Raw genomic sequence first — 922,746 nt, forward strand, 5'->3', positions numbered from 1 at the left:
GACATTGACTATATGATTTTTCATTATATAAACAATAACAAACTTACTGCCATCACAGCCATTCCTGCTATCAGGCCGTATATGGATAAGTGGCCTTCGTCGTATTTTTTAGCTGCTGGCAGTAATTCATCTAAAGAAATGAATACCATGATTCCTGCTACTGCTGCAAATATGAGACCGAACATAACATCATTTAAAAATGGCATTAAGATGAGAAAAGCAACTAATGCACCAACAGGCTCCGCTAATCCTGATAAAAACGAAAGTTTAAACGCCTTTTTTCGATCACCTGTTGCAAAGTAAATGGGTACCGCCACCGCAATCCCCTCTGGAATATTATGTATGGCGATGGCAACAGTGATTGCTACCCCAAGTCCTGGATCTTGTAAAGCTGCGGTAAAGGTTGCAATTCCTTCTGGAAAGTTATGAATAGCGATTGCCAATGCTGTAAAACTTCCCATCTTTAATAAAGAATGATCCGTCCTTTTTAGATTGGATTTATTAATTTCCTCTACTTTCTTTAATTCATGTGGGTTTCCTTGCTCTGGAACAAATTTATCAATCAATGCAATAAGTAAAATTCCGCCAAAAAATCCCGCCACCGTAAGCCAATTCCCTGTTTGTACTCCCAATGATCCGACTAATGCATCCTTCGCCTTCACAAAAATTTCAATCATCGATACATAAATCATTACTCCTGCTGAAAAGCCAAGCATCCAAGAGAGAAACTTTGTGTTTGTAGTGGATGTAAAAAAGGCAAGTATACTTCCTATCCCAGTAGCAAGGCCAGCTAATAATGTTAAACCAAAGGCAATTAATAAATTTTCGGGCATTTAAATCCCCCTTTATCTTCCAAAATATTTCTGCATTTTTTCATTTATATAAAATTTATATCTTAATAAAAAAAAGTTTCACTCAGGAAAAATTTTAACTAAATTCCAAATATTCGTCAATCTATAACATTATGTATTATAGGTAAAATTATTTTTATCTCCAAGCTATTCTTCCTACCTTTTTATCCTTCTTCCCCTAACCATTAACATCACTTAATACATTTATACGCAAAAAAATCACTTTCTTTCCTTCCTTTTTGTTTTTTCGAAACTTGCTTCATTCTTTCTAAGTAATAGTCTTATTTTTATTGTTCATCCCTTTATACACTCTTTTTACTCCTTCCGTAATAATAGTACTTCCTATTAAATCAATAAGGAGATTGCCATTAATCATTTTAACTAAATAATAAGACAAAGTACCGATTCCCATATCCAGCATTAAAAATTTTTTCAATTGCGAAAATTCTACAACCACAATCATTAACTCTTTTCCTCTAGTTTCTTTCATTTTCCGCATCTCCCCTTTGCATTTAGCGTATGAAAGCAAGAGATTGTCCGATGTCCTTAATTAATTTCAGGCGATAATCTTAATGGCAAAATAAAAAGTCCAAATCAAAAGTGATTTGAACCTTTTACCTATCTATCAGCCTAATATACTACTGAAACTGAAATTGAACTTTCACAGTAATATTGATTATTTTGCCTTTACATATTCAGCAGACTTCACACCAGCCTGACGACCAAAGATAATTATTTCTGCAACAGAATTACCGCCAATTCTATTTTCTCCGTGAAGTCCACCGGTAACTTCCCCTGCTGCAAATAAGCCTGGGATTGGTGCTCCTTCTTTATTAAGGACTTCTGTGTTTGTATTAATTTTTACTCCCCCCATTGTATAATGGATACCTGGGGCAATTTTAATAGCATAGAATGGAGCTGAAGATAAATCATTGTCTATTCCTGTTGTTCTTCCGAAAGCTTGATCATCCTTATTCTTAACGGCACTATTCCATGTTTCTAGCGTTGAAGTTAACTCGTCAGCAGAAACATTCATCTTTTCTGCTAGAGCCTCGACTGTTTCTCCTTCTAATACAAATCCCATTTTTTTATACTGATCAGTAGCTTTTACACGAGATTTCACCCCAGCATCAAACACTAAAAATGCCGCTTTTTCTGGAAGCTCATTGATTGCCGCAGTAACTTTATCACGCGTGTCTAATTCGTTTGTAAATCTTTTTCCTTCTGCAGAGACCATTATCCCACCTTCTCCACGAACCGCTTCTCCTATTAAATAGGATTCATCTTGCTGTACAGTTGGATGGACTTGGATTTGATCTAAATCAACGGTTGTCCCACCTAATTCTTCAATCATTTTAATTCCGTCACCTGTACTACCAGCTTGGTTTGTTGTCACATAGTCCCCTAAATCACTTCTTACTTCTTTAATCATTTCCATATTGGCGCCGAATCCACCAGTAGTGATAACAACGGCTTTTGCAGCAATTGCTTTTTCATCTGTTTGATTGAATAATACACGGACACCATTTACATTCCCGTCTTTTTCTGTTATTTCTTTCACATCTGCATTAACGAATAGTGGTATATCCTTTTCTTGCACATTTTTCAGTAATCCATCTACAATGTACTGCCCAACTGCTGAGCCATCTTCAGGACGATGTGTACGTTTTTCGCTCATTCCTCCTGTAATCGTTAAATTATTCAAACGGATACCAATGGAATCTAACCAATCAATAGCACTCGCTGAATGATCAACAAAGAATCGTAACATCTCTTTATTATTCGTTCCATGACCACCCTTTAATGTCTCTTCATAAAAACTATCATTATTATCCTTAATGCCTTGCTCTTTCTGAAATTTTGTTTCTGATGCATTCATTCCAGAAGAAGCCTTTGTTGTATTTCCTCCTGCAACCGGCATTTTTTCAAGGATAACCGGATTTAATCCTTTGGCCTTCGCTTCCAATGCAGCAGTCATTCCAGCTCCGCCAGCACCAACAATGATAATATCATAGCTCTCTTTAAGTTCTTCATATGGCGTATAACTAGTTTTTGATGCTCCTGATACCGCTTCTGCTTCCTTATCCTTTTTTTCTTGCTTTTGCGTGTTACTTGCTTTGTCGTTTCCACAACCAACAAGGACAAGCACTAGGGAAAAAACTAAGATAAGCATAGATGTTATTCTTTTTTTCATCTTATTACCTCCATATAGCACCTACTCTATTCATTACTCCGGTACTTTTTATCTACCAAAGTATAGCATCAAAAACATAGTTTGTGCATAAGTTCACAAAAAAGTTAAAAATTCATTTACCTGTTACAATTAGGTATATCAAAAAGGCTGCCGATACTCTTACAAAAAGCATATCGACAGCCTAATTTCATCTTTTTATCGTTTTATTAATACAGATAATTCCCCTGCAAATACTTGCTCTTCTTTATCATTGTACGTCTTAAGCAATACAGTAAGAATACCGGTAGCACTTTTATTAGCTTTTTTTTCAAGAACTTTTACAATCGTATACAACTTATCACCGGGATATACAGGCCTAATAAATTGTATATTGTTCATCCCGGTACCGGCAATAACATCCTCACCATATTTCTTTTCTTCGACCCATAGTTTAAAGGAAATAGCTAAAGTATGAATACCTGAAGCAATTATGCCATTAAATCTTCCTTCTTTCGCCTTCGCTTCATTTACATGCAAATATTGCGGGTCAAATTCGCCTGCAAACTTTATAATCTCTTCTTTCGTTAATGTAAGCGCCTTTGTCCGAAAAATTTGTCCGATTGTAAATTCATCTAGTTTCATCGTTACTTACCTCTTCTTTTAATAAATACTATTTTTTCTCTAAACCAACGTACTGGATTCACAATTAATAATGATTATACTAATTTTTATCAATTGAAATTACTGATCTTATTCTTTTTATGAATATCTTCTGTCCCTGCTTCGATAGCTTTCCTATAATAATTGCATTTATGATTAACAACTTCCATGGTCTGTTTCAACTCTTCTATCTGTGCTTCTACTGCAGCTTTTCGTTCCAGGAACATCTCATATCTTTGCTGTAAAGTGGAATCCCCTTCCGAACACCAAGCGATAAAATCTTTTATCTCCTTAATCGGCATTCCTGTTGCTTTTAAACATTGAATAACCTTTAATGCCTCTATATCTGATTCTTTAAACAATCTGTTTCCATTAGCATCACGAGTTACAAAAGGCATCAGTCCTTCCTTGTCATAGTATCGTAAAGCATATATAGTAAGATTTAATTTTTTGGCTGCTTCACTGATCGAATATGTTTTCATTCGCTTTCCCCTTTCCACCTACGGATCAAGATTTTGCATTAACTCTGTGATTTAAGCAGAATCCTATCATGACAGATGACCCCTGTCAAAGATTTACGAAGAAAGAACTATTTATATAACTATTGATACTTTTCACTTGCCCTAGAGTTAACTATAGGGGCTATGCTAATTTTGTACGGAAAAAAGAGAAGGAACTTTTATCTACTATCAAATTATTGGAGGTTTTAGAATGATTTCAGCTAAAGCAAGAGCAGTATATGGTGCAGATAAACCATTTCAAGCAACCGAAATTAAAAGACGTGACCTAGATTTACACGATGTTCTCATAGAAATTAAGTATGCAGGCATTTGTCATTCAGACATCCACACAGCTCATGGGGAATGGGGACCTGTTAATTATCCTCTTGTACCAGGGCATGAAATTGCAGGAATTGTTACAGAAATCGGACCGGAAGTAACAAAGTATAAAATCGGCGATCGTGTGGGTGTCGGATGTATGGTGGACTCATGTGGAGAATGCGAGAACTGCCTAAAGGGGGAAGAACAATACTGTCTTAAAGGTAATATTCCTACATATGCTGGAGTAGACAAATACGGAGAGCCTACACAAGGCGGCTATTCAACCCATATTGTTGTAACAGAGGAGTTCGTAGTAGGAATCCCTGATAACATCGAACTGGATGCTGCGGCACCATTACTATGTGCAGGTATCACCACTTACTCTCCATTAAATCGCTGGGGAGCTGGTCCAGGTAAAAAAGTAGCGATTGTCGGAATGGGTGGTCTTGGCCATATGGCTGTTAAGATTGCACATGCAATGGGAGCAGAGGTAACGGTCCTGTCTCAATCATTAAAGAAAAAAGCGGACGGTTTAGAATTTGGAGCGGATCATTATTACGCTACAAATGATCCAGAGACATTTGAAAAACTTGCTGGCTCCTTTGATTTAATTCTTAACACTGTAAGTGCAAAAATCAATCTTGATGCGTATTTTTCTTTACTTACCCTTGATGGTACGATGGTAAATGTCGGTGCTCCTGGGGAACCATTGTCATTAAATGTGATGTCATTGATTGGACACCGCCGTTCTTTTGCCGGTTCCCTGATTGGAGGAATTCGGGAGACACAGGAAATGCTAGATTTCTGCGCGAAGCACGATATTGTACCAAAAATAGAAGTAATTTCCGCAGACCAAATTGATGAGGCTTATGAGCGTGTCTTAGCTTCTGATGTAAAATATCGTTTCGTTATTGATACGAGTACTATGTAGCAGATGAAAAAGTGGGGGAGTGGATATTACCCGCAGACTGAATCCTATAGTATTCAGTCTGCTAATTCCCCCTCATCTTTACAAAGTTTCAAAACAAATAACTTTTCATTTTTTCCTTAAAGCAAGCTTTCTTCTAGTACCTTCATTTGATAAAAATAACCTTTCTTTTCCATTAAATCCTTATAAGAACCGTACTCCATAATTTCGCCATGATTCATTACAATAATTTGATCCATAGACTCTAAACCTTTTAAGCGATGGCTGACCATAATAAATGTATCCTGATCGGCATCTTTAAAAATTTCTTTGTAAATAGTTTGTTCTGTCTGTGCATCAAGTGATGAGGTTGGCTCATCTAATAACCATAGATGTCCTTTTTTCAAAAATGCTCTAGCAAGTGCTAAGCGTTGTTTTTCTCCGCCTGAAAGATTTTCTCCTTTTTCTAACACGCGATGATCTAGTGAAAAATGTTCTAGCTGCACCTTTGCTAATGCTGCTTCCATTTGTGTGTCATTAAGTTCTGATGCTGCTAATTGAAGATTTTCACGAATCGTTCCATAAAAGTAATAATTCTCCTGCAAGACAACTTTCGTTTGTTCCCATATAGCCTCAGAAGATACAGACGATATGTCCAAATCTCCCCAATAAATCTTTCCGGCATCAACTTCTTGCAGCTTTAAAATCAGCTGAAGGACAGTGGATTTTCCAGAGCCACTGGCACCGACAATTGCCGTCTTTGACCTAGCTGGTATCGTAAATGATATGTTAGGAATCGTGCTGCGCCAATCCCCCATGTAAGTGAATTGTACATCTTTAAATTCTAATGACGGCGGGAGACTAGATAACTTATTAATATCAGGATCACTATGATTCTTTGTATGACTAGGATCTTCTACCACTTCATATAAGCGTCTTGATGCATCTCTACTTTCTTGCATATAAATAGGAAATACAGCCATTGACGCTGCAGACTCGAAGACAGTTAAAGAAATCATAACAAGCATTGCTAAAAATATCCCTTCAAGCATGCCATTCGCAACTAAATAGGCTCCAACTCCTATGACAAACCAACTTGTAACCAACGTGATAAAACCATTAAATGATTGACTCGATACTTTATTTAAATTTTCTCGTTTTTGTTCATTAATATACGATTCAGAACGATTTAATAGCTGCTGTTGTTTATGTGGTAATTGATGGAACAGCTTTAATTCACGAAACCCATACATCATCTCTGTAATATGCGTGGATAAATCACCACGCTCCTGCCTAACTTTCCCTTTAATGTTGACTTGCTTTAAGGAAAATAATGCTGGAATGATAATCGTCGTCAGGAAAAAACCAAGTAATAGAATCAGCGCAATGGCGATGGAATAAAAACTAGTAAATAAGATCGTGCTGACAAAAACAAGTAAGAGCACAAGCGGTGGGTAAAACACCCTTAAAAAGAAATTTTGCAAACTTTCTACATCTCCAACTACACGCGCAAGCAGGTCCCCGCTTCTATATTTATGAAATATTTGCGGAATAAGCGGCGTCAATTTTTCAAAGAAAGCCACTCGCAAATTACTTAAAATCGTAAAAGTAGCTCGATGTGATGAAAGGCGCTCTCCATATTTTGCTCCTGCTTTCACAAGACCAAGTAACTTAACAGTTGAAGTTAGTATTATTAAAGTATAGAAGGGAGGAATTAATGCAGACTTAGATATAAGATAACCACTTGCAGCAAATAAGCCAACACTGCTAATTCCCGCAATAAAACCACATACTACAGCTACGCTAATGTCTTTTTTCTCTATTAACATTAATCTCATTATTTTCTGCAGTGCACTCATTATTGTTCCCTCCCTTTTTGAATCATTACTAACTCCTTATATGCAGGTGAAATTTCTAATAATGATTCATGTGTCCCAACAGCCTGGAGTCTCCCATTTTCTAAAAAAAGAATTTGGTCGGCATTTTTGATCGTATGCAAACGATGGGCAACGGTAATCACCGTAGCTGTCTCCTTTAATTTTTGAATCGACTGCTGCAATATTTTTTCAGTAGCTAAATCGAGCCCGCGCGTTGGTTCATCCAACAATACAATGTGAGGCTTTTTAAGAAAAGCACGTGCTATCGAAACTCTTTGTTTTTCACCGCTAGAAAGCCCTCTGCCAGCTTCGCCAATTCGAGTATCAAAGCCATGTTCTAATGAAGCAACTAGCGGTGCTATTCCCGCTAATTGTGCTGCCTTTTTAATTGCATCCATCCCAACTTCCTCTGTCGTTCCCATCGCAATATTCTCGCCAATCGTTCCTGAAAAAATATAAGGAGTTTGCGATATATAAGAAATCCTTTCCAACCAAGCGGCTTCTGCAAATTTAGTGAGTGCTTCTTGATTAATATAAATCGTCCCTTTTTCAGGAGTAATCATACCTGCTAATAAGTGAAGCAAGGTTGTCTTTCCAGCACCACTTGCGCCTACAATGGCAATTTGCTGGTTAGCTAAAAAAGTTGCTGTGATCGACTCTAATCGGAAATTAGTATTCGTATAAGCAAAGTCAACTTGATGAAGCTCAATCGTTGGGGGCACTTTCCACTTAGGAAAGGTTTGTTTTCCCCATAAAGTAGGTTCATCTTCCTCTTCAAACACCTCTAATACCTTTTTTGCAGCTCCCATGCTGCTTCTGCCATTATGAAACGTTACACCCAGTTCTTTTAGGGACGTATAAAATTCTGGAACCAATATTAAAATCAAAAAAGCCGTGAAAAAAGAAATACTTTTATAAATAATTAATTGAATAGCAAGTTCTAAAGCCACAATTCCAATACTTAGCATCGATATAAGTTCAAGTGCAAAGGATTGTGTAAAAGCAATCTTCAATATTTCTAGTGTTGTATCACGAAAGCTTAAACTACTTTTTTCTAATTCTCCTTTTTGCCGATTTGTTTGAGCAAATAGTTTTAAAGTTACTAGCCCTTGTAAAGTTTCTAAAAACTTACCGGAAAAAGAAGCTAGTTTTTCCAGCTTCTCCTCCGATTTTTTTTGGGTTCTGATTCCAATTACGATCATATAAATTGGAATAAACGGGGCAGAAACCATTAAAATAATCCCTGAGTTTACATGCTGAGTAAGAATAACCAGCAGCATTAAAAGCGGTACAAATGTACTCTGCATAACCTGTGGAATAAACTGGCTATAAAAACTATCCATCTCATCCACACCATCAAGTAGCATACTTACTTTTTCGCCTGTCTGTCCTTTTTCATTCAGCTGGACAGAATTAGCAGTATATTTTGCCAATAAATTCTTACGTGTTTCCCCTTTTACCTTGCTCGCAATCGAAACACCAATCCGTTTACTTATATAATCGGTACTAGACCTTACAAATAGGATAACAAGCAGCAGCATCAACCACGGTATAATCGCTGAAAACGACTGTTTTTTTAGGAAAACACCGTCGACAATGGACGTCATCACATAGGCCTGGGCAACAATTGCAAGCCCTAGTATCAAGGTTAGTCCAAATAACCAATAAATCTTTTTCTTATGCATCCAAACTGTTTTCTTTATATTTTGCATAATGATTCCGCCTTCTTATTTTTTTCCCTTGGCATAATCTGCATCAAATAAAAACAGGCGCATCAATAAGATTAGGGACGGAATTAGCAGTAAGAGTCCCCCTATGAAGGCAATGATAAGCGCCATTGCCATGGATGGATTTGTGGCACTATCCTCAATATTGATGTATGGATAGAGCAAATAAGGATATTTAGCCATTCCGTATCCGAAAAAGGCAAAGAGAAACTGCAGCATAATGGCAATAAAAGCAATCCCATAATTCCTGCCTATATATAATAGACCAATCCCAATAATAAAAAAGCCCATTGATAAGCCAAATATCCACCATAAATCCAGCATATTTTCGTAATTAACTTGGTTTCTCTGACTTAAAGCAATCATCGTTGTCAACGCCATAATAATGGTTGGCGTTGCCCAGAATAATGCCCATTTACGTACTAACTGAAGTGCAGCTATATCTTTTGCCCTTGATGCATAATAAGTAATAAAGCTTGCACTAATAAATAGAACAGATACAATCGCCAGTGCAACAATACTCCAAGCTAACGGGCTCGTAAATAATTCGAAATACTTTAACGAAACTTGGCCGTTGTGTTCAGAAATATATCCTCCTTCTGATATCGTTAAAGCGACCGATAATGAAGCTGGGATAAATAGGCCTGTCGCTCCATATAGAAACATATAAACATTACTTTGCTTAGAACCATAGTTTTCAAAAGCATAAAAGGAACCCCGAATAGCTAGCAAAACGATCGCAAAACTTGCAGGTACCAGCAATGCGGAGCCATAATAATAGGCTGAAGAAGGAAAGAAACCAACAATACCTACAAAAAAGAAAACTAAAAATACATTTGTTACTTCCCATACTGGTGATAGGTAACGCGAAATGATTTGATTAATGATATGGTCTTGCTTGGTAATCTTTGCATAATATGCAAAAAATCCTGCGCCAAAGTCAATCGATGCTACAATTAGATAACCGTACAAGAACAACCATAGTACCGTAATCCCGATTACCTCATAACTCATTTTTCAATCCCCTCTTTCCATTCAGGGTAATTCTTTTCTAACTCCAATTCTGCTGGATTATCTTTAAATAATTTTCGTAAAGTGATCGTAAATAGAGTGCCAAGGACTATATACAGTGCTAGAAATAGAAAAAACATATGCAGAATATAAGGAGATGATGTAGCTGCCTCGTCTACAGTCATATATCCTCTTACTATCCATGGCTGTCTTCCCAACTCTGCAAAAACCCACCCAAGTTCTACAGCTAACATTGCTAATGGCCCACTTATTGCGATTAACCATAGCATTAATCTACTATGCTGATTCCAGCGTTTAAACCTAGCTAATACAATATATATAAACGAAATTCCTAAAAGGAAGAATCCAATAGATACCATCGAATCAAATAAATAATGGATAACCAATGGCGGTCTTTCTCCTTCTGGTGTAACTTCTAACCCCGTTACTTCGCTTGTAAAATCACCATGTGCTAAAAAGCTTAAAAAGCCAGGTACTCGAATCGCTCCCACGACCTCATTCTCATCATTCAACCATCCAAATAGAAGGAGATCTGCATTCTCTTCTGATTCAAACAGCCATTCTGCAGCAGCTAACTTTTCCGTCTGATGTTTCGCTAAATATTTGGCTGATACATCCCCTGCTAATGCTGTAATCACGGAAAAGACAAACATAGCGATAACCGTCATCTTTAATGCTTTTTTATGATATTCCCGTGCACCTTTATTTCGCAATAACGCAATCGCAGCAATCGTTGCTAATATAGCTGCTACCGTCAAATAAGAACCTCCTAAGACGTGAAAAATTCTAGTCGGCGATGATGGGTTTAACATTGCTTTTAACGGATTAACCGCAGCAAATTCTCCATCAACCATGCTAAATCCATTTGGCGAATTCATAAAAGAATTTACTGTCGTTATAAAAACCGCAGACATCCCTGCACCGATTACAACTGGTAATGTTAATAGCCAATGCGTATATTTTCCTTTAAAGCGATCCCAAGTATATAAATAAATTCCTAAGAAAATAGCTTCAAAGAAAAACGCAAATACTTCCATAAATAGCGGCAGTGCTATGACATTACCTGCAAGCTGCATAAAATTGGGCCATACTAAAGATAGCTGTAAGGCAATGGCTGTTCCTGTCACTACTCCAATTGCAACCGTTATCACAAATCCTCTAGACCATCTTTTGGCTAGCAATTCATAGTGCTTATCTTGCTTTCTAATACCGATGAATTCAGCAATAGAAATAAACAATGGTACTCCGACCCCTAAGGTAGCAAAGATAATGTGAAAGGTAAGGGTCATTGCTGTAATCATTCTGCTAATGGTGACTGTATCAAACTCCATGTTTCTCCCTCCTGTTTTTCTTAGTGAAATATTGAGCAAGTTTAAGCTATATTTTTAACTATTTTGGAATTTAATACACAGGTACTATCTATACTTCTTTATTAATACCCAAATTATTAAGTACTTATGTACTTATCCAAAATATACGAATACTAATATTAACACTACGTTTATAATGTTAACATAGAAGAATAAATTAATATGTGTACACTTTTAGAAGGATTTTTTTCCCATTTTCCCAGTGGCATTTTTACATAAAAAAGAACCAACTCCATTTTAGAATTGGTTCTTGCTGGCTTATTTATTTTCTTCTACTTGAAACGGTTAGTAAAATTAATTTGCTTGAACATTCAGCAGGCGGTACACTTTTACACTGCTTCATTCCCATGAACTTTTTCATCTGGAATCAATAACAAACCTAATTCATGGTGATCGCCCTCAAATAGAGCTCTTTGCACGAAACGAATTTCGCCATGAGTATCAAAGACCTCCAGCTTACAATGGGCAGAATTCTTCTGTAATGCTTTGTATAATTGAATTTTATCTTGAACTGGAATGCTATTTACTTTCGAAATCATTTCTCCGATTCTAAGTCCCATTTTATCAGCGGGCGAATCTGGTACAATTCCCAAAATTACTACCCCATTATTTTTTCTAGAAAAATAAAAAGATCTGTTTTTTTCTTTATTTCTCTGTTTTAAAGTAATCCATTCCCGACCGATAATGGCTACAATCACTAGGGCAAGCGATGCAAGCGGGTATAAATAAGCTGCCGCTCCACCTACTATGACAAAAGAACCAAGAATAATTAGATTTCGTCCCACATTTCTAATAGCAATAATAGGGTGCTCTCCTTGTACTTCTAGTTTTGCACCAATCAAGAACGGAACGAAAATTAAAGAATAGGTTTGATTTGCAATAGTAAACATTGGCCACCATTCAAATGGAATCGTCAGTACGCCTGATGGGATAAATAAAAATACCGGCATAATCCATGCTCTTTCAAGTAAATGAACACCTATAACTTGACCTCGCTTACTTTTCTTCAATCGCGGCGAAGTCCCCTTTACTCCGTTTCCACGAACAAATATTCCCTCGGAAATAATCAATAAGCCTAATAAAATAATGGCAGTTGGAAAAATATACTCAGAAGGCTGAAGATTGCTTTTAGAAAACAAGGAATAATCCAAGCCAAGGAAAACAGATACACTACTTGCGATAATGCCTAAACCAGCCGTGTATACAGGTGATAATATTCTTGTTTTTCCAATTAAAGCAAATATTATGGTGAAAATTCCTGTGAAAATAATAAATTCCATTGGAACTACTAAAACAAGGCCAATTGAAAGAACAGAAACACATAGCCCTACAATTATCCCTCGTGGAAGTAATTGTTTCAGTTCAAAATAAGCATCCTGTGCTCTTACTGTGAAATTTCTTCTTTCCTTTTTCACTCTAGAAACCCCTAAAAAAGCGGCAAATAAAAATGATAAATAAAAAACAGGATTTAAAAATAATTTACCAAATCCTTTTAATAGTTCAAGCAGCCAATCTTGCCACATAAAACTTCCCCCATCCTTACAATAAGCTTTCAATCTATTCATTCCTCGAAATAAAGGAATTTAATCTTTTTGCTAATATAAATCTATTATATTCTACTAATATGGTAATAGAAAGACTATGTGGAAGAAATATCTATCTTTTTATCAGTATTTCTAATTATATACTAGTTTTTTCATACTAAAAAAGCTAACAACTTATTACAGTCGTTAGCTCGTATTCATTAGTGTTTAGTTTTTTGCCATGGAAGCTTTCACCTTAGCAACAACATTTTCCACCGTAAATCCATACTCTTGGAAAAGTTTATCTGCCGGAGCTGAAGCACCAAAATGATCAATTGTGATATGTTCCCCTTTTGCACCGATATATTCTCTCCAGCCAAGAGAGGCCCCAGCCTCGATAGCAACACGTGCTTGAACGCTTTTCGGCAGTATTCTTTCTTTATATTTAGGAGATTGCTTTTCAAAAAGATCCCAGCTTGGCATACTTACCACATTTACAGAAATTCCTTCATCTGCTAAAGCTGCTTGTGCCTTGATTGCAAGAGAAACTTCTGATCCTGTTGCTAAAATTAATGCCTGCGCTTCCTCTGAAGCCCGGGAAAGAATGTATGCACCTTTTTTTACCCCTTCGTATGCTTCTTCTTTCGTTATGTCGAGAGTCGGCAGGTTCTGACGTGTCAATACTAGCGCTGTTGGTGTATCTGTACTTTCTAATGCCAGCTGCCATGCAGCAGCTGTTTCTTTGGCATCTGCTGGACGAATAATCGATAATCCTGGCATTGCCCGTAGGGAAGCTAATTGTTCAATTGGCTCATGGGTCGGCCCATCTTCTCCGACAGCAATACTATCATGTGTGAATACATATGTTACTGGTAGTTTCATTAATGCTGCTAGACGCATAGCTGGACGTAAATAATCAGAGAAAACGAAGAATGTTGCGCCAAATACTTTTACTCCGCCATGCAGTGCTAATCCATTTAATGCTGCACCCATTGCAAATTCACGTACACCAAACCAAATATTTCTACCAGCATATCCATCGATGGCAAAGTTCTTTTCAGCATTCATTAACGTCTTATTGGATCCTGCTAAATCAGCTGAGCCACCAAATAAAAATGGAAGTTCTTTTGCTGCTGCTTGAATTGCTTTCCCTGAAGATTCTCTTGTTGCCATCGATTCCCCTACAGTAAATTCAGGTAGCTTTGCTTGCAAATCAGCTGGTAACTTCCCTTTGATTGCGGATTCTAATTGGCCAGCTAATTCTGGATAGGCTGCTTTATATTTTTCATAACGTTCATTCCATGCTTTCTCTTTTTCTGCGCCTGCTTGCGCTAATGCCGCAAAATGATCCGATACTTCTGCTGGAACGTAGAATGCTTCTTCATATGCCCACCCATACGTTTGTTTTGCTAATTGTGTTTCTGAAGCTCCAAGTGGTGCACCATGTGATGCAGATTTTCCACCTTTATTTGGAGAACCGTATCCAATTATGGTTTTCACCTCGATGAGAGTAGGAATCTCTGATTGTTTCGCCTTTGTAATAGCCTTATGAATTTCTTCTATATTATTTCCATCTTCCACACGGATAACTTCCCATCCATATGCTTCAAAACGCTTTTGAACACTTTCAGAGAAAGAAAGATGCAAATCACCATCTAACGAGATATCATTGGAATCATATAATACTACTAATCTACCTAATTTTAAATGACCTGCAAGCGATGCTGCTTCTGCAGATACGCCTTCCATTAAATCGCCATCACCGCAGATGCTGTACGTATAGTGATCCACTACTGGATAATTTTCTTTATTATAAGTTTCTGCCAAGTGTCTTTCTGCCATTGCCATTCCTACTGCCATCGCAATTCCTTGTCCTAATGGGCCAGTAGTTGCTTCCACACCTGGAGTATGGCCGAACTCTGGATGACCTGGCGTTTTACTTCCCCATTGACGGAAATTTTTCAAATCATCAATGGTTACATCATATTGAAATAAATGTAATAAGCTATAAAGAAGCATGGAACCATGTCCTGCTGATAAAACAAACCGGTCACGATTAAACCAATTAGGATTAGCTGGATTATGATTCATTTCCTTTGCCCATAGTGTATATGCCATTGGTGCTGCCCCCATTGGCATACCTGGATGACCAGAATTTGATTTTTCAATGGCATCAATGGATAATGTTCGAATTGTATTTACTGCTAGTTTTTCTACGTTTGCAACAACTGTATTAGTCATACTATCATTCCTTCGTATTTTTTATTTAAATAAAGAACTCCCTCTTTTTTCACTGCTATTTCTCCTGTCGGATTATCATTTTTTATCCATAATAATATGGTTTCCGCTATTTCATTTGCTAATATTCGATCAATTGTTGTTGGATTGGTTCCCATGCATAGAGCTTCATCAATTTCCGTGTATTTCCAATCCACATTTAAAGAGCGAATCAGCTTCTTCTCTACACTTGCTTTATTTAAATGACTGTATACTAGTACTGAAGAAGTTTGAAGAGAATTAAAACTATTATCGATTTTATTACATAAAAGCTCTACTTCTTCTAATTCAAACGTATTTACTAAAAAATGGCCATCTACCGCCATGGAAATATCTTGGAGCATATGATTCGAAGGGTATCCATTTATAGCAATGCCAAACAATCTTGGTTTTTCGTATTTCAGAGAATGAATGGTATCTTTTACCTTCAGAACCATTTGTGTAATACTGTTAATAGCGGTGTCATAGCCTAAAGACCAATCTGAACCTTTGATATTGTTATAAATAGAAACGGGAACGTATAAGGAATGAATCGTTTTGCTCATTGCAAATGTCTGCGCCCACCGTTTTTTTGCCTGTGCATCGCCAATAAAAATTATACTATCCATCGGGGAACAGATTTCTTCCCATCTAATATTGTCTAATAATGGAGTTGGCTTCAATACATAATCACTTAAATAGGGAGAATCATTATTAACAATAAATTCAAGATAGTCCGCTTTCCCTGTTTCTTTATTCACTTCAATCCCAAATAATTGGTGAGTTGGAGTCAATTCATTAAATATTTTATAAATAATCTGCTTTACTCCCCCAGGCAGTACTCCTGCAATCATGATACCTACCTTCAAATTGGATGCCTCCTGTTTCCCCTTATTTAGTCTTATAGATTTCTATTTGTTAGCTGTTTTACATCCTTTTATCTTTATACTCTTTATCTATCAACATAGATATTTTTCTAATTCCCCAATAGCTCCGACTCTTCTTTCATGTCTTCCTCCTAAAAACTTCGCCTGAAGCCATGTTTCTACAATTAGCAAGGCCAACCCTTCTCCTGTCACTCTCTCTCCTAAACATAGAACATTACTATTATTATGTTCCCTAGTAGCTTGCGCGGAAAAAACATCTCCAACTACAGCTGCTCGAATTCCTTTTATTTTATTTGCCGCAATACTCATTCCAATGCCAGTTCCACAACAAAGAATTCCTAAATCATTTTGACCTCTAACAATCGATTCTCCCACTTGTTTGGCGTAGTCTGGAAAATCTACACTTTCTCGACTGTGACAACCAAAATCTTCTACTTCAACTTCTTGTTCTAATAAATATTTCTTCACTGCTTCCTTTAGCAAAAATCCACCATGATCACATGCAATGGCTAACTTCATGCTCTTCATCCTCTCTATTAGTCAACTCTATTAATCGGGAAAAAACGTATTATTTCCTTCCAGGAAGAACCAAATAATAGAATCTATCATGAAACAATCAACTCTCATGCCCATTACATTTTGTTAGTTCCTTTTTGGCATGTTCATTTTATCACATAAACCCTAGTTATCTGTATACGTTTTCATCTTCAATATTGTTATTTCTTTTGTGCCATCTAGTGATGAAAGATAATTAATAATAAAGTAAATAGATAAAAATACCCCGCTTTATGATGTAAGTGGAGTATTCTTATCTGACAGCTGCTTAAGATTCAATTAAAACTTTTATCTCATCACCAGCCATTACTTTTTCAAAACCAGTGCGCCATTCAGCGAGTGATACGATCTTTGTAATCATTTTATCTGTATCGATTTTTCCATCCTCTAGTAATTTCAGGGCAATATCCCAAGAACTAGGTTTTTGAGAACGACAGCCGATATAGTTAATTTCGCGTTGAATAATGGACTCTTGATCGATTTCATTTGCTTTCTTTGCAAATAATCCTACTTGAACGAATGTTCCTTTTTTCTTTGTTAGTGCAAGACCTTGGTTTACAGCTGGAACCGCTCCCGAACAATCGAATACTTTATCCGCACCATAGCCATCCGTATATTGGTAAACCATTTCGTTCAAATCTTCTTGTAAAAGATCCACGACAACATCTATTCCTAATTCCTTTGCAAGATCTAATCGCTTTCTATCTTTTGTAATGCCAGCCAATATAACGAAGGCGCCTTGTGCTTTTACTACTTGACTTAATAACAATCCAATGGGACCAGGACCAAATACTAAAACAGTATCGTTTTCTGCAATCATTGTTTTTTCTAACGCAGCATGAACACAACAAGCTAATGGTTCTGTTAAAGCAGCTGCTTCTAAACTAACCTTTTCGTTTAATACATGTATGCTCTCTTCCCTAGCAATCACATATTCTGCCATACTACCATTTACTTGTGTACCAAGACCTGTTCTATTTGGACAAAGATTATAGTCCTTTTCTTGACAATAGATACATTCTCCGCAAGTTGTAAAGGTCGTTTCACTTGTTACTCGATCTCCGACTTTTACTCTTGTAACATCTTTGCCGACCTCCACTACTACACCAGAAAACTCATGTCCTAATACTACTGGAGTATTTTTACTATTGTATTCTCCTTTAAAGGTGTGAATATCTGATCCACAAATCCCTGTGTATGCAACTTTTATTTTTACTTTATCGTCATATGCAGATGGCTCATCGATTTCGATTAGCTCCATTTCATCATAACCAGATTTTAATTTTGTTACAGCTTTCATTTAATTCTCACTCCCATTTGGTAAAATTAACACTTTTCCATAGTTCTCCTCACGATTAATAATTAGATTAAAAGCCGCTTGAGTATCTTCTAAAGAAAATCTATGAGAAATTAAATCTTTTAACTTAATTTGTCCCTTTTGTAAAAATGAAATGCTTTTTGTCCATTCTTCACCAGGGAAAGGAGCTGAATAGGAATTCCAAAATCCCTTTAAGGTTAACTCTCTTCTAAAAATATTTTCGAATGCTTTCTGTGATAAAGTTACATCAGAATATGCAATGCCTAAATATCCGATCTTTCCCTTCTTACGTGTAATCAATAAACATTGTTCTTGTGTAATTTTTGAACCTGCACATTCTAAAGCTATATCTACACCAAGGCCATTGGTATATTCTTCGATTTTTTGATATAAGTCTTCTTTTTTTGCATTAATAGTTTTTTCACAGCCAAATGCTCTTGCTTCTGCTAACTTTTCATCGGAAATATCAATAGCTATTATTTCTTTAACCCCGGCTATTTTTAACCACTGAATAACGAGCATACCAATTGTTCCTGCACCAAAAACTGCTACTACATCACCTAAATGCGGCTTAATATTTAATACTCCATGTAAAGCAACTGCCAGTGGTTCAATCATTGCTGCCTCTTCAAAATCCATTTCGCCAATTGATAAAATATTCTTAGCAGGAACATTACAATACTCTGCAAATCCTCCATAAGATTTTGATCCTATCATTCCATGATTTTCACACAATGAAAATTGTCCCTTTAGACAATATTCACATTCGTTACAAGGTATAAAAGGAATGACAACAACTCTTTCACCAACTTTCACATTTGTAACCTTAGATCCAATTTCAGTAACAATTCCTGAAAATTCATGTCCCATTATTGCTGGTAATGGATATTTCCAAACACTTGTCATTTTATGTGTATCAGATCCGCAGATACCAGCAGCCATTACTTTGACCTTAACTTCTGTGGCATTACAAGATTCTAACTCTATATCTTCATAAATTATTTTGTTTTCAGCGTGGAGAACTGCTGCTTTCATCGTTTAAACCTCCATTCATTATTTTCATTTCAAAATAAAAGCAGACGCACCAGCCTAATTGCTTAAATCATCTGCTTTTATTCATTAAGTTCTAATTATTTTCCAAACAAAAAGGCAACCGCTTCAGAGAATTTTAATATTAACCAGTTAAATAAGTTACCTCCTAGATCTAAACTAGAAATTTGGGTAGCACCCTCAGGTAAAGTAAATTGTGCACCAGAAATCATCTGAGTATGAACCTCCGCAAAATTAGTAGCCATATATAGTGATAACGCTACCATTACTATTCCAGCTAAAACAGAGTGAATGATATTTCCTTTACGAGATCCTACAACAAACGCAATATAAAATGGAATTGTCGCTAAATCACCAAATGGCAGCACTTTATTACCTGGTAAGATTACAGCTAAAAACAATGTAATTGGAACTAAAATAAGTGCAGTTGCCATCACTGATGGATGTCCTACAGATACTGCAGCATCCAATCCTATATAAATCTCTCTATCACCATATCTCTTTTGCAAAAACGACCTTGCTGACTCTGAAATAGGTATTAAACCTTCCATTAAGATCTTAACCATACGCGGCATCAATAACATTACTGCTCCCATTGAAATACCTGTTTGTAATATTTTTCCGATATCATAACCAGCAAGTAATCCAATAAGTGCACCAAGGATTATTCCCATCATCATTGGTTCACCAAAAATTCCAAAACGCTTTTGAATGGTTTCAGGGTCTGCATTTAATTTATTTATTCCGGGAATTTTTGCGATAGCCCAGCCTACTAATATACCAATTGGTCCGAAAGCCGCTGTAGAACCAGTTGGTAATGAAATTCCATCAAGCCCATAAAATTTTTGAACCATAGGAGCCGTTTTATCAGCAACAAACAGAACTGCATATTGATAAATAATTGCACATAAAATTGCAAACCACCAACTATCTGTTACAATATAGCCAGTTGCACCAGCTGCAATAAAGTGCCAGTAGTTCCAAATATCAATATCCAAAGTTTTTGTCATCTTTGTTAATAAGAAAAAGATGTTTGCAAATAAACAAATCGGAATTAAAATTGCTGCAACAGGTGATGCCCAAGATAGAGCTGCTGCTGAAGGCCACCCTGTATCAATAACTGTTAGATTTAATCCAAAACGCTCAACCATCTGCTGTGCAGCTGGTCCAAGAGTACTAACAAGCAAATCAATAACTAAGTTAATCCCTACAAATCCAATCCCAATAGTTATTCCCGCTTTTAATGCCTTTTTAAAGCCTGTCTTAAATGCAAGACCCAATAGAATGATAGCAATAGGTAAAATTACAGTTGGTCCAAGATTTAGTACATACTGAACGCCATCTAATAGCTTTTGCATATTTTTCCCTCTTTTCTTTTGTTATATATTAGAATTAATTACTGTTTGTTGTTATATAACAACAAACAGTAATTTCACCCAAATTCCCTTAACTTCTTTTCATTATTGCAAGTGATCAAGTATTTTTTTATCTAAACTTTCCATTCCAATTCCAGTGATATAAGCCGTAGCTATAATTGCTGGTATCTGATAAGTTGTAGGAAGAATAGTAGTTGAAACGATAATATCTGCCTCACTTTGTTTTGAAGCTACTTCTGCTATTTTACATTGAATAACTTCTGCATTAATATTGTTATCCTTCACCAAATTCTCCACTCGATTACAAACTACAGTTGAAGTTGCGATACCTGCTCCACATGCTACTAAAATTTTATATTTTTTCATTTTTAAAATCCCCTTCCATTCTTTTAACTTATTAATTGGCTTGTATTTAGATTGTTTTGTTTGTTTTTTCAAAATAACTTAGAATCTCTTTATCTAGTTTTTCTATACCTAACCCACTAATATAAGCAGTAGCACTGATTGCTGGGACTTTATATTTTGTCGGCAAGATAGTAGTTGATATAATTAAAAACGCATCATCTTGTAAAGATGCCACTTCTGCTATTTTACATTGAACAAGCTCTACCTTTAGATTTTCTCGTCTAAATAATTCTTCTAAATGATCTAAAACAACTGTTGATGTAGCAATCCCTGCACCACATGCCACAAGTACTATTGGCTTGTTCAATCTACTCACCACCTTTCATAAAATTTTAATGCTTTCAAATAATGCTGTTATATCAGATTTATCCTTTGCATGAATAAGCTTTTCAAGATGCTCTTCTACTTGGATGACTTGCATTAATTCCTGAAGAACTTCAATTTGGCTATGTGGCTGATTTAAGCCAAGCATTAATACAGCTTGCACCTCCGTTGTTTTTGTATTATCTTCCATTAAATGAAAGGATACTGGTTTTTCTAAAACAGAAACGGCGATAAATTGCTCCACTACATGTTCCGGATCTGTATGAGGGATAGCGATACTATAATTATTGACACTGAGCCCTGTTGGGAAGATCGATTCTCTCTCCTTAATTTTCGGTAGAAATGTTTCTTTTACAAACCCCTGCTTGTATGCCTTTTCGAACATTGCGTTGAAAAGCTCATCTTGATTTTCTACCTTTAATCCGACGTTTATTAAGCTTTCTTTAATAAATGAAGCAACTGCCATTTTAAACTCCTCCACTTTCACTTAACTTTAAGAATATTTTTTAATGATTTCATATATTTGATTGGAATCATTACTGTTTTTTAAATTGCTGATATCTTCTTCATTTTTCGATAAACTCATCAGCTGTCTTAATGCATAAAGATGTTTATGCTTATCTGTAGATGCCAGTACCACGATAAAATGCACGCAAATATTATCATTAAATGGGATACCTTCTTCTATTTTTAATAAGCTCATGCCAACTTTATTTACACCATCTTCTGGACCTGCATGAGGAATGGCTATCACGTTTCTTAGTAAGATATGCTGGACCATTGTAGGATACTGTTTCACCATTTCTGCAATATAATTTTCTGTGATGCTGCCATTATTCAACAGCTTTTCTGCTGCAAGTTGGATTCCTTGCTGCCAACCTTCTATTCTTTTCACCACGGTAATCATGTCTGGTGCTAAGAGAGAGGAAAGGGATAAATCTGTCTTCGCTATTGATTCTTGTGAATCAATAGTTGTTATAATAGAGAAATGTTCTTGTAAGGTACTGCGCAAAGACTCTTTATCTTTTATTGAAGCATATTTCTCAATTTTCCCCATTAACTGTTCAATGTTGATCACACTAGTATTTAAGTCAAATATTTCTCTTAATACTCGTTGTCTAAGCTGAACTTTTTCAAAATCTGTTAATATGCGATTAATGACAAATTGCTTTGTATCCGTTTGTAAAGGTACTGGTGAAAAAATAATATCCACTTGGTAATTAAGTTGTTGAAATTCCCGAATAGATAAAGCTTGATAAAAGTAAAATTCAGGGAATAACTCACGTAATGTGCTTTCCATTAGGCGTGATATAGATACACCATTTGGACAAACAACTACCGCTTTCTTCTTCTTCTGGATTGTTTCTCCTGAGCTGATTAAATGGCCGCCAATGAAGATGGTGATGAACATTAATTCGCTTTCTGGTATGGGACAGCCGATATATTCTTCTACAGGAGAAATCGAATCCTTTACAATAAAATGAATCGTTTCAAATTCTTCGCTTACTTTTTCCATCATCGTGTAATTCGTCGTTAAATTATATTTCATTCGATAATAAGCAGGCTTCATATGAAGAACCAATCTTTCAAGTAATGCCGCTTTATCTTTGAAGGTTATACACGCTTTATATTCAAAAGTATGAAGAAAGTGTTCCAAGGTCCTCGTCAGCTCTGGTATTTGATGATCAGCTAAAAACTGGGCTGATAATATCTTGGATGTAAGCAGCTGCAAGGTTAAAAACAGATGCTCTTCTTTCGGAATAGATTTCATGTCTTTAATTAAGATTTCTGCAGCTATAAATTCTTTCGTATCAGACAAGGCTCGATAATCAATATGGTAAAAATCTTGAATTACTTTCCCTTGTTGAATACGCTTTAGTATGACTGCTAAAATATATGGCAAAAGATTAATTCGTTCATCAATAAACTGAAGGTGTAAACTGCTTTCGACTTCTGCAAGTCTTTCTTTTATCGTTGTCAGATTGTCTTTTGATATATCAATAAACTTTTGAATATAAACTTCGCCATTATAAATCGATAAGATATTTTCCAATACTTCCACTAATAATTTTCGGACATCCCATTCCTTTCCTTTTAATTCATATCCTTTCATTCTTGAATAACTAACCTCAAGTTCGTATGGCTCAATCATTTGCTGAACATTTTTCATATCACGAAGGACCGTATTTTTACTTACACCTAATGCGGTAGTAAAATGCAGTAGGGAAAGCTCTTCACTGCTACTAATAATATATAATAGAATAAATTGAGCTCTTTCCGTTTCAGATGGAATATAATGTTTATCTACTTGTTCGTCTGTCTTTTCAGCAAATAATTCCATAATGACTGGGCTAATAATGAATTTTCCGCCATTTGTTCTTTTGATAGCTGGATAATTATTCGATTCAAGCCAATCATTAATCTTCTGAAAACTGTAACTAACTTGCCTTCTAGATAACTGAAATTTTTTCTCTAGCTTTATGTTAGAAGTATCCGGATTGCTCAATACTTCCTTTAATAAGATATTACTTCTTTCGTCAAGATACATTATCTATCACCTCTTAACTTGATTTCATTGTAGCATGTAAAAATAAGATATTGTATCCGTTTTCATTTCCATTACTAGTTTGTGAATTGTGTCACTAAGTGATTAACTTGCACAAATCCCAATCTATTCTCCTTCTTTCCTAAAGACAAACTTGTTGCCAAGATTAATCTGATTATGTATGTACAGCATAAAGCATATTTCTTTATTGTGACTGTATTTAACTACTTTTGCTACTTAAACTAATGATAAAGTTGACACCGATTCCTAAGACAAAATTTAACTATTCTATTTTTTCTTTGGTGCCTACTTCTTTTTCTTTGTACAAATAAGGACCACCCGTGAGATGATCTGAACCCAAAAAGTTAGACACGGGATTTAGGCAGCTACTAGGGCATGAGTTCGATATTGCACCGGACTCATGCCTTTTAATTTTGTCTTAATCCGTTTGTGGTTATAGTAGTGAATGTAATTCTCTAATTCTTCTTTAAAATGCTCCATACTCTCAAATTCTTTTAAATAGAGTAATTCAGACTTTAATAAGCCAAAGAAATTCTCCATGACTGCGTTATCTAAACAATTCCCCTTACGTGACATACTTTGAGTAATCTCATGTTTCTTTAAAGCATGTTGGTACTTCTTCATTTGATACTGCCAACCTTGATCCGAATGGAGGATAGGGGTGTCACCCTCTTTCAAATGCTCAAAAGCTTTGTCCAGCATTTTCGAAACAAGTAGATAAACAGGACGCTTTTCTATGTTATAAGCGATGATTTCTCCGTTGAATAAATCTAGAACGGGGGACAAATATAGCTTCTCCCCGTGTAGATGGAATTCTGTTACATCCGTTACCCACTTTTCGTTTGGTTTCGATGCTTTAAAGTCACGTTCCAAAATATTTGGGGCTATTTTCCCTACTTGCCCACGGTAGGAACGATATTTTTTCATACGCACAAGACACTTTAATCCCATCTCATTCATAAGACGGCGGACTGTTTTATGATTTATTTTGATGCCTCGGTTATGTAATTCTAATGTGATCCGACGATATCCATATCGTCCCTGATGTTCATCAAAAATCTCCTGAATTAACTCTTTAACTTCCTTATATTTATCTGGGCGATCCATTTGTTTTACCCAATAGTAATACGTACTACGCGCAATACCAGCGACCTTTACTAGATCAATCACTTTAAATTCTTGCCTTAATTCATAAATTATTTGCGCTTTGTCCTGTTCTGTAGTTTTTCCTTTTCTTGAATTAAGGCATGTAACTTTTTTAAGTAAGCATTCTCCATCCGTAAACGTTCATTTTCAGCTCGTAATGCTTCTTCAGACCCTTCTACTGGTTGAGGTTTATTCGTTTCCTTTTTCATTGGTGGGCGCCCCTTTTGTGTTGGTTTCAGGGCGTCAATTCCATGTAATTCAAAACCTTTTTGCCATTTTAGAATGGTACTATGTGTTGCAATGTTAAATATTGCAGCAGTTTCCCTTATAGACGTCCCTGTCTCTCTCATATAATTCAGTACGTCTAGTTTAAACTGTGTTGTATAAGATGTATAGGGTTTTATTAAAGCATCGGCACCATGATATTCATATTGTTTTATCCAATTTAATAAGACTGTATGATGTACCCCTATGGATTTCGCAATAAATTTTACCCCCTCCGTTCCCTGTAGATAACGAATAACTGCTTCTATTTTTTCCTCTATATTAAATTTAGACATATAAAAACTGCACCTCCAACTGTTAGTTTGTGTCTAACAATTGGGGTGCAGTTCAAGAACGGGTGGTTTTCTCTGCGGCTGAAAGCCTTTATTACTGACCAAACCCTAAAGGGCTACTGAAAGGTTCGCCAATTGTACTACTTCTACTGGCCAGACCTCAAAGGCCTTCTCTCCTAATTTTTTCGTTTCTTTTTCTTCACTTCTTCCCCTGTAAATGGATCAATATATTCCATCATTGTTAATTGTTCTGCGACTATATCATCTTGTATTTGATTACGGATATATTCTTCAATTACCTTCTTGTTTCTTCCTACCGTATCTACATAATATCCTGTACACCAAAATTTTCGATTTCCATACTTATATTTCAATTGTGCATGTCGATCAAATATCATCAAGCTACTTTTCCCTTTTAGATAGCCTACGAATGCTGATACACTTAATTTTGGCGGAATACTCACTAACATATGTACGTGATCCTTACACGCTGTTGCTTCTATTATCTCCACGCCTTTCCTCTCACATAAGGTACGTAAGATTTGCCCAATATCTTTCTTTATTTTCCCGTAAATTATTTGTCTTCTATATTTTGGTGCAAATACTATGTGATACTTACAATTCCAAGTTGTGTGTGCTAAACTATTATTGTCTTTTGACATAAGGACTTCCTCCTGGCTATTTATTTTCGGTTGGCGAACCAAAAAATATTTTAGCACCAAGAGGAAGTTTTTTTAATACCGCGCTGTAAGCTTTTTGGAACCCTAGGCATAGCCCAGGGTTTTCTTTTCTATAAAAAAGAAGCTAATAACCATCTCACATGGTTATTAGCTTCTGCCCTTTTCACCTAGAACTTTCGGATATTATTTTGCTTTTGCGATAGATGATTTTACTTTTGCTACAACATTCTCAACAGTAAATCCATACTCTTGGAATAGTTTATCTGCTGGAGCAGATGCCCCGAAATGATCAATTGTAATGTGCTCTCCTTTAGAACCGATGTATTCTCTCCAGCCTAGAGATGCACCAGCCTCAATTGCAACACGTGCTTGAACACTTTCTGGCAATACACTTTCTTTATATTCAGGAGATTGTTTTTCAAAACGATCCCAGCTTGGCATACTTACTACATTTACAGAAATTCCTTCTTCTGCTAAAGCTGCTTGTGCCTTGATTGCAAGAGATACTTCGGAACCAGATGCTAAGATTAAGGCCTGTGCAGCTTCTTTACCAGCTGCAACTGTATAAGCACCTTTTTTCACACCTTCATATGCTTCTGCTTTTGTTAAATCTAATGTTGGTAAGTTTTGACGAGTCAACACTAGTGCTGTTGGAGTATCTGTGCTTTCAATTGCCAGTTGCCATGCAGCAGCTGTTTCTTTGGCATCTGCTGGACGAATGATAGAAAGCCCTGGCATTGCACGTAAGGAAGCAAGTTGTTCAACAGGTTCATGTGTTGGACCATCTTCCCCAACTGCAATACTATCATGTGTAAATACATATGTTACTGGTAATTTCATTAATGCTGCTAAGCGGATTGCTGGGCGTAAATAATCAGAGAACACGAAGAATGTTGCGCCAAATACTTTTACTCCACCGTGCAGTGCTAATCCGTTTAATGCCGCACCCATTGCAAATTCACGTACACCAAACCAGATATTTCTGCCGGCATATCCATCGATGGCAAAGTTTTTCTCACTAGTCATTAATGTTTTGTTCGAACCAGCAAGGTCTGCAGAACCACCGAAGAAAGCAGGAACCGCACTAGCAATTGCTTGAATTGTTTTACCAGAAGAATCTCTTGTCGCCATAGAATCTCCAGCATTAAATTCAGGTAATTTTTCTTGTAAATCAGCAGGTAGTTCTCCTTTAATAGCTGTTTCTAATTGAGTAGCTAATTCTGGATATGCTGCTTTATAATTTTCATAAAGCTCATTCCAAGCTTTCTCTTTTTCTGCACCTTCTTGTGCTAATGCCGCATAATGCTCCGATACTTCTGCTGGAACGTGGAATGCTTCTTCATATGCCCAACCATATGTTTGTTTTGCTAATTGTGTTTCAGAAGCTCCAAGTGGTGCACCATGTGATGCAGATTTTCCGCCTTTATTCGGAGAACCATAGCCAATAACTGTTTTCACTTCAATTAATGTCGGTACATCTGATTTTTTCGCTTGAGCAATTGCCGCTTGAATTTCAGCTAAGTCATTGCCATCTTCTACACGAATAACTTCCCATCCATATGCTTCAAAGCGCTTTTGAACACTTTCAGAGAAAGAGAGATTTAAATCACCATCTAAAGAAATATCATTGGAATCATATAATACTACTAGTCTTCCTAATTTTAAATGACCTGCAAGAGACGCTGCTTCTGCAGATACGCCTTCCATTAAATCACCATCACCGCAAATGCTGTACGTATAATGGTCAACAACTGGATAATTTTCTTTATTATAGGTTTCTGCAAGATGTCTTTCTGCCATTGCCATCCCAACAGCCATCGCAATACCTTGTCCTAATGGACCAGTAGTAGCTTCCACACCTGGTGTGTGTCCAAATTCTGGATGTCCTGGAGTTTTGCTTCCCCATTGACGGAAGTTCTTTAAGTCATCTACAGTAACACCGTAATTGAAAAGGTGCAGCAAGCTATATAGAAGCATAGAACCATGTCCAGCTGATAAAACGAAACGGTCACGGTTGAACCAGTTAGGATTAGCAGGATTATGATTCATTTCCTTAGCCCATAATGTATAAGCCATTGGCGCTGCCCCCATTGGCATTCCTGGGTGACCAGAATTAGATTTTTCAATTGCATCAATGGATAAAGTACGGATTGTGTTAATAGCTAATTGTTCGATATCTGTTTTTACTTGATTACTCATTTTCCTCATCCTTTTTTGATTTATTTAATGCTAACCCTAAATTAGTAAAAGAATTTATTCATTTTGGCTTAGCGTTTATTTAAATTGAATTCCATCCTTTTGAACGGTGAGTTCACCTGTTAAACAATTATTTTTTATCCATCGCAAGATTTCATCCGCAAGTTCATTTGCAAGGATTCGATCGATGGCTGTTGGGTTTACTCCCATACATAGTGCTTCGTCAATTTCTGTATATTTCCAATCTACCTCTAGCTTACTAATAACTGAATTTTCAATTACCTCTTGTAAAGCTTGGCTATATATTAGAACATTAGAAGTTTTAGTATATGTATAGCTTTTCTTTATCGCATCACATAAAGTGGTAATTTCTTCTTCCTCGTAATCTACTGCTAAATAGTTACCATCCACCGCAAGAGAGATATCCTGCAGCATATTAGTCGATGGGTTCCCCTCTATTGAAAAACCAAATAATCTTGGCTTATCATATTTAAGAGAATGAATGGTATCTTGCACCTTTAACACATTCTGAGTAATACTGTTAAGTGCGGTATCATATCCTAGAGTCCAATCATTTCCTTTAATATTATTGTAAATGGAAACTGGGACAAATAATGTACGCAGCGCTTCTTTATCGGCTATAGAAGTCTGCCATATTTCTTTTGCCTGCGCATCTCCCAATACAACAGTCATATCCATCGGAGCAAGTGTTTGTTCCCATTGATTATTTACTGGTGCAGCGCTTACCTTTAAGATAGTATGGCTTAAGTATGGTGAATCACTCACTTCTTTTATCTCCGTATAATTGACTTCACCGGACCCTCTATCTATTTCCATTCCAAATAGTTGATGCTTAGAAGATAACTCCTCATATAATCGATGAAGAATTTGCTTTACTCCCGAAGGCAAACAACCTAAGACAATTACACCAACCTTCAACACCTTACCCCCTAACCTTTACAAGCTATAAGTAACTAATAATATACAGAAAAAAAGTACATACTTTTTGAAGAAAAAGGACTAATTTTCCCTTTTCTTCTCCATGATATATTTTTCCAAAACCATTATAGCATACAACTTCCCAAGAATAAACCATACATATTTAGTATAACCTATTAATAGTACGTACAAGTTATAATATGTTTCATTTAACAAATTCGAGGTTAATTTGTCCTACTATTAACGATAATATGATTCTAATTCTTTAATTCCACTGATACGCTTTTCATGTCTGCCGCCTAGAAATTCTGCATTTAACCAGGTATCTACTATTAGACACGCTAATCCTTCCCCAGTCACTCTTTCTCCTAAACAAAGGATATTACTATCATTATGCTCTCTTGTTGCCTTTGCTGAGAAGACATCACCAACAACCGCTGCACGAATTCCAGTGATTTTATTGGCAGCAATACTCATGCCTATTCCTGTTCCACAGCATAAAATACCTAGTTGGTTTTCACCATTCACAATTGATTCACCAACACTTTTTGCATAATCCGGAAAATCCACACTTTCTCTACTATAGCAACCAAAATCTTCTACTTCCATCCCCGCATTATGAAGATGGGCTTTTACTGCTTCTTTTAACTGATATCCACCATGATCACTGGCTATTGCAATTTTCATAAACTCATCCTTTCTAGATAAGATGGTTCTATTTCAGATGTATTCTAACATAAAAACTACTATTTGTATTCGGTTGCATGTGAAAACTTTATTAATTTTCAGCCACAAACTAATGGGAATAAGATCTATACCTAAACAATTCCCAGATCATATAGAAATTTGTGTGATAACATACTTTAGTCAACCCAATGTATTTAGTAATATTTAAAAACAAACAAAGAACGATGAATTTTAAAATTCTCTCGTTCTTTGTTTGGATGTTTTCTTGTGAACTAAATATATTAGTTTACAAGAAAGCATTACAGTTATTTATTCATAGGATAGCTGAACTAGGAATGTCTTGTTCTTTTACGAATAAAATAAAACCAGATTAATTGGACTATAAGGATAAATACAAATGGAACAGCCAAAATTATAAATGTAATAATTCTGATTTCAGGAGTTTGCACAGCCCCCGATCCATCTATTTGCCTTGTTGCGATGATAATCGATAGTATTGAAAAAACGACTACCCAAAAAACATTTGCAATCCACCAGAGTTTCACCTTTTTTCTCCTTCCTCCATTACTATTTTCTGCACAAATTGTATTACGGTAATTCGAGAGAAAGGTTACATTTTTTTTAGATTCCCACCATGATTTTAAAATATAAGTAATTGATATAATGACTTATTAGCTGTTATTATACTAATTTGGTTGCGAATTTATTTGTATGAATAAGACGAACAATCTCTAATTTAGTGGTGAAACCAATTCATTCCATTACACTACAGACACTCCGTTTTTAAAGATTATTTGTTTTTCAGCAAACTAAAATTACTAGGAAAAAACAGAGCAGCCTGAATACACGTAGACTCCTATGGGAGCTGCGAGAAAGTCCATGACCCCGCAGGAACGTAGTGACGACGAGGAGGCTTGGCGCTCGCCCCATGGAAAGCGAAGTGTATTCAGGCTGCGGGTGATTACCTCAAACCTTCTTTCCTAAATTTAATTAACCCCCGAACAATTATACGAATATTTTTTAGTGTGTACGTATAATTGTTCGGGGCTATATTTGATTGAAATACTTATGGCCCACCCTTTTGTACTACTTCTATTTGTTTCTTTTCAGAAATGGGATTAACGCTCCATTAAAAATCGAAATTATCTGGATCAGGACCAACTCGTTGATCCAAATTTAAGGCATCAATTTGTTCCATTTCGTCTTTTGATAATGTGAAATCAAAAACATTTCCATTTTCGATAATACGGTGCTCTTTAACGGATTTAGGAATCGTAATAATACCATTTTGCAAGTCCCAACGAATAATTACTTGTGCAACAGATTTCTGATGTCTTGCAGCTATTTCCACTAATTCCGGCTGATCGAATAATTGTCCTTGCATTAACGGAGACCATGCTTCCACTTGTATACCTTTCTCTTGGCAATAAGCTATTAACTCTTTTTGTGTAAGCCTTGGATGCAATTCGATTTGATTAATCATTGGTTTCACTTCCGCATCTTTCATCAAGTCTTCTAAATGATGGATTTGAAAATTACTTACTCCAATTGCTTTAACCCTGCCTTGTTTATATAGTGTTTCTAACGCTCTCCATGCGTCTTTATATTTTCCTTCTTTTGGCCAGTGAATAAGATATAAATCTAAATAATCGAGTCCGAGCTTTTCTAAACTTACTTCATATGCCTTTATTGTTTCTTCATATCCTAAATCGTCTGTCCATACTTTTGAAGTAATAAATAAATCATCTCTTGTAATGCCTGCTTCTTTCATGCCTTTCTTTATTCCTTCGCCTACCCCTGCTTCATTAGCATAAATAGCCGCTGTATCAATACTACGGTAGCCATTCTTAATTGCAGAGCTTACAGCATCCACAAGCACTTGCCCTTCCTCCACTTTAAATACACCTAATCCTAGCCAAGGCATTTTGATTCCGTTTGTTAGTTGAACTGTATCTTGTAAGTTTTTCATCGTGAAATAACTCCTTTTTTCAATGAATTTTTTTCTAAAATTAAGCTGAAACCAGTTAGGAGAATAGCGGCAATAACCATGATTCCGCCTACCCACGAAGTATGGATAAGCCCTAGTGAATTGGTCACTATCCCTCCCAAGTAAGAACCGATTGCTATTCCTGCGTTAAAAGCTGCAATATTTACAGCAGAGGCTACATCTACTGCACTTGGTACATAACGTTCTGCGAGCATTACTACATAAACTTGCAGCCCCGGAACATTCATAAATGCTAATAAGCCCATAAAAAGAATACTTATTAAGCCAATTACCTTAAATGGAAGGGTAAAGGACAAAACAAATAGGATAATAGCTTGGATAATAAACATAAAAAATAATGCCCGAAGCGGGTTTTTGTTTGATAACTTGCCGCCAATCATATTACCAATGGCAATTGCTACACCATACAATAGTAAAATTCCTGCTACTGTATTTTGCTGAAAGCCTGTTACTTCATGCAGTAATGGAGAAAGATACGTGAAAACCACAAATGTTCCTCCATAGCCTAATGCTGTAATTAAAAAAAGCATTAGTAGTCGTAGGTTTGTAACTAACTGCAACTGATCTTTAAAGGTTGCACGGCCACCTTTCGATAAGTTATTTGGCACAAGCAAACTATTGGCGATAAACGCAATGATTCCAATAATAACAATGGTGATAAATGCTAATCTCCAGCCAAAGTGCTGACCGATAAATGTCCCAAAGGGAACACCTGTTACAGTGGCAACCGTTAATCCGGAGAACATGATAGAGATAGCACTTGCTCTTTTTTCTTTCGCTACTAGATCTGCTGCAATCGTGGAACCAATCGACATAAATATACCGTGAGCAAAAGCTGATACAATACGTGCAATCAGTAAAATAGTGATATTGGGAGCAAATGCAGCCATACTATTACCAATAATAAAAACAATCATGATCCCCAATAATAAAGATTTTCGTGAAATATTAGAGGTAATAGCTGTCAAAACAGGTGCTCCAAATGTAACGCCTAGTGCATAAATAGAAACAGTTAATCCTGCTGTTGTAATCCCTACCCGAAAGTCATCGGCAATCAAAGGTAATAATCCAACGCTTATGAATTCAGTAGTACCAATAGCAAAAGCACTAACAGCCAAGGCTATTAACGCAAATGTATTCATATTTTGCTTCAACTTCCTTTTCCTCCTCTTACATATATCGCTAACCACTAGTGGTATTTTTTGTAGTTTTGCATTTTAACCGGCTAGTGTTATTATGAATCATATAAGATAAATAGAAAAGTACGTACTTTTTTGTAATGTAGGAACCTAAAGGTAATATAGGTACAAAAAAGTTCCTATAAAAAATGGAGGATATTATGGAAAATAAAAAATACAATATATCAGTTGAAGCCACTTTGGAAGTAATCGGCGGTAAATGGAAGTGTGTAATTTTGTGCCACTTAACACATGGCAAAAAAAGAACAAGTGAATTAAAACGCTTAATGCCAAATATTACGCAAAAAATGCTTACACAGCAATTAAGGGAATTGGAAGAAGACGGTGTTATCAATCGTATAATCTATCAACAAATACCACCAAAAGTAGAATATGAATTAAGTGACTATGGAAAAAGTTTAGAGCCCATTTTAAATGCTCTTTGTGAATGGGGAGATACTCATATCACAAAAATATACGGAGATAAGAACTTAATGCTGGAAGATAGTGTGTTAAATAAATAAAACATTATTGAGACTGTGGACAAAACAAAATATAAAATGAGTAAAAATGAACATCCTCTAACTTAGTAGGAAAACCATTTTTTCCATTGCGCTGCAACCACTCTATGCGCCGGAGAGCAAGTTTTAGAACGCTGTATTCTTTAGGTGAAGAAGACAGGCTATTTCTTTATTATTTTGGTCAGCATGAGGGGGTTTTGCACTTTTTCTTCTGGGAGCGGGCACAGCTAATGTTCCTCTGTTACTTTTTTGCTCTGCTCCTCTTCCTTTTTGGCACAGAGCACGTTCCTCTGTTACTTCTTCCTTTTATCTATGTAAAATACTTACTTCTTTCAAATTTTCTTCTTTCCTCTTTATTATGAACCTACTTTTTCATCATGCACAATGCAGTGATAAAGAAGTTCAAGCGCAGCCCCATGGAAAGCGAAGCATATTCAGCCTGCGGGTGATTTCCACAACTCTTCTTTCTTTAAATTAAATAACCCGAACAATTATCCGAAAAACCTAATAGTATCTTAAGGATAATTGCTCGGGTTTATCTGGTTGAATTCTTTGTGCCCTACGTTTTATTAATGAACTAAATAGCGGATAGCTGTTTGTAATTGAATATCGTTTTCGTCCTTTTGTTTTTCTATCCTAACTGCTTCCTCCATCTTTGCAGCTGTTTTTCCATCTATCACACCAGTAACCTCCAGTGCATTTTTGCTTTGAAATGCTCTTACAGCTACTTCTGTTTGCGGACTATAATAGCCATCTTGCCTATCTGTTGTGAATCCTAAGCTTGTTAAAATTTCTTGTGCATATTGGACCTGTTCATCATTATCCTCAGGCTTAAGTGAATCTACAATCTGCAATGGGTGGGTATGATATAAGTCCGTTTGCTCGACTTCGATAGTGGGCTTTATTCCTTGTCTATGAATCCAATTTCCATCAGGAGTAAGCCATTTAGAAACCGTTAGTTTGATTTCACTGCCATCATCCATTAATATAGGCTGTTGGACGGTTCCTTTTCCAAATGAATTTTCGCCAATTAGCGGATATCCAGCTCCCTCTTTTAAGGCAGCAGCTAAAATTTCGGACGCCGATGCACTTCCATTATCAATCAATACTACAACTGGATATTCCTTTTGTTTCTTCAAATCAGAATAAAACTGTTCACGATCTCCATTTCGATTCTCTACTTGCACATAAGGTTTTTTATTTGTTAAAAATTGTTCTACAATCGCATTTACACTTGTTAGCAAGCCACCAGGATTACCACGTACATCTAAAATTAGACTTGAAATACCATTTTTCTCTAATTTGCTTAATTCCTTTTCAAACTCACTTGCTGTATCTTTAGAAAATGATGTAATTTCTATATAACCAATCTTTTCTCCACCGTCTTTTATGATATTAGAATAAACCGTGATTTGAGGCACTTCATCGCGGACAATTTCCAATTTTAATGGTTTATCGACTGTTGCTCGCTTTATTTCTAATTCTACCTTTGATCCTTTTTCCCCTCTGATTTGGCTGATAACGTCATTAAGATCTTTTCCTTCTACGTTTTCTCCATTTACTGAAATTATTTGATCTTGAGGTTTAATACCTGCTTTTTCTGCTGGAGACCCTTTTATTGGTGACACAATGATCATTTTATCTTCTTCTATACTAATTTCTGCACCAATTCCTTCAAAAGAAGAATCAAGAGCTTGTTCAAATTGCTTTGCGGCTTCTTGATCCATGTAAACAGAGTATGGATCCTCCAATGTAGCCAGCATCCCTCTTATTGCACCATCTTCTAACTTTTGCTTGTCTACATTTTCCACATAGTTTTGCAAGATTATTTGATAGGCTTTATCCAATTTATCAAGCGAACCAGCCTCCATTGATTGATTATTTAATTGTTCCTCCTGTCTTTTTTCCAACACGTTTATTCCTATATATGTCATTCCTGATCCTGCTAATAAGGAGCCTGCCATATAAATAGCCAACCACTTCCGATTCATTGCAATCGTCCCTTCTTCTGCCACGATGTATTTATCCTTTTTTTATGTATATGAAGGGCTCGGACAACTTATGATTGAAACTATTTTTCAAACTGGACACGTACCTATAAAGAAAGCATGCATAGTATATAAAGAATTATGAGGAGGGGAACCAATGTTTTTTCACATCAAAGAGCTGGCCTATGAAGCAAAACCTGAGAGGCCGGATCCCGTTTTCGCTAAAAATTTACAGGAACTAATCGGTGGACAATTTGGAGAAATGTCGGTCATGAATCAATATTTATTCCAAGCTTGGGGAACAAGAAAAAATGATAAATATCGTGATTTATTATTAGATACTGGAACAGAAGAAATTGGCCATATTGAATTACTATCAACCATGGTAGCAAGGTTATTAGATGATGCCCCCGTTACCGAGCTTGAAACAGCAGCTGCAAGTAATCCCGCAATGGCGGCTATTATTGGTGGAACTAATCCACAGCATGCGATCGTTTCAGGACTTGCCGCAATGCCAAAGGATAGCGTAGGTGTACCTTGGAATGGAGGATATGTGGCTGCAAGCGGAAATCTACTCGCTGATATGCGCGCAAATTTAAATGCAGAATCGCAAGGCAGGCTCCAAGCAGTCCGGTTGTTTGAGCAGACCGATGATCGAGGCATTAAAGATATGTTATCGTATTTAATTGCACGGGACACGATGCATCAAAACCAATGGCTTGCCGCTATTTACGAATTAGAGCAACAAGAAGGCGTAGTTGTACCAAACACTTTCCCTAGAAAATTAGAAAAGACAGAAGTATCTTATCTCTTTCTTAATCATTCAATGGGAGATGAAAGCAGTAAGGGGAGATGGGCATCGGGACCAAGCATGGATGGTATGGGAACATTCCAATATGTCCGAGATGTACCACCATTTGGCTCTGCACCTAAATTAAAGCCTGCTCCTCCAGCTGAACATAATACTCCTCCTAATCTTAAATAGGGGTCAATTTCATTCAAATAAAAACGGAGCGAGTGGTAAGTATACTAGCTCCGTTTTTTCTTTGGAAATGAGTCCCCTCTCGGAAATTCTCTCTTTATAACCCTTTCACATGCAATACTCTCATTGCATTAATAACGGCAAGAACAGTAACACCTACATCAGAGAAAACTGCTTCCCACATCGTTGCAATCCCAAATGCGCCTAGTAGTAAAAAGATTGCTTTAACTCCTAAAGCAAATATTATGTTCTGCCACACGATTCGGCGGGTCCGTTTTGCAACAGACAGTGCTGTTGCTATTTTAGAAGGCTCATCTGTCATAAGGACGATATCTGCTGCCTCTATTGCTGCATCAGCACCTAAACCTCCCATTGCCATTCCCACATCTGCTCTTGCCAGAACAGGTGTATCATTTATGCCGTCTCCAATAAAGAGAATTTTTTCCTTTGCTTGCTTATGTTGATCAAGCTTTTCGATTTCTTCTACTTTGTGCTGTGGCAATAATTCTGCATGAACTTCATCTATTTTTAAAAGAGCCCCAATCTTAGAGCCAACCTTTTGAGCATCACCAGTTAACATCACCGTTTTCTTAATTCCTTGTTCTTTTAGTAGTTGGATGGCTTTCTCTGCATCCTCTTTTATCTGATCAGAAATAACAATAGAACCGATGAATTCTTGATTTGCTGCCACATAAATAACTGTTCCGACTTCTTCGTTTGGTAAATAGCTGATATTTTCTTTTATCATCAGTTTTTGATTACCTGCTAACACTTTTTTTCCATCTAGCTCTACCATAATTCCATGACCCGATAATTCTTGATATTCTCCTATGCGTTCCTCCATGATCTGTCCCTGATATGCTTTGCGAATGGATTCAGCAATTGGATGATTAGAATGCACTTCTGCATATGCTGCATATTCCAGCACTTCTTTTTCTGCAAATCTAGGTGCTGGGTGAATGGAATCTACTTCAAATACTCCTTTTGTTAAAGTACCAGTTTTATCAAAAACAACATACTTCACATCATTTAAAGCTTCTAAATAATTGCTTCCTTTTACTAAAATTCCTTTTTTAGATGCTGCGCCAATTCCACCAAAGAATCCTAATGGAATAGAAACAACAAGCGCACAAGGACAAGAGATAACAAGAAAGACAAGGGCCCGATACAGCCAGTCTGAGAAAGTAGCACCACTTATTAAGAGTGGTGGTACGATAGCTAATAATGCAGCTGTTATTACTACTACTGGTGTATAATATCTTGCAAATTTAGTAATAAAATTTTCAGTAGGAGCTTTGCGGTTACTGGCATTTTGAACAAGCTCCAGTATTTTCGTAACAGTTGATTCTCCAAAGTCCTTTGTTACTTCGATTGTTAATACACCCTGATTATTAATATAACCACTAAGCACCTCATTGCCGATTTCTATATCTCGCGGAATGGACTCTCCTGTTAAAGCGGATGTATCGACAGAAGAGCTTCCTTCTATCACTCGCCCATCAAGCGGAATTTTCTCTCCAGGCTTTACGATAATAATATCTCCGATGTTCACTTGCTCTGGAGATAGCTTCTTCAGTTCAGAGCCAACTTTTACATTGGCATAGTCTGGTCGTATATCCATTAAGCTAGTAATCGATTTTCTAGAACGATTGACAGCTATCCCCTGAAATAACTCGCCTATTTGATAAAAAAGCATAACAGCTACTCCTTCAGGATATTCCTGAATAGCAAAAGCTCCTAATGTAGCGATAGACATAAGAAAATGCTCATCAAATACTTGCCCACGTAAAATATTTTTTATCGCTCTAAATAAAATGTCTCCTCCAACAATTAAATAGGCCAAAAAGAAAAGAGCAAATTCCGATATTCCGTTTAAAGGAGCAAAAAATCCAATTGCTGCAACAATCGTTCCAGCTGCTAATCTTCCAATTAATCTCTTTGTATTCTCTGTACCATGGTCATGGTCATGCTCATGACCATGAGCGTGATCGTGATCGTGGTGAAGCGGATGATCAGGAGATGGAGAAGTAGCTTTTTTCCTCTTTTCTACCATCTTTACATGTGGCTCTAGTCTTGTGATTGTTTTTTCTGCTTTTGCTAAAATACTCTTTTCTTCTATTTCATCGACCTGTAAATGTAATGTTTGTGTAGCAAAGTTAACCGTGCATTCTCTGACTCCATTAATGGATGCTATTCCATTTTCTATTTTCATTGCACAATTTGCACAGTCCAAGCCTTCTAATATAAATTCTTTTTTCCGCAGCTGCTTCTCTTCCTCCATTCCTTTCCCTTCTTTCCTTTAATTTTGATCTATTATATACAATTACTTCTACTTTTAATATATGCACAAATATTCATATACTCATATTTATATTATATGAATAGTCTAATAAAAGTGTCAATCCATTTTCAGATTTTTTGTATAAAAAATACCATTAAAATTTAGAGTAAAAACACTTTAATCAGAAATGGCTATAAAAAAACTGTAGAATTCATCTATCTATTATAGAAGCTTCTACAGTCCATCTAATTGGTATTTTTTTAATGATGTCTTGCGTGATCAATCATTTGTTTTAACACGCCCATTACATGCTCATCATCACATGAATAAATCATAGTAGTTCCTTCGCGTTTATATTTAACTAAACGCAAATTCTTTAGAAAGCGAAGCTGATGAGAAACCGTGGATTGAAGCATACTTAGGCTTTCTGCTATTTCATTAACTGAATGTTGTTTTTTTGATAATAGATGGAGAATTTTTATTCTGGTAGGGTCTGATAATGCTTTAAATGTTTGAGAAACAATAAATAATGTTTCTTCATCCAATTCAAACTTATTTATGGAACTCATTGATTCCTTTTTCTCATTAAATTCGCTCATCTCTATTCTTACCCCTTTATTATTACAAACCTTTCCATCTATTATAGCATAGAAATGATTGCTTTCTGTAGTAACATGATTCTTGCTAAAATCGGTTCTAACAACAAAAAACAATGGCGTTCATTTAAAATGAACGCCATAAAGTCAGGTTTCGGAGAACAAAGAGATTAGGTTTAACTCTCCTTATTTCGGATAAACTAATACTATACTATTCTATTACAATGGAACAATTCCAACTGGGTTAATAGCATTGGATTTCGCTTGATTCCAAGGCCCTTTATGCAATTCGAAATGTAAATGCTGACCAGTAGAATCACCTGTATTACCCATTGTACCGATTTGTTGTCCTTTAGAAACGACATCACCTGCATTTACTAAACGGCTGCCTTCTCTCATATGTGCATACACTGTTGTGTATTGTTGACCATTAATATAATGACTAATAAAAATAACTTGTCCATAACTGCTTGAAGGATATGATCTAATAACTACTCCATCAGCAGCTGCGTATATTGGAACTGTTCCAGTCGCTGCAATATCAACACCTGCATGGAAAGTCCCCCAGCGATGACCTAGCCCTGAAGATAAATATCCTCCACCTGCTGGACGGGTAAAGCTGCCAGATGATACAGAAGTTTTTGGCTTGGATGCAGGAGAATTGCTTCCGCTATTAGATGAAGCAGTTGTTTTTGAAGCTGCTTGAGAAGTAGCTTTTGTATTATTAGCCGCTTGCTTTTGTGCTGCAGCTCTTTCAGCCGCTGCCTTTGCTTCTGCTGCTTTTCGTTGTTTTTCTGCTTCTGCTGCTTGTCTTGCTAATTCAGCTTGTCTTTCCTTCTCTAACTTGATTGCTTTTTCCATCGCCACTTGTTGATCCTTCAATAGCTGTTCTTCCTCTTCTAAAGAGAGCATTTCTGCATGAACATGATTTTCTTCTTTTTCCAATTGAGCCATTAATTTATCTTTTTCTTTTTTCTCTGCGTTCAATTGAGAACTCAGTGATTCAAGATCAGCAAGCATGGTTTCAAGTGCATTTAATTTTGACTTTAGCTCAGCTTTGGATTGTTCCAATAACTTTTTATCTGCTTCTTGTTCTTTAATGATTGTTTGATCAGCTTCTACGATTGTTGCTACTGCACCAACTCTATCAATAAAATCACTGATGCTTTGTGAACCCATTAACACATCTAGGTAATTAACCATACCACCTGTTTGTTGATAAGATCTTGCACGTTCCTTCAATAATTCATTTCTTTTTTCAATTCTTGCTGTTACTTCTTCAATTTGCTTCTCTAATTTTTTTACTTCTTCTTTCGTAGTGGAAATTTGTTCTTTTTTCTCTGTAATTTTGACTTGTGTACTAGAGATAGAAGTATTTATTCTTTTAATCTCTGTTTCTACTGAATCTTGTTTAGAATGGATATCATCTAATTTATTGGATGAATCATCTAGTTTTTTCTTTACGTTACTATGCTTATTTTCAATATTACTTTTTTCCTTATTCAATTCACTGATTGAACCTTGGGCAGATACTGGTGATGCCGTAATAGATGTATAAGCGATCATACTACTTACACTTAGTGTAGATACAAGTGTTAATTTTGCTAGTTTCTTTTTCATTTAGTACAAGCTCCTCCCCCGTATACCAATCGTAAAGTTGGTAAACCTGATGCTTTCTCTCTTTTTTATTACTCAATCCCCAAGTCTAAACAATAGCCAACAAATCTTTAGAAAACAGCATTTTTTCCAATATAATAGCTTGAAGCACTGTAGTTCTCGCTCTTCAAGCTATTGACCATAAGACTAATTTATTTAACGACAACTACTTTACACTCTTAAAAACTTGCGGATACTCATTACGGAACCCCATATTCCAATCACCGCTCCCATTACTAGAAGTAATCCGGATACTTGGAATACAAATGGAGTATAATCCAGAATTTTAATATAGCTTCCTGCTAATTTTGCAATTAAGAACTGATATGCATAGTAATATATTGCGCTAACTGCAGCTATCGGGATAATCGACCCTAATAGGCCCAGCCACATACCTTCTAAGAAAAATGGCCAGCGGATGAACCAGTTAGTCGCTCCTACTAAACGCATAATTTCAATTTCTTTTCTTCTTGCTACAATTGTAATCTTAATTGTATTAGAGATTAGGAACATCGCTGTAAATAGCAATCCAATAATCAGGACAATTCCCACGTTTCTACTCAAATTAATTGCGCTAAACAACTTTTCAACCGTGCCTTGTCCATACCTTACTTTTGCAACATGTTCAAATTTCTCAATCTTCTTTACTACAGCTAATGTATCCTCCGGATCTTTTGTTTTCACCACAAATACGTCATTCAACGGGTTATCCTGTTCAAAAAGTTTAAAGGCATCCCCATCTTCTCCTAGACTAGTGATTAAGTTGTCCAGTTCTTCTCCTTTAGGTGAGAAGATAACACTACCAACTTCAGGAATCCCCTTAATTTCTTCTTCTAGAGCGCTTTTCTCTTCTTTCGTTGCTGCCACATCAATATGCACTCTGATCTCTACATTTTCTTCAATGGAAGTCGCTACATGATTTAAATTCATCATAATAACGAAAAAAACACCAACAAGAATTAATGTGATCGTTACCGCACTGACAGAGGCAAATGTCATCCAACCATTACGAAGAAGGCTTTTAAAACTTTCTCTTGTATGTCTCGCTACTGTTCTAGCCTTCATAGCCGTATTCACCTCTCGTTTCGTCCCTTACAATTCTGCCGCCCTCAATAGCAATAACACGATGCTTAATCGTGTTAACAATTTCACGATTATGTGTTGCCATTACAATGGTTGTTCCTCTATTATTTATCGTTTCAAAAATATTCATAATATCCCATGACGTTTCGGGATCCAGGTTACCTGTAGGTTCATCTGCAATTACCAGTTTAGGAGAATTAACGATCGAGCGTGCAAGCGAAACACGCTGCTGCTCTCCTCCAGATAATTCTGTTGGCAGCATTCTTGCCTTATGCTTTAATCCAACTAGCTCTAAAGTATCCATGACTTTTTTCTTTATATTTTTTGGGTTTTCTTCAATAACTTCTAATGCAAAAGCCACATTTTCAAAAACAGTTAACGTGGGAAGAAGTTTAAAATCTTGAAAGACAACTCCCATGTTTCTTCTTAATAACGGAACTTTCTTATCTTTTAATTTTTCTAAATTAATACCATTTATTCGAATACTTCCTTGTGTGGGCTTTTCCTCACGATACATCATTTTAATGAACGTAGACTTCCCTGCACCACTTGGTCCTACTACATAAACAAATTCACCTTGATTAATCCTAACATTTATTCCATTAGCGGCTATTACACCGTTCGCATACTTCTTCATTACATTTTTCATTTCTATCATCTATTATCACACCTGAATTATTTTTTGTATGGATTATTGAAAAGCGAAGAAGGTACATATAAGTTTGAAAACATAAACGAATCACTGAAGAGTTATGATAGAAGTGATTTGGTTTATGAATTTATCCCCTAGCAATAAGTTTTATTTCTTTCACTTATTCCTTCCACTTTTCCATATGATTCAAAAACCAAAATTCGACAAGTTTCAAACGACTAAAAGTGACAATCTGCAATCTCTGCAGGTTGTTCCTTTTCTTACTTAAATTATTATATCATCATAATACGACAAATTAATGTAAAAAATTATTACATTTTCTTTTCAAACATAACATAAAGTACTATTGATTTCAGCACATACCAGCATTTCCTATTAATATAGTACTACAAATCGACCTATTTCCCCTTTATTTTTGTAATTTTCCTTGATAAATAGTATTATATACCTAAAAACACACATTAATATATCCAGTATTTACATAATGAAGGGATGCTTTTAGGCGGCAAAAAAGTTCATAAAATTAATTTTGTCTGCTTTTATAGGAGCAAAAAGAAAAATTCGACAAAAACAGGTCAGCTTTTTTCCCTTTTTCTGTTAAAATCAACATAAAAAAATATCTTTTTTAGTCCAATTCCTATTTCACGAATCAAATCTAAAAAAGATACTCTCATTTACTATTTATTTAAACCCTCTCCCGAGAACCTCTGAAGCGTCTGTTACAACAACAAAAGCTGTTTCATCGATTGATTGTACTAATTGCTTGAGCTTGATAAATTGAGATTGGTCTACGACACACATTAAAACAGGTCTTTCTGAATCTGTATAACCACCATGCGCTGTTAATCTTGTTACGCCACGATCAATCTTATTTAAAATCCCTTCTCTTACTTCCTCTTGCTTATCTGTAATGATTAAAGTCATTTTGGAACTGCCAAAGCCCACTTGAACCAAATCAATGGTTTTGCTCGTTACAAATAGGGCAATTAAAGCATATAAACCTTGTTCAATACTGAAGACGATAGAAGCGGTGATGACGATTACGCCATCGATCAGAGCTACACATTTTCCTAACGAAATTCCTGTATATTTGTTGATAATTTGTGCGGCTAAATCTGTGCCGCCAGTAGATGCTTTGCCTCTAAAAACAATACCAATCCCCAGGCCAATACCGATTCCGCCATATATCGCAGCTAATAAAGGTTCATTGGTCCATGGCTCCAATCCTCTAGAGAGATACACAACAAATGGCAAAAATACGGTACCTATTAATGTTTTCACTCCAAAGTTTCTTCCTAATAATATAACCCCTAACACAAATAATGGAATATTAAAGGCCCACTGTACATAGGCTGGCTCCCACTTGAATACCGCCTTCGTAATAGTGCTTATTCCACTTACACCGCCAGATGCAATATTATTAGGTAATAAAAATAAATTAAAGGATAAAGCGACAATAGCCGACCCTATTAGCACATAAATATATTCGCGCCATTTCATTTTTTTACACCTCTATTTTCTTGTCAGTTTATGTCATATATACTTGGTGTTCGTATTCGACAATCTTTTTTATGTTAAAAAGTATAATCAAGAATATGACATGGTTTTACTATTCAGCTTATTCTATAGAAAAAATCCACATAAAAAAGAGGAAGCGATGTGCATTTCCCCAGTTTTCTGCTTCTAAAAACAAAATGATTCTTCCAAGCAGAGAGTATATCATCTATTATTTGAAGTGTAAATGGTGGCAAATTAGCGTGGTAAAGCGATGAAATAATGGAAATATTCTTTAGAGGGGTTTTGTTATTTGCCGTATTTCTGTATGAAACTAAACAGACCTTTACGAACAGTTTGGATAGAAAAATGGGACCTCACAACAAAAGTACTGCGAGGCCTTTCTTCCAAGCTTATAAAATAAAAATCCAAAAGAGGAAGGCAAGTACAAAACGATAATAGGCAAAGGGTGCAAGTTTAATTTTATTGATCAGTTTCAAAAAGAATTTGATTGCTAATAATGCAACAACAAAAGCAGTGATAAATCCAGTCAAGAAAAGAGGAAGATCCTGTGGGGATAAATAGTTCCAGCTTTCGAATAAGTCTTTTCCTGTTGCTGCTGCCATAATAGGAATGGCCATAATAAATGTAAATTCAGATGCTGCTTTATGGCTCATACCAGCAAGAATTCCGCCAGATAAAGTCGCTCCAGAACGAGAAAATCCTGGTACTAACGCAAAACACTGAAACATTCCAACTGTAAAGGCTTGCTGATACGTAACCTGATCGAGTGTTTCTGCTGTAGGGCTACGGGGCTTCCATTTCTCGGCTGCAAGCATCAGTAAGCCGCCAATGATAAGGGTGATCACGACCGTTCCTGACCGAAAAAGCACTTCCTTAATAAAATCATAGAACAGGATGCCACCTACCCCAAACGGGATAATGCCAATTGCGATATGAAAAATACTTAATGTCCCAACATCCTCTTCTGCCTGCCATTTTTTTATTCCAAGAATACTTAAAATTCGTCTCCAAAATACAAATACAACAGCAAGAATGCTTCCTAGCTGAATAATAATCTCAAATGTTTTTGCTTTTTCCCCTGTGAATTCCAGTAAATGTGCTACCAATATAAGATGTCCCGTTGATGAAACAGGTGCAAACTCGGTTAATCCTTCCACTATTCCTAATATAATAGCAATCATAATCTCCATGAAGCTCCTCCTATAAGAAAGGTATGTGTAAAAATGCTTATTAACGCCTGTCCATTTTAATATATTTTTTTACCTTCCTATCTAGAATCAAAAATAAAAAAATGCCTGACTTCTTCTTGATAACGAGAAGTCAGGCATTCTTTCACATCACTTTATATAAATAAATATGCCAATTGCTATTTTTTGATTCGAAGTCCTTCATAAAGGTGAGATTAGTTTCTGCAGCATTATTTATTGGAACCGCCGAAAGAATATATTGGCCACCCATCTCTTTCAATGCTTCTACATTTAGTTGTAAATGATTGATTTCTTTATTGGAGCGCTTTGAGTACATATAATTCTCGCCCAATTCATCGACGAAAATATAGCATCGTCCGCCCCAGTCATCATAATAGGTTCTTAATGCTTTATTTTTATTAAGCTCTGGCTCTATTATTTTCCTGAATTGAAGCTTGTAATCTAGTGGATAAATATTGCTATAGGAATCAAGGGTATACAAGCCATTGTATTGTGCTATATTCGGATGAATACCGATGCTCACTACTCTATATTGGTCGAGCGGTTTTCCAATATATTTCTTTATGTCAGTAAACTGTTCTGTAGCAAAGTATGCTTTATAGCTTGGTTGATTTTTGTACATGATTTGTTCATTTGTCGGTACTAAAACAAGTAATTGACCAATAATCAGCACATAGACTAACTTTCGGCCCATGTTACGGTTCTTCCATAACATTTTTAAGGTAAGAGCAAATAAAACATAAATAATCATTGGGCGCAGATAATGGAAGCGCGCAAAATTGAAGCTTGTTAAAATACCAAACTTCTCTTTTAATGGCTGCCAGCCTTCGAAAAACCAAAAAGCATACCATGTGGATAAGACAATATTCAATAGGTGAAGACCGATGTATAGTTTATTTTCACGCCACTGTTTTTTCAAAAGAATAAAGAGTAATCCAAATAAAGTCAATGGTAAAATAATATATTGATGAATGGTTCGATCTTGATTATGACTGAATACATAATTTTTACCTACAAGCTTTAAGGTTTGTACAAAATTCAACTTTGACTGGTAAAATACATCTCTGTTCGTTAATTCATCGGATATCGGGGCAATCATCGAAATAACAAGACGATAATCGATTGCCAAATAAACCATTGTCATATACAAAATGGCGAAAAATAATGGCCAGTTGCTTTTTTTATTCCGCACGAAGTCATATAGCCAGAACAGCCCCATGACAGCTAGGAAATAGAAAAAGCCGATTACAAAGGTGGAAAAGAAAGGAAGTAGCGTTAAAACGGCTAGATCTTTCCAGCTTCTTTCCCCCTTATAAATATTCAGCATACTCCATAAAGCAAGAGGCATTCCAAGAATACTAAGCATTCCTGATGGCCAATAAGGTGTTAAGCTAAAGGCAAGCGCCACCCCAATAGTTAGGATATAAGCTTTATTATGCTCCTCTTTCATCACATATTTTTTCAATAATAAATACATGCCAATAAAAGCAACAAAATGTGTTATTGCTTGGCAAAGGCCATAGGCAATAACAGGTGGCAAGAATTGAAATAGAAACACCATTGCATAATACTCTGAATAATAGGTGTCTCTCGAAAATTCCCCATTCATAATTTGTTCCACTGGTGTATGTAATGGCGAGAAGGCAATTCCGTTATCTTTCATCACCTCATACCAGCCCAAATTAGAATCTAGATTATCATGCACACGCATATGTGCATCTTCATTTAACACAAAATAAGGAAGTACCCATACGAAAATAATGGCAATTGCTATATAAAAAAACGTTCTTTCTCTTTTTAGATAATTCATTTGACGCTCCTAGCATTTTGTTGATATCTTTTTGGAAAAACAAAATATTTTTGTCCAGCATAATTTAACAAGGTATAGAAGCCACTTCCAAACAGAACGGCGATTTCATCTGTATAGGAAGCGAAAACGTTCCATTCACCAAGCAACATTTCAACCAGCACTAACCCAGCTTTATATGCCAGCAGATAAGAGGCTAAAATTACGGCAATAAAGCGAAGTCCACTGCTTCCTAGAGCGGCATTGCTTTTGAATGTAAATCGCTTATTTAAAAAGTAGCTCACACATGCTCCTACAGCATTTCCGATAAAAGTTGCGGCCCAATAGTCGAAATGAAAGGCGTTTAAGCATAAATAAATCATTGTTAAACCAATAAAAGTATTCATAAGACCAACTACTAAAAATATTAGAAATGATTTATCCTTCATCTAGATTGTACCTTTGATCTATTTTCTATTTTTTTGCATAGGTTGCTTTCAATAATATAACGGGGCCGCTGCTTCACTTCTTCATAAATTTTTCCTATGTACTCACCGATTAAACCGATACTCATAAGCATTAATCCACCAAGCAGCCAAACAGAAATCATTATAGAAGTCCATCCCGATTCTGTATGCCCCATAAATTTTTGGACGATGGCATATACACCAGCAAATACGCTAATAACAGAAAATAAGAAACCTAGTATGGTAATAAGACGGATTGGCTTGACACTAAAAGAAGTGATTCCATCTAAAGCAAAAGCAATCATCTTACGGAACGGATATTTGGATTCTCCTGCCGCTCGTTCCTTTCGCTCATAATAAACCTTTGTTGATTTAAAGCCTAGTAAAGGGACAATCCCTCTTAAAAATAAGTTAGACTCTTTAAAGCGAAGCATTTCCTCAATCGCTCTTTTACTTAACAATCGGTAGTCAGCATGGTTATAAACAAGGGATAATCCCATTTTCTCCATTAAACGATAAAAGCCCTGGGCAGTATTTCTTTTGAAAAAAGTATCTGTTTCTCTCTTACTTCTTACCCCATAAACTATCTCATTGCCTTTTAAATACTCTATTATGAAATCTCTGATTACACTCGTGTCATCTTGAAGGTCAGCATCGATGCTTATTACACAATCTGAAAACTTCACAGCCTCTTCTAAACCAGCTAATAATGCCCGCTGATGACCAAAATTTCTAGATAGCTTAATTCCACTAACTAACGGGTCAAACAAAGTAGCATTTTCTATTTTCTCCCATGTCGCATCTTTACTGCCATCATCAATAAACAATAATTGGCTTTGTTCACTGATTAAATTTTCTTCCATTAAATCGCGCAAAACAGTACGTAAATTCCCCATTGTCTGCTCAAATACCTCTTCCTCATTGAAACATGGTACTGCAATGGTTAATATTGTTTTTTGCATTTGTACTACCTCTTTTCTTTCCGTTTATTGCTCAAACCAAATATCCCTTTTAAATTATCCCACTTAAGTAAGACGATAAAACTGTAGAATAGTTTCATAAATTGGAAAAAATTATATGAAAAATATGTAAAAAATAGTGAAATGCTAGTGATAACGGATACATTTTCCTGAAATTCCAATAAAAAAGCCAAATTCGGAATGGATTAGCACACACTAATCCATTCCGAATTTGACTCGCATTTATTAGGCATTAATTTTTGAACGAAGATAAGCATTAATAAAGATATCAAGGTCACCATCCATAACAGATTGTGTATTCCCGACCTCTGTATTGGTGCGGTGATCTTTCACCATAGAATATGGATGGAAAACATAAGATCGGATTTGGCTTCCCCACCCAATTTCTTTTTGTTCACCGCGGATTTCTGCAAGCTTCTCTTCCTGCTCTTCAATTTTGCGTTGATATAATTTCGCTTTTAACATTTTCATGGCTGTTTCTCTGTTTTTAATTTGGGAACGTTCTGTTTGACAGGAAACAACAACCCCTGTTGGAATATGTGTAATACGTACAGCAGAGTCCGTGGTGTTAATATGCTGACCACCCGCTCCACTTGCACGGTACGTATCAATTTTTAAATCTTCTGTACGAACTTCGATTTCAATTTCATCATTAAACTCAGGCATTACATCACAAGATACAAAGCTTGTATGTCTGCGCCCCGATGAATCAAACGGGGAAATACGAACTAAACGGTGTACCCCTTTTTCTGCTTTTAAGTATCCATAAGCGTTATGGCCTTTAATCGCCAATGTTACACTTTTAATCCCAGCTTCATCCCCTGGCAAATAGTCCAAAGTTTCCACCTTGAAGCCTTTTTTCTCTGCATATCTTGTATACATACGTAAAAGCATACTGCCCCAGTCTTGAGACTCTGTTCCACCAGCTCCTGGATGAAGTTCCAAGATGGCATTGTTTTTATCATATGGTCCACTTAATAATAAATTTAACTCGAACTGACTTAAACGACCGACTAATTCTGTAAGCTCCTCTTCCAACTCCGCACGAAGTTCAGCATCGTCTTCCTCTTTCACCAATTCATATGTTAACTCAAGGTTTTCAAAAGTCTCCACTAATTTATAAAACTCATGAACTTGATCTTTTAATGCATTGCTTTCTGAAATCACGGTCTGAGCAGCCTGCTGATCATTCCAGAAATCAGGATGAAGCATATCATCTTCTAACATAGCAATACGCGCCTCTTTGTTTTCTAAGTCAAAGAGACCCCCTAAAGTTTTCTAGTGTTTCATTTATCTTTTCTAACTCATTGCGAATATCTGCTAATTCCATTCATGTCACCCTTTTATATAAATTATAGTTCTAGGTAGTTTACTACTTCCTTTATGTATTATATGGCTTTTTGAAAAAAAATGCATGTTTTCCTGTTAATTTCATGGTGGATAATGATTTTACCGGCGGTGAGAGAGGATTAGTTGCGGTTTTTATTCAATATGCTTGCGGATTCTTCTGCATTACTTGCGACTCTTCTCACTTTATTTGCGACTCCCCCAACTTTTATAACTCTCCTTTTCCCCCTACAAACTTGTTCCGCAAACCAAAGCCAATTAAAAAAAACTATCCTTCCTTAAAAGGAAAGATAGGCTGCTCACGAAATTCTTTTATAAATTTGCTCCATGGCAATTTTTATATTTCTTGCCGCTTCCACAGAAGCATGGTGCGTTACGTCCGATATCTAGTTGTTTTACTGCTGGCTTTTTCTTTGGTTTCTTGTCGCCGCCTTCTTCTTTCGGGTTTACTGCTTGGCCTTTTGCCACTTCTTCCCTTTCCAGATTATTGCGGATTTCTGCTTTCATGATATATTTTGCGACATCTTCTTCAATAGCAATAACCATTGCTTCAAACATAGCAAAACCTTCTGATTGATATTCACGAAGCGGATCGATTTGTCCATAGGCACGAAGGTGAATACCTTGGCGTAACTGATCCATTTGGTCGATATGGTCAATCCACTTGCTGTCTACTGCACGGAGCACGATAACTTTTTCAAATTCGCGCATTTGCTCAGGAGAAAGCTTCTCTTCTTTCTCATCATAGCTTTGTAGTACTTTCGCGAAAATAAATTCAACGATTTCATCGCCTTCTTTTCCGCGAAGATCACTTACTTCTACTTCGCCTTCGTTAAGAAGATTTCCACTTACATAATCCACGATCGCTTGTAAATCCCAGCTTTCTCTATCAGCATTATCTGGAGTATGCGCTTGGATATTTCTCTCTAATGATGATTTAATCATATTTTCTACAATAGAGCGCAGATTTTCCGAAGTTAATACTTCGTTACGTTGTGAGTAGATAATCTCACGTTGTTGACGAAGAACATCATCGTATTGCAGCAATTGCTTACGTGAGTCAAAGTTATTTCCTTCAACACGTTTTTGGGCAGATTCTACAGCACGAGAGACCATTTTACTTTGAATTGGCTGAGAATCATCCATGCCTAGTCTTGTCATCATATTTTTCATATTATCGGAACCAAAACGGCGCATCAATTCATCTTCCATCGAAAGATAGAATTGTGTAACCCCTGGATCTCCTTGACGACCAGAACGACCACGAAGCTGATTATCAATACGTCTACTTTCATGACGCTCTGTACCGATAACGGCTAATCCGCCTAATTCTTTTACACCTTCACCAAGTTTAATATCCGTACCACGACCTGCCATATTCGTTGCGATTGTCACCGAACCTTGTTCTCCGGCAGTTGCAATGATTTCCGCTTCTCTTTCATGGTTTTTCGCGTTCAAGACATTATGTGGAATGCCCTTTTTCGTCAAATATTTAGAAATAATTTCAGACGTTTCAATCGCAACTGTACCGACAAGTACTGGTTGGCCTTTTTTGTGGCGCTCGGCAATGTCCTCCACTACTGCTCTGAATTTCCCATCCATAGAAGCATAGATTAAATCTGCGCGGTCATCACGAACGATCTCACGGTTTGTTGGAATAACAACAACATTCATATTATAAATGTTGCGGAATTCTTCTTCTTCTGTTTTCGCTGTACCAGTCATCCCTGCAAGCTTTTCGTACATACGGAAATAGTTTTGGAATGTGATGGTTGCAAGGGTCATACTTTCATTTTGAATCTCTAAGTTTTCCTTTGCTTCAATTGCTTGATGCAAACCATCGCTGTAGCGGCGACCTTTCATCAGACGACCTGTAAATTGGTCAACAATGACAATTTCACCATCTTGAACCACATAGTCTACATCCTTATGCATACTTGCATGGGCTTTTAACGCTTGGGTAATATGATGATTAATCGCAACATTGGAAACATCAAAGAGGTTTTCAATTTGGAATACACGCTCTGCTTTGGACATTCCTTCTTCTGTTAATTGAACACCCTTTGTTTTTTCATCATACGTATAATCTTTTTCTGGTTTTAAGCTGCTGACAAAAATGTTGGCACGAACGTACAGCTGTGTTGATTTTTGCGCAGAACCGGAAATGATAAGCGGTGTACGTGCTTCATCAATTAAAATAGAATCGACTTCATCGATTACGGCATAATACAATGGTCTTTGTACCTTCTGCTCATTATAAAGAACCATGTTATCACGCAAATAGTCAAAACCAAACTCATTATTTGTTCCATAAGTAATATCTGCATTATACGCAGCTTGCTTATCTTCTCTTGAAAGGCCATTTAAGTTAAGGCCCACGGTTAAACCAAGAAAATTATATAATTGTCCCATTTCTGCCGCATCACGAGTAGCAAGATATTCGTTGACTGTAACAACATGGACCCCTTTGCCAGAGAGAGCATTTAAATATACAGGCATTGTCGCAGTTAACGTTTTACCTTCCCCTGTTTTCATCTCTGAAATATTACCGTCATGAAGGGAGGCTCCCCCCATTAACTGGACAGGATATGGATAAAGTCCAAGCACACGCTTTGCTGCTTCTCGAACAACTGCAAATGCTTCTACCAATAAGTCGTCTAATGTTTCCCCTTTTTGGAATCGCGCCTTGAATTCTTCTGTTTTTCCCTTTAATTGCTCATCCGATAATGCTGCCGTTTCATCTGCAAGCAATTCAATCTTATCCGCAATTTTAGTTAATTTTTTAATATCGCGTTTGTTTTGATCAAATACTTTATTTAAAATTCCAAGCATTAAAAAACGCTCCTTTTTCTATTATAATGAGAAATCGCACTAGTTAAAGGGAAGACTATCTTTTTTTCATTAAAAACAGATGAAAAATATTTGTCTTCTTTGTTAACTTATCCTGTGATTTCATCCTTTAAAATCCATTTTTTGATTATTTATCTATAAGACTGACGTAATACTATATATTATAGAAGAAAAATGATCGCTAAATACCCATTTTTCTTTAAAATGAAACTAGTATCATCTATACATCTTACCATTTCCACAATAGCGTGACAACTTATACCTAGTAAAACAAAGCATTCTATCAAGCAGACGGACACAAAACAAATAAAACGAGAGGCATGAATATTATTCTGCACTCTCGTTTTATTTGTTTTGGCTATCGCCAATTCACTAACAATCTTTTAATAGACCTATTCGATTTTTATCGCTTTTTCCTGTGCTTCAATACATAATGCCGCAGCAGTAAAGGCATGTTCCTGCGTCATCGCATTTTCTGTGCCATTTATGCAATCTAAAATAAATTGACCGAAAAATGGATAGCCTACTTTACCGCTTAATTGATAGTATTTTTCTCCTTCTCCATTTACCAAAAATAAATGGTTCCCCTCCTTGCTGCGTGCTATATCAATATACTTTCGGACTTCAATATAGCCTTCTGTCCCAATAATTGTCACACGGCCATCTCCCCAAGTTCCCAGCCCATCCGGAGTAAACCAATCGACACGGAAATAAAAGGTAGCGCCATTATCTGCCACCAAGGTTGCATCCCCATAATCCTGAAATTCTGGGTATTGCTTATAGTGATAGTTAGCAACCGTACTATGGAGAACTTTTGCACTTTTCGCATTTGCATAATGTAAAAATTGCTCGATTTGATGACTGCCAATATCCGTTAAAATTCCGCCATATTGCTCTGGATCAAAGAACCAGTCAGGTCGGCTATTGACATTAGCACGATGAGGCCCTGTTCCCATAACAGAAATAACCCGGCCAATCGCTCCTTCTTCTATTAATTGACCAGCAAATACGGCACTTTCTACATGTAATCGTTCACTATAATAAATCCCCCATCTTAGACCAGTCTCTGCTACTTTTTGCTTTGCTTGCTCGACTTGAGCCATTGTAGTAAAAGCAGGTTTATCCACAAAATAGTGTTTCCCAGCATCTAATACTCTTAACCCTAGTGGACCACGCTGGACTGGAATATTCGCACTTGCTACAAGCTGAATCGTTTTATCTTGGAGGATTTCCTCTTCTGACGCTGCTGCCCTTGCTTGTGGATAGGTTTGGATAAATTTTTGCACTTTTTCATCATATAGTGATAGGTAAACCTTTGAGGCCATCTCCAGCTTTTCCCCCACTTCACACCGTGCATGAGACTTTCACCTCACACGGCGTTCCATTGAAAATTCCAAAAGAATCGTGTGTTATTTATTATGTATCTAGCATTCTTGGAAATTTCCAACTAGAGCCTATCCCTCCCCCATTTATTATCATGGTTTCATAGGTACTGTGACTCCACTCTCACGAAAGGTTAATCTGTTTTAATAGGTTATGTTATTCCCCTTTATATACAGAACTGCTTCATAAGCAGGTTAATGCCTCCACATCCTTCCGCTTTCCACGTTCCAATTTCTCTATCCTTCCCATATATCCTTAGGTCTCTCCTATGGTCCTGTATGTATAACTTGCCTGTAACAAGCTATGGGCTTTCATAATCCAGATTCTTACTTACCCATCCATACGATCGCAATTTTGCCACCTGCTGCATTTCTACAGCATTTATGTCTAGAACCGTACATTCGGAGATTTGTCAGTATATCCCTATTCATTCTAACCATAGATACTTTATGGACTCCCGGCATATAGGATACACCATCTACCGCTAGACAGCTTTCGTGATTGACAAGGAAAGCCCCTTATCAACTTACGGTATCTCTCTGCCGACTTCACCGAGCTTCATACCAATCTATTTAACCATAGAAATGGCATGTCGGAGTATTAGAGTAGGCGTTTCAGAGCGTTACCTCTTCATTCCACCTATCGAGAAATTAGTTCTCCTAAGGTGATTAAAGAACCTTAGTGTCTAACCTTTTCCGTTAGAAACGTGTCGCACCTGGATCATAAACAGCTACTAACGTGCCGCCTGCTTCTATTAATCCATTACACATCCCATAGATATGCCCATGGTCTAAGCCAATCGCAGCAAACAGAAATTCCCCTTCTGCGACTACCTTATTTACTTGACCTTTCGGCGCATAATTCATTCCATCATTTTTATTCACATTTTTCTCCTCCTTCATATTACTCATATTTACCGCCTACCGTAATATCATTATCTTCAAAATTTTCAATGGCTGTTTTCTTTTCGTAAAAATGAATTGCATTTGTCTGTGTACCTTCTCTTGTGTAGAATAAATTATCTTTTGTTAATGGCAGCTTAATGGTTTTCCCTGTACTCGCAGATTCATAGATTGCTGAAATAAGCTCAAGTGTTTGTCTGCCTTGTTCTCCATCTACTAGCACTGCTGTTCCTTGTTCCAACGCTGTTAACACATCGTCGATTTGCCCAGGGTGCCCTTCATATGGAATATCATCTAGCTGCTCATAATAGCGCTGAATTTTTTCTTCCAGTTCTATATCCGCTTCTGGAAATCCATTTCCCTTTGATTTAGACGCTTTTACTTTCCATGGTACGGAGACTCTAGCATTTTTCCCTTGAAAAATTAACTGCTGTTCTTCTCCATGATGGATAACAGAGCTTGTTATTTGTGCAAGGCTGCCATCATCATAACGGCAAATAGCAATAGAAATATCCTCAACTTCTGCATTATCGTGGGAGGCATTACTCATCACAGCAGTTACCTCTGATGGCATTCCATTCATCCATTTAAAAATATCAATATGATGGACTGCATGATTTAAGGTACAACCACCGCCTTCTTTTTCCCAAGTACCTCGCCACCATAAATCATAATAACTATGCCCGCGCCACCAGAAGGAATCAATCTGTGTATGGACAATCGGTCCCATCATTTTCGTATCTAGTACGCTCTTTAACTTCATCATTGGACTTTGAAAACGATTTTGCGAAATGACGGACAATAACTTGTTATTTCTTTCTGCCGCTGCATTCATGGCATCACACTCTTCTAAAGAAGAAGCCATTGGTTTTTCCACCAATACATTTTTTCCAGCATCAAGAAAATCAATGGCAATTTTTGCATGAGTATAAGGCGGCGTACACACCGAAACTAAATCAATGTCTGTTCGCTCCAGCATCATTTGATAGTCTTCGTACACGGTTGCATTCAAATGGAATTCCTCGGCCTGTTTTTTTGCCTTTTCAGGATACAAATCACATAAGGCAACAATCCTACAGCGCTCAGGAAATTGTTGATATGCTTCAATATGAGCAGATGAAATGGCTCCTGAACCGATAATAGCTACGTTTAGCACAAAACCCTCTCCTTTTCCTTAATCTATTTATTCTTGTTAAAAGAGATTTAGAATCGTTAATCTCCTAGAAATACCTTCTTTACGTTTCATATAAGTCTAGCAGTCTTCTTTGTTTGAAATGCTTCTAAGTAATTCTATGCGACTATTTCACATAAATATTTTTTTCGGAATCAGCGAATTATCATTTTATTTTTTACCAAGCCGTCTTTGGGTAAAGCTGGAAATCCATAAACTAATAAAAGCAAATAACAACAATGGAAACATTAATGTTAATGCTAGTGAATTAAGCATAGGCTGCGGCTGGGAACCTGCTCCTTGAAGGACACTGAATACCATAACACTTAGCGTCTGTGTCTTCGGTCCGGAGATTAATAGGATAATGGTAAATGTGCTAAACATACGAATGAAAATATTAATGGCAGAAGCCGTTAACCCAGGGACTAATTGCGGGATAACAATTCTACTAAATAATTTAAATTTAGTTGCACCTAAGGATTCAGCAGCCCATTCCAATCTTGGATCCAGCGATTCCATAAATGGCAGCAAAATGAAAACAGAAAACGGAATACCGACAATTAAGTTAACTAATATTAAGCCAGGAATTGTTTCCGCTAGACCTGTTGAATAAAAAATGGAAGCAACAGGTATGGCATAAACAAGTTCTGGTAAGGTAAAAGGCATCTGAAAGAAACTAATCAAGCCTTCTTTAAAAGGAAAGGACTTACGCCCCAATACATATGCAGTTGGAATACTTAGCAACAATGATATAATGGTCGCAGTTACAACAATTTGTAAAGTTATTTTATAAAAGTGACCTATTTCATAAACCTGCCAAGCCTGAACAAACCAGTCCACTGTGTACCCTGCTGGAAGGAAAGTACCATACCATTCTGTTCCGAAGGCAGTTAGTAATACAGCGATCGTCATACCAATAATGGAGGTGATACATACTATTATTAAAAGCCATGTTAGAAATTTATAGAGCAGTTTTAGTAATCCTGCCACTTTACTATTCTTAGGTACACTTGCTTCCGTAGGATTGTTTATACCACCCTTAATGGTATTCTCCACAATTCTCACTACATTTCACCTCTTTGTTATTTAAATGTACTTGCTGAACCGACGAATCCTCGTTTACGTAAAGCAAACACAATTGCCAGAATTACTAATTGCGTAATTGCCATTACTACAGCAACTGTATTAGCCATACTGTAGTTAAAGTTTCGCATTGCTTCCTCGAAAGCAACTACAGCAAATGTCCTGGTTGCCGATGCAGGATTACCTACAATCACAGCAGAAGTATACACACCAATCTGCATAATAATATTTAAAGCAAATACCCTTAAAACCCCACCACGAATAAGTGGATAAAATACTCGTCTAAATGTAACCCATTCGCTGGCTCCAAGCGATCTCGAAGCTTTTTCTAAATTTGGATCAATGGAATCCATCATCCCAATGAAATTAGTAGCAAGGAATGCCACACCCAAAATAACACAAGCAATAAATGCACCAGTATAGTTATAGACAAGTCTGATTGGCTCATCAATCAGGCCAATTTGTAAAAGAATCGTGTTGAACCAGCCTGTTGGCTTGAAAAATGAAATAATCGCCATATCAATAATTAAGGAGCCTAATGTAAGGGGGAAAATAATTAATCCGGCTATTATTCCTTTGCCCCTCATCTTTCCTCTTATATAATAGGTAATCGCGAAGGCAATAAATAACTCCAGAAATGCTGCTGGAATAATTAAAGCAAGTGTTCGAAAAATGGTTTGATAATAATCTGGGTTTGTAAAAAACTCAATATAGTTACCCATCGTGAAATTAGAGGTTCCATTTTCTTGGAATGTCATCATAATCCCTCTTATTAATGGATAAACAAATATCAAAAGTACTGGGAGCAGACTCGGGAGAAGCATTAAATAATCACTTTTTTTCGGTTTTGCCTGTTGATTCATGTTTTCACCCCTCATCCAAAATAATAATCTTATCGGGATTCAAATAAAGCTTTACTTTTTGGTGTGCCGTATAAGGATCCAGCCCTAAAACACTAGTCTTTAAAACAGAACCATCCTTGATTTTAATTTCATAGCCAGTAGTGCTTCCAACATAATCCCCAACCAATATCTCCCCTTCTATTACATTGGCTCCAATTCGATCATTTGAGACAATTTCAATCATTTCTGGCTTAATTGTTAGAAGTACACTATCGCCTACCTGGTGGCGACCATTTCCTTTTATCTCTAAACGAAGCTTGGAATCTGACTCAAAAATAAGGTAATCATTATTTTTACTGACAATCTTTCCTTTAATAAAGTTAGCGTAGCCTAAGAAATTGGCAACAAAGTGATTTTTAGGCTTTCCGAAAATTTCCTTAGGAGTGCCTAGCTGTTGAATTTCTCCTTTAGACATTACTGCTATTTTAGTGGAAAGCGACAATGCTTCTTCTTGATCATGTGTTACATAAATGGTGGTGATCGCTAGTTCATCATGAATTTTTTTTATTTGAATTCGCATATCTTTACGAAGCTTTGCATCCAAATTACTTAATGGTTCATCTAATAATAGAACCTTTGGACGAATAACTAGTGCTCTTGCAAGGGCAACACGCTGCTGCTGTCCTCCACTTAACTCTTTAATAAATCTATTTTCCAGCCCATTTAGCTGAACCATCTCCACCGCCTCTTGCACTCTGCGCCTTTTTTCTTTTTTTTCTACTTTGCGCATATCTAAACCAAATGCGATGTTTTGAGAAACGGTCATATGGGGAAATAATGCGTAGTTCTGAAAAACCATGCCAATATCTCGCCTATTCATAGCAATATGATTAATCGGAGAGCCATTAAATAGAATATCTCCTGAAGTCGGCTCAAGGGTTCCTAATACCATCGATAAAATAGTTGTTTTCCCACAGCCGCTTGGACCAAGGAATGTCATAAATTCGCCGCTCTCAATTGTCAAATTTGCATTATTCACAGCTGTTGATTCACCAAATTGTTTCGTTAAATTCTTGATTTCAACCTTTGTACTTGTCGTGTTCTTGACTGCTTTAGATACTGCCGACTCCGTATTTGCCAATACTGATTGTTCCATACTAATTCCTCCTTATCTCCCTAGTCTCTAGTAAACAAGAGACTAGGGAAAATACTTCCTATTTGAGTGCTTGAATTTTTTCTTCCCAAAGACCGTATAATTCATTGGTCTCTTCTAAGTCTGGGAATAGTATCCATTCTCCGTCTGGAACTTTCATTTTGTCGCCTTCTTTAAACTCAGGCATTACGGCTTCCACGAGAGTTTCATATGATTTTTGATATTTAGGTTCTAGCATATCAGGTGTTGCTAGACTATTTGCTGGAAGGAAGCCTCGAACATATCCTTGTGCCTGTATTTCCTTCGATGTAGCAAACTTTAGAAACTCGAGCGCAGCATTTTTGCGATCTTCTGGTAAATCTTTTACCATTACATAAAATTGAGAATCGATAACTTGTTTGGCATCCTCCAATTTCACAGCTTCAATATGCGGCGGGATAGTTTTAATTGCTTTATTATCCGCATACCAGAATGGGATGTGCGGTACAATATCTACTGCTCCCTCATGGAGAAGATCAAACGAGTCAGATGTTTTTGCTGGGTAGGATTCAATCGTTTCTCCAATTTCTTCTAAATAACTCCACGTTTTATCTAATGAGCTTGGGTTATTTAAATCTTCTCCCATTGCTTGAATAAGACCAAAGAAGAATCCTCGTGCTGGACCACTAGATGGAACTGCAGGGTATGTAAATTTTCCTGGATTTTCTTTAATCCACTCTCTTAATTCTTCATATGTTTTCGGTGGGTTTTTAACTGTTTTTGTGTTATACATCAAGATAGGACCACCAGAACCAGTTGTAACTGGTGCACCATAGCCTTCGAATTTATCAATATACTCCTGACCAATTTCATTCCATTCTGCAGAATGAGTCTCTTCTGAGTATTCGGGTAATATCTTTTCCCATAAGCCTTCTTTAATGCCAAGTGGAAGACCATCTAAACCAGTCACCACTAGATCAATGGTTCCATTTTTACCTTGCGTTTTTATTTTGTTGATTACTTCTTGGGGTGTACCTCGACCATATTCCACGTTGTATTTTCCATCTGTTGCTTCTTCAAACATCGGTATAACAATATCCTTATAGTATTCATCTCCACCAGCGGCCGAATAAATCGTAAGCGTTATTTTACCGTTTTTACCTCCAGAACTTTTTTCAGCTCCTCCGCATGCAGATAGTAATAAACTAATTGTCATGATTATTGTTAAAAAAAGCCATCTATGCTTTTTCAAAATAATCCCCCCAATTCTCCTGTATTATTAATGCTCGCAAATAAAAATGCAGAATTGTTACTGGACTAAGATGTATTTTGTTTTGCTTCTAAAAACCACCTCCTTTAAGTAGCAACGGCACCGTATAGTGCTTAAATAATTGCAAGCGATTACAATTATACAAATTCAAGATATTCGTTCTATATCCTTCTTTCATTCAACAAGAATATACTAGTATGGTAGTTAGAAGTTTAATTGTTACTTATCGTACGATTTATGCTTAAAGTTTACTATTCTATTTTGAAAGATCGATGCACTGGTGTGAACAATGGGAGAAATGATTCGTTTTAAAACTACTGTTAAATGAATCTATTTTATTCAAAAGGAGTAGGTTCTTTGGATGATTTTGCTTTCACGATTTAACTTCTACTATTAATCATGATCAATCAGAGGGGTTGTTCCAACCCCCCACTTATTGAAGGGTGACCGAATTGGTCTTTTAAGCGCAGCTGTTCCTCCACCCTGGTTTTCTTTAAATGTAAAAAGTCGATTTTACTGTATAATGCGGGGATGAGAGGTACTAATTAATAGATCGTTCTATTTTTTTCATCGACAATTCCTGATTTTCTATAAAAATACGTATTAATACGGTCACGCCATTCTTTCGCATTTTCTAACTGCAGCTGTAAACGTTCTTGTACATTTTCAAAAACCCAATCTTCTACTTTTCCTTCTAATTCATTCCATTTCTTAATAAACATCTCCACTTCTTCTACCCCTTGAAAATGGGTGTTATAAATATGCTGAATGACTGTCTCTCCAGAATGAAGTTTATGTAAGTATGGGACATGGTGGAAAAATAGCAGAAGCTCATCTGGACAATCATCTAATGAGTTGTATCGTTGTGCATTTGGTCCAAAATATTGCCCAGTGTAGCCAGTTCCCGTTTCCATTGTACGATCTACCCCAATTCCATCACAATCTGCAAAGTGATAGGTACCCCATTTGGAATATTCGTATCCGTCAACATTTGGACCATAATGATGATCTGGATTAACCATCCAGCCAACACCAAGGGGTGCCGTATAATGCTCATATGTTTTCCAGGATGAAAGTAAAATATCTTTAACAACACTTGCAACTACTGGATTATTCCCAAATGTTAATTGAATCCATTCATTTGTGATTGTTTCTGTCGTTAAGTCAGGATTCCAGGTTAATCTGCCAAAGCCATAAAGATTGGCCTGTGCTAAAGTATTCCCAGTCCAATTTATATCATTACCAATATTGGAGACAGCAGCAATACCACTATGGCTATAGTTATAAAGTCTGCCAGCTACGATTGATTTTACGGTCGATCCTTCTCCATCCGAATAGGTATCGAACTCTAGCACCTCTTTCCATTGTGGTACTAAATAGCAAACATCCTTCTGTTGACCGGTATATTCCTGCGCAATTTGAAATTCTACTACTTAATTCGTTTCCTTCATGGCGCCTATTAATGGAGAGATTGGTTCCCGTACTTGAAAATCCATGGGTCCATTTTTAATTTGTAAAATGACATTATCAAGGAACTGCCCATCAAGCGGCTTAAAATGATCGTACGCAGCTCTGGCACGATCTGTTTTTCTGTCACGCCAATCCTGTAAGCAATTATAGACAAAACAACGCCATACTACTTTTCCATTAAAAGGCTGTAATGCTCGTGCTAAAACATTTGCCCCCTCGACATGGCCTCTGCCATAACTGAATGGTCCCGGTCTGCCCTCTGAATCCGCCTTTACCACAAAACCGCCGAAATCAGGGATATAGCGATAAATTTCTTCTGCCTTTCTCGCCCACCACTTTTCTACCTCTTGATCAAGTGGATCAGCAGTCGTCAAGTTTCCTAACTCTATTGGACTAGCAAAGTTTATACTCAAATAGGTAGTGATTCCATAAGACCTTAAAATATTTGCTACTTCTTTTACTTTAGGTAAAAACTCTTTTGTAAGCAGTTTCGTTTCTACCTTCCACACATTGACATTATTAATGGAAATAGCATTGACACCTACAGATGACAAAAGGCGAGCATAATCCTTTACCCTTGTTAAGTCCTCATTGAAGTCATTATCATTAAAAAAGATCGATTTTCCAGAATAACCACGTTCAATGGATCCGTTCATGTTATCCCATTGATTCATCATCCTCAACTGATTTTTCGGTGCTTCCTTTATTTCTAAGCCAATTAGCGGTTCTTCTTGCTGTAAAATCCTTAAGAAATGAAAAGCTGCATATAATGCGCCTCTATCTGTTTTTCCGATTAGTAGCATCTGTTTATTATCATCAGTGGTTTTTAATACATAGCCTTCATCATTTAAGTCATCAAATAACGTGGATGAGATGCCATAATCATTTAAGTTAACGCTTTCATTTGTACCTAAAATAATAGAGCTTTTCTTTGAATTATATGGTTGAAGAGTTGGATTAACGTCTAGCATGGATTTAAATCCATTCTGGAGTTCCCTTGCAGCAGAATTAATCATGGCTGTATCTCCTGCTATTCCAATCGTAGAGGTGATATTACTGTATTGATGAGCGTTTTCTATTTTACGATACTGCAGCCAACAATGATAACTATTGGTTACGAATTGTTGATTTTCTTTATCCACCATTTTTTCCATTTACATAACCCTCCTATAATTAACCAATACAGCTTGATTAAAATTCTGTGAAAAGGCTAGATTAGATCCTGTTAATTTTAACGAAAATAATCAGGATATGTCTTCTTTAGTTCCTCTTTTTCAAAGTTAACTAAGTTTAAATGTATCCCTATTAGTTTTTCTGCTTCGTTTGTTTTCTTTTCCTTTATAAAATGAAAGATATCTTTATGCTGAGAAACAAGCATATCCCATTCCAGATTGGATTCCAATCGAAGAACACGCAAGCGGTCAAAGTGACTATTCATTTTTCTAATCATCTTCCAAGTTCTCAGCTTGTTGCATCCTTCAAATAATAAACGATGGAACTGATCATCCAATTCCAATAATTGATGGCAGGATTGATTTTTTAAGCATAATTCCTGCATGGCAATATTAGATTCCAATTTAAATAACTGCTCTTGTTTAAAAACCTGACAAGCTTCTTTCACAACTGCTTTCTCCATATTTTCCCGGACAAACCTTGCTTCTTCCACAAGCTCTAAATCAATCAAGGAAACAATCGTACCAATTTGCGGATATATCCCCAGCAAATCTTCTTGTGAGAGCTTTAAGAAAGCTTCTCTTACCGGAGTGCGACTTACATTTAACTCACTTGCGATTTCTTGTTCAGAAATCTTTAGCCCTGGTTTTAACTCTAATTCTGTAATTCTATTTTTTAATGATTCATACACAAAATCCCTCGTAGAGATATTTTCCTTTTTCCGAATCGTAACGATTATACTCACCTTTTCCTCGGTATCCTAATTATACTAGTATGGTAGTTCGTATTTTCATTATAGAAGGTCTCCACTGGAATTTCAATCCCCTTTATTAGATTAATTTTTCATTTCTGACTATTTTAACTTTTATGGATAAAGGGAAAATAGGCGGTTGCCATTTTGAATCAAGAATTAAAATTTTTTAAAATCATAATTTATATTCTATTTTGCTCATTAATGGCTTTTTTCAGTTGCTTTAAACTATGATCGGTAGCATTAAAACAACTCCCATATTAATAGGGAGTTCTCTACCATCTTATTTTTGCTTTTTCATATACTCCAATACTTCTTTATCAATTAGACCTATCTTTTGTTCTCTTTCTTCAAAATTCTCCGTATGAATATAGCTTTTTAGTGCGTCTAATATTTTTGTGGTCGTTTCGTTTAGATAGCCTAATCTTTGTAAGTGAATCGTAAGTTCTTCTTTGGTCTTTCCTTCTATCGATACAATATTTTCTGGTTTAGATGGGGCGAAATAGAGCTGTTGTAATTGGTAGATACGTGTAAGTTCTTTAATTGGCTCTTCGTGATCTTCTACTCGCAAGTCAATATAACGATCATTGAAGCCGCCATAGCCGCCTTTTTCCTTTACAACAAGAAGTGCTGCTGATTGCTGTCCTCTGCTGTCGCCGCCTGCATCCTGACCTGCTTGCAATGCTGCAAGTAGTCGCACTGCCAAGCTTCCTTCCGTTTGTTGAAAAATAGCCCCCATGTCCTTTACTGTATTTTCATCCACGAGAATATTTCCTTGGGCTGCAAAATGAGGACCCGTTACTCCTCCTGCCCAGTCATAACATTCGCTTCCAGTGAAGGTTGCCGCATTGCCATTTGCATCAATAAAACCAACCTGTCTTTGTTCTCTTCCAGGATCTTGTGCTAATAACGCATGCAATGCCTCCTCTGCCGACCTTCCTTCCTCCATTAAACGCAAGCCTTCTGGACCAAAGGATGTGTTTGCATAAGATTGCGTTGCTACTGCTCCCGCGCCTGCTTTTGCCCATGGAACAACGGCTCCAACACCAAGAAACTTAGATTGGACTGCAATCCCCCATTCCTTCTCCTCTGGATCAAAGCCAACAATCGAAAATGTCATTATACAACCTCCTCCTTCATTTAAGCCAAGAATATTGCTCCATACACTAGGGAACCCGCTATTACATATGCTGGATGAATCTTTACCTTTTCCAATAAAATCAAGCTGATAGCACCTATAAATACAGTTTGCAAGATTCCTATTCCATGATAGGAATTCTGAAAAAAGCTAATCGTCATCATGGCAAGTAAGACAGCAATCACAGGTCTCACTAAGTTTGTCAGCAAACTCACTTTAGGTGAATCTTTAAAATTCATTAACAGCCGTAATAAGGCAATCATTAATAATAAGGACGGGGCAACCGTTGCAAAGACCCCAATACTCGCACCAATTATTCCACCTTCTTGAAATCCAATATAGCCTGCCATTTTAGTCGCAATCGGACCTGGCAATGCATTTCCCATTGCCAGTATTTCACTAAATTCATTTTCGGTTACCCAGCCATACCGATCGACCACTTCGTTTTCCACTAAGGGGATCGATGCTGGTCCACCTCCATAGCCGAGAATACCTGGAAGAAAGAATGCCCAAAAAATATGCCAATAGATCATGATGCCTTCACCTCTTTAACTTCCTCTTTCTGCTTCTTGCTAAGTAAAGAAACGACAATGACAATTCCTATGACAATCGCAGGATGGATTTGGAGAAGGACTAAAAGAATAAGACTTGCGGCCATCAACCCAATCGTCAGCGTCAGCCGAAAATGACTATTTACTTTCTTTAGAAAATCTACTGTCAATACTCCTAGCATTACACCAACCACAGGAACAACAGCCTTTGTCATTCCTAATACCCAAGGCTTATCTTTAAAGGAATTTAAAAAAGTTAATAATACAATCATTAATAGTATCGTCGGAACAACCGATGCAATAATAGCGTTTATCATCCCGAATACACCCTTTACTTGCCAGCCAATATAACCAGCCATTTTGGTGGCAATTGGGCCTGGCAACGCATTTCCTAATGCCAAAACATCAGAAAACTCATCATCTGTCATCCATTTATATTTATCCACTACTTCCTTTTTCACAAGAGGAATTGAAGAAGGACCACCGCCATATCCTAAAATCCCTACCCGAAAAAAAGCAAGAAATAGATGCCAATGTGTCATAAACTCAACAACCTTTCTGCAGCTTTACCAGGAGGCAATCGTTCCATCTGTTCTTGATTCTGTTCCTCCAATTAATACACCTGTTTCTTCATCTCTCCAGATAATCTGTCCTCTGCCGAAATGTCCAAACTCTGTAGCCGTTTGAATCTCATGTCCCCTCCTTGCAAGTGCTTGAGCTAAATAGTTAGGAAAATGCGGCTCTACTAGTATCTTCTTCCCTTCCGTCCACTGCCAGCGCGGTGCATCTAAAGCCGCTTGTGGATTCAAATGAAAGTCGATTGTATTGGTGACAATTTGAAAATGACCTTGTGGCTGCATATAACCGCCCATCACCCCAAAAGGTCCGATTGGCTTATTATCTTTCGTAAGGAATCCAGGGATAATTGTATGATAGGTTCTTTTCCCCGGTTTTAATGCATTGGGATGGGCTGGATCAAGGGAAAAATCATGCCCCCTGTTTTGCATGCTAATCCCTGTTCCGGGAATGACAATTCCTGAGCCGAAGCCCATGTAATTACTTTGAATATAGGAAATCATATTTCCTTCTTCATCTGCTGCGGCTAAGTAAACCGTTCCTCCCTTTGGAGGTGATAGTGGTTCAGGAGTAATAGCTTGATCGCCAATTTTTTCTCTTCTTAAAGCAGCATATTCTTCGCTTAATAATTCCTTTACTGTATGAGGCATTTCCTTTTCATCGGTAATAAATGCTTTCCCATCTGTAAATGCAAGCTTCATTGCTTCTATATGTTTATGGTATGTATCAACGGAATCCTTCTCTGTTAACTTGAAGCCTTTAGCAATATTAAGTGCCATTAATGCAACCAAACCTTGTCCATTCGGCGGAATTTCCCAAACATCATAGCCTTTATAAGAAACAGAAATTGGCTCCACCCATTCAGGATAATAGCGCTCTAAATCTTCTTTTTGAAGATAGCCATTATGCTCTTTCATAAACTGTGCTATTTTATCAGCTAATTCTCCACGATAAAAGCTTTCTGCATTTGTTTCTGCAATAGAGCGCAATGTAGAAGCATGACCTGGTGATGACCAAATCTCCCCGATTTGCGGTGCTTTTCCATTAGGAGTAAACGTATCAAACCAAGGCTTATATTCATCACCTTGAAAACTTTCTTTAAAGCGATTATAGGAAAGATCCCAATACTTTCCGAGAGTCGGGCTGACTGGATAGCCTTCTTCAGCAAGACGAATAGCTGGTGCCAATGTTTCTTTCAAAGGTAATTTTCCAAACTTTTCTGAAAGTGATGCCCAGGCAGATGGAGCACCTGGCACTGTTACCGGAATAACACCATGGGTTGGTATCTTTTCTAGCCCCTTTGCTTTTAACGCATCAATGGATATGGAACTTGGTGCAGGTCCACTTGCATTTAATCCATGCAGCTTATCCTTGACCCATACAAGCGCAAATGCATCTCCCCCGATTCCATTAGAAGTTGGTTCCACTACTGTTAATGCTGCGGCTGCTGCAATTGCTGCGTCAATCGCATTTCCGCCCTTTTGTAAAATCTCTAAACCAGCTTGAGCAGCAAGAGGCTGCGATGTAGCAACCATTCCCTTTTTTGCAAAAACAGTATTTCGCTGGGAAGGATAAGGGTGATACAAGTAATCTAGTTTCATCTTAATTCAATTCCTTTCCGACATAATGACAGGCAACAAAATGATCCGCTTCTGCTTCTTGCCACTTTGGCTTTACTTGTTTACATAGATCTGTTGCTATCGGACAGCGTGTATGAAATGGGCAGCCAGAAGGAGGATGAGCCGGATTAGGAATTTCTCCTGTTAAGCGAATTCTTTGCCCTTTTGCTCCCATTTTAGGACGTGGAATCGAGGATAACAACGCTTTAGTATAAGGATGAAGCGGATTTTCGTATAATTTTTCCGAAGAAGCAAGCTCCACTGTATTTCCTAAATACATAACTAAAACCCGATCACAGAAATAGCGAACAACCCCTAAGTCATGTGAGATAAATAGATAGGTTAATTGATATTTATCCTTCAGTCCCTTCATTAATTTTAATACTTGGGCCTGAACAGATACATCTAATGCTGATACCGCCTCATCACAAATAATAAGGGAAGGATTAAGAGCTATTGCCCGGGCAATTCCGATTCGCTGACGCTGTCCGCCACTAAATTCATGGGGAAAGCGGTCATAATGCTCTTCCTTTAACCCCACTTCTTGTAGTAGCTCTATTACTCTTTGTTTTCTTGCATCTTTTGATAGATTGGTATGAATGACAAATGCCTCTTCTAATGCATTCCCAATTTTTTGACGAGGATTTAAGGAAGCATAAGGATCCTGAAAAATCATCTGCATATCCTTTTTAATTGCTTTCCGTTCCTTACTAGAAAGCTCCTGCGTATTCCGGCTCTGGAAATACACCTTTCCATCGGTTATTTCTTCTAAGCCGAGAATCGTTCTGCCAAGTGTGGATTTCCCGCACCCAGATTCGCCAACAATGCCAACGCTTTCTCCCTCGAAAACTTCTAAACTAACATTTTCAACAGCTTTGACATGGCCTTGAACACGCTGCAATAATCCGCCTTTAATAGGAAAATACTTTTTAACCCCATCTAATTTAAGAAGGGATGGTTTCTCGATCGTCTGCATGTATTTCCACCTCCTCTTGCAACCAGCATTTTACGCGATGAGCGTAATGGAGCTCATATTCACCAGGTGATGTTTCTTTACATCGGTCTGTGGCAAATCGACAGCGCGGATGAAAACGACATCCACTAATTTCCTCATTTAGATTAGGGAGTGACCCAGGAATAGCTTCCAGTTCAAAAGATGGATCATCAATATCTGGTACAGAGTTCAGAAGACCTCTTGTATATGGATGCTGCGGATTTGTAAAAATGCTCTCCACATCGCCTTCCTCCACCTTTTCGCCAGCGTACATCACCATTACTCGGTCCGCTATTTCAGCAACTACACCCATATCATGAGTAACCATAATCACACCCATACCTAGCTGTTTCTTTAAATCATCCATTAAATCTAATATTTGTGCTTGAATAGTTACATCTAATGCCGTTGTTGGTTCGTCCGCAATCAATAACTGAGGACGACAGGATAATGCAATCGCAATCATGACCCGTTGTCTCATTCCGCCACTTAATTCATGGGGATATTGCTTCATTCTTTTTTCAGGATAAGGAATACCTACTTGTTTTAAAAGTTCAATTCCTTTCTCATTAGCCTTTTGCTTAGATAACTGCTGATGAAGCATAAGGGGCTCTCTTAGCTGATATCCTATTGTCAGCACTGGATTCAATGCCGTCATTGGCTCTTGAAAAATCATGGATATGTCGCGACCACGGATAGAACGTAATTGTTCCTTTGTTAGCTTTGATAGATCTGTTCCGTTAAAATCAATCGTAGAATCTTTGCTTATATAGCCATTGCTTGGAAGAAGCCCCATGAGTGAAAGGGAGGTAATACTTTTCCCACAACCGGATTCTCCGACAATGCATAATGTTTCTCCTTTATCTAAGTCAAAAGAAATTCCTCGTACAGCTGATAATTCCCCATCAGCTGTACGAAAATTTGTCCGTAAGTCTTTTACAGATAATAGCTTCTTCTCCATTTTTTATCCCTACTCTCTGTAAACTTTATATAATGACCAAGTTCCTGTTGGATCAATGTCTAATCCTTTAACTGATTTATCATAAGCAAGTGTTACTACGCCATGATTCATGACAATCGCAGGAGCGTCTTTTACAAGAAACTCATTAGCCTCTTTTAATTTCGCTGCACGAACATCTTGGTCTACACTTTCACGACTTTCATCTACTAATTTATCAAATGTCTCATTGCTGTATCTCACCATATTAGAGGAACCAGCGTTATCTGTATGGAAATTCGGATATAATAATTCACTTCCATCAGCTGTTGAGTTCGACCAGCTTAAGAAGTTCATTTCATACTCTCCGTTGCGGCTTGCATCTAGAAATGCTCCCCATTCCATTGTTTCAATTTTGATTTTGAAGCCAGCTTCCTGTAATTGCGACTGACTAATTTCTGCCATTTTCATATAATTCGCTCTGTTTGCTACAAGTAATGTATATTCTTTGTCACCAAAACCGTTTTTCTCAACTAATTCTTTTGCTTTATCTAAGTTGTAATCATAGCCAGCATCATTGCTTGCTTCATCATACCCAAATACCTTTGGTCCGATAATACTGTTTCCTGCAACTCCTAAACCATTAAGCTGTTTTACGTATGCTTCACGATTTAATGCATACGCCACCGCCTGGCGGAATTCCAGATTATTCATTGGCTCTTTTTCCATATTAAAGCCAAACCAATAAACAGGTGTTCCTTCTTTCTTCTGCACTTCTACATTTTTTAGTCCTTCGACACGAGACAATTGCTCTGTTGGAATACCATCAATGAATTGAACATCTCCTGATTGCAGCATAGAAATAGCTGTTGTCACTTCTGGTACCACTTTAAAAGTAATTTTGTCTAGTTTGGCTTCTCCTTGCCAATAATCAGGATTTTTTTCTAATACAACTGATTCACCTGGTGTCCAGCTTACAAATTTGAATGGACCTGTACCGACAGGATTTTTCATTAAATCACCATTTTTATCTGCTTCTGGACTAACAATAGCTGCATTAGAATGAGAAAGTGCCGCTAACAATGCACCATAAGCATATTTCGTTTTAATTTCTACTGTGTAGTCATCTTTGACATTGACAGATTCAATTGGTTCCAACAAGGAAGCACGTGGTGCCGCTGTTTTTGGATCACGGAATTTATCAAATGTATACTTTACCGCCTCAGCATTAAAGTCTGTTCCATCTTGGAATTTAATTCCTTCCTTTAACTTAATTACCCATGTTAATTCATCTGGATTTTCATAAGATTCCGCTAAAAGTGGTTCAATTTCCATTGTTTCTGAATTACGAGTAAACAATGTTTCATACACTTGCTCATTGACAGAGGAAGAAACAGAATCATTTGTTAAAATGGGAGATAACCCTACCACATCTGTTGTCGTTGCATAGGTTATTTCTTGGGCAGCGCTTTCTCCTTTTGCTCCTCCACTCGAACTTTTCGAACAGCCAGCTGCTACTACCAGCAATAATGCCAGCATGGCGAATACTATCTTTTTCATTAATAACTCCCCTTTGTCATTTGTTATTGATTAAATTTCATATTTGGATCAAGCGCATCTCTTAATCCGTCTCCCAGCACATTAAAAGCAAATACTGTTAGCATAATGGCAACCCCTGGAATAATCGTCATATGTGGTGATGTCCACATATACGCCTGCCCTTGGGAAATCATTGCTCCCCATTCAGGTGTTGGCGGCTGAGCCCCTAATCCTAGATAACTAAGAGAAGCGGTAGAAAGGATAGCCGTCGCCATACGCATTGTTGCAAACACGATAATTGGTGCTGTACAGTTTGGCAAAATATGCTTAAACATAATGCGCAAATCGCTTGCTCCAAGTGATTTAACTGCAAAGACATATTCTTGCTTTTTCACCGATAACACCGAGCCTCTGACAATTCTGGCACAAGAAGGAATAGACCAAATACTTATTGCAATGGCCACATTTACTAAGCTGGTGCCGAGGACTGCAATGATAAGCATGGCAAGCAAAATCCCTGGGAAAGAAAATAATAAGTCTACTATTCTCATAATGATTCCATCTAATTTTCGATAATAGCCTGCAAGTAACCCCAATGTAATCCCGCCTATTAAGCCAAGGGCAACGGCAATACTTCCAACAATAAGAGAAATTCTTGCTCCATAAGCAATTCGACTCCACATATCTCGCCCATAATTATCAGTACCTAGCCAATGTCCTTCGGAGAACATCGGTAATTCGGTTGCCTCTAAGTTTTGGCGGGCTGGATCATAACTTGTTATAAGAGGAGCGGCAATCGCTATTGCAACCTGCAAAATTATAATTATCAGCCCAATAACAGCTAAACGATTTCTAATCAACTTTTTCCAGGTAGATAAGAGAAATGAATCCTTTTTCACCTTCTTTCCTACTGGTGTTATTTGTGAATTTGTTACTGTTTCCATTCGTTTCCTCCTTTCCTAGTTGTCATAGCTAATTCTTGGATCTACAAAAACATAGATAATGTCGACAATTAAATTGACTAAAACAAACAGGGAAGCAACCAATAATACCGACCCCTGGACCATTGGAAAATCTCTTGAAGCAATGGCATCAATCATTAATCTTCCAACACCATTTATCGCAAAAACCTGTTCGGTAATAATCGTTCCGCCTAATAATGCCCCAAAATTAACGCCAATTACCGTAATCACAGGAATCATGGCATTTTTTAAAGCATGCACTCCTATAATCGATTTTTCTTTTACCCCTTTTGCTCTTGCTGTGCGTACATAATCAGCTTGAATGACCTCTAGCATCGATGATCGACTCATTCTTGCAATCATGGCGGCTGAACCTGTTCCTAATGTAATAGCAGGAAGAATTAATTGCTGCATTCCCTCTATCGTCCAAAACGGTGCATCCAATCCACCAACCGGAAGCATTTGTAAGTTGACTGCAAATACAAGAATCAAGATTGAGCCAAGCCAAAAGTTAGGAATCGATATACCGCCTAATGAAAAGACAGTGCTAAATACATCCAGCCAAGAATTTTGTTTAAGTGCTGAGATAATACCGGCAACTAATCCAATAACAACTGCGACAATAATACTTGCTATCGCCAAATTTAAAGTATTCGGAAATCTCACCGCAATAGCTTCTGAAACAGATTGCTTTGTCTGATAAGAATAACCAAGGTCACCCTGCAGAACATTTTTCAAATAATCCCAATACTGAACAAGAAAAGGTTTTTTTAAGCCAAGGCTTTCTTTAATCGCATCAATATCTGAAGAAGATGCCGTCGGTCCTGCTATGATGGAAGCTGGATCACCTGGTGCCAAATGCATACTAGCAAAAACTAAGAAAGATATTCCAATAAGTAATAGCACAAGCTGAAATAACCTTCTAATAATCATGGAGATCAATCATCTCACCTTCCCCTCTTTGTAAAAATATCCAATTATTATTGCTTTCAAAAGGAAATCAAATCACTTTATTTGATTAACAAACGAAAGCAAATGATTAATATTCATGATTATAAGACAGTTACAAACAGAATTCTAGTTATTTTTCTAAAAAATTTAATAATTTTATATATTCTATATTTATAGAAAATAAGAAAACCCTTTCGCATCTCTAATATTTACTTTCTCGAAATAATAATATGTTTTTCACAAAGTATAAGAGAAAAATTACTAGAGAGTATGAAAGGTGGATTAATTTAATAATCATTCATTTTTCAGTATCTTTATTCTGAATTAATTTCTTATAGTAATTTAGTTGCTTGAATTCCTTCTTATTTACTAGGGATGTAAAAAGATTAATACTATTTCAAGAAAGTAAATACGCTTTTACTTTTTGTTGGAGTTTTTTTTTAAGAATTTGTAAATTTTATTGGGGAGAATTGGTTTAGCTTTCTATTATTTTACAATTACGGTATTTAAGAAGGTTGATTGGCTAGGAAGTTTCTGTTGTGGCAAGCAAGTGTTTTACATGTAGTTCATTATGTAAAGTGTTTTTTAAGAAAGAAGGTTTGCGGGAATCATCCACTATACTTGATTAACGTAGGGCAACGGAGGACATTAAACTTTTGCAGGAAATAGAGGTAAGCCTGTGCCCCACATAATTTCTTTTCTTATTTACGGAGCAAAGTCAATTTGCCCAGTAAACAATAGGATAAAGATAATTATCCAAAATAAAAACAAAGAGGAGGAAAGTATTAAAGATATAACAGGGATTGTTTTTTTCTCTTGCGCTCCAGTCACTCGCTTTCCGCGGGGAGGAAACTGAGCCTCCTAACTGCGCTGCGGGGTCTCAGCCTTTCCTCTATTTCCCGCAGGAGTCGAGTGTCTTCCGCTCCATTTCACTAATCTTAAAAATGGGGTAAAAAACAAAAATAGATTCTATTTATCATTTGTCTAATTCAACAAATGATTATTCAGCTTCAAGCATTGCCTTTTTAGTTTTGTCCCAGCCCCATATACATCAAATTTTTAAACCATTTCTACTTTTAAACCTTCTTAAAAGGATATGGCTTTCTACTCTTGTGATGCCTTCTAGGGAATATAATTCGTTGTTTGTGAAGCTTTCTAGTGCTTCGAAGTCTTCGACGAGAACGTGCATATGTAAGGTACTTGGACCCGTCATTTGATAACAGCTGGCCACTACAGGATTTTCTGCTAGCGTTTGGGCTACTTGAATGAGGGAAGCAGGCTCGCAGTCTACCTCAAAAAAGGCAGAAACTGTTTTGCCTACTTTTTCTGAATTGATAACGGCACTGAATTTTTCAATCACTCCATTTTCGATTAGCTGGCTGACACGCTCTCTTATAGCAACTCGGGATAATTGAAGCTCTTTTCCGATTTCTACATATGAGAGTCTTCCATTTTCTGTTAATAACGCTAATATCTTTTTATCTATTGCATCTAACTTCACTTAATCACCACGCATCTTCTGTTTTAAAATATGTTTCATTATAGCTTGTCGATAGGAAATAAGAAAGCACTTTTTAGAATTTTCAAACTTTCTAGACTGGTAACAAAATCGAATGGAATATTTAGTTGAAATGTCTATTGACTTATGGGTTTTTAACAGATTTTTCTCGTGTATTATATAAGCACATAGAATAAAGCCTGCAATTTGTCATTGCAGGCTTTACCATACTTATTGAGCTTCAATTAAGCCATACTTTCCGTCTTTACGTTTGTAGACGATATTGGTGTTGTTTGTTTCTGCATCTGTGTAGACGAAGAAGTTATGACCTAGTAAATCCATTTGCAGGATTGCCTCTTCACTATCCATTGGTTTTAGATTGAAGCGTTTTTGGCGGACAATCTCTAGCTCCTGTTCTTCTTCCTCCACATTTGGTGTACTTTCGTAAGAACCAAATAATTCATTCAGATTCCCTTTTTCTCTATGCTTACGATTTACTTTTGTTTTATGTTTTCTTATTTGTCTTTCTAATTTATCAGAGATTAAATCAATAGCTGCATACATATCGATATGATCTTCTTCTGCACGTAACAGCAACTGGGACATTGGAATTGTAACCTCTACCTTGGATGTTTTATCATTGTACGTTTTTAAATTCACATTTACTTGTGCATCTGGTGATTCAGAAAAATATCTTTCTAATTTAGAGATTTTCTTTTCGACATACTCTCTAATTGCTGGAGTTACCTCAATGTTTTCTCCTCTAATGTTGAAATTCATAAGTTACTCCTCCTTTATAGTTTCCAGTGCAAGTCTTATTTTTTCCTTATAGGAAATGAAAATATACCATATAAGGAATTATTTTGACTATACTATCTATTTCTATCATACCCTGGCAAAATCCTGCTAAAACGATAAGAAATTTCGACAAAATTGTGAACTTTTTAAATACAAACGCTTACTATTATTCTATCAAAAATTATTTTCAACAAATTTTTATGTTAGAAAATGTTTCAAATCGATTAACAGCGGTTATATATACACCATAATCAAAACATATAGCTCGTACGAAAAGGAAATGGCTGATCACCTAATAAAAGAACTAGTTCTTTGAAAAAAGAAGATAGGCAAGTGTTAGTATAACTATTTATTTCTATTTCAAAAGTAGAGGCTATTGAAGTTAAATATCTATACAACCATTCTCTCTTTTGAAAAACATTTCGACATAATCTATGAGAAGAAGCCTATATTCCTAACAATAGATGGAATTATGAGTATTACTTATTTGGTCGGTGTCGAGTTTTAGCGAAATTAATCAAAATATTTTTACAATTCAATGTTTTATATTTGCTACAATGAACACATTAAGAATTTAACCTGGAGGTAAAAGAATGAGTGAAGCAATTTTGCAAAATCAGCCTGAATTAGAATTAATAGAAATGGAAGAGGAAGAGTACTATTACAAGATGTGGGAAGACGATCGTTTATAAGCGAAATAGATCTACTTGATACGAAAAGGAAGAACATTTGCTTTTTTAAGAAGTGTTCTTAAAATTTGAAATCTTCCTGGTAAAATAAGTAATAAATTACTTTCTTTTGAATTTCTAACAAATGAACTTTGATAACGCATACTGGAGGGATCTATTTTGAATAAAAAATGTATTGCAATGCTATTGGCTGGCGGAAGAGGGACAAGACTAAAAAAACTAACAGAAGAATTAGCAAAACCGGCAGTACCTTTTGGGGGAAAATACCGAATTGTTGATTTTACATTAAGTAATTGCCGTAATTCAGGAATAGATACTGTTGGTGTATTAACACAATATCAGCCGCATGTACTGCAAAATTACATTAAAGACGGAAAAGATTGGGATTTGGACAGCAGAGATGGCGGACTTAGCATCCTCCCTCCATACCAATGTGGTACAGAAGAACGCTGGTATGATGGTACAGCCCATGCTATCTATCAAAATATATCCTATATTGACCAGTATAACCCGGATTATGTTCTTGTTATTTCTGGCGACCATATTTACAAAATGGATTATAATTTAATGCTGCAACAGCATATCAAAACAGGTGCAGATGCAACCATTTCCGTTACTGAGGTTCCGTGGGAGGAAGCAAATCGTTTCGGTATCATGAACACAGATGGCAACAATAATCGAATCGTCGATTTTGAAGAAAAACCATCTAATCCTAAATCAAATTTAGCTTCCATGGGTGTATATATTTTCAAATGGAAAACGCTTAAATCCTATCTGCAAAAAGAAGAAAAAAATGAATTATCTTCTAAGGACTTTGGTAAAGATATTATTCCTGCCATGCTGACAGATAACCGTAAATTACATGCTTACACATTTAAAGGTTATTGGAAGGACGTTGGGACGATTGACAGCTTCTGGGAAGCAAATATGGACTTATTATCAAAGGAAAGCAATATCTTTCTAAATGACAAAGACTGGACCGTATTTACCCACGAACAGTGCTACGCCCCGTCCTATATCGAATCTTCCGCTACCGTAAATCGCTCCATTATCAGTGAAGGCTGCGAAATTTATGGAACTGTTGAAAACTCTGTTATCTTCAATGATGTCATTATCGGAAAAGGAGCAATCGTCAAAGATTCCGTACTCCTGCCTGGAACCGTTATCGGTGAAAATGTTGTCATTGAAAAAAGTGTAACGGCATGCAATGTAACAGTGGGAGATCACAGTATTATTGCTCCAAAGGACGCTGATTCAGAAATTATTTTGATCGGTGAAAGTATTGAGAATAAGCAGACTCGTGTTGGGTTGTCTCGGGTGATTTGAGTATAATAACAATAAAAATGTTGTTACCTAAAAGGCAACAACATTTTTATTTTTTCTTATCATAAAACATACCATCTGTAGAAATATTTCCACCGTAGGGATCATTATATTGATTAATCCTTTTCTTTCTCACTTGCTGCTGCTTTAAGTCCGTTTTTACTTTCCTTTGCAGAATAATCATTTTATCCTTTAGGAGTTTCTCTGAAGCCAGCATTTCTTTTTTATCTGCTTCACTGATATTCGGCCATAAAGGAAGCTGATTTAATAGTTCTTGCCTCTTCTCTAGTAAATCATTTATTTCCTTTATAACAATTTCTCTATCATCCATCTTTCCTTCATCTATAGTAAGAAGCCCAAGCAGCTTTTTAGTACATTCTTTATAGTCAGTTAATAGACTCATTATGCTAATCCATTAGAAGGTCCATTATCTTTTTTCGCTAATTTCATTACTTCTTTCCAAGTATCACGGAATTCGATAACGTAACCTTCGACTTCACTTAATATATTAATATCATTCTTAGTGTTAGCTTCCACTAATCTTCTGTAAATATAGTCATACATTTGGAGCATATTCTTAGAAATATCAATCTCTAAATCTAATGTAATCATCAATTCATTAATGATATTTTGGGCTTTACCAAGATTTTCATTTCGTTTTTCAATATTTTTATCCTCAATAGCTCTCTTGGCTAATGTAATAAATTTCAAACAACCATTATATAGCATAAGAGTCAAGTCACCGGGAGACGAAGTATTGACTGCGTTTTGCTTATAGGTTTGGTATGGTTGATTAATTGCCATTTACTTATTCCCCCTAAAATTATTATTATGATGCATTTTGCGCAAAAAAGCCTGCTAGTTGCGAAGATTGATTATTTAAATTCTGTATAGCTTTTTCCATTGCGTTATATTGTGCCCAATAACGATCCTCTATTTGCTTTAAACGATATTCTAGAGATTCAATATCATCATCAATTCGTAGCATATCTTTACCAATGGTATAGTTATACTCCGTTTTAAACGTATTACCTGCTTTTTCCTCAATTTGTTTCATTGTATCGGATATATTCGTTCTTAATCTTCTCGCTAATCCTTGTTGATCAGATGTCGGGCCATCCGCCATAAATAACTGATACACCGCTTCCGGATTATCCTCAATTGCAGCTTTTAATTTATCTTCATTAATTTCTAACTTACCACGTTCTAAATAGTCCTTCGTAGTGGTAATCCCAATTTCAGCCAATTGATTATATTTTTCATTTGTTTTTGTCGTATCATTAACTGTTACAGACGCATATAAGGAGTTTCTCATTTTATTTAAACCAGTTGTTAAAATAGAATCTCTCTTAAGTAAACCACTTTTCGCCTTTTCTTCCCACTGCTCAATTTCCTTTTCACTCATAGCCGCCTTCTCTTCATCCGTAAGTGGCTGAAAACCTGAATAACGCTCAGCAGTAAGTTCTGTATTAACGGCACCGATTGTTTCATTATATTTATCTACAAAAGATTTTATCGTATCAAAAATACTATCTGTATCAGTTTGAATATTTACATTCACACTTTCACCGGCAGTCGTATTTTTATTTAAATTAAAGGTAACATCGTTCATGATAAAGGTATTAGATTTTCTAGTAGTCTCTAAACCATTAATCGTGAATTTAGCGTCCGTACCCGCAGTTTTTACAGATAATTTTAATACATCAGTGAAAAAGTTATCAGTCCCAGGAAAATCCTTTTCATCGCCAGTGTCTAAATTTCCTGTAGCTGTACGTTGTGCTACTACTTTGTCAGTACCAGTATCGTAAAACATACTGATACCAACATTGGAGCTATTAATTTTACTAAACATACTATTTAATGAAGTGGAACCATCAATTTTAAAACTTTGCTTATTTTTTGTTCCATCTTCGTTGGTTGTTTGAATATCAAATTCTAAATAGCTGTTTTTTGTACCAGTTAACTCAAACGTGCTATCCTCAGCTAACGGTTCGCCAAAAACCACTCTTCCCGTTGCCGGATCAATATACACTGTATCCGGATTTTTCGTGGCAGGAACATCGCCACTAATTAATTCAATCGTATATGATTTTTTTAAGTTGTTATTTGAATCGTATACATCAAGTTTTCCACTTTCAGTTCCACCACTTAAATTACTTAATGATGTTCCAGATAAGTAAAGCTCTGTTCCACCACCAGTTATTTTTTGTGTATAAGAGTCCCCATTCCAAGCTATACCTGATTGAGATAATTTACTCTGCTGAGAAAGTAAACTTTTTGTAGGATCAATTTTTTCATCAAGCCCTTTACTTATACTTAATTTTTCACTCGTACTTGCACTTTCTACTCTCGCAGAAGTAGCCATCGTAACATTAGAAATATTATAAGAAACGTTTCCTGCATTTGCACTTGCGCTTACCGATACAATGTCCTTATTCGATGAAACAGCTGTTCGTTTCATCATATTTGACTGTTTAAAAACTCCCTCAAAAATAAATGTATCAAACTCTTTCAATTTAGCATTCATTGTTCGATAGTTATCACGTTGCCATTCTAAGATTTGCTTTTTTTGATTAAGTTTGTCTAGGGGTAAACGCTGCACTTTCATTAATGAATCGACAATCGATTGCGTGTCAAGTCCACTGGCAAGACCGGTGAATTTTATTGAATTTACACTCATTATAAAACCTCCTATAATTTAAAGCTTTTTATCGATAAATATTCCGATAAACTCTGTCATTTTTGCATAGATGTCTAGAAGTTCTTTAGATGGTATTTCTCTTATAACCTTATCTGTAGCTTTATCAACGACTTCTATATAATACCGTTCTGTTTCATCATGGACCTTAAAATTTATAGAAGTATAATGTGGCTTTAAGAATTCATTGATACTTGTTACTATTTCTTCCGCTTTCTCTTTTTTCAGAACATTAGTCGAATCTTCTGAAAGAGTATCCACTAATTTTGAATAGTTATTATTTACGCTTATTTCATTATCATTTCTGGTTGAGTTCACTAAGTTAGATATAGTCGATTGTTGATTCATCTCCAATTTCATCCATATAACAGCTCCTCTATCAGATCCTTTAACTTTTATATCGGATACTCTAAACATTTATTAACAAAAAAGTTATTTCAATTGTTAATAAAATGGAATAAATGCGGAACATTACCTTTTTTTTGAAAAATAGACGATTACTTTCTGTACAGCTTTTATTACAGATTGCACATCATCATCTGTCATTTTCGGAAATAAAGGAAGGGTAATTGCTTCTTCATAGTAGACTTCAGCGTTAGGACAAATCCCTTTCTTATACCCTAAGTTCTGGTAATAAGCTAAAGTATGAACTGGGATGTAATGAACATGAACACCTATATTTTCAGCACGTAAAGCTTCAAATATTGTTTTTCTATCTGCACTTAAACTGTCTAATCGCAATCGAAGCATGTATAAATGCCAGCTAGATTCACCATCTGCCTTTTGAAAAGGTACCACTACATTTGGAATGTTATGAAAAGCAGCTGTATATTGATTAGCAATCTCTCTGCGTCTTTTCACAAAACTATCTAGTCTTTTTAATTGCGAACATCCTAAACTTGCTTGTATATCTGTCATTCTGTAGTTCATACCTAAATCAACCATTTCATAGCACCATGGCCCCTCATCCCCTTTTAAAGTATCCTTCGTGATGCCATGTGATCGAAATAAACGAAGTTTTTTTGCATATTCTTCTGAATTAGTGACAATAATGCCACCTTCACCGGTTGTTATATGCTTGACAGGATGAAAGCTGAACATCGTCATATCAGCTTGTGAACCAACTTTTTCTCCCTTATAGGAGGCACCAATCGAATGTGCACCGTCTTCTATAAAAACTAAATGATGCTTTTTACATAACGCTTTAATTTCATCTAGATCCGCCGGCTGTCCCGTATAATCTACGGCAATAACAGCCTTTGTTTTAGAAGTAATAAGTTTCTCGATACTTTTGGGATCAATGTTATAAGTTTGATTATCAATATCTGCAAAGACTGGTTTTCCTCCCATATAAAGAACACAGTTGGCGGACGCTGCAAATGTCATTGGGGTTGTAATGACTTCATCTCCATCATCTATGCCAGCTGCATAACAAGCACCATGCAGAGCAGCCGTGCCATTTATAAAAGCAACGGCATATTTTGTGCCGGCATATTCTGCTATCGCCTGTTCAAATTGATCAATTTTAGGACCCTGTGTTAAATAAGGACTTTGCAATGTTTCTACAACTGCCTGTACATCTTCTTTGGTAATCCATTGTTGCCCATATGACAGAAAATCCTGTCTTACTGGTTGTCCTCCATACATTGCTAATTCCATTTCATCTTCCTCCTTTGGAAAAAAGCCACCTTACATTAGGTGACTTTTAATCCATTCTTCCGTTTCTTTTAATCCAGCTTCTAACGTATACTTAGGGCTCCAATTTAATAATTGTTTTGCCTTATCATAATTGCATAAAAGTTTTTGAATCTCACTTTGTGGATGAATATGCTCAATATGCTTAATACGCTCTGAATCGCCAACAATTTTAAGAGCTAGTTCATTGATAGAAACATCTCTGCCTAAACCAGCATTCACAATTTCTCCATTTACAGCATCGGAATATCCAGCACTCACAACAAATTCCGCACAGTCTTCCACATATAATAAATCTCTTGTTTGCGTTCCCTCTCCATATATATGAAGCTGCTCTCCAGCTAATTTTTTCTTCAGAAAAATGGCTACTACGCCACCTTCTCCTCCTGTTTTCTGAAATGGTCCATATGTATTAAACGGACGGATTACAACAGTTGGTAAACCGTAAGCATGATAATATGACAAAACCATATTTTCCGCTGCAATTTTACTTCCTGCATATGGAGAAGCTGGTTTAATCGGATGCTGTTCTGTTATCCCAGTTTCATCTGTACATTGATCATACACCATACATGTACTCATAAATACAACCTTTGTGTTGTTTTTTCTACACTGTTCCAATACATAGAAAGTTCCGATAGTATCGTTGTTAAAAGTTGTTCGAGGATCATCAATCGAATCTTGGACATTAATAGATGCTCCAAGATGATAACAAGTATCGAAGGACGCTTTAGCAAACAATTCCTCTAGCAATCCCTCATCCTTAATATCTCCAATAATGAATTCCTCCAGTTGATCTTTAAATTCCTCAATATTTTCCTCACTGCCATTAGATAAATCATCTAAAATCCAGACTTTATGTCCATCTGCAAGCAGCTTCTTTGCCACAGCTCTGCCAATAAAGCCTGCTCCGCCTGTTAATAGAATATTCTTCAAATTTAATCCTCCTACTGAATTGCTCTTAAACCTTGATGTATATCAATAGTCTCTAGTATTTTTAATGCTCTATTAATCCATGTATGATTTTGATTGGTTTGTTCAAATCCCTTATTCGCTATATTTTGTAACAATTCTTCATTCTCCAAATAAGCTTTTATTCTTTCAGGGAGTAATGGATCATTATGTTGATAATAGATAATGTCATTGTTATGGGTATACCTTTTACTTATATAGCTATTTTCATCTGTTAAACAGGTAGCTCCCATCATCATACTATCAAAAATTCTTTCATGCGTTCCATTTGGAAAATTAGGAAAAATATTAAGTGCTATTTTTGTTTCCTTTAATAGCTCCTTCATCGCAATAGCATCTACTGATGAATATATCTTAGCTTGTGAATTTTTCTTACCTTCCAAAAAGTCCCACCCGCTTCCATAAATAGAAATGGGACAATCAAGTAAACTCTCTATAAGCTTCCTTCGTCGATAAAAACGAGTGTATCGATCAATTTCATATAATAATTTCCCTACACTATCAGAATAAAACGTATTGATCTTAATATCCATTTGCTCTAATGTTTCAAAGAAATTTGTCTGCAGATTTTTGTTCGTACCACTTAACAATTTTTCCGATGTGTCAATCATTACTTTGCGTAAACCTGAGGGAAGGTGTTTCCATCCATTTAAAACTTGGTCAGGATTTACTCCACTGCCTGTAAAAAGAATATCAATTTTTCTTTCAGAAATAGGCTTTCGGATTTCATTAGTATAATCTGTGCCATGCGGAATAAAGACTTTAGTTGCCATATTATTTACAAAGTAATTTAAATCTACTAGATGGCTTTTATCAACAAATGAAACAACAAGATTTTTTATCGTAAGTTTTAATCTTTCTAGATGATATAATGGATGGTCGACAAAAAAGGCAAAAAGCGGGATATTAATTACATCATAGAGGGATTTTTCTCCAGATTTTATATCTGCCCCCCAACCATTCATCCCAAAGAAAAAAGATACATTTTCTTCCTTAATCGTAGTTTCTAATTTACCGACCCAATCCTTTTCTAATAAATCGATTTTTATTACTTGAAAACTTAATTTTACAAACGCTAATCCAATTTCTTCTGACATATTACGCATCGAGTTATATTGACTATGACCTAGAAAAATTACAATAGTCTTATTAACTGTTTCCAATCCATCAGCACCCTATTATTTTATTTGAAACAATCCCAAGATAATGGTGTTCCTTTTTTAAAAGATTTCTGAAATTTCATCCCTAATGTCTGTTCAAAATATTTAGGCGCCAACCCTTTACCCGGACGGATAGATCGAACATTTTCAGTAGTAACTATCTCTCCTTCTTCTACATCTTCAACAATATAAAGAGAGCGTCGATGTTCTAAAGAGGCGGATTCATCTTTCGTTGTTCCATAAGTAACTTTCCCTAAACTCTGCCATGCTCGCTTACTATCTTCCACTAGTACTTTCATTTCTTGTGGTTCCATTGAAAAGGTAGAGTCCACTCCACCATCAGACCGTAGTGTAGTAAAATGCTTTTCTATTACGGTAGCTCCTAAAGCTACGCTAGCAACAGAGACACCCACACCTAACGTATGGTCTGACAAACCAACCTCACATTTAAAAAGCTCTTTCATATGTGGAATTGTTCTAATATTGGTATTCTCTGGAGAAGAAGGATAGGTACTTGTACACTTCAATAATATTAAATCCTCACACCCTGCCTCTCTCGCTGTGCGTACTGCCTCATCAATTTCAGCGATACTCGCCATACCAGTAGAAATAATAACTGGTTTGCCTGTCGAAGCGACTTTCTTGATAAGAGGAATATCCACATTTTCAAAAGACGCAATTTTATATGCAGGAACATTTAATGTTTCTAAAAAGTCAACCGCACTTTCATCAAAAGGAGAACTGAAAGCTATTATACCTAACTCCTCACATCTCTTAAAAATTTGTTCATGCCATTCCCAAGGAGTATATGCTTCTTTATATAATTTATAGAGTGAGCTTCCCTTCCATAAATTATTGTCATTCTCAATAAAAAACTCGCCTTCATCAATATCCAATGTCATTGTATCGGCTGTATAGGTTTGTAACTTTATCGCATCGACACCTGCTTCCGCAGCTTTTTCAACAATTTGTAATGCTCTTTCTAATGATTGATTATGATTTCCGGACATCTCCGCGATAATAAAGGGAGGATGATTTTCTCCAATTAATCGGTTTCCAATGCGTATCTCTTTCATTTTTACCCTCTTTTTATTTATTTTTAAATATTGATTTTTCTATGTTTTTTAAATTGGGGATATACCCGAGAATTATTCCTCTGCAAATAAAAGGCAATAAATAGTTTAACTTTATTTTGGTATAAACATTTTATCACTTTTAACAAGAATCCTACTATATTATTTCATCTTCTCAAGGAATTTCACTTCTTTATTATAGTACTTACTTAACAAATGTATCACTGGCAAAGCGGATCATTTTCACTCCAGTTTTTGCGGGAACAAAGGAATAATCATCAATGTTCATTCCCTCTGACTCTAATAAAAACCAACGGAAACTATCTAACCCTGCATTTATACTTAATGTACTTGCTCCGCCAAATCTAGCATTGCACTCTATTATGTGATAATTTTCCTTCTCGTCTTTTATAACCTGCAAAACAACATGTCCATATAAATTTAATTTTTCTACTAATACTGTTGCTAATTCTTCTAAACGTTGGTCTTGAATGGTTGTAGTAATCTGAGATTCCCCATTAACTACTAAGTCTCGTGTTCTACATATGGCTCCTTTAGCCTTTCCATTTTTGCCAACATATAAATCTACGCTTATTTCTTGCCCTTCTATATAGGGCTGATAGATTGGCTTCTTTAGTTTTTCTGCATGCAATTTTGCTCTTGCTTCGTTTAAATTTAATCCGATATTTTGAGACCCTGCACCAAATCTTTCTTTCACCACATAGGAACTCGCTTTAACTTGATCAATCGATAAAGCAGTGGGAATGACAGGAAGGCTTAGTGACTCTAACTCCTTAGCAAAAGTTAATTTATCTAAAGAAGCAGCGATTCCCTTTTCATCTGATACCATAACATATACACCCGCTGTTGCTAATCGGTCTTTATTACGAGCAAACCATAATAATTCCCCATCACGTGTCGGAATAATATATTTAATTGTATTTTCTTTACAATAACGTAACAGCTCCTCAACAGTTAAATCAGAAAGTAATGGCATATGCCAAAAATCATCAGTAAAATAAGCTGCAATACAATTTTCGTTACCATCTGCACTTATTATTTTGCTATCCCACCCTAATTTTTGAACAGCTTTTCTAACTGATTCTATTAAAGGTACTTTTTTTGAGGCACTTGTAATTAAAATATTGCCAAATGTTTTAGCATTTTCTATCTGTTTCTCCGCCTGTTTCTTTTCAAAAGCAATTAATTCTGGAATCATATCCTCTACTTGTTTTTCAGGTATCCAACCAGTATATTGTTTTAACTTTGTTACATCAGCTTGAGAGGCTTCATAAAGGATATCACTTTCTTCTTCCGAATAATCCATATCAGGAAAATGCTGTTTTAAAACAGCTATTATATCTGACACTTTTCGTGCGTTTCCATTACCAAGATTCACAATACCACTTGCATCGCTAACAGCGAGCCTTAAAAGCCCTTCCGCCACTTCTCCTGCATAAATATAGTCAAACATGCCTTCTTTTCGATAGACTTTTATTGGCTCCTTATTTAATAGAGCTCTAACCCATCTTGATATGATGTCACGAGAATTCTTTCCATAAACGCGATAAATTCGAGCATTAACCGAACTAAAAGAAACCTGGTTGAATCCCTCTAAAAAGCGCAGTTCAATTTCATGCATTAATTTAGCCACACCTGTCAGGTTCCGTGGATAGATAGGGTCACTTTCTTTTAACAATGTTGGCACGGAAGCCGGCTGATTAAATTGATATAAATCAGGATTATAAATTAAGTAGCTAGATGCAAAAACTACTCTTTTTAAATTTGGATTATCTTTTAAACAATCCATTAAATGATGGCCTAATTTTACATTATGCTGATCATTCTCACTCCAAAATTCATATGTTTCCACCGATCTTTCAAACGTTGCCGCTAAATGAAAAAAATATTCCGGATCAAAAGCATCTAGTTCTTCTTTTGTTATGTAATTTAAATCTCCTTGCCAGTATTTAATATCCTCAGACCATTCTGCTGGTTTGAATTTTAAATCTCCTACAAGAATTTCTGCACCTAATTGGTGAAGCTTAGAAACTAATTCCCTTCCAATAACTCCTGCACCACCGCTAACAAAAACACGCTTGCCTTTAAGCATTATTTACACTCCTTAATAAACATCCATGTAATAATGAATCTACATATTCGTTATTTATTAAAACATGTTCCTTCATTCTTCCCTCAAATTCAAATCCATTTGCTTCTAAAATTCCCACATGAAATGGCCTTATATCATACGTTTCTGTGAATAAACGATTAAATTTCAACTGCTGTTTCGCTATTCTTTTTAAAAAGTTTAAGAAATACTGAAAATCTTTTTCATACAGTTGATTATTTTTTACTCGGTTAGGATTAACTAAAAAGGATACTTCTGCTCGTTTAGCCTCCCAATCAATATTTGTCAGTCCTCCATATCCGATTAACTCTTTATTATAAAAATAACTAAAAAGCAATTGTTTAGGTTCTTCCACCTCAAAGAGAGGGATCACTACTTTTTGGTAATACAAAACTTGTCCTTCATCTGTTAATGGCTGCTTTTGTCTTAATACATCCATTTGTTTATTTCGATATTCCTTTATCTTCATCATATCTTCTTGTCTAAGCGGCTCTATATGATAGTTATCCTGCTCTAGAATATTCTCCTTTAGGCACTTATATCGATAGGATTTACTTACCATGCTGTCCAACCACCATCCACACATAGATTATGTCCTGTTACAAAAGAAGAAGCATCTGATGCGAGAAAAGCAACCGCCCCTTTTAATTCTTCCGGCCTTCCCACTCTACTCAATGGATTTTTCCTAGCTAGCTGTTCTACAAATTCCCCATTCTTCAGTACTTCAGGTTTGGGAAAAGGGCCTGGTGAAATGGAATTAGCTCTTATTCCTTCCTTGCCATAATGGCTTGCTATATATTTTGTAAATTGGATAATAGCCGCTTTGCCAGCACCATAATTGGGCGGATTATTTTGGCCACTGTCCCCGTATATTTCTGGATTTGGCGATACTACTCCATACATAGAGGAAATATTAATAATATTTCCAGAGCCTTGGGCAACCATATAGGGCAAAATACTATTTATCAAGCGAAAGGTCTGATTAATTGTTCCATCAATACCCATTTCCCACATCTTGTCAGTCATGGATTCAATCTTCCCTGTTGATCCATATGAAGCATTATTAATCAGAATATCAACCTTTTCAAACTCTTTCAGAGCTACTTCAACACAATTAGTAATCGAGTCTCTATTTGAAACGTCTAAATAGATAGGTAGGCAAATAACTCCATATTGATTCCTTAATTTTTCCGCAAGCAGCTTATTATTTTCTTGGTTTCTGCCTGCTAATATTACATTGGCACCTGACTCTGCAAGACTTTCAGATATTGCGGTGCCTAAATGTCCGCTCGCACCAGTTATAAGAGCGGTTTTATGTTTTAAAGAGAATAACTCCTTCAACGATTTCAATACTAATCCCTCCATTTTGACGGATTTATTATATTTTCAGGAATATCTCTAAAGGATATATTAATTTCATCCATAATTGAAGAGGAGAGCGTAGGCAATTCACTAATACGTATGTTTTCTCTCAACTGTTCCAAAGATTCACATCCAACAATCATTTTATCCACATAAGAATTGTCTCTTATAAAAAGAAAAGCGAGCTCACTTATCTTCAATTTCTCCCTTGCCGCAATTTCTTTTAATTTTAGTAAATACGGAGAGGCAGCTTTTAAAGAATTGGGCAGCTCCTGCTCTTCTAAAAATAATAGTCCCTGCAAATAAACGCTTCTAACATGGATTTCAATTTTATTATTACTTAATTCTTGTAGAAGCCCCTCATTTATTAAACGAAGGTCCAAAACATTCATTGGCACTTGAATGATGTCAAAAATCCCTAACTCTATTACTCTTTTCACCTGTTCAGGTGAATAAATAGAAATTCCCATTTTATCAATGTGATATTTCTCTTTCAGCCTTTCAATCCATTCACAATCTTTTTTCGTTAATTTGTCCAAAACATTCGCATCATGAAATAACACACCATATAAACTTTCTATTCCTAGTTTTTTCTGTGATGCTCTAATAGATTTTTCTATTTCATCTATATTATTTTCGCTCATAGATGGAATTTTAGTAATAATATTTAACGATTCACCCATTTCTTCTTTTAAAAAGAAGCCTATTATTTCTTCACTTTGCCCATATCCAGGTGCAGTATCAAATGACATAATTCCGTGCTTTACAGCATACTTTAAGATTTCTACTGCTTTTTGCTTATCAGGTTGACCAATTCGGTTTGCTATACCATATGTTTGTCCTAATTGAACCGTTCCTAAGGCTAATTTCTTTTTCATGTGATTCATCTTATTTCACCTTTTTTTGTTCAATATGTTGATTTATCATAGTTAATTCTTTATTTCCCTCAAGATAGTTTAGAATATCCTCTGTAGAGATGAATTTATTGTCTGCAAAATGCGTCGCAATAACAGATAAGAGTTGATAATCCTCTTGTGTATCTAATGTTAATCTTACATCTTTGTCTAAAACATACTCGGGAATATCCATGTCCACTTGTTTAAACAATTCTCTATTTTCATAAGCATAGTAGGTTACATGCTCTCGATGATAATCTGCCTTGCCATGGTTATAGATATAAGTCAACGCTGAGGAAGAAATAATTTCAACTCCTAACCCCAATGGAATAAGCTCTTTATATATTGCAATATCTCCTTGCACTCTCGTTGTCTCTTCAATAACCGCATCAGCTAGTTCATAATGAAAGAAGGGACAATCGCCAAGTGCCCTGATCACATAATCTGCTTTATATTGTTTTGCACATTCAAAATATCTAGATAATACATCTTCTTCCGAACCTTGAAATACCTCTATGGCATTTTGATTACACCATTCTACAATCTGGTTATCAGCTTCTTTCTCAGAAGTCGCCACAATCACTTGATCAATACCTTTTGCTGCCTGGCATCTTGAAACTGCATAATCTAACACGTTCGTATGTCCAAATGGTAATAGCACCTTGCCAGGCAATCTTGTCGATCCCATTCGCGCTTGTAGTATAGCGATAACTTTCATGTTTTCACCTGTTTCCTATCTTATTTCCATTAAGGAATAAATCTTTTTATCTGCTTCATAACCTTGATCAAGTTTTGTCTGCATATGATCTCCAATTTCTCTTACGATACGGATCGTATGGAGACCTAATTTTTTCGCCGTTACGAAATCCTTATTGGGATTATCCCCAATATATACACAGTCTTTCATATCCACCTTTAAACAATCGCTCATCCTCTGAAAAGCGAGAGGATGAGGCTTCCAAAACTCAGAACCACCTAAATCATCCGTAACAATAATAGAGGGAATTTGCTTATCTAACCCTAACGCTCTTAACTTATTCCATTGCATGGATGAATTCCCATCTGTGATAATACCAATGGGAATCTTCTTTTCCGTTAATCTCTTTAGGCATAAAACAGCGTCCTCGTATAAATGAATAGAAGGCTCATGCTTACGATATACATCTACTAATTGCTTTACATCTACTTGAATACCATACCTGTCACAGACATGATTAAATACCTTTCCTCGTCCGTTTTGTTTCCATTCCCTTATAAAATGCTCGGCCAATTCTTCTTCATCGAGAAAAGGATTCACTTTTGCTAGAAAGGAAGCAACACTGTAAAATCCTGATTTTACATAATCATGCTCACAATACAAGGTGTCATCCAAATCAAATATATAGGCTTTATGATTAAACATTTTAAAACTTCCTTTTTATCGTTCTGTTATCATCATTATTATTATCGGAAAAGTTGAGCGTTTATTAAACAAAAAAAGACTTGAGAATTCAAGCCTTTTTTATTTACTACTTAATTTATTTCTAAATACTTTTAAAGCTTTTGCTACAACTGCATCCATATCATAATATGTGTATTCAGCTAACCTTCCAAGAAAATAAACATTTTCATATAAAGAAGCCTCTTTTTTATATTGCTTATATATTTTATGATTTTCTTCTTTGGGTATCGGGTAATAAGGTATATTTCGGCCTTCCACATCTTTATCATAGCTAACTGGATACTCATGGACAATGGATGTATATGGATGATTTTGCCCAGTTAATTTTTTGAACTCCGTTATTCTTGTAAAATCATAATCATTCGGATAATTTATCGTACCAACCTTTTGATAATGCTCTTCTTGAATCGTATCAAATTGAAATTGTAAAGATCGATAAGGTAACTCTCCATATTTATATTGAAAGAATTCATCAATCTTTCCGGTAAAAATAACTTTCCCGGTATACTCCTTTTCAGCAAAATATATCTTCTTTTCTTTCATATCTATATCTATTAATTCTTTATAATTTGTATTCAGCATTAATTTAATGTTTGGATGGTTTAGCAAGCTCTCAAATAATTTAGTATAACCATATTTCGGTATCCCCTGAAAAGGATCTTGAAAATAGCGATCATCCCTAGAAATATAAACAGGTACTCTGCCAGTAACATATGGGTCTATTTCATCTGGCTTCAAACCCCATTGCTTCATTGTATAGTTCAAAAATACCTTTTCATAAATATAATCAGCTAAAAATTGAAGATCTTTATCCTGCGTATCTCTTAATTTTAAAATCGGAACCTTCACATTAAAACCAAAGTTTTCTATTAATTTTTTCTCTAATCTTTTCGCCATTTCACTTGGAAATAATTGATCTAGAGAATCTAAATTAAATGGAATAGGAACTTCTTTTCCATCTATTTTCCCTAATACCTTGTGGTGATAAAGATACCATTCTGTATGTTCAGACAAATAGTCCCATACTTCTTTCAACTTAGTATGAAAAATGTGGGGACCATATTGGTGAACTAATAAACCAGACCGGTCATAAGTATCGTAGGCATTCCCGCCAATATGATTTCTCTTTTCAATTAAGAGAACCTTTTTATTATTTACTCTTGCTATTCTTTCCGCTATTACAGTACCTGCAAAACCTGCTCCAATTACAATATAATCAAACAATATCTTCACAACCTCAACTATTCTTTTCTAATTTCTTCAAAATAAGTGGCAATATAAGCGTTAATGGAATAGATAGTACTATCGTTACAATAGATGAAAGGAACATCCAAAACCCATGAAAAATGGATTTAGCAATTAACTTTGATTTATTTATTTTGACTATTTTTGAAACTAAGTTACACATATAAATCTCTTTTGCTCTAATCTTCAAGCTAAATAATAGGACATTAAAAAAACCAGCTCCTGTTAAGTTAGCAACAGGAACAATAACAATATCATAAGACATAGTATCTAATTCAGCCCATTTTATACGTGGAGAAAATTTAGCCTTAAAAGGATAAACCATAATTTTATTCACTTCGTTATATTTTTCTGCCAACTTAATCCCATGTGAATGGGTTAAAAGTGTTATTTCATGGTCTGGAAATTCTTTTCTTATTTCTGGAAGATTATTATCTAATTGCTGTATCGGAACAGAACGGATAATTAATAATTTTTTCATCCTATATCCTTTCTAACGGTAAAAAGTAAACGCTAAGTCTAAAGATGCCCGCATTTTATGCACAATTTCCTTCTTGATTGGAATCCGTTTATCTTTTATTTGATTAATGCCAAAAATTGCAGATAGAAAAGCTTTAAGGTAAATAGTCGTTGATTGCTCCAGTGAATAAAAAATACACTTCTGCAAGAAAAATAACGTTTCGCGAATGGCAATTTTTATTGGATAGTTTTTCCACATAATCCAAAATGCATTTCTTGTATAATAAAATGGTGCTCTCCATGAACTACGATTTACTGGTGAATATTTATGATAAGAAATAATATCTGAGAAGGATTGAATTTTATATCCATTATTCCAAATGCGATAAGCAACATCTAACTCATTATGATAGAGAAAGAACTCTTCTGGATAATAGCCAGCATGTTTAAAAACTGACTTTCTTACACCAGCACCAGCACCATTAAAACTCATAATATACTGATTTGAGTCTATTTTAGTTGTAGACTCCACAATATTGTCTCTTCTCATATCATCATATTGATAAAAGTTCCGTACGTCAAAAGCTACCACTCCAAGTTCGGGGTCCTCATTGAAGCGATCTACCATTCGTTGTATGGAATTCTGTTCAGGAAAAGAGTCATCATCAATAATGACGATAAACTCTCCTCTTGCATTTTCAAAACCAATATTATATGCTTCAATTCCTACATTTTTATACATTCTCAGCAAATGAACATGAGGAAAATCTCTCTCCACCATTTCCTGTGTACCATCTGTTGAACCATTATCGACTACAATAATTTCTAATGAATCATAATTTATTTCCTGAATTCTAGTTAAGCTTTCTCTCACATCTTCTATTCTATTCCAAGAAAGCATTACTATTGATACTAGTGGATTCATGTTAACCTCACTTTCTATATTAGATGATTCTCCTTTTAGCCCCTATTGTATATTGTCCATTTCATAAATCTGAACATCAGAAAAATTTTGAAAAATCGTCTGCTTAATTTCATTTATAAAAAGAAAAGAGGCGATAACAACGTGCTGAAAATTTAGCTTTTGAGCTTCTTTTACTGACACTACTTCTACTCCATCAATAGTATTTCCCCACAATGATTCTTTTTTATCTATAAATGCTAATACTTCAATATTAAACAGCTTTAACGATTCTATTAATGCATGACCTATTTCTCCGGCACCATAAATCACTACTTCCTTTACATTCTTATATGCCAGCTTATTTGCACATTGCATCGTTTCTATCATATATTGAGGTAATTGATCACTGGTTCTAATTGTCTTATAAATTAGAAAACCTGGGTGTTTTATTGTAACTTTTGCTTCAGGCCACAGAATTTGATTGAATTTAGCTACTTCTAAGAATTTTTCAATTCCTAAATGTTCTAACTTATCAAAATCCTCTTCGTTATATAAGCTAACAACACTTTTAGATCCAAAGTTATCGTCATGATGTAAATGAATAAGATTAGATGCTTCTTCAAATGTAGGTAAAGTGTATAACCTTGCAATTACCTTACATATTTGTCGTTTATCTTTTAACAATTTTTCTTTTATAAAAGGCTTTTTTTTACTTAATTCTAAAAATTGGTTCTGAAAATCTAAAACACCTCTTTGACAAACTTTTTTTAATTCAATTTCTTTTTTTGGTATTTGGTTTTCTTCCAAAAAAGGTAATACTTTATTTGCTTCTTCTATATAATATAAGGTAGATCCTGTTTCATCCATATGAAGCTCTTCAATAATAGCTGGCTCTGTTAGTATATATTTTATTAAATCAGAGTGTTCTCCAGCATTCCCCATAAAGCCTCTTATATCCATTCCTTTTTGAATTTTATATTTGACTATTTCGGTTCCAGTTGCCATTAAGTGTGTACTTTGAAAATCAACTTTCCTAGTTTTTAACAGCAAATCAATATTATCTTGTATAGTTCCTCTAAAACCTAAGTCTACTGTAATAAATGGTTTTGATAGATCAATATTTTGCTCTAAATACTTGTAAAACAATTGACCCTTTTTATTTAACTCTAATAAAATATCTTTATTGTCTTGCTCCATTAGAAACTGAATAACTATTTGTTTCAACGTTCTATTATCTATATTAATGTTAGAAGCTTCCTTTAATTTTATCTCTAAAAATGATTGGAAAACTTTCGGTATTTCTTGAATATTAAATTTTTGTAGTAATTCTTTTATCGTGTAACCTCTCCTATCAAAGAAACTTTCTATAAAATCTAAATTTATTTCTTTAATAGACGTAAAGGATGTGGCTTCTCTAGAAACATATAAACAAGCTATGTCAATATCAAGTTTCCTTGCTTTTGCTGCTTCCTTGAGTACTTTTTCTAAAAGAATACCTTCCCTCATAAAAGGTCGAATCTGTTGAATGTTTTCTTTTTCAGCAATATCTAAAATCCATTCTGCAAATAATGATAAAAAAGGACCCATTACTTGTGTTCCAAGACGATACCAAAATTTCTCACCTTCATTATATTTATGGTGTAAATTGCTTGAAATTTTCCTTAAACTGTATATCTCAGGTAATAAATCCCCATACATAATTTTTTCATATTGAAAACAACCATTGTTTTTATCTTTTGCATTATAGACAGTACCTTCTATACCATAATATAATGCTTGTTGAACATCTGCTAGCTCATTATCCCCAATATGAATCCATTTCTCATAACTTAAAGAGTATTTATTTTTGATTTCCTCAAATAATTTTCCTTCTTGCTTTGTTACCTTATATTCTGATGAAGAGATTATTTCATCTACTAATGAAAAATCAAATCCATTAAATGCAATTATCTCTTTTATCTGCTTTGAAGATAAATACATGTCAGAAATCAAATATATTTTTTTGTTATTTTTTTTACAAAATTTTATTAAACTGTAAATAACTGGATTGATATAACAATATTTATTCTCTAGCTGTAATTCTAAATTTATTAAAGCATTCTTGTCAAAAATATCTGGCATTTGTCTGTAAATATCATATATTGTTATTTCTTCTATTTTATTTAACTTCTCTCTTTTTTCTTTTCTAGCTAATTGCTCTGAAAGAATCCGAATTTGTTTAAATTCAAAAATAGATAGATCTCTCTTAAACAATCCCTCTTCCTTTGCTGCTTTCCCCAGTTCCATAAATAAGGCCGTTGGTTCAGCAACTAAACGTAAAAGTAATGTATCAAAAATATCAAATGATATAATATCAGCTTTTTTAATAATACTTTCCAAATGGCTAAGTTGGTAATCTAGCCTCCATAACTCCTGCAAGTTCATTTCACCCTCTCAATATAGAATATTTATTCCTAATCTAAGAATTTTTCTATTTTTCCACCAGTTAATTTTTACATTAAGCTGAATTTCTTAACAATACATAATAACTACAATTAATAAATTGTAACAAAAGCCTTGTTACATTATAGTGTTACTCTTTCTACTTCCGTTACATTTCACTTAAGAAACCAACGAACTTAGGTGCTGTAAATTCAAACACTTTAGGGACCCAAAAAAATAAATTATGTCTGATAGTTTGTTGATAAAAAACTCTCCGTTTATTATTATTATACCTCGATAATTCTCGGTATCTTTTTACTCGCATAGAATTCTATAATTGTTTCCCGAATCTCATCCTTGAAGGCTTTCGAAGCTATTATAATCATGTCTGCGTATTCTGATTCAGATGAAAGACTGTGTACAGGAAGACCATAAAATCCATTTTTCATATTGACATAATTCTTGTCAATAAAACTTTGAATCGGTAAGTTATAAATTTCAGCAATTTGTAATACTTTCATTCCAATTTCACCAGCGCCATATATAGTTATATGTTTATATTGATTCTTATCAATATTTTCTACTAATTTAATAATGTCTACTAAAACTCTGTCTTTAAGTATGTTCTTACAATATTGCTGTAATAGCATTTTTGAATCTACATGCGCCACAACACCTTGCGGCCAATATACCTGATTTTTCATGTACCCTTCACTGCATTCTATTAAAAAACCCTTTAATCCCATTTCCTTTGCCTTCATTACATCTTCTTCACGAATAATGGACAATGACCTTGAATAATGCACCTGATCATCTTGTATAAGACTTCCTAACATCCTAGCTTCATCTTCCATTGGAAGTGTAATAAGCCTATGAAAAACAGCCAGAAATCCCTCTCTTTTCTTCAAAAGACTGTCTTTAATAGGATATTTTTCCTTTACCTTAAACCATTCTGCTTGAAAATCTAGTATACCTTGCCAACAAACATGTTGAAAATGACATTGTTCTTTCGGATATTCAATGGAGTTAAGAATCGGAACTACAGAATTTTCTTTAGACAATCTCGCGTAATGACTTGTTCCCGCTTGCATAATGTTAGTCATTGCCTCAATAATTTCAGGACTTCTAAAAAATTCTTTCACCATTCTTGGATATTCATCCGAAAAACCTAGCCAAGATATAAACTGTTTCCCTTTTGCAGTTCCTTCCAGAGCTTTTTTTGTTCCAGCCAGAAATAAGTGCTGAGGATTCAAAAGATCTGCTACTACTTTGTTTATCTCATTTTGAATCGTTCCATTCCCACCAATATCCACGGTTAAAAAACTTTTGTGTCTAGCAACTGTTAAAATATATTCTTTTAACAAATTCTTTTGTTCAGTAGTATTTTCATTCATCTTTCTTAAAATATCTTTCTGTGTTAAAAATAACTTTAAATGCTCATATAGACTTTTTCCATCTTTTATTAAACTCATAGATTCTTTTATTGTTATGTTTTCATATTTAAGAAATATGGTATTTTCTAAAGGTAAAAGAAATAGATTGAACAAATCTTTTAATTTTAATAGTTCTCTCTTTAAAACAATATATACATCTTTTTCTTCAATTTTTTCAAACCCAGCTAAAAATGTCGCTTTCCTTGAAATATAAAGTGATTCTACTTGAATATTAAGCCCTTCATTTTCTACAGTATTTTTTACTAGATTAGACAATAATAGGCCTTCACGCATTAAGGGCAAAATAGTATCTTTACCAGATTTTTTTGCAAATTCAACTATCCACTCACTGAATAAAGTATAAACAGGTCCAAATATTTGCGCACCTATTTGATACCAACGTAACTCTTCACCTTTATATTTTGCAGTATGACCTACAAGTTTACGAAGGGACCTTAATTCATCAATAGGAGTTAATGATAATGAAGACTCTATTTCATATATACTAAACATATTTTCTAGAATGGGACTATAATGTATAGCTTTCATCCCTTTCAATTGAGCATTTATAACATCAGAACCATAATTATCTCCAATATGCAAAAAAGAACTTGGCATAACATTTGGATAAAGTGACAATATTTTATCAAATAAATCTCCTTTTGCTTTGGTTAGATTAAAATCTGTAGATACATAAACATCTTCTAATATATTTGTGTTCATGCCTATACTTAAAAGAAGATACTTTAACTGTTCTTTTGATAAATACATGTCTGAAATAAGAATTATTTTTTTTCCCTTTTCATAACAATATTTTAAAAAAGAATATACTCTCTCGTTCAGAACAAGATTCATTAATTCTTGTTTCAATTCTTCTTTCATCAAAAAGGTTTTCTGTTCATCAGAAAACGGTAAAAATCGGTAAATATCTTCCAATGTTACATCGTTTTTATGATTAAGTGCTTTTCTAGCATTTTCCTCAGCAAAACATCTAATTGATTGAAAGGTTTTAGGTGAATAAAAAAAATGTTCTCCGTATTTCTCAATTGCAGCTTTACCAACTTTATAAAATATATCTTTTGGCTCTGCACAAAGTCTATATACTAATGTATCAAAAATATCAAAACTAGCTATTTTAATATCAGATATATCAATGTTATGTAATGTCTTGTCTGATCTAAAACTGCTCATTTATCCCACACCTTCATCATTGGTTATAACAAAAAATTTCCAAAAATCATATATTGTTTAATTAGAAAATTCATAATGAAATCTTATCTTATCTAATTTCATTCAAAAAATCCTTCATTTATCTTTATCCCCAAAGTAAATTTTTTGTCAGCAATCTAAAAACGCTGAGAAATCAGATAGTACTCTGATTTAGAAAATCCCACCTAAGGCTAAATAGTGGGAGTCTTAACTCTAAAATATAATAAATTCTAGTTATACCAATCCTCATATAAAATAAAATCTGGATAAAGAGCCGATGATTTATTAGCAACGTATATATTTACTCCTCTTGGTTTAGCAAACTTATTGTTAATAATCTTTAAAATCTTATCCGCCCCCAATAATTCGCCATCTTTTTGCATTGTCTCATGAGGAAGGCTAGAATTTTTTTGGGATTGTTCCGGTAATAAAAATTTTCTTTTTTTATAATAGTCTGTTTCAAAATAGAAATATTTACTATCATTCATATCAATCCCACAAAGAATAATATTTTTATATCCTAATTTTATTGCAATTAAAGTTAAAGTTACAATAGAAGCAACTGATCTATATATTATATCATTATCTAATAATTTTAATTTATCTAGCAATACAAGAGTACTTTCCATTTCTTGCTCATCTTTAATAGGTAAAAAGGCATCTTTCACAAATGGTACTTTTGTTACGCTGTTTTTCAAATCATTTAAATCCCCAGAACTATAATGAATAATATCTTTTATGAAATCAAGTGGATAAGAACCATTATGATTTATTTTCTTAATATAATTACTTACCATATTCGTAAGAAGAATCTTATTTTTTTTAGGAGTAATTTCAAAGGAATAAAAGGTTGGCTTATAGTCATGAACCGGCCAATAATTAAAACCCCATGAATCATTTTGTCGAATATGCTCCCATTGAACTTCATTTATTTTGTTTATAGAAGAACCACTTCCAAGCAGAAAAATAGTATCACTCGTCTTTTTTAATCCTAAATCTTTATTTCCTACTATGGAGTATTTAATACCTTCTTTGCTTAATTGATAAAATTTATCTTTTACTTGTTTTAACTGTATGCTTAAATTATATAAAATGGTACCATTAAAAAAATCAATATTTTCTCTTAAACCTTTACTCAAAAGTTGCTTTCTAATTTCATTGTAGTATTGGCTAGTTATAATAACTACATCACAACCTTGTTTTAACATCACTTGATCTGGATGTTTAACCACTAACCCCTTGTAAAACTTTTTGTTTATGTCATTATCAAGAAAACAAGAAATCTTAATATCAAGTACATATTCGTTTAAAAAAGACAAAACTTCTTTACCAGATTCAGATGCTCCGAACAACATATATGTCATAATCCTAACTCCTAGCAGTTATTTAACTATTTATTCATTATATAATGCAGATGAACTCTCTCATATAAAAAGCATTCCACCAGATGATTTTTGTAATAAGCTAAGCAAGCAAATGCCTTCAATTTCCCACTTTTTTATTAATATTATCAAAAAATAATACGTGGGTTTACCCACTTCTAACATTCAATAATATCACCCTACAGATACCTGTATTTCCATCATTCCCCAATTGATTCACAAAAGTTATTCTTCTTATAAGGATAACTCCGTCAACAAAATATCATACTTTCCGATAGAAGCAAGCAAATTTTCATATTCCAAATCAATTAAATGATTATTTAAAAAATTCCTCTCTTTGTGTCCACTTGTACTATTATTTGATAGCCAATAAAGATGATTACTAAGAGGATATCTTTGTTTTTATTTGATTAATTTCACTTAAAAGCCGGCTTGTTCTACTAGAAGCTTCAAAGTATAAGCATTATATAGGTAAACATGACAGCTCCAATATGTAAAATCTGCAATTTCCCCTACTTTTATTCAATATCAATAATTCAACTACTGAGTTTAGACTTTAATAATTATTAAGCCCTCACACTCAAATATTGTTTTAATTGATTCAAAATACACTTTGGATTAACTAAAAGCTCTAGTACATGAAATAGAGTTATTACGTCATATTTACCTTCAACTTTTGAGATATTTTTAAAGCACCGCATCCCTTCTTCATTAATAGATGCATTTATATGTTCATCTAGTTTTACACCAACAGCCTCCTCTGCAAAATCTTTTATTAGATGAAGAAAACCTCCAGCTCCGCAACTAAAATCTAACACCCTTTTATTGGTAACTTTCTCCCTTAATCCATCTGAACGGCGCTGATCATCTTTATAAAAATGTTGAGATATTTTTTAAAATTCACTTGATCATTAGCATAATAGATTTTTCATAAAACTCTTCAGGAATATGTTTAAAGGATGATAAAAAAACTAACCCACAATTTGCACATTCCAGTAATTGTAATCCTTCATTATCTCTTACTCGAGGATGTATACAATTTTGTTACCATGACATAGCTCACATTTTTTTATACCTGTCACCATTCCTTAATGATTGTCTTACGCTCTATAGGATCTTTTTTAGAGATTTCAATATCTTGATAATAGGAATCTCCTTTTATATGCATGGTTGAAATTTCTTCAAAAATTGCCCCTGATTTGGAAGAGAATGAATGAGGTTGTCCTCTTAAAACCGTCTGCATATCTCCTGGTTGCATAAATATCTTCTGCCCATTAATCTCCATTTCTAGATCACCATATAATAATTGGAAAGTTTCTTCCTTAATTTTATGAAGATGACTAGGATGCTTTTGACCAGGTAAAACAATAACTAACTTTTTGCAATACTCTCTATTTACAATATTTATAATTATCGCACCTGTTTGTCGAAATTCTTTCATTCCATAGTGATGTGATAACTCCACTTCAAAATCTGTTCCTAGAGCAATTCCAGCTTCAAAAAGCATTCCCTTTGCATCATGAATGACACTTCTAGCACTTTTTACATCAGAAATGTATTTTTTTTCATAAACAGCTTCATTTATTTGATAATCTCTTGTCGCAACCATTCCTTCATAAAAGTCTCCACTTACAAGTTGCCCTTTTTGGCATGGCATTGCAAAAAAAACATCTTCTTTTGAAATTACTTCACCTTTAGCAAGCTGTTTTTTTGCAAAAACACCTCTAGCTAATGAATTTAGTGAATCTATCTCTTCTTGACTAATATACTTTGTGTTTTCCTTTTTTAGTTCACACATATTCTGGGCATCTATAATAGATTTAACCCACTTATCTGCTTGTTCAGGATTCATAGAATATGCATTTAATGTAATTGAATCGGTTGGAAGTCCAACATGCCTTTCAAATATTCTAGCTCCTTTTGCAAAGGCTAACATCGATACAATATGATCATCAGGATCTTCATGCCCTGAATAGCCAATCGTTATGTTTCGATAGCGTTTTTTCATTCGATCAATAAAATCTAATTGTAGATTTCCTAGTGGAGCAGGATATTCTGCAATACAATGCAACAGTGAAAATTCACTTTTTCTGTGCGTGAAGAAATTGTAAATTTTATCAATATCTGATACAGTTTTTCCACCTGTTGATATTATAAGTGGTTTTCCCGTTTGTACAACTTCTTCTAGTAATGGCCAATCTAATGCACTACAACTTGCGATTTTAATAATATCTAACCCTTGCTCAACACACCATTTCACACCCTCTTCGTCAAAAGGAGTACTTATTGTTACCATCCCTTCATCTTTAACAGCATTAATTAACTCACAAAATTGTTCAAAAGATAATCGAGTTCCCATAAACCTTGGGATATGCTTAATATCTTCTCTTATTTTAAAATCCGGATGTATAAATGTGTCTAAATCTCGGTATTGAAGTTTAACAGCGGCTTTTACATTATATTTACGAGCTATTTTACCCATTTCTTTAATGATATTAATCCCATGCTCTACGCTGCCTTGATGACTGTTCGCCATTTCAAAAATAATCAAATCATCAAATATACTACTCACTTAATCTCCTCCATTCTATTTATTCAAAAAAACTGTTAATAGATATCTATCACTTTGTTATCACATAGACTCACTAATCAGTCTTTTAATGCACAGTTATTCTATTATTATCTGTACTATTTTTCATTTGTTATAACTTAATTCTCCTAAATTAAAAAATTATATTCTACTCGGAAAAACAACTTTTTTATTTCCCTCTAATAAACGCATATATTTTTCTACTTTTAAAAAATCCTGTTCTGTATCAATATCAAAATTATGTGTCATCTCATACCCTTTAATATTCTTACCCGACATCGATTTTTTTTCTGTAATTGTGCTTGCTCGTATAACATCAATACATGCATTTTGGTAATATATTTTCGGTAATTGTTGTCTAGGCATATTAAATGCTTCTGGAATATCAGAGAGCAAAGGAGTAATTTTTTGATTTTCATCCATACGCCACATCTTATATGCCAGTTCTTTTGCTGGAGCAACACATCTTACAGAATCTATTGTTTCATCATTGATCATCATATCTATCATATTATCTATATCTTGCACATTTCTAATGGGATAAGTTGGTCTTAAATGAACAATAATATCAGGATTATACATTTCCTCATTGTTTAAGTATTCTAAAACATGCTGAAATACTTCAATATCCAAAGAGGTATCTGTCGATATGGAGGCAGGTCTAATGAATGGAACTTCTGCTCCATACTGTTTGGCAATTCTCGCATAAATTTCACTATCTGTCGATACTATTACTCGATCAATTTTTTTTGAAGCAAGTGCATGTTTGATAGAATATGCAAGCATTGGCATACCATTCAATAAACGAATATTTTTATCTTTAATAGATTTTGATCCAGAACGTGCTGGAATCACAGCTAGAACCTTTTGCATTTTATCTCCTTTTAAAATAAGTAAGTGCATACTTATTTACAAATAATAATATTATCATTATCTCCAATTGGGCTAAAATAATTATTCATCGGTCTATCATAAAGTGATATGAAACCATAATTAAACTACTTACTCTCGACAGTGGTTTCATCATTGCGTACTTTATAATAACACTAATAATGGCACTCTTTCGTATACACAATGATTACTCAAACTATTTTAATAATAATACTGGTCTATACCCTCTATGTGGGATCACTTTATCTATATGATTATTTTCATTCACTAAATAATTCTCTACAAAAGAACCGCCTCTAGAAATGCATCTATCTTGATTTTCTTCAGACCTTGTCATTGTCCAAGAGGATACATTATGGTAATTCCAAGATAAATGATCTGAAGATGAAACTATATATTTATTCCATTCACTTAACACATCTTTCGCATCCTTACTATCTACAAGGCTTCTAATTATAAGATCTCCCTTAGAAATAATAACACTTCCTTGATTCGAATCTAAGGTAGTCCAAGACACATAATTCTGTATAACTCGATCTGCAATCAACTTCTTCTCTCCATCAACTTCATCTACCATAATAAAATAAAAATCTCCATCAGGAAATGCCGCAGACTCAGGAGGTATAAATTCTTTTGTTTCTTGCCCAAAGTCACTAAATTCACCCACTGTATTATACTGAGCTTTATAATGACACCGAATTCTTTTTCCTATTTCTAAATGATTGATATCAGTTACTTCATTAATATGAAATAATCGACCTGCTTGATCTATTTCTACTCCAGTAAACCAGAAGCTGTTTTCATCTGTAAAACGAACTACTACATGATGCTCACTATTGGATAGATTATCCTTTTCAAACACCACTGCATTTATTTTGAGGGGATCACCATGAAAAATATTGTTATTTACAGAAATACTTTCAGTGTGACCATCGATGGTTAACTCAAATTTTTTGGAATCAATTTTACCTTTTGAGCCAAATAGCTTCAACTTAGTTCCAGTAAACTTAAATCTAATAATAGCAGTGCCTTTTGAAACCATTTGTTTAACAAAATAATCAATGGTTTTACCAGGAGAGTAACTCTCCTTAATCCAGTTCCCCTCATAATAGAATACACCACAATCAGCAGGATAAAATTGTCCAGACGATCCAGTACTATCTATTTTGTGATGAACATCATAGATACATCCTGATATTTGCTCCAAAGTCTGTTTACATCTATCTAAATAAGGTGAAAATGAATCGATTACAAGCCTTGCTTTTTGAACAACATCCTCTACTTTTCTCATTTCTGCTGCTTTAATTGTTAACGCTTGATACTGTATGCGATTAATAGGATGTATAAATATTTGATAACACTCATTATTAAAAAGCTTTTTCATTTTTTCATTAAATACATTTATCGTTGAGTTAAGCTTTTTAATCTGATTTTTCTTAACTAGTGCTTCCATTTCCTGAAGATAGTTGATTAGTTGCTTATGCAGCTGTCGATACTGTTGTATAAATTGTTCCATTAATTTAGATTTACTTATAGAAGTATCTATATTATAAGAAGGTGATTTTGAGTTTTTATACCATTCCTTTTCGACAACCTTATCTTTTAAATACTTTTCCATAACAACTTCTAGTGGTATAAATTTAGATCCTTTAATAGCTGCTCCGCCATTCGTAGTATTTATTACTTCAATATTTTTGTAAGAAGATAGATATTGTTCCAAATAATTCTTCATATTGATAAATCCTTTAGTCGACTTAATTAGATTTCCATGTACATCTTCAACTAAAACAAAATTATCTTTAACAATTTCTTCCTTAATTTCCTTGATACCAGTAGAATATACAGCTTCCCCTTTTAATGCTAAATTTTGTCCAACTAGAATAACAGGATTGCAACCAAGTTCACAAACTAACTGAAGTGTTATAGCAGCAATCGTTGGAGCATCATTTATTCGTTTCATACTCTGTTGTTGGTTACTTATATAATATGGAGAAACAGTATCTTGGCTCGTTATCATATGCAGTTTTGGACCTGGATAATATTTCAATGTTTCAAAACCCACGCTCGTCCCATAAATCATGGGGACATCCGTTATATCTTCCTCTAGCATCTTTGTAAATACCGAATAGTTAATATCTTGAGGATCATATGTACAAACAGCATCGGGAATGATTCCATTGGCAATGAGTGCTTTATTAGCTGATCCAACCGCAAAAATAAATGCTGTCTTTTGTTCTTTTATTTTTCTTAAATTTTCGTATTCTTCTTCTAATGATGGTCCAGCAGAAACAATAATAAGTGGCTTATCTTTGAACACTGACTCAAAACCACTTAAAATATTTGGGCTAGTTAAGGTAACAGGCAAATTAAGCAAACTATTCAACGTCCAGCGAGCACTAAATTTATTGTCAATATAATTGCTTTCATACTTTGCTGTAACAGCTGCTTTAAAGTCTTCTGTAAACTTTTCAAACTTTTGTTTAAAGATTCTTTCATAGCTTGGTAAAGCTATCAGCATGATTCTTTCTTGGATATTTCCCATTATATTTATTAAAAACTCTTTTGAATCATCTTGTTCTGTATCAATATAAACATTTTTTAACCGACTTAAATCCACCATATCTAATCTATTTGATTCAAGAAAATAGTTAAATACGTTAGGTACTGGTTCAAACAGGGAATAATTCATATTAGGATATCTATTTAATAACGTCTCTACATGATATCCAAGTCCCACACCATAAAATAAAACATGATCATACTTATCCAATTCATCCTTATAACGTTCGATTAGTACTTCTGCTTCCTTCTTTGGATCATATTTACTGTGAAGAAAATAAGGTCGATTCTCAATCGTAACAGAAAGCGTTGGCGCATTCTCCACCTTTGATTGCAGAACTTCGATATTGTTCTTATCCGTACTATCTTTCATAGCACTCAAGGAACTACGTAAATAAGGAAACATATTCATGAGAATGGTTTGTTTTTCCCCCGTCATCTGATTCCCCCCAATCAATTCCTGTTTTATAGTAAATTTTCTTCTCTTATCCATGTTTTTAATGTGTCCTTTGATATTACTTCTTCTTCGTTTGGATTTATTTTTTCGTATGTGGGAGTAATTAAATTAGGATATTCTCCGTCCGTCGCACCATATGGTGGCCTGATTATAAACATATCCTCTGTTTCTAATGCAACTCGACCTTCATCTTCGGTCATTAATTCCTCATACATCTTTTCACCAGGACGTAAGCCTATTTCCTTAATATCAATTCGATGGGAGTTGTATTGTTGCTCCATTTCTTCAACGATGATTTCCACTAAATCCTGCAGGCGTATAACAGGCATTTTTAAGACAAAAACTTCGCCGCCATACGCGATTGAATTTGCTTTTAGCATTAATGATATCGCCTGCTTAGGTGTCATCATATAGCGTAGCATTTCTTTATTTGTTACGGTCACATACCCTTTTTCTATAATTTGCTTTTTAAATAATGGGATAACCGATCCCCTAGATCCCATAACATTCCCGAATCGAACAGAGCTGAAGATTGTATTTTTTGGCCCTTTTTGATAATTAGCTGCTGAAATTAGTCTTTCTGCTGTTAATTTAGTCGCTCCATAAGCGTTGGTAGGTGCAATGGCTTTATCCGTGCTGGTAAACAGGACTCTATCAACACCAGCATCTAAGGCCGCTTGAATGACATTCTGTGTTCCGATGACATTTGTCTTTACTGCTTCAAAGGGATTATATTCACATGCAGGCACATGTTTCATAGCTGCCAAATGAAAAACATAATCAATATCTTCCATAGCCATTAAGAGTCTTTGCTGGTCTCTAACATCCCCAATTAAATATCTAATATTTGCTCTATTTCCCATCTCTTGTTGGAGCTCAAATTGTTTATATTCATCTCTGCTAAAGATGCGAACAACTTCAGGATCACATTTTAATAGCTCCATTAGAAGATGTTTGCCTATTGTTCCTGTACCGCCAATAATCAAAATCTTTTTTTTAAAATATAAGTTATTGTACATTCTTTTAGCTCTTTCCTATTTTTTTATAACCCGAAAAGTCTTTTCTGTTATAGATATAATCGATTCAAACTGAGGGAGAATTTCATAGGAAATAATATCCCCGATTAAGATAAAATCATGATTTTCTATTGCTTCTAACAAGTTAGGTAATTCATTATCTAAGTGACTAGATACCAACAAGAGATTTTCTCTATATTCATCTAACTCCATGTTACAAATTCCTTTTATCGTATTATAAATCCAGTTCAGCCCCTCCAATAAATCTTGAAGCAAGACCCAGGATTCTTCCGTTGGAGATTGATAGAATTGCTCTGTAAGCTGTTTAATAATAGGGACAGCCCGCCCACAGTATTCATTTAGGGATACCGTTAAATCACTAATAAATTCTTTTATTGTTTTAGTAACTAATTGTATCTTTTCAATTTTGCCGATATCCTCTGTCAGTTTATATTCAAAATCTCTATAGACTTCCGTACCGTTTATAATCAAGTGGCTAAAATACAATTTGTTTTTTTCTAAGTCTTCATTAATTTTTTGTATCAGCACTTCTATATTTTCGACACTATTTTCATAGGTAATTATTTCCTTCGTTAAGTGTAATTCCATTTAGCAACCTCCAACAATATGTTCTACTTACTATATCGGTATGATTCTCAAGAATTGAATAATAAAAAAGCATATAAATATTGGAAGCGTAGTAGATAAAAACATCAGATACAAAAAAATGGCTACCGAATTCGGTAGCCATTTTTTTGCTATTTATTATCCTAATAATTGTAATACTGATTGTGGACGTTGGTTTGCTTGAGCAAGCATAGATTGAGATGCTTGAGAAAGGATGTTAGACTTAGTCATTTCCATCATTTCTTTCGCCATATCTACGTCACGTACACGAGACTCAGCAGATTGTAGGTTCTCAGAAGAGTTACCTAAGTTGCTGATTGTATGCTCTAGACGGTTTTGGAATGCCCCTAATTTAGAACGTTCAGCAGAAACTTGGCTGATCGCAGCATCGATTACAGAAATAGATGCTGTAGCAGTTTTATGAGAACGGATATCTAATGCATAAGTTTGAGCAGCATCTTTATTTCCAACATCTGTTAATTTATTTTGGCTACCAGATGCAAATACAGCATTTTCTGATTTGTTTACTAATTCAGCAGAAATAACTGTTCCGTTGTCTGTTTTTACACTTGGTCCAGTAGTACTAGCACCACTAGCATTAAAGAATGTTTCGTTAGCATTTGCAGTTGCAACAGTTTTAAAAGTTGAAGATCCGCTAAGTTTAGCAGATCCCTCAGAAGTACCAGCAACACCAAGAGCTTCTGCACGCATATCAAAAATGTCGATAGTGAAGTTTTGTAGTGAGTTAGCACCGATTTGTAGTTTAATACCACCACCACTGAAATTACCAGCAGCAGAAGTATATTTACCAGCTGCAGCTCCAGCACCAGAAAGTTCTTGTGAACCATTCAATAGTTTCTTTTGGTTAAACTCAGTATTGTTACCAATACGGTTAATTTCAGAAGTTAATTGGTTTAATTCTTTTTGTAATTCTTGACGGTCTTGATCTGTATTTGTATCGTTCGCTGCTTGTGTAGCAAGTTCACGCATACGTTGTAGAATGGAATGCGTTTCGTTTAAAGCACCTTCAGCTGTTTGGATCAATGAGATACCATCTTGAGCATTACGTTGTGCTTGGTTTAAACCGCTGATTTGTCCACGCATTTTCTCAGAAATTGCTAGACCAGCTGCGTCGTCTCCTGCACGGTTAATACGTAAACCAGAAGATAATTTCTCCATAGATTTAGAAGCATTTGCTTGGTTTGCACCCATTTGGCGATATGTATTCATCGCTGATAAGTTATGATTGATAATCATTGTTTGTTTTCCTCCCTGAATATAAATAGTTCCACATCCATGTGGTTAGCCGGTCATTTCAAGTAGTCGGCCGCCTTCTTGAATTGCCGTTCTATTAAATATATCGTCAGGCAATGATTTATGTTTAGTATATTGACTATAAAAATCTAATTATTTTTTCCTAATTTGATTAGTAAGATTTTTTATAAACTCAACGGAGGCATCTCCAGCTTCATTATTTTCATTTTGAATAGCTACATAGACCTCTTTTCTATGTATTTCGATATTTTTGGGAGCCTCGATTCCGATTTTTATTTGCTCTCCTTCAATTGCAAGGATCGTAATTTCAATATCATTTGCGATTTTTATCGATTGATTTACTTTCCGTTTTAATACAAGCATTATTTAGAACCCTCCTTTTGTTCCTTAAAAAGAAAAAGTTCATGTTTTGTTTGGTAATCTGAATCTACTAATATGACTTGTTTTCCTCTTTTCAATCTATCGTTTATAACAATAGGGCCCTGAAGATTAGCTGTAATGCTTTTCAATTCTTCTTTAATAGTTAATAGAGAAAAGATAACTACTTCCTTTGTATCTTGTATATTCAATAACTCTTTCACATCTTCGGGAATTTTCACTGCGTATTCTTTAAAATACAAAAATGGATCAATCATTACAAAAGCTAATGAGGGGGTTGCTACTGATTGAAGTACAAAAAGGTCTGCTCCTCCTTCTAAAGGTAATATATAAAATTCCTTTTCCTCTTCAAATCCAGGTAATCCTTGTTCAAATCGAATTATTTTATCTTTTTCTATAGCAACATTCCCATGAAATTTCGTTTTAATTTCCACTTTATAACCACCATTCTTATTTTCAATTTATTCTTTACATTTGCTAGAAGAAAAATTCCGTTTGATATCCTATCTATAGTTACTTCTATTATAAACGAAAAAAGCTATCCAATCGGACAGCTTATCGTAAGAAGTCTACTAATGATCTTTGAATAATTTGCGCTCCTACTTGAAGTGCTGCATTATGAACCATTTGCTGTGTTAAGTAGCCCATCACCGCTTCTTCAAAATCCATATCTTCATTCTCAGAAAGGGTTTTATTGGCAACAACTTCTTGCTGCTTCAATCTACTCTCTACCATTTCAGCACGATTCAATTGTGCTCCTAATTGGGATTGTGTAGAAACCACATTATTTATATATCCATCAATAGCATCTAATGATTTAGTTATTTCCTTCCCTGTTGCATCTGGATCCGAGATCATTTTCTTAATGGCCTCAATCCCGCCGAACATATCTAATGAAAAAGCTTCATTTGAAACGACATTAACAGGAATGGATACACCTTTCGAAACTTCTAATAGCACACGATTTGAATTCGTCGAAACAGCAGTATCTTTTGAAATAACGATACTTTCACTATCTAAATTCTTTTCTACAGCAACTGTTTCTCCATCTTTATATGCTAATTCTTCTTGATAGGTATACGTGATTTCTCCCGTACTTTCATCGATTTTAATCGAAGATCCATTTTTATCTTTATACATATTATCTGTGCTATCATAGGTGTAATTATTCCCTTGATAATTTATTACATATTCAGAAGGATTAATAGATCCGTCTGCTAAGCCAGCCTGGAATCCACCGAAATCCATATTTATTTGATTTAAATTCATTGGAGAAGACGCTGTATCAGTGCCATTAAAAATATACTTATCCCCTACTTTTGTTTCTGCCAACGTAACCAGCTGTTCTTGTAATGTTGTAATTTCATTTACAATATTCTTGCGTGCTGTTTCATCATAGGTATCATTTGATGCTTGTACTGTCAATTCTCTAATTTTTTGTAAAATTTGATTCGCGCTATCTAGAGCGGTATCAGCATTTTCCATCCAGTTATATCCTTCATTAAGGTTTCGCTGATATTGTTTTATCTCCGCTACTTGTGTACGATAACGCATCCCTTTCATGGCTACAACTGGATCATCAGAGGGTTTTGTTATTTTTTTTCCCGTTGTAATTTGATCAGAAAGTCTTTGTAAATCCGAATAGCTGTTACTAATGTATTTCAAATTATTATTAGTAAGCATTGATTGTGTTACTCTCATTTGCCCATTACACTCCTAGTTTTAATTAGTTAGGAAATGGAAATTTTTATCTTCCTCCAACACCCATTCCATTAATAACTTTATCAAGCATTTCATCCACGATTGTAATCATTCTTGCCGCTGAATTATATGCCTGCTGGTATTTGATTAAGTCAATCATCTCTTCATCAATTGATACACCACTTACAGACATTCTTGTTTGTTCAACAGAATCTCTTAATATTCCTGAAGTTCTTTCCATCCTATTTGCTTCAGAAGCTTGTTCCCCTAATTTACCGATAATCCCTTGATAAAAGGCTTGGACATTTGTTTTATTTCCGCCAAAATCAAGAATAGAATCTTTTACTTTCGCAAGGTTTAGTGCATTTGTTCCATTTCCAGCAGAGGCTTCTGTAGCCGCTGCTATATTCTCTACATCCTCTAAAATTTCCTTAGACAATACAATACTAGCAGCTGCACCTTTCGGGTTATCAGCTGTTATATTACTGTCTGTAAAACTAAAGAAGTCAATATCTTTTGCTACTCCATCTTGTATTTCATTTAAACTATATCCGCTTCGGTGAACTTCATTAAAGGCAGTTGCAAACGTATAGACCATTTCATCTAAATCGTCAAACATAGAATTATATATGCCCTTTATTTCTCCACCTTCCATGTAACCGTAACCCTCAATTACGCCTTTCAGCTTACCTTGACTATTTAAGGCCTTGAAATCGTTTAAAGTGTACAGGCCATTTGCAGCATCCGCATCCGAATCTGTTTCTATTCCGTCAAACTTGCTTTTAGCAGTTGGATCATCATTCAGTTTAAAAAATTTAATAGAGGTAACAGGACTGTCTAATTCATCTCTACTATCAAATTGAATATGGATTCCATTTGCTGTTTTTGTTGAGGCATCTATAAGTTTTATAGGCTGGCCATTCGAATCTGTCAATATGTCACCTTCAGGCGTTGCCATGTATACATCATATAATCCCTCAGCACTTGCCCGAGCTAATCCGCCGCTTGACTTAGCTTCTACTTTAATATTCATCATGGTAGAAAGAGAATCTAGCAATCTATCACGTTCATCGTATAAATCGTTAGGCAAATAACCATTAGGCTCCACAGCACCTATTTGCTGATTCAATTGGTTAATTTGTTTTAACACACTATTAATATTATCTTCCGTATTTTCTAATTCACTTCTGTTATCTTTTTGAATTGCTTTTAATGAAGAATACATATATTTAAACGTATCCACAAGAGCAGAGCCGCGTTCTCTAACAACTCTTCTTGCCCCTTCATTTTCTGGCTCTGTCGCTAAATCCTGTAAGGAATTCCAAAATTGATCCATACTATTCGAAATCCCTGTTCCAGATAACTCATCCATAACATTTTCCATTTGTGATAGCATTTGTGCCTTTGAATCCCAATACCCCAATTTACTAGACTCTTTACGATATTGCATATCTACAAAGCTATCTCTTATCCGTTCGATCTGATCAGCTTGAACACCAGTCCCCAAATGCCCTGGCATCACTGGACTATTCTGACCAACTGCTGGATATCCTTGTGTAGCAGCTAAACTTACTCTTTGTCTTGTGTAACCTAATGTATTAGCATTTGCAATATTATGCCCTGCTGTAGCAATAGCCGATTGCTGTGTAGTTAGAGCACGCTTTGCAGTTTCTAAGCCCATAAAGGTTGAAACCATTGATTCTCCTCCTAAACCTTTGATTCAAATATCGAATATCTTTCTTTTTCATAAGATGTTTTCGATTCTGAACGATTGTAATTATAGGTGTCTATATCGGGTTTTAATAAGTCAAGCGAGACCTCAATAAATTGCAGAGATTGATTAATAAGTTGTTGATTTGTCTCATTTTGCGTTTTTATTAACCCCAGCACTTCTACCAGTTTCTGTTTTATTTCCATTAATATATCTTTCGTTTGATCGTCAACCGTTTTTATAACATCATCTAATGTCGTCTGCTTTTGTTCACTACCTATAAAGCCATTACAATTCCATTGCAATTCTTGATCCTTTTTTTGAATAGCTTTAATTAACTTTTGTTCTTTTCCTGTTATTGCTCGTAATTGATCTGTATCCCCTTTAATAAGTATGTCTTTTTTTTCAAAAGAAAGTTTCAACAGATCTTCATGCAAGGAAAGTATGTCATTTAATGAAGCTTCAATCGTTTCGATCTGCATCCGAAATTCCACCTATCTTTCCTCAGCCCTTTTTCCAGAATGATAGAATTTTTTCGGCAACTTCTTTTGAGTCTACTTGATATGTTCCGTCACTAATTTGTTTTTTTAGCTCCTGAATTTTTTCAAGTCTAACTTCATCTTGTGTACCTTGAAGTTCTAACGCAGCTTTTGATATTTCCACTTTATCTTCTTTTTTAATATTTTGTGCAGCAGCATTTTTTTCCATTTGTTTTTTATATGGGTTCATATTTACTGGATTAAAATTATTAATTTTCATTTTTACACTCCTCTACAAAAAATTCGACCTTCCGTTTCATATATTGAAATTTAACTATATTCATCTTTCAGTTCTTGTTCTTCTATCTTCTATATCGGTCAAAAATTTTCCTTTTAAAGACTAAAACTTGTTTTTATAAAAATTAGACTGATATTCCTATTTCTATTCTAACCAGCCTATTCTTATTTAATGTCTATTTAGATAAATATCCCGATATAATAAAAAAGCAGCATAGAATCCCAGAGAATTCACTTGCCGCAATAGTTCTAAATACTTATTCAGGTATAAATATTAATTAAAAGCCCTTGAATTTCTCCAACTGATTGTAATATATCTAAACCGTTTTTTTCTTTGTCTAATAAGGTATTGGTTAATTCCAACAACTTTTTATCCACTTCTTTAACGATCTTGTATACTTTCGTTCTTCCTCTGCGATTAAAACCACTTTGCTCTTCTAATTTCAAGGCATTGTTAACTGCTTCATCCATAAAATCTTTTACCATTTTTTTATATCTACGCAAATCATCTACCGTACGATGTTCCGATAATTTCTTCCCTTGTCCCTCAATTTCTTCTACTAATTTTGATAATTTTTCATAAACAGCCTGCTGACGATTTTTAGAAATAACTTCTTGAAAAGAAATACTTTCCGCTGGCAAGTTATCTTTACTTTTTATTTTATCCGTAGTTGTCCTCGAAACTCTCTGAACTTCCAAATATATACCTCCCTTTAATAATTATAAATATATTTAGATTTACAAGAGATGAAAAATTGTAATTAGGTTTATTGTTTTCCTTCTATATTATCATAAAACCAAAAGAAGAAAGCTAGTCCATCTTTTACCAGGACTAGCTTAGATTTAATAATTACGATTGTAGAAGCTGTAAAACTCCATTTGGTAATTGATTTGCTTGAGCCAACATCGCTTGCGCTGATTGATTCAAGATATTATTTTTTGTAAACTCGGTCATTTCTTGAGCCATATCTGTATCACGGATACGTGATTCAGCAGATGTTAAGTTCTCATTTGTTACTTGCAGATTGCTAATTGTATGCTCTAAACGGTTTTGTGTAGCACCTAGCTTAGCACGAATAGATGAAATCTGATTAATTGCTTGGTCAATATTGAAAATTGCTTTGCTTGCACTATCATTTGAAAGAATACTTAAATCATTTATTCCAAGTTTTACTGTGCTTAATTGCGGGATATCAATATTTAAATTCTGATTTGTATTGGCACCAATTTGGAATGTTAGGGCTTTGTTTGTTAAATCAAATTGCGATTCGCCTTCTTTAACATTTGCTCCAAAAGATAACTTCAATCCGCCGTGCTCTACTTCTCCATTTCTTGTAATGAGCTCTTTCGAGAAAGTAATTGGCGTTGTAGAATCATCTTCATTTACTTTAGATACAGATAATGTAACTTTAGATTCTATTTGAACTTTTGCTGTACCGTTTCCAGTGATTTGTGTTGTATCTATCTTTATTTGCTTGCCAGTTTCTGTTCCAATTGTCTCTTCTGCTCCATCTTCACCAACTACTGCCGCAAGCTGTCCAATAGAAAATCCGCTTGGATCAAAAATTTCAATATTGGCGCTTCTTTTTGTTCCATCATCCTGATATCCTGTAACTACAACAGAGTATTCTCCTAATGCTAAGTCACTGTCTGAATCCATTGTAAGAACATCTGAGGAACTGATTCCAGCACCTGGCTGATTTAACGTATTAACAAATTGTGGAGTTCCCGAAACTGCCACTTCATATTTGCCAGTTGCTAAGGTAGGATCTACTACTGTCGGAACCTGCTTTAAATTTGTTTTATCCTGTTCTCCTACAAGGAATTGTGTATCTACCGCACTAGAACCATCTAATAGTTTACGCGTATTAAATTCAGTTTTAGCAGCAACACTATCAATCTCTTTTAATAACTGATCAATTTCTAATTGAATAGACTCACGATCTGAATCTGTATTTGTGTCATTTGCTGCTTGCACTGATAATTCACGCATACGTTGAAGCATTGAGTGTACTTCGTTCATTGCTCCTTCTGCTACTTGCATTAAAGAAACGCCATCAAGTGAGTTGCGTTCTGCCATAGATAAACCTTTAATTTGTGAACGCATTTTTTCTGAAATCGCAAGCCCTGCTGCATCATCGGCTGCACGATTGATTCTTAAACCAGAAGATAGTCTTTCTAGGTTTTTGGAAGTATTGAATTGGTTTTGATATAGATTACGGTAAGCATTTAGTGCCTGAATATTGTGATTAATTTTCATTTTAATATACTCCTTTTGTTTTAATTTTTATCATATGTCATGATATTTTTTTCGTATGCCAATGTTTTTTGGCGAAGACCAGTATTTATCTTAGGTGTTTTTTCTTTCATGCTTACAGACCAAGCTGCAAGTAGTTCTTCTATTATCGTTTTGACTTCTTGGATAATGGATATATCTTTTTTTAAATTGGCATCAATAAGTTTTCCTGCAATATAGTTATATAACATGTCTAGTTGATCGGCGATAATTCCTGCCTCATAGTTAATCCCAGCGCCAAGTCTCCAGACAATGTCATTAGCTTTCTTTAATTTTACATTCGCGAGGATATAATCCTTATTTTCTATGTTTTCAATTGCTTCTTCTAAATTATTTAGACATGCTTCATATAATAATGCTGTGAGTTCTTGTGGAGATTTTTGATAGAGTACTTCTTCTGAAATAAGGTTAGCCATGATTTTCCACCTCCAAAATGCTCCTGTTTTTTTTATCGGAACATCTTTTAATTTCTTTAATATTTTTTATTCATTTCTTCAATTAATAGAAGAATTTCTGCTATTACTGAATATAATTGAGGAGGAATACTATCTCCTAAGTCCATATCTAATAGATTGGCAACAAGAGAGGAGTCTTCTTGCATATGGATATTATTTTTCTGGGCCAATTCTATTATTTGTTGAGCAACTGCTCCCTTCCCTTGTGCAACAACAGAAGGGGCAGTGCTTTTATCGTCATATTTTAATACTGCTGCAACTGGTCCATTTCTTTCAAAGCGATTTTTTTGATTATAATATCTTGTCATGCTCATATTTGTAAGTTAACTCCTTTCTCTTGTATGAAATCATTAACGCTGGCAAGTCTTTTATTATCTTTTTTCTCTATTGTATCAGCTGAAGGATTTGTAAGATGCGTAAAATGGATATTTTGTACTTGATAACCAATCTCTTGTAAACGATCTACCGCAATTTTAGATAGTGGCGACATTTTCTTTTCAAAATCTGCTGAATCATTTTTTACGGTGATGGATAGATTGCGATCTGTTGCATTCAATAAAATTCCAACATCTCCTAATTTCTTCGTTTCTAAAAGAAAGTAAAGATTGCAATTTTCCCAATCTACTTGTTCCCCTTTTGATTTTGAATTGATAAATACTTGTATGTTCTCATTTTTCTCGCCTAACAGCATGGGCAAATTAAAGAACATACTTTGCAATTGGCTAGATGAATCTTGCTTATTTAATAATTGTTGTCCGTTAATATTGTTTAGTGCCTGTTCCGCCTGCCTGCTTACTGTTTCATCACCTAAATTTTCACTGCTAGCCAATTTTAATAATGTTGTCTTTAGATTATCTTCTTGTTCTTTGGTTGGTGTATGACTTGAAACAAGTTTATTGGCTACATCACTCTCTCGATTTAAACCGAGTGAGCGGATTTTTTCATACATTTGTCGTGAAGAAGGCTCTTCTCCTTCTAATATATAATTCCTTCCAATATCTTCAGATTGTCTTACCAAACTTTTCAATGGAGATACTTCTTCTAATAATGCACTACTTTTTGAAACATAGTGGACAATTTTTTGTTCAGACGGCTTATATTGAATACTATCAACCATCTTTTTCACCTCTGAAACAATTTCAGTTGCTTTTGCAGTATTTCCATTAGAGAGATATTTTTTTGCCTCTGCTAATTGAGAGCTCGCTTGGAGTAATCGTTTTTCGGTACGCATATCGGCATATAACATTAAATCACTTTTTAAAATTGTTTGATCTAATTTAGCGATTGTACTTTCAATTATTTTGGATGCTTGCGGAATACTTGAATCCTTATACTTTTCCATTAATTTTTGCGCATTATCTAAATTCCGATAGATTTCTCTCTTTATATCTCTAAATTCATGTGTTGCCTCTGCTAATTTTTGTGATATTTTTGTTACCAATATATCCTTTGAAGAGATGCCCATGGCTTGTAACTGACTATCCCATCGTTTCTCTTCCATCTCCACTTGTTTTGGAGAACTATCTTCTACATAATTTTTATTTTCCTGTTGTATTGCAGTTTCTACTTCTTGTAAAGCTTTAGAAATGTTTTGTCTAGATGCCATCTCTCTGCCTTTACTACTTAACTCTAATGAAGTATTAATTGCTTTTTCTATCTTTTCTTTTTTATCTGGACTTAAGTTTTCATTTTTACCAAGCTCAGATTTTAAATCATTTAGTGCTTTTTCTAAAATAGGCTCTTTCTGTATTTGTTTAGCAGCTTGTTTGATACTATCCATTTGTAATTGAGTTGTCGTGTTAGCCCTAGCAGCTTCTCTATTGCTCTCATTTTGTTGAACTTGACTCTTTTCATTAGGAATTTTTGAATTATCCATATCTATAACCTGATTAAGAGCAGTTTTTATACGCTCTTTGGACGCTACATTTAATTGATCTGCTTGATTAATAACCTGCTCTAGCTGTTTAACCTGCTGGGGGCTAATAGATTTATTATTATTCACCATTTCTTTTACTTCATTAACAATATTAGGAATAGATAGGTTATTTTTAATACTGTTTATTAATTGTCCAACTTTTTCATTAATCTGATGAGTTGATGTAGAATCACTGATTTTAGTAGATTCATTGATTTGTTGTAAAACTTGGTTTATTTTATTCAACCCAAGCTGCTCTTTCCCCATCATTCTTAAATTACCAGCTTCTCTCACTGCCTGTTCTACTTGCTTTACTACTTCCGGCGGCATTTTTGGATTGTTGATAATTGTTTCTTTTACTGTTTGGATTGCTTTTTGTAGATTAGGCTCTTGCTTTATTTGATCTTTTGCTTGAGTCAATTGATCTTGTACTGCTTTGCCTTGGTCTATTGCTACAGGTTTGGATTGTTGGGCTGTGACTTCTTGTTCGGCTCGAGTTAGTGCTTGCACTAACTTCTCGCGGCCTGTACTTTCTTGGCCTAAACGCTGACTTATTGTCGCTTCTCTCACTGCCTGTTCTACTTGTTTTACTACTTCTGGCGGCATTTTCGGATTGTTGACTATCGTTTCTTTTACTGTTTCGATTGCTTTTTGTAGATTAGGCTCTTGCTTTATTTGATCCTTCGTTTGGTTCAATTGATCTTGTACTGCTTTGCCTTGATCTATAGCTACGGGTTTGGATTGTTGGGCCGTGACTTCTTGTTCGGCCTTTGTGATCGCTTGGACTAATTTCTCGCGGCCTGCACTTTCTTGGCCTAAACGCTGACTTATTGTTGCTTCTCTCACTGCCTGTTCTACTTGTTTTACTACTTCCGGCGGCATTTTCGGATTGTTGACTATCGTTTCTTTTACTGTTTCGATTGCTTTTTGTAGATTAGGCTCTTGCTTTATTTGATCCTTCGTTTGGTTCAATTGATCTTGTACTGCTTTGCCTTGATCTATTGCTACGGGTTTGGATTGTTGGGCCGTGACTTCTTGTTCGGCGCGAGTTAGTGCTTGGATTAATTTCTCGCGGCCTGTACTTTCTTGGCCTAAACGCTGACTTATTGTCGCTTCTCTCACTGCCTGTTCTACTTGTTTTACTACTTCTGGCGGCATTTTCGGATTGTTGACTATCGTTTCTTTTACTGTTTCGATTGCTTTTTGTAGATTAGGCTCTTGCTTTATTTGATCCTTCGTTTGGTTCAATTGATCTTGTACTGCTTTGCCTTGATCTATAGCTACGGGTTTGGATTGTTGGGCCGTGACTTCTTGTTCGGCCTTTGTGATCGCTTGGACTAATTTCTCGCGGCCTGCACTTTCTTGGCCTAAACGCTGACTTATTGTTGCTTCTCTCACTGCCTGTTCTACTTGTTTTACTACTTCCGGCGGCATTTTCGGATTGTTGACTATCGTTTCTTTTACTGTTTCGATTGCTTTTTGTAGATTAGGCTCTTGCTTTATTTGATCCTTCGTTTGGTTCAATTGATCTTGTACTGCTTTGCCTTGATCTATTGCTACGGGTTTGGATTGTTGGGCCGTGACTTCTTGTTCGGCGCGAGTTAGTGCTTGGATTAATTTCTCGCGGCCTGTACTTTCTTGGCCTAAACGCTGACTTATTGTCGCTTCTCTCACTGCCTGTTCTACTTGTTTTACTACTTCTGGCGGCATTTTCGGATTGTTGACTATCGTTTCTTTTACTGTTTCGATTGCTTTTTGTAGATTAGGCTCTTGCTTTATTTGATCCTTCGTTTGGTTCAATTGATCTTGTACTGCTTTGCCTTGATCTATAGCTACGGGTTTGGATTGTTGGGCCGTGACTTCTTGTTCGGCCTTTGTGATCGCTTGGACTAATTTCTCGCGGCCTGCACTTTCTTGGCCTAAACGCTGACTTATTGTTGCTTCTCTCACTGCCTGTTCTACTTGTTTTACTACTTCCGGCGGCATTTTCGGATTGTTGACTATCGTTTCTTTTACTGTTTCGATTGCTTTTTGTAGATTAGGCTCTTGCTTTATTTGATCCTTCGTTTGGTTCAATTGATCTTGTACTGCTTTGCCTTGATCTATTGCTACGGGTTTGGATTGTTGGGCCGTGACTTCTTGTTCGGCCTTTGTGATCGCTTGGACTAATTTCTCTCTGCCCGCACTTTCCTGGCCTAAACGCTGACTTATTGCTGCTTCTCTTACTGCCTGTTCTACCTGTTTTACTACTTCCGGCGGCATTTTCGGATTATTGATTATCGTTTCTTTTACCGTTTGGATCGCTTTTTGTAGGTTTGGCTCTTGCTTTATTTGGTCTTTTACTTTATTCAATTCCGTAGCAGACTCTTGTAAATTGCCTGTTTTTATATTAGTCAATACATCCATTATTTTAGTTTTGGCTATCGATTGCAGTTTTTCAGAATCTTGTATAGCTTGTGTAATACTTTTTATATGCTCTTTCGATATCCGTGGATTTTCGCTTAATTTTGTACGTAATAGCTCTATTCCTTTCTGAATATCCGCTTCCGTTTCGATTGCAGAAGATAATTCACTTATTAATTTACTCAAAGCATTATTTGGTTTTGAACTAGTTTCACTTTTTAAAGCATAGACTGTATTATGATGTTCTACTTGATTTTCCGATAAATTTTTTTGAAAATTAGGGTCTATCGCATTAGCTATTTTTGTAATGATATCATTTAAAGGCTCTCCATTAACTGCTGCATGAATAGAACGTAAATTAACTGCTGATATCTCTAGATTTTTACTTGCCAGAGCACGTATTGAAACTAATTTTTCTTCTATTGTTCCTGTTTCATCTTCCAAAAATGCATTTAACTGAACTAATATATCTCTATTTATAGTAGTCTTTTTTCCTAAAATAGCCGTTGCCATTCTTAATTCATTTTTACTTTTTTCTGAAATACTCATATCTTCTATCATTTTCTCTGATGAAGGATTCGATGGTAAGTCAGGAGTTTTAGTGGTGTTTGTTTTAACTTTTATTTCACCACCATCCATATCACTAATTTGGACAGAAACTCGATTTTCCTTGGGAATCGTTTCTTCAAATTTCACATTAAAGTCTTTTCCTTTAATTTGGACAACCGCTTCAGTTTCTGAAATCCGAGATTTAATTTGGGCATTATATGTTTCATTTTTTAAAAGCTCTAATTGTTTTTCATTGGTTGTTATATTGGATAGTTGGGTTTTATTAGATATTTGCATAATAACACTCCCATAAAATACATTCTTCTTACTATATCGGCCCAATGCTTTCTAACTTTATTTATTCAAGAAAAATGGTAAAATTTAATTAAAAAAGTTTAATAGAAAAATAATTCTATTAAACTTTTTTAATTATTCTACCTTTTATCTAATACTCGATAGGCTGATTTATTTCGTTCTTCAATTTCTCTTTTTCGTTCTTCTTCTTTTTCCATCACATTGAGATCATTCTGTATTCCTGATAAACAAGAATGACACAGCTTCCCTTCGCGAATAATCGTTCCACACTTGGCACAAGGATATCCAAGATTAGGGAATTGGGCAAGCTTGATTCTGCCTTTTTTAATAAATTTATAAATCAACGTTCTTTCTACACCAGTTGCTTCGACCACATCATCCATCTGTGCTGTGCGATTCTGCTTTTTGCGAATATATTGGTATACTTTTTCATAATCTGCTTCTTCTTGTTTATAGCATTTCAAACACACATCTCGAATGTTATTTAACACATATATATCGCCACAGTTTGGGCAATTCCCTAGTTCAGCCATCTATGATTCCTCCTCATCTTGCAATCGTAAAGGAAGTGATGGACTTTGCTCCCGCTTCCTTTAGCACTTTCGCTGCATTTCGTAACGTTGCACCTGTAGTATATATATCGTCCACCAGAACAATATCTTGAGCAATAACAGCCTCTTTCTGCTCTATTTTAAAAATATTTTCTATCTGTAATCGTTGTTTCCGTGTTTTTTTCGATTGTTTTTCACTATGTGTGCGCACAAGACCATTTACGTAAGGAACTTTTGCATAAAAGAGAACTGCCTCTACTTGATTAAAGCCTCTTTCGTACAAACGTTCGTCACTTAATGGAATGGGCATCACCACTTTATTTTTTCCGAAATCCTTCGGTAAAAATGAAACGAAGGCTGCAGCAATTTGATAGTCCCCTCTATATTTAAACCGTGCAATCGTTTCTTTCAAAAAATCATTGTACAAAAATAACGATTGGTTGGATTGCAGTATTCCTTTCCATTCCTCTACGCCCTCCCACTTTTGACAATCATGGCACATACCATCCTTAATATGAACAGATTCCAGCAACTGCAGAGATCGGCCACAAGTTCGGCAAGTATCTCCCTTTATTACTGCTAACTTCTCTTTACAACTGGCACATAAATAACATTCTGGTTCTTTTGAGAAAAGATAGGTCCAATTAAATTCCGGTATAACTGGTGCTAAACAAATCACACAAATCATAATAGAAGCATCCCCTTCTCTCTTGCTTCCTGATTGCTACTCTTAATTTGCTTTCGTGCTAATACCATATTATTTGTTTTTCCATAATGAAAAAAAGTTATCGTTCCATCTGGAAATTCCTTTTTCCTCCCTACTCTTCCCGCAATCTGTACAAGGGCACTCTCTGTGAAAATCCGATTTTCTGCTCCTAGCACTGCAACATCTACATTTGGAAAAGTGACGCCCCTTTCTAAAATCGTTGTGGTAACAAGCAAATTTACTTCTTTATTACGCATTTTTAGTACCTTTTCCTTTCGATCAGGATCTTCGGCATGAACTGTTTCAATCGTATCAACAATTGGCTGCAACAGCTTTTTTACTTTTTCCATATAATGAATTTTCGGCACGAATAAAAGCATTGATTTATTGTGTGGAACCCGTTTTCGAATCCAATCAACTAGCATGACAGGCAGCTTATCCTTTTTCAAGCCCTTTTCCCAATTCCCACACCATTGAAAATCTGGAACAGGCAACGGATATTGATGGAAGCGTGCTGGAATAGTCACAGAGTGTATTTTGTTATGCTTACACTTTTCTTGCCAGCCTTTATCGGGAGTTGCCGTTAAATAAATAAGTGTCGATTGTTCTTTCCTAGCTTTTTGCACAGCGTATTGAAGCGATTTATCGACGGAATATGGAAATGCATCCATTTCATCCAAAATAATGAGGTCAAAGGCTTGGTGGAACCGGAAAAGTTGGTGAGTCGTGCTAATGGTTAGCGGACTATACTGATGACGTTCTTCACTACCACCATAAACAGGCAGTACCTTTATTTCCGGAAAAACTTCCTGCAGTCGCGGAGCCAACTCGAGGACAACATCTGTACGAGGAGTAGCAATACATACACGTTGATTATCTCGCAGTGCTTTTTCAATTCCTTTAAAAAGAATCTCCGTTTTCCCAGCGCCGCACACTGCCCAGATAAGGAGCTCCGATTGTGCCTCGATAATTTGCTCCATTTTCTCTGATGCCACTTGCTGTCCTTGCGAAAGCCTGCCGCTCCATTGTAAAGTGATTTTTGATGTTTCTTGATCTCGTTCTGGTCCGTGCCATGTAATTAATGGGGTACATTCACTTATTCTCCCCATCATGATGCAATTTCGACAATAAGTGCAGTGTTCTTGACAGCGCGCGCAGGGAAAAGTAGCAAATAACTCCTGATTTTCATTGCCACAACGCATGCAAATATATTTATTGCGTGCTTTTTTCTCCACACCTTTCCTATATGAGCAATAACCATTTTCGTAATGTGTTTGGATTTCTTGTTCAGAGAAGGGGAGTTCAGCTAGTAGTAAAGCTTTACCTTGGAGCGTGGCTTGGAGTTGTGGATTAAATGGATAAGCTCTATTAAGCGACGGCGTTATCAGTTGATTTTGGGAAGCATTTGAGATTCGGAAAGAGTGAGGGGAATTACTTTTCGTTGGGAGTAATATATTGTCCTTTTGATAAAAACGCATTATTTTCCTCCTAGTTCTGATTTAAATTGAGTTAAGGTTAAATGATGAATCGTCTTTTTTCCACAGCCTGTTCTTTTCAGTTTCAAATTTGCTAATATCCTTGAAGCTATATAAATAGAGTCAACTTGCATGAACTGTCTTAGTTGTGAATTGCTTATTTCCTCTCCAAAAGCAGGTAATAATCCTTGAAAGTGGGGAGGGCAGCGTTTTTTGACTTATTGCTACAGCTAGGGCAATACCAATAGTGCATTTGTTTACATATCAAAAATTGATTACAGCTTTCACATTTCACTCCAGAAATAATATCACTTTTTCACCTGATATTTTTGCAAAATATCTGTATCTAAAGGAGTATTCTTTCTTTTAAGACATTTGATTAATCTCTTTCTTTCCTCTGTTAGAAGAAAAGATTCTTTATAGGAAGAAGTGAGTTTGGGAATCAATTCTGGTAAATATTCTTTATGAATGATGGTGTTTTTAAAGGTTTGAATTTGAGGAGAGGATAACCGCAAAATTGATTTTGGGTTACTAAATACAATGAGAGCGTAAATTGGAATAGCAGGAAATTGATTAGCTAATAGCCAGCCTTCAAACTGTCGCTTTAATCTGTTCACTTGAATAATAGGATCAGGAAATGCCTCTTTTTCTTCCTCCTTTATTCGTATCATTTGGTGTAAATCAGTATCAAAGTATAGCTCGCCAACAATATTTTTCACTTCAAGGATTAACGCATATTTCGCATGCAGAATTAATACATCAATTTGAAAAAAACGTTTTCCGTCCCATAGGCGTAAATCATGCAGAATAAAGTATTCATCATCTGGCAAAAAACTAAGTGGGAAATCCACTGCCTTCTCTCCCCTGTATCCTGCCAACTTCCGTTGATAATCTTGATTTATCAACGAAATATTAGGATGATTAGTTCTAATCCTCGAGAGCAAGGCCTCTAATTGGAGCGCTTGATGTGGATATTCAATTGGTTTTACGATCAACTGCTCACTTCCTTTCTTTTTCATACTGAATTTATTCTATATAGCCATTTGAAATTCCTGCCTATTTGATTAAAAAGGCTAATGTTAATAAAATCCGTGCTTTCTTGAGAGGATAGTAGTAATTTTTGTTGCATATTTAAGGCTTTTGTTTGTTGCTATTTTGCGTTTTCTTGTATGTATTTTGGCTTTGCTTGCGGCTTTTTTACTTTTACTTGCGATTTCTCCACTTTTCCTTGTGACCTCCCCACTTGCTTGCGACTTTCTCACATTTACTTGCGACCTTTCGACCTTTCCTTGCGCCCCCCTCACTTTTCCTTGCGACCTTTCGACCTTTCCTTGCGACTCCCACAAATAAATCCCGATTCTTTTCCAAGAACCGGGATTCCAAACAGCATTATTATCTTTTCTTTATCCAGCCAAGTCCCATTGATCCTTCTCCTAAGTGTGTACCAATAACAGCACCAAAGTAACTTAAAGAGAATTCGATATTAGGGAATTCTTGTTCTAATTCTGCTTTCCATTCTTTTGCTTCTTCTTCACGATTACCGTGGATGATGGCAGCGTAGTAGCTACCTCCATTCGTTTCTTCGCGGAGAAGTTCGACAATTCGCCTCATTGCTCTTTTTTTTGTGCGGATTTTTTCAAATGGAACGATTATTTTATCCTTAAAATGCAGCAATGGCTTTACCTGCAGGAGACTGCCGATGATTGCTTGAGCACTGGAAAGTCGGCCGCCTCTTTGGAGATTGGATAGATCATCTACCATAAAGTAGGCATTGCTTGTTTGTTTTAATTCGTCCAGAATGGGTATGATTTCTGCTGCGGTTTTCCCTTGTTGGACTAATTTGGCTGCTTCTATTGCATAGAAGCCTTGAACCATGCAGCTTATTTCTGTATCAAAAGCAAATACTTCAATGCCCTCGACCATGTCTCCAGCAGTAATGGCACCTTGATAAGTGCCGCTGATTCCGCTTGATAAATGAACACTTATTACTTCATCATAATTCTTAGATAGTTCTTCAAATAGCTCTACAAATTTTCCAATAGCTGGTTGAGAAGTAGTAGGCAGGTCCATCTTTTTAACTGCTTCATAAAATTCAGATGCGGTTAATTCTTTTTCCTCCTCATATACTTCTGACCCTAAGAAAACTGTCAATGGGATCATATATATATTGTACTTCTCCCTCACCTCTTTAGGAATATAGGCCGTACTATCTGTAACAATAGCTGTTTTCATGCAATTAGTTACCTTCCTTATCTATTCGTTTGTATACATATTTTAACTATAAAAGTTAATTAGCATTATCGATTAATTCTATTATAATGCACATAAAGAGGAATTTATATGGAATTTTAAATGGCAAGGAAATATTATAACAGATTTTTCACTTTAGAGGTTGATTAGGAGGGCAATATTTCTTTACTTTCACTTCCTACAATTTTATCGCATTTTCATATGATTGCAATTGCAACGAAAACACCAACCTCACCAAATAAAACAATTCGTTAAAAAAAGGAGTTTCCTCAAACCAACAAGTGATTTAGGTAACCCCTTTTTTCTTAACGAACTTCTACCCAACCGTTTTTAATAGCAACAACTACTGCTTGTGTACGGTCGTTCACATTCATTTTTTGTAAAATATTACTTACATGGTTTTTAACCGTTTTTTCACTAATAAATAGTGCCTCGCCGATTCCTCGGTTACTTTTTCCATCAGCAAGAAGCTGTAAAACTTCACACTCACGTCTTGTTAACAAATGCAATGGTCTTCTAATTTCTACTACTTGGACATGATGTTCATCCGAGTTCGCATTCTCTATTGCTAAACGGCGATATTCATTAACGAGATTATGGGTTACTTTCGGGTGTAAATAAGACCCTCCATCTGCTACTACCTTAACTGCTTCAATTAATGCATCTGCATCCATTTCCTTAAGCAGATAACCGCTCGCACCTGTTTTAAGGGCATGGGTTACGTAGTTTTCATCATCATGTATAGATAGGATGATGACTTTTGTTTCTGGAAATTTCTCTAGTAATTGTCTTGTTGCCTCTACACCATTAATGGTAGGCATATTTATATCCATGATTGTTACGTCGGGTTGGTATTCTTCGATTAGCTGAATAGCTTGTGTACCATCGTCTCCTTCAGCTACTACTTCGAAGCTCGATTCGAAGTCGAGAATTCTTTTTACCCCTTCTCTAAATAATTGGTGATCGTCAATAATAACTATCCTTGTAGTCAACTGCTCCGCCTCCCTTATTTTCTTTAAGCTCTTTTCGTCACAATGTTATTTTTGGCAGGAAATGAACTTCTTGCTTTCCTCTCCACACACTACTTGATAGGAGTCAAGCATCCTCCAATCCATTCAACACAAAAATGTTAAACTTCATTTTGGTTAAAATAACATACTTCTCGAAAACAGTCATTCTTATCATCTAATAGGAACGTTGATCATAACAATGGTTCCAACTCCAAGTTTGGAATCAATGGTTAATTCCCCATCCAGTAGTTCTACTCTTTCTTTCATCCCAATTAAACCAAAGGATTCTTCTTTTTTCTCATTCTTATCGAATCCTTTTCCATTATCCTTAACTAAGACGATAATTTGCTCCATTCGTAATTCTACTTTTACGGAGATATTAGATGCTTCTGCATGCTTTAAAGCATTTTGGACTGATTCTTGAACTAAGCGAAAAATTGCAACTTCATATTTGCTTGGAAGTCTTGTTTCTTTTCCGATGGTGGCAAACTCAATTTTTATTGAGTCATGATACTCTTCTGTTGTTTTCAAATATTTTTTTAGGGTCGGAATAAGGCCAAGATCATCTAAAGCCATTGGACGAAGATCATAAATAATTCGTCTTACCTCATATAATGCACTTCGTACCATCACTTTTAAATTTCTGATTTCTTCAAAGGCCTCTTTCGCCCCACGCTCTTTATATATTCTTTCCACTAAGTCAGAGCGCATCATTACATTTGCCATCATTTGTGCAGGACCATCGTGTATTTCTCGAGAAAGTCTTTTCTTCTCTTCTTCCTGGGCACCAATAATTTTCAGTCCGAAATCCTGCTTTTGTTTGGCGTCTTCGATTACTTCGCCAACTTGCTTTAAATCACTAACCAAATAATTCATCACGACAGAAATTTGTGTGACCAGATGTTCTGCCCGCTTAATGGTTTCATCTAGACCTAACAATCGACGCTCTAAATCATCGCGGCGTTCTCGATACTGCTTTTCTAAGTGCCGATTCACACTTAAATCCATTTGCAGTGTATGTGCTCTTTCATAAGCTTCGCGTACTTCTGCTTCTGAGTATTCATTAAAATGCTTACTCACTTCTGATAAGCGTTTACGGGCAAACCGAGACTGGATTTCTAGCTTGTCTCCTTTTTCTATCGTTTCTAATACAAGAACTTTCATTTCTTTTAATTCTTCGGTAAGGGTTTCATAATCTTGTCGACATTGTTCTCCAATACGAAAAATTTCATCTTTGCTTGAACCAACGGTTTTAATCATTTGTTCTACAATATAATCTAACGTTTTTGTGTCAAATTTCCTTATCAACATATTTAATTCCTCCAAAAAGGCTAAAACCCTTCCAACATCCATTCTTATTTTAGCTTGAAAGTTAATAATATGTTTAATTCATCGAAAAATAAATTAAAATCGTTATTTAGACATATATCCCCCCTATATAAAACCATGTCCGAAGACCTATTAACATCAAGAATTACTGTGAAAAAGTATGTAAAAATGCAATAATATAATCTTATCCTATTCTAAACCAAAAAAAAAGTAAAAGAAAATAGATAGATAACGGCGCCTGTAATCAAAGACTCGTAAGCCTCTCCATGAAATATAGCCCATACCATATGTAGCGGGTCTTTTCGAGCATGGAGTTTTACTTATTATATCATGCTTGCTAAATCGCTATATTAAGATTTGATTACAATGCGAACAATAATTGAACAATAAACAATGTCGAATTATAATGAAATAAGACTAATTATCGATTTTCTACTATTTTTTTATAGAAAATGGTTACAAAAAAAAGCTTATATAACGAACAAATATGATGAAACCGCCAATATTAGTGGAAAGAGACACAAAGAAAGGAGCTGCCCATATGCTTCCTTCCTATCTTACTGTGCCTAGCTACGGAGAATATGAACTAATTATTCAAAAATCACGCTTTATTGCTCATATCGCTCGAACAGAAACAGAAGAAGCAGCACAGGCTTTCATAGGAGAAATCAAGAAAAAACATAAAGACGCAACACATAATTGTTCTGCTTACTTAATTGGAGAGCATGATCAAATTCAAAAAGCAAACGATGATGGGGAACCGAGTGGCACCGCAGGAGTACCAATTCTTGAGGTCCTGAAGAAAAAAGGACTGAAAGATACAACAGTCGTTGTTACCCGTTACTTTGGTGGGATTAAGCTTGGTGCAGGTGGGCTTATTCGTGCTTATGGAAAAACAACCTCTGAAGGATTAGCAAATATCGGTATTATCGAAAGAAAGTTAAAGCAAATAATCAGTGTATCCATCGAGTATCCCTTACTTGGTAAAATAGAAAATGAATTGCGTTCAAAGAACTATGAAATTAAAGATATCCATTATTTAGAAAATGTCGAAATAGATGTCTTTGTAGATTCTGATGAGGTGGAGACTTATAAGGATTGGATAACTGACTTGACGAATGGACAAGGTATTATAAAAGAAAAAGCCACCTTGTACGCAGAAACCCTCATTTGAATTTTTTACAATTAATACAAAAATATACCTGGTATAGAAATAAATTACTAATTTACGTTAAAGAGTGATAGAGGTAAGATAGTATGTATAAATTTCATTCCGCTATTTCTTAATTCAAAAAGGAGAAACTTATGGCAAATAATACAAGAGAGACTTTAATAAAGGATACAAAGAAAAAGAAACGAAAAAAAATTAAGCTTTTTATTTTTGTCCCATTGCTGGTTATTATCTTAGCAGGGATTGGTTATGGAGCTACCTTATATTCAAAGGCAAAATCAGTGGCAGATGATTCTTACGAGCCAATTGACCGTGATTCTAAAAGGGATACAAAAGTAGATCCAAACATCGATGACGTTTCAATTTTATTCATTGGAGTAGATGATAGTAAGAAAAGATCGAGCAAATCTGGCACAACCCGTTCTCGTTCCGATGCTCTCATGCTTGCTACTTTAAATGAAAAAGAAAAATCCGTTAAATTGCTGAGCATCCCACGTGATTCCTATGTGTATATTCCGGAACGTGGCTATTCTGATAAAATTACTCATGCCCATTATTTCGGCGGAGTTTCATCAACTTTAGACACAGTGGAAGAATTGCTAGATATTCCTGTTGATTATTATGTAAAAATGAATTTCGATGCCTTTATGGATGTAGTAGATGCATTAGGTGGAATTGATGTCGATGTTCCAGTAACATTTACAGAACAAAACTCAAAGGATAAAGCAGGCGCCATTCATCTTGAAAAAGGTTATCAAGAATTGGACGGCGAACAAGCACTTGCCCTTGCACGAACAAGAAAAATCGATAACGACATTGAACGTGGGAAAAGACAACAATTAATTATGCAAGCCATTATGAAAAAAGCAGTCTCTATCGAAGGGATTACCAAATACTCAAAAGTGATGGAAGCGATCGGAAGCAATATGACAACAGACTTATCATTTAGCGATATGCAATCTTTAATTGCATATGCAACTGCGGATAATGGTTTACAAGTGGAGACACTAACGCTAGCTGGAACTGACGGCCGTGTCGATAATAAGTACATCTATCAATTGGATGAAACAGCATTAGCAGAAACAAAATCGATTCTTCAGCAACATTTAGGAATCACTAAAAGTCTTCAATCTGACTCCAACAGTACAACGGATACAGATACAACAGTAGACACTGAATCAAATACTAATACTAATACTAATACAAGCACTACAACAGACACTTCTACTTTAAATTAATCTTTATACCTGACATACACTTATCTTCTGGTGTATGTCTTTTTTTGCAAAAAATTTATACTTCTTCTGCTTACATCTATATTTGCCTTCACTCGACTTCTATCAAAACTATTTACCTCTTAAAATACCAGTATTACCCACGAAACAATAGTATAAAAGTATGATAGAATCATACTAGCTTCATGATGAAAGAAAGTTTTACTCTTCTCTCGTTCCAATGGTTTCAATTAAATTACAGATCTACATCAATTAAATAAAAGGAGCAACGATATTGAAAAAAATATTCTCATTGTTGTTATCATTCATCTTATGTATTTCTCTATTACCTACAATTGGACAGCCCACTTATGCAGCAAGCGGCAGTGAACCACAAGTACATGTTATGCTAAAAAATTATCTAGGAAACAAAACTCAAATTAGCATTGCACCATCAGGAACATATAAAACGACAGATGGAAAAATTTCCTTAAACAATACAACAGCCTATACCCTTAAAATAGAACAAGCTAAACTTAAGCTATATAAAGGAAGTACTTTTCTTTATGAAGCTGATTCATTAACATTTGCTCCATCCAATCCTGATGATTATCTAACAATTAACAATAGAAAATACAAAGGTTCTTTTACCTTTATGATGGAAACGATAAATGGTTCTAATTATGTTCGCCCGGTTAACACTCTTGGGATGGAAGAATATCTTAAAGGCGTTGTTCCGAGTGAAATGCCTGCTTCCTGGAATATAGAAGCTTTAAAAGCACAGGCAGTGGCAGCAAGAACATATTCTTGGAATTATGGCGGCAAAACCATTACAGATACAATCAGCCATCAAGTATATGGTGGCTTAAATGATTCCCATCCTAATTCAGATCAAGCAGTTGAAGCAACAACTGGCCAAGTCCTAAAATTTAATAATCGCTTAATTGACGCTGTTTTCTCTGCAAGTAACGGCGGGGTAATGGATTCGGCGAAAAACGTATGGGGCAATGATTTTGCTTATTTAGTAAATGCACAAGATTCGTTTGATACAAGCTATACATGGAGCTTCAATGTTCAGAAAGCCCAAATAAATATGCAAGATTATGATGTAGCAAACCCAGATGCTTGGTGGAATAAAGTTTCTGAAAAAGACAGCACCATTACAACGAATATAAAAAAATGGTTAAATGATAATGGATATAAGGATAAAGACATCAAAATTGTCGCTGTTCCTACCTTATCTTTTGATAACCCTTCTACAACGAAAAGAGTAAGCACAGGTTCTATCTCCATTCAATTCTATGTAAAAAATCAGAGAGATTCAAAAGGAGCACTCCTTTTACAAGAAATAAAACAGGCAAATGTGACAGCATCGAAAGTAAGAGCAATCATCGGCATAAATAATGTAAAAAGCTATCTCATTACAAAGAGCTCTTCTACTGTTGATACACACAGCATCGCTGGAAGAGGATATGGACATGGTGTTGGTTTAAGCCAATATGGAGCAAATAACCGCGCAAGTGCTGGACAGAAGTACAATACAATCTTAGCGTTTTATTATCCTGGAACACAATTAGTTACAGAATACAGTAAGACTGCTGCAATTACAGTTCCTGAACTAAAAGAAGGAAAAGCTGAATTTAATCAAGCAAACAATACGGTTAAAGTGGGCTTTACCCTAACAAAAGCAGCTAGTACTGTTGTAACAATTAAAGATAACGATGGAAACAGTGTTGCTACACTTTTAAACAATGGTGCCTTACAAGCTGGTAGTTACGATTATACTACTAATGCTTCAAGCTGGAATAATGGCAGTTACACAGCTGAAATAACAGCAACGGACATTGCGAATAATAAAGTGACAACGAACATTGCCTTCCAGGTCGCAAAAATAGAAGTGCCAACTATTAGTATTAGTTCCATCAAAACTGCATATGATCAGAAAGGCAATACTATTAATGCATCCTTCGCTATCAATCAACCATCTAAAGTAACGGTGACGATTTCGGACAGCAAGAATAAAGTAATGAAAACTTTAGCTAGCAATAAGTCTCTATCTGCCGGTACGTCCTCCTATAAATGGGATGTCCGTAGTGTAAAAGATGGCACTTATACGCTAACGATAAAAGCGGTTAATAATATAGGAAAAGAAAAAACAGAGAAACAAAATTTCACGCTTAAAAAAGCTGTTGCACCAACAATAAAAGATGTAAAAACAAGCTATGATACAGCAGGTAACAAGATAAAGACTAGCTTTAATATCAATCAATCAGCAACATCCACAGTAAAAATCTTGAATAGTAAAGGCAAGGTAGTTAAAACTCTAGCCTCCAATAAATCATTAAAGACAGGAATCCATTCTTTTACTTGGAGTGTTGGAAAAGCAGCAGACGGCAGCTACACTGTGTCTGTAGAGTCTGTAAACGGAAGTAAACTAAAGAGTACAGTTACGAAAAAGTTCACCTTATATAAAGTAAAGACAGGGACTGTAAAAGCTTCTAATCTTAATATTAGACAAAAAGCTTCCACCTCTTCCAAAAAGGTTGGTTCGATCCCAAACAATAAGAAAGTAACCATATACGCGAAAAGCGGTTCTTGGTACAAAATTAAGTATGGGAAAGTCACTGGTTATGTATCAGCACAATATGTGAAAAATGTGAAATAGCCAAAAAGGTAATTATTATATAGAGCACGGAGCATAGTCTCTGTGCTCTTTTTTATTCACTCCCTTAAATAATAGATAGAAAATCGAATTAAAAGCTTGCAAATTTGTACATACTATTTTTATTGGTATTAAAGTAGTTAAGCGAGGGATTGAAATGAAAAAGTTAAATATTTTCAATAAAGTTACTCCTGAACACTTAAAGCATTATGATAGTGAGATCTTTCATCTTGATGATGAAGAAGGAGAAGAAATAGATTCATTTTCTCTCAAGAAAGAGAATGAATGGATGTAAATGCATAATAATAAAAGTCGGGAATGTCTCCGTTATTAGAGACATTCCCGACTTTTATAATCATTATTTTTTTTCTGCTGAATATCTTATATCATTGATAAATTTTAAGATAGGTTTATAATTCTTCCCTACCAATCCTATTTTCTCTACGATTAATTCAATAACCAGCAATACTGTAACAATTAATAAAATGGCTCCCCACACCTTAGCTTGGGAAAAAATAACAGCAACTAAGCCAAAGAAAGAGGCCATTGCATAAATAATAATTACTGTTTGTCTATGAGTAAAACCTACATTTAACAAACAATGATGCAAATGCGATTTATCAGGCGCCATTAACGGCTGCTTATTCACTAAACGACGAATGATCGCAAAAAACGTATCGGAAATAGGAACCCCTAAGATAATCACAGGAATAACAAAGGAAATTAACGCTACATTTTTAAATCCGAGTAATGACATAACTGCTATTATATAGCCGAGAAATAACGCACCCGTATCCCCAAGGAAAATCTTAGCAGGATAAAAATTAAAGAATAAAAAGCCTAATGTGGCCGCTAAAACGATAGAGGAAATAGCAATTACATACCCATTCCCCATAATCATAGCCATTCCAGTAATCGTAAATAATGCGATACTAGAGACTCCTGATGCTAGACCATCTAATCCATCAATTAAGTTCATAGCATTGGTTATTCCTACAATCCACAGAATAGTGATCGGAATATCTAAGAACCCAAACTCCAATTTACCTCCAAAAGGAAGATTGATGAATTCTACCTGTACTCCACCCCAAACAACAACAATCACGGCTGCTAATGTTTGCGCTAGAAATTTCACTTTCGCTGAAAGATTATAAATATCATCCAGCATTCCAGTTACAATGATCACAGCACTACCAAGTAAAATAGGATAATGATAATCTTTATCCGGATTAATAATTAATGCTCCAATTAAAAAACTTATATATATTGCTAAACCACCCATGCGAGGCATAACTTTCTGATGAACTTTACGTTGTTCTGGTTTATCCATTGCTCCTAATTTAAATGCAAGCTTTTTTACTACAGGAGTAAGCAAGATAGAAGCGATAAAACATACAACAAGCATTATATAAATCATATAGATCCTCCCTAATGCCTTAATAACGCACATTTGTAGGCATCCGTCTTTCCTTACAATATCGAGATTTATTATAGCACATTTATGAGATACTTGGTCTCTATAATTTACTATCTTTTTTTACAATTATATTACATAAAAATAATTGCTTTGTTTACTATCATAATATAAGACGTATAAAAATCCAGAAGGTTTCAACTGATTAATACATTTTTCACCAATTATCGTTCGTTCAATAGAGTTAGTATACGATTTTTCATGTAAGAAAACAGTGACTTAAAAAAGCCACTGTTTTCTTTCTATTTTCCAACATTCAATCCTAAATTAGAGTTAACGGTTGTATAAAAATGAAAGGATTTTTTATCTAATACTTTTTGATGAGGATCTATTCGGCTTATACTTACTTTTTGATAATCATTATATTTAATAAAGATTCCATAGCTTCCTTTTGCTAGCTGTATTAATGCTGAGTTAGGTAAAAATGTTTCATAGAGATACTCTTCAGCTTTCGAAATAGAGAAGGAATATTGATCGTCTGGATTGCTTCGATTTCGAAAAATTAATTCATTTAAATTCTCCGTATAATCTCCATATACATAGAATTTAAATGTATAACCATCTTCTTGGAAACTTCCGTCCTTAAAGAAAGCTGCCATTGATACTCTTATATGTTCATACCCTTCAACAGGAGTGATCATATGTGGTAAGTTATCATTAACGATAACTTCCTTCACTTTTTGGCTTTTATCCCACATAAATAATTTTGCTATTTTGTCAAATTCACCATTTAGGTACATTTGATAAGCAGATTTATTGATATGATGGAAAAATTGATTTGTTATATCATATTTTAAATCCTTTGTTGTTTCGACTACCTCTGCAAATTTTTTAAAATAGGCACTCTTATTTTTGCTTTTGAAAAAATGCTGTCTATTAAAAAATCTTGTAATACAGTCAAACTCATATAATCTATTTAAAATCATTTTTTCTATTTGTTCATCCAATTGCTTTGCTTTAACATAGTTAATAACTTTAATATTCGTATCCATTTTATGCATGATATCTGTTTGTTTCGTTAGTGAAGCATTATTTTCATCCAAACGATTTAAATAGTAAATCGTTTTGGTTGTAGTGGAGATGGCGCGCGCATGGACCAAAACATCGATGAAAAACTGCTTGTCCTCAGCAAATTTCATTTCTGGATACTTAATATTATTTTCCTTTAATAAAGATGTTTTTACCATTCTTGCTCTTGGTCCTAAATGTTGAAAGATATGGGGAATTGAAGTAGGAAGTACACTTCTTCTTTCCATGCATGATTCATGTTCTCCAACAATCTTTGTTGATTTGCTTTCGACCTGAATCGTTTTCCCAACCACATAATCATCATTAGTTTCTTTTAAAATAGAATACAATGTCTGTAAACCATCTTCTTCTAACCAATCATCTGCATCTAAAAATGTCACATATGGAGAAGTAGATAATTCTATTCCTAAATTCCTTGGATGTCCAGGCGTACCGGTGTTCTTTTCCAGAAAAACAACTTTAATACTATTTGGATATCTTTTAGCATAATCTAGCAGAATAGGTCGTGAATTATCAGTCGATCCGTCGTCTACTAGGATATATTCCACTTGATTAAAATCCATTGTTTGATTAATGACAGATTCAACCGTTTTCTTTATATTTTCCTCTGCATTATATACCGGAGTAACAACTGTAACTAATTTGTCCATTTTCTTCTTAAATATTCCTAAAATGTTTGCTTTTTTTTCATATACATAGTATCCATCCGTGTTGTAATGAATATTATTCTCTCTTTCAAAGCTATTTCGGTTATAGGATTCAGTCATTCCATTAACCTCCCCAATCCATATGTATTTTCCAATATATAAATTACTATTATATCTATCATTCATCATATACCAAGAAAAAGTAATTTTCCATTATTATTCCACATATTCTACGAACTAAAACAAATTTACACAAATAAGAAACCGCCTTATCTGGCGGTCTATATTTTTCCAATATATTCGGGATCACTTTGCTTTTTAAAGCCCTGTTCTCTAAATTCCCTTTTTTCTTTATCATTCATCTTTTTATACTTAGCTAAGAATTCTTCATAGGCAGGGATAACTTCATCAATTTTCCCTTCCATTTTCAGTTGACCATGTTCTAACCATATTCCTTTTTGACAGAATTTTTTCATCTGGCCAATCGAATGACTGACAAAGAACATCGTTTTTCCATTTTTTTTGAATTCATCCATTTTCGCTAAACACTTTTCAGCAAAAGCTTTATCTCCTACAGATAATGCCTCATCAATTATTAAGACATCTGGATTTGTATTTACCGAAATGGCAAAGCCTAGACGTGATTTCATCCCACTAGAGTATGACTTCACAGGCTGATCAATAAATTTTCCTAATTCAGCAAATTCAATAATTCCTGGTTCCAGCTCTTTTATTTGTTCTTTCGAAAAACCAAGCATCAAACATTTCAATTCAATGTTTTCTCTACCCGTAAGTTCATTATTCACACCAGCAGCTACAGCAATTAAAGAGGCTTGCCCATCGATTTCTACTGTTCCCTCTGTCGGTGGAACAATCCCTGCAATAATATTCGATAGAGTAGACTTACCTGATCCGTTTACTCCGACAAATCCAATAACATCGCCATGATTTGCCTCAAAGTTGATATCTCTTAAAGCATAAAAAGGTTCCCCATAACTTTTAGGCAAGAAAATATCCTTTAATTTATCGCTGCTATTTTCATATAATTTATACCGTTTTGTTAAATTTTTAACAATAACTGATTTCTCCATTAAACCACTTCCAATTTTATAAAAAGTCAATAAAGTGTTTTCTAAATCTAACGTGCATATACGTTCCAACAAAAAGTAACACAAGTACTAAACTCCAGAAATAGATCGTAATTCCTAAATGCTCTGTGACAAACCAGCCTTGTCCTAAAAGGGCATAGCGATAACCCTCAATTAAATAATAAACCGGATTTATCTGCATAACTTTCTCAAATTTCTCTCCTAGATGATTAGCAGGCCACAAAATCGGAGTTAGATACAAAAGAACCCTCATTAAAGATTGTAAAAGCATTTGAAAATCTCTTACAATGGTAGAAATAGTTGAAGTTATTAATGCAAGCGCAAATAAAAACATAACTGCAGCAAATAAGAAATACGGAATCTGCAAATAGTATATGGAAATTGGATACCCAATAAATTGATAAATAATCATTACTAGAACCATTAATAATAATTGAGGATACAATAATGACATAATGACATAAGAAGGTATAACACTTAATGGAAAATTCATCCTTGATACCATTCTTAAACGCGTGTAAATAGATTTAGAACTTTTTGTTATGGCAGGATATATAAAGAACCAAATCAAAATACCTGCAAGCATCCATATAAAATATGGATAGGTTTCTCCATTAACACCTTTTACATCATGTCTTTTTTGTACAAATCCGAATACAAACCAATATATCGAAATTTGGATTGCTGGATTGATTATTTCCCACAAGATCCCTAAATAGTTATTGCGGTTAGCACTTTTTAACTCATAAAGGGATAATCTTCTAATTAAATGAAAATGATTAACTTGCTCTTTTAATACTTTAACAATAGAAGCCATTATCTTATAGAACCTTTCTTTAAGCTGTTCCCATTATCTATTCTCACCAAAATTAATGGGATTACACTATATATATTTATTTTGAGGAATACAATGTTTATTTCTTGTTTAAATTAATCATACGTTAACATAAATTGCAATGCCTATATTACTATACATCCTTTCCGCTTATTTTGAAATGAAATATTTCAACCTAGATCATACAATCTATCAAACATTATATAAAGAAAAAAGATAGATTTCAAACCTTATCATAAATACCTTTCATTCCACTACCGATAGAGGTAGTAACAGCAAGGTATTTATACTATCTTTACTACCCTATATTTTGAAAGTTTTAACCAATAAAAGGTATTGGTTAAAACTACGATTCACACCCTCAGCTTCAGGAGACCGCTGAAACAACCTTCTTATCCATAAAAAGCCAAACAATCAACATGTAATTGTTTGGCTTTGACTTTAAATCCGGTTGGAACACTTGTATTCTGACCTTGTTAATTCGCTTTTTATTTGTATTTAGGTATCTCTAAATCCATACGATAAGAAGTTAACATATTATATAAATTATACATACTGCTTACTTGTTTGCTTGCCCATCCTATATCTGTAGCATATTGATGTACACCAGGTTTCCCCGGATTCCAGCGCATTTTATAGAGTGTGTCTTGTTTATATGTTGCATTATTAATATAATTCTTCCCTATAAACTCTGCTCCACCTATGATTGCTTTTTCTGGAGTATCCCAGCCCATCTTGTATGCATATTCAGATCCGCTCTTTACTGCAGAGCCATCCACTGCCCCGATACCATACATATTATATACCTTTTTCGGTGTAACTTTCTTTCCACCGACACTAGAAACCTTTATACCAGTTGCCAGACTTGAAGTTCCATTTCCAGTTTCTAATAGAGCATGGGAAATCAAATAAATTTCATTAATACCATATTTTTCTCCCGCTTTATTGAATGAACTTCCTTTTCCAGCTAAAATCCCTCTATTTTTGAGTATTTTATCATTTACTTCTTTTGAATTTAGATTCGCACTAGAAGATAATAATAAAAATTGTAGTTTCTGCTTGTTGTCATTCTCAAAATTACTTGGATTCATATAATATTTTATGTCAGTTGGACTAGCGTTTACCCACGTATTATATTTAACTGTATATTTTGGTGTTATATCTGGTTTAACTTTCCCTACTGGCACCGAATATTTATAAAAGTCAACTTCATACCAATACATCCCGTCACTGTCTTTCTTAGCTGTTTTTGATAGAATAGTAACTTTATAATCCCCTTTAAAGGTACCTATAATCCAACTATTTTTGTTGGTCCCACCTCTAACATTCCACGTACCGCTCTTAACAAAACCATAATCATTCTTGCTACTTACATATTCAAAGGCATCTTCTCTCATATATGCTTTATACTTTTTATCTGTTTGCGCATTTTTGCTAAGTTGAATATTCACGGCATCGTTTAACGAAGTTTTCAAGTCATTATAAGTTTTTGTCACTACTTTTGATTTTTCCATATCAAAAGAAAGATGCGCATCGCCGCTTCCCTCATAATATTTAATCACAAAAGTATGCTTCCCTTTTGGTAGATAGTAACCAATTACTTCTTTTGTTTTACCAATATTTCCATTCCAAGCATCGATTAGTACTTTTCCATCAACCTCAAGTACTGCTCCGTTATCTGCTTTCAGTTTAAAATTGTAATTACTGTTCTCTGTAACATTAAGCACTTTCTTGTAAACAGCCGAAAACTTGTTAGAAGGAATGGCACTATCAGGAGACCCTTTCTTCCAATTAAAATCGATGTTATAGATTTTATTTAAAGAATCTTTTCCGCCAATAACAACATTTCTCTTTGAATCTGTTACCTTGTAAGAAGGTAATTGATTTTTGTTTATTACCTCTGGATAATACTCTGCATACCAAGTACCATCAAGCATGTTTTGTTCATTATATGGCTGGATAGAGACTTGGAATTTAGCTGTTGATTTATTGTCATAGTATCTCACTTCAATCCAGTGAACATTATCGCCATTTACATTATCTATTTTTACCTTTGTTGCTTTTTCACGATAAGAACCATTTTTCCAATTATCAACGACAAGTTTTCCATCTATATACACTCTTACACCATCATCTGATAATCCTCTAATAACATATTCGCCTGCATCCAGCCTTTTAGCAGTCACATATTTTGCTGAAAAATTATCTTTATTAATTTTTGAAATCGGCGCATTTTTCCCATAATCCTTGGTAAGCGTATTAGAATTAGAATTATTGATTACATTTGATGTAACCGGAGCTCCAGAGAGATTTTTATTATTATAATAATAAGCCACCCAATTACCTAAAGGCTGGATATCAGCAAACGCATAAGCATTTCCTGTTTTCTCCATATAATCTGTTTGAATGATATGTTCTCCCTTTCCTGCTCCTTTAATAATTGCCTTATCAAATGTCCCACTAGAATTCTTCCAACGATCGATTACCGTCTTATTATCTAGTTTTACACGAATGCCGTCATCTGCAAAAGTGGAAACAAAATAATCATTGCTTCCCGAAACTTTACGTAAAAAAGAGGCGGAGAAATTATCTTTTGGCATCCCTACAAGAGGAGCATCTTTTTTCCAAAGATACTGGATGCTTGAAACTTTATTCTTTGAATTTAATCCACCTATAACTGTTCCATTGCCAGATAAACTGGTGTTAGGATAAAAAATATTCATCCATTCCTGGTTTGTAACTACTTGATTAATAGGCTTAATATCAAAATTCAATTTCGCATTTCCCTTTTTCTCAAGATATTCCACTCTTATCCAATGAATGTTTCTTTTCGATGAATCTGCTTCATTAGTTCTATCGCTTATATTAATCTTATATGCGTCTTCCTTTGAATTCGCAGAAGTCCAACGGTTGATAACTAATTTATCATCCACATAAACACGAATGCCATCATCTGCGACAGAACGGATTACATACTCACCTTGATTAAGCCTTAAGGCAGTTGTAAAGCTTGCTGAAAAATTATCTTTTGGTATACCAGACATTGGGGCATTCTTGCCATAATTAAAACTAAATGCTCCTTTGCCATCCCCTTTTAAAATGGTTTTATTTGCAGGGGCACCTTTTAAGCTAGTATTAGAATAATAGTAGCCAAGCCATTGTCCTAATGGAAGAACATCTGCATTTACAAACGCCTTACCTGTCTTTTCAAGATAATCTAACTGAAACACATTATTATTCTGATTTAGATTGGTGATTAATGCCTTATTGGCTTTACCTGAGCTACCTGTCCAGCGATCAAACAAAATAGAATTATTTATTTTCGCTCGTACACCATCATCCGCAAATGTATAAACAAAGTAATCCCCTTTATTTAAAAGCTTATAAAACGATGCTGAGAAATTGTCCTTATTGGTTGAAGCATTTGGCGCGCTTTTCCCCCAATTGTATTTAATATCTTTTATTCCTGTTGAAACAAAAGCGTTCCCTGAAACGTTTGTATTATTAAAATAGGACGCAAACCAAGTGGATGTTGATAATGCTTCTTGAACTGGTTTTAGAGAAAATTGCAAATAACTTTTTCCTGTTTTCTCTACATATTCAATTCGAATTTCATGGACATCCTTTCCTTGGCTATTCTCAATCTTTATTAGTCTAGTATCTTGAGAAACTCGATCACTATCGAGAACTAATTTCCCATCAATGTAGATACGTGTATCATCGTCATGCTTTGTTTGTAAAATATAATTTCCTGCTGGCAATTTTTTATAGGTAAAAAATTTAGCAGAAAAATGATTAGATCCAATTCCTTTAGCATTAGGCTTACCATACTGATAATCAAAGCTTAAATTGCCATTTTTATCTGGTGTAAATACTAAGGCATCTTCCGGATTGCCACTGAATTTTTCATTATTGTAAAAGTAACCAATCCATGAGCCGAAAGGAAGCATATCTGCAAATAATACAGCATTTCCTCCGCCTTCATAATATTCAGTTTTTACGGTGTGATTGCCCGCAGATAAATTAGTCATTGGTGCTGCTGAGTAATTTCTACTTGAACTTGTCCAACGATCGATTTTCTTTTGATTATCCAAATACATTCTCACACCATCATCTGCATAGGTATGAAGAAAATAATCTTTTTGTGATTCCGAAATAGTTATATTTTTTTCAAAGCTAGCGGAAAAATTATCTTTATTTATTCCGGCTATAGGCTCGTTTTTCCCCCAATTAAATCTTATATTGTTATACGATTTAGAAATAGGTGTTTCTGATAAGTTTTTATTATTGTAAAAATTGGAGGACCATGTATTTTCTGCTGCTTTTATGTTCGTTTGGGGTGACATTAACAACAAAAGAAAACATAAAAACAAAGCTGTACCTGCTATTCTCCAAAATACTCGAGTTTCTATTTCCCACTCACTCCTATCTATTTTTTCTATATTCTATTATCTAGTAAAATGGTAAATATGTTAAGAGGATTCGACGAAATTTTGTAGGTAATATTATCTATTTTTTATCGATTCTTGTCAAAATTGCTATTTTTATAAAAATTCACCCATCCACCAGAACTAGTCCATAAGACTTATTCATAGTGATTTATTTAACTATACGACAAAAAACTGCCTCCTATTAAGGAAGGCAGTTTTCTCTATTTTTCATTTTATTTCCCAAAAACTATCTAAAAGTTATTACTTAGAAAGTTTATTCATTTCTTGTTCTTTTAGTCTTTCAGCAAGCTCTAATATATAACTTCTTAATTGTGAATTAATATCGGTGCGTTTTAACCCCAACTCAATCGTTGTTTGAATGAAACCAAATTGCTCTCCCACGTCGTAACGATTTCCTTCAAATTCATATGCAAAAACACGCTGAATTTTGTTTAACTTCTCAATGGCATCTGTCAGTTGTATTTCTCCTCCTGTGCCAACTTCTTGTGACTCAAGAAAATGAAATAGCTGTGGTGTAAATATGTATCTTCCGATAATCGCTAAATTAGAAGGTGAAGTTCCTTGCTCAGGTTTTTCTACAAATTTCTTTACTTGATATCTTCTCTTTGTATCCGGTAAAGGGTCAATTATCCCGTAACGATGGGTTTCTGAGTCAGGTACTACCTGTACACCTATCACAGAAGAAAGTGTTTGATCATATTGATCCATCAATTGCTTTAGACATGGTTTGTCATTATCAACAATATCATCCCCTAATAATACAGCAAATGGCTCATCGCCAATAAAGTTTCTTGCACACCAAACAGCATGTCCTAATCCTTTTGGCTCTTTTTGCCGTATATAATGAATGTCCACATTAGAAGATTCCTGCACTTTTGCTAATAAGGCAAATTTTTCTTTTGCAATCAAATTTTCTTCTAATTCTAAGGCATTATCAAAGTGATCTTCAATCGCTCTCTTACCTTTCCCAGTAACAATAAGAATATCTTCAATCCCAGATGCTATAGCTTCCTCCACAATATATTGAATGGTTGGCTTATCCACAATTGGCAGCATTTCTTTCGGCATTGCTTTCGTTGCTGGTAAAAATCTAGTTCCTAATCCTGCAGCAGGGATAATCGCTTTTTTCACTTTACTCATAAAAAAATACCTCTCTTATAAATAAATTTTTAGTGCGTCTCTTGCTACTATCTTTAGTATACTGCAATCCAACTAAAAGCTCTATGGCTACACTTTTTGATGGTATTCCCCTTATTTCGCCACTTTTTCACATAAATAAACAAAAACCTAATTTTTTTTGCAACTTTTCTCCTTTAAAGGTCGTCTATACATTCAGGGATTAGTGTATCATCATCTATTATAGAACATTTATCATATACTTTTCGTTATTTAAACAATCTTTACGAAATATTACGCATGGAAGATTAGCTTTGCCGGATAATAATTTCTGCATGTTGTCATAATAATAGGGTTCTAAGCTCTTTTTCATGACTTTATTGTATACGAAAAGTTTATCCATAACATTTAATAATCATTCCAAAAGACCTGTGATAAACAGACGACTATAATTTGCTAAGTATTACTGATTGAAAGGCAATGCTGCTTTTCTTATTGTTACTAAAAAAGATGTTCAGTAGAGATGATTTCTGCTATTCTTGAAATAAGTTTACTATCATTTTTTGTCAAGATATGGAGGATATTGTTAAATGAGTAGAAATAAACCGAAAAAAAAGAAAACATGGTTAAAGGTTACGGGTATTGTGCTTCTTCTCCTTATAATTGGGATAGGAATATATCTGTATACTGTATGGAATTCCCTTTCCACAGCTGTTAATAATATGCATGAGCCGATTGATAGACAGACGACCAAAAGAACGGACAGTTTAAACCTTGGCAGCAAGGAACCATTTTCCGTTTTAATGTTAGGTGTCGATGAGCGTGATGGTGACTCTGGAAGATCGGATACAATGATTGTCCTTACGGTAAATCCTGATAAAAAGTCAGTTAAAATGCTAAGTATCCCGCGCGATACTCGCACTGAAATAGTTGGGCATGGTACTACAGACAAAATTAACCATGCATATGCCTTTGGCGGTGTTGCAATGTCGATGGATACGGTAGAAAGCTTCCTCGATATACCAATTGATTACTTTATGCAAATCAATATGGAAGGCTTTAAAGATATTGTTGATTCTGTTGGCGGAGTAACGGTAGATAATGATTTAGATTTCACTTATGAAGGAGTTCACTTTGCAAAAGGGCCGGTTAATTTGGATGGAGAAAAGGCTTTAAAATTCTCCCGTATGCGTTATGATGATCCAAGAGGTGATTTCGGTAGACAGTTAAGACAGCGAATGATTATCCAAGCTGTTATTAAAGAAGGAGCTAGCTTAAGCTCTTTAACAAATTTTGATTCAATCTTTGATGCATTAAGTAAGAACATCAAAACAAATATTACCTTCGATGAAATGATTGATATTCAATCTAAATACAAAGCAGCAGCTGGGAATATAGAGCAGCTTACAATTAAAGGCACTGGACAAACAATCGATAAAGTATGGTATTTAATTGTAGACGATGCAGAAAAAACAAAAATTCAAAATGAGCTAAAAGAACACTTGGATGTAAAATAAAGAGAAAAAGAATAAGGCAATAAAAAAAGACCTAAACTGGTCTTTTTTTATTGCCTTAAAGTTTTACTTTTTAATGATTACCTTTTGTTAAAAACCTCTTCTACTACTCTTTCAGCAGATTTTCCCTCTTCTAGATAGCAAAACTTGTCATAGAAGGTATTGAATTTATCACTTATTGGGTTAACTTCCGCCTCTTTGATAGATTGAATAACTTCTTCTGTCGTTTTCACTAGTGGACCCGGGGCTGTTTTTTCAAAATCAAAATAGAAACCACGTAAATTATCTCGATAATCTTCAATATCATATACAAAGAAAATCATTGGTCTTCTTAAATTGGCATAGTCAAAAAATACGGAAGAATAGTCTGTTACCAAAATATCCGACACTAAATAAAGTTCTCGAATATCTTCATAATTTGAAAAATCAAAAGCAAAGCCAGTGTATGGTGTTAAGTCAAAGTTTTCAGCTACTAAGTAATGCATGCGCAATAAAACTATATATTCATCGCCAAGCTGATCACGAAGCATATTTAAATCTAATTCTAAATCGAATTTATATTTTCCTCTTCCATAAAATTGATTATCTCGCCATGTCGGTGCATACAGAATAATCTTCTTATCCATTGGTAAAGCAAATTTTTGTTTTAAAGCTTCCATGTTTTCTGCCGTATTATCTACATGTAACACGTCATTTCTAGGATATCCAGATTCAATCATTGTTTTATTAAAAGCGAAAGCCCTTTGAAATATTTCCGTAGAATACGCATTAGGAGAAATTAAATAGTCCCAATTAGATGCTTCTTTTAAAAAGTTATTCTTATATTTAACTGTATTTGTACCAGGCATATGCACTTCATCCATATCGGCAGCCAATTTTTTCAGTGGCGTGCCATGCCATGTTTGCAAATAGGTTGTATGGTTTGGTTTTGGAATCCATAATGGTAAGCGACTATTACTCACCCAATATTGGGCTCTAGCCATTATAAATAACCACTTAATAGAGAAGCGTGGCACTATATTTAAATTTCTTCCTTCGAAATTTTTCATGTACTTTTTATCAACACTCCAGTACATTTTATATTCAGGATTAAAATCCTGCATATATTCAAAAATCGCTCTTGGATTACAGCTAAACTGCTTTCCAGCAAAACTTTCAAATACAACGGATTTTTTTCGAACCGGTGCATATCCCATCAACTTAAATGCTTTTTTATATAACGCTTTGATCTTTCGACTTCTCTTAATATCAGTCAATTTTCTTCTGATTCTACTTTTCCATTCTTTCGAACGATTGTAAACATATACTTTGACGGAAAGATAGCTCTTTACCTTGGTCTTTTTAATAAAAATTCTTCTATCTATTCCATCTATTTTGATCACTTTAGCTCTTCTCGATTGCAGAGGATTAAAAGGATTGAATGTTAATCTTGGACTGACCTTTACTATCTCTTCGCCATTATCTATATAAGAAAGCTCTATATAGAATCGGAAATAGATTAATTCAGATGTATGTAAATATTCTTTTATAGAAAAGGTGCCTTTAAACCCAATATCATCATAATTTCTGATTCCATCCCCGTATAATTCGGTTAAATCCGTTCTAGTCACACTCTCTAAAGGAAGACGATATTGCTCATCATCTAAATGATTCGTAATGATTAGTGTTTTTTTCATATCATGTTTAGCGCCCATAAGCTTTGTATCTAATACATATCCGCTAATATTTAATAAACCGTCTTTACTAAGATAAGCATCTTCTACTTTCGAAATAAAAGACCTTTTCGTTGTTTTCAGAGAAAGATTCATTTTATTAGTTGTATATGGATAAAAAACAGTGCCCATATCAGCATATTGATAGTAGATCAAATTTAATTCTTGGCGATTACTTACGATACGATATCGTTTGTATTCATCCTCTTCAGACTCAACAACAATATAGACATCCCATACTCCAGATTGTCCAAAAAAATCTTTTTCTTTATGTAAATCAATAGTAACTTCATAACTTCCAATCGTATTTTCATCGTCCAATGTATGAAATGGCAGATATTTTTCACTTTCCGTCTTTCTATTTAAAATGAGGAACGATGCTTTATTATCCTCTAAGATACTTGTTTTAAAACCAAATTGAATACTGAGCATATTGTGGATAATGCTGATCGTTTGTATTTGTTTATGATTAAATCCAGATTCACTCATTAAGAATCCCCTCTCCAAAATGCAAATTCCATTAAATCAAGTTATTGAATTATAAAGTTTATCCATTATCCGACAAACTTCTTATTCATCCATTCTCTTATAAAACACCTAACCAACATTATATATAACAATGTGCCGGAATTCAATCAACCATGAGAGCAACATTTATAAAGGTTGTAAAACTTCAAATAATGGCAGAGAGGAATAAATAAAAAATCACCTTTTTTCGCTATTCTAAACAAGGATAAAATGCATTCATTTGATAAATGATAAGAAAACATTCTTTACTATTATTTTAAACAATTTTTGCATAAATATTTCATTTTATGACAAAGCAATGATGATACTTGTCAATAAGCGGAAAAAGTTTTAAAATAAGATAATTAGGGAAAGCTAAAAAAAAGTTTTTCGATTTCACAATCATCATTCAAACATGGAACAATTATTATAGGTGTTTCAAATGACACATCTTAAATAATTAGCCTTTTAATAATTCTATCCTTATTAAATTTTCTATAATTGTAGGAGGAAAAAAAATGAAGAAAGTTATTACCTATGGTACCTTTGATTTATTACATTGGGGCCATATAAATATTTTAAAACGAGCTAAAGAGTTGGGAGATCACTTAACTGTTGCACTTTCTAGTGATGAATTTAATGCCATTAAGAACAAACAAGCATATCATAGTTACGATAATCGCAAAATGATTTTAGAAGCAATCCGTTATGTGGATGAAGTAATTCCAGAGCATGATTGGGATCAAAAAATCAGAGACGTTGTGGATCATAATATTGATGTTTTCGTTATGGGAGACGATTGGGAAGGAAAATTTGACTTCTTGAAAGATTATTGTGAAGTTGTGTATCTTCCAAGAACCGTTGGAATCTCTACAACAAAAATTAAAAAGGACCTATTTAAAGTAAATGGTTAGAGAGTTAGCCATTTACTTATACTTAAAACTATTTTCTTTTCTATTTGAGATAGCAAAACTATTTCCTTTACAGAAGAAAATAGTTTTTTGTGTGTCTTTTGTTGAAAATACAACTCATCTCTATGATGAACTGAAGAAGAACAATCCAAACATCCCATGTATTTTATTAGTTGACTATAAAACCTATCGATTTTTCAACGACAAAATGATAACAGATCCGATTCTATTATTTTCTCCCAAGTATCCTTTATCTTTTCTGAAAGGAATTTTTCATCTAGCAACATCTCAAGTGATTGTGCTGGATAATTATTACGGGTTCTTATCTTCTGTATCATTCAAGGAAAATGTTAAAAAACTTCAAATTTGGCATGCTAATGGTGCTATTAAAACATTTGGGTGGAAAGACTTAAGTGTCAAAGATCGTTCCAAAAATGCTAAGGAAAGATTTGCAGCCGTTTATAAACAATTTGACTATATTATCTCTGGATCAGATAAAATGTCTGCTATCTTTTGCGAAGCTTTCTCTGCTTCCACCCAGCAAATTTTAAATACAGGAATACCTAGAACTGATATTTTCTTTGATAAAGATCATATGGAGAAAATAAAAACTAGTTTTTATAACAAATATCCTAATCTAAAAAATAAGAAAATCATTCTTTATGCTCCAACTTTTCGCGAAAACGAAGAAGAATCAGCTAATCAAATTCGATTAGATCTTTCCTATTTAAAAGACAATTTAGAATCCGATTATATACTTCTCGTGAGACTTCATCCCAGTATAACTAATCAGATGGATTTTAGTGAGTACAATGGTTTTGTTTATAATTTTTCTGATTATCCTATTTTAAATGAATTGTTATTTATTACGGATATATTAATAACCGATTATTCTTCGATTCCTTTTGAATTTTCCTTTTTACAAAAGCCCATGATTTTTTATCCATATGATTTAGATGAATATAGAAAAACTCGAGGCTTCTGGGTTCCTTATCATGAACTAGTTCCCGGTCCTATTGCCTATTCAACGGAAGAAATTGTGCAATTTATTCAGCATTCATCTTTCAAAATGGAAAAAATAGCGAAGTTCCATCAAGAGTGGAATACGTATTCAATTGGTAATTCTAGTATAAATGTAGTTCAAACTATAAACAGCTGGTTAACAAAATAATAATATATATAAAGAAGTGACAGATTAACAATTGTTAATCTGCCACTTCTTTATAAGCCGACATTTCTCGGGAAATACTTGTCAGCATTTGTTGATAATTTAGTGTTTTCAATAAATACAAACGCGGTATATATAAACTATAAGAAAAAGAGTAGAAAGGATGATAAATATGAAAATAAAAGCTGGTAGCTGGAGATTACTAAGTTCTCAGGATAAGCAATTTATTTTACAAACTGTTTGTACCCTTTCTCAATATAAGGGAAAAGCACATTCTAATTAAGCCTCATATAATTCAATTGGTAACCCATCAGGATCCGCAAAAAAAGTAAACTTTTTGTTCGTAAAAGGATCGATCCGAATATCTTCCACTGTAATATTATTCGATTGTAAATACTGTACAGTTTCTTCTATATTATTCACTTCAAAGGCAATATGACGTAAGCCGGCAGCTTCAGGATAACTTGGTCTTTCTCTTGGATTAGGAAAGGAAAATAGTTCGATTTGATAGATATTGTTTACTAAAAGGTCTAGCTTATAAGAATCTCTTTCTTCTCTGTATACTTCATTTATAGGCTTAAAGCCTAAGAGTTCCACATAAAAATGTTTTGATACTTCGTAATTGCTGCAAATAATCGCTATATGATGAACCTTATTTATATTAAACATTTTATAACTCCTTTTCCGTTAAAAATAAACATCGTTATGCTAGAAAAAAGCGAAGAAACTGTTTGGATTCCTTCGCCTTCTATCTATTATTTATTGTGCCATTTCCATGCACTTTCAATAATTGTCTCTAAGCCTCTTTCTGCTTTCCAGCCTAGTTCGCTGAATATTTTCTCCGAGGAAGCAACTAATCTTGCAGGGTCGCCTAATCTTCTGTCACCTAAAATCACATTTGCCTTTGTGCCAGTAACCTTTTCACACATTTCAATTACTTGTTTGACAGAATAGCCTACTCCATTGCCTAGATTGTAAGTTTCTGCTTTCTTGTTTCCATTTAATAGAGCGTCTAGCGCAGCTATGTGAGCATTTGCTAAATCTGTCACATGGATGTAATCACGAATGCATGTCCCATCCTCAGTTGGATAATCTGTGCCAAAGACAGAAATAGACTCTCTCTCTCCTAATAATTGCTGAAGAATAATAGGAATTAAGTGTGTTTCTGGATCATGATTTTCCCCGATTTCACCAGATACATGAGCACCAGCAGCATTGAAATAGCGTAAAACCACATAATGAAGACCATATGCTGCATGAAAATCAGCTAAAATTTGCTCTACCATTAATTTTGATCTACCATAAGGATTAATAGGTGCTGTTTCTGATGTTTCTACAATTATTTCTTCTTTTGGAATTCCATATGTAGCCGCCGTTGAAGAGAAAATAAAGTTTTTCACATTATGTTTTAACATAACATTTAATAACGTTAATGTATTGGCTACATTATTCTCATAATATTTATATGGATCTTGAACAGATTCTCCAACTAGACTATATGCTGCAAAATGCATAACTGCTTTAATTGGATATTTAGAAAAAATTGCTTCTAAATCGTCTGCATTTCCTAGATCTCCTTTTACAAAAATAGCACGGGAATCTACTGCTTCCTCGTGACCTGTTGCAAGATTATCTAATACGACCACTTCTTCTTTCTCTACTAATTCTTTAACCAAATGACTGCCAATATAGCCAGCCCCACCTACTACTAATATCATAGATAATTCTCCTTTAAGTAACAGTTTATCCTCCCTTCTATTTTATCACATTTTTTGTAATTTTTTTTACTGTAAGATATTAATCGTAAATTGACACTAAAAAAGGAATAGACTATTGTCAAATAGACAAAATCATAGTATCTTTAAATAGACTTAAAAAAGAAACCGCTCTCAATTTTTCTTGTCTATCATTCTAACAACAACGTCTTATTTTGCTATTTCGCGCAAACGTTTTCACGAATACCCCATCATGAACTCACTTTGTTAATAAATCACCTTTATGCTATTAGGGCAATCGTTTTCTTTGCAGTACATAGGTAGTAACAGAAGTCTTTCTGTTCTCATAAAAAAATGGAAAGGAGAATGTTTTTTGAAAACAAAAAATCATCCTTATCTCGTACTATGTTTAATTTTTCTTCTTATTTTCAGCAGCTATGGAGGCTATCTTCCAAGTAAAAAGGCAAAAGCAGATAATTTACCAGATTCTCCTATCGTCAATGCTGATAAGTCTGTGCAATTCTCCTATGATAATGCATCGGCACAAGACGTGAAAGTGGCAGGAAGCTTTACTGACTGGCAAAATGGAGCATTAAGCATGAAAAAGGACAAAGACAATCGCTGGTCCCTTTCTATTTCAAATCTAGCAGCTGGCGTCTATCAATATAAGTTTATTGTTGATAATGAATGGATAACAGATCCAGCCAATGAGATTATGGAAGATGGCAATAGTCGCTTTGTTGTTCCCGGCTTAAACCTTGATTCTATACCGGTGAAGGTTGAAAAAAATAAATCATACCCATTAGAAGCGACGCTAGTTAATAAAGATGGCAGTACACAAAAAGAAACAGAGCTTACGTGGTCACTTAAAGAGAAAGTAGAAGGGATTAACATTGTTGATGGCCAACTAACAATACAGGACAATGCAAAAGCTAATGAATCCTTTATCCTGCTTGCTGATAAGGATGGGGAAAAGGTAGAAAAGAAAATTGATATTGTTGGCAATATGTATTCATATACTATTAACTATTATCGTCTAGATGAAGACTATACGAAATGGGATTTATGGATTTTTAACAGTGGGGTTCCTGATAATGGCTTTCCATTTACAGAGAAAGTGACAAATGATTATACGTTTACAAGTGGGAACTATTCTTTTCCAGAAAATGAAATAACGATTATTCCTCGCAAAGGAAATTGGGAAGCGCAAGATATACAGAACTCTATTAAAATAGCGGATGGCAAACAAGCTGCTGAAGCATGGATAATTGAAGGGGTAGAAACTGTTTTCTATACAAAAGATGATGCTATTAACGCAATAAAAGATTTAAAAGGAGGGGATTATGTAAGGCGCCATATTCAGTTTATGTATGATCGTCCTGATTTGGATTATAAAGACTGGAATATATGGGTATGGGGGACTGGTGTGAAAGATGATCAAATCGATTTTGATCAAAACCTTCACGGGAAGGCGACTGCAACAATTAATGTAAGTGAAGCAGCCCAAAGCGTTGGATTTATTTTACGAAAAGGCGAAAATTGGGATACAGCTGTTAAAGAAGGAAATGGAGATCGCTACATATCTCTAAATACATCGGATTTAATCACAAAGGTTTATGTTACAAGTGGGCAAGAGGAGCTATTTATTGTGCCTGAAGTTACTGGACCCGTTTTAGAAAACGGAAATGCTACCTTCTACTATAGAGACAAAGATTTATATGCAAAGAATGAAATGGATAAACTAGAAAAGGTAGAACTTCAATTTAATGGAAAACGTTATAATATGACGAATGAAGCAAAAAATGAGCGTTTTTCCTATACAATTGAAAATATCCCAGAAGGAAAGCATCCCTATTCTTTCTTTGTAACAATCGATGGGATCGAAACAGAAGTAACTGATCCCTATAATACGGAAAATGGCACATCCATGCTTGTTTATGAAAAAGCAGATTTTAACTTGCTTACGGATATCACTCCAAAAGAAGCGACTTATAACGACAATGCCGTCCTTTCCGTTGATTGGCAAACAAACAAAAATACAGCTATCCGTGAAGTGTATGCTGATTTAAGCGCTATTGGCGGAAAAGGAAAAGTAGCAATTGATCCACAATTAAAGGAACTTACCATCGCTATTGACCAAAATACAACTACAGGAACGAAAGAAATTCCGGTATATATTACTGATCAGTATGGCAACATTCATACCGAGCAAGCAAAAATCACAGTTAAAGCAAGACAATCAGTGGGAAAAGATGATTTTGACTGGGATGAAGCGAGGATTTACTTTATGCTAACAGACCGATTCTTTGATGGAGATTCATCGAATAATGATCCATATGGCATTGGCTATGATACAAGTAAATCTGGAACCTATCATGGTGGAGACTTTAAAGGAATTACAAAAAAGCTAGATTATCTCGAAAATCTAGGAATCAATACAATATGGATTAATCCTATAGTAGAAAATATTAAGTATGATGTTCGCTATGAAAATCCAGATACTCCTTATTATGCGTACCATGGATATTGGGCTAGTAATTTTGAAAAATTGAATCCTCATTTTGGATCAATGGAGGATTTCCATGAACTAATTGATGCAGCCCATGAGCGTGGAATAAAAATTATGGTGGACGTTGTCGTAAATCATGCGGGCTATGGGTTAAAAGCAAGTGATGCCGTAAAGGATGGAAAAATCGCTAACTTCCCTACTGCTTATGATAGAAATCGTTTTGCTGGAATGTTCCGTGATGGAGGCACAGATACTGTACAAGGCGAGCTATCAGGACTGCCTGATTTCTTAACGGAAAATCCAGATGTAAGGAAACAAATTGTAGATTGGCAAACTAGCTGGATTGAAAAATCAAAGACAGCGAAAGGAAATACCATTGATTACTTCCGCGTGGATACCGTAAAACACGTTGAGAATACAACGTGGTCAAGCTTTAAAAATGAATTAACAAAAATTTTACCAACCTTTAAATTAATTGGAGAAGCATGGGGAGCTCAAGTGAATGATGACCAAGGCTATTTAAATAGCGGTATGATGGACTCCTTATTAGACTTTGACTTTAAGAATTTAGCACGTGACTTTGCAAATGGTGATATAGAACGTGTCCAAAGAGCTTTAGAAGATAGAAACAATAAGCTTTCAAACACAGGTACATTAGGACAATTTCTAGGTAGCCATGATGAAGACGGCTTTTTAGAGTCTGTAGATGGTGATATTGGAAAGCTTAAGCTTGCAGCCGCATTGCAAATCACCTCTAAAGGTCAACCTGTCATTTACTATGGAGAAGAGCTTGGTCTGTCAGGAGCAAATAATTATCCATACTATGATAACCGCTATGACATGGATTGGAATCTAACGGAAAACAATGAGGTTCTGGAGCACTATACAAAACTATTAAATGTTAGAAAAGAATACTCCAGCATATTTTCTAAAGGGACTCGTGCTCACATAGCAGGTAGTGATGCGGAAGGTTATTCTGTATTTAAACGAGAATACTCAAATCAACAAGTTTTTGTTGCCTTAAATACGAAGGAAACAGCGACAGAAGCTGCCTTTGAAGTTCCATTTATGAAGGAAGCAGTAGATTTATATTCTGGTAAAACATATTCTGTTAGTGAAAATAAAATTACGATAACTATTCCTTCTAGAGAAGACGGCGGAACTGTTTTATTAGTAGATGCGGAGCAAGCAGAGCCACCTCAACCAGAGGTACCTTCTACTCCTGGAGAAACGGATTCAGAAACACCTCCAACATCTAATGATAACGGAGTGAAAAAGCCTGAATCAGATGGTTCCAAAAATCAAGGTTCTCATCAAGCAGCAGAACCCCCCAGCATTCCAAACAAAGGAAATGGAAAAGCTCTTCCTAATACTGCAACTGACTCCTATAACCATATTTTAATCGGTTTAGGTCTGCTAGTAATTGGAATTGGAACGGTAATATTTATTCGAAGAAAGAAACACACAGCAGATGAATAAGAAAATACCAGATAAGGGTTTTTCCTTATCTGGTATTTTCAGCTTGTTTTTCTTTGCTTATAAATAGAATAGAAAAAGGAGACATGCCCAACGACATTGCGTTTCCATAATCTTCTGGGTTCTTTTCCCATTCGATATAACCACTCAAGACGGAGATCGCGAAAGATTTTAGGAGCTCTTGTCACTTCACCGGAAGAAAAATCAATAAAAGCACCTACTGCCATCGTAATCGTACACTTTAGCTTTGAACGATATTCATTAATCCATTGTTCCTGTAACGGCATCCCAAATCCTACTAAAAGGATATCTGCTTTACTCTCATTAATCTGACTAATTATATTTTCCGTATTCTCTTTCGGGAAATAACCATCCTGGTTCCCTACAAATAAAATATTCTGATATGTTTGCTGCAGCCGCTCTTGAGCCTTTTGTGCGACACCAGGTTTAGCTCCCAAAAGAAACACTCGAAATGATTGGTTATGCTTCTCTTCATTTAATGACTCAAATAAAGCCGGAATAAAATCTGTCCCATTTAAATTTTCCTTAAAAGAGAAGCCAAAAAGCTTAGCACCCATTTCAATACCAATTCCGTCATTTAACAATAAATCAGCATTATTCAGCATATCACGATATTCTGCATCCTTTTGCGCAATATTATATCCATGATCATTTAGAAAAAAAACATCCGTTGCTTTTCTTTTGTCTAGTTTTTCCTTTATATACGTAATAGCTTCTTTTGAGCTTATAACATTTACTTTTAAATTTCCTAGCCATTTCTTATCCATTTTGTATCCCCTAATGAGAAATTTTTTAAAAAAGCCCTTTTCTATTATATAAAAATTGTCTACTAGAAACAATTCATGCTAGTAATACCTCTCTCTTTCTATACAGTACAATTTACAACATTTACCATTTTCCCTTTTTTAAGAAATATTTACTATGCCGATGTTGGAATATGTCGAAAGTTTTCACATGAAAATGTTTTTAACTTTTGCATAATAGTGATAAAATTTTACTGTACAATTAACAGATAAAGGCAAACCATCTGAAAGGGTGGGACGCAAAGCTTCAGGTCTAAGGTAGATTTTTTTACTATGATGGCTGGGCCACCTTATATTCTATAAGGAGGTTAATTATCATGATTAATTTGTTTCCCACCGAAATTCAAACTGAAAGATATTTAGACAGTGAATGGTTATCGCTTATCTCGGAGGCAAAAAAGCAGGGCTTAACGCATGAAGAAGTCCGTGCAGTGTTAACAATACTAGAAAATAGCAACGAATAAATTTTTAGAATATTTTAAAATATGATAGCGTTTCAACCTTAATAGCGAATCTATTAAGGTATTTTTTCTCTTTTATGTCACCCGCAAAAAAAAAGTGTCACATTGGACACTAAATAATGGGGAATAAAAGCGAAGTGTGTATTGATTTTTTCTAATAAAGGATGGATGTTTCAAAGAAAGAGCTTTGAAACGGAAAGATAATTTTGGCGTGAGTAGTGTATAGAGTGAAAGCCTTAAGATGTTGGGGAAGTACGAGAGATAGTTTCCATCTGAATAATATGTTCTAGCTGTTTTATTCTTACATTACATTGTTCTAATTTTTCATTAGTCTTGGCCTGCATTTTAATTAATGTAACCATTAAATCTGGTACATTATTCACCTTGTTTTCCTCCTTTAAGGAATGGTTTGTTCTAGTTTTCTAGGATCCAAGAAACGTACGGATTCGGCAATAACTTCTGTTACATAGACCTTTTTCCGATCCTGATTTTCATAGTTTCTTGTTTGTATTCGGCCAACGACTCCAACCAGAGAGCCTTTATGACAATACTGGGCTGTATTTTCCGCTACCTTATTCCAAAAGGTACATTGCACAAAATCAGCATCGTAATCACCAGCTTGATTCTTGTAGTTTCTATTTATTGCAACAGTCACATGAACAATGGAAGTTCCTTCTTGCGTTACTCGCAGTTCTGGATCTTTCGTTAGCCTTCCTACTAAAGTAACTTGATTGATCATCTTCTCCCTCCCTTCTCTCTTAAATTAGTAAAATCATACTATAAATTAGAGCAAAGGCAAAATGTCGAAAATTCAAGTTTTGAGCGTATATCTATAAAGAAAACGAAGATTTCGCCTAAGCGATTTTTAAACTTCGGAGCAGAAATAGCGTTCAAATTTTAAGTTTTGCCTTTTTTATTTTATTAATAAAAAAACTCCTTCAGGAATGTCTAGAAAAGGAATATCACTTCGCTTTTCCCAAACAATCTTGAAGGAGTTTTGGTAGATTATTTATTATATCCGTCGATTACTGCATTCACTTGCTCCATTACGCCTAGCTTCAGTGCTTCTAGCTTACTTGTGCTGTCTTCTAAAGAAGAACTATTTACACTAAAGTAGAATTTCGCCTTTGGCTCTGTTCCAGATGGACGCAGACAGAACCATGAACCATCTTCTAAATAATATTTAATTACATTAGACTTTGGTAGATCAATCAATGTTTCTGTTAGACCTTCTGAACGTTTACTTGTTAAATAGTCTTCCACTGCTACAACATTTAAGCCCTTAACTTCTTTGATTGGAGCTTTACGGAAAGTATCCATAATATATGCAATTTGCTCTGCTCCATCTTTTCCTTTTAATGTTAATGATTCTAAACCTTCTTGATAGAAGCCATACTTTTTAAAGATTTCTAGTAAACCTTCATATAGCGTTAAACCTTTTGCTTTATAATAAGCAGCAACCTCTGCAGCAAAAATGGCAGATTGAACAGCATCTTTATCGCGCACGAAATCACCGATTAAATAGCCATAGCTCTCTTCATAACCGAAAAGGAACGTATGCTCATGTGTGTGTTCAAACTCTTTAATTTTCTCTCCGATAAACTTAAATCCTGTCAAAGTATCAATAGTTGGAATGCCATAAGATTCTGCAATCACACGGCCAATTTCAGAGGTAACGATTGTTTTAATGACAACACCGTTTTCTGGAAGTGTTCCCTTTGCCCTTTTCTCAGACAATAAGTATTCAAGCATTAACGCACCTAATTGATTTCCTGTAAGAACTGTGTATTCACCACTTGCATCCTTCACTGCAACCCCTAGTCTATCTGCATCTGGATCTGTAGCAAGGAGAACGTCGGCATTGATTTCTTTGCCGTAACGAATCGCAATTTCAAAAGCAGCATGCTCTTCTGGATTTGGTGATTTTACGGTAGAAAAGTTAGCATCAGGTAATTCTTGTTCCTTCACAACTGTTACATTTTCAAATCCAAACGCTTCTAAACCAGCACGGACTGGCTTGTTTCCAGTACCATGTAATGGAGTATAAACAATTTTTAAATCTTTTGCTTCTGGCAAACGATTTAATTGGATTGTTTTTAGTTGTTCTACATAGGCAGCATCTACTTCTGCACCAATATATGTTAATAATCCTTTTTCTAATAACTCTTTTTCATCTAACACTTCTATTGTAAGCTCATCTTCTACTTCATTTACATATTTAATAATGATATCCGCAGCCTCAGGAGGAAGTTGTCCACCGTCTTCTCCGTATGCTTTAAAGCCATTATACTCAGGAGGGTTGTGACTAGCGGTAATCACTACTCCAGCAAATGTATTTAAATAGCGTACAGCAAAAGATAATGCTGGTGTAGGACGAAGCTCTTCAAACACATAGGATTTAACTCCAAGCTTACCTACTACTTTCGCAACTTCTAGGGCAAATTCTGGAGATTGATGACGAGAATCATACGCTACAGCTACCCCGCGCTTCATCGCTTCTTCTCCTTGCTCTACTATGTACTTCCCTAATCCTTCTGCTGCTTTACGAACAGTATAAATATTCATGCGATTAATACCAGGTCCTAGTTCTCCACGCATACCGCCTGTACCAAATTCTAAATGTTTGTAAAAACTGTCCTCCAGCAACTTATCAGATGTTTGTAATTCTGTTAGTTGCGCTTTTAAGTTCGCTTCTAGTCCTGCAAAACTTGTCCACTTTTCTACGATCTCTTTATAAGCCATTGTCGCTGTTCTCCCACCTTTAAATTAATTAACCATATATCTTAACATTACCTAAAATATGTATATAAGTAAAGATTTTTTCAAACACCTTCTTGTGGAACCCTCCTCACCAATCAGGTCTTAATTCCTATGTCAATAAGGTTCACAGATCAATTTCCACCTAAATCATTTTTGTCTCCACATCTTTGACAGTGGACCGTCTTCTCCATAGACTGGATCCGCAGCTGGAAAAAATGCACTTTCGATCTCTTCCTGTACACCGTCTAAGTCTTTCTCTACATCTATTTTTATATTATAATCTTCTCCATTTGGGTATGCACCGATCACTTCAAATTCTGGAGAGGCAGATAATTTCTTATGACCAGTTCCCGCAGGAAGCAATAAGACATCACCACTCTTTACAATAAGCTTGGATCCACCTTCTCCACCTATTTGTAATAAAGCGGAGCCTGTTTTTACACCCAGAACTTCATGGGTGTTGCTGTGATAATGATGATAGGAAAATACTCCTCCTGACCAGGTATTTTTCCAATTATTTTGCTGAAAGACCTTTTCCATTTCGTCTTCCTTATTCTGCATTGCCCTTTTATAATGAAGAGCCGGTAGATACGGATGATTGGGTATATATCTATTCTGTTCGAAATAATACATTGTAATATCTGGATTACCCATGGATACACACCTCTCTGTCAGTTGATATTACTGTATACCCCTCTTCTTCCTAAATCATTCCTACGATTATTTATTGAATCCTTAAAAACATCCATTCAAATAATTACTTCTTTTCTTCCAATTCTGACTTTCTTATTTTTACTAAAAATAAGAAAGTTTCCGTCGATAATATTCAAGGTATCTTTTAATTTTGCTAAATAAGAATTATTAACATTTAAAAAGGAAGGCGAACAGTATGAAAATTTCCATTAAGTATAAATTATTAGCAAGTTTTCTGATTGTTTCTATTTTATTTATGCTTCTGTCCTATTATTCTTATAAAAGTACAAAAGAAACAGTAGAAACTTATGATTATGTAATTGAAACCGTCACAGAATTACGCTCTATTTCTGAACAAATACAGACAAATACAGCTAGAGAAATTTCAAACTTAAGGGGTTATTTTGTTTATAAAACCGATGCCTATAAAAATAGAGTAAATGGCGCAAGCACCAATATTGATACGCTTGTTAACAGTGGGATAGAAATCTCTACTGAGGCAGAAACAGTAAAGCGATTAAAGGATATACAGACTTTAAACAAAGAACTTACTCATAAGGCGAATGCATTGATGAATAGTAATAATCCTTCTCGATCTGCTTTAGATGAGATTACAACATTGTCTGACAGCTTATCTGATCAAACGGAAGCTTTTAATATTTGGCTGAGCCATGATATTTTGAATCCAGAAGTTGAAAAAGCTCATACAGATTCTGAACAAAGAATGATGCTGGTAATTATTTTTAGTGTGTTAGTCACGATGATATCTGTCGTTATGGGGTTCCTACAATCAGCTCTTATTATGAAACCAATTCAGTATTTAAAAACAAATATGCAAAAAGTAGCAAAAGGGAACTTACACACAGCTAAATTTCCTATAAAATCAAAAGATGAAATTTATCAACTAAATGAAGCTTTTGAACAAATGAAAGAGAATTTAGCAAAAATGATTGTTAACATGGCAGAAAGCTCAAATCTGGTAGCGGCATCTGCGGAGCAATTAAATGCAAGTGCAGAACAATCAAGCAATGCATCTGCAGCAATTGCTTCCTCCATTCAGGCAATTGCTGCTAGTAATGAACATGCAATTGTTAAAATATCTGGCAATACACTTGCCTTAGATTCCATTTTAACCGGAGTAGAAGCGATTAAAGATCGTTCTTTGCATGTGTCTTCCTTATCGCAAGCTGCATTTACATATGCAGAAAAGGGCACAAAACAAATCGAAGATAATTTAACACAAATGAAATTCATTTATGATTCTGTACAACGTTCCAATTCGATTATCTCTTCTTTAGCTGATCGATCAAAAGAAATAGGAAAAATGATTGAGTTAATAAGTAATATTGCCGAGCAAACAAATTTATTAGCTTTAAATGCGGCTATTGAGGCGGCTAGAGCAGGAGAAAACGGCAAAGGCTTTGCCGTTGTAGCCGATGAAGTTCGTAAATTAGCGGAGCAGTCTCAAACTTCCGCACAAGATATTTCCCAATCTTTACATGGAATTCAGCAGGATACATCTGATGCAGTCACCATGTTAAATGAGACAATGGATCGAGCGAAGAACGGGGTAACTATTTCAACAAATACAGTTGAATCCTTCTCCACCATTGTGTCCAATACTCAAAAGGTTGCTCCAGAAATAGATGAGGTTGCCCAAACAGTTGCTGCAATCACAACACAGATTAAAGATGTGGTTGGGGCTGCAAATGAAATTACCCTTCTTGCTAAAGAAAATGGGAATAGTACAGAAGAAGTTGCCGCTTCTACAGAAGAACAATTAGCATCGATGGAAGAAATTAAGGCTTCTGCTGAATCCTTATCCAGCATGGCAGAAGAATTAATGGAAATTGTGTCTCAGTTTAATAGTGAAACCTAAATGTGAAGTAAGAGGACCCGAAAAGTTAGCGTGACAATTACTTTTCGGGTGTTTTTTAAGGAGAATGAATAATAATTTGTTGTTTGGCTGATTTCTTGGCGCGGTTGGCTGATTTTTTCTACTTTGGCTGATTTCCTGGCGCGGTTGGCTGATATTTTTCTACTTTGGCTGATTTCTTGCCCCGGTTGGCTGATTTTTCTTTACTTTGGCTGATTTCTTGGCGCGGTTGGCTGATATTTTTCTACTTTGGCTGATTTCCTAGCCCGGTTGGCTGATTTTTCTTTACTTTGGCTGATTTCCTAGCCCGGTTGGCTGATTTTTCTTTACTTTGGCTGATTTTCTGCCCCGCTTGGCTGATATTTTTCTACTTTGGCTGATTTCTTGCCTCGGTTGGCTGATTTCCTCCTGTTTTTCTGATTTCCCAGTGCACTATGGCTAATTCTCGATACTTTCAGCCAAAATCATCATTCACTTCACCAATTATTCCCTATAAATATTAATTTTTCATCCTTCCTCCCACTCCTCCTTCTTCTTTCTTCGAACAGAATAAACGAAATAAATAGCAATCAATACTAAAAGAGCGAATAAAAGCAGAAATAAATAATGAAAGCCTAACATTACTGCCTCAAAATCTGAACGTCTTGTATCATTCATCCAATCCGTAATCGTTCCATCTAACCACATATTCATAAAAGTAATAGCTAGCGCTGTCCCGATTACCATTCCAATATTTCGAAGTAAGGCAATAGTACTGCTCATCATTCCTAAGAATTGTAAGGGAACATATAGCATCATAATGCTGTAATTGGGTGATGTTAAAATCCCCATCGAAAAACCCAATAAACAAAGCAATGCAATTAATATAGGTAAGGATGTCCCAGGAGATAGGAAACTCAGACCAAGCATCGTTATACATAAAAGCCCTAAGCCAACTAAGACTACTTTCTCTCCCCCAAATCTGTCTGCTAACGATCCACTAATAGGTCCTAGTACTGCAAGAAACAATGGATAACACATTAATAAAAGTCCTGACTGCTCGGCAGTAAAGCCTACAACTCCCCGTAAATAAAAAGGTAATATAACCGTTGAAGCAAATGCAGCACAATAGCTTGTCATTAAGATTAATCCACCTGCTTTAACAATCGGTGAAGAGAAAATCGATGGCTGGATAAACGGATGCTCCTCCTTCTTACTATGAAAGAAAAAGAAAAGAAAGCAGGCAACACTCATACACGCAATCCCTAATAAATAGATCTTAAATGCTCCCTCACCAATTGAGTTAAGAACAAAAACAAAGGAAACAATACCGATTCCAAAATAGATGCTGCCTTTGTAATCAAAGCTAGAATTTTCAAAATGGCGGTCAATTGGCACAAATCTTTGTGCTAAAAAATAGGCTCCCAAACTTATTGGAACAACGGTCCAAAATAAGATATGCCAAGAAAAGGATTCGATAAAAAATCCACCAACAGAGGGACCTAATAATGCTCCGATTCCCACAGATGTGCTGATAATCCCAAGAGCTTTGCCTCGATGTTTCTCAGGATAAACATCTGTCACAATTGCCATATTGACTGCTTGAAGCATTGCTGCCCCACCGCCTTGGATTACTCTAGCAATAATTAACATAGGAATATTGAAAGACAGGGCGGATCCGCATGCTCCCACTGCAAAAATAAGATAGCCAAGATTATGTATACGCTTCTTTCCAAACTGATCTGCTAGTTTCCCCATCAAAGGTAAAAACAACATAATTGCCAATAGATACCCATTGACAATCCATTGGGTAACGGAAAGCTTTGCCGAAAAGTCAATGGATATATCGGTTAAGGCAATATTGACAAATCCAGCAGAAAAGTGGGACAAAAAAGCCCCTGTACAAACAGATAGCAAAAAAAGTATGGACTGGAATTTTTGACTCGAGGTTGATGCGCCTTTTCTTACTTCTAAATAACTTAGCTTGTTTTTTGTCATTTAAATCATCCTTTATGGTGATGAACATATGCATTCTCTCTACTACGGCGAAATCTAAAGAGGAGGATGAGAGTATCAGAAGCTTCTCACACTTTCCTCCTATCAAACTAATTCGTATCTTACTGCAGAGCATGAATAGATTTAACTACTTCTTTACTGGTGGCAACTGTACCAAAGAACTGGTTGATGGTTTGCAAGGTCATATCATGTGCCTCTTTCGAGAAGGCTGCCGTACAATCTGATAAGAAAATAACATCGTAATCCAGCATAAAACCATCTCTTGCTGTTGATTCCACACATATATTTGTGCTAACACCAGCCATTAACAGCGTCTCAATTTTTAATGCTCTTAGAACAGAATCCAATCTTGTATTAATAAATGCACTATATCTATGTTTTATTACGATAACATCATTCTTCTCTGGTTCCAATTGATAAAATTCTGCTCCCCATGTATTCTTTCGGCAAAGCCCCTTCTGATTTTTTCCCTTTAGTCGCTTAACCCACGTTTCTGAATCTGTGCTGTCCTCATGAATTGTTTGAATATAAATAATCGGTACATTTATGTCTTTCATCGAAGCAATCATGCTTTTTAGATTTGGCATCATTTCATCTACCATAGATACATCTAAATCCTGCTGAGCTAAGCTTCCTTCTTTATGACAATAATCATTTTGAACATCAACAATTAATAATGCAGTATGTTGGGGATTCCATTCTAATTGATTCATTAGCCTCATCCTTTCGTGTTAAATTTATACCTTCCTGTATCCTTTGCATTCCCATCAAAATGATCCATATTATTTAGAAAGCTCATCCACAAATTGCATGTCAATTAGCTTATCGTATTGATAGCCATTTGTATAAACTCCAGTTTTTTCGACAACTTCCATTGGTTTTGCAAGTGCCTCTTCGGAAATAAAGCCATCCTTACTCCAAAGACTATCTGCATAAGCCCGATCAAGCGAAGCCTGCAAGCTTTCCTCCGCAGTCGAAGGGAATTCTTGTTTTAAAATTTTCATCGCCAGCTCATGATCCTCATCAATCGTCTTAAGTCCTTTCATAACCGCACTGACAAAGCTTTTTACTGTCTCTGGCTCTTCTTCTATTGTTGACTTTTTCACGCTTAATACCGAATATGGGTAGTCACCAAGACTGGCAAAGCTGTAAAACGGTTCTGCCCAAACTCCTTTATTTATTCCTTCGGTAATCTGTGGTTCTGCGCCATTCGCTATATCAGCTTGACCCGATTCAACTAATGAAACGACAGCACTTGCATCAGCTGGTTCTTCTAGTTTGACATCTTTATCAGGATCTAAACCGACATCCATTAATAACCACCGTGTTAATAAATTGGGACTTCCGCCAAAGCGCCCTGCTGCTATGGTTTTTCCTTTTAAATAATCAGCAAGTTTCTCCTTACTAGTATTGGCTATTGTTTGCTCTGTATCCGTCATTAAGTACACATTGGCTCGGTTTACAACATTTACTACAGAAACAATAGGATCAGCATTTCCTGTGTTGGCCATTTGATTCGATTCTGGACCACCAATATTTCCCCATGCATCCCCACTAACTACAGAAGTAACATGGGCACCGCCTGTAGCTGTAATTATTTCAACCTCTAGTCCCTCTTCTTCAAAAAAGCCTTCCCGAATCGCTGCATATAAAGGCAGATAGCCAATTAAATGTACTGGTTCGGCAATAACAAGCTTCTTTGTTCCATTCTCAGACTCTTTTTTACTACTGGTGCCGTTTGCGGAGGAACACCCGCTAAAAATAATTAAAAGAAGTACTAAATAAACACCAATTTTAAAATAGCGACTTTTTTTCATGTAAACTCTCCCCCTATTGCATTATCTAAACTGGCTAAGACTCTACTCTCTCAGTCTTTTTCCTTTTAACAAGCGCTTTTCCAGCCAAACAGTGCCTATATACATCAACACTGATAATATGGATAAAACAACAACTCCTACCCATACTAAATTTATATTCATAATTTGTCCTGCGTACAAAATCATTCTGCCAATTCCTTGTCGCGAACTAATAAATTCCCCTACGATTGTTCCCGCTAAGGCTAAGGCAATATTAATTTTCAAACTGCTGACAATCCACGGCATAGCAGAGGGAATAACGACTTTTGCAAAAATATGATGTTTTTTTGCGCCAAGAGAGAAAAGCATTTTTTCTAAATCAGCATCCACACTTTTCACCCCACTATGTGCAGCAATAGCTGTTACAATCACAGTCATCATAAATGCCAGAACAACTTTTGAGCTGAAGCCAATCCCAAAAAGAATAACTAAAACCGGAGCTAATGCAAGTTTAGGAATGGCGTTAAAAGCAATTAAATATGGTTCTGTGATTCGGGAGTAAAAATAGGACCACCAAAAGGACAATCCAAGCAATGCACCAAAAAATGTGCCAAAAAGAAAGCCGATTATAGTAGCACCTGAAGTGTATAGAAGATCGCTCCATAAAGTTCCTTCTGTAAAAGCAATAATACCCGTTTCCCAAATAATCGTCGGGCTGCTCCAATAATAAGAATCGATTATTTTCCACTTTGTAAGTAGTTCCCATAAAACAAAGAAAAGAATACCAATTAAAACTTGCCCAATTAGCGTTATTCGCTTCTTCCTTCTTTCCTTTAATTCCTCATCCTCTATAATCGGCAATATACCTACCTCTTGCATTTTCACCTTATGCGGCAAAATAATTTGCTCTGAATTGTCTCTCATCTATGTTCCTCCTCTTTTCTAGAATCTTATTTTTCTAAAGCTGCTTCTTCCTTTAATAGTGCAAATAAGTATTTTTTCAAAGCAATGAAATCCGGATGCAATAATGTTTCTTGATTGCGTGGTCTTGCTAATGGTACGTCTACCTTTTCCTTTAATCGGCCTGGTCTTGGGGATAAGACATAAATTTCATCTGATAAATAGATAGCTTCATCAATATCATGGGTTACAAACAAAATGGTTTTCTTAAAATCAGCCCAAATATCTAACAGCCAAGTTTGCATCAACAATCGTGTCTGGGCATCTAAAGCACCAAATGGCTCATCGAGTAAAATAATATCTTGGTCATATAACAAGGTGCGTAATAATGCTGCTCTTTGTCTCATTCCACCAGATAATTCATCTGGATAATGCTGTTCAAATCCCCCTAATCCGTATTTTTGAAGAAGTGGTTTAGCTCTTGCCACAGCTTCTTTCTTACTCACACCCTTTATTTCTAGTCCTAATATGACATTTTGCAAAATACTTCTCCAAGGTAGAAGCAAATCTTTTTGAAGCATATAGCCCACATATCCATTCTTGCCAACAATGTTCTTACCATCGAGGATTACCTCCCCAGTAGTAGGCTTCATTAGACCTGCGATTATATTAAATAACGTTGATTTACCACAACCACTCGGTCCAATTAAGCTGATAAACTTGCCTTCTTGGATTTTTAAATTGGCATCCCTCAATGCTACTACTTCTTTTCCTTCTTTTTTAAAGATCTTATTCGTATGGCGAACTTCTAGTTTATACACCCTAAAATCCCTCATTTCATAAAATATTACTTTTAATAAAAAAAACCGCCAGAATTTCCTGAGTGTTGTATCTCAGTCTAATTCTGACGGTTTTCCTGCTCTCTTCCAAAGAGTTCATTTAACCAGCCAAATAGGATTCAATTTTCTTGTCTAACATAATAATTGTTCCACTAATCTCTCTCATGGAATCATAATCCTTTAATATTAGCTGCACCTTGAAATGCAGTTTTTCTTCTAAATTGCGTAAAAGCATTTCCTTGTATTTATCAATTAATAGACGATCAATAATCTCCGCAAGGTTATCACTTGAACTTTCTATAATTTCCAGTACAGGAATACGCTTATGCTTAGCAATAATGATAATTTTATTATCGATTAAACTAATCTGCTGTTCAGTTAGCCCAACCTTAAAAATCAATTGATTGACAAGATTGTTTTCCTTCATGATACTTTGCTTCAATTCTCCGAGAGTTCTTGGTAGCTGATCAACTAATATAATTATCACCCCCACTAAAGATAGCAGAACGAATAAGCCATTCTATAACCTATCAAAAGCTCGCAGCACACAAGCAAAACAAATCTACCTATATAAAATATAGAATATTCTGTTTATTGGATCATATCATATCTTTGTACGACTTTCTTCTATTTTGTCAGAAATTCTAACTCTATTTTTTAGAAAAGGTTTAGATATCTAATTCCAATGAAAGAAATTTATACTCTAAATAATCTTCTAATCCATACTTTCCACCTTCGCGGCCGACTCCTGATTCTTTTACTCCGCCAAATGGTGCTTGTTCAGTGGTTGGTACCGGATCATTGATCCCAATTATGCCATATTCAAGGCCTTCTGACATTCTAAATACACGAGAGATGTCTTTTGTATAAAAATATGCTGCTAATCCATAGGAAGTATCATTAGCAAAATGTAAGGCTTCTTTCTCTGTTTCAAATTCAAAAATTGGCGCTACTGGTCCAAATGTTTCTTCCGTCGCAATTTTCATCTCATGAGTAGCATGTAATAAAACTGTTGGTTCATAGAAATGGCCATTGTCATATTCTTCGCCAGCTGGTTTTTTTCCTCCATAGATGACTTTAGCGCCTTTTTGGATAGCATCTTGAATATGCTCTTCCGTTTTGGCAACAGCTGCTTCGTTTATAAGTGGCCCAATGGTTACTTCAGGATACAAGCCATTTCCAACAACCAAATTTTTCATTTTTGTTACTAAAATATCGGAAAAGCGTTCTGCAATTGTTTTCTGAACATAAATCCGATTCGTGCATATACATGTCTGTCCTGCATTGCGAAACTTACTTGCAATAACGCCTTCAGCTGCTCTTTCTAAGTCTGCATCCTCAAAAATGATAAAAGGAGCATGGCCCCCAAGTTCCATCGAGATCTTCTTCATGGTAGCAGATGCTTTTGCTGCAAGCTCTTTCCCTACTTTTGTTGAACCTGTAAAAGTGATTTTTCTTACTTCTTGTCTTTCCATCATCGCATCTCCGATTGGAGCCGCATCACCATGAACTAAATTTAACACACCTTTTGGCAGTCCTACTTCATGAAAAATCTTCATTACTTCTATTGCTGTTAAAGGAGTGGCTTCCGCTGGCTTTAAGACAACTGTACATCCAGCAGCAAGCGCTGGAGCAATTTTTCTAGCAAGCATGGCGATTGGAAAATTCCATGGAGTAATTGCTCCGACTACTCCTACTGGCTGTCTTAGCACAATGATTCGCTTTGTTTCTGAACTTGCAGGAATGGTATCACCATAGATACGTTTTCCTTCTTCCGCATACCATTCCAAATAATCTGCTGCTAAATTCACTTCCCCCTTAGCCTCTGCAACTGGCTTTCCCATTTCAGTTGTAATAATTGCTGCGAGATCTTCTATTTGTTCGCGCAGCTTATCAGCTACTGTTTTTAAATACATAGAACGTTCTTTTGCAGTTTTTTTCGCCCATAAAGGCAGCGCATTTTGAGCTGCATCAATTGCTAAATGCCCGTCTTCCTTTCCTCCTCTTGCCACTTCTTCAATGACCTCTCCAGTTGCCGGGTTATAGACAGAATAAGTTTTTCCTGAAACGGAATGACGCCATACCCCATTTATATATTGCATTTTCATACTCCTTTCATAAGTGTTTTTCCCCTATCATAACAAACATTTTCGATAATTCCACATAATCCGACTTGCTTACTCCTATAAAAAACGGAGCATCTTATTAAATAAAGACGCTCCGTTTCTCTTAATTCACATAAAAATATCCTATAACTCCAAGAATGATTAAAACGATTATAAGAATTCCATATTTGCGAAAAAACTTTACACCTGGATTCGCCGTTTGTTCACGAACTTCCTTTAGAAGTTTTTTCAAAGATTGAGATCGTATACTAGCTAATTCTCTTTTCCGTTCTTTCTTCTTCCAAATAGAATTACGATCCGTAATTAAGTAATCTTTTAAGGCATAGTTGAACCTTGGACTCGTCCCAAATTTTTTCAAGGACCATTCAATATAATCAAGCATTTCATCTTCGGAACCATATATCGCTATATACGAAAAGACTTGACGATGTTCGACCCCCTCCATTCCTCCTGGAAACAGAAGGAGAAATCGTTCATATGGTTTAAAAAGACCATTGTCTTTCGTAATCTCTTGGGCCAAATCGGTTGCTTTGGCTTTAATTGGTTCACTTGCCATACGAAAAACGTTTTGTGTTTGTTCCTGAGATAGGTAGAAATAGGTATACAGTAATTCTAATACTTCAAACTTCTCTTTTTCCCAACCCTTTATCTCAAAACTACGTTCTTCTTTGTCTTGTAAAAATATCTCTCCAAACTGCTTAACATCGGCAAGCTCTACTTTTTCTAACTGTAATTGTACTAAAATCTGTGCTTTTACATCCGGCAGCACCAACCTCTTATATGATTCAAATGGAATAAATCTTTGAAAATAGACGATTATTTCAAAGACAATTGCCATAGGATGGCTGCTTTTTTTCACTTCATACACTAGTCTATTTTTGGTTGTTTTTAAGAATGTTGCATTATGCTCAAAGGAAGAATTTACATGCAATAGATTTTTGATATTAATTAATACTTGGGTTAAAGAATGTTGAAAGCTGAATTCATGCTTTAGATAATCTTCAATAATCTCTGTGTAAGAAAAAATATCACTCATATAAGAAAGAACTTGCTGATACGTTTCTGGATATTTTTCGAGAATTTCCCATAGTGATTGGCAGATATCTTCCCCTTCATAATAGGCAATTGTTTTAACTATAAATTCTACAACATCTACATGTTCAACAACCTTTTGGATTTCCAAAACAAATCTTAGATAATCTGGAACAATGGAAGCATCCTTCATCCGCTCTTCTCGATAAAGCACTTGTTTGAAAATATGCACAAGCTCGAGCTTTTCTCGATGATTTTTTTGCAGAAAAGTATACAGCATTTTCAATGTCGCTACTTTATCGTTATCATAAAAATAATAATCTAGTTTTTCCATATAGAATAGAAGAAATAAGTCATTGTATGTTTGAATAGCAAGTTTCTTCTGTTTATCCAATCCCTTTAAAGCCCGTTCACAGTAAACAAAAAATTCATCTAGCTCTGTGGCAGTTTCCAGTGCTTCAAAAGCAAAGTGAAGGTAATCATGTTCTTCTTCCTTAAAACTTAAGACATTTCTTTTATCCTGACTTAAGTCAAAAGTAAATTGGTTTTCCACAGCTCTATTTCGGAGACGAATGGATCCCTGCTCTACAAACATTACATGGATATTTTCTAACATTTCTGGTTCGTTATGAAAAGTAGATGCACCAAATAATCTTCTTGTTTCATAGGGCATATATATAAATAATAATTCCAATAGCCACATTGCATATTTATGCTGCTGATGAGAGGGGGCCTGAAACGAAATATACACTCTTTTCTTTTCCGCAACCGCCGTAATACAAGCAAATAATAACTCTTTAAACTTCTTTTCATCCAGCTGTAAAACATAAAACAGCTCTTGCTTTTTGGTAAAGATATTCTCTTTCGTATATGAGACATGTTCTATTTCTTCTAGTTCTTCTCCTAGGTTCTCAATATCTTCCAAGCTATAAAAATGTTCAATATGAAAAATTTGAGAAGGTTTATGGATCCATTCCTCTTTTCTACTTGGAGGAATAATATAATTATGTACAAACAGCTGGTTCTTTCGTTTTGGGCTTTCAGCAGGCGCAAAACTAGATTTCCCTATCACCAATTCTCCCGTTTCAGGCTGCATTAAAGTAAATTGCGGCGGATAATTCTCTATTTCTTTGTCACTGCTTTTCTTTAATTCACTCGGCATATGATAAGTACTAATTGGAATTAGGTATTTCTTGATGAAGCTTTCCTCCACGTTAGGGGAGACAGCTATAGTATCAGACTCATCACCTGAAAGAAAAAGACCTTTACCATCTCTAGTTACTATTTGCTGCTGTATCAGGCTTTTTCCCATTGTCCTCTCTCCTTTCTTTCCTTGTTTTTATAGATAAGGTTTACATTAATGCTTCTATATTCATCACTATAATTACAATAAAAAAAACAGCTAATATCTGTATTATACAGGCATGCTGTTTTTTTAAAAACTAACTTCGCTGCACTTTTCCAATAAATATAGAAATTCTATCTACTTTTTTGAAAATTCCATGTGGTATTCAATATTCTAGTTAAACCTTGGGTCTGTTCCCTTTTTGTCTCTTGCTTTTGGGCACAGAGAGGAGCGCTCTTTTTTCTTTTATTTCAGTTTACATATTATTAACATGATTAAAAACTACTCAAAATAGCTCCAACGGTTGACTCCTGCTAACTTATAATGTTTTGGCTAATATTCTTCTTATTCTTTTTTGGAATAAATAATTCTACACCAATTATATAATAGGAGGGTTATTATTTTTTCATTAAGAAAAAGTAATTTCAGTTCTTCTACATTGCGTAATACCGCAGTTTTGACTGTTTCTTCCTTTCAGCTTTCTTCACAAACGACATTCATTCCTATTTCTACCACTTTAAATGAATGACATATTTTGCAAAAGACTCCTTTCTACAATTCTTTATATTTATAGATTGGTAATTTTGAAAATGGGGATTTGTCGATGTGCAGCGCTGCTAATTTTTCAGCCAATTGTTGCTGAAACTTGTTCAGATTTTCGGAAGGATGACTCATTCTTTTTAAATATCGCTGGACCTGCGTTGGAAAAATAAATGGTAAAGATAGGGGAGCTTGTTATTAAGGTAAACTCAGGATTACTAAAAACAACAGAAGAAGTAGTTGTTTTATTCTCCCAACCATGCTTATGAAGCAACTGTTTAAATAACGTTTCATCCCTCCTTATTTTATTTAGTGGGTTACTAATTTCTTTATGATTCATTGTATAGATGCGATCATTTTGATAGTAATAGTCTCCTCCATAATTCTTATTTCAAAAAGATGAATTTCATCAGTGTTAATAATAATGGAATCGATTTGAAAAGTAGTGTTATTTATTTGCAGTAGTAAATCATTGATTAATTAGCTGTCTCCTAAAAGAGTCTCTGTGAAGCAATCAAATAATTTTTCTCCTGCCTAGCCTTTTTTCAGATGAGCTAAGTACTGTTTTTCATTTAAATCTAGGTCCATCCGTTGATTCAAGGATTGTAAAACGAGGATTTCTGGAGAAATTGTCCGAGGTTTATAGGGCATACTAATTTGTTTCATCCCTTCTTTTTTTATTAAAAAAGGCCATTCTATAAGAACAGCCTCTTTTTTTTATTCAACAGCAACAATCATTCTGCCTGTTATGCCGCCTTCTAATATTTTGGGTAACTCTTCAGGTAATTGCTGCAAAGATACCTCTTTATAAACAAAGGAAGAAAGGTTTTTTGGTTTCAAATCAGTTGCAATACGTTCCCATAGCTTTTGTCTAATTCCCATTGGGCAATAGACAGAGTCGATTCCAAGTAGATTCACTCCTCTAAGTATGAATGGAAATACACTTGTCGGCACTGCTCCACCACCTGTTAAGCCACTTACTGCGACCGAACCGCCATAGATTATTTTACTAATAATTGCAGCCAACGATTCACCTCCGACTGGATCAATTGCTCCTGCCCATTCTTGCTTATCCAGTGCCTTTACTTTGCCATTATAGACGTCTTCTCTTCCGATAACACGGGATGCTCCAATGCTTGTTAAATAGCCCTCTGCTTCTTTCTTTCCAGAGCTTGCAATAACGTTAAACCCTAATTGGGAAAGCATCGCTACACCGAAGCTGCCAACTCCACCAGTAGCACCTGTCACCAATACAGATCCATTCTCTGGCTTCAGACCATTATCCTGCAATCTTTGTATAGAAAGAGCTGCGGTAAAGCCTGCTGTTCCAATAATCATCGCTTCTTTCAAGCTTAATCCTTCTGGCAGCGGAACAATCCAATCTGCAGGAATACGAGCATATTCACTATAACCTCCAGAATGAGATACACCTATTTCATAGCTGGTAGCAATAACAGAGTCTCCTTCTTTAAAGCGACTGTCTTCTGAAGACACAACTATCCCTGCCATATCAATTCCTGGAATATGGGGATACGAACGAACAATTTTTCCATCTGGAGTACCAGCAAGCCCATCTTTATAGTTTACGCCAGAATAATGAACTTTTATGACTACTTCACCAGCAGATAAATCCTCTAAGCTAACATGCTTTGTTTCCACTGAAAAATTACTATCTTTATTATCAACTACAACTGCTTGAAAACTATTTTTCATTATTAAGTCACCTCGTACTCATAGTATCAATTTAGTAATAACAGGTCAAAGCAAAGAAATTACCCTATTATTATAGTATGAATGCGAATTTCCACTTACAGAAGTGCAATTACTCACTGTGATTCTTTTCAGCTGGGTATAACTTTTGATAAAATGCTATTGCAAAATCAAAAAAGTACATAAGTCCAAAACGTTCTGAGGAGAAGCCTGTTCGATCATATGTTTGTCCATGAAGTCTATAGAAAAGATTAGCTTTATTGACAATAGGAAGGCTTTCATTATGGGTAATAACGATAATTTTGGCGTTGCTTTTCCGAATAAGTTGGATCAACTCTGTATTTCCTTCTATGAATCTGCCAGAAGGGCTTGTGATAATGGCTACAGATTGTTCGTCCAATTCTGCTATATCTTTCATTTGCTCTTGGATATCAGAAAAGGCATGAACAAATTTCCCAGACTTTACTAATCGGTATTGAAAATCTTGAGCCATCGCTTGAGATAATTGTGTTCCGAAGAAAGAAACCTTCTTTGCTTCATAGATAATTTCTAAAATATTTCGTACATCACCAACATTTATCCTAGCTTCCATTGTATGCAGCCACCCTGCCATTTTTTGATAAAGCACTCTTTGCAATTGCTCGCCTACTTCATTTTCTTGTAAGCCACTTTCAATATATTCCTCCACTGGATTTTCCAACTTGTCCATTTGGGCAATATCTTTAAATTCCTGAAAGGAAGCATAGCCTATTTTTTTACAAAATCTTGTAATCGCTGCAGGGGATGTATAACAAGCTTCTGCTAAAACAGTAATGTTCATATTGGCAATATGACGCACATCTTTTAATAGTGTCAAGGCAATATAGTAATTCGTATCCTTTGTTTTATTGTTATTAATAAAGTCTAATAAACGAAAAATAATATCTTTCAATTTCATCACCAAAATTCATTGATTTCTTTACTTAAGTAAGCTAATTTCCTTTAATTTATTCCATAATCTATCCGTTCTTTTTCTAAATGGATTTCTTTTATCTTCTTTTAAATTTAAGCCAATAGCCTGCGCAACTTTTTCGATGACTTCCTCGATACTTAAACCATTTGTATCCACATGCTCCCTAAATAATGATCGTTCTAGCTGCTTTAATCGAGATTCAGCTTGCTTATATGCCCAAGAATCTTCTCCTTCTAATCTGCTTCGTAATCGTTTTTTGATCGTAGCTTTTGACGCCATCAGTGTAACATGTTTAACTATAATCTGATCATTCTTTAATCGCGAGATAATTTCATGAAAATATGCTTCATTCGTAATGGTCATTGGTACTATAATGATTCCATCGTAATCGCGAGTGATTTGTTTTAATAATGAATAGTTGGTCTCTCTCCAAAGAGGAAAATCTTGAAAATCATCCTTTTGTAAAGCGGGTGGAATATTTTTCATTAAGACATATCCAAATCTTTCTGGATCAAATACAAATGCTTTTTCTAATCTTTTCACAAGCTCATAAGCAGTTGTTGTCTTCCCTGCACCAAATGTTCCGTTGATCCAAATAATCATAAGCTTCCCCCCATAAGGTATTTTTCTTTTACTATAGCAAATTTATCACTCTTTCTTTTTTTCTCACTCCAAATGTTTGATTTTTTTGAAAAAACACCTACTTTTCGCTTTCCGAAAGTTGTATAATTTTTAGAATAATATAATTTATTTACAGAGGCTATCTCTAAGGAGGAAAAACAATGCATATTCAACCAGAGGACATCGTTAGAAGTGGTCCGAACCAATATATTTGTAAAGAAGGAATTCTAAAGGAATTAGACAGTTTATTGTCTCCTTTTCAAGCTCCTGCCATCATAACGGGTTATAAATCATTTGAAGCCTATAGTCAGTATGTCTCTTCCATTCCTGAACACTGGCAAATTATTCAGCACGCAGGTTATAGTTCGCAACAGGCAATAGAGGAGATCGCCCCATCATGTGGAGCAGCTGATGTCATTATCGGCATAGGAGGCGGCATTATATTAGATACTGCCAAGGCAGTTGCAGATAAATTAAATATCGAAGTTGTTTTAATTCCAACCGTTGCTGGAACATGTGCAGCAAGCACACCATTAAGTGTCATTTATTCACCAGATGGAGAGTTTGAAAGAGTAGCATATCATAGACGCTCTAGTTATTTAACGGTTGTTGATCCTGCATTTTTAATTCACGCGCCGATTGATTATTTAAAAAGTGGAATTGGTGATACCTTAACAAAATGGTATGAAGCAGAAGCGATTATCCGAAATGCGAACGATGAAAGAGCTCACTCTTTATTTGTCCAAGCTGCATTAAGCCAATCTGTTTTCATCCGTGATATTTTATTAAAGGATAGTATAAAAGCTGTTCAAAGCAGTGAAGCTGGAAAGGTTACAGCGAGCTTTACTAAGACGGTAGAAGCAGTTATTACTTTGGCAGGAACAGTAGGGGGATTCGGCGGGAGATATGGAAGAATGTCTGGATCTCATGCTATTCATAACGGATTAAGCTTTATCGAAGAAACACACACCATCCTTCATGGGCAAAAAGTGGCCTATGGTATTTTAGTCCAGCTCGCTTTAGAAAACCGCATCGATGAAATTGATGCACTGCTGCCATATTATCAGCAGCTCGGTTTTCCAACCAATTTAGCAGACTTACATATTATAGATAATCAGGCAATAGCTCTACAAAAGGTTGCAGAACATGCTGTTAATCCAAAAGAGTCGCTTCAGCTGATGGGTTCCTATCGAGCAGATGAGGTAATTGCGGCAATGAACGTCCTGGAAAGTATCACAACTAGCAAATCTGTATAAAAAAAGAAAAAGGAGATAGAATTCAACATCGCTTATAGCGATGTTGATCCATCTCCTTTTAACTCTTTTAAAACAGCCATTACATCGAATTCTCCTAATCCATTTTCAAGAGCGGATTGATATGTTTTATAGGCTGATGCTCCAATCGCATTTAATTCTGCCGTTTCACTTGCTAGTCGTAAATCTTTTGCCATATGCTTAAGGGCAAATGCTGCCGGAAACTCATCCTTTAAAATAGACGATGATTTCATTTTTGAAATTGCTGTTCCGACTGCACTTTCATTAATAATAGTTAACATGTCTTCTTTTTTTATTCCTTGTTTTTCTGCAAAAAGAACGGATTCGGCAATTCCTTGTACTGTAATTCCCAATAATAAGTTAATGGCAAGTTTTGCATTACTGCCGGCTCCAGATGGACCAAGATAAATAGAAAGCTTGCTCATCGGCTCCAATACAGCTTTCACTTGTTCGTAAACTTCTTCTTCGCCGCCAACTAAAACAAGTAAATTTCCTTCCTTAGCCGGTTGAACACTTCCTGAAACTGGGGCATCAAGAAACTTCACTCCATTTTCTAAAGCAGTATTATAAATGAATTGAGACGTTTGTGGGGAAACGGTACTCATATCAATAAATACTTTTCCTGCTTTTGCATGTGACAAGATTCCATTTTCAAGATAGATGCTTTTCACAGCATTATCGTCTGAAACCATTGTAAAAATGAGGTTACTGTTATCGACTAGTTCTGTTAACGATTCAGCCTGTTTGGCACCAACAGCAATTAATTCTTTTCCTTTATCGGGTGTACGATTATAGAACGTTAATTCATAACCAGCCTTGATTAAATTCAAAGCCATCGGAATCCCCATATTTCCTAATCCTATCCAACCTATTTTCATACAATCATTCCATCCTTCCCATCCAATAGTCATACACATTTTACCATATTATTTATCACAATACGTCAATGTGAATATAGGATAGGAAGAAGAATTACCGTTTATAATCTTCTAAACAATACATTATTCTCTAGATGAATATGATCAAATGTTAAGCTCTCTAATTCTTCTAGTTTTAAATAGGTTAATCGGTACGTATTACATGCATGCAGCGGCAGTTCATAATCATTCGTAGCTTGGCGAATTTTCTTCAATATTTCCCCTGCGCCTTCATGTTCCTCTTCCAATATCGAGATTTCCGCACGAGCCTTTTCAAGACTTTTCGCTTCCCTACTCGCCTCATATTCTATTACTTGGGGAAAAATCCGCTGCTCTTCTCCAAGCAAATGTTGTTCTAATTCGTCCTTTAATAAATAAAACTGGGTATACACATCTTTCAAATGTAAATCGCGCGTTCCATGCACACGATAGACTTTACTAACAAATCCATCTAATTCTTCTAATAAATCTCTTGTATTTGCATGGTAATGATCAATAATATATCTCACTAAGTCAGTTAATGGCATATTCATCCAGTCAATCTCTTCGGTTGTCTGCATCTGTTCATACATAATATTGAGGACTTTTACTAAATCCTTATCTTCTAAATGTAAAGATTTAATTGCCTCTCCTATTGGTCGATTTCCCCCACAGCAAAAATCAATCTTATATTCTTTAAATAGTTTACTTGCTGCTGGAAACTTAATAATGATATCACCTGTTTTCGTCTCTTCTGTAAAAATGGCATTCATATGAACACTCTCCCTTATTAGAATAGCTAAAGTATAGAAGATATAGACAAAGTAAAATAGGATTGAAATCACAGATTAAAGATTGTTATAATTTAATTAGATAATCATCGTTTTAATTGTGAAAAAATACACAAATTGACTGGTGGTGTTAATAATGAAACAACAAATGGTTAGCCCATGTCCTAAACGAGTTCCTATATTTTACTCCTTATCAGATTCAGAAATAAAAAAAATAACAGATATTGTTCATCATAGACTATTTAAAAAAGGCGAGATGATTATAGAGGAAGGAGATATTTCCACCTCTCTTTATATTATTCATAGTGGGAAAGTCAAGCTATCTAAGTTAACTATTCAGGGGAAAGAACAAATCGTTCATTTATTAACGACTGGTGATTTCTTTGGAGAAAGCAACCTTTTTCATGATGACATGGTTATGAACTTAAGCTGCCATGCTTTAGAGGATACAAAGATATGTGTATTAAATAAACAAGATTTTGATCACATAATGTTAAGTAATCCTGACATCTCTTTCAAACTGCTAAAAACGATTACCAAACGCTTATCTCATACAGAAGATCTAGCGAGAACGTTAGCAACGAAAGATCCAGAAGTAAGAATTGCCGATATGCTTCTAGAATTCTGTGAGAAATTCGGGACTGAACATCAAAATACTGTTCTTATTACCCTCCCTATCACAAGAGAAGAAATTTCCAGCTATGTTGGCCTTACAAGAGAAACAATCAGCCGTAAACTTGCAAAACTTGCCGACAAAGACATTCTTACCTTAATCGGTAACAAACAAATTCTCATTCATAATAAAGGGAAGCTTCAATCAATAGGGGGATAACTTCCCCCTTTAATAATGAAAACAAATAAATATTCATCGCAGCTATTCCTTCTCCTTTTCCAAGCAGGAAACACTTTTACATAAGTAACTTCTTATTCTCCTAAGCTTCCGCGCAATGGCCAAATTTGATAAACCATCATTAGTGATTTTAAAATTGTTACGTAGGTTAATGTTATCCAGCCTCCCATTAAATATTTCCTATTCGTTCCTTATATAGAACAACTCTTCTTGCTAATTAACAGAAATGTACTTCAAAAAATCATCCCATTTCTATTCTTTTTGCTTCTTTTGAATTAATCTTCTCCACAAAGATATCTGTTTAAAGATCTAGTGAATTACTTCTTGAGAGAAGAAAACCATCATGAAGTCAAAATTTTTTTAAAATTCACTTGAAAAACATTTTAATTCGAATTACCTTATCTAAGAAGGAGGTTACAATATGAATATAACTATTGAAGAAATACCTAAATCAAGGATTGCTTATTTTCGAAATGTTGGGGAGTATGGAGAAAAACAAAATAAAGAATTGATGGAATCCTTTAAAAAGTGGGCAAAATCGAATGGCTTATTTGATAATTCTATTATTCTTGGCATACCTCGAGATAACCCAGAAATCACACCTAAGGAGGAATGCCGTTATGATGTTTGTATTGTGATAGAAAATAATTTTAAAGTAGCAAAACCAGCTCAAGTTGGTGAATTTCCCGGTGGAAAATATGCTGTTTTCTTGCTCGACCATACAAAAGAGGCAGTCAGTGAATTTTGGGGAAATATTATTTCTGAGATAGAAAGACATAATCTATCATTAAGACAACAACCAATTATAGAAAGATATAATTCACAAATGATTGAAAATCATTTGTGTGAAATACTAGTTCCTATACAGTAACCGAGCAGTGGCACAGCGAGGAGAAGGGGTCTCTGTTACCTTTTTGCACTTTTTCTTTTGGATTTCAGTCACAGAGAACTCTTCTCTTTTACTTTTTCTCTGTTCCTCTTTCTTTTTGGGGCACAGAGAGCTCTCCTCCTTTACCTTTTTTCTCTGTTCTCTTCTTTTGGAGCACAGAGACCGTTGCTCGTTTAAATGCTTCACTTGTCTTTCTTTATAATGGCTGCTTTCCCTCTGCTCCCTTTATAGTTTCTACATTGGACTTTCTTCATTCACACTAAATATCATTCATACTACACCACTTTGTATTTCACAATAACTCTGTTTCATTATCAACATAGGAGATCTTTCCTTGCTAGCTTAAATACACTGAAAAAATCGAATACGGTTAATATCTGTTCCATAATACATCCAACGGTTTATTCGCCAACGATATCCTGCAATAGAATGACGCCCAATAAAGATTGGATAGAACCAAAATCCTTTGCCATTTTCTAACCAAATAAAAGTAAAGCGGTACATACAAGGGCGGATAGAACTAGATTCAACAGTAAAAGTGCTTAGTTGCGACTGATTTAATTGTGGTGTAAAAGATGGCGGTGGTGATATCGGCGGTCCAGAGTCAGTCCCATCTCCAATCTGCGGTGCATCTGGAAATGCTGGAGGTTCTGCTGGAGGAGGCGGTTGTTCTCCACCTGGAAACGGCGGCAAAATCCCACCTCCGATTGGCGGCAAATGAGGAACTGTTCCTCCACCATTCGATGGAGGGGTTATTCTAGATTCTCCACCTATTTGCGAACTAATCATTCTATGATGAGGTAGAAAAGAATGGTGTCCACAATAAGAATAAAACGGCTGAAAATACATTATTATTCCCCTTTCGAGCTTTTATATTACTCTATGTTAATAGCCCATTTGAGGTGCAGTAAACAGTTTTTAAAACAAGTCCTACAGGAATGATAACTGGACGATGATCTTTTCTTTCAGAAGGCAATGAATGAGTAATGGAAAATCATCATTTTAAAAATAGGTAACACAAAAAGAAAATTATAATTATTTCATAACAATGGATAAATAAACCCATTTGCACTTCGCGCCATTTGCCATAGAAGAAACAATATACTATGCTGCTACCTCTACCCCAAAATGAATGGCATATTCACCGATAAGGAAAGCTGCTAAAAGAATAAAAAGGTCAAAGCTTCAGCCAAAGAATAATCTTTTTAATGGATAAACAAATGTTGACATAATACTTCCACATGCACCGATAAAAAGTAAATACAGAAATAGCGACAAGTTTCCCGGGAAATTATCCTAAAACACGGCAATATTGATCGATTAAATCTCCTTCCGACATACGTCTTATCACTAAAACAACTAGAACAATTAAATTACTCCTTGAATAATGGAGAAGAACGTCGAAATCCACTATCTTCTTTTACCGTGGTAACTTCTCTATTTCTTAAAAAATATTTTTCACTTGACGTTTGTTTAAAAATGGGATGACTGATTAATGGCTTTTGTGGATAATTATTGTTTTCCTATTTATTTTTTGCCCATTATTATAGGAAAAATAATGAATGGACAATCAATTAGCAAAAGGAGAAAGTATGAGGAAAAAGAAGTTCTGATGTCTAATATAGTATAAATAACCTATAATTCCCACAAAATATTTGATATAATTTCTTTATAAAGATGGTATAGGCCTTTTGATACTGGTATTTCGAACTAGCAAGTACTAATCTTAAACTATAATAATCTGACTAATCGACGAAAGGGCAAAATCATTGAAAAGTGATGACGCAAAGCTATAGGGGCTTAGGGGTAACGAAGATTGATTTTTTCTACATGATAGCAAAAGTTATGACATTCATTACGCTTGCCAGCCAGTTACCGAATCCACCTTCGACGATTTAGATGAAGGGAAAAAAGAAAATGAGACAAAAAAATAATGAAGAAATACTAATCAAGCGATCAATCGTTGTAAGCGATCAAAACTATTATTTACCGGAAACAGGAAATTTTGGGAAGGGACTATTTTTCGGTATGCTTATTAGTACCCCTTTATGGATTTCCTTTTTTGGATGGCTTCGTATTTTCCTTACTTTTGTTGGTAAATAGACTAGGCAAACAGTAAATATTTTACTTATACTACACAAAAGCATATAATCATTATATGAATAGGCGCGAAAACCATTAGGAAAGGAGCTTTCATAATGGCCGAATCAAAAGAAAAATTAGAAAAAGAACTTGCTGATGCAGGAAAGCATTATTCCGAGGAAAAATTTTGGTCCAAAATTGCCAAGTTTGGAAAAAAGGCAGGTTCCTCTGTCGTTTATGCGGTGCTTTTGTTGTATTACACTTTACAAAAACCAAATGTACCTAAAAAAGTCAAAGCAACTATTATTGGAGCATTAGGTTATTTTATCCTCCCTCTTGATTTAATCCCTGATTTTCTTGTTGGTATAGGTTATACAGATGATTTAGGGGCACTAGGACTTGCATTATTCCAAGTTGCTATGTATATTGATGAGGATATTAAATCAAAAGCAAGATTAAAACTCACAGAGTGGTTTGGCAGTAAAGTCGATACAACTGAAATAGATAAAAAAATAAAGTAGAAATTGCTTATAAAAAAAGGGACTAGCAACAGTCCCTTTTTCATTTATTAAAGAAATAAACCTACGATTGTAGCGGTTAATACAGATGCAAGTGTGGCTGCTAATAACATTTTCAGTCCGAATTTTGCAACGATATCTGCTTTTTTGGCATTAATTGCTTGAATCGATCCAGCAATAATTCCAATACTAGAGAAATTTGCAAAAGATACAAGGAAAGTGGACACAATCCCTACTGTTTTGTCTGAAAGATCTCCAAGTAATGGTTGTAATTGCAGCATTGCTACAAATTCGTTTGCAGCTAATTTCGTCCCCATTACAGAACCAGCCGTTACTATTTCACTGCCAGGTATCCCCATTATCCAAGCAATTGGAGCAAATATATAACCCAATATACCGGTAAAACCGATGCCGAAAATACTTGTAAAGAAACCGTCAATTAGAGCCAGTAAACCAACATAAGCAACTAACATCGCGGCAACAATTAAGGCAACACGACCACCATCTAAAGCTCCTGCTGAGATTGCTCCAAAAACAGAATTCGTATTGGAGACATCTTTTATGTTAATTTTCTCATCTTCATCTTTTGAAATTGGTGCAATAAGTGTCGCAATAATTAAAGCAGATAATGCATTTAAAATCATAGCTGCTAATACATATTGGGGAGGAATCATTTCCATGTATGCCCCCATAATAGATGCAGAAACAGATCCCATAGCAGAGGTACATACAATAAATAATTTATTTGCGTTTATCGTATCTAAATGCCCTTTGATCGCAAGAAGTGCTTCCGATTGTCCAAAAAAGATAGAGTTAATGCTGTTAAATGTTACAATCTTTGATAAACCAGTAATCTTAGCCAATGCACCACCAATATATTTAATTGCTAGTGGCAATACTTTGATATGGGTTAATAAAGATAATAAAGTAGAAGTAAAAATAATGATCATAAGAACATTAATGAAAAAAACACTTTCGCCTTCTGGTACTAATCCCCCAGTAACAAAATTTACCCCTTCATACCCATAGTTAAGGACTTTAGAGACACCGTTAGATGTAGCTTCTACTATTTTTAGTCCTACTGTAGTTTTAAACATTATTAGTGCTACAATAAATTCAAGCACAAATAATACGAGAATAGCTCTGAAGTTAATCCTTTTTTTATCATTTGATAGTAAAAAGGCAATAGCTATCGTCACGATGATACCTAATATCCCAACTAAAATCGACATAGAAAATTCCTCCTAAATATGAAGCAGTAACAACCTTCCTCTTCTCATAAAAACTATCTTAATATAGTTAATATAACTTCAGAAAACATTGCTAATACATTAAAAACGATATACAGTTTTAGATATTACCTTATATTTGGGTTAATGTCATCCTTTAATTGAAGAATAAGTTAAATTAATAAAATTTCAACCTTTCTAAATATTATCTAAATATATTTAATTCATATCATTATAAATACTCACCCAGGTAAATAAAACGATAAAAAGCAATTTCAGGAACCATCTCCTAAAATTGCTTTTTCCATTTCTTTATTCTTTTGAAATTTCCAGTGACAAAAATAACTATTTTAAATGGAGTTTACTTTTTCTTTTTTCGCTGCTTCAAATGCTTTATTCACACGATTTAAAAGCACACTATCTGAAAGCAAACGATAGCCTGTTTTTGCAATGACTTGTGCTCCTTTAACAAGAGCGGCATCTCCAGTTGGTGATTTTGCGGCTTCTCGAAATTCGTTCGTATGGGCAATTAAGTCGTCTGGTCCTATTTTAATATGAGGATGCGCAGTTGGAACTTCATAGCTAATATTTCCAGCGTCTGTTGATCCTTTTCCGCGAGATCTTTCCGTTACAACTGTTTCTCCAACTGCCTCTAATTCTTCTTTTAAGATTCCATCTAAAATTGGGTTTAATACAAAATCCTTCACTTCATTTTGAAATCTTTCCACTTTAACAGTCGCACCAGTGGCAAGCGCAGCTCCTTCAGCGATCGCACGAACTTTTGCTGCAACCTCTTCTGTTTTTTTCCATGTTTCGGCACGTATATAGAATCGTGCTGATGCATATTCTGGTATGATATTAGGTGCATCTCCCCCGTTTGTTATAATCCCATGGATTCTGATATCATCAGGCAGCTGTTGTCTAAGCGCATTGATGCCGACAAACAATTGTATAACTGCATCAAGTGCGTTTATCCCTTTTTCAGGTGATCCGGATGCATGTGCTGCTTTTCCGTAAAAATGAAAATCTAAGGGATCCACAGCAAGTGTTTCACTAGTCAACGAGGTTTGGCCGGAGGGATGAATCATTAAAGCGACATCCACATCCTTTAAATAGCCATGTTTCACAAAGCTTCCTTTTGCACTCCCATTTGGACCTCCCTCTTCTGCAGGTGTGCCAAGAACAACTACTTTCCCACCAGTTTTAGACAGTACTTGAGATAAGGCAATACCAGCTGCAACACTTGTTGTTCCAATAATATTGTGACCACAAGCATGCCCTAGACCAGGCAGGGCATCATATTCAGCAAGGAAGGCAATGGTTGGACCAGATATCCCACTGTCTTTTACTGCATAAAAAGATGTTTCATGTCCAGCAACAGCAATTTCCACTTTAAATCCCGCGTTTGTTAGAATATCTACATGCCTTTTACTTGCAAAAAATTCTTGATTGCCAATCTCAGGATTTGCATGAATTAATTGACTCGTTTCAATATAAAGATCCTTATTTGTTTGAATGGATTCATTAATTAAATCAAGACCAGATAACGTATTACTCATTTTCTCTCCCCCTTATAGTCCTTTAAATTGTTTTGCCAGCTCATCTTTTGCAATATTTACTACAATCGAACCACCATTTGTATCTGCTTCTACCGCTTTCACAACTTCTTCTTCATGATAAAGTTCAACAATTTTCTGATAGGTTTCATTATTCGCATCCTCTGTACGAGCCGCAAAGATATTTACATATGGTAATACGTTTTTATCCTCTGCATCTTCTAGATAAATGGGATCTTTAACAGGATCAAAGCCTGCTTGACCAGCGACACCATTATTGATAACAGATGCTGCAACATCTGGTAAGACTCTTGGTGTTTGTTGAGCTACAATTGGCAAGATATCAAGTTTCTTTGGGTTTTTTACAATCTTAGATGGATCTCCAAATAATCCAAAGTCATCAGCTAAGGTAATTAACCCTGCAGATTCAAGTAATTTTAAAGCGCGCGCTTGATTAGATGGATCGTCTGGAATAGCAATTTTGTCACCCTCTTTTATTTCACTTACATCTTTCACTTTTTCTGAATAGATTCCCATAGGAGCAATCACTGTTGTTCCGATGGGTGTTAAATCCGTTTTGTTTTCTTCATTAAACTGACTTAGAAAAGCAATATGCTGGAAGGAGTTAATATCAATATCTCCATTCTCTAAAGCTTGGTTTGGCAAAGTATAGTCTGAAAACTCGACTAGCTCGATTTCAATTCCTTCTGCTTTCGCCTTTTTCTTCAAAGTCGGCCAGACTTCTCCATCGGATCCTGTTACCCCTATTTTCACCTTCACTGTTTTATCTTTACCTGATGCACTATCTGACCCGCAGGCAGCTAGTGCCCAAATAGTTGTTAATAATAGTAAAATAGCAAAATATTTTTTCATCTCTCATTCTCCTTAATTAGTAATTTTTGTTATTTTTTAACTTTATAAAGCGGTAAATATCCCATCGTTAAAGTTTTGTCTTAACGTCTCATTATTTTTCTTGATAATGTATTTCCAATCCATTGAGCAATTTGTACAAGTATAATCAGTATAATGACGGTAACAAGCATAACACTGCCATCAAAACGCTGGTAGCCATATGTCATCGCCACATGTCCCAGTCCGCCTCCGCCAACGGTACCAGCCATAGCAGAAAAATCAATTAAGCTGATCGTTACAAAGGTTAATCCTAGAATCAGTGGTCCTAATGCTTCGGGAATTAGTACAGTAAAAATGATTTGCAAAGGGCTTGCTCCCATCGCTTTAGCAGCTTCAATAACTCCTGGGTCAATACTGACTAAATTATTTTCTACTACTCTCGCAATTCCGAATGAGGCTGCAATAGTCATTGGAAATATCGCTGCCCAAGTCCCAATCGTTGTACCCACAACTGCTCTTGTTAACGGGCTGATTGCTACTAAGAAAATAATAAATGGAATAGGGCGGATAATATTTATTAGAATATTGAGCAAACGGAAAACTAGTTTATTTTCCAAAATATTTCCCTTCCTTGTCACAAAGAGAAGTAATCCAATCGTAATGCCTAAAATAGATCCTAAAATAAGAGTGGTAATAACCATTAATATGGTTTCTCCGGTAGATTCCACAATGCGCGGCCAAAAAGTACTCCAATCAACCTTCATTAAACAAGCACCTCCTCAACTGTTACTAATGCTTCTAATTCATGCAGAACCGCTTTAATATTTTCCTTGCTGCCTTCAAAGGATACGAGAAGATTCCCATAAAACTTCTCTTGCAATTCCCGAACAGATCCATAAACAATATTTACATCGACATTAAATTTTCTTGTGACCTTTGAAAGAACTGGATCACTTGCAATTTCCCCTTTAAAAATTACTCTATATAACTTGTCGCCGCCCTTATTCCTCCATTCAGCCAATAAGGAAGCAGATGGACGATCCTGCTGTACAGACTGAATAAAGCGTTGTGTAGTCGAGTGTTGGGGATTTGTGAAAACTTCAAAGACAGATCCATTCTCTATTACTTCGCCATTTTCCATCACAGCCACTCGGTCACATATTTCTTGAATAACATGCATCTCATGTGTAATTAATAAAATCGTAATGCCTAAATCCTTATTTACTTTTTTTAATAAACGCAGTATTTCGCCTGTTGTATCTGGATCAAGCGCAGAAGTTGCTTCATCACAAATCAATATATCCGGAGAAGTAGCAAGAGCACGTGCAATCCCAACCCGCTGCTTCTGTCCTCCTGACAATTGTTCAGGATAGTCGTCTGCTTTATCGGATAAACCGACAAAGTGCAAGAGCTCTGCCACTCTTTCTTTTATTTCCTTTTTCGATACACCAGCTAGCTTTAATGGATAGGCTATGTTTCCGGCTACCGTTCGAGATGTAAAGAGATTAAAGTTTTGAAAAATCATGCCGATTCTTCGGCGAAGCTTGCGAATCTCTTTTGGTGATAGGGAAGCTACATCTACTCCTTGTACTTGGATATTTCCGTTTGTTGGTGTTTCTAATAAATTCACAAGTCGTAATAAAGTACTTTTTCCAGCTCCACTGAAACCAATAATCCCAAAAATCTCTCCTTGTGCAATGGAGATAGAAACGTCCTTTACTGCGTTTACTTCGCGACTGCCAAGCTTAAAGGTTTTGGCTACCTTTTGAAATTCAATCATTTGCCCTTCCACTCCTATACTAGGTTAATAACATACGTATCTTGTCAAGAAGAAGCAGGCTATTAGTGAATGCAAAAAGGCCCTGCTTCTTCTTTCCAGAAAGAAAAAGCAGGGCCTTTATAAGACAAAGAAACTACTTTTTCTCATCTTTCAAATGCACAAGCATTTGCAGGAATTGGCACGGTGTTTAATTAAATCCGCTGCCGAGACTTCTTCGGGCCTGTCCCTCCGTCTCTCTGGATAAGAAAAATGTTTTATGTAATTTTGTAAGATTTGATAACAACTATAAAACTAGATAAATAAATTGTCAACTATGTTTTTTGCATTTTTTTATTTTCAAATATGCTTCGTTATAAAAATAAATTATTCTTATAAAACATCCACTTGATAATCGTTTTTATATATAGGATAAGAAACTATTCTTATTACCCATAAAATTTCTTTAACTTCGACTTCAATCAATACTCTATCTATTCCTATAACCATTAACAAAAAATATTCTGATATAACAAATAAATACAATTAAACTTATCGGAATAATTTTTATAAAAAAGTGTAATTTCTCGATTTATTCTTATTATTGGATTACTTTTGCTTTTTTGTTTAAACAAAATAAGACTTCCCGTTTTCTGCGGAAAGTCTTAGTTATCTGTTTTTAGCATCGCAAATTTAGGCTGCTGTCTTTTCTTCCATTTGTACTGTTTTGGCACGTGATCCGGGAATTATGTTAAATAAAATATTTAAGATAATTGCAGTTAGCCCACCTGCAACAATACCGCTTTGGAAGAGGATGCGGATGCTTTCTGGAAATTTCATAAAGATATCTGGAACAACGGTTACACCAAGCCCCATTCCAATCGAGCAAGCAAGAATGAGTAAGTTTCCTTGGTGATTAAAATCCACCTGTCCTAGCATTTTAATACCATAGGACACAACCATACCAAACATTGCAAGCGAAGCGCCCCCAAGTACAGCTGTTGGAATCAATGTTGTAATGGCTGCAATCTTAGGAATAAAGCCTAAAATAACTAAAATTGTTCCTGCTGCATAAATAACATTCTTTGTTTTTACACCTGTTAATTGAACTAAACCAACATTTTGTGAATAAGCTGTGTAAGGGAAGGAATTGAAAATCCCGCCAATAACAGAAGCTATCCCTTCTGCTCGATATCCGTTTGCTAAATCTTTTTCTGAAACCTTTTTATTAGTTATATCTCCTAATGCTAAATAGACACCTGTTGATTCAATTAAACTCACAATGGCAACAAGAGTCATCGTGATAATGGAAGTGAGATCAAAGGTTGGCATTCCAAAATAAAATGGAGTGATTCCATGTATCCAATCAGCTTCACCCACTTTAGCAAAATCAACCATTCCCATCATTGCAGCAATTAGCGTTCCGATAATAATTCCAATCAGAATAGAAATTGTCTTGATAAATCCAGTTGTAAATTTATTTAGCAATATAATGATAGCAAGTACACCAAAAGCAAGTACGACGTTTTTAATATTACCGAAGTCTGCACTTCCCTGCCCTCCTGCCATATCATTAAATGCTACAGGAATTAAAGTAAGACCAATTATTGTAACAACAGAACCAGTTACGACTGGTGGAAAAAATTTCACAAGCTTGCTAAAGATTGAAGAGATAAGAACAACAATAATACCAGAAACAATAATTGCACCATAAATGGCCGTTATTCCATGCTTACTTCCAATCGCAATCATTGGACCAACTGCAGTGAATGTACAGCCAAGCATAACAGGAAGACCAATTCCAAAAAATTTATTTTTCCAAACCTGCAGCAACGTAGCAACACCACATGTTAATAGATCAATCGATATAAGATAGGTTAATTGTTCAGGTGTTAATTTTAATGCTCCACCAACTATTAAAGGTACTAGCACAGCACCAGCATACATTGCTAGTACATGCTGCAGACCTATAGACCATGTTTTTACTGACATTTTTTCCATTTTAATATCCCCCTGCATAAATGCCATCATGTATTCGCTGTTCGGCAAATGTTACTTTTCCACCCTTTAAAGAGGCAATTCTTGCTAGAGATTCTACTCGATAGCCTTTTGCAATTAAATCATCTGCCCCTTGCTGGAATGACTTTTCGATTAATATCCCAATTCCACTAACAGTTGCACCAGCCTGCTCGACAATATTTGCTAAGCCTAAAGCAGCCTGTCCATTAGCTAAAAAGTCATCAATTACGAGAACATGATCATCTGAATGCATATACTTTTTGGAAACTGTAATTTCATTTGACTCTTGTTTTGTAAATGAATAAACTGTTGCTGTATATAAATCGCTTGTTAAAGTAAGGGATTTTCTTTTTCTTGCAAAAATAACCGGAACATCTAATGCTAGACCTGCCATTATAGCTGGTGCGATACCAGATGACTCTATTGTTAAGATTCTTGTAATCCCAGCATCTTTAAACAATCTAGCAAATTCCAGGCCAATTTCCTTCATCAGCTGAGGGTCCATTTGGTGATTAATGAATGAATCTACTTTTAAAACATGATCACTTAACACAATACCTTCTTCTTCAATTTTCTTCTTCAATAACTCCATTAACTAGACTCTCTCCTTTTTTGGAGGATAGCTAATAACAATAAATGCTCGAACTATCCTTACATAATACAAAAAAACACAGCTGCTTACTCTATGAGTAAGCGGCTGTGTTTTTAAAGCAAAAATAGACTGCCCTATTTATGTATAGATCAGTATATCTCCATTTTATACGCTTACCCGTAGTCAGATGATTAACGGTCATCTGGTAGAAACTTGCAGGCCATATTCCTGCTATTATACGAGTGTATATATCGATTGATTATTTGACAACATAATGGATTATAACGGATTTTCTCGGAAATGAAAACTAAATTTTTTTAAAAGGAGAAAGTTTCCAGCTTAGCGATTGAATAGTTAATGGATAATAACCTCTAAAAAAGACTAATTCTCTAGCTTATTAGAATAGTCATTTATCTTTTTAGCCATCTTTAAAACTTCTTCCATAAAATGGCTGTATGTTCAATGGAATCTGCTTGTTTTTCCCGATAGCTGCAATTTTTCCCATCGATTCGGCTTTAAGTTTTTTAGGCTGAATTGTCTCTCTCAACGATTCACCAGGCTGTAAGGGCTGATTTGATTTGATATGTAAATTAATAATCTCTCCAGGAAAAGAAGCGATAAATTTTCTTTAACACTAATGGCTATCGAAAGATTTGCTGGTATTGCCGCTTCTTTAATAATTGGCACAATGGGAATAATCTCTTCTAAAGATTCAACATGTTTAATCACTGATGCTGCACTCCAATCTGTCAAAATCACTTTACTATAAAGCACACATCTTCCATATATTAACAATTTTTTAATTTTCGCTTCTACATTCCCCATTGTTAGGAATTAAAATGATATAATGACCGTAGTCCGCTTCTTGTTATTCACAAAAAGAAGCGAATAAAAACCTAATTATGATGTGGTGATTGTCCTGTTTAAAATACTTTTAATTGAAGATGATCAAACTTTGTTCCGGGCAATAAAGGAACGTTTAGAGCAATGGTCTTACGATGCGATTGGGATTCATGATTTTAATAAAGTGATGCAAGAGTTTACAGAAAAGAAACCCGATTTAGTTATTATCGATATTCAGCTTCCTAAATATGATGGGTTTCATTGGTGTCGAATGATTAGAAGCCACTCCAATGTACCAATTATTTTCCTATCTTCTCGTGATCATCCAACCGACATGGTGATGTCGATGCAGCTAGGAGCCGATGACTTTGTACAAAAGCCATTTCACTTTGAAGTCTTAATTGCAAAAATACAGGCAACCTTGCGGAGGGTTTATAATTACAACATCGAGCAATCTTCTCTGAAAACTTGGTGTGGTGCCACCATTGATTTTGAGAAAAATACAGTGACCTCCGTCAATGGGGAAATCGAGCTATCGAAAAATGAAATGTTCATTTTAAAAATATTATTAGACAAAAAAAATAAAATCGTATCAAGAGATGATCTTATCAATGAACTATGGAACGATAAACGCTTTGTTAGTGACAACACGCTAACAGTAAACGTAAATCGTTTGCGAAAAAAACTAGATGAACTTTCTCTCGGAAGCAATATAGAAACAAAAGTTGGACAAGGCTACATGGCTATTGAAGAGGATGCATTATGATCAGACAATTTCTAATAGAAAAAAGAAGCTGGATTCTCTTTATTCTTTTTTTACAGCTGTTTCAATTATTTATGGCCATTATTGATGAGACAATTTCTTTTTATTCAATGATATATGTTAGCTTTATTAGCATCTTATTGTTTCTGATTTTCTGCTTTATCCGCTATCAAAAAGAGACTAAGTTTTATAAAAGCCTTTCTGCTCGAGAAGATGATTTAGACCTAACATCCTTAGCGCCAGCAAAAACACCTTTTGAAAAAATAATCGCGGATAGCTTTACAACCCAAACTAGCATGTTAAAGACAGAAAGATATCAAAATCTTCAGCAGCTTGAACTAGAGAAGGATGAACTGCTTTCTTGGATTCATGAAGTAAAAACGCCATTAACAGCATTACGTTTACTAATAGATGCTATTGAAAATCAGAAAATGAAGACATCCTTGACATTTGAATGGTTAAGAATTCACCATCTCTTAGACCAACAGCTGTACCAAAAACGTTTTTCATTTATTCAAAATGATCTCTACATAGAAAATGTTGATCTCGAAGTGGTTCTTTTCGAAGAAATAAAAACATTACAGTCATGGTGCATCCAAAAAGGAATCGGTTTTGATATTGAACTGCAGAAAAAGATGATATTAACAGATGGAAAATGGCTTTCGTTTATTATTAGGCAGCTATTGAGTAATGCCGTTAAATATAGTAATGAATCAGATATTATCATAAGAAGCTATGGCAATGACGGATATAGCTGTTTAGAAATAACCGATAATGGAATAGGAATAAGCCCGCAAGACTTACCAAGGATCTTTGAAAAAGGCTTTACTTCCACCTCCAAGCATCAAAATAATTTTGCTACAGGAATGGGGTTATATTTATCCAAGAAAATTGCAGATGTACTCAAAATCAATATTGCTGTCCATTCCAAATTAAATAGAGGTACCACCTTCATCCTTACTTTTCCAAAGAACAATGAATTTAATCAAATTCATAACTAAACATGCTGACTTCGAGGCATCGTGACAATAATGTCACATGCTTCTTTTATTTGTTCGTCAAATCGAGGGATTGGAGGAAATTCTTTTTGTATACTTAATCTATCATTTAAAGGAGTGTGGAGTATGGATATCTTAATTGCTTCAAAGGTCCATAAAAGTTATGGCAATAAAACAAATCGTCAAGAAGTGCTGAAGGGCGTAAATTTAAACGTCCAAAAAGGCGAATTTGTCAGTATTATGGGGGCCTCTGGTTCAGGGAAAACAACCTTGTTGAACGTACTTTCTTCTATCGATCAAGCCAGTGGAGGAACTATTCGAATCGTAGAGAAGGAAATTACCCGTCTTAAAGAAAAGCAGTTAGCAGAATTCCGAAAAAATCACTTAGGATTTATCTTTCAAGATTATAATTTACTCGATACTTTAACCGTTAAAGAAAATATTCTTTTACCATTATCGATTACAAAAACACCAAAAAAAGAGGCGCATCAGCGTTTTGATACTTTAGCGAAAGAATTAGGTATTTACGAAATAAAAGATAAGTATCCAAATGAAATATCAGGTGGTCAAAAGCAAAGAACATCTGCAGCCAGAGCTTTCATTCATGAACCAAGTATTATATTTGCAGATGAACCAACCGGGGCTCTTGATTCTAAGTCTGCCTCTGATTTATTAAATAAATTGAGTCATCTAAACCAAACAAGAAGCGCAACCATCCTTATGGTAACCCATGACCCAGTCGCTGCAAGCTATTGTAATCGAGTTGTTTTTATTAAAGATGGGCAAATTTATACACAGCTTTATAAAGGAGACCAGGATAGACAGCGCTTTTTCCAAGATATTATCAAAACACAGGGAATTTTGGGTGGTGTGCAAAATGACCTTAAGTAATCTTGTAATTCGTAATCTCAAAAAAAATATAAAATACTATTATCTTTATATTTTTGCCTTAGTATTCAGCGTGTCCCTTTATTTTTCCTTTGTAACCTTACAATATGACCCATCGATGGACGTGGTAGAAAATTCAGTCAAAGGCGGCGCTGCTATTAAAGCGGCCTCTGTTCTTTTAATAGCAATTGTTGCGATTTTTCTACTCTATGCCAATACGATTTTTATCAAGCGCCGCGGAAAAGAAATTGGACTTTTCCAATTGATTGGGATGACCAAAAGCAAAATTTTCCGTTTGTTAACACTGGAAAATTTTATTTTATATTTTCTATCTATTGTAATCGGTATTTTTATTGGCGTTTCTTTTTCTAAGATAACCATCATGATTCTATTCAAAGTAACCGGGGTCCAAGCTATTGCGAAACTTCACTTTTCGCCAGAGGCTCTCGTCCAAACAGTCATTGTTTTTTGCGCCATATATGTTCTCATTATGTTAATGAACTATATTTTCATTAAGCGCCAAACGATTCTTTCCTTATTCCGTGTTGCGTCTTCAACAGAAGCACGAGTTAAGAACATGTCTGTATGGGAAATGATTATCGGTGTTACAGGAATTATTTTTATCATAAGCGGCTACTACATCTCGTCCCAGCTTTTTAATGGCGACTTTCAATCCATGAATGAATTGTTTTTCGCTATGATTTCTATTCTCGCTCTAGTCATAATCGGGACATATCTCTTTTATAAAGGATCTGTCAGCTTTTTGTTTAACCTTATTCGTAAAGGGAAAAATGGCTACATTAATATTAATCAAGTACTTTCCCTGTCTAGTATTATGTTTCGGATGAAATCAAATGCTATTTTATTAACAATTATAACAACCGTTTCTGCGCTCGCATTAGGCTTTCTTTGTTTAAGCTATATATCTTACTACTCTGCAGAAAAAAATGCAAAACAAAATGTTCCAGCCGATTTCGCTTTTGACAATGTCCAAGATGCAGAAGCTTTTACAAGCCGACTGGAAGAACAAAAAATTGCTTATAAGGAAGAAAAAATTCCTGTTATTCAGACCATCTTTGATATAAAGGGAGTCCTCGATAATATTCCAGATGGATTCACACAAGATACCAGCGAGATGCAGATGCCTGTTATTAGTGAAGACTATGTAGAAGGTGTTCATCTATCTAAAGAGGAAGTACTTTTTGATGGATATAGTTCTACCTTAGAAAAGTTTATCAAATTAAAATCTACGGGCTCAATTACCATGGAGTTAAACGGTCAGTCCGTCCCATTAAATTATTTAGGAATGAAGGAAATGAACATTCTTCCTTATAACTTTTCTAACGGCGGACTAATGACCGTAATCGTCGACTCTTCTGTCTTTGATTTAGTACAAAAGAATATGGATAAAAGCCTTCAGTCTCCTTCTTCACTTTATATTGGGATCAATATTAATAAGAATCAAGAAATTGTAGAAGCTGATAAAATTTATCAAAAACTAACTTTTGAAAGTCAGGAAACTTTATCACGTTATGAGACAAGCCAGTCTCAAAAAGAATTTATGGGATTAGCGATGTTTATTGTCGGTTTTCTTGGGCTCACTTTCCTTATCACATCAGGGTGTATTCTTTACTTTAAACAGATGGATGAAGGAGAAGAAGAAAAGTATAACTATACCATTCTTCGTAAGCTAGGCTATACACAGAATGATTTAATAAACGGCATTAAATCAAAACAACTATTTAACTTTGGGATTCCGTTACTTATTGGCCTGCTTCATAGTTATTTCGCTGTCAAATCTGGCTGGTTCTTCTTTGGATCGGAATTATGGGCACCAATGTTCATTGTAATGGGGCTATATGCATTGCTGTATTCCATCTTTGGAATTCTCTCCGTTATTTATTATAAGAAAATCATTAGCGAGGCATTGTAAAGGTGCATCACCGCTTATCAGTCAAATAAAAAAGGGAATCAGACAAACAATAGCCTGATTCCCTTTTTTTAGTTTGCTTCTTGGTTCCAGCCAAAAAGTTCATCATCTCGCTGTTCGGATTCTAAAATGGCATGATGAAAGGCTTTAAAATCAATTGGCTGATCTTTTTTCTCCGTAATCGCCTTAATATATTCACCAATCTTCACCTTATTCTCCGGTGAAACTTGCCCAAATGGAATTTCTGCCGATCTGCCATAGTAAACATCAGCTGTTTTCGTCGCTAACCTTACTTTCTTGCTATTAATTAAATAACGGGAATTAGGAATCGTATAAACAGTCTCCCAATCACTTTCTGTTTCCAACTGAATTTTTGAGAGATGTTCTCCTGCAACTGAAATTAGGATTACATCAGGCTGTAAGTATTCAATAAGATCATGCCATAATTTCACGCCTTCTGCTTGAAGGTCTTTCTTTGCTTCTTTGCTTAAACTATCCCAGGTAGGATTAGTTGCAAGCGGTGAGCAAATATCTGTATGCAATGCCGTATTTTCTTTGTTACCATAAAAGCTTGCATTCATTCCATTCAATAACGGTTCAAAAGAAGGCTCATACCATGCTTTATATGGGTCTTTTTCAAAATACTGGTCAAGTGCAGTAATGTACTGTTGATTGAATTGATAGTGATGGTCTCGTTTCATCGATTGAAACCTTTGGAAAGGGTCAGGGTCAGGGAAATCACGTCTAGACGGATTTAGACCTACAGTAATGATGCGGATAGGGGATTCAAAATATTTCTTACTATTACCAAAATACATAATTGGCATCGAGGGCTTTACAATATATGTCCTCTCTTTCTTACTTTCATACATTTCCCAATACTTTTTAATTAGTTCGGTTTGTACTGCCTGTTGAATAACAATAAAAATCATCCTTTCAATTTAGTAAAAAATAATAGCAAGTCCACTAAAAAGGGACTTCCTTCCTCTCTATTATATATTATCCTTAGGCTATTGGTAAAGAATACGTCATCTTTTATAAAAAATCTTTTTAAAGGATTCCGTAACAAAATATAACTATTAGAAAGGGAAGAGAAAACACTTTCTAATAGTTATATCCTTCTTCTCTTGAGATTTTAATTACTTACTGCCTACCTTGGATAATCGCTTAAATACCTGCTCCTTTTTCTTGAAAATCCTTTCCATAACCATTGCTACTAAATTTTCTTTCGTCATTAAAACTTTGCTTCCATTTTTTTGACTATTTTCTAATGGATAGTATCTCTCCCATCGTTCCACCATTTCCTCTAAGCTACATCCGCTTACTGGTTTCACTGGTGGTTGGAGCTGAATATCTGCTAGCTTCTGATCTAACGGTACAGTGGAGGGTGTTACTGTGTTTATATATATATGCTCTAATTGATTCTTATTAAGAAAATCAATAAAGTGGTCAAAATTCCTACCTTGTACTTTAACAGGAGACTGAAAATCGCTTTTCTCTATTATTTCTAATAAACTAGTCTTACCCGTTATTTTATTTGCCATTAGATTGGTTAATTGATGGTATTCTGCTAATTCTCTCATTCGGGCATCCTTCGGAATAATTAAACTAGGTGTGCCCGCAATGGTAGCTGCAATATTTCCATGGAGACGGGCACCAAAGCTTAAATCAGCATCTTTCATAAACTCTAACCATGTGGGTACATTTAAAAAGAATCGAACTCTATTATTCATATATACAGGGTCTGACATTTTTATTGGATATTTTTTGCTTATTTCTGCAATGGAGGGTGCTCCTAAATACGTTAATTTCAATTCTTTTAACCATTGAGGAATAAAATAGTGATTCGGATATTCGGCCATACCTCTAGCGATGAAGTCTAATACTTTCTTTTGGGAACGACGGGAGGAGTTAACGCAGATTTTTGACTCCTTCGTTACGCGCGTATTCCGTATAGATAATTCTCTACCAAACGTATACATCGATGGACAGCCAATTACTACATGATCTATTCCTTCACGAAATCCTAAACGAGTTAAATATTTTGCCGTAATTTCTCCTCGAACTCCAATAATAGAAGATTTTTTTAATACGGCCTTAACAAAATTCTTTACATCTTTATCAAAGGGAAATCCTTCGTTTAACTTTGGTTCAAAGGGAGCCCTTAAGCCAACGCCAATGACGACAACGGGAATTTTCAATTTATTAATCAGCTTCGTATATCTTCGTAAAGATGGAATAAATTCATTTCGAAAGGCATCTGCTAAGGGGATGATATAGCAATCATAATTCTCGTTTATTTCATCTGCTCTATCTGGGCCATATGTATAATAATCTGGTGTAATAATTGTATCTTTAGTCATCAATGTCCGAAATACACTGTATTGATAGATTAGATTTCCGATATTCCCACCAAATGTATTGTCCATTATCATTTTTGCTGCATCAAAAGGTTCTAAAGGTGACATACCTGCTCTTATTAATATTTTTTTCATCATGCTTCTTCCCTATCATGTTTTTTTCAACACTTTTTCTTGATTTAACCTTAGTCTTCATGAAATCAGCTTTTTTCATATTTTTGACAGGATGAATAGCTTTTAAACCTAATACTTATACATAATCCACTGCTGCTAGAATGATAAAAAGCACCTTTATGGAGCTTGGTGCTTTTTTACATTTTTATATAAGCAAGCGATTCAGGGAAGATTATCCTTATTCCTTGCCCCTTTTTTATAAGAGAAAAGTGCATGCTTCCTTTCATTCTCCATTAATTAAATACGTTTGCAGCTTTTAAGACTAGTTTGACAGATTTTCGATTTAATTGCCCTTCTAGCTTTTTAATTTTCTTTTTCAACTCCACGATTTGTGGAGCTTCTTCTGAATGGAAATTATGCCATCTTGCAACTGCTTCTTCTATACTGCATACACTTATTGGCACTTCTATTGGCTTTAATTGTACATCCGCCAATCTTTCTTCTAATGGTATTCGTTCAGGATGATTTGTGTCTTTATAAATATGATCTATTTTATTTTTATTTAAGAAATCAATATAATGATCGAAATTTTCACCTTGTCGCTTTGCAGGCTGTTGGAAGTCTACCTGCTCAATCAAATCCGATAATCTTGTTTTCTCATTAATTTCCTTTGCCATTACATATGTAAGTTGATGGTATTCTGCCAATTCTCTCATCCGAGCATCTTTTGGAATAATAATGCTCGGTGTTCCAGAGATTGTTGCTGTTATGTTTCCATGTAATCTTGCTCCGAAGCTCAAATCTGCTTGGCTTATAAAATCAAACCAAGTTGGAGCATTCAGAGGGAAACGAACTCTATTATTCTTATAGGCTTGATCAGAAATTTTCACCGGATAGTTTGTGCTGTCTTTTGCTATTGCAGGCGCACCTAAATACACTAATTTTAATTCTTTAAGCCACTGTGGAATAAAATAATAATTCGGAAACTCTTCCATCCCTCTTGTAATGAAATCAAGGACATTTTTTGGAGAGATTCGAGAGGAATTCACACAGACCATTGACTCTTTCGTTATAGTTGTTTCTCGAATGTTCAATTCTCGACCAAAGGTATACATGGAAGGACAGCCAATAACTGTATGGTCTACTCCTTCTTTAAACCCTAATCCAGTTAAATATTTTGATGTAATTTCACCACGTAACCCAATGATTGTTGACTTTTCTAAAACAGCCTTAATGAATGCTCTTACATCCTCATCGAATGGAAAACCTTCATTTAATTTTGGCTCAAAAGGAGCACGCAGTCCTACTCCAATGACATAGACTGGAATCTTTAATCTTTTGATTAACTCTGTGTATTTTCGTAAAGTCGGTACAAATTCCTTTCGAAATGCATCTGCCAAGGGAATGACATAACAATCATACTCTTCATTGATTTCATCTGCTCTTGATGGATCATAATCATAGTAATCTGGCGTAATGTTTGTATCCTCCGTCATTAATGTACGGTAAACACTATATTGGTAAATTAGGTTTCCAACATTTCCTCCAATCGAATTGTTGTTTAGTATGAATGATGCATCAAAAATATCAAGTGGTGACATCCCTGATCTAATCAATATATTCTTCATTTTCCTAACCCTTTCTGTAACCACAAATTAAAAAATATGGAATTTAATTATGAGCCTATCATAAAAATTCTATATTTCTGATTCAACTGAAAGCCCTGTTTTACTCCAAAAATTTGTATTGCCACATCTTACAATGACTACTAACCTATTCAAGTTAAATATCTAATATCATCATTGGCACTTTTTTAAATTCTATACAGCAGTAACATTAATAAATGATTAATAATAATGAATCATTATCAAAATACTAGGTTCTTTTGTTAAAAATCAAAAGAAATAATACTAACCGATTATTTCTTACCCTTTCCTATGCCTAACAAAACTTTACAATATAGTCCAAACAAAAAAGAATCTGATTAGAAAAGAAACATTTTTTCACTTAAGGTTAAAGTAGTTGCTCTTCCCTGCAGTTGAAATATATCTTTTCTTCATTAGATTCTTTAGTCAAAACGGATCTTTATATTAAATCAGCGAACTCTCTTGCAATTCTTTCTATAGCTTCTTTTATAATCGGTCTTGGGGAAGGAATACAAATTCGTTGATGATTAATTCCTTCTTCTCCAAACATACTGCCATCTTCTAGTAAAACATTGGCTCTATGATAAATACGCTCATGTACTTCTTCTGGTGTTATTCCATATCCGCTGAAGTCCATCCACATGATATAGGTTCCTTCTGGTATTGTCACTTTCACTTTTGGCATATGTTCATCGATGTAGGCTTTTACCCATTCCATGGTTCCGTCAATATATTCCTTCAATTCCTCCAGCCATTCTTCTCCTTCCTTATAAACCGCAATAAGCGCAGAAATTGTAAAAGGAGATGCCAATTGGTGACCCATTTCCTTATTAAACGCATTGCGCAGCTTCACATTTGGAATGATTAAATTAGTGCAGTGAAGTCCTGCCACATTAAAAGTTTTATTAATTGCCGTACATGTAATCAAATGATCCTGATTATCTGCAACCATCGCAATTGGAGTAAATTTCTGTGTACGTCTAATTAAATCACCATGAATTTCATCTGCAATAATTAACACATTATGTTTTACACAAATCTCATTTAAACGACTTAGTTCTTCTACTGTAAAAATGCGACCAGTTGGATTATGGGGGTTACAAAGAATAAACAGCTTCGTTGATTCTTCCTTTGCTTTCTCTTCAAAATCAGCAAAATCGATGGTATAATACCCTTCTTCGTCTTGAAGTAACGCATTATTCCGAACCACTCTGCCATTTCCTTCAATTGCCGAAGTAAACGGCGGATAAACTGGGCGTTGAATAATTACACCATCGCCAGCTTCTGTAAAAGCACGCACTGCCATATTAATTGCATGAACTGTTCCTGGACTATAGACAATAGATTCTCTATCTATCTCCCAATTATGTCTTTTTTTAAACCAATGCTGAATTGCTTCATAGTACTCATCAGGAAAAATAGAATAGCCATATATGCGATTATCAACCGTTTTATGTAATGCATCTACTAATGCTTGTGGTACAGGCAAATCCATATCTGCTGTAAATAAGGGGATTGTCTCTTCATCATATCGCTCTGTAAGTCCCATCTCCTTAATAATTTTTCCACCGTCCCATTTAATCGAATAAGTATTTCGTCGATTTACCACTTCATCAAAGTTATTAATCACTACATCCACCATCCTTTTGCTATTTTGAAGTCATTATAACATGGAGCGTTAGAAAAAAACTCGACTGGAATCTTTAACATCTACAGTTTTCCCTTTTCAGTCAAACTTACTTCCTTTATCTAAATAAACCCCCACTAATTTTGCGGAGGTTTACATCTGCTTTTATTATCCTTGAGAAACTGTACCAAGTAATGTATCTTGTGTAGCTGCCGGAAAGACGATGATTGCCTTTGTTCCTTTGTTTAATTCGCTTTGGAAGCTCAAACTGCCATTATGACTTTCAATGATTTTGAAACAGGTCATTAAACCAAGACCAGTCCCTTTTTCCTTCGTTGTAAAAAATGGTTCACCTAATGTTCCTAATCTCTCGTCCGGAATACCTACTCCCTGATCCATAATTTCTATCGAAATATTACCATCCTGGAGAGACGTACCCTTAATAGAAATATATCCACCCTGTGGCATAGCTTCTATAGCATTTTGTAGTAAGTTTATAAATACTTGTTTTAGGCGTTTTTCCTCACATAAAATCATTGGAATGTCCCATTCGTATACTTCTTTGATCTGAATATTATGTAAGCTTAATTGAGTATGTATTAATGTAACAACGTCTTTAATAATATTACGAATATCTTTAACTAAAAAAACATCCGCCGTAGGTTTAGCGAGAAAAAGCAACTCGCCGACAATCCCATTAATTCTTTCTATCTCTGACAATACGATTTCAAAATATTTATTTTGGGGATTTTCTGCCTTCGCTAGCTGAATAAAGCCTTTAATCGAGGTTAATGGATTTCTAATTTCATGGGCAATTCCTGCAGACATCTCTCCCAAAATCGCTAATTTTTCTGACTTCTGGAGCAAATGCATCGTTTGCTCTTTACTAGCTGTTATATCTTTTCCAATCGATAATATCACATCTTCACCATTTAACTTTATCGCTAAACAGGAGGCCTCATAGAAAAAATCATTTCCAGCAACACGTTTCATTTTATATTCAATAGGAGAGAGCGGTTTCTTTTTCTCTAAGGCAATATTCAGCCGCATTTTCCACCGTTCCATATAGTCTGCTGCGACAAACTCTCCAAATGATCGATCAATTAAGTCTTGGCCGCTAGATGCTCCCATCATTCTAACAGCAGCATGATTGACATAGACTAACTTGTTTTCTCTTAAGGATTGAATAAATATGGATTCAGGTAATGAATCCATTAGAAGTCGATAGCTTTTTTCACTATCCTTGGCTTTCTTCTCATAATATTTGGACAGATCATACCTCCAGCCAACAATCCACGCTAAGATCGTAAACAGAAAAAAGTCAATATCGAGAAATGGTTCGTGCTTTATAACAAATTGATAAGTAGTAAATAATATAGAGATCGTTACTAATGTAATTTGTCCCCATTTTTTCATTTGCCTATTACGATTCCAAAGCAGCATAGACATTGCCCCTTCAAAGTATAATATTTCTATATACGTTCGTCTTAATGAACATCTTATCTTCTATCTTACCATTTTTTAACTTGAAGCGCAGTTGCTATTGATAGAATAATTGATTCCTTGTTTTATTATTTTCCATCCTCCAGTATAATCTAATGAAAGGAAACATTAAAAGGGAGGGACACAATGGTAGATTTTTTTAAAATTATCGCGGAAATTGTTAATATTCTTCATGATATTATTATGGATGCTGCTGCTATTCTTGGTTGGCAAGCCACTGACAAAGATTTGCATTTATGGATTATTGGCCTTATCGGAATTATTTCATTCTTTATTGTTCAATTTATTTTTAAACGGTTAGCCGCTTGGAGTATCAAGAGTATTTCTTTTATTTATACATTTACACTTATTCTCGTATTAGTATTTGCCATTGAAATCCAGCAAGGAATTACAGGACGGGGAAATATGGAGTTCGCAGATGCTGTGGCCGGGATTAACGGGTTTCTTCTTTTCTTTGGGATCTATCTAGTTATTACTCTATTGTTTAAAGGGATTAAAAAAATCCTTCGCAAAAAAAGTAATCATGTGGACACCCATAATCATTCAAACAAAGATAGCAATCTTCCATCTCGCCAATCACGCTATCATAAATAATAGTCTTCATAACTCATTAGTTACATTTTTGAAGATAAAGGAAGGATACCTATGAATCGCTTGAACGCTTTTAGTAAGAAACATTCTAAAATTAATTATTCTGTTTTACTTGCTATTATTTTTGGCGGGTTCCTCATTTTCGGATTATCAGAGAACGTTAAAGGACCCGCTATCCCTATCATTCAAGCAGATTTTCTTTTAAGTGAGTCACAAATAGGATTTTTGCTTGCTATCAATTCACTTGGCTATTTAATTGCTTGTACCTTTACTGCCGCTTTAGCCAATAAAATTGGCATCAAATGGACTGGAATTGTTGCTTTCGCCGCAATGGCTCTTTCAGGTATTTGTCTTTATTTCTCCGAAAAATATTTCACCCTTTCTTCCTCCTATTTCCTTTTATATATTGGAAATGGGATGCTTGAAATCGGACTGGGGATAATGGCAGCACGAATTTTCACAAAGAATACGGGATTTATGATGAATCTCGCTCATTTTTTCTATGGACTAAGCTCAATGGTTGCACCTATTATTGCCTCTTGGATGATGAAATGGACAATCGCAGGCGAAGAATTAAGCTGGCGAGGAATGTACTTCATTGTGCTGCTTTTAGCCATTCTCCCTATCATCCCTTCTATCTTCGGCAAATTTCCAGAAGAGGAAACTAGTGATGACGATTCAGTGTCATATCGATTTTTACTTCGCGATCCAGTTGCATGGCTTATCGTCATGATACTTTCCTTCGGGGTGGTATCTGAATTGGCTGTCGGAGGCTGGTTAGTAAACTTTTTAATTAAAGCGTATTCATGGAATGTGGAAACAGCTTCTGGTATGTTATCTATGTTTTTTCTCTTCTTTATGCTTTCACGGCTAATTCTTGGCCCACTAACAGATAAAATCGGCTATACACTCTCCATCATGATCTTTGCTGCCTTTTCCGGCATTTGCAGTTTTGCTGCCATTATCATCGGCGAAAAAGGTGCGATTCTTTTCGCTATCGCCGGAATAGGAATTGCCCCCATTTACCCGACTGTAATGGCATTGCTTGCCAAAAGGTATCCGAAAGGAACGGGTACAGCCATAACCTTTACTGTTACTCTAATGGGAATTGCCAGTGTGTTCGGGAACCTGCTAATTGGAGTCATAATTGATGGGATAAATCGTTTGTTTTATACAAGCAATGGTGTCATTGGACAACAGGCAGGCTATGGATTTATCGCATTATTATCGTTGCTTTGCTCCATTTGCTGTATCATTTTATATTATTATTTACGTAAAAGGCAGGAAGTTATTTAATTGCTACTGCCTCCTATTTAATCTTTAGATAGATAGATTTTATCGATATGGTTGTCAAGATAAGCAGCAATAAGAGGATGCAGCATCCAATATAAAAGAGTACATCAGGATAATACTTCCATTGATAAAAGTAATAAATAGATACTCCTATTAACACTATAAGAAATAATTCAAAAAGAAATGCAGTAATCATAAAAGCAAAATAAGGATATATAATTCCTTTATGATTGACATTGGTCAAAGTTATGCCGTCCCAAAAGCGATCAGCTAGTCTAGCAAAAGGCATATAGTCCTCTCCTTCAAAAAAGATATATATTAATCTATGAATTTCCTTTGAAAGTCATGCTACACTTTTTGAAGAGAGAGTTTTAAAAAGGCGCTTTCCCAAAAGAAACACGCCTTTTTATTTAGTCAAACTGATAATAAAAAAATGCTATCCCTGCTCTTTTCGATAGGTATCTCTGCTTTTATAACCAGATTGAAGGATCATCTTCATTTCTGCTTTTCTTTTTTCTCTCGTTGCTTCTTGTTTTGCACTATAGACATATCTTGCCCATTCCTTTTGATAACCTGGTGTGAGAGATTGGTAAAAGGCTAATAGCTCGGGTGTATTTATTAAATCATCTTCGACAGCTTGAATTTTTTCTATATAATCATTGACACGCTGACTCGCTTTGGAGGAAGCATCCTTTGCTGTCCTTTTTTCCTCTTCTTTTAAACCTATCACGGTAAATACTTCATCCAATCCAACCATTCGTGCAAATTTTATTGTACTCGTTCCCACATATCCATCTGAATCCGTATCTAGCCCCTTAAACAATTCATCCCGATGAATATAAGTGGGATAGACTTTATTTCCTTTCTTTGGATATGCTAAAAAGATGTATCCCTTCTTGTTCAGCGAATCTGTTCGTATAATCTTATCAATCGTTTCTCGCATTGCAGCCATGTCTAGTACAAAGGCGAATATAGCATCATATTTATCTTGAAGCTCTGTATCATATGCTTCCAATTCTCCAAAGTAATTCGATTCATTTGGTTGATTTAGAATCGCCATTTTTTTGTATTTTTTTAAATTTAATTTATCGACAATTGTTTTTACCATAGGACTCTCCTTCTTATTCATTTAAGTATTTTATTTAAATAGTTTAACAATATACTACTTATCTGTCTTACTCTTTCAAAAATAATAAATACCGATGGAGTTTATTTATTTCTAGCAGGTATATTTTTCGCCAGAAAAAAGATAATAAACAGGATATTAAGCAAAATTTGTTCGATGGCAAGAACCATTCCAATTGGAGAAAAGAAAAATTATATGAATGATAGATAATAAATCTTTTCTCTAAGCGGCTTTCTTGCTAATACCTGCAGAAAATCTTAAAATAGACAAAGTATTATTTACTGAACAATGATTGGAAGGAGTTGCTTTTAATGGCACAATCTTTAAAAGGAAAAGTAGCTTTCATTACGGGAGCTGGAAGAGGGATAGGAAAAGCAGTAGCAGTTGCACTAGCAAATGAAGGTGTAAATATTGGTTTACTTGCTCGTACAGAAGGCGCATTACAAGAAGTAGCCAAAGAAGTGGAAGCACTTGGCGTAAAAGCTGCTTATGCAACAGTTGATGTATCCTCTTTAGAAGAAGTAGAACAAGCAATTTCTACTTTAACAAACGAACTAGGGAAAGCAGATATTTTAATCAATAATGCTGGAATTGGTAAATTCCAATCTCTTTTAGATATGGACCCAGAAGAATGGAAACAAATCATCGACGTAAATTTAATGGGACCATATTATGTAACAAAGGCAGTTTTACCACAATTAATCGAAAAAAATGGCGGAGATATTATCAATATTTCTTCTACAAATGGCTTAAATGGCGCTGCTACTTCCAGTGCATACAGTGCTTCTAAATTCGGTTTAATCGGAATGACAGAATCATTAGCACAAGAAGTACGCAGAAATAATATTCGTGTTACTTCCTTAACACCAAGTACAGTTGCAACAGAGCTTGCTGTTAAAACAGATTTAATCAAAGGTGATGCAGAGAAATACATGCAGCCAGAGGATATCGCAGAACTGATTGTTTCTCAATTAAAGCTGCATCCAAGAATCTATGTAAAAACAGCTACAGTACTAGGAACAAACCCGTTCTAATACCAATAGATATAACTGGAAAAGGGAATAGTGCTGCTATATTTAATAGCAGCATTATTCCCTTTCTTTCCTTATCGGTTATTCATCTCATTTGGGTGTGGACCTTTTCTTCTATTGCGGTTTAGCTCATTAATTTGTTTCATTTCTTCCTCTGTTAATTCAAAATCAAACACATGGAAATTTTCTTCAATGCGAGATGGTGTCACTGATTTCGGAATAACAATCGTATTATTTTGCAAATGCCAACGCAATACTACTTGTGCTGGTGACTTTTCTTTTGTTTCTGCAATTTGTGTGATGACTTCATCCTGAAGAACTTCTCCCCCTTGATCAAGCGGGCTCCAAGCTTCTACAAAAATATCATGCTTTGCGCAAAAGTCCTTTAATTCATTTTGCGCTAAATATGGATGACATTCTACCTGATTCAAAACAGGTTTAACCTCACATTCATTTAAAATGCGCTCTAAATGTTCAATTTCAAAGTTACAAACACCAATAGCCTTCACTCTGCCATCTTTATATAATTTTTCTAGTGCTCTATATGTATCCACATACTCATCAAATTGTGGGGTTGGCCAATGAATCAAATAAAGATCGACGTAATCAAGCCCTAATCTTTCTAAACTTTCATCGAATGCTCTTAGTGTATTCTCATAGCCCTGATCACTGTTCCATACTTTTGTTGTAATAAACAACTCTTCGCGTGGAATAGAAGATTCTTTAATTGCTTTTCCTACACCTGCTTCGTTTTGATATACCATCGCAGTATCAATGGAAGTATAGCCTACTTTAAAAGCAGTGCTGACAGCAACAGCCGCTTCTTCATCTGGAACCTGCCATACGCCAAACCCCAGTTGAGGCATTTTTAAGCCATTATTTAATGTAACAACATTCATCTTTCCACACTCCTTTTTCGAATTCTCTTTTAGTTTAGCGCGAATAGAAATAAATTACAAAAAGTACGATTTCCTTATCCTTTAAAGATTCACAAATTCTCCACATACTTATGAACTTATTTTGAACATTATTATTTTGATAGCTAGTAGTTGAGCATGTTCTTTATGATAGACATTGTGAAATAATGAACAATATATATATAGAGAGGGGAAAATTTTTATGAAAAGATCTTCTAGTATAGCATTTGTTCTTCTAGCTATATTTATGCTGATAATAGCAGGTTGTAGTAACAATACGAATACAGAAGAAAAAGCAAAGTTTAAAGCGGGAACATACGAAGGCATTTCCACTGGTCATGGAGGAGAAATTAAAGCTACAGTAACAGTTTCAAAAGATAAGATTGAGAAAATTGAAATCAGTGCAGACGGAGAAACAGGCAGTATTAGTGATGGGGCAACTACTCAATTAACCAATGATATTATCTCCTCACAAAGTTTAGCAGTGGATGTTGTATCAGGCGCAAGTGAATCTAGTAACGGAATTATTGAAGCTGTTACAAAGGCGTTAGAAAAGTCGGGAGCCGATATGAAAGCCTTAAAAGATGCTGCAAATAAAGTCATTGTAGAAGAGCAAAAGCAGGAAGACTTAGATGTTGATGTCGCTATAGTAGGTGCAGGTGGTGCAGGACTTGCAGCAGCCGTGAAGGCTAGCGAAGCTGGTAAGTCTGTTGTCATTTTAGAGCAAATGCCTATCATTGGTGGAAACACAAATAAAGCAACAGGTGGAATGAATGTGGCAGGCACCAAATACCAAGAAGCGGATGGAATTAAAGACGACAAACAAACATGGTTTGACGATACGATGAAAGGCGGCAAAAACTTAAATGATCCAAAACTGCTACAAACTCTAGTAGATAATGCTCCTGATGCACTGAAATGGCTAAATGATATGGGAGCAGGTTTAACAAAGGTAACATTATCTGGTGGGCAAACGAACCCAAGAATTCATCAGCCAGCAGATGGATCACCAGTTGGTCCTGTTATTGTAGAGGTTCTATCCAATAAATTAAAAAAATTAAATACTCCCATTTTATTAAATACTACAGCTGATAGTTTAATAAAAAAAGATGGAGCGATTGTAGGAGTAAAAGCTACCGATAAAAATAAGAATTCCTTCACGGTTAATGCAAAATCTGTTATTTTAGCAACAGGCGGTTTTGGAGCAAATGCTGAAATGGTTATTAAATACAATAAAGATCTGGAAGGTTTCTCAACAACAAATCATGCAGGAGCAACAGGATCAGGAATTGCTATGGCAGAAAAGGCTGGGGCTGATCTTGTAGATATGGATCAGATACAAATTCATCCAACAACCGATCCAGAAACAGGCTATTTATTTACAGAAGGATTACGCGGAGACGGAGCCATTTTAGTAAATAAAGAAGGAAAAAGATTTACCAATGAATTATTGACACGTGATGTTGTTTCGAAAAACATTTTGGCACAGACAGATAAAGTTGCATATCTCGTCGTAAACCAAGAAATGGCTGATGAAAATGCCTCATTAGCAGGATATATTAAAGATGGCTATGCTATAAAGGGAGAAACAATAGAAGCTTTAGGAAAGGCAGCAGGAATAGATAGCAGTACCATTGCTTCTACTTTAAAAAATTATACAAAATACGTTAAAAATAAAAAAGACGAAGAATTTGACAGGATCCATCTCACTCAAACATTAGAAGAAGGTCCATACTATATAATTCCCGTAACTCCAGGTATACATCATACTATGGGTGGATTAAAAATTGATACAAAAACTCATGTTTTAGATAAACAAGGAAATATCATTAAAGGACTGTATGCTGCAGGTGAAGTTACTGGCGGTGTTCATGGCGGAAATAGAATTGGTGGAAATGCTGTTGCTGACATCATCGTATTTGGCCGTATAGCTGGTGAAACCTCTGCAATCGAAACAAAATAACCAAAAATTGCCTTCTTTCTTTTTAGAATCAAGGCACTTTTTTCTCTCTCAATCAGTAAAATTTCGCAATTTTTTCTATCGGCATTCTGCTAGTATTAAAAGCTGGTGTAGCTGCTTTTCCTATTGCAATAAGGGTAATCGGAAATTGGTTTTCTGGTAACTCAAAACGTTTCGCAAATGCATCTTTATCAAAACCGCCCATTATAACGGTATCATACCCTCGTTCTTTTGCTAGCAGTAAAATCTGCATGGAAATTAAGCCTGCATCATAGCTAGCAATTTGTGCTAATGTTTGTTTTGGTTGATTGGGATATAAACTTAGCGTATTATTAACCGTTCTATCTGCAATAGATTGATCCATATAGCCAAGGGAAACATTTTTTTCATAGATTTCTTCAACATTTCTATAAGCTTCTGTATCTCCTAACACAGCAATAATCGCTGAGGAATCTTCTATTTGCGCTTGGTTATTGCCAATTTCTCTTAACTCTTTTTTTAGTTCCTGATCTTGAATCACAATAAATCTCCAAGACTGCAAATTACTAGAAGATGGTGCACTTGTTGCTAATGTTAAAATTTCTTCCAGTTCCTTTTTTTCTATTTTAAGAGATGAATCATACACTCTTACCGATTTACGGCTTTTCATTATTTCTTCTAAATGAGACATATTCTTCCTCCAACTAATTAGTTAATTGTTTTCAAGAACTAACTTACCATTAGTAAGTAAAAATTGTCAAAGATGATGATTTTATTCTTTTTCAATGGGATATAGGCTATTAATAAATGTTTTATTAACAAAATAATTTACTAACGCATACAGATAAAATTAGACGCTATACTGGTCCACAAAAACACCCATTTATCCTTAGTATCCGAAATTTTTTTAAAAAATTTAATTATTTAGTTAATTGGCTTCGATATTAGTAATAACAAGGGATACATATCATCCCAAAAATTCCCTTTTGTGTTTTTTGACAGTGATAATGGCCAATTTTATTTGACAGGACCAACATTTTTCGAGATAATCGAAACCATAAAATTTTGGGGAGGGGTTGCGTGAATATTATTGAAAAGTTAATCGCAAGTGGAAATACAGTACTGTGGGGGTATGTTTTGATAGTCGTCTTGCTCGGCCTCGGAATATATTTCACCATAGGATCTAAATTTGCACAAATCAGGCATGTAAAGGAAATGTTCCGCTTACTAAAGGTAAAAGAGAAGCCACCTGAACACACAGAGAAAAAACAAATTTCTTCTCTACAAGCATTTTTCGTAGGGGCAGGTACTCGAATTGGTACAGGCAATCTTGCAGGAGTAGCCATTGCCTTAGCAATTGGAGGACCTGGAGCAGTATTTTGGATGTGGATGGTAGCTATTCTCGGCAGCGCTAGCTCTTTTGTAGAGAATACGCTAGCGCAAATTTATAAGGCAAAAGACAACGGACGGTTCAAAGGTGGTCCTGCCTACTATATGAAAAAACAACTGAACAAAAAGTGGATGAGTGCACTTTTTGCTGTCATGATGATTCTTTCATATGGTACTACCTTCAATGCCGTACAGAGTAATACCATTGCAGTTGCATTAGAAAACTCATTTGGCATCAGTCCTGTCATTGCCGGAATTGCTTTAGTCATTCTCACAAGTTTAGTTGTATTTGGCGGTATTAAACGTATTGCTGATATTTCATCTCTTATCGTTCCCTTTATGGCCTTAGGCTATATTCTCCTTGCAGTCTTTGTAGTAATCACCAATATTACAGAGATTCCTCATGTTTTAGTATTAATTTTTAAAAGTGCATTCGGTATTGAACAGGTAGTGGGTGGCGGAATTGCTGCTGCTATTATGAATGGCGTGAAAAGAGGTCTATTCTCTAACGGAGCTGGAATTGGTGGAGATCCAATCGCTGCTGCAACAGCATCTGTATCCCACCCAGCAAAACAAGGGTTTATCCAGGCCCTCGGAGTGTTTTTTGACACTTTACTCGTTTGTTCTGCAACAGCGTTTATTATTCTTACCTCAGATGCGTATGGGTCAGGTTTAACAGGCATTGAATTATCACAAGCAGCAATGGCAGAGCATTTTGGTGCTTGGGGTGGAGTATTTCTCGGCATTGCCATATTTCTATTCGCCTTTACTTCCATCATTGGCTGCTACTACTACGGGGAAGCTAACCTGTCGTTTATTAGTAAAAGCAAGGGGTTCTTAATCTTCTATCGCGTAATAGCTCTAGGAATGGTGATGTTTGGTGCTGTAGCTAGTTTGCAAATTGTTTGGGATTTAGCTGACTTCACGATGGCAATCATGGCTCTTATTAATCTTGTTGCCATAGCAATTCTTGGGCCAATTGCCTTTAAAGCACTTGATCATTATATGAAACAACGAAAACTAGGAAAAGAACCTGTATTCTTTCGAGATGATATTAAGGGGCTTAGAGGAGTAGAAGCATGGCCTTTGCGAAAGAAAAAATCGATAAAACAAGTCATTTAAATATTAAAGATAAATAGACTAGGCTGTCAAAATTGGCAGCCTAGTTTTGATTCTCGGTTTTAAAGATTTATAGTTTAAATTCATTGCAAAAAGAAAGTTACTATCATAAGAATATATCTTTTCTCTTCCACATATTTTGTATTAATAACCCATATGTAAGGAGAGTAAGAGATGCCATCAAATAATAAATGGGAAGAAATACAGAAACTCTTGAATCAATGCCATTCTGATTTAAAGGAGATCCAAAAAGATCTAACAAAATTAGAGAATGCCTTAAAAATAAGGAAGAATGCTCTACATTAACACCATTTAGGTATCCTCACATGATAGATTAATAGAAAAGTAAAAAGCAGATCCTTAATTGTCGAGGCTAACAAGTGGGGTCTGCTTAAATCATTTAGATTTCCACTAAAAACGTTTTAACTTCATAAGGCTTTATGGCAAATGTTATTATTTCATTTTCTTGTTTCTCTCCATTTTTTTCTTCCAGAAGATTACATTCCTGCCATCCTTTTATAGGAGCATCTGAGGTTAATTCTACTGTTCCTCTTTTCCCCATAAATTCATGTAAACGAACAATGACTTTATCCTCATCCTCTGCCTTTTTCACTGCATCGATCAAGCAATGATCAGATGCTATTTGGAATAAAGAAAAATCTTGTGATTGTAGCTTTCCTGCCAAACTTTTTAATGGCTGATTTAAATCCCATGCCTCTTGGACTGTTCTCCCTTCTCTCCAATCACCCTGATGCGGCAGAAGAGAATAAGTAAATGTATGTGCTCCTTGATCTTGTAAATAATCTGGGTAAGTACCAGCCTTAATAAGGGACAGACGCATCACGGAATCTTTGATGTCATAGCCATATTTACAATCATTTAAAAGACTTATTCCATAACCTTGCTCCGATAAATCTGCCCATTGGTGTCCAACCGTTTCAAACTTCGCATAATCCCAGCTTGTATTCCAATGAGTTGGTCGTTGTACATTTCCAAACTGAATATCATAGGTTGCTTGCGTTGAACGAATTTCAACAGGAAATGCCACTTTTAATAGCTGATGCTGTTCATGCCAATCAACAGATGTCTTAAAGTCTATTCTAGGATTTTCAGCATAGAGAATTACCTCCTGTTCTATCTTCGAATGGTGATATGTCCACACAAATTTTATTACTGCTCGTAAGGAGTTGTTTTCAATTATTTCTATCTTCTCTAATGTAGAAATCTCTTTATGTTTTTCTTGATAAAAAATATCAATGTCCCAAGCTTCCCATCTTAATGGCTTATCTTCAAATACTTGCAGGACATTTCCTACCTGACTTTCTTTTAACACATTTCTTTGTGCCTTTTTATCAAATATACGAGTTAATTGTCCCTTTTCATTCCAAAGAATTTGATAAAAAGGTGTCTCTATTCCATTATTATTTATCACAAAAGCAGACTGCTTATTTGCACCTTGATTTTCAGACGATTTAAATAAAAGATTAGCTAATCCATGTGATGGAACGTCTTCCACTAATATAAGCCACTTTCCATTTACTTTTTCAACTTGCAGTACTTTTCCATTTTCTGATGACCATTCTCCCTCTTCTAGTCCAGGTTTAACTGGCACCTCCACCAATCCAGAACGTATCCATGACGAGTCATTTATCACGGTAAACTGATCAGAGACATCTGAATCGATTATTCTCGTTAATACTTGCTTTTGTGCTTTATAAGCCAGTCCTTCTGCTTCTTCATATTCTAATAGACTATCTTCATATACTTCACGAATCGAAGAACCTGGAATGATATCATGGAACTGATTGCGTAATAAAATCGTCCAGCCTTTATGCAGCTCTTCCTGCGGATAAATGGTCCAATCAGAGGATAATACACCAGCTAGAACACTAAGCAGTTCTGTCTCCCGGTATAATAATTCTTGTTTGCGATTGCTTCTTTTATTATAAGCTTGGCTGGTATAGGTTCCTCGATGAAATTCTAAATAGAGCTCTCCATCCCATGTATGAACATATTCATCTGTGGTCTTCACTTTTTCATGAAGGGCATCAAAATAATCGCCTGCTTTAGTTGATTTAACAGCAGGCAGACCAGGAATTCGGTCAAACCGTCTTCTCATTTCCAGCATATCCCGATTTACTCCCCCTCCGCCATCTCCATAGCCATAAGACAATAGTAAATCCTGCGTAATATTTTTATCCTTATAATTATCCCAAGCTCCCTGCACCACATCTGCCTGCATTTCTCCATTATAGTCATAAGCCCAGCCTCTGCTGTTCGGATATGGTGTGGTCACAAAGTGGGTCAAAATTTCTGTTCCATCAATGCCTCGCCATTGAAAGGTATCATGCGGCATTCGATTGTACTGATTCCAGCTAATCTTCGTCGTCATAAAAGTTTCTATTCCTGCTTGTTTAAGAATTTGCGGCAATGCCCAGCTATAGCCAAAGACATCTGGCAGCCATAGATACTTACTCGTTACCCCAAATTCCTCTTTCAAAAATCTCGTTCCATGCAGTAATTGCCGAACCAAAGATTCACCTGAAGGCAAATTACAATCAGGCTCCAGCCACATTCCGCCTTCTGGTTCCCATCTTCCTTCCGCTACTCTATCTTTCAGCTGGGCATAAATTTCCGGATAATCCTCTTTTAAATAGGCGTATAGCTGAGGCTGGGACTGCATAAATAAGTATTCTGGATATTTCTCCATTAAACGCAATACGGTGGAAAAGGAACGTGCCGCTTTTTCTCGAGTATGCTTCAAGCGCCATAACCAAGCAACATCAATATGGGTGTGGCCAATTGCATGAATCGTTACAGCTGCATGCTTGTCCATCTTTTCTAATGCTGCATTTAAATAGTTATTTGCCTTGTTAATAGATTGATAAAATAAATCCGATCCTGGTTCTGTCCAGTCTATTTCATAAAATGATCGATTTAATGCTGTTAGGATCGTCTGATACTCTGGTCTGTTTTCATCTAAAATATGTATGGTTTGGATCATTGCTTTGGCTGTATAGTATAAATCATCTGTTGCTTCGTCTAGCCAGGCAATCTCTGCCTTCTTTATCTTATGCTCCTGAATACGCGGCTTACCGCCACCCTCTAAGCCAGACCACAAACGAAAAATCAAGCTGACATTTGTGCCGCAATGTTCCTCTTTGAGAAAAACTTCCCGATGATTCGCATCTACACCTTGATAGATTTTCTTATTTACATACAAAAGAGACTCAAAGCCTGAATTCGTTCCACCATCTGTTATGCCAAAATCAAAATAGCCCAATACCTGTTTCCCTTTCCAGCTCATAGGGATTGCTACCTCTGTCTTTAACCAAGCATAATGATCCCTTCCTGCCCAATGATCTCCGACATGAATAGTAGCCCATTCCCCATTTTCTGGTGGTCTCGCACCAATCTCTCCTTCTTCATCTAATTGCATCGAAAAGGAGTCCAAGGAAATTGATTCTCGATAGCGATAATTTTCTAGTTCCTTGATTCGTGCATCCAATTTCTTTTCTGTCCAGAACATAAAAGCACTCCATATTAAGATAATTTTCAAAATTTCGATTATCTTTATTATCTAACAATAAGAGCTTTAGTCAATGCAAAAAAATAGTTTGGGGCGGAGATGGGGTTATCAAGCTGTTTGAATTCGCCACACTCCCTGTCCTAAATCATTTACATACGTGCTTATTCTTTATACAACAGACAAAAACCCTCCTTAGAAAGGAAGAGTTTTGTTTGTTGTTATTCTATTTCTCTTATTCCACACACCGTTATCTTCCTGCTGCTCTTCTAATCGGTTCAACCTCTATCTCTCTAACCTCTGGTCGGCCAATGGAGAAATAATTAATACCTGCCTTACTTGCTTCCTCTAGGGAAAAACAATTTCTTCCATCAAATATAAATGGTACGTTCATTTTGTTTTTTAAAATAGTTAAATCTATTGCTTTAATTTCAGCCCATTCTGTATAGATAAAGCAAAGATCTGCTCCCTCCAGCGCTTTCTCTGGTGTTTGTTCATAGACTACCTCTGTAGGAAAGTGCTTTTTAAAGTTATCTCCCCCTACTGGATCATAGACATGTACTTTTGCTCCTTCGCTTAATAATATGCGAACATTGGGAATAGAAGGAGCTTCACGCAAATCATCTGTTCCAGGCTTAAAGGTCAGCCCTAGTACTGCTACTTTCATTCCATTGAAAGAGGAAAATTCATTCCGCGCCTTTGAAATCAGCTTAAATTTTTGCTTCTCATTGACCTCAATTGCAGCTTTTACTGTCCGTAAAACATAGCCTTCTTCTTCTGCAAGCCAATGCAGGGCTTTCGTATCTTTTGGAAAACAAGAACCACCATACCCAATGCCTGGATTTAAAAATTTTTTCCCAATGCGCTCATCATAACTCATTCCACTTGTTACATCCTCAATATTCGCACCAACTGATTCACATAAATTAGCAATGTCATTGATAAAAGAAATCTTTAAAGCCAGAAAATCATTCGATGCGTATTTTACCATTTCTGCACTGCGACGATTCATTGTTAAAATCGGCTGTTGAAAAGGTTCATAAATAGAAGTTAAAATCTTCTTAGCCCTTTCGCTTTCTACCCCGATGACAATTCGTGAAGCATGCAGTGTATCTTTAATGGCACTTCCTTGGGCAAGAAATTCTGGATTAGAGGCAACCTCTATCGAAACTTTATGTTTTAAGTGATTTTTTATGTATGTTTCAACACGGTCATTCGTCCCGATGGGAACGGTAGATTTAATGACAATTAAACAATCACGCCTTACACTTTCGGCAATTTGCTTTGCTACTTGAAAAACATAGTTTAAGTTAGCAGACCCATCTTCATTTTCGGGCGTCCCAACCCCTATGAAAATAACATCTGATTGCGCATAGGCTTTGTTATAGTCAGTTGTAAAAGTTAATTTTCCGGCCTGTGAATTTTTTTCTATAAGTGTATCTAGCTCGGGTTCATAAATAGGCGAAATTCCTAGATTCAGAAGAACAATTTTCTCTTGCTCTTGATCTACACAAGTTACCTTGTGACCAACCTCTGCTAAACAAACTCCTGTCACTAAACCAACATATCCTGTACCTGCCACTGTGATATTCATTTTGACAAAACTCCTTATGTAAAAGATTACAAATTCGGAAGATTTAAATAGTAATATAGTTAGTATAATGGTTGATTATTTCATCTCTATTTAATCTTTTTATATTTTTGGTAAAGGAATGTAAATTTTCTAACTAATTTATAAGGAGAAAATAGGAAATTTATGCTAAACTATAGCTAAAATAGCAATGGAGGAAGGATCAGTGGTCATTATCTTACTATTTATATCTTTGTTGTTTTCTGCAGTCCTCTCTATTTTTACACTCACAAAAACACAGAAGAAATGGGTGGCACTATTCGTTGCGTTCTGTGGGAATAGCGTTGTGTTAGCAGGTTTAACATGGATTATATATATTTCTAATGAAGAAGTGAGATTATTTGGTTTTGGTCATTCGCCTCTATCCTTGCTGCCACTTTTCATTCCTGTTATTACATGGATTAACTACTTCATTCTTGAGCTAATTAAAAAGTTTTCCAACTGGTCTGACTCATCTTGGATGGATTCAAATAAATAGCTGACTTTTATTAAAATTGTAATCGAAGTATTTTAAGAAGAAAGAAAGCCAGCTTTTTAAAAGCTGGCTTTCTTTCTTCTTCTGTTTTATCACTTTGCTTTTTATTCCGTTTGTTTCCTTTACTATTATCCTCACTAATACTAGACTGATGTCCCTTAAGGAAGTTTTGATTTTTACTTACAATAACAAAGAATAAGTATGGTGAACCGTATCTGTTATTTGAATCGAGATGTTAAGAAATGACAAACGCCATCTTCATCACAGCTTAAATCTGTTACTTCTGCTGCCAATTCTTTAATATGGTCTGGAGCATTCTGCATAGCAACCGGCATAGAAACAAATTGAAGCATTTGGATATCGTTATCACTATCGCCAATTCCCATAGTCTCCTCTGCTGAAAGATTAAATCTTTCTAACATCTCTTTAATACCAGTGGCTTTATTTACGTTAGCAACCATTACTTCCACATTATGGGCGGACGAAGTAGATGCTGTAAAATCGATTTCTTTTCTTAAATCTTCTAACACCTGTTTCCATTGATTAATATGTTCTTTTGTTCGAGCAAAAAAATAGAACTTGGAAAACTCTTTTCCTTCAACCGTGTTCTTCCAAGCAATCTTTCTACTGATTGCTTCTTTTCGAGAAAGCCACTCATTAATACCTACGCTTTCTGGTTTCGGGTCTCTGATCTCTTGTATAACATACTCTTTATCCTGACTTAATGTCATTCGAGAGTCCCCATATGGAAATAACTCATAATATACTTTATTCTCTCTTGCCTTTTTAATAATGGTATCCACTAATTCTAAAGGTAGAGTATGCTGAAAAATAGGTTCCTTTCCTATGTAACCAGCCATGCCGTTAGAAGAAACATATCCATCCACTTCAAATCCTTCTGGCACGACAGATTCAATTTCATCAAAAGATCTCCCTGTAGCTATGAATACGAATAGACCATCCTTGCGTAGATCATCAATAATCTCCTTTGTCTTCACGCTTACCTGATTCTGATGATTTAAAATAGTACCATCCATATCTAGAAAAATAGCCTTTGGCTTTTGTAACAAAATAATTCCCCCTTTAACATTCTTCATTGGCAAGTATACACCTCGTTACGTTTTCCCTCAAATGCATTGTTTGTTTTCCTCGAAGGTGAGGAGAGATTAGCTGTTAACTCTTTTTAGCTCTTCGATGATTTTTGGTTTCAACTTTGCAATGAATGCTTTTTTGTTTGCATTTTCTTTCCTTTTTGGCTTTCATCTTGCTGATGAATGCCACTTTTTTTCACTTCTCCCTTCCGTTTCAGCTTTCATTTTGCTGATGAACGCCACTTTTTTCGCTTCTCCCTTCCATTTTGGCTTTCATCTTGGTAATGAACGCCACTTTTTTCGCTTCTCCCTTCTATTTTGGCTTTCATCTTGGTAATGAACGCCACTTTTTTCGCTTCTCCCTTCTATTTGGAGTACATCTTAGTTTTTCCATAGCGTTTTTCCTGCAATTCTCGATTTTTCACTTTCCTACCTTCTTCTGGAACGCAAAAAAAACTAGCATGTGCCTTTTAAATACACGCTAGTAATAAACGCTATTGCTGCTCGTCTTTCTTGAGGATTCTAAATTTCAACAATAACCTAGTAAACCAATATGCTACAAATACAATAAATAAATCCAAAAGGAATAAATGAATAACGTTAATTCCTCCATGAAACGTTACCAAGCCCATTGATTTTTCAATATTAGCGCATATAAAAGTATACACAGCACTCAATAACACGGTTAGGATATAAAAGTTTTTCTTGCGATTCGTTGCATATTGATACACTAGCATAAACCCTACTGGCAGAAAGGAACCTGTAATATTTAATGCATTAGGAAGCACCGGTGTAAGAAAGTGGGTATGTGTTAAGAAATTAGTTCTACTCAGTGCAAGGTCTATGTATGCCCAAAGTAGATGAACAGTATAGCCAAAGAATAATATTTCAAATAATCTCCTTCTGTCTACCATAAAATATAATATGATTAATGGTACTAATAAAGATAGAAGAATGATCCAAAACTGCCATGTAGCAAAATCTGAATATTTATCCCAATAGGAAGAATATAAAGAATGCAATTGTCCATTTATTTCATTAATTTTATCCCAATATTCCTTGTAGTTCATTTTATTCATCTCCTTCTAAAAAAATTTCCATTATTGAAGGTAGAGGCATGTTTAAGGATCTCCAATAATCGAAGTTAGAGACCTATTTTTTGTCCACACATCATCATGAGTTATTTCTCTACTTTAAATAGTTTGTACAATTTATTGGTAATTACTCATAAAAAAATGGAAAAAGCTCTTTCAATTTTCCACACCTTGAAATGATTCTAAGAAGAGTGGATGCAGAACTACCTATTATTTCATAGAAAAAAGGCCAAGTGCATTTTCCACTTGACCTTGTTATATATGTGCTCTATAATTCTGATTTCAGCTTTTTTATATAAGAAGGAATTAGATTTTCTCGGCTGCAATTATTGCAATAGAATTGTTTTACGATGTCATCACATAAGTATGTTTTTAGCACAAACGCTGGAATACGTTGAGGCAATCCACAATGCTGGCAGAAAAATACGTATCCAACCTCTTTCTTCATGGACCTCACTCCATTCAGTTATTTTCCACGCCTACTTAATTCCGGTGATGCTGTAACTTCTATACAATTTACCCTTTTATTCCTGATTTTCTACTATTATACTAATAAAATATATGTTAAGCATGAGTACGAGAACTTAATTTTCATATTACTTTTACCTAACATAATATTCCTTTGCACTGTTTTTATTTATTTATCTTTCCAGCATTTGATTTGTTTCCGTCTATAAATGCTTCCCATTCTTCTCTTAATATCCCCATCCGTATGGAGTCATAATATACACCGTTATAGTAGCGGCACTTTCTCATGCGTCCTTCCATTGTCATGCCCAGCTTTTCTCCTACCTTTATCATTCGCTCATTCCCTGACCATGTTGTATATCCAACTCGAACTAATGGCAAAGTCTTAAATAAATGGTCGATCCATAGCTTCAATACCCGCGTTCCATATCCACCACTCCAGTAGTTTGGATTATAGATAACTATTCCCATCTCTAACCATTTGGACGGTTCATGTTCCCAGTAGTAGCCAACCGTTCCTATTAGTTCTTCCCCTACAACAATTGCCCAGTAATCATCTCTTTCTAAGAAGCGCTCTTTTTGAGTTTTTAAGAATCCTTCATAACTTAATGCTTTATGTGCATAATACGGAGCATCCCATTTTTTCCATTCAGGATTTTCTTCTTTAAATGCCAGTGTCCAAAGCTGATAAAGATCTTCCTCCTTAATCGGTCTTACTGTTAATTCTTTATCTTGGTACAATCACTTCACTTCTCCTTTCTTTAGGAATCCCTAAAACCTTCCCTTCGTTTTCCTCTTTTTAAAAAATATAGTACCTATAAAACCAATGACTAATCCTAATATAACGCCAGTTCCGTCGATAATGATGGCGTCTTGCCAATGGCCTGTTCTTCCGGGAACAAAGCTTTGGTGCCACTCATCTGTTAATGCATAAGCAATAGAAAGAGCACCACTTAATAGATACACCCATGGTCGTTTGATTTTCGTTTGCATCAGGGTGAGAAATAACAGCAAAGTTAAGAGGCAATAACCAATTACATGCCCTGCTTTTCGAAATAAAAATTCGATAAAACCATATGGGTCAGAATCCGAAGAGATAATCTGGCCATCATACTCAAATGTTATAGAGGGGAATGGAACATTTGTCAGGTCTATCTTATCTCGTAAAAATGGCTTAATATCCTGTTCTTCATACGGCATATGGGAGAACATAAAAATGATAAACATGGAGACAATGCAGATAAAAAATAATAAATAAAATCTTTTTTTTCGTGAAAACTTTAAGGGCAATTTCTTTTCATTCCTTTTTGTTTATTCCAATTTCAGCGGTCATTCTTTTACCTTAAAATGTAAAATTTGATGAAATGGTGAGTTTTAACCATTATACAATTATTTATCATAAGAAGCGTAGTTTTTTATCTTTATCTTCTACAAATTATCATTAAAAAATATAATAAACAAAATATTCCTATAGTTCAATTTTTTATTGTATAATCAAACTAATCGTTTCGAAAAACGAAATAAATAGGTGACAGAGGAGAATGTTTATGAATAAAGAAATGGAAAAAACACTTTATCGTTCCGAAGTTCCTTTCGAACAAACCTGGAATTTGCGCGATTTGTTCGAAAGCGAAGCTGATTGGAAAAGGGAAGTAGAAGCGATTGAAGAAGATATTCCTACTGTGACACAATTTAAAGGGAAGCTTCACCAAAACGCTAAAATCTTGCTAGATTGTCTAAAAGCTCGAGATGCATTGGATGAAAGATTAGTGAGAGTTCTCACTTATGCAAACCTTAATCAATCTGCAGACGGATCTAATCCTTCCAATCAAGAGAACGATGCAATTGTTTCTTCCCTCTATGCAAAAGTAAGCTCAAGCCTTTCTTTTATTAATTCAGAGATTCTTACGCTTGCAAACGATAAAATAAATACATACCTGAACGAGGAAGAAGAACTACAGCTTTTTTCCAAAACACTAACGGACTTAATGGATTTGAAGCCACATATGTTAACACCTGAAGCAGAGGAAGTATTAGCAGCATTTGGTGAAATCCAGCGTTCTCCTTATATGATTTATCAAAGAAGTAAAACATCAGATATGGAGTTTTCCTCCTTTATAACAAGTGACGGGACAGAATATCCTTTGACATTTAATTCTTTCGAAAAGTACGAAGAATCGGCAGATAAAGAAGTAAGAAGAAAAGCATATGAAGCCTTTTCGGCTGGCCTTAACCGTTATAAAAATACATATGCGGCTACCTATGGAACAGAAGTTAAAAAACAAATAATAGAATCTCGTTTACGAAACTATGAATCTGTAACAGACATGCTTTTACAAGAACAACAAGTCACAAAAGAAATGTACCATAACCAATTGGATACCATTCTTACAGAATTGGCTCCACATATGCGCAGATTCGCCAAATTAAAAGAGCGTGTATTAGGTTTAGAAAAAATCCATTATTGTGATTTAAAGGCTCCGCTCGACACATCCTATGATCCTAAAATTACGTACGAGGAAGCTTCCAAGCTTATCTTAGAAGCGCTTAATATTATGGGACCAGAATATATGGAAATAATGGAAAAAGGCTTAAAAGACCGCTGGGTAGACTTAGCAGATAACTATGGAAAACGATCAGGCGCCTTCTGCTCCAGCCCGTATGGAGTACATCCATACATTTTAATGACATGGCATAACTCAATGCGTAATACGTTTACCTTAGCACATGAACTTGGACATGCTGGACATTTTGCTCTTGCTGGCAAAAATCAAATTATTTCAAATACCCGTCCATCTCGATACTTTATTGAAGCTCCATCCACCATGAACGAAATGCTTTTGAGCAAGTATATTATGAAACAATCTTCTAACAATCAAATTAGAAGATGGGTAATTCTCCAATCACTAGGAACGTATTATCATAATTTTGTTACCCATATTTTAGAAGGGGCACTCCAAAGAAAAATTTATGAATTAGCAGAACAAGGAACTCCGATTACAGCTAAAGTATTATGTGAACAAAATATCGATGTCTTAAAATCATTCTGGGGAGACAGTGTGGAAATAGATGAAGCAGCAGGCCTAACATGGATGCGCCAACCCCATTATTATATGGGTCTTTACCCATATACGTACTCCGCTGGGCTTACAGCTTCAACTGCCGTATCAGCAATGATTGAGGAAGAAGGACAGCCTGCTGTTGAGCGCTGGTTAAAAGTTTTAAAAGCCGGCGGCACTTTAAAACCATTCGATTTAATGAAACTAGCAAATGTAGATATGTCCACCCCTGAGCCAATCCGAAAAGCAATTGCCTATGTTGGAAGCTTAATAGATGAATTAGAAGCAAGCTATAATTAAAAAATACTAAATTTATTTCTCGCAAAATAGTAAATTTCATTAAAAATCAAGTATACAATACAAAGAAAGGAAGAGGAAAACATCCCCTTCCTTTTTCTATTACAGCTTTTCCCCGTTTGACTTAATCACTTCCTGATACCAATAAAAGGAGTCTTTTTTCGAACGGCTCATGGTTCCTTTCCCTTGATTATCTCGATCTACATAAATCATTCCATAGCGTTTTTTCATTTCTCCTGTTGTAAAGGAAACAATATCAATAATTCCCCATGGCGTATATCCAATCAAATCTACTCCATCATACATTACCGCTTTCTCTAATGCTTCAATATGCGCCTTTAAGTAGGCAATTCTTTCCTTGTCATGAATAGAGCCATCAGCTTCGACAGTATCAATAGCGCCAAATCCATTTTCTACAATAAATAAAGGTATTTGATAGCGGTCATATAGACGATTTAACACATAGCGCAGACCTGTCGGATCAATGGACCAGCCCCAATCGCTTGCTTTGATGTACGGATTTTCAACCGCATTTGGCAAGGCGCCATTTACAATATCCCCTGTATTATTATTTTTCACATCGCTCTTTACGGTAGTGGACATATAGTAGCTAAATCCTAAATAATCAACTGTCCCATTGCGTAAAATCTCAGCATCCTCTGGCTTCATTGTAATCGAATAGCCTTCTCGCTTAAATTCCTTTAAGGCATAACTAGGATAATATCCACGAACTTGCACATCTGGGAAGAAATATCTTTGTCTCATTTCTTCTTCCGCTAGCATCACATCTTCTGGATTAGAAGAAAATGGATAGATAGGAATATGGGAAACCATTGCTCCAATTTGGAAATCAGGATTTATTTTTTTGCCAATAGACACAGCTAATGCACTTGCAACTAGCTCATGATGAGCAGTTTGATACATCACTTCTTTCGCATTTTCTCCTTCTTTGACGGTTACTCCAGAATTTGTCCACAAAAAGAGCGGATTAGAAACATCCATTTGATTGTTGATTTCATTAAAAGTCATCCAGTATTTTACTTTGTCTTTATATCGATGGAAGCATGCTTCGGCAAAGCGGACAAAACAATCAACTACTTTTCTATTTCTAAAACCGCCATATTCTCTTGCTAGATGTAACGGCATTTCAAAATGGGATAAGGTAATAACTGGCTGTATTCCGTATTTAAGTAATTCATCAAATACTTGGTCATAGAAGCGCAGTCCTTCTTCATTCGGTTCTAATTCATCCCCTTTTGGAAAAATTCTGCTCCAGCCAATGGAAGTTCGTAAACACTTTAACCCCATTTCAGCAAACAAGGCAATATCCTCTTTGTAACGATGGTAAAAATCAATTGCTTCATGATTTGGATAAAATTGATTTTCTTCAATCAAGTCTGTTATTTTCCTAGGTACTCCATGAGCACCTGCTGTCATAACATCTACTACACTTGGACCTTTACCGCCTTGATTCCAACCACCTTCAAATTGATGTGCAGCTAATGCTCCACCCCATAAAAAATCTTTCGGCATTTTGCTCATCCTTATTTTCCTCCTTTTTATACTATTAAATTGTCTTTTCCTTTACATTATTTTTTAGATTACACTTATATTATAATTGTACCGGTACAATATGATAAATACAATATAATATTTTTATACCTAATTAATCCAAATGAGTTTTTTTCCTATATATGCTATAATCCAGCTATAACGTTTAAGATAATCGAGGTATATATTATGTTAAAATACCAGCAAATCGCAGAAGAAATAGAAAAATATATTGAAGAGCATGGCTTAAAGCAAGGCAGTAAGCTGCCAGTTATTGAGACATTAATGAAGCAATTCGAGGTTAGTAAAAGTACGATTACGAAAACGCTTGAGCTTCTTGAAAAAAGGGGAATCATTTTTCAAGTAAGAGGCAGTGGAATTTTTGTAAGACGACAGAATCGAAAAGGCTATATCAGCTTGCTTTCCAATCAAGGATTTAAAACAGATTTAGAGGATTATACTCTAACCTCCAAAATAATCGAATTAGAGATAAGAAAACCGACTGAGGAAATTGCCCTAAATTTAAATATGGAGCTTCACGAGGAGGTTTATTACGTAAAGAGAATTCGCTATATTAACGGCCAAACTCTTTGTTTAGAGGAATCTTGGTATAATAAAGCCTTCATTACGTATTTAAATAAAGAAATCGTAGCGGAATCTATTTTTCATTACATAACAAAAGGCTTAGGGCTAAAAGTAGGCTTTTCAGATGTGTATTTACATGTAGGGAAATTAACGGAAGAAGAAGCTGCTTATTTGGGATTAGAAAAAGATAATCCTAAATTATTGGTAGAGAGCATTTTTCATCTAACTAATGGGCAGCCTTTTGACTTTTCAAAAGTTACCTATAACTATGAACAATCCCAATTTTTTATCCAGGCAAATAGTCATTTCTTTTAACTGAGGTAACATATAGCTAATCAGGAAAAGTTTCCTAAATCTGAAAAAATATATAATTATTGAAACATTCCTATATTTCCTTTCGTATAACAGGTAGTACATAATTGAAAGGTTGGAATAGATAATGTTAATGGAATTAAAGGATGCTTTTCTTTTCTTAATGGACATCTTTAAAGGAAAACTCCCATTACACGATTTATATTTATTAGTATTCATTATAGTTGTGACATCAATTGCTGAAACCATTCAGGAAAAAAGAAAACCGTCAAACAGGAGTAAAAACGCCATTTTTATATATTTGAAATGGATACCTATCTCCTTTTTGGCTAGTTCTATTTATCTAACAAGTTTTTATTTTCTCACCAATATATTTACAAAATTCTTTTTTACAGCAGAAGTGTTTCATCAAGAACAAAACGTACGCTCTATTGCGTTAATGTCTTTGACTATGACAAGTATTGCTGCGCTAATTATTGCTATTTGGAGACTATATTCATTTTTCATTGTAAAAAAAGCCCTATTAACTTTGATAAGTAATTCGTTGTTAATAGCTATTGGTGTATACTTTATTAACATGTTATGGTATGAAGCTCTCAGAATGCCGATATGGTGTTATGGAATAATAGGATTGGTTAATACAATCTTTATAAGCTTTTTACTTTTAAAAGAGAGAGAAAACTTGCAAAGTAATTCATCTCCTATTAACGCAGTAGATCAATAAATGAAGCAGCTTGGTGCTCGCCCACTAGCAAGCTTATGCAATCTGCGGATGATTACCACTTATACCGAATAAAAAACGAACAATTATACAATATATGCACATAATTGTATAATTGTTCAGACCTATACTTGTTCGAAATCCTTGGGTACTTGCCTCCTTAATTTTTTTCGATCTTTTTAAATTTGATCTAGAAAATCTCACACAGTTTCTCTTTTTTTACATTCTTTCTTAGATTTTAAATCGGTGCACTAGTTCTTGAAGCTCCTCTGCCATTTTAGATAATGCCATGCTTGAGCTTGTTATTTCTTGGAATGAGGCAGTTTGTTCTTCTGTTGCTGCTGCAACACTTTCCGTTCTTTCTAAAGTTTCGCGAGAAGTATGAGCTATTTCTTCCACTGAATCTTGTACCTCTTGTACTTCTGCCGTAATTTCTTGTGCTGTTTCTGCCATCTTTTTAATATGATCTGCAATGGATTCAACACGATTTAATATTTCCTTAATATGTTCATTTGTAGTATCAGATAATTTCGTACCAGCATCTACATTTTCTATTACAAAAGACATATTTTTTTCTGTCGTGTTTGAGTGGTCATGAATAGAACTTATCAGATCGTGTATTTGATTTACAGAAGTACCTGTCATTTCTGATAGCTTTCGAACTTCCTCTGCTACAATCGCAAATCCTTTTCCATGTTCTCCTGCTCTTGCTGCTTCAATGGATGCATTCAATGCTAGCAGATTGGTTTGATTGGATATATCTTGAATACTTGCAAGTACCTCATTAATTTCATTTGTACTTAAAACAAGTGATTTTAATCCATCTCCTGCTAAATCAACAGATGCATGAATTGCCTCCATCTGCATTTGCATTTCAGTCAATGCCAATTCCCCTTCTTTTGCTTTTTCTTTAATAAGCAGAGATTCATTTGCAACTTCGCTGGCAGTATGGGCCACATCCTTAATATTTTTCAAGGAATTATTAACTTCTATTAAACTATTCTGGGTAAGTGAATCTTGCTTATTTCCATTCTCTGCAATGGTTTGAACAGCATCCGCCACTTGCTCTACCGCTACAGTCGATTGTTCCATACTGGAAGCTAATTCATCTGAAGCTTGTGCAACATTTTTAGACGTCTGCCCTACACTTTTTATCATTATTTGAAGAGAATCGACGAATGCGTTAAACGAATGTGCTAATTGACCAAATTCGTTTTTCCCATTCACATTTACTCGCTGTGTTAAGTCCCCTTCTCCAGAAGCAATACTTTGAAGTTGATTATTAATTTTATTTAATGGTCGTAAAATAGACTTTAATAACAGAAAACCTAAGACAATACTCAATAGTGCTGCCACGATGATAATTACGATTAATACCGTTTTTGTTATTTTATTATTTTTTTGATTTTGTTCTTCCAACTGAATAACATCTTGATTAATATGTTCCACTAATTCATTAACTGCCGGATCTAAAACTTCTTTCCTTAATGTCCGTAAATCCCCAAAATGGAGTTTTTCTGCAGCAGATGGATCTTCGATATAAGCCCCAGGCACTTTGTCACTTGTGGCTAAGTACGTTTGTAGACTGGATTGAAACGTTTGGATATCTTCTTTATACTCATAATAATTAGATAAAGTCTCCATTGTTTTCAAAGTATCATGAATGTCTGACTCTTTCTCATTAATTCCGTCACTATATTCTTTATTTCCGGTAAGAAGAAAGCCACGCTCGTCATTAGAAATTCCAGCAATTCGATATTGCAAATGAGTAACTAGACGCTGCATTTCTTTTGCCTCTGTCAGTTCTTTACTATTTGCAATTAACGACTGACTGCAGACTCATATTGCTAAATCCGCCAATCCCCAACAAAGAAATAATTAAAATGAAGAAAATGATTGCCAATTGATATTTTATTTTCATTCTATCCCCCTGAATGCTTCTAGCTTTATTCTTTTGTCCATTTACTTTCTATATATCGGAGGCTTTTATTTTTTATATAGTTTGAATGCGATACCAAATTTTCTTTTCACAAGAAAATTTATATTTATATCGGCAGATAAAAAAGACAGCTTAAAAAAGCTGCCTTTTTTTAATTCCCCACCCTAATTTTCCCATTATTTGTTTTCAGCTTTACTTTATTTTCTCCGTTTCCAATCACGGTACTTCCTTTGTATTTATCTAAAATATTGATGCTGCCATCATCAACTTGAACATCGAATGTGACATTTGTTGGTTCCTTATCTGTTACAATTTCGATACTGCCATCATCTGTTTCCAGCTGTATCGCCTGATCCAATGTGGCAGTTTTCATCGAAATTCTCCCATTATTCGTTTCTCCTTTCACGCTTCCGCTTACATGATCCAGCGATACTCTTCCATTGTCAGAGTTTACTTCTACACTTCTGGATTGAATATTTTGCAGATGGATGCGACCATTATTACTTTCTGCCTGTACTTGCTCAACCATTAGGTCCGCTAAATCAATCTTTCCATTATCATTATTTATGCGAAGGGATTTATATTCCTTCACAGGTACAAGAATTTTTAAGGTAAGTGATTCATCTATAAAATTCATCTGAAAAAAGCTAATTTGTTTTTCATTCCAATTTACAACCAGTTTTTCCCCAACTACCTTGGCAGTAAAACTTCCCTTCGTTTCAGAGGAACCTTTTCCTTGCAACACAACCTTTGTTTCCTTCTCTGCTGTGGGAATAATTTCAATCCCTGCATTATTGGAATCTACTTCAATTCCAGTAATATCATTTTCCTTAAATACTTTCTCTTCATGAATATCTATACTGTTATCGCGGAATGTTAGGAATGCCCCTATGCCGCCAATTAGAACAAGAATAAGTCCAGTGACCATTAATTTTTTTAGACTAATCATGCTTTTGGCCTCCCTTCACCAATTTTGCATTAAATTTCAAATAATTGATAAAGCCTTTTGAAGAAATTCTTGTAATGTAATACATACCAATTACAATAAAAATTCCTAATCCCACTAGCAAAATGGTCATAAATAATTTAAAAAATGCAAAACTACCTGGATGAAAAACACTGTCCACAAGAACAAGTAGTGGGGAGAGTATAAAAGACGCACCAACTATCCACCCTGATAGAATAAGGGATGCTATCACAAGAAATGGTCCAAGTACAATAACCAAATTAAAGAATCCTAAACCAATAACCGCCCATACTGCTCGAAGAATATTTCCCGTTGTTCTGCTTTTTTCCACCTTTTCAAGGTGATAGGCAGCTATTAATTCTTTCGTAATTTGCTGAGGAGATCCTAAAGACTTGGCTATTTCTTCCTCTGTTTTTCCATCTTCTTTGCCTATAAAAAAATGTTCTTCATAATCATGGATGATATCTTTTCGTTCCTCTTGCGGAAGCTTTTTTAATCCAGCTTGGAGCTGTTTTAAAAATTGCTCTTTAGTCATTATTTACACCTTCTTTTATTAATTGATTGACACCATTAGAAAATTCATTCCATTCCGTAATAAGTTTATTAAGATAGGTTCTTCCTTTATCGGTTAACTTGTAGTATTTACGCGAAGGACCTTCTGTTGACTCTTGTAAATAAGTTGTAAAATATTCTTCTTTTGTTAATCTTCTTAAGAGGGGATAAACAGAGCCCTCTGAAATTTCAATTTGATTGGATATCTTTTGAACGAGTTCATAGCCATAGCGGTCCTTTTTATCTAAAAGAACAAGTACACATAACTCTAAGACACCCTTTTTAAACTGTACATTCATCTTTTCCACCTACCTTTATTCATCATTCAGTACCTTATAATAAACAGTACCATAGTAAAAATAATACCTATTGCCAATAATATACCATTTAGTATTGTTCATTGCAAGGTACTGATTAAAAAATAAATTTAGATTTCTCTTTAAAACGATTAAAATAGCACAGAAACCTATATCTGCACCATTTAATGAGGACATAAAAAAATAATTCGATTATAAAAAAAGAGAGGATTATCTCCCCTCTTCCTACTGCTTATAACCATTCTCTACGCCATGCCGTCACATTTTCTTCTCTGTAAATTTCAGCTTTTCCAATGGATTGAAATAAATTCATTTTATATTTTACTATTTCTTTAGCTGCATCAATGCATGCTGGATATATTGCGTTAGGATCCCAAAGCTCTGTTTCAGCTAAAATCTCACGGCATTTTTTATAAAATGCGTACTTATAATCTGATGAGATATTCACTTTTTGAATACCAATCTGAACAGCCTCTGCAATTTCTTCATCTGGATTAGCTGAGCCGCCATGAAGCACAAGAGGAATGTCGACCGTTTCTTTAATTTCTTTTAAAATATCCATTCTCAACTTTGGCTCCATATCTTTTGGATAAATACCGTGACAAGTACCGATTGCAATTGCCAATGTATCTACCCCTGTTTTCTCTACAAATTCTTGGGCGTCTTCTGGTCTAGTATAAATTACCTCCGATACCCCGCCCTCTACTGATGTACCTGTATTTCCAATTGTTCCTAATTCTCCTTCCACTGATACTCCCAGCGAATGGCTCACTTCTACTATCTGTTTCGTTAACTGAATATTTTCTTCTAAAGAAAGCAAGGAGCCATCAATCATGACGGAACTAAAGCCTGCATGAATCGCCCGCATAATATCAGCCATATTTCCGCCATGATCTAAATGCAGAACAAATGGAACATGGCTATTTTTAATTCTCGTTAATACATAAGAGAAAAAATCATCTTTGACAAAGTCTAATTCAGTTGGATGTACTGCAATTATCGCAGGAGAATTATTGCTTTCTGCCTCTTCAACTACTACTCTCAAAAAGTTACTATCTGCTACATTAAATGCTCCAACGGCAAATTGATGTTTTTGTGCTACTTCTAATAACTGCTTCATATTTAATAACATAATATATTCCTCTTTTCTTTAAATTTATAATGACTTTCCTTCAGTGCCTGCCAGTTCAATATAATATTTAACTAAATCTTTTCCAGCCTTAATCGTTTGATGAATAATATCAAAATAATCTATTTCGTTTCTAACCATGTTTTCTTTTATACTATTTACCTGTGCTTTAAAAAAATCAGAGCCAACATTAATCTTATTAATACCTAATGAAATAGACTTTCTTATGTTTTCTTCTCCACATCCAGATCCTCCATGGAGCACAAGCGGGATACCCGTTTCTCCTTTAATTTTTTCTAAAATATCGAATCGAAAAGCTGGAATATAACCATCTGGATAATCCCCGTGACTAGAGCCATAAGAAATAGCCAGCGCATCTATTCCTGTTTCTTTTGCATATCTAATGGCTAAATCAGGATTCGTATACATTTCATCATCTGTCATCTGGTTCCTAGAAACAGAACCGATATTACCAATCTCCCCTTCGACGCTCGCATCATAGCTTTGCGCGAATTCTACCATTTCTTTCGTTATTCTTATATTCTCATCAATTGGATAACGAGAAGCATCCATCATTACACTAGAAAATCCATCTCTTAAGCATCTCTTCACAAATCCAACATCCTGCCCATGGTCTAAATTAATAGCTACTTCTACACTTGCTGCATTTGCCATTTCTATAATTGGTCTTGTTAATAACTTACTTCCCAAATGCTGCATTAAATGATCTTGTAATAAATCTACAATGATAGGTGCTCTCAATTCTTGTGCTGCTTCAATCACTGCCTTAGCTGTTTCTAGGTTAAAGCAGTTGATTGCCATTACCGCATATTTCCCTTGGTTGGCACGTGCAAGCATTCCCTTCATCGAAACATACATTCTAAGTCCCCTCCTTTATTGACTTACTCTCTAGCAAAATAAGCGTTCTTTCATTCAGGTTAAAATGTAATCTTCACATCTGATAAATCTACTTCTTCCTCTTCACTCGATGTTTCTTCTATTTCTGCAGCTGGTTCCTTCTTCCATAAGAACAGCATAACTCCGGTAATGAGTGACCCGATAAGTAATGCCACACAAAATAGAATTGGATGTGTCATCGCAGGTACAATAAACATTCCTCCTGATGGAACCGGAGATCCTACCCCCCACATCATAGAGAACCCTCCTCCAACGGCTGCTCCAATGGTCCATGAAGCAACAACTCTTACAATATCTACTGCTGCAATCGGGATAACGCCTTCTGTAATCATGCATATTCCCATCGGTAGAGCTATTTTGATGTTATCTTCTTCCGATTTTGTATATCGTTTCTTCTGAAATAATTTAGAAAGTCCCCAAGAAATGGCTACACCAAATGGGGGAACCATTGATGCCAATATTTTTACAGCTTCTGGCTCGTATATGCCCTCTAATAGCAAACCATCTGCAAACAATGAGGCTACTTTATTAACTGGCCCGCCAAAATCAAATGCTGCCATTCCCCCTAATATTGCCCCAAAAACAAATCTCATCGATCCCTGCATACTTGTTAGAAAAGAAGTTAAGCCCTCTGTTGCCCATACAATCGGAACGCCAAGCACAAAAAACATAAGTAATCCGATAACTAAACTCGATATTAAAGGAATAATCATCATTGGCATTAAGCCTTCTGCCCACTTTGGCACTTTTAAATTTTTTCTTAAAAATAAAACAAAGTAACCAACAATAAATCCACCTAGCATCCCACCTAAAAATCCTGCTCCAATGGCGTTTGCGATCAATCCCATTAATAACCCTGGAGCAATACCTGGACGATCTGCTATGGAATATGCTATTGCTCCTGAAATAACAGGAGCTAATAACCCCATTCCAAGTACTCCTAACGAAACAAGTGCTGAGGGAATATCAAAGGAAGCTTTATAATCTTCAATGACCGAACCACCTGTAAGATTCCCAATTGCAATTAAAAGTCCTGATGCCACAACAAGTGGCAGCATATAACTAATGGCTGTTAAAGCATGCTTTTTTACTTGCATTTTCTTCAGCATCTAGTAGACCCCCTCACTGTTTATTTAGCTCAGCGTCAATCTTTTGGTAAAGCTGTTTCGGTGCCTTTATGGCAATATGTGTAGGTATCTCAACAATTTTCTTCCCAGCAAAACGTTCTTTTCCACTTACCTTGATATCTGCAGCAATTATGACCAAATCAGCTTCCTCTATTTCCTTAGTCGTTAACTCATCCTCAATTCCAATGGTCCCTTGTGTCTCGATACGAACTTTATGTCCCAGCTCTTGGCCTGCTTTAATCAATTTTTCTTTCGCAATATACGTATGAGCAATACCAGATGTACAAGCTGAAATCCCCACAATATTCATCATGATTCCCTCCAAATTTATAAGTTTTTAATAAAATGCACCTTAATCATTTTTCGTTAATACCTTTAAAAATTCTTTCTTTGTCTGCAGTGTTTGGAACTTACTAATCGTTTCCTCATCCGCTAATAAGACAGCTACCTTTTGTAATAATTTAATATGGATAGTGGTTTTATCCGTGTCTTTAACAGCAAATAAGATAATAATATTGATAGGATTTCCATCAAGCGATTCCCATTCTATAAATGATTGGGTTCTTCCTATTGCAATAGATGTCTTTCGTACATGCTTTGATTTACCATGGGGGATAGCCACCCCCTTCTCCAAACCAGTAACACCTTCTTCTTCTCGATACATCACATCCTTTATAAATCCTTCTTTATTCGATATACAACCGTTTTCATATAATAGGTCAGTTAACTCATTCAATACTTCTTCCTTTGTAGTTCCTTGCAAATTTAACTCGATAAGATCTTCTGTTACTACCTTATGAAAATCTAATTCTTCTATTTTCATGTCCACTTTTAACTCTCCTACCTTTCTATTTTTCACCGATAATACTCTGTTGATTGTAGTAGTCCTTAATAAATTGATCTATCTTAAACTTATCCTCTTGATTTAAAATAGGACTCACAAGAATAGTAGGCTTATCAATGATACTATGTGTTTTCACAGTAGAAATAACTAATTCTACATCTTCATAATCTGTCTGTTTTATTCGTTGCTGGGCGATTATTTTCTTTATGTGGATATCAGGAAAAGTTCTTCTTATTTTTTCACTTAATAAATGCGAAGTGCCAATTCCACTTGTACATTCAATTAATATAGGAATCTGATTAGCAAAATGATCATCATACGAAATTTGAAAATACAAAGTAATATAGCCAATTTCTTCATCGGTTATATACTTTTCATAATGTCCTTCTTCTACTAACTGTTGAATGCTAGTCTTTACTAAGCCAAATATATTGGAGAAATTGGTTACTATGGATTTTATGATTGGATTAACTATATAGATTCGATGGCTTAATCGATATAACATTGCATGCATATGCAAGGTTATCCTTTCTAATAATTCATCATCCGTATCAAATCGATATCCGCTATTTTCTGTCACTTTTGCTATTAACCTTTTTGTTAAAAGAACGACCTGATCATTTTTATATGGCTCAGTACCTTGATTTAATAAAAATCGCGAATTAAGTTTATACGCTTTCAAAATATAATAAAGAGAATAAATATCATATTGTTTTAACGAAAGAGAAAACTGATTTTCGATTTCCTCAATCATATCTTTACAAATACAATAAATAGTGGAATTTTCATCTATTTCTTCGTATACTATTTCTTCTTCATCTAATGAAAGCTTATTATTATGTTTTTCTATTATCGAAAGAAGAGAGCAGAATAAGGTTAAATAATAGGGCTGATCTAAGCTTAAATCATGCTTCACTTGGATATCATGCAGCAACCTCTTAATTTTTATTAAATGATTATTTTTCACTTTTACTTTTTTGATAGAATCAGGAATATCATATTGACTAAAAGGGTCTCCCATTTGAGTTAAGTAATTCTCAATAATTACGGCCATCAAACGATAAATAGATAGTTTATCTCCCTTAATAAAGGTTCCTTCCTTTGTCCTTAATAGTCTTAAATGATAGGACCTTAATTCCTTTTCAATATGTTTAAAATCATTGAGAATAGAGCTCTGACTTACGATGTACTTTTCCGATATTTTTTGAATTGAGGTCTTACCGGGTGCAATGGCTAAAAGATATAATAGTAAATTCAAACGTCTTTCGTCAGGATAATCAAATACAATCGTTTCCGTTTCTAAAGGTTCTTTATGGTTCTGGAAGTAATAACCGAAGTTTTCTTTTTTTATTATCCGAAACGGCATTGAATTCGAATCAACTATTTGTTGGATATCTCTATATATTGTCTTCTTAGAAACTTTAAGTGATTGTGCTAACTCTGCAGCTGTCACATACCGTTTCTCCCTTCGTAAGATAGTAAGAATCATCTGATGACGCTCATTTATGACTTGACTCACAAATTCCTTCACCTCTTTTCTTCTTTCTATGGTAATATCTTATCCGACTGAAAGCGGATACACAATTACAAAATAATGTTGATTGTTATGTCCCTATTAAAGTGAGCAATCCTTATTTCTGATTTTCAGGCCTGTTAAGAACTTGGGATTTTACAATAAAAGCTCTTCCTTTCTTTCATTTCTTTTTGAAACAGCCGTCATTAAAGACAAAAAAGCACAATAGTTGTCCTATCGCACTTTTCTTCTTTGTCTATTATTCTCTTTATAATAAGTAGGTTACCACCAATAATATCGTTCCAACGATAAAGCAATAATAAGCAAAATATTTTAAGTTTCCTTTTTCCATTATGCCCATTAGCCATTTCATAGAGAAATAGGTAAAAACAAGGGCCGTGATAAAAGCAATGAAATAAGGCCAAGCCAAAGTTTTCAAATCTGGGCTGTTAATCATTTCCGTTACTCCAAGAATAGCTCCTCCAACACTTACTGGAATATAAAGCATAAAGGAAAAACGCAGCGCCGTACTTTGTTTCATGCCCAATGCAATGGACGCTATAACAGTGGAACCTGAGCGGCTGATACCTGGTATAAGTGCAATCACTTGAGCACATCCAACAATAAGAGCATCTCGTAAAGATAAATCCCCATCTCTTTTTACACCACGCATATTTCGAATGATCCATAAAGCTATACCTGTAATTAGTAGTGTAATGGAAACAGTATAAAAAGAGGTGAAATAATCAGCAATATAATCGCCAAACAGTACGCCGATCACACCAGCTGGAATGGTTCCAATAATAACATACAGGGAGAATCGAAAATCAGCTCGATAACTTTCCTTTCGTGTTTTTAGATACAAAAAGCTATGTGTTATTAATTGCTTTATATCCTTTCGGTAAATGAAGACAATGGCAATTAATGATGCCGTATTTGTAATAATCTCGAACGATAAGCCTCTCTGTTCAATTCCTAGAAGCCTTTGGCCAATAATTAAATGACCACTTGAGGAAATTGGAATTGGCTCGGTAATACCTTGGATGGCTCCTAGAATAAAATACTTGAACATTACTAAAAAATCATGTAAATCCACTACTTAACCTCCAACTATCTACTTTTTTCTTAGTATACTTGAAAGTGAGATGGAAATATAGGGATCAACTTGTACAATCTCTTATTCTATAAAAATGTAATCGTTTTAGAACCTTTTAAATTTGGAAAGGAGAAAACAAATATTTTTTTTAAAATAAATCTACTTTACATCTAGCTTCATTAAAAAAAGCATAAGGCTGCTCTTATGCTTTTACTTTAATATTTTAAAATCATAAGAATAAATAGAAGTTCCTTTTACAGATGATAAGATGGCATCTAATCCTTCTATTATTTTCTCTTCTACCTTCTCACCATTTTCCAAAGAGTAGCTTTCCAGATAATACTTCTCTTTTTTCGAATCGTCATACCTTAATGCAAATAAATAATCCCCTGCAAAATATACTTCTTCATTATGCCGGGGTTGGTTTTGTGGAAAATCCTCCAGCAGGAATTTACTCTGTTCTTGTCCATCTTTACTTACCGCAACAACTTCTCCTACTCCGTTAACATAGAAAAAAACGTCCCGCCATAAATAAGCTGCATTTTTGGAATTCATGGAATCAGCTGCGGGGTCATTAGCAACATATCCTGTACTTAACTCCACTTTTGTTTGTTCCAAAGTTTCCTTATTAAGGAGAAATAAAACGGTATTTTGACTCTTGTCATCGGTTATCTCTGAAAGCAAAACATAATAATGGAGTTCGTCACTTAAGATAGGTGCCAATGATGAATATTCATATCCTTTCTCCATTTCCAATCCCTTAATGGCCTTTATTTCTAAATGGTTATTTTCCAAGAATGCTTTCCTTAAGACATATTCCTTTTCTTCTTTATCATTTGTCAAAATGAGAATTTCATCCTTGGTGGAACCCGAAGCCATTATATTAAAAGGGAGATTTCCTCCTTTAAACCCTTTGTGATTTCCCCAATAAATATGGGATATATCCCTTTCTTTATCATTTCCAGAACGATAAATAGAGAAAAAGACATCCTGTTTCTCCAAATAGCCTGTTCGTTCTCCGCTTTGTTGGTATTTCAAATCGATTACAGCATTCTTTTCTCCAATCAACCTTATTGTATTTTTATCCTCTAACAACATTTGATGATCATTTAGCGCCATGCTTCCAAATTCTAAACCACCCATTTGAAAACCAGTTGCTTTTCCTTTATCATCAATAAAAACAGCGTAGCTAATCCCTTCATTATTCCTATCTTGATTAGTTATTGTGGAGAAATAGACAACTGCCTCTTTATCATGTAGAAAATCTGGCTGATTAAGCTCTTCCATCGTAAGGTTATTTTCTGAATGGCCAATTTTTGTAGTGACAGTAATCATTAGAACGATAATTAGAAATAGAGCTATACCAAATTTCGTTTTCATACTATCCTCCTAAAGTAAAAAGGCGGCATGCTAATAGTGCAAACTCGCCTTTTAAATGAAGTAAATTGGAATTTTTCTTTATGAGATTAAAGTGTCTCCAAAGTTAGTTGTAGGATATAACCATTGAATAAAAAGGTAAGGGGGTAATAATAATTTCTTTTCGTGCTTGTCGGAGATAAAGTCAGCTATTGCAATGGTTGACTCTACTCCTCCATGAATAGTTAAATAATAATTTAATTTCTTCATTACTTTTATTAAAGTGTCCAATGTCTCTTTGTCTTGTCTTAAAAGCTTATATGATATGCCTAAGTTTGAATGTATTCCTAATTGTTTCTGGTGTATAGCAATATCACTATATTGCTTACACTCTATTGTATCTAGTTGCACAAAAATTTCCTTTTCAGAATCCAGCTTATAAACACCATTATAAGGAATTCCCATCACTACATTTTCATCTAGTTTGAGTATTACAGGAGATATATCCTTTATAAATTCCGGTTCAAATTTGCTTATTACCTCAAATAAAATTTGTGCTAATGTGTTTTTATGAAAAAGACATTCTCGAGGTCGCAGTGATATTTTTTGATTTTTTTCAATAGAACAAGCAACAATATGAGAAGTTGATGGCTGTAAATAATCACGATTCATTTGATCTTGATATGTTTCAAAAATTCGCTGCATCAACTGATTATTCATCTCCACCATTTCACTATTACTCCGTTTCGAGATTTCCAATACTAAGTGCTCCTGGTTGACATTCATGCCCAGCAAAAGCACTTCCAAGATTCACACCCAATGTTAAAGTAATAAGAACCACAACGGATACTATCATTTTTTTCATTTGTAATACACTCCTATTCTTTAATCTATTTGTTAATAAAATTTTATACTATATAGATTATTTATAAAAATAGGTAAAATTCTACTGTTTTTTCTATCATTTAATAGATTTTTTGCTATTAAAATTTTACTATACATACCTACTACTTCAATTTATTCCTCATATTCTAATGCTTTCATTAAATAATCTGCTGCTTTCTTATATGCCTTTTTATCGTAATAATGATTCCCCAGTTCTTTGGTTATTCGTTTAATCAAAATACCTTGATGTAATTCAATTGCAGAGTCTAGCATTTTTTGCATTCCCTTTTCATATGCAGTTTCATTACCTTGCAGTTTCTTAACCGATAATCTTAATAAACATAATAAAATATAATCATGCTTAAGCTGAAATTTTTCTGTTATCGCAAGGGCCTTTTCTAAATACTCATCCACAAGTACCCAATCTTTTAATTCTATATAGATTTCTACTAACCTTCTCAACGGGTGAACAATCTGCAAATCTAGTGAAGGTTGTTCAAATATATTAATACTCTTTAAATAGTATTTTATTGCTGACTGATATTCCTTTTTTCTCTCATAAACTCTCCCTATATTATGCTGTATCATCCCTTTAAAACTTGAAAGTTTCTCATGCTCTTTATTCTCCATGATAATATGTTCTGCCTTTTTTAAACATTCCATTGAATTATCCAAATCATTATTTAGCTGATATTGAACCCCCAATGTAATTAAAGCAGTAATGATATATTCTTTTTCTTTCTTTTTTTCAAATATCTCATATGCCTTATTAGAGTAATACATACTAATTTCTTGATTGGCGTGTGTTCTTTGTTTAATCAAACTAAGATTATAATAAAGTTTCGCAGCATCTAAACTCTCCCTATCTTTTAATAAATGATCTGCTTTTGTGTAATAATGAACTGAAAAATTAAAGTCCTGAAGGTAATAAAAGAAGTTACCACAAGAAAGATAATAATAAAAGTATTCTTCTTCTAAACCTTCATTAATTTCTCCTGAAATAAATCGTTTAGATAAGCTATAAATACTTCTAGCCTGCTCTATTTCTCCTTTTGTCGTATAATATCTCAATAAAACTCCATAAAGGTTCAGATTTATTTTGGTAGAGTTTAATTCCAATGTCTGAATATGAAGATAAGAAAGGTGTTCATCTGTAATTTTTCCGCTTTTTTTATAGTTTTCCACGATCTCTAATATTTTTTCATCTCTATTCGGACTACTCAATTCGGTTAAATCATAACCAAGTCTTTTGGACACTTTTCTTAAAAACTCTGCAGATGGATTGATTTGCCCATTTTCAATCCGGCTTAAATAAGTGATAGAACAAATCCCTTCCGTTAATTTCTTTTGCGTCAGCTGTTTATGGATACGTAGTTGCCTTATTCTTTCACCAATCATTATATCTCCCTTCTCTCTTGTTATTTCCATTTCTCCATGTATCGATATTATAATTATAGCGCTAATCTACCATTTTTTAGAAAATATATAAAAAAATTCACCAATTTTTTTCAAAAAACAGGACTTCTTCGACATATTTTTTCACCAATAGGAGAAATAACAAATAAAAAAAAATGACCTTTAAATAAACAGGCCAAGCTCTTCTTTTTACTTATCGTTTTTTAACATTGTTCATAATAAAACCACTCTTCGGCAATGTTGGCATCTGACTTAAGTCATAATGTAAATCTTGAACTGGAACATCATAGTCCAATTCCGTTGCGAGAGTTCGCAAAACAACCTTCATTAATTCGACTGTAACTCCTTCTCCGGGACATCGATGTCCTTTTGCTGGATCTCCTCCGCCATGGGGAATAAAATCATACAATCCTCCTTGCCAATTTTCAAATCGACTTGGATTAAATTGATTTGGGTTTTCCCATAAACGTGCATCATGATTAGTCCCATAAATATCTAATAAGACTAAAGTTCCTTCTTTAAATTCTTGGTTCTTCCACATAAAATTAGTTCGAACACGAGCTCCAAGAAAAGGGCCAAACGGATAATATCGCCTTACTTCATGGACAAACATATCGAGATGTCGGTCATCAGCTGTGCGAAGCTTTTCTCTTTCTTCTTTATATTCATGGAAAGCTAAAGCAGAAAATGTAATGAAAGTGGCAATCGCAACGATTGGTCTTAACACATTTATTAACTCAATTGCCGCCATTTCCGGATCAAGCCTTGCTCCATCGATTTTCTTATAAAAAGCCATTTCATGTAAGGCAGTTCCTTGTTCTGTTTCCAGTTTACCCTCACGAACTACTTCGATCACTTGTTTAATCCACCGCTCAGCTCGATTACGAGCTATTCTGCCTTTCCAGTGCTCAGGGCCCAAGGTGCCAAATGCGTACACCATCGCAATAAAATCATCAGCACGCTCTGATATTTCTTCTTCCGCGAGAGGTACTCCTGCCCATTGACAGGCAACTTTACATAAAATATTCTTTATTTCATCAAATAAAACAATTTGATCCCGTTGTTCCCACTGTTTTATTGCTTCTTCCAAATAGACTGTTGTAAGATTCGCCAGCTTTTGTTGATGTTCAGGAGTCAATAAGGACATAAATAGAAGTTTTCTGTGAAGATGTTTTTCATCATCCATCGTTTGAACAGCATTCTTTCCAAATAATGATTGCTGAATCCGATTAGGGGCTGCACCATTGCGCTGAAATTTCTCAGAGTCGTAGAAAATCTTTACAGCCTCTTCACCTTTTATACATATCACATTTTGCCCTAATAAACGCACTGTGAATATATCAGAATTAAATTTATCCATTCTGTTATTAATAAAAAGATATCCTTCCTTTAATAAGGAAATGGTTTTATCTAATCCTTTTTCTGAAGGTACGTTTGAATTGGTCGGCATCTCTGACTCTCCTTTCTAAACTGCATCATCACTCACAGAGGAAAAACAAGTATTCTGCTTCTTATTACTTTGATTTTTTACTTTTAGCCAAAAGGATAAATCCAATACTGACGGCAGCTGCAGCTGTAAGAATAGGATGCTTGCTTATTTTTACGTACATACTTTGAGAACGAATCCATCCCTGATTAGTTCCTCTTTCATGTAAACCATATCCTGGCTGATATAAATTACTGTCTTCACGGCTGTTAGATGGTTGATCTTTATATTGAGTGGGTGGAATCCATTTCTCCATTAACCTGTCTGTAAATCTTGGTAATAATGTACCTAGTAGATTTAATAGTTTTGCTTGAGAACCAACATACATATCTCTCTTCGGATTTTCTGCCGCATATAATATTGCCTCTGCTACAGCATCAGGAGGATAAATCATTCCTTTATGAGTGGGCTGCTTATCCAAATAACTTCTAGCATGTTCAGCATATGGCGTATCTATTCTTCCAGGATGAATCAAAGTAATAGATACAGGAATTTGTTCCTTTTCCGCTTCCATTCGAATGCTTTCCGTCCAGCCATGGACAGCGAATTTCGAAGGTGCATATGTCGACTGGATAAGTGTTCCTCTATCCCCGAACAGGCTCCCTATATTAATTAGAGCACCAGCATTCCCTCGCTCTTTGAAATGGTTAATCGCAATCCTTGTACCGTAGACAACACCCCAATAGTTAGTATCATGCATTCGTTTCATGTCCTCAATGCTTACATCCATGGCATATCCGTATATCGTCACTCCTGCATTATTAACCCAAGTATCAAATCCCCCGAATGTTTCTAGCGCCGTATCGGCAATTTTTTTTACTTCTTGTTCTTTTCCCACATCAGCCTTTACATAAACGACGGAAGCTCCTTGTTCTTTTAACTCAGCAGTCAGTTTTTCTAAGGCATTCTCATTTCGTGCTGCTAGCACAAGCTTTGCACCTTTAGAAGCAGCCATTCTCGCTGTGACAAGTCCAATCCCACTAGAAGCTCCTGTAATTACGATTACTTGTTCCTTGATTTCTTTTAATGTCCGCTTGCCCGTTGAATCAACTTGTTTCTGAAACTTCCTATCTTTTAATTCCTTTAAGCTCTCTAAATGAAGTACTTTCTTATCGTACTCTCTTTCCTTGCTGCTCATCATCATACCTCCCACATAATAGTAATAAGCTTAGTATTTAGTAATTCAGAAATAATATCAGAAAAGAAATGGAAGTGACATATAGAAGATATACCCATAAAAGTAATAAAAAAAGAATGAAAAATATCCCAAAAAGGATACTTTCATTCTTTAAACTACTCTTTTAGCCCATGGCATGAGACAATATTTTTTTTCCTTTTTTCAGATGAACAAGGAGAGCTAGTATGGGAAAGGTCATCGCCAAGAGCAATGCCGTATCCGGACTGAATTGATAATAACTATAGCTTCCGATCCATGATCCAAACGCTCCTCCTAAGAAGAAAATGGTCATATATAATCCATTTAATCTATTTCGAATGGCTGGGTTTAAGCTAAAAATAACCTTTTGACCTAACAGCATATTTCCTGATACACCGATGTCTAGTATAATCCCAGAGATTACAATAAGTGCAATACTTAAGATAGAATGATCTTTTACAAAAAACAAAAGAAAAATCGAAACAAATACTAGAACCATTGATACATTCGTCATAGAGTAAATATATCCCTTATCCCCTAACTTTCCAATATATGGGGTTAACAATGCACCAGCAATGGCAACAAAGCCAAATAGGGCAATTTCATTATTAGTAAAATGCAAGGACTCGGATCTTAATAAGATGGGTAAAACTGTCCAATACAAACTAAATGTAGCAAAGATACAAGCATGGTAAAATGCTCTTTGTTGGAGTGGCTGCGTTTCTTTTAGGACACTTACCATCGAGCGCAATAAAGCAGGATACGTTATGCCAAGATTAGATTCTAATCCAAAATCCGGCAAAAATTTTAATAATAATAGCAAAATAGTAACTAAAATAAGGCAAGAAAAAAGAAAGACCATCCGCCAGCCAAGCCAATCCGTAACGGCGATTGAAAATGGCCGCGCCACCATAATTCCAATAAAAAGCCCACTCATTACTTTGCCGATATAATTCCCAGCTTGTTCTTTAGGGACAATTTTCATCGTTAATGGCACTAACATTTGAGCAGCACTTGCTCCAATCCCGATGAATGTAACAACAAATAAAAAGATCATGCCATTTGTCGAAAATAAAGCACCAATTAAAGAAAGAATGGTTAGCCCTATTAACAAGATAATGATTCGTTTACTTTTATAAAGATCCGCCAAGGGCACTAAGAAAAACAAGCCAGCGCCATATCCAATCTGCGTTAAAGTCGTTAACAGCCCAGAAATATTTGAAGCAATATGTAAATCAGCAGAAATAAATTGAATTATCGGCTGGGTATAATATATATTAGCCACTACAGCTCCACAGCTTACCGCCAATAAAAAAATGAGAAAATTTGTTTTCTTGTTCATTACCAACTCTCCTTTCACCAACCAAGATGATATATAATTATAACATAAGGACTACATCTGGAAATGTCTAGAATCATTAATACTTAGCTGATTGGTACTATATTTTACTATTTTAGTTATTAATCATTCATATAAAAAAAGAGTGTTTCCCTATAAAAAATGGGGAAACACTCTTTTTTTCTTCTAAATTACTCCCATATAAATGTACAAATCTCCGCTTCGTTCATTTGATTGGAATCGAACATCTCTCCGTTCACTTCTTCCAGTAAATTAGATTTTCTTGGGTATTTCCCATTATATTTCAACGTTAAAGGCTGTTTTTGCTCCGTTAAATTATAGCCTCGAAGAACTATTTCTTTGCTGTTTTCTTTCTGCTTAAATGCTGTTAGTCGAAAAGCTTTTCCGTCCAATTGAATAAATTCATATATGGACGGATATGCACCTTTATGGATATCTGTTTGCACACTAGAAAATGGAATTTGAAAGTTAATTGCTGCATGATAGGATTCCAGCTTGTTTGTGCTATCGTGAAATCCTACGGCAAATTTCACTGTTTGATTTCCTATACACTGAGCTTCTGGAGTTGGGAAGTAACCCCAATCTCCTAATTCCCCAACCGCTCGAAGCAAAGTAATGGCAATAGTATCTTCCATGATTTCATATTCATTCAGTCCATAATTCGCAACAGTCACCCCTCTATTCTCATCATGTAAATTAACGAATACATGCTGATGCTGTGGGTTAGTTGGATTTTCCCAGTTGGAACTTACCTTATTTGCTCGCTTCACTACTTCGAAAATACTGTCTGCTTCATGCTTCTCTACATGAATACCCGTTGGAAAGAGCACCCGTATGCGATGGTCCTTCATTTGGTTAGCAAATGACGTTTCGAATAAAAGCTGATTACTGTTTCGCTCTAATCTTATTTTTGTTTTCAGTTCCAATGTTTTCAGCTTTTTCGAACGACTTGCATCACGGCCACGAAATTCAATTAATCCTTTCTGCTCTTCCAATAACCTTTCATCTGCTGATTCTGGAATCAGCATTTTTTGTGTTAAAAGCACTTCTCCATACGCAAAAGTATCAGAAATAACCTCCACCTCTGCTTTTCCTGCTGATGATAAAATGGGCTGATCTCCTTTTGGCATTTTGTAAATATACTCATTGCCAACATCGCCCGTATTCTCAAAAGTGAGGAAGTTTGTGTATCTACTATTTGTTCCTTTATCCAAGACAGTCAATGTGCCATTTTGTTCTATTTGCACCTTTAAATGGTTATTTTCTAAAAGATGCCCTTGATGCTGAACGATTTTTTTGTATTCTTGCTGCTGAGATTCTCCTTCTATCAACGCATAGGTTTGCCATGATAATGGACTCATTTCGTTTAATGGGAGCTCAACAGTCACATAAGCACCGATAAACGGCTGACGAAAACGATCCTCTGGAAGATCATATCCAAACCGGATATCTGTATAGATAACCCTTGCTGGAACTTCCACTCCCTCTTTATCGATTACTTTCATTGCTGGAAGCTTTTCGGCTTTTAGCTTGCGATACAATTCATCTGGACGTCCGCTCGAAAAGGGAAGCCTTTTCCACTCTATCTCTATTTCAACCAAACCTGTTTTTGTACTGCCAGCAGTATTAAAGACAATAAAAGGGCGGCTTCCAGCTGGAAATTCACTCGTGTCAATTTGTTCTGCAAGCATAGTTAAAGCTTCTGTTTTTATAAATTGACCTACTTCCTCTGCTTTATGAAAGCGAGTCATCATTTCACGATGCACCTCATCCACACTGCAGCCGCAAATACTGTCATGGGGATGGTTTTGCATCAATTGTTTCCATGCAAACTGAAATATTTCATGGGGATATTTTCCGTCCTTTTGATAGGCCATTGCAGCCAATGGTTCCGCAATATTTTCTAACAATCTACTAACATCTATATTTCTTTGTTTCAGATATACTCTAGAGGAAGCGGTATTTGCTAAAGTATACCAGCCATCTGTCTCCTGACTAGTTAATTCTCCTTTCACTGTATGTAAATTTTCAGGAATATCTTGTTTTATTATTTTCATATACTCATCAAAACTACTATGAATGAAGGTTATGTCAGGATATAGATTATTGGCAGCTTCAATGGCAGCTGTAATATTCTTTTGAACTGGCTGATGATCACAGCCATTCATAAACAATAGATGATCTGTAGATGCATATTCAAGGGCATCCTTTAATTTCTGATCCCAAAATTGTTTTGCTTCCACTTCATCCACAGGAATTTCATTCCCATTACTATACCAATTGGCAAAAAGAATGCCTAAAACAGTGGATTTATCAGGGCCTTCCCACCACATTTCTGAATATGGTGAACTATATTGATCATCATTGATAACAATATTATTAAACCCCGTAGGTTTAACCCCGCGCCCAAACGCCGCCACATCCATACCAGACTGTTTAAGAATTTGTGGTGCCTGCCCCATATTCCCAAAGGTATCTGGGAAATAGCCTAACTTAACTGGTGCTCCCCATTTTTGGCATTCTTGCAATCCAATTAAAAGATTTCGTACATTTGCTTCACTACTAATTAAAAAATCATCTTGCAGAATATAGAAGGGACCAATTTTTAATTTTCCTTCTTGAATATATTTTTTGAGCTTCCATTCGTTTTGCGGCTTTATCTCCAAATAATCATCGAGAATAATTGTCTGCCCATCTAAATGAAAACTATTAAAATGAGGGTCTGTGTCAAACAACTCTAATAAATCATCGATGAGCTGAACCAATCGCATGCGATGCTGTTCAAAAGGCAAATACCATTCTCGATCCCAATGACTATGGGATACTATATACACTTTTTTCATCTTCAGCTACTCCTCTCTAGTTCCTTTACTGTCCTGTCATTTATTTTTTCTTTACTCGAATATCAAAGTAATCCATTACTAATTCGCAAAACATCATATTTGCCCAAGAAAACCACTCTCTCGTATATTGAGTAGGATTATCCACATCAAAGCCTTCATGCATTAAATGTGTTCCTCCATCACAGGCTACTAGCAAGTCTAGTATTCTTTCTTTCTCCTTTTTATCCTCTGCCGTTAGACCTTCCATCGCAAGAGCAATCGGCCAAATATAATTTTCCGGTGTATGGGAGCTGCCAATCCCTTCCGCATATTTCCCTTTATAAAAGTAAGGATTCTCTTCACTAAGTATTGTCTTCCGTGTTGCTCGGTATCTTTCATCATTTTCCTCCACATATCCAAGATACGGGGCAGATAGTAGATTAGGTATATTGGAATCATCCATAATGGTAAAGTTGCCTTTTCCATCTACTTCATAGGCATAAATTTCTTCACCATTTTGATTGCGTACAACAGCAAACTCCTCAATCCCCTTTTCTATCTCCTCTTTGAGTTTTTGAAAGGCAGAAACTTGCTCCGTTATCTTCAAAACATCTTCATAAATCTCGATTAGATAACCAAGAACTACACTAGCAAACATATTCGAAGGCACTAAATAACCATATGTACAAGCATCATCACTTGGTCTAAATCCTGACCAGGTCATTCCAGTAGGCACTACTTCTGCCCCTCTCCCTTTGTTTATTAACGTATCCTCTTGTCGATCAGTCACTCTTTCAAATGTATAGGAGGAATTCGTATGATCTTGCTCTATCATCCATACCTCGATTATTTTTTGGACCGCTTTCTGAAACGACTGATTAAAATGATCTGTTCTCCCTGTTGCCTTCCAGAACAAATAACTAAGCTGGATTGGATAACACAGTGAATCAATTTCATACTTTCTTTCCCATATCCATGGATTCATTGTCGTTAAATCGGTTTGATGTCCTGCCCCATTCGCTTCTTTATTGAAAGCGTTCGCATAAGGATCTAAACAAATATACTGACATTGTCGTTCAATAAGACCGGCAATCATATTAGCCATTTCTTCGTCCCTTTCAGCCAATACTAAATATGGTCTTACCTGTGCAGTGGAATCTCGCAGCCACATCGCTGGTATATCCCCTGTAAGGAGAAAAGTAGTTCCATCCTCCAGCTTTTCAACTGTTGTTTCTAATGTATTGGCAAAGCAAGTATTGAAATTAACGGCCCAATCCGCATGTTCATCCCCACATTTTTCTGTAATCCCTTTCATAAATTCTTTTACCGAAGACATCGTTGTTTTTTGATATGACATTTTTTGAACCCCTCTCAATATTTGATATATCATTTAAACCCATTTTAATTTCAATCGCCTTTATTGTCTAGTGTTTCTTTTTCTTAATTTAATGAAAAATTGTTTGTCTATCAATCGATAGAACTTCTCTCCTATTTATCTTCATAAAATTTGCTTAGCTTTACTCTTTACGGAAAGCATTTTCATGTTATAATAAATTTGATATATCATTTAAGGAGTTTATGATGAAAAAAGAACCACTTTATCAAAAAATTGTCACAGACATACTAGCCAAAATCCAAGCTGGTCATTTAAAGCCAGGTGATCAAGTACCGACAGAATTAGAAATTTCCAAGCAATACAACGTCAGCCGCATCACTTCAAAGAGAGCTTTAACCGAGCTGGAAAACAAGGAGCTAATCGAACGAATCCAAGGGAGAGGAAGCTTTGTTGCCGAACAAAAACCGTCTCCTTCCCATGTTATTCTGTTTATTCTTCCTTTTCCCAATAATCCGGGACTAGGAGATTATGCACAAGGCATTAGTCGCTTTATTGCGAACACACCCTATACAGTGCAAATCCAGACAAATGCTTACTTAAGTCAGCTTGATGCCAAAAAAATATCGTCTATGTATGCGGGTCTTCTCCTTTATCCAGAGGCTGGAACATCGCATTTAGATATTCTTTATACCTTATATCTCGAGAAATTTCCGGTAGTGGTACTCGATAAGAAAATCGAAAGCATCCCATTTCCTTTTATTACCTCTGATAATATGCAAGGTGGTTATCTAGCAGCACAGCATTTAATTAACCAAGGACATAAGAAAATCGTTTTTTATGCTACACAAAATTTGGAGAGAAGTTCCACTATTCGAGAAAGGTATTTAGGCTATTTAAAAGCTATTCACGAAGCGAATATCGCGTATCATGGTTCAAAAGTAGTGCTCTCAGCTGAGGACAACAGCGCTTTTATCCATCAGCTAAAGGAAGAAGAAATTACAGGACTGATAGCGGAAAACGATATTAATGCAATTCATTTAATGAAAGAAATCAAAAGATACGGCTATCAAGTTCCTAAAGACTTTTCGATTATTGGCTTTGATAATATTCAAGCAGCTGAACTTGTCGACCCCGCATTAACCACAATTGCCCAAAGCTTCGAGGAGATCGGATATCAAGCAGCTGAACAACTTATTCAATTAATTGAAAACAAAGAAGCAATTCATTCTGTCGTCATTCCGATTGAAATGATCATTAGAGAATCCACTAATTAAGGAGAGGTGTCTATGTTAGAATTAATTGATACAAGACAAGGTACAGAAAATCAACATAGCTATTCAAACGGGAATACGCTTCCCTATACAGGCTTTCCCTTTGGCATGAATTTCTTTGTTCCGCAAACAAAACATACGAATGGAAGCTGGTTTTTTCATCCGCGTGATCGGGTTTTTCAAGGCTTTCGGTTAACTCATCAGCCGAGCCCGTGGATGGGGGATTTCTCCCATTTATTATTAACACCCCTTTCAGGCGCTGTTCACCATGACGATATTTACCACAATCAAAGTTCCTATCGACCTGAAAATGCCGTATATCAGCCACATTATTTACAAATAACGCAAGCACGCTATCAAATTAAGAATGAATTGGTTCCTACTACATATGGCTCCATACTTCGTTCTGCCTATAGAGATTTCAATCTACCAGGTTTATCCCTACATCTTCCTGGCAAAGGAAACGTTTCACTAGATATAGAGAAAAACAAGCTAACTGGATATGTTTCCAATTTTGCTGGCTGCGAAGATCCTGATTTTAAAATGTACTTTGTCATGACCTTTAGTCATCCCATCGATCAAGTTAATACTGGCTTTTTCCAAGAGGATAAGATGTTTACTTCCGCTCTTTCAGCAACTGGCGAAGACCAGCACTTTTTGATGCGCTTCTTATTAACCGAAGACAAACCGCTAGAAACTCGTCTTGCCACTTCTTTTATAAGCAGTGCTCAAGCAGAATGGAATCTAAGCCAAGAACTATCGCCTTTTTCATTTAATGCTCTCAAAGAAAGGGCAGAGGAAGCTTGGGAACATTACTTAAATAAAATTGAAGTAAAGAATAAAGATTTTTCTACTGTTAAGACATTCTATCACTGTATGTATCGGATGTTTCTTTTTCCGCAAAAATTCTATGAGATAAATCAACAGGGCGAGCCGATTCATTATGATACAACAAGCAAAAGTGTAAAACCTGGTGTCCTGTATACAAATAACGGCTTTTGGGACACATTCCGAACCGTCTATCCTTTCTATTCTCTTCTTATTCCAGAAGAATATGAAGAAATGCTGAGAGGCTTTCTGAATAGTTATAAAGAAACGGGATTTCTCCCTAAATGGCTGTCTCCCGATGAACGTGGACTTATGCCAGGTACGTTAATCGATGCCGTTATTGCAGATGCATCGCAAAAAGGGATTGCTGTTGATATCATTCCTGAGTTGTTTGAAGCAATGGTGAAAACTGCTTCTACCGTAAGTTCAAAGCGAACCTACGGCCGACAAGGAATCGAAGATTATGATACATATGGCTACATTCCTTCCAGCCATCATGAAAGTGTAAACCATACACTTGATTACGCATATAGTGATTTCTGCATTAGCAGAGTAGCCAAAAAATTAGGACAGGATGAACTAAGGAAGACCTTCGAAAAGCGCGCTTATAATTACCGCAATATCTTCCATAAAGAAACGGGATTTATGCGTGCCAAAGATAAACAAGGCAAGGTAGAAGAACCCTTTAATTCCTTTAGCTGGGGGCAGGATTATGCAGAAGGAAGCGCTTGGCAAAGCAGCTTTGCGGTTTTTCACGACTTCGCTGGATTAATAAATGCTTATGGTGGAAAAGAACCTTTTCGAAACAAATTAGTAGCTCTGTGCAATCAAGAGCCGATTTTTGAAACAAAAGGCTATGGTTTGGAAATACATGAAATGAGCGAAATGGCTGCAATCGATTTTGGCCAAGTTGCCATATCCAATCAGCCAAGTTTTCATCTACCCTATTTATTTACCTATGCTGGTGATCCCGCTTCATCTCAAGTTTTGTTAAAACAATTAATGACCCAGTTATTCTCTAGCAGTCCAACTGGCTATCCTGGTGATGAAGATAATGGCAGTATGTCTGGCTGGTTTATTTTTAGCAGTATGGGCTTTTATCCTATCTGCCCTGGTACAGGGGAATATGTAATTGGGATGCCGATTTTTGATGCGGTTACGATACATCTTCCAAATGACAAAAAAATCGAAATTTCAACTGCATTCAACCAGCCACAATTTAATTTTATTCATCAGGTTACTGTCAACAACGAAATCTACAACAAGCTATTTTTAAAGCATGACGTACTTATAAAAGGCTGCACCATCGACTTCCAGCTTGGTATTGTGCCGCCAAATAAAGACTATGCAGAAACAGATTTACCTTATTCCTTGTCAACAGACAGTGGCTCCCTCCTATAATTATGCTAAAAGCACACCAAAAACCTACCCGTGCCGACCAAGCAAAAGGGCAGCATTCCTGTAATAAGTGAAAATGCGGTTTGAAAGAAAAAAGACCTCTTGATAAGATAAATGTGTCCTAAGCCTGGCCAGCTAAAAGGGACAAAATATCTACTCGGAGGTCTCACTATGAATTATAACCAAAATCATAAAATAGCTCAAATCACACCTAAAACTCTAGTAATTGGTATTGATATTGCCAAACATCATCATGTAGCTAGAGCGCAGGATTATCGTGGAATGGAGCTAGGCTCTACTTGCTTTTTTGATAATACCCAAGAAGGATTTAAGACATTTATTGATTGGATTAATCAAATAAAAGAGTCATGCGAAATGGAGTCTGTCATTACTGGAATGGAGCCTACAGGCCATTATTGGCTTAATTTAGCTCATATTCTAAAGGAGGAACAGATTAAGTTCGTCACGGTCAATCCTTTACACGTCAAGCATAGTAAGGAGCTAGACGATAACTCTCCCACTAAAAATGATGTCAAAGACGCAAAAGTCATTGCACAACTAATCAAAGATGGTAGATACGCCGAACCAACGATACCACAAGGAGTTTTCGCGGAGCTGCGTGTGGCTAAGAAATTACGTGATCTATTAACTGTTGACTTACAGATTGTACAAGGACAAGTACACAACTGGATAGATCGATTTTTCCCAGAGTTCTTTACTGTTTTTAAAAGTTGGGAAGGGAAAGCAGCTCTTCATTTATTAAAGCTTGAAGCATTACCGGAAGAATTGGTTAGATATACAGAAGAAGAATTACTAGAATACCTTAGGCAAGCTGTGAAACGTAGTATAGGGATTAAGAAAATTCAAGCTTTAAAAGAAGCAGCCAATCGCTCGATTGGCATCCGACAGGGTGCCATGATGGCTAAAATGGAATTAAGAACCTTAATCCAAAAGTATGAACTCATTCAAGCCAAGTTCGAAGAGCTTGACCAAACTCTGGATACACTGCTTCAAGATATTCCAGGTGTTGATCAAATGTTAGAGATAACAGGTATTGGACGCGATACAGTGGCGGGTTTCTTCGCTGAAGTAGGCGATTTGAGTGAATATAATCATCCTCGTCAGATAACCAAACTGGCAGGGCTTAGCTTAAAAGAAAATACATCAGGTAAGCATAAAGGGAGGACCAGAATAACCAAACGTGGTCGAAAGAAATTACGAGCATTGTTATTCCGGGCATCTATGATTCTAGTAGCCAAGAACAAAGCCTTTAAAGCCCTACATCATTACTACACAACGAGACCTGACAATCCGTTGAAAAAGATGCAGTCTTTAATTGCTTTGTGTAATAAGCTCATCCGCATACTCTTCTCTATTGGTAAGAAACAGTTTGTGTTTCAAGAGGAGAAGATGTTGAAGGACATCCCACATATGCATGCATTTATCCAAGAACCAATAGCAGCTTAATCACTATAAAACTAACTTTTATCGACTAGATTTGAACAGATGAACAGACAAAATCAGCATGGGATTAGTCGGCAACGCAACTAACGTAAGGACAAGATCCTGTAGGGCAGCATGACCGACATCCACCTTATGGAAAGGTTGAACGAAGGAATGTAGGAGCGTAGACTCTGTGAGACTTGGGAGGGTAGACCTCCATAAGATATGTGGACATCCATTGGTGCGTACATACCTATTTATCCAACTTTTTGAAATGAACCGAAGGTTGGCTAGTTTCTTGCGCTCATTTTCTTTGTAAACTGCTTATTTATGATCTTTTCACACTAACTGAATCTATAAAGTTAAACAAGTTAGATAGCAATATGGAGAAAAACTGCGTATTTAAGAGATAAGTGTTTGTTTATTGAGGGAGGTTTTCTTTATACTTTGCGAAGCAAATCCACTTCCTCATTCATCAATCGGCTCATACAATTGCTGATAGCTGTCCCTAAACTCTTTTGGAGAAATACCACAATACTTTTTAAAGTTTTTATAAAAGTAACCTGGACTCATATAGCCAATTTTTTCGGAGATTTCATTTATATTCAGTTCTGAATTTAACAATAGATTCTGTGCTAGCTTTATGCGATAGTGATTTAAATATTGAGAAAAACTCTTATTGGTTTCTTTCTTAAATATCTGCCCTACATACATCACATTTAAATGGAGCCTTTCGGCAATTGCTTTTAATGTTAAATCCTCTTGATATTCTTCTTGGATAATTTTGAGGACATTTTGAACATTCATGCTGTATTCTCTTCTAAACCTCTTATACTTCAGATTGTCCAATAGATCTTTAATGATCATTTGCAGCTCTTTAAAGGAACAAGCTTTATTGATTTTCTCCATCATCTCTTCATAGATGAATTCATCCTGAACCTCAAGCTCGCGATAAATATCCATGAACACCAGAAAGATAATGTAACGAGTGTATGCAGGTGAAGCGGCAGATTCTATTAATTCCGTAAAGATTTGTTTAATTTCCTTTTGAATGGTTTCTATATTTCTTATCCCTAAAGCCTTCTTAAATGCCGAGAATGATATATTCGGTACATTTTCATTTAAAACATTGGCGGTTGCCGTGTCCATAAATTGTTGCTGTCTTTCATAAAAAGAACTAAGATATAAACTACTCTTTGCATGTTCATAGCTTAAGGAAACATCAGCCATTTTCTTTACTTCTTCCCCGATTCCAAAAGTCACTTTATTTTGGCAGTATAGCAATTGGATTGATTTCATTAAGCTCTCCAGTCCCCATCTTCCACCAAAATAGATAACGACCCATTGGTCTTCTTCATAATGATGAAAAAAATATAAATCTTTATTCGTATGTAACAGCTGATGAACTTGGTCATGGAGTTTCTTTTTATAGGTAAAGATCAGCACTTGATACCTTTTCATCTCCGTACTTATATCAAAGGCAGCAAGCATCTTTTTTAAATCCATATAATCAATATCATCATGTACCCAGCGTTTGAGTAAATGTGCAAATAAATATTTTTCGCCTTGGATTCGCAGCTTTTCCTCTTCAAACTCCTTGATACACTTTTTTAACGTCTCGATTAATTCCTCTTTGTTTATCGGTTTAATTAAATAATTCTCTGCTCCCATCTGGAGACTTTCTTTCACATATTCAAACTCTTGATAGCCAGACAACACAATAAAACGGAAAAAGATGGACGCTTCTTGTGCTTGTTTTAGAAAGTCAATCCCAGAAAGGATCGGCATGGTTACATCGGTTATCACAATATCTACCTTTTGTCTTTTTACAAATTCAAAAGCCTCTTGCCCATTACCTGCTGTGCCGACAATTTCAAATCCAAGATTCTCCCAAGGAATCAACTTTTGCAAACCTCTTACAATCATATATTCATCATCAACAAGCAGAACTTTATACAAAGCTATCCTCTCCTTTTAAAACAAGATTTCGATTGTTAATCCGCCTAATGGATTGGTCTTTAACCTCATGCTGTATGTATCTCCAAAAAAGGATCGCAATCTTGCATTTACATTATGTATGCCGATAGAGGACTCTAACTGATTTTCTGAAGAAGGCGTTTTCAATAATTCGTTGATTTTCTTTAATTTATCTTCGTGTACTCCTGTTCCGTTATCTTTGATTAAAATGCAGGTATACCCATCTTGCTTTGAGACCTTTACACTAATTGTATTGTTTTTCCTTGTATGATCAATCCCATGTATAAAAAAATTCTCCACCAGCGGCTGAATAGAAAATTTAGGGATGCTAATTTCTCCAAGCTCCTTTTCTATCTGAAACCCGTAAGCGATGCGATCCCGATAGCGCATTTGATACAAATAAGCATATTTCTCACAAAATTCGAGCTCGTGTCTGATTGTAACTACTTTCTCTTGGGTGATGCTGTTTCTTAACAAGCTTCCAAAAACATAAACAACATTCGATAATTCATCGGCCCCTTCACTTACCGCATACATACGAATGTACTCAAGTGTATTATAGAGAAAATGCGGATCAATTTGAGACTGAAGCGCCCGCATATTAGCATCCTTTTGTTTGATTTCTAAGTTATAGATATCCTCAATATTGCGATTAATGCTATCTAACATCTGATTGATACTATGAGAAATATCCTTTAGCTCCCCTTGCTTCGTCTTTTCTTCAATGCGTACTTCCATATTCCCGTTTGAAACTTGATTGGTTCCTTTTTGAATATCTTCTACTTGAATCACATATCGTTTAAACGTTTTTCGGAGCCCAAAAAGGAGAATACCGTCTAAAATAGCACTAACAAATAAAAAGAAAAACAGACTTTTCATCGATTCGTTATTTACTTCCTTTTTACTGATGAAAGCGAGCACCTCAAAGTCATTGCTTGTATGAACACTTTTAATATAATATTGTTTTTCTAAATCCTTAAGACTAATAACGGAAGACTCTTCTAAATTTGCTGCAATCTTTTGTTGGAGCACAGAGTCTTGTCTGTATTGTCCTTGATAGTATACTAGTTTTTTTGTATCAGAAATAATTGCTGCTTGAAGAGACGTTTTCTCTTTGTCATTATCTAAAATCCGTTCTAATTCTTTATCATTAAAAACAATTGATACAATTCCAATTTGTGATAAAGTATTGGGATCCTTTATTGCTTTTTGGTAGACTACTTGATTGTTGCGGATAGGAGTATGGAAATACTTCTTGCCTCCCTTGTTTTCCTTCGTTGAATAATAGACTTCTTTATAATCATTTAATGAAATGGTTACCGATTCAATATCATCATCCAAGTAATACATCTCTGTTACGATTCGCGGAAGATAAAGAAAGGCATTATTTTTTTGCTCACTTAACGATTTTTGTAAATATGCTGCTGGTTCTAACTCAAAATACTGATACATACTTGTGATCATCTCTGAGCTGGCCATTAAATTAGCAACTACTTTATCTAACTTTTTCTCATTGTCTGTCACAATATTTTCTAATTGATTAGCGACCCTCTCAACAGAATCGATTGCGGTCCTTTGCTTATCCTGGCTTGTATTATAGCTGACTAATAAAGCAAAAAGAGTAACAGCAGAAATTAAGATAATAGAATATGTTTTTAATAGTGAATTAATAAAATACTTACTTCCCAATTAGCATCATCCTTAAGATACATATACGAGTTTTTGACTAAGTCTTATAAATAGCTTATTGGAAATAAAGCTAGCTAGTATGATAAACAGCGAGATACTTCCGAATAAAATTAGGGCAGGATTAAAATAGGTAAGAACAGAAATGCCAGCGAGCAGCCCTCCTAGTTTAAGGAGTGTCCAGAAGTCCATAAAGAACAAGAGAAACGACAGCTTCCATACATCTTTTATCGCTGCTTCATATTGTGCCTCAATAAAGAGCGAAAACAGGAAGCTGATAGCCATTAAAAATAGGGCAAAGATAAGCAAGAAGTCAATGATGAGAAAGAGCAAATGATTAATTTGAAGGGAAAAATAAAGATTATAGCTTAAAATGACACCTAATAGCAAAAATCCGTAAAAGGAGAAATTGCCACGTTTATAGCTAGTCTTAAAGGTAGAAAAAACATTCTTCCATGTTAATTCCTGATGGTCCCAGCGGTACTCTAAAGATAGCTTTACAATCGTTAACAATGCAGGGCCAATACCAAAAATAATCCCCCCCATTATAGTCAGCAGCCAAAAATACAGATTCAGTTTTACTACTACATAAAATCGGTTAAAAAAAGTAGTCAAAAAAGAGGCAATCATATCGCTTTTCTCCTTTCTATTATATGATGAGAAAAGGCACGTTAACTAGAGCTAACGCACCTTTTAAAGATTAGTTTTTAGAGGCTTGAAATGCATCAAATTGCTTCTGCATTTCTTCGCGGACTTTTTCATACCCCGCGCCTTCTAATTTCTCATTTAATTCAGGGATTGCTTTATCTGGATCTAATGTTCCTGTGTTTAATCCATCAAGGTATTGGCTCATTACATTCGAAATATTGGTGATTTCTGTTTTCACGGAATCTGTATTAAAGGTGAAGCCTAGAATTGGAGAGCTTGTAGCATTGGCAATATTTTCATCTCGCTCTTTGATCTGTTCGTCAGTAATAGAATCTTGAACATAAACAATCTTATTATTGCCTGTATTCCAAGCTGCCATATGATTATTTGACTTATAGCCATCTAATAATTTTACTTTGTTTTCTCCGGCCTTCTCCCACGCTTTTCCTTCTTCCCCATAAATAAGACCATTTAATAGTTCTGGATCAGAATTTAGAAGACCTAAGAACTCTACTGCTTTTTCTTTATTCTTTGAGTTACTAGAAACAACAAAGTTTGCCATTTGCGCTTGTGCTGTAGACTTAATCGGATCTGTAATCGGCATGGAAACTATTGGCTGCTCTGCAACTGTTGATAAAAGGGTATCACCATAGTCATACGGTCCTTGTGTCTCTTGGCGAACAAACCATGTACCACTATTTAATGGGTATTCCGTATTGCTTGTTGCTGCATCCTTAGCAATATATCCTTTATTGTAGTATTCATGCATAATTCGTAAGTTTTCTTGCATTTGATTATTCTCATACTGATTAATAATTTTGGCGGTATCTCCATTTAAATCCACTGCAAAAGGCATGCCATTTCCTAAGACAAAATCCATATTAGGGAGAACGCGGAATCCTTGCCCAACAGAAAATGGCATGACGTCTTTTTCGTTTTCTTTTATCACTTTCAAAAGCGGCTCAAGATCTTTGTATCCTTTCACATCAGAAATATCTAAATTATATTTATCAATATATTGCTTATTAAATGAAAACATCGTCTGTGCGTACACATTACCATTTACCGGGAACGCATAAAGCTTTCCATTCACTGTATTCCCTTCAATATAAGCTGGATCCAGCATGTCATAGGCTTCTTTCGCATATTTTGGAAGTAATTCCGTTAAATCTGCATAAGCACCTTTTTGCGCATTTGTTACATAGTTATTGGCATAGGCAATATCATAATTTTCACCAGAGGATACGATAACGGACATTTTTTTCTCATAATCGCCCCAGCCAATATACTGTAAATTAACACGAACGCCAATTTCCTTTTCCGTTTTCTTGTTAACATTCTCCATTAATGTATCAAAATTTTCCGGTTTATCACCAATTTGATACATTAATAAGGTGGTTACACCATCTTTAGAACTGTTATCTGCTGTTGAATTTCCTTTTAAACTACAGCCAGCTAACACAGTGCCAATCAGTAACATCAAAACAAGTAGAAAAGGAACTTTTTTCTTCATTTTCATATACCATATCCCCCTTTTATTTACTTACTCTTTTACCCCGCCAATTGTTAAGCCGCTAACAAAATAACGTTGAAAAAATGGATAGCTGCATGCAATCGGTAAGGTAGAGATCACAACCATCGCCATTCGCGTAGCCTCTTTTGGAATAGCGGCAAGGCCACCAGATAAGTTTCCACTTAAGCCCGCATTTTGGGTCATAAAATCAATATTGCTTTGGATTTTCATCAATAAGTATTGCAGTGGAATTAGATTATCACTTTGAATGTATAGCAGTGCATTAAACCAATCATTCCAATATCCTAGTGCGGCAAACAGGCTTATTGTTGCAATTCCTGGCACCGCTAATGGTAAAACAATTTGTGTAAAGATCCTCATTTCACTTGCCCCATCAATACGGGAAGATTCAATAATCGATTCTGGCACCTGTCTTCTAAAGAATGTTCGCATCACGATGATGTTAAACGGACTTAAAGCCATAGGAAGAATAAGAGCCCACACGGTATCTTTTAACTGTAGCATATTCGTCATCACAATATAGCTTGGTACCATTCCAGGACTAAATAACATCGTAATTAAGGCAAAGATGGTGAAAAATCGCTTATAACGAAAATTCGGCCGAGAGATGGCATAAGCATAGGTTGATGTGAATGCAACATTGATAAAAGTTCCGACAACTGTTACAAATACGGTAATAAATAAGGATTGAATAATTTGCGTTTTTAAATCAGCTAAATATGTGTACCCTTGAATACTCCACTCACTTGGCCACAATGCATATCCATTTGTTATTAAGGCTGTTTCACTTGTAAACGATATAATGATTACGAATAAGAAGGGAAAAATACAAGAGAAGGCAAACAAGCCTACCATGATATTAAAAAAGATATTTGTTTTTCGACTAAAAGTTCGGACACGAACATGCTCTATTTTTTTCTTTTTCACTGTATGATTTGGACCTCCTTTCCTCAAAACAATGCAGATTCTTCATCAAATTTGCGAACAATGAAGTTAGCCAGAACTACTAAAATACAGCCGACAACTGATTGATAAAGACCTGCAGCTGCTGTCATCCCAATATCACCTGTACTTGTCAGTCCGTTATAGATATAAGTATCTAAGACACTTGTTACTTCATATAAAGCACCTGAGTTTCTCGGGATTTGATAGAATAATCCAAAATCAGCTCTAAAAATATTGCCGACAGATAAAATAGATAGAATAGATATTAAAGGTACTAACTGCGGAATCGTGATATTTTTAATCTGCTGCCATTTCGATGCTCCATCAACCATCGCAGCTTCATAATAATCCGAGTTGATTCCCATTATACTCGCAAAATAAATGACACTATTATAGCCGACACCTTTCCATATTCCTAAGACGATTAAGATAAATGGCCAATATTTTTGCTCGTTATACCAATTAATTTCTTCCCCGCCAAAAAGAGTAAGGATACTATTCATTAATCCTTTATCTGGACTTAAAAATGCAAAGACAAAATAACTGATAATAACCCATGATAAAAAATAAGGGAATAGCATCGAAGTTTGATAAATCTTAATCATTCTTTTTGAACGCAGTTCACTGAGTACTATTGCCAAGAAAACAGCAAAAATCAACCCTAACACAATAAATGCCACATTATATAAGACAGTATTTCTTGTAATCAAGTAAGCATTATTGGAAGAAAATAAAAACTTAAAATTATCAAACCCAACCCACGGGCTTTCCCGCAAGCTTTGAAAAAATCCGCCACTTGAATAGTGGAAATTTTTAAATGCCACAACATTCCCGAATACCGGAATATAAAAAAATAAAATAAGCCAAATAGTTCCAGGCAATGCCATTAACAAAAAGGCCTTATTTCTCCACAAATTTCTTAACATGGCCATTTTTCTATCCCTCCTTTCTTTAGAAAACGCTTTCTTTTCGGTATAGCTAAATTATAATATCGAAGAGAGTGCTAACCAATAAACAAATTATAGGAAAAACTAAACGAATTATATGTTTTTTTAGGTAAAATATAAATATGATAAACAAAATCTTAAATAAGGTTACATCCTTAATATGTACTCAATCATAACGCACTTTTGAAAACTTAATGATTGTCAGCATAAAAAGAAAAACCTGCCATTTGTGCTCCAAATAGTAGGTTTTCCTTATTTCCAATTATCTTGTAATTTTTTCACATCACTTTTTGGCGGCAATCCAAACAATCTGCTATATTCTCTGCTGAACTGCGACGGACTTTCATACCCAACTTGAAAAGCTGCTTCCGCTGCTTCTAATCCTTCAGCTATCAATAACCTGCGCGCTTCCTGTAAACGAATCATTTTTTGGAACTGCAAAGGAGACATACCCGTAATCACCTTAAAATTATGATGAAAGGAAGAAAGACTCATATTCACAGCTTTAGCTAATTCCTCTACGCGAAGCGGCTCGGCATATGCCTGATTTATCAATTGAATGGTTTCTTTTATCGCCTGGGCATGAGTTCCTAAAATGGCAAATTGCTTTATCTGATCACCATCCTCCTTCTGTAAAATCCGATATAATATTTCCTTTTGATATAATGGTGCAAGAACAGGGATATCCTTTGGAGTATCAAGCAGCCTTATTAATCTAAGTAAGGCATCTGTCATTTCAGAGGTGGTTTTATTTACAAGCATCGCTCTTTTAGGAGGATCTGAAACTACTTCCTTATGATTAGCAACTGCTTCTAAAATCTGTTCTGTCGTAAATCCAAGTCTAATACATAAATATGGCTTTTCCTTCATAGCCTCTGTTATTTTCCCGCGAATAGGCAGATGCACAGATATAACTAGATACTGGCTGGAATCATAGCGAAATATCGCCTCCCCCAACATCACTATTTTGGAACCTTGTATAATGAAACAAACAGAAGGCTCGACAATAGAATGAAGCGGTTCTGTTAATGTGGATGCTCGGACAATGCTTAGATGGTTAATTTCTGTTGCGTGTGTACCATCTGTTTTAAAGTATTTTTCTACCAGTTCCGTTAACTCATTTTTATTATTCACCATATCCCCCCCTACTTTTCATACATTTTACCTCTTATTTGGAGAATTAGGCAAAGATTATACAGAAATCTTCTATCACTCTTGCTGAAAGTTTTCTTATCATTACAGTATGTTATCTAAAGACTAATAATTAGCTATGGGAGGAAGAAATGAAGCATTTACAAGATAAAGTCGCTATTATAACTGGTTCATCGAGAGGAATAGGAGCAACTATCGCAGAAGAACTTGCTCAATTAGGGGCGAAGGTGATAATTAACTATTCAAGTAGCTCAAAAAAAGCTAAAGAAGTTGTTGCAAGCATCGTGAATAAAGGTGGAGAAGCTATTGCAGTTCAAGCAGATGTCAGTAAAGTTAAAGAGGTAGAACGTTTATTTATAGAAACCCTTCAGCACTTTGGAAAAATAGATATTCTTGTTAATAACGCTGGCATAATGCACACTATACCATTAAAGGCTGTAACAGAAGAAGAATTTGATTTACATTTCTCCATCAATGTAAAAGGAACTTATTTTGCTTGCCAACAAGCGCTTCAGCATATGGAGGCAGAAGGAAGAATTATTAATTTTTCCACCTCTGTAGCAGGAATGATGTTCCCTGGTTACAGCCTATATGCAGCAACAAAAGGAGCTGTCGAACAAATTACAAGACAGCTGGCAAAAGAATTTGGTCCCAAAAAAATCACTATAAACACGATTTCACCTGGTCCTACAAATACCGAGCTGTTTATGGATGGCAAAAGCCCTGAACAATTAGAAAACCTAAAAAAACTAAACGCCTTCGGCCGCTTCGGAGAAACGGACGATATCGCAAAAGTTGTCGCCTTTTTAGCGAGTGAAGATGCTCGTTGGATTACAGGTCAGACTCTTCGCGTTAATGGTGGAATGGTTTAATTGTAAGAAAAAAAATCGATTGAAAGAATGGGATTCACACTGAAAAGTGCAAATCGATATTCCTCCAATCGATTTTTCATTATATTATTTTGCTATTAATGAGATGGATGGTCTACTTTCACTCGTTTGATAAAGAACGATAGAACTAGACCAATGATTGCAACAATAATCGCAAAGCTAAATGATTTCTGTACACCAGCTGTAAAGGCAAGCAATGGACTTAACGGGTTGGTTAAATCGGTCGCACCACTATCTATATATTCCGCTGACCCTGAAGCTAAAAGAGAAATAGCAATTGCTGTTCCGATAGCTCCACCAACTTGCTGCAACGTATTCATAATTGCAGTTCCATGTGGATATAATTCAGGCGGCAATTGGTTTAAGCCATTTGTTTGTGCCGGCATCATTACCATAGAGACACCAATCATTAATACAATCAGCAAAGCAATAATAAAACCTGATGATGTATCAATATCAATGGTAGAGAATCCAAATAATGCAAGAGTTGCTAGTGCAAGACCAGGAATAACTAACCATTTTGGACCAAATTTATCAAAGAGACTTCCCATAATTGGCGAAAGCAATCCATTAATTAAACCACCCGGCAGAAGAAGTAACCCTGCTGTAAATGTGCTTAATGCTAGCACATTTTGTAAATATAGCGGCAATAAAATCATGGATGAAAGCATAACCATCATAATCATGATGACAAGTACTAAACCTATAACAAACATTGGATATTTAAAAGCACCTAAATTCATCATTGGCTGCTCACTTCTCACTTGAAGAATAGCAAACAAAATTAATGATATTAGTCCAATGGCAATAGAAATAATTACTTCTAAGCTGCCCCATCCGCCGCCTTCTCCAGCATTACTAAACCCGTAAACAATACCACCGAATCCAATTGTTGATAAAATAATCGATAAAATATCAATCTTTGGCTTCGTTAATGTCGTTACATTTTGCATAAATATACTGCCGAAAACAAGCGCAACCACAAGCAGTGGCAGGGAAATCCAGAAAATCCAGTGCCAAGTAAGAGAGCGAAGAATTAATCCAGAAATAGTTGGCCCTACTGCCGGAGCAAAACTAATGACCAACCCCATCATCCCCATTACTTTTCCCCGTTTATGCGGGGGAATTAACACAAGAATTGTGTTAAACATAAGCGGTAATAATAGTGCTGTACCAATTGCCTGAACAACACGAGCAACCATTAAGATTGTAAAGGTCGGCGCAATTGCTCCTATAAGCGTTCCCGAAATCGAAAAAATAAGGGAAGTAATAAATAACTGTCTTGTCGTAAACCATTGTAGAATAAGTCCTGACACAGGCACTAAAATTCCAAGTGTTAATAAATAACCTGTTGTTAACCATTGTACGGTTGTTTCGTTAATACTAAAATCCGTAATAATTGTTCTTAATGCCATATTCAGTGCCGTTTCACTAAATAATCCAATAAAGCCCGCAATTAAAAAGGAGGCAATAATCGGCACCGTCTTAAACTCCGTTTTCCCAATTGTTTCGCCTTTAGCGGGAATATCCATTGTCATATTTCTTTTCCTCCTTTAAATCCAAAAAATCACTGTTTTAACAGCACTGCTATTTGATTCGAAATGCAACGCAGGGGGTTACTGCTCTTATTCGTGAGAGCAAGCATGCACCCACCTTCTATCATTGCATTTAACGTAATACCCAGTTCCTTTGCCAGTGGTTCTGCAAAGCCAAAGTCCTCTAGCCTATTTGTATAAAGCGCCTGCCAATCGGTAAAAGTAGCATCACATGCCAAGCGCAGCGTTTCATGTGTTAACGCTGTTTCAGAAGCAATCAGACTAATTTGCAAGCCTTCAAGTGCACTGCAGCCCATCTGATCAAATTCATTTGCGATAGAATTCACATGTTGTTGAAAGGCAGCTACAGGTGTTTCCCCGCTATATAAGTCTGCTTTCATTTTCTCTACTACTAGCTCTCGCATTCGCTTAATTGCTTCTAATGCAATTTCTTCTTTCCCGTTTGGAAAGTGATAATACAAGGAGCCTTTTGGAGCACCACTCTCATCAATTATTTGATTAAGACCCGTTGCATGGAATCCTTGCAGTTGAAATAGTTTCGTTGCAGTAGTTAGAATTGCTTCTTTTTTATTGTTGCCTTTTTTCATTCGATCATCTCTTCTTAAAAGTATTATAACAACTGGTCTACATAATATTAATGTGACATTCTAGAAGTGTCAAGAAAATAATAGCTGATTTTGCTTCTTTTTATGCAAAAATTACTGATTCTTTATCTATTTTTTACAGTAAAGGGCTTTCATTTATATTCTTCACCAAGATGCCTTCTGCTGCAGTTATTTCATCAAAAAAAATACTGGAATAAGTATTCCAGCCAAACAGCCCTTAGAACAATTATACGGACATATTAAATCCATTCGTCTAATTATAATGGGGCTATGTTTTTTTAAGAAAGATAAGTTGGTGGCAATCTCCCGCAGACTGAATACTTATCCTGGCTTATTGTGGTAGGAAGTCGTAAACGATTAAAGCCATTGATAAGAGGCCCACTGTCAAGAATACTAATAAGTTTCCAACAATAGAAAGGTATTTCAAGCGACTTTTTTCGCCTTTTAATCCGAATATCAGTCCGACTAAAGGGATGATAGATATACTTGCTAATATGCTATAACCGAGATAATCGTTCCCAATTCCAATGCTGAATCCTGTTTCATCATATAACTTCCCCATCATGTTAGCTAGAATAAAGACAACAATAGAAGCTAAGAAGCAATAAAAAGATATGCTAGTGTTCTTGCTTTTCATTCGCCTACTCTCCCCTTTTCCGTTGTAAATTAATGGAATTTTATATATATCATACACAAATAATGGATATATATGAAGAGAAATCAGACTGTTTTACCACAATAATTTCCTATGCTATACTCATAAACAAATTGGTTACCTTAAAGAAATACGGGGTAATGCAGATGGTTATAAGAAGGGAGATAAATTATGCGCAATAAAGAAGAGTTAAAACAAGAAATTCTTGCTGCCTATCATTTTCGTCATGCTACAAAAGAATTTGATCCAGAGAAGAAGATTCCAGAAAGTGATATGAAATTTATATTAGAAACAGCTCGTCTTTCTCCAAGCTCATTTGGTACTGAGCCTTGGAAATTTCTTGTGATTGAAAATCCAGAATTGCTGAATAAAATCAAACAATCGTCTTGGGGAGCGTATACAAAGATTCCAGCCGCCAGCCATTTTGTTATTTTATTAGCTAGAACAAAATTAGATACAGCCTATGATTCCGCCTATTTAAAAGAACAGTTTACCAATGTATCCAAGCTTCCTGCTGAAGTGATTCCAAAAATGATTGAACGGATAGAAGAATTTCAAAAGGAGGATTTCCGCTTAGACACCGATCGTTCTTTATTTGACTGGGCTTCTAAACAAACCTATATCGCACTTGGAAATATGATGACCGCTGCTGCCCAAATCGGCATCGATTCTTGTCCTATAGAGGGCTTTCATATGGAAAAAATGAATCAGTTATTAAATAAAGAAGGACTTTTAGAAGATGGCCATTTAGGAATTTCCGTCATGGTAGCATTCGGTTATCGTGCGAAAGATCCATATCCAAAAACACGCAGAGAATTTGATGATGTGGTGAAGTGGGTATAAGTTTTGTTTAAAATTGCCTAACGGAAAACTCTCCCCGCTTTAGTGACTATAATTAATGCGGGGGAGAGTAAAAAAAGGATAACTAGTTCTTTATTTATACTGTCTCCATGCTTCTTGTCTTTATGCTTCCTTTATACTTCTAGACATAAGACGATATTTTCTAGGGGTCATATGCTTAACTTGTAAGAACTTTTTTATAAAATAATCGGGATTCTGAAAACCTATGTTTGTCCCTATTTGATAAATGCGGTCATCAGTTTCTTCTAAAAGCCGGCATGCTTTTTCTATTCTATATTCATTTAAGTAATCTTTAAAGGCTACTCCATATTTCTTACTGAATAATTGGCCTAAATATACACTATTTATATTATATTTATCTCCTAATTTTCTTAAACTCAATTTTTCCATATAGCGCTCTGCAATGTCACTTTCGATTTTAACTAAGATGTCTTTTGATGAATAATTCCTGATACTATATAAATAGTTTGCAAAATGTAATGAATAGGTTAAAAACTCATCCATTGAAATTTTTCCAGATAAAATATTCTTCTGATCATGAATAAAAAGGAGGGGTTCATCATTAGAAAAATTCGGTTTATTATTCTTATTCCATAGGTCTGCTAATTGATAAATTAACAGAGTAAGATTGTTTTTTATTAATTGAGGATGCAGACATTTCTGTTGAAATTCTTCGTATATTTCTTTAACAATAATGTTTATTTTTTGCTCATTATTTTCTGATATACTATCAATATATTGATTTATCCGTTTTTGAGATAAGTGATATTGCTCTAAAGAAAATACTGGTGTGTTATCGCAATAAATGATTGATTTATCGACACAATAAAAATATTCATATTCTTTCCCTAAAACTACTTTATTATAGGAATCAGTTATTTCTTCTATTTTCTGTACTGTATTTCCGATATATATTTTCACCGTGAACGGCACTTCACTAATTAATCTTCTGTGAAGTTTCTCTATATAATTTGCTCTATAAACCTCCGAGCGATTGCATTGCCAAACAACACTTACTGAGTATTCCATGTTTGTATTTTCTATATCATAAAGAATAAGGAAATTCTCTTCCTGTACCATTTTTTCTATTACTTTATAGAGCATTTTTCTCCATTTCCTTTTTTCATCTGGCATAACACGTTCCTGCCTATTTTCTTGTACAACATCCATATTAATAAAGGTATAGTTTCTAAAATTCCCATACCTTTCTTTGACAAATTCGATGTCCTTTGAGGTAAATTTATCATATAAAATATTTTTTAAATGATAATCAATAATTGCCTTGTTCTTTTTTTCTTCCTCTTTTTCTTTTCTCTTTAGTACTATAAATCGTTTGTTAATGGTTTCTAGTAAATCGATTAGCTCCTTTTCCTGTATTGGTTTTAACAAATAATCAGTGACCCGATATTGAATAGCTTTCTTCGCATATTTAAATTCATAATATCCACTTAAGATTACAAATCTTATTTCCTTATCCATGCTCTGCTTTACTTGTTTAATTAATGCTAATCCGTCCATAACAGGCATTTTTATATCGGTAAAAACAATGTCAACATCATAGTCTCGAATAATTTGAAGAGCATCTTCCCCATTTCCGGCTTCATAACAAAGTTCAAAACCGTATTTTCCCCAGTCAATCATGACTTTAATTCCTTCCCGAATATATGGCTCATCATCAACAATAAGGGCTTTTAACATTATCTATTCCTCCTAAATGACCTTTCTCCTATTCAAAATGAATTTGTGAAAGAAACACTAAACGAAAAAGTAATTAACACCTGTACTGGAAATATGCTGCCAAGCTTAATCTCTATATAATGGGTAACTTAATGTATACTTCTGTTCCAGTGTAATTCTGGCTTTCAATTTCTAATTCCCCCTCCTCTTGATAGTGCATTTTTATCCGTAAATAGGCATTTAAGATTCCTGTGCTTTCTTCCCAATTGGATGTTGTCACATCATTTTTCTCAAGGGACTCTCTTATTTTCCTTAATCTCTTTGCATCCATCCCAACTCCGCTATCTAAAATTTCAATATAAATAGCATTCTCTTGTGCAGAGACGATGATGCTAATTTCTCCTCCATTTTTCTTTTTCTCAATCCCATGAATACAGGCATTTTCCACAAAAGTTAATATCAGCATCTTTGGAATATAATGCTCCTTGCATTCCTCTTCTACATAGATAGAAAAGTTCAATCTATCTACAAAACGATATTTTTGAATATTTAAGTATCTTTGAACATATGCTAATTCTTCCTCGACAGTAACAAAATATGAATCACTCCATTTGGTCATTCTTCTAAATAACTGTGCTAATTCATTAATAACTGTTGCACTTTCTCGATCTCCATTTAGTAAATTCCTCATTCTGATGCTATCAAGCGTATTATAAAGAAAATGTGGATTTACTTGACTTTGAAGTGCATTAAGCTCTGCTTTTGTTTTGGCTAATTCTATTTTCTGCTGTTCTCTTTCTTTTTTGTACACTTCACCTAATAATTCATCGATTTTAACCACCATGAAATTATAACTCCTTATTAAATCACCTATTTCATCTTTCCCTTCATTTATATTGATTCTTTCGAATATCCCTTTTTCTACTTTCAATAAATGCTGCTCTGTTAGAGCAATTCTATCTTGAAAAGACTTATTAATAAGCAAAATAACAAGTGTGGGAAATAGAAAATTAAAAATTATTAACACAAGTAGTACGGTTTTCTTGTTCTCAATGAGATCAAAAATATTAGTCTGATTATTAGATATATAGATATCCCATCGATCATTGATTGCTAGAAAAGAATCAGATAGATTAAATTTGGATTTTTCTTTTGATTCTAACTTTCGGAATATAGTATTCTTCTTCTCTGAACCATGATTACTAAAAATAACCTGATCATTATACGCAATTACAATATTATTACTCGTATCTTCCCTAATAAAGGACTGCCGCCAAATCTAGTCATTGCAGACCAGCCGATTAAACCAGGTAAAAAAGTAAACGCTGTATTAGCTATTAAATTGATAATACTAGCAAAGTCTGCCCATTGTGGATACGCTTGAACCACCGATTGCTCAAAAAAGATACCTTCACCTGTTAAGACATTATTGATTCCCATTAGTAAACCAGCTGTTACAATCGCAGGCAAAATCGGAATAAATATATCAGCTAACATTTTTACAGCACGCTGTAATGGATTTAAATTTTGTTCTGAGGCTTTTTTGACATCATCTTTCGACCCTTCGGATGCACCAGTTTGATTGATTAATTCTTTATAAACCTTCTCCACCGTACCTGGACCAATTACAACTTGAAATTGTCCATTTGCCGAAAACGACCCTTTCACTAAATCTATTGATTCAAGCTTCTCTTTATCTACTTTTGCTTCATCTGCTAATGCAAATCGTAATCTGGTCACACAGTGCGTTGCAGCAGAAATATTCTCTTTGCCGCCAATCGCTTCAATTATATTACTAACCTGCTGTTTATCTATGCTCATTTCTTACGTCCTCCTATTCTATGATGAAAGTAAATTCTATTCCAATACTAATAAAAACGTTTGCAAATCTTGTCGAATCTTGTATATACATGTCATAAAACTAATGATATAGATGTATATACAAGTTGTCAATAAAAAGGATAATACGTTTACAATAGTATTTTTTTCCATTAGATTAGAGAAATAAATCCTATTAGTAGTCCTAACACAAGCAGAAGATTAAGTAAGTAGAATAGTATTTTATTTGTTGATGATATTAAAACCTGCCAACCTTCCATAGCTGAATGGAGAAGATATTAATTCTTTTCTGTAGTATTTCAGGTATGTTTCAATAGTTTGAGTTTGGAAAGCAAATACTTACAATGGACCATTAGCCATCAGCTGTTTATGTCAAAGGAGTAGTAAAATATAGGAGAAATTACTGGAAAAAGGCTTCCCATTATGGCAAAGATGAGAGGATTCTAGCCTAAATGGGGTTTTATCAGTCAAATCTGTTGGGTTTTCAGGCAAATTTCTGTTTTATCAGCCAAAGTTAGGGACTTTTCAGCCAAACTTCATTTTTATCAGCCAAAGTTAGGGGCTTTTCAGCCAAACTTCGATCTTATCAGCCAAAGCTAGGGGCTTTTCAGCCAAACTTCGATTTTATCAGCCAAAACTGGGGGCTTTTCAGCCAAACTTCATTTTTATCAGCCAAACTTCGATTTTATCAGCCAAAGCTAGGGGCTTTTCAGCCAAACTTCGATCTTATCAGCCAAAGCTAGGGGCTTTTCAGCTAAACTTCATTTTTATCAGCCAAAACTGGGGGCTTTTCAGCCAATCTTCATTTTTATCAGCCAAAGTTAGGGACTTTTCAGCCAAACTTCATTTTTATCAGCCAAAGTTAGGGACTTTTCAGCCAAACTTCATTTTTATCAGCCAAACTTCGATCTTATCAGCCAAAGCTAGGGGCTTTTCAGCCAAACTTCATTTTTATCAGCCAAAGTTAGGGGCTTTTCAGCCAAACTTCTGTTTTATCAGCCAATCTCACTGGCTTTTCAGCTAAAGTCGAATTTTTTCAGCCAACATCAGTTTTCCTTGAAGCTTACATAATTAACATAAACACTTAATAAGGCTGATTCCTTCCTTCTTTTACCCTTTTCGGCATTACATTATTCTTAAAAATAAAAGCAAAAAGACTGTTCTATCATGTAGAAACAGTCCTTCGCTTTCCATAATGGGAGATTCCTTATCCACGTAGTCCCTATTAATGTATAATCTCGCTTGCTTTTGCCTTTTCTGTCATTTTTCTTGTTCCATTTGCTAATGGCTTTTTTAAAAATAGAGCAATAATCAAAGCAATTACACTAAAGACTATAAGCATACTGATTGAAAATAGTACTTTTTCCTTTACCATCCCACCTACGGTTTCTCTTAACAGGTTGATCGCATGTGTAAATGGTAGGTAAGGATTAATTTTTTGGAAAAAAGGTGGTGCAACTTGAATAGGAAAAGTCCCTCCAGAACCAGATAGCTGCAATACAAGAAAAATAATTGCTAATCCCTTACCTAAGTTGCCAAAAACAGAAACTAATGTATAAACAATTGTCATAAATACTAAGCTGATAAACATGCTGAACAATACGAATGCAACTGGTTCAGCTACATATGCCTTTAAAATAAACATATCTCCTAGTGTCACAATCAAGCTTTGACATAATCCAATTGTGACAAAGGTGAGCCATCTGCCAAAGTATACTTGGTTCGGTGTGTAAATCCCCTCAGGATCTCGAACATCCACGCGTAATAAAGAAATGAGCAGCAAGGCACCAACCCATAAACTCAAGGTTGTATAAAAAGGCGAATTCGCTGATCCATAATTAGGAATAGGAAATAAAGAATTTTCATTTAATACAATCGGATTTGATATAAAGTCACTTTCTTGTTGTATATCATTTTTCAACAAGGAAATAATTTCCCCTAAATCATATTCATCTTCAAATTTCCGAATAGAATCTGCCGTTTTAGTCAACGTCGCTTCTAAATTTGGCAATTCATTTTGTACCATATCTGCCGCTTTATGAACAGCATCTTCCACTCTAGGTAAATCCGTCTTAATAAATGCAGCTACTTTAGAAATATCTTGTTCAGCCGCGGGAAGATCATTACGAACAAAGTTTGCTGCTGCATGAATCTTCTCTTTCAGACTCGGAAAAGATTTTTGATAAAATTCTGCGGCATCATTAATGCCTGCTAAAACTTTGTCCGTATTTTTCTTGATAAGGTTTGTTGCTTCATGAATCTTCTTTTCTATTGTAGGTAAGTCAGAATGAAGCTTTGTTAATTCTTCTTGCGCAAAGGCAAGTGACTCATCCGTATTTTTTAATATCTCTTCTAGCTTTGGTATATTCGCCTGTGCACTTTCCAAATCATTCATTGCATTTTGAGCCGAATCCTTTATCCCCTCTATAGCACGATGTATAGCTGGCTCTGTTTGCTTGTCATAACGATTCATTAGAGTAGTACTAAGCTCAATTGCCTCTTGCGACAACGCCAATAAACTGGATGCTTTCTCCTTATCCTCTGCTTGAATCGTATGTAGCAGCTTTTTTTCTTGCTGAAAATTGGTTTGTAATGCCTGTAAGTCTTTAATTTCAGACAAAAGAGCATCATCTCCATTTGGAGTTACACTATTTAGAGTAGTAAATAATGCAACGGAACGTGTTAAACTATCGATACTAGTTTGCACTTGTGCTTGCAAAGCTACTGCATTTGTTTTTGCTTCCTCTTCAGTAAGATTACCATTTTGAACTAATGCAGCAAATTGGTGAACAGCATCAGCCGTTTTCTGATGGAGAAGAAGATTTTGTTTATATACTGGCCCTACTGCATCGAGCGCTTGCCCATTTGCATCGATAAACGCCGGCAGTGTATCTGCTAATTGCTTCCCGTTATTTATCCCTTGTTCGATTTTCTCTAATGAACCACTTGCTGTTTCCAAAAATGACTGCATGTCTTCTACATTCGATAATGCTTTTGTTACCATTTCACTAATGTCAGAAAAATGAGCATCTAGCTCCATCACGCCATCCGCTAACTTTTGAATTTCTGGCGCCTTTTCCTGTAAGACTAGAATGCCTTCACCAACCTTATCTAGTTCCGGAAGCTTTTCTTCTAATAACAGGATATTTTTACTCGCTTCATTAATATCTGGAAAAGCTGCTTCTAATGTTAAAATTTTTTGTGCTTGTTTATTGATTTCAGGCAACTTACCTTCCAGTGTTACTACTTTTTCTCCTAATTCATTTATTTTCGGAACTTCTTTTTCTAATGCGAAAATTTTCTCTTCTATATTTCTAATCGTCGGCAATTCTTCTTCCAGCTTAATTCCAGCATCATTAAATACACTCAATACGGATTCACTTACCGTATGAATAAAGTTTTCCTTTACTTGCTGCACAATCGTCGAGGCACCAGTAGAAGTCATCTTTGGTGCGATTGCATTTAACTTTTCATTTACACTATAATCAATCTCTGGTTTTACTTGTTTGTCCTCTAAAATAGTTGCAATCTTAGCGGAAAAATCATGAGGGATGTACAGGCTGGCATAATACTCTCCTTTCGTAACACCCTCCTTCGCTTTTTCTTTACTTACAAATTCCCAGCCAAGCTTATCATTTTTCTTTAAGCTTGAAACAATTTCATCGCCAATATTGACGGAGGAATCGCGAATAACTGCTCCTTCGTCTTCACTTGTTACTGCAATTTTTATCCCACTCGTATTCGAATATGGATCCCATGAAGCCGCCAAATTAAACCAAGCATATAGAGATGGCAGCACCATTAAAGCCACAATTAGAAGTGCCGCAACAGGCGCCTTAAAAATACGAATCCAATCATTTCGGTAAATAGTAAAAACATTCTTCAAAAAAATCACCCTTCGTTAGTTTATGAAGATGAATAGAAAAGCATTCAGAGGAGCGATTCTTATAAAGTCTCAAACAAAAGCTTCCTCCTGAAACCCTTATCATCTTAATAACGGCAGTCATCTAGAATCCATCCTCTTTTTTCTTAGTATATATTGGAAAAAACCTAATATTTCTCTATGATACCATTTCAAGTGATTCAACTAAACATAAATGAAGAAAGGAATTCACACAAAGCGCAAGTAATCAAAACACAACAACCTGCTAAGAAAAAACACCGGAGTATCATCAGAACTTTCCCACCATTTCCATTTCTTTTTCATGCTCACACCAAGTTATACAGAGCAATAAAACTTTGTGTTAAGACCAGTCAGTATGCTTGCTCATACTCTTTTAGAGAGTTACTTATCCCATGAAACTTTTCCCCATCATCTCCGTAAACATAGTTAAAAGGAGTGAATGGGAATGTTGGAAGTCAAAGTAACAAAAAACAATAACAAGTTACAAATAAAATGACAGCTAAGCACCATTGAAATACTCTTATCAGATATAACAGCAGTAACAAATGATGAAACATATGCCGGGAAAGAAATAAGCGGAATACGAATTGGTCTCCCTTATGGAAACACTGACAGGATCATCATACATACCAAAACAGATAATTATATTGTTTATAGAAGTATCGGAAATTTGAAGGATAAGATTATGGATTTTATGAAGGAAAAATAAATTTCTTTACCACCACAGTATTGGCTGATTTGTGGTGTTTATTCCTATTTGAACACGCTATCATTTAATGATATAGTTTATTTTATTAATAAGACTATACAATAAATATTAAGGATTGATTCTAACTATGCTTTTGATTAACGAACTTCCTATTGAGGTAACCAAGATTTATCCGTCAAGCAGCTTTAAGGGACTGGAAATTTTATTCCGCATAGAAAATCATGATTATCACTTTCTAATTGGAAATTCTACTAAACCTTTTCCCTTGAATGTAAAACACATATTCAAAGAAAAGGATGTCTGCCCGTTTTGCCAAAAGAATATTTACGCCGCTCCATTAGGCCAGCAGATTTGTTTAGAGTTTCAGAAAAATTTACCCATTCTTTTAAAGTATTTTCAAAAAAAGTATCCAGATATTTTTTAGAGTACTGAATTGTTTTGGTTTTCTCTCTACTTTTAATTTCCATTAAATGAAGTGCTTTCGACTATTCCTTTGCAATATAAAAAATCAAATATCTAATTCTCATATATACTATATAATAGCAAGTATTTTTCTTTCTTATTTAAAAGGTGGTGAGCCAGTTAAAATGTATGAATTAACACCCAAACAGGCACAAAAAATTGTAAATAAAATGATGAAGGATATTCCATATAATATTAATATTATGGATAAAACTGGCATTATCATTGGCAGTGGCAATAAAGAAAGAATCGGCACGCTCCATCATGGTGCAGTTGCTGCCATCAAACAAAAAAGAATAGTTCCTATTGAAAAGGATGAAGAATTTGTCAAGAAAGGAATTAATCTGCCTATTGAATGGAATAAGACTATATTAGGAGTAGTTGGTATTAGCGGGGAGATAAAGGAAACCAGCCCTTTTGGAAAACTAGTGAAGTCAACCGTTCTGCTATTAATTGAACAGAGCATTGCTTCCGAAAAAGAAAATAGGAGAAAGAATGTAAAACAGGAATTTTTCAACTTATTAATAGACTCAAATACTATTTATACAAAGGATTTAATAGACCAGGCATCCTCCTATAATGTTCAGCTAAATAAACCAAGTCAACTAGTCTATATCGAATTTCAGAAAAACGTTGATGAGACTATAGTCAAAGACTTTCCTTTCTTTCAGCCCTATCAAAATACACTATGTGTGGTTGTGCAAGAGCCAAACAACATGGAAGAGCTGCTAGAGAATCTAGCTAAATATCAAGATATCTTTATTTCCGTTAGCAAAATAAATGATAAAATCGCGGATGGTTTTCTTCAGACAAAATTGGCATTAAAAGTACTAAAAGGGTTGTTTCTTCATCAGAAAATCATATTTTATGCTGATTGTGAGTTTATTGCCGATTTATCTTATTCTTTGCAAAAAATAAAAAAAACAGCCCTTCAGTCAGACTTGCTGGAAACAAATGATGAACTTATCAAGACACTCCAGGCTTACCTTAACTGCAATATGAATATGAATGAAACAGCCAGCCAGCTGATTGTACATAGAAATACATTAAATTATCGATTGAATCGTATTCATAAAATTACAGGGAAAGATCCTAAAAATATATTGGATCTTGTAGAACTAATCTTTATGTTAATTAATCGTATCAAGTGAAGAAGCTGCTCCTAAGTCAAAGGAACAGCTTCAGCTATATACTCGTATGAAATCAAGCAATGCTATTTTAATAGTCTTGCAATACTCTCTGCCGTTCTTGCAAGATTTTCTTTTCCTTGAGCCAGCAAAGTGTCAATCGAAGCTGCTCCAGGGACAATCCCAAAAATGGCATCAAAACCTTCTTCGTACAAAACTTCCACATCCTGACCAATACACCCTGCCAGTGCGATTACTTTAATGTCACGGTTCACACTTTTAGCTGCTTGTGAAACTCCATATGGGGCTTTGCCAAACTTTGTTTGAAAATCAATGCCGCCTTCTCCTGTAAAACAATAATCTACTGCTTTTAACTTTTCCTTTAAATTGGTATATTCGATTACGATATCTATTCCTTTCTTCATCGTTGAATGAGTGAAAGCAAGTAAACCTGCCCCTAGGCCACCTGCAGCACCTGCACCAGCTGTATCTACTATATCGATTCCAAGATACTCTTTCACCTTGTTAGCGTAGTGACGTAGGTTTCTATCTAAAATTTGGATCATCTCTGGAGTAGCACCCTTTTGGGGACCAAAGACAACCGATGCTCCATTTTCTCCACACAATGGGTTTGTGACATCCGATGCAACCAATATATGCACATTTTTCAACTGTGGGATAACATGAGAACAATCAATTGTATTAAGTTCATTTAAATAACCGCCGCCAAACAACAATTCATTTCCATCTTTATCTAAAAATTTATAGCCAAGCGCAGCGGCCATACCCGTTCCGCCATCATTTGTTGCGCTCCCGCCAATTCCCAATATAATATCTGTAATGCCTTGCTCTATACATTCCCTTATTAATTCCCCTGTTCCAAAAGTTGTGGTAATAAGGGGATTTTTTGTTTCTTTGTTAACATGATGGATTCCGCTTGCAGATGCCATTTCAATGACAGCAGTCTTACCGTCTCCTAAAATACCATACTGTGCTAAAACTGGTGTATGAAGGGGTCCTGTAACTTCCTTTGTAACTAGTGTACCGCCTGTAGCGTCTACTAGTGATTGAACCGTCCCCTCTCCGCCATCTGCCATTGGAACATGGATACATTCTGCATCAGGGATTGCTCTTTTTATCCCTGCTTCCATAGCAACACATACTTCTTTTGCTGTCATACTTTCTTTAAATGAATCAGGAGCTAATAAAAATGTTTTCCCCATTGCTTCCACCTCTTTTTATAAAATAAATCCATATAGGATAATTGCTACAATAGTCATGCTTAAGCCAACAATACTTTCATAACCTGCCACTTTCATTCTGTCTGCCATACTCATATTCATAGCGTTGCGAGTAACATGAAAATAAGTTCCATGTGGTAAGTGGTCAATCACCGTAGCGCCAGTATGTGTCATCACTGCTGCAGCTATAGGTGCGACGCCAGTATTCAAGATTGCTTCTGAGAATGAACCAGTTGCCAAAATAACCCCTGTTGAAGTAGATGCTGTAGCGGCTGCCATTAAAGTTCCTGCAATTGGAGCAAGGAATGTGCCAGAAATGCCAGATGATTCTACTAAGGCAACTACTTGTGAAGGCAAGTCTGAAGCAGTAATCAATCCACCAATAGCACCTGCACCAATAATAATTAAAATGGTTGGTGTCATTCTATTTAAGCCAGCTGTACAATAATCCAGCAGCTTTTCTTTTTTCCCTAACGCCAGCGTACCGACAACTGCCGCAAAAGGCAAAATAAACAAGGAGTCAATGTTCAATTTTGTAAGTACATCTATTCCAAGCAATGCTCCTATTGGACTAATCATCAATAGAACAATAGCAATAATTGGAGTTATTAAAGCTTTAGATAAAGCCGGTAAATTGGAGACGTTTGCATTTTCTAGTTCTTCCGCCTCCTGATCTGTCACTTTCGTTCCTTTATACTTAATTAGCGATGCAAGGAATACTGTGACAATTACACCAAAAATAGCTGGAATAAGTCCCCCTATCATTACCTGGTTAACGTGAAGCTCAAATCCGCCTGCTGCAGCAATTGTATTAGGATTAGGAGATATAATATTTCCTGCTTTTCCCCCTCCGGATAAGGCAACTAAGACAGCAATCTTAGAATAACCCATTTTTTTTGCCACAGACAGAGCAATTGGTGCGACAATTAATACCGCTACGGGAATGAATACTCCTACCGCTGTAATGATCATCGTAGCTAATGCTAAAGATAGCATAGCCTTTGTCCCACCGAGTTTATCAACAATAAACTTGGCAATTGTTTCTGCTGCCCCAGATTCCATCATGACACCTGCAAAAACCCCTGCAGCAATAATACGGATAACTGTTCCTTGAACACTTTGAGTCCCTGACACTAAAATCGTAATTGTCTCTGAAAAATTAGCACCACCAATAAATGCTCCAACAATCGCCCCTAAAATAAGGGAATAAGTTGGGGCTAACTTAAACAAAATTAAAATAATTGCCAGCGCCAAACCACATAAAGCTCCAATCCAACTAATCTCTAACCCAGCTGCCATAAATAATCCTCCTAATCTATTAATCTTGACAATAACGGTCTATTACATTCGAATCTTCCAAAAATCATCCTTTGTTCTGCCCTTGTTTGGTAATATTACTAAAATTGGTGTATACCCCTTATAAACCATTTGCAAATAGAACCATTTGAATACGGTTTCATTCTATTTCATTGTAAGCCCTTTAACAATTGATAAACCAACCAAATTTCCTTGTTCATTTGCACAAAAACTAAGTTAGGAATATATAAACAGTTTCTTTATCACCGTTATAAAAAGAAGAATTTTCTTCATGCAACATTACAATCTATCATGACTACTCTCTCTCTTACACTAAAATAATGTAAAAAAATCTTCCCTCCTACTAGAAAAATAAAAGAGAATATACTAAAGTTAGGAATATATAAAATTTTATCAATATTAAAATTAATTTTCCTTTAGCTATTCCAGCAAAGATTCTCTATAGAGAAACTGTAGAACACATTTCACAAATCTCTCCATAGTTCGTTTTTTACCATGTTATTTCCTCCAGAAACGACAAATTTATATTTTTTTCGCCAAAATCCGCACATTCTATTGAATTATTCAAAAATGATATGTATAATAACCAATATCAATAGTTTGGCAGGTGATTTATCATCGATGCAAATGAAATGAAGAGATTTTTATCTCAGGTATACAATAAGATTTCAAAGGATTTGTTTGGTGCTGGAACGACATTATTGAAGGTAACGATTGATCAGAATGTGATTACACTTCAAGCGAAGCATCCACGTGCCCCCCGCTCTGCTGCTCTCGAAGGAGAAGTACCGAGCCTTAAACAAGAGGTTGACTTTCATCTGTCCTTACTTTTTAAGAAAAAGCTAAAAGAACAACTAGAAGAAACGACAAATTGGAATATTGAAGCGATTCTTAGGGATTATGATTCTTTCACACAGCTTGCTTTTACAAACATTGTATTAACTAAACATTAATCTTGGATTTCTTCTTGGATTTATCTAAGCAGAACGCCACTATATACAAAAGATAAGTTTAATCTTTGTTTACAAAGAAAAGACAATCTTAAGTAGAAGGATAATTCTATTTAAGCTTGTCTTTTTTTATTATTTAATAGCTTGCGAGAAAGAGAGTTTCTTAAAGCCTAAAAAAACAAAATCATTCGGAGGGTTCTAAAATGAAAATGAAAAAATTAGTTAGTGCAGTAGCCGCATCATCCTTTTTATTATTAGCAGCATGCAGTTCCGATGGCGCATCAGACAGCAAAGAAAAAAAAGAAAAGCTAGTTGTTTCCACTTGGGGATTTAATGAAGATTTCTTCCGCAGTGAAATTTATGCACCATTCGAAAAAGAGAACAATGTAGAAATCGTCTTAGATACAGGTAATAATGCAGACCGCTTAAATAAAGTGAGACAAGGAAATTCAGATGTTGACGTCATCTTTTTATCCGACTATTACGCCCAGCAAGGAATTGAAGATAATGTTTTTGAAACGATTGATCGCAGCAAGCTGACTAATCTAGACAATATTTATGAAACGGCTAAAGCTCCACTTGGTGAAGAGTACGGACCTGCCTATACCATAGCGCAATTTGGAATTGCTTATAATCCAGATGAAGTAGCAAAACCCGTTGCTTCTTGGAAAGACCTATGGAGTGCAGATTTAAAGGGAAAAATTACGATCCCTAGCATTACCTCTACAACAGGGCCAATGATGGTAGACGTGGCTTCTTTAGTTAGCGGTGAACAAACTTTTAGCGAAGATAAAGCCTTTGAACAATTAAAATCCTTAATGCCAAGCGTTGTAAAAGAATATGGTCAAACTTCTGAATATGTAAATATGTTTGCTCAAGGAGAAATTGCCGCTGGGCCAATCATGGAAATGTACTTTGCTGATTTAAAAGAAGCAGTCCCTAATGCTGAATTTGTTACACCTGCTGAAGGTGGATATGCCGTTATGAATACAGTAAACATCGTAAAAGGTTCAGACCAAAAAGAACTATCAGAAAAATTCATCAACTATATTTTAGGAAAAGAAGCACAAGAAAAATCAGCTAAAAATAAAGTAGATTCACCGGTTAATACGCAAGTCGAATTAACAGAAGAAGAAGCACAAGGGTTAACATATGGCGAAGAGGTAATCACCAGCTTGCACACATTAGATATGAAATTTATCAACGATAACTTAAAGGGCTGGATTGATCGCTGGAACCGCGAGCTAGTTCAATAATAGAAAAGAGGGTCATCATGAAAGAGAAGCTGATATTGGATGTAGACACTGGCATTGATGATGCAATTGGTATTCTACTAGCTGTAAAAAGCAAATCATTTGATATTCTAGGGATTACAACTGTTAATGGAAATGTCTCCCTGGATCAAGCAACAACAAACACATGCAAAATACTAGATTTAGTAAAAGCAAATCATATTCCAGTAATAAAAGGAGCTGCCACTCCCCTCGTACGAGCACCATTCTTCGAACATCGCATACATGGAGAAGATGGTTTAGGCGGAGCACTAAAGGAGACAGCTGTCACTCATCCAGTGAGTGATGGCTTCGCTCCTGACTTTTTAATCAATTCCATTTTAAGCTTTTCGGGCGAAGTAACATTAGTGTTTACTGGCCCCTTAACCAATTTAGCTTTAGCCGTTAAAAAATGTCCGCAAATCACGAATCACGTGAAAGAAGTTATTTTTATGGGCGGGGTTGTAAAGGGACCAGGTAATGTAACGCCAACTGCTGAATTTAACAGCTATGTTGATCCCGAAGCTGTAAAAATTGTTTTACATGCAGGCTTTCCTGCTATCACGCAAGTCGGATTAGATGTAACAAGAAAAGCATTATTAACGAAAGATCATCTTCAGTTAATAACGGATAAATCTTTACAAGATTATATTGCTCAAAGTACAAATGACTATCAACAAAAATATTTTAACCGGTACGGAGTCCATGCTTGCGCTATGCACGACCCGCTCGCTGTAGGAATTGCCCTCAACAAAGGCCTAGTACAAACAGAAAAGTATTTTGTCGATGTTGAAACAAGAAGTGAATTATGTGATGGTCAGCTCGTCTGTGATTTTCAAAATCGTCTACAAAGAGAAGCGAATTTGCATATTTCCCTACAAGTAGATGCTGATGCCTTCTTCCAGATGTTTATTGATATTTTGAATGGTCACTTTGAGGAAAGGGAGTGACGTCTTGAAGAAACGATATTTATATTTACTTTTACTGCCAGGAGTATTATTTTTAACGATATTTTTATTAATACCTATTCTTTCAATGATGGGGACAACCTTTAATGAGGGAGGATCCTTTAGTTTGCAAGGATATATCGACTTTTTTAAGGATAAATACTTTATCGATATCCTTCTTACTACTTTACGCGTTAGTTTACTCACAACTTTTATTTGTATTTTAATTGGCTTTCCAGTTTCCTATTATATTGCGAAGCTTCCTAGCAAAAGAAAGGCGGTTCTCCTGTTATTCACGATTTTTCCATTGCTGACAAGTCCTGTTGTTCGTTCCTTTAGCTGGATGATTATTATTGGGAAAAATGGTGTGTTAAATAAAACGTTATTGAGTCTAGGGCTTATCCAAGAACCTTTAAATATTTTATATACGCCTAATGCAATTATTATCGGTTTAGTTCACCTTTTTCTTCCATTAATTATCGTAACGCTTGTTGGTGTAATGGAGAATATCGACAGTGATTTACTGCGTGCAGCAGAAAGTCTTGGTGCTTCCAAAATGGCATCCTTTATGAAAATCATTGTGCCATTATGTGTTCCCGGCCTTGTAATTGGAAGTATTTTAGTATTTGTGGGCAGCTTTACCGCATATACTACGCCTGCTTTGCTCGGTGGAAAACAACGGGTTATCTCCACTTTTCTTTATCAAAATGCAATTACCTTAAATGACTGGAAACTTGCCTCTATTGTGGCAACTATAATGATTATTTGTACCTTTATCATTATTTCGATCATGAATGGTGTTGCGAAAAAACTAAATCCAAAGGGGTAAACGTGTATGCAGGAAAAACATAGAGGATTGGCCCTGTTTACGATCCTTGTTTTTATTTTTTTACTTGGGCCGCTTGTAATAATATCGATTACCTCTTTTGAGAGTGGAAGTATTCTGAAATTCCCTCCAGAAGAGTTTTCCCTTAGATGGTATGAGAATATTTTTAAAGTGGAAATGTTTTTAAGCACCTTTAAAACATCCATTATTGTATCCATAGCAGGAAACATTTTAGCATTACTACTTGGTGTACCAGCAGCCTATGCGCTTAGCCGCTTTAACTTTGCTGGCAAAGGGATCATTAATGCTATCTTCGTTTCTCCGATTCTTATTCCAGGAATCGTTCTAGGTTTCTCTTTTTTGCGTTATATTGTTGTGACCTATAACCTTCCTATTTATTTATCCTTATTTATCGGTCATACAGTCATCATGCTGCCATTTATTATTCGCGTCATTTCTTCTAGTCTGGCAAACTTTGATTTTTCCATAGAAGAAGCGGCACTTAGTCTTGGTGCGAATCGAATTGGTACATTCTTTCGTGTCGTATTGCCGAACATTAAATCTGGCATTATCGCGGCTGTCATGATTGCCTTTTTAGAGTCCTTCAACAATGTGGATATTTCGGTTTATATGACTGGACCCGGTGTCAGTACGTTCCCTATTCAAATGCTGCTTTATGTAGAGAATTATTTTGATCCTACTGTTGCAGCCATCTCTGTTCTATTAATGTTCTTAACTGCTATCTTTATGTTTGTAGTGGAAAGATTAATGGGATTGTCTTATTTCACGAAAAGATAATGGAGGATAAAAATGGCTTTATTTACTTTAGAAAATGTATCTGTTGCATATGAAAAGAAAAATATATTAGAAGATTTTAATTTAAGTATTGAAAAAGGACAGCTTGTTTCCCTGTTAGGTCCAAGCGGCTGTGGAAAAACAACGACATTGCGCTTAATTGCAGGATTTTTAGAAGCAAGTAAAGGAAAATTTATTTTTGAAGGTAAAGATTATACAAAGGTTCCTGTTAACAAACGAAATTTCGGCTTTGTTTTTCAAAACTATGCGCTCTTTCCTCATCTATCTATTTTTGACAATATTGCATTTGGCTTGCGATTACGAAAAATCAACAAAAAGGAAATCGAGAAACGCGTTTTAAATATGCTGGAGATTGTAAACTTAAGGGGATTTGAACAACGATTTCCCAGCGAGCTATCTGGTGGTCAAAGACAACGTGTGGCAATCGCAAGAGCTTTAGTAATCGAACCTGATATTCTACTATTTGATGAACCACTAAGTAATCTTGATGCAAACCTTAGAGTCAATATGAGAGTAGAGATTCGCAGAATTCAGCAAGAACTAGGAATCACTACTGTTTACGTCTCCCATGACCAAGAAGAATGCTTCTCGATTTCAGATCAAGTTGCCATTATGAATAAAGGAGTCATTGAACAGCTGAGCGACCCAGCGACCATTTATCAATATCCCGAAACAAAGTTCGTTGCTGACTTTATCGGCTTTAAAAACTTCATTCCTTTTGATAAACGAATAGATCATGAGGATCATATCGAGCTTGAAAAAGCTGGATTGATCTTCAAGGTTGATCGACATGCACATATGGAAAATCTCAATAAAAAAGTGGGCGCCATTCGTCCCGATGATTTTATGATGGAGCCAAGCATAGATGCTATCCCAACGAATGGAATGAAGGGAATCATTAAAATTACGACATTCCTTGGCAGAAGCTATCAATATGTGGTAGAAACAGCCCTCGGTGATTTCACGATTAATAAAGAAATGGTTGAGCCATTTAAAAACGGACAAGAAGTAACGGTAATTATTCCACAGAATCAAATGGTACTAGTGGAATAGAGGAGGGTTTTTCGTGCAAGTAGATACACTCGTTTTGAACGGAATTGTGTTTAATAGTTATTTTAAACAATTTAGAAAAGAAAATATCGCGATTAAAGATGGAAAGTTCTTTTATATCGGAAAAAAGGGAAGAGAATTTTTCCAAGCAAAAGAGACGGTTGACGCTGATGGAAAATATATCATTCCAGGCTTAATTGATATTCACTTGCATATTGAAAGTACGATGGTTACACCTGCAACCTTTTCCTATGGATTAATAAAGAATGGAGTAACAACTATCGTTCCAGAACCCCATGAAATGGCCAATGTTTTTGGAATTGCTGGGGTAAAAGAAATGATTAAGGCAAGCAAAAATGAAGTGGTCGATATGTTTTATGGCATTCCGAGCTCTGTTCCCGCTACTGCAATGGAAACGACCGGCGGCGCAATTGAAATAGAGGATATCGAAGAACTGCTGCAGACAGAGTCCATCAAATGCCTAGGCGAAATCATGAATTACTATGATGTTCTCACAAAGCCAGATTGCAAAACCAATCAAATTCTCGACTTTGTTCGCAGCAACTATCCTGAACTAATAATTGAAGGCCATGTTCCTAAACTATTAGATGATGAATTACAAGGAATTGCTTTTGCTGGCGTCGGCTCCGACCATACTCACCAGACTGTGGAAGGAATGATGGAAAGAATTGCAATTGGCATGTTTTTAGAAATTCAAGAGAAATCGATGACAAAAGAAGTAATCGACTATCTCAGTGCAAATCCAGTTAAAGAACATTTTTGCTTTGTGACAGATGATGTAATGGCAGATTCTTTTCAAAGAAGAGGCCATTTAAATGTCTTGCTGAAGAAAGCTATTGCCATGGGGATGTCCATGGAGGATGCCATTTATGCTTGCACCTATACTCCTGCACAGCGGATGAGAATGTATGATAGAGGCGTTATCGCCCCAGGCAAAATAGCTGATTTTGTAATGGTGAGTAATGTCGCAGACTTTTCCATTGATGCTGTATATAAAAACGGCCAAAAAGTTTTTGAGCGAGACCTCCCATATGTGCAGAGAGCGGTCTCCAAACAATTCCCTGCCCCTTTCTATGAAAGTGTAAAGATTGCTCCCTTAAAGGCAGAGGATTTTGAAGTACCTATCGAAACAGAGAAAAAGAGTGTCACTGTTCGAACGATCCATGTACAAAATGGCTCTACTTTTACAGAAGAAAGACAAGATACACTTGCAGTGGAAGCAGGAAAATTACAATGGATGAATAGCGCTTATTGTTTAGTTAAAACATTTGAACGCTATGGAAAAAATAACAATCAAGCACATGGCTTAATCGGCGGAGATATTTTAAAAAAGGGCGCTGTTGCCACCACCTACTCCCATGATAATCACAACTTATTAGTAGTCGGGAAAAATAAAGCAGATATGCAGCTAGCTGCAAATGAAGTCATCAAAAACCAAGGCGGCATCTGCTGTGTCTATGACGGAAAAATCCTCTCCATGGTGCCACTACCAGTTGGAGGCATTCTATCGGAAGAACCTTTAGAAGTCATAGCATCACAAGTAGAAGAATTAACAGATGCTTTAAAGTCATTAGGTTACGAACATTATAATGTAATCATGTCATTAAGCACCCTGTCCCTGCCAGTAAGCCCAGCACTAAAAATAACAGACCACGGCTTAATTGCAGTAAACGAAGGCAAAGTCGTTTCCTTTGAGTTATGACATTATTAATAAAACTAAAGCATACTAAGATTAGTTGGTAAGGTCATCGACTGATGACCTTACCAACTATTTTTCTAAAATAAATAACCCCCGAATATCTTTTAGTGTGTATAATGTTTCGGGGTTATATTTGATTGAAATACATGTTCCAACCTCACTAAGATAAGGAGGTTTGTGGTAATCACCCGCAGACTGAATACATTCACTTTCCATGGGGCGAGCGCCATGCCTCCCCACGTCTTTAGTTCCTGCGGAGTCTTGGACTTTCTCACTACCCCCATAAGAGTATATGTGTATTCACGTCTGCTCCGTTTTTTCCTAGTAATTTTAGTTTTTCTTAAAAGAAAAATGGAACGAAGTAATCTTTAAAAACGGAGGACACACGACTCCTGCGGGAAGCAGAGCAAACTTTAGACCCCACAGGCTAAAGCTTGCTCTCCGGCGAAAGCCCACAATTGTGTAAGTACATTTTTTTCCCTTTAAATAAGAAAAAACTGCCACAATGACAGCCAAGTTTAATTTTATCTACGGAAGTTTAATTATAATTAACTGAAATGCCCTTTCCGCCTCTTGTTATGAAAGTGCTGATTCTTTCCATACCAGTAATAATTGGTTTCGCACGACTTATTAATGTTTTGGTGGCTTCGAGACCTAGAGATGCTTGATGGGCATCTTCATTTGCCCATACTTCATAAACATAAACAGAACCTGATTCATTCTCGGAAATATTCACAAGATATATTTCACATTCATCCAAATCCTTCATTGATTCTGCTGCTTCCAGATTAAGCCCTTATCAACAGAAGTCTCTATATAACCTATAATCTGCTCAAGGGTGAGCACTGTTAGTAGTTGTTTAAGTTCGCCCCTACCATAGTGTATCACCAAGTACAAAGGGGAAACATTCTTTTATATCGTTAGATTTTACCTCTTCTGTTTCAATGATAGTACCACTTATACTTAATGCTTCACTTAATTGTTGTGAAGCATTATAATCTAACAATTTGATGTTTAGTAATAGAAAGTCATTATGATATCGATTGAATATGTTTTCATCTGCTTCCATTCTATTTTTTAACCTAGGTAAATAAAAGCCTTTTAGCCAACTAGCATCAGTAATTAAATGAGTATAGTATCCCTGTATAAAATTGGAATCTTTATTAAAGTCTGTGTTGATAGATTTACAACCCAGCTTAGATACTGAATCAAACATATTAAAAGTCGCTTATATATGATTCCCATTAAGTTTTAAACAAACACTGCTATTTAAAAATAAGCCACGTCAAGTTAGTTTTTTTCCTATCCCCATACCAGAATAGTATTTTCTCTTATTGAAACATTTCACGTAGACGTCGTATATCTTTGATTGGGGACAGACCGAACTTTCTGTTATATTCCCGGCTGAAATGAGATGGACTTTCATACCCTACTTGGAACGCGGCCTCTGCCGCTTCCATATTTTCTGTTAAAAGCAATCGGCGTGCTTCCTGTAGGCGCAGTTGTTTCTGGTACTGAATCGGGCTCATTCCCGTGACTTCCTTGAAATGATAGTAAAAAGAGGAAGTACTCATACTGGCTTCTTTCGCTAATTTGTCCACCCTTAATGGTTGATCGAATTCCTGGTTCAATATTCCAATGATTTTCGCAATCCTCTGCCCCTGACTGCCTACAAGTGCAAAATGCTTTAAGGAGTCATTCTGATCATTCTGTAGAATACGGTAAACAATCTCACGCTGGACACTAGAGGCAAGGACTGGAATATCCTGGGGAGTTTCCAGTAGTCTGATAAGCCGCATTACCGCCTCAAGAAGCGAGTCATCTACCCGACTAATTATCAAACCGCAACCCGGGGGGCAATCTGATGTAACTTGATTAGATGTTTGTATGACTTCTAAAATTAAGTTCATATCAAGCTGCAGATTGACACATAAATAAGGCTTATCCGGCGATGCCTTCACCACCTGGCCTGTAATCGGCAAATGCACAGAAGCGGTCAAATAACTTGCCGCATCATATTCATAGCTTTCTTTTCCGAGCATAACTACTTTTGAACCTTGGGCCACGACGCATAGGGAAGGTTCGTAAACAGAATACATAGGTTCAGAAATCTGTGACGCACGCACAAACCTTAAGCCGGATATTAAAGTCTCATGCGCTCCATCCATTGTCACTTCTCTATCCAGTAACTCTACTAGTTCCATTATTCGACTCATGGGCAATCCCTCCGTTTTTACCAATAACTGTACATTTTTCTTTTTTCTATCTTATCTTCAATTAGAGAATTAGGCAATAATTATGTATCTTCCGACTATCTCCTTCTTTCTGCTAGGATGCATAATTAATTCATGATCAGCCACTTCAAATGGAGGGTTAGGATTTGATGAAAGTTTTCTTAGCTGCTATATGGATTTTCTTATTTTCTTTTTCAACCTATCAAAATTGGAGTGTCAGTCATCATTTAAATGTAAAAGGAGATGGAGAAATGAAAAAAGAACATGCTAATTCCCATCCTTACGTAGGCATGTGGGTAACAGCTGACGGCTATATTCGGCATAAACTGCTTCCGAATGGGCGTTATGACGAAGCTAGAGGTGACCGTAAAAGCGCCTATCAAGGTAGATATATAATCAAGGGCAATCATATTGAATATGTCGATGATACAGGCTTCACTGCTAACGGTGATTTTATCAACGGTATCCTTTACCATGCAGGTATGGTGCTCTATAGGGAAGAACTTAAGGAGGAGATGAATGAATGAGATCTTTACTTAAAGGAAAAGTGGTTGTGATTACTGGGGCAAGCAGCGGAATTGGTGAAACTACAGCCCGGTTGCTTGCAAGCTTAGGAGTCCATCTGGTAATCGGAGCAAGGCGCATAGAAAAACTAGAGACATTGGCATCAGATATTCGCGCCGATAATGGTTCTGTGATTGTTCATCAGCTCGACGTTACCGTTCTAGAACAGATGCAAGCAATGATTGAAAAAGCCCAAAATCGTTATGGACGTGTGGACGCTGTTGTCAATAATGCTGGCGTGATGCCCCTTTCTCCGCTAGAAGCATTGAAGATTGAAGAATGGAACCGTATGATTGATGTGAATATTCGCGGCGTACTCCACGGAATTGCTGCAGGTCTCCCTATCATGAAAAAACAGGGGTTCGGACATTTTATTAACATCGCATCTATCGGCGCATACGAAGTGACCCCTACAGCTGCTGTCTACTGTGCGACTAAATATGCTGTACGCGCAATAACAGATGGATTACGTCAAGAGACTGCGGGACAAGGCATCCGTGTGACCCTCGTATCACCAGGAGTAACGGAATCAGAACTAGCGGAAAGCATAACAGATAATGATACGAGAGAATTCATGAAGGAATACCGGCGTATTACTCTTCCAGCGACAGCTATTGCCCGCGCTATAGTCTATGCACTAGAACAGCCAGAAAATGTCGATGTTAGTGAAATGGTCATAAAACCCGTAGTGTAAGATTGATTTATGCAGATTTAGTACTTATGAGAAGAAGAGACAAGTTAATTACCTATAAAAGTAAGAAGCAATACGTTCGTTCTAGGGCATGTTTTCATATCTCATAACTACTTTAATAGATTTAGCAACGAAACAGTATTCTTTTTACATGAACGGATTCTTCCTTCTGTGCGAATCATAATGGATGTGCATTCTTTATGATTCGCATGCTTCTTTCATCACAATATTATTTTATAGCCACTTTGGAAGTAAAATACTTAATTTTATAAACCCAATAGTAAATAAGAATGTGTCTAGTTTTGTCCCGTGTTATCACTTCATCTCCTCTCCTCTTCCCACCTCCTCACTAGCTTTACTCCCATCACTCAACCTTCCAAACATACAATTACAGCAGGATTTTCCATCGTGATATACCCTGATTATTATTCTTGTTAGAGATTGATAGGAAATAGATAAAATTTTTCTCAAAAACTTGTAACGAAACGTACAGACACGGTATTAATACTAAGTACAGTATAAGAAAAGATCATCATGAGAAATATCAGAAACATTATGTGAACAGTTTTCTCCACTTATAAATATAAGAGATTTATAGGGAATAGAAAAAATTTTAAGAAACTTGTAACGAAATGTGTGGACACGGTATTAAAATTACGAACAGTTGAGAGAGAAGGTTGCCATGAATAAACTTGAAAAGGAATATGAGGAGATTCAACCAAAAATATATGGCTTTTTTTATGCGAAAACAGCGAGTCGAGAGACTGCTCAAGATCTCTGCCATGATACTTTTTATGAAGCATGTAAGAATATTACCTCTTTTAATGGGAATTCCACCTTGTCGACGTGGATATTCGCCATTGCAAATAATATCTTAAAAAAACATTATCGCAAAAATAAGTATCAGCAAAATATTATCCAAAAGCTTGCTATGATTCCGGAAGCAGACATACATACCATAGAAGAATTAGCAGAGATTCATGATGATATGCGAAGGCTATTGCATCATATTTCAAAGCTGGATGATGATGCAAGGGAATTAGTGATTTTACGTATTTACGGGGAACTGAGCTTTATGGAAATTGCAGAACTATTGGGTAAGTCAGAAACCTACGCACGTGTGACGTTTCATCGGCTAAAATTGAGAATCCAAAAGGAAATGGAGCTGACTATATGAAGAAGGACTGTACGATAACGCAGGATCTATTGCCATTATATGAAGAGGGGTTGTTACAGCCAGAAACAAAACTGTTTGTGGATGAGCATCTGCATAGCTGCGATGAGTGCCGTCAGATCGCTGAACAATCGCAAATTCCACTGGCACCAAAGGTAAAGCCCGGACTCTCTTCGAAAAAGATGATTCGGAAAGTAACGCTGCGGGTGGCTTCCATCCAGATCTTTTTTGTGGCCATTGCATTCTTGTTAGCCATGAGCACAAGTCTTATGAATGGCAGTGTGGGCTATATATTAACCTATACTATTTTAGGTGCCATCACCTATTTATTCTATCAATCTATGTTCATGTCGTTTTTAATTGCAGCTGCCCCGACCTTACTGTGGAGTATTATGAAGTATATGACGGATTGGCTCGGCGGTGTACCCTTAGAAAGTATTTCAGAGGAATTTGGAGTTACAATCATCGTCTTTTTCATGCATGTAATATTTACTATTATCGGGATTGCCATCGGTTTTTGTATTCGTAAAGTAATGGAGGAGAAGAAATAATGTTGAAAAAGAAAATAATATACATTTTGATTGCCGCTTCACTAATAGCAATAGTAATAGGTATCTATATCAAAGCAGCCGGGAATCCATATGAAATATCCAAAGCCAGAGACAGTCTTAAATCTTATTTAGTAAAAACATACCCTGAGAAGGACTTAACCATTAAGTGGTATGCAAAGTATAGCAGCAATAATGAAGACATTCGTTTTGAAGTCTTGGAAAAAGAACCACTTGGTGTGGAAACAACTTATAAGTTCAATGTCCATAGTTATGAACCTTATGATGTATTTATTGATACGATTCATGATACTAGTATAGATAAGAAAACATCACAAAAATTAAATAAGCAGGCAGAACAATATATCCTGAAACTCGTACAAAAAAACATCCCAGAACTCCATACAGTGGCAACAGATATCGAGGTTTACAATAATGATGTCAAAGTATGGACACCTAAACTGAAAACACCAAGGCCCTTTCTCATCATGATGGAAATTGAAAAAGACGACTTGACCAAGGAGCAGATGTTACAGCAAGCAAAGGCAATCCAGCAACAGCTGAATTCAGAGTCTATTGATTATCATTTAGCAGAGGTTGGGTACAGTGTTATGGTGAATAGCGAGAAGAGTTTTGATGAATATGTTAGTTTTACCCCCCAACAAAAATTAATGCTTAAGGATATAAATTAAAAGAGTACACTTTTCATACTTACTTTCGGGCAGTCACTTCTCTTATTGAACTAACCTGTCCGATTGTGTTACATAAGAGCAACCCCTTTTAAAAATTTAAAAGTCCTTAGTGCACCAAGGTGCTGATATTATTATTTAATCATTAGTTCTTCATACTTTGGTAATTCTTATTTACTCAGTGGGTAATGGAATAAATCAGGAAATTATGATTTATTTGGTAATAAAATCAATTTTTATACGAATTGTAGTAGAAACTTTGACTTTAGCTTTCTTATTGCTTCGAGTAGTATTATGGAGGGAAATACAAACTTCCATTATAATTCTGTGAAAGTTTGTATTTTTATTATATTATTAAAATTCTCTTATCATCCTATTATATTACTCAAGTATTTTATATAATTGTGGACTTCATTCTCATTATTAGCTGCATCTCGATACTAATATAACGAGCAACAGTTACCTTAATCCCTTGTTCGTTGTGGTTATACTATTTATTCTATAAAATGTAAGTTTCCTTGAAGGACGTACAAGAGAGAGTTCTCACAATTTGGTTTGTGGGGATTCTCTTTTTTATTTGCAGTTTGTGAAACTGTAAGAAGCTTCTTTTAATAGACGATAAGTAAGGAACGCTTTCCCATTTCTATTTTTGAGGAAGCAGAAGAACGTCCCTATGTTTCCTACCAAGAACTTGCTATAATGGAAGTAAAGTTAAAGATTACTTAAATTATACATGTATTGGTGATGATTTTTATGAACAGGATATTATGGGCTACTTTTATTTTTGTTGTGTTATTTGCGGGACTGGCAATAGGCAGTTCACTGGAAGTGTTAAATCAAACCACTATCAATGGCATTTTCTCCATCCTTCTTTCTGTTTTTATTATGTTTCTATTAGATAGCTTCTTGCATCTGCTGTCTAATGGTGAAACAAGCTGGAAAAAGAAGCATTATAAAAGTTTGTTAGAATGGGTTGATGATGGAGGAAACGGCGGCAGAAGGCTGGAACAAAACCTTTTGAAAGACATTAAACCGAAGTATAATCTTATAGACAACCTTGAGCTTATCAAACAGGCATTCACTAAAATCGAGAAGGAAAAAAGAGAACTCTTACTAGCTTACTTTAAGGCACAAAGAAACTCAGTTTCCCTTCCTGCCACCATTATGGCCATTTTATCTACTCTATTCGCTGGTATCCTGTTGTATTTTATTCAACACCCAGAGATATTCCGTATAGAAATTAGCGTAAATGCTGACTTTGCTTTCATTGTACAGCTATTTACTTGGATTTTCTTTTTTATCATTGTGATGTATCATCTTGTCAAAATGAATAAAAGAGCATCCACCAAAAATGAACTATTTATCGAAATATTGGAGAAACTAAAGGACTGATTGTGAGAACGGGGGAAATATGGATACTATTACACATACTTTATTTGGTATAGGAATCTATAAAAGTGTTAATAAAGAAAAAATGACTAGAAAAGAAAAATATGCCCTGCTTGTTACATCAATAGGTGCCAGCCAAATCCCTGATATTGATGTTATCTCCCAGCTCTGGGACACTACAGGGCAGTATCAGATGTGGCATAGAGGCATCACCCATTCTATTTTTCTAGCTCCTATATGGGCTTTAATCTTTTACATGATCAATCGTTTCGCTTTTAAAATAAAAGGAATTCAATCATATTATATTGCACTTCTCGCCGTTTTCATCCACAATACTAGTGATGTATTCAACGCATGGGGAACAGGTTATCTCGAACCATTTTCATCTGTTCGTTTAACTTTTGGAACAGTTCCGATTGTTGATTTAGTGATATGGTTTATCTTTTTATTAACCTTTATTGGTTCCAAAGTGTATCCTAAAATAAAGCCACATGTATTATTCCGTATTGGCTGGATTCTAATTGTACTTCATATCGCTATCCAATCTCTTCAAGGTGCTGTTTTATATAAAAACTATCAAAAGGATTATCAGGATGTTGCCCTGTCTGCCAGCTTTATCCCTTGGCATTTTACCATTATCGGAAAAAATGCTGATACGGTCGATATCATGAATGATTCCCTTCTAACAAAAGCTAATTTTGTGGATAGACTTACTTCAAGCGATGAAGTGGACCTTGATTACCTATTTGCAGAAAATCCTGCAGCTGCAACATTATACAGATGGTCACCATTTGTAGTTGTAGTAGATGACGACAATCGAATCGGCATTTATGATCCGCGCTTTTACCGAAATGGAGAATCTTTTTTGGGAGAGTATTTAGATAAATAATGTTTTCCATTGATAGCTATCAAAATAAGCTTGGACTGGTAACGATTATCTTGAAGAAGCTCACTGATGGCCCATACATGGATCTTCAGCAGGAGTATTAGATTTAGCCGTAAATGAGAAAACTCGTTATTTTCTTCGGTAAAATGGGATCACTGTAAAAGTGAAAAAGTTGAGGTCATCTTTTTTCCAATTGTGATCAAGTTCAAGTAAAGCTAAATGGAAATAGGATACTATTAAAGTTTGATGAAAACTTTGGTTATTTTGTTACAAATGTAGCTGCAACAGATCCCTATCAATGCTTTGGGAGGCTAAGTAGTCGAGCAAGAATTATTCCCTGTTTTTTCCCCTGCCCAATTAAAATTAGATATATGGGAAATTCCAGAAATTTTTAAGAATGTACTAAAATCAGTGTTTCCTGATAACGATTAATAATATCGCTGAATCTCTGCTGTAACATATAATAAATACTGGATTTCCGCTTGCAGATGTCCTCCTATTATTCCAGTAGTTTTAGTACTGTATGGTTAAAATCAAGAAATCGCCAGTTTAACCGGCGATTTCCCTTTACTTAAAAGTATCCTTTTCTAATTTCTATTGATAAAGTCAGAAGTCCTCCATTGTCATCTGCTAATATTCCTAATTACCTCTTCTATCAAAGCTCCGCCCCATTACTCTTAATTACTTTTTGGTACCAGTAAAAGGAATCTTTTTTAATTCGTTTGTAGCTTCCATTTCCTAGATCGTCTGCATCGACATAGATGAAGCCGTATCTTTTGCTCATTTGGGAGGTAGAGGCACTTACGATATCTATGCAACCCCAAGATGTATATCCCATCATCTCTACCCCCTCTTTGCATGCCAGATTCATTTGCTCAAAGTGTCTACGGAAATAATCAATCCGATAATCATCATGTACCTGACCATCCACTAGTTCATCAATTGATCCTATGCCATTTTCCACTACAAATAATGGAAGATGATAACGATCATATAAATCAATGAGGGAAATTCGCAAGCCGACTGGATCTACTTGCCAGCCCCAATCGCTAATATCCAAGTATGGATTTTTCACACTTGTTATTAAGTTACCACCAACCTTTTCCATCGATTCCTCATTAACACTTTTAATCATCGACATATAATAACTAAACGATACGAAATCTACTGTATGCTGTTTGAGAATTTCTTCGTCCCCCTCTACCTTTTCTATGACAATATTATTCTCTTCAAAATATCGTTTCATAAACAACGGATACTCGCCAAACACTTGAACATCGGAATAAAAATAATTTTCTCTATTATGCCTTTGGGCAAGTACTACATCCTCAGGATTAGAAGTTAGTGGGTAAGCAAGGGTCCTCGTTAACATACAGCCAACTTTTGCGTCTTTGATCATTTCATGCGCATATTTAGTAGCTAAACTGCTGGCAACAAATTGATGATGAAGAGCCTGATAAATGGCATTTTCTGCTTCTTTTTTGCTAGAATACTTTTCTTCTACTACACCGACAGTAGTAAAAGGATGTCTGAAAACACTATCGATTTCATTAAACGTCAGCCAATATTTTACATACTGTCCAAAGTGGTCGAAACAAACTTTCGCATAATTTACAAACATATCTACCACTTCTCTTGAGACCCATCCATCATAATGGTTGACTAAATACAATGGCATTTCATAGTGAGACAAAGTAACAAGAGGCTCAATATTTCTTTTTCTCATTTCTTTAAAAAGACGAACGTAAAAGTCAATTCCTGCTTGAATAGGTTCCTTTTCTGTACCGTTAGGAAACAATCTGGTCCAAGCAATCGATACACGTAAACATTTCATGCCCATTTCTTCAAATAATGCCAAATCTTCTACATATCGATGATAAAAGTCAATTCCTCTTCTTTTTGGATAATAGACTGTATCATCTGTTTTCATTGCTTCTTCAATTTGCTTTGGACTTACATGCCACTGGCTGACATAGTCCTTTTTATCAATATTTGGTTTATACTTGGCCACATCTGCAACCGACATCCCTTTCCCGTCTACATTCCAAGCTCCTTCTGCCTGATTGGCAGCAATTGCTCCACCCCATAAAAAATCTTTCGGAAAATAACTTTTCATTGCCATTTATCTCTCCACCTTTTCTACTGATTGAAGAAGTTCTAAGTCTTCTCCATTTGATTCAATGATTCTTTTATAATAGTAGAAACTTTCTTTTCTTATTCTCTTCAGGCTGCCGGTTCCATCGTTTTGCTTATCGACATAAATAAATCCATAGCGCTTTTCCATTTCTCCTGTTCCTGCTGAGACAATATCAATTGGTCCCCACCAAGTGTAGCCTATAATTTCACAGCCATCTTTTATTGCTTCTGCCATCATTTCTACATGTTCCTTTAAATACTGCATTCGCTCCACATCCATAATGCTGCCATCTTCCTCTACTTTGTCATGTAATCCAATTCCATTTTCCACGATAAATAGCGGCTTTTGATATCGATCTGTTAGTTCATTACAAACATATCGAAGTGCGAGTGGGTCAATTGGCCATCCCCATGGTGTTTCTTTTAAATATGGATTTTTCTTTCCTAGCAAACCACCAGTATTCCCTAGAATTTTCATCCCAGCCTCGTGAAGAGAACTTCGATAAAAACTAAATCCTAAATAATCACATGTTCCCTCTTTTATTACCTGTAGATCCTCTTCTCGAATATCAAGGCTTAAATGGTTCTCCTCTACAATCCGTTTAAAATAGGCAGGGTATTTCCCTCTAATATGGACATCACTATAAAACAACGATCTTCTTCTTAATTCGTTTGCTTCGAAAACATCTTTCGGATTACAAGTTGCTGGATAAATAGGACTTAAGGAAAGCATACAGCCGACTTGTAAGGACTTATCAATACCGTGCGCAATTTTTACAGCCTTCGCACTAGCGACAAACATATGATGGCTAGCCTGATACATATCTTGCAATTTCTGCTGCTCATCCTCTCCTTCAATATAAAGACCTGCAGCTAGCAAAGGAAGGGTATGTGTATGATTAATTTCATTAAAAGTCATCCAATATTTCACTAAACCATGATACCGTTCAAACACAACTTGAGCATATTGTTCGAAAAAGGCAATTAGCTGTCGATTTTTCCATCCTCCATATTTTTTTACTAAATGAAGGGGAGTTTCAAAGTGTGATAGAGTCACAACAGGTTCTATGTTGAAAGAACGCAAAGTTTGAAACATATCTTCATAAAAGGCTAAACCTTTTTCATTCGGTTCTGCTTCATCTCCTTCCGGAAAAATACGGCTCCATGCAATAGAGGTTCGGAAACATTTCAATCCAGCCTCTGCTAATATAGCAATATCCTCTTTATACGTATGGTAAAAATCAATTGCATCATGACTTGGATAAAATACACCATCACGAATCTCTAATGTTAAGTTATCAAAACGATTTTTTCCTACAGGTAAAATATCTGCTATGCTCAGTCCTTTTCCATCCTTTAAATATGCACCTTCCGCCTGATTAGCAGCAATAGCTCCTCCCCATAGAAATCCTGTTGGAAACTTACTCATACTGTTGCACCTCCACTATTTTTCCATTTCATTAAATGAATCATTTCTTGATCATTTGCTGTAATGATCTCCTCTTGAACTTCAGCAGTTAAGTTAGTGAAAATCATCATTGTTGTCGGATCATAACCAGCATTTTTTATTGCTTCTAGATCAAATTCACCCAGAATCTGGCCTTTTTCAACTGAATCTCCCACTTTTACTTTTGCATTAAAACCTTTCCCATTTAGCTCCACCGTATTAATTCCGATATGCAATAACATCTCTACACCGGTATTCGATTTTAAGCCGAAAGCATGACCAGTTGGGAATGCAACCTCAACTTTTCCATCAAACGGCGAATAAAGAATTCCTTTTGTTGGAACAATGGCAATACCATCTCCCATTGCTCTTGATGAAAATACCTCATCGTTCACATCATCTAAAGAAATTGCATGTCCAATTACCGGCAGCTCCATTTTACCTTCAGCTGCTTTTTTATTGATTATTGAATCTTGCTCCTCTTCTTTAATTCCAATAAAATATGTCAAAACCGCACTTAATATAAATGCACCAGCTATACCTATTACATAATAGATGAAGGTATCACCAAGAAAAGCTGGTAAAGTAGTCAATGCGGGAAACACATAGACAATTGCTTTTGTTTGCATGGCTCCCATGAAGGCTCCCATGATTCCTCCTGCTATTGCTTGAGCGATGAGCGGCCTTTTATATCTTACGGATAAACCATATACTATGGGTTCTGTTATTCCCCCTAACAATGCAGGTACAAGGGAAGTCAGTGCCAAGCTCTTTGTTCCTTTATTTCTGCTTCTTAAGTACACACCTAGTGCAACACCAGCACTGGCAAAGGTTGCAGCAGCAATCATTGGACGTAAAGTATCAAACCCATATGTTGCAAGATTATTAATCATGATTGGAACAATACCCCAATGAATCCCTAACATTACAAGGAATGTCCAACCAGCTCCAATGATAAGACCAGCTAGTAAACCACTCTTACTGCTAATTAAATTCATCATGCTTCCTAATCCATTACCTAATCCTACACCTATAGGACCAATGACCATCGCTGTAAGTGGTACCATAATTAGTAATGCAACCATTGATAGAGCAAATATTTGAATACTTTTTGGAACAAACCTCTTCAAAATTTTCTCTAAATGAGAATAAACGTAAATAGCTACAATTGCTGGGATTACCGTCCCAGAATAAGTCATTAAAACGGTTGGTATACCTAGAAAATCAACAGTAGTTCCATTTTCTGTTACGAGTCCTACAAAGTTAGGCTCTAATAGAGAGGCCACAATAGCTAATGAAACAAATTGATTTACTTTAAAAACCCTTGCAGCACTAATTGCTAGAAAAAGTGGTAAAAAGTAAAATACACTATTCCCTGCTGCTGATAGTATTTTATACGTACTGCCATCTGCATCTAATATGTGATACTGTGATAATAAAACAAGGAGAGCCTTGGTCATCCCAGCACCAGCGAGCGCAATGATGATTGGATTAAAGATAGAAGAGATTACATTAAAAAATCGAATAAGGAGATTGCCTGATTTTTTCTCTTCTGCCTCTCCCTCATTAGGATTATCCGAATCAGATCCTAAAGCACTTTTTATTTTGTATTTATCCATGATATACTGATACACATCTGCTACTTCATTTCCAATTACAACCTGGAACTGACCATTGGATTCTACAATGGAAAGAACTCCGGGTAATTTCTGAATCTTTTCTTTATTGATCTTTGCAATTGTCTCATCTTTTAATTTAAAGCGTAGTCTTGTTACGCAATGATATAAACTAATAATGTTTTGCTCTCCACCAACGCCGTCAATGATTTCTTGAGAAAGCTTGCCATAATCTTTTGACATGTTGAACGCTCCTTTTAATTTTTATGAAGTTTTCTAATTACACATTAAATATAGCAACATAGTTAACGTTTTCATTAAAATTTCGTTTTTTGGAAACCATTACATTTCAGGAGGGATTATTAGGTGGGGCAGCTAATTGTACGATTGCTTACTGTTCTTAACAATGAACGACTAGATTCAACTAACTATCATATCGCCATTACTCTATTAAATCATTATAATGAAATCTCACACTTAAGCATCTCTGAAGTGGCCAAGCTTTGCAATGTTTCAAAGTCTACGATCTCTAAGTTTGCCCGTTCTATTGGATTTGATGACTACTTTGATTTGAAGGATGCAGCCCCTTTTATAGAGAATCGCTATCAAAATGATTTGAATTACGTCTCCAATATTTTGTCTTCTATTGAAAAATTAGGGACGGAAAGCTACTTTGATGCCATTATCAAAGATATAGAAGCATATAAAAGAGAAATTGATTTAGAAGCCATTGACAGACTGGCTAAAGATATCCTACATTTCAAAAATGTTGCTTCCTTTGGCTTATTATTTTCGGAATCAGCCGCCTTTGATCTGCAATATAAATTAGCTTATAACGGGAAATTTATTGTCACTTTTCAAAGTGATAGGAAACAAGAGGAGTATATCGAAGAAGCGGAAGAAGATACATTAATTATCATTTTTTCTAACTCAGGAAACTTCTTAGAAAAACAACAGCTTCGGGCAGGAACACCAAAGAAAAATGTTTTTAAAAATACGAAAGCAAAAATCGTTGTAATCTCCTCCAATCCAAAGGTGCATGATTACGATTTCGTTCAAGATTCTATCCTCTTCCCACATCAAACAGATATCCAAACCCACTCCTTTATCTATCAAATCGTAATGGACATGCTCGTTTCAAGATTTAGATACTATAGAAGAAAGGAATCATAGGGACGATTCATATGAGGATAAATTATTTGTTTTTTAAACATATTTCATAAAAATAAAAGGCCAAGTAAAAGTATTTCCACTTCTACTTGGCTTTTTTATGGAGAAAGTCCTCGGAAGAACCATTCCTTTGCTTATTTCACTAGACTTTCTACTACGTCGTCAATGATTTGTGTATTGGCGATTGGACCGGAGTATAGCCAGCTTGTGTCAGGACCGTATTCATAAATGTTTCCTTTTTTCACAGCTGGAATATTGGACCATAGGGAATCTTTAAGCACTTCTGCTCCTTTACCGTCACTATTGATTAGGAATAGATGATCGGCATCCAATTGAGCAAGTTTTTCTAATGAAATGGCTGACCAGTTTCCTGTTGCAGTAGCGGATATTTCTTTTACTACTTTTGGAACCTTTAAGCCTAAATCGCCATATAGAACTGCTCCGCTTGATACATTCTCTCCGACAATAAATAATTGATTCGATACTAGCCAAATTGCTGCTGCTGATTCATCTTTAATAGATGCCTGAATCTTCCCTTTCGCATCTTCTGCCTTTTTGTTATAGTCTGCTAACACTTTTTCTGCCTCTGCCTTTTTCCCAATTACTTCTCCAATTGTTTGGAGCCTCGTGCGCCAGTCATTATTATTTTCTTTTGAAACAACATAGGTAGGAGCAAGTTTCGCGTATTGATCATATTTTGCCCCCTCTACTTGTGCGCCCGATGACATTAATACTAAATCAGGAGCAAAGCTGGACACTGCTTCATAAGGCAGTGAAGAGTCAATGGTTGGGACATCTTTTAACGAGTCTTGCAGATAAGCTTGAACCCCTTTTCCCTCTTTAATGGACCATTGAGCAACTGGAGTTACCCCTAATGATAGTAAATCATCTTCTAAGTATGAACCAATAATTCTTTTTGGCTCTGCCGGAACCTTTACTTCATTTCCAAGTGCATCTGTTAATGTACGTTCTGTTGCATCTTGGGAAGCGCCATTCTCTTTATTTTTATTTTCTTTACTATTATTATTTCCACATGCCGCAAGAACAGTGAAAACTAGTAGTAAACAAATAAATAATATTGATTTCATCTTTCGGTTATTCATTATGTATCCTCCTAATAGGTTATATTTCGATTATAAATGATAACGATTATCACTTTCAATAATAATATCGATTTTCAATTAATTTTATAGTAAAATTAATTGAAATGTTTCCTATATCGATTATTATTTAACCATTTACATACTATTATTTACTATTTTTCTCTCTATTTTATTAGAAAGTGGGTTCCTCATGAGTAAAAGTAACTCTTTTGAAAATGATAAAGCTGCTATATTTAGACCAAAAGCTGCCACTTTGGTTCTCTTAATTGGTCTTATAATGCTTTTCTTTTCTATTTGTATGTCCATCATTTTAGGAGTAGCCGATATTAACCTATCAACAGTTATACAAGGACTATTTCATTTTGATAGTACGTCCACCGCTCATCAAATTGTTTATCGTTTACGCCTGCCAAGAGCACTTGCTGCTACCTTTATCGGAGCAAGCCTTGCCGTATCTGGTGCCATCATGCAAGGGATGACGAGAAACGCACTCGCCTCTCCTTCTATAATGGGGGTAACTTCTGGAGCTATGTTTGCCGTATCGATTGCCTTTGCTTTTCTGTCTGCTGTTTCCAATATGACTATTATGCTCTTTGCATTCATTGGCGCAGGTTTAGGGGCAGCTTTAGTCTTTTTGATTGGCGCACTCTCCAAAAGAGGATTAACACCAATGAAATTAGCGCTCGCTGGTACTGCTATCAGTGCCTTCCTTAGTTCCATTTCAACTGGAATTGCCCTTCGCTTTGATGTAGCTAAAGATATTAGCTTTTGGTATGCAGGAGGAGTAGCTGGAGTACAGTGGATTAATGTAAAATTACTTATCCCTGTGGCTATACTAGGACTAATTCTCGCTTTTTTCATTAGTAAATCTATTACTATTTTAAGTTTAGGTGAGGATATTGCTGCTGGTTTAGGCCAAAAGGTTGGTCTAGTGAAATTATTAGGTACGATTGTCGTTTTGCTTTTAACTGGGGCTGCTGTGGCAGTCGGGGGAACTATTGGATTTGTAGGACTCGTTGTTCCCCATATTGTTCGTTTTATTGTAGGATCGGATTATCGATTAATTATTCCTTGTTCGGCAGTTGTTGGTGCACTTTTGTTAGTGCTGTCAGATATCGTTGCACGCTTGATTCATCCTCCTTTTGAAACACCATTAGGAGCCATAACAGCGGTAATTGGCGTTCCTTTCTTTCTATATTTAGCACGTCGAGAAGGGAGGGGTCTGTAATGTCTTCTTTAAAATTAACGAACAAAAACATATATATTGTTAGCACTGCCTTACTTACGGCTATCGTTTTAGTCTTTGTTCTAAGTCTAAATATGGGAACCATAAAAATTAGTCCGATGGAAATGATAGAAGCTTTTACCGGTAAAGGCACCGTTCAAAACTTTAATATTCTATATAACTTTCGACTGCCTCGATCTGTAATTGCCGTTTTAATAGGAATGGGAATGGCAATTGCTGGAGCGATTTTACAAGGGGTTTCGCGTAATAGTTTAGCCGACCCAGGTATTATAGGCATCAATTCTGGAGCTGGCTTTGGCGTTATCCTTTATATCTTCTTTATTCAAGGAAGTGCTTTTCAAGCAGGTTCATTATCGGTTTATATCATGCCATTTTTTGCACTTGCTGGAGCTCTAATGGCTGCTGCACTCATCTACATCATTGCATGGAAGGATGGGGTTACGCCTGTTCGCTTAGTATTAGTCGGTATCGGCATTAACGCTGCGTTCGGTGCTTTAATCATCATTTTTCAATTGATGATGGATCCCCGGGATTTTACCCAAGCGACTATTTGGCTTTCCGGAAGTATTTGGAGCGCAAGTTGGAGTTATGTTCTTGCCCTTTTACCTTGGATTCTTATTCTTGTTCCGATTGCAATAAGCAAATTCCAATCCATTAATTTACTACAACTAGGTGATAATCTAGCAAAGGGTCTTGGTGTTTCGATCGAAAAAGAGCGAGGATTACTTTTGCTGCTTGCTGTCGGACTTTCAGGAGCATGTGTATCAGTTGGCGGAGGAATCTCCTTTTTAGGGCTTCTTGCCCCACATTTAGCAAGAATGCTAGTTGGTCCAAAACACCAACGACTCCTGCCGATAGCGGCACTAATAGGAGCACTTCTCCTGTTAACATCTGATATCATCGCCAAAAGTCTCATGGTTGGCTCAGAAATACCAGTTGGGCTCGTTCTATCCTGTTTAGGTGCTCCATATTTTATCTATCTTCTAATTAAAGAATGAGGAAGCAGAACCACGGTTCCTGCTTCCCTTTTTTATGGAAAAAGAATATCCCCCCTCTTATTGAATCAACAAGGAATGGACTTCTCGTATTTTTAATTTTGATATGTTTGCACGCTTATCCGTTCCAGAGAAATAGGCTAAATAGGATTCGCCGAATAATTCAATGCGAACAATTTTCTTTAAATTAACAAGAAAGGAACGGTGGGTACGATAAAAATACCACGGTAATCGGTCTACGAAGGAGAGAAAGGTTTCTGTCGTTTCATATGATTTCTTGATTGTATGTACCATTGTTTTTCGTGCGATTATTTCTATAAACAAAATTTCTTCTATTGGGATATAAACAAATCGATTACTTAATTTGATTAAAATCCGATTCCCCTTCCCGGTATGAATCTGTCTTCTACTCTTAGTATAAGATTCTTTTATTTTATATAAAAGGGATAGGAATGGTGATTCCATAATAGGCTTCTGCAAATAACCAACTGCTGAATAATTAAATGCTTCAATCGCCTGTTTTTTATCCTTGCCTACTAAAATAAGCTGGAAATCGGGGAGATAGTCTTTATAGGCACTATTAAAAATAGTGGAATGGATAGATGGTAAGTCATAATCAACAATTATAATATTAGGCTTCGCTCGATAAATTAATTCTAATAATTCTTCTCCAGTCTTTGCTTCTCCTATTATTTTAAAACTAGAATGGATAGCAATCAAATTATGGATAGATGAATTAATAGGTGAATCGATACAAGCTACCGCTATCGTTAGCGTTTCCATTCTTTCTCCTTTCTATATAAGACAACTACCCCCTGATGATCCATCTCATTAACTCCCTATTCACTGATGAAACTAACGGATTCACCTATACAGGAAGATTCAAAAAAAAGTATCGCATACCCTGTATTTTTCCTGTAATAGATATTCATCCAATAGCCCTTAATTTAAATGCCTCATATAACCTTATGTAAATATAACTTTATTTTATTCTTAATTTCAATGTCATTCTAATGATTCCATCCGACTTTTTATGATTCTCTTATATAAAAATAGCTGCCATAAGATGTTTGATCACATGTAAGTAATTGAGATCTAAACACAATGATACGGCAGCGTGCTTTTTCTATAAAAAACAATTATATTACTCCTTGTACTTAATAATTCATTAAAAAACTTTTTAGACCAGCATCTCTGGTTTTCCTAACAAAAATCCTTGGCCAAAAGGAACCTTCAATGCTTTAGTCATCGCTAAATCTGTCTCCTCTTCAATTCCTTCCAAGATAATTTTCATCTTTTCATCTGCAAAATCCATTAATAGATGAACTAGTTTTTGTTTTTCAGTGGAAAAAGCTAAATTGTTGGAAAAATAACGATCTAGTTTAAGATAGCTAGGAGAAATCTCTAAGATTTTCTCAAAATTTGCTATGCCTTTCCCAAAATCATCTAAAGCTATTTGAAACTGATTGTCTTTTAGAAAGGTAATCTTCTCCTTAAATAGAGGGGAATCCCATAGCTCTTCCTCTAATACTGTTTCATTTAATTCAAAGATAATCTTCCCTTTCATGGCTGGGAATTTTTCAAGTAAAGATAGAATCAGCGAATCAAATGATTCATGTATGATGGTTGATGGAAATATATTGATAAATAGTGGCTTCTTTCTTCTTGATGAAAGTATCTGGTAGTGTTCAATCGTATTGTTAATAAGAAAGGTATCTAATTCAGATAAATAATTCTCTTTTCTCGCATCAGCGAAGAAAGCTTCTAACGAGATGTCTGGCTCTTGGGATATACGCAGCAATGATTCATATCCGATAATCTTCCATTCTTTTATATTCCAAATTGGCTGATATACATGATAAAACTTTTTGCTTTTTAATCTTGTTATTATATCCACTTAGGGTATCCTCCAAAATAAACGAAAAGTCCTGATTTTTCAAATTTATCTAATCATACAAGTAAATTTACCGATTCTGTCAGTATTTGTCTATTGAACTTAACGCCATTTAGACATAATTTTAGTCATTTCTGTATGAAAAAGATACTTTTTAAACAGAACTTTAGCCATTTGAGAGTATCTACATAATATTCCATGTTTCGACATATTTATTTTTATTTAGGAGATATAAAAGTACTAGCTAACTTATAAAAGCATAGATACTCTTTCCTTTACCTCATTAATTTTCAACTTTGATATTTTCGCTTGTCTGTTTACTCCATCAAAATAGGCAATATACGTTTCCATATAGGGACTAATCTCTGTCACCTTTTCTAGATTGATAATATAGGAACGATGCGACAGAAAAAATGTATCATCTAATTGAGGTAATAACTCTCCAATATTTTCCCGAGTCTCCACTATATCTTTGGCCGTATATATAACACATTTCTTGCCTATTTTCTCAATAAAATATATTTCTTCCTTTTTAATATAATACATGCCTTTATGATATTTAACTGGTAAATTATTGAAAGAGAACCTTTCTCTCTTGCTCGCTATCACTCGTTTTGCTTTTTCAATAGCTTTAGATAATCGAAAACTTCTGAATGGCTTGACCAAAAAATCAATAGCATCTAATTCCAATGCTTCTAATGCATCCTTCTCACCTTCTGCTAAAAAAATAAAATGAATTTCTCCCCCTAATTGGTAACATTGCTTCATGACTTCCAGTCCGTTCATAGATGGTAAATCTACTTCTGTTATTATCAAATCAGGCTTCCACTTCTGATATTGATAAACTAAATCATTGCCGTTATCACACACAGCAATAATTTCTATATCCTTATGATCCTTTAAATAATAACGAATACGAGCGATCACTCGTTTATCTTTATCGGCTATCATTACCCTAATTAACATAGTAACTCCTTTCTCTATGTTTCTATTAAATGCAACAGGATAGACTTATTTTCTTAAAACTTCTTATCAAAAATGAATGTTTTTATCATTACAAATAGGCAGATAAATAGTTAAACGACTGAACTATTTTAACATGTTCCTTTTCTTTAAACCAAACAAAAGTCATTAGTGAATACGCCTACTTTTACCATAAAAAAAGGGCGACTATAATAGTGACCCTTTCCACTTCGCTTATGAATGTTTTTCCAACCCTTCAATAAAAGTAGAAACCAGATAATGAAAGCTTTTATCCAGCTCTATCGGCATGCCAAATCCTTTTTGATTTTCAATAGAGGCAAATCCATGAAGAATGCTCCTTAGCCCGCGAATGGCATGAATGGTCTCTTCTTCGTTTAAATCATATGGCTTTAATACTTCTATTAATAATTGAATTATTTGATTAGCAGCCGTTTGAATTTCCTCTCCTTTCTTCGATGCCGATTCAATAGTTAACATGTAGAGCCCTGGCTGCTCTCTCGCATAGGTTAAGTAGGCGAAGCTTAGATTATGGATAGTCTCTGCTTTTCCACCTTCCATTATTGCGTTCTTTAATAACTGATATAGACTTTCTAATGCTCGCAATGTTAACAGATTCATGATATCGGGAAGCCCATTGATATGATTATATAGGGATGGAGATTTAACCTGAAGTCGCTTTGCTAGATTAGCTATCGTTACTTCCTTTAATCCTTCCGTATTGGCAATTTCGATTGCCATGGCAATAATATCATTATGTGTTATTCCTGCTCTTGGCGACATATTTATCCTCTTTCTTTTTTAAGTAATGATTCAATAGAAGGCTGAGCATTTTCCAGCAGATCTCCATGCCCAGTGGCTAAAAGACTAATATTTAGAGACAGCACTTTCTTCGCACTCTCAATGGCTTTCTCCTTATTCCAGGTTGCCAATGCTGGAAAAGGAAAGAAAGTCCGAAATTGACCACTTATAGCAAAGCCTCCTCTTGTATGAAAAGCATCTCCAGTAATCAAACTATTATCTCGTTTATCGAGAAAGCCAAAGCTCCCTGGTGTATGTCCTGGTAAAGAAATACTTATTAGCGAACCAATTTGATCCCCATCTTTTATTAGCACATCTGGATTCGTCTTGATATTTTTAGGTAAACCCCCTTTTAAAACAAAGGGTTCCTCTTGCTTGTCAATAGTATGATCCCCGCCTAATATGCGAGCATCTCGTACAGATATATAGACTTTCGCATCTGGTAATCTTTCTTTTAGGGCATCTAATGAGCCAATATGATCTCCATGGGCATGAGTAAGAATAATCTTCGTAATCGGTTTATTCAGTTTTTCAGCAAATAAGAGAATTTTTTTATAGCTGAAAGGCAAAGCTGTATCAATTAATGTTAATTCTTCCCCTTCCTCGACGAGATAGCAGTTCACTGGAAAAATTCTTGGCAAAAAAGTCAATTGATATAAATAATTATGGTGGATAATTCTCAATAGTCAAACCTCCTGATTAAAAAAACTAATGGTATTAGTTTCATTTTAACTAATGCTATTAGTTTTAGCAAGTCATTGTTTTTTAAATAAAAAAATACTCTTCATGTCCGAGAGTATTTTAAAAAACACCTTATTATTTGTTATCCTTTTAAATCTCTCTTTTTTTGCCGCAACGCACACACTTATTGGAGTAATAACTAAATTTATGGCGTCTTTTAAAAAAACAGATAATGGAACCTAGTCTCACTTTATCATCTCCATCCCCAATAAATAATTTGAGTATCCAATTATCTTATTCTGTGATGTTGCGCCTATGAAAGATTTAAGCCGCTCTCTATATATTGTATTCATTATATAACAACATATTAATAAGATAAAAGGTAATACTGTTAATTTACTGTATATTTTTAATATTTAAATAGTAATTTGTGCAATTACATTTCTCTTTTCTTATTTTATTTTTATCATGGATGAAATATGTAAGATTTCATCTATTAAAATAAATATTTTTTATAACAATCGATAGGATTTATTTTCAGCATCTTGTACATAATAAATCATTGGTGAAAGCATAATATTTGAATTAAATAGCGGCTGGTGGTAAGTTTTTAGACAAACATATATTTTATTGATGAAAGAAGGCAAAAATATGAAGGATCTATTTTCTCCTTTTTCTTATAAAGGATTAGAATTAAAAAACCGAGTGGTAATGCCTCCAATGTGTCAATATTCAGTGGAGAAGAAAGATGGAATTGCAACAGATTGGCATTATGTTCATTATGTAAGCCGTGCGATTGGCGGTGCTGGATTAATTATTATTGAAATGACTGATGTAGAACCAGATGGCCGTATTACAGATAACGATTTAGGTTTATGGTCTGATGAGCAAATTGCACCATTGAAACGTATTGTCGATGCTTGTCATCAATATGGCGCAAAAGTGGGTATACAAATTGCACATGCTGGTAGAAAAGCAGAAGATGCTCCACAACCAGTATCAGCATCTGCTATTCCATTTGATGATAAATCAAAAACTCCAAGAGAATTAACAACACATGAAGTAAAAGAAATGGTAGAAAAATTCCGCCAAACAGCTGCCCGTGCAATAAAAGCTGGTTTTGATACTATCGAGATTCATGGTGCACATGGATATTTAATTCATCAATTCCAATCTGCCTATACAAATAAACGTACAGATGAATATGGTCAAGATTTGACGAAGTTTGGTGTAGAAGTCATTAAAGCGGTGAAAGCAGAAATGCCGACTGACATGCCACTAATCATGCGTGTTTCTGGTAAAGAGTATGTAGAAGGCGGATACGATATTGAAGACAGTGTTGCTTTTTCTAAAAAATACGAAGAAGCTGGAGTAGATATTTTCCATGTCAGTGCAGGTGGAGAAGGCCCAATTGCAGCTGCTGGCAGACCTGGGACACATGTTGCCTACCAAGTTCCTCTAGCTCGTGCATTTAAACAAGAACTAAATGTGCCCGTTATTGCTGTTGGAAGACTGGATTCAGCAGAACTAGCAAACTCTGTTATTGGGAACGAGGATGCAGACCTTGTTGCTGTAGGAAGAGGAATGCTTCGCAACCCATATTGGACTATCGAAGCAGCGGCGCAATTGCGCAAAGAAACAGAAATGCCAAAACAATATGCTGTTGCCTTTCCGAAGAAATAAACGATTCAAATATATCTAAAAGGGGAAAAGCACCAAAAGATATAACTCTATGGCGCTTTCCCCTTTTTATTAATCCTTAAAAAATCGACAGCCTCATAACTGTAAATTATCGTTCCTCTTTTACTTTTATTTCTCCCAATGTTCTTGAATAAATGTAGGCTAATCTTTCCGCCATTTCCTCTGGCGTACTTTGAAAATCTGTTTTTATCCAATAGATGAATAATCCTAACAGTGCGTATGTTTCATATAAATTTAAAGCCTCTGTATCAAACCATATTTCTTCCTTTAAGTCCAATTCCTCACGGCTAATATTTGCAATAGTTTCACAAAAAATATTTTGAGAACCAGGGATAACCTCTCCCATTAGCATTAATGAAAAAATGAAGGGATTATCGTGTATAAATGTAAATAGCGAAATTGTCCGAGATGGATCAGATAATGAAAAAGTCTTTTTACCCGCAAAACTTTGTTTAAAATTCGTAGTCAATTGATCTAAATAATCTCTAAACACATCTTCCAATAATTGTGAACTATTATCATAATGAGAGTAAAACGTTACTCGATTACACTTTGCTACTTCTGCTATTTCCGTGATAGATATATCCTTAAATTCCTTTTTCTTTACTAACTCCAGCATGGCCCTTTTCAAATTATTGCGTGTTCTCACTATTCTCCGATCTGCTTTTACCACGACTATAATACCACCTTACAAATTTTTATAAATTATATCATACTAATTTTTGATTATCCTCTCTAATTTACAGTTAAACTATTAATAACATATTATCTTTGACAACAGTTAAAAGTTCTGTTAATTTACATATGTAGTTTATTTGTTTGATTATCATTATTTTTTTACTATTGACCGTTAACAAGGAGGATTAATCATGTCTCGATTAGAAGGAAAGATTGCTATTATTACTGGGGCTGCTCAAGGTATGGGAGCTGCTCATGCCCGTCGTTTTATAAAAGAGGGCGCAAAAGTTGTTTTAACAGATTTAAATGAAGAAAAAGGACAAGCACTAGCGGAGGAATTAGGAGATTTCGCTTTCTTTCTAAAGCATAATGTTACGAAAGCGGAAGAATGGGAGACTGTAGTTACAAATACAGAAGCAAAATTTGGATCTGTTGATATTTTAGTAAATAATGCTGGGATAACAGCGGCAAAATCTATCTTACAAATGACAGAGGAAGACTATCGCAGAATTGTTGATATTAATCAAGTATCTGTATTTCTTGGGATAAAGACTATCATTCCTTCCATGCAAAAAGCTGGTGGCGGATCGATTATCAATATATCTTCTATCAATGGAATAGTCGGAGGTGCGGTAGGTTATACTGATACAAAATTTGCTGTTCGAGGAATTACGAAAGCAGCCGCAGTAGAATGCACTCATTATGGGATCCGCGTAAATTCCGTACATCCTGGAGTTATTGCGACTCCTATGGTTGTACAAGAAGATACAAAAACCGCTGTAGAAGAATTTTCTAAACATATACCACTTAAGCGAGTAGCTCAGCCAGAAGAGGTAACAAACATCGTCCTATACCTAGCATCAGACGAATCCAGTTACTCAACTGGGGCAGAATTTATTGTTGATGGCGGCTTAACAGCTATTTAAGCAATTTACTATAAGGGACGGTTTCTTGTTTCCTATTTTGGTTCAATGCCAAAATAGGGAAACAAGAAACCGTCCCTCTGCATTACATACCTGTTTTATACTTCTTTTCACTTGAAGATGTATTTTTGGTGTCATGTTTTGCCTTTTCTTCTCTTTGTTCTTCTTTTAAATCTTCCATTGGAATGGGATCAACTGTCTGCTCTATCTCAAACTTATCAAATAAACTTTCATTTTCTGTAGGATACTGTTCTGGATTATCCATATTCAGCTGCGTCTTATTCGAGGTAGATTTCCCTTTATTCTCAGCCATCAGCGTCACCTCCCTATTTATATTATTTATACCCGGGTTTCATAGAAAGTACTCAGAGGTTCTGCTGTTTCCCAATAAGAATAACTGTAATGATGGGAATCACAAGAACCGTATCTCTATCTGCCATTAATCTCCTATTTTTTTAAAATAATTATTAGTTTATAATTATTTTAAAAGGAGGCTGAATAATGGCTAAACAAGCACTTATCAATAAACAAAAACGTACTGCTAAATATAAAGTACAAGAATATACACGATGCGAACAATGCGGAAGACCTCATTCTGTATACCGCAAATTTAAATTATGCCGGATTTGCTTAAGAGAATTAGCCTACAAAGGCCAAATTCCTGGACTAAAAAAAGCAAGCTGGTAATATAGAGGAGAATCATGGGGATGGTTCTTACTGTTTCCTTTTCGTGTGTCTCTTCAAAAAAAGAAATGGTAGGACTGTCCCCTCGCTTCTCTCCTCTTTACTGTTCCTTTCTTACTGCCCATCCTAAAAATCCACTTACCAAATACCCAAATAATCCCACTTTTTCCTATTACTTTACCGTTTAATCTGCTTAAAATCGTCTATATATAAGAAAAAAGGAGGCGTTATAGATGGTTAAAAATGAAGATTTAAAAAACAAAACAGTGGATCGTGATTTTAAAATAACAGAGGAACAAAAAGAGAAACAGCAAGAAAAGAAAAAAGAGGATAAAGAGAAATAATGGTAAAAAAGAGTACTTGCTCTTTCAGGAGCTAGTACCCTTTTTTATGATTTAATTTTTTGCTGAACTTTTATTTTCCCTCTACTACTTCTCTTAATATTTCATAAGAGCGTTTCTGTTTTTCAGGATCAAAAATATAAGAAACTGCCATGATTTCATCGACATTAAAGCGTTCCTGAAAAGCTGTAAGCTGGTTGCGAACGGAATCTTTGCTTCCTAAAAGAGTCACGCTAGACATGGATTTGGCCATTTCTTCTTCCTGTGGATTCCAAAGACCATCTAAACTATCCACTGGTGGCTGAAGCGGCATTTGTGTTCCACGCACAACATTTAGGAAAAATTGATGAGTAGATGTCTGTAAAACAGCTGCCTCTTCATCTGTTTCAGCGGCAATCAGATTTAAACAAACCACCATATATGGCTTATCCAAATACTTCGAAGGTTTGAAACGCTCACGATAAATCTTGATTGCATCTGCCATATATCTCGGTGCAAAATGAGAAGCAAACACATAAGGCAGTCCTAGACTTGCCGCTAAGTAAGCTGAATCAGTAGAAGAACCAAGAATATATATCGGTACATTTGTACCAACACCTGGATGTGCTTTTACATAGCCTTGATCCTCTTCAGGTCCAAAGTACGTTAGAAGAGCATTAACATCCTCTGGGAAGGTATAGACGGAATCCTTTTGCGAACGTCTTAATGCACTCGCAGTCAGCATATCAGTTCCAGGTGCTCTACCAAGTCCTAAATCTACTCGATTTGGATAAATCGTTGCCATCGTTCCAAACTGTTCGGCAACAACTAATGGAGAATGGTTTGGAAGCATCACGCCGCCAGATCCTACAATAATGCTGTCTGTGTGTTCAAGCGTATGCTTAATAAGAATTGCAGTTGCCGAACTAACAAGTGTAGATGTATTATGATGCTCTGCAATCCAATAACGTTTATAGCCCATTTTCTCTGTTGCTTGAGCTAAATCCACCATTGATTCAATAGCTTCTTTAGAAGTTTGTCCCTCTCGAATCGGGGCAAGGTTTAATACGGATATAGGTATATTTAAATTTGCCATTTTGCAAGATCCTTTCTTATTTAAGTCATTCTTAATCATATCAATTGCCTTACAGGAAAAAAAATTATTTGCTTGCGGAGCACCACAGGAATAGAAAAGGAAGGATAAATAGCCATATAACTCATGAAAATATTGTTCCCTATTCAGTCACAAACATCCTTATGATCCACTCTAAAAGAAGCAGAAGATACTCCCCTCTGCTTCTTTTTATACCATTGGATAGTTTGGGCTATACCGGTTTGAAATGTAAAAGTTGGCTGCCAGCCTAAAGCTGTTATTTTTGTTGGATCGATGGCATATCGTTTGTCGTGGCCGAGGCGGTCAGGGACGAATTCGATTAGATCTTCTGACTTACCTAGTATGTTTATAATGGTTCTTACTACTTCTATGTTTGTTCGTTCATTATGTCCACCAATGTTATAGACTTCTCCATTTTCACCTTTATGGAGCACTAAATCGATGGCTGCACAGTGATCAAATACATGTAGCCAGTCACGAATATTCTTCCCGTCTCCATATATAGGAATCTTTTGATCGTTTAAAACACGAGAAATCGTCAAGGGGATTAATTTCTCAGGAAATTGATAGGGTCCGTAATTATTCGAACAACGGGTAATATTAATTGGCAAACCATATGTTTGATGATAGGCACGAACAAGCATATCTGAAGATGCTTTACTTGCACTATAGGGACTATTGGGATGAAGTGGGCTATCTTCCGTAAAGAAAGAAGTGCAATCGAAGTCTAATTCTCCATATACTTCATCGGTTGAAACATGTAGAAACTTTGTTACGCCAATTGTTTTTGCCGCATCTAATAATACTTGCGTGCCAAGAACATTTGTCCTTACAAAAATTTCCGGATTTGTAATAGAGCGATCAACATGGCTTTCTGCAGCAAAATGTGTTACGTAGTCGAACCTCTCTTTTTCAAAAAGAGCAAGGATGGTATCTTTATCTACAATATCTGCCTTAATAAAATGATAATTCTTCTTTCCTTCTATTGTTTTATGCTTTATTAAATCACCTGCATATGTTAGTAAATCCAAATTATAAATTTCATAATCCGGATATTTATTCACCATATATTGAACAAAATTTCCTCCAATAAACCCTGCCCCACCTGTTACTAAGACCTTCTTTCTCGCCATTTCACTTACCTCCTTCTCTTTTATATATAAAGCTTTCTCTCTCTCTACTATTGGAATACAGTATGTCTATATTTATTATAGTGAAAATTTTCCTGCCAATATAGATAAACAAAAAAACACTGCTTTCTTCAGTTTTTTGTTCATCCATTAAGAAAGAGCGGTTGGGTTATAAAAATAATTCCTATACTTGTAATTTGCAATTCATTGCATTCTTTTAGCAAAGACAGAGACAGGAGAATTGTCCCCCTAAAAAAGGTACTAGCTATTTTCAGCTAGTACCTTTTTATCCTTCTTTATTGTAAATTCTCACTCAACATATCATGCACTTTCGTTTTTTCTTCTTCTGGAACATTTAAATAATAAGTTTGTCCAGGAGGAGTGCCTTGTCCTTTTACTTCATATTGCTCTACGGATTTTCGCACATCACGGTAATTTTTCTGTATGGTCATCATTTGATCAAACGTAATGTTTGTTTTGACATTTGCTCCAAGTGCATCTAGTATTTCATCAAAATGAGCTACTGTTGATATTCCTGTAGCCTTATCAATAATAGCCGTAATGACTTCCCTTTGTCTATCATTTCGACCAAAATCACCATTTGGATCTAGATGACGCATTCTAACAAATCCCAATGTTTGGGGACCATCTAATGTTAAAGTTCCCTTTTTATAATGATAGCCTTTTTTATAATATCCTTCATCAATCCAATCCAAGTCATTTTGAACAGTAATCCCGCCAATGGCGTCAACCAAATCACTTAGTGCTTCCATATTTACTTGGATATAATAATCCATTTTAACACCTGTGAAATTTTCTACCGTATCCTTAGCCATTTTCACTCCGCCATAAGCATAGGCTGCATTAATTTTTGTTACGCGCCCATCCCCAATGATTTCTGTTTTCGTATCACGAGGAATACTTACCATCTGCATTTTATCTTTATTTGGATTCAAAGTCATAACGATGAGAGTATCCGATCTTCCTACATCACCTTTTCTTTCATCCACACCCATAAGCAAAATAGAGATTGGTTTTGTATTATCAAGCTTTTCTTCTCTTGCCTGTTTTTCTGAATTCGAATCATCTTCAAGAGGATTATACATTTTGTTTGCTGTCTCTTCTACGCTATGAAATAGATAAAACACGTAAGACCCTAATCCAATAACAAGTATTCCAATAATTACTCCTAAAGTAATCCATATCTTTTTCTTTTTGCTTTTCCTTGTTTTCATTCTCGCTCTCACTTTCCTTGTTAAATTTTCGCTCATCCATTTTATTATAAAAAAATGAGAAAATGATGAAAATAAGGATGATTCTCCTAAATTTTCTAACAAGAAAGCAGGAGAACCGTCCCTCTCTATCCTTAATAAACTCGGTTGGCTCCAACGTAATACTGGGACCAATAGGAATTATCGATGAAGTAGGCAATCCTTTTGTAGTTGAAGCGGAGATAGATTGGTTTATTCCCCCTATAAAATCCTACATAGGAAATGATCTCTGTTGAATTAACTATAAAGAATGCTAAATCGTATAGCCGTAAATTAATCTAATACTTAACTTCCATCCTTAGTATGTATTCAAAAAGACTATTCTACTGCGAACAGAACCAACCAATTCATGGTAATTATCACTCTGTATCCCTCTAATTCCCATATGTAATTTTATTTAAAGGTGAAAAAATAAAAGGGTAAAAACTTTATATACAAAAGGAGAAAATATAATGAAGATTAAAAATACATTTTCTGTCCTTGCATGCATGAGTTTTCTTGTGCTAGCAGGATGTAATAATAATGATCATGAAGCTTCAGATATGAATATAGATCGTTATAATGACTCTACAATTTCTAGCTTAAAAACAAATGTAAATAGTAAGAAATATCCGCATACACAACCTGTAAAAATACAAAATGCTAAATACGAATTTCGAACAATTGTCGGAACGTATGATTCAAATAATCCAAATGCAACAAATAAACAACAAGTGCAAAAAGCCACTCCACAACAGCAACAGGCTACAGAGCAGCAACAAGCAAATCAAGGTGCACAACCAGGTGCTCAATCTGCTCCGCAAACAACACCTAATAATACAGCAAAAAAAGAACCAAGTAACTTTGTGTCGGAAGTTATCGACTTAACAAACGCTGAAAGAAAAAAACAAGGACTTCCTGCTTTACAAGCGTATCCGGAATTAAACAACGTAGCAGATATGAAAGCGAAAGATATGAATGACAAGGGATATTTCTCCCATACAAGTCCTACTTATGGATCGCCATTTGACATGATGAGAGACTTTGGAATTACGTACGAGTCAGCCGGTGAAAACATTGCACAAGGACAACGTTCACCGGAAGAAGTAGTCAACGCTTGGATGAATAGTGAAGGTCACCGTGCCAATATCCTAAATGATAAGTACACACATATCGGTGTTGGTTTTGATGAAGGCGGTTATGAATGGGTGCAAATGTTTGTTAAAAAGTAAAGAAAGCAAATGATAAAACATTATCATTTCTAGGAAAGCAAAAAAGACACAATTAGCAAGGCTAGTTGCGTCTTTTTTGTTATAAATTATACTTTCTGATTAAATAGGTTGGTGTGCAACTCCAAGCATGGCAGTAGCTATTGATTAGATAGCCTCCATAAGGTGAGAAAGTTTTATCTTTTGGATTATAGAGTTCCCAAAATGTATCTGCTCCATCTTTTAGCATTTCTCCCCAATATTCTTTAATTTTTTCCACAGCGGTTTCTTTTTCTCCTGCAACTATGTATGCCTCTACAAGATGATGATACATATAAGGAGTCGATGGCTCAATAGCAGAGACAGTTGATAATTTCCTTAAAATACATTGTGCCTCCACTGTCGAAGGAACACCTGCAAGAATCATCCATACCTGACTTGCGTAGGATATCTGCTTATTTTCACCACTAATAAATAATCCAGTATTTGAATCCCACAGATGTTTTTTACTTGCCTCTACTAATAGAGGAATTTTATCCTCTAAAAACATTGCGTGTTCTTTATTAACTATCTCTGCAATCGAAAGTGCCTTTTTCATTATATATATAAGGATGCCTTGAGCAGCTGTTTCCTTTTCCAATCCTTCAGCCCAATCAATAAAAGCAAAGAAGCCTTCTCCTTTTAAAAGATTATTTGTATCTACAGACTTTAATGCATTCTCTATTTGTTTAAAAGCAATTGGCCATAGTTCTATCAGCGTCTCTGTATCTTTTGTTTCTTTATAGTAGTCTACTAATGTATCCATAAAAAAGAGAGAGTAATCAGTAAAATAAGTATCATCTGCAATAACAGCCGGTTTGATAAATAAATTGGCAGCAATCCTACCTTTATCGTCGGGTGTGCCTGCAAAAAGATATAGACAGCGTTTTACTAGGTCATTATTTGTAACTGTTGCATAATTAGCTAACGCTTGAAGGCGGAGATCTCCTAGCCATAGACGGCGATCACGTTTCGGACCATCTTCAAATACCTCCTGCATACAATCAACAAGTGTCTTTATGCTGACTTCGTCAATTCTCTTCAGAAGCAAATCTGAATTCTCCAGTTTGCTAACAACTGCTGTGTCTGCTGAACTTACACTTTTACAAACTATATTATTAAAACAAACCTTGTATTTGGGTGAGGTAGCTAGTACTTCTATTTTTACATATCGAAAACTATAGCGCCTCTCTAAATTAAGAATTCCAGGCAATACATCCATATGAATAAATTCTTCTTGTAACCAAGCACTGCTTATAATTCCATTGTAGGTTGAAAAATCCTCCGCAACTTCAACTGGCATTTCTCCAAAAGTGATTTTCAGATGAAGCGGCGCATCCGGTGGGCTCCCCACTGGTTTAATGTGTAGGGATAAATAGCCTACTTGATGATTATCAAAATCAAAGATAATTTGATCCTTTTTCCCAAAAGTTAAATCCGGTAATTTCTCTATGGAATGAATATGTTTTGTTTTCCACCCATGTATGATTTCATCATCAGGAACTACATCTACTATTTGAACGGGATGAACAATTGTTTCTTTTAATCTAGGAAGTAATCTCTCTGCCTTTTGTAAAAAGTTCTTATTCTCGATAATCCTTCTATCTTGATTTTGTTGAAAAATCATTTCACTCATACACGATTTCCCCACCTTTTTTCATACCTTTTAAAAATTGATACAGGGCTCCATACAAATTAGCATCACTAAGAAACTTGCAAGGAACTACTACTGGTTTTGCTATGTGGAAAGGGTTTTCTTTTCTTAATTGCTCCATTGCCCAGTGGATTCTCTCATGTAGAATAGGTTGCGAACTAATCCCACCCCCTATGGAAAATAGCTCTGGATCCAAAATATATTGTAAATTCATTATTTGGGCAGCTATATAAAGACAATATTCATCAAAAATCTCGTTAGCCACTTTATCACCAGAGTTAATATAATCAAAAACTGCTTCTCCGTCTGTTAAATCATGCAATTGTTTTGTTTCTGCAATATGTTTTATCATTTTAACAGCTGAACAATCATTCCCTACAAACCTTCCCTTTTTTGTTGATGTATCTATATTACTCATCACATAGCTGAGCTCACCTGCAGATAAATTTATCCCACGATGAAGTTGTCTATTAAGGATAATACCTCCCCCAACTCCACTACCGAGAATCAAAACAACTGCATCATTTACTTCCTTTAAACTACCTTGCCATAGCTCAGCTAATGCTGCACATTTCCCATCATTCTCAATGGTCACCTTTTTTCCGTATTTCTTCTGCAAATCGCATGCCAAATTTACTTTATGCAAAAAAGGATAAGAGCCACCATAATAAATCATCCCTGTATTCACATCAATTGTTCCTGGACAACTAAGGGCAATTCCCTTTATATTCGTTAGGCTATGTGCTTCCACAATTTCATAAAGAATATTTTTAAAAGCAATTAAGTTTTCTGTTGTCGATCTTTTTTTACTTTTGCAGTGAAGATTACCTTCCCTATCCATTAATCCATATTTTATAAAGGTTCCTCCTATATCAATCACCAAATACATCTACTATGCTCCTAACTTATTTTTTTAAATACCTACTGTGTAAAATGAGGAAATAACTCCATCTTACTCGAGATTAACTAATCGAATTGATTTCGTATTAGCTCTAAACAGAAAGTAGAGAAAATATAAAGCTGTACTGAAAATAAAAAGGATAAACATAAAAGAAATTTTCTGAACAGCAATAATCAGTGCTGCCATCAAAACAATCATTAATACACTTAATGGAATTTGTTTTAAAAAATTTATCATACAAAATAGTAATAATTTTTTTCCTTCATACTTTTGAGCATTGCCAATCATTATGATTACCATTAAAACTTCTATGCAAAAGAAAATAACATTCATCATTGTAAATACATTGGTTACATAGGATGCTTGCAAAGGAACATATAAAGTAGACAATGTTAGAAATATGCAAAATATACATGCCATCCATATTTTCCACTCATGTTTTACTGTATAAATTAGTTCCTTACAAAATGTATAAAATATTCTTGTTGATTCATTTTTTAATAGCTTATTCAAGCATCTTACACTTGCAACGCAAGAAGGAATAATAGTTTGACTTACAAGAAAAAACAAAGGGAAAAAGATAAGCTTAAAATCAATCGCAAAAAAGAATTGAAAAAACAATACATTTGTTATTAAAAACAAACTATTCAAAATAAAAAACTGATAAATATAATTGGAATAGCTCAAGCCCTTCTCCATAAAATTTCTCATTTCATCTCTATCCCTTCACCGCACCTGAGGATATACCGCTTACAAAATGTTTTTGTAATAAAGAGAAAGTGATAATTAACGGAATAGCACATAGAATACAAGCTGCAAAAAGCACACTCCATTGCGCTGGGTTTTCTTTATCTCCTAAGAAATTAAGCATCGTAACCGGGAGACTCATTTCCGCTTGTTTGCTGACAAAGATTAATGGATAGAAGTAGTCGTTCCAAATCCATATACCTTGAGTTATCACTACCGAAACAGTTGCAGGAGATAATAATGGAAAGACAATTTTAAAAAAGCGAGTAAATAAATTTGCCCCATCTAAATAAGCTGATTCTTCTATTTCAGCTGGAATCGTTCGCATAAATCCAGTGTATAAGAATGCTGAAAATGGAATGCTACAGGTAATAAACATAATCATTGGTGTAAATCGATTACTAGGCACACCTAATGTATTAAATACTTGCGCAATAGGGATTACCACCATTTGTCCCGGAATAATCAAGCCAGAAATAAACAGAATATATAGTAATTTACTCCATTTATTTTGTATTCTGCCGAGTGGGTAAGCAGCCATTGAAGCCAGCAAAACAACAACAAATACGCTACCAAAAGTAGTAATAATACTATTTATAAAGGAGGTGCCAAAGTTCATTGCCTGAAAAGCTGTCTTATAACTTTCAAAAGAAAACTCCGTAAACAATTTTAACGGAGAAGAAGTATCTCCAGGCGGTTTGAAAGAAGTTGACAACGCTATCGCTAATGGTGCCAATGTTACTATTAAAAAAATGATGAGCCCAAAGTGAATTCCCATTTTTCCATATTTTATTTTCATTCCATTTCACTCTCCTTCTTATTCATGATGATCAATAAGAGGGCTGTAATAATAATTATTACAATAAACGAAACGACAGAGAATGCTGCTGCTTTCCCAAACTGCTGCTCTGTAAATGCCATCTTATAAATAGAAAACATCAATGTATTAGTTGACTCACCAGGACCGCCATTAGTCATAATAAACGGATAGTCAAATGCTTTTAAACCATTAATAACGGATAATACTATGTTTATAGTAATAGCCGGAGCTAATAAAGGAATTTTCACATACCGAATAAGTTGTAATTCATTACACCCATCCATACTTGCCGATTCAAGCAAAGAATCATCAATTGTTTGTAACCCTGCTAAATAAATAATCATCGTTTGTCCAATGTTCTTCCATATATCAACTACTGTTATTCCATATAAGGCATTTTGGTAATCACCTAAAATATTAAATGTACTTGCATCGATTCCAATCAAATTCATAACGGAAGGGATCATACCCGATTGAGGCATATAAACATAGCTCCAAATAAAGCCAATTACTATTGCGCTAAATAATGCAGGAATATAGGCTGCTGAACGATAAAATCCCATTCCTTTTATCTTGGTATTTAAAGCCATTGCCAAAATAAGAGCCAAAATATTTCCTACTATAACTAGTAAAACGGTATATATTAAAGTATTTTTTATTGAATTTGTTAAAGTTCCAGACTCGATAATCGATTTAAAATTATCGAACCCAACATTATTATAATTCATGTTAAAACCGTTAAAATCAGTAACACTAAAAGTAAACAGTTTTAAAAATGGCCATATCCAAAAGACAGCAAATATTAATAAAGCTGGGATTACAAAAATAAATAATCGATTATTCATAACGAGAGACTGCTGTTTCATCAAGTTATTCTTTTTCGGTTTTCTAGGTCTATTCAACTCTGCTTTAATTTCTTTAACAGTTTCCATGAAAGATGACTCCTCCTCCAAAAGAGGATAAAGGGGATTTCTACCCCTCTATCATTTTCTATATTACTCACTCTTCAACTCATCGAACTTCGCTTGCATCGCCTTGGCAACATCTTTTGGATCCAGTTTACCAGTACCAATCATTTCACTAAACTTCGCTTGCATTTCCGTTTCTGTTCCTGATGGCCAGGCTTGATTACACCAATAGAAGGAGCGTCCTGCTTCGAATGCAGGAATAACATCATTAAATACAGGATTGCTTAATTCCACTCCTTTATAGGTTGTGAAAGAAGTGGCAGTTTGAATCCATGCATAATAAAACGCAGATTCACCATCTGACATTTTATTAAAAATTTCTTTCAGCATCTCTTTATGTTCACTTTTTGAACTTATTGCATATCCAGCTGCAGTTGCCGCAGCGATATAAGAATCTCCAGTATCATTTGCCGGTAATCCCATAAAACCTAATTCAAAATGATCATTTTCTAGTGCAGGAAAGCTAAAATCTCCGTCAAAAATCATTGCTGCTTGTTGATCTTTAAATATTTGCTGTGCCTGCGGCTGGCCTAACCCCAATGAATTACTAGTTACATATCCCTTATCATAAAGTTCTTTGTACAATGTAATTGTATTAACCCATAAAGTGTCTGTAAAATTGGTTTCCCCTGTGTATAATTGATTATCAAAATCAGGATTGTTTGGATATACTTGGTTAGCAGCGATTTGATACATTCCAAATTGAATCATAAAAGAATCTTTATCCCCCATTACAATAGGAGTAATACCAGCTTTTTTAAGTACCTCACACGCATTTAGAAATTCATCCCAATTTTTAGGGATTTCAAGATTATTCTCCTTAAATACATCTTTGTTATACCATGTTCCTAATACACCAATCCCACTGGATAAAGCATACGGTTTACCCTTATAAGACATATCCTCTTTCCCTTGCTCAACAAGTTTGTCCCAATTTTCTAGGTCAGACAAATCTTCAATGTACCCTGCTTTTGCCATTTCTTCTACCGAACTTGCACTAGCCTTTTTGGGTTGAACTAGGAACATATCCGGTGATTGCCCTGTAGATAATTTACTTTTTAAAGCTGTATAGTATTGATCATCAGGTAATAACGTATATTCAACCTTTGTACCTGGATATTCTTTTTCTACTAACTCTTTAAACCGCTCTAAATAAATTCCCTGTGTACCGTTTTTCACACCTGATGCCATTACGGTAATGGTATTACTATTACCTGTACCACCAGAACTCTTATCGCTTCCACAAGCAGTTAACAGTATCATTATAAAAAGCATAGTAATAATTATTGTTAAAACCTTTTTCATCATTTATCCCCCTTTTCATTTCTATATGTCCATAATAAAATAGGTGAAGTATATTTTTTTTTACTGTTATGGTATACTTTTTTTAGATTATTCATGTTAGGGTGACCGTTTTGAAAATTCAAAAAAAGCTAATGCTATATACTTTAGTAATTACTGGTTTGTCCTTGTTATCGCTCGGATTTTATTCTTATACTTTCTACTACAATAATTCTTCGAAAGAAATGAAAGCGAATACAAATTCTGTTATGCACCAGGCTATAGATACCCTCAATAAACAAATAGACGAAATAGACATTCTAACGGAAAAAGCACAATTTTATTCCAAAAGTTCCTATAATTTAATGAATGATTTGCGTAAGTATAAATCAAATAACTATTCGAAAGAGGACCTATATTACACTAATGAGGAAATAAAAGGGATCTTTTCTACATTGCTATATCGTACAAGCAATATTAATTTCTTAGCAATCATCACACTAAACGGTCATATCTTTTCCTATTCCAATACATATAAAGATTTTTCCTATGGATTTAATCCGCTTAGTGAACCTTGGTATAAAGAAGCATTAAAAGCGAAAGGTGATCTGGTTATCAGCATACAACAAGAAAATAACTACATCGTTAACGGATATAACGAATCTACTATCTTTTTTACAAGAGCAATCTATGATTTTTATTCTAAAAAACTATTAGGAGTAATGCTAGTTAACTGCGAGCCTGACTTTTTTCGTTTTATTTCGGAAAATTCCTTGCAGAATATGGTTGGATTTCAAGTAATCAAATCAGACTCATTTGAGACGCTTTATGAAAATTTAAATAAACAGATGGATACAAACCCATATATAAAAAATCAAACCTTAGCTTCAACAGAATATCCCATTCAAATTCGTGCCTTTATTGACTTTAGTGATTACCACAAGTTACTTTTCAAGACATTCGTCACAATCATTCTTATTTTGGGCATTGTACTTGCTGTGTCTTCTGTTATTTTTTACTTTTTTTCAAAAAAATTCACTTTACCGATTATTAATTTATCAAAGGTAATGAGAAAAAACTCCATGAATAATATTTATTGTTTGGAAGACTCTTCTTTTTCTAACCAAAATAATGAAATTGGAACCCTTTATCGAGAATATCAAAAAATGTTGACTACACTTAATCAATATCTTACTGAAAAAATAGCATTTGAGAAAACTCTATTAACAACAGAAATGAATGTATATAAAAACCAAATTGATTCCCACTTTCTTTACAATACATTAGAATCCATCAATTCTTTAGCAGAACTCGAAGATATTGAAGAAATATCCATAATAACTATTGCTCTTTCAGATATGTTTAAATATGCGTCCAACGGTTTTGCAAACGACGCTCAACTTTCAGATGAACTTAAACATGTAGAAGATTATCTTAAAATACAAGAAATTCGTTATCAGAAGAAATTTGATTACGAAGTTAAAATTCAATCTGATGAACTCTATCATTCAATTGTCCCAAAATTAATACTCCAACCATTAGTTGAAAATGCGATAAATCATGGTTTTAATAAAGGACATCTAGACGGAAAAATTCGGCTCCACATCAGTTTACATGGTGATAATCTACTAATCCAAGTTTCTGATAATGGAAGGGGAATGAATAACGCAGAATTACATAAATTGAGAAAGAAACTTAAAGATGCAGTTACAATTATTCGGCATTTAGAATCTCATATAGGCTTAATCAATATCGAAACTCGACTGGTACTTACTTTTGGAAAAGATTATGGCTTAACTATAGAAAGTGCGCTAGATCAGGGTACGAATGTAATCGTTTTAATTCCCTTGATGATTAGGAGGACAGAACATCTTGTATAATTTTATTATTGTTGATGATGAAGAAATAATTCGAAAAGGAACATTAAAAAAAATACAAAAACTCAACTATCCGCTAACTTGTATTGGGGAAGCATCTAATGGACTAGAAGCTTTAGGTTTACTAAATAAACTTAAACCTGACTTTATTATCACAGATATGGATATGCCCTTAATGGATGGCACCCAGCTTTTAGACAATCTAATAAAAAATCACCCTGATCTAAAAGTAATTGTTATTAGTGGATTTGAAAATTTTTCTTATGCCCAAAAGGCTATCCAAGCAAAAGCACTAAGCTATATTTTAAAACCCTTCAGTCGAGAAACTATTGGTACGGTCCTTACCCAAATAATGGAGACATTACAAGAAGAGAAGGAAAAGAAAAATAACACATCGAATATAGCAGAATGGAATGTATTAAGCCATTTTATTATAGGGAACATAACGATTAATAAACTTCCAATACATTTAATCAAAGAATTTTCTAATAAGCAATTAAGATTAGCAACTATTTACTATGAGCAAGCAATCCAAGCAAAAACACTAACAGATAATTATATCCTTTTGCCTCATCCACAGGAAGATAATATGGAATTCGTCATTCTAGAAGAGGATGAAAAATTAAATTTTTGTGACAGACTTTCCAGCTTTTCATTTACGTCCAATTCATTTCTATGTGGGATCAGCGAAAAAGTGGATAATCCAACACAGCTTTTCGAAGCGTATAAACAAACCATTACAGCAATTAATACAAAGCAGAATAGCGAAATAAAAAATATATTTCATTATAAAAGAAACGAAGAAAAGCGTATAATCCACTTTGAAAAAATAAATGAGATTATTTTCTTTATTGAATCTGGAAAAAGCAATGTATTGAAAGAAAGATTGACAGCTATCCTTACAGACATGATAAAAACAAATAATTTAACTTTAGGAGAAGTCAAACACATCGGTATTTTTCTTCTTGAGCAAACAAAAGGTATGCTAAATAATTTTTATAATACAAATACAAACCATACATTACCTGATATCTATAAAACAGTTTATGAAACAATATTTTCCTTTGAAAAATTAATAGAGTACTTCATAAACTTCCTTTCGAATATAGCTGAAAGTATGAGCTATGAAAAAATTTATGCTTCTAAGGATACTATTGAAAATGTGAAGAGTTATATTTCGAAATATTATTATAAAGATATAAAATTAGACTTTTTATCAGATATATTCTTTCTTAATAGTGCTTATCTATCTACTCTTTTTAAAGAAAGAACAGGACAAAAATATATAGACTTTTTAAATTCAGTACGTATTGAAAAAGCAAAAGAACTATTAAATAAATCTGATCGAAAAATATATCAAATTTCAAAAGCAGTAGGCTATGATAACCCTAAATATTTCTTTCGCGTTTTTAAAAAGTACACTGGAGTTTCCCCAGAACAATATAAAAAAAGACTTCAAGAAGAAGGTTCTTCAGCTTCCATTTAAAGACGGTTTAGCTATTGATTACTGAATTGGCATAACAGGACTTTTTAGGATAATTATTACCATTCAACCAGACATTATTGATTATTCGGAGGACAAAAATAATAAAAGTATTGCAACTTTTTTAAGGTTTTGCAGATAAAAATACGCTTCATCTAGGTACCAAAAGTAATCTGATTCCTAATCGATATAACCAACCATGCTATTCTACAAACTCGATGGCAAACAAAGCATAATGGATACTGAGCTAAACCGAAGACCAGCCTATTAAACAATAATATGATAAATCTCTAAAATTTAGAGACGGTTCTTGTGAAGACAAATTAGGGAATCAGTAGAATCTGATTCCCCTCTTCCTTTTTCTACTGTAAATTCAAGAACACATTCCCCCCGAGCATCTCTTCATAGCGTAGCTGCGCTTTTTCTCCTTTTTTCACTAACCCAGAGATATATCCTTCTTTTTCATTTCCTACATACATTTCATAACTAAATTCAGGGTCAGTTGTACCGAGAATGTCACCACTATATATATCCCCATTTTCACTAACCATTTCGAAATTCATTATTCCGTCAATATAGAAGGACAAATCTTTTGTAGCCGATTCAGTAAACTTCACTTTTGTTTTCGCTAAAAGCCATTCATATCCATCTGGAGCAGGCTCATTGAATTCATTCATAGATTTCAATTTTTGATAAGCATCCTCTCCGCGTGTCACTTCCAATACGGTTAAATCAAATTTTATGGGAAAAGACTCCCCTTCGTCATTATATAGTTCATCATCAACCGTTACTGTCTTCTTCAATGGGACTGGATTGCTTCGAGTGCCGAGCTTTGATTTTGCTTCTTCTTTCTTATCTGACTCTTTTGTCTGTGCTTCTTGCTGACCTTCATGATCTTCTTTCATTTTTACATCCTTGGTATCTTGTCCACATCCTCCAAGAATAGCGATAATAAATAAACTAGTAAGACACAGCTTAAAAATATTGGGTAGCTTAATTTTCATGTTCATTCTCCTTACTTTTCTCTATGTAAAAACTCCTTCTATTTATCCGAATCCTCTTCTAAATCATCAGGATAAATGGTTTCATCCAAAACTTTCTTTGTAGCCTCGTCTTTTGTCCAAATCTTGACTTGATAATCATCTGGGTCTACGCCACTATACACTTGATACATCATGCCTGTTATTCCAAGGGTAAAAATAGCAAAACTATCCATACTATCTTCATATTTCTTTTTATCAACCACTAACGTAAATTCAGAAAATGATTTATTATGCGTGATATCCTTAATAGACACATAATCATCACTCTCTTTTATTTCCTTAATGGATTCTTCTAACGAGGTTTCCATTTCCTTCATCATCTCTTTATGTTTTGCCTTAGACATTTTATAAGTAAGGGAACCATCTTCATTTTTAGTAACTTTAATGCCCTCTTTTTCTACATCCGCAATTACGGAATCAATATCTTCCCCTTCAAACAAAGAGGCTGGCAGTGTGATTTCAACATTTAAAAGACCTTTATCCACATTCACCTTTTGTTCATCTGCTTGTTTGTTATTATCCGTATTTTCCTTTTTATTCTTATCTGCTGAACAAGCAACAAGCAATATCATACATACTGCCAGAAAAGCATACGTAAATTTCCTCATAAAAAATCCCCCTCCAAATCATTTTTGACAGAACCATTTCCATTATTATTCCTTTTTCCTATTTTCCAATACATCTAAAAAAGAAGCAGAGAGATGGCTCTTCCGAATACATAACTTCAGATGAGCCGTCCCTCTGCTTCCCTTAAACGAGCAATAATTCCTTCATTTCTTTTTCCTCTTTGCTCAAACTACTTAACCAGCTTTCCACAAACTTAACACCGTCGATTAATTCAACATTTAATCCTTTGGCATATTCATAAGCTGCAGATGTAAAGCTGCCTGTTGTAATAACATATCCACCTTGAGCTCCTCGTTTGATTATATTCGAATGAATCAGGGCAATTGAATCAAATGGTAAATCTCCTTGATAACATTTTACTTGTCCAAGAAACAATCCTTTTTCTGTTTCATGTTCAAAGTCTACTCCAAAATCACCTGTCGGAGGAGTCACCCATGTCGATCCGCCTCTTGTCTTCTCCATAATTTCCGCAGCAAACCTTTCAAATTGGCGAGGATCTTGTTTTAAATAAATAGATGAATAGTTATTGTCTTTTTCCTCTTTACAAAACCTTAAATAAAGCCCCATTGCCAATGTCTTTTTTAACTCGTCACTTGACTCGATATGATTAGCCAGCAGAGTAGTCTGATAATCATTTTCTTTTTTAGTCCATAAGTATTTCATAAAAGCCAAGATTAAAAGAATCGCTACTATAATTTCTATGTAGAACATTTCACAACACCCCTTGCATTATTAAAGGGTAGGCAGGAATGCTGTATTTTATACCGAAATTAGGTATTCAAATCTAATCTTCGTTACTTAGTTTGCGCTATTTTTCCGTTTAATAACATATCAATATGAGGAATATTGTCTTCTAAATATACTTCTGATATGGCTTGAAAGCCAAAAGACTGATAAAAGTTCCGCAAATAGTCCTGTGCCTGAATTTTTATCCTCTCTTCTTTTAGCTCTTGCTTGATATAATCAATCCCGCGACTTACAAGCTCTTCTGCAAATCCTTGTCCTCTATATTCTTTCTTTACAAAAATTCTCCCTAAAGAGGCCTCTGGATATGACACCCCTGGAGGTAAGATTCTTAAATACGCAACAATCTCCCCCTGTTTTTCAGCAAAAAGATGAAACGATTCTAAATCCTTTCCATCCACCTCTAAATAAGGACAATTTTGCTCCACCACAAAAACAGCCGTTCTCTCTTTCAAAAGCGTATATAATTCCACGTTTGTTAACTCATTAAATTTCTTTATATGCCATTTCACCTGTATATTTCCCCCTCTTTAGTCCTCAGAGGAACGATTGTACTGAAGACATACCTCAGTAGTACCGCCCCTCTGCTTCCGCCATTTTCCTCCTCAGCTCAGCTGCCACCTCTGTTGGATTTTCAATTTGGAAAATGACATAGCGATACTTCTCATGGTTATCCAATTCGATGATTACGACTGGAATCCTTCCTTCGTAAGATAAAAAATACCATTCATCTTGGTATTTATAAGAGCCTTCATATATATTTAACGGCGAAATAGAAGTTCCAGGCATACGAATCATCCATTTCGGTGGATCAAAATAATCAACAAATACACTCTTAATCATGCTATAGGGCATCTTCACTTTATGCTTGAAAGTGAACAGCATCATAAATCCTCTTATCTTCAGTACAGCAGCGTCCTCTTCAAAAATAATTTCCCTGTTCATTTAACTCCCTCCTAAAGAATGTCTCTAAGTATTTACGAATTAGCAAGGATTATGTTTCACCTACTATTGTATTGTCCTAGATAACATTTTCCAAATTAAACGGAAAAAGCATAGCTGTAGTTTATAAACAGCTTGAACTAAACTGAATAGTAAAAAGATAGTTGAAAATGTTTTAGCAAAAGGGAGGTGGTCCAGTAAGAGTGCTTTATTCATTCCTATTTTTTAGTTTAGTATTGCTATCATACAGATATTTTTTACAAACAGGCTTTCGTTAAAGCTTCATTCTTTTTTGTAAGCGTTTAAAAAATATTTAGAGGAGTGTTGTTAATGGATAAATTCACTACCTTTTTAGAAAAAATATTATTGCCAATAGCCCGGAAATTAAATACAAATCGTTATCTTGGTGCACTGCGTGACGGATTTATGAGTGCTTTACCTATGATTATATTTGGATCAATCTTTATTGTTTTAGCTAATTTGCCCTTTTTAGATAAAATCCTGAATGAGGGTGCTGTTACCTCTTATAAAAATGCGCTAGGTCCAGCTTCTGCATCTACATTAAGTATTATGGGACTATTCGTAATATGTGGGATTGGCTTTAAATTAACGCAATATTATAAAATGGATGGGCTATATGGCGGTTTCGCATCGATTGCGGCATTCATTATCTTAACTCCACAAGTATTGGAAGGCGTTTCTGGTGTTATTCCTTCTGCAGCATTAGGTGCACAAGGTCTGTTTTTAGGAATTTTCACCGCTTTCTTATCGGTTGAATTATATCGTTTCTTTTTACAAAAAAACTGGACCATAAAAATGCCAGATGGTGTGCCTGAGGCCGTATCGAAATCTTTCAGTTCTTTAATTCCTATTACCTTCACCTTAACAATATTTCTCTTAATTCGTATCCTATTTAGCTACACATCCTTTGAAACGGTACAAAATTTTATTTTCACTGTGATTCAAAAACCTTTAACCTCTCTTGGAAGCGGGCTTGCCGCAACCATTATCGCCGTTTTAATCATTCAGTTATTTTGGTTTTTTGGACTGCATGGCCAAATCATTGTGAATTCCATTATGGACCCAATTTGGATGACTCTTTCTTTAGAAAATCTTGAAGCCTTTAACGCTGGTTTAGAGCGGCCCAATATTGTTAATAATCAGTTCATTGATACGTTCATCGTTGGAATGGGCGGAACTGGAATGACAATGGCCGTTATTCTTGGTATCTTTTTCATTACCAAAAGTAAGCAATTACGACAACTTGGGAAGCTGGGGGGAGGACCATCGATATTTAACGTAAATGAACCCATTATTTTTGGTTTGCCAATTGTTATGAACCCTTTAATTATCATTCCATGGCTTTTATCTCCAGTTGTTGTAACAATCGTTACCTATTTCTCCATGGCAACAGGGCTTGTCCCCGTATCGACAGGGGTACACGTCCCATGGACTACGCCCATATTTATCGGTGGGATGCTTGTTACTAATTCAATAGCAGGTGGAATTCTTCAACTCGTTAATTTAGCAATCGTCGTAGTAATCTGGATTCCGTTCCTTGCCATCTTAGATAAACAATACTTTCGTTCTGAAATTACAATTCCTGCATCCAAAGAGAAGAAAATAGCAAACTAGAAACAGATAGACGGTTTAAGGGGAGTGAAACAGTCTTCTTTTTTAATGAGAATGTGTGAACAAGCTTCAAGATGAAGTAGCACCAATAATTTTAAAAAATAATAAATGCAAAGAGGATAGTATGGCCGCTATCCTCCTAAAAGGTCTTGAAATATATAGTTATCCTACTTAGCAGATACTTCAAAATAAACCCTTTATTTCCAACTTCAGTTAACGGTACTTAGTTCTTGCCTCCATTCAATCATTTCTGCAATGAGCAATTTAATTGTTTCTGTACTCATAAATTGATCTTCTGCATGCATTAATAAAATGGAGAATTCTGTTTTATTACCCGCAGCCTCATTTTTGATTAATTCACCATGAACTTTATGGCCTTCAACCAAAAGGTCCGATCCTTCCTTCATCAATGAAGCTGCACTGGAAAAATCACCGTTTTTCGCTTGAGCTAGTGCTTCTATAAACTTTGTCTTCGCCATCCCAACATTCCCAATGATTTGAAAAGCAATTAGTTCTGTTCCTTCCATTCCAATCCCTCGCCTCTTATAAACTATTTTTCTATCATTTCTAATGCGGTCTTAAGAACTGCCGCTCCGTTTACTCTTCCATAATCAACAAAATCAATGACAGTAACAGGAATACTATTACCGACTACTTTCTCTGTATTGCTTTTTAAATATCCTACCTGTGGTCCCAATAAAACAATATCTGCTTTTTCCCAGTTTTCATGTAATTCTGCATCTGAAACCGCCCAAATATTTACCTCTATGCTTTGCTCTTTTGCTGCCTGCTTCATTTTTTCTACTAAAAAACTCGTAGACATTCCTTGATTACATACTAATAAAATATTTTTCATACAAACCACTCCTCCTATAGAATAGACTGTTTTTATTCCTTATTTATTCTGCATCGCACTTACTCTCTCATCTACTTTTAAAAATGGCAGATACATAAATACTGTTATTATGATGATCAATAATTGTAAGACAGATGCTCTCCAGTCACCTCCTGTAGCTAGGAATCCTGAAATAATCGGTGGTGTAGTCCATGGGGTTTGAACAACCACGTGATTTATTAAACCTAAAGCTGTCGCAAAATAGGCAACTGATAAAGAAAAAATTGGAGCAAGAACAAATGGAATAATTAACATTGGGTTAAATACAATTGGCAGCCCAAATATAATTGGCTCACTAATATTAAAGATAGAAGGTGTTAAGGACATTTTCGAAATATCTCTATAATCCTTACGTCTGCTAAAGATAAAAATGGCAATTAACAATGCAATCGTATTTCCAGAACCCCCCATAACAGCGAAGGTATCTTTAAAGGCCATATTAATTATATGGGGTATCTCTTGATGATTAGCGTATGCTAACATATTATCTTGCATGTTTTGTAATAAAAAGGGATCCAAAAGCGCTCCGGAAATAACTGCCTGATGGATACCGAATCCAAAAAACAAATTAGCGATAGAAGTAATTAATAAGAACCCTGGTAAACTGGTTGTCACATAGCTTAATGGCTTAGTAATAATGGTGGATATTAAAGTATTAAAATCCATATTAAATACTTGATTTAATAAAAAGGATGCAACTGCAAAGATAATAACATTCACCATAATCGGAATTAACACATTAAAAGATTTAATAACTGCCGGTGGTATATTCCCACTGATATTGATTTGCATTTTTTTATTTGAAGATAATTTTATAAATAAATCGGTTGCAAGCAGCCCTACGATAATTCCAACAAACATTCCTGATGCGCTTGTATAACTCACAGGAATCACATTAGAAATAAGAAAGCTTTCGGTTGATCCTTCTGGTGAAAAAGTCGTTGTTAATGGTGTAACTACTATCATTGTAGAAAGAACAACTAAGATCGGAGCTATTACATTTTTATATCCCCTATTTACACATAGATGATAAGAAATGGCAACAGCTACTAAAAGTGTCATGATATTCAGTGTACCGTTAGCAATTGATACCCCAATAGATTGCCAGGTTGTTAAAGTATCAGGATTAACCAAATTCCCCATAAATCCAGCTGGCTCTAATATGACATAATTAATCAGAGTCATAAATCCAGCTAGTATCATAAATGGCATAATCGATGCAAAGGCATCGCGTAGACTTCTTAGATGAATCTGCGCTCCTAATTTTTGTGCAACAAAAGCAAACCGATCTGCAATACCTTGCTTTGTTGAGTTATTCATGATCTATCCACCCTTTATATTTTATTTATCCCAATTTACTCGTTTCGTACTCAAATCCATTGTCCATGCTCATTTTTTTATAAAATTCTCCACTTTTCTTGATTGTTCTTTCTTGTGTCTCTAAATTAAGAGAAACTAGTCCATATCGATTTTTATAAGCATTAATCCATGACCAGCAATCAATAAATGTCCATAAATGATATCCTTTGATATGGCAGCCTGCTTGAATGGCTTTATGGACATAGGCGAGATGATCTTTAATAAACTCAATTCGATAATCATCTATAATTTGTCCATGCTCATTAAGAAATCGTTCTTCATTCGCTACTCCCATACCATTTTCAGATATAAAAGCTTCTATATTGCCGTAATTATCTCTAATGTCTATACATAAATCATAGATACCTTTTTCATAAATTTCCCATCCGCGGTACACATTCATTTTTTTCCCTGGCATATTATGAAGTTCAAAAAACCATTCTGGTAAAAAAGGGCTTTTTTTATTAATTTCTGTCAGGCGTGCCTTAGCTCTTCTTGGTTCATAATAATTCAACCCTAAAATTTGAGAAGTATTTTCCGCAATTACTTTTAAATCGTTTTCTTCATATGATGGCATCTGATTATATTCCTGCAATATTTTTACCAATTTCTTTGGAAATGTTCCTTTAACCATGGGGTCTAAAAAGCTTCTTGTATAAAAGGCATCCGCAATTTCAGCTGCTTCTACATCAAACTCATTTTGGCTTCTCGGATAAGTTGGACTTAAGTTTAATATTACTCCTATCTTAGAAGGCAGTTGCTTTTCCTTAAAAGATTGAATAGCCTTCGCATGTGCCAATATAGTATTAAATGCTGCCTGTGCGCCACGCTTGAAATCTACTAAATTTGGATAATGAAAATCTTCTAAATAACTTCCTAAAATTGGCCCTAACGGCTCATTAAATGTGAACCAATGATAAACCAAATCACCAAACTCTTCAAAACAAGCAGTTGCAAAGTTCACATATGCATTAACCACTTCACGTGATTCCCATCCTCCCTTTTCTTGAAGTACATACGGCATATCAAAATGATAAAGATTAGCAAAAGGTTTGATACCGTTTTCATTCATTTCAGTCAAAAGGTCTCGATAGAAAGAAATTGCCTTTGGATTTCTTTCTCCTACTCCACCATCTGGAAACATCCTTGCCCATGAGATGGAAATGCGGAAAGAATTATGCCCTGTTTCCTTCATTAATTGAATATCTTCCTTGTATCGATTTATATGATCAGTTGTTACTTCAGGTCCAATCCCCTGATAAAAACGTGATGGTTCCGTTTTAAACCAATGTTCCCAAACTGTTTCAGCTTTTCCTGTATTACCTCTACCTTCTGCTTGCTCAGCTGACCAAGCCGTTCCCCACCAAAAATCACTCGGAAACGTTAACATTTCTTTCATAATAAATGCCTCCTTCATTCCTTTACGAACAAACTATATCACTCTTTTTAATATAAGTAAATACCTTTAATAAAAAGTATATATCTTTAGTGATTTATATACTTGTTTTTAACTATATGGTATACTTATTAAATGTAAAACCGTTACAAAATGGAGGATTTAACTTGAGCCAACTACCTAAATATATGGAAATATATACAGATATTAGAGATAAGATAAATAATAATGAATATGAGATAAATGAAAAGTTACCTGATGGGGATACGCTTGCTGATTATTACAAATGCAGTAAACTGACAGTAAAAAAAGCATTAGATATTCTTGTTAAAGAAGGAATGGTTGTTAGACGTAGAGGTTCTGGAACTTATGTGAAAGGGGTTTCTACTAACGGTGAAGCTATTGCATTAGGTCCATCAGAAGGCTTATCTAACATTGTTGGAAAAGAGAACATTTCCTCAAAAATCATTCTTTTTTCGATCGAAAAACCTTCCTTAGAAATTGCCAAAAAACTTGAGATTGATGACGAATACATTTATCGAATTATTCGAACAAGGCATATTAATAATAAACCTTATTCGCTGGAACATACATACATGCCCTTATCTATTATTACTGGATTAGAGCCAAAACATCTAGAAGGATCTATCTATAATTATATTCGCGAGGAATTAAAGCTGAAAACGCATAGCACCCATGTCTGGATTAGAGGAGACAAAGCAAATAGCGAAGATACTTCTTTACTAAAGATTCCAGACAACTCCTTCATGATGGAAATCGAAAAATTAGCCCAGTTAGAAGATGGAAGAATATTCGAATACTCGATCACACGCCATCTGCACGAGAGTTTTGTTTTTGAAACAGTTTTTGTTCATAACTAAGAAGGAATTAAAGAGGAGAGCAACCCGGAAACCTATTTTCCCAAATCAGATGAGAAGAAATATCCCCATCTTTATCCAATTAACTGGAACTGAGGACTATATTCATTAATAAAATAATAAAATAGTTTATATCCATTTTATTAATGAATAAGGGAGAAGAAAAAATGGGAATAGTGAATGGAAAGACATATTTATCACGAATCAGCGGTCTATCTACAGAAATTTGGTTAGATGGGGAAAAAGTCCAGGACCTCTCTAACCATCCTGCCTTTAAAGGGATGCTACATTCAAAAGCTTCTCTTTATGATTTACAATGTCAGCCTAACTTAAAGGAGGAAATGACTTTCTTATCCCCACTATCCGGGGACTCTATAGGTATGTCATACTTACAGCCGAAGACAAAAGAGGATTTGCGAAGAAGAAGAAAGATGATCGAACGGTGGGCTAAGGAAACAGCAGGAATGATGGGACGGAGCCCAGATTATTTGAATACAGTAATCATGAGTTTTGCCACTTCTGCTTCCCTTTTAGAAGGAAAGGAAAATTGTTACCCTAAGCATATCCAATCCTTATACGAAGCGGCAAGAGAAAAGGATCTTAGCTTCACCCATACTTTTATAACACCTCAAGTTAATCGCTCGAGTATGTATCTAGAATATTCCAACGAGCCAATCTCTGCTCAAATAATCGAGAAAAATAATAAGGGACTAATCATTAAAGGGGCGCGGCTCCTAGCCACACAGGGTGGTCTCACCGATGAACTGTTGGTTTTCGGAGCACCCAGATTCGCGAAAGAGGAAGCATTTGCTTTTGCAATACCTTCAGACACTAAAGGAGTAAGGTTTCTATGCAGAGAATCCTATGTGGGAGGAGAATCTACTATTGATTATCCATTAAGCTCGCGATTTGAAGAAATGGATTCTATTGTTGTATTTGATAACGTCCTTGTTCCATGGGAACGTGTTTTTTTCCACGAAGATCTGGAAACTGCAAATATGTTTTTAAGCCAAAGTTCTTTTAATTCATTTGCTTATCATCAAGTTATTACTAGACAAATTGTCAAAACAGAGTTTATTTTAGGCTTAGCGGAAAATATGATAAACACAATTAATGTAGGCGAATATCAACATATCCAAGAAAAAATGGCCGAAATCATTATTGGATTAGAAACGTTGAAAGCACTAATAGAAAAGGCAGAGAACGATGCTCTTCTAAATGACCAAGGATTTATGATTCCAAACAAAACCATCCTGCTAGTTGCTAGTAATATTTTCCCAAAAATTTATCCTCGTTTTTCCGAAATCCTTCAACTAATTGGCGCCAGCGGTTTAGTATCGCTGCCAACAGAGAAAATGTTTCACTCAGAAGTTGGGAAAGATTTAAATCAATATCTCCAAGCAACGTGCAGATCTGCAGATGAACGCAATAAAATCTTTCGATTAGCTTGGGATTTAACAATGAGTTCCTTCGGCACAAGACAGACACAATATGAGCGATATTTTTTTGGCGATCCTGTCCGCCTTTCTGGATTTTTATATAATAACTACCCCAAAAGTGATTATGTGGAGAGAATTAATGAATTTTTGACAGAATGAGTTATCAACGGCTGCCCAAATGGCAAGGACTACATATGGGCAGCCCTTCTACATAAGGTTAATAACTAATGAGCGCCTCTCCCTTTTCCTCCTAAATTCAGCCGTCGCATTTTTTTTGTCAATAAATCCTTCATACATTAGTCATACTTTTAACTCAGGAACAATAAAGGAATATTACAGATGGCAATCGAATATTACATTTTAAAAAAAAAGGAGGAATGGAATCATGCAAAAGGTTGTGGAGGGAATAAATTATTGGATAAAAAGATTACCAGAAGAATTCAAATCTATGTCTGAAAATAGTTCTTCTCATCGTCCCATGCCAAACAAATGGTCAAAAAAAGAAATTTTAGGGCATCTTTGTGATTCAGCGATAAATAATATAGAAAGGTTTATCAAAATTCAATATGAAGAACCAGTGTATGCTATCCAATCATATGACCAAGATCATTGGGTAAAGATGCAAAATTATCAGGATAGACCACTTGATGACATAATAGATCTGTATCAAGCACTCCATAAACAAATGGTTCATATTGTGAAAAATGTTCCGCACGAAAAGCTTTCCTATCTTTGCGACATAGGAAATAATCAGCATAAAACACTAGAGTGGCTGATACAAGATTATCTTGAGCATATGGAACACCATATTCACTCTCAAATCTTAATCGAAAAATCTTATTAAAAGAAAAGACACACATCAAAATCTACATGCTATATTTATAACCCCGTTCTCCTTTTAGAACGGGGTTATAAATAGGAAGTCAATCTAAAAAAGTCATATTGTCATTTTATCAATAGAAATTTTTTACAAAGAATAATAATTACTTAAAGAAATAGGCTCTCCATTTTCATGAGAATCATTTGCAGCAAGGGTAGCAGCTAATGTTTGAACACCATTTTCATAGGATGACAGGATTAATTCTGGCTGATTGGCAGCAATCGCTTCCATGAAAGCTCGATCCTGGGCCTCATAATAATTCAACTTTGGTCGATACGTAGTAGTTGAAAATTCATCTGTAATCGTTATATTGGAACCGTTAAAAGCAATACGGAAATTCTTCCCTAAAATTTCTAGACCCATCCGGTGATCTGGTTGTATAAAAGAGCAGCCTAATTGGCCGATTGCCCCGTTCCTTAAAGTGAAATTGACCGAAGTGACATCTGGTATATCAATATGAGGAATATCCTTTGAAACCAATAGATTCATATTTGCATAGATTTTATCTATATCTCCTGCTAAATAGCGAATTAAATCCAAAATATGTGTGGCTTGTTCTACTAATTGTCCACCTGATTTCGATTGTTCCCGATACCATGGAGTTGGAACAAATTTTGTTAAATAATAGCTGTTAACCATCGCAATTTGTTTGCCTTGTAGATACTCTTTTGCTTTTGCCACTGTATCTAAGTACCGTAAACAGTATCCTGTAGCACAAATAATCCCAGAAGCTTTAATAACCGCAGATTTTCTCTTTACATTATCCAGATTTAATCCAACAGGTTTTTCTACCATAATATGAATGCCCTTTTTAGCAGCCTTTTCCTCGATATCCCCATGGGCAAATGGAGGGACACATATAAAAAGTGCATCCAATGCGGTCTCTTCCAGCATCTTGTCTACATCTGTATATGCTGGAATATGATATTTCTTCCCTACATCTGTTGCTTGGTCTTCGGATATATCACATACCGCTGCCATTTGTGCCTGTTCAATCAAAGCAATATTCTTCAAATGTACGGATCCAATCCCCCCGACACCTATAAAGCCTACACGAACTTTTCTCATAGCGGACACTCCTCTAAGGGCTAACCTTTTTCAGATTTAACACGACATCCAGATGCTTGGATGTGTCTTGGGCAAGATACTCTGGCCCAAATGCATAGGCTGGTATTTCAGCGGTTACTGTATCCTTATAGCCTATGTTCTTTAATGCTTGGTACACTTTTTCCCAATTTACATCCCCTGCTAATAATGGAACAAAGCCAGTAATATTCCCAACGTTCAGTTTAAAATCCTTAACATGAACTTTTCGGATTCGCTCCCCTAATATGGCAATCCATTGTTCTGGATAGCCATATTGTAATGTATTGCCGACATCATAATAAGCACCAATATAATCGGAGCAGAACTCATCAATATACCTTGCCATTTCTAAAGGAGAAAGTAGAAATTTATTCCATACATTTTCGATTCCCACATGAATATTGTGTTTTTCAGCTAATGGCAGAACTTTTCTTAACTCATCTTGACTGCGCCTATAACAATCAAGGTAAGACGTTTCTTCATTAACTACCCCTGGGACAACTAAAACAGTGTCTGCCCCAATATATCCGGCTAACTCTATTTGTTTTTCTACCACTTTTCTCCCTTGTTCCCGCACCTTCTCATCTCGATGGGAAAGAGGGAACTTCCATAATAGATTCGTAGAAATACTGCTTAAACGTAAACGATAATGCTCAGCCATTTCTCGAATTTGTTTTGCTTCTTCCCTTGACGTATTCATTGTAAGCCCAATGCCATCTATACTTACATTGAGCTCTACTGCATCAAAGCCAGCATCATGACTGTACTTAAATACCATCTCTAATGGTGTATCATCGGGATAGCACCACTGATTAATCCCCTTTAGCATCTTTATTCCTCCCTAAATAGCATCCCTTCATACAGCTATATCTATTGATTAATTGATTCCATTCTTTTCTATCAAAACAGGCCTTTTGCTTTTCGCAGATTCATAGCCTGCAAGAGCAACCACCATTGCTTTCAGGCCATCTTCCCCTGTTATAGTGGGTGCAATTCCCTTTTTCACATTTGCAACAAAGTCTTCTACAAGATCTTGGTTCATATCATCTCCCCAATAATCCCATTTTGCTCCCTCTGCACTATACACCTCACTTTTCTGCGCAAAGGCATCTACTGACAATGTTCCCTTCGTCCCGATTATTTCTAATGTAACGTCTCCCCATGTTGGGAATGTCTTATTTCTTGACCAGCTACAATCAATAGAAGCAAACACATTGTTTTCAAATTCCATTGTGACGATTCCGCAATCATCTATCTCATAATCAGAAAAGAGATTATCTACTTCCGCATAGACTTCTTTCACATCTGAATTCATATACCATCGTATAATATCCACAAGGTGAACCGTATGATCCATTACAGCACCGCCGCCTGATTTTTCTTTGTCTACGAACCAGCCGCCTGGGTTAGTACCGCGATTCGTTCCTTTTATAGCAATAATACTGCCAAGTTCCCCTGTCTCGATTATATGTTTCGCTTTTGCTATTGGTGTACTAAAGCGTACAGGGAAAGCAATTTGCAGGAATACATTATTTTCTTTGCAAACTTCAATCATTTGCAATGCGTCCTTCCTATTTGTCGCAATCGGCTTTTCACATAAAACATGTTTCCCCTTCTTTGCTGCAGCAAGCACATGTTCATGATGCTTATAATTTTCGGAAGTAATGATGACAGCATCTATAGCTTGGTCTAATAGATCTTCATAGTTTGAGTAGTAATTGGTACTGTATTTCTTTGCTGCTTCTGTACCACGGATTTCCTGGTCATCTGCGATTCCTGCTAACTCTACTCCATCGATTTTCTTTAATGCCTCTGCATAGGCGTACGCATGGCCATGAGCAAAACTAATAATTCCTACTCTCATCGTCTTACCTCCATTTCTTGTTTACGCAATTCTACTACTTTTCCTTCCTTTAGTGACTCGATAGCAGCTAACGCAATTTCCATTGCTTTATACGCATCTAAGGGAGTCACAATCGATTCCTCCTTATTCTTGATGCATGAAATAAAATGTTTTAATTCTGTTATATATGGATTTTCTTTTAATGGACTTTCCGGCACGGCGACCCCAGCTGAACCTGTATTATTGTGATTAATACCTTTTACAAGCGGAGTTGATTTCGAGCTATCATAGTGAATAATTCCTTCTTTTCCAGCTATTTCAAATTTTGTTGCAAAATTTTGGTGAGCCCAAGTTCCTTCCAAATGAGCAATTACTCCGCTTTCAAAGCGCAGTGTCACTAATGCATAGTCTAATTTTGCCATCGCTCTTCCTTGGGCACTTTTGGCATAGACTCGCTCTACCTCACCGAAGCACCAGCGTAAATAATCAAAATCATGAATCATTAAGTCTAGCACTAATCCACCACTGCTGTTATAGTCTGCATACCAATCTCTAGAAGCAGATGGAAAGCCTCCGCCTCTTTTCGTATTTACAACACCTGGCTTGCCAATTTTCCCTTCTTCTATCATTCGCTTTGCGCGCTGGTATTCCGGAAAAAACCGCACGACATGACCTACAAAAAGCTTCACGCCCTTTTCCTTGCAATAGTCGATCATTTCTTTGGCGTCCCTTAAATTGCGAGCCAATGGTTTCTCACAAACAACTTGGAAACAATCATCTGCTGCTTTTATGACATATTCCTTATGAGATGGAGTAGGAACACAAACAGACACAACATCAACAGCACCAAGGCTTTCGATCGCTTCCTCATAGCTTGCAAATGCCTGAACTCCTATTTTTCTTGCCAATTCTTCCGCTTTTTCCAGGTTTTTGTCCACAATTCCAGCTAATTGAACATCATCCATGGTTGAATAAGCGAAGGAATGAGTACTCCCCATTGTTCCGGCGCCAATAACTAATGCTTTTAACATATACACACACTCCCTATTCTATTTATCAATTCTTTCTCCTTCTAACTAGCTATCTTCTAACTCCTCCAAGTGCAATCCCTGCCAGTAAATGCTTTTGCAGAAAAATAAACATGAACAACATGGGAATCGTGGACAAGACAGCACCAGCCATTAACAGCGGATAGTCTGTAGAATATTGTCCTGAGAAGGTGGAAATCCCAACAGACAATACTCTCATTGACTCAGAGTTTGTCATAACAAGCGGCCATAAGAAATCATTCCATGCTGCGAGAATCGTAAAGATTCCTAAAGCAGTAAGGGCGGGTGTCGAATTTGGTAAAATAATTCTCCAATAGATTCCAAAGTACGAACAGCCATCAATTTTAGCTGCTTCATCCAACTCTTTTGGAATGCCCATAAAGAATTGGCGCAGCAAAAAGGTACCGTAGGCACTGAAAATGCCTGGAACAATCAAAGCGGAGAATGTATCAATCCAGCCCAGCTGTGTTAATGTTGCATAATTTGGTATTAAAATTACTTGAGCAGGTACCATAAGCACGGATAGCATTAAAATAAAGAGAACATTTTTCCCAGGAAAATTTAAACGTGCAAAAGCAAATGCAGCTAAAGAACATAAAATAAGTTGACCAATCGTTCTACCTAAAGTGAGAATAATCGTATTCAGATAATATTTTAAAAAATCCACAGCTTCAAAGACGTTCCCGTAATTCTCGAAATGCCATTCCTTAGGGATAATCGTCGGCGGAACTTGCATGGATTCTCCAAAAGATTTCAGAGAGGTAGAAATCATCCAGAGAAATGGCACAATCATGATAAAAGCTCCGATAATGAGCAGTAAATGTCTAGAAACCCGCTTCAAGCAAATCCCCCCTTATTATGAATCGTAATAAACCCATTTCTTTTGGAAAATAAATTGAATAATGGTCATCAATAGAATGGCAAGAAACAAGATAAATGCTTGGGCAGAAGCAATCCCCATTTCACCATACTTAAAGCCTGATTCGTAAACGCCATACACAATCGTACGCAGTGGTTCTAGTAGCGCTGTACTATTACCAATCATGACAAATAATAAGTCGAATACTTGTAAGGAACTAATCATTCCTGTTATAAAAACAAAGAAAATAGTAGGTGTTAATAGTGGTAAGGTAATGCTAAAAAACTTCCGAGCCCTTGAAGCACCATCAATGTCGGCCGCTTCATAATACGTTTTTTCTATTCCTTGAAGTCCCGCTAAGATTAAAATGATATTATTGCCGACACTCATCCATATGTAGACGATAATAACGGATATTAAGGAAATCTTCGGGTCAAATAACCACGATGGCTGCGGAAGATGAAAGATACCTAGAATGTAGTTAATTAAGCCATAATCGGTGTTATATAGCCATTTCCATACCATCCCAACGGCGACCGGCATCGTAACTACCGGCAAGAAATACAAGGTACGATAAAAGACAATACCTTTTATTTTTTGATTCAGCATGACTGCTATAAAAATCGCTATAATGACAGTAAATGGAACGGAAATAAAGGTAAATACTGCTGTATTAATGATCGAACGAAGAAAGGAAGAATCAGTAAATAATTGGATCAAATTTCCCAATCCTACATATTCCGGCGTGGAAATACCATTCCATTTTGTAAAGGACAAAGCAAATGAGGCAAGTGCAGGAAAAATATAAAACATAAACAGCCCTAACATGGTGGGAGCAATAAATAAATAGGCAGCAATGGCTTCACGATTAAATTTCTTTCTCTTTCTTGCCACAGTCTCTGGGCTCTTCTTATTCACTACCATCGTTTCCAATCGTAACTCTCCCTTCTTTCTTGAATTTCCCCCCTTCCCTTTCCATTAGGAATCAATGAAAAGGGAAATTACATTTAAAACCAGCTTAATCCTTCTGTTCTTCTTCCAAAATCGCATTCATTTCAGCAGCAATTTTATCTAAAGCCTCATCAATCGATTTTTGTCCTAAGAAGGCACCTTGGATTTCCATTGTTTCAATATTTTGCCATTCTGATGTTTTTTCGGAAACTGGATATGGGACTGCTTTTTCAAGCGCATCTAAGAATATTTGTAAATCAACATTCGGCAGAGAATCTAACCAAACCTTACTAATTTCCATATGGGCTGGTGTAGCAAATCCTGTCTCAGCCATCACCGTTGTTCCTTCTTTATTAGATAAGCTTTTAATTAGTTCCCAAGCCAAATCTTCATTTTTTGTTTTGCTATTCATTGCCCATCCAATACCATGGACAATGGATGTATCTACTTTTCCTTTCGGCAGGGGCGCTACCCCTAAATCCTCTCCAAGAACCTCTTCATACTCAGCTGCATGAACAGAAATTTCTGGAGTCATAGCCACCTTCTGAGACATGAACCACTGATCTGCATCTGTTTCGATTTGTGCCTGCACGGTCGGAGAAATCTTCTTTTCAATTAATCTATTCAAAAATGCAAATGCTTCTTTTGCTTCTGGTGTGTCAAATCCAGACTTTGTTTTGTCTTCACTGATGACATAACCACCTGCTTGATGCATTAAGTTATAGTAGCCTGATTGATTTCGCACAACTTGATTTAAATAGCCATAGACTCCTTCGTCCGGTTTTGTAAGCTTTGCACCAACTGTCTCTATGTCTTCCCAAGTCCAAGTTTCATCAGGGTAATCTACGCCTGCTTCATCAAACAATTTTTTGTTGTAAAATAGGCCAATAGAATCTACAAAATATGGAGCAGCATATAGTTTATCTTCATAGGAATAAAGATCCACAACGGCTGGATAATAATTTTCCTTGGCGAACTCTTCGTCTCCTTGAAGAAATGGTTCTAAATCTTTAATCAAATCAGAAGTTACATATTGATAAAAGTTGGGGCCATTCATCCAAAAAATATCTGGACCACTACCACCTCCCAGACTTGTTCGCAACTTTGTCCAGTACTCCGCAAACGGAGTATAAGTAACTTTTACATTCACATCAGGATGTTCTTTTTTGAACGACTCAATCGATGCATCAACAGCAGCACTAACATTTTCATCCCATAATGCAACTTCTATCGTTTTCTTTCCATCACCCGATGACTTCCCGCCACATGCCACAAGCATGATGGAGATCAACACAAAGATACAAAGGCTTAATAACTTTTTCATAATACCCCTCCATTTTCCCTCTAATAATGACTGAATATTCTTTTAATACCTTTCCACTCTTTATAATTGAAAACGAAATTTCCCTTGAAGAATGACCGCTGCCGCTCCCAATAAGTCAAAATCCGAACCCAAAGAAGTACTTTGAATGTTTATGTCCTCTTTTAATATAGGAATCACCATTTCAGATAATTTCTCTCTTATCTTTTTGATAAATAAGGGATTATCCTGTACGACTTCTCCACTTATTATGATTATTTCTGGATTTAGTAAGTGAATCGTATTAGAAATTGCAATCGATAAGTAGCTGATAATTTCATCAAGAATTTCGATACTTAACTTATCATTCCGTTTAATTGCTTCAATAAAAATTTCAGGGGTAAGTTTTCGGACGTCATTTTCAATTAAATTTTTTATTAACGTATCACGTCCTTTAGTTAGGATGGAGGAAACGATACTGGAATAAATAGCTGGCCAGTTTACATAGTTTTCTAGACATCCATTGTTTCCACATTCACACTTTGAACCACCTGGGACAACAGTTGTATGCCCAATTTCTCCAGAGCTTCCTTTGAATCCACGATAGATGGTCCCATTAATCATCAAACCGGAGCCTACACCATCTCCTATAGTGAGATACATGATATCTTTATAGCTGTTAAAAGAACCAAAATAATATTCTCCCACCGCAAATGCATTTACATCATTATCTAAAAAGGTTGGTAAGTTAAACTTTTCTTCTATCATTTCTGTTAGCGGAACATCATAAAGCTTAAGTTTGGTGTTATAACCAATCATCCCGTTATTGGAATCTACAATGCCAGGAGTTATGATGGAAATCCCTTCGCAAAACTCTAATCGGTCATTCCCTGCGACAAACTGTTCCAATAAGTCTATCAAAAGCAAAATAATATCATCACCTTGAAGCTGATTTACTGGATGAACGTTCTTCCTTAAAATTTTTCCTTCTAAGTCCATGTCAGCCATTTTGATATAAGAATTAGTGATAGATATAGCTATAATGGAATGCTTACTGGGGTTAAAGCGAAGTAATACCGGCTTTCGCCCGCCACTGGAATGACCAACACCATCTTCAATTACCATGCCTTTACGAATTAAATCATTGACAGCTGATGTAACGGTAGTAGGGCTTATTTTTATTTCTTTTGCAACCTGACTTCTTGAAATCGGTCCTTTTTTTCGGATCGTATCTAAAATAATGGATCGATTTAATTCTTGTATGAGCTTTAAATCCCCTGTTCTTTGCACAAATGAAATCCTCTCCCTCTACTTACTTTTACCAGTGACTTTAAAAAGAAATGAAAATGCTACTTGAAATGAAATATAAATTAGTTCGACTAGGATGAGTATTGTAGGAAATGAATGGAGAATCGTGGTATAGGGAAAATTCTATCAACTTACTTTTTCTAGTGTCGTTATTAAGTATGGAAAATAAATATCTTGTGTTGTAAATATGTTTTTCATAACCATCTAAATATTCGATTTTTCAAACGATAATTGTTTTTATTTCTTTTGACCTCCTTTTATAACCGTAAGATTTTAATGAAGAGCGAGATAAGTAAGGGAGCTGAAAGGTTAATATTCGTGAAGATAGTGTAGATAATTCCAATATATTATTATCATATTGAAAATAGTACATTTTATAGTTAAAGAGCGATAGTTTTAATAAATAGATTCTACCGCTCTTTATTGTTATTGATAAATGATTATTAGAATTCCCTGTAGTTAAACCGTAAATAGGAATAAATGGAACCAGATCCTATATTTCTCTACGTATTCTACTCCAGTAAGCAACTACCATTCCTCCAATTAATAACACTAATCCTACCAGCATAATTGTATAATTTGCTGTAGCTGTATTCGGGAGTATGCTGGACTGATTATTTTTTGGTTCACTTGGATTGGTAACACTTGAATTCGGCTGTGTTGGCTCTTCACTTCCTCCATCATTTCCTCCTGGATTCGGCTGTGTTGGCTCCTCGCTTCCTCCATCATCTCCCCCTGGATTCGGCTGCGTTGGCTTCTCGCTTCCTCCATCATCTCCTCCTGGATTCGGCTGCGTTGGCTCCTCGCTTCCTCCATCATCTCCTCCTGGATTCGGCTGCGTTGGCTCCTCGCTTCCTCCATCACCTGGTTCTGCTGGAATTTCTGGTGCCGGCTGGCCTTTGACAAAAGACCAAATATCGGAAGTTACTGACCCTGTATAATGATCAGAAGCTACTACGTACCAATCATATACTTGCCCTTCTTTTAGATTCTTCCATGCTATTTCAGCAATCTCGCCACTTGCTACATTTTCTTGCTTGCCGATTTCTTCCTTTGTATAAACATTTACTGCAAAGTAATCCGTAGCGACTTGTTTCTCTTGGACTGTTAAATCTAAATCAATAGCCAATTCATCTTTCAATGGATACTCTATTGGATCATAGAAATTATAATCATCTAAATATGGTGAATACGTATTAATAAGAATTCTATTATTCTTTTGATCAAAATGAAGTAGTTTCATATAGCCTTGCCCGCCTTCTGGACCACCTTGATAGTCGCCAAGCATTTGGTAGACTTTTCTATCGACTTTTCCGTCCTGATCATCATCCACTTCACTGATTAATGTCTCCGAATCATGATAATGTCCACTTAATACAAGAAAGACATTTTCATTCTTCACTACTATCTTCTGGAAAATTTCTTCCCCAATCGGGCTTCTATTTCCGGAAACTAATAAGTATTCATGAAAATTAAGAATGGCTTTACGATCTGGATATTGTTTTAGTACATCATTTATCCATTTCATATCCTCGTCGTTTACTCCCCAGCCCATATATACCATGATAAAGTCATTTCCACCCGCAGAAATCAAATCATAATGACCACGATTATTCTTGTAAGATTCTCCGTAAAATGGCTTATCTTTAAACCGATATTCTCCGAACCATTTAGAGAATTCTTTGTAGTCATTAGATAATTGGTTCACATCATGGTTTCCGGCAAGCACGCCATAGGGAATTTTATTTTCTTCTAACGTTCGCATATATTCATCTGCATACACCCATTGTTTCTCATCATCAAACTCGTCGACAACATCACCAGTATGCATGACATATTTAATTTTCATCTCTTCTTGTTTTTCCGCAATCCATTCTGTTTGTCGCTTATAAATATATGGATAGCTCTCTGCATAATATTGCGTATCTGACATCCAAACAAATGTATAATCATATTCATCTGGTGTGCTTGGAATTTCATCTTGAATTAACACATTAACTTTATTCGCCTCATCAGCAAATGCCCTGACATCGACGTTTGCTTTTAATGTGAAATCTTCAGGACCCGCAATTTTATATGTTAGTAGCTTCCATTTATTTTCTTGAATGCTCCAAGCATACATGGAAACCTTTCTTCCTTGCAGTGATTTTCCGTTCCACACTAGCTCCACTTTATCTTGATTACTAATAGAAGGATCGAGCGCTACTTCAAAGCGATGATAAGGGAATTTAGTACTTGAATTCGTTGTTAGATACTTTCCGTCTAAGGAAGAAATCGCTGAAACATCCTTAGCAGTTAATGCCTTTTCCCCTGCTGGTGCCAGCTCAACTGGTGGTTCTGTGTCACTAGCATTTTCAAATGATTTTACTTTACTATCCGATGCTTCATATTTATATCCTTTATAGTACGTAACATCCATCGAATCATTTGTTGGATCCGTTACCTTTACCTTCAATTTCGGATTGCCTTCGACTGGTGCTGCTGTGTTATTAGCTGGTGCAATTAATTCTGGCTTATTGGGATTTTCATTTGTCACAGAGAAGGAAATATCGGATTCTCCTTTATTGCCTGCCTTATCTACTGCGACCATTTTTAAGGTATGCTTTCCTGGAGCAAGCTTGGAAGAAGCCGTATCGAATGGTACCTTTATCTCCTCTTCATCAAGGGTTACTTCCAGTGATTCTACACCAGCAAGTGTATCTTCTGCACTCGCTTCAATGGTAAAGACACCCTTATATTCTTTCTCTGCTTCTATATTTGTTTTAATTACTGGGGCTGTATTATCTACTTTTACAGTAGCAGCTGCTTCCCTTTTTCCATCTGTTGCTTTAATAATATAAGCTCCATCAGAAACAGACGTAGTGTCCCAGACATAGGCTTTTGCTTTTGACTGCTCTTCTGTTATCGTAAAAGTAAAATCTTCGAATGGACGATATGTGCCATCATCCCCCATATCGAATACTTGAAAAGGATCCGCCTTTTGAGGGTCTCTAATAACAGTACCATCAGCTAAAATTAACCTTACATTTCTTAGATTATAATCATCTCTATTTTCTTCACTTTCTTCTAATTGGAATGGAGAAGCCTTATTCCCCGAGCGAACGGTAATAGTATTTTCTCCGACGGCTAATTTATTAGGGTCAATCGGAATCGTAAAAGTTTTCCAATCAGAATTATTATCCTTATCCAAAAGGTGGATTATTTCCTCTCCCATTGTAATAGCATTTTTGAAATACATATTCAAACCGCTAATATCAACAGCAAGATAAGCTTGTGTCTCTAATGTGCTGTAGGTGCTTTCCTCTACTTTTTTCCCATCAATAAAAAGTTCTACATCTGCAGCGGCTGTTTCTTTGGATACTGCTTTTAAGATTGCTTTTCCAGTTAAAATATCATCATCTTTAACATTTAAATAGATAGGTGCATTGCTTATTTCATTTTTAATAGTAATGACATATCTTTCGGATGTTACCTCATTTTGCCCATCTGTGGTAACGAAATAATATTCGATTTTCTCTTTCGCAATAAAGTTAGCTGCCGATAAAATAGTGGCATAATATTCGCTGTCGCTCGCATCTACTGTTAATAATATTTTTTCATAATCTGTTTGATCATTTGTACGATAATACAAAAGCACAGATTTAATTCCCTTATCATCGGTTGCTTTTGCTCGAATGGTTAAATCATTCATCTGCTGAATTTCTTGAACATTCGTAGCGTTGATGAGAGTTGGCGGAACCGTATCATCCTCTACATGAACTGGCTCGTTCGGCACTTGTGACGGTTCTATGGAGCCAGGTGTTCCTAATTTTGTTTTCGAACTAATTTTGACCGATTGCGTGGAGCCATCCTCCGGGAATTTATAAAGAACGCCCATATTCATTGCCGTATCTAATTGCGTTGCCTCATCATTATAATAAGCAACATTTATCTCTTCTTTTGTATTCGTGGCAATTACTAGACCACGCATACTTCCATTGGCCATGCCATCACTTTTAATACGAACAATATCTTTATTTTCGACAAGGTTTGTCCCATAATTCGCATTAAAATCAGCTACTGTTTTATCCCCATTTTGAGAATTAATCACCCAGAAGACAAGAGTGCCTTGCGGTTCGATTATCGTATCATCTGGTACAGATGGCCAAATCATATCTGTATTAGGGTCTGCATTATAGCGATATTGAATTTTATAATCCTTGAAGTTTATTGCCTTATCGGTATTATTATAGATTTCGATGTATTCATAGCCATCTGCAGTCCCGACATTAGCACTATCAGGCACTATTTCTGTAATAAGCAATTTAGGAACTTTGGTAAAATCAATATCTGTTTTCTCCACCGAAATTGTATATTCTTCGGTTTTGCTTTCGTTGATTCCATCACTAGCTGCCAAATAATAAATAATGTCTCCATCTATATCTGCTGCTGGTATAGTTGCTGAGTATTTCCCTTGCGTATCCTTTAAAAGAGATACAGATTTAAAATTTTCATCCGCTGATTTTTTATAATGTAAAGTCACAATTGGGTTTGCTGTCTCATTATCCGTTACCTTTGCTTCTACTGTAACAGCCGTAAATGCTTTTGCTGTTTTCATTGCCTGATGAGAAATGACCGGTGGTTCCGTATCTTTCGGAACATCAGGTAGATCCACTATATTAGTTGGAACTTGGTCTGCTTCTATTTTCCCAGGTGTAGGATCTGCTAATACTTTATACTTAACCATTTCCGTTCCCGCTTGAGGAAATTGATAATGAACCACTTTGCCATTATTATCATTTTCAGAACCTAAATAACTAGCTGAAATCGTGATATTCCCTTTGGCATCTTTGATTTCAAGAGCACGATTACCCCCATTCGCGAAACCTGGGAATGTTTGATCTGTAAACATTACTACTTCGTTACTTGTAAGATTTGCCTCATACTCTTTATTAAAATCAGCTAATGTTTTATTTCCATTATTAAACCAGAATACAAGCCTCTCTTTTGACTTTATTTCAGTTGCTGGTAATGGAAAGAGAATCGGCTCTCTCGAATTATCCGTATATACATAGTAGAAAGAGTAACTTGCTGTGTTCAATGTTTGGTTGGAATTATTATATAGCTCAAAGTATTCGTAATAATCTGTGCCTCCTCCCATTGAATTAGGAGCAAGTTCTGTGATTAAAAGGGGGCGATCGCTATATGTATCTTGCACTGGTTCCTTCTCTGGTTCTTTTTCTAATTCGATTGTATATTCGGATGTTTTTGATATATTCATGCCATCTGAAGCTTCCAGATAATAGACTACTTTGCCCAATGCAGCCTCTTTAGGTATGCTGGCTGTGAATTTTTGTGGTTGGCCTGAATCTTGTTTCATCTCTAATACCTTTAACTCTGTGTCTGTTTTACCTTGATAATACAAGGTAGCTGTTGGATTTTTTCTATCATCTACAATAGTAGCTTCGATAGAAATTGCCTCTCCTGCTTTCATGGTTGTTTTTGCTTCATGCGTTATGACAGGAGCTTCTGTATCTTTAGTTTCGGGATTCACTGGAACTTGCTCTGCTGGTACTTGTCCATCACTTAATGCACCTGGTGTTGGGGCAGCCTTAACTTCCTGCTTTACCATCTCTGTACCTTCAGTTGGAAAAGCATAATGAACATCTGCACCTGTATTGTCCGTTTCACCTGGTAAATAGTTTGCTGATACTACTTCCTGCCCTGCAAGGTTTTTTATTAGGACACCTCGATTACCACCATTGGCAAAACCTGAAAAATCCCCTTTAATGGAAATTACTTGTTGTTCTGTTAATGAAGTACTAAAATGCTTGTTGAAATCCTCTACTGAAAGTTCCTTGACATTAAACCAAAGAACAATGGTTTCTTGGGGTGCTAGTGTGGCTGCTGGAATAGACATTATTTTATCTGCTGTATTACCGCCTATGTATTGGTAATAAAAATAATAGCTATTTAAGTCTATTGGCTGATTAGTGTTATTATAGACCTCAATAAATTCGAAGTTATCGGTTCCTTTCGAATCAGGAGCTAGCTCGGTAATAAGTAATGGCGGTAGTTTTGTGTAATCAACAGATTCTTGTTGATTCTCTGCTTTCTCCTGATTTTGTTCCGTATTATTTGTTATTTCCTCTTTTGCTGGTTCCTTCTCTTCCGTTTCCTGAGGCTTATCCTCTTCCTCTATTACTGATTCTTCCTTTTGTTCAGCAGTCAGAGTTGATTTCTTCTCTTTGGAAGTAGATGAGGATTCATTTTCATGCTGATCCTTTTCCTCTACTTTTTCTTCTTCGACTGTTTCTCCCTTCTCTTTGTCGGTTGTAGTCTCAGGTACTTCTACCGTGTTATTTTCTACTGTCTTTGGCGGGTTTTCCTCTACTTTTTTACCAGTTGGTTCTGCCGCATACATCGTTAAACCTGGAAAAATAGGAAAATAGGTTGAAAAGAAAAAAACCCCCATCACAAAGATGACAAAAGCCCTCTTTGTTATCCTCTTTTTTATAGTCACAAGCTCATTCCTCCCTTAAGGTGATTATCCTACTCAGTCAAATCATAGAGCTCCTATTTTAAGGAACCTTTAAGCAAGTATTAATAAACATAAAATTTATGTAAAGAAAGGGAAATCAGAAATTTTTAACATTTTTACTTCACCTGTCGTAGTATATATGGTAAAGTATAATTACTACGACAGACATAGTATGATAGATGAAGTATTTGGAAGGGGTGATTTTTTGATTAGCAGTGATGTCATTCGCGGATATAATGACACCATCATTCTTTTTTTACTATTAGAAAAGGATTCTTATGGTTATGAAATTTCAAAAGATATACGAACATTAACTAACGAAAAATACATTATTAAAGAAACAACCCTTTATTCTGCGTTTAATCGATTAATCAAAAATAACTATATTCATTCCTATTACAAAGAAGGAGAATTTGGAAAAAGAAGAACTTATTACACCATAACGTCAGAAGGCAGAAAATATTATCAGGAAAAATGCCAAGAATGGTTCGTAACCCAGGAAGTAATTAACTTATTTATTAAGGAGGGATATAATGAATAGCATTATAAATTATTTAGACAATGTCTTTGCCAGCTTACCAAAAACTTTAGAAATGGAAACACTGAAACAAGAAATGCTCTCAAATATGGAGGATAAATATAATGAATTAAAAAAGGCTGGAAAAATGGAACATGAAGCAATTGGGATTGTCATCTCTGAATTTGGGAATATGGATGAACTGTTAAGTGAGCTTGATCTTCCCTTAACCGAGGAAACATCATTAGAACGCCAACTTACTGAAGAAGAAGTAACAACTTTTTTACAAAAAACAGCAAAGGCAATGAATTTTATCGGTATCGGTGTGATGCTGTGTATACTTGGTTCCGCCCTGCTAATTCTCAGCCTTCAAATGTATGATCAAGGATTGCTGAACGGCATAACCGAAAACACAGCCACTTTAATCGGTGTTGCTCAATTACTTTTATTCGTAGCAATCGCTGTTAGTTTATTCATTTATAGTGGCCAGCTGTTAGAAAAATATAAATTTATGGAAAAAACAGCTAGTTTTGAGCTTTCCATTCCTTTAAAAAAGAAAATAACGGCAGAAAAAGATGCTTATCAGCCAATCTTTTTTCGTTCCGTAACTATCGGTGTAGCATTATGTATTTTATCCCCAATTGCAATACTAGTAACCTCTGGTATCAGTGATCAAGCAGCGGTTTATGGGGTCTGTCTTTTATTAGCCTTTATTGCAATAGCAGTATATCTATTTATTATTAGTGGCGGCAAAAAAGATGCATATGAAAAGCTGTTAAAAGTTGAAGACTATTCCTTCGAAAAAGAAAAAGAGGATAAAGTAATCGGTGCCTTTGCAGCGGTTATCTGGCCACTAGCTGTTGTCATTTTCTTAATTACTGGCATCGTGTATGGAAACTGGCATATCAATTGGATTATCTTCCCAATAGCTGGACTGCTAATGGCCATGTTTAGCGGTGCGTACACCATTATTAAAAAAGATAGATAGAAAAACGGTTATTGTGAAGTCATAGCCTCACAAAAACAGGTGGATATCAGCCAAACTCGAGGGCTTATCAGCCAAACTCGAGGACTTATCAGCCAAACTCGAGGGCTTATCAGCCAAACTCGAGGACTTATCAGCCAAACTCGGGGGCTTATCAGCCAAACTCGGGGGCTTATCAGCCAAAGTAGAGAGACTATCAGCCAAAGCAGCATCCAAAAATGTCTCTCTGCTTCTTTACAATCTTCGCACTTCCAAGTGAATACCTCTACTACCTCATTAAAATTACAATTAAGTACATTAAATAAAAAAACAAACACATATTAATGAATAACGGAGATCTTTACGGAGGTATTTCTTATGTATGTTCATTTTTTACTCGGAGTGCTGCTATTTTCTCATTCTGTACTTTTATCAGGTGATTTTATTAATTTTATTAACGCAACTGAAAGTATATCACAACCTAAAGGTAAGAAAGAAGAAAATTTTTTATGGAAGTCCCCTGGTTTACCTGTTATCCATACAGATGAGTTCAATAAAGTAATGGATGAAATAGATAAAAAAGTGTATATCGCACCAAAAGATGCTGCCGTCAATAAATATGGAGAGATTGTCCCTGAAGAAGTTGGTTATCGTCTGCATCGAGTTAAATTTATAGAGCAAATGTATGCACATTATTTTAATGATACTTCTAGTAACAAAGGGTACCCCCTAGAAGTGATTTATCCTAAGGTAGATAGTGAATTGTTAGAAAGTATTCGCCGCAAAAAAATAGGCAGATATATAACATCTTTTAACAAGGGAAATAAAGAACGGAGCATGAATATTTCCCTAGCTACAGAAGCGATTAATAACAGTGTCATTTTTCCAAATGAAAAATTTTCCTTTAATCAAATTGTTGGGAAAAGAACTGTGGAAAAGGGATATTTACAGGCTCCTGTAATTATTCATGGGAAATTTTCAGAAGATATTGGCGGTGGAATTTGCCAAGTTTCCTCTACCCTTTTTAATGCTGTAGATAATGCGGGATTAAATATCATTCAACGATATTCACATAGTAGAAAAATCTCTTATGTTCCGCCCAAGCGAGATGCCACCGTCAGCTGGGACGGACCAGATTTTGTTTTTGAAAATAACTACGAACTTCCCGTCCTTATTCAAGCCAAAATGTTAGGACATCATTTACTCATAGAGATCTATTCAGCAGAAACTATTTCTTATCAGCCTAGAAAAGTTCCCTATCTATAAAGGGCAAGCACAGGGACGGTTCTTGTGAGAAGGATTCAACTCTACAAGAACCCTCCCTTCATTTCCTTTAATCTTTTTTTGATCTTCTTTGTCTGATAACATCTACGAATACTGCTGCTATAATAACCACCCCAATTACGGTCATTTGAAAGTCTGCTGATACGTTCAATAGGTTTAATCCATTGCGGAGAACGGCTATAATCATGGCTCCAATTAAGGTTCCCCATACGGTTCCAACTCCACCAAAGAAGCTGGCGCCGCCTATAATTACTGCTGCAATAGCATCTAATTCATACGAAAGGCCTGCAAGTGGAAAGGCAGAATTTACTCGCCCCACCATTACTAATCCTGCAAGTGCGGCCATAAAGCCACTTATGGAATAAACAATGATTAGGACTCTGTTTACATTAATTCCTGATAAGTGTGCAGCTTCCTTATTACCGCCAATTGCATAAATATATCTTCCTGTTTTCGTACGGGTTAAGAAAAGATGGAAGATAACATACATAATAAGAACCAATACGAAACTAACCGGAATAGGACCGACAAACTCTCTCCCCAAAAATTGAATCAAATAAGGAAAACCAGCGATTGGAGCTGCTGCTGTGATAATAAGGGCTAACCCTCTCGCTATATTCATTGTTCCTAAAGTGGATATAAACGGATGTGGTAAACGCAGCTTTGTCAGCATAATTCCGTTTAACCAGCCAAAGAATCCCCCCACTAATAAACATACTAAAATTCCAACTACAGGAGGAACTCCCATATTCACAACCGCGACTCCCATTACCATAATGGATATAGCAAGAATAGACCCAACAGATAAATCAATGCCCGCTGTTAAGATCGGCAGCAGCATCCCGAGTCCTAGTAAAGCATTAATAGAAGATTGACGAGCAATATTCATTAAGTTATTTAGTGTCAAAAATCGATCGGATAAAAACGTTAAAATAATGCTTAGTACAACTAAGCCAATAACCGCACCAAATTTATCTAAATAATATCGGAATGATTTTTTTCTTTCCTGGGCCTTAATTTCTGCCTGCACATCATTTATCGCTGCTTTTGACATACTATCACCCTCCTGTAGCTGCTTTCATAATCGTTTCTTGTGTCGCTTCTGTTCGATCTAAAGTAGCAGTTATCTTTCCTTCATGCATGACAATAATACGGTCACACATACCAAGAATTTCAGGTAAATCTGAAGATATCATTATCACAGTCGCACCGTTTTCTACCAGCTGATTCATTAACCGATATACTTCTACCTTCGCTCCAACATCAATCCCTCTCGTTGGCTCATCAAAAATAAACACCTTTGCTTTCGTTTCCAGCCATTTTGCAATCACAACTTTTTGCTGGTTTCCTCCACTTAGTTTTCTTGCATTTAGCTCCACATTATTCGGCCTGACCTGAAGCTCTTGAATATATGAATTGGCCACATTTCTAATTTGCTGAAGATTGATCAACTTTGATTTTTTTCCTTGAAAGCCCTTCATATTAGCTAATGCGATATTAAAATCAAGCGGCTGATCCAATAGCAAGCCTTCACTTTTACGATCTTCTGTAATAAAGGCAATTCCTGCATTGATAGCATCTCTCGGTGTTCGGATGGAAACTTCTTTTCCTTCTACAAAAATCTTCCCCCCATCTTTTGGATCGGCTGCAAAGATCGCCCTCGCAAGTTCTGTTCTGCCCGCACCCACCAAACCAGAAAATCCAACAATTTCTCCGTGATTAACATGAAAATTTATTGGATGAAGAGTCCCTTTCACTGTTAAATTTTCAACTCGGAACCCCTCCTTTCCTAATGGAAAATTCTTCTTCGGATATTTTTCATCTAATGACCTTCCAACCATTAACTCAATCCATTGATCGCTACTAGTTGTTTTTACAGGCAATGTCTCAATTTTATAGCCATCTCTTAAAATGGTTACTCGATCCCCTATTCGCTTAATTTCTTCCAAGCGATGGGATATAAAAACGATTGCCATTCCCTTTTTCGTTAAATTCTCAACCGTATCATATAATTGTTCTACTTCTGCCCCGCTTAAACTCGATGTTGGCTCATCCATAATGAGTAATTTTGCATCCAAAGTTAGGGCCTTCGCAATTTCAACAAGTTGCTGCTGCCCCATTCCTAATTCACTTAACTCTTTATCCGCAATCGATGGGTCCTGCCCAAGCATTCGTAAATATTCCTTCGCTTTTTCATGCATGCTTTTTCGATTTAAAAAAGATAATTTTCCCTTCTTTTTCAATTCTCTCCCTAAAAAAATGTTTTCATATACTTTAAGCTGTGGGATAACGTTTAACTCTTGATAAATCGTGGCAATGCCTATCTTCATAGAATCGACAGGGGAATTGATGGAGACTAATTGATTCTCCCAATATATTTCTCCGCCATCTTTCTCATATGCACCAGTCAAAATTTTAATTAATGTTGATTTTCCGGCACCATTTTCTCCTAATAAAACATGGACTTCTCCCGCCTTTATTTCGAGATCAATCCCTTTTAGGACATGATTGTTTGAGAAGCTTTTTTTAATCCCTTTCATCACAAGCAATTGTTTCCCATCTTCCATACTTGTTCTCCTTTCTAAGCTTCTATTTCCATGTTTTCTAGTTACGAAGATATCTGTTATAAAGAACATTTATACGAATTCATCCTCAAATAGACAGTAGAACTCATATAGTTACTTTCATTATTTTGCGATTCCTTCAAGGAAATCTAATTTCTCCTGCGCATTGTCAGACGTAATGATATCAATTCCACTATCGATTCTTGATTCTACTTTTTCCCCCTTCATTGCTTTAACAGCATTTTCCACCCCTTTATAGCCCATTTCATATGGATTTTGGGCAATAGATCCAGCTAAATCTCCATCTATAATCGATTGAATTGCTTCAGCAGTTCCATCTGTTCCAATAATCGGAAGTTTAATTCCCTTCGACTCTGTCGCACGTAACGCCCCTATTGCCATATCATCATTTGCCGAAAATATCCCTTTAATATTAGGATTATTTTGCAAAATATTTTCCACTACTGAATTAGCTTTTGTTTTATCACTATCTGCAGGCTGCTCAGCCACAATAACCATTCCTGCTTCTTCTAGAGACTCTTTCGCACCTTTAATACGTTGATCCATTGCTGTATTTCCTAACGCTCCACCAAGCAGAGCAACTTCATCCCCTTTTTTTAGGAAAGAAGCAAGCAGTTTTCCGCCCTCTTTCCCTGCTGTTAAATTATCTGTACCAATAAAAGAAGTTTTTCCAGAAAAATCGGCGTCCGTATCAATAAAAAGGACCGGCACATTCGCTTGCTCTAACACTGGTACGACAGTATCTGGTTGGGTTGGAGATACAACAAGTGCACCTATCCCTTGGTTTAAAGAATCCTCAATCATGTTTACTTGTTCCATAATTTGTGACTCAGAAGCAGGTCCCACAATAGTAACATCCACACCTAAGTCTTTTCCTGCTGCCTTCGCTCCTGCTTCTACATACTTCCAGTAAGGACTACTCAATGTTTTCAATACAACCGCAACGCTTCCATCTTCCCCGCTTCCGGATGCACTCTTGCCACATCCCACCATCGCAATTACTAAACCAATAATCGTAAGCAACAAACCCAATTTTTTCATAGCATATACCCCTCTATTCTCGATTATTTTTTTTAATAGTAATGACAATAAAGATGCTGAACCAATTAATCTATATTTGCTATGGCACTTTCTTCCTTTGCTAATGAGACCGGTTGTTGTGTTAGATAAGAAGATCTTGCTGCATAAGAAATTTGAAGCGCTTTCAATCCGTCGTAAGCTGTAACGGAAGCATGTTTATTTTCTCGAATGCCTCGAAAGAAATCATCTAATTCTAAATAGTAAGCATCTGCGAATCTTTCTGGAAAATGAGGGAGAATATTATGTGTCTTACCTGCCTTTGTAAAGATATGAAGATTATGCTGCTGTAAGTTATCTCCTACCACTATGGTTCCTTCTGAACCAATAATTTCGGCGCGAATATCATAGCCATAGTAAGCATTTCTGCTAGCTTCAACATCGCCAGCTGCACCTGATTCGAACTCTATATAGGAAAGCGCTTGATCAATATCGTTATATTTTTCCACAAAAGGATATTTAACTACTTTCCCATTAGCGGAAACCTTGCTGATTTCGGATGCTAATAAATATCTTGCTATATCAAAATCATGAATAGAGACGTCCACAAAAATTCCGCCGCTGTTCTGAATAAAGCTTTCGTGAGGACAATCTGGATCCCTTGATATGCCTTTGAAGTAAAGCGGTTTCCCAATGTCTCCAGCAAGTATCCTCTTTTTGGCTTCTGCGTATGCCGGGTCATATCTTCTCATAAAGCCTAATTGGCAATATGTATGATTCTTATCAATTAAACTAGTAATCTCTTTTGCCTCCTGTATATCAATGGTCAATGGCTTTTCCACAAAAATCTTTTTATTAGCAAAAGAAGCCTGCTTTAAAAATTCAAAATGGGTACTTGTTGGCGTAGCAATGATAACGGCTTCTATCGTCTCATCTTGAAATATCTCCTCTGCATTTGAAGTGAATTTAGGAATCTCTAACTCCCTTGCTACTTTCTCCGCTCGGATTATATCAATATCAAAAATAGCAGCGACTTCTACATGTTGAATTCTTGTTGATGCATTTACAGCATGCCAATATCCCAATCTGCCAATTCCCATAACAGCACATTTTGTTTTTTTATTCACCTAATCACTCCCTATATACTGTTTAATCTTTGAATCCCCTTAGTTCTTCATTATTGAACAGATACAACCATAAAGTATTAGAGTTATAAATCCCCTCCTTTTTCTACTTTAGATTTGGTAGTTACATAGATGATTGGTCATACCAAAACCTTTTGGTAAAACGCTTTCTTTTGCAGCTAGGTTCATTTTAGCTGATAATCCCATTTATTGCAACATGATTTATTAAAAAAGTTCTCATGATTTTTTCATTATTTGAGTAACTATTGAGCAACTTTGATGTCAACTCATTTTACATTTCGTATCACAACGTAGAATCGCGAATGATTAATTCGGGAGTAAATAGTAGACGCTGTTTATATTTACTTGGCTGCTCCATTTCTTCCATAAGCAAATCGACTACTTTCGAAGCCATTTCCTGAACAGGCTGTGCTATAGTCGTTAATGCCGGGGTAATAACCGTTGATAAAATAGTATTATCAAAGCCAACCACCGAAAGTTTATTAGGAACTTCTATGTCTAAATTCTTCGCTGCTTTAATAATACCTGTTGCTAATAAATCATTACTTGCAAAAATAGCTGTTGGTCTATTCTCCAATGAAAGAAGCTTCATCGCAGCTTCATAGCCCCTTTGATGAGTAGCCTCTGTATAGATAACATATTCATCATATAAAGGGAGATCATATTCTCCTAAAACATCTTTATAACCTACTACCCGTTGATGATTACTTCTAATTTTCTCGGCTATCATGGCAATTCGCTGATGTCCTAGCTGCACTAAATGAGAAGTGGCTAAATAACTCCCCTGATAGTCGTCAACTCTGACGGAATGAATGGGAAGCTTAGGAATATCAGAAGCAATCAGTACAACTGGCAATTGCTGATTTTCAATCACTTCTGCCAATATATCCGTATTATGAAACTCAGAAGCTATAATTAATCCATCGACACGCTGTCTAGTTAACAAGGATAAATAATTTTTTTCTTTTTCTTCTTCATTATCAGTACTGCACATCATGACATGAAAGCCAAGTTCTCTACTTCTATTTTCTACTTTCCGCGCAACTTCTGCATAAAAGGGATTGGATATATCAGAAATAAGAAAACCAATTGTTTTCGTCTGCTTTCCCGTTAAGGCAGAAGCGACCACACTTGGTTGGAAATTCAATTCCTTCATAATGCGTTTGACTTTTTTCCGCGTTTCCTCACTAATACGTCCCGTATTATTTATAACTTTCGAAACAGTAGAAATAGAAACCCCAGCTTTCTCTGCCACTTGATAAATCGTCGTTTTCATTACACTAACCCTACTTTCCTCAAACACTATAAATTTAAATATAGTATAAGATAATCTTATTTGCCAGAGTGATGGATCTTGTGAGGACAGTAAATATATGATTCTAAATATAAAAAAGGATGGTTCTATTGAAGTCATTAACCTCTATAGAACCATCCCTCTGTTTGCTTTACAAGTATTCTTTCTTGATTTCTATATTACTGCGCACGGTGTTTATTGGTCTTACGAGCTTTTCAATTTTTTCACGGTTTGGTTCGAGAAATGGTGGTAAGGATAATTTTTCTCCTAATGTTTCATATGGCTCGTCTCCCATAAATCCAGGCCCATCTGTTGCTAATTCAAATAAGATTTGCGGTGCAACATTGGAATATAAAGAACCAAAATAATAGCGCTCTACAAAACCGGAGTTTGGCAATTTAAAACTGCTCAAACGTTCTTGCCATTGATCTAATTCGCCACGATCTTCTACTCGGAAAGCAGCATGGTGAACGGTACCAAACCCTTGTCTTGCTTGTGGAAGAATGGTGTTAAATTCTACGATAACTTGGGCACCATTTCCTCCTTCACCCATTTCAAATAGATGGAATGAACCCTCTTGAGAAGCTTCTTTCATTAAAAACACTTTTTCTAATACTTCCTTAAAGTAATCCAAGTAAGCAGTCCGAACAAATATTGGTCCTAATCCTATAATCGCGAATTCTAATGGAACTGGTCCATTTTGCCACGGAGTCCCTGATGCAACTCCTTCATTTTTTTCATCTGAAATCAGTTGATATTGCTGGTCATCAAAATCTACGAATGACAATGTCTTTTTCCCAAACTGTTCTTGAATTCCTTTATGCTTCACTTCATACTTATCAAAGCGTTTTACCCAATATTCTAAAGCTGCATCTGTCGGCACTCGGAATGATGTTTTGGAAATCTCATTTGTGCCGTGCACTCCTTTTGGTATTCCAGGAAAATCAAAAAATGTCATATCCGTACCTGGACTGCCGACATCATCCGTGAAATATAGATGGTAGGTTTGAATATCATCCTGATTTACTGTTTTCTTAACTAATCTTAGCCCTAATACATAGGTAAAAAACTCATAAATTTTTTCGGCACTGCTTGTAATTGCTGTAATATGATGAAGTCCTTTTAACTCATTCATTATTTATTTCCTCCTATTAATTATCTCGAAATTGAGATATTTATATAAAAAAATATAATTAATTAAGATATCTTTAATTCGAAATAATTTTATCACTTTATTACTTTTTGGTCAATAGGAAAGAATTTCTATCGTGAAAAGAAAAAGTCACTTCTTCTTTTGTTTATAATAATGGAGGTATATAAGGATGTTTGGATATTATGACAGAAATTATTGCAGACAAACTGTTATTTACTGCGCCCTCTAAAAGTTAAAAAGGCAATAAATACATTCTGTAGAGGTGCTTATGGATTATATCAGGATGGTCCAAGTGTAGAAGAGTATAGTCAACATTGTCAGGGATTTGCTATTTTAACTAAAACAGTTGGGAAAGAAAATAGTTAGTACTACTGATTTATGAAGTTCACTGTGTTGGAAATACTGTTGCTTAAAAGTTAATTTAAAAGATTTGGCAGCCCATATTGCAACCAAATCTTTTAGGCATAGTATTTATTACTTTTTCCAATTATATACTTCAAAAAGTAAGCGGAATTTCTTTTGCTCCGCGAATAATAATCCCAGGTCGCCATTCAATTGTGTTTAAATCCTCTTTTAATTTTATTTGCGGTATTTTTTTCAGCAGTTTATTAATCGCAATTTCACCTTCCAGTCTTGCGAGTGGAGCTCCCAGACAGAAATGAACTCCTTTACCAAACGCGATATGGGTATTAGCTTCACGGGTTATATCAAATGAATCTGGTTCAATAAAGTGATTATCGTCACGGTTGGCAGCTGCTAATGCTATAAATACCATATCCCCCTTTTTAATATGCTTTCCTTCAATGATGACATCCTCTGTTGCAAAACGGACATTGCTAACTTCGGCAGGACCGTTATATCTCAATATTTCTTCAATTGCACCATGAATAAGCTCAGGGTGAGATACTAATTTTTCTTTCTGTTCAGGATGTTCTAATAAGGCAAGAATACCATTCCCAATAAGATTAACAGTTGTTTCATGACCGGCAATGATTAAAACGAAAACAAGTGCATATAATTCATTTTCACTTAATACATCTCCTTCATCCTCCACACGCAGAAGATCACTAATTAAGTCATCTTGAAGATGCCTTCTTCTTTCGGCAATTAATTCCTCTAAATACTGGATAAAGGAAATCATCGCGTTTTCAGTCTTTTGAGAAAGCTCTGGATTACTAACTCCTTCCATGATCACATTCGACCATTCCCTGAATTTTTCCTGATCTTTTAAGGGAACACCCAACATTTCGCATATAACAATAATAGGAAGCGGAAAGGCATAGTCCTCTATCAAGTTGATTTCTTGTTTATGCTCAACTTGAAAAAGTAACTCTTCTGCAATTTCTTCTATTCTTCCTCTAAGATTCTCAACCATTTTTGGTGTGAAAGCCTTTTGGATTAAACGTCGTAATCGGCGATGATCTTTCGGGTCTACACTAAGTAAGTTTCTGGAAATTATTTCTTGGTGTGGAGGCAGATTTCCTTTAATAGAAGAGTGGACAGGATAATTTGTAACAAAACGAGAGTCAGCTAACAGTTTGGCGGCATCTTTATATCTTGATATAATCCAGGCAAATTGTCCATTTGGCAATAGAAATCGATGTACTGGATCATTTTTACGAATCTAAGCATAGGCTGGATATGGATTATCGATAAATTTTGTGTTTAGGAAATCAATTTTTGAATTATTGCCATTATGGTTCAGTATAGTCATTAAATGTTCCTCCTCATTTAATTAATCTTATAATTGATTTTAACTTTTTACCCCAATTAACAAAGAAAGAATGCTGCTCTGACGATAAAGCCCATCCCCTATTGTTTGTTCTGCAACGAAACTTAAACAGCATCGTAATTCCCACAACTTTATTCGTCCAGGTTAATTTCATTTCATATGAGTTTTTATTGATGACTTCTAAATTAGTGTAAATAAATATTACCTCTAAATTCAATTTTGTAATAATATCAGTATGTTTAATATTCCTCTATCACTCTATTTAAATCTCATTACCATTCTGCTAGAACAGGGCGATTCTTATACCACCATAATTCATTATCATCAATCGATCTGCTCAAAATAGCTGCCGTATCATTTGATACATTCCAATCACAAAAATTTAAGATAGAAAATACAAAATCGTTTTTTGTATCTTCATCGAGTTTTTGTAAAAATAAATTGGCTTTATTTGCAATATCTTGCGGTTTTTGATCCAGTTCGCTGAGCGTGGAAATTAATCCCTTTTGACAAGGATATAGTTTCTCATTGTAAGCTAGTAACATTCTTGAACCAAACAAAACAATGTCCGTGGCAACTCTTGTTTTTAAATAGACATTATTTGTGATGATAGCCTGTTCCCAAAAATAAAAGTTATTTAGCATGAGAGCACTGTAAAATGATGTTATTTTTTCTTCCTTTTCCCAGACTGGATAAATAGGGATTTTCTTCATTAGCTCAACTATTTCAGAATCATGGGTAAATATACATTGGGCTCCTACGAAGGCATTTCGAGTAGGTTCACTTCCAACTTTAGAAGCTTGGATGAGATAATCTTTTGTAAAGTATTTTATGTCAAAATAACCCTTCTCATAAGTGCAGTTATCCGTAATTACTTCTGAAAGCCTATTTTGTTTTGTAAGTTCCTCATACTTCTCATCACTAACAATTAACATGATATCTACATCAGAATCTATTCTTTCTTTACCTTTTGCAATCGATCCTCCTAAAATGGCAGCTATGATTTCTAAATTATCTTTATATATATTAATGAAATTGTTAATGGAATCTTGATGATGTTTGTACATACAATTATCACTCCCTTTTTTATTTTTTACTAACTATATTCCATCAAAGTATATGTAGTTCTTGCTGTTTTAGAAATTCCAGGAAAAAACGCCCTTTCAGTAGAAGAAGATCTTATAACATTTAGCTTCATGTTATCCTGTCCTTTCTAATCTCAAATTAATTGATTGTATTGGTAAAAACACCAATAAGGAATTCGAAATATAATGTTAGCGCTTTCTTATATGTTATAACATTTTATTATTTTTCAATTAAAAAATATGGTGTTTTCATTTTATTTTTAGAACTTCTTTTTTATCATTTATATTATTATTGCAATTTTTATATAAGCTTTTATACGTGCTTAAACAATGCACATAATTTTTCTGGCGAAAATATGGACTAACTAGAGCTCTAGCGAAATGGACAAACGATTTTCAATTACTTTCTGAATTAGCTCCATTGCATTTAACACAACGCTATCTGATTGGATTCGATTTACTCCAATCGTGATTTTATGAGCTCATAACACATCGAATAAAAGAGAAGGCTTATACTTGCTTCCTTCCTTTTCAACAAATGGCAGAAGTGAAACTCTCTGGATTTCCTGCATGTCATTTAAATACTTTGTATACACATCTGTACAAACCGAATCCTTAGAGCTTTCATTTTGGGATATCCAATTAAGCTTTTTTTCATTAATTAATCTCTTAGAATCTCAAGGAATTGCAAAAGATAGCAGCTATGTGATCGCAGAAAAGGTTGTTCAGTTTTTACGAGAAAATGATCATCTTCCTCTAACAAACGATACATTAACCGCTCATTTTAACATACATGAAAATACAATATCTAAATACATGAAACTATTTTATTAATTCACCGCATTAGAGTATTTAAATTCTTATCGGTTAGAGCAAGCAAGAATCTTACTATTAAAAACAGATAACACCATTCAAACAATTTCAGAAAAATGCGGCTTCACATACAGCCAATACTTCTCAAGCATCTTCAAGAAAAAATATTGCATTTCTTCTTTAAACTACCGAAAAAAACATTTAAAAAAAGAAGCAAAAAGACGGTTCTAATGAAGATATCCCTCACTAGAACCGTCTCTCTGCTGTTCTCATCTCACCAACTGCTTGGCCAATTTCCGTTCTTCTTTATCTTTTGTTGTGCTGATTATAGTTCTAAGGCTGTGTTGTATTTCTGGTAACTGCCTTATAGCTGGGGACCATTCTGCCAACACGCTTAATCCCTGCCAGCGTAAGCTCTCATTTTTAGTTTCCAGTGCTGCGCGGACTAATGGAGCCCCTACACCCTCAAATTCATGTAAATCTTGAATAATATACTCTAGACAATACTGTTCTTCCAGCGATAAACTGGATATAGAAAAATGTGTTTCTGCGAAGGCACAAAGATCTTGAATAGACTGTAAATCCCTTGTTTCCATGATAGCACCATACAATATACTGTTTGTCGGCTCTTTCTTCAGCTTTTCAAATAATAGTGCCGTAATGTCTAATTGATAGAATCGAGCTATCTCCATTGCTCGGAAATCTACCTTCTCGCTCGATTGTAATACATCCAATGCCAGCTGTGACCATTTAGGGTTGTCTATGAACGGTTGAACAGCTTCTTGAATTGCCCTGCGTTCATGCGGCTTCCATTGTCCATTTAATCGCTCTTCCCAAATGTCATCTTCGGCATGAACAAATTCGCTTATTTTCATTATCGGATAAAAATCCTCCAAGCTTTCACAGTGGGTTGCGGCGTGGTGAAGGAAGCGAGTCATTACAGCACTGGCGTAAGGATATTGATCCATGCCGTCTTGATTTTCATCGTCTAATAAGCCTTCTATAATCATAGCCGCTCCCGTGTATAGCTCCTTGGAAATATTCACTTCGTAGAGCGCAACATCTAGCTCTCCCTTTACTGCACAACGATGCGCTAGGAAATCAGCAAATTTCCTATTTTCACATCCTTTTGTAAGCAGCCAATACTTCATTTCTGGCGTTTTCGCTTCCACTAGCTCAATCGCTGTCATTTTACCAATCCCTTGGACAGATTGAACTAGTTTCCATATTTGATCATTTACTCCCTTCCCTCCGCTTCTTATAGCGAATATAGCATATGGGGTAAACTCATCGTGCAAGCCGATTGTATATAAGAGCTCCTGATATTCCTCACAGTTCGTAAACCCGAGAACCAGAATAGCAAATTTAACAACATCTCTATGTGCAGCATGCTCTAATAGCCATAATGCCTCTTGCTGTGCCATGTGTTCATCCAATTCTGCTTGCCCTAACTGGTCAAGAAGCTCATCTCGATAGATGGCAATATGGTCAAAAATAATTTGATCATATGTCGCCTTTCTTGTTTTTATAGTGGGTTGTTCCAGCTGTTCTTTAAAAAGCTTCATCAGCTTACTCACAAAAAATGGCGTTTTCGGTTCATTCACGATTATATCAAATAACCCTGGCTCCAATGGTGGATTATCTTCTCCAAAAAAGTACGTATCATCTGGTAGAGTATTTTCTACTATTCTATTATTTTCTAGAACTTGTCGTTGAATAAACGGAACTATTTTCTCTTTATGGTCCCAGGGCAGAAATTCAAGTTTTTCGGATTCCTGCAGAACAGTCTCATTATCAATTTTGATGCTGCAGTTTAAACTTACGTAGCCACCAATTTTTACAGAGACTTTATGCTTTTTCCCATCTTCCAAAGTGAGGACTCCCGATAGCTTTGTATAAGGAATAATATGCGATAGTATTGATTTCCGTTTATTTTGGGCTACCGTTATCCCGTCAATGATAAGCAACTCTTCTTTCATTTGATTGATCACTTCTATCACATGTCCTTTATAATGAACGGTCCAACTCTTTTGAACCTCTTTCTCTATATCCTTTTTTAAATTCCGCATTTCATGTTTTAATTCATCTTTAAAGCCCATGCCATTCCTCCTCTTTTTTGAACACAACAAAAATGGATAGTTTAGTATATTCACCCATATCTACCCATATTTCTATTAAATACTATCTTTCCCTTTTAGGAAAGACTTTCAGTAAAAAAAGACGCAAAAGGACAGTTCCCCTCTCGTCCTATTATTTGGTATAGTAAATTTATATTTCCACTCCACATCCCTAGCATTTATCATGTTTAAACCAAAAAGGAGATAGAAAATGAGTCGAAAAATACTACTTGTTGAAGATGAAGAGGATCTGTCGAAATTATTAGAGCTATATTTAAGAAATGAAGGATACATCGTTACAACCGTTCATGATGGGCAGCTTGCCTTAGAGTATATTGAAAATACAGAGTACGATCTAGCCATATTAGATGTAATGGTACCTAATGTCGATGGGTTTGAATTATGCCAGAAAATTCGAGAAAAATACTACTATCCCATCATTATGTTAACAGCCAAAATAGAGGATTTCGATAAAATTACCGGTTTAACAATTGGTGCTGATGATTATATTACGAAACCTTTTAATCCTCTCGAGGTAATGGCTAGAGTGAAAACTGTTTTGCGTCGTTATACGAGCTACAACGAAAAAACAGGAAAACAGCAGGTCGAGGAGCATGATATTAGAGGATTAAAAATAAACAAAGCAACCCACACCTGTTCTTTATTTGGGGAACCAATCGATTTAACTCCAATTGAGTTTTCCATCCTGTGGTATTTAGCCGAAAATCAGGGCAAAGTCATTCCCTCTGAAGAACTGTTTGAGAATGTTTGGGGAGAGAAGTTTTTAGAAAACAACAATACGGTTATGGCACATATTGCGAGACTGCGAGAAAAACTCAAGGAGCCTGTCAAAAAGCCGAAATTTATTAAAACCGTTTGGGGAGTGGGGTATAAAGTTGAATAAACAAGCAAAGCAAAAGCAAATTAGCCATTATTTAAGAATTCGTTTTTTTATCCTTGCACTTTTCTGCTTTGCGGTTATATTCCTCCTCTCTGTTCTCATCCTAAAAGCAGATAGTGAGCAACTCTTTAATGGGATGTTAGGGACCGCGCTAAAATGGCTTAGTAACCGAATTTTAACCCTCGCTCCACTACTTTTTATCTTTTGTATTATTGCTATTATTTATTTTCAGCGAAGACAATTAATAGCTTATTTAGCTACCCTTTCAGCAAATTTTGAGACAATAAGCTTGGAAGAAGATCAAGAGAAAGACCGTTTCCCGCTACCAGGCATATTAAAAGATACGGAAGAGAGCATAGAAAGATTGCAATTAGCATTACGGGAAAAGGAGCAGGCCAGAAAAGAAATTGAGCAGCGAAAAAATGATTTAATTGTTTATTTAGCACATGACTTAAAAACACCTATTTCCTCCATTATCGGATATTTAACACTGTTGCGGGATGAGAGAAGCATTTCAGATGAGATGCATCAAAAGTTTATCCAAGTTACACTCCATAACGCAGAGCGGTTAGACGATTTAATCAATGAGTTTTTCGAAATTACCCGCTTTAACTTAGCTAATGTCTCGTTAAATTACAGCAAAGTGAATATTTCCTTTATGCTCGAGCAGTTACTATTTGAGCTGCAGCCAGCCTTAAAAAGGAAAAATGTAACGTATCAGTTGGACGGAAGCAAGGATGTAGAAATCGTTTGTGACACAGAGAAGATTCAACGAGTATTTGATAACCTCCTTAGTAATGCTGTGCATTATAGCTTGGAAAATAGCAGCATCATTGTTTCCGTTACGCAGGATAACGGTAATGCTTTGATTCAATTTAGCAATCAAAGTTATCCAATCGAACAAGAAAAATTAGATCGGATTTTTGAACAATTCTTTCGTTTGGATACCTCTAGATCCTCTAGAAATGGCGGCACAGGATTAGGCTTAGCAATCGCTAAGCAAATTATCGAACAACATCATGGTACCATTACGGCGAAAAGCGAAGACCAACATATTCTATTCAAAGTCATCATCCCTCTCACCGTATGAATTTCGTAAGAATTTTAGAAGAAAAAAAGAAGATAATTGTTAGATAGAGCAAATAAAAAGCAGCTTATTATTCCGTATGATTAAAGTACGAAATAATAAGCTGCTTTTTATTGTTGGAGGTATGATGATGGAAATTTTACAAGTGAAAAATGTCAAAAAAGTTTATAAACCCCGGCTTGGCGCAAAGGTAGAGGCATTGGCAGATATAAGCTTCACTGTTCACAAAGGGGAGCATATTGCTATTATGGGGGAATCCGGTTCAGGAAAGTCAACATTACTCCATATATTAGCATCATTAGAGGATGTCACAGAAGGACATGTAATATTACACGGGACAGATTATAAACAAATCAAAAATGATGAAATGGCAGCATTCCGCAGAGAACATTTAGGATTTGTCTTTCAGGATTTTCAATTACTCGATCAATTTAGTCTAAAAGATAATATTTTTCTACCGCTTGTATTAGCCAATAAGTCTGTAGCAGAAATGAAAGAAAGACTTAAGCCGTTGGCGAAAACATTAGGAATAGACTCCATTTTAGAAAAGTACCCTTATGAAGTATCTGGGGGACAAAAACAAAGAGCTGCTGTCGCAAGGGCGCTTATCACATCGCCAAGCTTAATTTTAGCAGATGAACCAACCGGGGCATTAGATTCTCGCTCCGCAGATGAGCTATTGGATTTATTTCAGTTATTTCATGAAAAAGGTCAAACAATTATTATGGTCACACACAGCGTTCATGCAGCAAGTAAGGCAAGCCGTGTGTTATTTATCAAGGACGGAAAAATGGAACAAGAAATTCGCAAAACACATTCCGAGGAAGATATGATACAGAGAATCTTCGAAGTACAGGCAGCAAAAGCTGCTAGAGGTGACATTTATGGGTAAAAAAGTCTTTATCAAATTAGCTGTAACTAACATTACAACAAATCGGAAAATGTACCTTCCCTATCTACTAACCTGCACGGTTATCATCTCTTTGTACTATACCATCAATAGCTTAGTGACAGACGAAACATTAAAGTCTATTTCCGGAGGGAACTTCACCATAGACGTTATGAAATTTGGCAGTCTATTATTTACGGTTCTTTCTGTCTTTTTCTTACTGTACACAAATAGCTTTATTTTGAAATGGCGGAAGAAGGAATTTGGCCTCTATCATTTATTGGGACTTGAGAGAAAACATATCCAAAGACTATTGCTGCTAGAAAATAATATCATTGCAAGCTTAACAATTACGAGTGGTATATTAATAGGCCTTATTTTCAATAAATTGGCAGGATTAGCCATGTCGGCCATCATGGATGTTCCCTTGACTGTAAGCACTATATCATTAGGAGCATGTTTCAAAACAATCGCTACGTTTTTTGTTATCTTTTTTATCCTATACTTGTTTAATAAAAAACAACTCCTTTCCGTTCCTATAATCGATTTAATGAAGGGTGCCGAAGCTGGCGAAAAGGAGCCAAAAACAAGATTAATAGCTGCTATGCTTGGTGGAGTGCTTTTAATAGTTGGATATATTCTATCCTTTACTGTAAAAGACCCGAAAGATGACTTATATTCCATGCTGCTAGCTATCGGATTTGTAACGATAGCTACCTATTTGCTTTTTATAGCTGTTAGTATTGCCCTGCTAAAAGCCCTGCGCAGTAAGGAAAACCTTTATTATAGCAAAAATAATTTCACGTTAATATCTACCATGCTTTATCGAATGAAACAAAATGCAGTTGGCCTCTCCAATATTACGATTTTAAGTACTGGAACATTGATGGTTATGACCATAACACTTTCTTTATATATGGGCATTAACACAATACTAACGAACAGTTTTCCGTATGATATAAAAATTAGCAGCAGTGGAGAATCCAATACGGAACAAACAAAGCTGAAAACCTTTATAGAAAAAAGTGCAGACGCTTTTAAAGTCAAGATTACCTCTATTACTTCTTATCAAGGAGGAAAGTTTGCTGCTGATCTAACGGGTGATGGGAAGGACGACTTTGTGTTTATTTTACCCTTGAACGACTATAACAGGTTAACAAACCAACAGGTTTCCTTGGCTGATGATGAGGTACTGCTTTTAAGGAATGAGAAAACAGCTCCACTACAAAGTATTCACTTAGCTGATCACCAATTCAAAGTGAAGAAACTCATCGAAGAGCTTCCAATAGACACCTCCTTATCTACTAACCCGGAGAATAAATGGATTTATGTTATTGCACCACTAAACAGCAGATTCACAAACCAAATTGGATTGCCCGATTCTGCGGAAAGCTTCCAAGACATCGCTTTACAAGGAGATCCAGATGCAGTGAATAAGCTTTCCCACGCAATCACTGACGAGGCAGAATCCATCGAAAATATCTATGTCGAAGCAAAATCCATTTATAAAGAATCTTTATTAGTACGATTTGGCAGCCTATTATTTCTCGGAATATTTATTAGTACTGTTTTATTCGCGGAAACAGCATTAATGATTTTTTATAAGCAGATTTCCGAAGGCTACGATGATCGTACGCGTTTTGTCATTATGAAAAGGGTCGGAATGAGCGATAGAGAAATGACGAAAACGATTCGGCAACAAACTTGGATTATGTTTTTTGCCCCGTTAGCAGTCGCTCTCTTGCATCTTACAATGGCTTTGCCACTAGTAATGAAATTAATAGGAATCGCAGCCATGGATGACTGGCTTGTGGTGATAGGATGTGGTCTTTTTGCGGCCATTGTTTTTATAATTATTTATGGATTTCTCTTTATTTTGACAGAAAAGAGCTACAAAAAAATAATCAGGCAATAGGAGAATAGAAATGAAAAAGCTAAAACCTTTTTGGGTTATAATGACAGCACTCACCTTGTTAATTATAGGAATTATTTGGGATAACAATCGCGTGGTAGTAGATAAGGTAACGATTGTCAACCACCGTTTGCCAGCAGCATTTGATCATTTCAATATTTTACAGATTTCTGATTTGAAAGGAAAGGAATTCGGAAAAGATCAGCAGAAGCTGATTCATTTAATAAAAAAGCAACAATATGATTTAGTTGTTTTCACAGGGGATTATATTTCCGAAGAAGAAAATTTACAACCACTCGAACACCTATTACAAGGAATGCCACAAAAGAAAGAAATGTACTATATTTTAGGAGACAAAGATGCTGATAATAGTACAGCAGCACTGACAAAAAGCAACCCATTTTATAAATTATTTATGAAATATGGAGTGAAGCCATTATATCCTGGTCAGGAACTAAAAAAAGGTGATGAGTCTATTTGGTTAAAAACCAATCCATATGCTGGAATAAATGAAGTAGGGGCAGATAAAATCCCCTATCACTTAATAGAAGCAAGGAAAGAATTTGAGCTTCGTTACCTACAGCAGAACGAGCCTTTCACCATTGAAATCTCGCATCGCCCTACAGAAATTGATAAAGAAAGCACTACACTCCATGATTATCGGATAACCTCTTTAAAAGATACCGATAAAGAATGGAGACATTGGGATTTGAGCATTAATGGTCATACACATGGCGGCCAATTCAAACTACCAATTATCGGTCCTCTCTATGCACCGAATTATGGATTATTTCCAGGAAAGGTAAATGTAACAGGGGTTCATACTGTAAAAAATCATACACAATATGTAAATGGTGGGTTAGGGGTAACTGGTCCATGGTTTGCTTCATTTCGATTATTCAATACTCCGAGCATTGGACTAATCACTTTAAAAACGAAATAGCTTATTTTGCAAATATAGTAAAGCTCTCCCTTTCCCCAAAATGGTTAATTACTTATATATTCCCCCAGTCCTTTTCCTTTAGGGCTGGGGAACCTTTTTGCGTGGAAACCGCCACTCTGCATCCTATATCAGACCTTTCACTGTTTCTCCTTGGATGAGTTCTGGTTGATAATAGTTTTCGTTTTTCAAATCTTTTTTGCCTTGTAGTTTCTTAATGATCCATTCTGCTGCATCGTGTCCCATTTTTTCTTGCGGATGTGTTAAAGTAGTCAACTTGATATTAGCGTTTTTTGCCATATAGGAATTGTCCTGACCAATAATCGATAATTGGTCTGGAATGGCGATGTTCAGTTTTCTGCATACATGAACAACCTCTAACGCTACCTCATCGTTATAGCAGACAATCGCTGTCATTCCATCCATGTTTTCCTGTAGAAATTCCTTTAATTTTACATTTAAATCAGGCTTTGTTTCGGTTGTAAAAGAATAAACATGCTCTGCTTGAAAACGCAGCTTTGCTTCTCCTAATGCTTTTATGTATCCCTTCATACGAAACTTTCCTTGTAAGTCATCCATTTTTGCTATAAGGCCAATTTTTGTATGCCCTTTTGCGATTAATTCATTTGTTGCAAGATAGCTAGATTTCACATCATCAAGACAGAAGAATGGCACTTCTAGTTCTTCATAATAGGCATTGACCATAATGAATGGAACATCTTGCTCTTTAAAGGATAGATAGTAAGCAATATTTGGATTGTATAAATTACTTTTTGTCGGCTCAACAATTAAACCGTCTACTCCAAATGCCAGCATCATTTCTAATGCCTTCTTTTCTTGTTCCACATCATTGTTTGTGCTTGCTAATAATAAAGAATAATCTTCTGCATTTAACCGACTTTCAATTCCTCGAATAATGGAAGGGAAGATATAATCAGATATATAGGTAGTAATAACACCAATTGTTTTCCTTTTGGATTTTCCATTCCCTTTTAATTGATAGTAGTTACTTACATAGGTACCAGATCCTTTTTCACTTCGGAGAAATCCGTCATTAGACAATTCCAAGATTGCTTTTCGCACCGTATGACGGCTAACTTTATACATTTCCTGCAAGATTGATTCAGTAGGAATTTGTTCTCCAACCTGATAATCTCCAGAAAGAATTTTACTTTTTATATCATCAATGATGATCTGATACTTTAATTTCATTTAATGCACTTCCTTCAATGTAATGACGATCCGGTATTTGTATGGTCATATTTTAGCATAACTGCTACAGAAACAAAACAATGCATATTAGTGCATACAAATTAAACACAGCTAATGCCATTTTACTTTTCCGACAATTTTTTATACGAATATACATAAATTTATATTCAGGCTAGTATTAATAGTAATAAGGCTATTCATAATTCTTTTTATTTGTATGAACATCTATAAATATATTTGACAAAGGTACGTACACATTATAAAGTATAGGTATAAAAATGATATTAATAAAGACCATTATCTCCACTGATTACGAAACCGCTGTCAAGGAGGGAATATATGAAAAATAATCGAGCAAATACCAAACAAGATATTGTTGAGGGGGCAACCTCACTTGGAATTGAATTCGGTTCCACGCGAATCAAAGCTGTCTTAATTAACAACCGTTTTGAAACCATCGCAACTGGAAGTTATGAGTGGGAGAATCTTTTAGAAGATGGTTTTTGGACGTACAATTTAGTGGACATTATTACTGGTTTACAAACAGCTTATAGTGAAATGAAACAAGAGGTTGAACGAAATTATGGGGTAACTATTCGCACAGTTGGTTCGATCGGGTTTTCTGCGATGATGCATGGCTATTTAGCCTTTGATCATACTGGTGAACTACTTGTTCCATTTCGAACTTGGCGCAATACTACCACAAGTACTGCTGCAAAAAAATTAACTGATGTATTCCAATTCAATATTCCAGAAAGATGGAGTATTGCACATCTTTACCAAGCTATCTGGAATAATGAACAGCATATCCCGCGTATCGACCATATTACTACTTTATCTGGATATATTCATTGGTTATTAACTGGTCAAAAGGTCATCGGCATTGGCGATGCTTCCGGTATGTTCCCAATTGATGAAACAACGCAAGATTATAATGAATCAATGATAGAACAATTCGATGCATTAATTGCTGCAAAAGAATACCCTTGGAAACTGAAGGATATCCTTCCAAAAGTCGCTATAGCCGGAGAACAAGCCGGAAAATTAACAGAAATCGGCGCAAAAATTCTGGATCGTTCACGGAATTTACAACCAGGTATTCCCCTATGTCCTCCAGAAGGAGATGCCGGTACAGGGATGGTTGCAACCAACAGCGTGAAGAAACGGACTGGAAACGTCTCCGTTGGAACTTCTGTTTTTGCCATGATTGTATTAGAAAAAGACCTTTCAGCCGTTCACCCAGAAATTGATATTGTCACAACTCCAGATGGATCTCCAGTTGCAATGGTCCATGCCAATAACTGTACGAGTGATTTAAATGCCTGGATGCGCCTATTCCGCGAATTTTCAGAAGCAATGGGACAAAAGGTAGAAATGGACAAATTGTTCCATGTTTTATTAAACACTTCTTTGAAAGCGGATGCAGATGGTGGCGGATTGCTAAGCTACGGCTATTTTTCAGGTGAAAATATCACTGGTTTAGAAAGTGGCCGTCCCTTATTCGTCCGCTCGCCAGAGAGCAATTTTAATTTAGCAAACTTTATGAGAACCCATCTCTTTACGGCCTTTGGAGCTTTAAAAATTGGAATGGATATTTTGACCAAACAAGAAAATGTTACCATAGACAGCATCTTAGGACATGGCGGTTTATTCAAAACGCCTGTCGTGGGACAAAAAATTGTGGCAGCTGCAATGAACACACCTGTCTCTGTCATGGATACTGCTGGAGATGGCGGCGCATGGGGAATCGCTATTCTCGCTTCTTATATGTTAAATAATAACGAGCATGATAGTTTAGAAGATTATCTCGACAAAAGAGTATTTAAAGAGATAGATAAGCAGACGATTTATCCAGACCGCTTTGACGTAGAAGGCTTTGAAGAATTTATCGAACGCTATAAAAAAGGGCTAGCAATCGAAAAAGCTGCAATCGAAAATTTGATTCTTTAAAGGATAATTGGAGGGATTTACATGTTAGAAAAGCTGAAAGAGGAAGTTTTTCTCGCAAATTTGGAATTACCTAAGCAGGGACTCGTGAAATACACATGGGGAAACGCCAGCGCCATTGATCGCGAAAGTGGTTTATTCGTGATTAAACCTAGCGGGGTTGATTATGAAACAATGCAGCCAAGCGATATGGTCGTAATAGATTTAGAGGGAAATGTTGTAGAAGGAACGTTGAATCCCTCCTCTGACACAGCTACTCACGCTGTTCTTTATAAACATTATCAAGAAATCGGCGGAATTGTCCATACTCATTCCACTTGGGCAACCATTTGGGCTCAGTCAGGACTTGATCTTCCCGCTCTGGGAACTACACACGCTGATACTTTTTATGGTGCTGTACCATGTGCTCGCTTTTTAACACAAGAAGAAATTGATCGTGGTTATGAAGCAGAGACTGGTAAAGTAATCATTGAAACTTTCGAAGAACGGGGATTAGACATCTTAGCAATCCCTGGCGTTTTGCTGCATGGTCATGGTCCCTTCACTTGGGGAAAAGATGCTAAATCAGCTGTTATGAACAGTGTCGTGTTGGATGAAGTGGCCAAGATGAATTTATTTACAAGAGAATTAAACCATTTTTCCAAAGAATTGCCGCAGCGTATTTTGGATAAACACTATTTACGAAAGCATGGAAAGAATGCTTATTATGGTCAAAAGTAATATTAAGCTACTAAACTATTATTAGAAAGAGGGAAATAGCATGTCAACTAATAAAGTATTTTGGTTTGTTGTAGGATCCCAGCATCTATACGGCGAAGAAGCGTTAAAGGAAGTCAAAGCCCATGCACAAACAATGACAGACACTTTAAATGAAAGTGGTCTGCTCCCTTATCCGCTTGTTTTGCAAGATTTAGCAGTGAGCGCAGATACCATTACAAAGATGATGAAAGAAGTTAACTACCGAGATGAAGTAGCTGGTGTTATCACCTGGATGCACACTTTCTCCCCTGCGAAAATGTGGATTCGCGGCACCAAGCTATTACAAAAGCCCTTGCTTCATTTAGCAACACAATACAATGAAAGCATTCCATGGGATACAATTGATATGGACTTTATGAATCTAAATCAAGCAGCTCATGGGGACCGAGAGTACGGTTTCATTAATGCACGTTTGAAAAAACAAAATAAAGTAGTGGTTGGCCACTGGCAGCGCGCAAAAGTACAGCAGCAAATTGCTGATTGGATGGACGTAGCTGTCGCTTATAACGAAAGCTTTCAAATTAAGGTTGCGCGATTTGGCGACAACATGCGTAATGTCGGGGTGACAGAAGGAGATAAAATCGAAGCACAAATACAATTTGGCTGGACCGTTGATTATTTTGGAATCGGCGACCTTGTTCAATATGTAAATGAAGTAAACGAAAATGAAATAAATGATTTATTTGCACAATATGAAGAACTATATGACTTTGACTACGGAAGCTATAATAAGGAAGATTGGGAAGCTAGCGTAAAAGTGCAGGCAAGCTATGAAATTGCCATTAAACGCTTCCTTGATGAAGGTGGATACAACGCTTTTACCACAAACTTTGAGGATTTATATGGCATGAAACAGCTCCCTGGTCTTGCTGTCCAGCGTTTAATGGCGCAAGGCTATGGATTCGCCGGCGAAGGCGATTGGAAAACCGCTGCACTTGATCGCCTTCTAAAAGTAATGAGCCATAACGAGTCAACAGGCTTTATGGAGGATTACACCTATGAATTAGCAGTTGGTCAAGAAGCCGCACTTCAATCACATATGCTCGAAGTCGATCCAACTTTAGCAAGCAATAAACCGAAAATTATTGTATCTCCATTAGGGATTGGCAATCGCGAGGATCCAGCTCGATTAGTATTTGATGGAAAAGCAGGAGATGGAGTTGTTGTTTCCATGGCTGACTTCGGTACTCATTACAAGCTTTTAATCAATGAAGTATCCGCATTCGAACCAACCGTTCCAGCCCCAAATCTTCCAGTAGCTCGGGTATTATGGAATATCAAACCAAATTTTCAAGACGGCGTAAAGGCATGGATCGAAAACGGTGGCGGCCACCATACAGTCGTTTCTCTAAACCTAACAACCGATCAAATTATCACCTATGCAAAACTAGTTAATTTAGAATATGTCGTGATTAAGTAATGACCTCGGAGGGACGGTTCTAGTACTCCCCGCCCTCCACTTCACAAAAAGGACGGTTCTTGTGATTATTATAAATTCTCACAAGAGCCGTCCTTTTGCTTCTTCTACTCTCATTTATTCAACTATTTCCTCCTGGACCACTACTTGAATTAACTCGATTATAATGGACTATTTCTCCTAATTTATCAGCTTGTTTATTTTCGTCAGGTGCAGTCATTCCAGATTTCTTTGCGAAAAATAGTACAAGTCCCACCACAATTACCACTGGGGCAAATAGCCATAAAAATATCATTTTTACACCTCCACATCTATTGTTTAACAATTGCTACTTAAGAATACGTTTTAAAGAGCTAATTAGTTTCATTTATTTGGAAAAATATTTTATAGTCGATTCTTGTATTTTTTCCACCTATGCCGTCGGTTAGACTTATATATTTTAACTCCCAAAAAAGCCACAACTCCATTTAGAATAGCTCTTTTTCTCCATTTCACTTTTCCTTTATTTTCTTACTTTACTTTTTCGATGCTTATTATTTCTGTTAAAGAAATCAATATGATTTGATGCTCTCCGTTGCTATAATAAACCAAAGCTCCCTCTTGTTCTCCCTTTTTCCAACCATATGATTGTATGGCTTTTGCATATCCAAAGGGAATACCATGTTCTTCTGATGCGCTTGACCATTTATAAGTTTTTGTCGTTTCATTTCCTCTAATTATTTCAGCATTTCTAGGAACGGGGAAGCCGAAAAAATCTTTGGAAGATTGATAAGGAAAATAGATAAATAAATAATAGCAGCCTCCTATTAACAGAATTACTAAAGCAAATATCAAAACTACTTTTTTCTTCAACATGCTTTCCCTTTCTAAAGCATTTATTTTAAAATCCTAATATTTATATTCATCATAATATTAACAAAAAAACTTTACTTATTAAAAGTACTAAAAAAAATCAGATTAATCGATAGTTCTTCAACTACTGCTTAATATGTATGCATAGCACCATTCTATCAAGAAGAGCCCTTTTATTATTAGCGATCCCTCTTGCATACCGTAACGAATTTTTGACGAAAAAGAGTCACTTCCCCATTATTGATCAATCGGATTTTCTTCTATTGCGACTAATTCTCCATCTGCTCCTAAGCCTTTCAAATGGATCTTGCCACTTCTTCAGCCGTTTCTTTAATACCTCGATTAGCTACACTTGGCTGCTTACCAAAGTTAAGCAGCCATTTAAGATTTTATTTACCTTTCTCCAATAGTGGAGCGGTAACCTGTTCTAATCCAACTAAGCCGAGAATTGTTAATAATATTTTTTGTGCCCCAGTATAAGCGCCGGCAGGGTTATAATATTCCTGCAATGTATGGAATCCTCCACCTTCCCCACCGCCGCCGAGCGTTAAGGCTGGAATCCCTAAATGAATAGGAACGTTCGAATCAGTGCTACTCGCCTGATCTAGAATCGGTTCAAACCCTAGCGCTGCTGTCGCACATTGAGCAGCTTGCACAATGACACTATTTTTATCTTGTGATCCCGCTGGACGATCACCTACCTTTTCTATCTGAAGACTAACTTGTGCTTCCACATTCCAGCGATCATTTTCTTCTTCTTTTGCTTGCTCCATCAAATGTAAAAATTTACTTTCGATTATTTCAAGTTCTTCTTGTGAATTCGAACGTAAATCAACTAGCATTTCCGCTGTTTCCGCAATCGTATTAACAGATGTTCCTCCCTTTATCATGCCTACATTAAACGTCGTCTTTGGTTCAATAGGTGTCGCTAGGTCAGAAATTTTGGCAATTGCTCGCCCTAATGCATGAATGGGACTTGGAATACCGAAATTCCCAAAGCTATGCCCACCAGGTCCTTTAAATAAAACATTAAATCTTTTGCTTCCTGTGCCTAAATAAGTGATACGACTTGGATCCCCAGGCTCAATCGAGATAAAACCATCTATATCTTGACGACTTTCAAATAATGATTTCACCCCTCTTAAATCTCCCAGTCCTTCTTCCCCCACTGTGGCACCAATAATAAGATCCCCTTCTGTCTTTATCCCCGCCACAGCAAGCGCTCGAATAATGGTTAAAACAACAGCTAACCCTCTTCCATCATCACAAATCCCCGGAGCATAAATTAATCCGTTTTTGCGGACTGCCTTTACATTTGTCCCTCTTGGAAACACGGTATCTAAATGAGCACAAACAACTAAGGAAGGACCTTTCCCGCTTCCTGGCAGCACACCAAAAACATTTCCTACTTCATCTGTAGTTACTTCCCTAACACCTAACGCTTCTAATCTCTTTTTATACCATTCTCCTTTTTCCTTTTCTTCAAAAGTTGGTGCCTCTATTTCCGTCAGTTCAATTTGTTCCTCAGTTGTTGCTTCATTATCCTCTTCTAAAAACTCTAGTGCTTTTTGGACTTGCTCATTCTCAGCAAGTAGTTTATATACTTGCCCCACCTTCTTGGTAACCCCCTCTGTTTTCTGCTCAACATTTGTCATGAAATCTGCACTCCTCTCTCACTTTTTAATCAATCATATAAATGAAAAGCAACAACATGTTTATCGTTAATTTGTAATTTCCGAAGGCACTTCCTGCTTACATCGATCCATTCTAAATGGACATCTTATATTGAAATACACTCCTTATTAAGAACTTAAAAGCTTTTTCCTCTATTTTAAAAATATTCTGTCTTTTCAAATTGCGGTTGTATGCTCTTTTAAACGAATGATCCCTATATTTCCTTCTAGATTGATTTGCGTACCATATGGCTCAGAAAGTTTAGCAAGTCTTTGCAATATGTCCTGATTATCGGATAGAACCGGCCAGCCTCTTTCATATCTTTTCTTCCCATAGCCTAATTCCACTGGGTAGAGCTTTAGTTCTGATAATTCACCTTTTTCCATTGTCCAAACTGGAATAACCGATTCCCAAATTTTATGATTTGTCCCAAACCCAATTGTGTTATTTTTACTTCTTTTATCTAGTGCATCTGCGACATTATCCGTATGACTTAATTGATACTTTTCATAAAAGTCTGTTGGTAAATAAGGTACAGTGTCATTTTGAAAAATAAAATTACCTAAGCTGTAAAATATCGGACGATTTTTATAAATTTCTATTCCTCTTAATACATGCGGACCGTGACCAATGACAGCATGTGCTCCTTCATCAATGCATCTTCGAGCAAACTTCTCCAAAAACTGAGCAGGTAGTTCCTTATCTCCTTTTCTCATTTCGTGAGCATGAATACTTACAATAATATAGCGAGCTTGTCTTTTGGCCTGTTTAATACTTCTTATGATCCGTTCCATATCTCTTTCATCCGGTGTAGTCGTTTGTCCTTCTTCTTTGCTTTCTTCGAATAAGTAGTCTCCAAAAGAAAAAATCCCATCGGTTCTTCTTAAAAGAAAGCCTTCTTTAATGGATAATTCTTGAGCTGCATTTATATAAGTGGTTGAGGCTATTTGCTTTAAAGTATTCATATTTTCAGGTGTAATCTGGTGGGTGGTTTTATAACGTAGTGGATTAATGCCAGGTCTTCCCATCATATCTGGGCGTTGCTCTCCTGCTACCCATGACTCATGAAAGGTGGATGTGGCTGATATTAAGGCAACTCTGCCAGGATCTGTCTCTAGATATCTGGGTTCACTCGCATAGGCCAAATTCTGTCCAGCACCTGCATGTACAAAGCCTGACTTATTTAAATATTTTTCTGTCGCTTTCAATCCATCAATAGAATAATCCAAGGTATGATTATTCGCCCATGCAAGGGTATTAAATCCATAATTCTTTAAATCAGACAGAAGTTCTGGAGACCCCATCGCCCAAGTACCTCCACTTTCTGCTCCGGGAATACCTTCATTATGATGAAGTGTGACTTCTAAATTCGTAAATCGAAAATCAGCTTGATTAATAATTCCAGCAATTTCTTTATAGGATGCAGTTTTGACTGGAAGCTTACGTGTGATAAAGGAATCACCAGTCGCGGCAAATGTAATGATATCTCGCATTTTTCCTCCCCCTTTATTCTTTTATCAAATTCGGAATATTTCCTTAATTAATCCTTAAATTAAAGTATAGAGAGACAAAATATCAAAGTCAATAACACATGTTAAAAACCCTGTAAGATTATCTGACATAATTCTCCTCTCCAATTATTACAGAATTATTACGGAAATTCAGTTTGCTCATTATTTATTTCCTATAGTATACTCGAGGAAAAAATAGTCGGAGGCAATGCAATCATGAAAGCAAAAGCTGGGCTGCTCGGCCCAAAAGACTCGGTCCAGAAAATAATGAATATCGCTAAAGAATTCCAGCCCACTCTAGAAGTTATTCCATGTATTTATAACGAACCAAGTGACTCGGTAGCAATTGTAGAACAAAAGCAGCAATTTGTTGATTTTTGGATATGTACAGGATATACCCCTTACCATTTGACGAAAAAATTTCACCAGCAGCAATTATTTTTTTATCCACGGTTTAATCAAGGCGCTATTGCCATCATCCTATTAAATATTCTTTATAAGGATGGAAAAAACATTGAAAAAATTAGTATCGATAGTTTTTTTAAACAGCAATTTATCGACCTTTATCAGGAAAACCATATTCCTTTAGACCAATTACATTTATTACATAATGTCGGACTCTCAACCAATGACATTGTTGAATATCATACTAATCTCTTTCGGAATAGGAAAGTAGATATTTGCATCACCTCCCTTCGCTCCGTTTATGACAAGCTTGTTTCGCTGAATATTCCTGTCTATCGAGTGACTGCCACAAAAGAGAATATTAAACAAACGATTAGCGAAGGGTTTGAAAAATGGGAAAAGCTCCATTTCCGTAATTCCCAAATTGCAGTCATGATGATAAAAATTGGGGAAATGATGGATACAGCTGCAAAGGATTCGATTTCCTATGATTTACATCGATTAAATTTAAAAATCCAAAATTCCGTATTAGATTTTGCTGAATCTGTTTCAGGGTCTTTTATTACGACAGGTATCGGCAGCTTTATTATTTTCTCGACAAGGGGCTCGATTGAAAGAAACGGTCAACAAGGAATTTCCCTTCTTTCTCAGATAGAGCTGCTTACAGATTCTAAAGCAAATGTCGGAATTGGTTATGGGGACACCGCCATGATTGCGGAGAAAAACGCCATTCTAGCACTGGAACATGCAGAGGCATATGGAACCTATACCGGTTTTCTTGTCGATGATATAGGAAATATTACTGGTCCACTTCAGCAAAATCAAACCATAGGATTTAATTACAGGGTGACAGATGAAGAGCTTAGCAATAAACTCAAAAAAGCAGGAGTGACTATTAGCACCTATAACAAATTGATCTCTATCCAAAAAAATACTGGAAAACATGCAATAACTGCATCAGACGTAGCTGAATGGCTCAAAATGACACCAAGAAATGCTAGAAGAATACTGACAAATTTAAAAGAACAAGGACTAGCCAAAATAATCGGCGAAGAAGTTCCTCTTACAAGAGGAAGACCAAGAAAGATATATCAGATTGGTACATAAAAGGACGGTTCTTATGAGTCGGATGATCTCACTAGAACCCTCCTTCTGCTTCCCTTAATTACTGATCACTTCTAAAAGTTTGTTAATATCTTCTGTAGAAGCCGCATAGAGATGGACATGATTATTCGATCTTACTGCGAAATAGACATTGTTCTTTTTACCAGAGTATCCGTATTTTAATAGATTTGAATATTGCTTGGAACTTAGCTGCACTTGCAGATGTATCCCATTTGAATAATCCCCTCCCACTCCATAGAAATTAGTATTCTGTACCTGATTTACATGAAGCTCATTTACAATTCCATCAACACCTGAAAACGCTTGATCATCAGAACACATTTCAATTCACTCCTCAAATTCCTTTTCTCCCCTTATTGTACTCCACATAGATTCGAAAAAAACCTTATTTGTGTATCAATTCACATACATTTCATAAAGGGAAGCAAGAGAAGTTCTTCCGTTTCCCTTTTTAGCTAAAAAAGGTTATTTTGAATTTTTCTCTTAACAGGTTTCTTGTTTTTATCCTTAGTTAAATGCCCTCGCTAGAACTTATTCTCTGTTTCTCTTTCTAACCCTTTGACAACGAGCGGGCTTGTTCTTATAATAAATGAGGAATGTAATAATAAAACCTGATGTAGGACGTGGATTTTTCTAGAGGAAACTCTATTTTCGCCACACGATTGTCTTTTGACAATTGTGTGGCTTTTTATGTTGAAAAGGAGGAAATTTATTTTGGCAAAATGGAATTATGCTTTAATCGTTTTTTTAGGTGGCTGCTGTTACGGAATTTTGTCTACATTTGTTAAACTTGCCTATGCTGCTGGATTTTCGGCAGCTGAAGTAACAGGTGCACAATATTTATTTGGTACAGCCATTACATGGATTCTTGTATTACTTACAAAGAAATATAAAGTAACGTTCATGCAAGCTATTAAACTCTTATTATCTGGTATTCCGTTTGGGATGACAGGAATTTTCTATTATCAATCCTTACAAACAATAAATGCTTCCCTTGCAATTATTTTACTGTTTCAATTTGTTTGGATTGGCACGCTTTTCGAAATGGTTATTTATAAGAAAAAGCCTACAAAGGAGAAGGTCATCTCGATTATTATTCTTCTATTCGGCTCTGTTCTCGCAGGAGGCATTTCTTTAGAAGGGGGCATGGATATTTCCTGGCAAGGTGCCGGTTGGGGATTACTTTCTGCCTTCACCTTTGCTACTTTTATTTTTCTTAGCGGATCTGTCGGAAAGAACACTGCTCCTCTCCTAAAGAGCGGCCTTCTTTCAGTAGGTGGCTTATTCGTTGTTTTTCTAGTATTTCCACCGGTTTATTTAATGGATTTCTCTACGTTAATAGGGGTAGCACCATATGGATTGCTGCTTGGAGTTTTCGGTGCAGTTCTTCCGCCTCTGCTCTATTCTATTGGAATGCCACAAATTGGACCGGGACTTGGCACTATCTTAACAGCTTCTGAGCTTCCTGTAGCTGTCTCGATGTCTGCATTTGTTTTAGGAGAACAGGTTGGCATGCTGCAATGGATCGGTGTTGCCTTAATATTAGGAGGAATCGCTTTTAGTAATGTTCGACTATCCAAAGCAAAAATAGCTTCCTATTAAGGGACATTCTACCGATTCCCTCTAAAAACCTATTAAAACGAATAAGAGGATATATCTTTATAAAAAGTAATTAATGGGTATTAATTACTCCTATGAAATCGAGTGTCGGGAAAATAGCACAGAAGGAATCCCGCTAAAGAGTACTTACATCGACTAGATGGTTGCTATCTCTAGCACACTAAAAAAAGCAGCTGACAATTCAGCTGCTTTCTCTATTATTAGCTTACGTTGAAGATAGTAGATTTCTGTTTCTTAATTTCCTCTTTTTCTAATTCTAATTAAAACAGAAAAACCTATTAAGAGCACTCCTGCTAAAATGTAATTGAAGTAACTTGTTGCTGTATCAGGAAGCGTCTTTCCAGGGTTATTTTTCGAACCAGAAGAATCTTCCCCTTTAGTACCACTCTCATCGTCAGACTCTTTCGTTGGTTTCTGTTCTCCGGAAACTATCTTTTCGTTTGCTACTTTAACAACAATTGGTTCTTGCTGCCCTTTGGTAATTTCAAACATGATTGGCTCTGATAATTTCTTATAGCCATTAGGTGCTTTCGTTTCAAATAAGAGATATTCACCAGGCAATAAATCTATTAATTCTAAACTGCCATCTCTTCCGCTAATTCCCTCTTCCATGATGATATTACCTTGTTTATCAGTTAACTTGAAATGTGCATTTTCTAATGGTTGATTTGTTTTCTCGTCCACCTTCTTCACTATTGCACTTCCCAGTATTAACTTATTAGTGACCATAAGTTCTAATGTCTTCGCCTGTCCTTTTTCGATAGTGAAGTCAATCGGATCACTATTTAACTGGTAGTAAGCTGGTGCTTTCGTTTCTACCATTTGATACTTCCCTGGTTTTAAGCCTTCGATGCGGATTTTTCCATCCTTATCTGTCTTTAAGCCTTCTTGGAGTACTTTTCCTTCTGTATCTTGAAGAACAAACTCCGCTCCTTCTAAGACAAGGTTTTTGTCATCTGCATCAACTTTCGTTAATTCTACCGAACCTGGTATTAAGCTATTCTCGGCTACTACTTCCAATGCTTTTGCTTGCCCTTTTTCAATGGTAAAGGTAATCGGCTCACTGTTCAATTGATAGTAAGCTGGTGCTTTCGTTTCTACCAATTGATACTTCCCTGGTTTTAAACCTTCGATAAGGATTTTTCCATCCTCATCAGTCTTTAAGCCTTCTTGGAGTACTTTCCCTTCTGTATCTTGAAGTTCAAACTCCGCCCCTTCTAAGACAAGGTTTTTGTCATCTGCATCAACTTTTGTTAATTTCACTGCTCCTGCTGTTAATTCATTAGTTGCTGTGATTGGTACCATTTTTACATCAGCTAATGTTTTACTCTTGAAGATAGTAAAAGGGATTGGCTGCTTATTTAAAGCATAGTTTTTCGGCGCTTTCACTTCCACAAACTGATAATCACCTGGTTTTAAATTTTCTACCAGAATTTTACCTGCTTTATTTGTCACTAAGCCTTCGATTAAAACATTCCCTTGGCTATCTTTCAGCACAAATTCCGCATTACTTAATGGTAAGTTTTGTTGATCGGCATCCACTTTTGTTAGTTCCACCGAACCAGGTATTAAGCTATTCTCGGCCTTCACTTCCAATGTCTTCCCTTGCCCTTTTTCAATCGTGAAGACAATCGGATCGCTGTTTAACTGATAGTAAGCTGGTGCTTTCGTTTCCACCAATTGATACTTCCCTGGCTTTAAGCCATCGATGTGGATTTTCCCATCCTTATCTGTTATTAACCCTTCTAGAAGGTTTTTCCCTTCCATATCTTGAAGCGCAAACTCTGCTCCTCCAATAACAAGATCGTTCTTATCTGCATCTACTTTTGTTAACTCTACTGCTCCTGGTGTTAATTCATTTGTTGCTATAACTGTCACTTTCTTTACTTCTGCTGCTGTACTGCTTTTTGAGATTGTAAAAGGAACAGGCTTTTTATTTAAATTATAATTTTTTGGTGCCTTTACTTCTACAAACTGATAATTTCCTGGTTTTAAATTTTCAACTAGGATTTTACCTGATTCATTTGTTACTAAATTCTCAAACAGGATATTGCCTTTATCATCTTGAAGGACAAACTCAGCCCCACTCAGATATTGCTCTTGTTGATCAGCATCTACCTTCGTTAATTCTACTGAACTAGTAATTAAACTGTTCTCGGCCGTTATTTCTAATTGTTTTTCTTGTCCTTTTTCAATTGTGAAGACAATCGGATCACTGTTTAACTGGTAGTATGCTGGTGCTTTCGTTTCTACCAATCGATACTTCCCTGGTTTTAAGCCTTCGATTCGGATTTTTCCATCCTTATCTGTCTTTAACCCTTCTTGCAGTACTTTCCCTTCTGTATCTTGAAGTGAAAATTCTGCCCCTTCTAGGACAAGATTCTTATTGTCCGCATCTACTTTTGTTAATTCTACTGAACCTGGTATTAAGCTATTCTCCGCTACTACTTCCAATGGCTTCGCTTGTCCTTTTTCAATCGTGAAGACAATCGGATTGCCGTTTAACTGATAGTCAGCAGGTGCTTTCGTTTCTACCAATTGATACTTCCCTGGTTTTAAGCCTTCGATTCGGATCTTTCCATCCTCATCTGTCTTTAACCCTTCTTGCAGTGTTTTTCCTTCTGTATCTTGAAGTTCAAACTCCGCTCCTTCTAAAACAAGGTTCTTATCGTCTGCATCTACTTTTGTTAATTCTACTGAACCAGTTATCAAGCTATTTTCAGCTTTTACTTCCAATAACTGTTCTTGCCCTTTTTCAATCGTAAAGACAATTGGGTTATTGTTTAGTTGATAATAAACTGGCGCTTTCGTCTCTACCAGCTGATACTTGCCTGGCTTTATCCCTTCAATTAGAAGTTTTCCATCTTTATTTGTTTTTAAGTTACCTAGTATCGTATTACCTTCGATATCCTGCAGCGAAAACTCAGCGTTTTCTAAACGAAGGTTCTTATCATCTGCATCTACTTTTGTTAACTCCACTGAACCAGTGATTAAACTATTTTCAGCTGTTATTTCCAATGCTTTCGTCTGTCCTCTTTCAATGGTGAAAACAATTGGTTTTTTACTTAATTGATAGTAAGTTGGTGCTTTCGTCTCTACTAGTTGATACTTCCCTGGTTTTAAGCCATCGATGTAGATTTTTCCATCTTTATCTGTTTTTAATCCTTCTTGCAGTGTTTTTTCTTCCGTATCTTGAAGTTCAAACTCCGCTCCTTCTAAAACAAGATTCTCATCGTCTGCATCTACTTTCGTCAGCTCAACTGAACCTGGTGTTAGTTCGTTAAATGCAGAAACGGTTACTACTTTTACATCTGCGGCTGTTTCGCTTTTAGAAATAGTGAAAGCTACGGGTTTCTTATTTAAAACATAATCTTTCGGCGCCTTCACTTCTACAAACTGGTAATTTCCTGGTTTTAAATTTTCTACTACAATTTTTCCTTCTTTATTTGTTACCAATTTTTCGAACAAGATATGACCGTTATCATCCTGAAGGACAAACTCGGCTTCACTTAAATATTGATCTTGTTGATCAGCATCTAATTTCGTTAATTCTACCGATCCAGTAATAAGGCTATTCTCGGCAGTCACTTCCAATGCTCTCTCTTGTCCTTTTTCGATTGTAAAAATTATTGGCTTTTCATTTAATTGATAGTAAACTGGCGCTTTCGTTTCAACCAATTGATAGCTGCCTGGTTTTAAGCCGTCAATGCGAATTTTCCCTTCTTCATTTGTCTTTAATCCCTCTTGCAGCGTTTTTCCTTCCTTATCTTGAAGTTCAAACTCCGCACCTTCTAAGACCAGATTGTGATTGTCCGCATCTATTTTTGTTAATTCGACTGAACCCAATGTTAGTTCATTCGTTACTACCTTCAATAGTGGTTTTTCTTGTCCTTTAACAATAACAAAACTAATTGGGCTTTCCACTTTTTTATAGCCAAATGGCGGTTTTGTTTCAACGAATTGATAGTTGCCTGGTTTTAAGCCATCAATGAATATTTTTCCTTCTTCATTGGTGATTAGTCCGCTTTTGATGCTATTACCTTCTTGATCTTGTAATTCAAATTCAGCGTCCTTTAATGGCATCATATCATTATCCGCATCTACTTTAAGAAGTTCAACCGCTCCAAGAATTAATTCATTTTCAACTTGAATGGATAGTACTTCCGTTTGCCCTCTTTCTATCTCGAAAATAACTGGTTCCTTCTCCAATACATAGCCAAAAGGAGCCTGTTTTTCGATGAATTGATAAGTGCCTGGTACCAGATTTTCTACTAAAATTTTTCCTTCTTCATCTGTTATAAGATCAGACTTGATTATATTTCCATCTTTGTCTTGCAGCTCAAATACAGCATCTGCTAAAACAATCGAATGATCATCCTTCTCTACTTTTGTCAGTTCAACAGAGCCTGGGATCAACGTATTTGCTGCTGTCACTTTTACTTGTTCTGCATCAGCTGCTGTCTTACTCTTGGAAATCGTAAAGCTGATTGGTTCACTATTTAATTGGAAATCAGCTGGTGCTTTTACCTCTATAAACTGATATTTTCCTGGTTTTAATTGATCAACCGTTATTTTACCAGATTTATCTGTTACTAGTTTTTCCGCAATTAGTTCCCCTGCTTCATTGCGGAGTTCAAACTCTGCTCCTGCTAATGCTTCCTTTGAATCAGCCTGATTCACTTTTGTTAATTCAACGGAACCCTCAACTAACTCATTATAGGCTGTTACCTTAACTGGATCTGTTTTACCATCTTCAATCGTAAAGTCAATGGGCTTAGAATCCAGCTTATAATAATCAGGTGCTGTAGTTTCTATAAACTGATAAGATCCAGGTTTAAGATTTTCTACAAAAAGGAGCCCTTTTTCATCTGTTGTAAGATTCGAGGTTAAAAGCTCCCCGTCTTTCCACAACTGGAATACAGCATTCGCTAACGGCGTTTGCTTGTCATCCATATCTAGTTTCGTTAACTCTACAGAACCGAGTTTTTTATTTTTTGCTACTAGTTCTATCGCCTTCGTTTGATCTTCCTTAATAGTAAAAGCTATCGGTTCCTCATTAAGCTCATATCCATTAGGTGCTTTCGTTTCTATAAACTGGTATTCTCCAGGCTCTAGGTTGTCTCTAAATAACTTGCCTTCCCCATCTGTTGTCAATGTTTCTAATTCAACAAACTTATCGTCAACCTTCTTCAACAACTTAAAAGTAGCTCCAGCCAATGTAGTATCTGTTGAGGCCATATCCACTTTCGTTAACTGTACGGCTTTGATTATTTTTTGGTTCTTTATCGTTATTTCGCTATTCTCTTTTTCAATTGTTATATTTTGTTCTCCATTAATGCCTGTTAAATATCCTTCTGGTGCTTTATCTTCTTTTAAGACATAATCACCAAAAAGCAGTTTGTCAAAAAGGATTTCTCCCTTGTCATCAGTGACCGCTGTTTTTAATGTAATGCCACTCTGCTTATCAACAAGTGAAAAAGCAGCTCCCTGTAATTTTTCCTGACTGCTTGCATCGATTTTAACAACTTTCAAGTTTGCAAGCACTCCAGTTCCATCTCCCATACCAGCTGTTCTTTTGACTATAACAACTTTCTCTGTGGACGAGATTTGCCCTGGTTCGATGTTTTCTCCTGTAATAGAAACATCATTACTAACTGCATCATTTACATTCGCCTGGATATATGACTGATACTCAAGTATATGAGGTTCATTTATTTCTTTCAGAAACACTAGTTTAAATGAACTTGGATCTTCCTCAAGCTGAAGAGAATAGTCCTTTCCTTGAACCAGCTCTTCCCCCTTTGTTACATTCCCTTTCGAATCTACATTAGTTGAATAAAGGTGAAAAGAGTCCTTTAATAACATTTGGTTTGGACTAGGAATATCCTCAATGCTCGCATTCATTATCTGAGATTGGGCAAAATTGATATTTACTTTCCAATCAATTAGTTTTCCGGATTGCGTTCCATCCTTCGTAATATAAGTACCACCATGCGGGATACTAACAGATGCAGATAATTCGGTTTCTTTTGTTTCTCCATCATATAAAACTGCTTTATTATCATATTTCGAACTTACTAACGCTAAATCCTTTAAACTAGTTTTATAGGTAATATAATAGGCGGATTGAATTTCCTCTTTAAATTCAATTCTAAATCCTTTATTACCATTCTCATCTTCCTTGTAGGATATAGAATAGTCTTCACTTGGAACTAGTTCCCCTTTCCCTATTCCATTGGAACCACCTGTTAAATTCATTTTAAAGACTTCAATGGAATTATCTACTAAGCGCTGGTTTCCTAAAATATAATCCTCTACTACCGCATTGCGCAGCAGCTTTTCATTATAATTAATTCCAACGTTCCACGTAATTTCTTTCGTAATTGCATCATAATTCCCATTTTTAAAGCCATTGGATTGAGTAAAACTGTCAGGAGTAAACCTAGATACTACTTCTTTTTCCGCTTCTTCACCATTTTCATCAATCCATGTCAATACACCCTTATTTTCAAGGTAATTATGCGTTTTGTCTTGTCGTTTTTCATAGTCGAAGAATGTCTTGTATTTTATAGTCGTCATGTGATCGATCTGATGCAAAAGCTTAATGGAAAATTTTGCATCACTTGTTTCAGCAAGCGTATAGTCTTTGCCTAATTCTAATGTGTTTTCTCCACTTTTTATAACTAGACTATCCTTGTCTAAAGTCAATCCTTCATTTACAAATATATCTACTAAATTAACATTGTTCATCTCATACTGATCGTGATTAAATGTTATGGTCCAGTCAATACTCTTATCTTTGTAATTAGGTGTTCCATGTGATTTAAATAAGATACGCTGCCCAATATTCCTTGAAGCCTCTTTTGTTTCATTGGGGGATATAACTGTATTTTTAATCGTTTCTCCCTCAAATACACGGTCAATCGCTTTAGTCTGATATACTATTTTGTAAGCTGTCTGGATATCGTTGTTAAAACTTAACTTGAACCCATTTTTATTATCTTCGTTTATTTCTTGTAGCGTGTATGATGATGCGGGAATTTCTTCTCCCACACTTTCTTTGCCGTCTTCATCTATTGTGACATTGTAAATCTTCAATGATTCCTTCATTAAGGATTGACTATTTGTAAATAGATCTTTTAAAATTGCTTGATCCTTCTTAATTGCTTTTTCGTTGTAATTATATTTGATTTCCCAACTAATGCTTTGCTTATCTGCATCATAGCCAGTCGAACTTTTCTCTAGATGACTTCCTCTATTTACACTTACAGATGCTGCTGCTTCACCCTTCGGATTATTATTTGAAAGAAGGATGGCTTTATTATCAAATTTCTTCTGATTTTCATCTGTAATAGTAGTTTCATAAACTAATCGATAAGCTGTTCCTATTGTATTTTTAAACTTAATAGTGAAATCTTTGTTATCCTCTGCTTTTCCTATTTCATATAAGGATGGATCTACTTCATCCCCTAACGTCATTTGACCATTCAATTTTGTATTAAAATGAAATAATTTTATAGAACCAGCTTTTAATTCTTGGCCTGTTTGAATGGGATCACTTAAAACAGCATTCTCCAGATTTTCTAAAGATTTATTAAAATCAACCGTCCATGAAATGCTATTAGCATTATATGCTTTATTTGCGAGCCCGCTTTTTGTCACTGTTGGTCCATTCGGAGTGTATTCAATGGGAATCTTTATTGAGTTGCTGTCTTTAATAGGTGTAATAGTGACTGTTTTTTCTTCATTGACAACAAGCTCTTCACTTAACTTTGTCCATACTTTAAGCGTGCCTTCTATATTAGAATATTGTTCAATAAATTCATTAAATACAATAGTTGCTGTTCCATTTTCCGCTACCGAAAAATGACCAATAACTTGATTATTGAATCGTATTTCCTCTTTATCTACTATATTATAAACCTCTAGCTCCTCAGGTAATGTAAACGTGAAGGTAGCCCCATCCTTATAACCATGGCCATTTTGAAGTTTCCACGTATAATCAACACCAATGTAGGAGTTCTTATTAGGCCTTTCTAGATTGTTTCCATTCTCATCCTCGTAAGTAAGCTCTGCTTTTACAAGGATGTTCTCTTCTATATTTGAACTTTTAATTTCCCTTATATTTACTTCTTTTCTTTCATTTTCTAGTGGTAAATCAGTTATATCCTTTTCTTGTTGACCACTATCACTAGGTTGCTCTTCTTTAAACGCTTCTTCTGTTTCAGGAGCTTTCTCCTGACCTGAGCTATCCTTTTCTTCTTGGCTTTGGATAGATTCTAAACCAACCTCAATAACTTTACTTCCTTCCCTTAAAGTAAATGGAATAGAGAGAGACTCCTCGTCACCCTTTATCTTTTCTGCATTTAGCTTTACTGGTACAGAAAGCAATCCATTATAAGCCTCTGTAGTTTCTTCCTCTGCGTTAATATGGAGAGTGACAATCCCTTGGGTGTTGATACTATATTCTCCAACTGATTGATTATCACTTGTTACTAAAGGTCCTTGCTTCTCTTCAGTCACTGTTAGCTCTGAAGGTATTTGAAATGATAATGCTTTACCCTCTGATACATCGATATCAGCAAGAGACCATTGATATTTCAAATCCAGTTTGGAGTCTAACGTAACTTTATTTGCTAGATTAACAGCATTCCCTTGCTCATCCAATAGATTCACATCTATTATCGGATTATCATCCAGTTCTATTGCTAATACTGATGAAGGTAAAAGAATGCTGCTCATTACTGTTTGCATAATAAAAACAAACAGTAGAAAACTAATACTTATCCTCTTCAACCTATTTTCTCCTTTCAATATATATTGCTAGATAAACAAATACTCAAGATTAGCTTTAATTCTTATCTATAGGAATAATAAACTCTCAAATGTATTAATTTTTATTTGTCTATCTAAAACCTTATATATATTATCAGGACCTTCTGAACAAATTCTGAACAATAAAAAGGATATCCCATCCATTCGGGACATCCTCTTTTTCTAAAGCTTCACTATATATTGCTGATACAAATCAAATAACTCCTTGGGTAAAGGCAAATCTAGATCACTCGACCACTTTTCTTGAAAATATTCAAAAAAGCGAATTAGCTCCTGCTTACTTTCTTGTTCCCCCAAATATCTAATAGCATATGCGAGATATTTTTCACTATATGGCTCCATCTCTACTAATTTTTCTAAAGATTTTATAATAATGCTGCTTGATTTTTCTACACGCTCAAGTTTTCCCTCAATATATTGTTCTAAAAAATTTACAAACTGGGATTTTATTTGCTTTTGTTTCCCGATGGCCCATTCGAAATCTTCTTCCTCCAAGTAATCACCTTTATAGATAGAGAGAACTTCTTCTATCATTTCCTCTGATACCACTTTTTTAGCAAAAATCTCTAACAACCGATCTATATCATTTTTAATAATGCAATCAAATTTATAATGATCATTTAAAAAGACGATGGGATCTTCTAATCCTAATATTTTGAGTGTTTTCCTTAATTGATAGATAGAAGTGTGCAATAATGTTAAGGATTTATCTATTGGAATATCTGTCCATAAGTTGTCAATAATTTTTGTCTTATGCACTAATATCCCCTTGTGCTGCCAAAGATAAATAAACAGCTCCTTAACCTTTTTGGTCCGCCACTTCACAACACTTTCATCCTGATCAAGCAGTTGAAATCCTCCCATCACGTTTGCATATAGGGATCTCTGTTTCTTATCAGTTAAAACTTGTGAATCTGCTCGTCCATAAATACGCAGTTTATCAAAAGTTTTTTTCAATCTAGCAATAGTGACAGGTTTTATTAGATAATCTATTGCATTTACTTCAAATGCATCTAACGCATACTGATTATAGGCAGTAACGAAGATAATATCCATGTGTGTCGGCAAAGCGAGTAGCTTTGCTGCAAATTCTAGACCATCCACTTCTCCCATTTCAATATCAAGAAAAACTACATCCACATTTAATTTCGGTAGCTCCCGATAGGCTTCAAGCGGATTGGTAAATGTCTTCACAATATTTACATTCGTTAATCTATTAAGTTGGCGTACTAATACTTCGATCGCCCACTTTTCATCATCAATTATTATGACCCTCATTCCTTCTCACCTCTGGAAGTATGATGATTATTTTAGTACCCTGATGTTCTGTAGACTCTAGTAAGAGTTTTGAGTTTTTAAGCAGTTTTAGCTTCTTTAAAGCGTTGGAAAAGCCCATCCCATTACTCTTACCTTGAAGTAACCTATTCCTTGACTCTTCGTTCATTCCTTTTCCATTATCACTTATAATAATGTTAACTATTTTTGGTTCCACTCTTTTTATTATGATAGAAATCACACCTTTTTTCTTGTAAGAAAATCCGTGCTGAACTGCATTTTCGACAAGAGGCTGAATAGTTAAGGCCGGAATTTCCATCTGAATATCTTCTTCTATATCAAACTTCACCTGTAAGTCTTCGCCAAAGCGCAATTGTTCAATTGCTAGATATGCCTGAACCAATTCCATTTCTTCTTGTATAGAGATCAGGGTTGGTTTTCGATATAAATCAAGTTTTCCGCGGAAATAAGTGGATAAATGATATAACCCTTCTCTGGCACTTTCCATGTCCCTATAACTTAAACCGATGATACTATTTAATGTGTTAAATAAAAAGTGTGGTTTTATTTGGGCATAAAAGTAATTAAGTTCATTGTTTACCGCCTGTTCTGCGGCATTTTTCATCGTTAAAAGCGATGTCACTCTTGCATTTAATTCTTCTGGCTCAATAGGTTTTCGCAAAAAATCATTGGCTCCTCTGATGAAGGACTTTGTTAAATCTGCTATTTGCCCTGAAGCCGTTAAAATTAAAATTGGTAATTCGACTAAATGATATTCTTCTCGAATGATGTTACAGAGGTCATAGCCATTTATTTCGGGCATCATTAAATCTGCCACCAATAAATCTATTTTTCTTTCTTTGATTATTTCCAATGCCATGTTTCCATTATCTACTGCAATTATACTATGGTTAAGCAGTTTTAACAGATTAACAACCACTTTTAAATTTGCATGTTCATCATCGACAACAAGTATGGTATAAGGACTTTTGCCATTTTCGATTAAAGGCAGCGGAAGTTGTAACTTTTCCTTGTTTTCTTGAGATTTAACGATAGACTCCTCTGGACGGACTAGTGTTTCAACTGGCAATTTCTCCCCTGTACTAGCTAAAGGAAGGGTAAAGGAAAATTGAGAGCCCTGTCCCACTTTTGATTTCACAAAAATTTCGCCACCGGATTTTAAGACCAGCTGCTTTGTAATAGCCAGCCCTAATCCCAGTCCATCTGTTCCTCGGTTGATTGTTCTTTCACTTTGGTAAAATGTCGTAAAAATATGCTCTAGCTCTTCTTCTTTTATTCCCATTCCTGTATCCGTAACAGTGATTTCCATTTTATTATTAATGACATCTGCCGTGATAGTGATTTCACCATTGTCCGTGTACTTAATAGCATTCGAAATTAAGTTATAAAAAATTTGGATAAGCCTAGCCTCATCGACATACACATTGGGCAGATGGGCATTTATCTTGTTGGAAATCGTAATATTTTTATTTACAGGAACCAAAAGATACATCTCTTTTATGACTTCATCTATTATTTTTAAATTTAAACTTTTTGGGAATAATGCAATATTATTTGTTTTTATATCAGAAGCATTTAATAAATCTTCCACTAAATTTGCTAAACGCTTCCCAACATTATGGATCAGCGCTAGGCTCTCCTGATGCTTTATAGAAAGTGGTCCTTCCTTGCCCTCTAGCATCAGCCTAGATAAATTTAAAATTCCATTCAAAGGAGTTCTAAGTTCATGAGAAGTTTTTATTAGAAACTCATCCTTCAATTTATCCTGTACTTGCAGACTCTCTGATAGTTTTTCTATTTTAATAAAAGCCTGATAAAATCGTAGTCCCATATATAAAGCAAGGCCAATCGTCATAAATAAAAATAGAATCAGAGGGATTCTGCCTATTTCTGTAGCAAAGAGAAAATTAACCCCAAGCACAAGACCATAACTGATAAACGATGACACAATGATAATAAGATACTGGGAACCTTCTGATTTATTTACTAGAGCCTTTATCAAAACAAATCCTATATACACATAGGCTGGTGCTACTAATAGGACAATCATTATTTGTTTGGTGAAAATAGGAAGGAACCATAATAGATTTGCACTAACACCTGGAACGCCATATAATAATCCGTCTATCATAAGCAGAATGCTGATAACCTGAATCACCTTTTGACTAGTAAACTCCTTAAAACACCCATGGATAAACCATAAAAAGAAGAGCAAAGCACTATGAAATAATAACAGCTGTATATTGGATAACAAGTAAACACTTATGCTAGGAATAACTAGCTCGATTATCTTTTCATTGATAAAAGCTACATATACCCCTTGAAGAATACAAAAAAGACTAAAGTATAATTGATGGATATCCCTCATTCGATAAAAAAAGCTAAAAAGATAGAATACCCCTAAGACTAAATAACCGCCTAATAATAAAGTTTCAATTGTTCTATCACTTTCTCTGCTTGTTAATATTTGAGTTGCCGATCCAAATTCTATTGGTTGTATTACTCCGCCTCGCAGCGGTTGATTATGACTTGCTGCTTGAATAACAATTTCGATCTTATGATTTTCGCTTCTTCCTATACCGATATATTTTCGAATATATGGACGATAGTCTGATTTATCTTTCGATGGGTTGCCACTCTCTCCTGCTTCTATCCCATTGATAAATAACTTGCTGGCATGATTGACAGCATTTACTTTTATACCATAAAGACCATCTTTCGGAACTGTAATTGTAATTCGGTAAGTTCCCGCAATAAAAGGAGCCTTACTCTTATTATCACTCCATAATCCAGGGACGTATCTTAACTCCCTCTCATATGAATCAAATATATTCTTGTTTGGAATTGGAGTAATCAGTTGATTTTTATAAAATTCCCATTCCCCATTTAAGTGAATGATATCTTTATTATCAAACGATACAGATGTAAGATTTATTTGCCCATTAGAGATTTTTGCTTCTCTAGTATGATTCGACCAACTAGAATAGACAATGCTTATAATAGAAAGGATAAAGATACAACATGCTATAATAATTCCAATTGATTTTTTCATTTAGTCACCTCAAAATTCTAGTTCTATTATACCTTGTTATTCTTTCATGCAGCAGCCACCTGGACAAATTTCTAAAATAAAAAAGGTCCCTAAAACATTGGGACCCATTGCATGTTCAAAGAGGGAAAAGAATGAATTTTATCTCTTAAAGATATTCTCCTGCTCAAAAAGACAGTTCTTGATGGCCAAATGACCTCACAAGAACCGCCCCTCTGTTACCAGCCTTCTATTCCTGCAGCATAGTACTTATTTAAAGTATTGGCTTGTTCGCCTAATAATGTGTTTGCTTTATTGGCTAAATCCTTCATTTTAAGCGGCTTAGCTGGTGAGCCTGTTGGTGCATCTACTCTAGATACCAACTGTTGACCATCTTTTAACATTACTTTAGCTATACAATATCTTCCTTTTGGATAACTAATTTCTTTTACGGGAATTGCAGGATCATGCTTTCGATGAATTTTTTTTATTCCTTCTTGAATATCATCGGCAATTTGATTGACAGAAAAATTTTCAATAGATAATGCTTCACCCCGCAATAATAAAGCTGCACAGTATTCTACACTAAAACGCCCCTGTTCTCCATTCTTCGGGCGCGTGTAAACTAATGCAGCATCACCATTGGGAGGGAAATACAAATCAACAGAAGCAACCTCATCAATGGAAAAATTTCTTTGTGCCTTTATATTCTGAATGGCCTCAATGGCATGTGCATTTGCAGAACAACATGGATATAATTTGAACCATAATCCAGGTTTATCTATAGTCCAAGGTTCTCCCCATTTTTCAAAAACCTCGTATGGATTTCCTCTCTGCTCCACATACATAGAAAGTAAACCATTTTTTGCTTGAATGGTATTATTACTTCCGGCGATTCCCTTATCAACAAAATGAAGAATCTGCCAAGCACTTTGGGCAGTTAGACCAGCATGCAGCGGTTTCACCATTGTTCCAAATTGACTCCGAGAACCACTTAATTTGGATACGCATAAATTAATAGCTTGCGAAAATTTCTCTGTTTCGAAATGTAAATAATGGGCTCCAGCTGCAACTGCTCCGTAAATTCCCGCAGTCGCAGTTGTATGGAACCCTTTTTCATAATGCTGGGCACCTAATAGTTGAGCAAAACACTTCATCGTCTCTATTCCTATTAAATAGGCTTCATAGAAGCGGTCTCTATCACGCTTCTTTTCTATTAGGGCATGTAATAAGCTCAAAATAATCGCAGACGGATGTCCTCTAATCTCAGAATGAACATCATCTAAATCTAATGCATGTGCAGAATACCCATTAATTAAACAAGCATCAAAAGGGTGAACCTTTGAATCCGTGCCGATTATTGCTGCTCCCTCTCCAGCAGGATAAATAGCAGTACGTAAAACAGTGGAAAAGTTTATATCGAACCTCACACTGGCAAAACACGCCAGAAAATAATCGAATACTCCCATTTCCAAATTCTTTTTTGTCTCATTAGTAAGCTCCTTGTAAGACGGGGAGGATTGAATCAAGTCAACTATCGCTTTTGTTAAATCAGTCATTTTTCAAAAGGTTCTCCGCTAGCTTAGCAAAAAATTCAGCAGCCACTTTAATGGCCTCTTCCTGTAAATCAAACTTAGGGTGATGCCATTCTTGGGGTCCATCCACTCCCATCCAAACGAAAAATCCCGGAATATAATTTTGATAAAACGCAAAGTCCTCTCCACCGGCACTTGGCACAGCATCGACGACATTATACCCTGCATCCAAAACTGTGGCTCGGACAATATCTTCATAATCTTGATGATTGTTTACCACGGGAAGATAATCATCCCAAACAAATTCAACCGAACCACCATTTCCCTCTGCAATAGACGCCGCTAGCTTTTTCATTATTGTCGGAACTGCCTCACGAGCTTTAGGCTGAAATGTTCGAACAGTACCTTCTAGTTTGACTTCATCTGGAATGACATTCCATGTATTTCCTCCATGGATGCTTGTGATACTGACTACTACATTATCAAACAAATCCATTCTTCTTGCGACAATTGACTGAACTGCTGTTACGTATTGACTAGCCATAACAATCGGATCAATAGCACGATGTGGTATACCAGCATGACCTCCGACACCGATAAACCTTAAACTAAATTTATCTACACTTGCCATAAGTCCACCTGATTTTACCCCTATCGTTCCTACTGGCAAATCAGGTTTGTTATGCATTCCAAAAATTGCTTCTACTCCTTCTATTGCTCCTTTTTCTACAAATTTCTTTGCACCTTGAGCAATTTCCTCGGCAGCCTGAAAAATAAATCTTACATTTCCATGTAATTTGTCCTTTTGACTATTGATTAGAATCGCTGCTCCTAAAATAGCAGTTGTATGGAAATCATGACCACAGGCATGCATTTTCCCTTCATTTTTTGATTTAAATGCAACATCTGTTTCTTCTATTATCGGCAAGGCATCAATATCTGCCCGAATAGCAATGGTTGGTCCCGCAAACGCTCCCTTTATTTCCGCAACAACTCCTGTTTCTAGACCAAGTTCAACAATGGCAATACCCTGTTCTGTTAACCATTTTTTGATTAATTCCGTTGTATGAAATTCTTCAAAAGCTAGCTCTGGATGCTCATGCAAATATCTTCGTTTGACAATTAAATCGTTTAATAGTTCAGGAGACATGTTCATGATTTATTATTCATCTCTTTCTAAAGTTTTTAAAAATTGTTTTGTTCTTATATTTTGTGGATGATGAAATAATTCTTTCGGCTCATTTTCTTCAATGATATTTCCATCTGCCATAAAAATCACTCTGTCAGCCACTTCTTCCGCAAATTTCATTTCATGGGTCACAATAATCATGGTTGTATTTTGTTGTGCAATATCTTTTATAACTTGCAGCACTTCTGAAACCCATTCTGGATCAAGTGCTGAGGTTGGTTCATCAAATAAAATGGCATGTGGCTTAACAGCGAGCGCTCTAGCAATACCCACGCGTTGTTGCTGTCCGCCTGATAATGTGGCAGGGTATTGGTGAAACTTATCCTCAAGCCCTACCTTCACTAAAAGTTCTTTCCCTAATTTCTCTGCATCTTGTTTATTCATTTTCTTAGCAACAATCAAGGATTCCGTAACGTTTTGCAAGGCAGTTTTATTTTTAAAAAGGTTATAGTTTTGAAACACCATCGCTGTTTCCTGGCGAAGCTGATGAATATCTTTCCGCCCCATTTTTTGTACATTTACATTTGTCTCGCCTATTTGAATAACCCCTTCATCAGGCAGCTCTAATAAATTCAAACACCGGAGCAATGTTGACTTTCCAGATCCAGACGGTCCGATAATAGCCAACACTTCTCCACGGTTAACTTTTAAATTAACACCATCTAATACTATATTCTCTCCAAACCTCTTTTTTAGATTTGTAACAGCTATCATCCTACTACTCCTTTATGATAAATACGGTTTTTCCATTCTTTTTTCAATAGCCCGCTGAACGAAAGTAACAAGAATAATTAACACCCAGTAAAGCAGCGCTAAAGCCAAATAGGTTTCAAAAAATTTAAGAGAACTAGCAGCAATTATTTTCCCTTGGGCGAAAAGCTCCACTACTCCTAAAGTAAACGCTAATGAGGTTTCTTTAATTAAACCAATAAAAATATTACTTGTTGCAGGAATAGCATTTCGCGTCGCCTGAGGTAGAACAATTCGACGAAAGGCTTGCACTTTTGTCATTCCAACTGATAAACATGCTTCCACCTGTCCTTTATCAACCGAATTCAGTGCAGCACGGAATATTTCTGCTAAAAATGCTGCTTGTTTTAAACTAAGCCCTAAGATCGCTGCTGTTATAGCCGTCATCGCACTTAGAGCTGGAAAGATTTGTGGCAGCCCATAATAAATTAAAAATAATTGAACCAGTGTTGGAATGGCACGAAAAAACGAAATATATACAGCGGCAAGCTGCTTTAATACTGGGATATTCGATCTGGATATCACAGCTAAAATCAATCCGCCAATGATGGCAAAAACCATGGATAGAACAGCAAGAAATAAAGTAAGCGGTATGAATTCCAACAGTTCTGGTAATATATCAACTAAATATGGAAAATCTAAATTAAGATTCATACTGGTCCTCCAAACTATTCCTTAACGGTGATATCCTCGTCTGCAAAATATTTCTTCGATATTTCTGTTAAGGTACCATCCTCACGTAATTTTTTTATTTCAGCATTAAATGCTTTTGCCAAAGCTTCTCCATCTTCATTTTTAAGGAACGGAAAAGCAACATCTTCATACACAAATGGCTCCCCTACAAACTTCAATGGCAAATTTCCTTTTTCAATTTCTGCGATCAAAGAAGATTTAGAGTTAACATAACCATCGACACGTTTATTAATCGCATCATTCATTGCACCATCACGGTTTTCATATGTTTTAGGGATGATGTCAGGATCGAAATTTTCTAAGTTCTTCACATTATTCGAACCTAATACTCCGGATACTGTTTTGCCCTTTAAATCATCTAAACTATCATATGCATTGTCTTTATTTGTAACAATGGTAGCACCTGCATAGGCATACGGCTCTGAAAACTGATACTTTTCTTTTCTTTCATCTGTAACAGCAACAAAGTTTGCCACTGTATCAATTTTTTTGGTTTCTAATTGCCCCATTAAACCTGCAAAGTCTGATCTAACCCACTCCACTTGATAGCCTAAATTTTTTGCGATTTTCTCTAATACTTCTATATCAAAACCTACTAATTTACCATTTTCCTCATATCCATTTGGATAACTTTGTGCGGTTGAACCTACACGGAGTGTTTTTTGCTCCTTTGAGGATCCCCCATTTTCTGTTTTATTATCGTTTCCGCTGCAAGCAGATAATAATAATAAAAATGCTATACTCATGATTACAGTCAGTTTCTTCCACATTATCAATTCCTACCTTTTCTTATATGATTTTGCTAAAAGTAATTTTTCTAAATAGATGGTAATATGACCTTTCCCTAAATCCGTTTCTCCAACCTTTTTGTATCCCCGTTTTTCATACATTTCTCTAAGCCAAGGATGCTCCTTCGCCGTGCCCAGCGATACAGATGGACAATGAAGTGTATCTCTTAAAAAACTTTCCTCCACATAATGAAGGATTTTGCTTGCGTATCCTTTTCTTTTTTCTTCTGGAGCAACAGCAACCCACCAAATATGGGGAATTTCAAATGGACCAGGATGACTGCTCCATGGCATACGAACAGAAGCAGTTGCAACCATTTTGCCTTCATCTCGTAAATAGAAGCATATATTTTCCTTGATATTCTTTTCTACCAATTCTGCATCTGCTGTTGCAGCAGCAAAGTGAATTCCCAGCTCTCGAATAGAGGCATATCCTCTTAGAGATAGATCAAGTAATTCGGGAATATCTTTGGAAGTTGCTTGATGAAAAGATAAATTACTCACTTAAAAGTCCCCCATTTCTAATCGAAGCAATTACTTCATCTACCTTCTCACTAGCTAAGCCAATATATTGACTTGGATCTAATAACTGATTAATTTGTTCTTCTGTCAATACAGCAGCCACCTTTTCATTCTGACCAAGCAATCTTTTAAATGGAGTTTTTTGTTCAGCAGATTCCATTGCGATTTCATATATAAGATGATGGGCAGTTTGTTTACCTATTTTTTCTGATAAAGCAAACATGACACGTTCTGATAAAATCAGTCCACCTAATCGCTCCAAGTTTTTCAGCATGTTTTCAGGTTTCACTACAAGCCCTTCCAGAACGGTTAGCATACTTTTCAATTGAGAGGATAAATATAAACAAATTTCTGGTAAGGCTATCCATTCACTTCTCCAGCTCATCGCATCCCTTTCATGTTCCATCACTAATGATTCATGCAGCAAGGCAACACTATGTAAGACAGGTTTTGTCAGACTGGCAATTCCTTCAAAAATAGCTGGATTACGTTTATGCGGCATCGTAGTTGAGCCCACATTTCCTGCTGAAAACGGCTCTTCCACTTCGTCAATTTCTGTCCGCATTAAGTTATAGAATTCATTTCCTAGCTTTCCTAACGAACCACTTATTAGTCCTAGCACTGAACCATACTCCGAAATTCGGTCACGTGAGGAATGCCAGCAAATCGTTGGCGCATTAAGTTCTAAAATCTCCAATGCCCGTTCTTCAATTTTTGGTCCTATGCTTCCTAAAGCGGCATATGTACCAACACCACCAGCAAGAACACCTGTAAAAATCCGTGATTGGACGCTATTTAATCTATCTAGGTGACGTTCAAACTCACTTAAAACGACTGCGAGCTTAAAGCCAAATGTGGTTGGCAGTCCTTGCATTCCGTGTGTTCTTGCTGGCATCGGCGTTTTCTTATATTTGGATGCTAAACCAATCAGAAGCTCTGCTACTTTTTTTGTATCTCTTCTTATGATTTCATCTGCTTCCTTCAATTGAAGAATCATCGCTGTATCTGTTACATCCTGTGTTGTTACGCCATAATGAACATATTCTCCATAATCACCTGATAGTTTCTGCAAATGGTTAACTGTAGCCATTAAGGAATGTTTTAATTTAGCAGACTCTTTTGCAATTTCTTCAATATCAAAATTTTCTACTTTTGAAGCGTGCTTTATGGCTCTTCCGGCTTCCTTTGGAATGATCCCTAACTCACTTTCTGCTAATGCTAAAGCTGCTTCTACATCCAGAATCTTCTGTAATCTATTTTTATCATCCCACACAGAACGCATTTCTTCTGTACTAAAATTGTTCTGCAGCATTTTTAAAGCTACAACATGTGAACCCATTTCCTATCCTCTCCTAATACCAATATTAATACTATTAAATTATTAAATTATCAAAATATTAATTCCAACAAAACTAATCTGAATTATTGACTATTCTAACATATTCGAAGTGGTTAATCCCATACTTTTTTCTTTTTTTTATAATTTTCATTTGACAGCGTTTATTAAGTTATTATTTTTTAACGTTCCACACATTCATAATTGAGGAAAAACAGACGTTCTAAACTCGCAATTTAAAAGGACAAAATATAATTAGGCTTCTTCTACACGAAGAAGCCTATACACTATATAATAGAAAACTTTTCTTCCACTACTTAATTAATCAAAAATTCAATAAATTTCTCGTTACTCCTCAGAAGTAATATCATCTCCATAATACTTTTCCGAGATTTCAGCTAGTGTTCCATCCGCTCTCAGCTTTTCTATTTCTGCATTAAACGCTTTTCTTAACGCATCCCCTTGTTCTGTTTTTGCAAACGGGAAACCAATTTCTGATTTCTTTAAGTCATCCTCTAATATTTTCAGAGGTAATTTCGATTTATTTATTGTTGCTTGCAAAATAGGTTTTCCTTGGACATAACCTGCTACGGCACCCTTAATTGTATCCGATTGTGGACCATCTCTTGTTTCATATTGTCTGACTTCAATATCTAATCCATTTTTCTTCACATAATCTTCCAATACATTAATTTTATTAGACCCTAATACTCCAGCAACTGTTTGTCCATTTAAATCCTTTACAGAATCATAAGGACTATCTTTAAGAACAGCAATCCCTGTACTTGTATAAGAATAAGTTGTCGAATAATTATATTGTTCTGCCCTTTCCTCTGTATATTCAAAGGCATTAGCAATCGTATCAAGTTTTCCGACCCCTAGCTGCCCTACTAACCCTTCAAAGCCTGCTAATGTCCATTGCACTTTATACCCTAAATTCTTTGCAATCGTTTCAAGTACTTCCACATCAAAACCGATTAATTCTCCATCCTCTTGATAAGAGTTTGGAAAACTTTGACCAGTTGCGCCAACGCGGATAACCTTTTTATCTGACGTTTCGCTTTTGCTAGCAGTTTTCGTCGATTCTTCTTGTGAATTAGCAGAATTACTACAAGCAGCTAATAGATTTATTGAAATAACAAAAATAAAAAGTGCATTAAGCTTTAGAAAGGTTTTCATTTTCATTCCCCCGCTTCCCTAGTAAAAATCTCTTTATTCGCTCAAATGATTCTTTCAACTGTTCCATAGAAGTCACCAAACTAATGCGAATCCATCCCTCTCCGTTTTTGCCGTATATACTGCCCGGAACCACTGCTACCAACGCTTCTTCTAGTAATTGTTCGGCAAATTCAACCGAATTCATTGGTAACGGAACCTTAGCCCAAAGGAAAAATGTTCCTTGTGGGGCAACATACTCCCAATCTAGCGTTTCTAAACATTTTCCAACTAACAATTGCCGCTCATGATATAACTCTCTTAAGGCATTACGTTCTGCCTGTTGATGTAAAAGAGCAAACACAGATGCATCCTGTATTCCACCAAAAACACTGCCAACTGCATTTTGTAAATAGGCACTTAAATGTTTGATAAGCGATTCATTCCCTACTGTAAATCCACTCCTCCAACCAGCCATATTAAATGTTTTGGAGAAGGTATAAATTTCAACTCCTACTTCCGCTGCCCCGGAAATGGATAAAAAACTGATTGGCTTTTCCTCTGTATAGTAGATATCTGCATAAGCAAAATCATGAATGACAGCAATCCCATATTTATTGGCATATGTAATCGTTTCTTCGAAAAATTCCCTTGTGGCATTTGCACCTGTTGGATTGTTCGGATAATTTAAAAATAAAATCTTTGCTCTTTGACTGACCTCTTCTGGGATGCTTGAATAATCAACTAAAAAATGATTATTCTCGCTAATCGGAACAAAAAATGGTTCTCCACCTGCCAACTCAACAGCCGCTTGATATCCAAAGAAACCAGGATCAGGAACCAATGCAATATCCCCAGGATTTAAGAGGGCCTGTGCTAATCCAGATAAGGCTATTGTAGAACCATTCATGATCGCAACCTGATTAGACGTAATATTTGCTCCATACTCCTTTCGATAAAAATCCACAATAGCTTTTTTAAAATCTTGTTTTCCGCCATAAGGTGGATAACCATGGTTGTTCTTATCATATATGGCTTCTTGCAGGCACTCCACAATACGGGGAAAAGTTGGCTGATCTGGATTTCCTCTTCCGAGATTAATTACCTGCTTATCTGATTGCTGAAGTTCTTTTATCCGTTTATTTTGAACGACTAAATATTTCGGCTTTAATTTACCCAGACGTTCAGAGCAATCAAAATGCATTTAACCCCACCTCATTTTCTGTAATAAATGATTCTAATTTTTCCAGGCCATCTATTACCTTTTGCTTGGTTAGCTCCATTGGCAATGCATAAATTCTAGAGGATGGTCTTAATATTTGATCAGCCATGTTTTCAAGGTCACCTTTCTCAGGGGATAAATGTAAATCTCTCCAGCATATTGGCAACTTCAATTTTTTATATAAAGGAACTAATTGTTTTATTTCTTCATAATTTTCTTCCAAACTCAACTGAAATAATATTCCGTACGCAACAAGGCTGCCATGTAAATGTCTCTTTTTCCCCAAACTGACATATCCGTAATTAAAGGCATGTGCGCCAACGCTTTGCCCAAATTCCCCTCCCAATCCTCCAACAAGGCCGGCTACGGCATAAATCGTATCAATCATGCGAGAGAAGTCTGCATTGCTTTTTTTTGCTTCAGCAGCTATAACAGCAGCTTCACCCCATTTTAAAATATTATCTCGACATTGCTTAGCAGCAGTATGAGACAGTTCCAATGGAATGGATATTTCTTTACTTGTTAATTTCTTAAAACGAATTTTACTTTCATACCATTTAGCCAAGGTATCGCCAATTCCAGAAGTCAAATGCTCGATTGGTGCTTTAACTAATAATTCTGGTTCAACCATTACCATATAATTTGATTGACTATGTCGTATTGTACCAAGATGGTCTCCTTCAGCAGAATAAACAATACTGATGGGGGTAAAGCTAGCACAATTTGAAGGCAATGTAGGAATTAAGATACAAGGTATTTTTGCTTTACTTGCCACCGCTTTTACCGTATCTAGAACTTTCCCTCCACCAACTCCTATTATGGCATCATGCTGGTGGTGCAAGGCTTCGTTCCATATTCGGTCTATTTCTTCATAGCTGCATTCACCAGCAAACAAAATTTCTTTATAGGGATTCTGAAATTCAGTTTCGGGCCAATAAGGTTGAACAGCCTGCCATGACTTTTCCCCATGAATTATTAATGGAAATTGTATGTGGTTGTCTTCCAAAAACTTCGGTAGTGTATTAATTACTCCAGCATAATGATAATAATTTTGAGGGCCAAAACGATACACTAAATCGATCAATGATTAACCTCCTGAACCTTCCCTTTATCTTTGTAAAGAGTTTAATTTTCTATTATTCTAATACACTTACTCGGAATTAGCAACCACACTTTTCTGAATCTTCTAATCTATATAAATTTTAAAAATACAGGTACTATTGGCGACTAGCAGTTTTAAAAGAAAAGAGCTCCTACTCTTTCCTTCTTTTACAATAGCGTTGCGCAAAAGGAAGAAAAAAGAGGTGCTCTTTATAAAATAAATTGATTATTTTCTTAGAAAATGATGCCTAAACCCATTTTTGTCAAAAGCTAGCCAGCCTAAATTATTCCTTGTATCAATCAATGATCCACTTGCCAATACTTGATGGGCGATTATTTCTTTCCACAGAAAAGGAGCACCTGCTTCCTTTTCTTGAATTACATAATCATGTCCGCAATAGCGTGACATTTTCTTTTCCTTCGTACGACTTTGTCTAAGCATAAGAATGCTTTTTAAAGCAAAGCCTGATAATCCTTCAAAAGACTGATTTTTAATGGGGCTGCTTGTAAATTGATGTATAATTCGTTTTTGTTCTTGCTGGAAATAAACTTCTACTTCGATGGCAGAGGCCATATGAGCATCACCAGAAAGAATAAGGCATTCACTTGGGTTCCATTCTGCTATTTGTTGATGAAAAAAAGAGAATCCTCTGCCGTTAAATTTCCACCATTCTAAATCTAAGCTTTTTTGTAGAGAAGGAAGAACCGCTGTTAGGGGCATGACAACATTTTTTAAAAAGGATTCAATTAAATGAACCCCATATAAGGGGGTAGCAGAGATAATGACTAACGGTGTTTGCGGCTGCCATCCGCTTGAAAATAAAAGCTCCGATAAATAATCCCATTCTTTTTTGCGGATTAAATTCGGGCCATTTGTCCGCTGCTTCAACATACTACCCACAACATAGGTTCGTTCTTGTGGATAGGCACGTTTTGTCCGAGTGTCTAATACAAGGCTTCTTGGATTGGTTGGCGCAGCAAAGCTCCATGCACGAAAAGTTAACATCATATGCAGCCATTCTGTATGTGTCAGTGTATTTACCGTTAGTCTTTTGGTATACTTGCTGATTTTGCGAGAAAAAGAAGCTGGGAAAGCATCTGGATTATTCCCCCATCCTTGAAAAGCCCAGTAGGCTGTTAATGCATTAGCGATAACATGGTTTCCAAGCGGAGAACAAGCTACTTTTTCCCGCCATTCTTTCGTTATATTCCAATCATCTGTTACATCATGATCATCGAATATCATATAGGTGGGAATATTCGCCAACATGCGGCGTATCTTTGGCAGAGATTGTTGGAATGAGGTTATGTCTTTTTGCTGCTGACCGTATACTCTTTTTAAGCTGCTTACTTTTCTTTCATACTCTTTTGCCTGATCTGCCCCTGTCTCTATATGAATCTGGTTATCTTCTAAATAGTTATCGAAGTCTTTTAGATACCCTGCCTCTTTTGCTATCTCCCATATCTCCGTATTCCAGCTTAAGATATACATCGCTGCATACTCGCCCATGGACAGAAGGTGATTATCCGCTTTTCGCGAAGTAAATTGGCAGTATTCCTTTACCATTTCTCGTCTTCCATTTATCTGGCTGATGGTAATATCAAAAGCATTATTTTTATCATCCACTGCCTCGCACAATTCCTTTAATGGTTCTTCTTTTCCCATTAATAGCTTGCCTAATGCGAATAAAATGAGGGCAGCTGGCGCTGGAACATCATCGGCATAAATTTGATCCCCTGTCAAAAAGAGGGCACTCGGCCTTTTTTCTAACTGAAAGTATTCCTCCTGTAGTTTGGCATCTCCGAGGCTAAGAGCATCCTTGCCATTTCCGTGCAGTTTGCGGCAGGAACCATATAAGAAGTTTTTTTCAACTGTTGCTGGAATGAAGAAAGTGGGATATTGTAAGTTTCCATAACAAATAGAGACTGGACTATCAGATGATAATAATCCAAAATCACTTAAGTCATAGCTTGTTTTGTCTTTTTGAAACCCTAGATTGTATCCTAACAATGTTTGGGTGGGAAAGTTTTGGGAGATAGGCTGAAGTTTGATTAAATAAATATATAAGTTTTTTCCTAATCGGCATACTTGTATATCTGACTGAATGTCAAACGGCTGATATTCATGCTCTTTTGTCGTTTGATTGAAGTGAATCACATATAGATTGGCGTTCAATTGATATTCTCCACTTAAAGCTATCCAAAGATAAGCTGATGTTTCCTCCACTCTGCGCACCAATGGCCCAGCTAAAATAACCGGCAGATCCATCGTTACCACCATCCATTCCTGTTCTCCTACAGCCTATTCACAAAAAGAAGAGATTATGTTTGCAGAAAAACTGTCCTTCTGAGGTGAACACCCTTTGGCTTCTGTCTTTTTATGGTGCCTGACACCCAATTGATGTTATGATGAGGGAGTAACCTTATTTCGATAATAATGGAGGAAAAATCCGTGAACGATATGAACAACGATATGCAGACAAAGGAACAAGAAGGTAAAAAGAAAATTAGCTTACAAGAAGCCATGAAGCAGCAGCTGGCAAATAAAGCACAGCAAGGACAAGGCGGAAAAGCAAGTTTGAGCGGCAATCAAAAAATGCAAAAAATGAAAAGCCAGTTAACCAAAAAGCCAAATAACCAAAGAAAACGCATGGGTGTATAATGAACGGTCAGAATCGCAAAGACATAACACCAGGCACACCTGTTGAAATAGTACTAAAACAAGATCAAAGAACCGGGAAACGAACAGCAGGCATTGTAAAAGATATATTAACCAAGTCTTCCTTCCATCCCCATGGAATTAAGGTTCGCCTAGAAGATGGACAAGTAGGTCGTGTACAGTTAATTAAGGAAAAATAAAAAAGGGAAGGGGGTGTCCCATATGCTACAAATGAAAAAAAGGTACAAAAAACATCCCTGCACAAAATTTGCATGAAAAGTGTCGAATAAAAAATGACCGCCCTGACTGGTCATCATTTTGATACTTCTTTTGAATTTATAAAGGATGGGAGCTTCATCTAGGCTAAACCGTTACCGCAGGGTAACGGTTCCTTCCCAAAATAAAACAGCCGCTTTGAATACATAAGAACCTTCTATCCTAAAGCCGCAAGCATATATACAAAAAGAGGGTGCATTAATTACACCCTCATCATTTATTAAGTTATGGCGGCTTTGATTTAGCTCAAAAATGCCATTTGCTTTTAACACGCAGTGATCCGACTTCCCAATGCGGAATCCAAGCGTGTATTAAATGTATTAAAGACAATAGATATTGAGGACTTCTCATAAGTTCTTAGTGCCATATCTTTTTAAGCCACAGATTATAGTTCGGCAAAATATTTAATAGTTCTAACCATTTGGTTTGTATACGAATTCTCATTATCATACCATGCCACAACTTTCACTAAAGACTTCCCATCAGGAAGTGAGGTAACCTTTGTTTGTGTAGCATCAAATAATGAACCATATGTTATACCAATTATATCTGAGGATACCAACTGTTCTTCTGTATATCCAAATGAATCGGAAGATGCCGCTTTCATAGCAGTATTTATATCATCTTTCTTTACCGTCTTATTGACGACAGCGACTAACTCTGTCACCGAGCCAGCCGGTACTGGCACGCGCTGAGATACACCGTCTAAATTGCCCTCTAATTTTGGAATGACCAGTCCTATTGCTGTAGCTGCACCAGTAGAAGTTGGTACAATATTTAAAGCCGCTGCACGTGCTCTTCGCAAGTCACCCTTTGCATGTGGGCCGTCAAGGGTCATATGGTCACCTGTATAAGCATGAATCCATGCTCTCCATTTTTTTCTTTATAAGTGGAATTTCAATACATATTTCCACCAGCTACTTTCGGATAGAATCAACAGAATAGAAAAGCAAGAGGAGAAAAACGAGCCTTTTTCTCCTCTTGCTTTATATTAGAGACTTTTCGGACAGCCTCTTCTATTTATTATTATTTATATAATAATACTTTTCCTACTGTACCGTCTTTGCTCTCACCAACTATACGAATTTTCAAGCCGGTGGATGGAATATTGCGTCCTGCTTCTAGATTTCCTTGGTTGCTGTAGTCAGCACTATCATCAAATAGTGGAGTTCGTTTTGTAAAATTATCTTTTAATGTAGTTCCGTTAATAGCAGCATAATCTAAAAACATTTTATTAGATTTAGCTAAACTAAAGGCAGCATCATTTAATTGATATCGGGTAGCTCCTACAGTTCCATCACTCCAGTAGTTTGTATGCTGGTCTGCATCGACTACTCCTAAATATCCGTCTCCAGGATGCGCCCCCGTCCAGTTATCACTATATGATTCATCCACATACCAAACGACAAGACCTGGATCATAACTCATGAGACTAGCACCACGGCGAATATGCGCAAGACCCTCATCTACTCCATTTTGTGATCTCCATTCTAATAAATAATAATGTTTTGAATAAAATTTTCCTTCATCTTTCTGAAAGCCTTCTAATGCAAAGGAAGAATCCCCTTCTGCATTATCTGTTAATATTTCCGCTCCATTAGCTGTCACTTTAATATCATCCACATAGAAACCAGGATTAGCAACTGCCACGTCGGTCCAATAATTAAATTCAATTTCGACCTTTTGTCCCGCATATGCACTTAAATCAAAGACTCCATCCACCCATTCACCATTGGTACTGCCTGTAATCCCATTTCCTGGATTTTGGTCGTTGGGATTTTCGCTTGTGGTAATATTTCCTTTAATCGTCTCGCCATTTACCTTAATAGATGCATAATCCCATTCAGCCTCGATGTCGTACCATGTTTTAAAGGTCAACTCGGCACTTGTGGCATTAGTCAAATCTACTGCTGTCTTCATAGAATGATCGATATTATTTCCACTACCACTAAAGTATTCATATTTCCCGCTTGCCGGTGTGTTTACATCTGTTGTTTTATCTGGAAGATTAATACGCACTGCGTCATTATTTATTCCTTTTGTTACCGCTTCGTCCAGCAGTAGTTCTGTTCCTTTACTTGTAATTTCATCCGCATTTAACGTAGTGCCGCTTAACCAATTTCCCCCATGGGCACCTTGCAAATATTCCTTAGCATATGCACTAAATCCACTCGGCTCCGTACCTGGAATATCTCCGGCCCAGCTGCCACTAGCCATGATAGACCAGTAAGCCACAGCCTCACCGCCGCCAGTATATTGCGTATCATATTCATCTGGTAATCCTAAATCATGTCCGAATTCATGCGCAAAAACACCTGCCGCACCATCTTCTGGTTCAATGGTATAATCATATGCACCAAGCAAGCCACCGAAACGATCGCTATTAGATGTAGCTCCTGGCACTGCAACTAGGTTTCCTAAGTTCCAACGATGAGACCAAATAGCATCTCCCCCTAAGGCTCCTCCACCAGCTTCTTCACCAACTCCTGCATGGATAACCATTAAATGATCGATAATTCCATCTGGTTCGTTATATACACCATCGCCATCATAATCATCACGATCCCATACATCGTACTCACTTAAGTCTACATTTGGATCTTGTGCAGCTTTTGATAATGCTTCATAGACTAATTCACGAGGACGTGCATCACTATCATCTGGCCCAGGATAATTTCCTCCATAATAAGCGGCCTCATGATCTGCTGTGTACCAGCCAGCAACTTCCCCTTCTACCGAATAACTGCCACCAGATTGCTCTTCATAAAATTGTTTCATGGAGACAAGATTTTCGCCGTTCGGACCTTCATAACCATCTTCGCCAAAAATCATATTTTGAAAGTGCTCATGTGTGTAATCTTCATAGAACATATCTGTCTCATCTTTTGTAATCGAGCTTTTTTTATAATCTGGAAAATCTATCGCTAAAACGAGAACCTTATCTTCACGAACTTCCCCTTCATACGCTTCCTCTTTGACAGAATCAACTGTATTTTTCTTTGCCTGTCCTAATTTATTTCCTTTTCCCTTTTGGAGACTATGATTAGATGTTTCATTTTCTCCCTTTGTTTCTAATTTTGATAAGGCTTTCGGCAGTTTATCCTTTGTTTCTTTTTTAGCTCCTTCTGCTTTGCCTTGTAAATACTTTTGTAAGGCTTTTTCCGTTTCACCGGTACTTGCATTCTTTGCTAACTTTCCCTCTTTTTTCAGCATTTCAATAATCCGCTCATCATTGGCAATGCCTAAATCAATAGGAGCTCCACCGTAACTGGAGACAACTTCTTTATATGCTGCTTCTGCAGCGGCTTTCTCAGGAGGACCATATAACCCTAGTGAGAGAGTACTAATTCCAAGTACTGCTGCTAGTGCTGTTTTTTTAAGTTTCTTCTTTACCACCAAAAAATCCCCCTCTGATCACAATATGTAATATTACGAGACTTAATATTCTAAATTGATAGTCAATTCCCCTTTTTATTTTCTCAAAATAGTACTTTTATATCAGAAAATTAATTATTTTCAAACTTCAAATCCCGCACTAATCCCCAATGGTGCTTCCCCTATATATCAGAGCACTTCCATAACTAAGGAATATCAACATTAAATCTCCAGCAAATAATCTTCTTTTGCTTTTCAAACTATATAAAAATATTAATAAAATAGACATAAAGGAACCTCTCTCTAACGGCCCTATAAAAATCATACAAAAAACGCAAATAGCCTCCAATTACACTTGTCTCCCAATAGAAAAGGGGAAGGTGAAAATACCTTCCCTCTTAAGCAAGCACTTCTTTTTCCAAATGCCTATTCTCTTATTAAATCAGTCATATATGAACATTCATCGCAGACTGATTATATTTTTTTAATAACTTGGCAAAAGTCTCACGGTCTTCTTCTGTCCAACATTTAGTAACTTCTTCCACTCTGCTTTTTCTAAACTTTTTTTCCTTTTGAAATTCTTCTAATCCTGTTTCGGTTATCTGGAGCGTATAAGCCCTTCCATCTGTTTCATCAGGAATTCTCAGCAAAAAGCCCTTTTGCTCCAACGCAGCCGCCTGTCGACTTACAGTAGAAACATCTAATTGAAATTCAGTTGCTAACGCTTTAACACCGGCAGGTCCTGATGTCACTATTTCATGCAATAACAGGTATGCTGACCGATCCAGACTGCCAGTTTTTTTATGAGAAGAGGTATGGGTAACCCTTCTTATCAGTATAGATAATTCCACTTCAAGTTCTTCCAGCGATTGTTCATCCATTGATTAACTACCTCACCGTTTCCAATATTTCTATAAGATATGATAGCATACTTGATTAAAGATTTGTAAGGAGGAAGGAATCCATCTGACTATAAAAACATTTGACGTTTCATCATATAGTTGTATAATACAATTATATAGTTTCCTTATACAACTACTTGTCCAAAAAAGGGGGAAAGATAAATGTTAGCCCATGATATTATGGTAAGCCAAGTATATAAAGTGAAGGAAAACGACACCGTCCGTTCTGTCATCGAAAAATTCATTCAATATAAAATTAGCGGTCTTCCTATCGTTAATGACCGCAATGAGATTGTCGGTTTCATCAGTGATGGAGATGTACTGCGATACATTGGTAAACATGATGATCATATTATCGACAGTATTTATTATACGGTTGTCATTAAAGGGGATGATGAAGACTTTGAACATAGATTGCAAAGTCTCTTACATTTGAATGTAATGAAAATTGCGAAAAAAAGGGTTATTAAAGTGGCTTGGGATGAAAATTTAGAAAAGATTGCTGCTCTGTTAGGTAAAAAGCAAATAAAAAAAGTCCCCGTTGAAAAAAATGGAGTTTTAGTAGGCATTATTAGTCGCGGTGATGTTATAAGGAATTCTTTTAAAGAATTAATCTAGTCTATAAAAACAAAGGGAATAAAAAAATAAAGGGGAGAATGAAATGTCATCTTCACAATCTGTATCAGCAGATTCAACCAAAAACAATTTAAATACGAAAACAGAAGCTAGTTTATTAAAACAGCCTAAAGCAGTATGGGCTGTATTTTTTGCGGGGATTATTGCCTTTATGGGGCTTGGTCTCGTAGATCCGATCCTTCCTGCTATTGCCGAGAAACTTCATGCCTCCCAAAGCCAGGTAACGCTGCTTTTCACTAGCTATAATGCCGTGATGGCTGTAGCAATGCTAGTGACTGGGATGATCTCCTCCAGACTTGGAATTAAGTGGACACTTATCTTGGGGATTGTTATCATTGCTATTTTCTCCTGCCTAGGCGGACTATCAAATGGGATTTGGTCGCTTGTTGGTCTTCGCGGAGGTTGGGGACTTGGTAATGCCCTGTTTGTAGCAACTGCTTTAGCGGCAATTGTGTCCCTATCAAACAGTGGTACTGCTAAAGCAATTATTCTTTATGAAGCAGCGATTGGACTTGGTATCTCTGTCGGTCCACTACTAGGCGGATGGTTAGGAGCCATGAGCTGGAGAGGTCCTTTCCTAGGGGTAGCTGTTTTAATGATCATTGCCTTTTTCGGTATTTTCATTTTAATGCCAAAAAATACTTCCATGAATACAACGAATACAGTTAAACCTAAAACTTCCCTGGCAGATCCGTTTAGAGCATTAAAACACCGCTCCTTACTAGTTTTAGGGATTGCCGCAGCATTATATAATTTTGGATTTTTCACGTTGTTAGCCTATGCACCGTTTGTAATGGGCTTAGACGAACATGGACTTGGCTTTGTATTCTTGGGCTGGGGTATTTTATTAGCTGTCACTTCTGTTTTTATGGCACCAAGATTGCAGGAACGTTTTGGAACCGTAAAATCAATGTGTGCAATGTTAACCTTGTTTGCAGTTGTATTAGTTGCTATGGGAATTTGGACAACAACCCAATGGGTTATCATCGCAGCAGTTATTTTCGCTGGTGCCTTATTAGGAAATAACAATACGCTTATTACAACTGCCGTAATGAATGCTGCTCCTGTAGAACGATCTACCGCTTCAGCAGCATACAGCTTCTTGCGCTTTATAGGTGGAGCCATTGCACCTTTCACAGCAGGAAAGTTAGCAGAAATATTTAATCCATCTGTCCCATTCCTTGTTGGAGCTGGATTTGTATTAGTTTCCGTATTATTTATCTGGTTTAATAGCAAACATGTCCATCATGTGGATGCAATGGGTTCTGGTCATTAATCAACATCTACCAATAATCATAAATAATTCCCATCTGTCTAAGTATAGATGGGAATGGCAGCAGAGGGACAGTTGTACTACTTCCCTCTGCTGCTTGTGATCAGCCTTTAATCAAGTTTGTCTAACTGGAAAAACTTCTTTTCCACTTCCCCTTACTTCAACCCCGTCAACGTTATCCCCTTAATAATATGGCGTTGGAAGATTAAGAAGACGATGATTAGTGGTACAACAGCGATGGTAGCTCCTGCCATGACGATTTCCCAGTAAGTTTGGTTTTCACCGGAGAAAAAGGCAAGGCCGACTGGCAGTGTTCGCATTTCTTCTGTCTCGATAACGATTAACGGCCACAAATAGGCATTCCAGTTTCCTAAAAATGTGAAAATACATAGCGCTGCTAATGCTGGATATACTTGTGGAATGGCGATTTTAAAGAAAATTTTAAACTCATTTAAGCCATCAATTCTTGCAGCATCGAGTAAGTCATCTGGAATAGACTCCATAAACTGTTTCATAAGAAAAATACCAAAGGCAGAAATTACGCCTGGAAACATAATCCCCCAATACGTATCAACCCAGCCTAAGTCAGTAGACATGATATACCAAGGAATAATCAGCATTTCGGTAGGAATCATTAAGGAACTTAAGATGAATAAGAAAATAATACTCTTGCCAACAAAGGAAAATTTAGCAATAACATAACCAACAAGGGTATCAAATAATGCAACACTTATAGTAGTAATAACTGCCACGATAAAACTATTTAAAAACCATTTACTAAACAGGGTATCCACCATGATCTTCCGATAATTCTCTAATGTAGGGTGGTCGGCAAGCAGCTTCAGTCCATATACTTCCGTCGGCGGCTTAAAGGATGTGGATACCATCCAAATAAAAGGGAACAGCATAAAGATAGCCCCAACGGTCAAGAGAATATAGACGATTGATTTTTTTAAATAGTTTCTTTTCTTCAACTCCTCACCCCCATAAAAAACTAGTACTCAAATTTCTTTGTCAAAACTTTCATTTGAATGATTGTGATAACTAAAATAATCAGAAATAAGATAACTGTTGCAGCAGAAGCGAGACCCATATCAAAGTGCTGGAAGGCTAATTCATAAATATAAAGAACAACGGATATAGTAGAATGAAGTGGTCCACCCTGTGTCATATTTTGCACTTGGGTAAAGGTTTGTAAGAAACTAATACTGCCAATGACTGCGGAAAATACAATGGTTGGATTTAGTAAAGGCAAGGTAATATGAATAAATTTTTTCCAACCATCTGCCCCGTCAATTTCCGCAGCTTCATAGAACATTTTGGGAATATTCTCAAGTCCTGCTAGGAAAATAATCATTTGAAAACCTAGCCCTTGCCAGATCATCGTTAAGATAATAATATAAATTGCTTGATCAGGTGATTTAAGAAAGAGCTGGGCTTCCAAGCCAAACTTCATGAGAATATCATTCACAATGCCGTTGTTCATTAGAATCCATTTAAACACCCAGCTTACCGCAACAATACTTGTCACATAGGGAATGAAATAAATAGCGCGAAATACCCCGACAAATTTATTAATCCTTTGCAAAAGCAGCGCTACTCCTAATCCACACATCAGCTGTCCTACTACACCAAAAACGACATAGATAAATGTATTTATTAGTGATTTACGAAAGACTTCATCTTTAAAAAGGGCTACATAATTATCCATCCCTACAAATGGTTTATCCTCTGATAGAATATCCCATTCCCGAAACCCGATATTGAATGTATAAAGTGTTGGCAAAAACCGAATCGAAATAAAAAAAAGAAGAGGTATCAGCAAGCATGTATATACAAAGATATATTTTTGTTGCTTTAACGTAAATCTAGCAGTCTTTTTGGAGACGGCAGAATGGTTCTTCCCAGACATGAAAACCCTCCTTTCTGAATAAAGAAAGACGATTACCGCCTTTCTTTATTCCAGTATCTTTACTTTTTACTCCAATAATCATCGTATAGCTTTTGTGACTTAGCTGCGAAATCATTGTAGGCATCTTCAATTGAAACTCCATTTAGCAACACTTCATTCACTGCATCAATAACATATTGTCTTTGTGCTGTTTCGTCGACATAGAATTGTGCATTAGCATATGGAAGCTGTTTGATGAATGGTCCGTATAATGGATCGTTTACATATTTATCTTGTGTTGCGACCGCTTCTTTTGCTGGCAATTCTCCTACCTCGTCAATCCAGCGTTCCATCACTTCATCACTTGTTAAAAACGCTAAGAATTTTTTAGAAGCTTCTAATTTCTCTCCTTCTACTTTAGCCGTAATGCCATTTGCCCAGAACGAAGATTGTGTAGCCTTTTCTTTATAAGATGGCAGTGGCGCAACCCCATAATTTAAGTCAGGTGCATCTGTCGCCAATGTACCTAAGCGGAAGGAACCGTCAATATTCATCGCCGCATTCCCTGTCTTAAATGCTGTTACATCATCTGTATAAAAACCACTTTCGCCAACTTTATGTTTGGATCCGAATTCCACTAAATACGTAAATGCTTCTAAACCAGCAGGTGTATCATCCCAAAGAATTTGCTTACGATCCTCACTCAATCCTTGACCGCCAGCTTGATAGACAAGAGCATCATAAAACCAGTTGTTCAGCTGTGCACCAATTTCATACGCCATCCCCTCTGTTACAAGCTTTCCGTTTTCTCTTACTGTCAGTTTTTTCGCATAATCTACTAATTCATCCCATGTTTTTGGCGGACTATTTGGATCCAGGCCTGCTTTTTCAAAAAGATCTTTGTTATAAAATAGGGCAAGAGTACGAACCGCAGTCGGAATGGCCCAATATTTATCGTCCAATTTTGCTGCATTTACTAAGGAGAAGTATTCACTTTCGATTTTATCCACTGGAAATGTATCCTCAGGAAGAGGCTGTAAATAGCCTGAATCAATATATTTTGGCAGCCAGCCATAATATAAATTGATAACATCGGGACCTCTTCCAGCTGGAACTAGTGTAGCAACCTTCTCATTGTATTGCTCATATGGAAAAGTTGTCTGCTTTACTTTAATTCCTGGGTTTTTATCTTCAAACTCTTTAATAAGCTCATCCATTAAATCCACTTTCGCCTTATAGGCATATTGCCAATATTCAATTGTTACCGTACCATCTGCTTCCCCGCTAGAATCCTTTCCCTTCGAACAACCAACAATAACCATTGCTATGGCTAGAAAAAGAAATACACTTAAAAACTTTTTCAATAGAACCCCTCCTATTAAACAAGTTAGTTATTATTGCGAAGCAGCTGCTTATAAGAAGTAAATTTGTTTCTATATATTGCTACTTCTTTTGAAAAGTCAGCAAGCTTTTGAATGGACTTTATTCGCTGTCTCTCTGTTTCTTTTGGGTTAGGACCTCCAAAAGCAGAGCGAACCATAACAAAATGAAAAGGATTAATCGCAGTTTGATATTGTTCTTCTGTTAAAGGAAGATGTGTTCCTAATATCTCCTGAGAAATTTGCTTGACTAGTTCAGCAGAACCATCTTTTATTTTTTTCCTAGAACTAGCTAATCGCTGAACCAAAATGCTGACAATCTGATGGGCATCGCGGAAGGATAATTGGCACTCCCTAACCAGTACATCCGCTAATTCCGTTACGGTGGAAAAGCCTTCTGAACAACGGGTCAGGAGTTTATCTACATTCACCTCCATCGTTTTAAGAATTTCTGTCAGCAATTCGATAATTTGATAAGAGTGAGAAAAGCCATTGATAAGAATAGGCTGGATATCATCCCCAATATCGACGATGTCCCCAAAAGGTGTGTTGTGGGACATCATAAAAGCAGCATTTACTTCCCCAATTGTCCGACTAATGAGAGATTTCGTATGTTCTAAAGATGAAGGGTTGCGTTTTTGAGGCATGATGCTCGATGTTTGCACTAAGCTTTTATCTAATCTGATTGCTTCTACTTCATTTGTCGTAAAAAACAAGAGATCATGAGTAAAACGCGATAAGGTACTTAAAGTAATCTTGATCACACTAGCTATTTCCAGCATATAATCAGCAGCACTAATAGAATCATAGGAATTCTCCATTGGTTTATCAAAAGCTAATTGAGTTGCCACAAATGAACGATCAATTGGAAAACCAGAAGTCCCTAAAGCAGCAGCTCCCATTGGGGACTCATTGATTCTTCTTAAAAGCGTGAAACCACGTTCCAAGTCCCTTTGTAAACTACAATCGATGGCTAACAGATAGTGGGCTAAGGTAGTCGGCTGTGCTTGCTGATTATGGGTATAGGCTGGCATAATCGTTAGTTCATGCTCTTTTGCCAAACGTAACAATACCTTTTTTAACTCTACAAGTAAGGTAAGAAACTGCAGGAGCTTTTCTCTAGATACCATTCGATACATGGTTGCATCCATATCATTTCGACTAAAGGCAATATGCATATTTCCAACAAGCACCTCGCCGATTTCCTTTTTCAAATCTTCTTCTAGCATAAAAAATAAGTCTTCATAAAGAGGATTATAGTTTTTGGGATAACCTTTTGCTAATATCGCTTGATTCGCTTTAATGATTTTTTGGGTATCTTCTATTGTTAAGATTTTTTGGCGGGCTAGCATAGTAGCATGGGCGATGTTAATCTCTAATAAATAGGGAAGGTAATGTTGTTTCGTAAAATCATAGATGGGTTCTAAGATATGGTTTACATAGACTTGGGATCTACTGTCTGGCATTATACTGCTTCACTCCCTTCTCTAAATGGAGTAAACGGCGAGCATTATTTTCAAATATAGTTTCGATAGCATCCTCCTGCATATTAATCTCTCTACATACTCTTACTTGTTCTTGTAAATACCGATTGGAAAAGCCTCTCGGAAATCCATTTGAATCTGTTCCAAATAAGATTCTTTCTAATCTTTCTGCATTGTATTGATCGCCCGTTTTTGATCTTTTGATAAAGCTGCTCCCTTCTTTAGCTGGCAAATGACCATGTATATCAATCACTTGAAAATCATTTTGAACGAGCATGTATATCTCCCTTCTAATCTATTTTTTCAACTAGATAATAATTCATGTTTTTTCATACCTAGAACCGCTGCACCTAATAAGGATGCTTGAGGCAGCTTTGTCAGCATAACCTCTGTCCTGCTTTGAATGGGTAAATAATGGTTAATTTTGGCTTGTAATTTAGGGAGAAACCAATATCCTGACTTCGATATTCCTCCCCCTAGAATAATGCATTCTGGATTGAGCAATGCTGCTATGTTAATTAAGGAGACAGCAATATGATCTAATGCCTCATTTATGACTTTCTTTGCAAAAGCTTCTCCTGCGATAGCCTTCTCAAATATTTCCTCTGCACTATACTCCTTTTCTTGCTTAATCTCTAGACCTCTTTGATACTGCTTTACTATAGATGGGCCGCCAGTATGATTTTCCAGAAAACCATAGCCTTCGAAAATGGATTCAAAGCCTTCGGTTGCCTGATCTTTATTGGTAATCATATAACCCATTTCTCCAGCGGCAAATTGACTGCCGCGAAATAATTCTCCATTTATAACAATTCCACAGCCGACTCCTGTACCTATTGTTACTAAAACAACATGTGCTTTATCTTTAGCCGCTCCTTTCCAGCATTCACCTAGTACCGCCATATTCACATCATTTTCTATGTATATTGGGAAAGAAAAATGTTCTGTCATCTGCTCCCTTAATGGATAATGCAGCCACCCTAAGCTTGGTGCTTCGATCACTATTCCTTGTTCAGAATCCGTCATACCCGGTGCACCAATCGCTAAAGACAACACCTTCGTATGACTAATATTCTGGTCTGATAACATGCTGTTTACTTGATCAACAAGCAATTGGACAAAATTCCTCTTCAACGCTTCTTGCGTGTCGATTTTGCGGTAAAGAATAAATTTACCATCTAAATCCATAATTGCTATTTCGGTCGTCGTTCCTCCAATATCAATGCCAATCGTATATTTGTATTCTTTGGCAAACAATAAATGGACAGGTTTTCTCCCCCCTTTTTTTGCCGCCTTTTTGCTTTCTTTTTCAATAATCCAGCCTTCTTCCACCAGCTCATCTACCAATGCTGATATAGTCGGTTTACTCAGCTTCAATCTTTTTGCCAAACTCGCTCTGGAATAAAGCTTATTTCCCTCGATAATTTCTTGCAGCACTTTTCTCTTATTGATTATCTTCAAGTAGGTGGGAGTTCCTGATTGCAAAATACTCATTCATTCCTCCAATCATGACAGTTAGTAAACCTTCCTTACTTCTTAAATAGCTTATGATTGACTAGAATGTAATATGTTTTAAAGTATTCCGAAATTTTTTGTGAACTTTCCCTTATTTTAGTTGAGGTGCTTTTAAAGAATCGTTGTTTTCCTCGTTCCTTTACTTGAATATTAGAAAAACACCATTTAAAAAATGGCGTTTCATTTCGTAAATATATATATTACTTTTCTTATGACCAATCCAACGATTACGCCTGGTAACACAAAAAGCATTGGTAAAAAAATAGGGCCGATTAGATGCCCAAATAAGAAAACCTCTGATGAATAGATTAATCCTACTGTTACAAAATAAGCTGCAAACACAAACGGAAGAAATAGTAAGGGAGAATTTTCTCCTTCCTCATCAGCATCCTTTACAGCATCCCACATCGCAAAAAAATAAAGACATGGATAAAACATAAGCCATTTCAGATTAACTTCCTCTAAAGATGCGGAAGTATGTCCATGAAAGCTTAAAATAATGGCTTTATTAAAGTTAGCTTGTATGTTCACAACTAACTCAAGTAAGATAAAAATAATTCCTTTTATATATTTCTTATTAAGTAGTTGTCCAAAGCCAGGCAAAGCGATGGACCATAAAAGTTTTTCAAATGAATTCTTATTCACATCTTTCCCCGGCCACCTTTTTAATAGATAAAGTAATTGAGCGTACAGCTTAGTGATCTGCATCTACTGAGAATATAATCCATGGTTTTGCGAAAGAGTTTGAAGTTAGTATTTGCAAAAAATATTAATTTTAGCCATCAAAGTCCCAAAAGTGAGATTCTCCTGCTTCCTTCATAAAGAGTATAAAAAAAGGGACGGATGAGAACCGTCCCTTTTTTTCCTATATTGTAAATTTTGTAATCGTTTTTTCTAATTCAGCTGCTAAGTTTTTGAGGCTTTGGGCAGCTGAGGAAATTTCCTCTATTCCTGCTAGTTGTTCTTCTGAGGCTGCGGCAACTTCTTGTGTGCTTGCCTTGGTGTTCTTAGTAATAGTAGAGATTTGATTAAAGGAAGCAGATACCTCTTCTGCGCCTGCTGAAATCTCTTCTGAAGTGGCAGACATATTGGTAATATTATCAGAAACTTCATATGTCAATTCTAAGATTTCCATAAATAGTTCTCTTGAATTATTAGCAATCAATACACCGCTTTGAACTTCATCCATGACTGCATTCATTGATTCGCTCGTTTGTTTAATCTCCCCTTGAATTTTCGTTACTATCCCAGCAATTTCTTGAGAAGAACGCTGTGATTCTTCTGCCAGTTTCCGAACTTCATCGGCAACTACTGCAAATCCTTTCCCATGCTCTCCAGCTCTAGCTGCTTCAATTGCCGCATTAAGCGCAAGCAGATTTGTTTGATCAGCTATAGAAGTAATAACTTCCAATATTTTTACAATATCCTGTGATCTTACAATAAGTGATTTCGTCAATTCATCTGAGTTTTGAACCGATTGTTGAATTGTATTCATCTGGGTAATATTTTTTTCAACAGATTCCTTACCAGTTTGGGCTTTATTCAATGTTGAGCTCGCCTTTTCAGAAATAGTCGCCGAAGCCTCTGCAATTTGCTGTACTCCTTGTGCCACTTCATCAAGCGCTTCTGTGCTTTCGGTCACCATTTCCGCCTGATCGGCTGCTCCTTCAGCAACAGTTTGAATCGATTCCGTTATTACTACACTTGTTTGATTGGATTGATCTGCACTCACAGCCAATTGCGCAGATGTTTCTGCTGTATGTTCAGAGCTTTCCTTCAACTGTTTAATCAATTCCCGCAAGCTATGTTTCATCGAATTCGTATTTTCCGCCAACTGGCCAATTTCATCTCTAGAGTGAACAGCTAAATCCTTGCTTGTAAGATCTCCCGCTGCAACTAAACGAAGCTGAGCAACAATATTTCGGATTGGTTTTGTCATCCCGTTTGCAATCCAATTTGCTACACCAATTATCAGCACAGAAACCACTGCTATAATAATAATAGTAATACTCTTTATACTCTTTGTGACTTGTAATATATCATCGAAGGAAGTAAATAAATAAATCCCTAAACCAGCACTTTTTAGTGGAGCATAAGTAACTAGTTCTTCTTCTCCGTTAACATTTGCGTTCTTATTACCACTGGCTGTTTTTCCCTCCTCAAATATATCCATTACTTTTTGGGAAAATCCTGCTTCCTTAATTGTCTTACCGATTAAATCTGCATTAGGATAATATTGGATGATATCATTACTATCAATTAAAACAGGATATGTGCTACTATTTTGAGAAGTCTCATTTTGGAAAAATTGCTTTATAAGACTTTCAAAGTTAACGGTAGCAGATACAACTCCCACTACTTCTTTATTGGCATTTATAATCGGAGTGGCTATTGCAAGAACCCGATTCCCTGTTGAATTGGATACAAGTACATTCGAAACACTTTGTTCGCCTTTTATCCCTTTAATAAAATAATCTCTTTTTGATAAGTCTAGTTTACCAACTAGACTAGGGTCTGTATGTGCTTCCACCATTCCATCTTTTCCGATAACTACAACTGATTCATAAGTTGGATCTTGCTCTTTAACTATATTAATTTGTTTACTCCGAGCTGCAAGATCTCCATTGATAATGGTATCTGATTTCGAAATAAGCGTAAGTTCATCCAAACGTTTTTGAATCCATTCCTCCATGTTTTCAACAGTAGAAGCTGTTTGATTACCAAGCCATTCCTCTTCCTTGTTTAACGCATTATTACTACTTACATAATAAATAATACTAGAGGCTATTATTACTGGAATAAGACCAATTAATAAAAAATACAAAATAAATTTTGTTTTAATCGATCTGTCTTTACTTTTTTTCATCCTTCCTCGTCTCCTTTATGCATCTCTATTTAGCATCATAAAACATATAACTATACTGCTTAATATACATATCGACAAAATTTGACGTATATCAATACTTTCGACAACCGTTTTCGACATTTTTCTACCGAATTAGTCTTCAGAGAGGCTGTTCCACCTATTCCCTATTATTTTCGAGAAACATTCAACCATATAACGCTTATTCTCTTCTCGATGATATTACTTCCCTGAATGAAAAATTACTTTCATATTAGCTTGCCCGACATTCATCAATCGCGAGAAAAGTCCCTAAGTAAACCAAAAAAGAAGCATAGGAAGACTCCTAAGCTTCTTTAATCTTTAATAAGGGAAGCAAAAAGACTGACTGTCCCTACGATTCCATTTATTCATAAGCATCTACTTCAACTGGCAGTTTAACATTATCCTTCGGGAAAGTCGCATACCATACCCAGAGATTATCTTGAAGGAAAAACTTATTTGGCTGGATATTGCCCTCACTAGTAATAATGATGGTTTTGGCGCTATCTTCGGCAAATCCATAAATAATGGAAAAATTCTTTTCGAGCTTATTATTTGCCTGCCAGGTAATAGAACCTCTCTCTTGTCTCTCTTCTTGAAACTCCTGAAATTCTAATATAGGATAAATAATTTTTTGAAAGTCAGTAAATTCTTTATTAGTAAGTACAGGAACAATCCCCGACCTATTTTCCGCAAAAACGATACGGGACTGCGCATCAAACAACAGGATTCGTTTGCAATCACCAAATTGTTCCGATACTTCTTCACATACCCTTTCTTCCAAAGATGGTGTAGGAGGAATAAAGACAGTTTTAGTTGGATTTGGATGCATCGCAATAAGGTAAATAACAAAAATGGTCAGAGCTAGCGCAACTATCAAAAGAATGTTCTTCATTACATGTTGCCCTCCCTTCTTCCTTCCTTATTACTATGTCTTGTGAAAATGAAATACACATTTATACAGAGTACTCTTTCCATTAATCCTAGTATATGAACAAAAAGAAGCTGACTTCAAAAGTTGTTCTTCAACGACTTTTGCGTCAGCCACTACTTGCTATATCATGCGATTAAAAAGCAATAAGAACCGTCCCTCCGATTCCCTTATTGCATAGAAACCCATACACTCTTTACTTCTGTGTAGTTGTTTAAGGCATAGGAGCCCATTTCACGGCCGATGCCTGATTGTTTGTATCCGCCGAATGGAGAGGCTGCATCGAATGTATTGTAGCAGTTGACCCAAACTGTTCCTGCGCGGAGTTTGCTGGCGATGTAGTGGGCATTAGCAACATCTCTCGTCCAGACGCCTGCTGCTAAGCCATATTCACTGTTATTTGCACGTTTAATCAGCTCATCTAAATCGTCATATGGCATTGCCGAAATAACAGGTCCAAAAATTTCTTCCTTGGCAATCGTCATCTCATCTCGTACATCGGCAAAAACAGTTGGGGAAACAAAGTATCCTTCCTCACGTGGATTAAAACCACCTGCGACTAGCTGCGCGCCTTCGTTTAACCCTCTTTCAATATAACCAAGAACTCGTTGTTGCTGTTCAGCGGAAACAAGCGGTCCAATTTCTGTATCAGCGTGGATGCCAGCACCTTGCTTCATTTTTTTCGCTTGATCTGCCATATCGGCAACGACATTATCAAAATGTTTCTTTTGAATAAAAACTCTAGACCCGGCACAGCATACCTGTCCTTGATTGAACATAACACCATTAAAAGCACCTGGAATAGCTTTTGTTAAATCTGCATCTGGCAGGATAATATTCGGTGATTTCCCACCAAGCTCCAATGTAACTCTTTTCAATGTTTTAGAGGCATTCGCCATAATCATTTTTCCAACTTCCGTAGAACCAGTAAAAGCAATTTTATCTACTAAAGGGTGATCAACTAGCGGCTGGCCAGCTGTTTCCCCAAATCCAGGAACAATGTTCACAACCCCATCCGGGAACCCCGCTTCCTGGATTAATTCTGCTAAATAAAGAGCAGATAACGGCGTTTGCTCAGCTGGTTTTAATACCACTGTACATCCGGTTGCAAGGGCCGCTCCGAGCTTCCACATTGCCATTAACAGCGGGAAGTTCCAAGGGATAATCTGCCCAACTACTCCCACTGCTTCATGGCGTGTATAATTAAAGTATGGACCATTAACTGGAATCGTTTGTCCTGTAATTTTTGTACACCAACCCGCATAATAGCGCATATGCTCAATGGCTAATGGAATATCCGCATTAGTTGTTTCGCGAATCGGTTTCCCATTATCTAACGTTTCTAATTGGGCAAGCTCCGCACTGTTTTTCTCCATCAAATCGGCCAGTATGTACATAAGACGACTGCGCTCCGAAGCACTCATTTTTGACCAAGGTCCTTCGTCGAAAGCTTTCCGTGCCGCTTTCACCGCTAAATCAATATCTTCTGGACCTGCTTCATATACACTTGCTAAAACCTCATCTGTCGCTGGATTATAACTGTCGAATGTTTTTTGTGTTTGACTCTCCACAAATTCACCATTAATAAATAACTTTTTCTTACCACTTAGGAACTTTCCAACCTTTTCTTTCAAAACTACAGTCTGTTGGTTCATCGAATTCCTCCTTAAAAAGTAGATAATTTAATGGTCAGGCACCAATAATGGAAAACGCTTACAAAATAATGTTAACACTGTGGAAATAGAGATACAACTAATAAAAGAAGAAATATTTCGAGGATTTTTGACATGTTTGACGGCATTTGACAAGAAATGACAGACATAGAGGAACAGTTCTAGTTAGGCATGTATTCACTAGAACCGTTCCCTCTGTGTCCCTTATTCCTTACGGTAAATACTTTTGACTTCGCAATAATGATACTAATGTGAATGAATCGAGGATTTCTCCGTCAATTGCCATTTGGATAGCTTTCTGAAAATCTAATAATTTTATTTTATGAATACCTTCTTCTTCTTGGAGTTTATTTTCAATTAGATTCGCTCCAAGACCTAAATATAAATCGATCTTACTTTCAATAAAACCAGAATCAGGGTACATTGATCCCAAGGATATAATATTCCTGCATTCACATGAGATTTCTTCATATAGTTCTCTTTTTGCAGTTACTAAACTATCTTCTTTGTCCTCTTTAAATCCTCTTGGAATTTCTAGTGAATAAGCATTTATAGGCTTTCTGAAAATCTCCATAAGAATGACTTTTTTATCGTTAGTTACCGGAAGAATAGACGCTCCATTTTTTAAATTTCTTAAAGATAAAATCTCTCGGTCGTCAAGAAAAACTTGATAGTAGTCGTTTGCATATACAATTTTTTTCTTCATTTTAATCTCCTTTTTACTGACGTAACGAGTTCAGAGAGAAAGATTTCATGACATCTAAAATATTTGTGTCATTTTCCATATCCTTCACTATTTTCTTCCCTTGTAACTCTAAATGCTTTATCCCCGTCTCTGTTTTTCTAGAAAAAGGACTAAGGGCAATTTTTACAGCACTACCAATAACTTTACCGCCAATAAATTCTTGAACTCCGTCTAGTACTAAACCAATGGTTTGACTTAGGGTTCCCATTCCTACTCCCACTCCATCCCCAGCCACAGCTTCTGTCCCCAACGTTTGTAGGAATAATTTTCTTTTCTCTTTATTTAGTTTTTCTTTAATATCATGAGAGATAATTCTAGATAACTCACTATCAAACATATAAATAAAGTTGGTTAAGCTATCTTCCACTGAGGCAATATGATTTTCTCCCTTTCGAAAAGCCCTTTGTAACTTTATGTATTCCTTCTGCTTTCTCATGTGGTCTATCTGCTCAGCGTTCAATGATTTTAAAATACCTTCATTAAAAAGATTTGTATGAATAAAATAATCACTTGTTATATGATCAAACTGGCTTATAGAAGCGCTTGTTTGAAAAAACACCTGTTCAGGCGTTAATGTTTGTCTTGATGAACGGACAAGCATATCTGGATAAGCAGCTGAAGTCTTATAAAAATTAGGGATATTAAAGTTATAAGTAATATCAATATACTGACTAAGTAATTTTTTCGTATTTTCCTCATTAAATTGTATTTCTTTTAATAAATCATAGAGCCTTTTTCTGGAAAGATTATTATCTGAAAGGGCATAAATCTTATCCTCCCAATACTTTTTGTCCTCTATATTTATTTCAAGTGAGGTTAAATTTTCAGCAATATTTTTTGTGAAATGACCAGATATTTCATCAATACTCCATGTAATAGATTTACTTAAATCTATTTGTTCTAATGTATTTAAAACTTCCAATTTTGAAAGAGAAGACTTTTGTAAGGTACCATTTTCTTCAAAACTCTCATATGTATGAACTAAGCTTATTGTACCTATCCGAGCAGAAGGAACAATTATTCCTTTTTCAATATATTTTAGCCCCTCTCCCGAATGAAGAAAATTTAATAAATGACTGTTATTTATAAAAAATGTATCTGGAATAATTATACGATTATAAAGAAGGGCATAAAAGTTAATCAACGCCCTAAAACTATCCGTCGTTATGTATTTCTCATAAACATTATCAGCAAAAATAAAATATAAATCCGATAAATCACCCTTTGCCTTCGACAAAATGACCACCTCAGCCTGTACTATTTTTTATGAATTATACTTTTACCTATCCTTACAATAAAAAATATCTGATTTAAAATCTCCCCTTCATCCGAACCAAATAATAACCCTCAGCTGGATCATCCGAATCCTTTTCAAAAAATAATTCATAATCTCCAACCTGATAATACATATAATAACCATTATCCACTTCGCTAAATTCTTTACTGATTGGTTCACCTAAAGATTGGATAATTTCTTCTTCTTTTAAATAAATCGGTAGATGATAAGAATGAATGAGTGATTCAGGATACTCCTCATAATCATAAGGAACACCAAATCCAGCCTGATAGTCTTTATACATGAGGATATATCCACCTTCTGAGCCTATTCTCCAGTCAGGTTGACCTATTTGATTTTCTATAATTGGACCAATTGGCCCTTTTAAAGAAATATTGATTCCCGCTATAACTCCATTTTGGGCGTTTGGCAAAAAGTCTGGATGTTTAATCTTTTCATTATTGGATGCTATAGCAGCTTCGTCAAACTCCTCTCCTATTGGTGCATTCATTTCAGTATTCGTGTATTCACTTGCTTCCCCATTATCAGAATTCGTTTCCTCGTGAACGGATATAGTCGCTTCATCGTCTGAAATTTGTCTACTACTCATTAGATTATTAAACTCATAGTCTGTCATTAAGGAAACTTCTATATTGTAACTTGGTGCATCATCCTTTTTTGATTCTTCAAATAACTCCGAAACTCTATTGGATACCACAATTGTCGCAATACCTTGTTCCTCGGGCAGGCGATAATAGTAACTATCTTTATACTCTATCGATGTATAACGAAACGTATCATTCTTTTTCTCTTCTTCCTCATGATTTTCATCTAAAAAAGAACTGCCTGTTGGTAGTAACTTCTCCCCTAAAACTTGAAATTTATCCTTATCTCCTTTCACAAAAAAGTCAAAGGATTCTATTTGATTTTCTTCATTATGTTTTATGTATATCTCTTTATTTTCTTCTTTCTGCAGCACAAAATCCTTTTGATTTATGGATTCATACTTTGGTTTGCCATACATAGTATAGGCTACTTGCAAGTCGTCCCCAAGCTTCGGATACTCTAGCTCCAATAATACGGAGACCTCATCCTTGCCTAGTATCTCTTTGCTTTTTTCCACTGGTGCCGCTACATTGACGTAAATTACATCTATCTTCCATAACACAATCAATGTAACCAGCACAGTTATAATCGATGTAATGATAATAATGAATATCTTTTTCACTGCTTCCCCTCACTACTTTCTATATCTATTAGACTATTTTAGTCTAACATATTTGGAAGAAAGTTGAATAATCATATTGTTTTATTCCTATTTCCTTTCCCATTAAAATAGCTATCTTCCGTTCATCAGAAGATAGCTTGATTGTTAAATATATACTTCTGAACTTAAAATACTCTCACAAGAACCGTCCATCTGCTTCTCTACTTCACAATCGCTACAAACTTTTCTGCTTCGCGGGTTACTGCTTCGTAATCGCCTGTGGCTGCTCCTTTTGTTAGGCTGGAGCCTGTTCCTATAGCATAGGCGCCATTTTTGATCCATTCAGCTGCGTTTTCGACAGTAACGCCGCCGCTTGGCATAAAGTTCCCTTGAGGAAGAGGTCCTTTAAAATCTTTCACAATACTTGGTCCAAAGGCTCCACCCGGGAATACTTTGATAACATCTGCACCAAGTTCTATTGCTGTTAGTGCTTCGGTTGGTGACATAACGCCAGGCATAACAGCAACTCTGTAGCGGTGGCACATCGTAATGACTTCCGGGGACAGATTTGGTCCTACTATAAATTTTGCTCCTGCCAAAATAGCAAGTCTTGCTGTTTCCGGATCTAATACTGTTCCAGCTCCAACGATAACATCCTCTCCTGCATATTTATCAGCTAGTTTTTTGATCACATCCAATGCGCCAGGAATTGTCATGGTTAACTCTAAAAATTTAATGCCGCCTTGCCGGATCGCTTCACTTACATGCAGCCCTTGTTCTATATTTTGCGCTCGAATTACTGCTACAATCTTTTCCTCTTTCATTTTTGCTAAAACTTCTATTTTATCCATAAAAGATCACCTTTTCCTTTTATTTAAAATTAGCAAGGATATTTTCAACTGCCATTAAGCTCATTTTATTGACTGCATCCACACTAGAGGCAGCAGCATGTGACCCGATAATCATATTATCCAGCTCCAGCAGTTCCTTCTTTTCTGGTGGTTCCTTTTTGAAAACATCTATTCCAGCTCCCCAAATTTTCTTATCCCGCAGAACATTATAAAGGGCATCTTCATCAATCAGTTCCCCACGAGCTGTGTTGACCAATACAGCCGTTTCCTTCATCATGCTGAATTCTTTCTCACTAAATAGATTGGTTGTTTCTGGAGTTGCTGGTAAGTGAAGGGTTATAAAGTCACTTTCTTTCACAAGGTGTTCCAGTTCCACATAAGTCACCTTGTATTTTTTAGCAAACTCATTATCTGGGCAAACATCGTAAGCTAGAATATCCATGTCAAAGCCATGGGCTCTTTTAATAACACCCTTTCCAATGGCGCCGGTCCCAATCACACCAAGTGTTTTTCCATATATACCAATACTTGTTTTTTTGCCCCAATCCATTGCACGGCATGATTGATCAATTTCTACTATTCTTCTCGCAATCGCTAACATTAGAGCGAAAGTAAAATCCGCGACAGAGTCAGCGTTGGCATTTCGAGTAATCGTTACTGGAATGTTGTTGGCTTTGCAGTAATCAACATCAATATTATCTGTTCCAACGCCATATTTTGAAATAACCTTTAACCGTTTCGCCTCTGCTAGGACATCAGCATTCAATGGATCCACACCAACAATAACTGCATCTACATTCACTATTTCTTTTTTCATTTCTTCTTCCGTCATGATTCTGCCATATGGGTTAGTAACCACTTCAAAGCCATGAGCAGTCAATATTCGGCTTGCCTCCTCACTGTATTTTCCAAAAGATCTGGGAGTAATGAGTACTTTCGGCATTTGTCTCCCTCCTCCTCTCGTTTCCTAATTTTAGGTATTATACGAATCGTAAATATTGTTCAACTTCCGCCAAATCCCCAAAAATTTTTGGCTTGAGCTTACCAATAATAGCTGTTTCCTTCACAAAATCAGGGATAAAAATTGCTGGAATACCAGCAAGATAGGCCGCTTGTATACCAGCGGGGGAATCTTCCAATACAAGTGCCTCTTTCGGACTCACCTTTAATCGAGTACAAACTTCAAGGAAAATATCAGGACTTGGCTTTCCACTTGGTACTTCCTCTCCCGAAACATATAAATCAATGAAAGGAAGTGTGTCTGATAAAGTTAGAAATCGATGGATTACTTCTCTCGCACTTGATGAAGCTACAGCCATCTTTATGCCCTGAGACTTTAAAAAGGATAGTAATTCGTCCAATCCTGGCTTTTTAAAATGAGGTCCTCTACTAAACGAGTATTCTAATTCATGCTTTTTTAAACGCATATATGCCCGCCACTCTTGCACAGGTTGATCTGGACCATAATAATCAGCCATTTTTCGAACAATATCTTGATTCGTTATGCCGATAAACTGTTCAAATAGAGTCCTTTCAAAAGAAAAGCCATAATGGGCAGCTGTCATTTGCCACGCTTGATAGGCTAACTTTTCCGTATCAAACATTAAACCATCCATATCAAAAATAACTAACGATGGAATCTCCAAACTAATTCTCCTTTCAATCAATACAACGCTTAGGACAAAATCATCCTTGAAACAACTCCACATTGACCACATTGTCCGGTCTCTCTTTTTTAAGCGTTCTTTCTATGTCTGACACTACTTTCTCTCCCATTCCTCTTAAGCATTCCATTGTATAGGCGGAAGTGTGCGGGGTCACCAGAACATTTTCATATTGGAAAAAGGGATGGGTTTTATCCACTGGTTCCCCTTCTAAAACATCTGTTGCGAGCCCTGCAATTTTGCCGCTCTCCAATGCCCGCAATACAGCATCCTGCGCCCACAATTCGCCACGTGCCGTATTAGTGAGATACACCCCTTCTTTCATTAAAGAAAATTCGTGATCAGACAGAAGATGGTAGCTTTCCTCATTAACAAATGCATTTAATGAAATAATATCGGACTGTTTTAATAATTCTTCTAAAGAAACACTTTCCGCACCTTTTTGTTCCAGTTCCTCTTTTGTTTGATAGGGGTCATATGCTAGTAATCTAGCATTAAAGCCATCCTTGAAAATCTCGCCAACTCTGCTTCCTATATTCCCTAATCCAATTACACCAACTGTTTTCCCATTGATTTGATGTCCAACAAATTGAGCCCGATCTGCCCAACGGCCTTCTCTTGCTGCCGTTGCTGCTGGATATGTTTTTCTCACTACTGCTAAGAGGTTAGTAACTGCATTTTCCGCTACAGCATCTCTTTCTACTAATGCAGATACAATGGTCACAATCGTCCCTTTTTCTGTTGCAGCTTCTATATCAATGTTGTTATAGCCAATCCCATGTCGGGAAATAATCAGTGTTTCGTCCTTTTGTTCAAAGAATTCCCTCGTAAAAAAAGGAGTAACGCTGGATATAATGATCGTAAATCCCTGCAATTTTTCAGCTAGCTCTTTTCCCGAAATATTTACAGGGAAGGTAAATCTTTTTATCTCTCCAATGCTTTCAAGACGTTCTATTTGATCAGGGAATCTTTCTCCAAAACTACTTGAATTTACAATTGCAATTTTGTTTGCCATTGCTTTGTTCCTTTCCGCTTAAATTGTGCATTACTGAACATATGGGGAAGGAATGAAATCACCTTTTAGAAAACGGTACTTTCATTCCTTGAGAACTATTTCTTAATCGTTTTTAACCCATCCATCAATGGAACTTTTTTGCTGTCTGGAACCGTTTGGAAAAATATTTCGATTCCTTTGGCATCTAACGACTTTAAATGATCAACATCTGTTTCTGTTAACGCAACGGTAGGGATAACAAATTGTGCCTCTCCCTTTTTTGAAACGCCTCCTATATTCAGCCTAGTAACAGGTAACCCCTGTTCCACAACTTCCTTCACACTAGCAATATATTTAAAAAGTAGGACAACGTTATCTTTTCCAAACTGATCGCTATTCCATTTTTCAACTACTTCTTGATTGCTGTATACCTGAATCTTCAATCCAGAAGAAGAGTTTGTATTTATATAAATATCTTTCATAAATTCATCAGATGCTGTTTCGTTGTCAATAACATAAAGGGCATTAGTCCCTAAACCTTTTGACCATTTTGTCATTACTTGTCCATGAATTAAGCGATCATCTACTCTTACTAAATTGATTTTCCCCATGCTGGCCTCCTTTTTCATATTAGATATTTATTTCTTTAAGAAATTCCGATTCAAATGATGAATTCCACTTGTACCTGTTCCCTGCACTGTTTCGATTAAATTATTGGTATCTTCTACTGTTTGGTAGAAAGTTAATAATTCAATTAACATCGGCATATTGATACCGGTTAATATGTGTAAGTCATACTTGCTTAATAACGATAAAGATACATTAGAAGGGCTGCCGCCCAATAAATCTACAAGTAAAATGGTTTCCAAGCCGTTTTTCTCATTCTCCTCCATTATTTTACTTGCATCCTCACGCAAATCATCTACTGATTCACCTGGTCGCAGTGCTAAAGCTCGTAAATTTCGCTGAGGTCCCATAATCATTTCTGCACTTTTAATGAGCTCGATGCCGAATTCCCCATGTGTAATCACCAAAATTGCTCGATTTTCCATACACCTGCTCCTTTACTTTGGGATAATCTTATCAACTTTTTCCTTACCTATATAATCACTTCTCAAAAATAATAGATTTATAAAACTTTGATTGCACCGAGTACAATTAATGTACCAGTTAGCCATAATAATCCTTTGGTAATATTAAAGCCTTTTTTATCGAAGTATAAGTAAACACCTAATACGGTTAATAAAGGCAGTAACCCTGGTAAAATTGAGTCTAAAATATCCTGCAGCACGAATTGTTTTTCTGATAGAGTAAAGGATAATGAGCTGCTTACTTTTACATAGGACCCTGCCAAGATGCCCATCATAAACAATCCAAGAACAGATAATGCGTCAATCATCGTTTTAATACGGCTTCCTGCTAAAATTTCTTTGGCTGCATTACGTCCCAGCCCGTAGCCCATTCTGACAAAATAATAGCCATAAAGAAATGTTACGAGCGTGAAACCAAGGAACGGAAATAATGCTCCAAGAGGACTGCCTGCCATCGCCCATGGCAAAGCGATTGCTATAAAAATATACTGGACAGTACCGGAGTCAATCGCATCTCCAATCCCTGCTAGAGCACCCATCAATCCTACTTTTGTATTGTTAATCATGTCTGGACTCGGCGCTTCTTCCTCTTTTCCTTCAGCAAGTGCTTTCGCGCGGGATTCTTCAAGGGATGCTGTAATACCAGTCAATGTACCTCCGCCCCAAATGGCTTGCGTGTTAAAAAATAATAAGTGCCTTTGGTACGCCTCACTTAAATCTTTTTTATCTTTATATAATTTTTTCAGAATTGGCGTCATTCCAAATAAAAAGGAAGGAGCCACCATTCTATCAAAGGTATGCGGGATCTCATTTGCCCACCACCATCTTGCCCAAGCCTTAAGCAAATCTTTTTTTGTAATTGGCTCAGGGTAATTCTCTGGACTTTGTTTCTTTTCTTCTGCACTCATCAATCAACCCACCTTTTTAAGTTCTTAAGCTGCTTCCTTCCCTCTCGTGAATAATACATACAGACCAGCAAGAATAGCACCGAAAATCGCATACGTTACCGTATTAATCTGTAAGTCTTTTAAAGCAACACTCATGAAGTATGCTAGAAAAAAGAATAAAAGCAGTTCCTTTTTACCGATAACATGCATAATAACGGCAATACCCAGAGCAGCAAGACCGCCGCCAACTACTTCAAGCACGTGGATAATTGGACCATCGCTAATTGAATTAACAAAATCAGCAACAACCGGAGCTCCATAGTAAAGAGCAATAAACACTAATGGAACATAAAGAATGAAACTTATGACAATCGGGATAATGATGACAGATGTAAATATTCCTCTGTCATTTACATCTGCTGCATATTTATCTAACACCCGTAATGCAAACGTATTCAAAAAGAAGCGGAATTGATAAGCATAACTACCTAGTATTCCAACTGGAACTGCGATAGCCACTGCTTTTTCCGGTGTAAAATCCCCTAATACAGCTACTGTTACAGCAATAGCTGCCGCGATAGCAGGCTCACTTGGTAATGCACCTCCTGGCGCAACTGCGCCCATATAAACTAATTGAATTGCCGCTGTAATAATCATCGCTTCTGTTATATGTCCTGTTACAATTCCAACAACTAACCCTGTCATTAACGGGCTAAAGCGCAATGTTAAAGTTGCATAGCCTATCCCTCGGGACATAACGATTGCAACCCAAATGGCGATTATTAGTGCTTGACCAATGGATAGTGTTGCCATTTGTCTTATCACTCCCTTATATTTTTAAAAATGTTCATAATTGCACAAATTACTACAACACTGTCCTCCTTCCGCAGAAAAATATGAAATAATTATATAAAATATAAAATTACTTCCTAATCACACGGTGGCCGCCAAATTCATTACGGAGAGCAGCAACCACTTTCGCAGAAAAACTGTCCTCTTCCAGTGATCGGTTTCTCATCATAAGCGACAAAGCAATAATGGGAACAGGAACTTCTAAATCTAATGCTGTTTCAACTGTCCACTTTGCCTCACCCGATGATGCTACCATTCCACGAATTTTTTCGAGTCTGGCATCTTTTTGGAAGGCAGATTCCATTAATTCCATAAGCCAGCTCCGAATGACAGAACCATTATTCCAGACAGCAGCGATTTTAGCTAAATCAAAATCATACTGACTTTGATTCAGCACTTGAAATCCCTCACCAATTGCTTGCATAAAGCCATATTCAATTCCGTTATGAACCATTTTTAAGAAATGACCGCTGCCAGATTCTCCTGCATATAAGTAACCATCTTGAGTAGAAACACTTTTAAATATTGGTTCTATTCGTTCAAAAATTTCCTGACTGCCTCCAATCATTAAACATGCACCCTGGTTGGCGCCTAAAATTCCCCCTGATGTGCCGACATCTAAGAAATGAATGCCCTTTTCCTCAGCTAAGGCGGCACGGCGGATAGAGTCTTTATAATTTGCATTTCCTCCATCAATGACAATATCATCCGCTTTCATTTTTTCGAGCAGCTTTTCTATCACGATTTCACTTGGTTTTCCTGCTGGTACCATTACCCATACTACTCTTGGAGATTGCATATTTATAAGCATTTGATCTATACTTTCCACAATATGTATCCCATTTTCATTCGCTCTATTTCTAGCATCACTAGATTCGTCAAAACCATAGACAGAATGATGATTGTTTGCTAAGTTTAACGCAAGGTTAAATCCCATTTTTCCTAAACCAATCATTCCAATTTGCATCAAACCACTCCTTGTTTACAAACAGCTTATTCTTTGTAAATGCTTGTGACTTTGAAAAAGTATTACCATTTTTCTTTAATCTTACATTCAGATTATTTTATGCATGAATCTACTTTTTTTCGTGTACAATTGCTAGGTTAATAGATAAATGGGCATAGCTTCCCTACGCTTATCTGCTTCGCTCATCGAGCATCCTAGAAATGATGTACCAAATAAATCGGAACTTATTTATATGTCAGACAGCTCTTACAACTTTCCGGTCCATTCTAAGCTTAGTAACTACCGGAAATTTACTACTATTTTTTCACAAAGTGATATTTACTAGCTAGAACACCGGTGGGCAAATATCATTTGTTAATTCAAATTATACACGTTTTTTCGAGTGAGTCAACCGAAAATAGACGAAATTTCGTATAAATACATTTTTTCGTGTGAAGGGAGTTTAAATTAGTGAAAAAGATCGAACATATTGGGGAACGTATCAAATTATTAAGAGAAAAACACGGATTGTCGCAAGCTGCTTTTGGAAAAAGAATTGGGGTATCTTCGGGAAATGTTGGAGACTGGGAAAGTGAGAAAAAGAAATCATTACCTGGAGCTAAGGCCATTTACACCATTGCGAAGGAATTTGAGGTATCTGCTGATTGGCTGCTTGCTGGAGAGGAATTTTTAGGAGATTCATCCTTAAAAAGCGGAAATATAGTCATCCAGGATGACAAACCGTCAATCAGCACTAGTATAATAAAAGAACGAGAATCCATTAATGAACATGCAGCCAACGAAACACTAACAGAAGAAGCAAAAGAACTAGTTTCCATATTTAATGATTTAAATGAACGAGATGCTGCCGAATTATTAATGATTGCCCGAATGAAACGCGATTTTGAAAGTCGGTAACGGTCGACAATTCTTGTACTGGCATCGTTACCAAAGGGGGAATGGTTCTACCCAGTCATATCTTATGCCTATAACAGGGTAACAGTAGAACCACCCCTCCGATTCTCTTATATCCTCTCCTGCTAGATTTCAGACATTTCCTAATCCTTTGGAAAGAGGGATAAACTGTTCTATATAAATAATGGGACCTCATAGAAGCCTGTTCCTTTGAACCCACTATTCATTATAAGAGCCTATTGCCGGATATCCTTTCTATCTTCCATTGATTTTCTTACCCTCCATGATTTGATAATCTGTGTCTCTAGGATATAGGGAGATACTTCCGTAAAGATTTTTTCTCCATTTTTAAAAATGATAGCGCTTTTAAATTTTTCATTGTGTTTTACTGGGTGTATGTGATCGATATGCTCGGTGAAGATCCATTGACAGTGAAATTGCCTAGGAGCATGGGTGGGAAATGCATATATATTTCTTGGGGGGTTAATTGGCATAGGCAGTCTTTTCTGCATTCCTAATTTATATGTAATAGAACGACGTCTTCCATCAAAATCAGAACCTCCAATTAATAGATTCTCCTTGATTATGTCAAAGGGAGTTTCTTTGACATACACAGTCCGATCTACTTCTTTTACCACTGTGCCATATTCGATTGCTTCCATGGGCATGATGGTCATCGTGCGTTCATTGGCAATATATTTATTTAAAATACACTCTTTCTTCATCTTTAACACTCCTTCTTTTTCACACACTTTTTAATCTAGTTCCTCCATCGTCTCTTTAATAAGAACTGCATCCAGCTGTAAATCAAGTACTTCACAAATTTTGTATAGGGTACTTACTTTTGGTTCCTTTTGCCCTCTTTCAATTTGACCAAGGTGGGCATAGTGTAAGCCTGTTTCATCCGCAAGCTCAAACTGAGTGAGCTTTTTCTGTAACCTCCTCTCTTTAAGTAATTTATAATCAATACAACTTTTTTCCCCTCTTGTTTTCAAATTTATCACCTCCTTTAGAACTATTATGAAGGAAATGAATAACCAGTAAAACTTCCTATAGGCAGGAATTTGTTAACATTTTGTTAATTTTTAGGAATCAACTGTAAAAACAGAAAAAAGACGGTTCGATGGAAGGTCATTGACCTCACAAGAACCGTCCCTCTGCTTCCGTTAAAAATGAAAGTATTTCGCTTGGTGGAAGGGGTTTGCTATATAAGTAGCCTTGTAGGTTAGTGCATCCTTTGCTTTTTAGGAAGTCAGACTGCTCATGGGTTTCTACTCCTTCTGCAATCACATTCATACCTAATTCCGATGCAAGGATGATAATCGCTGAAACAATGGCTGCATCTTCCTGACTAGCAGGAAGATGACTAATAAATGACTTATCAATTTTAATCGTATCTGCTTGAAACTGTTTTAAGTACATGAAGGAAGCATATCCCGTTCCAAAGTCATCAATGGAGACTTTTATGCCCATGCTCCGCAATGTAGAAACCGTATCTCGAACGAGAAATTCATGGTTAGATAACACACTTTCTGTTATTTCTATTTCTAGGTATTCAGAAGAAATCTTATATTCCATCAGTTTTTTGCTCACTAGTGCAGCGAAATCTTGTTTTAAGAGCTGTTTAATCGATACATTGATGGCGATGGGGATTTTTATATTTAACTTTTCCCATTCTTTTATTTGAGCACATGCTTCATTTAGAATCCACTCACCAAGCAGTAAAATAAAGTCACTTTCCTCCGCTAGGGAAATAAAGGCTGCAGGACTGATTACCCCTTTCTCTGGCGAAATCCACCTAATTAATGCTTCCACTCCAATAAAATTACCTGTTTCTATATTCACTTTAGGTTGGTAATAAAGAACAAACTCGTTTTCTTTCAGTGCTTTTTTTAGATTGCTCTTTAACTGAAAAGCACTGACAGCATTTTCATTCATTTTTGGATCATACAAATTAAAGGCATTGCCACCCACTTTCTTCATACTATACATAGCAATATCAGCATTCTTCATCAGTTCCTCAAACGTTTGGCCATGTTCCCCACTAAGACTTATACCGATGCTTCCATGGGTGGAAAATTCTTGACCATCTATAATGATCGGTTCTTCAATTGCTTGGAGAATTTTAGCAGCTAATGCACGTAACATGGATTTGCTAATATAATTACTAATTAATATAACAAATTCATCCCCGCCCATTCGTGCCACCACATTCTTTTCACCAATGGCTTCTTGAATTCGTTTCCCTACTTCTTGTATTAACCTATCTCCTGATGAATGACCAAAAGTATCGTTATGTGGTTTTAAGTTATCTAAATCTAAAAACATAACTGCAAGGTGGCTCGTTTCTTGTAAGCGCTGCGAGAAGATCTCCTTTAAATACCGCAAATTCGGCAGATTTGTTAAACTATCATAATTTGCTAGATATTTAATCTTTTCTTCATGGAAATGGCGTTCCAAAGCAATTCCTGTCAAATGACTAAAATCTTTTAACATTTCAATATCAGAATCCTTTGGTTCCAATGGTTCCTTATAATAAACAGCAAATGTTCCTAATAAGGAATCTTTAGATGAGATAATGGGCAATGACCAGCAGGAACGCAATCCATTCGCGAGTGCAATTGCCCTCCAATTTGACCAAGATGGATCTGTTTCTATATCCGCTGTAATTTTTAATTCCTTCGTGTATGCTGAATGGCCACAGGAGGCAAAATTCTCTCCTACAGGAAACTTATCAATTTTTTCAATGAATGTAGAATCTAGCTTTGGACCATAGCCAAAACGCAGCCAATTATGCTCTTCTTCATAATACATAATCGAACAAATTCCTTTTAAAAGTTCTTCTACGCTTTCAGTAATATATTCAATTATTTGTTCTAATGGTTCACCCACGGCAATTCTCGATAAAATAGCCTTTTGTTTCTTTTGCAGTTCCTCAATGCTTTTCTTTTCTGTTATATCTTGGGCGATTCCATGTATACCGATAACTTGATCATTTAACTTCAATGGAATCGTGGTCAATTTGATATCCCGGATTTTCCCATCTTTTCGAATGATTTGCGACTCAATCCCTTGAGTCATTCCACAACAGACCTTGTCAAAACGCAGCAGCACTTTCGGAAGTTGTTCAGGTACGATTAAATCACGGAAATTTAATCTCGTTAATTCCTCCTTTGTATACCCGCTGATTTCTTCTGCAACTTTATTAACATCTAAAAAATTGCCTTCCTTGTCCAAAGTATAGACTCCATCTGGGTCATGTAGAAATAGAGATTTATATATTTGTTCACTTTTTTCTAATTTCGTAATATCTCGTCCAAATACGATTAGATTTTGACGATTTCCAGCTGAATCAAATATCGGTACCTTAATTATCTCAAATATACGCTCTGAGTTTTGGAAAAAAAACGACCCTTTTACTTCTATCTGTTTTCCTGTCTGCCAAGCTTGGAGATCACTTTTCACAAAGCCAGGCACATACGCAGCAATATGAGGATATAGCTCTCCTAATTCCTCGTCTGTTTTCCCTTGATATTTCTCTATATTAAAAAGTTCCAATGTGTTACGATTCGCTTCTATCCAGCGGCCTTCTTTATCCTTTAAAATAATAATATCAGGACTTGCATTAATAAACGGTTCTAATTTCATAGCTTTCTCCCTATTTTTACGGTCATATACAATCCATTATATAGGTTCAGTAAAATTTGGACTATATGAATTCTCGAACAATTTATTAAGTGAAGGATGATCCATCCAAATAAAAGATTCTCATAATCAATAGGGATGTTATTCGTAGTGGTTAGTCATCGCTTTCTCTCTAGAATTCCAATATCCGCTTCAACTTCTCCTTCGCTGTTTTCCGCCACCATTTCACAGTAGAAGGCGATACTCGTTCTTTCTGTGCTATTTCTTTTACAGTTAGCTGATGAACAAAGGTGGCTATTACCCAAGTTGTCTCCCCCTCAGATAGTTCCTTGCAAAGACCTTTTATATAGTCCTCTTCTTCTCGGTATAGAATAGGACTTTCCATCAGCGCCCAAAACTCTTCACTTGGGTAATCATTCCTTTCTGCCTCTCTTGTCCGCCGCTTCAATTCATCAAGAAATCTTCCTTGCATATGTCGATATAAGTAATTGCTGTATTTACCCTTTTCCTCCTTAAACTGACTCATCGTTTCCCAAATGCTTATTAAACCAATTTGAAAAAACTCTTGCTTGTCTTTATAAATCAGCAACTTTTTTATCATATGGTGGATCATCGGAGTAAACTCCTCTACTAATTGCTCGTAATTCTTCCCTTCCACATTCGTTTCCTTCCAGAAAAGCGCCTTTCCCTTTTTATTCCTAGGTACCTTTACTTTATGGAAAAATAAGGAGACTTTCGACAGAAGAAAAGATACGATAGAATACAAAAAATGCAAGTAATATTTAGAATTGACGTCTAACTTGAAGGTAGAGTGAGGGTTATTTGATAAATAGCCCTATTTTAAGAGGCTGTTATCCTTTAAATAAATCTGCCGCTGCCTCAAAATATGCTATAATTCGAAAGGGAAAATATAAATAGAGGTGACATTCATGGCCATACACGTTGTCTTGTATCAGCCAGAAATTCCGGCTAATACTGCCAATATTGCACGTACTTGTGCAGGAACAAATACAGCGCTGCATTTAATTCGACCACTTGGTTTTTCAACCGATGAAAAGATGATCAAACAAGCAGGTCTAGATTTCTGGGAGAACGTAAATATTACCTATTACGATTCATTAGACGATTTTTTTGTGAAAAATCAAGGCGAATTTTACTATATTGAAACATTCGCTGAAAAAACCTATACAGCCTATGATTTCACTGACCAATCAAAGGACTATTACTTCATATTCGGAAAAGAAACAACGGGCTTGCCAAAAGACTTACTAGAAACACACAAAGACCATTTTCTACGAATTCCAATGACCGAACACATTCGATCCCTAAACCTTTCCAATACAGCAGCAATACTAGTATTTGAAGCATTACGACAACAAGGATATTCACAAATAAAATAAGGAAGCAGAATCTCCTCTGCTTCCCTTTTTTCATTAGTTTTCTTGGCGCCTGAAATAATTACTGTAAATCAATTGAATCCATCTTGCGTATAGTCATGTTAACAATGCCAATTGCAACAATTGTTAAAGCAATAGGGATATAAATAATATTGGCCAAGGAAAAGTCCGTCCCGATCGAGGAACACATAATCATAACAATCAACAGAGAGGAACCAATTGTTGCAGGGGTTGAATAATTTCTCATCCCAAAATAGAGAGGTACAAGCGATGCACCTGCAGTTGCCACATTAAATACCAATATATTTAATAGCTCGGAACGAAATTGATTAATCGTTACATTCATTTCAATTGTTAGATGAAATACTTGATTTAGCCCGAGAAAACTCAGAATGACAAACAGATTAGAAATAATCAACGTCGCCAATGTCATAATAAAAATCAGGACAATCTTTGCGCTCATTATTTTTTTCCGATCTATTGGGTAAGAAAACAAAACAAGCGCAGTGCGATTTTTGAACTCATCTATGATGACCTTCGAAATTAGCACAGAAGCAAAAACAACAAATACGCCACGAACCATTGTTCCAGCAACCATGGAATAATCCGCAAAGCTTTGAAAGGATTCCTCTCCTTCCATTATTTGCTCGAAAGTAATCATGCATAATAACCCAAGAATAACGATATTAGCAATAATAGCTCCTTTAATAAACCAACCTAATTTATGTTTTCTAAGCTCCAGCTTGATTAAATGAAACAAAATATATCCTCCTATTATCATTAAAAGTTAATTAATGATTGATTTTTTCCAATCCAACTTTCTTTATAAAATACTCTTCTAATGAGGTTTGTTTCTTTGTCATAGACTCTACATCAATATCCTCTACTATCAACGTTTTCGTTATTTGTGATGGAGTAATGGCTGTATCATAAATACGAATCACCTCATCATCAATCACTTTCAAATTATTCATATTCAATTTATTGTGTAAAACAAAAGCTGCTTTGCGCTGATTATTTGTTACTAATTCTAGATAATCGGTATTTTTTGCCTTTATAGAATCCATCGTTGCTTCTTCGATAAGTTTACCGTTTTTTATCACACCAATCGTGTCTGCAATTTGTTCAATTTCACCGATTATATGACTAGAAACCAAAATGGTCATTCCATATTCTTTATTAAGGATATTAAACAATTTTCTCATTGACTTAATCCCAGCTGGATCTAGCCCATTAATCGGCTCATCTAAAATTAATAATTCCGGCTTAGTGATAATTGCTCTGGCAACACATAAACGCTGCCTCATCCCCAAGGAAAAGTCTTTTGGTTTCATTGTTTCCACATTTTCAAGGCCAACCCACTCTAACGCTTCCTTAATTGCTTTTTTGTTATGGTAACCCATGTACTCACAATGTAGTTCTAGATTTTCTAAAGCAGTCATTTTCTCATAAAAAATCGGATACTCAATCATGCTGCCAATTCTCGTCAGGTAATCATAGGAATTCGGAAGAAGAGGCTTTCCGAAGATTGTAATACTACCTTGTGTAGGCTTAATCATATTGGTCAGCATCTTCATAATCGTAGATTTCCCTGCACCATTAGGACCAAGAAATCCATATACTTCTCCTTGTTTAATATGAAGGGAAACCTGGGATACGACTTCACGTCCTTGTATGGTTTTGGTTAAATCTTTTGTTCGTACAGCATAGTCCATCTAAATCCTCCTCATTTACTATCTGTATTCATTTTAGCTCCTATCCCTTGCTTTTTTCTGTCTTAAATCTTACAAAAACCTTAAGATTCCTTACCCATTCATTCGCCTAAAGGTAATGTAAAATGAAGTTTTTTCATATGGAATAGAATGCACGGAAATTTCTCCGTGCATCTCTTCGACTAGCCTTTTGGTAATAGTCAGCCCTAAACCACTGCCTTGAAATGCTTTATTTCTTGAATCGTCAAGTGTAAATAGACGCTCAAAGATATTAGCTTGGTCAGCTTCGTCAATTCCCTTCCCGCGATCAAACACTTCTATATAAACCTGCTGTTCATCAAAATGCAGGCTTAATCCAATTACCTTCCCATCGAGACCATAACGGAGCGCATTCGAAAGGAGGTTATGTAAAACACGATTTACAGCTTCCTCATTTCCCAGCGCAAAGACAGACTCATCAGGGATATCAATCATTGCCTCTAGCCCTTTGGCTCTTATCCAATCATGGAATGTTAAGATATTTTTCCTGCATAGTTCAGATAAATTTACTATTTCAAGGGGAATTTCTTTATCACCAGACTCAAGCTTTGCGAGATCAAAGAATGTATTCATTAATTGAATAAGCTCCATTGTTTTGTCATGCACCTGACTTAATAATTGCACTCTTTCTGTTTCTGTAATGGGAAAATCTTTCTGAAACATTTCAATATAACCGGCAATTACCGTAAGAGGTGTTTTTAAGTCATGGGAAATATTTGCAAGCATGCGCTTCATGGAATGTTCCATTTTGATAAATTCTCGGGACTTTTCGTGACGATCATCTAATACTTGATTGATGTTTATAAGGAGATCTTTTAATTGTTGATCATTTGAGACCACGAGAATTCTTTCATTCGTTTGCCTCTGCAGAATTTTTTTTAGTTTGTTTGATATATATGCTATATGTTGATCCCGATTTTTCCTTTGTCGATATTGATAGACGTTAAAAATAAGAAGAACCAAAATAATACTGATCCAGATAATCATTCAAACTCCCCTAACTTATAACCAATCCCCCATATTGTTTTGATATAAATAGGATCAGAGGGATTATCCTCAATTTTTTCGCGCAATCGTCTCATATGGACATTAATAACATTATCATCACCAAAATAATCATCGCTCCAAACAGAACGATAAATTTGTTCCTTTGTAAACACTTTCTTTTGGTTGCTAAAAAACAAAAGCAGGATTTTCCATTCTGTCGCTGTCAAATTAATTTCCAAACCATTCTTCCATACCCGATGATTTTCTTTATCTAATTCCAATTCATAGACTTTCATCCTTGATGGCTTAGATTCTTCACGGCTTTTGTCAGCGTACTGCGTCGATCTTCTAATCGCTGCTTTTACTCTTGCAGCTAGTTCAATCATGGAAAATGGTTTTGTAATATAATCATCTGCACCAAACCCTAATCCTAAAGCTTTATCAATCTCTGTGTCTTTCGCTGACATGATGATAACAGGAATATAACTAGTTGTTCTGATACTTTGAAGAACATCCATCCCACTCAATTTCGGTAACATGATATCTAATAAAATCAAATCATAACGCTTTTCCTTAAACATTTGTCCTGCCGTCTTTCCATCAAAAACACATTCCACATTAAATCCTTCATTATGTAAATATCTTTTTACCATATCACTAATCGCAAGATCATCTTCCACAAGTAAAATAGTTTTTTGCACCTAGACTCCCCCTCTCTTATTTCCCTACATATAAGAGCTAATTATTCTATAAAACATTTATTTACCTTTTATACTACTATAAGTAGTATAAATTAATAATGGCATTTATATGGAGTTTACGAAAAGTACACGTGAGAAAAGATTCCTTTTGCTTAAATTCCTATCCTATTTGGACATAAAAAAACTGCGCCTCCCGTTGTTAGATGTATCTAACAATTGGGGCGCAGTAAAGGGACCGGGTTTAAGATATTTCAACTTTTTTTAGCCCAATCTCTTACCTTCTTCTTTCATAATGAACCTCTACAAACTGGTTGAAACATTTTGTTCCTTTTAAGATCAAGTCCACTTGATAATCAGCTTCTTTAAATAAAGGAACTCCTTCTCCAATTATCGCAGGGGCGATGGTAAGAATGAACTCATCTATTAACTTTTCTTTAAGAAAAGAGTGTAATAGTTCTCCCCCGCCAACCATCCATATATTCTTTCCCTCTTGTTTTTTTAATTTATTTGCAAACTCGATGATATCATCCTTTATAAATGTCACCTCGTCTGTATCCTTGTTTTCCTGTCTCGAAAAAACATAGCATTCCTTATTTTTATAAGAAAAATCGTTCGTATGATTGATAATCCAATCATATGTTTTTCTTCCCATTAGAATAGTATCTATCGTTTCGTAGAATGCAGAAAACCCATTATCTCCTTCTCCCTCTACTTTAAATAACCATTCTAATGATTCATCCTTCCCAGCAATATAACCATCTAGACTTGTTGCTGTAAATAATACGATATTCCGCTGTTTTTTCATATACATTCCTCCTAAAACGTTCGATGGTTATAGTATAATGTTTAATAATGACACCTTTTGTCATATATATAATTTTAGAGGTGGTTGTATGCGGGCTGATCGGTTGATATCCATTTTGCTCCTGTTACAAAATAGAGGGAAAATGACAACAAAAGAATTAGCGAAGGAATTAGAAGTTACAGAAAGAACAATCCATCGGGATATGGATGCTTTAAGTACAGCAGGAATACCCATTGTAGCAGAAAGAGGGAAAATGGGCGGATGGACATTGCTTGACCAGTATCGTACGAACTTAACTGGATTAAAGTATGATGAAATGTTGTCTTTGCTTATTTCTCCTTCTGTTCAATTGCTGTCCGATCTCGGATTAGCAAAAGAATGGCATGATGCCCGCCAGAAAATGGTTGCTGCACTCCCGAATACTTTTCGACAAGGTTCCCTCGATGTCTGGAACCGAATTCATATAGATACAACCGCATGGAAACAACCAGCGGAAAAACTTGTTTCCTTTAAAATAATCCAAGAAGCAATTTGGAAAGAAAAAGTACTGCATATTCAATATGAGCGAGCTGACGGAAAAGTAGTTTTTCGAATGGTCAATCCTTTAGGATTAGTAGCTAAAGGCAGTACTTGGTACTTAATTGCCTCCTCAGACAAAAAGATACGAAATTATCGAGCATCCAGACTCCTGTCCTTAGTGATGACAGAGGAAGCTTTTACTAGACCAATCGACTTCAATTTAGAGAAATATTGGCTGGAATCCACACAAACTTTTATTAGCTCTCTTCCTGAATATAAGGTAGAAGTGGAAGCATCGCCATCGATTATTCATAGAATGAAATTCACCACACGTTTTGTGCAAATCGAAAGAATAGGAACACCAACTGCAGAGGGATGGCTCCCTGTAAGCCTGCGCAGTGATACAGAACAAGAAGCAATTGCCTATATTTTAGGCTTTGGCGATCAAATCAGAGTCATCTCCCCTTCCCCGCTGAAACAGGAAATTTACCAAATGGCGAAGAAGATAGTTGATTTTTATAATCTGCAAAAGATGTAAGGGAGCGCTGCTACCGCTGAGAAAGAAACGATAGAATAGGCAAAGTGAGGTAGCATTTAGAAGGATAAAGAAGGATCTAGAGATTACCTTATATGATAATTTCCCAAACATAGAAAGACGGAGTTTACGCAAATAGGACGAATTCCGTCTCTTGCATTTTTGATTGGTGTACGGAGACACATTGTATTACTAACCCTTCAACTTAAATCTCTATTTATATTCCATTTATAGAAAATATATGTGGAGAAAAAAATAAACAAATCTAACTCTATTAACCTCTCTTCTTCTATTCCTCGAATCAAGGCTCTCACTCCCTGCCATCATATTTTCTCTATTTACATCCAAAAATAAGGAGCGAAAACTAAAAATTATAGAATCACTCCTTAAAATAGATAGGACATCTTTAAATTCAAAAAAGCCTATCTTCCTTTAGGTTAGAAAGATAGACTTACTGATCAGCTATTGCTAATCTTTATATTTTCCCGCTCAATTTTTTGCTTTCTAATTTCATATGGAATTTCGGATCTTTTGGTGTACTTGGATTAATTCCTTTTAAAGCAGGGACTATTGCACATATTAACTGTACTGCTATTGGATACACAAATGAATGATACAAATAATTATCTCCATTTTCTATCACCAAATTCTTATCCTCAAAACCATCTACCTTACTGCCAATGATATAGATATTATCTGTCCAGTCTGATAGGACGCTAATTAATTTATTTACTCTCGGCTCTTCTCCTGTATGCAAGAATATAATCGTAGAATCTTCATTAATTGCGTTATAGATTCCATGAATAAATTCTTCAAATTCATAACCAGTTACAGGAATACGCATCGTCTCTAATAATTTCAAAGCACCTTCTAAAGTATCCCCATATAATTCATTGGTGCCGACAATTCTTATTTCTTTTGCATTTTTTAGTTTTTCACTATTCTTTTGCACCCATTCTTCCGCAGAATAGTAAATATCTAGAAAGGCATCGCTTGTTTTATTTAATATTTCTATCACTTGCTTCGTTTCCTCACTACTCAATTTCCCATTTTCTTCACCAATATAAAGAGCTAAAAGAAGCAAATTTAATTTTGTGCAATAAAATCCTTTTGTTTTTGCACCTGCCTTCTCTTCCCCACATTGAACAGTCAGTACATAATCGGCAATTTCATCAATTAGTGCATTATCTGTTCCCGCCATGGATGCTATGATACATCCTGACTCTTTGGCTAATTTCATAGAATTGTAGGTAGAATAACTACTTCCCCCTTGCGAGATTCCAATAAAGAGTGTATTTTTTGTGTCCTTTGTTAATAATTCCTTTGTAATTTGAAAAGGATAATAAGCTTCTACAGATAATCCAGTTAACTCACGCATTTTTTGTTGAACTTGCGCCCCTGAATGATAACTAGTTCCAGATCCTGTAATAATAATTCTATTAATCTCCTCTTTTTTAACAGTAGAAAACAGCTCACTTGATAGTGCAATTATTTCCTTCATTTTTGCTGGGGTTTCTTTTAAATAATCTGTAATATTCATTAATAATCTCTCCTTTATAATATTCCAATCCAATGTATAATTATTCCAATAAAAATAGTCGCAATTGTCATCTTAGATATGCTTACTTTTTTTCTAATCATCCAAAAGACAACAAATGTTACTAATATTGGCAAAAGATTAGGCAAAATTTGATTCAATATGTCTTGAATTACTACTTCTGCTCCATTTACGCTAAATTTCAATGGTGTGGTGATATTTAACATAGTTGCTACCATTGCTCCCACTACAAGTAAACCAACTGTAGTAGCCATTGCCATAATTTTGTCCATCAGGCCTTCTTTTTGTATTCTTTCCAATGAATTCACACCAACAGAATAACCAAACTTTAATCCAAAAATTCTTACTAATAAATTGGGAACATTATAAAGCAGCAAAAACAGGATTGGACCAATCAGATTGCCATGCTCTGCAAAGGATATACCAATACCCGCGGCAATTATCCTCAATGTTCCCCAAAATAATGAATCTCCAATACCAGCTAACGGTCCCATAAGCGCTGTTTTTACCGCATTAATCGAACCAGTGTCAAAATCTTTATTATTTGCATTTTGTTCCTCCATCGCTGCACTAATTCCGGCAATAGTAGGAGAAACAACTGGTGTTGTATTAAAAATTTCCAAATGTCTTTTTAAAGCCTGTGCCTGTTCTTCTTCCTTTTCATATAATCTCTTGATTACCGGGATCATCGTATAACAAAAGCCGAGATTCTGCATTCTCTCATAGTTAAAGGCACCCTGCAGAGCAAATGACCGCCAAAAAACGCTTTGCAAGTCCTTTTTACTAAGCTTCTTCCCCTCACTCAAAGTTAATCTCTCCCTCCGTTAAATTATTACTTTCGTCCTTCTTCTTTCCAGCATCGTTATTATCAATGAAAAAGTTTAATAGAATTGCTAAACATACCCCCATTAACGCTATTGCCATAACATCAAGTTCTAGATAGGATGCCGCTAAGAAACCAATAAAGAAAAATACGGCCATTTTTTTAGAAAACAGCATATCCATCAAGAGAGCAAATCCAATGGCTGGCAACAGGTTTCCGGCAATAGTCATTCCCTCTAAAATCACTTTTGGAACTGAATTAATTAGATACGTAACTTTATCTGCCCCAAATAAAATTGCTAAAAAGGTTGGAACAAACACACTTAGGAAAAATAAAGAGATAGGTATCCACATCATGAGGGTAACTTTTTTAAAATCAGCTTTTTGCGCGTAATGATCAGCTTTATGTACAAAATAAGTATTAATTACCCTTACAAGTACACCTAGTGATTGAGCTAAAACTGCAATAGGAACTGCAAGTGCCAAGGCAACTTCCGGACCCTTTCCAGAAATTATCGCAAAAGCAGTACCCAAGACTCCTCCTGTCACAACATCGGGTGGTGTAGATGAACCGATGCCAGCAATCCCCATCCAGATTAATTCTAGTTGCGCACCAATAATAATCCCCGTCTTAAAATCACCAAGAACTAATCCAACCAATGCACCTAATACCAAAGGGCGTTCTAACATCAAGACTCCGAATAATCTGCTATCCAATATTCCTATACCGGCTATTAACCCCAATAATATTGCCTCATATAACAAAAATCTCGCCTCCCCTTATTCTTACTACCATTTTCTTAGATATGATGACGACCATTGTTCGTAGATCTTGATGAAATATTTTTTCATTTTAGTAAATCACTGAATGATTGTTTTTTATCTCTTGGCAATATTCTGAAATCTAAATTTATACCTAGCTGCTCTATTTGTTTCAGGTTATTGATATCTTTTTCGCTGACTGCAACTAAATCAGTCAATTTTTTCTTCCCTTCTTCGTATCTTAGCCCCCCAATATTTATCTCACTTATAGCACCTTGGGAGTTCTTAGCAACTTCTAGAGCATCATCTGTATTTCTTACCAGAACTAATACATTACTTTTTTTCGCTTCAGCAAATTTACTAATTATTTCTCCAGATTCTGCAACTCCTCTAATATATAATTTCACATTATTAGGTTTAGCCAAATCGAGAGCCATTGCTTTTACTTTGTCATTTTTCGCTTCGTCATTTACCACAAGAATAACATTTGCACCGACAGAAGGTGACCATCCAAAAGCAACTTGCCCATGGAGAAGACGATCATCAATCCTGAATAAAGAAATCATTTTCACACCACTCCTTTTACTAATTCATTGATGTATTTAATCCCATTTCTTCCTTCTTTAATAGATTCAGTTAATATCGCTTCCAATGAATCTTCGTTATATGAAGTCATAATGGTAGTCAAAATCATAGGAAGATTCACACCCGAAACTAAATGAAATGTTTCATTTTCTGGTAAACTCAATAATATTTCAGAACAAATATTATTGACACTTCCCCCATACACATCTGTGAAAATAACAAGATCTGTTAAAGTATCGCTATAAATTAACTCTGTTAATTCCTTCTTTCCTACTTCTCCTGATTTTGATTTTGTCATACAAAAATAACTCATTTGGTGGTTTGTACCTATAATTAATTCAGCAGTCTCGATTAATGACTTGGCTAACTCACCATGTGTTGCAATAATGATTCTCACTATTCATCCCTCCATAAGATGGCTTTTTGTGTTACTGATTTTCTATCTGTTTAAACATAAACGCTATCGCACCAAGTGCTCCAGCATCCCCTCCAAGCCTAGCCAGACTTATTTCTGTTTTTATTGGAGTAAGGTTTGTAACTAATTCACTTATTTGATTGATTACGATATCCATCGATTCGGAAACATCTCCACCAATAATAACTCTTTCAGGATTTATTAGATTTGTTGCATTAGCGATAAAAACAGATAGTTCAATAACAAAACTATCTACGATAGAAATCACTTGTTCCTCTCCATGGGAATACTTTTGAAACAAAACTTCAGGGGAATAACCTGACTCTGCCAATGCAACTCCAGATACTTTTGATTCGAATACACCTGGTTTTCCCATCAGGTTAAACTTGCCATTTTCAAAATCACTCCGGCTTATTTGATAGGCAATCTCACCTGCTTGGTAATCATGACCATAAACTAGATTCCCTTCGTTAATAACTGCGCTTCCAACACTCTGCCCTATTTCAATGAATAAGAGATTTTTAATCCCTGAAGGATCCAGCCACATTTCGCCTAGACCTGCACAATTGACATCATTGTTTATGAAAGTGGGAAAAGGAAAATGCGGTTTGAAAATTTCATGAAGGTTAAGATTAGTCCAATTTAAAGCTTTTGCCCGAAATACTATTTCTGAATTAGCTCTACCAGGCACCCCTATGCCCATCCCTAGAATTTTTTCCTCTGGTATAGCAGATTCTTTTATGCTCTGTTTGACAATACTGATAATTTCTTCTACTTGATTCGTTAGCTTCACCTTTTTTTTAAAGATTATCTTTCCAACTAAATTGGTAATAATGATTAAAATTCTTACTCTATCAATGTCTAACCCAATCCCATAGGCTGAATCCGTGTTGTATCCTAACATTAATGCAGGTCTCCCACCACCTTTTACTGGACTTTGTTCTCCCATCTCAATTACTAACTTTTTTTCTAACAATTCTTCCACAATAGATGAAACCGTTGACTTACTTAGTGATAATTTCTTCGCAATTTGAGCTCTGCTAATTAACTTTTCTGTTTTAATTTCTTCCAATATCAATGACCGATTAATTTTTTTTATCAAGTCATGATGTGCTGCAACTTTGTTTTTCATAATGCTTTATCCTATCTCCAATACTAGTTTGTAAATCCTTTAAAATTTCTATTATTTCTTATTCACTTTAATTAGTTTTGTTACTGGACTAATTATTTGTATTATCGCATGAGTTTTCTGACATTTCAATATTTTTTTAAAAAAATTCTGATCATTCTACGATTTTATTAGTATTTTTTAATTGCGGGGGAAGATATCAGGGAACTTAAGGGATATATCAGCTAAAACGAGGAGGATATCAGCCAATGTAAGGGATATATCAGCCAAAACGAAGAGCATATCAGCCAAAGTAAAGGGTATATCAGCCAAAACGGGGAGCATATCAGCCAAAGTAGGGATATATCAGCCAAAACGAAGAGCATATCAGCCAAAGTAGGGATATATCAGCCAAAACGGGGAGCATATCAGCCAAATGGGGGAAGAAAATTTATTTTGAAGATTCCTTTACTGAATTATCTTTGTTTATACTAAAATAGGGCTCTCTCATACAGTAGAGAGAAGCCCTGTTAAAAGTTAATAAAAGAGACTTTCTTATAAAGTTAAAAATTCTTTTTTCATGCCAATGATTAGCTGCCTCGTTACTTACTCCTCTTTCATATTTAAAGTTAGTAACGGGATTCTTTTTTCATATTTTTTTACTAATGCTTCATTATGGTCGTCAGATCCTTCTATATTTCCACTTAAGAAAACTGGTGGTTCAAAATCATGATCTGCCATGATTTTAATTGCCTCTGCGAAGATACTATTAAGAATAGTCGCACCAATAACAGTAGAAGTCGGGGCAAATGGTACCTTCACCTTATCGTAGCTTAAGATTGCATCTCCTTTAGCAGAATGATTATTTATCACTAAATCGACTGAATTAAAAAGATGGCTGCCGCTTTTATGACGTGAAGGCTGGCTTTGGGAATATTCTAATGAAGTTATCCCAATGACAAAAGCGCCTTTTTCTTTCGCATATTGCGCTACATCTACAGGGACAGGATTTCGCCCAGATGTGGATAACACAAAAACGATATCATTTGGCTTAATCTCATATTCCTCTATAAAGTTTTGTGCATAATCATTTTTGCGCTCCAGCTGGGAAGAATGCATTGCCCCTTCGTGAAGCATTAGCGGTTCGAATAAGATTGGTTTTAGGGGTACCAATCCACCAGCGCGGTAAAAAACCTCTTCTGTTAAGATATGCGAGTGGCCACATCCAAACAATTGAATAATACCATCATTTTCAATGCTGTCTGCGACTTTCTCCGCAGCCAATTGCAATTGCGCTTTTTCCTTTTCTAAAACGAGCTGCAGTAGATTGCTTACTTTTTCAAAATAGTTCGTTAGCATAAGTTAAGCCCCCAGTTTATTTAATATTTGTGCAACTTCCGTCGGAATGGTTTTCCCTGTTGCTTGGTCAATTGTGGAACCAAATATATGCGGCATAAAAAATTCTATTTCTATTTTCTTTACTGCATCAATGATTGTCTTTATATTGAACGCACTTATACCACCTGCAGGTTCAATACCACGAATTCCTTTTTGTGCAGCAACTTTTGTTAAATAGACAAGCTCCTCTAAATGAACTTCGCCGGATAGAGGCATAAATTTAATGGACTCCACTCCTAATACGAGCGCAATTTCTACGAATTCCTCTACTTTTACTTCCATACCTGAAGCTAATTTCACAGTTCCAACGGTTCCACTTGGTTTTACCAATGCATTAACAAGCTGAGGAGATGCTCCTTTTCCTTCTAGAAATCCTTTTGCATAGATGGCACTTTCAAATGGCTGATTAATATGTCCTGGATTAGAAATAGCGGCTATGTCGAGAACTCGTTTTGCATACACAGGATCTCCGCCACCGCCAAGACCGATAGAGACGATATCAACTACTTCCTTCAATTCTTTAACCTTACTAGCCCCTTCTTGCTTGTTGGAAAAATCGGACGCCACGATTCCTGGAACAACAAAGCCTTTTCCAGCTTCCATGATATCCTGGACATTTTCTTTATCCTTTGCTAGAAAATTGAATAACACAAAATCAAAAAGCTTTTCTTTTAACATGTTAGCGGCCCTCTTTCATTTTTTCAATAATTTGTACCATGTTTTGAAGAGCAACTTTGATTATTTTTTCCCCTTTATCTGGACGGGCTAATGTTGCATCACTTAAAATGGCTGTTTCGGTGAATTCTTCCCAAGGTGTTGGTGTCACATCGGCAATCATTGGAATGGTTGGCATATCATTTAATGCTTTCTCCATCGCAACAAACTCTGGAGCTAGATATAACATGTAGGATGTTTCTATTTCATCTGCGTGAAAGTATGTGCCATGGCTTGCTGGCGTTTCTCTAACTTCAGCAATAACTTTGCTTGTACCAGGATAAAATAGGTAGAGTACGATTAACTCTGGGTATATTTCATAAAGCTTTCGTGCTGCTTCTTTCATGGCAAAAGCATTTCCTAGATGTCCATTAACCATGGCGAAAATTTGGAAGCCCTGACGGTATAAACTTTCTCCGATATCGAATAACATACTAATTAACGATTCATTCGATACATTGATGCTGCCAGGGAAGTTCTTTAAACTCCAAACCTGTCCATAAGGTAACGTCGGTAAAACAAATCCATTAACTTGTTCGGCGAGCTTTGCACTTAACCGTTCCGCTAAAAGATTATCTGTCCCTAATGGTAAATGCGGGCCGTGAGCCTCTACAGCTCCGATTGGTAAGATTGCGACCTTTTTATCGATTATTTTTCCTTTCACCTCAAAGGAGTTTTCGTATTGGAATTGCATGCTTACACCTCGCTCATTATTTTTTAAATGTAAAGCATCTTGCTGGGTTTTCTACAAAGAATTTATGAACCAGCTGCTCCCCATTAAAGCCTTTTTGATTTGCTTCCTCAATGAATCTAGGAACCCACTTGGCAATAATGTATTCGAGACCTAAGCCGTAATCATAATGTTTATAATAGCTTTTACGAGCTGTATCACCCGAAATAAGGATTTGATTTTCATAGCCCTTTTCTACTAAATGTAGAATGCATTCAATTCTTAGCGACTCTGGTGCGTATTTGATTTTCGCTATGCCGTCAAAACTTAAGAGTGCCCCTGTTTTCGCTATTTTTTCATGATAAGATGGATCTGGATTACGATCCATATGTCCTAGACTTAAGAATTCAAGATTCACATTTTCTGATTTTAATAGTTCGATTTGCTCTAATGCCATCGTGCCAACTTCAGTATGGGAATGGATTGGAGCTTTTGTTTCATGATGTGCTCTTGCTACTGCACGTAAAGTCTTCTCTTCTAAGGGCGTAATTCGGTTATAGCCTGTTCCGAATTTCACTTGTCCTGCTTTAAACGGCGTGCCTTCCAGTCCTTCTTCCACTTCTCTAATGACAAACTCCGTTAGTTTATTAATACTTGTTTGATCAATCCATTCCGCATAAGTATCGTAATTTCCAATAAGCGGTTTAAGCTCGTCTTTAATCTTTCCATCCCAAAGAAAGCTCTTGTTAAAACCAGCTGTACCGATAATGTGGAGATCCAGCTCATCCGATATTTCCTTTACCGCTTGCACATCGCGGCCATAATCAACGGCTGTAGCATCAACAATCGCTTGGCCTCCATGGCGTTTGAAATCAGCCACATCCTTTTTAGACTTTTCCTTATCATCTAATAGTAAATCATCCGCATCTCTTTCAGCCCAATAGGCTGGACGGCAAACAATATGTTCATGTGAATAAGTAAAACCTAACTCTTTAGGTTGAATATCTCCTCTTAATGTCCGAATAAAGCTCATTTTCATTTACCTCCTGATCGATTAAGTGAAAAACCGACATATGAATCAATGTCGGATTATATAATTGTTATTTAATTAAAGAGCATTCCGATCAATCTGAATAATGGTCCTAAGATGAACATATCAGAATCCGCAGCCCACATGGCGGTGTCTGGAATCGTCGAAGCAATCAGCGTTTTAACCATTAGATATTGTCCCCATGCGACAACGGTTGCTGTTATGAAGCCACCCATTAGAGCGCCGCGGACGCCGCCAGTTGCATTCCCAAAAACACCAGCAGTTGCTCCATGAAAGAATAGTACAATCATTGTTGGCACAAACACATACCCTACTGTTTGCCCTAAAATAATTAGCCAGATGATACCGCCAGCAAATGCGCCAAGGAATCCAAGAATAACGGCATTTGGAGCATAAGTGAATACGATAGGTGCATCTAATGCAGGTCTTGCACCAGGAACTAGTTTCGTAGCGATTCCGTTGAAGGCAGGAACAATCTCACCAATAAACATTTTCACCCCGAAAAGGACAACAGCAATACCAGCTGCAAAGGTAAAGGATTGAATAATGGCATACATGATAAAATTCTGATCGCCAGCTTGAGCAACTAAGGCATCTGCAGCAGGTGTATCTTTTAAGGAAAGAATAACAGCACCTATTACGAAGAGAATACTCATTGTCAGGGCAGTAATAACATTGGAGTCTCTAAGAAATTCAAGACCTTTCGGCAATTTGATTTTTTCCGCATCATTCTCTTTATTCCCAAACCATTTTCCAAACCAAGATGCAAGTAATGCAACGAGCGCAGAAGTGTGTCCTAGCGCTATTTGGTCATGGCCAGTAATTTTCCGCATATACGGCTGGACGATAGCTGGTTGGAAGGTCCAATAAATCCCCATAAATACGGATAATATAAGAACTAAAGCTGCGAATGGGATATTTGTTGTTGTATCGATAAGGACACCTGCAAATATCATGGTTGTCCAGAACATCATATGCCCTGTTAAGTAGATATATTTAAAGCGAGTGAATCTTGCTAATAACACGTTAATGATAAACCCGATAAACATCGCTAATGTAACTGCTGAGCCATATTTCGCATTGAAGGCTTCTTGTCCCATAAAAGCACTAAATTCTGCTCCTTCAATCCCAAATACTTCGCTCCACATCGGTTCAAATACTCCAAGGGAACCAGTAATAACTCCTGCACCAGCATTAATGATTAAGAAACCAATCATTGCTTTAAATGTGCCGCTGATGATTTGGCTTGTATTCTTTTTCTGTAAGATCAAACCAAGCAACACAATAAAGCCTAATAAAATTGCCGGTATTCCGAAGAAGTTAGATGCTAGCCATTGAATGACCTCCATTGTTTGTTCCTCCTCTATTATTTAGGATTTATTAAACGATATTTGCTTCAAGAGCTGTTTTAATTTCATTTGTATCAAAGTAATTATTAACGATAATGATTTTGGAGGAATGTCCTGCTAATGACTGGGATAATTCATTACTTGTAATGATAAAGTCAGGACGTTCGGCAGAAGCACTGGAAACGTCTGTGTTTTCTACATCTGCGTCTATCCCCATTTGGCGCAGTACATTTTCTACATTAATTCGTAAAATCAAGCTTGTTCCTTGTCCTAATCCACATACGCATAAAATTTTCATTAGATTCGTCCTCCTATTAATGGTTTAATCTCTTCATAGCTTTGTGCATTCAGTAGTTTTTCTACATTTTCTTGATTTGATAGCAGTGCCGTTAATTTTTGCAGCACGGTAACATGCTCTGTACTAGAGGAAGCGCCTAAAGCGAATACTAACCTCACTGGGTCATTAGAAGAATGACCAAATTTAACTGGTGTCTTTAGTCTGACAAATGATACACATGCCTCTTTCACGCCGTCTTCTGGTCTTGCATGAGGGAGCGCTATATTTGGCGCAAGGACAAAATAAGGACCATTTGTTTGAAAAGAACGCACCATAGCATGTACATAAGTTTCTTCAACAAGTTTACTATTCATTAGAAGCTTCCCCGTGCTAATAATAGCCTCTTCCGGTGATGCAGCTTCTACATCTAAAGCAATTAGAGATTCCTCCAAAAATTTCATGTATCACACCTCCATGTTAGTTAACCAATTGCTGATCAATTAAGGATTGTTTCATATATTGATAGATATCCTGTGCTGTTTGAAGTTTGATTAATCTGTTCACTGTGTCTTTTTTGGAAAATAATCCTGTTAATTGGGATAAAGCCCTGAGATGTGATTCTTGATCCAAAGGAGCTAATGTAATGATTAAGGAAACATCATGCTTTTCATCATTTGAAAATGAAACGGCTTCTTCAAGTTTCAATAGACTGATGCCTAGTTTCTTGACGCCATCTTCTGGTTTAGCATGAGGAATCGCTACCTTCGGTGAAATAACAATATAAGGTCCATACTTTTCAATTTTTGAAATCATCGCATCTCGGTATGCTTCCGTAATATATTCACCTTCTATCAGGGAGCGAGCCGCTAATTTAATAGCTGATTTCCAATTTGGAACATTTAAAGTTGTCTGGATATGTTCTTCTTTTAAAATATCAAGTAAGTTTGGTTTATAGGCTTCGGTTATTGTCATTTCTGGACTATTTAAATATTGTCTTAATTCCTTCATCAACTCGTCTTTTTGATGTATCGTTGCATATCGTTCCACCACATCGATAATTCGATTTGTGGCAAGATGCTGCTTTTGCGTGCTATTAAAGATAGCGTTTACCTTTTTTAATAAACTTTCCTTTTCAGCATCCGATAGAATAGGACTAACGATAAAAACTGGTGTATCCTTTTTCTGAATCGCTGTTGTGGAAAAGACAAGATCAACATGATAGTTCTTCTTCTCATAATCTCTAACGGAAATAGAATCAGTAATATCAATTGTTGAGAATAACCCTTCTAATTGCTGTTTTAATATTTGAGAGGTGCCAATCCCATTTGCACACACGACTAATGCTTTTTTCCTAGTAATTAGTGTTGTCCCAGCTCTCCTTAAGCACCCTCCAAAGTGAAAAGAAATATAAGCGATTTCATTTTCTGGCAGCTGCTTCCCAATCAGCTTTTCGAAGGGCTCAATCACCTTCTGCGTGAGGAAGTATACCTCTTCAAATTGGGATTTAACAGCGTCAACAATATTTTTTTCGACATCAAGTCCATATTTGACCCGATAAAAAGCAGGTTTTAAATGGAGAACGAGATTTTTCACCAGGGTTTCCTGATCATCAAATAAGGTACAAGCAAGGATTTGAAATTGATTCGTCATTATTTTGGCAATCTTCATTAACTCTTCTGAAAGGATATTGTCATTTAAATCTTCTTCCGAGTAATTAACACGTGCCCCTAATAAGTAAGTAGTTAAATAAATCTGTTCATCTTCAGGAAAGGTTGTTTGAAATATACGTTCGAGTTCCCTGCAAATTTGTTTTGCAACCAAAAATGCTTTCGTGTTCCGTAATACTTCCTTTTCCACTACATCCATTTTTATATAATTTGCTTGCGTTATTCTCATGCTAAATAGCATAAATCGCAAACTTAAGCTGTAAAGCATATTATCGGTAAACTTAATATTTAATTCTTTTTCGCTTTGGAACAGTAAATGATAAACTTGTTTCAGCAATGCTAAAAGTTGCTCACTGTTTTTGGCGTCGCTAAGTTGAATTTGCAGAGCAGCTACTAATGAATGCTGATTTTGGACGGGGATGGCAATCGATAAATAATACCCAATTGCTCTCCGAACTTCCGTTTCATCCCCTGATATGGTGTATCCTTGCTTCCGTTCAAAATCCAAATGAAGATGAAAAGAGCAAATATCCATTTTTAAAGATTTAATATCTTCAATAGTAGTCGTTCTACTAACTCTAGTTTTTTCCATTAGGTCTTCCAGAAAATATCGTTTTCCGCCCATTAAGATATAAATAGCAATCCATGCCTTGCGTTCATCTTGTGAGTATTCATAATGCCAGGCTTGGACTTTCTGTATGTTGGTTGGAATAAGCTTTTTCACTTTATCTGGAAGAATAAATCCCGCACTCCGCACTTTTTCCACCTTGTCGATTCCAAGGCTATCGAGCCAGTCATTGATTTTCTCTATATCATAATAGATGGTTCGGCGGGAAACATTTAATTTCTCTGTTAATTCTTCCACAGACATATAAGAGTCTGCATGGATGAGTTGCATTAATATCGCAGTACTGCGTTTATCTAATGACATGTCATATTCCTCCTCGCACTTAAGTAATGTGCAAAAAGATAAAGGGCAATTGCTTAGCTTGATTCTACCCCCTATCTGTCTATATGGAAAGACCGATTATAATCAACAGCTTTTGTGCAAAATCGTACTCGTTAATCAGCATGATTCGAAAACAAATTTTATTATCTGTATATACGCTCTTCCCCGTTCCCCAAAGGATACAACCGATATTCCCATCTATGTGTACATTCCTCCAGCATATAATAGCCGTTCTCCTCATTCCTCACTATCCGGGAACATTGCTGTCTTGGAATCGTTCCTGACTCCTTGTCGTTTTCAACTTCTATCCAGCTTTCATTCGCTGATTTATCATAACGAACCTCTAGGCGATTACCATTAATCTCTATTGCTTGCCCATCCTCTTTCTTCTCCGCCATTTTCATAAAAATGTCAATCCTTTCCGTCATTTCTGACGAAAAGGATTGGTTTTCTTCCTTCTTATTTTGGATAGCATTATTACGAGTAGAAGTGGGATTTAGATACACATCCTTTTCTCCCTCTAGCGTTGGAAAACGAACCACATCCTTTGTAATCCATTGGGCGTTTTCCCACCCTATGGCACTTTCATCTCCCCCATCACCCATATCGGAAGAACGAACCATTACTCTAATGGGTTGGCCGTCAAGATGCTTGCCGATAAGTCCGAACTTTGTTTTGTAGAATTCATAATAATAAGTGGTTTCACCAAGGGTAAAATTCCGATGTTCAATCACTAACGACTGCCTGTTATCCGGAGAATCAATGGTCGTATAATTATTTTCCAAAAGGGAAACCATGAGCGCGTGTAAAAGCAAAATAGGAATACTGAGCATTAAACCAATTATCACCCAAAAGGAACGAATGCGTGCAGAACGAAATCCCATAATAGATAAAATCAAAATGTTAAGGATAAGCGGAAGGATATAACCAGTTGGCAGCAGGAAGATAAAATAATAGCCTGAAAAGTGCATGATGAGTAGTACTATATCCATTACGGCTAGTAAAGCCAGGGGCCATTTTGTTTTTGTCATTGTATCATCTCTTTTCTATAAATATATAGAATTTCTATGTAGATACTATATTTATACCTTATTAATTAAATAAAAACAACGACATTCACTAATTAAGCTGCTTTACAAGTAAAATTTATCCCCATCTAATTTAGACGGGGATGCCTTTATCTTTTTCTCAAAATAGACTCTATTCACTCTTCTCTTCCCCAAAAAACTGTAAACACATTAACAAACTTCAACTCTCCTCACCAAACGGACAATTCTCTACCAAAATAGACCCAGTCGGACACCCATCAAGTGCATCGAATAAATCATCATATAATTCATCTGCTAACGCTACTGTTCCTGTATTATGATCTATCATCACCTCTGATAATCCTTCCTCATCGTAATCAAAAATCTCTGGGGCCGCTGCTCCACATGCTCCGCACGCAATACATGTATCCTTATCAACCATTACATATTTAGCCATTCTTATCCCCCTTCCCTCCATTTCTAGCTCGAGCTTCCTCTCCTAATCTTTTCATTTCCAGCTAGTTCTCTCCGGCACAGTCTCTACCACTAACGCTCCTTTCCTAAATAAATACCTACATTTTGGTTGCTTAAAGAAAATCTCATATACATCTTTTACTGAAAAGCAGACAAAATTCGCTTCTTTTCCTACTTCAATCCCATACTTATCCTTTATAGAGTAAGCTCGTGCTCCATTAACCGTAATCATGTTCACTATTTGCTTCAGCTCCTCTCTTCCAGTCATATGTGCTAAATGAAGAGCCATGTGGGCCGCTTGAAGGATATTGCCATTTCCAAATGGGTAAAAGGGAGTTTGGATATCATCATGGGCAATGCATACATTTACACCCTGTTCCGCTAACTCTTTCAAACGTGTAATACCTCTCCCCTTTGGATGAGCATCTGCTCTCCCTTGCATCGTAGTGTTAACTAATGGGCAGCAGACAATTGTAACTTGAGCCTTTTTCACTAATGACATGACTTTGTTGGCATAGGCATCTGAATAATAAAGCATGGCATTAGCGTGGCTAGCGGTTACCTTTCCCTCCATTTTCTCCTGCATTGTCAGGCTTGCGACAACTTCAAGGAAACGAGAATGTTCATCATCGACTTCATCACAAAAAATATGAATTTCTTTTTCATATTTTTTGGCTAGAGAAAAAGCGAATTCCAATGATTGAATTCCTTCCTCTCTCGTATTTTCCAAGTGCGGAACTGCACTAACAGCATCAGCTCCTAGTAATATTGCTTTTTCTAACCGCTCTTGATTTTCCGGACAAGAAATAATTCCATTTTGCGGGAAAGCGATTATTTGAAGAGAAAGGAATGACTTCAGCTCTTCTCTTAATTCCATGATGGCATGCAAAGCTGTTAAGTCAGAATCGGAAATATCCACTGCTGCTCTCACATATAGCACGCCATATTCCATCAACATTTTAAGGGCTTTGAATGCTCTATTTTTCACATCTTCTTTAGTCAGCGATTGCTTTCTGACAGACCAAATATCAATTGCTTCTCCCAATGTACCAGATTGATTAAACCAAGGTTCCCCTGCTGTCAGCACCGTATCTAAATGCGTGTGCATCTCCACAAAAGGAGGCAGTAATACATTTCCTTCTAAATCCATTTCCTCATTCCCCATTAAATTGCTTGATGAAATGGAGTGGATTTTCCCATCCTTTATACCTATATTAGTAGGATTTCCCTTAAAAGGAAGCTGAGCATTCTTTAAAACTAGATCAAACATCTTCTCACTCCATTCATCCGTTTATCCGATCTCTACTAATCTACTTAAACTGCCTTCGCCGAATCGATGCTCGAATTGAGAGCTGCTAATCCAATCACCATCTTTGTATACATACCGCGCGGGAGATAGATTCGCAAAAAGATCATATATATTTGTAGCATCGAATAACACAAACTCAGCTACCCCTCCTTCTTTCATTCCATGGGCTTTTTTCCCAAAAATAGCAGCTGGAGTTTGAGTTATCATATTTAAAACAGCTATCAGCTCCTCTTCACTCGCCAAATGTGCTGTATAAGCAGTAAGCAATCCTATTTGTAATAAATCAAATCGACCAAAGGGATGAAATGGATCACTTACATTATCGGAGGCTGTTGCTAATCCGACCTTTTTCTGCAGCATTTCACGTACTCTCGTTATTCCTCTTCGAACGATTCCCTTATCTCCTCTGCCTTGCAAATACATATTGGCACCAGGCAAAGTGACAGCGTAGATATGTTGAAGAGCCATTTCTTCTATAATGCGATCGGACTTTTCTTCAGTCATAGCAGATAGAGAGCATAAATGCCCCGCCGTTACTCTTCCTTGAAAATCCCATTTCTTCGTATTATCAATAATTCTTTCAATCGTACAAATTTCCGGATTATCCTGTTCATCCACATGCAAATCAACGAACTTATCATATTTAGCGGCTAGTTCAAACAGCTGATCGATATCTTTCGTTGCGTTCGGTGATAAATGTGGTGCTCCGCCTATTCCATCTATCCCATAGGAAATCGCTTCTTTCAATACATCTTTTTCTCTTTCCGACTTCACCGACAAATCCGAGAACATCGGAACAACCTGTATAGTTACATAGGGCTTCAACAAATCCCTTGCCTCTAGTACCGCTTGCAGATGGCTTAATGCCAACTCATTCGATACATTCCATTCAAAGTTAACATGGGTTCGTATATGAGTGGTGCCATGTGAGAGTGCTTGAAGTGCTCCTTTCATTACTCGCCGTTTTATTTCGTTTTTGGAAAAAGAGGCAGCTTTTTCGCTATAATTTCTGATTGCTTCGATTAGCGTCCCTGACTTATTCGGCACCGTTTCTAAAGAGAATGCTTTATCAAGATGGGTATGGATATCAATAAAAGAGGGAAGAAGAATTCTTCCCCCCATATCTATTATTGGTTGATAATCTTCCTTACTGCTCCAAATGTCTTTAAATACGGAAAAATTCCCATTTCTCTTTTGGGTTTGTGGTTCTACTTTTGTATACATGCCGTTTTGAATCACAATGGTATAAAGCTTTTCCGTATTCAGCAATGGCAAAGAAACATTGATCAATTGAATATCCTTCATCTTATTCACCTAAATAATCATTCGTAAATATTTTTGAAACATCTTCTTTCTTTTTAATAATGCCAAGATCCAGCAGCTCATCTTGGAGCATTGTCCAGCGTTCATCAGACATATAACCAAATCCATGCTCTTTTGCATCCCCGCCGAAAATCAACTCTTCTTCTGCTTTCGCTCCGTAATCCATTAATTCCATGGATAAATCAGGATTTTTCTCCTTTAAAAAAGGATTAATTTCGTCTGAATGGTCACGGTAATATTCCCAGCCTTTTACCGTTGCTTTCATAAAGGATTGAACCAATTCAGGATTATCTTTAATAACATCCTCTGTCGTGAAAATAACATTGGCATATGTTTCAAAACCAGAGTCATGAATGAATAAGTAGTCTGTTTTTACTCCATCCTGCTCTAAAACATAAGGCTCCGAAGTAACATACCCTTGCGTGACGGCATTAGGGTCATCAATAAATGTTGCCAATGATCCGGTATAAGCCATATCCTTCACTTCTAAGTCATTTGCCTTCTTAATATACTCCCAATAGCCACTGCCTGGTGCTGTGTATACTGTTTTACCATCTAAATCCTTGAAATCCTTTAATGCACCTTCATGCCCTATTAATACTTGAGGACTTTTTTGAAAAATTGCTCCAATTGCTACTAAAGGTATTCCTTTATCTCTGGCGATTAGAACGTCCTCTGCTTGCGTATAACCAAATTGGGCTTTACCAGAAGCAACTATTTGTGTAGACGAAATTTGCGGACCGCCTGGCTCAATCGTCATATCAAGTCCTTCTTCTTTATAGAAATCCTGTTTTAAGGCGGCATAGTTCCCACCATGCTCCGGCTGAGCAAACCAATTTGTAACTAATTTAGCTTTCGTTAATTCTCCATCCTTAGAGCTTCCGCCTGATTCCTTCGCATCTCCACAGGCCGTAAGCAGCAACATAGACATAGCAGTGACGAACACACCAATTTTTTTGTATGATTTTATTTTCCTCATTCACTAATTTCCCCCTTTACGATTATCTAGTAAAAAATCACATGCCTATTAATTGTCTCGTTTCATTTCTGATTCATGCCAGGATCCTAAAACCCATTTTGACAATAGATTGACCAACAGGAAAAAGACAATCCCTAAAATACTCGCAGAAATTCCACAGGCAAATAAGTAGGCTGTTTCCATGCGACTAGAGGCAACGGTAATCGCATAGCCTAACCCACCGTCTCCACCGCCAATGCCTGCAATATACTCCCCGACAATGGCACCAACCACAGCAAGGGTACAGGAGATTTTCAGCCCTGCCATAATATAAGGGAGGGCAAAAGGAATGCGGACCTTCCACATAATTTTCCATTTAGACGCTTGGTACAAGGTTAGTAGATTAATCATTCCTCGATCCGTTGCATTTAAACCCACTAAGGTATTCGACAGCATTGGAAAAAATCCAATCGTAAAGGCAATAATGACAATCGCATTTGTTCCAGATCCGAACCAGATAACAATGATCGGGGCAATCGCGACAATCGGAATCGTCTGGAGAAGAATGGCGTAAGGATACAAGCTTCTTTCCAGCATTTTCGAACTAGCCATTAATATTGCTGCAATGACTCCCCCAATCACACTAAAAATAAATCCAATGATAGAAGCAGTAATCGTTTTAGTCACTGCATTTCGCAAGTTCTCCCAGTTCTCTAGTGAAGCTTGAAGAATATCTGTTGGTTTCGGCAATAGATAGGGTGGTATTTGAAATAGCACGGTACCGTATTGCCAAAGGAGCATAAACAATACAAATACAATCAAAGGGGGAATCCAAACGCTAAACGCTTTCGTCCATTTTTTATCCGTTTTTATTCCTATTATCTGCACTTCCGTAACCTTTTGTGATGCTTGTTCCATAATATCCCTCCTTTTAAATTATCTCTGATTCTTGTTTCACCGGAATCTTACCTGGATTTAGTAAATCGAAAGGATCATTTTCTCGTTTCTTCATTAAGATTTTTTCCATTTTCAGATTATAACCGCCAAATCCAAGTAAGTACGTATGGGGATCATTAATTTCCACTTCTATCGTTCGGCAGAAATCAATAATTTCATATAATCTTTCTTTTGACTGATAGAGTATGACTGGTAAGGAGGCAGGAGTAATTTTTCCTTTTATCTTGATATACTCAAAGTGAAATTGAATCTCCTCTCCAAATTCAGCCCTCAATGTATCCATCTGTTCAAAAATACGATCAACCTTAAATCTAGCTTGAAGGTATGTCATATTCTCACCATGTTTATGAGCCCAAAGGGTTGCATGATTCCATGTAAAATCAGATACCTTTAAACCTTTATGATAGTTGTTAGCAGGTATCATTAAATCTGTACTTCCTTTATATTTATCTACTAAGCTTTGTAATGCATCCAAACAGGACTCTTCTATTTCTAGCATCGTAATAGATTTCTCCTCATGAAGAACGTCTTTTAATGAATGAAAGTGAGAAGGAATCGGCCATTCACACACAGATACGAGACGTTTTGTTATCTCTTCCTTATGGGCTAACTCATCCCCAAATTTCACCGCCTCTTTAAAGGTCGGGAAGGAAATGATGTGCTGGGTCCACTCTTGCTTCTCCTCCACTGGTAAAATAGCTTCTAACACAATTCCGGTTGTCCCGTAATTATGTATATAATCTTCTATTTCCTCTCCTACTACCTCAAAGATTCTCGGCTCGCCTTCAAAAGTCATCACCGTCACACCTAGAATATTGCCATCCCATAAATTACCCCACCGAATGGAACCAATTCCACCCGAACCTCCGCACAAGAAACCACCTACTGTCGCAGTCATAAAAGTGCTTGGATAAATCCTTAGTTCTTTTCCTTGTTTTCGTAATTTTTTTTCTAATGCGCCAAGACGCATTCCCGCCTGTACTTTGACGGTATCTTCTTTTAAATCTAGTAATTTATCCATTTTCGTTAAATCAAGCACAATTCCACCTTTTAAAGGAATTGCCTGTCCATAGTTACCTGTTCCTGCTCCCCTAATCGTTACAGGTACTTTATTTTCGACTGCAAAAGTTACCAACCCTTGTATCTCTTCTATCGATGTCGGTTTTACTACACAATCAGCTACTTTATCTTTTAATTCTTCGAATAGTACGGGCGAATACCAGTAATAATCCTTAGACAATCGTTCTCTTAAGTTATCACTTACAATGACCTTCTCTTCTCCCACTAACTCTATTAATTTATCTAACCACATAAAAATCACCACCTATTAAAATTGTAAATAATGAGAAACCTTTGCTGCTATATCACTAAAATGATGGGAAGTTCTTAATTCAGCATTTCTCGGAAAGGGTAAGTCCACTTCGACTGTATTTTCTATCTTTCCTGGACTAGGGGTCATTACGGCAATTTTCGTTGATAAATATACGGCTTCAAATACATTATGGGTAATGAATAGAACGGTCATTTTTTCCTTTTCCCATATTTTTAATAACTCTGCTTGCAAGTTTTGTCTCGTTATCTCATCTAATGCGCCAAAGGGCTCATCCATTAATAGTAATTTTGGTTTCGCCACAAGCGCCCTGGCAATCGATACCCTCATTTTCATGCCGCCAGATAATTCCCTTGGCAAAGCTTTGCGGAAATCCTTTAATCCTACTAATTCCAACACTTTTTCTGCCATTTCCTCTTTTCGCTTTTTAGGGATTTGCTGGAATTCAAGTGGAAGCAAAATATTGTCCATTACATTTCTCCAAGGTAATAAGGTAGCATCTTGAAAAACGAAGGATACATCTGTGCTCTGTTTTTGAGCTTGACGAGGGCTCTTCCCTAGAATCGTTAGTTCTCCATCTGTATGTTCAATCAACCCGGAAATCATCTTAAAAATCGTTGATTTTCCACAGCCTGATGGACCAACAAAGGATACAAACTCTCCCTGTTCAATATCGAGACTGACATTTTGAACGGCTGTTTTCCCATTTGGATAAATCTTATTAACATTTTGGAGATGAACAATCGTTTCATTTAAAGGATGCAGCTTTTGTCCTTCCATCACATTGGTATTTTGCATACAGAACCTCCTCCTGAGTTTTCGAATTATATTATGCTTTTGACTGTACGAAGATCGAAATGAATCATTTCCTTAATAGCACCGGCAAAGCTTTCACTAACTAATTGGAGAATCTGTTCCCCTTTTTCAATGGTCGCACTAGCAGCATCTCCCGCAATTCCTGTTTCCGATATATCCTTCATCACCCACGCAAAGTAACTGTTTCCTTTCAAATATAAATGCTGTGTATCTTCAGGTAAGTGGACAAACTCTGTTGGACTAAGTTCCATGTCCACCCATGCTTCTTTTAACGCTAACACCATGGACGTCTCGACCTCGCCTCCATGAATCCCGTACTTTTGTTCCTTATCAGAAATAAGGGAATGTAGGACCGAATAATCAGGGTTTAGTCGAAAGACATTCATCCCTGTTTCAATCCGTACTTCTCTTGCCATCATATTTAGAAGATCATGATTCCCTCCATGCGTATTGAACAGAAGCAATTTTTTAAACCCACTTTCCTTTACACTTTTCGCAATATCACGAATGACAGCCTGTAAAGTGTCTGCTGACAATGTTATTGTTCCTGACATTCCTAAATGCTCTGTACTCTTTCCATATGGTAAGGATGGTAAAATCCAAACATCCTCATCTGGGATTAAATTTAATGCTTCCACTAACAGCCCTTCGCCTATTAAAGTATCTGTATAAACAGGCAAGTGTGGTCCATGCTGTTCTACTGCACCGATCGGCAAAATAACAAGTGCGTTTTCCTTATCTAATTCCTTAATTTCTTTGGACGTCAATCTAGGTAAGAACCTTTTTTCAAAAGCATGACCGCTATATCTACCATGTAACATCTTTTCCCATCTCCCTTTAAGAAACCTATGAATTTTCGTACCCCTCATCCCAAAATCAACTTTTTATGCCACACCATTACGACTGATGTTATATTTACTAACATAAACATAATATTTATATTAGTGGTTACTTTGCAAATATACATTAGCAGTTTCGTAGATATTTTCATAATATTTTGTATACTTTGAACAAATTTGAATATTGGGATAATTCATAAATGAAGAAGGTGCTTTTCATTTTATATCTTCCTTCTGTTTTAGAAATTTATCGTCAGTTGGCGCAAAAGGTAAAGTAGCGAGGATAGGGGAGTAGGAAAAAATAGCAATAATAGAAGAATTAAAAAAGGAAGCAGGGGAACTATCCCCTGCTCCTTAAGAGACGTTAATTATTTTGTCATTATCTGTTCGTTCTGGTACCCGTTCGACTTTCCCTACTAGGAATATATAGGACAGGGCGCCTACTAATGCGATGCAGGCAATAAATGTAAGAGCTGGTGCAAAGCTGCCTCCTTTTACTAAGAAGCCAATGACAATTGGAATAATAATAGAGGCTGTTCCCCCAATGAAATTAAAGACGCCGCCGGCAATACCTATTAGTCGTTTTGGTGCTAATAGAGAAACGAATACCCATGTGATCGAGGCGAAACCGTTACCAAAAAAGGCAATAGACATGAACAATACAATTAAGCTTGGACTATTCACATAGTTGGCTCCGATAATGGAGGTAGATAAGATTAAGCCTGCAATTATTGGTGTTTTTCTTGCTTTATTGCTAGACACTCCTTTTTTCACAAGGAAGTCGGAAAGGAAACCTGCGGAAAGGACCCCGATAAATGCAGCAATAAAGGGCAAGGATGCTAAAAATCCGGTCTTAATAAAGGATAAGCCGCGATACTCGACTAAATAGGTAGGGAACCAAGTTAAGAAAAACCATAGGGTGGAGCTAACTGCAAATTGGCCAATATAGATTCCCCAAAGCTTTCTGCTTGTTAAGACCGTTGCGAAATCTTTCTTTCCGATTTTCGGTTTGTCCGCTTTATCAGCAGCTGCATCAACAAAGCCGTCTCCAGCTTGAATGTAATCAAGTTCGGCCTTGTTCACTTTTTTACTTTTGCTTGGATCGCGATAAAGAATGAACCAAAGAACGGCCCACACAAGTCCAATAATACCAGTAACAATAAACAGGCCTCTCCATCCAAACGTTTGTTGGAAGAAAATAAGAGTCGGTGTTAGGAATGCTAGTCCAATAAATTGACCTGAGGTGTAAATGGAAATTGCTCTTGCACGTTCATTTTCCGGAAACCAGCTAGCTGCAACCTTACTATTTGTCGGGAAAGCTGGTGCTTCAAAAACTCCTAAACCTACTCGTAATATAAACAGTCCTAAGAAACCGCTTGCAAATCCTTGAAGTAAAGTCATAAGGGAGAATCCTGCAATCCCAATTGCATGAGTATTCCGGTTCCCTAGTTTATCCAACACCCAGCCACCTGGAATTTGAAGCAAGCAATACGTCCAACCAAAAGCTGAAAAAATAAGACCCATTGTCACAGAACTTAATCCTAGCTCTTCCGTAATAAAGGGAGCTGCAATAGAAATATTACTTCGATCCATATAGTTAATAATAACCGTTATAAATAACATGAATACAACACTATAGCGAACCTTTGTTGCTTTGTTCTTCATATCTTAGTCCTCCTATCGTCCTCTTTCACTATCAATCCTTTTCTTTCTACGGCAGGGAGTTTCTCCCTGCCGTACAACCAGCATCCTTACCACTCTGCCACGCTTCCATCACGATGACGCCATACTGGGTTTTGCCATTGATGACCTGTTTTCGCCATTTCACGAACAACATCCTCATCAACCTCAATCCCTAGTCCAGGTCCTTGCGGAATTTTCACATAACCATCTTCGTAAGAAAAGACTGTTGGATCCTTTAAGTAATCAAGTAAATCACTGCCTTGGTTATAATGAATACCTAGACTCTGTTCTTGAATGACAGCATTATGTGCTGTTGCATCTACTTGTAAACAAGCCGCTAATGCAATCGGCCCTAATGGACAGTGTGGTGCAGCTGCTACATCATAAGCTTCAGCCATACTGATAATTTTTTTGCATTCCGTGATTCCACCTGCATGGGATAAATCTGGCTGGATAATATCAACATATCCATCGCTTAATAAGGATTTGAAATCCCATCTTGAAAACATACGTTCGCCTGTTGCGATAGGGATAGCCGTTAATGATGCAATTTCTCTTAATGCTTCATTATTTTCTGGTAATACTGGTTCTTCAATAAACATTGGATTAAATTCTTCTAATGCTTTAGCTAGCACTTTTGCCATTGGCTTATGCACACGCCCGTGAAAGTCAATTCCAATCCCGATATTTTTGCCAACGGCTGCACGAATAGCTGCAACGTTTTCAAGTACTTTATTCACCTTTTCATAGGAATCTATGTATTGCATTTCTTCCGATGCATTCATCTTTATCGCTTGAAACCCTTTATCGACACACTCTTTTGCCGCTCTTGCCGTATCACTTGGGCGGTCTCCGCCAATCCATGAATAAACCTTGATAGAGTCACGGCATGCTCCGCCTAATAATTGATAGACTGGGGCATCATAGTATTTTCCTTTTATATCCCAAAGTGCTTGATCAATTCCAGCGATAGCACTCATAAGAATCGGACCGCCTCTATAAAAGCCTCCTCTATACATGACATTCCAGTGATCTTCAATTCTTAATGGATCTTTCCCAATTAGATACGTCATTAGTTCTTCTACAGCCCCTTTGACTGTAGCCGCTTTCCCTTCAATTACTGGTTCTCCCCATCCAACAATTCCTTCATCTGTTTCGATTTTCAAGAATAACCAACGTGGTTGTACGGTGAATAATTCATAGCCTGTTATTTTCATAGAAAAAACACTCCTTATAATGAATAATTTTGTGCTAACAACGTAAATTTATTTGACTTTTCAGTTAATTCTTGTAAATATTGTTCCGTTATTTCCTTTTTTGTGTCTACTAACGAACTACCAATTCCCAATCCTGCAGCCCCGGCTTCTAAGTATTCCTTCACATTTGTTAAATCCACTCCGCCAGTTGGTAACAATGGTATTTGCGGCAATGGCCCATGAATATCCTTGATAAACTTCGGACCTACAGCAGTGGCTGGAAAAACTTTTATAATATCCCCTCCAGACTCGTACGCTTCCAAAATTTCAGTTGGGGTGAAAGCAGCAGGAATGCTAACTGCACCATATCTTTTGGTCATCCGGATGGTTTCCTCTTTATAAGTCGGGGATAAAATAAATTGAGCACCAGCTAACAGAGCACTTCGCGCAGACTCTGCATCTAACACCGTACCAGCACCTACCGCCATTCTGTCTCCAAATTCGTCGACTGCCCTTTCAATGGCTGTTAGCGCTTTCGGCGAATTCATCGTAATTTCGACTACTCTTATTCCCCCTTCATATAAGGACTTAACAATTTTCAATGTATCCTCTGGGTCAGCCCCTCGTATGATGGCAATTAATTTATGATCGAAAATTTTCTGAAGTGTACTCATCTTATTACCGCTTCCCTTCTATTATCTATTCACTTCATCGGTTAAGTCGGATTGAAAAAATTGATTTAATTCCCTTTTGCTAGGAAGTCCTTCTATATCTCCATTAGTAGAACAAACCATAGCTCCGATGGCACAGCCTCTTTTTACTGCTTCACTGATGGTTAATTTATCAAGCAGCCCAGACAGGACGCCTGCAGCAAATCCATCTCCTGCACCTACTGGATCAATTACTGTTTTTACTGGATAACTATCAATATATCCTTTGCTATCAGTAGTAGAGTAATAGGCACCCTTCTCTCCAAGTTTAATAATTACTATTTCCACTCCCATCTCGTGGAAGGATTGAACTGCTCTCCCATATTCCTTCGTGCCAAATAAAAATTCACATTCACTTATACCTGGCAAGACAATATCGGATTTCGCCGCTATCTCCAGAATGACTTCTCTTGCTTCCTTATCATCCCAAAGCTTTCTGCGTATATTGGGGTCAAAGACTATTTTTAATCCGTTGTCTTTTGCAATTTCAATCGACTCAAACACAACTTTTCTACAAGATAGACTAAGGGCAGGTGTAATTCCAGATAGATACAAGTATTTCGCATTGGCTATATAGTCTCTATCTAAATCAGCTGGTTCTAGCCTGCTTGCAGCTGAGTCTTTGCGATAGTAATAAATATTGACAGCATCCTGATTCAAGATTTCCTTAAAGAGAATTCCTGTTGGTGCTGTTTCATCAATCACTACCTTGCTAACATCTACCCCTTCTCCTCGAACTGTATTTAAAATCATCTCACCAAATTCATCACGGCCCAGCCGGCTGATCCACCCAGCCTGATGGCCTAATTTTGCTAAACCAATCAAAGTATTGGTCTCAGCACCGGCAATCCTCGAAGTATACTGATTCGCATAGCGGATTTTGCCGAGTGTATTGGGTGTAAATAAAACCATCGTCTCACCGATACTAATAACATCCATCTCTTCACCTCGTTTCTTATAACGTGAAACTTCCATCAGATGACCAACCCCACTGATGATTAGTCGAACCATTCGAACCTATACGGACAGTTAAACTCAACCAATCTTCTCCAAATTCTCATAAGCATACGGTTGAGTCTTACTGTCTGCTAAGTGTGGGATAAAATGCAACCCATACTTTCCGAAATTTTCTTCGCTGTCCAAAGAACTCTTTCTACTACTTCTTCTTTTTGTTTAAGCATTCTTTCCCTTGGGCCTGCTACACTTATTGCTGCTTCCAGCTTGCGTCCTGGTCCAAATACAGGTGCCGCCACACAATATAATCCTTCTTCTCCTTCTTCATCATCAATCGTATATCCAATCATCGAATACTGATAAAGCTCTTTTTCTAATTTCGCTCTGTCTGTCACTGTTTTCTCAGTAATCGGAACAAGTTCAATCTGGTCTAAAATCCGCTTTCTCTCTTCTTCTGACATATTAGCTAAAAAGGTCTTCCCCAACCCCGTGCTATACAATGGTTTACGATAGCCAGTTTGGGCAGTCGTACGGATTGAGCGATTGCTGTTTATTTTTTGGACATAGACTAATTCATTTTCAGCAAGCGTTGCCATAAATACAGTCTCTTGAACATTTTCCATTAATTTTTGCAAATATGGCTTAGCTTGGATAGATATATCCATATTTTCCATAGCAAGTGTACCAATATGGACTAATTTTGCTCCTAATTTAAATCGCTTCAATACATCTATACTTAGATAATTCTGTTCCAAAAGCGTCGCCACGAGATTAGATGTACTACTTTGCGGGAATGAAAGTTTCTCACTAATTTCTTTAATTGATAACCCATCCGGATAATGGGCAAGTAGTTCAAAAATTCGCAGAACCCTTTCGGCAGATTTAACTGACATCCAATCCTCCCCTTCCTTCATATCACATATGTGATGCAAAATCATATATGTGATTAATTCCGATACATAATATCACCCCTTATTTGCAGTGTCAATATGTTTTGTGGAATCGCTAACAAAAAAATAATCGCTAAAATAAATCCTTTGAAGGCAATTTCAAATCTATAAAACCCACATATAAAATAGTTTTTTTCAGAAAAAAGAAGCTTCAGAGAGTTGGATCAACTCACTAGAAGCTTCTTGCGTTATATTATTGTTCCTTCTTTTAATAAATTTACTTAAACCAGGACGTGGAACCTGTCCTTTTTATATCAAAAATCCATTTTTTCATTTAAGCGCTTGTCATAAATTTTTCCGAAAAAGAAAAGAGATAGAGATATGTTATAAAGATACAATTGACCTACAAAGAAAAAAGAACCATAAAAATGGTCCTTTTTCCTTGTCCTCACTTGCTTGGTGCTGGATAGCAATCAAACCGAAAGATCAATCGATTTCCCTAGTGTGGGATGTGGGGCTTCTAGCATTTTTAGTAATTGATCATTATTCTGTTCAGCGGTATCCATTGCCTTTTTTGTTAAAGCTATGCCGACATTTTGCGATAAGCTTGCTTGCTTCATTCCTATTGATAATGCAGCAATATCCATTTTTTTCACCACCTCTTCTTGTTATCGGCTGCCAGACATAACTGTAAACAAATTTTTACCAATCTATTACTTAGAGCTTGGTAATACCTTAATTGCTTATAGCAAAAATCTCCATTTGTGGTATGTTTCTCTATCTTTATTTCTATTTATCTCCAATCTTCTTGCCATTAATTAAACGGCCGAACCGTCCCTCTGAATTTATTAAGTTGTCATAGGCTCTAATTTCATTATTGCGCCAAAATATTGGGAAGCGGTAGTAAAGGTGATAAACGCAATAAGCTCACTGATTTCCGCTTCTGAAAGATATTCTTTCAATATATTGAATTGGGCATCTGAAATGTCCCCTTTTTGCTTCAAAAAGGCTTCTGCAAACCCTACTGCAATCGACGTTTTTTCATCGAACAAGTGAGATTCAGGTTTTCCCTTTGCCTTGCAATATTCACACCCATTGCTTTGTGCTAATGTTCTTCTTACTTGTTCTTTTAGATGGGATGATAGATTCAAATCTTTTTCTAACACATCTCCTAATTGATTCCATCCATTTAAGACATCTACATTATATCCTAAGAGTCTTTGAAAAGGTGTTTCACCGTTTTTTGATTCATTAATTCTTGCCATCCTTACTACCTCCTTGTAGAATTAATTTTACTGAAGATTATAAAAGGTTCCCATTAAAAATGATACATTTTTTATAGATACACTTTACAAACTTAACAAATATGGAGGTTTTTTATTAAAAATGAAAATAGATTCAATTGATAAGAAAATAATCGATGAATTAAACCAAAATAGTCGATTATCGATGAGTGAACTTGGAAGAAGAATTAATTTATCTTCTCCGTCTGTAACAGAACGCGTAAGGCAAATGGAGTCATTTGGAATAATCAAAAGGTATACTTTAGAAGTGGATTACAGTAAACTTGGACTTCCTATTCAATGTATTATTGAAGCAACCGTCAAAAATGGTGATTATAATTCTTTTAAAAGGTATATTGAGGAGCAGCCAAATGTAGAGTTTTGTTACAGAATTGCTGGAAATGCCTGCTATATGCTAAAAATGCAATTCGATACATTTGCCAAAGCAGAACAATTTATTGAAGATATAAACCCCTTTGCTCACACTGTAACACATTTTATTTTTTCAAAGGTGGATACAAATTTAAAGATTGATTCAGACTGATTTTATTTAGATTTTGTTTAATGAGATACCCCCTTAAAATGGATAAAAGTGTTTATTTTATATGGAGCGGTAAGAACGCACTTGTTATTGAGGAGATTTGTCCGTTATTCCCGCACGATTAGAAAAAGGAAGGTTTCTCCCATATGGTGACCTTCCCTCTTCTTATTAGTATTTTTAATCAATAGTTGAATTTCTTCCGTTGTATAAACAGAAAATTAAGGAAGCGCTTCCAACAAGCATCGCTACTGCCATCTAGCTAGTGTCGGCCGCCCCCCCAGAAAACACAGTACTTTTTATTCTGAATAACGCTGATTAAACAGCCGTAATGACAACTTGCTTTTCACTTACTGTCCTTTCCTTTATCGTATCAATTTGTTTATAATCTGCACTGTTTGTAATAATAACAGGAGTAATCAGATTGTATCCTTCTTCTCTAATTTTTTCCATATCAAATTCTAATAACAAGTCACCAGCACTCACTTTATCTCCTTGCTTTACATGTGCTGTGAAGTATTTACCCTCCAGCTGGACTGTATCCATTCCAATATGAATTAAGATTTCTGCCCCATTGTCAGATGTAATTCCGATGGCATGCTTTGTTTTGAAAAGAGTCGTAACAATACCGTTTACTGGAGATACAGCCCTCCCTGCTGAAGGGATAATGCCAACGGAGGACAGAGCCTGTTTTTTTCTCTTAATATATTTCATGGACGTTTTTTATAAAAAATTTGATCATTTTCTGTTTGTGTTGTTAAACAATCGCGCCATTAATGGAGTAAAATACTCACCTATAATTGGTCCATCATATAGAGTATTGTGTCTCTTATTTTTTCTGAGGATCCTTTTTCTAATAACGTCATATATGCCTCATAGCTGTCACTCGCATAGTAGCCTTCTGGGACTATATATCCTATGTAGTCGTTAGTGTTACCAGCTATGAATACTGGTACTCCGTTGTAGTTATTAGTTATTTCTGTTCCAGTTTCATTAAATATTTCTCCAGGTATTGATACAAATAAGATCTCACCCAGCTTTAATACTTGTATTTCGGTAGAAATGGTTAATGAATTTTCTAACGCTCCTGATTTCTTGATTAATGCAGAAACACCTTCAATCTCTGATTCTATCTTTCTTAAATAGGCACAGTTATTTCCAGCTGTTACTCTTTGGATTTTATGTCTTTGTTTAAGTTCGTGCAATTTATGCTGCAGTTGTGCAGAATCTTCTATGTTGCGAAGGGCCAAATCTACTTTCTCTATTTTAGAACTTATGGTATCAACCTTGATTTGTTTTTTGTGAGTTAATAATTCCAGTACCGCTGCTGATAATACTGTTCCTACCCTTCTTACTTCATAAAAACTTGCCTCTTTTCTTGTAAAACGTGTACTAATATCACCTGACGGACCATTTATAAATAATGCAATTTCTACATTATTTTCATTTTCTAAATTAGAGCTAGTTACTCCAGGGAAATCAGCACTAATTAGAAGGTTGTTTCTATTCATTATCGTTGGATGGCATGCAAAGTGATACACTATAATCTTTTTGTTCGTTCTGCAATATTCAAATTCTATTACTTTTAAAATTGAGGAATATTCTATTTCAGATGATATCCTATTAGCAGCAATGCCGCTGACTTCCCCCTCACAAATACTAACTTTACATTCTTCTAAATTTTCCAATGCTAGTTTAACAGCCTCAACAATTTTTTTATGTTGTTCATTTACAAGTATTCTATCGTATGGCATCCATAAATCAGGAAATGCTCTCCAGATGGGAGATGTTTCCTGAATAGTCCCCCCTGGACCAGAATGAGTATGCGTAGCGTGAAGGAAGATACATTCTTTTGAAACATTCGTTTGGTCTGAAATTTTTTTGCGAAGTTCGACTGTATAGTTTTGATCTATACAAATCAAATCTAAGCTAACTAGAATTATAAAAGTCTGTTGAGATCTGATTGCAACAATTCGTGCATAAATTGGATCATGAATTCCCTTAGATTGTCTTGTAGCCATATAACCTGCTAAAAGCTTACTTTCAGTAGGTGTGATATCAACTTTAGCTGATCCACAATAAATATTCATTTTATCACCTTTTTCATTATAAAATACCAATCTATTTACCCAATACACAAAAAATAATCATTCCCATTAAAATTTTGATTGCACTAAAACCTTACTTAATTAATAGGAAACTAATAACTGTAATAGCTAAGGGATGTAAGCTAGGTAAAATCCAATCAAAGATTTCCTGGAACTTTATTTCTGCACCTCCCACTTTTAGTACATAAGGAGTGGCTAATTGTACAAGTTGCGGGATTAAACCACCAATGACTACAATCCCTAACATCGTTGCCATTGCAATATATCTTTGAACACATATAATTGTAAAAATTGAAAAGTACTGCATATAGACAGAATTATTACCATCTGAGCTCCTTGTAAGATATTAACTGGATACTAGCTTTTTGAATGGCAGTTATTGTAAAGGGATCAGTTAATATACCTAATTCCTTTATTCTTTGTATATTATAAGAACTGTGATTTAAAAGTTGTTGATCAACAAAACCTGGATGACACATCATTTCTAAAGGGGTCACACTTGCACGCTCAAAAATATCCAATAAAGTTTCATAAGAAGCATTATCATCATGGAATTTAGAACAAAACTCTAGAGTGTTTATCGCTGAATCATCCTTATTTAATTGACGTATTGGCAGCCGGTACTCTTCAGCCAAAACTTTTACAATCGAAGAAACTGGCTCTGTGCCGTGTAAATTATGATGAGTATCTATGTGAGTAGGATTCAATCCAAAAGTGTAAAATTCGTTCATTTGTGCCCTAAGTTCTTTTTCTATCTCAATTACATTTGCCTTGTTTAAAACTTCTTTCTTGCTATGGAAATATCCCTTTTGATTGACTAGTGATGGAACATTTTGATGAATAGGTTTACCTGCCGTTAGGTTGAGGTGAACTCCAACACCCAAAGAAGGATATTTTTTGGCTAGGCTTGAGGCATGTTTCGCTGCCGGCATGTTCACCATTAGCGTTGTTGATGTAACAATTCCACTTACATGTGCATCAATAATTCCGTAATTTACTCCTTTTGAAAGACCAAAGTCATCAGCATTTACTATTAAATATGGCATGATGAGTTTCTCTCCGCTCTAGAAGGGAAATTTTTGGCTAAATGCCACGCTCCCCATAAACCGCTCTGTCCGCTAAGTGCAGCCAATTTAAGATCCAGATGACCCCTGTGAATTTTGAACAAGCGTTGATTCATTTCATTTTCTATTAATGGAATTAATAGTTTTGACTGATTATTCATAATTCCGCCTCCTAAAATTATCGCGTCAGGGTTGAAAATTTGTATTATATTTGCCAAACCAATCCCTAAATATCGGCAAGTTTGTTGGATGATAGAAAAACAGGCTTGATCTCCCAACCTAACTGCCTCAAAAACCATTTCAGCAGTAACTGAATTCTTACCGGCAAGTTCTAATAATACTTCAGATTGCTCTTGAATCAAAATTGCTCCCCTTTTTTTGCAATAGATGTTCCAGAAGCCAAAGCTTCTAGGCAACCGAAATTCCCACAGGAGCATGGTGGTCCGTCTGGTGATACCGTCATATGGCCGATTTCGCCCGCAAGATCTTGTTTTCCATAATATAGTTTTTCATCTATAATGATTGCACCTCCAATACCTGTACTGACTGTCAAATATATTTGATTCTTATAGCCTTTTCCTGCTCCATAAATCGCTTCTGCAATACCAGCAGCGTTAGCGTCATCATCTATGATTATCGGAATATCATTGAGCCTTTTTCTTAGTTCTTCCACAATCTTAAAATTGGACCACTTTAAATTTCCTGTGAAATGAATAACTCCATTTTCTCGATTTAACGGACCCGGGACACTTATACCGACCGAGTTTAACCTTCCATATTTATGGTCCGTTTCAGCTATTAATGAATCGAATTCTTTCATAAGAATATCTATCAGCATTTGTGGTGATTCTATAGTTTTAGACATCAACTGACGTGTGCCAATAATCTTTTCATTAGTGGCTATTCCAATTAGGGTTTTAGTTCCTCCAATATCCACTAATCCATACAAACCACTCATTTTATCACCTTTTCTACATTTTTTCTGAACCATCTGAACTAATAATTTTACTAACATCCTGTACAAGGTTTTGCGTTTTTCTTTTTTAGGACTAATCCTAAAATGAAACCAACTAAGATATAGACCAAAACTAGTATCAATACCAAATTATATGGCCAGGCCGGAAACGGAAAAATGGAGCCATAAATCGGCAATAACATAACGAGAGCACCAATTATTTAGTGTTTATACCAATCCTAAATTGGTACGAACCAATTTACATAAATTTTATATTTACCTGATATTTTTGTCAATTTAATTTTAAAAAAATACGAATCCCTTATTTTGGATTCGTAGTCATAGTCTAGCTATAAATTTCAGTATTTATTTCATATCTGTCTCCCCTATATACTGAATGAGCAACCTCGAAAATTTCGTTATTTTGATCAAAGGTTATCTGTTTAAAATGAAAGACGGGTACAGAGTAGTTTATTTCAAGTAATTCTGATTCCTGAGGAGTAGGCATTCTTACCTCGATTTTTTGTTGAGCCTTTGTAATCTTTATACTGTATTCATCCTCTAAGATTCGATATAGCGATTCGTTCTCGAAGTTTCTACTTTCAAGATTATTAAACTTTTCAATCGGCAGCATTATTGTTTCAATTGCTAAAGGATACAAATCTGCCAATCTTAAACGCTTCAGCATAAGAATCTTTCCCTCAGATTTTAAATCAGCAATCATGTTTGCAGGAGGTTCTACAATTATTGTTTTCTCTAGAACCTTGGATCCGGGCAACAGCCCTCGCGCTCTCATGTCCTCACTAAAGCTCTTTAAACGCCTACCTTGTGGAATTTTAGATTCAGCTACATATGTCCCGCTGCCGTGTCGTCTTATGAGAATATATTCATTGACCAATTCTGAAATAGCTTGCCTCACCGTCATACGACTCATTTCGAATAATTCTGCAAGTTCTCTTTCAGGTGGTAACACATCACCCGGTTTCAACTCCCCTCTTTCAATTTTTTGTATAATTTCCTTTTTCAGTTGTTTATATAAAGGGGTTTTTTTATTATTCATGTTTCACATTCCTTTTATTTAAGATTATTCTATTGACATTATATACATATTTTTATAATAATTAAAGAGAATTGGTATATATCAATTTATAAAGGAGGTATAAATTCGAATTATGGTGTAAATCTTTATGGATATGATTCATTAGATTTAAACAACTTAAAGGACGTACTGCATTACTTTTTAGGGTTTGATTAAATTGACTAAATAAACATACGGAGTGATTGATGTGAAAACAGCTATTATATTGGCTGCAGGTAAAGGAAAAAAAATGTGGCCATATAATGATTATTGGCCTAAGGCAGCATTACCAGTAGCTAACCAAGGAAATATCGTTCATCTCGTAAACCATCTTAAGAGCTTGTCTTTTGACCGGATTATTATTGTGACTAGTTATCTAGGACGCAGAATTAAATCTCTTGTTTGCGATTTTGAAGGAGTTGAAACTATTGAACTCTCGGTAACTGAGGGGACTGCAGATAGTTTAGAAAAAGTAGTGTCCCTCGTTAACGACGAACATTTGTTGATCATGTATGGAGATATCTTTATTACTCTAGAGAGATTAACTAGTTTTGTTGATGCCTATCAAAAAGAACTTAATACTGTAGATACACTCATTTTATCTAAACCTATAACAAATGAATTTGCACCTGATTGGTTTGGAATTTCCAAAGGGACCGGAAACAGTGTTCAGAATATTTATGGTCACCCTCGTCCTCATTATGTACAAGAGCGACTCATAGGCGTCTTTGCTCTAAGTACAAAAGCGTTGAAGAGAATGTTGCACCATAACCCAGGTTTCATGAAAAATGTACCGACAGGAGTTATGCCACAACACGAGATGGAATTTGAGCAAAGTCTACAATGGTTAGTAGAAGAAGGATATACGGTTTCATCCTATCCTATCACAGATGGAGTAATTGATATAGATAAGCCTTGGCACCTAATGCAAGCTAATCAGCTGGCGCTATCGGTTATGACAAATAAACTTCAACATAATGATATTCCTGAGACTTGTAATATCCATCCGACAGCTGATATTCAAGGATGTATAAAGCTTGGAGAACATGTGGAAATAGGAAAATATGTAACGATAAAAGGAAATGCGATTATTGGAGATCATACAAAAATTGAAAATGGTGTAACTATAGAAGGAAACGTAGTAATAGGTTCTCATTGTCGCATAGAAAACTTTTGTAGGATAGGTCCTGATAGCGTCATTGGGAGTAAAAATCGCATTGGACATTGTGCAGAATTTAGCGGTATTACCTTTGATAACGTCAGTTTTATACATTTTGGTGAAGTGTTCGGAATCATAGGTGAATCAACAGATATCGCTGCTGGAGTCACAGTAGGTATTACTCGTTTCGATGATCTGCCTCAAACTCAAAAGGTGAATGGTAGAAGAGAAATTCCTGAGAAATTTGGAAATGCTGTTTATTTTGGCGACTTTACTCGGACCGGTATTTTGAGTCTATATATGCCGGGAACTAAAGTAGGCAGTAATTGCGTTATCGGATCAGGTGTTGCAGTGGAGAAAGATATACCATCTAAGACGTTATTGTATGCCCAACAAACTCTAATTGAAAAAGGATGGGACACTCATCGTTATGGATGGTAAAGCTTAAAAGCTATCATAGTAATAAATTCAAAATAAAAACTTTTAATGGAGGAAGAACAATGGGATCATTATTTGCGGATTATAGTAAATTCTTTAACAATATTTTAATGGAAGTTCAAGAAACACAAGAAGAAGCCATTATAGAAGGTGCTAACCTCATCTCACAAGCTGTTAAGTCGGGTGGAAGATTTTATGTATTCGGTTCTGGGCACTCTCATATGATTGCCGAAGAGATTTATAATCGTGCAGGTGGACTTGCCTTAGTCACAGCTATTTTACCTCCAGAGTTAATGTTGCATGAACGCCCAAATAAAAGCACCTATCTTGAAAGAATCGAAGGACTTGCGAAGTCGTACTTAAATTTACATGAAGTATCAGACAAAGATGTAATTATGATTGTATCAAACTCAGGAAGAAATACTGTACCCGTTGAAATGGCTATAGAGGCAAGGAAAAAGGGAGCAAAGGTCATTGCTATGACGAGCATTAAACATTCTCAAAGTGTAACTTCAAGACACCAGAGCGGAAAAAAACTTTATGAACTTGCTGATGTAGTACTCGATAATGGCGCTGTTATCGGTGATGCTGGTTTCCGGATCTCAAACTCTGACATTTATTCTGGAGCTACTTCAGATGCCGTTGGATGCTTCCTTGCTCAAGCTCTCATCGTTGAATCTCTACAGCTTTTAATAGAAGCTGGTATTACCCCTCCAGTATTTAAGAGTTCAAATGTGGATGGGGCTGATCAATTTAATGATGAGATATTTTCAAATTATGTGAAATGGTAAGTAATCCATAATTTGTGTTTCCTTATTACGCTATTAAAAATAAACCAAGAAAAGGAAGAGAGTGCCAAAAGTCTGACTTTTGAGCACTCTCTCTTATTACTTTTCCCTCTCATTACAGCAAACCAAAAATCCCAAAGCTTGAAGTCTTTTGAATCCTTTCTGAAAAGATTGAAACCAGCTTCCGATATATCTTTATAGTCATTATTCTCAATCAGATTTAAAGCCTCTTCAATAATAAAAAGTACAACTTCTAAACTTTTCTGAACTTGTTTGTAGTTCCCCACTTACAGGTATACCTAATCACCACATATTAAAGATATTTTTTCTGAATTACTGCATCTTTAATTGCCTCTTTGGTTTCTACAATACCATCAGGCAATTCCCAACCTCTTCTGGGCTCCTTCTTTTACAAAACCAATTCTTTCTTCAAAAAACTGCCAAGAAAGCACAATAAGCCTTATTTCATTGAATGGCTCTTCGGAATATACTGAAGTTTTTTACAACAACAGCATAAATAAGAAATCAAATTACTGTAACAAAAACAACCAGTTTTGCTACGGGTGGTAGTGGCATACTTTTAGACTATCTAACTCGTATAAAATAATTAAGAATGTGAGCGGGACAATCAATAACAAGATGAATAGTGGAACAAAAAAGCTTTTTACCACCGCTGGCATTACCTTTTACTAACCATTTTTTTACTTTTTCCGCAAAATAGGTTGCTAAGATAATCGGAATAACACTAGATGTATAAGTCATTAGAACAACGGGAATCCCTAAAAATTCGATTTGAATTGGTGATTCTAATCGTGTTCCTTGAAAAACTGTCATAATTGGATCAAGCGCTTTGATATCCACAAGAGTTAGGTGTACCAAAGCTGTAGCGATAGCTATCCCTAACATAGGTGTTCCGCCAAATTTTTTCATTGCCGTATAACCTAAGAAGATTGGCAAAAATACGAAGAAACCATCGCCTATCGCATTTTAATAAGGCATAGATTCCATAGGTAGACTCCACTGTGCCTGTCTGAGCATTTACTAGTACATTACTGATCCAGCCAAATGCCACGAATAATGCATTAAAACCTTTGATAATACCTGTGGCAGCTAGCAAACCTAAAACTGGGGAGAAAATATTTGAAATAATATCAATAAAGCGATTGAGAAGTTGTCGTTTGTGAATAACGATCAGATAGTTTCTTTTTATGTGACTGAAACACTTCTTCTAGTGGAATATTGTACTTGTTGGCAATTACTATTAAATTACCCAGCACATCACCTAGTTCTTCCGTTAACTCCTGTTTATTTTCCTCATATGAGCCTACTACTTCATCTGGCCTGTCTCTACCAATTTCAAGAGCTCTTATAGCGCGTGCTACCTCACCTGTTTCTTCTGCTAAAAAGCCAATTCGAATAAATATGTCTAGATCAGACCAGCCTCTGCCTTCATAATAATCCTTTACCCATTGCTGAAATTCCGTTACATTCATACTCATCTAACCTCCAATTCAATTATAAGTTTATCAAAAATAATGAAAATTTTTTATGGTTTTAATAGGATATTTTCTAGGAGAATTCATTATTTTAAAAGGAATTACAATAATAAATAAGATTCCTTTTTATTAAAAATTTATAATTTTGCTTATCCATTTTTGAACTATTTTTTCTCTATCTTCGTAGTTGGGTACTTTATCTAGCGATATTTCAAGCGACTGAAAATTTTCAAGTAAATGATAAACCTTTCTTCTTAAATCATCGTTATAAATTGATTCATCATCTACTACTACTAATTCTGTATTATCAAGAGTAACGAACACACGTGTAGTATATTCTGTATTATCAATATTAATATAGTAATGTCCTCTGTGATTCGGCCTGCAATATAGATGCTGTCCATTAAACTTTGTAAATTCTTCTTTAAATCTTTCAAACTGCTTATCTGTTATATAAAACTCTTCTAGATAATATAGGTTTTCTATATGTTTCTCTTTATTAATGTCAAAAGTATCTATGATTAATTTTACATCTGGATTCTTAGAAATATTTTTGTTGATTTTATCATATCCAAGGTTCCTAAATGGCATTAACATTTCTTTGACTAAAGTATCTATTCTTTCATGTTCTAAGTCAGAACCATAGTTCAATAAAAAAATGGTTTTCAACTATTTAAGCCCCCATTTCATTTGTATTCGTTACATAACTTTAATGTTTGCTTACATATATTACTGACTGATTGCATTTACTTTAGCTATATATACTGCAAAATTACTATTTTATTTAAAGGTATAATTTCATTCTGAATGGTATTGAGTGTAATACCAAGTGCATATTCTTTCACAAGTAGTCAGCTGTATTTCAAAAAAGCACTTAGAATAAAATGGGAATCAATAAAACAAAAGGAAAGCAGAAGCCCCCCTGCTTTCTTACTCATTCACTCAAAATATCGTATACAGGGGAATTTGGTTTCAAGTCAAAGTCATGCTTTAAGGGATTCTTATATTTTGGATCAATATACATGGATTGCTTATCACTGTTGGAGGCTTCTTTAAAATCTATAAAATCTGTATATTCTTCTCCTTTCCAGATCCATCTTCCCTGTTTGTTCTCTTCTTTATGATAAATATTTTTCACTAGTCGATTATCTACATTTTTTTGAAATTCATTAACGATAAATAACTGTGAAGAACTAGTTGTCATGATATTTTGTTGGATGGTATTCTTTTTGGTATCATATTGCAGAAGCAGCTGTCCCCCCTCTAACCCCTTTGTATCATTTTGATAGAGAATATTTTTTGCAATAATAGTGTTGGTAGTACCGCCACGCTCTTCGTCATATCCCCCAATAGATATACCGGTATAAACATTTTCATAAACTATGTTGTGGGTAATCTCAATATTATCTGCATACTTCTTTCGATGCTCAGATGTTGCCTCAATCCCAAGGTCATTAAGATAAACCGTATTAGCTTTCACTTTTATATTTTTGCCGCCATCTACATATATCCCCGCTGCACTATAATCCTCTCCATAAGCGGGATTACCAAATGAAGAATTATTATATACTATATTATTTTTGATTATTCCATTACGGGTGAAATCATCCTTTTTTCCCGTTCCTTCGTATCCAATTAGATCAATGCCAATATTATCATTATTACGAACTGTATTCCCTTCAATGATAAATCCGTCTATATTACCATTTAAGACAAGTGCTTCACTTGCTCCAAGCTTTAAATCTTGGACCACATTATTGCGAATGACAATATTCTTCATTCCCTCTGTTCCATAAACTGCTATTCCATGTGCATTCCCATCCTCGTTCATGGTGCTGATTTTTCTTACTACATTGTTCTCTATCACAATATGGCTGCTTGACCCTGCTATATATATGCCCATTACTGTTTCATCAGCAAGACTAGTAGATAAGTCTTCCATTATTAATCCTTTAATAGAAACATAATTTTTATTCTGAATGGTTATTAGAGATGTCTCCTCTTCTTTTTCTGCCATCTCCACACCGCTAATTATTACTTTCTCTTGGTCATAGGCTTGAAAGACAATCGGAAGTTGTTTTTTGCCGCTATGTTTAACTGTGAGCGGTTCTTTGTAAATCCCCTCACGAATATAAACAGTTGTCCCTGCTACCGCTTTATCTGCCGCTTTTTTTAATGTTTGAAAGGGATGTTCCTTACTTCCATCATTTCGATCATTTCCTGTTGGTGAAACATAAAGAGATTGGATTCCAGTTTCTTGCTCCTGGTTTATTTTGGGTTCTGTCTCTCTATCCTCTGTTTTTCCTCTCCAATCGATAAACTCATAAATTATGACAACAAGTATTACAATCGCAATTAAGATTACTACTTCTTTTTTCAAATTTGTTATCCCCTCATCTAATTTATTTTTAATTAATGGTACTCTAGCAGTTATCATACTGCAAGACTTGCCTACCGAAACACATTCTACTTTTAGAAAATCACAGCAAAAAATAACCCCCATCTATTTGAAAATAGATAGGGATTTTTTTTACAAAGAACTATTAGTACAATTTTTGTATTGCCTGCGCCTACTTAAAACTATCTAGAAATTTACTCGCCTCACTGTTAAATTTCCACGTTACCCCGTACTTATCCACTACCATTCCGAAACTTGCTGACCATGGTGTAGAAGCTAACGGCATGATTACAGTACCATCTTCTGCAAGCTTTTCAAATATTTGCTGATTCCTATTTTGATCTGCATCAATAATACTGATTAAGACGGTATTCCCTTTTACGATTTCGCCCGTCATAACTTGCATAAAAGGCAGGACGTCAGAAATCATTAGAAGATTCCCTGAAAACTCAATACGAGATTCCATAATCATGTTTTGCTCTTCTTCCGTTAATGGAGCATTAGGATCTTGACCAAAAGCGCCAAATCTCACCTTTTTTACATTTGTTGCATGTAATGCCTTTTCATAGAAGTCTAGCGCTTCTTCTGCTTTTCCATCGAATTGTAAATAACCTATTGCTTTCATATTTAATTCCTCCTTTTTATATTTAAAGTATAATAGGACATAAGCGACAACTATATGTCGTATATAGGAGGAGAAAATGAAAAAAATTGAGCGACTTATTTCAATAGTAATGATCTTATTACAAAAAGAAGTTGTTTCCGCATCAGAATTTAGTCGACTTTTTCATGTAACGAAACGAACGATTCAACGTGATATGGAAGCATTAAGCTATGCAAACATCCCTATTTATGCGAAATATGGTGCTGAAGGTGGATATGCACTAATGGATGAGTATAAATTCGATAAACGATTACTAAATCAGAAGGATATTGAAAATATACTCGTAGCTTTAGGTGGTTTTGAGCAGCTGATTACAAATCAAGAAATTCAAACGACTATTCTAAAAATCAAAGGAATGACCAGTGCAAATATATCTCCAAAATTGGATGTAACTTTTTATGATTGGAAAGGAAGAAGTCAAATAGATGAAGATGTTTTATTAATAAAACAAGCAATGGAAAATAACTGGTTAGTAAAATTTGAGTATGTAGATTCAATAGGAAATATAACTTCCAGAGTTGTAGAACCTTATAAGATGCATTTGCGAGAAATGCATTGGTACCTTTTTGGTTATAGTTTAGAACGGAAAGATTATCGAACCTTTAAATTGACGAGGATGACTAATATCAACAAAGGCGGTTTTTTTATACCGAGAACCGATAAGGTATTGGAAGCAGAAAAGCAACATAATGAACAACAAGATTTAGTTAATGTACAGCTATTGATAGACGTTGCAGTCAGAGATCAATTTATCGAGAGATATGGCAAGAACGCTGTTAACAAGAGGAACTCAGAAAGTTATCTTGCCACTATTGAATTGCCGATGAATCCATTTGCCTACCAGTTTTTAGCGGGATTCGGTAATAAGGTGAAAATTATAAAGCCTAAAGCTTTTATTGCTGAATACTTAAATTTTTTGGAGGATACAGTGAAGCTTTATAAGTAAAGTTGATGTTAACCATCATTTTCAGTTCCTTAATAATTGCTTAAAAAAACTGGATCAATACTTTTATTATTATTGATGATTAAGTTTAACAGAAAAAAACTCCAATAAGTCATAAAATCCTTTAGAAAAAGGGAATCCAGAGCCTTCCCTCTGATTCCCTTCTCCCCCCTCACAACCGTTGCAATCGAAGTTCCTGGATAAACGCATCGTAATCAATTTCTAATGTTTCACAATTGGTTTTTACTTCTTCAAAGAAGTCGAATTCTCCATCTGCTGGGCGGTCGCGGTTTTCGTAGTAAAAGTTGATTAGGTGGTATAGTTTTATAAAAGAATCTAGCTTCTCTTTTTTATTCATTTATCCCGCTCTCCTCCTGTTTTTCGATACTGTCTTTTTATCTACAAAACTTTAATAGAAGCAATCACAAATCACCTATGCTCCTAAGCTGGAAAGAAGAACCGTCCCTCTCATTCCCTCCTGGCACCACGATTCTTCCAATTGGTTGACTGATAATTTGGCCGTTTTCCATTACTTTTGTTCCGCGGACAATGGTGGCGACTGGCATTCCTGTAATAGGAGTTTGGTCGTATGCTGTTACCTTGCTTTTACTGTGGAGCTCTTCTCTTTTAATAGTATGTTTTTTCTTCATATCTACTATTGTAATATCTGCATCGGTTCCTACTTGTAATGATCCTTTTTGCGGATAGATTCCATATTGCCTTGCTGGGTTTTCGGAAAGGAGTTTACAGGCATCGACTAAAGAGATTTTCTCTTCGCTTACTGCGTTTAATAGTAGTGGTGCTAATGTTTCAACACCGCACATTCCAGCAGGAATATCCCATAAGCTGCCATCCTTTTCTTCCTCGGTATGAGGAGCATGGTCGGAGCAGACAACCGTTACGGTACCATCTTGAATTCCTCTCCACAGCTCTTCCTGATCCTTTTTATATTTAATAGGCGGATATACCTTCATCTGCGGGCCAACTCTTTCATAATCCTCATTGGATAAAAAGAGATAATGCGGACATGTTTCTGATGTAATATTTGTATAGCCATCTGCTTGCGCTTGTCTTATTAACTTTACCCCTTCTCCTGTACTTACATGAAGAATATGCAGTCTAGTGCCAAGATTTTTCGCCAATGCAATCCCAGATTGAATGGTCATTTCCTCTGCTAAGTTCGGGCGTCCTTGCAGAAGTGCCTCATAATCTCTTTTCCCGGAAGCTTCTACTTCCTCTGTCAGCCGTTGAATTATTTGATTATTTTCCGCATGAATAGCAAGAATTTGTCCCGTTTTTTGAACTTCTCGGAAAATACTATAGACCTCTCCATCTGAAAGCGGCGGAATGACGCCTTCGTCTCCATCCTTATAGTTATACATCAACTGATAAGTCTCTTTATTAATGGCATAGCCCCAGAAAAACTTAAAGCCAATAACCCCAGCATGATGCAGTGGAACGATATCCTCTCGGTTAGCATCCCCTAAGCAGATTCCCCATATGGCGAAATCCACATGTGCTTTGGCCGCAAGGTTTTTCTTTTGTTTCTCAAAATTTTCGACATTATTTATAGGAGGATTAGTGTTCGGCATTTCAAAAACAGTCGTAATCCCACCTGCCGCTGCAGCTTGGGTGCTATAATAAAAGTCTTCTTTATACGTTGGACCTGGATCCCTTGAATGGATATGGGTATCCATAAAGCCAGGACAAACATATAATCCCTCTCCATCTGTTACCTCTGCCGCTTCTCCCGCTAATTCATCCTGAGAGATGGCCGCAATCTTTCCGTCTTTTATATAGAGATGTCCTTTTTCAAATCCATTTCCGGTATATAAATAGCCGTTTTTAATAACATGATCCCACAACATATTCTCCACTCCTTTTTTATATGAAAAAATTGATTTATCAACCAATGCGGCGAGGATATCAGCCATTCTTTGGGGTTTATCAGCCAAAACGGCATGGATATCAGCCATTCTTTCGTTTTTTCAGCCAAAACCGCTGCCTTTTCAGCCAACCCTCCATCCATCCGACTACCGAACCACCACTCCACCAATAATCTCTTGTATATCCTTTATTCCATGTGCCTGCATATAGGCTTCTATTTCATCGCGGATCGTTATCATTGCTTCTGGATCGACGAAGGAAGCTGTGCCAATTTGTATAGCGGACGCACCCGCGAGCATTAATTCGATGGCATCCTCTCCATTCATGACGCCTCCGCATCCTATAATCGGAAGGGAGGTTGCCTGATACACTTGGTAAACCATTCGGACAACGAGGGGCAAAATAGCTGGGCCGGAATAGCCGCCCATTACATTGCTGATCTTCGGTTTTCTAGTATGAACATCAATAGACATAGCCAAAAATGTGTTGGAAACCGTTAAAATATCGGCGCCGGCTGCTTCACAAGCTTTGGCAATCTCCACAATACTTGTTACATTAGGAGATAACTTCGGAATGAGCGGCTTATTTGTCGTCTTTCGTACCTGGCTTACTAATTCATGTGAGATAGATGGATCCATGCCAAACGCCATCCCATTATTTTTCAAATTGGGACAGGAAATATTTAATTCAATGGCATCCACCTCGTCCATAGCACCGAGCTCTGCGCTAACCTCCACAAATTCCTCGATGCTGTCGGCTGACACACTAGGGATAAGAGGAGTCGAAAAAGCTGCATAAAAGGGGATTGTCTTTTCTTTAAAATACGTTAATCCCTCACTTTGAATCCCAATCGAATTAATCATGCCACCAGCCTTTGTTTCACAAATACGAGGGGTAGGATTGCCTGTTCGCCGATTCTTTGTAATGCTTTTGGGAATAATGGCCCCAATCTGATTGATATCAATATAATTAGTCATTTGTTCCGCAAATGTTCCAGACGCTGGCATAACCGGATTTCGCAAATGAAGATTGCCTAATGTTACTTCCAAGCCACTCATGCAAATACCACCTTTTCTAACGGAAAGACTGGACCTTCCATACAAATCCGGACTGGCCGGATGCGTTCCTCTTCTTCAATCTGACAGACACACCCATAGCAAGAACCAATCCCGCATCCCATATTTTCTTCCAAGGCGATTTCTGCAAAAAGCTGATGTTCATATGCTAATTCCTTCATTAATATAGAAAGTCTTCTTGATCCACATGTATAGATGCCATCTATCTTTTTTTCGCTTATCCATGTTTCTGCTAAAAGTTTTACGTACTGAGGATCACTCGTTCCTGCTTCATCATTTACAAACACAGCTTCCACACCGGCTGCCTTTAACTCCGCTTCCACTAAATAATCTTCCTCTGTTCTAGCACTGACAATCGCAAAACACGAAATATTCTTACTTTTCATCTTGAAAGCAAGAGCGGAAAGGGTGGCAATTCCTACACCTCTAGCAACAACAAGAATATTTTCACTTCCTTCCGCTATGCTAAATCCCTTCCCTAATGGACCAAGTATATCCAGCGTCTCTTCCGACTTTCGCTCCGCTAAAACCTTTGTCCCAACTCCTTTTACTAAATAAAGAAACTCCAATGTACTTTCTGCTTCATTGATGCGAAAAATACTAAGTGGTCTGCGTAACAAGGGCTTAGGTCCATCACTGCATTTGATATGAAAAAATTGACCCGCTTGAACTGGGAATAGCTGCTGATTGGGAACTTTTACTTTTAAATGAAAATACCGCTTGCTTACTTGCTTGTTAAATATTATTTCTGCCTTCACTGCCATCCTTTTTCTCTCCTTCCTTTCTTTAATTAATACACGGCTATTGCTTGCTGTAATACAGCTGCCTCTAATACATCAATTCCGATTAAAATATCGTCTAAATCGGTATGTTCATCTGGATGATGACTAATCCCGTTTAAAGACGGAATAAAGATTAACCCAACTGGACCGAAGGAAGTCATATTCATGGCATCATGCCCAGCGCCACTTTGCATCCATTGATAAGGAAGCTTTTTTTCCAGACAAATTTTTTCTATTTGAAAAGTAAGCTCTTTTGATAACTGAACAGGCTCTTCCTTGCTAATCTCCTGTGAAGTTATCGTTAAACCTCGTCTTTCCTGAACATCCTCCATTTTTTTTAAAAGAGCAGTGAGTACTTTATTTCTAGAGGCAGTCGAAGTGGAGCGAATATCGACTTTCATTTCGACTGTACCTGGTACCACATTCATCGCCCCCATTGGAATGGAAAGCACCCCGATTGTGGCGACGGTACCGTTATGCTGTTCTTCTTTCGCTGCTTCTTCTAAAGCAAGCGCTAGTTCACTTGCCCCAAGCAATGCATCCTTGCGCATATTCATCGGTGTTGTACCAGAATGTGAAGCAGCGCCTTTTACTTCAATAATGAAGCGGACGGGTGCCGCAACCCCTGTTACTATCCCAATTTTCTTATTGGTATTCATCAGAATCGGACCTTGTTCAATATGTAATTCAAAGAAAGCTTGAAAACGTTCTGTCGCTCTGCTTGCCAAATCCAATTGATCAAATCGCAGAGCACAAAGTGAAAGAGCTTTTTCAAAGGTAATTCCATCCTTATCCTTCAGATGACGATACTTCTCCTTTTGCAGTGTTCCTGCCATTGCTTTGCTTCCAACCGTTGAGACCCCGAATCGAGACGATTCTTCACAGGCGAAAGAAATAATCTCAATCGGATGTTCCGTTTCCAGGTTTTGTTCATTGAGGCGTTTTATCACTTCTAAACCTGCTGTAACTCCTACTACGCCATCGTATTTACCACCTTGGTAAACGGTATCTAGATGGGACCCTATGACAACTGGTGGAAGATCTTTTTGCTTTCCTTCTCTTCTCGCAATAATATTGCCGCAATAATCCATTCTAATTTCTAGGCCCTCATTTTTACACAAACGCATAAAGGCATGACTGCATGCCTGTTCCTCATTTGTAAAGGCCACTCTTGTGATTCCTTTCGTTCCCGAATTATATTGATTCATATTATTCAACAGTTCTTCGTATCTTCTTTTTCGATCCATCTTTCTATCTCCTTGATTATGGGCCATGGAGCTCCGCCCTTCTCTTTATAAGCGAATAGAACTTAATAGATGCATAGATTTCATATGTTCACTTGCCTCTTTGGCCACTTCGTTTATTTGTTTCACTAATATTTCTTGCTGCATTTCGATATAGTCACTTTCGCCAACAATGCTGATACTGACATTCGTTTTTTTGTCATCATAAAATATTGGCGCGGAAATAGCAGATACGCCTATTTCCAATTCTTCAATGCAAAATGCAAGTTGGGAATGATAGATTTCTTTTAGTTCTTGTTTGATATCGAGAGGATTCGTTTTCGTATAGGGGGTGGTAGCTTCAAAGGGTGTCTCTTGCACCATCTTCTCAATCATTGCTTCCTCTTGATACGCCAAAATTACTTTTGCTGCTGCGGCACTATGAATCGGCATCCGTTGTCCCACATGAACAAAATATTTATTGCGCAGATCTGATGGCTGATGGGTGTAAACACAATAGACATCGCCTCCATGATAACGACAAATGAAGGTATACAGATTGGTTTCATTAGATAATTTTTCTCCATATCTGCCCAGTAATTTAATCGGATCCTGCAATCTTAAAAATTGACTGCCCCACAGCATCGTTTTCGGTCCTAGATAATACTGTTTAGTCGTTTTATCCTGCACAACAAGCTGATGTTCACACATACTTGTAAGCATTCGATGAATCGTACCCTTACTTAAATCTGTCTCTCTCGCAAGTTCACTGACACCCATTCCTATATTGGCATTAGAAGAGAGGCAGTCCATTACAACTGTAAAGCGATTTAACCATTCCAAGCCATGTCTCTCCTTTTAAAAAAAAGTTTCTCTAGGCGGAACATCGTTCCATTTTTTAAATAAGAGAAGGTGTCATAAAAACACCCTTCTCTCTTAAAATATAGATTGTAACCTTAATTCTTAAACAATCTCTTTATCCTTTGATTCAGGAATTAAAAAGATAAATGCTAGTGCAGATAAAATGTAAACACCGGACAATAAGCTAAGTGCATAGCTTAAAGAATGATTAAGAGAAATATAACCAATAATAAATGGCGCAAATCCCGCGATTGCTCTCCCTACATTAAAAATAATGTTTTCTGCAGTGGAACGGACTTCTGTATTATAATGCTCTGCTAGCAGGGCTCCATATCCACCCATCATCCCATTTACAAAGAATCCTAATACGCCGCCAAGAAGCAATAAAGCTGCTGTCGATGTTACTTGGAAATAGACCCAAACAATAATTGCCGCAGCAATCAGGAAAGTGATATAAGATGGTCTGCGTCCAATTTTGTCTGCCAAATAACCAAAGATTAAAATCCCTAATATCATCCCGACAATTGTTGTTACCGTCCATAAAGTTGTTTTATTAAAATTGTAGCCTAGTTCCGAAGCAAGCATCGTCGGCATCCACGTCATAATGCCATAAAAGCCAAAGTTTTGAACACTTGTGGCGATAATTAAGCCAATCGTTATCTTCGTTGTTTCCTTTGAAGCAAACAATTGTCCAATCGCAATTTTATTTTTATTTTCTTCTTTAAGTTTTGTCCAAATCTCTGGTTCCTTTAAATTTTTGCGGGACCAAAACGCAAAAACCGCTGGTACTACCCCTGCAAGGAATACACCATGCCATCCAAATTTCGGTGCAATAAACAATACGGTTAAAGTAGCAAGAACAATCCCTAACTGAAATCCAACCGCTACTACAGATGTAGCACGAGAGCGATACTTCTTCGGCCAAGTCTCACTGACAAGCGTCATCCCAATTCCAAATTCTCCACCAAGACCTAAACCAGCTAAAAAGCGAAAAATCGCAAATGTTTCTAAATTAGGAGCTAAAGCACATAAACCTGTAAAAACAGAAAATATTAAAATAGTCCAAGTAAACACCCGTACTCGCCCAAATTTATCCGCCATTACCCCAAATACAATTCCACCAATTACAGCTCCAAGCAATGTAATAGTAGAAAGGCTTCCCGCTTGCGCTTGGTTAATGCCAAAAAAAGCAATTATGAGCGGCAGCGTATAAGCCAAAATCATCATATCTAACCCATCCATGGCATATCCAACCGTTGAAGACCATAGCGTTTTCCACTGATAACCCGTTATCTTCTTTTCCGATACCTCTGAAGTTTCATATGCTTTCATATTCACTGAATAAATCCTCCCTTAACTTAAATATAACCGATTCTATCCTGTCATCTTTCTATCAAAACCTGCTCCTCTCCTCAAAATAACCCTTGTATGTCTTTCTACCGGCAGTGTTTCACTGAACGGAACGATGTTTCAAAATTAAGTAACATAAACGTATATTACTATTAACTTTTTTGAAAATCTATTATATTGTCAGAAAATATGACAATATTTTTTATTTTCAGATATTATGACATATTATGAGTCATGCAATAATATCTTCATCTAGAATGGAGATGAGGGGAAGAATTTTTATACTTAACTATGATAAATTATTATGTATGGTGTAATAGTTTGGTTAGCTGCATTCCCAACTTTATTAAAGACTGTCTATTAACTATTAATCTAAGACTAATCCCTGAGTCTGTTCCCATGTTTGTATGAATCATTCCATTATCAAAATGAATTTATAATGTATATAAATTTCCCTCCATCTTTTGATAGCTAAATGAAATGTCGGGTTCAATGGCTGAAGTTTCTCCAGAAAGATGGAGATTTTCCAATTGAGACGCGCTGTTTCTATACCAGGGTTAGACCAAGTTACCTCATGAGAAAATGTTCCCGAGCCAAAGTCAAATGTGAATCTTAATCGTAATTTAATTGAGGAAAGCCTTCTTCTAAATTATGTATATTGATTACTTCTGTTTTTAGTTTTGTCTTACTATATTCAAATCCTTCATCTTTTAGGGAAACATGATGAGTCCCCTTCCTTTCCTAGTTAATATTATCTTACCATTTTCTTTAGAGGTAGGAGCTGTCGTTTAGTAAACCATCGAAATGCTGTAATAATGAACTATTAATTACCTGAGAAAGCTCTCGGTTTCAAAGTAGTTCCCACAAGCAAAAGCACCTTCCACGCGGGAAGGTGCAGATCCTGTCTCTATTTCACTTTTAGCTCTCTTTTTTTACTCTTATTTCCCGCTTTATCTTGTGCATAAATAGTTAAAACGGTATGCTTCTTTTGTTTTTTTATAGTAATTTTATAGGTACCATTTTTTCCAGCTACACTTTTCCCTAGCTTGCTTTTTCCTTTATAGACATATACGGTTGCATTCTTTTCTGCTTTTCCAGAAATGCTAGTAGATTTCGTTGTAACGGTGCTTGCAGTCGGCTTGGCTGGGGCCGTCTTATCCGCTACTTTTACCACTACCTCTTTACTTTTATTTTTTGCTGCATCTTCTGCATAGACTGTTAGCTTAGTGCCTGCCTTTTGCTTTGCAATTTTCACTTTAAACGTCCCTTTTGCATCCGCTGCTGCTTTCCCTAATGTCTTGCTGCCTGCTTTTACGGTTACTGTTGCTTTTGCTTCTGTTTTACCTGTTACCGCTGTTGCCGAATCGCTTACACTATTTACTTTTGATAAAGAAGGAGCCGTTTTGTCTACTACTTTTACCACTACTTCTTTACTCTTATTTTTCGCTGCATCTTCTGCATAGACTGTTAGCTTAGTGCCTGCCTTTTGCTTCGCAATTTTCACTTTAAACGTCCCTTTTGCATCCGCTGCTGCTTTCCCTAATGTCTTGCTGCCTGCTTTTACGGTTACTGTTGCTTTTGCTTCTGTTTTACCTGTTACCGCTGTTGCAGAGTCGCTTACGCTATTTACTTTTGATAAAGAAGGAGCCGTTTTGTCTACTACTTTTACCACTACTTCTTTACTTTTATTTTTCACTGCATCTTCTGCATAGACTGTTAGCTTAGTGCCTGCCTTTTGCTTCGCAATTTTCACTTTAAACGTCCCTTTTGCATCCGCTGCTGCTTTCCCTAATGTCTTGCTGCCTGCTTTTACGGTTACTGTTGCTTTTGCTTCTGTTTTACCTGTTACCGCTGTTGCAGAGTCGCTTACGCTATTTACTTTTGATAAAGAAGGAGCCGTTTTGTCTACTACTTTTACCACTACTTCTTTACTTTTATTTTTCACTGCATCTTCTGCATAGACTGTTAGCTTAGTGCCAAGCTTTTGTTTAGCAATCTTTACTTGGAAAGCACCCTTTGTATCTGCTGTCGCTTTTCCTAAAATTTTGCTGCCTGCTTTTACGGTTACTATTGCTTTTGCTTCTGTTATCCCTGTTACCGAGGTCGCCGTATCACCAACAGGATTAACCTTCGAAATAACAGGAGCCGTTTTGTCTACTACTTTTACTACTACTTCTTTACTTTTATTTTTCGCCGCATCTTCTGCATAGATTATTAGCTTCGTACCCGCCTTTTGTTTAACAATCTTTACTTGGAAAGCACCTTTTTCATCAGCCATTGCTTGCCCTAATATTGTGGAACCAGCTTTCACCGTAACTTTTGCCTTCGCCTCTACTGTACCTGTAACAACTGTTGCAGAATCACTGACACTATTCACCTTTGGTAATGGTGGGGCCGTTTTGTCCTTGACTGTAACGGTTGTCTCTTCACTCTTCACTCCATTTCTCTCTGCGTAAACAACTAGCTTGGTGCCTGCTGCTTGGCGCGGGATAGAAACAGCAAAGGAACCATTAGAATCGGAATAGCCCGTTGCTAATACCGATTTATTTTTCGCGATGACTATGGCAGTATTCTTATCCGCCTTGCCTCTCACTACAAGATCAGAATCTCCTATTTCAGTTACACTAGGTGTTGCAGGTTTCACAATCGCTGCATCTTTCTTTGTTAAAAGAGTATACGTAATGTTTTGCCCCTTACTTGCCGGTACCGTAAATTCCTTTTCAGATTGAATCGCTTTAACGATTGCTCCGCCACCCTGTAAGTATGTGTAATTGCCGTTGTATAGCTTTTCTTTAATTGAATCAAATGAGGCATTTCCTTTAAAGCCATAAGGACCTGAATCTTCTTTTAATGTGAGTGCTCCTCTAAAGTTTGTCATCAATTGGCCAAATGTAATGTTAGAAGTATATTTTTGCATGACTTCTTCTATAGCAAGATAATTTGAGTTCTTATTGTTAATGATTTGCTTAAAAATCTGATTTCCTTGTCCTGCTTGCTCTTTCACATATTGCATAAATAAATAAGATAAGGAATAGTTGGCTAACGTATCGCCATAATAATCCCAATAGATTAGGGAGTGTCCATTTGTTATGCTTGAAGCACTGTTATAATAATCAATTCTGCTTTGAAGTGCTTCTCCTAGATAGATTTGCTCGGCAGCCATCGCTAATCCCTCATCCATCCAGACATCCATACTAGTCTCGCCTTGAACAAATACTTTTTGATTATAGTTAATCATATGCTCAAATTCATGGGCAAGAGTAGAATAGGCCGCAGACACATCTTTTGACGAATACATTCCCATGAGCGGATAGGTATCGATATAAAAGATTTCTGAGCGATTGGATGTAGAGTAAGCATACAGATCTTGCGGTGAAAAGTATCCTGCAACATAACCGCCGCTGCCACTAAAGCCATCCTGTATATCATAGGTTAAAATATTTACCTTTCCATCCCCATCCACATCTGATTCATTTCCAAAATTCGTGACATCTGATGTATAAATTTTATCATCGAATTCTTTCCCTAATTGTTCCGCCTGCTGTTTAGAAAGCTGGTTATTATGAACCCAGACATTCGCATGTTTCCCACTGTAAAGCAGGCTTGCAGTTAACTGATAATCTTGATTTGTTTCTACATTTGTTACCCAAAAGCTCTTATTTGCCCCAACCTGATAGCTTTTTTGAATGGAGCGCATATTTTTGTTGAGCTTTCTACTATCACTTGTTTCTGGATCAAACGGTTTTACAAAGTCCAGTTTGTAAGCATCTTGATCCATCTTCTTATTAAAGCTATACTCCTCATTGTTTATTTGAAAATAACCAGTAGATTCATAGTTATTTTCATCAGGGGATTCATTACTAATTAACTCAAAGTAACGACCATCGGGCGGTTCTGAGGCCCCATTATAAAAAGGATTCACTACTTTGAAATAAGTGGAATCTGAGTAATAGCTATCATCATTACTACTATATGTACCAATTCTCATATAAATATATGGATCTTCCTGATACAGTGATTTATCCAAAGTTATTCCTAAAGATACAACCCCTGAATATGATCCCAAATAGCTAGTGGAAGTACCTATATAAGCTATTTCTCCATTGTTAGCTGTGTAAAAATTCACATCCAAATAAGGGTCTTTGTAATAATCGTCGTTTTCTATCTTAAGGGAGACTTCCATTTTCGAGTCCGTATATTCGGTAGTAGAAGAATATGTAAGCAAGTGCGTGCTTCCCACACTATCAACCAACGAGTCAATAAAACTACCTTGTTTAATTAATGGATAGTCATTAGGATTCAAATAATTCTGATTCCCCTTATTATTCTTACGAAGATTCTCCTGCTTAGTAATGCTTGTTTGAATCTGTCCATTCTTTAAAGATGATTGCTGCATTTCATTACTGTTTGCTAAAACATTTGATGATAAACCAAAAGCTAATAGCAACGCCATAAAAATAGATATTATCTTTCTACTTTTTTTCATCATTTTCCCCTCCGTTGCTATCATACTATATTTACCTATTTCCTTCTATATATTAGGAATATAATCCATATTTTTCTATATTTATAGTAATAAAGATTCTATTTATTTAATCAAAAGCAGAAAAAGAGCCTCCATATGATTGGAAACTCCTTAAATGCATAGTTTTGTACTTCTCAGATGGACAAAATTGATAGAATGTCTTTTTGTGGTGCCTGTCACCATTAAAAGAAGAAAAGGAAGCAGTAAGATCCCCTTCTGCTTCCTTTTCTTCTTTTAAATCAACCAGGTTATAAAGATTGGTAATGTAATTAATGATAATATAGTGCTTATCACAAAAGATGATGCTGTTTCCGTTGTTAATGAATCAAATCTAGTTGAAATCATCGCTGCAACGGCTGATCCTGGAAATGCTACTAATAAAATAGCTTTTACGGTATCGGCATGGCTTAACCCTACTAGATGAGCGACCAATATCATAAATAATGGAAGCACTATTACTTTTAATAGCGAAATACCAAAAGCAACTCCTTGGAAATTAATTTTGCGTATACCTACGGTTACCCCTACCGCAAATAAAGCAACGCCAGACGTTACGGAGCCAATTTGATTTAGCGCACTTTGTATTATTTCTGGTGAGTGAAAACCAAAGAGTGTCAATACAACTGCTAGTAATGGAATACAAGCAAGTGGTTCACTTAATCCATGCAAAATAATACCTAGTGTGCTTCCCTTCTCATCCTTTGTTTTCCCTTTATTGCTTTCTCCAATATTCCCAACAATTGTTGCTAAAGGATCTAAGATGGCATTAACTACAATTCCTGTAATCGCAATAGGAATAGCTACTTCTTGTTGTCCGAATAAACTACCAAGCACAGAAATTCCCATAAAGGCAAATGCTGGCTGCGTAGAATTTAACGAGAACATCGAAGCTTTTGTAACATCATATTTAAAAATAAACTTCATAATAACTAGTAATATGACATAAAAACCAATAATACCAAGAAACATATTTAAGAAGAACGGCCATTGATCGATTAATGTTTGCTTCGATGTGGTTGTAATTCCAATAAATAAATGCGCAGGCAGTGCAAATTTTGTTACTAATGTATTGAGACCTTTTGAGGAATCAGCATTAAATATGTTTAAATAGCCACCTAAATATCCTAAAATAATGGTAAAAAAGATGGGGATTAATACTAAAAATATATGTCCAAGAGACATGGTAGTTCACTTCACTTTCCCTTTGTTCGTTTCTAAGATGTAGGAACCGTCTTTCAGTGATTGCAAGACGATTCCATTTATTTAATTGTCTTGTTTTAATGTTATTGTTTTATAATCCGGCTTCCACATATAATCATTAAGCGCTTGTTCTAGATTCTCTATTTCCGCGTGCGCAATTCCTTCTTTGATCGCAGCTTCCGCTACTGCCATAGCTACAGCTTTAGATACCTCTTGTAATTTATCAATAGAAGGAAGAATAGATGCCCCAAGCGAGCTGCTATTAGATAAAGACGCAACGGCATTTGCAGATGCTGCAAACATTCCTTTTGAAATAATGGCAGCTTTTGCAATAATTGCTCCTAACCCTAATCCTGGAAATACAAATGCGTTATTTGATTGGCCAATTTCATATGTGACACCGTTATATTCCACGTCTTTAAATGGACTACCAGTAGCAATTAATGCTTTTCCATCTGTCCATTTAATAATGTCTTCTGGTGTAGCTTCTGCTAATGGAGTCGGATTAGACATTGGCATGATAATCGGACGTTCAACATGTTTAGCCATCTCTTTTACCACTTCTTCCGAGAAAGCACCTGCTTGTCCAGATGTACCGATAAGAATAGTCGGTTTTACTTTTCTAATCACTTCTAAAAGCGGAATAATATTTACCTCATTTCTTTCCCAATCCTCTACTTCTTTTGCAGAACGAATATATGGTTGTTGGAAAGAAACAACATCTGGAGTTTCGTCTGTTAATAATCCACGGAAGTCAATAGGCCAAAAGCGGTTATACGCTTCTTCTCTTGGAACTCCCTCTAATACCATTGTTTCTACCATTTGATCTGCATTCCCAATGCCTGCAGCACCTGGCCCAAAGATAACAATTCGCTGATCAGAAAGAGACTCTTTCGTAACTTTTAAAGCAGACATGATAGCCGCCAAAGTAACAGCACCTGTTCCTTGGATATCATCATTGAAAGTAAGAATTTTATCACCATATTTATCCATGATTGCACGAGCATTTACATTTCCAAGGTCTTCCCAATGAAGGAGAACATCTGGAAAAGCCTTCAATGCATTGTCCACGAATCGCTCAATAAACTGATCATAGTTTTTGCCACGAACACGACTAAATTTGTTACCAAGATATAATGGATCTTGAATTAAAGCTTCGTTGTTTGTTCCCACATCCAACACAATTGGAAGCACTCTACTAGGATCTATGCCAGCCGCTGCCGTATAAACAGCTAGTTTACCGATCGCAATATTAATACCACCGACACCCTGATCTCCAATACCAAGAATACTTTCTGAATCGGTTACTACTATTAAATCAATTCCATCACTAGGAATATTTAAATTGTTAAAAGCTTCTTCCATGTTCTCCATATTATCGATAGATAAGTATAATCCACCAGGAATATGATATTCATGAGAGTACTTTTGAATTACTTCTCCAACAGTAGGAGTGTAAATAATGGGCAGCATTTCGTTCAGGTTATCCTGAAGTACTTTATAAAATAGAACGACGTTTCGATTATACAAATCATATAAAAGACCGTTTTTACGTAAATCACTTGTTTGGGCAGAAAATTGTTCGTAAATACGTTTAGCTTGTTCTTCTAATGTTAGAATTTGAGTTGGTAATAAACCATTTAAACCAAGCTCTTGACGTTCTTCTTTCGAAAAGGCTACGCCTTTATTAAGAAATGGATTTAATAAGAGCTGTTTTCCTTTTAAATTTGTTTGAATAACATCTTGTTTACTAATTGTACCTATTGCCATGTCTTGCTCCTTCTTTCTTTTTTAAGTTAACAGAAATTCTCAAATTGATATATCTTTAATTCGAGATAAATTCCGACACTTCTTTTCCTTACGAAGTTCTCTCTAAGCCTCGTTCCTTCCTATAGTTAAACTACTTCTTTGTCCCCCTTTCTCTCCATTAATCTATAGGTCATTCTTATTTTTTTAATAATTTTTTCTACCCTAGTTATAATTCGTAACCAAATATACGCCTGCTAAAAATGCTTGTCAAGGAATTGATTTAGACAAAAGTTTACGGAAAAGATGAGGATTTTAGTAGCAGCGTAGATGGTACCGCTTTATCATCATAGAAAAAATAATTAAGTCATTTATCTTTAGTGGAAACGATCTAGCACCCTTGTTTTTTTGGTCTTACCTCCTGCTTACTCTTTACCCTTTATTAGGATAACTAGGTAAAATTTAGAAGCTTCATTATCGGCTGAAAATTTTATAAAAAACAGCCTCCTGATGAAGACTGTTTTCTTCCTTAAACTTTTGTTGAGAAAATAATTGAACTCTATCCAAGATCATTGAAAAAAAATCTATATATTACCTTTGTCCATGGTAACAAACATTAACTATATTTATTCTATAGATTAAATGTTAATAAAGTGCACTAATGTTATATTATTGAGCTTAATGATAATCTCACTCTACTTTTTTTAGAGATTTAATATACTATTTTGTGAAATAAAATAAAAATCACTATTATTTACTCTAAATTCATTAGGAATTGAATCATAATCAATAAATAAGGATAACTTTCAATATTTAAAATAGACCTTATCAGGTTGATTTTTTATGATAGAAAATAGCTTTTTCAATTATTAGATAATTCCCAATGGAAGATTGATGATACCACCATGAATTATACTGATTACTTCTTCCGCAAGTGAATTTTCCACTTCTATATATTGAATATACTCACCATTATTAAGTAATCGTTCAAAATATAGGTTCCATTGCTCAATAATATTTTTTATTGAGCAAATTCTTTTTTTATCAATCCAATTATAATAATATAAGAAAAAATTAAACTCAGTGGGGACAGTTATTGTAAAATTTAGGAATTTCACACATAAAATATCCATTTTTTGGTATAAAAGTATTATAATTCTATTTATCTAGTATTTTATCAAAAATAATAGGAGGTATAGCCACTGATTAAGCAAAAAAATTTCTTCCAACTAACATAGATAAATAGTAGGTTTGTTAATATTATAGATAAATATGTATATTAGATTTTAAAATAAGTACTTTGGAGAGAGGAAGTATGTTGAGGAAAAAATTATTTCTGACATTTGCTTTAACTATTCTGTTAATAGGAGGATGCTATTATTTTTTTATCTATTTTCCATTTCCACCTTCAAAAGATTTTTATGACTTCCCAGTTCCTAGAAATGCTGAAATTATAAAAGAAACTGAAACTTCAAAAACTTATAAATGGTCAAATGCATTAGAAGAACATGCTGTTCCCTTTGGATATTAAAAGCTATAAAATCAAATGGCTGGAAAAAAGGAGAACAAGTGAGCCTTGACTTATTATATAACGGAGATCATCAAATTCTATTGACTCCCACAACAGATATAGAAGAAAAACGTAAACCTTGGTGGAAAAAAATCTTTAAATAAGGTCAACTTATTTAACTTTCCTAGGTATTGCAAAACCTAGATTGGATATTGATCAGATTCTTTTCCTCTCGCATGTAAAAATTGAAGATATTTCTCGATTTTTGGGTCGGGGAAATAAGCAAAAATCCGTTCTGAATTTACCAAGCTTCCCTCCTTGGTCTCTATATAGTCAAAATAACTGCTCCAAGGATATTCTTCCAAGCTTTCTACCATACCAGCTCGAATTGGATTTAGATGAATGTACCGATTTACTTCTAATTCATATTGAGCAGAAGTGATCAACTCAGAGCCATAACGACTTTCAAACACATGCCCTGTAAAATCGTATTTCTTATTGAAATATATCGCGTAATTAAAATGGAGAGATCTTATAATGTCACTTGGAGAATGTTGAAGGGTTTTTATTTGAAGATGGATGTGATTTGTCATCAAACAATAGGTTTGCAGAATAAATGGCTTTTCCTCCATTACTTCTGTCAACAATCGCAGATACTTTTTACGATCTTCCTCGTCCAAAAATAAAGAAGTCCGGCGAATACCTCGACTCGTAATATGATAACTAGCACCAGGATACCAAACACGCTTTTTTCTAGGCAACGAACAACCTCCTTTTTTATGAAATTTGATTGCATATTATGAAGGATGAAACTGAGGGAGATTAGCAAAGGGACTTATAACTGTATCCTAGGAATAAGATAAAAAGAGGCAGCTTAAAATATTACATTCTACCTCCCAAACAAAATCCCTCCATTTTTTGTCCAAAAAAATAGGAAAAGGAACCAAAAAATGATCCCTTTTCCCTTTTGTCCTCCAGAGAGAGACAGAATTAGATTTTTGTCTTTTTGTGGTGCCTGTCACCAGGAGTTGTTCCATTCTCCACCCCTAGTTCCTGCAGCCATCTACGGTAGCTGATCGTCAAAGCGTCTGACTTAAGATGCAATTCAACCTGCAGATCCAATGGCAGTAATTCTGGCTTTTGGCTTTGAACAATATCTAAATCTTGATAAAAGATTTTATCCTGGAATTCGATAAATGGTTCATCTGGTTTATCTAAATCATAGTTTCTTGTTAACAGCATAAAGGCTTTCGACTGTTCGTTATCTTCTTGATTGACGACAAGCAAAATCGTCAACGCATCTTCTGATCCATCTGTTGTTTTCGTGAAACGAGCAGTTGTTGGATTTAGAATTTCATACACATAATTGGCATATCCACCTTTTGAGCGTCCATCTGGATTGGGCTGGTAGACAGGAATTTTGCTTGTAATAAAACGGTTATCGATAAAATCCACTTTATAATCGACCACTTCGGCATGATCCTCATCTCCAAGCAAGCCTTCATGAACAAACATAAGATGGGAAACATCGAGGAAGTTTTCAATGATTCGCGGTGCATTTGCTTTTACCTCATAAGGACCACATATCGCTGTTCGATATCCTTCTGTACTATATTCAGGATAAGAAATAAGCGGTGCTGGATCATCCCCCAAGTTCACCCAAATAAGTCCAAGGTATTCCTCACAATGATAAACGGTTGCTTTCGCTTTTCTTGGAATAGCTCGTCCATTTGGCAATGCTGGAATCTTGACACACGCCCCTGCACAATCGTATTCCCAAGCATGGTATGCACAAACTAAATTTCCGTTTTTTACCTTACCAAGCGAAAGTGCCGCTCCTCTATGAATACACAAATCTTTAAAGGCATGAACGCCTTTCTCATTTCGAAAAATGGCTACTCTTTCTCCAAGAACAAATACTTGTTTCGGATCATCCTGCAATTCCTCTGCTTTACATACTGGATGCCATTCATTCCATAGTCTATCTTGTTGCATAATCGCGCCTCTCCTGTTCCTATTTTTAGTTAACATTTACCGTTGGCTTGTTTGTATTTACACGCTCTACTTGTTTTTGCGGCAAAACTAGATTAAGAATTAATGCAGCAATGGCTCCTATAGCTGTCCCTGATGATACAAAGTAAGTAACAATTTCAGGCAGCCCATTTAACACATTCGCCGGCATTAATACAGCAAATAAAGCGAGCATGATTGGAACTCCAATAACAATCATATTTCTCTCCGTAAATTCCAATCCTTTCACGACTTTAAATCCATTCATCATAATGATTACGCATAAAATCGCAAATACACTATTAATCACCACACTAGGGATACAGGCAATCAAACTCGTCAGTTTTGGCATCATGCCTAGAACTACTAACATAATTCCCCCCATAATAATTGGCTTACGGCTCTTTACTCCTGTAATCGCAATAATACCAGCATTAGAGGAATAGCCCGTTACTGGCGTTCCACCAAAAAAAGAACCGACAAAACAGCCTAACCCTTCACCGAATGCACCGCCATTTAAACGTTTGTCATTAAGCTCTTCACCCGTTACATTGCTTACAGTAAACCATGTTCCCGTTGTTTCAATAGTGACAATTAAGTAAACTACAATCATGACTAGGATGGCATGAACATTGAATTGTGGCGCTCCAAATGCAAATAGACTTGGCATTTGAAACCAGCTTGCATTTTCTAATGAGGCAAAACTAACTAAACCGAAGAAAGAGGCAACAAGTGAGCCTAATCCTAGTGCTAAGATAACCGATACTACTTTTATATATTTCCATTTAGATTTAGCCTTTTCCCCTACGTACATACAGAAAATCAATACAGCTGCTGTAACGGTCGCAACCAAGATATTTTCGCCAAAACTACCTTCTGCTGTATAAATAGAATTAATCGCACTCGGCATTAAAGAAATCCCTACAACCACAATAACAGTCCCAGCAACAATCGGTGGGATGACTTTTCTAACCACTTTGCTATAGAGTTTAAGCGGATAACCAAGCAAGGCAATAATTAAAGCACCAGGTATTAAGCTGCCTATCATTGTTCCAATTCCTGATGTCGTTCCAATTGCTGCAAGTGCACTTAATGGCACAAAGGAAGGTCCTTGCATAACAGGAAGCTTCATTGCAAAGCCTGCTTGAATAATCGTTGCAATTCCACATGCGATAAAGGTCATTTGGATCAGCAATGCACTATCCGATACGGAAAAGGACAATAAGCCTGCCAAGATAATCGGCGGGATAAACAAATCCATCGCTAATATTTGCTGTACTCCTAGAAAAATCGATTTGCCAACGGTAATTTCTTCTTTTCCTTTCTGTATATTCCCCTTTGCTTCCAAATCTTTTGCCATATTCTCCATCCCAGTACCCCCTGTTGATGATACCTTCATATAATCCTTGTTTCTTCATTAACGAGCAAATTCACCGAACAGAAAAGCTCGAAGTACATACCTTCCTTAACAAAAGAAAAGCATGCACTTCGAGCCCTTTATAATCAAAGTATGACAAGAATAGACATCTCCCTATAAAGGGACGTCATGTCCATTTTATCTCTGCTTTTCATAGTCAGTTTATTTACGGTAAACAGGTAGAAACTTGTAGGCCATATCCCTACGATTATATGAAAATACACTATTTATTTTTGAATATTATAGCAACCTGAAACATTTGCAATGCTCAAGCCCACCTTCAACATTCACTTCATTTTTTAAAATACGCAATAAAATTTTTTATTTACTAGCAATTATCAACTTGCTACAATGACTATATTAACACAAAACACGAACATTAGGAAGGTGTTTATGAACAATTATACGCATATTTTTCACGGAACTGCTTTTTCTAGTGAATCTCCCAAAAAAGTAACTATATTGAAAGACTATTTATTCTTTATCGATACCAATGGAATGATAAAAAAAATGATCGGACCGGAACAGGCCGAATATCCAGCCTTGTTAGAGACTTATGAAGGACAAGCTAACTTCCACCGTTTAGCAGAGGGGCAATATTTCTTACCTGGTTTTGTAGACTTGCATGTTCATGCACCGCAATGGGCACAGTCGGGTACAGCTTTAGATATCCCGCTATACGATTGGCTGCATACCTATACATTTCCGCTAGAAGCTAAGTATGCAGATTTATCCTTCGCCTCATCAGTATATGAAGACTTGGTAAGCACCTTGCTTGCAAATGGAACAACAACCGTTCTTTATTTCGCGACTGTCCACAAAGAGGCGAGTTTGTTATTGGCAAAAATCTGTGCAGAAAAAGGGCAAAGAGGTTTAGTAGGCAAGGTCGTCATGGATGATCCAGAACAAAACCCATCCTATTACCGAGATGCTGATACAAAAACAGCTCTAGCTGATACAGAGTCATTTATTTTAGCCGTGAAAGAGTTAGCCAAAGAGGCGAAACAAGGTGTTTATCCTGTTGTTACACCTCGATTTATTCCAAGCTGCTCAGACGAAGCCCTTAAGGGACTTGGCGAATTGGCAGCAAAATATGATACCCATATTCAGTCCCATTGCAGTGAAAGTGACTGGGCTCATGGTTATGTAAAAGAACGCTTGGGTAAGCATGACGCATTCGCTCTCCATGATTTTGGATTATTAGGCGACAAATCTGTGATGGCTCATTGTAACTTCTTAGATGACAACGATGCCGCATTATTTGCGGAAACTGGTACAGCCATCAGCCATTGCCCGCTATCCAACGCCTACTTCGCCAATAGCGTACTGCCCATAAAAAGATTTCAATCAATGGGAATTGATATCGGACTCGGTACAGATATTTCCGCTGGTGCCACTCCAAGTCTGTATGATAATGCGAAGCAAGCCGTTGTTTCCTCGAGAATGCTAGAAGATGGCGTAAATCCAGCTCTTCCCGCAGAGGAAAGAGGCGTACCAGATTCCCGAATTTCTATTCATGAAGCCTTTTATCTAGCAACTGCCGGCGGGGGTGAAAGCTTAAGTCTGCCAATCGGACGTTTACAAGAAAACTACACTTGGGATGTACAAATCATTGATACAAAAACACCAACTGCAAAACTGCCGATTTTCTCTGAAGCAGAAGATTTAGATGATATTTTCCAAAAGATCCTCTATCTCGTACGCCCAGATAATATCTCGGAAGTTTGGGTTCAAGGAGAGAAAGTTCACTCCCGTTCTTGAGAATTCTATTGGTCTACAATCAATCAGATAACATGAAGCACCCTAATCAAACGTTTGATTAGGGTGCTTCTGCTAAGTAAAAAAGCTAATACGGAAGAATATATTTAAATGTCCCTTGTAGAGAGACAGCGTCTTTTTATGGTGCCTGTCACCCTATCTGTCACCCTATCTGTCACCCTATCTCTACCTTAACCCCAAAATGATCAGACACAACCGGCGTGGTTCTTCCATCAAAAACAGTTTCATATGAGTAAACAGATAGATTAGAAGAAACAAAGATATAATCAATCCGAAGCAGATCACTATTATTCTCCCAGCCATCAATTTTCTTCTCCACAGTATGGCTGCCATTTTTGACCGTGGCATCTAGATAAGCATCCTTTAAATAAGGGTGCTTGGAAACAACACTATACCCTTCCTCTTCGATATGGGCAGGGTTATTAAAATCGCCCATCAACAAGATACATCCACCTGCCCGTGCTTCCGCTTCCCATGCTTCAACAAGCTTGTTCCATTCATACAAGAAAGGATAACTTTCGGTTTCATCCTGCCACCAAGATAGGTGCAATCCGTATACTAAATAGTTTCTTTCACTTGCTTGAAAACTAACTTCCAACGCTTTTCTTGTATGATAGTCTGTATAATCATCTTTGCGGGACAGCAATATCCCTCTTGCATTTGTTACTTTAAATCGAGTAAGAATGGCGATTCCTTCATCATATTGGTCGTAACCTATATGACTAGGAACCCAGCTCCAATAATATTCAAGCCCTTCTTTCTTCAGCTCCTGCTGGAGAAGAAAAGCAAAGTTATCTTTTTTAATTACCGTATCTTGATTGGGGGCAATGAAAAAAGAATCCACCTCTGCCTCCTCTGCATCCATCGATTGATTTACTTCCTGTAAGGAAATAACATCATAGGAATCAGCAAGCAATTGCTCCATGATTGCTTCCAGTTTTTCTAAAGGACTTTCTTCTATCCAGCTATGGGTATTTAATGTTAATAATTTCATTCACTTTGCTCCAAATAGTCATTAATGTCTGATTTCAGAATGTCAGCCTTTGGACCATAGATAGCTTGAACACCGCCATCCTTCTTAATTAAGCCCATTGCACCAGCTGCTTTCCATGACGATTCATCGCCTACTTTATCTAGCTCTTTTACGGAGACACGCAGTCTTGTCATACAGGCATCCACATCGGTAATATTAGCTTTTCCGCCTAATAAGTCGACAATTTCTAACACTTGGCTGTTAGTAGGACCAGCGTTCCCAGCTTCTGTGGTGTTAGAATCTGCATCACTTTCATAGTTACCATTACGACCTGGTGTTGAAAAATTAAATTTCTTAATCATGAAATTCGCAATAAAATAGCTCACTATAAAGAAGACAATACATACAATCACAAAGTTTAGGACGTCGCCTCCCAAGCCTGCTTTAAAAGCAATCGGCAAACGTGTAATCAGTTCTAAGTTTCCAAAGGAATGGAGCCGTAAATGGACAATATCCGCAGAGGCAAAAGCTAATCCTTGTAAAATAGCATAAACAACATAAAGTACAGGAGCAGCAAACATAAACATGAATTCTAATGGCTCTGTAACCCCTGTTAAGAAGACAGCGATGGCTGCGGAAAAAATCATTGATTTATATTTTTTCTTTTTATCCATATCCACATTTCGGTAGATTGCAACAGCGACTCCCATCAAAATTGCTGTCGCACCAATCATCTGCCCTACTTTAAAACGTGCTGGAGTAACAGATGAGAGCAGTTGGTTATATGCCGCAGTATCACCCGCATTTTGTAGATTCACTAAATCACTTGCCCATGCTAGCCAAAGTGGATCTTGTCCAAATACTTCCTTACCAGCCATCACACCAGACATAATCGTATATGTTCCACCTAGTGAGGTATAGTTAATTGGAATCGTTAACATATGGTGTAGACCAAATGGAATAAGTAGACGTTCAGCTGTACCATAGATAAAAGGCGCTAGGATTGGAGCGCTTTCACTTGAAGTCGCAATCCACAGTCCAAAATGGTTAATTCCCGTTTGAATCGTAGGCCAAATCACCGCAAGGATCAAGGAAACGATAACAGACCAAAGGATAACCACAAACGGTACAAATCGTTTTCCATTAAAGAAGGCCAGTGCATCTGGCAGCTTTCTGAAATTGTAATATTTATTATAGACAATTGCTCCGATAAAGCCAGAGATAATCCCCACGAAAACACCCATATTAAGTGCAGGCGCTTCCAATACACTTGTAAAATATCCTTCTACTAAAATTTTGGTTCCAAATAAAGTATGCGTAAATGCTCCTTCTTCAGATAGCATTTCATTTGTAACTCCAAAGATAGAGCCTGTAATTCTATTAATTAATAAGAAGGCAATTCCCGCAGCAAAGGCTCCTCCTGCTTTTTCCTTTGCCCACGAACCACCAATTGCTAAGGCAAATAAAATATGTAAATTACCAATAATCCCCCAGCCAATATTCTCTACAACGCTTCCAATTGTGATAAAAACAGAAGCATCGATCATGGCAATCAGCTTACCTAAACTAATCATGATTCCAGCTGCCGGCATAACAGCTACCACTACCATCAATGCTTTTCCGAATTTTTGCCAAAATTCAAATGACAACATTTTTTTCATTGTGTTCCCTCCTATTTCCAATTAAAACGTTTGCACTAAAACTTATCTTTGATTATAGTAATATATCTACCATTTTACAAGAAAAATATTTATAATATTAGTAATTAATTGTAAAAATAACGCAAACGATTGCATTAAAATAAAATCTCCGCAAGAGAAAATCTTTCTTCTAGAATGAATGATAAATAAATTGCGTCTGGTAATTTCACTGTCTATCTCTTATGGACAAAATAGACCGTTTGTCTTTTTATGGTGCCTGACACCCAAAAAATCCCCAACCAGTTATGGATGAGGATTTTATCAAGTTTTTTACCAAAACCAAAGCCTTACTTCACCAAATACCCTTCCACTTCACTCAATGTCGGGATTGCTTCTTGGCCACCACTCCGCGATACTTTTATTCCTGCTGCTACGCTTGCGAAATTAGCGGCTTTTACTAAATTATTCGTATCTAAATAGGCACTTGCAAGAGCACCTGCAAAACAATCGCCTGCTCCTACTGTATCCACTGCCTTCACTTTAATGGCGTCTACCACTGTTGCTTCTCCATTTTGGTAAACCAAGCTTCCCTGTTCTCCCATTTTGACAATGACATCAGGAATGCCTTTTTCATTTAGTTTTTTCGCTGCTTCTAGTGCCGTTTCTTCATTTACGACATCAATTCCAGTAATACGTTTTGTTTCCTGTTTATTTGGTGTTACTAAATCAGCATATTGAAAGGCTTCCTCAAAAATTCCATCAGCAGGTGCTGGATCTAAGATTACATACATTCCACGTTCTTTAGCAGCCTGCATCGCAGCGATAATAGATTCCTTGCTAGTTTCCAATTGAACTAGTAGAATTTTCGCATCTATTTTCGCGAATATCTTCTCAATATCTTCCTTTGATAGAGAATCATTTGCTCCCTTTGTTCCTACCATTGTGTTTTCACCTGAACTGTCAACAATCGCAACAAAGGTACCAGTGCCTGATTCTTCACTTTGCACAATATAACTAGTATCCACATTTTTTGCTTGTAGATTCTCAATCAATTGATTTCCTGCACTATCTTTTCCAACTGATCCAACTAGACAAGTTTTTTTGCCCAATTTCGCTACAGAGACAGCTTGGTTTGCTCCCTTCCCCCCTGGCAGCATCTTAATAGAATCACAAAACATCGTATCCCCATATGCTGGATACTTCGGTGCTTCTACAATTATATCCATATTAATACTGCCGACAACTACGATATCATAATTCATTTTAGCTTCCTCCAGTTGGTGTTTTAGTTAAATATTTCTCTTGTTAATCGAACATTTTCTTTCAATGAATGATTACTATTAAATACAGCACTTGTCCCTAATACATACATAGACGCACCATTTTCTTGGCATGTTGGAATGGTATTTTCTCCAATATTGCCGTCTACTTGGATCTCGATTTCACGATCATATTTCTTTATCTTTTCATTTAGTTTCGCGATCTTTTCATACATAGAAGGAATAAACTTTTGGCCGGCAAATCCTGGGTTTACAGTCATCACTACAACATAATCGATTAAGTCATATACTTGATCAAGAAATTCAAGCGAAGTTCCCGGATTTATCGCTACTCCTGCTTTTATTCCTTTTTCTTTAATTTTCATCAATACACTATGTAGAGCATTGGTTGATTCTTGATGGACAGAAATCATGTCTGCTCCACACTCTGCAAATAAGTCGATATGCCTTTCTGGCTCTTCTACCATTAAATGAATATCTAATGGGGTTGTTGTAAGTCTGCGAACCGTTTTCACAAAGTCTGGTCCTAATGTGAAATTAGGTACAAATTTTCCATCCATAATGTCAATATGATAAAAATCAACACCCGCTTTATCTAATTCTTTAATATTTTGTTCTAAATTCCCTAAGTCTGCACACATCAGAGATGGTCCGATTTTATTCATTAATACTTCCTCCATTAATTGTTGACGAATTTCTTATGACTAACTTTGGCTCCAATTCATATTGTTTCTGCTTATTCTTCGGATTTTTTATTAATTGGATTAATTCATTGACCGCTAATCTGCCAATATCTTCTTTGCACTGATCTACAGATGAAAGAGTTGGATACATATAGGAAGCAAGACTAATATTATCGTAGCCTACAATCTTCACTTCACTTGGTACTTTAATGCCAAACTCATGGCATGCACGCATAGCGCCAATAGCCATTGCATCGTTTGCACAGAAAATGCTATCGAATGAATGGTCATTTTGAATGAGAGCCTTTGTATTTTCATACCCACTTGCAGTTCCAAAATCGCCATAACATATATGCGTTTTGACAGGATGTCCCGCCTCGTTTAAAGCAAGCGTGAATCCAGTTAAACGATCAATCGCACTTTTCTCATTTTTAGGTCCGGATATAAACACAATATTATTACATTTTTCATCTCGAATAAGATGAGTAACTGCCAGCTGTGCACCTAAAGTGTGATCAACAGTTATGGCAGAGTATGGATGTTCAAAATTTGCACGGTCAATTGTAATTGTTCTAATTCCGCGTTTTTCCAATTCTGCTAAGTCACTTGCATCTACATGAAGCGAATTAATAATGGCGCCACTAACATAGTGGTCAATCATAGATTCTAGGTAATATTCCACTTTCATGCGATCATCATCACTATTGCATAAATACACATTATAACCGTTTTCATTTGCAACCTTTTCAATTTCCCTAACCAACTCAGGAAAAAAGGGATTATTCAATGTTGGGACAAGAAGCGCAATTAAATTGGAGCTTCCTTCCGAAAGACTTTTGGCTATTTTATTTGGTTTATAATTCAATTTCTTTATGACATTTTCTACATGCGTAATTGTTTCAGGCTTCGCGCCACCTTTATTATTAAGAACTCTTGATACAGTAGCAACAGAAACACCTGCTTCTTTCGCAACATCTTTGATTGTTATCATCTTAATCCCTCATTTACGTAACCGATTACTTATTTTCATTTAATCATTCAAAAAAAATAATGTCAACTGAAATTATATATTTTAAAAACTTACCGCTTTTTATCAATCCAGCGAAAAGGCTCTCCTATCAACGAAACCGGTTACTTCCCTTTCTCTCGTATTCTTTTAAAATTGCTTTTCCTTTAATAAACTAATTTAAATTAATAGTTGTACCTTTAAAAAAATTCTGTTATATTTTGAGTAACCGTTTACGGAACCGATTACGTAAATTTCATAAAAGGAAGGTAAGCCAAATGTTTTTTGAGAAATTAAATGATGCTTTTAATGGCTTTATTAATTTAGGAGGATCTGCCATGATGTTTATCATCATTACGATTCTTTCCTTAATCGTTGGCGTTTCTATCTCGAAAGCAATTGAAGGCGGCCTAAGAATGGCCATTGCCTTAACGGGTATGGGATCAATTATTTCTTTGCTTACTACTGCTTTTTCACCAGCACTAAATAGTTTTGTAGAATCTACGGGAGTTGCTTTATCTGTTACAGATTTAGGATGGGCTCCACTCGCTGTCATCACATGGGGATCTGTTTACACACTCTACTTCGCTTTTATATGCCTTTTAGTAAACGTATTCATGTTGATCGCCAAGAAAACAACAACCTTAAACGTAGATTTATTTAATATTTGGAATCTCTCTGTCATTGGTCTTCTTACTATGTATTATTCTAACGATAATCTAATTCTTACGACATTATTCGTAGCTTTTATTTACGCATTAATGCTTATCAATGCAGATGTAATGAAGCCTACAATCAATGAGCTTTTAGGATATGATCAAAACAACATTACAACAACCGCTCATCCATCCTTACTAATCGCACCACTTGTTATGGTGTTAAACAAGTTTATTGATATATGCTTACCGTTTATTGATAAATTTGACTTTAATGCAGAAGCATTAAATAAAAAAATTGGTTTCTGGGGCAGTAATTTCGCAATTGGTGCCTACTTAGGGATATTCATCGGTATTCTTGGACAATTGTCGGTCGCAGAAATTTTCACCTTAGCCTTTACTGGTGCTGTTGCCCTTGAACTATTTGCATTAGTTGGCAGTTGGTTCGGCCCAGCTATTGGTCCTTTATCCGAAGGTATTACATCGAAAATGAGTAAGCGTTTTAAAGGCCGGAAATTATTGATAGGAATCGACTGGCCAATCCTGGCGACACGCGCAGAACTATGGGCAGTAGCGAATATTTTAGCACCAATCTTGCTGCTAGTCGCTATCTTTCTTCCCGGCAATACAGTCCTTCCATTAGGAGGAATTCTGCTTACTGTATTAGCCCCAGCCCTTCTAATCGTGACAAAGGGAAGAGTGGTGCGCATGACCATTATTGGAACCATTTTAATTCCTTTATTCTTATGGGGAGCAACTTTTATTGCTAAATTCGTGACAGAAACATCTAAAGCTATGGGGAATTTCCCTAATGGACTGGCTGCTGACGCCCTGTTCTCTTCCGTGGACTCTGATCCAATTGAAAAAATGCTAGCTATTCTATTTGGGAAAGCTGTCGATACATGGGATATCAAATTAATAGGATTCTCCGTGTTAGCGCTTATCGCTTATATCCTGTTATTCGGCTGGTACTTTAAACAAATGAGAAAAGAAAATAAGAAAATGGAATTGAAACAAAATACAGATAAGAAAGTATCATAAACAAGGGAATGAAAAATTTGCAAAGGCTGGGATTAAATCCACCTTTAACATGAAAAAACCGGCGGAAATTTTACGACAAGTAAAATTTCACCGGTTTTGATTATTTTTACAATAAAAATAAGGGCAACTTCTGAAAAATTAAGTTACCACACAAAATCTAATCAGAAAGAAGTGTCCTTATATATCATGAATCAACTCGCTTTACCTTTAAAACTAGAAGTAAAGTTACAAAATAATGATATTGCCTTTTATGTCCATCATTTAGTGGAAAGTTTCCCTCAAGAAACGTTTGAACCATTTTTTCAAAATGAAGGTTGTCCTGCCTATCATCCACGCATGAAGCTTAAAATTATTCTATGCACCTTACTCTCAATCTGTCTTATGGGACATAAAATTGAGGATCTAGTAATATTCAATATATTCACTTTTGTTATTACTTTGCCCAAGATTGTTGAAATCTGATTTCAATATAATAGAGATACTGTTTTATCAAGTTAGATATACTAGAGTAATTTAGTATTTAATGCAGAATTTGTAAGAATATAGTCTCTTATTTAAATAGAGGATTATATTTCAAGAGATTTGCAATTTTTAAAAGGTTAGACGCAATGATAAACTGTGAAGTAAATTTAAGGAGGGATAATGATGATGATAGAACGGCATAAAGGAAAAAGCAGATTATACTATTACAAAAAAGGAATATTATAATAGTTTAAATGGAAAAAAATATGAAGTAACAAATGAAAATCGAAATCAAATAAACGAACTGATTGAAAAAGATATCGCTAAATATAATAAAGAAAATAACATACCTATTAGCAATACAAAGACTTCATTAGCTAGTATTAATTCTTATGATAACGGAGATTATTATAATGATGATAAATTATCAGTTTCTGCATTTGTAGATAAGTCTTCAAGTAATGCAACTGAGTATTCATATCGTGCATTTTTAAATTTCACTTGGTCTGATTATGCTGATTTGCAGTGGACAGATAATGTCGCTATTGCCTGGGATAATAGATTTATTGGGGTTACAAATTCTCTAGATGGGTTTTATTCTTACCTTCATGTATTTAACAATAATTATGTCAGCGCTAAAATGGATACCTCACAAAATCTGTATGGTATAAGTGGGAAGTTCTTATTACCTAATACATACTTTATGACTGGTGGACTTAGTCAAGATATAAAAGTTCCCGTTAAATTTAAAAATGAGACTGGAAAATTTCAAGCTAAGTATATTCATTCATTAATTCCTTTCACTGGAGCCGTAAGTATTGGAAAGGCGTCTGTAAATGTACCTACTGGTTGGTTATGTCAAGAGTTTGTATTAGATTTTAATATTAAAATTGGTAATTAACAAATAATTTTCTTACACACAATTTATAGGTTTTATTTTTTCAGAGATTAAACTTGAGACTAATAAAGTATTTAAAAGGAAAGGAGGATTTATGTATTTAATTATAGCCAGCTCCATCTATTTCCTTCTATGTACTTCTGTTTTTATTCTTCAGAAGAAAAAAAGTTCTATTCTTTTTTTGAAGCTAACATTCATATACATTATTACATTTGTTTCGTTTAAAACAGAATCTATTACTATACCAATAGGAATAATACTTGGAATAATCTTTCTATTCTTAGTCAAAAAGGATAAAAAAATAGTGCTTTTCTCATTAATTTTTGGGATTTTAACTAGCACTTTGCTTCATTTTTTTATTCCTCCTATTTCGATAGACCATCTCGCCGAATCTACGGAAGTTTATGAAGTGGTGAAGAAATTTAATGAAGTAGAATATGTTAAAACGTTCTTAGAAAAAGAAGAAATACAATTAGATATTAAAAAATTTGTAGATAGTGATTTAGATATTCCTTATTTCATGCTAGTCTCTTATATTCTTATCGATAATGGTGTTACTGTTAATGGAAGAGAAGAGCTTATGTCTACTCCTCATGAAAGACATTTATCAGGTACTAAAATAACAACAAAAGACAAGGCAGAAGAAATATATTTGAATTATAATGGAATAGATTACATTGGTCTCTTTGAATACTCAAAAAAAGAACCCTATTTAAAAGTAGTAGTAAGAGGCAGTGTTAAGCAAGGATTGGTAGATTAATGGTGTAATATTTATAAGGGCGCTAATCCAAGAAGGACTAGCGCCCGATCTATTATATCTTTTTTATCCTATATAAAGTTAGTAGACTTAATAATTACCATTTGGTCCTATAGATTTATATTTTGATAAGACTAGGACCAACCTCTCCGCAGAAATGAAAGGTGGTGAAATTTTACGAAGAGGAAAATTGATATGCTTCCTGTCAAATAGACCAATTGATTTCCTGCTATAAAGGATTAGTGTACTTAATTATTATTTTTAACGGCCTAATTCAACCATATCAATACAGATATGAGATTTTTCATAACAATATTTGAGTCCATTATTCGAACTACTGTATTCATCCTTCAGCAGATTCTACTGCCAAAAGAAGTCCTCATCTTCTATTTATTCAATATTTTTATTCAAAATACGAACTTTTTAAGTTACAATGTAAATATTGTACGTAAATAACCCGTATAATCCCGGTAATATGGTCTGGGAGTCTCTACAGAGTGGCCCTAAATCACTCTACTATGGACGGAAAATTTCTTTTTCTAGAAACCGTTCTACTTTGCTGAACGGTTTTTTTCTATAGGACATTGCGGGAAATAGTAAAGGAGAAGGAAAATGGAAGATATACTAAAAGACATACTAGCAGCATTAAGTGTTGTATTAAATGGATTGCCCCAAGGGTTACTGGCACTATCTTTTGGCTTTGCGTCCGTTCCAACTGCGCTTGCCTTTCTCATAGGTGCTGCTGGGAATAGCTTAACAAGCAATGTTGCCGTTATTTCCTTTCAGGCGGAAACCATAACAGTTGCAGGAACAATGGGGAAAAATATGCACGAACGGCTCTCTTCCATCTTTTTTGGTGCCTTTTTATTAGTTATTATAGGTGTTTTTGGATTGATGGAACAAATCGTTGCCTGGATTGGTCCTGTTATTACAAACGGGATGATGGCTGGTGTTGGTTTTATGCTTGCAAAGGTTGCCTGGGATATGGCAAAAAACGATCGATTGATTGGGGTCACTTCATTCGCTAGTGCCTTATTAACCTATATTATTTCAAAAGACTTAGTATATACCATCACTGTTTCTGTGCTGCTTTCTAGCATTGTCTATCATTTCACTAAAAAAGAATCTGCCACTGTAACAAATATGCTAACAGAAGATAAATTTAAGCTCCAAAAGTTTATTCTCAACCCTTCTGTTATTCGCGGGGCACTCGCTCTTGTTTGTTTGAATATTGGTGCTAATATTGCCTTTGGAAAAATCAATGGAGAAATCGCCGGAGCAAATGTAAATATTGACACGCTAACGATTATTAGTAGTTTAGCAGATATGGTCTCTTCTTTATTTGGCGGAGGACCTGTGGAAATCATTATTTCTGCGACTGCTTCTGCTCCCCATGCAGTATGGGCAGGTGTTCTAACAATGGCCATCATGGCAGCGATCCTGTTCTTCAAACTTTTGCCGAAGATTGGAAAATATGTACCTAGTTCATCCATTGCCGGTTTCCTTTTCGTCTTAGGTGCGATTGTGACATTACCAGGCAATGCAACAGCCGCACTAACTGGTACAGAAGCTAGTTCCCCTATTGTTGGAGCCATTACTATCATCGTAACAGCCATTGCCGATCCATTTTTAGGGTTATTAGCTGGCGTTGTGATGGAATTTTTACTAGGACTCTTTGGAGTTTAAGAAAAAGGAGAATTTATGATGGAGACTTATTCACTAACTGTTGCCGGAGTAAAAAGAAAGTTACCGATTATCCCAATTTCAAATGATTTAAAGATTGCAAGCTTTGTTATTTTAGGCGATACAGAAATCGTTGTTGCAGCCGCTTCCCTCTTAGCAGAGCAATTGAAAGACATCGATTATTTAGTAACAGCTGAGGCAAAAGGAATTCCCCTCGTCCATGAACTATCGAAACAACTAAACATGCCAGAATATATTGTTGCTCGCAAAAGTGTAAAACCCTATATGGACGAACCACTAATTAATCAAGTCGTGTCCATTACCACACAAAAAGAACAATTACTCTGTTTAGATGGAAAAGACGCCGCCAAGATTAAAGGAAAACGCATTGCCATAATTGATGATGTCATTAGCACCGGGGAATCGATACGAGTACTCGAGGAACTAGTTACCAAAGCAGGAGGAATCGTTGTTTCCAAAGCTGCCATTCTTGCTGAAGGAGATGCTGCCGAAAGAGATGATATCGTTTATTTAGAGAAGTTGCCTGTGTTTTAATAGGTAGAGTTTCAGGGGGGACAGTCTTATAAGAGGTATGAAAGTAGGAGATAATTTTTGCTTCCTCTCCTCTTATTGTCTTGCCTCTCTAGAAGAATTGATTATATGGTATGATTTTCATTACTAATCATTTAAATTCGAATAAAAATCGTCCCTTTCAAAAAGTTGGTCTAGCCACTTACTTTTTTCACAAAAAGGGACGATTTTTTATAATAAATGCAAAAGATATACCTTAACACTTAGCACTATTTCAATTCATTTAATCTGGTAAGTCTATATTTGAATAGCGGTCAAGATATAATGGTTCAATTTCACTTTTGCTAATTTTTTCGAAGTGCTCTGTTAAATAACCTTCATTATCATATGTTATTCCACCAACTCCTCCACCATGTCGATGCTTTACAGTAATAGAGTTTTCAGTATTAAATAGAATGTTAACCTTATTAAACATTATATTATTCTCGTTAATCATAATTTGATCAATATATGCAACTTCTGTTTCCCCAGAATTATATTGTGTTTCAAAATCTATTCTCCAAAAATCTGGTGTCCCAGCTTCATAAATAAATAGATAACGATTATCATGTGTCTCATTTCCTAATTCATCTGTCCGCTTCCAATAACCAATTAAATTATTTATTATTTCACGTCTTTGATCATTTAATAATTCTTCTTCTTGATCTAAAGTATCCTCCTCTTCCATTTCATCTATATCATTTTCTTGATCAGAAGGGGTATGAACAGAAACAGTTTCTTGCTCACTTCGAACGCCATGTATAATAGAAACAACATTGAATGTATAGGTTGTATTAGAGCTAACATAATTACTTTCAAATGAAGTATCGGTTGTTTCCATAATAGAAGGTTCTTGGCCATCTACATTCATTTCAATTTCATATGTTATTTCTCCATCTGTTTCATAATCTGAATTCCATTCTAATTGAATGCTTCCATAATATTCATCATATTTAGCAGTTAAGTTACTTACTTTATTTGGTGTGACGGTCACAAGTACGGTATGCTCCACCCCACTTATGGAAGTGATGGTAATCTCAGTCTCTCCATAGCCTAAAGCTTGAATTTCTCCTGTTTCATCAATGGTTGCTACAGATGTATCCGACGACAAGTAACTTAATTCCCATGTTTCTTCCCCAGCAGGCTCCGCTATTAACGTTGGACTTAGCGTATAAGTTTCTCCTAATTCTAACGAGATATCACTTACTTCTAATTGAATCGCATTAAGCTTAGCTTTTACCTCAATCTCTTTCATATCCGTGTATCCATTTGCATCTACCGTTATTGTTGCTACTCCCACTCCATACGCTTGGATGTTACCATTTTCATCAACCTCAGCAACACTTGGATCACTTGATGAATATTTAATATCTGGTACCACTTCACTGTAGTCCGATTCTATATGTACTGACAAGCTAGTTGAATCGCCAACTTCTAATATAGGGTTTAATACTTCCATAGTAAAGGATACTACAGATGGTTTTACTACTGAAATCTCTCGAGTAGCTTGCACCTTTCCTCCTACTATCAGTTGAACTTGGGTTGTCCCCTCTTTAAGTCCTTTAATATTACCATTCGTATCTATCTCTGCTATCGCAGGTTCAATAATTTCCAATTTGTAATCTAGTTCTTTCGCATAGAAAGGAAAGTACTGAAAATCTTCTTGGGCGTGTACTGTTTCTCCAACAAATAATTCCTCGCTGTCCATTGCAATGCTGGCATTAATAATCATTGGTTTAATAGTTCCATTCTTAAACAATATAAATTGTCCTACAATTAATAGGATAATTAAAATAGTAAAGGTAGTTATAAAAGACTTTAACAACAGTAAATAAATTCTTCTATTTCGATTATCCGGAGGAATAAATGTAGGCTTTAATTTCTGTGCCGTTTTAAAATGTTGATGTGCACGGAAATACTTACCCATCTCATCATAAATTTCCCCTTTAAATAAATCGCTTTTGCTTCAGATGGTCGATAAGATAAAATTGAGTCAAGAACGGATATTGCTACATCATATTTTTCATCTTTCATTAACAATTCTGTCTTTAGGTAAAGAAGTTCCAGATTATTCGGGAACTTCTTTAGTCCTTTATCTATCCATTTTATTGCCCCATTGTTCTGTTTTTGTTGTAAGAAAAAATGAACGATTTCAATAAAAACAGCTTCTTTAGCTAATGGTAGGCTTGCTGCCTTTTCGTAATAAGATATCGCCTCGTTATAAAGATTTTTATCACGGAAAATCTGAGCTTTAAGCAAATAAGAGTCCACATCTTCCTTATATTTGTCCTCAATCACTGAAATACATTCAAGCGCATCTGTGTATTGTTGGCTCTCCTTAAAAAACTGAGCAAATTGGATTAATTTATCTCTTGATGTATCAGTACTAGCCCTAGAAATAGTAATTAATACAACAGGAATCTGGTTAAAGGAAAGTATGTCTTTTATGTTCTTCGCATTATTTTTGTTTAATACATTTAATACTCTATAAAAATCTTCTAATGACAAGTACCTATATTGAGAGTAAATATGCTTTTCGATAAACTCGATAGCTTCAGAATTTATCCCAATAGCTTCATACACCTTTATTTTTTCAAAAATATACTTATTTTTCTTATTGTGTGGAGAATATTCGATTGCTTTATCCATAGCATGCAAAGCATCCGTATATTTACGCTTCTTTAAAAAATCTTCTGCTCTTTGCACATATAAATTGGGATCACGATCTTCCACCTCTGTAACAGTTTGACTGACAATCTTAAAGGCCATTTAATTTCATCCTTTATATTCAAATTCTTGAACTATCGATCCCTTAGATTGAATTTCTTTTAGAACGCTTTGATCAATTTCATACACATGCTCCTCAGCCACAATATCTGTTTTCACATAATGTGTATCTAACGGGGTCTTTTTTGTATAAATAGTAGCCGTATTTCGTACCTTATCCATTACCCTATCAATCTTAGAAACAGCTCGGTGCATAGCTTGTCTTGCTTTATAGCCAAATACTTTCTCTACAGCATCTGCCGCCACTTGATTTAGCCATTGGCGTATTTCGTCCCAGAATGTAACAAGAAATCCAGCTGCAACTCCTCCTAACAAAACCCAACCTAACGCTAATAAAAAACTCATTGTTTATCCTCCTTTTTTATCTCCTCTTTAGCTAGTAAAGCCTTTTCAGAGGTTGAATATGCTAATAAATTTTTAATTCGAAATGGCCCATATGGAAATTGCTCATCACTTTTTGTTGCTTCATAAACTTCGTCATGCAATCCATTGATTGCCTCACCTTGCTTTATATATTCCAATAGATTCATATTTTCTGCTAAAATGACACTATTTAATACACATTTTAAAATTGCCTTTATTGATGCCTCAATATCCATACAAACAATATAACCAAAGCAATCCGCGGAATAGTTAGAAATACGGCTCCAACGGTAATATATTACCTTTGCTGCATCTTCTGCAATCCCCTCTGAAAAAGGCAAATATCCTTTCCCTAATAATTGAAGTGATTGTTCTAATAAAATCCGATAATATGTATGTTTATACTGGATTTGATACATCTCTCTTGCAAGCATAAATTCAATTTCATTCTCAGAAAAATCACGAAGCAAGGATGCGGATATTTCAATCCATGGCTTTTCTATCCCTTTGCTTTCCATTCCATAATAAAAATCCTCATATACAAATAGATCGGGGATATTCAGCTGTGTTTTCCCTTCTATATTTTTGGCAATTTGATAGATTTCAGGAAACTGATTTGCGGTTACTTTTACTGTTTTCCCTAACAGATCAGGGCGTCTTTTTTTTTCTTCAAAAAGTATATAATTCTCTCTTAATTGTTCCTTAAAATTTATTGCTTTCAACATTTCATCTAGTACAGTAGCTTCTAATGGATGCGAAAACAAGTATTGTTGATTATTCATACAACTCCTCCAAGCGTTTATTCAAAATGGAGCAATTCTATCAGAGACACCGTTACTCCCAAAATAAGTCATCTTATTACCCGTTTTAAAACCTGTACTGATGGATTGCCCTTTATTATTTAATCTCGTTGTCATACCATTGTTACGAAAAGTTACTCCTCCTTTAGATGAATTTATGTATTGAGTCATACTCATTTTGTTATCTCCGCTTCCAAGCGTAAGTCTAACAGAAGATAAACTACCATCCTTTTTTCTGAACTGGGTTGTTTCCAACTTAATCATCACCTAACAAATCTAGAATTTTTTGGTGTATCTTTCCTTGATCCCTCATTCCTAAATCCTCATACGTTTGTAACAGTAATTGATGCACTTCTCGATCATCTGGACGTTTCTCTGTGGCAATCCTTAAAAACTTAATTGCTTTCTCTATTTGATTGTATCTTAGTAAAAGTACACCATATATCTTATTTATTAAAAAATGGTCCAATGGATCTTGATGTAGCATAAAATATTTTTCGAAAAGGTCAAGGGCATCCTTCTCTCTATTCTGCTTAAAATGATAAAGCGCCTCTAAACAAAGGCAAAAGTCTGTTTTTTGATTTTGTACTAACTGAATAGCAAATTCAATACTATTCATACTATTTGATGAAAGAAAAGCGATATATAAATGAATATCATCTTTTTGTTCTAAAAGGGTCGCAATTTTTTGTTTCGTATAATCATCCTTGTTTGCCGATAGTAGAAGTACATCGATTTGGTTATCTAATTTTGCATACTCAATTTTTAATCCTTCTATTTTCTTACTAATATATCCATCATCCAAAAAACCTGCTTCATCTAATATATCGTAGTGTTGATTCGTGAATTTTTTGATGGTTGCAAGTCTTGTATTTTGGTAAGTTCGAATAATTTTATTTAACATCTTGAAGGCAACCTTTCCATTTCTTGCTTATATTGCTCTTCTGTAATTAATTCTGATTTAACCGTTATATTTTTTCCCTCATCATACCTTGCCTGAATATAAGAATAAGCGTCATCAAAGTCTACGGAATTGAGTGTATCTTCCCCACGATCCAAGCAATTAACTGCTGCATATAACACAATATCCTTAATATCCGCACCAGAAATCTGTTCATACCTTTTAGCAAGCCATTCAGCAGTAATTCCTTTTTTTAGTGGTAAGGAACTAGGTAAATGTGTTTTCCAAATTTGTTCCCTTCCTTTACAGTCTGGTAAGGTAAACTCTATATTTGCAAGAATTCTTCTTTTAAAAGCTTGGTCATAATTTGTAATTAAATTAGTTGTAAATATTACAACACCTGTAAATTTCTCCAATTCCATTAACATTACGCTACGCGTAACATTTACTCCATAATCTGCAGATTGAGTAACATTAATCAATCTTTTTCCCAGAAATGAATCAGCTTCATCAAAGATAAGAACAGCACCTTCTTTTGATGCAGCTTCAAAGCATCTCTGAATATTCTTTGGTGTTTCTCCAACATATTTTGATTCTAATTGGGCATAGTTAACACGGATAACTTTTTTCCCAAGATAGGTTGCAATTGCTTCTGCCGCCATACTTTTCCCAGTTCCTGGCTTCCCATAAAAATTAAGAATAGTAGCTCGTCCTTCTTTTAATACAGAGCCAAGTCCCCAATCTTCACGTAGCTTCTCTACATGTTTTTCCATTGTTAACACTTTTAAGACCTGCTTTTTAGAAGAATTAGGCAAGAATACTTCATTTAAAGAATAACGTGGGTTAGAAACCCTCTCAGTAAGATCATTTTTACTATCTACTGTTTCCTCATTATTTTTAATAGATTGATGAGAAAATACAATGTGAGAAGGAATCGGATTATACTTTGTGGAATTATTCATAAGCACTTTAAGGAATTCCTCAGCCGTCTTTTGAATCACTTCTTCATCCAATAAAATTTTCTTTCCTTCCATTTCTCCATATTGTGCATCTAAAAAATCAATATGAACCTTTTTTTCATTCACATTAAATACCTTCGTTAACTTTTTCTTTTCAATATTTTTCACTTGATTGGAATTCTCTTTACCACGAAATAAAGCCATTCTCCCACCTCTAATACAAATTTACTATTATATTTTGAATTAATATGAATATATATTACCACATTCAGTACCCTTAAACTGTATTTTTTAGGATATATTACCGATGTGTAATGATAAATTGATTTAGAATTTTACTGTAACATCATTAAGTAGCTATCTAAATAAAATAAAGAGTTAAAGAAGGAAAATAATAGATAGGTGATTGATATTCTTTGATTATTCGTAATTTATTTATTATTGCATATTAAAAACTATAATAATAATCCGATAATATTTTAAAAGAAAAAAGAGACTTCTAGATGGTTTTCATTTGGGTAGGAAATGGGGTTTCATTTATTATTAACAGGAGGTAAACTTTGAATAAATTAATTAGCTTTGGTAGAAAGATAATTCAAAAGTCTAAACATTTACAAGAAACAGCATTGCAAATAATAAAACAAAATTGGAGCAAAGTAATCCAGGAGATAATCACCTTCTTTTTAATAGGTTTTGTTGGTATTGGAGTAACTTTGGGACTATCCTTTTTGTTTAAGCCTTTAATAGATGTTTTTATTGGAGCATATGTATTAATTTTAATGACTTATTTTACAATTAAACTTTTAGTTTTTGTTTCTTGGATATTTTTTCTGCAAGAGAGAAAAAACTTCAAAAAACTGTTAAAAAGTAGAAATCAAAATAAAGGATCTTTGTTTGATACTCTTACTATGACAAACCAAACAGATCTATTTTTCTTTGAACTATTAGATGATGATCAAAAGGGCAATATACACGATAATATGACAGAGATAAAAGGCAAGATTATAAATAAATTAGGTCACGATATATATGATTATCATAGATTCTTAGGTTATTTAAATTTGCAAATTAAGAACAATATTTTAGCAAAAAGGGTTTAAAAACTGCATCAGTATTGGTTGGGGTTACATCTGCACTTTTGACAAGAGTGATAACTAGTGACTCAGGTATTAACCGCATAAATGAATTATTCTTTTCTAAAGATAATAATAATTTTGAAGTAATAAGAAATATGTTTGATGTTTCAAGTATTATAATAGTGATATTACTTATAATAATATTTATGTATTTTGAAATGTCAAAAGAAAATAGAAGAATTGAATTTATGAAAATGATATTAGAATCAATAATTAAAGAAAAAGAGAATGATAATCAAATAGCCTGACATTTGTGTATAGCAATATCTATTGGCAAAGTATCCGCAAGTGCCCTAAATCCTACCGCATTCTAGCGGAAGGAGATGCAGAAGGACGGTACTTAGGAGGGCATTGACCTCATAAGTACAATCCCCATGCTCCCTTCTACTTAATTTCCTGCTCTTTTATTCTGAAAAATGTCAATTGTTCCAGCATTATTGTAGAAGTTCTTATTCCTTCAATGAGTACTCCATCGATTGAGTGTTTCTGTTTACTTCTTTAAAAGTCGAAAATCGTATAGCAAGGTTTTTAAGGATATATATAGTATTTACCTGATGAAGTAAGGGCGGCAGTTGAAGACAAACTATTTTCCACCTGCATATGGAATGAAGAAGAGAATTTAGATCAAGACACGGTGGCAATTGGAAATTGATAAGCAATTAGAGGAATTAAAAAATCGTGTAATACAAACAGCCATTGGGACAAACATTGTTCTAATGGCTGTTCATCATTTTATTCACTTTAAAAATAGTGCCCGAAACTCAACAATACTCACCTTAAAATAAACATTAACGATTAATGAAAAAACCGCGTTTATGCTCCATATCCATCAACTTATCAAAGACAACAATGATGCTCCTAAAGAAGAGGGGGATCTATAATTTTAAACCATCCCCTCTCATCCCCTCAGCACTCTAATAATCTTGTAGCAATGGTATCGGTGGTAACTAGTACATTGATTAATTTATTATTTACTGCTACTTGGATTGCGTTGAATTTTTCTTCGCCATAGGCAATGGTCATTACTGTTGGTATGGATTGAATTTCTTTTAAATTGATTCCTAGAACATGATGATTAATGGTGCAGTCTACTTCTTTACCAGATTGGTCAAAAAAGCGGGAATTAATGTCACCGATGACGTTATTTTCTTCAATTTCCTTTAAGTCATTTTGATTGAGGTAACCAATTCTCACCATTGTACTTTCCTTAAATGAGCTAGAAATTCCCACAAGTGCAATATCTACTTTTTTGCTTTCCTCAAAAACGGCATGGATTGTCGGGTTCTCTTGGAGGTCTTTTTTAATCTGTTCATTAGAAACTAATGCTGGGGCGTATAAATATTTCGCTTTTGCTCTCATCTTTCTTGCCAGGTCAAAACATAGCTGATTTGAATGAATATCTATATAGTCATCACCCATTCCACCTATTAAAGGAAATACAGTAAGGTTGGATTGGTTCGTGTATGGATAATGATTTACGAGCCCTCTCAGTGATTCTCCCCATGAAATACCGATTGAATTTACATGTTTAGATATTTCCTTTAAATATAAAGCTGCCTCTCTACTAATCGTTTTACTTACTTCATTATTCTCGACTTCCGAGGTATCTATAACGATTGCACGCTTCAGGTTATATTTAATTTCTAGTTTTCTTTCTAAATTCACTGTATAGGCATTTTTACTATTAATAATAATTTCTACAATACCCGCTTTTTTAGCATCAAGTAGGATTTTGGAAATCAATGACCGGGATACGCCAATTTTCCTCGCAATTTCCGCCTGTGTCATTCCTTCTTCATAGTACATTGTAGCTACTCTAACGAATTCCTTTTCTTCTAGTTGATTCATAGAATAGATCCTCCAACTAATTCTTTTATGATGTAAATATACCATAATGTAGGAAGGCCTAACAACACAGGCATAGAGGAACCTAATTATAAAAACGGATGGTATCCCCCTGATTTAATGTTGGATAAATTTTTGGTTCAGCCAATATTGCACCTGGCAAAATTTCATTTTTATCCATGCTAAAGTAAATAGAAATGTGTCCTAATTCAGTAAAATTCTTATTAGCGGCAGCTCCGACTTGGGTAATCGTATAAGTCTGATTTTCATTACCCACCATAAATTTCGTTCCCACCTTAAGGACTATATTAGGTTTAGTGACAAATTCATGAATGACAGAAATTGATTTTAACTCTGCTGTAGCCGTTGGTCCAAATAAAATCAAGACCATTTCTTCTGCAAATGAGGGAACTAATTCACCAATTTCGACTATTTTACTTTCGATCACCTAAAATCTCCTCCCATGATAAAATTAATACATGCCACTACTGAACACCCATGCAATTAGTACAGCTAACTCCCCTGTAATAACACGACTGTACAGGATAGCTGGTACTCCAACTTGTACAGTTTCAGGCTTAGCTTCTCCAAGTGATAAACCAACCGGGATAAAATCACAACCCGCTTGTGCATTAATCGCAAATAATGCTGGTAATGCGTAAGTTACCGGAATTGATCCAGCAGCAATTTGTGTCCCAATCAATACTCCAACAACCTGTGCAATAACAGCACCTGGTCCTAAGATTGGAGATAAGAATGGCAAACTACAGATAAAAGCAATAACAATCATGCCAAGAATCGAATCAGAAATGGGTGCTAATAAATTGGCGATCATATCTCCCACACCAGTGTAGTTAATAATACCAATTAACACACTGATGAATGCCATGAATGGAATAATGTTTTTAAGTAGCATCTCTACAGCGTCACGCCCTGCTTGATAGAATACTCCCATAATCTTTCCGATTCCTCTAGAAAATTTAATCAAGATACTATCCTTTTTCTGATTGTTTACATTCCGTTCTATTTTCGATTTTGCATATTTTTTATCAACTAGTTCTTCTTTTGATTCTGTTGTTTGAGCTGCTTGAACTTCCGGTTTTGTCACTATTTTATCTGAAGCTTCTTCGATTACTTCTATTTCGTTTATTGTAACACCAGAAACAAAAATATCTTCCGTAATATATTGAGACAATGGTCCAGATGGTGATGATGGTAACACATCGACAGTTGGTATTCGTTTCATAGGATAAACACCAATACGCGCCGTTCCGCCACAATCTATAACGGCAGCCATCACTTCACTTTCTGGCACAGAATTTGTAAATCCATCCACTACTTCTGCTCCACTCAAGTCGGATATTTTTTTAGCAACTGGATGAATTCCACCACCAGTTACAGAAATAACTTTATTCTTCTTCCCAGCTGGTTCTAGTTCAAGGCCTGCTCCCCATCCACCTGGACCCTTTTTAACAAGAACTTTTTTATACATAGTTTATGACCTCCATTTATGATTAAAGAGTAATTCCTTCTCGTTTTATTAAGAATTTAGTAATGATTTCTGTGATAACGCCTCTCACTAAAACGACAACAATACCGCATAGGAAATAACGAACTGCCAAACTGCCTTGATCGTAACCTGCTTGCATCACGCCATTTGCAATTCCTAAATAAACAAACAGTTCACCAGCATTCGCATATGGGAATAGTCCTGTAACAGGATGTAAGAAAGTAACTACAGAATCATAGAATGCAGGTTTTTCTTCTTCTTTAACAAATTTACCGAATGTATAAGCCATGGGATTAGTTAATAATAGTACGGATAAAACAGGCATAACAGTATATCTTAAAATCATATATTTAGCACTTGCTTGTATCGCTCGATTTACTCGCTCTTCCCCAATAAAAGCAATTAATGAATAAGTAAATGTTAATAGAACAATTAATAGAGGGACAATTCCAGTCATAAATCCCATAAATGTCTCTCCACCTGCTTCAAACAAACCAATAAAATTTTTCCCAAACCACTCAATAAATTTCATTTAGAATCCTCCCCCAAAAATTTAAAAAGTAATCGCTTCCATTCTTTTCATTACTAACTGTTTAAATGCCCTTTTCTTAAGTCTAGATTTTTCTTGATCCATTATGGAAACCAACTCATTATCTAATTTTTCTCCATCAAATTTTTCGAATCTCTTAAACTTCGAAAATATAGTTAAACCACTATAAAAATACAACTCCATAATTTCTCCATTTGGATCAGTTACAACCACTATTACGGCAGAAGTAAATAAATGTTTAGCAACATCGGTTAGTAAATCATATCCTTTATTCCCCCTATACTTTTTGGCAAGGCTCCTAACAAACCTGTTATAATATTGCACTTGATAGAGGCTAAATACCGATTGTAACAATAGTATAGTGGTGGCCAAAATAGCAATACTCCCCATAAGAATCCCTCCTTTTTATCAAGCCCTTCCTAATCTTTTGAATAGAAAGGGACTTAACTCATTCTAAGGTGATTTTTACACGCAGGTTTCATTTGACTAATATCCTTTAAATATAATAGTGAAAATTCCGATTTTTTATCTTAAGCAAACGTTTCATCTTGTAATTTGCGTAATTTAAATACAGTAGTTGATTCATCTAACTCAATGTCATCGTATGTTAAGAATGATCCATCTTTTATATCACGTTTTGCAATAGAAGAACCACCTATTAAGCCAATGGGAATATTTCCATTTTTCATCATATCGGCATGAGTTTCTAATACACCACGTACACAGTAACCACCAATACCATCGATTCTTTCGCCTGCCTTAATGTCCTTTTTTGCCACAGCTACTGTTTCTGAAATAGGAGCACCTAAAGGAACAATTGCACTATCATGTTCTAGCTCTGCCCTAGCAATTGTTAATGGCGTTTCTAAACTACATAGATGATATGGACGGTAAAGAATATGATGATCTCTATCTCCCTTTTTCATTAAGTAATTTAATTCATGCTGTACCCCTTCGTTTTGACCTTTAATGATACAGAAAATCCCTGGTGCAATTCCATCTACATATTCAACCACACCATAATTATTTAAAATGCCACCATTCGTTTTTACATCCAAGTTTTTCACTGTACCATCCAAGTCAGCAGTTATTCCATGCATTCCTACCACGTCAGGCACAAATCCGATGGCGTTTGATAATAAGTTCATTTCTGCCATGGTTTTCGTTCCGTCTTGGAATGCTGCTAACATATGACTGTTCATATTCTTAGAATCTGCTTCTGCTCGAGCTGTATCTGGATTGGCACTTACCTTTAAAGCATTATTCTTCCCTTTCCCAGCTACTAAAACCTCCATCCCCATACTCTTCGCAAATTCATATATTTGTACAGTTGCAGCAGGCTCATCACCATCTGACCCTGTATAAACTAAACCAGCTGCATCATACAATTTTTTCATAAGAGGCCCAATCGTGATATCAATTTCTACATTTAATAAGATTAAATTTTTTCTTGCCAATAATGTTTCTAATGAAATTTTTGCACCTACTTCTGGTACACCTGTTGCATCAACAATAACTTCTACCTCTGGTGAATGAATAATTTCTTTAAAATTAGCACTCGTCAAAATTTTATTGTTCTTATGTCCACTTGCATGATAAGCTTCGGCTGCTCTAATCGCAGCATCGATATTAATATCACTAATACCACCAACAATCATACCTGGAATGGTGGAAATTTGAGAAATCATTCCAAATCCCATTTGACCTGCACCAATAACACCTACCTTAATTGGATTACCTTCTTGTTCACGGTTTAATAATTTTCCATACAATGTCATATTATCCTCCCTTTCTTTGTTGTCATTTGACAAAAGAATTATCAAATGTCATTTCATGATTTAATTTTGACACAATCATTATCATATGTCAATAAATGATATAAAAACTCTATAACAATATTGATTTTTTTGTTTTTGGTGATTGCTGCAGGGAAATGAGATAGTTATTAGGGGATAAGAGCTGATTGTGCCGCTCTTCGAAAGAAATGGAATTGTTGCAGGAATGGATTCACCATATTAGAAAATTAACTTTTAGTTGAACTGTTAAAAAATTAGGCGATATTGTACTTTTGTAAGTGCTAGACTAAAGTGAACAGTTTGCGATGAATAATTTTGAACACTTATTTACTAAATATACTTCTCCATTTATGATAGATTTTTATACTTCTATGATTAGTTGGAGGATTGGAAAAGGTGGATAAGTTTGAAATGTATATAGAAATAAAAGGAATGTTAAATCAAAAATATAGTATTTCTACTATCGTAAAAAACTAAATATTTCAAGAAATACGGTTTATAAGTATATACGGAAGTCACCGGAGGAAATGGCAGAATGGACAGCTGGATAGGCTACACTTAGTTGGACAGATATTTTAAGGTCAAGTAGAATACCAATAAGACAATAATGGGAGAATCTACCATGACCAAAAGATCACGTAGAACATTTACTGCAGAATTCAAACAACAAAATGGTGCAACTATATCTGAACGGAAAACCAAGAAAGGACATCATTCGGGAATATGAGTTTACCCCATCTTCCTTAGAGAAGTGGATTAATCAGCATCAAACTACCGGTTCCTTTCAAGAAAAGGATAATTTAACACCCGAACAAAAGGAACTTCAGGAACTTCGGAAAAGAAACAAGCAACTTGAAATGGAGAATGACATTTTAAAGCAGGCAGCGCTGATACTAGGACGAAAGTAAATGTAATTAAGAATAACCAACACAAATACTCGATATCAGCAATGTGTAAAGTCCTAGAGCTTTCAAGAAACACCTATTATTATGAAGCCAAAGAAAGAGCGTCAGAGAATGATATAACCTCAAAAATCATCGAAATCTTTTACTTAAGCCGGCAGAACTACGGCACACGTAAGATAAAAGTGGAATTAAAAAAACAAGGATTTATCGTTTCTAGACGCCGAATCGGTCGCATTATGCGGGAACAAGGGCTTGTTTCCTCTTATACTGTGGCTCAATTCAAACCACATTCAAAGAAGTGCAATGAATCCCAGCAACAAAATGAATTAAATCGTGCTTTTCATCAAGAAGAAATGACAGTGGTCGTAAGTGATTTGACATACGTAAGGGTCGATAAAAAGTGGCAATACGTATGTGTATTTGTTGATCTCTTTAATCGAGAAATCATTGGACAAAGTACCGGTCCAAACAAAGATGCAGCACTCGTATATCGCGCCTTTTCTTCCATTAAGAAGGATTTAAGAAAGATTCGATATTTCCACACGGATCAAGGAAATGAATTTAAAAATAAGCTAATAGATGAAGCTTTAGAGACTTTCGATATAAAGCGATCATTAAGCATGAAAGGCTGTCCTTATGATAATGCAGTGGCAGAAGCAATATTTAAAATTATCAAAACAGAGTTTATTAAGGAAAGGCATTTTACTAGTTTAGAAGAATTATCAAGGGAATTATACGACTATGTGAATTGGTTTAATTACATTCGAATTCATAGAACGTTAGGTTATTTAAGCCCTATTGAATATAAACAGAAACACCTTAAAAAAGTTGTCTAATTTTGTGTTAACATACCACTTACTTATATGGAAGGTACCTAATTCTAATTAAGAGGGAGTATTGCAAATAGTTTAAGCAGGCAGTGAGGAGTTTGAACCACTATTTGCAGACATCTGAGCCAGGAAGTGCGGGGGAAAAGCTATTGTTATTAAAAATACAAAGTAATTAAATTAGCCATTAGAACAATATTCGTTCCAATGGCCGCTTGTATTATCTGAATCTTTATGCATAAGATACCTTGTTATACGCTTTTCAACTTCTGTGGGAATTATATAGATAGCGTTAAACCATAACGTTCCCTCATCAAAATTCGCCATCAACCAGGGTTTTATAAGAATTGTGAACGATTCGATCAAGAATTGTATCTGCGATTTGTGCCTGTTCTAGTTTTGAATGCCATCTCTGCTCCCTCCTACCTGAGTCCATCAATAAATGTCGTAGAGGAATTTCTTTATGGTTACAGATTATCAGCCTGCTATTTAGTAAACTGGGTCTCGAACTCTATTGAAATCTGCGTTTCCTTAACATTTTCTAAATGAATAGCTAATTTCTTAATATTATTATTTTGATTTTGTTTTTGGTTTTCACCAAGCGAACTAGATAATGGTTTAGCATCCATTACTGAGAATTTAGCATTAGAAGGATTCTTTATTGTTACTGTAATGAATTTTTCACCCATTACCAATATAGCTGTTTTTCGATCTACACTTAGACCAATATTTGCTCGAGTATGCATAAACCAATAAATTTCTGATGGAGTACTTAATTTAATATTATCCTCTATAAGTATGTCATTTCTATCATTAATCAAAGATGCTCTTCTTTGGATAGATTTTGCATTTTTATACGCATCTGTCATATCAATAAGGGTACTAGCCTCATTTTTCTTTGAAGTAAAGTCTATTATTTTTCCTTTTGCAAAAATATTTTGATCTGGACCTTCATCTGGATTTATCACTAGTGTATTTTGACCCTCTGCTCTTTTCCTATAATAATTCCAGCGCTTGCTTTTCTTATCAAAGTAGCCTGGAAGATTATAATTATCCATACCAAGATCAATAGCCCATCTCTCACCTAATGCATCAATTACAAATGTCCCTATATCTAAATCGCCATGACTAGCTTGATTATCACCAGCATGTATACCTACAAAAGATGACTTTGAATCCCATGAACTTCTCATAGTTACAATACCAGCACTACCATTGAACATTTTGTCTAATGGAAGGGGATAATTTTTTTCTTCTTTTGGTCTGTACCAAATCATATTTAGAGGACTATATGTTTTTAATGCTCTATAAGATAATTCAGGTTTATTATATTTATTTGAAAACCAAAATAACTGAGACAAATTCCCTAAATTATTATCGTTAGAGTCTCCTATATTAAATAGTCCACCATTACCTGTTGTATATATAGGGTAATATCCAGTCTCTGATAAACCCTTTATCTTTGTAAAGTTATAATCTGTACCTAAAGACTTTTCTAACGTAGACAGTAATATCGCAGCATATTTTGTTGCATAACTCCAATAAACCGGCCCTTCTTCTGTTCCCCCATCATCTCCATAAGCTAATAAAGAATTCTTCACAGAAGAAAGAGCATTCTGAATAACTTCAATTGAAATTTTCTGTGTATTTATCGTTTCATCTACAATTGCTAAAGCGCTAATTAGAATTCCACTATTACAAACTGTATTCCAATTATTATTCTCATACTTCCAAAATACAGGTATTCCTGCATTATTATCATTATTATAAACTTTAAGTGCTGGAATAAGCGCATTATTAATTATAGAATTTTTTAAGATCTCCTTTTGGTTTTGATTTAAATAATCATAAAGCCAATCAAAACCGATCCCTACTGCTGCAGCCATCTCAGCTGTATCTAAAAAATGAGAAGGGTTCCAATCATAAAACCTTTTACGATCAGAAACTAGCTCCAACTCTTTCCAAGCTCTTTCAGCATATAATTTATTTCCACTCAATCTATACATTAAAGACAATGTTAGGGTTCTGTCTAAGACCGTTCTACTAATTGGAAGTAATCTTACCCCATCTGATTTCTCATAGGTGACAATAGGCTTTTCTAATAAATTATTAGCATTTATTGTCAGCTCTTTATACCAACGCTTTAAATTTGAATCAGTTTTTAGAGATTCTTTTATTTTTTCAAAATCTTCACTTGTTGCTAATAGTCTGGGATGCTTTTTATTAGGAGATACTCTCTTTAAGTCATTTATAATCACTTGTGCTACTGGTTCCTTTAAAGAAGAAATATTATTTTTTCCTTTATATTCAACATTATTCTGTTGTAAACTATCCCTATGGATGGTTACACTACTAAAAAACATAATAAGAATTAATACAAAATATGAAAATTTCTTTTTTATTTTCATCCCAAACCTCCCATTCACTTATATTATTTCTATATTTGTTGATTAACTCAAAATAATTACTCTCACATTTAAGAGGGTTTGTCAATCTAACTGCGACACTTCTTCCCAAAATGCTTCGTATGAAGTTTTCCACCCAAGGCATTTTCTTGGACGATGATTAATTAAATACAAGGCTAACTCTAACTCTTCTTCTGTAATTAGAACTAGATCAGTCTTCATAGGGAAAAATTCATGTAAAAGACCATTGGCATTCTCGTTAGTCCCACGCTGCCAGGAAGCATATGGATCAGCAAAATAAACAGACATATCTACCTGTTCTTCAATGCTTGAGTAGCATGAAAATTCTTTCCCAAGGTCAACCGTTGATGTCTTAAAAACACCTAGGGGATACTTTTCAAGCATAGTTAAAATGGCTGTTTCCATGGAGGAAGAACTTCGATTTTCCATCTTTACAGCAAGGTACATCCGTGTTTTTCGTTCTGCGAAGGTGGCCAAACACCCATTGCTTTTTCCTCGACTTGAAACAATTGTATCAAGTTCCCATTGACTAAATGTAGTTCGTTTCTTTACTTCTTTTGGACGCTGGTTAATCGAGGTTCCAATGTTAAAACTTCCCCTAGTTTCAACAGGTTTTTGTCGTTTACCTTTGTGACGAAGCACAGTTAGATCTGATTTATTTAGTAAGCCTAGATAGAGCCAACGGTAAATAGTCTTAAAAGAAATATTTAATTCTTATAAACGACCAATAATCTGTTCAGGAAACCATGTTAATTGAAGTTTTCCTTCCATATTAGCTAACGAGACAGACCATTTCCCTTTTGGTTTACAGTCTTTACGGCGCTCTATGTACGTTTCATGAGCCACTTCACTCACTAGCATATTCATTGGTACTATTTCGTTTCAATTCTTGAGCAATTGTTGAATGGTGACGATTTAGTTCTTTAGCAATCTGTCTAGTAGACCAATCCAACTTTTGAAGGGTTTCTAATCGCTCACGTTCAAACGTAGTAAGATGGGAGTAGCTCATGATAAACCTCCTATGGTTGTGTGGTAACTTCATTTTACACAAAGGTTCATGGGCCTCTTTATATTTATTTTTAGGTGTCATACTTAATATTACAATTCATCAATAAAAATAAAATACTCCTACCTATATTGGTAAAGAGTATTTTATAATTTTATTTCTAATCTCTACTAAACAAATCCCTCGTATAAACCTTGTCTTCAACATCTGCTAAATCGCTAGATAATCTATTGGCAACAATCACATCAGAAATTTCTTTAAATTGATCGAAATCATTAATCACTCTTGAATTATAGAAAGTCTCTTCCTGCAATGCTGGTTCATAAACAACCACTTCAATACCCTTTGCTTTTATACGTTTCATGACACCTTGTATAGCTGATTGTCTAAAGTTATCTGAATCCATTTTCATTGTTAAGCGATAAATACCAACAACCTTTGGATTCTTTTTGATAATCATTTCTGCAATATGATCTTTTCTTGTTCTATTAGCATCAACAATTGCTGTCATAATATTATTAGGAACATCTGCATAGTTAGCTAATAATTGTTTTGTATCTTTTGGTAAGCAGTAACCACCATAGCCAAAAGAAGGATTATTATAATGAGTTCCAATTCTTGGATCTAAACCAACGCCATCAATAATTTGTTTTGCATCTAATCCTCTTACTTCAGCATAAGAATCAAGTTCATTGAAGAAAGCGACCCTCATTGCTAAATAAGTATTAGCAAATAGTTTAATAGCTTCTGCCTCTGTAGGATTTGTAAATAGTACATCAATATCCTCTTTTTTTGCACCTTGCACCAATAAATCAGCAAATACTTTGGCCCTTTCTGATTGCTCACCTATAACTATTCTTGATGGATATAAATTATCGTATAAAGCTTTTCCTTCTCTTAAAAACTCGGGAGAAAAAATAATATTATTTGTTTCGAATTTCTCTTTGACTTTATCTGTGTATCCTACAGGAACAGTAGATTTAATAATCATTACTGCATTAGGATTAATTGATAATACATTAGCAATTACCGCCTCTACAGTTCTCGTATTAAAATAGTTTTTTTCTGGATCATAATTAGTGGGAGTAGAAATTATTACATAATCGGCATCTTTAAATGCTTCATAATTATCTGTTGTCGCTATCAAATTCAAATCACCTTTTATTAAATACTCCTCAATTTCATTGTCTATAATGGGTGATTTTTTATTGTTAATTGAATCTACTTTTTCCTGAATGATATCGAGGGCTATTACTTCGTTGTGTTGGGCCAAAAGTATAGCATTTGATAAGCCAACATAGCCTGTACCTGCTACTGTAATTTTCATTATATAGGGTCCCTCCTTCAATATAGTATTGAGTGATTATTATATAGTACTTTAATTAAAAGTATGGTTAATAGCATATCTATCTAAAAATTTTAAAATACACATATTAATATTTTTTAAATAGAAATTCTTTATAAACATCTACTTTTACATAAATTACATAAACTTGTTTACACTTTCAGTTTATTTCTTTCCATTTACTTGTGATATTTTATAGTATTTTTTTCACTACATTATTTGCTTTTCTTACCACTCTCTTTATAAGAGGCTGTGCAACAGTTTTTTTATACTCTTTAATGTATGGATTCATATGGTCTATAAAAACCTTAAAATCATTTTCGAGTTCAGCCTTTTTAAAAGCTCTAAAACTCTCCCTTGTTAGAACTAATCTTTTTTCGTAAACCTTTTTTCTTTTAAATTTAATTTTACTGGATGGCTCTATTCTCTTAACAGGTCTCCACTCTTTATTTTTATCCTTTAAATATAATCTGTAAGATAGCCCTTCTCTTCTATGCCTGAAACCACTAGCTTGAGAGTCATAAATTTTTTCTGTACTTATTTCCTCAATATGAATATTATCAGAATTTTTCTTGATTATATCATTAATAATAGGATTTCTTACAATTATAACATTGGTACCCATACTCTCTTTTTTATATTCAGGTAACCATGCATCCCCTACAGTAATATCAGCAGTTTCTGCTACTACATCATCACAAAATTCGCAAGCATTATATTTAAATAAACCGTACCCCCAATTCGTGGTATAAAGTTGTTTTGTAGGTAAGCTCTCTTCTACTTCAATATCGTTAACTATCCCCTTGACTTCTACACCATATTCATTAGCAGGTCTATCTTCTAGTTTTTTTCTAAAATCAATACTCTTTAAATCTTTGGGTGGAATTCCCATTTGCCATCCAATAGATTTAGCAAACATATCACTTTTTAAATGTCCACAAACTAACCCTATACAAAATTTAATTCTATTTTTTATTATCTGATCTTGATTTGCTAAAAGACGAATAGACTTAATAAAACAAGGAATACCAATTAAAGCGAACCTTCCCTCATTTTCTTTAACTAATTTTATAACTTCTGACATTTCTACTGGATAATACTTAGATTTTGCACCTTGTACCAATTCCTTTTCTGTATAAGAGATTTGATACTTAAACATTGGACTTTCATCATTTCTATTAGAAGATTTCACATGAATAATGCCATCGACTAAATTTAATTTTAATAGTTGTGATGCTATCCAGTTTCCCATCCCACCTGAGGAACCCATCTTTCTATATTCGCTTTCTTTTACATACCCAGCATAATTCTTTAAATAATAGCCTGTATACTCATTATAATTTACAGGTAATTCTCCATATAATTGTTTACCAATTTCAGTTTCATTTTCTATTTTATCTGAAAAAGGGCAAACTGACATAGGATTTATTTCAATATTTTCCTTTTCATTATTATTTTTTCTTATAGGTTGATATTTCCCCAGATCATTCAATTTCATTTCTAATGGTGATCCTTTTAAACTAGCACAGATTCCACAACCTATGCAAAAATCATTTTCTATTACCTTTTCTACTAATTCATCAATTGCTTTTTTCATAATTCACTTCCCTCTATGTTTTCTAAAATTTTTAGTTTTTTTACCTATCTTTTTAAAAACAGTGGTAAATAAGTCTTTCTCATAGTCATTAAACCCAAATTTTGACATTAAACTAAAATGAATAATAGTAAAAATAAACATTAAAAAAAGCAGAATAAGTATATTCTCACTTTTAATATACACACTTAAAAAGAGACCAATTAATATAGAAAATACCACCGGTATCGACATTTTTATAATATTTTTCCAAAAACTTATAATGTTGATTTTTAATTTACGATGATAATATACATTCATTATCAGACTATTTCCCACAGTTAAAGATAGAGACGTTCCAATTGCAGCACCAATTCCTCCATAATTGTTTATTAATGGGATTGATATAATTATATTTAAAATAGCAATAATGATTAAAACTATAGATCTAAATCCTTGAAGATTCTTTGCCCATAGTATTGAAAGACCAACATTTTGAATTAAAGGAATTGTCAGTGGTATCATAATTATTAATACAATTAAATATGCATCAGTATAATCTATCCCCGCCCAAATATTAATAAATCCTTTTCCGAATACTATAAATCCAGCCAATATATATGACATGATTATATATTGAACTCTCCCAAATTTGATCATTAAATCAGTTAATGTCTTATTTGAAGCATTATTTGCAACCAACATAGTTGCTTTTGGTAACAATAAACCACTTATCGATGTAGAAAATTGAATATATAACCTTATAAACTGCATTGCAATTGCATATACTGCAACTGGCACAGTGCCTATTAGTATTCCTAACAAAAATTGACCCGTACTCCAATTTACTTGGTCAACAATTATCCCTAATAAAATAAAGAAAGAATATCCAATAATTTCTCTTAAAAGATCAAAATCTATTTTACCAAAATAAAAATTAACCTTTATATTTCTAAAACAATAATATACATTGAACAATAGACAAGCAATATTAATAATTGTAGTACATATTACCATTGAAATAGAGCCATATCCCATAAATAACAGGGGTAAAATAAAAACTGGCCCTAAAATAGAACGTACAATAGAAACTACTTTATCTACTATAAACCTTTCATATGCTCTTACTATTGAACTAAATACAGATAAAGGAAAAGACAAGGAAAAGTTAATTATAAGTATTATCACCATAATTTTAGCTTTTTCCAATTCTGAAGTTGATAGACTAGTTTTGAAGATAAGTTCAATATTAAAGTAAATTATACTACCTACTATAATTGTTAAAAAACCAATAATAGTATATAAAATCAGAAATAAGCCATTTAGATTGGATTCAGCATTTTTATCTCCAATTGCTCTATTTCGCGAAGTATATCTGACTATTGCGTTTCCCAATCCCAAATCCATTATACTTAAATAAGCCGCAATTGAACCTATTAAAGAGTATAATCCATATTCTGCTTGTCCTAACATTCTTATCATCACTGGTGTATACACCAGTGAAATAATAATTGTAATTGTTATAGACAAATAGGACAATATTGCTCCTGCTTTTAATTGATTCATGTTCAAACAACAACTTCCTTATTAAGGTTAAAATCACATTACCACTTCAAATAAATGTTTATCTATTAGAGATCAAACGCATTTTTTAAGTAATCTAGTGCTTTTTTTCGCTCTTTCTCTAATAAAGAATACGTATGAGAAAAATCTATATCAAATATATTATTATTTTTTTTTACATTTTCATACAATCTTTTCTCCATTTTAAATTTTGATAATAAAGTATCTATTCTTGAATTCATAGAATTTAAAGATGATGAGTTTCTTTCAAAAACAATAAAAGGTCTTTCCAATAAAATTGAAAAAACTGCACCATGGAATGAATCAGTACAAATTAAACTAGCGGAATTAATATATCCTATAAATTCATCAGGTCCTGCTATATAAGCTGCTATATTCTTAATATCCAACAAATTTATTATTTTTAAATTATTTTTCATTGCTATTTTTTTTATATAACTTTTTCTTTCTTTAGATATATTTCCTAAAAAGTAGGTTAATATATACCCATTTTCTACACCGCTAAGAGAATTTTTTGAAATAGATATCCATTTTTCCTTACTTAACATCAAAGTAGGATCGATAAGAACCTCTGCATCTCTATTAGTTAATTTTTTAATTATTTCAGCCCCCGCCTCTTCTCTTACTGATAATTTATACATTGAAGCAAGGAAATTTTTGTATAATTCACTATATTCCTCAGGAAGTTCAGAAACACCAAAACTTGGAGCATAAGCAATTCTTTTATGCTTGGGAGCAAACGTTAAAAAGTCAATTGCCGATCCTTTTCTATAGTTAGGATTCCAAACTTGATCACTTCCTGTGATAAAGTAATCATATTCCTCTAACATTTTCTTTGGTATTTCTTCATGTTCATTAATGGTAAAATTGGTTTCTATAATGTAATCCGATGAAAATTTCTTGAATATTTCAATTCTTCTTTGATTATACCTTTTTAGTTTTCTTTTATTATAGTAATTGACCTTTATTAACTTTGAACCTATCTTTTTAACTAATCCGAGTGGAGTATTTCGCTTAAAACTCCTTAAGCTCCCTCTTAAGTTAGTACCTTTTTCAACTTCTTTATTAAAATGTGTAGAATTTATAATTGTTTCTACTTCTAAATCTAAAGATTTTAGTACTTCTTGCGTTGCATAATTTTGCAGTCTATTACCATAATTATTATAGTCATTTATCGTTAATATACCAATTTTTTTCATTTTTACCTTCCTTAAAAAATATAATATTTTGCGTTAATACAACTCTAGATTTTTGTAATATTAATTCAATTTTGGATACTTATAAAAAAAGTAATTAAAATTTACACTTCGCTTACTTTTTATTTTTGCAGTAAATAGACTTCCCTGAATATATCATTCTCTTCAATAAAAAGTATAAGTAAGGATTAATTCTATATACTAGCATATAAACATATAATTTATACCCCATTAACTTTATCGTATTATTATCTATCTTATAGAAATACTTAATAAATATCTCGTTAAGTTGTTTTTGATAAATTTCATTTTTATTTTCTTCTCTTGAAATCATTTCGTAAAAAGTTAAGACATAATTACAAATGTAAAATGCAATAAACGAACACAACTTATCAAAATGTTTAGAATGAAAATCATATAAATTCTCTGCTGCATTAATTGTATCCATTCTTTTGATTATATTAAATTTCGACCTAACTGCGCTCTTCTCGTTAAATACATAATAGTATAAGCAGTCACTTATGGTTACTTTCCTCTTACATTTATTAAAGATCATTGTATTAACCCAATAATCTTCACTATAAGCATAATGGGGATATCTTATATCTATAAATAAAGACGCCTTATATAGTTTATTCCAATTATAGTTTGTTGTATTCTGTCTAGATAGATACATATAACTACATGAATATTCGCCATCAAGAACGGATTCTTTCAATTCATATATCTTCCGAATATTACCATTATAATCACAATTGATATAACCACATTCAACTACTTCTGCTTGATAATCTATCATTGTTTTTATCATTTTCTCAAACATTAACTCTGACACATAATCGTCACTATCTATAAAACCAACATATTCTCCTGTAGCAACATCCAGTCCTGTATTTCTTGCCGAGGATACTCCCTCATTTTTTTTACTTATAACTTTTATTCTCTTATCTTTATCAGCAAAAGCTTTACAAATTGCTAAAGAACCATCTGTAGAACCATCGTTAATCAAAATGATTTCTAAATTAGAATATGTCTGACTTATAACACTCGAAATACATTTCGATAAATGCTCCTCAGCATTAAAAATAGGTATAATAATTGATATTTTAGAATCCATACTACCTCCTCATATTAAGCAATTAAAGTCATTCAATTAATATTATATTTTAACAATCCAATTATCTTCATAAATAAACGATTATTAAGTATTATAATATTTCTTCCCATTTATTGATAATTGATTTTTCATTAAAATCTTTTACTCTTTTTAAAGATTTTTCTTGAAATGACTTCCTCAAGTTCTCATCATAAATAAGACTTTCTAAATGTAAAACCATATCATTTATATTACCATTCTCAATCAATATGCCGAATTTTCCTCCATCTAATATTTCTTTAGATCCAGATTGCATAAAGGCTATAACAGGTAATCCAAAACTCATTGCTTCTACTAAAACTAACCCAAACCCTTCCCAACGGCTTGTCATAATATAAACCGAGCTTTCAAAAAAATGTTTATTAAGATTAGTACCAAGTAGCTCTCCTCTATAAACAATTTTATCATGCACATTATACTCTTCGATGAGTTGATAAAATTTAGACATAGATGTTTCATCACCCTTCCCAGCAATTGAAATTTTCCAATCACCAGGTAATCTTGCGGCAACTTGACAAAGATAATCTATTCCTTTATGTTCTATACTCATTCTTCCTACAAATGATATAACTTTTTCATTTAATCTTGAAATTTCATTATTTTCAATAGTTAACGGATTCCATATTTTTTTAACATTAGCGGAATACTTCGAAAATGCATCTTTATCTTCATCTGTCAAACATACAATTGTAGCTTTTGACATAGAATCAATTAACAAACTTCTATATTCATTAAAATAAGTATTAAGATATTTATCTGCATTATTATGCATCCACATAACCAATTTTACATTTGGAAATATTTCTTTTAACCTTGATGAAAAAAGTAAAGATGGACCATTTAAAACTATGGTATCATATTTATTTTTGCGAATAAGTTCAGATAAATTAGCAATCTGTTTTGATATAACAATACTAGTTCCTTTTTTAAAGAGTATTTTATATACTTTATTAATTGATTTTCGAATAAATACATCGCATTTATCATAAAGATTTGATTCGCCAAAAAAAACCCTAACTTTATAGTTGAATTTATAAATACTCTTTTCCTTTTGCAAGGAATAAGCATCTACGTTAATACCATTTCTCTCACTAAGAGCATTTATAATCACCGAATTAACTTTCTGTAACCCACCCATATCAAATTTATCTACTACAAACAAAACTTTTTTCATTGGTACCACCTTTAATTCGTGACGTTAATCCATTTATAATTCATTAAAACTATATTCATTTTCATTGAGAAAAAGATGAACTTATTCTGAAAGGGAAAATATCCGCATAGTTCCCTATATACAATAGAAATAAAAACGAAAGAATAGTATAAATCACAAAAAAAACATAGTGTATGATACGTTTTGATTGTTTCAGTTCTACACTAATCAATTTGCAAATCAAATAAATGAAAGGAATATAAAAATAAAAACTTCCTCTACCAAATAAAACATACATACTCCCTGAGTAAGCAGAAAAAGCTATATTTACAAGAGTAACAAAGTAGGCAAAGGTTAAACTATCTCTACCATCAAATCTCTTAAAAAAGCTCACCAATTCTTTCCAAAAGTATAATATTGGCACAGCAAATATAAAAAGCCGTGCATATGATATATTTGAAAATGATACTGTTTGCTCCAGATAATAATATTTATCATCTATTGAACTAAATATGCTTGTTGGCAATTGCATAAAAATTAAAGGAAATATTAGCGATCCACCTATAATAAAAAGAGTAGCCTTCTTAATTGAAAAAAAGCCTTTTCGTCTAAAAAGTTCTACTAGAAAAAATAATAAACAATAAACCATCGTTATTATGATTGATGAATCATGTATTAGAAATGCAATTGCTCCCGTCATCAGTGCTTTGATTGGTTTTCCTTTAGAAAAATAATCAAAAGTAAAAGCCATTATTGATATTGCTAGACCTTGTCTTAGTATATTAAAATTTAATGGGTATAGAAAAAATAAAAACAATAGCATGGCAAATGGAACATATAATTCATTAGAATGCTTTCGAAAGAATTTATAAGCAATAAAAGTAGTAATAAATGCTAAACATCCATAAAAAATATGAGCATTTGTTGTAAAACGACCAACTAAATAGTTAAAGAATACATATCCTGGTTCACCCCATCTCTCATTATTCATTAGAGCAACTGAATAAGAAAAATGTGATGCATCATAAAAAATATTATTTCCATAAACATATATATCGGTACCAACAGTAAAATCCCTAATCGCTGCAAAAACCGCAAGTAATATTAATGCAGTAATATAATAAATACACCCCAGAAATTTATTTTTTTTCAGAAAATACTCTGCGATGACCATTATTAGAAATGAAATAAAAAAAACTAATATATATGGTCCCATCATTTCCTCCGTTGACATTATCTTATAAATTTAAAATATTGACCTTTTATAAACAACTACTATTTGTACTTACTAAAGCTCTTATTGTCTAACCATTTTATTAACGAACCATCTAATAGCATACTTCCTAAAGTTTTAATATTTTTATTACTATCTATTTTTTTCTTGTAAGATAATTTAAACACATATGTCTCCCGTCCAAAAATGGACTTTAGTAAATCTTCACTAACCGACTTATTTATATTATTTATAAAATCATAGTCACCTTCATTATTATATTCTAACTTGTCAACATCCTCTTTAAACCCACCAATATTATTCTTATACGCTATTGCAATTATATAATCGAGTAGTAAATAATCAACAACATTATCTTCTGATTCCCAATATTTCTCATGGAATTTTTGAACAAACTCAAACATTGGATATCCTTTTACTCCACCAATAAAGAAAGTAGTCCATTTCTTTTTTGCGACATTTATATTATTTAACTCTGATGATTTTAAAGTGAAGAAATGTTTATTAGATAATTCCTTCGGCATCTCTCTAGATAGAAAGATAGTAGAATCCATCCATACTCCACCATGATTTTTCAAAAGGCTCATTCTAATAATATTTGATAATTTAGTTTTATTAATCAAGCCATTTTCAAATTTTTTAATAACATGTGGTGCTATATCAGTGTATTGTTGATAATTGTTATGGTCTACAATTACTATATTCCTTTGAGAAAATTTTCTAATTGATTCTATACATCTTCTAACTAAAATAGGTGCACTCTCTACACCTTGCCACCAAAAAATCCAAACATTATCTGAGGGTGAGCTAGATGAGGGTTCCGCTGTAGCTACGAAGCTATTAATAAATACAGCATACTCCTTTTCTAAATAGTTCAGTATTCTTTTATGATATGCTATATAAAAATAATCAATTATTCTTTTGTTTGAAGTTATTCTTACTAATAATTGCAAAAACAACTTATGAATTCGAAATTTCAAGTGTTTCTTCTTCATAACCTCACTACATTTTAGCTAAAAGCTAAAATTCCTCCTAACTGTGAATTGCTTTTCATTTGATATTAATCAACTTCCTTTTTATAAAACTGATTATTTCTAAAAAAATTACTCAACCTATCAATTTTAATATCCGTTAATCTAATGGGCACAAGTTTATTTCCTATCAATTTTATAAATAATCCTAAACTATAAAAAAATCCAAACTTATACCTAACTAGCGCAATACCTGAAAGTTTTGCTGCTGAGTTCCGAATTTTTTTATACTCTATTGAACTTAGATTTTCTCTATAAAAGTTATTTTCTCTTATATAAACATCATAAACATCTGAGAACCTTTTTTTACTCATTGAAGTAGTGATACTATTTGAATTAAAATCCCAGCTATAAATCACTTTCCGTTCAACTGCAAATGTTTCCGCAAAAAAATCACACTTTATACTAAATAAAACATCATTACTACTTAGTGTAGAATCAAACATAATGTTATGCTTTCTAACCATTTCTGTTCTATATAGCTTTGACCAAACCACTGAAATATTATACTTTAATTTACTCGGATCTTTTTTCTCAAGGTATTCTTCAATCGGTTTTGCATAAGTAAGGTGTCTCGTCGTAACTATTCCATTTTCATCTTGAGAGGTTGGCATAAAATATACTATATCAAAATCAGTTGCCAAGTATGGTTTAATATGATTATAAAAGTTTTCAACAAAGTGATCATCACTGTCTGCAAATAAAATCCACGGTGAATTAACCTGCTCCAAACCAATATTCCTACAGACACCTGCTCCCTTTTTACTAGTATTATTTTGATATAAAGAAATGTTCAAAGGAAACTCTGCAACAACTCTCTCCAAATTTTCCTTTTCAATGCTACTACTCTTATCATCAACAATAATAATTTCTAAGATATCCTTTTCTTTAATCACTAGAGAACTAAGTAATCTTCTTATCAGATTACTTGAATTATAATGAGGTATTACAATCGATACTAATGCTTTCATTTTTACTTCCTTTCATCTTTAAAAGCTGAACTTATATTTTTGTTAATGCATTCCACTCATATATTAACAGTGGCTTTAATATCGATTAACTACTTATTGTATTAAGAATATATTAATAAAATCTAAATAAATAGCTTATATTACTGTGCAGTCCTATAAACTAGTTTATTTTTCTTAAACATCCCCTACTAAACTAAAAAACTGCAAACTCTCTTCTGACTATTATTAAAAATTTGATAATCAGACTTTATTCGTCCGGTTAATTTCTTTTCATCAGACCTTTTATAATAATCATAAACTCATTAATAAACTGTCTATTATTTGATACAAAATCCTCATTGGTATCCGCGAAATTTTTAATAGTTTCAGATAAGTCTTTTATATCATCAACCAAATATATTCCATAACCACGCTCTTGGATTCTCTTTGCAAAATCAAATTGATGATTATTTACATGTTCATCAAACTCAAATTTCCTAGGCACTACAATCGGGGATTTATGCTTTTCTAAAACACTTAAAAAGCTTGCTGGCCCTCCATGGGTAATTACTATACGAGATTTTTCAATGTAATTCGTCATTTCATCAAAACTTACAAACTTTGTCCACTGACAGTGCTTTGGCTCGTAATCTGAATAACCTGTTTGAATAAAGACTTCATCATCAATTCTTCCATTTGCTTTCAATTGATCAATTTCCATAATTAACCTGTTAAATTGTTGTTCATGTGTTCCAACTGTTACAAATATCATTTAGAAAATACCTCCTAAATTTATTGCTTTAGGATATACCTTCTTCATTTCTTCCCATTGAACAATAAATTTGTCAGAAACAGGATATACTAATTTCCCAGTAAGAGTTGGTGAATCAATTCTATCAAACACCTCTATATATACTGTTTTGCAACCAAATAACTTTCCTAGATAAAAAAAAGGCACAGCAACAGCGGCACCAGAGGAAATAATAATATCTGGTCTTTCCTTTTTTAAGATTTTATAAGCTAAAATTGTATTTCTAATTGTGTTTTTTACATTACGATTGGTTGGGTAGTAACATGGGTACATTTTTTCATTTTTTAAGATACTTTTAGCATCACTTTTATCGAAGGTAACCCAAAATCTTTCTTCATTTTCCCAAAAAGGTTTTAACATATGAAGATGCGTTAAATGACCTCCACTTGAACCAACTAAACAAACTTTCATAATATTATTCCTCACTAATTACCTTATTTATTTTAAAACAATAATAATTATTAACTATTAAAAGTATCTTTAAAAACTTAATTTCTACTCGATTATTCTGCTTATTAGATTATTCCTACGAAATTAAAATGCATTTTTTGATCCAAATAACACTAAAACTGTTCTTAAGATAATTTTAATGTCTTTCATAATAGATCTCTCTTTGATATAAAGCAAATCTAACTCTACCATCTCAGAAAACCCAATATTACTTCTCCCGCTAACTTGCCACAACCCTGTGCATCCTGGCACTACTAATAGTCTTTGTTTATCATATGGAGTATATTCTGTCACTTCTCGAGGAAGTGGTGGTCTTGGGCCTACTAAACTCATTTCACCCTTCAGCACATTAATCAACTGGGGTAATTCATCTAGACTAGTTTTTCGGATAAACTTACCCACTTTTGTTACTCGTGGATCATCCTTCATCTTAAACATTGCACCTGAAACCTCATTTAAAGCTAATAATTCTTTCAATCGATCTTCAGCATCGGAAGCCATCGAGCGGAACTTATACATATAAAATTCTCTTCCATCTTTTCCTACTCTTAATTGTTTAAAGAAAACTTTCCCTTTTGGATCTTCTAATTTAATTAAAAGACCAATAATAATAAAAAGGATACTTAGAACAATTAATCCACAAAATGAACCAATGATGTCTATTGATCTTTTCATTACAAGGTAGCTTCGAGCTGTATTCACAGATATATTCTTTTTCTTTTCTAAATACAGAGATTGATCCTTATAAAATTCAGACATCACTATACCACCTATCCCTTAACTTGTTTATGTAGTCTATAGATAACTAATAATAAAATTACAATAACAATTATTATAGCTTCTATTATTAGTTATCTAGTAAATTATATAATTAAAATATTCCTAAAAACTTCTTTCTTTGTATACGCTCTGGAATCTCTTTTATTATATTTTTATCTTCAATTAGTAATTCAGCATTTTCTTTAAAAAGATAAATATAATCCATTCCAAAATTTTCTTTAATCATCTCTAAAGACTCGGTCATTTTAAAAGTGCGATTATGAACATTATGGGCATCTGAAGCAATAAAATGAGTTAAATTATGCTCTATCATCTGTTCCGAAAACTTTTTCACATTTTTCCCAAAGTATCCTACCACACTGGATGCCGTTACTTGAGTCAATGCTCCGTTTTTTACAAACTTATAAAGAAGATCCGGTTTTTCTTGCAATTCTTTGTTTCTTTCAGGATGTACAATAATTGGAATAATCCCCTCTGTTTGCAATTCATATAATAATCTTTCTGCATATCGTGGTACAGAGGAAGAAGGAAATTCAATGAAAAGATATTTTGTATGATTCAGTGTTAGAACCTCACCTTTATTATAATCTTCTAACACTTCTCCATAAATTCGAACTTCCTGCCCTGGAAGTATATTAAGAGGAAGGTTTTCTCGTTTTAAAACAGCATTTAAGTCATTAACCTTTTCAAGAATGGATGACTTCTCGTTAATATATTGGTTATTCTTATGATGAGGTGTAGCAATAATTGTTGTAATCCCTTCATTAATAGCAGTCTTAGCCATCTCTAAACTATTTTCTAATGTCTGTGCTCCATCATCCATATTCGGTAATATATGACAATGTATATCAATCATCGTGCTACACCTCTCTATTTTTATTCATTTAGTATCTTTCTATAACATTATCAAATAGTAACATTGATCATTTTTCCCGTAAATAGCATATACCGGCGGCATTTTCGATTATATCTTGTTAGATATTAGTTTGTGCCGTAATAATAGTAATTACTATTTTTATCATTCTTTTTATTATTTAATACAACTCCTAGTATTTTCCCAGTAGAAGAAGCAAGCTGCTCTTTTGTCTTTACCACAGCTTCTTTATCCGCTTTCCCACTACCTACCACTAAAATACTTCCATGACAAAGATTTGCTAGAACTTGAGCATCCGTTACCGCCATAACTGGTGGAGTATCAAATAAGACAATATCAAATTCTTCTAAAGCTTGTTCTAGGAAATAGCTCATGGCTTTTGATCCTAATAGCTCAGAGGGATTCGGTGGTATCGGACCGCTTGGAAGAACATATAAATTTTTCTCGTCATACTGGTGAACAGCTTCCATTAACTCCATTTGGTTCGTTAATATAGAGGTCAATCCAGTTGTATTATTTAAATTAAACGTATAATGCACAGTAGGTTTACGTAAATCAGCATCCACTAGTAACACTGTTTTGCCTTGTTGAGCAAAAACAATTGCTAAGTTAGCAGTTGTGGTTGATTTCCCTTCCCCAGGTCCAGAAGAAGTGACTAAAATAGACCGAATTTCTTCATCTATACTTGAATAAAGGATATTGGTTCGAATATTTCTGTATTGTTCAGAAATAGGTGATTTAGGATCATACTTTGCGATAAGCTTCCTTCTATTATTCAGTCCTAGTCCGCCTTTTTTTGCTCTTTTACTTGCTGCCAAGTAAATCCCCCCTACCTCTTCCTTTTTGAATGCCTCTTTGTTTTGCTTCAAAACTTTCATCAATTTTTGTAATAGCTCCTAGTACTGGTAACTCTAGTAATTTCTCAATATCTTGTTCTGTTTTTACTGTGTTATCAAGATATTCCAACAGGAATGCTATTCCACCACCTATTATTAATCCAACTATTGCTGCAATTGCAATATTTAATGGTGGATTAGGACTAACAGGAGATTGATTTTCTTGATCTTCTGCTAATGGCAATACAGTGACATTATCGATACTCATAATATTCTTAATTTCTTTTTCGAATACTTCTGCTGTTTTATTTGCAATTCGCAAGGCCACTGTTGGGTCAGCATCTGTGACTGATACAGTCATAACCTGTGAACCTTGTGAACTTTCTACTGTAACTTTACTGTTCAATGTAGACACACTCATATCTAAATCCAATTCGTCTTTTACAATATTTAAGATAGCCGCACTTTTTAAAATAACACTATACGTGTTTATTAATTGTACGTTTGCTTGTACTTCCCCTGAATTTAATACAGCTTTTGAATCATCCTTTGCCTGGTTTACAAGAATTTGTGTCGATGATTTATACTCAGGCGTAATAATAAAATAACTTACAACAGCACTTACTATCATTGCTACTAATGTAATGGAGACAATAAGTGATACTCTTTTCTTTAACGTATCAAATAATTCTTTTAGACTAATAGTTTCTTCCATGACTTCCTCCTAGAAAAATATAAAAACCAAAAATATTATATCATATATCGTTGCATATATTGTCATTTCTTGTCATAATTTTATATGAAATGTTTTTACGTGTTTTACTATATCAATTAATTTACATTTTTGATATATATTTTTTTAAAAAGGGAGAAGTTTCCTATCTAATGTACTAAATTGATAGATTACTAAACGACTATACTTAATTTTTTAGGAGGTTTCAATGAAAGCTATTATTTTATCCATCCTTTCTATTATTCTTGTGGTGATTCTTGTTGTTGGGAATATCCATTGGAATAATCGTGAGGACAACCCTCTATCTAACACCCATCCTACTAAAGCCGCAAATGGTGAAGTAGAAAATAAAAAGAACGAAGACCAGTACTTTAGTCTTGATGACTATATGAGCTTTGCCAAGTCATGGCCAGAAAGTGCACAGAAAGTATTCGAAGAGAAACTTACAGAGAAACAACCCTTTCATATATTATTGGTTGGTTCCGATGAAATTGGTGATCAAGAGCTTGGGTTAATTACACCATTGCAAGAAGCATTAGCTAGTAAATATGATAAATATGTAACAATTGATAGCATTACATATAATGAAACATCATCTGACTATGTAAATAATAATGAATATGAGTCTATGATCGATAAGAAGCCAGATATGGTCATCTGGGAACCTTTTTTGTTGAATGATAACGGGGTAGTTGATATTTCTACAACCTTATTGAATATAAACCAAGTAATTAATGAAACAAAAGATGTCCTGCCAGATGTAACATTTGTTTTAATGCCAGCACATCCCCTGTATAATGCAGGCCTCTATCCTATGCAAGTAAGCGATTTGAAGAAATTTGCTGAATCGAAAGAAATTCCCTATTGGAATCATTGGGAAGCATGGCCTGAGAGCAATGATTTAAAACTTAAAGATTATTACGTTGAGCTAGGTGATAGATCACAAGCAAATAAACAGGGCTTTGAAGTTTGGAGCAATTATTTAGCTAAAAAACTTATTTCCGAATAAACATTTTACTAACAAAGGCGAGAATTTCTCGCTTTTTTCTTAAAAATAAGTTCTTTATAACGCACATAAGTAACATGGTAACATATCTCTCGAATATTTACAATTGTTACTTTATGCCTATTTCCCCCTTGTAAACGTTACCTAGTTTCTTCTATTATATGTATATTAATTTACTCAACCTTAAAGGATGTCTGTCTGCTGTAATTGTATGAATAACATAATGAATGAAAATGAAGAACGATGGGAGGATTAAAATCTTTTAGGAGGGATTGCAGGGAAAGTAGGCAGAAAGGGGATTACTTTCCCTTTAGCAAAGTTTAACTATGTATCTTTTGATGGCTCTTGTATCTATTTGATTGTCCCTTTACTGCTTGCTTTATTATTAAGCATATCCTTTTCAAAATCATCACTAATTAAGTATTCCACGCTTGTTCCTAGTTTAGCTGCTACTTTTTCTAAGAAGTGTAGAGAGGGATTATTTTGTAAGCCTCTGTCGATGTTGCTTAAGTATGTTTTAGATACCTCTGCCTCTTTTGCCAACCTAGATAACGAATAACCTTTTCGCTGACGTAAATATCGAATTCTTTCGCCAATCATTCATTCACCTCTTTTCCTTTAGGTACTCTTTATTGTAATCAAACCTTCCTCTTTTAATGTTTCCAAGAAGGAACAAACATGCTGCTCGCATTTTCGTTGTGTTACTTCATACTTTTCCATTAAGGTAGCTACCACTCGGTCAATCGAGATTGGCTCCTTTATTAATTCCCAAATATCGCCGCCAATATGACCTAAATTATAGTATTTGCTATTCGCAATGCTTAACATTACTTTTTCTCCATTCATATCACTCACAATATGTCCTAGGGTTTGCACAACGATCGTCTGTTTATCTATTTGCGTTTGTGTTTTCCTCATTTGTCTTCTTCTCCCTTTTGCTTTGTTAAAATAAGTTCTACCAGTTCATTTACAGTAAAGCGCGATTTCGGCCGCTCGATTTTATAAATAGAGGTACTTTCTAAGAATTTAGATGTGGTTATTAAGTGCCATTCCAATAAACCTAATGGTTGTAGAAAGCTGTTCCGAAAAGTATGCTTATACAATATTTGCAGCCGTTCAAGTTTCCGTTTTTCTTTTATTTCAATCTTCTCTCCATCCTTTTTTGTGAGCTCAAAGATGCCTGCCAGCGGGAGACAGCTTGTTTCAAACTGCTGTTCTATCGGCACACTAAATTTCTCTTCTCGATAAGCAATCGGTTTGAAAGAACGATTAGTCATTTCAAACTCATGCAAACTCTCAAGCCATAACTTTTGATAGGGATAACAATTGGATTTCCGCCTTTATTTAATTGGACTGGAATAATGTCGTCACTTATCAATTTATAGCCTTTTTGTAAAAATGCTCTTGCTAATGTGGACTTGCCCGCGCCACAGTCCCCTACAATGGCATATACTTTTCCCTCTATCACAATTCCACTGCCATGAAGAGGAAGAATTCGTTTTTGCATGAGCAGAATACCCATACATGTACCTAATAAATAGAGGCGCATTTCATCCATTTTATTTGCCGACAACAACGTGATAGAAATGCTTTCTCCTTTTTCGATTAAGAATATCGCGATATTTGGAACATGGAAGAGAACCATATCCCTCTCTATGACAAAATAGTTATTTGCCTTTGCTTTAGCATTCCAATATTCCCGCAGGTCCTTTTCTTTAATCACCAGTTCTGGAATGGCTTCTACCTTTTCTTCTTTACATAACTCCGGCAGCATGAATTCGCTGTACACATGGCATCCAAAAGCATAATAACGAAATGCACTTTTTGTTATCATATGTCCCTCCTACACCTTCTTCCTTATCCTATCAAAAAGAAAAGCCTCAACCTTCTTAGCAGCGAAGGATGGAGGCAGATTGAAAAAATATAACTATTATGTCCTAAAAGTGGAATTGAGCATTAGCTCCAGCCAAGATCAGGGAATGGCGTTCCCGTTTCATACGTTGCATCTAACTTATTGTTATTAAATGGTCCTGCCATCGTTTCTTTTACATCTAAAACTTCTAAGTTCGGCTCTTTCCATTCAAGCTTGTTCATCTTATCACCTCCTTTCAAGTTGAAAGATCTAGTATCTTCCTACTCATCCTGCCAATTTTAGCTTCTTTAGAAACCGATACACGATAATGCTTCTGAACAATGCTCGGACATCAGGATCCACTGCGTATTCAGAATTTGCTCCTTTTCCTAACTTATCCAGTCCCCTTTTCAAGCAATTGTAATTGATATAAGAAAGAATCACTGGATCTTTTGAAACCTCCCTAGCCTCCTGCAATAGACTCTTCCAATGGGGAATCACTCGATAAAGCCAATCCGTCCCTTGAGCCCCTCTTATTTGCTGATTCAGTCGTATTTCATCAGGCAAATACCCCTCCGTACTTCTTCTTATCAGGGCACGGTCCATTCCCTTCTGTACATACTGATCTTCTGGAATAGACAAACAAAAACGAATAACTCGTATATCATTTGTCGGGTCTCGACTGATTAATCCATATTTCAGCGAAAGTTTGGTCATGAATGTATTGGAAGCATTCCAGTGAAATAAGTCATCAAAATGTCTTCTCCTTTGCTCAAATGCGTTTAATTCAGAAAACCATCCTGTTGCATCCATTCCTGCTTCTGCTAATTTCGTATATATTCTTGTTTTCGCTGCAAACTCTGGATTAATCAGCGGCGGCGGCCCTCCCGTTGTATATTTCTTCCTTTGCTGATTTAAAAAAGGAAAAGTTTCTCTAAGCACCATCGCAGCAACCCTTTTCCGCGGTCTTGCAATGTTTTTGCTATATGCTTCCACTTCTTTATAGAGCTTAAGCAATCTACATTGTTTTAGCAGAAGAGGAAAATAATCCTGCACCCCTCCCCACGATATAGACAGGTTTCCGCGATTTCCATTCAGAAGAATACCAATGTCCCGTTTTTGCGCCTCTTCAAAAATCCCCTTAATCCAAAAGGAATTTTCAAAAAACTTATAGGGCATTTCCATTATTTCTAAAAATTCGTCTATCTGTTTGTAGGAATCCTTCCCTTCGAAATCCAGATAATGATCCTGCAAACGGCCAATATAATTCACTGTTTTATGTACAAAGGATGATTCATTGGCTACTAAATTCTTCGGACCAAATGGAATAAAATCTTTAGGTGGTATATAGCTAAAAGTATGTAAGCCAGCATCTTCTGGAAGATGTTTGGCTGCTAAGCTGACAACCGATCCTGAATCCAATCCACCACTTAACTGAGACCCCACCTTTTTATGGGTTCTAAGCCTTGCTTGAACAGCTGATTGATAAATCTCCTGAAATGCTTCTACATAGTCATTATCACTAGGTAGATGTATTGGTTTTACTTCCGAGCTTATCTGACTATATCTCTTTACTTTTTTCCTTCCTTTTTCAATTGTGATGCTATGTGATGGCGGCACTTGCTCAATCCCGACAAAAGGCGTTATGGAAGAATCAACCGTATCTACTACCCCAGCAATAGCTAAATATTCAGCTAGCCATTCCTCATTTAACCGTTGCTTAACATTTGGTAATTTCAATAACGATTCTATTATTGTTGAAAAGTAAAACTGCCTATCCTTATACACGTAATATAAAGTTCTGCTTCCCGAAAAGTCTCTTGCACCAAATAACTTTTGCTGCCTTTCATCCCAAAGAAAAAAGGCAAAATCTCCAATCAGATATTTCGGAGTTTCTTCCCCCCATTTAAGATAAGCAAGAAGGATTAACTGCGTATCAGAAATAGTTTGCTGCAAGGAACGATCAACCTGCAGGGATTGAAACAATTCCATTCGGTTATCGATAATAGAATCAGAGGTAATTACCACCCCGCTCGTTTTATCGTAATAGGGATTTCTCTCTCCCATTGATTCTGGTGTAATCCACCGTGCATGACAGCCAAGAAAAATATTCATCCTGCTATATACTTGAATATCATCGGAAGGGAATCCTTGAAACCCATTCATTATTTTCCCAGCATACTCCGTTGCTATGCTCGCTTGATTTTCATATAAGATTCCAGCTATACCACTCATTTATTGTACTTCACCCTCATTTATTCTTAATAAAGAACGAAACAGTTAAAAAAATACGAATATTAAGTAGTGTTCCCTCACCTTATTCTTTATTAAGAACATATCATACTAAAGCCTTCCTAGCAATACCTGTTTATAAATTTATCGCGAGATTTTTAAAGGTTATTTCATTCATTATTTGTTTCCATTCTAGAGAGAATCGATAAATATCCTCTTCAACTAGCTCACTGCCAGTCTGCACTTCAATAATTTCCATTGTACTTGTTGCTCTTAAAGCATGCTTTGTTCCTAGAGGTATATGAATAACATCCCCTGACCGAATATGCTGTAGTTGATCATCCAATACCAGGACACCCTCTCCTTTAACAACTGTCCATACCTCACTTCGTTTGTAATGAACTTGATAGCTCAGATTCTTCCCGGTTTCTACACATATTCTTTTTGTTAAAACTTCATTTCCTTCGAGATATTTCGTGTGCTCTAGCACCTTATACCAGCCCCACCTTCTCTCTTCAAACATAGGTCTTTCTATTAGGTCTTTTAATATTTCCTTCACTTGCAGACTATCCTCTTTATTTGTTACTAAAATACCATCTGGACTTGCCGCCACCACCACATCATCTAAACCAATTAATGTAATAGGAATATCCAACTCATTTACAATATGAGAATTGGTGATCCCTTTACTAACAAAGCCCTTTCCACTAATCGGATTTTGCATTTCCTCTGTTAACGTATTCCAGGTTCCAAGGTCTTTCCAATAGCCCGTATAAGATAAAGCAATTACTTGCTCTGCCTTCTCTGCCACCTCGTAGTCAAAGCTATTCTGGGGTAATAGGTGATATTGACTTACTAGTTGTTCATATTGAATAGGGTAGCCTCTTTCCAACAAGATATTAAGCAGATATTCGATTCGGAAAGCAAACACCCCACTGTTCCATAATCCGCCACTTTCTATTAGTCTTTCTGCCTCTTCTCGTCTCGGCTTTTCCTTGAAGGCGGATACTCGCATATAACTCCTCTCTTCTTCATCAAAAGGAACCATATATCCATATTTTTCAGAAGGATAGGTTGGCTGCACTCCTATTAAAGCAAGCTCTGCATTACTTTCTATCAGCGTTTTCTCAAGCTCCTTTACCTTTGAAAAAAAGTGATTTTCTACAAAAGGGTCAACAGGAAGTATTGCTATTACTTCTTGAGGACTGCAGCCTTTAACAGAATATAAATAGACAGCAGCTAGAGCAATTGCTGGAAATGTATCCCTTCTTGTTGGTTCCACCACAATCGGCACTTGTGTTCCCACTTGTATTTGAATCATTTCCACTTGTGATTTACTTGTTGCAATCAGCGAATCCTTAGCAAGATCATTTTTTTCTAGTTGTCCCCATACTCTTTGAACCATCGATTCCTTATTGCCCTCTGCATCGGTTAACACTTTCAGAAACTGCTTTGAACGGGCATCATTGGACAACGGCCATAGACGTTTGCCAGAGCCGCCAGACAATAAAACAAGTTTCAATTTCATCCTCTCCTTTTTGAAATTAAGCCAATGTTTGATTTCCGGCTAATTCTTGGGAAACAAGCATTTTTCTTAACGCTCCCTTTGTTTGCGCCAATTGCTTATATTCTCCTTCTTGTATTACCTTTCCAGATTCCAAGACTAATACCTTATCTGCATTTCGAATCGTTGATAAACGATGCGCGATTACGATTATCGTCATTTTCCCTTTTAATCGATCAATAGCCTGCTGAATCTTCAGTTCATTTTCACTATCTAATGCACTTGTTGCTTCATCTAGTATGAGAATAGCTGGTTTTCTCAAGATGGCCCTCGCCAAAACAAGACGCTGGCGCTCTCCCCCTGAAAGCCTTATTCCTCTATCTCCAATAACCGTATCCAATCCTTCCGGCATCTGTTTAACAAAATTCTCTGCAGCAGCAAATGACAAAGCTTGCCATAATTCCAGTTCTGTCGCCTTTGGTGCAACCATTAATAAATTATCTCGAATGCTGCTATGAAATAAAAAAGGCTCCTGAGCAACATAACTAATGGAATTCCGATATAACAGTAACTCATCCTCTGTCAACGATTTTCCGTTTACAAGCAATCTGCCTTTTTCAGGCTGCAGCAAGCCCATTACTAAATCGACTAATGTCGTCTTTCCTGCTCCTGACGGCCCAACTATTGCGGTTGTTTTCTTAAGTGGAAAATGAATATTTACGTTTGTTAGTGTCCAGTCTTCCTGTAATGGTTGATAGCGAAAATAGACATGGTCACATTCTATTGCCTGTTTTAGAAGAAATGGCTCCCATTCACTTGTGCGAAAGGTGCTCCATTCTTGGCTTTTGTTACTTTCCGCTTGAACACGCAGAACATGATCTAATGCCGGAAACATAGAAACTATTTGTTCTACATTGCTTTGCAAGGAGGAAAACCGCGGCCATAATCTTGAAAAAATCAAGATAATTACCATAAGCTTCTCTGGCGGAAGTTTAAGAAAGGAAAAAGAAATAGAAACAAAAAGGACAATCAAGAAACCAGCCATCAGCCGATAAATGAATACAGACTTAGCGTTTAAGCGAACTAAATTCATCACATTATGGTGAATTAAATGAGACTTAGACTGAAACCAATCAAAGAAAGATGGCTCAAGCATATTGCTTTTCATATCTTTCATTCCACTAAACTGTTCTGTAATTCCTCCAAAGTAATCGTTCATTAACTCTGTTGTTTCTTTGCCGATTGTTTTAGAATTCCTCACGAATTTCCTCATAAAAATACTAAGTAACCCACCACTTATTAAGACTATGCTTGTTAAGGATGGTGATAAGAGAAAAGCCAGCATTATTTGAACAATAGTAAAAAATACAATGCTGATTAATTGGATAATACTATGTGTTCCCACGCCGACTCGTGATATTTCTGTTGTGAGAATATAGTTAAAATCCGCCTTTCTTTTTCTCAGCATATATTCCCACTTCACTTTGATAAGTGATTCATATGTCTCTATTCGTAATTGTTTAATAAAGTTCTGCTGGATATCTGTATTTAAAATCGTTTGACTCCGTTGCAACAGAGCCTGACCACTTATCAATAGAAGATAAATTAATAAGACAGAAGTCAAATTTAGTTGAAAAGGCAGCTTTTCCATTGCTGCTACTATTAAAGTAATAGGAAACAGATCATTTATCTGCATATTCAACAATCCAATAACAGAAAGCATTGGTATTAAAAGATAAATGCTAATTCCTTCAAGGGCACTTATTAGAATGCTAAGAAAAATATTAAGATACATCTTCGTTCCAGTAACTGCCTGCAGTTTCTTAAAAAAAACAATAAGATTTCTCATTTTCTAAAGTCTCCTAAGTGAAACTTTTTGCTTTAAAATTACTCGCCACAGCCATAAAATCGGTCTTAATGGAAGATAAAGAAAGTGCAATGATTTTGGTAAAGGAAGCACTTCTGCGTCCCATGAATTGGCATAGAATTTCCGAATGATGTAAGCTGCCTTCTGCTTAAATGGTTTCATCTTAAATAGATACTTTTTTCCTTCCTTATCCCATGTCTTGTCTGGAGGATGAAAAAAGTTGATTCTTTCTCTCATGAATAGAAAAGCCTTTTGTGCGAGTCCCTTCGATTGCTTATTTATCTTTCTCTGATACCTTTTTGAGCTTAATTGTAGGTTTTCAACTAAATAGAGCGCTTGTTGATAGAGGTGGCAGGCTTGATTTTCCATAAAGACTCTGGGACAACTATTAATATCTTCTTCTCTCTTCAATATTTGCACAATATCTTCTAACCACCGAATACGAAACCAGCCATGACGTGCCCCATGTGAAACAAGATAATAGCACAATATTTCCTCACCTAAAGTATAGAATGCTGTTGACCCTATAGACACCGTTTTGCGATTATTCCATAAGTCTGCAAAGCTCGGCTCTTTACTAGGACCGGGATGAAGTCTCCAATGCACTTCCACTTTGCAATTTTTCTCTTTATGAAGGAATTCAAGATGATGGTTTCTTTTTTGCCAGTCTTTTAATTTTCGTGGTGGTTCATACTCCATTTCATATCCTTTTGCTTGAAGGATTTCTATCGTTGACTTTAAATCTTGAAAGGAAATCAGAATATCAAGATCGTTGGAAGTTCTGGAAGATAAGTCTCCGTACAAATAATAGGAAAGAATTGGTCCTTTTAAAGTCAGCATGCGGATCTCATTCTTCGTTAATGCAGTTGAAATATTATCTAGTTCTTTGATCAATTGGAGCATTTTGATTGTATTGTCTTTATATAAACCCTCTACTATTTTGACTACGTTGTTAGGCAAATAGGGAGAGTCTATACTAGACAGTCTTAAATAGATGGATGGATACACTTTATGAAAATAAACTAGCTGAAGAAACTCCTTCCAATCTACCTTTTTATGAAATTCTTCTATCAGTTTTATGGAGTCTTCTTCCTCATTCAATAGCCTTAATAACAACTGCAGTTCATTGGAACAGCTATGCAGATCAATTTCTTCTGATCCCTTCATTCTTTTCACCTCTTTTACTCATACCACCGGCAAATGTATTCACAACGGTAAAACGTTGTTTACCGCGTGCACCTGTCACATAATGCGAACCACTTCTAACCCATGCATGTGCTTCCATTTTGCCTGCTTGGTCCCTAGCGATACCTAGATATAAAGTGGTTGCAATCTTTCTTCTATTTAACATTCTCGTTGCTGCAATTGCTTGGACAAGGCAGGCACTTTCCCAAAATGTATATTTGCTCATCGTCTCAATCGCCAATGATACATCTTTTATCATCTTTTCATTGCCATTTACCTGAACTTCCGTTTCCATCGATTCTTCACCCAGACTAGGAGCAACTTTCGCGAATGGCAATAGTTTCAAAAACCTACCTCTTGCCAAAAAAATAAATGCCTCCATCATTAGGCATTTTAGTTTAAAATCCATTTTGATAAATTTCTTGACTTTCCGTATCACTCTAGGCATCCTTTTAAATCTACCTTTACTAGTAAATTATCTGCTAATAATTCTGCTAAAAAATATTCTACTTGCTGCTCACATTCTTCTTTTGAAACTTCATAGTCCTCCATTAGCATTGCTACGATTTGCTGCTCACTTATCGGATACTTGCAATATTCCCATATCACAGTCCCTATTTCTCCAATCTTGTAATACGTATTTTTTTGCTCATTCCAAATATACATTTGGCTATTTAACTCTTTCCATGTATTTTCTTTGTTAACTTGATAAAAACAATCTCTCGCTAACTCCTCATTTAATAACATCATCATCGCTCCTAACTGATTGATTGTTTCTTTGTCCAGTGAACGTCTGAAATGATATAAGATTTTACTACATTGATATTCGTTGTCTTTTCCCAAATTTGCTGTTTGTGCGCTATTTTTTCCTCTATAAACTGTTTGAATTCTGTACGAAACCGTTCCGGAGAGAAATTCAAAGCATACTCTCGACAATGGACTGGATTGAATGGTAATCGTTCGAATTGCTCCACAGCCCTTCTTATCGCTTCTGGTGTTTGGTCATAGAAGAAATACCCAGTTGGATGAGGCGATTCATTGTATCCTTTTACCGTTTCTAAGGACCCCCCTTTTCCATAAGCAATGACTGGCGTACCACAAGCCTGCGCTTCTAGAGGGGTTATGCCAAAATCTTCTTCCGCTGCAAAGATAAAGCCTTTTGCCCGCTGCATATGGTCTTTTAACACTTCAAAGGATTGATAGCCCATCAAGTGAACATTTGAACCTGCTTTCGCCTTCATTTTTTTAAAATCCGGACCATCTCCAATTACGAATAATTTCTTATCTGGCATCAGAGAAAATGCTTCCACTATTGTATCTATTTTCTTGTAAGGAACCATCCTGGAAGCAGTAAGGTAGAAATCCTCTTTGTCTGGATAAAAGCTAAATTTTGAGACATCCACGGGCGGATATACTGTTTGGGATTCTCTTTTATAAACCTTCCAGATTCTTCTTCCGATAAAATCAGAATTAGACATAAAAAAATCTACACCATTTGCTGTTCGATAATCCCAATTACGAATTTGGTGCAGTAGAAATCTAGTTAAATATCCTTTTATTCCTTTATCCATCCCTGCTTCTTTTAAATATTGGTGCTGAAGATCCCAAGCATAGCGAATAGGAGAATGAACATATGAAATATGAAGCTGATCTGGTCCAGTTATGACCCCTTTTGCTACAGCATAGGAGCTAGAGATAATGAGATCATATTTAGATAAATCTAATTGTTCAATGGCTAATGGCATTAAAGGAAGATACACACGGTACTTCCTCTTCGAAAAAGGAAGCTTTTGAATAAAAGTCGTGTTCACTTTCTTATGTTGAATAAAATGCCGATCTTTCTCATCTAAGTAATCGACTGTACTGTAAAGGTCTGCATCTGGATAAATCTTGAGTATCTCCTCTAATACTTTTTCTGCCCCATTATAAACTACCAGCCAATCATGGATAATTGCTGTTTTCATGGGAATGCCTCCTTTTTATCATGCCTTCTTTCTCTTATGCAGCCAGTGTTCAGAAGTTGCCTCTTTTTCACTTGCTAAAGCTTTTTCTATTCTCCATTCATTGATTTTGGTATCAATAAACGCTTTAAATTCTTTTTGAAAACGTTCATTCGAAAAATACAAGGAGTGGTTTCGGCAATCAATCGAATTTATCTGGATTTGCTCAAACTTTTGGACAGCCGCCGCAATTGCTTCCACATTTTGTTCATAAAAAAAGAGCCCTGTTGGACTGGTAGATTCATTGTATCCTCTAACTGTCTCCCGAGATCCGCCTTTCCCGTATGCAATAACAGGTGTTCCACATGCTTGTGCTTCTAATGGAGCAATTCCAAAATCCTCTTCCGCAGCAAAAATAAAGCCTTTCGCACGCTGCATATAGTCCTTTAATACATCAAAAGGCTGGTACCCCATCAACATAACATTTGACCCAGCTTTTGCTTTAATTTTCTTAAAGTCCGGACCATCTCCTATGACAACTAGTTTCTTGTCTGGCAATAAAGAAAAAGATTCTACAATGGTATCTATCTTTTTGTACGGTACCATCCGTGAGGCGGTTAAATAAAAGTCTTCTTTCTCTTCTCTTAACGTAAACGCAGATACATCTACTGGAGGATATACTGTCTTTGCTTCCCTCCGATACGTCTTCCAAATTCTCCGCCCAATAAAGTCAGATACGCACATAAAAAAATCCACACCATTAGCTGTTCGATAATCCCAGTTACGAACATAGTGCAGAATGAACCTTGTTATCCAGCTTTTTATCCCCTTTTCAAGACCCGATTCCCTTAAATATTGATGCTGCAAATCCCAGGCATAGCGTATTGGCGAATATACGTAAGAAATATGGAGCTGATCCGGACCTGTTATCACTCCCTTTGCAACTGCATGAGAACTGGAGATGATTAAATCGTATTTAGATAGATCCAATTGCTCGATTGCTAACGGCATAAGAGGAAGATAATTACGATACTTCCTCTTCGAGAAAGGAAGATTTTGTATAAAGGTTGTTTTCACCTGTTTATTTTGAATAAAATGCCGGTCTTTGGCTTCTAGATGTTCGACCGTACTGTATAGATCTGCATCTGGGAATAGTTTGAGTAACTCCTCCAGCACTTTTTCCGCCCCGTTGTAGACCACTAACCAGTCGTGGATGATGGCTGTTTTCAATGTTTAACACCCCATTTTTCTTTTAGTTGTTAAGTGCATCTAACAAAGGTTGAAATTCCAATTCGAAGTTATAAATATCACATTTATCCAAATCTATCTCTTTCAACTCTTTAATCGCTCTTCTAATAGTATCCATATCAGTTGGATCCAATAATTTTATATATTCTATTCCCTTTAGCCACTGATTGTAAGTACCCTCTATTTTGTGATTACTATTTTGGAAAACTATACACGGAGTTTTGGTTATTGCACAAAAAATCATGCCGTGTAATCGATCGGTAATAACTATTTTGGATTTCTTAAAAGCATGAAATATCTTCTCTAATTCCTCTTTTCCTTTACTCATAGTTATTTCGCCATCGCCTATATGTGTATCATAATACACTAATGGTTCCACTTCGCCTTCTAATAAAGTTATGAGGGTTCTTTTAAAAGACTCTTCTAGGTTAATTTCCATGTCATTCCTTAAGCAAACTAGAATATGCTCTCTACTTAAAATTGGCTCAGCCTCTTTTCGTGATAAAACAATATCAGGAACAAGGTAAACTTTATTATAAGGAAACAGTCGTTTCATTATTTCATATGAAATAGGTTCTCTAGCTAATAGATGTAGGTTTCTATGTCTCGAATAAATTTCTTGCGTTTTTTGCAGTGCCTTTCTTCCTGATTCTGTTTCGGAAAAGTCGATTGTTTGAGGAAATGATATTATTTTATTTTTAGGAAAATATTTTATGATGGTTCTTCTATACTCTTCGTACGACTTGTATAAGTCCCCCATATTTCCCCCGCCTATAATGGTAATAATATCTTTTTCGCTGCACTTTTTTTTCATTTCTTTCATGGCACTATATGTTTCACTAGCATAAACACTGATTATATTATAACTAGGATATACAGTCTGCAAATAAGCAATCTGGGTCTGAGTAATAGCAATATCTCCTAAATTTCCATAATCAGATGCAATAGTGACAAATATTTTTAAATCCTTTTTTCCATATGGAATCACAAATTTTGTAGCTGATTTATAATACTTATAATTTATCTTCCAGTTTAAAGGTATTCTCTCTTTCATTTTAGCAATCATAGCTTACTCCTTTCTCTATCAAGGTTTTGAATATCAAAATGAAAATCATCGATTAATTTAAGTATCTTTGTATCCTTTTTTATATCAAATTTCCTTGCAAATAAGGAAGCGCTATTGACTATCCTGTAATAATCTTTATCTATTAATATGGAGGGGCTGCTAGTCGTGTCTCTCCATATCATAAATCTTAAATTGTCATTTACAACTTTATCTTTATATGGTGAGTTCAACACTAATGTTTGAAAGATTATCTCATCAGGTATTTCGACATGATGAAAAAATTTTTCAAAACGAGGGTATTCACGCAAGTACTCTAGAATAAATTGAACTGCTTCATTTGTTAGACACCACCATTGGGATCCTCCATATAGCTGAAAATCATTAGGAAACCTTCTTACAGGTAGCTTTTTTCTAACAATACTCCATGTTTTGGAAACTGCCTTATTTAAAAACGAAGGATTTCCTTTCTTTCTCTGCAATCTCCTAAAGAACCAATACTTTGTTCTGGCATAACCACCTTCATACCAATTAATCTCGGAAAACTTAGTGTATTCTATAAAAGATTTCTCCCTATTCTTCTCTAAGAAATTTAATATGTCTTCGATTGGATATATTGGATAATCTTGACCACTTAGTAGTATATAATGATCATATTTGATAGTTGCGGTTGCAGCATTTCTCAATCCCTCCAAAGTTGCTCTTACTAAACTAAAATCTCCCCAATAACATTTATAATTTTTAATGAAATACACATTTTTTTTATTTTCTAGTTTCTCTTTAAGCTTCAATATAAATGTCTTTCCCGCCCTAGAATCAATATGTATATAAAGATCAGTATGAGGAGAGTCTAACTTATTTACTAACCTAATTATCTGGTCTGGATTCTGATGAACCAAAAGGATAAAAGCTACTCTTATCATTTAGACACTTCCCTTTCCATTTTGCTATTAATTCTTCCTCGTTTCCGCACTCCCTTTCTTACAATACTAAATGCAGCCATTATCACTGCCTTGAAGTCTGCTAAGCTAGGTATTAAATATACCAGCTTCAATTGATGGATATGTTTATTATATTCTACTAAATATAGGATAAGTTTTAGTATAGATGATAAAACAGCAATAACACTGGCGCCTATTACTCCCCAATGTTTTACTGTAAATGATAGAGTGATAAAGATAAAAATGGTGGATATTATTTCAGTCGTTGTATTTATAAAGGTTTTTCCATAACCATTTATTGAATTTCTAATAATCATTGATTGCCCTCTTACAAATGTATAAATAATTAATATTTCAGCAGGTATAATAGATGGAATATATTCTTTCCCATAAACGATTGGTATCAATAAAGGAAGTAGCAATGCGAAAGGTAGAGCTGTTATAGAGTTTGCAATAAAGCTATTTGTCCATATTCGCAAAGTTCTTTGATGTGTAAGATCTGCAGATAATCCAGCTAACCTTGGAAAACTCACTCTTTGCAATGCTGTAGATATTGTGGACAAAGGCTTGACTGAGCTTTCCGAAGCTGAATAAAAGCCAAGTGCAGCTGGCGGCAGCATCGCTGACAATACTAATTGAGTAGCATTGGCTGAAGTTGCCCCCGCAACAGTTCCTCCTTGAGCTTTCATTCCATACCATAAAGTTTTCATCAATTCCCAGTGGAAGTTCCCTGAGAAATAGTTATTTTTGTATCCTATGAAAAATGTAGCGATTGCAATAATAGCATTAGTGCCAAGTAATATATATAAAGCACTTGAAACTTCAAGTAACCCCATATAATAAATGATTATAAGAAAGATAGTAGAAATAGTTGGATTTATTATCCTCATCATATTCGCAAATGAAAATTTTTCCTCAGCCGCTAGTGCTCCCAAGATAACCTCACTTATAATGCCTGGTATAATCCCTAGTAGAAATAAACGTGCCGCTATTAAAACTTGACTATCTAAACTCGGCATTACATAAGGAATAATTATAAATTCGCCTACTAGTGTGGCAACTACTCCTAGAAAAAGGCTGGCCACAGCCAAAGTTTTCAATAAATCTTCTCTGTTATTCTTCATTTTGTGCCAATAATAAATGACTGTTTGATATATATTTAAATGAAAGTACCACATTAATAGGTTGCCCCAAATTGTAATTGCTAAGTATTCTCCTCTCCCCGCTGGTCCTAAAACTCTTGCAATTATAATCCCTGAAATTAGAGTAATGATAATTAATATAAATTCACTTTGAAATGTCTGAATAAAGTTCGATAAGAACCTATTTTTAGATTTCATTCTCTTTTTCCTTTTCCTTGTAAAATGAAATTTCACCTTCTAAGTTTCTTATATACTCTATTGCTCTCTTCATAATATTAGCAGTTGAAGAAAACGCTTTTATATTGTTTTTCTTAACTTGATAGCCTAACATGTGAACATAACAAAAACCTAAATAAAAGAACGCTTTTGCTATACTTTGTTCAAGCTTATAATACTTTTTAAATGTTACATATATTCTGGAAGCTTCTTTATATGGCAGATAATAATCTCTATTAATTGCAGAGGGATAATGATTATTTATAGCATCTTTACATAGATATATTTTATAATTTAGCGCAAGTGCTCTAGCTGCTATATCAACTTCATCATATCCATAAACTAACTGTTGATCGAATTGAATTTTTTTAAACATCTGTAAAGGGAAAATAGTACTATTGATAACAATTGTGTTTAATGGCTCCTTTTTTTTATACGCTTTAGTCTGAAACCCTAAAAAATCAATTTTGTTCGGATACACTTCAGAACCATTATTTATTTCTATTCCAGTCATAATTGCCCTATTACGTTTTGCGGGTTCTATCTTCATTAATCCATTTATGATTTTTTCTAGAAAATCATATGACATGATAACATCATCATCCATAAACATAACCCGCGATCCTGTTACAAGCTTTAATGCATTATTCCTATTAAAACAAAGTCCCTTCTGAGGCCCCTGTATATATTTAACTTTTGGAAATTCTTTGGTGACCATTTTTTCCGACTCATCATTTGTACTGTCGTCAGATATAATGATCTCAAAGTTTTTGTATGTAGATTGATATATAGAATGTATCGCACTCTTCAAATCATCTACTCTATTTCTAGTACAAATGCAAATGGATATTAATTCCACCAAACCACCTTCAATCATTTATTAGAAACCAATTCTATAAACTCTTCTACTTTAGAAACCGTGTTTAAAACATTGAACTTTTGCTGATATGTCTCGTACCCTTTATTTGAAATAGATTGATATAGTTCTTCATCTTTTATTAATCTATCCAATTTAGAAGCCAATTCTCCAGCATTTCCTGGTTGATATAAGATTCCAGTTACTCCATCTTCAATAATTTCTAATGGTCCTCCTATCCCAGCTGCGATAACTGGCTTTCTAGAAGCCATTCCTTCAATAATCACCCTGCCAAAAGGCTCTGCTCTAGTAGAAGCATGCACTAGGATATCGATATCTTTCAGTAATTCCAAAACGTTTTCTCTATGACCTAGAAACTGAATATAATTACAATCCTTCGCTAATTCTATTAAATGATTCTTGTACTGAAGTTCTTCTTCTTTCGTAAACAATACATCTCCAATTATCAAAAATTTGCTTTCGGGATACTTTGGGTGCAAAAGCTTTGCTGCCTTAATGAACACATCCTGCCCTTTCCATCTCGCAATCTGACCAATAATGGCTACTCTAAATTCCTTCATGACTACTAGCCTCCTCCAGTGGACGAATCCCGTTATAAACAATTTTTATCTTCTCTGTTTTTCCAAATTGACTGGATACAGACTTTGAAATACATATAATTTCGTCCGGAAACTTTGACAGCAAAACAAATAATTTCTTATTTATTCCACCATCAATAATATCCCTTACATGCCAGATAACTTTTTTAAATGCCAGCTTCCCAACAACAAGTCCAATGAAATGAGCTTTCATCGAATTAGAATAAACAATCTTTGCCTCATTCTTATACATGAAAGAAAAAAGCCTAACCATTGGGACAAATAAAGAGAATATGGACAAGAACCTTAATGTACTTTTTTCATCTCTGTTATACTTCAATACTTTATCGGAAAATGGAATGACAGCAACATTCACACCAGAAATTTCAGAGACCCTTTCCACAAGTGGACCTTCTTCAAAGCATACTAATGTGGGCTGGAATCTTTCTTTGTTGATATAGGTCAATATATCAATTAAACTTCTTTCTCCTCCTCCAATTATTGCCGTGTGTACTAAGAACATTACTTTAATCTTTCCAACCGGCTTCACTGGCTCCCCTCCTTTTTGCCATTTTTATGCATAAAAAAGAAGCAGTTCTTGACTACTTCAAAGTTAACTTTCTATAAATTTGCTAATTTAGGAAAAAGAGAAGGATAGCGGTTTATTTCTTTACTTATTCTCTGTATATCCGCATCCACCATTACTTTTACCATCTGCTCTAACTCTGTCTTTGCTCTCCAATTTAACTTTCTTTTCGCTTTCGATGAATCTCCCAAAAGAACATCCACTTCTGCTGGACGGTAGTATTGAGGGTCTATCACTACATAGTCTTGATAATTTAAATCAAGATAGCTAAAGGCGATTTCACAAAGTCTGCGTACAGTTGTTGTTCTTCCAGAAGATATAACGTAATCATCTCCTGATTCTTGTTGCAGCATTAGCCACATTGCTTCTACATAATCTGCTGCATAGCCCCAATCTCTTTTGGCTTCTATATTGCCCAGCCTCAATTCCTTTTGTATCCCCATCTTTATTCTTGCCGCAGCATCTGTGATTTTTCTGCTGACGAATTCAATTCCCCTCAATGGCGACTCATGATTGAAAAGAATGCCACAAGAAGTATGCATTTTATAGCTTTCTCGATAATTAATTGTCATCCAGTGTGCGTATAACTTAGCCGCTCCATAAGGGCTCCTAGGGTGAAATGGTGTTTTTTCTGTTTGAATCTCCTCCTGTACTAATCCAAACATTTCACTTGTTGATGCTTGATAGAATTTTATCCCTGGATTCGTTAACCTTATAGCCTCCAGAATATTCACTGTTCCTATACCTGTGATATTGCCTGTTAATACTGGCTGTTCCCAAGAGGTCCCAACAAAGCTTTGCGCCGCTAAATTATATACTTCATCAGGTTTGGCTAACTGTAATGCTCTTATCAAAGAAGACAGGTCTGTCATATCTCCGTCAACTAATACCACTTCTTCCTTAATTTGCAGATACTCTAGTCTCCATAATGTATCTGTACTCCTTCTGGCTAGTAACCCAAACACTTTATATCCTTTATTTAATAGCAATTGTGCTAAATAAGCTCCATCTTGACCAGTTATCCCAGTAATCAGTGCAGATTTCAATCATCTCGCCATCCTTTTTAGTTATAAATGTCAATAGTTTTTCTATTCATACTATTATCAAAAACAGTACATACTGCATCGACTACTCTATCCCATGTGTAATTTTCCATTACAAACTTTCTACAATGCTCACGATTGGGAAGTTTCAATTGTCCAGATAAAATATCTTCTAACTTACTTGCTATTGCTTGATCAGAACTGTCTCTAAACATTAGTTGTTCATCTAATTTTTGCAAGATTTCCTTTGTTCCTCCATAAGGAGTCCCTAATACTGGTGTTCCACATGCTAAAGATTCCACTGTCACCAATCCGAATCCCTCTAATGTGATTGTCGGTACAATACTAAGATCGGCGATTTGATACCAGTTTAAAAGTTCATCGTTTGGAATTTTCCCCAGCAAATAGACATTATTTTCAAGCCTTAAATTTCTAATTAATGATTCTAACTCTTGTCTTAAATAACCCTGACCAGCTATGTATAGCTTTGTATGGGGATACTCTGCAACTACTTTCCCCATTGCTTTCACAAGATTATCTATCCCCATTCTTCTCACTAGCCTTCTTGCACAAAACAATACTTTATCAGTAATGTTTATTCCTTTTCTCCTTCTTATTTCCTCCCTGTCCTCTGCTGGTTGGAAATATTCTGTATTTACTGCCCCAGGAATAATATTAATTTTACTTTCATCTATCCCATAGTCTTCCATTAATATATTTTTAAAATATTCACTTAGAACAATAAAAGAATCAGAGCGTCTATATGTTATTTTCTCTAAACTTTTTTTACTTTTATTCTTAACATTCATTATTAGGTTGCGGGTAGTTTCTACAGTAGACTCCTGTGCCCATGGACCATGAAAATGTGTCACTATTGGTATATGGTCAGGAATTAAATTCTGATTCACAAGTGAAAAATATAGAGCAAAATGTGGGTTAATTATATCTGGCTGAAAGGTGGAAATTAAGTTTTTGATAGAATTGCGAAATAGATTAGCGCGATTTATCACATGAGCGGAAGAAACCCCTTTTGAAGTGTCAATCATATAATCAGGGATATCAAGCTCTGCTCCATTGCCTGTTATTAACCCTCGCACCTCATGACCGTTGATTTGCATAGCTTTTAGATAATCAGAGAAGTATCGATTTAATCCACCTGGGGTCGATTCAATCCACCCCATACCTGTTGATAGAACTTTCATTTTTTACCCCCATTTTATTCATTAACTATTTATACAGCTAGTTCTTTATATATATTTAATGTTTCTTCACATACTCTATTTACACTAAGTTTTTCTAAGTCTTTCTTCGCTTCTAACTTAAGCCTTGTAAGTTCCAACTATTTCAAAAGCCTTAATTAGTTCCATTATTCCTTTTCTTTTATTCATACCAGCTACTGTTACAATTGAACGCCCATCTAAAGATATAGGCATATAATCCTCTAGTTTTTTTGTACGTGGACTATTTGATGTCCCATTTAAAACAGTACGAACCTTTTTTGCGGATATTTTTTTCTTATTTCTTAGGATTTCACTTACTGAATTACTCACAGCAATAACTCTATCTCCTACCCCCATAATCATAGATTGCTTATCGAATATATTATGTACTGTAGTTACAAGTTTGTACGAATGATTAATTTTTAATATTTTTGCTAGAAGTGCTCCTGTTACCATTTGCGCATGTACTATATCCGGGTTAAACTCCTTTATTATTTTATTAAAATCTGATAAAGTTCTAATAGAATGCAGGCCTCTTTTTTCTTGTTTCAATTGATAATGTGGTATTCCATATTGCTCTAGAAGTTTAATAAATTCTCCACCAGATGAAGCAACCGCTACCTCCTCTCCCATTTGCTTTTGACTACAGGCAAGATCAATAGTTGCGTTTACTATCCCATTTACCAGTATTACGCACATGATTTAGCACATGGATAATTCTCATTTTTATCACACTCTCACTCTATTTTCATTCAGGATAAACATTTCTTTTACATACTTTTTAGAAACTTTGCTCCAGCTATTTTCTTCTGCAATTAATCTACCATTAACTCCAAATTCGTTTAATAATCTTTCATTGAAGATAAATTTGTTTATTGCATCGGCAAGTTCATTTTCATCATTCGGATCTTCCAGTACAATACCAGCGGGATATTCTTTGGACTCCAGCAAAGTTGAAACTCCCGCTTCTTTAGTCGTGATAACTGCTGTCCCTGTCGCCATTGCCTCCAGTACTACTAAGGAAAATGGATCATACCTAGTAGGAAAGACGAAAAGATCTACTTGGCTCATTAAGGTGGCGATGTCATTTCTATATCCTAAAAAAATAACACGTTCTTTTAATCCCATCTTCTCTGCAATTTCTGGATAGACACTCCCTTCCTTACTGCCTGCTACCAATAAATAAATATCTGGAACCATCAACATTGCCTTAAGTACTGTGTCTAAATTTTTCCGACTAGATTTTATATCTCCTGCAAATAACATTGTTCTTTTACAGTAATTATTATGGAGAAATAGCGGCTTTCCTTCTCTATTAGGAGTAAACTCATCAATATCAACACCATTATTTATTACAACTATTTTAGCTTCCGGCATCCCTATCTTCAGAAGTTCCTGTTTTACTTTATTTGATACTGCTACTATTTTTTTGGTAGATCGGAGAGAGATTTTTTCTAACTTAGAATTAATAAAACTATATAAAAACTGATAGAATGTTTTTATCGTTTTCTTTTCTCTAAAAGGATGATATATAGAATCAACCCAAGAAGAATGAACAAAATGAACAATATTCATATCACTTTTTACCCATGTAATAAATCCATTTAAAATAAGAAAATCAGGATTAATCTTTTTTATCATGTATGTGCTTAATAGGGCAAAATGCTGATATTTTAATAGATTAGTAGGCAAAATGCTAGCTCTGACTTTATGCCAAGTTATATTATTATTTTTCAGAAGAGATTCATCAATTTCAGTAGAAACAATTATTACTGATAGACCATACTCTAATGCCGTCTTCACTATTTCATAATTTACTCTCCCTTGGCCATCACCTTTAATTAACTTATGTGTGACAATGCATATTTTCATGCAACATTACCTTCTTTTATCTTTAAATTTTTTAATATATACTTACAGCCAGTTTTGAGGAACTATAATGTTTGGATGAAATTTGTTTCAATAAATTCTCCCCACCGACGCAATAGTTTTAAAATTTGTTAGAGAATTTTTCCACCACTAATCCATTTTCGATGAAATCCAACAACAGGTAGCCTCCTATTTTTCCATTCTTCTTCTTACTTTATCTAGATATAGAATCTCATTTCCCACCCTCTTCCTCTACAAACGACATAGAAATAATAAACCATATTAAAAAGCCACCCATTCCTGGAATACTATTAAAGCTTAATAGACTTATAAGTAATGCAATTATCATTGCTATTCCCAGCTGATAATAGCTTTGGTGACTAGGAATTTTAACTAACTTTCTTCTCAGCATCTGGAACAATAAAAATAATCCTGTGAAAAATAAAAAACCTCCGCCCCAACCAAATGTATAAAAAACATTTAGGATACCATTATCAAAATTTCCACTTTCCCCCAAATTACCGTTATTACTTAATTTAGTACTTACTCCACTTGATCCAAAACCATTACCTAGTGGATTCTTAAGTATCTTTTTGGACGTTTCGATTGCAAAATTTAATCGTGCATTAAATGATGTATCTTCCTCTAAATTACCCAAGGTAGCAAAGCGCTCATTTATTTGGACTGCTCCTGGTATCAGGTTAACTAGGTTGATAAGAATTATTACAACGATTGTAATTAAACCTAAGTACTTTACTTTTCTCCATATGCTTCTAGAAAAAAGGATATAAACCATTATTGCCACAATTGTAAAAATCCAAGAAGACCTTACTAAGGAAATGGCTAAGGCAGAAAGAACAATAAAGACACCAACCCATCCGAAGATTCCTCTCCACTTTTTTTCCACTATCATTGGCACTATTGCAATCGATAAAAACAGAGCAAATGGTCCAGGTGAATTTACTGTAGAGAATATTCTAAAATTCATTGGTTCAGCTATACCAATTGAATTCATTTCTACATTTTCCATCCAAAGTTTATCCCATTCTGGTAAATAAAAATATTGGATCCACCCATAAATTGAAAGGAATACTGCTATTGTAGATAACGAAGAAATCCATATATCTCTATATTTCATTTCATGCTTACTTAATGATGCACTATAAATAAACAACAGAAATGGAATTACGTAATTAGCCATTTCATATAATGCTGAACCTCTATTACTAATTATTCCAATAGCAAAAGCATAAATAAAGGCTCCTATAAAACAGTAAATTATCTTTTTTTGCTCATTATTATAAGTTGCTTTTTTATGCATGAGGGAAAATATTATAGTAGCAGTTAGTAGTAATGGAGCAATACTTAATAAAGAAATAGACTGATATTCACCCATTATCCAGTCACTTACTCTTCTAATTCCAGGCATACTGCTCCAGATAATTAGCAAATAAATGATAAACAATCTTGATCTAAAGTAAGATAAGAACATTCCAAATACAGCCATTGCTAGTATTAGTATTATTTGTGTTAATAAAATAACGCTAAATCTGGGTGTTACAATTCCCACCCCTACGGTTAAAAGTAGTAATATAACTAATAAATAATAAAACTGTTTTATTGACTTATTCGGATAGCCAATTACTCTATTCAAATTATTCGCACCTTCAATCACTTAGATATTGCAGTCACTTCCCTTTTTATCCTTACTCTAGTGGAAACATTTATAAAAAACTTTTCGATACTATTCTTTTTCATTAATAACCTAATCATTTGTAACAATCCAGGCTTCTCTGATGTACCAATAACAAGACACCATAATATAAAAGTTAGTTTTCTAATTTTAGTTTCCATAAAATCAGTCATGATAATTGTTTCATTGTAAACAGAATGGTAATACGCTTCCTTATTAAACCTTCCTCTCTGATCGAGATCAAATCGCGGAGCTGGATAATGATCCACTGCTACTTCCGGGTCATATACCAACCTCCATCCTCGCTTTCTAACACTTAAACTAAATGCCAAATCATTATGTACTTGTGCTCCCTGCCCTAATAATCTTTCGTCAAAAGATAATCCAGCAATAGCCTTTCGTCGATAGCTCATGTTTGCTCCTTTTAATACATCTACATCACGAGCTTCTCCATATCCTAGATGGTGATTGCCAATGACACGACCAAACCATTGTACTTTTCCAACAGGATCTTTCCTTCCCTCTTCTTTGTGGTTGCCGTGAACTACCCAGTCACGCCCGCCAACTCCGCCAATTTGCTCAGAGCTTTTAAATAGGTCGATTATCTTTTGAAGCCAATGAGTATGCGGCACTGTATCATCATCTAATATACAAATGAATTCTCCTGAGGCCTGCTGCAATCCTTTGTTTAATGCAGCTACTTGGCCTGGCCGAGTTACGATGGCTTGTTTAATAGAAATAATAGTTTGATAGTCTTTTAGAAAGCTAACAGTTTGGTCATCTGTATCACGAACTATAACTATTACTTCATCAGGTTTATGAAGTTGTCTGCTTAATCCCTCTAAACACCTTTTTAAATCATTTGTCCGCTTATAGGTCGGAATAATTACCGACGTTTCCATTCCTTCATCCCTCCACTCAATACGCGTCCTTTGATCCAAATAGGACAAAAAATGTTTTAATGATTAACTTAAAATCAATAAATAGGTTTCTTTCTCTTATATATTTTAGATCTAGCTCTACCCATTCACTAAAACTAAGATTGCTTCTTCCACCAACTTGCCAATAGCAGGTGATGCCTGGAACTACCTTTAATCTTTGTCTTTCATATGATGAATAGGCAGCTACTTCTTGTGGAAGGGAAGGTCTTGGTCCTACTAAACTCATTTCTCCTTTTATAACATTTATTAACTGTGGAAGTTCATCGATACTAGTCTTGCGGATAAATTTGCCGACTCTTGTTACCCTTGGATCATCCTTTATTTTAAACACAGGACCAGTTGCTTCATTTTTATCCATTAACGAGGCTTTAAGGTCTTCTGCATTGGATACCATAGAACGGAACTTATACATCTCAAAGGGTTTACCGTCTTTTCCAATTCTCGTCTGTTTAAAAAAGACTGATCCCCGTTTGTCTTCGAGCTTTATTAAAAATCCAATAATGAAGAATAATACCGAAAGTATAAGCAGCCCTATGATGGCACAAAGAATGTCGAAGACTCTTTTGAAAAGAAGATAAGCTTTCTGCTCTTTGATCAGCACTTCTTCTGTCCTTGCATTTAATTCTCTTACTAATGATTTTTCTCCTAACGACAACTACTTTCACCAGCTTTCTTGTTAACTGCTAATTAATATGTTCGAGTTACAATAAATATTATTTATCTAGTAACAATGATAATAATATTTATTTCTCTTTTAAAAAAACTTAACGAAGAAAACGAACTGGTTTCCTTCGTTAAATTTTTTTAAAATGAGGCATTTAACCTCTCCTCACATCACACTTTTGCAGACTAGCGCTAAGGTAGAGCCTTCATCCTACCCACAGCATGACCGAGTGCCTCTATTGATATTGGTTAAGAGACATCACCAAAAAATTCATTTCAAAAAACAACATATTCTTAATAAAGAACGAATCATTAAAAATATATAACCTTAGAAAGGCCTATATTCTAAAAGATTATAAAAATTCAATTAAAAACACTATATTTATATTAAAATCAAGTCGTTCTTTTTGAAGAACATTTGAATAATCGTCATTATAACAATGTATCCAATAGAAGGAAATAGCATTTTTTGTCGAATGGGTTTATTTATAAAAAAATACTTAAGTGAAGCAGTTTGCTTTTCAGCTCTAGTTTATTCTCACTTTTTTACGCTGCCTTTTACTCACTCGCTCATCATTAAGCACTGCACCTAAAAAAATCGCTTTGGAATTCGAAAGCATATCCCTTGTAAATTCAACGGTTTCTATATTGTTTTTATTGCTTCGTACAACCATTAATACTCCGTCTGATATATTCGATAGTAATAAAGAATCAGCAACAGATACTAGTGATGGCGTATCAAATATAACCATATCGTATTGATGGGATACGTTGCTTACTAACATCTCCATTGCAGGTGAACCGAGCAGTTCTGATGGATTAGGAGGCACAGGTCCACTAGTTAGCAGGTCAAGATGGTCAATAGGTGTTTCTATTACACATTCTTCTAGCCTGTCCTTGTTTACAAGTATAGTGCTTAAACCAAATTCATTATTTTCTTCAAATGATGTGTGTAATGTTGGATGACGAAAATTGGAATCTACCAGAAGAACTCTTTTTCCTACCTCTGCAAAAGCAATTGCTAGATTAGCAGAAAAGGTAGACTTTCCTTCTGATTCTTCACCTGATACAATTGCTAAGGTTTTAATCTGATTTTCATTAATAGCTAACTGAATGCTAGCACGAATTGCATGGTATTGTTCTCTGATTGGCGATTTAGGTTTTAGATGAGATAACAGATTACTTACCCTCTCTAATTTAGATTTCCGTTTCGGTAGTGGTGACATTTAACGATCTCCTTTCTGCTTTTAAGGATTCCATAAGTGATTGAGGGATTCTGTCTTTTTCAGAGATGGCAGATAGCGTTCCAACTACTTTAATATTTAATTTTTCTAAATCTGATTTTGATCTTACGGTCGTATCTAAAAAGGCAAATAATAAGACTAACCCCACTCCCATAATGGCTCCTAAAGCAACCGCAATTCCTATATTAACAGTTATACTAGGGCTGATCGGCTTTTCATTTACTATTGCTTCATTCATTATTTGCACATTATTAACCTTCATTAAGGATGGCAGTTTTTCTAAAAAAGTAGTAATAGTAGTATTGGTAATTTTTGCAGCTCGTTCTGGGTTAGTGTCTGTAGTTGTTACATTTAAAACTTGTGTAGAATCTTGTTTCGCAACTTGGATTTGGCTACTTAATTGCTCTGCCGTTATTGGTAATTGGAGCTTTTCAACCACATCATTTAAGATGACTGGATTTCTGATAATGACAATATATGTATCGATTAAATCCATATTGGATCTTACATCCAGTTCACTGACATCAACGACTTTTTCAATATTCTTATTAACCAAAAGCTGTGAGCTGCTTTGATAGAGCGGCGTTATGTTATAATTAGTATATAAGCCGCTTACAATGCCAGCTCCAATGGATACCATCAATATAAGTAACATTCTTTTTTTCAAAACAGCAATAATCTCTTTAATCGACTTAATTCCTTCCAATAGAATACCTCCCAGATTATTCGTGCTTAATAAAATTACATCTTCTTAATTTTTGTTCTTTATAGAGAACTTATGTCTATTATACATCTTTTCATCCTATTTGCCATAGTAATTTTCAATGATTTATAATTTTTTTACTTAAATTAACATAACATCTAATTAGTAATAGAACATTACTTAAATGTAAGCACTTATATTATTCTAGATCTATTTTGTTTGATAAAAAACTAGATATAAAAAAGAAGTACTTTAAGCAGACTGTAGACAAACTCATGTATATTGGAAAAAGAAGTTTGAGTAAAAGTATATTTAATAAGCTCTTTGAATCAGGATGTTGCTTTCCGCTTCGGGGGTTCGCTTTCCGTGGGGCTCGCGCTGAGCCGCTTCGGCTTTCAGCCTGCAGGGTCTCAGGCTGTCTCGCTAATACCACAGGAGCATTCCTGTGGGATTAGTTTCTGTGGTATTGCACAAAAAAAGATCCTCCTTTATGATGCTTATATTGAGACCAATCAACACAGCGTCAGAAGGAGAATCTATTATGAATAATACCCGTAATCACCGTTTAAATCAAGTGTCTACTTCCACTTTAATCATTGGAATTGACATTGCTAAAAATACACACTATGCATGTGCGGTGGACGATCGAGGGGTTGAGTTAAGTACCTCTTTTTCTATCCACCAGTCTCATCATGGTTTTCATCAATTTTATCTCAAGCTTCAAAATCTAAAGGCAATTCATCAAAAGGATGATTTATTGATTGGATTCGAGCCTACTGGGCACTATTGGATGAATTTAGCTGCTTTTCTTACCCAAAATGATATTCGTTTTGTCATGGTCAATCCTCTACATGTGAATCGTTCCAAGGAGTTGGATGATAACTTACAAACGAAGAATGATAAGAAGGATGCGAGAGTCATTGCTAAACTAATAACCAATGGATACTTTAGTGATCCTCGTCAAATAGAAGGAATAGAAGCAGAGCTTAGAGAAGGTTCCTCTATTCGGTGGAATCTGAAAAAGGACATTTCGAAAGTGAAGAATCGTATCATTCGCTGGACGGATCGTTACTTTCCTGAATTTAAAGTAGCATTTAAAGATTTAGGGCTGAATGCATGTGCCATATTAAAACATACCCCTTTACCAGTAGACTTAATGGAAAAAGAAATCGAGGAGTTAGTCCTTTTATACTTGGAAAAGGAAAAACTAAAGTATCCAGCAAGACCTAAAATAGCACAACTAAAGAGAGTGGCGGTACAATCTATTGGATTAACAGAAGGCTCCAATATGGCTCGTATAGAAATTTACTCTTTAATTACTCAATACGAACTTCTGACAAAGCAATTAGAACAGGTAAATGAAAGTTTAAAGACACTAGCAGAGCAACAAGCGGAATATCATTATTTATTATCAATCCCTGGCATTGGGGAAACTACCGTTATAGATTTACTAGCAGAAGTGGGTTCTCTCAAGCATTATAAACATCCACGCCAACTTATTAAATTAGCGGGATTAACCTTACGAGAGAACTCTTCTGGAAAGATGATTGGACAAAAGCGAATCTCCAAAAGAGGGAGAAGAAAGCTGCGAGCCCTTCTCTATCGTGCTGTCTTGCCTTTGATTAGAAATAATGAAACCTTTTATGATTTATATCAGTATTATATCTCTAGAAAAGAAAACCCTTTGAAGAAGAAAGAAGCATTAGTCGTTCTATGTAATAAAATGTTAAAGATTTTTCATGGACTTTGTCAGCAAGAAGTACTGTTTGATAAGGAGCGAATGAGACAAGATCTCTCTATCCTCCAACCCAAATAAAAATCTATAAGACGGTTATATTCAAAAAGATGACAGGAAAGCTGGCTTTTAGAGAGACTTACGACTTAGAGTCCATACAGGAGCATGATGCCAGCCTCTGCCTTATGATGAGACCAAACGAAGGAATGTAAGCGCGCGACGCTAAGAGACATGGGAGGGTACGTCCTCATAAGAAGAGTAGAGATACCGGATGCATCTAATAGTGTATATTTGTCAATAAATCCCTATTGGCTCTAGCGTCGCGTCCACTTACTTACCAAATATTATAATTAATGGAATAGTTAGTTAAAATATGATTCAAAGAGTTTTCCTAAAAAAATATTGGACTAAAAAAATAACGCTGTAAACGTTGGTATATCAACTTTCCTCGAGGGAGTCTCACCCCCTCCACTCCAAGCAACGCATGAAATTACATTTCTACTTCTCCAATATCTTTTTGTCGACAAACTGATTAAAAGGAAATTTTTTAAGTTAACTCCCCTATGAATAGAGCTGAAAAATGTTTATCTCATATTACATTTTATTTACTGTTGATTGGATAGACTAGAGTACGGGTATTCCTATGCTATAATGATTGGCGAGGTGAATTTTTAGATGGGTAATTTGCAAGTATGGTCACAATCAGAGCGATTTATAGCTGCTTTTCAGCGGTTTAACTGGATCGATTTAGGTATCGCTTTGTTAATCTTTTTAGTTTTCTTAGGTTTTAGAAGGCTATTTACTAAGTACATTTATAAATTAATATTAGCACTGGTAAAAAAATTGCCTGTAGATATTGTTTCAAAAATTTTATTAGCCTACGAAAGGCCGCTACGCTGGTTCTGGGTTATACTTGGAACGTATTTGGCTTTAACTTACTTACCATTCCCAATTACAACCTTTAATTTTGTGCAGCAAGTCTATAAATCGTTTATTATTGGCTTACTTGGCTGGGGGATTTATAATTATTTTTCCGATCAATCAAACCCATTTGAACGAATGATTTCGCGAACAAAGTTAGACGCTGATAGTATGCTGATTCCATTCTTGGGAAGGGTTTTCCGCATGCTTGTCGTTATCTTAACCGCTGTGAGCATTCTGGATACTTGGCATATTCAAATTGGCGCCTTTGTTGCGGGTCTTGGGGTTGCTGGTCTTGCCTTCTCCTTGGCTGCACAGGATACTGTCGCTAACTTCTTTGGCGGAGTTGTCATTATTACCGAAAAGCCATTTTCAAAGGGAGATTGGATTCAGACTCCTTCTGTAGAAGGAACCGTTGAAGATATCTCCTTCCGCAGTACGCAAATTCGGACATTTGCGGATACGATTGTGACAGTGCCAAACTCTAAGCTTTCCAATGAAGCTATTACAAACTGGTCAAAGATGTCAAAACGACGGATTGACTATGAACTAGCTATTTCCTATCGTACACCAAATGAAAAGCTAAAAATGGCTTTAAAGGAAATTGAAGCTATGCTTCATGCACATCCAGGTGTTCATCCTGATACGATAATGGTACGATTTACTGATTTTCGTGACTATTCATTAGGGATCTTTGTCTACTTCTTCACGAAGACAACTGTTTGGGCTGAATACTTAGCGGTGAAAGAAGATACAAATTTACAAATACTTAGTATCTTAGAGAAACATGGAATTGAAATTGCCTTGCCTAGTCAGCAGATTTACTTACCCGAGAAAGAAGATGGGAAGAAATTGATGACTGGGGAATAATGTTGAAGGACAGCCTTAAGTGTATTTTGCACTTAAGGTTGTCCTTTTTTATATTACATATGATTGGGTTAACCATATGTATTTACCTCCTAGTTAAAATGCTACAAATAAAAGGATTATTCCACAAAAAGATGAGTTTTTTTATTACCCTCAAGAATAGGCGTCTATAAATACGAAGAGAAGGGGTAATAAAGTTCTATTTTTGAAAGAATTGATATAACAGGAAAGAATTGAGGGTAAAGTCCACTAACAAATATGAGGAGTGAATTCATTGGAAGAGAATTTTGTGGCAGGCTTTAGTATAGCATCCTTAATAAGCATTCCTTTATGGATATCGCTCATCGGTTGGTTAAAAATCTTATTATAAGAGATTTACTTAGTACTTAAATCTGTTTTTTTATGAGGATTATCAATGGAAGAACTTATTAGTGCACAAAAATAGCATAATCTTCCTTGGCTTTACAGATAATATCTTCTAACTGAAGGGGTGTCACAATGTTATGGAATAGTGCCAAGAAAATCATCTGGCTGTTATTTGCGAGCACGATTTTATCCAGTCTATTTAGTGCGGCAATGATTGTCATAAGCATGAAAATGTATAAGGATATATTATTTTTAAGAAGAAGATTAAGTAATACAGGTGACAATGGGATTAGATTTCAAAAGTATCGACAGCCATAGAAATTAAAATCTCTTTTACTTTTTATAAACCCCAAAAAAACGTCTAGAAAAGCATAGCTAACTTTTCAGACGTTTTTATGGCGATTCAATCCCATATTACTTAAAACCTCTCAAACTCCTCTCGCAAACGAAAAAGACGCTAAAAACATTAAAATATACGCTAGTAAACTCCCACCTATAAAAAACACTAGCCCTGGAATATATTGAAACAACAAATAGACGGCGATAATTCCGACTAGCATAGCCATTGTTTGGAGGGGTCGTGCAAAGGAGAGAATAATGGCGTGTTTGACATATTGAAATAGCGAAAAATTGTAATGGACATATACAGGAAAAATATATAATAAGACCACACAAAACCAAAACAGTAAGGATAAAAATATCAAGCTAATAATTCCATAACCAGGATTCACTTCTGTCTGAAAAAATCTCAAATCAAAATAGAGAAAGAACCCTATTAACGATAAGGCATAGCCTAATATATTGGCTCTTATAAAGTCCTCCTTATAATAACGCCAAAATGTCGCTATAATTGGCAGGTCTATCTCTCCCATAATCCATTTTCTCACAACTGAAAACAAGGCGATGGTTGCTGGGAATAAGCCGAATATCCCCACTCCAAGTATGATTCCGCCAATCCAAAGTGCATTTACATACATTAATTTTGCGACTATCTGACTCCCATGGTACACCCGAGCAAAAAGTCCATCCATCTTCTCCTCTCCCTTTTTGAGCGCTATGATCTGATTTCTTTCCTTCTCACAACATCTACAGAAAATCCCACACCTTAAGGAATAGTCGCTAAAGATAAATCCTTGAGCCAACTATTCCTATTAGGCTAGCTAATTTCAGCGCTTAACCATTTTAATTAGCTTGGTAACGGTCATGAGCTGCTTTTTCTACTTCTAAATATTGATCTTGCCCCATTTGTTTTACTTGCTCTACATATTGATCCCATTCGCTAAAGTCTTTATCTCCTGCAATGAATGCAGCTTCTGTTTCATTGATAAATGTTTCTAAATCAGTTCCTGCAGCTAGCTTGAATTTCAACTCATCATCCGTGTAATTAAAACCATTCCAGATTTCTTTTGGAGCATCTGGCTGTACTTTATCTCCAACAGCTACAGAGCTTGGTAAAGCTTCTGATCCACCAAAATACTTTTCTTGTACATACCCAGGATAGCTTCCTCCCATCCAAGTAACATACGGTGTTAGAGCTTGGTCAAAGGTTAATCCATCTGGGTTATTGGTAATTTTTTCCGTGAATTGAGGTTTCCCGTCGCCATTTTTTTCATACGTTTCTCCTTCCACTCCCATAAATTGCAATGTTGCCCCTTCTTCCCCGAAGAAATAATCAATCCAACGAATGGTCGCTTGCGGATTCTTATTTTTATCTGTTATCGCGAATGCTCCAACATGTACGAGAGGCGATTTCACATGACTGTATAACGTATCACCATGAGGTCCCTCTAAGCCGCCTAAACCAATGTAGTCTTTTTGATTAGTGAAGACTGTCTCTGGATTCGGAACGATCGCTGTTCCCAAAATTCCTTGCGAGCCTTTCGCATTCAATTTATTGTCATCCATCGTATAAATCTCTTCGTCGATCAGCCCTTCTTTATTCAATTTATGAATAAATTCGAGCACTTCTTTAAAACGGTCGTCTGTGCGGAAAAATCTTAATTCATTTGTTTCTGGATCCACATCGACAAATTTATGACCTAATCCTCTTGTGCCAACACCCCAAGAGCCTTTAATCGAGTCCATAATTTGGGCAATACTTGTCGCACTTAATGGAATCTCATCCTTTTTGCCATTTCCATTAAGATCTGTTTCTTTTACAGCCTTTAAATACTGATAAAATTCATCAATCGTTTTCGGCTCATCCATCCCTAATTTTTCTAACCATTCTCCTTTTATCCAAATTGGTTTACCAATAAGCATCGGCAAAAATTCCGGGCTATAGTAAGAAGGGAGTGAATAAATATTTCCGTCCGGCATCGTTAAACCTTTCTTTATATCTGGATGCTTCTCCATGGCAGCCTTAATATTTGGTGCATATTCTTCAATCAAGTCATTTAGCGGAATAAAGATTCCTTGTTTGCCGTATTTATAGAGATCTGCTGATGGAATCCGCGAAGAATAGAAGACATCTGGATACTCTCCACTTGCGAGAGCGAGGTTTCGCTTCTCTGTTAGCGTTGCAAAAGGCACCTCATTAAAGGTCACATTGATGCCAGACTTTTCCTGATATGTTTTAAACACCAATGTTTCTTCATAATCATCAAGATTCGGTTCATATTTCCCTGTGAAAAATGTTAAATCAATCGGTTCTTTGACAATAGGAAATCCTTCTTTATTCACATTGTCAACGGACTCTGTCGTCACCTTATTCTCCTTTTTATCAGAAGATGCGCTCTTTTGGCACCCTGCTAGCAAGGAAGCACTGATTACTAAAGCTGTTGTCACCGTAATAAATTTCCGTCTTTTGAACTTAACCATTTTTTCTCCTCCTCATTTATCCCTTTATTGAACCAATCATGACACCTTTCACAAAATACTTTTGAAGAAATGGATAAAGCACTAACATAGGCAAACTTGCTACAATAACTACTGCGTATTTAAGTCCTTCAATTTGCATTAAATGCTCTGAAATGGCATTGTCACTTGCACTCGACATGCCAGACATATCCTCTTGAATCAGCATTTGTCTTAAATAAAGCTGCAATGGAAATTTGCTTTCATCATTTAAATAAATAAGGGAATCAAAGTAGGCATTCCAGTGCCCCACTCCATAAAACAAAGTCATTACGGCGATAATGGGCATCGATAACGGCATCACAATCTTCAGCAGAAAGGATATATTTCCACATCCATCAATGGATGCTGCCTCATGCAGTTCATTTGGGATACTTTGAAAAAATGTCCTCATGATAATCACGTTATAAACCGAAACGGCACCAGGTAAAACAATTGCCCAAATTGTATCCAGCATTCCTAAATCCTTCACTAATAAGTACGTAGGAATCATGCCCCCGCTGAAAAACATTGTAATCATAATAAAAACAGTAATAATATTTCGTCCGTAAAAATCTTTCCGTGATAAAGGGTAAGCAATCATAACGGAGAACAACAAATTAATAAATGTTCCAAATACTGTGTAGATAATGGTATTTCGATAGCCGATTAAGATTTTTTCATTTTGAAATACCTTCACATACAAATCTACTGTCAGCTCTTTCGGGAATAGCCAAATATCCCCTAAAACCGTACGTGCTGGATTACTAAATGATGCACTTAACACATAAATTAATGGATAAATCATCAGACAGGCAATTATTGCTAAAAGGGTATAATTTATCACCACAAACACTTTGTCTCGAACACTTTCTCTTTTTAACATGAAGGATTCTCCCTCCCAAACACTGTACTTACCATAAGCTGACCTTGTTTACCTTCCTAGCCGTATAATTCACCAGTAATAAAATAATCAAATTAACAAAGGATTCAAACAAACCTATTGCCGTAGAGTAGCTATAATCAGCTCCCAATATACCTGTCCGATAAATATGGGTGGAGATTACATCTGATGCACTCATATTTAAAGAGTTCTGCATTAAAAAGACCTTTTCAAATCCTACACCAAGAATGCTACCGCATTGTAAAATCAACATAATGATGATAGTTGGCTTAATGCTAGGAAGATTGATATACCATATCCGCTGCAATCTGCTTGCTCCATCTATTTTGGCGGCTTCATGTAATTGTGGATCAATCGCTGACAGGGCTGCCAAATAAATGATGGAACTCCACCCCATATTCTGCCAAACTCCGGAAAATACAAAGATTGTTTTAAACCATGCAGGTTCTGCCATAAAGTAAATTGGCTCTCCGCCTAAAATGACGATTAGTTGGTTGATAATGCCTGTTTGTGGAGATAAGAGTAAATAAAGAATTCCCACCACTACCACGACAGACAAAAAATGGGGCGCGTATGTAATTGTCTGTATAAAAGATTTAAAGTACTTATTCTTTACTTCATTAATCATGAGGGCAAGAATAATCGGAATTGGAAACCCTACAGCTAATTCATATAAACCAATTAATAGCGTGTTCGAGAGTAATCGTTCAAAATAAAAACTCTGAAAGAAACGCTCAAAGTGTTCTAATCCAACCCATGGACTATTAAAAATACCATCGACTGCAATAAAATCCTTAAACGCAATTTGCAAACCATACATTGGGACGTATTTAAAAATAATAAAGTAAGCAATGATCGGGAATACCAATAAATAAAGATCCCAATTTTTTCTTATCTTCCTTAATGTTTTCTTTTTCTCGCTTTTCCTTTCTATCTTCATCTGTGCTGCTTTTTCTAAAGCGGACGAGCTATCCACACCCCTCACCTACCTTCCATCTTTCAGCTTGATTAAGCGCATTATGTAAACAGCTATTTTAAGAATAAGCAGGTAGCCAATCACCATGTGCTTCGATTAATTCATCACATAATTGCACGATTTCATCAATGGACAGTTCAGAAGCTGTATGGGGATCTAGCAATGCCGCCTGGTAGATATACTCTTTCTTTTTCGTGATGGCAGCTTCGATTGTTAGTAGCTGTGTATTAATATTTGTGCGATTTAGTGCAGCTAATTGCTCTGGCAGATCTCCTACATAGGTCGGGATAATCCCGCTCGCATCCACCAAACAAGGAACCTCCACACATGCCTTTTCTGGTAAGTTACTAATCAATCTACCTGTATTCAGCACATTTCCGCCTATTTTAATAGGTTTGTCTGTTTCCATTGCTTCGATGATGTAGGAACCATATTCATGGGTGCGTTTATGAGTTACATGTTTATTTCCAACTAACTCCGCTTTTCGTTTTTCCCATCCTTCTATTTGTTTTTCACAGCGGCGTAAATACTCATCTAGCGGGATATGGTAATAGTCTATTAGTTCAGGATAATTCTTCTTGATAAAGTATGGATGATATTCGGCGTTATGTTCTGATGACTCGGTAACGTAATAGCCAAATCGTTCCATCAATTCAAAACGCACCTTATCCGAATGAAGGACCTTCTGCTTCTCCCTTGCCCTTTCTTTAATTTCTGGGTATAGATCTTTGCCGTGCTGCGTTATTTCAAGCAACCAAGCCATATGATTTATCCCCGCAATCTTCCATAGGACATTCTCCTTAGGCATTCCCAAAGCATCTAATAAGCGATCGGCACATACCTGCACACTATGACATAGTCCAACTGTTTTAATAGCAGTGTTCCTTAACATTGCCCCTGTTAACGCAGCCATAGGATTCGTATAGTTCAACAACCATGCGTCAGGGCATACCACCTCCATATCTTTTGCAAAATCAAACATCACTGGTATGGTTCTTAAGCTCCGAAAGATGCCTCCTATTCCAACCGTATCTCCAATCGTTTGCCGCAGTCCATATTTCTTCGGGATATCAAAATCAATAACTGTGCATGGACGATATCCCCCTACTTGAATGGCATTAATAACATACTTAGCTCCTCTTAAAGCTTCTTTTCTATCTGTGTATAAATGTATAACTATATTTGCATCTAAATTTTCCTTTAATTGATGCAACATCATAAATGAGTCATTCAATCTTTCTAAATCAATATCATAGAGTGCAAACTCAAATCCCTGCAATGCTTCTACCTGCATACAATCCCCTAGGAGATTTTTGGCGAATATCGTACTCCCTGCTCCTAAAAAAGTGATTTTCGACATATCTTCCTCCTTATCTCGTTACTGCTAAAGGGAAATAGTACAAATCTTGCTATACAAAAAATTTACAAATTATCCACTTTTCAGACAACATTCCCTTGTTATACTCATCTTAAAATGCGACAGAAAGACTTACAATGGTAAGATATTTTGAAAGGGTGGTAAAATGTTGCTGTCAAATAATCCATTAACTACTTATCGCACTTACTTTTTTCGATTTCCTGAAAAGCAACAACAACGAATAGCAGGTATTTATACGTTAGGATGGGAGAAAAGGAATAGTGCCTCCTATTATTGGGATGGGCTTAAACGGTCAGAGAAGGGGAAGATTATTTTTCAATATACCTTGCAAGGAGAAGGAGAAATTATCATCCATGATCAAAAAATACGCTTAAAGCCTGGATATGCTTTTTTTGTCAATATTCCAAGTGATCATACCTATTATCTTCCAAAGGATAGTCAGGAGTGGGAGTTTATTCATATCACGTTATATGGGGAAGAAGTGTGGAGAAGTTATCATGAAATAGTGAAAGAGCATGGGAATATTCTTCGTTTAAACGATAACGCCTATCCGAATCAGCTTATCTTTAAACTATTTGATAAAGCTGTTCATGAAGAAATAAAAGATGCCTTTGAATCTTCTTCCCTTGCCTATACATTCATGATGGAGCTTAAACGCTATCTTATGCATGCTAACCATTCTAATAAGGACATACCAGAATCCATATCCAATGCCGTGCGCTACATTCAACATAATTATGCAAATCCAATCATTTTAGATGACATTGTCGAAGCCTCTGGACTTAGTAAATATCACTTTTCTAGACTTTTTCAGTCCATTATGCAAATCACCCCTATGAATTTCCTAACAAGAATCCGGTTAAATAAAGCCATCGAATTAATGAAACAACAGGACTTAACCATTGAAGAAATTGCCTTACGAGTCGGTTACTCAAACGGAAACTATTTCACAAAAGTTTTCCGCTCCATCGTCGGCGTATCTCCTGGAAAGTATCGAAACAGCGAGAATTTCGTGCCCTTTGATGAAATTATTGGACCAAGTTCTCCTTTTGCTTATAAGGAGGATTCTAAGACTCTATGCTGAACAAACCAATGCTACGTAGTTAGCATGTTGTCCTTATTATTGGCGGAGGGATAATGAAGAAGTGCTGATTCTATTCCACTCCAAGGTATCGTTTAAAGTGACGATGCCTACTTTCACGGCTCTATGATGGGGTTGAAAATGCCATTGAAAAGCGGAGAAAAGAAAGATCTCTACACTTAAAATAGCAGCTATCGTGGTACAAGACCGAAATGCTAATAAGATCGATCAGAAAACAGGAACAAAGTATGGAGAAGGCAGAAGACTAGTTCTATTGACTGGAAATAGTCAAACAAATGCTTGTTTCTGCCTGTCAAAAATCAAATCACACCACAGTAGAAATGTTAAGATATGCTTGGCTAATTATTAGACGTATATTTATTGCTCCCAGGAAGTTTTTTGATATTATTCCATGCTTCAATTGCTTCCTCACGACTCTTCTCTTGATTATTAATGTCGGCAAAAAAATCACGAATAAATTGATTGTATTCAAATTGAGGAGCGATTATTTTCTTGTACGATGGGTCCTTCTTTCGTTCTTCTTCTTTATACCAAGCATCTACTGCATCCCGATATGTTTTTCCAATGTTGTTTTTAAAATAGTTTTGGATATAGGTAGAAAAGTGAAAATTTGGAATAACTGTCTTGAAGAAGGCTCTTACATTTTGACTACAACGATGATTTTCCGAAATAATTGTATCAAGACTTAAATCGGCCTGTATCTCCGACTTATAATTTATCTTTGACTTTCTAATTGGCTTCTTTATTTCACCTGTTCGAAGAAATGTTTCAATTCTATCTGAAATCTCTATTTTTGATCCCGAAGCACTTATTCCATTTTCCCTGCAAAAAGATTGTAATTCTTCTTTTAACCAATAAAAATCTTTAAAACTATCTATCCTAATATCTTTCGTAAGATTTGGTCTCATATTTATACCTCCCTATCCACATTATAGAACACTTGTTCCTGTTAATCAAAATTAATCTTAATCAAAAGCAACTAAATTTATTAAAACAACCTAAAGAAAAAGGATTCTTCCTTACCAAACATCCATTTTTATAATTCATTTATGTTTCCCACCATCTTCTCTTGTGTTTCCTTTAACTGTTCTGGTGTTCCAATACTTGCCGGATCGTAATCAGAATAAAAAGTTGAAAATGACTGACCCTTATATCGTGGCACAATATGCATATGATAATGAGTAAGCTCATTAAAGACTCCCCCATTTTGGCATATTGTTATTCCATCTGGATGATATAATTCTTTTATAACTTTTGAAAGAAGGATGGATGCTTCCATTATTGACTTGGACGTTGATTCATCTAGCTCCTCTACATCATAAAAATGCTTCTTTGGCAGGATTAACGTATGCCCTTCATTAAATGGGCTATGATCCAAAAATCAACATACATACTCATCCTCATATACAACGTATACTGGTTCATTTTTATTCGCTAATTTACAGCCTATACAGTCCATTACATTCTCCTATTCTATCTTTCTATGTAATAAGTGCTTTACTTCTGAAGCAACTTGTTCATAATCTTTTTCATCTATGGCGGTTTCGTAATGAAAACATTGTTTGCTAGCATCATTTAAGTCTTCATTCAGCCGATAACGTTCATTTACATCATGTGCCGTTACCTTTTTCTGGTGAAATATGTTCTCCCCAGCTCGTTGTTATACCCTCTGCCGGACAAAAGGCTAATTCCACAACAAATGATCCTCCATAACGATTAAATTGGAATGTAATTAAATCAATATAATTTTCCTTTCGTCTTCTAAATGATGGAATGCCCCCTTAAAAGCATGATCTCTTAAGTAGGAAACAACGTTAGTCTTTAAAGAATTAATCATAGCTAAACGATTATTTGTACTCATGTTGAATACCTCCTAATTTTTCACACTTCTATTCATAGATTAATCATTGGGATTATCCCTGTAAATAGTGTAAAAATTATTATTACTCTGACAGAAAATAGCAGACCCCATTGACTCTACCCTTAGAGGAGAGTTTACACTTAATCTTTGTAGATACTTTTTAAGGAGACGAACATTATGCTTAGACAGAATATTACTCTTTCTATCTTACTTATAAATTTATTCATTGCATTTCTCGGTATTGGTCTTGTTATTCCTGTAACTCCAACGATTATGAATGAGCTTCATCTTTCAGGAGCGATTGTTGGTTACATGGTGGCAGCTTTTGCGATTGCCCAGCTTGTTGTTTCTCCTATAGCTGGTCGCTGGGCCGATCAATTTGGCAGAAAGCGCATGATTGTCATTGGGCTACTTATCTTTGGGGCGTCTGAATTATTATTCGGAATCGGTAAAACAGTCAGCATTCTTTTTCTTTCACGTGTTCTTGGCGGGATTAGCGCGGCGTTTATTATGCCCGCCGTTACAGCCTTTATTGCCGATATTACTACAATGGAAGCTAGACCGAAAGCACTTGGCTATATGTCTGCTGCTATTTCCACTGGATTTATCATTGGCCCAGGAATTGGCGGATTTTTAGCAGAAATTGGGACGCGTATGCCTTTTTATTTTGCAGGAATCTTAGGTTTTACTGCTGCCATTCTTTCCTTTTTCGCATTAAGGGAGCCTGAGCGCCGAACAGAGGATAGTCAAGATAATGCAGAGAAGGTGGGCTGGCAGCGAATATTCGTGCCTATCTATTTTATTTCTTTTCTCATTATCTTTATTTCATCCTTTGGATTATCTTCCTTTGAATCACTATTTTCGCTTTTCGTCGATCATAAGTTTGGATTTACGCCAAAGGATATTGCAATTATCATTACAGGTGGGGCGACAGTTGGAGTCATTGCGCAAGTAGCCTTATTTGAAAAACTGACAAAGTGGATGGGAGAAATTCTGTTAATTCGTTACAGCCTCCTTTTTTCCACTATATTAGTCTTGCTTTTAACAATTGTGCATTCGTACTCTCTCATTCTCCTGGTTACGATTATTGTTTTCGTTGGCTTTGATTTAATGCGGCCAGCTGTGACAACTTATCTTTCGAGAATCGCTGGAGACGAACAAGGCTTTGTCGGCGGGATGAATTCCATGTTCACAAGTATTGGCAATGTATTTGGCCCGATTATTGGAGGAATATTATTCGATATCGATTTAAATTATCCTTTCTACTTCGCAGCTGTCTTTTTAGCGATCGGTATCGCCTTGACTCTTATTTGGAGACAAAAATCCTTAGCTAAATCTTAGAGTGGATGGAGTTGATTAAGATGGAAGAAAAACTTTACTCCATTGGAGAAGTCGCGAAAGTAGCGAATATTACCATTAAAGCACTTCGCCATTATGATAAAATCGGCTTATTTAAGCCTGCTTATGTCGATCCCCAAACCAATTATCGTTATTATCGGGATTCTCAATTATATCGTCTGGATATTATTAAATCGCTTATTTCGATTGGCACCCCCCTTGGGCAGATTAAAGAAATCCAAGAAACAGATAACTTGGATTTCGTCGCTTTTTTGAAAAAACAAGAAGAATTAATATCCGAAAAAATCGCTTCTTTACTGGAGACACAACAGTCCATTCGTGAGCTCCGCGAAGAATTGCAAAGGCAAGAATATCCGTTTGGGGAAATCGTCCTAATGGAAAAGGAAGAACAGGCCATTATCCAAACAAGCGTCAAAAATATTGGGCCACAGAACATTCTTATTCCTTCCTATAGCAACCTAAAGAAAGCAACAAAAGAAGAGTTTCACAACAATGGCTATGGCTCGATTATTCCGTTTCAACAATATGAAAAGGTGGAAGATATCACTTACAGCTACCTTTACACACCAGTCCCTTTACGAAAACAGCTATCCAGCCTTTCCAGTGAAGCAGAGCGAGCGGTTATTGTTAAGGGGACTTATGTGTGTATCAAATTAAAATCCTCTATATCTGCAGAGTACTTTCAAACCTTGCAAAAGCTCCTTCACTATGTACAGGAACAAAAGTTAACCGTGACCAGTGACATTTACGAGACATTCTCGGTGGGGCTTTATCATAAGAAAGAAGAGTATATTAGTGAATTTAGCGTGCGGGTTGCGGAGGATAAGAGCGGGAAAAATGGGAGAGGATAACTTTTTTGAGGCTGTTAGCTTAAGGAATTATGGCACTTAGCAGCCTGCTCTGTTACCGAATATATGAGTAGCAGTAACAAAAGGGAACGGAGAGACTTCCTATGTTACCTTTTGCTAAGGATACCTGGGGAAATGGGATTAGAGAGCTGTTCTCTGTTACTGGAAACATTGGATGCTGGCGATAAGGGGCGCTGACAACCTTTCTCTGTTACCATTAGCTAGGAGAACTTTCGTCTAAGGGCTTAGAGAAGCTCTCTCTGTTACCGAAATCATAGAATGTTAGCGATTTTGGGCAATGACAACCTCTCTCTTTTACCTAATGCTATGAGAACTTTCGTCCAATAGCTCAGAGAACTTCTCTCTGTTACAGGAAGCATCCTCTTTTTCAATAGATACAAGCTTTTAAGTCGCAAAAATACATTCCATGCAAAAAAGTCAGGTCCCCGACCCGACTTTTTTTATTTGCATTTCTTTTCCTTTGGCAAAAATAATACTTCGAAATCTTCTAAATCATCGATACCGTCTGCTTCCATTTTCTTACCGACAGCGGCTACCAATAATCTCAATCCTTCTTCAACTTTTGCTTGCTCACTCGGCTGTAAATAGTCTAAGATTGCTCCCATTATTTGTTGATTGGGCTTTGGGGACGCTTCTTCGATTAGTTTTACCATTCTTTCTGTTAACATAATCTGAACGGATCGTTTGTCATTCGGATTCGGTTTCTTTATCAGAATGCCCTTTTCTGTCAGTCGTTCTACAATATCCGAAACGGTGCTTTGTGTGATACGCAGATTTTGGGTAAGCTCCTTCACACTTATTTTTTTATGAAGGAAAACTTCTAGGATGACACGCGCTTGAGGAGCAGTTAGTCCATGCTCTTCTGCGTGCCTTTGGAGGCTCTTCATAATAAATCGATTCAAAAAATCAATCGATTCCCAAATGTATGTCGGCCTATCTAACATTTTTTACCTCCTTTCTATAAGAAGCTGGAAGAAAAACTCGCAACATTCTAGCGAGTTTTTCTATGAAAATCTTTTTATTACGATGCTTCTTCAAACTGGCTATTATAAAGCTCAGCGTAAAATCCATTTTTCGCGATTAATTCTTTATGTGTTCCGGCTTCAATAATATCGCCGTCTTTCATGACAAGTATTAAATCGGCATTTTTAATTGTAGAAAGTCTATGGGCGATCACAAAGGAAGTTTTTCCTTCTGTCAGCTTATCCATTGCTGTTTGGATCAGTAATTCCGTACGGGTATCCACGGAGCTAGTCGCTTCATCTAGGATAAGTAATGGCGCCATTTTTACCATGGCACGTGCGATGGTGATAAGCTGTTTTTGACCTGCTGATAAACTTGTTTTGTCATCCAAGATAGTATCATAGCCGTTTGGCAATGTTTTGATAAAATGATGCAAGCCAACTGCTTTGCAGGCAGCTTCTACTTCTTCATCCGATACTCCTTCTCTTGAATAGACGATATTGTCGCGGATAGAACCTTCAAATATCCATGTATCTTGCAGCACCATACAGAAAAGATCATGCAGGGCCTCTCTTGTCATTTGGTTGGTTGGAATCCCGTCAATCGTTATCTCGCCGCCATTTATTTCATAGAAGCGCATGAGCAAATTAATTAATGTTGTTTTTCCAGCGCCAGTCGGGCCTACGATTGCGACCTTCTGACCAGCGGCTACTTGTACGGAAAAGTCTTCAATAATCGTTTTTTCTTCGCTGTAGCCAAAACGGACATGCTTAAATTCCACATCGCCTTTGATATTTGCCAATTTTGCTGTTTTCTCCTCTTCTGCTGCTAGTTCTTCCTCGGACAAGAACTCAAAAACACGCCCACTTGCTGCTGCTGTGGACTGCAGATTTGTTGCTGCTTGCGCAATTTGTTGCAGCGGCTGTGTGAATAAGCGAATATACAGCATAAAGGCAACAATAACACCAAATGAAATATGGCCATTTACGGCAAGAGCCGCCCCGACAATACATACAACCACATAACCAAAGTTTCCAATAAACATCATTAACGGCATCATCAGCCCTGACATAAATTGCGATTTCCACGCACTCTCATATAGTCGTGTGTTAATAGCAAAAAAATCGTCCTTCGCCTGCTGTTCAGCATTGTAAGCTTTCACGACATTATGGCCAGAATAGATTTCTTCAATATGACCATTTAGTTTTCCAAGCTCTTGCTGCTGTTGAGCAAAGTATTTCTGTGATTTCGAAATAATAAAGAACATAAACGCAAAACCAATAAAGGTGGAAAGAATCGCTGCAATCGCCATAATCCAGTTTGTATAGAACATCATGATTAAGGAACCGACGAACATAGTAATAGCCGTAATTAAGCTACTAATACTTTGGTTCATCGTCTGTCCAACCATATCGACATCATTTGTAACCCGGCTAAGGACATCACCTGTTGTTGTATTATCAAAATACTTTAAAGGCAGACGATTAATTTTTACCGAAATGTCTCTTCTTAATTGTTTTGAAATTCTCTGGGTGACAGTTGCCATAATATAGCCTTGCACATAGTTAAAAATAAAGCCTAAACCGTATAGGAAAACCAGCAGAATCGCTACATCATATACAGCGTCTAGATCAATTTCTCCCATCAGTCCTGCTGTAATATAATCCGTCATTTTGCTTAGCTGATCGGGACCGATAATGCTAAAGATTGCCGCTGTCATCGCAAGAATTAAAGCAAAGATGATAATCGGAAAATAAGCTTTACAGTAAATGACCAGCTGCTTTAAACTGGAAAAATTCATCCCTTTTGCACGCGGAGGAATCGATTTTGCTGGTTGGTTCCCCAACTCCTCATTTTGGGTTGGATTTTTCGCTTCTTTTACTTCGTTTTTCTTAGCCAATTTCGAGTTCCTCCTTTGATAATTGTGATAAGGCAATTTCTTGATAAACATCGCAAGTTACCATCAACTCGTCATGCGTACCCATTCCAACCACTTCGCCTTTATCTAATACCAGAATGCGGTCAGCATCCTTAATTGTTCCAATTCGCTGTGCCACAATAATATTAGTGGCATCATTGATCTCTTCTTTCAGTTTAGAGCGGAGGACACGATCTGTTTTATAGTCCAACGCGGAAAAAGAATCATCAAATAAATAGACTTCTGGATCTTTATAAATGGCACGAGCAATCGATAATCTTTGTTTCTGTCCACCAGAAAGATTGGTTCCACCTTGTGAAATCGCGGCCTCATATTGCTGATCCATTTTTTCAATAAAGTCTTTTCCTTGCGCAATTTCCACTGCTCGTTGGATATTTGTCTGTTCCACTGAATCCTTATCTTCCTCTCCAAACATAATGTTGGAAGACACAGAGCCACTGAACATAACTGCTTTTTGCGATACATATCCAATTTTTTCTCGTAATGCTTCTAGCTTATAATCCTTCACATTAAGACCATCTACCAAAATTTCGCCCTCGGTTGCTTCCATAAAGCGAGGTATCAAGTTCAACAGAGTACTTTTTCCGCTCCCAGTTGAACCAATAATCGCGACTGTCTCTCCTTTGGAAGCAGTAAAGCTAATATTTCGGAGGATATAATCACTCGCACCAGGGTATTTAAAGCTGACATCGCGAAATTCAATCTCTCCTACCTTGTCTCCATCTGTTTTCGAACCACCCTTAATTTTCACATCGGTATTCAGCACTTCGTTTATTCTCTTAATCGAAACTGCCGCACGAGGAAGAAGAACAAACGTAATGGAAACCATCATAAACGCCATAATGATTTGCATCGCATAGGAAGAAAAGACAACCATGTCTGAGAATATCGGCAAGCGGTCTGCCATTGCCGCATTATTGATTAACACTGCTCCAATCCAATAGATGGCAAGCGTCATCCCCGACATTATCAGGGAAATCGTCGGCATCATCAGGGCCATGATTCGAGAAGTGAATAAATTTGTATCCGTTAATTCCTTATTTGCTTTCTCAAATTTTTCCTCATGATAGTTTGCTGCATTATAAGCATGAACAACCCGGATTCCGTTTAAATGCTCTCTTGTTACCATGTTAAGATTATCCGTTAACTTCTGGATAACTTTGAATTTTGGAAGAGCAACTAACACAATCGTAGCAATCAGCACTAATAACACCGCAATCGCCACGCCTGTAGCAGCGGTCCATTCCCAGCTTTTCCCGGTAATTTTTAAAATTCCCCACACGGCAATGATTGGTGCTTTAATAACAATTTGTAAGCTTAATATAATCAGCATTTGAACTTGCATAATATCATTTGTCGAACGAGTTATTAAGCTAGCTGTTGAAAAACCAGACAGCTCTTCCATCGAAAAAGATAATGTCTTATCAAAAACCTTTTTGCGCAGACGATTCGAAAAGCCTGCGGCCACTTTCGCAGCAAAGAAAACCGTGATAATCGAAGCAACCATACTTCCGATTGCACAAAGCATCATAAATTCGCCTTGAGCTAAAACGTCGCTTAACTCACTTCCCTCTGTCTGCACTAGTCTTGTGATTTCAGACATATAATCCGGCAGCTTTAAATCAAGCCATACTTGTAAAATAATAAAGACTAATGCACATGAAATGAACATCCAGTCCTTTTTTTGAAAGTTTTTAAAAATATTTATCATGAATCCATTCCTCCCCCTGCAGCCATACATCAATCTCACCAAATACATCGTATCCGATATATCGTATGCGATTATATTAATGATTTTAGAGTTCGATGTCAAACAAAAGCTTTTACCAATTAAAAAACAGCCCTCAAATTCAAGGGCTGTCTGCTTATTTAATAATCTCTTGGACTCTGCTCTTAAAGCTATTGTATACATATGTCCAAATAGCTGGCTCGGTGCGATATCTTTTTTGCAGGCTTTCGTAAAACTCTTTTTGTTTTTCCGCAAATGCTGGGTCCTCTTTTGCAGGAAGCTTAGCGCGTCCTTCATTAACTATTTCTTGGACTTCTGGTGCACGCGGTCCCCATTTGCCAATTAACTCGCCTTGTTCATTTAAAATAAGCACCATAGGAATTGCTCTGCCGCCGTTTGTTAAATGGCGATCAATTAAATCTGTATCTGCATCTCGCAATGCCACATGCATTGGCAAATCCGCCGCTTCTACTATTTTGCGAAGAACAGGATTAATCACCATCGCATCGCCACACCAATCTTCCGTAATCGTTAGGAAATGTAACTTATGCTTTTTTAATTCTTCGGTAAAACCATCTTGCGGCAAAGAGAAGTTTTCATATACTTCATAGCTTTCCTCTTTTAATGTACTCATGTTTTCCATATATGTTTGAATCGTTGTGCCTTCTTCAAAATATTGTTGCTCTGTCTTCATTATGGTACACGCTCCTTTTCTATGTAGACCTTCTCTATTATTTTACTATGTCTATGTGTTTCATACTATTTTGACGATTTGGGATAAATTGCTTTTTTTGATAGATGAATGTATAGGGCTTTGTTACAATTAACTTAACAAGATTTCTTAAGATTGGAGTTATGGCATGAAGAAATTTCTTTCAACACTAGGAATGGCTTTGATTGGAGGAGTATTTGGCGGAGCACTTATGCTCACTCTTTTATCGCAAGAATGGACTATCACGAATATTCTTCTTGGAGTCGTTTGTTTTCTTGCATTTTATATTATACATATTATTTTACATGAAGGTGGACATCTTATTTTTGGAAAATTAACTGGCTATTCCCTTGTTTCCTTTCGCGTTTTTTCCTGGATGGTTGTTGCCACCAAAGACGGTTTAAAGTGGAAAAAGCTGCATGTGCCAGGTACATTAGGCCAGTGTTTAATGGCTCCTCCCGAATATGTGAAAGGCAAGTATCCCTTTAAGTTGTATTTATGCGGCGGAGTTATCATAAATTTTCTCAGTAGTTTAGTGGTTGGCGGCATCGCTTTGATTGTATACGGGAATGCTTTTCCTATCCCTATCACTCTATTCGTACTCCTTGGCCTCTTTATTGGAGTAACAAATATTATTCCTTATGGTTTTAACGATGGGATGACATTAAAAATGGCGTGGAGCAGCGAAAAAAAGCAATGGCAGCTATTTAGTCAATTCTATATTAATGCGCAAACTTCCAATGGCGTTTCTTATCAGGAGCTGCCAGAAGAACTATTTGCACTGCCCGATGGCGATGATGGGAAGGATTATTTTTCCCAGTGGGGACTGTGCATGCAACAAGTGCGCGCAATGGACCGCCTCGATTTTGAAGAAGCAAAGAGAATTAATGACTTACTGTGGGCAAGGAAAGACGAGTTAATCTCCCTTTTCCGAGTGGAGGTTGCCAAAGAGCGCTTGTTTTTGTTAACTGTGCTGGAAGGTGACAAAGAAGAAGTCCAATCTATTTATAAGAATAAAGAAGTAAAACGCTTCCTAGCAATCAAACAGATGAGCAATAAACGAATTGCCGCCGCATATGAGTTGTACGTAAATGGCGATCGCCAAAAAGCAACTGCGCTTTGCGAAGAAGGAGCTCAGTTGGAGAAGCATAATCCGAATATGACGGATATTGTGCTGGAGAAGCGATTGATGAAGACTTTGTTGGCGGGATGAGTTTTGGTGGGGTGGGACTGAGTTGGGTTGGAGGGTTGGCTGATTTCGCTCGGGTTTGGCTGATATTTTCCTAGTTTGGCTGATTTCTCCTCCACTTTGGCTGATATTTTCCCAGTTTGGCTGATTCCAACTCCACTTTGGCTGATATTTTCCTAGTTTTGGCTGATTCTACCTCTACTTTGGCTGATATTTTCCTAGGTTGGCTGATTCCTCCTCACCTTGCCCAATAATTAATGGATAATGAGCACATTTTCATTCTCTACTCATCATCCATTCGAATATTTATCCTGATTGCTTATGGGTTTTGATACTTTCTTCCTCTATTTTCTCCTATACTTCGCAAATTCATTCTTACTAGCATTTTAGCAGCTGTTTCACGTGAGGATATGTTGGCAAATTGCCGGAATTCTTTATTTGTAATAGTGGCTTTTATTAATAAAAAATAATCGTTCACTGTTTGGTGATGGGCATTTTTATCATATGTGTGGCAGTGAGGACAGAACCATTTGCGTTTTTGACGTATCATCGCAAATTTTTCGCATGATGGGCATTGTACACCTGTGATGAGGTCACTTTGCGGGATTCCATATTTTCTTAGTAGATCGATACTTTCAGGAGTGTTATTTTTCAGGAGATTTTTGGATACTTTGCGGAGGAGCTTCCCTTCTACCACAGTCACTTTATATTTTTGAGAGAGATTGTCCCATTTTTCTAAAAAACTATGACTGTGAATGACTTTATCTCTGATAGCTGGACTTCCCTTTAATATAGTAGATGAACTGCTGAATATTATGATGAATTCGATGGGGATTGGCGGGAGATTATGCAGTTGAAAGTACTTTTGCAATTGACGTTGGTGCCTTTTGGCTTGGGAAATTGGATTCGAATAGCCTTCTACCTTTTCATCTACTTTGCGAATCATCTGATTAAAGTTGGAGTCAATCTCTACTTCTCCATAATAGTTTTTGCATTCGACAATAAGAGCAAATTTTTGCGTGAGGATGAGATAGTCCATCTGGAAATATGTTTTTCCATCGTAGAGGCGAAGATTATGAATGATGAGGCAATCTTTGTCTGGCAAAAATTGAAAGTAATACTTCATATCTTTCTCACCCCGATAGCCTGCTAACAATTTCCTTAAATCTTCCATTACATTCGGTCTAAGCTTATACGTTTCTTTTAATCTTTTGATTAGAATTTCCGTAGTTTTTAATCTATTGCTCTTACCAATTTCGTTTATAAACAATTTACCACTTCCTTTCTCTATTTCATTTATTCTATTTTTTTGCTTGAAAAACCTTTTTGGTGGGGAGAGGGAAATTGGGTTGGCTGATATTTCTTCAGTTTGGCTGATTCCAACCTCCCTTTGGCTGATATTTTCCCAGTTTGGCTGATTCCACCATTACTTTGGCTGATATTTTCCTAGTTTGGCTGATTCCACCATTACTTTAGCTGATATTTTCCTAGTTTGGCTGATTCCACCATTACTTTAGCTGATATTTTCCTAGTTTGGCTGATTTCACCCTCACTTTGGCTGATATTTTCCTAGTTTGGCTGATTCCACCATTACTTTGGCTGATATTTTCCTAGTTTGGCTGATTCCAACCTCCCTTTGGCTGATATTTTCCCAGTTTGGCTGATTCCACCATTACTTTGGCTGATATTTTCCTAGTTTGGCTGATTCCAACCTCCCTTTGGCTGATATTTTCCTAGTTTGACTGATTCCAACCTGGCTTTGGCTGATATTTTCTCCGGTTGGCTGATTCCAACCTCACTTTGGCTGATATTTTCCCAGTTTGGCTGATTCCAACCTCACTTTGGCTGATATTTTCCTAGTTTGGCTGATTTCATCCTTACTTTGGCTGATATATCTCGCACTCTAGCTGATTCCACCACTACTTCAGCTGATATTCGCCAACTTCATCCAAATTTACTGTCATCTCCGCTGATTTCCTCGCCTGCTTCAGCAAAATCTACCTCAATCCAGCCAATTCCACCCATATTTCAGCCAATTCACACCGAACTTCTCCAACCAACCGCCCCGCTCAATTCCCCACTCCTTAAGTCAAACTACCTCAAAACTCTTCATACTCAGCTGGATCTTGATCGGCAATGCGGCCGTCAGCTCGGGTTAGGCTGGAAATTTTATTCATTTCGGCATCGTTCAGTTTAAAATCGAATATCTCCAAGTTTTCTTGTTGACGTTCAGGGGAGCTTGATTTTGGGATTGGTAATGCTCCTAGTTGGGTGTGCCATCTAAGGATGACTTGGGATATTGTTTTTCCATGTGCTTCTGCTATTTGTTTAATTGTTTCGTTTTCTAGAACGTTATTTGCGCGGCCGAGTGGGCTCCATGATTCGGTTACGATACCGTTTGCTTTATCGTAGGCCAATTGTTCTTTTTGAGAGAAAAATGGATGGAGCTCTACTTGATTAATGCTTGGCAGTACGCCAGTTTCCTTTTTCAAGCGATAGAGATGCTCTGGCAGGAAGTTACATACGCCGATGGAGCGAATGAGTCCCCATTTTTTGGCGTCAATCAAGGCTTGCCATGCCTCTACATATAAGTCCGTTTTGGGGTTTGGCCAGTGAATTAAAAATAAATCGTAATAATCTAATTTGGTGCGGTATAGTGATTCTTGGATGGTATAGATGGCTTTGTCGTATTGATGATGGCGTCCTGGAAGTTTGGAGGTAATAAATAACTGTTCTCTGCTTACGGTGCTGCGGCGAACTGCTTCTCCAACTGCGCCTTCGTTTTCATAATTGAATGCAGAATCTAGTAACCGATAGCCCATGTCTATTGCTGATGTCATGGCCTGAACCCCAGTTGCTCCTCGTAAATTATAGGTACCAAGACCAATTGCTGGAATAACAAGACCGTCATTAAGCGTGATTTGTGGAATGGTTGTTTGCATGATTATATCCTCCTTCTATGAATTAGAAAAGATTTCCTCTTCAAAAAAAGTATAGTGGAAAGCTTGTAGCTAATTCTAGTGATATGCTTCCAGCAAGTTATCTTTACTTCAAAATATTTCTTCATTTTCCAAGACAGTATGTTAAAATATAGGATATATATTAAAAAATGTATAGGGAGGGAAAAAGTATGAAAAGCACAGGAATTGTTCGTAAAGTGGATGAATTAGGTCGTATTGTTATTCCAAGAGAATTGCGAAGAACATTAGGAATTGAAATTAAAGATCCTTTAGAAATTTTTGTCGAAGGGGAAAAAATTGTCTTCCAAAAATATAAAGCTTTTGAAGAATGTGCCATTACAGGAGAAGTCTCTCCCGATAATATCACGGTTGGTAATGGAAAGCTTGTGTTAAGTAAAGAAGGCGCAGCATTATTAATGAAAGAGTTGGAAACTGTCTTTGCAAGTGAATCACAAAAGTAAACTTTATAATAGGACAATTCCACCTTTTTCTATCACATCGGAATTGTCTTTTTCTTTGGAAAACGACTCATTAAGAAGGACAGTCCCTCACTTAGGAGGAACTGCACGCTACTACATTTCTGCCTAATTTCTTTGCCTTATACAGCATTTGGTCACTCTCTTTTATTAATTCATCTAGTGATTTCCCAGCAGAAAGACCGCCTATTCCAACAGAAACAGTTACTTTCCCATTAGGCTGAGTCTCTTCCCCAAAGAATCGATAATCCTCCACATTTTTTCGAACTCGCTCTGCAATATTTGCAGCTGTCTGCATATTCGTTATTTTGGTAAAGCACATAATAAATTCCTCACCGCCATATCGGGCAAAAATGTCTTCTTGTCTCATCGTATCATTTAATAGCTGCGCAATTGTACGTAGTACAGCATCACCAGCTGGATGACCATGGATATCGTTATACTTTTTGAAATAATCTACATCCATCATGGCAATGACAATGGGGACATTATTCTGCATTAGCTTTTCAACATTTGTCCGAAAAAAACGAATATTATATAAATCGGTCATACTATCATGTCTTGAATGATATTCTAGTTCTTTTCGTAATAACTGTTTTCTGCTAACACTATTTTGCATAAGAAAAATGCAGAGAACAGCAACGAGTTCAAATACTATAAGTAATATTACTGTCATGAACGAAACATGGGTCGTCTGAAGAATAAAAAATAGCCTTAGGATCTGGTAGCAGAAAAATGCGCTCAGCATATGCTTCATATTTATAATGGAATATGGTGGATTATAAGACTTCTTATCTTGAAAAAAAGCGCCTATTATAAATGGCAGAATAATTGCCTGAAATATCCCATCCATTACAAGGGTGCCTCCAAGCTGATAGCGATATAAAGCTGGTAAGATGGTCGAGATTAATCCATATTTCCATCCCAATAAATAAGAAATATAAAAAATCGGAACACCTCGTAAATCCAATCGCACTTCCCCATAAATTAGCGGCTCCCACATGGCTGCAATACTTAATAGACTAACAAAAATTGGAGTAACCCACATATACTTGAGAATATTTTTATATCGCAAGACAAGATATTCTTTTAACTGCAGTACCAAAAACATAAAAGCAATTATTAATGTCATATTATTTAAAAAAGCATGGAACGTTATTTTAATGTCGATCACCCTATTTTCATGTAATCTCTTGCTGAATAGCGAATGATTATCCACTCTAGTTATAATGGAAACTATTCCAACTTTCCTCCTTTTACTGAAAAGGATGCCAATTTCTAAGGGATTATTTATTTAAGAAGATTTATAGAGGAAGCACTTTAACTATTAGAAAGGAAGCTATCCTAAAACCAGCATTTAATGACGCGGTGCAAAAACCATTATCATCACACCTAATAAACAAATTCCTGCCCCTAACCAGTCATATATATCTGGTGTTTTTCTATCTATCCCCCACCCCCATAATACGGAGAGAATGATAAAGATACCTCCATATGCAGCGTATACTCTACCAAAAGACATAAAAGATTGGAAGGTTGCAATAATACCATATAAAATGAGCGAAATCCCGCCAAAGATTCCCCAATAATAGGGTTTTCCTTCACGAAGCCATTGCCAAATAAGATAGCCTCCACCAATTTCGGCTATGCCGGCGATGATAAATATAAGAATTGTCATGTCAAACCACCTAATTCTAGTATTTCCTTATATTATACCAAATCGAAGGCTGTTTAATGGTCGCTTTCTTTCCTGCTTCTTTTCATTAATTTCACTGTGAATTGATGAAATAATAGGAGCGTGACATAAAGAACTGGATACGTAAATATAGAATATGATTGCTTCCAACCATTTAAATAGAAGGTACCACTCCAAATAAATATCGTTTCAAAGATCATGGCAAAGACGCCCCAGACAAAAACATAGAGTATCTTATTCCTGAGCTTCTTTTTATACGGAAAGCAATTAAGAAAAATAATATTGACCGCAGGATAAATTCCCAGAATATAGATAAAGCTATCCCAGTCAGGCCCTTTTTCAAAGTAACCATAAATATTATATTTCAAACTAAGATAGATATCTGTAAGTAACTGAATTAACATTGCAAATAGTGTTGTTGTCAACATTTCAATAGGAGTTAATCGTTTTGGAATGCTATATGCTATCGTATTAAATAAAAGTACAATAAGGATAAGAACGAGCATGGAATAGACTCCGATCTATAATCTATACTAAATGTTCCTTCTTATCCTTGCCGAAATCAGATAAATTACTCATCTTCTTGCCATTTCATAAATAGTTTTGTAATTAAATATCCACCAATATATAGGAACAAATAAATCAGGAAAATATGAAAAAAGTTAACCCATTTATATGGTTCAAATAACCCCATGCTTGTCAACAATGGTTTAAAGCCAAAACCAAAAATGGCTGCTAAAATGACGGCATATAGATAGAAGTTTTTTTCGTGTTTTAATGTCCATTGAAATACTAGCATAACCGCGACTGGGATAATCGACCCATCTAGCGAAAAGCTTGGTAAGAAAGGAAGCATCTGATATGGATAGGCCCATAACCCAAAGCGAATACCAGTTGCATCTGCATAGAAAAATAACATATGCACGGCGAATCCAAAGAAACCAATGATGAAAATCCGCTTGCGGTCAATGGTAAAATATAAGACGATCAGGGGAACAACTAACATAAGCAGCACCACCCAAAATTGCCATGAATCTATGTTTGAATACAAACTCCAATACTCTTGCGCCTCTTTTGTATATTTTTCTTGAATGGAAACTAATCGATCAAAAAAGGAACGTTGTTGGTCATTCATCTGATCACCTCAGGAATTATTTTCATTTTGTAGTATGAACTTTTTTTTAGAAAATATTTCTCCCCTGCAAAGCTTATTAAATTAGAAGAATAGGGAATGCTTCCATTAATAGAGGTTTGTTCGATTAAGATTAGCACTGGAGGTCCGATATGCATCATCGAATTTGGAATAATCCTGCTTATTTTCGTTATCTTTTCTTTATTCTCTTTATCATTAGTATCATTTTAAATCGCTATATTCTGCAAAACCATGATAATTATTTTATTTTATATATATTATGCTCTATTTTTCTGGGACTCGGCTTCTACAATAGCTCTCTTTGGAAGATTGTAATGTTGACGTTTCTAGTTGTTGTTTGTAGATTTTTTTTCATTCCGGAGCCACATGCTTCATCTATTCTTACTTTTATTACCTATTTATTAACCTATCTTCTGATCACGTTCATATCCGTTGCCTTTATGTCACGCGTGCAAAGAGTGATGGAAGATAATTTAGCCTTAACAAAAGTACTTTCCAATGCACTCGACTCCCGAGATTCCTATACGATGCACCATTCGAAAAATGTCGCAAAATATGCCATGCAAATTGCCGAAAAAATGAAGCTCCCCCATCATTTATGTGAGGTTATTCATATCGGCGGATTACTGCATGATATTGGAAAAATCGGCATCCCCGAATCTTTATTAACAAAACCAGGAAAGTTAACAGCAACTGAATATGAATTAATAAAAAAACATACAACAAAAGGGTATGAAATCATTAAACATGTTAAGCAATATAAAAATAGTGGGATATTGGATATTGTTTTATATCATCACGAGCGCTTTGACGGAAAAGGTTATCCGCAACACTTAAAGGGAGAAGAAATCCCATTGCTCGCTCGTATCGTCGCAGTTGCAGACACCTTTGACGCGATGTCTTCCGGTCGCGTTTATCGAAAAGAAATTCCTTTAGAAGAAATTCTTCACGAAATTAGGCTGAACAAAGGAAAGCAGTTTGATCCAAATGTGGTCGATGCCTTTCTCGCTCTTTTTGAAGAAAAAAACAAACCATTTACAGCTGATTCATAAATTAGTGATTTCCTTAACAAGATCTCAGCAAATCCATTGACTTCTCCAAAAAAATATGCGAAAATCCAATAGTTCGCATACGAACAGTTCTGATAAAAACTATTAGAAAGGGAGAAAAATTCAGATGAACGGGTCGTTAAATAATGAATTAATCCGCTCCTATTCTCGTATTAATAAAGCCTATAACCATCTAGTGCACCTTGATGCGAAGAAATTGGATTTAACAGCCGTGCAGTTAAAAACGCTGTACAGAATTTATTTCTGCCCTAATATCGGCATTGGAGAACTTGCAACAAAACTATCTTTAACCAAAAGCACCGTTAGCGGTGTTATCGATCGACTATCCCAACGACAATTAATTGAACGAACCATTCCTGAAAACAATCGTCGATCGGTCAACATCCAACTAACTGCAGAAGGTCAGCACGTCATGCAGCAATATTTCGCTGGGACTTCTATTCTAGCAGGAAAAGTAAGAGAAGTTATGCAGCTTCCAGAGGAAGACATAAACAAATTACTTGAGCTAAATGAAAAAATACTGACCATATTAAATGAAATTGAGGAGGAACAACCATGAATAGTAAACGCATGATTTTATTAAATATTATCCTATTGATTGTGTTAGTTGGCGGAGGTTTTGCCGGCTATTATTTCTACGACCAATCTGTTTCCTATATCAAAACAGATAATGCTCAAATTGCTGGACAACAAATCAGCATCGCATCACCAGCAACAGGTAAATTAACGGATTGGAAAGGCGAAGCAGGTACTTCTTTTAACAAAAACGAAAAAATCGGTACTGTAGAGGTTGTAACAGAATCAGGTACAACTAAAATGGATATTACTGTTCCAGAAAATAGTACCATTGTTCAATCTAGCGCTGTCCCAAATACATTTGTTGCTGCAGGAACTTCCCTTGCTAAAAGCTATGATTTAGAAAATCTATGGGTAACAGCAAATGTCGATGAAACAGATATTAACAAAGTAAAAGTTGGGCAAGAAGTTGATTTATATGTAGATGCCTACCCAGAGACTGTTTTAACAGGAAAAGTAGACAGCTTAGGACTTGCAACAGCAGGAACATTCTCCCTTCTGCCAAGCAACAACAGCTCAGGAAACTATACAAAAGAAACACAAGTAGTTCCGGTAACAATCTCTATCGATAACTACGGCGGACTAAAACTAATTCCAGGTATGAACGTTTCCGTAAGAATTCATAAGTAGGTGATGGATATGACCACTTACATCACAAGCTATATTATAGGAAGCATCCTCCTTCTGCTGATCATCAATCTTTTTTTACGAAAAAAGAAGACAGTAGCAAAACCGAGCCGCGTTATGGAAGATGCCAAGAAGGAAAATGACACCACGTCATCCCTTACAAAATCAGAGATGGTAAAACAAGAAGAGTCGTCGGATACCATAGAGCATGCAGATGCAATGAAAGAAGACGGTGAAGATGGCGTAGCAGAAGCAATGGAAACAAATGAAGGAATATCCGATGAAAAGGAACGCCTTGCTAATGCTGTCGAATCTAACGAAATAGCGGATGAAGAGGAGCAAGCAGCTGAAGCCAAAGAATCAAAAAAAGCAAAAGCTCCTTATAAACCACTAGAAACGGCCGAAGAAATCAACCGCGGTAAAGTGATTGTTGCCCTCATGCTAGGTGCATTTGTCGCTATTCTGAACCAGACTTTACTAAATGTGGCCATTCCACATATTATGAACGATTTAAATGTATCAACAAGCACCGTCCAATGGCTGTCCACTGGATATATGCTGACAAATGGTGTGTTTATCCCAATCACTCCATTTTTAATCAATAAACTAGGAACACGGAAACTGTTGATTTCAGCAATCTCCGCGTTTACCATCGGATCCATTGTCTGTGCGACCTCTGTTGGATTTTCGATGCTTCTAATTGGGCGTATCATCCAAGCAGCAGGCGCCGGTTTATTAATGCCACTTTTAATGACCGTTTTTTTAATTATTTTCCCGCCCGAAAAACGCGGAACAGCAATGGGGATTATGGGTGTCGTCATGATTTTCGCACCAGCCATTGGGCCAACTTTATCAGGCTGGTTAATCGGTCATTATTCTTGGAGAGTCTTATTCGAGCTTGTTATTCCAATCGGCATTCTCGATTTAATTATCGCTATTCTGTGGATGAAGGATGTAACAAAAGTATCCAATCCAGTCTTTGATACGATTGGCTTTATCACTTGTACAGTCGGCCTAGGCTCCTTGCTTTATGGTTTCAGCGAAGCAGGAAATAACGGATGGGATAGCAGAGTAGTTGTTCTTTCTCTTGTTATCGGAGTAATTTTCTTATGCCTCTTCGTCTGGAGAGAACTTACAACAGAAGCGCCTATGGTAGACTTACGTGTATTCAAATATAGTATCTTTACTTTAACAACATTAGTAAGCATGATTGTCAATATGGCGATGTTTGCGGCAATGCTGCTTTTACCAATCTATTTGCAGAATATCCGCGGCTTCACTGCCCTCGATTCTGGATTATTAATGCTGCCAGGTGCGATTGTAATGGGAATCATGTCACCAATTTCCGGAAAACTTTTTGACCGCTTTGGGGCAAGACCACTAGCGATCATCGGTTTAATCATTACGGTTCTGACTACATGGGGCTTCACTCAATTAACGATGCAGACATCTTACTCTCATCTCATGATGCTTTATATTTTCCGGATGTTCGGGATGTCATTTATTATGATGACGGTTATGACAGAGGGAATGAACCAGCTCCCATTAAACTTAACGAGTCATGGAACTGCTGTCTCCAATACAGCCAGAACAGTTGCGGGAAGTATTGGTACTGCCTTCTTAATCACAGTCATGACCAATCGTACCGCTTTTCATCTAGATAACTATAACAACATTATCTCGTCTGCCAACCCATATATTGCAGAGAAATTTGCTCAGCTTGGTCAAGGTTTAGCTGGTCTCACAGGACTTCCAACCGGAGCAGGTCAAACCTTAGCAATCTCTACAGTTTATGGAAAAGCAGCTCAAGCATCTACAATCAGTGGAATTAATGACGCTTTTATTGTAGCTACGATTATTGCGAGTGTTGCATTAGTGCTATCATTTTTTATCCGAAGAGCTACTGCAAGTTCGAAATAAAAAATTAAAAATAGGAAAAAATCCCGAAGCAGAAGATGGTGCTTCGGGATTTTATTGTAAAGATTGGATTTTTGAAAAAGAAAACTTGTTTATAAAGAAATGTCACAAGATAGAAAGTTAATTTTTTAGCAATGTTGTCATTAATATGCTGAAATAGAGTAGATAATCAGCAAAAATAACGATTTTTTTCAACCAAACTTTCCAGATATCAGCCAAAGGGAGAGCGGAATGAGCCAACCTGGGGAAATATCAGCCAAAGCAGAGGTGGAATCAGCCAAACTGAGAAAATATCAGCCAAAGTAAGGGTGGAATCAGCCAAACTGAGAAAATATCAGCCAAAGTAAGGGTGGAATCAGCCAAACTGGAGATATATCAGCCAAAACAAAGTCATGGCTGCCACACAAAAAAGCACCTCTCAACGAGATGCCTTTTCCCCATAATACCCTTTAATCAGCTGATCCATTACCCAGTTGGTTCTTGCTCCACTTACGCCTGTGCTTGGACTCGTACCTTTTCCAGTTAACTCATCCACCATCAATTGAATCATATGCTGCTGAATATGACGTGGATTTTCGATTACCCACTCTTCCGTTCCTTCTGAGGTTGTTAACGTAATGGGACCATTCCCAAAGGTTGCAAAAGTCAGTTTCCCTTTGCTTCCGACAATTTCGTTTTCGTCCATATGGTCATAGGCGCCAAAACACCATGTCCCTGTTCCATGCACACCTGATTCAAATAGATAATTGCCGGTCACCATGTCTTCTGCTTCGTAGCTGCCATTTTGGTTGGTTGCGAATCCTTCTGCCTCCTTAATCGGTCCAAGCAGAAAATCCAGAATATCCAATGTATGGCTCGCTAAATCAAGGAATAGTCCACCGCCTGCAAGTTCTGGCTGCACTCTCCATGCTTGATCATCTTTTAAAGGTGGCTGATATTGGATTGTTCGCACAAAGCGAATATCCCCAAGCACACCGCTGTCGACTATTTCTTTTATTTTTAGAAAACGAGGAAGTGCACGTCGATAATAGGCAACATATAAAGGCACATCTGCTTGTTTACATGCTTCAATCATCTCTAGGCACTCTTGATAATTTCTTGCCATTGGTTTTTCAACATACACTGGTTTCCCTGCTTTTGCGGCAAGAAGTGCATATTCTTTATGAAAAGCTGGTGGAGTAGCGACATAAATAGCATCGACATCTGGATCATTTATTAGCGCTTCACCATTGTCATACCATTTAGGAACATGATGACGCTCCGCATAATCCTTAGCCAATTCACCATTGCGGCGCATAACTGCCACTAGCTTTGAATTTTCCGCTAATTGAAAGCCTGGTCCACTTTTTACTTCTGTCACATCTCCACAGCCAATAATTCCCCATCGAACTTCGTTTTCTATCTTTTTCATCTATATTTTCACCTCTCCTTCTTATTCGCTCTCCGTCTTTGAAAACCCTTCATTTTTTCAAAATTTGTCTAGTCAATTCAAATTTTTATCGCTTGCCCAGGGTAAATGAGATCCACATTTTTAATCTGTGGATTTTTTGCTTGGATGGATGAAAGGCTCATTCCATAGATTTTGGCAATTTTCGTTAACGTTTCTCCACTGGAGACGATGTGTACTGTTTCTTGCTGCGGGTTAATCCATGATCCTGGTTTTCCTGCTATTTTCGTGACATTTATCATTCCTTGAGATTTGTTAAAAATCGAGTATATTCCTGGCTTGACGATTCCCTTTTTATTTTGGCCAGCTTTAGCATCTGCCGCTGTTAGAAAGGCACCTGTTTCCTGCTGAACAGTATACTTATTCGCCTGCACTTTTTCCGTGTCCCAATGCCCAGGATTTTGCATAATCTGATTCCGGTCAATGTTGACGCCCTCTAGGATGATATTATTTTCATATTGATACATATGAATAAAGGGAGCGACTTCTCCGCGTGACCATGCATAGGTCTGCCATAAGTAATCAACCTCCCCCTTCATGGTATGCATCACTGCATAGGAACCGTATACTCCTATTTTATAAGATATCAGCTCCTTTTTCACAGCTGAAAAGTAAGCTTGGATCTGGGCCATTTGCTTTCCTGTAACCTCACAATCAACTGCAAAGTAAATAGCAGTTCCTTCTGGCTGCCCAACTGCTTTTGCCCACTTTTCTGCGTCCTTCCCATCTACTGTTCCTTGCTTTTCTGTAAAATAGGAAATCTTATTAGCGCTTTTTTGAAAAATACTAATCAGCTTTATTCCCGCCTTTTGAATTACTTCTGCCTCTTTCTTATTAAAGGACTTCCAGCTATCTCCTAAATAGCGTGCAACATAGCGAAACCCTGCTCCATACAAGTCTTTTGCCATTTTTTCTGTTAACTTGGTAGCACAATCAAAGCCCATTGTCATTCTGAACCACTCCTTTTCTTTTTATATAGAAAAAAAGGAAATCAATGGTCAGCACTATTTCCATCTGTAAATGCATGTTGTCCTTTAGTGAAACTATTATCTGAAAAAAGTGAACTATCTCTTCCTCCTCCTATCTATATTGGCGAGGAAAAGAAGTTATTCTTTGTTGCTATTTAAGAATCATTAAAGAGTATGAATAATTCATAACTGGAAAGCATAACCATTCCTAATTTTGCACATCAAGTAGTTGTGCCGAATCAAAAAGGATATTGACATCTTTATTATTCAATTCTATCATGGTATTGTACTAGAGTTCAGAAAAATATACTCGAGTTTTATTTTATACAACAGGAGGATAAGAAGAATGACAAATATTAGAGCACATCCCATCGACATTAATGGAAATCAATTTAGTAGAGCCGGATTTGTCCTCGTTTTAATGATTGGTACTTTTTTAACTATCATAAACCAAACGTTATTGGTCACAGCTTTGCCAAAGATAATGGTTGACTTAGACATTAGTGCTATTAATGCACAATGGCTCATTACTGCGTTTATGTTGATCAGTGGCATCATGATTCCCACTTCAGCATTTTTGTTAAATACAATAAATAATAGAAAATTATATATGGCAGCAATGGTAAGCTTTGTAATAGGCACAGTAATCTGTGCACTCAGTCCTACATATAACATACTGTTATTAGGACGTATCATCCAAGCGGTTGGTTCAGGATTAATTATTCCTTTAATGCAGACATTAATGTTTTTAGTATATCCAGTTGAACGGCGAGGAGAGGCTATGGGGTTAGTAGGAATTGTTATTGCATTTGCTCCTGCTATTGCTCCCACTTTATCTGGATGGATTGTTGATTATTTTAATTGGCGATACTTATTTTATATAATTCTCCCAATTGCTGTGATTAACATGTTACTGGCATGCTTCTATTTGAAAAACGTCATTAATTTAACTAAACCGAAGATTGATATCCTTTCTATTATGCTTAGTAGCATAGGTTTAGGTTCCCTGCTATATGGGATTAGTGTTGCAGGGAATATAGGGTGGCAAAATAAAATTACAGGGTTCTCTTGCGTAGCTGGCCTCCTAATCATAATTTTATTTTCCCATCGACAATTTAAACTCACTCAACCCTTTTTGGAGTTACAAGTTTTTAAAAGTAGAACATTTACATTGTCTACAATGATTGTCTCTATTATTTTTATGACTATGATTGGATTTGAAGTTCTTTTACCTATTTATACACAAACTATAAAAAACTTTTCAGCACTTCAATCGGGGCTAATATTATTTCCTGGTGCGATTGTACTGGGTATTATTTCTCCAATATCAGGGAAATTATTTGATAAGTTTGGCGTTAAAAAAATATCAATAATGGGCATGTTCATTCTAGCGGCAGCAACTTTTCCATTCTTATACCTCACTAACAATACAGCTACTTGGTGGATTGTTTGTCTTTATTCTTTTAGAATGCTAGGTATGGGATTTGTCATGATGCCTTTAGCCACTGCGGGAATAAATGCATTGTCTAATGATTTGATAAGTCACGGTTCTGCTATTAATAATACTGTTCGACAAGTGTTTGCCTCACTAGGATCTGCAGTCATGGTTGGGGTTATGTCAGCTACTGTGACCAAATATTCAAGCTATTATGAAGACTCTTCCTTTATTCCGTTGTTGAATGGTCTTAAGAATGCCTTTATATCCGGCTTCATTCTAATCGCCATCGCATTTGTATTATGTTTTTTCATAAAGTCTCCATCAATTAAAGCTGAATAAACAGTATCTCTTCTATTAAATAATCCCCCTTACGGACACTCTTTTAAGTGTTGAAGGAGAAAGGATATCTAGAAATTCGATATGGCTTTGAAATTTAGAGATATGGGAGGAATTATTATGACTATTTAAATCGACTCACAAAAGTTCAATCTATTAATCTATTTGTAACTTAAGAACTCTTAACAAACAGTGATCTAAAATCAGGCGTAATCTATTTCTTAAAACTCAACTTAACTCAACTAAAACGGTTGGTGAGTTTAGTAAAAACAACTATGTGGAGGAATTAAAAATGAATCATTTAAAGTCAGATGACCCAAAAAGTACATACATTCAATCTTACGATAACGCATTAAAAGCACTATGGCCAACACAATTTTCCTCTTACTTTTTAGAAACGTCTTATGGAAACACCTATATAATTGAGAGTGGAGATAAGTTGTCTCCACCCCTACTCCTTTTGCATGGTGCTAAAATGAGTTCGACCATGTGGTATCCAAATGTGGCAGAATGGAGTAAGCATTATAGAGTCATTTGTATAGATATTTTAGGGGATACAAATAAAAGCATTGCGGAGAAACCATTTTCAAATCGATTAAGCTATGCTTCTTGGTTAAATGAAGTGCTAGACTCTCTGAAAATTGCTAAAACAAATATTGTAGGTTTATCCTATGGTGCTTTACATACGGTTAATTTCTTGACCTTCTTCCCTGATAAGGTGAATAAAGCTGTTATTATGAGCCCAGCCGCTACTTATATTCCGTTTAATCCTGAATTCTATTCTTACGCTATCGGATTGGTTAGTAATGAAGCAGGAGTTAACAACTTTTTAAAATGGATTTTTAATAACCGTTATATTGTTGACCCTCTTATAAAACAACAATTAATAGCTGGAATGAAGGACACTGTGTCTTCTCCACCAAAAGCAACTCAAGTGGAACAAGCATTCCCTTATGTATTTGAGGATGAAGAATTAGCCCAAATTCAGACTCAAATTCTTCTGTTACTTGGAGAAGAAGAAGTAATGTATGATCCTGTGGAAGCTTTTAATCGTGCCAAGAACTCCTCTCCTCATATTACAACAGAGATTATAAAAGGGGTAGGTCATTTGATGTCGATGGAGAAGCCAGAACAAATTAATGATCGTGTCTTAAACTTTTTTAATAAATAGAAAAGATAAAAGCCCTTATCGTTATGCATGAGGGCTTTCCTCATTCCATTAATGTACATCTTGTGACATTAGAGTAGTTTGTGAAGATTTTCTAGTGAGTAACACTAGAGTTTTAGACCACCCTGATCGGTAATAGGATTATAAACTTTATAACTTCTAGGACCCTCCTCAGCCTCTATATAATAACTATTATATAGAAAGTATAAGGAACCTTCTTCCTCAGTTGATAGCTGTATTCAATAGAACACTTATTTTATCACCTCCTTGCTGACGGACTTTTCACCTTGATTAAGATATTAAATCTTTAAGGAATAATCATTCCATCCCCCCTTTCAATCAAACAGAAGTTCATTTTTCTGTACTCGAGTTTGTTTTTATGATAGATTGGTATTATAATGATATCCATCATATTTAAAGGAGTTAGAATTGTATGAGTAAAAAAGAAAAAATCATTGAAGCAGCAAAACAATTATTTCGAACAAAAGGCTATCATGATACTGCAATCCAAGATATTTTGGAACAAGCCAAAGTTTCCAAAAGCACATTTTATAATTACTTCTCTACAAAATCACAATTGATTCTTTATATTATTCAAAAAGTTGACGAAAAGGTTGACGAACAACAAAATACGTTGTTGCTCGAAGGAAGTCCATACGATAAGCAGCTATTTTATACCCAGCTTCGGGTAAAGCATTCCATTTATGGAACGGAGAAAATCTCAGAATTATATAATATCTCTTTGGGCGAAAATGATGAGGAATTACAAAGTTACATGCAAGAAAGACATTATAAAGAACTAAATTGGCTGTCAAAACGCCTAATAGACGTTTATGGAAAAGATATCGAAAAGAGCGCAATGGATTTATCCACTCATTTTATTGGGAGTTTAGGTTATCAGTTTAGATATTCCGATCAAATAAAGCTGAATATAAATAGCTCTGATATTTTAGATTACAATATTTTACGTTTAGAAAATAACATTGAAATTACAAAACAAACAAATCAAGTTTTATTTCCGTATAAATCACCTAACTCAGCCGACGATCAAGAATCCGCTATTAGGGAAATAAGAAAATTACTTGACAAGTGTATAAGTTCGGATCAATTATCACAAGAACAAAAAGAATTAATAAGTTTTATTTTAGAAGAAACTCAAAGTTCTTATACAAGATGGGGTGTTTGTGAAGGTGCTATTCGTCAATTACAGATACTATCTTCCTCCACAGATTTAGTTTATCAAAATATATTGAAAGAGTTATTTGACATTATCCATACACAAAAAGATATTTATCAATAATGTTAAATGAACAATCTTATATGTAACAGTCACTTTTGTTTTTCTCGCATACCAAATGCAGATTAACTTATTTTAAATACTTCCTGAAGGGGCAATTATATTGGACATTTTATATAAATCAGCAGTGCAGCTAATTGAAAAGCGCTATCCTACCGGTTGGGGCGGTGCAGCCGCAATGCGTACAAGTGATGGAAATATTATTACTAGCGTAGCACCAGAAGTGCTGAATGCAGCAACTAATCTTTGTATAGAAGTGGGATCTATCCTAGAAGCTCATAAACAGCAAACAACAGTTACTCATTCCATTTGTGTTGTAAGAGATGATGAAAATAGCCCTTTCAAAATTCTTACTCCTTGTGGTATTTGTCAAGAAAGATTGCTGTATTGGGGCGGTGAAGTATTAGTAGCCGTGACGCATAAAAAAGATGAAATTAAGTATGTCTCGTTACAAGAACTTCAGCCATTTCATTGGACAAATGCTTATACATGAAATTAACTAGTTGAAATATAGCTGAAATTTCATAAAACCTTCATGCTAAATGCATAGGGGGATTACAATCCGCTTCTATCAATATTCAAACAGCTGAGGATTCTCAAGGCTAATAACAAAAAACATGTCCTTATAAAGTAGAAGACTGCTTAATGGATTATTAGTATATTTACATAAGAGTAAGGAGAGAAGACCATGAACATCTACTTAGAGAGATTAAGGAGGATGAGTAACTTGGAGCCAAAGACACTGGAGCAAATGGCATTGAAATTATCAGAAGAAGCTGGAGAAGTATCGCAGGCTGTGCTTTCTTATTTAAATGCAAGCGGAAGTGACTATAAGCAGCTCAATAAAGAAGACATTAAGGAAGAATGTGTTGATACTCTCCTTGTTGCATTATCCTTATTTTATAAGCTTTCTAATCGAGAAGAAGAGCTGTATGACTTACTAGATAAAAAAATGAATAAATGGGAAAACAAAATTAGTTAAACAAAAAGCCTGTCCCATAGCGAGGCTGCTGAAATGAACAGATGATACCAGGTTGGAATGGTAAATACTTCTTTTGTCAAAATACCTTTACAGCGCAGCAGATAAGTTTTCCGAAGAGCTTTGATTCTTGATATTGGACTAGTGATTCTTTGATTAGAATAGGAAATTTCCTAACTATACTTAGAAGCAAAAGATAAAAACAGATGGTAATAAAGGTAGTTTTCTTGTCACGATATTCCAGATATATTTTTCTCTAATATGCAACAAAGTTCTATTTATGTTATAAAATTCAATATACATATGGGAAAAAGCTAAATATGCGTGTATTCCCAACATGTCAGACAGTACTTGAAACTATTGCAGCTGCTGACTCCTGAATAAAAATCACCCTTTCTAATCACACTAAGAGAAAAAAAGGGTGATTTTCTTATGACTAATTTTCTGCTGACTAACTTATTTTCGGCATTCCTGCTTCATCGCAACTTACAATGGCACCGCAAACTTGTCTTTCTTGCTATCCCGTTGTTTTTTCTATTTATGCTTCTGCAAGGAGAGTATATTATTGCACGCTTGAAAAAAAATACTATTCATATATAAATTAACGGGGAACATGGATAGCATCCTTTCCCCTTTCTTTATGCATTCTCCCTATTGATAATGTTTCCGTTTACATGTATAACTAACATATAGACATTAAAAGGGTGAACATATTGAATAATAAGATTATACTTTTCATCAACAGAGTGGCTCAGTATACGACTGCTGGGTATTATTTTTGGATCTATCTTTTGCGCGGGGGACTTGTATATGGCTTAGTTCCTGCTGGTATTGGTCTGATTCATAGCATTGAAAGTATTCACAATGAGGTAGAATACAGTATTCGCATTTCCTTTGAAGAGGCCTATCAGAAGCATAAGGGGAATAAACTATTGTCTTTTGTTGTCTTTTTGCTGACTGTGGCTAGTTTACTATCCGTTTATTATTCGCTCATTACAGCTAGTCCTGTTCTTGGCTTTTTTCAATTCCCGCTTGTTTTCTTCACTTTTTTCGCTTGGATTTATTACATTTATTGTATTTATTTTCTAGCTGATCCTCCGAAAGGCAAGGAGGATCAAAAATGGCTGTATGCAATCGCGTTTGACACCTGTATTCGCCGTTTTATTAACAGTTTAATTATACTGGCCACTATCATTGCGATTAGTTTTCTCGTCCGCATTAATTTACTAGTATTTATCTTCTTTGCCCCGCCGTTGACAATCTTTTTGACAAGATATATTGTGCCTCGGCCGGTGTAATGGAAAAGGGATAGCATCTTGTTTGGATGCTATCCCTTTTCTTTATTTAACAGAGCCAGAGACTCCATTATAAATATGTTTCTGTAAGGTTAGGAACACAATTAGGATCGGAAGAATAACGATGATAACACCAGCTAGGATAACTGGCCAATCTGTGCCATACGGACCTTTAAAGGCAAATAGTGCTGTCGAGATAACCTTTAAATCTGGAGAAGGCATATATAGAAACGGATTGTAGAAATCATTATAAATTCCAACACCACTGATGATTAGAATCGTAATCATCGGTGCTTTTAATAACGGCAGAATGATTTTACGATAGATCGTAAAATACGACGCCCCTTCCAAAATCGCTGCTTCATCTAGTGAAACAGGGATGTTTTTCAAATACTGCAGGAAGATATAAACAGCAATAACATCTGTACCTAAGTTGAGAACAATAACAGACCAGATGGTATTAAATAATCCCATTCCATTAATGATTTGGAATGTGGCAACCTGTGTTGTGATACCTGGAATCAATGTTGCAAGAAGGAATAATGCTAGAATAACCTTCTTCATTTTAAAATTAAAGCGATCCAGTACATAGGCAATCATCGTTCCTAAAAGGAGTTTTCCGATGATGGATGCAATAAAGATAAGGATCGTATTTTTAAAACCAGTCAGCATTTGTCCATCCACAAAGGCTGTAACATAATTGTTAAAGGTAAAATTCTTCGGCAGTTCTAATACACCCGTTGTTAAAAATTCCTGCTTTGATTTAAAGGAGCCAATAATCACAACTAAAACAGGAACAATGGCAACAGCGGCTCCGATTAATAAGCTTCCATATTTGACAATGAATCCGAGGATATTCTTTACCATCATCGCAGTTGTTAATCCATTTTCACTTTTTATTCCTGTTTGTTTTTCCAAGCTAGTTTGTGATTTCATGTTATTTCGCTCCTTTCTCTCTTGTTAAGAACTGCTGCAGCAATGTCACAACAATAACAATAACAAGTAATACTAACGCCATCGCAGATGCTAATCCGACCTTGCTGAACTTAAAGGCTGTATCAATTGTCTGGATAACGAATGTCTTCGTACCGTTTGATCCACCAGTCATGATATAAGGAATTTCGAATACACTCAGTGAGCCACTGATACCAAGGATAATATTTAAGAAAATAATCTGCTTAATACTCGGCATAATAATATATCGGAATTGCTGCCAGCGATTTGCTCCATCAATCTCTGCAGCTTCATAAATTTCTGAATCAATCGACTGAATAGCACCAAGGAAGATGATAAAGTTAAAGCCCATATAACGCCAAATAGAAGTAAATGCCATTGATACGTTATTAATGGAGCGATCCCCTAACCAAAGACGGATTTGATCTTCTAGTCCTAAGAAATTCAATACGGTATCTAGCGTACCTCCACCTTTGTAGAAATATAAGAAAATGAACCCAATCGCTACCCCATTTAATAAATATGGGAAGAAAAGAATTCCTTTCCAAAGATTTGCGAATTTTACTTTAAACGTTAAAACGGTCGCAAAATATAATGCGATTCCTAGTTGTACAAATGTTGCAAAGAAATAATATAAGCTTACTTTAAAAACAGAGAAATATTCAGGAGTGGTAAAAATGCGAATATAGTTATCCCAGCCAACATTTTCACTTGTCGGGCTTATTCCATTCCAGTTTGTAAAACTATACTGTACCATTTTAAATAAAGGATAATATGAAAATAACAAAAGTAAAAAAACTGGCAGGGCGGAAAATAAAACAATGATTAATCGTCTCTGCCCGTCATACCCCAATTTCATTTTATTCATCTTGCCTACACCTCTTATTCTTTCACTAACGCCTTTTATGGAAAACTCATTCACCTCCATCGGCGCCGGCGTAAAATATGAAACTACAAACGGGAACTCTCTTGTTATAGCATCGTACAAATGAATAGTTAATGACTACAAAGTAAGAAGGATTTTCTCTGCTGTGTCCCGTCTGAAAACTGATTTTTACAAAAACTCAATAGTAATGAAGGTTACCTTAAGAGATTTTCTCTTTTAAGATAACCCTCCATTTTTAAATAACAATCTTTTTAATCGTTTTCATTTCCCCATAATACTTGCGATTTCTATATTGGTTTATTGTCCAACCTCTTCGATTGCATTGCCCCATTTTTCGTTAAGCTCTTTCATGATATCGTCAAAAGATTCTTTTGTGTTGCCCTTTGCCGCATCCACGATTCGTTGTTTGGTTGCATCCGTTGTACCTAAACCGATTTCCGAACTGTTGTTGATATCAGCAAACAATGATTCTTTTCCAGCAGGAGCAGGTGTTGCTTGGAAGAATTCCACTCCAGCAGTTTCCATTGATTTAAGTGCAGCTGGTAAATCAGCTCCCACTTTTGGAGATATTCCGCCAGTGTCAGCAGCATAGTTTGACTCATCAACAAACCAATCTAAGAATGTGCGTGCAGCTTCTTTATGCTCACTGTTTACGTTAATACCAATATTGTAGTCTCCACCAATCGCTGTGTATTGTTTTCCATCGTGTGTTGTTGGAAATGCAGCGAATTGGATATCTTCTGGATTTTCCGCTAGTGCTTGTACTTGTTCAATTGCCCAGCTTCCTAATACCATTGCTGCTACTTTTCCATCAGCAAGATCTTGCTTAGATTGTTCCCAATCTGTTGTCGTTGGATCCGCTTCTGTATAGCCTTCTTTTACAGAGTCATAAAGCAATTTGTAAATAGTATTCATAGGCTTTCCATCATCAAATGGCGTTTTATCTGTTGTTAACTCATTTGTGAAGTTTGGATCGCCTGCTGCAGATTCACGTACGAAATCCCAATTCGACATTGCCCAGTTAGAAGCATAGTTTGTGTATAATGGCGTAATATCCGGATTTAATTCTTTAATTTTTCCTAATGCTGCTAGAAATTCTTCTGGCGTTTTAGGGAATTCAGTAATTCCTGCATCATTGAATACTTTCATATTAACAAGTACACCTGTTGTATTTACGGCAATTGGAATACCATAAGATACACCGTCATATGCACGGTCTGTTAATAATAAGTATTTTTCTTCTAATTCCTTTTGATCACCAAGCGGCTCAAAGAAGTTTGCGTTGTCTTCTGGCTTAATCGTTGTTGGCACCATTAACACATCGCCATAATCTTTTGAGTTCATGCGAATTTGCATTTGACCAGCATAATCAGTAATTGTTTCTACTTTCACTTCAATATCTGGATGTTTTTCATTGAATTGTGCAATGTACTCATCCCATTTGCCATTCCCAGTCCAGTCTGTTTTGTGGTTAATAAAAGTGATTGTCTCTTTCCCGTCTGCCCCTTTTCCCCCTTGCTTTTCCGAATCACTGCTACAAGCACCAAGCATTAATGCAGCTGCACTAGCAATCAGGCCAAACCGAAATAGTTTATTACCTTTTTTAATCCCCATTCTATTTTCCCTCCAAATAATTAGGTCATATAAAGAGTTAAAGCATATTTTGAAAACTTTACCATTAAGCGCTTACAAACATATTCTACCATGGTCAATTCCATTTGTATAGTCTTTTGTTGAAAAAGTAAGGACAATTATTTTTATGGTGATATAGTTATGTTAAGCGCATACATTTTAATGATTTGATTTATTGCTTGCTAGGACACTTGATATATTGTTGCTTTGTTTGCTTTTGACTGTTCTTACCGCTTTTATTGCTTCATGAACACCATTTTTATGATTGCCTAGGCTGGTTTAGGCTTTCATCTCTCTTATGAACACCACTTTCCCGCGTACCTCCGCTTCTTTTGGCTTCATCTCCTTTATGAACACCACTGTTCCAATTCCCTCGGCTATTCACGTTCATCTCTACAACTACCCTCCATCCTCACTCTCCACCAACGGAAGAATAATAATCCTTAATCACTTTTTCTGCAGCTTTTCCATATACAGCGTAATCTTGATTGCTTTTTGCTTGTTCAATTGGATATAGATGAGCTTTCCAGTCCCATAAGGCAAATCCCTTTACCCAGCTGCGTTTGCTGGTTGCTTGAAACATTGCTTCATACCATCTTTTTTGAACTTCTTCGCTGAATTCGCCTCTTTTTGTCCAATCATTTGGGAGCAAATCTCCACCTACCCAGCTTGGACAGCCAGCTTCACAGAAAAAGAATGGTTTCTTGTGTTTCTGTACTACTTTTTCGATACGGTCTAATTGTGCTTCCCAGGCATCAATCGGGTAATAGCCGCTAGAAGAAATTACGTCAACAGCATCCCACCACTTTAAGACATCTTCTTGGTACTTATCGCAGTTATATGTGATTAAACCGCTATATACTTTGCGCACTTCTTTTATAAGGTGACGCCATTCAGCTTCTCTTCTGTCTGCATTTACTAGTTCGCAGCCGATTACAAACATGGGACACTTCATTTGCTCTGCTAGCTTTGCATAGTGCAGAATGTACTCATTATAAGAAGCGAACCATTCAGACCATTTTGGTTCACAAGGTACATCCGTATCAAAGAAATTAATATGGGCACGCCATGTACCATCTGCCACGTTTACCATTGGCTTTAAAGTGACCTCTAAACCTATTTTGTTAGCGTATTCAATTAACTGCACTGTTTCTTCATCACTGACTACATCGGGATGATTCTTCCAATTAATTGTGGTGGATTGTGGAGTATCCTGCTCTGCAACAACAGTTAGGACAATATGTTCAACTGCACATCTTTCTTTTAGCAGCTTCAGTGATTCTATCGTTTTCTCCTCTTGCCATTCTCCTCTTTTGCTCATAAATCCAAAGCTAAATCCTTTCATAAATTCCATCGCACTTTCCTCCTTTATCAATAAATCAATATAAATATAAAGTTTTATATTGAATTGTCTATACTTTTGTTGTAAATTAATTATATATTTCGACTTCCAATAAGTAAAGAACAAAACGGGAGAAAAAATAGACAATTTAATAGAAAGAAAGTGACAGAATGGAAGATAGCAAGAAAGAATATTATAGGAAAATGATGTATTTTACCATCCCTATTACTATTCAGCTTTTGATTACTTCAGGTCTTAATATTATTGACTCCATTATGGTCGGCAGACTTGGTGTAGACAGTATTGCAGCTGTGGGGATTGCCAATAAATTCACGCAGATTCCGACGATTCTTCTACAAGGATTTGCAAGTGGCGCAACCATCTTCTGTGCCCAATACTGGGGAGCAAAAAATAAAAACGGCATTAGTCGCTCGGTTATCTTTGTAAGCGTACTCACCGCAGTTTTTTCCCTTTTCTTTACACTCTTGACACAGTTTTTCTCCTACCCGATTCTTAGCTTTTTTTCTTCGGATATTTCTGTTAAGCAATTGGGCGGTGAATTTTTGCAAATTCTCGGTTACTCCTATGTTTTTACAGCCTTATCTATGATTTTTGTAATCGCTTTAAAAACAACTGGCGAGGTACGTAAACCAACCTATTATAGCGTAATTGCCTTATTAGTGAATACGCTATTAAACTATGTCCTTATATACGGGAATTTCGGAGCGCCTGCATTAGGAGTCGAAGGTGCTGCGATTGCGACACTAATCGCTCGTATCATTCAAACTGCTCTTCTTTTCATGCTTCTTGTAAAAAAAGAGTTCCTTTCTTTTTCGATTATCAAAAAGAATCTCGATGTTTTCCGAAGCAGTTTAAGCAAACAATATTTTAAAATCACGATGCCATCCATCATTAACCATGGTACATGGACGCTTGGAGATACGCTCTTTTTCTGGCTGTATGCCACAATGGGCACAAATCAAACTGCCGCTATCTCGATGATTGATCCGATTATTTTTATTTTCACCTGTGTCTTTACCGGGATAAGCGATGCATCGGCAGTCATGATTGGAAATCAGCTTGGTGCAAATGATAAAAAAGGTGCTTTTCAGTATGCAAAGAATTTCATCCGGATTACTACGGGAACTTCTATTGTCGTCGGAATTCTGATTTTAATCCTACTCCCGCATGTGCTGTCGCTTTATCGACTTACACCAGAAGTAGAACAACTTGTTTATGGCATTATGTTTGTCTATATCCCCTTTTCCATTGCCAAAAATCTAAATTATATCAACAATGTCGGCATCTTGCGTGCTGGAGGCGACACAAAATATGTAATGTGGCTAGACACAATCGGTGTTTGGCTAGTCGGGCTTCCACTTGCTGCATTAGGCGTATACTTCCAGCTGCCATTGTTTGCTGTCTATGCACTTGCTAACTCCCATGATTTTATTCGAGCCTTCTTGGGGTTAAAAAGAACTTATACAAAAAAATGGATTCGCAATATTGTTGAAGGGTAAAGAAGGTAAAAAAGAGGAGGAGTTACCATGAAGAAAATAGAGTTTATGGAAGAGTTGGAGAATCGTATTTTGCCATTTTGGTTAAATCTAATGGATAAGGAGAACGGCGGATTCTACGGGGTGGTTGATTACCATTTAAAGCTTCATCCTGAAGCCCATAAAGGTGGCGTTTTAGGTGCCAGAAACCTATGGACCTTTTCCGCTGTGTATCAATACAAACAAGATCCAGCCTATTTAGAAGCTGCCCATCATGCTTATGAATTTTTTAAAAATAAGCTCTGGGATCAGGAAAACGGCGGCATCTATTGGCTTGTTGATTATAAAGGAAATCCGGTTATCTCATCAAAGCATGTCTATGCCCAAAGCTTTGCGCTTTATGGCTTAAGTGAATATTATAAGGTGTCTAAAGATATGGAAGTATTAGCTTTAGCACAAAAATTATTTTATCTTATAGAAGATATTTGCTTCTCTGAATCATTAAACGGTTATTTGGAAGAATTTAATGCCGATTGGACTAAAAAGGAAAATGTTCTATTAAATGAGGGCGTGGAGGCTGCCTTTACAACAAATAGCCATTTGCATATTATCGAAGCATACACGACCCTTTACCAAATTTGGCCTGATGAAAGACTATTACGCAAAATTGATAATCTATTAACGCTATTCCATACACATATTTTTGATCATCAAAAGCATTATTGCCACGCTGCCTTTGACCAAAATTGGAATAGTATAAAAGATACTTTCTCGTTTGGACATGATATTGAAACGAGCTGGCTTTTATCAGAAGCATTGAATGTAACTAAGCTCGATAGACCAGAAATAGTAGAAATGAATAAGCTCATGGCATTGGAGGTTGCTAGAGAAGGGCTTGCTGAAGATGGATCGCTTATGGATTACAAGGCAACAAATGGCACCATTCACGCAACAAGAGTCTGGTGGGGACAAGCCGAAGCAGTAATCGGCTTCCACAATGCCTATGAATTAACGAATATCCAAAACTATCTAATATATAGTGAGGATGTATGGAAATACATTCAAGCATCTATCCATGATAAGCGCGAGGGCGGCGAATGGTACTCCCGCATTGATACAAACGGTGAAGTTATTTCTTCTCTCCGCGATGAAAAGTACCAAACACAAGAAAACATCGTCGACTCATGGAAATGTCCCTACCATAATGCAAGAATGTGCTTAGAAATGATCAAACGCTTAGCAAATTAAAGAGAAAACCACTGCTCTTGAACTGCACCCCAATTGTTAGACACAAACTAACAGTTGGAGGTGCAGTTTTTATATGTCTAAATTTAATATAGAGGAAAAAATAGAAGCAGTTATTCGTTATCTACAGGGAACGGAGGGGGTAAAATTTATTGCGAAATCCATAGGGGTACATCATACAGTCTTATTAAATTGGATAAAACAATATGAATATCATGGTGCCGATGCTTTAATAAAACCCTATACATCTTATACAACACAGTTTAAACTAGACGTACTGAATTATATGAGAGAGACAGGGACGTCTATAAGGGAAACTGCTGCAATATTTAACATTGCAACACATAGTACCATTCTAAAATGGCAAAAAGGTTTTGAATTACATGGAATTGACGCCCTGAAACCAACACAAAAGGGGCGCCCACCAATGAAAAAGGAAACGAATAAACCTCAACCAGTAGAAGGGTCTGAAGAAGCATTACGAGCTGAAAATGAACGTTTACGGATGGAGAATGCTTACTTAAAAAAGTTACATGCCTTAATTCAAGAAAAGGAAAAACTACAGAACAGGACAAAGCGCAAATAATTTATGAATTAAGGCAAGAATTTAAAGTGATTGATCTAGTAAAGGTCGCTGGTATTGCGCGTAGTACGTATTACTATTGGGTAAAACAAATGGATCGCCCAGATAAATATAAGGAAGTTAAAGAGTTAATTCAGGAGATTTTTGATGAACATCAGGGACGATATGGATATCGTCGGATCACATTAGAATTACATAACCGAGGCATCAAAATAAATCATAAAACAGTCCGCCGTCTTATGAATGAGATGGGATTAAAGTGTCTTGTGCGTATGAAAAAATATCGTTCCTACCGTGGGCAAGTAGGGAAAATAGCCCCAAATATTTTGGAACGTGACTTTAAAGCATCGAAACCAAACGAAAAGTGGGTAACGGATGTAACAGAATTCCATCTACACGGGGAGAAGCTATATTTGTCCCCCGTTCTAGATTTATTCAACGGAGAAATCATCGCTTATAACATAGAAAAGCGTCCTGTTTATCTACTTGTTTCGAAAATGCTGGACAAAGCTTTTGAGCATTTGAAAGAGGGTGACACCCCTATCCTCCATTCGGATCAAGGTTGGCAGTATCAAATGAAGAAGTACCAACATGCTTTAAAGAAACATGAGATTACTCAAAGTATGTCACGTAAGGGGAATTGTTTAGATAACGCAGTCATGGAGAATTTCTTTGGCTTATTAAAGTCTGAATTACTCTATTTAAAAGAATTTGAGAGTATGGAGCATTTTAAAGAAGAATTAGAGAATTACATTCACTACTATAACCACAAACGGATTAAGACAAAATTAAAAGGCATGAGTCCGGTGCAATATCGAACTCATGCCCTAGTAGCTGCCTAAATCCCGTGTCTAACTTTTTGGGTTCAGATCATCTGCAGTGGTTTTCTCTTTATCCTCTTAGCACCTTATCAATAGCCACGAGCTCTTCCGCACTAAAATGAATATTATCCAGTGCCTTCACATTGTCTTCAATTTGGCTTATCTTGCTTGCACCAATGAGTACACTTGTAACAATGCCATCACGCAAAATCCAAGCAACTGCCATTTCGGCAAGGGTTTGCCCTCGTTCTTTCGCAATATTGTTTAAAGCTCTTACTTTATCTATTGTCTGATCCACATTTTCTTTATGCAGCCATAGTCCCGTTTCCCGATTGGCACGAGAATCCTCAGGAATTCCATTTAGATAGCGGTCTGTCAATAATCCTTGAGCAAGTGGACTAAAAGCAATCGCTCCAAGCTGTTTTTCCACTAAAACATCCTTCAATCCATCCTCAATCCAGCGATTAAACATGCTGTAAGAAGGCTGATGAATAATGAATGGCGTTTTTTTATCTTCAAAAATCCGCGCGATTTCTCTTGTTTGCTCCGGTGAATAGTTGGAAACACCAACATATAACGCTTTGCCTTGACGGACCAATAAATCCAAAGCCTCCGCCGTCTCCTCTAAGGGCGTTTCCTCATCTGGACGATGGTGATAATAAATATCCACATATTCAAGACCCATCCGCTTTAAGCTTTGATCAAGACTAGCCACTAAATATTTCTTCGAGCCACCATCACCATACGGACCAGCCCACATCCCATATCCTGCTTTTGTGGAAATAATCAGCTCATCCCGATACGGCTTTAAATCCTTTTCTAAGATTCTCGCAAAATTCTCCTCCGCACTGCCGGCAGGCGGTCCATAGTTATTCGCCAAATCAAAATGCGTAATTCCCAAATCAAATGCTCTTCTTACAAGAGCACGACTATTTTCAAATAAATCGACACCCCCAAAATTATGCCACAGCCCTAGTGACAGCGCCGATAATTTCAATCCGCTCTTCCCCACACGATTGTAAATCATTTTTTCATACCTATTTTCATTAGCCGTATACATGATTTGTCCCTCTTCTCCAATTATTTTAACTGCTATTTTTTGCAAAAAATAATATTGTGGACTAGCAATATATTGAATTTTGATCGTTGTTTAATGGTCAGCGCTACTTCGGCGGTACCGTGTCTGTTTGTTTGAGAGATCCAAAAACTTGTTTGTGCAATTTGCTAGATTACTTGTGGATTTTGTCCATTTATTTGCGCTTCTTGCAAGTTTACTTGTGACTCCGCCCTTTCCACTGCCTACTTCCCAAAAGCAAGCTCATAATTATAAACAGCACCAATTAAATTGGCGTCATTTTGAAATTCGCATATAGCTACTTCGGGAATGAATGGAGCGATTTTTGTGCTTTCTACTACTCTGGCAAGATGAAGGTTCAATTCGTCTAGTAAGCCTTCTTTAGCAGAGACACCCCCGCCAATTATGATTTTTTCCGGATCGAAGCTGTACTGCAGATTGTAGATGCCTGTTGCCAAATAGTGATAGAACGTTTCTACTTCTTCTTTTGCTGTCTTATCCCCTTGTTCGGCGAGATCGAATACTTCTTTGCCGCTTAATGGCGTTTCTAATCCCATTCGCTTGGAATAGCGTTTTGCCATATTGACAGCCGTCCCTAGGTCACTAAAGGTTTTATCTTCTTTAAGCAGCATGTATCCAAACTCGCCCCCAAATAGATGTTTTCCATGGCGGATTTTCCCATCCACAATCACTGCGCCGCCAATTCCCGAGCCAATAACTACGAACAGAACATTCTGCATTCCACGTGCGGCACCTTTCCATACTTCCGCCAGACCTGCACAGTTTGCATCATTTTCCATGGAAACTGGACAGCCAAATAGTCCCTCTAGCTCGAAAATAACTGGAAAGTGGTGAATATAAGGAACAGCACTTGCCCCTTCAATTATTCCTTTCCTTTGATTCACCGCCCCTGGAGCACTAAATGCAATACCCTCAATAGTGTATTTTGCGTCCATTTTTTCTTTTAACTGTATCATTTCTTGTTTCATCTCATCCCAAGTTTTTGGTGTGATGAAAGAGCCTTTGTCCACTAGCTGTTCTTTTTCCCAGACAGCAAACTTTACAGAAGACCCGCCTATATCCATTACTAATAAGGACATTTGAACACCCCCGATTTGTGTGCGTTTTTACTCTTAATTATATGCCTGGAGAAAAGACCATCGCAAAAATTAAGCGATGATCTTCTTCCTAATTATTCAATCCCATTCTTAGCACTTACTTCTTTAATCCAATGACCCGATTTCTTAATAGTTTTCACTTGTGTATGAATATTGTTTGAAATAAATCCATAGCGGTTGCGATAGGCATTCATCCAGCTCCAGCAATCGATTGGCGTCCATAAATGATAGCCATAACAATTAGAGCCCTCCTCGATTCCCTTATGAACCCATTCTAAATGTTCTTGAATAAATTCAATGCGGTAATCATCCTCGATCACACCTTCTTCATTTAAGAAACGTTCCTCGCGGGAAACGCCCATGCCATTCTCTGATACAAACCATTCGATATTTTTATAGTTATCACGAATATTAATGGCAATATCATATAGCGCCTCCGGAAAGATCTCCCAGCCTTTATCCAAGTTCATGCGGCGGCCAGGCATAGCATAATGATCGTAATAGCGATCTGGCATCCAGTCGCCGACACTGTTCGGTGCTACATCTGGCGCTTTTACACGCGAAGGATGATAGAAGTTTACCCCAAGTGTATCAATGGTATTTTCTTTTAAAATCGTTAGCTCTTCTTCTGTTGATTCCCAAATTACTTTATCCTTTGTTAAAAGTTCCACTAATGCAGGCGGAAATTCTCCGTATACGGCTGTATGCAAGAACATTTCATTGCGCCATAGGTCTGCAATTCTCCCTGCTTCCACATCTTCTGGCTTATCGCTTGCTGGATAAGAAGGAGTTAGATTTAAGATTGTGCCTATTTTTGCTCCTTTTTCGTTCATTTTTAAGTCGCGGAATTCTTTAATTGCCTTTGCAGATGCTAGGTTTAAGTTATATGCCACCTGTACTGCCTTTTTTCCGTCTACTACTTTTGGATAATGGAATTGGTATAAATATTGCCCATCGACAATGACCATTGGCTCATTAAATGTAAACCAATGCTTCACGCGATCGCCGAATAATTCAAAGCAGCGGCGAGCAAACTTGGCAAAAAGATCAACGACATGCTTGGATTCCCAGCCGCCATATTGATGATACAGCTCGACAGGCAAATCGAAATGGTGCAGGTTCATTACAGGTGTAATCCCTTGCCTGATAAATTCATCAATTACATTGTTATAAAAACGCACCCCATCTTCATTTAAGCTGGCTGTTTCGAAATCATCTATTAAACGTGTCCACTGAATCGATGTACGAACAGAGTTTAAGTTGATCTCTTTCATTAACGCAATATCTTCTACATAACTATTGTAAAAATTAGATGCTGTATCTGGTCCTACATGATTATGGAATACTTCTGGCTCCGTTTCATACCAGTAGTCAAAAACGTTCGCATGCTGTTTATTAAAACGACCTTCACTCTGCGGCCCAGATGTTGCTGCACCCCACCAAAAATTTTCCGGGAACTTTTTCATGATTTTAATCTCCTTTATTGTTTCTCTGCTAAATAAAATATCTTGCTGTTGTAATCGGAAATATGCTCTCTTGACCAGTAATCGCTGGCACGGTCGATATAATTTCCCGCAAATATTAGCCCGATTTCCATTAAATCATCGCCATATCGCTCTACTTCATTATTAATCGTATATAATTTATCTACTGCTAAGCCCTTTAACCGCAAGCGTTCATACGGTCGATTCGGCTTTGCCAGCACTTCATAATAGCCGATGATTGCTTCTGTCTTATCTTCGGAGACGACCATCCAGGCTGTTTCGTTATTCGTAAAAGGACTTTGTAAACGGATAAATGTACCTTGCTGGATTAGCTTGCGATGCTTTTTAAAGAAAGCAATATGCTCCTTCATCTTCGCATGCTCTTCTTCCGACATTTTCGTAATGTCCAGTTCATAGCCAAATGTACCGAAATAAGCAACATTTGCTCTTGTATCTAAGCTCGTCATCCTGCCAACTTGATGATTTGGAATAGCTGACACATGACTCCCAATGCTAGATAACGGATAAACCATAGAAGTACCATATTGAATTTTCAAACGCTCAACTGCATCCGTATTATCACTAGCCCACGCTTGGGGAGCATAGTAGAGCATGCCTGGGTCGAATCTAGCTCCGCCCCCTGCACAGGATTCGATTAATAGATGTGGATATTTAGCTAGCAGTCTCTCATATAGAGAATACACACCTAAAATATAGCGATGGAATACTTCTCCCTGCTGCTCCTTTGGCAAAGCAATCGAAAAGACCTCGGAAATATAACGGTTCATATCCCATTTGATATAGTCGATTTTGCTGGTAGAAAGAATAGCATCCATTTGAGCAAAAATTCCGTCGACAACTTCTGGACGAGAATAGTCGAGGACAAATTGGTTGCGGCCATGAGATGTTCTTTTTCCAGGAACATGAATAAGCCAATCTGGATGGTCTGCAAAAAGCTTCGTGCCTTTGCTGATCATTTCTGGTTCAAACCATAAACCAAACTTTAGATCTAATGCATGAATTTTCTCTGCTAAACCTTTAATGCCATTTGGCAATTTGTCTTTATTTTCAAACCAGTCTCCTAAGGAAGAAGTGTCGTCATGTCTTTCCCCAAACCAGCCATCATCGAGGACGAATAATTCGACACCCACTTCAGCTGCTTTTTTGGCAATATCCAAAATCTTATCCTCATTAAAATCGAAATAGGTTGCTTCCCAGTTATTAATGAGAATCGGACGTTCTTTATCGCGCCATTCACCGCGAGCAAGTCTTGTACGATATAGCTCATGGAAGGTCTGACTCATCCCATTCAGGCCTTCATCTGAAAATACAACAACAGCTTCTGGCGTCTGGAATGCTTCATTCGGCTTTAAGCGCCAAGTGAATTCGAAGGGATTGATGCCGATCATCGCTCTTGTTACTTGATATGTATCCACTTCCACTTGTGCTAAAAAATTGCCGCTGTAAATTAAACTAAAGCCATATGCCTGTCCTGTATGCTCTGTCGTATCCGGTCGCACCAATGCCATAAACGGATTATGCAGATGGCTGCTTGCCCCTCTTGCACTAGAAATCGCTTGAATACCCGTCATCACAGGCTTTCTTTCCATCTGATTTTCCCGTGCCCAAGCTCCATGTAAATGAACAAGTTCAAAATTTTTATCAGGAAAATCAAGACTTAAGCTCAACGCTGATTCTAAATCATAGCTTTGCTTACCATTGTTTACAAACTTCGCACTCCGAGCAATTGCTTTTCTCCCCGCAAAAATTGTATAAAATAAATGAATACTTATGTCTGAATACGTATCTTTTAAAACAACCTCTAATGTCTCCGCTTCGCCCTTGTCCTCTACATAAGTAGCAGGCAGTCCCGTTAATGCAGGCTTTCCTTCTAGGATGCTATGATGATCATAACGGAAATCAGAAATCCGATCCCCTTCCGGATAACGAATTTGCTGTGCCGGTGTGCGAAAATCTGTTGTTCCATAAGAAGGGTATTCTTGTCTTATATGCTCTAAAGAAGAAGTATGATCTCCCTCTATTTGATTATTAGAAGGACGAATCTCTCTTTCTAGTAAATATTGAAAATTATGACGATGTCGGATTGCCTTACCAAAATAAAGATGCTCTAGCTGGGATGTTTTTTCAATGACACGAAATAAATAACTTATAAGTCCGTTTGATAAATGAAATTCTAGTGTTTCTTTATTGAATGTAATCATTCTACTCATGATTTAACAAAAACCCCCTTACTCTATCTCCGAGCTTCGGCAAATATTCATGCCCGTACTCTGGGAAGAAAATCATCTCTTTTGGTGAAGAAATCTGATTGTACACAGCAAATTGCGTTGCTGGCGGACAAACGCCATCTTCTAAGGCAATTGCCCACTTTACTTCTGCTTTAATTCTCGGTGCCAAATGCTGTAAGTCAATGTATTCTAATGTATCGAAAAATTCCTCTTCTCTGTCATGCATTGGATCTCTGAACCGGAACCAATATGCCAATTCCTCATATGCAGATGAATTAATGTCTAACTCAAATACTTTGCGATAATCACTAAGGAAAGGATATTGTGCTACTACTTTTTTCACTCTCGTTTCCAGTGCTGCACAGACTAATGACAGAGCACCGCCTTGTGAGGCACCTTGAACAGAAACAGCCTCTTCATCAACTTCCTCCATGCTCATTAAAATTCTAGCTGCATGAGCAGTATCTAAAAATACGCTTCGATAATAAAGGCTCTCTGGTCCTTCTTCGACACCGCGGATAATTAATCCTTTTAATGTCGTTCCTTTCGCCGTTGTCGTATCTTCTGACTCTCCGCCTTGCCCGCGACAATCCATCGCAAGAACAGCGAACCCCTCTGTTACCCAGGAAAGCTTATCACCAAAGTCCCCGCTATCCCCATGGTAGCCATGAAACATCAGCATCCCAGGCACCTTTCCTTCTATTTTTTTCGGACGGATATATTGGCATCTTATCCTTGCACCTTTTACACCTGTAAAATATAAGTTGAAAAATTCTGCCGTTTTGGAAGGAATCTCTACTCTTTCTAACTCGTAATCTAAGCTTTGTTCGTCTAGCTCTTGTAACGCCTTATCCCAATATAAATCATAATCCGCGGGCTTTCGACCAGATCCTTTATATTCTCGATATTCATTGATTACCTGCTCTTTTTTCATGAAGGACACCTCCGAACTGTTATCGCTTTCATTATAATGTATATACTTGAAATTGTAAATGTCTATATTTATTTATATTAATGTAAAATCAAAATTTAGTTGTAGTATTTTTTCGTTTATAAATGCGGTTATTGTTATTTTATTGAATAATTTTCATTGTATACTTGCCGATTATGCTTTTTTGTTGGGGCTGATGGAGAATGAGTTTGCAGTTTTTATAGCATTGGTTGCATTTTTCTTACTTTATTTGCGACCTTTCCACCTTTATTTGCGAATTCTTTCATCCTCTCCAATCCAATAAACTTTTCACAAAAACAATAAAAAATGTATATCTGCGGAAATGGCTGCATTTGTTAGAAGTAACAGATTTGCATTTAAAGGGGGAGTTACAATGGGGCGACATTCAAAAAAGGTAATGGTGATGGAATCGGTAAAGGATTGGGTAATCAATGGACGAGTCAAACCGGGGGATCGGATTTATTCGGAGTATGAGCTTTCGAAGCTGTTTGATGTAAGCAGGCATACGGTTCGATTAGCGATTGGAGAACTTGTCGATGAGGGATGGCTCTATCGGGAGCAGGGTGTTGGCACCTTTTGCGGGGAACCTTTTGCTAGTAGAAAAGGCCAGAAAATAGCGAATGGGAAAAACATTGGGGTGATGACCACTTATCTTTCTGATTATATTTTTCCATCGATTATCCGTGGAATGGAAACTTATTTAACAGAAAGGGGATATTCTTTAACATTAGTTTGTACGGAAAATGATCATGCAAAGGAGCGATTATGTATCCGCAAGCTCCTTGATTTGAATGTGGACGGACTCATTTTAGAACCTACGAAAAGCAGTCACTTCAATCCTAATCTAGATTATTACCTGGAGCTGGAGGAACGCCATATCCCCTATGTAATGATTAATCAATATTATTCGCAACTCTCTCCCTTCTATTTAATTATGGATGATGTAAAAGGCGGATATATGGCAACAGATCATTTAATCCAGCTTGGGCATGAGACAATTCTTGGTCTCTTTCAATCGGATGATTTACAAGGCGTTCATCGCATGCAAGGCTTTTTGCAGGCGCTGCGAAATGAGAGGCTTACGATTGCACCGGAGCTTGTCGTTACTTTTACTACCGAAGAATTACATGCTGGTTTGGAGGAGAAAATTTTGAATACGCTTACAAATAGAAAGAATATGCCTACTGCTATCGTCTGCTACAATGATTATGTTGCCGTTATCGTTCACAAAGTTTTACAAAAATTGCATTTATCTGTACCAGAGGATATCTCCCTTGTTGGCTTCGATGATACTGCACTAGCTGACTCACCAAATCTTCCATTAACTACTATCGCCCATCCGAAAAGTCATATGGGAATAGATGCAGCTAGAAGAATTATTGCAGCCGTTGAAGGAAAAGAATACAATCTTTCCTTGGACGACCCGATTATTTATGAACCAGAACTAGTCATCCGTTCCTCCACTGACGTTGTAAAAAAGAACAGATCCGCCGTGTTTTAACACATGCGGATCTTAACATACTAGAATATTAACTTTCCTATTAATCCACTGATAATTCCTAAAACGACTACCGATATGGATACAAATACGAGTACTTTTCTTGGAAAGGATTTCGCTACCATCAATAAAGATGGCAAGCTTATACTTGGCAGTGTAATAAGCAGGGCCGCAGCTGGTCCTGCTCCAAGACCCATTGCCATTAACGTTTGAATGATCGGAATTTCAGCGGCTGTTGGAATAACAAAAAGCATCCCAGCTACTGCAAAAATCAGAATAGCAATCAAACTATTAGACATGCTGTCACTTAGCTGCGGGAAGAGCCAAAAACGCGCTGCACCTAGAATTAATACGGACAGAACATAGGCCGGTACCACATAAAGAACCATGCTTCCAAGAGAAGTAAGCCATCTATTTAAAAATGAACGCTTATCTACTTCTGCATCTTCTATTAATTTATCCATAGAAACAGGAGTTGGATTTTTGACAAAGCGGTTGGCAAAATAGCTAATGCCAAAGGTTAAAACTAGTCCAACGATAAGACGTAATACAGTAAACTTCCAAGAAAGGACAAAAGTCATAAAAATTAAGGTTGCTGGGTTGATGGTTGGATTCCCAATCCAAAAGGCCAAGCTTGCGCCGACGGAGGCATTTTTTTTACGAAGCCCCACAGCGACTGGCGCGGCACAGCAAGTACACATCATTCCTGGTATAGATGCTAGTCCTGCTGCTGCAGTACTGCCAAAGCTTGTTTTCCCTAGCACTTTTAACAGCCAGCCAGTCGGCAGAAGAACTTGCACAAGGGAACCTAGCAGAATACCTAAAATTGCTGCCTTCCAAACAGATTGGAAGTAAGTAACCGTATAATCTACTGCGGCACTCCATGTGAATGTTCCGGAAATCTGATCTTGCAGAATCGAATCTCCGATAGAATTTGTTTGAAAAGAAAGGATGGCTTTATGATAATATGGCCACCATTTCACATATGTGAGACCGATTACTGCGACTAAAACAAATAGAAAAGCGAACCAAAACGTTCTTTTTTTACTTGATTGCTCCTCTGCTAACGTACTCATCACTTTCACCTTCGATATATTAGATTAATTGCGTTTTAAATTATATCATATTTTAAAATTTAGGTACCCGAAAATGATTTAATCTCCTTTTTTTCCCATCCAATCTGCTAAGCATGCAATGTCCTGCTAACTGCTTTATAATAGAGAAGAATACTTAATAAAAAATATTTAATTTACTAGAAAGAAGGTTGGTGTCATATGACACAGTCTTATTCCGTTAAACTTACATCTTTATCTTCCAAAGGAGGCTGCGGCTGCAAAATCGGTCCTGCTGACTTATCTGAAGTCATTCGTACATTACCACCAGCAGAGAAAAATCCAAATCTTCTTGTTGGCTTAGATACAAGCGATGATGCTGGCGTTTACAAGCTGACAGATGAATTAGCAATCGTGCAAACAGTCGATTTCTTTACGCCAATTGTGGATGATCCTTACTCGTTTGGACAAATTGCTGCAGCAAATGCCTTAAGTGATATTTATGCAATGGGTGGAAAACCGTTAACTGCCCTAAACATTGTGGCTTTCCCTATTTCTGTTTTAGAAAAAGAAATTTTGGCTGATATTATGCGAGGTGCTGGCGATAAAGTGAAAGAAGCTGGAGCTACCCTTGTCGGCGGACATTCCATTGATGATAAAGAACCAAAATTTGGTCTTTCTGTCACTGGAACCATCCATCCAGATAAAGTACGTACAAATGCCGGTGCTAAGCCTACTGACAAACTAATTTTAACCAAACCAATCGGTGTCGGTATTTTAACCACTTCAATTAAAAGGGGTCTATTAACAGCAGAAGAAATTGATCGTGTGACAAAAGTTATGGCTACACTGAATAAGAAGGCTGCTGAAGTGATGGAGTCTTATAATGTACATGCTTGTACAGATGTAACTGGATTTGGATTACTTGGACATGCTTCAGAGATGGCGAAAGGAAGCAATACAACCATCCATATTAACCGCGATCAAGTTCCTGTTCTTCCACGTGTAAAAGAATTAGCGGAACAAGGGGTAATTCCTGGCGGTACGAAAAATAACTTTGCCCACCTAGAAGGCGATGTTACTTTTGCTTCTAGATTAGATGAGCTTGATCAGTTAATTTTATGCGATGCGGTAACTTCTGGTGGACTGCTTATTTCTGTTGAAGGTGAACAAGCAGATGCATTGCTGCAAGAATTAGTTGATGCCGGTGTAGAAGCGGCGATCATTGGAGAAGTCACAGAAGAGAGCCCTGGCCATATTTTTGTTGGGTAAGAGAAAGGCGGAGCTACCTTGTTTCAAGATATAACAATCGAACGATTATTAGAATTACGGGAGAAAAAAGAATTTTCTTTAGTAGATGTTCGCTCTCCTTCTGAATTTAACGAGCATACAATTCCTGGCAGTGTCAATATCCCTCTTTTTACAGATGAGGAAAGAGCAGAAGTTGGGACTCTTTATAAGCAGGTAAGTGTGGAAGCGGCAAAAGCTCGCGGCTTGGAAATCGTATCTGCTAAACTGCCTGCTTTCATCCAGTCATTCCAAGAATTATCAAGGGATGTAGTGGTCTTTTGCTGGCGGGGCGGCATGCGCAGTAAAACAGCGGCAACCGTTATTGATTTAATGGGCGTGCATAGCTACCGCTTGCAAGGCGGTTTCCGGACGTACCGACAATGGGTTATCCACCAATTAGATACAATGGAAATGGCTCAGGAAGCAATTGTCTTAAACGGCTACACTGGTTCCAATAAAACTGTTATTTTACAGCATTTAAAACAAGAAGGACTTCCTGTATTGGACTTGGAGGGAATGGCCAATCATCGCGGCTCCATCTTCGGCCAAATTGGACTCAAGCCCCATAATCAGAAGACTTTCGACTCCTTGCTTGTCGGCGAAATCGAAAAGCTGCCTGCTTCTCCCTATTTTTTAATGGAAGGTGAAAGTAAGCGAATTGGCAAAGTACTGCTGCCTAACTTTCTTTTGAAAAAAAAGGAGGCTGGCCTTCAGCTATTTATTCATATGCCAATCGAGGAACGAGTTCAGCATATATTGACTGACTATTCTCCAGCCAATCATCATGATGAATGTGTAGAAGCATTCCAATTAATCAAGCGGCGCATCCACACACCCGCGGCTGCTAAAATTGAAGAATCTCTACAGACTAGAAACTATGCTGAAGCTGTTGAATTGCTGTTAACCTACTATTATGATCCGCTCTATGAAAGAACGGCTTTACAATATAAAGATGAGCAAACTATCGATTTATATGTGCAAAACACAGAGGATGCGATCATTAAAGTAAGGGAGTTTTGGCAAAAGAAGAGTCGGACTTCAGCGAAGAGCGAAGTGAACTAACTTTTGTAAATGGCTTTATTACTTGTTATTGAGGACAAGTGATAAAGCTTTTTTTTAGTTTTGAGGGCGTGATGCGTGTAGAATGTTAAATGAAGGAAGGGATTTTGCAGTGGTGATTGACTATGGAGTTGATTTGGGTGCCGTTTTGTGATTATCCTTCTAATGATGGAGTCGATTCGGGCAGAAATTTGGAATTATTGGCTAGAAACACTGAGACAAGAGCAAAATTAAGGGAAGGGATTTTAGGCTATCAGCCAAACTTGGGGCGTTATCAGCCAAACCTCAGTACTTATCAGCCAAACCTCAGTACTTATCAGCCAAACTTCAGATTTATCAGCCAAACCTCAGATTTATCAGCCAAACTTCAGATTTATCAGCCAAACTTCAGTACTTATCAGCCAAACTTCAGTATTTTTCAGCCAAACTTCAGATTTTTCAGCCAAACTTCATAACTTATCAGCCAAACCTCATAACTTATCAGCCAAACTTCAGCTTTATCAGCCAAACCTCAGATTTATCAGCCAAACCTCATAACTTATCAGCCAAACCTCATAACTTATCAGCCAAACTTCAGATTTATCAGCCAAACTTCAGCTTTATCAGCCAAACCTCATAACTTATCAGCCAAACTTCAGCTTTATCAGCCAAACTTCAGATTTATCAGCCAAACTTCAGCTTTATCAGCCAAACTTCAGCTTTATCAGCCAAACCTCAGTACTTATCAGCCAAACCTCAGTACTTATCAGCCAAACCTCATAACTTATCAGCCAAACCACCAGCAACTACCAACCCCCTCTTACTCACACCACAAATTCCAAATAAAAACGCCTCTCACATGCAGATTATCTACATCCAAAAGGCGTTCTCTTATTACAATACTTTGATTTTATCTAGATCAGCTTTATCCAGTACTGCTTTCATATATTCAATAATTTCTTCTCGCATTTCATCGCGTTGTAAGGCAAATTCTAATGTTGTTTTTACGAATCCTAATGTTTCACCAACGTCATAACGATCTCCTTCGAAATCATAAGCAAAAACACGTTGAATTTGGTTTAATTGTTGGATGGCATCTGTTAATTGGATTTCTCCACCTGCACCTGTTTGCTGATTTTCCAAGTACATGAAGATTTCTGGCGTTAACACATAGCGACCCATGATTGCTAGGTTAGAAGGTGCTGTTCCGGGAGCTGGTTTTTCAATGAAATTATTTACCTGATATCTTCTTCCTTCGCTCTCACCTGGATCGACAATTCCGTAACGGTGTGTTTCATTTTCTGGGACTGTTTGAACGCCGATAACAGAAGCATGTGTTTCTTCGTATTGGTCAATTAATTGTTTTAAGCATGGTGTATCGCTCTGCACGATATCGTCACCAAGTAAAACAGCAAATGGCTCATCACCAATAAAGCTTTTTGCACACCATACAGCATGTCCTAAACCTTTTGGCTCTTTTTGTCTAATATAATGAATATCTGCAAGATTTGAAGAATATTGAACTTTTTCAAGCAATTCAAATTTCTCTTTATCACGAAGATTCTGTTCTAATTCATGCGCGTAATCGAAGTGATCTTCAATCGCTCTTTTTCCTTTACCGGTAACGATAATAATATCTTCAATACCAGAAGCAATTGCTTCCTCTACGATATATTGAATTGTAGGTTTATCGACAATTGGTAACATTTCTTTCGGCATCGCTTTCGTTGCTGGCAAAAATCTAGTACCTAGACCAGCGGCTGGAATGATCGCTTTTCTTACTTTTTTCAACTTATTTCCTCCTTTAGGCAATTCACTTTTGATTATACCATTTTTTTGTTAAAAGGGAATTCAAATACGAATTTCTTCTTTGTAAATTATTAGTAAAAAACACAAGGTTGTTCTTTATAAAATTATATTTCATTTTAATTCGTTCTTCATAACGCACAACCATTATATCACTTTAGCTTCTCTTTGAGAATAGTTGTTATGTATTTTTTAATAACTTATCACTTTTTACAATATTTTGTCAAATTATCCCTTAAATGCATTTATTACACCTTTAATATTCAGAAAACTTATTATTCTACCATACAAAAAAAGAGTTGTAATAACAACCCTTTTCTTCTAATATTATTCCGGATATACTTCTTCTTCGGTGACCCACTTGTGATTTGTTACCATATTGCCGCCTGTTGCCGGTTGATAATCTACCATATATACGGTTGTGTTCTCAGCGGAATCTATCGTCGCTTTTGCACCTTTCATCCCTTTCATATGATCTGCTTCTAAGGTAACCTCTGTCCCTTTTTCAAGCATTTCATTCCCAGCATCTTTTATTTCCTCTTGAATAACCCATTTATGATGCTTGACTGGTTTTCCACCTGTTGTCGGAGTGTAAGTCACTTCATACGCAATCGTGTTAAATGCATTTAATATCGTCGCTTCTGCTCCGTCCATTCCTTCCATGTGATCTGCCTTTAAGATGACTTGACTGCCTTCTTTATAAGTTGGATCTGATGCTGGCTCTAGGCCATCGGGAATATCTGAAGATCCCGTTTCTTTGTGTTCATGCTGGGTTTGCGTAGATAGATTTTCACTATCGCTATTTTTTTCACCAGATGAACAACCGTAAAATAGTAACAGTACGGCAAAAACCGCCGCCATGTAAAAATGCCTACTTTTCATTTCATTACCTCCTCTATTATTATGAATTCTTTCACTTTAGAGGTTATTTTAAACATACGTCTATTTATTAGCGAGAGGTAATTGAATCGTGAATGTGGTACCCATTCCATCTTCTGAGACATAATCTATTTTGCCCTTATGTTCTGCGATAATGTTATAGCAGATTACTAGCCCTAGCCCGGTTCCTTTTTCCTTTGTTGTGTAAAAAGGTTCCCCCAGCTTATTCTTTATTTCATCTGGTATTCCCTTCCCATTATCAGTAATAGTAACAACTACCCATTTTCCATCAAGCTTTGCTTCCATATTTATGATGCCGCCATTATCCATTGCTTCAATCGCATTTTTGACCAAATTGATAAAAACTTGTTTAATCTGATCTACATTGCATAATGTATTTAAATGATCTCCATATGTATCTAAATTAATGACAACATTATCTAAATTGGCTTGTGATTGCATTAAGGTGTAGACATCGAGAAGAATTTTTCCAATGTTTGTTTCTTTAATTTCTGATCTGGCTGGTTTTCCTAAAAACATTAGCTCGCTTGCAATTGTTTCGATTCGATTGATTTCAAGATCAAGGATTGGATAAATATCATCTAATTTCATCGCCCCTTGGTATGCCAGCTTTAAAAAACCTTTAATGGCCGTAAGAGGATTTCTAATTTCATGGGCAATACTTGCTGCTAGTTGTCCTGCTATTCCTAGTTTTTCATTTTTTATCTGCAGCTGCTGGTTCTCTTTTCTAACACTTATATCTCGTGCAATGATAATAACGGTGGAACTTAAATCTTCAAAAAGAAACGGATAAGCTAAAACTTCTACCTCTACCTTTTTTCCTTTTGAGGTAATCAACTGCATTTCATATGGAGTAGAAATTTCCTCTTTCCATATATTTCTAGATTTATCTAAATAGTTTTCTAGGAAATCTGGCTCCATAATCTCGTAAGCTGACTTTCCGACAAGATCTTCTGCATCTAATAACTTTGCAGCTGCTTTATTTACATACATAATAATATTGTTGGAAGTAATAAATACCGCGTCTAGCATGTCCTCTACTAGCCGGGAATAGTAGGTTTGTGCTAATTGTAGGTTGGCAATCGTCTCTTCATATTTACCATTTCGCACGGGGGATGGAGGTAAGATTTCTTTTTCATAAACACTGGATAAGGTAAATTCCGTATCTGTCATCACATATGGATGGTACTTTTTTAAGCTTATATAATTGCTTGCAGATAATTCCATCCCGTCATAGACACATACCGTATAATTATGATAATCCCTTATGTACTCATCTACTTTATCCTCGTATTGAAGTAATTTATCTATGTTACTTTTTTCACTTAAGAGTCTTGGTATTATTTTCCCCCAATAACGGATGGTAATTTCTTTATTGAAAAATAGGGTAGGATCAACCAAGTCTTTGCTTGCCTCCAATATATTCTCCAAACATAGTTCTCCGTTTTTAAAATAAACATCTTCACTATCAATAAAGTTTATTTTATCAATTAGCTTAGTATGTAATCCGTTCGCTTCCAACTTTTTTATTATTAGTGGCCATATTTTCTGCTGATCGACAAAAATTACTATTTGCTCCAAAAGCAGACCGGTTTTTAAGAAGGACGCCGCATTAGTTATGTATTTATCTTCGTCGTTCGTTAAGTATAAGACATGGGCACCACTTGTCATATCAGAGAGATTTGTAAGAGCAACCTCTGGATGAAACCTTGTCTGAGGAGTATATACAGCCATTAAAAACCCCCAACTTTCTTTATAAAGTTTAATATCCTTTTATTATAGCATGTAAATTTCCGACTATTTGGATGAATTTATTATTTTTTCAAAAATAGAGAGAGAGTTCCTCACTATGCAGGAAGGAACTCTCTCTCCGTCTATTCTTCATATTCATACAAGGTTACACTCTCAATATAATGAACAAATCTACGAAGTTCTTTCGTCTGTTCTCGATTTATTTCTCCTTTTTCATACATTTGCTGTATGGCTGCGCGTTGCTGATCCACGATGCCTAGACGTAATTCTTCTATTTGTTCCTGCAGCTTTTCATTAAATGATGCTGATGGTTGTTTTTCCCAGCGATCGACCATCCGTCGGTATTCTAAAATAACGGATTCTACTTGCTGTTTATGTTCCGCTGTCTCTTTCCATTGTTCCAAATAGGAAAGAGCAGATTTCATCGAATTTAATAGCACCTCTTTACTGATACGAATTTGTTCTCTTCGATCACGTTTATTACCGCGGTGTTTCCGCACAAAGCGTTTCCAGCCTCTCATGGCCTTTCCAAACAGAAATCTCGTCCCAGTTTGCACATTGGTGCATAGTATTTCTTCGCGATAATCCAATGATTTTTCAAAAATCGCAAACACTTCTTCTGAAATTTTTCCCTCTTTTACTAAATGGTGTACATAGTTACGTTCTTCTTTTAAGGCGCGCAACCTAATTTCAACCAAGGCTGAATATTTATTCTCTTCCTCTTCTGTTCTTGCCACTTGATAATTTAACTGCTGAATGCGTCGTTTATATTCATCAATTAGTTCATAAGCAGCTGCTGTATTTTCTTCATTCATTTCTAAATAGAGCTTATCAATAGTGGAAAGCATAAGCTTTTTCTTTGCTCTGATTACTAGTTCTTCATCATTTATTTCTGTCTCTCCACTATTTTTACTAAGGAATGGCAAAAATATCGTAGCTGCAAGTAAAGTGAACATGATAACACCTGCAGCTAGAAAGAGAATTAAGGAACGCTCTGGAAATCCTTGGCCAGTATGGATGACAAAGGGGATCGACAGTACCCCTGCCATTGTTACAGCCCCGCGGACTCCTGTCAGACTGACCAGTAAAGTATGCTTCATACTCGGCTTTTCGTTTTCTCTTGTCTTGTTCGCTTTATATTCATAAATGGAAAATAAATAGGACCAGAAAAAGCGAATGCCAAGAATAACAATCCCAATTAACATGACATATCCGATAATTAACCAATTACTTAAAGAAGGATCTTCCACTGTATCCATAATAGAAGATGGGATATTTAACCCGAGTAATAAGAAGACTATTCCATTAAGAATAAAGATAACGATAGACCAAATATTTTCCGTTAATACCTGTTCCTCCGCAAGCATCGTTTCGGTTCTTTCACTCACTAAGGAGTGAATAATTCCACCTACTACAACAGCAATCACCCCAGAAGCATGGAGCATTTCCTCAGCTATAATAAAAATTAGAAACGGTGTCAGCACCTGTAACAAAGAGTGGAATGTAACATCCTGGATTCCCTGTTTTCGTAAAATAAAACGGATTATGATAATAAGAAGACTTAAAACAAGTCCTGCTACAGCTCCAATGAAAAAGGTATACGTGAAATCAGTCAATGCCTCTGTAATCGAGAAGTATCCTGTGACAACAGCAGCAACCGCATAATTAAATGCCACTAGCCCTGAAGCATCATTAATCAGCGATTCTCCTCTTACAAGGTTGAGCACGCTTGCTGGAATATGAATACGTTTCGCAATCCCATTGACAGCTACTGGATCTGTCGGGGATAAAATTGCCGCTAAAGCAAAGGCCGCCGCAAGCGGGATACTGGGAATAAGCCAATGAACAAAATAACCGCCAACGATAGTCGTAAGCAATACTAAGATAATGGCATTCCCTAAAATAGAAGTACGCATCTTCCATAGCTCTTCTCTTGGAAAATGCCTGCCATCGTTATAAAGCAAAGGGGCAACAAACAAGAGCAAAAACCACTCTGCCTCTAATTCAAGCTCAAAATCGGAGAAGAGAAGTGCCATCACTACTCCAAATGCAATTTGCGTTAAGGCAGTTGGGATAGAGGGAAGATAATGACTGACAATATTCGAAATCAGTAAACAAAATAATAATAAAATGATTGTTATTAATAACTCCATCTTGTTGTCTCCTTGCAGATTCTTATGCTAGTTTTTCTCCTTTTTATGTAGATTATGTTGGAAAGAGATTAAAAAGAGATTCCCAACAGGAACCTCCCTTCATAATTAAACCATGTATCTTTCTTTTATCAGTTTCAAATGATGAAGCTCATGCCCGGCAATAATATAAGCAAGGGCCATGACAGTAAATTCTCCGTTATTAGCAAAACCCCTGTTTTCCCAAGCATCTTCTGGAAGGCCTTTCAACAAGCTTACCGTAGATTTGCGGACTGCGACTAATTCTTCTAATAGATCATCTATTGTTCTTGTCGAAAAATGGGCATTCTCCACATAGTCCTCATCATCATAACCGGCTAATGGCGTTTTATCTCCTCGAGCAATCCGCATTAAGCGATATGCCTGAATTCTCTCCGTATCGCTCATATGACCAACCACTTCGATGAATGACCACTTTCCATCTGCATAGCGAAAATCACGTCGGTCTTCGTTTTCCTTTATATAAGCAACTGTTTCTTCTATTTGAGCATTAATTAAAGCAATTATATCTCCCTCTGGAACTAAGCCTATATACTCCCGATAATGTTCTGGATAATCACTAATGGCTGGTCTTATCATGCTGACTCCCCCTTATTCTTCTACTGGAGATTTAGGTCCTGTTAATTCTAGCTGATAAAAGGCTAAATCTAACCATTTCTCAAATTTATAGCCTGCCTTTTTTATCGTGCCTGAATACGTAAATCCTAATTTCTCATGAATAAAGATACTTCCTTTATTCGTACTGTCAATTCCGGCAATAAGGGTTGCATACTCCTCTTCTTCCGCCCGCTCAATCAGTGCTTTTAATAAGTGTGTACCAATTCCTCTTTTTCTTGCTTCTTTATGAACATACACCGAATGCTCAATCGAATATTTATAAGCTGGCCATGCTCGAAATGGTCCATATGTTGCAAAACCAAGCACCTTCCCAGCCTCCTCGAAAACAAAAAGAGGATATCCGCCCTCCAGCTTCTGGTTATACCATGCTTTTCTGTCTTCTAAGGAATGGGCACGATAACCATATACGGCCGTTGTATGTAAAATGGCATCATTATATATTTCCAAAACCTCTTCTAAATCTGTTTCCTTCATCTCACGGATCATTGCCATATCCCCTTTTTTCTATAATTTGAAAAATTCCATCAAATTTTATAATCTTATTAAGTAAGATACCAATTAGGGACGAAAAATGAAAGTATTTTTTACTTTATCTAATGAAAAAAGATGTCCTATTAAAGACATCCCTTACTCTTTCCTGCTATTATAGCCACTATCTCCAAACGGCTGTAATTTCTCCAGCCACTTTTCTTCCAACTTAGCCAGCTCTTCCTTTTCATTGTAATAAGGATCATCTTTCTTCGGCTTTAATACTTCAACTATCTCAAAGGAAAATGCTTCTTTGCCGTATTGCTTCCATTCATCCACCAATTTTTTATTTGCATATCCGCCATTTTCCAAGGAGAATTTCACACCATTAATGGTTTTGAAATTTCTTGTACTAACGACACAGACTTTCCCATTCTTCTTATTAGTAATTGTATAAATACCGGCTTCGACCGGAATTTCTTTATATTGCATTTTCAGTTCTTTTTTTCGGTCCATTGTGATTCACCTTTCTTTTACTTTTTTAACCAGTAAAGACTTCCATCTGCTTTACGGTCAAGAAATCCGTATTCGATTAAATATCTTCTGATAAGAACATAGTCAGGGTAAATTGTTTTTAAATGCTGATTCAATTGCTTCTCCGTGTAGTTTTCTTGCCCTTCTAAATACTTCGCTATTTCCCGAAGAACCCCTAATTTCTGCTTTTGTTTGATCGGAAATTTACTTAATATACCATTGTTGAAATATTTTGCTGCTATTTTTCCCTGCTCTTCTTCCGTGATATTATATCTGTCGTCTACCATTGCAGCAGTAGGATGAACAGGGACAAAGCTTGGCGCATGATGGTCCTTTTCCTTCAGCAGCTCCATTATTGCCAGAAAATTTTTCGCCTGCCTTTCTTTTTCCTTAAGAGCAAAACGATGATGCCGAATGGTTGAAGCACTGCCGATTTCCAACTCTGCTTTCACTTCTTCATCCCTTTTTCCCTGATAAAACAGCTCCAGCAATTTTGTCTGATGCTCCGTTAACCCTGTCATCTTTTTATCTAAGCTTAGTAAAAAATGAAAAACTGATTGATGGACATCCTCGATATGACGCTTCATGTACTTTTCCGCTTCATATAATCTGCCGTCTTCCGGGTAGATAATCCCTTTCTCGATCTCCTCCCCACATAAAAGACAAAGATACGAATCTGAATTCTCAATATAACCCTTTTTTAATTCATCAATCGTTGCATTTTGAAAATAAGATGAAACATTCATTTATAAACACTCCATTAATTCGTTTGTTATTTTACAAACAATTATTATTTACGTTAGTTAAATATTAAACTTTCTTTGGGTAATCGTCAATAGTCTTAGGAGTTTTTTGTGGATGGATCTTTGGCGTGCTTTGGGGCTTTGGGGTTTCTTTCTTTTTCAGCTTCTATTGGAGTTAGGTTATGCAAGCTATTTTTCTTCTCTATTCTATTTTTTGGCTTTCATCTGTGCTCTGAACGCCTCTTTTTTCTTCCCAACTCTATTTTTTGGTTTTCATCAACGCTATGAACACCACTTGTCCCTTTCCTGCTCTCCTTTTTGGCTTTCATCAACGCTATGAACACCACTTGTCCCTTTCCTGCTCTCCTTTTTGGTTTTCATCTGCGCTATGAACACCTTTTTTCTCTTCCCAGCCCTCCTTTTTGGCTTTCATCAACGCTATGAACACCACTTGTCCCTTTCCTGCTCTCCTTTTTGGTTTTCATCAACGCTATGAACACCATCTTTCTCTTCCCTGCTCTCCTTTTTGGCTTTCATCAACGCTATGAACACCTTTTTTCTCTTCCCAGCCCTCCTTTTTGGCTTTCATCAACGCTATGAACACCACTTGTCCCTTCCCTGCTCTCCTTTTTGGTTTTCATCACCGTTATGAACACCTTTTTCTCTTCCCTGCTCTCCTTTTTGGTTTTCATCAACGTTATGAACACCACCTTTCTCTTCCCTGCCCTCTTTCATCTTAGCTCTCTATCTAACAATCTCTGAATGGACATTCCCAAACAAGTGTACTACCATGAAAGAAACTGCTTTTATTGGAGGATATATGGATGAATATTCTTTGGGATTTTGATGGTACGTTATTTGATACGTATCCTGCTTATACAAATATTATTTATAAGGTATTGGGTGAAAAGGTGGACAAGGCCGGTATTTATAAAGAGCTAAAAGTATCTTTTTCTCATGCGATGGAATATTTCAACATAACAGAGCAGCAGCGAAATGAGATTAAGCTTATGAATAAAGGAATTGCTGCGGATGAGGTGAAACCTTTTACAGGGGTAGAGGAGATTTTGAAAACTGCGGAAATAAATGTGATTATGACGCATAAAAGCTATGACGGTGTGGTAAATTTTCTTCAGCACTATGGGTGGGAGCGTTATTTTGCTGAAATAGTAACATTGGAGAATGGTTTTCCGCGGAAGCCTGCGGTTAATGCCTATCAATATTTGCACACGAAGTATTCCATTGACTTAGCTATTGGTGATAGAGAACTGGATTTAATTCCAGCTAAGGAATTAGGGATACAAACTTGTATATTTCAAAATCAATGTGAATTTGCTGACTTTCATCTATCAGACTTTGCTGATTTTTTCAAAGTATACCCGATGAAAGCGTAACTATTAAGATAATAAAGAGCATCCCCTTAAATCTCGGAATGCTCTTTACTCTTTTTCCAACACTACTTCGATAATTTCAGGACGATTAAAAATTCGCTGGGGAATGATGCTATTTCCTAAGCCTCTATTCACAATCATTGCTGTGTCTGCTTTTTTATACATACCAGCTGTATATTCTGGCGTGAAGCCTTGGTCTGGAGCGACAATTCCACCGATAAAGGGCAATCTTACTTGACCACCATGTGCATGTCCTGTTAAAGCTAAATCTATTTTTTCATAGAGAGAAAAAAGCTCTGGCCGATGGGACAACAGCAAGTTGAAATGTTCTTCCTCCTTCAGGCCACCTAGTATTTCAGCTAGTTCATCCTCTCTAGATAAAAAGGTTGGATCATCTACACCGATAATATTAATCGTTTCTCCTCCAACCTTTACAAGTGTCTGTTCATTTCTTAACACAAACACGCCTGCATGTTTTAATTTCGCTTCTAATGACGGAAATTCCCCTGACCAGTATTCATGATTGCCTGTTACATAATACGTTGGCGCAAGCTGGACAAGTCTTTCCATTAATGTCATACTTTTTTGTTCATCGTATTTTTTTGAATCCACAAGGTCTCCAGTAAAAACAATCAGGTCTGGGTTTAGCTTTTTTACTTGCTGTATTAAACGCTGTTGCTCTTTTCCAAATTGCTTGCTATGTAGGTCCGATAACTGCACTATTTTTATCGGCTTTGTTATTTTGGGAGACGAGAGAGTAAAGCTCGAGGTCGATAAATGATTATTCTGGTAGTATGAAAAAAATATACAGATGCCTATTAAAATAGCAAGAAGCAACATTCTTTTTTTCACTATATTCACTCTTTCTCCCAGTTCACCTCAAAACCGCCTTGTAATCCATCTCCGGTCACAATAAGCTTATAGGTTTCTGTTTTTTTTGCATCAAAGGTTAAAACTTTTTTCTCTTCATTACTTAAGCCAATTCTTCGATTTTTTTCATCTATTAAATAATACCCGAAGCCACCGCCATTGCGATTGGTAAAATCAATGTGAATGGTAACCCTTTCCCCTTTTTTCGCTTTAATCGGGACTTCATCCTCCCCGTTAAAATAAGCAAAATAAGCTTCGTAGGACTGTTCGCCTCTTACTGTATTCCATTCTTTTTTCACCGTGAAGTCTGGGATTGTTAACAAAAGAAAGAGAATAGGTGTACAGGCAAATATCCACTTAAACCAACTTACTTTAGCAGCTATTTTAATCCCTATATAGAATAAAATCGCGCTAAAACCAGAAACGATAGCAAGGACAGGTAGAACATTCCACATAATCGGCAAAAAAAGACATACTCCCACCACAATATATAATAGTAATTCTAGCTTTGGAAAATAGTTAGATATCCAATCTATTACGATCGAAATAAGAATTCCGAAACCAAAAAAGCCTATCCAAAAGTATGGATTTTCAATTTCATGTGAAAATAAATATAAATCGAAACTTGATAGAAAAATATAAGAAAAAAAGAGTGTTGCCGCAAAACCAGCTCCTGCTAGTTTTATAAAGGCATATTCCATTCCCCTTCTAAAGTTCTGACTATCTACCATATTTGTTCCTCCTAAAGGATAGTTACTAATATTCTATCAAAATAAGAAAATAAATTGTTAAATTTTTGGAAAATAGGCATAAGTTAAGGAAAATTTCCATCAGTCGGTTTGCTTGAGGTGGGTTATCCTAGCTGTTAAGCATACGATAAAATCAATTATTGATTTTATATGCTTTTATCAAAAAGAAGATTCTTATTCTTTTCCGTCTCAAATAATTACGAGTGGATATCCTTATCTTATATATTTTTCAGGCAGCAACATATTGCTGTTTACTTATTTTCTATTTTGACAAACCAGCCCGTTCTCTTTAACTATCCTATTGGGATGGAGCTTATGGTATTCGAAAATTGATCATGCTGTTGTCTCACTGTGGGGGCATTTAGCTTTTATAAGATGCGAGGAATGAGAATTCGTGAGGAGGAGGGCTATATTATAACCAACCATTCCGCTTCGCCTCGGCAATGGCCTCCATTCGATTTTTTGCCCCTAATTTGCTGATTGCTTCTGAGATATAATTGCGAATCGTTCCAGAAGATAAATAAAGCATTGCCGCAAGCTCCTTTACTGATTTTCCTTCTTCAATCAGTACTAATATTTCTCTTTCGCGCTTTGACAATGGATTTTCTTTTCCAATGCTGCCAAAAATCAGTTCAGAGGCGAACTCTCTTTTTCCGTCCATGATTTTGCGAATAGCTTCTGCTAATTCCTCGCTGGGACCATCCTTTAGTAAATAGCCATGAACATTGGCATTTAGTGCTCTTTCAAAATATCCTGGTCGCGCAAATGTCGTTAAAATAATCACTTTACAAGAAGATTTCTGCCTCTGTAATTCCTCTGCCACGTCTAGACCGCTTTTAATAGGCATTTCAATATCTAATAAACAGACGTCTGGATTATATTTTTTTATTAGCTCTAAGGCCTGTTCGCCATTTTCCGCTTGTCCCACGACCTCCATATCCTCTTCAAAATTAAGCAACGTTCCTAATGCTCCTCTTAGCATGCGCTGGTCTTCAGAGATGATAATTCGTATCACAATATCTCCTCCTCTCTTCTTTCCTTTCGAATAATGGGAACAATGATGTGCAGAGTGGTTCCCGAATTAGCCGTCATACTCCATTTTCCGTCAACCAATTCCAGTCTTTCACGGATTCCCTTTAATCCATTCCCTTGCGTTTCATCTCCCTTCACGCCTTTCCCATTATCCTGCACGATAAGCTCTATCTCGCCTATACGTTGTTGAATCGATACTTTACTGATGGTTGCCGCACTGTGCCTGATTATATTTGTTACTGCTTCTTTTAAGCAGAGACTAATAATATTCTGGGTTAAAAGCGGGACCTCTCCATCTTCTAGTTCGATTGCTAGTTCACTTTCTATCTCTGCTGTCTGTAAAGCTGTCTGTATCTCTACTATTGCTTCACGAATGGTTATGGCGCGCATATCAGACACAAGCTCACGAACTTGCTTTAACGCTGAGCGTGATATGCTTTCCATTTCCTTTGCCTCTTGTATGGCACTATCTGGTTGAGCTGGCACCATTTTTGCGATAAGCTGGCTTTTTAATGTCAGCAGGGATAAAGTGTGGCCGAGCGTATCATGCAAATCTCGAGCAATTCTCATTCGTTCTTCTCTTTTAACAAGATGGCTAATTTGCTCATTCGCTATATCTAATTGTCTTTCTAAATCCATCCGTCGGTTCATCGAGCGGATTCCAAAAGGAGAAATCAGCATAATGATAAAGAACGGCACTAAGAAAAAGAGAGACTGAGGATTGACACCATTCCAACTAAAGATAATTGGAATAACCAAGGAAATGGCGAAAAGGCTGTAAAAGTAATAGAAGTACTTTTTGCCTGAGTAATATCCGATAAAGTTAGCAGGAAAATACCCCATAAATAATAGATTAGGATCATAGAAGATACTAAAAAACATGACTATCAAGATTTGCACAACCAGCCAATAATTAAATATACTCTCTTCCATATGACAGTATAATTGTCGATAAGCCAGGAGGAAAACAAGTACAAGCAGGATACCAATCAATTGCTTTATCCCATTCTCCTGCATTACCTGAATAATCGGAAGTAATACGTATACTAAAAAGATATAAGGAAAAAAACCATATCTTTTCGGAAAAAGCTCAAATTTCTTCTTGGTATCCATTTTGGACTTTACACCGCCTCTCGTTTTTTTCCAATATAAATTGATAATACCATAAATAGGAGAAGATACCCGGTAATCATCAGATAATTGAGAAAGGATGGATATTGATCTCTAATAATCTCCCACGCTCCATTAGCAAAATGATAGGAAGGAACCCATTTCGCCACTTGCTGCATAAAGGATGGAAACACATCAATCGGCATCCACATTCCTCCTGTTATTGCCATAGACATATATAATAGATTGCTAATTCCTGAAGCTGTTTCTACTTTTTTGATATTACCGACGATCGTTCCAAGCGCTAGAAACGGGAGGGATCCGAAGAGAATCCAGATTCCGCAAAGCACCCACTGAGAAAAAGAAAGATGAACCCCATTAATAAGGACTCCAGCCGTAAATATCACCATGATGGAAAATAAATGGATAACAGTTTGTGCCACCATCTTGGCTCCAAAGTAAGCAAATTGGGAAAGGGGCGTAATATGCAGGAAAATGGTCCACCCTTCTGCTTTTTCCTCCACAATTTTGATTCCTAACGTCATAATACTAGACCCCATAATGCTAAATGTTGTCATCGACATTAAATAATGTACATTCCATAACGCCTCATCATCTCGTGGCGCCGTGAAAATATTGGTAAATAAAAAATAAAAAAAGACGGGAATAAGTAAGGACCAAAAGATATAATATTTATTCCGAAGCGTTCGGACGATTTCCGCTTTACTTTGCATCCAAAAAGATTTCATTCTCATTAACCCCCTTCGTATCTTCCATTAACTGCGAGAAAACCTCTTCTAACCGACCAAGCTTTACTTCTATATGCTGAATATCCAACTGTCTATCGAAAAGTTCTTGTAAAAGCTGATCCGAATTTGTAGCAGTCAGCATTACTTTCTCCTTCTCTTTCTGCACATCCACAACATATGGCAATTCTCGGTAGAATTTTAAACTATAAGGAGATTTCTCCTGAAACATTACCCTTGGTTTTGTAAGTTTTTCCTTCAATTGTGCTGGTGTACCGTCGCCTACTACCTCCCCCTTATTAATCATAATAATTCTTTCCGCTACTTCATCTGCTTCTTGTAAGTAATGGGTTGTAAAAAGGATTGTCTTTCCTTGTCTATTCAATTCTTTGATTTTTTGCCAAAACTGTTCTCTTGACGTTACGTCCATGCCCACGGTTGGTTCATCTAAAAACAACAAATCAGGATTTCCTGCCAGTGCCAACGCAAAATTCAAGCGTCGTTTCTGCCCGCCAGAAAGCTTTTCCGTCCGTTGATTCCAAGCTTCTTCTTGAAGCCCTGTTAGTTCCAACAGAGTTGATAACGCTAGCGGACTTTGATAATAGCTTTGAACTAATTGGATTAGCTCCTTTACCTTCAAGCTGTCCATCACACTAACTTCCTGCAGCATCCCACCTACCTTTTCTAATACTTCCTTTTGTCTAGGATTCTTGTGAAAAAGAGAGATGGTCCCTCGGGTAGGTTTAATTAATCCAAGCATCATCCGCATCGCTGTCGTTTTCCCTGCGCCATTCGCTCCTAAGATTGCCACCATTTCTCCACGTTTTATTGAAAAGGAAATATCATGAACTGCCTTCTTTCCCTGAAATTCTTTCGTTACATGCCTTAACTCTACAATTGTTTCCAACTACTCCACCTCCAAGCTATTATCCTTAGTATAGCGAGCAAATAAGAGGCGGTTTAGTCGCAGATGTCAGGAATTTAAGATGACAAATGTCATTTTTTTATAAAAAAATGCTCTGGTTACTAACCAGAACACGGTTTGTTTCCTTCTTCTCTTGTCATTACGAAAAACTCTACATCATTTGCATTCTTAAAAGCAGAAACTTTACGAAAGCCAAATTTTTCATATAAGGCATTAGCTCGTTTATTAAAGGCTGCAACCGTTAAGCGCAGCGGCTGATTAGTTTCTATGGAATCGATAATAAATTGCATAAAGCCCATGCCCCGTCCCTGTCCTGTTAAGTCAGGACGCATACCAAGACCGATATCGAGGTATCCTTCTGGATATGCTTGAAACAGATATCCAATTGGAACCTGAGCAACAAAGCCTGTACAATAGAATCCGACTAGATTCCCCTCCTGTTCAATCGCATAATAAAGGTTTTCTGCAAACTCTTGTAACGATTCTTCTGTTACTTCTCCATTATATAAATCATAGGGGGCGGGATAGGTCCAGCTAAGGATTTCCCTGGCCGCCTCTTCTGTCATCTTTTGGATAGTGTAATTCATCCGCTATTTTCCCCTGTCCTTTTATTTCGCGTGAATCCTAAATATCTTGTGCCTTGAAATTGCAGGTCCCCGCTGTCCCCTTCAGCCAGCATGCCATATTCTTCGTCTTTCAGTTGAAATTCGGTACGATTTCCATTCGTAAATTCAAATGTGGCAAAATAGTGATTATATGCACGAGTATTTCCTCCGCCGTGAATACTTGTTCGTTTGCCTACTACCTTCGCAGCAGAAGTAAGATGTGGCTGCCGATTATTTTCCCCCCACTGAAAGATACCCTTTAAAACATTAAATAAAATAATAGCAAATACAAGAAAAATAAAGAGACGTGCAACTGTAAACATAATATCCCCACCAAGCAAAAATTCTTCCATAGACCAATCTCCTTTTATGAAAAGATTATTTTCTTTTGTTCCAATAGCACTATTACGCATGTATATGGGAAAAGGTTTCAAAAGGTAGTCATCATTTTCCTAAAAGGTTGTGCTTTCTTCAACAAAAAAATCTAGCGCTACGCCGCACTAGACTTTTTTATTAATATACTCGAACAGTTTATTTTTTATATTTATTTTTGAATTACTGCTGTGGTGCACCTGGAGGATAGAAGCTCGGCGGCATCTTAATCCATCCATGTTCCCTCATTCTCGTTTTTAACTCCATCCCATAAATGCTTTTCTCCGTATGGAAACGAATCCACATTAATCCGACATCACTGCGCACACTTTGCGTAATATTAGTGGAGCACATAACAATATTGCTTGTTACTTTTGCCGCCAGTAAATTGGCTATCTCCATATCGGTAGATTTCGCTCCTAAAGGCACGGCATTCGGATCGGACTTAGGCTTTGACTCAGCAGAACTTGAGAGGGGAACGCCTTCCTTAATCATAAACTTCTCTAATGTTTTGCGCTGTTCTGTTGCTAATTCTTTTGCTTCATGAAGCAATTTGATTAAAACATTATCTGTCGTTGTATTAAGTGCCATCTCAAGTACAGGAATTTCATCCGCAATTGCAGCATGATATGTCCAGCAGCCCATCGCCTCTCCAATATGAAGCAAAGGTTTCGGTTCTGAATCAAATCTTGTCTTAATATAGTCAAGAAGCGCTTCCATCTTATGTGCCATTACTACACCTCTTAGTGTTTTTTATTTTACCTATAATGTTTACAATTAGATGGCAGTTTATTCAAAATAAAGAAAAGGGAGATGAAAAGTGAAAAGAATCTCCTTTTTTCACAAATGAGCGACCATTTAAGTTCACAGTAAAACTTATTGATACTTTTGTTTGCGACTCTGGCTCTTATACTTGCTCCTCTCCTCACTTTGCTTGCGGCTCTCCACTCAGCGCAGCACGCCGATCTGCTTTCTTACTTCCTGTAAAAATGGCAATGTTCGTGCTCTCGCTTTTTCTGCTCCATTTTGGAGAATGAGATCTATTTTTTCCGGATTTGCCATTAACTCCTGATATTTCTTTCTTGGTTCTTCTAAGAATCGATTCATCACAGCAAATAATTCTTTTTTCACTTCACCCCATCCGATTCCGCTTTCGTACTTTTTGTGCATCTGTGCTATTTCTTCGACACTAGCAAATTCCTTATACAGCGTGAATAGAATAGACGATTCTGTATCTTTCGGCGCTTCTGGCGGAAGCGAGTCTGTTTTGATTTTATTAATCAGCTTTTGTAGCTTTGCCGGTTCTTCAAAAAGCGGAATTGTGTTATGGTAGCTTTTGCTCATTTTTCGACCGTCTAGGCCAGGCAAGATGCTTGTTTCTTCATCTACGATATATTCTGGTAGTACAAATATCTCTCCATATTGGTGATTAAAGCTTTCCGCAATATCGCGGGCAATTTCCACATGTTGTATTTGATCTTTTCCGACTGGTACCATATTTGCTTGAAATGCAAGAATATCAGCTGCCATCAAGATTGGGTACGTAAATAATCCCATATTTACCCCATTATCTACCTCTTTCCCTGCTTGTTTATTGCTATCAACTATTCCTTTATAAGCATGTGCTCGGTTCATCAATCCCTTTGGCGAAAAGCAAGCTAATATCCAATTCAGTTCAAAAATTTCGGGCACATTCGATTGACGATAAAAGATTGTTTTTTCTGGATCCAATCCAAGTGCTAACCATGTTGCTGCTACTCCATATGTTAATGTTCGAAATTCTTCCCGATCGTGAATTTTTGTTAAACCATGATAATCGGCAATAAAATAAGCAGCTTGATAATCGCTATTTTCTGCTAGCTTCAAAGCGGGTTTAATCGCTCCTATATAGTTTCCTAAATGAATCTGCCCTGTTGGCTTAATACCTGTTAAGACAATTTGCTCCATTTGATAATCCTCCCTTTTCTTAAGCGAAACCTCCGTCAACGGGACGATAAGCATCGGATAAAACACAAAAAGGGCTACTCATCCTAAAAAAGGACGAGTAACCCGTGGTGCCACCTTCATTCGTTTATATCCGATAAACGCACTTATCCGTACAGAAACATAGCCGTTTCTTATACTTTGTCTTTTTTAACGGTAAGACGTTTCCGCGCAGCCTACTATTGGTTCAGCCTTGAAGCTCCGAAGCCCATTCAACAATCAATCCGTACTGATTCGCACCAACCATCAGCTCTCTTAAACCTTTCAACTGCCTACTCTTCTTCCTCATCGCTCATTAATATTACATATATAGTAAAATATACTTTTCAAAAGGTCAAGGGATCTAAAATGAAAAATTTTTTAAACACAAAATCAACATAACCTCTTGTATTTGCAAATTTTATCTGTTAGTATCTTTATCAAGTTAGCGCTAACTTCAAATTTTACTAAATATATCTCTTAAATATACATGCTTTGATTGGAATGAGTAGTGCCTATTTCCCTGTTCTTAGAGAGTCAATGGCCGGTGCAAATTGACACAAAAATAGACGCGAATTACCTCCAGGAGCATTCTTTGTGAAAGAATTTGATTCGATTAGCAAAGAACGGATGAGCCGTTACCCATAATGAGTGGAAGAGTATAATTAATTATATTCTTCAATTAGGGTGGTACCACGTGCTTACAAGCAACCACGTCCCTTTTTTTAGGGGCGTGGTTTTTTGTTTATTAATCATTCATTTAACGAAAGGAGAAAAAAGATGAGTCCATTTATTGAACAGTTAACGAGCGACCAAGAAAAAGAAATGAAGAGGCAGCTAGATATCTATCGCCAAGGCGTACAAGACATCATTCCAACAGAAGAACTCGCAGAAAAAATTGCAAAATCCCTTGTGACCAATACGCCGCTAAAAGTAAAGCTTGGTCTTGACCCATCTGCGCCAGATGTTCACCTTGGCCATACTGTTGTACTGAATAAATTGCGCCAATTTCAAGAAAATGGGCATACCATTCAATTGATTATCGGAGATTTCACTGGGAAAATCGGTGATCCAACTGGAAAATCTTCTGCTAGAAAACAACTGACAGATGAAGAAGTGAAGGAGAATGCAAAAACTTATTTTGAGCAATTCGGAAAAGTATTAGACATGGAAAAGGTTGAGCTTCATTACAACTCTAAATGGCTCTCTTCCCTTTCTTTCGAAGATGTTATAGGACTTGCTGGAAAAATAACTGTTGCCCGCTTACTAGAACGAGATGATTTTGAAGAGCGATTAGCATACGGAAAATCAATTTCCTTGCATGAGTTTTTTTATCCATTAATGCAAGGGTATGATTCTGTTATGTTAGAGGCAGATATTGAGCTTGGTGGAACAGATCAGCATTTTAACATTCTCATGGGCCGCCACTACCAAGAGAAGTTTGGAAAAGAAAAGCAGATTGCTATATTAATGCCTCTTTTAGAGGGGTTAGACGGGGTTGAAAAAATGTCTAAGTCAAAGCATAACTACATTGGCATTGATGAGAATCCCAATGAAATGTATGGCAAAGCGATGTCCATCCCTGATCCACTAATGAGCAAATACTTTGAGCTTATTACTGATCTTGAGCCTGCTGAAATCACGCAAATAAAAAAAGAATTGCATACAGGATTTCTTCATCCTCGGGATGCTAAAATGCTGCTTGCAAGAACAATCGTCCGGATGTACCATGGCAAAGAAGCAGCCGAAAAGGCAGAACAGCAATTTATTACAATTTTTCAAAAAGGCTCCTTACCAGAGGATATTCCAACCGTTAAGTGGACTGGAAAAAATCCTGAATCGCTTGTTCAGCTATTAGTAGACTTACATCTATTAACCTCGAAAAGTGAAGCAAGACGGATGATACAAAACGGTGGTATACGCATCAATGGAGAAAAAGTCGAAGAAATGGACCTTGAAGTTTCAATCAATAAGGAATTGATTATTCAAGTAGGGAAAAGAAAGTTTGTAAAACTGTTTAGCGAATAAAATAAAAATGGGCTAGCTGCTAGCCCATTTTTCTATTCTCTCACTTTAGGAGCTTACTACTTCGCCTCCATTTACGTGCAGAACTTGCCCTGTTACAAATCGAGAATCATCAGAAGCTAAATATACAAAGGTCGGTGCTAATTCAAATGGTTGGGCCGCTCTTTGCATTGGATTCTCTGAACCAAAGATAGCTACTTGATCAGAGGAGAAGCTCGCCGGAATTAATGGTGTCCAAATTCGCCCTGGCGCTACTGCATTTACTCGAATGCCGTCTTTGACAACACTTCTGGCAAGAGCACGAGTGAAACCTACATTTGCTGCTTTTGTGGCAACATAGTCAATTAACAGAGGTTCCCCAGCATATGCAACAACGGAAGCAGTGTTAATAATGCTGCTGCCTGGCTTTAAATGTGGAAGAGCTGCTCTTGTCGTATAAAAATGCGAATAAATATTAACCTTAAAAGTATTATCAAATTGTTCATCCGTAATATCTGTTAATCTTGTCTGTTGAAATTGAATGCCGACATGGTTACAAAGGATATCTAATTCTCCGAATACCTTAACTGTTTTCTCCACAATATCTATACACTGTTTTTTCTTGCGCAAGTCTCCTGGTAATAACAGACATTGCTGCCCTAACTCCTCAATTCTTTTTTTCGTACGATTCGCATCCTCATGCTCATCTAAATAGGCTATTGCTACATCTGCCCCTTCCTTTGCAAAGGCAATCGCAACGGCCGCACCAATACCACTATCTCCTCCTGTTATGAGAGCCACTTTCCCTTTCAGCTTTCCACTTCCTATGTAGTGGTCATTTTCAATAATTGGCTTTGGCACCATATAACTTTCAAGTCCTGGCTGACGAAGCTGTCTATTTTCTGGAAAATTAATCGGTATTTCCTCATACTTCGTGATTCTTCCGTAGTTCGGATAAAGCGGATATGGTTCTGTCTGTTTATTGGCAATAAAAAGGTCTTGGACTTCCTTTAATTCCATAAGCTTATCTGATTGATGATTTCTTGTTTCTACTAATTCATAAAATGTTTCTGGCACTTGATACATCGGATCTCTCGGATCATTTACATAAATAGACATACTGATCCCTCCTCATAGTCGTAACATATCCTATGTGGCATTCAGTATTTGGTGCCTAATTATCTTTTTGGGACTAACTCTCTTTTGTTGGAAGTGAATACATTAAAAGAAGAAATGAAGGAGGGGTAAAGATGAGATATGAATTTAACCCGAAGGTAAAATTATTACTGCAAAAGCATTCTAATGAAACTGTGTATATGACCTATATCAACCATAAATGGACAATGCCAAAAATAACGATAAGACCGCCATATTTTAAAAAGCCAGTTTATGAATTACATTTTCCAAAAGTATAAGAAAATCAAAGGAATGGATCTTTTCCATTCCTCTTTTATGGGCTAATTCCCTGATTCACTTACCTTTCGCTTCAAAGCAGCATGAGCTTGTCCCCAGAAGATAAGTAAGATACCAATAATCTGCAGAAAATCAGGACGATATGCTGTTAAGACAATATCCATAAAAATCGCAACTGCTGGATCGATAAATACTAGGATTGCAATTGTCCCAGAAGACAGCTTTGGCAAGCTGCTAAAAAACAAATAATACACAAACCCTGTATGGACGATCCCAGTTAATAAAATATAAAACCAATTTTCGCCCGTTAACTGGCTAAAATAATCCCATTGGACAAGCGGCAATAGCATGAGAACCCCGACTCCTGTTTGGATAATGGTTGTTAATATAGGATTTAATTTTGAAATTTTCTTGCCCATCAAAGTGGTTAATGCATAAAATAAGGCTGCTCCAAATGCCCACGGCAATCCAGCTGACATAAGACTTTCTAAAGACAGATAATCTTGCATTCCCCCAACTAATAATGTTCCGATAAAACATGTAATAACCGTCAGCATTACTTTTAAAGTGATCTTTTCCCGATAAAGAAAACTTCCCAGTAACACAACTAGAACCGGTGCCAAATGATAGATCGAAACGGCAACCGTTACGGACATATGCTCAAAGGAACGAAAGAAGAAGACCCAGTTAACAACGAGAAACACACCACACAGGACACTAAAGCCAATCTCCTTTTTCTCCACCGCTTCTTTTTTCTTATTTGAAAATAAATACACCAAACTTAATACGACACATGCACAAATGCATCGAATAAATACAAGTTCGATTGATGGCAAATTTGTTTTGGCAGAAAAATAGCCAACCGAACCAAATATGGCCATCGATAATGCAAATTTCATTGCTGCACTCATAATACTCCCCCAAATTCTTTCCAGTTGCTCATTTTACTCTTAATGATATAGAAAAATTGGTCTTTTTGGAATATGTTGGGGGTATTTTTTTCAGTTTATTTCGTAAATTCTTTAAATACTAGCAAAGCTGAAAAGCAAACTCTATTAAAATGAATGTAAATCCATTCAGCAAACAGAAAAACCCTTTCTAAGAAAGGGTTAAATTCTTTTTGCACCATAATATTTTGTTTTCCAATAAGAGTTAGATAGCTTGTCCACTTTTACTCCTTTGGAGGAGGAACTATGGATAAACTGATTACTTCCTATGTATATGCCGACATGAGAGGCACCTTTTTTATATGTTTCAAAGAAGATTAAATCCCCTTTTTGCAAGTTTGCTTTCTTAACTTTTTTCCCTTTTTTGTATATGCTTGCGGTTGTTCGTGGCAGTGATTTGCCGACCTTTTTGTAGCTATAACCGACAAAACCGGAGCAGTCAAAACCTTTTGGAGACGTTCCTCCGTATTTATATGGTGTTCCAATGTAATTTTTCGCAACAGTAACAACTGATTTCTTTGAAGCAGCACTTGCCTCAGGTGCAGTAAATATGCCGGAATATAACAAACCAAATGACAGGAATGACATAACAAGAACTTTTTTCATGTAGTGACCTCATTTACCTAAAATATTATTCCCAAGGCTTCCTTCTATCAACAAAATCTATCTTCTCATATTATTCAGATAATTAGGTTACAGCTTGATAGAAATTCGATTACAAATCTATTACAATATTATTTAAGAATAACTTCCCTGTGGTTCCAATATCTTCTTGTTAGCTAATTTCTCTAAAGAAAGGAGCGAACATGATATACTATTAGAAAAAAGAAGGAGCGTATAAACAGTGGATTTTATTGCTATCGATTTTGAAATTGCGAATGCTGATATGGCAAGCGCCTGTTCCATTGGATTAGCATATGTAGAAAATAACGCGATAATAAAAGAACAATATTTTTTAATAAAGCCGCCAAGTCTATCATTTGATCCAAAGTTTGTAGCGGTTCATGGAATAACAGAAAAAGATGTTGAGAATGCAAAGAGTTTTCCAGAAGTATGGGAACTAATAAAAGAAGATATTTCTTCCCATACCATCATCGCTCATAATGCCCAGTTTGATATGAGTGTTCTTTATGCCTGTCTAGAAAAATATCAATTGGCAAAACCAGACTTTTCCTATATTTGCAGTATTCCTATTAGCAATCGGGCAACAAGAGGCGCAAAAATTGGGCAATCATTGAAGGATCGGACATCTTATTTTGGTATTTCTATGCAAGAACATCATCATGCAGGTTCCGATGCGCGAGCATGTGCAGAGCTAGTAATCGCTTGTATTCACTCGAGAAAGAAGAATTCGTTAAGTCATTACTGTGCTTCCTATCCAACTCTTCCTATAAAACAATTTTCTGAATTAAAACCACAAAATACTTTTGGAAGAGCAACTAATTTTTCCAACAGAAAACCATTCAAGAAATTTGCTTCCGTTTCCATATCGGAAATAACACCAACAACGGATTCCTTTGATGTGGATCACCCGCTATATGAAAAAAATCTTGTATTTACTGGAGATCTGCGTACACTAGAACGGAAAGATGCGATGCAGCAAGTGGTTAATGTTGGAGGCATTATTAAAAGTGGTGTCAGCAGCAAAACCGATTATTTGGTGGTCGGTGACCAAGACCAAAAGCTTGTGGGATCTGAAGGCATTAGTTCTAAAGAAAAAAAAGCGTATGATTTACAAGCAAAAGGAAAACCCATAGAAATTATTAATGAACAGCAATTTCTAGCACTATTAAAAAAAGAACGAGTCAATCATTAATCAAATAGAAAGTCTGTTTCTTCCCCACTAAGAAGCAGTCTTTTTTATTATCCTTGCTTTCCCTTTTCCATCGAAAGGAAATAAACAAAACAGAAAATAAAAAAAGGCGACTGTCCCAAGATCAAGTATGTTATATGAACTAAATAATCAATCATATAATTACCGTCTGTATAAGTATTAATAATCCACGCAAGCACTGCACTGCTATTTAGGACAAAACGAACCCTTTTTAGTCGGTTTATATTGGTGGACAAGCACAAAATAAAGACAAGTCCATATAATAAGAATGTGCGTAACAAAAAAGTGAAAATAGCGGAAATGGGGATAACCTATAAATAACTCTGGTGTGAAAATAGCCATCAATGCGCCAATCATGCCGAAAAAATAGACAACTTGAAAAACAAACTCCCATTTTGTAATTAGAAGCAGCAAACAAAGCACTAAGCTAATAGAACACAGATGGAACGGCAGTATAAAGAAGCATCCCATCATCCATCCTTATACATCCAATAATCATACATCACCTCTAAACCAAGTAACAATACAAAGAAAGTAGACTAAAAAAATGATCATTTGGATGTTATTCCGAAAAAAAGCAAGTAAAATTCCCCCTATTATAAGAATACCTATCATGATGAGAAGAGAAACAGAAAATAATTCAAAGGGGAAATCATCATAAAGATGGCCGTACCATCCCTTCCTTACCACCATTCTCCTTTCTGATATTTTCCGAAAAAAAACTTTTTCCAAATTATTTTTAAAAACTATGTATAAAAGTTTAATAGTTTGGGAATATTATAGACAAATACTACTGAAAAGAAAAAACCATTTTTGAAGGAGAGGATTATGATGAAACTACAAACAAATACTGCAATGACCGATTTTATTGACAAAGATAAATTCGAATTAGAATCCTACCTTGAATATTTATTTAATCTTGCTTCGGAAAAATAATCTGAAGGATACGATGATTTTTCATCATTAAAAAATCATCGTATCCTCCAGACTCCCTTTTAGGTGAAATGATTAGATATCGCTTTTCTTCTCGCAAAAAAGGAAAATTATTCAACAAGTCATTCTCCTACATTTTTGTAAATTTAATAGAAAAAGTACTTATTTTTTCCAATTTAATTTGGTAAAATAATAAAGCAATCTATAAAATATAGGAGCTTTAAATGATAATGGTACTTTCTCGAATGAATATAGAAAACGTTTGTGAACTTATGGACACAATCGATTCTTTAAAAATACAATTGCTTAAATATGGGATTGAAAAAGGATTAGATGATCCCAATACCATTCAAATAAGTGAACTGCTAGATACATATATTGTCATGTATCAGAAAAAACTGGCTCAAAAATAGACAAATATACATAGTCCTCCTGCAAATCCTCTTCTACATTTATTCCTGCCGAATAAGATTAATCATATCTTTCATCGCTGCTGCTGCTGCGCCTCTCGGATGTGACGCACCGCCAACACAGCAAATGGCTCCCATTTCTTCCGTTTCAAACAAGATTCCTTTATTTGTTCCCTTTACATGGATTAACGGATTTTCAGGAGGAATCATTTCAGGTTTTACTTGTAAGATAAACTTATCTCGTTGCTTTTTCGCTGTTGCAATTAACTTCCACTCACAGCTATTTATTTTGGCACGCTGTATATCTGCTTTGGTAATCTTGTCGATGCCATCGATATCCACATCTTCTAAAGTTAGATTCGTATGAAGTAAACCATTTGCTAACAGCAATATTTTGCATGCACTATCCAACCCTTTAATATCTAACTCAGGATTTTTTTCCGCAATTCCATTTTCCTGTGCTAACTGTAATGCTTTTTCAAAAGTCAGGTTCCCCTCTGACATACTTGTCAGGATGAAATTGGATGTTCCATTTAGAATCCCTTTTATCGATTGAATGGTACTGCCTGCCAAACTAAATTCACCGATATCTAATGTAGGCAGCGCTGCTGCCGTAGCTCCACTATACTTAATATGACATCCTTTCCCTTTGGCAATGGCCAGTAATTCTGGCAAGCAATGAACAAGCGCCCCCTTACTGACAGATACAATATCCATATTTGCCTCGAGCGCTTTTTTTATGTAAGAAAGGGCTGGTTCGCCTGTTTCTATATTCGTAGGAGTACACTCTACAAGAATATCTCCTTTAATGGCTGGAGATTCAAGCACTAAATCTTTCATACTAGCATATTGCGAAATCCCAATCGAACCTGTTGGGAGCTGATGCAGTATAGATAAATCCAATCCTTCCGATTCATAGACCATCCCTACAGATCCAACTACTCCAGTTACCATCAATTCTGTATGATATTGTTTTAGGAACAGTTCTTTTTTCCGATACAATAATTCGATAAATTCCTTCCCGACTGTGCCATATCCCGTAACGATTATCCTTTTTTGTTTCATTGTTTCAACTATTCCTTTCTTTTATTCTTGCTATAGACTTCTTTTTTTTCTGTTATATTCCCTTTATTTTGGATTAAATATTTTTCACTGTAACTTTTCATCTCATTAAACGTGTTATAAGTGATAGGGGGCGAAGATGAAGGATTCAATTGATTCTATTTATCAAACTTATTTTAATGATATTTATTATTTTCTCCTTTCACTCTGCCATAATCATCATTCTGCAGAAGACTTAGTTCAAGAGACATTTTTCAGAGCACATCTCTATCTGGAAACTTTCCAAGGAAAAAATGTGAAGGCCTGGCTTTTCACGGTGGCGTATCACGTTTTTATCGATCAGTTTCGAAAAAATAAGCGACTAGTAGTCAAAGAGAATGATTTCTTTCAAGAAAAGATGGATAACGCGCAAAGAACAGAGGAGACAGTCTTATTAAAAGAAGAAATTCAAAGAGTGATAAACATGCTAAAAGTATTGCCTGAAAAACAAAGGATGGCCGTATTACTAGCAGACTTCCAAGAACTTACAACAGAGGAAGGTGCCATGGTAATGAACGTTAGTCCAACCTACTTTAAAGTTTTACTCTTCCGAGGGAGACAAACAATAAGACAGAGGGGGAAACAAATTCGTGAGTGAAGAGTACAAAAAAAGGTTAGAAGCATATAAAAATGGGGAACTTTCAAAAGAGGAAGCAGCAGAAATAGAGAAAGATTTAGAAAAGATGGAGCAATATTTTCAAGTTTTTGAGGAAGCAGAAATGAGCAATCATCATCAAGCCGCACCACTCCTGATTGATTCAAAAAAACAAAGAAGAATAGTAAGAAGAGGAAAGTGGATGGCCCGATTTCAAACAGCACTCACTGCATTAGGACTAATCATTCTTTTCACCATTCTTTCTTCCATTTTCACTGCTGTTTATTACGCTTGGGGCACCCCTGATAGAACAGATGTATACCGAAACATTATTGATTTAACCCTTACTGTAACAGATCCCTATGGGCAGTACAGTGGAACAAGTGCAGCTACAAAGCCTTACTTTGGACTGGAAACAACAACAGATATTGAAAAAAAAGTCGGGGATGAAATCTATAAAACGGGGGAGTATAAAACAAAATTTTTCTTTTCACTCATGGGAATGCCTGAAAAGAAAACACAGGGAGTCATCTCCCAACAACAAGCCTCCTTTTCCTTTTTACCAAAAGAGTCATCCCCATCGGAATGGAAGCGACTAGAAAAAGTAAAGAATGGCACTGTAGCGTCTGTTTATTTGTCCTTCTCTGAATTATTATCAACAAATAAAGTGTTTGATTATTTAAAAGATAGAAATATAGAAATTATCTGGTTTGCTGTTGATACAGGGGTAGAGAATAGAGACGAATTTGGTATAGATCCAATTGGCTTTCCTAATAACCCTATTTGGCATGATGATGATATGATCACAGATTCAACCAAAAAAGAAGGAAACTTTTGGTTTTCCATTGAATCTAGCTCCTCTAGTTCGCCAGAGTATACAGTAGGAGATGCGGAGATTCTGCATAAACAGTTTCTAAAAACACTTACATTTCTAGAACCGTATGAAAAAAAGGCGGAGAATTTTTATTTTGGTCATTTAGAATTAAATAAACGAATTGCTTATATGAAAAAAAATGGTATTAATCATTATGGGGTTGTTATTACTGGTCCTACAGAAGAAATACTCAAGTTAAAAAAAGAAAGCTGGATAAAGGAAATTAGTATAGATGATATAGCTTTTTGGAATTGGGATGAATAAAAGAAGAACCCACAGGACTCAATAAAGCTCTGTGGGTCTATTTCTCCTATAAATACTTCCGATGCAGCGCTTTTCCATCATAGCTATAAAGAAGCGGTTTATCTTCTACTACCGTCTCCATATGCACGCCTCTTCCCCATAATTGATGAATATACGGAAGAACCTTTTCTAAATATTTCAAGTCTAATTCAATTCCCTCGAAGCCATGCTTTAAGTACAGCTCTCCATTTTTATTATAATCACCATCATTGACTGTAATATATGGGAAACCCCCATTAACGCGCATGCTCACTAATTGATCCCGGACTTGTTCCCATGCCTTGTCGACAATTTTATAATCTCTTCCTTGCTTTTGGAACAAATACATATCTTCTCTCATGACAAGATCTTTGGTTAAATAGTTTCTCAGAAAAGAAATATCTGATTCTATTTCCCGAACTTCAAACATTTTTTCTCGCCCTGATCCTGGTTTAACACCTCTTTGCTTCATTTCTTCTGTTGGATTATTATAGCGTTCCTCGATATCTTCAAATATCTTTAAACCTAGATAATAGGGGTTAATGCCCGTTTTAGACGGCTGTACTACACCAGCATTCAGCTTTGCAAATTCAATGGCTTCCGCACTTGTTAAATCTAATTCTCGAACAATCCGCTGATGCCAATAGGATGCCCAGCCCTCATTCATGATCTTTGTTTCTAACTGTGGCCAGAAATAAAGCATTTCTTCGCGCATCATGGTTAAAATATCCCTTTGCCAGTCGCTAAGCTCTCGACTGAAGTTTTCAATAAAAAGTAGTAAATCCTTCTCTGGCTGGGGCGGGAATTTCTTGGCTACTTTTTTCTTCGGCTTCTTTGGTTTATTTCGGTCGTCCAATCCCCATAATTCATCATAAGGTGTACTTGTTGGTTCCTCTTCCTCCACAAATTCTACATCGTCCATGGACCAAGCTAATTTAGGTCTCATCAAGCTTGGGTCAATATGTTCATCAATGGCTAATACCGCATCCAAAAACGTTTCCACTTCCTGCTTCCCGTATTTGATTTCATATTGACGAATTCGATCAGCAGTTGCGGCCATACTTTCAACCATTTCTCGTTTGGTATTTTGAAATCGAACATTATTTTTAAAGAAATCACAGTGTGCCAAAACATGGGCAACGATAAGCTTATTATTTATTAAGGAGTTACTATCAAGCAAAAAAGCATAACAAGGATTTGAGTTAATGACTAATTCATATATTTTGGATAGGCCTAAATCATAATGTAATTTCATTTTATGAAATTGCTTTCCGAAGCTCCAATGGGAAAATCGAGTAGGCATTCCGTAAGCACCGAATGTATAAATGATATCCGCAGGACAAATTTCATATCTCATTGGATAAAAGTCTAGTCCAAATCCAGTAGCAATCTCGGTGATTTCTGCAATGGCATATTCCAATTCCTTTTGTTCTACCTCATTCATTCCGCTCTCTCCTTTCACCGTTTAAACTAATGTATGAAAAAAAAAACGGAATCATGAGTAAATTGAATAGAAATTGAATTGGATAGATCTTTTATTTATTGCTTGTGTAGGTGTTGGCGAAATGATTTTGGAGTAAGTATGATGCTGTTTTTGTTGGACTAGCTGGATATTGGCTTTCATCACGGGTATGAACGCATTTTTTCTGTCACTCCTTCTACTTTTTAGCTTTCATCCCACCTGTTGCCCCTCCCTAATCCTTCCGGTCTACTTTTATGAAAAAAAAGGAGCATTCCCACAGAACACTCCTTTTCTCTTTATTCTATTATCTCTTTTACCTTTTTCACAACGTATCCAGAGCTGCCTTTATCTTGTACGCTTTCCATCATCATTGCAATCAAGAGGTTCTTATTGCCTTTATCATAGGTAACATACCAGCCGTTTTCTGTTCCCTTTTCGCCTTGCTTTTCTTTTAATTCAGCTGTACCTGTTTTTCCTGCGAATGTTTTCCCGCTTATTTTTCCGGCACGTGCTGTACCGTGAGGACTTTCAATAACCTGTTGTAAGTCATCAGAAATGGTGTTGGCTACTGATTCGTCCATGATTTTTTCTTTCCAAACCTTACTCTTCTCTTCACTATCTAATAATACAGGTGTTATTAGATTTCCACCGTTAACAAATGGTGTGTATGCTGTCGCAAGATGAATCACACTCATTTCCACATGCCCTTGGCCATATCCTGAGTCTGCTAAAAGCTGCTCTGTATCTAATTTGCCATAGGTGGATGTTTCAATTGGGTAAGCATAAGTAAACGGTTCTTCAAACCCGAATTTTTTTAGTTCTGCTGCAAACTTATCTTTACCTAAATCAAGTGCTGTCTGCGCAAAGTAAATATTATCACTATATATCAAAGCATCCGCCAGATTTACAGGCTCTGAGCTTGTATGCACTCTTGTGACATAATAACCGCCCCAAGATTTATCCTTCTGCCACTTCTTAGTGGTAATCTTTCTTTCCTGTTCAGGAGTAATGACGCCCTCTGTTAATGCAGCAGCTGCTACAAGCGGCTTCATAACAGAACCAGGAGCATATTTATTTTTAAAGCGATTGGTAAAAGGATCTAGCTTATTATTATCATATGCTTCCTTCTCAGACGTTGTCAGGCCAACAATCATCTTGTTTGGATCAAATGCGGGACTGCTGACTAACGCAAGTGTTTCCCCTGTTTGCGGATTAATAGCTGTAGCTGCACCTGCTTCGCCATCCATTTTTTCATATATTTCCTTTTGCAAGTCTGCATCGATTGTTAACTTTACATTTTCACCATTCTTCACATCTTTTTTCGCTAAAGTAACTGTACTGCCGTCGGCTTTTTTAATAGAAATTTCTTCGCCATTCGTGCCTTTCAATCGTTCCTCCAGCACTTGCTCTAAGCCTCTTTTTCCAATTACATCTGTGCTTGAATAACCCTTCCCTTTATTCTCCTCCAGCTCTTCTGCTGTGATGCTGCCAATGTAGCCAATTAAATGGGCAGCACTTTCGCCAAATGGATAAATTCTTCCTTTGGTATCTTGCTTCTGCACACCAGGTAATGCAAAGAGTTTATCTAAATAAGCACGATCTCCTGTGGCAACTTTCTTTATTGGAACAAAAAAGCTCGGTTGGACCCAATCTGCTTGGATCGCTTTCTCTATTGTTTCTTTTTTAATATCCAAAAGCTTTGCTAGATTACTTATGACAGCATCTGGATTGTCTCCCATTTGTTCTGGAACCAGCCCAACTTCATAAATAACTCCATTCATGGCCATCGGATTCTCATTTTTATCCACAATACTACCGCGTTCTGCTGGAATCGTGTTGACCGAAATTTTATCATCAGGACCTAACTCAGAAAATATATAAGTAGTATCCCAATTTATATACCAATTCTCGTCTTTGTCTCGCTCTTCTTTTACAAGCGTGGCCTGATTATCAAAACTGATTTCTCCTGCCATACTGTTCATTTTAACCGAAAATGGAATTTCTGCTTTCTCTACTTTATCAAATTTTTCGTCGTCTGAAGGTTTCTTATATGTTATCTCTAAATCTTTAATACTTAAGTCTTTGTAAATTTTTTCATATCTAGAAACAAATTCTTCTTCCGAAACATTTTTCTTTGCTTCTGTTGATAAGAAAGCATACATTTCTTTGAATTTTTCGTCATTCCACAGTTTTATATATTGTGATAGCCGTTCATCTGGGGTAGGATCATTCTTATTGCACCCTGTTACCACTGCTATCAATACAAATATCAGTAAAAGCATCCATCTCTTTTTCATTCCTATCTCCCCTTCTAATCTACTACTACTAGCGTACCATTTTTTCATAAAAACGGAAAAAGAATTACATACAAAATGGTCATTTTTTTATTTTTTCTTTCCTGCATCCTGTATATTATTACCTTTCTGACAAAATAATAACTTTATTACGAAGACCAATTGAAAAAATTACAGATCGTTTTTAACATACTTTTGCTTCACCATTTGCTAAAATACAGACTAAGGGGGGATATAGATGATTGTGTTATTTGATGGGGTTTGTAATTTATGCAACAAAAGTGTGCAATTTATTATTAAAAGAGATCCACATAACCAATTTTTCTTTGCTTCCTTACAGAGCGAAACTGGAAGAAATCTATTGAATAAATATCATTTATCTGAGGTTGATAGTGTTATCCTTTTAAAAGAAGATAGATACTATTTAGAATCGGATGCCGCTTTAGAAATTTGCAGCCATCTTACAGGTGGATGGAAGCTTCTAGCTATTTTAAAAGTAATCCCGCCTTTCATCAGAGACCCTCTTTATCGAATTATTGCTAGAAATCGTTATAAATGGTTTGGCAAACAGGATTCCTGTATGCTTCCAACAGAAGAAATGAAGAAGCGCTTTTTATAGTTCCCTCACATTCTTGCCTTTTCGAATAAAAAAGACCGCTTTCTCATCAGAAAACGGCAGAAAATTGGAGATAAAAGGACTACTCGTAAAACAGATATTGGGGTTTAATAGAAATCTCAAAATTTCTATTAAAAATGCTCAATTAAGTTTTATTATGCGAATAATTAGAAGGCGTAGGTGGGCACTTCTAAAAATAGCAAAAATATTCTTAATATATTGCAGTAAAAACAATTAAATCATATTATTAAGATAGATGAATTCTTGATTTCAAAGTAAATTTCGGCATTTTAAGGCATTTAGCACTGTTTTTTTGCAAAAATCTTCAAAAATATAACTTTAGGAATATCATAAAAAAAAGGTGAGCTTTTCTATGTAGGAGTGAAGCGATTGAATTTTTCAGCGGTTGGGGAAAAAATCAAGGAATTACGAAAGCAAATGGGACTATCACAAAAGGAACTTTCTCACAATATTTGTACACAAGCGCAAATAAGCAAGATTGAAAAAGGAGAAGTACTTCCATTGTCTTCTACTCTTTATCTTATTTCTAGGCGATTGGGAGTAGACGTAAATTACTTCTTCGATATTGGTACGACCCCCAGACTAGATTATGTGGAAGAAACTTTTCGGCAATTAAAAGCAGCTAGAAGGAATACTGATTATCATACAATAAAACAAATTGTAAAAGCAGAAGAAAAAAATCCTTTATTTACGCACCATAAAAAAAACTATCAATTGCTGCTTTGGCATAAGGCAATTTATGTATTTGAAATCGACCGTGATTTTAATCGAGCAGTAAAGCTTATTAATGAAGCAATTGAACTTACCTTTGACACTGTCTTCACAGAAAGAGAAATAGAAATCTTTATTAGTAAAGGAATCTTTCACTATGAAGAAGGATTTATTGATGATTCCTTGACCATTTATGAACAAGCATTTAAAGCGATCAACCAGCTTCCCTATTTAAAGGATGATACGATTAAAAGCAGATTATATTTTAATATCGCGAAATCCTTAACAGATCAATCCATGTTTGATGCATCCATTACTTATTGTAAGGAAGGGATTGATTGGGCGATACAACAGGATAACCTTTATTTGCTGGCTCACTTTCACTATCATATCGGATATAACTATGAATTACAAAAGAATTTTGACCTAGCTATTCCTTATATGCAAGATGCACTAATGATTTTCCAATTAGTAAAAGATCATCGATATACGGATTATATCGAAGGAAAAATCCGTAGCTGGCAAACATAATATATGTATTATATAAAGATGTCCTCCAACTATTCTCCCCTACGAATCGTGAAATAGTTGGGGGCATCTTTTTTCTTAAGCGGGGATAACGATCATTTTCCATCGCCTCTATGCTATCCGCATATATACCTAGTTAGTTATTCCCTGTTTATACAATCAGTTTCATCTCCAGCAACTAATGTCCTAATGATAAAATTCTATGAAAAATTACCTATTTTCGTAAAACGTTATCAATTTTATTAAAATAAAAGGTCAATAGTCTGATAGGTTATGGTAAGATAGATATACTATAGTTTAATCATTAGGAGTGAGTGATAAAAAATGAAGAAGAAAGTCACAGTATTGGCAACTACGGCTATTCTGTCAACCACTTTCGCAGCGAATGCCTCTGCTAGTACTTATGTAGTGAAAAAAGGGGATACTTTAGGACAGATTGCGAAGAAATTCAATACGACTGTTAATGACATAAAGTCGCAAAATAATCTTTCCTCAGACCTTATTTTAATCAATCAAGAATTATCTATTGGCGATGATTCAAAATCTAGCAGCAATACAACTAACGCTAGTAAAACTTCTACGAAGACAAGCTCAAGTGCCAAGACATATAAAGTTGTTTCAGGAGATTCCCTTATTAAAATAGCAAATCAGCATTCTATTTCTTTAGGAGAGTTACAGCAATGGAACAATCTATCCTCTTCGCTTATCTATCCTGGTGATATTTTATATGTTTCCAAACCTGGAAATGCTAATTCCAACCCGTCTAGTAACTCTGGAAGTAACAGCAATACAGCTGTAAAGGAAACTACAACTGCTTCTACAGGAACTTATACGATTAAAAGCGGAGATACTTTAAGTAAAATTGCTTCTACGTATAAAATGTCTGTAAGCCAACTAAAGCAATTAAATAATCTAAATTCTGATTTGATTTTCCCAGGACAAAAATTGAAGGTTACTGCTTCTGAAAAGATAACTAACACTGGAAATACTAATCCCTCTTCTAATAAACCGACTCTTATTTCTAATGGAAACAATGGACAATCCTATGCTTCCAAAGTCGTTTCGGTCTCTAAAAGTCTAGTTGGCATTCCATATGTTTGGGCAGGCTCAACTACTGCAGGGTTTGATTGCAGCGGATTTGTTTACTATGTGTTAAATCAAAGCGGTAAATCAATTGGACGTTATTCTGCTGAAGGCTACTATGACCGCAGCTATTATATAGATGTTCCAGCTGTTGGAGATATTGTCTATTTTAAAAATACCTACAAACAAGGTATCTCTCATTTAGGTATTTATATTGGCAACAATGAATTTATTCACGCTGACTCAAGCGGCGTTCGTGTTACAAGTTTAGATAACTCATACTATAAAGAGCATTTTGATAGTTTTAAACGTTTATATTAACAGATAATAATAGAAAGGGCTGTCTATTTAGCGGGCAGTCTTTTTTGTATGCTTTGGGGTTGGCTGATATATCCCTACTTTGGCTGATATACCCACTACTTTGGCTGATTTACTCCTTGTTTTGGCTGATATCCCCACTACTTTGGCTGATTTACTCCTTGTTTTGGCTGATATCCCCACTACTTTGGCTGATTTACTCCTCGTTTTAGCTGATATCTCCACTACTTTGGCTGATATACCCTTACCATGGCACAAATATTCCTCCATTTTGCTAATATATCTTCCAATCTCGCACCATTCAGCGCCGAGCTTTTACCAAACTGCGTATATTTTTTCCTACTTTCATTGTCTATTCTCTTCATTCCCTATATTCGTTACTTCAAAACTAGTATCCAATTACGCTCTTTTACTTCTCTTCTTCTGTCCTCTACCATCTCTATTCAAAAAGCGTTATAATTAAAGAATGGACTTTTTTGGTGCCTCTACTTCTTAGAGCACATCTTTAAGCAAAATTAATCGATTTACCAATATGGGAGGGATACATTATGCTTCTAGAAAAGTATTTGGAGCCAGTGAATTTTTGCGCAGAAAACTTAATGAATTTATTGGATGCAAATGATCCCCAAATGAAAAAGGTTGTGGAAAAGGGACTGCTTCTGTACAGACAAAGCTTTGTCTATCAGGTCAAGTTCTCCAATGAATTGGTGACGGGAATGATCCAAGATGTAACGCCTGTAAGGGCCACTTTAGATTTGGATTATGTTCAACAGAGCTCTTGTACTTGTCACGCAGAAGGATTTTGTCGCCATCAGCTCGCTCTATTTTTCTATTTACTTGCACAAGTTGGGAAAGTGTCCACTTGGTTGGAAAATTGGCGTAAACCAATTGAGAATGCGGAAATGTTAAAAAATCTCGGTATTATGCGAGCAAGTGACTTACTGAAGGAAAAAAAAGACAAAGAGCCAAATTATACAGATTGGATTGAAACATTGGAAAAGAGTTTTCAATCCCTTATGGAGACAAATCATAACAAACCATATCTGATTGCGGAAACGTATTATATTTATATACGAAAAATAAAAGCAGCTACTCCTCTCCAAACAGAGTGGAAGCTCCTTTATTTAGTTATCGCCCATGTATTTACTTTTAAACAATTATTAATAGTTAGTAAAAAACTAGATCATAATACACAAACAATCAATCGCTATTATCGACATCTTTTTCATGATTTAATGAATAGCATCGAGGATAACCTCTATAAATTATCAAACTTTACCTTTCCATTTGCGTTTGACGATTTTCTAATTAGTCTAAAGGATGATATACGAGCAATTCTTACCATCCAGCCAATATTAGCATTTGAGTGTATTCAGCTTTATCGCTTAATGTGGACGGATCTTTTCGCCACGAAAAAATGGAGACAGGATGAATTGACACAATTGTCAGCGAACAGCGACCCAAGCTTTTCCGAAAAAATTGCCATGATTCATCTAGAAATCCTTCTTCAAAAAGATGAGAATGCCCTTAAAATCATTCAATCACTTGATACACAAGTTACTTCGTATATGCTTTATTGGATTGATTATTTATCGAGTCGCAAAGCTTGGAAAAGAATGGATTTATATATACCAGCATTTATTCAAGAACTGAAAAATTATATATGTACAGATGATGATGACGATTATTGCTACGAATTTACACAGATGGCAATCCGAGCGATTCTCCCTTATTGCCTAGCTATGAATAAAGAAGACTTACTTGAAAAAGCATATATTCATACACTTCCATATAGCTACCGCAAATATGAGGATTTTCTGTATGAGAAGAAACAATTTGATAAATGGATGGATCTGTTTACCATGATGGGATATGGACTAGATCATCTTCACAAAGAACAAATAAAAACGCTGCAGGAATATGATCAATCATTATTGCTTTCCTTATATCATCGTTCGATTCAAGAACATATCGAAGGGAAAAATAGAGAGCATTATCGAATCGCTGTCCGTCAGTTAAAAAAACTGCGTACCCTTTATAAAAAGCTGAAAAAACAAACCGAATTCGAGCAATTCTTATTGGTTATCTTAGAACGTACGAAACGATTAAGAGCCTTTCATGAAGAATGTAGAAAGGGAAAGTTAATCCATGCTGAAAACTAACTATCTAAAAATAAATGTTCATTACTATGAGAATAGAGGATTTTTTTTAACAGGAGAAATAGAGAATCGCTATCTATATCCTAATTATTGGAAAAAACTTCTTTTTCAGCAGCATCAAGAGAGCTATTATGGAACTATCCTAGATACTGTAACAATTGATGAAATAGAAGGCGTATTATTAAGTGGCTGGCAGTTGGTGACTTTGCTTGCTACTGAAGGGTTTAATCGTTATGTAGATTGGGATTGGAATGATACTGCACAGGTTTGTCTTGCTGCTGCCCCAAGTATTTTGGAAGCTATTAAACATAAAGAATGGATACCGGATTTCAGCCAATGGGAGGTTGGCAATTTCCAATGGTCCCTGCCCAATCGTATCATGGATGAATTTGATCCGAGCTTTTGGGAAATGGAACTTCACGATGAGTTGGCAGGTCAAACAAATAACGATTTTATCCAGCAATGGTTCCAGCATTCGCTCAATCATTATTTGGAAGATCATCAAGAGACAAAACAAAATTTCCATGCAAGAATTCAAACATTAAAGAATGCAAATATTCCTTCCGAGCAGCTGGCTGCTTATTTCACTGAAGATAAATGGCAGGAATGGATGGGGTTAAAAGAAACAGACTATCCATTCACGCTAGGAATCCGTCTGGAAGAACCAACTGAAATCGATACAACTTGGGATTTGGATATATTTTTACGATCAAAGGAAAATCCTGATCTCGTTGTGGATATACATGATGAAAGTAATATGCCGAAGAAGTGGTTAAACTTTACCTCCTATATTGAGGAAGAACAACAGCGCTGGCTCCTGCTTTTCCCATGGCTAAAAGGAAAAAGCGGGATAACCAATCAATTAACAGAAGAAGAAGCTTGGCTTTTTTTATCAGAAGCTAGTGAAACATTCCTTGCCCTTGGAGTGGATATTCTTCTTCCTTCTTGGTGGCAAGCAATGAAGTCAGCCAACTTGAAAGTGAAAGCAAAGGTTTCGAGTACAAGTCATCGTCCATCCTTTGTAGGGCTACAGGCAATGCTGGATTATAATTGGCGCTTTTCTATGAATGGCGTCACCCTCTCTGAAGATGAATTCAATAAATTAGTGGAGGAAAAACGCCGTCTTGTCTTTATTAAAGGTCGTTGGATTAAATTAGATCCCGCTTTTATTCGGCAAATACAGGATTTAATGAAAAAAGCTGAAAAAGAAGGTTTGCATGTCCGCGATATTATTGAGCAAGAGTTAATGCAAGCGGAAGAACAACAAAATGATGAGCTAGAGAATCCGAAAACATTTGCAAGAATCCAAATCGACCTAAATAGACAATGGAGAACGATGATTCATCAATTAAAAGAAGTAAAGAATCTGCCATTAGAAGAAGTTCCACACAGCTTTTTAGGCGATTTACGTGCTTATCAAGTGCTTGGGATGAGCTGGCTTCTCTTCTTAAGAAAGTATGGATTTGGAGCCATTTTAGCAGACGATATGGGACTAGGAAAAACAGTTCAGCTTATTTCTTATTTATTAAAAGTGAAAGAAACAGAAGCAGAACTAACAACACCAGCTCTTATCATTTGTCCTACTTCTGTCCTCGGCAACTGGCAAAAGGAGTTAGAGCGATTCGCACCTGATTTAAATGTATATCTCCATTATGGAGCTAATCGCTTAAAAGATGAGGCCTTTTTAAATAGAGTACACGAAGCAGATGTAGTCTTAACCTCTTATGGATTAACACATATCGATAAGCAAAGCTTCGAAGAACTCACATGGAGTACCATTGCAATCGATGAAGCCCAAAATATCAAAAATGCGCAGACAAAGCAATCAAGAGCTGTGAGAAAATTAAAGGGAGCACATTATATTGCGCTCTCTGGAACACCGATGGAAAATCGTCTCAATGAGCTTTGGTCTATTTTTGATTTTACTAATCACGGTTATTTAGGTAGCCTCGGACAATTTCAAAAGCGCTTTGTTATTCCGATTGAAAGGGAAAATAAACCGGAACAAATCCAGCAATTGCAGACACTGATTCGTCCATTCTTATTAAGAAGAACGAAAAAGGATGAAGAGGTTGCCTTGAATCTCCCTGATAAACTGGAGCAAAAGGAATATTGTCCTTTAACGACGGAGCAGGCTGCCTTATATGAACAATTAGTTACCGATACATTTGCCCAAATTGAGCAGCTCTCTGGATTCGAGCGGAAAGGTCTTGTCCTACAAATGTTAAGTAAATTAAAGCAGTTATGCAATCATCCTGCCCTTTACTTAAAAGAGCAAGCACCTACTAGCTTAATTGATCGATCAGTAAAAATGGAGAAATTGGCAGAACTGACCGATACGATTTTAGAGAGAGGTGAAAGCTGCCTTATTTTTACACAATATATTGAAATGGGACATATGATTCAGGAAATGATGAAGAAAAAGTTCAGCATCGACGTTCCATTCTTAAATGGCAGTATGTCCAAGCAACAACGTGATCGCTTAATTGACCAATTCCAAGCTGGAGAATTTCCGATTTTCCTCCTTTCCTTAAAGGCTGGAGGAACAGGATTAAATTTAACAGCTGCCAACCATGTTATTCATTATGATCGCTGGTGGAATCCTGCTGTAGAAAATCAGGCAACAGACCGTGCATACCGCATTGGCCAGACTCGTTTTGTTCATGTTCATAAGCTGATTTGTACAGGAACATTAGAGGAAAAAATTGATGCGATGCTGGAAAAGAAACAATCACTAAATGACCAAATTATCCAAAACGAAAATTGGATGACCGAGTTAACAACAGATGAATTAAGGGATTTGGTGTCATTGAATGAAAACCCAGCAGCCTTATAGGGTGCTAGCAGAGAACAGAACCAAATGGATAATACAGAAGACATGAATAAAAACCCCAGCAAGGATATGAATTACTCGGTATCCTTGCTGGGGTTTATCTTTGATTGAAATACTTATGTCTCAACCTGTTTTTCGTCTTCTTTTATAGATCGGTTTGTTTATTTATCCTCTGGGACTTTAATATCTTTTCGATTTTCTTGTTTAGTCATCTTATAGAAATAAACAGTTTTCGTTGTTTTATGGCCAGCTAAATCGGTTGCTGTGAATTCAAATTCATTTAAGCCATTTTCTAAGTCTAATTCCACTTTCTTGATTGTTTTTTCTAAACTTCTCATAGCATATGGCTCTTTAAATGTCTGATAATAAAGCTCACTTCCATTTAGAGCTAATTGAATATCATCAAAATTATCCTTTACTGTTACATGTACAGTTGGATTTTTGCCATTGCTATTTACGATTCGATTGCCAGAAAGCCCTTTGAAGGAGATGACGGGTGCTTCAGCATCAACGATAAAGCTTCGTTTAAAGACTGCTGTATTATCAGCACTGTCTATTGCTTTGATTTCAACAGAATGAACGCCATTTTCATAAGGAATGACTGTATTAAAGGTATATTCTTCTTTCTCCTCATTATAAACAGTGTCTACTTTTTGACCGCCAATCGTAAATTCTTTAAGGTCCGATTCATCCTTGATTGTTCCACTAAATACCACTTCTTTTTCTCCATACACCTCTAAAGCTTCTGGGGTCGCTAAAGAGATTACGGGAATAGTTGTATCCTTCTCCTCTTCTTCGGCAACCACACTTGCTTCCTCTTTATTGCCAGCATAATCATACGCAACAACTGTTACAGATGTACCTGGTTTTACTTCATTCGGCAAAGTAAATTCAGTTGTTTCACCGCTGACTGGAGTAGTTACAACTGATTTCCCATCTACTAAAATATCTAAATAAGAAATCCCAGAGCCATTTTCATCATCAGACGCAGCAATTTCCAATACTTTATTATCTTCTGCTAAGTCCACTTCAACAGTTGGACTTACTGTATCAACAATAACCGGAATATCTACTATCTGTGGTTTTGCACCTTTATAGTCAAGGGTTGCACTAACGCGGTAGAAATATTGCCCTTCCACTAGCTTTCCATTCACTTTTCCATCCCATGCCCAATTGGAATCAAGAACATATTTTGTTCCTTTGCCGCCATCATAGTAATTCTTTCTAATTTCTTCTTGTGTACGTAATGTCCTTACGGTTTTCCCCTTACTATCAACAATAGAGAATTGAACTTTCTTTGCATTTCTTAAAAACGATAGAACCGGAATTATTTCTTCTTGGACTCCATCATTATTTGGAGAAATGGCAATTCCTTCTTTTGTAAACTTACTTGTAATCGGATCATATCCAAGGTATAGGAAGTCTTCTCCTTCTTTTGTCACCGCTCCAGCCATGCCATAGAAAGATGTCTCATCATATTTCATCCCATCTAAAATGGGTGCTTTGTTCCAGTCACCTTTAAATCCAACATACGGCACGGTTAATGTTGCATTTGTTTCCTGAGGATCTGTTAATGTTACATACCCTTCCACAAAATAGCCATTTTCAAATACGCGATCAATCGCTACAGGTGTTTCCCAACTGCCTGTTTGAGAAGGATCAATTACTTTTGCATTTGTTAAATCAACAGATACTTTAATTTTTTTGCTTTTGTTGGCAGGAATGCTTATCGTTGTTTCATTCTTATCATTTACTTTTATCTTTGCATCCAAAATCTTCTGTGCTTCTAATAGATTAGCAGTATAACCTAACTCTCCGTAAGCCGCAAAGTCTGTTTGTATATTTGCAGCCACATCATACTTAACCTTCTTATCACTATAGTTTTTCGCTTCTAGAGTAAAAGTAAAGGTGTTTCCTACTTCTTTTAAGGCTACTTTCCCTTCTTTCGTCTTCTTCTCCGTTACTATAACAGGTGATTGTAATGCTGCATGCAGCTGCATTAATCCAGCACCTTGACGACGTGGAGAATATGGTACCTCCCAGTCAAATGCACTGTTTACTGTTCCAATATCTGTCACCGGTTTAGCGGTGTTCATTAAGAGATTTTTCGCAATGTTTACTCGATCAAAGCCTGATACATCGAATTCATTATCTACACGTTCTAATACAAGGGCAGATCCCCCTGAAACATGCGGAGCTGCCATCGACGTTCCACTCTTCATCCCATATTGATTATTTTCTAAAGTAGAATAGATTTGTCCACCTGGTGCTGTGATTTCTGGTTTAAAGTCTAAGTTATTCGTTAGGCCCCATGAGGAAAAGCTACTCATTTTTCCGGCTTCTGGATTAGCGGAAGTTATTTTTTTGCCATCAAATGTAATCGAGATAGTTTCACCACTTTGAAGAGCTGCTGCTAATTTATCCCCATCTGTTTTTAATAAGAATAGTTGAGGAATCTTAATGCTTGCATCTGTTGCCATGCTAACAAAGCCATCTGTATTATTATAAATAATAACACCAGCTGCCCCTGCCTGCTGTGCATTGATTGCTTTATCCACGAAGCCGATTTCGCCTCTTTGGATGAGCGCATAGTTATCCTTCACATCAACTGCGGCTAATTCTTCTGGTTTCCCTAATCCAGCATAAACAATTTTAAATGTTTTTTCCGTAACTGAATTTGGGTGAACACTGCCTGCTGACAGGAATCCAGCTTGTTCCATCTGACCATCATATTGATAGGAAAGTGCATCAATATCTATAAAACTATTTTCAATAGATGCAACTTGTAAACTATCATAGGCAACACCTGGTGAACCAGATACTCCAATATCAGGGTTAGAGCTAGATGGATTGGCAAAGCCATTTCCAAAATGGGCAGAGTTTCCAGCTGAAATAGACATCATAATTCCATTTTCCACAGCACGCTCTACAGCTTGCTGCTCTGGTGCATCGGCCGCAACAAAACCTGCTGGAGATCCTAAACTCATGTTAAGGACATCTGCACCCAATACGATCGCATCATCAATAGCTTTAATATAAATATCTCCCCAGGTAGTCGATACAGTTGGGTCATTTCCGAAAACCTTTAACGCTAAAAGCTGTGCCTCTGGCGCAACTCCTTTAATCCCATTATTGTCTTCATCGCCATTTGCTCCAACAGTACCTGCGACGTGCATCCCATGCATACTTGCCCCTTCAGCGATATCTTGAATAATGTCATTTTCATCCATATAGTTATATCCGTATGGTACCTTTTCGCTATAAAATTTACCTTTAAGCCCATTTTCCTTTTTAAATTGGGCAATTTCTTCCTTGCTCAATTCCTCTTCTGTTTCATCAGAAAGTACCATGTCCTTATGATTTGGGTCAATGCCGGTATCAATTACACCAACAATCATTCCTTCGCCTTTAAAACCATAATCCCGCCAAGCATCTTGAGCTTGTACAAGTTCTTTACTATATATCATGTCTGCTTCTTCTTCTGGTCTTTCATAAGCTGTGGCAATATGTACTTTTGCTACCTCTGGAAGTTCCTCGATTTTTTCAATATCTCCGTACTTCATTTCTCCACTAAAACCATTAAAAATGGTGGTGAAATTCTCTAATTCCTTAAATTTTACTTTTCTTGCTTTTACTTTTTCTTTTACTTTTTTCTGCTCTGCTAACTTTTCGCTCTTTAATTTTTCTTTTGTTGATTTAGGCAATTCTTTTACTTGCTTTGCTTGTGCTTGAGCATATTGCACCGTCGGCTCCGTGTTCATCTCTACCACTACCCGAACCGTATCGTTTTTATTATAAGTGGTCTCTAGCTCGTCCACCTTTATGGTTTGGATATTTTGCTTGTTTTCTTCTCCTTTTTTACGAATTTCCTTATCTGGTACAGTTGCTGCCAATACACTATTGGAAAATAGCATACAGAGCATAATAACTAGAAAAAATACTTTTCTAAGTTTCATGTTAAAACTCCCCTCTACCCCTTCTTTATTTTCGGAATATATCGAACTATATAAAAATATCACAATATTCTTATATTTATTAAGGGACGAAAGTACTGTCTCTCTCTTGTATATACTAGTAATTTAGTCAGTAAATATCGCATTTTTATTCCTTTTTCGCCAAGAGCTGACGTTATTCTGCTTTTCTGCCAATATCAGGATATAATCACCTTGGGGAATTATTGATGAAAGGCTGTGATGAAAGCTAGTTTTTAGAAGCAAATGTTAGCAAAAATTATAAAACATTCTCCTTTTAGAAAGAATAGATTAAAAAATAGTGAACAATATAAAACAAACTTTTATTAATATAATTTTTAAAGAGATTGTTTTCAGATGGAGGCAGGGAGAATATTTTTGTACTATACGAAATAGAATTATATTCACTTATTTTCCAATCGGATCATTCGAGAGCTTAGATAATTCATCAAGGTAAGGTATAATAAAAGAAAAGGAGAATTTGCCTGGGGAGGGATTATCGTGAAAACTTTTAAATTAATTTCTTTACAGATTCTCACGAAGGAAAAGCTAGTGCCGATTAAATTGATTGATGGATTGATTATAAATAAAGAAGATGATTTTAATCATTGGCTAATTGAGGTTTATACAGAATTAGCTGCTATCGCTTTTCTTGATGAAGCATTTCAGAAGAAGGAGGAGTTGCTTGTTCAAGCTGTTATCTCAAAAAAAGAAAATGATCCCGCTCCTTTTGAAGTAACGATTCTGTCTATCCAAAATTTTGGTGATAAAGCAAGCATTCTTTTAGAAGGAACATTAAAAAGAGACAGAAAAGACTATGCAGAGCTATTGCTCCAATATCTAATCGAAGAAGGCTATGAAGGGAAAAAATTATCGAATAAATTTACTGAGCTGATGCAAAGCAAGCCACAGACATTTTTGGAGAAGAAGCTGTAGGTTGCAGGAGAACTATTGAATAGACGAATCTCAAGGCCTGGAATAACCTTGAGATTCTGAACATATAGGCTCTTTATCGATCTATATCGTCTTTGTCTTTCATATCATCTTTATCTTCGATCATATCTTCACCAGGATCATTATCATCCTTTGTTGGATCTAGATCATCATCTTTATTTTCATCTGGTACATCTGGTTCGTTGTCATTATCCAGATCAGTACCTCTGTCTGGAACAACGTCATTCGTATCTAAGTCTTTATCTTCGATTGTGGTATCATCATCCGGTGGAGGACTTTGATTATCATCATCATTACCACAAGCAGTTAACAGCATAGCAGATAACGCTGAAACTCCTAATAACTTCATCCATTTAGTCATTCGTTATACCCCTTTTCTTGATAAGTATCATTCATGACCATTCATTTGGTCAGTTATTAGGTTATCCAAGAAAAGAAAATTATTACGCCTTATTATTCAATTCCAATAATAAACAATGTTGTAAAGAAAAAAAGAAGAAGCTGCTCGTTTAAACAGACACCTCTTCTTTCTGCCTTTTTATGCTTCTTTCTTATCTCCAAGGGCAAACATAATTTCTGCTTCACAGGCAATTTCACCATCAACAGTAGCTACACATTTTCCCTTTCCAAAATTGCCACGTAGTCTTGTCATTTCTACTTCTAGTCGCAGCTGATCTCCTGGAAACACTTGCTTTTTAAAGCGGCAGTTATCTACTCCAGCAAAGAAAGCTAATCTTCCTTTATTCTCTTCCTTAATCAACATGGCAACCGCTCCTACTTGCGCCAATGCTTCTACAATTAATACACCTGGCATAACTGGGTATTCAGGGAAATGCCCATTAAAATATTCTTCATTTGCCGATACATTTTTAATACCTACAGCTTTTTTACCTTCTTCCACTTCTAAAATTCTATCTACTAATAAAAATGGATATCGATGAGGAATTATTTCTTTAATTTGATTAATATCTAACATTTTGTGACCTCCTACTAATATGTGGTTATATTATATTGTACTAAAAAAAGCTATGAAAAAGGAAGGGATATCCCCTCCTTTTTTAAGATGTTTTTTAAAATAGTTGTTCTAGCTATCATCCTGAACAGCTATTTCGTTAATTTGATCATTCCAGCACACCAGCAAAAAAGGAATCTGTAATTATTTTTACAAATTCCCATCTTCTTTACTCTTCATTTATCAAATTGACAATATGCATCCAGGTATCTTTTTTAAAGGTATCTGTTGCTTTTCCGTTTCCCATTACACTATAACCGACAACGGCTCCAGCTAGAACACTTACAGCCATTACTAAAATAATAACAACAATACGTAGCCATATAGGAAACAGACGAACTCTAATCTTCTGTTTAGGAGAAGCTTTCTCTTCTGGATTATTCTTCTCTTTTTGATCTTTTTTAACCTGTTCTCTTGTCTTAACCATTTCTTGACTACTGCTATTTAATGCCATCACTTTTCTCCTTTTTTAACGTATTCCATTCACTAATCCCATCATCTGATCTGCTAAAGAGATGGATCTGGACTGAAATTGGTAGGAGCGCTGTGTAGCAATCAGATTGACCATTTCTTTGCTTATATCCACATTAGATTGTTCTAATGCATTTTGTTTCATTGCAATTTCATTTCTTCTGCCGCCATTCAAATCGACCATTACTTGATTTTCATCAGCAGTGTCAGAGAGTCGATATAAGTTCTCCCCTGTTTTTTCAAGGCTTTGCGGATTATTAGCATACGATATGCCGAGATTAAAGGTTTCCTGCCCGCCATTATTCAATTGAATTGTTAAAGTTCCTGTTGATGAAAAAGCATATTCTTTAACATTATTATTTAATAAAATTGGGTTATTATTCTCGTCAAGGATAGCATGGCCTTCTTTCGTAACCAGCATATTCTCATTATTAGATACAGGTGATAAATACATCGCTCCATCTCTCGTATAACGCATTTCGGAAGTTCCTCCGTCTTGCACCAATACTCTGTATAATTGTCCTTCTTTCGTCAATGCAGTATCCAAAACGCGATCAGATGATTTAATCATTCCTTGTGTCATCACTAATTGCGTTTGAGCCATTTTAGCGCCTACTCCTTGCCTGATGCCGTTTGGCGTCTGACGATTGACTTCCTGCGTTTCATCCTTTTGATTATTAAATTGCTGATAAAGCATATCTGTAAACGTCCCATTTTGCCTTTTATAGCCTGTAGTATCAACATTAGCCATATTATTACTAATAAGATCCATTTGCTTTTGCAGCTGTGTTAAAGTATTACTAGCCGTTATCATCGTTCTATTCATAGCGATTCCCCCCTTTACTACTATCTAAATGATTCTTATAGCTTACCAATTTCATTTGCGGCTTGATCCATGCTCTTATCATAAGCCTGCAATATTTTCTGATTAGCTTCAAATGCTCGATAAGCAGTCATCATATCTGTCATTGTCTGCGCTGTATCAACATTAGAATTCTCTAAAAAACCTTGATTGATTTGAAAGGTAACTTGGTTATTTGCATAAGCACTTTGTAGAGCGGCTCCATCTTGTGCTCGATACAAACCATCCCCCTCTTTTACGAGCTGTTCCGGTGAATCTGTATAACTTATTCCAAGACGATACACTTCTCCATTACTGCTTGTAAGCACTCCATCAGATGTAACAGAGAAATCCGTACTTGTAAGTTGAATTCGTTCATTATTTTCATCTAAAACGTAAGCACCACTAGAAGTAGTTAAATACCCTTGGCCATCTAAGGTGAAATTTCCGTTTCTCGAATAAGCAACTCCATTATCATTTTGCACTGTAAAAAATAATCCGCCGCCAGCATTCGTTCCATTCCCTGGAACATTCGCGTTTAAGATTGCTAAATCTGTCTTTAATCCTGTTTGATTAAGATCACCTTGAGTAAACTTCGGGATTATTTCTTGCATATAGACTCCTGTTGCTAAATAGCCTACTTGCTGCTTTTCTACAGTACCAGCTGCATTTTTCCTAACGCTTTGCTGTAATAATTCAGGAAAAGCTCTCATGGATGATTGATCTGCTTTAAAACCCGGTGTCGTACTGTTGGCCATATTATTAGAAAGCATTTCGGTTTTGCGCTGCTGAGCAAGCATACCAGAAGCTGCTGTATAGAACCCTTTAAACATAATTGTCTCCTATCTATACAAAAATTTCGATTCAAGCATATATATTCTATTATAAAAAAAATATCAAAAGATTACATTAAATTTTGTTGAAAAAAGTCTAAAAATGTTCGTTATATTAATCATTTATTATATCGGCTATTCATAGGAACAATCTACTGGAAGATAAAGGAGGAAGAAGAACCTTATGGTTACTAAAAAAACAGAAACAGCTAAATAAAAAATCGGAATAAGAAAAAGAAATTTTTCCATTCCGATTTTTTAGGTTTAAGACTTATACAAACGGGTATGAAATAAATAGATTTCATTTTCCTATGCATAAACAAGTTTTTTCACTTGTTTATGCCCCCCCATTTTTTAGCTTAATTTTCTTTTTGGAAGACGATCAATATTATCTAACATTATTCCTGTACCGATTGCTACAGAATCCATTGGATTTTCAGCTACTAATACAGGAACCTTCAATTCATCCGCTAATAGTAAGTCAATCCCGTGAAGTAATGCTCCACCACCAGTTAAGATAACTCCACGATCAATGATATCAGCAGAAAGCTCAGGTGGTGTTCTTTCTAAGACACTTTTAGCAGCTTGTACAATAACAGATACGGACTCTCTTAATGCTTGCTCAATTTCCTCTGAATGTACCGTAATAGTTCTTGGAAGACCAGAAACCATGTCACGACCGCGAATATCCATTTCTTCTTTTCTAGAACCTGGAAAAACAGTTCCAATATTAATTTTTATATTCTCTGCCGTACGTTCTCCAATTAAGAGCTTATATTTTCGTTTAATATATTGGAGAATTTCATTATCAAATTTATCTCCAGCCATTTTAATACTAGAAGAAGTAACGATATCCCCCATTGATAGCACTGCTACATCTGTAGTACCGCCGCCAATATCAACAACCATATTTCCACTTGGTTGGAAAATATCCATTCCTGCACCAATCGCTGCAACCTTTGGTTCTTCTTCTAAATAGATTTTCTTTCCACCACTTTTTTCGGCTGCTTCTTTAATTGCTTTTTGTTCCACACTAGTAATATTTGTTGGACAACAAATAAGAATTCTTGGCTTTGAAAGAAATCCTTTTACGTTCAATTTATTAATGAAATGCTTTAGCATTGCTTCTGTTACATCAAAATCAGCGATAACGCCATCCTTTAGTGGGCGAATAGCAACAATATTTCCAGGCGTACGTCCGACCATACTACGAGCTTCTTCTCCTACCGCTAACACTCTGCCTGTATTGCGATCTAATGCCACAACAGAAGGCTCATTTAATACAATCCCTTTTCCTTTTACATGAATGAGTACATTTGCTGTTCCTAAATCGATACCAATATCTCTAGCAAACATTATATATGCTCCTCCTTCGCCTTTAGCTTTTCCATTTTTTTCATTTTATAATTTCATTTTCCTTATAGAGACAAAGAGCTGGCTTCCACACTATATGTAACGACATCCTCATATTTAAGTTTCATTAAATGTAGTTAAACGAAAAAACATTCCTAAGAATTCCTTCCATTCACACAGTTATAGCGCCTTTTTAAATGCCACTAAATATTTACCTCGCTTAAATATGTCTTTCTTATCGCTCTATATTAAATCAACCATTTTCATTCTTTTGTAAAGTGAATTATGTATTTTTCAGGTTAAAATTTGTATGTTTTTTTCTCTATCTATTTAAACCACTCTAATTTTTTATTTTATCATAAGATCACGAAATAAGTAACTTTTTGTAAAAAAAATGAGTTTTTTTTCACAAAATAATTTTCTTTTTTCTCAAACAAGAAAAAGGACATTGCTTCCAAGGTCCTTTTAGCTATTATGTACCCTTTATTAGCATTCCAAAATGAGTTGCTTTTTATACTCATTCTTTTTCTCTATCGATGGAGACACCTCCACCGATAGACTGTTGTAACTCCATTTTTCTAAACTTCCCTTTCTGTTTTAAATATTTCCAGGGTAACTTAATATTGCATACTTTTTCTATTTGATTAATGCATTCATGATAAAGCATTACCCTGGAATTTCTTACTGTACAGTTTCCCCTTCAAGCTCTTCCTTTTTATATTTCATTTTTGTTGCTTCCCCACCGCGTAGATGTCGTATTGATTTATGATAATCAAGGATCTCTTTCACTTCATTTGCTAAATCTGGGTTAATTTCAGGAAGTCTTTCTGTTAAATCTTTATGGACTGTACTTTTGGATACGCCAAACTCCTTCGCTATTACGCGAACCGTTTTTCTCGTCTCCACGATATACTTTCCAATCTTGATAGTTCTCTCTTTGATGTAATCGTGCACACCACTCGCCCTCCCTAAATTGGATGTGAGAAGTGTGAAATGAGACTCGCTTTTCGCTTCGTTGAAATTCTTCATCCCGCACGTTTCCTTTCCTGCATAATACTTTTCTTCATGCGGCAGAAAGTCAAAAGCTTTCTGTTCTTATAGGGATTAAACATGTCCTCAACTACATATCCATTATCTTCAAACGACCCCTCACTCCAAACTTCCGCTTTGTAAGGTTTGTAACATTTTATTAGCTTGGGTAAGACTTTATGCAGAAAAATATGAATAGGGACAAGGTTTATCTGTTTTTTTCTATATTTACTTGTTTTTGAGGAATTAAATAGCTACGTTTTATGCGAAACAATTGATTGGCTTGAAAAACAGGAATGATATTTTTAAAAAGAGGAAATTGCCGATGTGTGGTTTTACATCTGTTATTATTAGAAAAATATCTGTTATTTTCATCGTCTAGAGGTTTAATATTTCCCGAGAAATTTGTCATTTTCCGCTCGTAAGTGACTATTATCCATTTATGTCTTCCACTTATAGTTAAATTATACTACTACTTTTCACTTATAAATGTTCTGGAGTTATTAGATGTCTTGCCTTTTAGTGGACTATTCGAGGATATAAAGGGAGATGTCTAGATGAGAATTCTTTGTATTTACGTATTTTCTTCGACATTTCCCATCCATAAAATACTTCTTTCGAGAATACATAAAGGTTGCCATAAAGTAGCTATCACTCGCATAATCTTTATTTTATGCTTTGTAAAAACTACTTATAGCAACCTCTAGTTATTAAGCGTTCGGATCTGTAGTTGTAGACCCTTCTGAATCTTCATCTTGTTTAGCGTCTGTTCCATTTTCTAATTTGTTATCTGTCGGCAATTCTTCATCGGAATTACTTGATTTTTCTACTGCTGAATCATTTCCAGAAGTAGCACCAGAAGTATCATCACTTTGTAAAGCACTTACCGGTTTACCAAAATAATCAATAGGGTTCACAGCTACATTGTCTTTTCTTACTTCAAAGTGGACATGAACTCCTGCTTCTTGATTCAACTTACTTTTTCCAGCAGTTGCTAATGGTTGGCCTTTCTTTACTTCAGCGCCTTCTTCCACTTGGAAATCCTTCACAGATTGATAATATGTTTTAATCCCATTGTCATGATCAATTTCAATTGTATTCCCTAATAGAGAATCTTCCGCAACTTTTGTAACGGTTCCACTTAGAGCTGCTACTACTTCAAATTCGCTATCATCTTCCATTTTTAAGTCAATACCTGTGTTTGGCTGATATTGATTATTATAGAATACTAAAGATTCAGCTTGCTTTTCTTTACTAGCCGTATTATCATAGAACTCTTTTTGTGTAATGAAAGAATCTTCATCGACTACTGGCCATGCAAAGTTCTCAAATTCCTTTGCTACTGGTTCTGCAGGTTCATCTGTTTGTTTTGTTGGCATATCAGCGTTATCATATTTATACTTATCTGTTTCTGATGCGCTATTTTGATACCATAGGACCCCTGTTAGAATAATAGCTGCACTTGCGATATAAATGGCTGGAAATGCCCAACGCTTTTTAAAAAAGCTTTTTACTTTTGACTTTGGAGAAGTACGTTTGTTTTCTTCCTCTCTCATTTTATCATCACCTCAGCAATCATTCTGAACAGATAATGATAAATATATACCTACATGCTAAAAAATTTTTTAGACTTATTTTTCGACAAAGTTCTTGAGTTTATACATAGAAACGAAAATTTTAATTATTAATGGGATGGAGTCACAATAAATAAAGCAAGCCTTCTTGAGGAAGACTTGCTTTTTAGGCTTGTAATTAGTGCTTTGGCTGATTTCACCGCTGCTTTGGCTGATATTTCTCTACTTTGGCTGATTCATCCGCTGCTTTGGCTGATACTTCTTTACTTTGGCTGATTCACCCGCTGTTTTGGCTGATATTTCTCTACTTTGGCTGATTCACCCGCTGCTTTGGCTGATATTTCTCTACTTTGGCTGATTCACCCGCTGCTTTGGCTGATATTTCTCTACTTTAGCTGATTCACCCGCTGCTTTGGCTGATATTTCTCTACTTTGGCTGATTCACCCGCTGCTTTGGCTGATATTTCTCTACTTTGGCTGATTTCACTGCTGCTTTGGCTGATTTCCTTATTTCTGAGCTGTGTATTTCGCTAGCATATCATCAGATGCTGTTACATCTACCCCTTTATAATAGTATTTTACGATTTCTTCATAGTTTTTCCCATTTGCGGCCATTCCGTTTGCCCCATATTGGCTCATGCCGACACCATGACCGTATCCTTTTGTAGCAATATAAACGTTATTTCCCTTTCGTTCCATTGTAAAGTCCGTTGATTTTAAGCTTAACTTTTCTCTAATATCTGTTCCTGATAATTGTTTTCCATTAATCTTGGCACTTGCAATTCGTTTTCCTTTTGTATATTTAACGTCTTCTAATACTTTCCTGTCAGCTGTAAGCTTAACGCCTAAGCTCTTCTCGAAGTCTTTAACAGGCATTGTCACTTCCCCTTTAAACTTTGGCGAATTGACATCCCATGGGCTTTCCACACTTTGTAAATAGGAGATGGAATTAGCCCAGACATCATCTGAATTTTCCGTGTATCCATTGCTTGTGGAGAAAAACGTGGCATCAATAGGAGTACCTTCATACGTTAAAATTTGCCCCTTTGTAGCCGCTACAGCCTCTTCTATTTTAGCCATATTCTTCTTCCAGTCTAACCCATCATTTTCCCAAATTTTCTTTAATTCTTCGCGGTTATTATACACTTGGTAGTTTATTGTATCGCCAACTAATGCTCCCTTTGGAAGATCTGTTTTCTCTTGATGCATCATTCTTTTTACAATATATGTTCTCGCTGTTAAGGCTTGTGCTTTTAATGCTTCTTTTTCAAATTTCGCTGGCATTTCTGATGCAACAACCCCAACTACATATTCTTCTAAGTCTAATTTCTCTACTTCTTGTTTATTTTCACGATATACAGCTACTTCAATAGCAGGCTCTGGCGTTTCTGCAGGTGGTATATTACTCTTTACCTCTTCCTTTTTATCCTGAATAGAGGGCAGAACAAGGATGGTCGGAATAAGTATAGTAATAGCAAACAGAATAACTCCTAGTACGATGAAAGGTTTGATTTTAATCATGAATAAAGCCTCCATAAGATAGAAATAAGACCTTTTTAACTGTCTCTAAAACATTCTTATGGAGATGGACAAGCTTTTATTCCTTCTTTTTTCTAGAGAAATATCCTTAATTTATGGTTCTAAACATATCCGTTTTGCATACTATTTTAGCAATCCTGTGTTTTAAACAACTCCGGTAATCCCCTCTATTATATAACAGATATTAACAGAAGTAGGAACTGAAACACATATAGAAGCCTCTATTGAACTTCTCGGTTATTCTAAGATATTTTTCATATTATGTATAATTTTGCCCATAAAAAAACAAACTTTATCTATCGGAATGAAATCGATAAATAAAGTTTGCCAATTATATTTATGCATTTAAATCTGCAACATAGCTTGCCGTTAACGTTAATTCACTTTCTTCGGTAATTCTTTCAATATCAGCGCCTAACGCAGCTAATTTTTCGTGGAAATTAACATAACCACGATCTAAGTGTTTAAGCTCTGTAACGCGTGTAATACCGTCTGCTACAAGTCCAGACAATATTAAGGCAGCAGCAGCACGTAAATCAGTAGCGGCTACTTCTGCACCTTGCAGATTAGTTGGTCCATTCATAACAACAGAACGACCTTCAATTTTCACATCGCCATTCATACGTCTAAATTCTTCTACATGCATAAAACGGTTTTCAAAAACAGTTTCTGTAATCATACTTGTTCCCTTTGCACGAAGAAGTAATGCCATCATTTGAGATTGCATATCTGTTGGAAATCCTGGATGAGGCATTGTTTTGATATCTACAGCTTTTAAATTTTCTGCACTAATCACACGGATACCGTCTTCTTCTTCTTTGAAAACAACACCCATCTCTTCCATTTTGGCAATCAAGGATGATAAATGTTCTGGAACCGCACCCTGTACAAGGACATTTCCATTAGTAATAGCAGCAGCGATTAAGAATGTCCCTGCTTCAATTCTATCCGGAATAATCGTATGTTCTGTACCATGTAGCACTTCTACACCTTCAATGCGAATAGTTCCTGTACCTGCTCCTCTTACTGTTGCGCCCATTTTATTTAGGAAGTTCGCCAAATCAACAATTTCAGGTTCTTTTGCTACGTTTTCAATAATAGTCGTACCTTCTGCTAAAGAAGCAGCCATCATAATATTTTCCGTCGCACCAACACTTGGGAAATCAAGATAGATTTTCGCACCTTTTAAACGTCCATCTACGGAAGCTTCGATAAATCCATTACCAACCTGAACCTTTGCTCCCATTGCTTCGAAACCTTTTAGATGTTGATCAATTGGTCTTGAACCAATTGCACAACCACCAGGTAATGCTACTCTTGCATGGCCATTTCTTGCTAACAAAGATCCCATTACTAAAACAGATGCGCGCATTTTTCTAACGTACTCAAATGGCGCTTCAACGCTTAAATCATTTGATGCATCTACAGTTACTTCTCCGTTTTCAAAATGTACTTCTGCATTTAAATATCGCAACACTTCATTAATCGTATATACATCTGAAAGAGTCGGAACTGATTTAATTATACTTTTTCCATCACTTGCTAATAATGTAGCGGCGATCACAGGCAAAACGGCATTTTTTGCGCCTTCTACTTTAACCGTTCCATTCAACCTTTTTCCGCCGCGGACGATGATTTTATCCAAAGTCTATTCCCCTCCGCGTCCAATATCTCTATATTAATATTCAATCGTTATGATGGGTGTGCCAACTACGAACGTAGTTTTTCCTCCCATATCTTGTGTTCTTAGTCCTATTTGTACGTTCATTTCCTTTTCGCTATTATCAATTCGTTCTTCAAATATCGGCGTATATGCGGAGGTGGATATAAAATCATCCTCTTCCAACGCCTCTACTTTTTTTGCTTGAAATGCATCTAGCAAATGGTTAACTTTATAAGGCAAAGTCTCATTCATCTTATCACTGAATTCGCCTTTAATACAAGAGAAAATTGTTGGTTTTCCTCGAAATATGTCAGAAATTTTTTTATTAATTTCCATATCTAACCTTTTCATTTCTTTGTTCGCTAACTTCTTTCCTCTCACCTCATACATAATATATGATTGGACGTTATCAGTTGTTAAAGAAGTGGTTAAGATTATACTTTCTTCTATTTGGCCACTGGATTTCAAGACCATCTTTGCTTGCCAGCTCTGATGATTTTTCGTTTCCACCCAATCACCATTTGGGAAAACTCTTTTTAACTCTGACTGATATGCTTTTGCATCTTCAATGCTTGTAACATTTTCCAGCCTTTCTCTTGCATGCAGAGACCATTCATTAATCGTTACATTTTCTTGTTTTTGTAAAATTTCATTTATAGTTATTAAGTCAGACTTCGTTCTCGCGATAGTGATGTTATTCCCAATTGTAAGACAAGCCAAACCAATTAATATTGTTATTATAATTAACGTTTTATTTATCTTCATTGTTATTCCTCCCCCATACTACCATTGTTTCCAAGGAGAAGAATTGCATACTAATGATTAATCGTCACTTTTTGACATGAATAAAACGTTAATCAATGAACAAACTATTTAAGCACACAAAATGAATTTTACTTAAAAAACAAAGGAATGAAAACATGTATGAAGACCTATCTTTGTAATTAATTATTTCTTATTTTGGTAATTACTTCAATATTAATGGCAATTGTTGTGACCAAACTAAATAGTCGAGTAAGAAATTGCTGACAATCGATCCCATTATAATTGCTAATAATACATATAATACTCGTGCTTGAAAAACTCTGTTTTTTCGAAGGAATTTCTCAAAATTTAGTGACTGTAATGCCCACCATGAAAGAGCGATAAAAACGATATGTATCAAAATACTCAGTAACGCCTGTTGTCCAAAAGCTTCTACCATTTTTTCCTCCCATCTATCCCTTCTGTTTCAACTCTTATTTGACGTATTGACTTATAAAAAGGTTTCACTTTGTGTAATTATTTTTTTATTTTTTCCATCCTTAAAATCGTAAATATTTATCCGAAGTAATTATCTCTCTTCCCTACTGATTGTTCGGTACACTTTTAAGCCCCATTCAGAGTGTTTTTCCATTATTTACTTGCCATTATCTATTTAAAAAATAGGAAATCTACTTTGCTGTCTTAATCCTCACTTTAAATCTACCCCACTAAAAAAAGCCCCCTTAGGGACTTTTTTAGTATTTTTTCTCAACAATGGATATACGATTCATTGCACGTTGAAGAGCAAGTTCTGCACGTCTAAAGTCCACATGTTCTGATTTTTGAGCATGTAATCTTTGTTCTGCGCGCTCCTTAGCACGTAAGGCACGATCATAATCAATTTCTTCCGCTAATTCAGCAGATTGAGCAAGTACTGTCACCTGATCTGGGCGAACTTCTAATATTCCACCATTCACCGCTATATATTCAGAATCTGAACCATTTTTCAAATGAACAGCTCCTATTTTAAGTGGAGCAACCATCGGAATATGGCCTGCTAAAATTCCAAGTTCTCCACTTTCTGCTTTTGCGATCACCATTTCTACATCTGATTCATGCACCGGGCCATCAGGAGTTACTACATTGACTTTAATCGTCTTCATTACTACCCCTCCTGATTATTTTATACTTCTACACCCATAGATTTAGCTTTTTCGATTGCTTCTTCAATACGACCAACTAAACGGAATGCATCTTCTGGAAGGTGATCATATTTACCTTCAAGAATATCTTTAAATCCTTTTACCGTTTCTTTTACAGGTACATAAGAACCTTTTTGACCTGTAAATTGTTCGGCAACATGGAAGTTTTGTGATAAGAAGAATTGAATTCTTCTTGCACGGTGAACAACTAATTTATCTTCATCGCTTAGCTCATCCATTCCAAGGATACTGATGATATCTTGAAGCTCTCTATAACGCTGTAATGTAGATTGTACATTTCTCGCTACATTGTAATGCTCTTCTCCAACTATTTCAGGAGAAAGGGCACGAGAAGTAGAAGCAAGTGGATCTACCGCTGGATAAATACCCATCTCTGTTAATTTACGCTCAAGGTTTGTTGTTGCATCCAAGTGAGCAAACGTTGTAGCTGGTGCTGGATCTGTGTAGTCATCCGCTGGTACATAGATTGCTTGGATAGAAGTTACAGAACCTACATTTGTTGATGTGATACGTTCTTGTAATTTACCCATTTCAGTTGCTAATGTCGGCTGGTAACCAACTGCTGACGGCATACGGCCAAGCAGCGCGGAAACCTCAGAACCAGCTTGAGTAAAGCGGAAAATATTATCGATGAAGAAAAGTACGTCTTGTCCTTGTTCATCACGGAAATATTCAGCCATCGTTAAACCTGTTAAGGCAACACGCATACGAGCACCTGGCGGCTCATTCATTTGTCCGAATACCATCGCTGTTTTCTTAATAACGCCTGAATCCGTCATTTCATGGTAAAGGTCATTTCCTTCACGAGTACGTTCCCCAACACCAGCAAAAACAGAAATACCACCATGTTCTTGCGCGATATTGTTGATTAATTCCTGAATTAAAACTGTTTTACCTACACCAGCTCCACCGAATAGACCAATTTTCCCACCTTTAATATATGGCGCTAATAAGTCTACTACTTTAATACCAGTTTCTAAAATTTCTACTTGGGTTGATAATTGCTCAAACTTAGGAGCTTCTCTGTGAATAGAATCACGTCTTGCACTTGCTGGAATTTCTGGATCTAAATCGATTGTTTCTCCTAATACATTAAATACACGACCTAGTGTAACATCCCCAACAGGTACGGAAATAGATTTTCCAGTATCTATTACCTCTGCGCCTCTTGTAACACCATCTGTAGAAGACATCGCAATAGCTCGAACTGTGTTATCACCTAAATGAAGGGCCACTTCAAGGGTTAATTCTATGTTAGAAGAACTACTTGGATCTTGAACAACACGTAATGCGTTGTTAAGGTCAGGTAGACTTCCTCCATCGAACTTCACGTCAACAACTGGTCCCATAACTTGAAGAACTCGTCCTGTGCTCATTAATTTCCCTCCTAAACTTTCTTAAAGCAGGTTCTGCTAAAACGTTAAGTTTAGCAGAACTTATTTGTATCATTATTCTAACGCTGCAGCTCCACCAACGATTTCCGTAATCTCTTGTGTAATCGCTGCTTGTCTTGCACGGTTATACTGTAAACTTAAATTGTCTATTAATTCTTTCGCATTATCAGTAGAATTCTTCATCGCTGTCATACGTGCAGAATGCTCACTTGCTTTACTATCAAGCAGAGCACCATATAATAGACTTTCTGCATACTGTGGTAATAGAACATCGAGAATTTCTTCTGCTGATGGCTCAAATTCATAGGATGTTAATGTTTTATTAGAAGCATCCATTTCCGTTAACGGAAGAACCTTCTTCTCTACCACATCCTGCTGAATAGCACTTACATAATGACTATAGTAAACATAAAGTTCATCAAAAGTACCATCATCATACATACCTACTGCTTTGCTTGTTACATCTCTAATATCTAGGAAATCTGGTAAATCAGGAATACCCACTACATCCAAAATGACATTATGTCCTTGTTTTAATAGAAAGTCTCTCCCGATTCTACCAATCACAATTATGGCATATTCGTCTTTTGATTGATGACGTTCTTTAATTGTTTGATTTAGCTTTCTTAGTACGTTACTGTTGTATGCTCCTGCTAATCCACGTTCAGAAGTAATAACCAGATATCCTGTTTTTTTAACAGGTCGTGTTTGAAGCATTGGATGGCTAACACCTGAGCTGCCTAGAGCCACAGAATGTGTTACTTCTTCCATTTTAGACATATACGGAATAAATGCTTTTACATTAATAACCGCTCTATTCATTTTAGCCGAATACACCATCTGCATGGCTTTCGTAATCTGGCTAGTCTTTTTTGTTGAGTCAATACGAGCTTTTATATCACGTAAAGATGCCAAAGATTCTCACCACCAATCTATAAGTTTGCCTTCTTATTCAGAAGCTACAAACGTTTTTTTGAAATCGTTAATTGCTGCGTTCATATCATCATCAGATGGAAGATCCTTTGTTGTAACAATATGTTCTACCACATTTGTATGATTATGATCTAACCAATTTAAGAATTCTTCTTCGAAACGTTTAATATCCACTACAGGAATATCATCTAAATGACCACGTGTAAGTGCATATAGAATCGCAACTTGTTTTTCTACTTTTAATGGTTTATTAAGATCTTGTTTCAATACTTCTACTGTACGAGCACCACGATTTAATTTATCTTGTGTCGCTTTATCTAAATCAGATCCAAACTGAGCGAATGACTCTAACTCACGGTATGATGCAAGGTCAAGACGTAATGTTCCAGCAACCTTTTTCATCGCTTTGATTTGGGCAGAACCACCAACACGAGAAACAGATAAACCTGCATTGATCGCTGGACGTACGCCAGAGAAGAAGAGATCAGATTGTAAGAAAATTTGTCCATCGGTAATCGAAATTACGTTTGTTGGAATATAAGCAGAAACATCTCCTGCCTGTGTTTCAATAAATGGCAGCGCCGTAATAGATCCTCCACCTTTTGCATCACTCAATTTAGCGGCACGCTCAAGAAGACGTGAATGCAAGTAGAAGACATCCCCTGGATATGCTTCACGACCTGGAGGACGACGAAGTAACAGGGACAGTTCACGATAAGCAGATGCTTGTTTTGTTAAATCATCATATACGATTAAAACGTGTTTACCGTTATACATAAACTCTTCACCCATTGCTACACCTGCATATGGAGCTAGGTATAGAAGTGGTGCTGGTTGAGATGCAGATGCTGTTACAACGATTGTATAATCTAATGCACCATTTTTACGTAATGTTTCTACAGCGTTACGTACTGTTGATTCCTTTTGTCCGATTGCAACATAAATACAAACCATATCTTGGTCTGCTTGGTTAAGAATCGTATCGATCGCTACAGATGTTTTACCTGTCTGACGGTCACCGATGATTAACTCACGTTGTCCACGACCAATCGGCACTAACGCATCAATAGCCTTAATTCCTGTCTGTAGTGGCTCACTTACCGATTTACGATCCATTACACCAGGAGCTAAATATTCAATTGGACGAGTCTTCGTAGTGTTGATTGCACCCAGTCCATCAACTGGTTGACCAAGAGGGTTTACTACGCGTCCAATCAGCGCATCTCCTACTGGAACCTCCATGATTCTTCCCGTACGGCGAACTTCATCACCTTCACGAATATCTGTATAAGGACCAAGGATAATGATACCTACATTGCTTTCTTCTAGGTTTTGAGCTAAGCCCATTACCCCATTAGAAAATTCAACAAGCTCTCCAGCCATACAATTATCCAGGCCATGTACACGAGCAATACCATCACCAATATTAATTACTGTACCAACTTCACTTACTTGAACTTCTGATTGGTAACTTTCAATTTGCTTTTTTATAAGAGCACTGATTTCTTCCGCTTTGATGCTCATGCGTTTCACCCCTATCTAAAGAATTACTATCCTAATAATTGTCGTTGTAGACGGTTCAGCTTCCCTTGAAGACTACCATCATATATTTGATTACCGATTCTTACCTTAATTCCGCCTAATAGGTTAGAATCAATGATATTTTCAATATTTAGCGATATTTTCCCAACTTTTGCAGCGAATGTAGCTGAAATAGCTCTTTTCTCATCGTCTGTTAACGGTTTGATGGAATATACTTTTGCATCTGCAATCCCTTTTGCTTCATTAACTAGTGCAATAAATTGATCACATATACTAGTAATCATCTCTTCTCGATGACGATCAATCAATAGCATTAAAAGGTTTTGAATATACTCACTCGCAGAGGCAAATGCCACTTTCACCATTTCTTTTTTCTTTTCTAATGCAATATTAGGAGATTGTAGAAATGTATGAATATCAGGCGAAGAAGTGACTAATGTCCTTACTACTCGTACTTCTTCATCTAGTTGATCAATCTGTCCGTTTTCTTTGGCGATTTGGAAAAGGGCTAAAGCATAACGCTTTGCAACACCTGTATCCATCATCGTTTCTCGCCTACCTCTTGAATGTAATCATGAATTAACTTTTCTTGATCCTGCTCATTTAATTCTTTTTCGATCACTTTAGAAGCGATTAAAACAGAAAGAGAAGTGACTTGATCGCGAATTGTTGCAACAGCTTTTTCTTTTTGCTGTTCAATTTCTACTAAAGCAGAGTTTTTGATTCGCTCTGCATCTTTTCTGGCATCGTCAATGATAGTTTCTCTTTGAGCATCTGCTTGTTGTTTTGCTCTATCAATTAACTCTTGTGCGTCATTGCGCGCTTCTTTTAATAATACTCTTTGCTCTTCTAATAGTTTGGCAGCTTCTTGTCTGCTTTTCTCTGCATTATCTATTTCATTTGCAACAAATTCCTCACGATCCTTCATCATTTTCATTAAAGGACCCCATGCAAACTTTTTGATTGCCCACAGTAATAATAAGAAAGATAGTAATTGAACGATTACATCACCGCCCGCAAAATTCATTACGGCACCTAATACTAATCCATTTGTGAACACGCTTGATTCACTCCTTTCAGATAGTGTTTGTATCACATACTGGAAACCTTTATTCGCTTATGGAAAAAAGGTGAATATGCTTATTTATAAATTAATAGGAACAATTTTTAAGCTATCATAATACGCTTTTTTGCGTGTTTTTTATGTGAATTGTTGATTTTAAATAAAGGAATGGCGAAGGTTCTTATCGAATGATCTTCGCCATAACTGGAATAAATATATTCGTATTCTATTAAAGAACCATAAACGCGATAACAACCGCCATGATAGGAATCGCCTCTACGAATGCAACCCCGATGAACATTGTTGATTGAAGCATACCTCTTGCTTCTGGCTGACGAGCAATCCCTTCTACTGTACGAGAAACGATTAATCCGTTACCTAAACCTGCACCTAGTGCTGCTAAACCAATTGCAATTGCTGCTGCTAATGAACCCATTATTAAAATCCTCCCTAAATTGTAATTATTATAAAGTTTGTCCATATTCTGAACTGGGTATATATATTAATGGTCTTGACTTACTTTATGAGCCATATAAACCATTGTTAATAAAGTGAAAATAAATGCTTGGATACTTCCGATAAAAATGGAGAATCCCTGCCATACCATTGTTAATGGGAAGGCCGCTACTGTTCCAATATAATTGGCTTTCGCTAAACCATTTACTAGTAAGTTTAGTAGTACCTCACCTGCATAAATGTTTCCGTATAAACGAAGACCCAGTGTGAGTGTGTTAGAAAATTCCTCAACTATTTTCAATGGTAATAAAAATCCTACTGGTTGGACAAACTCTTTAAAGTATCCTTTTGTACCACGCATTTTGACACCGTAGTAATGAGTTAAACCCACAACCATAATTGCTAGTGTTAATGTGACACCTGGATCTGCAGTTGGCGATTTCCACCAAAGCTCATGATGCACTGTAATAGCAAAAGGTAAACCTAACATATTGGAAATAAAGATATACATTAGAAGCGTGATTCCTAAAACATGAAACCTTCCTCCGTCTTTCCAATCCATGTTATTTTTAATAATATTACGGACAAAGTCCATAATCCACTCCATCAAATTTTGTCTGCCTGTCGGCTTCATTTGAAGATTCCGAGTGAGAAAAAATGCGATTAAAAATACAATTATACTTGATACAACAATCATTAAAACATTAGATAGGTTAAAAGTTAATCCTAAAAACACTTTGGTAGGTGCTTCATGATGCAATATTACTCACCTCTTTTCTCACCATTCTTATGTAAAATAAAATAACGCACTAAATAATCTGCCATAATGACAATATAAGCTGTCATCAATCCAATTACAACACTTATTAAGTGAACTTTTTGTGGATATTCTACGGCAATTAAGCAAACTATTACTGCTGTAGCCATTCGGGAAATGGTTCCTAAGCCATAAACCTTCCCTTCCTCTTCAATGGCTTTATCAAAGACCTTTGCTCTTCTAACCAGTAAGGTGAGATTGAATACACTGGCACTTGTCCCGACAAATAGACCAAGAAAAACAGATTGATAGGGGGTGAACGCCCAAGCAAATGCACAAAATGATAAAAAGAAATAAAGGTATTTCTTAACCCTCATATAAATCTCAAACAATTGTTCCAATTCTCTATCCTCCTTATTTTCAGGGCATCACTCTAAACCCGCGAAAATAAAGCGAAGCAGAGAAAAAGCACATTCCTTTTGTATCATTCGGGCATTATACCATATGTTTATCCTTCCTTTTCATCCGATAAACGAAGCGATTATATCGCTTGCCCCTTAACTCTATTAACACTATACTAGTGTTAAAATCTTGATACTCCGCGGGTGAAAACCTATTCATACCCCTTGTAAGCATACAATAGGGTATTGTCAATGTCAATGCATTTAAATACAAAAAAAAAATTCATTGCTCACCATTTAACAATCTCTTTGTTATAGCTTATTTTATTTTTAGAATTTTTTCAAGCATGTCCTCTTTCCCAGTTTTTTTGGCGAATATTTTCATTCGATATGTCCCTGCCTCCTCTACTTTCGTTAAGGCAAATTCACCTTTTAATCGACCTCTTTTCACTTCTTTTTTCCAATCTAGAAACCGGACAAATTGTAATGTATCTTCTCTAAAAAGTGCAATTCCAAATTCCTCGGCGCCAGTTGGCAGATAGGTCTCATACTCATAACAACTTTCTCCATTCTTCTTATGAAAATCGAACCCCATAATTCTTGGATAATCTGGTTCTTCCAATACATATAAATAGGGTAATTCAATTAATTTTCCGCCTGCTCTCACTTTAATTATACCATCTTGCAGTTTCTTATTGAAAAGGTTATCATCAATATTCATTATTATTGGAACATTTTTCTCTTCTCTTGGTTTTAGTGTAAAAGAAAGGGGAAGTTTCCAACTAATCCCGCGCTTTCCTTTAGGAAAATCAAAGGAAATTTTTTCTCTTCTTTTCCCCACATTTTTAATGGTGATATACGCTTTATATTGATTCTTTTCTTTTACTAATTTATATTTTCCGAAACGAATACTTCCTGGCATGATTAAAACATTGGCATTTATGGCTTGGTCAACTTGAATTCGACCCGCCCCTTGCTCGTATACTTTATATGTCACATTTTGTCTATTTTTGACTGACTTTGCGGTATTCATTAAAGCCGCTTTTACTTCTTCTGGTCCCCAGTCAGGATGCACTTCCAACAATAACGCACACGCTCCAGCAACAAAAGGAGCTGCCATACTTGTTCCCTGTAAAGCCATATATCCATCAGGGACTGTGCTATATATCACAACTCCAGGCGCGAGAACATCTGGTTTAATTTCCCATGTACTTGTAACAGGTCCCCGCGAGCTAAAATCTGCCAGTATATCCTTTTCCCACTTCTTTTCGATGGTTACATATATTTTCTTTTTTTGAATAGTCTTCTTTATAAATTCTCCTTCCTCCTTTGTAATTCCTGCTACTGGTAAAGGTACTTCTTTTTCTAGCATTCCTTGAAATGCTCCGGGCAAGTTATTAAATATTAATACGCCCACCGCCCCAGCCTCATAGGCATTCTGCACTTTTTCTGTAAATGTCAATTCTCCTCTTTCTATTAATACTAACTTTCCTTTTACGTTCGTCAGTTGCTGCTTCTTTCCTATCCCACCGCTTGCTAATGGAATAGATGCCATCCCCGTCCATTCCTTACTGTTCTCCATATTTGTTAAGGCAATTTTCTTATCATCTATGGTAAAAAAAGGAGTATGGATATTGGGCGTGGTAGCGCCTACTGAAATAGCCTTAGCTGCGGTTCCTGGAGAACCAACTGTCCATTCAGCCGGACCAGCGTTTCCAGCTGCTGCAACTGCAATTATCCCCTTCTTAACGACTTCGTTTAAAGCAAGACTAATTGGCAAATCAGGGCCGTTCACATCACTGCCTAATGATAAATTGATAATATCAACTTTATCTCTGACAGCTCTATCGATTGCTGCTAATATTTGTTCTGTTGTTCCAGAACCACCTGGACCTAATGCTCTATAGGCATAAATTGTTGCGTTCGGAGCAACTCCTTTGATTTTTCCGTTTGCTGCAATAATTCCAGCAACATGAGTTCCATGAAAAGTATCTTTATTCCCTAACCCTTTTGTTTCCATCGGGTCCTTGTCCTTATCCACGAAATCATAGCCACCCCGATAATTTTTGGCTAAATCAGGATGTTGGTAATCTATCCCTGTATCGATGACCCCTATTTTTATTCCTTTGCCACTAATATGTTCTAATGACTTGCCTAAGTAATTCCTAATTTCATCTGCTCCAATTATTTCAACCGGGTCTTCTGTTTCTGCCATATAAGTCTGAACCTTTGAGACTTGATTCACGCTTTCGCTTTGTTTTAATTTTTCAAGTTCATATACCGGTCCTTCAACAGAAAAACCACTGAATACTTCTGTAAAAATATATCTTCTTTTTAAATCTGGATATCGACTAAGAAGCCGATCGATTTCTTGTTCGGCATAATTCTTCTTTGTATGCACAATAGCAATTTGAACTTCATTGAAATTTTGCGAGGGAAGATTTGGAGTTTTTAAAGATGCTGCCATTGTTAAATGTGATAGTAATAGTGGTATAAAGAGGAGAATTCTGAGTGTTTTTTGTAGCATTATTACCGCCCCCTGCAAATCTTTATGCTTTTTATTTTGACCGCAAGTTGTGTTTTTATGTATTGCCAAAAATACACATCACAATCCGAATGTGACTTTTCTCACAAATATTTATTTCATTATTGTTAAAAGCAAAAAACTCTCTCTAATTTAATAAGGTTATAAAGAAGCAATGCGATTTGCAGTTCTGTTAGCACAAAGGAAGCAGGAAAAGCTTATAATGAAATGATATAAAGTTTCTTTTCCCTAGGAGATGAGCGGAATAAAAAAGGCCCAAAGCTAAGCTGCTTTGGGCCTTTTTGGAACGATATTATTTTGTACCAAACAATCGGTCTCCAGCGTCTCCTAGACCTGGGATAATATAACCTTTTTCATTTAGTTTTTCATCTAATGCCGCAATGTAGATATCTACATCTGGGTGTGCCTCTTTTAACGCCTCCACCCCTTCAGGAGCTGCGATTAAGCACATAAATTTAATATTTTTTCCGCCTCGATTTTTTAAAGAGTGAATTGCTTCAATTGCAGAACCACCAGTAGCAAGCATTGGGTCTACAACAATAAAATCTCTTTCTTCGACATCAGAAGGTAACTTAACATAGTATTCCACTGGCTTTAATGTTTTAGGATCACGATATAATCCAATATGTCCAACTTTCGCAGCAGGAATTAATTTTAGAACCCCGTCTACCATTCCAATACCAGCACGCAGGATAGGAACGATACCAATTTTTTTACCTGAAAGAACTTTTGATTTTGTTCTTGCGACCGGTGTATCAATTTCAATTTCTTCTAATGGCATATCACGAGTAATTTCAAAAGCCATTAAAGTAGCAACTTCGTCTACTAACTCCCTAAATTCCTTCGTACCTGTTTGTTTTTCTCTGATGTATGTAAGTTTATGCTGAATTAATGGGTGATCAAATACATATACTTTTGCCACAACTATTCACTCCGTTCCTTCATTAGTATAAATATCCTCTTTTTTCGACAGGATACTTCGTTAACACACTTCTATTTATTCTACAGAAAAAGTATTACTGAATCAACTGAAATTCTTTTCTAAATTTGAATTTTCTCTGATAGTTTTTCCGAAAACCTAGAAAAAAATCGTTTTAAAAAAAGAGAACAATTGATAAGCCGCTATACGCCTTATCAACTGTTCTCTTCCTCTTATAGTTCCTTGTACAATTCAAATTTACTCGTTAATGCTGTTACTCTTTTAGCAGCTTCCGCTAACTTCTCAGCGTCTTCATGGTTTTTAAGTGTAAAACCAATAATAGAAGCTATTTCATCCATCTCCTCTAAACCAAATCCACGAGATGTTACCGCTGCTGTTCCAATGCGGATTCCACTTGTCACAAAAGGACTTGCTGGATCATAAGGAATAGTGTTTTTATTTACAGTAATCCCCACTTCATCTAATACATGCTCTGCTGTCTTTCCAGATAAACCCAATGATTGGAGGTCAACTAATAATAAATGATTATCCGTGCCGTTCGATACTAAGTTTAATCCTTCTTTTTGCAGACCACTTGCTAATCTCTTTGCATTTGCAATAATATTCACTGCATAATCTTTAAAATCAGCTTGCAGTGCTTCCCCGAATGCAACAGCCTTTGCTGCAATTACATGCATCAGCGGACCACCTTGAATTCCCGGGAAAATAGATTTATCAATTTTCTTGGCAAATTCCTCTTTACATAGAATCATTCCTCCACGAGGTCCACGTAACGTTTTATGCGTTGTAGTAGTAACAAAATCAGCATATGGAACTGGATTTTGATGTAAGCCCGCAGCAACTAAACCAGCTATATGAGCCATATCGACCATTAAGTATGCTCCAACTTCATCAGCAATTTCACGGAATTTCGCAAAATCAATTTCACGTGGATACGCACTTGCTCCAGCTACGATTAACTTTGGCTTATGAGCCAACGCTTTTTCACGAACATCTTCGTAATTAATATAATGTGTTTCTTTATCCACACCATACTCCACAAAATTATATTGAACACCACTAAAGTTAACTGGACTACCATGTGTTAAATGCCCACCGTGAGACAAATTCATTCCTAACACGGTATCTCCATGCTCTAAAATGGTAAAATAAACAGCCATATTTGCTTGCGCACCTGAATGCGGCTGTACGTTTACATGTTCTGCACCGAAGATTTCCTTCGCACGATCACGAGCAATATCTTCTACAATATCTACATATTCACATCCACCGTAATAACGTTTAGCAGGATAACCTTCTGCATATTTATTAGTTAATACAGATCCTTGTGCTTCCATTACCGCTTCACTAACAAAGTTTTCTGATGCAATCAATTCAATCTTCGCTCTTTGGCGTCCTAATTCTTGTTGTATTGCTTTAAAAACCAGTTCATCTTGCTCCGCTAAATGCTTCATATGTATTTCCTCCCGACTATTCTCTCTTTTCCACCGTAAATCTGCCTCTATTCTATCATGTATATATTTTAAAAAGAAAGAGCTAATTTACGAATTATCAAATGATTTATACACTTTTCGTTCGGTTTTTCCAAAGTATTTTCGTTATTTTTTTAGAAAGATACAAAAATATTTATTTTTCTACTATTTCAATAAAATGAACCTGTGTTAAAAAATAATTTTTTCATTATTATTGGGTGGTTTTCTTAGCAAAGAATTATTATTTAACAATAGTACTCATGGGAATGGGATAGGAGAGTGGAAGTGTCGTAGTCTCTAATATCTTTTTTCTCTTACTCTACTTAACTTCGTCCTTCCTCCTTCTCAATACACCTTAGATTCTCTTCCTTCAGCTCCAGTCCATAAAAACAAGAAACCAACAAAATCCCTAAAAACATGCAGGAATTTCATTGGTTATTCATTAACAAGAAAGATTTTCTTTTGTGTTCTCATATACAGCTCTTGGACCACCAATTAATTTAGGACGGGATTTTGCTAGTGTGACATGAGCATTTCCTAGTTCCTTCAGTGAGGTTCTGATTGGTACAGCAACATGCTTTAAGTGCATGCCAATAAAGGTGTCGCCAATATCGATTCCACCATCTGCCTGAATAAACTCTACGACCACTGGATCTTCCATCTGCTGAAAGGCAAAAGTGGCCATCGCTCCACCCGCATGACGCACCGGTACAACAGAAACTTCCGGTAAGTTCCTTGCTAACATCACTTTTCTTTCGACTACTAAAGCCCGATTTAAATGTTCACAGCATTGAAAAGCAAGCGAAATTCCTGCTTGCTGCTGATATTTTTGGCATTCTTCAAAAATTAAGGAAGCGACATCTACCGTTCCCGCGGTACCAATCTTTTGACCGATGACTTCACTTGTACTGCAGCCAATCACAAATAATTGCTGTTGTTTCAGCTGTACCTGTTCTTGATATTCCGTTAGAATTGTTCGTAGCTGCTCCTTTAGCTTAAGTGTTTCCTCATTCATTTAAAACACCCCTCTTCAAGTTACCTACATTTCTTATACTATAACCATCATGGCACAAAGATATAGGGAGTACAAGTAAACTATCTATTCTTTAATGTGAAAGCGACAAATGGTTTGCTGCAGTTCTTCTGCATGCGCTTGTAATTCCAATGCCAATCCATCCACCTTGCGTATAAGTGCCGTTTGATTATCCGCAATATTCGTTACCTGTTGTGCTCCTGCAGCCGTTTCTTCCGCAATTGCTGCAACTTCTTGTGATTGCTGGGTTGTTTCATAAATTTGTTGTTTTTGCTTATGAATCAATTCGGTTATATCAGCTGTTGCATCTACCATTTTATTTGTAGTTTCATTCATTTCATTAAAAATTAAATTCGTTTTCTTCCCTGTTTCCGCTTTTTCTTGAGCATTCTCGACTTGGTTTGTAATTTGTTCAACGACATTTCTAACTTCTGTCTGCATATTGCGGATAATCTCCGCAATTCCTTCTACCGCTTTGCCACTCTCATCAGCAAGTCTTCTTACTTCTTCGGCTACCACACTAAAGCCAGCACCATGTTCTCCAGCTCGCGCCGCTTCTATAGATGCATTTAATGCTAATAAATTTGTCTGTGAGGCAATTTCTCCAACAAGCTTTAACACTTCTTCAATTTCTTTAGAATGAATCTCTAAATTTTGTACAGACTTTAGGGAATGCGTATTCTCTACTGCCAATTCCATCATTCCATCCACTAAGGAATGAACTACTTTATTTGTCTCTACTAACTTTTCAGACATTTGTTCGGAAATAGCTTTGGACATATTCGCTTTTTCTTCCACGACAAGAGCGATATTCATTGATTCTTCTACAGACTCTGCTGAGGCTTGGACACTTTGTGCAGACATTTCAGCACCCCCAGCAATTTCACCAACCGAATTAGAAATTGCTAATGTTTGCTCTAGCGCGTTATCCGATTCAGCAGAGATCCGTTTTACTGTTTCGTTTGTTTTGTTAAAATTATTTTCAATACTTTGAACCATGTCGCGTAAATTAAACAGCATATGATTAAAAGCTAAGCCTAAGGATTTGATTTCATCATCTGATTTGGACACTTCTGCATCCCTGCTTATATCTCCGTGTGCGGCTTTTAATGCACTTTGTTCCAATCGCTTTAACGGTTTAATAATAAGCCCTGCCGCCAAAAAGCCTAAAAAACCAGACCAAAATACGCCTAATGCTAAGGTGACAATATTAAAAATAACGGAACTAATGGCGATTTTGCTTTCAATGGCTGGATAGAGAATATACATAAAAAAAGCACTCGTTGAATACGTAATAATTGCAAGAATTGTAATAAATAGCGCCAATTTCTTTCGTAAACTAAACTTATACTGCACCTTCGTCCCCACTCTTTTTCCCCCTTGTGAATAAGAAGCACCTTACCATTCACTTTTTGTTATTTTTTCCATTATTTTATCTATCAATATTTCCAATTCTTCATATGTGTCTCGATAAATTGAAACTGGTCCTCCAAAAGGATCACTCACATCCCCATCTGGGTCATCCTCTGCATATTCTTTTATCGTAAACGTTTTCTCAATGGAGGATGGATATGCTGATACAAGCATATTTTTATGCCCTTTTGTCATTGTGAATATATAATTTGCCCAGTCTATTAACTCTTTTGTGACCATTGTGGAAGAATGGTTATGCTGGATTCCCTTTTCAGAAAGAATCTCCTGTGCCTGCAAAGATGCAGCACTACCATCTACCGCATAGACTCCAGCGGATTTGACTTCGACTTCAGAAGCAAATTTATGCTTTAAAATAGCCTCTGCCATTGGACTTCTGCACGTGTTACCTGTACAAACAAACAATATGCGAATCATCATTATCCTCCTTTATATGGTTCTATTATAGACCATTTTACCTAATAATTCTATTTTATCTACAAAGAAGATAGTGCAAATACTCGTTTATTATCGGTTAAAGCTAGGACATTTTCAGCATTTACTAATTGGAGTATGTTACATTACCTTCAAATTATCTTTTCACTCTATCATTTTCTAAACAAGGAAATGAGAAATGGCTTTCACCCAATGATGAAAGCCACTTCTCCGTATCTAATACTACTATAAACTAATAAGCAGCTTGATTCCAAAAATAAGAAGGATTCCTCCCCCAAGCATTTCTCCATAAGAGCCTAACCAGCCCTGTACTTTTCTTCCAATTAGTAGGCCTAACCACGTCAGTACCATCGCACTAATTCCAAAGCAAAGCAGAACTACTACTGTTCTTGCCTGGTATATTCCTAGACTTAAGCCAACGGAGAAGCTGTCCAAACTTACACTAACCGCAAATAGAAGCAAGCCGAAACCAACCGGCGTAATTCGACTTGTCTCCACTTCTTTAAACCCAGTCCAAATCATTTGAATTCCTAATAAAACTAGAAGTGCTCCACCTATATATCCGGCTATTTCACTGAAATTTTCCGAAAGAAACTTCCCTGTAATCATCCCCAGTAAAGGCATTATTACATGAAAGATTCCAATTATAAAGCCGATTTTTGCGATTTGCTTTAATCTTAGTTGAAACATCCCCATTCCTAGCCCAACCGAAAATGCATCCATTCCTAAAGCAAATGCCATTAAAATAAGTGTAAAAAGTTCTCCCACAACTGCAGACATTCTTTGGCCCCCTTGGACTTGCTCATTAGAGATTATGCACGTCCAAGTTCTTTTAGAATTAAATATCCGCAAATATTTTTAAGAGATGACTTCTCATTAAACACTATTTTATTACTTGGTGAGAAGCAGCTTTCATCAATCTGTTCATAACAGCTTGTCCAACGCCCTCTGTCGGAAACATCTCTCCGAAGATAATATCGACTTGCTGATGATCAAAGCTTCGCAAACCATCATATAGCTCAGCAGCTACCGTAGATAGATCCAGCCGTTTACCACAAGCATAAACAAAATCAGCTCGATAGAATGCTTTATTTTCCTTTGTAGTTAAAACACCAACTCTATGTCCCTTTTGTTTTTCTTCTTCTATTAGTAATTGAATTTTCTCCTTAGAACCGTCCACTAAAAACAATGGAGCATTTGGAGCGTAATGAGTGTATTTCATCCCAGGTGACTTTGGTTTTATTTCCGTATCAGTCAGCGCCTGATCAACTTTCACTTCACCGACAACACTTTCTAGTTGTTCTTTCGTAATGCCTCCTGGGCGGAGAACCATTACTTTCTCATCCGTACAATCAACAACAGTAGACTCAACACCTACTCCTGTGGAACCACCATCCACTATTCCGGCAATATATGTATCTAAATCTTCTTTCACATGAATCGCTTTCGTGGGACTCGGTTTCCCGGAACGGTTAGCACTTGGAGCTGCGATTGGCAGGGATGATTGTTCAATAATCTGTAATGCGACAGGGTGATTAGGCATTCGAATTCCCACTGTAGAAAGACCAGCAGTCGCTAACTCCGATAACACCCCATTTTTCTTTTCAAAAATAATCGTAAGTGGTCCCGGCCAAAAAGCATCCATTAATTTCTCTGCTGTTGCCGGTACTTTTTCTACTAACTCATCTAATTGCTCTCGTTTTGCAATATGTATGATAAGCGGATTGTCAGACGGTCTTCCTTTAGCCGCAAATATTTTTGAAATGGCGGAATCTTCTTTTGCATTTCCACCAAGGCCATAAACCGTTTCTGTCGGAAACGCAACGACCTCATTTTTTCTTAAAAGATCAGCAGCTTGTTGTATTTGTGAATAACTTTCCTCTTTATCCACATTTTTATCCACTGACCAATAATTTGTCTTCATTAAAATCCACCTTTTTCCATTTTGATATCAATTACGCTAAATCGCTTCTTATTCCTCATTTTTCGACAATACCACCATTTGTGGAAAAGGACAAGTTTCTCCTTAAATGGGGATAAAAATCTGACTTGTCCCCAAATTGTGAATAAACACCCCTGAAAAGTGGATAACTTTTGCTATTTATCCACAATATTCATCGGAATATACATAAAATGCGACTTATCAACAGTGAAAACGCTTTTTACAGTATTCGACTCTTTCAATGCTGCTGGAATGTTTTCTTCTTCTATCGCTTGAAACCCTAATAAATGAAATAATTGCATGGAATGCGGATTATGAACCTTACAATAGATGGCATCTAGGTCTTTATCCTTCGCTAATTTTAACGCTTGGTGTATTAAAAACAATATATCTTCCACCGTTCCTTTAGAAAGAACCATCGAACGAAGCAATCCTATTTTCCCAAAAGGTTCTATTCCAATGGTGCCTATCAGAGTTTGATCAGTTTCCGCTTCCATAAGCAAAAAGCAGTCCAGCCATTCTTGCAATCTTTCTACTGTCACTTCTGCTTTTGTTAAAAAAGCAGCAATCCTTTCTAAATCCCCTATTTCTGCTTGTCGAATGATATGCATCTTTCTAATCCCCCCACCATCTAGTATTTAATCTATTACTATGAAATGATGGAGGAAAAAATGCGAGATTTCTTATTTAAGGCCAAATTCTTTTATTTTGTTATATAAAGTTCCTCTTGATATTCCTAGCAATGTTGCTGCAGCACTCTTATTTCCATATGTTTTTTTGAGCGCTTCTTTTATTCGTTCCATTTCGTTATCTTCCCTATTCCCTTTTTCACCCCGAATAGAAACCTTATACTTCTCTACAATTTCTGCCGGGATATGTTCAAGAGTTAATTCCCTATTTCCCTCACATACTAATAGACTATGTTCTATTACATTCTTCAACTCTTTTATATTACCTGGCCAATCGTATGAACATACAATATGCATTGCTTGTTCATTTATTTTTGTTACGTTTTTCTGATATTTTTCATTGTACATTTTTAGAAAACTATTAACTAAACGCGGTATATCTTCTTTTCGTTTGCGGAGTGGAGGAATTTCAATATGAATAACGCTAATTTGGTAATAAAGCCTTTCATTAAATTCCCCTTTTCTTACTAACTCTCCTAAAGGCTGGGTAGATGACAAAATAAGTCTTGTTGCTGGCTTTTTCTGCTGTTCTCCGCCAACCCTAGTAAAGGATCGCTCTGTCATATAGTGCAAAAGTTTTTCCTGAACAGTTAAAGGCATTTTATCCACTTCTTCGATAAATAGTGTCCCTGACTCAGCCTGCTCTATCTTTCCTTCTATTTCTACTGGATCTCCCGCATTAAAAGTCATTTTCTGATATCCAAACAGTTCCATCTCCATTAAATCTTTTGGAACAGTGGAACAATTTAACGATAAAAACGGATTCTTTTTTTTCGATCCCCCATAATGAATCGCTTGTGCAAGCTGTTCTTTTCCTGTACCTGTTTCTCCAGATATAAGAACCGGTATTTCCGCCGAGGCTACCTTTTGTGCCATTTCAACCGCTCTTTTCACTTCTTTGCTGCTTGATAAAATAGAGGAAAAAGGCTCATCCTTTTGCACATATATAGAGGTAGTCGAATCTAATTCTTGATTTAGGTGTATTAGCTTCGTAATATCATGTTCTGTTGAAATGCCACCAATTATTTTATTATCTACAAGAACAGGTGAAGCATTAATTAACACATGTGTATGTTCATTTGGGCGGTGATACGTACCTCTAATCGGATTTCCTTCCTTTAGGATACGATGTAATTGAATCGAGTCTGTTTCAAAATGCTCGCCGATTTTTTTACCGATAATTGCTTCTTTTGTAATTTGATAGGTATCTTCTGCTACACTATTCCAGTAAAAAACGGTTCCGTGACTATCTACTGCTGTTACGGCATCATTCATAGTCTCAGCAAGTGTTTCAAAATAAGTAGCGATATATTTATTTTCCTTTTGTAAAGCTTGGATTCTTGCTGCCGCAGTCACAATCCCTTGAAATTCATTTTGTTTCTTTATAATGACTGGTCTTAACCAACTTAGATTGTCCTTTTTTATATCCTGTATAGTAATTACCTCTGAAGGTAATATATTACTTACTTGCAGCCAGTCTTTTATTGTTTGACTATTCCTTACAGCTGCTAATAGGTACTGCTCAGCATTTCCAATCGTAAATAACTGCTCACTTTCAATAATAACGTAGGAATAATCTGCTAACACCTCTGTTAGCGTACTAATTTTTTCGTCGTCTGAGAGGATGGTAAATGAAGTTTCAATCTTCATTTGCGAATCTGTAAACATATCTTTATCCTTTCTTTCCTTATTATTGTTAATTTATCACTAAATAACCGTTTTTCCAATAAGGGAAAATGGATGCAATTTATTCTATAGAAAAAAGCTGGCACTAAAAGGAATCCACTCGAATGATTAAAATGCAGAAGGTTACTACTTCTTTCTAGTAATATTCTTGTGTTCCTAATAGAGTCAGCTTGATTAAGTTGGTTTATTTTTGACTATGGATTTACTCTGCCTGCCATCATTTCCCCAAAAGACAGCTAGCAATTACACTGATTACAGTACTTTTTTTGTGCTTAGTTTAGCTTGTGTGAAAAGTAACAGATAGTCGAATCCTCCTGCTTTGGAGTCCGTTCCAGACATGTTAAAGCCTCCGAATGGGTGCACTCCTACTAATGCACCTGTACATTTCTTATTAATATATAAATTGCCGCAATGCTGATTTTCTAATGCATACTCGATTCGATCTTCTTGAGTAGAAAAAAAGGAGCCGGTCAAGCCATATTCGGTATCGTTATATACTTCAATACCTGTTTTCCAATCAGGCACCTTACAGATTGCGAGGACTGGACCAAAAATTTCCTCTTTCATAATGCGAGCATCTGCGGGAACATCTATAAAAATGGTTGGTTCAATATAGTAGCCATTTCCTTCTGCACGAGACCCACCTATTGCGAGGTTCCCTTCGTTTTTGCCAATTTCAATATAGCCTAGTATTTTGTTTAATGCTTTTTCATCAATCACTGGCCCTACTGCTGCATTCGTCTCTGGTAGGCCAATAGCTAAATTTTTTGTTCGTGCTACTACCTTTTCTACGACTTTATCATACACAGATTCCACAATAATTGCTCTAGATCCAGCAGAACATTTTTGACCTTGAAAACCAAACGCCGCTGCCACAATCGCTTCTGCTGCTGCATCAAGATCTGCTGTTTCATCGACTACAATGCCATCTTTCCCACCCATTTCGGCTACAATTCGCTTTAACCATATTTGGCCAGGCTGTACAACAGATGCACGCTCATAGATACGGCAGCCTACAGCACGAGATCCAGTGAAGGAAATGAATCTTGTTTTAGGATGCTCCACTAAATATTCTCCTACTTCCAAACTATCGCCAGGAAGATAATTAATAACACCCGACGGCAAACCCACTTCTTCCATTAATTCTACAAACTTAGCAGCAATAACTGGTGTATTATCGGACGGCTTTAAGATAACGGTATTTCCCGATACGACTCCAGCAACTGTTGTCCCTGCCATAATAGCAAGCGGGAAGTTAAATGGAGAAACAACAACCCCTACCCCAAGCGGAATATAGGTAATCTTATTATCTACTTCACCAGCTGTCGGGTATAGCGGTTGGTGGATCGATGTCTCACTTAAACGAATCATTTCTCTCCCGTAAAACTCAAGGAAGTCAATTGCTTCCGCAGTATCTGCATCTGCTTCTACCCAGTTCTTCCCTGACTCTAAGATTAAGTATGCGGAAAACTCATGTTTTCTTTCCCTCATTAATTGTGCAGCTTTAAACAAATATTCAGCACGCTCAGCTGGTTTTACTTTCTTCCATGTCTCAAACGATTGCAAGGCTTCCTGCATGGCCTTTTCTGCATACTCTTTATTCCCTTTACTTACTTCTCCGATGACTTCATCTACATTCGCCGGATTAATCGATACCGTTTTTTCTTTTGTCATAATTTTGGCTTTGCCAATTACAAGGGGGAAGGTTTTTCCTAATTCCTCTTTTACTTTTTGAATAGCGGCTTCCATTGCATGCTGGTTCTCGATTTTTGTAAAATCGGTAAACGGTTCATTTTTATACGGTGGGATACTTGTCATATTCGTCATCTTTTATTTCTCCTTTTTGTTTATATTTTTTCATCCTGATATCTAGCAAACTTAATATATAAAAAGGGGAGCTCGATTCTACCGACTTACTTAAATAAGTTTTTCAAAATAAACCAAACGTTTGCTGGTCTTTCTGCCAATCTTCTCATAAAATAGCCGAACCAATCTTTTCCGTATGGCACATACACTCTTACTTTGTACCCTTCTTTCACTAGCTTATTTTGCAAATCCTCACATATTCCATACAGCATTTGAAATTCAAACTTGTCTTTATCAATCCCATGATTTGCGGCAAGCTCTTTAGTGAATTGGATTATTTTTTCATCATGGCTGGCAACAGCTGTGTAGTTTCCATTCAGCATATGCATTTCAATAATTTTTTTATAATTTTCGTCTACGTCCTTTTTCTCTGGAAAGGCAACATCCGGTGACTCTTTATAAGCCCCCTTTACCAAACGCAGATTTGCGCTTAATTCATTCAAATGTTTCATATCTTCTTCTGTTCGATACAAATAGGCTTGAATGACCAAACCAACATTATCATATTCCTTGCGGAGCTCTTCATAAATATCAATGGTTACTTGACAATGAGCGTAGTCTTCCATATCGATACGGACAAAGTTTCCGTATTGGTTGGCTCTAGAAACAATTTTCCGCATGTTGTTCAAGCATAATTCCTTATCAATATCCAACCCCAGTGATGTCATTTTGACTGATAAATGAGAGTGAACGCTAGATGCATGAATCTCATCTAGTGTTTTTAAAGACATTCTCGTTGATTCATCTGCTTCTTCTTTCGTATAGACAAACTCTCCTAAATGATCAAGCGTAACCACTCTACCTGATTTGTTTAATTCACTGACTTTTGAAATTGCCTCTGCTATCGTTTCACCAGAAACGAATCGTTTTGCTCCAAAGCGTAAACCGTATTTGCGAGCTAATTTATTGGCGGACTTATTCTTAGCTAATGACTGAAACATATTTCTCAATGCAACTTCCATCATCAAGCTCCCCTTTTGAACACTTTTGTTTAAAATCTTAACACTGTACATTTGTGTTTAATTCTTACTTCGATTATACAATAATACCAGCTTTGAAATCTATAATTTTCTGATTAATTTTTATTATTAAAATACTGGAAGCGTATAATTTATTTCTTTTGATAGCTGCTTAAAATTTTGAGAGAAGAGTATCCGAAGTGATTAATGAATGAGGCTGCCGATCACATAAAAAAAGATTGTCCGACTAGTACTCTCTTTAAAAAAGGTTCTAACCCCTCTTTTAAAAGAGTACTTCACAGACAATCTCTTAACTAATTTTGTATGTTCTCTGGTTGTGTTTTCTTCTTGTCATTCTTTTTGCTAATACTCCATATTTCGGAGAGCAAAGGAAGCTTATCATAAAAATGATGCCTGTAGAAAAAGCCATCGCCCCTGAAATAGAGGTATCTAACCATACCGCCATATAATAGCCAATAAACGCCGATAGAATCCCAAACCCACTGCTTAACTGAAAAAGAAAGGATAATCGATCTGTCCATAAATAAGCTGCAGCCGCAGGAGTAATAAGCATTGCTACTACCATAATTGCGCCAACAGCATCAAAAGCTGCCACTGTTGTTAAGGAAACCAAAGACATAAATAAATAATGCATAAAGATAACCGGAATACCAAGGCTTGCTGCAAGCGCAGAATCAAATGAAGTAATTTTCCACTCTTTATAGAATGCAATAATGACCAATAGAATTACAAATAACACGCCGCTAAGTAATACTACTGCCTCTGGAACACTTCCTAGAATGGGGACTTCTACTCTTTCCCATGGGATGAAAGTAATTTCTCCCATTAAAGTATGTTTCACATCTAAATGGGCATTGCCTACTTTGGTTGCAATTAAAATAACCCCTATCGCAAATAGTGTAGTAAAGACGATTCCAATCGAAGCTTCTTGTTGAACTCCGCGTGAATGCAGCCACTGAATGAAAAACGCAGTAATAAGGCCAGCAATAACCGCGCCAATCAACATATGAATTCCTGTTAATTCTCGTGTTATTAAATAAGCACACACTATCCCCAATAACACGGTATGGCTAATAGCATCAGCCATCATAGCCATTCTTCTTAAAATCAACAAAACGCCAATTAAACCACAACTTAGTCCTACTAATGAGGCAGTCAACAATATCCAACCTGTATAGCTCATTATTGTTCTACCTCCCTCGTCATTTTTACTAACTCCATGCTCTTCCTTTGTCTTTTCTGTTGAAAATAGACAACAGCCAATCCTTTTTTACTTCCTAAAAATAAGGAGATAAAGAAAATAGCAGCTGCGGTTACTACGATAAACGGACCAGTTGGCCATCCTTTTCCAATTGTGCTTAAAAATGTTCCAATCATTCCGGAGGCTCCTCCAAACAAGGCGGAAAGAATCACCATCACTTTAAAGGATTCTGTCCAATATCTAGCACTTACACTTGGAATTATTAATAAGGCTGCCATTAATATGACGCCGACCGCTTGAATGCCAACCACAATAACTAAAACAAGAATTGCCATATAGAGTGCATTCATCCCCGTTATGGATATACCTAATCCTTTCGCAAAGCTTGGATCGAACAAAAAAATTTTCCACTCTTTAAAAAGAATTACTGTTAAGAAAAGTACAATAATAGCCACCATCATCATGGTCCAGACATCTCTTGATACCATAGATGCCGCTTGCCCAAAAATAAAACTATCCAGTCCACTTTGATTACCGCCAGGCATTCGATTAGCAAATGACAACAGCATAATCCCTAAGCCGAAGAAAACAGATAATACAATTCCCATGGCTGCATCTTCTTTCACACGACTTGAGCTTCTGATCCACTGAATAAGAAATGCACCTAATAAAGCGGTAATCGCTGCTCCAATTATCATGACAAATAGATTTTTTTCTCCCAGTACTATAAACCCTAATACAACTCCTGGTAACGCAGCATGAGAAAGGGCATCACTCATTAAGCTTTGTCTCTTCCAATAAGCGAAGCTTCCAATAACACCTGCTGCCATTCCTAATAAGAACGTACTGAATAATACAGATTGCGCATTATAAGAAAGAAAACTAAACATTATCTCTTCTCTCCCATCCAGTGCAAGGTACCACCATATGCTTTCCTAATGTTTTCTTTTGTAAAAGTCTCACTTGTAGGACCATGGGCAATAACTGTTTTATTTAACAGGAGAACATGATCAAAATATTCTTCAACAGTCTGCAAATCATGGTGGACGACCATAACAGTTTTACCGCGCTCTTTCAACATCTTTAAGGTTTCCATAATCGCCTTTTCCGTTGTTGCGTCTACTCCAGCAAGCGGTTCATCTAAGAAGTAAAGATCAGCCTCTTGCGCCAGCGCGCGTGCAAGAAACACACGCTGCTGCTGTCCACCTGATAACTGACTAATCTGACGATCTGCATAGTCTTCCATCTTCATTTCTTTTAAGGCTGCCATTGCCTTTTGTTTATGCTCTTTCTTCGGCCTCTTGAGCCACCCTATTTGCCCATATAAACCCATTGTTACTACATCAAGAGCATTTGTTGGAAAGTCCCAGTCTACCGAACCACGCTGGGGTACATACCCAATTCTCGATTTGGCTGTTTGATAGGTTTCACCAAAAAAGTTCACCTCTCCACTAATAGCATGGTGAAGCTCTAATATTACTTTTAACAAAGTAGATTTCCCGGCCCCATTTGGTCCGACGATACTCGTCAGAGTTCCCTTCTCCACTTGAAAACTAACATCAGATAGTACTTCATTTTTACGATAAGCAGCGGACACATTTTCCACTGTAAGTACTGTCTCCATCTTTATTCCACTCCTCTGCTCAATGCTTGATAGATGGTTGAAACATTATGTTCATACATCCCGATATATGTTCCTTCATTCGATTTCGCATCGCCCATAGCATCAGAGAACAATTCTCCGCCAAGCTCTATATCAAGCCCTTGTTTTTTTGCTCCTTCCAGAACGGCATTGATGGAGGCTGGGTTAATGCTGCTTTCAACAAAAACTGCTGGAACTTGATGCTCTACTAGTAATGCAATAGTGTCCTCTATATCCGTTAACCCAATTTCAGCTTCCGTACTTAAACCTTGTAAACCAACAACTTCTATATCTAACATTCTTCCAAAATAGCCAAATGCATCATGTGCTGTAACCAATACCCGCTTATCTTCAGGCAATGATTCCATTTGTGTTTTTGCTTCTTCTTTTAATGAATCTAATTTCGCAAAATATTCCTGTTTATTTTTTTCAAAATAGTTACTATCATCAGGTGACGCTTTCTTTAACTCGGTCGTTGCAGCATCAAGTGCCTCTTTCCACAAATCAACATCAAACCAAATATGGGGATCAATTGCGCCTTCCTCATCCTTCAAAAGTTTCTCTTCGGCGATACCATCCCCAATCGCAAGAACTGGTTTTGTTTTGCCGATTTCTGCAAAAACCTTTACCATGTTTGCCTCTAGATGCAGCCCGCTATAAAAGACAATATCCGCACCATCCATTTTCTGGATATCTCCTTGTGTCGCTGTATACAAATGAGGATCCACTCCAGGTCCCATCAAGCTTTGCACTTCTACTTTATCGCCGCCAATAACCGACATAGGCTCTGCAATTTGCGCAATTGTAGTAACAATCGTAAGCTTACCATCTTCTTTTGATTCCGTTGATTCAGCTGAACATCCTGTTAGAAAAACAAACGACATTAGCAATCCTGTTAGTACCAATTTCCACATTATTCCTTCCCCCTTTTCTTTATCGAAACAAACATACCCTTTGGACAATTTGTTTCCCTAAGGAAACTTTTATGTTTATATACAAAATACTTAACTATTCGAAAAATGTCAATGATTTAATCGTGATTAGGGAAAATTTTTTAAGTAACTTTGCTAACATTCAATAAAAAAAGATGCCTTTATTAACAGCATCTCTCTTAAAAACTATTTTGTTATCCAAATATCTTCTCCCATAACTCCACAAGAAAGAATTTCACTTCTACTTCTTCTTCTTTTTCTCCTTCTACAAATACAGGATCTTGTTTCTCTTCCGCTTTAGTTTGTTCTTTTTGTTCTTTCGTTTCTTTCTTTTCTTTTTTTTCTTTCTTTTCTTTCTTTTCTTTCTTTTCTTCCTTTACTGCTTTATCTTCTTTTTCTTCTTTCTTCTCTTCCTCAAATCCATCACTTACCGCAACTCCGTTAGAGAAATCCAAGAAGCATAATGGCGGGAAAAGAACACACCACCAATTGGCCCCTTCACCTTCTCCTAAAGTAATTAAAATGGCATCATATTGTCCAGCTGGATATAAGAACTCACCATAAAGCTTAGTTGGAAAATCCACTTTATCAAACGTAACATTTACAGCTTGATTGGCTTTTTCTTCTTCTACTACTCTTTCCGCAATCTGTTGAATCTCTGGTAATTTTTTCTTCAATAAGTCTTTTGCCGCTTCTTTAGAAGTTAATTTGGAAACCCAGTTTGTAATTTCCTCATTTACAGCATCTCTTACTTTTCTTTTTAACTCCTGATCATTTTCCTTATCACTATTTGCTAAAATTCTTAGACGAATCGCATCATTAGGAATAATTACTTCATTATTTGCTGTCACTTCATTTTTTGGAATATATAAACTCATCATTGTAGATAAAATAAGTACAAATAAATAAATAGTTGCCATCGGTTTATTTTTCATCTTTAGCACCGCCCCTTCACTAACACAGTGTGGGCAGATTAATAGAATCTTAAACTAGTAAATTTCATTTTTTTGGAGTAATTTTTTGTAGAATGGGAATTTGTCTTCATTTATTTTGCCGTTTGCTGCTTTTTCTTGCAGTTCTCCCACCTTACACTTGCGGCTCCTCCTCTCCAACTTATAAAACGACTCTTCCCAAATAAAAAAAGCATATGCTATTACACCGTATAACCGGGTATAGCATATGCCTTTTCTCCTACTAATCAAAAGCCTACTTCGGCAAATACCATGCGATCTTTGCCATTGATATCATATTGAACTTCTACTTTTGCCTGAGGGAAAGCGGCTTCTAAAAGCTGTGCAACAGCATTGCTCTGGCCCGCACCTACTTCAAAGCCAATAATAGCTTTTTCCTTGACGACCTGAGGTAGTTCTTCACATAGCCTTTTATACAAAAGGAGCCCATCTTCTCCGGCAAACAGTGCTCTATGCGGCTCGTGCTCGGTTACCACGTCAGACATCGTCATGACATCCCCTTCTGGTATATAGGGAGGATTGGAGAGTACAACGTCAAAGCTTTTCCCTTGGGCAATAAATGGCTGCAATAAATCTCCTTGTACAAATTCTATTGGATCTGCCCCTAAATTCGCAGCATTCTGCTTTGCAACAGCTAATGAAACTTCATAAAGATCACTAGCTACCACCTGCAAGGATGGACATTCTAGCTTCATAGTCACAGCAATTGCCCCGCTTCCTGTCCCCACATCTATTAGCTTTAACGCTGCATCTTTTCCAAACAGTCTATCTATCCGTGCAAGCGCAGATTGTACAAGCTCCTCCGTTTCTGGTCGAGGAATGAGCACTTCCTTATTCACCTTAAAAGCTCTGCCATAAAAGTCTTCTTGACCAATAATATATTGGACTGGTTGTCCTTTGGCATGCAAGTAGACTAGCTTTTGGAAATCCTTGAATTGTTCATCACCTATGTCTTCACGAAATTTCATAAGCATTTCAGATCTACTCACTTGTAACGAATGCCTTAATAATAACTCCGCTGCATATTCTTCTCTATTATGCTCCTTTAAAAAAGAAGAAGCCCATTTTAGGGCTTCAAATACCTTACACATCGGAAGCACTTTCCAAACGACTAGATTGTTCTTCAAAAATGAGGGCATCGATAATATCATCCATTTTTCCTTGAAGAATTTGGTCTAACTTTTGAATAGTTAATCCGATACGATGGTCAGTCACACGGTTTTGCGGGAAATTATACGTACGAATACGCTCAGAGCGGTCCCCTGTTCCAACCGCAGATTTACGTTGTTGATCATATTCTGCTTGTGCTTCTTGCTGGAATTTATCATAAACACGCGCACGTAATACTTTCATTGCTTTTTCTTTATTTTTTATCTGTGATTTTTCATCCTGACAGGAAACGACTGTACCTGTTGGAAGATGCGTTAAACGGACAGCAGACATCGTTGTATTAACACTTTGCCCTCCAGGACCACTAGAAGCAAATGTATCTACACGAATATCTTTTTCATGGATTTCAATCTCTACTTCTTCTGCTTCAGGCAAACAAGCAACTGTTGCAGTAGACGTATGGATACGACCACCAGATTCCGTTTCCGGCACCCGCTGTACACGGTGGGCCCCATTTTCAAACTTTAATTTGCTGTATGCCCCTTTTCCGTTAATCATAAAGATGATTTCTTTATAGCCGCCAACACCTGTTGAGCTCGCATCGATGACTTCCATCTTCCATCCTTGCGCCTCCGCAAAGCGGCTATACATACGGAAAAGATCCCCTGCAAATAATGCAGCTTCATCTCCTCCGGCAGCACCTCTTATTTCCATAATAACGTTTTTATCGTCATTAGGATCTTTAGGGATTAACAATATTTTCAAACGTGCTTCTAACTCTTCAATACGTGCTGCTGTTTCATCTAATTCCTCTTTTACCATCTCGCGCATTTCTGAGTCTAGCTTTTCTTCCAGCATTGCTTTAGCTTCTACATGCTGTTCTTTTACTTCTTTATATTCACGATAAACTTCTACTGTTTCTTGAATATCCGATTGTTCCTTCGAATAGTCACGCAGTTTTTTTGTATCATTCACAATTTCAGGATCACTTAATAATTCATTAAGCTTGTCATAACGATCCTCGACAGCTTGAAGACGATCAAACACACTATTCACCTCGTTTTTATCCATAACGTATTCATTATATTATAGGCTATTTTTCTCGTCAAAACCAATTCTTATGAAAAATAGCATTTTATCGCTTCTTTTCTTTTTCAAAAAAATTCTTCCACTTAAAAAATAGCGCCTTAATTAAATAAGCATAAGAATGTAGAGCCAATTTTTTCATTATCTATTATAATAGATATAACACTAAAAAGAGAGGAAATGACAAATATGTCCCTAACGAACCATTCCATTTACGAATATGTGATGGACAAGGCGCCCTCTATTACGAAAACATGGTTTGCTATTAAAGATGGAGAACCAGGGTCTATTTACTCAAAAAACACCTCCCCTGCAGTTGAAGAAATGCTTAAAAAGCAGCATGCTTTTACCATTCAGACTGTTATCAGTGCATTTCTAGAAGATGAAAGCATCTTTGCTGATAATCTAGAAGTATGGGCAAATGAAGTTGCTAAAAGCAGGGTAGAATTAGCAACGCCTGTTCATGAAGTATTAGAGGCATTAAGTATTACAAGAAAGGCAATATGGGATACAATTGAACAATTTATCCTTGAGCATAAAGAAGTTTCAACAGCCTTAGTTTTACAATGGAGCACTAAATATCACTCTACTTTTGATCAATTGACAAATCAATTTACCAGTATGTATCATACTTTTACCAAAGAAAAAATCCATTCCCAAGAGGAGCTTATCCAGCAATTAAGCGTTCCTGTTATTCCAATTACTGATTCGATTGGTGTTCTTCCCCTAATCGGTGACATTGATAGCTTACGTGCAAAACTAATATTAGAAACCGTTCCTGTACGCTGCAAAGAGGAAGGCATTGAGCATCTGTTCATTGATTTATCAGGTATTTCTTCCATTGATACAATGGTTTTGCATGAGTTAATGAAACTAACAAAAATACTTTCTTTCATTGGTATTGAGTCTACTATTTCTGGACTTAGTCCTGATACAGCACAAATGATTGCTGCCTTGGGAATTAAATTGGGGAAAGTTTCCACATTCAGTACGCTAAAACAAGCGCTATCTTTACAGGAAAAGTCTTTAGATGTCGCAGCCTCTAGCATTAGTACTATGCCTTTCGCAAAGCATAAACCATAAAAAAACTCTGCTAAATTGTTTATACTACTATCGGAAATGGATTTCCTGCATAGCAATAAATGATTTAGCAGAGTTATTAATCTTTTTTCTATTAAACTAGTAAATTCAAAATTAGAATCCTTTATTCAGAATTTCTTCTCCTACAAATTCATCACGTATCTCGCCAACAATTTCTTCTAGAATGTCCTCCATTGTAACGAGTCCTACAATTACGCCTCTTTCATTTTTCACTAAAGCCATGTGCACTCTTTCTTGCTGCATTTTAAGAAGAACATTTTTGATTGGTGACGTTTGAAAAAAAATAGGCATCTCATGAATAAATTCTTCCATTTTCGTTTCTCTTCCTGCTACCACATTTGTCAGCATTTCTTTTGTATTTACATACCCTACTAGCTTTGTTCCATCCTTTGTAACAGGGTAACGAGTATATTCATGTGTATCCAAGACAGTCAACATCTCTTCCAATGACATTTCTATTTCTACATTCACAATTTGTTCTCTTGGAATCATAATTTCTTTTAGAATTCGATTATCAAAAGCAAAAATATTCTTTAAATAGGCTAATTCTGTTTGATTGATTTCGCCACTCTCATAACTTTGAGTCACAATCAACTTTAATTCCTCTTCCGAATGGGCTATTTCATGTCCAGTCGGTTTTATACCAAACCATCCGAGGATCGCTCTAGATGAGCCATTTAGAGCATGGATAATCGGCTTTGTAACCCGCCCAAACCAATATAAGCCAGGAGCAAACATCAGCGTCATTTTTTCAGCATATTGAATAGCCAATGTCTTTGGAGCCAATTCTCCGACTACAACATGTAAAAAAGAAACAACTGACAAAGCAATTGCATAGGAGAGTACAGTTGATAAAGCATTAGGCACATCGAACCTCTCAAACAAAGGATGAAGGATTTTTTCAACTGTTGGTTCCCCTAAAGCTCCTAAAACGAATGCCGTAATGGTAATCCCAAGCTGACAGGCAGATAAATAGTAATCTAAGTCATGCGCTACTTTTTTTGCAATAATTGCCTTTTTATTTCCCTCGGCAATAAGCTGATCCAGCCGTGACATTCTTACTTTTAAAATAGCAAATTCCGCCCCAACGAAAAACGCTGTTAACATAATAAATACTGCTACTAAAAACAAATTCAATAGTATTATACTGTCCAATTATTTCCCTCTTTTAAAGGGATTCACCTCCATGAGTTATCGATAAAGCAGTTTTGACATCTAGATAGTTTTAAAAGCGTTTTGTGTAAGGCTAACCTCTTTGATCTGGTAGTTATCCATATCGGTCACAGTCCATAATCGGTCCCCTTGTTCTACTTGATCCCCAATTTTTGCTGTATCTAATAGCTGATATTGTATCCAGCCTGCAATAGTATCAAGTTCTTCCCTTTCTTCAAACGGGATTCCAAAACGTTCTTCTAATTCATCTAGCAATACACGGCCATTAATGAAATATTTATCCTTCCCCGACTCTCGGATGTCCGCCACTTCATCTGCATCAAACTCATCACGGATTTCTCCAACAAGTTCCTCTAGTATATCTTCCATTGCCAGGATACCAGAAGTACCACCATACTCATCAATAACCAATAACATATGCACTCGCTCCTGCTGCATTTTTAAAAGAGCATCCTGCAATCTTGTTACTTCTAACACAACCGGAAGGTCACGAACGAACTCTTCTAATTGACGATTTCTTCCCCAAGCCATTTGTGTGAGCATTTTCTTTACATTCACTACACCAATAATATGATCTTTATCTCCATCCTCTGTTACAGGATAGCGCGTATAATTATGCTCATCCAAGACCTTTACAATCTCTTCATAGGACATATCTTTATTTAGTGTTACTAACTCTGTTCTAGGAACCATAATATCCTTCGCTACTCTTTCATCAAAGGAAAATACATTTTCCATATATTCAAGCTCTGTTTGATCAATTTCTCCACCTTGATAACTCTGTGTCATTACTATTTTCAATTCTTCTTCAGAATAGGCCTGTTCGTGCTTAACAGGTTTGATCCCCATTAAACGAAGTACTACTTGTGCAGAACCATTCAATGCCCATATAAAAGGTTTCATCACCTTACCAAACCAATATAATGGCGGCGCCAGCAATAAGGTTAATTTTTCAGCGAATTGAATAGCAAGTGTTTTCGGGGCCATTTCTCCTACCACCACATGCAAGAAAGTTACCAATGCAAAAGCAATAGCGTAGGAAGCAACTGAGGCAACAGATGGAGAAGCATTCAGTAAATTAAATACTGGATACAATAGTTGCTCAATTGCCGGTTTTCCTAGGGCACCAAGACCAAGTGCGGTTACGGTAATACCTAATTGACAGGCAGAAAGATAGTAATCTAACTCACTTGCTACTTTCTTCGCCATAATGGCCTTCTTATTTCCTTCTGCTATTAACTGATCAATTCTTGACATACGAATTTTAACAACAGCAAATTCTGCACCAACAAAGAAAGCTGTTAGCGCTATTAATAGCACTAGTAAAAATAAATTGATTATCGTTATTATGTCCAATTATTTCCCTCGTTTCGAGGGATTCACCTCCAGGAATAGTTACATTAAAGACAGTAATTTCATTATGTCTAATAATTTTGTTTCAAGTGTACGATACACTTTCTTTTTCTCTTCCTGCGGCGCATCTTTCAATCGTTCTTCCAAGGAGGCCAGTTTTTTATGCAAACAGGCAATTTCGTCCTGTACCTCATCCATCATTGGTTCGATTTCTTGGTCTTCCATTGAATGAATGACTTTTCGTATTTCTTCAATCGACATACGTTGTTTTTTCAAAAGTTTTATTCGTTCCAATGTATAGAGAACATCTTCGGAATACAGGCGATAATTGGAATCAGATCGCGTCACCGGAAGCAATTTATTACTTGTATAGTAATCAATCGTTCTTGTAGATAATCCGCTTAATTTCGCCACTTGGCCAATACGCAATAACGCCTTCCCAATGAAAAAACCCCTTTCTGTTTATAAGTTAATTATATAGTAACATGAAAAACAAAATCCGTACAGTATTACGTTACGGTTTATCGTTCATGTTGATAATGAATTTTACCTAAGAATAGCAGACGAATTCCAGGATTTTATCAATTCTACGGTTTTGTACTTGTTTTCGATATTCTCTATAAACAATAAAAAAGCTCCCGTTAAGAAGGATCAACCATTCCTAACAAGAGCTTTTTCTTATAAAGCTGTTGAGGTATTATCTTTATTTGCTTTCTCTGTACTTCTAGGTACTTCATGATGATGGCGACATCTTGGTTCATAAGATTCAGAAGCACCTACTAAAATTACAGGATCTTCATAGTTAGCTGGGGCACCATTAATCAATCTTTGTGTTCTACTTGCTGGAGAACCGCAAACGGCACAAACTGCCTGAAGCTTCGTCACTAATTCTGCGATCGCCATTAATTCTGGCATTTTTCCGAATGGCTCGCCTCTAAAGTCTTGATCTAGACCAGCACAAATCACTCGATGGCCACTATTTGCCAAATGTTGAATAACTCCAATAATTTCATCATCAAAAAACTGCACTTCATCTATTGCAACTATCTCTATATCGGAAGTAACATATTCAAAAATGTCTGCTGATTTACTAATAGGAATCGCATTGGTTGCAGTTCCATTATGAGAAACGACAGATTTCTCACTATAGCGATTATCGATACTTGGTTTAAACACTATAAACTTCTGCTTAGCAAATTGCGCTCTTCTTACACGACGGATGAGTTCTTCTGATTTTCCTGAAAACATACTTCCACAAATAACTTCTACCCATCCATGATGTTTCATTACATACATGAAACCGCTCCTTCCTAGATAAAACAACTTGTCTCTTCCATTACTCTATTTATATTTTCCTAATTAATAGTCAAGATATGAAAATCACTATCCATATTCTCTCTTACATACTTTAACAGCTATCCATGCTAATGGAAATAATAGATTCACTTCAAATATCATTTTTACTAGCATCTCGCATGAAAAATAGACAAAAAAATAACATAAGATACTTAAGAATAAAAGTTATATCATGACTTTCATTCTTAAAAATCCTACTATCAGTCCAAATAAAAAACAGGCAAGGAGAAGTAACTTCTTGCCTGTTCTTGATATTCCATATTACTTAAGACCGTATTTTTTGTTGAAGCGATCAACACGTCCGCCAGCTTCAGCAAATTTTTGACGTCCAGTATAGAACGGATGGCACTCAGAACAAGTTTCAACTTTGATTTCTTTTTTAACAGAACCAGTTTTGAACTCGTTACCACAAGCACATTTCACCGTAATTTCGTTATAAGTTGGATGAATTCCTGTTTTCATTCCTTTTCATCTCCTTCCGCCCTGCAACTTTCGAAACAGAGTTCTAAAACAGTGCTTAGACACTGTAATTGTAAAACACATTGATTATATTATAACAAGTACATTCTTGTTTTGCAACACTATTAACCATGCATTAATTACCAAATATTGAAAAAAACTGAAAGTCTTCAATCATAGAAATAAATAATTTAAAAATCACTTATATCGCTTTTATCTGTGATTAGGAACGCTTCGCAGTTCCTGCTTTCATTTGTTCACCTAGGATCGCAAAGAAATCCTCATTGCTTTTCGTTTGTCTTAATTTTCTTAAGAACTTTTCAGCAAAGTCTGGTGAATCAGACATTGACTTACGAATAGCCCATAGCTTGTCTAAATGTTCTTTAGGAATCAATAATTCTTCTTTTCGTGTTCCAGAGCGTCTAATATCAATAGCAGGGAATATTCTTCTTTCTGCTAATGCACGATCTAAATGAAGCTCCATATTACCTGTTCCTTTAAATTCTTCATAAATAACATCGTCCATACGTGAACCAGTATCAACTAGTGCTGTAGCCAATATAGTTAAAGAACCGCCTTCTTCGATATTACGTGCAGCACCGAAGAATCGTTTTGGTCTATGGAATGCTCCTGGATCAATTCCTCCCGATAAAGTTCTTCCACTTGGAGGAATGACTAGGTTATAGGCACGAGCTAATCTTGTGATACTATCCATCAAGATAATAACATCACGTTTATGTTCTACAAGACGCATTGCTCTTTCTAGTACTAATTCAGCAACTTTAATATGGTTTTCGGGAACTTCATCAAATGTAGAGCTAACAACGTCTCCACTTACAGATCTTTCAATATCTGTTACTTCTTCAGGTCTTTCATCAATGAGTAAAACAATCAACTCTGCCTCTGGATGATTTGTTGTAATACTATTTGCTATTTCCTTGATCAGCATTGTCTTACCTGCTTTAGGAGGAGCTACAATGAGACCGCGTTGTCCAAAGCCAACAGGAGCTAACACATCCATTATTCTAGTAGATACATTTCTCTGTGTTGTTTCTAAATGTATTTGACGATTCGGGTATAGAGGCGTTAAGGCTGGAAAATGAACTCTTTCTTTTGCTGTCTCTGGATCGTCTCCATTAACAGCTTCTACTTGAAGTAAGCCAAAATACCTTTCGTTTTCTTTAGGTGGGCGAACTTTCCCTGAAACTTTATCTCCATTTCTCAAATCGAATCTTCTAATCTGAGATGCTGAAATATAAATATCCTGTGAACTTGGAGAGTAATTAATCGGTCTTAAGAAGCCAAATCCTTCTGACTGAATAATCTCTAGAACACCTTCCATGAAGAAATAGCCTTCTTGCTCTGCTCTTGCCTTTAAGATGGAAAAAATCAGTTCTTTTTTTGTTAACTTACTGTAATAGGCAACTTTATATTCGCGAGCTAATTCATACAGCTCTTTTAATTTCATATTTTCTAAACTAGATATATTTAATCCCATTTTTACACCACTCTTTTATATTTTCAGTTATCCCTACCATTTATTTCGAAATGTGGGAAGGTTTTTCTTCTGTTTGAGGCGAACGCTTTTTGTGAAGAGAAATTTTGATGCGAGAAATAATTAAAGTGAAGGATGGAAAAGAAGAATCCTGCTTCTTCTCCAGCTATCGATAAATCGTATACTTTCATTTTCTTATAACTTTTTTCATAAGAATGGCTTTCTTTCAATAAAGCGGAAGGAGCCTTGATTTGAATATAAATTTATCTTAAGAGGAGTTTTTATTTTATCCTTCAGGTTTCTATTAGCTTCAACGAGAATCAATTAAAAGCAATCTCTATTTTACCTCCATCTACGAAAAATGTGCAACAAGAATTTTTTTACCAACACTTGTCCACTCCATAATGGAAGCGGAATATGGATGAAGTTTCGTTTTCATCCTTCTTTTTTTAGGGTCGTTCGAAAAGGAAGGTATGGAGGAAGCTTAATGAATATTCCCGTTTTGGAGGACATTTATTTTTTCACAAAGCAAATTTAAAAGGATGGTCCCTACACCCCTTTTATAGCGAAAATCTTACGTATGAATGGTTTATTAGACTTATTTCCGTTCAAATTCTTTTTCCAAAAAGTTTTTAATGAATCTAGAACAGAGGGAACTTCCTCCCTCTGTTCTCCTATATTGGCTAATAAATAGAAAAAGGTTCTACACATGATTCTTAATGAATAACACGGCGCTTTACTAGTTCATTATAGCTTAGCCATTATTTATTTGTTCATATTCCTCTTCGGTCATCTTTTCTCGCCATATTGTCGCGCCTAAACCAGTAAGTTTTTCCACTATATGGCTGTACCCTCTATCAATATGCTCAAGACCCGTAATTTCTGTCACTCCATCTGCCATAAGCCCTGCTATTACTAAGGATGCACCAGCACGTAAATCACTTGCTTTTACTTTGGCACCTTGCAAATGAACAGGGCCATTAATAATGGCAGATCGTCCCTCAACTTTTATTGCGGCATTCATTCGACGCAGCTCATCAATATGTTTAAATCTTGCACCGTAAATTGTATCTGTAACCATACTTGTACCATTTGTCTTTGTTAAAAGGGACGTGAATGGCTGCTGAAGATCTGTTGGAAACCCAGGATATACAAGTGTTTTTATATCTACTGGTTTCAAAGAGTTATTGGAGCTGATAAACACTTGTTCATCACTTGATTCAATCGAGACTCCCATCTCTCTTAATTTCGCAATTAGAGACTCTAAATGTTGAGGGATCACATTATCCACAAGCACACCATCTCCAACTGCTGCTCCAATTATAATATAAGTACCAGCCTCGATTCGATCCGGAATAATAGTGTGACGGCAACCATGAAGATGATCTACCCCTTCAATCCGAATTACATCAGTTCCTGCACCTTTTATTTTCGCTCCCATATTGGTTAAAAGTGTTGCCACATCAATAATTTCCGGTTCTTTAGCAGCATTTTCGATGATGGTTTTCCCCTTTGCTCGTACTGCTGCAAGCATAATATTGATTGTTGCCCCGACGCTTACTACATCTAAGTAAATTCTTGCTCCCCTTAACTCATCTGCTCGAAGATAAATGGCTCCTTGTTCATTTGTAACCTGTGCACCAAGTGCTTCAAATCCTTTAATATGCTGATCTATCGGTCTTGGTCCTAGATGACAGCCACCAGGTAAGCCAATTACCGCCTTTTTAAATCGTCCTAGCATGGCTCCCATTAAATAATAAGAAGCACGCAATTTTTTTACCTTCCCATTCGGCATAGGCATAGAAATCATAGAAGAGGGATCAATTGTTATATCAGACTCTGATATAGATACCGTTCCACCTAACTCTTCCATAATCTCTTTTAATATCTGAACATCTGAAATGTCAGGCAGTCCCTCAATAGTAACGGGAGATTCAGCTAAAATGGTTGCTGGTATAAGTGCCACTGCACTATTTTTTGCACCACTAACTCTAACCGTTCCTTTTAAAGGTGATCCACCTGCAATCATAAGTTTTTCCATTTCTAGCTCCCTTCTAAGCCAATGCAAAAGTACGAATTCTGCTATAAGTTAATCAAGATGAGGCTTGGATGTAGAATCTTGTTTGAATTACTGTTACTTATTATACCAAATATTAAGACTCAATGGAAAAGTATATATGTATGAACTTTACATTCTATTGTGTTAACAAAGTACAAACATTTTTAGTATTACCTATATAAGGCATCATGATACTCGAACCAATTTATTGGCATTTATCTGGTACTATGAATCTTCAACTTTCATATACGCTTTTTCCATAAACCAGTCATGATAATCTTTGGTAATTCGCTAATCAACTGAAAGCTGCTTGCTAGTATCCCTTTTGAAATATAAATATGGAAGTTATTTTTCGAGGTATTTATTTGTTCCATTCTTTACAAGTATCTCCTTTTACCTCTAACAAAAACATCTTTTTAGAAATATTCCATAAAAAAGAGGATATCCTTTAAGGGCCTTCCCCTAAAAGATATCCTCTCTTTCCTTTAGATAAAATTATGCTTTATTAGAAGAACCAAATTCTTTGATTTTGCCGATTACAGTTGCTTTAATCGCATCACGAGCAGGTCCTAAGTATTTACGTGGATCATATTCTTCTGGTTTAGCAGCTAATGTTTCGCGAACAGCTTTAGCAGAAGCAATTTGGTTTTCAGTGTTAACGTTGATTTTAGCTGTTCCTAAAGAAATAGCTTTTGTGATATCTTTTGTTGGGATACCAGTACCACCGTGTAATACTAATGGTAAACCAGTTAAGTTGCCGATTTCTTCCATTTCTTTAAAACCTAAGTTAGGCTCACCTTTGTAAGGACCGTGAACAGATCCTAAAGCAGGAGCTAAAGTGTCAATGCCAGTACGTTTAACAAGTTCAACACATTCGTTAGCATCAGCATAAATTACACCTTCAGCTACAACGTCATCTTCTTGTCCACCAACAGTACCAAGTTCTGCTTCTACAGAAACACCTTTAGCATGTGCATATTCTACTACTTTAGAAGTAATCTCAACGTTCTCATCAAATGGATGGTGAGAAGCATCGATCATTACAGATGTAAAGCCAGCATCGATAGCTTCTTTACATTTTTCGAAACTTGAACCGTGATCTAAATGAATAGCAACAGGAACTGTGATGTTATAGTCTTCCATTAAACCTTCTACCATTTTAACAACAGTTTTGAAGCCACCCATATAACGGCCAGCACCTTCAGAAACCCCAAGAATAACTGGAGATTTTTCTTCTTCTGCAGCTTGAAGAATTGCTTGAGTAAACTCAAGATTATTTAAGTTAAATTGACCAACAGCATAGCCTTCTGCTTTTGCTTTGTTTAACATGTCTTTCATTGAAACTAAAGGCATATTTCTTCCTCCTTATTTAATGATCGTTCTTTTTTACAAGAGAATCTTTATTAAAATTCCCAAAGGAAAGTTGAATATGTATATAATACCTCAAGTAAAATAAAACGAATCATTCCATTTAAAAACTCAATTGTAATCATACCAAAATAAAACAAGAAATGCTATCGTTCAAGCTTTTTTTTCTATTTTGTCACAAATTAATATACTTTTTGACGAATGAAAGCACTTTAATTCTAAATCCACTTATAAACTATAGAAAAAGCATTGGAAATATGACCTATAATGGCTTAGTAAGAAACATCACAGATTTAGATTTCAAAAAAACAATAGCTTCTAAACAGAAACTACATTTTTAGAGATAAGGGAAAACATATAAGGACTATCTGGCTAATAAATATGTATAAAATATGGCGATTAATGATTAATGTACTTCTTAACAGCCTCTCTCAAATCATCAATATCAAACGGTTTAGCAAAATGCGTTAAGGCACCAAGGTCCTTCGCTTCTTGAATCATATCAAGTTCTCCATAAGCTGTCATGATAATCACACGAATATCTTGATTAAGCTTTTTCATTCGTTTTAAAATTTCAATTCCATCCATTCCTGGAATTTTCATATCAAGCAGCACTAAATCAGGTGATTCTCTTGTCACAATTTCTAACGCCTGATTCCCATTTGCAGCTTGGAACGTCTTATAGCCTTCCTTTTGAAAAACTTCATTCAAAAGGATTCTAATGCCGAATTGATCATCAACAATTAATATTTTCCCTTTCATAAGGAACCTTCCCTTCTAAGTCAAGTTATATGTATGTATTCTCTCGTTTTTATCATACTTTATCTTTTTCTACTATTTAGTCGTTTTTTCCTGCTAATCCCCTTAAATTTTACCTTTTCCTTCAATTTAATTATAATTATCTACTATATGAAGCAAATTACTGTTTTAATTTAATAAAATGGAGGTTTTCAAACTTGCTTAAAATGTTTTCCACTCAACTAAGTGGGCTATTTAAAAGATTGCATGAGAAAGAAGAGGAAGCAATCGAAGACAGTTCAAGACTATTAGCACAAGCCATTGTCAGTGACGGGAAGATTTATTTCTATGCCACAAATGAAATGGCTGGAGTAATAGCAGAAGCAACAACTGGGATGGAGCCAATGCCAAATACAGAAGAATGGGCAAATACACCGCTTGAATCTATTACCTCAAACGATCGGTTTATTCTTTTTGCTCGAACAAATGAAGAGGAAGAAATAAACACATTTGCTAAACAGCTATACGATGCTCAAGTTCCCTTTATTTCCATCTGTTCCATTACCAATCCTGATATCGAATCACTGATTGACTTCGCAGATGTTTCTATCGACTTAAGACTTTCTAAAGGCTTATTGCCTGACGATGAAGGAAAGCGATATGGCTATCCATCGTTAATTGCTGCTCTTTTTATTTATCATGGCATTAAATTTACAACCGATGAAATTCTCAAAGAATATGATTTATAAAGAAGAATGACTATTACATTAAATGTTAGAAAACATTACAAAAAAGAGACTTTTCCAAATAAGTGGAATAGCCTCTTTTTTAAGTTTGCCCTAAACTTTATTTTTCTGCTAAGCGGATAGATGCACCAACAAACTCACGGAAAAGAGGTTGCGGGCGAGTTGGTCTCGAGATAAATTCTGGGTGGAATTGAGAAGCAACAAACCAAGGATGATCTTTTAATTCAACAATTTCCACTAAACGGCCATCTGGGCTAGTTCCTGAGAATACAAATCCTGCATTTTCCATCTCTTGACGATATTGATTATTGAACTCATAACGATGACGATGTCTCTCATAAATTACCTCGTCTTGATATGCTTCATATGCTCTAGTATCTTCTTTTAATTTACATGGATATAAACCTAAACGAAGTGTTCCACCTAAATCTTCCACATCCTTCTGTTCTGGCAGAAGGTCAATAACTGGATGCGTTGTTGCTTCGTTAATTTCAGAAGAATGAGCATCATTCCAACCTAAAACATTACGAGCAAATTCGATAGATGCTACCTGCATACCTAAGCAAATTCCAAAGAAAGGAACCTTCTGTTCACGTGCATATTGCGTTGCAAGGATTTTCCCTTCCACGCCACGGTCTCCGAATCCTCCTGGTACAAGAATTCCATCTGCATCTTGTAATAATTCTTGGACATTTTCTTTCGTTACCTGCTCTGCATTGATCCAATCGATCTCAATGTCAGCATCATATGCATATCCAGCATGTTTTAAAGCTTCTACTACAGAAATATAAGCATCTTGTAATTCAACATATTTACCAACAAGGGCAATTTTTGTTGTTTTAGAAAGATGACGAACGCGATCTACTAGTTCAATCCATTCTGTCATATCTGCTTCTTGACATTTAAGCTTTAAATGATCACATACAATTTGATCAAGATTTTGCTCTTGAAGAGCTAATGGAATAGTATAAAGTGTATCTGCATCACGACACTCAATAACAGATTTATTGTCTATATCACAGAATAAAGCAATTTTATCCTTCATATCTTCAGAAATAGGTTTTTCTGTTCTTACTACAATCACATTTGGCTGAATTCCTAAGCTGCGCAGCTCTTTTACACTATGTTGTGTTGGTTTAGTTTTCATTTCCCCTGCAGCTTTGATGTATGGTACCAATGTACAATGAATATACATAACATTGTCACGACCAATATCACTTTTAATTTGACGAATAGCTTCTAAGAATGGTAAGGATTCGATGTCTCCAACCGTTCCGCCGATTTCTGTAATTACTACATCTGCATTCGTTTCACGACCAGCTCTAAATACTCGTTCTTTGATCTCATTGGTAATGTGTGGAATTACTTGCACTGTACCGCCAAGATAATCTCCTCTACGTTCTTTTCTTAATACAGTAGAATAGATTTTTCCTGTTGTCACATTATTATATTTCGTTAAATTGATATCAATAAAACGCTCATAGTGTCCTAAGTCTAAGTCCGTTTCTGCACCATCATCTGTTACAAACACTTCTCCATGCTGATATGGACTCATTGTACCAGGATCCACATTGATATACGGGTCAAACTTTTGAATCGTTACACTTACACCACGATTTTTGAGCAAGCGTCCTAGTGATGCTGCTGTAATACCTTTTCCTAGTGAAGATACTACTCCACCTGTTACAAAAATATATTTTGTCATTATATAATCCCCCTTGATTTAAGTTTGCTCCAATTCCTCTTTATTTAAGACGAATTAACTAATTTTTTTAGAGGGGTATGAAACGATTGCTATTTACTTTCTTTACTAAAAAATAAAAAGCGCTCCACTTACTTTCTAAAAGTAAGGGAGCGCTATATTTAGCGAATTTTAGTTCGTTCCTCTTTTTAAGGAGCCCAAAAAAGATTTTACTAGCAACGACTCTAAATGTCAAGACTAGGAGATTATTTATCCTCATCCTCGTCATCAAATTCGTCGTCGTCTTCCTCGTCATCGTCATCGATTTCATAATCTTCATCGAAGTCATCATCATCTTCTGACAAATCGTCATCTAGTAGATCATCATCTTCTTCATCTAAATCCTCATCCTCATCTAGAAGCTCTTCGTCATCTAGATCAGCATCAAAGTCATCAAAATCGTCATCTTCATCTAGGCTATCAAAATCATCGAAGTCATCATCGACAGCTTTTTTCGCTTTCTTCTTCTTCGGTTTTGTGACTGTTACGACATCTTCTTCTGACTTATCTACAGGATACCATAAACGAAGCCCCCAACGATTGTCTCCTAATGATAAGAAGCGACCATCAATATTAACATCTGTATATAATTGTGCTATTTTTTCATTAACCTCTTCTTCACTTAACCCAACTAATTTTGCTACTTCATCCATTAGTTCATTAAACGCATAAGGTGTTTTACCACCATTCATAATTTCATGTGCTACATCAATTAGCGACATTTCTTTTAGTTCTTCTTGTGTGTATTTATCAACACTCATTCTTTTGCACTTCCTTTCTTATCTACTCTTATCCCTTTCCTGAAAGCTCGGACTGAAATTCAGGTGGAAGTTTCACTTTTCGGGAGTTTATTATTTTTCTATGCTTTTGTTGATCATTCTGCAATAAATCCTATAACCTATTTTAATGCCTTTTGAAAAGAGCTTTAACTAAAATAGTAAAAATACATATTCTCCATTATAAACAAATTTTAGGTGAATATGCTAGTTCTAGTTAAGGTTTATTTAACTTTTCTTCAAAATAAAAGTTTTCCTTCTCTTTTCCCATTATTTTTGAATGTTTGTTCTTAGCTAGTTTAAAAAACAGAAGGGATAAAAGAAAGAAGCCAATGGAACCTAAGTGATGCTTATAAAGGAAAGTAAACACCACCATATATACAGGTATTCCCATCCATATCCATAATTTCCGCACTGCTAATCCATCCCAACTAAATGTAGAATATTCTTACTTCTAGGATAACGATTCTATCAAGGGGTGCGCAAGTCTATACTCTATTTTTTCTTTTCTCTCCCATCATTTATTGTAATTTTGATGAATAGCAATCTCTACGGACATTACCAAGCAAGGTATGAAAGGAAGGGAATATCGGCAATACTATCCTTCTAAGGAGGGCATTATGAATGAAGACATTCTTGATTATCCTAAGCATTATTGCCATACTCATTTTCCTTCTTTACCTGGACTTTCAATTAGGTAAGAGAGCTCAGCACCAAAAAATCAATCGAAAAAATCATCCTTTTAGATATAGTGACTTTCACATTTACTCGGACGGAACGGAGCTTTTTCCAGCCCTCTTTCAAGCAATTGAAGAGGCTACTGATCATGTCCATATTCTTTTTTATACTATTAAAACAGACAGTATTTCCAAAGAGTTTCTCAATCTTTTAAAATCAAAAGCACATGAAGGAGTGGAAGTGCGTCTTATTTTAGATTGGTTAGGAAGTTATAAAATAAGAAGAAAAGTTAGGGAAGAATTAAAAAAGGCTGGTATTCAGTTTGCTTTTTGCCAGCTTCCATCTTTCCCTTATCTATTTTATTCCTTGCAGGTTAGAAACCATAGAAAAATTGCTATTATTGATGGTAAAGTTGGTTTTATGGGCGGCTTTAATATTGGCAAGGATTATATTCATGCCAATATTAAATTGAGCCCGTGGCGTGACTATCATCTTAAATTGATTGGCGAAGGGGTCGATGACTTACAGCGAGAATTTTTAATGGATTGGTTAAAAGCTTCAAAGATAAATCTACTGCAAAATCGAATATATTTTCCTGTGCAAAAAAAGGGAGCATCTAGGCATCAAATAATTCCTACACAAGGGGTTTACTTAGAAGAAATAGTCTGTCATGTCATAAAAAACTGCAAAAGTTCTCTTTTAATTACCACTCCTTATTTTATACCTAGTAAACAAATAACAAGCGAGTTACTAAGAGCATTACATAGAAATATTTCCATTACTATCCTTATTCCAGATAAGGCTGATCATTTATTGGTCAAGGAGGCTTCTTTTCCTTATTTACGTACATTGCTTGCACATGGAGCAAGTGTTTATCAGTATATGAATGGTTTTTTTCATGGTAAATTAATTAATATTGATAATGAAATTATCATTATTGGTTCAGCCAATTTTGATAGACGCAGTATCTTTTTAAATCATGAGTTAAATTGTTGTATCTACGACCAAGGCTTTATAGAAAGAATGAACAAGATTACAACAGAGGATTTACAGCAGGCAAAGGAGTTATCTCTTGAAGGTTTAGATACCATTACAATGAGAAGTAAGCTAAAAGAATGGATAGCCCGCCTTTTCGCTCCATTTCTATAAACACATTACGGAACTATCCCTAGACGTTTTGTAAAGACATGCCCGGAATATAAGTATTCCAGCTAAACATAACCCCAAACAATCACAAGAAGTAAATAAAACTTCTTGTGACTGTTTGGGTCTTTATTTTTAAAAAAGAATTATTTTGTAGTTATTTTCCGCAGACGGAATACCATTCACTTTCCATGGGCTACCCCTAAGCTGCTTCGGATTTGCAACCAATATCCAATCAATCATAAACATCGTTACTGTTTTTTATGACTGGTATTTTTATTTTGACAAAAAATGATTCTTCCTTATAGGTGTAATCAAGATAGCCACAATGCTTCTTCACGATATCAAGGATGATTCTTGTTCCATATCCTCGTTCTTTCCCCATCTTCGTCGACTTACCAAATTTCTTATATAAAGAGTCTAAGATGGAAACTGGAATAGGCAAGCAGTCATTTTTGCATGTCAGTAAATAAAGCCCACTTCTTTTGGATAGCCGAATAGTAATATGGGCCTCTCGTTGATACTCTTGCTGCCATTCTCGACTTGCTTCTAAGCTATTAGACAATAAATTTCCTACTAAACCGACGATATCCTTTTCTTTCATCGGCAACGTCGATAAAGGTATATCAAAATCATATTTTAGCGCGATATTTTCCTGAACCGCCTGCTTATAAACTCTATGCAAGACAGAGGCTACAGATCCACTTTCCCCTTTTATAGATAGATTTGTTTCTTCATATCCTTCTACCAGTTCGTCTAAATAACACTTAGCATGGGAGGAACCCTCTTTTTCCAGCATAAAATGCACAGCTGAAATATGCTTTAAAAAATCATGTCTTTCGCTGCGCACTACTTGAAAAAGTTCATTATATTGGCTTATCTCCTTCTCGTAGGACTCTTTTGCCTGTTGTAGTGAAAAGATTTTTCCTCCAATCATAAACCGCACTATTTCTATTAGTACAAACAACAGCAGGAATAATATATTCCAGTATGTGAAAGTAACCTGAATATGCAAAAGCAAAACCAATGATTGTACAAGCCAGAAGAGAACTTCTAAGCTGGAAGTAATAACAGCTTTATCTTGATGTAAATATTTCGAAATAACAAAGCATATTCCCACAAAGAATGCAAAGATCCAATATGCTTGCACTGAAAAACTTACGTGGTCGATTACTATTTTGCTATGTATGGTGCTATAGACAGCAATAAGCAGCCAATAAAAATGGTTATTATTAATCATATATACCTCTTTAAAAATAATTTTCCTGAAGAAAATCTACCTTTTCCTTTGTAATCAATGCCTTTTCCTCTAATCCTTCGAATGCTACAGCATAAGAGTTCTTTGCATAAAGAGAAAAATTTTTAACATAATGAATGTTTATAATAAAGGATCGATGGGAGCGAATAAAATCTCTTTCTCTCAGTTCTCCCTCTAATTCATTTAACGTTTGATATGTTTTGATCGCTTCTGCTTTTGTATAAATGGTTGTTGACCTTCCAGATCGTTCAATAAAAACAATATCCTTCTTTTGGATAATGTGAATTTCACTCTTTTGCTTAATATAAAGTCTTCCAGCAATCTCTGTAGACTTTGTCTTTTCTAATGCTCGGTGTACCGATTGGGTAAGCCGCTCCTTATTATAAGGCTTCATAATATAGTCATGGACGTTCAGTTCAAAGGCATGAACAGCATAGCCACTAGTACCTGTTACAAAAATGACCAAAATATTCAAAGCATGAGAATGAATAATGTCCGCTAATTCATATCCCGATAAACCTGGCATTTCAATATCCGCAATTAACAAATCAATGCTTTCTTTTTTTATTTCCGTATAAGCCTCTTCCGCAGAAAGTGTTGAGAAGATAATCTCAACATCAGGAATACCGGAAACAATGCCTATTAATTTATCTAGATCAATCATACGGTCATCAACTAAACCAACTCTCAACTTTTCTTTCTCCCTTCATCCCCACAAATACTGACAGAAATTACCCTTTTTATTTTACCATGATTTCTCTACGTTCGGATGGGTTTCACCGCATTTTCCATCCCCACAAGTATTCCTATATGCGGTATCCTCCCTTTTCACGACATGAAAAGCCATTTTCGTGACATAATGGCAGAAAAAAAGAGGCTCTCCGATTATGATAAATGTAACGAAACCAATACGAGGTGAAAGAGTATGATAACAATTCAAACGGTAACTAAAAAATTCCAAGATAAAAAAACTTCTGTAACAGCCCTGAAACACGTGTCATTTTCCATAAAAAAAGGAGAAACAATTGCTTTACTTGGAGAGAATGGAGCAGGCAAGACGACGCTTCTACGTTCCATTGCCACCCTTATTCAACCAACAGAAGGAACTATAACGGTTGATCAATATGATACAAAGAAAAACCCAAATGAAATTAAACAAAAAATTGGTGTTCTATTCGGTGGAGAAACTGGTCTTTATGAGCGATTAACTGCAAGAGAGAATTTGGAGTACTTTGCTAATCTATACGGATTAGGAAAACATGAAACAAAGGTAAGAATCGATGAGCTTTCTAGGATGTTTGGAATGAGAGATTATTTAAATCGCAAGGTTGGCGGCTTTTCTAAAGGGATGAGACAAAAAGTGGCGATTGCACGAGCGATTATTCATGACCCCGAAATTATTCTTTTTGATGAACCTACAACAGGCTTGGATATTACTGCTTCAAATGTATTCCGCCAGCTTGTTCATCAATTAAAAAGAGAAGGAAAAACCATATTATTTTCCAGCCACATTATGGAAGAAGTAGCGTTGCTTTGTGATAGCGTTGCTATGATACACAAAGGAGAGCTTGTCTATCATGGAAAGCTTGAAGATTTATACAAAGCGGAAGGCAGCCAGGACCTAAACTACATCTTTATGAGTAAATTAGTTAGAGGAGGAAACACATATGCTATTTAAATTATTTTTAAAAGAATTAAAGGATTCATTTCGCGATAGACGCACATTACTACTTTCCGTTTTCTTACCGATTATTATGATGACAGGCTTAACCCTCTTTTATGAAAAGTTAGTATCTAGTGATGAAGGAGACACCTACCAATTAGCCATTCCAACAAATATAAACGAAGAGATGAAAGCTAATTTAGCTGCTTATACAAACATTGAATTAATAGATTCTGATAATCCCGAAAAAATGGTAAAAGACGGAGATGCACAGGCTGCCATACTGATAGAGAATGGTTTTAGCGAAAAACTCAGCCAAGGAGAAAATACCAATATCGTTCTCATTGGAGATTCCTTTAGTGAAAAATCTTCTACGTTACTTTCGATTGTTATGAATGCATTAAATGAATACGAAAAGATGGTGGTAACAGAACGATTAAATGAAGCAGGTGTCGAAAGTTCGATTGTACAGCCTTTCTCTATTGAACAACAAGAAATTTCTGCAGAGGACCCAACCATTAATTTAGTCGCTATGCTTATTCCATTAATCCTATCATTAGCTTTAGGAGTCGGAGCTTCTCCTGCCGCTGCGGATCTGTTTGCAGGAGAAAAAGAAAAGAAAACAATGGAGGCATTATTAATGACTCCCGTAAAGCGTTCAACTTTAGTTATTTCTAAATGGTTAACTATCACCACCATTGGGGTTTTAACTGGTTTGATCACTTTGCTGGTAGTTGTGCTTGAAATTGCCTTTTTTACGGAAAATTTAAAAAATGCTGTTCCTGTGCATGATAATTTTGCATTAATTATCTTATTCGCTTTGGTTATGACGATTATTTACTCTATGTTAATTGCTTCATTGCTTATGATTACTAGTATTATTGGTAAGACGATTAAAGAGGCTCAAAGCTATAGCACACCGATACTGCTTCTGACTATTTTTCCAATGATGCTTTTATCAACTACTGGAATAAATGAATTAACTACTAACCATTTTATTATTCCTTTTGTTAATGTATTTAGCACTCTAAAAGAGTTAATATTCGGGGAAATAATTTATCAGCATTTGCTTCTTACCCTAGGATCAAATTTAGTCTTTATCGTTATTTCCTTTCTGATTGGCAGAATGCTATTTTTAAAGGATAAGTGGGTTATTAATTAAGCATAATAAGTATTTCAATCAAATATAACCCCGAATAATTATACGTACACACTAAAAAAAATATTCGTATAATTGTTCGGGGTTTAATTAATTTTTAAGAAAAAGGGTCTGTGGTGATCAGCCGCAGCCTGAATACACTTCACTTTCTCCATTTAGCAAGCGGCTCAATGCGGCGGGTAAGACTCCGATTTCCAGCGCAAGCTGATTAAGGAAATAATCGTTTTTGACCATAATACTGCAAGACGTAATCACGTCTAATCTATTTCTTTCTACCGGCACTTTCCTCCCCTTCCGTTCTTGAATAATCTATTTTCTATACTTTTAATTACGTTTTTTATGTCATGGAATCCAAAGTCTAAACTATCCTTATTGGTGATTCCAGTCATTTCTCTATTTTATTTCTTGAAAATTGGACAGCAGGAATTTTTTATACTTTGGAAACAGGCAGTGCAGAAAGAAAATCTTGGATATCATTTATATACTCCACATAATTTTTCTTTTAAAGAATTAAAATTGTATAACCTTAAAGATTATTTATTGAACAAGTATTGGGATATTAAAAAACCTTTATTGATCAAGACACAAAAATTTTGAGAAAGAAAATATATTTGAATCTCATCTATCCCCCTTTTTATTTGGACAAGTCGATCGTATTGCCAGTAGCCCAAATGTTTTGAGTTTCCAGTTAGAAATGTATCTTGATTAAATTTTGATAAAAGTATTCTAGAATAATCAACATCCCACATAGACACGCACAGGGGGAAAAGTCATAAGATTGAGGTGGTGTATATGTTTTTAAGAAGATGTATAAACATTTCATGCTGTTTTATTGTTTTACTTATGTTATCTGCATGTCAATCATTAACAAAGTTTAAAGATAAAACCATTGAAGAAACAAAAAAAACAATGCATTTTACTGAGGGTAACGAAAACGAAACAGCTGAAACAATGGAGAGTTTGATTGCTAAGGGAAAATTCGCTCAAGTGGTCTACAACGAAAAACTTTATCAGCTGAAAGATAAAGTTGATGAAGACACAAAAGGAAAAGTCATAGGGGCAATAGGCAAAACTTTCTTTGTAGATAGCGACGGAAAGAGATGGTCGGAAGAAGAACTGAAAGAACCGTATATCTCTCTTGACCCTGATGATATCAGAGAGAAAAAACCTTTACGATATGGGAAGGTTTACAGTGCAAACGAAGACGTCGATGCCAAAGATGAAATCATCGTTGAGTTTAATCACGAGTATTATCGGGCGGTTTTGATTAAGAATGAAAAGGAATAAGGGAGAGTGTGAAATGAGTGCAGTCCTATTAGAAACCAAAAGTCTTACAAAAAAGTTTGGCAAGGAAACAGCTGTTTCAGATGTTTCACTAACTGTTCAAAAAAACAGCATTTATGGTCTGCTTGGACCAAATGGAGCTGGGAAATCGACAACACTTAAAATATTGACAGGAATTTTACGGAAGACTTCTGGTGAGGTTTTCTTCGACGGACATAAATGGGATCGTTCTGATTTGCAAAATATTGGATCTTTAATAGAAGCTCCGCCCATTTACGATAATTTAACAGCATTTGAAAATGTAAAAGTACATGCCACGCTGCTGGGCCTATCTGAAGAGCGTATACACAGTGTGCTAAAGACTGTAGATATGCAGCATACTGGTGAGAAAAGAGCAGGCCAGTTTTCTATGGGGATGAGGCAGCGGCTGGGGATTGCTATTGCTTTATTAAATCATCCTAAATTATTAATTCTTGATGAGCCTACGAACGGGCTAGATCCAATCGGTATTCAGGAGCTCCGAGACCTTATCCGCTCTTTTCCTCAAGAAGGAATAACCGTGATTTTATCTAGTCATATCCTTTCAGAAGTAGAGCAAATAGCAGATCATATTGGGATTATCATCGGCGGTCACCTTGGATACCAGGGCGAAATAAATAAGACTGATGATTTAGAGCATTTGTTTATGGAAGTTGTAAAGGCAAGCCGTGAAAAAGAGGGTGTAAAAAGATGATAAATTATATGAAGGCCGAAAACCTGAAGTTTAAACGGACTTTTTCTAGAAAAATGATTATCTTTGTACCGCTCCTTAATATAGGTTTTTCTTTTTTAATGAACATTCAATTTTTTGTTTCCGGTACTTTTAACTGGTGGTCTATTATTTTTATGCCAGTGATGATTGCTTTACTTTGCTCGTTATCTCATCAAAAAGAAAAAAAAGCCTCTAATTATAATGGCACATATTCATTGCCTATTGATTTGGGGAGATTATGGTATTCTAAGATTGTCATTATTATGGTTTATTCGTTATTATCTCAAATTGTATTTTTAGTGTTTATGTTACTTATGGGATTCGTTTTAGCTGATTTTGCCATTGTTACGCTTTCTACAGTTGCCGCAAGTTTATTGCTTTGGGTAACAAGCCTTTGGCAAATTCCACTTTGTTTATTTGTTGCCAAAAAGTGGGGTCTTACAATAGCAGTAATGTTAAATCTCATAGGAACATTTGTTTTGGGAATAATGCCGGCATCTCGCTCTTTTTGGTGGTTTATTCCGTGGAGCTGGCCAATCCGAATGATGTGTCCAACAATAGGTATTCACCCTAACGGTCTGTTGCTTGAAAAAAATAATCCTTTGTTGAGTTGGATGGTCGTCCCTCCCGCTATATTGATTTCTGTACTATTATTTTTGTTAATAGCGTTTTTAACCAGCCGTTCATTTGCTCCTTCCATTGATTACAGAAGAAAAAAGCAGGGGGCGATGTAAAGTGGGACTGCTTTTGAGGTGTTTACAAGCTGATTTTCAAAAAAACAGGCACACCTCCTTTATGTGGCTGCATTTCATTATCCCTATAGTTTGTTCAGGTGTGTTAATCCTGTATTTTTATGGAAGAGACCAAAGCCAATTTCATTTGTATAAATCTTTTATGGAAGCTATTGCTATTGCATTACCGCTGCTCATAGGGGTTTTATGCGGCATGACCGCATCTTTAGAAGAACAGGCTGGAAAATTCCAAGTGTTGCTGGGAGGCACATCTCCGAAAATTATTGCTTATGCCAGTAAAATGTTAATGCTTCTTCTCATGGAACTTTGCTCAATTGGCATAGCGCTTTTCCTTTATATAATGGGATTAACATTTATTTTAAATGTGCCGGATTTGCCTTATGATATTTTTATAACAGGTGCTGCCTGGCTGGTTGCGGGCAGTGTCGTTCTATATGTTATTTATTTTTTTATCAGCTGTATGTTTGGAATGGGTGCTTCTGTTCTGATAGGCGGAGCGGGCCTGCTTTTGACAGCTCTCATGAATACTGGATTAGGAGATGCGATATGGAAATATAACCCTTGGGCTTGGAGTATTAGATTATCAGGTTTAAATGGGGTTCTCCATTTTATAGAAAAAGGGAATTATTCTTTATTAATGCATGAAATAAATTCAGCGGTATTTATTGTTGTTTTTGGTACAGTATGTATAATTATTGCCAGTCTAATATGGTTTAGCAGATGGGAAGGCAGAAAAACGTTTGAATAGCATGAGGGGGATGGAAAATGGCAAAAATCCTTGCTGTCGATGATGAAAAAGATATTCTTGCACTGATACAAAATATTTTGCGCCGTGATCAGCATAAAGTCGACACTTTAGATCGTGTTAAAGGCCAGCCGCCTGATTTATTTCAAGGATATGATTTAATTTTGCTTGATGTTATGATGCCGGACATTGACGGTTTTGAGCTATGTAAACAGATACGGCCTTTGGTGGATTGTCCCATATTATTCCTCACGGCTAAAACTGAAGAGGAAGCGATAATCAAAGGCCTCATTACTGGCGGAGATGATTATATTACAAAGCCGTTCGGCGTTAGAGAGCTTAGTGCTAGAGTTAATGCTCACTTAAGAAGGGAACGGAGAGACAAACATCAATCGAAAAGAGTCATCTCTGGTTTTTTATTTCATTTTGATAGTAAAGAAGTATTTATCAATAATCAAAAACTTAACTTAACAAAAAATGAATATAAAATATTTGAATTTTTAGCTCAACATAAAGGGAGAACTTTTTCAAGAGAACAAATTTACGAGGAGATATATGGACTTGAGGGGAATGCCTTGTATTCAACAATTACTGAGTTTATCAGAACGATTCGCAGAAAATGTAAAGAGCATAATGCAGACCCTATCAAAACGGTATGGGGATTCGGGTACAAATGGGAATAAATTTTAATGGCCAAAAAACACTTCTTAGAGAACTGATAAAGTATATAGCTGCGTTATGTATTAGTTTGATTGTACTTGCTCTGCTCTATTTATTTATGAATACCATCGCTATGAATATGGGCTTCTCACATCCAGCAAATTATAATGAACAAGAAGCAGAGAAACTTGCGCCGAAGCTGGAACATGTAGATAAAGTAACTGCTGATGTGATTCCTGATACGATGTCATTTGCCCTCCTAGATAAAGAAACAAAACAAAAAACAGCTGGAACTATTAAAGAAACAGATCTGAACCTGGTAAAAAAGAAGCTTGAAAAAAAACCGTATGTCAATTATAAACAAAAAGGATATTTGATTATAGAAAGAAAAAATGAGTATTGTATTTTGCAATATTCATTACGGGCAGATTTCAGCTCACCTTTATTAAGAAAATACCTTCCTAATTATGAATTAACGAGTATCAGTATTTTGATAATCTTGCTCATTATAGACATTTCTATTATAACAACGTACTTTGCTAATAGATTAAGAAAACATTTTGAAACACTGAATGTAATTACTCGATATATAAAAGAGCAAAATTTGCAGTTCACCCCCGAATTTACACATATTAAGGAATTTGATGATGTAATTGACTCCTTAATTGAAATGAGAGATGCTCTTCGGTCATCACTCGAGGCCCAGTGGCGGTTAGAAAAAAATAAGAAAGAGCAAATTGGTGCTTTGGCACATGATATCAAAATCCCGATTACCATTATTAAAGGAAATGCTGAATTACTCAGCTTATCTATTCAAAACGAAGAACAAGCTGAGTATACAAAGTATATTCTTGGAGCAGGAAATCAAATTGAACAATATATTTCTCAGCTTATTTATCTTTCAAGAACGGAGGATTCCTTAACTATTCATTTGGAGAAAGCCTTTATAGATAAGCTGACAGAAACTCTGCAGAAAGATATATCCGCCTATAAAGGGAATAAGAAAATAACTATTTCATTTAAAAAAGAAAATCTCAAGAAAGAGGCGGAAATTGACTGGCAGCTGTTACATAGAGCGTTATTGAATATTTTAACAAACGCGGTTGATTATACACCAGAAGATGGGACTGTCTCGGTGCATGCGGAATGCGATTCTGATACTCTTTACTTTTTGGTAAAAGACACAGGAAATGGATTTTCGGAAAGCGGGCTAAAAAAAGCAACAGAACTTTTTTACATGGATGACAAGGCCCGTCAGTCTAAAGGTCATTATGGAATGGGGTTGACCTTCGCAAAAAATGCTGTGAATCTCCATAATGGAGAACTGACTCTTGGAAACACGATAGAGGGCGGCGGAGAAGTGCGAGTGAAAATACCCTTATATAGAAATCATTAACCCCACGCCCTATCTGGACGTGGGTTGTAATGCTTCGCGCGGTATAAAGCCAAATAAAAATGCTGATGATGATCGAAGCTGCCAGCAATGCTAATATAATACTCAATTTCATCATCTCGTTATTTATTTCTTATATGATCTTACAAATACTGAAGAGTATTATAGGAATAGGAAAATGTTAAATCTCTTCTCCTTACCTTTTTTAATACCAAAAGAAAAAAATCGAATACCTTGCAATGTTGAAGAAATAACCTATTAAAAGGAGGAAAGCATCTATTTTCGCTTTCCTCCTTTTGATTTATTACATTTTTTCTGGTGCAGATACGCCAATAAGCGCCAAGGCATTTCTTAATGTGATTTGCGTTGCTTGGATTAATGCTAAACGTGCTTTTGTTCTTTCTAAGTTATCTGCATCTAAAACTTTTTCAGCGTTATAGAAGCTATGGAAAGTTGATGCCAAATCGTAAATATAATTCGTAATACGGTGCGGCATTCTCTTTAATGCTGCTTCTCCTACTGCCTGCGGGAACTCTCCTAATTTCTTTAATAAGTCAAATTCCTTTTCCGCCGTAATTAGTGCAGCATTCAGCTCATCGGTCAGCTCTATTCCTTGTTCCTTTCCTTGTCTCAAGATACTTGAAATACGAGCATGGGCATATTGTGCATAATATACTGGGTTTTCATTCGATTGGGATACAGCGAGATCTAAGTCAAAATCTAAATGCGTATCCGCACTTCTCATGGCGAAGAAATAACGAGTTGCATCTAGCCCTACTTCTTCTACTAAGTCTCTCATTGTTACAGCTTTCCCTGTACGCTTACTCATCTTCATTTTTTCGCCATTTTTATATAAGTGAACAAGCTGAATAATTTCCACTTCTAATGCTTCTTTGTTATATCCTAATGCTTGGATTGCAGCTTTCATACGAGGAATGTAACCATGATGGTCTGCACCCCAAATATTAATAAGCTTTTCAAAGCCTCTATCTAATTTATCCTTATGATATGCGATGTCTGGCAATAAGTACGTAAAAGAGCCGTCATTTTTAATAAGCACACGGTCTTTATCATCTTCAAAATCAGTAGAACGTAACCATGTCGCTCCATCCTGTTCAAAAATATAGCCATTTTCCTTTAATTTGTTTAACGCTATATCAATCTTTCCATTTTGATAAAGAGATGTTTCGGAGAACCACACATCAAATTTCACACGGAAATCTTCTAAATCTTGTTTTAATTTAGCCATTTCATACTTCAGACCGTATTCACGGAAGAAGTCAAAACGTTCCTGTTCTGAAACATGGACATACTTATCCCCATATTCCTCTGCTAGCTTTTTCCCGATTCCGATAATGTCTTCTCCATGATAGCCATCTTGCGGCATTTCTTTTTCCATCCCTAATGCTTGGAAATAACGCGCTTCTACCGATAATGCTAAGTTATTAATTTGGTTACCAGCATCATTAATATAGTATTCTCTTGAAACATCATAGCCAGCTTTATCTAAGATATTGCAAAGAGAATCTCCTACAGCCGCCCCACGCGCATGACCTAAGTGAAGGTCGCCAGTTGGGTTAGCTGAAACAAACTCCACTTGTACTTTTTCATTATTTCCAACTGTAGTTTGTCCATATTGCTCTCCTGCTTTAAGGATAGTTGGAATTAAATCCGTTAGATAGCTGTTATCCATATAAAAATTAATAAAACCAGGACCTGCTATTTCAACTTTTTTAATAGAAGCTTTCGTTTGATCGAAATTCTCAATAATCGCCTCTGCAATCATTCTTGGCGCTTTTTTGGCAACTCTCGCTAATTGCATCGCCATATTTGTAGAATAATCACCATGGGCTTTATCCTTTGGCAACTCCAATATTACTTCGGGAATTTGTTCTTCTGCTGCTAATCCAGCTTTTATGACACTTTGTTTAATTTCTTCCTTTAGCTTGTCCTTTATTTGATCTACAATATTCATTTTTACTCTGTCTCCTCCTTAAATGAAATAGTCATATGATAGGTTCCATTATTGCTTCCTTGCATCTTTAAATCATATAAAATATCTAATGAACCTGTGGTTGCTTGCTGTTCCACTTCTAGCGCCAGTCTCTTTGTATCGGTAACTAGCTGAAATACACCGTAAGGACTTTCGTAGCTGCCGACCTTTTGTTTATTAATAAGAAAAGGAAGGCGCATTTTGACTGCTCCACTTCGAAGGATTAATCCTTCCTTTTCTGTGATTTTAATAATTGTTTTGATGGTACCTTCTTCTATGATTTCTTCATATTTTATATATTTACTAGTATCTTTTTCTAAGTATTGACCAAACCCAATCCACTCAATACTTTCTTTATTTTTCCCGTTATATATATGTGTTGTAACGTGTAATTTTACAGGCACTTGTTGCCCTGATGGTTGAGACAACGACAACACTTCCTTTTCATTTACTGTGTAACTTTATAAGTATAAATTTTTTAAAGGGGAAGTGCAAGATGGTTCGCAAAAGAACGAAGATATTCTCTCTTGACATAACCCTATATGTAAAAAACCTACAGTACAATCTGCAGGTTTTCGCTTTAATAGTTGCTTAGTTCCTTGATTGGTGTTTGGATAATCACAGGATTTTTAGATGGATCCAGCCATTTTAAAACCTTCACAACGTTTGCTTCTGAAGTTGCTGTACAGCCTAGCGTATAACTATTTGCAATATGGAAGAAAATTGCGCTTCCTTTATTAGGAACTCGCTTTGTATTGTAGTCAATAACAAATCCATATTTGTATGCCGGCACATTCATATTTTCGGCACTTTTCCATTGACCTTTTGTTACCTTTTTCGACTGCCATGTGTTATATAGCTTAGATTTCGGATCATCTACCCAAACATCATCATTGGTTATCTTTCGATAAGGTAATTTTGTCCCAGGATTTTTTTGTGTACCAAACGCTGTTCCGATCGTAAACTTCCCAATGGGTGATTTTTTTCCGCCTTCACTCATATTTGAAGTAAAGCCATATTTCCCAATATGTCCAGTTGTCGTTAAAACCGGAATCCATTCACCCTTTTTATTTTTTTCAAAAGTGCGAATCTCAGCAGAGGATATATTATAGCCATTTGAAGTAACAAGAATCAATTGTTTATTCTTTCCTACTGTTTTTAGGCCAGCTGCTAAATTTTTTGGTTCTGCGGGTTTTTTGGTTGTTAGGTATTTACTTGATGCCCAGCCTGTTTTGCTGCCCACCGTTACCTTGCTCCAAGATCCCTTTGTTTGTGATACTTTTAAAGATTGATTTTTTTTGACTGTCGCAACTACTTTATAGTTGGTTCCTGTACCACTTCTCACATTTAACGTACTTGCTGTAACATACATCGTTTTTGTAGATGTCGTTGCCTTTGCTGCTGGCTTTTTTGTCGTTAAATATTTGTTAGAAGCCCAGCCTGTTTTCTTTCCAACTGTCACTTTATCCCAAGACCCTTTTGTTTGGGTTACTGTTACAGCCTGATTTTTCTTAACGGTTATCACTACTTTATAAGAAGTACCTGGACCACTTCTTATATTAAGAGTGCTTGCTGTCACATATTTCGTTTTTTTACTAGCAGCTTGTACCGTATTTACTGAATGAAAGCCCGCAAATAAAACCATTACCCCTACTAGTAGAACAAAAATCCTTTTCCCCATTTTCATCCTTCTCCCTATGTAATATGATGCCCTCCTTTTCATGGACAAGCATACGCCAAATGCTCCATATATAGTCTAGCAGAACACTATTTCAGTTTCTTAATAACCACATTACAAAGCTACAATATTTTCCTAGTCATTTTCTAAAGTTAATGGTTGAATTTAAAATGTCTAATAATAAAGTCAAACAACCATATGAAATCTTTCGTACAATTGTTTGACTTTATTTCTAGCTGGAAACTATGTCCCAGCTTATTAAAATTATATTATTTTACAAACCCTAAAATCATTTCACGGATTAATTTACTTGCTGTATTCGCTGTTTGCTCAGATGGATCGTAAATTGGCGCTACTTCAACTAAATCCGCTCCAACTACCTGAACATTAGAGCGCGCTATTTCATGAATGGATGCTAATAATTCTTTTGAAGTAATTCCTCCTGCATCCACCGTACCTGTTCCAGGGGCATGCGCTGGATCTAAGACATCAATATCTATGGTTACATATACAGGTCTGCCTGCAAGTGTTGGCAAGATTTCTTTTAATGGCTCTAGCACCTCAAACTTAGAAATATGCATCCCTACTTCTTTCGCCCACTGGAACTCTTCTTTCATTCCAGAACGAATCCCAAATGAATATACATTTTTGGGACCAATTAAATTGGCTACTTTTTTGATCGGCGTGGAATGAGACAATGGCTCTCCTTCATATTCATCGCGAAGATCTGTATGGGCATCCATATGTATGATAGCTAAATCCGGATATTTTTTATACATTGCTTGGAACACGCCCCACGATACTAAATGCTCTCCTCCCATTCCAAGCGGAAATTTATTATCACCTAATACTTTGTCCACAAATTCTTCAATCATATCTAAGCTGCGTTGTGGATTTCCAAATGGTAAAGGAATATCCCCTGCGTCAAAATATTTTACTTCCTCAAGCTCTCTATCCAAATAAGGGCTGTATTCTTCTAACCCAACAGAAACCTCTCGAATTCTTGCTGGGCCAAAACGGGAGCCAGGACGGAAGCTAACGGTCCAGTCCATTGGCATACCATACAATACTACTTGGCTTTCTTCATAATTTGGAAAACTTTTAATAAATACATTTCCTGAATACGATTCGTCAAAACGCATTAGTCATCTCTCCTTTTTATTCAAAGACAGTCCAATCATTCCCTTGATTTGCTGTTATCCCCGTCACAGAGATCTTGAACAAACTTTGGTAAGATGAAGGCTGCTTTGTGTAACTCTTTCGTATAATACTTTGTCTCTATCGAATGGAAGCGACTTTCTGGAACATTTAATGGATCATACTGTTTAGATCCAATTGTAAATGCCCACATGCCACTTGGATACGTCGGAATATTGGCGATATATAATCTGGTTATCGGGAATATTTCCTTTACATCTCTTTGCACGGAACGAATGAGCTCTCCTTTAAACCAAGGATTGTCACTTTGAGCAACAAAAAGTCCATCGTCCTTTAATGCTTTCGCTATTCCTGCATAAAAGCCCTTTGTAAACAGATTAACAGCTGGACCCACTGGTTCTGTGGAATCAACCATAATAACATCGTATTTCTTCTCGCTTTTGGCAATATGCATAAACCCATCGCCTACTTGTACATCTACTCTTGGATCATCCAGCTTACCTGCTATCTCTGGTAGAAACTTCTTACTATATTCAATTACTTTACCATCAATATCAACAAGCGTCGCTTTTTTGACACTAGGATGCTTTAAAACTTCTCGAATAACCCCGCCGTCCCCACCGCCAACAACTAGAACATACTCAGGATTGGGATGTGTAAACAGTGGAATATGTGCTACCATTTCGTGGTAAACAAACTCATCTCTAACAGAAGTCATCACCATATCGTCCAATAATAGCATATTTCCCCATTCTTCTGTTTCTACCATATCTAACTTTTGAAACGGTGTTTGTTCTGTATGTAATGTACGCTTGATTTTCATAGTGATTCCAAAATCGTCGGTCTGCTTCTCTGTAAACCAAATTCCCATTGACATATCCTCCATTCATTTGATTGGTATAAAGTTTCTTATATGCTAAACATTCCTAGTTTCTTCATTTCTTGTGAGTACAATCTTCTTTTTATACTTCCCAATCAAACAAATAACAAACACGAAAAAAGTATAGTGGATATTCGTATAAAAGCAAAGATTTTTTTTTATATTCCATGATAAAAATGTTTAAAACGCCAATCTTTACCACATACTAGTTTTATCTATTTATCTTTCATTAATGCGATAAAAGAACAAAGAAGGTTCTACTTAGGAGGTGTCATGTTTTGGAAGTCATTGTAAATAAACTTAAAAACTCTGGGAAATATTTACGTCTATTGATTATATTAGGACTTCTTTTCATGATAACCGCAAGCATGATTTTTATCGGTATATATGTATATGCTCGTACACTAGGTCCTCCACCGCTAGCTGTTTCTCAGTCAACAATCTACTATTCAGATGATGGCAGCATTATTGGCGAAAGCAGCAATGGACAGAAAAGGTATTGGGTATCCATTGATGATGTTAGTCCCTATTTAGTAGACTCTACTGTTTCTATTGAAGATAAAAACTTTTATTCTCATCACGGCTTTGACTATAAACGAATTGGCGGTGCTATTTTAGCCGACATAAGAGCAATGGCAAAAGTTCAAGGCGCGAGCACAATAACCCAGCAATATGCTCGAAACTTATTTTTAGAGCATGAAAAGACGTGGAAGCGAAAAATTGCAGAGGCATTTTATACACTTCGATTAGAAATATTCTATACAAAGGATGAAATTCTAGAAGGCTATATCAATACCATTTATTATGGTCATGGAGCATATGGAGCAGAGGCTGCAAGCCAATACTACTTTGGAAAAAAGGCCTCCGAACTAACATTAGGAGAGGCAACCATGCTTGCTGGTATTCCGAAGGGACCTAGTATATATTCTCCTTTTTCATCGATGGAGAATGCGAAAAAAAGACAGGGCATCATCCTAAATTCCTTAATTGAAAATGGATATATAACAGAAGAGGATAAGCAGTTAGCTTTAACGGAAAAACTGTCGTTAGTAGGAAAATTTCCAAATGCTAGTGTCGAAACAGCTCCTTATTTTCAAGATACTGTAAAAAGCATTCTAAAAAACCAGCTTCATTTAGATGATAAAACGATTCAATTAGGTGGATTAAGAGTGTATACAACCTTGAATACAGAGCAGCAAAAAATAGCAGAGGAAACGATTAACCAGACGATAAATAAGGATAGTAATATACAAATTGGCTTCGTTGCCATGGATCCAGCTACAGGCCACGTTAAGGCAATGGTAGGTGGAAAAGATTATGAAGAAAGTCCATTTAACAGAGCAATTCAAGCAACTCGGCAACCTGGTTCGACGATCAAGCCTTTATTGTATTATGCAGCTCTTGAACATGGATTTACACCGGCTACGATGATGAGCAGCGAACAAACAACCTTTCGCTTTGATGATGGGAGAGATCCATATACCCCGCATAATTTTAACAATCAATATGCCGATGGAAATATTACCATGGCACAGGCACTAGCTGTCTCTGATAATGTTTATGCGGTTAAAACCCATCTTTTTTTAGGGCAAGATACATTGGTAAAAACAGGCAAGAAATTCGGCATTACAACCGATTTACAAGAGGTTCCATCTCTCGCTCTTGGAACGTCTAATGTTCGTGTGATTGATATGGCAAATGCCTATAGTATATTTGCCAACGGAGGAAATAGGGTATCTCCTGTTTTCATTACAAAAATTGAGACAAATGATGGGCAGATTCTCTATGAACATAAGACAAAACCAGAAAAGATTTTAGATACGGATTTAACGTTTGTGATGAATCAAATGATGACAGGCATGTTTGACCCTACTCTTAATGGCTATGCCTCTGTAACAGGAAGTACTATTAAAGACGACATCACAAGAATTTATGCAGGAAAATCTGGCTCCACTGAATCAGACAGTTGGATGATTGGTTATACTCCACAGCTAGTATCCGCTGTTTGGACAGGCTATGATCAGGGAGAGCCTATAACGTTAGCAGCCGATAAAACATATGCAAAGAAAGTTTGGGTTCAGTTTATGGAACATAGTTTAAAAAAAGAGCCGATCAAAGGATTTACACCAACTAAAGGTACTGTTGGCGTTTATATCGATCCTAAGAGCGGCAAACTCGCATCAGCTGCATGTGATACAAAAAGAATGATGTACTTTACTAAAGATACTGTACCAACAGAATTTTGTGCTGATTTACCAAAAGAAGACTCTAAGGAAAAACCAGCAAATAAGGACAAAGCAAAAGAAAAAGTACCATGGTATAAACGAATTTTACCGTGGTAGAAGGAACTTGATAAAGCATACTACCAGCTCTTTTGAGTGTAGTATGCTTTTTTGTTTAGGTGCAACAGGGTAAAGCTCCCCTCTACTCCCTTTCCCCTTACTTCCTCTCCCCAAAGGACTCAGACAACGGTTCTATCACCTATTCCTCCTCAAGCCATACATCTTCTATATGCTTTCTTTTTTGCTGCTTGTTTATTTTCCGATATTCTTTCGATTTAAAAATAATATCGAAATCATAATCTTGCGGATATAGCTCTGTTCCTTTTATATAGAGCTTTAATCGTTTTTGGTTCACGGTTCTTTTTTCCTGTCGAACCTGCACTATATATCTTCCTTGTACATCAGGACCTTGATAAACAATTCCCATTTCATCCGTCTCTGTAAGAATCACATTATCTCCTCTCTCAAAAATAGGCTCCCGGGATGGAAGGGTATTAGTCGTTTTTTTCTCTACTGCCTTTCGCGCGTATTTATTGATTACAATTTGCTGCTGAAAATCCAGCTCCTTTAAATTCTGTTCATGATGGAAATTCCGAAATGTTTTATACGTTATCTGGTGCGCCTTTTCAATGAGCTTAGGGTGCAGGCCTAATTTACTTGCAATTTCAAATGCCTGGCTTCTTCCGCTTTGTCCCAGTAATAGTTTATATGTTGGTCGCAATGTATTGATATCAAATTCCATTGTTCCATTTAAAAAGCCTTCTGTTTGATCTGCAAATTCTTTCATCTCGCTATAGTGAGTGGTCGCAAATAAGGTTGCTCCTTTTTGATAAAGTTGTTCTAAAATGACAATAGCAAGAGCCATACCTTCTCCGGGATCGGTCCCTGATCCTAGCTCATCAAGCAATACAAGGGATCGGTCATTGGTTGTTCTTAAGATATCAATTATATTTACTAATCTGGAGCTAAATGTACTTAAATTTTGTTCAATACTTTGTCCGTCGCCTATATCCACAAATATATGTTGAAAAATGGCGATTTTACTCCCTGCTTTCGCTGGAATTAATAAGCCAGATTGAGCCATCATTGTTAATAAACCAATTGTTTTTAATGTGACTGTTTTCCCACCTGTATTTGGTCCTGTAATAACAAGGGCACGATGCTCTTCTCCAAATGAAATAGTTAAAGGAACTGCTTTGTCTCCAAGCATTGGATGACGAGCCTCTTTTAAATAAATCGTATAATCTTCTGATAAGAAAGGCGGCTTTGCAGCAATTACTCGGCTATATTTTGCTTTCGCAAATAAAACATCATAATAGTGCATCGTTTCTATTGCTAAATTAATGGCCTCTTCCTCAGCCAAGAGCTTCTCCGTTAATTCATATAGAATTCTTTCTACTTCAGATTCTTCTGCTAGCTTCATGGTTTCGATTTCTGCTTGCATGTCAGCAAGTTCAATTGGCTCAATAAATACCGTCGCTCCAGATGCGGATGTATCCAGTACACTACCTTGGATTTTCGTTCGATATTCTCTTTTTACAGAGAGGGTCAAATGACCGTTACGCTCTGAAACAATTTTGTCCTGAAGATAGCCCGTATATTTTTTCGATTTCACTAATTGACTCGCTTTTTCTTTTACTCGATCTGTCAGGATGGACAGCTGTCTTCTTAAATAGGCTAAATCACTAGAAGCATAATCATCCACATTACTATGTCTAATACATCTTGCTATTTCCTCTGTAAGCTCTCTAACATCAGGAATGGATTGAACATAAAGCGAGACATTTGGTGCCGCATATTCCTTATCCTTCATAAATTGTTTAAGCTTGGTACAATGTTCCAAAAAGGAAATAACAAACGGAAATTGATCTGCTCGAATATAAATCCCTTTTTTTGCTTGGCTTAAATAAATAGACATTTCATCAAGTGTATGAATCGGCACACTACTAGATATTTCTATGATTTTCATAGCCTCTTCTATTTCCTTGATTGACTGCTCCATTCTTCCTTTATCCTGCAGCGGCCGCAGTTTTCGTATTGTCTTTTTCGCTAAATTTGTTTTGGCATAGGATTCTATCTCTTCTAAAATTTTATAAAAACCTAATACTTCAAATGCCTGTTGATTCATTTTAATTCCTCCTATTTTTCTTCAAATAGCCCTTAAAAATAGAAAAAGCCAGCGTGAACAAACGCTCACACTAGCTTTTTGGGGTAGACCTATCCGCTTTAAAGTGCCGGATTAGGAGATCCTTTGCAATAAAGAAATAAAAACTATGACAAATATGCCATAGCTTTTTATCATCTATTGCTTGCTATGAGGCTTATTCTTAACCTTCCTTGAAATACCCATGCTAAATAAACCGGTATATTCCCAGTTTTTTAACAAAATTCAAGGCCGTATATAATTAACGGTTAGTTAAGAACACTCACACTCATAAAACAATCTCCTTTAAAAGGGCTTTTTATTTTTTATTCCCTTTTAGTTTATCGATTTTTCTTTTCTTTTGTCAACATTTTCAAAAAATTAATTTACTAAAGAGAAAATTTCATTTCTCAATAGTTAAGAAGGGGATAAGTCTTGTTTCAGCTGTTCTACAGAGTTATCCCATAGTCGCTGATCATGTTTTTTCAAAAAATCTGCCAGCACCTTTTTAGACTTCTCATCCATATGATCGACCATAATATGTCTTTTCATACTTTTATCCATCTTATTCACATGCTCTGGAAGAGACTTATAACCCCTGCGAATAGAACGATCCACAGTCATTTCACATGCTGTTACACCAGCATAATAAGGACCTTCAGGCTTACGGTCAATTGTCACCCAGACTAACCAGTAAGGCTTACCATTAGGAACCTCTTCTTTTGTTTTCAAAAATTTGATGCCACGTTCCACTGCACTTCTTGCATGCATGGCGCCGATATCAACGATGGCTTCTCCCTCTTCTACATCAATAATAACAGGAGATACATTTTCTAAACTAAGACTGCCAATTCCAAAGCCTTTATGCCCATCGGTTGGGTCATTTTTAATAATATTAAAGCCTATTGTTTTCTTCTTTTTTTCTTCCATGTTCATACTCCTTTTGCGATTTATTATAAATGATCGCGGATTGGTATAGCTTGACGATTTTTTATTTGTCGTGTATATAAAGCCGACTTTTATCCTCTGCAAAATCAAAAGAACAATTGATTAAACAGCGATAGAAAAAAGTATCGTATCACTTCAATCCAAGGGAATATCGTATAGCTTGATAAACCTGTAACAATTAATACAATAAATAAAATAGATCCATAAACCTCATACTTGGACATCGCTGCTCTTACCCGCGAGGAAACGAGATCTTCAATAATTCGATAACCATCTAAAGGGGGCAAAGGAAGCAAATTAAAAGCAAAAAGTAATAAGTTCATATAAACAAAAATTTCAAAAAACGGATATAAATCAAAATTACTTCCCGCTGGTACTTGTAACTTTATTAATATTGCAATAATGATAAAGCCAAGAAAAGCTAGTATTAAGTTACTGACAGGACCTGCTAAAGTGACTAATACTCCAGCTAATTTTGGTCGTTTAAAATAATGACGATTAACCGGTACTGGCTTCGCCCATCCGAATCCTGCGATTAAGATAAAAATTGCCCCTATGAGATCAATATGAGCGATTGGATTTAGCGTTAATCTTCCTTGCTTTTGCGCCGTGGGATCTCCAAATTTATAGGCTACAAATGCATGTGCGAATTCATGGAAGGTAAAACCTACTACAATGGAAATAATAATATAAGGCAAATCCGCCAAATTTTGCGAAAATAACAAATGATTAGCTCCCCTCTATACACAGTTTCTATGGAAAATGAATATTCTCTATCTAGTAATGTTTCCTTTTAAAATTATACATGATATTAAATTGGAAAGGAAAATTTTCTTTTGTTACCTCTTCATAAGACTCTATTTAAATGCATATACGCTGATTAGAAACTTGCACTTTTCCAAGAAATATGAAAAACTACAATCAAAACTAAGGAGGATTTGAACAAATGCCATATGTAACTGTAAAAATGTTAGAAGGTAGAACTGAGGATCAAAAGAGAAATTTAGTAGAGAAAGTAACAGAAGCAGTTGTGGAGACAACAGGCGCATCAAAGGAAAAAGTAGTGGTCTTTATTGAAGAAATGCCTACAAACCATTATGCTGTTGCAGGCAAACGCCTAAGCGATCAGTAAAAAGAGTTCAAAAAGGTCCCGTCCAGCAATTCAAATCGTTGCATGGCAGGACCTTTTTTTAGTGATTTCTTTTCTCTCTTAGGCTTTCAATATACGCATATGCAATCTCTATTTCTTCTTCCGTATATTTTTGCTTGGCCTTTAATGTGAATACTTTTTCCTTCACTTCTTCCTTTGGAAGGCTATCAAAGAAAAGAACGGTTGACACAAGCTCGAGGAAGCGAGAATTCTGGCCATTCATATCTTCTAGACAAGGAGACAAATCAGGCATTTCCACCTCATTAAGATCCAAAAATTCCTTTCCATTATCGGTTAAAGTATATCGATATTGGAAATATCCTCCCTTTTTCTCTTTTACTTCATTCAAAAAACCCATATTGCATAATTCTTCTATTCGCAAGGTTAATTCTTCTGAATAGGGACCGAAAAAATGAAACTGATATTTTTCATGAAATGGAAAATCGAGCTTTTTTGCGATATATATCATTTTTTGCAGCTTTTTTCTTCCAATAATTTCGCCCGAAGCAGCAATTGCTTTCATTACTTTGGCATGATCTTTTAACAAATTGGGTCATCTCCTACTCCATTTAATCCTAAGACATACATCTATTGAATATCCAACAATTGACGAATTTGTTTTTTTATTTCCCCTTTGGAACTGTCATCCTTTAAAATATCCTTAGGAAAATATAACTTGTGATCGGTTCTTCTTTTTCCAGAAATACTATCAACAATTTCTGATTCTCTGGAAAGCTCTCTAATTTCTCCGTTTTTCATCAATAGATGAATCGGTAATCGCTCTTCCTCTTCTCCAGGTCGATAAAAATCATAGGGAAGATCTGACGAAGAATCGACAACTAAATAATACTCCGGATCCAACCCTACTTTATGGAATAAACCAGATAATTCTTGAAGCTTTTTATACTCTTTAGCTGGATCAAACTCCACGTATTTAAAAAGATTTCGGTTCATAAACCTGCGGCAGAGATCCTTCAAAACGGCATCATCTTCTTCTTGCCACATCTGAAAATAATAGAGAATAATAGCCTCATCCAATTTTAAGTAGTCTTCTAACGATGTTTCGTCTTCAAAAATTGAGTAAAAATGAATAGGGTGATATTTAAAAGAGTAGAATTGCTCGTGTAAATATTTCGCTCTATGTAGAATTTTCGTAAGAATTACTTCCGCACTTCTTGTCACTGGATGGAAATAGACCTGCCAGTACATTTGATAACGGCTCATAATATAGTCTTCCACCGCGTGCATTCCGCTTTTTTTAATAACAGCCTGATCTTCACGCGGGCGCATTACACGCAAAATTCGTTCCATATCGAAATTCCCGTAGCTAACCCCTGTAAAATATGCATCTCTTAGCAGATAATCCATTCGGTCTGCATCTATCTGACTGGAAATTAAACTAACTACTAGTTTTTCCTTGGAGGTTTTAGCAATTATTTCTGCAACCTTTTTAGGAAAGTCCTTCTCTACTTTTGTCAAAACCTTATTGACTTCTGTTTTTCCTAAGATAATTCTGCGTGTAAATTCTTCATGATCAAGATCAAACACTTTTTCAAAAGAATGAGAAAAAGGGCCATGACCTAAATCATGTAAGAGAGCGGCACATAAAGAAAGCAACCTTTGGTCATTGTTCCATTCTTCTCGGCCTTCAAAAACATCATCAATGATTCTTCTAACAATTTCATATACTCCTAGAGAGTGATTAAACCTGCTATGTTCTGCACCATGAAAGGTAAGATAGGTCGTGCCCAGCTGTTTAATTCTTCTCAGTCGCTGAAATTCTTTTGTTCCAATCAAGTCCCATATCACTCTGTCGCGAACATGAATGTAGCGATGGACAGGATCTTTAAAGACTTTCTCTTCATTTAGCTTATCCGTCGAATATGGCATCTTTCTCACTCTCTTTCGTTCATTGGCTATTTTTTATTCATTCTAGTAATTAGAGTTATTCCATATTCTAAAGATAGAAAAAGAGGGTTCCGTTGTAGGCATTTTAAAAGGGAAAAAATCATGGCTTTCTCCATAAAATAACTATCCAGTGGAAACTCCTCTGTTTTACTAAGGCTCTGTTCTTTTTCATTGTTGTTTTACACAAAAAATTAAAGTATTGACAGCTTTCCATTACTTTTTCAGCTTCGCATTGACTTTATCCATTAACTCTTCTTCTGTTAATGCGGCTAGTGGACGATTATTGACAAAAGCAAATGTTTTTTTACGACCAGGCCCACAATAGGATTGACAGCCTATATCAATTTTAGCATCTGGATCAATTTGCTTTAAACGAGGTATTAACGTTTTTAAATTCACTGCCTGACAATCGTCGCAAACACGAAATTCGTTTGCCATTTGGACAACCCTTTCTATACTTGCTCTCCAATAACGTTATCGAAAATTCATTCGACAACATTCTCACTTATTACTATATGGTATTTTACCCCTTCTCCACTAGCAATGCAAGATGCAAAAGATTGTAAAATAGTGACGAATTTGTGGAGAAAATCCACTGGCCTTACAGTATCATTCCCTTACTACTATCATTATATTTTTTGTAAACTAGCTTGCCTCTCTATATTAATTAATCAATATGCGTTATAATTTTCTCTTGAATATAGGGAGGTTTTACAATGAACAAAAGTAGAATATTAGTAATGTGCAGCATTGTTCTTGCAATGCTTATTGCCTCTATTGATACGACTATTATGAATACAACTATGCCAATTATTGCGGAAGAACTTGGCGGTACGGAATTGTACGCTTGGTCTTTTGCTGCTTATATGATAGCAAGCACAATTCTATCACCAATTGCTGGAAGACTTTCCGATCTATTCGGACGGAAAAAGCTGTTTGCTTTTGGAATTATTGTCTTTTTAATTGGTTCTCTGCTATGCGGAATCTCATCCACTATGACTCAATTAGTTATTTTTAGAGCATTGCAAGGGATGGGAGCCGGATTCATGATGCCATTTCCTGCTATCATTGCCGGGGATCTTTTTTCTATTGAGAAGCGAGGGAAAATCCAAGCATTGTTTACTGGCATGTGGGCTCTATCCGCCATATTAGCCCCTACTCTTGGTTCTCTCTTTGTAGAATTTATGAGTTGGAGATGGATTTTTTATATCAATTTACCAGTATGCATTATTGCACTACTAACTTTAATTCCATATAAAGAAGTCTATCAGGCGAAAAAGGCACAGGTGGATTACATCGGAGCAATGCTATTTGGAATCGGAATAACTTGTTTATTACTAGTTACAGTGCTTGAAAACTACCTTTATCTTTATGCTATAGTAGGTGTCCTTCTGTTAATTAGCTTTTATTTCTTTGAGAAAAGACAAGCATCTCCTATTGTTCCGTTATCCATTTTCAAAAATAAGACGATCACTTGGATGTTTATTAATGGATTTGTTGGAACATTGGCCTTATTTGGAACATCGAGCTATATTCCATTATTCCTACAAAATCAGGCAGGGCTGTCTGTATTATGGAGTGGCGTTTCTCTCCTTGGCCTATCGGTTGGATGGATGGCCATGTCTGTTCCTGCAGGGAAATGGATATTAAAATATGGCTATCGCATTCTATTAATTATTGGAAATGCACTATTGCTGCTTTCAGGAATATTATTAGTATTATTAAATGAATCAAATGGCTTCTGGTACGTATTTATTCTTATGGTCGTACAAGGCCTTGCATTCGGCTTACTAAGTACAGTAGGTGTGATTGGTGCCCAGGCACTAGTTGGAAACCATGAAAAGGGTATATCCACCTCTTTCTTTATGTTTTGCCGAAACATGGGAACAGCTATTGGCGTAACGATTATGGGATCTTTGCTAAATAGTGGCGCAACCTTTATGGATGGCATTCACCATCTCTTCCTATTTGGATTTATTGTTAGCATATTTGCTTTTCTTTCAGCATTCTTCATTCGAAACGAAGGAACTTTAAGCGAAAAAAACGTATAGAGATTTCCCACCTTATCTATCTTAAAAACAGTCGGTTTATCGCCGGCTGTTTTTTTCATCCTCTTTATCCGCTAATTCCCCTTTTTTCTATTCTATAAAAAAATCTACTATCCTTGTATTTCTTTTGTATAAACATCCAAGTTTCTGGAAAAGATGGGACTAGAAATATTTATTTATCGTGATTAAGTTGGGAGTTGAGTTATCAATGAAAGTTAGACAAGACGCATGGTCAGAAGAAAATGACCTATTATTAGCAGAAACAGTTTTAAGACATGTGCGAGAAGGGAGCACACAGTTAAATGCCTTTGAAGAAGTTGGGGATAAACTAAACAGAACTTCGGCAGCCTGTGGATTCCGCTGGAACGCAGTCGTTCGCCATCAATATGAAAAAGCACTTCAGCTTGCAAAAAAACAACGAAAGCAACGACAACGGATGTTAGGAAAGGATCAAGGCGGCAAGAAAAAACTATTATATTCACCACCAGTGCCAACAGTGGATGATTTTGAAGCACTTACCGTATCCACTAATTTAGAAATCGGTTCTATGGATTTGGATGCGTTGGAAACATTCATTACAACTGAAACATTAGAAACAAATGTTACTAGTCCACAAGAAGAAGAGCTTGCAAACTATCAATCAGAAGAAGACGCACAGCCATTACCAGCATATGAAGCGAAACAAGCACCTGCCTATTCATCTGTAAAGCATAGCCAAACTGGCACACTAAATTTCGACATGGTTCTTTCCTACTTACAAAATTTCCGAAATGCTACCATCCAGTTGGAAATCCTAAAAAGCGAGAATGAAAGATTAAAAAGAGAAATGTCTTCCATTAAAAGTCGAAACAAGGAATTAGAAGACAAGCTCCATCAAATCGAAAACAACTCAGAAACAATGCAAGAAGATTACGAGACACTGATGAAAATTATGAACAGAGCCAGAAAACTCGTCCTACTAGAAGAAGACGAGCGCCCAACCAAATTTAAAATGGACCGAAACGGAAACCTCGAAAAAGTCGCAGAGTAACTAAAAAGCGGAGGCGCCTTGCTTATCAGCGTACAAACTGGTCGACTAAGATCGCCACGTCCTGTGGCGACGTCGACACTAGTACATCCTATACGTCGAAGGGCTTCGACTGAGATAAAGGATACACGGCGAACGCTAGTGAGTCGATGTTGACTTATCGTAGGGAAAGGCTAGCCCATCACCCAAAGCTACTGCAGCGGTCCACATTTATTAAAAAGAGAGAGTATTAATAGTTGGCAGCACATTTCTCGATTATAAATAGAGGATAAGAAAAGGGATTTTCTCTACTTGAAGTCCCCTTCCTTATCCTCTTTTTGGTTTTAGCGAAATGGCTGCATGATTTTATCGTTTCTTTCCACGACCCGATCATAATAAGATTCAAATAGCGAAAGTTCTTCTCCTTGTAATTGATCTGCAAATAAAAATTCTGCATGATCCTTTAAAGCGAGTAACAATTTGGTCATAACTTGATCAACCGTTAAAGAAACTCCTAACAATTCTGCTAAGGATGCCATTACTTCAGGGTTTATTTCAGGATACTCAAACTTTGTCGTCTCTCCTTGTAGACCAGTAGAATAAAATTGTTTGATAATCCCTGCTCTATCCTGTCCACTTCCATTTACGCAAAGATAAATTTGCACAGCAACTCCGCTTCTTAAGCGTCTCTGGGAAATTCCAGCGAATTTTTTTCCATCAATACTTAAGTCATAGCTGCCCGGACAATACGAACCAACAATCTCTTTTGCTTCAATTGTTTTTCCATAATCACGGAACATATATTTAATCAATTCGAACATAGTATCATAGCCACTGTTAATATCAATTCGTTTCTCCTGCTCTGGGAGAATAAGCGATATATTTAACACATCCTTATCTAATACAACAGCTAGACCACCTGAATTACGAACAATATAGTGGTATCCCTGCTCCTTTAAAAAAGTTAATGCCTCTTTCAAATGTGGTAATCTCGTATCTTGAATTCCTAATACAATTGTCCGATCATGGACCCATGTTCTGGCCGTGGCTGGTGCCATCCCGCTTCCCACGGAAGAACATAAGGTATCATCCATACCAAAAGATGTGAGCGCGGATACATGTAAACCTGTTGTGGACTGATCAATAATTCTCCATTTTTCTTGTTTTAATAAACTAGTACTGCCAACCATCACTTAGCTCCTTCTGTTTTACCAACTATCTATTCTATTTTAAAAAGATTTAGCCCTCTTTATTCATCACAATGATTTATTATAGCGAATTTAGAGCTATTTCAAAAGCAATCTTCTCTTTTTTGATATATTTTTCGTATCCTTACTTAGGGATAAACTTAAATCTGCTTTGTTCATTCGCTCCAATCTCCTAAATAGAAAAACCACTTAATCAGTGACAGCGACTATCCATACTTTGTATAACTTAGAATTTTCATTAAGCTTCTTGTACATGTGGGAGTAAGATGAAGATAGATAACATAAACAAAAAAGACGCCTCCCATTCTGAGGAGACGCCTGCTTTTAAATTTATTTTGTTAAGCTTTGACCAGCTGTAATTAAAGCTAATTTATAAACATCTTCTTCGTTACATCCACGAGAAAGATCGTTTACAGGAGCATTTAATCCTTGAAGGATTGGTCCCACTGCTTCAAAGTTCCCTAGTCTTTGTGCAATTTTATAGCCAATGTTACCAGCTTCTAGGCTAGGGAATACAAATACGTTTGCATCACCTTGAATAGGAGAATCTGGAGCTTTTTGTTTTGCTACAGATGGAACAAATGCAGCATCAAATTGGAATTCACCGTCGATTACTAATAACGGATCTCTTAATTTAGCTTCTGCTAATGCACCTTCTACTTTTTCCGTTTCTGGTGATTTTGCAGAGCCTTTTGTAGAGAAGCTTAACATTGCAACACGTGGATCAATGTCAAACATTCTTGCTGTTTTCGCACTTTCCACAGCGATTTCTGCAAGATCTTGGCTGTCTGGAGTAATATTGATTGCACAGTCTGCAAATACATATTTCTCCTCTTCACGAACCATGATAAATACACCAGATGTCTTTTTCACACCTTGTTTTGTTTTAATGATTTGTAAAGCTGGACGAACAGTATCTGCTGTTGAGTGAATCGCACCACTTACTAGACCATTTGCTTCGTTAGCATATACAAGCATTGTTCCAAAATAGTTTTCATCTAAAAGAATTTTACGAGCATCTTCTTCCGTTACTTTTCCTTTACGTCTTTCCACAAAAGAAGCAACTAGTGCATCAAATTGAGCATACTTCTTTGGATCATAAATTTCTGCATTTTCTAATGAAACACCAAGATTGTCTGCTTTTGCTTGAATTTCTTCTATGTCACCAATTAAAACAGGAATTAACACTTTATCTTCCGCTAAACGACCAGCAGCTTTTAAAATTCGCTCATCTAAAGCTTCTGGGAAAACGATTTTTACGTTTTGGCCAGTTACTTTTTCCTTTAAACCTGTAAATAAATCACTCATTAATTTTCTTCCTCCTTTTTATGTACACTTAATAGGATACTCTACCATCATAAAATTTCAAGAAATTTTCCTTACTTTCTTCTATTTTCATCCCATATAAAGCAAGATTCACTCATCTACCAGTCAAAAGAAAATGAAGACAAAAAACATTAGTTATAGTTCTATTTATACAATCTGATATTTCCCTATATTTATCTTCCTTATACTCTTTTGCCCAAACTGAAACTTCCATTTTCTAGAAGTCACAATAAGTTCACAATTATCCTAAGGGTTATTCCACTAAAATCTGGAGAAACTATGATATAGTTAAAATCGTATTAACGTTATTAATAAGGAGTGAACATATAAATGAGTGAAGCAGCAAAAACATTAGATGGCTGGTATTGTCTTCATGATTTCCGAACAGTAGATTGGACTACATGGAAAATGTTACCTAGCGAGGAAAGACAAGAAGCCATCACTGAATTCCTAGGTCTATTGGAAAAATGGAATACTGTTCAAGAAAATAATAGCGGCAGCCATGCGTTATATACAATTGTTGGGCAAAAAGCAGACTTCATGATGATGATTCTCCGTCCAACTATGGAAGAATTACAGAAATTAGAAACAGAGTTTAATAAAACTAAATTAGCTGAGTTTACGATCCCAGCTCATTCCTATGTTTCTGTTGTAGAATTAAGTAATTACCTGCCTTCCGATTCCGATAAAGATCCTTATGAAAATCCATATGTAAAATCTAGACTATACCCGATCCTGCCGGAATCCAGCTATGTGTGCTTCTATCCGATGGATAAACGTCGTCAAGGAGAAGATAACTGGTATATGCTTCCTATGGAAGATCGTAGAAGCCTAATGCACAGCCATGGCATGATTGGCCGCCAATATGCAGGGAAAGTAAAACAAATTATAACAGGATCTGTTGGTTTCGATGACTATGAATGGGGAGTAACCTTATTCTCTGATGATGTTCTTCAATTCAAAAAGTTAGTATATGAAATGCGTTTTGATGAAGTAAGCGCTCGTTATGGCGAATTTGGTTCTTTCTTTGTAGGAACCCTTCTAAAACAAGAAGCAATAACCGAATATTTACATGTAAACTAACATAAAGATGGAGAAAATTTTCTAATGAATCTAGATGATAGATGATTGGGAACTTCTCCATTTTTTTATTAATTTTTCTCATTAATTTAAATATAAATTCAACTCTCCTTGTCATAACTTATTCCTTTTTCTCATAGGATGAAATAGTGAGCGATGACCTATGAATGAAACAACATTCACCGTCTACTTCTTATTTCTAAAATTGTGGTCAACTTCGAATGGTGGAAGTATGTAGTGAAGATTGGATAGAAGATAATGGAGGGATGAAAATGAGTCAGTCAAATTATGGGAACTATGGTTATCCACAAGGATATAGGAGTTTTCCTGGGCAAATTCCTACCTATGGAAATCAGCAAGGGTTTCAACAACAAGTACCAATACAACAAGGAATGCCCACACCTGCACCTACGCCACCTGCAACACCTACTACATTACCAGGACAATTGCCAATAGAAGCATCTTATATCGAGAATATTTTACGCCTTAACAAAGGGAAAATTGCTACTGTCTATGCAACATTCGAAAACAACAGAGAATGGAACGCCAAAATCTTTAAGGGAATTATTGAAGCAGCAGGGCGAGATCATGTTATCTTAAGTGACCCACAATCTGGAACTCGCTATTTAATTCTAATGCTCTATATCGATTATGTTACATTTGATGAAGAAATAGAGTATGAATATCCTTTTGCCGCTGGCATGCCAGGGTTAGCAACATCCCCGCCTAGATAACCAAAGAGCCTTCCCGTGCATCACTCATTTAGTGGTGTACTTTTTTTGTTCTTTATTAAGATTGATAATGTTTCTCTTTTTATGAAAACAAAAAAGAATAGGTTGAACATTTTATAATCTGCTCACCTATCCTTTTTTAATATACTCTTATTACATCCATTTCCACGCAGCAATAATCACTAAGAGCCATGCTGCTATAAACGCTACTCCGCCAAGTGGTGTAATAGCTCCTAATACTTTTATTTGGGTAACAGCCAATATGTATAGGCTTCCTGCGAATAGGATAATCCCGATTAGCATCAGCCAGCCTGCCCAGTTTAACAAACTGCTTTCTGGAAACTTACCTAAGAGTAAACCGATTAGAATTAAACCAGTACTATGAAACATTTGATAGGTAACACCTGTTTTCCATATTTCAAGGTATTTATTTGTAATTTTCCCTTCTAAGCCATGTGCGCCAAATGCTCCTAAAGCAACGGATAGCAATGCATTAATTGCTCCAATAATAATGAAAACTTTCATTTTTATCTCCTTTTTTAAGGCTTTTTGCTAACTAATCTATGTAAAAAGTTTTGATATTCCTTAATCCTTTTCCTTAGTTGCTATTCATGTGCGTAAAACAAATGTACTTAAAAATCAAATAAGGAATCACCATTTCCTTCGTCCATTTTAATTTTATTTGTTTGTGTCTGTATGGGTTGTTGTGGAATGCTTATTGGTGCTTGAACAGCTTGGAAGGATGGTTGCTGAACAGGCTGCTGATAAGTAACGCCTTCTTTTCTTTCCTGTTCTAAAACCAATTCACATAAGGATTTAATTGCATAAACTCTTTCTCTTATTCTCGCGTCAGAATTGCTTGTTTTTGCTTCTGTCAGCTGATCCTCTATTTTAGCTAATAATTGCTGGATTGATATATTCACTTCATCCCTCCTTTTGCCTGGAAACGCAGGCATTCTTGTCCAGAAGCTCTTTTTACTTCAACAGATGGCATCGTTCTGCCTTTAAATTGGAATGCCTTACACCCTTTAGGAAACTGACTATCCCATGTAACATAGTAGAATTTGCATTTATAACAATTAACTTTATTCTTTTCCATTCCCTACCCTTTCTAATCCCTTAGAAGGAAATACATAATGAGTAGATACTTCTATTATCTAATAGAAATGATCCCTCATACATATTTCCTTTATTATATTCTTCTTTTCACAAAAAATCATCTATACACCAATTGATCGGGGACTGCCCATTATTTTCAAGCATCCTATTTATAGTAGAAAATGGTCTGCTTCCTAGAAAGCCGCGGTGAGCGGAAAGTGGACTTGGATGTGTCGATAAAATGGTGCCATGCTTGTCTTGATCAATAAAAGCAAGCTTTTTTTGGGCTGGATTTCCCCATAGCACAAAAATAACTGGTTCTTCTCTGTCATTCAACATCTTTATTACTTTGTCTGTAAATACTTCCCATCCTTTCCCACGATGAGAATTCGCTTGTCCAGCTCTCACTGTTAAAACTGTATTTAATAGAAGCACCCCTTGGTCTGCCCAGTTTTTTAAATAGCCATGGTTCGGAATAGGACAGCCAAGATCAGCATGAAGCTCTTTATAAATGTTTTTTAAGGATGGTGGAACTTTTACTCCTGGCATAACGGAAAAGCTTAAGCCATGAGCTTGATTCGGACCATGATAAGGGTCCTGTCCCAAAATAACAACCTTTACTCTATCATAAGGAGTATATGTTAAACTATTAAAAATATCTTCCCTTTTAGGATAAATAGTAGATTCTCTGTATTCTGTTTCTAAGAAGGCTTCCAATTGGCTAAAATACTCCTTCTGACGCTCCTGTTCCAATAATTGCTCCCATGATGCAGCCATACTATCTCCTCCTTTATTCTTCGGCAAAACTTACTTCAAGTGTATAGCCTAATCTTCCATAGAATTCCTTCAATGTTTTTTGAGCATTTTCCTCTGCTTTCACTAAAATCCCCTGATCTACAGCCTCTTTCTTCATCGTTTCCTTCGCTTCATCCATTAAACTATAAGCTTCTTCCCACCTTACATCTCCTCTAAAAATGCCTGAAACAGAATATGTTTCTACTTTCTCAAAATCAATGGAAGGATCCTGAAGAAAATCTGCCTTTGGTAACTCAATATGGATGCTTTTCTCATCCTCATCTACTTGTAATTGTTCGTCCGTAACTATCGATAAGTCTACTCCAGCTGTTAGTGTCCCTGGTACAACTAACAATATTTTTCTTTTTGTGCCAGGAAAATCCGTCTCAATTTCCTTACCAAAAATTTCATTATCCTCTTTTTCTAGAATTGTTTTTATAAAAGCTTGAGAGGTGGCTAAAGTGGATAAATCTTTCATCTGTTCTAAATAAGCCGTTGTTTTTAGAACGGACTCTTGCGGAAAGGCAACTTTCCATAACCCTACTATTCCGACTATCAAAATCACGATTAACACACTAAAAAAAAGCATGATTTTTTTATTTAACCGATTCATTAGTCTATATAAACCAAAAGAAGGAAAGCGAATTCCCCTTCTGCTATTTAACTCCATTGCTGTACTTGCCTGTTCCCTTTTCCCCGCATCTAACTCCCGGCTGATTCGTTCTTTTTCTTTTTTACTTACCATTTAACTCCTCCTGATCCTATTATTGTCTCCTTCTATTATATAGGGAAATTTGTCGATTGTGGGGATATTTGTCTATGTAGTATTTCCCAAATGGCAGCCGATGAAAAAATTACCAACGAAAAAATTGTTTGATTACCATTTTAAGAGGCTATATAAAAAACATAGATAAATTCCACTATTATAGGAGGCTATCATTATGTATAAAGTAGAAGTAGTAGAAAACGGTGTACAAGCAACCAATATTATTAATGCATTAGAAAACCAAGGCTACAAAAAAGAGAATATTTACATTTTTGCTCACGATAAAGACCGTTCTGAGGATTTAACAAATGCAACGGAAACTGGAAATGTATCAGTGAAGGAGCAAGGTTTACTTGATTCTATCAGCAACGTTTTCCGAAAAAGAGGCGACGAATTGCGTTCTAAATTACAATCAGTAGGCTTAACAGATGCAGAAGCAGCTAAATACGAGGAAGTATTAGATACAGGTAAATTAGTAATTGTTGGGTCACAAGAATAAAGAGAAATCCCGCCTTCTTTTATGCGGGATTTTTTTATCCTAATAATTGGTCATATAGCTTCTTTGCATAGACAACATCATTTGTTTCATGGATTAATGCTCTTCCATCTTTAAAAAAGACTACTCTGTTTCTTTCTAGCTGAACAGATAGGAGAAACGGATTTTGTCGCACTTTATATCCTTTCTTTTGCAAGCTTTCTGTTAATCGTTGAAAAGGAATATTTTTTGGACTAGATGGACGAATTTGAACCGTTTCTCTTCCACATAAAACAGCTACCTTTGTCTGATTCTCCCTTTCAAGAAAAGGATATGACCGTTTTTCTCCACATGTAGGACAATCACTTCTCTTTGCACGGCTCACTTTCACATTGTGATATTCATTATTCCATAAATCAAACGTTAAAAAGGATCCGCGCAAAGCAGCTTTATCTCCCCTTAAAAGCTTCAACGCCTCTGTTACTTGATGAGAAACGACCACTTGTACAGCTGGTGCAATAATTCCTACTGTATCACAAGTTAAACCAGTCATGGGCATCGTTTTCAATAAGCAATGAAGACAGGGTGTCTCACCTGGTATTATCGTGTAGCTCATCCCGGAACTCCCGACACAGGCCCCGTAAATCCAGGGAATTCCATGCTTAACAGCCATATCATTTACTATCATTCTTATTTCCATATTATCCGCAGCATCTATTATTAAGTCGATATTCTCAACTAACTGTTCTAATAGCGCTGCGGTTGCCTCACCAATTATCCCTTTCACTGTGCAGCCTCGATTAATTTCCTTTAGTCTATTTTCGGCCGCAAATGCTTTTGGTATTTTCTCGTCAGCATCCTTTTCTGTATATAGCTGCTGCCGCTGCAGGTTGCTTTTTTCGACATAATCTCTATCTATAATGGTTAAGCTTCCGATACCGCTTCTGCATAACATCTCTGCAACAGAAGACCCTAATGCACCTGCACCAATAATTAACACATGCTTCCTGCCAATTATTCTCTGCCCTTCTGCTCCAATGGGGGAAAACAAAACTTGGCGTGAATATCTGCTTTGATCCATTTGTACCTACTCCTTCCTCATCCCCCGCTAACAGGTGGAATAAAGGCAATTGTATCGTTTTCTTCCACTATATCTTCATCCATTGCAAATTCCTCGTTTACCGCAACCATTAATCCTTGAAGAGACAGCGAGGGGAAGGCACTTAATAAATATTCCTTAACCTGTGCAATCGTCTGCCCTTGCCATTCCAATTCCATTGCCTCTTTTCCTATCGTTTCTTTTACTCCAGCAAAGAATAGTAATTGGATCAATTTAATTCCTCCTCACTTGGTCTGCCATCTTCATACCTTTTCGTACCTTTCTGGTTCCCAATCCACTCTTCACCAGATTCCCAATGTTCCCTCTTCCAAATTGGCACGATTTCTTTTATTCTTTCTATCGCATATTGATTTGCCGCATAGGCATCCTTTCGATGTGGAGTCGAAACTGCTATCACTACTGCTACATCACTGATTTCCAGCTTGCCGATTCGGTGGGTAATCGCAATTTCAATGTCTCCCCACTTCTCCTTTACCTCTTCCCCTATTTGCGCAAGTTTTTTCGCAGCCATCGGCACATATGCCTCATATGTTAAAAACAATGTTTTTTTTCCGGCAGTCATTTCCCTTACCGTACCAATAAAAGTAGTAATCGCACCTGCGTTTCTTCTTACAACCTTATCAATAACTTCTTGCAAATTAATTGGACAGTCCGTTATTTCAAATTTCATATAAATTCCTTTCTCGATCTACTCTCATCTTTTTTCCATATCGATTTTTTATTTTTCTTTCAAACGTAAAGATTATATTTAAAGGTTACCATAAACAAAGACAGAATTCTCTTACTACTCTTCGCTCTTTGCAATATTTTTTATCGTTGGTATGCAAAATCATCTTGTAAAGCAGACTAAGCAAAGGGTGCGGAAAAGTTGTATGATTAATTAAAATGGTCTACAATTATTCAATCAAACAAAATTACTTTTCACTGAAATAATAGCCATTACATAGGAGGCATAACAAATGAAGAAAGTATTAACTTTAGCAGGCTCTGACACAAGCGGCGGTGCAGGTATTCAAGCAGATTTAAAGACATTCCAAGAATTAGGTGTTTATGGTATGACTGCTTTAACAACGATTGTAACAATGGACCCTAAAAATCATTGGCACCATAACGTATTTCCCCAGGATATTAATACAGTTAACGCGCAATTAGAAACCGTGTTATCTGTGGGAATTGATGCTATGAAAACAGGAATGCTTGGATCTGTCGAAATCATTGAAGCAGCGGCAAAGCTAATTGATGAAAATAATATCAAAAATGTTGTGATTGATCCTGTCATGATTTGTAAGGGCGAAGATGAAGTTCTTCATCCAGAAACAGCCGATGCCCTACGTGAATTGCTTGTTCCAAGAGCAACTGTGGTAACACCAAACCTTTTTGAAGCTTGGCAGCTTGCCCAAACTGATAAACCAATTAAAACAGTAGAAGATTTAAAAGAAGCGGCCGCAAAAATTCACGAACTTGGACCTAAATATGTTCTCATCAAAGGCGGCAGTAAGTTAGGACATGAAAAAGCAATTGATCTTCTATACGATGGAAAAGAATTTACTATCTTTGAGAGCGAACTAATAGATACAACGTATACTCATGGGGCAGGCTGCACAAACTCTGCTGCTATTACAGCTGAACTAGCTAAAGGTGCTACTGTAGAAGAAGCTGTTCAAACAGCAAAAGATTTTATTACAGCAGCTATCAGCAATGGATTTAAATTAAACGAGTATGTAGGACCAACTATGCATGGAGCATATCGTAACGAAAAAGAAAAGCTTAGTGAGAAATAAAAACAGCAGTTCAATATATTCTCCTTTTACCATGCCATTATAAAAGGAGATTATGCCCTTACCATTTTTTATTGTTTAAATAAACTATTAGCAAGGAGGGATATTCTGTGGAATTTGTACAAATGGAAAAAGTGCAAAACGAAATCGATCGTTTTAGTGGAAAGGAAATCTATATTCACTTAGAAACAACAAATGGCGCTTATGCCAACCATAATGATGAAACCTTCTTCAATTCAGGCGCCTATATCCGCAATGCCCAGCTAGCCTATGAATATGGCAAAATTACGGGAAACGGCCCCTATCGAATTGGCTTAAAAACAGCAATAGGCTGGATTTATGCTGAAGGTATCACCCACTATGAAATTGACGATAAAAATAGATTGTTATTGGCAGGCTTAGACTTTACCGGAAAATTAGCAGTAGCCTTAGAAATAAGCGAAACACCATTTGAATAAACAATTAATGGAACATGCTTTTTTCATTACATGAAAGGAGGAACTCAGATGGAAACAGAAAAACAAGTATTAGTTATTTTTCCTCATCCCGATGATGAGGCATTTGGTGTATCTGGAACCATTTCAAAATTTTTACACGAAGGGGTTCCAGTTACTTACGCTTGCTTAACCCTTGGACAAATGGGAAGAAACTTAGGAAATCCACCATTTGCAACAAGAGAATCCTTACCAGAAATTCGCAGAAATGAATTAAAGGAAGCAGCTAGAGCAATGGGCCTAGAAGATCTCCGTATGCTCGGCTATCGTGATAAAACAATCGAATTCCTAAAAGAAGAAGTATTAGTCGATGAGTTTACAGCATTACTAGATGAATTAAATCCTTCTTTAGTGATTACTTTTTATCCAGGTTATTCTGTGCATCCGGACCACGATGCTACAGGAGCTGCTGTTGTAAAGGCCATCGAAAAGAGAGAAGCTTCTAAACGACCAAAACTTTACTGTGTAGCATTTTCCAAGAACACAGAGGAAGACCTTGGACAGCCAGATATTGAAATTGATGTGGAAAATTTTGCAGAACAGAAAATCAAAACAATCGCAGCCCACCTTTCTCAAACACAACAATATGTAGCAGTCCTGCAAGAAGGAATAAAGAATCAGGACCCAGAAGTTCTAGCTCGATTGTATACGGAAAAATACTGGACATATAAATTTTAATTTTGGAGAAAACAGGGAAAAAGATTGAGACATACGTCTTGCGATTATAAAAAGGTTTGTGGTAAACACCTGTTTCTGCGAGAAATAGAGATGCCATAGCCCTCTTCTTTTTCCCCAGTACCTTGTTTGTCTGTAGAGTAATAGAACAAATTGCTTTCGCCTCTCGGGCTTTTATTTACATAAATACCCAAAGTGGTGAAAGCAATCGTTATTAAATCGCTATATTAGAAATTGTTCATCTATTCCCATTATCTATTTTGTTTTGTCCCTGTATGTTTTTATTTAAAGAATAACCGCCTAAATTAAGCTTTTAGCCAAGCATTTGCAAGTAAAAGCGCTCCTTTTGCTGCCTCAGTATGCGCCAATGCATTTAGCATAACAAAATCATGTATGATTCCACCAAAACGAGCAGAGGTTACCTTTACTCCCGCTTCACGAAGTTTATTCGCATAAGCTTCTCCTTCATCTCTTAGCACATCTGCCTCAGCCGTAATGATTAAAGCTTCTGGCAGCCCAACTAATTGATCTTTTGTTGCTCTTAAAGGAGATGCTGTAATTTCTGCTCTTTCTTTTGGATCAATAGTATATTGATCCCAGAACCATTTCATGCCATCTCTTCTTAAAAAGTACCCTTCTGCAAATTGGTTATAAGAATCTGTTTCAAAGGATGCGTCTGTAACAGGGTAAAATAGTAGCTGTTTTTGAATAGCAGGGCCTTTGCGTTCTTTCGCCATTAATGTGATCGCTGCGGACATATTTCCGCCCACACTGTCACCTGCTACAGAAATTTTATTAATATCAAAGGCATACTCTTCTCCTTTTGCTGCAATCCATTCTAGCACCGTATATATTTCTTCAATCGCAACCGGATATCTTGCTTCTGGAGAAAGGCTATAATTGGTGAATACAACGGCAGCGTTGGAACCTACTGCTAATTCACGAATTAAGCGATCATGTGTATGTGCATTACCGAATACCCATCCTGCACCATGTGTATATAAAATCACTGGCAATTTAGTTGTAGAGCTGTTCTCTGGACGAACAATTTTAATTGATACTTGATTGGCCGGTCCACCTTTAATAAAAAATTCATTTTCCTCCACTGGTAATTTATCTATCTCACTAGATTGTACTTCATCTACTGCTACTCTACCTTCTGCTGGCTCCAAATCAAATAAATATGGTGGATTAGCTGTGTCTTCTGTAAATTTTTTAGCCGCTTCTTCTAATACAATGTGATTTTTGTTATTCATAGCAAATTACCCCTTTTGATTTCTTAAAATTTAATTGCGCACAACTTATTGAATTAAAATTTTTTACTCCTATGTTGTTTTCTGTTCCTTTACATAAGGAGTACAAGTAGTTAGTTTTATCTGCTGCTCGTAAATTAAATTGCGCACAATTTAATTTTACAATACCAACTTTCTCATTCAAAGTCAATTTATTTTTTATTAAAAATGCTGAGGAAAGTCTTTTTCCTCAGCATTTCATCAAAAAGATATATTTTATAAATTTTCTACTCTTTCTTCTAATACTTCTTTCGCATTCTGCACATGATCATTATCTTCAGATTTCACCATTTTGACAAGAAACTTTCGCATAAGCAGCATTTTTAGTCCCTTAACATGTACAGTGCCTTCAAACTCTACTTGGGTGCCTTCAGGAATCTCCGAAAAGCGATAAGCATAATCAACTATTAATCCATTTGAACTACTTCTACGCAAAAATCCTATATTTTTATCAAAAGTGAGATATTCTATTTCTGTAGATACTGTATTTCCACGAACATTTCTTATCTCTTTATATTTTGTGCCAACTCCAATCGGCTCATTTGTCAACTTTTCTGTTGATACCACTTTATTCATATATTCTGAAGCATTTGCCATGTCCGCAAAATAAGCAAAAACTTCTTCAATGGGCTCACAAATAATAACACTCGCATTAAAATCTGCCATTTTTCCACCTCAATAGAATCTATCTTTTTAGGTTTTTCATTTCTATTATAGCGAATAAATAGCAAATTGAATAATTGATTTCTAGCGAACTATAAAAATGAGTGATTACTCACTTTACAAAGTGTAACTTTTTTCATAATATAAAAGTGAGTAATCACTCATTTATTCGAAAGGTGGTTTTTAATATGGGGACACCATCCATTGTTTCTGTTAAGAATATTTCCAAAGCATTTGGAGAGAAACAAATTTTAACCCAAATTGACTTAAGTGTTTATCCCGGAGAAATCTTAGGATTACTTGGTCCGTCCGGAGCTGGAAAGACATCACTTGTGAAAGAAATTATTGGATTAGATTTACCTGATAGTGGTTCTATTTCTGTATTAGATGTGGAAATGCCAAATCTAACTATAATGGGGAAAATCGGTTACATGGCACAGGCAGATGCATTATATCAAGATTTAACAGCTAAGGAAAATCTCGATTTTTTCGCTAGCTTGTATGGATTAAAAGGAACAGAGAAAAAATCTAGAATAGATAGTGTTGCTAATTTAGTAGAATTATCAGATCATCTTTCCAAGCCAGTATCCCAGTATTCTGGAGGAATGAAGAGAAGGCTATCTATCTGTATTGCTCTTTTAAACACTCCAAAGCTGCTAATTTTAGATGAACCTACAGTTGGGATTGACCCTATTCTCCGAAAAGCAATTTGGCAGACTTTTAACCAGCTTAAAGATAATGGAACATCCATCATTGTAACTACTCATGTAATGGATGAAGCAGAAAAATGTGATCGTCTTGGAATGATAAGAAACGGTCAACTTATTGCTCTTGATACACCGAAAAACTTGATGAACCGCTGCAATGCCCAAACAATGGAGGAAGCATTCTTATATTATGGAGGTTTAGCAAATGAGAATTAACGCCTTAGTATTACGCATATTAAAACAATTTTATCGTGATAAAAGAACACTAGCGCTAATGATATTAGCTCCTATTCTCATTTTAACATTAGTCCATCTAGTTTTTAATGGCGATGACTATGAAATAAAAATAGGATTAATTGACACACCTGACTCCATAGGCACGGCCTTTGAAAAAGAAGAATTGAAAACATCTATCTACAATAGCGAGGCTGCGGCAAAAGCTGCATTAAAAGATAGAAAAATTGATGCTTATTTTCTTGGTGAAAACAACCAAACAAAATTAATGTTAGAAGGAAGTGACCCTTCTATTACCAAAGCAACGATTACAAAAGCACAAGGTGCCATACAAAATCTTTCTTCTCATAAAGCAGTACTGGATGTAGACTTACTTTACGGTTCTATTGATATGAAACAATTTGATTCATTTGGGCCTAGTTTACTTGGAATTTTTGCCTTCTTTTTTGTTTTTCTAGTAGCTGGCGTATCTTTTTTAAGGGAAAGAACTTCAGGAACGTTGGAGCGATTACTTTCTAGTCCTATTAGAAGATGGGAGCTAGTTCTTGCTTATATTATCGGTTTTGGATTATTTACAATGGTGCAATCGGGCATTATTGTCGTTTATTCTGTCTATGTTCTCAAAATGGAAAATTATGGTTCTATTTTATATGTATTATTCATTACGCTATTATTAGCATTAGTAGCCCTTACATTAGGCATACTCTTATCTTCTTTTGCCCATAATGAATTGCAAATGTTTCAATTTATCCCAATTGTCATTGTCCCACAAGTTTTCTTCTCTGGGCTTTTTAACTTAGATACAATTTCTCCCGTAATTAGCTGGATTTCTTACTTGACTCCGTTATATTACGCAGCAGATGCCTTATGTGAGGTAATGATTCGTGGTCACGGTTTCAAGGATATAATAGAACCTCTTAGTATCCTTTTAGGCTATTCCATCATCTTTATGATTATTAATATCTTTGTATTGAAAAAATATCGCAGTATCTAAGATATTATATTTTTCTCCATAATCCTTTATAATTAAATTAGATTGGATGGATAAGGAGTTTCCTATAAATGAACAATAGTGACAATATATTAGAGTTAATTTTAAAAGAAGAACAGTCAATAACAGATAAACAGAAAAAAATACTGATGGCAGCCATTGAAGCATTTTCCGAAAAGGGCTATGCCGCAACCTCTACTAGTGAAATTGCTAGAATGGCAGGCGTTGCAGAAGGTACTATCTTTCGACACTACAAAACCAAAAAGGATTTACTATTAACCCTTCTCTCTCCGTTGTTAAGTACGTTGATTGCACCACGAGTCATAAAGGATTTTGATAAAGTATTAAATGCTTCTCATGATAGCTTTGAAGATTTCCTTCGAGCTGTAGTAAAAAACAGAATGGAGTTTTTACAACACAATATTGCGTTATTTAAAATTTTAATACAAGAAATCCCTTTTCATGATGATCTACGAGAGACATTTAAAAATCAAATCTCTATGAACATTTTTAAACGCCTTCAAGAAATTATGGGAAATTATAAAGAAAAAGGAGAGATTATTTCTATTCCTCCTTTTAGCTCCGTTCGCCTAACAGTATCATCAATTTTTGGTTATTTTATCGCTCGTTACCTCCTTCTTCCTGATATAAAGTGGGATGATGATGAAGAAATTGAACGAACCATCCAGTTTATTCTTTATGGATTAAAACCTCGGGAATAATAATAAAAAAGGTAGATGAACTTATTCGCGTTCATCTACCTTTTTTGACCATCTTATTCCTCTAATGCTTTTCTAATTGCTTGAGCCACTCCACTTTCTTCATTTGTTCCTGTCACAAAGTGGCATTGACGTTGAATATCTTCCACCGCATTCCCCATCGCAACTGCTCTGCCAGCCATTTGAAACATGGAAACATCATTATAATTATCTCCAATTGCCATCGTGTCAGAAAGAGAAATGTTGCGATCCTTCACAAATTTCTCAAGCGCAATCCCTTTTTGAGCATGAATAGAAGTAATTTCTAAGTTCTCCTTACCGGAAGAACTAATTGCTGCTCCTTCCAGTTTAGTCAACTCCTCTCTAACATTACCTAAAACGATCGGATCAAAATGGAATGCTAATAATTTATAAATAACCTGGTCGTCATCTTGAAATAATTCTTCATAACTATCTAATTGATGAATTTCCTTCAGTCTTTCCTCGGCCGCTTTTTTAATCTCTTCCATATCCTTCACATGGCCACTTACAGTAAAAATATCCATAATCAGTGATCGTGCTACTGTTTTATCAAGTGTATACGTTCCTCTATTAGTATAGACTTCATAATATACTTGATATTTATGTAAAATTTCAGCCATTTGTCTGGCTAGATCTTTACTTAATGGATTTGTATCGACGATGATATGCTCATTCGTCCTAATTTCTGCTCCATTTGCACAAATCATCGGTGTAATAACCCCTGCCTCTTTTAAAAGGTCTCCTGCTTCTTCATAAGCACGTCCAGTAGCGATTACTACCTCTACTCCTTTATCTTGTGCTTCTTTAATTGCTTCTCGATTTTCTTTCGTGATTTCTTGTGTGGATGTTAATAACGTCCCATCCATATCAATTGCTATGCATTTAATCATCTAAACACCCTCAATAATTTATTCAGCTTCATCAATAATTTTCAATTCCTTTATCATCATAACATGAAAGAACAAGCAGCAAAAGGAAGAGAACTTTAAGAGATGCTTGTCTTTTTGTAAATTATTTTATCTGTTTGCTTTATAAGCAGGCACACCGGTTAGAAATAGGAATGCCCTTACTTGCGGATTTTGACTTTTACTTGCGACTCTTCTATCTAATACCTTCACCAACCCATAATGAACTATCTTCGCTGTCCTCTTTCCCTTCTCTGCCTTCTTTCTAAACCATCTTCTATTTTGTCTTTTCTGTGAACGGATATGTGAACATTTTTCAAACAATGAGTGAACTTTACCGCAAACTGACGAAATTTCATTATGATATACCTATCATTTACCAAAAGGAGACGATCGGAAAAATCAACTTTGTTAAAAACCTTTTATATCAATGTTTATCGACTTTTTCCAACATTAAATTACATAGGATGAACATCACGGAAAAGCACTTTTAACAAGTTTTTTTATCCTACTGCCTCAATTAAATCTAATTGAATTTCATCTTATGCAATGATTTTTATCGCTTTATCGAACTGGAAGATTCACAAATCTGTTCAAAATACAAAAAGGAGGAGAAACTCATGGATATGATTTTTCTATCGCGTTTGCAATTTGCTTCAACGACCATATTCCACTTTTTATTTGTTCCCATTTCTATTGGTTTAGTATTTATTATCGCAATCATGGAATCTTTTTATGTGAAAACAGGGAATGAAGAATACAAAAAAATGGCAAAGTTTTGGGGCAAATTATTTTTAATCAATTTTGTTATTGGTATTGTTACAGGAATTCTTCAAGAATTCCAGTTTGGTATGAACTGGTCTAACTATTCTCGCTTTGTTGGTGATGTATTCGGAGCACCACTTGCAATTGAGGCATTGCTCGCTTTCTTTATGGAAAGCACCTTTATTGGACTTTGGATATTCGGCTGGGACCGTTTATCAAAAAAAGTACATTTAGCATGTATTTGGTTGACTGCATTTGGAACAACGATTTCTGCCTTCTGGATTTTAGCAGCAAACAGCTTTATGCAGCGCCCAGTGGGATTTGAAATTAATAATGGCCGCGCTGAAATGAATGATTTCTTTGCACTTATTACAAACGGCCAAGTTCTTGTTGAGTTTCCTCATACTGTGTTTGGAGCACTAGCTACTGGCGCATTTTTAGTATGTGGAATTAGTGCTATTAAATTGTTAGGCAAAAAAGATGTTGATTTCTTTAAAAAATCCTTTCAAATCGGGATTACCGTTGCATTAAGCGCTACGTTTCTAACGCTTGTTGCCGGTCATGCTCAAGCACAATTTTTAGTAGAAACACAGCCAATGAAAATGGCTGCTAGTGAAGGATTATGGGATGAAAGTGAAGATCCAGCACCATGGACCGTGTTTGCCAATATTGATGTAGAAAACAAACAAAATAGCGGAGAAGTAAAAATTCCTTATCTACTAAGCATCCTATCTTACAACACTTTAGATGGCAGCGTAAAAGGAATGAATGATCTGCAAGCAGAGTATGTGCAGAAATATGGAGATGGCAATTATATCCCTCCAGTTAAAACAACTTTCTGGAGTTTCCGCATCATGGTTGCAGCAGGAGTAGCAATGATTCTCCTTGGAATATATGGCGTATTTCTGGCTTGGAAGAAGAAATTAGTTGCTAAACCTAATAAATGGTTCTACCGTTTCATGATTGCAGGAATTTCCTTACCATTTATCGCTAATACCTCTGGATGGATTATGACAGAGATTGGCAGACAGCCATGGACTGTTTTTGGATTAATGACAACAGAAGATAGTATTTCCCCAAGTGTTTCAGCTGGGCAAGTATTATTCTCTATTATTGCATTTTGTACCATCTACGCGATATTAGGTGCTATCATGGTTTATTTATATGTAAAAGTTATTAAAAAAGGGCCATATTTGATGGAAAAAGAAGATACAAAAGTAACGAATGACCCGTTTGCGAAGGAGGGTTTCCATGCTTGAGTTAAATGTTCTTTGGTTTATCTTAGTCGCTGTTTTGTTTATTGGATTCTTCTTTTTAGAAGGTTTTGATTTTGGAGTTGGAATGTCAACAAAGCTTTTAGCAAGAAATGATATGGAAAAACGAATACTCATTAATTCTATTGGTCCTTACTGGGATGCAAATGAAGTGTGGTTAATTACTGCAGGGGGCGCCATGTTCGCCGCTTTCCCTCATTGGTATGCTACAATGTTCAGCGGATTTTATACACCGCTTGTAGTTGTTTTATTAGCGTTAATCGTTCGGGCAACAGGATTTGAATTCCGTGCAAAAGATAGCCACCCTGCATGGAAAAAGGCATGGGATCTGTGTATTTTCTTAGGAAGCTTCCTTCCTCCTTTATTATTTGGCGTTGTTTTTGCTTGTTTTATGCAAGGACTGCCAATTGATAAAAATATGGAATTAAAGGCTGGCTTCTTTGATCTTGTAAACTATTATACATTAACCGGCGGGCTTACAGTATTAGTCCTTTGCCTTGTGCATGGACTAGTATTTACTACCTTACGTACCGTTGGAGACTTACGAGAAAGAGCAAGAAATTTAGCACAAAAGCTTTTGCCTTTATTAGGTATCTTATTATCGTTATTTTCCGCATTAACTTATATTAAAACAGATATTTTCCAAGAACGTGGCTTAATCCTTTCCTTTATCTTCTCATTAGGGGTTATTGCCTTTGTTGTTGGGGGATTCTTTATCTCTCGAAAAATGGATGGATGGGCTTTCGGGATGACTGGTGCCGTTATCGCCTTATCTTTTGCTTCCATTTTCATCGGCTTATTCCCTAGAGTAATGGTTAGCTCAATAAGTGATGCATATAGTTTAACCATTCAAAATGCAGCTTCCGGTCACTATTCTTTAAAAGTGATGACAATTGTAGCCCTAACGCTTCTGCCATTTGTTCTTGGCTATCAGATTTGGAGCTATATTGTGTTCCGGAAACGTATTACTGAGAAGTCTCATTTAGAATACTAATGGATAAAAATCTTTTAAAACTTACTGGGATCAAGCCGATTCTCGCAACTATAGGAATATTAACCATTGTGGAAGGAGCTGCTATTATTCTGCAGGCCAAATGGCTTGCAGAAATAATAGCCTCTTTATATAACGGAGAAAACTATCAAGAGCAATATGTAAAGATCATATTGTTCTTATTAGCTTTTTTAGGGAGGCATTTTTTACACACTATCCAACAAAATATCGCTGCAGCATTTGCTGAAAAAACGAGTAAGGACCTTCGTCTTCAGTTAATGCAAAAACTATTTGAATTAGGTCCTAAGTACACCAAGAAACAAGGAAGCGGAAACATTGCTACACTTGTCCTTGAAGGGATTAGTCAATATAGAACATATTTAGAGCTTTTTCTACCAAGAATGCTGGCTACAGGAATAGTTCCAGGCATGATTATTCTATATGTATTTTGGAATGATTGGCTATCAGGTGTAATCTTAACAGTTACAATGCCGATTTTAATCGGATTTCTAATACTTGTGGGCATGGCAGCTAGCAGCCAAATGAATCGACAGCTTGCCACCTACAAAATCTTATCTAATCACTTTTTGGATTCTTTAAGAGGACTAGACACACTGAAGTTTCTAGGTAGAAGCAAACAGCATAGCGGAAATATCGAAAAGGTAAGTGAACAATATCGCGGGGCAACGATGAAAACATTGCGATTAGCCTTCTTATCCTCCTTTTCTTTAGACTTCTTTACCTCTCTTTCCGTTGCAGTGGTGGCAGTAAACTTAGGATTACGCTTAATAAATGGTGATTTAGTTTTATTACCTGCCTTGATGATTCTTATTTTGGCACCAGAATTTTTCCTGCCTGTTCGAATGGTCGGAGCTGATTATCACGCAACATTAGACGGAAAAGAAGCTGGGGATGCAATCCAAACGATTATCCAAACCCAAAAATCTGCCAAAATGACTGGACAGTCTATTTCTTTAGGTACAAAGCCTTCCTTAACGTTTGACCATGTTACCTTTCAGCATCATCCCGAGGAAAAAGCAACCTTAAAGGACCTTTCCTTTACGATTGATGGCTATAAAAAAATTGGCATTGTCGGTGAAAGTGGCGCGGGGAAGTCTACGCTTATTGACCTCCTAAGCGGTTTTTCTCAACATTGTGCGGGGAGCATTTCTGTAAATAGTGTGTCTTTACCTAGCCTTATGACAGAGGAATGGAGACAGCTGACTACGTATATTCCGCAATCTCCTTATATCTTTAGCATGACATTACGAGAAAATATCTCCTTTTACCAGCCAGATGCTGCCGACGAGGAAATTATCCAAGCATTAAAAGCAACTGGTCTATACGACATTTTTACTACTTTTCCTAATGGTCTAGATGAATTATTAGGAGATGGAGGAAGAAACTTAAGTGGCGGGCAGGAACAAAGAATTGCTTTGGCACGAGCATTCTTAACCAATCGAAAAATCATGCTGTTAGATGAGCCAACCTCTCATTTAGATATTGAAACGGAGTTCGAATTAAAAGAAACGATGCTACCTTTATTTAATGAGAAACTAGTATTCCTTGCAACCCATCGTCTTCATTGGATGAAAGAGATGGATTCAATTATCGTCATGGATCAAGGCACTATTGTAGAATCAGGCACACATGAAGAGCTAGTCGCAGCAAAGGGCTTTTATTATAAGCTATTACAACAGTAAGGAGGATGACTCTAAAAATGAATGAAAACAAATGGATTTCTCCATTTCTGAAAGCAAATAGTGGCCGAATTGTCTTAATTCTTTTCTTGAGTGTCCTAGCTTTACTTACAGCTGCGATGCTTACCTTTACTTCTGGCTATCTTATTTCTAAATCAGCCATTCCAGTCGAAAATATATTAATGGTTTATGTACCAATTGTTGGCGTAAGAACCTTTGGTATCAGCCGGGCTATATTTAGCTATTTGGAAAAATTAGCTGGTCATCATACAGTTCTGCGCATTTTATCGAAAATGCGGATGAAGCTATATCAAATTTTAGAACCACAAGCTTTGTTTTTAAAAAGCAGATTTAAAGTTGGCGATATGCTAGGGATTCTTTCTGATGACATTGAAAAACTGCAAAATATATATTTACGGACCATTTTCCCAACCTTTGCAACCTCTGTTTTATATATATTAGTGGTATGTGCTATTGGAATATTGGATATTCCTTTCGCCATTCTCATGGCAATTTATTTAGGTCTATTATTATTCGTCTTTCCTATTCTTTCTTTAGTGCTCATGCGCAAAAACCAAAGAGAATTTAAACAAAGAAGAAACGGGCTATATCAAAAATTAACGGATAGTATTTTAGGCATTAGCGACTGGGTTATCAGCGGTCGGTCGAAAGGCTTTATAGAGGAATACGAAAAAGAGGAAGCGATTGTTGCGCAACTCAACTATAAGCTTGTTCAATTTACTCGTTGGCGCAACTTTGCTTCCCAAGCAGTTGCGGCATTGATTATCCTTTCTCTCGTTTTCTGGTCTAGTAAGCAATATATCGATGGCGCTATTCCTGTTACATTAATTGCTGCTATTATTCTAGTTGCCTTGCCAATCCTGGACGCTTTTCTAGTCGTTTCTGATGCATTTGAAAAGCTGCCAGCCTACCAAGACTCGTTGGATAGACTTAACAAACTGAATGTTCCTGAACAGAAAAACGAAAGAGTTCGTCCAATCATAGACACCGATATAGTCGATATTCAAGTTGATCAAATTACTTATCAGTATGAGAAAGAACAAACCTCATCCCTATCTAATGTTAGTTTAGATATTCCACAAGGGAAAAAAATTGCCATCATCGGTCGTAGCGGTGCTGGTAAATCAACCTTACTGAAATTGATTCAAGGAGTAATCCAGCCAACAACAGGAAGAGTCACCTATAATGGAGAGACATCGGCTTCGTTTCATGCAGACACTTCTTCGATTATATCTGTGCTCAATCAAACACCTCACCTCTTTGCAACAACGTTACGAAATAATATTTTACTAGGGGTAGAAGAAGCATCGGATAAAGAACTAATAAAAGCGATTAAATCGGCTCAATTAGAGGAGTTAGTTTCATCCTTGCCAAATGGGTTGGATACTTTTATGGAGGAAACAGGCCAACGTTTTTCTGGCGGAGAGAGACAAAGAGTAGCACTAGCCAGAATATTGCTCCAAAAGACTCCTATTGTTATTATGGATGAACCAAATGCCAGTCTTGACCCAAAAACAGAAAAAGCATTACTTAAAACAATCTTTACAACATTGGAAGGAAAAACAATGATCTGGATTACCCATCATCTTGTAGGTGTAGAAGAGATGGATGAAATTATCTTTATGGATCAAGGAGAGATCGTTCTGAGAGGAAGCCATCAAGAACTGCTTGCTACAAGCAGCCGCTACCAGCAATTATATGCATTAGATCATCCAGAATGAATCCGATAATAGGCGAGTCTTCATTAAAGAAGGCCGCCTTAATGTTTTATTTGTTTCGGTTCTTCCTCTGTTACCTTTTCGCAAAAGAGCCTTTGAGGATACCTCTTTACTAAGACATGTTGAACGGCCTGCCCTGCTCTTAAAAATTTAATGAATTACATCTTCTACTCTTGCTTCTGTAACTTGGATCAAATTGTTAACTGCCAATTCAATTTGAACACCAATCTTCCCTCCACTAACAATAATCGTGGATTGCTTGTTCACACTCTCATCCAAGATTGTCTCATACTTTTTCTTCATGCCGATTGGTGAACACCCACCCCGAATATAACCAGTTGTTTTTTGAATATCCTTTACGGCAATCATTTCTAGCTTTTTTGCATTGACTACTTTTGCTGCCTTTTTTAAATCAAGCTCTGCTTCAACAGGGATAACAAATACATAAATTCCATTCCCCGTATCTTTCACCACAAGTGTTTTATACACCATTTCGATTTCTTTACCAATCTTACCCGCAACGGATATACCGTCCATTTTCCCATCTTTATTTTCATAGGTATGTACACTGTAGGAAATCTTTTCGGCATCCAAAATGCGCATTGCATTTGTTTTGGTAATAGCCATAGCTATATACACTTCCTTTCCTAACACTGGTAATTTTTCTCTAATTAAACCATATCATATCGTTACCCAAAATGAATATTAATTATTTCAGAACCAAAGCCCCATATTCTTCATATAGTATGGAAAGTAGAAATCGACTTGCTGGGAGGAATAAAATGAAACCGACCTATCAAGATGCCCTTGCCTATTTCGGGGTGAGCGGTGCACATCCAGGTGGCTTAACATTAACAAAGTTCTTATTGGAACAAGAAAAAATTACGACCCATACAACATTACTTGATGGCGGCTGCGGCACTGGCCAAACTTCAGCTTATATAAAAAAGAACTACCCCTGTGCTGTCACAAGTATTGACTATCATCCTACAATGGTGCAAAGAGCAAAAGAACGATTTAAAAAAGAAAATCTGTCGATTCAATTAGTGCAAGGAAGCCTAGAAAAGATGCCCTTTCCTTCCAACAGCTTTGACATCATTTTAATAGAATCTGTACTAATTTTCACTAATTGCAGAAATTCCCTTGCCGAAATTAAAAGAGTGCTCAAGCCAGGCGGCATCCTACTGTTATTAGAAATGACTGCGGAAAGAAGTCTCCATGCAATAGAACATCAGAATATGTGTGAAGTTTATGGCATTGAAAAGGTCTATACAGAAAAAGAATGGATAGATTTAATGAAGGAAGCGGGTTTTCCCAAAGTAGAAATAAAACTTGGACACTCTGTTTTTTCCCATATGATGACGGGAATGGAAAAGGAAGATGAAGCAATTGATAGAACCGTACCAACGAATGTCCAATTAGAAGGTAAATTGATGGACCATTCCTATATTCTTTATACTTACGGGGATATAATCGGCTACCGAGTATATAGAGCTAGTTTGTAAAAAAAGAGGCTCTCAGTGGATTAGCCTCCATTTGAGAAACCTCTTTTTATTATTTTCAGCTGTCCTTTAGTAAAGCTTTATGAATCCATATAGCTGCTTGCGATCCTTCTCCCATTGCGATTGTAACCTGTTCCGAATGAGCCACAACATCACCTGCTGCCCAGACGCCATCTATATTAGTCATTTTCGTACGCGCATTCACGATAATATGATTATTCTCCATTATCTCGACTCCTAAAGGCACTGCTAAATCTGACTTTACTTTATTCCCGCCAAATGCAATAAAACTATGCTTTGTCTCGAGCATCTTTCCATTTTCCAATACATACCCTTTGATTTGGGAATCATCTGCTAATACTCGATCTATTCTCTCTGTATAAACGGAAATTCCACTATCACTTAATTGTCTAGCCAGCTTTTCGCAAGTAGTCTCTCCACCATGATTAATATACGTAATATCGCTTGTCCAATACAACAAAGTAAGGGCCATATTTGCCCCAACATTTCCATTTCCAATCACTATTGTTTTTTTATCCTTTACTTCATATCCATCACAATCCGGACATAAGTATACGCTGATTCCCAGACAAGGGTACAATTCGGCAAATGGGGGAATATTATCCATAACACCTGTTGCAAGGAGAATTTTCCGAGATTGAAACAGACCCTTTTCAGTTGCTGCCGTAAAATGCCCCTCTTCCTTTTTTAAAGAAGTAACGGTACTCTTAAGAAACTCTACCCCAAGGCTTTCTGCCTGTTTCCTTCCTAAACTCCGCAATTCTGAGCCGCTGATTCCATTAGGATATCCTAAAATATTATGGTAGCTTTTACATATCGTAGATCGACCATCCTCTGCATCAATAATCAGCACATCATGATTATATCTTCCTAATTGAATCGCTGCCTGCAATCCCGCTATGCCACCGCCTATAATAATGCAATCAAGAATTTTGGTCATCTTTTTCCCTTCTTTCTTTTAGTCAAGCCAGTTTCTTTAGTTTTTACGAGGAGACAATTCTTATTCTTCCAAAATACTATCCGCTATAGCGGAATAAAAAAATGGCTATGTATTACGGGATTCCCGAATACATAGCCATTTAATCTTATCTTATGAAGATATTACTTCTTCTTTGAAAAATTGCGGTAAGTGCTCTTTATGTGCTTCTAGCATTTCATCCAAAATTTGTTTTGCCACTTTGTCTGACGGCAACAACGGATTAATCGTCATAGCTAATAATGCGGTATGATAACTTCCTGTAACTGCCGCTTCTGCCGCCACTCTTTCAAAGGACTTAATTTGTTGAACAAGTCCGCGAACTGCAACAGGCAGATCACCGATCGCAATCGGTTTTGGTCCGTCTTTTGTGATAATACTGCTAATTTCTACAGCTGATTCATTTGGAATGCTTGCAATAGCTCCATTATTTATTGTATTGACAGGCTGAATATCTCTTCTGTCATTGTACATAGAATCAATTAAGCTGCAAGCTGCATCACTATAATAAGCACCACCTCTTTTTTCTAGCTGCGGCGGTTTTTTATCTAAGTTTTCATCCTTATAAAGTTCAAACAGCTCTTTTTCTAATTGCTGAACGACTTCAGCACGTGTACCTTGTTCTGCTGCTTCCTCCAACTCATTTTGCAGCATTTCTGCTTGCTTATAATAATAACGGTGATATCCACAAGGAATAACTCCTAATGCTTTAATAAAGTCTGGCTCCCAGTCAATAGCAGCAATATTCCTCATCGTATCACTTTTATGCTTCGACATTTTCTCTAAAAAGTCTGGCGTAATGTTCTTCCCATCTAAATATACATTTAACCCAAATACCATATGGTTCAAGCCAGCAAAGTCAACATGCACACGACTAGATTCTACTTCTAACAGCTTAGCGATACCCATTTGAATAGAAATCGGTACATTACATAGCCCGACAATCTTCTTCCAATTACTATGACGAAGAACAGCTTCTGTTACCATTCCAGCTGGGTTTGTAAAGTTAATGAGCCAAGCGTTTGGACACAGCTCTTCCATATCCTTTACAATATCTAAAATGATAGGAATGGTTCTTAATCCTTTAAACAGCCCTCCTGGACCATTCGTTTCTTGCCCAATCACATTATACTTTAGAGGGATTCTTTCATCTTTAGCACGTGCAGCTAGTAGGCCAACTCGAAATTGAGTTGTAACAAAATCTGCATCCTTAAGCGCTTCTCTTCGGTCTAGAGTTAAGTGAATTTCAATTGGTAAACCTGCTTTCTTCACCATTCTCTTCGCTAGATTTCCAACAATATTAAGCTTTTCTTCTCCTTCAGGAATATCTACTAACCATAGTTCCCGCACAGGTAATGAATCATATCTCTTAATAAACCCTTCCACTAATTCAGGTGTGTAGCTTGACCCACCGCCGATAGTAACAATTTTAATCCCTTTTCCCATAATAGATCGCCTTCCTTTTCTACTTATTTCTGCAATCCCTTACAAAATTACCAATTAAATGAATGTCTCTTCACTTACAACCTTAACGTCTAACTAGACCCGAGTAAATAGGATGCTGGGAATTAGGACTTTTTCACACATAATGGAACGTGTTCCAAAAGAGAAACGTGTTGTTTCACAAGGATTCTGCCTCCCTTTTAGAAAAGAACAATAGAATTACTTTGCTTTATTGCTTAAAAAAAACTTGATAAAGGGGCTTTACCCTTTATCAAGTGACTTTTTCCGAGCGTTTGCCCGAAATATTAATTGATTAATTACTTCCGAAAACATTAAACCCATTGCAATAGATCCTGAAATTAAGCAGACCTTTGCTGCTAAGCTTACCGCTACATAATAATTATTCTCGACAAAATTACGCATCGCATTATAAGCAGTTCCCCCCGGAACTAAAGGAATGATTCCTGCGACACTAAATATAATAACTGGTGATTTATATATTCGGGCGAACACTTGACTTATGACGGCGACAAGAAAGGAGCCTGACAAGGCCGCAATTACTTCATTTTGATGAAAATGAACAATTGTCCAATATGCCATCCATCCAATTGTTCCTACAAATCCGCATTGAATTAATAATTTCCGAGGAATATGAAAAATAATTCCAAAGCCAAACGTTGCAACAAAGCTAGTTATTGCCTGTGCTAAAAATTCATTCATTACTTATTCCTCTCCTTAAAAAACAAAAAATGCAACGGCAATCCCTGAACCAATTGCTGTAGCTGTTAAAAAGGCCTCTGCCCCTTTTGAAATACCAGATACTAAATGACCTGCTATTAGATCCCGCACCGCGTTCGTAATAAGCAAACCTGGTACAAGCGGCATTACAGAGCCGATAATAATCTTATCTACCTCTTGACCAAAACCAATGGAAACAGAGAAAAAAGCTACTAGTCCAATAACAAATGCTGCCGAGAGCTCTGCAAAAAACTTTATTTGCAAAGCCTTATGAAAATACAAGGAACACAAAAAGCCTAAACCACCAGCTAGCAATGCAGGGATAAAATCGCCCCAAACTCCATCAAACATAATTAAAAAACAGCCACTTGCAATGGCAGCTGCGATGACTTGAAAGGAATCAGAATACGTACATTTTTCATCTTCCACATCTTTCAATAAATGGTACGCTTTCTTCATACTCACTGTTCCTGTGCTTATTTTACGTGAAATATCATTTACTCGAGCTACCTTTTCTAAATTAGTCGTCCGCTCAATAATCCGATTTAATTTCGTCTTTGTCGGTTCTACCCCTTCTAACGATAAAATAATGCCTGTTGGGGTTACAAAGCAGTCAGAATCGGTCACGCCATATGCAGTTGCTATTCTTGTCATTGTATCTTCTACTCGATGGGTCTCCGCTCCATTTTGGAGCATAATACTTCCTGCTAATATGCAGATCTCCATAATGTCATATGTTTTTTCCACTGATATATATGTCATACTATCTCTCCAACTAAAACAGTATAGGTACTTTTAAGATCCTCCATTAAACGCTTCATCTCATCAGTACTTTTAGCATTCTTTATTGATCATTTTAAAAAGCTATTTTTATCATAAGCAACAAATTACAGTTTATATGAAATATGGCTATTTTATCAATAATTGAAGGGAAAATAAAATAGAGGAATTTTTATTAACAAAACAGAAGAGTGAAAAAATTTTTTTCCAAAATAAAAAGTCCATTATGACATCAAATGGACTAAAAAAATAACATATAGTGTTTTTTATTAATCGTTCTGGATGCCAAATCTCGCATTGATTTGACCACGGAGCATTTGCTTTTTGACTTTCCGCTCTTCTTCTTCCTTGTTTTTTTTCATAATCTCTTGTCTAATTTCATGTGTCCGAACGCCTTCTTCTCGTTTATTAGCAATCTCAATTAGTCTTTCTACATCAGAGAATGAATATTTTCTATTTCCTCTTTCTGGTCTCTCCGGAAAAATTAATTTTCGCTGTTCATAATATCGAATTTGTCTTTCCGTTAATCCAGTTAGTTCACTTACAACACCAATAGTAATGACCTTTCTTTTCTTATAGGATGGTTCATGATCCATTACATCTCACCTCATGAAGTAAAGTAGTATTCTCATTTATCTTAATTATAATACTTTTCAGATAAAGAAAAATACCTTTTGTTATATTTCCTAACACAAAATTAAAAAAATAGGTAAGATTTCCTTACATTTTCAATGATTTTTTCTATATTTTCCGTTAAAATGCTAAATGTATAAACGATATTTTTTAATTTTCAGCCAAAGAATAGGTATTCGGTATTATTTTTTGTAAATGGAGAGGAGCCTTCTTAGATGATAACCAAAGAAGCAGTCGATTTAGCTAAAAAGATTGTGGAACTTGATCTTTTGAGAGACGAGATTTGGGAACACTTAGCAGAAGTTGCGGGTGAACACGCCCATGAACTTCTTCGAATTGTTCAGAATAGCTAAACAAACTGTATAACCTTTACAATTCATGTTGTTATATAGAGGAATTCCCAATCAAAATTGATTGATGGATTCCCCTTTATGTTTATAAACAGCGATTCTATCATTCATTTATTTCCAAAGAAACAAATCATGTCACCTTATTGTTAATAAACCTAACATCATTTTATAAGAATTTACCTACAATCGCAAGTGATTGTCTATTTTTTATGATATAAAAAACCATCTGTTAGTTCCCCATTAAAATGGGGAACTAACAGATGGTGATGATTCATTAAATACTAACATCCTTCTTTTTGAAAAACCAAAAAGTGATGATCATGATTATTGCATAGTAAACAAATAAGATACCTAAAGACATCGGCATGGTTACTGTTTCGATTATTTTATCTTCAAACAAGAAAATCGTTTGGTCTAAATGTGGGAACACTAACAGTTTTAGCCATGCATACTTTTCAGCTAATGATTGAATAATTTGGCCAATTGTTGAGGATACAAACAATATAAATACCCCAGCACCCACTGCAATTGCCTGATTTTTAAATAATGTCGATAGCATAAAGGATAAAGTTAATACAAACAATAATCCCGGTAAATAATATAGGATGCTTTTCAAAAAGAACGGTCCACCACTTGCTACAATTTGGTCAACTGTCCCAAAAACAAGCACTTTATCTTCAAAATTTCCTACTCCAAAGAAAACAATACTTACTAAATAGCCAACAAGCATTAAAAATGCAACTAAAATGGCAGTATATATCAATAAAGCAATATATTTAGATAAAAGGATTGCCCAACGTTTATACGGTCGAATCAGCAATTGCTTAATGGTTCCATCAGAGAATTCCGAGGAAACGCTGCCCGCGCATATAATTACCACAAATAAAGTTACTAGAGACTTCATGCCAATAACCATTCCATTCATATTGGACCAAGTAGTTGAATATGGACTGACATCCTGCTTTAAATTATTTTGATAATCTTGGATTTTCATTTCAATCGATTCTTTCGTATCATCCCAATCAAAATCTTTTCCACTTTCTATTAAACTATCCTCTGTCTTAGCTGTAGGCAGCTTCTGTTCCAGCTCGGTTATTTCCGCTTGCACTTTCGCACGCCAGTCATCTCCTTTATATTGGGGAGTTATCTTCGTTTCCAAGAAACTTCCGCCAATAAGGGCAAATAGGAGAATGATCGGAAATATCCAGCTGTTTTTCTTTTCCCAAATCTTTATAAGTTCATTTTGTACTAATCCAATCATTTTGTTTCCTCCTCTCTCTTCTGATTGGTTATTTCTAAGAAGCGATCCTCTAATGTAGCTTTTACAACATAAATGCCGTATACGGCAACATTGTTCTCGACAAACAGCTTATTAACAAGAGGAATTGAATCTTTAGGCAGCTTCGCCATCAACTCGCTGCCTTTTACGGAGCTTTCTTCGACTTCATATTCACTATTACGAAGGAGTTCAACCGCTTTTTCCGGCGAGTCTAATTCAAACGTTACTTCCCTTACACTTACTTCTTCTTCCGAAACCGTTTCATCCATATTGGAGATATGAATTAATTTTCCCTTTTCAATAATCGCAAATCGATGACACATTAATTGCATTTCCGATAAAAGGTGAGAAGATACTAAAACAGAAATCCCTTCGCTCGCCAATAAATGCAAATAATCACGAAATTCGCGAATCCCTTGGGGGTCTAAACCATTTGTAGGTTCATCTAGAATAAGAAGAGCTGGTTTATGTAATAACGCCTGCGCAACCCCAAGGCGCTGTCTCATACCAAGTGAATAGGTCTTCACTTTTTGATGAATGGCATTTTCTAATCCTACTAGTTTAATTACTTCATTAAAGCGTTCTTCCGAAATTGGCTCTTTAGCCATTCTTGCATAATGCTTTAAATTCTTATATCCACTCATATATTTATAGAACTCAGGATTTTCTACGATCGCACCTAAACTGCTCATCGCTTCTGAAAAATTCTCATCCACGTTATAGCTATCTATGACCACTTTTCCATTCGTTCTATTTATTAGATTAACAATCATGCGGATAATCGTTGTTTTCCCCGCTCCGTTTGGACCTAATAACCCAAATATCTCCCCTTTTTCCACAGAAAAACTAACATTATCAACAATGTTCCTGCCTTTAATTCTCTTAGTGAGATTTGTGACTTCTAATGCATTTAAGCTCATTTTTTTCTCCCTTCTATATAATTGCTCTAAAGTAGTTCCCTCTACCCACAAGATGTATTCCTTCACTTTCCGTATACTAATACGATTTTTTTTAGGAAAAGTTTCAATTAAATAAACTTTTTTGGAAATTTTTTTCTCCAATATGACAACAGACTGGCTGATTACATGTTTTTTCTAATGAGAGCAGGCCAAATTTGCTATAACTCTTAGGAAAAACAAATAAAAAAACCGCTCGCCTTTGATTTATTCAGAGGGAACGGTTGTGGCTATTCTTATAGAATTATTAAACAGTGGTTGTTGATAAATTGTTAATAAGTTCTTGAACTGATTTATATTCATAACCAAGATCTTTCGCTACTGGAGCAGAGGTGATTTGTCCAGCAAAAGTATTTACACCTTGTTTAATAGCGTAATTCGTTTCAATTGCTGTTACTGCGCCTAGATTAGCAATTTGAAGTGCATATGGCATTGTTACATTTGTTAAGGCAATCGTAGATGTTCTCGGAACAGCACCAGGCATATTTGCTACAGCATAATGCACAACTCCATGCTTCACATAGGTAGGATTATCATGGGTAGTGATATGATCTACTGTTTCAAAAATCCCACCTTGATCAATTGCCACATCCACAATAACAGAACCTGGAGCCATCTTCTTCACCATCGCTTCTGTTACTAGCTTCGGTGCCTTTGCACCTGGAATTAATACAGCACCAATCACCAAATCTGCATTCACTACAGCTTCTTCAATGTTTGCTGGGTTAGAAATAACAGTACTTAGGCTTGCACCAAATTGATTATCTAACTCTCTTAATCTTTCTGGATTTAAGTCTAACAACGTTACATTCGCCCCTAAGCCAATGGCGATTTTCGCTGCATTCATTCCCACAACTCCACCGCCAATGATGGTTACATTCCCTTTTTTGACACCAGGGACACCTGCTAATAAGATTCCCTTTCCTCCATGAGGCTTTTCTAAGAACTGAGCACCAATTTGAACAGCCATTCTTCCTGCAACCTCACTCATTGGTGTCAATAATGGTAATTTACCATTTACTTCAATTGTTTCATAAGCGATTCCAGTCACGCCATTCTCCGTTAACGCCTTTGCTAGTTCCTGTTCTGCCGCTAAATGTAAGTACGTAAATAAAATAAGTCCTTTGCGGAAATATTGGTATTCTGAAGCGAGCGGTTCTTTTACTTTTATAATCATTTCTGCTGTATTCCATACTTGAGCAGCTGAGTCAATTATCTGCGCACCCGCCGCCGCATATTCTTCATCTGTAAAGCCACTGCCGATTCCTGCATTTTGTTCTACTAAAATTTCGTGGCCGCTATTCTTTAAATAAGACACACCGGAAGGAGTAATTGCGACCCTATTTTCATTGTTTTTAATTTCCTTTGGAATACCAATAATCATGAGAATTCCCCCTTGTTATAAAAACTAACACTAATTGTTAGTTGTCTTAATATTATAATAGGACGAATTCAGAAAATTATCTTTGTTAAAATTAATGAAACAAAAATCGCTCATTTGTGAAAAAACACAAAGGGAAAAGAGGAAAGGTTTCTAATCCTATTTCTATTCTTTCTGCCAATGCATTAATTTTAAATCTAAGTAGATCATAAATTTTTGACTAGGCACCGACAAATCCACTTCCATGATTTCTACCATCCGCTTTAAACGATAAGTAAGCGTATTAGGATGGATGTGCAAACGTGCAGCTGTCTTTTGAATATTTTCACTTTCATCTAAGTAAGCTTCTAAGGTTGCTAATAATTCTGTATGATGGGTTGAATCATATTTTTTTAGATTTCGAATGGCAACATTTTCCGATCCATCTTGTCTTCGTTTTTCTAAGAGGATATCTAAAAACTGATAGATACCTAACTCTTGGTAGTGAACGAATGCCCCTGCTTCCTGAGGGAATTTCTCACGTACCTCTAAAACAGTCCTCGCTTCTCTGAAACTCTTTGGTATATCTCGATACTGTTTGTAAATTCCTCCAAAGGACCCCCTTACTTCTTTAATAGAAAATCTTTCTTCTAGGTTTTGTTGAAAACTACTAATAAATTTTTTATAACAAGCAATAGAATCCCCGTTATCCTCAAGGGGAGTTGCCAAAATAATTAATTCGTTATCTTCAATAGTAGAGAAAGAAATTTTTACATCTTGGGATACCTTCAATAGATAGAGGATATGCTTTTCTATTTCCTTTGTAATCATTTTAGAAAACGGAAAAATCATCACCGTGAAGCAAGCTGCTGCAGGCATTCCCATTTCCTTTAATTTTTCGTCTATATCTGTCTCTTTCACATACCCAGTTAACATTCTCCAAAAAAATTCTTGATTGTCCTGTAAAGTAGGAGTTTTACTTGCAGCAAAGCGTGACAATAAATGACGCGCTACTGACGCCGCGTTCTCTAAAAACCCCATCTTTTCCTCTGTTAGAGGGGTACCCATTTCAATGGCCCAAATATATCCGATTACCTCCTCCCCTCTCCAAATGGAAACTGCCACCCGATTTCCAAGGCCGATTTCCTTTTTCTCTTTAATTCGAATTGGCTTTTTACTTTGAAGAAGCTGCGGAATCACTCCATCCTTCCATAAACGATTGATTACTCTCTCCGGAACCCTGCGGCTAATTATGGTAGAGATTCTGACCATATCCGTTTCTTCGTCATGACTGCTGTATACTAGCACACGATGATGAGGATCCTCCAACGTAATCGGACATCCTAATAATTCACTAACATGATCTACAAAACTTTCAAGGGAATCATACATATCCCTTCTAAACGGGTTTCGCGGCTCAGCTGTCATCCATCTACTCCTCTCCAAAACGCTTACTAAAATCGTTCAATCTTGTTATATCTTTATTTTATCTCGTTTATAACGCTTTCAACAATAAGAATCTTTAGAAGATTATATTCTTTCGGCCAAAACAGTGTCACTTCTCATTTGCTTGTTCTCTCTAGTAAAAAGCATTAGAGGTTGTTTCCCTTTTATCTTTCCCCCAACAAAAAACCTCTCAAAAGAATTTACTCCTTTGAAAGGTCTGTCATGCAGGATTAAATTAGCCGTTTATTAGGCTTGTTTCCATTAATATCTTTGTTTCTTTTATCCTTTGCATATTATAAGATGATTCTTGTATTAATGTCTCATCTATATAAGCGGGATGTGTCATTACTTCAATGCTTTTTCCAAGTTCCACACGCTCTCCTAATTTTTCAAAATAATTCTCTGTAATTCCATCACCATAGAAATCATCAAAAAAAATATCGGTTAATATTTGAATATCCGTAAAATGAGAACCTGCATTTCTCACAGGTATCTCATACTTATCTGATAACCTTTTTATCACTGGATAGAATTCTTTTATTCCGTGCACATGATGATGACTATCTAAATGAGAAGGAGTAAGATTGGCAGCAAGGTATTTTTCAATTTGTGCTGTCCATTCTCTTTCTAAATCATCTAAGCTTATAGATTCTGGATCACCATATACCAATGTCTGCTTTTTAAAATTACCTGCTTCATCTACAAGTGTTGGAACATCATGTAAAAGTGGCCTTCCCCATGTTAATACAAGATGGACGCCAACCTTTAAAGAAGGTGTATCCTTTGCTAAAGTGATGGCATGCTTTGTCGCTTTTGCATTCATCATCATGGTTGTGGAAGTAACAATTCCCTTAAGATGGGAATCAACAATTCCATAATTGACTCCTCGGCTAAAACCAAAATCATCTGCATTAATGATTATTTTTGTCATGGATTCGTCTCCTTTAAAGCTAGTCATGTGTTTCATTCAGCATAACTCCGCTTTTACATACGAATACTTTCCTTTTCCGTGAAAAACTGTGGTAAATATTCCTTATGTGCTTCAAGCATCTCATCTAGGATCAGTTTAGCAATTCGATCGCTTGGGACAAGGGGATTAATGGTCATAGCAAGCAATGCTTTATCATAGTTACCGGAAATAGCTGCTTCTATCGCTACCCTTTCAAAGGACTTGATTTGGGTTACTAATCCTTGAACTGCTACTGGAAGTTCTCCAACTGCTATTGGCTTGGGACCATCCTTGGTAATTATACAGCTTACTTCTACCGCTGATTCATATGGAATTCCTGTAATGGCACCATGATTAGCAGTATTCACCGCTTGAATATCACATTTATCTGTATAAATGGAGCAAATTAAACGTACAGCAGCGTCACTATAGTAAGCTCCTCCGCGCTTTTCTAACTGAGGGGGTTTAATCGCTAATTCTGGGTCTTTATATAATTCAAACAACCCCTCTTCTAACTTCTGTACAACCTCTGCTCGTGTTTTCCCCTTTTCTGCTTCCTTTAATTCCTGGGCGAGCACATCTCCTGTTTTATAATAATAGTTGTGATAAGGGCAAGGAAATAAATTCAATCCTCTTAAAAACGAGGGTTCCCAGCCCATCGCGTGAATATTTTGCATCGTAATAGCCTTTTCCGGATCTGTGATTAACTTAATGACCTGTTCCTTTACACTTTTACCATCTATATAAACGTCTAGGCCGTAAACCATATGATTTAACCCTGCAAAATCAATTCTTACTCTGGCAGGATCAACTGCTAGTAAATCAGCAACCCCCCGTTCCATCCCGATTGGCACATTACACAAGCCAGCAACTTTTGTGATACGACTGTGGCGAAGAACTGCTTCTGTTACCATTCCAGCTGGATTTGTAAAATTTATGAGCCAGGCATTCGGACAAAGCTCCTCCATTTCTTTCGCTATTTCTAAAATAACCGGAATAGTTCGAAAAGCTTTAAATAACCCCCCAGGTCCATTTGTTTCCTGTCCGATGACTCCATACTTCAAAGGAATTTTTTCATCAAGTGCTCTTGCAGCGAGCTGACCGACTCGTAATTGTGTTGTAACAAAATCCGCTCCCTCCAGAGCCTTTTTTCGATCCAGCGTAAGAAGAATATCAATAGAAACTCCCGCTTTCTTTACCATTCTACGCGCAAGCTCCCCAACAATTTCTAACTTTTCCTTTCCTTCCTCAATATCTACCAGCCAAATTTCTTTAACTGGTAACTCGTTATGATATTTAATAAAGCCTTCTATTAGTTCCGGTGTATAGCTTGAGCCACCTCCAATAGTTACAATTTTTAAACCGCGACTCATTCTACCGACCCCTTTCTCGTTGTCTGTTGCATACACTCCTGCCGTAAATCAATTATTTCAACCGCAAGATCCTTCAATGTCATTGCATTCATTAAGTGATCCTGTGCATGAATAAGAATAATCGGAATCATAAATTGATCTCCGCCGGCTTCAAGATGGAGTAATTTGGTCTGGATTTTATGAGCCTCCGATAGTTCTGTTTCCGACTCTGTTATCTTCTTTTTGGCTTCAGCAAAATCCTTTTTTTTCGCGTCTTGAATTGCTTCCATCGCAAAGCTTCTCGCATTTCCACTATGTAATATCAGCTGAAAGGAGAGTTGGTATAATTCTTCCTTATTCATGTTTGCACCCTTCTTTCCTTTAGAGACTAACTGAATCCGAATCTTTCGTAAGCTCTGTTTTATTTTTGGAATCAATTTTTACTTGTGCATAAACAAATGGTAAATAAACAACTGTTGATATCAGTAAATTTAATGCTGCCAAACCAGCTCCCCAAAAGCTTCCCCCCGTCGCTAAGTACCCGCCAATTATCGGTGGTGTAACCCATGGAATCTTAGCCGTTACCGGTGGAACGATGCCATACTGCACAGCAAGATAAGAAATGACAGTTGTAATAACTGGCCCAATTACAAATGGAATAAACCAAATAGGGTTTAAGACGATTGGCAAACCAAAAAGGATTGGTTCATTAATTTGGAATACCCCAGGCGCCCCGCCAAGACCAATCATTTGTTTATACCGTTTTCTCCCTGCAATTATCATCGCAATAATTAATCCTAAAGTAGCACCTGATCCGCCCAAGTAAACAAATGCATCTAGGAAGGATCCAGCTAAAATATGATATTCTCCTAATGCTTGAATTCCTGATTGAGCTAAATCAATGTTTTCTGCTCCTGTTTTTTCAAATAATGGTGTCGTAATCCCACCTAATATGTTTGGACCATGAAGTCCAACCATCCAGAATAAATGCACTAATAAAACAATTAATACTGCAAATGGAAGGGAATCAACTGCATTTGTTAATGGAGAGACAATAACCGTATTTAACCAATCATTTAGAACTTTTCCATCTGTTATCATTCTGAAGATAACGCCAAACACGCCAACTAGAAAAATAGTTCCCATACCTGGTACTAATTTAGCAAAGGATTTTGAAACAGCCGGCGGTACTCCATCTGGCATTTTAATGATTAAAGCCTTGATTTTCGATAAGCGCAAGAAAATTTCTGTAGCGATTATCGCTACGATAATAGCAGTAAAAAGGGCAGTGGCATTGAAGTAATTGACAGATACTAGCCCCCAGACTCCACCTGCAACTGTTTCAGTAGCGGCTTCATCTATTGGTAACGTGACACTTGCTGTTTGGGGCAAAAGTAAAAAGAAACATGCAGCAGAAATAAGCATTGCTTCAAACCCTTCATCCCCATAGGATCTAGCTAATTTATAGGAAATCCCAAAGACTGCAAATACAGAAAGAAAAGCAAATGTTCCAAACCATATGTCCCCGCCCAAAGTCGACCAGTTAGCTCCGAATATCGCTTCCATCATTTTTCCATAAGGGGGAATAATTTGACCGAGATTATTAAAAAGTACAGCAAATGAACCTACAATGGTAATAGCAATCATTCCAATTAACGTATCCCTGATAGCAAGCAAATGTCTTTGATTACCAAGCTTTAATGCAAAAGGCATAATATATTTTTCAATAAATCCCATCATCTCTTTATTCCCCCTTTATTAAAGCTGTGGCATGTTCTAACACTTTTTCACCATTACATAATCCATAGTCCTGTGGATTAATTGTTGCAACTGGAATTCCTCTTTGGTCGCCGGCCTTTTTTACTTGTGGTAATAGAAATCGTACTTGAGGACCTAACAAAATAACATCAGCTTTCTCTATCTCGTTGTTCACTTCTGAGGCTGCTATTGCCCAAATCTTGCAGTCTATCCCTTGGTTTCTGGCACTTTGCTCCATCTTTGAAACTAATAAACTTGTAGACATTCCGGCTGAACAACATAGTAAAATATTCACTATTCCATCCCCTTTTAATTGATAGATTATTCCGATATTTTATTCTAAAAAATGTTTCCTTTCGTACGTCTTTTTATCAGCCACCCTTCTTAGGAAAGTAGTAACATCTTATATTTATATTGTAATAACAAATACGACGTATTTCAATACAAATTTATTTGTTATTACAAATTTGTTATTTATTTGCTTATTAGGAATAGAAAAGATATTCTATATTTAGGGACAATATGGAGGGAAACGATTGTGGAAGAAATGAACAAAGATGCTGCGCTACACTCGATTGTAAAAGAGTCCATTATCGACATGATTAAAAGCGGCGAATATCAACCAAATACTAAATTACCAACCGAAGCTGAATTTTGTAACACATTCGGTGTCAGCAGAACAACGATTCGCACAGCCCTTCAACAACTAACAGTTGAGGGCTATGTTTATCGAGTACAAGGGAAAGGTACCTTTGTAGCCGAAAATAAAATCAAACAATCTTTAACTAGTACAGTAGAGCAATTCTCTGAACAAATTACTTTGCAAGGGAAAGCCCCGTCTATCAAGGTGCTTCAGCTGAAGGTTATTGAAGCGACCGATTTTCTAGCCAAGCAATTCAATCAAAATATAGGGGATCCCGTTAACTGCTTAGAACGCATGCGCTATGTAAATGATGCTCCACTACAATATGAAATCTCTTATCTGCCTTGGCACAAGGCACCAGGATTAGATAGCGCTGCTTGCGAAAAGTCTTTATACAAAATGCTGGAAACGAAGTATAATATAAAAATCCGCAAAACAATAGAGCACTTAGAATTAGTTTTAGCAGATGACACTATTTCTAAGAAATTGGAAATTCCTGCAGGATCCCCTTGCTTTCTACTTGAAACCTTTGCTTATGCAGAAGATGAAACTGCCATTGAATATTCCAAAACTATTTTCCGAGGAGACAGAGCACACTTTGTTATTGAGCGGAATTATTGAAGAAGGCAATCAAAAGGATATTTGTAATAACAAATATCCTTTTTTGTTCCAACTGTTTTTCCTCTATTCTCTTCATTCTAACTTCCCTTTCCCAGCCTTCTCCCTCGCTTAGTTTTCCACAATAAATCCACAGAACATCTTTTCTTCTACTAAATATCACCTGATTCCTACTTAGTTTTCCACAAATACAATAAAAATTACCTATGTTATCCACATACTATCCACAAAATCAATATATTTATCCACAAAAAGACCGGTTATCCCATAAGTATGTTCTAACCGGTCCTTCATCTATTATGCTGCTAATTTTGAGTTAACATTTGAATTGATTTTATTTTTACTAAACGACTTACTAAGATGACACCAATGATGGATCCTGCAAAACTGCTAACAGCAAAGGATGGCAAATAAAATAGAGCACCCGTTTTTGTCCCTAAGAAAAACGATGCATATGGTACTGCCACTAAGGAGGCGATGACGCCTGTTCCAATAAATTCACCTAAAGCTGCAAAGATTGGCTTAGCTGTTTTATGAAATAGATAGCCTGCCAAAAGTGCACCTATCATACTTCCCGGAAATGCTAATAAGGATCCCGTTCCTAATAGGTTTCTTAACAAGGAAGTAGCAAAAGCAATGATAACTGCTGGAACCGGTCCAAGTATTGCTCCCGCTATTACATTTAAAGCATGCTGAACAGGATATGCCTTGGCAATACCTGCCGGAAACCATACTAAGGTTGAGCCATATGTCCCAATTGCCGTAAACATGGCCATAATCACCAATAATTTAATTCTTTTCATCGTAATTATTTCCTCCACTCAAAATAGTTTTAAGCATGGAGACTAAGCAAACCTTCTATTGACTAGACCCAAAAGGCTTACAGGGCTATTAAACGACGGCTTTTCACAAACTAAAAAAGCCAGATCTAAATAGACCTGACTGCTAAAGTCAAAAGAAATAGAGTGAATCCGCTACTTCCCTACGCTGGTATGATCCAGATCAGGTCGTTAGGGTTAAAAAACGAATTTGTTTTTCTCTCAGCCACCAACTGGCACCCCTAGTAGTCCATATATGCTTATACCTTCATTTTAACTTATTTCATTTAGGACGCAAAGAATTATTCTTATTGTTTCTTGGACAATTTATCCACAAACTGCATATCGATTAATTCTTCGTATTTATAGCCTTCCGTATAGACACCCGTTTTCTCGACAACATCCATTGGTTTTGCAACAGCTTCCTCTGAGATGTAACCGTCCTTGCTCCATAATTCATCAGCATAAGCACGATCCAAAGATGCTTGTAAAATCTCATCTGATGTAGATGGAAATTCTGCTTTTAACACTTTCATGGATAGGTCTGGGTCTTCATCCACCTTCTTAAGTCCTTTTAAAACAGCTTTTACAAAGCTTTCCACAACTTCCGGCTCTTTCTCAATTGTGGATTTTTTTACACTGACAACAGAATAAGGATAGTCTCCCAAACTGGCAAAACTGTAGAATGGCTCTTTCCATGCTCCCTTTTTCATTCCTTCTGTGATTTGCGGTTCTCCACCATTAGCAATATCGGCATTTCCGGATTCTACAAGGGAAACTACTGCACTGGCATCAGCTGGTTCTTCTAACTTCACATCTTTTTCCGGATCTAAACCTAGCTCCATTAACAGCCATCTAGTTAAAAGATTGGGACTACCACCATAGCGCCCAGCTGCAATAACTTTTCCTTTTAAGTAAGCTGCCAGCTCTTCATCGTTTGTACCATCAATCGTTTCCTCTGAGTTTCCCATCAAATAAACATTAGCGCGGTTAACGACGTTTACTACTGACTGAATCGGATCAGAGCTTCCTAAATTGGCCATTTGCACAGAATCTGGTCCGCCCATAACACCCCAGGCATCACCACTAACAACGGATGTAACATGGGCACCTCCTGTTGCTGTAATGACTTCTACTTCCAATCCCTCTTCTTTAAAATAACCTTCTTCTATGGCAACATACAGTGGAAGATAGCCGATCAAATGTACTGGCTCTGAAATAACAATCTTCCTCAATCCATCCTTCGTTCCCTTTTCTTCTTTTGAAGAACATCCTGCAAGGATTAAGACAAAACTAAGACACATAAGCAGAAAAAGCCTCCACTTTTTCAAGGCAAAGCCCCCTTTTTCATATATGAATAGAATGGGAAATTTAGTAGTAGATAAGAAAATGAAGATGAACCAGAAGTATATTGCGGATAATGGAAATACATATTCTATTTCATATATATGGAACATTTTTCTCTTTATGTTCTTTTCAAAGGGGAAAATATTTTATTCCGCATTTCTTCCTCGCAAAAGAAGCTTTTCTATCCATACTGTAGCAAAGTACATCACAATCGAAAGAATAGACAGCACAGCTACGCCCACCCAGACAAGATTGATATTCATAATCTGCCCAGCATATAGGATCATTCGGCCAATCCCTTGTCTAGAGCTGATAAATTCCCCGACAATTGTACCAGCCAATGCTAATGCTATGTTAATTTTCAAACTGCTTACAATCCACGGCATTGTCGTTGGTATGACAACTTTAGTGAAAACATGCCATTTCTTTGCACCAAGGGAATACATTAATTTTTCTAAATCTTTATCTACTGCCTTCACTCCACTGTAAGCAGCAAGAGCTGTTGTAATAATAGTCATCATAAAGGCAAGTACTACCTTGGAGCTAAACCCTATTCCAAATAAAATAACAAGAACTGGCGCAAGAGCTAGCTTCGGTACTGCATTAAAGGCAATTAAATAAGGTTCTGAAATACGTGCATAATAGTAAGACCACCAAAAGGAAAGTCCTAATAGGGCGCCAAAGAAGGTTCCTAGTCCAAAACCAAAGATAGTCGCACCAGAGGTATATAATAAATCACTCCATAAAGATCCTTCTGTCCAAGCTATATAACCCGTCTTCCATATTGTTGATGGACTGCTCCAATAATACGAATCAATTAGTTTCCACTTGGAAAGCAGCTCCCACGCAAGGAGAAATATAATTCCAAAGCTCCATTGCCCAATGCGAGTAAATTTCCTTTTTCTTCGGGCAATGACCTCATCATCCTCTATATAAAGAACCTTCGTTTTATCCTTTGATTCCATCTCTCCATTCCTCCCTCCCTATTTTGTTTCTTCTGTTGATTTTAGTGCTTGTAGTACATATTCTTTTAATTGAATAAATTTAGAGTCTAGTAGTGTTTGTTCATTTCTTGGTCTTGGTAATTGGATTGATACCTTCTCCTTAATGGTGCCTGGTCTTGGCGTCAAAATATATATATCATCTGATAAAAAAATGGCTTCATCTATATCATGGGTGATAAACAAAATAGTTTTCTTAAAATCTCCCCATATTTGCAAAAGCCATTCCTGCATAAATAAGCGTGTTTGTGCATCTAAGGCGCCAAAAGGTTCATCCAGTAAAATAACATCTTGGTCATAAAGCAATGTTCGCAACAAAGCCGCACGCTGCCTCATTCCTCCAGAAAGTTCTTCCGGAAAATGCTTTTCAAACCCTTCCAATCCATATCTCTCTAATAAAGGTAATGCTCTTTGGATCGCCTCTTTTTTAGGAACACCCTTTACCTCCAATCCTAAAATCACATTATGAAGAATATTTCTCCACGGAAGAAGCAAGTCTTTTTGAAGCATATAGCCAACATGCCCACTCTTTCCAACAATGTCCCTTCCGTCTAACAAGACATGACCTGTTGATGGTGTTATTAATCCTGCAATTATATTAAATAGTGTTGATTTTCCACATCCACTTGGGCCGATAATACTGACAAATTTCCCTTCTGGAATCTGCAAATTTGTATCCTTTAATGCGAAAAACTCCTTGCCATTTTTTCGAAAAACCTTACTACTGTCCTTAACCTCTAATTTATACAATTACAGCCCTCCGTTCTAAAATATTCATATTTTTAATAGATTTTTTATAGACCAATTTCTCGTTCCTGTTATAATCAGCTGATTTATCGTTCCCTTCACATGGTCTCTTGTAATGGAGAAAAAAGTGATCAACAGCCTTTAAAACTCCCTATTGCCAATGAATATGCCATGCTTCTAAATTTGCTCTTGCTATACTATATGTAAAATTAGGCGAATGGGTAATTATTATAGAAAAAAGTTCAATCGAATAAATGATGGCTTTACAGGAGACTATTCCGAAATCAATATTCTGAAAATTTTCACGACTACAGCTTATCCACCAGCATTTCTATGTTAAAATGAACTTATATTTTTACAAGAACTGGAGTCCTGTATATGTTAGAAAAAATGAATGCTTTTCTTGGGAAGTGGATGCCTCTTTTAACCCCGATTAGTGTCCTAATTGGGGTATTGCTATCAGATATCCTTCATCATGTCTCTTTCTTAGTTCCGTGGATTTTTGCAATGATGACTTTTATAGGGAGCTTGACATCTAATTTAAAATCAGTGAAATATACAATCACCCATCCACTTTCTTTGCTTTTGACACTGGCTATTCTACATATTCTTACTCCTTTGTGGGCATTTGGGATTGGTCACTTATTTTTCCAAAATGACCCTTACACGATTACAGGGCTTACGTTAGCTGTGGTTATTCCAACTGGAATCACAAGTGTTATCTGGGTTAGCCTCTATAAAGGAAACATTGCACTTACTCTTGCGATTATCTTGCTCGACACCTTGCTGTCTCCGTTCCTTGTTCCATTAAGCATGAGCCTTTTTGTAGGAGAAACGGTACAGCTTGAGGTTTGGGGGATGATGAAGGGGCTGCTTGGAATGATTGTTCTGCCATCTATTTTCGGCATGATGGTTAATCAGTTTTCAGTGGAAAAGGCGAAAAAGTGGAATCATACACTATCCCCTTTTTCTAAAATTGGGTTAGCACTAGTTGTTAGTATTAATAGTTCTGTAGTAGCCCCTTACTTACGAAATATTGATAAAAAGTTTCTCCAAGTAGCACTTACTGTTTTTGTAATAGCATTATCTGGATACTTTTTTGCCTGGATATTAGGGGTAGTTACAAAACGAAGCAAAGAAGAAACAATAGCAATGATCTATTCTGGCGGGATGAGAAATATTAGTGCAGGAGCAGTTCTCGCTGTGAGCTTTTTCCCTCCAGCAGTAGCAGTTCCCGTTGTGATTGGTATGCTATTCCAACAAATTCTAGCAGCTTTATATGGATACTTTATTAAATTAGTCTATGAAAAGCCTGTAGTAGGGAAAATAAAGGAAGGGAAAATTTCTTAATTCATTTGAAAATCAAGAGGTGGTTCTAAGTATTCTAACAGAGGATAATCCCAAACGACTGATAAGAAAATACTACTAATATTTTCCTTATCAATCGTTTGGGTTTTTAATAGTTTGTGGGTATTACCCGCAGACTAAAATACATTTCACTTTCCAAGCGGCTGACTTTCGGTCGCCGCAACATAGCCTTTGAGGTTTTGACTTCTTCTGCTCGCTAACCCTATAAAAATCTATGTTGTCTGCTTCGTGTTGATTTTTATGATTTTTTCTCTATAATCATGGCACACATTTCTATCATCTCACTTGCCATAATCTTTAATGTTTCGGTTGTGAGCATTTGATCTTCTGCATGCATGAGAATAAGGGAGAATGGCAGTTGTTCTCCAGCAGCTTCTCTTTGGATAAGAGAAGCATGGACTTGATGAATTTGATTGTAAAATTGAACACCTTCTTCTATTTTTTGCTTCGCTTCGTCCATTTTTCCATTTCTTGCAATCTGAATAGCTTCTACATAACAACTTCTTGCTTCCCCAGCAAATGAAATAATCTGAAAAGCTGCTGTCTGCATTTCCTCTAAAGTATTCAATTTCACCACCTCTATTCTCTTGGTTAATTTTTAGCTAATGATAATGCATGGTCTAGTATTTTCTCTCCATTAGCTGTACCGTACAATCTTGTATCAATGACATCCACTGGAATTCCATATGGTTTCGCAGCACTTTCTGCCGCCTGTTTCATAAATCGTACTTGCGGTCCTAGAAGAATGGCCATTACCCCTTCGCTTGAGGTTGCTAATTCATCAGCAATTGCTCCTTCTGGAATGGCATAAACATCAATTTCTTCGCCTCTTGCCTTAATAGCTGCCTTCATTTTTGATACTACAATGGAAGTAGACATACCTGCTGCACAAGCTAATATTATTCTTTTCATCCTTCATTCCTCCTGTTATTTAATAAAATCATCATTTTTTACGGTGATTTCTCGAGCTTTAATGATTTCCTTATACCAAAAAGCTGACTTTTTCATTTTTCGGTTTCGATTTTCTTCTAAATTAATTTCAACTAGTCCATATCTATTTTTAAAAGCATTCATGGGCGAAACATTGTCCGTAAATGCCCAGAGCATATATCCTTTACAGTTTGCTCCATGTTCGACTGCTTTTAATAACCATTTAAGATGTTCACTAATAAACTCAATGCGATAATCATCTTGGATTACTTCACTTTCGTCTTTATACTTAAACTCATTTTCCACACCCATTCCATTCTCGGCCACAAACCACTCAATATTGCCATAATCCTCTTTCAAGCGAGTTGCCATATCAAACATAATCTGCGGATAGATTTCCCAGCCTCGGAATGGATTCATTTTCTTGCCTGGCATATCGAACATTTCATAATAATAAGCTGGATGAAAAGGGGTATTTTCGTTCCATGCCGTTGTTCTAGCCTTTACGCGATGAGGATAATATAAGTTAATCCCCACATAATCAACGGTATTATTTCTTATTACCATTAAGTCTTCTTCTGTATGTTCAAATAAAATATTGTGTTTGTGTAAAAGATCCATTAATTCTGCTGGATATTCTCCTTTAATCGATGGATCTAGAAATACTCGGTTAAAGAATAAATCATAAATACGGGCGGCATCTTGGTCATGCGGAGCCGAAGATCTCGCATATGTTACCTCTGGATTTAAAATAACCCCAATTTTAGCCCCTTGTCCATGCAGCTGCTTTTCTTTAAACAAGGCAACAACCTTAGCAGTGGCAAGTGCTTTATGATAATTCCACTGCATCCACTTTTGGGTATTCTGCTCAAACGGATAACGTATTGCATCTAAATATACACGGGTCTGCACAACAATTGGTTCATTAAAAGTAAACCAGTGCTTCACTTTACGCCCGTAACGCTCGAATACTTTTTCTGCATATTTGACGAATAAGTCCACAACATGTCTGTCGTTCCATCCGCCATATTTCTCAAAAAGAGCAGCCGGTAATTCATAATGCTCTAAGCAAATCATTGGTTCTACACCTTTATCTATCAGCTCATTAATAACATTATCGACATATCCAGCATAATCCTCATCTACCACTGCGTTTTCATAATCCACCAAGAAACGAGACCAATTGATCGATGTCCGGTAATGCGTTAACCCTATTTCCTGCATTATGCTGATATCTTCTTTATATCGATGGTAAAAATCTGTAGCGATTCCTGGTCCGTAGCCATTGTGCCAAACATTTTTATTATTTTTATACCAGATATCCATATAGGAGTCTTGAGAGTCCTTCTTTCCAGCCCATCCTTCTGTTTGCCACGCAGATGATGCTGCTCCTAAAATAAAATGATCTGGAATACTAACTTTCATTTGTTCCATTATTTCTCCTCCTTACTCTTCACAAATAACTATTAAATTCATGATTCCTAATAATCCATCATAGACCATCTCACAAGTATTGGCCGGATAGGAGAAATGAGGAATCACAGCGTCTATCCTATACAATCCGATTGTCAAATTTATCTCTTCCTCCCTTCCCGTATTAAATTACTCGTCTTCTGGAACAGCAGGAGCCTTATTAGCAATCAATACAAATGGCAAATAAATTAGAACAGATACGATAATACAAATAATCTGGGTAATAACCGCTCCAATACTTCCGGCCGTGGATAGGTATGCATTAATAATGGGCGGGGTCGTCCAAGGAACCATGACGACAGCCTTAGCAGCAAATCCAGTTACTGTAGCAATATAACCGATTGTCCCTGTAATCAGCGGGGTAATAATAAAGGGAATAGCCATAACTGGATTTAACATGACTGGTAATCCAAATATAACTGGCTCATTTATATTGAACACACCAGGTCCTGCGGATAGTTTTGCAATACTTCTCATTTCTTCTCGTTTAGATACTATAAAAATTGCTATTAATAAACCAATGGTTACCCCTGAACCACCAATATTCATATACACATCCCAAAACGGCATCGTGATAATATTAGGAATTTCCTTTCCCTCTTGGAATGCCGTCATATTAACAGTAATAGATGCCAGCAGCAGTGGTTCTCTTATCGGTTTTACCATTTGATTTCCATGAATACCAATCACCCAGAAAAATTGGGCCACAAACATAAGAATCAGAATTCCTGGCAGTCCTTGCATGACACTTTCTAACGGTCTTTGTACAATGTTATATACTGCTTCATATAAATAAATCCCTGTAACTTTGAAAAAAAGAAATCCAAAAGTAGCAACAATCGTTACAGTTAAAATAGAAGGAATTAGTGCTGAAAACGAAGTCGCAACATTTGACGGAACACTATCAGGCATCTTAATTTGCAGCTTATCTACTTTCGATAACTTGCAATAAATTTCAACCGATACAATGGCGATAATCATTCCGAGGAATAAACTTTTTGGATCAGAAAACTGCCTTGCTAAAACATCAACCACTAATTGGCTCTTCTCATTAACAAGCAGTTCTAGCGTTGTTGGAACAACAGAAACATAGGACATTAATGCTAATATTCCAGGGAATAACGACTGATGGCCATTGATCCGTCCGAGCTCTATCCCAATAAGAAAAACGGCCCCAATTGTAAGGAAGTTCAAGGTAGCATATTGGATCGCCTTCATAATTGGCTGGTAATCAGCCAAAAAGGCAAATGCTTTAAAATGGGCTAAACCACTCTCTGTTCCCATCACCATATTCGCGATTAAAACGGCAAACGCCCCTGTTATAATGACAGGCATTAACGTCACAAAAGCTTTTTTTATGGCCATAATATATTTCTGATTTGTTATTTTGTAAGCAACATTTCCAAGGGTCTCGGTAGCTTTGTCTTTAAAACTCATTGATTAACCTCCATTCCTAATTTAAATGGAAATGATATGTTTCATTTCTTGTTTTCCATTCTATTGGATAAGCGCTTACATTTACATACACTTATTTTCCACCTTAAACTGGAAATGGCTGACTCAAAAAAAAGGAACTCTAGTCCGGAGTTCCTTCCCTTCTATAAATTCCTATTGTCCAATAGCTAAAATACATTCTTTGAATTCGTCAAAGGACTTTACCTTTAATAGCTGATTCACCATATAGGCATTTCCTGATATTTTGACTAGCAGCTGATATAGCTTTTGAATATCTTTCTTGTACTTTTTTTGTACACTTAATAAGAAAATAAGCTGCACTTTATTTTCGCCCCATTGAATTGGTTTTTTTAATGTGCAAATAGATAAAAAAGTACTGTCGGTGATTGGTTTTAGAGGATGAGGAATGGCTATGGCGTTTCCATAACTTGTTGGAGCAATCTCTTCTCGTTCCATGATTAACTCAAAGAAATGATCTGGCGCAATCCCCTTCTGTATAATTTCTCTTGCTAAAAATGCTAATACTTCCTCTTTCGTTTGATACTCTTGTTGAAAAAATCCAAGGTCAGGATAAAAATATTGCAAGGTAGTTTCAACTCTATCTACAACCATATGCTCTAATTTACTAATGTCTTCCTCTCTTAAAATAGTATGTACATCAATAACAGGTATGGTTAATTCCCTTTTAATAGGAATGGTACTAACAATGAAGTCTAATGTACTTAGATCATAGTTATCGATGGTAAACATATTAGCAGTTCCTACAATTTCAAGTTTATTGCCAAAGGTGGACTGAAGCTTGTGATACAGTAATTGAGCACTTGCCACCCCTGTAGCACAGACAATCAAGCATCTTTTCACATTGTTTTTTGCTTTCTTTCGCTCAAGCGCTGCGCCAATATGTAATGCTAAATAACCTATTTCATCTTCATTAATGTCCAATCCCTTATGTCTACTTAAGTATTTCCCCATAATAACAGCAGCATCAAAGGACATTTGATAATTTTTCTTGATTTCAGCAAGAAGGGGATTCTTTATGGTTAAATCGTATTTATATCTATTGATAGCAGGCTTTAAGTGCAGACATAACCCGTAAATTAATTCTTCATCATAGGCTATTTCTAGATCCAATTCTTGCTCCACTTCGTGGAGCATCGCTTTTGTTAATGCTAAAATGTCTTCCTCTATCATTTCTAACATATTCTCTCTGCTATCAGACTGGTAAACTACCATTTTCGCACCTAATAAATGAATAGTTATGTAGGCTATTTCTGATTCAGGAAAAGTAACCTGTAACGTTTTTTCTAGAAAAAAGACAATCTTTTTGGCAATCGTAAATTCTCTTTTTTCTTTAAGAGGCTCCATTTCTTTTAAAGGCATGGAAACATAATTATCATTTTGTATGCGAATACAGGCAATCGCAATATGCGTTGCTAAATTATTTACGCCAATATCTGATAGAAAAATAGATGCCTTTTCTGCTTGTTCGATAATAATGTTTCTTATTTCTTCTAGTTTTTTATTCGGAAGTATCCAATCTGTTTGATCCTGGTCAAACACATATGCCGCAAGACAATAACGCAGTTTAGCTTCTTGCCCCTTGATTTTCAAACCATAGTTTGGCTTCTTATCTAGATTTAAATTAAAGTCTTTTAATAATCTTCTTACTTCTTTCAGATCATTTTTAATAGAGGATTCACTTACAAAAAGCTCCTCAGCAAATTGTTCGATTTTTAAGTATTCTTCCGCCAATAATAGACGTTTTAGAATATAGTCGACTCTTTCCTCAGGTTCCGTTGGAAGGGGTGTACTTACGTTATTTTCATTCATTATTTTTGTTAAAAATGGTTTAAAATAATGATAATTTCCAATAACTAATTCATATCCCTTCCCTCTTGTCAGTACTATTTCTGCTCCATTATCTTTTAATGTATCAATCAATGCCTTCATATCACTTCTAATTGTTCGCGTGGTTACATCCAGGGCATTTGCTAAGTAATCACTGGAAAGCGGAGACTTTGACTGCATAAGCTGATGCAGTATCTTTTGTTGTCTTATTGGTAACAATTTCACTCACTCCTTTTAACCAATTCCCTTCTATGATAGTTATATCCATCATATCTTATCAGCCTTTTATTAGAAAGCGGTTTCTAAACAAATTATCCATTATCCATAATGCCAATAATCTGCAGCAGAAAGCATCTCGCCTTTTTTCATTCCTGATACGCAGGGGTGCCCTTTTACATAATATCGTAAAGGTTTTAGCGTCCATTCCTCTTTATTTGGAATCCCAATTCTCGGAGACTCAATTATTTGGGATGGTACTTTCCCATCTACAATCCGTAAAGATTCTTCATTTATTAAGATACCATTTAAAGCTTTGGTGATTTCCATTGCTTTTGTAAGCTTCCCAGGTCCATTACATACATTTACTCCATTTGCTTGTCGATTCTTTTCCATCCCTTCTATTCCTTCAAAAGGTTCAATCGCTCGGATAAGAACAGCCTGGGGATTTCCCTCTTCTTTTGTAACAATATTTAACATATGGTGGGTATGCATCGTATAAATATAGATTGTTCCACCTGACTTATACATCGATTTCAATCGAGGCGTGCGTCTTCCTGCATAGCTATGACAAGCCATATCTTCTATCCCAACATAGGCTTCCGTCTCTACAATATAACCACTATACGTATATGCCGGCGTTTTATGAATAAGTTTTTTTCCTAAAAGTACTTGTGCTATTTCTTCTGTTGACTGGTTTATATAATCAATCATCGTCTCTCTCTCCTATTATATTTCTTCTAGTATACGTTTCTTTCCCCCAAAAAAGAAAGAATCATCCCTTTATAAAAAGAGATGATTCTTTTCACCTAGTGATTATTGCTTAACAAGTTCTTTTTGTTTCGCTATAGCTGCTAATCCAGCTTGATTTAATGTATTCCACGGTTTGTTAAAATGCGGTTGAAAGAAGAAATCGATAAATCCTAATTCATCAATCGTCATTTTAGTTTGAATACATACAGATAATGTATTCATCATTTGTGTCACATCTGCTTTTGAAATTAATTGTGCCCCCAAAATTTCTCTTGTCTCTTGATGGAAAAGTACTTTTAAACGAATTTCATGAAATGTCGGCATAAATTCTGGACGATCATTATCGATTACTTCTGTTACTTCATAAGGGATATTATTTAATTTAGCCGTAACTTCTGTTAATCCGGTAGATGCCATATTTAAGCCAAAAATATGCAATCCAGAAGTTCCTTGTGTTCCCATATATTTCAATGGTCGTCCAGCAATATTATAGCCGACAAGTGTTCCCATTCGAACAGCATTTGTTGCAAGGGGGATATACATTTTTTCTCCAGTTGGATTATAATTAACAGCACAGCTGTCACCTGCTGCATAAATATCTGGATTACTTGACTGCATATATTCATTAATTTTAATAGCACCATTAGGAAGCAGGTCTACTTTACCTTTTAACAGATTTGTGTTTGGTCTAAAGCCCACACATAAGATAACTAAATCTGTTTCATATTCTCCTTTTGTGGTATAAACCTTTGTTACTTTTCCTCGTTCATCACCTGCAAATTTTGTTACTGTTTGTTGTAAAGCTAAGTGAATGTTACGCTCCGCAAATTCTGCCTCAACCACATCTGTAAACTCTTTATCTAAATATTTATTTAGAATTCTGTCCTCACTATCAATTAACGTCACGTTTTTTCCATTTAACGCAAATGCTTCCACTAACTCAACACCAATATATCCCGCCCCAATTACGGTAACATTTCTTACATTCTTAGAGCGCTCAATTATTTCATTTGCTTGATTATAGTTTTTAGAAAGCAAAATATTATCCAGATTAATTCCATCAATTGGTGGAATTATTGGCCATGAGCCAGTAGTCATTACTAACTTATCATATGGATCAATCTTTTCTTCTCCTGTTTGTAAGTCTTTCACACGTACTTGCTTGTTTTCTGTATCAATTTCTAGGACTTCATGCTCCATATGCATCGTTGCGCCAAGCGCTTTTAACTCTTCTGGTGAAGAATAAAATAACTGACTCGCATCTTTGGCAACACCGCCAACATATAAAGCAATTCCACAAGATAAAAAGGAAACATTATTATTTTTTTCATAAACAGTTATATCTATATTTTTATTTACATTTGCTAATGTTTTTACTGCCGCTGTCCCAGCATGTGTACATCCAATTACAACTACTTTCATGTATAAAAACTCCTTTTGTAATAGATTGAATGTGAAATCCTTCACTTGATTAGTGAAAAAAATCACATATATTGTGATAGAATTCACATTCTGTTCACATCTTTATTATACATCGAATATTTCTTAATGCAAGTATTTTGTGATTGAATTCACAAAATAAAACATAGAAATATATTCCAATATTAGAGTTAAAAAAGTAGCTGGAAATAAACAAACTATAATGGGGGAAAAGGAAGCGACCGCTTCATCGAAAGTAAAACATTGTATTCAGGCTCTCTGTAATTACAACAATCTTTCTTTTTAAATGAATTAAAACCCAGCCAATAATATTTTTGGTATCATTGGCTGGGTTTGTCTTCGGTTGAATAACGTTTTCCTAGTCTCTATTATCTGCAAACTCCAAAAACACTTTTTAAGTACTTCTACTCCTTACTTTGCACGGTAAGCTCAACTAGCTGATCAATCGATTTGTCTAATGCTTTCTCATATCCCAAAGGATCTGATAAAGCACGCCACCCCTCTTTTCGTATGAAGGATAATACTTCTTCCATTTCCTTATCCTCTATTCCAAGTTCTGTTAACAAGACTAAGGTACGTTCCAATGCGCCAACCATTCTTAGTGGTCCATAATGAGCAGGCTCTCGATACAGCCCTTTTGCACTTGTAAGAATATAGCCGCTATAATCTCTAACAAGTTCTACTAGCTTCTCATTTTTGTATGTTTCCATATCTGTCAAAAGAAATTACCTCCTCTTTTGCCCTGTTTTTTTTCTTTCTTGGAGATTCTTTTGAATAGCCTAAACTGATGAGAAGCTCTGGCTCCATCTCATGTGGAAGCGCCAACAATTCCTTGATGGCTTTTTTATGAAAGGATCTAACTGGGCAATTTCCGATACCTAATGAATGGGTAGATAAAAGAATATAGGCAGCGACTATTCCTAAATTAACAAAACGCAATACTTCTTCCGAATCTTTTCCGCCTTTATGGAGAGCTTCTGCAGGGTTGGAGCACAACACAATAACAGCCGCCGGATCTCCTGATAGACCTGGGGAAAATCTTTTTATTCTTTTTATCTGCTCTTTGTTCTGGACTATGAGGAAGTGAGATTCTTGAGCATTGCTCCCTGACGGACTATGTAAAATACTTTGTTCAATTGAATCGACTACTTCTATAGGTAATCCGCCTCGTTCTGCAAATGAGCGTGAACTTCTTCTTGTTTTTATTGCCTCCAATACATCCAATATCCATTCCTCCCTTAAAAAGAAAAGCCTCTACTTTCTAATACGTTCTTCAAATTTTCTCTTAAGCTTGCTGAGGCAGCGATTGTTTCTGGCCTTGTGCATCTTCTAGCAGTATGTTCTTTCCATCCGTAGTCCTTCCCCTGCTTTTCTGGTTCTCCAGCTAAGGAGACTCTACGGCCATCGTAGGTTTTACGAGAAATCATCGTATGATCGTATTGTTCTAATGACTCGTCAAGATTTTCTATTGAATATTTTTCCTGATGAACCATTACTTTTTCTGGTAATCTCGGCTTTACGCCTCGTCTTGTGCCTTCTTTTTCAATGCCTATCGATAATCCCGAAACAGCAAATACGCCTGCGGGTAGGCCGAGCTCCTCTGCAACCGCATCGGGATGGTTTCGAATAGAACCAACAGGTACACAACCTAATCCTAACGCTTCCGCAGCCACTACTGCATTTTGCAGAGCAAGGGTGGCGTCCATTGAGGAAAGAAGAAACATTTCTAGCGTATTGGCTAGAAAAGAATATCCTTGTGATTCTGTCACGTATTTCAAACGGTAAATATATGCACAGAAGACTAGAAACACAGGTGCCTCATGGATAAATGACTGTTCGCCAGAAAGGGTAGCTAACCGTGATTTCCTTTTTTCATCCTTTATTACAATAATGCTATACGCCTGCAAGTTTGAAGAGGTTGGTGCACTTCTAGCTGCAGTTATAATCGTTTGAAGAATGTTTGCCGGAATATCTTTTGATTGAAAAGCCCTTACTGACTCATGAGCAGTAAGTACCTCAATCGTTTCATTAAGTAAATGCTCCTCTTTTGATAAGCCTTCTAACTCAATTCTCGTTTCCCGTTTCGAATATTCCCTCACTCAAGTCACCACCTTGCTATTTTATCAGTACGCCTTTCTCCATCAATAATGCATCATCTATATAAACGGTAGGTTGGGTGACAACTCCATCTATATGAACGCCTGCTGAAACTGTTCCACCAAACGTGTCATTGCTACCAAAAGCTATATGAATGGTCCCGTATACTTTTTCATCCTCTAATACCACACCTGTGATCCTTGCCTTATCATTTGTTCCTATCCCAAATTCTGCGAGCATTCTGCCTTCCCCATTGCCTAATATCTTTAATAATTGCTCTCCTTCTTCTCCTTCTGCCTCCACTAAGCGACCTTCTTCTATCTTAAGCTTAAGCGGAGTACTTAGCTTTCCTATTCCAGCCACAGAGCCATCCACTACAATGGTACCAGCTGCAGTTCCTTCTACTGGTGCAATATATGCTTCTCCAGACGGCAGATTACCCGATTCCCCGGGGTGTAAGTACATTCCCGTACTTGGGATGCCCTGCCTTTCTGTCATATCAAATGCTAAACAATAACCGTCTTTTTCAATTTTGACCTGCTTTCCCTTTGTAAGCTGCTCCGTTATTTCTTCCGTAAGAATTCTCACTTGTTCATAATCCGCAGAAATGGCTCCTTCTAAGAACATATCCTTTGTTATTCCTGGCATGGTCGCAAGCCTTGTTCCTGTCTCTACTGCTTCTTTTCTAGCTTGTGTATGGGTTAAGGAATGTGCCGTTACACAAACAGCCACATCTGCTGCTTTCATGGCCGCTGCAACAGTTGCTGGTGGCTCTTGTCCCGACTTTTCTCTGTCCTGCATAACAATAAGCATCGTTTCAGCGTGTAACGCTTTACCAGCTTCATATATGGATTCAGCTATTTCCTTCTTTGCTTCATCTGTGACAACGAGAAATAACTCTCCTTCTTTTATGCCTAAACAGTTAGCAAGAACATTTTTGCTTGTTTCTATCATTTTTTCGTTCATTTTTATCCTCTCCCTATATCATTTCTGATACTAATTTTGCCATGATTGCATTGGAGAGAATGACTGGTTTATTAGCTATTTCTGCTACCATCTCTCTGGCATTCTCTGTATATCCCATACAATCCAACAAAATTATATCTGCTTCCTTCTTTAATTCTTTAGCTGCATTCTTAAAAGTTTCTATACTCATATTATATGGTGATGCCACACTAAAAATAGGTTTTAACCCTAAGGGGGCATATTTAGGAAGAGACGTCTTTATTTGTTCCTTAAGTGGAACAATTACACCCAGTCTTCTATTTCCTACTAATGCGTGAATGGTGGGGGGAATGATATGATCAGGTTCAATTAAATAAGCTTTCCTTGTTTGCAGCCCTGGAAAAACACCAGTGCACAACAGCAATATTTGGTTTATTCCCATATTCTCTAAATAATAGATTTTCTCCTGTAAAATTGGCTTTATTTTTTCGCGAGACATAACTACCGACTCATTTGTTACTAGTCTGGAGGTTAAAACATAATCGCCTTCTTCAGGATATAGATTTGTCTCAATATAATCTTTCGACATCCCATCTAATACTCCAACTTGGATAAGTTCCGCTTTGTTTACACACTTCTCTACAATTGGGGCAACATCCGTTCTTGGAGCTTGACCAATTGTAATCATTCCAAGCTTTTTCATATAAACAACTCCTTTTTATAAGTCATTCTCTCCTCTACTATAAGGAAAGAGAGGAAGCAATGCCCCCCTCTCTTTTCTTACTTGGTTAAGACTGAGGAGAAACAGCTTTCCCCATTGTTTGCAGGACTTTCATGGAACCATATAAGGTTGTCATTCTATTAAATTCATCTTTATCATAAAATTCGCAAGTTCCATTAGCTATTTCCTTTGCAACCTCTATAGAAAAACGAACGGCATCCGCAATATCTGTTTCGTGACTAGCCCCCGTGCCACACCCTGGGACGATTGATTGAGCTGTTATTGCCAAGCCAATAACTGGTGCGTCTGTCGCAACAGATGGCTGCAAAATGGAATTGATATGGTATAAATCATTTCCATATGGTGTTATATCTTGTGAAGTGACAGGGAAGGTGACTGGAAATTTCCCTGTCGTCATTTCCATAATTCTTAGTAAGTCCTCACTAACTCGAAGAATGTAGCCTTCTTTTACTGTTGGAGAAAGAGCAATTCCTTTATGATTGATCACTCTATTTCCTTTTGTAGTATCAATTGAAATAATACTGTCCATTTCTGGAATTACTTCATGTTTATTCATTGTTAAAATATCGACTGGAGAATCCATAAAGTCAACAGGTTCATGTGGTCTTGTTGGTGCATCTGGGCAAATATGTGTGGAAACAATCACATCTCCAGCAAGTACATCTCCCTTTACCTGCATATCTGCTAGTTTCAAAGCAGAAGCAATTGCCGCTACGGCACCATCAGCATCAGATACTAACCCAATTCTGCTTGGTCGTGCACCAATGCCCCCTAATCTTCCAATAATACCTAATGTCGGAACAGTTCCACCAGAAGATTTCCCTTTTGCTCCCGGTATGGTAATCTTAATAAAATCTGTGCTTCCTTTTTCCCCTGTTACTTTTACAACATCTGTTTGTACATTTGGATATTCTTTAAATAAATCAGCAACAATTTCTCCTGTTACAAATGCATTATCTAACGTTTCTAATGCTACTAAAGTTTGTTTTAAAACCATTCTATCAATCTCTCCTTTTTAAAGATAAGTTAGAATTTTTTTGTTTATTATTTTTTCAATTGGTTGGATTAACTTTTGGTTACTCATCGTACTACTTAAGCGTAATTTTTCCTTGGGAACGGTTATAACAGCTACTTGCTGACCTTTTGCCATTTCCGCGGTTACAATAGGTCTAGCTGTTTTTGTATCCAATGTCATAATAAGGTCTGGAAAGGTTCCAAAACGCACTCCATTTTTTTCAATTGTCATATACTCGTTCCAAAAGGTCATATCATAGCAGTCTTCAATAGTTATTTTTCCTACATCGAAACCTCCTATTGTGTCTAAAGTACATGCCGTTACTGTTCCTTCTGTGACTATAGATCCGCCTAATTCAGACACAACTGCTTCGATAGCAGATTCCCCTTTATTAGACAGCAAGGCTTTGCCTACTGTAATTGCTTGCGAAATGGCTCCCTTCGCTCCGTTTTTCTTTGCGTATCCCACTGTGATAGGATTTCTTGCCACTGCTACTAACCCGCCAGCATCAATAGACAATTGGCGAACTGCTTTTGCTGTTATATCAAGAGAACCAGTGATAAGCATTTCTACATACTTATCTCCTTTCCCGCCAACGGCTGCTTGATGAGAAATATAAGTAGGCATCTCTGTTAAATTTAAAGACCCCATTGTGCCAGTTGGATGAGCTCTTCCATTACAAGGCAGATCTACTACTGGTAACCCTGTCATAGCAGATTGAAACCAGCCATTTACTGTAGTACCAGCTCCATTTTCATTGGTAATAATTCCTTGAATTGGTCTATCTAGCTTACTTGCCAATAGCTCCATTGCTTTGACATAATGAACCGGCTTTACATACTGCCCTTTAGCTGCTGGAGCACCAACTAGCGAAACCGTTACAAGTAAATCTTCATCCGCCATTTCCTCTGCTGTTTTTAAGACAGGCTGACCAACCTCTAAAGCAAGGCGTCCTATCTGAAGTCCATCTTCTATTTTTCCTCCTCCGCCGCCTCCTAGTATGGCACCACCATATACAGCAAATTCTACAATCTGTTCATCTAACTTTATTGTCACGTTTCATCTCCTCATTTCCCTAATTTAAATACAGAGTTAAAGAAACTATACAGTGCATCCCCAGCAATAAACCCTGCAGCTAAAATACTCATTGGCGTCTCTGCTTCTTTTCCTTTTTTCTTCACCCACATTAAACGAATCGCAATTCCTACCAATACTGCAACGCCTGCATATGGAGTTAAAATTAACAAACCTGTTGCAAACATTACTCCTAGCTGTCTACTTGAACCACCAAGTATTTGTAGGATAGCCCCTGGAATAGCCCATATTAATAATTGCCGAGCGACTTCCATAGAAGTGCCTGCCTGAATCGTAGAAACATAGACAGCATCTATTGGTGGAACAAGATTATTGGCAAAATATCCTTTATAAGTGACTAGCACTGTTAGCAATGCGACTCCAAAGGCAACTAATGACGTCATATATTGTTGTTTTCTTCCATCTATTTCATATTCTTTGTCAGCGCCTTTTCCCCGTAGAATATGACCTGTTTTAAAGTCATAGCCCATATCTGCAAAAGCCGGTCCTGTCGCGGCACTGAATCCTGCAAGTAAAGCAAGTGCTAAAGGCGGAAAACCAATCATCATACCGATAAGGAGGGTAATAAAGGCAACCGCAAAGGCTGGAAACCACCCTGAATGCATGGCAGCAATACCAACGATTAACTCATGAACAAATGCGGCAAATGCAGCAAAAATCAGAAATCCAATCAACATACCAAATGACATATCTGTAATAAGTCCACCTGTTAAAGCAATAATTAAAGCAATCGCAATATAAACAATAAAGCCAATTCCTAAAGTCTTTCTTGCTACTGAAATAGGTGTTGTATAATTCGAGTCGTCTACATCATTTTCCATAGCTGCAGCTACCTCTTGATTTTTTCCCTTTTGCTTTCTTTTATCTTTTCCAAAGATTAATAGCGTAACTTGGACTAACGCCACAATTCCTGCACCAATCATAATGCCATGTGGGATGTAAAGGGCGTTTACATCTACACCAAAAACAGGAATAGAATATTGTCGGAATAGTAAGCCAATTCCAAACATAGTTAAAGCCCATATGTTACCGATAAAAGCAACCCCAAAGGCAGACATCGGAATATGCAAAATCGAGCCGATAACACCAATAAGTGTTCCAATTCCAAGAAGCCCTGCCCGTTTTCCTCCCTTATCACCAGCAACGATAGCTTGTGCTGTTGCTACTCCTGGTGCCCATGTACCTGATGCAGGAAACAGCTTCGAATCAAATAGTTTATATAAAATGGCAGCATCTGCAAACATGGCCAATGCTGCTCCGATGAGCATCGGAATAATTAAATCTGGTTCCCCAATTAGAAAGGGAATGCCGATTGGGATTAACAAACTATTTGCAGCCCCAAAAGTTGCAGCTGATATAGAAGTCTGTACTAAATTCTGTCTATGTATAGACTTATATTTCTTGAAGATAGTAATAGGAATTCTAGCAATCAACATTGCTAGAAGCGCTCCTATAATAGATGTATTGGGTGTTACTCCTAAAGACACGATAATTTGCATCCCGATAATAGCACCAAATACTGCAGTAATAATGGTAAATATAAGGGAAACAGGTTCAAATAAACGAGGGTGTTTTTTTACTGGTTCTACTTGTTTCATAGACTAGCCTCCAAATTATTTTTAAATAGCATTTTGATATTAAAGAGTGGAGTCATACTAAAATAAGTGGTACATTCGATGTTGTTGATATTGTAAGCCAGTGAATAAAGAATATTAAAAATAAGTCCAATTATTTCGTTACTCTTATTTAGTAAAAAAGAAAATCAAAACGATTGTCATACGATGAAGAGAAAAATTTTTATCAACTAATTGGTTGTCCATATGACAACGTCAGTATAACTGTGCTGCAAACTGTCCTTCTGCTTCGACTGCATCAATAACGGGAACTCTCAATTCATTACGCAATTGGTCTGCCAGTCCAATTGTTGAAAAACCTGTGCAAGCAAACACAATTACCTTGGCTCCTTGATCTAACAGATCTTTAGCAGCCTTCAGCCCCTTTTCCTTCCCTTCCTCTTTCAGTAAATCGGTCGTATTTTCTACACCTTCTGGAACTTTGAAGCCTACCAACAGCTCCCCTAAAATCTTCTTCATAACTTCTGGAACATCCTGGGTTATCCCTAATATCCCTACAGGTTTTCCTAAAGAAAAAGCTGTTAATGCAGCAGCACTTCCCGCTCCTATTACTGGTATAGATACTGCTTTTCTTAGTTCTTCAATCCCAGGTTCTGCTGCACAGCTAATAACAAGTATCCTTGCTCCTTCCCTTTCCATCTTTTTTCCTAACTCTACGATTTTTGGGATTGCTTCTTTTTCTGAAGCATTATCATAAATACCTAACGCTTGATCTGGTATACAGTGATTTACGGTTGGCAATCCATATAATTCTGTAATTATTTTGCCATGATGGTCCAAGACTGCTTTATTCTCCGTTGTAAAAACACGAATGACACCAATCATATCCCCACTCTTCAAATTTAAATTTTCTGAATATTTATATTTTAACTTTTCTGTCTTTTTGTCACAATGTCCTAAAAAAACAAAAAACAGAGGGGGCTATTGTGCTCCGAGTACAATAGACCCCTCTGTTTTAGGAACCCTTAAAGTTATGAAAGAATATACAACAATAGTATAAAACCTTCTCTTGGAAAGTATCTAATTTAATATCTGCTATTTCTTTTATTCTATCAATGCAATATTTTACTGAGTTACGATGAATATATAATTGATTTGCTGTTTCCTTTAGACTTCCATTAGAAGTCAAGTAATAAAAGAGCGTTTTGACAAGATCACTGTCATTTTCTTTATCATATTGTATTAACTTACCTATTTTCCTTTCAATAACTGGATCCATATTGACATAGTCGGAACTGTCTAGTAACAACTTAAATAGCTCAATATCTTCATAAAAGTACATTTTTTTCCCTTTATTAAGACTTAATCCAATTAAAAGTGAATTTCTAGCTTCTAAATAACTTAAATGTATCTCCCATAATAAAGCTCTTCCGCCAAATCCTACTTGAAAATCGGTATATTTCTTAATAAGAGGGATTAATTTCTCCATCCATAGTTGATTTGTTTCCTTTGTCATAATAGGTTGATAGGGAGCGGCTGAGAGGATAACAAGCCGATTTCCTTGTTTCTGTGTGTAAACCTTATTAGCATGAGCTAGATTAACAGATTCTATAACGCTGCTTAATTCATGTAACAATGGTGAACCTTCCTCCATAAGATTTGCACTTTCCATCACGATTATCTCCCACATTATTTCAGGATCCAATCCAAGTTGTCTTCCTTTATTCACCACTTCTTCTTGAGGGAGAAATATGCCTGCAAGCAGTTCTTCAATAAAGTTTCCTCTTAAATGATTCTCTGTATCCATTGCTGTTTTTCTTCTCATTAATTCTAAAGAAAAAACTAGTCGTGCCTGTTCTACGCAAATTTTATCCATTTCATCCAAATGCTCTTTTTCAATTAAAAATTTGCCAACTCGCTCCTTATCTACTGTAATATCCCATTGCTTTATATGCGTATATTCGTTCATCCTTCCTACCATTGGGGAGCAAACAATTTTTTTGCCAGCTTTATCTAAAAGAATAATAGGTGCTTCTATCATTTGTGATACATTATCAGCAACCGTTTGTATCCCACTGTTTTCAAGAACCAATGTCGTTAACTTCTTATAAATTTCTTCAGACCTTCTAAGTAAAGCAGCATGTTTATTTACAATTTGTTCCATGACAGCATTTGTAATATCAATGTATGGCACACCGACTGGAAGCTGAATAATGGGAAGATTATATTTATTACTTACCTCCATCATCTCTTTTGGCATTTCATGTAAATACCTTTCCGGTTTTATCGCTAATGCAGCAGCATTTGCCTGCGCTAATTTCTCCACAAGCTTTGTCAGTAAGGAAAGATCATGCCTTATGGAATAAGCTGTTGTTAGCAGCAACTCTCCCCCCTTAACCAGCCGTCGATATCAGGAACTTCCATAATATCGATATTTTGAACATTTCTATTTAACCCTTCCCTCCCACTTATCACTTTTGCATCCTTTAAAACAGGGAGTCGTAATAAATCATTAACTGTAATACCCGATTGATTCATTCTTACCACCTCCACTACTTTTATCCTTTTCATCAAAAGAGGCTTCCTAATTTTCGGAAGCCTCGATTCATAATTTTTACTGTACTTTCATAGCTAAATCTCCAGCTTTTGCCCAGCCTGCGCGAAGAATCACGAAATAAAGCGGAAGTGTAATCACAATTGGAAGGACCATACCTACTGCCACATAAATTAAGAATCCATGCAAGCCTTGTGTGGCCATAATGCTGATTGGCGCAATTAAAGAATTCAATCCTAATCCAGCCAATTCATACGTTGCCGTGAATCCGAATCCTAATGTTGCAATCGGGGCACAAATGACGGCTGCTACAAAAGGTGGAATGATTAACAACGGGTTTTTCACCAAATTAGGGAACTGTACTTTTGGTGTAATGATAGATTGTGCAAGAAATCCTCCTAAATCATTTTGACGTAGAGACATCGCTGTAAATCCAACAAATTGTACCGTACACCCGATTAACGCTGCCGCACTTGACACTGGATCCATTTGCAATGCAATTGCTAAAGCTGCTGATGATGCTGGTGTCATCAGCAGGATGCTCCATACTAACGAGATAACCATTGGTGCTACTAAAGGTGAGCCTTGAACCGATGAAGTGATTTGGGCACTAATCCATTCTAGCATTGGAGTCGTCACTGCCGCTAAACCTACTCCAGCAATTCCTCCAACTAAAATTGCTGCAGCTGGAATGGCCACCATATCTAAAATTGTTTTTCCGTTAATCCACTTCCCAACATATGTTGCCACTACTGCTGCTAATACTGCACTGATTGGCTGTCCGGAAACAAGCACCATTCCAGCATCTGTTGCATGCAGCGCATTTCCCCCAATTGTACTACAGACCATCGCACTAAAAATAACTAATGTGTTTCCACCTAACTGATAGGCAATTCCCGCTCCAAATGCCGGTGCTAACAATACCTTTGCTACTCCGCCAATTTGAATTAAAACATCCCAGCCAAATGCTTTTCCGATCGATTCTAACAACAATCCCATTCCTAATGTTACAAGGACTGCATTTGACATTCCTGCTGAGGCTTTATACATTCGTTCCATAAAATATTCTTTGTTCTTCATCATTCTCTACTCCTCTATTTGAAAATAATTATTAGCTAGATAAAAACAAAAAAGCCTGTCCAATAATGGATAGGCACCTTCAAGTTTTACAAACTGTTTAGCGCCTTGTTTTTAAATAACAAAAACTGGACTAAACAATTCCCGTTTTAATAAAGAGGGATTATTTAATCCTAAGAGCATAATATGAGTATAATATTCAGTGCTGTATTTGTTTTGATCTTCATGTCATGCTCCTCCTAAACCGTTTAATTAGTGTGTAGCTATAATATCACCAATATTCTGAATATGTAAATATTTTTTTATTTCAGTCTTTATTAAAACGCTATCATAGAAATCAGAATGTAATCTTCCTCTTCCCTTTATATAAAAAGTGATTATTATTCAAGAAAAATAAAATCAATATGAAGGTTATATGTAAAATTTTTTTCACAATTGAACTTTTGTTAGAATATTTAACAAAAAAAGAGTGGCGAGCCACTCTAAATAATTTCGGTATTCTTAGTCTCTTTTCCAAAAAACAGAACTACTGCTGCTCCGATTAATACAGCAATACAAAAAATAGTAAAAATAGCGGGAATCGAAACCTTTTGTGCTGTTAGGTAGGGAACTAATAACGGTCCTAAGATTCCGCCAACTCTTCCAATCGCAGCAGCCATTCCTGCTCCAGTTCCTCGGACCTTGGTCGAATATTGTTCTGGTGTATAAGCATAAAGAGCTCCCCATGCACCTAAGTTAAAGAAGGATAAAAGAATCCCTGCAGTAAGCAGCATCGCTGTGCTTCCCGCTAACCCAAACATAAAGGCACTACCTGCTGTCCCAATTAAAAATAGAACGAGTACAAACTTTCTTCCTGCTTTTTCAATTAAATAGGCTGCCAAAGCATATCCCGGTAATTGTGCTAGTGTCATAATTAATACATATTCAAAGCTTTTTATCATACTAAAGCCTTGAGATACCATGACACTCGGAAGCCATAAAAACATTCCATAATAAGAAAAGACTACACAGAACCATAAAATCCATAAGGTTGCTGTTTGCTTCCGATTTTCCTTCGACCATACAGCTTGCAAGCTTTCCCTAATCGTTAGCTTTTTCTCTTTTTCTACTTTTAAAAATTTTGGTGAATCAGGTAGATGCAAACGTAAATATATAGCGTAAAATGCTGGGAGAACGCTTATTATAAGTGCGGCCTGCCACCCATATTTTGGAATAACAAAATAGGAGATTACTGCAGCGAGTAACCAGCCAAATGCCCAAAAGCTTTCAAGTAACACAACGACTCTGCCTCGTTTTTCCTTTGGAACACTTTCTGAAACAAGTGTGGATGCTACCGGCAGTTCCCCACCAAGTCCCATTCCAATGAAAAAACGTAGGATTAGAAAGATAGTTAAGGATGTAGTAAAGGCAGAGAGCCCGCTGCCAATAGAAAAGAGTAATAATGTAATCATAAATACATGTTTTCTTCCGATTCTATCTGCCATTAATCCAAAAACAAGTGCTCCGACAGCCATTCCAATCGAATTCATACTGCCAATCCAGCCCATTTCTTTTCCCGATAAACCCCAATCTGCTTGGAGAGCAGTAATAATAAATGAAAGCATTCCAACATCCATCGCATCAAACATCCATCCTAATCCTGCGATACCAAGAATCTTTCTTTGAGATATTTCCTTTTTCATTGTAATCCTCCCATTTTTCCTTTAGGTTCCCACTGATAGGTATAATTATAAAAACTAACTATTATAATAACACTTGTCATGACACTATTCATTACATTTCAATTAATTTTTTAGTTAAAAGGCAAAATACTTAGCATATGTTACGGTAAATAATGGGTTATTCCTATAAATAATTCCAAAAAAAGCGCTAATTACTACTATATTCAAGATTTTTGAAAAATTTCTAAAAAAAAATGCTCTCTTTCCCTTTACTTTCTTCCAAATAAGCATAAAATGATTGTTATGTTTTCTATTTTTAAAATGTAAAGGGGAGTTTTACCTGTTGAGTGTTTCAACAAATAAAATACAAAATCAGTCTCTTTTTAATATATCTTGGCCACTGTTTATTGAACTTGCTTTACACATGGGTATGGGAGTAACTGCTACCTTAATGCTAAGCCATTATTCTGACAGCGCAGCTGCAGGTGTAGGAGTTGCCAATCAGCTTCTTGGGATTTTTATTCTAGTCTTTAATGTAACGTCTATTGCTGCCATGATACTAATCGGGCAAAAACTTGGGGCTAATGAGCTTAATCTTGCTAGAAGGTTTGCACGCTCTGCGGTTGGTTTAAACTTCTGGTTCGGCATAATTATTGCAGCCCTCGTTGTTATCTTCGGTGAACATTTATTACAACTTTTCGATATTCGCGGTGAAGTATTAGAATATGGATTAATATTTGTTCGTATATGTGGTGCGTCCCTCTTCTTAGAATCTCTCTCACTTGCACTTAGTGCCATATTAAGAAGTCATGGCTTTACAAAAGAATCCATGATTGTTAGTGTTTTGATGAATGTAATTAGCGTATCCGGTTATGCCATTAGTATTCTTGGTGTTTTTGGTTTACCTATCACAGGTGTCATTGGTGTTTCATGGACTATCGTTATAGCTCGTACATTTGCTGTGCTTGTTTTGCTTTATCTTGTTTATAAAAGAATTGCTTTAACCTTTTCCGTTAAGGATTTCATCAAAGTCAATAAACAAGATATTCGAGATATGCTCTATATCGGCATTCCTTCTGCGGGAGAAAATTTATCGTATCAATTTTCACAGCTTATGATTACTGCAATGGTTGCTTCTCTAGGAGATGCCTCCTTAGCAGCCAGAGTATATATTAGTAATATTTCCATGATCTGCTATTTATTTACTTTAGCAATTGCTGAAGGTACTCAGCTTCTGGTTGCACGTTATATTGGCGGGAAGCAGTTTGACCGTGCATTAAAACGAGGCATTAAAACACTTAGACTTGCCATGATCGTTTCATTAGCGGCAGCCCTTGTAATGGCATTAATCGGCCAGCCAATATTAGAGCTATTTACAGATAACTATGAAATTATTGCTATCGGGCTACCTATTCTCTGGGCAGTGGTCTTTACAGAACCAGGAAGAGCGATGAATATTGTCTTAATGAGTTCCTTAAAATCCTCCGGTGATGTTCGCTTCCCTGTCATTATTGGTATTATCTCCATGTGGGGAATTGCCGTTACGCTGAGCTATGCTCTAGGAATTACATTAGGATTGGGACTTCTTGGTATCTGGTTGGCTCAAGGGATAGATGAATGGTTTAGAGGAATATTTGCCTTCAGACGCTGGAAGTCAAAACCTTGGGAACGAGTGAAAGTTAATCGTTCGATTTCGGAAAGGTCTATGTAAAAGAGTGTTTTTACATAGACCTTTTTTTGGGTTTGGCTGATAAATTGTATTTTTCGCGAATTTTCTCTTCTTTTTCGCGAATTTCTCAAGTGTTTTCGCGAATACTTCCCCTCTTTTCGCGAATACCCTCCCCAATAATGTTCATATTATCCCCTTCTCCTACTTTTTCCCTAATTATTGAATTAATTATTGAAAAGCGCTTTCATTCCATTTATAATATCACTAAACCGGTTTACTAAATCGTTTTATGAAAGGTGAGATATAAATGTCTGCTATATATATCCCTTTGAACTCCTTTTTTGACGAAAAAATTGCAACGAAAGATTTACTTCAAGCCATTTCAATCATTGCAAAATCAAAAGCCTCCGGAATTGAAATTAGGAGAGAATTATTACATGAAGAGGAATTGCTAACAACCTTACAGCTTATACAGCCTATTCTCCAGCATTCTAACTTATTTACCGTTTACTCTGCTCCCATTCCAGTTTGGAACAATGCGGGTGCTGTAAACGAGCAAGCACTTCATACTATCTTGGAGGAGAGCAGGATTCTCTCAGCAAAATGGGTTAAGCTCCCCCTGGGACATTATTTGGAGAACAAATCAGAGCTGCACTCCTTATGGAACATCATCCAGAACTACCCTTCTCTTTCCTTATTAGTGGAAAATGATCAAACAATGGAAGGGGGAAAAATCCAGCCGTTAGCATCCTTTTTTGAAAACGCTTCTAATTTGGAGATGCCAATCAAAATGACATTTGATATAGGCAACTGGATAATTCAGGAGGAAGATGCATTGACAGCATTTCAAATTTTCCAACCATATATTTTTTATTTTCATTTAAAACATGTATTTAAACAAGGCAAGCATTTTTTTACCGATCCCTTACCACTTGATCCAAATGCATTTTGGCGAAAAATGGATTATTTGATTCCGGCTGCCATTCCGAGAGCATTGGAGTTTTCCTTGGAGAGATCAAGCTTGGAGATTAATAAATTTATAGAGATTGTCCATGCAAATCAAGGGAGGGAAAAATCACATGCACTCAATTGATGTCATTACATTTGGCGAAGCCATGGCAATGTTTATAGCCGACTCTTGTGGCCCACTACATGAGGTACAGCATTTTACAATGGAACTGGCAGGTGCGGAAACAAATGTAGCAATCGGCTTAGCTAAATTAGGATATAAAGCTAGCTTTGTAAGTAAAGTTGGTGCTGATGCCTTTGGAAAATTTATAAGGGAAAACCTCCAAAGGAATCGAGTTCATATAGAACAAATCATAACAGATGCATATTTCCCAACTGGATTTCAATTAAAGTCACGGGTAACCAAAGGTGATCCAGAAGTCCAATATTTCCGAAAAGGCTCTGCTGCAAGCCATCTAGCTATCGCGGACTTTGATGAAGATTATTTTCAGAAAGCAAAGCATCTGCATATGACTGGGATTCCATTAGCACTTTCCTTAGAAACTAGAGATTTTGCTCAGCATGCTTTATCGTTTTTTAAAAGGGAGCGTAAAAAGGTTTCTTTTGATCCAAATTTAAGGCCAAATCTTTGGAATTCAGAAAAGGAAATGGTAGATACCATCAATTTCTTCGCAAAACAAGCGAACTATGTATTACCAGGATTAGAGGAAGGCATCAAACTAACGGGCTATCAAACACCTGCTGATATTGGTTCCTATTATTTAGACGCTGGCGTGGAATTAGTTATCATCAAACTTGGCGCGCAAGGTGCCTATTATAAATCCCCTACAGAAGAAGGAACCATCTATGGCTATCCTGTAGCAAAGGTGATTGATACAGTTGGTGCAGGGGACGGTTTTGCTGTTGGAGTAATAAGTGGGTTCTTAGAGAGTCTTACTGTAGAGGAATCCGTGCAGCGAGGAAATGCAATTGGTGCATTAGCTGTACAATCGCTTGGTGACAATACTGGCTATCCGGATAAACAAGAACTTAGGCATTTTATAAACAATCAATCTCAAAGGAGTGTACGTATATGAATACCCTTTCTAAAAAAAGATGGATTCGTCTTATCCCGATTGTTTTTATTACTTATAGCTTAGCTTATTTAGACAGAGCAAATTATAGTTTTGGAGCTGCTGGCGGCTTGGCAGAGGATTTAAATATTACTGCGGCTACCTCTTCTCTGCTTGGCGCGTTATTCTTTTTAGGATATTTCTTCTTTCAAATTCCAGGAGCTCATTACGCAGAGAATAAGAGCGCAAAAAAACTAATATTTTGGTCATTAATCCTTTGGGGTTTCTTAGCAACAGCCACTGGCCTCATTTCCAATGTGAACATATTATTCGTTATACGCTTTAGCTTAGGGGTAGTAGAAAGTGCTGTTATGCCTGCGATGCTAGTATTTCTAAGTCATTGGTTTACAAAGGCAGAGCGTTCTCGCGCAAATACCTTCCTCATTCTAGGAAATCCGGCAACCGTTTTATGGATGAGTATTGTATCTGGTTATATTCTTGAATCTCTCGGTTGGAGATGGATGTTTATATTAGAAGGTTTACCTGCCGTTATCTGGGCATTTTTATGGTGGAAACTAGTCAATGATCATCCGAAAGATGCAAAATGGCTTAACAGCGACGAAAAGGCTGCCATTCATCAAGCTTTGTTAGAAGAACAAAAAGAACTTAAACCAGTTAAGGACTATCGTGAAGCATTTAAGTCAAAGACTGTTATCCTGCTTAGTCTTCAATATGCACTTTGGAGTATTGGCGTATATGGTTTTGTGATGTGGCTTCCTACTATTATTAATTCAGCCCCAAATGCAAGTATTGTAACAACGGGCTGGCTTGCATCAATTCCTTATGTACTAGCATGTGTGTTAATGTTAGCGGTTTCTTATTTCTCAGATAAATATCAAAATCGCAAACTTTTTGTCTATCCATTTCTCTTAATTGGAGCAATTTGCTTCTATGGCTCCTATTTAATTGGCACAAGTAATTTCTGGTTATCCTTTATTCTCCTTTCTATTGCTGGAGGAGCAATGTATGCACCTTATGGCCCTTTCTTTGCGATTATTCCAGAAATCCTTCCTAGAAACGTCTCTGGCGGGGCAATGGCATTAATCAATAGTATGGGAGCATTAGGTTCTTTCGCTGGAGCCTATATCGTTGGCTATTTAAATGATTTAACTGGTGGTTTTGGAGCTTCTTATAATTTCATGGCAATATCCTTATTATTGTCAGCTATTTTAACAATTATTGCTACAAAAAAGGAAAAGAAGGTAATAGAAAAATTAGCACAGCAACCATTGCATGACTAATTTTTAAGCGTTTTCCTCTTTCGCTTTCTTGTAACGGTAGATTGTTTTATACTAAAAAAGAATCTATTAAAGTAGCGAGAGAGGAAAACAAATGGCGAAAGTAACCATGGCGGATGTAGCGAAATATGCAGGTGTCTCTAAAAGCACCGTTTCACAATATATCAACAAGCGTTATGAATATATGGGAGAAGACACAAGGAAAAAAATCAAAAGTGCCATTGAACAACTAGGGTATCATCCCAATTATATTGCACGGAGCCTAAAACAAAAGAAAACTTCTATGATTGGAATTATTGTTGCTGATATTGTCCATCGATTTTCGACAGAAATCTGCCGTTCTATTGAAGATTACTGTTTCGAACATGATTATCAGGCAATCATTTGCAACGCTGATAACAATCCCAAAAAGGAACGAACATATATAGAAACATTGCGTGCCAAACAGGTAGATGGTCTGATTATTTTTCCAACAGGGCAAAACACCGATATTTATGCCAAAATGATAGAGGAAGATTATCCCGTTGTCTTTATGGATCGAGATATTCCGGAAATAGATGCTCCTTTTATTCTATCCACAAATGTAGAATCAAGCTATCACGCAATTAAATTATTTTTGGAAAATGGGCACAGGAATATAGCTATTTTGACACAGCCATTAACTATTTCGACAAGAAAAGAACGAATTGAAGGCTATAAGAAAGCTTTGCTAGAAAACTCTATAGACATTTGCGAAGACAATATTATTAGCTCAGAAATAGAAAATGTGAAGAATGAATTACATCACCTATTTCAAAAAAAGAACCCACCTACTGCTATTCTAGCAGGTAATGATTTAGTGTTCTTAGAGACTTTAGCATTTTTACAGGAAAAGAAACTACGTATTCCTGAAGATGTATCCCTAATTGTTTTTGATAATTTTCCTTTTGCACATCTTTCTAATCCTCCAATGACTATGATTGCACAGCCTGCATTTGAAATGGGAAAAAAGGCTACGGAAATATTATTAAAACAAGTTAACAAGGAATATTTTAAAGTAGAAAAAATTATTTATCCTTGTGAATTAATTGTTAGACAATCCTCAATAAAGAAAATATAAAAGATCTATCTGAGAAGCGTTCCTTCTAAACTTATTGAGATGAGCAGAATAACGCTTCTATACATCTATTAAAAATTTTTACCGTTTAAATAAACCGGTTTAGTATTGAAAGAAAGGACGGTTGACAATGATTATTCAATTAGCTTTGGACCGATTAACTATTTCTGAAGCAATTCGTATAGCCCAGTTAGTAGAAGCTGATATTGACTGGATTGAAGTTGGGACCTCTCTAATCAAGGAATTTGGAATAGACAGCGTCCGCCAAATGAGAAAAGCATTTCCTCATAAAAAAATCCTTGCTGACACGAAAACAATGGATAATGCGAAATATGAAGCAGAGATTAGCTTTGCTGCCGGGGCAGATATCATCACAGTTATGGGAACAGCCCCAAAAGTAACCATTGAGACATGTATGGAAGTAGCAAAAAAGAAGCAAAAAAAAGTAATGATTGATTTATTAAACACGTCCAGAGAACAAATGATATCACTTGCCACGATTAAGGATGCTATTTTTTGCTACCATATAAGTAAGGATGAGCAAGAATTAAATGGGAAAAGCGAATGGGAAACCGGCACTTTCTGCCTAACCCCAATTGCAGCGGCAGGCGGAATTACTATCGATTCTATCCCACAGCTTCAAAAAAGCGGCATCGATATAGCCATTATTGGCTCCGCTATTACGAAGGCTGCCGATCCAGCAAAGGTAGCAAGACAATTTAATCAGGAGGTATTATCCAATGAGTAAGCTTACAGCTATTCAACAGGAAATTCAAGTCGTTTTGTCACAAGTCAATGAGAACTTATTAATTGATACAGCCGCATTAATTAGAGAAAAAAGAAGAATTTTTGTCGTGGGAGAAGGACGATCTGGGCTCATGGCCAAATCCTTTGCCATGAGATTAATGCATTTAGGAGCAACCGTTTATGTAGTGGGAGAGACCATTACTCCTGCTCTTTCTTCTGAAGATATATTAGTCGCTATTTCTGGTTCTGGGAAAACAAAGTCTGTTATTTGGACGGCTGAAACGGCTCATAAACTAGGGTGCACTGTGTTAGTCTTAACTACTGATCCTAGCTCTCCACTTGTGGAAGAAGCAACCCATACAATCTGCATTCCGGCAAGCACGAAATATCGGCAGGCAAATGAGATAAAGTCTATCCAGCCCTTAGGCTCATTATTTGATCAGTGTGCCCATATTGTCTTTGATACCATTTGTCTAAATTTTGCTGAGCTAAACGAGATTGGATTTGAGGAAGCCTTTAAGAGACACAGCAATATGGAATAATGGCTTAATAAATACCCGTAGAAGCGAGTGACTGTGTGTACGTGCTCCTTAGCGGGTATTTTTTATTGTGTCTCTTTTGAAGAGCATATCGGCTGTTTTTTATCATAAAAGAACAATCCTCTTATTATCACTGCTATTGTTTGCCCTCGCCAAAACACGAATTGACAATTGCTAAAAATGGTTAAATCACTCTACTCTTCTAGAATGGTCGATTCACGAACAATGAGCTTCGGCTCAAAAATATGTTTCCCTTGATTTTTGTTTCGTTCATTAATTTTTTTTAGGAGCATGCGTGCACAAGCCTCTCCCATTTCCATTAAGGGCTGCTTAATTGTGGTAATTTTCGGTGATGAGATTCTATCTAGAAAGACGCCATCAAACCCAGTTACTGCGTAGTCTTCTGGCACACTTTTCCCTGCCTTCTGGATTGCTCGAATCACCCCTGTTGCAATGCGGTCAGAAGCGCAAACAAATCCAAATTTACCATCATTCTTTGATAGGAATTCAGAAACCTTTGCCTCTGCTGCTCTTGAACTATTTGCTACTCTTATAATTTTTCCTTCTATAGCATTCTCAGAAATTGCATCTACGTACCCTGCCTCACGAAGCTGCCCAAAAGGCTCTTTCTCATCAATTCCGATAAAAATTAGCTGCTTATATCCTAGGTCTAAAATATGTTTAGTCGTAACGTATGTCCCTTTTTTGTTATCCACATCGACAAAATCAAATCCATGCAAATTCTCTCCAAATAATACAACCGGAATTGTTAATTTTTCAATAAAAGCATAGTCAGATTCACGCATACCCGTAACAATGATGCCATCACACTTTCCTATATTAAGCGATGTCCTTGTTACTAGCTGTAAGGAATAATGGTTCTTATCCAGCTCCCTGCTCATTCCCGTTAATAAATTCATATAATAAGGTTCAACCGTATCCATTTCTTCTAAAATCAGTAATTTAATCACTTGTGTTCGATTATTAACCAATGCTCTTGCCGCATAATTAGGAACATAATTTAATTCTTCCATTGCTTTATATACAAGCTGTTTTAATTCATCTGTTACCTGCTCGGGATGATTTAACACTCTTGAAACAGTCATCTTTGAGACATTTGCTTTTTTTGCCACATCTGAAAGTGTTGCCAATGGAACTCCCCCAGTATAAATTTAAATTTCTCTATCCATTAGATTACTAATTATTGAAAGCGATTTATTATACTACCTCATTTATTCTACAACAAATAATTATTCACTATTATATTTAAACTAAATTTTTTTATAAATATGCTTGATAAATAACGAAAATGGGTTGATAATAGAGGGGTGCAAACGTTTTCCTTTTATCTTTTTATATTATAATTGTTTTTTGCTAGATACTCAACTATTTAATAATGCAAACGATTGCGTAGAAAGGGAGATTTTATGTTAAAAGAAGCGATTTACCATCGGCCTGGCAATAATTTTTCTTATATTTATAAAGAAAATATGGTCCACATCCGTCTGCAGACGAAAAAAGCAGAAATGGAGTCTGTTCAGCTTATTTTTGGAGACCCTTACATTTTTGTGAATCAAGCTTGGCAATACGAAAAAGCTCCCATGAAAAAAAGTGGCAGCACAGAACTTTATGATTATTGGTTTATTGAAATAAAGCCTGAGTATCGACGTTTACGCTATGGATTTGAGTTATCTTCTAAAGGCGAGACACTCATCTATACAGAAAAAGGATTTTACCAAGCAATTCCAACAGATGATACTGCCTATTATTTTTGTATTCCTTTTGTGCATAAAGAGGATTCTTTTTATGCTCCCGACTGGGTAAGAGATACGGTTTGGTATCAAATTTTCCCAGAACGCTTTGCTAACGGGGATCCTATGCTTAATCCTGCTGATACACTCGAATGGGGAAGTACAGAGCCAACCCCTACCAACTTTTTTGGCGGCGATTTTCAAGGTGTTATCGATCATGTAGACTATTTAGTCGATTTAGGCGTTAATGGTGTTTATTTCACTCCAATATTTAAAGCTTACTCTAATCATAAATACGATACAATTGACTATATGGAAATCGATCCCCAGTTTGGCGATAAACAGACGTTTCAAAAAATGGTAGATGTTCTTCATGATCATGGGATTCGAGTTATGTTAGATGCTGTTTTTAATCACAGTGGTTATTTCTTCCCTCAATGGCAAGATGTCATGGAGAAGGGGGAGGAATCTATCTATAAAGATTGGTTCCATATTCGTGAATTCCCGATTCAAACAGCACCAATTCCAAACTATGATACTTTTGCCTTTACCCCGTTTATGCCAAAGCTAAACACAAGCCATCCAGAAGTAAAAGAATATTTATTAGAAGTTGGCCGATATTGGGTAAGAGAATTTGGCATCGATGGCTGGAGACTGGACGTTGCCAATGAAGTAGATCATCCATTTTGGAGAGATTTCCGCACAGAAGTGAAAGCATTGAAGCCCGATGTGTATATTCTTGGAGAAATATGGCATGACTCTATGCCTTGGCTGCAGGGAGACCAGTTTGATGCTGTCATGAATTATCCGTTCACAACAGGTGCTGTAAATTTCTTTGCGAAGGATTCGATTACTTCGACAGAGTTCAAACATACGATTACCAATGTCCTTCATATGTATCCAAGTAGTGTTAATGAAGTATCTTTTAATCTATTAGATAGTCATGATACGCCTCGTATTTTGACACTTGCAAATAATCGAAAGGATAGAGTGAAACTACTTTATTTATTCCTTTTATCTTTCACAGGAACACCTTGTATCTACTACGGCGATGAAATAGGAATGGATGGTACACAGGATCCAGGCTGCAGAAAGTGTATGGTGTGGGAAAAAGAAAAGCAAGATCTTGACTTATTTGCCCATATTCAAAAATTGATTTCACTTCGTAAAAACCATCCGGCATTTGGTAACAAAGGATCATTTATTTTCGTAGATTCAAATAATAATAATATTACAATGTACCAAAAAACATACAAAGAGGAACATATTATTTTCTCTATTAATAACACAGATCAAGAACAAACTTTCACGATTCCTGTTGAAAATATCGATAATAAAAATGTTCAAGATCTCTATCATGATAAAGAGATTATTTGGAATCTAGAAAAAGAATTAACATTGTCTCCAGGTGCATTTTCAATTTTACAATTCAAGGTGAAAAGCTAACACCAACCTTCTTTTAAAAAGCGGATTCCTTCTGCGCTATGCAAGGGAATACGCTTTTTGTTATTATTATTAACTTGGTTGGGGCTTATATGCGATGAACACCTCTTTTTCTGGCTTTCATCTCTCTTAGAATGCTACTTTTACTCCCTCTCCCCAAAACAGCACTTTCCCCAGCCAAATAAAAAAGAACAGAGCGCACCACACACTCCATTCTCTTGCCACTCTATTATTCCCCTAACTTTTCCTTTAAGCGTTCAAGGGTTATTTCTGCTGTACTTCCGACTTGCCAATCTGCTAATTTCATGCGGTCAGGGGTGCCAACACCAACTGCAAACATATTTGCTCCCTTTATTGCTTGAATGCCAGCTTCCGCGTCTTCCACTCCCACACATTCACGCACTTGTAACTGCAGCTGCTCTGCTGCTTTTACAAAGATTTCTGGATCAGGCTTCCCTTTTTTTAATTTTCCGGGATCAACGATGGTATCAAAAAAGTTTGTTACTTCTAAACGATCTAATATCACTGGACCATTTTTGCTTGCAGAAGCAAGGCCAAGTTGTAAACCAGCTTCTTTGCATTCTACCAAGAAGTCTTTTATCCCAGGCAATAAATCATTCGGGGTAATTTCTTTAATTAGCTCTTGATAATAGGTATTTTTATCATGTGCCAGCTCTTCCACTTGCGCGTCGGAAAATTGCCCGCGAATTCCCCCATGATCTAGTATTTTATATAAAGAGTCCATGCGGCTAACACCTTTTAATTCTTCATTAAACTCACGATCAAAAGGAACAGCAATGGCCTCAGCTGTTTTCTTCCACGCTAAATAATGATATTCTGCAGTGTCTGTAATAACTCCGTCTAAATCAAAGATAATTCCTTTTAACATATTCACGTCCTCCTATGAAAAAGGAGCCGCGCTTCCTTTATTCTAGCGCCTTTCTCTAGCAATAGAATAACAATCAATCAACGGCTCCCTTCTGCTAACTAGCTACTTCTTTCCAACAAACTCTTTTTCTAATAAAATATCTTTTCCATATAACTGAATCTTTAACGCATTCCCAGACAGAAGCTCTAATTTCACTTCCTCTGAAGTCGTCGTGACTCGAATTAATCGATTTCGATAATTGATTGTAAAGGTGTAGCTATTCCATCCTTTAGGAACAAACGGTGCAAAGGAAAGAATTCCTGTTGCTGTGCGCATTCCAGCAAAACCGTGGACAATAGCCAGCCAGCTTCCTGACATACTAGTTATATGCAATCCATCTTCTGTATCGTTATTATAATTATCAAGATCTAATCTTGCCGTGCGCTGATACATCTCATATGCCTTTTCCTCCAGCCCGATTTCTGCTGCTAAAATAGAATGAACACAAGGGGAAAGACTTGATTCATGTACAGTCATTGGCTCATAAAAATCAAAGTTGCGCTTTTTCTCTTCTAAGCTAAATTCATGATTTAAGAAGTACATCCCTTGTAAAACATCGGCCTGCTTAATAAAACAAGAACGCAAAATTTTATCCCAAGACCAATTTTGATTAAGTGGTCTCTCTTCTTTTAAGAGGGTATCTACAGTCTGTAAATCCTTATCAAGGAATGTATCGTGCTGAACAAAGATTCCCAATTCTTCATCTACTGGAAAATACATCTTGTCAATGATTTCTTGCCATTTTGCTAATTCACTTTTGCCAATATTTAAATCTGTTTTTCTTTTTGAAGTTGTTTTATCAAGTAATTCTAAAGTATATCTTAATGTCCACGTCGCAATCTTATTCGTATACCAATTGTTATTTACGTTATTCTCATATTCATTTGGTCCTGTTACTCCATGTATCATGTATTGATCATTTTTTTTCGAATAATGTACGCGATCTGCCCAAAAGCGGCTGATTCCGACTAATACATCTAATCCTTCATTTAATGCATAGGTTTCGTCACCTGTGTACGTTGTGTAATTAAAAATAGCATGGGCAATGGCACCATTACGATGAATTTCTTCAAAGGTAATCTCCCATTCATTATGGCACTCTACCCCAGTGAAAGTTACCATCGGATATAATGCACCTTTCAGTCCCTGCTGTTTGGCATTATGCTCCGCACCTGGCAGCTGTTGGCGGCGATAACGTAATAGCTGCTCTGTTACTTTAGGCTCTGCGACAGCCAAATACATTGGTACGATATATGCTTCTGTATCCCAGTAGGTTGCTCCCCCATATTTTTCTCCTGTAAAACCTTTTGGCCCTACATTGAGACGCGCATCGTCCCCATAGTACGTAGAGAATAATTGAAAAATATTGAATCGGATTCCTTGCTGCGCTTCTTCATCCCCATCAATTTGAACATCCGCCTTTTCCCAGCGGGCTGCCCAGGCAGCAATATGTTCTTCTTTTAAGGAATCATATCCTTTTTCTCTCGCTTGTTTTGCTAACAGATCAGAAACAGCCCCTAATCTTTCTTCTTCCCAATCACGAGAGGTCGAAACCGCTACATACTTCTGGAGGTGGAGTGTATCCCCTTGTTTAAGCTTATTGTTATATGCATTGGCAACATACATCGGCTTTTCATTGTAAGAAGTCACTTCTAAGTGATTTATGGTATTTGACATCGAAGCAGATACTGCAAATCTTGGTGTTCCAAAAGGATTATCAACCGTTTTCATTATTAGATTGGCAGCATTAGCTTCTACTTTTCTGCCAGTCTCTTCCCAGAATTTCTCTTCATAGTTGGAATCTTCATTAGTCACATCACCATCTAAATATGGAACTAATTCAATCTTATGCGCTCCTGTTAGCGCTGTTACCTTTATATCTATTGCACAAACTTCTTTTGCAACAATACTTAAAAAGCGCTCAAACTTAAACTGGATTTGACTTTCTCCTTTGTGGAGGATGAAGCTTCTTCTTAAAATGCCTTCCTTCATATCTAGCTCTAGGTGAAAATCAGTAATGTTTTCCTTATACAAATCTACTTTGGTGCCGTCTACATAAATATCTACACCAATGAAGTTCAGCGCATTGATCACTTTACCAAAATATTGAGGATAGCCATTTTTCCACCAGCCAACTCTTGTTTTATCAGGAAACCATACGCCTGCAATATACGTACCTTGATGAAAATCCCCAGAGTAGCCTTCTTCAAAGTTTCCCCGCATCCCCATATAACCATTTCCAATGGAGGTTAGGCTTTCCTGCAGTCGCTTTTCTTTTTTTTCCAACTTATTTGATATTAGCTTCCAGCTGTTTATTTCGAAAAGACGCTTATTTGTCATAATCTTCTCTCCCTATGCTTTATCTGAGTCTACCTTTAATCTTTTTTCTTTAAAACCTGTTCTAAAAAATGCAAATGCAATCATTAATACCGTTCCAAGTCCTTGTATCATGATGAAGGTTGCAACATCAAATTGAATAAATCCATAGATTACAGCTAATATGGTTGGCAGTCCTGCTGCATTAAGGACGATGGTTGCTGCCTCTTTAAAGGTTCTTATATCGGTAATATTGGATTTCTTTGTCAGCCATAATACGAATGACATAAATAGAAATTGCACTACATTCATCGCTGTATAAACACCAGCCAGTAATAGTAACAGGATTGGCAGAAGGAAGGCTTTGTTCTGCACATACCATAATGTTCCGATATATTGCAGGACATCTTCCTTGTTTTCTATTTTGAAAGGATATTTCTCCTCATTCATTGGGTAGTACAATTGAAACCCAAACCCATTTTCTTCGGCAACTACAGCATAGTCCTCTTTAAAAACAATGGCGTTTGCATATCCTTTTATACCAATTGTCTGGTCTTCTCCAGTCAGCTGATATTTATTATCTTTATCAATCGCAATCACATTTCCGCCTGTCTCTTCTGTATATTGACTGTCTATTCCCACTAACTTGCCGTTCTTAACTTGTTTAGAAGACAATGAATCGGCAAAGTCATCTGTGATTAATTCAGCTGTTTTTGGAAACAAAAACTCAAATGGGAAGTTTGTTAGTTTTGCCATTTGAATAGAGGTTGGCATCATCATGCAGGCAATTAAGAAAATAAAAAGGAAAATCATTTTCGGCCATGTTAATAGATTCTTACCCTTAAATACATTTGTCGGTGTAATAATAGACTTAAAATATTGCATCAAAAATGGTTCCGACTTCTTCATTGTAATCCCACTCTCTTACTTAAAATTCTTCGTTGTTTTCTTTCTATCCTAAAGACGCCCGCCCCACTAATAGCAGACGTCTCTATCATTTCTTCTCTTGGTCATTGATTAGCCTTTTGATCCACCGCTAGTTAAACCAGATACAAAGTTCTTTTGCAGGAAGAAGAATAAGACAACAATTGGTAATGCTGCGAGAACCGCCCCTGCCGCAAATAGCGCTACCTTTTGTTCACGCGGGTTGGAAATTAATGTTTGTAACCCAACCGCCAATGTTAATAATTCGTTGGAGCGTAATAAAAACTTAGATAATAAGAAATCATTAAATGGTGTCATAAATGCCCATAAAGCTTGAACAGCAAGCATTGGGCGCACCAGTGGTAAATTAATTTGTACAAAGATTCTTAAATGACCTGCTCCATCAATTCTTGCACTTTCGTCAAATTCACGCGGAATGGTATCAAAATACCCTTTCATTAACCATACGTTCATCGGAATACCACCACCGATATAGATTAATGATAGCAGCCAATAAGAATCAATTGCTCCAAGTACTGTCGCTAGTACGTAATAAGCCGTTAATGCTGCCATTGTCGGAACCATTTGAATAACGAGGAAGAAAATTAAGCTATATTTTCTTCCAACAAAGCGATAGCGGCTGAATACATATCCAGAAAGAGTTACCAATGTTACTTGCACAACCATTACTGCAACCGCAATAATAATCGTATTTTTATACCAGCTTAAATAATTCGTTTCGCTAAAAAGTCTTTGGAAATTATCAAGTCCCCAGTTTGCATTCAATTTCAAAGTAAATGCCGCCATATTAGTAGCTTGAAAGGCACTTGATGCCGTTACTAATAATGGGTAAATGATTACTATTGATAGGATTCCAAGAAAACCGTACGTTAATATTCTATTGATAAGTCGCGATGCTTTCATGCTCATCCTACATCATCTCCTCATTGCCAAAAGCATTTGTTTTCTTAAATGTTATGAGTGATACTGCAATTACAATTGCGGAAATAATCAATGTTACCGCTGCTGCAACTGCATATTGCGGTGCTTGCCCTGTTGTTAATTTATAAATCCACGAAATGAGGATATCTGTCGATCCTGCATTCCATCCAATACTTCCTGGACCACCTTCATTAAACAAGTAGATGATAGAGAAGTTGTTAAAGTTAAATGTATACTGTGTGATCATAACTGGCGCTGTTGCAAAAAGGATCATCGGTAGTGTGATATTGCGGAATTGCTGCAAAGCAGTTGCTCCATCAAGGTTGGCTGCTTCATATAAATCATCTGAAATAGATTGCAATACTCCTGTTACCATTACAAAAATATATGGGAATCCAAGCCAGCCTTGGATCATAATAAGTGCTGTTTTTGTCCAAGCCGCATCTGTCTTCCAAGAAATTGCCGGTATGTCAATGAACGGAAGATGATTAATCAATGGGATTACTTGTGCGTTAATAGCACCGATACTGTCATTAAACATATTAGAGAATCCCATGATAGAAATAAATGCTGGTACAGCCCATGGCAATAAGAAAAGAATTCGGAAAAATGCTTTCCCTTTTACATGTTTCTGATGTAGCACAACAGCAGCAACGACACCAAGAACGATTTGTAACGTAGTTGCCCCAAATGTCCAAATTAATGTCCAAACAAGGATTTTCATAAATGTTGCGCGATAAGAACTTAAGAAAAAGATGTTGGTAAAGTTCTCAAAACCAATCCAATCAATCAGCTTAAATGGCGGTATATGTTGAAAATCATAGTTTGTAAAAGCGATAAATAATGTCACTAATACCGGAAAAATAATGATAAAAGCCATTAAAATATAAGACGGGAATGTAAAGATATAAGGGAATCCTTGCTCCCAAAGATTTTTCAATATATCTACCGTCTTCGTATTGATTTTTTCTCCTCTATCTCTTAATGCTCCTATCTTACGAGCATCAAAAATATTTAATATATAGAAGAAGAGAAAGATAACAGTTAAAATTAACTGTAATGTTCCTTTAATCATTAGGAATAACGAGTGATCATCACGAGGTATACTTCCTAATGTTATTAAGCCTTCTAAAGCCTGAAATCCAGTTAATGCCATCTCTATTGCAAAAACTAAGAAGAGAGCAAAAAATACTATTCCTTTAAATGCTTGTTTATTATAAAACTGACCTAACCCAGGAATAATGGATAACAGGGATGCTTTCTTTTTATGATTTCTTTCATTTTGACTCATTGTGGGCTATCCCCTTTCTATAAAATTGCATATTGTTGCATAATGGTAATTTATTGATTTACCAAAAAAAATCATCACTCGCCCAACTTTTTTTGATAAACCAACTTGTTTTGTAAGTGTTTTCAATGCAAACGATTGCGTTATGGAAAGACGAAATTTCTAATTATCAGCTATGACAATTAGAAATTTCAGCTAAAAGGGAGTGGAATCTCTCCCTTTTTTTAAGCTTCCTTATTTATATTTTTGATCAATCGATTCTTTAATATTTTTCACTGTATCTTCTGCAGATTGTTCAGGTGTTTTTGCACCAGAAACTGCATCAAACATTAGATATTGTCCGCCATCCCATACTTCAGCCATTTGTTGAATATTAGGCATTGGAGAAGCGTTTTCAAAGTTTGCAATAACTGCTTGAGCTAATTCATTATCTGCTGGTACCGCTTTGCGTGCAATTGTATTTGCAGGAATTTCGTTTGTAGCTTCAAAGAATTTTGTTGAATTGTCAGCATTACCAACATACTCTAACCATTTAGCAGCTAATTCCGGATCTTTTGCATAAGAAGATGCTACCCAAGCTTTTCCTCCACCAAATGCTGCGAATTTTTCACCGTTTGGCAATGTAGGGATTGCACCAACTCCATAATTAACGCCAGCATCTTTAAAAGTAGCTGCCATCCATGGACCATCAATAATTACAGCTGTTTTACCAGTAGTAAACATTTCTGTGATAAAGTCACCGGAACCGGTTACGTCCTGCATACCTTTAGGCCATTGATCATACCAAGTCTTTGCATATTTAATGGCATCAATTGTACCTTGGTTGTTTAAACCAATATCAGTTGGATCTGTTCCTTCACTTCCAAATGCATATCCACCATATCCAGCAACTAATCCATAACTAAAATAGAAGTCCGTCCATTTTGCTAAGAATGCTGTGTTCTTGCCAGACTCAGCTTCAAACGCATACTTGCTGTCTTTAGTTAAAGCTTCTATCTCTGAGAAATCTTTTGGCATTTCTTTAATTAAATCTTTATTATAGAATCCTACTAAAGTTTCGATAACCAATGGTGTACCATATTGTTTTCCATCAAAAGTTACTAGTTTTTCTTCCGTTTCTGTAATTCCTTCAGGCTGTGCTGTTACTTCAGCTAAATGCCCCTGACTTCCCATTGAACCAACACGGTCATATGGTGCGATAAATACATCTGGACCAGTTCCAGCAGGACCATCTAGTGCTAATGCATCAGCTTGATCTGTCATTGCCATTACGACAACTTTTACTTCGGCATTATTTTCAGATTCAAAATCGCCTTTGATACTATCAATATATTTTTTATACCCATCTCCATCTACTGACACTGTTAATGTTTGTTTTCCGTCAGAAGATCCACCTTTTGAACTTTCTTTCGTATCATTGCCGCCACAAGCGGTTAAAGAGAATGCAGTAAGTAACGCTACTCCTGACATTAATAGTTTTTTATAACTCTTCATGAAATTTTCCCTCCTTATTTATCTCACATTCTTATTGTAGATTTGAAACCGTTTTAATGCAATCGCTTTCTCTGTGTTACCGATAACAGAATGTAACATAAAAACATAACAAGGAATAGATTACACTATTATTGGGTAATGCCCGTAAAAGTATGTATATTTCTATGGACCAATAGAATTTGATTAACTTTGTCCGATCCTTTTTTATTAGCTTAGAGAACCTCTCCATGTACAAATAACGGAACGCAAACTAAAAAAGAGTCGAAGTTATCCCTCCTAACGGATACTGTTTCGACTCTTACTTTATTAAAATTTTATCCTCTTACTCTTTTCAAAGAAACTTTCCCCATATTAAGCTTAGAGAAAACAATTGTCAGAATAAACGGGATAACAATTGCGAGCACCATTGCAATTAAAAATGTAGGCATATGTTCTGCTTTGATAGATAAAAATCCTGGCAATCCTCCTACCCCAATAGAATGAGCCATAACACCTGATCCAACTGAGATAACTGCTGCCACCATCGATCCAATCATGGCCGCTAAGAATGGGAAGCCATATTTTAAATTAATACCAAACATGGCTGGCTCTGTAACGCCTAAGTAACAGGAGATTGCCGCTGGAACGGATACTTGTTTTTCTTGTTCGTCTTTACGATTTAAATAAATCATTGCTAATACTGCTGATCCTTGGGCAATGTTGGATAAAGCAATCATCGGCCATAGATTTGTTCCATCAAATACACTCATTAATTGTAAATCGATTGCATTTGTCATATGGTGTAATCCTGTAATAACAAGTGGTGCATAAGCAAAGCCAAATATGGCCGCAAATAACCATCCTACCGAAGAAGTTAGTCCAGAATAGACGACATCAGAAATGGCAGAACCAATCGTCCATCCAATTGGTCCTAATACGGTATGGGCAATTAATACAGTTGGTACTAAGGCAAAGAATGGCACAAAAATCATCGAAATCGCATTTGGAATAATTTTTCGCAAACGCAGCTCTAGGAATGAAAGCAATAGACCTGCTAAAATAGCGGGAATTACTTGGGCTTGGTACCCAATCATGTCTACTTTTGCAAACCCAAAATCCCAAAACGGAATTTCTTCTGCTCCAGCTACTGCATAAGCATTTAATAATTGCGGCGACACGAGTGTGATCCCTAATACAATTCCAAGAATGGGAGTAGCACCCATCTTTCTTGCAACTGCCCAGGTAATTCCGACAGGCAAGAAGTGAAATATCGCTTCTCCAATTAACCATAAAAAGCTATTTGTACCAGCCCAGAACTGTGATACTTCTACTAATGTTTTGGTTCCGTCCTCCACTAATTTAATTTCGCCAATAACATTACGAAAACCTAGAATTAATCCTCCGACAACAATCGCTGGAATGAGTGGAGTAAAGATATCTGCTAAATGGGCAATCATTCTTTGCAGAAAATTCATGTTTTGTTTTGCAGCCTGTTTCGCTTCATCTTTAGAAGTATCACTTACTCCCGCAATAGCGATAAACTCATTGTAAAAAGATGAAACTTCATTGCCAATGATAACTTGGAATTGTCCTGCTTGAGTAAACGTTCCTTTTACTAGCTTGATTTTTTCAATGCTGTCAATATCAGCCATAGATGGATCATTTAAAACAAAGCGCATTCTTGTCGCACAGTGCGTCACTACAGATATGTTTCCGCTTCCACCAACGTGCTCAAGAAGTTCTTTTGCCTGTTCTGTGTACTTCCCCATCGTTCTTCCCCCTTTTGACTATACTCTCCTGTATTTATTAAATCGATTATAATTCCTATTGCACAATCAATACATGTATATACAAGTATTGATTACGTTTTCATTATAGTTGTATATACAGGTAGTGTCAATACAATTAAAATAAAATATTTGAGATTAGGGAGAAAGGAGTTATTTGTTCACGTATCCTAACAAAAAAACAGACCCCTACAATTTATTCATTTCAATTGGTGTACATTCCAGAAGATATGAATAAATGTGGGACCTGAACTGCCAAGACCTATATAAATACAGCTAGACAAGTAGCACTCATCATCATCATGCTAAAATATAAATAATCAAATAATGTGATAGACGTTTTTTGAAAATATGTTCTATCCCTTTCTCCTGTAAATCCTCTTACTTCCATTGCCATCGCCATCTGCTCAGAGCGGCGAATTGCCTGTGTTAACAAGGGAACTGCATAACGGAAGAATGCCTTAAAGGTGCCGCTATGTTTATAACCTCGAATTCGATGTGCTTCCTTTAATTGTGCAAGATCTGATTGGAACATCGGTATGCAGCGAAAACCAGCCATCATCCCATATGCCCATTTCGGAGATAATTTCCACTGATGAATAAGACTCATCATTAATTCATATAAATTCGTGGTGGTTGTAAAAAGCAACCCAATTGTTACAAATGCCAGCATCCGCATGGCAATAAGCAAACCGCTACTAATACTTTCTTCGGTTATTTGAAACCAAGCCCACTTCCATACGACTGTTTCTCCTTTCCCGAATGCCGCTAACATCCAAAAGGTAAGCACAAAAAAAATAGAATATGGGAGAAGCACTTTAACAAGAAATTTCCCCTTCCATCCTCCCAATGTTAAACCAAGTATTAACACATACAGCCAAATTGCTACAGTCGAAAATATGCTTTGAATCATCATTAAAATAACCATTAATATAATATGGGTCATTAATTTCATCGCTGGATTAAGATGTGATAGATAAGACTCGTTGCTTTTGATTGTCTTCACCCTCCTTTAAATCAGCGATTAATTGATAATGAATAGGAGGGATAATAGCAAGCCTTTTACAAAGCTCTTGATTGGAGAAAAGTAGATACGGCTGATCAGCAAAAACCAGTTTCTTTTGTTGTAAGACAACGACTTTGTCTGCGTATTGATCCACTATATCCATATCATGTGTAACCATAATAATGGAAGTTCCCTCTTTCTTCCTTTTTTCAAGAACCTGTAATAAATCATGCGATGATTTTGCATCTTGCCCAAAGGTAGGTTCATCTAATAGCAGAATATCTTGATCTAATAACAGCATCGTAGCTACACTTAATCTTCTTTTCTGCCCAAAGCTAAGGGTGAAGGGATGTTGATTATGATAAGGCTCTAATCCAAATTCCTGCAAAAGCTCTGTCGTTCTTTTATTAATAGCCGCTTTTTCCCATTGATATTGAATACCGGAAAACGAGATTTCATCAAAAACCGTTTGAGTAATAAATTGCAATTCAGGATTTTGGAATACGAACCCTAAGCGATGGTACAGTTCTCTGTCTTTCCACTTTTTCAGGTCCTTTCCATGAAAGCGGATGTCTCCTTTTTGGCTCTTTTTAAGATGGGCAAGCAACTTTAAAAAAGTGCTTTTTCCCGCACCATTATTGCCAATAACAGCAATCCATCCTCCTTTATTTACGGTTAACTCAATGTTTTCTAAAATGTTCTCTTTAAGGTAAGCTGCTGTTAAATTGTTCACTTCCAGAATAGGGTCGGGTTTTATTTCCAGAGCCGCTGTCCTTTTTCTTTCATATGCCTTAATTAATTCTAGTCTTCTCGAATGATTTTCATTTTGGATTATATCCTCCCACTTATGTGGAAAAACTTGTGGAAGCCATATACCTGCCTCTTGCATCTCCGCTTTATATTGTTTAACTACCATAGCTGGGGTGCCGTCAGCAATTATTTGCCCTTTTTTATTGAAAAGAATGACACGATCCATCCATTCGATACAGCCATCTAACACATGCTCTACCATAATCAGTGTTTGCCCAGTTCCAGCTGCAGTATCTTTCATTACTTCAAAGACTTCTTTTCTACCTGCCGGATCTAGCTGTGCTGTTGGTTCATCTAAAAAAAGCACCTCTGGCTCCAATGCTAAAAGGCAGGCAAGTGCTAGACGCTGTTTCATTCCCCCTGAAAGATTTGCAATAGGAGTATGTGGCTCTATTGTTAGTCCTACCTTTTCAAGAAGTTCAAAAATAATAGCATCCATTTCTTCCCTGGGTACCTTTCTATTTTCGAGACTAAAGGCAATTTCTTCATCAACATGCTGCATGCAAAACTGGGTATCAGGATTTTGGAAAAGAACCCCTGTGCTTTTTCTCCTAATCACTTCTCCCGATACATATGCTTCAATATGTTCTGGAATAATGCCCGCTAAAACAGATAGAATAGTAGATTTCCCACTGCCGCTTGGACCTAGGATTAATACTTTTTCTCCTTGATTAATATGTAGTGTCACTTCTTGGAGGACAGGTTCCTTATCCTCCAAGAAGCGCACAGACAGATGGTTACATCCTAACAATGAACTCATCATTACTCTCCTTTTTTCGATTCACTTTAGAAATCGCATAGCCCTTTAAGACTCCTGTTTTTCCCAGCCCCTCTACAATTGCCTTTGCTAATAGTCCACCCAAAATAAGACCACTTATTACTTGAATAACAAAGGTTAATATAAGTGTTGTCGTCTTATAATAGGAAAAACCATTTGCTAGAAGGCTATAAAGCATGCTTCCACAAGCAGCCAACCCTCCAGATAACATTAAGACAGAAACATGATATTTTTTATAACGGAATATCGCAAATGCTATTTCTGCCCCGACTCCTTGGAATACGCCAATCAAAAGGGCTGATAAACCAAAGTGACTGCCAATCAAGAGCTCGACCGAAGCTGCTACTACCTCTGCTATTAAAGCAGCTCCTGGCTTCTGCAGAATAAAAGCAACTATCGGGCTGGCTATCACCCATATGCCAAACATAAAGTTAGCACCAACAGGGCCGACAAGCGCTGAGATAGGGAGCCATAAAGTGGACCAGCCCATATAGAGAACACCGCATGCCACGGCAATCACTACTAGTAAGACAACCTCTTTAACTTTCCAGTTCATATAGACACCTCAAACGTCTTTACTGGCCACTCCTCCACATGGTATGCCATATCCCAAAACTTATATTCTAGCTGACAGCTTAATAAAAAGTATTCCATTAACTTTTCCTTCTGTTCTTCATTAAGTGTTTCAGCAAGTTCATCTAATCGCTGACAAAGCGGAGTAGTAACTGTCATAGGGCCATCCCCATAAAAATGGATCCAGTCATAAAAAGGATGGCTACTATCTGGGTTTACCTCTTCTAAAAGTTTTTTCCCGATTTCTACATACGTCCATGGGCAAGGTAAAAGCACCGCGATAATATCAGCAATTCCACCTTGATGTGCAACTGTTAGCATATGGCGAATATAATGGTGAGCAGAGGGAGCTACTGGGAATCCTTGTAGGTCTTCGTATTTAACACCTGCTACCTCGCAAAAATTATTATGAGGATGTATCTCACTATGAAGCACAAAGGAAATTTGGTTATTAAATAGCTCCATGTCTTTTCTGTTCGTGCTTTTTGAAATCGCCAATCCATAAATTTTCATAAAAGCATTTAAATATTCAAAGTCTTGTTTCACATAATGTATAAGCTGCTCTTTCTTTAAATCCCCTTTACCAATTCCTTGCACAAATGGATGTTCCATAATCGCCTGAAAGATTGGTTCAGCCTGTGCACGTAATTTTTGTGAAAAACTCATTTCCATTTCCTCCTTCTTTTGTTCCTGATAATTTTTGCTGAAAAGGAAAATATGGAGTAACTTTGCTATATAAAAAAGCCACTCCAAAAAATGGAGTGGCTTTATAATGAATAAATAAAATACTAATATTCAATGGGCCGACTCCACTTTCCTACGCTAGTATGAACTAGATCAGGTTCAAAGGGTCCAAGTAATCTTGTCTCAGCCAAAAAGGCTCCCCTAGTGGATTTTCCTATTCAATTACTTACTACATTACCGAATACACATAATTTTTGTCAATCATTTTTCATCAATACTTTTTCGATTATTCTGTTTACCCTTCGTTTCAAAAGGGAAAATTTTATAATATAAGCGAAATGTAATCGATGATTTTTTAGAAACTTTCACAAAATAGACATATTTATGTGATGTTTTTCACAAAGTTTAAGTGTATAATCACTATATAAACAGTAATAACATTTTACAAAAGAAAGAACTCTAAGATATTATGGAGAAAAGTAACAACACAGTAAATGAATAACGAATTTGTTCTCCATTTAGCAATAAATAGCTTTAAAACTATTAATCTATTTAGAAAAAGGGAGTTGCAAAAAAAATGAAACAGCAAAATATTAACCGCGTCGTTTTAATTGGTACAGGTGCTGTAGGATGCAGCTATGCTTATTCATTAATTAATCAAGGCATTACAGAAGAACTCGTTTTGATTGATGTCAACAAAGAAAGAGCTGAAGGGGAAGCAATGGATTTAAATCATGGTATCCCATTTGCCCCAGCACCAACGAAAGTCTGGGCTGGCGACTATTCAGACTGTGGAGAAGCTGATTTAATTGTCATTACTGCCGGTCTACCTCAAAAACCAGGAGAAACTCGTTTAGACTTAGTTGCCAAAAATACAGCTATTTTTAAAAGTATTGTGAAAGAAATTACTGCTAGCGGTTTTGATGGAATTTATTTAATTGCGACAAACCCTGTTGATATTCTGACTTACGTGGTTTGGAAAGAGTCTGGTCTTCCGAAGGAACGCGTAATCGGTTCTGGAACCACATTAGATTCTGCCCGTTTCCGCTATATGCTAGGTGAGTATTTCGACGTTGATACACGAAACATCCATGCTGCTATTATCGGTGAGCATGGAGATACGGAACTGCCTGTATGGAGCAGTACAACGATTGGATTAGAAAGCATTGAAACAAAGCTTGCTAAAAATGATAAATACTCTCAAAAAGACTTAGATGAGCTTTTCATTAACGTTCGCGATGCAGCTTATCATATTATTGAACGAAAAGGTGCCACTTATTATGGAATCGGCATGTCACTTGTCCGCATTACAAAAGCTATTCTTGGCAATGAGAACTCTATTTTACCAGTATCTGCATACCTAGATGGGGAATATGGTCATAAAGACATCTATATTGGTGTACCTGCCATTATTAACCGCCAAGGAATCCGTGAAGTACTGGAGCTAGAATTAAATGAAAAAGAAACAGAACAATTTAATCATTCTGTCGAAGTTTTACAACAAACAATGAGATCAGCTCTAAATTAATAAGTGATAAAAGCCTATTGCTGCTGTTGTAATAGGCTTTTTGCTGCATTTTATAAATTCAGCTAGTTTAGCAATATCTTCTATTATTCTACAACTATTAAATCTGTTCATCGATAAAATTCAGCGGTTCATATCCATATTCTCTTAAATTAAGCGATCCGTTTTGCTGAAATACAATTCCCTCTGCTTCTAGCAATCTTCTTTGAAGCTGGCCATGTTCACCGCTTAATCCAATACAGCCTTTACTATTAAGCACTCTATGCCAAGGAAGTTGGTATTTTTCTGATAAGGTATGAAGAACTCTAACAACTTGTCTTGCTGCCCGAGGGCTTCCAGCCACAGCAGCTATTTGTCCATAGGTCATTACTTTTCCTTCTGGAATATCTGTAATAATCTCCACTGCTTTTTTTGTAAAAGGGTTCATCATCTATCCTCCTATATTTACTACTATTCTAACAAAATTCTTTTCCACTTAAAAAGCGTATCTGTCATTTATGATAGAGCAAGAGAGAAATCGATGAAATGTTGATTCAACCGGGAGATTCTTCAAGAAAATAAGGACCACCCGTGAGAACGGGTGGTTTTCTCTGCGGCTGAAAGCCTTTGTTACTGACCAAACCCTAAAGGGCTACTGAAAGGTTCGCCAATTGTACTACTTCTACTGGCCAGACCTCAAAGGCCTTCTCTCCTAATTTTTTCGTTTCTTTTTCTTCACTTCTTCCCCTGTAAATGGATCAATATATTCCATCATTGTTAATTGTTCTGCGACTATATCATCTTGTATTTGATTACGGATATATTCTTCAATTACCTTCTTGTTTCTTCCTACCGTATCTACATAATATCCTGTACACCAAAATTTTCGATTTCCATACTTATATTTCAATTGTGCATGTCGATCAAATATCATCAAGCTACTTTTCCCTTTTAGATAGCCTACGAATGCTGATACACTTAATTTTGGCGGAATACTCACTAACATATGTACGTGATCCTTACACGCTGTTGCTTCTATTATCTCCACGCCTTTCCTCTCACATAAGGTACGTAAGATTTGCCCAATATCTTTCTTTATTTTCCCGTAAATTATTTGTCTTCTATATTTTGGTGCAAATACTATGTGATACTTACAATTCCAAGTTGTGTGTGCTAAACTATTATTGTCTTTTGACATAAGGACTTCCTCCTGGCTATTTATTTTCGGTTGGCGAACCAAAAAATATTTTAGCACCAAGAGGAAGTTTTTTTAATACCACGCTGTAAGCTTTTTGGAACCCTAGGCATAGCCCAGGGTTTTCTTTTCTATAATAAAAAAGAACTGTTATTCCAGTGAATAACCAGTTCTTCCAAATCTACTATTAATGCCCACCCAAATAAGCCTGCTTTAATTCATCACTTTCCTGTAATTCTTGTGCAGATCCTGATAAAACCACTTTTCCTGTTTCAATGACATATCCTCTATGTGCAATCGATAATGCCATATGGGCATTTTGCTCCACTAATAAAACCGTCGTTCCTTCTTCATTAATTTCTTGAATAACCTGAAAGATGGTACGAACAATAATCGGTGCTAATCCCATGGAGGGTTCATCTAAAAGAAGCAATTTCGGTTTTGCCATTATAGCTCTTCCCATTGCCAGCATTTGTTGTTCTCCACCAGATAAAGTACCAGCTAATTGTTTTTTTCTTTCAAATAACCGCGGAAAAATCTCATAAACCTTTTGTAAATTCTTTTGAATTTCCTGTTTATCTTTTCGTAAAAAGGCACCTAGTTCAAGATTTTCCTCCACAGTCATATTAGAAAAAACACGTCTTCCCTCTGGAACATGTGACATACCTGCCTTTACAATCGATTGTGCAGGCTTTCCTGCAATAGACTTGCCTAAATATTCTATAGAACCCTTTCTGGGCTTGATTAGACCGGATAATGTCTTTAATAATGTACTTTTCCCCGCTCCATTCGCACCAATAAGCGTTACTATTTCTCCTTCCTTAATATCAAGCGTTACTCCTTTTAATGCCTGAATATTTCCATAGTATACATTTAGATCCTTTATATGAAGCATTATTCAGCAACCTCCTCTCCTAAATAAGCTTCGATTACTTTTGGATGATTTCTAATCACTTCAGGTGTTCCCTCTGCAATTAATTGCCCATGATCCAAAACATAAATCCGCTCACAAATCCCCATAACAAGAGGCATATCATGCTCTATAAGTAAAATGGTCAGCTGAAACTTTTTGCGAATAAAGGCAATCAATTCCATCAGTTCATGTGTTTCCTGAGGGTTCATCCCTGCAGCAGGTTCATCCAATAGCAACAATTTAGGACCCGCCGCTAAAGCTCTTGCTATCTCTAAACGGCGCTGCTGACCGTACGGGAGATTTTTCGCTTTTTCCTTCATATAACGGTCGAGTTGAAAAATCTTAAGAAACTCTATTGATTTTTCCTCCATCTCCTTCTCCCCTTTAAAGTGGGAAGGGAACCGCAAAATACTGCTTAGCATAGAGTGCTTAGCCAAAGAATGGTAAGCTACCTTTACATTATCTAAAACAGATAGTTCTTCAAATAAACGTATATTTTGAAAGGTTCTACTAATCCCTCTACGTGTTACCTGAAAAGGCTGCAACCCCTTTAAACTTTTTCCGTCAAAAAGAATTTCTCCTTCTGTTGGCGCATATACACCAGTTAACATGTTGAAGGTAGTCGTTTTCCCCGCTCCATTCGGACCTATTAGTCCAATTAACTCTCCTTGATTGAGCTCTACATCAATCGCGGACACTGCTTTTAAGCCTCCAAAAGAAATACCTACATTTTTCATTTGCAATAAAGGTTCCTGCTTAGTCATTGGAATTACCTCCTTTGCGTTTAAACAAATCTGTAATTTCCTTTGTTCCCATTAATCCTTTTGGACGATAGAGCATGACGATTACTAAAACAAGGCTATATATAATCATTCTCGTTTCTGGATAATCTTGAAGATAAGTAGAAATAATGGTCAAGAAGCTTGCTGCAATAACAGATCCTGATAAACTCCCTAATCCTCCAAGGACCACGTAAATCAAAATATCAAAGGACTTTAAAAATCCAAAGTTAGTTGGGTTAATAATATAAAAGTTATGAGCTTGAAGCGCACCGGCTACCCCAGCGAATAAAGACCCTAGTGCAAAAGCGGCAACCTTATAATAAGTTGTGTTAATTCCCATTGCATCTGCCGCAATTTCATTTTCCCTAATTGCAATGGCTGCACGGCCATGTCTTGAATTAGTAAAATTAACAATGACTAGAATAGTAATAAATAAACAAATAAACGTACTTGTCCAAGTAGTCAAATGAGTAATCTGCATTCCCGCTGCCCCACCGACATAATCGATATTTAAGAAGAAAATCCGAATAATTTCTGCAAATCCTAATGTGGCAATGGCTAAATAATCGCCTCTTAATCGCAAGGTTGGAATTCCAACTAACAGTCCAGCTAGTGCGGCAACAATTCCACCAGCTAAAATAGCAATTGGAAAAGGCATTTGAAACTTCATCGTTGCAATTGCTGATACGTATGCCCCTACCGCCAAAAAGCCAGCATGACCAATTGAAAATTGTCCGGTAATTCCTATGACAAGATGCAAGCTAACTGCCAGCATAATATTGATAGCCATTAAAATAATCATATTGCTGTATAAAGTGTCAATCCAGCCGCCAGTCATCAGGAACTGAATTACGCCGTAAATAAGTGCGGACAGTATAAGGAATATCCAAAAAGCTTTTGATTTTTTCATCCTTCCAGTCACCTACACTTTCTCTTTTGTATTCTTACCAAGAATACCTGATGGTTTAAAGATAAGAATCAAAATTAAAATAATAAAAGCCGCAGCATCTCTCCATAAAGAAAAACCTAAAGCACTAACAACCGTCTCAACTACCCCTAAGATAAGTCCGCCAATCATCGCTCCTGGAATAATTCCTATTCCCCCTAAAACAGCTGCAACGAATGCCTTTAATCCTGGAATAACTCCCATTAGTGGTTCAATTTTTGTGTAATAAGCGCCGAAAATAACGCCTGCTGCTCCCGCTAAAGCAGAACCAATGGCAAAAGTAGCGGAAATAGTCCGGTCTACATTAATCCCCATTAATCTTGCAGCGTCTATATCATGAGAAACCGCCCGCATTGCTTTTCCTGTCTTCGTTTTATGAACGATAAATTGCAAAATCAACATTAATCCAACCGACGTTCCTAAAATAATTAGGGACTTACTTGTAATTTGTGCACCAAACACATCAAATGTCTTTGTTGGCAAAACGCTTGGATAGGTTTCTAAGCCCGCACCTCTAAAATAAATAAAAACATACTCGATTAATAAAGAAACCCCGATTGCTGTAATTAGGGCAGCGATTCTGGTCGCATTTCTCAACCGTTTATATGCAATTCTTTCAATGATAATCCCAAAGATAGCACAAGCAATCATGGAAACAATCAAAGCTGGAAAAAAACTAAGTCCCCAACCAGTAATAGCATAAAAGCCAATAAATGCTCCAACCATAAATACATCGCCATGAGCAAAGTTAATAAGTTTAATGATTCCATATACCATCGTATATCCTAAGGCGATAAGAGCATATATACTTCCCAAGGAAATGCCGTTAACTAGCTGTTGTATCCATTCCATCTATTTATTCACTCCCTTTTGCTAAGCATGCGTCAATGCAATAACTTTTCACATAGCCTACTGCTAATTAATTCTTATAAAAAACGTTTTTGTTCATACTCTCTATCTCTATCATTCTTTTATCTCTAATTTTCTTTCCATGGAAAATAGGGAGGCTCTCCCTCCCCATCCACCAAGTCTTATTTTGGATCAACCTTTGTTTTAAATACTTGTTTTCCATCTTGATATTCTAAAACTGTTGCTGATTTGATTGGGTTATGATTTTCATCGATTGTCACTATCCCAGTGATCAACGATAAATCTTTTGTTTTTGCCAATTCTTCTTTAATCTTATCCGAATCAGTACTTCCTGCTCTTTCAGCAGCATCTTTTAATAGATAAACAGAATCATAACCTAAAGCATTAAATGCATCTGGGCTTTTTCCGTATTCGTCCTTAAATGCTGAAACAAACTTTTGAATTTTCTCATCTGGATCTTCCGAAGAATAGTGGTTTGTAATAAACGTATTATTTAAGTTCTTTGCTCCTGCTAAATCAATTAATTTTGGAGAATCCCAGCCATCAGCACCCATAAAAGGAGCTGTTATACCCATTTCGCGCGCTTGCTTAATAATTAAGCCAACTTCTTCATAATAGCCAGGAATAAACACAAACTCTGGATTCTTCCCTTTAATTCTCGTTAATGTCGCGCTAAAATCTGTATCTTTTGCAACATAAGATTCTTCTGATACTATTTTTCCACCAGCAGCTGTAAATGTCTCTTTAAATGCTGCAGCTAATCCTTTTGCATAATCACTTGCACTATCAGCATAAATGGCAGCATTTTTGATTTTCAAATCATTAATAGCAAAATTTGCAGCCACATTTCCTTGGAAAGGATCAATAAAGGATGTACGGAATGCATACTCATTTAGCTTTCCATCCTCATTAACCGTAACGTTTGGTGCTGTACCCGACGGAGTTAATAAGACTGTTTGCTTATCATTGGCTATTTGCACTTGTGCTACTGTATCACCACTCGTAGCCGCACCTATAATTGCTGAAACCTTATCTTGGTCGATTAGCTTCAATGCACCATTAGTTGCCTCCGTTAAATCAGATTTATTATCTACCTTAACAGGAACTATTTTCTTGCCATCTATTCCACCATCTGCATTAATCTCTTTAATAGCTAAATCAATACCGCTTTCTAATGATTGTCCATATGATGCAACAGCTCCAGAAAGCTCCAGATTTACTCCAACCTTAAATTCATCCTCTTTTGATGCATTTTTACCACCAGCACTACACCCAGCCAATATTCCAGCAGCCAATGTAGAAGCTGTTATTAAAAGACTTAATTTTTTCTTCATACTAATTCTCCTCTTTTTACTTTGTTTGATTATTCTGACAATAGGAAGAAAATGACACTACATATTAAATATAAGTGCTTACCGAATCATAATTTGACTAGTCAGACTATTCGAATCATTTTTATATTGCGAAATTAATCATAACGAACTAGACAAAAATAATCAATACCCGACAAACTTCACCATAATGTTATCATTTATAACATTTAAAGGAATAAATTTCAAATTTTTTCTAACAATTCTATTAGGAATAAAATAAATCATCTTCTTTTTGTTAGTTTTTTTACCATAATAATTTGGTTTCCATGTACACTTAACAATTCATCAATATTCACCATGAATATAAGTTACTTTTTCTTACACAAATGCGACTTTCCACCTTGAAAATTTATTCATAAATTTTTTAAATTTTTTAATATAACTCATTTTTTTCTTATTTTAGGGAATATACAGTATTAATAAGGCATAGAAAGGAGTACGATGTATGAAAAAATTTCTATTTTCTTCACTCTTTATCTTTTCACTTATTGCAAGCGGCTGCTCCAATGGATCAGCCGAAAGTCAATCAAATCTGTCGACAGCGGAGAAAGCAGACGCAGCTGGACAAGCTAAAGCTAATACGGAAAAGGAACAAAATATGAAGAAATCCCCATCAAACAATGAACAGATGAAAGAAATTCGCTCTATGCTCAAGATGCAAGATAATAAATTACCGATGAAATTTCCGATCACTGATTCTGAATATATGGGAGCTAAAATTAATAAAAATGAAACAGACCAATATTCTATATCATTCTATCGAACGCAAGAACCTGTCTCCATCAATGATGAATCTTTAGATACAAATGATAATTTGCTTGCTACTTTTAAAGCAGAAACATCCCATGATAAAAACAAACAAGAGAAGCTTTTTCCCGAGGTTTCATTAGATTCAATACCAGATGAAATGAAGGTAGATTTGGGACATCATATTACTGGAATGAAGGAAGGAGCAGCGGGAAGTTCGTATTTACTTTGGAAAGAGGGACGATGGGTGTTACAAATTAAATCAATTTCTGCTGATAAGTTAGACACTACTGATATCGCAAGAAAAATGGTGGACTTTTTGGAGGAAAATGCTCTGCCCGTCCCACAGGAAAATGGAAGAATAGAAGTAAATTATCCGGAAAATGCTGATAAAGTAGAGTATATGGCGAGATGGGAAGAAGGAAATATTGTTTATACTATAGAAACGGGAGAAGTACCAATAAATGCTTTAATGATGACTGTCTCAACAGAATAATTCGTATTACTTTTAGTGAAAATCACTGGGTTCCAGTCAAAACTTGATGCTTTTCAGCCAAAATTGAGAAATCAACCAAAGCTCGCTACTTTTCCCATCTAACAAAAAAGATCTATTGGATAAGCGGAAATCCGTCTTCTCCAATAGATCTTTTGTCTATGCAATAAAAATGTGGACCAAGTAGCGATCAATTGAAATCAAGCTCGTATTTTCATTACTGAACAATCATCGCATTGAATCATATTTTTTATTAATTCTTTATTCTTCTCTTCAAATAGTTCATTATGTGAAGAGACCATTGCGCTATTACTTGCCTCTGGCTGAATATATAATTTAGCTTTATTGACTGCATTTGCTGCGTCTTGAAAAGCACCGGCAATTAAATGGACTTTACCTTCATGCTTTAGAATATCTCCAGCAGCAAATATTCCTGGCACAGATGTCTCACTATTAGCATTACCTGCTATGTAGAAATCTTCAAGCATGTCAATTTTTAATTTACTATTTTTTAAAAGCGACGAATCCATTTCATAGCCATGATTGATAACTACTTCGTCTACTTTTAAAGTCTTTATCTCTTCTGATTGTGTATTCGTTAATTCAACAGAATCAATACGATCATGATTTTCATTCGCAATCAGTTTAGTAATAGAGGTATGGAACAAACACTCTACATTGCTTTCTAGCAATTCTCTCGCTTTTGCCTCATGACCAGCAAGTGTATCTTTTCTACATGTTAAATACACCTTCTTAGCTATCGGCTCTAGTTCAAGAGCCCAATCCACGGCAGAGTTTCCGCCTCCAGAAAGAACAACTACTTTATCTCTAAAATGCATTAAGGATTTTACCGTATAGTTTAGGTTTGCCACTTCGAATCTTTCGGCACCTTCAATTTTTAATTTTTGCGGAGTGACGATTCCGCTTCCTACCGCCACAATGACTGTTTTGGAATAATGAACTTCTCCTGAGTCTGTTTCCAGCAAGAAAATTCCTTCCTCATTTTTGGAGATAGAATGAATCTTCGTATTTGTCACTACTTCTGGGTTAAAGGTCAGTCCCTGTTGGACAAGCTGTTCTCTCAACCTTTCCCCTGGCATTGGAGTGATGCCGCCAACATCCCAGATCATTTTCTCTGGATATAAATGCAGCTTTCCGCCTAACTGTGGTAAAAATTCAATAACTTTTGTCTTCATTTCTCTAAGCCCACTATAAAAAGCAGAATATAGACCTGCTGGCCCGCCGCCAATTATCGTCACATCGAATAGTTCTGTATGATCCATTAACCCGCTCACTCCTATATTGAAAGTTTTATACTATCTATATATGATTAACTCATTCAGTTTATTAGTTAAATTGATTATCATTCTCATTTACATACTACCTTGTTTTTGGAATTTTTTCAATCCTATCTAGTAACTTTTAAACAACATTTTGTGAAATAAAACAATCTCTTTACTTAGAATATAGAACTAACTGCCAGTTTTAGATCGTACTTGCTTTTTATAAACGAAAAGTCAGAATCTAGAGTTATTTAGTGAATAAGGTAGTATTTATAAGTATTCAGTATATTTAATTTAATCAGAAAAAACTTTACGAACGATATAAACAGGATATGCTATATTTTCACGTTTGCACTGCCTATTATTTGTTTTATATAATAAGAAGGACTCTACAGGAGAAGGATATGGATAAGTCCCATTGCCATACTGGGAGTAACAACAAGCAAGTAATACTATATCAAACTAATTTTTACCCAAAGTTCCACTAAATGTATTGCCATAATACTCGCTTAATTCCTACTATTCCTCTAAAAATAATCGGTTTTATTTTTTATTTCCTATTTATTTATCCATATTCGGAAATTCTCCTAAATAAAAAAGAAGGAGAAGTGATTAATGCCTAAAATTGAAATTAAAAATCTTACAAAAATATTTGGGGGAAACCCAAAAGAAGGGCTGAAAAGACTACAGGCTGGCGAAGATAAAACAAAAATACTGAAAGAAACTGGAATGACAATTGGTGTTGATAATGCCTCTTTCCAAGTAAAACAAGGAGAATTCTTTGTCATAATGGGATTATCCGGCAGTGGAAAATCTACTCTTATACGTCTTATTAACCGACTGATTGAGCCAACTTCAGGTGAAGTGCTAATTGACGGGAAAAACATTACTACCATGAATAAAAAGGAACTTATTGATATACGACGTAAAAAGCTCAGCATGGTTTTTCAGAATTTTGCGTTATTTCCAAATCGAACTGTGCAAGAAAATGTTGAATATGGTTTAGAAATCCAAGGACATCCGAAGAGTGATCGTTCAAAAAAGGCTATTAAAGCCATTCATGATGTTGGCCTAAAAGGCTATGAGGCAAGTTTCCCTCATCAACTTAGCGGCGGGATGCAGCAAAGGGTAGGTCTTGCTAGAGCATTAGCAAATGATAGCGATATTCTTCTAATGGATGAAGCATTCAGTGCCTTAGATCCACTTATTCGCAAAGAAATGCAAGATGAACTTATCCGTTTACAAAACAAGCTAGGAAAAACAATTATTTTTATCACTCACGACTTAGATGAGGCTCTTAAGCTCGGTGATCGTATTGCCATCATGAAAAATGGCTCGATTGTACAGTTAGGGACAGCTGAAGAAATTTTGGAAAATCCAGCGAATGACTATGTATCGACATTTGTAGAAGATGTTGATCGTTCGAAAGTGTTAGTTGCTGGTCAAATTATGAAACAGCCCGATCTTATTACCACTTGGAAAGATGGTCCAAGGATGGCCGTAAGAAAAATGGAAGAAGCCGGTCTATCCAGTATCTTCGTAGTAGATAAGGATAAACAGCTAAAAGGCATTCTTACTATTGATGCTGCCATTAATGCCTATAAGGAAAATAAGTGGGTTGAAGACGTATTAGAACACGACTTCCATTCTACTACATACGATACCCCATTAAATGATTTAATTGGAGTTGCGGCAGAATCAAAATTCCCTATTGCCGTTACAGAAAATAATAGATTGTTAGGAATCATCGTTCGAGTCTCTATATTGTCTGGACTAATTCTCGGAAAAGAACAAAAGGAGGCTATCATATGAACTACTTCTTCTTTCCATTAGAAGAATGGACAAATCAATTTGTAGACAATTGGCTGCTGCCGGTTTTAGGTGACTTTTTCAACTCCTTCAGCGGAGTGTTAAGCATATTTATAAATGCTGTCACCAATTTATTCACCTTTATCCCTGCTGAAGTAATAGCAATCCTTTTAGCACTTTTAGCTTGGCGCCTTGCGGGAAAAGGAATAGCTCTTTTTACCATTATTGGTGCTCTTTACTTAGGTTCGGTAGGTCTATGGACAGGTGCTATGCAAACTCTATCTATTGTTATTGTAGCAACCTTTTTCTCCATTGTTGTTGGGGTTCCCTTAGGAATATTCACTGCTAAAAATCGAACATTGGATCATATTATCCGACCATTACTTGATTTCATGCAAACACTACCTAGTTTTGTGTATTTAATCCCTGCTATTCTACTCTTTGGTTTAGGAGAAGTTCCAGCTGTTATCTCTACCTTCGTTTTCGCTACTCCACCAGCAGTCCGTATGACAAGCTTGGCCATTAAACAAGTTCCCGCTGATATCGTAGAAGCTGCTAAAGCTTTTGGTTCTACTTCTTGGCAGCTGCTCGTAAAAGTTCAGTTACCTAATGCTATTCCAACCATTATGGCTGGAATTAACCAAACTATTATGTTGGCATTATCCATGGCTGTTATTGCATCTATGATTGGTTCTCCTGGACTAGGAAGCACTGTTTTATCCGGTATCTCTAGTGTAAATGTTGGATTAGGTCTTACCGGTGGACTTGGGATTGTTGTTCTCGCCATCATCCTGGATCGAATAACGCAGGGATTAGGAAAAAAAGCATAAAAACAAACAATCTACCAAATTAACAGGAGAAAGGAAGTATACGAATTTATGAAAAAATTAAAACTTAGCTTTTTGATGTTATTACTATTCACTCTTTTAATTGGCTGTTCCTCCCAAAACCAAAATACAGGAGGTAGCGAGTCAGGAGATTCTAAAACTGTTACTTTCGGTGTTACTCCTTGGACTAGTACCATCCCGCCAACAAAAGTTGCTAAACTATTATTAGAAGATATGGGCTATACGGTTAAGGAGAAAAATGCAGATGCAGGCGGCGTTTATACAGGACTTTCCCGCGGTGACTTAGATGTATTTATGGATGCTTGGCTGCCTGATATGCATGCAAATTATATGAATCGATACAAAAATCAATTAGAAGACTTAGCAGTCAGCTATAAAGAAGGGGAGCTTGGCTGGGTCATTCCCTCTAACATAGAGGGCATTGACAGTATCGAAGATTTAAAAGGAAAAGAAGATCTCTTTGGCGGAAAAGTGTACGGTATTGAAGAAGGTGCCGGAATGACCGTCACTTCTAAGGAAATGATTGAAGAATATGGATTAGATTTAGAATATGTTGCTTCTAGTGAAGGTGGCATGCTGGCACAAGCCTCTAAGTTTATCAAAAGTGGCGATCCTGTCCTTTTCTTAGGATGGCGTCCACATCCAATGTTTGTTGATTATGATTTAAAAGTATTGGAAGATCCAAAAGGTTTCTTTAAGACATCAGAAGTTCACGTAGTTGTAAATAATGGTCTAAAGGAAAAATCCCCTGAGGTTCATGAATTCCTAAGCAACTGGAGCATGCCTGTTGAAGATATTGAAGAAATGATTGTTAAAATCGAAGATGGCGCTGATGAGGAAGAAGTTGCACAGGAATGGATCGATAATAATCAAGATAAGGTGAAAGCTATGTTAGGGAAATAAATGATGAAGCGGTTGGGACACAAGTATTCCAACCAATATAAGCCCTGGACAATTATATGGAGATTCTTATGCGATCTTCATATAATTGTCCAGGGCTTTTTTTTGGAAAGAGGATTGATGGTAATTGCTATCCACAGCGCTAGCACCGATCCGCTTCGTTATTACATTCCTATGGGAAATGACAGAAGTAGATTCAATCAATTACTATCTAATCCCTCATAACGGAAGTATGCGAAATCAGCGTATGTACTTGCTTTTTTATCCATATCGTGGACTGCTATCCCAATGAAATTTCCGGTAAATCCCCCTGCCAAAAATAGGAGGTCTTGGCTGCTGGTTACTTCTCGCCAAGAATGTTCTTCATCTGAACGAAAGTAAAAGTTTCCTCTCGCTCCGTTTCCAATAACCTTTAGCTGCACTTTTCCTGCAGTAATCGTTATGATGGCCGGATCTAGTTGAAATTGTCCATTTTCGCAACGCATAAAGCGAAGAACTCGGCCTCTTTCTTCATCAAATGTCACGTAAGCATATAGATAATTGCTATCATTTAAATAAAGCATGAGACCAGCCATTTGATTAAAGGTAGTAGGGTGAAATTCTACGCTTGTTTCGGCCTGAAAGTGAAAGTCTTTTTGACGAATGGCAAGAATATGATGCTCGAACAAGGACTGAATGGATTCCCCTGCAAACATACGTAAATAATTAGATCTACTTGTTAAATCACACCAAGAGTCATCTGCTAAAATACGTAAAGTATTCCACTCTTTTTTTAAAGAGCCTGTAAAGTCATCCTCGAAATCAGTATTGTTTTGAAAAATTACTTGTTCGCGCGTAACAATTTCAGTCAACAAGCTGGGTCCATTTGTACCAGATGAAAGGCGAAGCCAGCCGTCCTCTGTCCAATAAACCTCTTCTATCGCTGTTTCTCTTCCTAGTATCGCGGCTTTATTTTGTAATGGTCTAGTACATAAATAAACCATATACCAATTTCCAAGGGACGTCTGCACGATACTTCCATGTCCTGAACATTGGAGCGATGACTCAGGTTTATCACTTGCTGTAAGCATAGGATATTCTGGATCTAATTCATAGGGTCCTGTTATTACCTTTGAGCGGCAGACAGTTACTGAATGCCCTTTCCCAGTCCCTCCTTCTGCCGTTATTAAGTAGTAATAGTCTCCATAGTAATAGAGATGAGGAGCTTCCGTTTTAGCTAATTCTGTCCCATCAAATAGTTTATAAACAGGTCCAATCAGCGTTTGATTCTTAGCATCATATTCCTGCATGACAATACCTGCTGATTTATTTCCTGTTATCATACGATAATCCCATATTTCGTTTAACAGCCATTTGCGTCCATCTTTGTCATGAAATAAGGATGGGTCAAATCCGCTGCTGTTTAGATATACAGGACTTGACCATGGACCATTTATACTTGGCGCGGTAATCAAATAGTTATGACAATCCTTAAATGGTCTTTTTGTACTTTTAACATCTGTATAAATAAGGTAGAACAGCCCCTCTGAATAACTAATTTGCGGAGCCCATATGCTGCCATTTTGTGGATTTCCTCTTAAATCAACTTGATTCGTAATAATATCTGTCTCATGTTCCCAATTTACTAAATCATTAGACTGATAGATTCGTACTCCTGGCAGCCATTCAAAAGAGGAAACAGCAATATAGTAAGTATTATCTACCCTTAAAATATTGGGATCTGGATTAAAACCACGTAAAATAGGATTTTTAATAGTGGTTCGATACATAGCCTTCTCCTTTCTTACTCACATTAACTCCTTTTCGCAACAAACATAACGCTCCTGCTAGAAAAAAGAGAAAGGCGATGGGAAAAGCAATAAATTGGGTACCTATCAATGTTGAAAATCCAGCAACGAGATAGAGGACTCCAGCCCATCTCGGATGTCGATTTCTCCAGATGAAAGCAGTCGCAACTATAACAAATGCTAGGACGAGTATTAGTGTAATACCGAACCATATAGCTAAGACATTCATGGCTTCTAAACTATCCTGCATCTCACCGGAAGAAACGCCTTCCTGCAGAATAGGAAAGACTGTTTCTTTATATGTTTCTGTATCCATGGAGGTCATTGTTAGCGAAAATCCTCCTAGAAATAGAACACTTAACACCATTCCTGCCATCCCAATTATTACTTCCCATTTCCGTTTCATTTCCCTCGTTCCCTTCTCCTAGTCTCTAACTGATTAGAGGCTCAACTAAGCATAGTAATTTTCTATTTCCCGAAATGTTACTGTTTCTCGATTCTCTTTCTTTCCCCAATCGTCCCATTTATCCGAGTGAATATGAGCCCCTATTCTACATTGAGAAAAAGTTACATTGGCGTATGGTCTCCACGGCCGCCCTAAAAAGACATTAGATACATCCTTATCTGCTGTTAAATAGCAACGAGAAAATAGGAAGCCATTTTTCCCGATCGCAGTACTTGCTGCCGTAATATATCCTGGCAGGTTGTTAGGCCGTTTAAGAGATTTCAATTCACATTCTTCAAACTTTGCTTCTCCTCCACCAAATATATAATCAACGGTTCCCTCAATAGAACAATGGATAAAGGTCGTTATATTGTTCTGAAAGTTATTTTTTATCTCTGGTGTTGAAAAAGGAGTTCCATCCTTTTGTACATCTGGCAATGGACCGAGACAAACGGTATCTTGGTACCCTTTTATGGAACAATTTTTAAAGCTAACTTTGTTTCCTTCACTATATAAAGCAACTGCTTGCCCCACTATTTCTCCCGGCTCCGAATTATTTATGATTTCGATATTTTCTATCCAGATATTCTCTCCATTGATAAAAAGAGTCGCTGTTTGAAAAGTACCAATTTCACAACCAAACTCATCCAATTGCCGTGCATACTTATTTCCAATAATCCGGACCGTTCCTATTCCAAACAACTTGCGATTTGATTGATAAAGAAGGATATTTTCATAGTAATCTCCACCTAGGATGATGAATGTAACAGGTCTCTCGATATTGGAACAATGCATAATGGCTTCCTGAATACTCATAAAATCACAATCATTGCCTTTCCCAATGACAAATTGAAGTTCATTTTTCATAAATGCTTCTGCAAAAAGTTTTCCCATTGCTTTCTCATTTCCTTTGTCTCTTGATGACCGCCAGTTACAATTTGGCTGTTCCACTGATTCTTTGCATCATATTTTCCATATATTTTTCCTAATTCCTCATCTAGCAGCATTACGCCTTCCAGCGGACACATGCGGTCATCTTTTCCAACAAGACTCAAGCGTGGTCTTGGGGCAATTAACGATTGCACAGCTAAAGTAGAAAACTGCTTTAAAAAGCCTGGCACATAATAATAAAAACCATGATGATCTAGGCCCCGTTTCTGCCTTAATGTTTCTATATGTACCTGTGCAGCTATATCTACGGTTACTTTTATGCGATCATCTAGTGCTGCCATCCACCAGCTCATAAGGCCTCCCATTGACATTCCAATCGTCGCTACTCTGTTTTGGTCGATGTCCGTCCTTTCCACAAGATAATCTAGAAAAGCAATATTATCAAAGATCCGCATCCCCCATAGCGTTCTTCCATCTAATAACATTTCTTTGACTAACTCGCTCTCTAATTTACCTTTCCGCTCACTAAATCCCCACATATCAATGGATCCTACAGCATATCCCAAATTTGTTATAGCCTCGACAAAAGATGGGGATTGTAAGTAACTGTTACTTATTAACAGCTCTTCTTTTCCCTGTTCGAAATTCCCCCCATGTGAATGATTAAAGAGGACGATAGGCAGCGGACCTTCCTTGTTTAGAGGCTTGGCAACATAAGCAGGTACGGATTCCTCCTCATTTAATTGCAGCATGAGGCTTTCTAATACATAGTTATCTTTCTCTTCCCTCCTTATTAGCTGCACCTTCCTATCCTTTGCATGTGGATAATCCCCTAATAACTCTATTAGCCTTTTTCGCTGTTTTTCCACTTACGCCTTCACTTCCTTCAAGAGCGCTTCTTCCTTCTTTGTATTTTTAGACTTACAGTTTATTAACTCGATATCCTCACAATTTTCGAGATAAAAAGCTGGACCTTCATGGTTTTCAACCGTTACCCGGTTAAATAAAATATCCTTTGCAAAACCGACATAAAAGCCCCGGTTATTCATATCTTTTATGCCTGCCATCATTGCTGGTTTTCCAGGAATCGCATCTACCGCCAAAGAAATATCCACTTGGTTAAAAGTTAGTTCTGATATATATTGCTCGGCTAAACCGTATATGAATCCGGCTGCAGCATGAACATTCCTAGCCGTTATATTGGCAAAATGAATGCGCCTAAACATCGGAGTCTCATTAGTTACTGGGTAAGGATTTTTATCCCATACGTATTTGTCCTTTCCTTTAGGACCACAGAAATAATATAAATTTAAAATGAACGGACAAATTACACCTTCCATTACGATATTACTTACACGAATATCTTCAACGACTCCTCCACGCCCTCGTCTAGACTTCAGCCGAATGCCACGATCTGTATCCTGAAAGACACAGTTACTAATGGTGACATTTCGAATATTACCGCTCATCTCACTGCCAAGCACTACTCCTCCATGTCCATGAACCATGGTACAATTTGTAATCGTTATATTTTCACAAGCTACTCGCTCTGCCGTATCCTCTGTTCCTGCCTTAATCGCAATGCAATCGTCCCCTACATCAATATGACAATTACTGATTCTAACATTCATGCAGGATTCTGGATCAATGCCATCTGTATTTGGTGAATCTTGCGGATTATGAATTTTTATATTATCGATCGTAATGTTGTTACTGCATATGGGGTTAACCGTCCAACTTGGAGAATTTATTAAGGTCACATCTTTAATCGATACGTTTTCACAACCATCTAGGCTAATCAATTTTGGCCGCGGATAAAGCAGCTTCTCTCGCTCATTTCGAAAAAGATGCCACCATTTCTCTCCATTTCCGTCAATGGTTCCAAAGCCAGTGATCGCAATATGCCGGCTATTTTCTGCGTATAAGCATGAAGCATATACTTCTCTAGCGACACCTTCCCATCTAGACGTAACAACGAAATAGTCCGCTTGCTGATCAGAGAATTTCAATACTGCTCCTGCGGCTAAATGAAGTTCAATATGATTCTTTAAAAAAAGCCCACCTGTCAGAAACTCACCTGGCGGGATAACAATTCTGCCTCCTCCATTTTCATATGCCTTATCTATCGCCTTCTGAATCGACTCTGTACATATACTCCCATCATTCTCTGCACCGAAATCAGTGATAATATAATCGCTCATTTTATAATCTCCTTATTCGTTAATAACTTCCTCCACTTCCACTAATGCCTGTAAAAAGGCCCCTAAGCCTTTTTGGTCATTGCAAATAATTGGTTCACTAATATAATAGGTATAAGTTCCGTCTCGTTTGTCAGCTCCGCCAAGTCCTGCTACCTGACAATTTTTATTTAAATTGACCCATCCCTCTTTTGTCAGCAAAACAAATTCATCTAATAATCCTTGATAGCCTTTCTTTAATGGATGCAGCCATTCTTGTTTTTCTAAAACTCCAAGGCGTATCCCTTTTGCAATAGAACATACGTACATACTGCTTGCAGACGCCTCCAAATAATTTCCCTTTTCCCCTTGCTTATCGACTACCTGATACCAAACACCCTTTTCCTTATCCTGATAGTTTAGTAATGCTGCCAATGTATTCTTAAGAATTTTTTCTAAAAAAGGGCGATCAGGTGTATCCTTTGGAATAATTTCTAATGTATCTACTAATGCCATGACATACCATCCCATGGCTCTTCCCCAAAAATTCTCTGATAGTCCTGTCTCTTTATTAGCCCATGGCTGGACTTTCTTCTCATCCCATGCATGATAAAGAAGCCCTGTCTTTTCATCTAATAAGTGTTGATAACTGATTTTGAATTGGTGAAGTATATCGTCAAGACCTTCTCCATCTCGATATTCCATTTGATATTGCGCATAGAATGGCGCCCCCATATATAAGCCATCCAGCCAAATCTGATACGGATAAATTTGCTTATGCCAAAAAACACCTTCTGATGTTCTTGGATGCAGCTCTAATTGGGATTTCAATAAATCGGCTGCTTGCCGATACTTTTCCTCTCCCGTTTGTTTAAAAAGTTGAAATAGTAATTTTCCATTGTTAATATGGTCAATATTAAATTCTGATACTTCATATCCTTTAATCGTTCCATCCGGTTGAACAAAATAATCGAGATTTTCTTTTATAAAATGCAAATATTTCTCCTTGCCTGTTCGTTTCCAAAGGTTTTCAAACCCTTTTAAAACAACTCCATAATCATAAGACCATTTTCCGTTATAGCCTCTATCTTCATATAATCGTGGAAGTCTTTCCATAATGGATTGTGCTGTTCTCTCTGACCAACTCATTTCTGCCATTCTTATATTCTCCCATCCTATTTAGATTCTTTATAAAGCCTCTTCATGAAGATTGTTGCTTGCCTTATAAAAATCTTGTTTTTAAATTTTTTAAGGTGAGTGTCTAGCCGAAATCTGCTTTCCCCTCACCTTTATTCAAAATTATTTCGTTTGTTCGTATGCTGCTTTATATTCCTCTTTAATCGTGTTTCCGCCAGAATCTCCCCATGTCTTTACAGCCTGTTTGAAGCCATCCAGATCTATTTCGCCTAAAATATACTGGTATGTGGCATCAGTAATAATCTTTTGTAATTCTGATCCTTGTGATGTATTGGTTGCAGATTCTAAAGAATAAGCAGGATTTAACACGGCATAATTCGCATTGTCTGCAATCATTTCATCTGCTAATGCTTTAATTGGGTTTGGATCTTTCAAATTATAGCCTGACTCTTTTGGTCTAGAAGCCGCGAATGGCTGCACTTCCTGTGTCCATAAATCCTGATTGATAATTTCATATGAATCATCATCTGTTAGTTTATAATGGACATCTTCCAAACCATATGTCATTAATGTGTAAATTTCTGGATCTAGTAAATCATTTACAAACTTAAGAATTCTCTTTAATTCTGCTTCATCCTTTACTTCTGAACGCGGAAAGGCCAATAATCCGCCAATTCCATTATTTGCAGCCCAAATGGCACGTTCAGGATTAGATTCCGATACCATATCGTTCACTAATGCTAATTCCATATTATCTTGGATGCCTGCAGCCATCGTTTGCAGGTTTTTAGCATCGAAAAGGGCACCAATATAAATTCCTGCTTTTCCCTGTGCAAAGCTTTGCTGCTGGTCTGTTTTTGCTGTAACAGCAAAGTCTTTATTTATCCAGCCATTGCTATACAGCTCCTTCATATAATCCATTGTTTTTACATAACCATCCGTTTCAAATTCCGGAATGAAGTCTCCATTTTCATCCATTTCCCATACATTAGGTGTACCGAAATAAGAACTTAATGTTTTAAAGGCTCCATATATTAAATCGTTCCGATCTACAAATCCAGTTGTATCATTTTGCCCATTACCATCAGGATCATTTTCTGTAAACGCTTTCGAAACTTCCATTAATTCATCAACAGTCTTCGGAACTTCAAGACCTAAATTATCAAGCCAGTCTTTACGTAAAACGACACCATTACGTGCTAAATCCTTCTGAAAGGGAATACCATAGAGCTTTCCTTCTATGGAAGCAGAATCACGTACATCTTGTGAAATTTCCTTTAGATTAGGGAATTCATCTAAATAATCTTCTACATTCCAAAACATTCCAGACTTCAATGCATTACGGACAGAGGAATTTTCCAGAATAGTTAATGTAACAATATCGGCTAATGAATCAGAGGCTAATGCAGTATTAATTCTTTCTTCTTTTGAAGCGTCCGGTATCCACGAAAATTTAATTTCAGCATTCGTTTTCTCTTCGATTTTATCTAAAATAGTATCTGTTGGAGGAGATGCCGTATGTAGAATATTCAGCCACGTAATTTCAGCCTTACTATTTTCATCATACGTCCCAGATGATTGTTCCTTTCCTCCACTACAACCCGCTAATAACAACATACCTGCTAAACTAATACTGGCTAACTTTGATAGTTTTTTCATTTAAACGCTCCTTTACAATTTGATAAAGCGAAAGTTCCATCAATGAATGTTTGCACTGATTAGTGGAACCATTCGGTTCTATATCGATGCTTTCCCACCTATCTTCCCCGAATTGGATAAGCTTAAAATTAAGTCTTACTGTCCGTTAAGCGTAGGATAGACGGTTGTATCTTCTACTTCTTCTGTATTTTGTAATTCCATTCTAGTAAACACTTGATTTGCTGTCCAAGTAATCATATAAAATAAGAAACTAATACCGAAGAAAGTGAGAATCCCAGGAAAAAATGTGATTGCTGTCCAATAGGTAGCGCCAATCACAACAAACAATAATAGAGAATATTGCAAGCAAGAAAAACCAAAGATAAAGGACATCTTTATGCGAAAGAATATTCCTTTCCAGTTATAATGAGCCATTAATGGATAAATATAAACGGCAGAAAGGAAATATAACGAGAATATGATCATCAAGCATACTTTGAGATACCAGTTTGTAACATGGAGTAAATCGATTACTAACATATAGCCGAGTAGTAAATAAATCCAGCTAGTAACTATGGATTCCTTGAAGGACTCTTTGTAATACTTCCAATAAGAAGAAAAGATAGGGAGACTGGTATTTCCCCTCATCCACTGTCTCATGATACTAACTAGTGCATAGGTTGCTGGTCCTGCCCCAAATATCCCCAATCCTAATAAAGTAAAGAGCCACCAGAGGAAATTCACATAAACTAAGTTTAATATTGTTGTAAAAATGTGATTTATTTTTTCCACTGATTTTAACATCCAATTCCTCACTTTCTCCTAACTTTAATAAACCCCATCCTCACCAAACTTCTTGGCAAGCTTATTTGAAAGCATAACTAAAACTAATCCTACTAATCCCTTAAATAAACCAACAGCCGTACTAAAGCTTAATTGTCCATTCTTCAAACCAGCTGTATAAATATAGGTGTCAAAAATCTCTGCGACACTTCTATTTAATGAATTCAATAAGAGATACATGTGTTCAAATCCTAAATCTAACGTGCTGCCAATTTTTAAGATTAATAAAGTAATAATTACTGGTCGAATGGCCGGTAATGTTACATGCCATGTTTTGCGCAGTCGTCCTGCTCCATCCATTTCCGCTGCTTCATATAATTGAGTATCTACAGCTGTAATAGCGGCGATATATATGATAGTAGACCAGCCTAATTCTTTCCAAATTACTTGTGCAATATAAACGGTTCGCGTCCAATCAGGCGAAGTTAAAAAACTGACTTTATTAAAGCCCATTGCTGCTAACATTTCATTAATCAATCCACCATCAACATTTAAAAAGACATATGTAATGGAAACAATAATTACCCATGACATAAAATGGGGGATATAAATTAACGTTTGGATACCAGATTTAAAATATTTGTTTTTGACTTCATTTAGCATAAGCGCTAAGATGATCGGCATGGGAAAGAAAATGAAAATATTTAAAGCAAATAAAATAAGTGTATTACTTAAAAGCATAAAAAAGGTTGGTTCTGTAAATAAGCGAATAAAATGCTTCATCCCTACCCATGGGCTGCCCAAAATCCCTAAAAACGGTTGATAATCTTGAAAAGCAATGATCAATCCGCCCATCGGTAAATATTTGAAAATAATAAAATAGAGAAAGCCAGGGAAAATCATTAAATATAGAAGTTTGTTCTTTCTCATATTAGCCCAAGTTTTTTGTCTTCTAATCTTCTTTCGCTGCTTCATAGTTAACTCAGGTAATGTCTGATCATTAGGCTTAATGACGCTTTCCATTATTTACCTCCTTACTTTATGGTGTGATGTTTAATTCATACCTTAAGCATATGGAAAAAGCATAATTACGTATATAATCATTATTTGATAACGCTTACAAAACCTTATTCTATCGATAGTTTCCTCTTCCCCACCCAATGTAATGATTACCATTTTGTCCAAATGATTATCTGCCTTTTCAATCGAAAAAAACGAACTCGGTAAGCGTTTTCTTTTCCTGAAATAGTGATTATATACGTAATTATCTTCTCTTGATAAAGTAACTTTATAGTAAGAGAGTAGATCTATTTCTTAGGCTGTTTTCTACAAAGAGTGTTGACTTTATGAAGGCTTCTAAAAGGATCTGCAGATATTTGCCATACGGATAGCAAAGTGTATTCCCAGCTGCGGAAAAAGAAAACAACTTTATGAAACGGACCTTTCCTTAACTGCTTGTGGCTCGGTTTACAGTCTTAATCCGAGCAATAAAACATCATCATTAGTTGTAAGTTGTAGTTAGACAAAATAAGAAGGAGGATCTATATGGAAAAAGTGTATAAAAATAAGAAAATAACAAAAGGAGGACGGGTTTTTTCCATTATTAATGGAACCATTTTAATCATTATTGCCTTAATTTGTTTTCTGCCTTTTGTAAATGTTATAGCTAGTTCCTTTGCTTCTACACAAGAAGTTGTAGCTAAACGATTTATTCTGATTCCTGAAACTTTCTCATTAGATGCATACCGTTATATTCTTTCTACGCCAACACTCTTTAAGTCTTTAGCGGTATCCGTTGGCGTTACTGGCGTCGGTACTTTAGTAAGTATGGTCCTAACATCTTTGATGGCCTATGGCTTATCACGTAAATATCTTAATGGAAGAGGATTTCTTAACTTTCTTGTTGTATTCTCTATGTTATTTAGCGGTGGCATGATCCCTACCTTCTTAGTAGTTAAAGCCTTTGGATTAATTGATTCTTATTGGTCTTTGATACTGCCTGTAGCAATTAATGCGTTTAATTTAATTATTATGAGAAACTTCTTTCAAGCACTACCGGATAGTTTAGAAGAATCAGCTAAAATGGATGGCTGCACAGATTTAGGAGTCTTTTGGAAGATTATGCTGCCATTGGCACTACCATCTATTGCGACCATTTCTTTGTTTTATGCCGTTACCTATTGGAATACTTATATGACAGCTATTCTTTATATTAATGATTCTACGAAATGGCCAATTCAAGTTTTATTGCGACAGATTGTTATTGTTTCAAGCGGCATGCAAGCAGAAGGTTCGTCAGTTGACGTTATTCCACCTGCGCAAACGATTAAGATGGCCGTTATTGTTATAGCAACAGTACCAATGCTTATTGCATACCCATTTGTTCAAAAATATTTTGTCAAAGGAGCGTTGGTAGGCTCTGTAAAGGGATGACCTTACAGAAAAGATGCTTTTATTGACAGCAATTTGTTTACCAGTCAACAAAACGATATTCTAGTAACTTATATCCTCATACATTTAAAAGAGAACCCTTTCTCATCTGGCTTGTCCTTACCGGTTATGATGTTATCTCTTATTCTCACAGAAATTCAGGATGTGCTCAAGACTATCTTAATTGCGGTTCATAAAAAGCGTGCAAGAATAAGCTCTTTCTTGCACGCTTTTTAATTAATGATTATATTGTTTCCGATAATCCCCTGGGGTCATGCCTACTTTCTTTTTAAAAAAACGGATGAAGTTTTGAGAATTTCGATATTGGAGTTTTTCGGCAATCTCCTTAATTGGCATATTTGTTTCTTCTAGCAGGGATTTAGCCTTTTGCAGTCGGAATCCCATTAGATAGTCAACAAAGTTTTCTCCATATTCTTTCTTGAAAACGCTGCTTAAGTAATTCGGATTATAATGAAGACGGTCAGCAATAACGTCTAAAGAAATTTCCTGGTCATACTCTGTCTGAATGATTTGAACAATTTTATCAGATAAAGATCGAAACTCCTTATCCGTTTTATCCTGTGTGCTGATAATAATTGGCGTAATAAGATGTTCAATTAGCATTTGTTTTATTCGAGCAGGATAATAGGCATTAATCGCTTCATAATAAAGCGGCTTTATACTATCAAAAATCTTCGCCTCTGCACCTAACAGCTGCCCAAGTTGAATAATCTCATTTATTAACCGAATAAGTGTTACTTCTAAGCTGACCGGATTTTTATTCATCCGGAAGATTTCGTTAATTAAGGTATCTACTGTCTCCTGCACTTCCTCCTCATTTCCTGAGCGAATCGTATTTAAAAGTTCATTTTGCAATTCTACAGGATATTTAGAAATAGAAGCATCATTCAAGAGAGGAGCAATATCATCATAAAAAATGATAGACTCTGGTCCTACATTTACACGATAATGCAGCGCTTCTTTTGCTAAATCAACTGCCTTTTTACTACTAATTAATGTTTGATAAACAGGACTTATCCCTATACTGATAGTGATATTTAAATATTCCTTTGCCGCAGATTGTATTTCCTCATAATACTTCATAATTCTTCGACTGGAATCATGATCATTTACATCGGTTATAAATATGGTTGCTTGCATCTCATCATTTAATACAATAGGTATCAATCTTTCCTTAGCAGGGACTATTTCTTCGACAATATTATTTAAAGCCAATAAGTATAAATCTTTCTCAACAATTTTTTGGCTATCCATATTGTCAATTTGTATTAATCCTGTGTAAAAATGATGCGTATCATTAAAGAAATAGCCAAATTGTTTTAACCTGTGCTTAGCTTCATTTGTTGTTATTCTATTTCTAAATAAGCTTAAGACAAACAGCGTCTCAAGCTGTGGTTTTTGCATGGTTAAGCTAGCCATTAATGTTTCATTCTGACCAATAATCTTGTCAACAGAATCAGCAACAAGGGAGAGTTCATTCTTCTGCCCACTTAGATGATCTATTGCTAATTTCTCCTGTAATTTGCGGATAGGTCTTGAAAAAGAATTTGCTAACATATAGGAAATGATACCGACCAAAATAATCAATAAGGTCGAGACAATGAGTAAACCAATCCTTGTATTATTAATCATATTAGAGATTTCTTTTGGGTTAATCTGTACAACATAAATCCAGCGATTATAGTCTGACTGAGCATACACAAACTTTTTACCCTCTGTGTCTACTATTTTGATATTCTCTCCCTCGTTTATCATTTTCTCATAATTCTCGTGAGACAACAGCCTTTCCTTTTGTCTACTTGAATATAGTAATTCATTTTTACTATTATATATTTCTACTAAACTATCTTGTTCATTATCAACAATCTCATCAATGCTGCTTCTTGGAATATTAGATATTCCTAAAGCAAATTTATCACGTTGATAAACAGGTAAAGTCATAATCATCTCAATTCCAGTACTTGTTGGTCTCCAAAATAAGCTTTGCTTCGCCTTTTCCACATACTTTTCCTTATACCCAGCAATTTCCTCTTCCGATAATTTCTTTAAAGAGCCGTCAATTATTCCCCAATTTTCTGCCAGGCTGATTAAATTATGCTTACTTCCTTCTATTCCCATCATTTCTATATAACTGATTTCTTTTTTTATATCACGATATGTATCAAAGTCTTTTCCTGATAACGGCTTCTTAAAAATCGTCTCAAAGTTTGCAGTAGAACTATATGCCGTATATCCATATTCAATCGTTCGCACCTTTTGCTCTACATTATTAAGAATTTGTTTTGTATAATTTTGTTTGTCCTTCAGAAATTCCTCTTCGACGGAGTGATAGGTAGAGTTATAGATAAATACACTAAAGCCAACTACAATACTAATCCCTAATAGAAAAAAGGGGAAAAATAATTTGTAAAACAACCTTAATTTCTTCAAATCCTCACACTCCTTATTTCCTCTTAACACACTTTTATTGTAAGCGTTATCAACTTATTCAACAATTTTTAATACGAAAAATAATCATTTTCTTATCTATTATGAAATGATTATTTTCTATAATTTGGATTAGAATATACATATAATAGCATATCTAGTCTATCTTTTGCGAGTGGATTTTTTCACGTGTGCAGCAAATGACCGATTGACAAACTGCCTGAAGAATTATAAAATGTGAACGTTAACATTATTATCAGGAGGAACTATGGTTACCATTAAGGATATCGCAAAGCTTGCAGGCGTTTCGCACACCACTGTGTCAAGAGCGCTGAATGATAGTCCCCTTATTAAACCTGCAACCAAAGACAAAATTAAAAAAATTGCAGCAGAATTACATTATGTACCAAACTTTAATGCTAAAAGTCTCGTAAACCAGAAATCTTACACAATTGGCGTTTTTTTCTCTAGTATCAGCCATGGAACAAGTTCAAGTTTTCTTGTAGATGTAATAAAAGGTGTTAATTCTGTGCTAGATGAAAACTACAGTATTGCAGTAAACGGTATTGATACATTAGTCCATTTTGACAAAATCATTTCCAAACGATTTGACGGGATTATCGTACTAAGCCAAAGTGATACAGACAATGCATTTATTTACTATATACAACAAACCGGCATACCTTTGGTTGTACTAAATCGCAGACTAGATGATCCTTCTATTCCAAATGTTTCGGCAAACGATCAACAAGGTGTAGAACAGGCTATCGATGAGGCGATTAGCCTTGGTCATAAGAATTTAGCGTACATTAATGGAAAAAGCTCTTTCCGTTCCTCAGCTGAAAGGAAACAAGGATTTGTCAATAGCTTATCGAAACATCGGCTTCCTGTACAGCCTGAATTTATGGTCAATGGGGATTATAGTATGGAAAGCGGCTTTGAAAAAATGAAGCAATTGCTAGATCTGCCGACTCCGCCTAGTCTTGTATTTTGCGCAAACGATGATATGGCAATCGGTGCATTAAAAGCTTGTTTTTCGAAAGAGAGGAAAGTGCCAAATGATATCTCAATCATTGGATTTGATGATATAGCTTTTGCGCAATACTCTACTCCAGCTCTAACCACTATTCATAAGCCTATTGATAAAATCAGCGAAATTGGCATGCAAATGCTCATTGCGTTAATGAATAACGGAACATTAGAAAAGACACAAATCTTAGTAGACACATTCTTAGTTAAAAGAGAATCGCTTAGTTTTCCAACAAAACAGTCATAACTGTTTTGCTTTATCATAAAATGTTAACGTGTGCAAAAGGAGGAACTATAGTGGAAAAGCTTTCAAAGCAATTAAAACCTAATTTGTCTTTTTTTCCAGAAAAGGTCATTCAATTTGGATCAGGAAATTTCATGAGAGGATTTCTTAATTGGCAACTACAACAAATGAATAACCAGCATTTATTCAACGGTAGTGCTGTGTTAGTGAAGCCGACCAAGCATGTTTCGAATCCAACCTTAGAAGAACAAGATTACCTTTATACTGTCGTGCTTGAGGGGTTCTATCAAGGTCAAATGGTTCAGACGAGTGAAATTATTACAACTGCTAATCGATTAATTAATCCTTATGAAGAATGGGAAACTTATTTACAATTGGCAGAACAAGAAGAATTGGCCTTTATTATTTCTAATACTACAGAAGCTGGAATACAATTTGATGAAAGGGATTGTTCTATCGATCAACCTTCAACTAGTTTTCCTGGAAAACTTACTGCCCTACTATTCAAGCGCTTTCAATTAAAAAAACCAGGATTTACGATTATTCCTTGTGAGTTAATCGATCGTAACGGTGATCAACTTAAAGAAATTGTCTTACAATATGCAAGTCTATGGAATTTAGAAGAGGAATTTATTAGCTGGATTCATGCTGAAAATATATTCTGCTGCAGCTTAGTAGATCGCATTGTTCCAGGTTATCCACGTGATACAGCAAATCTGCTTAATGAGGAACATGGCTATATTGATAACTTAATGGTTAAAGCAGAGCCTTATTTATTATGGGTCATTGAAGGTCCACAAGAATTAAAAGAATCATTTCCTCTCGAAAAGGCGGGATTGAATGTACTGGTAACCGATGATATGACACCATATCGAGAACGAAAGGTTCACTTATTAAATGGCCCGCATACAGCGATGGTCCCACTTGGATTACTTGCTGGTCTTGAAACTGTGGAAGATGTGATGAATGATGCAGATTTTGCTGTCTTTATTAATCAATTAATGCAGCAAGAAATTATGCCATTATTACCTCTCCCTTTAGATGACTTAAAGGCCTATGCAAAATCTATAATCGAACGCTTTAAAAATCCCTTTATCCGCCATGAATTATCATCCATTGCTTTAAACAGTGTTTCTAAATATAAAGCACGCTTATTACCGCTGCTAATTAAATACCAAGAAAAACAGCAGCAATTGCCTCCATACATGACTGCTTCTCTTGCTGCTTTATTCCTAACCTACAGGGGAACACAATATAAACCAAAGGATAGCGATGAAGTCCTTGAGGCCTTTTCAAACGCTTGGGAAAATCCTGAAACTATCGCTTTTACTATTTTGAATGACAAAAATTTATGGGATACAGACTTAACCACTATTCCTAACCTTGCGGAAGAAGTAACTGCATATATCCATATGCTTAGAAAAGACGGTGCCCGAGCTGTTTTACAAAAGCTAAATAACAAAAAGCGGCCTCCTTCTCTATTAAAACTAAATGAGCGAGACAATGTCGCGGTTGCCCTAAGACCAATTAACGCAGCGGAAACAGTCTATCTTGATGGCATCTCGATCACAGCTAAAGCTAATATTCCCCAAGGCCATAAAATAGCCTTAACTGATATTCAAAAATCTAGCAATGTAATCAAATATGGCTATCCTATCGGACATACGCTGACGGAGATTACGCGGGGGGATTGGCTTCATACGCATAATGTAAAAACAAATTTAGATGGAGAACTTGAATATACGTATGAGCAAGATATCCACCAAGTAAAATACCCTAAAAAGGATCTTACCTTCCAAGGATACAGACGGGCAAATGGAAAAGTAGGAATTCGCAATGACTTATATATTGTACCGACCGTTGGCTGTGTAAACGGAACGGCAGAATATATGCTGAAAGAATTTGAAGCTCTCCATCCTGACTTAGGTACATTCGATAATATTACCATTTTAAAGCATCCCTACGGCTGCTCCCAATTAGGAGAAGACCATGAAAATACTCGCAGTATATTAATAGACGCTGTGAGCCACCCGAATGCTGGCGGAGTACTTGTTTTTGGATTAGGCTGTGAAAATAACGTTATTGCTGAATTTAGAGAGTTACTAGGAGATTATGATGGAAAAAGAGTTAAATTCTTAGTTGCACAAGAGGTAGGCAACGAAATAGAAGCAGGCTTAGAACTATTAGAAGAGATATATGAAGCTGCTAAAAATGATCAGAGAGAACCTATTCCAATTGCCGAGCTAAATGTCGGCCTAAAATGTGGCGGTTCCGACGGTTTCTCTGGAATTACGGCTAATCCGCTATTAGGAGCTTTTTCGGACTTCTTAATTTCCCAAGGGGGCAGCACTATCCTAACAGAAGTCCCTGAAATGTTTGGTGCAGAACAAATGCTTATGGCTAGGGCAGAAAATGAAAAGGTTTTCGAAGATATCGTCCATTTAATCAATGATTTTAAACACTACTTTCATTCTTATGGGGAGCCTGTTTATGAAAATCCTTCCCCAGGAAATAAGGCTGGAGGGATTACCACTCTAGAAGATAAATCATTAGGCTGTACACAAAAGGCTGGAACAGCACCGGTTGTAGATGTACTGCAGTATGGAGAGAAAATCTCCAAAAAAGGGCTAAGCCTATTGCAAGCACCAGGCAATGATCTAGTAGCTTCTTCTGCGCTTGCCGCTGCTGATTGTCATTTAGTTTTATTTACAACAGGCCGAGGAACGCCTTTTGGCAGTTTTGTTCCAACTGTAAAAGTAGCAACCAATTCTACCATTTATGAACATAAAAGGCATTGGATGGACTTTAATGCCGGTCCTTTACTAGAACGACCAATGAATGAAGTATTAGAGGAATTTATTGAAAAAGTAATAGCGGTCGCAAGTGGAGAAAAAACACGTAACGAAGCAAATGGTGTTCGCGAAATCGCTATATTTAAAACAGGAGTTACTTTATAAAAGATAGGTCAATGAGGCTATGATAGAGAAGATTTATAGAAACATAGTGTTAACCTGTGGTGCATTCATTGAAAGCAGTAATGCTGACGCTCTCTCTGTTTCCTTTTGCAATCTATCGTTGAGCTTTTGGGCACTGAGACAATAAAAGCACTATTAAACACGAATTATAAAAAATAACGAAAGAGGGATTCTAATGTTTCTAAATGACCAATTTCTATTAAAAAATGATATCGCTCAAAAACTATTTCACGACCATGCAAAGCAGATGCCTATCATCGACTATCATTGTCACTTAGATCCGAAAGAAATTTATGAGAATAAAAACTTTAAAAACCTTACAGAAGCCTGGTTAGCAGGTGATCACTATAAATGGCGATTAATGCGCGCAAACGGTATCCCAGAGACTCACATTACTGGCGATGCCTCTGATTATGACAAATTTTTAGCTTGGGCACGCACAGTACCTAAAACAATTGGTAATCCCTTATATACATGGACCCATTTAGAGCTAAAACGTTTCTTTGGCATTGATTTATTACTGAATGAGGAGAATGCCCCTCTTATTTGGGATTTAGCCAATGAGAAATTGGCTACCGCTGACTTTAAGCGTCGCAATATTATCATCAATTCAAATGTTAAAGTAGTTTGTACGACCGATGACCCGACTGATGATTTGCATTACCATGAACGCTTAAAGAACACAGAACGACACTTTCAAGTACTTCCCTCTTTCCGTCCCGATAAAGCATTAAATATTGACCAAGATGGATTTATCGAATGGGTAGAAAGGCTAAGTATACAATCACATATTACGATTAATTCCTATCAAGGATTAATAGAGGCACTTAAAGCACGTGTTGATTATTTCCATCAAATGGGCGGAAAATTATCGGATCATGCACTGGATATATTGACCTATGAAGAAGCAGATGAGAAAACACTGGAATTGATTTTTCAAAAAAGACTTAAAAATGAAGCATTATCCCCATATGAAATCAGTGCATATCGTACAGAAACCTTAACTCGCTTAATCGGTTTTTATCATGAGCATAATTGGACAATGCAGCTTCATATCCATGCATATCGCAATACGAATTCAGCAATGTTTAACCAATTAGGTCCTGATACTGGATATGATGGTGTGAACGATCTCCCTCTTACCATACCCTTGCAGCGTCTGTTAGACCGTGCAGAAAAAGAGGGGAAATTACCGAAAACAATTCTTTATTCCCTGAACCCAAATGACTTCTTTGTTTTAGCTACTTTAATGGGATCTTATCAAAAACACACACCTGGAAAGCTTCAGCTAGGTTCAGGATGGTGGTATAACGATACGAGAGCTGGGATGCGCCATCAATTAACCGTTCTTAGTGACACTGGTCTCCTTTCCACCTTTGTCGGGATGTTAACAGACTCACGAAGCTTTCTATCGTACACAAGACATGAATATTTCCGCCGAGTGCTCTGTGAATTTATCGGAGAAATTGTCGAACGAGGTGAAGCCCCAGAGGACGAGGACTTGCTTGGAAGCTTAGTTAAGGACATTAGCTACCATAATGCTAAACAATATTTCGGATTTGAGCATTCTTATGTCGAAAATCATCAATGATAACTATAACCACAGTTCAGAAGAAAATCAGCATATGACATTACACCTTTCCCTTTTAGATAATAAAAAAAGACCCTTCATTCTCGTTTGTCCAGGTGGAGGGTACCACCATTTATCTGAAAAAGAGGCACAGCCAATTGTAAAATGGCTTCATTCGATTGGTTATCATGCTGGAATTCTCTATTATCCTGTTGGAACAATCAATCATACAAGCATTATAAAGGAACTAGAAGAAGTATTTAGTCAACTACGAAATAATGCCAAGGATTGGAATTTATTAGAAAATAAAATAGGTGTGCTTGGCTTTTCTGCTGGTGGACATCTAGCAAGTCTTGCTTGTACCAAAATAAACAATCGTGCTAATGCGCTAGTATTATGCTATCCAGTTGTTACCTTCACGGAACCTTATGGGCATTCTGGAAGCCGAGAGCATTTTTTGGGGAAAAATCCGCCTAACCATTTAGTTGAGGCTTATTCGATTGAACATTTGGTCGACGAACATATGCCGCCCATCTTTATGTGGCACACTGCTGATGATCAATCAGTCCCTATTCAAAATACCATCATGTTAGCCGAAAGTTTAGCCAAATTTAACATTCCTTTTGAATATCATATTTTTCCTTCTGGGAAACATGGGCTGGCATTAGCAGAGGAATCTCCCTATGTCCATCGCTGGTTGAGTTTAGCAGAAGCTTGGTTAAAAACTACTTTGTCATGATAATCATTTCATTAAAGTGAATATTGGAGGGGAATTATGTCAGACAAGATAACTATATTTCTAGCAGGTGATTCTACCGCCGCAGAAAAAACACCAGATAAGCGTCCAGAAACGGGTTGGGGAGAAAAACTTTCCTCCTTTTTCACAGACCAAATTATTATTGATAATAGAGCTGTAAATGGAAGAAGTACCAAATCTTTTATAAACGAAGGACGACTAACTGCCATTGAACAGGCAATTCGTCCTGGAGATTATCTCTTTATTCAATTTGGACATAACGACCAAAAAGATGACCAAGCTCGCGGAACAGATCCATACGGAGACTATCAAACAAACTTGCATACATTTATTCATACCGCCAATAAGCATAACGCACACCCAGTATTACTTACTTCCGTTTCTCGAAGGCATTTTAGAAATCAGCTTATTGATCATATGTCTCTTGGTGAATACCCACAAGCTATGAGGGAACTCGCCAAGACTTACAATGTAACACTTCTAGATATTCATAAAAAATCAATAGACTTGTTTCAATCCCTTGGCCCAGACTTATCCAGGAACCTTTTTCTCCACCTTGAGGCCCATGAATCCAGCAATTATCCAAATGGAGTAAAAGATGATACTCATTTCAATGACCAGGGAGCCGAAACAATTGCCAAGCTGATATGTAATGCAATAAAAGGAAGTGATCTACCTTTAAAAAAGTTTTTTAAAAATTAATTCAGGAGGGAATCCAATGTTAACACTTAATCTTGGTATTCGTGCTCATGATTTAGGCCAACTAAGCCTCGAGGAATTATGTAAGCAGTTAAGAGACTATCAATTTACCAATATTCAATTTGCGATAAAAAAGTCTTTTCCAGATTATGTCCCCTCCTTTCAAAGTCTATCACCAGGAATAGCCAGTTTTTTTGGCGATTACTTTGCTAATAACGGGATAAAAATTAGCACATTAGGCTGCTATGTTAATATTTCGAGTCGAAATCTTGCTGTGCGCCATAAGGCATTAAATGATTTTAAAACCCATATACAGCTTGCTCGAGATTTTCGTGCCAGCCTCGTTGGTACAGAAACTGGCAGTGTAAGCGAAGGTTTTACTCCTGAAAATTTCACAGAAGAAGCTTATCAAATCGCTAGGAGCTCTGTGCTGGAACTAGTAGAATATGCTGAATACTTTGGAATAACGGTGGGAATCGAAGCTGGGCTTAACCACCCTCTCTATTCTGCTCCATTAGCAAAACGTCTCATAGACGAGGTACAGTCTCCTCATTTAAAAATCATTCTAGATATTGCGAATCTAATAAACGTCCATAATGTCTCAGAAAGAGAATTTATTCTAAATGAAGCATTAGACTTGTTACATGATCATATTGCTATGATTCATCTTAAAGACTTTACAGTGAATAAAGGAAAAATAGAGATCGTCCCTGTTGGTAAGGGAATGCTAAACTTTGAACCAATTCTCACTTATCTAAAATACGATAGACCTTTTCTTCATGCTACTTTAGAAGAAACACAAGGAAACGCAATTGGGCCAGCCATCACCCATATAAGAGAGATGTATCACCGTTTATAAGGCGTTTTTAAGGAGTGAATACCTTGGATACATTAGAGGAAATTGTTCAGCAAAGCTATGACACCCACCAAAAGAACTCTTTCAAAGTACTAATCCATCTCTACAAAGGACATTATATAAAACTATTGCTATCTGCTGTTTTTTATACAATCAAACATATTCCAGCATGGGTAATGCCGATTGCAATAGCCAATGTAATAAATGCCGCTACCATAAAAGATGGTGGCGGCATTCGTACCATTTATATAAATGCCATCATTATGGTGATTCTGGTATTACAAAATATCCTCACTAATTATTATCATACGAAATATAATAGTATAGCTATTCGCAGCGTAATCCGGACTACGCGCTTCTCTTATCAAAAAATTGCAGGAATTATCCATTCCCTTTCATAAAGAAATGCAGTCTGGACGTCTCCAATCAAAAATCATGCGAGATGTAGAAGCTGTTCAAACTCTTTCTTCCCAAGTATTCGTCACGAGCTTAAACATACTTGTGAATTTAATTGTTGCACTAGGAATAACTTTATATAATAGTCCAACTGTTTTTTTATTTTTTATTCTAACTGTTCCTATTTCTGCCATTATCATTGTAGCCTTTCGAAAAAAAATTAGGCACTCGAATTCAGAATTCCGAAGAGAAATGGAAGAAACATCAGCACGAGTCATTGAAATGATTGAATTAGTTCCCATTGCTCGAGCACATGCTTTAGAGAAGCAAGAAGTCTCTCGTTTAAATAATCGTTTCCAGCAAATTTTGTCAAAAGGATTTCATTTAGATATGATTCAATCCTTATTTGGAGCTGTAAGTTGGGCTAGCTTTCAACTCTTTCAAATTATTTGTTTAGTATTTACCGGTATTCTGGCATTAAAAGGAACCATTACTCCTGGTGAAGTCGTCATGTATCAAACATACTTTACAACAGTAGTTAACTCTGTTTCTAGTATGATTACTTTAATTCCAACTATTGCAAAAGGAATGGAATCTGTTGAATCTATTGGCGAAGTTCTTACAGCAGGTGAAGTGGAGAAACATGAAAATAAAAAAAGACTAAAGGAAGTAAAAGGGCATTTTGTTATCCAAAACGTCGCATACCGCTATACAAATGAAAAGAGGGACATTCTCCATAGTTTAAACTTAGAAATAAAACAAGGAGAAACAATTGCCTTTGTGGGAGAATCTGGCTCTGGAAAGTCCACCATTCTTCATTTATTAATTGGCTATATCCAACCGACAAAAGGAAAGATCCTATTAGATGGGCACGATATGGCCTTTCTTGATTTGCGCTCATATCGAAATCATTTGGCAGTTGTACCTCAATCAACTATTCTCTTCTCTGGAACGATTAGAGAAAATGTTACTTACGGAATGCCTAGCGTCTCAGAAGAACGCCTAAAGGAAGTTCTTAAAGCTGCAAATCTTTGGGAAGTCATTCAGAAATTGCCCGATGGTTTAGATACAAAAATAGGGGAACACGGAGATAAACTGTCTGGTGGGCAAAGACAAAGGGTCTCCATTGCCAGGGCACTTATCCGGAATCCAAAGGTAATTATTCTAGATGAAGCTACCTCTGCCCTTGATAGCCATTCCGAAACAAAAATTCAAGAAGCATTATCTATTTTATGCAAAAATAGAACCACCTTCATCGTAGCCCATCGATTATCCACCATAAAAAAGGCCGATAAAATTGCTGTGATTGAAAATGGTAGCTGCAGTGAATTTGGTACATATGACGAGTTAATGGATAAAAAAGGTAAGTTCTTCCGATTAAAACAACTACAAAGCTAGTAGAAAGCAGATGATCCCTATCTAAAAGGGGATCCTGCTTGCTTTGGCTGATTTCCTATCCGCTTTGGCTGATTCTCTCCCCACTTTGGCTGATTCTCTCCCCACTTTGGCTGATTCTCACCCTACTTTGGCTGATTCTCACCCTACTTTGGCTGATTCCCTCCCCACTTTGGCTGATTTCCCTTGTAATTTGTTAAGATATCACCTCCCCTTTCACTAATTTCTAACTCATCTATTCCTATCTATTATTCTTCTGATGAAAATCCACTCCATTTTTACTTTTTTCTTATAAAAAAGGCTTAAAATAAATGCCTTCCCTAAAAAGAGCGGTCTTCACACATTATTGTTATTCTTTTATTTGAGCATAGGCTCTAAATAAAATTGCAAGATAATAATTCTAGTGAAAAAAATTTCCCTTGTATATAAAGATGTTTTCAAAAATTTTTATCGGGGTAATGTATTGGTACGTCTATCCCTTACATAGCAAAAACAATATACGATTAAAAAAGATAATAATGAAATATATCCCACTTATTATTCAAGTAAAGTAATTGCCTTTCGCAGTCTAAGAATCTCATTTAAAAGGGATAGAACGACAGGTTAGCAAAGGAGATGAACTTCGATTTACATTTCAAATATAACAATAATAATGGACACTAGAAAAAAGCATTATTATAAGAGGAGGAGAAAGTAAATACTATGAGTGACCAATTAAACCCTGACAGTAGGAACACCAACACGAATAAAAAAAATAATTTAAAAATCATTGCCATTATCTCTACATTTGGTGGTCTTCTTTTTGGATTTGATACTGGTGTAATAAATGGGGCTTTACCCTATATGGCTCGTCCAGATCAGCTAAACCTCAATGCGGTTACTGAAGGTCTTGTTACTAGCTCGCTCTTATTTGGAGCAGCATTCGGAGCAATGTTCAGTGGGAAACTCGCAGATAGCTATGGACGAAGAAAAGTCATTTTATATTTAGCTGCAGTTTTTCTTATTACAACATTAGGATGTACTTTCGCACCGAATTTCCCCATCATGGTTACTTTCCGCTTCTTACTCGGTATCGCTGTTGGAGGAGCATCAGTAGCTGTCCCTACCTTCTTGGCAGAAATGTCTCCTGCTGAACGACGTGGTCAAATGGTAACCCAAAATGAATTAATGATCGTAAGCGGTCAATTACTTGCCTATATTACAAATGCTATTATTGGAAATACAATGGATGGTGCAGGAAACGCTTGGAGATACATGCTTGTCATTGCAACCTTACCTGCTATTGTCTTATGGATAGGAATGCTTGTTGTACCTGAAAGCCCTAGATGGTATGCATCAAAGGGCAGGTTCAAAGATGCTTTTCGTGTATTATTGCATATTAGAAAAGAAAAACGAGCAAAAGCAGAGCTACAGCAAATTAAAAAAGCAGTGGAAACAGAAGCACATGTGGAACAAGTTAGCTTTAAAGATTTGGCTGTACCTTGGATTAGAAGAATTGTCTTTCTTGGTATTGGGATTGCCATCGTTCAACAAATCACAGGGGTAAATACCATCATGTTTTATGGAACACAAATACTAGAAAGCACTGGATTCTCTACCGAGGTCGCTCTCATTGCCAATATCGCCAATGGAGTAATTTCTGTATTAGCTACCTTCCTGGGAATTTGGCTGCTGGGACGTGTAGGAAGAAAACCAATGTTAATTATCGGACTAATCGGTACTACAACAACTTTACTACTAATTGGGATTTTCTCCTTCACTTTAAACGGAACAACTATTCTACCCTTTGCTGTACTTAGTATGACGGTTACTTTCTTAGCATTTCAACAAGGGGCTATCTCACCAGTAACCTGGCTTATGTTAGCAGAAATATTCCCTTTAAAACTTCGAGGGTTAGGGATGGGTGTTTCTGTATTTTGCTTATGGATAACAAACTTTCTTATTGGTTTAATTTTCCCAATTCTTCTCGATAAGATTGGCTTATCTAATTCCTTCTTCCTTTTCGCCGTACTTGGAGTATTTGCCATAACATTTGTTAGCAAATTCTTACCAGAAACAAAAGGAAAAACATTGGAACAGCTCGAACAGTATTTCCGAAACTTTGATAAGGATTCCCGAGGTGTTCAGAAAACCAATATTGGAGAAAAACAATTCCATTCTTAATAAAAACAAATTGAAATATATAATCAGTTCATAAAGAGTTCCCCTTAGAAAAGGAGGAGCTCTTTCTTATTTTTACATTTTGCATTTTTTCAAACCAATTATTTTACATTTGTATAAAAAATCAGTTCATTTCATTGCATTTTATATAGTGGATTTAAAAACATTAATCATTTTATTACTTTTATACTTTTTCGCGTTGAAGCATTAAAAATAATCATTGACGATTATCTAGTTATTACATATAATAAACTCCAAATTCAAGGAGAATGGGGAGTTTAAGGTGAAAGAGTTTTTCAGTAAATTATTAAATGGTATGAGTATCGGAATTGTTGTCTCGTTAATCCCAAATGCATTGCTTGGTGAAATCTTAAAGCTCTTTATTCCTTTCTTTCCTCCGCTTCAGCACGTATTAGATATTACTGCGTTTATTATGAGTTTATTGCCCGTGCTAATTGGTGTAATGGTAGGAATATCCTTTAAGCTATCCTCTATACAGACGGCTAGTATTGGTATTGCTGCAATGGTTGGTAGTGGTGTTGTTCAAAAAACAGCGGAAGGGTTATTTACGTTAAATGGTATAGGGGTTGTTTTGAACACAGGTATAACCGCAGCGCTTGCGGTATTATTTGTCCGTTTTATCGGTGACCGCTTGAAGGCCTATTCTATTCTTCTATTACCAACATTATGTATATTAATCCCCGGAATGGCTGGGTACTTATTATTACCATATATGAAATCTACTACTGGATTAATTGGCATCGCAATCGAAAATGTTACAAACTTACAGCCAATTCTCATGGGTATCATTATCGCTGTCTTGTTCTGTTTAATTATTCTTTCTCCTATCTCAACAGTAGGTGTAGCAACCGTTATATCTCTGTCAGGAGTTGGCTCTGGAGCAGCAAACCTTGGCATTGTGGCAGCAGGTATTGGATTGGCTATTGCAAGCTATAAAGCAAACTCTTTAGGTACTGCATTAGCACATGTTTTGGGATCCCCTAAAATACAAATGGGTAATTTCTTTATGAAACCGAAGATTGTTATTCCAATGATTATTACAGCTGCTGTGTTGGGCGGATTGGCTGGCTATTTAAATATACAGGGAACTCCTTATAGTGCTGGTTTTGGATTATCGGGATTAGTCGGGCCCATGAATTTTATGCGCTTAGCCGATGGTGGTTGGACTAGTAAAAACATTACGATTATGGTTTCTACCTTTTTAATTATTCCATTTCTTTTAAATGTATTCCTACTGTATATTTTTTCAAAAAAATTAAAAATGATTAAATCAGACGATTATAAGTTGAACTTTGATTAAATTTTAGTCAGAAAAATAGAGGATACCAGTCTATAAAGCCTGATATCCTCTACTATTTTTCTCTACTTTGCGATTGCGATAATGCCCTCTTCATCATCTAACACTAATTTCAACCCCATATATGGGTCCATATTTAAATATTCATCTAACCACAATCTGAGTGCTTCAATCATATTTTGAGTGATAAGGACTTGTTTTCGATCATGTACATATGCTTCTGCTGAAAAGCCATAATCATCATCATACATTAGCTCTACTTCTACTTCCTCTGGTCGCACTTGTTTTTTTCGTGCTACATAGACGCAGATTGCATTGATAATATCCTGTTCTGGAATGATTAATTTCTCCAATTATTTGCTTCCTCTCTTTTTTTGTTTCGATAGAAAGTAAATATTCTTTTAATTAAATTGAATACTAATACAATCGCAAGGATATTAATGAAAAGCCCTAATATAGACCCAAATGCTCCCATATTAGCAAAAAGGCTGCCAAACAACAGACCGGCAAGTCCTCCAACCATTAACCCTCTCATTAGACCTCCACCTGAGAAGAAGCCACCAGATTTTTTCGCTGTCGTTGATTGATTAGATTTTGACGTATCGTTTGTATTATTTTTCTTTTGGAAAAAAGAATTTGTATTACTATTATTGTTGTTATTGAAGCTTCGTTTCCCAGATTTATAAGACTTTGCTTCTACCGTTGTTACAGAGTCTTGAAATACTATACTTACTGGTGATAAAACTAAACCTAACGTGAGAATTGCTGACAAAATTTTCTTCATATTTTTCTATTCCTCCTAAAAATTTGTTTTGAAATTGACATACTAATTTATAGACTTTATCATTCTCCTTGCTTCCTTAGTATTTGCAAGAAAAATAAAAAGCCTTTCCATTAATTTGGTAAAGGCTTCTAATTTCTATCTATTTATCCCTTTACCAAGAACGGCAAAGGTCTCGCAAACAACATCTCGTTGCCAGTTAAGCCGGCGATTTAATCGCGTATTGACGACGTAACTGTAAGCTACTCCCCTTTGGAGTATGCAATTTTTAAGTATATATACATTTTAATATAAACAACTTGTCTAGTCAACTTATATGGTGTAAGCCTCTTCACCTATGTTTCCTGAGATTCCGCTAACTACTAAAAATTACACCTCCTATTTTTTGTAAATCAATGTATAGGATTAACTTATTTTCACACCCTATATATATAATTCCAAAATTAGTAAGTAGGTATGTAAATGAGCGCAACACTAACCTTTCCAAAAGCAAAATATAGCACAGCAGGTATCACCTATTTAATGTATCAAAAACCAAGTACTGTTGCTTGGTGGTCTGCTGTTTTCCCTGGATTTGGTCATTATCTTCTTAATCAGTATGCCCGTGCAACATTGCTGACTGTTTTAGAAGTAATTATTAATACTGGTGCCAATATTAATGAAGCGATGGTTTATTCTTTTTGTGGAGAAATAGAATTAGCAAGATCCGTTATTCATTTAGATTGGATGATTGGATATATTGTGATCTATTTAATAACAATAGGCGATAGTTACCGCTCTGCCGTACAATTAAATAAGTATATTGAATTATCCACACCTGATTTAGCCAGCTTGGAGATATTCCCATTTGAAATACAATATTTGCAAAATAAGAGCCCTCTTTTAGGGGTCTTCTACTCACTTTTCTTTCCTGGATTGGGCCAACTGTACAATCACCGGATATTTTTAGGTTTTTATGCAATATTTTGGTGGTGGGTATATATTTTATTATCACATGCACATAAAGCTATAATCCTGACCATTACTGGCGATTTTGCTTCTTCTACTGCTATATTACACCCACATTGGTTACTTTTTATGCCTTCCATCTTAGGTGGAGCCGTTTATCATTCCTATATAACATGTATACAACATAATATTCTTGCAAAAGAATCACAGCAAAAACGTTTAACAGACAGATATGTCGGTTCCAAATTTAGCATAAGAGGTGTAAAGGGATGATTATTGTCGGAACATTCCAGCCATCTATTGAAATTGAACGTGCACTTTTTGAAATGGAAGCACTAGGTGTTCCGCCAGAAGAAATGATGGTCCTATATATGAATGAGATTCCTCCTATCAGCAGGAAAAAAAAGGCTTCTGCCGATATTCATGTTTCATCTTTTGAAATTGGCGTTGCCTTTGCTACTGGTATGGCTGTGATAGGTGCCAGTATTGGTTTTAAATTAATTCTAGGACCTATCTTTAGCGGTCTTCTCGCTGCTATTATCGGTTTTTTTTGTGGTTATTGCCTGTACTATCTTTTTCATCGGAAGAAAAAAGACAAACTGTCTCAAGGCTTGCCTGAAATCATTGTGCTTATTCAAAGCACAAAAGAAGTTGCCCCATTAATTAAGGAGATTTTATGGAAACATAAAGCACTAAGCGTTGGAATGAGAAAAAGATTGTAAAAGAAACGAATAATAACAAAAGCCAAAATCTAATTAGTAAGTATTATGGCTTTTGTGACTATTCGTTTTTTTGATGAATATCTTTTTTAAACGAATTGACTAAATTAATTTAGAAAATTTAGATATTTTATCCATACAATATGCAAAAGAACATGTTAATATATTGGCATGGTATATCGATGTAAGGAGTTCTTACATCAAATGTGAAAGGGGGATGGCATTCAATATGAGCTTAGAGGACTTAAATAATCGAGTACAAACAGATCTAGCTTATCTTAATTACGGAGGACAAAACTGGGTTCGTCCAAAAATTCATGCGGAAGGACATGTTTTCGATGTGGTCATCGTTGGTGGAGGTCAATCAGGATTAGGGATTGCATTTGGTCTTTTACGCGAAAGAGTATCAAATATTCTTGTTATCGATGAAAATAAAGAAGGACTTGAAGGACCATGGGAAACCTATGCTCGTATGGTCACCTTACGCACTCCTAAACATTTAACTTCCATCGACCTTGGTATCCCTTCACTAACCTTTCGTTCCTGGTGGGAGGCACAATTTGGTAGAGAAGGATGGGAAAAAGTCGACAAAATCCCTCGTGGAGAATGGATGAATTACCTTAGATGGTATCGTGACATTCTGCAATTACCTGTTCAAAACGAAGTGAAATTGACTTTAATTGAACCCATAGAAAAAGGGATACACCGACTCCATATTAAAAGAAAGAGAACCGTTTCATCCTCCTTACTCGCTCGAAAGGTAATTCTAGCAACCGGCATCCAAGGGGGAGGAGAATGGCATGTCCCAGCCATGATATCCGATAATCTCCCTTCTTCTTTATATACTCATACTTCTGCATCCATCGACTTCCCTTCCTTCAGAGGAAAAAGGGTTGCCATTTTAGGTGGGGGTGCATCTGCATTTGATAATGCTAACTTCGCTTTATCACAAGGGGTAGCCGAAGCCCATGTATATGTCCGCCGTCATAAAATGCAGCGCATTAATCCGATTAGGCAGATGGAAGTATCCGGTATGATTGAACATTTTCCCGCCTTAGCAGATGATGATAAATACGCTAGTATTGCCCATTTTTTCCAGCATAACCAGCCACCAACAAATGATACTTTTAATCGAGCGTCTTCCTGGCCCGGTTTTCATTTGCATCTCGGTTCTCCTTGGCTGAAAGTAGCCAAAAAAGGAGAACAAGCAGAAGTAACTACACCAAAGGGAACCTTTTTATTTGATTACTTAATCATTAGCACAGGTTTATTAACAGATCCACGATTGCGTCCAGAACTACGTTTAATCGAAAAGCATATTGCCCGTTGGAAAGATCGTTATAAAGCCCCGGAAGAAATAGCATCTCCTATGCTTGATGCACATCCTTATTTAAGTCATGGCTTTTCTTTCATTAGCCGTGACACAGAAGGAGAAGCATTACTTCACGGTATATACTCGTTTAATTATGCTGCCCTCATTAGCTGTGGTTTATCTGCTTCAGCATTATCTGGCATGAGATATGGCATTCCCCGTATTGTAACAGCTGTTACGGATGAACTATTTCTGGATGATAAAGACATGAATTTAAAAGACTTTTTTGAATACGATACAGAAGAATTCACTGGAGAATGGCCTATGAATCAAAAGGATCCCTCCAAAGTTATTTAATAACAAGCTAAGACTCTTTTATGCAGTCTTAGCTTGTTTATTTTGTCGTGTTTTAAATACAGGATGCTGGGTATTAATTAAAAATAACGGATTATAACTGATACATACTATCATTTAGGGGGTATTGAAATGGTAAATAAAAAAATGGACCAATTAAAAAAATACACCATTGATAATGAGCAAAACGCGGGATTAACGACCAATCAAGGCTTAAAAATGGCAGAAGATGAATTCTCCTTAAAAGCAGGATTAAGAGGACCTACTTTAATGGAGGACTTTCACTTTCGGGAAAAAATGACTCATTTTGATCATGAAAGAATTCCTGAGCGCATTGTTCATGCCCGAGGAGTTGGTGCACATGGCGTATTTCAATTATATGAATCCCTTGAAGCCTATACGAAAGCTGACTTCTTAAACGATCCAAATAAAACAACACCTGTATTCGTTCGTTTTTCTACTGTCCAAGGATCTAGAGGTTCTAGTGATACTGTTCGCGATGTACGAGGATTTGCCGTTAAATTTTATACAGATGAAGGTAATTATGATTTAGTTGGCAATAACATTCCCGTCTTCTTCATTCAGGATGCCATTAAATTTCCTGATTTTGTGCACGCTGTAAAACCTGAGCCACATAATGAAATTCCACAAGGAGCAAGTGCACATGACACATTTTGGGACTTCATTGGTCAAAATCATGAATCAGCCCATATGGTAATGTGGGCAATGAGCGATCGTGCTATCCCGCGCAGCCTCCGCATGATGGAAGGTTTCGGAGTCCATACCTTCCGCCTTATAAATAAAGAGGGGCAAGCCCATTTTGTTAAGTTTCATTGGAAACCAAAGCTTGGAATTCATTCACAGGTTTGGGATGAAGCACAAAAGGCTGCTGGAAAAAACCCCGATTTCCACCGTCAGGACTTATACGAGGCGATTGAGAAGGGCGACTATCCTGAATGGGAGCTTGGTCTGCAACTTATTCCTGAAGAAGACGAATTTGCCT

823 protein-coding genes, 16 pseudogenes, 8 riboswitches and 2 other annotated features (1 of these 849 cut by a window edge) are annotated in these 922,746 nt (G+C 36.1%); of the genes and pseudogenes, 205 read left to right on the forward strand and 634 right to left on the reverse strand.

What is annotated here, in order from left to right:
* Window positions 1–23: 23 nt before the first annotated feature.
* The 5 genes from zupT to NSQ92_RS17470 form a co-directional block, all read right to left on the reverse strand.
* Window positions 24–833 carry a zinc transporter ZupT gene (gene zupT / locus NSQ92_RS17450; RefSeq protein ID WP_047944888.1) on the reverse strand — a complete coding sequence of 270 codons (810 nt, stop codon included), beginning with the start codon at window positions 831–833 and terminating at the stop codon, window positions 24–26.
* Window positions 834–1,119: 286 nt separating this feature from the next.
* The gene (locus NSQ92_RS17455; RefSeq protein WP_341152985.1) at window positions 1,120–1,341 is read right to left on the reverse strand and encodes a hypothetical protein; all 222 of its coding nucleotides are present in this window, start codon (window positions 1,339–1,341) and stop codon (window positions 1,120–1,122) included.
* 186 nt (window positions 1,342–1,527) lie between these two features.
* The gene (locus NSQ92_RS17460) at window positions 1,528–3,045 is read right to left on the reverse strand and encodes a flavocytochrome c (RefSeq protein WP_341152986.1); all 1,518 of its coding nucleotides are present in this window, start codon (window positions 3,043–3,045) and stop codon (window positions 1,528–1,530) included.
* Between the two features lie 195 nt (window positions 3,046–3,240).
* Window positions 3,241–3,666, reverse strand: a complete 426-nt coding sequence (locus NSQ92_RS17465; protein ID WP_095322085.1) for a MaoC family dehydratase — start codon at window positions 3,664–3,666, stop codon at window positions 3,241–3,243.
* A gap of 89 nt (window positions 3,667–3,755) precedes the next feature.
* Window positions 3,756–4,166 (reverse strand): MerR family transcriptional regulator, encoded by a 411-nt coding sequence (locus tag NSQ92_RS17470; RefSeq protein ID WP_047944882.1) that lies wholly within the window; start codon window positions 4,164–4,166, stop codon window positions 3,756–3,758.
* Between the two features lie 229 nt (window positions 4,167–4,395).
* Here NSQ92_RS17470 and NSQ92_RS17475 point away from each other — a divergent pair, with 229 nt between their 5' ends.
* Window positions 4,396–5,436 carry an NAD(P)-dependent alcohol dehydrogenase gene (locus tag NSQ92_RS17475; RefSeq protein WP_172866342.1) on the forward strand — a complete coding sequence of 347 codons (1,041 nt, stop codon included), beginning with the start codon at window positions 4,396–4,398 and terminating at the stop codon, window positions 5,434–5,436.
* Between the two features lie 116 nt (window positions 5,437–5,552).
* On the opposite strand, the gene cydC (NSQ92_RS17480) is transcribed toward NSQ92_RS17475, so the two are convergent.
* The 23 genes from cydC (NSQ92_RS17480) to NSQ92_RS17590 all read right to left on the reverse strand — a co-directional run bounded on the left by cydC (NSQ92_RS17480) (window position 5,553) and on the right by NSQ92_RS17590 (window position 33,033).
* Window positions 5,553–7,271 carry a thiol reductant ABC exporter subunit CydC gene (cydC, locus tag NSQ92_RS17480; protein WP_341152987.1) on the reverse strand — a complete coding sequence of 573 codons (1,719 nt, stop codon included), beginning with the start codon at window positions 7,269–7,271 and terminating at the stop codon, window positions 5,553–5,555.
* Window positions 7,271–9,001, reverse strand: coding sequence for a thiol reductant ABC exporter subunit CydD (cydD, locus tag NSQ92_RS17485; RefSeq protein WP_341152988.1), 1,731 nt, complete (start codon window positions 8,999–9,001; stop codon window positions 7,271–7,273). Before cydD (NSQ92_RS17485) ends, cydC (NSQ92_RS17480) begins: the two co-directional genes overlap by 1 nt.
* A 15-nt stretch (window positions 9,002–9,016) precedes the next feature.
* Complete coding sequence (locus NSQ92_RS17490) at window positions 9,017–10,030, reverse strand: cytochrome d ubiquinol oxidase subunit II (RefSeq protein WP_047944877.1); 1,014 nt, start codon at window positions 10,028–10,030, stop codon at window positions 9,017–9,019.
* Window positions 10,027–11,379, reverse strand: coding sequence for a cytochrome ubiquinol oxidase subunit I (locus NSQ92_RS17495; RefSeq protein ID WP_095258551.1), 1,353 nt, complete (start codon window positions 11,377–11,379; stop codon window positions 10,027–10,029). The genes NSQ92_RS17490 and NSQ92_RS17495 overlap by 4 nt, the downstream gene beginning before the upstream one ends.
* Before the next feature lie 368 nt (window positions 11,380–11,747).
* Window positions 11,748–12,941: a PDZ domain-containing protein gene (locus tag NSQ92_RS17500; RefSeq protein ID WP_341152989.1), complete on the reverse strand. Its 1,194-nt coding sequence runs from the start codon at window positions 12,939–12,941 to the stop codon at window positions 11,748–11,750.
* 228 nt (window positions 12,942–13,169) lie between these two features.
* Entirely contained in the window at window positions 13,170–15,182 is a 2,013-nt protein-coding gene (gene tkt / locus NSQ92_RS17505; protein ID WP_341152990.1) for a transketolase, read from the reverse strand.
* A complete protein-coding gene (locus tag NSQ92_RS17510) occupies window positions 15,179–16,066 on the reverse strand; it encodes a 6-phosphofructokinase (protein WP_341152991.1) in 888 nt (295 codons plus the stop codon). The genes tkt (NSQ92_RS17505) and NSQ92_RS17510 overlap by 4 nt, the downstream gene beginning before the upstream one ends.
* A gap of 90 nt (window positions 16,067–16,156) precedes the next feature.
* On the reverse strand, window positions 16,157–16,603 hold the full coding sequence (gene rpiB, locus NSQ92_RS17515; protein ID WP_082138413.1) for a ribose 5-phosphate isomerase B: 447 nt from the start codon (window positions 16,601–16,603) through the stop codon (window positions 16,157–16,159).
* A gap of 304 nt (window positions 16,604–16,907) precedes the next feature.
* Entirely contained in the window at window positions 16,908–17,939 is a 1,032-nt protein-coding gene (locus NSQ92_RS17520; RefSeq protein WP_047943926.1) for a zinc-binding dehydrogenase, read from the reverse strand.
* Window positions 17,940–18,992, reverse strand: a complete 1,053-nt coding sequence (locus NSQ92_RS17525) for a galactitol-1-phosphate 5-dehydrogenase (protein WP_047943925.1) — start codon at window positions 18,990–18,992, stop codon at window positions 17,940–17,942.
* Window positions 18,993–19,087: 95 nt separating this feature from the next.
* The gene (locus NSQ92_RS17530) at window positions 19,088–20,365 is read right to left on the reverse strand and encodes a PTS galactitol transporter subunit IIC (protein WP_047943924.1); all 1,278 of its coding nucleotides are present in this window, start codon (window positions 20,363–20,365) and stop codon (window positions 19,088–19,090) included.
* A gap of 102 nt (window positions 20,366–20,467) precedes the next feature.
* Window positions 20,468–20,749: a PTS sugar transporter subunit IIB gene (locus NSQ92_RS17535; RefSeq protein WP_047943943.1), complete on the reverse strand. Its 282-nt coding sequence runs from the start codon at window positions 20,747–20,749 to the stop codon at window positions 20,468–20,470.
* 46 nt (window positions 20,750–20,795) lie between these two features.
* Window positions 20,796–21,095, reverse strand: a complete 300-nt coding sequence (locus NSQ92_RS17540) for a PTS sugar transporter subunit IIB (protein WP_047943923.1) — start codon at window positions 21,093–21,095, stop codon at window positions 20,796–20,798.
* A 15-nt stretch (window positions 21,096–21,110) separates the two neighbouring features.
* The gene (locus NSQ92_RS17545; RefSeq protein WP_047943922.1) at window positions 21,111–21,578 is read right to left on the reverse strand and encodes a PTS sugar transporter subunit IIA; all 468 of its coding nucleotides are present in this window, start codon (window positions 21,576–21,578) and stop codon (window positions 21,111–21,113) included.
* Between the two features lie 27 nt (window positions 21,579–21,605).
* Window positions 21,606–23,660 carry a BglG family transcription antiterminator gene (locus NSQ92_RS17550; RefSeq protein WP_341152992.1) on the reverse strand — a complete coding sequence of 685 codons (2,055 nt, stop codon included), beginning with the start codon at window positions 23,658–23,660 and terminating at the stop codon, window positions 21,606–21,608.
* 375 nt (window positions 23,661–24,035) lie between these two features.
* Window positions 24,036–25,384 (reverse strand): IS3 family transposase gene (locus NSQ92_RS17555; protein WP_341152345.1). Its coding sequence is split into 2 segments (ribosomal slippage): window positions 24,036–24,928 and window positions 24,928–25,384, totalling 1,350 coding nucleotides; the frame shifts between segments, so codons are not numbered across the junction.
* Window positions 25,385–25,557: 173 nt separating this feature from the next.
* Window positions 25,558–26,043, reverse strand: a complete 486-nt coding sequence (tnpA, locus tag NSQ92_RS17560; protein WP_047944525.1) for an IS200/IS605 family transposase — start codon at window positions 26,041–26,043, stop codon at window positions 25,558–25,560.
* Window positions 26,044–26,244: 201 nt separating this feature from the next.
* Window positions 26,245–28,260, reverse strand: a complete 2,016-nt coding sequence (tkt, locus tag NSQ92_RS17565; RefSeq protein WP_061800415.1) for a transketolase — start codon at window positions 28,258–28,260, stop codon at window positions 26,245–26,247.
* Window positions 28,261–28,335: 75 nt separating this feature from the next.
* Window positions 28,336–29,199, reverse strand: a complete 864-nt coding sequence (locus NSQ92_RS17570) for a 6-phosphofructokinase (RefSeq protein ID WP_235844536.1) — start codon at window positions 29,197–29,199, stop codon at window positions 28,336–28,338.
* 237 nt (window positions 29,200–29,436) lie between these two features.
* Window positions 29,437–29,883 carry a ribose 5-phosphate isomerase B gene (gene rpiB / locus NSQ92_RS17575; protein ID WP_341132951.1) on the reverse strand — a complete coding sequence of 149 codons (447 nt, stop codon included), beginning with the start codon at window positions 29,881–29,883 and terminating at the stop codon, window positions 29,437–29,439.
* Window positions 29,884–30,212: 329 nt separating this feature from the next.
* Complete coding sequence (locus NSQ92_RS17580; protein ID WP_053215769.1) at window positions 30,213–30,428, reverse strand: DUF3923 family protein; 216 nt, start codon at window positions 30,426–30,428, stop codon at window positions 30,213–30,215.
* A gap of 584 nt (window positions 30,429–31,012) precedes the next feature.
* On the reverse strand, window positions 31,013–31,852 hold the full coding sequence (locus NSQ92_RS17585; RefSeq protein WP_047943916.1) for an aldo/keto reductase: 840 nt from the start codon (window positions 31,850–31,852) through the stop codon (window positions 31,013–31,015).
* A complete protein-coding gene (locus tag NSQ92_RS17590; protein WP_095258565.1) occupies window positions 31,849–33,033 on the reverse strand; it encodes an MFS transporter in 1,185 nt (394 codons plus the stop codon). The genes NSQ92_RS17585 and NSQ92_RS17590 overlap by 4 nt, the downstream gene beginning before the upstream one ends.
* A gap of 197 nt (window positions 33,034–33,230) precedes the next feature.
* Here NSQ92_RS17590 and NSQ92_RS17595 point away from each other — a divergent pair, with 197 nt between their 5' ends.
* Complete coding sequence (locus NSQ92_RS17595; RefSeq protein WP_047943915.1) at window positions 33,231–33,593, forward strand: winged helix-turn-helix transcriptional regulator; 363 nt, start codon at window positions 33,231–33,233, stop codon at window positions 33,591–33,593.
* Between the two features lie 566 nt (window positions 33,594–34,159).
* Here NSQ92_RS17595 and NSQ92_RS17600 read toward each other — a convergent pair.
* Window positions 34,160–35,581: a S41 family peptidase gene (locus NSQ92_RS17600; RefSeq protein WP_047943941.1), complete on the reverse strand. Its 1,422-nt coding sequence runs from the start codon at window positions 35,579–35,581 to the stop codon at window positions 34,160–34,162.
* A gap of 154 nt (window positions 35,582–35,735) precedes the next feature.
* Between NSQ92_RS17600 and NSQ92_RS17605 the strand changes: the two genes are divergently transcribed.
* A complete protein-coding gene (locus tag NSQ92_RS17605) occupies window positions 35,736–36,563 on the forward strand; it encodes a manganese catalase family protein (protein WP_095258525.1) in 828 nt (275 codons plus the stop codon).
* Between the two features lie 94 nt (window positions 36,564–36,657).
* On the opposite strand, the gene NSQ92_RS17610 is transcribed toward NSQ92_RS17605, so the two are convergent.
* The 32 genes and pseudogenes from NSQ92_RS17610 to hpf all read right to left on the reverse strand — a co-directional run bounded on the left by NSQ92_RS17610 (window position 36,658) and on the right by hpf (window position 75,706).
* Window positions 36,658–38,841, reverse strand: a complete 2,184-nt coding sequence (locus tag NSQ92_RS17610) for a heavy metal translocating P-type ATPase (RefSeq protein WP_047943914.1) — start codon at window positions 38,839–38,841, stop codon at window positions 36,658–36,660.
* A gap of 260 nt (window positions 38,842–39,101) precedes the next feature.
* Window positions 39,102–39,440: an ArsR/SmtB family transcription factor gene (locus NSQ92_RS17615; RefSeq protein WP_047943913.1), complete on the reverse strand. Its 339-nt coding sequence runs from the start codon at window positions 39,438–39,440 to the stop codon at window positions 39,102–39,104.
* 216 nt (window positions 39,441–39,656) lie between these two features.
* Window positions 39,657–41,057 (reverse strand): murein hydrolase activator EnvC family protein, encoded by a 1,401-nt coding sequence (locus NSQ92_RS17620; protein ID WP_336044399.1) that lies wholly within the window; start codon window positions 41,055–41,057, stop codon window positions 39,657–39,659.
* A gap of 207 nt (window positions 41,058–41,264) precedes the next feature.
* Window positions 41,265–42,158, reverse strand: coding sequence for a permease-like cell division protein FtsX (gene ftsX / locus NSQ92_RS17625; RefSeq protein WP_047943911.1), 894 nt, complete (start codon window positions 42,156–42,158; stop codon window positions 41,265–41,267).
* Window positions 42,148–42,834, reverse strand: coding sequence for a cell division ATP-binding protein FtsE (gene ftsE / locus NSQ92_RS17630; RefSeq protein ID WP_047943910.1), 687 nt, complete (start codon window positions 42,832–42,834; stop codon window positions 42,148–42,150). Before ftsE ends, ftsX begins: the two co-directional genes overlap by 11 nt.
* Window positions 42,835–43,509: 675 nt before the next feature.
* Window positions 43,510–44,328 carry a YitT family protein gene (locus NSQ92_RS17635; protein WP_047943909.1) on the reverse strand — a complete coding sequence of 273 codons (819 nt, stop codon included), beginning with the start codon at window positions 44,326–44,328 and terminating at the stop codon, window positions 43,510–43,512.
* A gap of 407 nt (window positions 44,329–44,735) precedes the next feature.
* Complete coding sequence (gene bacA / locus NSQ92_RS17640) at window positions 44,736–45,536, reverse strand: undecaprenyl-diphosphate phosphatase (protein ID WP_047943908.1); 801 nt, start codon at window positions 45,534–45,536, stop codon at window positions 44,736–44,738.
* Between the two features lie 142 nt (window positions 45,537–45,678).
* On the reverse strand, window positions 45,679–47,364 hold the full coding sequence (locus tag NSQ92_RS17645) for a DUF6044 family protein (protein ID WP_047943907.1): 1,686 nt from the start codon (window positions 47,362–47,364) through the stop codon (window positions 45,679–45,681).
* Window positions 47,361–47,789: a GtrA family protein gene (locus NSQ92_RS17650; RefSeq protein WP_047943906.1), complete on the reverse strand. Its 429-nt coding sequence runs from the start codon at window positions 47,787–47,789 to the stop codon at window positions 47,361–47,363. Before NSQ92_RS17650 ends, NSQ92_RS17645 begins: the two co-directional genes overlap by 4 nt.
* A complete protein-coding gene (locus tag NSQ92_RS17655) occupies window positions 47,786–48,769 on the reverse strand; it encodes a glycosyltransferase family 2 protein (protein WP_047943905.1) in 984 nt (327 codons plus the stop codon). The genes NSQ92_RS17650 and NSQ92_RS17655 overlap by 4 nt, the downstream gene beginning before the upstream one ends.
* Window positions 48,770–49,012: 243 nt before the next feature.
* Window positions 49,013–50,117 (reverse strand): peptide chain release factor 2 gene (gene prfB, locus NSQ92_RS17660; protein ID WP_336044398.1). Its coding sequence is split into 2 segments (ribosomal slippage): window positions 49,013–50,044 and window positions 50,046–50,117, totalling 1,104 coding nucleotides; the frame shifts between segments, so codons are not numbered across the junction.
* A gap of 329 nt (window positions 50,118–50,446) precedes the next feature.
* On the reverse strand, window positions 50,447–52,966 hold the full coding sequence (gene secA, locus NSQ92_RS17665) for a preprotein translocase subunit SecA (RefSeq protein WP_341152993.1): 2,520 nt from the start codon (window positions 52,964–52,966) through the stop codon (window positions 50,447–50,449).
* A 410-nt stretch (window positions 52,967–53,376) separates the two neighbouring features.
* Window positions 53,377–54,309 carry a Gfo/Idh/MocA family protein gene (locus tag NSQ92_RS17670; RefSeq protein WP_082138410.1) on the reverse strand — a complete coding sequence of 311 codons (933 nt, stop codon included), beginning with the start codon at window positions 54,307–54,309 and terminating at the stop codon, window positions 53,377–53,379.
* A 774-nt stretch (window positions 54,310–55,083) separates the two neighbouring features.
* Window positions 55,084–55,251, reverse strand: a pseudogene (locus NSQ92_RS17675) (Gfo/Idh/MocA family protein); the annotation flags it as partial.
* Window positions 55,252–55,270: 19 nt separating this feature from the next.
* A complete protein-coding gene (locus tag NSQ92_RS17680; RefSeq protein WP_172865658.1) occupies window positions 55,271–56,425 on the reverse strand; it encodes a Gfo/Idh/MocA family protein in 1,155 nt (384 codons plus the stop codon).
* Window positions 56,426–56,611: 186 nt separating this feature from the next.
* Window positions 56,612–57,505, reverse strand: a complete 894-nt coding sequence (locus NSQ92_RS17685) for an ABC transporter permease (protein ID WP_047943901.1) — start codon at window positions 57,503–57,505, stop codon at window positions 56,612–56,614.
* Window positions 57,506–57,522: 17 nt separating this feature from the next.
* Window positions 57,523–58,386, reverse strand: coding sequence for an ABC transporter permease (locus NSQ92_RS17690; RefSeq protein ID WP_047943900.1), 864 nt, complete (start codon window positions 58,384–58,386; stop codon window positions 57,523–57,525).
* A gap of 4 nt (window positions 58,387–58,390) precedes the next feature.
* Window positions 58,391–59,521, reverse strand: a complete 1,131-nt coding sequence (locus tag NSQ92_RS17695; protein WP_053215768.1) for an ABC transporter ATP-binding protein — start codon at window positions 59,519–59,521, stop codon at window positions 58,391–58,393.
* Window positions 59,522–59,579: 58 nt separating this feature from the next.
* Window positions 59,580–60,749 carry an extracellular solute-binding protein gene (locus NSQ92_RS17700; protein WP_341152994.1) on the reverse strand — a complete coding sequence of 390 codons (1,170 nt, stop codon included), beginning with the start codon at window positions 60,747–60,749 and terminating at the stop codon, window positions 59,580–59,582.
* A 563-nt stretch (window positions 60,750–61,312) separates the two neighbouring features.
* Window positions 61,313–63,382 (reverse strand): annotated as a pseudogene (locus NSQ92_RS17705) (alpha-glucuronidase family glycosyl hydrolase).
* Between the two features lie 86 nt (window positions 63,383–63,468).
* The gene (locus NSQ92_RS17710) at window positions 63,469–64,155 is read right to left on the reverse strand and encodes a GntR family transcriptional regulator (protein ID WP_235844546.1); all 687 of its coding nucleotides are present in this window, start codon (window positions 64,153–64,155) and stop codon (window positions 63,469–63,471) included.
* A gap of 289 nt (window positions 64,156–64,444) precedes the next feature.
* The gene (locus tag NSQ92_RS17715) at window positions 64,445–65,281 is read right to left on the reverse strand and encodes a DUF1028 domain-containing protein (protein ID WP_341132959.1); all 837 of its coding nucleotides are present in this window, start codon (window positions 65,279–65,281) and stop codon (window positions 64,445–64,447) included.
* A gap of 20 nt (window positions 65,282–65,301) precedes the next feature.
* Window positions 65,302–65,832: a chromate transporter gene (locus NSQ92_RS17720; RefSeq protein ID WP_047943897.1), complete on the reverse strand. Its 531-nt coding sequence runs from the start codon at window positions 65,830–65,832 to the stop codon at window positions 65,302–65,304.
* Window positions 65,829–66,392, reverse strand: a complete 564-nt coding sequence (locus tag NSQ92_RS17725) for a chromate transporter (protein ID WP_047943896.1) — start codon at window positions 66,390–66,392, stop codon at window positions 65,829–65,831. The genes NSQ92_RS17720 and NSQ92_RS17725 overlap by 4 nt, the downstream gene beginning before the upstream one ends.
* Before the next feature lie 24 nt (window positions 66,393–66,416).
* The gene (locus NSQ92_RS17730; protein ID WP_047943895.1) at window positions 66,417–68,027 is read right to left on the reverse strand and encodes a gamma-glutamyltransferase family protein; all 1,611 of its coding nucleotides are present in this window, start codon (window positions 68,025–68,027) and stop codon (window positions 66,417–66,419) included.
* Window position 68,028: 1 nt separating this feature from the next.
* The gene (locus NSQ92_RS17735) at window positions 68,029–69,021 is read right to left on the reverse strand and encodes an ABC transporter ATP-binding protein (RefSeq protein WP_341152995.1); all 993 of its coding nucleotides are present in this window, start codon (window positions 69,019–69,021) and stop codon (window positions 68,029–68,031) included.
* The gene (locus tag NSQ92_RS17740; protein WP_341152996.1) at window positions 68,990–70,000 is read right to left on the reverse strand and encodes an ABC transporter ATP-binding protein; all 1,011 of its coding nucleotides are present in this window, start codon (window positions 69,998–70,000) and stop codon (window positions 68,990–68,992) included. Before NSQ92_RS17740 ends, NSQ92_RS17735 begins: the two co-directional genes overlap by 32 nt.
* Before the next feature lie 9 nt (window positions 70,001–70,009).
* Complete coding sequence (locus NSQ92_RS17745) at window positions 70,010–71,536, reverse strand: glutathione ABC transporter substrate-binding protein (RefSeq protein WP_341152997.1); 1,527 nt, start codon at window positions 71,534–71,536, stop codon at window positions 70,010–70,012.
* A gap of 23 nt (window positions 71,537–71,559) precedes the next feature.
* Entirely contained in the window at window positions 71,560–72,459 is a 900-nt protein-coding gene (locus NSQ92_RS17750; RefSeq protein WP_341152998.1) for an ABC transporter permease, read from the reverse strand.
* A 15-nt stretch (window positions 72,460–72,474) separates the two neighbouring features.
* Complete coding sequence (gene nikB, locus NSQ92_RS17755) at window positions 72,475–73,419, reverse strand: nickel ABC transporter permease (protein ID WP_341152999.1); 945 nt, start codon at window positions 73,417–73,419, stop codon at window positions 72,475–72,477.
* A gap of 1,060 nt (window positions 73,420–74,479) precedes the next feature.
* Complete coding sequence (locus NSQ92_RS17760; protein WP_341153000.1) at window positions 74,480–74,929, reverse strand: Lrp/AsnC family transcriptional regulator; 450 nt, start codon at window positions 74,927–74,929, stop codon at window positions 74,480–74,482.
* 228 nt (window positions 74,930–75,157) lie between these two features.
* Window positions 75,158–75,706, reverse strand: a complete 549-nt coding sequence (gene hpf / locus NSQ92_RS17765) for a ribosome hibernation-promoting factor, HPF/YfiA family (protein WP_144546078.1) — start codon at window positions 75,704–75,706, stop codon at window positions 75,158–75,160.
* A gap of 863 nt (window positions 75,707–76,569) precedes the next feature.
* Here hpf and NSQ92_RS17770 point away from each other — a divergent pair.
* The gene (locus NSQ92_RS17770) at window positions 76,570–77,739 is read left to right on the forward strand and encodes a glucose-1-phosphate adenylyltransferase (protein ID WP_341153294.1); all 1,170 of its coding nucleotides are present in this window, start codon (window positions 76,570–76,572) and stop codon (window positions 77,737–77,739) included.
* Between the two features lie 46 nt (window positions 77,740–77,785).
* Here NSQ92_RS17770 and NSQ92_RS17775 read toward each other — a convergent pair whose 3' ends face one another.
* The 45 genes from NSQ92_RS17775 to NSQ92_RS17995 all read right to left on the reverse strand — a co-directional run bounded on the left by NSQ92_RS17775 (window position 77,786) and on the right by NSQ92_RS17995 (window position 129,434).
* The gene (locus NSQ92_RS17775; RefSeq protein WP_341153001.1) at window positions 77,786–78,139 is read right to left on the reverse strand and encodes a hypothetical protein; all 354 of its coding nucleotides are present in this window, start codon (window positions 78,137–78,139) and stop codon (window positions 77,786–77,788) included.
* The gene (gene fliS, locus NSQ92_RS17780) at window positions 78,139–78,540 is read right to left on the reverse strand and encodes a flagellar export chaperone FliS (protein WP_341153002.1); all 402 of its coding nucleotides are present in this window, start codon (window positions 78,538–78,540) and stop codon (window positions 78,139–78,141) included. The genes NSQ92_RS17775 and fliS (NSQ92_RS17780) overlap by 1 nt, the downstream gene beginning before the upstream one ends.
* A 25-nt stretch (window positions 78,541–78,565) precedes the next feature.
* Window positions 78,566–80,416 carry a flagellar filament capping protein FliD gene (gene fliD, locus NSQ92_RS17785; RefSeq protein WP_341153003.1) on the reverse strand — a complete coding sequence of 617 codons (1,851 nt, stop codon included), beginning with the start codon at window positions 80,414–80,416 and terminating at the stop codon, window positions 78,566–78,568.
* A gap of 18 nt (window positions 80,417–80,434) precedes the next feature.
* A complete protein-coding gene (locus NSQ92_RS17790) occupies window positions 80,435–80,794 on the reverse strand; it encodes a flagellar protein FlaG (protein WP_186325682.1) in 360 nt (119 codons plus the stop codon).
* Window positions 80,795–80,905: 111 nt separating this feature from the next.
* Window positions 80,906–82,093, reverse strand: coding sequence for a UDP-4-amino-4,6-dideoxy-N-acetyl-beta-L-altrosamine transaminase (gene pseC, locus NSQ92_RS17795; RefSeq protein WP_341153004.1), 1,188 nt, complete (start codon window positions 82,091–82,093; stop codon window positions 80,906–80,908).
* A 30-nt stretch (window positions 82,094–82,123) separates the two neighbouring features.
* The gene (locus tag NSQ92_RS17800; RefSeq protein ID WP_341153005.1) at window positions 82,124–83,065 is read right to left on the reverse strand and encodes an SDR family NAD(P)-dependent oxidoreductase; all 942 of its coding nucleotides are present in this window, start codon (window positions 83,063–83,065) and stop codon (window positions 82,124–82,126) included.
* An 11-nt stretch (window positions 83,066–83,076) separates the two neighbouring features.
* Entirely contained in the window at window positions 83,077–84,264 is a 1,188-nt protein-coding gene (locus tag NSQ92_RS17805) for a glycosyltransferase family protein (protein ID WP_047943886.1), read from the reverse strand.
* Window positions 84,265–84,284: 20 nt separating this feature from the next.
* Window positions 84,285–85,337 (reverse strand): pseudaminic acid synthase, encoded by a 1,053-nt coding sequence (gene pseI / locus NSQ92_RS17810; RefSeq protein ID WP_047943885.1) that lies wholly within the window; start codon window positions 85,335–85,337, stop codon window positions 84,285–84,287.
* A gap of 202 nt (window positions 85,338–85,539) precedes the next feature.
* Window positions 85,540–87,447, reverse strand: a complete 1,908-nt coding sequence (locus tag NSQ92_RS17815; protein ID WP_082138406.1) for an NAD-dependent epimerase/dehydratase family protein — start codon at window positions 87,445–87,447, stop codon at window positions 85,540–85,542.
* A complete protein-coding gene (locus tag NSQ92_RS17820; RefSeq protein WP_341153006.1) occupies window positions 87,440–88,027 on the reverse strand; it encodes a GNAT family N-acetyltransferase in 588 nt (195 codons plus the stop codon). Before NSQ92_RS17820 ends, NSQ92_RS17815 begins: the two co-directional genes overlap by 8 nt.
* Entirely contained in the window at window positions 88,021–88,815 is a 795-nt protein-coding gene (locus NSQ92_RS17825) for an SDR family NAD(P)-dependent oxidoreductase (RefSeq protein ID WP_341153007.1), read from the reverse strand. Before NSQ92_RS17825 ends, NSQ92_RS17820 begins: the two co-directional genes overlap by 7 nt.
* Window positions 88,816–88,817: 2 nt before the next feature.
* Window positions 88,818–89,714, reverse strand: a complete 897-nt coding sequence (locus NSQ92_RS17830; protein ID WP_341153008.1) for an aldo/keto reductase — start codon at window positions 89,712–89,714, stop codon at window positions 88,818–88,820.
* Window position 89,715: 1 nt separating this feature from the next.
* The gene (locus NSQ92_RS17835; protein WP_341153009.1) at window positions 89,716–90,441 is read right to left on the reverse strand and encodes a glycosyltransferase family protein; all 726 of its coding nucleotides are present in this window, start codon (window positions 90,439–90,441) and stop codon (window positions 89,716–89,718) included.
* 15 nt (window positions 90,442–90,456) lie between these two features.
* Window positions 90,457–91,125: an HAD family hydrolase gene (locus tag NSQ92_RS17840; protein ID WP_341153010.1), complete on the reverse strand. Its 669-nt coding sequence runs from the start codon at window positions 91,123–91,125 to the stop codon at window positions 90,457–90,459.
* A 99-nt stretch (window positions 91,126–91,224) separates the two neighbouring features.
* The gene (gene glf, locus NSQ92_RS17845; protein WP_341153011.1) at window positions 91,225–92,397 is read right to left on the reverse strand and encodes a UDP-galactopyranose mutase; all 1,173 of its coding nucleotides are present in this window, start codon (window positions 92,395–92,397) and stop codon (window positions 91,225–91,227) included.
* A 4-nt stretch (window positions 92,398–92,401) separates the two neighbouring features.
* Complete coding sequence (locus NSQ92_RS17850) at window positions 92,402–92,890, reverse strand: glycosyltransferase family 9 protein (RefSeq protein WP_047944788.1); 489 nt, start codon at window positions 92,888–92,890, stop codon at window positions 92,402–92,404.
* Window positions 92,891–92,902: 12 nt separating this feature from the next.
* The gene (locus NSQ92_RS17855; protein WP_047944787.1) at window positions 92,903–93,793 is read right to left on the reverse strand and encodes a glycosyltransferase family 2 protein; all 891 of its coding nucleotides are present in this window, start codon (window positions 93,791–93,793) and stop codon (window positions 92,903–92,905) included.
* Between the two features lie 42 nt (window positions 93,794–93,835).
* Window positions 93,836–96,196 carry an HAD-IA family hydrolase gene (locus NSQ92_RS17860; RefSeq protein WP_341153012.1) on the reverse strand — a complete coding sequence of 787 codons (2,361 nt, stop codon included), beginning with the start codon at window positions 96,194–96,196 and terminating at the stop codon, window positions 93,836–93,838.
* Between the two features lie 284 nt (window positions 96,197–96,480).
* The gene (locus tag NSQ92_RS17865) at window positions 96,481–98,817 is read right to left on the reverse strand and encodes a hypothetical protein (RefSeq protein WP_341153013.1); all 2,337 of its coding nucleotides are present in this window, start codon (window positions 98,815–98,817) and stop codon (window positions 96,481–96,483) included.
* 248 nt (window positions 98,818–99,065) lie between these two features.
* Window positions 99,066–100,199, reverse strand: a complete 1,134-nt coding sequence (locus tag NSQ92_RS17870; RefSeq protein WP_341153014.1) for a hypothetical protein — start codon at window positions 100,197–100,199, stop codon at window positions 99,066–99,068.
* Between the two features lie 584 nt (window positions 100,200–100,783).
* Window positions 100,784–101,107, reverse strand: a complete 324-nt coding sequence (locus tag NSQ92_RS17875) for a methyltransferase domain-containing protein (RefSeq protein ID WP_341153295.1) — start codon at window positions 101,105–101,107, stop codon at window positions 100,784–100,786.
* 188 nt (window positions 101,108–101,295) lie between these two features.
* Window positions 101,296–102,789 (reverse strand): N-acetylneuraminate synthase family protein, encoded by a 1,494-nt coding sequence (locus NSQ92_RS17880; RefSeq protein ID WP_341153015.1) that lies wholly within the window; start codon window positions 102,787–102,789, stop codon window positions 101,296–101,298.
* A 159-nt stretch (window positions 102,790–102,948) separates the two neighbouring features.
* A complete protein-coding gene (locus tag NSQ92_RS17885) occupies window positions 102,949–103,680 on the reverse strand; it encodes an acylneuraminate cytidylyltransferase family protein (RefSeq protein ID WP_341153016.1) in 732 nt (243 codons plus the stop codon).
* 214 nt (window positions 103,681–103,894) lie between these two features.
* Window positions 103,895–106,696, reverse strand: coding sequence for a motility associated factor glycosyltransferase family protein (locus NSQ92_RS17890; RefSeq protein ID WP_341153017.1), 2,802 nt, complete (start codon window positions 106,694–106,696; stop codon window positions 103,895–103,897).
* A 26-nt stretch (window positions 106,697–106,722) separates the two neighbouring features.
* Window positions 106,723–107,733, reverse strand: a complete 1,011-nt coding sequence (locus NSQ92_RS17895) for a UDP-N-acetylglucosamine 4,6-dehydratase family protein (RefSeq protein WP_341153018.1) — start codon at window positions 107,731–107,733, stop codon at window positions 106,723–106,725.
* A gap of 15 nt (window positions 107,734–107,748) precedes the next feature.
* Window positions 107,749–108,339, reverse strand: coding sequence for a hypothetical protein (locus NSQ92_RS17900; RefSeq protein ID WP_341153019.1), 591 nt, complete (start codon window positions 108,337–108,339; stop codon window positions 107,749–107,751).
* A gap of 156 nt (window positions 108,340–108,495) precedes the next feature.
* Window positions 108,496–109,614 carry a flagellin N-terminal helical domain-containing protein gene (locus tag NSQ92_RS17905; RefSeq protein ID WP_341153020.1) on the reverse strand — a complete coding sequence of 373 codons (1,119 nt, stop codon included), beginning with the start codon at window positions 109,612–109,614 and terminating at the stop codon, window positions 108,496–108,498.
* Window positions 109,615–109,764: 150 nt separating this feature from the next.
* Window positions 109,765–109,995, reverse strand: a complete 231-nt coding sequence (gene csrA / locus NSQ92_RS17910; RefSeq protein ID WP_047944779.1) for a carbon storage regulator CsrA — start codon at window positions 109,993–109,995, stop codon at window positions 109,765–109,767.
* Window positions 109,995–110,444 (reverse strand): flagellar assembly protein FliW, encoded by a 450-nt coding sequence (gene fliW, locus NSQ92_RS17915; RefSeq protein ID WP_047944777.1) that lies wholly within the window; start codon window positions 110,442–110,444, stop codon window positions 109,995–109,997. The genes csrA and fliW overlap by 1 nt, the downstream gene beginning before the upstream one ends.
* A 121-nt stretch (window positions 110,445–110,565) precedes the next feature.
* Window positions 110,566–111,711 (reverse strand): flagellar hook-associated protein FlgL, encoded by a 1,146-nt coding sequence (gene flgL, locus NSQ92_RS17920; RefSeq protein ID WP_341153021.1) that lies wholly within the window; start codon window positions 111,709–111,711, stop codon window positions 110,566–110,568.
* 46 nt (window positions 111,712–111,757) lie between these two features.
* On the reverse strand, window positions 111,758–113,407 hold the full coding sequence (gene flgK, locus NSQ92_RS17925) for a flagellar hook-associated protein FlgK (RefSeq protein WP_047944773.1): 1,650 nt from the start codon (window positions 113,405–113,407) through the stop codon (window positions 111,758–111,760).
* Window positions 113,408–113,418: 11 nt separating this feature from the next.
* Window positions 113,419–113,904, reverse strand: coding sequence for a flagellar protein FlgN (locus NSQ92_RS17930; protein WP_047944772.1), 486 nt, complete (start codon window positions 113,902–113,904; stop codon window positions 113,419–113,421).
* A gap of 22 nt (window positions 113,905–113,926) precedes the next feature.
* A complete protein-coding gene (gene flgM / locus NSQ92_RS17935; protein WP_047944771.1) occupies window positions 113,927–114,181 on the reverse strand; it encodes a flagellar biosynthesis anti-sigma factor FlgM in 255 nt (84 codons plus the stop codon).
* Window positions 114,182–114,459: 278 nt separating this feature from the next.
* On the reverse strand, window positions 114,460–114,897 hold the full coding sequence (locus tag NSQ92_RS17940) for a YaaR family protein (protein WP_047944770.1): 438 nt from the start codon (window positions 114,895–114,897) through the stop codon (window positions 114,460–114,462).
* A gap of 151 nt (window positions 114,898–115,048) precedes the next feature.
* Window positions 115,049–116,458: a flagellin N-terminal helical domain-containing protein gene (locus NSQ92_RS17945; protein ID WP_047944769.1), complete on the reverse strand. Its 1,410-nt coding sequence runs from the start codon at window positions 116,456–116,458 to the stop codon at window positions 115,049–115,051.
* Window positions 116,459–116,478: 20 nt separating this feature from the next.
* Window positions 116,479–116,910 carry a flagellar export chaperone FliS gene (fliS, locus tag NSQ92_RS17950; protein ID WP_047944768.1) on the reverse strand — a complete coding sequence of 144 codons (432 nt, stop codon included), beginning with the start codon at window positions 116,908–116,910 and terminating at the stop codon, window positions 116,479–116,481.
* A 56-nt stretch (window positions 116,911–116,966) separates the two neighbouring features.
* Window positions 116,967–117,263 (reverse strand): EscU/YscU/HrcU family type III secretion system export apparatus switch protein, encoded by a 297-nt coding sequence (locus tag NSQ92_RS17955; RefSeq protein WP_047944767.1) that lies wholly within the window; start codon window positions 117,261–117,263, stop codon window positions 116,967–116,969.
* Window positions 117,260–122,113 carry a hypothetical protein gene (locus NSQ92_RS17960; RefSeq protein WP_341153022.1) on the reverse strand — a complete coding sequence of 1,618 codons (4,854 nt, stop codon included), beginning with the start codon at window positions 122,111–122,113 and terminating at the stop codon, window positions 117,260–117,262. Before NSQ92_RS17960 ends, NSQ92_RS17955 begins: the two co-directional genes overlap by 4 nt.
* A 137-nt stretch (window positions 122,114–122,250) precedes the next feature.
* The gene (locus tag NSQ92_RS17965; RefSeq protein ID WP_095334308.1) at window positions 122,251–122,664 is read right to left on the reverse strand and encodes a TIGR03826 family flagellar region protein; all 414 of its coding nucleotides are present in this window, start codon (window positions 122,662–122,664) and stop codon (window positions 122,251–122,253) included.
* Between the two features lie 13 nt (window positions 122,665–122,677).
* On the reverse strand, window positions 122,678–123,370 hold the full coding sequence (locus NSQ92_RS17970) for a ComF family protein (RefSeq protein WP_095334307.1): 693 nt from the start codon (window positions 123,368–123,370) through the stop codon (window positions 122,678–122,680).
* Window positions 123,367–124,866: a DEAD/DEAH box helicase gene (locus NSQ92_RS17975; protein ID WP_341153023.1), complete on the reverse strand. Its 1,500-nt coding sequence runs from the start codon at window positions 124,864–124,866 to the stop codon at window positions 123,367–123,369. The genes NSQ92_RS17970 and NSQ92_RS17975 overlap by 4 nt, the downstream gene beginning before the upstream one ends.
* A gap of 305 nt (window positions 124,867–125,171) precedes the next feature.
* Window positions 125,172–125,858: a nuclease-related domain-containing protein gene (locus NSQ92_RS17980; protein WP_341153024.1), complete on the reverse strand. Its 687-nt coding sequence runs from the start codon at window positions 125,856–125,858 to the stop codon at window positions 125,172–125,174.
* Between the two features lie 397 nt (window positions 125,859–126,255).
* On the reverse strand, window positions 126,256–127,095 hold the full coding sequence (locus tag NSQ92_RS17985; protein ID WP_144544712.1) for a DegV family protein: 840 nt from the start codon (window positions 127,093–127,095) through the stop codon (window positions 126,256–126,258).
* A 323-nt stretch (window positions 127,096–127,418) separates the two neighbouring features.
* Window positions 127,419–128,105: a response regulator gene (locus tag NSQ92_RS17990; protein WP_047943671.1), complete on the reverse strand. Its 687-nt coding sequence runs from the start codon at window positions 128,103–128,105 to the stop codon at window positions 127,419–127,421.
* Between the two features lie 189 nt (window positions 128,106–128,294).
* Window positions 128,295–129,434, reverse strand: coding sequence for a sensor histidine kinase (locus tag NSQ92_RS17995; protein ID WP_341153025.1), 1,140 nt, complete (start codon window positions 129,432–129,434; stop codon window positions 128,295–128,297).
* A 559-nt stretch (window positions 129,435–129,993) separates the two neighbouring features.
* On the opposite strand from NSQ92_RS17995, the gene NSQ92_RS18000 reads away from it, so the two are divergent.
* The 4 genes from NSQ92_RS18000 (at window position 129,994) to NSQ92_RS18015 (ending at window position 134,794) form a co-directional block, all read left to right on the forward strand.
* On the forward strand, window positions 129,994–130,626 hold the full coding sequence (locus NSQ92_RS18000) for a YigZ family protein (RefSeq protein WP_341153026.1): 633 nt from the start codon (window positions 129,994–129,996) through the stop codon (window positions 130,624–130,626).
* Between the two features lie 131 nt (window positions 130,627–130,757).
* Window positions 130,758–131,861: an LCP family protein gene (locus NSQ92_RS18005; protein WP_095334300.1), complete on the forward strand. Its 1,104-nt coding sequence runs from the start codon at window positions 130,758–130,760 to the stop codon at window positions 131,859–131,861.
* A gap of 271 nt (window positions 131,862–132,132) precedes the next feature.
* Entirely contained in the window at window positions 132,133–134,502 is a 2,370-nt protein-coding gene (locus NSQ92_RS18010) for a SpoIID/LytB domain-containing protein (RefSeq protein WP_341153027.1), read from the forward strand.
* A 154-nt stretch (window positions 134,503–134,656) separates the two neighbouring features.
* Window positions 134,657–134,794 carry a hypothetical protein gene (locus tag NSQ92_RS18015; RefSeq protein WP_163186423.1) on the forward strand — a complete coding sequence of 46 codons (138 nt, stop codon included), beginning with the start codon at window positions 134,657–134,659 and terminating at the stop codon, window positions 134,792–134,794.
* Between the two features lie 63 nt (window positions 134,795–134,857).
* On the opposite strand, the gene NSQ92_RS18020 is transcribed toward NSQ92_RS18015, so the two are convergent.
* From NSQ92_RS18020 to galU (NSQ92_RS18045), 6 genes are all read right to left on the reverse strand, one after another.
* Window positions 134,858–135,916: a glycosyltransferase family 4 protein gene (locus NSQ92_RS18020; protein ID WP_123258255.1), complete on the reverse strand. Its 1,059-nt coding sequence runs from the start codon at window positions 135,914–135,916 to the stop codon at window positions 134,858–134,860.
* 299 nt (window positions 135,917–136,215) lie between these two features.
* On the reverse strand, window positions 136,216–137,769 hold the full coding sequence (locus NSQ92_RS18025; protein WP_341153028.1) for a glycosyltransferase family 2 protein: 1,554 nt from the start codon (window positions 137,767–137,769) through the stop codon (window positions 136,216–136,218).
* A gap of 161 nt (window positions 137,770–137,930) precedes the next feature.
* Entirely contained in the window at window positions 137,931–138,740 is an 810-nt protein-coding gene (tagH, locus tag NSQ92_RS18030) for a teichoic acids export ABC transporter ATP-binding subunit TagH (protein WP_095334310.1), read from the reverse strand.
* Between the two features lie 16 nt (window positions 138,741–138,756).
* The gene (locus NSQ92_RS18035) at window positions 138,757–139,575 is read right to left on the reverse strand and encodes an ABC transporter permease (RefSeq protein WP_144544704.1); all 819 of its coding nucleotides are present in this window, start codon (window positions 139,573–139,575) and stop codon (window positions 138,757–138,759) included.
* Between the two features lie 506 nt (window positions 139,576–140,081).
* Entirely contained in the window at window positions 140,082–143,966 is a 3,885-nt protein-coding gene (locus tag NSQ92_RS18040) for a PA14 domain-containing protein (protein WP_341153029.1), read from the reverse strand.
* Window positions 143,967–144,284: 318 nt separating this feature from the next.
* A complete protein-coding gene (galU, locus tag NSQ92_RS18045) occupies window positions 144,285–145,184 on the reverse strand; it encodes a UTP--glucose-1-phosphate uridylyltransferase GalU (protein WP_095334294.1) in 900 nt (299 codons plus the stop codon).
* A gap of 566 nt (window positions 145,185–145,750) precedes the next feature.
* On the opposite strand from galU (NSQ92_RS18045), the gene tagU reads away from it, so the two are divergent.
* On the forward strand, window positions 145,751–146,677 hold the full coding sequence (gene tagU, locus NSQ92_RS18050; RefSeq protein ID WP_341153030.1) for a polyisoprenyl-teichoic acid--peptidoglycan teichoic acid transferase TagU: 927 nt from the start codon (window positions 145,751–145,753) through the stop codon (window positions 146,675–146,677).
* Window positions 146,678–146,754: 77 nt separating this feature from the next.
* Here the strand turns inward: tagU and NSQ92_RS18055 are convergent, their stop codons facing one another.
* Complete coding sequence (locus NSQ92_RS18055; protein ID WP_341153031.1) at window positions 146,755–148,875, reverse strand: CDP-glycerol glycerophosphotransferase family protein; 2,121 nt, start codon at window positions 148,873–148,875, stop codon at window positions 146,755–146,757.
* Window positions 148,876–149,411: 536 nt separating this feature from the next.
* On the opposite strand from NSQ92_RS18055, the gene tagD reads away from it, so the two are divergent.
* Window positions 149,412–149,807: a glycerol-3-phosphate cytidylyltransferase gene (gene tagD, locus NSQ92_RS18060; RefSeq protein ID WP_095334292.1), complete on the forward strand. Its 396-nt coding sequence runs from the start codon at window positions 149,412–149,414 to the stop codon at window positions 149,805–149,807.
* Complete coding sequence (locus NSQ92_RS18065; protein WP_144544696.1) at window positions 149,800–150,975, forward strand: CDP-glycerol glycerophosphotransferase family protein; 1,176 nt, start codon at window positions 149,800–149,802, stop codon at window positions 150,973–150,975. Before tagD ends, NSQ92_RS18065 begins: the two co-directional genes overlap by 8 nt.
* A gap of 276 nt (window positions 150,976–151,251) precedes the next feature.
* Here the strand turns inward: NSQ92_RS18065 and gloA2 are convergent, their stop codons facing one another.
* Together gloA2 and galE are read right to left on the reverse strand one after the other, a co-directional pair.
* Window positions 151,252–151,641 carry an SMU1112c/YaeR family gloxylase I-like metalloprotein gene (gloA2, locus tag NSQ92_RS18070; RefSeq protein WP_095329942.1) on the reverse strand — a complete coding sequence of 130 codons (390 nt, stop codon included), beginning with the start codon at window positions 151,639–151,641 and terminating at the stop codon, window positions 151,252–151,254.
* Between the two features lie 86 nt (window positions 151,642–151,727).
* Window positions 151,728–152,690 (reverse strand): UDP-glucose 4-epimerase GalE, encoded by a 963-nt coding sequence (gene galE / locus NSQ92_RS18075; RefSeq protein WP_144544694.1) that lies wholly within the window; start codon window positions 152,688–152,690, stop codon window positions 151,728–151,730.
* 370 nt (window positions 152,691–153,060) lie between these two features.
* Between galE and NSQ92_RS18080 the strand changes: the two genes are divergently transcribed.
* The gene (locus tag NSQ92_RS18080) at window positions 153,061–156,675 is read left to right on the forward strand and encodes an alpha-amylase family glycosyl hydrolase (protein WP_341153032.1); all 3,615 of its coding nucleotides are present in this window, start codon (window positions 153,061–153,063) and stop codon (window positions 156,673–156,675) included.
* Between the two features lie 38 nt (window positions 156,676–156,713).
* Here the strand turns inward: NSQ92_RS18080 and NSQ92_RS18085 are convergent, their stop codons facing one another.
* On the reverse strand, window positions 156,714–157,460 hold the full coding sequence (locus NSQ92_RS18085; RefSeq protein ID WP_095258457.1) for a WecB/TagA/CpsF family glycosyltransferase: 747 nt from the start codon (window positions 157,458–157,460) through the stop codon (window positions 156,714–156,716).
* Window positions 157,461–157,700: 240 nt separating this feature from the next.
* Window positions 157,701–157,789: riboswitch (cyclic di-GMP riboswitch) on the forward strand.
* 24 nt (window positions 157,790–157,813) lie between these two features.
* On the opposite strand from NSQ92_RS18085, the gene NSQ92_RS18090 reads away from it, so the two are divergent.
* Complete coding sequence (locus NSQ92_RS18090; protein WP_082138394.1) at window positions 157,814–157,960, forward strand: anti-repressor SinI family protein; 147 nt, start codon at window positions 157,814–157,816, stop codon at window positions 157,958–157,960.
* 233 nt (window positions 157,961–158,193) lie between these two features.
* On the opposite strand, the gene NSQ92_RS18095 is transcribed toward NSQ92_RS18090, so the two are convergent.
* The 4 genes from NSQ92_RS18095 to NSQ92_RS18110 form a co-directional block, all read right to left on the reverse strand.
* Window positions 158,194–158,340: a hypothetical protein gene (locus NSQ92_RS18095; protein WP_163186436.1), complete on the reverse strand. Its 147-nt coding sequence runs from the start codon at window positions 158,338–158,340 to the stop codon at window positions 158,194–158,196.
* 14 nt (window positions 158,341–158,354) lie between these two features.
* Entirely contained in the window at window positions 158,355–158,696 is a 342-nt protein-coding gene (locus NSQ92_RS18100) for a single-stranded DNA-binding protein (RefSeq protein ID WP_047943656.1), read from the reverse strand.
* 266 nt (window positions 158,697–158,962) lie between these two features.
* A complete protein-coding gene (locus tag NSQ92_RS18105; protein WP_144544688.1) occupies window positions 158,963–160,699 on the reverse strand; it encodes a phospho-sugar mutase in 1,737 nt (578 codons plus the stop codon).
* A gap of 165 nt (window positions 160,700–160,864) precedes the next feature.
* Window positions 160,865–161,371: a cupin domain-containing protein gene (locus tag NSQ92_RS18110; RefSeq protein ID WP_341153033.1), complete on the reverse strand. Its 507-nt coding sequence runs from the start codon at window positions 161,369–161,371 to the stop codon at window positions 160,865–160,867.
* A 235-nt stretch (window positions 161,372–161,606) separates the two neighbouring features.
* On the opposite strand from NSQ92_RS18110, the gene NSQ92_RS18115 reads away from it, so the two are divergent.
* Complete coding sequence (locus NSQ92_RS18115) at window positions 161,607–163,289, forward strand: methyl-accepting chemotaxis protein (protein WP_341153034.1); 1,683 nt, start codon at window positions 161,607–161,609, stop codon at window positions 163,287–163,289.
* A gap of 504 nt (window positions 163,290–163,793) precedes the next feature.
* Here NSQ92_RS18115 and NSQ92_RS18120 read toward each other — a convergent pair.
* The 12 genes from NSQ92_RS18120 to NSQ92_RS18175 form a co-directional block, all read right to left on the reverse strand.
* Window positions 163,794–165,263: an MFS transporter gene (locus tag NSQ92_RS18120; protein WP_047943652.1), complete on the reverse strand. Its 1,470-nt coding sequence runs from the start codon at window positions 165,261–165,263 to the stop codon at window positions 163,794–163,796.
* A gap of 119 nt (window positions 165,264–165,382) precedes the next feature.
* Window positions 165,383–165,994 carry a cysteine hydrolase family protein gene (locus NSQ92_RS18125; RefSeq protein ID WP_053215751.1) on the reverse strand — a complete coding sequence of 204 codons (612 nt, stop codon included), beginning with the start codon at window positions 165,992–165,994 and terminating at the stop codon, window positions 165,383–165,385.
* Window positions 165,995–166,063: 69 nt separating this feature from the next.
* A complete protein-coding gene (locus tag NSQ92_RS18130; protein WP_095258441.1) occupies window positions 166,064–167,098 on the reverse strand; it encodes an ABC transporter substrate-binding protein in 1,035 nt (344 codons plus the stop codon).
* 42 nt (window positions 167,099–167,140) lie between these two features.
* On the reverse strand, window positions 167,141–167,956 hold the full coding sequence (locus NSQ92_RS18135) for an ABC transporter permease (RefSeq protein ID WP_047943683.1): 816 nt from the start codon (window positions 167,954–167,956) through the stop codon (window positions 167,141–167,143).
* Between the two features lie 71 nt (window positions 167,957–168,027).
* On the reverse strand, window positions 168,028–168,798 hold the full coding sequence (locus tag NSQ92_RS18140; RefSeq protein ID WP_412973379.1) for an ABC transporter ATP-binding protein: 771 nt from the start codon (window positions 168,796–168,798) through the stop codon (window positions 168,028–168,030).
* A gap of 118 nt (window positions 168,799–168,916) precedes the next feature.
* Window positions 168,917–169,243: a Na-translocating system protein MpsC family protein gene (locus NSQ92_RS18145; protein WP_047943648.1), complete on the reverse strand. Its 327-nt coding sequence runs from the start codon at window positions 169,241–169,243 to the stop codon at window positions 168,917–168,919.
* Between the two features lie 241 nt (window positions 169,244–169,484).
* On the reverse strand, window positions 169,485–170,918 hold the full coding sequence (locus NSQ92_RS18150) for an NAD-dependent succinate-semialdehyde dehydrogenase (protein WP_095258438.1): 1,434 nt from the start codon (window positions 170,916–170,918) through the stop codon (window positions 169,485–169,487).
* 127 nt (window positions 170,919–171,045) lie between these two features.
* Window positions 171,046–173,286 (reverse strand): GAP1-N2 domain-containing protein, encoded by a 2,241-nt coding sequence (locus NSQ92_RS18155; RefSeq protein ID WP_341153035.1) that lies wholly within the window; start codon window positions 173,284–173,286, stop codon window positions 171,046–171,048.
* 658 nt (window positions 173,287–173,944) lie between these two features.
* A complete protein-coding gene (locus tag NSQ92_RS18160; protein ID WP_341153036.1) occupies window positions 173,945–174,199 on the reverse strand; it encodes a hypothetical protein in 255 nt (84 codons plus the stop codon).
* A 377-nt stretch (window positions 174,200–174,576) separates the two neighbouring features.
* Window positions 174,577–175,572 (reverse strand): acrylyl-CoA reductase family protein, encoded by a 996-nt coding sequence (locus tag NSQ92_RS18165; protein WP_061798006.1) that lies wholly within the window; start codon window positions 175,570–175,572, stop codon window positions 174,577–174,579.
* 109 nt (window positions 175,573–175,681) lie between these two features.
* Window positions 175,682–176,500, reverse strand: a complete 819-nt coding sequence (locus tag NSQ92_RS18170; protein WP_172864983.1) for a MurR/RpiR family transcriptional regulator — start codon at window positions 176,498–176,500, stop codon at window positions 175,682–175,684.
* 27 nt (window positions 176,501–176,527) lie between these two features.
* Window positions 176,528–177,124, reverse strand: coding sequence for an AAA family ATPase (locus tag NSQ92_RS18175; RefSeq protein ID WP_341153037.1), 597 nt, complete (start codon window positions 177,122–177,124; stop codon window positions 176,528–176,530).
* Between the two features lie 185 nt (window positions 177,125–177,309).
* On the opposite strand from NSQ92_RS18175, the gene NSQ92_RS18180 reads away from it, so the two are divergent.
* Complete coding sequence (locus tag NSQ92_RS18180; protein WP_341153296.1) at window positions 177,310–178,398, forward strand: iron-containing alcohol dehydrogenase family protein; 1,089 nt, start codon at window positions 177,310–177,312, stop codon at window positions 178,396–178,398.
* 32 nt (window positions 178,399–178,430) lie between these two features.
* On the opposite strand, the gene NSQ92_RS18185 is transcribed toward NSQ92_RS18180, so the two are convergent.
* Window positions 178,431–179,327 carry an NAD(P)-dependent oxidoreductase gene (locus NSQ92_RS18185; RefSeq protein ID WP_341153038.1) on the reverse strand — a complete coding sequence of 299 codons (897 nt, stop codon included), beginning with the start codon at window positions 179,325–179,327 and terminating at the stop codon, window positions 178,431–178,433.
* 68 nt (window positions 179,328–179,395) lie between these two features.
* Complete coding sequence (gene ric / locus NSQ92_RS18190; protein ID WP_341153039.1) at window positions 179,396–180,085, reverse strand: iron-sulfur cluster repair di-iron protein; 690 nt, start codon at window positions 180,083–180,085, stop codon at window positions 179,396–179,398.
* 154 nt (window positions 180,086–180,239) lie between these two features.
* On the opposite strand from ric, the gene NSQ92_RS18195 reads away from it, so the two are divergent.
* Together NSQ92_RS18195 and NSQ92_RS18200 are read left to right on the forward strand one after the other, a co-directional pair.
* Window positions 180,240–180,935: a Crp/Fnr family transcriptional regulator gene (locus tag NSQ92_RS18195; RefSeq protein ID WP_341153040.1), complete on the forward strand. Its 696-nt coding sequence runs from the start codon at window positions 180,240–180,242 to the stop codon at window positions 180,933–180,935.
* Between the two features lie 439 nt (window positions 180,936–181,374).
* Entirely contained in the window at window positions 181,375–181,824 is a 450-nt protein-coding gene (locus tag NSQ92_RS18200; RefSeq protein WP_061798035.1) for an AraC family transcriptional regulator, read from the forward strand.
* Window positions 181,825–182,184: 360 nt separating this feature from the next.
* Here the strand turns inward: NSQ92_RS18200 and NSQ92_RS18205 are convergent, their stop codons facing one another.
* Entirely contained in the window at window positions 182,185–182,691 is a 507-nt protein-coding gene (locus tag NSQ92_RS18205; protein ID WP_341153041.1) for a hypothetical protein, read from the reverse strand.
* A gap of 900 nt (window positions 182,692–183,591) precedes the next feature.
* Window positions 183,592–183,693: riboswitch (cyclic di-GMP riboswitch) on the forward strand.
* 66 nt (window positions 183,694–183,759) lie between these two features.
* Here NSQ92_RS18205 and NSQ92_RS18210 point away from each other — a divergent pair.
* Window positions 183,760–183,945, forward strand: a complete 186-nt coding sequence (locus NSQ92_RS18210) for a hypothetical protein (protein ID WP_095323037.1) — start codon at window positions 183,760–183,762, stop codon at window positions 183,943–183,945.
* 95 nt (window positions 183,946–184,040) lie between these two features.
* Window positions 184,041–184,445 (forward strand): YkvA family protein, encoded by a 405-nt coding sequence (locus NSQ92_RS18215; RefSeq protein ID WP_047943637.1) that lies wholly within the window; start codon window positions 184,041–184,043, stop codon window positions 184,443–184,445.
* Window positions 184,446–184,492: 47 nt separating this feature from the next.
* Here the strand turns inward: NSQ92_RS18215 and NSQ92_RS18220 are convergent, their stop codons facing one another.
* From NSQ92_RS18220 to NSQ92_RS18260, 9 genes are all read right to left on the reverse strand, one after another.
* Window positions 184,493–185,674: a NupC/NupG family nucleoside CNT transporter gene (locus NSQ92_RS18220; RefSeq protein ID WP_095323038.1), complete on the reverse strand. Its 1,182-nt coding sequence runs from the start codon at window positions 185,672–185,674 to the stop codon at window positions 184,493–184,495.
* Between the two features lie 347 nt (window positions 185,675–186,021).
* Window positions 186,022–187,230: a M20 family metallopeptidase gene (locus NSQ92_RS18225; protein WP_341153042.1), complete on the reverse strand. Its 1,209-nt coding sequence runs from the start codon at window positions 187,228–187,230 to the stop codon at window positions 186,022–186,024.
* Window positions 187,231–187,242: 12 nt separating this feature from the next.
* A complete protein-coding gene (locus NSQ92_RS18230; RefSeq protein WP_144544674.1) occupies window positions 187,243–188,100 on the reverse strand; it encodes a MetQ/NlpA family ABC transporter substrate-binding protein in 858 nt (285 codons plus the stop codon).
* Window positions 188,101–188,180: 80 nt separating this feature from the next.
* Window positions 188,181–188,843, reverse strand: coding sequence for a methionine ABC transporter permease (locus tag NSQ92_RS18235; RefSeq protein ID WP_047943633.1), 663 nt, complete (start codon window positions 188,841–188,843; stop codon window positions 188,181–188,183).
* Entirely contained in the window at window positions 188,843–189,859 is a 1,017-nt protein-coding gene (locus NSQ92_RS18240; protein WP_144579415.1) for a methionine ABC transporter ATP-binding protein, read from the reverse strand. Before NSQ92_RS18240 ends, NSQ92_RS18235 begins: the two co-directional genes overlap by 1 nt.
* A gap of 140 nt (window positions 189,860–189,999) precedes the next feature.
* Window positions 190,000–190,106: riboswitch (SAM riboswitch) on the reverse strand.
* A 422-nt stretch (window positions 190,107–190,528) separates the two neighbouring features.
* Entirely contained in the window at window positions 190,529–191,836 is a 1,308-nt protein-coding gene (locus NSQ92_RS18245) for a nucleobase:cation symporter-2 family protein (RefSeq protein WP_047943631.1), read from the reverse strand.
* Window position 191,837: 1 nt separating this feature from the next.
* Window positions 191,838–192,446 (reverse strand): xanthine phosphoribosyltransferase, encoded by a 609-nt coding sequence (locus NSQ92_RS18250; protein ID WP_047943630.1) that lies wholly within the window; start codon window positions 192,444–192,446, stop codon window positions 191,838–191,840.
* 160 nt (window positions 192,447–192,606) lie between these two features.
* Window positions 192,607–192,708, reverse strand: a riboswitch (purine riboswitch).
* 156 nt (window positions 192,709–192,864) lie between these two features.
* Window positions 192,865–192,993, reverse strand: a complete 129-nt coding sequence (locus NSQ92_RS18255; protein ID WP_341153043.1) for a hypothetical protein — start codon at window positions 192,991–192,993, stop codon at window positions 192,865–192,867.
* Window positions 192,990–193,175: a hypothetical protein gene (locus NSQ92_RS18260; protein ID WP_141232341.1), complete on the reverse strand. Its 186-nt coding sequence runs from the start codon at window positions 193,173–193,175 to the stop codon at window positions 192,990–192,992. Before NSQ92_RS18260 ends, NSQ92_RS18255 begins: the two co-directional genes overlap by 4 nt.
* Window positions 193,176–193,365: 190 nt before the next feature.
* Here NSQ92_RS18260 and NSQ92_RS18265 point away from each other — a divergent pair, with 190 nt between their 5' ends.
* The 4 genes from NSQ92_RS18265 to NSQ92_RS18280 all read left to right on the forward strand — a co-directional run bounded on the left by NSQ92_RS18265 (window position 193,366) and on the right by NSQ92_RS18280 (window position 197,871).
* Window positions 193,366–194,055, forward strand: a complete 690-nt coding sequence (locus NSQ92_RS18265) for a response regulator transcription factor (RefSeq protein ID WP_172864993.1) — start codon at window positions 193,366–193,368, stop codon at window positions 194,053–194,055.
* Window positions 194,052–195,053 carry a sensor histidine kinase gene (locus tag NSQ92_RS18270; RefSeq protein ID WP_047943628.1) on the forward strand — a complete coding sequence of 334 codons (1,002 nt, stop codon included), beginning with the start codon at window positions 194,052–194,054 and terminating at the stop codon, window positions 195,051–195,053. The genes NSQ92_RS18265 and NSQ92_RS18270 overlap by 4 nt, the downstream gene beginning before the upstream one ends.
* Window positions 195,054–195,176: 123 nt before the next feature.
* Window positions 195,177–195,941 carry an ABC transporter ATP-binding protein gene (locus tag NSQ92_RS18275; RefSeq protein WP_061798068.1) on the forward strand — a complete coding sequence of 255 codons (765 nt, stop codon included), beginning with the start codon at window positions 195,177–195,179 and terminating at the stop codon, window positions 195,939–195,941.
* A complete protein-coding gene (locus tag NSQ92_RS18280) occupies window positions 195,928–197,871 on the forward strand; it encodes an ABC transporter permease (RefSeq protein WP_047943626.1) in 1,944 nt (647 codons plus the stop codon). The genes NSQ92_RS18275 and NSQ92_RS18280 overlap by 14 nt, the downstream gene beginning before the upstream one ends.
* A 68-nt stretch (window positions 197,872–197,939) precedes the next feature.
* Here the strand turns inward: NSQ92_RS18280 and NSQ92_RS18285 are convergent, their stop codons facing one another.
* The 5 genes from NSQ92_RS18285 to NSQ92_RS18305 form a co-directional block, all read right to left on the reverse strand.
* Complete coding sequence (locus tag NSQ92_RS18285) at window positions 197,940–198,800, reverse strand: hypothetical protein (protein WP_047943625.1); 861 nt, start codon at window positions 198,798–198,800, stop codon at window positions 197,940–197,942.
* Between the two features lie 207 nt (window positions 198,801–199,007).
* Window positions 199,008–200,363, reverse strand: coding sequence for a polysaccharide pyruvyl transferase family protein (locus tag NSQ92_RS18290; RefSeq protein ID WP_047943624.1), 1,356 nt, complete (start codon window positions 200,361–200,363; stop codon window positions 199,008–199,010).
* A 272-nt stretch (window positions 200,364–200,635) separates the two neighbouring features.
* Entirely contained in the window at window positions 200,636–201,970 is a 1,335-nt protein-coding gene (locus NSQ92_RS18295) for a polysaccharide pyruvyl transferase family protein (protein WP_341153044.1), read from the reverse strand.
* Window positions 201,971–202,427: 457 nt separating this feature from the next.
* Complete coding sequence (locus NSQ92_RS18300) at window positions 202,428–203,618, reverse strand: MalY/PatB family protein (protein ID WP_095258414.1); 1,191 nt, start codon at window positions 203,616–203,618, stop codon at window positions 202,428–202,430.
* Between the two features lie 165 nt (window positions 203,619–203,783).
* Complete coding sequence (locus tag NSQ92_RS18305) at window positions 203,784–205,058, reverse strand: ATP-binding protein (protein ID WP_144544665.1); 1,275 nt, start codon at window positions 205,056–205,058, stop codon at window positions 203,784–203,786.
* A 186-nt stretch (window positions 205,059–205,244) separates the two neighbouring features.
* On the opposite strand from NSQ92_RS18305, the gene NSQ92_RS18310 reads away from it, so the two are divergent.
* Both NSQ92_RS18310 and NSQ92_RS18315 read left to right on the forward strand, forming a co-directional pair.
* A complete protein-coding gene (locus tag NSQ92_RS18310) occupies window positions 205,245–205,712 on the forward strand; it encodes a hypothetical protein (protein ID WP_144544663.1) in 468 nt (155 codons plus the stop codon).
* A gap of 51 nt (window positions 205,713–205,763) precedes the next feature.
* On the forward strand, window positions 205,764–207,005 hold the full coding sequence (locus NSQ92_RS18315; protein WP_144544661.1) for an MFS transporter: 1,242 nt from the start codon (window positions 205,764–205,766) through the stop codon (window positions 207,003–207,005).
* A 13-nt stretch (window positions 207,006–207,018) separates the two neighbouring features.
* Here NSQ92_RS18315 and NSQ92_RS18320 read toward each other — a convergent pair whose 3' ends face one another.
* Both NSQ92_RS18320 and NSQ92_RS18325 read right to left on the reverse strand, forming a co-directional pair.
* Entirely contained in the window at window positions 207,019–207,291 is a 273-nt protein-coding gene (locus NSQ92_RS18320) for a hypothetical protein (RefSeq protein WP_144544659.1), read from the reverse strand.
* Between the two features lie 147 nt (window positions 207,292–207,438).
* The gene (locus NSQ92_RS18325; protein ID WP_144544657.1) at window positions 207,439–208,110 is read right to left on the reverse strand and encodes a YdeI/OmpD-associated family protein; all 672 of its coding nucleotides are present in this window, start codon (window positions 208,108–208,110) and stop codon (window positions 207,439–207,441) included.
* A gap of 329 nt (window positions 208,111–208,439) precedes the next feature.
* Here NSQ92_RS18325 and NSQ92_RS18330 point away from each other — a divergent pair, with 329 nt between their 5' ends.
* Entirely contained in the window at window positions 208,440–209,162 is a 723-nt protein-coding gene (locus NSQ92_RS18330; protein ID WP_123258284.1) for a 3-ketoacyl-ACP reductase, read from the forward strand.
* 71 nt (window positions 209,163–209,233) lie between these two features.
* Here NSQ92_RS18330 and NSQ92_RS18335 read toward each other — a convergent pair whose 3' ends face one another.
* The gene (locus NSQ92_RS18335) at window positions 209,234–210,058 is read right to left on the reverse strand and encodes an aldo/keto reductase (protein WP_047943869.1); all 825 of its coding nucleotides are present in this window, start codon (window positions 210,056–210,058) and stop codon (window positions 209,234–209,236) included.
* Window positions 210,059–210,278: 220 nt separating this feature from the next.
* Between NSQ92_RS18335 and NSQ92_RS18340 the strand changes: the two genes are divergently transcribed.
* Window positions 210,279–212,039, forward strand: coding sequence for a flavocytochrome c (locus tag NSQ92_RS18340; RefSeq protein ID WP_341153045.1), 1,761 nt, complete (start codon window positions 210,279–210,281; stop codon window positions 212,037–212,039).
* A 52-nt stretch (window positions 212,040–212,091) separates the two neighbouring features.
* Here NSQ92_RS18340 and NSQ92_RS18345 read toward each other — a convergent pair whose 3' ends face one another.
* Window positions 212,092–212,706, reverse strand: a complete 615-nt coding sequence (locus NSQ92_RS18345; protein ID WP_341153046.1) for a nitroreductase family protein — start codon at window positions 212,704–212,706, stop codon at window positions 212,092–212,094.
* Window positions 212,707–213,095: 389 nt separating this feature from the next.
* Between NSQ92_RS18345 and NSQ92_RS18350 the strand changes: the two genes are divergently transcribed.
* Both NSQ92_RS18350 and NSQ92_RS18355 read left to right on the forward strand, forming a co-directional pair.
* The gene (locus NSQ92_RS18350; protein ID WP_144544651.1) at window positions 213,096–214,526 is read left to right on the forward strand and encodes an amino acid carrier protein; all 1,431 of its coding nucleotides are present in this window, start codon (window positions 213,096–213,098) and stop codon (window positions 214,524–214,526) included.
* Between the two features lie 171 nt (window positions 214,527–214,697).
* On the forward strand, window positions 214,698–214,829 hold the full coding sequence (locus NSQ92_RS18355; protein WP_321198261.1) for a hypothetical protein: 132 nt from the start codon (window positions 214,698–214,700) through the stop codon (window positions 214,827–214,829).
* Window positions 214,830–214,923: 94 nt separating this feature from the next.
* Here NSQ92_RS18355 and NSQ92_RS18360 read toward each other — a convergent pair whose 3' ends face one another.
* Both NSQ92_RS18360 and NSQ92_RS18365 read right to left on the reverse strand, forming a co-directional pair.
* A complete protein-coding gene (locus NSQ92_RS18360) occupies window positions 214,924–218,052 on the reverse strand; it encodes an alpha-mannosidase (RefSeq protein WP_341153047.1) in 3,129 nt (1,042 codons plus the stop codon).
* Window positions 218,053–218,299: 247 nt separating this feature from the next.
* Complete coding sequence (locus NSQ92_RS18365) at window positions 218,300–219,643, reverse strand: UDP-glucose dehydrogenase family protein (RefSeq protein WP_171509994.1); 1,344 nt, start codon at window positions 219,641–219,643, stop codon at window positions 218,300–218,302.
* Window positions 219,644–219,845: 202 nt separating this feature from the next.
* Here NSQ92_RS18365 and NSQ92_RS18370 point away from each other — a divergent pair, with 202 nt between their 5' ends.
* Complete coding sequence (locus NSQ92_RS18370; RefSeq protein ID WP_095329869.1) at window positions 219,846–220,157, forward strand: hypothetical protein; 312 nt, start codon at window positions 219,846–219,848, stop codon at window positions 220,155–220,157.
* 215 nt (window positions 220,158–220,372) lie between these two features.
* On the opposite strand, the gene NSQ92_RS18375 is transcribed toward NSQ92_RS18370, so the two are convergent.
* From NSQ92_RS18375 to NSQ92_RS18400, 6 genes are all read right to left on the reverse strand, one after another.
* Entirely contained in the window at window positions 220,373–221,224 is an 852-nt protein-coding gene (locus tag NSQ92_RS18375; RefSeq protein ID WP_341153297.1) for an HAD family hydrolase, read from the reverse strand.
* A gap of 242 nt (window positions 221,225–221,466) precedes the next feature.
* Window positions 221,467–221,592, reverse strand: coding sequence for a hypothetical protein (locus tag NSQ92_RS18380; RefSeq protein WP_328004416.1), 126 nt, complete (start codon window positions 221,590–221,592; stop codon window positions 221,467–221,469).
* A gap of 147 nt (window positions 221,593–221,739) precedes the next feature.
* Window positions 221,740–222,315 carry a hypothetical protein gene (locus NSQ92_RS18385; RefSeq protein ID WP_172859918.1) on the reverse strand — a complete coding sequence of 192 codons (576 nt, stop codon included), beginning with the start codon at window positions 222,313–222,315 and terminating at the stop codon, window positions 221,740–221,742.
* Between the two features lie 292 nt (window positions 222,316–222,607).
* Window positions 222,608–222,787: a hypothetical protein gene (locus NSQ92_RS18390; RefSeq protein WP_144544645.1), complete on the reverse strand. Its 180-nt coding sequence runs from the start codon at window positions 222,785–222,787 to the stop codon at window positions 222,608–222,610.
* A 185-nt stretch (window positions 222,788–222,972) separates the two neighbouring features.
* The gene (locus NSQ92_RS18395; RefSeq protein ID WP_047943859.1) at window positions 222,973–223,548 is read right to left on the reverse strand and encodes a GNAT family N-acetyltransferase; all 576 of its coding nucleotides are present in this window, start codon (window positions 223,546–223,548) and stop codon (window positions 222,973–222,975) included.
* A 30-nt stretch (window positions 223,549–223,578) separates the two neighbouring features.
* Window positions 223,579–224,097, reverse strand: coding sequence for a VanZ family protein (locus tag NSQ92_RS18400; RefSeq protein ID WP_053215766.1), 519 nt, complete (start codon window positions 224,095–224,097; stop codon window positions 223,579–223,581).
* A gap of 257 nt (window positions 224,098–224,354) precedes the next feature.
* Here NSQ92_RS18400 and pepF point away from each other — a divergent pair, with 257 nt between their 5' ends.
* A complete protein-coding gene (gene pepF / locus NSQ92_RS18405) occupies window positions 224,355–226,166 on the forward strand; it encodes an oligoendopeptidase F (RefSeq protein ID WP_341153048.1) in 1,812 nt (603 codons plus the stop codon).
* Between the two features lie 99 nt (window positions 226,167–226,265).
* Here the strand turns inward: pepF and bglA are convergent, their stop codons facing one another.
* Window positions 226,266–227,705, reverse strand: a complete 1,440-nt coding sequence (bglA, locus tag NSQ92_RS18410) for a 6-phospho-beta-glucosidase BglA (protein ID WP_047943857.1) — start codon at window positions 227,703–227,705, stop codon at window positions 226,266–226,268.
* Between the two features lie 198 nt (window positions 227,706–227,903).
* Here bglA and NSQ92_RS18415 point away from each other — a divergent pair, with 198 nt between their 5' ends.
* Window positions 227,904–228,614 (forward strand): GntR family transcriptional regulator, encoded by a 711-nt coding sequence (locus tag NSQ92_RS18415; RefSeq protein ID WP_047943856.1) that lies wholly within the window; start codon window positions 227,904–227,906, stop codon window positions 228,612–228,614.
* 124 nt (window positions 228,615–228,738) lie between these two features.
* Window positions 228,739–229,335, forward strand: coding sequence for a hypothetical protein (locus tag NSQ92_RS18420; protein WP_053215765.1), 597 nt, complete (start codon window positions 228,739–228,741; stop codon window positions 229,333–229,335).
* 228 nt (window positions 229,336–229,563) lie between these two features.
* On the opposite strand, the gene NSQ92_RS18425 is transcribed toward NSQ92_RS18420, so the two are convergent.
* The 20 genes from NSQ92_RS18425 to NSQ92_RS18520 all read right to left on the reverse strand — a co-directional run bounded on the left by NSQ92_RS18425 (window position 229,564) and on the right by NSQ92_RS18520 (window position 251,572).
* A complete protein-coding gene (locus NSQ92_RS18425; protein WP_341153049.1) occupies window positions 229,564–231,117 on the reverse strand; it encodes a methyl-accepting chemotaxis protein in 1,554 nt (517 codons plus the stop codon).
* Between the two features lie 305 nt (window positions 231,118–231,422).
* On the reverse strand, window positions 231,423–232,220 hold the full coding sequence (locus tag NSQ92_RS18430; protein ID WP_047943854.1) for a DUF4097 family beta strand repeat-containing protein: 798 nt from the start codon (window positions 232,218–232,220) through the stop codon (window positions 231,423–231,425).
* On the reverse strand, window positions 232,213–232,773 hold the full coding sequence (locus NSQ92_RS18435) for an HAAS signaling domain-containing protein (protein ID WP_047943853.1): 561 nt from the start codon (window positions 232,771–232,773) through the stop codon (window positions 232,213–232,215). The genes NSQ92_RS18430 and NSQ92_RS18435 overlap by 8 nt, the downstream gene beginning before the upstream one ends.
* Entirely contained in the window at window positions 232,766–233,089 is a 324-nt protein-coding gene (locus tag NSQ92_RS18440; RefSeq protein ID WP_047943852.1) for a PadR family transcriptional regulator, read from the reverse strand. The genes NSQ92_RS18435 and NSQ92_RS18440 overlap by 8 nt, the downstream gene beginning before the upstream one ends.
* A gap of 250 nt (window positions 233,090–233,339) precedes the next feature.
* Window positions 233,340–234,239 carry a ketose-bisphosphate aldolase gene (locus NSQ92_RS18445; RefSeq protein ID WP_047943851.1) on the reverse strand — a complete coding sequence of 300 codons (900 nt, stop codon included), beginning with the start codon at window positions 234,237–234,239 and terminating at the stop codon, window positions 233,340–233,342.
* A gap of 24 nt (window positions 234,240–234,263) precedes the next feature.
* Window positions 234,264–235,115 carry a class II fructose-bisphosphate aldolase gene (locus NSQ92_RS18450; RefSeq protein WP_047943850.1) on the reverse strand — a complete coding sequence of 284 codons (852 nt, stop codon included), beginning with the start codon at window positions 235,113–235,115 and terminating at the stop codon, window positions 234,264–234,266.
* Window positions 235,116–235,174: 59 nt separating this feature from the next.
* Entirely contained in the window at window positions 235,175–236,260 is a 1,086-nt protein-coding gene (locus tag NSQ92_RS18455) for a PTS fructose transporter subunit IIC (protein WP_341153298.1), read from the reverse strand.
* A 16-nt stretch (window positions 236,261–236,276) separates the two neighbouring features.
* Window positions 236,277–236,591: a PTS fructose transporter subunit IIB gene (locus NSQ92_RS18460; protein WP_047943848.1), complete on the reverse strand. Its 315-nt coding sequence runs from the start codon at window positions 236,589–236,591 to the stop codon at window positions 236,277–236,279.
* Window positions 236,592–236,633: 42 nt separating this feature from the next.
* A complete protein-coding gene (locus NSQ92_RS18465) occupies window positions 236,634–237,104 on the reverse strand; it encodes a PTS sugar transporter subunit IIA (protein ID WP_047943877.1) in 471 nt (156 codons plus the stop codon).
* A 25-nt stretch (window positions 237,105–237,129) separates the two neighbouring features.
* The gene (locus NSQ92_RS18470; RefSeq protein ID WP_082138405.1) at window positions 237,130–238,644 is read right to left on the reverse strand and encodes a BglG family transcription antiterminator; all 1,515 of its coding nucleotides are present in this window, start codon (window positions 238,642–238,644) and stop codon (window positions 237,130–237,132) included.
* Window positions 238,645–238,906: 262 nt separating this feature from the next.
* On the reverse strand, window positions 238,907–239,710 hold the full coding sequence (locus NSQ92_RS18475) for an undecaprenyl-diphosphate phosphatase (protein ID WP_172864653.1): 804 nt from the start codon (window positions 239,708–239,710) through the stop codon (window positions 238,907–238,909).
* A gap of 234 nt (window positions 239,711–239,944) precedes the next feature.
* Window positions 239,945–241,114 carry a hypothetical protein gene (locus tag NSQ92_RS18480; RefSeq protein WP_047943845.1) on the reverse strand — a complete coding sequence of 390 codons (1,170 nt, stop codon included), beginning with the start codon at window positions 241,112–241,114 and terminating at the stop codon, window positions 239,945–239,947.
* Between the two features lie 78 nt (window positions 241,115–241,192).
* Window positions 241,193–241,819, reverse strand: a complete 627-nt coding sequence (locus tag NSQ92_RS18485) for a hypothetical protein (protein ID WP_047943844.1) — start codon at window positions 241,817–241,819, stop codon at window positions 241,193–241,195.
* 7 nt (window positions 241,820–241,826) lie between these two features.
* Window positions 241,827–241,955, reverse strand: coding sequence for a hypothetical protein (locus tag NSQ92_RS18490; protein WP_268874807.1), 129 nt, complete (start codon window positions 241,953–241,955; stop codon window positions 241,827–241,829).
* A 152-nt stretch (window positions 241,956–242,107) separates the two neighbouring features.
* Entirely contained in the window at window positions 242,108–243,373 is a 1,266-nt protein-coding gene (locus NSQ92_RS18495; protein WP_341153050.1) for a helix-turn-helix domain-containing protein, read from the reverse strand.
* A 211-nt stretch (window positions 243,374–243,584) separates the two neighbouring features.
* Window positions 243,585–244,841, reverse strand: coding sequence for a cytochrome P450 (locus NSQ92_RS18500; RefSeq protein WP_341153051.1), 1,257 nt, complete (start codon window positions 244,839–244,841; stop codon window positions 243,585–243,587).
* 64 nt (window positions 244,842–244,905) lie between these two features.
* Complete coding sequence (locus NSQ92_RS18505) at window positions 244,906–246,015, reverse strand: SDR family oxidoreductase (RefSeq protein ID WP_341153052.1); 1,110 nt, start codon at window positions 246,013–246,015, stop codon at window positions 244,906–244,908.
* Window positions 246,016–246,178: 163 nt separating this feature from the next.
* Window positions 246,179–247,375, reverse strand: coding sequence for an MFS transporter (locus NSQ92_RS18510; protein WP_047943841.1), 1,197 nt, complete (start codon window positions 247,373–247,375; stop codon window positions 246,179–246,181).
* Between the two features lie 188 nt (window positions 247,376–247,563).
* A complete protein-coding gene (locus tag NSQ92_RS18515) occupies window positions 247,564–250,236 on the reverse strand; it encodes an alpha-mannosidase (protein ID WP_341153053.1) in 2,673 nt (890 codons plus the stop codon).
* Window positions 250,237–250,276: 40 nt separating this feature from the next.
* Complete coding sequence (locus NSQ92_RS18520; RefSeq protein ID WP_341153054.1) at window positions 250,277–251,572, reverse strand: glycoside hydrolase family 125 protein; 1,296 nt, start codon at window positions 251,570–251,572, stop codon at window positions 250,277–250,279.
* Window positions 251,573–251,796: 224 nt separating this feature from the next.
* Here NSQ92_RS18520 and NSQ92_RS18525 point away from each other — a divergent pair, with 224 nt between their 5' ends.
* From NSQ92_RS18525 to NSQ92_RS18535, 3 genes are all read left to right on the forward strand, one after another.
* Complete coding sequence (locus NSQ92_RS18525) at window positions 251,797–252,825, forward strand: GntR family transcriptional regulator (RefSeq protein WP_341153055.1); 1,029 nt, start codon at window positions 251,797–251,799, stop codon at window positions 252,823–252,825.
* 12 nt (window positions 252,826–252,837) lie between these two features.
* Window positions 252,838–255,051 (forward strand): GH92 family glycosyl hydrolase, encoded by a 2,214-nt coding sequence (locus tag NSQ92_RS18530; RefSeq protein ID WP_341153056.1) that lies wholly within the window; start codon window positions 252,838–252,840, stop codon window positions 255,049–255,051.
* A gap of 168 nt (window positions 255,052–255,219) precedes the next feature.
* Window positions 255,220–256,515 (forward strand): IS110 family transposase, encoded by a 1,296-nt coding sequence (locus NSQ92_RS18535; protein ID WP_341132193.1) that lies wholly within the window; start codon window positions 255,220–255,222, stop codon window positions 256,513–256,515.
* Window positions 256,516–256,959: 444 nt separating this feature from the next.
* Here the strand turns inward: NSQ92_RS18535 and NSQ92_RS18540 are convergent, their stop codons facing one another.
* The 7 genes from NSQ92_RS18540 to NSQ92_RS18570 form a co-directional block, all read right to left on the reverse strand.
* Complete coding sequence (locus tag NSQ92_RS18540; protein ID WP_341153057.1) at window positions 256,960–258,450, reverse strand: response regulator transcription factor; 1,491 nt, start codon at window positions 258,448–258,450, stop codon at window positions 256,960–256,962.
* Between the two features lie 15 nt (window positions 258,451–258,465).
* Window positions 258,466–260,157, reverse strand: a complete 1,692-nt coding sequence (locus tag NSQ92_RS18545) for a sensor histidine kinase (protein ID WP_251688168.1) — start codon at window positions 260,155–260,157, stop codon at window positions 258,466–258,468.
* 12 nt (window positions 260,158–260,169) lie between these two features.
* The gene (locus NSQ92_RS18550; protein ID WP_341133009.1) at window positions 260,170–260,784 is read right to left on the reverse strand and encodes a DUF624 domain-containing protein; all 615 of its coding nucleotides are present in this window, start codon (window positions 260,782–260,784) and stop codon (window positions 260,170–260,172) included.
* A gap of 70 nt (window positions 260,785–260,854) precedes the next feature.
* Window positions 260,855–262,321: an ABC transporter substrate-binding protein gene (locus NSQ92_RS18555; RefSeq protein WP_047943833.1), complete on the reverse strand. Its 1,467-nt coding sequence runs from the start codon at window positions 262,319–262,321 to the stop codon at window positions 260,855–260,857.
* A 24-nt stretch (window positions 262,322–262,345) separates the two neighbouring features.
* Entirely contained in the window at window positions 262,346–263,263 is a 918-nt protein-coding gene (locus NSQ92_RS18560) for a carbohydrate ABC transporter permease (RefSeq protein WP_047943832.1), read from the reverse strand.
* Window positions 263,264–263,286: 23 nt separating this feature from the next.
* The gene (locus NSQ92_RS18565) at window positions 263,287–264,213 is read right to left on the reverse strand and encodes an ABC transporter permease (protein ID WP_047943831.1); all 927 of its coding nucleotides are present in this window, start codon (window positions 264,211–264,213) and stop codon (window positions 263,287–263,289) included.
* A gap of 267 nt (window positions 264,214–264,480) precedes the next feature.
* A complete protein-coding gene (locus tag NSQ92_RS18570) occupies window positions 264,481–265,365 on the reverse strand; it encodes an AraC family transcriptional regulator (protein ID WP_341116491.1) in 885 nt (294 codons plus the stop codon).
* Between the two features lie 146 nt (window positions 265,366–265,511).
* Here NSQ92_RS18570 and NSQ92_RS18575 point away from each other — a divergent pair, with 146 nt between their 5' ends.
* Window positions 265,512–266,252, forward strand: a complete 741-nt coding sequence (locus tag NSQ92_RS18575; RefSeq protein WP_341116493.1) for an SDR family oxidoreductase — start codon at window positions 265,512–265,514, stop codon at window positions 266,250–266,252.
* Window positions 266,253–266,347: 95 nt separating this feature from the next.
* Here the strand turns inward: NSQ92_RS18575 and NSQ92_RS18580 are convergent, their stop codons facing one another.
* From NSQ92_RS18580 to NSQ92_RS18590, 3 genes are all read right to left on the reverse strand, one after another.
* Complete coding sequence (locus NSQ92_RS18580; protein WP_412973641.1) at window positions 266,348–267,802, reverse strand: DHA2 family efflux MFS transporter permease subunit; 1,455 nt, start codon at window positions 267,800–267,802, stop codon at window positions 266,348–266,350.
* A 35-nt stretch (window positions 267,803–267,837) separates the two neighbouring features.
* Window positions 267,838–268,413, reverse strand: coding sequence for a TetR/AcrR family transcriptional regulator (locus NSQ92_RS18585; RefSeq protein WP_047943829.1), 576 nt, complete (start codon window positions 268,411–268,413; stop codon window positions 267,838–267,840).
* A 349-nt stretch (window positions 268,414–268,762) separates the two neighbouring features.
* Window positions 268,763–269,068, reverse strand: a complete 306-nt coding sequence (locus NSQ92_RS18590) for a hypothetical protein (protein WP_095258372.1) — start codon at window positions 269,066–269,068, stop codon at window positions 268,763–268,765.
* A gap of 189 nt (window positions 269,069–269,257) precedes the next feature.
* On the opposite strand from NSQ92_RS18590, the gene NSQ92_RS18595 reads away from it, so the two are divergent.
* Window positions 269,258–269,929, forward strand: coding sequence for an NAD(P)H-dependent oxidoreductase (locus NSQ92_RS18595; protein WP_047943827.1), 672 nt, complete (start codon window positions 269,258–269,260; stop codon window positions 269,927–269,929).
* Between the two features lie 120 nt (window positions 269,930–270,049).
* Here the strand turns inward: NSQ92_RS18595 and NSQ92_RS18600 are convergent, their stop codons facing one another.
* The 4 genes and pseudogenes from NSQ92_RS18600 to NSQ92_RS18615 form a co-directional block, all read right to left on the reverse strand.
* Window positions 270,050–271,645: a response regulator transcription factor gene (locus NSQ92_RS18600; RefSeq protein WP_341153058.1), complete on the reverse strand. Its 1,596-nt coding sequence runs from the start codon at window positions 271,643–271,645 to the stop codon at window positions 270,050–270,052.
* Between the two features lie 112 nt (window positions 271,646–271,757).
* Window positions 271,758–272,555, reverse strand: a complete 798-nt coding sequence (locus NSQ92_RS18605) for a sensor histidine kinase (protein ID WP_341153059.1) — start codon at window positions 272,553–272,555, stop codon at window positions 271,758–271,760.
* A gap of 302 nt (window positions 272,556–272,857) precedes the next feature.
* Window positions 272,858–273,445 (reverse strand): annotated as a pseudogene (locus tag NSQ92_RS18610) (glucose PTS transporter subunit EIIB); the annotation flags it as partial.
* Between the two features lie 1,243 nt (window positions 273,446–274,688).
* Window positions 274,689–277,349 (reverse strand): YhgE/Pip domain-containing protein, encoded by a 2,661-nt coding sequence (locus NSQ92_RS18615; RefSeq protein ID WP_341153061.1) that lies wholly within the window; start codon window positions 277,347–277,349, stop codon window positions 274,689–274,691.
* Window positions 277,350–277,875: 526 nt separating this feature from the next.
* Here NSQ92_RS18615 and NSQ92_RS26855 point away from each other — a divergent pair.
* Together NSQ92_RS26855 and NSQ92_RS18620 are read left to right on the forward strand one after the other, a co-directional pair.
* Entirely contained in the window at window positions 277,876–278,076 is a 201-nt protein-coding gene (locus NSQ92_RS26855) for a SunI/YnzG family protein (protein ID WP_445669273.1), read from the forward strand.
* Window positions 278,077–278,663: 587 nt separating this feature from the next.
* Window positions 278,664–279,689 (forward strand): CdaR family transcriptional regulator, encoded by a 1,026-nt coding sequence (locus NSQ92_RS18620; RefSeq protein WP_341153062.1) that lies wholly within the window; start codon window positions 278,664–278,666, stop codon window positions 279,687–279,689.
* Window positions 279,690–279,751: 62 nt separating this feature from the next.
* Here NSQ92_RS18620 and NSQ92_RS18625 read toward each other — a convergent pair whose 3' ends face one another.
* Entirely contained in the window at window positions 279,752–280,888 is a 1,137-nt protein-coding gene (locus tag NSQ92_RS18625; protein WP_341133014.1) for a glycerate kinase family protein, read from the reverse strand.
* 15 nt (window positions 280,889–280,903) lie between these two features.
* Window positions 280,904–282,205: a GntP family permease gene (locus NSQ92_RS18630; RefSeq protein WP_172865627.1), complete on the reverse strand. Its 1,302-nt coding sequence runs from the start codon at window positions 282,203–282,205 to the stop codon at window positions 280,904–280,906.
* Between the two features lie 650 nt (window positions 282,206–282,855).
* On the opposite strand from NSQ92_RS18630, the gene NSQ92_RS18635 reads away from it, so the two are divergent.
* The 7 genes from NSQ92_RS18635 to NSQ92_RS18665 all read left to right on the forward strand — a co-directional run bounded on the left by NSQ92_RS18635 (window position 282,856) and on the right by NSQ92_RS18665 (window position 289,806).
* Window positions 282,856–283,176, forward strand: coding sequence for a Na-translocating system protein MpsC family protein (locus NSQ92_RS18635; protein ID WP_047944423.1), 321 nt, complete (start codon window positions 282,856–282,858; stop codon window positions 283,174–283,176).
* A gap of 206 nt (window positions 283,177–283,382) precedes the next feature.
* Window positions 283,383–284,429, forward strand: coding sequence for an ABC transporter substrate-binding protein (locus NSQ92_RS18640; protein ID WP_341153299.1), 1,047 nt, complete (start codon window positions 283,383–283,385; stop codon window positions 284,427–284,429).
* 17 nt (window positions 284,430–284,446) lie between these two features.
* Entirely contained in the window at window positions 284,447–285,394 is a 948-nt protein-coding gene (locus NSQ92_RS18645; protein ID WP_047944424.1) for a nucleoside hydrolase, read from the forward strand.
* 4 nt (window positions 285,395–285,398) lie between these two features.
* Window positions 285,399–286,220: an ABC transporter permease gene (locus NSQ92_RS18650; RefSeq protein WP_341153063.1), complete on the forward strand. Its 822-nt coding sequence runs from the start codon at window positions 285,399–285,401 to the stop codon at window positions 286,218–286,220.
* 6 nt (window positions 286,221–286,226) lie between these two features.
* Window positions 286,227–287,015 carry an ABC transporter permease gene (locus NSQ92_RS18655; protein ID WP_047944426.1) on the forward strand — a complete coding sequence of 263 codons (789 nt, stop codon included), beginning with the start codon at window positions 286,227–286,229 and terminating at the stop codon, window positions 287,013–287,015.
* Between the two features lie 12 nt (window positions 287,016–287,027).
* Window positions 287,028–288,086 carry an ABC transporter ATP-binding protein gene (locus tag NSQ92_RS18660; protein WP_341153064.1) on the forward strand — a complete coding sequence of 353 codons (1,059 nt, stop codon included), beginning with the start codon at window positions 287,028–287,030 and terminating at the stop codon, window positions 288,084–288,086.
* A gap of 13 nt (window positions 288,087–288,099) precedes the next feature.
* Window positions 288,100–289,806 carry an adenine deaminase C-terminal domain-containing protein gene (locus NSQ92_RS18665; RefSeq protein ID WP_341153065.1) on the forward strand — a complete coding sequence of 569 codons (1,707 nt, stop codon included), beginning with the start codon at window positions 288,100–288,102 and terminating at the stop codon, window positions 289,804–289,806.
* A 535-nt stretch (window positions 289,807–290,341) separates the two neighbouring features.
* On the opposite strand, the gene NSQ92_RS18670 is transcribed toward NSQ92_RS18665, so the two are convergent.
* From NSQ92_RS18670 to NSQ92_RS18680, 3 genes are all read right to left on the reverse strand, one after another.
* Window positions 290,342–290,572, reverse strand: coding sequence for a putative quinol monooxygenase (locus NSQ92_RS18670; RefSeq protein WP_217279699.1), 231 nt, complete (start codon window positions 290,570–290,572; stop codon window positions 290,342–290,344).
* Window positions 290,573–290,674: 102 nt separating this feature from the next.
* A complete protein-coding gene (locus tag NSQ92_RS18675; RefSeq protein WP_341153066.1) occupies window positions 290,675–291,019 on the reverse strand; it encodes a hypothetical protein in 345 nt (114 codons plus the stop codon).
* Window positions 291,020–291,134: 115 nt separating this feature from the next.
* The gene (locus NSQ92_RS18680; protein ID WP_163188330.1) at window positions 291,135–292,019 is read right to left on the reverse strand and encodes an AraC family transcriptional regulator N-terminal domain-containing protein; all 885 of its coding nucleotides are present in this window, start codon (window positions 292,017–292,019) and stop codon (window positions 291,135–291,137) included.
* A gap of 269 nt (window positions 292,020–292,288) precedes the next feature.
* On the opposite strand from NSQ92_RS18680, the gene NSQ92_RS18685 reads away from it, so the two are divergent.
* The 7 genes from NSQ92_RS18685 (at window position 292,289) to NSQ92_RS18715 (ending at window position 297,981) form a co-directional block, all read left to right on the forward strand.
* Window positions 292,289–292,564 (forward strand): Atu4866 domain-containing protein, encoded by a 276-nt coding sequence (locus tag NSQ92_RS18685; protein WP_172865307.1) that lies wholly within the window; start codon window positions 292,289–292,291, stop codon window positions 292,562–292,564.
* Window positions 292,561–293,295, forward strand: a complete 735-nt coding sequence (locus tag NSQ92_RS18690) for an SDR family oxidoreductase (protein WP_163188327.1) — start codon at window positions 292,561–292,563, stop codon at window positions 293,293–293,295. The genes NSQ92_RS18685 and NSQ92_RS18690 overlap by 4 nt, the downstream gene beginning before the upstream one ends.
* Window positions 293,296–293,974: 679 nt before the next feature.
* The gene (locus tag NSQ92_RS18695; RefSeq protein WP_163188325.1) at window positions 293,975–294,469 is read left to right on the forward strand and encodes an RNA polymerase sigma factor; all 495 of its coding nucleotides are present in this window, start codon (window positions 293,975–293,977) and stop codon (window positions 294,467–294,469) included.
* Window positions 294,466–295,017: a zf-HC2 domain-containing protein gene (locus tag NSQ92_RS18700; protein ID WP_341153067.1), complete on the forward strand. Its 552-nt coding sequence runs from the start codon at window positions 294,466–294,468 to the stop codon at window positions 295,015–295,017. The genes NSQ92_RS18695 and NSQ92_RS18700 overlap by 4 nt, the downstream gene beginning before the upstream one ends.
* Window positions 295,017–295,706, forward strand: coding sequence for a YfjL-like protein (locus tag NSQ92_RS18705; RefSeq protein WP_341153068.1), 690 nt, complete (start codon window positions 295,017–295,019; stop codon window positions 295,704–295,706). The genes NSQ92_RS18700 and NSQ92_RS18705 overlap by 1 nt, the downstream gene beginning before the upstream one ends.
* Window positions 295,707–296,456: 750 nt before the next feature.
* Window positions 296,457–297,095 (forward strand): hypothetical protein, encoded by a 639-nt coding sequence (locus NSQ92_RS18710; protein ID WP_047944430.1) that lies wholly within the window; start codon window positions 296,457–296,459, stop codon window positions 297,093–297,095.
* Window positions 297,096–297,114: 19 nt separating this feature from the next.
* The gene (locus NSQ92_RS18715) at window positions 297,115–297,981 is read left to right on the forward strand and encodes a metal-dependent hydrolase (RefSeq protein ID WP_047944431.1); all 867 of its coding nucleotides are present in this window, start codon (window positions 297,115–297,117) and stop codon (window positions 297,979–297,981) included.
* A 652-nt stretch (window positions 297,982–298,633) separates the two neighbouring features.
* Here the strand turns inward: NSQ92_RS18715 and NSQ92_RS18720 are convergent.
* Genes NSQ92_RS18720 through NSQ92_RS18730 form a run of 3 tightly spaced genes read right to left on the reverse strand, consistent with a single transcriptional unit; the run spans window position 298,634 to window position 303,420 of the window.
* Window positions 298,634–300,100, reverse strand: a complete 1,467-nt coding sequence (locus NSQ92_RS18720) for a glycoside hydrolase family 1 protein (protein WP_144544590.1) — start codon at window positions 300,098–300,100, stop codon at window positions 298,634–298,636.
* On the reverse strand, window positions 300,101–301,543 hold the full coding sequence (locus tag NSQ92_RS18725) for a family 1 glycosylhydrolase (protein WP_047944432.1): 1,443 nt from the start codon (window positions 301,541–301,543) through the stop codon (window positions 300,101–300,103). It abuts the gene before it with no gap.
* Window positions 301,540–303,420 carry a beta-glucoside-specific PTS transporter subunit IIABC gene (locus NSQ92_RS18730; protein WP_341153069.1) on the reverse strand — a complete coding sequence of 627 codons (1,881 nt, stop codon included), beginning with the start codon at window positions 303,418–303,420 and terminating at the stop codon, window positions 301,540–301,542. Before NSQ92_RS18730 ends, NSQ92_RS18725 begins: the two co-directional genes overlap by 4 nt.
* A gap of 123 nt (window positions 303,421–303,543) precedes the next feature.
* Here NSQ92_RS18730 and NSQ92_RS18735 point away from each other — a divergent pair, with 123 nt between their 5' ends.
* Entirely contained in the window at window positions 303,544–304,350 is an 807-nt protein-coding gene (locus NSQ92_RS18735) for a MurR/RpiR family transcriptional regulator (protein WP_341153070.1), read from the forward strand.
* 131 nt (window positions 304,351–304,481) lie between these two features.
* Here NSQ92_RS18735 and NSQ92_RS18740 read toward each other — a convergent pair whose 3' ends face one another.
* The gene (locus tag NSQ92_RS18740) at window positions 304,482–305,450 is read right to left on the reverse strand and encodes an iron-hydroxamate ABC transporter substrate-binding protein (protein WP_341153071.1); all 969 of its coding nucleotides are present in this window, start codon (window positions 305,448–305,450) and stop codon (window positions 304,482–304,484) included.
* 190 nt (window positions 305,451–305,640) lie between these two features.
* On the opposite strand from NSQ92_RS18740, the gene NSQ92_RS18745 reads away from it, so the two are divergent.
* Window positions 305,641–306,678 (forward strand): FecCD family ABC transporter permease, encoded by a 1,038-nt coding sequence (locus NSQ92_RS18745; protein WP_095259525.1) that lies wholly within the window; start codon window positions 305,641–305,643, stop codon window positions 306,676–306,678.
* A complete protein-coding gene (locus NSQ92_RS18750) occupies window positions 306,678–307,694 on the forward strand; it encodes a FecCD family ABC transporter permease (protein ID WP_095259526.1) in 1,017 nt (338 codons plus the stop codon). Before NSQ92_RS18745 ends, NSQ92_RS18750 begins: the two co-directional genes overlap by 1 nt.
* Before the next feature lie 57 nt (window positions 307,695–307,751).
* On the opposite strand, the gene NSQ92_RS18755 is transcribed toward NSQ92_RS18750, so the two are convergent.
* From NSQ92_RS18755 to NSQ92_RS18775, 5 genes are all read right to left on the reverse strand, one after another.
* A complete protein-coding gene (locus tag NSQ92_RS18755) occupies window positions 307,752–308,474 on the reverse strand; it encodes a LytR/AlgR family response regulator transcription factor (protein ID WP_047944438.1) in 723 nt (240 codons plus the stop codon).
* Window positions 308,475–308,871: 397 nt separating this feature from the next.
* On the reverse strand, window positions 308,872–309,588 hold the full coding sequence (locus NSQ92_RS18760; RefSeq protein ID WP_047944439.1) for an EAL domain-containing protein: 717 nt from the start codon (window positions 309,586–309,588) through the stop codon (window positions 308,872–308,874).
* Window positions 309,589–309,834: 246 nt separating this feature from the next.
* On the reverse strand, window positions 309,835–310,551 hold the full coding sequence (locus tag NSQ92_RS18765) for a LytR/AlgR family response regulator transcription factor (protein WP_341153072.1): 717 nt from the start codon (window positions 310,549–310,551) through the stop codon (window positions 309,835–309,837).
* Between the two features lie 231 nt (window positions 310,552–310,782).
* The gene (locus tag NSQ92_RS18770) at window positions 310,783–311,349 is read right to left on the reverse strand and encodes a TetR/AcrR family transcriptional regulator (RefSeq protein ID WP_047944441.1); all 567 of its coding nucleotides are present in this window, start codon (window positions 311,347–311,349) and stop codon (window positions 310,783–310,785) included.
* Between the two features lie 2 nt (window positions 311,350–311,351).
* A complete protein-coding gene (locus NSQ92_RS18775; RefSeq protein ID WP_047944442.1) occupies window positions 311,352–312,050 on the reverse strand; it encodes an MBL fold metallo-hydrolase in 699 nt (232 codons plus the stop codon).
* 649 nt (window positions 312,051–312,699) lie between these two features.
* Here NSQ92_RS18775 and NSQ92_RS18780 point away from each other — a divergent pair.
* Window positions 312,700–313,731: an NADH:flavin oxidoreductase/NADH oxidase gene (locus NSQ92_RS18780; protein WP_095259535.1), complete on the forward strand. Its 1,032-nt coding sequence runs from the start codon at window positions 312,700–312,702 to the stop codon at window positions 313,729–313,731.
* 106 nt (window positions 313,732–313,837) lie between these two features.
* Here the strand turns inward: NSQ92_RS18780 and NSQ92_RS18785 are convergent, their stop codons facing one another.
* Window positions 313,838–314,422, reverse strand: coding sequence for a TetR/AcrR family transcriptional regulator (locus NSQ92_RS18785; protein WP_095259528.1), 585 nt, complete (start codon window positions 314,420–314,422; stop codon window positions 313,838–313,840).
* 196 nt (window positions 314,423–314,618) lie between these two features.
* On the opposite strand from NSQ92_RS18785, the gene NSQ92_RS18790 reads away from it, so the two are divergent.
* Window positions 314,619–315,353, forward strand: a complete 735-nt coding sequence (locus tag NSQ92_RS18790) for a glucose 1-dehydrogenase (protein ID WP_095259529.1) — start codon at window positions 314,619–314,621, stop codon at window positions 315,351–315,353.
* Between the two features lie 82 nt (window positions 315,354–315,435).
* Here the strand turns inward: NSQ92_RS18790 and NSQ92_RS18795 are convergent, their stop codons facing one another.
* Window positions 315,436–315,663, reverse strand: a complete 228-nt coding sequence (locus NSQ92_RS18795) for a hypothetical protein (RefSeq protein WP_123258326.1) — start codon at window positions 315,661–315,663, stop codon at window positions 315,436–315,438.
* A 188-nt stretch (window positions 315,664–315,851) separates the two neighbouring features.
* On the opposite strand from NSQ92_RS18795, the gene NSQ92_RS18800 reads away from it, so the two are divergent.
* Window positions 315,852–316,037, forward strand: a complete 186-nt coding sequence (locus NSQ92_RS18800; protein ID WP_047944445.1) for a type Z 30S ribosomal protein S14 — start codon at window positions 315,852–315,854, stop codon at window positions 316,035–316,037.
* 411 nt (window positions 316,038–316,448) lie between these two features.
* On the opposite strand, the gene NSQ92_RS18805 is transcribed toward NSQ92_RS18800, so the two are convergent.
* The 3 genes from NSQ92_RS18805 to NSQ92_RS18815 form a co-directional block, all read right to left on the reverse strand.
* Window positions 316,449–317,450: an LLM class flavin-dependent oxidoreductase gene (locus NSQ92_RS18805; RefSeq protein ID WP_144544569.1), complete on the reverse strand. Its 1,002-nt coding sequence runs from the start codon at window positions 317,448–317,450 to the stop codon at window positions 316,449–316,451.
* 143 nt (window positions 317,451–317,593) lie between these two features.
* Entirely contained in the window at window positions 317,594–318,601 is a 1,008-nt protein-coding gene (gene rfbB, locus NSQ92_RS18810) for a dTDP-glucose 4,6-dehydratase (RefSeq protein ID WP_144544567.1), read from the reverse strand.
* Between the two features lie 293 nt (window positions 318,602–318,894).
* Complete coding sequence (locus NSQ92_RS18815; RefSeq protein WP_144544565.1) at window positions 318,895–319,833, reverse strand: LCP family glycopolymer transferase; 939 nt, start codon at window positions 319,831–319,833, stop codon at window positions 318,895–318,897.
* Between the two features lie 488 nt (window positions 319,834–320,321).
* Between NSQ92_RS18815 and NSQ92_RS18820 the strand changes: the two genes are divergently transcribed.
* Window positions 320,322–321,080 carry a CAP domain-containing protein gene (locus NSQ92_RS18820; protein WP_144544563.1) on the forward strand — a complete coding sequence of 253 codons (759 nt, stop codon included), beginning with the start codon at window positions 320,322–320,324 and terminating at the stop codon, window positions 321,078–321,080.
* A gap of 79 nt (window positions 321,081–321,159) precedes the next feature.
* Here NSQ92_RS18820 and NSQ92_RS18825 read toward each other — a convergent pair whose 3' ends face one another.
* The 6 genes from NSQ92_RS18825 to NSQ92_RS18850 all read right to left on the reverse strand — a co-directional run bounded on the left by NSQ92_RS18825 (window position 321,160) and on the right by NSQ92_RS18850 (window position 327,493).
* Window positions 321,160–322,731, reverse strand: coding sequence for an alpha-L-rhamnosidase-related protein (locus tag NSQ92_RS18825; RefSeq protein WP_341153073.1), 1,572 nt, complete (start codon window positions 322,729–322,731; stop codon window positions 321,160–321,162).
* On the reverse strand, window positions 322,724–323,638 hold the full coding sequence (locus NSQ92_RS18830; protein ID WP_144544559.1) for an ROK family protein: 915 nt from the start codon (window positions 323,636–323,638) through the stop codon (window positions 322,724–322,726). Before NSQ92_RS18830 ends, NSQ92_RS18825 begins: the two co-directional genes overlap by 8 nt.
* Before the next feature lie 63 nt (window positions 323,639–323,701).
* On the reverse strand, window positions 323,702–324,337 hold the full coding sequence (locus NSQ92_RS18835) for a hypothetical protein (RefSeq protein ID WP_341153074.1): 636 nt from the start codon (window positions 324,335–324,337) through the stop codon (window positions 323,702–323,704).
* Window positions 324,338–324,368: 31 nt separating this feature from the next.
* A complete protein-coding gene (locus NSQ92_RS18840) occupies window positions 324,369–325,196 on the reverse strand; it encodes an ABC transporter permease subunit (protein ID WP_144544555.1) in 828 nt (275 codons plus the stop codon).
* Window positions 325,193–326,149, reverse strand: a complete 957-nt coding sequence (locus NSQ92_RS18845) for a carbohydrate ABC transporter permease (protein ID WP_321198260.1) — start codon at window positions 326,147–326,149, stop codon at window positions 325,193–325,195. Before NSQ92_RS18845 ends, NSQ92_RS18840 begins: the two co-directional genes overlap by 4 nt.
* A 63-nt stretch (window positions 326,150–326,212) precedes the next feature.
* The gene (locus NSQ92_RS18850; protein WP_341153075.1) at window positions 326,213–327,493 is read right to left on the reverse strand and encodes an ABC transporter substrate-binding protein; all 1,281 of its coding nucleotides are present in this window, start codon (window positions 327,491–327,493) and stop codon (window positions 326,213–326,215) included.
* A gap of 107 nt (window positions 327,494–327,600) precedes the next feature.
* Between NSQ92_RS18850 and NSQ92_RS18855 the strand changes: the two genes are divergently transcribed.
* Entirely contained in the window at window positions 327,601–329,346 is a 1,746-nt protein-coding gene (locus NSQ92_RS18855; protein WP_341153076.1) for a sensor histidine kinase, read from the forward strand.
* Window positions 329,339–330,829 carry a response regulator transcription factor gene (locus NSQ92_RS18860; RefSeq protein ID WP_341153077.1) on the forward strand — a complete coding sequence of 497 codons (1,491 nt, stop codon included), beginning with the start codon at window positions 329,339–329,341 and terminating at the stop codon, window positions 330,827–330,829. The genes NSQ92_RS18855 and NSQ92_RS18860 overlap by 8 nt, the downstream gene beginning before the upstream one ends.
* Before the next feature lie 359 nt (window positions 330,830–331,188).
* Here the strand turns inward: NSQ92_RS18860 and NSQ92_RS18865 are convergent, their stop codons facing one another.
* The 5 genes from NSQ92_RS18865 to NSQ92_RS18885 form a co-directional block, all read right to left on the reverse strand.
* On the reverse strand, window positions 331,189–331,830 hold the full coding sequence (locus NSQ92_RS18865) for a hypothetical protein (RefSeq protein ID WP_341153078.1): 642 nt from the start codon (window positions 331,828–331,830) through the stop codon (window positions 331,189–331,191).
* Window positions 331,831–331,868: 38 nt separating this feature from the next.
* Entirely contained in the window at window positions 331,869–332,477 is a 609-nt protein-coding gene (locus NSQ92_RS18870; RefSeq protein WP_061798122.1) for a hypothetical protein, read from the reverse strand.
* A 142-nt stretch (window positions 332,478–332,619) separates the two neighbouring features.
* On the reverse strand, window positions 332,620–333,207 hold the full coding sequence (locus NSQ92_RS18875; RefSeq protein WP_061798124.1) for a restriction endonuclease: 588 nt from the start codon (window positions 333,205–333,207) through the stop codon (window positions 332,620–332,622).
* Window positions 333,208–333,290: 83 nt separating this feature from the next.
* Window positions 333,291–333,752 (reverse strand): GNAT family N-acetyltransferase, encoded by a 462-nt coding sequence (locus tag NSQ92_RS18880; protein ID WP_095259284.1) that lies wholly within the window; start codon window positions 333,750–333,752, stop codon window positions 333,291–333,293.
* Between the two features lie 55 nt (window positions 333,753–333,807).
* Window positions 333,808–334,185, reverse strand: a complete 378-nt coding sequence (locus tag NSQ92_RS18885) for a hypothetical protein (protein ID WP_095259283.1) — start codon at window positions 334,183–334,185, stop codon at window positions 333,808–333,810.
* A gap of 327 nt (window positions 334,186–334,512) precedes the next feature.
* Between NSQ92_RS18885 and celB the strand changes: the two genes are divergently transcribed.
* Window positions 334,513–335,817: a PTS cellobiose transporter subunit IIC gene (gene celB, locus NSQ92_RS18890; RefSeq protein ID WP_341153079.1), complete on the forward strand. Its 1,305-nt coding sequence runs from the start codon at window positions 334,513–334,515 to the stop codon at window positions 335,815–335,817.
* Between the two features lie 206 nt (window positions 335,818–336,023).
* On the opposite strand, the gene NSQ92_RS18895 is transcribed toward celB, so the two are convergent.
* Genes NSQ92_RS18895 through NSQ92_RS18910 form a run of 4 tightly spaced genes read right to left on the reverse strand, consistent with a single transcriptional unit; the run spans window position 336,024 to window position 339,467 of the window.
* Window positions 336,024–336,341, reverse strand: a complete 318-nt coding sequence (locus NSQ92_RS18895; protein ID WP_047944462.1) for a PTS lactose/cellobiose transporter subunit IIA — start codon at window positions 336,339–336,341, stop codon at window positions 336,024–336,026.
* Window positions 336,342–336,364: 23 nt separating this feature from the next.
* Window positions 336,365–336,670 (reverse strand): PTS sugar transporter subunit IIB, encoded by a 306-nt coding sequence (locus tag NSQ92_RS18900; RefSeq protein WP_047944463.1) that lies wholly within the window; start codon window positions 336,668–336,670, stop codon window positions 336,365–336,367.
* A gap of 39 nt (window positions 336,671–336,709) precedes the next feature.
* The gene (locus NSQ92_RS18905; protein WP_047944464.1) at window positions 336,710–338,029 is read right to left on the reverse strand and encodes a PTS sugar transporter subunit IIC; all 1,320 of its coding nucleotides are present in this window, start codon (window positions 338,027–338,029) and stop codon (window positions 336,710–336,712) included.
* Window positions 338,030–338,054: 25 nt separating this feature from the next.
* Entirely contained in the window at window positions 338,055–339,467 is a 1,413-nt protein-coding gene (locus NSQ92_RS18910) for a glycoside hydrolase family 1 protein (protein ID WP_095259281.1), read from the reverse strand.
* Between the two features lie 164 nt (window positions 339,468–339,631).
* Between NSQ92_RS18910 and NSQ92_RS18915 the strand changes: the two genes are divergently transcribed.
* From NSQ92_RS18915 to NSQ92_RS18925, 3 genes are all read left to right on the forward strand, one after another.
* Complete coding sequence (locus NSQ92_RS18915) at window positions 339,632–340,345, forward strand: GntR family transcriptional regulator (protein WP_047944466.1); 714 nt, start codon at window positions 339,632–339,634, stop codon at window positions 340,343–340,345.
* Between the two features lie 164 nt (window positions 340,346–340,509).
* Window positions 340,510–341,940, forward strand: coding sequence for a 4-hydroxyphenylacetate 3-monooxygenase, oxygenase component (gene hpaB / locus NSQ92_RS18920; RefSeq protein ID WP_341153080.1), 1,431 nt, complete (start codon window positions 340,510–340,512; stop codon window positions 341,938–341,940).
* Window positions 341,941–342,166: 226 nt separating this feature from the next.
* Window positions 342,167–342,625, forward strand: coding sequence for a DinB family protein (locus NSQ92_RS18925; RefSeq protein ID WP_047944468.1), 459 nt, complete (start codon window positions 342,167–342,169; stop codon window positions 342,623–342,625).
* Window positions 342,626–342,748: 123 nt separating this feature from the next.
* Here the strand turns inward: NSQ92_RS18925 and NSQ92_RS18930 are convergent, their stop codons facing one another.
* From NSQ92_RS18930 to NSQ92_RS18970, 9 genes are all read right to left on the reverse strand, one after another.
* Window positions 342,749–343,729, reverse strand: a complete 981-nt coding sequence (locus NSQ92_RS18930) for a Gfo/Idh/MocA family protein (protein ID WP_341153081.1) — start codon at window positions 343,727–343,729, stop codon at window positions 342,749–342,751.
* A gap of 13 nt (window positions 343,730–343,742) precedes the next feature.
* Window positions 343,743–344,576, reverse strand: coding sequence for a sugar phosphate isomerase/epimerase family protein (locus tag NSQ92_RS18935; protein WP_047944470.1), 834 nt, complete (start codon window positions 344,574–344,576; stop codon window positions 343,743–343,745).
* A gap of 48 nt (window positions 344,577–344,624) precedes the next feature.
* Complete coding sequence (locus NSQ92_RS18940) at window positions 344,625–345,611, reverse strand: Gfo/Idh/MocA family protein (protein ID WP_341153082.1); 987 nt, start codon at window positions 345,609–345,611, stop codon at window positions 344,625–344,627.
* Window positions 345,608–346,621 (reverse strand): Gfo/Idh/MocA family protein, encoded by a 1,014-nt coding sequence (locus tag NSQ92_RS18945; RefSeq protein WP_095322511.1) that lies wholly within the window; start codon window positions 346,619–346,621, stop codon window positions 345,608–345,610. Before NSQ92_RS18945 ends, NSQ92_RS18940 begins: the two co-directional genes overlap by 4 nt.
* Window positions 346,622–346,670: 49 nt before the next feature.
* Entirely contained in the window at window positions 346,671–347,432 is a 762-nt protein-coding gene (locus NSQ92_RS18950) for a carbohydrate ABC transporter permease (protein ID WP_341153300.1), read from the reverse strand.
* Between the two features lie 63 nt (window positions 347,433–347,495).
* Window positions 347,496–348,422 carry a carbohydrate ABC transporter permease gene (locus NSQ92_RS18955; RefSeq protein WP_047944486.1) on the reverse strand — a complete coding sequence of 309 codons (927 nt, stop codon included), beginning with the start codon at window positions 348,420–348,422 and terminating at the stop codon, window positions 347,496–347,498.
* A 94-nt stretch (window positions 348,423–348,516) separates the two neighbouring features.
* A complete protein-coding gene (locus NSQ92_RS18960) occupies window positions 348,517–349,773 on the reverse strand; it encodes an ABC transporter substrate-binding protein (protein WP_336045134.1) in 1,257 nt (418 codons plus the stop codon).
* Window positions 349,774–349,833: 60 nt separating this feature from the next.
* Entirely contained in the window at window positions 349,834–351,039 is a 1,206-nt protein-coding gene (locus tag NSQ92_RS18965) for an ROK family transcriptional regulator (protein WP_047944475.1), read from the reverse strand.
* A gap of 511 nt (window positions 351,040–351,550) precedes the next feature.
* Window positions 351,551–357,559, reverse strand: a complete 6,009-nt coding sequence (locus NSQ92_RS18970) for a lamin tail domain-containing protein (RefSeq protein WP_341153083.1) — start codon at window positions 357,557–357,559, stop codon at window positions 351,551–351,553.
* A gap of 223 nt (window positions 357,560–357,782) precedes the next feature.
* Here NSQ92_RS18970 and NSQ92_RS18975 point away from each other — a divergent pair, with 223 nt between their 5' ends.
* The 3 genes from NSQ92_RS18975 to NSQ92_RS18985 all read left to right on the forward strand — a co-directional run bounded on the left by NSQ92_RS18975 (window position 357,783) and on the right by NSQ92_RS18985 (window position 360,324).
* Window positions 357,783–358,118 (forward strand): PadR family transcriptional regulator, encoded by a 336-nt coding sequence (locus NSQ92_RS18975; protein ID WP_047944476.1) that lies wholly within the window; start codon window positions 357,783–357,785, stop codon window positions 358,116–358,118.
* Window positions 358,111–359,082, forward strand: coding sequence for a permease prefix domain 1-containing protein (locus NSQ92_RS18980; protein WP_047944477.1), 972 nt, complete (start codon window positions 358,111–358,113; stop codon window positions 359,080–359,082). Before NSQ92_RS18975 ends, NSQ92_RS18980 begins: the two co-directional genes overlap by 8 nt.
* Before the next feature lie 354 nt (window positions 359,083–359,436).
* Window positions 359,437–360,324 carry a VanW family protein gene (locus NSQ92_RS18985; RefSeq protein WP_095259267.1) on the forward strand — a complete coding sequence of 296 codons (888 nt, stop codon included), beginning with the start codon at window positions 359,437–359,439 and terminating at the stop codon, window positions 360,322–360,324.
* 67 nt (window positions 360,325–360,391) lie between these two features.
* On the opposite strand, the gene NSQ92_RS18990 is transcribed toward NSQ92_RS18985, so the two are convergent.
* The 8 genes from NSQ92_RS18990 to NSQ92_RS19025 all read right to left on the reverse strand — a co-directional run bounded on the left by NSQ92_RS18990 (window position 360,392) and on the right by NSQ92_RS19025 (window position 370,335).
* On the reverse strand, window positions 360,392–361,396 hold the full coding sequence (locus NSQ92_RS18990) for an ABC transporter permease (RefSeq protein ID WP_095259266.1): 1,005 nt from the start codon (window positions 361,394–361,396) through the stop codon (window positions 360,392–360,394).
* A gap of 4 nt (window positions 361,397–361,400) precedes the next feature.
* On the reverse strand, window positions 361,401–362,909 hold the full coding sequence (locus NSQ92_RS18995; RefSeq protein WP_144579491.1) for an ATP-binding cassette domain-containing protein: 1,509 nt from the start codon (window positions 362,907–362,909) through the stop codon (window positions 361,401–361,403).
* A gap of 120 nt (window positions 362,910–363,029) precedes the next feature.
* The gene (locus tag NSQ92_RS19000; protein ID WP_047942133.1) at window positions 363,030–363,968 is read right to left on the reverse strand and encodes a sugar ABC transporter substrate-binding protein; all 939 of its coding nucleotides are present in this window, start codon (window positions 363,966–363,968) and stop codon (window positions 363,030–363,032) included.
* A gap of 65 nt (window positions 363,969–364,033) precedes the next feature.
* Complete coding sequence (locus NSQ92_RS19005; protein WP_173427264.1) at window positions 364,034–365,071, reverse strand: Gfo/Idh/MocA family oxidoreductase; 1,038 nt, start codon at window positions 365,069–365,071, stop codon at window positions 364,034–364,036.
* A 301-nt stretch (window positions 365,072–365,372) separates the two neighbouring features.
* On the reverse strand, window positions 365,373–366,365 hold the full coding sequence (locus tag NSQ92_RS19010; protein WP_047942131.1) for a LacI family DNA-binding transcriptional regulator: 993 nt from the start codon (window positions 366,363–366,365) through the stop codon (window positions 365,373–365,375).
* A 169-nt stretch (window positions 366,366–366,534) separates the two neighbouring features.
* On the reverse strand, window positions 366,535–367,518 hold the full coding sequence (locus NSQ92_RS19015; RefSeq protein WP_061798152.1) for a ring-cleaving dioxygenase: 984 nt from the start codon (window positions 367,516–367,518) through the stop codon (window positions 366,535–366,537).
* Window positions 367,519–368,032: 514 nt separating this feature from the next.
* Window positions 368,033–369,127 (reverse strand): cytochrome P450 family protein, encoded by a 1,095-nt coding sequence (locus NSQ92_RS19020; protein ID WP_328282945.1) that lies wholly within the window; start codon window positions 369,125–369,127, stop codon window positions 368,033–368,035.
* A gap of 413 nt (window positions 369,128–369,540) precedes the next feature.
* On the reverse strand, window positions 369,541–370,335 hold the full coding sequence (locus NSQ92_RS19025) for a nucleotidyltransferase domain-containing protein (protein WP_341153084.1): 795 nt from the start codon (window positions 370,333–370,335) through the stop codon (window positions 369,541–369,543).
* A 588-nt stretch (window positions 370,336–370,923) separates the two neighbouring features.
* On the opposite strand from NSQ92_RS19025, the gene NSQ92_RS19030 reads away from it, so the two are divergent.
* Both NSQ92_RS19030 and NSQ92_RS26860 read left to right on the forward strand, forming a co-directional pair.
* Complete coding sequence (locus NSQ92_RS19030; protein WP_141231683.1) at window positions 370,924–371,187, forward strand: hypothetical protein; 264 nt, start codon at window positions 370,924–370,926, stop codon at window positions 371,185–371,187.
* A 15-nt stretch (window positions 371,188–371,202) separates the two neighbouring features.
* Window positions 371,203–371,397 (forward strand): annotated as a pseudogene (locus NSQ92_RS26860) (helix-turn-helix domain-containing protein); the annotation flags it as partial.
* Window positions 371,398–371,435: 38 nt separating this feature from the next.
* Here NSQ92_RS26860 and NSQ92_RS19035 read toward each other — a convergent pair.
* On the reverse strand, window positions 371,436–373,265 hold the full coding sequence (locus tag NSQ92_RS19035) for a hypothetical protein (protein WP_061798158.1): 1,830 nt from the start codon (window positions 373,263–373,265) through the stop codon (window positions 371,436–371,438).
* A gap of 229 nt (window positions 373,266–373,494) precedes the next feature.
* On the opposite strand from NSQ92_RS19035, the gene vanR reads away from it, so the two are divergent.
* From vanR to NSQ92_RS19060, 5 genes are all read left to right on the forward strand, one after another.
* Entirely contained in the window at window positions 373,495–374,187 is a 693-nt protein-coding gene (gene vanR, locus NSQ92_RS19040) for a VanR-ABDEGLN family response regulator transcription factor (RefSeq protein ID WP_047942123.1), read from the forward strand.
* Complete coding sequence (locus NSQ92_RS19045) at window positions 374,180–375,274, forward strand: sensor histidine kinase (protein WP_341153085.1); 1,095 nt, start codon at window positions 374,180–374,182, stop codon at window positions 375,272–375,274. The genes vanR and NSQ92_RS19045 overlap by 8 nt, the downstream gene beginning before the upstream one ends.
* Window positions 375,275–375,401: 127 nt before the next feature.
* Window positions 375,402–376,163, forward strand: coding sequence for an ABC transporter ATP-binding protein (locus tag NSQ92_RS19050; RefSeq protein WP_047942122.1), 762 nt, complete (start codon window positions 375,402–375,404; stop codon window positions 376,161–376,163).
* Complete coding sequence (locus NSQ92_RS19055; RefSeq protein ID WP_341153086.1) at window positions 376,156–378,075, forward strand: FtsX-like permease family protein; 1,920 nt, start codon at window positions 376,156–376,158, stop codon at window positions 378,073–378,075. Before NSQ92_RS19050 ends, NSQ92_RS19055 begins: the two co-directional genes overlap by 8 nt.
* A gap of 10 nt (window positions 378,076–378,085) precedes the next feature.
* Window positions 378,086–379,015, forward strand: coding sequence for a metallophosphoesterase (locus tag NSQ92_RS19060; RefSeq protein ID WP_047942120.1), 930 nt, complete (start codon window positions 378,086–378,088; stop codon window positions 379,013–379,015).
* Window positions 379,016–379,138: 123 nt separating this feature from the next.
* Here NSQ92_RS19060 and NSQ92_RS19065 read toward each other — a convergent pair whose 3' ends face one another.
* Window positions 379,139–380,224, reverse strand: coding sequence for a GntR family transcriptional regulator (locus tag NSQ92_RS19065; RefSeq protein ID WP_095320877.1), 1,086 nt, complete (start codon window positions 380,222–380,224; stop codon window positions 379,139–379,141).
* A gap of 339 nt (window positions 380,225–380,563) precedes the next feature.
* Here NSQ92_RS19065 and NSQ92_RS19070 point away from each other — a divergent pair, with 339 nt between their 5' ends.
* The 3 genes from NSQ92_RS19070 to araA are packed head-to-tail and all read left to right on the forward strand — an operon-like array spanning window position 380,564 to window position 384,350.
* On the forward strand, window positions 380,564–382,174 hold the full coding sequence (locus NSQ92_RS19070) for a xylulokinase (RefSeq protein ID WP_095320876.1): 1,611 nt from the start codon (window positions 380,564–380,566) through the stop codon (window positions 382,172–382,174).
* Between the two features lie 21 nt (window positions 382,175–382,195).
* On the forward strand, window positions 382,196–382,891 hold the full coding sequence (locus NSQ92_RS19075) for an L-ribulose-5-phosphate 4-epimerase (RefSeq protein ID WP_047942116.1): 696 nt from the start codon (window positions 382,196–382,198) through the stop codon (window positions 382,889–382,891).
* Between the two features lie 40 nt (window positions 382,892–382,931).
* Window positions 382,932–384,350 (forward strand): L-arabinose isomerase, encoded by a 1,419-nt coding sequence (gene araA / locus NSQ92_RS19080; RefSeq protein ID WP_047942115.1) that lies wholly within the window; start codon window positions 382,932–382,934, stop codon window positions 384,348–384,350.
* Window positions 384,351–384,468: 118 nt separating this feature from the next.
* Here the strand turns inward: araA and NSQ92_RS19085 are convergent, their stop codons facing one another.
* The 4 genes from NSQ92_RS19085 to NSQ92_RS19100 all read right to left on the reverse strand — a co-directional run bounded on the left by NSQ92_RS19085 (window position 384,469) and on the right by NSQ92_RS19100 (window position 388,366).
* Window positions 384,469–384,642 (reverse strand): hypothetical protein, encoded by a 174-nt coding sequence (locus NSQ92_RS19085; RefSeq protein ID WP_156485407.1) that lies wholly within the window; start codon window positions 384,640–384,642, stop codon window positions 384,469–384,471.
* A 215-nt stretch (window positions 384,643–384,857) separates the two neighbouring features.
* A complete protein-coding gene (locus NSQ92_RS19090; protein WP_095259257.1) occupies window positions 384,858–385,202 on the reverse strand; it encodes a hypothetical protein in 345 nt (114 codons plus the stop codon).
* 386 nt (window positions 385,203–385,588) lie between these two features.
* Window positions 385,589–386,854: a M20/M25/M40 family metallo-hydrolase gene (locus NSQ92_RS19095; protein ID WP_341153087.1), complete on the reverse strand. Its 1,266-nt coding sequence runs from the start codon at window positions 386,852–386,854 to the stop codon at window positions 385,589–385,591.
* Window positions 386,855–387,049: 195 nt separating this feature from the next.
* Window positions 387,050–388,366 (reverse strand): CapA family protein, encoded by a 1,317-nt coding sequence (locus NSQ92_RS19100; RefSeq protein WP_341153088.1) that lies wholly within the window; start codon window positions 388,364–388,366, stop codon window positions 387,050–387,052.
* Window positions 388,367–388,600: 234 nt separating this feature from the next.
* Between NSQ92_RS19100 and NSQ92_RS19105 the strand changes: the two genes are divergently transcribed.
* A complete protein-coding gene (locus NSQ92_RS19105) occupies window positions 388,601–389,896 on the forward strand; it encodes a hypothetical protein (RefSeq protein ID WP_047942108.1) in 1,296 nt (431 codons plus the stop codon).
* Between the two features lie 54 nt (window positions 389,897–389,950).
* Here the strand turns inward: NSQ92_RS19105 and NSQ92_RS19110 are convergent, their stop codons facing one another.
* On the reverse strand, window positions 389,951–390,235 hold the full coding sequence (locus tag NSQ92_RS19110; protein ID WP_341153089.1) for a hypothetical protein: 285 nt from the start codon (window positions 390,233–390,235) through the stop codon (window positions 389,951–389,953).
* A 393-nt stretch (window positions 390,236–390,628) separates the two neighbouring features.
* Here NSQ92_RS19110 and NSQ92_RS19115 point away from each other — a divergent pair, with 393 nt between their 5' ends.
* Complete coding sequence (locus tag NSQ92_RS19115; protein ID WP_172865225.1) at window positions 390,629–391,516, forward strand: EamA family transporter; 888 nt, start codon at window positions 390,629–390,631, stop codon at window positions 391,514–391,516.
* A 252-nt stretch (window positions 391,517–391,768) separates the two neighbouring features.
* Here the strand turns inward: NSQ92_RS19115 and NSQ92_RS19120 are convergent, their stop codons facing one another.
* The 14 genes from NSQ92_RS19120 to NSQ92_RS19185 form a co-directional block, all read right to left on the reverse strand.
* Window positions 391,769–400,330 carry a SpaA isopeptide-forming pilin-related protein gene (locus NSQ92_RS19120; RefSeq protein ID WP_341153090.1) on the reverse strand — a complete coding sequence of 2,854 codons (8,562 nt, stop codon included), beginning with the start codon at window positions 400,328–400,330 and terminating at the stop codon, window positions 391,769–391,771.
* A 201-nt stretch (window positions 400,331–400,531) separates the two neighbouring features.
* Window positions 400,532–401,647: a response regulator gene (locus NSQ92_RS19125; RefSeq protein ID WP_341153091.1), complete on the reverse strand. Its 1,116-nt coding sequence runs from the start codon at window positions 401,645–401,647 to the stop codon at window positions 400,532–400,534.
* Complete coding sequence (locus NSQ92_RS19130; RefSeq protein WP_341153092.1) at window positions 401,628–404,717, reverse strand: hybrid sensor histidine kinase/response regulator; 3,090 nt, start codon at window positions 404,715–404,717, stop codon at window positions 401,628–401,630. The genes NSQ92_RS19125 and NSQ92_RS19130 overlap by 20 nt, the downstream gene beginning before the upstream one ends.
* Before the next feature lie 215 nt (window positions 404,718–404,932).
* Window positions 404,933–406,252 carry an MmgE/PrpD family protein gene (locus NSQ92_RS19135; RefSeq protein WP_341153093.1) on the reverse strand — a complete coding sequence of 440 codons (1,320 nt, stop codon included), beginning with the start codon at window positions 406,250–406,252 and terminating at the stop codon, window positions 404,933–404,935.
* Window positions 406,245–407,387, reverse strand: coding sequence for an amidohydrolase (locus tag NSQ92_RS19140; protein WP_321198309.1), 1,143 nt, complete (start codon window positions 407,385–407,387; stop codon window positions 406,245–406,247). The genes NSQ92_RS19135 and NSQ92_RS19140 overlap by 8 nt, the downstream gene beginning before the upstream one ends.
* 3 nt (window positions 407,388–407,390) lie before the next feature.
* A complete protein-coding gene (locus tag NSQ92_RS19145) occupies window positions 407,391–408,131 on the reverse strand; it encodes an amino acid ABC transporter ATP-binding protein (RefSeq protein WP_061798183.1) in 741 nt (246 codons plus the stop codon).
* Between the two features lie 12 nt (window positions 408,132–408,143).
* On the reverse strand, window positions 408,144–408,821 hold the full coding sequence (locus tag NSQ92_RS19150; protein WP_047942102.1) for an amino acid ABC transporter permease: 678 nt from the start codon (window positions 408,819–408,821) through the stop codon (window positions 408,144–408,146).
* A 14-nt stretch (window positions 408,822–408,835) separates the two neighbouring features.
* The gene (locus NSQ92_RS19155) at window positions 408,836–409,633 is read right to left on the reverse strand and encodes an amino acid ABC transporter substrate-binding protein (protein WP_235844471.1); all 798 of its coding nucleotides are present in this window, start codon (window positions 409,631–409,633) and stop codon (window positions 408,836–408,838) included.
* 6 nt (window positions 409,634–409,639) lie between these two features.
* A complete protein-coding gene (locus NSQ92_RS19160) occupies window positions 409,640–410,152 on the reverse strand; it encodes a GNAT family N-acetyltransferase (RefSeq protein ID WP_061798187.1) in 513 nt (170 codons plus the stop codon).
* Window positions 410,145–411,509: an adenylosuccinate lyase gene (gene purB, locus NSQ92_RS19165; RefSeq protein WP_176473344.1), complete on the reverse strand. Its 1,365-nt coding sequence runs from the start codon at window positions 411,507–411,509 to the stop codon at window positions 410,145–410,147. Before purB ends, NSQ92_RS19160 begins: the two co-directional genes overlap by 8 nt.
* Window positions 411,510–411,854: 345 nt before the next feature.
* Window positions 411,855–412,685 carry a transporter substrate-binding domain-containing protein gene (locus NSQ92_RS19170; protein ID WP_341153094.1) on the reverse strand — a complete coding sequence of 277 codons (831 nt, stop codon included), beginning with the start codon at window positions 412,683–412,685 and terminating at the stop codon, window positions 411,855–411,857.
* A complete protein-coding gene (locus NSQ92_RS19175) occupies window positions 412,663–413,865 on the reverse strand; it encodes an aminotransferase class I/II-fold pyridoxal phosphate-dependent enzyme (protein WP_341153095.1) in 1,203 nt (400 codons plus the stop codon). The genes NSQ92_RS19170 and NSQ92_RS19175 overlap by 23 nt, the downstream gene beginning before the upstream one ends.
* Window positions 413,855–414,967, reverse strand: coding sequence for an iron-containing alcohol dehydrogenase family protein (locus NSQ92_RS19180; protein WP_341153096.1), 1,113 nt, complete (start codon window positions 414,965–414,967; stop codon window positions 413,855–413,857). Before NSQ92_RS19180 ends, NSQ92_RS19175 begins: the two co-directional genes overlap by 11 nt.
* Before the next feature lie 243 nt (window positions 414,968–415,210).
* On the reverse strand, window positions 415,211–417,265 hold the full coding sequence (locus NSQ92_RS19185; protein WP_328282959.1) for a hypothetical protein: 2,055 nt from the start codon (window positions 417,263–417,265) through the stop codon (window positions 415,211–415,213).
* A gap of 180 nt (window positions 417,266–417,445) precedes the next feature.
* On the opposite strand from NSQ92_RS19185, the gene NSQ92_RS19190 reads away from it, so the two are divergent.
* Both NSQ92_RS19190 and NSQ92_RS19195 read left to right on the forward strand, forming a co-directional pair.
* Complete coding sequence (locus NSQ92_RS19190) at window positions 417,446–417,646, forward strand: hypothetical protein (RefSeq protein WP_095259271.1); 201 nt, start codon at window positions 417,446–417,448, stop codon at window positions 417,644–417,646.
* Window positions 417,646–417,843: a YwbE family protein gene (locus tag NSQ92_RS19195; protein ID WP_047942094.1), complete on the forward strand. Its 198-nt coding sequence runs from the start codon at window positions 417,646–417,648 to the stop codon at window positions 417,841–417,843. Before NSQ92_RS19190 ends, NSQ92_RS19195 begins: the two co-directional genes overlap by 1 nt.
* Before the next feature lie 171 nt (window positions 417,844–418,014).
* Here the strand turns inward: NSQ92_RS19195 and NSQ92_RS19200 are convergent, their stop codons facing one another.
* The 4 genes and pseudogenes from NSQ92_RS19200 to NSQ92_RS19215 form a co-directional block, all read right to left on the reverse strand.
* Complete coding sequence (locus tag NSQ92_RS19200) at window positions 418,015–418,191, reverse strand: hypothetical protein (RefSeq protein WP_341133052.1); 177 nt, start codon at window positions 418,189–418,191, stop codon at window positions 418,015–418,017.
* Between the two features lie 113 nt (window positions 418,192–418,304).
* Window positions 418,305–418,781 (reverse strand): annotated as a pseudogene (locus tag NSQ92_RS19205) (type I glyceraldehyde-3-phosphate dehydrogenase); the annotation flags it as partial.
* 164 nt (window positions 418,782–418,945) lie between these two features.
* Complete coding sequence (locus NSQ92_RS19210; RefSeq protein ID WP_047942093.1) at window positions 418,946–421,315, reverse strand: immune inhibitor A domain-containing protein; 2,370 nt, start codon at window positions 421,313–421,315, stop codon at window positions 418,946–418,948.
* A gap of 425 nt (window positions 421,316–421,740) precedes the next feature.
* Window positions 421,741–422,175 carry a MarR family winged helix-turn-helix transcriptional regulator gene (locus NSQ92_RS19215; RefSeq protein ID WP_047942092.1) on the reverse strand — a complete coding sequence of 145 codons (435 nt, stop codon included), beginning with the start codon at window positions 422,173–422,175 and terminating at the stop codon, window positions 421,741–421,743.
* Between the two features lie 183 nt (window positions 422,176–422,358).
* Between NSQ92_RS19215 and NSQ92_RS19220 the strand changes: the two genes are divergently transcribed.
* Window positions 422,359–422,814, forward strand: coding sequence for a CBS domain-containing protein (locus NSQ92_RS19220; RefSeq protein ID WP_061798199.1), 456 nt, complete (start codon window positions 422,359–422,361; stop codon window positions 422,812–422,814).
* Window positions 422,815–422,857: 43 nt separating this feature from the next.
* Window positions 422,858–424,108, forward strand: coding sequence for an MFS transporter (locus tag NSQ92_RS19225; RefSeq protein WP_047942090.1), 1,251 nt, complete (start codon window positions 422,858–422,860; stop codon window positions 424,106–424,108).
* Window positions 424,109–424,260: 152 nt separating this feature from the next.
* Here NSQ92_RS19225 and NSQ92_RS19230 read toward each other — a convergent pair whose 3' ends face one another.
* The 22 genes and pseudogenes from NSQ92_RS19230 to gnd form a co-directional block, all read right to left on the reverse strand.
* Window positions 424,261–425,079: a carbohydrate ABC transporter permease gene (locus tag NSQ92_RS19230; RefSeq protein WP_235850138.1), complete on the reverse strand. Its 819-nt coding sequence runs from the start codon at window positions 425,077–425,079 to the stop codon at window positions 424,261–424,263.
* A 20-nt stretch (window positions 425,080–425,099) separates the two neighbouring features.
* Window positions 425,100–426,017: a carbohydrate ABC transporter permease gene (locus NSQ92_RS19235; RefSeq protein ID WP_095259248.1), complete on the reverse strand. Its 918-nt coding sequence runs from the start codon at window positions 426,015–426,017 to the stop codon at window positions 425,100–425,102.
* 59 nt (window positions 426,018–426,076) lie between these two features.
* The gene (locus NSQ92_RS19240; RefSeq protein WP_341153097.1) at window positions 426,077–427,360 is read right to left on the reverse strand and encodes an extracellular solute-binding protein; all 1,284 of its coding nucleotides are present in this window, start codon (window positions 427,358–427,360) and stop codon (window positions 426,077–426,079) included.
* A gap of 23 nt (window positions 427,361–427,383) precedes the next feature.
* Complete coding sequence (gene argH, locus NSQ92_RS19245) at window positions 427,384–428,841, reverse strand: argininosuccinate lyase (RefSeq protein ID WP_095259247.1); 1,458 nt, start codon at window positions 428,839–428,841, stop codon at window positions 427,384–427,386.
* Window positions 428,828–429,019: pseudogene (locus NSQ92_RS19250) on the reverse strand (amidohydrolase family protein); the annotation flags it as partial. The gene argH and the pseudogene NSQ92_RS19250, both read right to left, overlap by 14 nt.
* A 143-nt stretch (window positions 429,020–429,162) precedes the next feature.
* Window positions 429,163–430,353 (reverse strand): ROK family transcriptional regulator, encoded by a 1,191-nt coding sequence (locus NSQ92_RS19255; protein ID WP_341153098.1) that lies wholly within the window; start codon window positions 430,351–430,353, stop codon window positions 429,163–429,165.
* Window positions 430,354–430,554: 201 nt separating this feature from the next.
* The gene (locus NSQ92_RS19260; protein ID WP_047942076.1) at window positions 430,555–431,019 is read right to left on the reverse strand and encodes a hypothetical protein; all 465 of its coding nucleotides are present in this window, start codon (window positions 431,017–431,019) and stop codon (window positions 430,555–430,557) included.
* 220 nt (window positions 431,020–431,239) lie between these two features.
* A complete protein-coding gene (locus tag NSQ92_RS19265) occupies window positions 431,240–433,240 on the reverse strand; it encodes a methyl-accepting chemotaxis protein (RefSeq protein WP_341153099.1) in 2,001 nt (666 codons plus the stop codon).
* A gap of 382 nt (window positions 433,241–433,622) precedes the next feature.
* A complete protein-coding gene (locus tag NSQ92_RS19270; RefSeq protein WP_341153100.1) occupies window positions 433,623–434,153 on the reverse strand; it encodes a hypothetical protein in 531 nt (176 codons plus the stop codon).
* A 206-nt stretch (window positions 434,154–434,359) separates the two neighbouring features.
* Window positions 434,360–435,844 carry an aldehyde dehydrogenase family protein gene (locus NSQ92_RS19275; RefSeq protein ID WP_047942072.1) on the reverse strand — a complete coding sequence of 495 codons (1,485 nt, stop codon included), beginning with the start codon at window positions 435,842–435,844 and terminating at the stop codon, window positions 434,360–434,362.
* A 229-nt stretch (window positions 435,845–436,073) separates the two neighbouring features.
* Entirely contained in the window at window positions 436,074–436,568 is a 495-nt protein-coding gene (locus tag NSQ92_RS19280; RefSeq protein ID WP_341133055.1) for an NUDIX hydrolase, read from the reverse strand.
* 13 nt (window positions 436,569–436,581) lie between these two features.
* Window positions 436,582–437,844, reverse strand: a complete 1,263-nt coding sequence (locus tag NSQ92_RS19285; protein WP_341153101.1) for a hypothetical protein — start codon at window positions 437,842–437,844, stop codon at window positions 436,582–436,584.
* A 73-nt stretch (window positions 437,845–437,917) separates the two neighbouring features.
* The gene (locus tag NSQ92_RS19290; protein WP_341133057.1) at window positions 437,918–439,111 is read right to left on the reverse strand and encodes a hypothetical protein; all 1,194 of its coding nucleotides are present in this window, start codon (window positions 439,109–439,111) and stop codon (window positions 437,918–437,920) included.
* A gap of 200 nt (window positions 439,112–439,311) precedes the next feature.
* A complete protein-coding gene (locus tag NSQ92_RS19295; protein ID WP_047942061.1) occupies window positions 439,312–439,941 on the reverse strand; it encodes a bifunctional 2-keto-4-hydroxyglutarate aldolase/2-keto-3-deoxy-6-phosphogluconate aldolase in 630 nt (209 codons plus the stop codon).
* Window positions 439,942–439,960: 19 nt separating this feature from the next.
* Window positions 439,961–440,884: a phosphoglycerate dehydrogenase gene (locus tag NSQ92_RS19300; RefSeq protein ID WP_341153102.1), complete on the reverse strand. Its 924-nt coding sequence runs from the start codon at window positions 440,882–440,884 to the stop codon at window positions 439,961–439,963.
* A 37-nt stretch (window positions 440,885–440,921) separates the two neighbouring features.
* On the reverse strand, window positions 440,922–441,587 hold the full coding sequence (locus NSQ92_RS19305; protein WP_341153103.1) for an HAD family hydrolase: 666 nt from the start codon (window positions 441,585–441,587) through the stop codon (window positions 440,922–440,924).
* Window positions 441,588–441,627: 40 nt separating this feature from the next.
* Window positions 441,628–442,620: a D-isomer specific 2-hydroxyacid dehydrogenase family protein gene (locus tag NSQ92_RS19310; RefSeq protein WP_061799226.1), complete on the reverse strand. Its 993-nt coding sequence runs from the start codon at window positions 442,618–442,620 to the stop codon at window positions 441,628–441,630.
* A 95-nt stretch (window positions 442,621–442,715) separates the two neighbouring features.
* The gene (locus NSQ92_RS19315; RefSeq protein WP_095259239.1) at window positions 442,716–443,210 is read right to left on the reverse strand and encodes a PTS system mannose/fructose/N-acetylgalactosamine-transporter subunit IIB; all 495 of its coding nucleotides are present in this window, start codon (window positions 443,208–443,210) and stop codon (window positions 442,716–442,718) included.
* 27 nt (window positions 443,211–443,237) lie between these two features.
* Window positions 443,238–443,651 (reverse strand): PTS sugar transporter subunit IIA, encoded by a 414-nt coding sequence (locus tag NSQ92_RS19320; RefSeq protein WP_061799237.1) that lies wholly within the window; start codon window positions 443,649–443,651, stop codon window positions 443,238–443,240.
* A 77-nt stretch (window positions 443,652–443,728) separates the two neighbouring features.
* Complete coding sequence (locus tag NSQ92_RS19325) at window positions 443,729–444,598, reverse strand: PTS system mannose/fructose/sorbose family transporter subunit IID (RefSeq protein ID WP_047942055.1); 870 nt, start codon at window positions 444,596–444,598, stop codon at window positions 443,729–443,731.
* Window positions 444,599–444,622: 24 nt separating this feature from the next.
* A complete protein-coding gene (locus tag NSQ92_RS19330; protein ID WP_047942054.1) occupies window positions 444,623–445,390 on the reverse strand; it encodes a PTS sugar transporter subunit IIC in 768 nt (255 codons plus the stop codon).
* Window positions 445,391–445,499: 109 nt separating this feature from the next.
* Window positions 445,500–446,396: a phosphogluconate dehydrogenase (NAD(+)-dependent, decarboxylating) gene (gene gnd, locus NSQ92_RS19335; protein WP_095259238.1), complete on the reverse strand. Its 897-nt coding sequence runs from the start codon at window positions 446,394–446,396 to the stop codon at window positions 445,500–445,502.
* 450 nt (window positions 446,397–446,846) lie between these two features.
* Here gnd and NSQ92_RS19340 point away from each other — a divergent pair, with 450 nt between their 5' ends.
* Window positions 446,847–447,293, forward strand: a complete 447-nt coding sequence (locus NSQ92_RS19340; protein ID WP_053215658.1) for a helix-turn-helix domain-containing protein — start codon at window positions 446,847–446,849, stop codon at window positions 447,291–447,293.
* 233 nt (window positions 447,294–447,526) lie between these two features.
* Here NSQ92_RS19340 and NSQ92_RS19345 read toward each other — a convergent pair whose 3' ends face one another.
* The 4 genes from NSQ92_RS19345 to NSQ92_RS19360 form a co-directional block, all read right to left on the reverse strand.
* Window positions 447,527–448,015: a competence protein ComK gene (locus NSQ92_RS19345; protein WP_095259237.1), complete on the reverse strand. Its 489-nt coding sequence runs from the start codon at window positions 448,013–448,015 to the stop codon at window positions 447,527–447,529.
* Window positions 448,016–448,045: 30 nt separating this feature from the next.
* Window positions 448,046–448,285: a helix-turn-helix domain-containing protein gene (locus tag NSQ92_RS19350; RefSeq protein ID WP_061799259.1), complete on the reverse strand. Its 240-nt coding sequence runs from the start codon at window positions 448,283–448,285 to the stop codon at window positions 448,046–448,048.
* Between the two features lie 145 nt (window positions 448,286–448,430).
* The gene (locus NSQ92_RS19355; protein WP_341153104.1) at window positions 448,431–450,938 is read right to left on the reverse strand and encodes a bifunctional diguanylate cyclase/phosphodiesterase; all 2,508 of its coding nucleotides are present in this window, start codon (window positions 450,936–450,938) and stop codon (window positions 448,431–448,433) included.
* 169 nt (window positions 450,939–451,107) lie between these two features.
* Window positions 451,108–451,593: a sigma-70 family RNA polymerase sigma factor gene (locus tag NSQ92_RS19360; RefSeq protein WP_095259235.1), complete on the reverse strand. Its 486-nt coding sequence runs from the start codon at window positions 451,591–451,593 to the stop codon at window positions 451,108–451,110.
* A gap of 271 nt (window positions 451,594–451,864) precedes the next feature.
* On the opposite strand from NSQ92_RS19360, the gene trmL reads away from it, so the two are divergent.
* Window positions 451,865–452,335, forward strand: coding sequence for a tRNA (uridine(34)/cytosine(34)/5-carboxymethylaminomethyluridine(34)-2'-O)-methyltransferase TrmL (gene trmL / locus NSQ92_RS19365; RefSeq protein ID WP_047942050.1), 471 nt, complete (start codon window positions 451,865–451,867; stop codon window positions 452,333–452,335).
* A 58-nt stretch (window positions 452,336–452,393) separates the two neighbouring features.
* On the opposite strand, the gene NSQ92_RS19370 is transcribed toward trmL, so the two are convergent.
* The 5 genes from NSQ92_RS19370 to NSQ92_RS19390 form a co-directional block, all read right to left on the reverse strand.
* The gene (locus NSQ92_RS19370) at window positions 452,394–453,092 is read right to left on the reverse strand and encodes an ABC transporter permease (protein ID WP_176473360.1); all 699 of its coding nucleotides are present in this window, start codon (window positions 453,090–453,092) and stop codon (window positions 452,394–452,396) included.
* A gap of 31 nt (window positions 453,093–453,123) precedes the next feature.
* Window positions 453,124–454,047, reverse strand: coding sequence for an ABC transporter ATP-binding protein (locus NSQ92_RS19375; RefSeq protein WP_047942048.1), 924 nt, complete (start codon window positions 454,045–454,047; stop codon window positions 453,124–453,126).
* Between the two features lie 90 nt (window positions 454,048–454,137).
* Window positions 454,138–455,070, reverse strand: coding sequence for a sensor histidine kinase (locus NSQ92_RS19380; protein ID WP_047942047.1), 933 nt, complete (start codon window positions 455,068–455,070; stop codon window positions 454,138–454,140).
* Window positions 455,067–455,723 (reverse strand): response regulator transcription factor, encoded by a 657-nt coding sequence (locus NSQ92_RS19385; protein ID WP_047942160.1) that lies wholly within the window; start codon window positions 455,721–455,723, stop codon window positions 455,067–455,069. The genes NSQ92_RS19380 and NSQ92_RS19385 overlap by 4 nt, the downstream gene beginning before the upstream one ends.
* A gap of 322 nt (window positions 455,724–456,045) precedes the next feature.
* Complete coding sequence (locus tag NSQ92_RS19390) at window positions 456,046–456,576, reverse strand: dihydrofolate reductase family protein (RefSeq protein WP_061799295.1); 531 nt, start codon at window positions 456,574–456,576, stop codon at window positions 456,046–456,048.
* Between the two features lie 88 nt (window positions 456,577–456,664).
* Between NSQ92_RS19390 and NSQ92_RS19395 the strand changes: the two genes are divergently transcribed.
* Window positions 456,665–457,633 carry a helix-turn-helix transcriptional regulator gene (locus NSQ92_RS19395; protein ID WP_341153105.1) on the forward strand — a complete coding sequence of 323 codons (969 nt, stop codon included), beginning with the start codon at window positions 456,665–456,667 and terminating at the stop codon, window positions 457,631–457,633.
* A 472-nt stretch (window positions 457,634–458,105) separates the two neighbouring features.
* On the opposite strand, the gene NSQ92_RS19400 is transcribed toward NSQ92_RS19395, so the two are convergent.
* The 30 genes from NSQ92_RS19400 to NSQ92_RS19545 all read right to left on the reverse strand — a co-directional run bounded on the left by NSQ92_RS19400 (window position 458,106) and on the right by NSQ92_RS19545 (window position 486,687).
* Window positions 458,106–459,170 carry an SIS domain-containing protein gene (locus tag NSQ92_RS19400; protein WP_095259230.1) on the reverse strand — a complete coding sequence of 355 codons (1,065 nt, stop codon included), beginning with the start codon at window positions 459,168–459,170 and terminating at the stop codon, window positions 458,106–458,108.
* Window positions 459,171–459,184: 14 nt separating this feature from the next.
* On the reverse strand, window positions 459,185–459,994 hold the full coding sequence (locus NSQ92_RS19405) for a PTS system mannose/fructose/sorbose family transporter subunit IID (RefSeq protein WP_047942039.1): 810 nt from the start codon (window positions 459,992–459,994) through the stop codon (window positions 459,185–459,187).
* Window positions 459,987–460,775, reverse strand: a complete 789-nt coding sequence (locus tag NSQ92_RS19410; protein ID WP_047942037.1) for a PTS mannose/fructose/sorbose/N-acetylgalactosamine transporter subunit IIC — start codon at window positions 460,773–460,775, stop codon at window positions 459,987–459,989. Before NSQ92_RS19410 ends, NSQ92_RS19405 begins: the two co-directional genes overlap by 8 nt.
* 83 nt (window positions 460,776–460,858) lie before the next feature.
* Complete coding sequence (locus NSQ92_RS19415) at window positions 460,859–461,338, reverse strand: PTS system mannose/fructose/N-acetylgalactosamine-transporter subunit IIB (protein ID WP_047942035.1); 480 nt, start codon at window positions 461,336–461,338, stop codon at window positions 460,859–460,861.
* Between the two features lie 2 nt (window positions 461,339–461,340).
* The gene (locus tag NSQ92_RS19420; RefSeq protein ID WP_053215654.1) at window positions 461,341–461,754 is read right to left on the reverse strand and encodes a PTS sugar transporter subunit IIA; all 414 of its coding nucleotides are present in this window, start codon (window positions 461,752–461,754) and stop codon (window positions 461,341–461,343) included.
* A 31-nt stretch (window positions 461,755–461,785) separates the two neighbouring features.
* Entirely contained in the window at window positions 461,786–462,904 is a 1,119-nt protein-coding gene (locus tag NSQ92_RS19425) for an ROK family transcriptional regulator (RefSeq protein ID WP_047942029.1), read from the reverse strand.
* Between the two features lie 582 nt (window positions 462,905–463,486).
* The gene (locus tag NSQ92_RS19430; protein ID WP_095322476.1) at window positions 463,487–464,239 is read right to left on the reverse strand and encodes an SIS domain-containing protein; all 753 of its coding nucleotides are present in this window, start codon (window positions 464,237–464,239) and stop codon (window positions 463,487–463,489) included.
* A 3-nt stretch (window positions 464,240–464,242) separates the two neighbouring features.
* Window positions 464,243–464,956 (reverse strand): KDGP aldolase, encoded by a 714-nt coding sequence (locus tag NSQ92_RS19435; RefSeq protein WP_061799328.1) that lies wholly within the window; start codon window positions 464,954–464,956, stop codon window positions 464,243–464,245.
* Between the two features lies 1 nt (window position 464,957).
* The gene (locus NSQ92_RS19440; protein ID WP_061799329.1) at window positions 464,958–465,686 is read right to left on the reverse strand and encodes a creatininase family protein; all 729 of its coding nucleotides are present in this window, start codon (window positions 465,684–465,686) and stop codon (window positions 464,958–464,960) included.
* Between the two features lie 16 nt (window positions 465,687–465,702).
* A complete protein-coding gene (locus NSQ92_RS19445) occupies window positions 465,703–466,695 on the reverse strand; it encodes a phosphotriesterase family protein (protein WP_047942023.1) in 993 nt (330 codons plus the stop codon).
* 71 nt (window positions 466,696–466,766) lie between these two features.
* Complete coding sequence (locus NSQ92_RS19450) at window positions 466,767–468,062, reverse strand: PTS ascorbate transporter subunit IIC (protein ID WP_047942022.1); 1,296 nt, start codon at window positions 468,060–468,062, stop codon at window positions 466,767–466,769.
* Between the two features lie 31 nt (window positions 468,063–468,093).
* Window positions 468,094–468,360, reverse strand: coding sequence for a PTS sugar transporter subunit IIB (locus tag NSQ92_RS19455; RefSeq protein ID WP_047942018.1), 267 nt, complete (start codon window positions 468,358–468,360; stop codon window positions 468,094–468,096).
* Window positions 468,360–468,800: a PTS sugar transporter subunit IIA gene (locus NSQ92_RS19460; protein WP_341153106.1), complete on the reverse strand. Its 441-nt coding sequence runs from the start codon at window positions 468,798–468,800 to the stop codon at window positions 468,360–468,362. The genes NSQ92_RS19455 and NSQ92_RS19460 overlap by 1 nt, the downstream gene beginning before the upstream one ends.
* A gap of 16 nt (window positions 468,801–468,816) precedes the next feature.
* Window positions 468,817–470,937 (reverse strand): BglG family transcription antiterminator, encoded by a 2,121-nt coding sequence (locus tag NSQ92_RS19465; protein WP_328282969.1) that lies wholly within the window; start codon window positions 470,935–470,937, stop codon window positions 468,817–468,819.
* Between the two features lie 161 nt (window positions 470,938–471,098).
* On the reverse strand, window positions 471,099–471,986 hold the full coding sequence (locus tag NSQ92_RS19470) for a hypothetical protein (RefSeq protein WP_172885252.1): 888 nt from the start codon (window positions 471,984–471,986) through the stop codon (window positions 471,099–471,101).
* A gap of 217 nt (window positions 471,987–472,203) precedes the next feature.
* Complete coding sequence (locus NSQ92_RS19475; RefSeq protein WP_047942012.1) at window positions 472,204–472,440, reverse strand: ferredoxin; 237 nt, start codon at window positions 472,438–472,440, stop codon at window positions 472,204–472,206.
* A 51-nt stretch (window positions 472,441–472,491) separates the two neighbouring features.
* The gene (locus NSQ92_RS19480) at window positions 472,492–473,727 is read right to left on the reverse strand and encodes an amidohydrolase family protein (protein ID WP_061799339.1); all 1,236 of its coding nucleotides are present in this window, start codon (window positions 473,725–473,727) and stop codon (window positions 472,492–472,494) included.
* Between the two features lie 21 nt (window positions 473,728–473,748).
* A complete protein-coding gene (locus NSQ92_RS19485) occupies window positions 473,749–475,071 on the reverse strand; it encodes an amidohydrolase family protein (protein ID WP_341153107.1) in 1,323 nt (440 codons plus the stop codon).
* Window position 475,072: 1 nt separating this feature from the next.
* Window positions 475,073–476,068, reverse strand: coding sequence for an ABC transporter substrate-binding protein (locus NSQ92_RS19490; RefSeq protein WP_047942006.1), 996 nt, complete (start codon window positions 476,066–476,068; stop codon window positions 475,073–475,075).
* 48 nt (window positions 476,069–476,116) lie between these two features.
* Window positions 476,117–476,965, reverse strand: a complete 849-nt coding sequence (locus NSQ92_RS19495; RefSeq protein ID WP_123260435.1) for an ABC transporter permease — start codon at window positions 476,963–476,965, stop codon at window positions 476,117–476,119.
* A 13-nt stretch (window positions 476,966–476,978) separates the two neighbouring features.
* Window positions 476,979–478,316, reverse strand: coding sequence for an FAD-binding oxidoreductase (locus NSQ92_RS19500; protein WP_047942004.1), 1,338 nt, complete (start codon window positions 478,314–478,316; stop codon window positions 476,979–476,981).
* Between the two features lie 15 nt (window positions 478,317–478,331).
* Complete coding sequence (locus tag NSQ92_RS19505; protein ID WP_047942002.1) at window positions 478,332–479,132, reverse strand: ABC transporter ATP-binding protein; 801 nt, start codon at window positions 479,130–479,132, stop codon at window positions 478,332–478,334.
* A gap of 26 nt (window positions 479,133–479,158) precedes the next feature.
* Complete coding sequence (locus tag NSQ92_RS19510; RefSeq protein WP_047942000.1) at window positions 479,159–479,971, reverse strand: creatininase family protein; 813 nt, start codon at window positions 479,969–479,971, stop codon at window positions 479,159–479,161.
* Between the two features lie 372 nt (window positions 479,972–480,343).
* Window positions 480,344–481,654 carry an MFS transporter gene (locus NSQ92_RS19515; protein ID WP_047941998.1) on the reverse strand — a complete coding sequence of 437 codons (1,311 nt, stop codon included), beginning with the start codon at window positions 481,652–481,654 and terminating at the stop codon, window positions 480,344–480,346.
* 86 nt (window positions 481,655–481,740) lie between these two features.
* Window positions 481,741–482,889, reverse strand: coding sequence for a galactonate dehydratase (gene dgoD, locus NSQ92_RS19520; RefSeq protein WP_061799348.1), 1,149 nt, complete (start codon window positions 482,887–482,889; stop codon window positions 481,741–481,743).
* Window positions 482,890–482,903: 14 nt separating this feature from the next.
* The gene (locus tag NSQ92_RS19525; RefSeq protein WP_047941994.1) at window positions 482,904–483,542 is read right to left on the reverse strand and encodes a bifunctional 4-hydroxy-2-oxoglutarate aldolase/2-dehydro-3-deoxy-phosphogluconate aldolase; all 639 of its coding nucleotides are present in this window, start codon (window positions 483,540–483,542) and stop codon (window positions 482,904–482,906) included.
* A gap of 21 nt (window positions 483,543–483,563) precedes the next feature.
* Window positions 483,564–484,517: a sugar kinase gene (locus NSQ92_RS19530; protein WP_047942156.1), complete on the reverse strand. Its 954-nt coding sequence runs from the start codon at window positions 484,515–484,517 to the stop codon at window positions 483,564–483,566.
* A gap of 149 nt (window positions 484,518–484,666) precedes the next feature.
* Entirely contained in the window at window positions 484,667–485,425 is a 759-nt protein-coding gene (locus NSQ92_RS19535; protein WP_047941992.1) for an IclR family transcriptional regulator, read from the reverse strand.
* A gap of 470 nt (window positions 485,426–485,895) precedes the next feature.
* Entirely contained in the window at window positions 485,896–486,069 is a 174-nt protein-coding gene (locus NSQ92_RS19540) for a YjfB family protein (protein ID WP_082138312.1), read from the reverse strand.
* A 201-nt stretch (window positions 486,070–486,270) separates the two neighbouring features.
* Window positions 486,271–486,687, reverse strand: a complete 417-nt coding sequence (locus tag NSQ92_RS19545; protein ID WP_047941990.1) for a carboxymuconolactone decarboxylase family protein — start codon at window positions 486,685–486,687, stop codon at window positions 486,271–486,273.
* 121 nt (window positions 486,688–486,808) lie between these two features.
* On the opposite strand from NSQ92_RS19545, the gene NSQ92_RS19550 reads away from it, so the two are divergent.
* A complete protein-coding gene (locus NSQ92_RS19550; RefSeq protein ID WP_047941989.1) occupies window positions 486,809–487,249 on the forward strand; it encodes an Lrp/AsnC family transcriptional regulator in 441 nt (146 codons plus the stop codon).
* Between the two features lie 312 nt (window positions 487,250–487,561).
* Here NSQ92_RS19550 and NSQ92_RS19555 read toward each other — a convergent pair whose 3' ends face one another.
* From NSQ92_RS19555 to NSQ92_RS19585, 7 genes are all read right to left on the reverse strand, one after another.
* On the reverse strand, window positions 487,562–487,957 hold the full coding sequence (locus NSQ92_RS19555; protein ID WP_053215653.1) for a PTS sugar transporter subunit IIA: 396 nt from the start codon (window positions 487,955–487,957) through the stop codon (window positions 487,562–487,564).
* Between the two features lie 80 nt (window positions 487,958–488,037).
* Window positions 488,038–489,363 carry a neutral/alkaline non-lysosomal ceramidase N-terminal domain-containing protein gene (locus NSQ92_RS19560; RefSeq protein ID WP_341153108.1) on the reverse strand — a complete coding sequence of 442 codons (1,326 nt, stop codon included), beginning with the start codon at window positions 489,361–489,363 and terminating at the stop codon, window positions 488,038–488,040.
* A 61-nt stretch (window positions 489,364–489,424) separates the two neighbouring features.
* On the reverse strand, window positions 489,425–489,658 hold the full coding sequence (locus NSQ92_RS19565; protein ID WP_047941986.1) for a PTS system mannose/fructose/sorbose family transporter subunit IID: 234 nt from the start codon (window positions 489,656–489,658) through the stop codon (window positions 489,425–489,427).
* Window positions 489,659–489,671: 13 nt separating this feature from the next.
* Window positions 489,672–490,397, reverse strand: a complete 726-nt coding sequence (chbG, locus tag NSQ92_RS19570; RefSeq protein WP_341133074.1) for a chitin disaccharide deacetylase — start codon at window positions 490,395–490,397, stop codon at window positions 489,672–489,674.
* Window positions 490,385–490,777 carry an ROK family protein gene (locus NSQ92_RS19575; RefSeq protein ID WP_061799370.1) on the reverse strand — a complete coding sequence of 131 codons (393 nt, stop codon included), beginning with the start codon at window positions 490,775–490,777 and terminating at the stop codon, window positions 490,385–490,387. Before NSQ92_RS19575 ends, chbG (NSQ92_RS19570) begins: the two co-directional genes overlap by 13 nt.
* Entirely contained in the window at window positions 490,774–491,373 is a 600-nt protein-coding gene (locus NSQ92_RS19580) for an ROK family protein (RefSeq protein ID WP_341153109.1), read from the reverse strand. The genes NSQ92_RS19575 and NSQ92_RS19580 overlap by 4 nt, the downstream gene beginning before the upstream one ends.
* A 343-nt stretch (window positions 491,374–491,716) precedes the next feature.
* The gene (locus tag NSQ92_RS19585; RefSeq protein WP_061799376.1) at window positions 491,717–492,430 is read right to left on the reverse strand and encodes a GntR family transcriptional regulator; all 714 of its coding nucleotides are present in this window, start codon (window positions 492,428–492,430) and stop codon (window positions 491,717–491,719) included.
* A gap of 226 nt (window positions 492,431–492,656) precedes the next feature.
* Here NSQ92_RS19585 and NSQ92_RS19590 point away from each other — a divergent pair, with 226 nt between their 5' ends.
* Window positions 492,657–494,048 (forward strand): sugar phosphate nucleotidyltransferase, encoded by a 1,392-nt coding sequence (locus NSQ92_RS19590; RefSeq protein WP_047941983.1) that lies wholly within the window; start codon window positions 492,657–492,659, stop codon window positions 494,046–494,048.
* Window positions 494,049–494,107: 59 nt separating this feature from the next.
* Complete coding sequence (locus NSQ92_RS19595) at window positions 494,108–494,836, forward strand: SIS domain-containing protein (RefSeq protein WP_047941982.1); 729 nt, start codon at window positions 494,108–494,110, stop codon at window positions 494,834–494,836.
* 599 nt (window positions 494,837–495,435) lie between these two features.
* Here NSQ92_RS19595 and NSQ92_RS19600 read toward each other — a convergent pair.
* The 5 genes and pseudogenes from NSQ92_RS19600 to NSQ92_RS19620 form a co-directional block, all read right to left on the reverse strand.
* A pseudogene (locus NSQ92_RS19600) lies at window positions 495,436–496,004 on the reverse strand (PTS transporter subunit EIIC); the annotation flags it as partial.
* The gene (locus NSQ92_RS19605; RefSeq protein WP_047941978.1) at window positions 495,985–496,326 is read right to left on the reverse strand and encodes a MazG nucleotide pyrophosphohydrolase domain-containing protein; all 342 of its coding nucleotides are present in this window, start codon (window positions 496,324–496,326) and stop codon (window positions 495,985–495,987) included. The pseudogene NSQ92_RS19600 and the gene NSQ92_RS19605, both read right to left, overlap by 20 nt.
* A gap of 132 nt (window positions 496,327–496,458) precedes the next feature.
* Window positions 496,459–496,998, reverse strand: a complete 540-nt coding sequence (locus NSQ92_RS19610; protein ID WP_341153110.1) for a hypothetical protein — start codon at window positions 496,996–496,998, stop codon at window positions 496,459–496,461.
* 265 nt (window positions 496,999–497,263) lie between these two features.
* Window positions 497,264–498,709 (reverse strand): right-handed parallel beta-helix repeat-containing protein, encoded by a 1,446-nt coding sequence (locus tag NSQ92_RS19615; RefSeq protein WP_047941973.1) that lies wholly within the window; start codon window positions 498,707–498,709, stop codon window positions 497,264–497,266.
* 190 nt (window positions 498,710–498,899) lie between these two features.
* Window positions 498,900–499,352, reverse strand: coding sequence for a VOC family protein (locus NSQ92_RS19620; RefSeq protein ID WP_047941971.1), 453 nt, complete (start codon window positions 499,350–499,352; stop codon window positions 498,900–498,902).
* A gap of 76 nt (window positions 499,353–499,428) precedes the next feature.
* Between NSQ92_RS19620 and NSQ92_RS19625 the strand changes: the two genes are divergently transcribed.
* A complete protein-coding gene (locus NSQ92_RS19625; RefSeq protein WP_047941969.1) occupies window positions 499,429–500,337 on the forward strand; it encodes a helix-turn-helix transcriptional regulator in 909 nt (302 codons plus the stop codon).
* A gap of 169 nt (window positions 500,338–500,506) precedes the next feature.
* Here NSQ92_RS19625 and NSQ92_RS19630 read toward each other — a convergent pair whose 3' ends face one another.
* The 10 genes from NSQ92_RS19630 to NSQ92_RS19675 all read right to left on the reverse strand — a co-directional run bounded on the left by NSQ92_RS19630 (window position 500,507) and on the right by NSQ92_RS19675 (window position 515,008).
* Window positions 500,507–500,692: a hypothetical protein gene (locus tag NSQ92_RS19630; RefSeq protein ID WP_061799388.1), complete on the reverse strand. Its 186-nt coding sequence runs from the start codon at window positions 500,690–500,692 to the stop codon at window positions 500,507–500,509.
* 64 nt (window positions 500,693–500,756) lie between these two features.
* Complete coding sequence (gene allB / locus NSQ92_RS19635; RefSeq protein ID WP_047941968.1) at window positions 500,757–502,202, reverse strand: allantoinase AllB; 1,446 nt, start codon at window positions 502,200–502,202, stop codon at window positions 500,757–500,759.
* Between the two features lie 165 nt (window positions 502,203–502,367).
* Window positions 502,368–503,279: a dihydroorotate dehydrogenase gene (locus tag NSQ92_RS19640; RefSeq protein ID WP_341153111.1), complete on the reverse strand. Its 912-nt coding sequence runs from the start codon at window positions 503,277–503,279 to the stop codon at window positions 502,368–502,370.
* Entirely contained in the window at window positions 503,276–504,061 is a 786-nt protein-coding gene (locus NSQ92_RS19645) for a dihydroorotate dehydrogenase electron transfer subunit (protein ID WP_328282979.1), read from the reverse strand. Before NSQ92_RS19645 ends, NSQ92_RS19640 begins: the two co-directional genes overlap by 4 nt.
* Before the next feature lie 26 nt (window positions 504,062–504,087).
* Complete coding sequence (locus tag NSQ92_RS19650; RefSeq protein ID WP_341116609.1) at window positions 504,088–505,353, reverse strand: Zn-dependent hydrolase; 1,266 nt, start codon at window positions 505,351–505,353, stop codon at window positions 504,088–504,090.
* Between the two features lie 18 nt (window positions 505,354–505,371).
* Complete coding sequence (locus NSQ92_RS19655) at window positions 505,372–506,145, reverse strand: IclR family transcriptional regulator (RefSeq protein ID WP_061799402.1); 774 nt, start codon at window positions 506,143–506,145, stop codon at window positions 505,372–505,374.
* Between the two features lie 120 nt (window positions 506,146–506,265).
* Window positions 506,266–507,495: an MFS transporter gene (locus NSQ92_RS19660; RefSeq protein ID WP_341153301.1), complete on the reverse strand. Its 1,230-nt coding sequence runs from the start codon at window positions 507,493–507,495 to the stop codon at window positions 506,266–506,268.
* A gap of 925 nt (window positions 507,496–508,420) precedes the next feature.
* The gene (locus NSQ92_RS19665; RefSeq protein ID WP_341153112.1) at window positions 508,421–512,002 is read right to left on the reverse strand and encodes an Ig-like domain-containing protein; all 3,582 of its coding nucleotides are present in this window, start codon (window positions 512,000–512,002) and stop codon (window positions 508,421–508,423) included.
* Between the two features lie 270 nt (window positions 512,003–512,272).
* Window positions 512,273–513,220, reverse strand: coding sequence for an AEC family transporter (locus NSQ92_RS19670; RefSeq protein WP_144545747.1), 948 nt, complete (start codon window positions 513,218–513,220; stop codon window positions 512,273–512,275).
* Window positions 513,221–513,301: 81 nt separating this feature from the next.
* Entirely contained in the window at window positions 513,302–515,008 is a 1,707-nt protein-coding gene (locus NSQ92_RS19675; RefSeq protein WP_144545749.1) for an NAD-dependent malic enzyme, read from the reverse strand.
* Window positions 515,009–516,299: 1,291 nt separating this feature from the next.
* Here NSQ92_RS19675 and NSQ92_RS19680 point away from each other — a divergent pair.
* Window positions 516,300–516,515: a hypothetical protein gene (locus NSQ92_RS19680; protein ID WP_341153113.1), complete on the forward strand. Its 216-nt coding sequence runs from the start codon at window positions 516,300–516,302 to the stop codon at window positions 516,513–516,515.
* A 179-nt stretch (window positions 516,516–516,694) separates the two neighbouring features.
* Here NSQ92_RS19680 and NSQ92_RS19685 read toward each other — a convergent pair whose 3' ends face one another.
* From NSQ92_RS19685 to NSQ92_RS19695, 3 genes are all read right to left on the reverse strand, one after another.
* Window positions 516,695–517,255 (reverse strand): transposase, encoded by a 561-nt coding sequence (locus tag NSQ92_RS19685; protein ID WP_341133084.1) that lies wholly within the window; start codon window positions 517,253–517,255, stop codon window positions 516,695–516,697.
* 229 nt (window positions 517,256–517,484) lie between these two features.
* Complete coding sequence (locus NSQ92_RS19690) at window positions 517,485–518,489, reverse strand: aromatic ring-hydroxylating dioxygenase subunit alpha (RefSeq protein WP_341153114.1); 1,005 nt, start codon at window positions 518,487–518,489, stop codon at window positions 517,485–517,487.
* Between the two features lie 25 nt (window positions 518,490–518,514).
* Complete coding sequence (locus tag NSQ92_RS19695) at window positions 518,515–519,873, reverse strand: uracil-xanthine permease family protein (RefSeq protein WP_061799415.1); 1,359 nt, start codon at window positions 519,871–519,873, stop codon at window positions 518,515–518,517.
* 182 nt (window positions 519,874–520,055) lie between these two features.
* Window positions 520,056–520,157: riboswitch (purine riboswitch) on the reverse strand.
* 157 nt (window positions 520,158–520,314) lie between these two features.
* Between NSQ92_RS19695 and guaD the strand changes: the two genes are divergently transcribed.
* Window positions 520,315–521,682, forward strand: a complete 1,368-nt coding sequence (gene guaD, locus NSQ92_RS19700; protein ID WP_303982495.1) for a guanine deaminase — start codon at window positions 520,315–520,317, stop codon at window positions 521,680–521,682.
* 172 nt (window positions 521,683–521,854) lie between these two features.
* Here the strand turns inward: guaD and NSQ92_RS19705 are convergent, their stop codons facing one another.
* The 5 genes from NSQ92_RS19705 to NSQ92_RS19725 all read right to left on the reverse strand — a co-directional run bounded on the left by NSQ92_RS19705 (window position 521,855) and on the right by NSQ92_RS19725 (window position 527,267).
* Window positions 521,855–522,694, reverse strand: a complete 840-nt coding sequence (locus NSQ92_RS19705) for an endonuclease/exonuclease/phosphatase family protein (protein WP_047941950.1) — start codon at window positions 522,692–522,694, stop codon at window positions 521,855–521,857.
* On the reverse strand, window positions 522,691–524,334 hold the full coding sequence (locus tag NSQ92_RS19710) for a PTS transporter subunit IIBC (protein ID WP_217275647.1): 1,644 nt from the start codon (window positions 524,332–524,334) through the stop codon (window positions 522,691–522,693). The genes NSQ92_RS19705 and NSQ92_RS19710 overlap by 4 nt, the downstream gene beginning before the upstream one ends.
* A gap of 326 nt (window positions 524,335–524,660) precedes the next feature.
* The gene (rbsK, locus tag NSQ92_RS19715) at window positions 524,661–525,575 is read right to left on the reverse strand and encodes a ribokinase (protein WP_341133092.1); all 915 of its coding nucleotides are present in this window, start codon (window positions 525,573–525,575) and stop codon (window positions 524,661–524,663) included.
* Between the two features lie 23 nt (window positions 525,576–525,598).
* A complete protein-coding gene (rpe, locus tag NSQ92_RS19720; protein ID WP_341133093.1) occupies window positions 525,599–526,258 on the reverse strand; it encodes a ribulose-phosphate 3-epimerase in 660 nt (219 codons plus the stop codon).
* The gene (locus NSQ92_RS19725) at window positions 526,251–527,267 is read right to left on the reverse strand and encodes a LacI family DNA-binding transcriptional regulator (RefSeq protein ID WP_341153115.1); all 1,017 of its coding nucleotides are present in this window, start codon (window positions 527,265–527,267) and stop codon (window positions 526,251–526,253) included. Before NSQ92_RS19725 ends, rpe begins: the two co-directional genes overlap by 8 nt.
* A 293-nt stretch (window positions 527,268–527,560) precedes the next feature.
* Between NSQ92_RS19725 and NSQ92_RS19730 the strand changes: the two genes are divergently transcribed.
* From NSQ92_RS19730 to NSQ92_RS19755, 6 genes and pseudogenes are all read left to right on the forward strand, one after another.
* Entirely contained in the window at window positions 527,561–528,979 is a 1,419-nt protein-coding gene (locus NSQ92_RS19730; protein ID WP_341153116.1) for a PTS transporter subunit IIC, read from the forward strand.
* A 186-nt stretch (window positions 528,980–529,165) separates the two neighbouring features.
* Window positions 529,166–529,387, forward strand: a pseudogene (locus NSQ92_RS19735) (IS5/IS1182 family transposase); the annotation flags it as partial.
* 574 nt (window positions 529,388–529,961) lie between these two features.
* Window positions 529,962–530,342 (forward strand): hypothetical protein, encoded by a 381-nt coding sequence (locus NSQ92_RS19740; protein ID WP_341153117.1) that lies wholly within the window; start codon window positions 529,962–529,964, stop codon window positions 530,340–530,342.
* A 91-nt stretch (window positions 530,343–530,433) separates the two neighbouring features.
* Entirely contained in the window at window positions 530,434–531,099 is a 666-nt protein-coding gene (locus tag NSQ92_RS19745; protein ID WP_341153118.1) for a hypothetical protein, read from the forward strand.
* A gap of 434 nt (window positions 531,100–531,533) precedes the next feature.
* Window positions 531,534–531,635: riboswitch (purine riboswitch) on the forward strand.
* Between the two features lie 73 nt (window positions 531,636–531,708).
* Window positions 531,709–532,782 (forward strand): NCS2 family permease, encoded by a 1,074-nt coding sequence (locus tag NSQ92_RS19750; protein ID WP_341153119.1) that lies wholly within the window; start codon window positions 531,709–531,711, stop codon window positions 532,780–532,782.
* Window positions 532,783–532,800: 18 nt separating this feature from the next.
* Complete coding sequence (locus NSQ92_RS19755) at window positions 532,801–533,334, forward strand: phosphoribosyltransferase family protein (protein ID WP_251689377.1); 534 nt, start codon at window positions 532,801–532,803, stop codon at window positions 533,332–533,334.
* 259 nt (window positions 533,335–533,593) lie between these two features.
* Here the strand turns inward: NSQ92_RS19755 and NSQ92_RS19760 are convergent, their stop codons facing one another.
* The 7 genes from NSQ92_RS19760 to NSQ92_RS19790 are packed head-to-tail and all read right to left on the reverse strand — an operon-like array spanning window position 533,594 to window position 539,363.
* Entirely contained in the window at window positions 533,594–535,276 is a 1,683-nt protein-coding gene (locus NSQ92_RS19760; protein ID WP_341153120.1) for an Ig-like domain-containing protein, read from the reverse strand.
* Window positions 535,225–536,118: a tetratricopeptide repeat protein gene (locus NSQ92_RS19765; RefSeq protein WP_341153121.1), complete on the reverse strand. Its 894-nt coding sequence runs from the start codon at window positions 536,116–536,118 to the stop codon at window positions 535,225–535,227. The genes NSQ92_RS19760 and NSQ92_RS19765 overlap by 52 nt, the downstream gene beginning before the upstream one ends.
* Before the next feature lie 6 nt (window positions 536,119–536,124).
* Entirely contained in the window at window positions 536,125–536,481 is a 357-nt protein-coding gene (locus tag NSQ92_RS19770) for a hypothetical protein (RefSeq protein ID WP_144545774.1), read from the reverse strand.
* A complete protein-coding gene (locus NSQ92_RS19775; protein WP_144545776.1) occupies window positions 536,478–537,281 on the reverse strand; it encodes a M48 family metallopeptidase in 804 nt (267 codons plus the stop codon). The genes NSQ92_RS19770 and NSQ92_RS19775 overlap by 4 nt, the downstream gene beginning before the upstream one ends.
* A gap of 21 nt (window positions 537,282–537,302) precedes the next feature.
* Window positions 537,303–537,554 (reverse strand): hypothetical protein, encoded by a 252-nt coding sequence (locus NSQ92_RS19780; protein ID WP_144545778.1) that lies wholly within the window; start codon window positions 537,552–537,554, stop codon window positions 537,303–537,305.
* Between the two features lies 1 nt (window position 537,555).
* Entirely contained in the window at window positions 537,556–538,203 is a 648-nt protein-coding gene (locus NSQ92_RS19785) for a hypothetical protein (protein WP_144545780.1), read from the reverse strand.
* Entirely contained in the window at window positions 538,197–539,363 is a 1,167-nt protein-coding gene (locus tag NSQ92_RS19790) for an AAA family ATPase (protein WP_144545782.1), read from the reverse strand. Before NSQ92_RS19790 ends, NSQ92_RS19785 begins: the two co-directional genes overlap by 7 nt.
* A gap of 356 nt (window positions 539,364–539,719) precedes the next feature.
* On the opposite strand from NSQ92_RS19790, the gene NSQ92_RS19795 reads away from it, so the two are divergent.
* On the forward strand, window positions 539,720–540,259 hold the full coding sequence (locus NSQ92_RS19795) for a hypothetical protein (protein WP_341153122.1): 540 nt from the start codon (window positions 539,720–539,722) through the stop codon (window positions 540,257–540,259).
* Between the two features lie 38 nt (window positions 540,260–540,297).
* Entirely contained in the window at window positions 540,298–540,543 is a 246-nt protein-coding gene (locus NSQ92_RS19800; RefSeq protein ID WP_144545784.1) for a hypothetical protein, read from the forward strand.
* A gap of 658 nt (window positions 540,544–541,201) precedes the next feature.
* On the opposite strand, the gene NSQ92_RS19805 is transcribed toward NSQ92_RS19800, so the two are convergent.
* The 6 genes from NSQ92_RS19805 to NSQ92_RS19830 form a co-directional block, all read right to left on the reverse strand.
* On the reverse strand, window positions 541,202–542,143 hold the full coding sequence (locus NSQ92_RS19805; protein WP_341153123.1) for a sugar-binding transcriptional regulator: 942 nt from the start codon (window positions 542,141–542,143) through the stop codon (window positions 541,202–541,204).
* An 82-nt stretch (window positions 542,144–542,225) separates the two neighbouring features.
* Window positions 542,226–542,588 (reverse strand): PTS glucitol/sorbitol transporter subunit IIA, encoded by a 363-nt coding sequence (locus tag NSQ92_RS19810; protein WP_341153124.1) that lies wholly within the window; start codon window positions 542,586–542,588, stop codon window positions 542,226–542,228.
* Window positions 542,589–542,612: 24 nt separating this feature from the next.
* Complete coding sequence (gene srlE / locus NSQ92_RS19815; protein WP_341153125.1) at window positions 542,613–543,632, reverse strand: PTS glucitol/sorbitol transporter subunit IIB; 1,020 nt, start codon at window positions 543,630–543,632, stop codon at window positions 542,613–542,615.
* 22 nt (window positions 543,633–543,654) lie between these two features.
* Window positions 543,655–544,182 carry a PTS glucitol/sorbitol transporter subunit IIC gene (gene srlA, locus NSQ92_RS19820; protein ID WP_341153126.1) on the reverse strand — a complete coding sequence of 176 codons (528 nt, stop codon included), beginning with the start codon at window positions 544,180–544,182 and terminating at the stop codon, window positions 543,655–543,657.
* A 21-nt stretch (window positions 544,183–544,203) separates the two neighbouring features.
* Window positions 544,204–544,590, reverse strand: coding sequence for a transcriptional regulator GutM (locus NSQ92_RS19825; protein WP_341153127.1), 387 nt, complete (start codon window positions 544,588–544,590; stop codon window positions 544,204–544,206).
* Window positions 544,591–544,730: 140 nt separating this feature from the next.
* A complete protein-coding gene (locus NSQ92_RS19830) occupies window positions 544,731–545,978 on the reverse strand; it encodes an NAD(P)H-dependent oxidoreductase (RefSeq protein WP_341153128.1) in 1,248 nt (415 codons plus the stop codon).
* A gap of 640 nt (window positions 545,979–546,618) precedes the next feature.
* Between NSQ92_RS19830 and NSQ92_RS19835 the strand changes: the two are divergent.
* Window positions 546,619–547,737, forward strand: a pseudogene (locus tag NSQ92_RS19835) (IS3 family transposase).
* Between the two features lie 269 nt (window positions 547,738–548,006).
* On the opposite strand, the pseudogene NSQ92_RS26865 reads toward NSQ92_RS19835, so the two are convergent.
* From NSQ92_RS26865 to NSQ92_RS19920, 18 genes and pseudogenes are all read right to left on the reverse strand, one after another.
* A pseudogene (locus NSQ92_RS26865) lies at window positions 548,007–548,137 on the reverse strand (AAA family ATPase); the annotation flags it as partial.
* Between the two features lie 76 nt (window positions 548,138–548,213).
* Window positions 548,214–550,136: a heparinase II/III domain-containing protein gene (locus tag NSQ92_RS19840; protein ID WP_341153129.1), complete on the reverse strand. Its 1,923-nt coding sequence runs from the start codon at window positions 550,134–550,136 to the stop codon at window positions 548,214–548,216.
* An 81-nt stretch (window positions 550,137–550,217) separates the two neighbouring features.
* A pseudogene (locus tag NSQ92_RS19845) lies at window positions 550,218–551,163 on the reverse strand (IS30 family transposase).
* 157 nt (window positions 551,164–551,320) lie between these two features.
* Window positions 551,321–552,487: a nucleotide sugar dehydrogenase gene (locus NSQ92_RS19850; RefSeq protein WP_341153130.1), complete on the reverse strand. Its 1,167-nt coding sequence runs from the start codon at window positions 552,485–552,487 to the stop codon at window positions 551,321–551,323.
* Between the two features lie 211 nt (window positions 552,488–552,698).
* Complete coding sequence (locus tag NSQ92_RS19855) at window positions 552,699–554,102, reverse strand: Coenzyme F420 hydrogenase/dehydrogenase, beta subunit C-terminal domain (RefSeq protein WP_341153131.1); 1,404 nt, start codon at window positions 554,100–554,102, stop codon at window positions 552,699–552,701.
* Window positions 554,103–554,105: 3 nt separating this feature from the next.
* The gene (locus NSQ92_RS19860; RefSeq protein ID WP_341153302.1) at window positions 554,106–555,644 is read right to left on the reverse strand and encodes an oligosaccharide flippase family protein; all 1,539 of its coding nucleotides are present in this window, start codon (window positions 555,642–555,644) and stop codon (window positions 554,106–554,108) included.
* Window positions 555,645–555,709: 65 nt separating this feature from the next.
* Window positions 555,710–556,861: a polysaccharide pyruvyl transferase family protein gene (locus tag NSQ92_RS19865; RefSeq protein WP_341153132.1), complete on the reverse strand. Its 1,152-nt coding sequence runs from the start codon at window positions 556,859–556,861 to the stop codon at window positions 555,710–555,712.
* A 112-nt stretch (window positions 556,862–556,973) separates the two neighbouring features.
* A complete protein-coding gene (locus tag NSQ92_RS19870; protein WP_341153133.1) occupies window positions 556,974–557,975 on the reverse strand; it encodes a glycosyltransferase family 2 protein in 1,002 nt (333 codons plus the stop codon).
* Between the two features lie 91 nt (window positions 557,976–558,066).
* Window positions 558,067–559,188 (reverse strand): glycosyltransferase, encoded by a 1,122-nt coding sequence (locus NSQ92_RS19875; RefSeq protein ID WP_341153134.1) that lies wholly within the window; start codon window positions 559,186–559,188, stop codon window positions 558,067–558,069.
* 61 nt (window positions 559,189–559,249) lie between these two features.
* Window positions 559,250–560,386, reverse strand: a complete 1,137-nt coding sequence (locus tag NSQ92_RS19880; protein ID WP_341153135.1) for an EpsG family protein — start codon at window positions 560,384–560,386, stop codon at window positions 559,250–559,252.
* Window positions 560,387–560,442: 56 nt separating this feature from the next.
* The gene (locus NSQ92_RS19885) at window positions 560,443–561,396 is read right to left on the reverse strand and encodes a capsular polysaccharide synthesis protein (protein WP_341153136.1); all 954 of its coding nucleotides are present in this window, start codon (window positions 561,394–561,396) and stop codon (window positions 560,443–560,445) included.
* A gap of 65 nt (window positions 561,397–561,461) precedes the next feature.
* Complete coding sequence (locus NSQ92_RS19890) at window positions 561,462–562,403, reverse strand: glycosyltransferase (RefSeq protein ID WP_341153137.1); 942 nt, start codon at window positions 562,401–562,403, stop codon at window positions 561,462–561,464.
* 259 nt (window positions 562,404–562,662) lie between these two features.
* Window positions 562,663–563,154 (reverse strand): PssE/Cps14G family polysaccharide biosynthesis glycosyltransferase, encoded by a 492-nt coding sequence (gene pssE / locus NSQ92_RS19895; protein ID WP_341153138.1) that lies wholly within the window; start codon window positions 563,152–563,154, stop codon window positions 562,663–562,665.
* Entirely contained in the window at window positions 563,155–563,604 is a 450-nt protein-coding gene (pssD, locus tag NSQ92_RS19900; protein WP_123258423.1) for a PssD/Cps14F family polysaccharide biosynthesis glycosyltransferase, read from the reverse strand.
* Between the two features lie 123 nt (window positions 563,605–563,727).
* Window positions 563,728–564,402 (reverse strand): sugar transferase, encoded by a 675-nt coding sequence (locus tag NSQ92_RS19905; RefSeq protein WP_341153139.1) that lies wholly within the window; start codon window positions 564,400–564,402, stop codon window positions 563,728–563,730.
* A 112-nt stretch (window positions 564,403–564,514) separates the two neighbouring features.
* Window positions 564,515–565,279 (reverse strand): tyrosine-protein phosphatase, encoded by a 765-nt coding sequence (locus NSQ92_RS19910; protein ID WP_341153140.1) that lies wholly within the window; start codon window positions 565,277–565,279, stop codon window positions 564,515–564,517.
* Between the two features lie 125 nt (window positions 565,280–565,404).
* Complete coding sequence (locus tag NSQ92_RS19915) at window positions 565,405–566,115, reverse strand: CpsD/CapB family tyrosine-protein kinase (RefSeq protein ID WP_341153141.1); 711 nt, start codon at window positions 566,113–566,115, stop codon at window positions 565,405–565,407.
* A complete protein-coding gene (locus tag NSQ92_RS19920; RefSeq protein ID WP_341153142.1) occupies window positions 566,102–566,848 on the reverse strand; it encodes a YveK family protein in 747 nt (248 codons plus the stop codon). The genes NSQ92_RS19915 and NSQ92_RS19920 overlap by 14 nt, the downstream gene beginning before the upstream one ends.
* Window positions 566,849–567,074: 226 nt before the next feature.
* Between NSQ92_RS19920 and NSQ92_RS19925 the strand changes: the two genes are divergently transcribed.
* Window positions 567,075–567,875 (forward strand): hypothetical protein, encoded by an 801-nt coding sequence (locus NSQ92_RS19925; RefSeq protein ID WP_341153143.1) that lies wholly within the window; start codon window positions 567,075–567,077, stop codon window positions 567,873–567,875.
* Between the two features lie 348 nt (window positions 567,876–568,223).
* Here NSQ92_RS19925 and NSQ92_RS19930 read toward each other — a convergent pair whose 3' ends face one another.
* The 28 genes from NSQ92_RS19930 to NSQ92_RS20065 form a co-directional block, all read right to left on the reverse strand.
* Window positions 568,224–568,472, reverse strand: a complete 249-nt coding sequence (locus tag NSQ92_RS19930; protein WP_341153144.1) for a helix-turn-helix domain-containing protein — start codon at window positions 568,470–568,472, stop codon at window positions 568,224–568,226.
* A gap of 18 nt (window positions 568,473–568,490) precedes the next feature.
* Window positions 568,491–568,790: a lasso peptide biosynthesis PqqD family chaperone gene (locus NSQ92_RS19935; RefSeq protein WP_341153145.1), complete on the reverse strand. Its 300-nt coding sequence runs from the start codon at window positions 568,788–568,790 to the stop codon at window positions 568,491–568,493.
* The gene (locus NSQ92_RS19940; RefSeq protein WP_341153146.1) at window positions 568,787–569,149 is read right to left on the reverse strand and encodes a hypothetical protein; all 363 of its coding nucleotides are present in this window, start codon (window positions 569,147–569,149) and stop codon (window positions 568,787–568,789) included. Before NSQ92_RS19940 ends, NSQ92_RS19935 begins: the two co-directional genes overlap by 4 nt.
* On the reverse strand, window positions 569,146–569,706 hold the full coding sequence (locus NSQ92_RS19945; protein ID WP_341153147.1) for a hypothetical protein: 561 nt from the start codon (window positions 569,704–569,706) through the stop codon (window positions 569,146–569,148). Before NSQ92_RS19945 ends, NSQ92_RS19940 begins: the two co-directional genes overlap by 4 nt.
* Window positions 569,707–569,828: 122 nt before the next feature.
* Window positions 569,829–569,966 (reverse strand): paeninodin family lasso peptide, encoded by a 138-nt coding sequence (locus tag NSQ92_RS19950; RefSeq protein ID WP_123258429.1) that lies wholly within the window; start codon window positions 569,964–569,966, stop codon window positions 569,829–569,831.
* Between the two features lie 43 nt (window positions 569,967–570,009).
* The gene (locus tag NSQ92_RS19955) at window positions 570,010–571,959 is read right to left on the reverse strand and encodes an asparagine synthase-related protein (protein WP_341153148.1); all 1,950 of its coding nucleotides are present in this window, start codon (window positions 571,957–571,959) and stop codon (window positions 570,010–570,012) included.
* 133 nt (window positions 571,960–572,092) lie between these two features.
* Complete coding sequence (locus tag NSQ92_RS19960; protein ID WP_341153149.1) at window positions 572,093–573,478, reverse strand: sugar phosphate nucleotidyltransferase; 1,386 nt, start codon at window positions 573,476–573,478, stop codon at window positions 572,093–572,095.
* 22 nt (window positions 573,479–573,500) lie between these two features.
* A complete protein-coding gene (locus tag NSQ92_RS19965) occupies window positions 573,501–575,309 on the reverse strand; it encodes an ABC transporter ATP-binding protein (protein WP_341153150.1) in 1,809 nt (602 codons plus the stop codon).
* Window positions 575,310–575,312: 3 nt separating this feature from the next.
* A complete protein-coding gene (locus NSQ92_RS19970; RefSeq protein WP_061799496.1) occupies window positions 575,313–576,494 on the reverse strand; it encodes a nucleotidyltransferase domain-containing protein in 1,182 nt (393 codons plus the stop codon).
* A complete protein-coding gene (locus tag NSQ92_RS19975) occupies window positions 576,472–576,960 on the reverse strand; it encodes a lasso peptide biosynthesis B2 protein (RefSeq protein ID WP_061799501.1) in 489 nt (162 codons plus the stop codon). Before NSQ92_RS19975 ends, NSQ92_RS19970 begins: the two co-directional genes overlap by 23 nt.
* Window positions 576,948–577,265: a PqqD family peptide modification chaperone gene (locus NSQ92_RS19980; RefSeq protein ID WP_144547076.1), complete on the reverse strand. Its 318-nt coding sequence runs from the start codon at window positions 577,263–577,265 to the stop codon at window positions 576,948–576,950. Before NSQ92_RS19980 ends, NSQ92_RS19975 begins: the two co-directional genes overlap by 13 nt.
* 5 nt (window positions 577,266–577,270) lie before the next feature.
* A complete protein-coding gene (locus NSQ92_RS19985; protein ID WP_061799505.1) occupies window positions 577,271–578,476 on the reverse strand; it encodes a glycosyltransferase family 4 protein in 1,206 nt (401 codons plus the stop codon).
* 18 nt (window positions 578,477–578,494) lie between these two features.
* The gene (locus tag NSQ92_RS19990) at window positions 578,495–579,682 is read right to left on the reverse strand and encodes a glycosyltransferase family 4 protein (RefSeq protein WP_061799507.1); all 1,188 of its coding nucleotides are present in this window, start codon (window positions 579,680–579,682) and stop codon (window positions 578,495–578,497) included.
* Between the two features lie 22 nt (window positions 579,683–579,704).
* Window positions 579,705–580,766, reverse strand: a complete 1,062-nt coding sequence (locus tag NSQ92_RS19995; RefSeq protein WP_061799509.1) for a polysaccharide pyruvyl transferase family protein — start codon at window positions 580,764–580,766, stop codon at window positions 579,705–579,707.
* Window positions 580,763–581,686, reverse strand: coding sequence for a beta-1,6-N-acetylglucosaminyltransferase (locus NSQ92_RS20000; protein WP_061799511.1), 924 nt, complete (start codon window positions 581,684–581,686; stop codon window positions 580,763–580,765). Before NSQ92_RS20000 ends, NSQ92_RS19995 begins: the two co-directional genes overlap by 4 nt.
* Complete coding sequence (locus NSQ92_RS20005; RefSeq protein ID WP_061799514.1) at window positions 581,683–583,044, reverse strand: lipopolysaccharide biosynthesis protein; 1,362 nt, start codon at window positions 583,042–583,044, stop codon at window positions 581,683–581,685. Before NSQ92_RS20005 ends, NSQ92_RS20000 begins: the two co-directional genes overlap by 4 nt.
* On the reverse strand, window positions 583,034–583,939 hold the full coding sequence (locus NSQ92_RS20010; RefSeq protein ID WP_061799516.1) for a glycosyltransferase family 2 protein: 906 nt from the start codon (window positions 583,937–583,939) through the stop codon (window positions 583,034–583,036). Before NSQ92_RS20010 ends, NSQ92_RS20005 begins: the two co-directional genes overlap by 11 nt.
* Window positions 583,936–584,499: a glycosyltransferase gene (locus NSQ92_RS20015; protein WP_061799518.1), complete on the reverse strand. Its 564-nt coding sequence runs from the start codon at window positions 584,497–584,499 to the stop codon at window positions 583,936–583,938. The genes NSQ92_RS20010 and NSQ92_RS20015 overlap by 4 nt, the downstream gene beginning before the upstream one ends.
* A complete protein-coding gene (locus NSQ92_RS20020) occupies window positions 584,486–585,067 on the reverse strand; it encodes a hypothetical protein (RefSeq protein ID WP_061799520.1) in 582 nt (193 codons plus the stop codon). The genes NSQ92_RS20015 and NSQ92_RS20020 overlap by 14 nt, the downstream gene beginning before the upstream one ends.
* Window positions 585,068–585,138: 71 nt before the next feature.
* Window positions 585,139–586,149, reverse strand: a complete 1,011-nt coding sequence (gmd, locus tag NSQ92_RS20025; RefSeq protein ID WP_061799522.1) for a GDP-mannose 4,6-dehydratase — start codon at window positions 586,147–586,149, stop codon at window positions 585,139–585,141.
* 17 nt (window positions 586,150–586,166) lie between these two features.
* Entirely contained in the window at window positions 586,167–587,348 is a 1,182-nt protein-coding gene (locus NSQ92_RS20030; RefSeq protein WP_061799524.1) for a glycosyltransferase family 4 protein, read from the reverse strand.
* A 117-nt stretch (window positions 587,349–587,465) separates the two neighbouring features.
* Window positions 587,466–588,065 (reverse strand): glycosyltransferase family 4 protein, encoded by a 600-nt coding sequence (locus NSQ92_RS20035; protein WP_341153151.1) that lies wholly within the window; start codon window positions 588,063–588,065, stop codon window positions 587,466–587,468.
* 30 nt (window positions 588,066–588,095) lie between these two features.
* A complete protein-coding gene (locus tag NSQ92_RS20040) occupies window positions 588,096–589,238 on the reverse strand; it encodes a glycosyltransferase family 4 protein (RefSeq protein ID WP_341153152.1) in 1,143 nt (380 codons plus the stop codon).
* Between the two features lie 229 nt (window positions 589,239–589,467).
* A complete protein-coding gene (locus tag NSQ92_RS20045) occupies window positions 589,468–590,889 on the reverse strand; it encodes an O-antigen ligase family protein (protein WP_156485436.1) in 1,422 nt (473 codons plus the stop codon).
* Window positions 590,890–590,906: 17 nt separating this feature from the next.
* Window positions 590,907–591,830, reverse strand: a complete 924-nt coding sequence (locus NSQ92_RS20050; protein ID WP_061799532.1) for a glycosyltransferase family 2 protein — start codon at window positions 591,828–591,830, stop codon at window positions 590,907–590,909.
* A 16-nt stretch (window positions 591,831–591,846) separates the two neighbouring features.
* Window positions 591,847–592,470: a sugar transferase gene (locus NSQ92_RS20055; protein ID WP_373694331.1), complete on the reverse strand. Its 624-nt coding sequence runs from the start codon at window positions 592,468–592,470 to the stop codon at window positions 591,847–591,849.
* A gap of 589 nt (window positions 592,471–593,059) precedes the next feature.
* Complete coding sequence (locus tag NSQ92_RS20060; protein WP_341153153.1) at window positions 593,060–593,758, reverse strand: CpsD/CapB family tyrosine-protein kinase; 699 nt, start codon at window positions 593,756–593,758, stop codon at window positions 593,060–593,062.
* Complete coding sequence (locus NSQ92_RS20065; RefSeq protein ID WP_341153154.1) at window positions 593,730–594,482, reverse strand: YveK family protein; 753 nt, start codon at window positions 594,480–594,482, stop codon at window positions 593,730–593,732. The genes NSQ92_RS20060 and NSQ92_RS20065 overlap by 29 nt, the downstream gene beginning before the upstream one ends.
* A 538-nt stretch (window positions 594,483–595,020) precedes the next feature.
* Between NSQ92_RS20065 and NSQ92_RS20070 the strand changes: the two genes are divergently transcribed.
* The 3 genes from NSQ92_RS20070 (at window position 595,021) to NSQ92_RS20080 (ending at window position 598,686) form a co-directional block, all read left to right on the forward strand.
* Window positions 595,021–596,295 (forward strand): IS110 family transposase, encoded by a 1,275-nt coding sequence (locus tag NSQ92_RS20070; RefSeq protein ID WP_047945042.1) that lies wholly within the window; start codon window positions 595,021–595,023, stop codon window positions 596,293–596,295.
* Between the two features lie 594 nt (window positions 596,296–596,889).
* The gene (locus tag NSQ92_RS20075; RefSeq protein WP_341153155.1) at window positions 596,890–598,005 is read left to right on the forward strand and encodes a mechanosensitive ion channel family protein; all 1,116 of its coding nucleotides are present in this window, start codon (window positions 596,890–596,892) and stop codon (window positions 598,003–598,005) included.
* Window positions 598,006–598,500: 495 nt separating this feature from the next.
* The gene (locus tag NSQ92_RS20080) at window positions 598,501–598,686 is read left to right on the forward strand and encodes a hypothetical protein (protein ID WP_341153156.1); all 186 of its coding nucleotides are present in this window, start codon (window positions 598,501–598,503) and stop codon (window positions 598,684–598,686) included.
* A 110-nt stretch (window positions 598,687–598,796) separates the two neighbouring features.
* Here NSQ92_RS20080 and NSQ92_RS20085 read toward each other — a convergent pair whose 3' ends face one another.
* From NSQ92_RS20085 to NSQ92_RS20105, 5 genes are all read right to left on the reverse strand, one after another.
* Window positions 598,797–599,399, reverse strand: a complete 603-nt coding sequence (locus NSQ92_RS20085; RefSeq protein WP_341153157.1) for a YesL family protein — start codon at window positions 599,397–599,399, stop codon at window positions 598,797–598,799.
* Between the two features lie 151 nt (window positions 599,400–599,550).
* Entirely contained in the window at window positions 599,551–601,188 is a 1,638-nt protein-coding gene (locus tag NSQ92_RS20090; RefSeq protein ID WP_341153158.1) for an extracellular solute-binding protein, read from the reverse strand.
* A 16-nt stretch (window positions 601,189–601,204) separates the two neighbouring features.
* Window positions 601,205–602,089, reverse strand: coding sequence for a carbohydrate ABC transporter permease (locus tag NSQ92_RS20095; RefSeq protein WP_341153159.1), 885 nt, complete (start codon window positions 602,087–602,089; stop codon window positions 601,205–601,207).
* Between the two features lie 28 nt (window positions 602,090–602,117).
* Window positions 602,118–603,047, reverse strand: coding sequence for an ABC transporter permease (locus NSQ92_RS20100; protein ID WP_341153303.1), 930 nt, complete (start codon window positions 603,045–603,047; stop codon window positions 602,118–602,120).
* 94 nt (window positions 603,048–603,141) lie between these two features.
* Window positions 603,142–604,443 carry an alpha-glucosidase/alpha-galactosidase gene (locus tag NSQ92_RS20105; protein WP_341153160.1) on the reverse strand — a complete coding sequence of 434 codons (1,302 nt, stop codon included), beginning with the start codon at window positions 604,441–604,443 and terminating at the stop codon, window positions 603,142–603,144.
* A gap of 163 nt (window positions 604,444–604,606) precedes the next feature.
* On the opposite strand from NSQ92_RS20105, the gene NSQ92_RS20110 reads away from it, so the two are divergent.
* Window positions 604,607–605,545, forward strand: coding sequence for an AraC family transcriptional regulator (locus tag NSQ92_RS20110; protein ID WP_341153161.1), 939 nt, complete (start codon window positions 604,607–604,609; stop codon window positions 605,543–605,545).
* 356 nt (window positions 605,546–605,901) lie between these two features.
* Here the strand turns inward: NSQ92_RS20110 and NSQ92_RS20115 are convergent, their stop codons facing one another.
* The 4 genes and pseudogenes from NSQ92_RS20115 to NSQ92_RS20125 all read right to left on the reverse strand — a co-directional run bounded on the left by NSQ92_RS20115 (window position 605,902) and on the right by NSQ92_RS20125 (window position 607,424).
* Complete coding sequence (locus NSQ92_RS20115) at window positions 605,902–606,471, reverse strand: DUF6434 domain-containing protein (RefSeq protein WP_341153162.1); 570 nt, start codon at window positions 606,469–606,471, stop codon at window positions 605,902–605,904.
* 128 nt (window positions 606,472–606,599) lie between these two features.
* A pseudogene (locus NSQ92_RS20120) lies at window positions 606,600–607,022 on the reverse strand (HIT family protein).
* 151 nt (window positions 607,023–607,173) lie between these two features.
* The gene (locus NSQ92_RS26870; protein WP_445669274.1) at window positions 607,174–607,338 is read right to left on the reverse strand and encodes a DUF4304 domain-containing protein; all 165 of its coding nucleotides are present in this window, start codon (window positions 607,336–607,338) and stop codon (window positions 607,174–607,176) included.
* Complete coding sequence (locus NSQ92_RS20125; protein WP_341153163.1) at window positions 607,296–607,424, reverse strand: hypothetical protein; 129 nt, start codon at window positions 607,422–607,424, stop codon at window positions 607,296–607,298. Before NSQ92_RS20125 ends, NSQ92_RS26870 begins: the two co-directional genes overlap by 43 nt.
* 177 nt (window positions 607,425–607,601) lie before the next feature.
* On the opposite strand from NSQ92_RS20125, the gene norA reads away from it, so the two are divergent.
* A complete protein-coding gene (gene norA / locus NSQ92_RS20130) occupies window positions 607,602–608,765 on the forward strand; it encodes a multidrug efflux MFS transporter NorA (RefSeq protein WP_341153164.1) in 1,164 nt (387 codons plus the stop codon).
* Window positions 608,766–608,785: 20 nt separating this feature from the next.
* Window positions 608,786–609,634 (forward strand): MerR family transcriptional regulator, encoded by an 849-nt coding sequence (locus NSQ92_RS20135; RefSeq protein ID WP_341153165.1) that lies wholly within the window; start codon window positions 608,786–608,788, stop codon window positions 609,632–609,634.
* A gap of 458 nt (window positions 609,635–610,092) precedes the next feature.
* On the opposite strand, the gene NSQ92_RS20140 is transcribed toward NSQ92_RS20135, so the two are convergent.
* From NSQ92_RS20140 to NSQ92_RS20155, 4 genes are all read right to left on the reverse strand, one after another.
* Window positions 610,093–610,596, reverse strand: coding sequence for a MarR family winged helix-turn-helix transcriptional regulator (locus tag NSQ92_RS20140; protein ID WP_095258166.1), 504 nt, complete (start codon window positions 610,594–610,596; stop codon window positions 610,093–610,095).
* A gap of 77 nt (window positions 610,597–610,673) precedes the next feature.
* Window positions 610,674–612,515, reverse strand: coding sequence for an ABC transporter ATP-binding protein (locus tag NSQ92_RS20145; RefSeq protein WP_412973476.1), 1,842 nt, complete (start codon window positions 612,513–612,515; stop codon window positions 610,674–610,676).
* On the reverse strand, window positions 612,508–614,265 hold the full coding sequence (locus tag NSQ92_RS20150; protein ID WP_341153166.1) for an ABC transporter ATP-binding protein: 1,758 nt from the start codon (window positions 614,263–614,265) through the stop codon (window positions 612,508–612,510). Before NSQ92_RS20150 ends, NSQ92_RS20145 begins: the two co-directional genes overlap by 8 nt.
* Window positions 614,266–614,419: 154 nt before the next feature.
* The gene (locus NSQ92_RS20155; protein WP_171510133.1) at window positions 614,420–614,977 is read right to left on the reverse strand and encodes a thioredoxin family protein; all 558 of its coding nucleotides are present in this window, start codon (window positions 614,975–614,977) and stop codon (window positions 614,420–614,422) included.
* 166 nt (window positions 614,978–615,143) lie between these two features.
* Here NSQ92_RS20155 and NSQ92_RS20160 point away from each other — a divergent pair, with 166 nt between their 5' ends.
* Window positions 615,144–616,208 (forward strand): hypothetical protein, encoded by a 1,065-nt coding sequence (locus NSQ92_RS20160; RefSeq protein ID WP_341153167.1) that lies wholly within the window; start codon window positions 615,144–615,146, stop codon window positions 616,206–616,208.
* A 295-nt stretch (window positions 616,209–616,503) separates the two neighbouring features.
* Here NSQ92_RS20160 and NSQ92_RS20165 read toward each other — a convergent pair whose 3' ends face one another.
* Together NSQ92_RS20165 and NSQ92_RS20170 are read right to left on the reverse strand one after the other, a co-directional pair.
* The gene (locus NSQ92_RS20165) at window positions 616,504–617,454 is read right to left on the reverse strand and encodes an NERD domain-containing protein (protein WP_144544830.1); all 951 of its coding nucleotides are present in this window, start codon (window positions 617,452–617,454) and stop codon (window positions 616,504–616,506) included.
* An 829-nt stretch (window positions 617,455–618,283) separates the two neighbouring features.
* Window positions 618,284–619,126, reverse strand: coding sequence for an aldo/keto reductase (locus NSQ92_RS20170; RefSeq protein WP_341153168.1), 843 nt, complete (start codon window positions 619,124–619,126; stop codon window positions 618,284–618,286).
* A 188-nt stretch (window positions 619,127–619,314) separates the two neighbouring features.
* On the opposite strand from NSQ92_RS20170, the gene NSQ92_RS20175 reads away from it, so the two are divergent.
* Window positions 619,315–619,605, forward strand: coding sequence for an AbrB/MazE/SpoVT family DNA-binding domain-containing protein (locus NSQ92_RS20175; RefSeq protein WP_047942606.1), 291 nt, complete (start codon window positions 619,315–619,317; stop codon window positions 619,603–619,605).
* 91 nt (window positions 619,606–619,696) lie between these two features.
* Here NSQ92_RS20175 and NSQ92_RS20180 read toward each other — a convergent pair whose 3' ends face one another.
* From NSQ92_RS20180 to NSQ92_RS20195, 4 genes are all read right to left on the reverse strand, one after another.
* Window positions 619,697–620,794, reverse strand: a complete 1,098-nt coding sequence (locus NSQ92_RS20180; RefSeq protein ID WP_235844510.1) for a diguanylate cyclase — start codon at window positions 620,792–620,794, stop codon at window positions 619,697–619,699.
* A 183-nt stretch (window positions 620,795–620,977) separates the two neighbouring features.
* The gene (locus NSQ92_RS20185; RefSeq protein ID WP_047942607.1) at window positions 620,978–621,298 is read right to left on the reverse strand and encodes a YnfA family protein; all 321 of its coding nucleotides are present in this window, start codon (window positions 621,296–621,298) and stop codon (window positions 620,978–620,980) included.
* A gap of 53 nt (window positions 621,299–621,351) precedes the next feature.
* A complete protein-coding gene (locus NSQ92_RS20190) occupies window positions 621,352–621,822 on the reverse strand; it encodes a CBO0543 family protein (RefSeq protein WP_047942608.1) in 471 nt (156 codons plus the stop codon).
* A gap of 65 nt (window positions 621,823–621,887) precedes the next feature.
* On the reverse strand, window positions 621,888–622,451 hold the full coding sequence (locus NSQ92_RS20195; protein WP_047942610.1) for a CBO0543 family protein: 564 nt from the start codon (window positions 622,449–622,451) through the stop codon (window positions 621,888–621,890).
* Between the two features lie 149 nt (window positions 622,452–622,600).
* On the opposite strand from NSQ92_RS20195, the gene NSQ92_RS20200 reads away from it, so the two are divergent.
* The 4 genes from NSQ92_RS20200 to NSQ92_RS20215 all read left to right on the forward strand — a co-directional run bounded on the left by NSQ92_RS20200 (window position 622,601) and on the right by NSQ92_RS20215 (window position 626,662).
* The gene (locus NSQ92_RS20200; protein ID WP_061799555.1) at window positions 622,601–623,521 is read left to right on the forward strand and encodes an HD-GYP domain-containing protein; all 921 of its coding nucleotides are present in this window, start codon (window positions 622,601–622,603) and stop codon (window positions 623,519–623,521) included.
* A gap of 124 nt (window positions 623,522–623,645) precedes the next feature.
* Window positions 623,646–624,098, forward strand: a complete 453-nt coding sequence (locus tag NSQ92_RS20205) for a MarR family winged helix-turn-helix transcriptional regulator (protein WP_047942612.1) — start codon at window positions 623,646–623,648, stop codon at window positions 624,096–624,098.
* Entirely contained in the window at window positions 624,095–624,745 is a 651-nt protein-coding gene (locus NSQ92_RS20210) for an HlyD family secretion protein (RefSeq protein ID WP_047942613.1), read from the forward strand. Before NSQ92_RS20205 ends, NSQ92_RS20210 begins: the two co-directional genes overlap by 4 nt.
* Before the next feature lie 9 nt (window positions 624,746–624,754).
* Complete coding sequence (locus NSQ92_RS20215; protein ID WP_095320441.1) at window positions 624,755–626,662, forward strand: DHA2 family efflux MFS transporter permease subunit; 1,908 nt, start codon at window positions 624,755–624,757, stop codon at window positions 626,660–626,662.
* A gap of 415 nt (window positions 626,663–627,077) precedes the next feature.
* On the opposite strand, the gene NSQ92_RS20220 is transcribed toward NSQ92_RS20215, so the two are convergent.
* On the reverse strand, window positions 627,078–628,070 hold the full coding sequence (locus NSQ92_RS20220; protein ID WP_341153169.1) for a Gfo/Idh/MocA family protein: 993 nt from the start codon (window positions 628,068–628,070) through the stop codon (window positions 627,078–627,080).
* Between the two features lie 77 nt (window positions 628,071–628,147).
* Window positions 628,148–629,056, reverse strand: coding sequence for a glycoside hydrolase domain-containing protein (locus NSQ92_RS20225; RefSeq protein WP_341153170.1), 909 nt, complete (start codon window positions 629,054–629,056; stop codon window positions 628,148–628,150).
* 364 nt (window positions 629,057–629,420) lie between these two features.
* Here NSQ92_RS20225 and NSQ92_RS20230 point away from each other — a divergent pair, with 364 nt between their 5' ends.
* From NSQ92_RS20230 to NSQ92_RS20255, 6 genes are all read left to right on the forward strand, one after another.
* The gene (locus tag NSQ92_RS20230; protein WP_095320437.1) at window positions 629,421–630,851 is read left to right on the forward strand and encodes an MDR family MFS transporter; all 1,431 of its coding nucleotides are present in this window, start codon (window positions 629,421–629,423) and stop codon (window positions 630,849–630,851) included.
* Between the two features lie 289 nt (window positions 630,852–631,140).
* Window positions 631,141–632,019: an alpha/beta fold hydrolase gene (locus NSQ92_RS20235; RefSeq protein WP_047942618.1), complete on the forward strand. Its 879-nt coding sequence runs from the start codon at window positions 631,141–631,143 to the stop codon at window positions 632,017–632,019.
* Between the two features lie 430 nt (window positions 632,020–632,449).
* Entirely contained in the window at window positions 632,450–633,316 is an 867-nt protein-coding gene (locus tag NSQ92_RS20240; protein ID WP_061801315.1) for a TetR/AcrR family transcriptional regulator, read from the forward strand.
* A gap of 97 nt (window positions 633,317–633,413) precedes the next feature.
* Complete coding sequence (locus NSQ92_RS20245; RefSeq protein WP_369988888.1) at window positions 633,414–633,806, forward strand: cytidine deaminase; 393 nt, start codon at window positions 633,414–633,416, stop codon at window positions 633,804–633,806.
* Between the two features lie 195 nt (window positions 633,807–634,001).
* A complete protein-coding gene (locus NSQ92_RS20250) occupies window positions 634,002–634,295 on the forward strand; it encodes a MazG-like family protein (RefSeq protein ID WP_341153171.1) in 294 nt (97 codons plus the stop codon).
* 710 nt (window positions 634,296–635,005) lie between these two features.
* Window positions 635,006–635,590 carry a hypothetical protein gene (locus tag NSQ92_RS20255; RefSeq protein WP_341153172.1) on the forward strand — a complete coding sequence of 195 codons (585 nt, stop codon included), beginning with the start codon at window positions 635,006–635,008 and terminating at the stop codon, window positions 635,588–635,590.
* Window positions 635,591–635,632: 42 nt separating this feature from the next.
* Here NSQ92_RS20255 and NSQ92_RS20260 read toward each other — a convergent pair whose 3' ends face one another.
* From NSQ92_RS20260 to NSQ92_RS20280, 5 genes are all read right to left on the reverse strand, one after another.
* Window positions 635,633–636,457: a carbohydrate ABC transporter permease gene (locus NSQ92_RS20260; RefSeq protein WP_047942718.1), complete on the reverse strand. Its 825-nt coding sequence runs from the start codon at window positions 636,455–636,457 to the stop codon at window positions 635,633–635,635.
* A 67-nt stretch (window positions 636,458–636,524) separates the two neighbouring features.
* A complete protein-coding gene (locus NSQ92_RS20265) occupies window positions 636,525–637,409 on the reverse strand; it encodes a carbohydrate ABC transporter permease (protein WP_047942624.1) in 885 nt (294 codons plus the stop codon).
* 315 nt (window positions 637,410–637,724) lie between these two features.
* On the reverse strand, window positions 637,725–639,041 hold the full coding sequence (locus tag NSQ92_RS20270) for an ABC transporter substrate-binding protein (RefSeq protein ID WP_173427268.1): 1,317 nt from the start codon (window positions 639,039–639,041) through the stop codon (window positions 637,725–637,727).
* 277 nt (window positions 639,042–639,318) lie between these two features.
* Window positions 639,319–639,450 carry a hypothetical protein gene (locus tag NSQ92_RS20275; protein WP_268874889.1) on the reverse strand — a complete coding sequence of 44 codons (132 nt, stop codon included), beginning with the start codon at window positions 639,448–639,450 and terminating at the stop codon, window positions 639,319–639,321.
* A gap of 21 nt (window positions 639,451–639,471) precedes the next feature.
* Window positions 639,472–640,413 carry a glycoside hydrolase family 113 gene (locus NSQ92_RS20280; protein ID WP_251689471.1) on the reverse strand — a complete coding sequence of 314 codons (942 nt, stop codon included), beginning with the start codon at window positions 640,411–640,413 and terminating at the stop codon, window positions 639,472–639,474.
* A 158-nt stretch (window positions 640,414–640,571) separates the two neighbouring features.
* Here NSQ92_RS20280 and NSQ92_RS20285 point away from each other — a divergent pair, with 158 nt between their 5' ends.
* From NSQ92_RS20285 to NSQ92_RS20295, 3 genes are all read left to right on the forward strand, one after another.
* Window positions 640,572–641,921 carry an MATE family efflux transporter gene (locus NSQ92_RS20285; protein ID WP_047942626.1) on the forward strand — a complete coding sequence of 450 codons (1,350 nt, stop codon included), beginning with the start codon at window positions 640,572–640,574 and terminating at the stop codon, window positions 641,919–641,921.
* 27 nt (window positions 641,922–641,948) lie between these two features.
* The gene (locus NSQ92_RS20290) at window positions 641,949–643,145 is read left to right on the forward strand and encodes an AGE family epimerase/isomerase (RefSeq protein ID WP_095258185.1); all 1,197 of its coding nucleotides are present in this window, start codon (window positions 641,949–641,951) and stop codon (window positions 643,143–643,145) included.
* A gap of 73 nt (window positions 643,146–643,218) precedes the next feature.
* Window positions 643,219–644,567 (forward strand): IS3 family transposase gene (locus tag NSQ92_RS20295; RefSeq protein WP_341152345.1). Its coding sequence is split into 2 segments (ribosomal slippage): window positions 643,219–643,675 and window positions 643,675–644,567, totalling 1,350 coding nucleotides; the frame shifts between segments, so codons are not numbered across the junction.
* Window positions 644,568–644,616: 49 nt separating this feature from the next.
* Here the strand turns inward: NSQ92_RS20295 and mgrA are convergent.
* The 5 genes from mgrA to NSQ92_RS20320 all read right to left on the reverse strand — a co-directional run bounded on the left by mgrA (window position 644,617) and on the right by NSQ92_RS20320 (window position 651,406).
* Entirely contained in the window at window positions 644,617–645,609 is a 993-nt protein-coding gene (mgrA, locus tag NSQ92_RS20300; RefSeq protein ID WP_061801324.1) for an L-glyceraldehyde 3-phosphate reductase, read from the reverse strand.
* A 236-nt stretch (window positions 645,610–645,845) separates the two neighbouring features.
* Complete coding sequence (locus NSQ92_RS20305) at window positions 645,846–646,721, reverse strand: ROK family protein (protein ID WP_095322812.1); 876 nt, start codon at window positions 646,719–646,721, stop codon at window positions 645,846–645,848.
* 92 nt (window positions 646,722–646,813) lie between these two features.
* Window positions 646,814–648,205: a glycoside hydrolase family 1 protein gene (locus NSQ92_RS20310; RefSeq protein WP_047942634.1), complete on the reverse strand. Its 1,392-nt coding sequence runs from the start codon at window positions 648,203–648,205 to the stop codon at window positions 646,814–646,816.
* A gap of 14 nt (window positions 648,206–648,219) precedes the next feature.
* On the reverse strand, window positions 648,220–650,454 hold the full coding sequence (locus tag NSQ92_RS20315) for an alpha-galactosidase (protein WP_341153173.1): 2,235 nt from the start codon (window positions 650,452–650,454) through the stop codon (window positions 648,220–648,222).
* A complete protein-coding gene (locus tag NSQ92_RS20320; RefSeq protein ID WP_251689479.1) occupies window positions 650,447–651,406 on the reverse strand; it encodes an acetylxylan esterase in 960 nt (319 codons plus the stop codon). The genes NSQ92_RS20315 and NSQ92_RS20320 overlap by 8 nt, the downstream gene beginning before the upstream one ends.
* 391 nt (window positions 651,407–651,797) lie before the next feature.
* On the opposite strand from NSQ92_RS20320, the gene NSQ92_RS20325 reads away from it, so the two are divergent.
* Window positions 651,798–652,925: a GntR family transcriptional regulator gene (locus tag NSQ92_RS20325; RefSeq protein ID WP_095258190.1), complete on the forward strand. Its 1,128-nt coding sequence runs from the start codon at window positions 651,798–651,800 to the stop codon at window positions 652,923–652,925.
* 20 nt (window positions 652,926–652,945) lie between these two features.
* Here the strand turns inward: NSQ92_RS20325 and NSQ92_RS20330 are convergent, their stop codons facing one another.
* Complete coding sequence (locus tag NSQ92_RS20330) at window positions 652,946–653,998, reverse strand: permease (protein ID WP_047942638.1); 1,053 nt, start codon at window positions 653,996–653,998, stop codon at window positions 652,946–652,948.
* Window positions 653,999–654,196: 198 nt separating this feature from the next.
* Here NSQ92_RS20330 and selD point away from each other — a divergent pair, with 198 nt between their 5' ends.
* The 3 genes from selD to NSQ92_RS20345 all read left to right on the forward strand — a co-directional run bounded on the left by selD (window position 654,197) and on the right by NSQ92_RS20345 (window position 656,778).
* The gene (gene selD, locus NSQ92_RS20335; RefSeq protein ID WP_341153174.1) at window positions 654,197–655,246 is read left to right on the forward strand and encodes a selenide, water dikinase SelD; all 1,050 of its coding nucleotides are present in this window, start codon (window positions 654,197–654,199) and stop codon (window positions 655,244–655,246) included.
* 18 nt (window positions 655,247–655,264) lie between these two features.
* A complete protein-coding gene (mnmH, locus tag NSQ92_RS20340) occupies window positions 655,265–656,326 on the forward strand; it encodes a tRNA 2-selenouridine(34) synthase MnmH (RefSeq protein WP_047942641.1) in 1,062 nt (353 codons plus the stop codon).
* Window positions 656,327–656,448: 122 nt separating this feature from the next.
* A complete protein-coding gene (locus tag NSQ92_RS20345; RefSeq protein WP_341153175.1) occupies window positions 656,449–656,778 on the forward strand; it encodes a hypothetical protein in 330 nt (109 codons plus the stop codon).
* A gap of 418 nt (window positions 656,779–657,196) precedes the next feature.
* Here the strand turns inward: NSQ92_RS20345 and galU (NSQ92_RS20350) are convergent, their stop codons facing one another.
* The 8 genes from galU (NSQ92_RS20350) to NSQ92_RS20385 form a co-directional block, all read right to left on the reverse strand.
* On the reverse strand, window positions 657,197–658,093 hold the full coding sequence (gene galU, locus NSQ92_RS20350; RefSeq protein ID WP_144544805.1) for a UTP--glucose-1-phosphate uridylyltransferase GalU: 897 nt from the start codon (window positions 658,091–658,093) through the stop codon (window positions 657,197–657,199).
* Between the two features lie 342 nt (window positions 658,094–658,435).
* Window positions 658,436–658,990 carry a YdhK family protein gene (locus NSQ92_RS20355; RefSeq protein WP_047942644.1) on the reverse strand — a complete coding sequence of 185 codons (555 nt, stop codon included), beginning with the start codon at window positions 658,988–658,990 and terminating at the stop codon, window positions 658,436–658,438.
* A 60-nt stretch (window positions 658,991–659,050) separates the two neighbouring features.
* Entirely contained in the window at window positions 659,051–660,742 is a 1,692-nt protein-coding gene (locus NSQ92_RS20360) for an ATP-binding protein (protein WP_341133428.1), read from the reverse strand.
* Window positions 660,743–660,882: 140 nt separating this feature from the next.
* Window positions 660,883–662,913 (reverse strand): Na+/H+ antiporter, encoded by a 2,031-nt coding sequence (locus NSQ92_RS20365; RefSeq protein ID WP_341153176.1) that lies wholly within the window; start codon window positions 662,911–662,913, stop codon window positions 660,883–660,885.
* A 105-nt stretch (window positions 662,914–663,018) separates the two neighbouring features.
* Window positions 663,019–663,528 carry a DinB family protein gene (locus NSQ92_RS20370; RefSeq protein ID WP_341133426.1) on the reverse strand — a complete coding sequence of 170 codons (510 nt, stop codon included), beginning with the start codon at window positions 663,526–663,528 and terminating at the stop codon, window positions 663,019–663,021.
* Window positions 663,529–663,540: 12 nt separating this feature from the next.
* Entirely contained in the window at window positions 663,541–664,053 is a 513-nt protein-coding gene (locus NSQ92_RS20375) for a GNAT family N-acetyltransferase (protein ID WP_047942647.1), read from the reverse strand.
* 141 nt (window positions 664,054–664,194) lie between these two features.
* Window positions 664,195–664,551, reverse strand: a complete 357-nt coding sequence (locus NSQ92_RS20380; RefSeq protein WP_047942650.1) for a GIY-YIG nuclease family protein — start codon at window positions 664,549–664,551, stop codon at window positions 664,195–664,197.
* A gap of 17 nt (window positions 664,552–664,568) precedes the next feature.
* Complete coding sequence (locus tag NSQ92_RS20385; RefSeq protein WP_061800811.1) at window positions 664,569–665,315, reverse strand: DUF2087 domain-containing protein; 747 nt, start codon at window positions 665,313–665,315, stop codon at window positions 664,569–664,571.
* Between the two features lie 112 nt (window positions 665,316–665,427).
* Here NSQ92_RS20385 and NSQ92_RS20390 point away from each other — a divergent pair, with 112 nt between their 5' ends.
* On the forward strand, window positions 665,428–665,652 hold the full coding sequence (locus NSQ92_RS20390; protein WP_144544803.1) for a hypothetical protein: 225 nt from the start codon (window positions 665,428–665,430) through the stop codon (window positions 665,650–665,652).
* A 254-nt stretch (window positions 665,653–665,906) separates the two neighbouring features.
* Here NSQ92_RS20390 and NSQ92_RS20395 read toward each other — a convergent pair whose 3' ends face one another.
* A complete protein-coding gene (locus NSQ92_RS20395; protein WP_186325636.1) occupies window positions 665,907–666,047 on the reverse strand; it encodes a hypothetical protein in 141 nt (46 codons plus the stop codon).
* Between the two features lie 89 nt (window positions 666,048–666,136).
* Here NSQ92_RS20395 and NSQ92_RS20400 point away from each other — a divergent pair, with 89 nt between their 5' ends.
* Window positions 666,137–666,706 carry an HAD hydrolase-like protein gene (locus NSQ92_RS20400; protein ID WP_341133425.1) on the forward strand — a complete coding sequence of 190 codons (570 nt, stop codon included), beginning with the start codon at window positions 666,137–666,139 and terminating at the stop codon, window positions 666,704–666,706.
* A 45-nt stretch (window positions 666,707–666,751) separates the two neighbouring features.
* Here NSQ92_RS20400 and NSQ92_RS20405 read toward each other — a convergent pair whose 3' ends face one another.
* The 10 genes from NSQ92_RS20405 to NSQ92_RS20450 all read right to left on the reverse strand — a co-directional run bounded on the left by NSQ92_RS20405 (window position 666,752) and on the right by NSQ92_RS20450 (window position 675,059).
* Entirely contained in the window at window positions 666,752–667,543 is a 792-nt protein-coding gene (locus NSQ92_RS20405; protein ID WP_341133445.1) for a metallophosphoesterase, read from the reverse strand.
* A gap of 17 nt (window positions 667,544–667,560) precedes the next feature.
* The gene (locus NSQ92_RS20410; protein WP_047942655.1) at window positions 667,561–668,304 is read right to left on the reverse strand and encodes a Yip1 family protein; all 744 of its coding nucleotides are present in this window, start codon (window positions 668,302–668,304) and stop codon (window positions 667,561–667,563) included.
* A 430-nt stretch (window positions 668,305–668,734) separates the two neighbouring features.
* Window positions 668,735–669,337, reverse strand: a complete 603-nt coding sequence (locus tag NSQ92_RS20415; protein WP_047942657.1) for a response regulator transcription factor — start codon at window positions 669,335–669,337, stop codon at window positions 668,735–668,737.
* Window positions 669,334–670,467, reverse strand: a complete 1,134-nt coding sequence (locus tag NSQ92_RS20420) for a sensor histidine kinase (protein WP_341153177.1) — start codon at window positions 670,465–670,467, stop codon at window positions 669,334–669,336. The genes NSQ92_RS20415 and NSQ92_RS20420 overlap by 4 nt, the downstream gene beginning before the upstream one ends.
* An 8-nt stretch (window positions 670,468–670,475) precedes the next feature.
* Window positions 670,476–671,213 carry an ABC transporter permease gene (locus NSQ92_RS20425; RefSeq protein ID WP_341153178.1) on the reverse strand — a complete coding sequence of 246 codons (738 nt, stop codon included), beginning with the start codon at window positions 671,211–671,213 and terminating at the stop codon, window positions 670,476–670,478.
* Window positions 671,188–672,117, reverse strand: coding sequence for an ABC transporter ATP-binding protein (locus NSQ92_RS20430; RefSeq protein WP_061800813.1), 930 nt, complete (start codon window positions 672,115–672,117; stop codon window positions 671,188–671,190). The genes NSQ92_RS20425 and NSQ92_RS20430 overlap by 26 nt, the downstream gene beginning before the upstream one ends.
* 119 nt (window positions 672,118–672,236) lie before the next feature.
* Window positions 672,237–672,722 carry a GNAT family N-acetyltransferase gene (locus NSQ92_RS20435; RefSeq protein ID WP_144579627.1) on the reverse strand — a complete coding sequence of 162 codons (486 nt, stop codon included), beginning with the start codon at window positions 672,720–672,722 and terminating at the stop codon, window positions 672,237–672,239.
* A complete protein-coding gene (locus NSQ92_RS20440) occupies window positions 672,719–673,093 on the reverse strand; it encodes a DUF2500 family protein (protein ID WP_144579629.1) in 375 nt (124 codons plus the stop codon). The genes NSQ92_RS20435 and NSQ92_RS20440 overlap by 4 nt, the downstream gene beginning before the upstream one ends.
* A gap of 202 nt (window positions 673,094–673,295) precedes the next feature.
* Entirely contained in the window at window positions 673,296–673,844 is a 549-nt protein-coding gene (locus NSQ92_RS20445; protein ID WP_047942665.1) for a DUF3231 family protein, read from the reverse strand.
* Between the two features lie 216 nt (window positions 673,845–674,060).
* Entirely contained in the window at window positions 674,061–675,059 is a 999-nt protein-coding gene (locus tag NSQ92_RS20450) for a tryptophan--tRNA ligase (protein WP_341153179.1), read from the reverse strand.
* Between the two features lie 86 nt (window positions 675,060–675,145).
* Window positions 675,146–675,393: a binding site (T-box leader), on the reverse strand.
* A 167-nt stretch (window positions 675,394–675,560) separates the two neighbouring features.
* Window positions 675,561–675,798, forward strand: a binding site (T-box leader).
* 56 nt (window positions 675,799–675,854) lie between these two features.
* On the opposite strand from NSQ92_RS20450, the gene tyrS reads away from it, so the two are divergent.
* Complete coding sequence (tyrS, locus tag NSQ92_RS20455; protein ID WP_095322827.1) at window positions 675,855–677,102, forward strand: tyrosine--tRNA ligase; 1,248 nt, start codon at window positions 675,855–675,857, stop codon at window positions 677,100–677,102.
* 45 nt (window positions 677,103–677,147) lie between these two features.
* Here tyrS and NSQ92_RS20460 read toward each other — a convergent pair whose 3' ends face one another.
* Window positions 677,148–678,098 (reverse strand): SDR family oxidoreductase, encoded by a 951-nt coding sequence (locus NSQ92_RS20460; RefSeq protein WP_341133444.1) that lies wholly within the window; start codon window positions 678,096–678,098, stop codon window positions 677,148–677,150.
* 230 nt (window positions 678,099–678,328) lie between these two features.
* On the opposite strand from NSQ92_RS20460, the gene NSQ92_RS20465 reads away from it, so the two are divergent.
* Window positions 678,329–678,493, forward strand: coding sequence for a hypothetical protein (locus NSQ92_RS20465; RefSeq protein ID WP_162837582.1), 165 nt, complete (start codon window positions 678,329–678,331; stop codon window positions 678,491–678,493).
* A gap of 42 nt (window positions 678,494–678,535) precedes the next feature.
* On the opposite strand, the gene NSQ92_RS20470 is transcribed toward NSQ92_RS20465, so the two are convergent.
* Together NSQ92_RS20470 and NSQ92_RS20475 are read right to left on the reverse strand one after the other, a co-directional pair.
* Entirely contained in the window at window positions 678,536–679,402 is an 867-nt protein-coding gene (locus NSQ92_RS20470; RefSeq protein ID WP_047942669.1) for a DMT family transporter, read from the reverse strand.
* 198 nt (window positions 679,403–679,600) lie between these two features.
* Entirely contained in the window at window positions 679,601–680,044 is a 444-nt protein-coding gene (locus NSQ92_RS20475) for a C40 family peptidase (RefSeq protein WP_341133422.1), read from the reverse strand.
* A gap of 238 nt (window positions 680,045–680,282) precedes the next feature.
* Here NSQ92_RS20475 and NSQ92_RS20480 point away from each other — a divergent pair, with 238 nt between their 5' ends.
* Window positions 680,283–681,254 (forward strand): exonuclease domain-containing protein, encoded by a 972-nt coding sequence (locus tag NSQ92_RS20480; protein WP_095258202.1) that lies wholly within the window; start codon window positions 680,283–680,285, stop codon window positions 681,252–681,254.
* 204 nt (window positions 681,255–681,458) lie between these two features.
* Here NSQ92_RS20480 and NSQ92_RS20485 read toward each other — a convergent pair whose 3' ends face one another.
* Window positions 681,459–681,746 (reverse strand): TMEM164-related integral membrane acyltransferase, encoded by a 288-nt coding sequence (locus tag NSQ92_RS20485; protein ID WP_082810100.1) that lies wholly within the window; start codon window positions 681,744–681,746, stop codon window positions 681,459–681,461.
* 683 nt (window positions 681,747–682,429) lie between these two features.
* Here NSQ92_RS20485 and NSQ92_RS20490 point away from each other — a divergent pair.
* Window positions 682,430–682,618 (forward strand): aspartyl-phosphate phosphatase Spo0E family protein, encoded by a 189-nt coding sequence (locus NSQ92_RS20490; protein ID WP_047942675.1) that lies wholly within the window; start codon window positions 682,430–682,432, stop codon window positions 682,616–682,618.
* A gap of 39 nt (window positions 682,619–682,657) precedes the next feature.
* Here NSQ92_RS20490 and NSQ92_RS20495 read toward each other — a convergent pair whose 3' ends face one another.
* Window positions 682,658–683,680: a homoserine dehydrogenase gene (locus NSQ92_RS20495; RefSeq protein ID WP_047942677.1), complete on the reverse strand. Its 1,023-nt coding sequence runs from the start codon at window positions 683,678–683,680 to the stop codon at window positions 682,658–682,660.
* A 136-nt stretch (window positions 683,681–683,816) separates the two neighbouring features.
* On the opposite strand from NSQ92_RS20495, the gene NSQ92_RS20500 reads away from it, so the two are divergent.
* Together NSQ92_RS20500 and NSQ92_RS20505 are read left to right on the forward strand one after the other, a co-directional pair.
* On the forward strand, window positions 683,817–684,314 hold the full coding sequence (locus NSQ92_RS20500; protein WP_341133421.1) for a sigma-70 family RNA polymerase sigma factor: 498 nt from the start codon (window positions 683,817–683,819) through the stop codon (window positions 684,312–684,314).
* Window positions 684,307–685,449, forward strand: coding sequence for an anti-sigma factor (locus tag NSQ92_RS20505; RefSeq protein ID WP_341133420.1), 1,143 nt, complete (start codon window positions 684,307–684,309; stop codon window positions 685,447–685,449). Before NSQ92_RS20500 ends, NSQ92_RS20505 begins: the two co-directional genes overlap by 8 nt.
* Before the next feature lie 46 nt (window positions 685,450–685,495).
* Here NSQ92_RS20505 and NSQ92_RS20510 read toward each other — a convergent pair whose 3' ends face one another.
* Entirely contained in the window at window positions 685,496–686,911 is a 1,416-nt protein-coding gene (locus NSQ92_RS20510) for a SpoVR family protein (RefSeq protein ID WP_047942681.1), read from the reverse strand.
* A gap of 314 nt (window positions 686,912–687,225) precedes the next feature.
* On the reverse strand, window positions 687,226–689,226 hold the full coding sequence (locus NSQ92_RS20515) for a penicillin-binding transpeptidase domain-containing protein (RefSeq protein WP_047942683.1): 2,001 nt from the start codon (window positions 689,224–689,226) through the stop codon (window positions 687,226–687,228).
* A 235-nt stretch (window positions 689,227–689,461) separates the two neighbouring features.
* Between NSQ92_RS20515 and NSQ92_RS20520 the strand changes: the two genes are divergently transcribed.
* From NSQ92_RS20520 to NSQ92_RS20530, 3 genes are all read left to right on the forward strand, one after another.
* Window positions 689,462–689,842 (forward strand): thiol-disulfide oxidoreductase DCC family protein, encoded by a 381-nt coding sequence (locus NSQ92_RS20520; protein WP_061800821.1) that lies wholly within the window; start codon window positions 689,462–689,464, stop codon window positions 689,840–689,842.
* 387 nt (window positions 689,843–690,229) lie between these two features.
* The gene (locus NSQ92_RS20525) at window positions 690,230–691,102 is read left to right on the forward strand and encodes a helix-turn-helix domain-containing protein (RefSeq protein WP_053215703.1); all 873 of its coding nucleotides are present in this window, start codon (window positions 690,230–690,232) and stop codon (window positions 691,100–691,102) included.
* Window positions 691,103–691,423: 321 nt separating this feature from the next.
* On the forward strand, window positions 691,424–692,503 hold the full coding sequence (locus tag NSQ92_RS20530; protein ID WP_047942685.1) for a C40 family peptidase: 1,080 nt from the start codon (window positions 691,424–691,426) through the stop codon (window positions 692,501–692,503).
* A 27-nt stretch (window positions 692,504–692,530) separates the two neighbouring features.
* Here the strand turns inward: NSQ92_RS20530 and NSQ92_RS20535 are convergent, their stop codons facing one another.
* Complete coding sequence (locus NSQ92_RS20535; RefSeq protein WP_341153180.1) at window positions 692,531–692,758, reverse strand: hypothetical protein; 228 nt, start codon at window positions 692,756–692,758, stop codon at window positions 692,531–692,533.
* 290 nt (window positions 692,759–693,048) lie between these two features.
* On the opposite strand from NSQ92_RS20535, the gene NSQ92_RS20540 reads away from it, so the two are divergent.
* Both NSQ92_RS20540 and NSQ92_RS20545 read left to right on the forward strand, forming a co-directional pair.
* Window positions 693,049–694,662, forward strand: a complete 1,614-nt coding sequence (locus NSQ92_RS20540) for an SWIM zinc finger family protein (RefSeq protein WP_341153181.1) — start codon at window positions 693,049–693,051, stop codon at window positions 694,660–694,662.
* Window positions 694,649–697,495 carry a DEAD/DEAH box helicase gene (locus NSQ92_RS20545; protein WP_047942692.1) on the forward strand — a complete coding sequence of 949 codons (2,847 nt, stop codon included), beginning with the start codon at window positions 694,649–694,651 and terminating at the stop codon, window positions 697,493–697,495. Before NSQ92_RS20540 ends, NSQ92_RS20545 begins: the two co-directional genes overlap by 14 nt.
* A gap of 158 nt (window positions 697,496–697,653) precedes the next feature.
* On the opposite strand, the gene NSQ92_RS20550 is transcribed toward NSQ92_RS20545, so the two are convergent.
* Window positions 697,654–701,448: a S8 family serine peptidase gene (locus NSQ92_RS20550; protein WP_341153182.1), complete on the reverse strand. Its 3,795-nt coding sequence runs from the start codon at window positions 701,446–701,448 to the stop codon at window positions 697,654–697,656.
* A 516-nt stretch (window positions 701,449–701,964) separates the two neighbouring features.
* Between NSQ92_RS20550 and NSQ92_RS20555 the strand changes: the two genes are divergently transcribed.
* A complete protein-coding gene (locus tag NSQ92_RS20555; protein ID WP_047942694.1) occupies window positions 701,965–702,399 on the forward strand; it encodes a YwpF family protein in 435 nt (144 codons plus the stop codon).
* 73 nt (window positions 702,400–702,472) lie between these two features.
* On the opposite strand, the gene NSQ92_RS20560 is transcribed toward NSQ92_RS20555, so the two are convergent.
* The 40 genes from NSQ92_RS20560 to prfA all read right to left on the reverse strand — a co-directional run bounded on the left by NSQ92_RS20560 (window position 702,473) and on the right by prfA (window position 743,167).
* A complete protein-coding gene (locus tag NSQ92_RS20560; RefSeq protein ID WP_047942696.1) occupies window positions 702,473–702,778 on the reverse strand; it encodes a hypothetical protein in 306 nt (101 codons plus the stop codon).
* A 177-nt stretch (window positions 702,779–702,955) separates the two neighbouring features.
* Window positions 702,956–703,393 carry a 3-hydroxyacyl-ACP dehydratase FabZ gene (fabZ, locus tag NSQ92_RS20565; RefSeq protein WP_047942697.1) on the reverse strand — a complete coding sequence of 146 codons (438 nt, stop codon included), beginning with the start codon at window positions 703,391–703,393 and terminating at the stop codon, window positions 702,956–702,958.
* Window positions 703,394–703,598: 205 nt separating this feature from the next.
* Window positions 703,599–703,883 (reverse strand): DNA-directed RNA polymerase subunit beta, encoded by a 285-nt coding sequence (locus tag NSQ92_RS20570; protein WP_061800824.1) that lies wholly within the window; start codon window positions 703,881–703,883, stop codon window positions 703,599–703,601.
* 15 nt (window positions 703,884–703,898) lie between these two features.
* Entirely contained in the window at window positions 703,899–704,726 is an 828-nt protein-coding gene (locus NSQ92_RS20575; protein ID WP_328282836.1) for a flagellar hook-basal body protein, read from the reverse strand.
* 35 nt (window positions 704,727–704,761) lie between these two features.
* On the reverse strand, window positions 704,762–705,574 hold the full coding sequence (locus NSQ92_RS20580; RefSeq protein ID WP_341151883.1) for a flagellar hook-basal body protein: 813 nt from the start codon (window positions 705,572–705,574) through the stop codon (window positions 704,762–704,764).
* A 354-nt stretch (window positions 705,575–705,928) separates the two neighbouring features.
* Window positions 705,929–706,930 carry a rod shape-determining protein gene (locus NSQ92_RS20585; protein WP_061800827.1) on the reverse strand — a complete coding sequence of 334 codons (1,002 nt, stop codon included), beginning with the start codon at window positions 706,928–706,930 and terminating at the stop codon, window positions 705,929–705,931.
* Window positions 706,931–707,608: 678 nt separating this feature from the next.
* Window positions 707,609–707,881, reverse strand: coding sequence for a sporulation transcriptional regulator SpoIIID (gene spoIIID, locus NSQ92_RS20590; RefSeq protein WP_016204804.1), 273 nt, complete (start codon window positions 707,879–707,881; stop codon window positions 707,609–707,611).
* A gap of 785 nt (window positions 707,882–708,666) precedes the next feature.
* Window positions 708,667–709,512, reverse strand: a complete 846-nt coding sequence (locus NSQ92_RS20595) for a M23 family metallopeptidase (protein ID WP_047942703.1) — start codon at window positions 709,510–709,512, stop codon at window positions 708,667–708,669.
* A 525-nt stretch (window positions 709,513–710,037) separates the two neighbouring features.
* Window positions 710,038–711,051 carry a stage II sporulation protein D gene (gene spoIID, locus NSQ92_RS20600; RefSeq protein WP_047945080.1) on the reverse strand — a complete coding sequence of 338 codons (1,014 nt, stop codon included), beginning with the start codon at window positions 711,049–711,051 and terminating at the stop codon, window positions 710,038–710,040.
* A gap of 355 nt (window positions 711,052–711,406) precedes the next feature.
* A complete protein-coding gene (gene murA, locus NSQ92_RS20605) occupies window positions 711,407–712,714 on the reverse strand; it encodes a UDP-N-acetylglucosamine 1-carboxyvinyltransferase (protein ID WP_047945079.1) in 1,308 nt (435 codons plus the stop codon).
* 33 nt (window positions 712,715–712,747) lie between these two features.
* The gene (locus NSQ92_RS20610) at window positions 712,748–713,497 is read right to left on the reverse strand and encodes a YwmB family TATA-box binding protein (protein ID WP_047945078.1); all 750 of its coding nucleotides are present in this window, start codon (window positions 713,495–713,497) and stop codon (window positions 712,748–712,750) included.
* Between the two features lie 202 nt (window positions 713,498–713,699).
* Complete coding sequence (locus NSQ92_RS20615) at window positions 713,700–713,936, reverse strand: DUF1146 family protein (RefSeq protein ID WP_047945077.1); 237 nt, start codon at window positions 713,934–713,936, stop codon at window positions 713,700–713,702.
* Between the two features lie 295 nt (window positions 713,937–714,231).
* On the reverse strand, window positions 714,232–714,639 hold the full coding sequence (locus NSQ92_RS20620; protein WP_047940726.1) for a F0F1 ATP synthase subunit epsilon: 408 nt from the start codon (window positions 714,637–714,639) through the stop codon (window positions 714,232–714,234).
* A gap of 20 nt (window positions 714,640–714,659) precedes the next feature.
* Entirely contained in the window at window positions 714,660–716,075 is a 1,416-nt protein-coding gene (gene atpD, locus NSQ92_RS20625; RefSeq protein ID WP_047940727.1) for a F0F1 ATP synthase subunit beta, read from the reverse strand.
* Window positions 716,076–716,147: 72 nt separating this feature from the next.
* The gene (atpG, locus tag NSQ92_RS20630; RefSeq protein WP_047940728.1) at window positions 716,148–717,008 is read right to left on the reverse strand and encodes an ATP synthase F1 subunit gamma; all 861 of its coding nucleotides are present in this window, start codon (window positions 717,006–717,008) and stop codon (window positions 716,148–716,150) included.
* 33 nt (window positions 717,009–717,041) lie between these two features.
* On the reverse strand, window positions 717,042–718,550 hold the full coding sequence (atpA, locus tag NSQ92_RS20635) for a F0F1 ATP synthase subunit alpha (protein WP_061800830.1): 1,509 nt from the start codon (window positions 718,548–718,550) through the stop codon (window positions 717,042–717,044).
* Window positions 718,551–718,576: 26 nt separating this feature from the next.
* Window positions 718,577–719,113, reverse strand: a complete 537-nt coding sequence (locus NSQ92_RS20640; RefSeq protein ID WP_047940730.1) for a F0F1 ATP synthase subunit delta — start codon at window positions 719,111–719,113, stop codon at window positions 718,577–718,579.
* On the reverse strand, window positions 719,110–719,628 hold the full coding sequence (gene atpF, locus NSQ92_RS20645; RefSeq protein ID WP_047940731.1) for a F0F1 ATP synthase subunit B: 519 nt from the start codon (window positions 719,626–719,628) through the stop codon (window positions 719,110–719,112). Before atpF ends, NSQ92_RS20640 begins: the two co-directional genes overlap by 4 nt.
* 232 nt (window positions 719,629–719,860) lie before the next feature.
* Complete coding sequence (gene atpE, locus NSQ92_RS20650) at window positions 719,861–720,067, reverse strand: F0F1 ATP synthase subunit C (protein ID WP_016204791.1); 207 nt, start codon at window positions 720,065–720,067, stop codon at window positions 719,861–719,863.
* Window positions 720,068–720,133: 66 nt separating this feature from the next.
* Window positions 720,134–720,847, reverse strand: a complete 714-nt coding sequence (gene atpB / locus NSQ92_RS20655; protein ID WP_047940732.1) for a F0F1 ATP synthase subunit A — start codon at window positions 720,845–720,847, stop codon at window positions 720,134–720,136.
* Window positions 720,848–720,849: 2 nt separating this feature from the next.
* A complete protein-coding gene (locus NSQ92_RS20660) occupies window positions 720,850–721,245 on the reverse strand; it encodes an ATP synthase subunit I (RefSeq protein ID WP_047940733.1) in 396 nt (131 codons plus the stop codon).
* 319 nt (window positions 721,246–721,564) lie between these two features.
* A complete protein-coding gene (locus NSQ92_RS20665) occupies window positions 721,565–723,772 on the reverse strand; it encodes a S8 family serine peptidase (RefSeq protein WP_251687859.1) in 2,208 nt (735 codons plus the stop codon).
* Between the two features lie 310 nt (window positions 723,773–724,082).
* On the reverse strand, window positions 724,083–724,712 hold the full coding sequence (upp, locus tag NSQ92_RS20670) for a uracil phosphoribosyltransferase (protein ID WP_047940735.1): 630 nt from the start codon (window positions 724,710–724,712) through the stop codon (window positions 724,083–724,085).
* A gap of 230 nt (window positions 724,713–724,942) precedes the next feature.
* A complete protein-coding gene (gene glyA, locus NSQ92_RS20675) occupies window positions 724,943–726,184 on the reverse strand; it encodes a serine hydroxymethyltransferase (protein ID WP_061800831.1) in 1,242 nt (413 codons plus the stop codon).
* Between the two features lie 460 nt (window positions 726,185–726,644).
* Entirely contained in the window at window positions 726,645–727,217 is a 573-nt protein-coding gene (locus tag NSQ92_RS20680) for a TIGR01440 family protein (protein ID WP_251687857.1), read from the reverse strand.
* Window positions 727,218–727,301: 84 nt separating this feature from the next.
* The gene (locus NSQ92_RS20685; RefSeq protein WP_047940738.1) at window positions 727,302–728,603 is read right to left on the reverse strand and encodes a methyl-accepting chemotaxis protein; all 1,302 of its coding nucleotides are present in this window, start codon (window positions 728,601–728,603) and stop codon (window positions 727,302–727,304) included.
* A 30-nt stretch (window positions 728,604–728,633) separates the two neighbouring features.
* Window positions 728,634–729,086 carry a low molecular weight protein arginine phosphatase gene (locus tag NSQ92_RS20690; protein ID WP_061800833.1) on the reverse strand — a complete coding sequence of 151 codons (453 nt, stop codon included), beginning with the start codon at window positions 729,084–729,086 and terminating at the stop codon, window positions 728,634–728,636.
* Between the two features lie 240 nt (window positions 729,087–729,326).
* Entirely contained in the window at window positions 729,327–729,881 is a 555-nt protein-coding gene (locus tag NSQ92_RS20695; protein ID WP_047940740.1) for a manganese efflux pump MntP, read from the reverse strand.
* Window positions 729,882–729,984: 103 nt separating this feature from the next.
* Window positions 729,985–731,025 carry an L-threonylcarbamoyladenylate synthase gene (locus NSQ92_RS20700; protein WP_061800834.1) on the reverse strand — a complete coding sequence of 347 codons (1,041 nt, stop codon included), beginning with the start codon at window positions 731,023–731,025 and terminating at the stop codon, window positions 729,985–729,987.
* Between the two features lie 173 nt (window positions 731,026–731,198).
* A complete protein-coding gene (locus NSQ92_RS20705) occupies window positions 731,199–731,654 on the reverse strand; it encodes a hypothetical protein (RefSeq protein ID WP_061800835.1) in 456 nt (151 codons plus the stop codon).
* 72 nt (window positions 731,655–731,726) lie between these two features.
* Window positions 731,727–733,400: a sigma 54-interacting transcriptional regulator gene (locus NSQ92_RS20710; RefSeq protein WP_144544782.1), complete on the reverse strand. Its 1,674-nt coding sequence runs from the start codon at window positions 733,398–733,400 to the stop codon at window positions 731,727–731,729.
* A gap of 270 nt (window positions 733,401–733,670) precedes the next feature.
* A complete protein-coding gene (pruA, locus tag NSQ92_RS20715; RefSeq protein WP_144544780.1) occupies window positions 733,671–735,245 on the reverse strand; it encodes an L-glutamate gamma-semialdehyde dehydrogenase in 1,575 nt (524 codons plus the stop codon).
* Between the two features lie 86 nt (window positions 735,246–735,331).
* Window positions 735,332–736,246 carry a proline dehydrogenase family protein gene (locus NSQ92_RS20720; RefSeq protein ID WP_061796870.1) on the reverse strand — a complete coding sequence of 305 codons (915 nt, stop codon included), beginning with the start codon at window positions 736,244–736,246 and terminating at the stop codon, window positions 735,332–735,334.
* Window positions 736,247–736,553: 307 nt separating this feature from the next.
* Window positions 736,554–737,447, reverse strand: coding sequence for a metal ABC transporter permease (locus NSQ92_RS20725; RefSeq protein WP_341153183.1), 894 nt, complete (start codon window positions 737,445–737,447; stop codon window positions 736,554–736,556).
* Entirely contained in the window at window positions 737,447–738,355 is a 909-nt protein-coding gene (locus NSQ92_RS20730) for a metal ABC transporter permease (protein WP_095258216.1), read from the reverse strand. The genes NSQ92_RS20725 and NSQ92_RS20730 overlap by 1 nt, the downstream gene beginning before the upstream one ends.
* Window positions 738,355–739,089, reverse strand: a complete 735-nt coding sequence (locus NSQ92_RS20735) for a metal ABC transporter ATP-binding protein (protein ID WP_341151886.1) — start codon at window positions 739,087–739,089, stop codon at window positions 738,355–738,357. Before NSQ92_RS20735 ends, NSQ92_RS20730 begins: the two co-directional genes overlap by 1 nt.
* Window positions 739,090–739,091: 2 nt before the next feature.
* Complete coding sequence (locus NSQ92_RS20740; RefSeq protein ID WP_095258217.1) at window positions 739,092–740,021, reverse strand: metal ABC transporter solute-binding protein, Zn/Mn family; 930 nt, start codon at window positions 740,019–740,021, stop codon at window positions 739,092–739,094.
* A 212-nt stretch (window positions 740,022–740,233) separates the two neighbouring features.
* A complete protein-coding gene (gene spoIIR / locus NSQ92_RS20745) occupies window positions 740,234–740,974 on the reverse strand; it encodes a stage II sporulation protein R (protein ID WP_341153184.1) in 741 nt (246 codons plus the stop codon).
* Between the two features lie 263 nt (window positions 740,975–741,237).
* Window positions 741,238–742,101 carry a peptide chain release factor N(5)-glutamine methyltransferase gene (gene prmC, locus NSQ92_RS20750; RefSeq protein WP_095258219.1) on the reverse strand — a complete coding sequence of 288 codons (864 nt, stop codon included), beginning with the start codon at window positions 742,099–742,101 and terminating at the stop codon, window positions 741,238–741,240.
* A complete protein-coding gene (prfA, locus tag NSQ92_RS20755) occupies window positions 742,094–743,167 on the reverse strand; it encodes a peptide chain release factor 1 (protein WP_095258220.1) in 1,074 nt (357 codons plus the stop codon). Before prfA ends, prmC begins: the two co-directional genes overlap by 8 nt.
* Window positions 743,168–743,386: 219 nt before the next feature.
* On the opposite strand from prfA, the gene NSQ92_RS20760 reads away from it, so the two are divergent.
* Window positions 743,387–744,289: an STAS domain-containing protein gene (locus NSQ92_RS20760; protein WP_082809998.1), complete on the forward strand. Its 903-nt coding sequence runs from the start codon at window positions 743,387–743,389 to the stop codon at window positions 744,287–744,289.
* Window positions 744,290–744,400: 111 nt separating this feature from the next.
* Here NSQ92_RS20760 and NSQ92_RS20765 read toward each other — a convergent pair whose 3' ends face one another.
* From NSQ92_RS20765 to NSQ92_RS20810, 10 genes are all read right to left on the reverse strand, one after another.
* On the reverse strand, window positions 744,401–745,462 hold the full coding sequence (locus NSQ92_RS20765; RefSeq protein WP_328282828.1) for a hemolysin family protein: 1,062 nt from the start codon (window positions 745,460–745,462) through the stop codon (window positions 744,401–744,403).
* A gap of 60 nt (window positions 745,463–745,522) precedes the next feature.
* On the reverse strand, window positions 745,523–746,836 hold the full coding sequence (locus NSQ92_RS20770) for a hemolysin family protein (RefSeq protein WP_047940755.1): 1,314 nt from the start codon (window positions 746,834–746,836) through the stop codon (window positions 745,523–745,525).
* A gap of 39 nt (window positions 746,837–746,875) precedes the next feature.
* Window positions 746,876–747,262 carry a MerR family transcriptional regulator gene (locus NSQ92_RS20775; protein ID WP_095258221.1) on the reverse strand — a complete coding sequence of 129 codons (387 nt, stop codon included), beginning with the start codon at window positions 747,260–747,262 and terminating at the stop codon, window positions 746,876–746,878.
* 249 nt (window positions 747,263–747,511) lie between these two features.
* A complete protein-coding gene (locus NSQ92_RS20780; protein WP_047940757.1) occupies window positions 747,512–748,129 on the reverse strand; it encodes a thymidine kinase in 618 nt (205 codons plus the stop codon).
* A 321-nt stretch (window positions 748,130–748,450) separates the two neighbouring features.
* Complete coding sequence (gene rpmE / locus NSQ92_RS20785; protein ID WP_047940758.1) at window positions 748,451–748,651, reverse strand: 50S ribosomal protein L31; 201 nt, start codon at window positions 748,649–748,651, stop codon at window positions 748,451–748,453.
* 220 nt (window positions 748,652–748,871) lie between these two features.
* On the reverse strand, window positions 748,872–750,146 hold the full coding sequence (rho, locus tag NSQ92_RS20790) for a transcription termination factor Rho (protein WP_016202506.1): 1,275 nt from the start codon (window positions 750,144–750,146) through the stop codon (window positions 748,872–748,874).
* A 751-nt stretch (window positions 750,147–750,897) separates the two neighbouring features.
* Entirely contained in the window at window positions 750,898–752,184 is a 1,287-nt protein-coding gene (locus NSQ92_RS20795; RefSeq protein WP_047940760.1) for a UDP-N-acetylglucosamine 1-carboxyvinyltransferase, read from the reverse strand.
* 260 nt (window positions 752,185–752,444) lie between these two features.
* Window positions 752,445–752,576, reverse strand: a complete 132-nt coding sequence (locus tag NSQ92_RS20800) for a hypothetical protein (protein WP_268874793.1) — start codon at window positions 752,574–752,576, stop codon at window positions 752,445–752,447.
* A 121-nt stretch (window positions 752,577–752,697) separates the two neighbouring features.
* On the reverse strand, window positions 752,698–753,555 hold the full coding sequence (locus tag NSQ92_RS20805; RefSeq protein WP_047940761.1) for a class II fructose-bisphosphate aldolase: 858 nt from the start codon (window positions 753,553–753,555) through the stop codon (window positions 752,698–752,700).
* 414 nt (window positions 753,556–753,969) lie between these two features.
* The gene (locus NSQ92_RS20810; RefSeq protein WP_047940762.1) at window positions 753,970–754,332 is read right to left on the reverse strand and encodes a response regulator; all 363 of its coding nucleotides are present in this window, start codon (window positions 754,330–754,332) and stop codon (window positions 753,970–753,972) included.
* A gap of 194 nt (window positions 754,333–754,526) precedes the next feature.
* On the opposite strand from NSQ92_RS20810, the gene NSQ92_RS20815 reads away from it, so the two are divergent.
* Window positions 754,527–755,057 (forward strand): DUF2529 domain-containing protein, encoded by a 531-nt coding sequence (locus tag NSQ92_RS20815; protein WP_047940763.1) that lies wholly within the window; start codon window positions 754,527–754,529, stop codon window positions 755,055–755,057.
* Window positions 755,058–755,154: 97 nt separating this feature from the next.
* Here NSQ92_RS20815 and NSQ92_RS20820 read toward each other — a convergent pair whose 3' ends face one another.
* Both NSQ92_RS20820 and rpoE read right to left on the reverse strand, forming a co-directional pair.
* Window positions 755,155–756,759 (reverse strand): CTP synthase, encoded by a 1,605-nt coding sequence (locus tag NSQ92_RS20820; protein WP_047940764.1) that lies wholly within the window; start codon window positions 756,757–756,759, stop codon window positions 755,155–755,157.
* A 242-nt stretch (window positions 756,760–757,001) separates the two neighbouring features.
* Entirely contained in the window at window positions 757,002–757,556 is a 555-nt protein-coding gene (rpoE, locus tag NSQ92_RS20825; RefSeq protein ID WP_341133412.1) for a DNA-directed RNA polymerase subunit delta, read from the reverse strand.
* A gap of 639 nt (window positions 757,557–758,195) precedes the next feature.
* Here rpoE and cls point away from each other — a divergent pair.
* Window positions 758,196–759,398 carry a cardiolipin synthase gene (gene cls, locus NSQ92_RS20830; RefSeq protein ID WP_047940768.1) on the forward strand — a complete coding sequence of 401 codons (1,203 nt, stop codon included), beginning with the start codon at window positions 758,196–758,198 and terminating at the stop codon, window positions 759,396–759,398.
* 229 nt (window positions 759,399–759,627) lie between these two features.
* On the opposite strand, the gene NSQ92_RS20835 is transcribed toward cls, so the two are convergent.
* Together NSQ92_RS20835 and NSQ92_RS20840 are read right to left on the reverse strand one after the other, a co-directional pair.
* Window positions 759,628–760,632: a sensor histidine kinase gene (locus NSQ92_RS20835; protein WP_341153185.1), complete on the reverse strand. Its 1,005-nt coding sequence runs from the start codon at window positions 760,630–760,632 to the stop codon at window positions 759,628–759,630.
* A 10-nt stretch (window positions 760,633–760,642) separates the two neighbouring features.
* A complete protein-coding gene (locus tag NSQ92_RS20840; protein WP_095258223.1) occupies window positions 760,643–761,341 on the reverse strand; it encodes a LytR/AlgR family response regulator transcription factor in 699 nt (232 codons plus the stop codon).
* A gap of 234 nt (window positions 761,342–761,575) precedes the next feature.
* Here NSQ92_RS20840 and NSQ92_RS20845 point away from each other — a divergent pair, with 234 nt between their 5' ends.
* Together NSQ92_RS20845 and NSQ92_RS20850 are read left to right on the forward strand one after the other, a co-directional pair.
* Window positions 761,576–762,328: an ATP-binding cassette domain-containing protein gene (locus NSQ92_RS20845; RefSeq protein ID WP_047940769.1), complete on the forward strand. Its 753-nt coding sequence runs from the start codon at window positions 761,576–761,578 to the stop codon at window positions 762,326–762,328.
* Window positions 762,318–763,475: an ABC transporter permease gene (locus tag NSQ92_RS20850; RefSeq protein ID WP_047940770.1), complete on the forward strand. Its 1,158-nt coding sequence runs from the start codon at window positions 762,318–762,320 to the stop codon at window positions 763,473–763,475. The genes NSQ92_RS20845 and NSQ92_RS20850 overlap by 11 nt, the downstream gene beginning before the upstream one ends.
* 144 nt (window positions 763,476–763,619) lie before the next feature.
* Here NSQ92_RS20850 and NSQ92_RS20855 read toward each other — a convergent pair.
* Window positions 763,620–763,734 (reverse strand): annotated as a pseudogene (locus NSQ92_RS20855) (transcriptional regulator); the annotation flags it as partial.
* A gap of 530 nt (window positions 763,735–764,264) precedes the next feature.
* Between NSQ92_RS20855 and NSQ92_RS20860 the strand changes: the two are divergent.
* Genes NSQ92_RS20860 through NSQ92_RS20885 form a run of 6 tightly spaced genes read left to right on the forward strand, consistent with a single transcriptional unit; the run spans window position 764,265 to window position 769,060 of the window.
* Complete coding sequence (locus NSQ92_RS20860; RefSeq protein WP_047940772.1) at window positions 764,265–764,759, forward strand: NisI/SpaI family lantibiotic immunity lipoprotein; 495 nt, start codon at window positions 764,265–764,267, stop codon at window positions 764,757–764,759.
* A 13-nt stretch (window positions 764,760–764,772) separates the two neighbouring features.
* Window positions 764,773–765,489: a lantibiotic protection ABC transporter ATP-binding protein gene (locus NSQ92_RS20865; protein WP_047940773.1), complete on the forward strand. Its 717-nt coding sequence runs from the start codon at window positions 764,773–764,775 to the stop codon at window positions 765,487–765,489.
* Entirely contained in the window at window positions 765,486–766,241 is a 756-nt protein-coding gene (locus tag NSQ92_RS20870; RefSeq protein ID WP_047940774.1) for a lantibiotic immunity ABC transporter MutE/EpiE family permease subunit, read from the forward strand. The genes NSQ92_RS20865 and NSQ92_RS20870 overlap by 4 nt, the downstream gene beginning before the upstream one ends.
* Before the next feature lies 1 nt (window position 766,242).
* Window positions 766,243–767,007 carry a lantibiotic immunity ABC transporter MutG family permease subunit gene (locus NSQ92_RS20875; RefSeq protein ID WP_047940775.1) on the forward strand — a complete coding sequence of 255 codons (765 nt, stop codon included), beginning with the start codon at window positions 766,243–766,245 and terminating at the stop codon, window positions 767,005–767,007.
* A 17-nt stretch (window positions 767,008–767,024) separates the two neighbouring features.
* The gene (locus NSQ92_RS20880) at window positions 767,025–767,687 is read left to right on the forward strand and encodes a response regulator transcription factor (RefSeq protein WP_047940776.1); all 663 of its coding nucleotides are present in this window, start codon (window positions 767,025–767,027) and stop codon (window positions 767,685–767,687) included.
* The gene (locus NSQ92_RS20885; RefSeq protein WP_047940777.1) at window positions 767,678–769,060 is read left to right on the forward strand and encodes a HAMP domain-containing histidine kinase; all 1,383 of its coding nucleotides are present in this window, start codon (window positions 767,678–767,680) and stop codon (window positions 769,058–769,060) included. The genes NSQ92_RS20880 and NSQ92_RS20885 overlap by 10 nt, the downstream gene beginning before the upstream one ends.
* A 301-nt stretch (window positions 769,061–769,361) precedes the next feature.
* Here NSQ92_RS20885 and argS read toward each other — a convergent pair whose 3' ends face one another.
* From argS to speE, 5 genes are all read right to left on the reverse strand, one after another.
* Window positions 769,362–771,032 carry an arginine--tRNA ligase gene (argS, locus tag NSQ92_RS20890; protein WP_047940778.1) on the reverse strand — a complete coding sequence of 557 codons (1,671 nt, stop codon included), beginning with the start codon at window positions 771,030–771,032 and terminating at the stop codon, window positions 769,362–769,364.
* Between the two features lie 2 nt (window positions 771,033–771,034).
* Window positions 771,035–771,478 carry a DUF1934 domain-containing protein gene (locus NSQ92_RS20895; RefSeq protein ID WP_047940779.1) on the reverse strand — a complete coding sequence of 148 codons (444 nt, stop codon included), beginning with the start codon at window positions 771,476–771,478 and terminating at the stop codon, window positions 771,035–771,037.
* Between the two features lie 152 nt (window positions 771,479–771,630).
* Window positions 771,631–772,731, reverse strand: coding sequence for an SH3 domain-containing protein (locus NSQ92_RS20900; protein WP_047940780.1), 1,101 nt, complete (start codon window positions 772,729–772,731; stop codon window positions 771,631–771,633).
* Between the two features lie 266 nt (window positions 772,732–772,997).
* Entirely contained in the window at window positions 772,998–773,870 is an 873-nt protein-coding gene (gene speB, locus NSQ92_RS20905; protein ID WP_047940781.1) for an agmatinase, read from the reverse strand.
* 35 nt (window positions 773,871–773,905) lie between these two features.
* A complete protein-coding gene (speE, locus tag NSQ92_RS20910) occupies window positions 773,906–774,757 on the reverse strand; it encodes a spermidine synthase (RefSeq protein ID WP_047940782.1) in 852 nt (283 codons plus the stop codon).
* Window positions 774,758–775,044: 287 nt separating this feature from the next.
* Between speE and NSQ92_RS20915 the strand changes: the two genes are divergently transcribed.
* A complete protein-coding gene (locus NSQ92_RS20915; RefSeq protein WP_047940783.1) occupies window positions 775,045–777,108 on the forward strand; it encodes a transglycosylase domain-containing protein in 2,064 nt (687 codons plus the stop codon).
* Window positions 777,109–777,247: 139 nt separating this feature from the next.
* Here the strand turns inward: NSQ92_RS20915 and NSQ92_RS20920 are convergent, their stop codons facing one another.
* The 3 genes from NSQ92_RS20920 to NSQ92_RS20930 all read right to left on the reverse strand — a co-directional run bounded on the left by NSQ92_RS20920 (window position 777,248) and on the right by NSQ92_RS20930 (window position 780,864).
* Window positions 777,248–779,176, reverse strand: a complete 1,929-nt coding sequence (locus NSQ92_RS20920) for an endonuclease MutS2 (RefSeq protein ID WP_095258229.1) — start codon at window positions 779,174–779,176, stop codon at window positions 777,248–777,250.
* A 432-nt stretch (window positions 779,177–779,608) separates the two neighbouring features.
* Window positions 779,609–780,121 carry a YwhD family protein gene (locus tag NSQ92_RS20925; RefSeq protein WP_047940785.1) on the reverse strand — a complete coding sequence of 171 codons (513 nt, stop codon included), beginning with the start codon at window positions 780,119–780,121 and terminating at the stop codon, window positions 779,609–779,611.
* 104 nt (window positions 780,122–780,225) lie between these two features.
* Window positions 780,226–780,864, reverse strand: a complete 639-nt coding sequence (locus NSQ92_RS20930; RefSeq protein ID WP_047940786.1) for a site-2 protease family protein — start codon at window positions 780,862–780,864, stop codon at window positions 780,226–780,228.
* Window positions 780,865–781,085: 221 nt separating this feature from the next.
* Here NSQ92_RS20930 and NSQ92_RS20935 point away from each other — a divergent pair, with 221 nt between their 5' ends.
* Window positions 781,086–781,271, forward strand: coding sequence for a 2-hydroxymuconate tautomerase (locus NSQ92_RS20935; protein WP_031540077.1), 186 nt, complete (start codon window positions 781,086–781,088; stop codon window positions 781,269–781,271).
* Between the two features lie 58 nt (window positions 781,272–781,329).
* Here NSQ92_RS20935 and NSQ92_RS20940 read toward each other — a convergent pair whose 3' ends face one another.
* The 3 genes from NSQ92_RS20940 to NSQ92_RS20950 form a co-directional block, all read right to left on the reverse strand.
* Window positions 781,330–781,836 (reverse strand): YwgA family protein, encoded by a 507-nt coding sequence (locus NSQ92_RS20940; RefSeq protein ID WP_047940787.1) that lies wholly within the window; start codon window positions 781,834–781,836, stop codon window positions 781,330–781,332.
* A 41-nt stretch (window positions 781,837–781,877) separates the two neighbouring features.
* A complete protein-coding gene (locus NSQ92_RS20945) occupies window positions 781,878–783,179 on the reverse strand; it encodes an HD domain-containing protein (RefSeq protein ID WP_047940788.1) in 1,302 nt (433 codons plus the stop codon).
* Window positions 783,180–783,410: 231 nt separating this feature from the next.
* Window positions 783,411–783,635: a DUF1450 domain-containing protein gene (locus tag NSQ92_RS20950; RefSeq protein ID WP_047940789.1), complete on the reverse strand. Its 225-nt coding sequence runs from the start codon at window positions 783,633–783,635 to the stop codon at window positions 783,411–783,413.
* 278 nt (window positions 783,636–783,913) lie between these two features.
* Between NSQ92_RS20950 and NSQ92_RS20955 the strand changes: the two genes are divergently transcribed.
* Window positions 783,914–785,248, forward strand: a complete 1,335-nt coding sequence (locus NSQ92_RS20955; protein ID WP_061796898.1) for an MFS transporter — start codon at window positions 783,914–783,916, stop codon at window positions 785,246–785,248.
* A gap of 205 nt (window positions 785,249–785,453) precedes the next feature.
* Complete coding sequence (locus NSQ92_RS20960) at window positions 785,454–786,275, forward strand: RsfA family transcriptional regulator (RefSeq protein ID WP_341133407.1); 822 nt, start codon at window positions 785,454–785,456, stop codon at window positions 786,273–786,275.
* A 320-nt stretch (window positions 786,276–786,595) separates the two neighbouring features.
* On the opposite strand, the gene NSQ92_RS20965 is transcribed toward NSQ92_RS20960, so the two are convergent.
* A complete protein-coding gene (locus tag NSQ92_RS20965) occupies window positions 786,596–787,441 on the reverse strand; it encodes a lipoate--protein ligase family protein (protein WP_328282822.1) in 846 nt (281 codons plus the stop codon).
* Window positions 787,442–787,789: 348 nt separating this feature from the next.
* Window positions 787,790–788,767 carry a phosphate acetyltransferase gene (gene pta, locus NSQ92_RS20970; RefSeq protein WP_047940793.1) on the reverse strand — a complete coding sequence of 326 codons (978 nt, stop codon included), beginning with the start codon at window positions 788,765–788,767 and terminating at the stop codon, window positions 787,790–787,792.
* A 348-nt stretch (window positions 788,768–789,115) separates the two neighbouring features.
* On the opposite strand from pta, the gene hemQ reads away from it, so the two are divergent.
* Window positions 789,116–789,868 carry a hydrogen peroxide-dependent heme synthase gene (gene hemQ, locus NSQ92_RS20975; RefSeq protein WP_047940794.1) on the forward strand — a complete coding sequence of 251 codons (753 nt, stop codon included), beginning with the start codon at window positions 789,116–789,118 and terminating at the stop codon, window positions 789,866–789,868.
* 269 nt (window positions 789,869–790,137) lie between these two features.
* Complete coding sequence (gene gerQ / locus NSQ92_RS20980; protein ID WP_082138241.1) at window positions 790,138–790,599, forward strand: spore coat protein GerQ; 462 nt, start codon at window positions 790,138–790,140, stop codon at window positions 790,597–790,599.
* Between the two features lie 150 nt (window positions 790,600–790,749).
* Here gerQ and NSQ92_RS20985 read toward each other — a convergent pair whose 3' ends face one another.
* The 5 genes from NSQ92_RS20985 to NSQ92_RS21005 form a co-directional block, all read right to left on the reverse strand.
* On the reverse strand, window positions 790,750–791,121 hold the full coding sequence (locus NSQ92_RS20985; protein ID WP_047940795.1) for a DUF423 domain-containing protein: 372 nt from the start codon (window positions 791,119–791,121) through the stop codon (window positions 790,750–790,752).
* A gap of 107 nt (window positions 791,122–791,228) precedes the next feature.
* Window positions 791,229–791,519 (reverse strand): YwdI family protein, encoded by a 291-nt coding sequence (locus tag NSQ92_RS20990; protein ID WP_047940796.1) that lies wholly within the window; start codon window positions 791,517–791,519, stop codon window positions 791,229–791,231.
* Window positions 791,516–791,695 (reverse strand): hypothetical protein, encoded by a 180-nt coding sequence (locus tag NSQ92_RS20995; protein WP_031540148.1) that lies wholly within the window; start codon window positions 791,693–791,695, stop codon window positions 791,516–791,518. The genes NSQ92_RS20990 and NSQ92_RS20995 overlap by 4 nt, the downstream gene beginning before the upstream one ends.
* Before the next feature lie 107 nt (window positions 791,696–791,802).
* Complete coding sequence (locus tag NSQ92_RS21000) at window positions 791,803–792,471, reverse strand: uracil-DNA glycosylase (protein WP_047940797.1); 669 nt, start codon at window positions 792,469–792,471, stop codon at window positions 791,803–791,805.
* Between the two features lie 13 nt (window positions 792,472–792,484).
* A complete protein-coding gene (locus NSQ92_RS21005; RefSeq protein ID WP_341153186.1) occupies window positions 792,485–793,234 on the reverse strand; it encodes a DUF4230 domain-containing protein in 750 nt (249 codons plus the stop codon).
* 196 nt (window positions 793,235–793,430) lie between these two features.
* Here NSQ92_RS21005 and NSQ92_RS21010 point away from each other — a divergent pair, with 196 nt between their 5' ends.
* Window positions 793,431–793,754, forward strand: coding sequence for a general stress protein (locus NSQ92_RS21010; RefSeq protein ID WP_341153187.1), 324 nt, complete (start codon window positions 793,431–793,433; stop codon window positions 793,752–793,754).
* A gap of 34 nt (window positions 793,755–793,788) precedes the next feature.
* Here the strand turns inward: NSQ92_RS21010 and NSQ92_RS21015 are convergent, their stop codons facing one another.
* From NSQ92_RS21015 to NSQ92_RS21025, 3 genes are read right to left on the reverse strand one after another with little or no spacing between them, the layout of a single operon-like run.
* A complete protein-coding gene (locus NSQ92_RS21015) occupies window positions 793,789–794,811 on the reverse strand; it encodes a MoeB/ThiF family adenylyltransferase (RefSeq protein WP_047940800.1) in 1,023 nt (340 codons plus the stop codon).
* A 17-nt stretch (window positions 794,812–794,828) separates the two neighbouring features.
* Window positions 794,829–795,062 (reverse strand): molybdopterin converting factor subunit 1, encoded by a 234-nt coding sequence (moaD, locus tag NSQ92_RS21020; RefSeq protein WP_341153188.1) that lies wholly within the window; start codon window positions 795,060–795,062, stop codon window positions 794,829–794,831.
* Entirely contained in the window at window positions 795,059–795,520 is a 462-nt protein-coding gene (locus NSQ92_RS21025) for a molybdenum cofactor biosynthesis protein MoaE (protein WP_095258236.1), read from the reverse strand. Before NSQ92_RS21025 ends, moaD begins: the two co-directional genes overlap by 4 nt.
* 289 nt (window positions 795,521–795,809) lie before the next feature.
* On the opposite strand from NSQ92_RS21025, the gene pdxK reads away from it, so the two are divergent.
* The 3 genes from pdxK to bshB2 all read left to right on the forward strand — a co-directional run bounded on the left by pdxK (window position 795,810) and on the right by bshB2 (window position 797,800).
* Window positions 795,810–796,631 (forward strand): pyridoxine/pyridoxal/pyridoxamine kinase, encoded by an 822-nt coding sequence (gene pdxK, locus NSQ92_RS21030; protein ID WP_341153189.1) that lies wholly within the window; start codon window positions 795,810–795,812, stop codon window positions 796,629–796,631.
* A gap of 107 nt (window positions 796,632–796,738) precedes the next feature.
* Entirely contained in the window at window positions 796,739–797,086 is a 348-nt protein-coding gene (locus tag NSQ92_RS21035; protein WP_095258238.1) for a YojF family protein, read from the forward strand.
* Window positions 797,087–797,134: 48 nt separating this feature from the next.
* On the forward strand, window positions 797,135–797,800 hold the full coding sequence (bshB2, locus tag NSQ92_RS21040; RefSeq protein WP_047940805.1) for a bacillithiol biosynthesis deacetylase BshB2: 666 nt from the start codon (window positions 797,135–797,137) through the stop codon (window positions 797,798–797,800).
* 302 nt (window positions 797,801–798,102) lie between these two features.
* On the opposite strand, the gene NSQ92_RS21045 is transcribed toward bshB2, so the two are convergent.
* Both NSQ92_RS21045 and NSQ92_RS21050 read right to left on the reverse strand, forming a co-directional pair.
* Entirely contained in the window at window positions 798,103–799,053 is a 951-nt protein-coding gene (locus tag NSQ92_RS21045) for an alpha/beta hydrolase (protein ID WP_061796911.1), read from the reverse strand.
* A gap of 252 nt (window positions 799,054–799,305) precedes the next feature.
* Window positions 799,306–799,755: an SRPBCC family protein gene (locus tag NSQ92_RS21050; RefSeq protein WP_341153190.1), complete on the reverse strand. Its 450-nt coding sequence runs from the start codon at window positions 799,753–799,755 to the stop codon at window positions 799,306–799,308.
* Window positions 799,756–799,940: 185 nt separating this feature from the next.
* On the opposite strand from NSQ92_RS21050, the gene NSQ92_RS21055 reads away from it, so the two are divergent.
* The 3 genes from NSQ92_RS21055 (at window position 799,941) to NSQ92_RS21065 (ending at window position 802,406) form a co-directional block, all read left to right on the forward strand.
* Window positions 799,941–800,675, forward strand: coding sequence for an ABC transporter ATP-binding protein (locus tag NSQ92_RS21055; protein WP_061796915.1), 735 nt, complete (start codon window positions 799,941–799,943; stop codon window positions 800,673–800,675).
* Complete coding sequence (locus NSQ92_RS21060; protein WP_251687852.1) at window positions 800,665–801,687, forward strand: ABC transporter permease; 1,023 nt, start codon at window positions 800,665–800,667, stop codon at window positions 801,685–801,687. The genes NSQ92_RS21055 and NSQ92_RS21060 overlap by 11 nt, the downstream gene beginning before the upstream one ends.
* Before the next feature lie 68 nt (window positions 801,688–801,755).
* Window positions 801,756–802,406 (forward strand): TetR/AcrR family transcriptional regulator, encoded by a 651-nt coding sequence (locus NSQ92_RS21065; RefSeq protein WP_047940811.1) that lies wholly within the window; start codon window positions 801,756–801,758, stop codon window positions 802,404–802,406.
* 53 nt (window positions 802,407–802,459) lie between these two features.
* On the opposite strand, the gene NSQ92_RS21070 is transcribed toward NSQ92_RS21065, so the two are convergent.
* Complete coding sequence (locus tag NSQ92_RS21070) at window positions 802,460–803,314, reverse strand: Cof-type HAD-IIB family hydrolase (protein ID WP_095322001.1); 855 nt, start codon at window positions 803,312–803,314, stop codon at window positions 802,460–802,462.
* A 635-nt stretch (window positions 803,315–803,949) separates the two neighbouring features.
* On the opposite strand from NSQ92_RS21070, the gene NSQ92_RS21075 reads away from it, so the two are divergent.
* The 4 genes from NSQ92_RS21075 to cydC (NSQ92_RS21090) are packed head-to-tail and all read left to right on the forward strand — an operon-like array spanning window position 803,950 to window position 809,801.
* Window positions 803,950–805,353 carry a cytochrome ubiquinol oxidase subunit I gene (locus NSQ92_RS21075; protein WP_047940813.1) on the forward strand — a complete coding sequence of 468 codons (1,404 nt, stop codon included), beginning with the start codon at window positions 803,950–803,952 and terminating at the stop codon, window positions 805,351–805,353.
* Window positions 805,346–806,362, forward strand: coding sequence for a cytochrome d ubiquinol oxidase subunit II (cydB, locus tag NSQ92_RS21080; RefSeq protein ID WP_095320421.1), 1,017 nt, complete (start codon window positions 805,346–805,348; stop codon window positions 806,360–806,362). Before NSQ92_RS21075 ends, cydB begins: the two co-directional genes overlap by 8 nt.
* Window positions 806,362–808,062 (forward strand): thiol reductant ABC exporter subunit CydD, encoded by a 1,701-nt coding sequence (cydD, locus tag NSQ92_RS21085; protein WP_341153191.1) that lies wholly within the window; start codon window positions 806,362–806,364, stop codon window positions 808,060–808,062. The genes cydB and cydD (NSQ92_RS21085) overlap by 1 nt, the downstream gene beginning before the upstream one ends.
* Before the next feature lie 17 nt (window positions 808,063–808,079).
* Window positions 808,080–809,801, forward strand: coding sequence for a thiol reductant ABC exporter subunit CydC (gene cydC / locus NSQ92_RS21090; protein WP_341153192.1), 1,722 nt, complete (start codon window positions 808,080–808,082; stop codon window positions 809,799–809,801).
* Between the two features lie 147 nt (window positions 809,802–809,948).
* Here the strand turns inward: cydC (NSQ92_RS21090) and ybaK are convergent, their stop codons facing one another.
* A complete protein-coding gene (gene ybaK / locus NSQ92_RS21095) occupies window positions 809,949–810,425 on the reverse strand; it encodes a Cys-tRNA(Pro) deacylase (protein WP_047940817.1) in 477 nt (158 codons plus the stop codon).
* A 155-nt stretch (window positions 810,426–810,580) separates the two neighbouring features.
* Between ybaK and NSQ92_RS21100 the strand changes: the two genes are divergently transcribed.
* Window positions 810,581–811,303, forward strand: a complete 723-nt coding sequence (locus NSQ92_RS21100) for a class I SAM-dependent methyltransferase (protein ID WP_061796924.1) — start codon at window positions 810,581–810,583, stop codon at window positions 811,301–811,303.
* 55 nt (window positions 811,304–811,358) lie between these two features.
* On the opposite strand, the gene NSQ92_RS21105 is transcribed toward NSQ92_RS21100, so the two are convergent.
* From NSQ92_RS21105 to NSQ92_RS21125, 5 genes are all read right to left on the reverse strand, one after another.
* A complete protein-coding gene (locus NSQ92_RS21105; protein ID WP_047940819.1) occupies window positions 811,359–812,261 on the reverse strand; it encodes an NAD(P)/FAD-dependent oxidoreductase in 903 nt (300 codons plus the stop codon).
* Between the two features lie 150 nt (window positions 812,262–812,411).
* Entirely contained in the window at window positions 812,412–813,743 is a 1,332-nt protein-coding gene (locus NSQ92_RS21110; protein ID WP_061796928.1) for a 6-phospho-beta-glucosidase, read from the reverse strand.
* A 258-nt stretch (window positions 813,744–814,001) separates the two neighbouring features.
* Window positions 814,002–814,460: a threonine/serine exporter family protein gene (locus tag NSQ92_RS21115; RefSeq protein WP_047940821.1), complete on the reverse strand. Its 459-nt coding sequence runs from the start codon at window positions 814,458–814,460 to the stop codon at window positions 814,002–814,004.
* Between the two features lie 15 nt (window positions 814,461–814,475).
* A complete protein-coding gene (locus NSQ92_RS21120; RefSeq protein WP_341153193.1) occupies window positions 814,476–815,240 on the reverse strand; it encodes a threonine/serine exporter family protein in 765 nt (254 codons plus the stop codon).
* Window positions 815,241–815,527: 287 nt separating this feature from the next.
* Window positions 815,528–815,854 carry a MerR family transcriptional regulator gene (locus NSQ92_RS21125; RefSeq protein WP_047940823.1) on the reverse strand — a complete coding sequence of 109 codons (327 nt, stop codon included), beginning with the start codon at window positions 815,852–815,854 and terminating at the stop codon, window positions 815,528–815,530.
* Between the two features lie 252 nt (window positions 815,855–816,106).
* Between NSQ92_RS21125 and NSQ92_RS21130 the strand changes: the two genes are divergently transcribed.
* Entirely contained in the window at window positions 816,107–816,244 is a 138-nt protein-coding gene (locus NSQ92_RS21130) for a hypothetical protein (protein WP_162837571.1), read from the forward strand.
* Window positions 816,245–816,515: 271 nt separating this feature from the next.
* Here NSQ92_RS21130 and NSQ92_RS21135 read toward each other — a convergent pair whose 3' ends face one another.
* The 9 genes from NSQ92_RS21135 to NSQ92_RS21175 all read right to left on the reverse strand — a co-directional run bounded on the left by NSQ92_RS21135 (window position 816,516) and on the right by NSQ92_RS21175 (window position 825,636).
* Window positions 816,516–817,502: an ABC transporter permease gene (locus NSQ92_RS21135; RefSeq protein ID WP_047940824.1), complete on the reverse strand. Its 987-nt coding sequence runs from the start codon at window positions 817,500–817,502 to the stop codon at window positions 816,516–816,518.
* Entirely contained in the window at window positions 817,499–818,440 is a 942-nt protein-coding gene (locus NSQ92_RS21140) for an ABC transporter ATP-binding protein (protein WP_047941032.1), read from the reverse strand. The genes NSQ92_RS21135 and NSQ92_RS21140 overlap by 4 nt, the downstream gene beginning before the upstream one ends.
* Window positions 818,441–818,723: 283 nt before the next feature.
* Complete coding sequence (gene ald / locus NSQ92_RS21145) at window positions 818,724–819,860, reverse strand: alanine dehydrogenase (RefSeq protein WP_095258253.1); 1,137 nt, start codon at window positions 819,858–819,860, stop codon at window positions 818,724–818,726.
* A 162-nt stretch (window positions 819,861–820,022) separates the two neighbouring features.
* A complete protein-coding gene (locus tag NSQ92_RS21150; protein WP_095258254.1) occupies window positions 820,023–821,264 on the reverse strand; it encodes a PucR family transcriptional regulator in 1,242 nt (413 codons plus the stop codon).
* Between the two features lie 253 nt (window positions 821,265–821,517).
* The gene (gene chbG / locus NSQ92_RS21155; RefSeq protein ID WP_341153304.1) at window positions 821,518–822,213 is read right to left on the reverse strand and encodes a chitin disaccharide deacetylase; all 696 of its coding nucleotides are present in this window, start codon (window positions 822,211–822,213) and stop codon (window positions 821,518–821,520) included.
* Between the two features lie 53 nt (window positions 822,214–822,266).
* Entirely contained in the window at window positions 822,267–823,604 is a 1,338-nt protein-coding gene (locus NSQ92_RS21160; RefSeq protein ID WP_047940828.1) for a 6-phospho-beta-glucosidase, read from the reverse strand.
* Window positions 823,601–823,945 (reverse strand): PTS lactose/cellobiose transporter subunit IIA, encoded by a 345-nt coding sequence (locus NSQ92_RS21165; protein ID WP_341133401.1) that lies wholly within the window; start codon window positions 823,943–823,945, stop codon window positions 823,601–823,603. The genes NSQ92_RS21160 and NSQ92_RS21165 overlap by 4 nt, the downstream gene beginning before the upstream one ends.
* A gap of 19 nt (window positions 823,946–823,964) precedes the next feature.
* The gene (locus tag NSQ92_RS21170; RefSeq protein WP_047940830.1) at window positions 823,965–825,323 is read right to left on the reverse strand and encodes a PTS sugar transporter subunit IIC; all 1,359 of its coding nucleotides are present in this window, start codon (window positions 825,321–825,323) and stop codon (window positions 823,965–823,967) included.
* Window positions 825,324–825,327: 4 nt separating this feature from the next.
* Window positions 825,328–825,636, reverse strand: coding sequence for a PTS sugar transporter subunit IIB (locus NSQ92_RS21175; RefSeq protein WP_047940831.1), 309 nt, complete (start codon window positions 825,634–825,636; stop codon window positions 825,328–825,330).
* Between the two features lie 252 nt (window positions 825,637–825,888).
* Between NSQ92_RS21175 and NSQ92_RS21180 the strand changes: the two genes are divergently transcribed.
* Window positions 825,889–826,605, forward strand: a complete 717-nt coding sequence (locus NSQ92_RS21180) for a GntR family transcriptional regulator (RefSeq protein ID WP_047941033.1) — start codon at window positions 825,889–825,891, stop codon at window positions 826,603–826,605.
* Between the two features lie 302 nt (window positions 826,606–826,907).
* Here NSQ92_RS21180 and thiW read toward each other — a convergent pair whose 3' ends face one another.
* From thiW to NSQ92_RS21200, 4 genes are all read right to left on the reverse strand, one after another.
* The gene (thiW, locus tag NSQ92_RS21185; RefSeq protein WP_047940833.1) at window positions 826,908–827,405 is read right to left on the reverse strand and encodes an energy coupling factor transporter S component ThiW; all 498 of its coding nucleotides are present in this window, start codon (window positions 827,403–827,405) and stop codon (window positions 826,908–826,910) included.
* A 159-nt stretch (window positions 827,406–827,564) separates the two neighbouring features.
* A riboswitch (TPP riboswitch) is annotated at window positions 827,565–827,674 on the reverse strand.
* A 54-nt stretch (window positions 827,675–827,728) separates the two neighbouring features.
* Window positions 827,729–828,751 (reverse strand): ABC transporter substrate-binding protein, encoded by a 1,023-nt coding sequence (locus NSQ92_RS21190; RefSeq protein WP_095258256.1) that lies wholly within the window; start codon window positions 828,749–828,751, stop codon window positions 827,729–827,731.
* 162 nt (window positions 828,752–828,913) lie between these two features.
* Window positions 828,914–829,732 carry an ABC transporter permease gene (locus NSQ92_RS21195; protein WP_061796938.1) on the reverse strand — a complete coding sequence of 273 codons (819 nt, stop codon included), beginning with the start codon at window positions 829,730–829,732 and terminating at the stop codon, window positions 828,914–828,916.
* Window positions 829,733–829,750: 18 nt separating this feature from the next.
* The gene (locus tag NSQ92_RS21200; RefSeq protein ID WP_047940835.1) at window positions 829,751–830,518 is read right to left on the reverse strand and encodes an ABC transporter ATP-binding protein; all 768 of its coding nucleotides are present in this window, start codon (window positions 830,516–830,518) and stop codon (window positions 829,751–829,753) included.
* Window positions 830,519–830,893: 375 nt separating this feature from the next.
* Between NSQ92_RS21200 and NSQ92_RS21205 the strand changes: the two genes are divergently transcribed.
* A complete protein-coding gene (locus NSQ92_RS21205) occupies window positions 830,894–831,865 on the forward strand; it encodes a bile acid:sodium symporter family protein (protein WP_061796940.1) in 972 nt (323 codons plus the stop codon).
* Window positions 831,866–832,121: 256 nt separating this feature from the next.
* Here the strand turns inward: NSQ92_RS21205 and NSQ92_RS21210 are convergent, their stop codons facing one another.
* The 21 genes and pseudogenes from NSQ92_RS21210 to NSQ92_RS21310 all read right to left on the reverse strand — a co-directional run bounded on the left by NSQ92_RS21210 (window position 832,122) and on the right by NSQ92_RS21310 (window position 852,779).
* On the reverse strand, window positions 832,122–832,457 hold the full coding sequence (locus NSQ92_RS21210; RefSeq protein WP_235844446.1) for a PTS lactose/cellobiose transporter subunit IIA: 336 nt from the start codon (window positions 832,455–832,457) through the stop codon (window positions 832,122–832,124).
* Window positions 832,458–832,474: 17 nt separating this feature from the next.
* On the reverse strand, window positions 832,475–832,795 hold the full coding sequence (locus NSQ92_RS21215; protein WP_047940837.1) for a PTS sugar transporter subunit IIB: 321 nt from the start codon (window positions 832,793–832,795) through the stop codon (window positions 832,475–832,477).
* A gap of 15 nt (window positions 832,796–832,810) precedes the next feature.
* A complete protein-coding gene (locus tag NSQ92_RS21220) occupies window positions 832,811–834,247 on the reverse strand; it encodes a glycoside hydrolase family 1 protein (protein ID WP_341153194.1) in 1,437 nt (478 codons plus the stop codon).
* A 12-nt stretch (window positions 834,248–834,259) separates the two neighbouring features.
* Complete coding sequence (locus NSQ92_RS21225; protein WP_268874795.1) at window positions 834,260–834,385, reverse strand: hypothetical protein; 126 nt, start codon at window positions 834,383–834,385, stop codon at window positions 834,260–834,262.
* A 30-nt stretch (window positions 834,386–834,415) separates the two neighbouring features.
* Window positions 834,416–835,723: a PTS sugar transporter subunit IIC gene (locus NSQ92_RS21230; RefSeq protein ID WP_061796941.1), complete on the reverse strand. Its 1,308-nt coding sequence runs from the start codon at window positions 835,721–835,723 to the stop codon at window positions 834,416–834,418.
* A gap of 171 nt (window positions 835,724–835,894) precedes the next feature.
* Entirely contained in the window at window positions 835,895–837,808 is a 1,914-nt protein-coding gene (locus tag NSQ92_RS21235; protein WP_341153195.1) for a BglG family transcription antiterminator, read from the reverse strand.
* A 99-nt stretch (window positions 837,809–837,907) separates the two neighbouring features.
* Entirely contained in the window at window positions 837,908–838,516 is a 609-nt protein-coding gene (locus NSQ92_RS21240) for a DNA-3-methyladenine glycosylase (RefSeq protein ID WP_341133443.1), read from the reverse strand.
* A 105-nt stretch (window positions 838,517–838,621) separates the two neighbouring features.
* Window positions 838,622–839,980, reverse strand: coding sequence for an FAD-dependent oxidoreductase (locus tag NSQ92_RS21245; RefSeq protein WP_047940840.1), 1,359 nt, complete (start codon window positions 839,978–839,980; stop codon window positions 838,622–838,624).
* A gap of 422 nt (window positions 839,981–840,402) precedes the next feature.
* Window positions 840,403–840,708: a DUF6092 family protein gene (locus tag NSQ92_RS21250; protein WP_144544840.1), complete on the reverse strand. Its 306-nt coding sequence runs from the start codon at window positions 840,706–840,708 to the stop codon at window positions 840,403–840,405.
* Window positions 840,689–841,222, reverse strand: coding sequence for a nitroreductase family protein (locus NSQ92_RS21255; protein ID WP_047940842.1), 534 nt, complete (start codon window positions 841,220–841,222; stop codon window positions 840,689–840,691). Before NSQ92_RS21255 ends, NSQ92_RS21250 begins: the two co-directional genes overlap by 20 nt.
* A gap of 14 nt (window positions 841,223–841,236) precedes the next feature.
* Window positions 841,237–842,097 carry an NADPH-dependent oxidoreductase gene (locus NSQ92_RS21260; RefSeq protein ID WP_341153196.1) on the reverse strand — a complete coding sequence of 287 codons (861 nt, stop codon included), beginning with the start codon at window positions 842,095–842,097 and terminating at the stop codon, window positions 841,237–841,239.
* Between the two features lie 16 nt (window positions 842,098–842,113).
* Window positions 842,114–843,061 (reverse strand): aminopeptidase, encoded by a 948-nt coding sequence (locus tag NSQ92_RS21265; RefSeq protein WP_047940843.1) that lies wholly within the window; start codon window positions 843,059–843,061, stop codon window positions 842,114–842,116.
* Between the two features lie 13 nt (window positions 843,062–843,074).
* On the reverse strand, window positions 843,075–843,743 hold the full coding sequence (locus tag NSQ92_RS21270) for an AroM family protein (protein ID WP_047940844.1): 669 nt from the start codon (window positions 843,741–843,743) through the stop codon (window positions 843,075–843,077).
* 85 nt (window positions 843,744–843,828) lie between these two features.
* Entirely contained in the window at window positions 843,829–844,779 is a 951-nt protein-coding gene (locus tag NSQ92_RS21275; RefSeq protein ID WP_047940845.1) for a DUF1177 domain-containing protein, read from the reverse strand.
* An 18-nt stretch (window positions 844,780–844,797) separates the two neighbouring features.
* Window positions 844,798–845,853 (reverse strand): DUF917 domain-containing protein, encoded by a 1,056-nt coding sequence (locus NSQ92_RS21280; RefSeq protein WP_341133396.1) that lies wholly within the window; start codon window positions 845,851–845,853, stop codon window positions 844,798–844,800.
* Between the two features lie 11 nt (window positions 845,854–845,864).
* Window positions 845,865–847,490 (reverse strand): OPT/YSL family transporter, encoded by a 1,626-nt coding sequence (locus tag NSQ92_RS21285; RefSeq protein WP_047940847.1) that lies wholly within the window; start codon window positions 847,488–847,490, stop codon window positions 845,865–845,867.
* 231 nt (window positions 847,491–847,721) lie between these two features.
* On the reverse strand, window positions 847,722–848,351 hold the full coding sequence (locus NSQ92_RS21290; protein ID WP_341153197.1) for an aspartate/glutamate racemase family protein: 630 nt from the start codon (window positions 848,349–848,351) through the stop codon (window positions 847,722–847,724).
* 130 nt (window positions 848,352–848,481) lie between these two features.
* Window positions 848,482–849,630, reverse strand: a complete 1,149-nt coding sequence (locus tag NSQ92_RS21295; protein WP_445669275.1) for a PucR family transcriptional regulator — start codon at window positions 849,628–849,630, stop codon at window positions 848,482–848,484.
* A gap of 48 nt (window positions 849,631–849,678) precedes the next feature.
* Window positions 849,679–850,037: pseudogene (locus NSQ92_RS26875) on the reverse strand (PucR family transcriptional regulator ligand-binding domain-containing protein); the annotation flags it as partial.
* A 43-nt stretch (window positions 850,038–850,080) separates the two neighbouring features.
* A complete protein-coding gene (locus NSQ92_RS21305) occupies window positions 850,081–851,100 on the reverse strand; it encodes a PTS transporter subunit IIC (protein WP_047940850.1) in 1,020 nt (339 codons plus the stop codon).
* A 479-nt stretch (window positions 851,101–851,579) separates the two neighbouring features.
* Entirely contained in the window at window positions 851,580–852,779 is a 1,200-nt protein-coding gene (locus tag NSQ92_RS21310; RefSeq protein ID WP_047940851.1) for an MFS transporter, read from the reverse strand.
* A 322-nt stretch (window positions 852,780–853,101) separates the two neighbouring features.
* Between NSQ92_RS21310 and NSQ92_RS21315 the strand changes: the two genes are divergently transcribed.
* From NSQ92_RS21315 to hxlB, 7 genes are all read left to right on the forward strand, one after another.
* On the forward strand, window positions 853,102–854,469 hold the full coding sequence (locus tag NSQ92_RS21315; RefSeq protein WP_047940852.1) for an MATE family efflux transporter: 1,368 nt from the start codon (window positions 853,102–853,104) through the stop codon (window positions 854,467–854,469).
* 265 nt (window positions 854,470–854,734) lie between these two features.
* A complete protein-coding gene (locus NSQ92_RS21320; RefSeq protein WP_053215589.1) occupies window positions 854,735–855,520 on the forward strand; it encodes a hypothetical protein in 786 nt (261 codons plus the stop codon).
* Window positions 855,507–856,472 (forward strand): sugar kinase, encoded by a 966-nt coding sequence (locus NSQ92_RS21325; protein WP_341153200.1) that lies wholly within the window; start codon window positions 855,507–855,509, stop codon window positions 856,470–856,472. Before NSQ92_RS21320 ends, NSQ92_RS21325 begins: the two co-directional genes overlap by 14 nt.
* A complete protein-coding gene (locus NSQ92_RS21330) occupies window positions 856,469–857,749 on the forward strand; it encodes an MFS transporter (RefSeq protein WP_047940854.1) in 1,281 nt (426 codons plus the stop codon). The genes NSQ92_RS21325 and NSQ92_RS21330 overlap by 4 nt, the downstream gene beginning before the upstream one ends.
* A gap of 91 nt (window positions 857,750–857,840) precedes the next feature.
* Window positions 857,841–858,845 carry a LacI family DNA-binding transcriptional regulator gene (locus NSQ92_RS21335; RefSeq protein ID WP_047940855.1) on the forward strand — a complete coding sequence of 335 codons (1,005 nt, stop codon included), beginning with the start codon at window positions 857,841–857,843 and terminating at the stop codon, window positions 858,843–858,845.
* A gap of 127 nt (window positions 858,846–858,972) precedes the next feature.
* Window positions 858,973–859,590, forward strand: a complete 618-nt coding sequence (gene hxlA, locus NSQ92_RS21340; RefSeq protein ID WP_047940856.1) for a 3-hexulose-6-phosphate synthase — start codon at window positions 858,973–858,975, stop codon at window positions 859,588–859,590.
* Window positions 859,583–860,131, forward strand: a complete 549-nt coding sequence (gene hxlB, locus NSQ92_RS21345; protein ID WP_341153201.1) for a 6-phospho-3-hexuloisomerase — start codon at window positions 859,583–859,585, stop codon at window positions 860,129–860,131. The genes hxlA and hxlB overlap by 8 nt, the downstream gene beginning before the upstream one ends.
* Window positions 860,132–860,322: 191 nt before the next feature.
* On the opposite strand, the gene NSQ92_RS21350 is transcribed toward hxlB, so the two are convergent.
* Window positions 860,323–861,279 (reverse strand): LacI family DNA-binding transcriptional regulator, encoded by a 957-nt coding sequence (locus tag NSQ92_RS21350; RefSeq protein ID WP_047940858.1) that lies wholly within the window; start codon window positions 861,277–861,279, stop codon window positions 860,323–860,325.
* 276 nt (window positions 861,280–861,555) lie between these two features.
* Here NSQ92_RS21350 and NSQ92_RS21355 point away from each other — a divergent pair, with 276 nt between their 5' ends.
* Entirely contained in the window at window positions 861,556–863,325 is a 1,770-nt protein-coding gene (locus NSQ92_RS21355) for a glycoside hydrolase family 13 protein (protein WP_341153202.1), read from the forward strand.
* 226 nt (window positions 863,326–863,551) lie between these two features.
* Here the strand turns inward: NSQ92_RS21355 and pgmB are convergent, their stop codons facing one another.
* From pgmB to NSQ92_RS21415, 12 genes are all read right to left on the reverse strand, one after another.
* Window positions 863,552–864,211 carry a beta-phosphoglucomutase gene (gene pgmB, locus NSQ92_RS21360; RefSeq protein ID WP_047940860.1) on the reverse strand — a complete coding sequence of 220 codons (660 nt, stop codon included), beginning with the start codon at window positions 864,209–864,211 and terminating at the stop codon, window positions 863,552–863,554.
* A 102-nt stretch (window positions 864,212–864,313) separates the two neighbouring features.
* Window positions 864,314–866,590 (reverse strand): glycoside hydrolase family 65 protein, encoded by a 2,277-nt coding sequence (locus tag NSQ92_RS21365; protein WP_341153203.1) that lies wholly within the window; start codon window positions 866,588–866,590, stop codon window positions 864,314–864,316.
* A gap of 12 nt (window positions 866,591–866,602) precedes the next feature.
* Window positions 866,603–867,475, reverse strand: a complete 873-nt coding sequence (locus tag NSQ92_RS21370; protein ID WP_061796958.1) for a DUF1189 family protein — start codon at window positions 867,473–867,475, stop codon at window positions 866,603–866,605.
* Window positions 867,476–867,583: 108 nt separating this feature from the next.
* The gene (locus tag NSQ92_RS21375; RefSeq protein ID WP_061796960.1) at window positions 867,584–868,420 is read right to left on the reverse strand and encodes a sugar ABC transporter permease; all 837 of its coding nucleotides are present in this window, start codon (window positions 868,418–868,420) and stop codon (window positions 867,584–867,586) included.
* A 1-nt stretch (window position 868,421) separates the two neighbouring features.
* Window positions 868,422–869,723 (reverse strand): sugar ABC transporter permease, encoded by a 1,302-nt coding sequence (locus tag NSQ92_RS21380; protein WP_061796962.1) that lies wholly within the window; start codon window positions 869,721–869,723, stop codon window positions 868,422–868,424.
* Between the two features lie 231 nt (window positions 869,724–869,954).
* Complete coding sequence (locus NSQ92_RS21385) at window positions 869,955–871,214, reverse strand: extracellular solute-binding protein (protein WP_341153204.1); 1,260 nt, start codon at window positions 871,212–871,214, stop codon at window positions 869,955–869,957.
* Window positions 871,215–871,528: 314 nt separating this feature from the next.
* Entirely contained in the window at window positions 871,529–872,962 is a 1,434-nt protein-coding gene (treP, locus tag NSQ92_RS21390) for a PTS system trehalose-specific EIIBC component (protein WP_341133391.1), read from the reverse strand.
* A gap of 280 nt (window positions 872,963–873,242) precedes the next feature.
* Entirely contained in the window at window positions 873,243–873,977 is a 735-nt protein-coding gene (locus tag NSQ92_RS21395; protein WP_341153305.1) for an energy-coupling factor transporter transmembrane component T family protein, read from the reverse strand.
* Complete coding sequence (locus NSQ92_RS21400) at window positions 873,943–875,556, reverse strand: ABC transporter ATP-binding protein (protein ID WP_341153205.1); 1,614 nt, start codon at window positions 875,554–875,556, stop codon at window positions 873,943–873,945. Before NSQ92_RS21400 ends, NSQ92_RS21395 begins: the two co-directional genes overlap by 35 nt.
* Window positions 875,534–876,130, reverse strand: a complete 597-nt coding sequence (locus NSQ92_RS21405) for an ECF transporter S component (protein WP_341153206.1) — start codon at window positions 876,128–876,130, stop codon at window positions 875,534–875,536. The genes NSQ92_RS21400 and NSQ92_RS21405 overlap by 23 nt, the downstream gene beginning before the upstream one ends.
* On the reverse strand, window positions 876,127–876,813 hold the full coding sequence (gene tenA, locus NSQ92_RS21410) for a thiaminase II (protein WP_047941041.1): 687 nt from the start codon (window positions 876,811–876,813) through the stop codon (window positions 876,127–876,129). Before tenA ends, NSQ92_RS21405 begins: the two co-directional genes overlap by 4 nt.
* Complete coding sequence (locus NSQ92_RS21415) at window positions 876,779–876,946, reverse strand: hypothetical protein (RefSeq protein WP_341153207.1); 168 nt, start codon at window positions 876,944–876,946, stop codon at window positions 876,779–876,781. Before NSQ92_RS21415 ends, tenA begins: the two co-directional genes overlap by 35 nt.
* Window positions 876,945–877,044, reverse strand: a riboswitch (TPP riboswitch). (Overlaps the previous gene by 2 nt.)
* A gap of 364 nt (window positions 877,045–877,408) precedes the next feature.
* Here NSQ92_RS21415 and NSQ92_RS21420 point away from each other — a divergent pair.
* Window positions 877,409–878,359 (forward strand): L-lactate dehydrogenase, encoded by a 951-nt coding sequence (locus tag NSQ92_RS21420; protein ID WP_061797281.1) that lies wholly within the window; start codon window positions 877,409–877,411, stop codon window positions 878,357–878,359.
* A 97-nt stretch (window positions 878,360–878,456) separates the two neighbouring features.
* Here the strand turns inward: NSQ92_RS21420 and NSQ92_RS21425 are convergent, their stop codons facing one another.
* The 7 genes from NSQ92_RS21425 to NSQ92_RS21455 form a co-directional block, all read right to left on the reverse strand.
* Window positions 878,457–878,783 (reverse strand): MGMT family protein, encoded by a 327-nt coding sequence (locus NSQ92_RS21425; RefSeq protein ID WP_047940870.1) that lies wholly within the window; start codon window positions 878,781–878,783, stop codon window positions 878,457–878,459.
* Between the two features lie 264 nt (window positions 878,784–879,047).
* Window positions 879,048–879,533: an IS200/IS605 family transposase gene (gene tnpA / locus NSQ92_RS21430; protein ID WP_047944525.1), complete on the reverse strand. Its 486-nt coding sequence runs from the start codon at window positions 879,531–879,533 to the stop codon at window positions 879,048–879,050.
* Window positions 879,534–879,717: 184 nt separating this feature from the next.
* Window positions 879,718–880,425 (reverse strand): ABC transporter ATP-binding protein, encoded by a 708-nt coding sequence (locus NSQ92_RS21435; protein ID WP_047940871.1) that lies wholly within the window; start codon window positions 880,423–880,425, stop codon window positions 879,718–879,720.
* Window positions 880,425–881,207, reverse strand: coding sequence for an ABC transporter ATP-binding protein (locus tag NSQ92_RS21440; protein WP_047940872.1), 783 nt, complete (start codon window positions 881,205–881,207; stop codon window positions 880,425–880,427). The genes NSQ92_RS21435 and NSQ92_RS21440 overlap by 1 nt, the downstream gene beginning before the upstream one ends.
* Window positions 881,200–882,135, reverse strand: coding sequence for a branched-chain amino acid ABC transporter permease (locus tag NSQ92_RS21445; protein WP_047940873.1), 936 nt, complete (start codon window positions 882,133–882,135; stop codon window positions 881,200–881,202). The genes NSQ92_RS21440 and NSQ92_RS21445 overlap by 8 nt, the downstream gene beginning before the upstream one ends.
* Before the next feature lie 12 nt (window positions 882,136–882,147).
* Window positions 882,148–883,023, reverse strand: a complete 876-nt coding sequence (locus NSQ92_RS21450) for a branched-chain amino acid ABC transporter permease (RefSeq protein ID WP_047940874.1) — start codon at window positions 883,021–883,023, stop codon at window positions 882,148–882,150.
* 179 nt (window positions 883,024–883,202) lie between these two features.
* Window positions 883,203–884,375 carry an ABC transporter substrate-binding protein gene (locus tag NSQ92_RS21455; RefSeq protein WP_047940875.1) on the reverse strand — a complete coding sequence of 391 codons (1,173 nt, stop codon included), beginning with the start codon at window positions 884,373–884,375 and terminating at the stop codon, window positions 883,203–883,205.
* 484 nt (window positions 884,376–884,859) lie between these two features.
* On the opposite strand from NSQ92_RS21455, the gene NSQ92_RS21460 reads away from it, so the two are divergent.
* The gene (locus tag NSQ92_RS21460) at window positions 884,860–885,657 is read left to right on the forward strand and encodes a hypothetical protein (protein WP_047940876.1); all 798 of its coding nucleotides are present in this window, start codon (window positions 884,860–884,862) and stop codon (window positions 885,655–885,657) included.
* A 197-nt stretch (window positions 885,658–885,854) separates the two neighbouring features.
* On the opposite strand, the gene NSQ92_RS21465 is transcribed toward NSQ92_RS21460, so the two are convergent.
* Window positions 885,855–886,937 carry an NAD(P)/FAD-dependent oxidoreductase gene (locus NSQ92_RS21465; protein WP_047940877.1) on the reverse strand — a complete coding sequence of 361 codons (1,083 nt, stop codon included), beginning with the start codon at window positions 886,935–886,937 and terminating at the stop codon, window positions 885,855–885,857.
* A 615-nt stretch (window positions 886,938–887,552) separates the two neighbouring features.
* Between NSQ92_RS21465 and NSQ92_RS21470 the strand changes: the two genes are divergently transcribed.
* Genes NSQ92_RS21470 through NSQ92_RS21480 form a run of 3 tightly spaced genes read left to right on the forward strand, consistent with a single transcriptional unit; the run spans window position 887,553 to window position 890,497 of the window.
* On the forward strand, window positions 887,553–888,749 hold the full coding sequence (locus NSQ92_RS21470; RefSeq protein WP_061796978.1) for a quaternary amine ABC transporter ATP-binding protein: 1,197 nt from the start codon (window positions 887,553–887,555) through the stop codon (window positions 888,747–888,749).
* Window positions 888,746–889,576 carry an ABC transporter permease gene (locus NSQ92_RS21475; RefSeq protein ID WP_095321980.1) on the forward strand — a complete coding sequence of 277 codons (831 nt, stop codon included), beginning with the start codon at window positions 888,746–888,748 and terminating at the stop codon, window positions 889,574–889,576. Before NSQ92_RS21470 ends, NSQ92_RS21475 begins: the two co-directional genes overlap by 4 nt.
* Before the next feature lie 48 nt (window positions 889,577–889,624).
* The gene (locus tag NSQ92_RS21480) at window positions 889,625–890,497 is read left to right on the forward strand and encodes a glycine betaine ABC transporter substrate-binding protein (RefSeq protein ID WP_095258276.1); all 873 of its coding nucleotides are present in this window, start codon (window positions 889,625–889,627) and stop codon (window positions 890,495–890,497) included.
* A 197-nt stretch (window positions 890,498–890,694) separates the two neighbouring features.
* On the opposite strand, the gene NSQ92_RS21485 is transcribed toward NSQ92_RS21480, so the two are convergent.
* The 9 genes from NSQ92_RS21485 to NSQ92_RS21525 all read right to left on the reverse strand — a co-directional run bounded on the left by NSQ92_RS21485 (window position 890,695) and on the right by NSQ92_RS21525 (window position 900,327).
* Window positions 890,695–892,263, reverse strand: coding sequence for a glycoside hydrolase family 43 protein (locus NSQ92_RS21485; protein WP_341153208.1), 1,569 nt, complete (start codon window positions 892,261–892,263; stop codon window positions 890,695–890,697).
* Entirely contained in the window at window positions 892,244–892,687 is a 444-nt protein-coding gene (locus NSQ92_RS21490) for a DUF4064 domain-containing protein (protein ID WP_047940882.1), read from the reverse strand. Before NSQ92_RS21490 ends, NSQ92_RS21485 begins: the two co-directional genes overlap by 20 nt.
* A 45-nt stretch (window positions 892,688–892,732) precedes the next feature.
* Window positions 892,733–893,620, reverse strand: a complete 888-nt coding sequence (locus NSQ92_RS21495; RefSeq protein WP_341153209.1) for a pectinesterase family protein — start codon at window positions 893,618–893,620, stop codon at window positions 892,733–892,735.
* A complete protein-coding gene (locus NSQ92_RS21500) occupies window positions 893,590–894,486 on the reverse strand; it encodes a dienelactone hydrolase family protein (RefSeq protein WP_412973368.1) in 897 nt (298 codons plus the stop codon). Before NSQ92_RS21500 ends, NSQ92_RS21495 begins: the two co-directional genes overlap by 31 nt.
* Complete coding sequence (locus tag NSQ92_RS21505) at window positions 894,487–895,818, reverse strand: glycoside hydrolase family 28 protein (protein WP_341133385.1); 1,332 nt, start codon at window positions 895,816–895,818, stop codon at window positions 894,487–894,489.
* 12 nt (window positions 895,819–895,830) lie between these two features.
* Window positions 895,831–896,952 carry a glycoside hydrolase family 88/105 protein gene (locus tag NSQ92_RS21510; protein ID WP_172885254.1) on the reverse strand — a complete coding sequence of 374 codons (1,122 nt, stop codon included), beginning with the start codon at window positions 896,950–896,952 and terminating at the stop codon, window positions 895,831–895,833.
* Window positions 896,953–897,093: 141 nt separating this feature from the next.
* The gene (locus NSQ92_RS21515; protein ID WP_047940886.1) at window positions 897,094–898,590 is read right to left on the reverse strand and encodes an extracellular solute-binding protein; all 1,497 of its coding nucleotides are present in this window, start codon (window positions 898,588–898,590) and stop codon (window positions 897,094–897,096) included.
* 135 nt (window positions 898,591–898,725) lie between these two features.
* Window positions 898,726–899,373, reverse strand: a complete 648-nt coding sequence (locus tag NSQ92_RS21520; protein ID WP_341153210.1) for a YesL family protein — start codon at window positions 899,371–899,373, stop codon at window positions 898,726–898,728.
* A 24-nt stretch (window positions 899,374–899,397) separates the two neighbouring features.
* On the reverse strand, window positions 899,398–900,327 hold the full coding sequence (locus NSQ92_RS21525; RefSeq protein ID WP_213084020.1) for an ABC transporter permease: 930 nt from the start codon (window positions 900,325–900,327) through the stop codon (window positions 899,398–899,400).
* A gap of 570 nt (window positions 900,328–900,897) precedes the next feature.
* Between NSQ92_RS21525 and NSQ92_RS21530 the strand changes: the two genes are divergently transcribed.
* Window positions 900,898–901,785: a carbohydrate ABC transporter permease gene (locus NSQ92_RS21530; protein ID WP_047940889.1), complete on the forward strand. Its 888-nt coding sequence runs from the start codon at window positions 900,898–900,900 to the stop codon at window positions 901,783–901,785.
* Window positions 901,786–902,019: 234 nt separating this feature from the next.
* Here the strand turns inward: NSQ92_RS21530 and NSQ92_RS21535 are convergent, their stop codons facing one another.
* Window positions 902,020–904,233, reverse strand: a complete 2,214-nt coding sequence (locus NSQ92_RS21535) for a helix-turn-helix transcriptional regulator (protein ID WP_047940890.1) — start codon at window positions 904,231–904,233, stop codon at window positions 902,020–902,022.
* A gap of 265 nt (window positions 904,234–904,498) precedes the next feature.
* On the opposite strand from NSQ92_RS21535, the gene NSQ92_RS21540 reads away from it, so the two are divergent.
* The 11 genes and pseudogenes from NSQ92_RS21540 to NSQ92_RS21590 all read left to right on the forward strand — a co-directional run bounded on the left by NSQ92_RS21540 (window position 904,499) and on the right by NSQ92_RS21590 (window position 917,632).
* The gene (locus NSQ92_RS21540) at window positions 904,499–905,506 is read left to right on the forward strand and encodes a LacI family DNA-binding transcriptional regulator (protein WP_047940891.1); all 1,008 of its coding nucleotides are present in this window, start codon (window positions 904,499–904,501) and stop codon (window positions 905,504–905,506) included.
* 20 nt (window positions 905,507–905,526) lie between these two features.
* Window positions 905,527–906,945 (forward strand): annotated as a pseudogene (locus tag NSQ92_RS21545) (tagaturonate reductase); the annotation flags it as partial.
* 36 nt (window positions 906,946–906,981) lie between these two features.
* Window positions 906,982–908,460, forward strand: a pseudogene (locus tag NSQ92_RS21550) (UxaA family hydrolase); the annotation flags it as partial.
* A 193-nt stretch (window positions 908,461–908,653) separates the two neighbouring features.
* A complete protein-coding gene (gene uxaC / locus NSQ92_RS21555; RefSeq protein ID WP_047940892.1) occupies window positions 908,654–910,069 on the forward strand; it encodes a glucuronate isomerase in 1,416 nt (471 codons plus the stop codon).
* Window positions 910,050–910,787 carry an alpha/beta hydrolase gene (locus tag NSQ92_RS21560; RefSeq protein WP_341153211.1) on the forward strand — a complete coding sequence of 246 codons (738 nt, stop codon included), beginning with the start codon at window positions 910,050–910,052 and terminating at the stop codon, window positions 910,785–910,787. The genes uxaC and NSQ92_RS21560 overlap by 20 nt, the downstream gene beginning before the upstream one ends.
* Before the next feature lie 36 nt (window positions 910,788–910,823).
* Complete coding sequence (locus tag NSQ92_RS21565; protein WP_341153212.1) at window positions 910,824–911,507, forward strand: rhamnogalacturonan acetylesterase; 684 nt, start codon at window positions 910,824–910,826, stop codon at window positions 911,505–911,507.
* 16 nt (window positions 911,508–911,523) lie between these two features.
* Window positions 911,524–912,363, forward strand: coding sequence for a sugar phosphate isomerase/epimerase family protein (locus NSQ92_RS21570; protein ID WP_061797031.1), 840 nt, complete (start codon window positions 911,524–911,526; stop codon window positions 912,361–912,363).
* Window positions 912,364–912,386: 23 nt separating this feature from the next.
* Window positions 912,387–912,761 carry a hypothetical protein gene (locus tag NSQ92_RS21575; protein ID WP_341153213.1) on the forward strand — a complete coding sequence of 125 codons (375 nt, stop codon included), beginning with the start codon at window positions 912,387–912,389 and terminating at the stop codon, window positions 912,759–912,761.
* A gap of 4 nt (window positions 912,762–912,765) precedes the next feature.
* Window positions 912,766–914,154 (forward strand): ABC transporter ATP-binding protein, encoded by a 1,389-nt coding sequence (locus NSQ92_RS21580; RefSeq protein ID WP_341153214.1) that lies wholly within the window; start codon window positions 912,766–912,768, stop codon window positions 914,152–914,154.
* Between the two features lie 699 nt (window positions 914,155–914,853).
* Window positions 914,854–916,314, forward strand: a complete 1,461-nt coding sequence (locus NSQ92_RS21585) for a sugar porter family MFS transporter (RefSeq protein ID WP_047940897.1) — start codon at window positions 914,854–914,856, stop codon at window positions 916,312–916,314.
* Window positions 916,315–916,594: 280 nt separating this feature from the next.
* Complete coding sequence (locus NSQ92_RS21590) at window positions 916,595–917,632, forward strand: PTS transporter subunit IIC (protein WP_047940898.1); 1,038 nt, start codon at window positions 916,595–916,597, stop codon at window positions 917,630–917,632.
* Between the two features lie 62 nt (window positions 917,633–917,694).
* Here NSQ92_RS21590 and NSQ92_RS21595 read toward each other — a convergent pair whose 3' ends face one another.
* The gene (locus tag NSQ92_RS21595; protein ID WP_047940899.1) at window positions 917,695–917,982 is read right to left on the reverse strand and encodes a YxcD family protein; all 288 of its coding nucleotides are present in this window, start codon (window positions 917,980–917,982) and stop codon (window positions 917,695–917,697) included.
* Window positions 917,970–918,413 carry a hypothetical protein gene (locus tag NSQ92_RS21600; protein WP_095258286.1) on the reverse strand — a complete coding sequence of 148 codons (444 nt, stop codon included), beginning with the start codon at window positions 918,411–918,413 and terminating at the stop codon, window positions 917,970–917,972. The genes NSQ92_RS21595 and NSQ92_RS21600 overlap by 13 nt, the downstream gene beginning before the upstream one ends.
* Before the next feature lie 459 nt (window positions 918,414–918,872).
* On the opposite strand from NSQ92_RS21600, the gene NSQ92_RS21605 reads away from it, so the two are divergent.
* The 4 genes from NSQ92_RS21605 to NSQ92_RS21620 form a co-directional block, all read left to right on the forward strand.
* A complete protein-coding gene (locus NSQ92_RS21605; protein ID WP_047940901.1) occupies window positions 918,873–919,631 on the forward strand; it encodes a hypothetical protein in 759 nt (252 codons plus the stop codon).
* Complete coding sequence (locus NSQ92_RS21610) at window positions 919,628–920,080, forward strand: hypothetical protein (RefSeq protein WP_047940902.1); 453 nt, start codon at window positions 919,628–919,630, stop codon at window positions 920,078–920,080. The genes NSQ92_RS21605 and NSQ92_RS21610 overlap by 4 nt, the downstream gene beginning before the upstream one ends.
* Before the next feature lie 226 nt (window positions 920,081–920,306).
* Complete coding sequence (locus NSQ92_RS21615; protein WP_341153215.1) at window positions 920,307–921,746, forward strand: NAD(P)/FAD-dependent oxidoreductase; 1,440 nt, start codon at window positions 920,307–920,309, stop codon at window positions 921,744–921,746.
* A gap of 129 nt (window positions 921,747–921,875) precedes the next feature.
* Window positions 921,876–922,746 carry the 5' portion of a catalase gene (locus tag NSQ92_RS21620; protein ID WP_341153216.1) on the forward strand. It continues 1,136 nt past the right edge of the window, so only the first 871 of its 2,007 coding nucleotides appear in the window; its start codon is at window positions 921,876–921,878; its stop codon lies off the right edge, out of view.

This window comes from Niallia sp. FSL M8-0099, assembly GCF_038006945.1.
Classification (GTDB): Bacteria; Bacillota; Bacilli; order Bacillales; family Cytobacillaceae; genus Niallia; species Niallia circulans.

Coding starts and splice junctions, on each gene's coding strand:
- zupT (WP_047944888.1), bottom strand. CDS start 833: ATGCCCGAAAATTTATTAATTGCCTTTGGTTTAACATTATTAGCTGGC.
- NSQ92_RS17455 (WP_341152985.1), bottom strand. CDS start 1,341: ATGAAAGAAACTAGAGGAAAAGAGTTAATGATTGTGGTTGTAGAATTT.
- NSQ92_RS17460 (WP_341152986.1), bottom strand. CDS start 3,045: ATGAAAAAAAGAATAACATCTATGCTTATCTTAGTTTTTTCCCTAGTG.
- NSQ92_RS17465 (WP_095322085.1), bottom strand. CDS start 3,666: ATGAAACTAGATGAATTTACAATCGGACAAATTTTTCGGACAAAGGCG.
- NSQ92_RS17470 (WP_047944882.1), bottom strand. CDS start 4,166: ATGAAAACATATTCGATCAGTGAAGCAGCCAAAAAATTAAATCTTACT.
- NSQ92_RS17475 (WP_172866342.1), top strand. CDS start 4,396: ATGATTTCAGCTAAAGCAAGAGCAGTATATGGTGCAGATAAACCATTT.
- cydC (WP_341152987.1), bottom strand. CDS start 7,271: ATGAGTGCACTGCAGAAAATAATGAGATTAATGTTAATAGAGAAAAAA.
- cydD (WP_341152988.1), bottom strand. CDS start 9,001: ATGCAAAATATAAAGAAAACAGTTTGGATGCATAAGAAAAAGATTTAT.
- NSQ92_RS17490 (WP_047944877.1), bottom strand. CDS start 10,030: ATGAGTTATGAGGTAATCGGGATTACGGTACTATGGTTGTTCTTGTAC.
- NSQ92_RS17495 (WP_095258551.1), bottom strand. CDS start 11,379: ATGGAGTTTGATACAGTCACCATTAGCAGAATGATTACAGCAATGACC.
- NSQ92_RS17500 (WP_341152989.1), bottom strand. CDS start 12,941: ATGTGGCAAGATTGGCTGCTTGAACTATTAAAAGGATTTGGTAAATTA.
- tkt (WP_341152990.1), bottom strand. CDS start 15,182: ATGACTAATACAGTTGTTGCAAACGTAGAAAAACTAGCAGTAAATACA.
- rpiB (WP_082138413.1), bottom strand. CDS start 16,603: ATGAAGTTAGCCATTGCATGTGATCATGGTGGATTTTTGCTAAAGGAA.
- NSQ92_RS17520 (WP_047943926.1), bottom strand. CDS start 17,939: ATGAAAGCTGTAACAAAATTAAAATCTGGTTATGATGAAATGGAGCTA.
- NSQ92_RS17525 (WP_047943925.1), bottom strand. CDS start 18,992: ATGAAAGCAGCAGTTCTCCACGCTGAAAACAAAATAATTTATGAAGAT.
- NSQ92_RS17530 (WP_047943924.1), bottom strand. CDS start 20,365: ATGCAAAAGCTATTAGATGGCGTTCAGTATGTACTAAATCTTGGACCA.
- NSQ92_RS17535 (WP_047943943.1), bottom strand. CDS start 20,749: ATGAAAAAATATAAAATTTTAGTAGCATGTGGAGCAGGTATCGCAACT.
- NSQ92_RS17545 (WP_047943922.1), bottom strand. CDS start 21,578: ATGGCAGTTGCTTCATTTATTAAAGAAAGCTTAATAAACGTCGGATTA.
- NSQ92_RS17550 (WP_341152992.1), bottom strand. CDS start 23,660: ATGTATCTTGACGAAAGAAGTAATATCTTATTAAAGGAAGTATTGAGC.
- tnpA (WP_047944525.1), bottom strand. CDS start 26,043: ATGTCAAAAGACAATAATAGTTTAGCACACACAACTTGGAATTGTAAG.
- tkt (WP_061800415.1), bottom strand. CDS start 28,260: ATGAGTAATCAAGTAAAAACAGATATCGAACAATTAGCTATTAACACA.
- rpiB (WP_341132951.1), bottom strand. CDS start 29,883: ATGAAAATTGCAATAGCCAGTGATCATGGTGGATATCAGTTAAAAGAA.
- NSQ92_RS17585 (WP_047943916.1), bottom strand. CDS start 31,852: ATGAAAAACTTACAAGATACAGTTCAACTAACAAACGGAATCAAAATG.
- NSQ92_RS17590 (WP_095258565.1), bottom strand. CDS start 33,033: ATGAATACATTTGCGTTAATAGCCTTGGCTGTTAGTGCTTTTGCTATT.
- NSQ92_RS17595 (WP_047943915.1), top strand. CDS start 33,231: ATGGAAAATAAAAAATACAATATATCAGTTGAAGCCACTTTGGAAGTA.
- NSQ92_RS17600 (WP_047943941.1), bottom strand. CDS start 35,581: ATGAATCGGAAGTGGTTGGCTATTTATATGGCAGGCTCCTTATTAGCA.
- NSQ92_RS17605 (WP_095258525.1), top strand. CDS start 35,736: ATGTTTTTTCACATCAAAGAGCTGGCCTATGAAGCAAAACCTGAGAGG.
- NSQ92_RS17610 (WP_047943914.1), bottom strand. CDS start 38,841: ATGGAGGAAGAGAAGCAGCTGCGGAAAAAAGAATTTATATTAGAAGGC.
- NSQ92_RS17615 (WP_047943913.1), bottom strand. CDS start 39,440: ATGAGCGAATTTAATGAGAAAAAGGAATCAATGAGTTCCATAAATAAG.
- NSQ92_RS17620 (WP_336044399.1), bottom strand. CDS start 41,057: ATGAAAAAGAAACTAGCAAAATTAACACTTGTATCTACACTAAGTGTA.
- ftsX (WP_047943911.1), bottom strand. CDS start 42,158: ATGAAGGCTAGAACAGTAGCGAGACATACAAGAGAAAGTTTTAAAAGC.
- ftsE (WP_047943910.1), bottom strand. CDS start 42,834: ATGATAGAAATGAAAAATGTAATGAAGAAGTATGCGAACGGTGTAATA.
- NSQ92_RS17635 (WP_047943909.1), bottom strand. CDS start 44,328: ATGAAATGGCGCGAATATATTTATGTGCTAATAGGGTCGGCTATTGTC.
- bacA (WP_047943908.1), bottom strand. CDS start 45,536: ATGGAGATTATGATTGCTATTATATTAGGAATAGTGGAAGGATTAACC.
- NSQ92_RS17645 (WP_047943907.1), bottom strand. CDS start 47,364: ATGAATTATCTAAAAAGAGAAAGAACGTTTTTTTATATAGCAATTGCC.
- NSQ92_RS17650 (WP_047943906.1), bottom strand. CDS start 47,789: ATGAAGGATAAATCATTTCTAATATTTTTAGTAGTTGGTCTTATGAAT.
- NSQ92_RS17655 (WP_047943905.1), bottom strand. CDS start 48,769: ATGCAAAAAACAATATTAACCATTGCAGTACCATGTTTCAATGAGGAA.
- secA (WP_341152993.1), bottom strand. CDS start 52,966: ATGCTTGGAATTTTAAATAAAGTATTTGATCAAAACAAACGCGATATT.
- NSQ92_RS17670 (WP_082138410.1), bottom strand. CDS start 54,309: ATGGCCTCAAAGGTTTACCTATCACTATATGATGAAAAAGTGCAAAAA.
- NSQ92_RS17690 (WP_047943900.1), bottom strand. CDS start 58,386: ATGAATCAACAGGCAAAACCGAAAAAAAGTGATTATTTAATGCTTCTC.
- NSQ92_RS17695 (WP_053215768.1), bottom strand. CDS start 59,521: ATGGAACAATCAGTATTGGCAAATACGGAGTCGGCAGTATCTAAAGCA.
- NSQ92_RS17715 (WP_341132959.1), bottom strand. CDS start 65,281: ATGACATTTTCGATTGTTGGCTTTGATCCAGAGGAGAAGGAATGGGGG.
- NSQ92_RS17720 (WP_047943897.1), bottom strand. CDS start 65,832: ATGATCTATTGGCATATTTTTTGGGCATTCTTTCTTCCAGGTATTCTC.
- NSQ92_RS17725 (WP_047943896.1), bottom strand. CDS start 66,392: ATGACACATTGGCATCTATTTCTTGCTTTTTTTCGGGTAGGGATTTTA.
- NSQ92_RS17730 (WP_047943895.1), bottom strand. CDS start 68,027: ATGAAACTAGATTACTTGTATCACCCTTATCCTTCCCAGCGAAATACT.
- NSQ92_RS17735 (WP_341152995.1), bottom strand. CDS start 69,021: ATGCAGACGATCGAGAAACCATCCCTTCTTAAATTAGATGGGGTTAAA.
- NSQ92_RS17740 (WP_341152996.1), bottom strand. CDS start 70,000: ATGGAGAAGAAGCTATTATCTGTAAAAGACTTACGGACAAATTTTCGT.
- NSQ92_RS17745 (WP_341152997.1), bottom strand. CDS start 71,536: ATGAAAAAGATAGTATTCGCCATGCTGGCATTATTGCTGGTAGTAGCA.
- NSQ92_RS17750 (WP_341152998.1), bottom strand. CDS start 72,459: ATGGAAACAGTAACAAATTCACAAATAACACCAGTAGGAAAGAAGGTG.
- hpf (WP_144546078.1), bottom strand. CDS start 75,706: ATGAATTTCAACATTAGAGGAGAAAACATTGAGGTAACTCCAGCAATT.
- NSQ92_RS17775 (WP_341153001.1), bottom strand. CDS start 78,139: ATGAGTCTATTAACTGACTATAAAGAATGTACTAAAAAGCTGCTTGGG.
- fliS (WP_341153002.1), bottom strand. CDS start 78,540: ATGGCAATTAATCAACCATACCAAACCTATAAGCAAAACGCAGTCAAT.
- fliD (WP_341153003.1), bottom strand. CDS start 80,416: ATGAGTGTAAATTCAATAAAATTCACCGGTCTTGCCAGTGGACTTGAC.
- NSQ92_RS17790 (WP_186325682.1), bottom strand. CDS start 80,794: ATGAAATTGGAGATGAATCAACAATCGACTATATCTAACTTAGTGAAC.
- pseC (WP_341153004.1), bottom strand. CDS start 82,093: ATGGAATTAGCAATGTATGGAGGACAACCAGTAAGACAGGATTTTCTG.
- pseI (WP_047943885.1), bottom strand. CDS start 85,337: ATGAAAGAGATACGCATTGGAAACCGATTAATTGGAGAAAATCATCCT.
- NSQ92_RS17815 (WP_082138406.1), bottom strand. CDS start 87,447: ATGCTTAAAGGCAAGCGTGTTTTTGTTAGCGGTGGTGCAGGAGTTATT.
- NSQ92_RS17820 (WP_341153006.1), bottom strand. CDS start 88,027: ATGGTAAGTAAATCCTATCGATATAAGTGCCTAAAGGAGAATATTCTA.
- NSQ92_RS17830 (WP_341153008.1), bottom strand. CDS start 89,714: ATGAATCACATGAAAAAGAAATTAGCCTTAGGAACGGTTCAATTAGGA.
- NSQ92_RS17835 (WP_341153009.1), bottom strand. CDS start 90,441: ATGAAAGTTATCGCTATACTACAAGCGCGAATGGGATCGACAAGATTG.
- NSQ92_RS17840 (WP_341153010.1), bottom strand. CDS start 91,125: ATGTTTAATCATAAAGCCTATATATTTGATTTGGATGACACCTTGTAT.
- NSQ92_RS17850 (WP_047944788.1), bottom strand. CDS start 92,890: ATGAAAAAATTATTAATTATCCGTTCTGTTCCGATACAGCAATTAGAT.
- NSQ92_RS17855 (WP_047944787.1), bottom strand. CDS start 93,793: ATGAATCCACTAGTATCAATAGTAATGCTTTCTTGGAATAGAATAGAA.
- NSQ92_RS17860 (WP_341153012.1), bottom strand. CDS start 96,196: ATGAACTTGCAGGAGTTATGGAGGCTAGATTACCAACTTAGCCATTTG.
- NSQ92_RS17865 (WP_341153013.1), bottom strand. CDS start 98,817: ATGAGCAGTTTTAGATCAGACAAGACATTACATAACATTGATATATCT.
- NSQ92_RS17870 (WP_341153014.1), bottom strand. CDS start 100,199: ATGACATATATGTTGTTCGGAGCATCTGAATCTGGTAAAGAAGTTTTG.
- NSQ92_RS17885 (WP_341153016.1), bottom strand. CDS start 103,680: ATGCAAAAGGTTCTAGCTGTGATTCCAGCACGTTCTGGATCAAAATCT.
- NSQ92_RS17890 (WP_341153017.1), bottom strand. CDS start 106,696: ATGACGGGGGAAAAACAAACCATTCTCATGAATATGTTTCCTTATTTA.
- NSQ92_RS17895 (WP_341153018.1), bottom strand. CDS start 107,733: ATGTACAATAACTTATATTTTAAAAAAAAGATTTTGATTATTGGCGGT.
- NSQ92_RS17900 (WP_341153019.1), bottom strand. CDS start 108,339: ATGGAATTACACTTAACGAAGGAAATAATTACCTATGAAAATAGTGTC.
- NSQ92_RS17905 (WP_341153020.1), bottom strand. CDS start 109,614: ATGATTATCAATCATAACTTATCAGCGATGAATACATATCGCCAAATG.
- csrA (WP_047944779.1), bottom strand. CDS start 109,995: ATGCTTGTATTAAAACGGAAAGTAAATCAATCGATAAAAATCGCAAAT.
- flgL (WP_341153021.1), bottom strand. CDS start 111,711: ATGAGAGTAACACAATCAATGCTTACTAATAATAATTTGAAATACATT.
- flgK (WP_047944773.1), bottom strand. CDS start 113,407: ATGGTTTCAACCTTTATGGGCTTAGAAACTGCAAAGCGTGCTCTAACT.
- NSQ92_RS17930 (WP_047944772.1), bottom strand. CDS start 113,904: ATGCAGATCGAAACGATTGAAGCTTCATTAAATGACATACTTTCCTTG.
- flgM (WP_047944771.1), bottom strand. CDS start 114,181: ATGAAAATTAATAATTTTAATCCAGTAAATATGAACCCATATAAAAAA.
- NSQ92_RS17945 (WP_047944769.1), bottom strand. CDS start 116,458: ATGAAAATTAATCACAATATTCAGGCACTAAATGCTTACCGTAATCTA.
- fliS (WP_047944768.1), bottom strand. CDS start 116,910: ATGGCTAACCTTATTTCAGAAGAAGTACTCTATCAAAAATCTCCACAA.
- NSQ92_RS17955 (WP_047944767.1), bottom strand. CDS start 117,263: ATGAGCATGACAAGATATTATAATCAAAAAAATCGCTTTGAAAGAAAT.
- NSQ92_RS17960 (WP_341153022.1), bottom strand. CDS start 122,113: ATGCAAATATCTAATAAAACCCAACTATCCAATATAACAACCAATGAA.
- NSQ92_RS17965 (WP_095334308.1), bottom strand. CDS start 122,664: ATGGCTGAACTAGGGAATTGCCCAAACTGTGGCGATATATATGTGTTA.
- NSQ92_RS17970 (WP_095334307.1), bottom strand. CDS start 123,370: ATGATTTGTGTGATTTGTTTAGCACCAGTTATACCGGAATTTAATTGG.
- NSQ92_RS17975 (WP_341153023.1), bottom strand. CDS start 124,866: ATGCGTTTTTATCAAAAGGACAATATATTACTCCCAACGAAAAGTAAT.
- NSQ92_RS17985 (WP_144544712.1), bottom strand. CDS start 127,095: ATGAAAACAGCTATTGTTACAGATAGTACGGCCTATATTCCTAAAGAG.
- NSQ92_RS17995 (WP_341153025.1), bottom strand. CDS start 129,434: ATGTTGATAAGGAAATTTGACACAAAAACGTTAGATTATATTGTAGAA.
- NSQ92_RS18000 (WP_341153026.1), top strand. CDS start 129,994: ATGCTTCCTTCCTATCTTACTGTGCCTAGCTACGGAGAATATGAACTA.
- NSQ92_RS18005 (WP_095334300.1), top strand. CDS start 130,758: ATGGCAAATAATACAAGAGAGACTTTAATAAAGGATACAAAGAAAAAG.
- NSQ92_RS18015 (WP_163186423.1), top strand. CDS start 134,657: ATGAAAAAGTTAAATATTTTCAATAAAGTTACTCCTGAACACTTAAAG.
- NSQ92_RS18020 (WP_123258255.1), bottom strand. CDS start 135,916: ATGATTTATATAATGCTTGTTGTATGTTTTATCGCTTCTATCTTGCTT.
- NSQ92_RS18025 (WP_341153028.1), bottom strand. CDS start 137,769: ATGACTGAATCCTATAACCGAAATAGCTTTGAAAGAGAGAATAATATT.
- tagH (WP_095334310.1), bottom strand. CDS start 138,740: ATGGAGAAATCAGTTATTGTTAAAAATTTAACAAAACGGTATAAATTA.
- NSQ92_RS18035 (WP_144544704.1), bottom strand. CDS start 139,575: ATGGCTTCTATTGTTAAAGTATTAAAAGAGCAAGTTAATCATTTTCAT.
- galU (WP_095334294.1), bottom strand. CDS start 145,184: ATGAGTAAAGTGAAAAAAGCGATTATCCCTGCTGCAGGATTAGGAACT.
- tagU (WP_341153030.1), top strand. CDS start 145,751: ATGAGTAGAAATAAACCGAAAAAAAAGAAAACATGGTTAAAGGTTACG.
- NSQ92_RS18055 (WP_341153031.1), bottom strand. CDS start 148,875: ATGAGTGAATCTGGATTTAATCATAAACAAATACAAACGATCAGCATT.
- tagD (WP_095334292.1), top strand. CDS start 149,412: ATGAAGAAAGTTATTACCTATGGTACCTTTGATTTATTACATTGGGGC.
- NSQ92_RS18065 (WP_144544696.1), top strand. CDS start 149,800: ATGGTTAGAGAGTTAGCCATTTACTTATACTTAAAACTATTTTCTTTT.
- gloA2 (WP_095329942.1), bottom strand. CDS start 151,641: ATGTTTAATATAAATAAGGTTCATCATATAGCGATTATTTGCAGCAAT.
- galE (WP_144544694.1), bottom strand. CDS start 152,690: ATGATATTAGTAGTAGGTGGGGCTGGCTATATTGGCAGTCATTTGGTT.
- NSQ92_RS18085 (WP_095258457.1), bottom strand. CDS start 157,460: ATGGATAAGAAATGGCTAGGAAATTTAAAAGTAAATGTTATAAGCTCA.
- NSQ92_RS18090 (WP_082138394.1), top strand. CDS start 157,814: ATGATTAATTTGTTTCCCACCGAAATTCAAACTGAAAGATATTTAGAC.
- NSQ92_RS18100 (WP_047943656.1), bottom strand. CDS start 158,696: ATGATCAATCAAGTTACTTTAGTAGGAAGGCTAACGAAAGATCCAGAA.
- NSQ92_RS18105 (WP_144544688.1), bottom strand. CDS start 160,699: ATGGCTTATAAAGAGATCGTAGAAAAGTGGACAAGTTTTGCAGGACTA.
- NSQ92_RS18110 (WP_341153033.1), bottom strand. CDS start 161,371: ATGGGTAATCCAGATATTACAATGTATTATTTCGAACAGAATAGATAT.
- NSQ92_RS18115 (WP_341153034.1), top strand. CDS start 161,607: ATGAAAATTTCCATTAAGTATAAATTATTAGCAAGTTTTCTGATTGTT.
- NSQ92_RS18120 (WP_047943652.1), bottom strand. CDS start 165,263: ATGACAAAAAACAAGCTAAGTTATTTAGAAGTAAGAAAAGGCGCATCA.
- NSQ92_RS18125 (WP_053215751.1), bottom strand. CDS start 165,994: ATGAATCAATTAGAATGGAATCCCCAACATACTGCATTATTAATTGTT.
- NSQ92_RS18130 (WP_095258441.1), bottom strand. CDS start 167,098: ATGAAAAAAAGTCGCTATTTTAAAATTGGTGTTTATTTAGTACTTCTT.
- NSQ92_RS18135 (WP_047943683.1), bottom strand. CDS start 167,956: ATGCAAGAGGTAGGTATATTGCCGATTATAGAGGATGAGGAATTAAAG.
- NSQ92_RS18145 (WP_047943648.1), bottom strand. CDS start 169,243: ATGAAGGAAAACAATCTTGTCAATCAATTGATTTTTAAGGTTGGGCTA.
- NSQ92_RS18150 (WP_095258438.1), bottom strand. CDS start 170,918: ATGCAATATATAAATGGGGTATGGCGTCATTCCGTTTCAGGAAAAACT.
- NSQ92_RS18155 (WP_341153035.1), bottom strand. CDS start 173,286: ATGGGAAAAAGCCTGATACAGCAGCAAATAGTAACTAGAGATGGTAAA.
- NSQ92_RS18160 (WP_341153036.1), bottom strand. CDS start 174,199: ATGAATCATAAAGAAATTAGTAACCCACTAAATAAAATAAGGAGGGAT.
- NSQ92_RS18165 (WP_061798006.1), bottom strand. CDS start 175,572: ATGAAAAATAGTTTTCAAGCAGTTGTAGTTGATAATAAAGATAGTAAT.
- NSQ92_RS18175 (WP_341153037.1), bottom strand. CDS start 177,124: ATGATTATTTGGATCAACGGAACATTTGGTGCAGGGAAGACAACAACT.
- NSQ92_RS18185 (WP_341153038.1), bottom strand. CDS start 179,327: ATGACTATTGGATGGGAAGGATGGAATGATTGTATGAAAATAGGTTGG.
- ric (WP_341153039.1), bottom strand. CDS start 180,085: ATGAATGCCATTTTTACAGAAGAGACGAAAACAGGTGATATCATTATT.
- NSQ92_RS18195 (WP_341153040.1), top strand. CDS start 180,240: ATGAAACAACAAATGGTTAGCCCATGTCCTAAACGAGTTCCTATATTT.
- NSQ92_RS18200 (WP_061798035.1), top strand. CDS start 181,375: ATGAATATAACTATTGAAGAAATACCTAAATCAAGGATTGCTTATTTT.
- NSQ92_RS18205 (WP_341153041.1), bottom strand. CDS start 182,691: ATGTATTTTCAGCCGTTTTATTCTTATTGTGGACACCATTCTTTTCTA.
- NSQ92_RS18210 (WP_095323037.1), top strand. CDS start 183,760: ATGAGACAAAAAAATAATGAAGAAATACTAATCAAGCGATCAATCGTT.
- NSQ92_RS18215 (WP_047943637.1), top strand. CDS start 184,041: ATGGCCGAATCAAAAGAAAAATTAGAAAAAGAACTTGCTGATGCAGGA.
- NSQ92_RS18220 (WP_095323038.1), bottom strand. CDS start 185,674: ATGTCGATTTTAGTTGGGATATTAGGTATCATCGTGACGATAGCTATT.
- NSQ92_RS18225 (WP_341153042.1), bottom strand. CDS start 187,230: ATGAGTAATACGTTATCTGGTCTTGATTTAATTAATGAATCCATTCAA.
- NSQ92_RS18230 (WP_144544674.1), bottom strand. CDS start 188,100: ATGAAAAAATATTTTGCTATTTTACTATTATTAACAACTATTTGGGCA.
- NSQ92_RS18235 (WP_047943633.1), bottom strand. CDS start 188,843: ATGAAGGTTGATTGGAGTACTTTTTGGCCGCGCATTGTGGAATCTACC.
- NSQ92_RS18240 (WP_144579415.1), bottom strand. CDS start 189,859: ATGATTGAATTTCAAAAGGTAGCCAAAACCTTTAAGCTTGGCAGTCGC.
- NSQ92_RS18245 (WP_047943631.1), bottom strand. CDS start 191,836: ATGGAAAAAATGTCAGTAAAAACATGGTCTATAGGTCTGCAGCATGTA.
- NSQ92_RS18250 (WP_047943630.1), bottom strand. CDS start 192,446: ATGGAGTTATTGAAGAAGAAAATTGAAGAAGAAGGTATTGTGTTAAGT.
- NSQ92_RS18270 (WP_047943628.1), top strand. CDS start 194,052: ATGATCAGACAATTTCTAATAGAAAAAAGAAGCTGGATTCTCTTTATT.
- NSQ92_RS18275 (WP_061798068.1), top strand. CDS start 195,177: ATGGATATCTTAATTGCTTCAAAGGTCCATAAAAGTTATGGCAATAAA.
- NSQ92_RS18280 (WP_047943626.1), top strand. CDS start 195,928: ATGACCTTAAGTAATCTTGTAATTCGTAATCTCAAAAAAAATATAAAA.
- NSQ92_RS18285 (WP_047943625.1), bottom strand. CDS start 198,800: ATGATTTTTATTGTTATTCAACAGGCAGTACAAACCGAACTAATTAAA.
- NSQ92_RS18290 (WP_047943624.1), bottom strand. CDS start 200,363: ATGAAAAAAATATTAATAAGAGCAGGTATGTCACCTTTAGAACCTTTT.
- NSQ92_RS18295 (WP_341153044.1), bottom strand. CDS start 201,970: ATGAAGAATATATTGATTAGATCAGGGATGTCACCACTTGATATTTTT.
- NSQ92_RS18305 (WP_144544665.1), bottom strand. CDS start 205,058: ATGCTGCTTTGGAATCGTAATAGGCAAATGAAAAAATGGGGACAAATT.
- NSQ92_RS18310 (WP_144544663.1), top strand. CDS start 205,245: ATGGTAGATTTTTTTAAAATTATCGCGGAAATTGTTAATATTCTTCAT.
- NSQ92_RS18315 (WP_144544661.1), top strand. CDS start 205,764: ATGAATCGCTTGAACGCTTTTAGTAAGAAACATTCTAAAATTAATTAT.
- NSQ92_RS18320 (WP_144544659.1), bottom strand. CDS start 207,291: ATGCCTTTTGCTAGACTAGCTGATCGCTTTTGGGACGGCATAACTTTG.
- NSQ92_RS18325 (WP_144544657.1), bottom strand. CDS start 208,110: ATGGTAAAAACAATTGTCGATAAATTAAATTTAAAAAAATACAAAAAA.
- NSQ92_RS18330 (WP_123258284.1), top strand. CDS start 208,440: ATGGCACAATCTTTAAAAGGAAAAGTAGCTTTCATTACGGGAGCTGGA.
- NSQ92_RS18335 (WP_047943869.1), bottom strand. CDS start 210,058: ATGAATGTTGTTACATTAAATAATGGCTTAAAAATGCCTCAACTGGGG.
- NSQ92_RS18340 (WP_341153045.1), top strand. CDS start 210,279: ATGAAAAGATCTTCTAGTATAGCATTTGTTCTTCTAGCTATATTTATG.
- NSQ92_RS18345 (WP_341153046.1), bottom strand. CDS start 212,706: ATGTCTCATTTAGAAGAAATAATGAAAAGCCGTAAATCGGTAAGAGTG.
- NSQ92_RS18355 (WP_321198261.1), top strand. CDS start 214,698: ATGCCATCAAATAATAAATGGGAAGAAATACAGAAACTCTTGAATCAA.
- NSQ92_RS18360 (WP_341153047.1), bottom strand. CDS start 218,052: ATGTTCTGGACAGAAAAGAAATTGGATGCACGAATCAAGGAACTAGAA.
- NSQ92_RS18365 (WP_171509994.1), bottom strand. CDS start 219,643: ATGAATATCACAGTGGCAGGTACAGGATATGTTGGTTTAGTGACAGGA.
- NSQ92_RS18385 (WP_172859918.1), bottom strand. CDS start 222,315: ATGAACTACAAGGAATATTGGGATAAAATTAATGAAATAAATGGACAA.
- NSQ92_RS18390 (WP_144544645.1), bottom strand. CDS start 222,787: ATGAAGAAAGAGGTTGGATACGTATTTTTCTGCCAGCATTGTGGATTG.
- pepF (WP_341153048.1), top strand. CDS start 224,355: ATGAATAAAGAAATGGAAAAAACACTTTATCGTTCCGAAGTTCCTTTC.
- bglA (WP_047943857.1), bottom strand. CDS start 227,705: ATGAGCAAAATGCCGAAAGATTTTTTATGGGGTGGAGCATTAGCTGCA.
- NSQ92_RS18415 (WP_047943856.1), top strand. CDS start 227,904: ATGTTAAAATACCAGCAAATCGCAGAAGAAATAGAAAAATATATTGAA.
- NSQ92_RS18420 (WP_053215765.1), top strand. CDS start 228,739: ATGTTAATGGAATTAAAGGATGCTTTTCTTTTCTTAATGGACATCTTT.
- NSQ92_RS18425 (WP_341153049.1), bottom strand. CDS start 231,117: ATGCAGCGTCTAGTTACTCATTTGCAATATCGAATTGCTGGAATTTCT.
- NSQ92_RS18430 (WP_047943854.1), bottom strand. CDS start 232,220: ATGATTAGTCTAAAAAAATTAATGGTCACTGGACTTATTCTTGTTCTA.
- NSQ92_RS18435 (WP_047943853.1), bottom strand. CDS start 232,773: ATGACTAAAGAGCAATTTTTAAAACAGCTCCAAGCTGGATTAAAAAAG.
- NSQ92_RS18440 (WP_047943852.1), bottom strand. CDS start 233,089: ATGAATGTACAGTTTAAAAAGGGTGTCTTAGAGTTATGTGTACTTGTT.
- NSQ92_RS18445 (WP_047943851.1), bottom strand. CDS start 234,239: ATGTTATTAAATATGAAGCAGTTATTAGAAGTAGCACAAAAACATCAA.
- NSQ92_RS18450 (WP_047943850.1), bottom strand. CDS start 235,115: ATGTATGTTTCGATGAAGGGAATGCTTGCACGTGCCAACCAAGGGAAA.
- NSQ92_RS18460 (WP_047943848.1), bottom strand. CDS start 236,591: ATGAATATTGTGGGGATTTCAGCTTGTACATCTGGTATTGCTCATACG.
- NSQ92_RS18465 (WP_047943877.1), bottom strand. CDS start 237,104: ATGAAAATAGAAGAATTAGATTTTCATAAGGTAGTAACAGAAGATCTT.
- NSQ92_RS18475 (WP_172864653.1), bottom strand. CDS start 239,710: ATGTTCAAGTATTTTATTCTAGGAGCCATCCAAGGTATTACCGAGCCA.
- NSQ92_RS18480 (WP_047943845.1), bottom strand. CDS start 241,114: ATGAAAACGAAATTTGGTATAGCTCTATTTCTAATTATCGTTCTAATG.
- NSQ92_RS18485 (WP_047943844.1), bottom strand. CDS start 241,819: ATGGTGGAGATGAATAATCAGTTGATGCAGCGAATTTTTGAAACATAT.
- NSQ92_RS18490 (WP_268874807.1), bottom strand. CDS start 241,955: ATGAAAAAAATGATAGTATCCGTTGTGGTTCTTATTACTTTAACATTG.
- NSQ92_RS18495 (WP_341153050.1), bottom strand. CDS start 243,373: ATGATTGGTGAAAGAATAAGGCAACTACGTATCCATAAACAGCTGACG.
- NSQ92_RS18500 (WP_341153051.1), bottom strand. CDS start 244,841: ATGCCGACCAATTCAAACGTACCTTCAGAAAAAGGATTAGATAAAACC.
- NSQ92_RS18505 (WP_341153052.1), bottom strand. CDS start 246,015: ATGAGCAGCAAGGAAAGAGAGTACGATAAGAAAGTACTTCATTTAGAG.
- NSQ92_RS18510 (WP_047943841.1), bottom strand. CDS start 247,375: ATGAACAAGAAAACAAATTTTCTCATTTTTTTATTGGCGGTAAGCTGT.
- NSQ92_RS18515 (WP_341153053.1), bottom strand. CDS start 250,236: ATGAAAAAAGTGTATATAGTATCCCATAGTCATTGGGATCGAGAATGG.
- NSQ92_RS18520 (WP_341153054.1), bottom strand. CDS start 251,572: ATGTCATATCAAAAAACAACGATGTCTTCGGTAAAAGAATTTATGAAA.
- NSQ92_RS18525 (WP_341153055.1), top strand. CDS start 251,797: ATGAAAAAAGAACCACTTTATCAAAAAATTGTCACAGACATACTAGCC.
- NSQ92_RS18530 (WP_341153056.1), top strand. CDS start 252,838: ATGTTAGAATTAATTGATACAAGACAAGGTACAGAAAATCAACATAGC.
- NSQ92_RS18535 (WP_341132193.1), top strand. CDS start 255,220: ATGAATTATAACCAAAATCATAAAATAGCTCAAATCACACCTAAAACT.
- NSQ92_RS18550 (WP_341133009.1), bottom strand. CDS start 260,784: ATGATTGCCTCTTTTTTGACTACTTTTTTTAACCGATTTTATGTAGTA.
- NSQ92_RS18555 (WP_047943833.1), bottom strand. CDS start 262,321: ATGAAAATGAAGAAAAAAGTTCCTTTTCTACTTGTTTTGATGTTACTG.
- NSQ92_RS18565 (WP_047943831.1), bottom strand. CDS start 264,213: ATGGCCATGTTAAGAAATTTGTGGAGAAATAAGGCCTTTTTGTTAATG.
- NSQ92_RS18570 (WP_341116491.1), bottom strand. CDS start 265,365: ATGGTGAATAATAAAAATGAGTTAACGGAACTGGTAGAAAAATACTTT.
- NSQ92_RS18575 (WP_341116493.1), top strand. CDS start 265,512: ATGAAGCATTTACAAGATAAAGTCGCTATTATAACTGGTTCATCGAGA.
- NSQ92_RS18580 (WP_412973641.1), bottom strand. CDS start 267,802: ATGGATATTCCCGCTAAAGGCGAAACAATTGGGAAAACGGAGTTTAAG.
- NSQ92_RS18585 (WP_047943829.1), bottom strand. CDS start 268,413: ATGAAAAAAGGCAACAATAAAAAAGAAGCAATTCTAACTACTGCAACG.
- NSQ92_RS18590 (WP_095258372.1), bottom strand. CDS start 269,068: ATGAAAAGCAAGAACACTAGCATATCTTTTTATTGCTTCTTAGCTTCT.
- NSQ92_RS18595 (WP_047943827.1), top strand. CDS start 269,258: ATGCGCAATAAAGAAGAGTTAAAACAAGAAATTCTTGCTGCCTATCAT.
- NSQ92_RS18600 (WP_341153058.1), bottom strand. CDS start 271,645: ATGTTAAAAGCCCTTATTGTTGATGATGAGCCATATATTCGGGAAGGA.
- NSQ92_RS18620 (WP_341153062.1), top strand. CDS start 278,664: ATGTATGAATTAACACCCAAACAGGCACAAAAAATTGTAAATAAAATG.
- NSQ92_RS18625 (WP_341133014.1), bottom strand. CDS start 280,888: ATGGGGAAAACATTTTTATTAGCTCCTGATTCATTTAAAGAAAGTATG.
- NSQ92_RS18630 (WP_172865627.1), bottom strand. CDS start 282,205: ATGGCAGCTGGGTTAGAGATTAGTTGGATTGGAGCTTTATGTGGTTTG.
- NSQ92_RS18635 (WP_047944423.1), top strand. CDS start 282,856: ATGAAGAGATTTTTATCTCAGGTATACAATAAGATTTCAAAGGATTTG.
- NSQ92_RS18640 (WP_341153299.1), top strand. CDS start 283,383: ATGAAAAAATTAGTTAGTGCAGTAGCCGCATCATCCTTTTTATTATTA.
- NSQ92_RS18645 (WP_047944424.1), top strand. CDS start 284,447: ATGAAAGAGAAGCTGATATTGGATGTAGACACTGGCATTGATGATGCA.
- NSQ92_RS18655 (WP_047944426.1), top strand. CDS start 286,227: ATGCAGGAAAAACATAGAGGATTGGCCCTGTTTACGATCCTTGTTTTT.
- NSQ92_RS18660 (WP_341153064.1), top strand. CDS start 287,028: ATGGCTTTATTTACTTTAGAAAATGTATCTGTTGCATATGAAAAGAAA.
- NSQ92_RS18670 (WP_217279699.1), bottom strand. CDS start 290,572: ATGAAGGATTTGGATGAATGTGAAATATATCTTGTGAATATTTCCGAG.
- NSQ92_RS18675 (WP_341153066.1), bottom strand. CDS start 291,019: ATGTTTGATTCAGTATCTAAGCTGGGTTGTAAATCTATCAACACAGAC.
- NSQ92_RS18680 (WP_163188330.1), bottom strand. CDS start 292,019: ATGAGTCGAATAATGGAACTAGTAGAGTTACTGGATAGAGAAGTGACA.
- NSQ92_RS18685 (WP_172865307.1), top strand. CDS start 292,289: ATGAAAAAAGAACATGCTAATTCCCATCCTTACGTAGGCATGTGGGTA.
- NSQ92_RS18690 (WP_163188327.1), top strand. CDS start 292,561: ATGAGATCTTTACTTAAAGGAAAAGTGGTTGTGATTACTGGGGCAAGC.
- NSQ92_RS18695 (WP_163188325.1), top strand. CDS start 293,975: ATGAATAAACTTGAAAAGGAATATGAGGAGATTCAACCAAAAATATAT.
- NSQ92_RS18700 (WP_341153067.1), top strand. CDS start 294,466: ATGAAGAAGGACTGTACGATAACGCAGGATCTATTGCCATTATATGAA.
- NSQ92_RS18705 (WP_341153068.1), top strand. CDS start 295,017: ATGTTGAAAAAGAAAATAATATACATTTTGATTGCCGCTTCACTAATA.
- NSQ92_RS18710 (WP_047944430.1), top strand. CDS start 296,457: ATGAACAGGATATTATGGGCTACTTTTATTTTTGTTGTGTTATTTGCG.
- NSQ92_RS18715 (WP_047944431.1), top strand. CDS start 297,115: ATGGATACTATTACACATACTTTATTTGGTATAGGAATCTATAAAAGT.
- NSQ92_RS18720 (WP_144544590.1), bottom strand. CDS start 300,100: ATGGCAATGAAAAGTTATTTTCCGAAAGATTTTTTATGGGGTGGAGCA.
- NSQ92_RS18725 (WP_047944432.1), bottom strand. CDS start 301,543: ATGAGTAAGTTTCCAACAGGATTTCTATGGGGAGGAGCTATTGCTGCT.
- NSQ92_RS18730 (WP_341153069.1), bottom strand. CDS start 303,420: ATGTCAAAAGATTATGGCAAGCTTTCTCAAGAAATCATTGACGGCGTT.
- NSQ92_RS18740 (WP_341153071.1), bottom strand. CDS start 305,450: ATGAATAACCGAAAGATGAAATCAATATTATTTATTTGTTTACTACTA.
- NSQ92_RS18745 (WP_095259525.1), top strand. CDS start 305,641: ATGAGTAAAAGTAACTCTTTTGAAAATGATAAAGCTGCTATATTTAGA.
- NSQ92_RS18750 (WP_095259526.1), top strand. CDS start 306,678: ATGTCTTCTTTAAAATTAACGAACAAAAACATATATATTGTTAGCACT.
- NSQ92_RS18755 (WP_047944438.1), bottom strand. CDS start 308,474: ATGGAAACGCTAACGATAGCGGTAGCTTGTATCGATTCACCTATTAAT.
- NSQ92_RS18765 (WP_341153072.1), bottom strand. CDS start 310,551: ATGTTAATTAGGGTAATGATAGCCGATAAAGATAAACGAGTGATCGCT.
- NSQ92_RS18770 (WP_047944441.1), bottom strand. CDS start 311,349: ATGTCGCCAAGAGCAGGAATAACACATAATGATATTATTGCCATGGCA.
- NSQ92_RS18780 (WP_095259535.1), top strand. CDS start 312,700: ATGAAGGATCTATTTTCTCCTTTTTCTTATAAAGGATTAGAATTAAAA.
- NSQ92_RS18790 (WP_095259529.1), top strand. CDS start 314,619: ATGTCTCGATTAGAAGGAAAGATTGCTATTATTACTGGGGCTGCTCAA.
- NSQ92_RS18795 (WP_123258326.1), bottom strand. CDS start 315,663: ATGGCTGAGAATAAAGGGAAATCTACCTCGAATAAGACGCAGCTGAAT.
- NSQ92_RS18800 (WP_047944445.1), top strand. CDS start 315,852: ATGGCTAAACAAGCACTTATCAATAAACAAAAACGTACTGCTAAATAT.
- NSQ92_RS18805 (WP_144544569.1), bottom strand. CDS start 317,450: ATGGCAAATTTAAATATACCTATATCCGTATTAAACCTTGCCCCGATT.
- rfbB (WP_144544567.1), bottom strand. CDS start 318,601: ATGGCGAGAAAGAAGGTCTTAGTAACAGGTGGGGCAGGGTTTATTGGA.
- NSQ92_RS18815 (WP_144544565.1), bottom strand. CDS start 319,833: ATGAAAACAAGGAAAAGCAAAAAGAAAAAGATATGGATTACTTTAGGA.
- NSQ92_RS18820 (WP_144544563.1), top strand. CDS start 320,322: ATGAAGATTAAAAATACATTTTCTGTCCTTGCATGCATGAGTTTTCTT.
- NSQ92_RS18825 (WP_341153073.1), bottom strand. CDS start 322,731: ATGAGTGAAATGATTTTTCAACAAAATCAAGATAGAAGGATTATCGAG.
- NSQ92_RS18830 (WP_144544559.1), bottom strand. CDS start 323,638: ATGTATTTGGTGATTGATATAGGAGGAACCTTTATAAAATATGGATTA.
- NSQ92_RS18840 (WP_144544555.1), bottom strand. CDS start 325,196: ATGAAAATAAAATATGGAAAAATGGGAATTCACTTTGGGCTCATCATT.
- NSQ92_RS18845 (WP_321198260.1), bottom strand. CDS start 326,149: ATGGAAACTGTTAAAGAAATTAAAGCAGAGTTGAATAGACCTAGAAAA.
- NSQ92_RS18850 (WP_341153075.1), bottom strand. CDS start 327,493: ATGATGAAAAAGGTTTTAACAATAATTATTACTATGCTTTTTATAATG.
- NSQ92_RS18865 (WP_341153078.1), bottom strand. CDS start 331,830: ATGAAAATTAAGCTACCCAATATTTTTAAGCTGTGTCTTACTAGTTTA.
- NSQ92_RS18870 (WP_061798122.1), bottom strand. CDS start 332,477: ATGAGGAAATTTACGTATGCTTTTCTGGCAGTATGTATGATATTGCTT.
- NSQ92_RS18875 (WP_061798124.1), bottom strand. CDS start 333,207: ATGTTCTACATAGAAATTATAGTAGCGATTCTTTTAATCTTGGCTTTT.
- NSQ92_RS18885 (WP_095259283.1), bottom strand. CDS start 334,185: ATGAACAGGGAAATTATTTTTGAAGAGGACGCTGCTGTACTGAAGATA.
- celB (WP_341153079.1), top strand. CDS start 334,513: ATGGATAAATTCACTACCTTTTTAGAAAAAATATTATTGCCAATAGCC.
- NSQ92_RS18895 (WP_047944462.1), bottom strand. CDS start 336,341: ATGGAAGGAACAGAACTAATTGCTTTTCAAATCATTGGGAATGTTGGG.
- NSQ92_RS18900 (WP_047944463.1), bottom strand. CDS start 336,670: ATGAAAAATATTTTATTAGTATGTAATCAAGGAATGTCTACGAGTTTT.
- NSQ92_RS18905 (WP_047944464.1), bottom strand. CDS start 338,029: ATGAATAACTCAACAAAGCAAGGTATTGCAGATCGGTTTGCTTTTGTT.
- NSQ92_RS18910 (WP_095259281.1), bottom strand. CDS start 339,467: ATGAAAGAAATGTTAACGTTTCCGAGTGATTTTTGGTGGGGAACGGCT.
- hpaB (WP_341153080.1), top strand. CDS start 340,510: ATGGGAATAGTGAATGGAAAGACATATTTATCACGAATCAGCGGTCTA.
- NSQ92_RS18925 (WP_047944468.1), top strand. CDS start 342,167: ATGCAAAAGGTTGTGGAGGGAATAAATTATTGGATAAAAAGATTACCA.
- NSQ92_RS18930 (WP_341153081.1), bottom strand. CDS start 343,729: ATGAGAAAAGTTCGTGTAGGCTTTATAGGTGTCGGGGGGATTGGATCC.
- NSQ92_RS18935 (WP_047944470.1), bottom strand. CDS start 344,576: ATGCTAAAGGGGATTAATCAGTGGTGCTATCCCGATGATACACCATTA.
- NSQ92_RS18940 (WP_341153082.1), bottom strand. CDS start 345,611: ATGAGAGTAGGAATTATTAGTTTTGCTCATGGCCATGCGTACGCCTAT.
- NSQ92_RS18945 (WP_095322511.1), bottom strand. CDS start 346,621: ATGTTAAAAGCATTAGTTATTGGCGCCGGAACAATGGGGAGTACTCAT.
- NSQ92_RS18950 (WP_341153300.1), bottom strand. CDS start 347,432: ATGATTGTGCCATTTCTCTGGATGATTTCTACCTCTCTGAAATCTTTT.
- NSQ92_RS18955 (WP_047944486.1), bottom strand. CDS start 348,422: ATGGTAGTGAATAAGAAGAGCCCAGAGACTGTGGCAAGAAAGAGAAAG.
- NSQ92_RS18960 (WP_336045134.1), bottom strand. CDS start 349,773: ATGAAAAAGTTATTAAGCCTTTGTATCTTTGTGTTGATCTCCATCATG.
- NSQ92_RS18980 (WP_047944477.1), top strand. CDS start 358,111: ATGAATAGCATTATAAATTATTTAGACAATGTCTTTGCCAGCTTACCA.
- NSQ92_RS18985 (WP_095259267.1), top strand. CDS start 359,437: ATGTATGTTCATTTTTTACTCGGAGTGCTGCTATTTTCTCATTCTGTA.
- NSQ92_RS18990 (WP_095259266.1), bottom strand. CDS start 361,396: ATGTCAAAAGCAGCGATAAATGATGTGCAGGCAGAAATTAAGGCCCAG.
- NSQ92_RS18995 (WP_144579491.1), bottom strand. CDS start 362,909: ATGGAAGATGGGAAACAATTGCTTGTGATGAAAGGGATTAAAAAAAGC.
- NSQ92_RS19000 (WP_047942133.1), bottom strand. CDS start 363,968: ATGAAAAAATTGGGTTTGTTGCTTACGATTATTGGTTTAGTAATTGCG.
- NSQ92_RS19010 (WP_047942131.1), bottom strand. CDS start 366,365: ATGAAAACGACGATTTATCAAGTGGCAGAGAAAGCTGGGGTTTCTATT.
- NSQ92_RS19015 (WP_061798152.1), bottom strand. CDS start 367,518: ATGAATGAGTTAAAAGGACTTCATCATATTACAGCAATTACAAGCAGT.
- NSQ92_RS19025 (WP_341153084.1), bottom strand. CDS start 370,335: ATGTACAAACATCATCAAGATTCCATTAACAATTTCATTAATATATAT.
- NSQ92_RS19030 (WP_141231683.1), top strand. CDS start 370,924: ATGTCATTTAAATACTTTGTATACACATCTGTACAAACCGAATCCTTA.
- NSQ92_RS19035 (WP_061798158.1), bottom strand. CDS start 373,265: ATGGGCTTTAAAGATGAATTAAAACATGAAATGCGGAATTTAAAAAAG.
- vanR (WP_047942123.1), top strand. CDS start 373,495: ATGAGTCGAAAAATACTACTTGTTGAAGATGAAGAGGATCTGTCGAAA.
- NSQ92_RS19050 (WP_047942122.1), top strand. CDS start 375,402: ATGGAAATTTTACAAGTGAAAAATGTCAAAAAAGTTTATAAACCCCGG.
- NSQ92_RS19055 (WP_341153086.1), top strand. CDS start 376,156: ATGGGTAAAAAAGTCTTTATCAAATTAGCTGTAACTAACATTACAACA.
- NSQ92_RS19060 (WP_047942120.1), top strand. CDS start 378,086: ATGAAAAAGCTAAAACCTTTTTGGGTTATAATGACAGCACTCACCTTG.
- NSQ92_RS19065 (WP_095320877.1), bottom strand. CDS start 380,224: ATGAAATTAAAGTATCAGATCATCATTGATGATATAAAAAGTAAAATT.
- NSQ92_RS19070 (WP_095320876.1), top strand. CDS start 380,564: ATGAAAAATAATCGAGCAAATACCAAACAAGATATTGTTGAGGGGGCA.
- NSQ92_RS19075 (WP_047942116.1), top strand. CDS start 382,196: ATGTTAGAAAAGCTGAAAGAGGAAGTTTTTCTCGCAAATTTGGAATTA.
- araA (WP_047942115.1), top strand. CDS start 382,932: ATGTCAACTAATAAAGTATTTTGGTTTGTTGTAGGATCCCAGCATCTA.
- NSQ92_RS19085 (WP_156485407.1), bottom strand. CDS start 384,642: ATGATATTTTTATGGCTATTTGCCCCAGTGGTAATTGTGGTGGGACTT.
- NSQ92_RS19090 (WP_095259257.1), bottom strand. CDS start 385,202: ATGTTGAAGAAAAAAGTAGTTTTGATATTTGCTTTAGTAATTCTGTTA.
- NSQ92_RS19095 (WP_341153087.1), bottom strand. CDS start 386,854: ATGACAAATGTTGAGCAGAAAACAGAGGGGGTTACCAAGAAGGTGGGG.
- NSQ92_RS19100 (WP_341153088.1), bottom strand. CDS start 388,366: ATGCGAGATATCATTACATTTGCCGCGACTGGTGATTCCTTTATCACA.
- NSQ92_RS19105 (WP_047942108.1), top strand. CDS start 388,601: ATGAAAGCAAAAGCTGGGCTGCTCGGCCCAAAAGACTCGGTCCAGAAA.
- NSQ92_RS19110 (WP_341153089.1), bottom strand. CDS start 390,235: ATGTGTTCTGATGATCAAGCGTTTTCAGGTGTTGATGGAATTGTAAAT.
- NSQ92_RS19125 (WP_341153091.1), bottom strand. CDS start 401,647: ATGAGGGTCATAATAATTGATGATGAAAAGTGGGCGATCGAAGTATTA.
- NSQ92_RS19130 (WP_341153092.1), bottom strand. CDS start 404,717: ATGAAAAAATCAATTGGAATTATTATAGCATGTTGTATCTTTATCCTT.
- NSQ92_RS19135 (WP_341153093.1), bottom strand. CDS start 406,252: ATGACTGATTTAACAAAAGCGATAGTTGACTTGATTCAATCCTCCCCG.
- NSQ92_RS19145 (WP_061798183.1), bottom strand. CDS start 408,131: ATGATAGCTGTTACAAATCTAAAAAAGAGGTTTGGAGAGAATATAGTA.
- NSQ92_RS19150 (WP_047942102.1), bottom strand. CDS start 408,821: ATGAATCTTAATTTAGATTTTCCATATTTAGTTGATATATTACCAGAA.
- purB (WP_176473344.1), bottom strand. CDS start 411,509: ATGGGTTCACATGTTGTAGCTTTAAAAATGCTGCAGAACAATTTTAGT.
- NSQ92_RS19170 (WP_341153094.1), bottom strand. CDS start 412,685: ATGAAAACCTTTCTAAAGCTTAATGCACTTTTTATTTTTGTTATTTCA.
- NSQ92_RS19175 (WP_341153095.1), bottom strand. CDS start 413,865: ATGCATTTTGATTGCTCTGAACGTCTGGGTAAATTAAAGCCGAAATAT.
- NSQ92_RS19185 (WP_328282959.1), bottom strand. CDS start 417,265: ATGGTGGTAACGATGGATCTGCCGGTTATTTTAGCTGGGCCATTGGTG.
- NSQ92_RS19190 (WP_095259271.1), top strand. CDS start 417,446: ATGAACAACGATATGCAGACAAAGGAACAAGAAGGTAAAAAGAAAATT.
- NSQ92_RS19195 (WP_047942094.1), top strand. CDS start 417,646: ATGAACGGTCAGAATCGCAAAGACATAACACCAGGCACACCTGTTGAA.
- NSQ92_RS19215 (WP_047942092.1), bottom strand. CDS start 422,175: ATGGATGAACAATCGCTGGAAGAACTTGAAGTGGAATTATCTATACTG.
- NSQ92_RS19220 (WP_061798199.1), top strand. CDS start 422,359: ATGTTAGCCCATGATATTATGGTAAGCCAAGTATATAAAGTGAAGGAA.
- NSQ92_RS19225 (WP_047942090.1), top strand. CDS start 422,858: ATGTCATCTTCACAATCTGTATCAGCAGATTCAACCAAAAACAATTTA.
- NSQ92_RS19235 (WP_095259248.1), bottom strand. CDS start 426,017: ATGTCTGGGAAGAACCATTCTGCCGTCTCCAAAAAGACTGCTAGATTT.
- argH (WP_095259247.1), bottom strand. CDS start 428,841: ATGCCAGACAGTAGATCCCAAGTCTATGTAAACCATATCTTAGAACCC.
- NSQ92_RS19255 (WP_341153098.1), bottom strand. CDS start 430,353: ATGAGTATTTTGCAATCAGGAACTCCCACCTACTTGAAGATAATCAAT.
- NSQ92_RS19265 (WP_341153099.1), bottom strand. CDS start 433,240: ATGAAAAAAAGTAAAGACAGATCGATTAAAACAAAATTTATTTTGTAT.
- NSQ92_RS19270 (WP_341153100.1), bottom strand. CDS start 434,153: ATGAAGAACATTCTTTTGATAGTTGCGCTAGCTCTGACCATTTTTGTT.
- NSQ92_RS19275 (WP_047942072.1), bottom strand. CDS start 435,844: ATGAACCAACAGACTGTAGTTTTGAAAGAAAAGGTTGGAAAGTTCCTA.
- NSQ92_RS19280 (WP_341133055.1), bottom strand. CDS start 436,568: ATGAAGAAAAAAATTGTATATGCAAACGACTACTATCAAGTTTTTCTT.
- NSQ92_RS19295 (WP_047942061.1), bottom strand. CDS start 439,941: ATGGATAAAATAGAAGTTTTAGCAAAAATGAAAGAGGAAAAGATTGTA.
- NSQ92_RS19300 (WP_341153102.1), bottom strand. CDS start 440,884: ATGCCGAAAGTACTCATTACTCCCAGATCTTTTGGAAAATACAGTGAG.
- NSQ92_RS19310 (WP_061799226.1), bottom strand. CDS start 442,620: ATGGCAAACAAAATTGCAATTGTAAATTCAAGTAGTTTTGGAGAAAGA.
- NSQ92_RS19315 (WP_095259239.1), bottom strand. CDS start 443,210: ATGGGGAAAATCAATTTAGTAAGAGTAGATGATCGCTTAATTCATGGA.
- NSQ92_RS19320 (WP_061799237.1), bottom strand. CDS start 443,651: ATGGAAAATCGAGCAATTTTGGTGATTACACATGGGGAATTCGGCATC.
- NSQ92_RS19325 (WP_047942055.1), bottom strand. CDS start 444,598: ATGAGTGCAGAAGAAAAGAAACAAAGTCCAGAGAATTACCCTGAGCCA.
- NSQ92_RS19330 (WP_047942054.1), bottom strand. CDS start 445,390: ATGGCAACACTATCCATTGGTCAAGCACTAATAATCGCCATTTGGGTT.
- gnd (WP_095259238.1), bottom strand. CDS start 446,396: ATGCAAATTGGAATGATTGGTTTAGGAAAAATGGGATTTAACCTTGCG.
- NSQ92_RS19345 (WP_095259237.1), bottom strand. CDS start 448,015: ATGAAGAAAGAGTGTATTTTAAATAAATATATTGCCAATGAACGCACG.
- NSQ92_RS19355 (WP_341153104.1), bottom strand. CDS start 450,938: ATGAAATTAGAACCGTTTATTAATGCAAGTCCTGATATTATTATTTTA.
- trmL (WP_047942050.1), top strand. CDS start 451,865: ATGGCCATACACGTTGTCTTGTATCAGCCAGAAATTCCGGCTAATACT.
- NSQ92_RS19375 (WP_047942048.1), bottom strand. CDS start 454,047: ATGGACTATGCTGTACGAACAAAAGATTTAACCAAAACCATACAAGGA.
- NSQ92_RS19380 (WP_047942047.1), bottom strand. CDS start 455,070: ATGATTATCTGGATCAGTATTATTTTGGTTCTTCTTATTTTTAACGTC.
- NSQ92_RS19385 (WP_047942160.1), bottom strand. CDS start 455,723: ATGGTAAAAAGATATTTACATAATGAAGGATTTAATGTGGAATGTGTT.
- NSQ92_RS19390 (WP_061799295.1), bottom strand. CDS start 456,576: ATGAAAAAACAGCGGAATATCGTATTATTTACAGCAACAAGTCTAGAT.
- NSQ92_RS19395 (WP_341153105.1), top strand. CDS start 456,665: ATGCGGGCTGATCGGTTGATATCCATTTTGCTCCTGTTACAAAATAGA.
- NSQ92_RS19400 (WP_095259230.1), bottom strand. CDS start 459,170: ATGAATATTACAGATTATTTAAAAGAAACCCCAGCAAAAATGAAGGAA.
- NSQ92_RS19415 (WP_047942035.1), bottom strand. CDS start 461,338: ATGATTTCTTTATTCAGGATTGATGATCGTCTTCTCCATGGGCAAGTT.
- NSQ92_RS19425 (WP_047942029.1), bottom strand. CDS start 462,904: ATGAAAAACAAAGTTGCAGCACATCATGACTTGATAAAAAAAATTAAT.
- NSQ92_RS19430 (WP_095322476.1), bottom strand. CDS start 464,239: ATGCTAACGAACTATTTTGAAAAAGTAAGCAATCTACTGCAGCTCGTT.
- NSQ92_RS19435 (WP_061799328.1), bottom strand. CDS start 464,956: ATGTTAAAAGAAAAGCTTTTTGATTTTGTGTTATTCAATTTTCTAGCA.
- NSQ92_RS19440 (WP_061799329.1), bottom strand. CDS start 465,686: ATGCAATTCCAATACGAAAACTCCTTTGAGGTGAAAGGAAAAATAATC.
- NSQ92_RS19445 (WP_047942023.1), bottom strand. CDS start 466,695: ATGAGCTTTATTCGGACATTAAGAGGAGATATTCAACCTAAAGAGTTA.
- NSQ92_RS19450 (WP_047942022.1), bottom strand. CDS start 468,062: ATGGAGGTCATTCAATGGCTAGCATCTAACTTCTTCGGAATACCGGCA.
- NSQ92_RS19455 (WP_047942018.1), bottom strand. CDS start 468,360: ATGAAAATTTTATGCGTATGTGGATTAGGACAAGGAACAAGCTTGATT.
- NSQ92_RS19460 (WP_341153106.1), bottom strand. CDS start 468,800: ATGAAATTTTTGGAGGAATCTCTAATTGCTTTAGATGTAGAAGCTGCA.
- NSQ92_RS19465 (WP_328282969.1), bottom strand. CDS start 470,937: ATGTCATTAGATAAACGCAGTACTGCGATATTAATGCAACTCATCCAT.
- NSQ92_RS19470 (WP_172885252.1), bottom strand. CDS start 471,986: ATGACAAAAACAAAATGGCCCCTGGCTTTACTAGCCGTAATGGATATA.
- NSQ92_RS19475 (WP_047942012.1), bottom strand. CDS start 472,440: ATGGCTAAATATGTAATGGTTGATAAGGATACATGTATTGCGTGCGGA.
- NSQ92_RS19480 (WP_061799339.1), bottom strand. CDS start 473,727: ATGTTTGATCTAGTTTTAAAGAATGCTCAGCTTCCTTTTAAGGGAAAT.
- NSQ92_RS19485 (WP_341153107.1), bottom strand. CDS start 475,071: ATGAAGGATATTCAATTGATCAATGTTTCTTTGCCATTGCTGAATACG.
- NSQ92_RS19490 (WP_047942006.1), bottom strand. CDS start 476,068: ATGAGGAAAATAAAATCATACAAAAAAATTGGTGTGTTCGTCACTGCT.
- NSQ92_RS19495 (WP_123260435.1), bottom strand. CDS start 476,965: ATGGAACAAGCATCACAAAAGGTTACGGAAGTGCAGATAATAGGAATA.
- NSQ92_RS19500 (WP_047942004.1), bottom strand. CDS start 478,316: ATGTGGTTAGATAAATTAATAGAGTTAGTGGGAGAAGAGAAGGTCATT.
- NSQ92_RS19505 (WP_047942002.1), bottom strand. CDS start 479,132: ATGCAAAATACCAATGTGATGGAAGGACAAAAGCTGCATCCTTTAAAT.
- NSQ92_RS19510 (WP_047942000.1), bottom strand. CDS start 479,971: ATGTTACATGGTAGATATAGCGGTCATGCTTTTGAAAAAAGGTTCTTA.
- NSQ92_RS19515 (WP_047941998.1), bottom strand. CDS start 481,654: ATGAAGAACAAAGCAACAAAGGTTCGCTATAGTGTTGTATTCATGTTA.
- dgoD (WP_061799348.1), bottom strand. CDS start 482,889: ATGAAAATAACAGGCTATGAATTATTCACCGTACAACCACGTTGGTTA.
- NSQ92_RS19525 (WP_047941994.1), bottom strand. CDS start 483,542: ATGAGTACACTTCAGAAAATTTTCGATCATAAATTAATTGCCATCATA.
- NSQ92_RS19530 (WP_047942156.1), bottom strand. CDS start 484,517: ATGGATGTTATTAGTATCGGTGAGACGATGGTTTTATTTACACCCAAT.
- NSQ92_RS19535 (WP_047941992.1), bottom strand. CDS start 485,425: ATGTCAGTTAAATCTGCCGAAAGGGTTCTGCGAATTTTTGAACTACTT.
- NSQ92_RS19540 (WP_082138312.1), bottom strand. CDS start 486,069: ATGGATATTGCTGCATTATCAATAGGAATGAAGCAAGCAAGCTTATCG.
- NSQ92_RS19545 (WP_047941990.1), bottom strand. CDS start 486,687: ATGGCAAGAATTAATGAATCAAAAAACGGTGAAACACCTTTTCAAAGA.
- NSQ92_RS19550 (WP_047941989.1), top strand. CDS start 486,809: ATGAAAATAGATTCAATTGATAAGAAAATAATCGATGAATTAAACCAA.
- NSQ92_RS19555 (WP_053215653.1), bottom strand. CDS start 487,957: ATGAAATATATTAAGAGAAAAAAACAGGCTCTGTCCTCCGTTGGCATT.
- NSQ92_RS19565 (WP_047941986.1), bottom strand. CDS start 489,658: ATGCAGTACTTTTCAATTTTTACAATTATATGTGTTCAAAGATATATT.
- chbG (WP_341133074.1), bottom strand. CDS start 490,397: ATGCCATATTTAATAGTAAATGCTGATGACTTTGGTCTTTCAAAAGGA.
- NSQ92_RS19580 (WP_341153109.1), bottom strand. CDS start 491,373: ATGAGTGGTTTGTATGGATTAGTGGATATTGGAGGAACTAAAACCCTA.
- NSQ92_RS19585 (WP_061799376.1), bottom strand. CDS start 492,430: ATGAATAATAAAAAAACCCCTTTATATAAACAACTGAAAAAGGAAATT.
- NSQ92_RS19595 (WP_047941982.1), top strand. CDS start 494,108: ATGGGATCATTATTTGCGGATTATAGTAAATTCTTTAACAATATTTTA.
- NSQ92_RS19605 (WP_047941978.1), bottom strand. CDS start 496,326: ATGAATGTAACGGAATTTCAGCAATGGGTAAAGGATTATTATGAAGGC.
- NSQ92_RS19620 (WP_047941971.1), bottom strand. CDS start 499,352: ATGAAAGCAATAGGTTATTTACAATTCGATGGAAAAGCAGAAGAAGCG.
- NSQ92_RS19625 (WP_047941969.1), top strand. CDS start 499,429: ATGAAAAAAATTGAGCGACTTATTTCAATAGTAATGATCTTATTACAA.
- NSQ92_RS19630 (WP_061799388.1), bottom strand. CDS start 500,692: ATGAATAAAAAAGAGAAGCTAGATTCTTTTATAAAACTATACCACCTA.
- allB (WP_047941968.1), bottom strand. CDS start 502,202: ATGTTGTGGGATCATGTTATTAAAAACGGCTATTTATATACCGGAAAT.
- NSQ92_RS19640 (WP_341153111.1), bottom strand. CDS start 503,279: ATGAGTGGCTTGGAAGTAACATTAGGCAATCTTCATTTGCGAAATCCG.
- NSQ92_RS19645 (WP_328282979.1), bottom strand. CDS start 504,061: ATGGCAGTGAAGGCAGAAATAATATTTAACAAGCAAGTAAGCAAGCGG.
- NSQ92_RS19650 (WP_341116609.1), bottom strand. CDS start 505,353: ATGGCCCATAATCAAGGAGATAGAAAGATGGATCGAAAAAGAAGATAC.
- NSQ92_RS19660 (WP_341153301.1), bottom strand. CDS start 507,495: ATGAAAGCATATGAAACTTCAGAGGTATCGGAAAAGAAGATAACGGGT.
- NSQ92_RS19665 (WP_341153112.1), bottom strand. CDS start 512,002: ATGATGAAAAAAAGTAGAAAGATAATATCTATTTTTATGGCGTTGCTA.
- NSQ92_RS19670 (WP_144545747.1), bottom strand. CDS start 513,220: ATGTCTCTTGGACATATATTTTTAGTATTAATCCCCATCTTTTTTACC.
- NSQ92_RS19675 (WP_144545749.1), bottom strand. CDS start 515,008: ATGGCAATAGGTACAATTAGTAAACAAGATGTTATTCAAACAAATTTA.
- NSQ92_RS19680 (WP_341153113.1), top strand. CDS start 516,300: ATGTTGAGGAAAAAATTATTTCTGACATTTGCTTTAACTATTCTGTTA.
- NSQ92_RS19690 (WP_341153114.1), bottom strand. CDS start 518,489: ATGCAACAAGATAGACTATGGAATGAATGGCATCCAGTATGTAAAGCA.
- NSQ92_RS19695 (WP_061799415.1), bottom strand. CDS start 519,873: ATGGAGAATATGGCAAAAGATTTGGAAGCAAAGGGGAATATACAGAAA.
- guaD (WP_303982495.1), top strand. CDS start 520,315: ATGAACAATTATACGCATATTTTTCACGGAACTGCTTTTTCTAGTGAA.
- NSQ92_RS19705 (WP_047941950.1), bottom strand. CDS start 522,694: ATGAAATTATTAACATTAAATACCCATAGCTGGATAGAAGAAAGTCCT.
- NSQ92_RS19710 (WP_217275647.1), bottom strand. CDS start 524,334: ATGAAAAAAATGTTGTCATTTGAATTTTGGCAAAAATTCGGAAAAGCA.
- rbsK (WP_341133092.1), bottom strand. CDS start 525,575: ATGAATTATGATATCGTAGTTGTCGGCAGTATTAATATGGATATAATT.
- rpe (WP_341133093.1), bottom strand. CDS start 526,258: ATGAATAAAATCGGACCATCTCTGATGTGTGCAGACTTAGGGAATTTA.
- NSQ92_RS19725 (WP_341153115.1), bottom strand. CDS start 527,267: ATGATAACAATCAAAGATGTTGCGAAAGAAGCAGGTGTTTCTGTTGCT.
- NSQ92_RS19730 (WP_341153116.1), top strand. CDS start 527,561: ATGTTTTTTGAGAAATTAAATGATGCTTTTAATGGCTTTATTAATTTA.
- NSQ92_RS19745 (WP_341153118.1), top strand. CDS start 530,434: ATGTATTTAATTATAGCCAGCTCCATCTATTTCCTTCTATGTACTTCT.
- NSQ92_RS19750 (WP_341153119.1), top strand. CDS start 531,709: ATGGAAGATATACTAAAAGACATACTAGCAGCATTAAGTGTTGTATTA.
- NSQ92_RS19755 (WP_251689377.1), top strand. CDS start 532,801: ATGGAGACTTATTCACTAACTGTTGCCGGAGTAAAAAGAAAGTTACCG.
- NSQ92_RS19760 (WP_341153120.1), bottom strand. CDS start 535,276: ATGGGTAAGTATTTCCGTGCACATCAACATTTTAAAACGGCACAGAAA.
- NSQ92_RS19765 (WP_341153121.1), bottom strand. CDS start 536,118: ATGGCCTTTAAGATTGTCAGTCAAACTGTTACAGAGGTGGAAGATCGT.
- NSQ92_RS19770 (WP_144545774.1), bottom strand. CDS start 536,481: ATGAGTTTTTTATTAGCGTTAGGTTGGGTTTTGTTAGGAGGAGTTGCA.
- NSQ92_RS19775 (WP_144545776.1), bottom strand. CDS start 537,281: ATGAATAATCAACAATACTTGTTTTCGCATCCATTAGAAGCTACTGTA.
- NSQ92_RS19785 (WP_144545780.1), bottom strand. CDS start 538,203: ATGTTAAATAAAATTATTCGAACTTACCAAAATACAAGACTTGCAACC.
- NSQ92_RS19790 (WP_144545782.1), bottom strand. CDS start 539,363: ATGGCTTTATTTCGTGGTAAAGAGAATTCCAATCAAGTGAAAAATATT.
- NSQ92_RS19805 (WP_341153123.1), bottom strand. CDS start 542,143: ATGAATCAACTAGAAGAAAAGGAATTCGTTAGAGTAGCTACAATGTAC.
- srlE (WP_341153125.1), bottom strand. CDS start 543,632: ATGTATAAAAAAGTTCTTGTTAAAAAGGGTCCAGGTGGATGGGGAGCA.
- srlA (WP_341153126.1), bottom strand. CDS start 544,182: ATGAAATTTATTGAGTGGTTTGGGAAAAATTTTATTGGTTTGTTTGAA.
- NSQ92_RS19825 (WP_341153127.1), bottom strand. CDS start 544,590: ATGGGGAGTATTGCTATTTTGGCCACCACTATACTATTGTTACAATCG.
- NSQ92_RS19830 (WP_341153128.1), bottom strand. CDS start 545,978: ATGACATTGTATGGAAAATTATTAAACCGTGAACAAGAAGGTAATCCA.
- NSQ92_RS19840 (WP_341153129.1), bottom strand. CDS start 550,136: ATGAAAATAAAAAAGAAATTTTCATATTTTGTATTAATTCTTATTATG.
- NSQ92_RS19850 (WP_341153130.1), bottom strand. CDS start 552,487: ATGAAAATTACAGTAGCAGGTACAGGCTATGTTGGCTTATCAAATGCT.
- NSQ92_RS19855 (WP_341153131.1), bottom strand. CDS start 554,102: ATGAAAAAAGCAATTGATGAATTAGTAGAAAAGGTAATAGAAAATGAT.
- NSQ92_RS19860 (WP_341153302.1), bottom strand. CDS start 555,644: ATGAATCAATTAAAAGCAGGAGCAATATTGTCCTATTTGTCTATAACA.
- NSQ92_RS19865 (WP_341153132.1), bottom strand. CDS start 556,861: ATGAAAAAAATTGGTATATTAACGATAAATGACTATAATAATTATGGT.
- NSQ92_RS19870 (WP_341153133.1), bottom strand. CDS start 557,975: ATGGATTCTAAAATATCAATTATTATACCTATTTTTAATGCTGAGGAG.
- NSQ92_RS19875 (WP_341153134.1), bottom strand. CDS start 559,188: ATGAAAAAAGTTTTGTTTGTAGTAGATAAATTTGATATGGGTGGGTTA.
- NSQ92_RS19880 (WP_341153135.1), bottom strand. CDS start 560,386: ATGATGGGACCATATATATTAGTTTTTTTTATTTCATTTCTAATAATG.
- NSQ92_RS19885 (WP_341153136.1), bottom strand. CDS start 561,396: ATGAAGAAGAAACACTTGAAATTTCGAATTCATAAGTTGTTTTTGCAA.
- NSQ92_RS19890 (WP_341153137.1), bottom strand. CDS start 562,403: ATGAAAGCATTAGTATCGATTGTAATACCTCATTATAATTCAAGTAAT.
- pssE (WP_341153138.1), bottom strand. CDS start 563,154: ATGATATTTGTAACAGTTGGAACACATGAACAACAATTTAACAGGTTA.
- pssD (WP_123258423.1), bottom strand. CDS start 563,604: ATGAAAGTTTGTTTAGTTGGTTCAAGTGGAGGTCATTTAACGCATCTT.
- NSQ92_RS19905 (WP_341153139.1), bottom strand. CDS start 564,402: ATGTCTGAATTTTATAAGGATCAATCTCTGTATTTAGAAAAGAAAAAG.
- NSQ92_RS19910 (WP_341153140.1), bottom strand. CDS start 565,279: ATGATTGATATACATTGTCATATATTACCGAATATGGATGATGGAGCA.
- NSQ92_RS19920 (WP_341153142.1), bottom strand. CDS start 566,848: ATGGAAGAAACTATTAGTCTAAAAGAATTATTTGATACGTTAAAGAAA.
- NSQ92_RS19925 (WP_341153143.1), top strand. CDS start 567,075: ATGAAAGCTATTATTTTATCCATCCTTTCTATTATTCTTGTGGTGATT.
- NSQ92_RS19930 (WP_341153144.1), bottom strand. CDS start 568,472: ATGATTGGCGAAAGAATTCGATATTTACGTCAGCGAAAAGGTTATTCG.
- NSQ92_RS19935 (WP_341153145.1), bottom strand. CDS start 568,790: ATGAGGAAAACACAAACGCAAATAGATAAACAGACGATCGTTGTGCAA.
- NSQ92_RS19940 (WP_341153146.1), bottom strand. CDS start 569,149: ATGACTAATCGTTCTTTCAAACCGATTGCTTATCGAGAAGAGAAATTT.
- NSQ92_RS19945 (WP_341153147.1), bottom strand. CDS start 569,706: ATGATAACAAAAAGTGCATTTCGTTATTATGCTTTTGGATGCCATGTG.
- NSQ92_RS19950 (WP_123258429.1), bottom strand. CDS start 569,966: ATGAACAAGCTTGAATGGAAAGAGCCGAACTTAGAAGTTTTAGATGTA.
- NSQ92_RS19955 (WP_341153148.1), bottom strand. CDS start 571,959: ATGAGTGGTATAGCTGGAATCTTATATGAAAATCAAGCGAGCATAGCA.
- NSQ92_RS19965 (WP_341153150.1), bottom strand. CDS start 575,309: ATGAGAAATCTTATTGTTTTTTTTAAGAAACTGCAGGCAGTTACTGGA.
- NSQ92_RS19970 (WP_061799496.1), bottom strand. CDS start 576,494: ATGAAGGGATCAGAAGAAATTGATCTGCATAGCTGTTCCAATGAACTG.
- NSQ92_RS19975 (WP_061799501.1), bottom strand. CDS start 576,960: ATGCCTAGAGTGATACGGAAAGTCAAGAAATTTATCAAAATGGATTTT.
- NSQ92_RS19980 (WP_144547076.1), bottom strand. CDS start 577,265: ATGATGATGTTATTAAATGAGGAGTTAGCGAGAGATTGTTTTTATCAA.
- NSQ92_RS19985 (WP_061799505.1), bottom strand. CDS start 578,476: ATGAAAACAGCAATTATCCATGATTGGCTGGTAGTTTATAATGGGGCA.
- NSQ92_RS19995 (WP_061799509.1), bottom strand. CDS start 580,766: ATGATTGCTAAAATGAAAGAGAGAATACCTTTAAACTGGAAGATAAAT.
- NSQ92_RS20000 (WP_061799511.1), bottom strand. CDS start 581,686: ATGATAAGAGTAGCTTTTATCCTTTTGGTTCATCAGAATCCAGACCAG.
- NSQ92_RS20005 (WP_061799514.1), bottom strand. CDS start 583,044: ATGAAATCTAAAAATAGGTTCTTATCGAACTTTATTCAGACATTTCAA.
- NSQ92_RS20010 (WP_061799516.1), bottom strand. CDS start 583,939: ATGATTGAAGGTGGTTTGGTGGAATTAATATCCATTTGCATTTGTACT.
- NSQ92_RS20015 (WP_061799518.1), bottom strand. CDS start 584,499: ATGAAGGAATTTAGAGTAGCCATTATTGGTCAGATTGCGAGATGGAAA.
- NSQ92_RS20030 (WP_061799524.1), bottom strand. CDS start 587,348: ATGAAAGTTCTATCAACAGGTATGGGGTGGATTGAATCGACCCCAGGT.
- NSQ92_RS20035 (WP_341153151.1), bottom strand. CDS start 588,065: ATGTGCGTAATACTGGTAAATGGGATAGTAAACGCAACTATTGATCTT.
- NSQ92_RS20040 (WP_341153152.1), bottom strand. CDS start 589,238: ATGAAAATATGCATTGTCACACATAAGTTAATTAAAGGTGATGGCCAA.
- NSQ92_RS20050 (WP_061799532.1), bottom strand. CDS start 591,830: ATGGAAACGTCGGTAATTATTCCGACCTATAAGCGGACAAATGATTTA.
- NSQ92_RS20060 (WP_341153153.1), bottom strand. CDS start 593,758: ATGTCACCACTACCGAAACGGAAATCTAAATTAGAGAGGGTAAGTAAT.
- NSQ92_RS20070 (WP_047945042.1), top strand. CDS start 595,021: ATGAATAATACCCGTAATCACCGTTTAAATCAAGTGTCTACTTCCACT.
- NSQ92_RS20075 (WP_341153155.1), top strand. CDS start 596,890: ATGGGTAATTTGCAAGTATGGTCACAATCAGAGCGATTTATAGCTGCT.
- NSQ92_RS20080 (WP_341153156.1), top strand. CDS start 598,501: ATGTTATGGAATAGTGCCAAGAAAATCATCTGGCTGTTATTTGCGAGC.
- NSQ92_RS20085 (WP_341153157.1), bottom strand. CDS start 599,399: ATGGATGGACTTTTTGCTCGGGTGTACCATGGGAGTCAGATAGTCGCA.
- NSQ92_RS20090 (WP_341153158.1), bottom strand. CDS start 601,188: ATGGTTAAGTTCAAAAGACGGAAATTTATTACGGTGACAACAGCTTTA.
- NSQ92_RS20095 (WP_341153159.1), bottom strand. CDS start 602,089: ATGTTAAAAAGAGAAAGTGTTCGAGACAAAGTGTTTGTGGTGATAAAT.
- NSQ92_RS20100 (WP_341153303.1), bottom strand. CDS start 603,047: ATGAAGATAGAAAGGAAAAGCGAGAAAAAGAAAACATTAAGGAAGATA.
- NSQ92_RS20105 (WP_341153160.1), bottom strand. CDS start 604,443: ATGTCGAAAATCACTTTTTTAGGAGCAGGGAGTACGATATTCGCCAAA.
- NSQ92_RS20110 (WP_341153161.1), top strand. CDS start 604,607: ATGTTGCTGTCAAATAATCCATTAACTACTTATCGCACTTACTTTTTT.
- NSQ92_RS20115 (WP_341153162.1), bottom strand. CDS start 606,471: ATGAGACCAAATCTTACGAAAGATATTAGGATAGATAGTTTTAAAGAT.
- NSQ92_RS20125 (WP_341153163.1), bottom strand. CDS start 607,424: ATGAGTACAAATAATCGTTTAGCTATGATTAATTCTTTAAAGACTAAC.
- norA (WP_341153164.1), top strand. CDS start 607,602: ATGCTTAGACAGAATATTACTCTTTCTATCTTACTTATAAATTTATTC.
- NSQ92_RS20135 (WP_341153165.1), top strand. CDS start 608,786: ATGGAAGAAAAACTTTACTCCATTGGAGAAGTCGCGAAAGTAGCGAAT.
- NSQ92_RS20140 (WP_095258166.1), bottom strand. CDS start 610,596: ATGTTAGATAGGCCGACATACATTTGGGAATCGATTGATTTTTTGAAT.
- NSQ92_RS20150 (WP_341153166.1), bottom strand. CDS start 614,265: ATGATAAATATTTTTAAAAACTTTCAAAAAAAGGACTGGATGTTCATT.
- NSQ92_RS20155 (WP_171510133.1), bottom strand. CDS start 614,977: ATGAAGACAGAGCAACAATATTTTGAAGAAGGCACAACGATTCAAACA.
- NSQ92_RS20160 (WP_341153167.1), top strand. CDS start 615,144: ATGAAGAAATTTCTTTCAACACTAGGAATGGCTTTGATTGGAGGAGTA.
- NSQ92_RS20170 (WP_341153168.1), bottom strand. CDS start 619,126: ATGCAAACAACCATTCCACAAATCACGCTTAATGACGGTCTTGTTATT.
- NSQ92_RS20175 (WP_047942606.1), top strand. CDS start 619,315: ATGAAAAGCACAGGAATTGTTCGTAAAGTGGATGAATTAGGTCGTATT.
- NSQ92_RS20185 (WP_047942607.1), bottom strand. CDS start 621,298: ATGACAATTCTTATATTTATCATCGCCGGCATAGCCGAAATTGGTGGA.
- NSQ92_RS20190 (WP_047942608.1), bottom strand. CDS start 621,822: ATGCTCGTTCTTATCCTTATTGTACTTTTATTTAATACGATAGCATAT.
- NSQ92_RS20195 (WP_047942610.1), bottom strand. CDS start 622,451: ATGAATGACCAACAACGTTCCTTTTTTGATCGATTAGTTTCCATTCAA.
- NSQ92_RS20200 (WP_061799555.1), top strand. CDS start 622,601: ATGCATCATCGAATTTGGAATAATCCTGCTTATTTTCGTTATCTTTTC.
- NSQ92_RS20205 (WP_047942612.1), top strand. CDS start 623,646: ATGAACGGGTCGTTAAATAATGAATTAATCCGCTCCTATTCTCGTATT.
- NSQ92_RS20210 (WP_047942613.1), top strand. CDS start 624,095: ATGAATAGTAAACGCATGATTTTATTAAATATTATCCTATTGATTGTG.
- NSQ92_RS20215 (WP_095320441.1), top strand. CDS start 624,755: ATGACCACTTACATCACAAGCTATATTATAGGAAGCATCCTCCTTCTG.
- NSQ92_RS20220 (WP_341153169.1), bottom strand. CDS start 628,070: ATGAAAAAGATAGAAAACGAAGTTCGATGGGGAATTATTGGCTGTGGA.
- NSQ92_RS20225 (WP_341153170.1), bottom strand. CDS start 629,056: ATGACAATGGGCTTTGATTGTGCTACCAAGTTAACAGAAAAAATGGCA.
- NSQ92_RS20230 (WP_095320437.1), top strand. CDS start 629,421: ATGACAAATATTAGAGCACATCCCATCGACATTAATGGAAATCAATTT.
- NSQ92_RS20235 (WP_047942618.1), top strand. CDS start 631,141: ATGAATCATTTAAAGTCAGATGACCCAAAAAGTACATACATTCAATCT.
- NSQ92_RS20240 (WP_061801315.1), top strand. CDS start 632,450: ATGAGTAAAAAAGAAAAAATCATTGAAGCAGCAAAACAATTATTTCGA.
- NSQ92_RS20250 (WP_341153171.1), top strand. CDS start 634,002: ATGAACATCTACTTAGAGAGATTAAGGAGGATGAGTAACTTGGAGCCA.
- NSQ92_RS20260 (WP_047942718.1), bottom strand. CDS start 636,457: ATGATGGTAAAGAATATCCTCGGATTCATTGTCAAATATGGAAGCTTA.
- NSQ92_RS20265 (WP_047942624.1), bottom strand. CDS start 637,409: ATGAATAAAATGAAATTGGGGTATGACGGGCAGAGACGATTAATCATT.
- NSQ92_RS20270 (WP_173427268.1), bottom strand. CDS start 639,041: ATGGGGATTAAAAAAGGTAATAAACTATTTCGGTTTGGCCTGATTGCT.
- NSQ92_RS20275 (WP_268874889.1), bottom strand. CDS start 639,450: ATGAACGTGAATAGCCGAGGGAATTGGAACAGTGGTGTTCATAAAGGA.
- NSQ92_RS20280 (WP_251689471.1), bottom strand. CDS start 640,413: ATGGAATTTATGAAAGGATTTAGCTTTGGATTTATGAGCAAAAGAGGA.
- NSQ92_RS20285 (WP_047942626.1), top strand. CDS start 640,572: ATGGAAGATAGCAAGAAAGAATATTATAGGAAAATGATGTATTTTACC.
- NSQ92_RS20290 (WP_095258185.1), top strand. CDS start 641,949: ATGAAGAAAATAGAGTTTATGGAAGAGTTGGAGAATCGTATTTTGCCA.
- NSQ92_RS20305 (WP_095322812.1), bottom strand. CDS start 646,721: ATGTCCTTATTAGTAATGGATATAGGCGGGTCTTCTGTAAAGTTTGCT.
- NSQ92_RS20310 (WP_047942634.1), bottom strand. CDS start 648,205: ATGAAAAAGTTCCCGGAAAATTTTTGGTGGGGTGCAGCAACATCTGGG.
- NSQ92_RS20315 (WP_341153173.1), bottom strand. CDS start 650,454: ATGAGTAGAATGATTACATTCAATAAAGAAACACTAGAATTTCATTTA.
- NSQ92_RS20320 (WP_251689479.1), bottom strand. CDS start 651,406: ATGAAAAAAGAGCAGGTAATCAATGAATATCGAGAATATAAAGGATCT.
- NSQ92_RS20325 (WP_095258190.1), top strand. CDS start 651,798: ATGGGGCGACATTCAAAAAAGGTAATGGTGATGGAATCGGTAAAGGAT.
- NSQ92_RS20330 (WP_047942638.1), bottom strand. CDS start 653,998: ATGAGTACGTTAGCAGAGGAGCAATCAAGTAAAAAAAGAACGTTTTGG.
- selD (WP_341153174.1), top strand. CDS start 654,197: ATGACACAGTCTTATTCCGTTAAACTTACATCTTTATCTTCCAAAGGA.
- NSQ92_RS20345 (WP_341153175.1), top strand. CDS start 656,449: ATGGAGTTGATTTGGGTGCCGTTTTGTGATTATCCTTCTAATGATGGA.
- NSQ92_RS20355 (WP_047942644.1), bottom strand. CDS start 658,990: ATGAAAAGTAGGCATTTTTACATGGCGGCGGTTTTTGCCGTACTGTTA.
- NSQ92_RS20360 (WP_341133428.1), bottom strand. CDS start 660,742: ATGGCTGTATATACTCCTCAGACAAGGTTTCATCCAGAGGTTGCTCTT.
- NSQ92_RS20365 (WP_341153176.1), bottom strand. CDS start 662,913: ATGGAGTTATTAATAACAATCATTTTATTATTATTTTGTTTACTGATT.
- NSQ92_RS20370 (WP_341133426.1), bottom strand. CDS start 663,528: ATGATAAGACCAGCCATTAGTGATTATCCAGAACATTATCGGGAGTAT.
- NSQ92_RS20375 (WP_047942647.1), bottom strand. CDS start 664,053: ATGATCCGTGAGATGAAGGAAACAGATTTAGAAGAGGTTTTGGAAATA.
- NSQ92_RS20380 (WP_047942650.1), bottom strand. CDS start 664,551: ATGGACCGAAAAAAAGAACTGAAAATGCAATATAAAGAAATTCCGGTC.
- NSQ92_RS20385 (WP_061800811.1), bottom strand. CDS start 665,315: ATGAATGTTTCATCTTATTTTCAAAATGCAACGATTGATGAATTAAAA.
- NSQ92_RS20390 (WP_144544803.1), top strand. CDS start 665,428: ATGGATCTTTGGCGTGCTTTGGGGCTTTGGGGTTTCTTTCTTTTTCAG.
- NSQ92_RS20395 (WP_186325636.1), bottom strand. CDS start 666,047: ATGAAAGAGGGCAGGGAAGAGAAAGGTGGTGTTCATAACGTTGATGAA.
- NSQ92_RS20400 (WP_341133425.1), top strand. CDS start 666,137: ATGAATATTCTTTGGGATTTTGATGGTACGTTATTTGATACGTATCCT.
- NSQ92_RS20405 (WP_341133445.1), bottom strand. CDS start 667,543: ATGTTGCTTCTTGCTATTTTAATAGGCATCTGTATATTTTTTTCATAC.
- NSQ92_RS20410 (WP_047942655.1), bottom strand. CDS start 668,304: ATGGTAGATAGTCAGAACTTTAGAAGGGGAATGGAATATGCCTTTATA.
- NSQ92_RS20420 (WP_341153177.1), bottom strand. CDS start 670,467: ATGGATACCAAGAAGAAATTTGAGCTTTTTCCGAAAAGATATGGTTTT.
- NSQ92_RS20425 (WP_341153178.1), bottom strand. CDS start 671,213: ATGAAATCTTTTTGGATGCAAAGTAAAGCGGAAATCGTCCGAACGCTT.
- NSQ92_RS20435 (WP_144579627.1), bottom strand. CDS start 672,722: ATGAATTACACTATCCAAAAGATGACAGAAGAGGCGGCCAGGGAAATC.
- NSQ92_RS20440 (WP_144579629.1), bottom strand. CDS start 673,093: ATGGAAGAATTTTTGCTTGGTGGGGATATTATGTTTACAGTTGCACGT.
- NSQ92_RS20445 (WP_047942665.1), bottom strand. CDS start 673,844: ATGGCACATAAGATGGAAGCGCTTCTTGACTATATTAAGACAAGATTT.
- NSQ92_RS20450 (WP_341153179.1), bottom strand. CDS start 675,059: ATGGAGCAAATTGTCTTAACAGGTATTAAGCCAACAGGGCAGATTCAT.
- tyrS (WP_095322827.1), top strand. CDS start 675,855: ATGAGTCCATTTATTGAACAGTTAACGAGCGACCAAGAAAAAGAAATG.
- NSQ92_RS20460 (WP_341133444.1), bottom strand. CDS start 678,098: ATGGAATTAAAGGAAGTCCAAGACCTTTTTATTGCCAATAAACAGACA.
- NSQ92_RS20465 (WP_162837582.1), top strand. CDS start 678,329: ATGAGATATGAATTTAACCCGAAGGTAAAATTATTACTGCAAAAGCAT.
- NSQ92_RS20470 (WP_047942669.1), bottom strand. CDS start 679,402: ATGAGTGCAGCAATGAAATTTGCATTATCGATGGCCATATTTGGTTCG.
- NSQ92_RS20475 (WP_341133422.1), bottom strand. CDS start 680,044: ATGAAAAAAGTTCTTGTTATGTCATTCCTGTCATTTGGTTTGTTATAT.
- NSQ92_RS20485 (WP_082810100.1), bottom strand. CDS start 681,746: ATGATGGGATGCTTCTTTATACTGCCGTTCCATCTGTGTTCTATTAGC.
- NSQ92_RS20490 (WP_047942675.1), top strand. CDS start 682,430: ATGATAATGGTACTTTCTCGAATGAATATAGAAAACGTTTGTGAACTT.
- NSQ92_RS20495 (WP_047942677.1), bottom strand. CDS start 683,680: ATGAAACAAAAAAGGATAATCGTTACGGGATATGGCACAGTCGGGAAG.
- NSQ92_RS20500 (WP_341133421.1), top strand. CDS start 683,817: ATGAAGGATTCAATTGATTCTATTTATCAAACTTATTTTAATGATATT.
- NSQ92_RS20510 (WP_047942681.1), bottom strand. CDS start 686,911: ATGAATGAGGTAGAACAAAAGGAATTGGAATATGCCATTGCAGAAATC.
- NSQ92_RS20515 (WP_047942683.1), bottom strand. CDS start 689,226: ATGAAAAAGAGATGGATGCTTTTACTGATATTTGTATTGATAGCAGTG.
- NSQ92_RS20520 (WP_061800821.1), top strand. CDS start 689,462: ATGATTGTGTTATTTGATGGGGTTTGTAATTTATGCAACAAAAGTGTG.
- NSQ92_RS20530 (WP_047942685.1), top strand. CDS start 691,424: ATGAAGAAGAAAGTCACAGTATTGGCAACTACGGCTATTCTGTCAACC.
- NSQ92_RS20540 (WP_341153181.1), top strand. CDS start 693,049: ATGCTTCTAGAAAAGTATTTGGAGCCAGTGAATTTTTGCGCAGAAAAC.
- NSQ92_RS20545 (WP_047942692.1), top strand. CDS start 694,649: ATGCTGAAAACTAACTATCTAAAAATAAATGTTCATTACTATGAGAAT.
- NSQ92_RS20550 (WP_341153182.1), bottom strand. CDS start 701,448: ATGAAACTTAGAAAAGTATTTTTTCTAGTTATTATGCTCTGTATGCTA.
- NSQ92_RS20560 (WP_047942696.1), bottom strand. CDS start 702,778: ATGACTAAATGGATGAAGTTATTAGGAGTTTCAGCGTTATCTGCTATG.
- fabZ (WP_047942697.1), bottom strand. CDS start 703,393: ATGTTAGATATTAATCAAATTAAAGAAATAATTCCTCATCGATATCCA.
- NSQ92_RS20570 (WP_061800824.1), bottom strand. CDS start 703,883: ATGGCATTAAATAGCAGTAGTCAAGAAATGGTTAAGACAAGAGAACAG.
- NSQ92_RS20575 (WP_328282836.1), bottom strand. CDS start 704,726: ATGAATAGAACGATGATAACGGCTAGTAATACTTTAACACAGCTGCAA.
- NSQ92_RS20580 (WP_341151883.1), bottom strand. CDS start 705,574: ATGTTTAAAGGGTTCTATACAGCAGCTTCTGGTATGCTTGCTCAGCAG.
- NSQ92_RS20585 (WP_061800827.1), bottom strand. CDS start 706,930: ATGTTTGCTAGAGATATTGGTATCGATTTAGGAACAGCAAATGTACTC.
- NSQ92_RS20595 (WP_047942703.1), bottom strand. CDS start 709,512: ATGAGAGAGGAAGAAAACAAACGTACTTCTCCAAAGTCAAAAGTAAAA.
- spoIID (WP_047945080.1), bottom strand. CDS start 711,051: ATGATTAAAATCAAACCTTTCATCGTACTAGGAGTTATTCTGTTTGCT.
- NSQ92_RS20610 (WP_047945078.1), bottom strand. CDS start 713,497: ATGAAGATAAATAAAACGTTAATTATAATAACAATATTAATTGGTTTG.
- NSQ92_RS20615 (WP_047945077.1), bottom strand. CDS start 713,936: ATGGTAGAAGCTTTTGGACAACAGGCGTTACTGAGTATTTTGATACAT.
- NSQ92_RS20620 (WP_047940726.1), bottom strand. CDS start 714,639: ATGAAGACGATTAAAGTCAATGTAGTAACTCCTGATGGCCCGGTGCAT.
- atpD (WP_047940727.1), bottom strand. CDS start 716,075: ATGAGCACAGGACGAGTTCTTCAAGTTATGGGACCAGTTGTTGACGTG.
- atpA (WP_061800830.1), bottom strand. CDS start 718,550: ATGAGCATCAAAGCGGAAGAAATCAGTGCTCTTATAAAAAAGCAAATT.
- NSQ92_RS20640 (WP_047940730.1), bottom strand. CDS start 719,113: ATGATGGATACAGGTGTTGCAAAGCGTTATGCTTTAGCCCTTTTCCAA.
- atpE (WP_016204791.1), bottom strand. CDS start 720,067: ATGGGTTCATTAGCAGCAGCAATTGCAATTGGTTTAGCAGCACTAGGT.
- NSQ92_RS20665 (WP_251687859.1), bottom strand. CDS start 723,772: ATGCTACAAAAAACACTCAGAATTCTCCTCTTTATACCACTATTACTA.
- glyA (WP_061800831.1), bottom strand. CDS start 726,184: ATGAAGCATTTAGCGGAGCAAGATGAACTGGTTTTTAAAGCAATACAA.
- NSQ92_RS20680 (WP_251687857.1), bottom strand. CDS start 727,217: ATGAATGAGGAAACACTTAAGCTAAAGGAGCAGCTACGAACAATTCTA.
- NSQ92_RS20690 (WP_061800833.1), bottom strand. CDS start 729,086: ATGATGATTCGCATATTGTTTGTTTGTACAGGTAACACGTGCAGAAGT.
- NSQ92_RS20695 (WP_047940740.1), bottom strand. CDS start 729,881: ATGTCTGCAGTTGTGGGAGAACTTTTTACACTTATTTTAATGGCATTT.
- NSQ92_RS20700 (WP_061800834.1), bottom strand. CDS start 731,025: ATGAAGACAAATTATTGGTCAGTGGATAAAAATGTGGATAAAGAGGAA.
- NSQ92_RS20705 (WP_061800835.1), bottom strand. CDS start 731,654: ATGCATATCATTCGACAAGCAGAAATAGGGGATTTAGAAAGGATTGCT.
- NSQ92_RS20710 (WP_144544782.1), bottom strand. CDS start 733,400: ATGTTTACAGATTCGCAAATGAAGATTGAAACTTCATTTACCATCCTC.
- pruA (WP_144544780.1), bottom strand. CDS start 735,245: ATGACGAATATGACAAGTATCCCACCGTATAAAAATGAACCGTTTACC.
- NSQ92_RS20720 (WP_061796870.1), bottom strand. CDS start 736,246: ATGGAAGTTGCATTGAGAAATATGTTTCAGTCATTAGCTAAGAATAAG.
- NSQ92_RS20725 (WP_341153183.1), bottom strand. CDS start 737,447: ATGAGCTATACAGGTTGGATATTGTTGACTGCCTCATTAGTAGGACTA.
- NSQ92_RS20730 (WP_095258216.1), bottom strand. CDS start 738,355: ATGTTTAGTTTTCTTTCTTATAATGCGCAATCTGTATTATTCAGTACG.
- NSQ92_RS20735 (WP_341151886.1), bottom strand. CDS start 739,089: ATGGAGACAGTACTTACAGTGGAAAATGTGTCCGCTGCTTATCGTAAA.
- NSQ92_RS20740 (WP_095258217.1), bottom strand. CDS start 740,021: ATGTGGAAATTGGTACTAACAGGATTGCTAATGTCGTTTGTTTTTCTA.
- spoIIR (WP_341153184.1), bottom strand. CDS start 740,974: ATGAAAAATAAACCGATGGCAACTATTTATTTATTTGTACTTATTTTA.
- prmC (WP_095258219.1), bottom strand. CDS start 742,101: ATGTGTAAGGTATTTGAAGCCCTAAAATGGGCTTCTTCTTTTTTAAAG.
- NSQ92_RS20760 (WP_082809998.1), top strand. CDS start 743,387: ATGACAAATATGTCCCTAACGAACCATTCCATTTACGAATATGTGATG.
- NSQ92_RS20780 (WP_047940757.1), bottom strand. CDS start 748,129: ATGTATGTAATGAAACATCATGGATGGGTAGAAGTTATTTGTGGAAGT.
- rpmE (WP_047940758.1), bottom strand. CDS start 748,651: ATGAAAACAGGAATTCATCCAACTTATAACGAAATTACGGTGAAATGT.
- rho (WP_016202506.1), bottom strand. CDS start 750,146: ATGGGATTAAATATATCTAGTTTAGAAAATATGAAATTAAAAGAGCTG.
- NSQ92_RS20795 (WP_047940760.1), bottom strand. CDS start 752,184: ATGGAAAAACTTATGATTGCAGGTGGATCACCTTTAAAAGGAACGGTT.
- NSQ92_RS20800 (WP_268874793.1), bottom strand. CDS start 752,576: ATGGAACAAATAAATACCTCGAAAAATAACTTCCATATTTATATTTCA.
- NSQ92_RS20805 (WP_047940761.1), bottom strand. CDS start 753,555: ATGCCTTTAGTTTCAATGAAAGACATGTTAAACAAAGCAAAAGCAGAA.
- NSQ92_RS20810 (WP_047940762.1), bottom strand. CDS start 754,332: ATGAAAGGGAAAATATTAATTGTTGATGATCAATTCGGCATTAGAATC.
- NSQ92_RS20820 (WP_047940764.1), bottom strand. CDS start 756,759: ATGACAAAATATATTTTTGTAACAGGTGGAGTAGTATCTTCACTAGGA.
- rpoE (WP_341133412.1), bottom strand. CDS start 757,556: ATGAGTGTTGATAAATACACACAAGAAGAACTAAAAGAAATGTCGCTA.
- cls (WP_047940768.1), top strand. CDS start 758,196: ATGAAGACATTCTTGATTATCCTAAGCATTATTGCCATACTCATTTTC.
- NSQ92_RS20835 (WP_341153185.1), bottom strand. CDS start 760,632: ATGATTAATAATAACCATTTTTATTGGCTGCTTATTGCTGTCTATAGC.
- NSQ92_RS20845 (WP_047940769.1), top strand. CDS start 761,576: ATGATAACAATTCAAACGGTAACTAAAAAATTCCAAGATAAAAAAACT.
- NSQ92_RS20850 (WP_047940770.1), top strand. CDS start 762,318: ATGCTATTTAAATTATTTTTAAAAGAATTAAAGGATTCATTTCGCGAT.
- NSQ92_RS20860 (WP_047940772.1), top strand. CDS start 764,265: ATGTTTTTAAGAAGATGTATAAACATTTCATGCTGTTTTATTGTTTTA.
- NSQ92_RS20865 (WP_047940773.1), top strand. CDS start 764,773: ATGAGTGCAGTCCTATTAGAAACCAAAAGTCTTACAAAAAAGTTTGGC.
- NSQ92_RS20870 (WP_047940774.1), top strand. CDS start 765,486: ATGATAAATTATATGAAGGCCGAAAACCTGAAGTTTAAACGGACTTTT.
- NSQ92_RS20880 (WP_047940776.1), top strand. CDS start 767,025: ATGGCAAAAATCCTTGCTGTCGATGATGAAAAAGATATTCTTGCACTG.
- NSQ92_RS20885 (WP_047940777.1), top strand. CDS start 767,678: ATGGGAATAAATTTTAATGGCCAAAAAACACTTCTTAGAGAACTGATA.
- argS (WP_047940778.1), bottom strand. CDS start 771,032: ATGAATATTGTAGATCAAATAAAGGACAAGCTAAAGGAAGAAATTAAA.
- NSQ92_RS20900 (WP_047940780.1), bottom strand. CDS start 772,731: ATGGGGAAAAGGATTTTTGTTCTACTAGTAGGGGTAATGGTTTTATTT.
- speB (WP_047940781.1), bottom strand. CDS start 773,870: ATGCGTTTTGACGAATCGTATTCAGGAAATGTATTTATTAAAAGTTTT.
- speE (WP_047940782.1), bottom strand. CDS start 774,757: ATGGGAATTTGGTTTACAGAGAAGCAGACCGACGATTTTGGAATCACT.
- NSQ92_RS20920 (WP_095258229.1), bottom strand. CDS start 779,176: ATGAATCAACAGGCATTTGAAGTATTAGGTTTTTATAAAATTTTAGAA.
- NSQ92_RS20925 (WP_047940785.1), bottom strand. CDS start 780,121: ATGGAAGAAAAAAAGAAGAAAACAATAGGCTTTAATATTATTAAAAAT.
- NSQ92_RS20935 (WP_031540077.1), top strand. CDS start 781,086: ATGCCATATGTAACTGTAAAAATGTTAGAAGGTAGAACTGAGGATCAA.
- NSQ92_RS20945 (WP_047940788.1), bottom strand. CDS start 783,179: ATGCCATATTCGACGGATAAGCTAAATGAAGAGAAAGTCTTTAAAGAT.
- NSQ92_RS20950 (WP_047940789.1), bottom strand. CDS start 783,635: ATGGCAAACGAATTTCGTGTTTGCGACGATTGTCAGGCAGTGAATTTA.
- NSQ92_RS20955 (WP_061796898.1), top strand. CDS start 783,914: ATGAACAAAAGTAGAATATTAGTAATGTGCAGCATTGTTCTTGCAATG.
- NSQ92_RS20960 (WP_341133407.1), top strand. CDS start 785,454: ATGAAAGTTAGACAAGACGCATGGTCAGAAGAAAATGACCTATTATTA.
- NSQ92_RS20965 (WP_328282822.1), bottom strand. CDS start 787,441: ATGGTTGGCAGTACTAGTTTATTAAAACAAGAAAAATGGAGAATTATT.
- pta (WP_047940793.1), bottom strand. CDS start 788,767: ATGAGTGATTTATTTACAGGTTTAAAGGAAAAAGTAACTGGCCAAAAC.
- hemQ (WP_047940794.1), top strand. CDS start 789,116: ATGAGTGAAGCAGCAAAAACATTAGATGGCTGGTATTGTCTTCATGAT.
- gerQ (WP_082138241.1), top strand. CDS start 790,138: ATGAGTCAGTCAAATTATGGGAACTATGGTTATCCACAAGGATATAGG.
- NSQ92_RS20985 (WP_047940795.1), bottom strand. CDS start 791,121: ATGAAAGTTTTCATTATTATTGGAGCAATTAATGCATTGCTATCCGTT.
- NSQ92_RS20995 (WP_031540148.1), bottom strand. CDS start 791,695: ATGGAAAAGAATAAAGTTAATTGTTATAAATGCAAATTCTACTATGTT.
- NSQ92_RS21000 (WP_047940797.1), bottom strand. CDS start 792,471: ATGGCTGCATCATGGGAGCAATTATTGGAACAGGAGCGTCAGAAGGAG.
- NSQ92_RS21005 (WP_341153186.1), bottom strand. CDS start 793,234: ATGGTAAGTAAAAAAGAAAAAGAACGAATCAGCCGGGAGTTAGATGCG.
- NSQ92_RS21010 (WP_341153187.1), top strand. CDS start 793,431: ATGTATAAAGTAGAAGTAGTAGAAAACGGTGTACAAGCAACCAATATT.
- NSQ92_RS21015 (WP_047940800.1), bottom strand. CDS start 794,811: ATGGATCAAAGCAGATATTCACGCCAAGTTTTGTTTTCCCCCATTGGA.
- NSQ92_RS21025 (WP_095258236.1), bottom strand. CDS start 795,520: ATGAAATTTGAAATAACGGACTGTCCAATTAATTTGCAAGAAGTTATT.
- pdxK (WP_341153189.1), top strand. CDS start 795,810: ATGAAGAAAGTATTAACTTTAGCAGGCTCTGACACAAGCGGCGGTGCA.
- bshB2 (WP_047940805.1), top strand. CDS start 797,135: ATGGAAACAGAAAAACAAGTATTAGTTATTTTTCCTCATCCCGATGAT.
- NSQ92_RS21045 (WP_061796911.1), bottom strand. CDS start 799,053: ATGAATAACAAAAATCACATTGTATTAGAAGAAGCGGCTAAAAAATTT.
- NSQ92_RS21050 (WP_341153190.1), bottom strand. CDS start 799,755: ATGGCAGATTTTAATGCGAGTGTTATTATTTGTGAGCCCATTGAAGAA.
- NSQ92_RS21055 (WP_061796915.1), top strand. CDS start 799,941: ATGGGGACACCATCCATTGTTTCTGTTAAGAATATTTCCAAAGCATTT.
- NSQ92_RS21060 (WP_251687852.1), top strand. CDS start 800,665: ATGAGAATTAACGCCTTAGTATTACGCATATTAAAACAATTTTATCGT.
- NSQ92_RS21065 (WP_047940811.1), top strand. CDS start 801,756: ATGAACAATAGTGACAATATATTAGAGTTAATTTTAAAAGAAGAACAG.
- NSQ92_RS21070 (WP_095322001.1), bottom strand. CDS start 803,314: ATGATTAAATGCATAGCAATTGATATGGATGGGACGTTATTAACATCC.
- NSQ92_RS21075 (WP_047940813.1), top strand. CDS start 803,950: ATGGATATGATTTTTCTATCGCGTTTGCAATTTGCTTCAACGACCATA.
- cydB (WP_095320421.1), top strand. CDS start 805,346: ATGCTTGAGTTAAATGTTCTTTGGTTTATCTTAGTCGCTGTTTTGTTT.
- cydD (WP_341153191.1), top strand. CDS start 806,362: ATGGATAAAAATCTTTTAAAACTTACTGGGATCAAGCCGATTCTCGCA.
- cydC (WP_341153192.1), top strand. CDS start 808,080: ATGAATGAAAACAAATGGATTTCTCCATTTCTGAAAGCAAATAGTGGC.
- ybaK (WP_047940817.1), bottom strand. CDS start 810,425: ATGGCTATTACCAAAACAAATGCAATGCGCATTTTGGATGCCGAAAAG.
- NSQ92_RS21100 (WP_061796924.1), top strand. CDS start 810,581: ATGAAACCGACCTATCAAGATGCCCTTGCCTATTTCGGGGTGAGCGGT.
- NSQ92_RS21105 (WP_047940819.1), bottom strand. CDS start 812,261: ATGACCAAAATTCTTGATTGCATTATTATAGGCGGTGGCATAGCGGGA.
- NSQ92_RS21110 (WP_061796928.1), bottom strand. CDS start 813,743: ATGGGAAAAGGGATTAAAATTGTTACTATCGGCGGTGGGTCAAGCTAC.
- NSQ92_RS21115 (WP_047940821.1), bottom strand. CDS start 814,460: ATGAATGAATTTTTAGCACAGGCAATAACTAGCTTTGTTGCAACGTTT.
- NSQ92_RS21120 (WP_341153193.1), bottom strand. CDS start 815,240: ATGACATATATATCAGTGGAAAAAACATATGACATTATGGAGATCTGC.
- NSQ92_RS21125 (WP_047940823.1), bottom strand. CDS start 815,854: ATGGATCATGAACCATCCTATAAGAAAAGAAAGGTCATTACTATTGGT.
- NSQ92_RS21130 (WP_162837571.1), top strand. CDS start 816,107: ATGATAACCAAAGAAGCAGTCGATTTAGCTAAAAAGATTGTGGAACTT.
- NSQ92_RS21135 (WP_047940824.1), bottom strand. CDS start 817,502: ATGATTGGATTAGTACAAAATGAACTTATAAAGATTTGGGAAAAGAAA.
- NSQ92_RS21140 (WP_047941032.1), bottom strand. CDS start 818,440: ATGAGCTTAAATGCATTAGAAGTCACAAATCTCACTAAGAGAATTAAA.
- ald (WP_095258253.1), bottom strand. CDS start 819,860: ATGATTATTGGTATTCCAAAGGAAATTAAAAACAATGAAAATAGGGTC.
- NSQ92_RS21150 (WP_095258254.1), bottom strand. CDS start 821,264: ATGACAGCTGAGCCGCGAAACCCGTTTAGAAGGGATATGTATGATTCC.
- chbG (WP_341153304.1), bottom strand. CDS start 822,213: ATGACAAAAATAATCATTAATGCAGATGATTTTGGTTTTAGCCGAGGA.
- NSQ92_RS21160 (WP_047940828.1), bottom strand. CDS start 823,604: ATGAGTCGCGGTTTAAAAATTGTAACTATTGGAGGTGGCTCAAGCTAT.
- NSQ92_RS21165 (WP_341133401.1), bottom strand. CDS start 823,945: ATGAATAAGGAAGAATTATACCAACTCTCCTTTCAGCTGATATTACAT.
- NSQ92_RS21170 (WP_047940830.1), bottom strand. CDS start 825,323: ATGATGGGATTTATTGAAAAATATATTATGCCTTTTGCATTAAAGCTT.
- NSQ92_RS21180 (WP_047941033.1), top strand. CDS start 825,889: ATGAACAAAGATGCTGCGCTACACTCGATTGTAAAAGAGTCCATTATC.
- thiW (WP_047940833.1), bottom strand. CDS start 827,405: ATGAAAAGAATTAAATTATTGGTGATTATGGCCATGTTTACGGCAATT.
- NSQ92_RS21195 (WP_061796938.1), bottom strand. CDS start 829,732: ATGGAATCAAAGGATAAAACGAAGGTTCTTTATATAGAGGATGATGAG.
- NSQ92_RS21205 (WP_061796940.1), top strand. CDS start 830,894: ATGTTAGAAAAAATGAATGCTTTTCTTGGGAAGTGGATGCCTCTTTTA.
- NSQ92_RS21215 (WP_047940837.1), bottom strand. CDS start 832,795: ATGAAAAGAATAATATTAGCTTGTGCAGCAGGTATGTCTACTTCCATT.
- NSQ92_RS21220 (WP_341153194.1), bottom strand. CDS start 834,247: ATGGAACAAATGAAAGTTAGTATTCCAGATCATTTTATTTTAGGAGCA.
- NSQ92_RS21230 (WP_061796941.1), bottom strand. CDS start 835,723: ATGAGTTTTAAAGACAAAGCTACCGAGACCCTTGGAAATGTTGCTTAC.
- NSQ92_RS21245 (WP_047940840.1), bottom strand. CDS start 839,980: ATGAAAGTAGTTGTAATTGGATGTACACATGCTGGGACAGCGGCAGTA.
- NSQ92_RS21250 (WP_144544840.1), bottom strand. CDS start 840,708: ATGGAAACATACAAAAATGAGAAGCTAGTAGAACTTGTTAGAGATTAT.
- NSQ92_RS21265 (WP_047940843.1), bottom strand. CDS start 843,061: ATGAACGAAAAAATGATAGAAACAAGCAAAAATGTTCTTGCTAACTGT.
- NSQ92_RS21270 (WP_047940844.1), bottom strand. CDS start 843,743: ATGAAAAAGCTTGGAATGATTACAATTGGTCAAGCTCCAAGAACGGAT.
- NSQ92_RS21275 (WP_047940845.1), bottom strand. CDS start 844,779: ATGGTTTTAAAACAAACTTTAGTAGCATTAGAAACGTTAGATAATGCA.
- NSQ92_RS21285 (WP_047940847.1), bottom strand. CDS start 847,490: ATGAAACAAGTAGAACCAGTAAAAAAACACCCTCGTTTATTTGAACCT.
- NSQ92_RS21290 (WP_341153197.1), bottom strand. CDS start 848,351: ATGATTGGTGTCATTCGTGTTTTTACAACGGAGAATAAAGCAGTCTTG.
- NSQ92_RS21295 (WP_445669275.1), bottom strand. CDS start 849,630: ATGGAACAAATTGTAAATAAACATGCTGCTTTACTTAGAAGGTCTGAA.
- NSQ92_RS21305 (WP_047940850.1), bottom strand. CDS start 851,100: ATGAAGAACAAAGAATATTTTATGGAACGAATGTATAAAGCCTCAGCA.
- NSQ92_RS21310 (WP_047940851.1), bottom strand. CDS start 852,779: ATGAAAAAGGAAATATCTCAAAGAAAGATTCTTGGTATCGCAGGATTA.
- NSQ92_RS21320 (WP_053215589.1), top strand. CDS start 854,735: ATGTCTGCTATATATATCCCTTTGAACTCCTTTTTTGACGAAAAAATT.
- NSQ92_RS21325 (WP_341153200.1), top strand. CDS start 855,507: ATGCACTCAATTGATGTCATTACATTTGGCGAAGCCATGGCAATGTTT.
- NSQ92_RS21330 (WP_047940854.1), top strand. CDS start 856,469: ATGAATACCCTTTCTAAAAAAAGATGGATTCGTCTTATCCCGATTGTT.
- NSQ92_RS21335 (WP_047940855.1), top strand. CDS start 857,841: ATGGCGAAAGTAACCATGGCGGATGTAGCGAAATATGCAGGTGTCTCT.
- hxlA (WP_047940856.1), top strand. CDS start 858,973: ATGATTATTCAATTAGCTTTGGACCGATTAACTATTTCTGAAGCAATT.
- hxlB (WP_341153201.1), top strand. CDS start 859,583: ATGAGTAAGCTTACAGCTATTCAACAGGAAATTCAAGTCGTTTTGTCA.
- NSQ92_RS21355 (WP_341153202.1), top strand. CDS start 861,556: ATGTTAAAAGAAGCGATTTACCATCGGCCTGGCAATAATTTTTCTTAT.
- pgmB (WP_047940860.1), bottom strand. CDS start 864,211: ATGTTAAAAGGAATTATCTTTGATTTAGACGGAGTTATTACAGACACT.
- NSQ92_RS21365 (WP_341153203.1), bottom strand. CDS start 866,590: ATGACAAATAAGCGTCTTTTCGAAATAAACAGCTGGAAGCTAATATCA.
- NSQ92_RS21370 (WP_061796958.1), bottom strand. CDS start 867,475: ATGAAGAAGTCGGAACCATTTTTGATGCAATATTTTAAGTCTATTATT.
- NSQ92_RS21375 (WP_061796960.1), bottom strand. CDS start 868,420: ATGAGCATGAAAGCATCGCGACTTATCAATAGAATATTAACGTACGGT.
- NSQ92_RS21380 (WP_061796962.1), bottom strand. CDS start 869,723: ATGAGTCAAAATGAAAGAAATCATAAAAAGAAAGCATCCCTGTTATCC.
- NSQ92_RS21385 (WP_341153204.1), bottom strand. CDS start 871,214: ATGAAGAGTTATAAAAAACTATTAATGTCAGGAGTAGCGTTACTTACT.
- treP (WP_341133391.1), bottom strand. CDS start 872,962: ATGGGGAAGTACACAGAACAGGCAAAAGAACTTCTTGAGCACGTTGGT.
- NSQ92_RS21400 (WP_341153205.1), bottom strand. CDS start 875,556: ATGAGTTCATTGTTAGGATGTAACCATCTGTCTGTGCGCTTCTTGGAG.
- NSQ92_RS21405 (WP_341153206.1), bottom strand. CDS start 876,130: ATGAACTGGAAAGTTAAAGAGGTTGTCTTACTAGTAGTGATTGCCGTG.
- tenA (WP_047941041.1), bottom strand. CDS start 876,813: ATGAGTTTTTCACAAAAATTACGTGCACAGGCTGAACCAATCTTTCAG.
- NSQ92_RS21420 (WP_061797281.1), top strand. CDS start 877,409: ATGAAACAGCAAAATATTAACCGCGTCGTTTTAATTGGTACAGGTGCT.
- NSQ92_RS21425 (WP_047940870.1), bottom strand. CDS start 878,783: ATGAACCCTTTTACAAAAAAAGCAGTGGAGATTATTACAGATATTCCA.
- tnpA (WP_047944525.1), bottom strand. CDS start 879,533: ATGTCAAAAGACAATAATAGTTTAGCACACACAACTTGGAATTGTAAG.
- NSQ92_RS21435 (WP_047940871.1), bottom strand. CDS start 880,425: ATGCTTCATATAAAGGATCTAAATGTATACTATGGAAATATTCAGGCA.
- NSQ92_RS21440 (WP_047940872.1), bottom strand. CDS start 881,207: ATGACTAAGCAGGAACCTTTATTGCAAATGAAAAATGTAGGTATTTCT.
- NSQ92_RS21445 (WP_047940873.1), bottom strand. CDS start 882,135: ATGAAAAAATCAAAAGCTTTTTGGATATTCCTTATACTGTCCGCACTT.
- NSQ92_RS21450 (WP_047940874.1), bottom strand. CDS start 883,023: ATGGAATGGATACAACAGCTAGTTAACGGCATTTCCTTGGGAAGTATA.
- NSQ92_RS21455 (WP_047940875.1), bottom strand. CDS start 884,375: ATGAAGAAAAAATTAAGTCTTTTAATAACAGCTTCTACATTGGCTGCT.
- NSQ92_RS21460 (WP_047940876.1), top strand. CDS start 884,860: ATGAAAAAATTTCTATTTTCTTCACTCTTTATCTTTTCACTTATTGCA.
- NSQ92_RS21465 (WP_047940877.1), bottom strand. CDS start 886,937: ATGGATCATACAGAACTATTCGATGTGACGATAATTGGCGGCGGGCCA.
- NSQ92_RS21470 (WP_061796978.1), top strand. CDS start 887,553: ATGCCTAAAATTGAAATTAAAAATCTTACAAAAATATTTGGGGGAAAC.
- NSQ92_RS21475 (WP_095321980.1), top strand. CDS start 888,746: ATGAACTACTTCTTCTTTCCATTAGAAGAATGGACAAATCAATTTGTA.
- NSQ92_RS21480 (WP_095258276.1), top strand. CDS start 889,625: ATGAAAAAATTAAAACTTAGCTTTTTGATGTTATTACTATTCACTCTT.
- NSQ92_RS21485 (WP_341153208.1), bottom strand. CDS start 892,263: ATGTATCGAACCACTATTAAAAATCCTATTTTACGTGGTTTTAATCCA.
- NSQ92_RS21490 (WP_047940882.1), bottom strand. CDS start 892,687: ATGAAACGGAAATGGGAAGTAATAATTGGGATGGCAGGAATGGTGTTA.
- NSQ92_RS21495 (WP_341153209.1), bottom strand. CDS start 893,620: ATGGGAAAACTTTTTGCAGAAGCATTTATGAAAAATGAACTTCAATTT.
- NSQ92_RS21505 (WP_341133385.1), bottom strand. CDS start 895,818: ATGAGCGATTATATTATCACTGATTTCGGTGCAGAGAATGATGGGAGT.
- NSQ92_RS21510 (WP_172885254.1), bottom strand. CDS start 896,952: ATGGCAGAAATGAGTTGGTCAGAGAGAACAGCACAATCCATTATGGAA.
- NSQ92_RS21515 (WP_047940886.1), bottom strand. CDS start 898,590: ATGAAAAAACTATCAAAGTTAGCCAGTATTAGTTTAGCAGGTATGTTG.
- NSQ92_RS21520 (WP_341153210.1), bottom strand. CDS start 899,373: ATGTTAAAATCAGTGGAAAAAATAAATCACATTTTTACAACAATATTA.
- NSQ92_RS21525 (WP_213084020.1), bottom strand. CDS start 900,327: ATGAAGCAGCGAAAGAAGATTAGAAGACAAAAAACTTGGGCTAATATG.
- NSQ92_RS21530 (WP_047940889.1), top strand. CDS start 900,898: ATGGAAAAAGTGTATAAAAATAAGAAAATAACAAAAGGAGGACGGGTT.
- NSQ92_RS21540 (WP_047940891.1), top strand. CDS start 904,499: ATGGTTACCATTAAGGATATCGCAAAGCTTGCAGGCGTTTCGCACACC.
- uxaC (WP_047940892.1), top strand. CDS start 908,654: ATGTTTCTAAATGACCAATTTCTATTAAAAAATGATATCGCTCAAAAA.
- NSQ92_RS21560 (WP_341153211.1), top strand. CDS start 910,050: ATGTCGAAAATCATCAATGATAACTATAACCACAGTTCAGAAGAAAAT.
- NSQ92_RS21565 (WP_341153212.1), top strand. CDS start 910,824: ATGTCAGACAAGATAACTATATTTCTAGCAGGTGATTCTACCGCCGCA.
- NSQ92_RS21570 (WP_061797031.1), top strand. CDS start 911,524: ATGTTAACACTTAATCTTGGTATTCGTGCTCATGATTTAGGCCAACTA.
- NSQ92_RS21580 (WP_341153214.1), top strand. CDS start 912,766: ATGCAGTCTGGACGTCTCCAATCAAAAATCATGCGAGATGTAGAAGCT.
- NSQ92_RS21585 (WP_047940897.1), top strand. CDS start 914,854: ATGAGTGACCAATTAAACCCTGACAGTAGGAACACCAACACGAATAAA.
- NSQ92_RS21600 (WP_095258286.1), bottom strand. CDS start 918,413: ATGAAGAAAATTTTGTCAGCAATTCTCACGTTAGGTTTAGTTTTATCA.
- NSQ92_RS21605 (WP_047940901.1), top strand. CDS start 918,873: ATGAGCGCAACACTAACCTTTCCAAAAGCAAAATATAGCACAGCAGGT.
- NSQ92_RS21610 (WP_047940902.1), top strand. CDS start 919,628: ATGATTATTGTCGGAACATTCCAGCCATCTATTGAAATTGAACGTGCA.
- NSQ92_RS21615 (WP_341153215.1), top strand. CDS start 920,307: ATGAGCTTAGAGGACTTAAATAATCGAGTACAAACAGATCTAGCTTAT.